This is a genomic window from Nocardia sp. NBC_00565 (assembly GCF_036345915.1).
In the GTDB taxonomy this organism is placed as follows: domain Bacteria; phylum Actinomycetota; class Actinomycetes; order Mycobacteriales; family Mycobacteriaceae; genus Nocardia.
On record NZ_CP107785.1, the window covers coordinates 4,469,342 to 5,392,087 of the forward strand.

Annotated in this window: 729 protein-coding genes, 8 tRNA genes, 16 pseudogenes and 1 riboswitch (1 of these 754 running past the window's edge); of the genes and pseudogenes, 298 read left to right on the forward strand and 455 right to left on the reverse strand. The window is 65.8% G+C overall.

Annotation, left to right across the window (positions count from 1 at the left end; genetic code table 11):
- The first annotated feature begins 91 nt into the window (after positions 1 to 91).
- Positions 92 to 532 carry a hypothetical protein gene (locus tag OG874_RS21470; protein WP_330256904.1) on the forward strand — a complete coding sequence of 147 codons (441 nt, stop codon included), beginning with the start codon at positions 92 to 94 and terminating at the stop codon, positions 530 to 532.
- Here OG874_RS21470 and OG874_RS21475 read toward each other — a convergent pair.
- Positions 490 to 1,305, reverse strand: a complete 816-nt coding sequence (locus tag OG874_RS21475) for a GrpB family protein (protein ID WP_330257366.1) — start codon at positions 1,303 to 1,305, stop codon at positions 490 to 492. The two genes, OG874_RS21470 and OG874_RS21475, sit on opposite strands and share 43 nt — an antisense overlap.
- Positions 1,306 to 1,453: 148 nt before the next feature.
- Here OG874_RS21475 and OG874_RS21480 point away from each other — a divergent pair, with 148 nt between their 5' ends.
- Complete coding sequence (locus OG874_RS21480) at positions 1,454 to 2,167, forward strand: GNAT family N-acetyltransferase (RefSeq protein ID WP_330256905.1); 714 nt, start codon at positions 1,454 to 1,456, stop codon at positions 2,165 to 2,167.
- Positions 2,168 to 2,240: 73 nt separating this feature from the next.
- Positions 2,241 to 3,701 (forward strand): amidophosphoribosyltransferase, encoded by a 1,461-nt coding sequence (gene purF / locus OG874_RS21485; RefSeq protein WP_330256906.1) that lies wholly within the window; start codon positions 2,241 to 2,243, stop codon positions 3,699 to 3,701.
- A gap of 700 nt (positions 3,702 to 4,401) precedes the next feature.
- Here the strand turns inward: purF and guaB are convergent.
- The 5 genes from guaB to OG874_RS21510 all read right to left on the reverse strand — a co-directional run bounded on the left by guaB (position 4,402) and on the right by OG874_RS21510 (position 16,522).
- Positions 4,402 to 5,910, reverse strand: a complete 1,509-nt coding sequence (gene guaB / locus OG874_RS21490) for an IMP dehydrogenase (protein WP_330256907.1) — start codon at positions 5,908 to 5,910, stop codon at positions 4,402 to 4,404.
- 147 nt (positions 5,911 to 6,057) lie between these two features.
- Positions 6,058 to 7,875: an asparagine synthase (glutamine-hydrolyzing) gene (gene asnB, locus OG874_RS21495; protein ID WP_330256908.1), complete on the reverse strand. Its 1,818-nt coding sequence runs from the start codon at positions 7,873 to 7,875 to the stop codon at positions 6,058 to 6,060.
- A 2-nt stretch (positions 7,876 to 7,877) separates the two neighbouring features.
- Positions 7,878 to 14,867 (reverse strand): amino acid adenylation domain-containing protein, encoded by a 6,990-nt coding sequence (locus OG874_RS21500; RefSeq protein WP_330256909.1) that lies wholly within the window; start codon positions 14,865 to 14,867, stop codon positions 7,878 to 7,880.
- A 29-nt stretch (positions 14,868 to 14,896) separates the two neighbouring features.
- Positions 14,897 to 15,514, reverse strand: coding sequence for a DUF6875 domain-containing protein (locus tag OG874_RS21505; protein ID WP_330257367.1), 618 nt, complete (start codon positions 15,512 to 15,514; stop codon positions 14,897 to 14,899).
- A 42-nt stretch (positions 15,515 to 15,556) separates the two neighbouring features.
- Positions 15,557 to 16,522, reverse strand: coding sequence for a TauD/TfdA dioxygenase family protein (locus OG874_RS21510; RefSeq protein WP_330256910.1), 966 nt, complete (start codon positions 16,520 to 16,522; stop codon positions 15,557 to 15,559).
- A 201-nt stretch (positions 16,523 to 16,723) separates the two neighbouring features.
- On the opposite strand from OG874_RS21510, the gene OG874_RS21515 reads away from it, so the two are divergent.
- The 4 genes from OG874_RS21515 to OG874_RS21530 all read left to right on the forward strand — a co-directional run bounded on the left by OG874_RS21515 (position 16,724) and on the right by OG874_RS21530 (position 19,456).
- Positions 16,724 to 18,103 (forward strand): tetratricopeptide repeat protein, encoded by a 1,380-nt coding sequence (locus tag OG874_RS21515; RefSeq protein ID WP_330256911.1) that lies wholly within the window; start codon positions 16,724 to 16,726, stop codon positions 18,101 to 18,103.
- Positions 18,104 to 18,213: 110 nt separating this feature from the next.
- Positions 18,214 to 18,408, forward strand: coding sequence for a hypothetical protein (locus OG874_RS21520; RefSeq protein ID WP_330256912.1), 195 nt, complete (start codon positions 18,214 to 18,216; stop codon positions 18,406 to 18,408).
- Between the two features lie 140 nt (positions 18,409 to 18,548).
- Positions 18,549 to 19,067 carry a hypothetical protein gene (locus OG874_RS21525; RefSeq protein ID WP_330256913.1) on the forward strand — a complete coding sequence of 173 codons (519 nt, stop codon included), beginning with the start codon at positions 18,549 to 18,551 and terminating at the stop codon, positions 19,065 to 19,067.
- A gap of 89 nt (positions 19,068 to 19,156) precedes the next feature.
- Positions 19,157 to 19,456, forward strand: coding sequence for a class I SAM-dependent methyltransferase (locus OG874_RS21530; RefSeq protein WP_330256914.1), 300 nt, complete (start codon positions 19,157 to 19,159; stop codon positions 19,454 to 19,456).
- Between the two features lie 44 nt (positions 19,457 to 19,500).
- Here the strand turns inward: OG874_RS21530 and OG874_RS21535 are convergent, their stop codons facing one another.
- Both OG874_RS21535 and OG874_RS21540 read right to left on the reverse strand, forming a co-directional pair.
- Positions 19,501 to 19,647, reverse strand: a complete 147-nt coding sequence (locus tag OG874_RS21535) for a hypothetical protein (RefSeq protein ID WP_330256915.1) — start codon at positions 19,645 to 19,647, stop codon at positions 19,501 to 19,503.
- A gap of 463 nt (positions 19,648 to 20,110) precedes the next feature.
- Positions 20,111 to 20,608: a hypothetical protein gene (locus OG874_RS21540; RefSeq protein WP_330257718.1), complete on the reverse strand. Its 498-nt coding sequence runs from the start codon at positions 20,606 to 20,608 to the stop codon at positions 20,111 to 20,113.
- Here OG874_RS21540 and OG874_RS21545 point away from each other — a divergent pair.
- Positions 20,534 to 22,210 carry a serine/threonine-protein kinase gene (locus OG874_RS21545; protein WP_330256916.1) on the forward strand — a complete coding sequence of 559 codons (1,677 nt, stop codon included), beginning with the start codon at positions 20,534 to 20,536 and terminating at the stop codon, positions 22,208 to 22,210. The genes OG874_RS21540 and OG874_RS21545 overlap by 75 nt on opposite strands.
- A gap of 69 nt (positions 22,211 to 22,279) precedes the next feature.
- On the opposite strand, the gene OG874_RS21550 is transcribed toward OG874_RS21545, so the two are convergent.
- Both OG874_RS21550 and OG874_RS21555 read right to left on the reverse strand, forming a co-directional pair.
- Entirely contained in the window at positions 22,280 to 23,386 is a 1,107-nt protein-coding gene (locus OG874_RS21550; RefSeq protein WP_330256917.1) for a BTAD domain-containing putative transcriptional regulator, read from the reverse strand.
- Positions 23,387 to 23,590: 204 nt separating this feature from the next.
- Entirely contained in the window at positions 23,591 to 24,496 is a 906-nt protein-coding gene (locus OG874_RS21555) for a hypothetical protein (protein ID WP_330256918.1), read from the reverse strand.
- Positions 24,497 to 24,587: 91 nt separating this feature from the next.
- On the opposite strand from OG874_RS21555, the gene OG874_RS21560 reads away from it, so the two are divergent.
- Both OG874_RS21560 and OG874_RS21565 read left to right on the forward strand, forming a co-directional pair.
- Positions 24,588 to 24,938: a hypothetical protein gene (locus tag OG874_RS21560; protein ID WP_330256919.1), complete on the forward strand. Its 351-nt coding sequence runs from the start codon at positions 24,588 to 24,590 to the stop codon at positions 24,936 to 24,938.
- Between the two features lie 342 nt (positions 24,939 to 25,280).
- Complete coding sequence (locus tag OG874_RS21565; protein WP_330256920.1) at positions 25,281 to 25,475, forward strand: hypothetical protein; 195 nt, start codon at positions 25,281 to 25,283, stop codon at positions 25,473 to 25,475.
- Between the two features lie 598 nt (positions 25,476 to 26,073).
- Here the strand turns inward: OG874_RS21565 and OG874_RS21570 are convergent.
- Entirely contained in the window at positions 26,074 to 30,867 is a 4,794-nt protein-coding gene (locus tag OG874_RS21570; RefSeq protein ID WP_330256921.1) for an ATP-binding protein, read from the reverse strand.
- 519 nt (positions 30,868 to 31,386) lie between these two features.
- On the opposite strand from OG874_RS21570, the gene OG874_RS21575 reads away from it, so the two are divergent.
- Positions 31,387 to 32,055, forward strand: coding sequence for a group II intron maturase-specific domain-containing protein (locus tag OG874_RS21575; RefSeq protein WP_330256922.1), 669 nt, complete (start codon positions 31,387 to 31,389; stop codon positions 32,053 to 32,055).
- A 361-nt stretch (positions 32,056 to 32,416) separates the two neighbouring features.
- Here the strand turns inward: OG874_RS21575 and OG874_RS21580 are convergent, their stop codons facing one another.
- The 4 genes from OG874_RS21580 to OG874_RS21595 form a co-directional block, all read right to left on the reverse strand.
- A complete protein-coding gene (locus OG874_RS21580) occupies positions 32,417 to 32,614 on the reverse strand; it encodes a hypothetical protein (protein ID WP_330256923.1) in 198 nt (65 codons plus the stop codon).
- Positions 32,615 to 32,957: 343 nt separating this feature from the next.
- Positions 32,958 to 33,161 (reverse strand): hypothetical protein, encoded by a 204-nt coding sequence (locus OG874_RS21585; RefSeq protein WP_330256924.1) that lies wholly within the window; start codon positions 33,159 to 33,161, stop codon positions 32,958 to 32,960.
- Positions 33,162 to 33,635: 474 nt separating this feature from the next.
- A complete protein-coding gene (locus OG874_RS21590) occupies positions 33,636 to 34,244 on the reverse strand; it encodes a hypothetical protein (RefSeq protein ID WP_330256925.1) in 609 nt (202 codons plus the stop codon).
- Between the two features lie 251 nt (positions 34,245 to 34,495).
- Positions 34,496 to 35,887, reverse strand: a complete 1,392-nt coding sequence (locus OG874_RS21595; protein WP_330256926.1) for an IS1380 family transposase — start codon at positions 35,885 to 35,887, stop codon at positions 34,496 to 34,498.
- A 641-nt stretch (positions 35,888 to 36,528) separates the two neighbouring features.
- On the opposite strand from OG874_RS21595, the gene OG874_RS21600 reads away from it, so the two are divergent.
- The gene (locus OG874_RS21600; RefSeq protein WP_330256927.1) at positions 36,529 to 36,774 is read left to right on the forward strand and encodes a hypothetical protein; all 246 of its coding nucleotides are present in this window, start codon (positions 36,529 to 36,531) and stop codon (positions 36,772 to 36,774) included.
- Positions 36,775 to 36,807: 33 nt separating this feature from the next.
- Here OG874_RS21600 and OG874_RS21605 read toward each other — a convergent pair whose 3' ends face one another.
- Positions 36,808 to 37,680: a hypothetical protein gene (locus OG874_RS21605; protein WP_330256928.1), complete on the reverse strand. Its 873-nt coding sequence runs from the start codon at positions 37,678 to 37,680 to the stop codon at positions 36,808 to 36,810.
- 577 nt (positions 37,681 to 38,257) lie between these two features.
- Between OG874_RS21605 and OG874_RS21610 the strand changes: the two genes are divergently transcribed.
- Complete coding sequence (locus tag OG874_RS21610) at positions 38,258 to 38,989, forward strand: hypothetical protein (RefSeq protein WP_330256929.1); 732 nt, start codon at positions 38,258 to 38,260, stop codon at positions 38,987 to 38,989.
- Between the two features lie 1,143 nt (positions 38,990 to 40,132).
- Here OG874_RS21610 and OG874_RS21615 read toward each other — a convergent pair.
- Positions 40,133 to 40,291 (reverse strand): annotated as a pseudogene (locus tag OG874_RS21615) (IS30 family transposase); the annotation flags it as partial.
- A 129-nt stretch (positions 40,292 to 40,420) separates the two neighbouring features.
- Between OG874_RS21615 and OG874_RS21620 the strand changes: the two are divergent.
- The gene (locus OG874_RS21620; protein WP_330256930.1) at positions 40,421 to 40,963 is read left to right on the forward strand and encodes a hypothetical protein; all 543 of its coding nucleotides are present in this window, start codon (positions 40,421 to 40,423) and stop codon (positions 40,961 to 40,963) included.
- A gap of 263 nt (positions 40,964 to 41,226) precedes the next feature.
- Here the strand turns inward: OG874_RS21620 and OG874_RS21625 are convergent, their stop codons facing one another.
- Together OG874_RS21625 and OG874_RS21630 are read right to left on the reverse strand one after the other, a co-directional pair.
- On the reverse strand, positions 41,227 to 41,772 hold the full coding sequence (locus tag OG874_RS21625; protein ID WP_330256931.1) for a pentapeptide repeat-containing protein: 546 nt from the start codon (positions 41,770 to 41,772) through the stop codon (positions 41,227 to 41,229).
- Complete coding sequence (locus tag OG874_RS21630) at positions 41,660 to 42,271, reverse strand: TetR/AcrR family transcriptional regulator (RefSeq protein ID WP_330256932.1); 612 nt, start codon at positions 42,269 to 42,271, stop codon at positions 41,660 to 41,662. The genes OG874_RS21625 and OG874_RS21630 overlap by 113 nt, the downstream gene beginning before the upstream one ends.
- Before the next feature lie 132 nt (positions 42,272 to 42,403).
- On the opposite strand from OG874_RS21630, the gene OG874_RS21635 reads away from it, so the two are divergent.
- Positions 42,404 to 44,155, forward strand: a complete 1,752-nt coding sequence (locus OG874_RS21635; protein WP_330256933.1) for an FAD-dependent monooxygenase — start codon at positions 42,404 to 42,406, stop codon at positions 44,153 to 44,155.
- Positions 44,156 to 44,281: 126 nt separating this feature from the next.
- Here OG874_RS21635 and OG874_RS21640 read toward each other — a convergent pair whose 3' ends face one another.
- The 4 genes from OG874_RS21640 to OG874_RS21655 all read right to left on the reverse strand — a co-directional run bounded on the left by OG874_RS21640 (position 44,282) and on the right by OG874_RS21655 (position 49,459).
- Entirely contained in the window at positions 44,282 to 47,563 is a 3,282-nt protein-coding gene (locus OG874_RS21640) for a protein kinase domain-containing protein (RefSeq protein WP_330256934.1), read from the reverse strand.
- A 223-nt stretch (positions 47,564 to 47,786) separates the two neighbouring features.
- On the reverse strand, positions 47,787 to 48,311 hold the full coding sequence (locus OG874_RS21645) for a TIGR00730 family Rossman fold protein (protein ID WP_330256935.1): 525 nt from the start codon (positions 48,309 to 48,311) through the stop codon (positions 47,787 to 47,789).
- A gap of 29 nt (positions 48,312 to 48,340) precedes the next feature.
- On the reverse strand, positions 48,341 to 48,694 hold the full coding sequence (locus OG874_RS21650) for a hypothetical protein (protein WP_330256936.1): 354 nt from the start codon (positions 48,692 to 48,694) through the stop codon (positions 48,341 to 48,343).
- A 39-nt stretch (positions 48,695 to 48,733) separates the two neighbouring features.
- Positions 48,734 to 49,459: an isopentenyl transferase family protein gene (locus OG874_RS21655; protein WP_330256937.1), complete on the reverse strand. Its 726-nt coding sequence runs from the start codon at positions 49,457 to 49,459 to the stop codon at positions 48,734 to 48,736.
- Between the two features lie 86 nt (positions 49,460 to 49,545).
- Between OG874_RS21655 and OG874_RS21660 the strand changes: the two genes are divergently transcribed.
- Positions 49,546 to 49,959 (forward strand): hypothetical protein, encoded by a 414-nt coding sequence (locus OG874_RS21660; protein ID WP_330256938.1) that lies wholly within the window; start codon positions 49,546 to 49,548, stop codon positions 49,957 to 49,959.
- A 204-nt stretch (positions 49,960 to 50,163) separates the two neighbouring features.
- Positions 50,164 to 50,316, forward strand: coding sequence for a hypothetical protein (locus OG874_RS21665; RefSeq protein WP_330256939.1), 153 nt, complete (start codon positions 50,164 to 50,166; stop codon positions 50,314 to 50,316).
- Between the two features lie 24 nt (positions 50,317 to 50,340).
- On the opposite strand, the gene OG874_RS21670 is transcribed toward OG874_RS21665, so the two are convergent.
- From OG874_RS21670 to OG874_RS21680, 3 genes are all read right to left on the reverse strand, one after another.
- The gene (locus OG874_RS21670) at positions 50,341 to 51,147 is read right to left on the reverse strand and encodes a class I SAM-dependent methyltransferase (protein ID WP_330257368.1); all 807 of its coding nucleotides are present in this window, start codon (positions 51,145 to 51,147) and stop codon (positions 50,341 to 50,343) included.
- Between the two features lie 69 nt (positions 51,148 to 51,216).
- Positions 51,217 to 51,573, reverse strand: a complete 357-nt coding sequence (locus tag OG874_RS21675) for a DoxX family protein (RefSeq protein ID WP_330256940.1) — start codon at positions 51,571 to 51,573, stop codon at positions 51,217 to 51,219.
- A 102-nt stretch (positions 51,574 to 51,675) separates the two neighbouring features.
- Positions 51,676 to 53,904, reverse strand: a complete 2,229-nt coding sequence (locus OG874_RS21680) for an MMPL family transporter (protein WP_330256941.1) — start codon at positions 53,902 to 53,904, stop codon at positions 51,676 to 51,678.
- 219 nt (positions 53,905 to 54,123) lie between these two features.
- Here OG874_RS21680 and OG874_RS21685 point away from each other — a divergent pair.
- Positions 54,124 to 54,315 (forward strand): annotated as a pseudogene (locus OG874_RS21685) (TetR family transcriptional regulator); the annotation flags it as partial.
- Positions 54,316 to 54,469: 154 nt separating this feature from the next.
- On the opposite strand, the pseudogene dmpG (OG874_RS21690) reads toward OG874_RS21685, so the two are convergent.
- From dmpG (OG874_RS21690) to OG874_RS21700, 3 genes and pseudogenes are all read right to left on the reverse strand, one after another.
- A pseudogene (dmpG, locus tag OG874_RS21690) lies at positions 54,470 to 55,276 on the reverse strand (4-hydroxy-2-oxovalerate aldolase); the annotation flags it as partial.
- Positions 55,273 to 56,232, reverse strand: coding sequence for an acetaldehyde dehydrogenase (acetylating) (locus OG874_RS21695; protein ID WP_330256942.1), 960 nt, complete (start codon positions 56,230 to 56,232; stop codon positions 55,273 to 55,275). The pseudogene dmpG (OG874_RS21690) and the gene OG874_RS21695, both read right to left, overlap by 4 nt.
- Positions 56,229 to 57,233: an alpha/beta fold hydrolase gene (locus OG874_RS21700; RefSeq protein ID WP_330256943.1), complete on the reverse strand. Its 1,005-nt coding sequence runs from the start codon at positions 57,231 to 57,233 to the stop codon at positions 56,229 to 56,231. The genes OG874_RS21695 and OG874_RS21700 overlap by 4 nt, the downstream gene beginning before the upstream one ends.
- Positions 57,234 to 57,511: 278 nt before the next feature.
- On the opposite strand from OG874_RS21700, the gene OG874_RS21705 reads away from it, so the two are divergent.
- Together OG874_RS21705 and OG874_RS21710 are read left to right on the forward strand one after the other, a co-directional pair.
- Positions 57,512 to 58,303, forward strand: coding sequence for an IclR family transcriptional regulator (locus tag OG874_RS21705; protein WP_330256944.1), 792 nt, complete (start codon positions 57,512 to 57,514; stop codon positions 58,301 to 58,303).
- Between the two features lie 624 nt (positions 58,304 to 58,927).
- Positions 58,928 to 59,566, forward strand: coding sequence for a TetR/AcrR family transcriptional regulator (locus OG874_RS21710; protein WP_330256945.1), 639 nt, complete (start codon positions 58,928 to 58,930; stop codon positions 59,564 to 59,566).
- 81 nt (positions 59,567 to 59,647) lie between these two features.
- On the opposite strand, the gene dmpG (OG874_RS21715) is transcribed toward OG874_RS21710, so the two are convergent.
- The 6 genes and pseudogenes from dmpG (OG874_RS21715) to OG874_RS21740 form a co-directional block, all read right to left on the reverse strand.
- Positions 59,648 to 60,655, reverse strand: coding sequence for a 4-hydroxy-2-oxovalerate aldolase (gene dmpG, locus OG874_RS21715; RefSeq protein ID WP_330256946.1), 1,008 nt, complete (start codon positions 60,653 to 60,655; stop codon positions 59,648 to 59,650).
- Positions 60,652 to 61,602: an acetaldehyde dehydrogenase (acetylating) gene (locus OG874_RS21720; protein WP_330256947.1), complete on the reverse strand. Its 951-nt coding sequence runs from the start codon at positions 61,600 to 61,602 to the stop codon at positions 60,652 to 60,654. Before OG874_RS21720 ends, dmpG (OG874_RS21715) begins: the two co-directional genes overlap by 4 nt.
- Positions 61,599 to 62,414 (reverse strand): 2-keto-4-pentenoate hydratase, encoded by an 816-nt coding sequence (locus OG874_RS21725; RefSeq protein WP_330256948.1) that lies wholly within the window; start codon positions 62,412 to 62,414, stop codon positions 61,599 to 61,601. Before OG874_RS21725 ends, OG874_RS21720 begins: the two co-directional genes overlap by 4 nt.
- Positions 62,317 to 62,607, reverse strand: coding sequence for a hypothetical protein (locus OG874_RS21730; RefSeq protein WP_330256949.1), 291 nt, complete (start codon positions 62,605 to 62,607; stop codon positions 62,317 to 62,319). Before OG874_RS21730 ends, OG874_RS21725 begins: the two co-directional genes overlap by 98 nt.
- 81 nt (positions 62,608 to 62,688) lie before the next feature.
- Positions 62,689 to 63,427 (reverse strand): annotated as a pseudogene (locus OG874_RS21735) (hypothetical protein).
- Positions 63,424 to 64,290 carry an alpha/beta fold hydrolase gene (locus OG874_RS21740; protein WP_330256950.1) on the reverse strand — a complete coding sequence of 289 codons (867 nt, stop codon included), beginning with the start codon at positions 64,288 to 64,290 and terminating at the stop codon, positions 63,424 to 63,426. Before OG874_RS21740 ends, OG874_RS21735 begins: the two are co-directional and overlap by 4 nt.
- A gap of 326 nt (positions 64,291 to 64,616) precedes the next feature.
- Between OG874_RS21740 and OG874_RS21745 the strand changes: the two genes are divergently transcribed.
- The 3 genes from OG874_RS21745 to OG874_RS21755 all read left to right on the forward strand — a co-directional run bounded on the left by OG874_RS21745 (position 64,617) and on the right by OG874_RS21755 (position 65,536).
- Positions 64,617 to 64,859: a transposase gene (locus tag OG874_RS21745; RefSeq protein ID WP_330256951.1), complete on the forward strand. Its 243-nt coding sequence runs from the start codon at positions 64,617 to 64,619 to the stop codon at positions 64,857 to 64,859.
- A 41-nt stretch (positions 64,860 to 64,900) separates the two neighbouring features.
- Positions 64,901 to 65,101 (forward strand): hypothetical protein, encoded by a 201-nt coding sequence (locus OG874_RS21750; RefSeq protein WP_330256952.1) that lies wholly within the window; start codon positions 64,901 to 64,903, stop codon positions 65,099 to 65,101.
- Between the two features lie 129 nt (positions 65,102 to 65,230).
- A complete protein-coding gene (locus tag OG874_RS21755; RefSeq protein ID WP_330256953.1) occupies positions 65,231 to 65,536 on the forward strand; it encodes a hypothetical protein in 306 nt (101 codons plus the stop codon).
- Here OG874_RS21755 and OG874_RS21760 read toward each other — a convergent pair.
- Positions 65,526 to 66,679, reverse strand: a pseudogene (locus tag OG874_RS21760) (IS3 family transposase). The gene OG874_RS21755 and the pseudogene OG874_RS21760 sit on opposite strands and share 11 nt — an antisense overlap.
- 226 nt (positions 66,680 to 66,905) lie before the next feature.
- Positions 66,906 to 68,354, reverse strand: a complete 1,449-nt coding sequence (locus OG874_RS21765) for an MFS transporter (protein ID WP_330256954.1) — start codon at positions 68,352 to 68,354, stop codon at positions 66,906 to 66,908.
- Positions 68,355 to 68,428: 74 nt separating this feature from the next.
- On the opposite strand from OG874_RS21765, the gene OG874_RS21770 reads away from it, so the two are divergent.
- Entirely contained in the window at positions 68,429 to 69,088 is a 660-nt protein-coding gene (locus tag OG874_RS21770; protein WP_330256955.1) for a TetR/AcrR family transcriptional regulator, read from the forward strand.
- An 81-nt stretch (positions 69,089 to 69,169) separates the two neighbouring features.
- On the opposite strand, the gene OG874_RS21775 is transcribed toward OG874_RS21770, so the two are convergent.
- Both OG874_RS21775 and gabT read right to left on the reverse strand, forming a co-directional pair.
- Positions 69,170 to 70,621 (reverse strand): NAD-dependent succinate-semialdehyde dehydrogenase, encoded by a 1,452-nt coding sequence (locus OG874_RS21775; RefSeq protein WP_330256956.1) that lies wholly within the window; start codon positions 70,619 to 70,621, stop codon positions 69,170 to 69,172.
- 39 nt (positions 70,622 to 70,660) lie between these two features.
- A complete protein-coding gene (gene gabT / locus OG874_RS21780) occupies positions 70,661 to 71,989 on the reverse strand; it encodes a 4-aminobutyrate--2-oxoglutarate transaminase (RefSeq protein WP_330256957.1) in 1,329 nt (442 codons plus the stop codon).
- Positions 71,990 to 72,053: 64 nt separating this feature from the next.
- On the opposite strand from gabT, the gene OG874_RS21785 reads away from it, so the two are divergent.
- Positions 72,054 to 73,544 carry a PucR family transcriptional regulator gene (locus OG874_RS21785; RefSeq protein ID WP_330256958.1) on the forward strand — a complete coding sequence of 497 codons (1,491 nt, stop codon included), beginning with the start codon at positions 72,054 to 72,056 and terminating at the stop codon, positions 73,542 to 73,544.
- Positions 73,545 to 73,606: 62 nt separating this feature from the next.
- Positions 73,607 to 75,082, forward strand: coding sequence for an amino acid permease (locus OG874_RS21790; protein WP_330256959.1), 1,476 nt, complete (start codon positions 73,607 to 73,609; stop codon positions 75,080 to 75,082).
- 12 nt (positions 75,083 to 75,094) lie between these two features.
- On the opposite strand, the gene OG874_RS21795 is transcribed toward OG874_RS21790, so the two are convergent.
- Positions 75,095 to 75,817, reverse strand: a complete 723-nt coding sequence (locus OG874_RS21795; RefSeq protein WP_330256960.1) for a PDC sensor domain-containing protein — start codon at positions 75,815 to 75,817, stop codon at positions 75,095 to 75,097.
- A 34-nt stretch (positions 75,818 to 75,851) separates the two neighbouring features.
- Positions 75,852 to 76,568, reverse strand: a complete 717-nt coding sequence (locus tag OG874_RS21800; RefSeq protein ID WP_330256961.1) for a FadR/GntR family transcriptional regulator — start codon at positions 76,566 to 76,568, stop codon at positions 75,852 to 75,854.
- Between the two features lie 97 nt (positions 76,569 to 76,665).
- On the opposite strand from OG874_RS21800, the gene OG874_RS21805 reads away from it, so the two are divergent.
- Genes OG874_RS21805 through OG874_RS21825 form a run of 5 tightly spaced genes read left to right on the forward strand, consistent with a single transcriptional unit; the run spans position 76,666 to position 82,135 of the window.
- The gene (locus OG874_RS21805) at positions 76,666 to 78,087 is read left to right on the forward strand and encodes a gamma-aminobutyraldehyde dehydrogenase (RefSeq protein ID WP_330256962.1); all 1,422 of its coding nucleotides are present in this window, start codon (positions 76,666 to 76,668) and stop codon (positions 78,085 to 78,087) included.
- A 16-nt stretch (positions 78,088 to 78,103) separates the two neighbouring features.
- Positions 78,104 to 79,195 (forward strand): ABC transporter ATP-binding protein, encoded by a 1,092-nt coding sequence (locus OG874_RS21810; RefSeq protein ID WP_330256963.1) that lies wholly within the window; start codon positions 78,104 to 78,106, stop codon positions 79,193 to 79,195.
- Positions 79,196 to 79,220: 25 nt separating this feature from the next.
- Positions 79,221 to 80,405, forward strand: a complete 1,185-nt coding sequence (locus tag OG874_RS21815; protein WP_330256964.1) for an ABC transporter substrate-binding protein — start codon at positions 79,221 to 79,223, stop codon at positions 80,403 to 80,405.
- A gap of 6 nt (positions 80,406 to 80,411) precedes the next feature.
- Positions 80,412 to 81,281: an ABC transporter permease gene (locus OG874_RS21820; protein WP_330256965.1), complete on the forward strand. Its 870-nt coding sequence runs from the start codon at positions 80,412 to 80,414 to the stop codon at positions 81,279 to 81,281.
- A 47-nt stretch (positions 81,282 to 81,328) separates the two neighbouring features.
- Positions 81,329 to 82,135, forward strand: coding sequence for an ABC transporter permease (locus OG874_RS21825; RefSeq protein WP_330256966.1), 807 nt, complete (start codon positions 81,329 to 81,331; stop codon positions 82,133 to 82,135).
- Between the two features lie 428 nt (positions 82,136 to 82,563).
- On the opposite strand, the gene OG874_RS21830 is transcribed toward OG874_RS21825, so the two are convergent.
- From OG874_RS21830 to OG874_RS21840, 3 genes and pseudogenes are all read right to left on the reverse strand, one after another.
- The gene (locus tag OG874_RS21830) at positions 82,564 to 83,496 is read right to left on the reverse strand and encodes a M48 family metalloprotease (protein ID WP_330256967.1); all 933 of its coding nucleotides are present in this window, start codon (positions 83,494 to 83,496) and stop codon (positions 82,564 to 82,566) included.
- A 779-nt stretch (positions 83,497 to 84,275) separates the two neighbouring features.
- Positions 84,276 to 85,070: pseudogene (gene ppgK, locus OG874_RS21835) on the reverse strand (polyphosphate--glucose phosphotransferase); the annotation flags it as partial.
- Between the two features lie 575 nt (positions 85,071 to 85,645).
- Positions 85,646 to 85,927 (reverse strand): annotated as a pseudogene (locus tag OG874_RS21840) (SAM-dependent methyltransferase); the annotation flags it as partial.
- A gap of 40 nt (positions 85,928 to 85,967) precedes the next feature.
- Between OG874_RS21840 and OG874_RS21845 the strand changes: the two are divergent.
- The 3 genes from OG874_RS21845 to OG874_RS21855 are packed head-to-tail and all read left to right on the forward strand — an operon-like array spanning position 85,968 to position 88,335.
- Complete coding sequence (locus OG874_RS21845; protein ID WP_330256968.1) at positions 85,968 to 86,453, forward strand: sigma-70 family RNA polymerase sigma factor; 486 nt, start codon at positions 85,968 to 85,970, stop codon at positions 86,451 to 86,453.
- Positions 86,438 to 87,898: an FAD-dependent oxidoreductase gene (locus OG874_RS21850; protein WP_330256969.1), complete on the forward strand. Its 1,461-nt coding sequence runs from the start codon at positions 86,438 to 86,440 to the stop codon at positions 87,896 to 87,898. Before OG874_RS21845 ends, OG874_RS21850 begins: the two co-directional genes overlap by 16 nt.
- Before the next feature lie 29 nt (positions 87,899 to 87,927).
- A complete protein-coding gene (locus tag OG874_RS21855; RefSeq protein ID WP_330256970.1) occupies positions 87,928 to 88,335 on the forward strand; it encodes a hypothetical protein in 408 nt (135 codons plus the stop codon).
- A 374-nt stretch (positions 88,336 to 88,709) separates the two neighbouring features.
- On the opposite strand, the gene OG874_RS21860 is transcribed toward OG874_RS21855, so the two are convergent.
- The 12 genes from OG874_RS21860 to OG874_RS21915 form a co-directional block, all read right to left on the reverse strand.
- A complete protein-coding gene (locus OG874_RS21860) occupies positions 88,710 to 89,141 on the reverse strand; it encodes a nitroreductase family deazaflavin-dependent oxidoreductase (protein ID WP_330256971.1) in 432 nt (143 codons plus the stop codon).
- A gap of 208 nt (positions 89,142 to 89,349) precedes the next feature.
- Positions 89,350 to 91,203: an MFS transporter gene (locus OG874_RS21865; RefSeq protein ID WP_330256972.1), complete on the reverse strand. Its 1,854-nt coding sequence runs from the start codon at positions 91,201 to 91,203 to the stop codon at positions 89,350 to 89,352.
- A gap of 47 nt (positions 91,204 to 91,250) precedes the next feature.
- A complete protein-coding gene (locus tag OG874_RS21870; protein ID WP_442943416.1) occupies positions 91,251 to 92,198 on the reverse strand; it encodes a class I SAM-dependent methyltransferase in 948 nt (315 codons plus the stop codon).
- A gap of 77 nt (positions 92,199 to 92,275) precedes the next feature.
- Positions 92,276 to 92,515, reverse strand: a complete 240-nt coding sequence (locus OG874_RS21875; protein WP_330256974.1) for a hypothetical protein — start codon at positions 92,513 to 92,515, stop codon at positions 92,276 to 92,278.
- Complete coding sequence (locus OG874_RS21880; protein WP_330256975.1) at positions 92,512 to 92,868, reverse strand: antibiotic biosynthesis monooxygenase family protein; 357 nt, start codon at positions 92,866 to 92,868, stop codon at positions 92,512 to 92,514. The genes OG874_RS21875 and OG874_RS21880 overlap by 4 nt, the downstream gene beginning before the upstream one ends.
- Entirely contained in the window at positions 92,865 to 93,179 is a 315-nt protein-coding gene (locus OG874_RS21885) for a hypothetical protein (RefSeq protein WP_330256976.1), read from the reverse strand. Before OG874_RS21885 ends, OG874_RS21880 begins: the two co-directional genes overlap by 4 nt.
- Positions 93,180 to 93,181: 2 nt before the next feature.
- Complete coding sequence (locus OG874_RS21890) at positions 93,182 to 94,015, reverse strand: SDR family NAD(P)-dependent oxidoreductase (protein ID WP_330256977.1); 834 nt, start codon at positions 94,013 to 94,015, stop codon at positions 93,182 to 93,184.
- Positions 94,012 to 95,262 carry a beta-ketoacyl synthase N-terminal-like domain-containing protein gene (locus OG874_RS21895; RefSeq protein WP_330256978.1) on the reverse strand — a complete coding sequence of 417 codons (1,251 nt, stop codon included), beginning with the start codon at positions 95,260 to 95,262 and terminating at the stop codon, positions 94,012 to 94,014. The genes OG874_RS21890 and OG874_RS21895 overlap by 4 nt, the downstream gene beginning before the upstream one ends.
- Entirely contained in the window at positions 95,259 to 96,521 is a 1,263-nt protein-coding gene (locus OG874_RS21900) for a beta-ketoacyl-[acyl-carrier-protein] synthase family protein (protein WP_330256979.1), read from the reverse strand. The genes OG874_RS21895 and OG874_RS21900 overlap by 4 nt, the downstream gene beginning before the upstream one ends.
- On the reverse strand, positions 96,518 to 97,441 hold the full coding sequence (locus tag OG874_RS21905) for a cupin domain-containing protein (protein WP_330256980.1): 924 nt from the start codon (positions 97,439 to 97,441) through the stop codon (positions 96,518 to 96,520). Before OG874_RS21905 ends, OG874_RS21900 begins: the two co-directional genes overlap by 4 nt.
- The gene (locus tag OG874_RS21910) at positions 97,441 to 97,698 is read right to left on the reverse strand and encodes an acyl carrier protein (RefSeq protein ID WP_330256981.1); all 258 of its coding nucleotides are present in this window, start codon (positions 97,696 to 97,698) and stop codon (positions 97,441 to 97,443) included. Before OG874_RS21910 ends, OG874_RS21905 begins: the two co-directional genes overlap by 1 nt.
- The gene (locus tag OG874_RS21915) at positions 97,699 to 98,088 is read right to left on the reverse strand and encodes a TcmI family type II polyketide cyclase (protein WP_330256982.1); all 390 of its coding nucleotides are present in this window, start codon (positions 98,086 to 98,088) and stop codon (positions 97,699 to 97,701) included.
- Positions 98,089 to 98,434: 346 nt separating this feature from the next.
- Here OG874_RS21915 and OG874_RS44800 point away from each other — a divergent pair, with 346 nt between their 5' ends.
- From OG874_RS44800 to OG874_RS21940, 6 genes are all read left to right on the forward strand, one after another.
- Complete coding sequence (locus OG874_RS44800) at positions 98,435 to 98,671, forward strand: biotin carboxylase N-terminal domain-containing protein (protein ID WP_442943373.1); 237 nt, start codon at positions 98,435 to 98,437, stop codon at positions 98,669 to 98,671.
- A 623-nt stretch (positions 98,672 to 99,294) separates the two neighbouring features.
- A complete protein-coding gene (locus OG874_RS21920; RefSeq protein ID WP_330256983.1) occupies positions 99,295 to 100,104 on the forward strand; it encodes a hypothetical protein in 810 nt (269 codons plus the stop codon).
- 105 nt (positions 100,105 to 100,209) lie between these two features.
- The gene (locus tag OG874_RS21925; protein ID WP_330256984.1) at positions 100,210 to 101,586 is read left to right on the forward strand and encodes a hypothetical protein; all 1,377 of its coding nucleotides are present in this window, start codon (positions 100,210 to 100,212) and stop codon (positions 101,584 to 101,586) included.
- 17 nt (positions 101,587 to 101,603) lie between these two features.
- On the forward strand, positions 101,604 to 103,169 hold the full coding sequence (locus OG874_RS21930; RefSeq protein WP_330256985.1) for a hypothetical protein: 1,566 nt from the start codon (positions 101,604 to 101,606) through the stop codon (positions 103,167 to 103,169).
- Between the two features lie 8 nt (positions 103,170 to 103,177).
- Complete coding sequence (locus OG874_RS21935; RefSeq protein WP_330256986.1) at positions 103,178 to 125,785, forward strand: helix-turn-helix domain-containing protein; 22,608 nt, start codon at positions 103,178 to 103,180, stop codon at positions 125,783 to 125,785.
- Between the two features lie 53 nt (positions 125,786 to 125,838).
- Positions 125,839 to 126,285: a hypothetical protein gene (locus tag OG874_RS21940; protein WP_330256987.1), complete on the forward strand. Its 447-nt coding sequence runs from the start codon at positions 125,839 to 125,841 to the stop codon at positions 126,283 to 126,285.
- 335 nt (positions 126,286 to 126,620) lie between these two features.
- Here OG874_RS21940 and OG874_RS21945 read toward each other — a convergent pair whose 3' ends face one another.
- Positions 126,621 to 126,815 carry a winged helix-turn-helix transcriptional regulator gene (locus tag OG874_RS21945; RefSeq protein ID WP_330257369.1) on the reverse strand — a complete coding sequence of 65 codons (195 nt, stop codon included), beginning with the start codon at positions 126,813 to 126,815 and terminating at the stop codon, positions 126,621 to 126,623.
- Positions 126,805 to 128,088 carry a cytochrome P450 gene (locus OG874_RS21950; protein ID WP_330256988.1) on the reverse strand — a complete coding sequence of 428 codons (1,284 nt, stop codon included), beginning with the start codon at positions 128,086 to 128,088 and terminating at the stop codon, positions 126,805 to 126,807. The genes OG874_RS21945 and OG874_RS21950 overlap by 11 nt, the downstream gene beginning before the upstream one ends.
- A gap of 114 nt (positions 128,089 to 128,202) precedes the next feature.
- On the opposite strand from OG874_RS21950, the gene OG874_RS21955 reads away from it, so the two are divergent.
- The 4 genes from OG874_RS21955 to OG874_RS21970 all read left to right on the forward strand — a co-directional run bounded on the left by OG874_RS21955 (position 128,203) and on the right by OG874_RS21970 (position 148,625).
- Positions 128,203 to 128,394 carry a hypothetical protein gene (locus OG874_RS21955; RefSeq protein WP_330256989.1) on the forward strand — a complete coding sequence of 64 codons (192 nt, stop codon included), beginning with the start codon at positions 128,203 to 128,205 and terminating at the stop codon, positions 128,392 to 128,394.
- Positions 128,395 to 128,426: 32 nt separating this feature from the next.
- The gene (locus OG874_RS21960; RefSeq protein WP_442943417.1) at positions 128,427 to 130,070 is read left to right on the forward strand and encodes a GMC oxidoreductase; all 1,644 of its coding nucleotides are present in this window, start codon (positions 128,427 to 128,429) and stop codon (positions 130,068 to 130,070) included.
- 712 nt (positions 130,071 to 130,782) lie between these two features.
- Positions 130,783 to 147,972: an amino acid adenylation domain-containing protein gene (locus tag OG874_RS21965; protein WP_330256991.1), complete on the forward strand. Its 17,190-nt coding sequence runs from the start codon at positions 130,783 to 130,785 to the stop codon at positions 147,970 to 147,972.
- Positions 147,969 to 148,625 (forward strand): DUF6875 domain-containing protein, encoded by a 657-nt coding sequence (locus OG874_RS21970; protein ID WP_330256992.1) that lies wholly within the window; start codon positions 147,969 to 147,971, stop codon positions 148,623 to 148,625. Before OG874_RS21965 ends, OG874_RS21970 begins: the two co-directional genes overlap by 4 nt.
- Before the next feature lie 148 nt (positions 148,626 to 148,773).
- Here the strand turns inward: OG874_RS21970 and OG874_RS21975 are convergent, their stop codons facing one another.
- On the reverse strand, positions 148,774 to 149,805 hold the full coding sequence (locus OG874_RS21975) for an Acg family FMN-binding oxidoreductase (protein ID WP_330256993.1): 1,032 nt from the start codon (positions 149,803 to 149,805) through the stop codon (positions 148,774 to 148,776).
- 400 nt (positions 149,806 to 150,205) lie between these two features.
- Between OG874_RS21975 and OG874_RS21980 the strand changes: the two genes are divergently transcribed.
- The 20 genes from OG874_RS21980 (at position 150,206) to OG874_RS22075 (ending at position 168,019) form a co-directional block, all read left to right on the forward strand.
- Complete coding sequence (locus OG874_RS21980) at positions 150,206 to 150,631, forward strand: hypothetical protein (RefSeq protein WP_330256994.1); 426 nt, start codon at positions 150,206 to 150,208, stop codon at positions 150,629 to 150,631.
- Positions 150,628 to 150,927, forward strand: a complete 300-nt coding sequence (locus tag OG874_RS21985; RefSeq protein WP_330256995.1) for an SH3-like domain-containing protein — start codon at positions 150,628 to 150,630, stop codon at positions 150,925 to 150,927. Before OG874_RS21980 ends, OG874_RS21985 begins: the two co-directional genes overlap by 4 nt.
- Positions 150,924 to 151,634, forward strand: a complete 711-nt coding sequence (gene scnC / locus OG874_RS21990) for a thiocyanate hydrolase subunit gamma (protein WP_330256996.1) — start codon at positions 150,924 to 150,926, stop codon at positions 151,632 to 151,634. Before OG874_RS21985 ends, scnC begins: the two co-directional genes overlap by 4 nt.
- A complete protein-coding gene (locus OG874_RS21995) occupies positions 151,631 to 151,960 on the forward strand; it encodes a ScnB (protein WP_330256997.1) in 330 nt (109 codons plus the stop codon). Before scnC ends, OG874_RS21995 begins: the two co-directional genes overlap by 4 nt.
- A gap of 112 nt (positions 151,961 to 152,072) precedes the next feature.
- Positions 152,073 to 153,230 carry an FIST signal transduction protein gene (locus tag OG874_RS22000; RefSeq protein ID WP_330254335.1) on the forward strand — a complete coding sequence of 386 codons (1,158 nt, stop codon included), beginning with the start codon at positions 152,073 to 152,075 and terminating at the stop codon, positions 153,228 to 153,230.
- Between the two features lie 96 nt (positions 153,231 to 153,326).
- The gene (locus OG874_RS22005) at positions 153,327 to 153,725 is read left to right on the forward strand and encodes a TOBE domain-containing protein (protein ID WP_330256998.1); all 399 of its coding nucleotides are present in this window, start codon (positions 153,327 to 153,329) and stop codon (positions 153,723 to 153,725) included.
- An 11-nt stretch (positions 153,726 to 153,736) separates the two neighbouring features.
- The gene (gene modA, locus OG874_RS22010; RefSeq protein WP_330256999.1) at positions 153,737 to 154,516 is read left to right on the forward strand and encodes a molybdate ABC transporter substrate-binding protein; all 780 of its coding nucleotides are present in this window, start codon (positions 153,737 to 153,739) and stop codon (positions 154,514 to 154,516) included.
- Positions 154,513 to 155,328: a molybdate ABC transporter permease subunit gene (modB, locus tag OG874_RS22015; protein ID WP_330257000.1), complete on the forward strand. Its 816-nt coding sequence runs from the start codon at positions 154,513 to 154,515 to the stop codon at positions 155,326 to 155,328. Before modA ends, modB begins: the two co-directional genes overlap by 4 nt.
- The gene (locus tag OG874_RS22020; RefSeq protein WP_330257001.1) at positions 155,325 to 156,374 is read left to right on the forward strand and encodes an ABC transporter ATP-binding protein; all 1,050 of its coding nucleotides are present in this window, start codon (positions 155,325 to 155,327) and stop codon (positions 156,372 to 156,374) included. Before modB ends, OG874_RS22020 begins: the two co-directional genes overlap by 4 nt.
- Before the next feature lie 66 nt (positions 156,375 to 156,440).
- Positions 156,441 to 156,650 (forward strand): TOBE domain-containing protein, encoded by a 210-nt coding sequence (locus tag OG874_RS22025; RefSeq protein ID WP_330257002.1) that lies wholly within the window; start codon positions 156,441 to 156,443, stop codon positions 156,648 to 156,650.
- A gap of 756 nt (positions 156,651 to 157,406) precedes the next feature.
- Complete coding sequence (locus OG874_RS22030) at positions 157,407 to 158,393, forward strand: cytochrome P450 (RefSeq protein WP_330257003.1); 987 nt, start codon at positions 157,407 to 157,409, stop codon at positions 158,391 to 158,393.
- Positions 158,365 to 158,946, forward strand: coding sequence for a DUF6875 domain-containing protein (locus OG874_RS22035; protein WP_330257004.1), 582 nt, complete (start codon positions 158,365 to 158,367; stop codon positions 158,944 to 158,946). The genes OG874_RS22030 and OG874_RS22035 overlap by 29 nt, the downstream gene beginning before the upstream one ends.
- A gap of 64 nt (positions 158,947 to 159,010) precedes the next feature.
- On the forward strand, positions 159,011 to 160,174 hold the full coding sequence (locus OG874_RS22040) for a cytochrome P450 (RefSeq protein ID WP_330257005.1): 1,164 nt from the start codon (positions 159,011 to 159,013) through the stop codon (positions 160,172 to 160,174).
- A complete protein-coding gene (locus OG874_RS22045; protein ID WP_330257006.1) occupies positions 160,171 to 161,859 on the forward strand; it encodes a non-ribosomal peptide synthetase in 1,689 nt (562 codons plus the stop codon). Before OG874_RS22040 ends, OG874_RS22045 begins: the two co-directional genes overlap by 4 nt.
- Positions 161,856 to 162,611 carry a thioesterase II family protein gene (locus tag OG874_RS22050; RefSeq protein WP_330257007.1) on the forward strand — a complete coding sequence of 252 codons (756 nt, stop codon included), beginning with the start codon at positions 161,856 to 161,858 and terminating at the stop codon, positions 162,609 to 162,611. The genes OG874_RS22045 and OG874_RS22050 overlap by 4 nt, the downstream gene beginning before the upstream one ends.
- Positions 162,612 to 162,633: 22 nt before the next feature.
- Positions 162,634 to 164,409 carry a non-ribosomal peptide synthetase gene (locus OG874_RS22055; protein WP_330257008.1) on the forward strand — a complete coding sequence of 592 codons (1,776 nt, stop codon included), beginning with the start codon at positions 162,634 to 162,636 and terminating at the stop codon, positions 164,407 to 164,409.
- 57 nt (positions 164,410 to 164,466) lie between these two features.
- Complete coding sequence (locus OG874_RS22060) at positions 164,467 to 164,595, forward strand: SDR family oxidoreductase (protein ID WP_330257009.1); 129 nt, start codon at positions 164,467 to 164,469, stop codon at positions 164,593 to 164,595.
- Between the two features lie 232 nt (positions 164,596 to 164,827).
- On the forward strand, positions 164,828 to 165,853 hold the full coding sequence (locus OG874_RS22065; protein WP_330257010.1) for an NADP-dependent oxidoreductase: 1,026 nt from the start codon (positions 164,828 to 164,830) through the stop codon (positions 165,851 to 165,853).
- 139 nt (positions 165,854 to 165,992) lie between these two features.
- Positions 165,993 to 167,015: a 3-oxoacyl-ACP synthase III family protein gene (locus OG874_RS22070; protein ID WP_330257011.1), complete on the forward strand. Its 1,023-nt coding sequence runs from the start codon at positions 165,993 to 165,995 to the stop codon at positions 167,013 to 167,015.
- Entirely contained in the window at positions 167,015 to 168,019 is a 1,005-nt protein-coding gene (locus OG874_RS22075; RefSeq protein WP_330257012.1) for a zinc-binding dehydrogenase, read from the forward strand. Before OG874_RS22070 ends, OG874_RS22075 begins: the two co-directional genes overlap by 1 nt.
- A 129-nt stretch (positions 168,020 to 168,148) precedes the next feature.
- On the opposite strand, the gene OG874_RS22080 is transcribed toward OG874_RS22075, so the two are convergent.
- The gene (locus OG874_RS22080) at positions 168,149 to 169,678 is read right to left on the reverse strand and encodes a class I adenylate-forming enzyme family protein (RefSeq protein WP_330257013.1); all 1,530 of its coding nucleotides are present in this window, start codon (positions 169,676 to 169,678) and stop codon (positions 168,149 to 168,151) included.
- The gene (locus OG874_RS22085) at positions 169,668 to 170,333 is read right to left on the reverse strand and encodes a hypothetical protein (protein ID WP_330257014.1); all 666 of its coding nucleotides are present in this window, start codon (positions 170,331 to 170,333) and stop codon (positions 169,668 to 169,670) included. The genes OG874_RS22080 and OG874_RS22085 overlap by 11 nt, the downstream gene beginning before the upstream one ends.
- 402 nt (positions 170,334 to 170,735) lie before the next feature.
- On the opposite strand from OG874_RS22085, the gene OG874_RS22090 reads away from it, so the two are divergent.
- Entirely contained in the window at positions 170,736 to 171,302 is a 567-nt protein-coding gene (locus OG874_RS22090) for a DUF2165 domain-containing protein (protein WP_330257015.1), read from the forward strand.
- A 363-nt stretch (positions 171,303 to 171,665) separates the two neighbouring features.
- Here OG874_RS22090 and OG874_RS44805 read toward each other — a convergent pair whose 3' ends face one another.
- Positions 171,666 to 171,899: a hypothetical protein gene (locus tag OG874_RS44805; RefSeq protein ID WP_442943374.1), complete on the reverse strand. Its 234-nt coding sequence runs from the start codon at positions 171,897 to 171,899 to the stop codon at positions 171,666 to 171,668.
- 50 nt (positions 171,900 to 171,949) lie between these two features.
- On the opposite strand from OG874_RS44805, the gene bfr reads away from it, so the two are divergent.
- Complete coding sequence (bfr, locus tag OG874_RS22100; RefSeq protein WP_330257017.1) at positions 171,950 to 172,429, forward strand: bacterioferritin; 480 nt, start codon at positions 171,950 to 171,952, stop codon at positions 172,427 to 172,429.
- 473 nt (positions 172,430 to 172,902) lie between these two features.
- Here the strand turns inward: bfr and OG874_RS22105 are convergent, their stop codons facing one another.
- The 3 genes from OG874_RS22105 to OG874_RS22115 all read right to left on the reverse strand — a co-directional run bounded on the left by OG874_RS22105 (position 172,903) and on the right by OG874_RS22115 (position 175,753).
- On the reverse strand, positions 172,903 to 173,340 hold the full coding sequence (locus OG874_RS22105; RefSeq protein ID WP_330257018.1) for a hypothetical protein: 438 nt from the start codon (positions 173,338 to 173,340) through the stop codon (positions 172,903 to 172,905).
- Positions 173,341 to 173,427: 87 nt separating this feature from the next.
- Positions 173,428 to 174,720: an NtaA/DmoA family FMN-dependent monooxygenase gene (locus OG874_RS22110; protein WP_330257019.1), complete on the reverse strand. Its 1,293-nt coding sequence runs from the start codon at positions 174,718 to 174,720 to the stop codon at positions 173,428 to 173,430.
- 424 nt (positions 174,721 to 175,144) lie between these two features.
- Positions 175,145 to 175,753, reverse strand: coding sequence for a hypothetical protein (locus tag OG874_RS22115; RefSeq protein ID WP_330257020.1), 609 nt, complete (start codon positions 175,751 to 175,753; stop codon positions 175,145 to 175,147).
- A gap of 189 nt (positions 175,754 to 175,942) precedes the next feature.
- Between OG874_RS22115 and OG874_RS22120 the strand changes: the two genes are divergently transcribed.
- The 3 genes from OG874_RS22120 to OG874_RS22130 are packed head-to-tail and all read left to right on the forward strand — an operon-like array spanning position 175,943 to position 178,864.
- Positions 175,943 to 176,797 carry a tryptophan 2,3-dioxygenase gene (locus OG874_RS22120; protein ID WP_330257021.1) on the forward strand — a complete coding sequence of 285 codons (855 nt, stop codon included), beginning with the start codon at positions 175,943 to 175,945 and terminating at the stop codon, positions 176,795 to 176,797.
- The gene (locus tag OG874_RS22125) at positions 176,797 to 178,020 is read left to right on the forward strand and encodes a kynureninase (protein ID WP_330257022.1); all 1,224 of its coding nucleotides are present in this window, start codon (positions 176,797 to 176,799) and stop codon (positions 178,018 to 178,020) included. Before OG874_RS22120 ends, OG874_RS22125 begins: the two co-directional genes overlap by 1 nt.
- Positions 178,001 to 178,864, forward strand: coding sequence for a PaaX family transcriptional regulator (locus OG874_RS22130; RefSeq protein WP_330257023.1), 864 nt, complete (start codon positions 178,001 to 178,003; stop codon positions 178,862 to 178,864). Before OG874_RS22125 ends, OG874_RS22130 begins: the two co-directional genes overlap by 20 nt.
- Before the next feature lie 938 nt (positions 178,865 to 179,802).
- Here OG874_RS22130 and OG874_RS22135 read toward each other — a convergent pair.
- Both OG874_RS22135 and OG874_RS22140 read right to left on the reverse strand, forming a co-directional pair.
- A complete protein-coding gene (locus OG874_RS22135) occupies positions 179,803 to 180,480 on the reverse strand; it encodes an isopentenyl transferase family protein (protein ID WP_330257024.1) in 678 nt (225 codons plus the stop codon).
- A gap of 2 nt (positions 180,481 to 180,482) precedes the next feature.
- Positions 180,483 to 180,701, reverse strand: a complete 219-nt coding sequence (locus OG874_RS22140; protein WP_330257025.1) for a hypothetical protein — start codon at positions 180,699 to 180,701, stop codon at positions 180,483 to 180,485.
- A gap of 203 nt (positions 180,702 to 180,904) precedes the next feature.
- Between OG874_RS22140 and OG874_RS22145 the strand changes: the two genes are divergently transcribed.
- Positions 180,905 to 181,408, forward strand: coding sequence for a pentapeptide repeat-containing protein (locus OG874_RS22145; RefSeq protein ID WP_330257026.1), 504 nt, complete (start codon positions 180,905 to 180,907; stop codon positions 181,406 to 181,408).
- A gap of 54 nt (positions 181,409 to 181,462) precedes the next feature.
- On the opposite strand, the gene OG874_RS22150 is transcribed toward OG874_RS22145, so the two are convergent.
- Both OG874_RS22150 and OG874_RS22155 read right to left on the reverse strand, forming a co-directional pair.
- Positions 181,463 to 181,879, reverse strand: a complete 417-nt coding sequence (locus OG874_RS22150) for a hypothetical protein (RefSeq protein ID WP_330257027.1) — start codon at positions 181,877 to 181,879, stop codon at positions 181,463 to 181,465.
- Between the two features lie 376 nt (positions 181,880 to 182,255).
- Entirely contained in the window at positions 182,256 to 185,051 is a 2,796-nt protein-coding gene (locus tag OG874_RS22155; RefSeq protein ID WP_330257028.1) for a helix-turn-helix transcriptional regulator, read from the reverse strand.
- 212 nt (positions 185,052 to 185,263) lie between these two features.
- Between OG874_RS22155 and OG874_RS22160 the strand changes: the two genes are divergently transcribed.
- The gene (locus OG874_RS22160; protein ID WP_330257029.1) at positions 185,264 to 186,469 is read left to right on the forward strand and encodes a phosphotransferase; all 1,206 of its coding nucleotides are present in this window, start codon (positions 185,264 to 185,266) and stop codon (positions 186,467 to 186,469) included.
- 114 nt (positions 186,470 to 186,583) lie between these two features.
- On the opposite strand, the gene OG874_RS22165 is transcribed toward OG874_RS22160, so the two are convergent.
- A complete protein-coding gene (locus tag OG874_RS22165) occupies positions 186,584 to 189,178 on the reverse strand; it encodes an AAA family ATPase (protein WP_330257030.1) in 2,595 nt (864 codons plus the stop codon).
- 346 nt (positions 189,179 to 189,524) lie between these two features.
- Here OG874_RS22165 and OG874_RS22170 point away from each other — a divergent pair, with 346 nt between their 5' ends.
- Positions 189,525 to 190,229, forward strand: coding sequence for a response regulator transcription factor (locus OG874_RS22170; protein WP_330257031.1), 705 nt, complete (start codon positions 189,525 to 189,527; stop codon positions 190,227 to 190,229).
- Here the strand turns inward: OG874_RS22170 and OG874_RS22175 are convergent.
- The 4 genes from OG874_RS22175 to OG874_RS22190 form a co-directional block, all read right to left on the reverse strand.
- A complete protein-coding gene (locus tag OG874_RS22175; protein ID WP_330257032.1) occupies positions 190,186 to 191,676 on the reverse strand; it encodes an MFS transporter in 1,491 nt (496 codons plus the stop codon). The two genes, OG874_RS22170 and OG874_RS22175, sit on opposite strands and share 44 nt — an antisense overlap.
- Entirely contained in the window at positions 191,673 to 192,653 is a 981-nt protein-coding gene (gene egtD / locus OG874_RS22180) for an L-histidine N(alpha)-methyltransferase (protein WP_330257033.1), read from the reverse strand. The genes OG874_RS22175 and egtD overlap by 4 nt, the downstream gene beginning before the upstream one ends.
- 89 nt (positions 192,654 to 192,742) lie before the next feature.
- Entirely contained in the window at positions 192,743 to 193,099 is a 357-nt protein-coding gene (locus OG874_RS22185) for a tail fiber domain-containing protein (RefSeq protein WP_330257034.1), read from the reverse strand.
- Positions 193,100 to 193,101: 2 nt separating this feature from the next.
- Positions 193,102 to 193,272, reverse strand: coding sequence for a hypothetical protein (locus tag OG874_RS22190; RefSeq protein WP_330257035.1), 171 nt, complete (start codon positions 193,270 to 193,272; stop codon positions 193,102 to 193,104).
- Positions 193,273 to 193,679: 407 nt separating this feature from the next.
- Here OG874_RS22190 and OG874_RS22195 point away from each other — a divergent pair, with 407 nt between their 5' ends.
- Positions 193,680 to 193,823 carry a hypothetical protein gene (locus OG874_RS22195; protein ID WP_330257036.1) on the forward strand — a complete coding sequence of 48 codons (144 nt, stop codon included), beginning with the start codon at positions 193,680 to 193,682 and terminating at the stop codon, positions 193,821 to 193,823.
- Positions 193,824 to 194,012: 189 nt separating this feature from the next.
- On the forward strand, positions 194,013 to 194,303 hold the full coding sequence (locus OG874_RS22200) for a hypothetical protein (protein WP_330257037.1): 291 nt from the start codon (positions 194,013 to 194,015) through the stop codon (positions 194,301 to 194,303).
- A 285-nt stretch (positions 194,304 to 194,588) separates the two neighbouring features.
- Here OG874_RS22200 and OG874_RS22205 read toward each other — a convergent pair whose 3' ends face one another.
- Both OG874_RS22205 and OG874_RS22210 read right to left on the reverse strand, forming a co-directional pair.
- Complete coding sequence (locus OG874_RS22205; protein WP_330257038.1) at positions 194,589 to 195,170, reverse strand: hypothetical protein; 582 nt, start codon at positions 195,168 to 195,170, stop codon at positions 194,589 to 194,591.
- A 226-nt stretch (positions 195,171 to 195,396) separates the two neighbouring features.
- Positions 195,397 to 196,119 carry a MerR family transcriptional regulator gene (locus OG874_RS22210; protein ID WP_330257039.1) on the reverse strand — a complete coding sequence of 241 codons (723 nt, stop codon included), beginning with the start codon at positions 196,117 to 196,119 and terminating at the stop codon, positions 195,397 to 195,399.
- Positions 196,120 to 196,301: 182 nt separating this feature from the next.
- On the opposite strand from OG874_RS22210, the gene OG874_RS22215 reads away from it, so the two are divergent.
- Positions 196,302 to 196,655, forward strand: a complete 354-nt coding sequence (locus OG874_RS22215; protein WP_330257040.1) for a DUF1707 SHOCT-like domain-containing protein — start codon at positions 196,302 to 196,304, stop codon at positions 196,653 to 196,655.
- A gap of 11 nt (positions 196,656 to 196,666) precedes the next feature.
- Here OG874_RS22215 and OG874_RS22220 read toward each other — a convergent pair whose 3' ends face one another.
- Both OG874_RS22220 and OG874_RS22225 read right to left on the reverse strand, forming a co-directional pair.
- Positions 196,667 to 199,108 carry a serine/threonine-protein kinase gene (locus OG874_RS22220; protein WP_330257041.1) on the reverse strand — a complete coding sequence of 814 codons (2,442 nt, stop codon included), beginning with the start codon at positions 199,106 to 199,108 and terminating at the stop codon, positions 196,667 to 196,669.
- A gap of 163 nt (positions 199,109 to 199,271) precedes the next feature.
- On the reverse strand, positions 199,272 to 200,810 hold the full coding sequence (locus OG874_RS22225) for an amino acid permease (protein ID WP_330257042.1): 1,539 nt from the start codon (positions 200,808 to 200,810) through the stop codon (positions 199,272 to 199,274).
- 198 nt (positions 200,811 to 201,008) lie between these two features.
- Between OG874_RS22225 and OG874_RS22230 the strand changes: the two genes are divergently transcribed.
- The gene (locus tag OG874_RS22230) at positions 201,009 to 202,055 is read left to right on the forward strand and encodes an SPFH domain-containing protein (protein WP_330257043.1); all 1,047 of its coding nucleotides are present in this window, start codon (positions 201,009 to 201,011) and stop codon (positions 202,053 to 202,055) included.
- Between the two features lie 11 nt (positions 202,056 to 202,066).
- On the opposite strand, the gene OG874_RS22235 is transcribed toward OG874_RS22230, so the two are convergent.
- From OG874_RS22235 to OG874_RS22270, 9 genes are all read right to left on the reverse strand, one after another.
- Positions 202,067 to 202,384, reverse strand: coding sequence for a hypothetical protein (locus OG874_RS22235; RefSeq protein ID WP_330257044.1), 318 nt, complete (start codon positions 202,382 to 202,384; stop codon positions 202,067 to 202,069).
- Positions 202,381 to 203,364: a type IV toxin-antitoxin system AbiEi family antitoxin domain-containing protein gene (locus tag OG874_RS22240; RefSeq protein ID WP_330257045.1), complete on the reverse strand. Its 984-nt coding sequence runs from the start codon at positions 203,362 to 203,364 to the stop codon at positions 202,381 to 202,383. Before OG874_RS22240 ends, OG874_RS22235 begins: the two co-directional genes overlap by 4 nt.
- A gap of 261 nt (positions 203,365 to 203,625) precedes the next feature.
- Positions 203,626 to 203,997 (reverse strand): hypothetical protein, encoded by a 372-nt coding sequence (locus tag OG874_RS22245; protein WP_330257046.1) that lies wholly within the window; start codon positions 203,995 to 203,997, stop codon positions 203,626 to 203,628.
- 175 nt (positions 203,998 to 204,172) lie between these two features.
- Complete coding sequence (locus tag OG874_RS22250; RefSeq protein ID WP_330257047.1) at positions 204,173 to 204,439, reverse strand: hypothetical protein; 267 nt, start codon at positions 204,437 to 204,439, stop codon at positions 204,173 to 204,175.
- A 39-nt stretch (positions 204,440 to 204,478) separates the two neighbouring features.
- The gene (locus OG874_RS44810; protein ID WP_442943375.1) at positions 204,479 to 205,159 is read right to left on the reverse strand and encodes a pentapeptide repeat-containing protein; all 681 of its coding nucleotides are present in this window, start codon (positions 205,157 to 205,159) and stop codon (positions 204,479 to 204,481) included.
- A gap of 7 nt (positions 205,160 to 205,166) precedes the next feature.
- Positions 205,167 to 205,655, reverse strand: coding sequence for a SitI3 family protein (locus OG874_RS22255; RefSeq protein WP_330257048.1), 489 nt, complete (start codon positions 205,653 to 205,655; stop codon positions 205,167 to 205,169).
- Between the two features lie 21 nt (positions 205,656 to 205,676).
- Complete coding sequence (locus OG874_RS22260; RefSeq protein ID WP_330257049.1) at positions 205,677 to 207,155, reverse strand: hypothetical protein; 1,479 nt, start codon at positions 207,153 to 207,155, stop codon at positions 205,677 to 205,679.
- Between the two features lie 3 nt (positions 207,156 to 207,158).
- Complete coding sequence (locus tag OG874_RS22265; protein WP_330257050.1) at positions 207,159 to 207,455, reverse strand: WXG100 family type VII secretion target; 297 nt, start codon at positions 207,453 to 207,455, stop codon at positions 207,159 to 207,161.
- Positions 207,452 to 207,784 (reverse strand): type VII secretion target, encoded by a 333-nt coding sequence (locus OG874_RS22270; protein WP_330257051.1) that lies wholly within the window; start codon positions 207,782 to 207,784, stop codon positions 207,452 to 207,454. Before OG874_RS22270 ends, OG874_RS22265 begins: the two co-directional genes overlap by 4 nt.
- Before the next feature lie 166 nt (positions 207,785 to 207,950).
- Between OG874_RS22270 and OG874_RS22275 the strand changes: the two genes are divergently transcribed.
- Positions 207,951 to 209,306, forward strand: a complete 1,356-nt coding sequence (locus OG874_RS22275) for a HEAT repeat domain-containing protein (protein ID WP_330257052.1) — start codon at positions 207,951 to 207,953, stop codon at positions 209,304 to 209,306.
- 186 nt (positions 209,307 to 209,492) lie between these two features.
- Here OG874_RS22275 and OG874_RS22280 read toward each other — a convergent pair whose 3' ends face one another.
- Positions 209,493 to 209,687, reverse strand: coding sequence for a DUF397 domain-containing protein (locus OG874_RS22280; protein WP_330257053.1), 195 nt, complete (start codon positions 209,685 to 209,687; stop codon positions 209,493 to 209,495).
- A complete protein-coding gene (locus OG874_RS22285; protein WP_330257054.1) occupies positions 209,684 to 210,571 on the reverse strand; it encodes a Scr1 family TA system antitoxin-like transcriptional regulator in 888 nt (295 codons plus the stop codon). The genes OG874_RS22280 and OG874_RS22285 overlap by 4 nt, the downstream gene beginning before the upstream one ends.
- 217 nt (positions 210,572 to 210,788) lie before the next feature.
- Here OG874_RS22285 and OG874_RS22290 point away from each other — a divergent pair, with 217 nt between their 5' ends.
- From OG874_RS22290 to OG874_RS22305, 4 genes are read left to right on the forward strand one after another with little or no spacing between them, the layout of a single operon-like run.
- On the forward strand, positions 210,789 to 211,172 hold the full coding sequence (locus OG874_RS22290) for a hypothetical protein (protein WP_330257055.1): 384 nt from the start codon (positions 210,789 to 210,791) through the stop codon (positions 211,170 to 211,172).
- A complete protein-coding gene (locus tag OG874_RS22295) occupies positions 211,172 to 211,504 on the forward strand; it encodes a hypothetical protein (protein WP_330257056.1) in 333 nt (110 codons plus the stop codon). The genes OG874_RS22290 and OG874_RS22295 overlap by 1 nt, the downstream gene beginning before the upstream one ends.
- Positions 211,505 to 211,511: 7 nt before the next feature.
- The gene (locus OG874_RS22300; protein WP_330257057.1) at positions 211,512 to 211,844 is read left to right on the forward strand and encodes a hypothetical protein; all 333 of its coding nucleotides are present in this window, start codon (positions 211,512 to 211,514) and stop codon (positions 211,842 to 211,844) included.
- Positions 211,845 to 211,863: 19 nt separating this feature from the next.
- Positions 211,864 to 212,049 carry a hypothetical protein gene (locus OG874_RS22305; protein WP_330257058.1) on the forward strand — a complete coding sequence of 62 codons (186 nt, stop codon included), beginning with the start codon at positions 211,864 to 211,866 and terminating at the stop codon, positions 212,047 to 212,049.
- A 455-nt stretch (positions 212,050 to 212,504) separates the two neighbouring features.
- Here the strand turns inward: OG874_RS22305 and OG874_RS22310 are convergent, their stop codons facing one another.
- From OG874_RS22310 to OG874_RS22405, 20 genes are all read right to left on the reverse strand, one after another.
- The gene (locus tag OG874_RS22310) at positions 212,505 to 212,918 is read right to left on the reverse strand and encodes a type II toxin-antitoxin system VapC family toxin (protein ID WP_330257059.1); all 414 of its coding nucleotides are present in this window, start codon (positions 212,916 to 212,918) and stop codon (positions 212,505 to 212,507) included.
- On the reverse strand, positions 212,911 to 213,162 hold the full coding sequence (locus OG874_RS22315; protein WP_330257060.1) for a type II toxin-antitoxin system Phd/YefM family antitoxin: 252 nt from the start codon (positions 213,160 to 213,162) through the stop codon (positions 212,911 to 212,913). Before OG874_RS22315 ends, OG874_RS22310 begins: the two co-directional genes overlap by 8 nt.
- Before the next feature lie 383 nt (positions 213,163 to 213,545).
- Positions 213,546 to 218,450 (reverse strand): NAD-glutamate dehydrogenase, encoded by a 4,905-nt coding sequence (locus tag OG874_RS22320; RefSeq protein WP_330257061.1) that lies wholly within the window; start codon positions 218,448 to 218,450, stop codon positions 213,546 to 213,548.
- Positions 218,451 to 218,622: 172 nt separating this feature from the next.
- The gene (locus tag OG874_RS22325; protein WP_330257062.1) at positions 218,623 to 219,330 is read right to left on the reverse strand and encodes a hypothetical protein; all 708 of its coding nucleotides are present in this window, start codon (positions 219,328 to 219,330) and stop codon (positions 218,623 to 218,625) included.
- A gap of 1 nt (position 219,331) precedes the next feature.
- On the reverse strand, positions 219,332 to 220,396 hold the full coding sequence (locus tag OG874_RS22330; protein WP_330257063.1) for a discoidin domain-containing protein: 1,065 nt from the start codon (positions 220,394 to 220,396) through the stop codon (positions 219,332 to 219,334).
- Positions 220,397 to 220,464: 68 nt separating this feature from the next.
- Positions 220,465 to 220,818: a helix-turn-helix domain-containing protein gene (locus tag OG874_RS22335; RefSeq protein ID WP_330257064.1), complete on the reverse strand. Its 354-nt coding sequence runs from the start codon at positions 220,816 to 220,818 to the stop codon at positions 220,465 to 220,467.
- 11 nt (positions 220,819 to 220,829) lie between these two features.
- Positions 220,830 to 222,557: a type VII secretion protein EccE gene (gene eccE / locus OG874_RS22340; protein WP_330257065.1), complete on the reverse strand. Its 1,728-nt coding sequence runs from the start codon at positions 222,555 to 222,557 to the stop codon at positions 220,830 to 220,832.
- Positions 222,554 to 223,909, reverse strand: coding sequence for a type VII secretion-associated serine protease mycosin (gene mycP / locus OG874_RS22345; protein ID WP_330257066.1), 1,356 nt, complete (start codon positions 223,907 to 223,909; stop codon positions 222,554 to 222,556). The genes eccE and mycP overlap by 4 nt, the downstream gene beginning before the upstream one ends.
- The gene (gene eccD / locus OG874_RS22350; RefSeq protein WP_330257067.1) at positions 223,909 to 225,441 is read right to left on the reverse strand and encodes a type VII secretion integral membrane protein EccD; all 1,533 of its coding nucleotides are present in this window, start codon (positions 225,439 to 225,441) and stop codon (positions 223,909 to 223,911) included. Before eccD ends, mycP begins: the two co-directional genes overlap by 1 nt.
- Positions 225,438 to 226,757, reverse strand: coding sequence for a MinD/ParA family ATP-binding protein (locus OG874_RS22355; protein ID WP_330257068.1), 1,320 nt, complete (start codon positions 226,755 to 226,757; stop codon positions 225,438 to 225,440). The genes eccD and OG874_RS22355 overlap by 4 nt, the downstream gene beginning before the upstream one ends.
- Positions 226,758 to 227,126: 369 nt before the next feature.
- On the reverse strand, positions 227,127 to 227,957 hold the full coding sequence (locus tag OG874_RS22360; RefSeq protein ID WP_330257069.1) for an ESX secretion-associated protein EspG: 831 nt from the start codon (positions 227,955 to 227,957) through the stop codon (positions 227,127 to 227,129).
- Positions 227,958 to 227,966: 9 nt separating this feature from the next.
- Positions 227,967 to 228,278 (reverse strand): hypothetical protein, encoded by a 312-nt coding sequence (locus OG874_RS22365; RefSeq protein WP_330257070.1) that lies wholly within the window; start codon positions 228,276 to 228,278, stop codon positions 227,967 to 227,969.
- Positions 228,279 to 228,332: 54 nt separating this feature from the next.
- The gene (locus OG874_RS22370; RefSeq protein WP_330257071.1) at positions 228,333 to 228,731 is read right to left on the reverse strand and encodes a WXG100 family type VII secretion target; all 399 of its coding nucleotides are present in this window, start codon (positions 228,729 to 228,731) and stop codon (positions 228,333 to 228,335) included.
- Between the two features lie 41 nt (positions 228,732 to 228,772).
- Entirely contained in the window at positions 228,773 to 230,086 is a 1,314-nt protein-coding gene (locus OG874_RS22375) for a PPE domain-containing protein (RefSeq protein ID WP_330257072.1), read from the reverse strand.
- 30 nt (positions 230,087 to 230,116) lie between these two features.
- A complete protein-coding gene (locus OG874_RS22380; RefSeq protein WP_330257073.1) occupies positions 230,117 to 230,434 on the reverse strand; it encodes a hypothetical protein in 318 nt (105 codons plus the stop codon).
- A gap of 144 nt (positions 230,435 to 230,578) precedes the next feature.
- Positions 230,579 to 234,526 carry a type VII secretion protein EccCa gene (gene eccCa / locus OG874_RS22385; protein ID WP_330257074.1) on the reverse strand — a complete coding sequence of 1,316 codons (3,948 nt, stop codon included), beginning with the start codon at positions 234,524 to 234,526 and terminating at the stop codon, positions 230,579 to 230,581.
- A gap of 59 nt (positions 234,527 to 234,585) precedes the next feature.
- Positions 234,586 to 236,121 carry a type VII secretion protein EccB gene (gene eccB, locus OG874_RS22390; RefSeq protein ID WP_330257075.1) on the reverse strand — a complete coding sequence of 512 codons (1,536 nt, stop codon included), beginning with the start codon at positions 236,119 to 236,121 and terminating at the stop codon, positions 234,586 to 234,588.
- A 22-nt stretch (positions 236,122 to 236,143) separates the two neighbouring features.
- Positions 236,144 to 237,904: a type VII secretion AAA-ATPase EccA gene (gene eccA, locus OG874_RS22395; RefSeq protein WP_330257076.1), complete on the reverse strand. Its 1,761-nt coding sequence runs from the start codon at positions 237,902 to 237,904 to the stop codon at positions 236,144 to 236,146.
- Positions 237,905 to 238,367: 463 nt separating this feature from the next.
- On the reverse strand, positions 238,368 to 239,249 hold the full coding sequence (locus OG874_RS22400) for a hypothetical protein (RefSeq protein ID WP_330257077.1): 882 nt from the start codon (positions 239,247 to 239,249) through the stop codon (positions 238,368 to 238,370).
- A complete protein-coding gene (locus OG874_RS22405; RefSeq protein WP_330257078.1) occupies positions 239,249 to 240,193 on the reverse strand; it encodes a C40 family peptidase in 945 nt (314 codons plus the stop codon). Before OG874_RS22405 ends, OG874_RS22400 begins: the two co-directional genes overlap by 1 nt.
- A 515-nt stretch (positions 240,194 to 240,708) precedes the next feature.
- Here OG874_RS22405 and OG874_RS22410 point away from each other — a divergent pair.
- The gene (locus OG874_RS22410; protein ID WP_330257079.1) at positions 240,709 to 241,620 is read left to right on the forward strand and encodes a hypothetical protein; all 912 of its coding nucleotides are present in this window, start codon (positions 240,709 to 240,711) and stop codon (positions 241,618 to 241,620) included.
- A gap of 290 nt (positions 241,621 to 241,910) precedes the next feature.
- Here OG874_RS22410 and OG874_RS22415 read toward each other — a convergent pair whose 3' ends face one another.
- The 3 genes from OG874_RS22415 to OG874_RS22425 all read right to left on the reverse strand — a co-directional run bounded on the left by OG874_RS22415 (position 241,911) and on the right by OG874_RS22425 (position 248,080).
- Positions 241,911 to 244,169, reverse strand: a complete 2,259-nt coding sequence (locus OG874_RS22415; RefSeq protein WP_330257080.1) for a hypothetical protein — start codon at positions 244,167 to 244,169, stop codon at positions 241,911 to 241,913.
- An 8-nt stretch (positions 244,170 to 244,177) separates the two neighbouring features.
- The gene (locus tag OG874_RS22420; RefSeq protein WP_330257081.1) at positions 244,178 to 246,079 is read right to left on the reverse strand and encodes a type VII secretion target; all 1,902 of its coding nucleotides are present in this window, start codon (positions 246,077 to 246,079) and stop codon (positions 244,178 to 244,180) included.
- Between the two features lie 135 nt (positions 246,080 to 246,214).
- The gene (locus OG874_RS22425) at positions 246,215 to 248,080 is read right to left on the reverse strand and encodes a type VII secretion target (RefSeq protein ID WP_330257082.1); all 1,866 of its coding nucleotides are present in this window, start codon (positions 248,078 to 248,080) and stop codon (positions 246,215 to 246,217) included.
- A gap of 214 nt (positions 248,081 to 248,294) precedes the next feature.
- On the opposite strand from OG874_RS22425, the gene OG874_RS22430 reads away from it, so the two are divergent.
- Positions 248,295 to 248,999 carry a response regulator transcription factor gene (locus tag OG874_RS22430; protein ID WP_330257083.1) on the forward strand — a complete coding sequence of 235 codons (705 nt, stop codon included), beginning with the start codon at positions 248,295 to 248,297 and terminating at the stop codon, positions 248,997 to 248,999.
- 23 nt (positions 249,000 to 249,022) lie between these two features.
- Here OG874_RS22430 and OG874_RS22435 read toward each other — a convergent pair whose 3' ends face one another.
- The 8 genes from OG874_RS22435 to OG874_RS22470 are packed head-to-tail and all read right to left on the reverse strand — an operon-like array spanning position 249,023 to position 256,952.
- Positions 249,023 to 251,533, reverse strand: a complete 2,511-nt coding sequence (locus OG874_RS22435) for a hypothetical protein (protein WP_330257084.1) — start codon at positions 251,531 to 251,533, stop codon at positions 249,023 to 249,025.
- Between the two features lie 7 nt (positions 251,534 to 251,540).
- On the reverse strand, positions 251,541 to 251,858 hold the full coding sequence (locus OG874_RS22440; RefSeq protein ID WP_330257085.1) for a hypothetical protein: 318 nt from the start codon (positions 251,856 to 251,858) through the stop codon (positions 251,541 to 251,543).
- 36 nt (positions 251,859 to 251,894) lie between these two features.
- Complete coding sequence (locus tag OG874_RS22445) at positions 251,895 to 252,263, reverse strand: hypothetical protein (RefSeq protein ID WP_330257086.1); 369 nt, start codon at positions 252,261 to 252,263, stop codon at positions 251,895 to 251,897.
- Positions 252,256 to 252,921 carry a hypothetical protein gene (locus tag OG874_RS22450; RefSeq protein ID WP_330257087.1) on the reverse strand — a complete coding sequence of 222 codons (666 nt, stop codon included), beginning with the start codon at positions 252,919 to 252,921 and terminating at the stop codon, positions 252,256 to 252,258. Before OG874_RS22450 ends, OG874_RS22445 begins: the two co-directional genes overlap by 8 nt.
- Positions 252,918 to 253,277 carry a hypothetical protein gene (locus OG874_RS22455; protein WP_330257088.1) on the reverse strand — a complete coding sequence of 120 codons (360 nt, stop codon included), beginning with the start codon at positions 253,275 to 253,277 and terminating at the stop codon, positions 252,918 to 252,920. Before OG874_RS22455 ends, OG874_RS22450 begins: the two co-directional genes overlap by 4 nt.
- Entirely contained in the window at positions 253,274 to 254,776 is a 1,503-nt protein-coding gene (locus OG874_RS22460) for a PPE domain-containing protein (protein WP_330257089.1), read from the reverse strand. Before OG874_RS22460 ends, OG874_RS22455 begins: the two co-directional genes overlap by 4 nt.
- A gap of 52 nt (positions 254,777 to 254,828) precedes the next feature.
- Positions 254,829 to 256,382: a hypothetical protein gene (locus OG874_RS22465; RefSeq protein ID WP_330257090.1), complete on the reverse strand. Its 1,554-nt coding sequence runs from the start codon at positions 256,380 to 256,382 to the stop codon at positions 254,829 to 254,831.
- Between the two features lie 12 nt (positions 256,383 to 256,394).
- A complete protein-coding gene (locus OG874_RS22470; RefSeq protein ID WP_330257091.1) occupies positions 256,395 to 256,952 on the reverse strand; it encodes a hypothetical protein in 558 nt (185 codons plus the stop codon).
- Positions 256,953 to 257,241: 289 nt separating this feature from the next.
- Between OG874_RS22470 and OG874_RS22475 the strand changes: the two genes are divergently transcribed.
- The 5 genes from OG874_RS22475 (at position 257,242) to OG874_RS22495 (ending at position 307,498) form a co-directional block, all read left to right on the forward strand.
- Positions 257,242 to 258,651 carry a DUF4226 domain-containing protein gene (locus OG874_RS22475; RefSeq protein WP_330257092.1) on the forward strand — a complete coding sequence of 470 codons (1,410 nt, stop codon included), beginning with the start codon at positions 257,242 to 257,244 and terminating at the stop codon, positions 258,649 to 258,651.
- On the forward strand, positions 258,651 to 259,892 hold the full coding sequence (locus OG874_RS22480; protein WP_330257093.1) for a transglycosylase SLT domain-containing protein: 1,242 nt from the start codon (positions 258,651 to 258,653) through the stop codon (positions 259,890 to 259,892). Before OG874_RS22475 ends, OG874_RS22480 begins: the two co-directional genes overlap by 1 nt.
- 140 nt (positions 259,893 to 260,032) lie before the next feature.
- On the forward strand, positions 260,033 to 261,682 hold the full coding sequence (locus OG874_RS22485) for a hypothetical protein (protein ID WP_330257094.1): 1,650 nt from the start codon (positions 260,033 to 260,035) through the stop codon (positions 261,680 to 261,682).
- 1 nt (position 261,683) lies between these two features.
- Entirely contained in the window at positions 261,684 to 307,160 is a 45,477-nt protein-coding gene (locus OG874_RS22490; protein WP_330257095.1) for an MFS transporter, read from the forward strand.
- Complete coding sequence (locus tag OG874_RS22495; RefSeq protein WP_330257096.1) at positions 307,100 to 307,498, forward strand: (d)CMP kinase; 399 nt, start codon at positions 307,100 to 307,102, stop codon at positions 307,496 to 307,498. The genes OG874_RS22490 and OG874_RS22495 overlap by 61 nt, the downstream gene beginning before the upstream one ends.
- A gap of 7 nt (positions 307,499 to 307,505) precedes the next feature.
- Here the strand turns inward: OG874_RS22495 and OG874_RS22500 are convergent, their stop codons facing one another.
- Both OG874_RS22500 and OG874_RS22505 read right to left on the reverse strand, forming a co-directional pair.
- Positions 307,506 to 307,781: a hypothetical protein gene (locus OG874_RS22500; protein WP_330257097.1), complete on the reverse strand. Its 276-nt coding sequence runs from the start codon at positions 307,779 to 307,781 to the stop codon at positions 307,506 to 307,508.
- 113 nt (positions 307,782 to 307,894) lie between these two features.
- Positions 307,895 to 308,548 carry a Uma2 family endonuclease gene (locus OG874_RS22505; RefSeq protein ID WP_330257098.1) on the reverse strand — a complete coding sequence of 218 codons (654 nt, stop codon included), beginning with the start codon at positions 308,546 to 308,548 and terminating at the stop codon, positions 307,895 to 307,897.
- 132 nt (positions 308,549 to 308,680) lie between these two features.
- On the opposite strand from OG874_RS22505, the gene OG874_RS22510 reads away from it, so the two are divergent.
- The 10 genes from OG874_RS22510 (at position 308,681) to OG874_RS22555 (ending at position 319,072) form a co-directional block, all read left to right on the forward strand.
- Positions 308,681 to 308,875: a Fic family protein gene (locus tag OG874_RS22510; RefSeq protein WP_330257099.1), complete on the forward strand. Its 195-nt coding sequence runs from the start codon at positions 308,681 to 308,683 to the stop codon at positions 308,873 to 308,875.
- Between the two features lie 273 nt (positions 308,876 to 309,148).
- The gene (locus tag OG874_RS22515) at positions 309,149 to 310,534 is read left to right on the forward strand and encodes a hypothetical protein (protein WP_330257100.1); all 1,386 of its coding nucleotides are present in this window, start codon (positions 309,149 to 309,151) and stop codon (positions 310,532 to 310,534) included.
- A gap of 19 nt (positions 310,535 to 310,553) precedes the next feature.
- Positions 310,554 to 310,973, forward strand: a complete 420-nt coding sequence (locus OG874_RS22520) for a YbaB/EbfC family nucleoid-associated protein (RefSeq protein ID WP_330257101.1) — start codon at positions 310,554 to 310,556, stop codon at positions 310,971 to 310,973.
- Between the two features lie 24 nt (positions 310,974 to 310,997).
- Entirely contained in the window at positions 310,998 to 311,657 is a 660-nt protein-coding gene (locus OG874_RS22525) for a Uma2 family endonuclease (RefSeq protein ID WP_330257102.1), read from the forward strand.
- Between the two features lie 134 nt (positions 311,658 to 311,791).
- Positions 311,792 to 311,965, forward strand: a complete 174-nt coding sequence (locus OG874_RS22530; RefSeq protein ID WP_330257103.1) for a hypothetical protein — start codon at positions 311,792 to 311,794, stop codon at positions 311,963 to 311,965.
- Between the two features lie 234 nt (positions 311,966 to 312,199).
- Complete coding sequence (locus OG874_RS22535; RefSeq protein WP_330257104.1) at positions 312,200 to 312,388, forward strand: hypothetical protein; 189 nt, start codon at positions 312,200 to 312,202, stop codon at positions 312,386 to 312,388.
- Between the two features lie 105 nt (positions 312,389 to 312,493).
- The gene (locus tag OG874_RS22540) at positions 312,494 to 313,531 is read left to right on the forward strand and encodes a GNAT family N-acetyltransferase (RefSeq protein ID WP_330257105.1); all 1,038 of its coding nucleotides are present in this window, start codon (positions 312,494 to 312,496) and stop codon (positions 313,529 to 313,531) included.
- Positions 313,519 to 314,772, forward strand: a complete 1,254-nt coding sequence (locus tag OG874_RS22545) for an MFS transporter (RefSeq protein ID WP_330257106.1) — start codon at positions 313,519 to 313,521, stop codon at positions 314,770 to 314,772. Before OG874_RS22540 ends, OG874_RS22545 begins: the two co-directional genes overlap by 13 nt.
- Positions 314,769 to 316,046, forward strand: coding sequence for a KamA family radical SAM protein (locus OG874_RS22550; protein WP_330257107.1), 1,278 nt, complete (start codon positions 314,769 to 314,771; stop codon positions 316,044 to 316,046). Before OG874_RS22545 ends, OG874_RS22550 begins: the two co-directional genes overlap by 4 nt.
- A gap of 221 nt (positions 316,047 to 316,267) precedes the next feature.
- Positions 316,268 to 319,072 (forward strand): ATP-binding protein, encoded by a 2,805-nt coding sequence (locus tag OG874_RS22555; protein WP_330257108.1) that lies wholly within the window; start codon positions 316,268 to 316,270, stop codon positions 319,070 to 319,072.
- A gap of 10 nt (positions 319,073 to 319,082) precedes the next feature.
- Here OG874_RS22555 and OG874_RS22560 read toward each other — a convergent pair whose 3' ends face one another.
- The 11 genes from OG874_RS22560 to OG874_RS22610 all read right to left on the reverse strand — a co-directional run bounded on the left by OG874_RS22560 (position 319,083) and on the right by OG874_RS22610 (position 331,262).
- Positions 319,083 to 320,078 (reverse strand): C40 family peptidase, encoded by a 996-nt coding sequence (locus OG874_RS22560; protein ID WP_330257109.1) that lies wholly within the window; start codon positions 320,076 to 320,078, stop codon positions 319,083 to 319,085.
- Between the two features lie 410 nt (positions 320,079 to 320,488).
- Positions 320,489 to 321,424, reverse strand: coding sequence for a hypothetical protein (locus OG874_RS22565; protein ID WP_330257110.1), 936 nt, complete (start codon positions 321,422 to 321,424; stop codon positions 320,489 to 320,491).
- A 56-nt stretch (positions 321,425 to 321,480) separates the two neighbouring features.
- Positions 321,481 to 322,743 carry a hypothetical protein gene (locus tag OG874_RS22570; RefSeq protein WP_330257111.1) on the reverse strand — a complete coding sequence of 421 codons (1,263 nt, stop codon included), beginning with the start codon at positions 322,741 to 322,743 and terminating at the stop codon, positions 321,481 to 321,483.
- 9 nt (positions 322,744 to 322,752) lie between these two features.
- Positions 322,753 to 324,015 carry a hypothetical protein gene (locus tag OG874_RS22575; RefSeq protein WP_330257112.1) on the reverse strand — a complete coding sequence of 421 codons (1,263 nt, stop codon included), beginning with the start codon at positions 324,013 to 324,015 and terminating at the stop codon, positions 322,753 to 322,755.
- Entirely contained in the window at positions 324,012 to 326,540 is a 2,529-nt protein-coding gene (locus OG874_RS22580; RefSeq protein ID WP_330257113.1) for an ATP-binding protein, read from the reverse strand. The genes OG874_RS22575 and OG874_RS22580 overlap by 4 nt, the downstream gene beginning before the upstream one ends.
- A complete protein-coding gene (locus OG874_RS22585) occupies positions 326,540 to 327,073 on the reverse strand; it encodes a hypothetical protein (RefSeq protein ID WP_330257114.1) in 534 nt (177 codons plus the stop codon). The genes OG874_RS22580 and OG874_RS22585 overlap by 1 nt, the downstream gene beginning before the upstream one ends.
- Positions 327,070 to 327,330, reverse strand: coding sequence for a hypothetical protein (locus OG874_RS22590; protein ID WP_330257115.1), 261 nt, complete (start codon positions 327,328 to 327,330; stop codon positions 327,070 to 327,072). The genes OG874_RS22585 and OG874_RS22590 overlap by 4 nt, the downstream gene beginning before the upstream one ends.
- 18 nt (positions 327,331 to 327,348) lie before the next feature.
- On the reverse strand, positions 327,349 to 328,332 hold the full coding sequence (locus tag OG874_RS22595; RefSeq protein WP_330257116.1) for a conjugal transfer protein: 984 nt from the start codon (positions 328,330 to 328,332) through the stop codon (positions 327,349 to 327,351).
- 121 nt (positions 328,333 to 328,453) lie between these two features.
- Complete coding sequence (locus OG874_RS22600; protein ID WP_330257117.1) at positions 328,454 to 329,605, reverse strand: GAF domain-containing protein; 1,152 nt, start codon at positions 329,603 to 329,605, stop codon at positions 328,454 to 328,456.
- Positions 329,606 to 329,862: 257 nt separating this feature from the next.
- Positions 329,863 to 330,753, reverse strand: coding sequence for an ROK family protein (locus tag OG874_RS22605; protein WP_330257118.1), 891 nt, complete (start codon positions 330,751 to 330,753; stop codon positions 329,863 to 329,865).
- Positions 330,754 to 330,812: 59 nt separating this feature from the next.
- Positions 330,813 to 331,262: a hypothetical protein gene (locus tag OG874_RS22610; RefSeq protein WP_330257119.1), complete on the reverse strand. Its 450-nt coding sequence runs from the start codon at positions 331,260 to 331,262 to the stop codon at positions 330,813 to 330,815.
- 187 nt (positions 331,263 to 331,449) lie between these two features.
- On the opposite strand from OG874_RS22610, the gene OG874_RS22615 reads away from it, so the two are divergent.
- Positions 331,450 to 332,226, forward strand: a complete 777-nt coding sequence (locus OG874_RS22615; protein WP_330257120.1) for a MerR family transcriptional regulator — start codon at positions 331,450 to 331,452, stop codon at positions 332,224 to 332,226.
- Positions 332,227 to 332,476: 250 nt separating this feature from the next.
- Positions 332,477 to 334,648 carry a hypothetical protein gene (locus tag OG874_RS22620; protein WP_330257121.1) on the forward strand — a complete coding sequence of 724 codons (2,172 nt, stop codon included), beginning with the start codon at positions 332,477 to 332,479 and terminating at the stop codon, positions 334,646 to 334,648.
- 27 nt (positions 334,649 to 334,675) lie between these two features.
- Here the strand turns inward: OG874_RS22620 and OG874_RS22625 are convergent, their stop codons facing one another.
- Positions 334,676 to 336,163 carry a class I adenylate-forming enzyme family protein gene (locus tag OG874_RS22625; protein ID WP_330257122.1) on the reverse strand — a complete coding sequence of 496 codons (1,488 nt, stop codon included), beginning with the start codon at positions 336,161 to 336,163 and terminating at the stop codon, positions 334,676 to 334,678.
- A gap of 385 nt (positions 336,164 to 336,548) precedes the next feature.
- On the opposite strand from OG874_RS22625, the gene OG874_RS22630 reads away from it, so the two are divergent.
- The 5 genes from OG874_RS22630 to OG874_RS22650 all read left to right on the forward strand — a co-directional run bounded on the left by OG874_RS22630 (position 336,549) and on the right by OG874_RS22650 (position 340,726).
- A complete protein-coding gene (locus tag OG874_RS22630; RefSeq protein WP_330257123.1) occupies positions 336,549 to 337,145 on the forward strand; it encodes a TetR family transcriptional regulator in 597 nt (198 codons plus the stop codon).
- A 106-nt stretch (positions 337,146 to 337,251) separates the two neighbouring features.
- The gene (locus OG874_RS22635) at positions 337,252 to 338,508 is read left to right on the forward strand and encodes a cytochrome P450 (protein WP_330257124.1); all 1,257 of its coding nucleotides are present in this window, start codon (positions 337,252 to 337,254) and stop codon (positions 338,506 to 338,508) included.
- Between the two features lie 121 nt (positions 338,509 to 338,629).
- Complete coding sequence (gene gndA, locus OG874_RS22640; protein WP_330257125.1) at positions 338,630 to 340,075, forward strand: NADP-dependent phosphogluconate dehydrogenase; 1,446 nt, start codon at positions 338,630 to 338,632, stop codon at positions 340,073 to 340,075.
- A gap of 135 nt (positions 340,076 to 340,210) precedes the next feature.
- Positions 340,211 to 340,426: an antitoxin gene (locus tag OG874_RS22645; protein ID WP_330257126.1), complete on the forward strand. Its 216-nt coding sequence runs from the start codon at positions 340,211 to 340,213 to the stop codon at positions 340,424 to 340,426.
- Positions 340,427 to 340,726 carry a type II toxin-antitoxin system PemK/MazF family toxin gene (locus tag OG874_RS22650; RefSeq protein WP_330257127.1) on the forward strand — a complete coding sequence of 100 codons (300 nt, stop codon included), beginning with the start codon at positions 340,427 to 340,429 and terminating at the stop codon, positions 340,724 to 340,726. It begins immediately after the preceding gene.
- A gap of 10 nt (positions 340,727 to 340,736) precedes the next feature.
- Here the strand turns inward: OG874_RS22650 and OG874_RS22655 are convergent, their stop codons facing one another.
- The 4 genes from OG874_RS22655 to OG874_RS22675 all read right to left on the reverse strand — a co-directional run bounded on the left by OG874_RS22655 (position 340,737) and on the right by OG874_RS22675 (position 358,396).
- A complete protein-coding gene (locus OG874_RS22655; RefSeq protein ID WP_330257128.1) occupies positions 340,737 to 342,101 on the reverse strand; it encodes a wax ester/triacylglycerol synthase domain-containing protein in 1,365 nt (454 codons plus the stop codon).
- 129 nt (positions 342,102 to 342,230) lie between these two features.
- The gene (locus tag OG874_RS22660) at positions 342,231 to 343,163 is read right to left on the reverse strand and encodes an aldo/keto reductase (protein WP_330257129.1); all 933 of its coding nucleotides are present in this window, start codon (positions 343,161 to 343,163) and stop codon (positions 342,231 to 342,233) included.
- 46 nt (positions 343,164 to 343,209) lie between these two features.
- A complete protein-coding gene (locus tag OG874_RS22665) occupies positions 343,210 to 357,444 on the reverse strand; it encodes an amino acid adenylation domain-containing protein (protein WP_330257130.1) in 14,235 nt (4,744 codons plus the stop codon).
- Between the two features lie 778 nt (positions 357,445 to 358,222).
- Complete coding sequence (locus OG874_RS22675) at positions 358,223 to 358,396, reverse strand: hypothetical protein (RefSeq protein ID WP_330257131.1); 174 nt, start codon at positions 358,394 to 358,396, stop codon at positions 358,223 to 358,225.
- 382 nt (positions 358,397 to 358,778) lie between these two features.
- On the opposite strand from OG874_RS22675, the gene OG874_RS22680 reads away from it, so the two are divergent.
- The 4 genes from OG874_RS22680 to OG874_RS22695 all read left to right on the forward strand — a co-directional run bounded on the left by OG874_RS22680 (position 358,779) and on the right by OG874_RS22695 (position 365,253).
- A complete protein-coding gene (locus OG874_RS22680) occupies positions 358,779 to 359,843 on the forward strand; it encodes a hypothetical protein (RefSeq protein ID WP_330257132.1) in 1,065 nt (354 codons plus the stop codon).
- A gap of 662 nt (positions 359,844 to 360,505) precedes the next feature.
- Positions 360,506 to 361,972: an NAD(P)/FAD-dependent oxidoreductase gene (locus OG874_RS22685; RefSeq protein ID WP_330257133.1), complete on the forward strand. Its 1,467-nt coding sequence runs from the start codon at positions 360,506 to 360,508 to the stop codon at positions 361,970 to 361,972.
- Between the two features lie 50 nt (positions 361,973 to 362,022).
- Positions 362,023 to 363,837, forward strand: a complete 1,815-nt coding sequence (locus tag OG874_RS22690) for a 3-deoxy-7-phosphoheptulonate synthase (RefSeq protein WP_330257134.1) — start codon at positions 362,023 to 362,025, stop codon at positions 363,835 to 363,837.
- A 48-nt stretch (positions 363,838 to 363,885) separates the two neighbouring features.
- On the forward strand, positions 363,886 to 365,253 hold the full coding sequence (locus OG874_RS22695) for a cation:proton antiporter (protein ID WP_330257135.1): 1,368 nt from the start codon (positions 363,886 to 363,888) through the stop codon (positions 365,251 to 365,253).
- A gap of 1 nt (position 365,254) precedes the next feature.
- Here the strand turns inward: OG874_RS22695 and OG874_RS22700 are convergent, their stop codons facing one another.
- From OG874_RS22700 to pgsA, 9 genes are all read right to left on the reverse strand, one after another.
- Entirely contained in the window at positions 365,255 to 365,710 is a 456-nt protein-coding gene (locus OG874_RS22700; RefSeq protein WP_330257136.1) for a hypothetical protein, read from the reverse strand.
- A gap of 150 nt (positions 365,711 to 365,860) precedes the next feature.
- Entirely contained in the window at positions 365,861 to 367,429 is a 1,569-nt protein-coding gene (locus OG874_RS22705) for a phosphatase PAP2 family protein (RefSeq protein WP_330257137.1), read from the reverse strand.
- 40 nt (positions 367,430 to 367,469) lie between these two features.
- Positions 367,470 to 368,393 carry a hypothetical protein gene (locus tag OG874_RS22710; RefSeq protein ID WP_330257138.1) on the reverse strand — a complete coding sequence of 308 codons (924 nt, stop codon included), beginning with the start codon at positions 368,391 to 368,393 and terminating at the stop codon, positions 367,470 to 367,472.
- A gap of 77 nt (positions 368,394 to 368,470) precedes the next feature.
- Positions 368,471 to 369,232, reverse strand: a complete 762-nt coding sequence (locus tag OG874_RS22715; RefSeq protein WP_330257139.1) for a bestrophin-like domain — start codon at positions 369,230 to 369,232, stop codon at positions 368,471 to 368,473.
- 132 nt (positions 369,233 to 369,364) lie between these two features.
- Positions 369,365 to 370,255 carry a phage shock envelope stress response protein PspM gene (pspM, locus tag OG874_RS22720; RefSeq protein ID WP_330257140.1) on the reverse strand — a complete coding sequence of 297 codons (891 nt, stop codon included), beginning with the start codon at positions 370,253 to 370,255 and terminating at the stop codon, positions 369,365 to 369,367.
- Positions 370,256 to 370,411: 156 nt separating this feature from the next.
- Entirely contained in the window at positions 370,412 to 371,248 is an 837-nt protein-coding gene (locus OG874_RS22725; protein ID WP_330257141.1) for a PspA/IM30 family protein, read from the reverse strand.
- A 202-nt stretch (positions 371,249 to 371,450) separates the two neighbouring features.
- Entirely contained in the window at positions 371,451 to 371,924 is a 474-nt protein-coding gene (locus tag OG874_RS22730; RefSeq protein ID WP_330257142.1) for a helix-turn-helix domain-containing protein, read from the reverse strand.
- 108 nt (positions 371,925 to 372,032) lie between these two features.
- Positions 372,033 to 372,527 (reverse strand): CinA family protein, encoded by a 495-nt coding sequence (locus tag OG874_RS22735; RefSeq protein ID WP_330257143.1) that lies wholly within the window; start codon positions 372,525 to 372,527, stop codon positions 372,033 to 372,035.
- Positions 372,524 to 373,183, reverse strand: a complete 660-nt coding sequence (pgsA, locus tag OG874_RS22740) for a CDP-diacylglycerol--glycerol-3-phosphate 3-phosphatidyltransferase (RefSeq protein ID WP_330257144.1) — start codon at positions 373,181 to 373,183, stop codon at positions 372,524 to 372,526. Before pgsA ends, OG874_RS22735 begins: the two co-directional genes overlap by 4 nt.
- A gap of 203 nt (positions 373,184 to 373,386) precedes the next feature.
- On the opposite strand from pgsA, the gene OG874_RS22745 reads away from it, so the two are divergent.
- From OG874_RS22745 to OG874_RS22755, 3 genes are all read left to right on the forward strand, one after another.
- Positions 373,387 to 373,953, forward strand: coding sequence for an amino-acid N-acetyltransferase (locus OG874_RS22745; RefSeq protein ID WP_330257145.1), 567 nt, complete (start codon positions 373,387 to 373,389; stop codon positions 373,951 to 373,953).
- Positions 373,954 to 373,969: 16 nt separating this feature from the next.
- Positions 373,970 to 374,254: a YciI family protein gene (locus OG874_RS22750; RefSeq protein ID WP_330257146.1), complete on the forward strand. Its 285-nt coding sequence runs from the start codon at positions 373,970 to 373,972 to the stop codon at positions 374,252 to 374,254.
- 116 nt (positions 374,255 to 374,370) lie between these two features.
- A complete protein-coding gene (locus OG874_RS22755; RefSeq protein ID WP_330257147.1) occupies positions 374,371 to 374,922 on the forward strand; it encodes a hypothetical protein in 552 nt (183 codons plus the stop codon).
- A 1-nt stretch (position 374,923) separates the two neighbouring features.
- On the opposite strand, the gene OG874_RS22760 is transcribed toward OG874_RS22755, so the two are convergent.
- Positions 374,924 to 375,925, reverse strand: coding sequence for a TerC family protein (locus tag OG874_RS22760; RefSeq protein ID WP_330257148.1), 1,002 nt, complete (start codon positions 375,923 to 375,925; stop codon positions 374,924 to 374,926).
- A gap of 124 nt (positions 375,926 to 376,049) precedes the next feature.
- Here OG874_RS22760 and OG874_RS22765 point away from each other — a divergent pair, with 124 nt between their 5' ends.
- The 9 genes from OG874_RS22765 to OG874_RS22805 all read left to right on the forward strand — a co-directional run bounded on the left by OG874_RS22765 (position 376,050) and on the right by OG874_RS22805 (position 378,831).
- Positions 376,050 to 376,925 (forward strand): class I SAM-dependent methyltransferase, encoded by an 876-nt coding sequence (locus OG874_RS22765; RefSeq protein WP_330257149.1) that lies wholly within the window; start codon positions 376,050 to 376,052, stop codon positions 376,923 to 376,925.
- 86 nt (positions 376,926 to 377,011) lie between these two features.
- On the forward strand, positions 377,012 to 377,158 hold the full coding sequence (locus OG874_RS22770) for a hypothetical protein (protein ID WP_330257150.1): 147 nt from the start codon (positions 377,012 to 377,014) through the stop codon (positions 377,156 to 377,158).
- A 78-nt stretch (positions 377,159 to 377,236) separates the two neighbouring features.
- Positions 377,237 to 377,310 (forward strand) — tRNA-Trp (locus OG874_RS22775).
- Between the two features lie 82 nt (positions 377,311 to 377,392).
- Positions 377,393 to 377,468: transfer RNA gene (locus tag OG874_RS22780), tRNA-Arg, on the forward strand.
- Between the two features lie 7 nt (positions 377,469 to 377,475).
- A tRNA-Leu gene (locus tag OG874_RS22785) sits at positions 377,476 to 377,549 on the forward strand.
- 24 nt (positions 377,550 to 377,573) lie between these two features.
- Positions 377,574 to 377,646 (forward strand) — tRNA-Arg (locus OG874_RS22790).
- Between the two features lie 4 nt (positions 377,647 to 377,650).
- Positions 377,651 to 377,721: transfer RNA gene (locus OG874_RS22795), tRNA-Gln, on the forward strand.
- A gap of 29 nt (positions 377,722 to 377,750) precedes the next feature.
- Positions 377,751 to 377,821 (forward strand) — tRNA-Gln (locus OG874_RS22800).
- Positions 377,822 to 377,886: 65 nt separating this feature from the next.
- The gene (locus OG874_RS22805) at positions 377,887 to 378,831 is read left to right on the forward strand and encodes an NAD-dependent epimerase/dehydratase family protein (RefSeq protein ID WP_330257151.1); all 945 of its coding nucleotides are present in this window, start codon (positions 377,887 to 377,889) and stop codon (positions 378,829 to 378,831) included.
- Positions 378,832 to 378,897: 66 nt separating this feature from the next.
- Here OG874_RS22805 and OG874_RS22810 read toward each other — a convergent pair whose 3' ends face one another.
- From OG874_RS22810 to dapA, 6 genes are all read right to left on the reverse strand, one after another.
- On the reverse strand, positions 378,898 to 381,483 hold the full coding sequence (locus OG874_RS22810; protein WP_330257152.1) for a DNA translocase FtsK: 2,586 nt from the start codon (positions 381,481 to 381,483) through the stop codon (positions 378,898 to 378,900).
- A 9-nt stretch (positions 381,484 to 381,492) separates the two neighbouring features.
- Positions 381,493 to 382,332 carry an RNA-guided endonuclease InsQ/TnpB family protein gene (locus OG874_RS22815; RefSeq protein WP_442943418.1) on the reverse strand — a complete coding sequence of 280 codons (840 nt, stop codon included), beginning with the start codon at positions 382,330 to 382,332 and terminating at the stop codon, positions 381,493 to 381,495.
- On the reverse strand, positions 382,247 to 382,576 hold the full coding sequence (locus OG874_RS44815; protein ID WP_442943419.1) for a helix-turn-helix domain-containing protein: 330 nt from the start codon (positions 382,574 to 382,576) through the stop codon (positions 382,247 to 382,249). Before OG874_RS44815 ends, OG874_RS22815 begins: the two co-directional genes overlap by 86 nt.
- A gap of 167 nt (positions 382,577 to 382,743) precedes the next feature.
- Entirely contained in the window at positions 382,744 to 383,370 is a 627-nt protein-coding gene (locus OG874_RS22820) for a TIGR03085 family metal-binding protein (protein WP_330257154.1), read from the reverse strand.
- A gap of 116 nt (positions 383,371 to 383,486) precedes the next feature.
- A complete protein-coding gene (locus tag OG874_RS22825) occupies positions 383,487 to 385,484 on the reverse strand; it encodes a ribonuclease J (protein WP_330257370.1) in 1,998 nt (665 codons plus the stop codon).
- An 8-nt stretch (positions 385,485 to 385,492) separates the two neighbouring features.
- Positions 385,493 to 386,416, reverse strand: a complete 924-nt coding sequence (gene dapA / locus OG874_RS22830; RefSeq protein WP_330257155.1) for a 4-hydroxy-tetrahydrodipicolinate synthase — start codon at positions 386,414 to 386,416, stop codon at positions 385,493 to 385,495.
- 208 nt (positions 386,417 to 386,624) lie between these two features.
- Here dapA and OG874_RS22835 point away from each other — a divergent pair, with 208 nt between their 5' ends.
- Entirely contained in the window at positions 386,625 to 387,071 is a 447-nt protein-coding gene (locus OG874_RS22835) for a toxin-antitoxin system HicB family antitoxin (RefSeq protein WP_330249189.1), read from the forward strand.
- A 186-nt stretch (positions 387,072 to 387,257) separates the two neighbouring features.
- Here OG874_RS22835 and OG874_RS22840 read toward each other — a convergent pair whose 3' ends face one another.
- The 9 genes from OG874_RS22840 to OG874_RS22880 all read right to left on the reverse strand — a co-directional run bounded on the left by OG874_RS22840 (position 387,258) and on the right by OG874_RS22880 (position 394,869).
- Positions 387,258 to 388,457 (reverse strand): winged helix-turn-helix domain-containing protein, encoded by a 1,200-nt coding sequence (locus tag OG874_RS22840; RefSeq protein WP_330249190.1) that lies wholly within the window; start codon positions 388,455 to 388,457, stop codon positions 387,258 to 387,260.
- Positions 388,458 to 388,488: 31 nt separating this feature from the next.
- Positions 388,489 to 389,502, reverse strand: coding sequence for a hypothetical protein (locus tag OG874_RS22845; RefSeq protein ID WP_330249191.1), 1,014 nt, complete (start codon positions 389,500 to 389,502; stop codon positions 388,489 to 388,491).
- Positions 389,495 to 390,781 (reverse strand): ATP-binding protein, encoded by a 1,287-nt coding sequence (locus OG874_RS22850; protein WP_330249192.1) that lies wholly within the window; start codon positions 390,779 to 390,781, stop codon positions 389,495 to 389,497. Before OG874_RS22850 ends, OG874_RS22845 begins: the two co-directional genes overlap by 8 nt.
- A complete protein-coding gene (locus tag OG874_RS22855; RefSeq protein WP_330257371.1) occupies positions 390,778 to 391,494 on the reverse strand; it encodes a DNA-binding response regulator in 717 nt (238 codons plus the stop codon). The genes OG874_RS22850 and OG874_RS22855 overlap by 4 nt, the downstream gene beginning before the upstream one ends.
- Before the next feature lie 119 nt (positions 391,495 to 391,613).
- Positions 391,614 to 392,066 carry a flavodoxin family protein gene (locus tag OG874_RS22860; RefSeq protein ID WP_330249193.1) on the reverse strand — a complete coding sequence of 151 codons (453 nt, stop codon included), beginning with the start codon at positions 392,064 to 392,066 and terminating at the stop codon, positions 391,614 to 391,616.
- A 327-nt stretch (positions 392,067 to 392,393) separates the two neighbouring features.
- Positions 392,394 to 392,870 carry an adenosine-specific kinase gene (locus OG874_RS22865; protein WP_330249194.1) on the reverse strand — a complete coding sequence of 159 codons (477 nt, stop codon included), beginning with the start codon at positions 392,868 to 392,870 and terminating at the stop codon, positions 392,394 to 392,396.
- A 135-nt stretch (positions 392,871 to 393,005) separates the two neighbouring features.
- The gene (locus OG874_RS22870) at positions 393,006 to 393,506 is read right to left on the reverse strand and encodes a hypothetical protein (RefSeq protein WP_330249195.1); all 501 of its coding nucleotides are present in this window, start codon (positions 393,504 to 393,506) and stop codon (positions 393,006 to 393,008) included.
- Positions 393,503 to 394,249 carry a 4-hydroxy-tetrahydrodipicolinate reductase gene (dapB, locus tag OG874_RS22875; protein ID WP_330249196.1) on the reverse strand — a complete coding sequence of 249 codons (747 nt, stop codon included), beginning with the start codon at positions 394,247 to 394,249 and terminating at the stop codon, positions 393,503 to 393,505. Before dapB ends, OG874_RS22870 begins: the two co-directional genes overlap by 4 nt.
- Before the next feature lie 197 nt (positions 394,250 to 394,446).
- Entirely contained in the window at positions 394,447 to 394,869 is a 423-nt protein-coding gene (locus OG874_RS22880) for a MarR family transcriptional regulator (protein WP_330249197.1), read from the reverse strand.
- A 59-nt stretch (positions 394,870 to 394,928) separates the two neighbouring features.
- Between OG874_RS22880 and OG874_RS22885 the strand changes: the two genes are divergently transcribed.
- Complete coding sequence (locus tag OG874_RS22885) at positions 394,929 to 395,381, forward strand: MarR family winged helix-turn-helix transcriptional regulator (RefSeq protein WP_330249198.1); 453 nt, start codon at positions 394,929 to 394,931, stop codon at positions 395,379 to 395,381.
- On the opposite strand, the gene OG874_RS22890 is transcribed toward OG874_RS22885, so the two are convergent.
- On the reverse strand, positions 395,360 to 396,466 hold the full coding sequence (locus OG874_RS22890; RefSeq protein ID WP_330249199.1) for an alcohol dehydrogenase catalytic domain-containing protein: 1,107 nt from the start codon (positions 396,464 to 396,466) through the stop codon (positions 395,360 to 395,362). The genes OG874_RS22885 and OG874_RS22890 overlap by 22 nt on opposite strands.
- A gap of 248 nt (positions 396,467 to 396,714) precedes the next feature.
- Between OG874_RS22890 and OG874_RS22895 the strand changes: the two genes are divergently transcribed.
- Positions 396,715 to 397,113, forward strand: coding sequence for a VOC family protein (locus OG874_RS22895; protein WP_330249200.1), 399 nt, complete (start codon positions 396,715 to 396,717; stop codon positions 397,111 to 397,113).
- A 153-nt stretch (positions 397,114 to 397,266) separates the two neighbouring features.
- On the opposite strand, the gene OG874_RS22900 is transcribed toward OG874_RS22895, so the two are convergent.
- From OG874_RS22900 to OG874_RS22910, 3 genes are all read right to left on the reverse strand, one after another.
- Positions 397,267 to 398,682: a pentapeptide repeat-containing protein gene (locus OG874_RS22900; protein WP_330249201.1), complete on the reverse strand. Its 1,416-nt coding sequence runs from the start codon at positions 398,680 to 398,682 to the stop codon at positions 397,267 to 397,269.
- Positions 398,683 to 398,731: 49 nt separating this feature from the next.
- Positions 398,732 to 399,013, reverse strand: coding sequence for a hypothetical protein (locus tag OG874_RS22905; protein WP_330249202.1), 282 nt, complete (start codon positions 399,011 to 399,013; stop codon positions 398,732 to 398,734).
- 66 nt (positions 399,014 to 399,079) lie between these two features.
- Entirely contained in the window at positions 399,080 to 400,285 is a 1,206-nt protein-coding gene (locus tag OG874_RS22910) for an MFS transporter (RefSeq protein WP_330249203.1), read from the reverse strand.
- Positions 400,286 to 400,388: 103 nt separating this feature from the next.
- On the opposite strand from OG874_RS22910, the gene OG874_RS22915 reads away from it, so the two are divergent.
- Positions 400,389 to 400,718 carry an ArsR/SmtB family transcription factor gene (locus OG874_RS22915; RefSeq protein WP_330249204.1) on the forward strand — a complete coding sequence of 110 codons (330 nt, stop codon included), beginning with the start codon at positions 400,389 to 400,391 and terminating at the stop codon, positions 400,716 to 400,718.
- Positions 400,719 to 400,772: 54 nt separating this feature from the next.
- Here the strand turns inward: OG874_RS22915 and OG874_RS22920 are convergent, their stop codons facing one another.
- The 4 genes from OG874_RS22920 to OG874_RS22935 all read right to left on the reverse strand — a co-directional run bounded on the left by OG874_RS22920 (position 400,773) and on the right by OG874_RS22935 (position 406,472).
- The gene (locus OG874_RS22920; RefSeq protein WP_330249205.1) at positions 400,773 to 402,083 is read right to left on the reverse strand and encodes a M16 family metallopeptidase; all 1,311 of its coding nucleotides are present in this window, start codon (positions 402,081 to 402,083) and stop codon (positions 400,773 to 400,775) included.
- Positions 402,084 to 402,163: 80 nt separating this feature from the next.
- Positions 402,164 to 404,437 carry a polyribonucleotide nucleotidyltransferase gene (locus tag OG874_RS22925; protein ID WP_330249206.1) on the reverse strand — a complete coding sequence of 758 codons (2,274 nt, stop codon included), beginning with the start codon at positions 404,435 to 404,437 and terminating at the stop codon, positions 402,164 to 402,166.
- 631 nt (positions 404,438 to 405,068) lie between these two features.
- The gene (gene rpsO / locus OG874_RS22930) at positions 405,069 to 405,338 is read right to left on the reverse strand and encodes a 30S ribosomal protein S15 (RefSeq protein WP_330249207.1); all 270 of its coding nucleotides are present in this window, start codon (positions 405,336 to 405,338) and stop codon (positions 405,069 to 405,071) included.
- Between the two features lie 168 nt (positions 405,339 to 405,506).
- Positions 405,507 to 406,472, reverse strand: coding sequence for a bifunctional riboflavin kinase/FAD synthetase (locus tag OG874_RS22935; protein WP_330249208.1), 966 nt, complete (start codon positions 406,470 to 406,472; stop codon positions 405,507 to 405,509).
- 455 nt (positions 406,473 to 406,927) lie between these two features.
- Between OG874_RS22935 and OG874_RS22940 the strand changes: the two genes are divergently transcribed.
- Positions 406,928 to 407,596: a metal-dependent transcriptional regulator gene (locus OG874_RS22940; protein WP_330257372.1), complete on the forward strand. Its 669-nt coding sequence runs from the start codon at positions 406,928 to 406,930 to the stop codon at positions 407,594 to 407,596.
- On the opposite strand, the gene OG874_RS22945 is transcribed toward OG874_RS22940, so the two are convergent.
- On the reverse strand, positions 407,593 to 407,952 hold the full coding sequence (locus OG874_RS22945; protein ID WP_330249209.1) for a hypothetical protein: 360 nt from the start codon (positions 407,950 to 407,952) through the stop codon (positions 407,593 to 407,595). The genes OG874_RS22940 and OG874_RS22945 overlap by 4 nt on opposite strands.
- A 136-nt stretch (positions 407,953 to 408,088) precedes the next feature.
- On the opposite strand from OG874_RS22945, the gene OG874_RS22950 reads away from it, so the two are divergent.
- Positions 408,089 to 408,241: a hypothetical protein gene (locus OG874_RS22950; protein WP_330249210.1), complete on the forward strand. Its 153-nt coding sequence runs from the start codon at positions 408,089 to 408,091 to the stop codon at positions 408,239 to 408,241.
- Positions 408,242 to 408,343: 102 nt separating this feature from the next.
- Here the strand turns inward: OG874_RS22950 and truB are convergent, their stop codons facing one another.
- Positions 408,344 to 409,246 carry a tRNA pseudouridine(55) synthase TruB gene (gene truB, locus OG874_RS22955; RefSeq protein ID WP_330249211.1) on the reverse strand — a complete coding sequence of 301 codons (903 nt, stop codon included), beginning with the start codon at positions 409,244 to 409,246 and terminating at the stop codon, positions 408,344 to 408,346.
- On the reverse strand, positions 409,246 to 409,917 hold the full coding sequence (npt, locus tag OG874_RS22960) for a 4'-phosphopantetheinyl transferase Npt (RefSeq protein WP_330249212.1): 672 nt from the start codon (positions 409,915 to 409,917) through the stop codon (positions 409,246 to 409,248). The genes truB and npt overlap by 1 nt, the downstream gene beginning before the upstream one ends.
- Before the next feature lie 300 nt (positions 409,918 to 410,217).
- On the opposite strand from npt, the gene OG874_RS22965 reads away from it, so the two are divergent.
- The 3 genes from OG874_RS22965 (at position 410,218) to OG874_RS22975 (ending at position 413,500) form a co-directional block, all read left to right on the forward strand.
- A complete protein-coding gene (locus OG874_RS22965; RefSeq protein ID WP_330249213.1) occupies positions 410,218 to 411,462 on the forward strand; it encodes a lipase family protein in 1,245 nt (414 codons plus the stop codon).
- A 201-nt stretch (positions 411,463 to 411,663) separates the two neighbouring features.
- Positions 411,664 to 412,608, forward strand: a complete 945-nt coding sequence (locus tag OG874_RS22970) for an NAD-dependent epimerase/dehydratase family protein (RefSeq protein WP_330249214.1) — start codon at positions 411,664 to 411,666, stop codon at positions 412,606 to 412,608.
- Positions 412,609 to 412,642: 34 nt separating this feature from the next.
- Positions 412,643 to 413,500, forward strand: coding sequence for an RNA polymerase sigma-70 factor (locus OG874_RS22975; RefSeq protein ID WP_330249215.1), 858 nt, complete (start codon positions 412,643 to 412,645; stop codon positions 413,498 to 413,500).
- A gap of 78 nt (positions 413,501 to 413,578) precedes the next feature.
- Here OG874_RS22975 and OG874_RS22980 read toward each other — a convergent pair whose 3' ends face one another.
- The 10 genes from OG874_RS22980 to OG874_RS23025 all read right to left on the reverse strand — a co-directional run bounded on the left by OG874_RS22980 (position 413,579) and on the right by OG874_RS23025 (position 425,293).
- Entirely contained in the window at positions 413,579 to 414,478 is a 900-nt protein-coding gene (locus tag OG874_RS22980) for an NAD-dependent epimerase/dehydratase family protein (RefSeq protein ID WP_330249216.1), read from the reverse strand.
- A gap of 37 nt (positions 414,479 to 414,515) precedes the next feature.
- Positions 414,516 to 415,406 carry an alpha/beta hydrolase gene (locus OG874_RS22985; protein ID WP_330249217.1) on the reverse strand — a complete coding sequence of 297 codons (891 nt, stop codon included), beginning with the start codon at positions 415,404 to 415,406 and terminating at the stop codon, positions 414,516 to 414,518.
- 257 nt (positions 415,407 to 415,663) lie between these two features.
- Entirely contained in the window at positions 415,664 to 417,142 is a 1,479-nt protein-coding gene (locus tag OG874_RS22990; protein ID WP_330249218.1) for a hypothetical protein, read from the reverse strand.
- Positions 417,143 to 417,425: 283 nt separating this feature from the next.
- Positions 417,426 to 418,067, reverse strand: a complete 642-nt coding sequence (locus OG874_RS22995; RefSeq protein WP_330249219.1) for a TetR/AcrR family transcriptional regulator C-terminal domain-containing protein — start codon at positions 418,065 to 418,067, stop codon at positions 417,426 to 417,428.
- Entirely contained in the window at positions 418,064 to 418,306 is a 243-nt protein-coding gene (locus OG874_RS23000; RefSeq protein WP_330249220.1) for a hypothetical protein, read from the reverse strand. Before OG874_RS23000 ends, OG874_RS22995 begins: the two co-directional genes overlap by 4 nt.
- Before the next feature lie 50 nt (positions 418,307 to 418,356).
- Entirely contained in the window at positions 418,357 to 419,313 is a 957-nt protein-coding gene (locus tag OG874_RS23005) for a metallophosphoesterase family protein (RefSeq protein ID WP_330257373.1), read from the reverse strand.
- A 66-nt stretch (positions 419,314 to 419,379) separates the two neighbouring features.
- Positions 419,380 to 420,195: a TIGR03943 family putative permease subunit gene (locus OG874_RS23010; RefSeq protein ID WP_330249221.1), complete on the reverse strand. Its 816-nt coding sequence runs from the start codon at positions 420,193 to 420,195 to the stop codon at positions 419,380 to 419,382.
- Complete coding sequence (locus tag OG874_RS23015; RefSeq protein WP_330249222.1) at positions 420,192 to 421,196, reverse strand: permease; 1,005 nt, start codon at positions 421,194 to 421,196, stop codon at positions 420,192 to 420,194. Before OG874_RS23015 ends, OG874_RS23010 begins: the two co-directional genes overlap by 4 nt.
- A gap of 296 nt (positions 421,197 to 421,492) precedes the next feature.
- Positions 421,493 to 423,607 (reverse strand): Ig-like domain repeat protein, encoded by a 2,115-nt coding sequence (locus tag OG874_RS23020; RefSeq protein WP_330249223.1) that lies wholly within the window; start codon positions 423,605 to 423,607, stop codon positions 421,493 to 421,495.
- 3 nt (positions 423,608 to 423,610) lie between these two features.
- Positions 423,611 to 425,293 (reverse strand): Hsp70 family protein, encoded by a 1,683-nt coding sequence (locus OG874_RS23025; RefSeq protein ID WP_330249224.1) that lies wholly within the window; start codon positions 425,291 to 425,293, stop codon positions 423,611 to 423,613.
- A gap of 114 nt (positions 425,294 to 425,407) precedes the next feature.
- On the opposite strand from OG874_RS23025, the gene grpE reads away from it, so the two are divergent.
- On the forward strand, positions 425,408 to 426,076 hold the full coding sequence (grpE, locus tag OG874_RS23030) for a nucleotide exchange factor GrpE (RefSeq protein WP_330249225.1): 669 nt from the start codon (positions 425,408 to 425,410) through the stop codon (positions 426,074 to 426,076).
- A gap of 90 nt (positions 426,077 to 426,166) precedes the next feature.
- Here grpE and OG874_RS23035 read toward each other — a convergent pair whose 3' ends face one another.
- The 8 genes and pseudogenes from OG874_RS23035 to rimP form a co-directional block, all read right to left on the reverse strand.
- Positions 426,167 to 427,468, reverse strand: a complete 1,302-nt coding sequence (locus tag OG874_RS23035) for an MATE family efflux transporter (protein ID WP_330257374.1) — start codon at positions 427,466 to 427,468, stop codon at positions 426,167 to 426,169.
- A gap of 222 nt (positions 427,469 to 427,690) precedes the next feature.
- The gene (locus OG874_RS23040; protein ID WP_330249226.1) at positions 427,691 to 428,716 is read right to left on the reverse strand and encodes a DHH family phosphoesterase; all 1,026 of its coding nucleotides are present in this window, start codon (positions 428,714 to 428,716) and stop codon (positions 427,691 to 427,693) included.
- A gap of 22 nt (positions 428,717 to 428,738) precedes the next feature.
- Positions 428,739 to 429,182 (reverse strand): 30S ribosome-binding factor RbfA, encoded by a 444-nt coding sequence (rbfA, locus tag OG874_RS23045; RefSeq protein ID WP_330249227.1) that lies wholly within the window; start codon positions 429,180 to 429,182, stop codon positions 428,739 to 428,741.
- A gap of 139 nt (positions 429,183 to 429,321) precedes the next feature.
- Positions 429,322 to 429,612, reverse strand: a complete 291-nt coding sequence (locus OG874_RS23050) for a DUF503 domain-containing protein (protein ID WP_330249228.1) — start codon at positions 429,610 to 429,612, stop codon at positions 429,322 to 429,324.
- A gap of 85 nt (positions 429,613 to 429,697) precedes the next feature.
- The gene (gene infB, locus OG874_RS23055) at positions 429,698 to 432,751 is read right to left on the reverse strand and encodes a translation initiation factor IF-2 (RefSeq protein WP_330249229.1); all 3,054 of its coding nucleotides are present in this window, start codon (positions 432,749 to 432,751) and stop codon (positions 429,698 to 429,700) included.
- Positions 432,752 to 432,859: 108 nt separating this feature from the next.
- Complete coding sequence (locus tag OG874_RS23060; protein ID WP_442943420.1) at positions 432,860 to 433,192, reverse strand: YlxR family protein; 333 nt, start codon at positions 433,190 to 433,192, stop codon at positions 432,860 to 432,862.
- Between the two features lie 122 nt (positions 433,193 to 433,314).
- On the reverse strand, positions 433,315 to 434,346 hold the full coding sequence (nusA, locus tag OG874_RS23065) for a transcription termination factor NusA (protein WP_330249231.1): 1,032 nt from the start codon (positions 434,344 to 434,346) through the stop codon (positions 433,315 to 433,317).
- A 173-nt stretch (positions 434,347 to 434,519) separates the two neighbouring features.
- A pseudogene (rimP, locus tag OG874_RS23070) lies at positions 434,520 to 435,158 on the reverse strand (ribosome maturation factor RimP); the annotation flags it as partial.
- 207 nt (positions 435,159 to 435,365) lie between these two features.
- Between rimP and OG874_RS23075 the strand changes: the two are divergent.
- Both OG874_RS23075 and OG874_RS23080 read left to right on the forward strand, forming a co-directional pair.
- Positions 435,366 to 435,992 (forward strand): hypothetical protein, encoded by a 627-nt coding sequence (locus OG874_RS23075; protein WP_330249233.1) that lies wholly within the window; start codon positions 435,366 to 435,368, stop codon positions 435,990 to 435,992.
- Positions 435,989 to 436,423 carry a ferritin-like domain-containing protein gene (locus OG874_RS23080; RefSeq protein ID WP_330249234.1) on the forward strand — a complete coding sequence of 145 codons (435 nt, stop codon included), beginning with the start codon at positions 435,989 to 435,991 and terminating at the stop codon, positions 436,421 to 436,423. Before OG874_RS23075 ends, OG874_RS23080 begins: the two co-directional genes overlap by 4 nt.
- A gap of 142 nt (positions 436,424 to 436,565) precedes the next feature.
- Here the strand turns inward: OG874_RS23080 and OG874_RS23085 are convergent, their stop codons facing one another.
- Entirely contained in the window at positions 436,566 to 438,317 is a 1,752-nt protein-coding gene (locus OG874_RS23085; protein ID WP_330249235.1) for an acyl-CoA dehydrogenase family protein, read from the reverse strand.
- 278 nt (positions 438,318 to 438,595) lie between these two features.
- The gene (locus OG874_RS23090; protein WP_330249236.1) at positions 438,596 to 440,359 is read right to left on the reverse strand and encodes a proline--tRNA ligase; all 1,764 of its coding nucleotides are present in this window, start codon (positions 440,357 to 440,359) and stop codon (positions 438,596 to 438,598) included.
- A 58-nt stretch (positions 440,360 to 440,417) separates the two neighbouring features.
- Here OG874_RS23090 and yaaA point away from each other — a divergent pair, with 58 nt between their 5' ends.
- Positions 440,418 to 441,164 carry a peroxide stress protein YaaA gene (yaaA, locus tag OG874_RS23095; protein WP_330257375.1) on the forward strand — a complete coding sequence of 249 codons (747 nt, stop codon included), beginning with the start codon at positions 440,418 to 440,420 and terminating at the stop codon, positions 441,162 to 441,164.
- Between the two features lie 81 nt (positions 441,165 to 441,245).
- On the opposite strand, the gene OG874_RS23100 is transcribed toward yaaA, so the two are convergent.
- The 3 genes from OG874_RS23100 to OG874_RS23110 form a co-directional block, all read right to left on the reverse strand.
- On the reverse strand, positions 441,246 to 442,187 hold the full coding sequence (locus tag OG874_RS23100; RefSeq protein WP_330249237.1) for a hypothetical protein: 942 nt from the start codon (positions 442,185 to 442,187) through the stop codon (positions 441,246 to 441,248).
- A 238-nt stretch (positions 442,188 to 442,425) separates the two neighbouring features.
- Positions 442,426 to 443,814 carry a hypothetical protein gene (locus OG874_RS23105; protein ID WP_330249238.1) on the reverse strand — a complete coding sequence of 463 codons (1,389 nt, stop codon included), beginning with the start codon at positions 443,812 to 443,814 and terminating at the stop codon, positions 442,426 to 442,428.
- 144 nt (positions 443,815 to 443,958) lie between these two features.
- The gene (locus tag OG874_RS23110; protein WP_330249239.1) at positions 443,959 to 445,560 is read right to left on the reverse strand and encodes a PucR family transcriptional regulator; all 1,602 of its coding nucleotides are present in this window, start codon (positions 445,558 to 445,560) and stop codon (positions 443,959 to 443,961) included.
- Positions 445,561 to 445,702: 142 nt separating this feature from the next.
- On the opposite strand from OG874_RS23110, the gene OG874_RS23115 reads away from it, so the two are divergent.
- From OG874_RS23115 to OG874_RS23125, 3 genes are read left to right on the forward strand one after another with little or no spacing between them, the layout of a single operon-like run.
- Positions 445,703 to 447,193 (forward strand): CoA-acylating methylmalonate-semialdehyde dehydrogenase, encoded by a 1,491-nt coding sequence (locus OG874_RS23115; protein WP_330249240.1) that lies wholly within the window; start codon positions 445,703 to 445,705, stop codon positions 447,191 to 447,193.
- Between the two features lie 27 nt (positions 447,194 to 447,220).
- Entirely contained in the window at positions 447,221 to 448,588 is a 1,368-nt protein-coding gene (locus OG874_RS23120; protein WP_330249241.1) for an aspartate aminotransferase family protein, read from the forward strand.
- Positions 448,589 to 448,637: 49 nt separating this feature from the next.
- The gene (locus OG874_RS23125; protein WP_330249242.1) at positions 448,638 to 449,048 is read left to right on the forward strand and encodes a PPOX class F420-dependent oxidoreductase; all 411 of its coding nucleotides are present in this window, start codon (positions 448,638 to 448,640) and stop codon (positions 449,046 to 449,048) included.
- 18 nt (positions 449,049 to 449,066) lie between these two features.
- Here the strand turns inward: OG874_RS23125 and OG874_RS23130 are convergent, their stop codons facing one another.
- From OG874_RS23130 to cobA, 3 genes are all read right to left on the reverse strand, one after another.
- The gene (locus OG874_RS23130; RefSeq protein ID WP_330249243.1) at positions 449,067 to 450,551 is read right to left on the reverse strand and encodes an MFS transporter; all 1,485 of its coding nucleotides are present in this window, start codon (positions 450,549 to 450,551) and stop codon (positions 449,067 to 449,069) included.
- Positions 450,552 to 450,553: 2 nt separating this feature from the next.
- Positions 450,554 to 452,083, reverse strand: a complete 1,530-nt coding sequence (locus tag OG874_RS23135) for an MFS transporter (RefSeq protein ID WP_330257376.1) — start codon at positions 452,081 to 452,083, stop codon at positions 450,554 to 450,556.
- 260 nt (positions 452,084 to 452,343) lie between these two features.
- On the reverse strand, positions 452,344 to 453,567 hold the full coding sequence (gene cobA / locus OG874_RS23140; RefSeq protein ID WP_330257377.1) for a uroporphyrinogen-III C-methyltransferase: 1,224 nt from the start codon (positions 453,565 to 453,567) through the stop codon (positions 452,344 to 452,346).
- A 282-nt stretch (positions 453,568 to 453,849) separates the two neighbouring features.
- Here cobA and OG874_RS23145 point away from each other — a divergent pair, with 282 nt between their 5' ends.
- Positions 453,850 to 454,815: a poly(ethylene terephthalate) hydrolase family protein gene (locus tag OG874_RS23145; RefSeq protein WP_330249244.1), complete on the forward strand. Its 966-nt coding sequence runs from the start codon at positions 453,850 to 453,852 to the stop codon at positions 454,813 to 454,815.
- 84 nt (positions 454,816 to 454,899) lie between these two features.
- Positions 454,900 to 456,309: a purine-cytosine permease family protein gene (locus OG874_RS23150; protein ID WP_330249245.1), complete on the forward strand. Its 1,410-nt coding sequence runs from the start codon at positions 454,900 to 454,902 to the stop codon at positions 456,307 to 456,309.
- A 370-nt stretch (positions 456,310 to 456,679) separates the two neighbouring features.
- Here OG874_RS23150 and OG874_RS23155 read toward each other — a convergent pair whose 3' ends face one another.
- Positions 456,680 to 458,215: a PucR family transcriptional regulator gene (locus tag OG874_RS23155; RefSeq protein ID WP_330249246.1), complete on the reverse strand. Its 1,536-nt coding sequence runs from the start codon at positions 458,213 to 458,215 to the stop codon at positions 456,680 to 456,682.
- Between the two features lie 84 nt (positions 458,216 to 458,299).
- Between OG874_RS23155 and OG874_RS23160 the strand changes: the two genes are divergently transcribed.
- The 4 genes from OG874_RS23160 (at position 458,300) to OG874_RS23175 (ending at position 462,339) form a co-directional block, all read left to right on the forward strand.
- Positions 458,300 to 458,770: a nucleoside deaminase gene (locus tag OG874_RS23160; protein ID WP_330249247.1), complete on the forward strand. Its 471-nt coding sequence runs from the start codon at positions 458,300 to 458,302 to the stop codon at positions 458,768 to 458,770.
- The gene (locus OG874_RS23165) at positions 458,767 to 459,726 is read left to right on the forward strand and encodes an isopenicillin N synthase family dioxygenase (RefSeq protein WP_330249248.1); all 960 of its coding nucleotides are present in this window, start codon (positions 458,767 to 458,769) and stop codon (positions 459,724 to 459,726) included. The genes OG874_RS23160 and OG874_RS23165 overlap by 4 nt, the downstream gene beginning before the upstream one ends.
- A gap of 343 nt (positions 459,727 to 460,069) precedes the next feature.
- Complete coding sequence (locus OG874_RS23170) at positions 460,070 to 461,200, forward strand: phosphotransferase family protein (protein WP_330249249.1); 1,131 nt, start codon at positions 460,070 to 460,072, stop codon at positions 461,198 to 461,200.
- A gap of 8 nt (positions 461,201 to 461,208) precedes the next feature.
- Positions 461,209 to 462,339 (forward strand): hypothetical protein, encoded by a 1,131-nt coding sequence (locus tag OG874_RS23175; RefSeq protein ID WP_330249250.1) that lies wholly within the window; start codon positions 461,209 to 461,211, stop codon positions 462,337 to 462,339.
- Between the two features lie 299 nt (positions 462,340 to 462,638).
- Here the strand turns inward: OG874_RS23175 and OG874_RS23180 are convergent, their stop codons facing one another.
- The 7 genes from OG874_RS23180 to mqo all read right to left on the reverse strand — a co-directional run bounded on the left by OG874_RS23180 (position 462,639) and on the right by mqo (position 471,417).
- A complete protein-coding gene (locus OG874_RS23180; RefSeq protein ID WP_330249251.1) occupies positions 462,639 to 462,974 on the reverse strand; it encodes a VOC family protein in 336 nt (111 codons plus the stop codon).
- A gap of 279 nt (positions 462,975 to 463,253) precedes the next feature.
- On the reverse strand, positions 463,254 to 463,727 hold the full coding sequence (locus OG874_RS23185; protein ID WP_330249252.1) for a cobalamin biosynthesis protein: 474 nt from the start codon (positions 463,725 to 463,727) through the stop codon (positions 463,254 to 463,256).
- 91 nt (positions 463,728 to 463,818) lie between these two features.
- The gene (locus OG874_RS23190) at positions 463,819 to 465,429 is read right to left on the reverse strand and encodes a cobyrinate a,c-diamide synthase (RefSeq protein ID WP_330249253.1); all 1,611 of its coding nucleotides are present in this window, start codon (positions 465,427 to 465,429) and stop codon (positions 463,819 to 463,821) included.
- 184 nt (positions 465,430 to 465,613) lie between these two features.
- Positions 465,614 to 466,228: a cob(I)yrinic acid a,c-diamide adenosyltransferase gene (cobO, locus tag OG874_RS23195; RefSeq protein ID WP_330249254.1), complete on the reverse strand. Its 615-nt coding sequence runs from the start codon at positions 466,226 to 466,228 to the stop codon at positions 465,614 to 465,616.
- A gap of 519 nt (positions 466,229 to 466,747) precedes the next feature.
- Positions 466,748 to 468,892 carry a magnesium chelatase subunit D family protein gene (locus OG874_RS23200; protein ID WP_330257378.1) on the reverse strand — a complete coding sequence of 715 codons (2,145 nt, stop codon included), beginning with the start codon at positions 468,890 to 468,892 and terminating at the stop codon, positions 466,748 to 466,750.
- 542 nt (positions 468,893 to 469,434) lie between these two features.
- A complete protein-coding gene (locus OG874_RS23205; protein WP_330249255.1) occupies positions 469,435 to 469,884 on the reverse strand; it encodes a GNAT family N-acetyltransferase in 450 nt (149 codons plus the stop codon).
- Between the two features lie 18 nt (positions 469,885 to 469,902).
- Positions 469,903 to 471,417 carry a malate dehydrogenase (quinone) gene (gene mqo / locus OG874_RS23210; protein ID WP_330249256.1) on the reverse strand — a complete coding sequence of 505 codons (1,515 nt, stop codon included), beginning with the start codon at positions 471,415 to 471,417 and terminating at the stop codon, positions 469,903 to 469,905.
- 300 nt (positions 471,418 to 471,717) lie between these two features.
- Here mqo and OG874_RS23215 point away from each other — a divergent pair, with 300 nt between their 5' ends.
- Positions 471,718 to 472,770 (forward strand): alpha/beta hydrolase, encoded by a 1,053-nt coding sequence (locus OG874_RS23215; protein WP_330257379.1) that lies wholly within the window; start codon positions 471,718 to 471,720, stop codon positions 472,768 to 472,770.
- Here the strand turns inward: OG874_RS23215 and OG874_RS23220 are convergent.
- The 12 genes from OG874_RS23220 to OG874_RS23275 form a co-directional block, all read right to left on the reverse strand.
- Complete coding sequence (locus OG874_RS23220; RefSeq protein ID WP_330249257.1) at positions 472,750 to 473,313, reverse strand: alpha/beta hydrolase; 564 nt, start codon at positions 473,311 to 473,313, stop codon at positions 472,750 to 472,752. The two genes, OG874_RS23215 and OG874_RS23220, sit on opposite strands and share 21 nt — an antisense overlap.
- The gene (locus OG874_RS23225) at positions 473,285 to 473,689 is read right to left on the reverse strand and encodes a hypothetical protein (protein WP_330249258.1); all 405 of its coding nucleotides are present in this window, start codon (positions 473,687 to 473,689) and stop codon (positions 473,285 to 473,287) included. The genes OG874_RS23220 and OG874_RS23225 overlap by 29 nt, the downstream gene beginning before the upstream one ends.
- A 245-nt stretch (positions 473,690 to 473,934) precedes the next feature.
- A complete protein-coding gene (locus OG874_RS23230; RefSeq protein WP_330257380.1) occupies positions 473,935 to 475,473 on the reverse strand; it encodes a cobyric acid synthase in 1,539 nt (512 codons plus the stop codon).
- Between the two features lie 127 nt (positions 475,474 to 475,600).
- Entirely contained in the window at positions 475,601 to 476,464 is an 864-nt protein-coding gene (gene map / locus OG874_RS23235; RefSeq protein WP_330249259.1) for a type I methionyl aminopeptidase, read from the reverse strand.
- Positions 476,465 to 476,953: 489 nt separating this feature from the next.
- Positions 476,954 to 478,069: an MSMEG_0565 family glycosyltransferase gene (locus OG874_RS23240; protein ID WP_330249260.1), complete on the reverse strand. Its 1,116-nt coding sequence runs from the start codon at positions 478,067 to 478,069 to the stop codon at positions 476,954 to 476,956.
- A complete protein-coding gene (locus tag OG874_RS23245; protein WP_330249261.1) occupies positions 478,069 to 478,920 on the reverse strand; it encodes a carbon-nitrogen hydrolase family protein in 852 nt (283 codons plus the stop codon). Before OG874_RS23245 ends, OG874_RS23240 begins: the two co-directional genes overlap by 1 nt.
- 11 nt (positions 478,921 to 478,931) lie before the next feature.
- Positions 478,932 to 480,212, reverse strand: coding sequence for an MSMEG_0569 family flavin-dependent oxidoreductase (locus OG874_RS23250; RefSeq protein WP_330249262.1), 1,281 nt, complete (start codon positions 480,210 to 480,212; stop codon positions 478,932 to 478,934).
- Positions 480,205 to 481,125 carry a carbon-nitrogen hydrolase family protein gene (locus OG874_RS23255; RefSeq protein ID WP_442943073.1) on the reverse strand — a complete coding sequence of 307 codons (921 nt, stop codon included), beginning with the start codon at positions 481,123 to 481,125 and terminating at the stop codon, positions 480,205 to 480,207. The genes OG874_RS23250 and OG874_RS23255 overlap by 8 nt, the downstream gene beginning before the upstream one ends.
- The gene (locus OG874_RS23260; RefSeq protein ID WP_330249263.1) at positions 481,122 to 482,531 is read right to left on the reverse strand and encodes an MSMEG_0567/sll0787 family protein; all 1,410 of its coding nucleotides are present in this window, start codon (positions 482,529 to 482,531) and stop codon (positions 481,122 to 481,124) included. Before OG874_RS23260 ends, OG874_RS23255 begins: the two co-directional genes overlap by 4 nt.
- Before the next feature lies 1 nt (position 482,532).
- Positions 482,533 to 483,591 carry an MSMEG_0568 family radical SAM protein gene (locus OG874_RS23265; RefSeq protein WP_330249264.1) on the reverse strand — a complete coding sequence of 353 codons (1,059 nt, stop codon included), beginning with the start codon at positions 483,589 to 483,591 and terminating at the stop codon, positions 482,533 to 482,535.
- A 9-nt stretch (positions 483,592 to 483,600) separates the two neighbouring features.
- Positions 483,601 to 484,140, reverse strand: coding sequence for an MSMEG_0572/Sll0783 family nitrogen starvation response protein (locus OG874_RS23270; RefSeq protein WP_442943074.1), 540 nt, complete (start codon positions 484,138 to 484,140; stop codon positions 483,601 to 483,603).
- Positions 484,141 to 484,385: 245 nt separating this feature from the next.
- Entirely contained in the window at positions 484,386 to 484,625 is a 240-nt protein-coding gene (locus OG874_RS23275; RefSeq protein WP_330249265.1) for a hypothetical protein, read from the reverse strand.
- 98 nt (positions 484,626 to 484,723) lie between these two features.
- Here OG874_RS23275 and OG874_RS23280 point away from each other — a divergent pair, with 98 nt between their 5' ends.
- The 3 genes from OG874_RS23280 to OG874_RS23290 are packed head-to-tail and all read left to right on the forward strand — an operon-like array spanning position 484,724 to position 486,352.
- A complete protein-coding gene (locus OG874_RS23280) occupies positions 484,724 to 485,734 on the forward strand; it encodes an LLM class flavin-dependent oxidoreductase (protein WP_330249266.1) in 1,011 nt (336 codons plus the stop codon).
- A gap of 58 nt (positions 485,735 to 485,792) precedes the next feature.
- Positions 485,793 to 485,987 carry a CopG family transcriptional regulator gene (locus OG874_RS23285; RefSeq protein ID WP_442943075.1) on the forward strand — a complete coding sequence of 65 codons (195 nt, stop codon included), beginning with the start codon at positions 485,793 to 485,795 and terminating at the stop codon, positions 485,985 to 485,987.
- Positions 485,984 to 486,352 carry a type II toxin-antitoxin system death-on-curing family toxin gene (locus OG874_RS23290; protein WP_330249267.1) on the forward strand — a complete coding sequence of 123 codons (369 nt, stop codon included), beginning with the start codon at positions 485,984 to 485,986 and terminating at the stop codon, positions 486,350 to 486,352. The genes OG874_RS23285 and OG874_RS23290 overlap by 4 nt, the downstream gene beginning before the upstream one ends.
- Positions 486,353 to 486,423: 71 nt before the next feature.
- Here the strand turns inward: OG874_RS23290 and OG874_RS23295 are convergent, their stop codons facing one another.
- Both OG874_RS23295 and OG874_RS23300 read right to left on the reverse strand, forming a co-directional pair.
- The gene (locus OG874_RS23295) at positions 486,424 to 487,407 is read right to left on the reverse strand and encodes an AraC family transcriptional regulator ligand-binding domain-containing protein (protein WP_330249268.1); all 984 of its coding nucleotides are present in this window, start codon (positions 487,405 to 487,407) and stop codon (positions 486,424 to 486,426) included.
- Positions 487,408 to 487,494: 87 nt separating this feature from the next.
- A complete protein-coding gene (locus tag OG874_RS23300; RefSeq protein WP_330249269.1) occupies positions 487,495 to 488,859 on the reverse strand; it encodes a cytochrome P450 in 1,365 nt (454 codons plus the stop codon).
- 246 nt (positions 488,860 to 489,105) lie between these two features.
- On the opposite strand from OG874_RS23300, the gene OG874_RS23305 reads away from it, so the two are divergent.
- Positions 489,106 to 489,795, forward strand: a complete 690-nt coding sequence (locus tag OG874_RS23305; RefSeq protein ID WP_330249270.1) for a response regulator transcription factor — start codon at positions 489,106 to 489,108, stop codon at positions 489,793 to 489,795.
- Between the two features lie 17 nt (positions 489,796 to 489,812).
- Here OG874_RS23305 and OG874_RS23310 read toward each other — a convergent pair.
- Positions 489,813 to 490,121, reverse strand: a pseudogene (locus OG874_RS23310) (UTRA domain-containing protein); the annotation flags it as partial.
- Between OG874_RS23310 and OG874_RS23315 the strand changes: the two are divergent.
- From OG874_RS23315 to OG874_RS23335, 5 genes and pseudogenes are all read left to right on the forward strand, one after another.
- On the forward strand, positions 490,114 to 491,211 hold the full coding sequence (locus OG874_RS23315) for a TIGR03364 family FAD-dependent oxidoreductase (RefSeq protein ID WP_442943076.1): 1,098 nt from the start codon (positions 490,114 to 490,116) through the stop codon (positions 491,209 to 491,211). The pseudogene OG874_RS23310 and the gene OG874_RS23315 sit on opposite strands and share 8 nt — an antisense overlap.
- An 8-nt stretch (positions 491,212 to 491,219) precedes the next feature.
- Entirely contained in the window at positions 491,220 to 491,951 is a 732-nt protein-coding gene (locus OG874_RS23320; RefSeq protein WP_330249272.1) for a phosphonatase-like hydrolase, read from the forward strand.
- A gap of 2 nt (positions 491,952 to 491,953) precedes the next feature.
- Positions 491,954 to 493,021, forward strand: a complete 1,068-nt coding sequence (locus tag OG874_RS23325; protein WP_442943077.1) for a 2-aminoethylphosphonate ABC transporter substrate-binding protein — start codon at positions 491,954 to 491,956, stop codon at positions 493,019 to 493,021.
- Between the two features lie 39 nt (positions 493,022 to 493,060).
- Positions 493,061 to 493,582, forward strand: a pseudogene (locus tag OG874_RS23330) (ABC transporter ATP-binding protein); the annotation flags it as partial.
- 220 nt (positions 493,583 to 493,802) lie between these two features.
- On the forward strand, positions 493,803 to 494,426 hold the full coding sequence (locus OG874_RS23335; protein WP_330249273.1) for a DUF4126 domain-containing protein: 624 nt from the start codon (positions 493,803 to 493,805) through the stop codon (positions 494,424 to 494,426).
- A gap of 27 nt (positions 494,427 to 494,453) precedes the next feature.
- On the opposite strand, the gene OG874_RS23340 is transcribed toward OG874_RS23335, so the two are convergent.
- Complete coding sequence (locus tag OG874_RS23340) at positions 494,454 to 494,654, reverse strand: class I SAM-dependent methyltransferase (RefSeq protein WP_330249274.1); 201 nt, start codon at positions 494,652 to 494,654, stop codon at positions 494,454 to 494,456.
- Between the two features lie 3 nt (positions 494,655 to 494,657).
- On the reverse strand, positions 494,658 to 495,098 hold the full coding sequence (locus OG874_RS23345) for a nuclear transport factor 2 family protein (RefSeq protein ID WP_330249275.1): 441 nt from the start codon (positions 495,096 to 495,098) through the stop codon (positions 494,658 to 494,660).
- A 37-nt stretch (positions 495,099 to 495,135) separates the two neighbouring features.
- Here OG874_RS23345 and OG874_RS23350 point away from each other — a divergent pair, with 37 nt between their 5' ends.
- On the forward strand, positions 495,136 to 496,530 hold the full coding sequence (locus OG874_RS23350; RefSeq protein WP_442943078.1) for a sigma 54-interacting transcriptional regulator: 1,395 nt from the start codon (positions 495,136 to 495,138) through the stop codon (positions 496,528 to 496,530).
- 27 nt (positions 496,531 to 496,557) lie between these two features.
- The gene (locus OG874_RS23355; protein WP_330249277.1) at positions 496,558 to 498,510 is read left to right on the forward strand and encodes a vWA domain-containing protein; all 1,953 of its coding nucleotides are present in this window, start codon (positions 496,558 to 496,560) and stop codon (positions 498,508 to 498,510) included.
- Positions 498,511 to 498,778: 268 nt separating this feature from the next.
- On the opposite strand, the gene OG874_RS23360 is transcribed toward OG874_RS23355, so the two are convergent.
- Positions 498,779 to 499,138 carry a DUF4254 domain-containing protein gene (locus tag OG874_RS23360; RefSeq protein ID WP_330257385.1) on the reverse strand — a complete coding sequence of 120 codons (360 nt, stop codon included), beginning with the start codon at positions 499,136 to 499,138 and terminating at the stop codon, positions 498,779 to 498,781.
- A gap of 600 nt (positions 499,139 to 499,738) precedes the next feature.
- On the opposite strand from OG874_RS23360, the gene OG874_RS23365 reads away from it, so the two are divergent.
- Positions 499,739 to 503,017 carry a protein kinase domain-containing protein gene (locus tag OG874_RS23365; protein ID WP_330249278.1) on the forward strand — a complete coding sequence of 1,093 codons (3,279 nt, stop codon included), beginning with the start codon at positions 499,739 to 499,741 and terminating at the stop codon, positions 503,015 to 503,017.
- Positions 503,018 to 503,253: 236 nt separating this feature from the next.
- Positions 503,254 to 504,114: a helix-turn-helix domain-containing protein gene (locus OG874_RS23370; protein ID WP_330249279.1), complete on the forward strand. Its 861-nt coding sequence runs from the start codon at positions 503,254 to 503,256 to the stop codon at positions 504,112 to 504,114.
- Here OG874_RS23370 and OG874_RS23375 read toward each other — a convergent pair whose 3' ends face one another.
- Both OG874_RS23375 and OG874_RS23380 read right to left on the reverse strand, forming a co-directional pair.
- On the reverse strand, positions 504,115 to 504,939 hold the full coding sequence (locus OG874_RS23375) for an ABC transporter permease (RefSeq protein WP_330249280.1): 825 nt from the start codon (positions 504,937 to 504,939) through the stop codon (positions 504,115 to 504,117).
- Complete coding sequence (locus OG874_RS23380) at positions 504,936 to 505,718, reverse strand: ABC transporter permease (protein ID WP_330257386.1); 783 nt, start codon at positions 505,716 to 505,718, stop codon at positions 504,936 to 504,938. The genes OG874_RS23375 and OG874_RS23380 overlap by 4 nt, the downstream gene beginning before the upstream one ends.
- Before the next feature lie 555 nt (positions 505,719 to 506,273).
- Here OG874_RS23380 and OG874_RS23385 point away from each other — a divergent pair.
- The gene (locus OG874_RS23385) at positions 506,274 to 506,771 is read left to right on the forward strand and encodes a hypothetical protein (protein WP_330249281.1); all 498 of its coding nucleotides are present in this window, start codon (positions 506,274 to 506,276) and stop codon (positions 506,769 to 506,771) included.
- A 76-nt stretch (positions 506,772 to 506,847) separates the two neighbouring features.
- Here OG874_RS23385 and OG874_RS23390 read toward each other — a convergent pair whose 3' ends face one another.
- Positions 506,848 to 507,288, reverse strand: coding sequence for a DUF4254 domain-containing protein (locus OG874_RS23390; RefSeq protein ID WP_330249282.1), 441 nt, complete (start codon positions 507,286 to 507,288; stop codon positions 506,848 to 506,850).
- A gap of 201 nt (positions 507,289 to 507,489) precedes the next feature.
- Positions 507,490 to 508,269 carry an SDR family oxidoreductase gene (locus OG874_RS23395; RefSeq protein ID WP_330249283.1) on the reverse strand — a complete coding sequence of 260 codons (780 nt, stop codon included), beginning with the start codon at positions 508,267 to 508,269 and terminating at the stop codon, positions 507,490 to 507,492.
- Between the two features lie 34 nt (positions 508,270 to 508,303).
- Here OG874_RS23395 and OG874_RS23400 point away from each other — a divergent pair, with 34 nt between their 5' ends.
- Positions 508,304 to 508,651 (forward strand): winged helix-turn-helix transcriptional regulator, encoded by a 348-nt coding sequence (locus OG874_RS23400; RefSeq protein WP_330249284.1) that lies wholly within the window; start codon positions 508,304 to 508,306, stop codon positions 508,649 to 508,651.
- Between the two features lie 55 nt (positions 508,652 to 508,706).
- Here OG874_RS23400 and OG874_RS23405 read toward each other — a convergent pair whose 3' ends face one another.
- The gene (locus tag OG874_RS23405) at positions 508,707 to 510,107 is read right to left on the reverse strand and encodes a TIGR03118 family protein (RefSeq protein WP_330249285.1); all 1,401 of its coding nucleotides are present in this window, start codon (positions 510,105 to 510,107) and stop codon (positions 508,707 to 508,709) included.
- Between the two features lie 86 nt (positions 510,108 to 510,193).
- Here OG874_RS23405 and OG874_RS23410 point away from each other — a divergent pair, with 86 nt between their 5' ends.
- On the forward strand, positions 510,194 to 510,691 hold the full coding sequence (locus OG874_RS23410) for a peroxynitrite isomerase (protein ID WP_330249286.1): 498 nt from the start codon (positions 510,194 to 510,196) through the stop codon (positions 510,689 to 510,691).
- A gap of 2 nt (positions 510,692 to 510,693) precedes the next feature.
- Here the strand turns inward: OG874_RS23410 and OG874_RS23415 are convergent, their stop codons facing one another.
- Complete coding sequence (locus OG874_RS23415) at positions 510,694 to 511,809, reverse strand: hypothetical protein (protein WP_330249287.1); 1,116 nt, start codon at positions 511,807 to 511,809, stop codon at positions 510,694 to 510,696.
- Positions 511,810 to 512,073: 264 nt separating this feature from the next.
- Between OG874_RS23415 and OG874_RS23420 the strand changes: the two genes are divergently transcribed.
- Positions 512,074 to 513,201: a BTAD domain-containing putative transcriptional regulator gene (locus OG874_RS23420; protein WP_330249288.1), complete on the forward strand. Its 1,128-nt coding sequence runs from the start codon at positions 512,074 to 512,076 to the stop codon at positions 513,199 to 513,201.
- A gap of 92 nt (positions 513,202 to 513,293) precedes the next feature.
- Here the strand turns inward: OG874_RS23420 and OG874_RS23425 are convergent, their stop codons facing one another.
- The 5 genes from OG874_RS23425 to dxr all read right to left on the reverse strand — a co-directional run bounded on the left by OG874_RS23425 (position 513,294) and on the right by dxr (position 520,027).
- Entirely contained in the window at positions 513,294 to 515,081 is a 1,788-nt protein-coding gene (locus OG874_RS23425; RefSeq protein ID WP_330249289.1) for a penicillin-binding transpeptidase domain-containing protein, read from the reverse strand.
- 52 nt (positions 515,082 to 515,133) lie between these two features.
- On the reverse strand, positions 515,134 to 515,997 hold the full coding sequence (locus tag OG874_RS23430; RefSeq protein WP_330249290.1) for a GNAT family N-acetyltransferase: 864 nt from the start codon (positions 515,995 to 515,997) through the stop codon (positions 515,134 to 515,136).
- A 121-nt stretch (positions 515,998 to 516,118) separates the two neighbouring features.
- On the reverse strand, positions 516,119 to 517,279 hold the full coding sequence (ispG, locus tag OG874_RS23435) for a flavodoxin-dependent (E)-4-hydroxy-3-methylbut-2-enyl-diphosphate synthase (protein ID WP_330249291.1): 1,161 nt from the start codon (positions 517,277 to 517,279) through the stop codon (positions 516,119 to 516,121).
- Positions 517,280 to 517,458: 179 nt separating this feature from the next.
- Positions 517,459 to 518,661 (reverse strand): M50 family metallopeptidase, encoded by a 1,203-nt coding sequence (locus OG874_RS23440; protein WP_330249292.1) that lies wholly within the window; start codon positions 518,659 to 518,661, stop codon positions 517,459 to 517,461.
- Between the two features lie 226 nt (positions 518,662 to 518,887).
- Complete coding sequence (gene dxr, locus OG874_RS23445) at positions 518,888 to 520,027, reverse strand: 1-deoxy-D-xylulose-5-phosphate reductoisomerase (protein ID WP_330249293.1); 1,140 nt, start codon at positions 520,025 to 520,027, stop codon at positions 518,888 to 518,890.
- 152 nt (positions 520,028 to 520,179) lie between these two features.
- Here dxr and OG874_RS23450 point away from each other — a divergent pair, with 152 nt between their 5' ends.
- Positions 520,180 to 520,446 carry a DUF2631 domain-containing protein gene (locus tag OG874_RS23450; RefSeq protein ID WP_330249294.1) on the forward strand — a complete coding sequence of 89 codons (267 nt, stop codon included), beginning with the start codon at positions 520,180 to 520,182 and terminating at the stop codon, positions 520,444 to 520,446.
- 107 nt (positions 520,447 to 520,553) lie between these two features.
- On the opposite strand, the gene OG874_RS23455 is transcribed toward OG874_RS23450, so the two are convergent.
- The gene (locus OG874_RS23455) at positions 520,554 to 521,480 is read right to left on the reverse strand and encodes a LysR family transcriptional regulator (protein ID WP_330249295.1); all 927 of its coding nucleotides are present in this window, start codon (positions 521,478 to 521,480) and stop codon (positions 520,554 to 520,556) included.
- Positions 521,481 to 521,648: 168 nt separating this feature from the next.
- Between OG874_RS23455 and OG874_RS23460 the strand changes: the two genes are divergently transcribed.
- Complete coding sequence (locus OG874_RS23460; RefSeq protein ID WP_330249296.1) at positions 521,649 to 522,062, forward strand: DUF5997 family protein; 414 nt, start codon at positions 521,649 to 521,651, stop codon at positions 522,060 to 522,062.
- Positions 522,063 to 522,313: 251 nt separating this feature from the next.
- On the opposite strand, the gene OG874_RS23465 is transcribed toward OG874_RS23460, so the two are convergent.
- Together OG874_RS23465 and OG874_RS23470 are read right to left on the reverse strand one after the other, a co-directional pair.
- A complete protein-coding gene (locus OG874_RS23465) occupies positions 522,314 to 522,586 on the reverse strand; it encodes a hypothetical protein (protein ID WP_330249297.1) in 273 nt (90 codons plus the stop codon).
- Positions 522,583 to 523,161, reverse strand: a complete 579-nt coding sequence (locus OG874_RS23470; protein WP_330249298.1) for an RNA polymerase sigma factor — start codon at positions 523,159 to 523,161, stop codon at positions 522,583 to 522,585. The genes OG874_RS23465 and OG874_RS23470 overlap by 4 nt, the downstream gene beginning before the upstream one ends.
- 768 nt (positions 523,162 to 523,929) lie before the next feature.
- Here OG874_RS23470 and OG874_RS23475 point away from each other — a divergent pair.
- Positions 523,930 to 524,619: a phosphoribosylanthranilate isomerase gene (locus tag OG874_RS23475; protein WP_330249299.1), complete on the forward strand. Its 690-nt coding sequence runs from the start codon at positions 523,930 to 523,932 to the stop codon at positions 524,617 to 524,619.
- Here OG874_RS23475 and OG874_RS23480 read toward each other — a convergent pair.
- The 6 genes from OG874_RS23480 to OG874_RS23505 form a co-directional block, all read right to left on the reverse strand.
- On the reverse strand, positions 524,585 to 525,232 hold the full coding sequence (locus OG874_RS23480; protein ID WP_330249300.1) for a hypothetical protein: 648 nt from the start codon (positions 525,230 to 525,232) through the stop codon (positions 524,585 to 524,587). The two genes, OG874_RS23475 and OG874_RS23480, sit on opposite strands and share 35 nt — an antisense overlap.
- A gap of 210 nt (positions 525,233 to 525,442) precedes the next feature.
- Positions 525,443 to 525,742 (reverse strand): hypothetical protein, encoded by a 300-nt coding sequence (locus OG874_RS23485; RefSeq protein WP_330249301.1) that lies wholly within the window; start codon positions 525,740 to 525,742, stop codon positions 525,443 to 525,445.
- Between the two features lie 22 nt (positions 525,743 to 525,764).
- A complete protein-coding gene (locus tag OG874_RS23490) occupies positions 525,765 to 526,241 on the reverse strand; it encodes a hypothetical protein (protein ID WP_330249302.1) in 477 nt (158 codons plus the stop codon).
- Between the two features lie 62 nt (positions 526,242 to 526,303).
- A complete protein-coding gene (locus OG874_RS23495; protein WP_330249303.1) occupies positions 526,304 to 526,555 on the reverse strand; it encodes a hypothetical protein in 252 nt (83 codons plus the stop codon).
- 3 nt (positions 526,556 to 526,558) lie between these two features.
- On the reverse strand, positions 526,559 to 526,867 hold the full coding sequence (locus tag OG874_RS23500) for a hypothetical protein (RefSeq protein ID WP_330249304.1): 309 nt from the start codon (positions 526,865 to 526,867) through the stop codon (positions 526,559 to 526,561).
- Between the two features lie 193 nt (positions 526,868 to 527,060).
- Positions 527,061 to 527,417 carry a hypothetical protein gene (locus OG874_RS23505; RefSeq protein ID WP_330249305.1) on the reverse strand — a complete coding sequence of 119 codons (357 nt, stop codon included), beginning with the start codon at positions 527,415 to 527,417 and terminating at the stop codon, positions 527,061 to 527,063.
- Positions 527,418 to 527,591: 174 nt separating this feature from the next.
- On the opposite strand from OG874_RS23505, the gene OG874_RS23510 reads away from it, so the two are divergent.
- Positions 527,592 to 528,803, forward strand: a complete 1,212-nt coding sequence (locus tag OG874_RS23510) for a helix-turn-helix domain-containing protein (protein ID WP_330249306.1) — start codon at positions 527,592 to 527,594, stop codon at positions 528,801 to 528,803.
- Positions 528,804 to 529,474: 671 nt separating this feature from the next.
- Here OG874_RS23510 and OG874_RS23515 read toward each other — a convergent pair.
- On the reverse strand, positions 529,475 to 532,723 hold the full coding sequence (locus OG874_RS23515) for an Eco57I restriction-modification methylase domain-containing protein (protein WP_330249307.1): 3,249 nt from the start codon (positions 532,721 to 532,723) through the stop codon (positions 529,475 to 529,477).
- A 462-nt stretch (positions 532,724 to 533,185) separates the two neighbouring features.
- Between OG874_RS23515 and OG874_RS23520 the strand changes: the two genes are divergently transcribed.
- Complete coding sequence (locus tag OG874_RS23520) at positions 533,186 to 533,491, forward strand: hypothetical protein (RefSeq protein WP_330249308.1); 306 nt, start codon at positions 533,186 to 533,188, stop codon at positions 533,489 to 533,491.
- A 59-nt stretch (positions 533,492 to 533,550) separates the two neighbouring features.
- On the opposite strand, the gene OG874_RS23525 is transcribed toward OG874_RS23520, so the two are convergent.
- The 4 genes from OG874_RS23525 to OG874_RS23540 all read right to left on the reverse strand — a co-directional run bounded on the left by OG874_RS23525 (position 533,551) and on the right by OG874_RS23540 (position 543,877).
- Complete coding sequence (locus OG874_RS23525; protein WP_330249309.1) at positions 533,551 to 536,412, reverse strand: helicase-related protein; 2,862 nt, start codon at positions 536,410 to 536,412, stop codon at positions 533,551 to 533,553.
- Positions 536,409 to 541,559: a DEAD/DEAH box helicase gene (locus tag OG874_RS23530; RefSeq protein WP_330249310.1), complete on the reverse strand. Its 5,151-nt coding sequence runs from the start codon at positions 541,557 to 541,559 to the stop codon at positions 536,409 to 536,411. Before OG874_RS23530 ends, OG874_RS23525 begins: the two co-directional genes overlap by 4 nt.
- A gap of 210 nt (positions 541,560 to 541,769) precedes the next feature.
- Positions 541,770 to 543,011 (reverse strand): hypothetical protein, encoded by a 1,242-nt coding sequence (locus tag OG874_RS23535; RefSeq protein WP_330249311.1) that lies wholly within the window; start codon positions 543,009 to 543,011, stop codon positions 541,770 to 541,772.
- A gap of 14 nt (positions 543,012 to 543,025) precedes the next feature.
- Positions 543,026 to 543,877, reverse strand: a complete 852-nt coding sequence (locus OG874_RS23540; protein WP_330249312.1) for an inositol monophosphatase family protein — start codon at positions 543,875 to 543,877, stop codon at positions 543,026 to 543,028.
- A 235-nt stretch (positions 543,878 to 544,112) separates the two neighbouring features.
- Here OG874_RS23540 and OG874_RS23545 point away from each other — a divergent pair, with 235 nt between their 5' ends.
- The 6 genes from OG874_RS23545 to OG874_RS23570 all read left to right on the forward strand — a co-directional run bounded on the left by OG874_RS23545 (position 544,113) and on the right by OG874_RS23570 (position 548,275).
- Complete coding sequence (locus tag OG874_RS23545) at positions 544,113 to 546,050, forward strand: UvrD-helicase domain-containing protein (RefSeq protein ID WP_330249313.1); 1,938 nt, start codon at positions 544,113 to 544,115, stop codon at positions 546,048 to 546,050.
- Positions 546,051 to 546,101: 51 nt separating this feature from the next.
- On the forward strand, positions 546,102 to 546,365 hold the full coding sequence (locus OG874_RS23550; RefSeq protein ID WP_330249314.1) for a hypothetical protein: 264 nt from the start codon (positions 546,102 to 546,104) through the stop codon (positions 546,363 to 546,365).
- Between the two features lie 63 nt (positions 546,366 to 546,428).
- On the forward strand, positions 546,429 to 546,632 hold the full coding sequence (locus OG874_RS23555; protein ID WP_330249315.1) for a hypothetical protein: 204 nt from the start codon (positions 546,429 to 546,431) through the stop codon (positions 546,630 to 546,632).
- Between the two features lie 81 nt (positions 546,633 to 546,713).
- Positions 546,714 to 547,361: a type IV toxin-antitoxin system AbiEi family antitoxin domain-containing protein gene (locus OG874_RS23560; RefSeq protein WP_330249316.1), complete on the forward strand. Its 648-nt coding sequence runs from the start codon at positions 546,714 to 546,716 to the stop codon at positions 547,359 to 547,361.
- Positions 547,358 to 548,116, forward strand: coding sequence for a nucleotidyl transferase AbiEii/AbiGii toxin family protein (locus OG874_RS23565; protein WP_330249317.1), 759 nt, complete (start codon positions 547,358 to 547,360; stop codon positions 548,114 to 548,116). Before OG874_RS23560 ends, OG874_RS23565 begins: the two co-directional genes overlap by 4 nt.
- 12 nt (positions 548,117 to 548,128) lie before the next feature.
- The gene (locus OG874_RS23570) at positions 548,129 to 548,275 is read left to right on the forward strand and encodes a hypothetical protein (protein ID WP_330249318.1); all 147 of its coding nucleotides are present in this window, start codon (positions 548,129 to 548,131) and stop codon (positions 548,273 to 548,275) included.
- A gap of 72 nt (positions 548,276 to 548,347) precedes the next feature.
- Here OG874_RS23570 and OG874_RS23575 read toward each other — a convergent pair whose 3' ends face one another.
- Complete coding sequence (locus OG874_RS23575; RefSeq protein ID WP_330249319.1) at positions 548,348 to 548,665, reverse strand: Clp protease N-terminal domain-containing protein; 318 nt, start codon at positions 548,663 to 548,665, stop codon at positions 548,348 to 548,350.
- A 195-nt stretch (positions 548,666 to 548,860) separates the two neighbouring features.
- Here OG874_RS23575 and OG874_RS23580 point away from each other — a divergent pair, with 195 nt between their 5' ends.
- Complete coding sequence (locus OG874_RS23580; protein WP_330249320.1) at positions 548,861 to 550,051, forward strand: Fic family protein; 1,191 nt, start codon at positions 548,861 to 548,863, stop codon at positions 550,049 to 550,051.
- Positions 550,052 to 550,183: 132 nt separating this feature from the next.
- Here the strand turns inward: OG874_RS23580 and OG874_RS23585 are convergent, their stop codons facing one another.
- The 5 genes from OG874_RS23585 to OG874_RS23605 all read right to left on the reverse strand — a co-directional run bounded on the left by OG874_RS23585 (position 550,184) and on the right by OG874_RS23605 (position 558,627).
- Entirely contained in the window at positions 550,184 to 550,402 is a 219-nt protein-coding gene (locus OG874_RS23585; protein WP_330249321.1) for a hypothetical protein, read from the reverse strand.
- Positions 550,403 to 550,465: 63 nt separating this feature from the next.
- Entirely contained in the window at positions 550,466 to 554,488 is a 4,023-nt protein-coding gene (locus tag OG874_RS23590) for a TIGR02680 family protein (RefSeq protein WP_330249322.1), read from the reverse strand.
- Positions 554,485 to 555,750, reverse strand: coding sequence for a TIGR02678 family protein (locus OG874_RS23595; RefSeq protein WP_330249323.1), 1,266 nt, complete (start codon positions 555,748 to 555,750; stop codon positions 554,485 to 554,487). Before OG874_RS23595 ends, OG874_RS23590 begins: the two co-directional genes overlap by 4 nt.
- Entirely contained in the window at positions 555,747 to 557,285 is a 1,539-nt protein-coding gene (locus tag OG874_RS23600) for a TIGR02677 family protein (RefSeq protein ID WP_330249324.1), read from the reverse strand. The genes OG874_RS23595 and OG874_RS23600 overlap by 4 nt, the downstream gene beginning before the upstream one ends.
- A gap of 73 nt (positions 557,286 to 557,358) precedes the next feature.
- Positions 557,359 to 558,627: a TIGR02679 family protein gene (locus tag OG874_RS23605; RefSeq protein ID WP_330249325.1), complete on the reverse strand. Its 1,269-nt coding sequence runs from the start codon at positions 558,625 to 558,627 to the stop codon at positions 557,359 to 557,361.
- Between OG874_RS23605 and OG874_RS23610 the strand changes: the two genes are divergently transcribed.
- A complete protein-coding gene (locus OG874_RS23610; RefSeq protein WP_330257701.1) occupies positions 558,552 to 558,920 on the forward strand; it encodes a hypothetical protein in 369 nt (122 codons plus the stop codon). The two genes, OG874_RS23605 and OG874_RS23610, sit on opposite strands and share 76 nt — an antisense overlap.
- A 60-nt stretch (positions 558,921 to 558,980) precedes the next feature.
- The gene (locus OG874_RS23615; RefSeq protein ID WP_330249326.1) at positions 558,981 to 559,772 is read left to right on the forward strand and encodes an SAM-dependent methyltransferase; all 792 of its coding nucleotides are present in this window, start codon (positions 558,981 to 558,983) and stop codon (positions 559,770 to 559,772) included.
- Here the strand turns inward: OG874_RS23615 and OG874_RS23620 are convergent.
- Positions 559,769 to 560,812, reverse strand: a complete 1,044-nt coding sequence (locus OG874_RS23620) for a hypothetical protein (protein WP_330249327.1) — start codon at positions 560,810 to 560,812, stop codon at positions 559,769 to 559,771. The two genes, OG874_RS23615 and OG874_RS23620, sit on opposite strands and share 4 nt — an antisense overlap.
- A 141-nt stretch (positions 560,813 to 560,953) precedes the next feature.
- On the opposite strand from OG874_RS23620, the gene OG874_RS23625 reads away from it, so the two are divergent.
- On the forward strand, positions 560,954 to 561,976 hold the full coding sequence (locus OG874_RS23625) for an alpha/beta hydrolase (RefSeq protein ID WP_330249328.1): 1,023 nt from the start codon (positions 560,954 to 560,956) through the stop codon (positions 561,974 to 561,976).
- Here OG874_RS23625 and OG874_RS23630 read toward each other — a convergent pair.
- Entirely contained in the window at positions 561,931 to 562,329 is a 399-nt protein-coding gene (locus tag OG874_RS23630; RefSeq protein WP_330249329.1) for a serine hydrolase domain-containing protein, read from the reverse strand. The genes OG874_RS23625 and OG874_RS23630 overlap by 46 nt on opposite strands.
- An 82-nt stretch (positions 562,330 to 562,411) precedes the next feature.
- Complete coding sequence (locus OG874_RS23635; protein ID WP_330249330.1) at positions 562,412 to 562,906, reverse strand: DUF1772 domain-containing protein; 495 nt, start codon at positions 562,904 to 562,906, stop codon at positions 562,412 to 562,414.
- An 88-nt stretch (positions 562,907 to 562,994) separates the two neighbouring features.
- Here OG874_RS23635 and OG874_RS23640 point away from each other — a divergent pair, with 88 nt between their 5' ends.
- Positions 562,995 to 563,597, forward strand: a complete 603-nt coding sequence (locus OG874_RS23640) for a TetR/AcrR family transcriptional regulator (protein WP_330249331.1) — start codon at positions 562,995 to 562,997, stop codon at positions 563,595 to 563,597.
- Position 563,598: 1 nt separating this feature from the next.
- Here OG874_RS23640 and ehuA read toward each other — a convergent pair whose 3' ends face one another.
- The 6 genes from ehuA to OG874_RS23670 form a co-directional block, all read right to left on the reverse strand.
- Complete coding sequence (gene ehuA, locus OG874_RS23645; RefSeq protein WP_330249332.1) at positions 563,599 to 564,390, reverse strand: ectoine/hydroxyectoine ABC transporter ATP-binding protein EhuA; 792 nt, start codon at positions 564,388 to 564,390, stop codon at positions 563,599 to 563,601.
- A gap of 4 nt (positions 564,391 to 564,394) precedes the next feature.
- Positions 564,395 to 565,072 carry an ectoine/hydroxyectoine ABC transporter permease subunit EhuD gene (gene ehuD / locus OG874_RS23650; RefSeq protein ID WP_330249333.1) on the reverse strand — a complete coding sequence of 226 codons (678 nt, stop codon included), beginning with the start codon at positions 565,070 to 565,072 and terminating at the stop codon, positions 564,395 to 564,397.
- Positions 565,072 to 565,797, reverse strand: coding sequence for an amino acid ABC transporter permease (locus tag OG874_RS23655; RefSeq protein ID WP_330249334.1), 726 nt, complete (start codon positions 565,795 to 565,797; stop codon positions 565,072 to 565,074). Before OG874_RS23655 ends, ehuD begins: the two co-directional genes overlap by 1 nt.
- Before the next feature lie 6 nt (positions 565,798 to 565,803).
- A complete protein-coding gene (gene ehuB / locus OG874_RS23660) occupies positions 565,804 to 566,691 on the reverse strand; it encodes an ectoine/hydroxyectoine ABC transporter substrate-binding protein EhuB (protein ID WP_330249335.1) in 888 nt (295 codons plus the stop codon).
- A gap of 345 nt (positions 566,692 to 567,036) precedes the next feature.
- Positions 567,037 to 568,143 carry a tartrate dehydrogenase gene (locus tag OG874_RS23665; protein ID WP_330249336.1) on the reverse strand — a complete coding sequence of 369 codons (1,107 nt, stop codon included), beginning with the start codon at positions 568,141 to 568,143 and terminating at the stop codon, positions 567,037 to 567,039.
- Between the two features lie 23 nt (positions 568,144 to 568,166).
- Complete coding sequence (locus OG874_RS23670) at positions 568,167 to 569,639, reverse strand: NAD-dependent succinate-semialdehyde dehydrogenase (RefSeq protein WP_330249337.1); 1,473 nt, start codon at positions 569,637 to 569,639, stop codon at positions 568,167 to 568,169.
- Between the two features lie 122 nt (positions 569,640 to 569,761).
- On the opposite strand from OG874_RS23670, the gene OG874_RS23675 reads away from it, so the two are divergent.
- Positions 569,762 to 571,003 (forward strand): aspartate aminotransferase family protein, encoded by a 1,242-nt coding sequence (locus tag OG874_RS23675; protein ID WP_330249338.1) that lies wholly within the window; start codon positions 569,762 to 569,764, stop codon positions 571,001 to 571,003.
- 63 nt (positions 571,004 to 571,066) lie between these two features.
- Complete coding sequence (locus OG874_RS23680) at positions 571,067 to 571,561, forward strand: DUF3830 family protein (RefSeq protein ID WP_330249339.1); 495 nt, start codon at positions 571,067 to 571,069, stop codon at positions 571,559 to 571,561.
- Positions 571,562 to 571,853: 292 nt separating this feature from the next.
- Here OG874_RS23680 and OG874_RS23685 read toward each other — a convergent pair whose 3' ends face one another.
- Both OG874_RS23685 and OG874_RS23690 read right to left on the reverse strand, forming a co-directional pair.
- Positions 571,854 to 573,254 carry an amidase gene (locus tag OG874_RS23685; RefSeq protein WP_330249340.1) on the reverse strand — a complete coding sequence of 467 codons (1,401 nt, stop codon included), beginning with the start codon at positions 573,252 to 573,254 and terminating at the stop codon, positions 571,854 to 571,856.
- A gap of 12 nt (positions 573,255 to 573,266) precedes the next feature.
- Positions 573,267 to 574,232: a D-2-hydroxyacid dehydrogenase gene (locus OG874_RS23690; protein WP_330249341.1), complete on the reverse strand. Its 966-nt coding sequence runs from the start codon at positions 574,230 to 574,232 to the stop codon at positions 573,267 to 573,269.
- Between the two features lie 85 nt (positions 574,233 to 574,317).
- Here OG874_RS23690 and OG874_RS23695 point away from each other — a divergent pair, with 85 nt between their 5' ends.
- Genes OG874_RS23695 through OG874_RS23705 form a run of 3 tightly spaced genes read left to right on the forward strand, consistent with a single transcriptional unit; the run spans position 574,318 to position 576,465 of the window.
- A complete protein-coding gene (locus tag OG874_RS23695; RefSeq protein WP_330257387.1) occupies positions 574,318 to 575,058 on the forward strand; it encodes a maleate cis-trans isomerase family protein in 741 nt (246 codons plus the stop codon).
- A gap of 11 nt (positions 575,059 to 575,069) precedes the next feature.
- The gene (locus OG874_RS23700) at positions 575,070 to 575,801 is read left to right on the forward strand and encodes a maleate cis-trans isomerase family protein (protein WP_330249342.1); all 732 of its coding nucleotides are present in this window, start codon (positions 575,070 to 575,072) and stop codon (positions 575,799 to 575,801) included.
- Complete coding sequence (locus tag OG874_RS23705; protein WP_330249343.1) at positions 575,788 to 576,465, forward strand: GntR family transcriptional regulator; 678 nt, start codon at positions 575,788 to 575,790, stop codon at positions 576,463 to 576,465. Before OG874_RS23700 ends, OG874_RS23705 begins: the two co-directional genes overlap by 14 nt.
- Here OG874_RS23705 and OG874_RS23710 read toward each other — a convergent pair.
- Positions 576,430 to 576,789, reverse strand: coding sequence for an SAM-dependent methyltransferase (locus OG874_RS23710; protein WP_330249344.1), 360 nt, complete (start codon positions 576,787 to 576,789; stop codon positions 576,430 to 576,432). The genes OG874_RS23705 and OG874_RS23710 overlap by 36 nt on opposite strands.
- Positions 576,790 to 576,821: 32 nt before the next feature.
- Between OG874_RS23710 and OG874_RS23715 the strand changes: the two genes are divergently transcribed.
- Both OG874_RS23715 and OG874_RS23720 read left to right on the forward strand, forming a co-directional pair.
- Positions 576,822 to 578,429 carry a DUF4331 domain-containing protein gene (locus OG874_RS23715; protein WP_330249345.1) on the forward strand — a complete coding sequence of 536 codons (1,608 nt, stop codon included), beginning with the start codon at positions 576,822 to 576,824 and terminating at the stop codon, positions 578,427 to 578,429.
- Between the two features lie 106 nt (positions 578,430 to 578,535).
- Positions 578,536 to 580,119, forward strand: coding sequence for a tetratricopeptide repeat protein (locus tag OG874_RS23720; protein ID WP_330249346.1), 1,584 nt, complete (start codon positions 578,536 to 578,538; stop codon positions 580,117 to 580,119).
- A 413-nt stretch (positions 580,120 to 580,532) separates the two neighbouring features.
- On the opposite strand, the gene OG874_RS23725 is transcribed toward OG874_RS23720, so the two are convergent.
- From OG874_RS23725 to OG874_RS23745, 5 genes are read right to left on the reverse strand one after another with little or no spacing between them, the layout of a single operon-like run.
- Positions 580,533 to 581,645, reverse strand: a complete 1,113-nt coding sequence (locus OG874_RS23725; RefSeq protein ID WP_330249347.1) for an ABC transporter ATP-binding protein — start codon at positions 581,643 to 581,645, stop codon at positions 580,533 to 580,535.
- A 10-nt stretch (positions 581,646 to 581,655) separates the two neighbouring features.
- Positions 581,656 to 582,528 carry a carbohydrate ABC transporter permease gene (locus OG874_RS23730; RefSeq protein ID WP_330249348.1) on the reverse strand — a complete coding sequence of 291 codons (873 nt, stop codon included), beginning with the start codon at positions 582,526 to 582,528 and terminating at the stop codon, positions 581,656 to 581,658.
- Positions 582,525 to 583,490 carry a carbohydrate ABC transporter permease gene (locus tag OG874_RS23735; protein ID WP_330249349.1) on the reverse strand — a complete coding sequence of 322 codons (966 nt, stop codon included), beginning with the start codon at positions 583,488 to 583,490 and terminating at the stop codon, positions 582,525 to 582,527. Before OG874_RS23735 ends, OG874_RS23730 begins: the two co-directional genes overlap by 4 nt.
- Before the next feature lie 2 nt (positions 583,491 to 583,492).
- Positions 583,493 to 584,845: an ABC transporter substrate-binding protein gene (locus OG874_RS23740; protein ID WP_442943079.1), complete on the reverse strand. Its 1,353-nt coding sequence runs from the start codon at positions 584,843 to 584,845 to the stop codon at positions 583,493 to 583,495.
- Positions 584,842 to 585,846 (reverse strand): sugar-binding transcriptional regulator, encoded by a 1,005-nt coding sequence (locus OG874_RS23745; protein WP_442943081.1) that lies wholly within the window; start codon positions 585,844 to 585,846, stop codon positions 584,842 to 584,844. The genes OG874_RS23740 and OG874_RS23745 overlap by 4 nt, the downstream gene beginning before the upstream one ends.
- An 87-nt stretch (positions 585,847 to 585,933) precedes the next feature.
- Here OG874_RS23745 and OG874_RS23750 point away from each other — a divergent pair, with 87 nt between their 5' ends.
- Entirely contained in the window at positions 585,934 to 587,442 is a 1,509-nt protein-coding gene (locus OG874_RS23750; protein ID WP_330249351.1) for a mannitol dehydrogenase family protein, read from the forward strand.
- Positions 587,443 to 587,447: 5 nt separating this feature from the next.
- Positions 587,448 to 588,461: an NAD(P)-dependent alcohol dehydrogenase gene (locus OG874_RS23755; RefSeq protein ID WP_330249352.1), complete on the forward strand. Its 1,014-nt coding sequence runs from the start codon at positions 587,448 to 587,450 to the stop codon at positions 588,459 to 588,461.
- A 281-nt stretch (positions 588,462 to 588,742) separates the two neighbouring features.
- On the opposite strand, the pseudogene OG874_RS23760 reads toward OG874_RS23755, so the two are convergent.
- Positions 588,743 to 588,951: pseudogene (locus tag OG874_RS23760) on the reverse strand (23S rRNA (adenine(2503)-C(2))-methyltransferase RlmN); the annotation flags it as partial.
- The gene (locus tag OG874_RS23765; RefSeq protein WP_330249353.1) at positions 588,947 to 590,308 is read right to left on the reverse strand and encodes an AAA family ATPase; all 1,362 of its coding nucleotides are present in this window, start codon (positions 590,306 to 590,308) and stop codon (positions 588,947 to 588,949) included. The pseudogene OG874_RS23760 and the gene OG874_RS23765, both read right to left, overlap by 5 nt.
- A 481-nt stretch (positions 590,309 to 590,789) precedes the next feature.
- Between OG874_RS23765 and OG874_RS23770 the strand changes: the two genes are divergently transcribed.
- From OG874_RS23770 to OG874_RS23785, 4 genes are read left to right on the forward strand one after another with little or no spacing between them, the layout of a single operon-like run.
- Positions 590,790 to 591,302 (forward strand): DUF4365 domain-containing protein, encoded by a 513-nt coding sequence (locus OG874_RS23770; RefSeq protein WP_330249354.1) that lies wholly within the window; start codon positions 590,790 to 590,792, stop codon positions 591,300 to 591,302.
- Positions 591,303 to 591,309: 7 nt separating this feature from the next.
- The gene (locus OG874_RS23775) at positions 591,310 to 592,371 is read left to right on the forward strand and encodes a hypothetical protein (RefSeq protein WP_330249355.1); all 1,062 of its coding nucleotides are present in this window, start codon (positions 591,310 to 591,312) and stop codon (positions 592,369 to 592,371) included.
- A 27-nt stretch (positions 592,372 to 592,398) separates the two neighbouring features.
- A complete protein-coding gene (locus OG874_RS23780) occupies positions 592,399 to 593,001 on the forward strand; it encodes a hypothetical protein (RefSeq protein WP_330249356.1) in 603 nt (200 codons plus the stop codon).
- 2 nt (positions 593,002 to 593,003) lie between these two features.
- Positions 593,004 to 596,105, forward strand: coding sequence for an ATP-binding protein (locus OG874_RS23785; RefSeq protein ID WP_330249357.1), 3,102 nt, complete (start codon positions 593,004 to 593,006; stop codon positions 596,103 to 596,105).
- A gap of 59 nt (positions 596,106 to 596,164) precedes the next feature.
- On the opposite strand, the gene rlmN is transcribed toward OG874_RS23785, so the two are convergent.
- A complete protein-coding gene (gene rlmN, locus OG874_RS23790; protein ID WP_330249358.1) occupies positions 596,165 to 597,274 on the reverse strand; it encodes a 23S rRNA (adenine(2503)-C(2))-methyltransferase RlmN in 1,110 nt (369 codons plus the stop codon).
- 185 nt (positions 597,275 to 597,459) lie between these two features.
- Between rlmN and OG874_RS23795 the strand changes: the two genes are divergently transcribed.
- On the forward strand, positions 597,460 to 597,804 hold the full coding sequence (locus tag OG874_RS23795; RefSeq protein ID WP_330249359.1) for a LapA family protein: 345 nt from the start codon (positions 597,460 to 597,462) through the stop codon (positions 597,802 to 597,804).
- Between the two features lie 34 nt (positions 597,805 to 597,838).
- Here OG874_RS23795 and OG874_RS23800 read toward each other — a convergent pair whose 3' ends face one another.
- The 5 genes from OG874_RS23800 to rpsB all read right to left on the reverse strand — a co-directional run bounded on the left by OG874_RS23800 (position 597,839) and on the right by rpsB (position 602,543).
- Entirely contained in the window at positions 597,839 to 598,726 is an 888-nt protein-coding gene (locus OG874_RS23800; RefSeq protein ID WP_442943421.1) for a phosphatidate cytidylyltransferase, read from the reverse strand.
- A gap of 458 nt (positions 598,727 to 599,184) precedes the next feature.
- Complete coding sequence (gene frr, locus OG874_RS23805; protein ID WP_330249360.1) at positions 599,185 to 599,742, reverse strand: ribosome recycling factor; 558 nt, start codon at positions 599,740 to 599,742, stop codon at positions 599,185 to 599,187.
- Positions 599,743 to 599,791: 49 nt separating this feature from the next.
- Positions 599,792 to 600,520 (reverse strand): UMP kinase, encoded by a 729-nt coding sequence (gene pyrH / locus OG874_RS23810; RefSeq protein WP_062993453.1) that lies wholly within the window; start codon positions 600,518 to 600,520, stop codon positions 599,792 to 599,794.
- A gap of 247 nt (positions 600,521 to 600,767) precedes the next feature.
- Positions 600,768 to 601,592 carry a translation elongation factor Ts gene (tsf, locus tag OG874_RS23815; RefSeq protein ID WP_330249361.1) on the reverse strand — a complete coding sequence of 275 codons (825 nt, stop codon included), beginning with the start codon at positions 601,590 to 601,592 and terminating at the stop codon, positions 600,768 to 600,770.
- Between the two features lie 102 nt (positions 601,593 to 601,694).
- Positions 601,695 to 602,543 (reverse strand): 30S ribosomal protein S2, encoded by an 849-nt coding sequence (rpsB, locus tag OG874_RS23820; protein WP_330249362.1) that lies wholly within the window; start codon positions 602,541 to 602,543, stop codon positions 601,695 to 601,697.
- 366 nt (positions 602,544 to 602,909) lie between these two features.
- Here rpsB and OG874_RS23825 point away from each other — a divergent pair, with 366 nt between their 5' ends.
- The 3 genes from OG874_RS23825 to OG874_RS23835 all read left to right on the forward strand — a co-directional run bounded on the left by OG874_RS23825 (position 602,910) and on the right by OG874_RS23835 (position 604,469).
- Complete coding sequence (locus tag OG874_RS23825; RefSeq protein WP_330249363.1) at positions 602,910 to 603,341, forward strand: hypothetical protein; 432 nt, start codon at positions 602,910 to 602,912, stop codon at positions 603,339 to 603,341.
- Between the two features lie 6 nt (positions 603,342 to 603,347).
- Entirely contained in the window at positions 603,348 to 603,887 is a 540-nt protein-coding gene (locus tag OG874_RS23830) for a M23 family metallopeptidase (RefSeq protein ID WP_330249364.1), read from the forward strand.
- A gap of 63 nt (positions 603,888 to 603,950) precedes the next feature.
- Complete coding sequence (locus OG874_RS23835) at positions 603,951 to 604,469, forward strand: DUF1990 family protein (RefSeq protein WP_330249365.1); 519 nt, start codon at positions 603,951 to 603,953, stop codon at positions 604,467 to 604,469.
- Between the two features lies 1 nt (position 604,470).
- Here OG874_RS23835 and OG874_RS23840 read toward each other — a convergent pair whose 3' ends face one another.
- A complete protein-coding gene (locus OG874_RS23840) occupies positions 604,471 to 604,911 on the reverse strand; it encodes a MerR family transcriptional regulator (protein WP_330249366.1) in 441 nt (146 codons plus the stop codon).
- 27 nt (positions 604,912 to 604,938) lie between these two features.
- On the opposite strand from OG874_RS23840, the gene OG874_RS23845 reads away from it, so the two are divergent.
- Entirely contained in the window at positions 604,939 to 605,694 is a 756-nt protein-coding gene (locus tag OG874_RS23845) for an MBL fold metallo-hydrolase (RefSeq protein ID WP_330249367.1), read from the forward strand.
- 409 nt (positions 605,695 to 606,103) lie between these two features.
- Here the strand turns inward: OG874_RS23845 and OG874_RS23850 are convergent, their stop codons facing one another.
- The 7 genes from OG874_RS23850 to OG874_RS23880 all read right to left on the reverse strand — a co-directional run bounded on the left by OG874_RS23850 (position 606,104) and on the right by OG874_RS23880 (position 611,336).
- Entirely contained in the window at positions 606,104 to 606,469 is a 366-nt protein-coding gene (locus OG874_RS23850; RefSeq protein WP_330249368.1) for a hypothetical protein, read from the reverse strand.
- 83 nt (positions 606,470 to 606,552) lie between these two features.
- Positions 606,553 to 608,448: an alkyl/aryl-sulfatase gene (locus OG874_RS23855; RefSeq protein WP_330249369.1), complete on the reverse strand. Its 1,896-nt coding sequence runs from the start codon at positions 608,446 to 608,448 to the stop codon at positions 606,553 to 606,555.
- A gap of 47 nt (positions 608,449 to 608,495) precedes the next feature.
- Positions 608,496 to 608,804 carry a DUF202 domain-containing protein gene (locus OG874_RS23860; protein ID WP_330249370.1) on the reverse strand — a complete coding sequence of 103 codons (309 nt, stop codon included), beginning with the start codon at positions 608,802 to 608,804 and terminating at the stop codon, positions 608,496 to 608,498.
- On the reverse strand, positions 608,801 to 609,166 hold the full coding sequence (locus OG874_RS23865; RefSeq protein ID WP_330249371.1) for a YidH family protein: 366 nt from the start codon (positions 609,164 to 609,166) through the stop codon (positions 608,801 to 608,803). The genes OG874_RS23860 and OG874_RS23865 overlap by 4 nt, the downstream gene beginning before the upstream one ends.
- Positions 609,163 to 609,834, reverse strand: a complete 672-nt coding sequence (locus OG874_RS23870; RefSeq protein ID WP_330249372.1) for a DUF3159 domain-containing protein — start codon at positions 609,832 to 609,834, stop codon at positions 609,163 to 609,165. Before OG874_RS23870 ends, OG874_RS23865 begins: the two co-directional genes overlap by 4 nt.
- Before the next feature lie 128 nt (positions 609,835 to 609,962).
- Positions 609,963 to 610,694, reverse strand: coding sequence for an acetoacetate decarboxylase family protein (locus OG874_RS23875; protein ID WP_330249373.1), 732 nt, complete (start codon positions 610,692 to 610,694; stop codon positions 609,963 to 609,965).
- A 204-nt stretch (positions 610,695 to 610,898) separates the two neighbouring features.
- Positions 610,899 to 611,336: a nuclear transport factor 2 family protein gene (locus tag OG874_RS23880; protein ID WP_330249374.1), complete on the reverse strand. Its 438-nt coding sequence runs from the start codon at positions 611,334 to 611,336 to the stop codon at positions 610,899 to 610,901.
- Between the two features lie 103 nt (positions 611,337 to 611,439).
- Between OG874_RS23880 and OG874_RS23885 the strand changes: the two genes are divergently transcribed.
- Positions 611,440 to 611,991: a TetR/AcrR family transcriptional regulator gene (locus OG874_RS23885; protein ID WP_330249375.1), complete on the forward strand. Its 552-nt coding sequence runs from the start codon at positions 611,440 to 611,442 to the stop codon at positions 611,989 to 611,991.
- A gap of 18 nt (positions 611,992 to 612,009) precedes the next feature.
- Here OG874_RS23885 and OG874_RS23890 read toward each other — a convergent pair whose 3' ends face one another.
- The 10 genes from OG874_RS23890 to OG874_RS23935 form a co-directional block, all read right to left on the reverse strand.
- The gene (locus tag OG874_RS23890) at positions 612,010 to 612,930 is read right to left on the reverse strand and encodes a tyrosine recombinase XerC (protein WP_330249376.1); all 921 of its coding nucleotides are present in this window, start codon (positions 612,928 to 612,930) and stop codon (positions 612,010 to 612,012) included.
- 174 nt (positions 612,931 to 613,104) lie between these two features.
- Positions 613,105 to 614,223, reverse strand: coding sequence for a DNA-processing protein DprA (gene dprA / locus OG874_RS23895; RefSeq protein WP_330257390.1), 1,119 nt, complete (start codon positions 614,221 to 614,223; stop codon positions 613,105 to 613,107).
- Positions 614,224 to 615,457: 1,234 nt separating this feature from the next.
- Positions 615,458 to 616,966 carry a YifB family Mg chelatase-like AAA ATPase gene (locus OG874_RS23900; protein ID WP_330249377.1) on the reverse strand — a complete coding sequence of 503 codons (1,509 nt, stop codon included), beginning with the start codon at positions 616,964 to 616,966 and terminating at the stop codon, positions 615,458 to 615,460.
- A complete protein-coding gene (locus tag OG874_RS23905) occupies positions 616,966 to 617,322 on the reverse strand; it encodes a YraN family protein (RefSeq protein WP_330249378.1) in 357 nt (118 codons plus the stop codon). Before OG874_RS23905 ends, OG874_RS23900 begins: the two co-directional genes overlap by 1 nt.
- Before the next feature lie 159 nt (positions 617,323 to 617,481).
- Positions 617,482 to 617,787 carry a DUF2469 domain-containing protein gene (locus OG874_RS23910; RefSeq protein WP_011210678.1) on the reverse strand — a complete coding sequence of 102 codons (306 nt, stop codon included), beginning with the start codon at positions 617,785 to 617,787 and terminating at the stop codon, positions 617,482 to 617,484.
- 43 nt (positions 617,788 to 617,830) lie between these two features.
- Positions 617,831 to 618,655: a ribonuclease HII gene (locus tag OG874_RS23915; protein WP_330257391.1), complete on the reverse strand. Its 825-nt coding sequence runs from the start codon at positions 618,653 to 618,655 to the stop codon at positions 617,831 to 617,833.
- A gap of 43 nt (positions 618,656 to 618,698) precedes the next feature.
- The gene (gene lepB, locus OG874_RS23920) at positions 618,699 to 619,442 is read right to left on the reverse strand and encodes a signal peptidase I (RefSeq protein ID WP_330257392.1); all 744 of its coding nucleotides are present in this window, start codon (positions 619,440 to 619,442) and stop codon (positions 618,699 to 618,701) included.
- A 108-nt stretch (positions 619,443 to 619,550) separates the two neighbouring features.
- Complete coding sequence (rplS, locus tag OG874_RS23925; protein ID WP_330249379.1) at positions 619,551 to 619,892, reverse strand: 50S ribosomal protein L19; 342 nt, start codon at positions 619,890 to 619,892, stop codon at positions 619,551 to 619,553.
- Between the two features lie 179 nt (positions 619,893 to 620,071).
- Entirely contained in the window at positions 620,072 to 620,245 is a 174-nt protein-coding gene (locus tag OG874_RS23930; RefSeq protein ID WP_330249380.1) for a hypothetical protein, read from the reverse strand.
- Between the two features lie 12 nt (positions 620,246 to 620,257).
- Positions 620,258 to 620,677, reverse strand: a complete 420-nt coding sequence (locus OG874_RS23935; protein WP_330249381.1) for a DoxX family protein — start codon at positions 620,675 to 620,677, stop codon at positions 620,258 to 620,260.
- Between the two features lie 99 nt (positions 620,678 to 620,776).
- Between OG874_RS23935 and OG874_RS23940 the strand changes: the two genes are divergently transcribed.
- The gene (locus OG874_RS23940) at positions 620,777 to 621,658 is read left to right on the forward strand and encodes a sigma-70 family RNA polymerase sigma factor (RefSeq protein WP_330249382.1); all 882 of its coding nucleotides are present in this window, start codon (positions 620,777 to 620,779) and stop codon (positions 621,656 to 621,658) included.
- 159 nt (positions 621,659 to 621,817) lie between these two features.
- On the opposite strand, the gene OG874_RS23945 is transcribed toward OG874_RS23940, so the two are convergent.
- The 4 genes from OG874_RS23945 to OG874_RS23960 all read right to left on the reverse strand — a co-directional run bounded on the left by OG874_RS23945 (position 621,818) and on the right by OG874_RS23960 (position 628,880).
- Positions 621,818 to 622,687 carry a hypothetical protein gene (locus tag OG874_RS23945; protein ID WP_330249383.1) on the reverse strand — a complete coding sequence of 290 codons (870 nt, stop codon included), beginning with the start codon at positions 622,685 to 622,687 and terminating at the stop codon, positions 621,818 to 621,820.
- A 30-nt stretch (positions 622,688 to 622,717) separates the two neighbouring features.
- Entirely contained in the window at positions 622,718 to 625,240 is a 2,523-nt protein-coding gene (locus OG874_RS23950; protein ID WP_442943083.1) for a Tex family protein, read from the reverse strand.
- A 248-nt stretch (positions 625,241 to 625,488) separates the two neighbouring features.
- Positions 625,489 to 627,135 (reverse strand): AMP-binding protein, encoded by a 1,647-nt coding sequence (locus OG874_RS23955; protein WP_330249384.1) that lies wholly within the window; start codon positions 627,133 to 627,135, stop codon positions 625,489 to 625,491.
- Positions 627,135 to 628,880, reverse strand: a complete 1,746-nt coding sequence (locus tag OG874_RS23960; RefSeq protein ID WP_330249385.1) for an AMP-binding protein — start codon at positions 628,878 to 628,880, stop codon at positions 627,135 to 627,137. The genes OG874_RS23955 and OG874_RS23960 overlap by 1 nt, the downstream gene beginning before the upstream one ends.
- A gap of 96 nt (positions 628,881 to 628,976) precedes the next feature.
- Between OG874_RS23960 and OG874_RS23965 the strand changes: the two genes are divergently transcribed.
- Positions 628,977 to 629,831, forward strand: coding sequence for a helix-turn-helix transcriptional regulator (locus OG874_RS23965; protein WP_330249386.1), 855 nt, complete (start codon positions 628,977 to 628,979; stop codon positions 629,829 to 629,831).
- 568 nt (positions 629,832 to 630,399) lie between these two features.
- Here OG874_RS23965 and trmD read toward each other — a convergent pair.
- Genes trmD through rpsP form a run of 4 tightly spaced genes read right to left on the reverse strand, consistent with a single transcriptional unit; the run spans position 630,400 to position 632,290 of the window.
- Positions 630,400 to 631,086 (reverse strand): tRNA (guanosine(37)-N1)-methyltransferase TrmD, encoded by a 687-nt coding sequence (gene trmD / locus OG874_RS23970; protein WP_330249387.1) that lies wholly within the window; start codon positions 631,084 to 631,086, stop codon positions 630,400 to 630,402.
- 11 nt (positions 631,087 to 631,097) lie between these two features.
- A complete protein-coding gene (gene rimM, locus OG874_RS23975; RefSeq protein WP_330249388.1) occupies positions 631,098 to 631,622 on the reverse strand; it encodes a ribosome maturation factor RimM in 525 nt (174 codons plus the stop codon).
- The gene (locus OG874_RS23980; RefSeq protein ID WP_327101130.1) at positions 631,623 to 631,865 is read right to left on the reverse strand and encodes an RNA-binding protein; all 243 of its coding nucleotides are present in this window, start codon (positions 631,863 to 631,865) and stop codon (positions 631,623 to 631,625) included.
- Complete coding sequence (gene rpsP / locus OG874_RS23985) at positions 631,865 to 632,290, reverse strand: 30S ribosomal protein S16 (RefSeq protein WP_330249389.1); 426 nt, start codon at positions 632,288 to 632,290, stop codon at positions 631,865 to 631,867. Before rpsP ends, OG874_RS23980 begins: the two co-directional genes overlap by 1 nt.
- Before the next feature lie 225 nt (positions 632,291 to 632,515).
- Here rpsP and OG874_RS23990 point away from each other — a divergent pair, with 225 nt between their 5' ends.
- Positions 632,516 to 632,683, forward strand: coding sequence for a hypothetical protein (locus OG874_RS23990; protein ID WP_330249390.1), 168 nt, complete (start codon positions 632,516 to 632,518; stop codon positions 632,681 to 632,683).
- Positions 632,684 to 632,747: 64 nt separating this feature from the next.
- Here OG874_RS23990 and OG874_RS23995 read toward each other — a convergent pair whose 3' ends face one another.
- From OG874_RS23995 to ftsY, 9 genes are all read right to left on the reverse strand, one after another.
- Positions 632,748 to 633,302: a dihydrofolate reductase family protein gene (locus tag OG874_RS23995; RefSeq protein ID WP_330249391.1), complete on the reverse strand. Its 555-nt coding sequence runs from the start codon at positions 633,300 to 633,302 to the stop codon at positions 632,748 to 632,750.
- A gap of 182 nt (positions 633,303 to 633,484) precedes the next feature.
- Positions 633,485 to 634,468 (reverse strand): LLM class F420-dependent oxidoreductase, encoded by a 984-nt coding sequence (locus tag OG874_RS24000; protein ID WP_330249392.1) that lies wholly within the window; start codon positions 634,466 to 634,468, stop codon positions 633,485 to 633,487.
- Positions 634,469 to 634,547: 79 nt separating this feature from the next.
- Positions 634,548 to 635,699 carry an amidohydrolase family protein gene (locus OG874_RS24005; protein ID WP_330249393.1) on the reverse strand — a complete coding sequence of 384 codons (1,152 nt, stop codon included), beginning with the start codon at positions 635,697 to 635,699 and terminating at the stop codon, positions 634,548 to 634,550.
- A 141-nt stretch (positions 635,700 to 635,840) separates the two neighbouring features.
- A complete protein-coding gene (gene ffh / locus OG874_RS24010) occupies positions 635,841 to 637,394 on the reverse strand; it encodes a signal recognition particle protein (RefSeq protein WP_330249394.1) in 1,554 nt (517 codons plus the stop codon).
- Positions 637,395 to 637,521: 127 nt separating this feature from the next.
- Positions 637,522 to 637,836, reverse strand: a complete 315-nt coding sequence (locus OG874_RS24015; protein WP_330249395.1) for a hypothetical protein — start codon at positions 637,834 to 637,836, stop codon at positions 637,522 to 637,524.
- Between the two features lie 140 nt (positions 637,837 to 637,976).
- Entirely contained in the window at positions 637,977 to 640,454 is a 2,478-nt protein-coding gene (locus OG874_RS24020; protein ID WP_442943084.1) for a [protein-PII] uridylyltransferase, read from the reverse strand.
- Positions 640,455 to 640,526: 72 nt separating this feature from the next.
- Complete coding sequence (locus OG874_RS24025; protein ID WP_330249397.1) at positions 640,527 to 640,865, reverse strand: P-II family nitrogen regulator; 339 nt, start codon at positions 640,863 to 640,865, stop codon at positions 640,527 to 640,529.
- Positions 640,866 to 640,869: 4 nt separating this feature from the next.
- On the reverse strand, positions 640,870 to 642,249 hold the full coding sequence (locus OG874_RS24030) for an ammonium transporter (RefSeq protein WP_330249398.1): 1,380 nt from the start codon (positions 642,247 to 642,249) through the stop codon (positions 640,870 to 640,872).
- A 316-nt stretch (positions 642,250 to 642,565) separates the two neighbouring features.
- On the reverse strand, positions 642,566 to 644,365 hold the full coding sequence (gene ftsY / locus OG874_RS24035; protein WP_442943085.1) for a signal recognition particle-docking protein FtsY: 1,800 nt from the start codon (positions 644,363 to 644,365) through the stop codon (positions 642,566 to 642,568).
- 111 nt (positions 644,366 to 644,476) lie between these two features.
- On the opposite strand from ftsY, the gene OG874_RS24040 reads away from it, so the two are divergent.
- On the forward strand, positions 644,477 to 644,866 hold the full coding sequence (locus OG874_RS24040; RefSeq protein ID WP_014987060.1) for a DUF2237 family protein: 390 nt from the start codon (positions 644,477 to 644,479) through the stop codon (positions 644,864 to 644,866).
- Positions 644,867 to 645,046: 180 nt separating this feature from the next.
- Here OG874_RS24040 and OG874_RS24045 read toward each other — a convergent pair whose 3' ends face one another.
- Positions 645,047 to 645,859, reverse strand: coding sequence for a TetR/AcrR family transcriptional regulator (locus tag OG874_RS24045; RefSeq protein WP_330249400.1), 813 nt, complete (start codon positions 645,857 to 645,859; stop codon positions 645,047 to 645,049).
- Between the two features lie 119 nt (positions 645,860 to 645,978).
- Between OG874_RS24045 and OG874_RS24050 the strand changes: the two genes are divergently transcribed.
- On the forward strand, positions 645,979 to 646,896 hold the full coding sequence (locus OG874_RS24050; protein WP_330249401.1) for an NmrA/HSCARG family protein: 918 nt from the start codon (positions 645,979 to 645,981) through the stop codon (positions 646,894 to 646,896).
- A gap of 314 nt (positions 646,897 to 647,210) precedes the next feature.
- Here OG874_RS24050 and OG874_RS24055 read toward each other — a convergent pair whose 3' ends face one another.
- Complete coding sequence (locus OG874_RS24055) at positions 647,211 to 651,674, reverse strand: tetratricopeptide repeat protein (protein ID WP_330249402.1); 4,464 nt, start codon at positions 651,672 to 651,674, stop codon at positions 647,211 to 647,213.
- A gap of 380 nt (positions 651,675 to 652,054) precedes the next feature.
- Entirely contained in the window at positions 652,055 to 655,675 is a 3,621-nt protein-coding gene (gene smc / locus OG874_RS24060) for a chromosome segregation protein SMC (RefSeq protein WP_330249403.1), read from the reverse strand.
- 371 nt (positions 655,676 to 656,046) lie between these two features.
- Here smc and OG874_RS24065 point away from each other — a divergent pair, with 371 nt between their 5' ends.
- The 3 genes from OG874_RS24065 to OG874_RS24075 all read left to right on the forward strand — a co-directional run bounded on the left by OG874_RS24065 (position 656,047) and on the right by OG874_RS24075 (position 660,424).
- A complete protein-coding gene (locus tag OG874_RS24065) occupies positions 656,047 to 657,264 on the forward strand; it encodes a hypothetical protein (RefSeq protein ID WP_330249404.1) in 1,218 nt (405 codons plus the stop codon).
- 241 nt (positions 657,265 to 657,505) lie between these two features.
- Complete coding sequence (locus OG874_RS24070) at positions 657,506 to 658,456, forward strand: alpha/beta hydrolase (protein WP_330249405.1); 951 nt, start codon at positions 657,506 to 657,508, stop codon at positions 658,454 to 658,456.
- 45 nt (positions 658,457 to 658,501) lie between these two features.
- Positions 658,502 to 660,424 carry a hypothetical protein gene (locus OG874_RS24075; protein ID WP_330249406.1) on the forward strand — a complete coding sequence of 641 codons (1,923 nt, stop codon included), beginning with the start codon at positions 658,502 to 658,504 and terminating at the stop codon, positions 660,422 to 660,424.
- 109 nt (positions 660,425 to 660,533) lie between these two features.
- On the opposite strand, the gene OG874_RS24080 is transcribed toward OG874_RS24075, so the two are convergent.
- From OG874_RS24080 to OG874_RS24120, 9 genes are all read right to left on the reverse strand, one after another.
- Positions 660,534 to 660,959: a DUF1707 SHOCT-like domain-containing protein gene (locus tag OG874_RS24080; RefSeq protein WP_330249407.1), complete on the reverse strand. Its 426-nt coding sequence runs from the start codon at positions 660,957 to 660,959 to the stop codon at positions 660,534 to 660,536.
- 114 nt (positions 660,960 to 661,073) lie between these two features.
- Positions 661,074 to 661,523 (reverse strand): DUF350 domain-containing protein, encoded by a 450-nt coding sequence (locus OG874_RS24085; RefSeq protein WP_330249408.1) that lies wholly within the window; start codon positions 661,521 to 661,523, stop codon positions 661,074 to 661,076.
- 23 nt (positions 661,524 to 661,546) lie between these two features.
- Positions 661,547 to 662,710: a glutathionylspermidine synthase family protein gene (locus OG874_RS24090; RefSeq protein WP_330249409.1), complete on the reverse strand. Its 1,164-nt coding sequence runs from the start codon at positions 662,708 to 662,710 to the stop codon at positions 661,547 to 661,549.
- The gene (locus OG874_RS24095) at positions 662,710 to 663,570 is read right to left on the reverse strand and encodes a hypothetical protein (RefSeq protein WP_330249410.1); all 861 of its coding nucleotides are present in this window, start codon (positions 663,568 to 663,570) and stop codon (positions 662,710 to 662,712) included. The genes OG874_RS24090 and OG874_RS24095 overlap by 1 nt, the downstream gene beginning before the upstream one ends.
- A gap of 31 nt (positions 663,571 to 663,601) precedes the next feature.
- Positions 663,602 to 663,892, reverse strand: a complete 291-nt coding sequence (locus tag OG874_RS24100; RefSeq protein WP_330249411.1) for an acylphosphatase — start codon at positions 663,890 to 663,892, stop codon at positions 663,602 to 663,604.
- Positions 663,892 to 664,362, reverse strand: a complete 471-nt coding sequence (locus OG874_RS24105; protein ID WP_330249412.1) for an OsmC family protein — start codon at positions 664,360 to 664,362, stop codon at positions 663,892 to 663,894. Before OG874_RS24105 ends, OG874_RS24100 begins: the two co-directional genes overlap by 1 nt.
- Before the next feature lie 140 nt (positions 664,363 to 664,502).
- Entirely contained in the window at positions 664,503 to 665,210 is a 708-nt protein-coding gene (locus tag OG874_RS24110) for a response regulator (RefSeq protein ID WP_330249413.1), read from the reverse strand.
- A 53-nt stretch (positions 665,211 to 665,263) separates the two neighbouring features.
- The gene (locus OG874_RS24115; protein WP_330249414.1) at positions 665,264 to 667,768 is read right to left on the reverse strand and encodes a sensor histidine kinase KdpD; all 2,505 of its coding nucleotides are present in this window, start codon (positions 667,766 to 667,768) and stop codon (positions 665,264 to 665,266) included.
- Positions 667,765 to 667,938, reverse strand: a complete 174-nt coding sequence (locus OG874_RS24120; protein ID WP_330249415.1) for a hypothetical protein — start codon at positions 667,936 to 667,938, stop codon at positions 667,765 to 667,767. Before OG874_RS24120 ends, OG874_RS24115 begins: the two co-directional genes overlap by 4 nt.
- A 377-nt stretch (positions 667,939 to 668,315) precedes the next feature.
- Between OG874_RS24120 and OG874_RS24125 the strand changes: the two genes are divergently transcribed.
- From OG874_RS24125 to OG874_RS24140, 4 genes are read left to right on the forward strand one after another with little or no spacing between them, the layout of a single operon-like run.
- Positions 668,316 to 668,402, forward strand: coding sequence for a potassium-transporting ATPase subunit F (locus OG874_RS24125; RefSeq protein ID WP_328413265.1), 87 nt, complete (start codon positions 668,316 to 668,318; stop codon positions 668,400 to 668,402).
- A complete protein-coding gene (gene kdpA / locus OG874_RS24130; protein ID WP_330249416.1) occupies positions 668,403 to 670,073 on the forward strand; it encodes a potassium-transporting ATPase subunit KdpA in 1,671 nt (556 codons plus the stop codon).
- Between the two features lies 1 nt (position 670,074).
- Positions 670,075 to 672,216 carry a potassium-transporting ATPase subunit KdpB gene (gene kdpB / locus OG874_RS24135; RefSeq protein ID WP_330249417.1) on the forward strand — a complete coding sequence of 714 codons (2,142 nt, stop codon included), beginning with the start codon at positions 670,075 to 670,077 and terminating at the stop codon, positions 672,214 to 672,216.
- A gap of 1 nt (position 672,217) precedes the next feature.
- The gene (locus OG874_RS24140; RefSeq protein ID WP_330249418.1) at positions 672,218 to 673,105 is read left to right on the forward strand and encodes a potassium-transporting ATPase subunit C; all 888 of its coding nucleotides are present in this window, start codon (positions 672,218 to 672,220) and stop codon (positions 673,103 to 673,105) included.
- A 102-nt stretch (positions 673,106 to 673,207) separates the two neighbouring features.
- On the opposite strand, the gene OG874_RS24145 is transcribed toward OG874_RS24140, so the two are convergent.
- The 3 genes from OG874_RS24145 to OG874_RS24155 form a co-directional block, all read right to left on the reverse strand.
- On the reverse strand, positions 673,208 to 673,396 hold the full coding sequence (locus OG874_RS24145) for a hypothetical protein (protein ID WP_330249419.1): 189 nt from the start codon (positions 673,394 to 673,396) through the stop codon (positions 673,208 to 673,210).
- Positions 673,397 to 673,482: 86 nt separating this feature from the next.
- The gene (locus OG874_RS24150) at positions 673,483 to 675,624 is read right to left on the reverse strand and encodes an amylo-alpha-1,6-glucosidase (RefSeq protein ID WP_330249420.1); all 2,142 of its coding nucleotides are present in this window, start codon (positions 675,622 to 675,624) and stop codon (positions 673,483 to 673,485) included.
- On the reverse strand, positions 675,621 to 676,805 hold the full coding sequence (locus tag OG874_RS24155; protein ID WP_442943086.1) for a glycosyltransferase family 4 protein: 1,185 nt from the start codon (positions 676,803 to 676,805) through the stop codon (positions 675,621 to 675,623). The genes OG874_RS24150 and OG874_RS24155 overlap by 4 nt, the downstream gene beginning before the upstream one ends.
- Before the next feature lie 587 nt (positions 676,806 to 677,392).
- Between OG874_RS24155 and OG874_RS24160 the strand changes: the two are divergent.
- Both OG874_RS24160 and OG874_RS24165 read left to right on the forward strand, forming a co-directional pair.
- Positions 677,393 to 677,629, forward strand: a pseudogene (locus OG874_RS24160) (methyltransferase domain-containing protein); the annotation flags it as partial.
- A gap of 95 nt (positions 677,630 to 677,724) precedes the next feature.
- Entirely contained in the window at positions 677,725 to 678,009 is a 285-nt protein-coding gene (locus tag OG874_RS24165; RefSeq protein ID WP_330249421.1) for a hypothetical protein, read from the forward strand.
- Here the strand turns inward: OG874_RS24165 and OG874_RS24170 are convergent, their stop codons facing one another.
- The 11 genes from OG874_RS24170 to OG874_RS24220 all read right to left on the reverse strand — a co-directional run bounded on the left by OG874_RS24170 (position 678,010) and on the right by OG874_RS24220 (position 688,191).
- Positions 678,010 to 678,249: a hypothetical protein gene (locus OG874_RS24170; protein WP_330249422.1), complete on the reverse strand. Its 240-nt coding sequence runs from the start codon at positions 678,247 to 678,249 to the stop codon at positions 678,010 to 678,012.
- 40 nt (positions 678,250 to 678,289) lie between these two features.
- Positions 678,290 to 678,730: a carboxymuconolactone decarboxylase family protein gene (locus OG874_RS24175; RefSeq protein WP_330249423.1), complete on the reverse strand. Its 441-nt coding sequence runs from the start codon at positions 678,728 to 678,730 to the stop codon at positions 678,290 to 678,292.
- 75 nt (positions 678,731 to 678,805) lie between these two features.
- Positions 678,806 to 680,329, reverse strand: a complete 1,524-nt coding sequence (locus OG874_RS24180; protein WP_330249424.1) for a PstS family phosphate ABC transporter substrate-binding protein — start codon at positions 680,327 to 680,329, stop codon at positions 678,806 to 678,808.
- 207 nt (positions 680,330 to 680,536) lie between these two features.
- Positions 680,537 to 682,183 carry a GMC family oxidoreductase N-terminal domain-containing protein gene (locus OG874_RS24185; protein ID WP_330249425.1) on the reverse strand — a complete coding sequence of 549 codons (1,647 nt, stop codon included), beginning with the start codon at positions 682,181 to 682,183 and terminating at the stop codon, positions 680,537 to 680,539.
- An 810-nt stretch (positions 682,184 to 682,993) separates the two neighbouring features.
- Positions 682,994 to 684,067, reverse strand: coding sequence for a PHP domain-containing protein (locus tag OG874_RS24190; protein WP_330249426.1), 1,074 nt, complete (start codon positions 684,065 to 684,067; stop codon positions 682,994 to 682,996).
- 5 nt (positions 684,068 to 684,072) lie between these two features.
- Positions 684,073 to 684,654 carry a dihydrofolate reductase family protein gene (locus OG874_RS24195; protein WP_330249427.1) on the reverse strand — a complete coding sequence of 194 codons (582 nt, stop codon included), beginning with the start codon at positions 684,652 to 684,654 and terminating at the stop codon, positions 684,073 to 684,075.
- Positions 684,655 to 684,706: 52 nt separating this feature from the next.
- Positions 684,707 to 685,573 carry a bifunctional DNA-formamidopyrimidine glycosylase/DNA-(apurinic or apyrimidinic site) lyase gene (mutM, locus tag OG874_RS24200; RefSeq protein WP_330249428.1) on the reverse strand — a complete coding sequence of 289 codons (867 nt, stop codon included), beginning with the start codon at positions 685,571 to 685,573 and terminating at the stop codon, positions 684,707 to 684,709.
- A 153-nt stretch (positions 685,574 to 685,726) separates the two neighbouring features.
- Positions 685,727 to 686,449 (reverse strand): ribonuclease III, encoded by a 723-nt coding sequence (gene rnc / locus OG874_RS24205; protein ID WP_330249429.1) that lies wholly within the window; start codon positions 686,447 to 686,449, stop codon positions 685,727 to 685,729.
- Positions 686,450 to 686,471: 22 nt separating this feature from the next.
- A complete protein-coding gene (rpmF, locus tag OG874_RS24210) occupies positions 686,472 to 686,654 on the reverse strand; it encodes a 50S ribosomal protein L32 (RefSeq protein WP_014987105.1) in 183 nt (60 codons plus the stop codon).
- A gap of 61 nt (positions 686,655 to 686,715) precedes the next feature.
- The gene (locus OG874_RS24215) at positions 686,716 to 687,342 is read right to left on the reverse strand and encodes a YceD family protein (RefSeq protein WP_330249430.1); all 627 of its coding nucleotides are present in this window, start codon (positions 687,340 to 687,342) and stop codon (positions 686,716 to 686,718) included.
- 102 nt (positions 687,343 to 687,444) lie between these two features.
- Positions 687,445 to 688,191, reverse strand: coding sequence for a DivIVA domain-containing protein (locus tag OG874_RS24220; protein WP_330249431.1), 747 nt, complete (start codon positions 688,189 to 688,191; stop codon positions 687,445 to 687,447).
- 339 nt (positions 688,192 to 688,530) lie between these two features.
- Between OG874_RS24220 and OG874_RS24225 the strand changes: the two genes are divergently transcribed.
- On the forward strand, positions 688,531 to 689,046 hold the full coding sequence (locus OG874_RS24225; RefSeq protein ID WP_442943422.1) for a GtrA family protein: 516 nt from the start codon (positions 688,531 to 688,533) through the stop codon (positions 689,044 to 689,046).
- 62 nt (positions 689,047 to 689,108) lie between these two features.
- Here OG874_RS24225 and coaD read toward each other — a convergent pair whose 3' ends face one another.
- Genes coaD through OG874_RS24240 form a run of 3 tightly spaced genes read right to left on the reverse strand, consistent with a single transcriptional unit; the run spans position 689,109 to position 693,639 of the window.
- On the reverse strand, positions 689,109 to 689,594 hold the full coding sequence (gene coaD, locus OG874_RS24230; protein WP_330249433.1) for a pantetheine-phosphate adenylyltransferase: 486 nt from the start codon (positions 689,592 to 689,594) through the stop codon (positions 689,109 to 689,111).
- Between the two features lie 47 nt (positions 689,595 to 689,641).
- On the reverse strand, positions 689,642 to 690,202 hold the full coding sequence (rsmD, locus tag OG874_RS24235) for a 16S rRNA (guanine(966)-N(2))-methyltransferase RsmD (RefSeq protein WP_330249434.1): 561 nt from the start codon (positions 690,200 to 690,202) through the stop codon (positions 689,642 to 689,644).
- Positions 690,199 to 693,639 (reverse strand): pyruvate carboxylase, encoded by a 3,441-nt coding sequence (locus OG874_RS24240; protein ID WP_330249435.1) that lies wholly within the window; start codon positions 693,637 to 693,639, stop codon positions 690,199 to 690,201. The genes rsmD and OG874_RS24240 overlap by 4 nt, the downstream gene beginning before the upstream one ends.
- A 285-nt stretch (positions 693,640 to 693,924) precedes the next feature.
- Positions 693,925 to 694,185, forward strand: a riboswitch (cobalamin riboswitch).
- 148 nt (positions 694,186 to 694,333) lie between these two features.
- Here OG874_RS24240 and metE point away from each other — a divergent pair.
- Positions 694,334 to 696,598 carry a 5-methyltetrahydropteroyltriglutamate--homocysteine S-methyltransferase gene (metE, locus tag OG874_RS24245; protein WP_330249436.1) on the forward strand — a complete coding sequence of 755 codons (2,265 nt, stop codon included), beginning with the start codon at positions 694,334 to 694,336 and terminating at the stop codon, positions 696,596 to 696,598.
- Positions 696,599 to 696,926: 328 nt separating this feature from the next.
- Here the strand turns inward: metE and OG874_RS24250 are convergent, their stop codons facing one another.
- Complete coding sequence (locus OG874_RS24250) at positions 696,927 to 697,307, reverse strand: nuclear transport factor 2 family protein (RefSeq protein ID WP_330249437.1); 381 nt, start codon at positions 697,305 to 697,307, stop codon at positions 696,927 to 696,929.
- 416 nt (positions 697,308 to 697,723) lie between these two features.
- Between OG874_RS24250 and OG874_RS24255 the strand changes: the two genes are divergently transcribed.
- Positions 697,724 to 699,145, forward strand: coding sequence for a short-chain fatty acyl-CoA regulator family protein (locus tag OG874_RS24255; protein ID WP_330257395.1), 1,422 nt, complete (start codon positions 697,724 to 697,726; stop codon positions 699,143 to 699,145).
- Between the two features lie 114 nt (positions 699,146 to 699,259).
- Here OG874_RS24255 and recG read toward each other — a convergent pair whose 3' ends face one another.
- Together recG and OG874_RS24265 are read right to left on the reverse strand one after the other, a co-directional pair.
- On the reverse strand, positions 699,260 to 701,536 hold the full coding sequence (recG, locus tag OG874_RS24260) for an ATP-dependent DNA helicase RecG (protein WP_330249438.1): 2,277 nt from the start codon (positions 701,534 to 701,536) through the stop codon (positions 699,260 to 699,262).
- Between the two features lie 4 nt (positions 701,537 to 701,540).
- Positions 701,541 to 703,343, reverse strand: a complete 1,803-nt coding sequence (locus OG874_RS24265; RefSeq protein WP_442943423.1) for a DAK2 domain-containing protein — start codon at positions 703,341 to 703,343, stop codon at positions 701,541 to 701,543.
- A gap of 330 nt (positions 703,344 to 703,673) precedes the next feature.
- Between OG874_RS24265 and rpmB the strand changes: the two genes are divergently transcribed.
- The 3 genes from rpmB (at position 703,674) to OG874_RS24280 (ending at position 705,389) form a co-directional block, all read left to right on the forward strand.
- The gene (gene rpmB, locus OG874_RS24270; protein ID WP_011210730.1) at positions 703,674 to 703,865 is read left to right on the forward strand and encodes a 50S ribosomal protein L28; all 192 of its coding nucleotides are present in this window, start codon (positions 703,674 to 703,676) and stop codon (positions 703,863 to 703,865) included.
- A gap of 217 nt (positions 703,866 to 704,082) precedes the next feature.
- Positions 704,083 to 704,589: a GNAT family N-acetyltransferase gene (locus OG874_RS24275; protein WP_330249440.1), complete on the forward strand. Its 507-nt coding sequence runs from the start codon at positions 704,083 to 704,085 to the stop codon at positions 704,587 to 704,589.
- A gap of 14 nt (positions 704,590 to 704,603) precedes the next feature.
- Complete coding sequence (locus OG874_RS24280; protein WP_330249441.1) at positions 704,604 to 705,389, forward strand: enoyl-CoA hydratase/isomerase family protein; 786 nt, start codon at positions 704,604 to 704,606, stop codon at positions 705,387 to 705,389.
- Here OG874_RS24280 and OG874_RS24285 read toward each other — a convergent pair whose 3' ends face one another.
- From OG874_RS24285 to OG874_RS24300, 4 genes are read right to left on the reverse strand one after another with little or no spacing between them, the layout of a single operon-like run.
- On the reverse strand, positions 705,390 to 706,253 hold the full coding sequence (locus OG874_RS24285; protein ID WP_330249442.1) for an alpha/beta fold hydrolase: 864 nt from the start codon (positions 706,251 to 706,253) through the stop codon (positions 705,390 to 705,392). It abuts the gene before it with no gap.
- Between the two features lie 58 nt (positions 706,254 to 706,311).
- Positions 706,312 to 706,578: a hypothetical protein gene (locus OG874_RS24290; protein WP_330249443.1), complete on the reverse strand. Its 267-nt coding sequence runs from the start codon at positions 706,576 to 706,578 to the stop codon at positions 706,312 to 706,314.
- A gap of 45 nt (positions 706,579 to 706,623) precedes the next feature.
- Positions 706,624 to 707,307: a uracil-DNA glycosylase gene (locus OG874_RS24295; protein ID WP_330249444.1), complete on the reverse strand. Its 684-nt coding sequence runs from the start codon at positions 707,305 to 707,307 to the stop codon at positions 706,624 to 706,626.
- Between the two features lie 11 nt (positions 707,308 to 707,318).
- The gene (locus tag OG874_RS24300) at positions 707,319 to 708,434 is read right to left on the reverse strand and encodes a thiamine-monophosphate kinase (protein WP_330249445.1); all 1,116 of its coding nucleotides are present in this window, start codon (positions 708,432 to 708,434) and stop codon (positions 707,319 to 707,321) included.
- 171 nt (positions 708,435 to 708,605) lie between these two features.
- Between OG874_RS24300 and OG874_RS24305 the strand changes: the two genes are divergently transcribed.
- On the forward strand, positions 708,606 to 709,400 hold the full coding sequence (locus OG874_RS24305) for a DUF3515 domain-containing protein (protein WP_330249446.1): 795 nt from the start codon (positions 708,606 to 708,608) through the stop codon (positions 709,398 to 709,400).
- Between the two features lie 22 nt (positions 709,401 to 709,422).
- On the opposite strand, the gene OG874_RS24310 is transcribed toward OG874_RS24305, so the two are convergent.
- Positions 709,423 to 710,520, reverse strand: coding sequence for a D-alanine--D-alanine ligase family protein (locus tag OG874_RS24310; protein WP_330249447.1), 1,098 nt, complete (start codon positions 710,518 to 710,520; stop codon positions 709,423 to 709,425).
- Positions 710,521 to 710,586: 66 nt separating this feature from the next.
- The gene (locus OG874_RS24315; protein WP_330249448.1) at positions 710,587 to 711,582 is read right to left on the reverse strand and encodes an NAD(P)H-dependent glycerol-3-phosphate dehydrogenase; all 996 of its coding nucleotides are present in this window, start codon (positions 711,580 to 711,582) and stop codon (positions 710,587 to 710,589) included.
- Positions 711,583 to 711,625: 43 nt separating this feature from the next.
- Between OG874_RS24315 and cofC the strand changes: the two genes are divergently transcribed.
- The 3 genes from cofC to OG874_RS24330 all read left to right on the forward strand — a co-directional run bounded on the left by cofC (position 711,626) and on the right by OG874_RS24330 (position 715,600).
- A complete protein-coding gene (gene cofC / locus OG874_RS24320; protein WP_330249449.1) occupies positions 711,626 to 712,315 on the forward strand; it encodes a 2-phospho-L-lactate guanylyltransferase in 690 nt (229 codons plus the stop codon).
- Between the two features lie 160 nt (positions 712,316 to 712,475).
- The gene (locus tag OG874_RS24325; protein ID WP_330249450.1) at positions 712,476 to 714,635 is read left to right on the forward strand and encodes an RNA degradosome polyphosphate kinase; all 2,160 of its coding nucleotides are present in this window, start codon (positions 712,476 to 712,478) and stop codon (positions 714,633 to 714,635) included.
- A gap of 20 nt (positions 714,636 to 714,655) precedes the next feature.
- Positions 714,656 to 715,600, forward strand: coding sequence for an NUDIX hydrolase (locus tag OG874_RS24330; protein WP_330257396.1), 945 nt, complete (start codon positions 714,656 to 714,658; stop codon positions 715,598 to 715,600).
- 199 nt (positions 715,601 to 715,799) lie between these two features.
- On the opposite strand, the gene OG874_RS24335 is transcribed toward OG874_RS24330, so the two are convergent.
- The 3 genes from OG874_RS24335 to leuC form a co-directional block, all read right to left on the reverse strand.
- A complete protein-coding gene (locus tag OG874_RS24335; RefSeq protein ID WP_330249451.1) occupies positions 715,800 to 716,462 on the reverse strand; it encodes an HU family DNA-binding protein in 663 nt (220 codons plus the stop codon).
- A 156-nt stretch (positions 716,463 to 716,618) separates the two neighbouring features.
- Positions 716,619 to 717,227, reverse strand: a complete 609-nt coding sequence (gene leuD / locus OG874_RS24340) for a 3-isopropylmalate dehydratase small subunit (protein WP_330249452.1) — start codon at positions 717,225 to 717,227, stop codon at positions 716,619 to 716,621.
- A 166-nt stretch (positions 717,228 to 717,393) separates the two neighbouring features.
- Positions 717,394 to 718,815: a 3-isopropylmalate dehydratase large subunit gene (gene leuC, locus OG874_RS24345; protein WP_330249453.1), complete on the reverse strand. Its 1,422-nt coding sequence runs from the start codon at positions 718,813 to 718,815 to the stop codon at positions 717,394 to 717,396.
- A 149-nt stretch (positions 718,816 to 718,964) separates the two neighbouring features.
- Here leuC and OG874_RS24350 point away from each other — a divergent pair, with 149 nt between their 5' ends.
- From OG874_RS24350 to OG874_RS24360, 3 genes are all read left to right on the forward strand, one after another.
- Positions 718,965 to 719,666 carry an IclR family transcriptional regulator gene (locus OG874_RS24350; RefSeq protein WP_330249454.1) on the forward strand — a complete coding sequence of 234 codons (702 nt, stop codon included), beginning with the start codon at positions 718,965 to 718,967 and terminating at the stop codon, positions 719,664 to 719,666.
- Between the two features lie 34 nt (positions 719,667 to 719,700).
- Complete coding sequence (locus OG874_RS24355) at positions 719,701 to 720,201, forward strand: PPOX class F420-dependent oxidoreductase (RefSeq protein ID WP_330249455.1); 501 nt, start codon at positions 719,701 to 719,703, stop codon at positions 720,199 to 720,201.
- 133 nt (positions 720,202 to 720,334) lie between these two features.
- On the forward strand, positions 720,335 to 720,529 hold the full coding sequence (locus OG874_RS24360) for a DUF5302 domain-containing protein (protein ID WP_330249456.1): 195 nt from the start codon (positions 720,335 to 720,337) through the stop codon (positions 720,527 to 720,529).
- 357 nt (positions 720,530 to 720,886) lie between these two features.
- On the opposite strand, the gene OG874_RS24365 is transcribed toward OG874_RS24360, so the two are convergent.
- The 4 genes from OG874_RS24365 to OG874_RS24380 all read right to left on the reverse strand — a co-directional run bounded on the left by OG874_RS24365 (position 720,887) and on the right by OG874_RS24380 (position 723,601).
- A tRNA-Glu gene (locus OG874_RS24365) sits at positions 720,887 to 720,959 on the reverse strand.
- Between the two features lie 142 nt (positions 720,960 to 721,101).
- A tRNA-Gln gene (locus OG874_RS24370) sits at positions 721,102 to 721,173 on the reverse strand.
- A 167-nt stretch (positions 721,174 to 721,340) separates the two neighbouring features.
- On the reverse strand, positions 721,341 to 722,813 hold the full coding sequence (gene gltX / locus OG874_RS24375; RefSeq protein ID WP_330249457.1) for a glutamate--tRNA ligase: 1,473 nt from the start codon (positions 722,811 to 722,813) through the stop codon (positions 721,341 to 721,343).
- A 14-nt stretch (positions 722,814 to 722,827) separates the two neighbouring features.
- A complete protein-coding gene (locus OG874_RS24380) occupies positions 722,828 to 723,601 on the reverse strand; it encodes a fumarylacetoacetate hydrolase family protein (protein WP_330249458.1) in 774 nt (257 codons plus the stop codon).
- Positions 723,602 to 723,854: 253 nt separating this feature from the next.
- On the opposite strand from OG874_RS24380, the gene OG874_RS24385 reads away from it, so the two are divergent.
- Together OG874_RS24385 and OG874_RS24390 are read left to right on the forward strand one after the other, a co-directional pair.
- On the forward strand, positions 723,855 to 725,036 hold the full coding sequence (locus OG874_RS24385; RefSeq protein ID WP_330249459.1) for an MFS transporter: 1,182 nt from the start codon (positions 723,855 to 723,857) through the stop codon (positions 725,034 to 725,036).
- Positions 725,037 to 725,782: 746 nt separating this feature from the next.
- Entirely contained in the window at positions 725,783 to 726,259 is a 477-nt protein-coding gene (locus OG874_RS24390; protein ID WP_330249460.1) for a hypothetical protein, read from the forward strand.
- A 315-nt stretch (positions 726,260 to 726,574) separates the two neighbouring features.
- Here OG874_RS24390 and OG874_RS24395 read toward each other — a convergent pair whose 3' ends face one another.
- From OG874_RS24395 to OG874_RS24420, 6 genes are all read right to left on the reverse strand, one after another.
- Positions 726,575 to 727,582, reverse strand: a complete 1,008-nt coding sequence (locus OG874_RS24395) for a 3-isopropylmalate dehydrogenase (RefSeq protein WP_330249461.1) — start codon at positions 727,580 to 727,582, stop codon at positions 726,575 to 726,577.
- Between the two features lie 173 nt (positions 727,583 to 727,755).
- Positions 727,756 to 729,372, reverse strand: coding sequence for a phosphoglycerate dehydrogenase (serA, locus tag OG874_RS24400; protein WP_330249462.1), 1,617 nt, complete (start codon positions 729,370 to 729,372; stop codon positions 727,756 to 727,758).
- A 247-nt stretch (positions 729,373 to 729,619) separates the two neighbouring features.
- Positions 729,620 to 729,844: a hypothetical protein gene (locus tag OG874_RS24405; protein WP_330249463.1), complete on the reverse strand. Its 225-nt coding sequence runs from the start codon at positions 729,842 to 729,844 to the stop codon at positions 729,620 to 729,622.
- A 250-nt stretch (positions 729,845 to 730,094) separates the two neighbouring features.
- Positions 730,095 to 731,594 (reverse strand): hypothetical protein, encoded by a 1,500-nt coding sequence (locus OG874_RS24410; protein WP_330257397.1) that lies wholly within the window; start codon positions 731,592 to 731,594, stop codon positions 730,095 to 730,097.
- A 45-nt stretch (positions 731,595 to 731,639) separates the two neighbouring features.
- Positions 731,640 to 732,131 carry a nitroreductase/quinone reductase family protein gene (locus OG874_RS24415; protein ID WP_330249464.1) on the reverse strand — a complete coding sequence of 164 codons (492 nt, stop codon included), beginning with the start codon at positions 732,129 to 732,131 and terminating at the stop codon, positions 731,640 to 731,642.
- 236 nt (positions 732,132 to 732,367) lie between these two features.
- Positions 732,368 to 732,862 (reverse strand): winged helix-turn-helix transcriptional regulator, encoded by a 495-nt coding sequence (locus tag OG874_RS24420; protein WP_330249465.1) that lies wholly within the window; start codon positions 732,860 to 732,862, stop codon positions 732,368 to 732,370.
- A gap of 116 nt (positions 732,863 to 732,978) precedes the next feature.
- Between OG874_RS24420 and OG874_RS24425 the strand changes: the two genes are divergently transcribed.
- Positions 732,979 to 733,284 carry a hypothetical protein gene (locus OG874_RS24425; protein ID WP_330249466.1) on the forward strand — a complete coding sequence of 102 codons (306 nt, stop codon included), beginning with the start codon at positions 732,979 to 732,981 and terminating at the stop codon, positions 733,282 to 733,284.
- On the opposite strand, the gene OG874_RS24430 is transcribed toward OG874_RS24425, so the two are convergent.
- Both OG874_RS24430 and OG874_RS24435 read right to left on the reverse strand, forming a co-directional pair.
- Positions 733,285 to 733,488: a cold-shock protein gene (locus OG874_RS24430; protein WP_040693519.1), complete on the reverse strand. Its 204-nt coding sequence runs from the start codon at positions 733,486 to 733,488 to the stop codon at positions 733,285 to 733,287.
- A 362-nt stretch (positions 733,489 to 733,850) separates the two neighbouring features.
- Complete coding sequence (locus OG874_RS24435) at positions 733,851 to 734,660, reverse strand: TetR/AcrR family transcriptional regulator (RefSeq protein ID WP_330249467.1); 810 nt, start codon at positions 734,658 to 734,660, stop codon at positions 733,851 to 733,853.
- Positions 734,661 to 734,761: 101 nt separating this feature from the next.
- Here OG874_RS24435 and OG874_RS24440 point away from each other — a divergent pair, with 101 nt between their 5' ends.
- Entirely contained in the window at positions 734,762 to 735,445 is a 684-nt protein-coding gene (locus OG874_RS24440) for a hypothetical protein (protein ID WP_330249468.1), read from the forward strand.
- On the opposite strand, the gene OG874_RS44820 is transcribed toward OG874_RS24440, so the two are convergent.
- From OG874_RS44820 to OG874_RS24480, 9 genes are all read right to left on the reverse strand, one after another.
- The gene (locus tag OG874_RS44820; protein ID WP_442943089.1) at positions 735,426 to 735,533 is read right to left on the reverse strand and encodes a VOC family protein; all 108 of its coding nucleotides are present in this window, start codon (positions 735,531 to 735,533) and stop codon (positions 735,426 to 735,428) included. The genes OG874_RS24440 and OG874_RS44820 overlap by 20 nt on opposite strands.
- Positions 735,534 to 735,594: 61 nt before the next feature.
- Entirely contained in the window at positions 735,595 to 737,430 is a 1,836-nt protein-coding gene (iolD, locus tag OG874_RS24445; RefSeq protein WP_330249469.1) for a 3D-(3,5/4)-trihydroxycyclohexane-1,2-dione acylhydrolase (decyclizing), read from the reverse strand.
- Complete coding sequence (iolB, locus tag OG874_RS24450) at positions 737,421 to 738,257, reverse strand: 5-deoxy-glucuronate isomerase (RefSeq protein WP_330249470.1); 837 nt, start codon at positions 738,255 to 738,257, stop codon at positions 737,421 to 737,423. The genes iolD and iolB overlap by 10 nt, the downstream gene beginning before the upstream one ends.
- Before the next feature lie 53 nt (positions 738,258 to 738,310).
- Positions 738,311 to 739,204 (reverse strand): Cgl0159 family (beta/alpha)8-fold protein, encoded by an 894-nt coding sequence (locus tag OG874_RS24455; protein ID WP_330249471.1) that lies wholly within the window; start codon positions 739,202 to 739,204, stop codon positions 738,311 to 738,313.
- Positions 739,195 to 740,133: a 5-dehydro-2-deoxygluconokinase gene (gene iolC / locus OG874_RS24460; RefSeq protein WP_330249472.1), complete on the reverse strand. Its 939-nt coding sequence runs from the start codon at positions 740,131 to 740,133 to the stop codon at positions 739,195 to 739,197. The genes OG874_RS24455 and iolC overlap by 10 nt, the downstream gene beginning before the upstream one ends.
- A 150-nt stretch (positions 740,134 to 740,283) precedes the next feature.
- Entirely contained in the window at positions 740,284 to 741,117 is an 834-nt protein-coding gene (locus OG874_RS24465) for an ATP-binding cassette domain-containing protein (protein ID WP_330249473.1), read from the reverse strand.
- Complete coding sequence (locus OG874_RS24470) at positions 741,114 to 742,166, reverse strand: ABC transporter permease (RefSeq protein WP_330249474.1); 1,053 nt, start codon at positions 742,164 to 742,166, stop codon at positions 741,114 to 741,116. Before OG874_RS24470 ends, OG874_RS24465 begins: the two co-directional genes overlap by 4 nt.
- Before the next feature lie 13 nt (positions 742,167 to 742,179).
- Positions 742,180 to 743,178, reverse strand: a complete 999-nt coding sequence (locus tag OG874_RS24475) for a substrate-binding domain-containing protein (protein WP_330249475.1) — start codon at positions 743,176 to 743,178, stop codon at positions 742,180 to 742,182.
- Positions 743,179 to 743,197: 19 nt separating this feature from the next.
- Positions 743,198 to 744,106, reverse strand: a complete 909-nt coding sequence (locus OG874_RS24480) for a TIM barrel protein (protein ID WP_330249476.1) — start codon at positions 744,104 to 744,106, stop codon at positions 743,198 to 743,200.
- A gap of 258 nt (positions 744,107 to 744,364) precedes the next feature.
- Between OG874_RS24480 and OG874_RS24485 the strand changes: the two genes are divergently transcribed.
- Both OG874_RS24485 and OG874_RS24490 read left to right on the forward strand, forming a co-directional pair.
- On the forward strand, positions 744,365 to 745,369 hold the full coding sequence (locus OG874_RS24485) for a LacI family DNA-binding transcriptional regulator (RefSeq protein ID WP_330249477.1): 1,005 nt from the start codon (positions 744,365 to 744,367) through the stop codon (positions 745,367 to 745,369).
- Positions 745,370 to 745,583: 214 nt separating this feature from the next.
- On the forward strand, positions 745,584 to 746,603 hold the full coding sequence (locus OG874_RS24490) for a Gfo/Idh/MocA family protein (protein WP_330249478.1): 1,020 nt from the start codon (positions 745,584 to 745,586) through the stop codon (positions 746,601 to 746,603).
- 144 nt (positions 746,604 to 746,747) lie between these two features.
- On the opposite strand, the gene OG874_RS24495 is transcribed toward OG874_RS24490, so the two are convergent.
- Complete coding sequence (locus OG874_RS24495) at positions 746,748 to 746,921, reverse strand: transposase (RefSeq protein WP_330249479.1); 174 nt, start codon at positions 746,919 to 746,921, stop codon at positions 746,748 to 746,750.
- Positions 746,922 to 747,311: 390 nt separating this feature from the next.
- Between OG874_RS24495 and OG874_RS24500 the strand changes: the two genes are divergently transcribed.
- Positions 747,312 to 750,764, forward strand: a complete 3,453-nt coding sequence (locus tag OG874_RS24500) for a protein kinase domain-containing protein (protein ID WP_330249480.1) — start codon at positions 747,312 to 747,314, stop codon at positions 750,762 to 750,764.
- A 168-nt stretch (positions 750,765 to 750,932) separates the two neighbouring features.
- On the opposite strand, the gene OG874_RS24505 is transcribed toward OG874_RS24500, so the two are convergent.
- Positions 750,933 to 751,355, reverse strand: coding sequence for a hypothetical protein (locus OG874_RS24505; RefSeq protein WP_330249481.1), 423 nt, complete (start codon positions 751,353 to 751,355; stop codon positions 750,933 to 750,935).
- 103 nt (positions 751,356 to 751,458) lie between these two features.
- Between OG874_RS24505 and OG874_RS24510 the strand changes: the two genes are divergently transcribed.
- The 6 genes from OG874_RS24510 (at position 751,459) to OG874_RS24535 (ending at position 765,740) form a co-directional block, all read left to right on the forward strand.
- Positions 751,459 to 751,749, forward strand: a complete 291-nt coding sequence (locus tag OG874_RS24510; RefSeq protein ID WP_330249482.1) for a hypothetical protein — start codon at positions 751,459 to 751,461, stop codon at positions 751,747 to 751,749.
- 442 nt (positions 751,750 to 752,191) lie between these two features.
- Positions 752,192 to 756,808 carry a sacsin N-terminal ATP-binding-like domain-containing protein gene (locus OG874_RS24515; RefSeq protein ID WP_442943090.1) on the forward strand — a complete coding sequence of 1,539 codons (4,617 nt, stop codon included), beginning with the start codon at positions 752,192 to 752,194 and terminating at the stop codon, positions 756,806 to 756,808.
- Entirely contained in the window at positions 756,798 to 758,609 is a 1,812-nt protein-coding gene (locus tag OG874_RS24520) for a UvrD-helicase domain-containing protein (protein WP_330249484.1), read from the forward strand. The genes OG874_RS24515 and OG874_RS24520 overlap by 11 nt, the downstream gene beginning before the upstream one ends.
- Positions 758,610 to 759,385: 776 nt before the next feature.
- A complete protein-coding gene (locus OG874_RS24525; protein ID WP_330249485.1) occupies positions 759,386 to 761,806 on the forward strand; it encodes a helicase-related protein in 2,421 nt (806 codons plus the stop codon).
- Entirely contained in the window at positions 761,803 to 763,530 is a 1,728-nt protein-coding gene (locus OG874_RS24530; protein ID WP_330249486.1) for a DUF1998 domain-containing protein, read from the forward strand. The genes OG874_RS24525 and OG874_RS24530 overlap by 4 nt, the downstream gene beginning before the upstream one ends.
- Positions 763,531 to 763,538: 8 nt before the next feature.
- On the forward strand, positions 763,539 to 765,740 hold the full coding sequence (locus OG874_RS24535) for a UvrD-helicase domain-containing protein (protein ID WP_330249487.1): 2,202 nt from the start codon (positions 763,539 to 763,541) through the stop codon (positions 765,738 to 765,740).
- 14 nt (positions 765,741 to 765,754) lie between these two features.
- Here OG874_RS24535 and OG874_RS24540 read toward each other — a convergent pair whose 3' ends face one another.
- Complete coding sequence (locus OG874_RS24540) at positions 765,755 to 766,897, reverse strand: DNA cytosine methyltransferase (RefSeq protein ID WP_330249488.1); 1,143 nt, start codon at positions 766,895 to 766,897, stop codon at positions 765,755 to 765,757.
- A 147-nt stretch (positions 766,898 to 767,044) separates the two neighbouring features.
- Positions 767,045 to 769,141: a Z1 domain-containing protein gene (locus OG874_RS24545; protein ID WP_330257398.1), complete on the reverse strand. Its 2,097-nt coding sequence runs from the start codon at positions 769,139 to 769,141 to the stop codon at positions 767,045 to 767,047.
- On the opposite strand from OG874_RS24545, the gene OG874_RS24550 reads away from it, so the two are divergent.
- Entirely contained in the window at positions 769,103 to 769,510 is a 408-nt protein-coding gene (locus OG874_RS24550; protein WP_330249489.1) for a hypothetical protein, read from the forward strand. The two genes, OG874_RS24545 and OG874_RS24550, sit on opposite strands and share 39 nt — an antisense overlap.
- Before the next feature lie 485 nt (positions 769,511 to 769,995).
- Here the strand turns inward: OG874_RS24550 and OG874_RS24555 are convergent, their stop codons facing one another.
- The 4 genes from OG874_RS24555 to OG874_RS24570 form a co-directional block, all read right to left on the reverse strand.
- Positions 769,996 to 771,540 (reverse strand): ATP-binding protein, encoded by a 1,545-nt coding sequence (locus OG874_RS24555; RefSeq protein ID WP_330249490.1) that lies wholly within the window; start codon positions 771,538 to 771,540, stop codon positions 769,996 to 769,998.
- Positions 771,541 to 771,609: 69 nt separating this feature from the next.
- Positions 771,610 to 771,942 (reverse strand): hypothetical protein, encoded by a 333-nt coding sequence (locus OG874_RS24560; protein WP_330249491.1) that lies wholly within the window; start codon positions 771,940 to 771,942, stop codon positions 771,610 to 771,612.
- Between the two features lie 93 nt (positions 771,943 to 772,035).
- Complete coding sequence (locus OG874_RS24565) at positions 772,036 to 773,448, reverse strand: vWA domain-containing protein (protein WP_330249492.1); 1,413 nt, start codon at positions 773,446 to 773,448, stop codon at positions 772,036 to 772,038.
- 138 nt (positions 773,449 to 773,586) lie between these two features.
- Complete coding sequence (locus OG874_RS24570; RefSeq protein ID WP_330249493.1) at positions 773,587 to 774,471, reverse strand: AAA family ATPase; 885 nt, start codon at positions 774,469 to 774,471, stop codon at positions 773,587 to 773,589.
- 277 nt (positions 774,472 to 774,748) lie between these two features.
- On the opposite strand from OG874_RS24570, the gene OG874_RS24575 reads away from it, so the two are divergent.
- The gene (locus OG874_RS24575; RefSeq protein WP_330249494.1) at positions 774,749 to 775,006 is read left to right on the forward strand and encodes a hypothetical protein; all 258 of its coding nucleotides are present in this window, start codon (positions 774,749 to 774,751) and stop codon (positions 775,004 to 775,006) included.
- A gap of 194 nt (positions 775,007 to 775,200) precedes the next feature.
- On the opposite strand, the gene OG874_RS24580 is transcribed toward OG874_RS24575, so the two are convergent.
- Entirely contained in the window at positions 775,201 to 776,241 is a 1,041-nt protein-coding gene (locus OG874_RS24580; RefSeq protein WP_330249495.1) for an acyl-CoA thioesterase, read from the reverse strand.
- Between the two features lie 196 nt (positions 776,242 to 776,437).
- On the opposite strand from OG874_RS24580, the gene OG874_RS24585 reads away from it, so the two are divergent.
- Positions 776,438 to 776,887 (forward strand): hypothetical protein, encoded by a 450-nt coding sequence (locus OG874_RS24585; protein ID WP_330249496.1) that lies wholly within the window; start codon positions 776,438 to 776,440, stop codon positions 776,885 to 776,887.
- A gap of 56 nt (positions 776,888 to 776,943) precedes the next feature.
- Here OG874_RS24585 and OG874_RS44825 read toward each other — a convergent pair.
- From OG874_RS44825 to OG874_RS24610, 6 genes and pseudogenes are all read right to left on the reverse strand, one after another.
- Positions 776,944 to 777,021, reverse strand: a pseudogene (locus tag OG874_RS44825) (hypothetical protein); the annotation flags it as partial.
- A gap of 35 nt (positions 777,022 to 777,056) precedes the next feature.
- Positions 777,057 to 778,217, reverse strand: coding sequence for an alkane 1-monooxygenase (locus OG874_RS24590; protein ID WP_330249497.1), 1,161 nt, complete (start codon positions 778,215 to 778,217; stop codon positions 777,057 to 777,059).
- 284 nt (positions 778,218 to 778,501) lie between these two features.
- Entirely contained in the window at positions 778,502 to 779,845 is a 1,344-nt protein-coding gene (locus tag OG874_RS24595) for an alpha/beta fold hydrolase (RefSeq protein WP_330249498.1), read from the reverse strand.
- Positions 779,846 to 780,121: 276 nt separating this feature from the next.
- On the reverse strand, positions 780,122 to 781,123 hold the full coding sequence (gene ilvC / locus OG874_RS24600) for a ketol-acid reductoisomerase (RefSeq protein ID WP_330257399.1): 1,002 nt from the start codon (positions 781,121 to 781,123) through the stop codon (positions 780,122 to 780,124).
- A gap of 60 nt (positions 781,124 to 781,183) precedes the next feature.
- Positions 781,184 to 781,687, reverse strand: a complete 504-nt coding sequence (gene ilvN / locus OG874_RS24605) for an acetolactate synthase small subunit (RefSeq protein WP_330249499.1) — start codon at positions 781,685 to 781,687, stop codon at positions 781,184 to 781,186.
- Positions 781,684 to 783,606: an acetolactate synthase large subunit gene (locus OG874_RS24610; RefSeq protein ID WP_330249500.1), complete on the reverse strand. Its 1,923-nt coding sequence runs from the start codon at positions 783,604 to 783,606 to the stop codon at positions 781,684 to 781,686. Before OG874_RS24610 ends, ilvN begins: the two co-directional genes overlap by 4 nt.
- A gap of 330 nt (positions 783,607 to 783,936) precedes the next feature.
- On the opposite strand from OG874_RS24610, the gene OG874_RS24615 reads away from it, so the two are divergent.
- Both OG874_RS24615 and ilvD read left to right on the forward strand, forming a co-directional pair.
- Entirely contained in the window at positions 783,937 to 784,515 is a 579-nt protein-coding gene (locus OG874_RS24615) for a PH domain-containing protein (RefSeq protein ID WP_330249501.1), read from the forward strand.
- A gap of 353 nt (positions 784,516 to 784,868) precedes the next feature.
- The gene (ilvD, locus tag OG874_RS24620; protein WP_330249502.1) at positions 784,869 to 786,710 is read left to right on the forward strand and encodes a dihydroxy-acid dehydratase; all 1,842 of its coding nucleotides are present in this window, start codon (positions 784,869 to 784,871) and stop codon (positions 786,708 to 786,710) included.
- 127 nt (positions 786,711 to 786,837) lie between these two features.
- Here ilvD and OG874_RS24625 read toward each other — a convergent pair whose 3' ends face one another.
- Positions 786,838 to 787,731 carry a DoxX family protein gene (locus tag OG874_RS24625; RefSeq protein ID WP_330249503.1) on the reverse strand — a complete coding sequence of 298 codons (894 nt, stop codon included), beginning with the start codon at positions 787,729 to 787,731 and terminating at the stop codon, positions 786,838 to 786,840.
- 111 nt (positions 787,732 to 787,842) lie between these two features.
- Here OG874_RS24625 and OG874_RS24630 point away from each other — a divergent pair, with 111 nt between their 5' ends.
- On the forward strand, positions 787,843 to 788,949 hold the full coding sequence (locus OG874_RS24630; RefSeq protein ID WP_330249504.1) for a PQQ-dependent sugar dehydrogenase: 1,107 nt from the start codon (positions 787,843 to 787,845) through the stop codon (positions 788,947 to 788,949).
- Between the two features lie 50 nt (positions 788,950 to 788,999).
- On the opposite strand, the gene gatB is transcribed toward OG874_RS24630, so the two are convergent.
- The 7 genes and pseudogenes from gatB to OG874_RS24665 all read right to left on the reverse strand — a co-directional run bounded on the left by gatB (position 789,000) and on the right by OG874_RS24665 (position 796,431).
- The gene (gene gatB / locus OG874_RS24635) at positions 789,000 to 790,505 is read right to left on the reverse strand and encodes an Asp-tRNA(Asn)/Glu-tRNA(Gln) amidotransferase subunit GatB (protein ID WP_330249505.1); all 1,506 of its coding nucleotides are present in this window, start codon (positions 790,503 to 790,505) and stop codon (positions 789,000 to 789,002) included.
- Between the two features lie 63 nt (positions 790,506 to 790,568).
- A complete protein-coding gene (locus OG874_RS24640) occupies positions 790,569 to 791,951 on the reverse strand; it encodes an alpha/beta hydrolase family protein (RefSeq protein ID WP_330249506.1) in 1,383 nt (460 codons plus the stop codon).
- A gap of 80 nt (positions 791,952 to 792,031) precedes the next feature.
- A complete protein-coding gene (locus OG874_RS24645) occupies positions 792,032 to 792,475 on the reverse strand; it encodes a hypothetical protein (RefSeq protein ID WP_330249507.1) in 444 nt (147 codons plus the stop codon).
- Positions 792,476 to 792,531: 56 nt separating this feature from the next.
- Positions 792,532 to 793,566 carry an ATP-dependent 6-phosphofructokinase gene (locus OG874_RS24650; RefSeq protein WP_330249508.1) on the reverse strand — a complete coding sequence of 345 codons (1,035 nt, stop codon included), beginning with the start codon at positions 793,564 to 793,566 and terminating at the stop codon, positions 792,532 to 792,534.
- 182 nt (positions 793,567 to 793,748) lie between these two features.
- Positions 793,749 to 793,907 (reverse strand): annotated as a pseudogene (locus OG874_RS44830) (serine/threonine protein kinase); the annotation flags it as partial.
- Between the two features lie 174 nt (positions 793,908 to 794,081).
- Positions 794,082 to 794,966, reverse strand: a complete 885-nt coding sequence (locus tag OG874_RS24660; protein WP_330249510.1) for a serine hydrolase — start codon at positions 794,964 to 794,966, stop codon at positions 794,082 to 794,084.
- 457 nt (positions 794,967 to 795,423) lie between these two features.
- Positions 795,424 to 796,431, reverse strand: coding sequence for an alpha/beta hydrolase (locus OG874_RS24665; RefSeq protein WP_330249511.1), 1,008 nt, complete (start codon positions 796,429 to 796,431; stop codon positions 795,424 to 795,426).
- Between the two features lie 282 nt (positions 796,432 to 796,713).
- Here OG874_RS24665 and OG874_RS24670 point away from each other — a divergent pair, with 282 nt between their 5' ends.
- The 5 genes from OG874_RS24670 to OG874_RS24690 all read left to right on the forward strand — a co-directional run bounded on the left by OG874_RS24670 (position 796,714) and on the right by OG874_RS24690 (position 800,604).
- Entirely contained in the window at positions 796,714 to 797,460 is a 747-nt protein-coding gene (locus OG874_RS24670) for an IclR family transcriptional regulator (RefSeq protein WP_330249512.1), read from the forward strand.
- Positions 797,461 to 797,564: 104 nt separating this feature from the next.
- Positions 797,565 to 798,638 carry an aromatic ring-hydroxylating dioxygenase subunit alpha gene (locus OG874_RS24675; protein WP_330249513.1) on the forward strand — a complete coding sequence of 358 codons (1,074 nt, stop codon included), beginning with the start codon at positions 797,565 to 797,567 and terminating at the stop codon, positions 798,636 to 798,638.
- The gene (locus tag OG874_RS24680; protein WP_330249514.1) at positions 798,635 to 798,823 is read left to right on the forward strand and encodes a hypothetical protein; all 189 of its coding nucleotides are present in this window, start codon (positions 798,635 to 798,637) and stop codon (positions 798,821 to 798,823) included. The genes OG874_RS24675 and OG874_RS24680 overlap by 4 nt, the downstream gene beginning before the upstream one ends.
- Positions 798,820 to 799,755, forward strand: coding sequence for a PDR/VanB family oxidoreductase (locus tag OG874_RS24685; RefSeq protein WP_330249515.1), 936 nt, complete (start codon positions 798,820 to 798,822; stop codon positions 799,753 to 799,755). The genes OG874_RS24680 and OG874_RS24685 overlap by 4 nt, the downstream gene beginning before the upstream one ends.
- Before the next feature lie 57 nt (positions 799,756 to 799,812).
- Complete coding sequence (locus tag OG874_RS24690) at positions 799,813 to 800,604, forward strand: alpha/beta fold hydrolase (RefSeq protein WP_330249516.1); 792 nt, start codon at positions 799,813 to 799,815, stop codon at positions 800,602 to 800,604.
- Positions 800,605 to 800,675: 71 nt separating this feature from the next.
- Here the strand turns inward: OG874_RS24690 and OG874_RS24695 are convergent, their stop codons facing one another.
- Positions 800,676 to 801,779 carry an NAD(P)-dependent alcohol dehydrogenase gene (locus OG874_RS24695; protein WP_330249517.1) on the reverse strand — a complete coding sequence of 368 codons (1,104 nt, stop codon included), beginning with the start codon at positions 801,777 to 801,779 and terminating at the stop codon, positions 800,676 to 800,678.
- Positions 801,780 to 801,805: 26 nt separating this feature from the next.
- The gene (locus tag OG874_RS24700; RefSeq protein ID WP_330249518.1) at positions 801,806 to 803,257 is read right to left on the reverse strand and encodes an aldehyde dehydrogenase family protein; all 1,452 of its coding nucleotides are present in this window, start codon (positions 803,255 to 803,257) and stop codon (positions 801,806 to 801,808) included.
- Between the two features lie 309 nt (positions 803,258 to 803,566).
- Between OG874_RS24700 and OG874_RS24705 the strand changes: the two genes are divergently transcribed.
- The 3 genes from OG874_RS24705 (at position 803,567) to OG874_RS24715 (ending at position 807,846) form a co-directional block, all read left to right on the forward strand.
- Entirely contained in the window at positions 803,567 to 804,025 is a 459-nt protein-coding gene (locus OG874_RS24705; RefSeq protein ID WP_330249519.1) for a MarR family winged helix-turn-helix transcriptional regulator, read from the forward strand.
- Positions 804,026 to 804,203: 178 nt separating this feature from the next.
- Positions 804,204 to 807,611 carry a protein kinase domain-containing protein gene (locus tag OG874_RS24710; protein ID WP_330249520.1) on the forward strand — a complete coding sequence of 1,136 codons (3,408 nt, stop codon included), beginning with the start codon at positions 804,204 to 804,206 and terminating at the stop codon, positions 807,609 to 807,611.
- Between the two features lie 13 nt (positions 807,612 to 807,624).
- Positions 807,625 to 807,846, forward strand: a complete 222-nt coding sequence (locus tag OG874_RS24715; protein ID WP_330249521.1) for a hypothetical protein — start codon at positions 807,625 to 807,627, stop codon at positions 807,844 to 807,846.
- Here OG874_RS24715 and OG874_RS24720 read toward each other — a convergent pair.
- Positions 807,827 to 808,240, reverse strand: coding sequence for a hypothetical protein (locus tag OG874_RS24720; RefSeq protein WP_330249522.1), 414 nt, complete (start codon positions 808,238 to 808,240; stop codon positions 807,827 to 807,829). The two genes, OG874_RS24715 and OG874_RS24720, sit on opposite strands and share 20 nt — an antisense overlap.
- On the opposite strand from OG874_RS24720, the gene OG874_RS24725 reads away from it, so the two are divergent.
- Positions 808,227 to 811,235: a CHAT domain-containing protein gene (locus tag OG874_RS24725; protein ID WP_330249523.1), complete on the forward strand. Its 3,009-nt coding sequence runs from the start codon at positions 808,227 to 808,229 to the stop codon at positions 811,233 to 811,235. The two genes, OG874_RS24720 and OG874_RS24725, sit on opposite strands and share 14 nt — an antisense overlap.
- A gap of 381 nt (positions 811,236 to 811,616) precedes the next feature.
- Positions 811,617 to 811,970 carry a glycine zipper domain-containing protein gene (locus OG874_RS24730; RefSeq protein ID WP_330249524.1) on the forward strand — a complete coding sequence of 118 codons (354 nt, stop codon included), beginning with the start codon at positions 811,617 to 811,619 and terminating at the stop codon, positions 811,968 to 811,970.
- A 467-nt stretch (positions 811,971 to 812,437) separates the two neighbouring features.
- On the opposite strand, the gene OG874_RS24735 is transcribed toward OG874_RS24730, so the two are convergent.
- The gene (locus OG874_RS24735; protein ID WP_330249525.1) at positions 812,438 to 813,046 is read right to left on the reverse strand and encodes a hypothetical protein; all 609 of its coding nucleotides are present in this window, start codon (positions 813,044 to 813,046) and stop codon (positions 812,438 to 812,440) included.
- Between the two features lie 727 nt (positions 813,047 to 813,773).
- Positions 813,774 to 814,091, reverse strand: a complete 318-nt coding sequence (locus OG874_RS24740; RefSeq protein ID WP_330249526.1) for a hypothetical protein — start codon at positions 814,089 to 814,091, stop codon at positions 813,774 to 813,776.
- Between the two features lie 426 nt (positions 814,092 to 814,517).
- On the opposite strand from OG874_RS24740, the gene OG874_RS24745 reads away from it, so the two are divergent.
- Entirely contained in the window at positions 814,518 to 815,144 is a 627-nt protein-coding gene (locus OG874_RS24745) for a dihydrofolate reductase family protein (RefSeq protein WP_330249527.1), read from the forward strand.
- A gap of 385 nt (positions 815,145 to 815,529) precedes the next feature.
- Here the strand turns inward: OG874_RS24745 and OG874_RS24750 are convergent, their stop codons facing one another.
- Positions 815,530 to 816,009, reverse strand: coding sequence for a hypothetical protein (locus OG874_RS24750; protein ID WP_330249528.1), 480 nt, complete (start codon positions 816,007 to 816,009; stop codon positions 815,530 to 815,532).
- A 578-nt stretch (positions 816,010 to 816,587) separates the two neighbouring features.
- On the opposite strand from OG874_RS24750, the gene OG874_RS24755 reads away from it, so the two are divergent.
- Both OG874_RS24755 and OG874_RS24760 read left to right on the forward strand, forming a co-directional pair.
- Positions 816,588 to 816,950 (forward strand): hypothetical protein, encoded by a 363-nt coding sequence (locus OG874_RS24755; RefSeq protein ID WP_330249529.1) that lies wholly within the window; start codon positions 816,588 to 816,590, stop codon positions 816,948 to 816,950.
- Between the two features lie 103 nt (positions 816,951 to 817,053).
- The gene (locus OG874_RS24760) at positions 817,054 to 818,307 is read left to right on the forward strand and encodes an FAD-dependent monooxygenase (protein WP_330249530.1); all 1,254 of its coding nucleotides are present in this window, start codon (positions 817,054 to 817,056) and stop codon (positions 818,305 to 818,307) included.
- Positions 818,308 to 818,659: 352 nt separating this feature from the next.
- Here the strand turns inward: OG874_RS24760 and OG874_RS44835 are convergent, their stop codons facing one another.
- The 3 genes from OG874_RS44835 to OG874_RS24775 all read right to left on the reverse strand — a co-directional run bounded on the left by OG874_RS44835 (position 818,660) and on the right by OG874_RS24775 (position 822,843).
- Positions 818,660 to 820,696: a protein kinase domain-containing protein gene (locus OG874_RS44835; RefSeq protein WP_442943091.1), complete on the reverse strand. Its 2,037-nt coding sequence runs from the start codon at positions 820,694 to 820,696 to the stop codon at positions 818,660 to 818,662.
- 72 nt (positions 820,697 to 820,768) lie between these two features.
- Positions 820,769 to 821,455, reverse strand: a complete 687-nt coding sequence (locus OG874_RS24770) for a response regulator transcription factor (protein ID WP_330257400.1) — start codon at positions 821,453 to 821,455, stop codon at positions 820,769 to 820,771.
- A 5-nt stretch (positions 821,456 to 821,460) separates the two neighbouring features.
- Positions 821,461 to 822,843, reverse strand: coding sequence for a sensor histidine kinase (locus OG874_RS24775; RefSeq protein ID WP_330249531.1), 1,383 nt, complete (start codon positions 822,841 to 822,843; stop codon positions 821,461 to 821,463).
- Between the two features lie 157 nt (positions 822,844 to 823,000).
- On the opposite strand from OG874_RS24775, the gene OG874_RS24780 reads away from it, so the two are divergent.
- The 3 genes from OG874_RS24780 to OG874_RS24790 all read left to right on the forward strand — a co-directional run bounded on the left by OG874_RS24780 (position 823,001) and on the right by OG874_RS24790 (position 826,613).
- Entirely contained in the window at positions 823,001 to 823,354 is a 354-nt protein-coding gene (locus tag OG874_RS24780) for a hypothetical protein (protein WP_330249532.1), read from the forward strand.
- Between the two features lie 68 nt (positions 823,355 to 823,422).
- Positions 823,423 to 824,124, forward strand: a complete 702-nt coding sequence (locus OG874_RS24785; protein ID WP_330249533.1) for an ABC transporter ATP-binding protein — start codon at positions 823,423 to 823,425, stop codon at positions 824,122 to 824,124.
- A complete protein-coding gene (locus tag OG874_RS24790) occupies positions 824,121 to 826,613 on the forward strand; it encodes an ABC transporter permease (RefSeq protein ID WP_330249534.1) in 2,493 nt (830 codons plus the stop codon). Before OG874_RS24785 ends, OG874_RS24790 begins: the two co-directional genes overlap by 4 nt.
- A gap of 4 nt (positions 826,614 to 826,617) precedes the next feature.
- Here the strand turns inward: OG874_RS24790 and OG874_RS24795 are convergent, their stop codons facing one another.
- Positions 826,618 to 828,768 carry a serine/threonine protein kinase gene (locus OG874_RS24795; protein ID WP_330249535.1) on the reverse strand — a complete coding sequence of 717 codons (2,151 nt, stop codon included), beginning with the start codon at positions 828,766 to 828,768 and terminating at the stop codon, positions 826,618 to 826,620.
- Between the two features lie 433 nt (positions 828,769 to 829,201).
- Here OG874_RS24795 and OG874_RS24800 point away from each other — a divergent pair, with 433 nt between their 5' ends.
- On the forward strand, positions 829,202 to 830,092 hold the full coding sequence (locus OG874_RS24800) for a hypothetical protein (protein ID WP_330249536.1): 891 nt from the start codon (positions 829,202 to 829,204) through the stop codon (positions 830,090 to 830,092).
- Here the strand turns inward: OG874_RS24800 and OG874_RS24805 are convergent.
- Together OG874_RS24805 and OG874_RS24810 are read right to left on the reverse strand one after the other, a co-directional pair.
- Entirely contained in the window at positions 830,089 to 830,754 is a 666-nt protein-coding gene (locus OG874_RS24805) for a response regulator transcription factor (protein WP_330249537.1), read from the reverse strand. The two genes, OG874_RS24800 and OG874_RS24805, sit on opposite strands and share 4 nt — an antisense overlap.
- Before the next feature lie 166 nt (positions 830,755 to 830,920).
- Positions 830,921 to 832,156 (reverse strand): sensor histidine kinase, encoded by a 1,236-nt coding sequence (locus OG874_RS24810; RefSeq protein ID WP_442943092.1) that lies wholly within the window; start codon positions 832,154 to 832,156, stop codon positions 830,921 to 830,923.
- 167 nt (positions 832,157 to 832,323) lie between these two features.
- Between OG874_RS24810 and OG874_RS24815 the strand changes: the two genes are divergently transcribed.
- The 3 genes from OG874_RS24815 to OG874_RS24825 are packed head-to-tail and all read left to right on the forward strand — an operon-like array spanning position 832,324 to position 835,136.
- Positions 832,324 to 833,130, forward strand: a complete 807-nt coding sequence (locus tag OG874_RS24815) for a hypothetical protein (RefSeq protein WP_330249538.1) — start codon at positions 832,324 to 832,326, stop codon at positions 833,128 to 833,130.
- Between the two features lie 46 nt (positions 833,131 to 833,176).
- The gene (locus tag OG874_RS24820; RefSeq protein WP_330249539.1) at positions 833,177 to 834,640 is read left to right on the forward strand and encodes an alpha/beta-hydrolase family protein; all 1,464 of its coding nucleotides are present in this window, start codon (positions 833,177 to 833,179) and stop codon (positions 834,638 to 834,640) included.
- Between the two features lie 49 nt (positions 834,641 to 834,689).
- Positions 834,690 to 835,136, forward strand: coding sequence for an SRPBCC domain-containing protein (locus tag OG874_RS24825; RefSeq protein ID WP_330249540.1), 447 nt, complete (start codon positions 834,690 to 834,692; stop codon positions 835,134 to 835,136).
- 145 nt (positions 835,137 to 835,281) lie between these two features.
- On the opposite strand, the gene OG874_RS24830 is transcribed toward OG874_RS24825, so the two are convergent.
- Together OG874_RS24830 and OG874_RS24835 are read right to left on the reverse strand one after the other, a co-directional pair.
- Positions 835,282 to 835,488, reverse strand: a complete 207-nt coding sequence (locus tag OG874_RS24830) for a DUF397 domain-containing protein (RefSeq protein WP_330249541.1) — start codon at positions 835,486 to 835,488, stop codon at positions 835,282 to 835,284.
- Positions 835,478 to 836,377, reverse strand: a complete 900-nt coding sequence (locus OG874_RS24835; protein WP_330249542.1) for a helix-turn-helix domain-containing protein — start codon at positions 836,375 to 836,377, stop codon at positions 835,478 to 835,480. Before OG874_RS24835 ends, OG874_RS24830 begins: the two co-directional genes overlap by 11 nt.
- A 204-nt stretch (positions 836,378 to 836,581) precedes the next feature.
- On the opposite strand from OG874_RS24835, the gene OG874_RS24840 reads away from it, so the two are divergent.
- On the forward strand, positions 836,582 to 836,902 hold the full coding sequence (locus tag OG874_RS24840; RefSeq protein WP_330249543.1) for a hypothetical protein: 321 nt from the start codon (positions 836,582 to 836,584) through the stop codon (positions 836,900 to 836,902).
- A gap of 5 nt (positions 836,903 to 836,907) precedes the next feature.
- The gene (locus OG874_RS24845) at positions 836,908 to 837,165 is read left to right on the forward strand and encodes a hypothetical protein (protein ID WP_330249544.1); all 258 of its coding nucleotides are present in this window, start codon (positions 836,908 to 836,910) and stop codon (positions 837,163 to 837,165) included.
- A gap of 154 nt (positions 837,166 to 837,319) precedes the next feature.
- On the opposite strand, the gene OG874_RS24850 is transcribed toward OG874_RS24845, so the two are convergent.
- The 3 genes from OG874_RS24850 to gatC form a co-directional block, all read right to left on the reverse strand.
- Positions 837,320 to 837,652 (reverse strand): hypothetical protein, encoded by a 333-nt coding sequence (locus OG874_RS24850; protein ID WP_330249545.1) that lies wholly within the window; start codon positions 837,650 to 837,652, stop codon positions 837,320 to 837,322.
- 168 nt (positions 837,653 to 837,820) lie between these two features.
- A complete protein-coding gene (gene gatA / locus OG874_RS24855) occupies positions 837,821 to 839,293 on the reverse strand; it encodes an Asp-tRNA(Asn)/Glu-tRNA(Gln) amidotransferase subunit GatA (RefSeq protein ID WP_330249546.1) in 1,473 nt (490 codons plus the stop codon).
- Positions 839,290 to 839,589 (reverse strand): Asp-tRNA(Asn)/Glu-tRNA(Gln) amidotransferase subunit GatC, encoded by a 300-nt coding sequence (gene gatC / locus OG874_RS24860; RefSeq protein WP_330249547.1) that lies wholly within the window; start codon positions 839,587 to 839,589, stop codon positions 839,290 to 839,292. The genes gatA and gatC overlap by 4 nt, the downstream gene beginning before the upstream one ends.
- Before the next feature lie 260 nt (positions 839,590 to 839,849).
- On the opposite strand from gatC, the gene OG874_RS24865 reads away from it, so the two are divergent.
- Positions 839,850 to 840,500 carry an amino acid-binding protein gene (locus tag OG874_RS24865; RefSeq protein ID WP_330249548.1) on the forward strand — a complete coding sequence of 217 codons (651 nt, stop codon included), beginning with the start codon at positions 839,850 to 839,852 and terminating at the stop codon, positions 840,498 to 840,500.
- Positions 840,501 to 840,527: 27 nt separating this feature from the next.
- On the opposite strand, the gene OG874_RS24870 is transcribed toward OG874_RS24865, so the two are convergent.
- The 4 genes from OG874_RS24870 to OG874_RS24885 form a co-directional block, all read right to left on the reverse strand.
- Positions 840,528 to 841,037, reverse strand: coding sequence for a GNAT family N-acetyltransferase (locus tag OG874_RS24870; protein ID WP_330249549.1), 510 nt, complete (start codon positions 841,035 to 841,037; stop codon positions 840,528 to 840,530).
- Between the two features lie 117 nt (positions 841,038 to 841,154).
- A complete protein-coding gene (locus tag OG874_RS24875) occupies positions 841,155 to 841,499 on the reverse strand; it encodes a hypothetical protein (protein ID WP_330249550.1) in 345 nt (114 codons plus the stop codon).
- Between the two features lie 59 nt (positions 841,500 to 841,558).
- Positions 841,559 to 841,867 (reverse strand): hypothetical protein, encoded by a 309-nt coding sequence (locus OG874_RS24880; RefSeq protein ID WP_330249551.1) that lies wholly within the window; start codon positions 841,865 to 841,867, stop codon positions 841,559 to 841,561.
- 225 nt (positions 841,868 to 842,092) lie between these two features.
- Positions 842,093 to 843,337 (reverse strand): AAA family ATPase, encoded by a 1,245-nt coding sequence (locus OG874_RS24885; protein WP_330249552.1) that lies wholly within the window; start codon positions 843,335 to 843,337, stop codon positions 842,093 to 842,095.
- 180 nt (positions 843,338 to 843,517) lie between these two features.
- Here OG874_RS24885 and OG874_RS24890 point away from each other — a divergent pair, with 180 nt between their 5' ends.
- Positions 843,518 to 843,883, forward strand: a complete 366-nt coding sequence (locus tag OG874_RS24890; protein WP_330249553.1) for a hypothetical protein — start codon at positions 843,518 to 843,520, stop codon at positions 843,881 to 843,883.
- Here OG874_RS24890 and OG874_RS24895 read toward each other — a convergent pair.
- From OG874_RS24895 to OG874_RS24925, 7 genes are all read right to left on the reverse strand, one after another.
- Complete coding sequence (locus OG874_RS24895) at positions 843,870 to 845,006, reverse strand: S-adenosylmethionine:tRNA ribosyltransferase-isomerase (protein WP_442943424.1); 1,137 nt, start codon at positions 845,004 to 845,006, stop codon at positions 843,870 to 843,872. The genes OG874_RS24890 and OG874_RS24895 overlap by 14 nt on opposite strands.
- A gap of 23 nt (positions 845,007 to 845,029) precedes the next feature.
- On the reverse strand, positions 845,030 to 845,728 hold the full coding sequence (locus OG874_RS24900; RefSeq protein WP_330249555.1) for an SDR family NAD(P)-dependent oxidoreductase: 699 nt from the start codon (positions 845,726 to 845,728) through the stop codon (positions 845,030 to 845,032).
- Positions 845,729 to 845,827: 99 nt separating this feature from the next.
- The gene (gene ligA, locus OG874_RS24905; protein ID WP_442943093.1) at positions 845,828 to 847,942 is read right to left on the reverse strand and encodes an NAD-dependent DNA ligase LigA; all 2,115 of its coding nucleotides are present in this window, start codon (positions 847,940 to 847,942) and stop codon (positions 845,828 to 845,830) included.
- Positions 847,943 to 848,156: 214 nt separating this feature from the next.
- Positions 848,157 to 849,215 carry a methionine synthase gene (locus OG874_RS24910; RefSeq protein WP_330249556.1) on the reverse strand — a complete coding sequence of 353 codons (1,059 nt, stop codon included), beginning with the start codon at positions 849,213 to 849,215 and terminating at the stop codon, positions 848,157 to 848,159.
- Between the two features lie 112 nt (positions 849,216 to 849,327).
- Complete coding sequence (gene mnmA / locus OG874_RS24915; RefSeq protein WP_330249557.1) at positions 849,328 to 850,446, reverse strand: tRNA 2-thiouridine(34) synthase MnmA; 1,119 nt, start codon at positions 850,444 to 850,446, stop codon at positions 849,328 to 849,330.
- Positions 850,446 to 851,672 carry a cysteine desulfurase family protein gene (locus OG874_RS24920; protein WP_330249558.1) on the reverse strand — a complete coding sequence of 409 codons (1,227 nt, stop codon included), beginning with the start codon at positions 851,670 to 851,672 and terminating at the stop codon, positions 850,446 to 850,448. The genes mnmA and OG874_RS24920 overlap by 1 nt, the downstream gene beginning before the upstream one ends.
- 427 nt (positions 851,673 to 852,099) lie before the next feature.
- A complete protein-coding gene (locus OG874_RS24925; protein ID WP_330249559.1) occupies positions 852,100 to 852,666 on the reverse strand; it encodes a PadR family transcriptional regulator in 567 nt (188 codons plus the stop codon).
- A 103-nt stretch (positions 852,667 to 852,769) separates the two neighbouring features.
- On the opposite strand from OG874_RS24925, the gene OG874_RS24930 reads away from it, so the two are divergent.
- The 5 genes and pseudogenes from OG874_RS24930 to OG874_RS44840 form a co-directional block, all read left to right on the forward strand.
- Complete coding sequence (locus OG874_RS24930) at positions 852,770 to 853,165, forward strand: nuclear transport factor 2 family protein (protein ID WP_330249560.1); 396 nt, start codon at positions 852,770 to 852,772, stop codon at positions 853,163 to 853,165.
- A complete protein-coding gene (locus OG874_RS24935; protein ID WP_330249561.1) occupies positions 853,162 to 854,205 on the forward strand; it encodes an LLM class F420-dependent oxidoreductase in 1,044 nt (347 codons plus the stop codon). Before OG874_RS24930 ends, OG874_RS24935 begins: the two co-directional genes overlap by 4 nt.
- On the forward strand, positions 854,202 to 855,719 hold the full coding sequence (locus OG874_RS24940; protein WP_330249562.1) for an acyl-CoA synthetase: 1,518 nt from the start codon (positions 854,202 to 854,204) through the stop codon (positions 855,717 to 855,719). Before OG874_RS24935 ends, OG874_RS24940 begins: the two co-directional genes overlap by 4 nt.
- Positions 855,720 to 855,792: 73 nt before the next feature.
- A complete protein-coding gene (locus OG874_RS24945) occupies positions 855,793 to 856,758 on the forward strand; it encodes an NAD(P)H-dependent flavin oxidoreductase (protein WP_330249563.1) in 966 nt (321 codons plus the stop codon).
- A gap of 426 nt (positions 856,759 to 857,184) precedes the next feature.
- Positions 857,185 to 857,601 (forward strand): annotated as a pseudogene (locus OG874_RS44840) (TetR/AcrR family transcriptional regulator); the annotation flags it as partial.
- A 153-nt stretch (positions 857,602 to 857,754) separates the two neighbouring features.
- On the opposite strand, the gene OG874_RS24955 reads toward OG874_RS44840, so the two are convergent.
- Positions 857,755 to 859,326, reverse strand: coding sequence for a hypothetical protein (locus OG874_RS24955; RefSeq protein WP_330249565.1), 1,572 nt, complete (start codon positions 859,324 to 859,326; stop codon positions 857,755 to 857,757).
- 10 nt (positions 859,327 to 859,336) lie between these two features.
- Between OG874_RS24955 and OG874_RS24960 the strand changes: the two genes are divergently transcribed.
- Positions 859,337 to 859,459 carry a hypothetical protein gene (locus OG874_RS24960; RefSeq protein WP_330249566.1) on the forward strand — a complete coding sequence of 41 codons (123 nt, stop codon included), beginning with the start codon at positions 859,337 to 859,339 and terminating at the stop codon, positions 859,457 to 859,459.
- Between the two features lie 317 nt (positions 859,460 to 859,776).
- On the opposite strand, the gene OG874_RS24965 is transcribed toward OG874_RS24960, so the two are convergent.
- The 3 genes from OG874_RS24965 to OG874_RS24975 form a co-directional block, all read right to left on the reverse strand.
- The gene (locus OG874_RS24965) at positions 859,777 to 861,237 is read right to left on the reverse strand and encodes an MDR family MFS transporter (RefSeq protein ID WP_330249567.1); all 1,461 of its coding nucleotides are present in this window, start codon (positions 861,235 to 861,237) and stop codon (positions 859,777 to 859,779) included.
- 429 nt (positions 861,238 to 861,666) lie between these two features.
- Positions 861,667 to 862,710: a lysophospholipid acyltransferase family protein gene (locus OG874_RS24970; protein ID WP_442943095.1), complete on the reverse strand. Its 1,044-nt coding sequence runs from the start codon at positions 862,708 to 862,710 to the stop codon at positions 861,667 to 861,669.
- Positions 862,707 to 863,534 carry a GNAT family N-acetyltransferase gene (locus tag OG874_RS24975; RefSeq protein ID WP_330249569.1) on the reverse strand — a complete coding sequence of 276 codons (828 nt, stop codon included), beginning with the start codon at positions 863,532 to 863,534 and terminating at the stop codon, positions 862,707 to 862,709. Before OG874_RS24975 ends, OG874_RS24970 begins: the two co-directional genes overlap by 4 nt.
- A gap of 223 nt (positions 863,535 to 863,757) precedes the next feature.
- On the opposite strand from OG874_RS24975, the gene cutA reads away from it, so the two are divergent.
- Entirely contained in the window at positions 863,758 to 864,021 is a 264-nt protein-coding gene (gene cutA / locus OG874_RS24980) for a divalent cation tolerance protein CutA (RefSeq protein WP_330249570.1), read from the forward strand.
- A 470-nt stretch (positions 864,022 to 864,491) separates the two neighbouring features.
- Entirely contained in the window at positions 864,492 to 866,015 is a 1,524-nt protein-coding gene (locus OG874_RS24985) for an FAD-binding oxidoreductase (RefSeq protein ID WP_330249571.1), read from the forward strand.
- 121 nt (positions 866,016 to 866,136) lie between these two features.
- On the opposite strand, the gene OG874_RS44845 is transcribed toward OG874_RS24985, so the two are convergent.
- Positions 866,137 to 866,313, reverse strand: coding sequence for a phospholipase effector Tle1 domain-containing protein (locus OG874_RS44845; RefSeq protein ID WP_442943425.1), 177 nt, complete (start codon positions 866,311 to 866,313; stop codon positions 866,137 to 866,139).
- A gap of 305 nt (positions 866,314 to 866,618) precedes the next feature.
- Here OG874_RS44845 and dnaK point away from each other — a divergent pair, with 305 nt between their 5' ends.
- From dnaK to OG874_RS25030, 9 genes are all read left to right on the forward strand, one after another.
- Positions 866,619 to 868,496, forward strand: coding sequence for a molecular chaperone DnaK (gene dnaK, locus OG874_RS24990; protein ID WP_330249572.1), 1,878 nt, complete (start codon positions 866,619 to 866,621; stop codon positions 868,494 to 868,496).
- 9 nt (positions 868,497 to 868,505) lie between these two features.
- Positions 868,506 to 869,018 (forward strand): nucleotide exchange factor GrpE, encoded by a 513-nt coding sequence (locus OG874_RS24995; RefSeq protein ID WP_330249573.1) that lies wholly within the window; start codon positions 868,506 to 868,508, stop codon positions 869,016 to 869,018.
- Positions 869,019 to 869,024: 6 nt separating this feature from the next.
- The gene (locus OG874_RS25000) at positions 869,025 to 869,936 is read left to right on the forward strand and encodes a J domain-containing protein (RefSeq protein WP_330249574.1); all 912 of its coding nucleotides are present in this window, start codon (positions 869,025 to 869,027) and stop codon (positions 869,934 to 869,936) included.
- On the forward strand, positions 869,933 to 870,262 hold the full coding sequence (locus OG874_RS25005) for a chaperone modulator CbpM (RefSeq protein ID WP_330249575.1): 330 nt from the start codon (positions 869,933 to 869,935) through the stop codon (positions 870,260 to 870,262). The genes OG874_RS25000 and OG874_RS25005 overlap by 4 nt, the downstream gene beginning before the upstream one ends.
- Complete coding sequence (gene clpB, locus OG874_RS25010; protein ID WP_330249576.1) at positions 870,244 to 872,874, forward strand: ATP-dependent chaperone ClpB; 2,631 nt, start codon at positions 870,244 to 870,246, stop codon at positions 872,872 to 872,874. Before OG874_RS25005 ends, clpB begins: the two co-directional genes overlap by 19 nt.
- A gap of 15 nt (positions 872,875 to 872,889) precedes the next feature.
- Positions 872,890 to 873,345 (forward strand): thioredoxin family protein, encoded by a 456-nt coding sequence (locus OG874_RS25015; protein ID WP_330249577.1) that lies wholly within the window; start codon positions 872,890 to 872,892, stop codon positions 873,343 to 873,345.
- Positions 873,342 to 873,608: a UBP-type zinc finger domain-containing protein gene (locus OG874_RS25020; protein ID WP_330249578.1), complete on the forward strand. Its 267-nt coding sequence runs from the start codon at positions 873,342 to 873,344 to the stop codon at positions 873,606 to 873,608. The genes OG874_RS25015 and OG874_RS25020 overlap by 4 nt, the downstream gene beginning before the upstream one ends.
- Positions 873,520 to 875,280: an FAD-dependent oxidoreductase gene (locus OG874_RS25025; protein ID WP_330249579.1), complete on the forward strand. Its 1,761-nt coding sequence runs from the start codon at positions 873,520 to 873,522 to the stop codon at positions 875,278 to 875,280. Before OG874_RS25020 ends, OG874_RS25025 begins: the two co-directional genes overlap by 89 nt.
- 289 nt (positions 875,281 to 875,569) lie before the next feature.
- Positions 875,570 to 877,243, forward strand: coding sequence for a PucR family transcriptional regulator (locus OG874_RS25030; protein ID WP_330249580.1), 1,674 nt, complete (start codon positions 875,570 to 875,572; stop codon positions 877,241 to 877,243).
- 218 nt (positions 877,244 to 877,461) lie between these two features.
- Here OG874_RS25030 and OG874_RS25035 read toward each other — a convergent pair whose 3' ends face one another.
- The 4 genes from OG874_RS25035 to OG874_RS25050 all read right to left on the reverse strand — a co-directional run bounded on the left by OG874_RS25035 (position 877,462) and on the right by OG874_RS25050 (position 878,986).
- Entirely contained in the window at positions 877,462 to 877,698 is a 237-nt protein-coding gene (locus OG874_RS25035; protein ID WP_330249581.1) for a hypothetical protein, read from the reverse strand.
- A complete protein-coding gene (locus OG874_RS25040; protein ID WP_330249582.1) occupies positions 877,670 to 877,897 on the reverse strand; it encodes a hypothetical protein in 228 nt (75 codons plus the stop codon). Before OG874_RS25040 ends, OG874_RS25035 begins: the two co-directional genes overlap by 29 nt.
- Positions 877,898 to 878,249: 352 nt before the next feature.
- The gene (locus tag OG874_RS25045; protein ID WP_330249583.1) at positions 878,250 to 878,528 is read right to left on the reverse strand and encodes a hypothetical protein; all 279 of its coding nucleotides are present in this window, start codon (positions 878,526 to 878,528) and stop codon (positions 878,250 to 878,252) included.
- Between the two features lie 38 nt (positions 878,529 to 878,566).
- Positions 878,567 to 878,986 (reverse strand): Hsp20/alpha crystallin family protein, encoded by a 420-nt coding sequence (locus OG874_RS25050; protein ID WP_330249584.1) that lies wholly within the window; start codon positions 878,984 to 878,986, stop codon positions 878,567 to 878,569.
- 147 nt (positions 878,987 to 879,133) lie between these two features.
- On the opposite strand from OG874_RS25050, the gene OG874_RS25055 reads away from it, so the two are divergent.
- Both OG874_RS25055 and OG874_RS25060 read left to right on the forward strand, forming a co-directional pair.
- Positions 879,134 to 879,487, forward strand: a complete 354-nt coding sequence (locus OG874_RS25055) for a MerR family transcriptional regulator (RefSeq protein ID WP_330249585.1) — start codon at positions 879,134 to 879,136, stop codon at positions 879,485 to 879,487.
- A gap of 115 nt (positions 879,488 to 879,602) precedes the next feature.
- On the forward strand, positions 879,603 to 880,259 hold the full coding sequence (locus OG874_RS25060; protein WP_330257403.1) for an aminoglycoside phosphotransferase family protein: 657 nt from the start codon (positions 879,603 to 879,605) through the stop codon (positions 880,257 to 880,259).
- Between the two features lie 449 nt (positions 880,260 to 880,708).
- Here OG874_RS25060 and OG874_RS25065 read toward each other — a convergent pair whose 3' ends face one another.
- Entirely contained in the window at positions 880,709 to 881,974 is a 1,266-nt protein-coding gene (locus OG874_RS25065; RefSeq protein ID WP_330249586.1) for an NAD(P)/FAD-dependent oxidoreductase, read from the reverse strand.
- A 111-nt stretch (positions 881,975 to 882,085) separates the two neighbouring features.
- Here OG874_RS25065 and OG874_RS25070 point away from each other — a divergent pair, with 111 nt between their 5' ends.
- Positions 882,086 to 882,943, forward strand: coding sequence for a LysR family transcriptional regulator (locus OG874_RS25070; protein ID WP_330249587.1), 858 nt, complete (start codon positions 882,086 to 882,088; stop codon positions 882,941 to 882,943).
- A gap of 92 nt (positions 882,944 to 883,035) precedes the next feature.
- Here the strand turns inward: OG874_RS25070 and OG874_RS25075 are convergent, their stop codons facing one another.
- The 5 genes and pseudogenes from OG874_RS25075 to OG874_RS25095 form a co-directional block, all read right to left on the reverse strand.
- Entirely contained in the window at positions 883,036 to 883,416 is a 381-nt protein-coding gene (locus tag OG874_RS25075; RefSeq protein WP_330249588.1) for a hypothetical protein, read from the reverse strand.
- Between the two features lie 225 nt (positions 883,417 to 883,641).
- Positions 883,642 to 883,846: pseudogene (locus OG874_RS25080) on the reverse strand (electron transfer flavoprotein subunit alpha/FixB family protein); the annotation flags it as partial.
- 54 nt (positions 883,847 to 883,900) lie between these two features.
- A complete protein-coding gene (locus OG874_RS25085) occupies positions 883,901 to 884,554 on the reverse strand; it encodes a Uma2 family endonuclease (RefSeq protein ID WP_330249589.1) in 654 nt (217 codons plus the stop codon).
- An 83-nt stretch (positions 884,555 to 884,637) separates the two neighbouring features.
- Positions 884,638 to 885,594 (reverse strand): electron transfer flavoprotein subunit alpha/FixB family protein, encoded by a 957-nt coding sequence (locus OG874_RS25090; protein ID WP_330249590.1) that lies wholly within the window; start codon positions 885,592 to 885,594, stop codon positions 884,638 to 884,640.
- A 67-nt stretch (positions 885,595 to 885,661) separates the two neighbouring features.
- A complete protein-coding gene (locus OG874_RS25095; RefSeq protein ID WP_330249591.1) occupies positions 885,662 to 886,447 on the reverse strand; it encodes an electron transfer flavoprotein subunit beta/FixA family protein in 786 nt (261 codons plus the stop codon).
- A gap of 192 nt (positions 886,448 to 886,639) precedes the next feature.
- Here OG874_RS25095 and OG874_RS25100 point away from each other — a divergent pair, with 192 nt between their 5' ends.
- From OG874_RS25100 to OG874_RS25110, 3 genes are read left to right on the forward strand one after another with little or no spacing between them, the layout of a single operon-like run.
- Positions 886,640 to 887,443 (forward strand): class I SAM-dependent methyltransferase, encoded by an 804-nt coding sequence (locus OG874_RS25100; RefSeq protein ID WP_330249592.1) that lies wholly within the window; start codon positions 886,640 to 886,642, stop codon positions 887,441 to 887,443.
- The gene (locus tag OG874_RS25105) at positions 887,440 to 888,981 is read left to right on the forward strand and encodes a glycoside hydrolase family 57 protein (protein ID WP_330249593.1); all 1,542 of its coding nucleotides are present in this window, start codon (positions 887,440 to 887,442) and stop codon (positions 888,979 to 888,981) included. Before OG874_RS25100 ends, OG874_RS25105 begins: the two co-directional genes overlap by 4 nt.
- Positions 888,978 to 890,231, forward strand: a complete 1,254-nt coding sequence (locus OG874_RS25110) for a glycosyltransferase family 4 protein (RefSeq protein ID WP_330249594.1) — start codon at positions 888,978 to 888,980, stop codon at positions 890,229 to 890,231. The genes OG874_RS25105 and OG874_RS25110 overlap by 4 nt, the downstream gene beginning before the upstream one ends.
- Positions 890,232 to 890,234: 3 nt before the next feature.
- Here the strand turns inward: OG874_RS25110 and OG874_RS25115 are convergent, their stop codons facing one another.
- Together OG874_RS25115 and OG874_RS25120 are read right to left on the reverse strand one after the other, a co-directional pair.
- Positions 890,235 to 890,774: a DUF1697 domain-containing protein gene (locus OG874_RS25115; RefSeq protein ID WP_330249595.1), complete on the reverse strand. Its 540-nt coding sequence runs from the start codon at positions 890,772 to 890,774 to the stop codon at positions 890,235 to 890,237.
- 190 nt (positions 890,775 to 890,964) lie between these two features.
- Complete coding sequence (locus OG874_RS25120; protein WP_330249596.1) at positions 890,965 to 891,714, reverse strand: acyltransferase; 750 nt, start codon at positions 891,712 to 891,714, stop codon at positions 890,965 to 890,967.
- Positions 891,715 to 892,030: 316 nt separating this feature from the next.
- Here OG874_RS25120 and OG874_RS25125 point away from each other — a divergent pair, with 316 nt between their 5' ends.
- Positions 892,031 to 893,371 (forward strand): outer membrane protein assembly factor BamB family protein, encoded by a 1,341-nt coding sequence (locus OG874_RS25125; protein ID WP_330249597.1) that lies wholly within the window; start codon positions 892,031 to 892,033, stop codon positions 893,369 to 893,371.
- Between the two features lie 90 nt (positions 893,372 to 893,461).
- On the opposite strand, the gene OG874_RS25130 is transcribed toward OG874_RS25125, so the two are convergent.
- The 8 genes from OG874_RS25130 to ctaD all read right to left on the reverse strand — a co-directional run bounded on the left by OG874_RS25130 (position 893,462) and on the right by ctaD (position 903,080).
- Positions 893,462 to 894,622 carry a THUMP-like domain-containing protein gene (locus tag OG874_RS25130; RefSeq protein WP_330249598.1) on the reverse strand — a complete coding sequence of 387 codons (1,161 nt, stop codon included), beginning with the start codon at positions 894,620 to 894,622 and terminating at the stop codon, positions 893,462 to 893,464.
- A complete protein-coding gene (locus OG874_RS25135; RefSeq protein ID WP_330249599.1) occupies positions 894,622 to 895,599 on the reverse strand; it encodes a class I SAM-dependent methyltransferase in 978 nt (325 codons plus the stop codon). The genes OG874_RS25130 and OG874_RS25135 overlap by 1 nt, the downstream gene beginning before the upstream one ends.
- Positions 895,600 to 896,105: 506 nt before the next feature.
- A complete protein-coding gene (locus OG874_RS25140; protein ID WP_330249600.1) occupies positions 896,106 to 896,882 on the reverse strand; it encodes an enoyl-CoA hydratase-related protein in 777 nt (258 codons plus the stop codon).
- Between the two features lie 18 nt (positions 896,883 to 896,900).
- A complete protein-coding gene (locus OG874_RS25145) occupies positions 896,901 to 897,737 on the reverse strand; it encodes an NUDIX hydrolase (protein ID WP_442943096.1) in 837 nt (278 codons plus the stop codon).
- A 39-nt stretch (positions 897,738 to 897,776) separates the two neighbouring features.
- Positions 897,777 to 898,622, reverse strand: a complete 846-nt coding sequence (locus tag OG874_RS25150; protein WP_330249602.1) for an ABC transporter ATP-binding protein — start codon at positions 898,620 to 898,622, stop codon at positions 897,777 to 897,779.
- 355 nt (positions 898,623 to 898,977) lie between these two features.
- Positions 898,978 to 899,790: a peptidyl-tRNA hydrolase gene (locus OG874_RS25155; RefSeq protein ID WP_330249603.1), complete on the reverse strand. Its 813-nt coding sequence runs from the start codon at positions 899,788 to 899,790 to the stop codon at positions 898,978 to 898,980.
- A 188-nt stretch (positions 899,791 to 899,978) separates the two neighbouring features.
- A complete protein-coding gene (gene serB, locus OG874_RS25160; protein WP_330249604.1) occupies positions 899,979 to 901,202 on the reverse strand; it encodes a phosphoserine phosphatase SerB in 1,224 nt (407 codons plus the stop codon).
- A 135-nt stretch (positions 901,203 to 901,337) separates the two neighbouring features.
- Entirely contained in the window at positions 901,338 to 903,080 is a 1,743-nt protein-coding gene (gene ctaD, locus OG874_RS25165; RefSeq protein WP_330249605.1) for an aa3-type cytochrome oxidase subunit I, read from the reverse strand.
- A gap of 252 nt (positions 903,081 to 903,332) precedes the next feature.
- Here ctaD and OG874_RS25170 point away from each other — a divergent pair, with 252 nt between their 5' ends.
- From OG874_RS25170 to OG874_RS25205, 8 genes are all read left to right on the forward strand, one after another.
- Positions 903,333 to 904,130, forward strand: coding sequence for a VOC family protein (locus tag OG874_RS25170; protein WP_330249606.1), 798 nt, complete (start codon positions 903,333 to 903,335; stop codon positions 904,128 to 904,130).
- 131 nt (positions 904,131 to 904,261) lie between these two features.
- Positions 904,262 to 905,395, forward strand: coding sequence for an iron-siderophore ABC transporter substrate-binding protein (locus OG874_RS25175; RefSeq protein ID WP_330249607.1), 1,134 nt, complete (start codon positions 904,262 to 904,264; stop codon positions 905,393 to 905,395).
- A gap of 382 nt (positions 905,396 to 905,777) precedes the next feature.
- Positions 905,778 to 906,242 carry a hypothetical protein gene (locus OG874_RS25180; RefSeq protein ID WP_330249608.1) on the forward strand — a complete coding sequence of 155 codons (465 nt, stop codon included), beginning with the start codon at positions 905,778 to 905,780 and terminating at the stop codon, positions 906,240 to 906,242.
- Positions 906,243 to 906,480: 238 nt separating this feature from the next.
- Complete coding sequence (locus OG874_RS25185; RefSeq protein WP_330249609.1) at positions 906,481 to 919,809, forward strand: amino acid adenylation domain-containing protein; 13,329 nt, start codon at positions 906,481 to 906,483, stop codon at positions 919,807 to 919,809.
- Entirely contained in the window at positions 919,806 to 920,795 is a 990-nt protein-coding gene (locus tag OG874_RS25190) for an ATP-binding cassette domain-containing protein (RefSeq protein WP_330249610.1), read from the forward strand. The genes OG874_RS25185 and OG874_RS25190 overlap by 4 nt, the downstream gene beginning before the upstream one ends.
- On the forward strand, positions 920,792 to 921,610 hold the full coding sequence (locus OG874_RS25195) for an antibiotic transporter (RefSeq protein WP_330249611.1): 819 nt from the start codon (positions 920,792 to 920,794) through the stop codon (positions 921,608 to 921,610). The genes OG874_RS25190 and OG874_RS25195 overlap by 4 nt, the downstream gene beginning before the upstream one ends.
- Positions 921,610 to 922,416: an ABC transporter permease gene (locus OG874_RS25200; RefSeq protein WP_330249612.1), complete on the forward strand. Its 807-nt coding sequence runs from the start codon at positions 921,610 to 921,612 to the stop codon at positions 922,414 to 922,416. The genes OG874_RS25195 and OG874_RS25200 overlap by 1 nt, the downstream gene beginning before the upstream one ends.
- Positions 922,417 to 922,663: 247 nt before the next feature.
- On the forward strand, positions 922,664 to 922,746 hold the beginning of the coding sequence (locus OG874_RS25205) for a dioxygenase (RefSeq protein ID WP_330257404.1). It continues 793 nt past the right edge of the window; only the first 83 of its 876 coding nucleotides appear in the window; its start codon is at positions 922,664 to 922,666; the stop codon falls past the right edge of the window.

Below are 922,746 nucleotides of genomic sequence, written 5' to 3' on the forward strand. Positions count from 1 at the left end.
CGATGTGAAATTCTCGCACCGGATGCGACTCATGGAGACAGGCGGCGCAATCTCACCTGTCCGGCGTCTCAGGACGAAATACGCTGGTGGTGTGTACATTCCGTGCGCGGTGTTCCGCCGCACCCCGCTCGAACGGGCGGACCAGGATCTTGCCTGGCATCGTGATGACCAATGGTTCTTCGCGGCCGGTGCCTGCCACATCCTGGCCTACGCTTTCCTCGAAACCCACTCACACCGGTTCACCGCGAAAGGCCTGTGGCCGGCCGATACCGCCGATCCCGGACACGTCTATGTCAGCAACGGGACCTGGGCCTTCGACCACTGCGGCTGGACCCTCGAACGTGAACTGCTCGCGGTCTCCCGCACGGTTGAACCCGCGGCGAACTATCAATCTCGCGCCATCCGGATGGGGCTCGATGAGCTCTGTGCCAGGCACTGGCACCGCACCCGCGCCGAATTCCTCCACGACCCCTGGCCGCGCGCCCACGCCTACATCGCACTCGTGGACAGCAGCCCGCCAGGAAACACGTAAGGCTGGTCACCACCGTGACGTGGGCGCGCTGCACACCATTTCCGAAGCGCCCGCGGGTCCGCCGGGCGAGGTTCGAGAATTCGCGACAGTTGAATATGCGAGCCCGCCAGTCCTGCCGTACAGCAGACGCGGGAACCAGCGTCGGCGGGTCTGCTGATGGTCGGTCGAGCTGCTGAGACGCCGTTGGGGGAACCAAACTCACATACCTCACACCGCCATAACGCGGCTACCAGGACCACGGGTTGACGACCCCAGATAACGCGGGTGTAGTCGTCGTAGTCGGGATCTGCTGCATGGTGAGCGGCGAGTGCCCGCTTGTGTGCGGCGTAGCGGCGCGCCTCATCCGGATGCGCACGTAGCCAATCGCGAACGAGAACGACGAACTCGGCGAACGGGGAATCTACTCGACGAATGTGCAGGATGGCCGCCTGCTCGGGTGAACGGAACAGTCGCTTTTCGTGCAGCTCGGCGCGGGCGCTGTGGTCTGGGCGCGGGATGTCGCGGTACACGCCTGGCGAGTCCGCTCGCGCTCCGGGCGCAGGTTCGAAACCTGTTTGCGCCAGCAGATCGGCGATCGCCTCCAGCGGCGGCAGTGTGGGCATACTGACCTGCAGGTCCAGGATCGGTTTGGCGGCCAAGCCGGGCACGGCGGTCGAACCGATGTGCTCATAAATGAACATATCGGAGTTATCCAACTTCAGAAGAGCTGAGCGGACGATCTGTAGCAATCGCTCTGCACGAGCTGGCCAGTACGCGTCGTAGTCCACGATCATCACCCGGTCGAAACTACTCGGCGGGGGTCGAGGCCAGCCTCAACAAGTCGACTCTGGTTGGCCCGGTACTGGCAGATTCCGTCGCCGTCGGCCAGCTGGAGCCGTAGCTGCCGAATACTTTAGCGAGTTCACTGAATGCTCGGCGCTGGTGAAATACCGGTTGTTGGTCGCGCGGGTCACCTCGATCAGGGTGGCGTTGCTCGTAGAACCCATTTTCTCCGCGGTTTCGACTCTCCGTGTCGACCGGGGCCTACGTGGGAAAATCGTGTCGGCAACACAGAATCCCTGTATGCCTGAACTGACACCCGATGTCGTCAGCGCCCAGCATTTCACGCAGACCGCACAACCTAAGATTTCGGCTCCCAGCGGTTTGGTTTTGCGGCCGTGGTCGCATGATGACTCAGCAGTAGTGTTCGAGGCATTCCAGGACCCGATGATCCAGCGATGGCATGTCCGTGCCGCGGCATCAACCGATGAGGCGAGCAGCTGGATCGAGGCGTGGAATCGTGCATGGTGCAACGCCATCCGGGCTCACTGGGCAGTCGCAGACAGCGACGGTCGCATCGTCGGACGGGCTTCGCTCAAGCACATGGACTTGCCCGCCGGGCAGGCGGAGATGGCGTACTGGACCATGCCCGCGGCCCGCGGCTTGGCCGTTGCCCCTCGCGCCGTTGAGGCGCTGACCGCCTGGGCCTTCGACGGTGTCGGATTTCACCGACTCGAGCTGACCCACTCGGTACACAATCACCCCTCCTGCCGTGTCGCTGACAAGACCGGTTTTCTGCTGGAGGGCACGAAAGCAAGCGCCGGGCTGCACCTGGATGGATGGCACGACATGCACTTGCATGCCCGCACGAAATGACCGCCGCATACGGTGGGAACCCGCATGCACTGCGGCCGAGGAGGGATGGCCGCCGGTTGGGTACGCTTTGGCGGTGGACGACAGTGCACCCAAGGAATCTTGCGGCGTTTTCGGACTCTATGCCCCCGGCAGCCCCGTCTCTCACATGGTCTACCTCGGCCTTTTCGCCCTGCAGCATCGGGGGCAGGAAGCCGCTGGCATCGCGGTTAGCGAGGGCGACAAGATTTGGGTCGACAAGGACACCGGCCTGGTCTCAACCATTTTCAACGACTATCGTTTGCAGACCCTGCGGGGGGAATTGGCGATCGGCCACACCCGTTACAGCACAACAGGTTCCGGCGACTGGCAGAACTCTCAGCCGGTGTACCGGCAAGTCGGCGAACACCAGTTCGCGCTGGCCCATAACGGCAACCTCGTCAATACCGAGCCACTCGCCGCGGAACTCGGTGTCCCCGCCGATGGAATCGGCAGCGACAGCGATCTCGCGGCCGAGCTGCTGGCGCGGGAATTGCATGGTGGCAGCGGTGATCAGGACGAACTCGTCGAGGCGTTTGTCCGCACGCTCCCCCGGCTCAGCGGAGCCTATTCCTTCGTGCTCCTCAGCCAAGACGCGATCATCGGTGTGCGTGACCCGCATGGGTTTCGCCCGCTGTTCCTCGGCCGCCTCAATGATGGGGGCTGGGCACTCGCGTCGGAGACGCCGGCGCTCGATGTTATCGACGCCGCTGTCGTTCGTGAGATTCAGCCCGGCGAGATGGTTGTCATCGACGGCGCCGGTGTGAAGTCGTTGTGGCCCTTCCCTGCCGAGGCGATTGTGCCGAAGTTCTGTTCGTTCGAGTATGTCTATTTTGCTCGGCCGGATGGGAATCTGCGGGGCCAGAATGTTCATCGAGTCCGGCAGCGCATGGGCGAAGCCCTGGCACGTCAGGCTCCCGTCGATGCCGACGCCGTGGTTCCGATCCCGGAATCCAGCGTGCCCGGCGCCCAGGGATACGCGCACGAGTCGGGCATCCCTTACGTCGACGGTTTCGTCAAGAACAGATACATCGGCCGGACGTTCATCGCACCAACCCAGCAGCTTCGCCGCAACGCGGTCAAGATCAAGCTGAACCCGATTCGAGAGAACATCGAAGGCAAGCGCCTCGTCGTAGTCGAGGACTCGATCATCCGGGCCACCACGCTGCTGGAAACGATGCGCATGCTGCGCAATTCCGGTGTCGCCGAGATCCACCTGCGGGTCCTCTCACCGCCGTACAAATGGCCGTGCTGGTATGGCATGGACACCACCGACCAGTCGAAACTGGTTGCAGCGCAAATGAGCGTGGAGCAGATCAGAACCTTCCTCGGCGCGGACTCCTTGGCGTACTTGGACATCGATGCGATGCTCACCGCCATCAGCCCCGAAGACACAACCGGATTGTGCACAGCGTGCTTGACCGGCGACTACCCGATTCCCGTGCCGTCGCACGGTGACAGTGCGAACGGCCGGACCGACGCCCGATGGACTCTCCCCATCGAGGCGGTCATCCCCTAACTTCGGCAACGTCTCACCTGTGCTGGACACCAGGTCCACACAACGCAGGTGCCCGCATGACGCGGCGTCAGTCCTGGATCGCATACGGGAGCTGCGATGATGCGGCGGGCAATCCTCGCTGCGTTTGTCGCTGAAAGGCGTGCGCTGCCGCCGGAAAGCAGGCCGCGCTGGTCATCCTCCCCCAACCCGCCGACCAGACAAGGGTCTTCTCGCTGACCCTAGGTGCCGGTCGCGGTGAAGGCTCCCACATATCGCCGGGGACATCAGAAAACAGCCGCACACGACGCGCGTTGCTGTTGCGGTCCACTTCGACGGAGGTCGAGGACGATGTCCGAAAACACATTCCACGACAAACCCGCAACACCCACCACCACGGGCGCACCGCCGACCGTCGGGATTCACCCGCCAACGGCGAGCCACCTTCGACGGTTTCGGCGCAGACCAGGCCAGGGACCTAACCGCAGGAGATCGACCAGCGCCACTGGGCGAGAACGCCGTCGAGGTGGTGGCGAGCCGTGATTGCAGCTGGCGCACCGGCGAGGCGGCGGCCCATATCTTCCGACGTACACCACCACCGCTCGCGCCCAGTTCTACCGGAAGGCCGCGGTCACCGGCGCGGCCGCGGCGTGGAAACCAGCACCGGCGACCTCCAAGCGAGGGCTCGGTCGAGCTCGTCTCAACCACACGATTCGGAAAAAGGCTACGGCCGCGATGAATAGTTGGGGGCATCTGCGGTGATGGAGACGTCATGCGGGTGGCTTTCGCGCATGCCCGCTGCAGTAATCCGCATCAGTTGGGCCTGCTGCAGTTCCGGGATTGTGCGTGTGCCAGCGAATCCCATACCGGCGCGCAGGCCGCCGACCAGTTGGTGCAAAACATCCGGCAGGGGCCCGCGGAATGGGGTGCGTCCCTCGATTCCCTGGGGGACGAGTCGTTCCTCTGCGAGTACGTCGTCCTGGAAGTAGCGGTCTTTCGAGTAGGACTTGCCTCCCTCGCCGCGTCCGCGCATTGCCGCCAGAGAGCCCATTCCGCGATAGACCTTGTACTGCTTGTTGCCGACCAGCACAATGTCGCCGGTCGATTCGGCTGTGCCTGCGAGCAGGCTTCCCAGCATGACCGAACTGGCTCCTGCGGCAATCGCTTTCGCGATGTCGCCGGAGTATTGGATGCCGCCGTCGGCGATGACGGGGACTCCTGCTGGGCCGCATGCGGCGTATGCCTCGGCGATGGCGGTGATCTGTGGAACTCCGACACCGGCCACCACGCGTGTGGTGCAGATCGAGCCCGGTCCAACACCTACCTTGACACCGTCAGCGCCCGCGTCGACCAGCGCTTGGGCTCCCGCACGTGTGGCGACGTTCCCGCCGACGACATCGACCCTGTCACCAAGGTCTTTCTTGATTCGGGTAACCATGTCGAGGACATCGCGGTGATGCCCGTGCGCGGTGTCGACCATGATCACGTCGATCGATGCGTCAGCCAATGCCATGGCCCGGTTGTAGCCATCCTCGCCCACACCGATCGCGGCGCCGACCAATAGACGGCCCTGATCATCACGCACCGCCAGTGGGTAGTTGTCCGACTTGACGAAGTCCTTGACCGTCCGCAGCCCGGCCAGTTTTCCCTCTGCGTCGACGATCGGCAGTTTCTCGACCTTGTTGGCGCGCATGATGGCCAGCGCGTCGTCGGGGGTCACTCCGACAGGGGCGGTGATCAGCGGGGTTTTGGTCATGACTTCAGCGACGGGCCTCGACATGTCGCGTTCGAACCGCATATCGCGGTTGGTGATGATTCCGACGAGGAGTCCGGTGTCGTCGACCACGGGCACACCTGAGATCCGGAACCTCGCGCACAGGTCATCGACGTGCTGCAGGGTTGCATCCGGTGTGCATGTGACGGGATCGATGACCATTCCCGCCTCGGAGCGTTTCACGATCTCAACCTGTCCGGCCTGTGCCTCGACGGGCAGGTTGCGGTGCAGGACACCGAGACCACCGTGGCGGGCCATCGCTATCGCCATGCGGGCTTCGGTGACGGTGTCCATCGCCGCAGACACGATCGGCACACTCAGCACAACATTGCGTGAAACCCGGGTCGTGGTGTTGACCCCGCTCGGGATCACATCGGAATCGGCTGGAACGAGCAGCACATCATCGAATGTCAAGCCGATCGGCAGGTCGGACAGTGCTACCTCGACGCGGGTATTCATGCGGGTGACCAGCTCCTCAGCACGGTATTTGGGCGGAACGGTGGTGGGAGTGTAACAACGGCCCCTGACCTAGCTGACCGAAGGTGAATCCGAAAGTCGCTGGAGCGGAGGGAGATACCTGTGTGCCGGTGAAATCTCACGATGAGTCTAGGGTTCATGTCGACCGGAACTGTCGATGCGCCACGGAATTGAGTCGCTCATTCCATCGCCACATCGCCACATCGCCAAGACGAGCCAGAGCAAGTCCACTGGCCACGTCGCGAGATCACTTGGCGGCATGGTGAAGAGGGCGGTGACGAGCGGGTCGGCGCGAAGAGATTGTTCGTGCCGCCGAGCCAGTGCCACCAGACTGCGGTGCAACTCGCCCTTCGCCGGGTAAGGGAAGACAGCTTTCGGCCGCGACAGCACGGTGTCCGGAATGATCCGGTGCATGCTCGCACGTAGCAGCATTTTGCCTTGCCGGGATTGCGGGTGGATGTGGCGCTGGAATGGTGCGGCGAAGCACCATTCGACGATCGGGTGATCCAGAAATGGGAAGCGGGCCTCGATGGTCATGCGCATGGCGAGGAAGTCCTCGAACTGGACGATTCTGGCCACTTGGGTGCCCACCAGTAGACGGTGTGCGCGCTCGAGGGCTGTTCCTGGTTCGCGGTGCAGGACCTCCAGCACCGCGGCGTCAGCGGTGCGGCGGTGGCGCAGTACGTCGCTGGACAGGCCGGGGGCTTGGCGGGAGGCGGGTAGTCGGCGGATAAGGGCTTCGTCGGGGGATCTGATGTCGAGGATGTTGGCGATGAAGTTCGCCCGGCCGACGTAGCCGGCCATGGTCTCGTCCGCGCCTTGGCCGTTGAGCACGACCCGCAGGCCCAGGTCGTGGACGGTGCGGTAGTTCGCCAGGATGCTGACGTGGCGGACATCGTCGTTGACGGCCGCGAGGTCGCAGACTGTGTCGATGTCGTCGAGGATGATCGTGTTGGGCCGCACGTGGATCCGGTGGTCGACATCAGCGCTGAGGTGCTCGATCAGGGTCCTGCTGTATCGCGTGTCCTCGTTCACCGTCGACGGCACACCGGAGGCCGGATCTTGCGCAGCGTAGGCGATGGTCACCGCAGTGAGGGGGCCGTGGCGGGCGGCGAGCGCGGTGATCGCCGAGGAATCCAAGCCGCCGCTGAGGAAGGTCGCGACGGGCACGTCGGCAGCGAGCATCGTCTGCACGCTGTCAGCCAGCAGCTCCGTCAGTTCAGCGGTGGATCCCTGCGCCTGCGAGTTCGTCTCGGGCAGCGACCAGTACGTGGTGCTGCTGGTGTTTCCGTCGGCGGTGACTGCCAGGTAGGTCGCTGGCGGGACCGAGCGCACTCCGTCGAGTGCGGTGCGCCAAGGATCGACCTCGAGCGTTGATGAGCACAGCAGGCGGTGGCGGATGGTGTCGAGGTCGGGCCGCCGGGGAACGCCAGTACATTGCAGCAGTGCCTCGGCCTCCGAGGCGAACGAGAACCAGGAGGGGCCGTGGTGGAAGTACAGCGGTTTGATGCCGAGCCGGTCGCGCACGAGCGTCAGGCAGCGAGCCCGCTGGTCCCAGATGGCGAACGCGAACATGCCGCGGAATCGCTGTAGTGCTGCGGGCCCCCACCTCTGCCAGGCGCGTAGCACCACCTCGGTGTCGGTTTCGGACTCGAACACAAACTCCGCGCCCAGCTCCCGGCGCAGGGCCCGGAAGTTGTACAGCTCGCCGTTGTAGGTGATGGTCAGGTGCGCTCGGGTCATCGGCTGGGTGCCGGCGTCGCCGAGTCCCACGATGCTGAGCCTCCGGTGCCCGAACATAACCGCATCGTCACACCAGAAGCCACCGGCGTCGGGGCCGCGGTGAGCCAACGCAGCGGTCATCCTCTCCACATCGGCCCGACCCGGGACCGGCCCGGCCGCGACGGTGTGGACGAGGGTTCCCGCGATGCCACATCCGCTGTACATCCTCACTCGCTCCGTCCATCGAGGAGATCACTCAGTGCGGTGAGGCCGTCGCCGGACATCATCGAGAAGTGGTCGCCGGGAACGACTTCCAGACGCACCTCGGTGCGGGTGTGCTGTCGCCACAACCCGACATCGACCAACCCTGCCGCGTCCGTGTCCTGGGACATGACCACGGTCACCGCCTCGACCTGGCCGACTGGGCGCCAGGCCGCCAGTGCCGCACGGTTGGCCAGCAGAACATCGATCTGCCGTTCGAGCAGCGACCGATCCTCGATACCGAGGTCGGCTCCCGCAAGCCGCTGCACCAGTGCGGAAACCCGTTCGGGCTCAGCTAGTTCCGCCATGTCCGCGACGGCGGATGCCACTTCGTCCGAGGTGCTCCAGGGCAACAACCGGTGGAGCTGACCGGTGAGCGAGGCCGCATCGTCGGCCCCGTCCTGGGTGCTCGGCGGGTCGATCAGTGTCAGGGTGACCCGGTCGTCGCTGTCCTCGAACTGTCGCGCCATCTCGAATGCCACGGCGGCGCCGAAGGACCATCCGGTGATCGTGTACGGCCCGTAGGGCTGGATGCGGCGGATCCGCGTGCAGTACTCCTCGGCCAGTTCGGCCACAGTGGTGTTTGGGTGTGGCTCGGATTGGGGCAGCCCGATCCACCGCCACGGTGCGCCGGGCCGGGATGCCAACGGATGCGCCCAGCTGATGGTGCCGTCGACTGGGTGCATGAGGAAATGGTTCGGCCGATCCGGGCCGCCGCCGAGGGGCACCGTCGCCGCCGTCTGCTCGATCGCATCGATCATCGCGTCCAACACTGCCTCGGCGAACGAGGCGTCGGCTCGAGCCGGGTCGAGGGCGCATCGCACCACGATCGTCTGGCCGGTGTCGATCACGGTGATATCCAGCGGCGTCGGAAGCACATTGGCCGGCCCGATCCCGAACCCGGTCTCCACAGCCACCGGGGTGAGGACGTCCGTGGGCAACGACGATGAGCGCTGACCGAGGTAGTTGAAGGTGACCGCGGGCTCGGCGATCCCGGCCACCAGCGTGCCGAGTGCCGAGGTCGGCTCGAGGTAGCGGGCGATGCCGTAATTGGCGCCGTGGGCGGGAACATCGGCCAGGTGGCGTTCGACGTCCTGGGCGTCGTCGAGGAGTTCGGCGTGGTCGCCGATCGGCAGGAACACCGGGTACAGGGCGGTCAGCCAGCCGACGATCTCTTCGGCGCCGGGCAGATGATCGCGGCCGTGCCCTTCCAGCAGCACATAGAGCGGTTCCCCGGATGTGCGCTTCAGCCCCCGGGCGAGCGCGGCCAGCAGCACTGCTCGCCCGCCCGGCCCGCGCATCAGCGGCAGCTCACGTACCATCAACCGCCGAGCCAACGGGGACAATGTGCGCTCGATGCAGCGCAGAGCGCCGTACGGAGACCGATCGACGCTGTCGGCGGCGATGATCGGCGCAGACCTGTTCGCCAGCTCCTTCCAATAGTCGAGTTCGGTGCCGCTGGGCCGCAATGAGATTCGCTCCGGCACACCAGCGGCGGCCACGAGATGGTCTGCGGCCGCAGCGCCGCCGCTTTGCCGATGGTGGCTGGATTCGATATCGCGGACCAGGATGTCCCAGGAGACGGCGTCGACGATGAGGTGGTGCAGCACCAGGCACAGCCACCGTCGGCCGGACCACGCCTCGTTGCACAGCGCGATCCGCCACAGTCGACCGGCACGGATCGACAGCTGTGCGCTCATCGAAGCCAAATGGGCGCGCACCGATACCTCGGCGCCACCGAAGGCGGAGAGGGCCACGACCTCAACGGCAGGGGCGGGCGCGACATCGAGCAGTTGGGCCCGCCACTGTTCACCGATCTCGGTGAACACCGTGCGGAATGCGTCGTGGCGGGCAACGGTCGACTCGATTGCCGCCACCAGGTCGAGGTCACTGGTGCTGGGGTCGATCTCGAACAGCCGGACCTGCTGGAACTGGTCCGGGTCGGCGAAGCCTTGGGCGAAGAACCATCCTTGGATCCCCGACAGCGCCAGCGCGGCGCCACCGGCTCGTCGCGGTCGGTCCGCCGCGATCGGCTCGAGAACAAGGTTCTCGCTGATAGCGCGGATGGTGCGCGCGCGAAGGACGGTCGGGACCGACAAGTTCAGTCCATGCGAACGAGCCAGGGTCACGGCTCGGATCGCCAGCAGCGAATCACCTCCGACGGCGAAGAAGTCGTCGTCGATGGTGATGTCCCGGCGTCCCAGCAGCGTCCGCCACAGCTCGAGCAACAGGTGCTGTGCCGGGTCGGTGTGCTCGGCTTCCTCGGTTACGGCAGGTGGGCCAGTCGGGGTCGGCATGCGGTTGCGATCGATCTTGCCGATGCGGGTTCGAGGCAGCTCGTCGACGACCGCGTACACCGAGGGCACCATGTAGGCGGGCAGCCGCTCGCCCAGCCACCGCTGCAGCGCGGTGACCAGAGCGTGGTCGTGGCCCGGGGCGGCTACGAACGCCGCCATTTGCGGGGTTCCTGCCACCACATGGAGGGCGACGAAAGCGGAGGTGACCGCGGGATGCTCGGTCAGGCAGCGGGTGACCTCGCCGGTCTCGATCCGGAATCCGCGGACCTTGATCTGGTCGTCGAGACGGCCGAGGATCTCGAATTCTCCGTCGGGGCGCACGCGTGCGACGTCGCCGGTCCGGTAGGCCCGAGCGCCGGCCATCGGCCCGACCGCGATCGGCGCGAATCGTTGGCAGGTCAATTCCGGACGCCCGAAATAACCCGCCGACACTCCGGCGCCGCCGATGACCAGCTCGCCCCGCGCGCCGATCGGCGCCAGCTGCCCGCGCGGATCCAGGACGAACATCGAACTGTTCGCGACAGGATGGCCGATCGAGATCCGGTGTGCGCCGCTCGTCCGCGCCCGCGGATGCACTCGCGCGACCGAGGTCCAGACGGTTGCTTCGGTCGGCCCGTATTCGTTGTACAGGCCCACCTCTCCCAGTAGTTGCGCGTGGCGGCGCACCAGCTCGCTCGTGCACGGCTCACCGCCGACAGCGACGACCCGCAGTGAAGTCGCCCAAGGGTTTTCGAGGCTGTCGAGGAACACCGAATAGAACGAGGACACGAAGTTCAGGTGGGTGACCGCATAGGTGTCGATCAGTGCGCACAGTCCGTCGGGATCCTGGTCGGTGGTGTCGTCGCCGGAGAAGACCACCGTGCCCCCGAGCCACAACGTCCACAGCACCATCGAGGCCGCGACGTCGAAGATCGGCGGGAGCGTGACCAACGTCCGCGGCGGTGTCCACCCGAATTCGACGGTGCGCGCGTGGATGGCAGCGACCGCGTTGGCGTGCGTGGCCACGACCGCTTTCGGTGTCCCGGTCGACCCCGAGGTGAAGGTCAGATACGCCGGGGCGTCGGGCTGAATCGCTGGAAGCGGCGGCGCGATGGGCGAGGCGACGGCTTGGTCGGGGCAGATGACAGGCACACCGCAGCCGCGGAACGCTGCGACCGCCTCGGATGCGCACAGCACCGCAGCGGCCGCACTGTTCTGCACCAACGTCAACAGCCGCATCCGCGGTTGAGTGGGATCGACGGTGATATAGGCCGCGCCGCGGCGAAGCACGGCCAGCCACGCGGCGACCAGTTCCACCGACTTGCCGTAGGCAACCGCGATGGTCGCGTCGGTGCCCAGCTCGAACTGGGCGAGCACGGTTTCGAACTGGGCGACGAGTTCATCGAGTTCACGGTAGGTGATCTGGTGTTCTCCCTGGATCAGTGCGATCGCATCCGGGGCGCGGGTAATGGCGTGGTCGATACCGTCAGTGATCGTGGTGAATGCCGGTGTCGAATCCGGTCCGGTCCCGGAGGTGAGGATGCGCCGGGTCATCACTGGCCCGAGTAGATCGAGGGTGTTGATCGGGGTGTCCCAGTGGTCGGTGATCGAGGCGACGATATGGGCGAACTGGGCAGCGTGCTCCTGGGCTGTCGCGGGGTCGAACAAGGCGCTGTTGTACTCCCAAAGGATGTCGATCCCTACGCGCTGCGACCCGTCCGCAGAGGCGACCATCTCCGGCACGCACACGACGTTGACATCGTTTTTCGCCGAGCCGTTGTGGTCGATGCGCAGCTCGCCGCGCAGGCCGTCGAGTTCGAAGCGCGGACGTGGGTTGTCGTGGAAGGCGAACATCAACCCGAACAACGCATTTCGCGCGGGATCACGGACCAGATTCAGTGCCTCGACCAGGTCGACCAGCGGGAACTCCTGATTGTCCTGCGCACCGAGCAGCACCTGCATCACTCCGTGCACGACCGTGCCCACCGTGGCGGACTCCTCGACCCGCAACCGCAGCGGCAGCGCGTTGACGAACATGCCGAGCAGGCTCGCGGTCTCGGCCTGCCGGCGGTTGGACAGCGCTGAGCCGATCACCATGTCCGATTCGTTCGTGTGGCGCCACACCAGCAGCGCGAATGCGGACAGGAAGACCGCGAACCGCGTCACGCCGTGGCGCGTACACGCCGCGTCGATCGCTGACACGACCCCATGGGTGAGGCCCACCCGGACGCAGCCTCCTTCGAAGGTCTGCACCGGTGGGCGGGGCCGGTCGGGTTCGAAGCTGACACCGACCGGAGAACAGCCCTCGAGCGTGCTCGCCCAGTACTGCTGTTGGCGGCGGTAGTGATCGGTGTCGCGCCACCGGCCATACCAATGCGCGTAGTCGCGGTACTGCACCGGCAACCCCGGGCGGGGATTGGGCCGGGCGTGCTGTTCGGCGTCGTAGGCGTCGCGGATCTCCGCGAGCAGCAGCGTTGCCGACCAACCATCGTGGACGAAGTGGTGCTCGACCTGGAATAGCTGCCACCGCGTCTGTGACAGCCGGTACAGGCACCACCGCACCAGCGGCAGGGCCGCGATATCGAATCCGCTACCCATCGCAGCTTGCTTGTGCGCGGCCAGGGCGCTGCGCTGAGTCTGCTGCCCCATCGTGGAGAGGTCCACCTGCTCGATCCGGACCTGCCAGGGGGAATGGACGCGTTGCACCGGTCCCTGTGGGCCGTCATGGAAGGTGGTGCGCAGGATCTCATGGCGCTCAACGATGTCGGTCAGGGCCATCTTGAGCATACCGACGTCCAGTTCGCCGGTCAGCTCCAGGGTGCATTGAGTGTTGTATGCCAGCACCGATGGCGCCAGGTGATGCAAGATCCAGATCTGGCGCTGCTGGGCACTGAGCGGAGCGTCGTTGCTATCGCGGTCGGTCACCATCAGTGCCGGTCTGCCGATCGGGGCCGCCCGGCGCACATGCGTCGCGATCTCGCGAACGTCGGACGCGGCGAACAGGACACTCATCGGGATCTCGATATCGAAACGGGCGCTGATCGCTGCCGAGAGCCGCACATGCGACAACGAGGTGAGCCCGAACCCGCGCAGATCCGCGTCGACGGCGATCACCTCGGCGCTGGTCACATCGGCCACCATCTCGACCAGGATCCGCTCGATCTCGTCGACCGCGGTTGCCGCGGATCGGACCGGTGCTCCAGGGCGGGGAAGGTTGCGTTCATCGATCTTGCCGTTCGCGGTGCGCGGCAGCCCCTCCACGATCATCCACGCCGTAGGAATCATGTAGTGCGGCAGTCGGATCGCCAGGTGAGCTCGTGCCTGATCTACCGTCATGCCGCTGTCAGCGGCGGGTACCAGGTACCCCACCAATGTCGTGTCCGCGCCCAGGTCGGTGCGCACACTCACATATGCCTGTTCCACGCCAGGGTGGGTCATCAACGCGGTCTCGACGTGGCCTGGCTCGACCCGGTTGCCCTGAATCTTGATCTGGCGGTCGCCACGTCCGAGGAACACGAATTGGCCGTCGGCGGTGATCTCGACAAGATCACCTGTGCGGTAAGCCCTTACCTCGTTGGGCAACTCGATGAACCGGTCAGCGGTGAGCTCTGGTCGAGCCAGGTACCCGATCGCCACATTCGGGCCGGTGATAGCGAGCTCACCGATAGCCCCCGGCGCGCTCTCGATCACGGCGCCGGTGTCATCGAGCAGTACATAGCCGGTGTTGATCAGCGGCATACCGATGGTCAATGCGAACCGCTGCCCGGAAACGCCGCAATACACCCGTGCATAACTGGAGAACACGCATGCTTCGGTCGGCCCGTACTCGTTATAGAGCGAGGTATGCGGCAGCAACTGCGCATGCCGGTCGATCAGCACCTCACTCCACCGTTCGCTGCCGATCATCACCGCCGCCAGCGTCAGCGGCGGATCGGCTGAAATCCGTTCCAGAAACACCGGATACAGCGATGCCGCGTACACCAGATGAGTGATCCGCTCATCACGCACCAGCTTCACCGCGCTGGCGACGTCGCTCAACGGCATCGGGTTGACGATCAGAGTGCCGCCGCCGAGCAGTGCGTAGAACACGACGCCGGATGCGACATCGAAGGCGACCGAATGCAGCAACGGAATCCGCTCGGGCCTGTCGTAGGCGAGCAGGCGTGCCTGGGTGGAATTGAGCAGTGACCGGTGCGCAACGACAACACCTTTCGGTGTCCCGGTCGATCCGGAGGTGAAGATGACATAGGCCGGGGCCTCGGGGCCCGGCTCGACAGATGCCGATGCGGCATCGCCTGCTGCGGTGAGCTGGGCAACCGTCACCCGACGCGGCGACCCCGCACAATTCTGGCCGATTCGATCAGGGGCGGCCACGACCACCACAGGGCGTAGTTGATCGAGCAGTTCCTCGACATACTCATCCGGTGATGCTGGATCGATCGGCACATAGGTCATGCCCGCGGCCACCGTGCCGATCAGCGTCGCAACGAACTCGATCGACCGATCCAATAGCACCGCAACGATTCCCGAGTCCTGGTCGGGCTCGGTGAACGTCGTCAATCCACGCGCCACCGCGCCGGTCAGCTCAGCGAGTTCGCGGTAGGTCAGCGCGTCCTGGCCGCACTGGACCGCCATCCGGTCGCTGTTGCGCGCCGCCGAGGCGGCGAAGGCGGTCCCCAAATTCGAATCATGTTCAATCCCAATCTCGTTCATGCCATCGCCCCATCGCTGCGAGGGTCTGCCGGACGCGACCGGCGACCCGCAGGGGCGTGGCCGCCGACGTGCTCGAGGTAGTAGCCGAGCAACTCCTCGCGGTGCTCGCCGGGCCGGTCCAGGAACAAGATGTCGTGGGTCATCAACGCGCGCACCGCAAACATCGGCACCGGCGACTGCATCACCGTGAATTCTGGATTACGCACGCTGCCAACCGAACTGGCCTTGTGGAACTCACCCAGCATCAATCCGCGACGCACGAAACCGGCCCGCACTCGCGCGTGGCCGCCGTCGATAAACTTCGCCGCATCGCCCGGGTCGACATCCGGGAAGACCGCCAGTAGCGCCCCGCGCCGGAACGACTCGGGCTCATCGAACAGTTCGAAGTACGCCTCGGCCAGATGTGGGACGGTCTCGACCGCCTCCTCCAGCGTCGCATCGGCTGTTCGGACAGCGACTAGCCAAACCGTGTTCTGGTCGATCGCCGGTGCCAGGCGCGGACATACGGCCCCGGCGCAAGCGTGGATCCGGCTTGAGCACGAAATCTCCGATCCATCCGAGTGCTGCCCGGTACTGCGGGAACTGGCCGAAAAGCTTGTACGCGTTCGCGATATCGGTGAGCGAGCCTGGAGCGAATGGGGCGTATTCGACGATGCTCACCGGTCCACGCTCCCGAACGGCCGACCGGTCACCGAGTAGGAGGAAACCCCGTCTGGGCCGACAGGGATGTCGCCGACGATGGTGACACGGTGCAGGATCCGTGATCCGTCGGCGGCGTCCACATCCGCCGCGGCGATATGCGCGGTCGACCGGTTGTCCCAGAACGCAACAGTGCCCGGCGCCCACCGCAACCGAACGGTGTACTCGGGTCGGGTGATCTGCTCGTAGAGCAGATCGAGCAGCCGGCGGCTCTCGACGCGGCTCATGCCGAGGATGTGGCTGGTCCGCGACGGGGACACGAACAGCACTTTTTCGTCGGTCTCCGAGTGCACGCGAACGACCGGGTGAACCGAGACCATCGCCTTCGCGTTGACCATCTCGAGGATCGAGCGATCCACCTCGTCGTGCTCAGACATCTGATAGCCCGCCCAGAACGTGTGCTCGGCGCGCAAATCATCGACCAAGCGCCGCAGCGGTCCCGACAACCCCTCATACGCTGCGGCCAGGTTCGTCCACTGGGTGTCGCCCCCGAAGGCCGGGGCGGTCTCCGCGCGCAGGATCGATGCCATCGGCGGGTTGATGGCATGGGTCATGTCGGTGTGCCACCCACCGATCGCCGACATCCACCGGCTGCGGTAGTGCGCCTCGATGTCGCGGCCATACCGTGCGATGTCGATCGTGGGAGAGATCGTGCAGATCTCTGGGAACTCGTCCAGATCACCGCCGCTCTGCGGCCGCGGCCGTAGGGTCAGCTCACCGAATTGCCTTCCGAAAGCGATGTGTTCGGCGTGGCCGATCTTCTGGCCGTGGAAGAACACCACCTTGTGTTGGAGCAGCGCATCGCGAATCTCGGTGACGGTTTCAGCATCGAGGGGCGCCGACAGATCGACACCGTCGATGTCAGCACCGATGTGACCGGCCACCCGGGTCACGCTGATGCGCTGATAGACGTTCTGGCTCATGGGGCACCCTCCGTGTTCGACCGACGCGTCCGCGCCGCGCGCTGCTGTGACCGAGCACTTCGAGAACACCGCGAACGCCCCAGCGCCAACAGTGGTGCACTTGGTGCAATCAGGTGCAATTGGTGCAATCTGGCGGGGCTCCTGCACTAAAGTCGCGCCCATCACACCGCCGATAAGCTGGGGATCAGGAGGCGAGGCGCGGTGAGCGAGTCACAGCTAGCAGCGTCACTCGGGGAGCTGGGATGGCGGCCGGAAACCCTTGCCCACAGGCTTGTCGAGTACGCCGCATTGCACGGGCGTCGTGACCACCTCCACGAGAAAACGCCCTACAAATGGCTGAATGGGCACCGCCCCCGACCGCCCTGGCCGGAGCTGATCGCCGCCCTCCTCACCGCCGAACTCTCCAAGCCCATCAGCCCTACGACCCTCGGCTGGCCGCCTGTCGGCAAGAACGATCAGCAACCGTTGCTGCGCGCGGACAACGGACTGCAACTACCGTGGACAGCTGAGGGAGCCACGCGCGCGATGCGGGCAGTTACGGAGGCTGATCCCATGGAACGGCGGATATTTCTGACCGCGATGGGGGCCGCAATGAGCGCCCCCGCTCACCAATGGCTGTTAGCCGACCCGATCCCCCACCTCACCCGCACAGGAAAATCGCGCCGAGTCCACTCCGGCACCGTCGACGAACTCGACCTCATGGCTGCCAGCCTGCGGCGGCTCGACGACGGCGGCGGGGGCGGAGCACTGCTGCAGATGGTCCGCGCGCACCTGCGCCAGGTAGTGAGACTGCTCGAACACGGCAACTACACCGACACCGTCGGGCGACGGCTGCACAGCAACGCAGGCGAACTGCTGCGCCTAGCAGGCTGGCTCAGTTTCGATGGCGGCCAACACCCCCGTGCCCAGCGCTACTGGATGGCCGCACTGCACGCCGCACACACTGCGGGCGACCAAGCATTGGCCGCCAACACCATCGGATTTATGAGCTGCCAGGCCAAAGACATCAGACAACCACACGAAGCAGTCACCCTGGCGGAATCCGCCAGGACGGGGTACCGCGGCGCAAGCCCCCGCGTCTCAGCCATCCTCAACCTGCGCGCAGCGGAAGCGTATGCCACCAGTGGCTCAACAGTCAGCTGCCGACGGGCCATCGACGACGCCTTCACCAACCTCGATTCCCCGACGACCACCGCACCGGACTGGAGCTACTGGCTCAACCCCGGCCACGCCCACGGACAAGCTGGCTACTGCTACCTGCAACTTGGGCAGTATTCCGACGCCCGTCGGCACTTCCGCCAGGCATTACGCCTCCAGGATCCGACCGCTGCACGCGAAGGGGCATTGCGCTACACACTGCTGGCCACCACTTACGTGCGCCAAAACGATCCCGACCTCGACCAGGCCCTTGCTCTCGCTGGCCACGCCGTCGATATCCTCACCGATGACGTCACCTCCAGCCGCTGCGTCGGGCACCTGAACACCCTCCTGCGCGATCTCACCCCACACCAGCGCCGACCCGCTGTCCGGCAGCTCGCCGAGCAAGTGCAATCACTTCAATCGGCGATGTCCACCAGTTGACAACTCACAGCCAGCACACTCCTGCCGGATCTCGCGCTCATCAACCACATCGAACCGCTCTACCAGGAAACGTCGAGCGGACTGGGCACACACTGGCCCCGAGCCGGAGATTGCGCGAACTCTCCGCGGACGGTGCGCTGCATGTCACTGCCGCCTGCGGCGAGGTTTACTACAGGGCCTGGAGGGTCTCCGCCGTCGTCGAGCCCCAACACCTGCTCGCGCAGCTGCGTGAGCAAGGCTTACTGCTGTCCGTTGTGGCGGAGCGCGTGCTGCGGTTCATTCCGCCGCTCAATCTGACCGCCTGAGTGCCCAAGTCACCCAATAACCAGTAAGGGATGAATACGCCTGTGAAGATCGTCATTGTTGGTCCCGGAGGCCGTGAGCACGCCATCGCCAAGGCATGCCATCTCCCGCAGCTCCGCGTGGCCCGGTAGCCTGCACCACCGTGAAGCGCCTGGTGATCATCGGTTGCGGTGGATCGGGGAAAACGCTCCTGGCCAACCAGCTCGCTGCCCTCTACGAACTGCCCTTGACCCACCTGGACGCCGTCTACTACGACGCCGAATGGAACCCGTTGCCCACCGAGGAATTCGAGGCCGAGCAGCGCCGTCTCGTCGCCGAGCAGCGATGGCTGATCGAAGGCAACTATGCAGGCACATTGCCGATCCGACTGGCTCGCGCCGAAACCGTGATCTTTTTGGACTTGCCCCCGATCACATGCTTGTACGGGATCGCGCAGCGACGCTGGCGCTATCGCGGCGGCCAACACGGCGACGGCGTCTATGACCACATCACCTGGAACTTCATCAAATACATCTGGGGCTACCGCAAGACGATGCGCCCCAAGGTCCAGGGCCTGCTCGCCGAGCACGGCGGCAACGCCCACCTGCACATGCTGACCAGCCGCCGCCAAGCCGCGCGCTACGTCCGCGCGCTGCAAGCCGAGCAGTCCACCCGCACCTGAACCAACCGACAGCGAGGCGATACGCCCATGTCCGCCAATCCATTTACTGATTCCCGGTTGGTCGCCGAGCACCTCTACACATCGCCCGCGTGGCTCGACGCAGCGGCACGTTGCACGCTGCAAAGATCGGGGGCGAAGACGCGACCGTCACCATCGTCGATCTGGCCGCCCGCAACGCCGTCGTCACGCCGGTCGTGTGCGACATCGGTTGCGGGCGCGGCACGACCACTCTGCGATTGGCCACCCACCTGGAACCCGCCCGCCTGATCGCCCTCGACCAGTCCCAGCCACTGCTGAACACCGTGACCCAACGCGTCCACGCCGCCGGACACACCGTCGAGACCACTGCGCGGACTTCCATCACCTGCCACTGCCCGAAGCCACCGTAGATATCGCTGTCGCAGCGTTCTGCCTCTACCACTCCCCCGCATCCTCAGGTTGCAGTCGGTGAGATCGCGCGGTGCCTGCCCCGCGGCGGGCGCGCGGTCCTGGCCACCAAATCGGCGAACACCGTCACCGCGCCGGTTCCGGCCGGGCCGGTGACCTCCACCGGGAACGTGGTCGCATGCAGAACCTCCATCGCCCAGAAATCCTTCCCACTCGTGCAAGCCCTTGCCGTGCTTGAGGGCGTGGTCGATCGCGCGCCGATGCTTGGCGGTCTGGGTACAGATCAGACAACGGTTTCGAACGCTGACCAGGTCGATCAGGGAAGTGATTCTCCCTCGGATTACCTACGCGATAGCTGCTCCAACGCTCCGCTTGGCACATCCGTCGCGACCAATCCCTACTTATGCCGCCCATGCGCTCGTATCGGGGCGATACCCTTGAGCAGGGAGGACTGGCGGAAAGGAAATAATGTGGGGCAACTACGACATAGGCCGCATCACGCATAGCCGCCATGTGATCGCCCAGGGCTGATCTCCAAGCTGCCGATGTACGAGCCGGTCGATCTGGTCGATTCAGCTGAACGAACCCGCACAGCGCTCGCCACTGTCGTGGCACTGTTTTCAGAGGCTTGGGCGTCCGGGTCCCCACCAGACCTGTCAGCGTACCTCCCCCGTGAACCGGCTCAGCGGCGCACGATACTGATCGAACTGATCAAAATCGATCTCGAATACCGTTGGCTTCGTCATCACTTTCCCAAACGACTGATCGAATACCGTGCGGAATTTGCGGAGCTGGAAGATGGTCCGCTTCCAGCCGATCTGGTCTACGAGGAATTCCACGCCATGCGCCGTGGACACGCCGCCGATGCCGCTACCACGCTCGGTGATGTCACCGCCATAGAGGTCAGCTCCGAGCTCGCCCGAGTCACGAGCGATTACCGCAGCACGATGATTGCTCGCCCAAGTGCCCAAGTGGTTCTCGACGCCATTGATGTCGGCGACCGTATCGACGATTTCGACCTTCTGATGAGGATCGGGTCCGGCGCCTTCGCCCAGGTGTATCTGGCTCGGCAACAATCGATGCAGCGACTGGTCGCGGTCAAGATTTCCCACAACCACGGCATCGAGCCGCAGACCCTCGCGCAATTGGACCACGAGTACATCGTGCGCGTCTTCGACCAGCGACTCATCGCTGATGGCGAGCTGAAGCTGCTCTATATGCAGTACCTACCGGGGGGAACGCTGCTCGATGTGCTGCACTTGCTGCGCTCGACGCCTCCGGAATACCGCAGTGGACAACTGCTGCTCGATGCCATCGACGAGGTACTTGCCGATAAGGGCGAGGTTCGGCCCACGGAATCAGCGGTTCGGACACAGCTCGCCGCACTGTCGTGGCCGGAGACCGTTGCCTGGCTGGGCCGCCGACTCGCGGACGCGCTGCAGCACGCGTCGGACCGAGGGGTATTGCATCGAGACATCAAACCCGCGAACGTGCTGCTGAGCGCCGAGGGAATCCCGAAACTGGCCGATTTCAATGTCAGCTTCAGCAAAGGCATCAGGGGGACAAGTCCCTTGGCGTACTTCGGCGGATCACTGGCGTACATGTCGCCCGAACAGCTCGAAGCCTGCCATCCGGACTTCACGGCGACCGCCGCCGACCTTGATACTCGAAGCGACATCTACGCGCTGGCTGTCATGCTGTGGGAGTTGCTCACGGGACATCGACCATTCGCGGACGAAACCTCCGCCGGCGAGTCGGAGACATCGCTGGCCCGTATGCTCGAACTGCGGCGCAGCCCCGTCGAGCCGAAGGTCTTGTCGGAGCTTCCGCCGGATTGCCCCATGGCCCTGCGTCGAGTGCTGCTGAAGTGTCTGTCGCCCGACCGCGAAGACCGCTACTCGTGTGGTTCGGAATTGGCCCAGCAGCTCGACTTGTGCCTCGAGGACAGGGCCCGTGACCTGGTCTACCCGCCGCCGAACAGTTGGCGGGCACGACTTTCGCGCTGGCCCACCCTCATCCTGTGGTCATCTTCGCTGGTCGGCCTCGACCTAGCTCATATCTACGGGGCCGTGCACATGCGGGAACTGCTCGCCGACCGCCTGACCGATGCCACCATCTTGCAGCTCGTCGGGGGCGTCATCGTTTTCGAGCTCTGTGCCTTTCCCTTGTCCGTCCTCGTCTACTTGTATATATCGCGTGATTTGCTCGCGGTTCCGCGCGGCTTGCGCGCGGGCAGACGCTACGACGAGGTAATGCTTGCGCGGGTGCGGTCGCGAACACTGTTTTGGGGCGACCTGTGTGCGATGAACACTCTTCTGTTCGCGGTTTTCGGAACCGCGGCGGGGGTGATGCTCCTTGTCTGGTTTACCGACCTCCCGGCGCGGCTGATGGTCCATGCGGCAACGACTGTTCTGGTGACGGGCATCATCTCCGTTGCTTATACGTTCTTCCTTTCCACGTTCTACGTCGTCCGCTGTGTCTATCCCATCTATCTGCGCCACGGCCGCACGACGGCGGACGATTTCGCCTATCTGCGTGCGCTGCGTCGCAGAACTATGGTCTATCTCGCGGTGACGGCGTCGGTGCCGCTGGTCGGGGTGCTGGCCGGATTCACCACCCTCGACCTCGAGGAGGTTCCGCTCGTACGCGCTTCGGTTCTTGGGTTGTGCGCGGCCTCCGGGCTCGCGTTCGTCGCCGTTTATTGGTTGTACAGGAAGCTGGATGCAGACCTGCGCGCACTCGAGCGGGTGGTCTAGCAAATCAGCCGCGCCCTGCCCGCTGCTTCCTGCGCCGCATCCTCCACACCCCATCGGCAGGAACTTACGTTATCCAGGATTCGCCTCGCACCTCATGATCGTCGAGCCAATGCGAATCTCGACTCCGTCCTGTAGCACCTCATCATGGTTCACCCGCAGTCCGTTGAGAAAAACGCCGTTGGTCGATTCCAGATCCCGCAGCACCAGTCCGTTGCGACCGGGTGCAATCTCGGCGTGGTAGCGGCTCACCTTGGCGTCGTCGAGCGACAGGTCGTTGTCCGACATGCGGCCGATCCGAATGCCGGCAAGTGGCACATCGAGAACCCGACTGTCGGATAGGTGCAGTCGGCAGCGTTTCATCTTCGCGGGCGGCTCGGCGGCTGTCGTGGTCATCATGAGGCCGGCTTTTTCGGCGTGGCGTTCCCTCCTCTGTCCGATCGTCTCCTGGCGCAGCACTTGTCGTTCGAGCTGAGCCAGCTCCGGGCTCGGGTCGATGCCGAGCTGCTCGGAGAGAATTGCTCGTAGCTTGCGGCATTCCTCGAGCGCGTCGGCCTGCCGCCCCGACAGGTACAACGCGGTGATCAGCTGACCCCACAGCGGCTCGCGTAGCGGCTGATCGCTGATGAGCGACCGTAGCTCGCCAATGACGGCAGATGCCTTACCGCAGGCGATGTCGGCCTCGATCCGCGCCGACGCAGCCTGCCACCGCTCCTCATCGAGCGCGGTCGCGAACTCGTCGGCGAAGGATAAGCCGCGCAGATCCGCCAGGGCTTCCCCCTTCCACTCGCTGAGCGCCGACCGGTAAAGGCCCGCCGCGGCGGCCGGACTGGCTGCGCGGTCGCCCGCGGCTCGCGCCATCTCGAACCGCCCAACATCGCACTGCTCCTCGGTGATGTCGAGTAGGTACCCCGGGGGAACAGTCTGCAGAATTCGCTCGGCCGAGATCTTCTCCGCTCGCAGCGCTTTGCGGAGATTCGATATAGAAACCTGCAGACTCGCCCCATACGTTATTGGTGGGCTTCCCTCCCACACGGCATCGGCCAGAGCAGTCGACGAGACTGCCCGGCGTCGGTGCACCACCAACGCCGCAAGGATCGCGCGCGACTTACGCCCCCCGATCGACAACGATCGGTTGTTGACGAGCAACTGCACCGGGCCGAGCACGCGCACGTCCACGATTTGGACACTACTCCACGCAAACGGGGCCGAGCCCCGTATCTTTCTTGACCGAACAAGCGAAGTGGCCTTCACCCCCTATTACGCGAGGACGAAGGCCACTGTCGGCCAATCTCAGTATTTCGAATTGAGTGCGAGTTTTACGCTGTTGCTCGAATTGTCGAGAACAACGCCCCGCAGTCACCCATTTAGTGCGTTGCCGCCTCAGCCGCCGTTTCCGTTGGGTGCCGGTGCGGGCCCGGGATTTGGTGCAGGAGCCGGAACGGGCTCAGGTTGGGGCTGCGGAACGGGCTTCGGCTCAGGTTGGGGCTTGCCGCCGCCGTTGCCTGGGTCGACCTTGCCGGTGCCGGTGCCGGTGCCCGTGCCGGTACCTGTGCCCGTGCCCGTGCCCGTGCCGGTGCCGGTGCCGGTGCCGGTGCCGGTGCCGGTACCTGTGCCCGTGCCCGTGCCCGTGCCCGTGCCGGTGCCCGTGTCTGGCTTTTCCGGGGTGCCCGTGCCTGGCTTTTCCGGGGTGCCCGTGCCTGGCTTTTCCGGGGTGCCCGTGCCTGGCTTTTCCGGGGTGCCCGTGCACGAGTTATCCGGCGTACCCGGCTGCGGCGCGGGAACAGGTACAGGATTCGGTAGCTGCTGCGGGACGGGCCTCGGAATCGGTGCTGGAGCCGTGATCACCGCGCGATTGAACTCGAGCCGTTGCAGATCCTGAGGGAAAGCACTGAATCGTCCGATGCCGTTCTGCCCGAACAGATCACAGTTCGACGGCATGCTGTCCCGGAACGCTGTTCCGTTCACCAGAGTGACTTTCAGCGACGCCGTGCCATCCTGGACGGACTTGTCGTCGGAGCCGAGAACGTCGATGCTCCGTACCTTTTCGAACGGCAGCTCCTGGCCGCTGGACAACGGAATCGATAAGCCTGCAATGGTGCAGTACCGAACGGAGTCGGGCTGGACCGACGTTGTCGCGCCGTTGCGTTCGGTGAAGGTTGCGGTGGCGTCGGTCGAGGATTGGACCGGCTGGGCGGATGCGTTGCCTATGCCGGACGCAGCAAGGACCGTGGCGATACCGGCGGCATAGGCCACGCGGCGAACTGTCTCGATTCTGAACTTGGTCATGGGGTTCCTTTCTTCGATTGCCTCTTATCGGCTTGTCGAAAAAGGTTCGCAAGCTCCGCTAATCGCCCCCTTACCGCTGACCAACCGGTTTGTGCGCCGGACTTGCCCGCCGCCTAACTCTCCGCCTGTCCGCCGCGACGGCCACTACACGGTCATCGCCGCGACCACGGTTCCCGCCGACCACCGCGCGCCGCTGCTATTTCCCGGGCGATCGGGCCGAAAGCCACTCGGCTTCAGCGAGCGGATGCTCTCCCACGGCATCACCGCCCGCTGCGGCCGCAACACCGCCATGCTCAATCTCGCCGCAGACCTACCCGCCCGCGTTCTGGCCGACCTGCTGGGCATCCACACTGGCACCGCTGTCCGATGGACCCGCCAGGCCACCCGCGACTGGACCGACTACATCGCCCAGCGCCGCACCGACCTGGACGCCACCGAATAGAGCAAAGCGCGAGGCAGGCACCGCACCTGTATTGAAAATCAAACATGCGCTCAAATAACCCGGATTACGGCCGCACGCTGCGCCTGACATCAACGACGCCACCGAGGACTGGATGTGATACTCGGCACATATCACCCGCTACGCATCCGCGCCCCTGCTGCCACCCGAGGGGGAAATGCGCTGGTTGCGACCACTCCGAGTCGCCGCCCGCTGATCGTCCGACGTATTGACAATACCCCCGAGACGGGGTAATGTGCGATGAAAGCCTAAATCAAGGCTGGATTTGTTGTGTCTATCACATATCCTGTGAGTGATTCTTAGCAACTCACGAACAGGAAAATCATGCCGGTCAACGTAATCAGCGCGCTGCTCATCACCGTGGTCGTACTGGTGGGGATCATTGTCGCGGGAGTCACAGCGATGCTGTCGAAAATCAGCGGCGCACCTGTCGCGCGCGCGGTCCGCGATGGTGGTGTCGCTTTCGCTGGCACGGTGACGCTGGCGTTACTGCTGATGACCAGCCTGCACGACTTGTGATCTCGTACCAGGCCCCGCAGTGACGGCAACTACGGAGCGTAGCCGACCTCGGTTCAATGCTGCGCGGTCACCGACTGGACCGGCAGAGGGCGGCGATCGTCGGTTGGAAGGGGCCGAACCGGTCACCGGGTCGCGCGGTGCGTCATCTGCGAAACCAGAGTCTGGACCCCGCCGCTCGACGACCCGGTCTCGCCTGCGAGACCCGGGAACGGCGCGCGCCGCTGGCCGCCGAACACGACCTTCCGACCGGGGCCCCGATGCCGATCAGAATGCTCCGGGTCATCTCGATCAACCCCGGAGAATTCCGCACGGTTGGATTAGGTGCCTATTGCCAGTTAAGTGCGCCGCGATCCACTATCGGCCGCCGCTCGACCAGCCACAATGCGAGTGTCAGCGTCGGTCCCGGCGAAAGCAGTTGGACGAGAGCCCGATTTGATGCATCAGATGCAACTCGACTCGTCCGCCGGGACGATCCGAATCGCGCGCTCAGCGGCATTACAGGATATCGGCGATGCACAGAACCAGTTGATCTCGCTCACCCACTGGTTCTGGCCACCGATAAGGGTGTCAAGGGCCCACGTCGCGGTCGGCAAGCCCTTCAGAACGGGGCCGCAATTTCGTCTGCCTTGAGGTTGGCTCCGCCAGCACCGTTCTCGACGAGGCGGTCGATTATGTCGAGACAACGGTCAATCACTGTCTCCAATGATGCCGCGTTGTAGGTCGCCAGGACGATATTGGTGACTTCGTAGGCTTCTGCAGCGGCGTGTGTGCTGATGTCACCCGAGTCGGCGCTCGAGTGCTCGAGCCAGTCCTCGCACAGCGCAACAACACTGTCCGGTAGCTCCCCCAATCGGCGGCTGAGCCCGTCGAGCACCAACGCGGGTGACTCGTTGAACATTTTCGTTCCCCGGATCTTTTCGAGCAGGTCGGTGTAGGCCGACAGTGGGCCCTCCATGTATTGGACCACCGCCGTTGTATTGTCGCGCACCTCTTTCGACTCGTCGTTCATCAACCTGAGTAGCAGTCCTTGGCCGGGAAATGTATCTGGCTCGTCGGCGTCGTAGGGCGGCAGGCTGCTCACCAACTGGGTTAGGAAGTCGGCTACGGCGGCTCGGACATCGGTCTCGGACAGGAATTCTTCGAGCAGGTCGCGGTCGAACCCTGGCAGTTCGACGTTGTCGACGGCAAGCATCGTGGCGATCCGGGCTGCGTTGGCGCGTGCGTGGGCGGCCGGTGATGCCGCCATTTTCCGCAGGAAGGCCGCCGTCGACGCTGGATATTGCTCTCTCATCAGCCACATTAACTCGGAAAGTCGAGGGGCTTCGAAAACGGCGGAAGTTGCTGCGGCAAGCCAGCTCCCGGCTAGCGCGACAACGAGTTCAGGCGCTTCCGACCATGTTATCGCCAGCGCTTGCGGCACGAGTATCCGTACGGCTTCGGACGGGTCTGTTGTTACTTGTTCCAGAAGTGGTCTGACAATAGCCAGCCGCTCGACGCGCGTAGCTGATGGAGCGAGCAGCGCGGCAACGGTATTGAGCGCGACACCCCGCGGCTGACTGTAGGCCTGACCGACGAGGTGATCGTGCCAGACCTCGCCGTCTGTCGGGTTACGGCCGAGATCGCATATCTGGGTCGGGACCAAGACGACGTCCTCGGGCAGGTCTGGTTGGTCTGCGAGACGATGAATACACCTCGCGATCGCCATGTCGAGATCTGGATCGTGTGGTCTGCCGAACGTATTGCGGATTGCATCGTAAATTCGGACGAGGTTCGCCCCCTGCCGGAGCTCGTCGGTCTGTGGACGGGTTTCCAGTGCCGCTGTGATACCGGTCAGGACGGCCATTGTCGCCGTCGCGGGCGCGGATGCCGGGAAGTCGATCAGCAGACGAGCGAACCGGGCCGGATCTTGTTCTGTCGCAGCACGTAGCCCACGCCTCCACGCGTCCGATTGCTTCTCGTCGGTCGCGGCGTCCGGCCAGTCCGCTACCGCAGCCAGCCAATCCACGTCATCGAGGTCGGTAGGAATCGAGACCTCGGTCCGCTCGAAGAAATTGACATTGAACAGCGGCACGGGTTCGTTCACCGCCTCACCCAGGACCGCGTCGAGCGCGTCCAACCGATTACAAAGTACCTCCGGCATCTGATCGCCGGTCTCGCGGCGCAGCAGCGACAGCACGACATGCTCTTCGTCAGTCAGCCACGTTTCTGTATCGACCGCTGTCGCGTCACTGTGATCGTCTTGAATGCCGTATACAGCGGCCACGAGGGCGAATGCGCGGACACGTTGCTCGTCGCTGCCAGCGGCGGCAACCCGCCCGACCACCGACCCCCATGCCCATCCAGGTGTGTCTCCTCCGGGGAGACCGCGCACGCGCGGATCGGCGATCCATCTCGCGGCGTCATCGATGAGGGTGCCGGTGGCGTTGCTGTATGCGACAGCCAGTAGCCGGTGCGCCGCGAAGGTGTCCGAGTCGGCGAAGCGATCCAGAATCGGTGCCAGCAGATCTGGATTGCTGGACGCCGTGGCAGCGACCGCGGTTCGGATAGCGTCGTCAGTTTGGCTTTCCAGCGAATCCGCTGTGGCGAACAGCCGTACATCCTGTCGTAGACCTTCTGCCGGGTCGATGATGGACTCGGTGGGTGTCCAGCCGGGCCCGGTGCCGATGCGACGGTAGTCATCGAGCACGAAGTCCGACAGCTGTTGTACGTAGTGCAATGGTGTTTGCTCGGCACACTTTCGCAAGTTCGGGCCGTTGCGCCGGTAACTGGCCAGTGGGCCATAGTCGAAGACCGACTGCTGTAAGCCGCGGTGGTCGCCGATGCGCCGTGCCGCGTCGAGCCAGACCGTGACCGCGTCGGCAGCGACGGCCGGGAATCTGTCGATGAAGTTGTCGACGGCGTGCACGGCGCCGGAGTTCGGCAGCAATTGATCGAGTGCGGCCTCTGAGTCGGCGGGTTGCCCGATCGACCTGTCTCCATCGGACTCACGAGCGCAGATAGCCGAGATCACGCCTCGAAACAATTGCAGGAGATCGTTCCCAGTGCCTGTTCCGCCTTCGAAGCCGGCGAGATGGGTGAGGCGGATCAACGCACCGATCCACTCGTCGACCTGATCGGTCTGTTGCACGATCGGCAGGGCGGCTTGTGCCGCGCGATCCGGGCTAAACCGCGCGGCCGCGACCACCAGGTACAGCAACTCCTGCTGGGAGAGGCTCTGGAGGGCTGCGCGAACTCGGTCGTCGCCCGGTCGGTTCGTTCCGCAGTAGGTCTCGGTTACGATATCGAGCATGCCCTGGTCGGCCATGGCTTCTGCGAACGGTTTGGTTGTGAGGGTCCGGATCACCTGATTGCGCATCGGGTCTGTCTCGTCGGCCGCGATGGACAGGAGGAGTTCGATTTCCTCAACGTCCACCTCGTTTTGCGTGCCGAGGAGAGAAAGTACGGCACCGCGAATGTGAGAACGATTGCTACGCGCCAGGACTCGGGCCAAATCTTCGCGATATCTCGGAGGATCGTCACGTTCGAGCGTGAGAATCGCGCGTACAAGACCGCGCCGAGCGAGCAGCTGCGTACCTTCGGACAGTACGTCCGCAGCGTTCCGTCCAGCATTGAGGACGGTCAGTGCCACGAGGTATTCGTAGTAGGTCTCGTGGAAGAACCGTATCCGTCCCTGATCACGGACGAGTACTCCGTGATGGATCAGTGTATCAACCGAGTCACGGACGGGAGTCAGTCGATTCAGCGGCAGCGACAGAACACCTTCTTCATGCATTCTCGCCGCGATATCCAAAGTGATTTCAGCGAATCCATTGTTGCCCAGCTTCTCTCGGCATCTGTCGGCTTTCCACTGGTGGTAGCGGTCGAGCAGATTCATCCGAGACCGCGTCGCCATCAGTGAGTCCCGGTCGCTCTCGGAGCTATCTTCGAAGATCTTGATGAACAGCCCCAGGTTCAGGGGGCTTCGGAGCAGCTCCACTAGCTTCGGCGCGGCAGAGAAGGCGTCGAGTCCGATTCGATGGAGAGCCGAATTAACTTCTGCCACAGTAAGCTCCGACAGTTCGAACTGTCGTGGTTGTTCGGCCTCGCCAGATCCATCCATTCCGACCAACCGGCGCAAGTCAGCGTCGAACGTCAGATCCTCAGTTCGGCAGGCCATTATCAGCGTCAGATCACCACTGGCACGCAAGTTTTCGAGCATGTCAGCGACTGCCCACCGAACCTTGTCGCCCCGGCCGGACAGCCTCGACATCGTGTCGACCTGGTCGACAACGAGGACGCCAACCCTGTCCGCTTTCGCGCGTGAGACAACAGCGACCGGTGAGCCACCGAACCCGATGCCCTCTTGTCTGCCCAGCGCCTCAGCAGTCGAGACAGGGGCCGCGTCGTCCAACCGCAGAACGCCCACAACCACGCCCCCGTCGCGAAGGCCGGACACGACTTGCGCCAACACATTGGACTTTCCACTGCCTGGCGTACCGGTCAGCATGATCGCCGACGGGCGGTCAGCGCCGGTCACGACTTCGATGATCTCGGCGGCCTGCCTGCGCGGGATTTCGGCCAGCGAATGCGGCCGCTCCAACTCAGCGTGACGGATATAAGTATCGGCAAGTCCGGACAGTCGCCCCGCGAGATCGATCGGGTCCCCACCTCGCGGCCCATGCCCCGCCGCCTTCAACAGATCCCATAAAGCTACCGAATCCAATTCGACAGGTGCTGCATCCTTCAGACTCTGCCACAGTACCGACACCGCCACACCGGCGTCGCCTTCCATCACGTAGGGCAGCAGCTCCAATGTGAATCGTTTCAAAGCCTCGTGCCCGACGACGTTGAAGGACATCAGGCGGAGCCGCTCATGCAGCGCATCCTCGTCGAGGCCCCATTCGAGAAGCAGTTCGTCGAATGCCGGTCGCTCCTTCTTCTTGTTCAGGTCGCGAAGAAACTCGTCTCCAGCGACACGTTTTGCCTTCTCCGTTAAACTTCCCAGCACGGACATCTGCTCAGAGACGAAAACAGCACGCCATCCACGGTCGGTCATTCCCCGAAGCCCGGTCAGGAAGCCGACACTCCGCAATGCACCAAGAGTCCATGTTGTGCCATGGGACCGTTTGCATTGATGCCCCTCGATAGGTCCATCCACGGCAGGGCCGAACAGTTTGAATTCGATCGAGTCTTCGCCGGGGGGCTCTACACGCAATGTCGAGAAGGTGCTGTTGAGAACCGGTAGGACACCGCGCAGGACGGTCCAATAGCCCTCGTAGATATCGGCTAGTTTTGCTCCCAGTCCGCCGCCCGCAGTCGTGGCTCCTGCGACCGCCGAGGCATCAGCTCCCGACGAAAGGGAGCTGGCTGTGTCCGCGTCATTGCCCGTCAAATGCTCACGCCTCTCCGGCATTCCACAACTCTGCACGTACTCTGACAACACCTCACGGTCGACTCGCCACCACGGGCGAACACGCATACTAGTCAACTGTCGTGGGTCGGAACCACGCAATCGGCTACCGGACCGACCCCGGCCAACGCGACGCCCTGAACACGCTGATGGACCTGTTGAGTGGCTATCCCTTGTCGTTGAAAGTACTGCTGCCGACACTGACGTCCACACCACCCGGATGTGGGGAAGTTCGGTGGTGGTGGCGGTGGCATGGACCTGGTCGGATTGATCGCCGCCCTCCGGAGTTCATAACGAATATCCGGTAATCGGCTACTTAAGACTGGTGGTAGGGCTCGATCCCGGCCAGGATCGGGTCCAGGTATCCGGTGGGAGGCTCCCTAATCGGCTGCCCCCGTCGGTATTTGGTGTGGCTCGCTACACCGGGTGCCGTGCGGGCGTGGCTGGAAAGGGGTTTGCCCTGGCTCGAAGTAGCGGTGCCTTCCCGCACGGACACCTGTTCGTCGATCTGGAAGGACACTGATGCCGGTCATTATCGGAATGGACCCGCACAAACGCACGGCCACCATCGAAGTCATCGACGTCGACGCGAAGACTCTGGCCACCGGCCGCTACGGTACCGATACCGCAGGCTACCGAGGGGTGGTGTCCACCAGAGAGTTCTCGCGGTTGGATGCGTATATGTGGCGGCTCACCTACCGGTGGGCTCGCTTCAGTCACCCCAAAAAGTCGAAGTGGTGGGTGGTGGACCGCTACTACGGCCAGTTCAATAAGTCCAGTCAGAACCGGTGGGTGTTCGGGGATCGCGTCAGCGGTCTCTACCTGCACAAGTTCGCTTGGACGAAGATCGTCCGACATGTGATGGTCAAGGGCACGGCGTCCCCGGACGATCCGGGCTTGGCTCAATATTGGGCAGACCGTCGCCGCAGGATGACCACTCCGCTGGGACGGCATACCCTCCGGCTCCTGCATCAGCAGGCCGGTCGCTGCCCACTCTGCGGGGACTCCTCCTGCACGCCGACCACCAACCCCGCTCTCCCGCCGAATGGGAGCAGTGGATACGCACCACCCGCCGCGCAATCCGCAAGCGTCACATCGCGATCGCGGGCGGGCTCGGCGACACGGACGATCATCAACAAATCCGTCTCGCACACGCGCATTGCCTCCGGCGGGTTCCCATCGAAAAGGTAAGTAGCGCAAGCGCTTCTGCACCCGCAAGCCCACCGCGGCTTGCTTGAGCCGAGATGCCCGGAAACGGGCCTGTCCGGTTCCGAGGGGTACCGGCGGGGCAACCCGCCGGTACTACCCGATTAGTAGTCGCCGGAGTCACGCCCCACCAGGGAGGACGGGAAAGCCGTCCACAGACGGGCGAAGGAGAGCAGGTGACCGGACACCATAAGACTGGGAGGTACGCGAAATGCGGAGCGCCGAAACAGTTTTTGGGTGTCCTCCGTGAGAAATCACGGCGTAGGTCACTGGAGAGCCCGTTGCGTCGAAAGATGCACGGCGGGTTCGCCGGGAGACTCAGCTCCATCGGCCCGCCCGATCGTGCTCAAGTGTCTTGGCTGCGGAATCCGATCGCGGCACCGATGACGCGACCTTCATCGACGGCCAATCGGCATGTCGAGGAGAACAGTTCGGCATACAGCCAGTAGTCGGAATAGGTGCGTGCGGTGATGTACGGATCGCCCAGCTCCATCAGGGCGATCACCTCCGGGATCAGTGGCACACGCAATGGTTCGATGATCACGGGATACCTCGTCCAGGTCGTTATCGCGGGCGCGGGTATTGGTGACGGCCGCGAGAGAATGAGCGTACGGTCGGGCGGTTCGTCGTCGTGGAGGCGGTCATCCAGCAATCATCCGCGTGGTCCTGCGGTGGTCGGCACAAGTGTCACGAGCATGGCTGCGGCGACGACTCGCATGGCCATAGCAGCAGAGGGATCCCGCTACTGGCCGATCGCGCCTACCTACCAACCATCACCCGCACCGCGCCGGGACCGACTATCTTGGGGCCCCAGTCGAACGGCCGCAGAACTTGTTCGGCGAGTTCACGCGGTTGGCGCGCCCGGGTGGGCGCGCCAACCTGCTGTGCTACTTCTTCTTGGGCTTGCCGGACCCGTTCTTAGTCGGATCGACAGGGACGTACCCCTCGCCGGGGCGCGCCGTCGGCGGGAGGGTCTTGCCCTTCACGCCGGTGACTTCCTTGTTGGTCTTGCCGCCCCGGGGGCCGACAACACCGTACTGCGCCGAAATGGGAGCCTTATTCCCCGGCTTCAAAGGCTTCTCAGCAGACATTTGTCCTTCTATCCCCCACTACCCCTGCCATCACGCAGCCAGGCGTCGTTGCAGCGCATCATTTGATGGATCGGTCGCCGAGCGGTATGGTCAGAATCCGTTCCAAGGGAAACCTGCCCACTCCTCGGCGAAAATGCCCCGGAGTGGGCATCTCTGCGTTGTGCTAATTGAAGCATGCGTGACCGACCAGTTCCTATGTGCGACAACCTCACTGATGTGCGCGAAACATCCGGCCGCTCGCGTGAAATATCGACTGAGGATCGGATTTTGCCAGGTCAGACCCCATAGCGTACGAGTTAACGATTCTCCGCATTTAAGCGACTAGCGTGTCGCGTATCACACGGAATATGTGACCGTGGTCATAGACAGGTTCGAAACATGCTCTGTCGGGCGAGGTTTCGGCCCGACCTAAAGAGCCGAAACCTCGTCCTCTCTCGGGCAGCCTGACTGCATCGCCTGAGGACGAGAGTTTGTTCAGCTCAGCACCTTCGGAGAGACTGTCGTAGCAGATCGCAACAGCTGTGGTGCTGGATCCGCAGAGTGACGAGTTCTAGCTGCTTGCGCTCCTGGGAAAGGGCGAACCCGGAACGCCTCGATGTCCTTGATGTCAACGAGCCACCGTTGGTTCGACTTGCCGTCGCGGCGCATGACTCGATTCATCGTTTCGACCGGGACGCGGAATACGCACTCGGGCTTCGCTTTCATCGTGAATGTCACTGACCCGTCAGGCAGATATTCGTGGTGCTCAACGCTGGTGTTGCTCAGCACCACCAGCACGACCTCATCGACCTTGTCCGGATCGAACAATCCCGTCTTGCGCGGCGGATTAGGGATTCCGAGAACGCCGTCTGTGTGGTGCCAAGCGAGCTTTGCGTCCCCATAGACACCATCGCCGTGGAAGTCCCAGCTGCTCCGGCCACCCATCCACTCCGCTTCGAGGGAGTCGGACGCGACAACACCGGCGCCGACCATCTCGGCAGCCAACCAGTTCAGCGACAACAACGGACGCACCGGGTCACTGAAATCCGTTTCCCAATGCCGAAAGCCGCGATACCAACCCTGCGAGGGCGTTGTGTCGTCCATGACCGAAGGCCTACCACCATCCACTGACACCGGTGCCGTAGCCGTGGGTTCTTGCCAGCATCGGGTAGTGCATTGTTGCCGGGTGCCCGAGATCCGAATTGCTGCTGAGCCTGGATCCACCGCTGATTCTCGGTCATGAATTTGTCGGTTGAGTCCGGTTTTTGGGCGTGATGGTGTTGCTGACTTCGAATCAGCTTGTCCACTGGGTGTTTCGGTCATCGGGTTGGGGCGGCGGTGTCGGTGCGCGGGGTTCAGGCTGCGGGTAGCGCTGGTAGGGCGTGTGTGGTTTGAAAGGTGTTGTGCCAGGCGGTTTCCCATGGCCAGTGGGCTGGTAGGTGCCAGGTGATGTGGCCGCGTCCGTGGCGTGCGATGCGGGCGGCGACGGTGATGAGTTCTGTGCGGATGGTGTGGTTGCGGGCGAGGGCGTGCCGGGGTGAGGCCAGGGTGCCGATCGCGCGGGTGAGCAGGTGCGCGGTGGCCGCGAGTTGCAGCCAGGCGGCGTTGGCGTTGAACATTCCCGACGGCAGATGAGCCAGGGGTCCGTCGATGAGGTCGGCGAAGTGTTGTTCGATGATGGCGTGGCCGCGGTGCTGGGATTCGGCCTGGGTCAACGTGAATGGGCTGTCGGTGAACACCGCGTGGTAGCGCCAGGTCGGGAACAACTCGCCTTGCCCGTCGCGGGCGGGTTGCAGTCGGCGGACCCGACGCACGATCAACCGACCGTCGGTGCGGTGAGGTTTCTTGGAAGCAAAAGCGGTGTAACCGATTTCGGCGATTTCGGCGTCGGAGATCCATTCGCCGAGTTCTTCGTCGAAGATCGCGTTCGGGTAGGCGATCGTGGTCCAGGCGGTCTCGGCGATTTCGGCGCTCGCGGCCTTGATCTTCGGGTCCGAACCGGTGGTGACCGAGAAATGGATTCCGGCGCGACGACACGCGGCAACGAATTTGGCTGTGTAGAAGGCGGAATCGGCGCGGGCGAGGATGATCCCGCTCGCTGCGGCCGCGCGGGCCGCGCTGGCTGCTTCGGCGATTTCGTAGGCTGCGCCGTGACAGGAGGCGGTGTTGCCGGCACGCAGGCTCGCCGCGGCGACCACGGGTGCGGCGATCGGGGTGGAGATGGTCGTGACCAGGGCGTTGAGTCCGCGGACCATCACCGGTTTCGAGGCGACTTTGGTGAACCCGAACGCCGCACCCTGCTTGTCGTATCCGAATACCCGTCGTTGGACCGAGTCGATATCGAGGAACGCCACCTGCTCGGCGCCGGGCAACAGCGGTGTCCGCGCCGCCAGCTCCGCGAGCAGTCGTCGATGCACCGCGGCGAGCTGACGGACGTTGCCGTGGTCGAAGCCGCGCAGGAACGAACCCAATGTCGAGGGGGCGCGAATCCCGTTGAACACCAACCTCATTCCACCATGCCGCAGGATGTTCATGTCGTCGATCGAGTCGGCGCCAGCGACCATTCCCGCGACCAGAGCGCCGATCTTCGCCGCCGCGTTCGCACCGACCGGACCGGGCACCCGAACCCACTCACCGAGCCCGGCGGTCTCGGCCAGCCGCATCACCGGCACCAGCCCTGCCTGCGACACCAGATTCGTCTCATCGAACCTCACCGACGACCGCGTCGGGCTATGCAACAATCGCACTCGCGAAGTGCCTTTCGAATGTGTGGATGGAAGCCTAGAGAACTACCATCTTCCCAGCTCGGAAGGCACTTCCTTCGTTACGACACGGTGCCGCAACACAATTCACCGGTGGATCCAGGCTCAGCCATCCTCGCGCCGCATCCGCCGAATCCGACGGTTCTCACATACTATCCCGGGCACGTCGTCGGTGACCTCGACCGTCAGCAGGGAGGCCATGCGTGCCCGATAGCCTTTGGAGCAAATGATAGGCATGGCCGTCGATGACGGCCGACCGGGCTGGGTGCCGCGACTCGGATATCGACCGAAACATTCTCAATATAGAACGATTCTGATCAGACCCCACCGAGACACCCGTTTATGGCCCAATACTGCGACCGCTGAGCCGGTTCCGATGGACATGCCAAACTTCTGGGCTGGTGGAGCCGGAAAAAACGAAAGTTTAGTCACACGAAACATCAGTGACATGACCCCATCGCGAGAGGATCATCAGTATGGAAGCGTTAATCGTCGTCGGTGCTCGAGTTCGGATTCCGGGACTGTCGGCTCGGGCACTGATCCTCTGCGCAGGATCTGATAGCCAGTGCGTCAAAGACTTCCATCGAGAAGATGGTCGTGCATCCCTATCGAGGTAAGGAGTGGACATGACTAGTTCGACGGAAAAGACTGGATCGGCGTGGAAGATGTTCCAGGACCCTCATTTCGCGGAAGTGATGGAGAATGCTGATGTGGCCAAGTTGGTCGCCGACCCGAAGGGGTATCTCCAGAGTAAAGGGATCGATATCCCGTCCGGGGCGACAGTGACCGCGGAGGAGTTGACGGAACGCGGTCACGTATCGCCGACAAGGATCTGTGTCATTTACGGGAAGGTGAAGGTCTGCCACGACTGAAACCGGCACCATCGCACGGGTGACGATATCTCGCTATTCGGGATTGCTGAGCGGAACAAGAGCCTCGGCGAACTTGGCTGCGACGAGTTCGAATCCCTCCGGGGTGGGATGTAATTCGTTCTCCCAGTCATCTCGATACCTTTGCCCGCTCTCCAGCGTGCCACGAAGATCCACGACAGTCACATGGCCGAAGGTTGGGCGGGCGGCCAGTGCGGTAAGCATGGTGTTATATCGGTCGATGAGGTCGGTCATCATCGCGGTTCTCTTCGGAATCACATCGAATCCTTTGGCCGCGAAACTCGGCCCCATCCACGGACCTGGAAGTATCCCCCACCCCTTGAAGGCCGAGAATCCTCGCCCGTCCGGAATGGGGTAGTCATAGCCGTGGACAACGATGGGTATTTTCTTATCGAAATAGTTTTCACAAAGGCGGGTTGTGGCGGAGATCAGACGTGCCCAGGAGTTCTGTAGCCGCCCGCTGATCATCTCGTTCACGATTAGGTCGTTCAGCCCTGGACGGGCGCTGGACTGATGCTCGATCAACATGGCCATGGCGGGGCCTGCGAAGTCGTTTCCTCCGCCCGAAAGCAGGATCGCGACCGGCACCACGTTTTGCGACTTGATCCGTTCCAATTTACTGGCGAGGGCCGTCAACTGACAAGGTGTGTAGGCCATATCCTCAAGACTGTCTCCCCAGTGTGCCACCGAGACGATCTCCCAACCGGCGTCCTTCAGAATGCTGAGGATATCGGTTCCTGGGTAGTCGAACCATGAATCGCCCTCGGCGACCAGTAGACCTCGCTGCGGAGTGCGATACGCGGTGAGTTCTCGACTGCGCGCGGCAATGATCTGCTCAGCGCATTCGATGCCCAATCGGATTTCGGTTTCCACATCGTCGTGATTCATCGCGGGTCAACCTATTCTGTTCGCGGCGAGACGCCGAAGTGGCGGTAAACCCTTCCGTCAGAGCTACATTGCCGAACAGTACGTGCTGAGCAGGCTGGCACACCTACGACAGGCCGGTGCACCTCGCCGACAAAACGGAGCGGCGTGACTGCGCTTCGCAGGTAGGTCGAGGCAGATCCCTTTGGGGTCGCGCAACAGGTAACCGACGCGCCCGCCACTGCGGAGTCCACCCGGACAGCATCAGGATGACACGAACGAAGCCTCACCCTGACGCCGTTCCCGTCGTTCCCAAGAGTGGTGGGGGTGAACCTCAATGCCACAGGAACCTGAGAAGACGATCCATCGTCCGCCTTGCGGAACCGCGACTCCGCTTCCAGAATATCCCAGCTGCTTGTCCTGGAAAGTTGCGAGAACTGTTTATTCGTCTGCAGGACCTTGCAATCCCGTTGCTCAAGCGGTGACGGTCTCGTCACCCGCCTCGACCGTTATTGAAGTCCGATCTGTTTAGGATCGTATCCTGTATCTCTCGCTGCGAGAGTTGTGCGCTAGCAGAGGAGAAACAACCGGAGGTCGACAGATGACTGATTTCCGAGTTAGATTGGCGAATGCGATCGCTGTGCGTGGGTATGCTACAGTCGATCTCTGCAAGGTGCAGCGCACGCCGTTCGTGCCATTGCAGAAGGCTTTGGACTCAGCAGCATCCGGCTACGCGACGATAGTTGAGCCAAACTGGCAAGCGGCTATAAACCACTTTATCAATCTGAAGGTCTTGAATATAGATACGCTGTCGATTCGAGCTCGCGACAAGCGAATACTCTTGGTTGTCAACCGAGGAATGATTGGCGGGAATCTCGAAATTGAAGAGGCCCTGAACTACCACGCGTCAATGAGCCAATGGCTCGATACGCTCAGTTCGTACCTGCCGGACCTCGAACTGAGTGAAACAGAGGCTGCGAATGTCCATCGAGCCCAAGACTGGGTGGGCCGGTGGACTGGCCAGAACGCAGTCGGTTGGATGGCGGCGAAACTTGTGGGCGTCCTCTACAAGTCGAAGGGGAAAGGTTGTTGCGTGACGGTCCATCCAATCGGTTCGTCATCTGAGTCGTTCACGACGCGATGGGCTTCGGCCGACCTCACAACAGAGCGATTTATATCGCCAAAGATCCAAAGCTCCAATTACTTGTGGAACGTATCGGAGAATAGCGTCACACCGGGGGGCGCGAGTGGCTTCGAGAATCCGGGTGACTTCAACTTTGAGCCCTGGTCATGGGATCTGCGGTCGCTGCTCTTGAGCGTCAACGATCAGTAATCGTCTCGCACGACGCGGATTCATTGCGCGAAACGGAGATAGCATTCCCCCGGGGCTCTAACTCCGTAAGTGCGGCATAAGATTCCGATTCCTGCACGAAGCCATCAACACCACCACCCCGGCGAGCGCCTGGTTTTCCGCGTCTTCGCCGCGAGTTGCGGGAGGAGTGGTCGCCATCCGCGCCACCGGCCAGGTCCACCTTTACAACCCGGCCGGGGGTGGCCTCATTGGTGCACGAGCTGGAGGAGGCTGGTGCAAATAGCTCGATGGTGCTGTTCTGCAACACCGATCTCGATCGTCAACGCCGGTACATGTTTGGGCGTGACCCTGATGGGACGCCAGCGCAAGCATGGAGGTAGGACGATCTGACGAACTCGGACTGAGCAACCCCGCCGGCCCTCACCGGCGGTATCACAACCTATCGCATCGGCGGCACCGGTGTCGATGCGATGGTCCGCCCGGCCTGTGAACCGATCATGTCCGCGGCAGACATTGTGATGCGGGCGCAAGGATTGCCGTGCCGGCAAGCGGTGGGTGTACAGCTGCAGCGCGCCCATCTCCGCCGCTCGATGCTCACAGTTTCCGCAGGTCAAGTCGTGTGGTTAGCGCATGTGTCCCCCTCCGGACACAGAATTGTGGCATTTATGCCCCAAAAGCCGGGTCCGGGCATCGCCTGGACACTCTGTTCTGGCCGTACACCGTCACCTGCGGGTTTGCTCCGTTTGGCGGTGGTCGATGTGACCGATGACACATTATCTCCGCTGATACCTTCCTTCTCCTCCATCGGGCTCGTCGGCGGCGATGCCTCCGGAATCGGTGCCGGTCTGCCGATGGCGACCGTGGAGCAACCACCGGCACACACGGCGGTGTACAGCGTGCGGCCGGTCGACACCAACGGGCGCGTGGTCGACAAAGCCGTTCTGCGAGTGCTGGATTGGCATCCTGGTGACCTGCTGTCCTGGCGGATCGCTGCGGGGCTGATCGTGATCACCCGGCCCGGCTACGGCCGCCGCGGGGTCACCAAGCATGGGCGTCTATCCTTGCCCGCCTATGCACGGCGCGCCGTGGGCATCCAGCATCACGACCGGGTCCTGTTGGCCGCCGATCCTGATCAACGCCTGCTGGTGGTTTTCCCACCGCATGGCGTAGAAGACCATTCGTGGTCTCATTGGTCGCACGCATCCACGGCGATCCGGGATGCGGGAAGTAGATGCCCTCCGGAAACATCCCGGCCAGCAGTTCGTGGCGCGCCATCTCTGCACCGTGGTCCCAGGTCAGCGTGCGCCGGGCCTGCGTGGGGACATCACCGCCGAGCAAGGCAACGCCGACGCTCGCGACGGACACTCCCCGGAGCCGAATCGTTGCGCCGATGAGCTCCACCGGTCCTCAACTCCATTCAGCCCCAACTACGGCGACTTCTCATCCTTGAGTGTGCGGGCAGAACATCAACGCGCGCGCCGTAGCCTCGCCGCCCAGCTGGCCTGGGAACTCGACGTCGATGATGCCGCTGCCAATCGGCTCGCACACGAGGCGCCGATCAGCCGCCCGAGCGGCTACGCCGTGGCGGCCACGATGAACTTCCTGACGACGACCGATGCTATTCCCCAGTCCTCCGAAGCCATCGAACGGCTGATGCGTGATTCCCTCGTACCGGGTGGAACCATCCTCGTGCTCGGAGCGGTCGGTGGCCGCTACCCCGAGATCTATGACCAACTAGACGACCTGGCCACGGCCGCCCATCTGAATGTCCTGCCTGACTTCGACCAGCCGCTACAAGCCGGACATCGAGCCGACGAACTCGCCGAGATCCGGGACCTCACGCGGCGTCTGTGGAACAGACTGGAAACCACGGCCGGTGACGTCACCGAGGTCAAGGAAGAACTTCGGCGCTGCGGCGCAGCTGACATATTCGACATATCGCGTCCGTTCACGCTCCCGAGATTCAACGTCAGGGCCTACCGGCGAGGGATGTAAATCCGGAGTCTCCAACAGCCCTGGACATTCAGCTCGGGTAGGACCCAATCAGCTCAAGACGCTATCTGACGGAAAGCACTCGAGATCCGAAAGCGCCAGAGCCGGGCAGGATCTCCCACCAAGGCCACCTCTTCGACCGGTAGGCCATTTGCATAGCGCCACACGCGAGGGCTATCCCCAGTTCGGGCACGAAGTACTCGAATCAGCGGTCCGCGACAGCTGGGTCTGACGGCTCGTCCTCGATCTGCCAGGTGCCCCCGGAACTACTGCAGCGGGGGTGTGGGCGATGGTGATGTGTCGGGCACGAATCCTTGCGGCCAGATCGTGGATTCGGAGTACCTCACGTCGGTCAGGTCCGCTTCGGTCAGGTCCGCCCGACAGATCGTGGCGGACGTCATCACCGTGCGGCTGGGACTGTTGGCGACGTACTCGCCGGCAGTCGAGGTGGGGCTGAGATTGGCTCCGACGAGGATCGCGTCGGTGAGGTCGGCCTTGACCAAACTCACGCCGTGGCTCAGCTCGGCGTCGGTGAGGTTCGCCCCGGTCAGGTCGGCACTGCCCCGATCGACGCCACCCAGTAGTGCGCTGGTGAGGTTGGCATTCGTCAGCCTGGCACACGACATGTTCGCAAGGCGCAGATCCGCGTGAGTGAGATTGGCTTCGCACAGTTCGTATGCGGGCGGGTGGGGTTCATAGTCAGAAGTCGAAGGAAATTGCGGGTAGCGGTCTGGTGGCGATATCCCGTGCCTCGTCGCGTGGAACTCCCAGTGCGCACAGCGCGAGTTCGGCTGCGGCACATCCTGCCTCACGCCAAGCTTGGTGCCCCTCGAGCACCATCCACATGGCGCTGATCAAGGTGCCCATCAGCATCGAAGCGATACCGAGCTCCATCCCGGGAGTGACGTTGTAGCGACCGGCCTCGATACCGGCGGCCACATCATGCATAGGAGGGCCACTCATCACCTCGCGCAACGACTCGTCCGTCAGACCGTAGCGGACGATGAAACGGCCCATCGCGGGAATCTCGTGGGCGAGGCGCACCAGCATGCGCGTACCGACCGCCAGTCGCAGGGGCGGGTCCAAGTGGCCATGGGCATTCATGGCGCGCACGTTCGCGGCGTGGACATCGACGGCGAGTTGTGTCCTGACCTGATCGAACAGCTCGTCCATGGAATCAACGTTGCGGTAGAGCGTGCCGCGAGCGATTCCCGCTTCCGCGGCAAGCTCACTGATCGTCAGGTCCGTATTGCCCCGTTCCGCGAAGAGCTTCATGGCGGCGGCACTGATCCGCCGCTGGGTCGCATTCATCGGCACCCTCCTGAATTCACCAAGAGAGTACATAGCTACCCAAAGTAAGTCAATGAAGTTTGATATGACACGCCATTGACACATATTGAACATCAATGTTCAATATGTGCTATCAAAGGAAGGACAACGGAGATGAACAGCTCACCGCATGGGCACGACGCGACCCCACCGCCCGAGAAGACGCCGGTCGTAGTGGTCGGCGCCGGGCCGGTCGGATTGACGTTGGCTCTGGAGCTGGACTATCACGGCGTGGAATGCGTTCTCGTGGAACGGAATTCCACGACGACGCGGCACCCGAAGATGGACATCACCAACTGCCGCAGCATGGAACTGTACCGTCGGCTCGGTGTCGCCGACGACCTGCGCAAGGCAGCGATCCCGGCGGATACCCGCACCAAAGTGACCTGGGCGACCAACGCAGTCGGCTGGGAGTTGGCATCCTTCGAATACCCCAGCGTCGCCGAGGCTTACGAGCAGATCAACCAACGCAATGACGGGACCCTCCCACTGGAACCGTCGATGCGAGTCTCGCAGGTGATCCTCGAACCCACCCTGCGGGATCTGATCGAGTCCCGAGCGCAGCACGCGAAGGTGCACTACAGCTGGGCGCTGGACAGTTTCACCGAGGATGCCGACGGTGTCACCGCAGTATTGACCTCCGGAGAAACGGGAGAGCGCCGTACCGTCCGCGCACAGTATCTCGTCGGATGCGACGGCGCCGGCAGTCTCACCCGGCAGCAGCTGGGAATCGGGCTCGACGAGATCGACCTGCGCAAGATGCTCGTCAAAGAGCTCGGCATGCCGAAGATCGCGAAAGCACTGGCCCAGGCGTTCCTGACGAGAGGCGAACGCCCCGCCGACGGCCGCTTCTACCTGGTGCACTTCACCACCACCGACAAACCCGAAGTCCTCGCTCGCTTCGGAACGGTGTGGCATCTGCAGTCGCCCGAGGGATGGACCGTCATCTCGCAGAACGACTCCGACACATGGACTTTGCACGCGCCGCTCGGCATGGGCACCGACGCCGATCGCATCGACCCGCGCGAGTTCGTCTACGACCGAGTCGGAGCGAGGTTCGACATGGAGGTCCTGGTCGCCAACGCCTGGACTCCCCGCCTGACGGTCGCCGACTCGTTCGGCCGCCGACGGGTCTGGCTGGCCGGAGATGCCGTGCACCAAGTAACCCCCACCGGCGGATACGGCATGAACACCGGAGTCGGCGACGCTGTCGGACTCGGATGGATGCTCGCCGCCCAGCTCCAAGGATGGGGGGCCCCAGGACTACTCACGGCGTACGAGCAGGAACGGCGCTCCGTCGCCCTCCGCAACCGGGAAGCCGCGGCGCGCCACAGCGTCGTACGGGCAGCGGTGATGACCACTTCCCGATCCTCCATGTACAGCGAGCGCTGGCTCGGTGAACGCACCCGGCAGCAGATCGGCCGCGAGATCAGCGATCTGGGAAACCTGGAGAACGAAGCGTGGGGCATCGAACTCGGCTACCGGTATGACAACTCCCCCGTCATATGCGGCGAGCCCGAACCCCAAGCGCCACAACAGCGGATGGATGTGTACACGCCGGGCACCTGGCCGGGTTCCAGGCCGCCGAGCGTTCGCCTCGAGGACGGCCGAGCGATCTTCGACCTCTTCGGACGCGGGTTTACTCTTTTGCGATTCGCCGATCACGATATCGACGCATTCATCTATGCCGCTGCGCAGCGGGGTGTCCCTTTCGAGGTCATCGACATCCGCGATGCCCGCGCCCATTTCCTGTACGAGCGCGATCTCGTGCTGATCCGACCCGACCAGCACGTCGCATGGCGTGGAGACTCCGCGCCTGCCGCACCGCTGCTGATTATCGACCGCGTACGGGGCGCCCGTAATTGAGCTCGCACGTGCGCGCGTCGTCAAGGAGGCGCCCTCCATCGCCTACGGGCCGGGCGCTACCCGGCCGCTTGTCCGATCGGTAGATGAGCTGATGCGGTCACCGACCGCGCGACATCCCGATTCTGCTCAATGGTTCTGTCGTTCGGTGTGTTTTGTGATCCAGGCTGCGATCTGGGCGCGGGAGGTGAATCCGAGTTTGGTGAGGATGTGTTCCACATGGCCGTCGGCGGTGCGCGGGGAGATCACCAGCTTTGTAGCGATCTGCTTGTTGGTCAGGCCTTGGGCGATGAGCTCTGCGACCTGGCGTTCACGCTTGGTCAGTGCCCCGCCGGGCCCCGGCGCGGCAGTGGTGTCGGTGGGTTGCTCGCCGAGTGCGTAGGCTACGGCTTCGTCCATCCCCATCGCCCGGCCGCGCCGGGAGGCCATATCGAACCGGTGTGCCCCCAGGTCGGCGCGCGCCGACCGGTCACATTCGTCGTGAAAGTGGGGTGAGCCCGGGACGAAACTGGCAACGCTACCCACGAACCGCGATAGTTCCGCCGCGGCACCCATCAGAACGGCCGCGCGCTCGGCGTCACCGGTGGCGTCGACGGTCCAGGCCAGAAGCTCGATACCCAACGCGGTAACGAACGGGCTGCGCATTCGACGATTGACGCGCAGCGCTTGCTCGAGCAGCTGTTGTGCCCGTTGCGGCCGGCCTTGCTGCCATACCGCAAATCCCTTGCCCAACAGCGAGATCGAGCGAAACAGCGATTCGCCGCACGCCTCGGTGATGGAAAGCACTTGCTCGTGATACTCGATCGCCCGTTCAGTGTCGCCATGCAGGGCATGCAGCTGACCGAGCATCGCCGAAACGACAACATAGAGATATCCCTGCCGATTCGAGCTGAACACGTCGATGGCACGTTCGAGCGAGGAGGACGCGCGAGCAAGATCACCGCTATAGAGCGCCAGGACGCCATCGGCGTAAGTGGCAAGGGCCTGGGTCATGGGAGTGGGCGCCTGTTCGGCGAGTGCGCGGGCCTGCTCCACGAGGGCGGCCGCCGACTCGAGATCGCCCTGCGTCGTGGCCAAGACCGTGCCGGAATGAAGCGTCATGACGCGGTCGGGTATCGAATGCGCCTGCGGGTGAGCGAGAGTGCGGTCGATCCAGCGGCGACCTTCGCCGTGTAGACCCCGGAAGTTCCAGAACGGAGACAGTGCGCTGGCGGTGCGCAGTCCGGCTTCGGCCGCCTCGTCGGTGTCCTCGGCCAGGCAGTATTCGAGCGCGTCGCGTAGGTTGGGCTGTTCGCGTTCGAGCCGGGCGGTCCAGTAGGGTTGCCGGTCGCTGATCCATCCGGCCTCCGCGGCCAGCGCCAACTGCTGGTACCAGTCGCGGTGCCGGCGCCGCACCAGTTGCTCCTCGCCGGACTCCCGCAGCTTCTGCCGACCGTAGTCGCGGACCGTCTCGAGCATACGGAACCGCACCACGCCGTTGGATTCGTCGCGGATCACGATCGACTTGTCCACCAGCGAGGACAACACATCCAGCGGATCGTCCGGTGCCAGATCAGCACCGCAGATCTGTTCGGCGGCGTCGAGTTCGAAGCCACCGGCGAACACCGACAACCGGGCCCACAGCCGCTGCTCGGCCGGGGTGCACAACTGGTAGCTCCAGTCGACACACCACCGCAGGGTCTGCTGCCGCGTCGGCGCGGTGCGGCTGCCGCGGGTCAGCAGCGCGTACCTATCGTTGAGCCGCTGCAGGATCTGCTCGGGCGACATCGTGCGCATCCGGGCCGCGGCCAGCTCGATCGCCAGCGGTAATCCGTCCAGCCGGGCGCAGATGCGCACGACCGCGGACTTGTTCTCTTCGGAGAGTTCGAAACCCGGCACCAACGCGGTCGCGCGGTCGATGAACAATGTCACCGCGTCGTAGCGGGGCAGCCCGTGCAGCGACGGCTCCCGGTCCGGGTCCGGCACCGTCAGCGGCGACACCTGCAGCACCGCCTCTCCGGCGATATCCAGCGGCTCACGGCTGGTGGCCAGGATCCGCAGGTGTGGACAGGCCCGCAACCAGGTCTCGACCAGCTCCGCCACAGCCGCCACCAGTTGCTCGCAGTTGTCCAACACCAGCAGCGTCTCTCGCGTGGCGAGGAACTCGACCATCACCTCCCGCAACGGCCGCGCCGGGTCGCGCAACCCCAGGGCGGCGGCCACCACGCTGACCAGCAACGACGGGTCGGACACGTCGGCCAGCTCGACCAGCCACACCCCGTCGGCGAAATCCCGGCGCGCGGTCGCCGCGGCCCGCAACGCCAGCCGGGTCTTGCCGACCCCGCCGATGCCGGTCAGCGTCAGCACCGGGACCGAGGACAGCAGATTCTTCACCTCCGCCAGCTCGGTGCGACGGTCGATGAAACTGGTCAAATCCAGCGGCAAACTGCCGACACCCCGTGACTTCGCCGCCGCCGGTGGACGCCACCCATGCGTGGCGGGCTTGCGGTCCCCGCGCTCGCGGGCCGGTTCGGCGACGTGTATCGCCATCTCCTCGACGCTGAACCCGTGCCGGCGCTGCGCCTGCCTGATCGCCTCCCCCAGCGCCGCCGCCGAGGGCCGCTCATGCGGATCGCGGGCCATCGCCGCCGAGACCACCGCGGACACGTCCTCGGCGATGCCATGCTCGCGCAGGTCCGGCACCGGCTGGGTGGTGATCCGCAAGAACTGGGTCACCACGTTCTCCCCGCTGCGCCGTTCGAACACCGCATGCCCGGTCAACGCGCAGAACAAGGTGGCACCCAGCCCATAAACGTCCGCGGCCGCGGTGGGAGCCTCGCCCTCGAGCACCTCCGGCGCCGTGAACGCCGGCGACCCGGTCACCGTGCCCGTGGCGGTCTGGAACCCACCGGCAATCCGCGCGATACCGAAATCCGTCAACGCGGGCTCGCCGTAATCGGTCAACAGAATATTTCCCGGCTTCACATCCCGATGCACGGTACCCAACCGATGCGCGCTCTCCAGCGCCCCAGCGATCTTCACCCCGATCCACAACAGCGTTTCCACCGGCAGCGGCCCCTGCTCGCAGATCCGCGCGTCCAACGAGCCCGACGGGTGATACGGCATCACCAGATAGGGCCGTCCGCTCGCGGTGCTACCCGCCTGCAGCATCGTGACGATGTTCGGATGCCCCGTCAGCTGACCCATCGCCCGCTGCTCTCGGAAAAAACGCTCCCGATTCTCTGCGTCCAGCTCGGCGGTAAGGATCTTCACCGCCACCGTCCGATCCAGCTCGGCCTGCGTGCAGCGATAGACCACACCGAAACCGCCCCGCCCGATCTCCTCGGCGTCCTCGAATCCGGCCGCAGCCAATTCCTCCGTGACCGGCTCGAACACGTCACGGACTGTCCGGAACGGATCATCCTCGCTCATCAGCTGTAGCCATCCGCCAGCGCATCCCCAGCGACCAGGCAACGCGCGTTCACTGTTGGACAATCCTCAGCGTATCTCACCGATTCCCAAGGACAGGGGTTTCATCTCAGTGGTAGCGCGCCGTCCATACCGCCGACATCAGTAATCTTCCATCCCGCGCCCGAATCGACGGTGACATCGTAGGTCACCGTCATTCGCTGCCTCGGGTACCAGTGATCCAACATCACGAGCTGGTTCGCAATGCCGCGAACGCGTCGGGCACGCTGGCGGCCATCGTCATTCGTTCCAGCGCGGCCTTTCCGATGAAGCCCAGGGTCTGTAGTTCCCTGATCCATTGGAAGAGTCCGCGGTAGTGGCCGTATGGATCGAGCACGACCACGGGTTTGTCGTGCATGCCGAGGTCGGCGCCGGTCCAGATCTCGAGGAATTCTTCGAGGGTGCCGATGCCGCCGGGCAGGGTCAGGAAGGCGTCGGCACGATCGGCCATGATCTGCTTGCGTTCTCGCATGGTGTCGGTGACGAGTAGTTCATCGACGTGGATATCGGCGACCTCACGGTGCACGAGGTGTCTGGGGATGACGCCGATGGTGTGCGCGCCGCCGGCTCGCGCTGCGGTGGCGACCGCGCCCATCATGGCTACGCGCCCGCCGCCGGAGACCAATTGCCAACCCCGGTCCGCGATTTCGGTGCCCACCTGCGTGGCCAAGGCCAGGTGCGCGGCATCGATGGTGCTGGCCGAGCAGTACACGCACACCGAATATCGTCGCGCGGGCCTGTTCACCGGGTGCCCGCCGTTCTATCGCGATGGTTGTCATCGTCTGCGCCACTTCGCGCGTAATGGACATCGAATGTGTGCGGGTCATAGCTGTGCAGCGCGCCCACAGGATCGCGGGCGATCCAATGGCCGATCGGGATGGTCTCCACGCCGCGGCCTCGATACAGTTGCAAGACCGGCACCGATCGGCCGCGCGGCGGCCGCGCGTGTTCGATATGAACGAGATTCCCCGCCCATTCCGCGATTTCGGCGCCGTTGGTACCGATCCAGCGGATGGCTTCGACCGTTATCGGCCGGGGAAGGAACGAGAAGGGGCCTGCCCCCTCGATGTTGGTGTCGGCTGCGAATTCAGGCATGTGCGAATCACTCCGGGCTAGGAAAGGCGGTGGGAATCCTCAGCCGAACAGGTCGGTGAATGCTGCGTATTGTTCGTGGCCGTGCTCGGCGTGGACTTGGGCTATGCGTTGCGCGAGTTCGATCGCTACGGGTTCATCGAGGGTGATACCCGCCAGATCTCGCGGGTCGGTCTCTGTCTGCTCGCACCATTGCACGAGCGCCTCGAATCCGTTGATGGAGGCGACGAATCGCCGTTGCGAAGTGTGCTGCCAGGCCGCCGCGAACTCGTCCAACATTCCATCGCCGAGCATCCGCAGGGCCCGGTCACGGAGGCGATCGAGGTAGGTCGATTCCCCGCGCAGCTCGAGAACGCGGGCGGCGAACCGGAACGTGAACTGGTCTCTGTGCCGTGCGAAGCGGCTGAGCACGGAGATCGAGCCCCCTTCGATGACAACGCGCTGGTGGTGTCGGGTCAGTGTCTGGACGTAGTTCAACAGCGACTGGGCGGCCTCGAGCGGCGGGTAGTCACCGTCAGGGACGATTCGGTCACTCAGGTGAAATCTGTTCGCCCCGTCGGTGAATCGCGCGCTGGTCGAGGGCAGATCCACATAGCACTGGATGCGGTCGGCGACCACGACCGGCGCCTGCAACGCGTCGCCGAGTTCCATCGCTACTTCGGTTTTGCCCGATCCGGTGGGACCGGCGATCAGTAGTACATCCGCTGTCTGCGGGAAAATGCCGCTCTCCGTTGAGGTCTCGCCTCGGCCGGGTGACGACGCCGACACCTCGACGACTGATGCCGCGGCCGTTCGGCTCGATACGTGGTCAGATTGATTGTGCTCGAACATAATTCACCGATTCAGTAGTTCGGGTGCGCAAGCTTGCTCAGTGCGCGGGCAGCACGACGCACATCTTCGATTTCGATGGAACATTGCTCGATACCGAGCAGCATTCGATCAATGCGGCGCTTGCCGCACTGACACGATTCGGCGCCTTCCCCAGCCGGGAATGGTGCGCCGCCAAGCCCATGGTCTCCGCGGCACGGTGTCGCGAGCGACTCTCCCACGACTACGGCGTGCGTCTTGATTGCCCTCATGATGGTCGGCGACGTGGATGTAGTCGCGAAGTTGGGTGCGCGATCGGCGGTCAGCCATTGGTCTCGGCGGCACTCATAACTCGTGGCCGAGCTGAAGAGGGTGGCCATGAAATCTCCCGTGAGATCACGCTCGACGGCAAGCATCGCTCATCGTCGATTCTATTCTCATTATTGATGAAATCATCATGATGAAGCATGCGCCACGGCATCGTCAGTGTCAATCATCTTTGATGCTTGCAACAATTCCGATGAGGGCCGACGCATCCACACCTGACCGCTCTGGCCTCGCCGTCTCGGCGTAGCACTGAATACTGAAGGGCATGAACGACTTCCGCGGCCCGGACAATCCCCGGTCTCGCACCGCGCCGCAGCTACGACTGGTACTTCGTCGCAGTGGACTTCCGAACAGGCAAGGTGGCATGGAAGATTCGCGCAGGCAGCGGCGGAAGCTACAACGACACCTTCCGTGCAGGCAGCTTGGGCCCGAACGGCACCTTCTACCAGAACGTCACGTTCGGGATCACCGCACTCGCGGATGCGCACTGATCCCGGCACGTAATCGATGGAGTGTCAGGTCGGTGTGACGTCCGGTCGGGAAAACAGAACCGTTGTCGATTTCGGGCCGAATCGCGACGGAGCGGGCAGGAATTCGATTCGCATATTCGGGTCGGCGGCTCGACCGAGTGCGGTGAACGCCGAGTGGCTGTAGGCACGCAACCCGCTGATGAATCCGTCGTGCAGCAGCGGACGCATCGGCGGGAGGACAGCAGCCGCCAACATCGGAAGAGCCAGAATCGGAGTCAGCACAAGCCCTTTCGGCGAGGGCCTCTTGAGGTCGATGACCAGAAACCGCTTCCCTACCCGAGTCGCTTCCGCGATCGCCTTGTAGGCGATCGCCGGCGGCAGGTGATGAAACGACATCGCAAAAACGACGAGATCGTAGCTATCGTCGGGGGCATCTACCGCGGTCGCATCGATAACCTGGGTACGCACCCGCGGATGTGCACCCAATTCCCCGGCAGCGATGTTGGCGACCGAGGTGGGGTCCAGGTCACTCACAGTGACGGTGGCTTCGGGGTGGTATTCCACGATCTTGGCGGAAAGCTTCCCATGACCGGCACCGATCTCGAGTATGCGCGGCTCGGGTATACCGGAGACCACCCGCAGTGCGGCGCGCGCATTCTTCTCGTGCACCCTGCCCAGCGTCCCGACACGATCCAAGCTCGTGATGACCTTCTGTTTGAGCTCGTCGGGCACGTCGTAGCGGTCGGTGTACTCCAACACATCGGTCTGCATCCGCCGATCCAGCCACGACGCATCCGGCCCACCGCGCGGCATCAGAGCGATCGCCGACTCGACTTCACTCGCATCCACTATTTGTCATCCTCCTGAAAGTCGAACTCGTCACATAGTCAAGATTCACGCGGCACGAATAGCCTTGTGGGACTACAGGTGTGCGCCGAATACCGTCACGACATAGGCGAGGGCCAGTACACCGATGCCGATCGACGGCGCGTACTCCCCCACGCCGTCACCGACTTTCGCATGGGCGATGAGAGCGCCGATCATCAGCAGCACCAGCCCGATTCCGGCCGTGGCCCCGAGCGGCCACCAGACAATGCCGACCAGCACGCCCAGTGCCCCGGCAATCTCCAGCGCGCCGATACCACGAAACGCGGTCACCGAGAAGCCGAGTTGTTCGGCACGTTGACGTATAGGCGCCACGGCAAGTACTTTCGCCGCGCCCAGCGGCAGAAACCCGACCGCCAACAGCACGGCGAGTACTATGAATGCGACTGTCATCGACACAAACCTACTTTCCATTCGATTGCATGGCAGCACAACACTTTTCAGCCCCGAACCGTCGGCCCGGGGGTCGAGATCGATGGTCGCGGCGGTCTGGACTCAGTCCGGAACACTTTGCGGCGCTTGCGCTCCGGCCTTCAGGCTCGCGCCTTCCGCGTGTACCCGACGCTCGAGTTCGGTGCCTTCGATATCGAGGTCGGGAACGATGCGGGCGAACCAACGCGGGTGGTACCACATCCGGTCGCCGATCAAGGCCATTACGGCAGGTACCAGCGTCAGGCGCACGACGAAAGCGTCCAGGATGACACCGACCGCCAGCGTGAATGCGAGCGGTTTGGTGACCGGATTGTCGACGGTAACGAACGCGACGAAAACACCGAACATGATCAGCGCCGCCGCGGTCACCACTCGTGCCGAGTGCGCGACACCGTTCTGCACCGACGCGATGGCCTCCGACGAGCGGCTGTACTCCTCCTTGATCCGCGACACCACGAAGATCTGGTAGTCGCTGGAGAGCCCGAAGATGATGGCCAGGATGATGATCGGTAGAAAACTCAGCGTCTGCCCTGTGGTCACACCGAGAAAACTTGCACCCCAGCCCCATTGGAACACTGCGACCTGAGCGCCGAGAGCGGCGAAGACCGACAGGATGAATCCGACGATCGAGGACAGTGGTACCAGTACGGTGCGGAATGCGATCGTCAGCAGTATCAGCGCCAGACCAACGACGACGGTGAGGAAGATCGGCAGTGCACCGGCCAGTCGGCTGGAAGTGTCGATATTGGCCGCGGTAGTCCCGCCGACCAGGTAATTAGCCCCCGTGCCTGCTTCGATGGCGGTGCGATCGTCACGCAGCCGGGTCACCAGGTCCGCGGTGGCACTGTCGTCGGGGCCGGTCTTGGGCACGACCTGGATCAGCAGCAGGCCATCTCCGGTACCCGCGGGCTGGACGACGGCAACATTCGGCTCCTGCTGTAACCGGGCGATCAACGCCTGGGCGGCGTTGGGATCGGTAGCCCGGGACATATCGGCCGCCACCAGCAACGGCCCGTTGAAACCGGGTCCGAACGAACGGTCGATGAGGTCGTATGCCTTGTGTGCGGTGCTGGATTGGGGTTGGGACGCACCGCTGGGGAGCCCGAGGTGGATCCGCGTGACCGGGATCGCCAAGGTGACGAGTACCGCGACGCCCGCGACCAACAACGGCACCCGGAAGCGGGTGACGAACCTCCCCCACGCATGCCCCATGGTGCGTTCGGGCTCGTAGGCGGCGATGCGCGCGACCTCTTCCGGCCGATCGGGGTGTAGCGGCGGCGAAATGAACTTCGCGACCGATCCACCGGCCAGGCTCAGCAGCGCGGGCAGCAGGGTGAGCGCAACGAGCATCGCGGCCAGTACCGCACCCGCCGCCGTCAGACCCATGACGGTCAGGAACGGTATACCGGCGACCGACAACCCGCACAGCGCGATGATCACCGTCACCGCGGCGAATACGACCGAACTGCCCGCTGTGCCGACGGCCAACGGAATCGACTCCGCCACAGACATTCCCAGCACAATGTTGTGTCGATGCCGCGACAGGATGAACAGCGCGTAGTCAATACCGCAGGACAGGCCTAGCATCAATGCCAGTGACAGTGCCGCCGCAGGCACATCGACGAACGCCGCGATACCGAGGATGCCGGTGACGCCGATTCCCACACCGATCAATGCGGTCCCGACCGGCAGGCCCGCCGCCACAACCGCCCCGAAGGTGATCATCAGGATCAGGAAAGCGACGATGATGCCGATGATCTCCGGGGTCTCGGGCATTTCGGTGGTGAATCCCGGGTACACCCCGCCGGAGAACTCGACCTGCAGACCCGCGTCCCTGGCGGGCGCCGCGATCCTGTCCACCTCGCCGAGCGTCTCTTCACTGACCTTGCCCGCCGACTCGGAGAACTGCACGCTCCCCAACGCGACCCGCTGATCCGGGGAGATCGTTTTCGACTCCAATGGATCGACGACCGCGGCGACCTGGGGCAGCTCCTTGAAACCGGCCATAGCTCGCGTGATCTCGGCACTCGGCTGCGCATCGGTCACTTTCGCCATGCCCGGTGTGGCGAAGGTGACCTGCATCTGCGCTCCGCTGAATGCCGGCATCCGCTGCTGTAGCAATGCCACAGCATCCTGCGACTCGGTGCCAGGAATGGTGAAGTTGTCGCTGGTCTTACCTGCGGCGCCGACAGCGACAATGATCCCACCCACCAGCAGGAACACCCACAAAACAAGTACCCACCAGCGGCGACGCACCACCAGCCTGCCGAGCAGGAACAGATACCGAGACATCGGACCCTCGATTCGAGTTGAGTTCAAACCGGCACGTCAACGAAGCGTGTGGACCGCCGGGTCTACAATAACACTAAAAATGATGAAATACTCATATACGAGGCAATGCTCAGATAAGATCGCCCGCGCGAGAACCGATACCATCTTTGACATATTCATCAGTAGTGAGTGATGAATCTAGGGTTTGCTCGGCGGAGCGCCGGAGAGCCGGGGGAAAGCATGGCCGACGGCGCAGCGTCGAAACCGAATCGTTCGGAACGGCGCACAGCGAAGACGCGGGGGGCACTGGTGCGTGCGGTGCAGTCGTTCATTGCCCAGGGCAAGCCGCACGCACCGATTCTGGAGATCACCCGGGCCGCCGACGTGGGGATGGGCTCGTTCTACAACCACTTCGAGACCCGGGATGAACTCCTCGCTGTTCGGTATCTCCGCCGACGAGGCCAACGAGATCTGCCGCCAGCCGCTTGCGAATATCGACAACATTGCCGCAGGCCCGGCGGTGTAGGACAGATCCGCGGCAGCGACCTTCGTGCGGTAACCCTCACCCGACATTGGTGAGGTCCAGTCGCCGCATGAGCGGTCGGATCAGATCCTCGGCAGCATCGGTAAGCCGGTTCAGCTGCGCACCGTGCTCCCAACCTTGCAGATCGGCAACCGCGACGAACGCCTCGAGCGGCGCATTGCCCGCACCAGCTCCGATCCCGGCCAGCGAGGCATCCACGCGGGTCGCGCCCGCCTCCACGGCGACAACACTATTGGCGACCGACAGCGACAGGTTCTGCTGGGCGTGGATACCGATCTCGGTGGTCTCCTCCAGCACGGCCCGGTAGGCGCGGACGCGATCGCGCACGCCGCCCATGGTGAGCCGTCCGCCGCAGTCGGTGATGTAAACGCAGTGTGCGCCATAGTGTTCCATCAGCTTGGCCTGTGCCGCGAGCTCGACAGGGGTGTACGTATGGCTCATCATCAAGAAGCCGGAGACATCCATACCGAGTTCGCGGGCGAATCCGATGTGCCGGTCTGCGATATCGGGCTCGGCGCAGTGGGTGGCCACCCGCACCGAGCGGACGCCGAGATCATAGGCGCGGCGCAGGTCGTCGATGGTGCCTATGCCCGGTAGCAGCAGCGTGGTAAGCCGGGCATTGGTCAGCGCGTTCCCGGCGGCATCCAGCCATTCCCAATCCGTATGGCTGCCGAGACCATAGGCGAGACTGCCAGCGCGCAGACCGTTGCCGTGAGCGACCTCGATCGCATCCACACCGGCTGCGTCCAGTGCCGCGGTGACGGCCGCTACTGCGCCGGGGGTGATGCGGTGGCGCAGCGCGTGCAGGCCGTCGCGCAGTGTCACATCCTGCAGGAAGACTTCGGTCATCCCGCTCGCCTCGGCACCGGGAACGAAAGTGATACCGCGGCAATACGTTCGGCGATGCACAGCGCGGCCGAGGTCATGATGTCGAGATTTCCGGCGCAGGCGGTCAGATAGTGCGCCGTCCCTCGGACTTCGAGGAATACCGAGACCTGATGCGTGACGGGAGCATCGCCGACCAGCGTACGCAGTGCCGCATCCGGGGCGAGCGGGGTGATTTTAATGTCGTGTTTGAGCCGGTAGCCGGGCACGTATGCCGCCACCTCTGCGACCATCGATCGGATCGAGTGTCGCACGGCCGCATCATGTTCGGACTCGGGATCGTTGATCAGCGCGAGCACGGTGTCGCGCATGATCAGCGGTGACTCGGCCGGATTGAGGATAACGATCGCCCGGCTGCGGGCCGCACCGCCGAGCACTTCGATCGCCCGTGCGGTCGTCTCGGTGAACTCGTCGATATTCGCGCGAGTTCCTCGCCCGGCGGACTTGGAGGCGATGGAGGCGACGATCTCGGCGTAGGGCACCTCGGTGATCCGAGAAATCGCCGCGACAATCGGAATGGTGGCCTGGCCACCGCAGGTCACTGTATTCAGATTGACGGCGTCCAGGTGCTGGTCCAGGTTGACAGCAGGTACAACAAAGGGGCCGACCGCGGCGGGGGTCAGGTCGATCAGACGTTTCCCATGCGGCCCGAGCGCGGCGGCATTGGCACGGTGCGCACCGGCGGAAGTGGTGTCGAAAACGATATCTATCTCGTCGAAATCCGGCATGGCGATGAGGCCGCTGACACCGCGCGCACTGGTGGACACGCCGAGCCGGTGGGCACGGGCCAGTCCGTCGGAGTCCGGATCGATACCGACCATCGCGGCCATCTTCAGGGTTGTCGACTGCCGAAGCACCTTGACCATCAGGCCGGTACCGACATTGCCCGACCCGATGACGGCAACCTTGGTGCGACTCACATCCCCTCCAGCCAGTCCACGCTCGCCGGTGCGACCATGATCGAATCCGTTGGCAGAATGGTCGAATCTGTTTGCGCCGCCTTCGAATTCGGTCGCGCGGCGGTATCCGGTCGCGCGGCGGTCGACCCGAATGAGGTGAGGACCGCCTCCAGGAATGCGGTGGCCAGGACATTGAACAGTTCGGCGCGTTCCCACTGCACCCAGTGCCCGGTATTGGCCGCTAGGTACAGATCGCAGTTCGGCATCGTCTCGGCGAGCGCCCGCCCGCCCGCCGGCCGATTCACCTTGTCATCGACACCCCAGATCACCAGCGCGGGATGGGACACCTCGGATAACCGCGAATCCCGGGTGAAGTCCATCCGCCACAGCGTGCGCAGCGCCAACCGACCGGACGGCCGACGCAGCGGCGGATTCGCCATCACCTCCGGGTCGATGCTCGCCTGGAAACGCTGCTCGATGAGCTCGTCGGGCACCGCGGCCCCGTCGAACACGAGGTAATCGCGGATGAACCGGGTGATTTTCTCCCGGCTCGGTCCACTGCCCGGATAGTAATCCAGTAACGCTTGCAGCCCGTCGGTCGGCAGCGCGCGCGTGGAGCCGATGCCGCCGGGCCCGATCAGGATCATCCGGCCTACTTTTTCCGGCCGGTCCATTGCCAGCCGTAGCGCCGCGGCACCACCGTAAGAGTTGCCGACCAGGTGCGCCGAGTCGAGGCCCAACTCGTCCAACAGACCACCGATGGCCCGACCGAGGTAGCCGAAAGGATCGGACTGATCCACATCCTTCGACGATTTCCCATAGCCCGGCATATCCGGAACGATCACGCGGAACCGCTGCGCCAACGCCTCGATGTTGCGCGAATAGTTCGACAATCCGGTCGCCCCCGGCCCGCCACCGTGCAATAACAGCACCGCTGGACCTGACCCGGTTTCACTGAAGAAGATCTCACACGTGTCGACCCGGACGGTCCGCTCGGTTCCGACTCCCGCTGCACTCGCCATTGCTACCTCCACGCTGCCATTGAGTAGGGGATCAGTTACGACGAAATAATCATTCACGCGAAATTGATGAAACCATCAAAATTTCACGCAGCGAGTCCTAGAGTTGCCGCTATCCGCGCGGCCTGCGATCGTCCGGCCTTTCGAGGTCAACCGGGCGACCCCGAGGAGCTGAATCCCGTAGGCGTCTCGACGGCCAGGCGGGATGCCTGACGGGTGCGGTTGGCGTTCGTTTCGGGCTCGGTTGCCATCCTGTACCCCTTGACCTGCGGAGTCCTAGCATGCGTTCCATTGACCGGCACACCCCGTTGTCCATGATCGGTCGGGTGTCCCTCATCTTCGATGCGTTCCAACCGGACGAGGACGCGCTCGGCGTCCGCGAGATCGCCAGGCGGACCGGATTGGCGTCGTCGACCGTGTCGCGCATCGTCCGGGAACTGGTGGCGCATCGGTTGCTGGAGATGGCGGGGCAGGAGGTGAGGATCGGTCTGCGGTTCTTCGAACTCGGCGAGCAGGCGCCGCGACCGCAGCAGCTGCGTAGACTGGCGCTGGCCAGCATGTCCGACCTGCGCAGTGCGACCCGTCATACGGTGCACCTCGCAGTGCTGGATGGAACCGAGGTCGTCTACGTGACCAAGCTGTGCAGCCGCTCCGCGCCGCCGTTGGGTTCGCGGGTCGGCGGACGGCTGCCCGCCCACGCGACCGCCGTCGGAAAGGCGCTACTGGCGTTCTCGGGCAGCGATATCGTCGACCGCGTGATGGCCGCCGGGCTCCGGCGGCTCGGACCAGGAACAATCACCGATCCAGCCCGACTGCGGGCCGAACTGGCTACCATCCGCGAATCCGGAATCGCCTACGAGACAGAGGAATCCGGACCCAATGTGGTCTGCGTCGCCGCCCCGATCTCGAACCGGATCGCCGAGCCGATCGCCGGGCTGTCGATCAGCGCGCGGCTCGGCGAGATGGACGTCGCCTCGCTCGGCCTTGCCGTCCGCACCGCGGCAATCACCCTCGGCCGTCAGGCGGCCCGCATGCCGAGCTTCGCCGGGACGGCCTGGGCCGAACTGACATAACGGCCGGTCCTCCCCGCCTCGATGCCGACTGGGTGGTCATCTCCGACATCGATCCCGCCATCATGGAACTCGACGAAGCGGGATTCTGATATCTGCCCCGCGATTTCGAGTGCCTGACAAGCAGCCGCCCACGCCATAGCAGGCCGCGATACCGAGGAAGCGGGCCGCGCGAAACGGTTCCAGGTGCGCGATGCCGAACCGGCCATGACCATCATCTCCGGCGCCGCCATTTGCCTGGGCCAACTGCCGCACGACCAACCCGAACGCGACGATGCCGAGGCCACTGCGCCTGATCGGAGCCGCCGCGCACCGTGCACGCTCTCGAGCTTCGCGGACTGGGGGCACGCCGCTGACCACACGAGCCTCTCATAGAGCCCGCCCTGGAGCTACGCGGCCCGGAGCTACGCACCTGATCGCACCCGCGTCGAGGCGCATTCGACAGCGGGTCGCCAGAGTCACCACCTACCCGTTGACCGCATCGGAAAGCCGGGGCAGTTGCCGCAGCGGGCTGAGCGTTCGACTTCCATTCGATGATCGGCGTCGAAGATGTCGCTGATTCTAAATCGACTCTGATACTTTTCTCAGATATGATCCATGTGACGTTCCCGAATGGAAGAGGGACCGATGACGGCCGAACCCGTCGTGCGCAATAGAATCGACCGACGTCGCGAGCGCACCCGTAACGCGTTGCTCGGCGCGGCGCGGAAGTTCCTGTCGGAGGGTCGTTCCACGGTGAGCATCCAGGAGATCACCGATGCCGCCGACGTCGGATTCGGTTCCTTCTACAACCATTTCGAGTCGAAAGAGCAGCTTTTCGACGAGGCGATACGGTCGGCGCTGCAGGTCTACAGCGAGATGCGCGATGAGATCGTGGCGCTGTACGACGATCCCGCCGAGGTGTTCGCGGTCAGTTTCCGAATGACCGGACGGTTACAACGGCAGGTCCCCGAGATGGTGCGGATGCTCCTGCACTCCGGAATGTCGGTACTGCTGCGTGACGAGGGCTTGGCGCCGCGGGCTCGTCACGACATCATCGCCGCACAGGAAGCGGACCGGTTCGAGCCGATGGATCCGGATATGGCGATCATGGCGGCAGGCGGCGCGCTTCTCGGCCTCCTGCAGCTGTTGGACGCGCAACCGGAGGCCGATGCCGGTGCGCTGGCCGACGAGATGGCCTACCGGATGCTGCGCATGTTCGGCATGAACAAGCGCTCGGCGCAGAAACTGATCAGCACTCCGCTGCCGCCGCAGCCGCAGCTGTAATCGCGGGCTCGCCACCGGTTTCCACGGCGAGCACCCCGTCCCGACATCCGATCGGCCGCACCCGAAGCCGAGCAGTCGTACTCATTCAGCGGCGGTGAGATCCAGCGCGATGTCGACGATCATGTCTTCCTGACCGCCGACGAGGCCACGCCGCCCGGCCTCGATCAGCAGGTCGCGCACCTCCACTCCGTATGCGGCGGAAGCTTTTTCGGCATGCCGGAGGAAGCTGGAGTACACCCCGGCATAGCCGAGGGTCAGCGTCTCCCGGTCCACCTGCACCGGTTGTCGCATCAGCGGCCGGATCAGGTCGTCGGCGGCATCGGTGAGTGCGTTCAGGTCCGCACCGTGCTTCCAGTCGGACAGGTCCGCCACCGCGACGAACGCCTCCAGCGGCGTATTGCCAGCACCGGCGCCGAGTCCGGCCAGCGAGGCGTCGACCCTGGTCACGCCTTCCTCAACGGCGACAACACTATTGGCGACCGATAGCGACAGGTTCTGGTGCGCGTGGATGCCGATCTCGGTACTCTCGTCCAGCACGTCCCGGTACGCGCGCACGCGGGCGCGGACGCCGTCCATGGTGAGACGGCCACCGGAGTCGGTGACGTACACGCAGTGCGCCCCATAGGATTCCATGAGCTTCGCCTGTTCGGCGAGCCCGGCGGGGCCGTTCATATGGCTCATCATCAAGAACCCCGAGACGTCCATCCCGAGATCGCGCGCATAGGCGATGTGCTGCGCGGCCAGATCGGCCTCGGTGCAGTGGGTGGCCACGCGCACCGACCGGACCCCGAGGTCGTAGGCGCGGTGTAGGTCCGCGACGGTCCCGATACCGGGCAGCAGCAACGTGGTCAGCCTGGTGTGGCGCAACGCACCGGCGGCCGCTTCGATCCACTCCCAATCCGTATGGCTACCAGGGCCGTAGGTGAGACTGCCGCCGTGCAGGCCGTCGCCGTGCGCGACCTCAACGGCGTCCACGCCCGCCGCGTCGAGGGCCGCTGCTATGGCGGCGACCTGGTCGGGGTCTATGTGGTGACGCAGGGCATGCATTCCGTCACGCAGGGTCACATCTTGGAGGAACACTTCGGTCATCGCACACTCTCCGCGGTAGCGGCGGTCGCGGCGATGCGTTCTGCGACGCGCAGTGCGGCCGAGGTCATGATGTCGAGATTGCCCGCGTAGGCGGGAAGGTAGTGCGCCGCTCCCTCGACTTCGAGGAACACCGAGATCTGATGCGTGACAACGGCATCCACCACGAGAGTGCGCAGCTGCGCATCGGCTGCGACCGGAGCGAACTGGATGTCTTGTTTGAGCCGGTAACCCGGCACATACGCTGCCACCTCTGCGACCATGGCTTCGATCGAAGCCCGCACCGCCGCATGGACTTCCGGGTCCGGATCACCGATCAGAGCGAGCACGGTATCGCGCATGATCAGCGGCGGCTCGGCCGGATTGAGGACGATGATCGCCCGGCCGCGCACCGCGCCACCGACCGCTTCGATGGCATGCGCTGTCGTTTCGGTGAATTCGTCGATATTCGCGCGCGTTCCGGGACCGGCGGACTTCGATGAAATCGAGGCAACGATCTCGGCGTAGGGCACAGCGGTGATCCGGGATACGGCAGCGACGATCGGAATGGTGGCCTGTCCACCACAGGTCACCATGTTCACGTTGCCGGCGGCCAGGTGCTGATCCAAATTCACCGCGGGCACGACGAAGGGGCCGATCGCGGCCGGGGTCAGGTCGATCAAGCGTTTGCCGTAAGGCTCCAGCGCGGCGGCATTGGCCTTATGGGCGCCGGCGGAGGTGGCGTCGAAGACAATGTCGATCTCGCCGAAACCCGGCATGCCGATCAGACCGGTCACACCGTGCGCGGTGGTCGGCAGACCGAGGCGAACGGCACGTGCCAGCCCGTCCGATGCGGGATCGATGCCGACCATGGCTGCCATTTCCAGGGTTTCGGACAGGCGCAGCACCTTGATCATCAAGTCGGTGCCGATATTGCCCGAGCCGATCACGGCTACTTTCGTGCGGCTCATTTGTCCTCCAGGATGAAGTCGACGGCACCGAGAGTCGCGGTACCGGTGAAGAGTTCGGATCGAACGTGCACGCCTGGACGCAGCGGCGCCATCGGCCCGAGTGCGCCCGACAGGACGATTTCACCGGCACGTAGCGGGTCGCCGAAGTCGCGGGCGGTGCGGGCCAGCCACGCCAGCGCGTTGAGCGGATCACCTAGACAGGCGGAACCGGTTCCGGTGGAGACGATTTCGCCGTCGACGAACATCGACATCCCGATATCGCGCGGTTCGAAATCGTCGACAGAGAGGCGGTCGGCGCCGAGGACGAACCATCCGCTCGAGGCATTGTCGGCGACGGTATCGGCGAAGCTGATGTCCCAGTCGGCGATCCGGCTGTCGACGATCTCCAGTGCCGCGACCGCGCACTCGATCGCGCCCCGCGCACTGATCGCATCCAGCTGGTCGAAGTCGAGATCGTCGCTCAGAACGAAGGCCAACTCCGCTTCGATCTTCGGTTGCAGGAGTCGAGGTCGTTGTGACGCAGGTGTTTGCGCAACGTCCATGTCCGCGAACAGCACGCCGAAGTCGGGCTGATCCACCCCCAACTGCCGCTGCACCGCGGGCGAGGTGAGCCCGATCTTTCGACCAACGAGGCGAGCGCCTTCAGCCAGACGGCGTCGGGTGCCGATGCGCTGCACCGCATACGCCAGCTCGACATCGTCGGAACCGATGAGGTCACGCACCGCGGCGGCAGACACCCCGGTGCTCGTGGCGACGGCCAACCTCTCGGCGGCAGCGCGGACCGCCGGTGAGTCGGTCATGGTCGATGTCATCGTGACTCCTCGAATTGTCGGGTCGGGTTCGCCGATTCCGAATCCGACTGTGGAGTAACTGCACGGTCGAATCGACGTTCATGTCGGCAGCTAATTCGTCTGCCACACCGGCGGTTTGAAAAATGCGTATGATTTCGTCGTCGGTATAGACCGCGCAGGCCAGCCCGCAATACTCGGGCTCACGCTCGAGCACCAAGACACTCAGTCCACGTCGGCCGAGCAGATGCGCCAGTGAGACCGAGCCCCGCGATCACGACGTCGTAGTCAGTGGCGTTCATCGCGATAGTTCTCCTGCGATCTGCGCGACGGTTATTTCCGGTGTGGACAAACGCCGGACCGCCTGCCGGAACTGGGCGAACTTGTCCAGTACGGTCTCCCCCGCCGGCGTATGGCCCCAGATGCTGATGCCGGGGTATGTGCCAGGCTCCCAAGTGGATTCGAGTTCCGGGCCGATGACGACCGGATTCCAGCCGACCTCTATCGAATCCCGACGGCGTCACGCAGTAGTCGAAAACGGTACTGTAGTAGTTGCGCATCGCCTCCAACTCCCGCGAGGTGATCACGACATGCCCGAGTCCGGCTTCCCCCGCCACCCAACCGAAGCTGAGCATCCGCAACGGCTCCGGCGGCGTCACCGGCACAGTGAAGATTTCCTGCACAATGCCTTTCGGTCCCACGAACCGCCACAGCCGCTCGACACCGCGCAGCGCGGCCTCGGCCGGGGTCCCCTCGGTAGTCGGCACGCCGCAGTCGGCGACCCGAGCCACAATGCGGTCGAAGGTGGTGTCGTCGTCGATCTGCCAGCCGAGCGCGGTCACGTCCTCGGCCGGTCCTGGTTCGATCAGGAAGCGGCAGGTCCGATCGTCGAGGCGGAAACGAAGCACGCCGCCGTCGAGTCCATCGACGTGCAGGCCGATCGCGTCGGCACCGAAGCGGCGCCAGTCGGTTCGCCGATTCGATTGCACGACAATGTATCCAAGGTGGACCGCGCCGAATGCGGAGAAGTTGTTCATGTCGTCGCCTCGAGGAATGCGGTAGCCAGTGCGTTGAACAGGTCCGCACGCTCCCACTGCATCCAGTGGCCGGTGTTGGCCGCCAGGTACACATCGCAGTTGGGCATGGCCTCGGCGAGCAGGCGGCCGCCGCCGGGCCGGTTGACCTTGTCCTGCGCACCCCAGAGCACCAAGGTCGGGTGGGCGACCTCACGCAGACGCGAGTCCCTAGTGAAATCCATCCGCCACAGCGTGCGCAACGCCAGTGGTCCCGACGGGCGGCGCAACGGCGGATTCGCCACCACCTCGGGGTCGATGCTCGCCCGATAGCGGTCCTCGATGACCTCGGCGGGTACCGCACTCCCATCGAACACCAGGTATTCGCGGATGAACTGGGCGAGCTTGTCTCGGCTCGGGCCGTCGCCGCCGTAGTAGGCCAGCAGACTCTGCAGGCCCTTGGTGGGCAGCGCGCGCGTGGTGCCGACACCGCCCGGCCCCATCAGAATCAGCCGACCGACCTTTTCCGGGCGGTCCATCGCCAACCGCAGCGCGGCCGCGCCACCATAGGAGTTGCCGACCAGATGCGCCGAGGCGATACCGAGTTCATCGAGCAGCCCACCCACGGCCTGCGCGAGATCACCGAACGGGTCGGACTGATCCACCCGCTTCGAGGACTGCCCGTAACCCGGCAGGTCAGGAACGATCACCCGGAACCGCTGCGCCAGCACCCCGACGTTGCGCGAAAAGTTCGACAACCCGGACGCCCCCGGCCCGCCGCCGTGCAGCAGCACCACCGCAGGTCCGGACCCGATCTCACTGAAGAAGATTTCGCGATCGCCGACGCGGATCGTACGCCCGGTCTCGACCACCTTGTCGATGCTCATCGCAATTACCTCCACAGGTCTATTGACTAAATCATCAGTTACGATCAGACCGCCTGTCAAGCAAAAGTGATTAATTCATCAGAACTGGTGATTACCTCCACGGACAGTACCGGTCCGACCAGCCGATCAGACATCGCCCGGTTGCCAACGGATCCGCGTATCTCACGTAGGCGGCACGCAAGCGCGGTGCAATTACTTGGCGGCACAGGCGGTTCAGGAGCGAGACGTTCGATGTGGTGGTGGTCGGGGCGGAACCCGTCGGTCTATTGCTGGCGTGTGAACTGCGGTTTGGCGGGAGTGGCGGTGCTCGCGCCGCGGAGGACATCGTGCGTAAGCTGCGTCGCTCCGATGAGTTGGCCGCAGAAGGCAGGACCGGTGAACAAATCGCCGCCGAACCAGGGGTTCTGGCGGCGACGATGTACAACTGGCGCCGCCGGTTCGGCGGCATGGATACCGACGCGGCGAAGGAGCTCGAGGAGCTGCGGGAACAGAACGCCCGCTTGAAGTGGCTGCTGGCCGATGCCGAGCTGGAAAAGGACGCGTTGCGGGAGATCGCTGGAATATTCTAGGCTCAACGGCCAAGCGCCGCGCCGTGGACATGCTCAAAGACGTGCAGAGCCTGTCGGAACGGTTCGCGCGCAAGGTCGTTGGGCTCGCACGAGCCACCTACCGACGCATCCCGATCGTGGCAGCCCCGGCTGATCCGGAAGCCGACCTGCGGGCCTGGCTGCGCGCCTATGCCACGAAACGCCCGGCCAGGGGTTCTGGCGTGCGTGGGCCGCGCTGCGCCACGACGCAGGCCTGCAGGTGAACAAGAAGACGGGTGCACCGGCTCTGGAAAGACGAGGGTCTGCAGGTGCGGGCGCACTCACCCCGCAGACGCGCCGGCGTCTCGTCGGTACCGCGCAGCGATGCTGACGCAGTGAAAGTGGTGTGGGCGTTGGATTTCCAGTTCGACTCCACCGTCGACGGCAAGGCGGTGAAGATCGCATCGATGATCGACGAGCACACCCGTGAGTCTCTGCTGCACCTGGTGGAACGGTCGATCACCGCCGAGATGCTCGTGACCGAGCTCGAGAAGGTGTTCATTTCCCGGGGTGGACCAACCGCGACCACATCGCGACGGAACTCCTCCGGATACGGCTTCGGCATAGCGAATATCCTTCCAGCGAGGACAAATCCTCACAGATCAGGTGACCTGCCCCAGGACTTGGTTACCCGTCGGAGTGTGAATCTCAGGCGGTGACGGATAGATGTTCGTAGCGTAGTTCGTGCTCGATCGGCGACACATAATCGAGCTGGGAGTGACGGCGTTGACGGTTGTAGAAGATCTCGATGTAGTCGAAGATCGCGTTCGCCAGATCGAGGCGGGTCCGCCATCTCTTCCGGTTCAACAGCTCGATCTGCATGCTCGACCAGAACGATTCCATCATCGCGTTGTCATACCCGTCACCGATGGTGCCGAACGACGGCATCAGCCCGGCGGAGCGGATCTTGTTCGTAAACGCCCAAGAGGTGAACTGAACCCCGTGGTCGGCGTGAACGATCCCGCCCGGCACCGGCTTTCGGTTCTTGATTGCCATGTCGAGCGCGTTCACGACCAGGATCGAGTCCTGGGAATTGTCGATCGACCAGCCGACAATCTTGCGGCTGAAGGTGTCCATGACTGCGCAGCAGTAGACCTTGCCCTCTCGGGTCGGATGTTCGGTTATGTCGGTGACCCACAGCTCATTTGGCGACAGTCGGTGGAACTTGCGGCGCACGAGATCATCGGAAGTAGCAACACCGCGGAGTCGCTTCACCTTGGCCGGGCCGGGAAGACCGGCGATGCCCGCCAGGCTCATCAGCTCGGCCACCAGGTGCTCGCTGACCACGATGCCCATTCCGCGAGTCAGTTCCGCATGGACTCTTCGCGATCCGTAGGTTTGACGAGATGCGTTGTGCACCTCCCCGATCAGGCCGGTGAGCCACTGGCGGCGCATCTTCGTCGGCGACAGCGGGCGCGTCCGATATCGGTAGTAGCCGGGGCTGCTGACCCCGAGGAGCCGACAGCACACCTTGGCCGGGTGCCCGGCATCGACGAGAGTGTCGATTACCGGGTGAACCCTTTTGGGGCAGGGCGATCCTCACCGAGCAGCTTGGCTGCCTTCTTCAGGATCTCGACCTCGGTTTCGAGTTCACGAATCCGCTTGTTGGCCTTGGCCAGCTCGGCGTTGTCCGCTGTGGTCGTGCCGGGGCGTTCACCGCGGTCGATCTGGTCTTGGCGGACCCAGTTGTGCAGAGCGGCGGCGCTGATCCCGAGCTCGGCGGCGGCGGTGGTGATCTGTTTGCCGGCTCGTACGAGCGCGACAGCTCGGAATCGGAACTCCGGCGGATACGGTCGAGGCATGGATCGGAGCCTCTCAGCAAAGGCCGATCTTCACACCGAAACGGGTAACTGAACCCTGGGGCAGGTCAAGGAGTCAACCGAACCAGGGGCAGTCCCCGCAACGGATGGTACGCATCGCCGAGAAGCTGCGCGTCCAACTCACAGTCATCGAGTCGCCGCCGAAAATCGGCATCACCTGCTGACTCGGCACCGAATTCAACCGGGGCTGTTCATCGGCGCGGAAGAATCAAGGTTCGGACGTCATTCCTACGGTCGTGCGATCACCCCGTCCGGGCACGAACGTGGTGAGCAGTGCCGCGGCGATCGCCGCGGCGGCGCCGATGAGCATCGCGGTGCGGAAGCCGTTTTGGGACGGCAGCGCATGAGTGCCGAAGCGGGTCGTCAGATGAGCCAGAACGACGCCGACCACCGCTGCGGACGTGGATGTGCCGATGGAACGCATAAGGCTGTTGACGGCATTGGCGGAGGCTGTCTCCGATACGGGGACCGCCGACATGATCAGCGCGGGCATAGCTCCGAACGCGAAGCCGATACCGCCACCGACCACACATCCGACGATGATGGTCTGCCAGGCCGCGTCCATGAAGACAACGCCAAGGACGTATCCGGCGGCGATGACGACGGACCCGATGATCAGGGAGATCTTGGGGCCGCAGGCGGCCGTGACCCGCGCCGACCCGGCTGCCATCGCCATCATCACCAACCCGGACGGGGCCAGGCACAGGCCCGCCACCAGCATGGACTGCCCGAGGCCGTATCCGGTGGCGGTGGGCATCTGCAGCAACTGCGGTAGCACGAGAGACATCGCGAACATCGCGAACCCGACCATCACCGAGGCGAGGTTGGTCAGCAGCACCTGACGGTTCGCGGTGGTCCGCAGATCCACCAGCGGCGCCGCGGTGCGCAGCTCCCACCACCCCCACAGCAGCAGAACGCCAACGGCAGCGGTGAACAAGCCGTCGGTGGGCAGGCTGATCCAGCCCCAGTCGGCGCCCTTGGAGATCGCGAGCAGCAAACTGATCAGGCCTGCCGAGAGTCCGATACCACCTATCAGGTCGAACCGTCCGCCGCTGCGGACCCGGGACTCGGGGACGAAGACCAGCACCAGGGCGAACACCAGAACGCCGAGGCCCGCCGATGTCCAGAACAGCACGTGCCAGTTGGCGTTCTGGGCGATCAGCGCCGCAGCGGGCAGGCCGAGCGCGCCGCCCACGCCCAGTGACGCACTCATCATCGCCGTGGCCGAGCCGAGTTTCTCGGCGGGCAGTTCGTCTCGCATGATGCTGATACCGAGCGGAACGACACCAACGCCGAAGCCCTGCAGTGCCCGGCCGACGACGATGGGGGCCAGCGAGCTGCTGAGAGCGCACACTAACGAGCCGACCACCAGCACACACACGCTGAGCAGCAGCATCCGCCGCTTGCCCACCATGTCCCCGAGCCGTCCCACCATGGGCGTCACCACCGCACCCGCGAGCAGGGTGGCGGTGATCGCCCACGAGGTGTCCGACGCCGATGCGTGCAGCAGTGTCGGTAACTCGGGGACGATCGGCACCACCAGGGTCTGCATCAGCGACATGACGATCCCACCTAGGGCCAGCACACTGACAACCGCGCCGACGTGGGTCGACCTGGTCGATTCGGCCCCCTCGACGGGAGAGATGACTGTGGACACGGCGATGCCTCCATTTCCAATTCCATATTTAGCGTAGAACATACACTAAATAGAGACACCGGTAATCTGACAGGATGGCGAGCACAGCGACCGAGGCCGCGGGGCGAGGAAGAGGCAGGCCGCCGCGGCTGTCCCGAGACCAGATCATCGAGGCCGCCGTCGAACTCCTGGAACGCGAACCGAACGCTGGTTTGACCATCAAGCGCGTCGCCGAGGCCGTCGGCTCCGCTCAGATGGCGCTCTACCGCTACTTCCCGGATCGCGACACACTGCTCCAAGCGGTAGCCGACCACGTCGTGGCCCACATCAGGCCGCGGCCGCTGACCGGCGACACCTGGCAGGAACAGGTTCGCGACTGGATGCGCAACAGCTCGGCGCGGTTACGGCCCTACTCCCAACTCTTGCCATATATGGCCGCGACACGGCAACCCGTCGGCCTGCGGGCGCTGGACAGGCTGGCCATGATTCTGAGCCCGCTCGGTCTCGACGACGAGGACCTGGCATTGGCCGTCATCCTGATCGGCTCGACCACCATCGGCTACGCGTCGTTCGAAACGCACCGGCTGCCCGCCGAGCAGGTCGTGGCCGCGCTACGGGAAGGACTCCCGCTGCGTTCCGAGGCAGAGCGGGAAATCGTCGAGCCGCTGCTGCCACTACTTCCCACCGCGTACGCCCGCCTGTACGACACGATCCTCGACCAGACCATCGCCACGATCGAGGCTCTGAAACCCTAAGAAGAGGTCCGCCCAAGGATTCGTTCCGCTTCCACCTCCAGGGCGCAACGGTCGATTCGCGAACAATACGCAACAGGGCTATTACAGGGCGATATACTTAATCTCGAGGTATTCCTCGATGCCCTCGCTCCCGCTCTCACGACCGATGCCGGACTCCTTCACCCCTCCGAACGGGGCCGCGACGTCGGAGATAATTCCTCGATTCACACCGACCATTCCCGACTCGAGCGATTCGGCCACACGAATCGCTCGGCTCAGATTCGTCGTGTAAATGTATGCGGCTAAACCGAATTCGGTGTCATTGGCTGCGGCAACGCCCTCGTCTTCGCCATCGAAGCCGGTAATCGCGGCAACCGGACCGAACACTTCCTCACGAAGAATGCGCGCGTCGGCAGGCACGTCCGCCAAGACAGTGGGCTCATAGAAGTAGCCTTCACCGACACCACTCGCACCGCCGGTCGTGACGACAGCGCCCCTCATGACGCTGTCGGCAACGAGTTCCGCGACGCGCGCGCGTTGCTTCTCGCTGATCAGTGGACCCACCTGAGTACCGTCCAGATCGCCCGGCCCGACCTTCAGAGCCGCCATTCGCCAGGTCAGCTTCTGGGTGAACTCGGCTCGCACCGTGTTGTCGACATGGAACCGGTTGGCGGCGGTGCAGGCCTCGCCGGTGTTGCGCATCTTCGCGGCAATCGCCCCATCGACCGCGGCATCGAGATCCGCGTCGGCGAACACGACGAACGGCGCGTTTCCGCCGAGCTCCATCGAACTGCGCAGCACTCGTGTGGCCGCCTGCGCGAGCAGCGTTTTGCCGACACCCGTCGAGCCGGTGAAGGTCACTTTCCGCATCCGGTGGTCGGCGAACAGCGGGTCGGTGAGCGCCGCCGCCGCCGAGGTCGGCAGTACCGATAGCACCCCCGGCGGCAGGCCCGCTTCCTGGAACACCTGACCGAGCAGCAGCGACGTCAGCGGTGTCTCCGCAGCGGGTTTGAGGACCATGGTGCACCCGGCGGCCAAGGCAGGCGCGATTTTGCGGGTTCCCATCGCGAGCGGGAAGTTCCACGGGGTAATCGCCAGCGTCGGACCGACGGGCTGTTTGGTCACCAATATCCGACCGTTGCCCGACGGCGACCGGGTATACCGGCCATTGATCCGGACGGCCTCTTCGGCGAACCACCGCAGGAACTCACCACCGTAGGCGACTTCGCCATAGCTCTCGGCCAGCGGTTTGCCCATTTCCAGGGTGATCAGCAGCGCGAAATCATCGCGGCGCGCCACCACCAATTCCCAGGCATGCCGCAGGATTTCGGCCCGATCGCGGGCAGGTGTGGCGGCCCACGCAGGTTGCGCGGTGGCAGCGGCGTCCAGTGCCCGCGCACCGTCCTCGCTGGATGCGTCGGCGACCTGGATGAGCACTTCCCCGGTCGCTGGATTGGATACCGGGAAAGTAGCTCCGCCGCTGGCAGACACCTGCTCTCCGCCGATCCATAGTCCGGTAGGCAGCGAGCTCAACAAGGCAGCAACTTCAAGCATTGTGACGGTCTCCTTGATATTCGAGCGAGCGGCGGCGGATCAGACGGCGGTCCGGATCGCGTCAGCCAGCACGGTCAGGCCCTCGTCGAGTAGTTCCGCAGGCAGCGACAGCGGCGGTAGCAGACGGATCACATTGCCGTAGGTGCCGCACGTCAGCACCACGACGCCGGCGTCGTGGCAGGTCTTAGCGATACGACGCACCAGTTCCGCATCCGGTTCCCGGGTGCCGGGCTTGACGAACTCGACCGCCAGCATGGCCCCGCGCCCACGGACGTGGCCGATCGTATCGGTGGGCAATGCCCGCAGCCGGGGCAGCGCGATTGTGCCGATCCGCCGGGCGGCGACCACCAGTTTCTGGTCGCGGATCGTTTCAATGGACCCCAGCGCCGCGGCGCAGGCGACCGGGTTGCCGCCGTAGGTGCCACCCAGGCCACCCGGCGGGACCGCGTCGAGCAGGTCGGCCCGGCCGGTGACCGCCGCAAGGGGCAGACCGGCCGCGATGCCCTTCGCGGTGACGATCACGTCCGGCACGACACCCTCGTATTCGCAGGCGAACCAGTCGCCGGTCCGTCCGAACCCGGTCTGCACCTCGTCTGCGATGAACACCACGCCATTGCGGGTGCACCACTGCGACAGTGCGGGCAGGAAACCGGGCGCCGGTTCGATGAACCCGCCCTCGCCCTGCACAGGCTCGATCACCACGGCCGCGACCTGGTCGGCGCCGATCTGCTTGTCGATCCGGTCCAACGCCTGTGCCGCCGACTCGGGGCCGGTAAGTCCGTCACGGAACGGGTAGGAGCCGGAAACCCGGTAGATCTCCGGTGCGAACGGGCCGAACCCATGCTTGTACGGCACCGATTTGGAGGTCAACGCCATCGTGAGGTTGGTGCGCCCATGATAGGCGTGATCGAATACCACCACTGCCTGGCGCCCCGTTGCCGCACGCGCCACCTTGACGGCGTTCTCCACCGCCTCGGCACCGGAATTGAACAGCGCCGAACGCTTCTCCTGGTCGCCTGGTGTGAGATCGGCCAACGCCTCGCACACCTCGACGTACCCCTCGTACGGGGCAATCATGAAGCAGGTGTGGGTGAACCGTTCCACCTGATCCTTCACCCGATCCACCACCGCTGGCGCGGCGTGACCCACATTCGTCACGGCGATACCCGAACCGAAGTCGATATACGTGTTGCCATCCACATCGTGCAGTAGTCCCCCGTCGGCAGAGGTGATGTACACCGGCAGCGTCGACGTGACAGCGGCCGACACGGCTCGGGACCGTCGTTGCTGCAACGCGGACGAGATCGGGCCGGGAATCGCGGTGCGCACCTGACGGTGACTGGCTGGAACGCTCACGTTTGCGAGCATGCTCGGCTTCCCTGCCCCAATGGAATCGACGCTCTGTTGAATCTTCTAGATAAAATTCGACACTATGGCCATCTCGTTGCGCGATCTGACCCGACAGACCGACCTGCGATTGCGGACACTCACCGACGCGGATTCCGCGTTGGACCATCCGATTTCGTGGGTACATCCGAGTGAACTGCTCGACCCAACCCCGTATCTCGACGGCGGTGAACTACTGCTGACGACCGGATTGGCCGTCGACGACGGCAACGCCGCCGACTATGTCCGTCGTCTGGCCGACGCTCGGGTGGCAGGCATCGGATTCGGAACCGGACTGAACCACCTGCGGGTGCCACCGACACTGTTGCACGCGGCGAGCGCGGCCGGGGTGCCGGTGCTGGAGATTCCGGAAGCCATCCCGTTCATCGCGATCACCAAGGCGGTGTCGCGGGCGATGGCAGCGCAGGAGTATGCGGGCGTGGTCCGCGCTCAACAGGGTCAGCGTGCTTTGACCGCAGCCGCGGTGCGTCGGGACGGTACCGGCGCGGTGGTCCGCGCGCTGGCCGGCTTGGTGAATGGCTGGGTGCTGCTTGCGAATGCCACCGGCGAGATTCGCGAGGTGTTCCCCGCAGTCGCCCGCGGCTTGTCGGCGGAGCTGACCGCCCACCTCGGCCTCCCGCGAACCGGAACATGGCAGGGCGAGCTGGCCGGACGCGACGTCGTGATCCACGCGCTCGGCACCCGTACCGCGAGTTTCCTGGCGGTGGCCACCGTGACCCCACTGGACCCGGTCGGGCATTTGCTGGTCCAGGCCGCGGCATCGCTGCTTTCGCTGGCAGTACGGCAACATGCCCAGTCACGCACGACGCTGCGCCGCCTGCGTACTACGCTGTTCCCGCTGTTGATAGCCCAGGCGGACGGTGCCGCCGACCTGGTCGAGACCACGTTCGGTCCACTTCCGGATCCACCCTGGTCGGTGTGCATGCTCGTCGGCGGCGAGTCGACCGTCGACGCAGTCGAGACAATCTGCGACACGGCTCGACAACGGACATTCTTCGCCGAGTACGGGCCGGGTATCGCGGTGCTCGCAAGCGGCGAAGTGCCTATGACGCTGCTGGACTTGGCTCGAGTCGTTGGGCCGTATGCCGGCCTGTCCATTCCGGTGTCACCCACCGATATAGGTGCGGGTGTCCGCCAGGCAACGTGGGCCGCGGACACCGCGCGGCGGACACGAGTGCCTGCGGTTCGGTTCGCCGACCTGGCCGGTGCCGGATTGCTGGCATTGGTGGATGCCGATACCCGAGTCGCCTTCGCCGAGGCGGTGCTGGGACCGCTGCGTGAGCACGATCGGACACATCGGGGCGACCTCGTGACGGCGCTGCGGTACTGGCTGGAATGCAACGGCCACTGGGACCGAGCCGCAGCACGCATGGGCGTGCACCGGCACACGATGCGCACCCGGATCGACAAAGTAGCGGAACTCACCGGACGAGACATGGACGCCCCCGGCGTCCGAGCCGAGCTGTGGCTGGCACTGTCCGTCGGATCGCTTCGGCCGGTGCCGAGAAACATATGACTTCATATGTTAGCGTAATAACGCTAAAGCGTGTGATCTACATAACATCGAGAGGCCACCCCATGTCCGCATCCCCCGTCGCGGCGGCCGACTTGCCCAGCGAGCAGGACGCGGCCGACGCCGCCCAGCTCGCAGCGCTCGGATACCGTCAGCGACTCACTCGCGCCCTTGGCCTTTGGTCGAACTTCGCGGTCGGATTCACCTATCTGTCGCCGCTGGTCGGCATCTACTCGGTCTTCAACTATGGACTCACACAGGGCGGGCCGTCCTTCTTCTGGACTATCCCACTGGTCCTGCTCGGTCAGGGGCTGGTGCTGCTGGTTTTCGCCGAAGTGGCCTCCCAGTACCCGATCGCCGGTGGCATCTACCAGTGGGCCAAGCGCCTGGTCGGCCCGCGTTACGCCTGGCTTTCCGGCTGGATGTACACGTGGGCTCTGCTGATAACCGTTTCCTCTGTCGCCTACCCGATCGCCACCTACGCCGGTCCACTGTTCGGCTATTCGGTCACCCACACCAGCACCGTCGCCACCGCGGTCATCGTGATCCTGGCCTGCGCGGCGATCAACCTCCTCGGTGTCCGCCGACTGGCTTTCGTGGCCAATATCGGAGTCGCCGCCGAGGTGCTCGGCACCGTCGGCCTCGGGTTGTATCTGCTGTGCTTCCACCACAAGCACGACGTCACCGTCGTCCTGCACAATTACGGCGCGGGTGGCAGCGCCGGCTACCTCGGCGCTTTCCTGGCATCCTGCCTGTTCGCGGTCTGGATCTTCTATGGCTTCGAGGCGTGCGGCGACATCGCCGAGGAGGTCAAGGATCCGTCCCGCAAGGTGCCGCGCGCCATGGGGTTGACGCTGGGGGTCGGCGCGATCGCCACCGTGGTGCTTACGCTAGGCCTGATCGTGGCTGTGCCCGACTTCGGTGCGGTCATTTCGGGCGACAGCGCCGATCCACTGGGTGAGGTCCTCGACGACGCCCTCGGCGGCGTGGGCAGCAAAGTCGCCTTGGCGCTGATCGTGGTCGGCTTCGTCTCCTGCACCCTGGCCATCCAGGCCGCCGCGACCCGTTTGGTCTACTCCTTCGGTCGCGACGGAGTCATTTTCGGTGCCAAAAAGCTGTCCACACTGCACCCGACGTTCCATATGCCGCCGGGTGCGATCGCAGTGACCGCGATCATCCCCGCCGCGATCGCCTTCCTGCCTTCTGCCACGGTGACCCGCATCATTACCTTTGCGGTGGTAGGCATCTACATCGGCTTTCAGTCGGTCGTGCTGGCCGCTATCATCGGCCGAGCCCGTGGCTGGAAGCCATCCGGCGTGTTCCGCCTCGGCGCATTCGCGTGGCCGGTGAACATCGCAGCCTTGGTCTACGGGGTCACCGCCATCGTCGTCCTGTCGGTGAAGACTCCCGCGACCGGCACGTCGTTCTTCGACCACTGGATGGTACCGACTTCGGTCGCCGTGATCGCCGTCGTCGGGCTGTCGTACCTGTTGATCATGCGCCCCAAGGAGCGAGTCCAGGAGGAGGACCGCGCTGCCTAGCGACCTGTGTCGCTAGGTGACGAGCAGGGCGATCTGGGTGTCGCCGCATCGGCGGAGGCTGGTGCCGTCCCCGGTGGCGGGTTGCGCTCCGGCGGCCCACCACCCGGGGATGTCGGGGTTGCGCACCAGGGAGCCGGTGGCTTGGCGAGCGTTGGTCGAAACAATCACCCGCCCTTGGTTGTTGATCAGCGCCGCTCGCCCGCCGAGCCCACGCAGATGGGGCATCACCACGCGTTCGACGTCACGCACCTGCACATCGGCGCCCACCACCCCAGCGAAGGCACCACCGCGGCGCACCGGCAGGGTAAAGGTGAGGGTGTAGTCATCGGTGCAGAGAAAGTCGACGTACGGTCCGGTTATCTGCCGTTGGCCGGTGTCGCGCGGCACCGTGAACCACGGCATGCGGGTGTAATCGAAGAACTTCTCGCTGGTCGGGTCGAGATCGGCGATCAATCGGTTGGGCGTCCCGTCGAACCGTTTCCACCACGCCAACTCGAACTGCCGGTCGACCAGGACTCCCGGTGCGGCTACGAATCCGGCGCCGACGATGAGCCCGCCGAGCGTGCTACACGCCAACGGCGCCAGCGCGTCGAGTGCGCGAGCACCGACGCCGGACGCGGATTCCAGCATATTCGCCACGGCAGCCGGCATCGGCCGCAACGCAAGGAAGATCTCTTCGACCAAGTCCGACACCGCGACGACGGTGTCGCCGCGGGCGTTACGCGCGTCAGCCAACTCGGACCTTCCCAATGCTATGGATGCGCGCATTTTACAGCGACAGCCTCAGGTCGGTGAGCCGGTCAACGGTGTCGAAAATGTGCTTCTCAGTCGCCGCGCGGGCGCGCTCGCCATCGTTGGCCGCGACCGCGGCAGTGATGGCGGCATGCGCCTGCGCCGCGCCTGGTCCGCCACCGTGCCCGATCGGCAACCACAGCAGGCCGCCGAACTCACCTTGCAGCTGCGCCTCCGCGTTCGTGAGCCGCGGCGACTGGGCGGCGGCGGCGATCTCCAGGTGGAACAGCCGTTCGGCTCTGGCGACCGCGGTGTCGGAGGCCGAGCGCAAATCGGCGGCGGCCAGTTCCAGCCGCGCCACGTCGTCAGGCGAGGCCCGGTCGGCGGCCAACCGAGCGGCGGTTCCGGCCACAGCTGCGTAGTGGTCGCCGAGGTCGCGCAGATCGGTCAGCGACACCGCCGCCAACCGGTCGTGCCAGGTCCGGGCCGAGTTGACCGGAGCGCGCACGAAACTGCCGCCGCCACGCCCGCGCCGAGTCTCGATCAGGCCCTGTTGGCGTAGCGCCATCAATGCTTCGCGAACGGTCACGGTGGCTACGCCGAACTGACCGGCAAGCTCGGTCTCACTGGGCAGCTGCTCGGCATCGACCAGCAATCCGAGGGTGATGGCATCAACCAGACGGGCGATCACAGTTTCTACCCGGCCGTTCTGATCCAGCGGCGCGAACATCGCGGATCGGACGTTGGGAGACATCGGACTGACCATCACACCTCCTGCGTCTGTTACGGCGAGATCAATAAATTCTGCCACATCAACCATTTTTCAACTGACATATGGTTTCATATGTTTTATGGATGAACTGCGACACTTCATCGACGGCGGGTTCGCCGAACCTGAAACCGGCGAATACGCCGACGTCATCGACCCCACCACGGGGCAGGCGTATTGCCGGGCCGCGGTGGGCGGACGCGCCGACGTGAACAGAGCCGCATCCGCCGCCGCATCCGCATTCGAGCAGTGGCGCGACGTCACGCCGGCCGTCCGGCAGCGGGCGCTGTTGAAGATCGCCGACGCCGTCGAGGCGCGCGCGGACGAACTGGTGCGCGTCGAATCGGCGAACACCGGAAAGCCACTGGCGCTCACCGCGACCGAGGAACTGCCCGCCGTCGTCGATCAACTGCGATTCTTCGCGGGCGCGGCGCGGATGCTGGACGGGCGTGCCGCGGGTGAATACCTGGCCGGGCACACCTCGTTCGTACGACGTGAGCCCATCGGCGTGTGCGCGCAAGTCACGCCGTGGAACTACCCATTGATGATGGCGGTATGGAAGATCGCGCCCGCGATGGCCGCAGGCAATACGGTCGTGCTCAAGCCTGCCGACACCACCCCGGCGTCCACGCTGCTGCTGGCCGAGATCTGCGCCGAATACCTGCCGGACGGCGTGTTCAATGTGGTCTGCGGTGACCGTGCTACCGGCGGCCTCCTGGTCGAACACCCGATCCCCGCGATGGTGTCCATCACCGGATCCGTGCGGGCGGGCGTCGAGGTCGCCCGCACCGCCGCTCACGACGTCAAACGAGTCCATCTCGAACTCGGCGGCAAAGCACCGGTGCTGGTGTTCGCCGACGCCGACCTCGCCGCCGCGGCTGCGGGCATCGCGATGGCCGGGTTCTTCAATGGCGGCCAGGATTGCACCGCCGCGACCAGAGTGCTGGTGGCAGACGAGGTACACGACGTCTTCGTCGCACTCCTCACGGCGGCGGCCGAGGCCACCACCACCGGCCTGCCGGACGACCCGGACGTGTCCTACGGGCCGTTGAACAGCGCGGCCCAATTGGCTGCGGTGGCCGGATACATCGATCGGCTGCCTGGCCACGCCACGGTGCACACCGGCGGAAAGGTGGCGCGCGACACCGGTTACTTCTACGCCCCGACCGTGATCTCCGGTGTTCGCCAGGACGACGAGATATCGCGGCAGGAAGTGTTCGGTCCGGTGATCACCGTGCAGCGGTTCAACACCGAAGCCGACGGGCTGGCCGCGGCGAACCACTCGAACTACGGCCTGGCGTCCTCGGTGTGGACGACCGATCACGTGCGCGCGATGCGGCTGTCCGCCCGGCTCGACTACGGCTGCGTGTGGATCAACACCCACATCCCGCTAGTGGCCGAAATGCCGCACGGCGGATTCAAGAAATCGGGCTACGGCAAGGACCTATCGCTCTACGGCCTCGAGGACTACACGCGCCTCAAACACGTCATGACCGCGCTCTAGCGAACGGAGAAACCCCTTGTCACCCAACCTGGCCGAGGAACGGCCCACCCGCGAATCCGCGCGGACCGAGTCGAGCGCCGATGTCGAATCCGGCCCCGCGATCCGATTGCACGGCTTGGGCAAGTCGTTCGGCTCGGTCAACGCGGTCAACGGCATCGACTTGGAGATCGCGCCCGGCGAGTTCTTTTCCATGCTCGGCCCGTCCGGTTCGGGCAAGACCACCGTGCTGCGGATGATCGCCGGATTCGAACTGCCCAGCCGCGGGTCGATCGAACTCGACGGGATCGACGTGAGCCGACGGGCACCGTTCGAACGCGACGTCAACACCGTATTTCAGGACTACGCACTGTTCCCGCACATGACCGTGCTGCGCAATGTCGAATACGGCCTGCGGGTCAAGCGGGTCCCCAGGCAAGAACGTCGTACCCGCGCGCTCGAGGCACTGGACACCGTCCGGCTGTTGGAATTCGCCGAGCGCAATCCCGATCAACTCTCCGGCGGTCAGCGCCAGCGGGTCGCGTTGGCCAGGGCCCTGGTCAACCGCCCCAAGGTGCTGTTGCTGGACGAGCCGCTGGCCGCACTGGATCTGAAGCTGCGGCGGGAGATGCAGATCGAACTCAAAGCGTTGCAGCGGCTCGTCGGCATCACCTTCATCCTGGTCACCCACGATCAGGAAGAAGCACTGACCATGAGCGACCGGATCGCGGTGTTCCACGCCGGCCGTATCGAGCAATGCGGCACCCCGGTCGAGATATACGAGCACCCCAGGACTGCCTTCGTCGCGGGCTTCGTCGGCACCGCCAATCTGCTCAGCGGCACGGCGGCGGAGGCGGTGCTCGGCACGGCGGGCGTGTACAGCGTTCGTGCGGAAAGGATTCGGCTGGACACCGATCTCGGCACGGCCGCCTCGGTCGGCACCATCAGCGCTACCGGTGCGGTCACCGACGTCCAGTACGGCGGCGCGAGTACCAGCTATCGGGTCTGCCTCGACGCGGGTGGACAGCTGACGGTGGTGCGGCCCAGCGGCGACACGGCACCGGCGGCTGTCGGCAGCCGTGTCCGATTGAGCTGGCGGGCCGAAGACAGCGTTTGTATTCCCGATAACTGACAAATATTTGATGAGGAGCACCACCATGTCCAGGAAAGCCACCCTCGCCGGTTTGTTCTGCGCGGTACTGACGGTTGCCGCGTGCGGCACCCAATCCACGAACTCGACCGGAGTGTTCAGCCCGCCGAAACTCGACGCTCCGACGAAGCTCGGCGCGGCCGAAGGCGCGCTGAACGTGCTCGCTTGGCCGGGATACGCCGAGAACGGCTCCAACGACTCGGCCATCAACTGGGTCGGTCCCTTCGAAGCCCAAACCGGCTGCAAGGTCAATGTCAAAACGTTCGGCACCTCCGATGAGGCGGTGAACCTGATGGGAACCGGCCAATACGATGTCGTCTCGGCATCGGGTGACGCGTCCCTGCGGCTGATAGCGTCCGGCGATGTCGCACCGGTGAATACCGCGCTGGTGCCGAACTACGCCGACACCTTCGACTACCTGAAGAACCGCCCCTGGAACTCCGTCAACGGCGTCGCCTACGGCATCCCGCACGGCTGGGGCGCGAACCTGCTGGCCTGGCGTGGCGACAAGGTGACTCCGGCACCGACTTCATGGTCGGTGATGTTCGACGCGAAGTCACCGTACAAGGGCAAGATCACCCCATACGACTCACCGATCTACATCGCCGACGCCGCTGTGTACCTCATGGCGCACAAACCGGATCTGGGGATCACGAACCCCTACGCGTTGGATGACAAGCAGTTCCAGGCCGCGGTCGATTTGCTGAAGCAGCAACGGAGCAACGTATCGGAATACTGGTCGGACTATTTGAAGGAAAGCCAGGCCTTCAATAGCGGCGACTCACTCGTCGGCACCGCATGGCAGGTGACCGTCAACACCGCAAAAAGCCAGGGCGTCGATGTCAACGCGGTCCTGCCGAGCGAAGGCGCTACCGGCTGGTCGGACACCTGGATGGTCGGAACCAAATCGCCGCACCAGACCTGCGCGTACCAGTGGATGAACTACATCGTCAGTCCGAAGGTCAACGCCCAGGTCGCAGAATACTTCGGGGAGGCGCCCGCGAACTCGAAAGCGTGCGCGGAAACCACAGACGCGCACTTCTGCGACACCTACCACGCCGCGGATGCCGCGTATGCGGGCAAGATCAGCTATTGGACCACGCCGATAGCCCAGTGCTTGGACGGTCGCACCGACGTGACCTGCGCCGACTACAGCAAGTGGACGCGGGCCTGGACCGAGATCAAGGGCTGAAACCCGATGAGCATACCCACGGCGGTCTCGAGTTTCTTCTACCGCAAGCCCCGAATCCGGCTCGGCCTGCTGCTGTCGGGCCCCATGGCCTGGCTCGGTGTGGCCTACCTGGCCGCGCTGGCCGCATTGTTCGTGACCGCGTTCTGGCGGGCCGACAGCTTCACCGGCAAGGTGATCATCGACTGGTCGATGGACAACTTCCGCACGCTGTTCACCGACAAGGTGTACCGCGCGGTCACCATGCGCACCATCGGGATCGCCGTGGGTGTCACCGTGCTCGACGCCATCATCGCTTTCCCGATGGCGCTGTACATGGCCAAGGTCGCCTCGCCGCGGGCCCGGCGCATGCTGGTGATCGCGGTCATGACCCCGCTGTGGGCAAGCTACCTGGTCAAGGTGTACTCCTGGCGAGTCATGCTGTCCGGCAACGGCGTTATGCATTGGCTGCTGTCGCCGTTCGGCTTGGATACTCCCGGCTACGGGCTGTTCGCCACCACACTCACTTTGGCGTATCTGTGGTTGCCATACATGATTCTGCCCATCTACGCGGGTCTCGAGCGCCTGCCCGACTCGCTGCTGGACGCGTCGAGCGATCTGGGCGGGCGATCGTGGCACACCATCCGTTCGGTCGTTGCCCCGATGGTGTTGCCGTCCGTCGTAGCAGGCTCGATCTTCACGTTCTCGCTAACTCTGGGCGACTACATCACGGTGAAAATCGTTGGTGGGCCGAGCCAGATGCTGGGCAACGTTGTCTACGACAACATCGGCGCAGCGGGCAACCTGCCCTTCGCGGCGACCGTGGCCTGCATACCGGTGGCGCTGATCTTGGTCTATCTGGCCGCCGTGCGCCGCACCGGCGCGCTGGACAACCTCTGAGTGCGCCGAACCAATCGCCCTCGACCACACGGACACTCGGAGCAGTGATGCGCGCATCCAAACCAACCCGATACTTTCTCTTGGCCTTCACCGTCCTCGGCCTCGCCCTGATCTACGCGCCGCTGGCGCTGATCGTGCTGAACTCCTTCAACTCCGACGCCACCTTCGGCTGGCCCCCCTCGGCTCCGACATTGCGCTGGTGGGGACGCGTGCTCGGCGACCACGGCGCATTGCAGGCGTTGGGGACCAGCGTGCTCGTCGGACTGATCGCCGCCGCCATCGCGCTGATGTTCGGCACCATGGCCGCATTCGCTTTGGCGCGCTATCGCTTCTTCGGACGCGACGCGGTGTCGCTGCTGATCATCCTGCCGATCGCACTGCCTGGCATTGTCACCGGCATCGCATTGAACAATGCGTTCCGCACGATCTTGGGGATCGACCTCGGCGTACTCACCGCGATCATCGCCCACGCGACCTTCTGCATCGTGGTGGTGTTCAACAACGTGGTGGCGCGGCTGCGGCGGCTCGGTTCCGGACTCGAGGAGGCCTCGGCCGACCTCGGTGCCCGCGGAGCGACGACATTTCGCCTGGTCACGTTCCCGATGCTCCGTTCGGCGTTACTCGCCGGTGGCCTGCTGGCGTTCGCCTTGTCATTCGACGAGATCATCGTCACCACCTTCACCCTCGGTGCGGGCCACCAAACCCTGCCGATCTGGATTCTGGACAACCTGTTCCGGCCGAACCAGGCGCCGGTGGTGAATGTGGTCGCCGCCGTTCTGATCGTGGTCTCGATAGTCCCGGTCTACCTGGCGCAACGACTCGCCGGAGACACGGCGTCCAGCGGACGTCTCTAGCCAGGGGCTGGTCGCGGATCCAATCGGTCATACCGGGGTCATTGCTGGCTTTCCACGTGTTGTGGCCTGCCACGACACCCCACCAGCCTTCAGATCTGCCACAACGTTTTGCGGCTGATCTCGCCAGTATGGTTGATACGCAACATATCCCGGAGCTCCGACAGGCTCACGCCGACCATGGCCAACCCAGGTCGCGGGGCAGCACCGAGCACGCATCTTCGGATCCGCCTTAGCCCGCCTGCCCCCCGCTCCATTTTGGACACCGTTGGCGAATTCGGTTGGGGCGTAGGTAGTTCGGCAGGATCGACACCGGTATTTCGGGCAGGTATGGTTGCGGCAGCTTCCGGCGGTGGAGTTGCTGCGTTCCCGACCCGGCACGTCTGGGGGTGGTCGGCGGATTCGGTTGCGCCGCAGTATCTCTGGTGTGATCAGCGCTCCATCGCATCCAGCCGCTCGGCGATCGGAGGATGGCTGCCGAACCAGCGGGCACGCACGGCGAGCAATCCAGTGACCGGCGGGCGGTCTCGCAACCACTCGCGTAGCGCGGCCGCGAGATCGCGTCCGTATCCGAGGTCGACCGCTATCCGGTCGGCGGCGAATTCCTCACGGCGGCTGCGTGTCGCGTTGGCGAGTGGTTCGATGGCGAACAGCGCGGACAGCAGCAGCGCGACCGGCAAGCCCGTCGTGGGCGCCAGTGCAACGGGTAGAAGGGCCAGCAAGGCCACCACGACCACGAACCGGACCAGGATTGCGGTAACACCGAGAACGTTCGCCAGCCGTCCCGCCGCCGCCGCGATCCGCTGCACGATCCTCGTGGGTATCGAGCACCAGGTGTCGAGTAGTCGTAAGCGCTGGTCGGCGTGTAGGTGATGGCCGAGTTCGTGGGCGAGTACGGCCTCCAACTGGCGTGATTCCAGCGCGGCGATCGCCCAACTGGTGACCGCGACGACGCGGGTCGGCGCGGCATAGGCGTTCATGAACGCGGATTGCTGAACCCACAACGAATACGGCCACCCGTCCAGCCCGGGTGCGCGAGTGACCCTCGCCCATGCGGCGGAGAGGATTTCCGATTCCGCGGCAACCGGCCTGCGGAATCCGAACATCGTGGCCGACGACTGACGGTTCGGGGTGAACCATCCCGCGTCGAAGAGGATGACTCCGACCAACACCCACGCCCCCACCACCGCAGCCGTAAGCCACGGTCCGGTGTACATCTCGATGACGACCATGATGAGCACACTCAGCGCCACCGTCGGTAACGCGAGCAGCGCAGTCGCCGACCACGACAACGCAATCCGAAGTCGACGTCCGGGCGCCTCAGCGGAGCCGTCGCGCTGCGGCGAACCACGAAAAGGCCACATAGGCCTCCTCACTGCATCACCGGCCACTCCTGTCGGTCACTGCACCAAACCAACAGAGGGGCGATACCGATCATCGCCGTGCCGCTCGCATGACACGGTATCGCGGTGGCCCAGCGCGCGAGCTTTTGTCGGTGGATCGGGATGCGTTTACGGACAACCGATCAGCGGCTAGAAGAGTGCGTATCGTGCCCGACCACCGACCGTCCCTCACGGTGGATAGGGGCCGATCTCGGTGGTCCAGTCGGTCGCTGCGGTCGACATGGACTCGGTAGTGAGCCGACATGAAATGACGGCTGTCCGAGATCCTGCCCGAGGAGCGCCGCAATCCTTTTGCCGTCAAAGGCAATACGATCTCGCCAACCCCGGTCAGCCGACCTCGCGCGCCACGCCCGACATCCAATGACACCTGACTTGTCACACCGAGGCCGCTCTGCCCAACGGCCGGGACTGTCTGAAATCCGGTGGATCTGATCTCGGTCTGATGCGTCGGACCGCAGTTCGATGATGGAGGGGTAGTCCAGGTCGTACCAGTCGACGGTGGCGGGCGGGTCGATCCGGTACGCGCGGGCGCTCCGATGACGACGGCGTCGAATCCCTGCTCGAGCTGCTCGAGCAGCTCGGAGGCTTTCGGGCGACGTTTGCGCGACTGCCCCACGTCGAAGAATTCGGCGACTATCTCGCCATGCCGCTCAGTCAACGCTCGGGCTCTGGCTAGCTGCCAGTTCCGCGACGTCTCCGGATCCTGCTGATCTTCTGCCGCCGAGCGGGCTGGTTACGCGCGTTGGATCGGCACGCGCAGCCACTGCTGCCCCTACGATCCCCGCGGTGTTCTGCAACGCGGCGGCCACCACCGGCGTGCGGTTCTTCAGCAACGGAATCCATTTGTCGCCCTTGCGGCTGACCCCGCCACCGGCGATGAACAGGTCGGGCGAGATCGCGTTTTCGATGGCAACCAGCACCTTCGTCACCTCCGGGGCCCACCGCTTGTAGCTCCAGGCGCGCCTTTCCTTGACCGACGCGGCACCCCGACGCTCGGCCTCCATTCCGCCGACCTCGATGTGACCGAATTCAGTGTTGGGCAACAACACCCCGTTGTGGATCACCGCCGAACCGATGCCGGTGCCGAACGTCAGCAGCACAATGACGCCGTCGTTGTCCTTACCGGCACCGAACTCGACTTCGGCCAATCCCGCCGCGTCGGCGTCATTGAGCAGGGTCACCGGCTGTCCGCCGAGTTCGGCACTGATCACCTCCTGGGCGTTCACTCCGATCCAAGACTTGTCGAGGTGCGCGGCGGTACGGGCTACGCCGCCGGTGACCACACCCGGATAGGTGACGCCAAGCGGCGCGTCCCACTGGAAGTGCTTCACCACCTCGCGGATCGTGTCGGCGAGAGCCTCCGGAGTGGCCGGCCGCGGGGTCGGGAGTTTGAAGCGGTCGCCGATCAGCTGCCCGGTGCCGAGATCGACGACGCCGCCCTTCACGCCGGTACCGCCCACGTCGATGCCGAAGCCCCAGCGATGCGGCCTAGCCTGGCTCGGCTTTTCGGTGACCGAAGCGGTGGTATCGCTCATGGACACTCCAGTACGTGGCGGCGGTCAGAGGTCGGCTCGCTCCACAGATTCCGGGCTGGTCGTTACCGTGGGTTTCATCGAGTCCCCTGGTCACGAATCGGATATCGAGGCCGAGATTTCGGCGGGCTGCCCGTATTCCAACGAAAAGGGCGCAAAGGGTTCATTCACAACGGCACTGCCCGCTTCGGGCACCCCGCTGAACGGACACGGCGCATGTCAGGGACATACCCCAGTACTGATGGTGCACATAACATCAAGCATCTATTCTCTCCCCCGGGCCGGTATTCCTGCTACCTGTAAAAGCGGCCGGTCGCATTGCAGTTCGGCAGCGTATGTCAACACTGCAATACCCGCGGAACTGCGGGTAAAGCGTTCACGGTTACAGGACTCGGGTGCCACGAGCGCCAGCGCTCCGATCATCAACTCCGAATTGTTATCAGATGTGTCGACGGTTCAGTGTCGTAGTTGTTCAGGGCCCGGCGGTCCGTTGGGACCGCCGCTGTCCGCCGATAAGACCCGCATCCCTGTCATTCTCGGCGCTCAGCCTCCTGCCGAGAGCCCTACTACCGGAACCCCTACTTCTCGCGGCCGACGGCGGCGTATCCGGCAGCGGGCATCTTCGGTGCGGTCGAGGGATCCGCGGCGGGCAGCGGGGTAACCCCAGGCTGCGTCGGATCCACGCCCTCGGGACACCAGCGGCCGATCGGCACGATGCCCGGTTCGATCATTTCCAGCCTCGAGAAGAAGCGGGCGACCCCGGCATAGGTGCGTGCACCCATTTGTATGCTGCTGTGCTGGTAGCCGTGCACGGTGGCCTCGATGGTCTCGGGGTCGAGATCGGCGGTGAGCTGCGTAAAGCCGGTGTATGACTGGCTGTGCCCCTGTCATGCTTGCGGTATGGCGGCAGGGGCGGTCGAAACATTCGAGCGGCATCGGGCACGATTGTTCGGTCTGGCGTATCGAATGCTCGGTTCGGCGGCTGACGCCGAAGACATCGTCCAAGAGGCGTTCCTGCGGTGGCACAACACTGAACCCGGCTCGGTCGAGGTGCCATCGGCGTGGTTGGCCAAGGTTGCGATGAACCTTTGTCTGAACCGGCTCGACTCCGCACGCAGTCGCCGAGAGCGATACATCGGGTCGTCGTTGCCCGAGCCGGTGTTGACGCCGGACAGCGCGTCGGGGCCGTTGGATACCGTCGAGCAACGCGACACGGTGTCGTTGGTGTTCTTCGTGCTTGCCGAGCGGCTCACCCCGAGCGAACGAGCGGTGTTCGTACTGCGTGAGGCATTCGGCTACAGCCATCGTGAGGTGGCCGAGTTGATCGAGCTGATGGCCCGCCACGGAATCGCCGCGGTCGAGGAACAGTCGTGGACACGCCTGTGAACTCTGCCGATGTCATCGTGGTGGGTGGTGGCCCCACCGGCATGACGGCCGCCGGTGATCTCGCTCGCGCCGGACGGTTGGTGACCGTGCTGGAGCGATGGCCGCAGATCAACCCGACCAGCCGGGCATTCGCGACCATGGCTCGCACCCTGGAAGTCCTCGACGCCCGCGGTCTGGCCGAGGATCTACTCGCACAGGGCAGCACCACACCGGCGGTGAACCTGTTCGCGGGCGCGAAGGTCGATCTGACTCACCTGCCCTCGCGGTACCGCTGCGGGCTGATCACGCCGCAGACCAATGTCGACCAGGCCCTGGCCCGCTATGCCGAAACACAGGGAGCGGATATCCACCGCGGTGTCGAGGTCGTCGGCCTGGTGCAGGACCGCGACGGTGTCACGGTGACGACCCAGCACAAGGACGCACCGGCGGACACCGAGACAACCCGCTGGCGCGCACCGTATCTGGTGGCCGCCGACGGTGCCCACAGCACCATCCGAACCCTGCTCGGGGTGGAATTCGCGGGCAAGTCGGTGTTGTCCTCGGTGGTGCTGGCCGATGTGCTGCTCACCGATGGACCAGCAGGTGTGGCTTTGACGCTCGGCGACACCCGCGACTGCTTCGGATTCCTCGTCCCCTACGGCGACGGTTCCGGCTCCGGCTGGTACCGGTCGATGACCTGGGATCGCCGCAACCAGCTGCCCGACTCCGAGCCGGTGGACGAGCGCGAGGTGCAGGACGTGCTCACGCGGGCGATAGGACGTGATGTCGGCGTGGCCGAGATCAGCTGGCGTTCCCGCTTCCACTGCGATGAGCGCCAAATCCACGAATACCGTTCCGGACGTGTGTTTTTCGCAGGCGACGCCGCACACGTGCACTCTCCGATGGGCGGGCAGGGCATGAACACCGGCATCCAGGATGCCGCCAATCTGGCTTGGAAGCTGGACGCCGTCCTCGGCGGCGCGAACGACGCGGTGCTCGACACCTACCACGCCGAACGCCACCGTATCGGCCGCCGCGTCCTGCGGCAGAGCGGCGCGATGATGCGCGCGGTCACGGTGAAACCGCGCATCGCGCGCTGGATGCGGGACCGAATCGCCCCGAAAGTGCTTGGCTTCGGCCCGATCTCGGACGCGATCGCGGGCAGCTTCGCCGGAGTTACCCTGCGCTACCCGTCCGGCCGCGGCCAGTCCCCGCTGGTCGGAACCCGCGCCACGGAGACTCCCCTGCGGGGAGACCGGCTCACCGTGCTACAGCGGACACCCGGCTTCGTCCTCATCCGGGAACGCGGCACCGCCCCCGTCGCAACGAATCTCATCCAAGCCGAACGCACCGACACCGGCCCCGCCCTGCTGGTGCGTCCCGACGGCTACATCGCCTGGGCCGGACGCACCGCCGCCGACCACGGCTGGCGCGACACCCTAGCCTTCTGGACCCAAAAGAGTTGAACCCCAACCCCGTCGAAAGGAGCATTCCCGTGACCGTGACCGTGATCCAGATCGGCCTGCACCCCGACGTCATCGACTACACCTCCCCCGACTTCACCCAATTCCCCGGTCTGACCAAGGACGTCCTGTGCAAGGCCAACGACGACAATGTCGCCGGACTGCGCGCCGCCGGCTACGAGGTCGACAACTGCCTCATCGACCTCGGTGACGCCGGTGCCGAAAAGGCCCGAAAGTGGCTTGCGGCCAAGCACTATGACGCCGTGCTCATCGGTGCCGGTGTCCGCCTGGTCGCCAGCAACACGGTGCTCTTCGAAGCGATCGTCAACGCCGCTCACACCCTGCAGCCCGGCTGCCGATTTGTTTTCAACCAACGGTGTTTCCGGCGTTGTTTCTCAATAGGTTTGGGCGCCGGTCTGGTGTCGATGACCATCGAGTGATGTGCTGGGTGGGTTATCGTTCGGCGAGCGCGGCTTCGGTATCCGTGAACACCACCTGGTTGAACTTCTCTTCCTCGAATGCGGCCTTTTGTTGAGCCCGTTCCGATTGTTGAAGTGCTCGACCATTTCCGGATCGACGACAGTCAGCAGTCCGAGCCCCCGCTGCACATCGCAGCACCGAAATCCGCAAGAACCGGAGCGTACCTGAATCCGGGGGCAACCGCGGATGAGCCTTGAACTGGTACTGGTGATTTCAACAATCGTCAGCGCGGTCGCCGGGCGATCATCGGTGTCCGACAGCGGGCGGGTCGCCAACCGCAATCAGATCGCCGCACGCCGACTGGGCTGGCGAGGATTCCGCCAGCGATAACATCTCACCGATTCGGCGTCAACAGCACCAGCGGGATCTCACGGGAGGTCTTGCGCTGATAGCCGGCGTAGCCGTCGTACGCCGCGACGACCCTGGGCCACAACGCCGCGCGTTCTTCCACGGTGGCCACACGAGCCGCCATCGGTTGCTTGGGACCACTCTGCAGCGCCACCTCGACATCGGGATGGTCACGCAGGTTCAGAAACCACGCGGGATGGGTGGGATCACCACCGCGCGAGGCCACGATCACGATCATCTCGCCATCGATGACCGGCGCGGTCAGCATGACCTTCCGCGGCTCACCGGATTTGCGACCGATCGTGGTGAGCTCGAGGGTCGGCATCCCCACGATCGTCCTGCCCAACCTCCCGCCGCTTACTTTGAGCAGGGCACGGTGAATGGCGTTTTGGATCTTCAACTGAGCATCACTCGGCATGGTGCGCAACCTACCCGTTCGCAGCCATGTAAGCGTCGCGGTCCGCGGCGAGCAATCGAACAAGCTCCGCACGAACGAGCGTCGCTTTTTCGGTCGGAGGTATATCCGGACCGCTGCCAAAGTCCGGCTGACCTGACCCCATGATTTCGGTCCAAGCTAGGAGGACATCCGCCCTGACCAGGCATCGACGCGTGCCACCACAGATACCTCAGCCAACTGGAGGGGCACCACGGTGCGCATCGAACCCGGGCCGATTCGGACTGTGCTGTCCTGCCTGTCGAGGGACCGCGAACAACCCCACAAAGACGGCAGCGAGAATTCCTACTGCCCACCACAGCGTGCGCCCGAACGTGCGGGAGAAATTCTCCGCGTTGGCCTTTTCGCCTGCGTCGCTGAGGATTTCGGTTACCCGATCAGGCCTTCCAGGCTGGGTGGCCTGCCCCTGGATGCCCCGGCAGCTTATGGGCGTCTCGGTGGGGTTGGTGCTGGCCGATCTGTCCTGCATACAAACTCGGAAGCCGGAGATGGTCCGCGCCTGCGCCTGCTCGTCCAGGCCCGCCGCGGCGAGTTCGGTGCGAACACGGGGTACGACCGTGTCGACACCGCGATCGGAACCGCTGTCGAGCTGGGTGAAGAAGATCACGCCGACTAGCGCGACGCCGAGCGCGACGCCGAGTTGCTGAGCGGTGTTCAGCAGGCCGGACGCCGAACCCGCATCGTCCTTGGGGACCGCAGCCAGCACGAAGTCGACGGTCGGCGAGACGATCAGGCCGAAGCCAAGTCCCGAAATGGCAAGCGGTGCAATCAACTGCCACGATGTGATCGCCGGGCCATACCGCCCAGCGGCCCACACGCAGCTGGCGAAGCCCGTCGCGTTGAGTAGTGCTCCGGCCATCAGCACTCGCCGCCCGTACCGGGGTACGAGCACCTCCACGGATATGCCTGCCGCCGCGGCAGCGCCGACGGCGAAGGCGCCAGAGGTCAGACCGGCCCGCAGTGGCGACCAGCCGAGGCCGAGTTGCATGTAGAGCGTCCAGATGAGGAAGAATCCGCCGAGCGCGATCCAGAAGATCAGCCAGAGCACGCTGCCGATCGTGAACGATCGCGCCCGAAACAATCCGAGAACGACCAGCGGTGAACCGATCGTCCGGGCGCGTCGGTGTTCGTAGACCACAAGGACCGCAAGCACTGCGACCGCACCGGCCATCATCGCGAAAGTCCATGCGGGCCACCCGAATCGACGACCCTCCGTGAGCGGGTAGACCAGCATCGCGATCGCGGCCGTGACGAGCCCGGCGCCGACGAGGTCGAGCTTCGGAGTGGTCGCGGACTTCGATTCGCGCATCACGAACAGGCCCGCGGCGATAGCGCCGATACCGACCGGGACATTGACCAGAAAGATCGGCCGCCAGTCGAGGCCGAACACATTCCAGTCGACGAGGACACCACCGACGGTTGGCCCGACGACCGCCGCCGATCCGACGATGGCGCCGAAGATGCCGAACACCCTTCCCCGCTCGTTGAGCGGGAAGGTGACGTGGATGATCGCGAGGATCTGCGGCACCATCAGTCCGGCGGTGCCTCCCTGAAGAAACCGCGAGACGATGAGCATGCCTGGGCTGCAGGCGATGCCGCACAGCGCCGAGGCGATGGTGAACCCGGCGACTCCGGTCAGGAACAACCGGCGGCGGCCGTAGATATCGCCGAGCCTGCCACTGGTGATGAGGACGACGGCGAACGCCAGCACGTATCCTGCGACGATCCATTCGAGCTGCGCATACTGCGCCTGAAGGTCGCGTTGGATGCTCGGTATCGCGACGTTGACGATGGTGGTGTCGAGCAGGTCCATGAACCCCGCGACGAGGACGATGACGAGCGCGATCCAGCGTCTGCGATCCAGCGGCGTCGAAGGCTGCTGGGATACCGGCGCGCTCGCGACGGCCTGGCGGACGTCGCGAGGCTCCGAATCGCGAATCGACGGCTGCACCGTGTCGACCTGCCAGCTGGTCGACGAAGCGGCTGCGGCCCTTTCGGTGACAGTACGACTCCACTGCCACACCATCTATGACCCTCCCATCGTTGAAAGTGCTGTAGCCCAGATGGTTTCGGTCATGGCCGAGCGTCGGCCGACGTCGGCTTCCGCATGGTCGCGAGGCTCATCAGGGACGGGTTGAAGTGCCCCACCGCCGCACCGCCGCCGGGGACGGCACGGCCGACGGATTGCAGGTAGTCGACCAGGCCGGTAGCGCCACCGGTCCAACCCTGCGGTGTGAACCATTGCACCGCTTGGGTTTTGCGATCGTTGTAGATGAGCCCAGCCCAGCGTGCGCCCTCACCGCCGCGGTCGTAGCTGTCGGGAGTGGACGGCGTGGTCATGGCGGAGTAGACGCCCGAATCGATCGTGGCCATTTCCTCGATGCCAAGCCAGCTGCCGGGGGCGGACAGTGCGTTCAGGGTGTCGAACAGTTGATCTTGGGCGTCGGGGGTGAGGTAGATGACGAGACCTTCGACCAGCCATGCTGTCGGTAGCGATGGGTCGAAGCCGTTGTCGCGCAGGGCAGTTGCCCAGTCGTCGCGCAGATCGACGGCGACTTCATGACGTTCGGCGGTCGTCGTCGCGCCGGCGTCGTCGAGCACGGCGCGTTTGAATTCGAGTACCGACTGGCGGTCGAGTTCGTAGATGATCGTGCCGTCCGGCCAGGGCAGGCGGTACGCGCGGGAGTCGAGTCCGGCGGCGAGGACGACGACTTGACGCACGCCCGCCTCGGTGGCGGAGCGCAGATAGTCGTCGAAGTACCGGGTGCGTCCAGCTTGGAAAGCTTGAAACAGCGATCCGAAGTCGGCCGAGCGCAGCGGATGTTGCTTCGTCAGTTCCGGGTCGGCGGTGAACAGCTCGGCCCATTCGTCGCCTGCGGCGCGACAGAACACTTCGGCGAACTCGTCGACGGCCAAGGCCTGCGGCTGCCGAGCTGCTAGGCCGCGGGCTGCCGCGACGAACAGCGCCGTGGCGCCGACGCTCGTCTTGATGTCCCAGGAATCGTTGTCGTTGCGCGTGATGCTCACTTTTTCTCCAATCAGGGTCGGGTCACTCGTGCGATGGGCGGGGGATGTTGTTGTAGGCGGCGAGGAACTCGTCATGGCGTTCCACCGGGACCGTGATCAAAAGAACGACGCGACCCGTTGCTGTGGTCGGCGGCCAGGACCTGCTCGAGGCTGTAGCCGTGCAGCGCGAGCCCGTAAATGCAGAAACCTTCGAGAAACCACTGCAGTCTGCGGATGAGGGTGAGCGGCACGGTGAAGGTCGATGGGCGGGGGCCGGATGAGTCCAGGTCGGCGGATTCGACGGGCGTGTCGGGTGGGGCGTTCGCGGTCACGGGAGTTCTCCTTCCGGCGCCGGCGTTGCGGTGTTCGTGGGCGAGGGGGCGTGTGCGGTGCTGGAGTGCGCGACGATGTGGATGTCGCGGCGGACTCGCCCCGCCCAGTACGGACGCATCGGGGTGGTGGTCTGCCGGTGGATCGGGGCGTCTTCCCAGGCGAGGAACGCGTCTTCGTCGGTCCATTCCGACAGCAGGATGTAGTGGTCGTCGTCGGCGCACGGCCGTAGCAACTCGTCCCGAATATGGCCTGGCGTACCCGCTACCTGCGCAGTGACCTGCGCATATGCGGCTTCGAATGCTGCTTCCTCCCCCGCCCGTATGCGGGCTCGGACCATCACTCGCGCGGTCATGCGATCACCTCGCCGATGCCTACCGTGCTCAGTTGCATGTCGATGCTGGTGCGGACGGCACGCAACGCAGCGGTGGCGGCGTCCTGTTTGCGGCTGCGTTCGAAGGCATGGAAGCAGCCCTCGTCAGTCCAGTCGCTGGTGACGACGAAAGTGCACACGTCCGGGTCCGCGGATACGGCTCGGGTGATGCGCTGCTGGAGGAAGCCCGGGGACTGTGCGGCCAGGGTGAACACCGGCCGCAGGCCCTCGAGCAGGCGGGCAGCGTCGCGTCTGGCGACGGTCATGGTAATGGTGGCGCGCAAGGCGGTCATCGTCAGATTCCTCCGTCGACGTTGAGACAGATACCGTTGACGAACTGCGCGAGTTCGCTGGCGAGGAACAGCACGGCGCCGGCGACGTCGCCAGGGCGGCCGAGACGGCCGAGGGCCGCCAGCGCTGCGTAGCGCTGTTTCTGAGCTTCGGCCAGACCGATGATCTGGTCGGTTTCGATGATTCCCGGGGCGACGGTGTTGACGCGGATGCCCTGTGGCCCCAATTCCTTGCACAGCGAGCGAGTCAGGCCGTGCACGCCGGCTTTGGACGCGGTGTAGTGCGTCCGGTTGGGCATTCCGACATTCGCGACGGCGGAGGAGATGTTGATGATCGACGCGGACGTGCCGAGGCGAGGCAGCAGCGCGCGCACCATCAGGTACATCCCGGTCAAATTGGTGTCGACGACGCGGTGCCATTCCGCCGGATCCATCTTCAGCAGTGGCGTATTCGACACGACCCCTGCGTTGTTGACGACGATGTCGACGGTGGCCGGGGCAGTCTCGACTATGGCGGCGACTTCCGCGGGGTCGGCGACGTTCGCGAAGCACACGCGGCCGGGCGCGGTGGCCTTGTCCAGTTCGCGTGCGAGGTCGGCGGCGGCGGCGCTGGGTTTGCTGCCGATCGCTGTCACTTGCGCGCCTTGCGCGGCCAACGCGCGCACGATGCCCAGGCCGATGCCGCGGGTACCGCCGGTGACGATCGCGGTCTTGCCGGTCAGTCGCAGGTTCAGCTGCGCCTGCTGCCCGGCTGGGGGGTTGTCGGTTGTCGGATGCTCGTGCTGGCGCACAGCAGCGCATCCGAGCCGGCTGGCGCGGGTGTTCTCGTAGTCGTTCATTGTCGGACTCCTTGGGGTCGGCGCAGAATCAACGCACTGTTGAAGCCGTCGTATCCGCGTGCGGCGACGGCGGCGACATGGACGGCCGCTCGTTGTGGAGCAGCGATGAAATCGAGTTCGCATCCCGGGGCCGGGTTGACCAACGCCCCGAACGCGGGCAGGGTTTGCTCCCGCATTGCCAGCACGGCGGTTGCAACGTCGAGCGCGGAACTGCCGTGGGCGGCTCTGCCCAGCAGTCCTTTCTGACCGGTGACCGGTACCCCGTCTGGGAAGACGGTGCGGATCGCGTTGGCTTCGGCCCGGTCGGCAGCTGGCACGCCGGCTGAGTCGGCGAACAGGACATCTGTTTGCCCCGGCGAGGTCTGTGCACGATGCAGTGCTCCTCGTAATGCAGCGGCAAGGTATTTCGATGGCTGCTCGCCGGTCACGTCGCCGCAGGGCTGGGAGGTACGTCCGTCGTGGTTGGCGGCATACCCTGCGACCTCCGCGTACACGTACGGTGCGCCGCGCCGCAGTGCGTGCTGCTCTTCTTCCACAACGAAGATGGCACCGCCTTCGGCGGGGACATATCCGGCGGCATCGGCATCGAAGGGGAGATATCCGCGTGCGGGGTCCTTCCGCCGGCTCAGCCATCCGCTGCGCTGCATGCACGCAAGCGCGTAGGGGCCCAGTGGCGCCTCGGTGCCGCCGGCCAGGACGACGTCGGTTCCGCGACGGATAGCGCGAGCTGCGTATCCGAGGCTGTCCAGGCCGCCCGCTGCTTCGGCGACGAGCACGCTCGATGGACCTTTCATCTGATGCAGAATCGAGGTTTGCCCAACGCTTGCCGCATAGAACCAGGCGATCGATTGATAGGTGCCGACGGTCCGTTTCTCTCCTGACCACAGCCGCTGCAGCTCCCGCTGGCCGAAGTGATTTCCGCCCGACGAGCTCGCCAACGCGACCGACATCCGGTACGGATCCAGGCTGGACGGATCGAGCTGCGCATCCGCCAAGGCCTGCGTTGTCGCCGCCATCGACATCCACGTCCACCGGTCGGTCTGCACGATCAGACGGCGGTCCATGTGCTGTTCCGGCACGAAGTCGCGGACCTCTCCGGCCAGCGTGGTCGAATACCCGGAGGCGTCGAAGTGGGTGATCGGTGCGATCCGGTTCTCACCCGCCACGACGGTCTTCCAGTGCTCGCTCGCCGACGTGCCGCTCGGGGCGACAACACCTATCCCGGTGATCACCGCTCGTCGGGTCATCGCAATTCCTCCGGACGGGTGAAGACCATCGCGGACTGGAAACCGCCGAACCCACTGCCGACCGACAACGCCGTATCGACGGTGGCGTTGCGCGCGATGTTCGGGACATAGTCCAGGTCGCACTCAGGGTCTCGGTTACTCCAGTTGGCGGTCGGAGGTATTACGCCGGTGTCGATCGCCAACGCGCAGGCCGCCATTTCGATAGAGCCGATCGCTCCGAGCGAATGCCCGACCATCGACTTGATCGAGCTGATCGGCACCTCGTACGCGGCCGCACCGAGCGCCTTCTTGAAGGCGGCCGTTTCATGGCGGTCATTTTGCTTCGTGCCCGAGCCGTGGGCGCTGATGTATCCGATCGCGTCGGGATCGAGCCGGGCTTGGTCCATCGCGGCCCTGATGGCAATGCTCATCTCGAGCCCGTCCGGGCGGAGTCCGGTCATGTGGTAGCCGTTGCAGCGCGAGGCATACCCGCCGATCTCGCAGTAGATGTGGGCACCCCGATCCAGGGCATGTTCGAGCTTCTCCAACATCAGCACCGCCGAACCTTCCCCGAGCACGAATCCGGCCCGCGTCATATCGAAGGGTCGGGACGCGTGCGCGGGATCGTCGTTGTCATCGGTGGTCGCCCGGATCGCGTCGAACGCCGCGACGGAGATCGGTGAGATAGGCGCGTCCGATGCGCCGGCAAGAACGAAGTCGGCGTCACCGTCTTCGATCATGTGCAGTCCGTAACCGATCGAGTCGATCCCGGATGTGCAGCCCGTCGAGATGACCGCTGCCGGACCGTGTAACTCGAACAACGCCGAAACCTCGGCGGCCATGCTGCTGGGGATGAGGGCCTGATACATGTGCGGCTGCGTGGAGCCCTCGTCGACCAGCCATTCCCGGCCACCGTCACTGGCGATGACGTACTCGTTCTCCAGGGTGATGGTCGCTCCGACCGCCGAGCCCAGCGACACTCCGAACACGTCACGCGCGGCGTCGGACAACTCCAGACCGCTGTCCTGCATCGCCTCGCGGGCGGCAACGAGGGCGAACTGGGTCATCCGATCACAGCGGCGCGCCTGCCTGGGCGACAACCCGTATGCCTGCGGATCGAAATCACATTCCGCCGCCACCTGGGAGCGAAACCCCGTCGGATCAAAGGAACTGATCCGACGGGTCGCTGTTCGCCCGGACGACAAACAGTCCCAGAACGACCTGCGTCCGATTCCGCCTGGAGCGACGACCCCGATCCCCGTCACGGCGACTCGGGTCATCGCGCTCTCTCCGCTGTCACGGGGGCACGCTCCGACGGTTCGGTGTCCACGTGGCCGAGTTCGGGTCGTGGGGCGAGTGGTCCGAGATGGAAGACGACGCTCGCGGTCTCGGTCCCGACATTGCGCAACCGGTGCCGGACACCGATCGGGATGAACAGTCCCTGCCCCGCTGCCACCGACCACTCCTCATCGTCGAGGTCGACGGCGAGTTCCCCCTGTACGCAGAACAGAAACTCCTCCGAATACGGGTGGTAGTGCTCGGCGATGCGCTCGCCCGCCTCCAACGTGGCAACGCCGGTGAACCCGGACGTGCTGCCGACGGTTTTCGGGCTCAGCACAGTCCTGATTTCACCTCCCCGGCGGCGGTCAGCGGGAAGGTCGGAAGCATCGACGCGGCCGGGTCGAATGCTCGGCACGGTGACAGATTCGCTCGATAGGTGATGCGGCGGTGTAGCTTGGGCGTCGGGTGCCAGGGTGTGGCGCCGTTCGACCTTTTCCTTGATGAGCTGCATCTGGATCACGCTGTTGGTATTGATTCGGTCGGTCATGCCAGCGTCGTCGAGCGGTGCATTCGGTCGCATGTGAAAGTCCTGGACCCAGGTCATTCGGGTGCCCGCTCCGGACTCGGCATAGTGCCAGCGGATGCGCATGTACTCGAACGGTCCGGTCTCCACGCGATGTGCGTGAACGGTTCGGTTGATCGGATCAACGGTTCGCTCGCTGACCCAGCTCCATACTCGACCCGCCTCGTCCGGGTGCATCGTGAGCCGGAATCGGACGGTGTCGCCGTGCTGTGCGAGAACGTCGACGGCGGCGTATTCGGAGAACAGCTCCGGCCAGCTTCGCACGTCGTTGGTCGAGTTCCACACCACGTCGAGGGGGGCATCGATGTGGATCGTGTTTTCTGTGTGTCCGGACATCACGCGACCTCCACGTTCACTGTGCGCTCGACGTACCGGACCAATTCGGCACCGGTCATGTTGATTAGCTGAGCGGGCAACCTGACGTCGAAGTCGCGTTCCACAACACTCTGGATCTCGAAGACGGCAAGCGAATCTACGCCGAGTTCTGCCATTGTCGAACTGTCTACCGACTGCAACTCGTGCGGGCTGATATCGACCCCGACATGCGTTTCCAGGATCGCGCGGAGGGTTTCGATGGTGAATGTTGCGGACACTTACTTCTCCTCATTCCATTTTGTGTCGACATCCGACGCCGATCGGTTCGGAATTTCCAGCGTGGGACCGGTTTGCGGTGTCCAGCTGTAGAACATATGGGCGCGCGCATCCGCCGGGGATTTCCATGTCGCGAGGTAGGGTGAAATGAATTCACCCAGCCGGGAGCTCACGCGCGCGAACTCCGGATGCTGCTGGGCCGTACCGATTGCGGCCGCGCCGGGTTCCGCAGTCTCCAGCAAGTGCACATAGAGATCACCCAGGACGTAGAGTTCTCGCCGGGCGACGCCCGCGATCTCCGGCAGATCTGTCGCGTCGGATTCGGCGAAGATCTCGCCAACGCGGGCAGCAGCGTGCGGAAGTATTCGAGCGACGATCAACGAACGATTCATTTCACGACCCCACGCCTACCGAAAACGACTTGCTCGGGCATACGCGCCATTGCGGCGCAGTTGCTACAACATTGAATTAACATAGAGCTTCTCCTATCCAGATTCATGGGAAAATGGGCTCGACGCCGGACTGCATCGGGGCGTGCCATGAACTTTATTGGCGAAGCAGGGCGGTAATCCACACCCCTTGATGTGCCTGTACAGCACCTCGGGGTTGGGATAAATAACACCAAGGTGGCACCGGACGGTGGGACAATATTTCGACGACTTTCGTAGCAACGATCGTGAAACACCGTCGAAATGATGTTAACAATAATGCAGTTGCGCGCGATTCGCCAACACAAGGATGGGCACAGAAATAATAAAGCGAATTGCAATAGTCAATAGAAGCGAAACGGCCGTGCGCCTGATCCGGGCTGCCCGGGAGTTCAACGCCGAGCACAACCACAGCATCCGCACCATCGCCCTGCACGCCGACCCCGAGCGGCGCGCGGTTCGTCCGCCGAGCCGACGAGAGGGTCACCCTGCGGCGCAACGACACCACCAACCTGTACCTCGACCACGCCGAACCCGAGCGCGCTGATCGAGGCCGACACCGACACCGTCTGGTGGGCGCGCCGGCGCCGGCGCCGCGGTCGGCGTCCTCGGTGTTGAGCCGGACACCATGCTCTCGCCCGCCACCGTGAAGCACGGCTGGGGCACATTCCGGCGGCGACGGGCAGGAAGGCAGGGCCCGTGATGATCTCCTTCCTTCCATGGAGCCAGGGCAACGGCCACCCGCCGCATGACCGGGTTCAGAGCACATGAGATAGGCAGGGCTACAGCTCGCCTCGAGGGGTTGCGATGCGCACTGAACCGCACATTCACACTGCGGCAAGTGAGTCGGCGTGGCCGAGCGGGCGCAGGGCACCGCCTGAACCGCTGCGCGACGCGCCAGACCGCAGTCCTGGTCGGAGATGGAGCGCTTGCTCTCCGCCGGATCCGGCCCGCAACCTGCCCGATTGCCACGGCGCCGACAGCCCGACCTGGTCCCGGAAACGGGAGAAGTACGAGGCGGGTGCGCTCGCCCGCGCCGGAGTTGCCCGCCGATCTCCATCCGCGGCATGGCAGCATTTGTGGCGATCCGCCCGCGCGGCTGATAGGGCCGTGGCAGTTTCAATTGCCGTGATCGGCGCGGGCTAGACTTCGTACAGCCCCGACGGCGGCATGCTCGCCGTATCGGCAGGGATGACCGTACGGCTGTTCAGTCGCCGCAATGGGTCGGCAACCGATGTCCAACTCGATCTCGGCCATGCCTGGTGGGTATCCGATCCGTCATTCAATTCGGTGAGCGACACACTGGCGGCCGCTACCGGCGCGGGCGTGGTTCTGATGGATGTCACCGACCGATCAAATCCGCGCGAGAAGAACAGATTCGGCGGGGCCGCCAGAACCGTCTCGTTCAACAGGACCGGTACCTACATTGCGGCCGCCAGCCAGACAAACGAACGGGACGTAGATATTTACTTGACCGCGAACGGCCAGCGTCACGCGCGCCTTCCGCAGCCGGGAATCACCGGTGCCGTCAACTTCCGTACGTCCGATCGAGGTGAAACCCTGATCGCGCCGTTCACCGGTGCGGCAGGTCCAATGGTGAACGAGTGGCCGGTCCCCGGCCCGCTTGTCGACGGTCCTGTTACCTGGATGGACGCCGACTCGGAGCGAAACGCCGTCACAGTCGTCGCCAACTCGGATGGTTCCGCGGTCCTGCGCTCGTACGACGTAGCGGCACCGGACCCGACCACCGAGCGGCATCGGCCGCTGAACCTTCCTGAATCGATTGACGCACTTGCTGTTTCGAATAGCGGCTCGATCGCGGCCGTGGCAACGCCCGATCCCCCGACGCCAACGTTACGGCTGTTTCGTCCACCGGTCACCTTCCCATCAACTGGAATACCTTCGAATCGTCATCGCTTGACGTCCGTTGACAGGCCAGATCGGGCGTGGTCCAATCAGGCCATCAACTGGTGTGAATAGAATGCAATGTGAAACCACGCTTGTTGACATTTTGGCGGATTGCATCGTGTCGTGGTGAGAGGACCGGCAGTGGAGAGGAGCCACACCGCGGGGTCGGAGGGTGCGGTGACCAGTTCCGAGGGTGAGGATCTTGCGACGTTGGCCGATCGGATCGCGGACGGGCTGCGCGGGCTCGCCCCGCCCGGGTGGCAGCGGTTGGAGGCGTGGTTCGCGATGACCGTGGTCGCCGAATCGGTGCTGCTGGTGGTCGACGAAGGTACCCGATGCCCGGTACCGGATGCGGCGTGGGCGGTGGTGCGCAGGCACCGGCAGCTCTCGGCGGAGTCGGTGGGCGGGCCGTGGTGGCGGTTGCTGGTGCGGATCGATGCGGAAGGGGTCGAGGCCGTCGCCGATTACGGTGCGGAGCCGTTCCCCGGTGAGCAGTTGTTCACCCCGGATGCTTATCTCGCCGATGTGGAGCGCTATCCGCGGGATCGGTTGCCGGTGTGGTTGGCGGCGTACATCGGGCGCGGTGAACACCGGTCGCGGTCGCCGCGGGCGGCCGTGGACGGGATGCGGGCGGACCAGCGTGCGGGTGTGCGAGCGGTCGCCGTGGACGGCGAGCTGCCGGTGCTGGCGGTGATGTGGGCCCGATGGGCGGTGCTGGCGGCGGCCTTCGTGGCGGTTGAGTTGCGGCGGGGGCCGCGGATCGGACCGTCGGTGGGCGTCTTCGAAAGCGCGGGACACAGTGGTTCGACATTGACTTTGCTGCCCGGTGACCGGGCAGTGCTGTCGGGTGGGGTGTGGGATGCGTCAGTTCTGGACGCCGCCTACAACGAGGGTGCGGCAATGCCGGAATTGTTTGCGGGAGCACCCGATTGGGTGGCCGACCCGGTGCTGAACCCGCGGGTGGCAACCGGTTTGCTGTCGTTCTGCTACTGGTGGGAGGCCGGGCAGTGGCATCGGGGCGAGTCGGCTCCGATACCGGAATGCGCGCCGGCGCTGCCCGCGGTGTGGACGGTCGGCACCGTGGCGAATGTCGTCGGCAGCCTGCTGGACGACCGGGGCGGTACGGCGGAAGGGGCCGAGCTGTTGGTGTCGGCGGCGCAGGCCGGCGCGGTGACTCGTGAGGCGATCGTGCAGGTCTTCGGTGGTGACGCCGACATCGATGGCGCCCTGTTCCAGTTCGTGCTCGCGGACCTGGTCGCGTACCACGCCGGTGGGATCGGCGCGGCGGAGGCGCTCGACCTCGTCCGGGAACACATCCGCCAACGGGGTTACGACACCACGGGATACCCGCTGTCGACGCTGCGGGCCGATCGCATCAGTGTGGGCTGGCTGGTCCGTTCGCCGGTGCCGGACGGCGGATTGGCTTTGGACCGTGCGGTTTTCTATGTCGCCGACGATGGCGTGGTGGAGCGCTCGACCACGTCGGTGCCGCTGTCGGTGTTCATCACCGATTTCGAGCGACGGCTCCGGCTGCGCGGCAACGGCCGAGCCTGACCGGAGGGAATCGCGACGTGAACGATGAACTTCAGTTGGATCCGGACCACCTGCGGAATCGGGGAGCGCGGCTGGCCGAACTCGGCGACCGCGTGGGGCAAACCTATGCGGGACTGCGCGATTGCCTGGTGCACGCCGAAGGCAGTTGGGGCGACGACGATATGGGTGTCGCGTTCGCCAGGGAGTTCAAGCCGCATGCCGACCAGTTGCTGGCCGATCTGCGGGCGATGGCGGAAAGCATGCACGGCACGGCCGCCGGAATAGTGGACGCCGCAACCCAATTCGAAGTGCAGGACAGCTACGGTGCCAACCAGGTCGGCACTACTGCCGCCGACCTGGACCTGAACAGCGCGCCCCAGCCGGACGGCAGCGCGGGTACGTCGTCGCCTCTGGGCGCGCTGACGTCCGATCCCGCGGCGACCATTCCGGCAGCGGGGGCCCCGGCGTATTCCACGGGCCGGGCTGACCCCACTGAACGATCCACCCACGGCGGGTCGCGGACACAGGATGCGGCCGCGGGAAGCTCCACGCCGCAGGGCGGTCCGCAGCGCCCGGACTCTTCGGATCGAACCGGCCGGGGGTCGGATCAGGCAGGCAGTGGCAAATCCGGCAATCCTGCCGGTGACTCCGGTCGCCGACCCTCGTCATCCCCGGTGTCGGCACCGTCCTCCCGGGTGTCGCCGCCGTCCGCCCAGGTGTTGCCCCCGGCTGCCGCGCGGAATGCGGCCCCACTCCTGGGCACGGCGTCCGGACCGAAGCCAGCGGCCGGTGCGGGGCGGACGGGCACGCCGTGGACCGGGCAACAGCCCCGGACACCCGGCGCGCCCGCGGGTGCCGAGCCGAATCCCTCGAGCCCTCGGTACGGTTCCCCTCCACGACCGAACAAGCCCGCCGATGAACCGCGGCGCGGGCGTGATCGGCGCGATTCCGACGGGCGACCAGATTCCGATCCCATGGTGCGGTGGCTGGCGCGGACGTTGGCCGAGCACCATGGTGTGCAGGTGGCCGGATTCGATACACCCGGCCTGCGGGTGGCCGCGGTGCGGGAGTTCGTGGCCGCGGTCGATCGGGTGCTCACCGACTACCCGGTGATCGGCCTGGATGTCGTCGCGGTGGCGGAACTCGGCGACGAATCGAGCATGGTGCGGTGGAGTTCCGAACCAGATGACTCCCAGGGCACGACTCGCTCGATCACGCTCGACCAACGGACCGCGCAGGAGCCGAGGGAAGTTACCGCGGAAACCGATGCCGGACTGGGTATCTACGTGGCCACGTTAGGTGAATTCGGCCGGGCGCTCGATGTCGCGGGTGGTGGTCTCGCGCGCAGGCAGGCACAGCGCGTCCTGCTCACGGAGTACCTGCGTCGGGAGCCGGGACGACACCGCACCCTCGCCGAGGTGGTGCACGGTTACCAGCGCTGGCGTGGCGAGTTGACCGGGAATACCACGACCCCAGGCGAATTCGACGTGAGCCGGGCCCTCGGCGCCGCGTTCGCCGAGGTAGTGCTGCACGGTAATGAAGCGGGCATCCAGGCGAAAATACTGCATCCGGTGCTGGTCGCCGCGGCCTCTCGGGCCCGGTAGGCAGTTCGATGTCGCTGAACCCGGTCGTGGAACTGCGGAACTCGTTCGAGGGCCTGCCTACCGCGGTACGGCGTCCCATCGAGATGGTGGTGTTCGGCGGAGAGCTGCCGCGCGCCGATATTTCCGGGATGCGTCAGATGGCCGCGGAGTTCCGGGCGAAGGCAGCTGAGCTGAGCCACCATTCGGAGGACGCGAACGATCTACTGGCGCAAGAGAATTCGGTGGGTGTTCTCGGCGACCGGCTGCGCGAGACGTTGCGTGTGGACCGGGATGGGGCGGCCCGTCTCGGTGACGACGCGCTTGCCCTGGCCGATCAGGCGCAGGCGGCTGCCGGCGATGCCGAGAAGACGCTGTGCGTGATGTTCGTCTTCGGGATCGAGTTGGCGTGGCGGATCTTCGGAGTGCTGTCCGGTGCCGCCGCGGCCGGTCCGGCCGGGGAAATGGCGGCGGTGCCGGTGGTGGAGTCGATGCTGGTCGAGGGTCGCGGCCGGGTCGCGGTGATGCGTGCGGGCCTGGAGCAGGCATTCAAGGAGGGCGCGACACGGACGGCCATCCGGCGGTCGGCGCTGGGATCGCTCCGGTTGCCTATCACGCTGGGTCGGGCCGCGGCCCTGCCGGTGAGTGTCGACGCGGGCGTGCAGGCGCTGCAGGTCGTGTCCGGGGATCGAACCCCCCGTGTGATCGGACCGGACGGTGCGAATCCGACGGGTATCGATCCGACATCGATCAAAGTCGCGGCCTTGGCGGGTGCGGGTGGTGCGTTGGGCGGCACGGTCGCGGGCCGGGTCGCGGCGAAGGTGATTCCCCGGATCGAGGGCAGCCGATTGGCGCTCGGGTTGGTGCACGGCACTGCGGGCGCGGCAGCGGGTTTGGGTGCGGCGACGTTGGTGACCGGTTGGCCGCAGCATTTCGATCAGGTGCTGGCACCGTTGCTCAACGGCGGTTTCGCTGGGGTCGTGCACGCGCACGCCCCAGCTCACCCGGGATCGGGTTCAGTGATCGACGGCGGTGGGGCTTTCACCCGGCCCGACCTGCCCGCAGCCGTACGCGGCGAGTCACCGGCACTCCCACCGGTCGAGGTGTCCGCGGCATCCAAGCAGGCGTGGGAGGCTGCGAAGAGTGCTTGGGCGGCGGCTGCGGATACGGCGGCCGCCGGGAACGGGCGGGTGGAGGTACCCGCAGCCGGAGCGCACGAGAACACCGCGCCGGTCATTTCCGGCGAATCGCGCCCGCCCGCGGCATCGGGCTCCACCCCGCGCACAGACTCGCCGTCACGCACTGACTTGACGCCACCCAGCGAGGCGACCGGCCGCGCGGCGGCGAGAACCGACTCCGCTGCCGGACCGGCGGGCCGCGCGGAAACCGGTGCGCCGGTGGAGCGTCCGCAGCCGGGCGAATCCCCGGCCCGCGCGAATACGACAGCGGCACGTCCGGTCACCGCCAGTGGGGAAACGTCCGCTACGCCGAAGGTTCCGGCCAGCGCCCTGGGCGGTCGGCCCGGTACCGGGCCGGATACGCCTGCCGCCGGGGAACATCGAGCGCCGGGGAATCACGAGCACGGCGATCAGAATTCCGCCGAAACTCATAAGACTCCGGCCGATGCTCGCCCGGCCGCGGATACCGGCGACGGGCCCGAAACGCCTGCCGCCGATGAACACCGGCTGCCGGGCAATGCGGGGCACGATCCTGTGGCGGAGTCCGGCAACCCGGCGCACGCCACCAGCGACCCGATGCAAGCAGACGCGACCGCGGAGTCCGGCGATACTTCCGGTCCGCCGAGCGCTCGTGATCAGGCGGTCGATTTGCTGACCGATTTCCACGCCAGTTCCGGTGATCAGGTCCCCGAGCAACTGCGGCTGTACAACCTCTCGGACGAGGTGTTGAAGGCTGGGTTGTTCGACGACACCGACCCGCGGGCGTCGATGCTCGCGACGGCGGAGATCATCCGGCGCGGCACGATCAGCGACGCCATGCCAGGGGGGATGGTGTTGCGGACCGAGCAAGCGGAGGGGATGTACGCGCTGAACAAGCGTCCGGTGGAGATGAAGCCGGGCGAGGGCAAGTCGCTGATGTTCATGGCGGCCGCGATGCAGCGGGCGGTGCGGCACGGTGAGTGTCTGCTGGTGACGACGACCGACGGGCTGGCCCACCGGGAATTCACCAGGTATCGAAAGCTGTTGACCGACTACGGGATCGACGTGATCCGGGCCGACCAGCAGCAGGGTTTCGGGCCGGTCACCGAGGGTCGGCCAGCGATCGTGGTGGCCACCGGCGAAACGGTCGGGCATCTGTGCAACGCCGGTCACCAGCCGCCGCGCCACGCGTTGATCGATGAGATGGACGGGATCATCGACCGTGGTGAGAGGCAGTTTCTCCGGTCGGAAGGGGTGGAGGAGGCCGCGCACGAGGCGACGGCAAGCGAGGTGTTCGCCGCGCACGATTTCCTCGCCGACGCGCTGGCGAAGGGCGCGTTGTCGCATGCGGACTTCGGTCTCACGCGGATCGTCGACGAAGTCGGCCTGCATCCGGACGGAACTCCCGAGGTCGAGTACTGGTACGACGGGCAGGCACAGCTGACGCCGACCGGACGGGCGAAGGTCGAGGCGCTGCCGGGCGGCGAGCAGTGGCTGGAAGGGATGGGGTCGTCGCGGCTCGAGATGGCCGCCGCCGCCGAGTTCAGCTGTCGCGCCAAAACCCATTATGTGATGGACGCGGGCAAGGTCGTCATCGTCGATCAGAGCGAACACGGTCTGCAACGCAACCCGCAGACGTCGAGCGAGTCACGGTGGAGCGCCGAGACGGGCAAGGCGAGCCTGGCCCAGGCCGTGGAGGCCAAGGAGATCCGGGCTGCCGAGGCCCGCGGGATGAGCGCCGAACAGCACCAGATCGTGGTGCGCGCCGACGCCGAGGACACCAAGAGCATCACCGCCGTCGAGATCTACCGCCAGGGCGGCCGGTTCTTCGATGAGGTCACCGGTGCGTCGGGCACCCTGGCGGATCTGAATCCCGTGCTGGACAAGATCTATGGCCTGAAGGAAGCACACCAAGTCGACCGGTCTCAGGAGCAGCGGCTGATGGAGGGCGCCCCCGATGTGGCGGCGAATACCCGCGCCAAGCTGGGCGCTATCGCCGAAGGTGCGCACCGCGTGTGGCAAGGGGGTAGGGGCAGGGCCCAGGAGATCCTGTGTCATCGCAACGACCTCGTCGAGAGACAGGTGCAGGCGTTGGTGCGCCAAGGCGTGCCCCGAGAGGCGATCGAGGCGGTCGACGCCGATCGGATCGCCAGCTGGGGGGCCGAGTGGGAAACCGAATTGCAGCAGGTCTTCGATACCGCCGGTGAGCAGGGCAAGATCCTGGTGATCAACCGGCAGGGCCAGCGCGGTGTCGACATCGCGGTGTCGGAGGCGGTGCAGGCCAAGGGCGGCATGTTCGTGTGGATGACCGAAGTCCCCGAGCAGTCCTACATCTATGAGCAGGGCAAGAACCGCACCGCCCGCAACGGGGATCGCGGCTCCGCGCAGGCACTGATGGCGCCGCAGGACGCGTTGATCCGCAAGGCCATGCACCTGCAGGGGGTACGCCAGGCGGCGGTCCGCTACGACCAGGCCGCCGACGCTCACCGCACCGACCCCACCCCCGAAAACCACAACAACCTCGTCGAGGCCAGCGACAACCTCAGCTCGCTGGTGCCGGAACTGCAACAGCGCGCTCTGCGCCACGCCACCGCCGACTTCATCCGCCACCACGCGTACATCACCAACGATCCGGCCGCCGTTCGCGCCGCCGCCGAAACAGGGCGCTACCAAGGCTTCTCAGAGACCGGGCCAGGCATCGCGGACATCGGACAGCCAGGCGTCGCGGACATCGGACAGCCGGACCGGACGGAGGACGGGGCCGCACGCCTGGCCGGGCTGCTGGGGATCCCCGCCGCGGCCGTCGCCGGGAATGCCGCCGCGCTCGAACAGGACGGCGTCGAAGACCCACTGGGCAGACTGCTCGAACAGACCGGGCTGCCGCCCGCCGCGGTGGCGGCATTGCGGCAGCAGGTCGAGGCGACCGCACCCGCGACGGTCGCGCAGTACGCGTGGCTCGACGACGAGCAGGCGATGGACCAGCTGGTGCCGAAGCGAGACCAGTTGGCCCGCGAACTCGGCTTTGACACCGGGGATATCGACGGTGCCGAAGGCATGCGCAAGCTCGACCCCGCTCTGACCGACGCCACAAACAACCTCGCGCAAGCACTGGGTTATCCCCTCTCCAGCATCACCCCCGCCATCGCCCGCGACATCCTGGGCGAGGTGGTCGACCACCAAATGCCTGCCGAGGGTGCCCACACACCGGCCGCCCGCGACGATGCACTCGGCGACGAAGCCGGACCGAACTCCGTGCACCCGGTATCGGTGAGCCCGGAAGCCGAGGACGTGATCGCGGCGGCATCGCACTACCTGGCCACCGCGGCCCTGCTCGACCTGGCCGTCGCAATCCACCGCCGAAGCCCCAACAGCTGCGTCAACAACGCCGTGACCGGCATGCGGGTATTGACCGGACGCCGCATCGAGATGCCCGCCACCGCCATGGCCGGTCACAGCCGCGCCGTCGTCGCGGACGTGTTCGGCGCGCCACTCGAGAACGCCGGATCGCTGGACGACGTGGCCGAATCGCTGAAAACTCGGCCGGGCGGCATCGCGGTCCTGGTCTACAAATGCAAGAACACGGAGAAGCAGCGCGGAACGGCCGCCAACGGCAGGAACGACGCCGACAACCACATGGTGCTGCTGGTCAACGACAGTGAGCCGGGTGAGCCGCCGAAATTGGTCGTGGTGGACCTGGCAGCCGATCGAGACGGTGGAACCGACACCGACTATGGCCCGAAAGACCTCCAGAACCGTCGCACGCTGCTGAACAAGGCCGTCCCGTTCGAAACCTGGCGACAAAAGCAGCGAAAATTCATCAAAAACGTACCCACCGACAAGCGCCTCTTCGAGACCATCGATTTCGATCGCGACGGCAACCTCATCGCCAGGTCCCACCGTGACGTACTCGCCGCCGAAACCGTCGAGGTCGACGCGGAGACGGTGCGGGAAATCAACTCGATACAGCTGGACTGGTCGGTGAATGTCGACGGCACACCTGATCTACCGTCGAGGACCGATGCGGATATACCCGACAAGGCGGACATTTACCGGTCGGCCGAACCCGCCCGCACCGGCCACCGCCCGCACGACTCCCCGGCCGAGCCCGAAACCGGACAGGAACCAGAGACCGCCGATCGGGCACTCGCGCAAAGTATGAAGGCCGACACCGGCGACGCACCCGGTGATCGGATCGGCAGCCGTCCGCACGAGGGCACCGCCGACAGCAAGCCAACAGGGGATGCTCCGGGAGACCCCGAGGGACCGTGGCGCGAGTTCGCAGCGGCGATCCCGAAGCTGGTCACCGCCGATGCGCGAAGGTGGGCAGCGCAGGGAAATAGCCCCGATTTCCGCTGGTTGGCGTCCCAGCTGGGTCCGCTTGCCAGGCACTTCTCGACGGTCGGCGACGTCGCACTCCGTCTTGACTCCGACGAGCCGTTCGCCGATTTCCTGCCCCTGTGGAATCGGTTCAGCGAACTCACTGCCGAGTTCGAGCACCAAGGTTTCGGGATCTGGTACGAGCGCACCATGCGTCAGCTGCTCGAATGGATGGTCGAGTGCGCGCCGGTCGGCAAGTACCGGAATTCCTACGAAGCTGTCGAGGGCGTCAACGACACGGGGGCCTACGTCGGCATATCGAGCGAGGTCAACCGGGGCGGAATCATGCGCAGCATCATCGTGGCCGCCCAGGGCACGCCGCGTGGTGGCGTGATGTTCGCCGACGGGTGGGACGCGGTCGGCGACATCGTCCACGGAATCGGGGGTGTCTGGGTCCAGAACAACAAGATGCTCGGTGACAATCTCCACACGTTCAACGCGGGCATCCGGGAAAAACTGTCGCCCGAGGACGCGGCGCGCGCCACGTTCACCGGAAAGATGGCGTGCCGAAGAGGATTCACCGAGGTCGTCATCGACCACACGGCTGGCGACCCCGGCAACTACAACACAGCCCTGGTGACGTTCGTGCGGCCGAGCCGCTCGAGGGAGATGCGCTGCCGCGCTCTGGGACGCCTCATGGGGGTCAGCCTTCCGGAGGTGTTGGATCGAGCGGGCTGGTCGTCCGAGATCGCCCGCCTGCACGAGGCTGCGCTGGAAAGCGCGGAGTTATCCCGCACAGCGTTCCGTCCGGGCGCTACCGAGGTGCCCGCCGACGGGTCGCAGGTCGAGACACAGATCGCGAAGGTCGAGCGGTTGGCCGAGTGGGTGGCGCAATGGTGGGCCGAACAGGACGCCCGCGACCACTCCGCCGTCGCCACGGTCGCCGCCGACGTGGTGCGCCGCAATCCCGGCGCGCGGCAGGTGACACCGAACACCGTCCTGCTGCCCGGACACACCATCGTGGTCATCGCCGAAGACGGCCTGCACGACGACGCCGTGACCGACATGATGCTGCACAACCTCGAGCTGCGTGCTGAACTCCGCAGCGCCGGTTACGCTCTCCGGAAACTGAAACCCGTTGTCGAACAAGATGATTCCAGCAACACCCGGGTGTGGTCAGCGGACCTGGGGACCGTCCACATCAACGCGAAGCGCGCAACGCCCGACGATCAGGACCTGGCGCGGAGTCGCAGGGACGAGCAGGTCCGCAGCGAGTTCCAATCGGTGATCACCGACGGGGCAAACCGTGACACCTCGTCCGCGGCGTATCTCCGCACGGATTGGCCGCAGCGGGCGGCACTCGTGCGACAACGGCACGACCTGACCTCGCAGCTGCCGGGAATCCCGGCGCGGTGGCGCAACCGCGCCTGCCGCTACCGGCTCGCCCAGGAGGTGGCGCGGCTGCGCGACAGCAGGGAGAACCTGGACGAGGCCGCACGGCGACGACTGGCCTACCTCGAGACCATCGGCGCCGTGCTGGCCCGTGCCGACGAGCGCGCCGGCCGAATGTCTGGGCAACCCGAGGTGTATCTGTGGGCATTCGACCCGGACACCGGATACCTGGTGTTCACCGTGGGAGACCCGGATCTGGTGCCGGACGTCGACGACATCACCGATCGGCACATCGTCGATTCGGGCACCGCCGATCTGCTCGGCGCCGATGTTGATCGGGTCGTCGACGAGTTGTCCTCGGACCGACAGTTCGGACCGAGGCACCGCCGGGCCGTCGTGATCTTCGTGTCCAGCGAAACCGACTCGGACGCCGAGCATCGAAGGCGGGCAGACCTGACCGACATCACCGCCACGCGGGCGTTCTACCAGGACAGGGTGGCCGATTCCGCCACGGAAGGAAGTGCTCTGGTCCGTCTTCTGGAAGGCGACCGCCGCGACACCGTGTCCGAAATGCTGTGGCTGGTAGAACATCTGATGCCGGACCACCCGGTTCACGTCGTCGGGGCAACGGCGGGTCCTGATTTCCCTTTCGGTACGCCCGGCGAAGAATTCGCGGCCAGGGTGGGCGCCGACTGGTCGGCGGTATTCCGCAGGCCCGAAGACGCGGCGACGCATCTGGCTGGCAGACCGGGTACGTTCGCCCTGCTGGCCGTTGAGAACCCGGCTCGTGACTACAGCAGCGGCGTGGATCTGGTGATGGTCCGCAACGATGGCGACGACCGCATTGTGCAGATCGACCTGAACCAAGTCAATCCACACAGCGTCGAACCGGGTGCCACGGCCCGAGCCGCCCGCACCCGCGACTGGCCGCCGTTCGACCCGTCCGGATGGGTGGGCAAGTGGGACAAGGGATTCGGGATCGTCCTCGGACCCGACGGCCCCGAGCGCCCGCTGGTCGACGGCGAATCGGCGGGTGTACGCGGCGAGGATTTCCCAGATGGCCTGATCGGAGCGCGGCCGACCGAAGGCGGATCGGGATCGGCGTACGAGCGCTACCGGCAGCGCACCAGGCAGTACCAGGCGCACGGCCCACTGCACGACCGGCACCGGATGATGCTGGCCGACCACCTCGCCGCAGCTGTCTATGAGATCGACGACCACACCGCCCGGTTCCTCGCCGCCGCCGTCCAGGGAGTCGTCACCGATCGGATCGTCTCCGGCCGCAGCGCCGATAACGCACTCCTGGGCTCCGCCGACGTCGACCCCGACCCGATCGCGGCCCTCCCCGACTTCGCACCGATGGTGACGACCGCGGTTCATGGTCTACTCGCCGAATTCGGCGAGACGACTCCATCGCGCGATGGTCGACCGGACCCGAGCAGTGGTCTGATTGGCAGCAGGCCGTTCGAGGAGCCCGATTCGCAGCGGGGCGCCTGGCTCAAAGCCCGGCGACTCGAGCTGGAGATGACGCAGGTACAGCTCGCGCAAGCGACGGGCGTGGCGATGCGCGTGCTTTCCGGCATCGAGACCGGGAAGCGGGAGCCGACGCTGGGCATCTTTCAGCGGATCTGCCGAGCGCTCGGGCTCGAGGGTGCGGCCTTGTCCGAGGCCGTTCGACAGTTCTATTCGGACCGTGAGCGCGACCACGATCCGGTTGCGCATGATCCTGGGTCGCCGGGGAGCTGGGTGATGGCGCTCTGCTTCGCACAGGGTGCGAGCCTGGACGAGCTGGCACCGCGCGCGAATGTCCCGACAGCGGATATCACCGGAATCGAGCGCGGGACCCGTCCGGATTCGATTATTTTCCGGCGGATCTGTCGTGCGTTGGGGGTGACGCCTGACGTTCTCGAGGCGGCTACTGGGCATTTCTATCCGGATCTAGTTCTCGATCTCGATCCGGCCGCGCACGATCGCTGGACGCCGGGCGGTTGGTTCGTAGCGTTGCGGCACGACCTAGATCTGACTCGGACCGAACTCCAGACGGCGATCGGGCCCGGCTGGGGTGACCTCTACGACATCGAGACCAACATCTACCGGCCGAAGTACGCGGCATTCCGGCAAATCTGCGATGTGCTGGGGGTCGGCGACGAACTTCTGCACGCTGCCAACCGCCAGTTCTATTCCGACATCGATCTCGATCCGGAACCGGCAGCACACGATCTCGGCAGGTGGATCACCAACCGACGCAACGTTCGGGGTATGAGCCGTGCCGAACTCGCCCAGGTGACCGGATTGTCCGGATTGTATCTGACCGAGGTAGAGACGAAGAATCGGCGCCCCCCGTCGGGGGCGTTCCTGCGGATCTGCCGAGCGCTCGGGCTCGAGGGGGCGGCGTCGACCGAGGCCGTTCGACAGTTCTATTCGGATATGAATCTGCATTCCGATGCGGCCGAACACGATTCGCTGGCCGACTGGGTGGTCGCGCTGCGCAACAACAAGGGCATGACCGAGGCGGACCTCGCCAGCGCGGTGCACGTGTCGCCGAGACAGATCGAAAGGATCGAGAACGGAGACCGTCCATCGCTGGGTCTCTTGTTACGAATTGATGATGTCCTGGGGGTGGGGCGGCAAGAGTTCGCGGCGGCTGCCCGTACCTTCTATTCGGACCTCGAGTTCGATCTCGATCCGGCGGCGCATGATCCCGGGTTGCCTGGTAGTTGGTTGACGGCGCTCTGCGTCGACCGCGGGGTAGGCCTGGTTGAGCTGGCGCGGACCGTCGGTGTGACCGCAGGAGTTATGACCGGAATCGAGGGCGGGACCCGTCCGGATTCGATTATTTTCCGGCGGATCTGGCGAGCGTTGGAGGTGGCGCCGGAGGTTGGCGAGGCGGCCACCGGTCGTTTCTATTCGGATCTCATCCTCGATCTCGATCCGCTGGCACACACTCGCTGGAACCCCGGTACATGGATCGTGGCATTGCGGCACCACGTGGATCTGGTTCGCGTCGAACTTGCGGAGGCAACAGAACTGGGCTCGAGTCGGCTCTCAGCAATCGAATCCGGAGATAGGCCGAGCCATGCGTTATTCCGGCGGATCTGCGATGCACTGGGGGTCGATGACGAGCTGCTACAAGCCGCCGCTCGCCGTTTCTATTCGGATACAGATCGTCGTGCTTCGGTCAATCGCAATCCCGCTTCTTACGAGTCGCTGGGTCGTTGGATTGCGGCCCGCCGCCATCGCCAAGGCATGTCGGTGGAAGAGCTTGCACGCCGGGCGCAAATGCCCGAACACTCTATTGTCGACATCGAAAACCACGGACATCTTGCACCGCTGGTGGAATTGCGAGAAATATGCAGTGTCCTGAGCGTTGATGGTGCTGTGTTGCTGAAAGCGATCGATGCGTTCTATGCGGACGGCCAGGAGCGGTCCGGCTACCGCGATGAAGAAGAGCTGTTCGCGCAGTATGTCGTCAGTCGGGTGCATTCACCGGAAGAACGAAATATCAGGAACGAGATCTGCGCCAGATTTGCGTGGGTTCCGAATGCATTGGCGCGGCGTGTGCCTCCAGAAATCAGGGGTGACGCTGTACGGGCCGCATGGGCCGGGATTCTGAGCGCGATCGACAACCACGTCCCCTCTGCATCGTTCGTCCCCCATGCCTGGACCAACGGAAGCAGAGCAATTCTGCGATACCGCGTCGCACGCGAGTTACCAGATCTCGACAATCGCACCCTGAACAAGATTATCGCGGTAAGCGTGCGGATCGGGAGGATGGCTACCGCGGGCGAGGTTCTAGACGATGCGGAGATCGCGCGCGCCATGGGATCGACAGTGGCCGATGTCATGCTGGCGCGAGAAATTCTGAGTCGGCCTACCCTGCAACCGGATGCGCCGATTACGGGTCGGGACAGGTCCGGGAATCGGGAATTGGGCGATTCGGCTGCCTCCACAGGGTTTCCCGATACCGATTTCGCGGTGACGGTTCGCGCTGCGCTGGCTGATATGCCGGATGCCGGTATTGCGGAGCAGTTGATGATGCTGCATCTGGTGGAGGGCACGCCCTTAGTCGGTGCTGCCGAGCAACTGGGGTTACCGGCCGCGGACGCGGCCCAGGTTCTCGCCGATTGTGTTGCACGGCTGCGCAATGCGTTCGACGAGCGTGGAGGTCAAGGTGGGCTGATCGGCAGTAGGCCACGTGAGCAGGCCGATACGCAGCACGACGTCGCGCCCGGCGCGTGGATCAAAGCACTGCGGCTAGAGCGGGGGATGACGCAGAAACAGCTCGCGCAAGCGCTGGGCGTGACGATCAGCGCACTGTCCGGTATCGAGATCGGGACGCGGAGGCCGCGGATCGGCACCTTTCAGAAGATTTGCCGAGCACTCGGGCTCACAGAAGAGGCGTTGACCGAGGCCGTCCGGCGGTTCTATCCGGATGTCGAGCTGGAAACCGCTGTCGCTGCCCATGATTCGGTGGGTGGCTGGGTAGTCGCTCTTCGTAACAGCAAGGGCATGACCACGGTGGCCTTCGCGGGTGCGGTCGGTATGGGCAGGTCGCGGATCGAGGATTTCGACCGGGGGGAACGTCCGCGGCCTGGACTATTCCTGCGGTTCGCGCGTGTTTTGGAGGTAGGGCCCGAATCGCTGGCGGAGGCGGCTCGCAAGTTCTACCCGGATGTCGAGTTCGATCTCGATCCTGCCGCGCACGACCCGGCAGCGCCCGGTCGCTGGATTGCGGCGTTGCTCGATGACCGGGATATGTCCCAGGTCGACCTGGCACTGACTGCGGGCGTATCGGCAGAATATCTCAGCAAAATCGTTGGCGGGGTGTATCCGACCCGGGCACTCTTCCAGCGGATTTGCTTGGCCCTGGGGGTTGTGCCGGAAGTCCTCGAAGCGGCGATTCGCCGTTTCTATCCCGATCCCGATCCCGGTGTGGACGTCGATGTCGCGTCGTATGAATCGCCGGGCCGTTGGATTGCGGCCGTGCGCCACAGCAGAGGTATGTCGGTGGCCGAGCTCACGCGGCGGTCACGAGTGGCTGGTAGTTCGATTTCTGCCCTCGAAAAAGGCGCGCGTCTTCCGCGGTGGAAGACATTTCGGCAACTGTGCCGGGCATTGGGTGTCGGCGACGAGTTGTTGCTGGAGGCACTCGATCGATTCTATGCGGGTTCCTACCCGCGGTCGGGCAACCGAGACGAAGAAGAGCTGTTCAAACGGTACGTCGTCAGTGGGATTGGTTCACCGGAAGAACGTGCGATTCGGGGTGAGATCTGCGACATCATCGGGTGGATTCCAGATGCGGTGGCGCGTTATGTGGCCCCGAATTTGCGAGACGAGACGGTACAGGATGCATGGATGGGGATTTTGGGTGCGATCGATAACCACGTCCCCTCATCGTCGTTTACCGCCCACGCCTGGGCCAGCGGTTGCGCTGCGGTCCGCAAATACCGGCTCGCGCGTCAGCTGCCGGATATCGACAGTCGCACCTTGCGGAAAGTCATCGCGGTGCGAGCGCACATCGGCCGGATGGTTTCCGCGGGTGAAGTTCTCGACGATAGAGAGATTGCGCGCGCGGCGAGTATTACTGTGGCCGATGTCGTGTTGGTGCGCGAGATTCTGGCTCGGCCCACCGTACAGCTGGATGCGCCGATCACGGGCAAGGATGGGTCCTGGACTCGGGAATTAACTGATCCGGCTGCTTCCGCTGGGTTTTCCCATGCTGATTTCGCGGTGGCGGTTCGTGCGGCGTTGGCTGATATGTCTGATCCCGGCGTCGCGGAGCGGTTGGTGATGATGCATCTGATGGAGGGCATGCCCTTGGCCGATGCTGCCGAACGACTGGAGTTGCAAGCCGCGGACGCAGCGGTGGTCCTCGCCGATTGTGTTGCGCGGCTGCGCAATGCATTCGATGAGCATCGACCCTCCGGGGTGACGACGAGCAAACAGGGCCCGGCACCGCTGACACGGCGGACCACGACGAGGGCGGAGCCGGATCAGCCACCTGCGCGAAGCAGCGATTCGGAGCCGGGCGAGGGCAGCCCGAAACCGGGCGGCCGCATCGGCAACCGAACGGCGGCGGACGAGGGTGGTCCGCGTGGGCTGATCGGAAGCAGGCCGTTCGAGGATTCGCCTGGTGAGCGGGCATTCGCTGGTCCCGGTTTCGAGGAACTGGTGCAGGCCGGCCTGGATTCCGGTATCGCCGAACGCTTCGTGGCAGAGGAGGCGCCGGGGGTGAAGGTCGAGGAGGTGACGTTCGACAATGGTCTGCGGGTGTTCATGGAGACCTACGTCGATCCGATAGACGCACTTGTGCAGGTGTTGCAGACCGAGGTCGCCGCCATCGTGGGTGCTCCGGTCGCCCACGCGATGCTGCACCTGGAGGATGACCGCATCTATCGGGAGCTCACCCCTGGGCAGCCGGGAGACAGTGTCGATGTTGTGGACCCGGAGGTTCTGGGCTCGCCCTCGGCCACCATGCTCGGCTTGTTCGATGCGGTGACCAGGACTCACCGGACGGCGCGCGAGTGGAGTGTGGCCGACAACGCGGTGATGGGCGGACGTTCCCGATCCGACGTCGACGCGACGCCCGGCGGTGTGTTCGCGTCGTCGTTCGTGTGGCGTGTCGACGGCCGTGAGGTATGGCTGGACCACGCTATGCCGACGTGGGATGTCGCGGCCATTCGGGAAGCGGTGGCCTACCTCGAAGCGTGGATCTCGAATTTTCCGATGCTCGAGGAACATCGAGAGGTACTACTCGATATCCACGGTAGGTATATGGCGGCGTTGGCGCAGGTCGAGCAGCATGCCGTGCTTACCTCGGGTGAGATAGCGCATCGCGCGGGGCTCGATGCGCAGGCGCGGGCCAAGGCGCGGTTGGTCGAGACATTCAACCTGAAGTATCCGCATGTGGCGATGGTCGGGTTCGATCATCCGGATGTGCCTGCTCATGTTGTCGAGGAGATTCTCGGTGGGTTGGCTGAGATGTTCACCAGGTTCCCGGACCGGACCAACATCCGCGAGCTGCGGATCGACTACACGGATTCGGAGACCACCAGCGCCAGAACGCATTACGGTCCAGGCCGGACCCCGACTATGCAGTTCAGCCTGCGCGATGCGGCCAGGTCGGCACAGGCTGTCAGACGCGGAATCCGGTTTCTCGAATTCGGCTTGAATCCGGTCGGCGACAGGCCATTTCATTACGACGCCGTGCACCAGTTCGTGCATGCGATCGATGCCGTGGAGGGGCTGTCGAAGAATCTGCAACAAGTGCTGTCGCAGACCCATTCAGAGCTGTCGAGGCTCGGCCTGATCGACGAGCACTGGTGGACCTGGTTCGCTCGACTGCCGGAGTACGCCTTCGGAAATGAAACCAAGGCCGTACTCAACGACGTAGAGGCGCTCGCAGTCGGGTTCGCCGAGGCGGACATCCACGGCGCGGCAGTCGGGACGCCGCAGTGGGCGATCCACGAGTACGTGACCACGGGGCGTCCGCCGCGGGTCACACCGGATCTCGAGGTCGATCTCCCCGCGCATGGGGATCCGGATTCGAATGGTTCGGGTGGACTGATCGGCAGCAGGCCACATGAGAACGATTCGCAGTCGAACGGCGAGTGGGGTGCTTGGATCAAAGCACTGCGACTCGAGCGGGCGATGACGCGGGAACAGCTCGCGCAAGCGGTGGGCCTGACGAAAAGCGCACTGTCCGGTTTCGAGACCGGGAAGCGGAAGCCGCCGCTCGGCACCTTTCAGCGGATCTGCCGAGCACTCGAGCTCGCAGGCGAGGTGCTGACCGAGGCTGTGCGACGGTTCTATCCGGATGTCGAGCTGGAAACCGATGTGGCAGCCCATGATTCGCCGGGTCGCTGGATCGCCGCTCGTCGTAACACCAAGGGCATGAACAAGTCGGGCCTGGCACGCGCGGTCGGTGTGGACCCGACGTCCATCGGTGATATCGAGCGCGGGGAGCATCCGCGGCCTGGACTGTTCTTGCGGATTGCCCGCGTTCTGGGTGTAGGGCAGCAAGAGCTGGCTGAGGCCGCCCGCAAGTTCTATCCGGATGTCGAGTTCGATCTCGATCCGTCCGCCTACGATCCTGGCTCGCGTGGTAGCTGGATTGCGGCGCTGCGCCATGACCGGGACATGTTCCAGACCGAGCTGGCACGGGCCGCGGGCATATCAGGAGCATATGTCAGCAAAATCGAGAGCGGCGAGTACATTCCGAGGCCGCTTGTCTTCCGGCGGATGTGCCGGGCCCTGCGAGTGGCGCCGGAAGTTCTCGAGGTGGCCACTGGTCATTTCTATCCGGATCTCGAGCTGGATCTCGACCCGACCGCGTACGATCCCGGGTCGCCCGGTAGTTGGTTCGTGGCGTTGCGGCACGACCGGGATCTGACGCAGGAAGAGGTCGTGAAAGCGACTGGGTCCAGCGTGGGTCATCTTTCGAATGTCGAAAGCGGAAAATCCGTGGGGATCGCGGTATTCCGGCGGATCTGCGACGCCCTGGGGGTCGGGGACGAACTGCGGCGGGCTGCAGCTCGTCATTTCTACCCGGATATCAATGTCGATATCGATCCTGCTTCGCATGATTCGCCGGGTCGTTGGATTGCGGCTCTGCGCAATGACCAAGGTATGTCGGGGGTCGAGCTCGCGCGGCGGTCGCGGATGCCTAAGGGCTCCATTTCCAGCATCGAGAACCAACAGTTTCTCCTGCGGCTGGGGAAGTTACGGCAGCTATGTGGTGCGTTGGCTGTCGGTGGTGATGTGTTGCTGGAGGCCGTCGAGCGATTCTATTCGGATCGCTTCGAGCGGTCCGGCGATCGAGATGAAGAGGCTCTGTTCAATCGATATGTCGTCAGTCGGGTGGGTTCATCGGCGGAACGGGAGATCCGGGACGAGATCTGCGCCAGATTTGCGTGGGTTCCGAATGCGTTGGCGCGTCGTGAATCTCCGGAGATCCGCGATGAGGCCGTACAGGCCGCGTGGATGGGGATTCTGAGCGCGATCGACAACCACGTCCCGTCTTCGTCGTTCGCCGCCCATGCCTGGGCCAGCGGTCGCGGAGCGATCCTGACATATCGCCTCGCGCGCCGGTTCCCGGATCTCGACAATCGCACCCGGTGGATAGTGCGCAGGGTGGAAGCGCAGATCGGGAGGATGGTGTCCGCGGGTCAGGTTGTCGAGGATGCCGAGATTGCCCGCGCGGTGCGGTTGACAGTGGCCGATGTCGTGTTGGCGCGGGAGATTCTGGCTCGGCCGATCGTGCAACTGGATGCGCATGTCCGAGGTACGGAAGGGCCGCTGCATCGGGGATTGGCCGATCCGGCTGCTGCTACCGGGTTTTCCGACACCGATTTCGTGATGGCGGTTCGTGCTGCGTTGGCTGATATGGCTGATTCTGGTCCTGCGGAGCGGTTGGTGATGCTGCATCTGGTGGACGGCGTGCCGTTGGCCGACGTCGCCGTGCAGTTGAGGTTGCCGTCGGCGAGGGTGGCCGAGGTTCTCACCGATTCTGTTGCGCGACTGCGCAATGCGTTCGACGAGCGTCGATCCTCCGGGGTGACTACGAGCAAGCAGGACCCGGCACCGCTGACACCGTGGACCACGACGCGGGCGGAGCCGGATCAGCCACCTGCGCGAAGCAGCGATTCGGAGCCAGGCGAAGGCGGCTTGATCGGCAGCAGACCACACGAACACGGCGAGACCCCACAGCGTCCCACACCGGGACAGACGACGCCCTGGTCACGGGAGGTGATCGACGAACCACACCCCGACCACCAACTCCGCGAACATCCGTCGCACACGATCCCCGAGCGGCCCGCCGACCACACGCCGGGCCCGATCCCGCTCACCCCCCGCGAGACCGAAGTTCTCGCTCGGGTGCGACAGGGCATGACGCACAGCGAGATAGCGGCGGCACTCGATCTTTCCGTGCTTGATGTGCGGGCGAACCTGACCAGTGTCCGCCGCAAGCTCAGAAATGAGCGGGCACGGCTGGTGGCGGCGAGCCGTCCTGCCGACCCGCCGTCCACGACATCCGAGTTCGACCGGTTCCGAGCGGCCATGTACGCCGCCTTGATGAGTGCCGACCAGCCGGATCCGCGACAACTGCTTGCCGAGGCGAGCCCCGAGCAGATGGGATCCGCTGTCCAAGGGCTCAGTTCGGCTCATCGAGGAGCGCTACGCCAGCTGCGAGCGGGAGCGGGTACACCGGTGATCCGCAGCATGGCGCTCATCGCGGCTCGGCGATGGGTGACCACCCTTGCGGCCGAACACAACCGGTCGATGGCGCTGTTGGCCACAGCGCTGGCCGAGGCGAGTCCCGCTGACCTGCAAACGGCGCTCGACCAACTCACCGCCGCCGAACGCCAACTCCTGGTCAACCGGTTCGGACCGGCGACGTCGCCTGCCACCTTCGAACCTGACGATTCCGTGCGTCGCTTGCGCGCGGTCGACATCGTCCGGCACGTCGCGGCGCGGTTCGCGACCCGTGCGGGAATGTCCACCGTAGGCGAAAGCGATTTCGACAAGAGCGGATTCCAGCGCGGACAACATCTCGTGGAGAGCGAGCGTCTTGCCGCAGCGCAGCACGCGAATTCCGCGGCGGCCCAGACATATGCGGCGAACGATTGTCTGGACGCGGTCTTGGAGTGGATGGACCGGCAGGACCCACCGGAGTCAGGCAAACGGTCCAGGGGCAGCCGTCGAGGTTCCTCCTCGGCGACTGCGGATCGACCCGACGGCCGATTGCAACAAGACGGGCCGCCTGCTGACGAGCCGGGTGGCGGCGACCCCATCACCCAGGCCGGTGCTCATCCAGCGACCTCCGGGCCCGACCAGCCGAGGCGGCCGGGCGACAACAACGACACCGGCTTCACGCGGGCGGATGTGGCCCCGGCGTACCGCTGGCGCTCGTTGCCTGTGGATCACGGTTTCGATGACGAACAGCAGCGGCTGGCCGACGAGGCGCTACATGCGGGCGGCTTCGGCGACGCGGATATGCTGCAACGTTCACGAGATCGCCTGTTCGCGGCCTCCGCACAACGCCGTGCGACCGAGAACGGCCAGTGGTGGAACTCGCTGAGCGACCCCGCCGAACCAGGTGAGTTGAGCACTTCGCAACAGGCACTCATCCAGGTCTACCCACACCAGATCGGTAACGCCGACGGCCTTCCCGCCACGATCCGCGACCACGCCAACCGGCTGTCGATCAGCCGCGATCTTGACGAGTTCATAGCCCGTAAGCCAGCGGACCAGAGACTCCTCAACTGGTTGCGGAACCTCACCGACGCCGAGAGGAAGCAGTTCCGAAACCTGATCTGTACCCGAAATCACTTGCAAGAGTTGGACCGACAGGCCGCGGAGATACCGGGCAGTCCGCCGGTGCACCTCCTGTACTACGACCCCACCGCCTTCGACGGCAAAGGGAAGGTCGTCGTCGCGCTCGGCAATGTGGACACCGCGCACACGGTGAACTGGCATGTGCCCGGTACGAATACGACGTCCTCCTCGCTGGCCTACCAGTTCAAGCCGCTGCGCAACCTGTATGAGGAGACGCTGCGGGTCGATCCGTCGCTCGAGCTGGCGTCGATCATCTGGATCGGATACGACGCGCCGGCCGGGCCCGTGAACACCGGTTATGCGAAGGCCGCCTTTCGACGCCGCGCACGCGTCGGCGGCCGTCGGTTGCTGTGCGATATCGCGGCATTCCACGCCACCAGAAGTCTCGCCGGAACCGCCGCCCCCGACCGGCTTGCCATCCGGATCTACGGGCACAGCTACGGTTCGGTGACGATGTTCTATGCGGGCAGGTACGGCGGGTTCGCCGGCTTGGTCCGCTCGGCAATCGCCTCGGGCTCGCCGGGAGCCGCCTCGGTGGGGCATGCCGCAGAACTCGGCATCGGCGCGGACAATGTCTATGTCGCCGCATCGTGGCGCGATCTGGTGACCATGCTCGGAGCGGACGCGCCCGGCGCGTGGAGCCGCTTCAACCCGCGGCTCGGCCTCGGCATTGATCCCGCCACCGAGGCCTTCGGCGGCAAACGAATCGGCGCCGAGTTCCCCGACTCGCCGAACTTCGCCGGCGTCGAGGCCGTGCATCAGGGCTATCTGCACCGCGACCCGGCGACCGGGCTGCCCACCGAAGCGCTGGCCAACGTCGCACAGATCACCGCCGGACGCGGCGACACCCTCGCTTCGGTGGCTCGCCGTCGAACTGGCCGCGGAGTGGTCGCGCGACCCATCGACTCCGAGCGCGGGCGATACGCCGACGGCAACGGCAATCGAGATCTTGACAGTGAAGAGCGAGCCGAGCGGGTGTTGCGTGCGCATTGGGGGCCCGAGGCGACGCCGGCGGATCTGGTGTACCGGTGGCAGCGGCGATCTGCCGCGAAACACGCGGTAGCCGCCGAGGCATGCGCGGCTCACGCCGCCCGGAACGAACGTATCGCGCGGACGCTGAGCGTGGACGATCTGGAGGCGCTGGTGCGGGTGTGGCCGGAATTCGTCGGTAAGGCAGGCGGATTCCCGCGCGATGTGCGCGATCAGGCCAACCGCAGGGTGTTTGCGAAGGCGAGGGCCGCACTCGAGGACGCGGCGGCGACAACCATGCCCACCCGGCGCGAGCGGCGGTTGCGGGAGTATCTGCTGAATGTCGAGGACCTGCTGATCCGGGCGGGTCACTTGGCCGCGGCGGTGCAGACGCCCGGTGTGCCGGCACCGACCGTACTGCTCGAGTCGTTCGATGCCGACGACCCGAGCGGCGGGTCGATCATCATCTCGTTCGGCAGCGGCGACCCGGTCGCGGAGGCATGGCATGTGGACGGCTCCGACCGCAACCTGCGACGCCTGGATCAGCGAATGCAGTTGGCGTGCAACCACTATGAGGTGGCCGTACGAGAGAACCCGGAACGGTCGGTCAGGGTGGTGGTGTGGTCCGGGACCGATGGTCACCGCTTGGCCGGGGATATGGCGGCACTGTGCGGCGATGTGGTTACCGGCGCCCGGCTCCGTCCGGAACGGCAGTTGGTCGTGCACGGGGACGGCGGCCGGTCGGCGAAGAAGGCGCTGGCACACGAATCGGTCACGCACACCGTCGGCACCGTAGTGGTCTGCGGCGAATCGAATCTCGAGACGATGGGCGACGTGCTGCGGGATGTCGCCGCGTCCGTGGACGTCTATTACGGGGTCGCTGCGCGGACGAATAGTCCCGCCAGGTCGATGGAGTTGCCCGGTGTGCAATTCTCGTGCCGGTTTCCTTCCGGGGGTGCGAGCCATACCGTGGCGTTGTTGACGCAGGCACGTGCAGTCGCGCAGCGGGTTGAGCGTGCGCCATTCGCAGCCGGCAAGACCATCGATGACGAATTCCTGCGGTATGTCGATGACCGGGTCAAGGCGTCGACGGATTCGTTGGACAATATGGGCCGCATCCTGGCCGGTCGATTGGACCGGCTGGTGACCTACGATGATTCGAACAACGAGCCGGTCCGCTTTGCCGACTACTTACGCCGGGAGCGGACCGAGTCCGCCTACGATGACGTGCTACCGCATGATCCGAACTCGGGCAATCCGACATTGCGGGTAACCGACGCGGATCACGTGCTCGCGAGGACCGCGATCGACAAGCGCGGCGGCCGCGGAACCGAGCCCAGTGCTTTGTGGCACCGAGGTCTACCGGACGACTTCACGAGAGCCGCTCAACTTGCCGTCGACAATAGGCGGTGGTGGAACCGACTATCGTCCGACGAGCGGCGCGCCGTGGTGGCGGTCCACCCCAAGATCCTGGGCAACGCCCCGGGTATTCCGTCCGAGGCGGCGGACAACGCGAATGACTGTTGGCGATTCGCCACCTCTTCCGCAATTCATGCAAAAGGCAGCAAGAATGCCAGCCGGTCCGAACGCCAGGTCTTCAGAAATCTCTACGCCGTCGATGAGGCACTTACTCGGTCGGTGACGGTGCACCGCGACATTCCTGCACCGATCGTGTCCACGGTGGGGTTGGGCCCGGAGACGTTCGGCGGTAACGGATCCGGCACGATCGTCATCGGCAACTGCCGGCTCGAGGATGCGGAGCATGTGGTCTGGTATGTGGACGGTGTGAACACGCGGCTGCAGTCGGCGCCCAGTCGGGTGGCGAATGCGCGGAATCTGTACGAGGAGTTGGTGCGCGCGGACCGCTCCCGCAAGGTGGCCGTGGTGTGCTGGATGGGCTACGAGGCGCCCGCCAACAACAAGGATGCCTGGGCTGCCAGGCCCGAACTGGCGGAGGCCGGTGGGAGACTGTTCGCGCGCGACGTCCTGGCCCTCCGCGCGGTGAGCAAGGCGAAGTTTTCGGTGCTCGCCTCCAGATACGGAACCTCGACCGTATGCGACGCGGCCGTGGGCGGGCGACTGGATGGCGTATTCGAGCACCGGGTGCTGGTTGGTTCTCCCGGTCGCGGCAGGCGGTTCGACAGCATCTCGGATGCCAGTTGCCTGCACAGCTGGGTGTTGGCACTATCCGGCGACCCGGTTACCGGGTTCGGCGCGGACGCACCCGGCATGCGGGGCCGGTCGCTCGGTGACGGGCCACTCGGTCTCGGGACCGATCCGGCAACCGACACCACTGCGACGCGCCTGCGTGCAGAACGCGGTTTTCCACACTTGTCGGCTCCCTACGACGGCCACGGTGAGTACCTGGATTACGCGCTGGGCTTTGCGGCGCAGCCGTCGGAGTCGTTGCGGTCCGCAGCGTGGTGCCTTGCCGGCCGGGGTGATGAGCTGACCAGGGAACCGCATCGGCCTTCGGTCGATAACCCGACCGTGCTGCACCGCATTCGGGCGAGGGTGGTCGACCCCGTCCGGGATCGCCGCGCGCCGCAATTGGATGCGGCACTCGCAGGCGATCACCGGTCACCCCAGGACCTTCCCGGTCCCGCGGAGAAGACGGCGACCGATCCGGTTGATGCAGGGCGGTCGCGTCCTGCTGAGCCGGACGCCACGGCAGCGCGGCCTTCCCCAGCCGCAGGGCCGCGGATCGCCGTGCAACTCGGGGCAGACGGGCTCGCGGATCCCTCGGCGTGCACGGACGCGCTCGCGCTGGGCGTGCATGCGATCGTCGTGCGGGTCGGCCGGGGCGCTGAGGACGTGGCTGCCCTCGATGCCGTGTGCCGGTCGGCAGCGTTCGAGGATGCGACGCTGGCGGTGGAAGTGCATGCCGGTCCGCGCTGGTCCGACGAGGAGGTCCGGACGAAAGTGGCCGAGGTTGTCACCACGTTCGCGGGTCACGGTATGCGGGGGGAACTGCACGCATTCGATCAGCGGGTACTCACGGCGGCTGCGGAGCTGGCCCCGGACTGTCACCGCGTGACGTTGATCAACTCCCTGACGACGGCCACCTCGGGTGTTCGCGGCGCCCTCGGTTGGATGGCTCGCGCGGTGCGATCCGGGGCAGACGGTATCGACACCCTCCTCGAGGAGGCGCGCCGCACGGGTGCTACCGGTCTCGCCGTCCCTCCCCCGCTGCTGTCCGAGGACTTCGTGCGGCTGGCCCGCGAGGCGGAAATGCGCCTCGCGGTGTGGGGCGTCGCCGGTTCCGGTCGGATGCGTGCGGTGCTCGGGCTGGGCGTCGACGAGATATGGACGGCGAACGTCGAGAAGCTGGCGCTCCTGCGCGCCGAGGTCGCCGAGGGCGGGTTTCGGATACCCGAGCCATTCGCCCGCTCGACGCCATTCTCGGACTGGCCACCCAAGGCCACGCCGTGGTCGCAACATCCGGACCGCCCGTCGCGCGACCGATGAGTCCGATCGTCCCGCAACGTCGATATCAGTAGTCCATCGAAGAGGAGAGCGCGATGAACCAGTCCACCAACGAATCGGCACGCAAACGCCTGGAGGTCTTGGCCGGGGAATGGACGATGCAGGCCGGACCTCCCGGCGGGCCGCCGTGGCCGGGTGCGGGCCGGGTCACCTTCGAATGGCTCAGGGGCACACCGCTATTGGTCCAGCGCTGGCATATCGACCTGCCCGACGCTCCCGATGGTGTCGCAGTCATCGGTTGCGATGGGATGAGCGACACCTACTACCAGCTCTACACCGACGACCGCGACGTTCAGCGAATCTACGAGATGACCCTGACCGACGGCATCTGGACGCTGCAGCGCGACGGCGAACCCTTCGCACAGCGATTCACCGGCAGGTTTTCCGACGACGGGAAGACGATCCGGGGTCGCTGGGAGCTGGCCGAGGACCAAAGGACCTGGAAGACGGACTTCGACCTGACCTACACGAAGCTCGCGTAGAACGTCGCACTGCGCGATCGCATCGGATGATCTCTCGTCACGGGGACGAACCGACTCGCCGGAGCAGATTCAGCAGCGTTACCCGAATCGAGGACTCCCCATGACTGCCGACGCCCGCCACGAACCACTCCTGACCTTTGCCGAATCCGGCAGCGGCCCAACCATTCTCGTCCTACACGGCGGGGGCGGCCCGGCCACCGTGGCGGGCATTGCCGAACACCTATCCCGTTGCACACACGTCCTGACTCCGACCCACCCGGGCTGGAACGGGACGCCGCGCCCGGACCGATTCGACAGCATCACCGACCTCGCGAACACCTACCTCCGCACACCTGTCAGGCGTCGAAACGGCTGCGCGCGGCTTCGATGTGGCCCAGGTATCGCTGAGTCCAGCCGCACATGCGATCCACGGTCTCGCGGAGTCCTCGGCCCGGCTCGGTAAGGGTGTACTCGACGCGCGGCGGCACGGTGGGGTGCCATCCGCGGCCCGTGTCGAGCAGGCCAGGTGGGAGAACACAGCTAGTCGGCAGATAGTTTGGCGGGCATGGAGCGGTAGCTGTTCAGGTTCACCAGGCCACGCGGGATCGGCAGGCCGTCCAGGCACAGATCCGGGTACCGCTCGAAGAGGGCTCGCAGCGCGACGGTGCCTTCCAGTCGGGCAAGGCTGGCTCCCAGGCAGCTGTGCACCCCACCGCTGAACGAGAGATGTTCTGCGGCATTGGCCCTGGTCACATCGAATCGTTCGGGATCGGGGAAGACGGTGGGGTCCTTGTTGGCGCCCGCCAGCAACAGCAGGACCAGGGAACCGGATTTGACGTGCTGATCGGCGATGTCGATGTCACAGCTCGCGATGCGGCCCGTTATCCGTATGGGACCGTCGTAGCGCAGGATTTCCTCGACCGCGCCCGGCCACAGCTCCGGCTGCGCCATCAGCATTTCCAGCTGGTCCGGATGGCTTGTCAGCAGGGCGATTCCGTTGCCGAGCATATTCACCGTCGTCAAGAATCCGGCGTCCAGCAGCAGGGCCGCGTTGGCCACCTGCTCGCGGCGGGTGAGCTCGCCACCCGTCACCAGCAGGCTGAGCACGTCGTCGCCCGGTTCGGCGGTGAGCCCGGCGATGTGCTGGTCGAAGTACCGCTGGCCCTCGGCCAGGTCTTCGATGGCGCGGCGGAATGTGGCCCAGGTCAGGCCTCGGTCGAGCAACGGTGCACCGGTGTCTCCCCACTTCAGCAGCGTCGCATGCATATCGGCGGGCAACCCGAGAATCTCGGCGATGATCGCGATGGGCAACTGCTCGCAGAAGTCGTCGATCAGATCCGGTCGCGGCCTCGATTTCAGGCTTTCGAGCAGGTCATCGGTTACTGCGACAACCCGTTCCCCCAGTTTGGCTATCGCCCTCGGGGTGAATGCTTGGCCGACCAGGCGTCGGTACTGGGCGTGTTCCGGCGGATCGGTCACCAGCATCGAGGGTGGTTCCGCGAGGTTGGGAAGTTCCAGATCCGTCTTGGTCAGCACCCAGCGCATCGGCTTCGGCAGGGCCCGATTGTTAGGCGTGACCACGCCGAAGCGACGATCCCGCAGGATGAGCCGGCACAGTTCGTGGTCCGCGGTCACGCGCACCCTCGATACCGTGGGCATTCGACCCTGCCGCCGGATCTCCTCGATGGAGCGCGGCGAGCCGATCCCGCGATCCGGGCCGGCCAGGATCTGCGCGAGGGGTTCGCCCCGACGCGCCGACCACAGGAGATAGGACCGTGTCAGCCGATGCAGGACCAGCCACCGAATCCACGCGCGTGCCAACATTGTCACCTCCACGCCGGACTCTCCCCATGGTAGAGCGCCCACGCCGGCGCGGACGGCTAATCCGCGGCTAGCCTCTGTCGGCGATGTGGGTGATGGGGCCGGAAGGCGCCGCACATGGTTGCCACGCTGGTCAAACGCACCGATCCCGGCCCGCGGTCCGGCCATCTGGGTACGCTGGTCGAGCGGACCTTTGCCAGGATCAGCAAGCCCCGGACGATGTATGGCGATGATCATCGCCATGTCCCGATGACCCGCCCGCGCGTAACCGAATTTTCCGAACGCTCACCAAAAGGTGTGGGGATGTGATGGAGCGAGGTTCAGATCAGGTGCGGGACCCGATGGACCGGCGCAGTTTCGTCAGGGGCGTCGGCCTTGCCGCTGCGATGCTGGGTCTTGCAGGTGGAAGCACGCTGGCGACGGCCATGTCACCGGTGTGGGCCGACGACTACACCCTGAGCCCGAATGCGCCGATGTACCGCGCACTGGTGCCCGAAATCTTCGCGCCGCTGCCGGATCCGGACGACCATATGCCTGCGATCGTCATCGGGTCCGGATTCGGGGCGTCGATCACCGCGCTGCGCCTGGCGCAGTCCGGGACCGAGGTGGCGGTGCTCGAGCGCGGGTCGCGCTGGCCGAATGATCCGTGGCGCGACATCTTCACCGTCGACACGATTCCGGACGGCCGCGGCTTCTGGCATCGCACCAGCTTTACCGGCGTGACCAGGATCCCGGTATCTTTCGATCCGTTCGGCGGAGTCCTCGACGTTTCCAGCTACCCGGGCATCGATGTGTGGCGCGGTGCGTGTGTGGGCGGTGGCTCGGTGGTGTTCACCGGGGTGATGATCGAGCCGGAGCAGCGGTTCTTCGACCATGTGTTCGGCGGTGTGGTCGACTACCGCGAGATGCATGAGGTCTACTACCCCAAGGTCCGAAAGACGTTGCGGCTGAGCCCGATGCCGGACGACATCTATCACTCCGGCGCGTTCGCGCACGCGCGGGCCTGGGACGATCAGGTCCGCGCGGCCGACTATGCGCCGCAGCGCATCGACGGCAGTTGGAATTGGAACGTCATCCGCGACGAGCTGGCCGGACAATCGAGGCCGTCGGCGACGGTCGGCTGTTCGAACCTCGGCAATTCCAACGGCGCGAAGTTCGATCTGAATCAGAACTACCTGCGCTATGCCGAGGACACCGGCCGCGCCCGGATCTACCCCGGCCACCGCGTGGACGCCATCGCCAAGGAACCGGGGGCATCGGGTCGCTATACCGTCACCGTGACCAAACTCGCACCTACCGGCGAGGTGCTCCAGAACCGGATGCTGACCTGCGACAAGCTGTTCCTCGGTGCGGGCTCCGTCGGCACCTCGGAACTGCTGGTGCGCGCGCGGGAAACCGGCGCGCTGCCGAACCTGAACGAGCACATCGGCGAGGGCTGGGGCAGCAACGGCGATGTCGGCTTGGCGCGGCCGCTCAGCTCGTTCGACCTGGGCACGCAGGGCACGGCGTCCGCGAGCCGGATTCTGGACGAGGCGGGCGCACCTGTGTCGCTGGAGAACTGGTACATCCCCGGCGTGACGCCTTTCGACATCGGCACTCTCGCATCGCTGGGCATAGTGCTCGACGACACCCGCGGCCGGTTCGTCTACAACCCGACCAATGGGCGGGTGGACCTGCAGTGGCCGGACAACGGCGCTGCCGACTACCTCGCGCGAGCGCAGGAAGTCAACGACAAGGCGGCCTGCCACTGCCTGACCATCGCCCTACCGGTCATGGGTGGGGACGCCTCGTTCACCTCACATCCGTTGGGCGGCGCAGTGATCGGACGCGCAACAGACGGGTACGGTCGGGTCTTCGGTTATCGAGGCCTGTACGTGATGGACGGGGCGGCTGTGCCCGGCAGCACCGGAACAGTGAACCCGTCGTTGACGATCAGTGCGCTGGCCGAGCGCAATATCGAACAGATCATTAGTTCTGGGGAGTAGACGACCGACGCAATCAAAAGGTTTCGGCTAAATATGACGTGAATCTGCGCGCGAGCGGGCACGTGAACACGGATTCACAACGCGAATGACACCACGGGTATTCGAGTGGTGGAGCGTTGGACAGTCCAGGCCTGAAAGCGTCCGACAGTGGCCGCACACATACCGACGGGGTCGTGTCGGCCGCGGCGGCCGCATCATTATAGTCGAATGCGGACAAATAAGACACAAGATCACGCGAAGCGCACGGAACCTGCACTTGTTATGTCCAAATAAAGAGCGGAGCCAAAGGGAACTCGAAGTTCCATATCTCGGTTCCGAAAGCCGCTGGCCCACCGCCTGCTCCGCTAGATGTCACCCTGCCCCGAGAGACATCGAGGTTACTTCGGCGCACTTCGACCCAACCCTCAGTTCATCTGATTTCGCCATGAACTCGCAGTTCAGGGCAGCAATCGTCCGCACTGCCGATGGCCGCGCCATCGATCCCAACGAGCCGATGACCGACCGCAACGCAGAGGCAATCCACAATTGGGCGTCGAAGTAATTGCATTGCGGTATCGAAGTAAGTGCGTTGAGGTATCGGAGAAGCCGCAAGCGCCGTCTATCACTTTCGTAAAGCTGGACATTATTTCGCCGTGCGGATTGCGAGTCCGGGGTATACGCATACCGATCAGTCGGCTTATACTGAGCGGCGGGTCGGGTCTGGAGGCAAGTGATGACCGCGGCGCGACTGCAGTTCATGCCCGACCGAGGATCGGGTGGGGATTCCGAGCCGAATGTGTCAGTCACTCAGCCGGTACCGCTGTCCGCGGGGCAGCGGGGGCTGTGGCTGGCGCAACAATTGAGCCCGGATGTACCGATATGTGAGGCGCAGTATCTCGAGTTCCATGGAGATCTGGATCTCGGGATACTTCGTGCGGTGTCGATTCAAACGGGCCACGAATTCCAATCGGGGTATCTGCGGCTGGTAGAGGTCGACGGTGAGCCACATCAGTTGTTCGACCCGTCGCTGGATTCGACGGGGCCACTCATCGATATGCGTGGTGAACCGGACCCTATGGCGGCGGCCTTGCAGTGGATGCGCCGGGAGTACACCGCACCGTTGGATATGACCCGAGACCGGTTGGTCGCATGGGTGGTTGTGCAGGTCGGGGATCGACATTTCCTGTGGTACCTCAGGATTCACCATGTCGCATTGGACGGCTACGCCGCGATGACGATAGTGAACCGGGTCGCGGCGCTGTACACGGCAGCGGTGCGAGGACAGACAGCAGAGCCGAACCAGGCGGCGGATCTGCGCACCCTCTACGAGGCCGACCGCAGTTACCGGGAGTCCAAGCGGTTCACCAGCGACCAAGCATATTGGGTGGACAGACTCGCCGACGTCGAGGACGAGGACGAGGACGAGTCCAGCCTGGCCGCCGGATACGCACCCGCGCGCGCGGACAGTGTGGTCGCAAGAGCCGAACTGTCCGCCGAGACGGTAGCGCGGATCGATCATTCCGCGAAGGTGTTGGGGGCGACCCCCGCCGCGGTGGTGATCGCCGCATTCGGAAGTTATCTGGCCCGGATGACCGGCCGCGATGAGGTCCTGGTCAATATTCCCGTGTCGGGTCGCACAACCGCGGTGTTGCGGCGGTCCGGGGGAGTTTTCGTCAATGTTGTGCCACTTCCGATCGCGCTCGGTACGGGGGACACGGTCGTGACGCTGGTGCGGCGCATACAATCCGACCTGGTAGGAGCGTTGCGACACCAGCGGTGCGGCCTCACCGACATTCGCGCCGCCGCGGGGCGCAACGGGCAGCGGCGTTTCGCGGGCCCGGTGGTGAATGTCATGTTCTTCACCCAGGAGCTCCGGCTCGGGTCGATGACCGCGGAATTCCATATCCTCAGCTCCGGGCCGGTCGAAGATTTGCTGGTCGACCTGTATCAGACCGGAGACCCGCCGCAAACGATCCTCCACTTTCTGGCCAATCCCAACCTCTACACCGGCCCCGAACTGTCGTCGCATTACACCAGATTCGTGCAGTTCCTCGACGCGTTCGCCGCCGCCGCACCGGACACTGATCTCGGGCAGGTCCACCCCGACAGCGCCCGCCACGGCACCGCGATACGGCGCCGCCGCGAGAACCTGGCGTTCTGGCGAGCCACGCTCGCGGACCTTCCCATGGAGCTTCGTCTGCCGGCTGATCGGTCGCGGCCGGTGGTGGCGTCCAATCGGGGTGCCACCATCTACTACACGTTGGATGCCGAGTTGATGCAGGCATTGGAAAGGTTTGCGCGGCAACATAGTTCGTCAGTGTTCATGGTGATCCACAGCACGCTGGCGGTGCTGCTCGCCCGGTTGAGTGGTACGACCGATATTCCGATCGGCACACCGATCGCCGGACGCGGTGCGGCCGAACTCGACGACGTGGTCGGCAGATTCGTCAACACCTTGGTATTGCGAACCGAAATCGATCTCGATGAATCGTTCACCGACCTGCTCGGCCGGATCAGACAGATCGACCTGGATGCCTTCGGACACGCCGAGGTTCCGTTCGAACAACTGGTGGATCAACTCGCTCCGCAACGGTCCCAGTCCCGTCACCTGTTGTTCCAGGTGATGCTGGAGTTGCCTGATCTCGATGTGCCGGTGGTCGACCTGCCCAACGAGGTGCCGCGTCTCGATCTGCAGTTCGTGTTGTCCGACGACCACGACAGTGGCGGTATGGCGGTAGCGGTCACCTATGCCACGGACCTGTTCGACGCGGCGACAATCGATTCTCTGATGCATCGGTGGATTCGGATACTCGAGTCGGTGGCCACCGATCCGACGGTTCCAGTGGGGGCCATCGATGTGCTGGAGTCCGCCGAACGAGCCGATCTGCTGGCACACTCTGGTGCCCCCACAGCGGCGCTGACCACACTGGCCGACCTGCTGACCACGGCGGTTGCGCAGGATCCCGATGCCGCAGCGATCGTGTTCGATGGGCGGCAACTGAGCTACCGGGAGTTGGACGAACGTTCGAACCGATTGGCTCGGCTACTCATCCAACGAGGTGTCGGTCCGGAAGATGTTGTCGCGATCGGTATTCCGCGTTCGCTGGAATCTGTGCTCGCGGTGTGGGCGGTCGCCAAGTCGGGAGCCGCGTTCCTGCCGATCGACCCGACCCACCCCCTCGAACGCATCACCCACATGCTGACCGATTCGACAGCGGCAATCGGTTTGACGGTGGAATCGGCGCGCACGCGGTTACCCGACAATATCAATTGGTTGACAGCGGACAATCTCGACGAAGCCGATAACCGCCCCATCACCGACGGTGACCGGATACGCCCGCTGCATGTCGACGATATCGCCTACGTCATCTACACCTCCGGATCGACCGGACTACCCAAAGGCGTCGCGGTCACCCACCACGGACTCTCCAGCTGCGCCACCGAGCACCACGACGCCATGAGCATCGAATCCGATTCTCGCACTCTACATTTGGCTTCACCGAGCTTCGACGTATCAGTACTGGAATTACTGTTGGCGACCTGCGCAGGCGCGACCATGGTCATCGCACCCAGCGACGTCTACGGCGGCGACGAACTCGCCGAACTACTCGACCACGACCACGTCAGCCACGTCCTCATCACACCCTCGGCATTGTCCACCATCGACCACACCCGTTGGCCGCTACCGGATTTGAGATATCTGCTGGTCGGTGGCGAAGGCTACGGCCCCGAGTTGGTCGAACGCTGGAGTGACGGCCGTAGCGTGTTCAACGAGTACGGCCCCACCGAGACCACCATTGCCGCGACGCTGACAGCCCCCATGGTGGCAGGAGATTTGGTCACGATCGGTGGCCCGATTCGCGGTGTGTCGGAATGGGTGCTGGATCAGCGGCTACAACCCGTACCAGTCGGCGTGGCAGGTGAGTTGTATATCGGGGGCGCACTGCTGGCCCGCGGATACCATCACCGGACAGCTCTGACAGCCGAACGCTTCATAGCGTGCCCGTGGCTGCCCGGCGAACGCATGTACCGCACCGGAGACATCGTCCGATGGACACCCGACGCAACGATCCAACATCTCGGCCGAACCGACTTCCAGGTAAAGATCCGTGGCCTACGCATCGAACTCGGCGAAATCGACGCAACACTCACCACCCACCAGACCGTCGGCTTCGCCACCACCATCAGCCACCACCACGAATCCGGAACCGAATCACTGGCTTCGTACGTCGTTGCCGCACCCGGCCACTCGATCGACACCACGATCCTCACCGAACATCTCACCGACCGATTGCCGTCCTACATGGTCCCGTCCTCGATCACGGTGCTCGACCGCATCCCGCTGACGCCGGTGGGAAAACTGGACCGCAACGCACTACCGGACCCGATATTCACCGACACCAAGCCGTTCCGGGCACCCGAAACACCCCTCGAACGCACGATCGCCGAATCGTTCGCTGGTGTATTGGGTATCGACACAGTCGGTCTCGACGATTCGTTCTTCGCCCTCGGCGGTGACAGCGTGGTCGCCACCCGGGTTGCGGCGCGGCTCGGGGCCGCACTGGGTACCGAGATCCCGGTGCGGCTGTTATTCGAGGCGCCCACGGTAGCGGCGCTCGCGACCCGCATAGAGCAGCATGCCGGTACGGGGCGACAACGCCCACCATTGATCGCCGGGCCGCGCCCCGATCTCGTGCCATTGGCACCAGCCCAACAACGGATGTGGTTCTTCAACCAGTACGACACCAGCTCGGGGGCATACAACGTGCCGATCGCCATTCGGTTGCGTGGCGAGTTGAGCGTGGACGCCCTGCGATTGGCCATGGTTGACGTGCTGCGCAGGCACGAGTCTTTGCGGACGCGGTACCCGGATCACGACGGAATGCTGATCCAGCTGATCGAACCCGCCGACGAGGTAGACCCCGAGCTGGCCCTGGTATCGGTTCCGCCGAGCCAATTGGACACAACGGTCACCGAATTCGTCACCGAAGGCTTCGATGTGAGCACCCGGGCGCCGGTGCGTGCCCGATTGTTCCGCGCTGCCGGTAGCGAGGAGCCCGAATACATGTTGGCCGTCGTGGTGCACCACATCGCCGCGGATGGTTTCTCCATGACACCGCTGGCCCGCGACGTGACGACTGCGTACACCACACGGATCCGCGGAGAACTCCCCTCGTGGACACCGCTGCCAGTCCAGTACGCGGACTACGCACTGTGGCAACGAACTGCCCTCGGCTCGCCCGACGATCCGGAATCGCTTGGCGCCCAGCAGATCCGATACTGGACCGAAACTCTGGACGGAGTTGCCGAGGAACTTCGTCTGCCGACTGACCGGCCGCGGCCGGTGGTGGCGTCCAATCGGGGTGCCACCATCGACTACACGTTGGATGCCGAGTTGATGCAGGTATTGGAAGGGTTTGCGCGGCAACGTAGTTCGTCACTGTTCATGGTGATCCATGGCGCATTGGCGGTGCTGCTTGCCCGGTTGAGTGGTACGACCGATATTCCGATCGGCACACCGATCGCCGGACGCGGTGCGGCCGAACTCGACGACGTGGTCGGCATGTTCGTCAACACGCTGGTGTTGCGAACCGAAATCGATCTCGATGAATCGTTCACCGACCTGCTCGGCCGGATCAGGCAGATCGACCTGGATGCCTTCGGACACGCCGAGGTTCCGTTCGAGCAACTGGTGGATCAACTCGCTCCGCAACGGTCCCAGTCCAGGCACCCGCTGTTCCAGGTGATGTTGGCATTCCAGAATCTGGAACAGGTGAAGCTCGAACTGCCCGGCCTCGATGTCTCGGTGGTCGACCTGCCCAACGAGGTGTCCCGCTTCGATCTGCAGATCGTTTTGTCGGACAACCATGACAGCGGCGAGATGGCAGTGGCGGTCACCTATGCCACAGATCTGTTCGACGCGGTGACGATCGATTCGCTGATGCATCGGTGGATCCGGATACTCGAGTCGGTGGCCGCCGATCCCCCGGTTGCGGTGGGTGCCATCGAGATACTGGAGTCCGCTGAACGAGCCGATCTGCTGGCGCGTTCTGGTGGACCCGAGACAGCGCCGGCCACGTTGGCTGATCTGCTGATCACGGCTGCCGCACGGGATCCCGACGCCACCGCGATCGTGTTCGATGGGCGGCAACTGAGCTACCGGGAGTTGGACGAGCGCTCGAACCGATTGGCTCGGCTACTCATCCAACGCGGTATCGGTCCGGAAGATGTTGTCGCGATCGGTATTCCGCGTTCGCTGGAATCTGTGCTCGCGGTGTGGGCGGTCGCCAAGTCGGGAGCCGCGTTCCTGCCGATCGACCCGACCTATCCCCTCGAACGCATCACCCACATGATGGTCGATTCGACAGCGGTTATCGGTTTGACGGTGGAATCGGCGCGCGCGCGGTTACCCGACGATATCGATTGGTTGACAGCCGACAATCTCGACGATGCCTCGAGTGCCCCGCCGATCTCCGACAGTGACCGAGTGCGCCCGCTGCATGTCGACGATATCGCCTACGTCATCTACACCTCCGGATCGACCGGACTACCCAAAGGCGTCGCGGTCACCCACCACGGACTCTCCAGCTGCGCCACCGAGCACCACGACGCCATGAGCATCGAATCCGATTCTCGCACTCTACATTTGGCTTCACCGAGCTTCGACGTATCAGTACTGGAATTACTGTTGGCGACCTGCGCAGGCGCGACCATGGTCATCGCACCCAGCGACGTCTACGGCGGCGACGAACTCGCCGAACTACTCGACCACGACCACGTCAGCCACGTCCTCATCACACCCTCGGCATTGTCCACCATCGACCACACCCGTTGGCCGCTACCAGATTGGGGACACCTGGCAGTCGGTGGCGAGGAGTACGGCACCGAGGTGGTCGAGCGCTGGAGCAGCGGCCGCGACCTGCTGAACGATTATGGTCCGACCGAGGCCACGACCACGACAAACCAGAGCGCTCCGTTGGTGGCGGGTGAGCTGATCACGATCGGTGGCCCGATTCGCGGTGTCTCGGAATGGGTGCTGGATCAGCGGCTACAACCCGTACCAGTCGGCGTGGCAGGTGAGTTGTATATCGGGGGCGCACTGCTGGCCCGCGGATACCATCACCGGACAGCTCTGACAGCCGAACGCTTCATAGCGTGCCCGTGGCTGCCCGGCGAACGCATGTACCGCACCGGAGACATCGTCCGATGGACACCCGACGCAACGATCCAACATCTCGGCCGAACCGACTTCCAGGTAAAGATCCGTGGCCTACGCATCGAACTCGGCGAAATCGACGCAACACTCACCACCCACCAGACCGTCGGCTTCGCCACCACCATCAGCCACCACCACGAATCCGGGACCGAATCACTGGCTTCGTACGTCGTTGCCGCACCCGGCCACTCGATCGACACCACGATCCTCACCGAACATCTCACCGACCGATTGCCGTCCTACATGGTCCCGTCCTCGATCACGGTGCTCGACCGCATCCCGCTGACGCCGGTGGGAAAACTGGACCGCAACGCACTACCGGACCCGATATTCACCGACACCAAGCCGTTCCGGGCACCCGAAACACCCCTCGAACGCACGATCGCCGAATCGTTCGCTGGTGTATTGGGTATCGACACAGTCGGTCTCGATGATTCGTTCTTCGCCTTGGGCGGTGACAGCATCAGGTCGATCCAGCTGGTCACTCGGGCCAGGGCGGCGGGTGTGGTGTTCTCCGCGCGCGAGGTGTTCGAACGCAAAACGGTCGCCGGGCTGGCCAAGATCGCCGTCCGCGACGGCAGCGCAGCGACCGGTCTTCCGCAGGAACTGCCCGGCGGCGGTGTCGGACAGATACCGGTGACGCCGATCCTGCGATCGCTGATCGAACGCGCGGAGTCGGGGTTCGACCGGTTCTCGCAGGCGGTGGTGCTGGGTCTGCCAGTGGGGATCGACCAGCAGGGGCTGGCGGGCACGGTGCAGGCGGTACTCGATCGGCACGACATGCTGCGCGCGCGGCTGCGCCCGGGCGCCGATGGGAGCTGGACGTGGGAGGTGCTGCCGGTCGGGATGGTTCGGGCCGACGACGTAATCAATCGGGTGGCGATGGCGGGGAAGCCGGGAAGCACCGAGTTCCGTGCGTCGGCGGCGGCAGAGTTGGATGCCGCCGCGGATCGGCTCGATCCGGGCGCCGGGATCGTGATGCAGGTGGTCTGGTTCGATCCGGTCGACGCGGCGGAGCCGGGCAGAGTGCTGGTGCTGGTGCATCATTCGGCGATCGACAGGGTTTCCTGGCGGGTGCTGGTGGCGGACCTCGCGGTCGCGTGGGCGCGGATCGAGTCCGGCGAACCACCCGATCTGGCCCCGGTCGGGACATCGATGCGCAGGTGGGCGCACGGGCTCGTCGAGGCAGCCCAACGCCCGGAGCGGGCCGCCGAACTCGAAGTGTGGCAAGCGATGGCCGTCGGGGACGATCCGGTGATCGGAGCCCGGCCCCTCGACCTCGCGATCGATGTGGCTGCCACCACCCGCACGGTCGAGGTCGAAGTCTCCCCCGAGGTCACCGAGGCGCTGTTGACCGACGTGCCCGCGGCATTCCACGGCAGTGTGGGCGACGGGCTGCTGGCCGCGCTGGCGGTAGCGGTGACGAAGTGGCGGCGCGAGCGCGCGACGGAGGCATCCGGTGGCCCACTCGCGGACGTGGTGATCGGTCTCGAAGGGCACGGCCGTGCGGAAGGCGCCGTCCCAGGCTCGGATCTGACCAGGACGGTCGGCTGGTTCACCACGAGTTTTCCGATGCGCCTGGATCTGTCGGGCATCGATCTCGACGACGCATGCGCTGGTGGGCCGGCTTTGGCGGCAGCGGTCAAGTCCGTCAAGGAACAGCTCCTCGCGGTCCCGGACCACGGAATCGGCTACGGCTTGTTGCGATATCTCAACGAGGACACCGGACCGATACTCGGGACTCTGCCGACGCCGCAGATCGGGTTCAACTACGACTCCACGGCGATTCCCGAAGGAATACCGGCGGCCGGATGGATGCCGGTGGACGACGACCTCGCGGGTGCCGAGTTCGCCGGTGCGCAGAATCCGGATATGCCGGTGTCAGCGGCGCTCGATATCAATGCCTTCACCCTCGACGATGCGGGCCGGCCGCGGTTGCGGGCGATCTGGTCGTATCCCGCCGGGGTGCTCACCGTCGACGAGGTGCGCGCGGTGGCGGAGTCGTGGTGCCGGGTATTGACGGCGTTGGCGACAGCCATCCACGGTGCCGGGGCCGGGGGACGGACGCCGTCGGATCTGGATCTGATCAGGATCGGGCAGTCCGAGATCGAGCGACTCGAAGACAGCTATCCGGCGTTGAGCGACGTCTGGCCATTGACACCATTGCAGGAGGGGTTGCTGTTCCATGCGCTGGTGTCCGAGGAGTCGACCGACGCCTACTTGGTGCAGTTGGTTCTCGAGTTGCGTGGGCGGGTCGATCCGGAGCGGCTGCGCCGAGCCGGGCAGCTGCTGCTCGACCGGCATGCGAATCTGCGCACCGCATTCGTCACCGACACCGCTGCCGGACCGGTGCAGGTGGTCAATGAAGACGTCGAGGCTCCATGGTCGGAGCTCGACCTATCCGGGCTGGATGACGATGCACGCGATCGCGAGTGGGATCGACTGATGGCCGCGGACCGGGCGATCCGATTCGACCCGGCGCGCGCCCCGCTGCTGCGCTGGATGCTGGTCACCACGGCGCCGGAACACTACCGGCTGGTGCTGACCAATCATCATCTGCTGCTCGACGGCTGGTCGACGCCGCTGCTCCTGAAGGAGTTTCTGATCCTCTATGCCACCGACGGCGACCCCGCGATACTGCCTGATATACGTCCCTACCGGGACTTCCTGGCGTGGATCGCCGGGCGGGACCCGGCTGCGTCGTTCGACGCCTGGGCCCGCGCGTTCGACGGCGCCGACGGGCCGACCCTGGTGGCTCCGGCCGACCCCGGCCGCCCATACACCGAATCACGCGAGGTGCTCGGCGAACTGACCGAGGAACAGACCGCGTCGTTGACCGACCTCGCGCGGTCCCGTGGAGTCACCCTCAACACCGTGCTCCAGATGGCATGGGCGATCGTGTTGGGCGCGTTCACGTCCCGGGAGGATGTGACGTTCGGCGCCACGGTGTCCGGACGGCCCCCGCAGATCGCGGGCATCGAATCGATGATCGGGCTGTTCATCAACACACTGCCGGTGCGCGTCCGTCTCGACCCCGCCGAGAGCTTGGGGCAGCTGCTCGACCGGATCCAGGCGGACCAGGCCACGCTGCTCGATCACCATTACGTGGGCCTAACCGACATCGAGCGGGTGGCCGGGCCTGCGACGGTATTCGACACGATCACGGTGTTCGAATCCTTTCCGATCGATCGTGGTGGGCTTACGGCGGACACCGATATCGCCGGCATGCGGCTGCTCGACGTGACCGGCACCGACGGCGCGCACTATCCGCTGGGAGTGATTGCGCGTGTCGATACGCGACTGCATCTCGAAATCAAGTACCTGCCCGAACTCTTCGACCAGGACACGATGGATGCGACCCTGCAGCGGGTCCTGCGCGTGATCGGCAGCGTTGCCGCCGACCCGGATCTGCCGCTGGCCCGGCTGGATCTGCTCTCTCCGGCCGAACACCGGGAGTTGACGCCGGTGTCGGGTGATCCGGCTGTGCCGGAGCAGGTGTTGTCGGAGTTGTTGGTGGCGGCGGCGGAGCGGGATCCAGGGGCAGTCGCCGTGGTGTGCGGGGATCGCTGGTGGACGTATGGCGAGCTGGATGCGGAGTCGAATCGGTTGGCACGATTGTTGATCGGTCGGGGTGCTGGGCCGGAGGCGAGTGTTGCGGTGGGATTGCCACGGTCGGTCGAAGCGGTGCTGGCGGTGTGGGCGGTGGCCAAGTCGGGGGCAGCGTTCGTGCCGGTGGATCCGCAGTACCCGGCCAGCCGGCTCGAGCACATGCTCACCGATTCGGGCGTGGTGGTAGGAATCACCCTGTCGGAGTGGCGTGATCGGCTGCCCGGGCCGGTGCGGTGGTTGGCTCTCGACGAGTCGGCGGTCGAAGCGGAGGCTGCGGGGCTGCCGACGGTGCCGGTGACCGATGCGGAGCGAACGTCGCCGGTGCGGGTCGACAATGCGGCGTACGTGATCTACACGTCCGGCTCGACAGGTGTGCCCAAGGGTGTGGTGGTGTCGCATCGAGGGTTGGCGAATCTGGTGGCCGACCAATGTTCGCGGTTCGACATCGGGCCGAGCTCGCGGGTGCTGCAATTCGCGTCTCCGAGTTTCGATGCGGCAGTCCTGGAACACCTATGGGCGTTCGCGACGGGTGGGCGACTCGTGATTGCGCCCCCGACCGTCTACGGCGGGGGCGAGCTGGCGCAGATCCTGTTGCGTAAGAAGGTGACCCATGCCGCGCTGACGCCCGCTGCCTTGGGGACGGTCGATCCGGACGGGCTCGAGGACCTCGGGACCGTCGTGGTCGGTGGTGAGGCGCCCTCACCCAAACTGGTGTCGCGGTGGGCACCGGGCCGGAGACTCTTCAACACCTATGGTCCGGCCGAGGCCACGATCCAGACCGATGCCGGTGCGCCGATGGTGGCAGGTGCGGCGGTGACGATCGGCGGACCGATCCGCGGGGTCGGGCAGGTCGTGCTCGACGCGTGGTTGCGGCCGGTGCCGGTCGGGGTCATCGGTGAGTTGTATCTGGCGGGCCCGGGCCTGGCTCGCGGTTACCGCAACAGGATGGGTCTGACGGCGTCGCGATTCGTCGCCGATCCGTTCGCAGGCCCCGGGCAGCGCATGTATCGGACCGGCGACCTGGTGCGGTGGCTGCGGCTACCGGACGGGAGTCTGGCGCTCGATTATCTGGGCCGGTCGGATTTCCAGGTCAAGATTCGTGGATTCCGCGTCGAGCTCGGCGAGGTCGAATCGGCTCTAGTGGCCTGCCCGGGTGTGGCCGGTGCGGTGGTGACGGTGCATCGGGACCCCGCCATCGGCGACCGGTTGATCGGGTACGTAGCGCCCGAGCCCGGCGCCGACCTCGATGCGGCCGCGATCCGCGCGTTCGCCGGGGAGCGGTTGGCCTCGCACATGGTGCCCGCGACCGTGGTGGTGCTCGACGCGCTGCCGGTGACGGAAAACGGCAAGCTCGACCGCGCCGCGCTGCCCGAGCCGGACTTCACCACGGGCCGAGCCGAATTCCGGGCACCGGCCACCGAGGTGGAGACAACGCTGGCCGAACTGTTCGCCGAGGTATTGGGTATCGACACGGTCGGACTCGACGATTCGTTCTTCGCCGTCGGCGGCGACAGCATCATGTCGATCCAGTTGGTCACTCGGGCCAGGGCGGCGGGGGTGGTGTTCTCCGCGCGCGAGGTGTTCGAGCGTAAAACGGTTGCCGGGCTGGCCCAGATCGCCGTTCGCGACAGTACTGCGGCAACCTCTCTTCCGGCGGAGCTGCCCGGCGGAGGTGTGGGGCCGATACCGGTGACGCCGATCATGTGCTGGATGTTCGAGCGCGGCGGCTTCGACCGTTTCTGCCAGTGGGTGATGCTCACGCTGCCGACCGGCATCGACGCCACCGGAATCGGCGCCACCGTCCAAGCGGTGATCGATCACCACGACATGCTGCGGGCTCGACTACACCCGGATCCCGCGCACACGTCGGGCTGGACACTGCGGGTGCGGCCGACCGCGATGCCCGCCGCCGGACTGATCCGGCGCGTCCCGGTGGATGCGGCACCCGACAGCAATGCCTTCGCCGCGCTCGCCGACGCTGAGGCGAACGCGGCGGCCGAGCGCCTCGACCCCGCAGCCGGGGTCATGCTGCAGCTGGTCTGGTTCGACTGGGCCGGACAACCGGGACGGCTGCTCGTCGTCGCACACCATCTGGTAATCGACGGCGTGTCGTGGCGGATCCTCGTTCCCGATCTCGCTGCGGCATGGGCCCAGCTGAGTGTCGGGCAACGGCCGCGGCTCGCGCCGGTCGGCACCTCGATGCGACGCTGGGCGCACGCACTGAACACCGCAGCCGGGAGCCTCGAGGAACTCGACTGGTGGCGGTCCACGCTCGGCGCGGCAGACCCGCCGATCGGTGCCCGCCCGATCGACCCGGCGGTGGACGTGCAAGCTACCGTCGCCACTGTCGAGGTGGCGCTACCTACCGCGGTGACCCGCGCCGTACTCACCACCCTGCCCCGGACGTTCCACGGCAACGTGGACGACGCCCTCGTCGCTGGGCTCGCGCTGGCGCTGACTCGATGGCAGTGCCGCCACGGCAACACCGTCACCGAGACGCTGCTCACCCTCGAAAGCCACGGCCGCCACGACACGGTGCTCCCCGGTGCCGACCTCACCCGCACCATCGGATGGTTCACCACCACCTACCCGGTGCGGCTCGACCTGTCCGATATCGACATCGACGACGCGTTCGCCGCCGGGGCCGCCGCCGCGGCGGTCATCAAGTCGGTCAAGGAGCAACTCCGACAGGTCCCCAACCACGGGATCGGCTATGGGCTGCTGCGCTACCTCAACGCCGATACCGCCCGCGTCCTGCGTGCGCTGCCCACCCCTCGAGTGAGCTTCAACTATCTCGGTCGGTTCGACACCACTCCCGAGACATTGCGCGATGTCGGGTGGATGCCCGCCGGTGACGACACCGATGGCGGCGGCGTCCAGAACCCCGACGCACCTGTCGCAGCCCTGCTGGGCATCAATGCGGTCACCATCGACACATCGGACGGGCCTACGCTTACCGCCGCCTGGGAATATCCGACCGGCCTGCTCACCTGCGCCGAGGTCACCGACCTCGCGAGACTGTGGCGTGACGCGGTAACCGCCCTGGCCGCCCACGCGTCCCAGCCCGGTGTCGGCGGGCTGACCCCCTCCGATGTCGACCTCGTCGACCTCGACCAACACGCGATCGACCGGCTCGAGACCGGACGTTCGACACTGGACGACATATGGCCGCTCACGCCGCTACAGGCGGGGTTGCTGTTCCACGCCCAGCTCGCCGACGGCACCCTCGACGCCTACCTGGTGCAACTCTGTTTGGAACTCGGCGGGCGCGTCGATACGGAGCGGCTGCGCCGCGCCGCGCAAACTCTCATCGGACGGCACCCGAACCTGCGGACCGCGTTCGTGCGCCCTGGCGCCGGCGAAGCGGTCCAGGTGGTGCACCAGCACGTCGACGTGCCGTTCACCGAGATCGACCTGACCCAGCGCGACAACACCGAGGCTGCGCTCGAACAGCTCATGGACACCGACCGCCGCGCATGCTTCGACGTGACCGCGGCGCCGCTGCTCCGGCTCACACTGATCGGCACCGCACCCCAGCAGTACCGGCTGCTGGTGAGCATGCATCACATCCTGATAGACGGCTGGTCCACGCCACTGCTGATCCGGGAACTGCTGACCCTCTACGCCAGCGACAGCGACCCCACGGTGCTGCCCCCGGTGCGTCCCTACCGCGACTATCTGATGTGGCTGAACACCCAGGACCAGGACGCGGCGGAAGCCGCGTGGGCGCGGACACTCGAGGGCATAACCGAGCCGACTCTGCTCGCGCCCGCGGACCGCGGCCGCAGGCCCACCATTGCCGCGCGCGAGGTCCAGGTGCAGCTGAACGAACAGCGCACCGCGGCCCTGGTCACGGTGGCCCACCAGCAAGAGGCCACCCTCAACACCCTCATCGAAGCCGCCTGGGCGATCGTGCTCGCCACCTCGACCGCCCGCGAGGACGTGGTCTTCGGCACCACCGTCTCCGGGCGCCCCCCGCAGATCCCCGGCATCGAATCGATGGTCGGGCTGTTCGTCAACACCGTGCCCGTCCGGGTCCGGCTCGACCACCGCGAAACCCTGGCCCAACTACTACGGCGAATCCAGACCGAACAAGCCTCACTGCTCGACCATCACCACCTCGGGCTCGCCCAGATCCAACGGGTGGCCGGTCCCGGCGCGATGTTCGACACCGTGACCGTCCTCGAGTCCTACCCGGTCGACCGAGCGGGGCTGTCCGAAGACACCGACATCGCGGGCATGCATGTCCTCGACGTGTACGGACGCGACGCCGCGCACTATCCGCTCGGCCTGGTCGTCCACCACGACACCCGAATGCACCTGAACTTCAAATATTTGCCGGAATTGTTCACACAAGACCAGATCGACGCCATCGCCGACCGACTGCTGCGGGTGCTCGACGCCATCACCGAACACATCGACCTCCCGCTGACCCGGCTGCAGCTGCTATCGCCGGTCGAGCGAGCCACGCTGGTACCCGTTCGCGGTCGACCCGGTGCGGTGATGTCGGTGTTGCCGCAGGTGTTGACGGCCGCGATGACGCCGGACACGGAAGCGGTGGTCTGCGACGGCGTAAGGCTGTCCTACCGCGAACTCGATGAAATCTCGAACCGGTGGGCGCGGGTACTGATCGACACCGGAATAGGACCGGAATCGTTGGTAGCCATAGCGTTACCGCGCTCCATCGACGCCGTGATCGCCGTGTGGGCGGTCGCCAAATCCGGCGGTGCGTTCGTCCAGATCGACCCCACCCATCCCTACGACCGGATCGCAACCATCGTCACCGATTCCGGTGCCGCCATCGGGCTGACCCTCGGGAAGCACCGAAACCAGCTACCGGACACCACAATATGGCTCGTCCTCGACGACCCCGCTTTCGCCGCGACGACAGCGTCGGTGTCCCCCACCGCGATCACCGACCCCGACCGCACAACCACGCTACGGCCACAGCACCCGGCCTACCTGATGTACACCTCGGGCTCCACCGGAACCCCCAAAGGGGTCGTGGTCACCCACAGCGGTATAGCGAACCTGGCCGCCGACATACGGGAACGGTTCGGCCTCACCCCGACCTCTCGGATGCTGGCCGCCGCCTCGGTGAGCTTCGACGTGTCGATCCTCGAATGGCTCAGTGCCGCAGCCGCCGGCGCCACACTGGTCCTCGCCCCCGCACCAGTAGTCGCCGGCACCGAACTGGCCGAGTCGATCAAGGCCGAACACGTCACCCACGCCGCCTTCACCCCCACAGTGCTCGCATCGCTGCCCGCCGACGAACTCGACACCCTCGGCACCGTAATGCTCGGCGGCGAGATATGCCCACCAGACCTGGCAAAACAATGGACACCGGGCCGCACGGTGATCAACTGCTATGGGGCTACCGAAACCACGATCACGAGCTGCGCCGACGCTGCATCGACCACAACCACGGACAGCCCGATGACAATCGGCGGCCCGACCCGCGGATTCACCGCCGTCGTACTCGACCGCCGACTTCGCCCCGTCCCATCTGGAGTAGTCGGCGAACTGTACGTGTCCGGACCAGGCCTGGCCCGCGGCTACCACAAGCAGCCCGCAACCACGGCAGCCCGATTCGTCCCCGACCCATACGGGCCGCCCGGGACACGGATGTACCGCACCGGCGACCTGGTCGCCTGGACCACCGACCGAACACTGCAATACAAAGGCCGCAGCGACCTACAAATCAAAATCCACGGCCACCGCATCGAACGCGGCGACATCGAAACCGCGCTACGCAGCCACCCCGACATCACCTACGCCGCCGTCACAGTCCACACCCAACCCAATGGCACCGAGCAACTCACCGGCTACGTCGTACCCACCCCGCACACCACACCCGACACCATCGCACTGACCACCTACCTCGCAACCCGACTACCCACCCACATGATCCCCACCAGCATCCTCACCCTGGACCGAATCCCCCTTACCGCCACCGGCAAACTCGACTACAAAGCCCTACCCGCACCCGACCGGCGGCACTCCAGGTTCCGGGCGCCGTCCACCCCACTCGAGGCCACCGTCTGCGACGCCTTCACCCAGACCCTCGACATCGAACGAGTCGGCGTCGACGATGGCTTCTTCACACTCGGCGGCAACTCGCTGGCCGCCGCCCAACTGGTGGCGCGGCTGGCGGAGTCGACCGGTGCCGACGTGCCGATTCAGTGGGTCTTCACCGACCCCACACCGCAATCGCTGGCCCGCCGCATCGACACCCGCCTACGCGGCCTCGACGAACAGGATCTCGGTGACGCACTCTCGGTCCTGCTCCCGCTGCGTGCCGCCGGCACCGACCCGCCACTGTTCTGCGTCCACCCGGCCATCGGATTGGCCTGGGGTTTCAGCGGACTCGTGCAGCACCTCGACCCCGACCGTCCCGTCCAAGGCCTGCAATCCCCGACGCTGACCGACCCCGCCGCGTGGTTCGAGACGCTCGACCAACTCGCCGCCCGCTACGTACGGGAGATCCGGTCCGTCCAGCCGCACGGCCCTTACCACTTACTCGGCTACTCACTCGGCGGCACCATCGCCCACGCGATCGCCGTCCAGCTCCGCCGCGACGGCGACCCCGTCGCGACCCTGGCCATGATGGACACCCGCGTCGTCACCGCCGAGAGCATGCGCACGCCCACACCCACCATCGTGGACCTGCTCACCGAGTTCGGTGGCCTGGCCGTTTCCGAGCTCCCTGCCGACCTCACCATCGAGGCCGCGGCCGAGTTGCTGCACCGGCAAGGCGGACTGTTCACCGCCCTGACCCCCGAGCATCTCGTGATCCTGCACCGCGACTACGTCCGGCTCATCGACCTCACCCGAATTCACCGGCCGGCGACCTTCGACGGTGACCTGATCTACTTCAGCTCCGCCACCGACCACACAAACGGCGGCCCCTCTCCAGCTCTCGCATGGGCCGACCACATCACCGGCCGCATCACCGAACACCGCATTCCCGTCCGGCACGAACGGATGACCGACCCGGACGCACTCCGCGCCATCGGACTTGCCCTCGCCGAGCATTTCCGATCCACCGATACTCCCTCGCCGGAGACCCCCACCCACGCAAGGACGAGCCGATCGTGAGCACCGACCGAATCATCGGGACACGCACCGGCGTCGAGCCGGCCAACCTGTTCGCCCGCAACCCGGCAACTGGTGCGACCGAGCACCCCCACGCCACCGAACTCCGCCGGTGGACTCGCGCATACTTGTGCCGACCCCACCCGGCCCTCGGCCGACCCGGCCCCGTCTGCCCCTACACCAGCCGCGCCATCGAGCGCCAATACCTGTGGGTTGTGTTCATCAATGGTCGCTATATCGACATCCAGCGCATAACCGCCATTGTCGACGACCTGTACGAGTTGTTTCCCGCCCTGCCACCGCGGGACGAACCCGATTCCAAACTCAAAGCCGTCCTTGCGGTATTCCCCGACCTCACCGAATACGCCGATATCGAAACTGTTCAGCATGATCAGAAAACCCGGTTCGTCCAGAAAGGTCTGATGCTCGGCCAATTCTATCCGGGCTGCACCACCGCCGGTCTGCACAATCCGGCATTCCCGGCACTCGACGCACCCCTGCCCATGCTCGCCGTACGCCATATGGCTCCCACCGACTTCCCATTCCTGACCGCTCGCGACGAATGGATCGACGCCTACCACAGACTTTTCGGCCCCCACGTCCCGGCTTCATCACCTCCACAATTTTCGACACCGCACCGAACCTCTACTTGTTGATCTTGGCGGCACCGCTCGGCTATCGGTTTTCGGCCTAGCGGGTCCTGAGCGTCATCGGCTGAGCCGACGGGTTGTGCCGATGTTCACCGCGACGATGGCAGCGAAATCCCTGGCGGCACAGCCGGTTCGGCGGGAAATGCGGTTGGGTTCAGGATTGGTTGTCCGCGGATGCCGGGTGCTTTTCGCGGATGGTCAGGATTTCGGCGACCGGGCGGCGCGGGGTCGGCGGGGGTGCTGTGGCATCGGCGGGTACGGTGCCGACGCGGATGATGACCTGGGGTGTCCCGGTGTGGGCGAGTGCGCTTTCGATGGCGGTGACCGCGGCGGGCAGCTCGGTGATATGGGTCAGCGCGCAGGTGGCCAATCCGGCGGCGGTGCATTCGAGTAGGACCGCGGAAAGTGCTTCGCCGGTGTGCAGCCAGTCGGTGGCGGTGTTTGCGGTGGAGGTCAGTACCAGCAGCCGGGCCTGGTCGTCGAGGTCGCCGCGGCGCTGGGAATGTGGGGCCGACGGGAAGCTGCGGGCAATCGGCACGTGGGAGGCTTCGGCATCGGAGGCCAGCGCAGTCGGGGGTACCCCTTCGGTGGTTCCGATATGTCCTGCCCACCAGTGCAGTTCGGTTTGGTAGTCCGCGTCGTAGCGACGGTCAGCGCTGGCTTGCTCGGAGGCGGCCGCGAGCAGGGAGCGGGCTTTGTCGTCGAGGACGTCGAGCTCGATTTCGTGCGGGCTGGTCAGCATCCGTACGGTGTGCACGAGTTCATCGAACGCCGATGGCGCGGTCATGGGGAGCCGGTCGGTGTGCCGGCGCGCTATGGCTGCCGCGCGGGTCACCACCTTGGTCGGCGGATCGGGCCAGACTCGGAAGTTGATACTGGCGAGCAGCTCGGGGCGCGCCGGATCAGGGACCCGCTGGATGTCGGTGTGCCAGCCACGGGCGGCCAGCGCGGTGCGCAGGTGGTGCAGCATCGTCCCGCAGCTGATGATCAGTTGCCGACCTCGCGGGTCGGCGGCGCTCAGCAGCCGGTCCTGGTCGCGGTAGAGGTCCAGCTCGATGCCGTCGAATTCCCAGCGCCACGGCTGGGTGTTGTGCACCGAGGGAGCGCGGCTGGCCAATTCCAGTGCCGCCGCCACGGTGGAGACTTCCGGCACCGGCGGTGCGGAGAATGTGTGGCTTTCGGTCATGTCTGCCATTGTCCTCGCCGCAGGTGTTGCTGGACAGCGCCGGCATCGGTGTCGGTGCCAGGTGACATCATCGGCCGACCGTGCCGAATCCCAGCGAATCACCGATCTCCAGAAACCATTGCGTAGCACGAGCATTCACGGCGATACCGTCGAATCCGTGGCCGGTCATTGTCACGAACCACAGCACTCGGTCCAGAGCGGCGTCTTCAACAAGACGATCTTGGCGTGTAGGGTTGCCAAGAAGATCACGCAAATGTGACAGGGGTCACAACTCCTGCCGCTAGGTCGGCCGTGCCAGACCGTTGGACCAGTCGCCCTAGGTCGACCGCCTGATAGCCGGGTGCGCGCCGTATGCAATCACCCGGTCGGGGGACATCGGATCCGTCACTACGGAGACCTCATGAGTTCACCGAACCGATTCGACGAAATTCAAAACCGCGTCGCAGATATCGCTCCAGTGTTCCGCAAGCCGCTGGACTCGCCGTACGAGATCTCGAACGAACTGTTCGCGGCGCTGCGACACGTCCTGCACGACGTCGGCGGACAGCCGGATGTGCCGGTCGAGTACCAGGAAAAAGTCGAAGAACCCTGGGAGATGAATACCTATGTCACGTGTGAATGCCTCGGCTGGCGTGGCGTATGGAATTCCGAGGAACGCCGACGAGCCGAGAACGACCTCGGCGCGACGCTGTATTTCGGCCTGCCCTACTACGCGCGCTGGGCGACCGTCGCAGCGAAGTTCCTGATCAACAAGGGTTTGATCACACCGGACGAACTGTCCGCGAAATTGGACGAGGTACGCGCACGGATGGAGGCGCGGACATGACCAGGAAGTACCAGATCGGCGACCGCGTCCGGGTGCGAGACGCAACGTCGATGTTCCACACCCGCACCCAGGCTTATACCCGCGGGCGGACGGGTGTCGTCGTCGAAAACCGGCCCGAGTGGGTGATTCCGGAGGACGAGGCGTGGGGACGCGATAACGGCCGCTTCGAACCGTTCTACGTGGTGCGGTTCCGCCAGATAGATCTGTGGCCCAAATACACCGGCTTCGCCGTCGACACCCTGGAGACGGAAGTGTCCGAACACTGGCTCGAACCCGCAGAGGAGGATTCCAAGTGAGTCAGACCCACGATCACGGGGCGCACGCACCGATTCAGACGAGCGCAGAGCTCAGCGAGTTCGAGGTCCTGGAGACCGCGATTCGCGAACTCGCCATCGAGAAAGGCCTGTTCTCACAGGAAGACCACCGACGGTTCTCGGAATGGGCCGAATCGGTCGGACCGCACGGCGGTTCGAAACTGGTCGCGAAGGCCTGGATGGACCCCGATTTCAAGGCGCGCCTGCTCGCCGACGGGACCGAGACGTGCAAGGAAGTCGGCATCGACTGGCGTGACCCGACCGGCTCCGGAACACCGAGCGACTACACCTACTTCTACGTGCTGGAGAACACGCCCGAGGTGCACAACGTGATCGTGTGCACGCTGTGTTCGTGTTACCCGCGGCCGGTTCTCGGTATGTCTCCGGACTGGTATCGGACCCCCAATTACCGTCGGCGCCTGGTGCGTTGGCCCCGTGCGGTGCTCGCCGAATTCGGCCTGCACTTCCCGGCCGACGTCGAGGTCCGCGTGCACGACTCGAACCAGAAGTCCCGTTTCATGGTGATGCCGATGCGCCCCGAGGGCACCGAGGGCTGGACCGAGGAACAACTCGCGGCCATCGTTACCCGGGACACGATGATCGGCGTGGCACTGCCCCAGGTCGACTGGACCGCGCAGGCGCCGCCGAACCAGGTCCAGGCCGCCACGAGCAGGGATGGGCAGCGATGAACAACGGTCCCTACGATGTCCTCCTGCATACTCTGGACCCCGAGTCCCGGCGGGAGAGCACCCTTCCCGAACTCGACCGCAAGCCCGACCCGTGGGAGTCGAGCATGCAGGCGACATGCGAATGCCTGTCCTGGCGCGGCACGTTGGACAACCTGGAACGCCGCAAGGCCGAGGACGCACTCGGTGAGACGATCTACTACGACTTTCCGGTACGGACCCGATCAGTCGTGGTAACAGCCCACACGCTGATGGATCGTGGAGTGATCACCTCAGAGGAGTTGCGTAGGCAAATGGAGGTGGTTCGGGCGCGGTTCAACAGGGAGTAGATCCCACTCCGACGCGGTAGCGGCCGCATCCGCGTGAGTTTATCCGATTCGGCTGAAATGTGTTGTGCGGCAACAACACCTACGATCCCACGGGGTTCGCTACGATGGAAGGGTGCGGATCGGAGTCGGGCTCTCCACCGCGCCGGGAGCACGGCAAGCAGGCGCGCAAGCCGCAGCGAACGCACGCGATCAGATCGCGGGCGAGACGCCATCGCTTGCTGTGCTATTAGCCTCACGAGCACACACCGACGAGGCCGCGGCCGTCCTCGCCGGAGTCCACCACAGCGTCCAGGTGCCCGCACTCATCGGATGCGTGGCCCAAGCGATCGTCGCGGGCCGCCGCGAGATCGAGGACGAGCCCGCGGTCGCGGTATGGCTGGCATCCGGATTGCCCGCCGCCGCCGAGACCTTCCAACTCGACTTCCTCCGCACAGCGGCCGGCGGGCTACTCGCGGGTTACCGCTTCGACACCGCAGCGCGCGACTTCCATCTGCTGCTGCCCGACCCCTTCTCCTTCCCGGCCGACATACTGCTCGAGCACCTGAACACCGATCTACCCGGCACCACCGTGATGGGCGGGCTGGTCAGCGGCGCGCAACGGCCCGGCGGCTGCAGACTGTTCCACGACCACGAGGTGGTGACCTCCGGCGCCGTGGGCGTGCGACTACCCGGCCTGCGCGGTGTCCCCATCGTGTCGCAGGGCTGCCGACCGATCGGGTCCCCCTATATCGTCACCGGCGCACGCGGCGCGCGGATCACCGAACTGGGCAGCCGCCCACCCTTCGAGCGATTACGCGAGATCGTCGAGGCGCTGCCACCCGACCAACAGGAACTGGTGACCCACGGACTGCAGATCGGAGTCGTAGTCGACGAGCATCTCTCAGCGCCGGGGCAGGGCGATTTCCTGATCCGCGGCCTGCTCGGTGCCGACCCATCCAGCGGCGCGATCGAGATCGGCGAAATTGTCGAGGTCGGCACAACCGTGCAGTTCCAGGTCCGCGACGCGGCCGGGGCAGATGAAGATCTACGCGCAGCCCTCCTACACGCAGGTTCGGACCTACCCGGACGCCCCGCCGGTGCGTTGCTGTTCACCTGCAACGGACGCGGCCGGCGGATGTTCGGGGTCGCGAACCACGACGCCACCGCGATCGAGGACGCGCTCGACGGCATCCCGCTTGCCGGCTTCTTCGCCGCGGGCGAAATCGGCCCCATCGCAGGCCGCAATGCACTACACGGCTTCACGGCATCAATGGCGGTATTCGTCGAATGAGGCGGCTCGCAGCCGCCGCATCCGTATCAGTAGCGATCCGCTGGCGCGTGCGCATCGGGCTATGCATTCCGTGTATACGGCAATATGCTGCCACTCGTGTCGAATCTGCGGATCAGCGAGGTTGCTGCTTTGATGGGTGTCAGCGATGACACCGTGCGGCGGTATATCGATCAGGGCCGACTGAACGCGATCCAGCTGGACAGCGGCCGCAAGGGCGTGAGCGGCCGTGAGCTGGCGGAATTCCTGCGGGCCAACTCGGAGACTCCGGAACCGGGTGCCGCGGTGGCCGTCTCCGCGCGGAATCGGATGCGCGGGATCGTGACGCGGATCGTGAAGGACACAGTGATGGCTCAGGTCGAGATGCAGGCCGGGCCCTTCAAGCTGGTGTCTCTGCTGAGTCGGGAGTCGGTCGATGAACTCGGCCTGGAGGTCGGCAGCATCGCGGTCGCGTCGGTCAAGTCCACCCATGTCGTTGTCGAAATCCCAGAAAGTTGATGAGGATGAGGATGTTTCGTTCCCTCAGTGCAGTTGCCCTGACCGGAGCCGTCGCACTGACACTGGTCGGCTGCGGATCGGACAAGTCGTCCGACCCAGCCCCCGCCGACAACATCTCCGGAACCGTGACGGTATTCGCAGCCGCATCACTGACCGAGACGTTCACCGAACTGGGCAAGCAGTTCGAGGCCGCCCACCCCGGCACCAAGGTCGTCTACAGCTTCGGCGCGAGCTCGGCGCTGGCAGAACAGATCAAACAGGGCGCCCCCATCGACGTGTTCGCCTCAGCGGCTCCGAAGAACATGCAGCAGGTCGTCGACGCGGGCGATATCACCGCCACGCCGGTGACATTCGTGCGCAACCGCCTCGAAATCGCGGTCCCCAAGGGCAACCCCGGCCATATCACCGGACTCGCCGACTTCGGCAAGACCGAACCCAAGATCGCGCTGTGCGCCGAACAGGTGCCCTGTGGTGCCGCCGCCAAGACCGTATTCGAGATCGCCGGTGTCAATCCCCAGCCCGACACCCGTGAGGCGGACGTCAAGGCCGTGCTGACGAAGGTGACCCTCGGCGAGGTGGATGCGGCGCTCGTCTACCGCACCGATGTGAAGGCCGCGGGTGACAAGGTCGAGGGCATCGACTTCCCCGAGGCCGACAAGGCGATCAACGACTACCCGGTCGCAGCACTGGCCAAGGCTCCCAACTCCGCCGCGGCCACGGCGTTCGTCACGTTCATCGAGTCCGACCGAGCCCGCGCCGTCTTCACCAAAGCGGGATTCGACAACCCGTGACCCGAACGTCGACGCGACGGCGGACAGCACGCGGGCGGCGACCGCTCATTCTCGTGCTGCCCGCCGTCTGCGGCTTGGCGTTCCTGTTGTTGCCGCTGGCCGGGCTCCTGCTGCGCGCGCCTTGGCGTAGCGTGCCCGACCGGCTGTTCAGCGCCGAAGTCGGTCAGGCACTGCGCCTTTCGCTTGTGTGCGCGAGCTCGGCAACTGTCGTCTGCCTGGTATTCGGTATTCCCTTGGCGTGGCTGCTCGCGCGCGGTGAGGTACCCGGCCTCGGGTTCGTACGGGCGCTGGTGACCGTCCCGCTGGTACTGCCGCCGGTCGTCGGCGGGGTCGCGCTGCTACTGGTACTGGGCAGGCGCGGAATCATCGGCCGTCATTTGAATGAATGGTTCGGTGTCTCACTGCCTTTCACCACCGCCGGGGTCGTCGTCGCCGAGGCGTTCGTGGCGATGCCGTTCCTGGTCATCTCCGTCGAAGGCGCACTGCGCGGCGCCGATCCCCGCTACGAAGAAGCCGCCGCAACCCTCGGCGCATCGCGCTGGCTGACCTTCCGGCGGGTCACCTTGCCCTCGGTCATGCCGGGCGTGATCGCGGGCGCGGTGCTGTGCTGGGCCCGCGCACTCGGCGAATTCGGTGCCACCATCACCTTTGCGGGCAATTTCCCCGGCAAGACGACGACCATGCCGCTGGCGGTATACCTCGCCTTGGAAACCGATCCCGAGGACGCGATCGTGCTCAGCCTGGTACTGCTTTTCGTGTCGGTGGTCGTCCTCGCGGCGTTGCGAGACCGGTGGATACGAGGTGCGGTATGACTCTCGGTGCCGAAATACGTGTCACCCGAGACAAATTCGAACTCGACATCACCCTCACCGTGGCAGCCGGGGAAGTCGTCGCACTGCTGGGTCCCAACGGAGCGGGCAAAACCACCGCACTGCGGGCGCTCGCCGGGCTCACCCCACTGACCGGTGGCAGTATCCGTCTCGACGAAAACACTTGGGACGCACCGCCGAAGCTGTTCATTCCCGCTGAGCGACGGGCGGTCGGCGTCGTATTCCAGGACTACCTGCTGTTCGCGCACATGTCCGCCCAGGACAACGTGGCCTTCGGGCTGCGCGCCCGCGGCCAGCACCGCCGCGTGGCCCGCGACCGCGCCAAGTTTTGGCTCGACCGGGTCGGTCTCGCCGAGCACGTCCACGCCAAACCACGCGCATTGTCCGGCGGTCAAGCTCAACGCGTTGCCCTGGCCCGCGCACTGGCGACCGACCCGCAACTGCTGCTGCTCGACGAACCACTGGCCGCACTGGACGCCAGCACGCGTTTACAGGTACGCGCCGATCTCGCCCACCACCTCACCGACTACACCGGGCATACGGTGCTGGTCACCCACGACCCACTCGACGCCATGGTGCTCGCCGACCGCCTCGTCATCCTCGAAAACGGGGTCGTCATCCAAGCCGGACCACCCAGCGAAGTCGCCCGTCGACCACGCTCCGACTACGTCGCAAACCTGGTGGGCCTCAACCTCTATCGCGGCACAGCCCACGGCAACACCGTCGACCTCGACGACAGCGGAACACTCACCGTGGCCGAACCAGCCCAGGGCGCAGTCCATATCGCGTTCCCACCCAGCGCGGTGAGCCTGCACCTCGACCAACCTGCGGGCAGCCCACGAAACACCTGGCCGGTCACCATCATCGGGCTCGAACAGCACGCCCACACCACCCGAGTCCGGCTCGACGGCAGCCCCTCCGTACTCGCCGACGTCACCCCCGCAACCGTCGCCGAGCTGCGCCTGCAGACCGGAGCGCCGCTGTGGGCCGCGCTCAAGGCCACCGAAATCCACACCTATCCAGCCTGACGCGGGCGGTCCCGGATCCGCGGCGCATCCCACCTACTGGGCGCACCGCTGCGTAGAGTTGCCGCCATGCGACTGAGCACCCGCAATCAACTCGACGGCACCGTCATCTCGGTCACCCGCGGTGAAGCGATGGCTGTCGTACGAATCCGACTCACCGGAGGCGACGAAATCACCTCCTCCATCACCCGCGATGCCGTCGACGACCTCGACCTCGCCGACGGTGCCCGCGTCAAAGTCCTCATCAAATCCACCGAAGTCACCCTCGGCATCGAGTAGTCCCTGCCTGGAGGCGCGTCACCGGCGTAAGTCCCGCCAACAGCGACCTATTTCAGCATGCATGTCGGATCTCTTCACCCGGCTCGATGGTGGCGCTGAGTACGGCGGCACGCAGATAGAGGCGGTCCGCCAGGCGCGCGAGAGGTCGCGCCCGGTCAGCTTTGAAGATCGCCGAGAGCACCACCGCGGCGCCCACGCGGCCCCTCGATCCGCTGGGCGGAACAACTCGACGGTCCGGGCCGCGGCGACAGGTAACCACGATTCTGAACCTCTTTTACAGCGAAATAATTCTGACGCATACAAACTCACTCGCAGATTTTCGCTCGATCGGATTAACCGGCATTATGGCGATTCGCCACGGTCGAAACATCCGTCAGGCCAAATGTAAATATCCGTACCATCGATTGGCTCAGACAGTGCGCCGCGCCCCGCGGGCCAAGGAATAATTCCCAGCAGTGGGACTGCATGCCCCCCAATACATGTCATGCTAGGGTCCCGGTTGCAATCGCCGTGGAGGACGCAGTCCGCAGCCTTATTCCACTTCGCCTTCCGGCTTGTCGATAACTATTGAATTCGTACTCCGAGGTGATCCGTATGGCCCAGAAGTCGAAGGTTTCGGCCATTCCGGGTAACGTTGTCCACGATGTGGCTCGGTATTCCGAGGCACGGACCGTCCTGGGTTCTCCGGCGGAATTCTCCTCACGTCAGGCCCTCGGTCCCGCGGCAGCGCGACAGGTGGCTCGATGTGCCGGTGATATGACTGCCGAACAAATTCGTCAGCTGGCCATGCCGACCAGCTTGGTGTGCGCCGATGGGACACCACACCGGGCACTCCGGCGAACTGCGGTGCGGGGTCTCGCGCCGACGGTCGTCCGCACACTGATTCCGGCGATAACGGCCCATACGCATGCGCTGGCCTCCGATATCGACACCGGATATCCGGTCGAGTTCCGCTCCGCTTTTGCCCGACCGCTGGTCACCCGAGTGCTGGCCGAGGTGCTGAGTGTGCCCGGCGAACACCGCGGGGATTTCACCGAGTGGATCGATGCCATGACCGTGGTGTCGGGCGATGGCGTTACCCGCGAGGCACTGCATACGCACGCCGATGGCGCCGCGAAACTCAGTGATTGTCTCGTCCGGCGCATCGGAGACCTCTCGGCAAATCCCGACGGTAGTTCGTTATCGGCGATGGTCACCCATTCCGCGCCCGCGGCGGACCTGGTGCGCATCTCACACGCCCTGGTGGTTGCGGCGCACACACCGCTCGCACGGTTCCTCACGAGTGTCATCGCGGCACTTGCCGGGGATACCGCGCTCGAAAAGAGCGTCCGCGCCGATATCCCCGAGCGAACACCGCATCTGGTCGATGAAGTTCTTCGATGTCACTCGCCGGTCGAGAGCACCTACCGCACAGCGATACACGGCACGGTGCTGTCCGGTGTTCGGGTCGCGCCCGGGACACCCGTGCGCATACGGCTATCCGCGGCGAACCGCGACGACGAGGTCTTCGGCGACGCGGACCAGATCGATCTGGACCGCCCGATCACACCGCGACACCTGGGTTTCGGTTTCGGCGCGCATTCCTGCGTCGGAGCGGATCTGGTGCGGACGGTATCGATCATCGCGATTTCGGTCATCATGCACCGGTTCGGTGCGATGGAAATCGACAGGCCACCAACCGATGCGGAAGGGCTCGAGCATGGACACGAGTTATATGTCACGTTCGCGGCACACGGTCGCTGAAATCCTCGCGGCACCCGACAACTACGAACCGTGGGCCGTGGACACCGCACTATGGGTGCGTGATCAAGTCAGTCGTCCGGCGCCGAAACTCGGTCGCCCCGGCGCTCTGTGCCCATATGTGCCCACTGCCGTCGAGCGCAATACTCTGACCATCGTTGCCTCCGACCAGCCGCCGCAACCGCGACAGGCCCTGGCCGATGTCCTGCTGGACGAGGCTGGCTGGCTGGCGGAAGAACTCGGCCGCACACCGGTCGGCCGCCGCGTCTGGGTCGCCCACATCGTGGTATTCACGCAGCTCGGGTCCGCGGCCGACGTTCTCGCGGAGGTCCGTGCGCACGTCCGGCCGCGACTGCTCCGCGCGGGTATCAATGTCGGCGAGTTCTTTCACGACAGCCCGGATACCAGTGTCCGCAACCGCCACCATCTCGTCGGACGCTCACCGTGGCCATGCTTCGCGTTGCGCGTCTTCATGCCCCAGGACGAGACATTCTTCCGGATGACACCCGACTCAGAGGTCGGATATCTGGCGCGCGGCGTCGGAGATCGCTCGTGATCGCGCCCACCGTCGGGAACTGCGGCACGATATGACCGCCGCTGCCGACCTCAGGGCTCTGAGCATGTACCAGCTGATCGCACGCCCGTCCCGGGATACCGCCCATCGGCTGTTCACTCGGTTGGCCACCGAGGCCCCCGTGCATTGGGATCCGTACACGAAGACATGGCTCATCGCGGAGCGGACGGCCGCGACCGAGGTGCTCAACAATCCGGTATTCAGCTCACGACCCGACCGGCTCTTCCACCCGGACCTCAATGCCGATAACACTGTCCTCGCCGAGTTGCTCGGCCGTCAGCTGATGTTCCTCGACGGCCCGGCGCATTCCGGGCCGCAACGGGCGGTCGGCCGGGTGCTGTCGCCGCGACGGGTGCGCAGGATCGCCGACGATATCGGAACGCTGACCGCGCAAGCCTGCCATGGACTGCAGGATGGCGGCACACTCGATATCGTCGGCGATGTCGCGGTGCCGGTGCCGTTGCGGGTGATTTCCCGGCTACTCGGTCTGCCACCGACCGACGATCGGGAACTGCTGGCGATGTCGCAGGCATACGTCCGCGTCATCACCGGAATCGACCGCACGACCGATGATCGGACGCTGGCGACCGTCGGTTCTTTTCTGGACTACGCGCTCGATATCGTCCGGTACAAACGCCGGGTGCCGGCCGACGACGGCATCAGCGAACTGATCGCGCACATGGATGCGCTGGACGGTCTCGATGATCGCGATATCGCCGCGAATCTGGTCATGCTCATCTCGGCGGGTCATCAGACCACGAGCGGGCTGATCGCCGGTGCCGTGCTGAACTGGTTCGCCGCACCGCGCGAGGGGCACGCGTCGGCTCGTGGCGAGTCCGTCGATATCGAAACCGAACTCGCGCAGGTGTCGCCGTCACAATTCATCGGCCGCACCGCGACCGCGGATCACCGGATCGGCGATCACCACATCGCTGCCGGGGATTCGGTCCTGATACTGCTGGCCGCCATCAACTGGACCGCCGACCCCGACGCGCCAGGAGTACCGAGACATATGGCGTTCGGCTCCGGCCCGCACCGTTGTCCCGGTGCATCTCTCGCCAGATTGGAAGGACAGATCGTCCTCGACCAGCTGCGTCGGCTCCACCTCGTTCCTCGGATGAACGATGTCGACTGGTCGGCCAACATCACGCTGCCCTGCCCGGTCAGCCTGCCCGTCATTGCCGCCACACCGAAAGGGTCGCATCCATGACCGTAGTTCCAACGCCAGTCAGCTCGGTCCTCGATCTGTTCGCCGGTCACGTGCGCGCCGATCCGGAATCGCTCGCCGTCGTCGCGACGGACCGCACGCTCACCTATGCCGAGCTGGACCACCTGAGCGACCGGTTCGCCGCCGCATCGACAGCGGAGGGCGTGCGACGACAGGATGTTGTCGGCGTCTGCCTCGAGCGCTCCGCGGCCGCCGTCGCCGCGGCGATCGGAGTTCTGAAAGCTGGTGGCACGCTGCTGATGCTGGACCCCGGCCATCCACCGGCTCGGCGCGCGCAGCTCATGGCCGAGGCCGGCGCCACCTACCTCGTCGACGAGCACCGCATGCCGATCGAGGTGGGGGCGGATGTCACCGCGAATCCACCCCAGTCGGACGAGTCGGCGTATGTGGTCTTCACCTCCGGATCCACAGGCGTACCGAAAGGCGTTGTCTGTGAACATGGTTCGCTGGCGAATGTGGCATCCGCGCAACAAACGCTGCTGGCGGTCGAGGCCGGCGACCGGGTCGCGCTGATCGCGCCGTGCACCGTCGATGCCTACCTCTTCGAGCTGACACTGGGGCTGTGCGCCGGTGCCACGGTGTACGTCACCGAGGAGGCCCAACGCCATCCGGGACTGCCCCTGCGGCGATTCCTCCGCACGAACGAGATCACCGTCCTGGTCGCCACTCCGACCACACTGCGCAGCCTCGACCCGAGCGATCATCCCACTCTTCGTCTTGTCATCAGCGCCGGAGAGGCGCTGGACACCGAGCTGGCTCGCCAGTGGGCGCCCGGCCGACGGATGGTCAATGCCTACGGCCCGACCGAGGCCACCATTTGGTCGACCATGGCCGAGATCACCGGAAGTGAATCCGAGATCTCGCTGGGCGAACCGATACCCGGAACACAGGTCGCGGTGCTGCGCCCCGATCTCACACACACCGCAGTCGGCGAGCCCGGTGAGATCTGTCTGAGCGGCGCCGGTGTCGCGCGGGGATATCTCAACGCCGAGTCGGACGGGGCGTTCGTCGACACCGCCGCGGGCCGCGCCTATCGCACCGGGGATCGGGCGGTTCGCCGCCCGGACGGCTCGCTGATCTTCCTCGGGCGCAATGACGACCAGGTCAAGCTCGGCGGACTGCGCGTCGAACTCGGCGAGATCCGCAGCCAAATGCTGCGCCATCCAGCCGTCACCGACGCGGCCGTCCGCGAGTACCGCGGGCGACTGGTGGCGTACGTGACCGGTCCGGATACCGCAGCCCTCACCCCGGACGATCTCCTGCTCTTCATGGAAGATCGGCTGCCGCCGCAGCTGGCACCGACGACCTACCTGGTGCTCCCGGACCTGCCGAAAACACCCTGGGGCAAGCTGGATACCAATGCGCTGCCCGCCCCGGAGGAGGTCTTGCGACGGCCGGAGGAGTCCGGACTCCCCGCGCTGACGCCTATGCAGAACTATCTCGTGGCGCTGGTTGAGGAACTCATGGAGATCTCCGGCGTATCCGCCACCGACGATCTGTTCATGCTGGGCCTGAACTCGATCCTGGTTGCCAGGATGATCGACCGTATCCTGCGCGATCAGGGGGTCGAACTGGCACCGGTCGACGTCTTCCAGAATCCGACCATCGTCATGCTCGCCGAGTCCATCGGTGCGCCGCAGCCCGTGACGGAGCCGGCGTCGTCATGAACCCCTGGTTCACCGACTTCGGCCGCCCGCCAACGGGATCGCCCACACTACTGTGTCTGGCCGGAGCGGGCGCCTTCGCCAGCGAGTTCCACCTCTGGCCGCAAGCATTGTCCGGGGTCGCCGATGTGACCGCGGTCGTGCTCCCCGGCCGGGAGCGGCGCATTCGTGACACCGGAATCACCACGATGCCGGAACTGATCGACGAATTGGCCGCGGCGGTACGGCCACGGCTATTGGATCGGATGGCGCTGTTCGGCCACAGCTCCGGCGCCCTCGTGATGTTCGAACTCACTCGGCGCCTGCGACAGGAATGCGGTTGGAGCCCGATCCACCTGTTTCTGAGTGCGCAGCCCGGTCCCCTGGTCCGAGAACACATTCCGTCGTCGTCGAGTTCTGACGAGGAACTGACCGATTACATCCGCACCTTCGGTGGCGCACCGGAAGACGTCCTGGCGAACGCCCCGTTCATGCGCGCGTACTTCCCGGGTATGCGGGCGGACCTGGCGCTGTACGAGAACTACCGATACACACCGGAAGCTGCACTGGATTGCCCGATCACGACCTATATCGGCACAGCGGATCACACGACGACCGCGGAGCATATCCACGCATGGCGCGCGGAGACGGCCGGTCCCTACGCCGCGGTCGAATTCCGCGGCGATCATCTGTTCCTGCGCACACATCTCGACGAGCTCGTCGCGGATATCGCGGCCCGCCTGAACACGGTAGGCAGTGTCGGCCGTGCCCGATGATGGGATGCCGCTCGTCCATCAGATGTTCGAGGCACGAGCCGCGCTGGACCCACACCGCCCGGCCGTCTGCCACGGACCACACCGGCTGACCTATCGGGAGCTGGACGACCGGGCGAACAGAGTTGCCGCCTTTCTGCGCAGCCGCCGAAGGGATGACTCTGGGATGGTCGCGATCTGTCTGCCGCGCGGACTAGATCTCGTCGTCGCGATCGTCGCCGCGACCAAAGCCGGAATCGGTTATCTGCCAGTCGATCCGACTCACCCACGCGAACGGATCAACCGGACCTTATCGACCGCCGCAGTACGCGTGATTCTGACGATGAAGGACCAGGTGGCGGACCTGTCGAGGGCGGGCGCGATCGCGACGACTGTCGATGATGCCCTGGCGGCCGCACCGACCGGGCAGTACGCCGCGGCGAGTACCCCGTCCGATTTCGCCTGCGCGATATTCACGTCGGGCTCGACGGGGGCGCCGAAAGGGGTCGTGATCGAGCGTCGGGCGCTGGCGGCCTTTACCCGGTGGGCGTGTGCCGCCTTCGCACTGCGGGCCGGCGACCGGTTCGGGCTGGCGGCATCCCCCGGGTTCGACGCGTCGCTGTTGGAGATCTGGCCAACCCTAGCCGCCGGGGCATGTCTCGACGTTGTCGATACCGATGTTCTGCTCGTCCCGAATCTCTTGCGGGACTGGGTGCTGACCTCCGAGGTGACGCACCTGTTTCTGACGTCGGCTCTCGCCGAGCGGGTACTCCGGCTGACGTGGCCATCCGAAAGGTGTGCGTTCCGGCGGCTCATCACCGGTGGTGATCGCCTGCAACAGCGTCCCCGTCCGAAACAGCCTTTCCGAGTCGTCAACTGCTACGGTCCGACCGAGGTGACGATCGTCGCGACATCGGCGGCTGTCGCACCCCCGGGCGGTGTGACCGGACTGCCCTCGATCGGGAAAGCCCTTCCGCACGTTGCCGTCTACGTTCTGGACAACGAGCTGCGCTTTGTTCCCGGGCCGGCCATCGGGGAGTTGTACATCGGCGGCACCGGTGTGGCGCGAGGCTATCTCGGCCGCCCCGATCTCACCGCGGAGCGGTTCGTGCCCGACCCGTTCGATCCACGGCCCGCGGCCCGGATGTACCGAACCGGCGATCTGGGCCGGTGGCTGGCGAACGGTGAGATCGAATTCTGTGGGCGCGCCGATGCACAGATCAAGATCCGCGGAAATCGGGTAGAGCCCGCTGAGGCGGCCGCGCATTTGGCGAAGCACCCCGCCGTCGCCGCCGCACACGTGCTCCCGCACTCGACCGGGCGGGCAGGTGAACTATCTCTGGTGGCCTACGTGGTGCCCGAGAACCCCGAAATGGCCCTCGACACAGGCGATCTGAAGCGTTTCGCGGCGAGTCGACTCCCGGACTACCTGGTGCCGGCCCGCTTCGTCGTGCTGCCGCGGCTACCGCTCACCACCAATGGAAAGGTGAACCAGGACGCCTTACCCGCACCGGAATCGGCGCCCGCATTCCACTCGGCAACGTTCAGCCCGCCGAGGACCGACATCGAACAGTGGTTGACCGAAATGTGGCAGCACATCCTGTCGGTCGACCACGTCGGTATCGATGACAGCTTCTTCGACCTCGGTGGCCACTCGCTGCTGCTGGCGCAGCTGCACGAAGCCCTCGGCCACGGCCTCGGGCGGGAGGTTCCCATGGACGCGATCATGTCGCATCACACCATCCGCACTCTCGCCGACTTCATCGCCGACGATCAGCGGATATCACCGCCGCAGCTGGACACTTCGTCGCCGGGACCATAAGACGACCGAGATCATGGCGCGACGCGGTCCGGGCCGTCCTCGGTGCGGTGGGCCGAGGTGGCCGCACGGTCGCCGCTGAATCGGATCGGGATGCCCGAGGACATCAGCGAGGTGGTCCAGTTTCTGGCGGGCCCGGGCCGCTGGATCAATGGCCAGGTGCTCTACGCCAATGGTGGCGCTGCCTGACGTGCCGGCTTCGTGGCTGTGCGGCCGCCCACCGCGACCGTGCCGATATTTCCGATCGATCTGACCGATGTTTCTCGCGCGGCGACGTCATAGTCTCGGCGGTCCGGGCGGGCTGCAGGATTCGAAGGACCGGCCATCGGGCATCTGTAGGAGTTGGCCGACCGCGGAGGCCTATGCAGCGATGCGGTGGTTGTACTGCGCAGTGTCCGAATGTTCGCAGAATCGAGGTGTCATGGGCGAAAAGAACCGACGGTGGGTGCTGACACGCCGCCCCGAAGGAAACCACTACTCGGACGCGGTGGAGCTGGTGGACGGCGAGACGCCGGAGTTGATCGATGGCGACGTCCTCATCCGCAATACCTACTTTTCCCTGGACGCGGGTACCCGAATGTGGATGGGTCCACGGGAGGACTCCTACTCACCGCCGACACCGTTGGGCTCCCCGATCATCAGCACGGTGCTGGGTTCGGTTGTGACGTCACGTCATCCGGACTTCCGAAACGGGGATCTGGTTCGCGCCTATGGCCAGTGGGCCGACTTCTCGGTGTCGCGTCCCGACGAGGTATACGTCGAGCGGGTCAGTCGGCAGCTGGACGATCCGCGCCAACATCTCGGCGTCTTCGGCGCCAACGGGTGGACGGCGTACCTGGGCGTTCTGGAGTATGGCGCGGCGCAACCAGGTGAAACCCTGGTCGTCTCGGCGGCGTCCGGGGTGACCGGCGCGCTCGCCGGACAGATCGCGAAGCAACATGGATGCCGGGTTGTCGGTATCACCGGTTCGCCGGAGAAATGCGACTGGCTGACCGAAGAACTCGGATTCGACGCGGCGATCGACCGCGGAGCCGAGGATTTCGAGCAAACGCTGCGAAACACCTGCCCGGACGGTATCGACGTGTACTTCGACAACGTCGGCGGCGCGATCCTGGACAGCGTACTGGGAAATATGGCGCTGTTCGGCCGCGTCGCCGTCTGTGGCCTGCTGGTCCACTACGACCAGGACGAGCCGATACCCGGGCCGACCCGTTTCGACCAGATCCTGATGAAGCGATTGACGATGCGCGGCTTCTTTTCCCCCGACTTCTACCATCGCGGTCCGGACCTCAACCGCCGGATGCGCCCCTGGTACGAACAAGGCAAACTCCGCATGACCTTCGATGTCACAGCGGGGTTGGAGAACACGCTGGACGCCTATTCGAAGCTGTTCACCGGAGCCAAGATCGGCAAATCACTGGTCCGAGTAGGCGAACCGGACAGCTGATCGTTGAAGGTGATTTCGATCGGCTCGTATCTCGAGGCGGTCCGGTTATGCGGCCGCCACCGATGCGCCGGTCGCCGCGAGTTCAAGGTACAGCCACAATATTCCGCCGCTTCCGCGCCGGGATCTCGGAGGAGTTCGATTGACATCGATAACAGCACGCCGCGGCCGCCTCGCGCGGCCGGTCGGTATCGTCGGCACCGGGCTGCACATCCCGCCTCGGATAGTGACGAACGAGGAACTGGTCGAAGGGCTCGACACGACGGACGAGTGGATCAGAGCTCGCACCGGAATCGCCGAACGCCGTTTCGCCGACCCGGAATCGGCAACCTCCGACCTGGCTGTCGAGGCGGCGCGGGAGGCACTGGACGCCGCGGGTATTCCAGCGACGGCTCTCGACGCCATCATCGTCGCCACCTTCACCCCTGATCAACCGCTTCCGGCCACCTCGTTGACGGTGAAGCAGGCACTGGGCGCGTCCGGTGCCATGCCCCTCGATCTCACCCAGGGCGCGTGTGCCGGCGGAATCTACGGATTGGTGGTGGCCGCGCACCTGATGCAGAATCCGGCATTCAGCAATGTGCTGGTCATCGGGGCCGACTGCGCCTCTCGCGCAACCGATCCACAGGATCGCACCACTCGGGTGTTCTTCGGCGACGCGGCCGGCGCCGTCGTCCTCGGGGCCGCACCCGCCGGATTCGGTCTGCTCGCCTGGGACACCGGCGATGAACTCTCGCACGCGGTGGGGATTCCCGCGGGCGGATCCAGGCTGCCGTTTTCCGAACCCGTGCTCCATGACCGCAACCACTACCTGCAGATGGACGGGAAGGCCGCATGGAATGCGGCGACCGGCCATCTGCCACAGAGCATTCGAGCGGTCGCCGCCCGCGCGGAGGTGTCGCTGGACGAGGTCCGGCACTTCCTGCTGCATCAGGCCAACTTCAACATCTTGGCCGACGTCATGAAGCAGCTAGATATACCCGCCGACCGCGTTCCGCTCACCGTGGACCGGCTCGGAAACACCGCCTCCGCCAGCATCTTCACCGTGCTGCACGAGCGTATGACCGACTCCATCGACCACGGCGACTATCTGATCCTGTCGGCGATCGGAGCGGGTTACCTCTGGGGATCACTCTGCTTCCGGCAGCATCTGAGCGCCGACTGATGCTCGCCGCCGCCGCCTTGGCTACCGATGCCGACGACCCACTGCGCTGCCTGCACGTCGGTGCCTGGGCGCCGCCGACCGTCGATGACGACGACTGGACAACCATCTCGGTGGTCGCGGCCGCGTTGAACCATCACGACCTGTGGACGCTGCGCGGAGCGGTACCCGCGAAGCAGCGGTTGCCGATCGTACTCGGCTCCGACGCGGCGGGCATCGACGACGACGGCAACGAAGTGATCGTCTATCCGGTCATCGGTGACCGCGCCGCGGGCAATGGCGACGAGACGCTCGATCCCGATCGTTCGGTGCTCAGCGAAGTGTTCGACGGTACCCTCGCCGAGCGACTCGCGGTACCGCGACGCAACCTCGTTCCGAAACCACCGTCGATGTCCTTCGAAGAGGCCGCGTGCCTGCCCAGCGCCTGGCTGACGGCATACCGGATGCTCTTCGAGCGGGTATCCCTCGCCAGCGGCGATATCGTCCTGGTCCAGGGTGCCGGCGGCGGAGTGTCCACGGCACTCATCGTGCTCGGCTCGGCCGCCGGTTATCGGATGTGGGTAACCAGCCGCACCGAACAGCGCCGCCAGGCGGCCGAAAAACTCGGCGCCGAAACAACTTTCGCACCGGGAGCCCGGCTCCCACAGCGAGTCGACGCGGTGATGGACACCGTCGGCGCGGCCACCTGGTCACATTCGATGCGCAGCGTCCGCGACGGCGGCCGCATCGTGGTGAGCGGAGCGACCAGCGGCGCGCTCCCGCCCGCGGAATTGACCCATGTCTTCTACCGGCAGGTGAGCATCGTCGGCTCCACTCTCGGTACGCGCGATCAGTTATCGGAGCTCAGCCACTTCTGTGTCGCCCACGGGATAACGCCGGTCATCGATCGGGTACTTCCGCTGACTCGTGCCCATGCGGGATTCGCGGCGCTGGCAGCGGGTTCGGTGTTCGGAAAGATCGTCATCGCGGTGCCGGGCACAGCTGCCGAACATGCCGATCGATCATGATGTCGCCAGATCGTCAGCCGATGATGTCGGCGCCGGGGTGGGCAAGGCTCCATTCCGACCATTTCGAGAGATAACCGTCTGGGGTTTCGATGATGCCGGCCGGAGCATTCCGAGTCGTCGTCGCGTCCATTACGCACCGTCGATCTCCGCCGCCAGCATCGACGCGATCTGCGTCACCGCCGGTTTCCCGTTCAGCGTGACGGGCAGTTCCGGCCAGATCGCGATATGCGCGGGAACCGCAGCGGCAGGCAGCACGCGCACGAGTTCTCTGCGGAGCTCGGCCGCCTCGACACCCGCGCGAGCCAACACCGCGACAGCGACCGCCGTGCGGCCGTCCACGCGCACCCCCACCGCGACCGCATCGACAACCCTGGGGGATGCGGCGAGCGCGCTCTCGACCTCGGTGGGCCACACCCGGTTCCCGTCATCGAGCGTGATCACCCGTGATCCACGGCTCTTGATGTAGACGTAGCCGTTTGCGTCCTGATAGCCGAGGTCTCCGGTGTACACCACCGTCTGGCCCGGAAAGGCGCGGTGAGTACGCAGTTGGGTCGCGGCCAGTTCCGGCTGGCCGAGATAGCCGTGCATGATCCCCGGACCAGTGTGCGCGATCTCGCCGACGGTCCCGACCGGTGCCAGTGTTTGCTCATCGCTGGCGATGAACAGCGCGGACCCCTCGACAGCCCGTCCGACACTGTCGATCCGATGCCGGTGCTCCGGCGCATTGATCGGGAAGTGCGTCATCTGCCGGATCTCGGCCTGTCCGTATATCTCGAAAACGCGGACACCGGGAAGACGGGCGAACAGTTGCCGCAGACGCGAACGCGGCATGTGCAGTTCGCCGGTGAAGATATAGCGCAGCGTCGGCACATCGCCGAACAGTGGCTCATCGTCGGCACGCGCCGCTAGCTCGGCCGTCCACATCGGTGTCGCCCCACCCAGTCCGGTGATGCCCGACCGCTTGATCACATCGCCGAGTTCCTTGCCCCTGGCTCGACTCAAATGCAGTGCGGCGCCGGTGAACAGCGCGGTGAAGATCTGCACGAGCCCGAGATTGCTGCCGAAACCGACGATGCACAGGAGCCGGTCGCGCGCCGTGATGCCGCTCCCGGCGATCTGCACGTCGGCGAAGTGCTCCAGCCCCCGGCGAGTGCCGAGGACGGCCTTCGGCCGCCCGGTCGATCCCGAGGAGAAGTGTGCCTCCGCAATGCCGGGAAAAGCAGCCGAGCCGGTGCGAACCCGACCCTCCGACAAATCGAGGCCGCCGGGCCGCACTCGGATCGGCGGGAATGCGGCCCGGTCGTCGTCGGTCAGCAGCCCGGCGCCGAACTCGTCGACGAGCACACCGACCGGATCCATCCGCTCGATGAGCCACCGCCTATCGTGCGGCGAAAACCGTTCACTCAGAAAGCAGAACGCGGCACCTTCCAGCAGCAGCGCACAGATCACCGCGACGGATTCCGGGGTCTGCCGGGCGAGTATCGGCACCAGGTGGCCCGGGCCGACGCCGAGGGCGGCAAGCCGCCTGCGGTACTGGCGGATCGCCACTCGCAGCTCACCGAATGTCATCACGCGCGGGGGCGTGTGTTCTTCGTCGACGACAGCGGGGCGGTGGTCCGGCCAGGTGGCCAGTGCGGTCGCGAGTCGTTCACCGAACATGCGGCCCGGCCTCTGTCGTGCGGGCCGGACGGGCGTGTTCGGGAATCGTGTCCCAGGTGGCGAGGGCTTGCTCGATGAGCTCGGTGTCGGAACTCCAGCCATATTCGCCCGCGATCCCGCTCACCACGCCCGGTCCGGGCTTGTTGATCGGGCGGGTCCAGTCTTCCTCGGTTCCGGTGTCGCCCTCCACCATTCGCGCCTTCGCCATCCCGTATTCGAAGTCGTAGAAGCGAATTCGGAGATGCCGCTTGCCCACTGGGGGTCCGAGCCCTTCGAACCGGGTCTCGTCGCCCATATCCGTGACCTGGTGCAGATAGTTCGGGTAGTCCGTGTGCAACCACTCGGTGTGTACCGGATCGAGCGAATTCTCCTGGCACTGCAGCCAATTGCACGGCAGCTCGGCGATGGAGATGTCACGCACCGCCTCGTCCCACACCAACGGCGCCCAGTAGCGATCGATCAGCCCCAATCGCCCACTGCGATCACGGAACAACACCAGATCTTGGCCGAGTAGGCGCACCTCTTTCGTGCGCAGCGGGTTGGCATCCAGTTCCGCGGCGGGTGCGATCGGATGCCAGTAACGACGCATCAATTCGCCCATCGGGGTTCCGCTACCCACCCGCACGAGGCGGTCGTTGTCGGATGATTTCAGCATGGACACCCTCGACTCTTCCGAGCGGTACCTGACTCAATTAACGTACCATTATATAACGGCACACTCAATAGGTTCGAGAGGTTCGCCGGCCCGCGGCACAGCGTCGACCCACCGGCCCGACGCGATCGATTGCACTTGGTAGGCAACGACTTTCAGCGTGCTCGAACCACCACGGCTGCTGGGCCGCTGCCTCGATCTCGTGCGGCGGCTCGGGGATCGGGAAGTGCTGGCAGAAGGCGATTGAGGTCATGGCGCGATGCGGCCGGCCCGCCGGAGTCTGTGCTCGGCTCGTTGTACTGTTCGCGTCCAGGGCTCCTGCCCTTCCCAACCATGAAGTCTCCCGGACTCACCGGAGTGGCTCGGATGGTCGAACATGGATCCAGTCGATCCGAGGAAGGGCATATGAAACTTAGCGGCACAGGGATTCTCGACGTTGTGGGTAGCCGTCGGATGGCGGTGGCGGCGTTGGCAACGATCACCGGGTTCTACTATCTGTTCGTCGCGTTCACCAACTGTGTGGACACCAAAACCAACCGAAACGCGGTTGGCGCTGTGCTGTCGATGAAATCGACGATCCACAATGCCGGAACGGATTGGCGAGCGATCACCAACAGCAACGTCGCCCTCGTCGCCTACATCCTGATCGTGACGTGGGAATTTCTGATCGCCTTCGCGCTGTTGGCGGCCGCGGCGGTGTGGGTCCGAGTACTGACAGGACGGCCGCGGCGACTTCGAGCCGGCCTCGATGTGGCCGTGAAGCTGTCGAGCCTGGGCTGGACCATGGCAATGCTGCTGTTCGCGGGCGGATTCCTCACGGTCGCGGGTGAATGGTTCCGGATGTGGGCCAATAAGGAGGTGAACGCATCATCGGCGGCGCTGCAGAACTTCCTGATCGCCGGCGTCGGCCTGGTGCTCGTTCACCTTCCGGAGTCGACCACATCGCGGGACACACCCGCCGAGCAGGGGTGAGCCCCGCTCCGCCGCACCGCACCACAGGCAGCTGACGAATCCGCCGCCGAACGGACGGAGTTTCTGGGGCGGCCGTCTTCGTTCGCGGACGGCCGTTTCGGGAGTCACGGGCAGCTCGGGAATCGGTGACCGGGCGAGGCCCTGGATGTTGATCCTAGCGACCGCGTCGTCGAAGGCGTCGTGGGCGGATGCGAACCGGCTGAGGGCGCCCCGCCAGGTTTTGCGCCCGGTCAGCTGCACGAGGGCGGTCCCCCAACCAAGAATTGACCGCACCGCTCCCATCGCCATCACCACCATGGTTCACAGACAGCCCGTCGCATGTTATACATTAGGGGAGGCTTACCTCCTTAGGTGAGGCTGGCTTCACTGAATTGCAACTACCGCTGTTGAGGCCACCGTGTACATCTGTATCTGCAACGCCGTTTCCGAAGAGGATGTACACGACTGTGTCTCGGCGGGCGCCAACTCCACCAGGCAGGTGAAGAATGCTTGCGGCTGGAAGCCGGGCTGCGGCAGCTGCACGGCACGACTGGCCGAGGTGATCGGCCGGGCTCGCGCGTCGGTCGGAGCCGAGTCCTCGGCAGCCTGATTCGACACACGCGCCCCTTTGACCGCCGCTGTGGGTGATCTGTGCCACGATCACACCCATGGAAGGCGACAAGGACATCCTCGCGCTGCTCAATGAGCAGCTGACGGCCGAACTCACGGCCATCAACCAGTACTTCCTGCATGCCAAGATGCAAGAGAACTGGGGCTTCACCAAGCTGGCCAGGCACACTCGGCACGAATCCATCGACGAGATGAAACACGCCGAGATCCTCACCGACCGGATCCTGTTCCTCGAGGGCCTGCCCAACTATCAGAAACTCAACCCGCTTCGCATCGGACAGACTGTGCCCGAGCAGCTGCAATCCGACTTGCAGATCGAGATGGAGGCAGTAGAGCGACTCCGCCGGGGCATCGACCTGATGCGTTCGCGCGGCGACGTGACCTCGGCCCGCATCTTCGAAGAGATCCTCCAGGACGAAGAGCAACACGTCGACTACCTGGAGACCGAACTCGACCTGGTCGAGAAGCTGGGCGAGCCGCTCTACCTCCAGCGCTTCACCGACGTCCCCGAGGACTGATCCGCACCGGGTCGCTGAGGACCTCGGCGACCCGCTTGCGCCCAGCTTCGTCATGAATATCACCGTTCGGCGTCGCCCGGCGAGTGCATGTCGAAGACTGGGCTACCGGATATCCGGCCCACATTCGTACTACCGACGGCTAGCACGCCGCCATCGCACAGCACCACAGCCCGTTGCAGATGGCGTGGCACGGCTCGGCCGAATTCGCCCGCCGGAGTTTGGTCGGGCGCACCCTCGCCACCCTGACTCGTCTGTCGGCGAGCAGCGTCGCGCTGTACATGTACTCCGGCATGCCGATCCGATGCGCTCCGGGAGACGGTGCGGTGCGATCGGGCTCGGTCCGCGGCAGGTCGGCGGTGGCGTCATAGGCCCATGACAGGTCGGCGCCGGCGAAATCCGAGAGCCACGTCGGGCACGGCGGAGGTGGGGTTTCGAAGTTCCAGTAGTCCTGCCGCAGACCGACCCGGCCGTTGTTATTGGAAGCTCGGCACGATGGTCGCGGTGATGGTGTGGATCGTCCCGTCGGGGATGACGAATGTCTCGGTGATGTCCACCGTCAGCAGGCGGATACCGGCGATGCCGGAGTCGAGCAGATACCGGGCGGTGACCACATCACCGGACTCCGACATGCTGATGTCCCGGATGTCTTGAATCACCGAATACTGCACGCCGTGGTTCAAGTCCTGGGTCAGCTGCGGTCCCGAATAGCCGGTTTGCAGTCCCGCCTCGACGCGGGTCGCGTCGGGCGCGAACGGCACGGCGCTCGCGTCGTGCGAGACAAGTGCGTCGATATAGGCACGGGCGATCGCCTCGCGCGGCGTATCCACCGGATCCGAACCCGCCGCGGCGATTCCCGCTCCGGCATGCACCACAGCCAACACCGCACCCGACAAAACTACAACACGTTTCATTCCCATCCGTCGATGGTGTCCCGTGCGCCGCTGCCGCGCAACTGTCGCGTTTGCTGGTTCTCCCCTGCGCGCCGAGGACCTACTGGTCTAGCGATCTGGCAGCGGGGGCAGTTCGAGGTTTTCGCGGAAGGTGGCGCCGAGGTAGTCGGTGCCGACGATGCCGCGGCGGCGGAGTTCGGGGAGTAGGCCGTTGGTGACGAAGTCGCGGGTTCGGGGGTCGGCGAGGCCGCCGAGGGAAATGACGTCGAGAACTTCGGCGCGGTAACGCTCTTCGATGGCGTCGGCGAGTTGTTCGGGGGTGCCGGCGGCGGCCCAGTGGCCGGTGTCCTTCGCGGCGATGATGAGCTCGCGCAGGGTCCGGCCCGAAGCGGCGAGTTTGGTGAAGATTTCAACGCGGCCGCGGCGCCGGTTCACCGAATTCACCTCCGGGAGTAGGTGATTCGGGATCGGCCTGTCCAGCGGCAGCTCCGAGAGGTCCACGCCACCGCCCAGCATATCCGCCAATCGGATGCGGCCCGCGTCGAAGTCGGTCGCTTCGGCCTCCTCCCGCACCAAGCGGCGGGCCTCCTCCTCGGTGGCGCCATAGGTGGCGTGGAACGAACTCATGATCAGCGGAAGTCCTTCCGCACGACCGAGTTCGGCCGCCCGCGCACGAATCGTCTTGGTATAGGTGACCGCATCCTCGAGCGTCGGCAACGAGGTGAACACCACTTCGGCGAAGCGCGCACCGAGCTCGACACCACCCGCGGACTGCCCGGCCTGAAACTGCACCGGCCTGCGCTGCGGCAGCGGCGGAATATTCAACGGTCCCCGCACCGTGAAGTACCGACCGGCGTGATCGATCGGCCGCACCAGCTCCGGATCCAGAATCGCCCCACCGCGCCCATCCGAGGTCAGCGCACCCGGACGCCAACTGTCGAACAACGCGTTGACCACTTCCAGCGATTCGGTCGCCCGCGCATACCGTTGCTCCGGACTGGGCAGTTCCTGATCACCGTAATTCTCTTCGCCCACCGACGAAGTGACCACATTCCACGCGGACCGCCCGTTGCTGATGTGGTCGAGCGTCCCGAACAATCGCGCGAGGTTGTACGGATGATGGAAGGTGCTGGTCACCGTCGCGATCAACCCGATATGCGAAGTCACCGCACTCAGCGCCGACAGGAATATGAGCGGTTCCTGCGCACCGATGGCCCCCTGCGCGCCGAAGCTCAGCAGGTCCGCGGCGAACAGCGCGTCGAACTTGTTCGCCTCCGCGATCTTCGCGATCTCGATCGAGGACGCCACCGTCGATTCGGCCGAATCGATCGCGGCCGCATAGACACTCACCGCACCGCTGACCCCGGTGACCGTCTTCAACGGACGTCGTGCAGAACTCATCGCTTCCCCATCCGTCCGACCAGCACCGGGCGATCCGCGGTCCTGCCACCGAGTCAACCGGTTCGGCGTTGCCGCCGAACAGGTTTGCGATCAGTTCGAGTACAAACCCGATCGGCTCTGCAGCACGAACTCCCATCCTTCTCGATTCCTTCGACGAGGACTCCATCTTCGGACAGCGCGGCCTGCTCGGATTGGACGCGGCGCAACAATTCCGCGACGGTCGGGCCCGGCTCCAACCGAATACGGACCGGAACCGTGTTGATGAACAGGCCGATGGCCGATTCCACCCCGGCCAGCCCCGCCACCGACGCTCCCCCAGTGCACCGATGACGGGACAACGGTCACCTCGTCGGCAAGGTCGGTCATTCGACGCGACCGCCACCAACTGGCAGTTCTTCGCCGAACTCCGCCGCCGACGTGCGGGTCAGCGCGAGGTGGCCTTGCCGCCGGTCGGAGTGACCGCGAACCAGGTTCCGCCGACGCCCTGGCCGAGGAGGTCACCCGGCTTCGTATCCTTGGCGAAGTAGTACACGGGCCAGCCGCCGATGGTGATCTGGCAGGAGCCGTCGGCGCGTTCGATGAAACCGACGATTTGCGGGTCGACGCCCGCGGCGTAGAGCGACTGGTCGCGGGAGATGGTCAGCGGGGGCCAGGTCACGGCGCATTGTCCGGCGCAGTTGGAGGCCGACGGGTTCGCGGTGTCCTTGTCGAATCGGTACAGCGACCGCCCGGATCCGTCCGATACGTACTGTCCGATGCTCGCGTTGCTGGCCACATTCAGCTGCACCGCGTTCGCGGTCCCGGCGGGGGCCGCGCCGCCGTAGATCTTCAGCCAGCCCTGCGTCTTCGCTACCGCGGGGGCCTGTCCCGCCGCGGGTGCGGACGCGGCGGACACCGCGGTCGATGCCACCTGCGCGGCGGGCGTGGGCGCGCCGTCCTTATCACTGCCACAGGCACTCAGCAGGCCCGCGAGTACGACCGCGGCTGCCGCGACCGATACCTGGGCACGCTGAAAACTTTTGGCTGAACTCATGTTTCGCATCCTCCATCGTTTGTCGATGCGGCACACCGCATCTCGTCCCCCTTACTACGAACTACCGCGACCATCGGTTCACACAGTGTGCGCCGTCACTACATTCCGCCGAAGTTACATCGTTCTAGCGTCCGTCATGATTATGTAATATGATGGTTCGGATACCGCAGTACGACGATGAGGCTCCTGATGACCCCGAACCACAAAACGCCTGCGCTAGAACAGGACATCGTCACCGATTTCGGCTCGCGCATGAGCTATGGCGCTTACCTCGATCTCGATACCCTGCTCAGCGCCCAGCATCCGGTCAGCCGACCGGAGCGGCACGACGAATTGCTGTTCATCATTCAGCACCAGACCACCGAGTTGTGGCTCAAGCTGGTACTGCACGAAATACGGGCCGCACGTGCGGCTTTGGATGCCGACGACATCGGTGTCGCACTCAAGGGCATCGCACGGGTGAAGCACATCCAGCAGACCCTGACCGAGCAGTGGTCCGTGCTGGCGACGCTGACGCCCACCGAATATGCCCAGTTCCGTGACTTTCTCGGGAATTCGTCGGGCTTCCAGTCCCATCAATACCGTGCCATCGAGTTCATCCTCGGCAACAAGAACGCGGCGGTCCTGCCGGTCTTCGAATCCGCTCCCGCAGCGCACGAGGAGCTGGCCACGCTCCTACGCGAGCCGACCCTCTACGACGCGCTCTGGCGACACCTCGCCCGCACCGGGCTCGACGTCCCCCGCTCCACACTGGACCGCGACGTCACCGAGCCGCACGTCCTCGACCCGGAGCTACTGACGCTGGTGCAGTCCATTTACGAAGCCCCGGAACAACATTGGTCGACCTACGAGGCCTTCGAGGAGCTGGTCGACCTCGAGGAGAACTTCCAGCTGTGGCGATTCCGGCATCTGCGCACCGTGCTGCGCGTCATCGGAAGTAGCGGCGGGACAGGCGGATCCAGCGGTGCCGGGTTCCTGCGACGCGCACTCGACCACACCTTCTTCCCCGAACTGTTCGCCGTGCGCACCTGGACCGGGCATTGATGACCGACTTCGCCACACGCGCACTGGAACTCGACCGCAGCGATCCGTTGCGCGACTATCCCGCGCTGTTCCTCGGTAGTGACGACCCACAGGTCGTCGCCTACCTCGACGGCAATTCCCTCGGACGTCCCACCAGGGCGACCGCACGACGACTCGCTGATTTCGTCACCGCCGGGTGGGGTGGTCGCCTCATTCGCGGCTGGGACGAGCAGTGGTTCGATCTGCCGCTGACCATCGGCGACCGCATCGGCGCCGCGGTGCTGGGCGCGGCCGCCGGGCAGACCACGGTCGGTGACTCCACGACCGTGCTGCTGTACAAGCTCGCCCGCGGCGCGCTGGCACTGCGGCCCGATCGCACCGAGATCGTGCTCGACCGGGACAACTTTCCTACCGACCGCTATCTGCTCGAGTCGATATCGACCGAGCTCGGACTGACGCTGCGGTGGATCGAACCCGATGCTGCCGGTGGCGTCAGCGCACGCGATGTCGTCGACGCCGTCTCCGAACGCACCGCACTCGTCGTGCTCAGCCATGTCGCCTACCGGTCCGGATATCTCCTCGACGCCCCCGCGATCAGCGCCGCCGCCCACGATGCCGGAGCACTGCTGCTGCTCGACCTGTGCCATTCGGTCGGGTCGGTGGAGATCGAACTCGACACGTGGGCAGTCGATTTCGCGGTCGGCTGCACCTACAAATACCTCAACGGCGGCCCCGGTGCGCCCGCATTCGCCTACGTCGCCGCGGCACATCAGGCCGAATTCGGGCAACCGATCTGGGGCTGGATGGGCCGGGAGAACCCGTTCGAGATGGCACAGGGCTACGTCCCCGCCGCCGGGATTCGACGGGTGATCAGCGGCACGCCCGCCATCGTCGGCATGATCCCGATCCAGGACACCCTCGACCTGATCGAGGAAGTCGGTATGACGGCCGTGCGGGCGAAGTCGGTGGCACTCACCGAATTCGCTCTCGAACTCACCCGGAGCTGGCTGCTCCCACTCGGGGTCCAGGTGTCCTCGCCGCTGGACGCCGCTCGCCGAGGCGGACACGTGACGATCGATCATCCGCGATTCCGGGAGATCACCGCACGACTGTGGCAACGCGGCGTGATCCCCGATTTCCGTCCGCCCCAAGGGATACGACTCGGGCTGAGTCCGCTGAGTACGACATTCGGCGAAGTGTTCGCCGGAGTGAGCGCTATCCGCGATGAACTCGCCGCGCACTGACCGAGCGATCGCGGGCGCGGTCCTCGACGATCTGGATGCCCGGCCGGGTAGCGCGACATCCCTGGCTCGCACGGTGCTCGGCGCATTCGTCCGCGACCTCGGCGGATGGATCGCGATCGCGGACTTCACCGAACTGCTCGCCCTGCTGGGCGTTCCAGCGCAGACCACCCGCACTACAGTGACCCGACTGAAGGGCAAAGGCGTGCTGCGCGCCGAAAGTCGCGGCGGGCGTAATGGTTACGCCCTGACCGACGCCGCGATCGCGATGTTCGAGCGAGGCGACCCGCGAATCTTCGGATTCCGCCAGATGACCCCGGAGGACGGGTGGCGACTGCTGTCGTTCGGTATCCCGGAATCCGAACGTGCTGCGCGACACCAGCTTCGGCGACGACTGTCCTCGATCGGCTGTGGCACGGCGTCGGCGGGGCTGTGGATCTACCCGGAGTATCTCGCGGCGGAGGCAGCCGCGATCGTCACGGCACTGGAACTCGACCGCTACGTGACCTCGTTCCGCGCCACCGACCCCGCCGTTCCCGGCACACTGCGGGAGGCCGCCGCGCAGTGGTGGGACCTGAACGATCTGGCGGCCAAGCACCGCGGCTTCCACGAACAGCATCGCCATATCCTCGACCTCGACGACACCAGCGACCGAAATGCCTTCGCGCACTTCATCCCGATGCTCGACGAGTGGCGGATCATCCCCTATCTCGACCCCGGACTGCCCGACGAGATGCTGCCCCACGACTGGCCGGGACCCGCCAGCGTCCAGTTGTTTGCCGAGGCTCGTCAGCGCTATCTCGAACCCAGTCGGCGGTGGGTGCGAGCGCTGGTCGAAAAGCCTTGAACATGCCCAACACTCGCCAGGCGACGCCAGGGTGATCGGCACCGACGCGGCGCCGCTATAGCGGGCCCACGGGCTACGATCGTTCGCGCGACTGCACCGAAACTTCGAGCATTCGATGCGAGCGGACGGACGCTGGACGATCCAGCCGACACCGAGGTGCACGACCTCTTCGCGGACCTGAATGCGCGCTGGATGTTCGCGATCGCCCAGATCACGCATGCGATTCAGCTGACGGTGTACCCGCGCCGGATCACGGAGTTTCCCAATCGAGGGAGGCCGATTCGCGGGCTCAAAATCACCCCGATTCGAATCACTGACCTCACGCGCCCTTGTCGCCGGTCTCGAGCCGACCGACCGCTCGGCCACGCCGATGCCTGCCGGCTCTCCGAGAGGAAACGCGTTGTCTCCACTTGCATTTCGGACGACGCCTGCCCGCGGCCGGCCGCGACTCCCGGCGTAGGATGGGTCCGGCTGATCAGCCCGCCGGCGATCATCGTAATCCGACAGCTCGCCAGCACGACCAGCTTCCTGCCCGAACGCCTGCTCGCGGCACCGGCCACGGTCGTCGATGCCGCAATCGAGTCGACCCGATACGGCACACTCCCGGAAACGATTTCGGTATCGATGCAGCGAACACCTTCGCCGGAATCCGCGGTGTGGACGGCGAACTCGCGGCAATGCCCCTCGCCACACGCGGACGCTCGGCCCGGACCCGAATTCAGTTGTCCAGCAGGACGATCAGCATGGCCGCGGCGCAACCGCGGACCACTCCCCGCCGCGTCGGCGGTAGGCCCGAGTGACACTGCGCACCGGCAGCGGCGAGGCCGTCGGTGGATCGGAGGCTAACTTAGGGCCTGACGTACTTCAGGGAGCTGGTCTTGTTGTCGAACGCGGGCTACGGGGACCGAGCTGCGGAATATGGCGCCGTTGGTGAGCCCTCAGTGCAATCCCAATTCGTGCAGAGCTTTCATCTGCAGCTGCGCGTATCGCGAATGCGACGCAACGATTCGATCGACGAGTACGGCTGTCTCGCTGGGTGAGAGATCGAATTCAGACGGCTGCCGATCGTTTTCCGCGCACCAGTCCAGCACCGCATCGAAACCGCAGATCGACGCAATGAACTCCCGTCGATCGACGTGCTGCCAAGCCTTGACGAGTTCATCGAGCAACGATGGCCGCGCCGCAAGCATCGCAACCACCCGACGCCTGACCCTGGCGAGGTAGGCGGGCGAGTTCGGTTGCGCGAGTTTGACTTCGACACTCATCTGCCACCCGAGTTGCTCCGCACGCTCGGCAACGAGCCGACAGAGCGAGATCGAACCGCCTTCCATGATCACCAACGGATGAGTCCGCACCAGCCCGCTCGTCGTTCGCACCAGCTCCGAGAACGCGCTTTCGGCACCCAGCTCCCCGAGGGACAATGTTCGATCGTCAAGATAGATTCGCCGGGTCCCAGCCAGCTCCCCGGCGGTCGGGCGGCCGCTGACCACAGCCAAATCTCGAAAACACTGGAAACGATCCAGAACCACGACTGGGGCTCCGGTGACGTGGGCCAGTCGAACCGAGGCAGCAGTCTTACCCGTCCCGGTGGGACCGAGGATCAGATCGACTTGCAATGCTATCCGCTTACCATCAAACGGCTGTGCACCGGGTCCATCTCGCGATAGCGGGCGTACACCGAATACGGATCCAACAGAGTCGCAATATCGTGCGGATCGAAACGAGTCACCGCGTCGCCAGCAGTACTTGGCATTTTCTCGTCGGCGCTCACTGCTTCGACGCGCTCGACGGCCCTGACCACGGGCATCGGTGGACCTTTGGTCTTGCTTCCGACCATCAGCGTATATCCATGTGAGCGTTCTTTTCATCGCGGTTATGAGGTGTCGGCAACGTCATGGGCCCGAATACGGTGAACGTTAAGGCATTGCCACAGGCGGGAACATCCGTCGGGTCGTACGGAAATATCCGTACCGGACGGTGCCATAGCGATAAATCTGCCGACCACGACGGTAAATGTCGAAGTCGGCAGATCACTCTCAGTTGACTACCCCTGTCGACCGCATCCGCGTCCTGGAAACCTGCGCCGTCTACCTACGCCAGCACGCGGGCGCAGATTCACGCCCGGATCCCGAAGAGCAGCCACCGGCCGATATCGCCGCAACCCTGGCCGCTATCCGTCGACACAAATACTCTGCAGACGAGCCGCCGCTGAACCTGTCCCGTATTCGAATCCCACGGGCGAACTCGACCGGCGCGCGCCTGACCGGCGCGGATCTCGCACATACCGAACTGACCGCCGCAACCCTGCGCGGCGCGACACTGACCACCGCCGACCTCACCAACTGCATCCTCGAGCGGGCCGATCTCACCGCGACCGATCTCACTCGGGCCAGGCTGACCGGCGCGCGCCTGACCGAAACCGAACTGACCGGTGCCGCACTGACCGACGCCGATTTGCGTGGCGCCGATCTGCGCGGCAGCATCGGTCTCACCGCCGAACAGCTTCAGCGAGCCCACACCGACGCGCGCACCCAACTGCCGTGATGGCATGGACTCAGTCGTGGACCGCCTCGGACACCGGCGAGAGGCCGAGCGACACTACAACTTCCGTACGGCGCGCCGCACGGCGTCGACAGTGCTCTCCGGTGAAGTGTTGAAACAGAACACTATTCCAGGCGCAGCCGCGCTCAACACGTTGACGATTCGCTCGAACAGCAAGGTGTGCTCGGGGATCATCCGGATCGCTCCCCCGATCATCGCCACGGCAACCGGCCCGTCGGCCAAGCGCGCGCGAATCTCGCGTTCGGCGTCCTCGGGCGCGGCGCCCACCAAGCAGGACACCGCGTCGAGTCCGGCCGCACGCATCGCGGCGTTCCCGGCTTCGATGCGCGCGAGCAGCTTCGGCTCGTCGAGGTCCGGAAACTGGCTGTAGTCAAGGGATTTCGGGTGCAGCCCGATTGTCAGAATGCGACGCGCCGCCGGTGACGCCTCGAGGACCGAGTCTTCGTGAACCATGCCAGCACACTCCTTGACGCCGAGCTCCATTTACATTTGTTTACAAAGCTACTTTGAAAACAAATATTTAGTCAAGAGATCGACCACGGCGAGCCGTGTCACCGCAGGCAGAAGCGACTTTCGGGGCAAAGTTCCCAATCGTGGCGACACATTAACGTGGTGTTCGTGTTGCGGGACGACGGCGGCGCTCTCGGCCGGATCCGCCGTCCTGTCCCAGAGCAATATCGTCCGACGGTTGCGCTGGTCGATTCGCTGTTGCTTGATGCCGAACGACTGGCGGCAAGGACACGGAGTCTCCTCGCCGCCGCATCAGCCCGTAACTCAGCCGATGCGCTGGGGATCGAGGGCTGCGAACAGGGCGACGACCGGATCAGTATTACGCGATCGCCGTGGCGATCTCACGGCGCGAGTGCAGTCCTAGCTTCGCCAGGATGTTGGAGACGTGGGATTGAATCGTCCGGCGGGACAGGAACATCTGGTCCGCGATGTCGGAGTTCGAGTGGCCTTCGGCCACCAAGGCGGCGACCTTCAATTCGGTGTCGGTCAAAGCGGACCGGCCGGATTTGGGGCGGTTGCGCGGTCCGCGGACACCACGTCGAATGCCGTAGGGCCGCATGCGCGCTACCGTTCGCGCAATATCCCAGGACGCACCGAGACCGGTGTAGAGATCGATGGCGGCGTCCAGGGCACGGCGGGCGGTGGCGCTGTTGCCATCGGCGGCGAACAACGCGGCGGCGTTCTCATAGGACTGCGCCTCGTTGAACGGCCGACCGGCCTGCCGGAACGCAGCGGCGGCGGTGAGCAGGGCGGCTGGTTCGCGGTCGGCGAGGCCGCGGCACAGCAGTGCGACACCGGTTCTGGCGGCGGTCGGCTGGCGCGCCGCCAGCTCGTCCGCGTCCACCACCACCGAGCGCGCCGCATCCTTGTCCCCGACAGCGGCGGCCAGCCGGGCGATATCGGGGAAGATGCAGTACAACGTGGGCGCGGTCAACCCGTCGGCGAGCCGCTGCTGGGCGTCCACGAGCAGGTCCAGCGCCCCGCGCGGATCGCCGCGGGTCTCGAGCAGCAGCGCCTTCACCCACGGATAGAACTGGGCGTACCCACTGCTGCCCAGTTGGTCGTTCGGTGCGGGAATGGCGTCCGGATCGGGCAGAAAGGTGCCGCGGTGGATGCCGATCAGCGCGGCCAGGCTGTGCAGGACCGGGGTGTAACCGAAGACATCGGGCATGGCCATCGCCGAGGTGCATTCGGCCATCGCGTCATCCCAGCGACCGTCCAACCAGTACAACCGCGCCGTCGCGACCACGTTCGGAGCCAGGAACACACCGTGGATCCGCCGGTTGTGTCCGATGGCTTGGCGCAGGGCGGCCTCGGCATCGGCGAACCGATCCAGCTCGATCAAGCAGTGGGCGTAGAGCACATACGGATCGAATTGGTCCGAGCCGAAACCGTTTTCGAAGACGGCCAGGATGCGGCTGCTCAACTCCAAAGCCTCGTCGAGATAGCCTCGGGTGTAGCGCACGGCCCCCAGCGCCATGAGTCCGTATCCGGTGGCGAGCGGGTTCGCGGTGGTCTCCCCCAGCCGCAATGCCTGCTCGGCCGCCGCCTCCGCGGCATCGAGGCGGCCGAGGAAGAAGTTGTCCAGTCCGACCAGACCGTGGAAGCGGCCCGCGTCCTCGATCGCGAGATCCGCGATGGCCAGCGCCGTTTCGGCCTCGCTCACCGCGTGCTGCAATCGTCCCTGGGCATGGCAGGTCTGCGTCAGCAGCCACCGCAGTTCGACCTCATCGCGGTAGGCCGGTCGGTTCCGCAGCGCTGTTCGGACAATGGCTTCCGCCTCGGTCGGGCGGCCGTTCCACAGCAGTGCCTGGACCTGCAACCGCACCAGCGCCGGGCGTATCGCACTGTCGAGATTCGGGGTCCTCGCCGCTCGGTTCAACAGCTTCACCGCGATCTCCGGCGCGCGCACGATCAGCTTGTCGGCCACCGCCACCAACCAGTCGAGAGTGGTTGTGTCCAGCTCGTTCTCATCCGCCAGCAGGTAGTAGCCGATCCGCTCGATGGGCGCGTCGGTCGCCAGCAGGATCTGTCCGGCCCGGCGCAGTAGCCCGGCGCGCAGCGAGGCGGGTAATTGTTCGGCCAGCACTTGGCGGATCAGATCGTGCCGGAAGACCAGTTCGGAGTCGGCGCGCGACAGCAGCCCACCGTCGGTCGCCTCGGTGACCGCACTCCAGACTTCCAGGATTGGGCTGTCCAGGACCGCCGCCAGTTCGGCGACGTGCACAGTCGGTCCCAGCGTGGCGGCCATCGGCAGGATATGCCGTGTCGGGCGGGACAGGAATGCCAGCCGCTGGGTGATCGCCTGCGCCAGGGAGACGGGCAGAGCGCTGTCGAGCGCCGCCGGGTCGGCGGTGTCGGCCACGATCGTGATGGCGTCCTCGCGCATCAGAGCGTCCACCAATTCCTTGATGTACAGCGGATTTCCGCCCGCGCCGACCACCTTGTGCATCAGGCCGGGCCCCGGTGCGGCACCGACCAGCTGACGCACCAACAGCTCGGCCGCCGAATCGGGCAGTGCGTCGAGCCGGATCGAGGTGGCACGGCGTTCGGCGAGTTCGGCCGACAACGCGGCGAACGCCTTGTCCCGTGGCAGCGGACGCGCCGCGAGCAACAGCAGCAGCGGTAGATCGTCCAGGACGGTGCAGAGCCGGTGCAGCACCGACACGCTCTGGCGATCCGCCCAGTGGACATCGTCGATGATCAACGCCACCGGACCGGCCGCGCACCAGGTGTCGACCAAATCGAGGATCGCCTCGGTGATCGCGAACTCGTGTGACGCCGCGCCATCGCCGGCGCGGTCCCCATTGCGCAGCAGCGCACGCACCGGGTCCGATCGCTTATCGGCAGTACCGCGGTCGATATCCAACCAGGAGCAGACCGCCGCGAATGGCACATCCTGCTGCAGTTCCTTCGCGGCACCCAGGCGCACCCGTAGACCATCGGCCGCGTATCGAGCCGCGACCGCATCGAGCAGCGCGGTCTTGCCGATACCCGGCTCACCCTCGACGAGCAGTACTGTCACCTGACCCGCGACGGCCTTGCGTCCGAGCGACACCGCCCGCTCGACCTCGGCATCACGACCGACGAGCACCGAAGCGAGCGAGTCCTGCACGAAGGGCATCCTAAGCGCACGCGCACGGGCCCGGCGAACGCTCCCAGTCGGAAATAAGCACGGTATTCGCCGGACCGATGCGGATATTCCGGTTCTGAATGACGGATGTTCGCGCCGCCCCCCTGCCCTAGCATCCGGATTGCCGCAGCTCGACGCCGGAAAACAGGTCGGGCACAACGCGTTCGAATGCCGTCCGAGCAGAGGAGATCCCGTTGGAGCCGCAGGCGACCGCTCGCCGTCCCGCGCTAGCGATAGTGCGGGGAATCACTCGCATCGGCGGTCATGTCGCCAGGGAGGCGGTGGTGCGCCCGCGGGCTGTCGAGGCGACCGACGTACCGGTGATCGGTCGGGAGGTGACCGCGGACTGGCTCACCGCGGTGTTGTGCGCGGGCCATCCCGGTGCCGCCGTGCAGACCTTCGCCAGCGAGACCGCGAGCACCGGCACCTCGACCCGCTGGAAGCTGAACGTCACCTACAACGAAGCCGGCCGCGTCGCCGGTCTGCCGGAAAACCTGTTCGCGAAGACGACCGCGGACTTCAAACAGCGGCTCACCCTGGACCTGGCCGGAATACTCGCCGGTGAGCCCGGATTCTTCAAACACCTGCGGCCCGAACTGGATATCGAGGCGCCGCGCGGCTTCCACAGCGCCGTCGATGAGCGCTCCGGGCGGTCGATCTCGTTGCTCGAGGATATCGTCAGCACCAAGGGCGCGAGCTTCTGCACGCCGGCGACACCGATCGGGCGGGCGCAGACCGAGGATCTGCTGCGCACCATGGCGACCTGGCACGCGCGCTACTGGGACGACCAAGACCTCGAGCGGCATCGCTGGCTGAAACCGCCGCGAGCGCACTTCGCCAATCTCGACCGGCTGATCGGAATGTCCAAACGGTCCCAGGTCGGGGCCAGGCGAGCGGCGACGGTGCTGCCGGACATACTTCCCGCCCAACACGATCGGCTGTATCGCGCGCTGGAGCGTTCGCTCGAGATCGCCAGCACCGGCCCGCAGACCTTCCTGCACGGTGATAGCCATATCGGCAACACCTACATCACCGCCGCCGGTCGCATGGGATTCACCGACTGGCAGGTCGTGCTGCGTGGCAGTTGGGCCTACGACTTCGCCTATGTGGTCAGCTCGGGTCTCGCGGTGGCCGACCGCCGGGCCTGGGAGCGCGACCTGTTGACCGGCTACCTCGAGCGCCTCGCGGCCTGCGGCGCACCGGCACCCGATTTCGATACCGCGTGGCTGGCCTACCGCCAGCAGGCGTTGTATCCGTATTTCATCTGGCTGTCGACCATCGGCCACAGCGCCATCCAGCCGAAGTATCAGCCCGACGAGATCTCGCTCGGCATCATCGAGCGCACCGCGATGACCGTACTCGACCTCGAAGCCGCGCAGGCGGTCGAGGAAGCCCGATGAGTCACGGGGCCGGGCCCAGCTGACGCGCAGCGTCGGAAACCGTTGCCGCACCTTCGAATACACCGCGACGATAGCCGGACCGTGCGCTGCCGATCGGCACCGGCGGCGGTCGGCTCAGGATCGTCGCGGCCGCGTTCTGCGTTGGCTCGGATCCTCCGGTCGACCTGCGGCTGCCTGCGCTACCTCAGCTCGCCGGTCAGCGGGCACGAACGTGGCGATGTCGGCTCGCGAATTGATCATCAACTTCTGGAAGATCGCGACCATCTGAGCGTCCACCGTTTTGAACGAACTGCCTCGGCGGGCGGCGATCGCGCTATTGGTCCAGCCTGCCGCGGCGAGCGTGGCCACCTCCTGCTCGGCAACCGACAGCTCCGGCCATGGCGACGGACGGCTGCGCCGGACCGGGTGATCCACCGCTACCTTGTCCAACGACAGCGTGCCCGATGCCAGCCGAGCCACCTCGCTGTGCTCGGGTCGCAGCATCGAGCCCTCACGCTCGCTCGCGGCAAAACCCTCGTCCCCGAGCACATCGCGCGCGATGTCGATCGCCTTGGCGGTTTCGATAGCGAACGGACCCAGGTTCGCGATATCCACCCCGAGTCGCTGCCGTAGCGCGGCCGCCCCACCGCTGAGCTGGGCGATTTCGGCGGCCCACGCCAGCACTCGATCCGCGCCGTTCGCGGACTTCGCCTCCTCGACCATCCGAGCAAGGGTCCAGGTCCGGATGTGCACCGCCCAGACCTCACCCCACTTGTCACGCATCGACAGTTGACTCGCCAGCGCAGTGCGCCCCACCGCCAATGCCTGCTTCGTATCACCATGTTTGGTCAACGCGATCGCCCATGCCAATTCGGCCCAGGATTTCACCCACGGCGCCCCCGATGCGGTGGCATTGTCCAGATGACGGCGCGCGATATCCAGGGCTTGGACCGCGGTGCCCAAGAAGCCGGCGGCCAGCGCCTCGAACAATGCACCCATCACCGCACCACCGAGATCGCCTTGGGCGGTGAACTTCTCGCGCGCGACACCCAACACTGTCACCGCACGCGCGTCACACCCCACCAGCAACAGCTCGCACCCGCGCGTGAATTCCACCGCTGCGGGCAGATCGAGATCGCGCACGGGATCGGCGCGCCAATCGGCGACTTCGGGGTCCTCGACACAGGCGGCGACGCAGGCATCGAGCATGCGCCCGGCATCCTCGTGCACGCCCTGACACATGCTGATCCAGCCGAGCAACGCCATCGCCGAAACCTGCAGCTCCACCGGTTCCGGATCGAGCAGACGAGTGGCCTGGAGGGTCCGCTCGGCCCAGCGGCGGGATTCGCGCAGCGAACCTCGGAAGAACGGAACGCGCAGGGCGATCAGGCCCATCGCGATCTCCAGACCGACCGCCGCTTCCCCGGGCGTAGCAAGACTGCTGTCGATGGCGCAGAGCAGGTTGTCCCACTCCGCGCACGCCCAGTTCAGCATGTCCTGCTCCGCCGGGCCGAACCATTCGGCTCGAGCTCGGTTCACCTTGTCCCGGTAGTAGCGACGATGCCGCGATGTCAGCCGCGCCCATTCCGCGCCCGCCGAACGCTCGCGCAGTCGCTGTGCGGCGAATACCCGGAAACTCTCCAACAGTGAGTACCGAACTTCGGTCGCGCTCCGGTGTACCGAAACCAGAGACTGATCCACTAGGCGCTCGAGCAGACCCGCGACTTCCTCAGGCGCGATCCGTACTCGCCCATCGTTCGCATCGTCGTCGAAATCGGCGCAGACCCCCTCGATCGCCTCCCGCTCGGCTCCTACCTCCAACACGGACGCCCGGTCCTCGTCATCGGGTTCGATGTCATAGCCCGCGGCGAATACCGACATCCGCTCGAAGAGCAGCCGTTCCTTGTCCGCACAGAGATCGAACGACCACGCGATGACATCGCGGATGCCCTGATGCCGCGCATCGGCGCCGACGCGGGGACCGTGCGACCACTGCAACCGTCGATCGGTCATTTCCCCGTTGAGATCACGCAAGATCATCGGTAGCGGTTGGCGCAGTAGCCGTGCGGCGGCCAGGCGAATGTAGAGCGGATGGTTGTGCACATGTCGGCAGATCGAATCCGCCAGCGCGAGTTGGTTATCCGCGACGGCATAACCCGTCAGTTCCGCCCGTTTGCGAAATAGTGTCAGCGCCTGGTCCCGAGGCAACGATCCGACGGCGACCAGTCGTTCGTCCACCCATCCGATCGCCTCGCGGCTGGTCGCCAGCACCGTGAGACCGGGCACTTCGTCGAGCAGTTCGGCGATCAATCGGCCTGCCCCGTCCAGGACGTGCTCGCAATTGTCCATCACCAAAACGGTCTGCAACGTGCGGCCGACCGCGTCGGAGCGGGTGAGTGTGTCGACCAGCGCGGCCCATGCCGATCGACCGGAGAAGTCGGCGTCGACGATCGCCTGCGCGAGTTCGTCCTCGACCGCCGTCGCGTCGGCGCCCTTGGCCAGTCGAGCCAGCCGCACCCAATAGACCCTCGCCCGCCGAGCCTTGTGGTACCGGTGGGCAGCCTCGGTGGCAAGGCGAGTCTTTCCGATCCCACCCGAACCGATCAACGTGATCAGGCGCGTCGAATCCAGCAGCAGCGTCGCGATCTTTGCCAGCTCTCGTTCGCGACCGACGAAATCACTGGTAGCCGCCGGCGGCGCAGCACTGCCCGAGGACCGTCGCACAGACACATTCACGCACAGTAGTCGCCGAGGCGCGCGCTAGCGCGTCGACTATCGCGGCAGGTGGACAAGATCATAGGTAGCCGCCGGACATCGGGTAGCGCCACCGGCTACCGACGTAGGGCACTACGCCGAATCAGCCAGCGACGGCGCCGAAACCACCCTGCGCTAGCGGATCGCAGCCGTCCCCGATGCAGCTGGTCTACCTATCGAACAATCCTGATTGTCATCGAACCGGATCCCCTCGCATCGGTGCGGATGTTCACGTCCGGCGTGACGGATGTTCCTCGCGGGCCCATCCCATAGCGTCCGGACTACCGCAGTTCTCGCCAGGAAAGTCATGGAGGTGTTGGCTATGCGTCTGATCGTGGTCGACGACGACAGTGCCGTGGACCCCCTGGTGAGGGCGCTCGGATCGCGTGGGCATCAGGTGGATCGCAGACGCCGCGGCGCGGACCTGCTGACCACCCATCATCGCTATCACGCGGTCATCCTCGACCTCGATCTGCCGGATATGCCGGGCATGCAGGTGCTGCGCAAGTTACGCGAGGTCAGCGTGATGCCGGTGGTGATCCACACCGCGGATGACGAAGAGCGCTCCGTCGTGCGCGCGTTGCGTAGCGGAGCCGACGACTATGTGGTGAAACCGTCGGGGATCGGCGAGCTGACGGCCCGGCTCGACGCGATCACCCGTCGTATCCCCTTGACCGCCCGCATTCCGACGACGACGGTCGTCACTGGGGATGTTCGAGTGGATCTACTGGCCGGCGAGGTCGAGGTGGCGGGTCGGCCGGTGCGGCTGACCCGGTTGGAATTCGAGCTGTTGCGGGTGCTGGTCGAGCACCCGGGCACGGCGGTGAGTCGTCAGCAATTGATGGACCGTGTCTGGGGCGACGCGTTCGTCGCGGTGTCGCACGCCCTGTATGTGCACATCACCGCGTTGCGGATCAAGTTGGACCGCCCCGGGCTGATCGCCAATGTTCGCGGTTACGGCTATCGCTGGGGTCCGGATCCGGCTAAAGCTGAACAGGCCCCGCTGCCGGAGCTGCTGCGGGCGTGATGGCGGCCGCGCCACGCCATCGGGGCATGAGAGCGGCGGCGATGGCGGCACCGAGCAGGAACAGGGCGGCGCAGATCCACAGGGCCGCACGGAAACCGGTGTCGAAGGCGACGGTGTCGGTGAGTGGGCGACCGGATATCCCGACCACACCGGGCAGGGCGGCGACGGCGAGCAGTTGAGCGGTGCGGGCGACCGCATTGTTCACGCCGGAGGCCAGCCCGGCCGCGGTGGGCGGTACCGCGGCGAATACCGCCGTAGTCAGCGGGGCCACGAAAACGGCCAGGCCGATGCCGAAAACGATTGTCCCTGGCAGCACTTCGCTGACGTAGGGCGCGTGTCCGTCGATCCGCGTCAGCAGCACCGATCCGACCGCGATCAGCAGCGGCCCCACCGTCATCGGGATCCGAGCACCGTGGCGCTGCGCCCAGTGCCCGGCCCATGACGACGACACCAGCATGATCGCGGTGATCGGCACCATCGCCAGCCCCGCCTGCAGCGGCGAATAACCGGCGACCAACTGCAACTGCAGCGGCAGTAGGAAGTACACCCCGCCCAACGCGGCGTACACCGTGGAGGTCACCAGATTCGCGGCGGTGAATACGCGCCCGTCGGCAGTGCTCGTCCCGCCCGCACCCGGCGGAAACGCCCCTGTGAACAGCGACGGCGGTACCAGCGGACGATCGCCGCGCACCTGCAGGATCACGAATACCCCCAACAGCGCCATGCCGAGGAGCGTCATCCACATCCGGGCACCGATGAGCCCGTAGGTCAGCGCTGCCAAGCCGGCCACGACGGCCGCCACACCGGACAGATCCGGCCGGCGCACCCGCGAATCCCATGACTCCGGAAGGTATTTCGCCGACACGATGGCGACGACGACCGCCAACGCCATATCGATGAGGAAAACCGAACGCCACCCCGCCGTCTGGACCACCCACCCTCCGACAATCGGCCCGGCCGCCTCGGCGAAACCGCCGAGACCCGCCCACCACCCGATCGCCGCACCCTGATCACGACGGTTGAGCAGCGTCGAGATCAACGCCAGGCTGCCCGGTGTGACGAGAGCCGCCGCAATACCCTGCAGCGCCCGCGCCGCGACCAGCGTCTCGAGCGTGGGCGCGAGAGCGCACAACAACGACGCCGCCGCGAAACCCGCACTCCCCCAGACGAATACCCGGCGACGGCCGAACCGATCGGCCAATGCCCCACCCACCAGGAGCAACGACGCCAAGGCCAGCGTGTACCCGGTCATCACCCACTGCAGGTCCGCCATATCCCCACCGAAGCTAGACCCGATCCGCGGCATCGCGATAGTGACCACCGACGCGTCGAACGACATCGCGCCGGACCCGAGTACCGCGGCGGCGACCACCCACCGCCCGGTCGTCGAACGCAATCGGGGTAATTCCGCGCGGGCCGCTCCGGTCGGGACAATGAGATCGCTCATCGACGGGCGGCAAGTACCAGCGCGAACCGATCATCGGGATCGGTCCACGAATGTTGTACTCCCAGCCGCGCCGCATCGAGTTCGGCGTGCAATCCCGCCAGCCGGAACTTCGCCGAGATCTCGGTGCGCAACTGCTCACCGGCGGTGAAGTCGACGACGAGATCCAGATCCGCGATGGTGACCGACATATCCGCCGTCGCCTCGAGCCGCATCTCGATCCACTCGTGCTCGGCATCCCACACCGCGATATGCGCGAACCGGTCGGGCTCGAAGTCCGCACCGAGTCGATTGTTCAACACGCGCAAGATGTTCCGGTTGAACTCCGCCGTCACACCCGCCGCGTCGTCGTACGCCGGAACCATCACGGCGGGATCGGTGACCAATCCGACGCCCAACAGCAGCTGTTCACCCGGCTCCAGCCCGTCGTGGACGCACCGGAAGAACTCGGACCGCTCCGCGGGCGTCAGATTGCCGATCGTGCCACCGAGCAGCACGATGATCCGCCGTCCACCGCGCGGCAGTCCGGGCAGCATGCTGGTGAAATCGCTGACCACCCCGTGTACCGCGAGCGCGGGAAATTCCGCGTTGATCCATTCGGCCGCGGCACGTAACGCCGATTCGGAAACATCCTGTGGCAGATAGGACTTCAACGATCCATGAGTGCTCAACGCGGTCAACAGCAGCCGCGTCTTCTCCGAGGAGCCCGACCCGAGTTCGATCAGTTCCCCGGCCTCGGCCGCCGCGGCCGCGATCGCATCCGCACAGTGCCGCAACAGCGTTCGCTCGGTACGAGTCGGGTAATACTCGGGCAATTCGGTGATCGCCTCGAACAGTTTGCTGCCCCGCGCATCGTAGAACCACTTGGACGGCAACCACTTCCGCGGCCCGGTCAGTCCGCGCAGTACGTCGGCACGCAGTGCGTCGGAAAGGTCTTCTTCAGTGAGTTGAACATCGACGATGTGCGTAATCTCGGCCATGGGGTGTCCTTTGGAAAGACCACGCGAAATATTCGCCAACGCCCCGTTACGAGGCGGCGAATACCCTGGGTCGAGAACGATATGAATGACTATGGGGTGCCGGGTGTTTCACTGCGGAGCCGGTCGATTTCCGCGCGCAATTCGACGATCTGCCTTTGCAGGGCCTGAATGCACACCAACGCGACTCCGTTGGCATCGACGTTGTAGATCTGCTTGTCGCTGTCGCCGAGGCCGAAGGCGGCCCGCCAGTCCTGGGCCATCGGGCCGAGATGGCGTACATCCGCCGGCTCCCACTCGTACCGCCAGGTGCTGATCGGCAACTTCATGACCTCGGCGAGGACGTTATAGCCGTTGACCACGCTGTCGTGCTCGGATTCTTGCCACAGACCGGATCGGATCCGCGGGGCCGACGTGCGGCGACGCCGAGCCCAACGGAAGCCGAACACTTTTAGCGGTCCCAAACGACAGGGACGATTTCGCGCTTGATCGCCCGATCGCTTTCGGTCACGGCGCTGGCGACACCGGTCGCCACCGCGGCCAGTCCGGTTCCCGCCGCGGCAATAATAGCGATCCGTGCCACCACAGCTATGCTCGTCGTTATCTCGCCGATCTTCTTCATGGTCGTCACCTTTCCGCGGAGATCCCGATACGCCTGCTGCGGATCCGCCACTCCGACAACGGAATTGTGTGCACGATCCGGCGACCCCGCCAGCTGGCGAACCGCACCTTTACAGCCGCTTAAGATTAGGATCTGGACAGCACCGCACGACGTGCAGTAATTTCCCGGCGACAGCAAGTATCGGCGCAAACCGTGAATACCCGCGCCGTGGCGAAGTACTCGCAACCGCCGCCCCCGATCGAACGATCCGGAATCGGAACGCCCCTCCGCGAACGCGGCGCGACCATCCATCTCACGTCCTTCGGCTGGAACAAGCGCTGGCCGGCCGACGTACTCGACGGCGGATGGGACAGCGAGTCGTTCACCTACCGACCCGACCGACCATCCCCACCGACGGGGAAGGTCCCGTGGGCGCGGCCGCTATCCTGCCGATGATGACCACCGCCCCCGAACAGCAGCTGGCGCACGAATGCGCGTGGTCGTGGTCACCGATGTCGGCGGATGTAACCGGTGCCGAGTTCACCGGGCGCTACGCCGCACTACCTGCGTAAAGCGATCCAATCTCCCTGAGCGAAACCCCACCCCGCCCCCAGGAGTGGGAAGGTGCAGATATTTTTGCAACGGTTCACTATTGATTGTGCCGTCAAACAGCGGCACAATAGACCTCATACAACCTGCATCCCCGGCACACCTACCGTCCATAGTCCGGGACCGACAGGACGAAGGAGATATCGGTAACCATGAACCTCAAGTCGAAGAAGGTCGTCATAGCCGCCACGGTCGCGGGCGCACTGGTCATCACACCTGCCGCCATGGCGATCCAATCGACGATCGCGGCCCCCGGGAACCACAGCAATGGCAGTGGTGGCGGCGCTCGTGGCGGCGGGTACGGCAACAGCAGCCGCACGGAGGGCAGCCGCCGCGTCTCGGACCAGGACCACGGCTCGTCCACCGCCGGCTCGAACTCGAACTACGACAGCCGCGGCGACAACAGCGGCCGCTGGGTCTGGGTTCCCGGCGAGGGCCGCTGACCCATTCCTATTGCGGCTCTGCATATTCCGAATGCGACCGCCGCCCAACACGGGCGGCGGTCGCATTCGCATGTGCACTATCGACGCCGCGCATTACCCCGCAACGAATCCGCGGCATCCTCTCCGCCCGCCACAGCCCTACCGAGGCTGCCGAAGCCGAAAGCGCGCACACTTCCAACGCAAGACCCACCGACACAGACCGATGCCCTCCCGGACAGTGCGCGCGCAATCGCGTGCCGCCGTCCGGGAGGGCATCAACCGTGCTATCTCCAGCGTCGGAGAGACTCAGGTCAAGTTGCCGTCGATGCAGAGGCTCGACGACCGCCACGACGGACCCGGCCGGTTCGCGGCCATATCGAAGGTCCACACCGAAATCGGCCCGGCGGCACGCCAATACAGCCCACCACGGCCGTCCGGAATCGCCTCGTAGATATCCTCGCGACCCTCGATCAGCTGGCTGCCGACGCAGTAGTCCATGTAGTCGGTGCCGGGTTGCTGTGCGCCCGGGCTGAATTTGCCGACGGGGTTGCCATCGGTCCCAGGGTTGTGCACGCTGCTCCGGCCCGCGGCCAGGCCCTCGCGGGACCAGCGGGCGAAGCCGAAGAAGTCGGACTGGCACCGGTACGTCCAGCCGCCCGCGGCGATCGCCACACCCTGCGGGTGGCCGACGCCGTCCCACAGGCAGCGCACGCCGATATCGGCGTTGGCCGCGGGGGTCGCGGTGCCCAGACCGAGTCCGCTCGCCGCCCCGGCCATCGCCGCTAGCAGGGCGAGCGCACGGATCTTGGTGCCACCCTTGACATTACGTGTCGGATTGTTACATTCCGGAAGTCTCGGCGCACGGCGCCATCCGCTGACGTTGATCATCGACGTCTCCTTCATCATCGGTCGCCCGCCGGCCGACGTCGATACGGGCCGACGGGAGGTGCTGTTCCCGCTGACTAATGTATCGCTATTTAACGGCACGTTAGATCAAGTATCACCACACGTGGGAACGTTGAAGGAGGGTAGATCCGGGCGGATGCACGGAAAAGCACAGGTCGAACCCTGAAGTAAGCGCGCCCAGCCGTCGAAGAGTGCGGGCCGGTTGACTTCAGGCGTCCGGAAGTGCCTCGTTGAGTTCGCTGTCCTGCTCGAGATATCGGGCGATGAAGCGATTGACGAGCTCCGCGCTCGCCTCCCCTGGGCGGACCCGGGTCGCGGCCACCCGATCGGCGAGCACGGCCAGGTCCGTCGGTGTGCGTTCGGAGCGCCGGTAGGGCTCCCACGCGGTCCGATGGAACAGATCGATGAATCGACGGGCGATCCGGTCGCAGTCGGCGCGCAGCCGCTCCAATTCGCCGAGCAGGTCGTCGACCGGTATGCCGGCCCCTAGGAGTTGGTCGAAGATACGGATCAGCTGCGGATCGGCGATGCGATAGTTGGCGGCGTCGACGGGTTCGTACAGACCGGCCGAGACCACCCGAGCCAGGCCGTTGGGCACCTCACGATAATGCTCCTCGAGCTCGGTCGCCGCGATCGTGTCACCGGAGGACGGCGCGGCGGACTGCGGCGCACCCGGTTCCGCGACGCCGAGGATGTCACCGAGGTCATCACCGCGGTCCCACGCCTCGAGTAGCTCGCGGATCCCGTTGAGCTTGATCCCGCGGTCCAGCAGGCGGCTGATCGTCTGCACCCGGTTGAGGTGGTCCGGTCCATAGAAGCCGGTGCGGCCCTTCACCTGTGGTGGCGGCAAAATTCCACGCTCGGCGTAAACCCGGAGGCTGCGCACGGTCGTACCGGCCTCGCGCGCCAGCTCGTCGATCGTGTACTCCACGTCCCCTACCATATGTCTAGGAAACCACATCGAAACATTACCCACTGGTAAGCATACGTCAGTGACGTCGGTCACCTATGCTCCGCGACGCGCGTGTCAACCCCCAATGACACTCCTAACTATTCCCGCCGTTGGCAATTCAACGCACCCGGCGCGGCCGGGGTGCGGATTATCCTTCCGACATGACCGAGGCGCAGGCTTCTCGAATTACCGTGGTCGAACGGGAACGTGCGCTGGAACAACTGTCGCACCATCTGGGCACCGGGCGGCTGAGCCTGACCGAGTTCGACGAACGCAGCGCCGTTGCGGCGGCGGCGACCACCAAAGGAGAATTGGCGGAATTGTTCGCCGATCTGCCCGGCACCACGGCGGCCGCACCACCGGCCCCAACCAGTACTGCACTGCAACGGCTCTCGACCATCGCCGCGCTGATCTCGATCGTCGCGGTCGTGCTCGCCGTCGCCACGGGCAACTGGCTGTGGCTGCTCGCCGGCACCGGGACCATCGTCGCGTTCGTGGTCCAGCGGATGCGCTGAGCGCCGCTCCCCTACCAGCGCGTGCGCGGCCGTACGGAATTCGCCAAATCGACCAGCCGATAGCGGTGCCAGCGGTCCGGCGCCGTCCTGGCCAGTGCGCGCAGGCTCGTTTCGAGCCCCTGGCGCAGCCCCGCCGAGGTGACCGGGAACCCGAGGATCGTCCGGTTCGGATTCCGCGGCCGACCGCCGACCCGCAGCCACTCCAAGGCGGCGCCGACCACGATGACCTGCAATTGCATCGTGCGAGCATCGTCGGGCAACGACTCCAATCGGCCTGCCGCCGCGCAGATATCCGCCTCGGTGATGTCGGCGATCGGCCGCGAGACCAGCAGCAGGCATCCGGTCGTATGCGCCACCCCGTGGTGACGTGAGGCGGCGGGCACCTGGTCGAGAACCGCGACAGCCTCGAGCAATTCACCGTCGGCGGCGAGCCGACGGGCCAGGCCGAAGGCCGCGCTCACCACGCCGTGGTTGGTCCGCCACACCGCCCGGTAGTGCTCGGCCGCGGCGCGGTGCCAACGATCCGATTCGGCGGGGGTTTCCAGATGTTGCAGCACGAGCTCGGCGGTGGCGGCCAGCGCCAGCTCCGGGCCGATCTCCCCGGGCAGCATCGAGTGCACGGTGTCGAAATGCTGCCAGGCCCGTTCGTAATGGCCGTCGAGCAGCGCGGCGACGCCCACGTACCACTCGATGCGCCAGTCCGCGCTGTACACCGGTTGTAGATCGGCGAGCAGCTGGCAGGCCGGGACGGTTTCGCCGAGATCGAGATAGGCGCGTACCGCGGTCAGCGGCGCCTCCAGTTCGAAGGACTCGGGCTCGCTGATCGTCCCCGCCCGGATGCGTTCGTGCGCCCGGCGCAACGCGTCGAGCGCGTGCCGCGGCTCGCCGTGCAGCAGGGAGCCGAGCAATTCGGCACTGGGGTCTTCGCTGTCGATCAGCGGCGTCGGCAGCGCGGCGACGACATCGCGCGCCTCGAGTACCGGCATCCTGGACTGACCGTCGACGATCCCATCGGTCTGACCGATGAGCGTATCGGTGCCGAAATCGTCTCGCATGGAACTGAATTCGACCGAAGGCTGGGGATGCTCCAGACCGGTGTCGATCGCGAGCACCATGCGCAGCGCCCCGGCGAGCTGACAGTACATCGAGTACGCGGACGGGAATCGGCGCTCGGGCTCCGGATCGGTCGCGCGCAGCAACAGCTTGTACAGACACGGGTAGCGGGCCAGCAGCGGATCCTCATCGGGCTCGGGTATGCCGCCGAGGAAGTGGCCGTCGCGGTCCCTCGGCAGATCAAGTGCCAGCGCGGCCAGCGTCCGGCCGACGGTATAGACATCCGAAACCACCGTCGGCCCGGTCTCGGTGATCTCGGGCGCCTGGTAGCCGGGCGTGCCGTAGATACTGCCGTAGGAGTCCATGGCCGCGACCGCACCGAGGTCGATGAGTTTGACCTCGTGCTCACTGACCATGATGTTGTCGGGTTTCAGATCGTTGTACGCCAATCCGAACGAATGCAGATAGTCCAGCGCGGGCAGGATTTCCATGATGTAGGCGATGGCCTCGACAACCGGAATACGCTCCGGAGCGCGCACATCGAGCACCTTCTTCAGCGATTGCCCGCCCACGTATTCCATGACGATGTAACCGTCGGCGATATCACGCGCGGACCGATGCTTGACAAAATTGTAAATTTTGACCACACCGGGATGGGCCACCTCGGAAAGGAATTGGCGTTCGGCCAGCGCGACCACGTGCGCCTCGAAGTCGAGCGGGTTCTGCAAACCCTTCAACACGACCCAGCGGTCGCTGACATTGCGATCGACCGCGAGATAAATCCAGCCGAGTCCGCCGTGCGCCAGCGAGCCCTGCACCTCGTACTGGTCGGCGACCAGTACGCCGGGATCCAGTGCGGGCCGAAAATTGTACGGCGATCCGCACCGGCCGCATTCACCGAGCACCACACCCGGCCCGTCGGCGCTGCGGCGGCCGACCGGCTCCTGACATTTCCAACAGAACCGTTTGAGTTCGGGCACCTCGGGATTCGCGAGGATGGCGCTGCGCGGATCGACCGGCGCCACCCGCGGCATCGGCACCAGTCCGGCGCCCAACCGGCGCACGCTCGGTCGCGACCGGCCGCTGCGACCGGAGTCGGGTTCCTCCAGTTCCTCCAGCCCCAGCGGACCGGTGTCCGGGTCAGCCGTCGACATGGTCGCCCGCGTCGACTGGTCGGCCCGCCGCGTGCCGCCGGGTAGCGAGAACAGTTGCGACGGTGACGCTTCCACGGTCCGCGGCTGCGACCAGGGATGTGGTAGGCGTTGGGACGGCTCGGCTTTCGGCATGCCGCGAGTAGCCCAGGGGTGCGGCGTCCGGCGCGGCACCTCGGTGCCGCGCATCCGCCGATTCGCCCACGGGTGCGGGAGCGGATTCTCGGAGGCGCTGGGATGTTCCGGCATGGGAACCTTTCGAGCCTGATGAATCGAGGACCCATTCTGTTCCGCTGCTCGCCATTGTGCGCATGCCCTGTTCCCTACTGTGGGAATAGCTCCGCCCCGGACACGTCGTCCGGGGCGGAGGTCCTGCTAGCGACTGCTTGCAGGTCGCCGGAAATCGTTGGTGCTATTCCTCGTCGGGCTTGTCGAGGACGACGACCGTCTCGCTATCGCGCTTGCGCGGCGGCCGCTCGGCCAGGACCGGGAACTGCCCGGTGATGCCTTCGCGCTCCTGTGCGACGGCCAGCACCCGCTTGCGAGCCACGAACCACCCGCCGATGAACGCCGGAACCACGACGACCACCATGGCGATCACCGCGCCACGCTGCTCGGGGCTGTCGCTGAATGCCATCAGAAGGACCACCGTCACCAGGAACACCAGCGTGGCGTAACTCGTGTAGGGCGCACCGACCAACCGGAACGACGGGCGTTCCACCAGCCCCTTCTTCGACCATTTCCACAGCTGCAGCTGGCAGATCACGATCGCCGCCCAGGCCGAGATGGTGCCGAGGGCCGACATGTTCAGCACGATCTCGAATGCCTTGTCCGGCACCATCGCGTTGAGCCCGACGCCGACCAGAGCGATTGCGCCAGTGGCGAGAATGCCGACGTAGGGCACACCACCACTGGACATCCGCGAGGCGATCTTCGGCGCGCTGCCGTTCATCGACATCGAGCGCAGGATGCGCCCGGTCGAGTACAGGCCCGCGTTCAGACTCGAGAAGGCCGCGGTCAGCACCACCAGGTTCATGACCGAGCCGGCACCGTCGACGCCGAGCTTGGAGAAGAACGTCACGAACGGGCTCTCACCGGACTTGAAGGCGGTGTAGGGCAGCAGCAGTCCGAGCAGCACCAGCGAGCCGACGTAGAACAGGGCGATACGGGCGATGACCGAGTTGATGGCCCGCGGCATGATCTTTTCCGGATTCTCCGCCTCACCGGCCGCCGTACCGATCAATTCCACTGCGGCGTAGGCGAATACGACACCGGTGGTGACGGTGACCAGCGGCAGCAGCCCGGTCGGGAACATACCGCCGTGGTCGGCGATCACGTTGAAACCGGTGGTCTCCCCCTTCAGGTCGAACCGCCCCGCCAGGAAGATGGTGCCGACGATCAGGAATCCGACCAGCGCGATGACCTTGATCAGCGCGGCCCAGAACTCCAGCTCACCGAACCATTTCACCGAGATCAGGTTGATGCTGACGACGATGGCCAGCGCGACCAGCGCGATCGCCCACTGCGGTATCGCCTCGGTGGCTCCCCAGAAATGGACATAGGTGGCGATCGCGGTGATGTCTACGATGCCGGTCATGCACCAGTGGAAGAAGTACATCCACCCGACCGCGAAAGCCAGCTTCTCGCCATAGAACTCACGCGCATAGGACACGAACGATCCGGAGGACGGACGATGCAACACCAGCTCGCCCAGCGCCCGCAGGATGAAGAACACGAAAATGCCGCACACGGCGTACACCAGGAACAGACCCGGACCGGCACTGGCCAACCGGCCACCCGCGCCGAGGAACAGGCCGGTGCCGATCGCGCCGCCGATCGCGATCATCTGCAGCTGACGCGGGCGCAACGCCTTGTGGTAGCCCGCATCCTCGGCGTGCAGCGCGTCCGTAGCGGGCGCCGACACCTCCGCGGAGGGTTTGACGGTTGTCATGGTGAAGCCTTTCACGTGACGGCGATCATATCGCTGCTTAATGTATCGCTATCTAACGGCACGTTCAATAGGAATCGGAAATTTGTAACAGCGCCGAAACGCGCCGCAGCACGCACACCCGCCCTGACCTGGCCGTTGGTTGATCGTGCCACTGAATATCGGTACGCTGGATCTGTATTCGGCTGATGGAGCGCGCACATGGCATGGTTCGATCGGGAGTTCATCGCGGTCCCCGAGGGCCGCAAGAACCAGATGGTCTACAAGTGGCCGGATGTCAACATCCGCCGCTTCAGCCGCGCCATCGTCAACGCCGATGAGATCGCCCTGTTCGTCAAGTCCGGGCAGGTGGTCGCCGCGATGGGCCCGGGCCGGCACCGGATCGACGCCGACGAGCTGCCGGTCCTCGGCGCGCTCGTCGATTCACTCACCGGCAACAACTTCTATCGCGCCGAGCTGTATTTCGTCTCCACCAGGGAGTTTCCGGGGATCAAGTTCGGCGGGCGGCTGGCCGATATCGCGGATCCGGTCAGCGAACAGATCGTGACGCTGCGGGTCTTCGGCGAGTTCGCGCTGTCGGTGCGGGATCCGGCCGAACTGGTCACCACCCTGGCCGGCACCGCCGACCTGAGCGTGCCGGCGACGGTGGAGTCCTGGTGTTCGGACCTGTTGCTGAAGTCCATGAAAGTCGCAGTTACGCAGGGGATTTCACAGGGTGAATGGCCGGTGCTCGGTCTGTCGGCTCAGTTGCAGCCGATCGAGGCCGCGGTGGTGCGACAGACCAACCTGACGCTCTACGAGTACGGCCTGCGCATCCCCCGGATGGGCAACTTCGATATCACCCTGGCGCCCGAGGATGCCGATCGACTCAAGCGACTGGCCAAGGATGTCACCTACATTCGGCTCGCCGGTGACTTCCAGCGTTACGCCGCAGGCGAACTCGCGCTCGGCGCGGGCCAGGGTTTCGCGCGCGGTGGCGGCGGTGGTGACGGATTCCTCGGCGCGGCACTGGGTTTGAACGCCATCCAGCAACAAACGCCGACCAACCCATGGCAACAGCAGCAGGCGGTTACGAGTGGGCAGCCGGTATGCACCGCCTGCCGGACCACGAACCCAGCGGGCGCACGGTTCTGCACGAACTGCGGCGACCCGCTGGCGGCGCGACCGCGCCACTGCACCGAATGCGGCACAGACCTGACGTCCGGAGCGAAGTTCTGCGGCACCTGCGGCACCGCCGCCGCCAGCTGACCAGACTCGCATCAAGCGGTTCCGGTGTGCATGGTTCGCTGACCAAGCAATTTGACGCGGCGCAGTTCGTCGATGGCGTCGGTGATTTCGGTGTCGGTGCGGATCAGATCCAGGTCCTGGCTGCTGCGGGCTCCGGGGAGGCGGACGAGTAGTCCGCCACCGCCGGTGACGATCCAGGGCGCAGCGGGGTCGTCGAAGACGCGGGCGAGGAAGCGTTGCATGAAGAACTCACGGCGCAGTGCGGCGGCCGGTCGGCGGGTCTGCTTGGCCTGAGTTTGAATTCGGGACTTCAGTGAAGCTTTGAACGCGGCAGGGCTGGGGCTCGTCACTGTTCAGCCTCCGGGGAAGTATCGGGCTGGTCGGACATTGTGCCCGGTGCCAGCGCGTCGCGGTCTGGTTCGGGGATTCGTACTGCAGCGTCGACAAGAGCCTCGCTGATGCCCTCGCGTACTTGCTTGATCGCCCAGTCCCGTGCTGAGGCTGTCGTCGGGAACTGTTGCGGGTCGAGTGATTGCTGAAGTTGGGTGCGGATGCGCGTCAACATGTTTCGCCACTCCGGGGTATCGGCGAGAGGGGCCAGGGCCTGACGAATAGCCTCGGTCAGCTCCCCGCCGGGCGCGAGCTGCTGGCGAATGGCAGCGACGACGGCTTCTGTAGCAGGCAGGGATGTCATGGACGTGGTGAGGTGGGCGCTGTGCTGGCCGTGTAGCAGCTGGTTCAGGGCTTGGTTGGCTGCGGTGGTGGCCGCGACGAGGGGGCCGAGCGAGGGGGCGGTCAGCGCGAGGGAGGATTCAGGCACCCCGGCCTGCTCGATGAAATGGTTGATCAGGGCCGATCCGTTGTCGACGGGTGCGCCGTAGCGATGGGCGTAGGGGCGTAGCGCGTCGGCGATCCCATCGACGGAGGTGCCGCGCAGGAGGGCGTCACGCACGACCGAGGCGAGGTGGCCGCCGTCGGTACGGGCGTCAGCGAGATCGGCGATCGTGCGCACCGGCGTAGTGACGGGCAGTCCGTCGACCAGCGTCCAATCCGCCGCAGTAAGTACGGCACGGTGGAAACGAACGTCAGGGCTGCGGGTGCCTCGGCGGGTCGGGACTGTGAACTCGAGGTAGTCGGCATCGAGATCACCCAAGCCCTGCAGGTCGGCCGCAGAGCGGTGCGAGACGACGCCGAAGGGGACCTCGTCGCCGATACGATCGCCTGCTGTCCGGGCAGGTTGGAGCGCGAGCCATTCCGCGCGGATCGGCTCGGCCGGTGAGTCGGGGACTCCGGCCAGCCGGTAGACGCCGTAGCGGAGCCGGAACAACATGCCCTGGTCGGTGAGCCGCTGGAGTTGCTTGGCGTCGACACCGACGGTGGCGGCTTGGCGTCGACACCGACGGTGGCGGCTTGGGCAGTGGTGAGCAGCCCCCATTGTGACTCGGCCAGCTCGGCGAGCCTCACGCGAAGATCTGCAGCACTACCCATACATCAAAAATACCATCAAAGGCGTCACGAAAGACACCTAAATGTCCTTTTTGACGTTTTCAATGCCCGTTATGTGGTCGGCATTCTCCGGCCAGCGTTGGGATCAGCGGCCTGCCCATTGGGCGTGCGCGCGCCATACATCCTCAGCGCGCTGGATCGCCTCCACCGCGCTACTGTATGCGCCGCGCATCGTCGGTGTGTCCGGACAGGTTCCTGGGGCCGGTGCGGATCGACTGTTCAATGGCCAGGTGGATCCATTCGCCGGACCGACGATAGCCGCACCGTTGGGGCGGACGTCCATTGCGTCGGGCGTGAAAATCTGCCGAAAATGCGGCTCGTCGAAATGTTTCTCGTCGAGGGCGCGGAAATAACTGTCGAATACCCGGATAATCCGTGCGTTGTCGAGCCAGTTGTCGAGTTCGGCTTCGTGTGCGCCTGCATGAGCGCGCCCCTTCTTCCGGCGTGGACCACTCACGTTAGGACCTGACACCAGGTCAGCTTCAAGCATGGGCTAGATCACACCGCACAACCCCGCGAGCGAGCCCACATCCAGGACCTCCCACTGGCCGTTGGGTTTGCAGATCGGCGGTAGGTCCGGTTTTCTGGCCACCTCGCGATTATCAGTCGCCGCTGAACCACAGGTATCCGTGTTAGCGGATTGCGGACTCAGCGGCTTCACGTAACAAAGAAATCACTTCCTGCTCGTGATCATCCACCGGATGCAAGGCCGAAATCTCATCCAGGAACCAGCCCAATTGATACGAGTTGCACATTGCGTCCGCGTATTTATGAATACCGCGCATCAACGATCCGATCGGCGCGCTAGATATCATGTCGAACAAGGCTTCTGAAGCAATACCTCCGACTGCTTCCACCCTGCCGTTGACCATATTCTGAACAATGACGTCGATGCCCAATTCTTCCTCCTATTTGACCGGAGAGGGTGGAGATGGCACTTAAGCAGTCTGGCGGACCTCGACGCCCGGTGCTCCCCGAGAAGAAAACCACACCTGCAAGTCCGGTCCGTCCAATAGCTCAGGTGAATCGACTCCGACGTCAACCGGACCGACCACTAAACCGCTGGCAGCATCGACAGGGCAACCCCCTACACGCGTGCCCGAAAGTCGCGTCCGCGCGAAGACACACTCCCGAAGATCGGCGTCACGTAGATCTGATCCAGAGAACGTCGCCCGTTGCAGCAATGCGCCGCGCAGGTCCGCGCCGCGGAAATCCGAGTGAGCAAAGTCCGCTCGCTGCATGTCTGCCTGGTACAGCCTCGCATGCCGAGCGTCGCAGCCTCGCCCCTGAACCTTCCGAAGATCAGCACCGCTGAGGTCGGCTCCTCGGAGCCGAGCCCCGGCAAGCCACCCGGTGTACAGATCGGCGCCAATGAGTAGTACTTGATTCATCGTCGCCTCACTCAGTTCTGCCCCGAGAAGGTCCAGTCCAGACAGATCCGAACCTGTGAAATCGAGGCCGCGACCATTGAGAAGCGACGACGTTGTTTGCTCGGCAACAGGGTCGGCTGGGAGGCGCTCGAAATAGTCCGACAACGCCCGGTGCGCAGCCGGATCCTCAGGCCAACGACGAACGCTACTCGGAGAACGACCGCGACCGGGGTGATTCAGGAAACCCACCTGGCAGCTATTCGCTGGAAAACGTATAGGTCAACCGCTGGTATGGGGAGGAAACCAGGCCAATTCGACTCGGCGTCCACAGGTCATCACGCTCATTCAGGTACAGCACACCACCCTTGCGCAACAGCCACACCTGCTCGAGATCTCGCGTGAGCGCTGCGTCCCCTACTAGTTCGTCCAACAGTGCCATGGTGAGGCCGATCATCGTTTCGGTCTGCCGCTCCGAATCTTCGAACTTGTCGATACGGTACGCCACTCGGACCGTGGGGGTGATTCCGAGATCGGAAACAACCGGGTGCCACTCAGGCGGGGATCCGGGTATGACTCGAATCCACAGCCCCTGCATTGTCTTGAAACCAGGATCCAGGATCTGTTGATCTATAGATCCATCCCCAACACCAACACCAAAATCTTCCGATATCGATCGAGCAAACTCTTCGGCGATACGTGGCGCCGATATCGGCGTTTCGAGATACAGGCCGTATTCGATGGCCATCTGGGGCCTTTCTACTGCAGACTACGGATAGAGGGGTATGATCTGGCCCTGCCGGTCGATAACAATCACCTCTTTCAGTCCGGAGATCGGCCAATCAGTCAGTTGCTTCTTCAGACTTTCAGCACTGACAGTGCTACCTTCTAAATTAACGACAATCCTATCCGCCTGACCTTCCTCCACCTTCTGTTGGATACGTGAACCTATGTTTCTTGGGCTATTGGATTCCGGCGCGACATTGTCAAATACCTTCCCCTCAATCTTGTAGTCGGGGTTCTTATTTCCGGGGACGGAGGGGTTCTGCTCTACTTCGTAACCGCCCTTTGCAAGGATATCGGCCGATTTGTTCTCCCGCTCCAATGCCCTCTGATTCTCAGGGGCCTCGTTCGACGGCACAGGCGTCCGACGTCCCGACGGTGTTGTGTTCGTATCAGTAGTGCCGGAGGGTGCGGTTTTACCGGTCCCGCCATCGTCGTCGGTCGCGATCTTGACGGTCATTGCGGCGATCGATGCAAGCGCGGCGTTGATGCCGTTTTGGGTTAGGTCGGGGATGGCGGTGAAGACGCCGGTGGCGGTGCCTGCGACGACGACTGCGCCGAAGATGGCGACGACGCGGCTGATGGAGACGGTGGTGCGGATGATGCCGGCTGTGGTGGTGACGATTTCTGCGGTGACGGCGACACCACCGGCGGCAGCGGGGGCGGCGGCGGTGCCTGCGGAGGCGACGGCGAGGATGCCGACGATGGCGACGGTGATGAGGACGGCTCCGGCGAGTTCCTTTGCAGCGCTGGCGACTGCGGCTTGGACGTCACTGCGCATGGTGTCGAGGGCGTCGTGATGGTCCTTTACCGGTCCCGCCAGCGCTGCCGCTGCCTGGGACAGCAGCTCCGCCGCCTGCTGCAGAGTGGTCAGTTTCTCTTCGATGTCGCGGATGTTCGGGTCAGTGCTGCCGGTGAATTTGGCGTTGACGCCCTTGATACGGTCCGCGGCTCCGGTGATGTTGGTGTTGTCAGCAAACGTCTTCCAGGCCCCCGCCGCGATGCCGAGCTTGGTGACGTCCCCGTTGGGGATCTTCTTGACTTGGTCCAGCAGTCCGGTGATCGAGGTTTCGATTCCGGCGCCGTTGGCGCCCTTGGCCGTGGTCGGCAGCGCCATCCCGGAGTCGTACAGCGGTTCGGACTCGGTGGGGCGGGCCGGCTCGGTGCCACTGGCTTTGGACCGGTTGGACTGCCACCAGTTGTACCCGTTGGCGGCCAACACATCCCCGAAACGTTGCAGCGCGTTGCACAGGGTCGCAGCGAGAGTGACGATGTCGCGAGCGTTCTGGTCATAGGCGGTCGTCCACTGCTCGGACTTCTCGTGATCCCCGGCCATACCACCGCAGTCATGTACGAGAGCACGCTGCAGCGGCGCCAGTGCCAGCGAGATATCGCCGGCCAACTGCTGGCATTTCTTGGCGGCGTCGAAATACATGCCGGAGTCGATGATCCAGGTGTCACCCACGGCTTATCCGCCTTGGAGCATCTGCTTGTTGACGTCGGCGGCCGTGCTGTACTTCGTATGCGCCTTGCGGGCAGCGTCGCTGATCTCGCGGACGCCCTCGGCGAACTCACGCGCTCCGGTCATCCATTGCCGGTGCGCTTCGGAATATGCCTGGGCGGCAACGCTTTCCCAACCAGTTCCAGTCAGTGCGGCGACCTTGTCCTCGATATCGTCGAGGTGATCGTTGATGAAACCGGCAAGGCCGGACAAACGGGCCACGATCAGATCGAGGTCGTCGAGATTCACCGAGAACTCGCTCATGGCAGATCCAAACTCGAGGTGTTGGACGCGTTGCTCTCATCGCGGGCTTGGTAGGTATCGGCGGTGACACCGAGCTTCTCCGCCAACGCGGCGAGCGCGGTGATGATCTGACCGCCCCCGTCGCGGACATCGCTCCAGCCATCGGCGAACTCCGCCGCCAAGCCACCGGTCCAACTGCCGTTGGCCACAGCCTCCACATCTGTGGCTGCGGAATCCAGTGCCGTGCGCAATGTCTCGGCCAATTCGTAGACGTACTTGCCGACCTCACGAACCTTCTCGGGCACGACCGAGAGCCCCGGTCCAGAGGCTGGCGTCCCCCCATCGCTCATATCGACGGATGCTACCGACCGTAAACATCGGTGTCGAACCCGAAAGTGCCGCAGTCCATGGGAATTCCGGCGACGCACCTAGGCCCTGTTTCGAAGTGGTTCGATCACTGCTTCAGCGTCGGTTGGATTGTCGAGCTTGTCCGCGGCGGATGGTAGGTACGGGTGCATGGACTTACAAACCGCGGCAGCAGCGCTCGCCGATACGTCTCTGCGAGACGAGGCAGTGGAGGCGATTGTGGCCGCGGGTGCTTATGTGATCGAGCCGTTGCTGGACCATCTGGTCGATCCGGATTCGTGGATCGACCGCTCGGGCGGTATCGCGGTGCTGCGGCGGTTCGGACCTGTCGGCTACCGTGCGCTGATCGTGCAACTCGCGATCGCGCAGACCCCGGACGCCGTCGAGTTGTGCTGTCAGGCACTGGGGATTGCGGCAGCTTCGGATACCTCGGATTGTGCGCTCGAAATATGCAGCGAGGATCCCCGCGTACGAGCTGACAGCGCTTTCGTGCTCGGCTACCGCCGCCGTCGTGAGTACGCGCCCTTGCTGGTACCGCTGTTGGCGGATCCGGTGCAGCGGGTGCGTGAGGAGGCAATCGGCGCGTTCGGTCGCCTGGGTCGTTCCGCGGTGCCGTTGTTGCGTCGGGTCAGAAGCTCTCGGGTGCCCGAGCGGCGGAACGCACTAGCGGCGCTCACCCAGATCGGCTGGGACACGCCAGAACCACGCGACCTTACGGTGCTGGCCCGGCTGATGCAGGCCAAGATCGCGGCAGATGTTCCCGAACCCTTTGTCCCGCAAGATGGTTGGTATGCCATCAAAACCACCGACCGGGCGGCGGTACTGGATGCGTTCGAGCTGTCCGATCCGGTCGCGGTGACCTGGTCGATGGGCACCGACACTTGGCGGTGCCACGACGCGAGACACAGCCGCACCGCTTACGCCGAGCACGCCGATTGCGCTCGGATGTATGTGAGTCCGGTGCTCGACGGGTGGACCTTGGTGTTCGGAACATCCGTTGCCGCTGGGGAACTCGATCGCCACGATCACGAGTTGGACCGGCTGCTCGACATCGATGGCGACTACACCCGGGACGGCCGCGAACATCAGCAGCGGCAAGCCCGCTGCGCAGCGCTGAGCGAGCGGTTCGGGCACGCACACTGGTACGGCCAGAACTACGAAAGCGGCTGCGACGACTGGCGGGGATGGTGCCTGGCAGCCCACGGACAGGTGCTGCGCTACTACTACCGTGACTGCAACGAGCATGCCGACCCGATTCGGGTCGGCTCGGGACATACGACAGAGACCGGCCTGCCGGTCGATTCGACCGCGATCGAAGACCGATCGGACCGCAACGGGTTGCGGCAGGCCACGATTGCCGACACGGTAACACCGATGCTCATTGCCGGACGGTCCTCGGTCGATCCGTCGCGGATCGGCGCGAACACCCGTACGCACGGGCATGACGTGCTGGCACTGACCGCTTGCGGGCGGCGCCTGGGACACCGCGGCGCCTTCAGCATGTGAACAGGACTCATTCGTTCAGCGTGGTTCTGTTCGAGTTGGTTGATTCCGCGATAGACGGCGTTGCGGTCACGGCAGATGGTGGTGTCGAACGCGGGTGGTCTGCCGCCAGCTGAGCCGCGATCGCGGCGGTGGGCGGCCTGGTCGGCCAGGACAGGTACGGTGGCCCGGATGCTGTGTGCCGCAGGCTCAGGCGCGGCGGTCGAACTCTCCGTCCGCGACGCCCGCAGTGAAGGCATCCCACTCGCCGGGCGCGAAGACCAACGCCGGGCCGGTCGGGTTCTTGCTGTCGCGCATTCCGACCATCCCGTGGTCAAGGAAGGCGACTTCGACGCAGTCCCCCCCTTGCTTGCTGTAGCTACTCTTGAACCACTCGGTGTTCACCGAGGTAACTCCTTCGCGATCTTGGACAGGTAAGCGCGGGTCTTGGCCGCGCTCAACGTGGACCGCTCTATGTCGACCCAGGATCGACGATACCGTGCCACCTGTTCAGGCTTCTGCAGATACAGGTTGCCGCCCCCGGCCCCACCTTCGACGAACGCAACCGAAGGTTCGGGTTCGAGACCGGCTGTCCCCGCGAAGTCGAGGATGATGAAGTGGCCTTCCTCGGTGCCGCGATAGATGCCGGTGTCGAAGGGCACGAGCCGGACACTGACGTTGGGCAGCCTGGAAACCTCGGCGATGCGATGCAGTTGGCCGGCGGCGAGTTGGGAGTCGCTGAGCAAGCGGCGGATCACGCTTTCGTCAAGTATCGCGTCCAACCTCGGCTTGGATTCGGTGAGAACCGCTTGTCGGCGCATCCGGACCTGGACGTGACGCTCGACCTCCTCCGGCGTCAGGTCGGGGCTCGTGCGGAGCAGGCCGCGGGCGTAGCCCTCGGTTTGCAGCAAACCTGGGATGCGGGCGTTCTGGTATATCGAGACAGCGGTGGCGGTGCCTTCGAGGGTGATGTAGACATCGAGCTTGTCGGGCGAAACGACATCATTGAAGTCATACCACCAGCCCCGAGCTGATTCTGCTTCTGCGGCAATGGCTTTCAGCGTCATCCGGGTCTCAGGTGTTGCATGGTAGATATCGCAGAGTTTGTCGATGTAGATCGGCTTGAGCTTGCACGGCTGCCCCTTGAGCATCTTCGTCACGGTGACGTGGTGCAGGTTGACCTGTTCCGCAACGTCTTTGATGTAAAGCCCGGACTCTCGATGCAGCTTCGACAGGATGCGCGCCACCTGACGACGAGGCACGGATGGGGCGGCAGGCTGTGCGGGCATGAAATCGTCTCCTCGCTTTGACCAGGGCAAATGACAATCTGCCGCCACCTTACTACGTTTTTTCGAAGTGAAGAATTTACGCTTAAATATTGTGAATTCACCGGCATGGGTGTGAGCTGAACATGCGCCCCGAGAGTGGCCGTCGAAAGTGCACCAGCCACGCGGAAATGCTCAGGCGCCCCACAATCCAGCACACCGACCAGATTCCGGGGGAACCATGACACCTACGCAAACCATCGCGTCGCCGCAGACGATCTCTGCGAGCGACAAACCGAAAGCCATTGGGTTCGTACGCAATGACGTGTCCGGGCTGGCAGCGCCACGCCACGCCTCGGATGTTCAGCGGCACGCTCACATGCTCGGCTACCAGCACGTGTACACGGTCCGGCCACCGGCCGATGTCGACGATCCGATCGCGTATGTGGTCGGTATGGCAGCTGGTCTCGGCGTCCAAGTGATCGTCGTCTTCGACCTCGGTCACGTGGACTGTCAGCCCGCGTTGATCTGTGACGAGGGGTTCGATCTGGAAACCGTTTGCCCGCAAGGCACTTGGGCGCGCTCGGCCAAGCACCAGCCCGGCGTCGAGATGGGGGCCGCGTGATGAACGCAGATGCTCTGCTCACCCCGCCGAATATCTGCGGCTTCGCCGAGGTCGAGTTGGCGCACACGCAGATGCAGCAACACTGTGCGTGCCGGATCGAGCGGTGCGCGTGGAAGAGGGCCGCCTACTACACCCTCGTGCGGCACGGCCGGATCGCGCCACCGAAGCTGAGCCCGCGCGAACGCGCGCACCGGCGCGGCATCGAGTTCCCGAAAGACACCATCAACTACGTGCCCGAAGGCATGCCCGAACTCCAGACGTTCCAAGATGTGCTCGACGGGCTCGCGCAGCTGGCGTTACCGACCAACCCGAGCAACGGATGCGGGCGGTGAAACCACCGTGAGCGCATGGCAAGTGGTGCACGGCATCCTCGCGGTCGTCGGAGGCGGTGCGTTCGCGATGGTCGGGGTGGCGTGCGTGTGGCCGATCAACCGGCCACGTCGCGACCGGCCCACTGGAGGCTGCCGATTACGCCCGGTCGAATGGCCGAAAGCGTGGACGTGCGGCCCACCCGATCAGCCGTTCACCCTCGCCGACGCCCATGTCGCGATGCAGCTGCACCGCGAGCACGACTGCGCACGCAAGCACGCCGCGTTCGATGCACTGGTCGCGGCCGGACGCATCCACCGCGATTCAGCACGACGACACCGACTCTGGGGCAAACCGTGGTGAATCAACACGAAAGGCAACCATGATGCACGAACCGGATTCGATTGCCGCACAAGTGCGTTCGCTCCGGGCACGGGCCGAGCGCGCCGGATACCGTCTTGTTCGCGACAAGTATCCACCGTACTGCTGGACGCTGCTGGATGCGGAAGACGACGATTGCATCTACAGCGGCAGCCTGGACCAGATCAACGCGTGGTTGAAGTCGTAGCGGCGCAAACCCATTCTCACCCACGCTCGGTTGGACCTTGTCAATGGCCGAATGAACCTGGGAACCAGATGATTTCGCGCACTCTGGTTCGGCTGAGCGAATGACCGCTTCCCCAATCCACTCCGCTTCACCAGCCACTTCGCCCATCGCGACGACTTCGCCGCCCACTTCACCACCTGGATCGACCGCGCCGCCCGAAACCTGCTCGAAACCGAAGAGAATTGCCGGTAGTCGCCTCGTGTACAAAAAAAATCCGCCGCCCCGGCGATGGGCGAATTCTGGGGCGGCGGATCTTTATGCGGCGCCAGGGCTGCGGCGAGCTCAGCCCGAAACGCTCGCCGCCGCAGCGGATTCCCCGCTGCTCACCATGCTGCGCACCTGTCGTGCGGCCACCGAGAGCGTGGCCAGATCGCGGATGCCCGCGGCGAAAAGTCAACCGCATTCCCGCCAGCCGACTAAACCGTGACGACGTTCAGCAGGGGGCCGAGCCCTTTGAAATCATCGGGGTTGCGGGTATACAGCGGTAGGGCATGCTGGACTGCTGCCGCAGCGATCTGAAGGTCGGCCACTCTGCCTCGAGGTTTAGTTCCGATCTGCTCGACGAGGAAAGCGAGCGACCCGTATACGTGGGCCGTCTCGGCGTCGAATGCGAGGGGGTCGAAGGATTTCACAACCCACTGGAACTGGAGTTGACGTTGGGCTTGCCGCACCGGATCTTTCGTGGAATGTAGTCCGGCCGCGAGTTCGGCCAGGCTGATGGCGCTGATGGCCGCTTCCGCGTCCTCGGGCAACGCTGAATGGACTTCTGGATAATCGATGAGTACCGATGTGTCGAGCAGTATGTGTTGGGGCGTCGCGGGTTCATTCACGGCCAAGGATCTCCTGGTCGATCATCGCGTCCATGTCGGCACGCCACTCGGTGTAGTTGACGCGCGGCAGGTGGGCACTGGTGCGGGCGAGTTCGGCGATGGGCACGAAGGTTCGCCGTGTCAGTGGCTTGAGTTCGGCGACCGGTTTGCCGTCGCGGGTGACCGTGAAGCTCTCGCCGGCTTCGACCGCAGCGAGGACTTTGCGGCTGTCGTTGCGCAGGTCGCGTTGCTGGATCGTTTTCATGCCTCAAGGATGCCTGAACTGCTACACGATGCACAGAGTGCTACTTGGTGGCCTACTGGTGAAGGCGGCGTGATCCGAACCCGCGGCGAAACCACACTCAGTCGAAACCGGTGCCGCCGCGGCATTCCGGCGGCTGGGCGCGGATCTGAGCGCCGGGGCGAAGTTCTGCGGCACCCCCCCCAGGCCACCTGAGTGCCGACATGTTGCCGCCACCCCCACCAACCTCGCCGCCCACTTCACCACCTGGATCGACCAGGCAACCCGAAACCAGCTCGAAGCCGAAGAGAATTGCCCGTAGTCGCCTCGTGCACAAAAAGATCCGCCGCCCCGACGAATGCCGAGGCGGCGGATCCATTTTGTGCAGCCGCAGGGCTGCGGCGAACTCAGCCCGAAACGCTCGCCGCCGCAGCGGATTCCCCGCTGCTCACCATGCTGCGCACCTGTCGTGCGGCCACCGAGAGCGTGGCCAGATCGTGAGTTCCCGCGGCGAAGATCTCGCCGAGCGACGCACCGGCCCGGGCCAGGCGGGAGCGATTGACCGACTCCCAGTCGGCGATCTTCGCCGCCGCGCTCTCATTCGGTTCCGACGCGGTCAGCACGTCGAGGGTGAGCGAGCGCAGCGAATCGTAGAGATCGTCGCGCAACGCGAGCCTGGCCAGGGTGCGCCACCGGTCGTCGCGCGCGAGGTTGCTCACCGCGGTCAGCAGCCGCTCGATCTGGAAGTGATCATCGAGCGCGTAGTAGAGCACCGAGACCTCCTCCGCATCCCGCTCGGCGATATCGGCCACGTCGATGATGTCCAACAGCGGGAACAGGTGGATGAGGCGGAACACTTCCTCGGCCAATTCCGCCGGCGCACCCTGCTCGACGGCAGCGCGCGCATGCGTCGCCAGATCCTCGGCGTGGGCCGCGGGGAGCAGGGCGGGCAGCATCTGCCCCGCGAGCTTGCGAAAACCATCGCGGTAGCGGGCGATATCGGCGCCGATGGCGATCGGCTGCGGACGGCTGGTCAGCAGCCAGCGGGATACGCGATCGAGGGTGCGCCTGGTCTCCCGCTCGAGTTCGTCGCGCGCCGCCGTCGGCATCGGCGTGGTCCGAATACGCTGCCAGAGCGCGTGCAGATCGAAGACCTCGGCCGCGACGGTGAAGGCGCGCACCGCGTCATCGGTGCTCGCACCCGCCTCCTCGGCCAGCCGGAACGCGTAGGTGATGCCGCCGTGGTCCACCACGTCGTTGACGACCATGGTGGCGACGATCTGGCGGCGCAGCGGATGCCTGCCGATCGCGTCGGCGAACCGTGCCCGCAGCGGCTTCGGGAAGTACGACCGAAGCACCGACTCGAAGGCCGCGTTGTCCGGTAGGTCCCCGGCCAGCACATCGGCCTTGAGCGAAAGCTTCACGTGCGCGAGCAGATTCGCCAGCTCCGGCGAGGTGAGTCCGCGCCCTTCCGCCGTCCGCTTTTTCAGCTCGGCGTCCGAGGGCAGTGCCTCGAGCCGCCGGTCCACACCGCGTCGGCCCTCGAGGTCGGCGATCAGCCTGCGATGCACGCCGGACAAGGGCACCGACTGGGCGCGCGAGAGGCCCATCCGGAAGTTCTGCGAAATATTGTCGCGCAGTACGAGTTCGGCGACCTCATCGGTCATCGCGGCCAGCAGTTCGGTGCGATCCTCGGCGGCAAGCTCACCGCCGGAGATGACCGCATCGAGCAGCACCTTGATATTGACCTCGTGGTCGGAGCAGTCGACGCCCGCCGAGTTGTCCATGGCGTCGGTGTTCATCCGGCCGCCGTTCGCGCAGTATTCGATGCGGCCGAGGGCGGTCGCACCGAGGTTGCCGCCCTCGCCGATCACCTTGGCGCGCAACTGGTTCGCATCGACACGCACGGCATCGTTGGATTTGTCCCCGGCATCGGCATTCGTCTCGGTGGACGCCTTGATGTAGGTGCCGATGCCGCCGTTCCAGAACAGATCCACCGGGGCGAGCAGAATCGCCCGGATCATCTCCGGAGGGGACAGTGTGGTCACACTCGGATCCAGATCGAGGGCCGCGCGCACCTCGGGACTGACCGGAACGGCCTTGGCGGACCGGTCGAAGACGCCACCGCCCCTACTGATCAGCGCCTTGTCGTAGTCCGCCCACGACGAACGCGGCAGCGCGAACATCCGCTCCCGCTCCCGGAACGACGACGCCGCATCGGGATTCGGGTCCAGGAAGATGTGCCGATGGTCGAAGGCGGCCACCAGCCGGATGTGCGGGGACAGCAGCATGCCATTGCCGAACACATCGCCGCTCATATCGCCCACGCCCGCGACGGTGAAATCCGTTGTCTGCGTGTCGATATCCATCTCGGCGAAATGCCGTTTGACGCTCTCCCACGCACCCTTGGCGGTGATGCCCATCGCCTTGTGGTCGTAACCCACCGAACCACCCGAGGCGAACGCGTCGCCCAGCCAGAAACCGTATTGGCGCGCAACGTCATTGGCGATATCGGAGAACGTCGCAGTGCCCTTGTCGGCGGCGACGACCAGGTAGGTGTCGTCGCTGTCGCGGCGCACCACCCGCTCCGGTGGCAGTACCGCGCCGGAGGCGTGGTCGACGTTATCGGTCACATCGAGCAGACCGGAGATGAAGGTGCGGTAGCACGCGATGCCCTCGGTCAGCAGGGCCTGCCGATCCGCGGCCGGATCACCGGTGGCCTCGGGCGCGCGCTTGACCACGAACCCGCCCTTCGCGCCGACCGGCACGATGACCGCGTTCTTCACCGCCTGCGCTTTCACCAGGCCCAGGACCTCGGTGCGGAAATCCTCCAGACGGTCCGACCAGCGCAACCCGCCGCGCGCCACCGGACCGAAGCGCAGATGCACACCCTCGACTCGCGGCGAGTACACAAAGATCTCGAATTGCGGACGCGGCCTGGGCAATTCGCTGATGGCATGCGGATCGAATTTGAATGACAGGTACTCCGGCGCGTTGCCCTCGGCGTCGAGCCGGTAGTAGTTGGTGCGCAGGGTCGCCGTGATCAGACCGAGGACCGCGCGCAGGATGCGGTCAGCGTCGAGGCTGACCACCGCGTCGATCTCGGTCTGCAACCGCTCGGCGATACCGGCCGCCCGCGCCGAGGCCACCGCGCCGAGGCCCTCGGGATCGAAGTAGGCGTCGAACAGTTCGGTGAACAACCGTGCCATCGTCGGCTGGGCCAGCAGGACGCGGGCGATATTACCCAGGGTGTAGGCGAATCCGGCCTGCTGTAGATACTTGGCGTAGGCGCGCAGCATCGCGATCTGACGCCAGTGCAGTCCGGCGCGCAGCACCAGTTCGTTCAATGCGTCGACCTCGGCGCGGCCATTCCACATAGCCGCGAAGGCCGCCGGAAAGTTCTGCCGGATACTGCCTTCGGTCAGCGGCTCGTCAGCGGGCCGGGTCAGATCGGCCTCGAGATCGGCATCGATCGCAGTGTGCAGCAGCGCCGCCGGGACGCGCAGACCGAAATCGTAGATCCACTTGTGTGTGCCGTCGGGCAGGGTGATGCGGTGCGGTTGTTCATCGACCACCTCGACTCCGAGGCTTTGCAGCACCGGCAGCACGCGGCTGAGCGAGACCCCTTCGCCGGCAACATAGAGCGTGAATCGCCACTCCCCCGAGGGTGATTCGGCGTGCCGGTACAGATTCGTATCGATGGCACCGTCGTCGAGCCGTTCGAGCCGCTGCAGATCGATGAGGGCCCGCTCGGGCTCGTACTCCTGCTGGTACCCGATCGGAAACGCGCCCGCATAGGTATTGGCGGCCTTCGACGAAACCGCTGGCACACCGCTGGCCGCCGCCACCACCCGATCGGACCAGCTCCGGGTGGTCGCGAAGAGCAACTCCTGGATACGCTCCCGATTGGACTCGGAGATATCGGCCGGATCCGCGTCGGGATCGCGATGCACCGTGAAATAGACCACGGCCAACTCGGATTCGCTCGCACGAGCGGAGTAGGCCACCTGCTCGCCGTCGAACTCCGTACGCAGAATCTGTTCCATCCGCAGCCGGACCTCGGTCGAGTAACGGTCACGCGGCAGATAGACCAGGCAGTAGACCGCACCGCTGCGCCCGTCGCGCCGGATGAACAGCCGGACCTGCCTGCGCAGCCCCAAATTCATGACGGCGGAAACGGTTTCGAACAGTCGCCGGGCATCGGTGGAGAACAGCTCGACCCGGGGGAAGGACTGCAGCATCTCCAGCATCGCCTGCCCGGAGAACGAATTCAGTTCGAAGCCGGCCCATTCGATGACCTGGTGCACCCGGCGCGAGATGACCGGAATATCGAGGATGTTCTCGTGCAGGCCGGTCACCGTGAACGAGCCGACAAAGACATGCTCACCCTGCACCGGGCCCACGCCATTACCGGCCGGGCCGCTGGCGTAATCGGCGACGCTGACGAAGTACAGCTCACCGGATCCGGGCATCAGCGAATCCACCGACCCGTTGGCCAGGCGCAGCACCGGCCGCGCGCCGCCGAGGACGGGGACATCGATGTCGACGTTGGAGCCGTTCCAGAGCACACCGAGACCGGTGCCGTGCACCTGCTGCGGCTCAGCGCCGGACTCGGCTCGACCGCCGCGGTAGTAGCCGTAACCCAGTACGGTGAAGTGACCATCGGCCAACCAGCGCAACAACTTCGCGCATTCGGGCACCTCGGGATCGTCGGAGCGCTGCGCGATGTGGTCGAGCCGACTCGCCAGCGCGACCATCGCATTCGCCATGCTCGGAGTGTCATCGAGCACCTTGCGCAGGACCCGCAGCAACGACGGCAACTCGCGGTCGATCCGGTCCAGCAGTGCGCTGCCGACCGACGGACTCAGCTGCACGTGGATCCACGACTCCGGAAAGGTGTGGCCGCCACTGGCCGGTCCGGCGTCGCGCTCCTTCGGCGCGATCGCCCGCAGTCGCCCGCGGCGATCGCGCACGATATCGAAGACCGGGTGGACGACCTCGGTGACGGTCGCGCCCAGCCGACGCAGTGCGGTGGTCACCGAGTCGACCAGCAGCGGCATATCGTCATTGACGATCTGGATCGCCGCGCCGAGCCCGCTGCCGTCCTCCGGGCGATACACCTTGGTGATCGCCACCCCCGGCATGCGGCTCGCCGCCAGCTCCAGATGGTGCCGGAAGATCTGCTCGGCCCGATCCGTGATCGTCGGCGCGGTGGCGCCCGGCTGGATCCAGCGGAAGTACGCGGCCTCTAGATCGGTCGGATCATCGCGGAACCGCTTGAATGAAATCGTCTGCTGGGTGGTTGCCACCATCGACCCGTGCCTTCCCGAAATCTGAGAACCGTACCCGTACGGCTTCCTTCACCTTACCTACACAACGTGCCGTTGTATAGCGGCACGTTATTTACGTGACAAACTGGACATGTGAAAATGATCCAGGTCAAGTGCTCTGATCAAGTTCGCCGACCGGTCCGGAGCCGACCGGTCACTGCGTCAGGCCGGAGCGCGATAGAAAGGTCTGTGCCCCAACGCGTCCGGTGAACGATCCGGTTTCCACGCGAACACCCGACAGGGGGTTTGCGTACCACACGGTTGCCGACGGCCCGATCGCGACAAAGACGGCCCCGTCGGACAGCACCGTGCCGCCGCCCGCCCGCCAACGGTTCACGGTCTCGGTGATGTGCGCCGAGGAATCCAGCTGCACCGTCAGTGTCAGATCCCGCCCACCGGTGATCCCGCCCGCGAGCATCGGATTGCTGGCCTGGATGACGCACTGCTGCGCCGAACTCGCCGCAGCGCTCTGCTGACACGATGCGGCGGCGCGCAACTGCAGTGGCAATGACTGGGCCGCATCGACATCCGGCAACGACGGCATCACCGAACACGAACGGGACACCGAGACAACCAGCGCCAGCAGCACTGCGGCCACCCCGCCGAACGCGCCCAGCCACTGCCATCGCGGATACTGCCCAACTGCCTTCGCGGCACCAGCGGCAACGTGCTCCGCGTCGGTCGCCACCCGCTCCGCGCCCACCACCGCGGCCTCGGTCACCTTCGCGGCGCCCTTCGCCATGTGCTGCGCCTCGCGCTCCACCAGCCGTTCGGACAGCGGCGCACCGCAGTGCCCGCAGCGGGAAGCGGCACCGGTATTGCGATGCGAGCAGTACTGGCAGACCAATTCGGCTACGGACATCTCAATGCCCGGTGATCACGATGGAGGAGATGGCGGTGGTATTGATCGTCGGATCGCCCTTGGACTCCAGCACGGTCATCACCACCTTGGAGGCCTGCACCGGAACCTCGAACTTGGTGACCACCAGGGTGCGCTGATCCAGTGTCTGCTGGGTGTAGGTGGTCTTGTTCGGATCGTCGAACTGATACGAAACCCGGCTGGCCGTACGGAATTTCGTCCACTGGTCGATACCGTCGGTGCCGACGCTGTCCCAGCCGGGAACGATCCCGATCGAATCGATCTGGTAGGTCTTGCCGAGATCGATGTTCAGCACCTGGCCGTCGACCTTGTAGGCCCGCACGCACGACCAGGCCTTGCCCTGCTGCCCGCCGAAGGCGTCCATGCCGGGCGTACTGCCCGGTGGGCAGTGCGCGGTCGCGGATTTCACCTGGATGGTGCCGGAGGCGGCCGGGGCGGCTTCCGGTTTCGTGGTCGGTGCGGCGGTGGCCGACGGCGTGATGACCGCGATCCGGTCCACCGCCGGCTTCTCGTCCTTGCTGCCAGTGGACACCAGCGCCAGGATGAGCAACACCGCCAGGACGGCGCAGACAGCGAGCGCGACCTTCGGGTTCTTCAGCTTCTTGGCCAGGACGACGATTCGGTCGGCGGCCTCGGTGCCACGCGGCTTCGACGACCGGCCCGAACCGGCGGCGGATGGCATCGGTTCGTCCGGCGGCGGCTGCTTCGCAGCGACCTCGGAGAAATCCGACGAAAAGTCCATTGCCGGTGTGGAAGCCGGCTGCTGCTGTCCGTTCAGCAGGGCAATGATCCGCTCACTGGCCTTCGGGCCGTCGGAGGAGCGGCGCGGGGGCGGAGCCTCGACCGGGATGCTATCGACCGGCAGACCGGTCACCACGGGCACAGACGGCGGATCACCGACCGCACCGAGGCCGGGCTCACCGACGAGCGGTCCGCTGGCTACCGGCCCGGCCGGACCGTCCTCCCCGAACGATGGATCGGAGAGCAGGGCATCCAGGACCGCACCTCGATGGCGGAGAAAGACATCTCCCTGGTCCTCGGCAGGCATGTTCCGGATGTTATCCACAGCGGCCCGTCGACCGGGTCGCCGTTATTCCCGCTGACGGGAAGAACCGATCACGCCTTCTTTTCCGCGGTAACGAAATGCTCAGGGGGAACGTCGAATACCCGCGCCAACGCGATGATCAGGTCGAGCCGGGGCACGGCGTCACCGTGTATGAGCCGGTACAGACCCGACTGGGAGACCGGCACATCCGGATACGCCTGCTCCAGGTGCTGTGCCAGCGAATAGAGCGTCAGCGACCGTGTCGACCCGTCCTCGGTCGACACCACCGACTCCGCGATCAGCTCGGAGAGCCGACTCGAGAAGATGGCCACCGCCGCTTGCCTCGGGGTGAGCGCCTCCCCACTGTCCTGATGCAGAGTTTCGCCGTCATTCGGCTGGGAGTCCACAACCACGCTGATAGACACTACCGTCCCCCTCAGCTCGTCCGATGACCATTGGGCTGCGGTGCGGCCGGAATCACGGCTCCGCTGCCACCCGCGGTGATCGCGGGCTGTTGAGTGTTGGAGTCGAAATACCGAGTTTCGCCCCGTGGCTCGATCAGATCCACGCGGACGGTGCGCATCGGAATGCTCACATCCACCGCGGTCGCGCTGACCTGATCAATCGCCAGATCGACCGACCGCCGCCGCGGTCCACCCGGCTCGCTGATGGTGACGGTGGTGTGTGCGGTCGAGGCCTGTGGCGGCATGTTGTCGAAGACCGTGATCGTCGCCGACGACGGCGCCGGACTCGCTTGTCCGCCGTCGCCCCCAGCTCCGGCCTCCGGCGCCAGACGCAGGGATTCCGGGTCGCCGACCGCGGCGACCAGCTGCCACCAGCGGTGCGGACGTCCCGAATGGACCTCGACGTCCGCACCGACCACCATGGCGCGCAATACGATCTGCTGGGCCACCGGTAGGTCGGCGTGCACGTCGATGGTGCGTCGTCGCGGGTTGAAACGGGCCGGGTCGACCAGCGGCAGCGCCAAGGTATGTCGTGGCTGTCCGCTGATGGACCCGAGAATCTGCCCGTTGGGGCCGATCGCGATGGTTAGTTCCGCGAAGAGTTCATCGGGGGCGATATCGTCACCGGATTCATCGGTGGGCACCGCGCGAATCGAGGTGCCGGTGGGCAGTGAGGCCAGCAGTGCCGTGGCCTGCTGGCCGGTCAGCGGACGCAGATAGTCCGGCGGCGCGTCCGTCACGGGCGGACCGATGTAACGCGCGATCGCGCGTGGCCCGGCCGCGGCATCGGTGAGACTGACCACCAGGGTGGTGCGGCCGCGGTTCCAGGACCAGCAGTCGTCCAGGCCCGCACCGTCGAGCCGGTTCCAGTCGATCAGGAAACTGGTCACGCAGCGTCCAGGCACCGACGATTCCATGCAGGTCCAGGTCTCGCGCAGATCGCTGAGTTCGACACCGGCGTGCAGCAGCCTGGTCGCCTCTATCAACGCGGTCGCGGGCAGTGCGTGCGCGGCGATACTGCGTTCGCGCAACCGGCCCGCGATGCGATGCGCAGCGGTAGCCAACGCCTTCGGCGCCACCACCGCACAGGGCCCGCGCCGCTGCAGCAGTTCCAGGTTCCGTTCCATATCCAGCCGGACGACCAGCCAAGTGAGGCGGTGACCGACCACCGGATGCGAACCGATCAGCTGGTCGTACAGCATGCTGTAGTTGCCGGTCGACCGGACGCGCTGTCCGGTGGTCACGATGTCGATATCGACAGCCAGGCCGAACTGATCGAGTAGTCCGCGCAACGCGTCGACCGGCACGGTGTCCTCGGTGTAGATGGATTTCTCCGCGATCACCGTCGGCAGGTCGAGGTTGGGGGCGAGCTGGATCATCGCGGTGAGCCAGGTGCCTTCGGCACGAATGCCGCAGACACCCGCGGCAACCTCCACATCCTCCACCGCCGCCGGACCGGTGAGCGCCCTGGCTCGGTCGGCCCGGCCGAATCGGTACTCGGCCCAGTCGATCAGCCACCGGCTGGTGGTGCGGCCGTTCACCTGCACCGCCACGGTTACCAGCAATACCGTCACCACCGCGGCGCTCGCCCAGATCGGGGTGTGCACCGATAGTCCGGTCACCACCAGGCTGCCGCCGACGACGGCGACGCCGAACGGACCCTGTTCGATGCCGCCGACCCGAATACTCGGAAGGCTCACCGCCGCCTCCGGCCCGCGGAATTCGCGTAGCTCGCGCCGAGGCCGAGCAGGATGGCGGCGAGGATGACCGCCGCGGCCGTGATCATCGGCCGCCGGTCCTTGGCGCGCGGCGGCGCCGGCATGGTCAGCACCGCGGACCGATAGAGACCGACGGGCGGCCGCGGCGCGGTGCGATAGCTGAGCGCGGCGACCGGATCGATCATGCCCGCGCCGACGGTGTTATCGATCCCGCGCGCCGGAGCATGGGCGCTGGCCGTCAGTCTGGCCATGATCTCGGCCGGGGTTTCGTTCGGGAACCGGGACCGCAGCAGAGCAGCCACGCCGCTGACGTAGGCCGCCGCGAACGACGCGCCGCCGACCGGCACCAGCTTGTCGGGTTCGCCAACGCCGTTGATCAGTCCACTACCGCCGGGACCGAGCGATTCGATCGCGGTGCCGGGCGCGGCGACCGAAACCCACGGACCGGTCAGCGAATCCGACATCAGCGCACCGGTCGCGGTGGTGAAACCAACGGTGAGCACATCCGTGCCGAACCAGCCCGGCGCCGAGACGGTCTTGACATCACGCCAGTTCCGCGGATCCTCGGGGCGGGTCAGATCGATATCCGGATTCTGCTCGCACCCCATGGCGCTGGAGCTGCCCGCGCCGGCCACGATCAGTGCACCTCGAACGTGCACGGAGTAGCCGATCGCCGCCGACAATATCGACTGATCGATCGGCGTTCCCACCTTCACACAGACCGGCAACGCGACCGTGATCACCCCGGCGCCCAGGTTCGCCGCGTGCACGATCGCCCGTGCGAGTGCGCGGATGTCCATGGCGATCTGTTGCGGCGCATCGTTACTCGGCTTGTCGAGGCTGAAGGCACCGGAGCGGTAGCGGATGGAGACGATCTTGGCGTCGGGGGCCACACCGGCGAATCCGTCGCTGGGGTCGGAGGTAGCGCCGATGATGCCGGCAACGAGAGTGCCATGGGCATCGCAGTCGGAGAGGCCGTCGCCGCCGGTCGCGACATAGTCGCCGCCGCCGATCAGATTGGGTAGCCGGGAACTGGGTGTCACCCCGGTGTCGATGACCGCGACGGTTGCGCCCGCGCCGCGGCTCAGTGCGCGCGCCCGAGGAAGATCGAGCGCCAGGTCCGGCGGCGGTACCCGCGTGAGGTCGCTGTCCTTCAGCACACCGGCCGCCAGGCAGCCCTTGTCCTGTTTCGTCGGCAGTTCGGGGCCGGGTGCCTCATCCGGCGGCGACGCGCCGACCACCACCTGTGGTGGCTCCACCGCCAATGCCGGTGCGCCGCAAGCGATCAGCGCGACGCCGAGCACCACCGCGACCGCGGTTGCGCCGATTCGCATCAGATCGCCCGCATCGCGGTGTAGATGCCCATGATCCAGCAGGAGATGATCGGAATCACCAGGATCAGCGCATACTCCACCAAGTCGATGATCCGACGGGTCACCGGCGAGAGCCGCCGACCCGGCAACTGCACCGCCGCGACACATGCCGCGATCGCGGCCGTGGTGACCGCCAGGACGACCAGCAAATGGGCGGGCGCGCTGCCGTAGGTCCCGATCAGCACGAGTCCGACGCCGACCACGACCGCGGCCGCCGCCGTGATGAGCGAGATCGCTTGTACTCGGTCCGGGAACCAGCGCGATCGCATTGCGAGCAGACCCGCGATGGCCGCGGCCAGCACGATCTCGCGGATCCCGCCCGGACTGGACGCGGCCGACACTACGGCGGCAAGCGACAGCAGGACCGAGGTCGCCGCGATGAGTCCGCGCAGACTCGTCACCGCCAACCGCGCCCGCTTCTCGATGCCGACCCCGGCCCGTTCCCGATGGCGTTCGGTCTCCTCGCTGCTTTCGAGATCGGCATCGTCGCGCGCGGATTCGGCGTCGAAGATATCGGTCAGGGTGGCCGGTGCGACCTCGTTGCCGGGATCGGGCAGATCCGGCGGACGGATCCGGGCGATCACCACGGCCAGTCGCGGCGCGGCGGTCAGCAATATCAGTCCGACAAACGCAGCGCCGCCGGCCGCCTGGTCCACCGAAATATTCAGGTAGGTAAGGGGAATCGATACGGCCGCCGCCGTAGCGCCCAGTACCGTCACCGCCATCAGGGTGGCGATCCCCAGCCTTGTCATGCGCATGATTGCCGCCGCCGCGATCGCGGCGACAACCGAACCGGCGGCCAGGTTGGCCGCTTCGAACGGCCCCGGCTCACCGTATGCGGGTGGCACCAACATCGCACCGCCGGCGAACAACAGCGGAATCGCCGACAGCGCCAGCCCGAGACTGATTCGTGGCGCGAACTCACGGCGCCGCGCCTGCATGGCGCCACTCCAGGACAGCACGCCGAGCAGCAGCGCGGGCAGGGCATACCACCAGACCGACCCGGTCTCGGTCCACGCCCATGACAGCATCACCGCGATCGCGACAGCTCCGGCGCCGAGCGCGGACAAACCGACGATCGCCGCGGTGTCGGAATCGAATTCGGCGAACTCGCGCTCATTGATCAGCGCCAGCGCATCGGTGATGTCCTCGACGACCGGTGTGAACACCTCTGCCGATTCGACCGCGGCCAATACCAGCACCGTGCCGTCGACGACATCGTGGTCGGCGAGGCTGCGCCAGCGCGGCATCGGCGCCTCCCCCGGCCGAGCCAGGCTCCACTGCCCCGTCGGCGGCGTGAAGTCGACGGTCTCGTCATCGATCGCCTTGGCCAGCACGACCAGCAGATCATCGATGAAAGTCTCGATGGTGAACTTGGTCGGCACCACCACATCGACCTGGTAGCTGGAAACCAGGACCGCCATCCTGGCCCGCGCCACCTCGGCGGGCGCCTGCGCCGCGGCGCCGGGCGGCGAAGCAACGGCAGTGCTCATCGCCACCCTCCGGCGGCCCGGCCGCCACCGGTGCCACCAAGATAGTTCGGGAAGCCGTCCGCGATCCCGGCCGCGAGTTCTTCGAAGGCGAGCAAGGTTTCCTTTTCCAGCAAGCGCAGGTCGATCTCGCCGCCTTCGGCCAGATGGACGTCATAGGGCAGGATGCAAGTCGGGCGCTGCCCGGACGCGAACAACTTCTCGATCGCCGAGACATCGACGACCGGCTTCGACGGTTGCTGATGCACGATCGAGACTACCGATTTGGCGATCAAATGCTGCATGCCGTGCGAACTCAGCCAATTCAGCGTGGCCACCGCACCTTTCACCCCGCCGACGGTGGGCGGGGTGACCACCACGACGGCATCACTGGTCTGCAGCACGCTCTGCGTTATCGAATCCAGCACGCCGGTACCGCAGTCGACGAGCAGCAAATTGAAATGGCGGCGCAAAACCTCGACGGCCGTGGTGTATTCGCGGCCCGAGAGCGCCTCGTTGGCCTCGACGGTCCACGGCGAGGCGATGACGGCCAGATCGGCCGAGTTGATCGACATGAAGGACTGCACCGTCGAAAACGCCTCCAGGTTCGATGCCTGCGCCAGATCGCGCAGGGTCAGACCATACGGGTGCGGTGCGGTGCGGGTGGGCAGATCACCGAAATCCGGATTCCCGTCGACGGCGACGACCCGGTCCGGGCGCAGCGCCGCGAAGGCCGAGCCGAGGGTCGCGGCGGTGGTGGTACGGCCGACGCCGCCCTTCACGCTGATCACCGCGATCTGGTAAGTCGTGTTGAGCTGGCGGCGGATTCGGGCGCGACGATCCTCGGTGCGCTGCTCGGCGGGCGAGAGACCCAGCCGGAATCCCACCTTGTTCAGCGCGCCACGCACACCGCTGCTGGACTGCAGCCTGGCCCGATTCGCCGCGGCGATATCGGCCAGCAGGTCCATCGAGGTCATCGCGGCGGGCAGCACCTCGACCCGCGGCGCGGAATCCGTCGACGAGCGATCGATCCGGTCGGGCACCCAGTGGTTCGCCGCCGCGGCCTGGTGCGGCGCGGTGGTCGGTTGCCATGGCGTGGCGGTGTTGTCGATGTGCTGCGCGGTTTCGGTGGTGGAGTTGGAGCCCATGGCGCTGCCGGAGCCCGTTGCGACACCGGGTCCCATGGTTGTGCCGGGTCCAGCCGTGGCGCTGGGGCCGACTGTGCTGCCGGGAGCGGTGGTGGTGATCCGCGCCGTAGCCGGCTCCAATTCCGCACGAGCCGCCCACGATTCCGCCGCCTGTGGCAGGGGGCCAGCAGAATTCTCGTGCGGCGCAGCCATATTGGAAGCAGATGGGTTGGACGCAGACGTATTCGAGGCAGCTGCACGCGCTTCGACAGCCTCGGGGCCGCGGTTCTCCGATTCGGCCGGGCCATCCTGGCCCGCCGGGCCCTGCGGCCGCGACTGGTCGGGCGCCCCGATCACCGGTTCACTGTAGCCATGATACGGGCGGGCCGGCGCGTTGTCTGTCGCCGATCCGCTCCCCTCCTCCGGTGCGGCCTGCATGAAAAAGGCGTCGTAGCCGCCCTTGTTCCGGACGGATTCAGCCGGATGACCATTCGTACTCGGCGCTCGGCCCATATCTGTCGTCCTCTCGAAAAACCCAGTGCCATCGGTAACCACTGCGCCTCAACAACTCCAGCACGGCGGTCAACCAACTCGACTGGTGTCGAACCAACTTCGGCCCGGCAACAGTTCGACCAGCGCTCCGATGGCGGCATACAGGGCGGCGTCGTCACCAGGAGCGTAGGTCGATCGGACTTCCCCGTCCATCGCCACACTCGGCGTCACGATGACCCGTCCTGAAAGTGTATCGAGCACACTCACACAGAACTTCGGCCGCTGCTCGTTACCGTCCTGGTGTTCGATCACCACTATCTCCGCGCGCCGCACCACCTCATCGAGTACCCGGCTGAGCACACCCGCGGTATGCGGCTGCGCACCCAACTCCAGCAACGCCCGCCGACATTCGTCCTGATCAGCGGGCACCTCGCCGAGTTCCGCCTGGGATGCGGTCATCGGCTCGAAACTCAGTGCCGGACAAGCGCCCAGCGCGGCGGTCACGGCGGCGCAGATGGTGTCCAGCTGGCGTCCCTGCTGGAATACCGGCTGGATGACAACCTCGTCATCATGGCGCACCGCCAGTACATGCGTTTCGCCGTGCCGGACCAGCGACATCCGCAACATGCCCTGCGTTTCGCCGTCCAGCCCGGTATCCAATACCCGCGCAACCAATTCCATATCCGGGCGGTAGAGGCATTGCAGCCAATCCTCGACTACCGGGTGCACGCGATCGCCGTCGATGATGCCCACCTCGGTGAGCTCCTGCGCGACGACAGCGCGCACCCGTTCCAGGTCGTCGAGTTTGTAGACATTGGGTAGCAATGCCAATACCGGCGGATAGGAGTCGATGCCAGCCATGTCTTGCAACAGCAGCGCGGCATCGACATTCAGGTCGATCGCGATCGGATCGGTCTCCACTGCCTACCGTTATGCCTTGATCGCGCCGAACCTGTTGCCCTGGAGGATATCGACCTGGTTCATGTCGCCACCGCTGTTGGTCTTCACCTGAAGCTTCTTGTTCAGCTGCTCGACCCGGCTGTCGTACTGGGTCAGCTTGTCCTTGAAGGTATTCATGACCTCGGTGTACCCACCGGCAGCCGAACCCTCGAATTCCTGGATGAGCAGGGCGTGGAGCTGGTGGAGGTTCTCACTATTGTGCTTCATCGCCGCGGTGAGCGAGCCGATATTGCCGGTGGCCGCATCCGCGGCACTGTAGTTGAAGTGAATGGGCTTGGTCATTGGAATGGCCTTTCTTACTCCTGGTTTATTGTTCTACTGCCACGCCCGCGCTCGTCAGTACGAGGTGGTGTCGACCTTCGACATGGCCTGCGTGGACATCACGTCCGCGCCCGACTGGAATCCATTGCTACCCGACGGGACGAAGTTTTCGCCACCCGAAGCAGCTACCACCTCGGCTGCCGAATCCAAGTCGTGAGCGTCGATCTTGACACCAGTCTCGGTCAACGCGTCGATGATTTCCTGCAGGGTTGCGCCCAACGACTTGCCAGCGGCGAACGCCTCTGACAGTGCATTGTTGATCGCCGTACCCGTGGCGCCCGAGACGGCCACGTACAGCTCATCCGCGGCGCTCGACAAGCCGTTGAGATTGCTCTCGAGCTCGCCGAGGCAGGCTGACGTATTCGCGGCACCCGTCTTCAGTTTCGTCGGGTCGACGTGAGTAAAGTGAGCCATTTGTTGTTCCTCTCCATCAACTGGAATTCGACCTCGGCGATTTACCGCGGAAGAACAGGGATATTCGAGTCCGCATCGTCGTCGGCTCGTTCGATGACACCGACCAGAACTTCCTGATCGGCAACCGAGTCCTCCGGATGATCGGTGTATTCGATAACACCGATCACCGGCGGCTTTTCCAGAACCGGGACTTCGTACTGCTCACCCGGCACGAAAACCTTGCCAGGCTTGCGTTCCTCGTCGCGGCGCCGCCGCCGCATCCGAGCATCGGCCGCGACCGCCCGGCGCGGCGGGCCGCCACGAGCCCCGGGGCCGGCCGATACCGGATTCGACGCGGGGCCGAAGGCCGTACCCGGCCCGCGCAGCCAGTTCGACGGCATCCGGAATCCGGTCGACGCACCAGGCATCGAGCCGAGTCCGCCGCGCACCATGCCGAGGGCCACGAGACTGCCGACACCACCGTTCAGACCTGCCAATGTGGATGAATCCGCTGAAGTTCCGTAGAAACCCTGCTGATCCATGGGCGACTCGCCGGTACCGTCCATCGTCGAATTACCCGCGGCGTTATCCAGCGGCGACAGCGCTTGATCCGCATCCGCTGGTGGCTGAGCGGTGTCGCCCGGGGTCTGAGTCGGATCGGTCGGTGTGTCGGTCGGGTCGGTGGTGGGCCTGGTGGTGTCCGTCGGGTCGTTGACATTGTCGGTGCCGGTATCGGTGACATTGGTGGTCGTGCTATCCGGCGTTCGCACAGTGGTTTCGTTGTACGACTCGGGTGCGGTGTAGCTGGACGTCGGTGAGAAATCCCCGCCGCCGCCGGTCACGATCGGCGGGGCCTCGATGGGCGGCGGAAGCGCGGCCAGCGTGGGCGCGAGAGCGGCGGCGTAGCCGACCATCACGGCGGTGGCCTCGACCTTTATCTCTAAATACTCCAACTCCTGCAACAGGAGCGCCGGCGCGGCCGGAGTGCCTATGGCGAACGCCGAAGCGGCCTCCCGGGCCCGAAATGCGGCGAGGTGGATTGCCACAACCCCCATGGCCGACTGCGCCGAGGTGTAAATATTCAGCGCTTGTTCCGCCAATGCAGCGGTCTGCGTGGCCACAAGGGCCTGCTCGTTCAACCATGCCGCATGATTGCGGAACGCGGCCTGCGCCTGGTCGGACGATAGGCCCTTATACGTTCCGCCCATCTCGGTCATCGAGCTGTCGGTGTTGGCCGCGGCAGCGTTCAATTGCGCGGCCATTGCCAGATAAGCCGCCGACGTCAACATCAACGGCATGATGCCGGGACCGCCGAGTAACCGGCCGATGATCTCCTCCGGCGTCTGCGCGAGGAACATAGGCAATGGTGCTGGCATATCATCAGCCTTCGCTCGGACCGTCCTCGACTACTTACCGAATTTCACTCCGGTGGTGTGAACCTCGAGGCCGCCGTCGATATCAGAAACGACGTAGGCAACGCTGACGTCGGGCAACGCGGCCGCGCCCGCGGCTCCCCCCGCGACCCCGTCGGTTGTGCTCGGGAAGAACAACTGCGCATGCTTTGCGAAGGCCTGGGGAATCATCGCGCTGACGTCATCCAAGCCGGGCTGAAGCGGGAGGGCGGCAGGTACGGCCGAACTGAGCATCTGCATCAGGTCGGCCGCACTGATGCCGAGTCGTGCCGCGATGACCGGGAGATGCTCCGGAACAAGATCGAGGTTCATGGAAGTCTCCTAAACGACTGGCACCATCTCTTGGCAAGTGGTGCAGCAGGAACACTCTGTCAAGGAGAACGCTAAGTCATTCCCAACCATGGGAATGACAGTCGATCGAAACCCGAAAGTATGTGTACCCACTACCGATCCCGATCAATCCTCCGGTGGTGTCCACGCCGACTGCACGAGATCCTTGCGCGAGTGCAGCGGCTCGACGAAGATGCCGCGCCCCACCGGCTGCTTCATCGGCTTCACATCGCCGATGAGCATGCCGTCCAGTTTCGAGCCGTCCATGATGAACCCAGAGGAGTTGAGGTTCTTGATCTGGCCGAGCACGTTGTCGTACATCGCGGTATCGGCCTGGGCGATATTGCGTGCCACGATGACATGCAATCCGGTGTCGCGGCCGTCGATGATGATGTCCTTCAACGGTTCCAGCGGATTGCGCAGACCGCGCTGAGCGACCATGTGGTAGTCATCGATCACCACGAAGATCTCCGGACCGGTCCACCACGAGCGCTCCTTGAGCTGCTGTGAGGTGACACCATCCGGTGGCCGGCGGCTGCGCATCTTCTCCGCGAACGGCGGCAGCCCGTCGAGCAGGTCACGCTCACTGGTCAGGAAGCCGATCGACTGCTCTTCCGAGATGGCGTCCATATGCTGGCGCCGGTAGTCGATGAGCAGCACCCGGGCCTGATCCCTGGTGAACTGCCTGCGGATCGACTCGAGCAGCGCGCCCAGCACCGTCGACTTACCCGAACCGGATGATCCCAGCACAACGAAATGCGTCGAAACGCCGAAATCGACTGCGGCAGGCTGCAAGTCGGATTCACGGACACCGAACGGCACCACCAGCCGCTGGGCCGGGGTCCTCAGTTCCGGTCGGCCCGCGAGAATCTCGTCCAAGGTGATCTGCGCGGGCAGCAGCTTCACCTCGGGCGCGCGGCGGCCCTGGTAGGTCCGACGCAGCTGGTCGATCGCGGCCGTCATGCCCGCACCGGCCGAATCGGCCTCGGCGGTCCCATCGATGCGCGGCAGTGCGGTCAGCATGTGCAGCGCGTCGTTGGAGATGCAGCGGCCGGGGCGGTCCGGCGGGATCGCCGTGACCACATTGCGATGATTCATGAACACCGTGTCGGTCAGGTCGCCGAGGCGCATCTCCAGTCGGGTCTGGATCAGATCCTTGATGGCCGGACGGACCGCCGCCCACCGCGAGCTGCTGATCACCAAATGGATCCCGTAGTTCAGACCCTGCAGCGCGATCGATTCCATCACCGGCAGGTACTCGTCGAAATACGGTCCGGTGACAGCGAATCCGATATCCCAGCCGTCGACGACAATGAACACATCGCCGTGATTGTCCCCGCGGGCGGTCAGTTCCGCGGCCTCCCGCGGCGAGGTGCGCCGCCGCCGGAACTCGCGCATGGAGTCGATGGCCAGTTCGCTGAACAGCGCCTGCCGACTCGCGATGAGGTTGGTGACGAGCGCGAAGGTCCGCCGGATCCGATCACCGTCGCGGGACGAGGCGACCGAACCGACGTGCGGCACATTGCGCACGCCGGACAGACCGCCGGAGAAGTCGAGGCAGTAGAACTGCACCTGCTCCGGGGTATGTGTCAACGCGGCGGCCATGATCAGCGTCTGCAGCGCGGTCGACTTACCGGACTGCGGACCACCGACGACCGCCACATGGCCGCCCGCGGCGGACAGATCGACCGACCACACATCCTGACGCTGCTGGCGCGGCTTGTCCACGATCGCCAGCGGCAGCTGCAGTGCACCGGGGGTCACGGCGGACAGCAGTTTGTCCAGGGTGGGCGGCACGGTCAGCGGCGGCAGCCACATCTTGTGGGCCGGCGTGCCGTATCCGGCCAACTGCTGCAGCGCCGTCTCCATCACCGTCACCGGCTCGCCATCCGGCGTTTCCGGCTGCTGCACAACGGGTTCGGGTTCGACGGGCGCGGACCGCGCCTCCACGATATGCGCCGTGGTGAATTGCTGAGGTGGCCGATAACTCCCGCCGAGCCGCCGGGCCCGCTGCGCGCCCGCTGTCGAGGCCTGTGCGGGCGGCGTGTACGGCGAACCGACATAAGCGGCCTGGAAGCGCTGCAAATCGCCCGAACCGACCCGCAGATAGCCCGAGCCCGGCTTCTTCGGCAGGTGATAGGCGTCCGCCGTGCCGATGGCGTCGCGGGAGTCCGCGGTCTGGTTGGTGCGCAACGCGATTCGGTAGGACAGGTGCGCTTCCAGCTCACCCATCCGGTTGGCGGGCACCTTCTGCGAGGCCAGCAACAGGTGGATGCGCAGCGAACGACCCAATCGGCCGATGGCGACGAACAGTTTCGAGAAGTTCGGGTGCTGCTCGAGCAGTTCGGCGAATTCATCGAGGATGATCAGCAGGGTCGGCATCGGGGCCAGTTGCGCGCCCTGCTCGCGGGCCCGCTCGTAGTCGGCGACGCTCGCGAAGTTGCCCGCATCACGCAGAATACGTTGCCGCCGACCCATTTCGCCGTTGATCACGTCTTCCATACGGGTGACGAGATCGGCTTCCTCTTCCATGTTGGTGACCACCGCGGTCACATGGTGCAGGCGGTCGAATCCGAGGAAGGTCGCGCCACCCTTGAAGTCGACCAGCAGCAGGTTGAGGACGTCCGGCGGATGCGTTGCCACCGCCGAAAGCACCAGGGTCCGAAGGAATTCCGACTTTCCGGAGCCAGTGGCGCCGATGCACATACCGTGCGGGCCCATGCCCTCCTCGGCCGATTCCTTGATATCGAGATACACCAGGCCGCCGACCGGGTCGTAACCGAACGGAATGTTCAGCCGGGCCCGGTCGGCGTCGCGCCGCCGCGGCCACTGCCGCTCGGCCCGGATCGCGCCCGGGTCGGTGATGCCGACCATTTCTTCCCACGTGGTACCGCCGCTGGCCTGATCGGCCACCACCGCCTCGACGACCGTCGAGAGCCGGTACGGAGAGATGTTGCGGGCCAATGCCGTTGCCGCGGCGACCGACATCGCGTCGGCGACCCCGACCCGCCGCAACCCGCGCGGGCTCACCTCGTGCAGCGCCCGATCGGCGTCCACCACGAACCTCAGCGCTCTGGGCAGGGTTTGGTCGGCCCGGCCCAGCCGCAGCCAGGTACAACCGTCGACACCCGAAATATCACGGTCGGTGGCCGAGCCACCGACATCGACGATCAGCAGATAGTGCTTGCGATCCAGCGTAGGTTCGGAATTCGCGGAGAACGGACCGCGGTTGAGCCCGGCCAGCGCCTTCGCCCGCAACTCGGCGACATTGCGGTACACCATCCGGCTCGAACCGATCGCGTCGGTATCGCTGGCGTGCTGGGTATGCGGCAACCATTTCAGCCAAGACCATTGCGGCGCATCGGGATCCGACAGCACCGCCGCGACCGCGATCTGGTCCGGACCGTGCAGCACGGCGATCTCGGCGACCATCGCCCGCACCAGGGCGGCCACCGCGTCGGTATCCCCATCGATGCCGACCTGCGGCGCGGAGAGCAGATTGATCGCGACCGGCATGCCGCCGACGGTGGAGTATGCCTTCGCGAATCGGGTGACCTCGACGACGCCGACCGGATCCAGATCCGAGGTGGGCGCGGCCTCGGGCACGATGACCCGGACCTGGTTGGCGATCCGGCCGCGTCCCACCCGGACCCGCAGGAATTGCGGACTGGCGACCTGCACCTCCCACATGCGCTTGCCGCCGATCAATCCGGCGATCTCGGCCGGACCCGGATGGGTGTAGCGCAGGAAGGTATGCAACTCGGCCTCGGCCGCGTGCACGGTCTTGCGGTTATCGGTGATGCTGCGCAGATAGTCCTTGCGCTCCTCGTTGAGACTCGCGGCGCCCCCGCTCGCATTGCCACCGAGCGCACCGCCCATCATGCCGCCCATCGAGACCAGCATCATGATCGGGAACATCATCATCATCGGGTTCATCTGCCCGCCGCCGCGGAACATCATCACCATCATGCCGCCCATGGCCGAGACCATGATGACCGGCATGATCATCTTGAGCCGGGACGGCGGCACCGGTTTGGGCAGTTCGGTCGGCGGCTGCAGGCGCAACTCGGTCACGGCGGGCGCCTTCGGTCCGCGCACCATCCGAGCGGGTCGCACGAATCGGCGGGTGGCCGTCACGAGGTTCCACCAGGAAGTCCGGCGACGGCCTTATCCGTCGGGATGCCATCGTGCTGGAGCTTGGCGTCCGACTGGGACAACGTGGGGCCGACGGCGAACAGCGATACGACGCTCCACGGCGCGGGGACTGGATTGCGCAAACCCAACGCACCGAGCGTCTGTGCCGCGTCGCCTTTGTCGTTGGTGTCGATGCCGTACCGGACGCCGCTGTCGGAGATCCAGAACATCGACTCCCGCCGTGGCGAGCCCGGATCCTCGCCGGTCACCTGGACGAATCGGCCGGTGGTCCGCGGCATATACGCGGCGTCGGCGGTGGTCCCGCGCGATCCGGTCGCGGTGACCAGGAAGACAGTTCTGCCCTGCTCCTCCACTGTCAACGGCAGCTGCCGTCCCACCAGCAGTTCGATGGCGGCATTCGGATCGGTGCCAGAACGCGACCAGTGATAGCAGGTCACACCGAGTTTTTGCGGATCCACCACGTGGACCGGACGGCTCGGATAGGCCGCCGTGCCCGGCCACGCGCCCGGTCGCAGATTCGCCGCGACCACATCGGGTCCGACCGTCCTCGTCCCGACCGTGCCGTGCGAATCGGCGTTGCGGATCATTGCGGCCAGTACCGAATTGATCTGCACGACACCGGATTGCGACACCAGATAGTAGGAGGCGCCACGGTCGGGCGTGGATACCGTCAGCACCGAACCGACCGGAACGCTCAGGCCCGAGGACAATGTCTCGGTTTCACCCGAGCCCGGTACCGCGGGCACCCGCAGCGGCGGCGCCTCGGGGATGGCGGAGATGAAGCCCTTCGAGGCGGAGACGACCGTCGAGGTCGGATCGATACCCAGCGCCAAGATCACTGCCGAATCGCGCAGATCTATTGCCGCGCGGACGATCCCCTGCTGGGGGTCGGAGTACACCAACCAGGTGGTGGTGTCATCGCGCAGCAACCGGGCCTCGTCTGGACCGAGCCTGCGGATCGCATCACCGTCGACGGTGAGCGGACCGCCGATCGCGGTGGTCTGCACCGGCGACAACGCGACCGTCGGCAATCCGGTCGTCGGATTGACCGGGGCGGCCGCGCCGATCTTCGCGGTATCGCACACCGTCCATGACGAATTCCGGTCGGTGGTGTCGGCGATCGTCCCTGGCGCACCCGGAATACCGACCCAGGGTCCGCGCGGGTACTTGGCCAGTTCGTCGCGGGAAACCGGCACCGGGTTGTCCGCCGAACCGATGATGAGCCGCGCCGAGGTGAGATTCAGCGCCGGATGCAGTCGACCGCCGACGCGCACGAAGAGCGCGCCGGTGTCCTTCTCCGAGACGATCTTCGAATCCCCCACCTTCTTGGCGGGCTTGAAGAATGCCAGCACCGCCGAACCGGCGATCAGCACACAGGCGAGCGCGATACCGATCGTCAGCGCCGTCGACCGGCCGCGCTGCGGATCATCGATCATCGACGCGTCCCGGCGGACCAGCGCGTGCTCGATGCGGCGCAGCAGAAAACGCCACCCCGATATCTGGTGCTTGGTCACCACCCGGAAGCGTGCCACCAGGTCAGCCCGTCGCGGCCGGCGCCAGGCCCGTCAACGCCGCGGCGATATCGAAGGCGTCGATGGTCATCAACTCTTCGTTGGTCATCGAAAGGATGTCCGCGTTATCCCTGGTGAAGCGATAGTCCCGCTCAGCCTCGGCAGCTTCGACCACGTTGCGCACGAACCGACCGTTGCCCGCGAGATCGATCAGCCGCCTACCGTTCCTGGTCTGTTCGGCGAGCGTTTCGCAGCGGTCGCGCAGGACTTCCTTGGCCCGTTCGGACAGGATCGAATCCTTCTTGCGCGCAATGTAATCGGCGATGCGCACCAATTCGTCCGCGTCGTAGCTGGAGAAGCGGATCCGTTTGGTGAAGCGGGAGGCCAGACCGTCGTTGGAGGCAAGGAACCGGTCGATCTGGTCCTCGTATCCGGCGATGATCACGACCAGTTTGTCGCGGTCGTTCTCCATCCGGGCCAGCAGCGTGTCGACGGCTTCCTTGCCGAATGCGTCACCGCCGGACAGGCCCTCCTGGACCAGGGTGTACGCCTCGTCGATGAACAGCACACCACCCAGCGCGGAGTCGATCAACGCGTTCGTCTTCGGCGCGGTATGGCCGAGATGGGTGCCGACCATATCGTTGCGGGAAACCTCGATCACTTCGGCGTTCTCGACCACGCCCAGACCCGCGAAGATCTTGGCGATCACCCGGGCGATGGTGGTCTTGCCGGTGCCGGGCGGGCCGGAGAAGATCAAATGCTGAGAGCGCGAATCGACGGCGAGCCCGCGCTTGGCCCGCACCTGATCCATCAGCACACCCGACTTGAGCCGGTCGACCTGCTCCTTGACCGAGTCCATGCCGATCTGCGTGCGCAGCAAGTCGGACGCCTCGGCCAGCAACGACTCCCGTTGCATCTTCGCGGCCGATGCCGCGACCTCGGCCGGGTCGTCACCGGACTTCGGATCCCACTGGTTGCTGCGCGAGGCGATCACCTCGGCGGTGGTGATCTCGAGTCGAAATACCTTGTCCCGCACCGCACGTTGCCACTCCGGGCGATCCGGCCACAGCGCGGAGCCCTGCAGCCCCTTGAGGATCTTGTCGGCGGCATCGTGATCACCGTCGTGGCGCAGCAGCATGCCGAGCAGGTAGTGCGCATCCGCCCAGATGTAGGACAGATTGCCGGATTGGCTGTCCTCGACGATGCGTTGCGCGCGCGGCATGGCCTCACCCAACCGGCCGAGGTGCGCGAGCGACTGCGCGGTCATCAGTTCGGCCGCGATATCCAGCAGGCCGTCCTCGAGCGAGGGCTTGGCATTGCGCGCGGTGAGCACATCGAGCCACTGCTTGGTCCGGAAGAACAACGACATACGCACGAAGTCGGCGACGTCATCGCGCGCCACCTCGTTGAGAATGGCCAAAGCTTCTTGCCATTCGCCACCATCGGCATAGGCGCAGGCCTGAGCGATGGCGATCTGATCGCGATCCGCCATGGCCACGCGCAGCCCGTAGATCCCGATCTCGACCTGGCACCACAGTGCCCGATCGACCAGTCCGGCACGCTGCTGATCTCGATAGAGATTGTGCACCGAACGATAAGCGCCGTAGATCACCTCGGCGTTGACCTCACCCGCCATGGCCCGCCCCAGCCAGGCATCGCACATGTCGGGGTCCAGATCAGTGGCGGCACGGAAGGCGGCCGCCGCTTGTTGTTCGTTTCGTACACCGCCAGCGACCAGCGCCAGACTCTGAACACCTGTGTAGAACGCGTCCTCGGCCGCAGACAACTCGGACTTCCCTTCCGACGATCTCGTTGACCGAAGATAGCTACTTCGGGCCCAACTACCACGTTGATCTATTCCCAACACTGGGAAGCCGCGGCAGCCTTGGCGCAGCTAGTTAGTTGTTCAGAGTCATTGGCACGCTGTTGAATGTGCCGTCATTCAGCGGTATGATGAATTCGGGTCGACGGTACCTCATCCCGAAGACCCAGCCCCTCCATCGGTGACTGGAGGCCGAAATCCGGCAGCCCGCTACCGCATGGCGAATGGTGGATCGTCAACCCTTTACCTCGGCGATTCATCCGTGCGGCGGCCGGTCGACACCCCCCACACATCGTCGGCCGCCGCACTCCGCTGGCCTCACGGCCCCTTGTCGGCAACCCTTTTCCTTTCCCGCATGGACCGCTGCCGGTCGCCGATCTCTTTTTCCTCCCCACGACCCGCGGCCGCCGTTCCTCGCCGGGCAGCGCTACCCCCGATCGCGGCGGCGGACCGTGGGCACCGTCACTGTCGACCGGACCACTTCCGGCTGGCGGGCGAGTTTCGACCACGGTGTTTCCCGGGGCTTACGTGCCGTCGTCGCACGGCTGTCCACGGATCGGGAAGCCCGGGCGGACACCACCTTCGGAGTAGTCCCGTGGGCCGTGGAGGCACGAATGGCGCGAGCCCACGGCGTGACGAACCCCCGCGGACGGGTCTGCTTGAGCTGCTGCTGCGCGGGCAGTCCGGTCCCGCCGTCGCGGATCAGGCCGCGGCTGGTCTCGGCCACCTCTTCGGCGAAACTCACCGTATGCCGCAGTAGATCCTGGGCCCGGCCGTCGCTCGGATTCGCATCGGCGAAGACCCCGGTAAGCATGGTGTCGATGCTGCGCCCCAGCGGTTCCAGGGATTTCGCGATCGCATCGGCGACGATGTAGCCGACCAGCGTCCGTTCCAGCTGCGAACACAGTCGGCGTGCCGCGGCCGCAACCGACGGACCGATCGTCCCGGCTGCGGGAGTGGCCATGATGGCCGCGTAAGTCGTTGCCAGCGCGGCGAGTTCGGCGAGCACCACGGTCTTGGTCGCCGTGATCACCTGCGCCACCGCGTCCAGCGCCTTCGCCACCACAGCGCACGCCCGGTCGAGCTCCGCCAGATGTTCAGCGCTCGCACTTGCCTTGGTCGCGACCAGATGCGGGTCGACCGAGCCCGCTCCCTTGCTGATGCCGGTCGCGGGTCTCCCCAAGATATTCGTGGCGAAGGCGCGCACCTTGACGGCGAGCCCCCGCATCTCACCCTCGTCGATATCCGGATACCGGACACCGCAGCAGTCCAGGAAGTAGGCGAGCTCCGGCGCGATGCCCTTGGCCACTACAGCACCCGCACGACGACGGCGTTATCGGACATACGCGACCATTTCACCGTCGATCCCGAGTACGGCGCCTCGATGACCATGCCATTGCCCGCGGCGAGTTGAACGTGCTCGGGTCCGCGCGCGCTGAATGAACTTGCGGGAAAGACCAAGTCGCCCGGACGCACATCATGCGGTGACACCCGCACCCCGCTGTAGATCTGCTCATAGGTGGTCCGGGGCAGCACCACATGGCCATCGGAGGCCTGGGCTATCGCGTACTGGGTCAGCCCGGAACAGTCGAAGCCACCCCCGCTCGGTCCGCCCGCGCCGCCGCCGCCCCAGATATAGGGCGTGCCGAGCCAAGCGCTGGCCGCGCCGACGGCCTTGCTGCCGGTGGTCCCGTCCGAGGGCACCCGCACCCGGCCACCGCGGGAGAGGACCGCCGAGCGCGAACGGGCCCGGCGGCGACGTCGCGTTGTCGTAGTCTTGCGCCGGGTTACCTCTTTCGTGGTGGCGGGCGCGATCTGGGCCGCCCGCTGCCGGACCGCCACGACATCGGAATCGACCTGCTTGGTGGCATTGGCAATAGTGGTCTGTGCCGCATCGAGCAATGCCGGTCCACTGAATCGGGTATCGCCGACCGATGCGATCGCCAGCGCGCGGGTACGGAACTCGGAGATCTGATCGGCCAGTTTGTTTCGGCCGTTGATGGTGCCGTCGCTCGATTCGGCGACTGCCTTGTACACCACGCCATCTCGGCCGGCGTGGGATTCGGTCATCGCCGTCTGCAGGCTGCGCGCATCGGTGTAACCGACCGCACCCGCGCCAGTGTGCGCCTGCAGCTGATGCGTGATCGCCTCGACGAGGTTCATCGAGCTGCCGGGGTCGGGCTGGCCGTCACCGTAGAGCCCGAGCAATGATTGCAGCACGCCGTGCAGGTCGTCCGTCAGTGTGGGCGCCATTCCATTCCTTCCCAGGTCTGGGATTCATACGACTATGAGGCAAGTGCGCGATATTCGGACGATTCGCATTCCCAACGGCGGGAAGCCGGGACAATATGAGGAACTTACAAGAGAGGCGGTGTCGCGACATGGCAGCAGATGGGACGGAAACTGCCATGGGAGGCGTGCAAACGCTGTTCTCCGCACCGATCTCGCCGGGTTTTCCGGGCTCCCCTGCCGCGCCAACTCCCGGCTCTCAGGCTCTCGATTCGCAGGCTGCCGACTCTCCGCCCCCGGGCTCTCCGACTCCGGGCTCCCCAACTCCCGGCTCTCCGACGCCGGACGCATCGACAACCGGCGCGCAAACCTCTCCACCGCCCCCGCCGGCCGGGTCGAATGGTACGGGCGCTGCCGACTCGTCGAGCACTTCCAGCAGCGCCAGCCCGACCTGCGACACCAACAAGACTGGTCACTACTGGACCGTTGAGCTGACTGTTCCGCCGGGCGCGCATACCGGTCTGAAATCCTTCATCGCCTTGGCCGAAACCGAAATACAAACTGCGGTCGACCTTTTGGGTCGGGGCGCGACCGAGCCGCCGCCGAATGTGGACGACCTGATGAAACCGGTGGTCTACGAGAGCCTCGGCGAGAGTATTACCGCCGATCAGTACGAGGCGGCGCTCGACAAGGTGGAGACCACGCAAACCGCTCTGCTGACGATGGACGAGAAGGTGATGAAGACCGCCATCGTGGTCCAGGCCGCGAACGATCGGACGCTGCGTTCCATCAAGACCGTGGTCAAGGACCTGAACATCAAACTCGCGGCGGTCGGTTCGGCCAAGCTCAAGGCCACGCAGGAGGTGGCGCTCATGAAGGCCATTGCCGCGGCGGTCGAGGATGTCTACGAAAAGGTCACCGCCGTCGCCGATGCGAATGCGGATATGGCGGGCGACTCGAGCGATTCGAGCGATTCGGATTCCGACAGCAGCGGCTCCAGTAGCGGCAGCAGCGATTCCGGCAGTGGCGGATTGGGGCAGATGCTGCAGAGCCTCGCGTCTATGGTCCCGATGCTGGCGATGGCGGCCGCACCGGTTGCCCAAGAGCTCCTGACACAGAACAAAGACAAGGACAAGGACCAGCACACCGAAGGCGCACAGCCGCAGGACGCACAAGCGGCACCCCCCGGAACCGCCCCCGCACCGGGCAGCCCCACCCCGGCACCGGCTCCCGGCGCCACCGGGCAACCAGCGGCCGCCGCACCGGCGGATCCGAATGCGTCCGGATCGGCTGCGCCCGCGGCGAATTCGCCCCTGGTACCGGCTCGCGCGAACGTCCGGCGATCGACCACAAGGCCGCCGGGATCGACTGCGACCGGTGCGGACACCGAAGAGGTCGAGAATGTCGACGACGAGATGGACGAGCCGGATTCGGCGGTAGTGCAGGCATAGTCGTCGGATCGACGGGCCCCCGCCGGAAATTCGACGCGGCCGGGGGCGAGTCGAATCGCGGCGAGCGCGAACACAGCCAAGTCACCGATGCCACCGATTCGGCTGCGATACAGGCAAAGTCGTCGAACCCGACATCGATCCTGCCGGAATCCGAACCGGCCGAGATCGGCTCAGGACGTGGACACAGCGGAGTCGCGGATGCTGACGGCACATCGAGTCGCCTGCAGCGCAGGCATTGTCGCCGAATCGATGCGAACCCCGACCGGAATCCGTCCGGCCGGGGATGCGACTCAGGTGGCGGCGGCGGGCGCGCTCACCGCGGGCGGTGCCGCGGGTGCGGTCGGCGGGGCCGTCACCGCACCCGGTGTGGCCGGAACGGCCGCCTGCTGGGTGGTACTGACATCGGTGCCACCGGGATGGAAGAACCCTTGGAAGTTGCCATAATCGCCGCCACTCGGCGGGTTGTTCGGGTCGAGTGGAACGAGTTGACCGTTGACAATGAACTCGAGTCGACCACCCTCGACAACCACCAGTCCGGTGCGATTGTTGTCCCACTGCACCACATCACCGGTCTGCAGGTGCGAGCTGTCGACCTGATTGCCCGGAAACGTCCCCGCAGCGGGAGTGCCCGCATATGCCGACCGCGCATCGCTGCCATTCGGATTGTTCAGTTCCTTGTTCACCGCCTGCGCCACCGCCGATGACACCTTCTGCGTCGACCCATCGGGCAGCTTCATATCCACCATCGAATTGGGTGCGTAGACCGCTGGCGGCGATGTGGGCGATGCGGATACCACACCGGATGTGGCATCGGTCAGCGTGGCCGGTTGGGCGGTCCCGGCCTGCGCCGTCTGCTGCGATTCGGCGGCGCGGCGACGGTAGTAGGCTTCGTCCGCGCTGGCCTGATCGCTGTCCTGTGGCTGCTTGTCCTTATTGAACATGCCCGACAACGCCTGCATCATCATGTACTGCTGCATCGCGTTGCTGCTCGAATCAGCACCGCTGTTGTTGGCGGTCGACCCGTTGTTCGCCCCGTTGTTGGACGACGTCGTGCTCCCGTTTTGGATCTTGTCGATCGCAGAATTTATCGCAGACAGTATTGAGGAATTATCGCCGCTAGTTCCCGTTGTCGTGTCCTCGGTGGTGGTGCCGGACGTATCGTCGGTGCCACCCTCCTCACCGGAGGTCAGCAGGTCTTTGAAACTGTCACTCCAATCGGTGGGGGTCGTAGTGGTGTCGGTGGTGCCGCTATCATCGCCGCCGTTCTGCCCTGCGGCCAGCCCGGCATTATATCCGGCTTTATACCCGGCGTCCTTGCCTGCCTTGTATTCGGGCGTTTCCTTACCCGCCTTATCTCCATTGTCGGAATTTGCCTGTTTCGCATTGTCGACGATATTGTCGACAGCCGTCACGGCCTTATCGATAAGACCGAAGAGCGGCATCTCTATGTCGGGCAGAATGCGTCTGTAGGTTTCGTATCCCATCGTTCCTACGGACTTTACTTCCGTATCTTTCTCGGTGACATCGCGCAACCGATCGTCGAGTACGTTGACCTGGTCCATTATCTTTCCGAACGCATCGCTGTTGACCTGTGCCGTGTCGAGCGCGATCGAACGGATCTTCTCGTCCAGATCTTTGAAGTGCTTCTTGACGTGCGTGTCGTAGTTGAGATATTCCTCGTTATAGGAAGTGGTGATCGAGGATTTATTATCCTTGTCGGTCAACCCCTGGTTGTGCAGCCAGTCCCCGACATCCTCGGCCAGTGCGGCCTTTCCTTTTGCGAAGCAGTCCGCCTGCAACTGCATCGCGCTCTGCGCCTCATCGATCGCGATGCGCAATTTCTCGGATTCGGCCGGCGGATGGTACAGCAGTACCAGTTTCGCATGCTTGGGGTCCCCCGCCTTGCGGAGGGTCCGCACCACCTCATGGGTTTTGGGGTCGATGAGCTTGATGCTGCCGTCCGGATCGACCTTGATTTCGTAGTTCGACGAGAACAGGTCGGCGGCGTCGGCCCCGGAGTATCCCCACAGCTGATTGCCGTCCTTGTCGGTGAGAATGAGCTCATTGTCCGAGTTCAGCTTGACCGTATAGTCACCGTTGGTGATCGAATCGCGCGCCTTGCCGTCGGTGACAGCTTCGGATCCTTCCGGAGCCAGGTGCTCCCAGGGCAGTACCCGGTCGGTACGGCGGTCTTTGACATCCGGGAGCTTGTTCTCGTCGGTCTTCGGCTCGGCCTTCGGCGTGTCGGGCTTCGGCGGATCGAAATCGCCAATTTTACCTTTATCCGCTATATTCCCGGACGTTTCTTTGGAGGCAGAAGTGCTCTGGTAAATCCGGTCCGCGTTGTACGGGTGTAGATTCCCGTCCTTGTCGACGATATTTCTATCGAAGTAGTCTATGTGTTCGCGGTGCCCGTCGTCTTTGACGTAGTAAGGCGATAAGGTTCCGTCGCCAGATTCCTGGTAATAATACCCTTTGGTCTGCGGCGTTCCCCCGACGACGTATTGGAACTTGCCATCAACGTACTCATAGAAGCTACCTGCACTCATGGCACCTCTCAACCCCACCGGTTGTTATCGGAAGACACGACCCGTTCATTCGATTCCGCAGTAACCCGGTGTATATCGACCGGCCGTTGATACCGGCCGCTTTCCGGTGCCGCCACAACCGCCGCAACATCCGCGAACACCGGATGTTTCACGACCTGCTCATATGCGTATACCTGATCGCGCAACTGCTGCCAGCTGGTTTCACCGTCCAGTAGAAGTACCAGTTCCGTGCAGCGGCGCTGGAAAGCAAGCGCGCGCAAAGCGTCGGCCCGGTCGTCGGCACGTAGGTCGCCGAGACCCATATGGGCGACGGGGACCCGGCGGGTCAACAGACTCGCCGCGAGCAGCTCGTCGGCAGCGCGCAGCTCGTCCCACCACTGCCGTGGAACCTCCTGCCCGGCTTGCAGACCGGCGATGATCCGATCCCGCAACCGCGACATCTCGACCGCCTCTGCCGGAACGGACCCGGTGCGGGCGAGCCGCGCGTGCGTGTCAGCGGCGAGTTCCAGACAGCGCTCCCGCAGCGGCGCATCGGGCGCGGCGACAAGGTGTTCCGGGGCATTATGTTCGAAGGCATCGTTGGGTCTGGTCAGCCCGAGCCGATCGACCGTGCCCACGGCAGGTATCCGCAGGTCGACGTCGGCGGCGGGACCGATCATGCCCTCGGCAATGCCGATACCGAGTTGGGCACGCAGCCGCGCATCGATCGGACCGGACGACGCGAGCGCGGTGAGTTCGGCACCGGCCTTCGCCCCCCACACCCGGCCGAACTCCACCAATACCCGGGCCGGATCGGCGATCCCCTCCCAGACCGCGGACGGGCTACCGGTGCCGTCGTCGAGTGTTTTGTCCCACAGCCAGGGTGTGGATACCTCACGCGGCAAGAACAGGCCCGCCGGCAACCAACCGCGGCCCTCATTGGTGGTGATGAACAGCCCCGCGCCATACGAACCGCGCAGTACCGCCACCGCCCACGACACTCCGACCACCGTCGACTCCGTCGCGGCCAGCACGGCGGCCAGGAAGGTACGCGCAACCACCAGATCATCGTTCACCGGTGCATCGGCCACGCGCGCCGAACGGGCCGCGCGTTCACGGGCCGCAGAGACCGCTGCCGGCAGCGTGCCCGGCGACGGCGTCGCGGCGCTGGGTGCGGTTGCGGCGCCATCGCCGGACGATGTGGGTGCCGACACTCTGGCGCCCGGGCCAGCGGGCGGGCCGGACGGGCCAGCGGGCGGCGGCGCGGCCGGCGCACTCACCGCTGGACCGGGCGAGACGCTGCGGGCCGGGCCCGTTCCGGCGGCGGACGGAGGCGCGACAGTCCCGGCCGGTCCCGATATCGGCGGAACCGAGACGCCGGGGCCGGACGGGACGATGGGCACGAACGGAGCCGGGGGCACGAACGGGCCACCTGTGGATGGCTGGCCCATCGGGCCAGGTTCTGCCGAGGGGGGTTGCGGCGGAAGCGGTTCCGTCGGGCGAGACTCGGCCGGGCCGGGTTCTGCGGGACCGGGTTGTGCGGGACCGGGTTCCGCCGGATGGGGCACGGCCGGGCCGGGATCCGACGGTCCGGGTGCCGACGGATGGTCGGGACCCGGCCCGATTCTCACCTGGCTGATGTCCCGGGCGCCCTCGTCATCGGACCGTTCGTACTCAGCGGCGGCCTCTCGCAAGTTCCGCGCCGCGCGGAGATGTTGGTCGGCCATGGCATTGCCAGCCCGCTCCCGGTCGTCGTAATAGCCGTCCATTGCCTGTTTCACCGGAAGGGCGATCGGGCCGTAATTGTGGATAAAGCTTTTCAGCCAGTCATCGGGCCGCTTAGCCCAACGCCGGACCCGTGCCGCGGCCTCTTCCTGCGCGGCGGCCAGTCGGCGCAGCGATTCGGGGTCCATGTCCAAACGGCCCGGCATTGGTCAAACAATCCTTTCCACACCCGCGACACCCGAACTCACCCACCCGCTGACCAGCAACGCCGGAACCCTGGGTCGACGCTCTTCGCGGGCTCGCGCTCCTCTCTCAGCGAACCGTCGTCCACCGCGCATCGTTCAGGGCCGTTCCGAGGTGACATCGGGCACGACAGTCGACGGCGCGGATACCGCGCCGCTGGGCGGACCGGCGGTGACGGCCGGAGCCGAGACCGCTCCGGGGACGACTGCCGGGCGCGCGGCGGTACGGTCGACGTCCGCGACGGATACGGCGGCCGGAACCTCCACGAACAGTGGATGTTCCACGATCTGCTCGTGCGCGTAAACGGCGTCGCGCAGAGACTGCCGGGTCGGCTCGCCCGCCAGCAGCAGTACCAGTTCGTTGCATCGGCGTTCGAAAACCAGTGCGCGCAAATCCGATACCTCGTTGTCGAGGCGCAGCTCACCCAACCCGACCCGGCCGACGTCGACCCGCCGAGAGAGCATCTCCGCAGCGAGCAGGTCGTCGGCGTCGCGCAATTCGTCCCAGAGTTCCCGTGGGATCGGCTGCCCGGATTCCGCCAACGCCAGGATCCGTTGCCGCGACTGGCGTCCGGCAGCGGCGACGGGGACGGTCACCGACCGCCCCACTCGCGCGTCAGCATCTGTCGCGAGTTCGATACTTCGGGTTCGCACTTGCGAATCCGCCACCTGCGCAACGTGTTCCAGCGCCGCGACGGAGCCGGTCAAGCCAAGCCGATCGGTCGTGCCCGGGGTGAACTCGCGCAGATCGACGTCGTAGGCCGGGCCGACGAGCCCCGCCATCGCGACGCCGTCCAGCCTCGACCGCAGGCCCGGATCGATCGGGCCCGACGACACCAGCGCCGAGAGCTGGGCATTGGCCTTGGGTCCCCAAGCCAGCCCGAACTCCACCAGGACGCGCGCCGGATCGGCGACGCCTTCCCACGGCGATCCGTTGCCGTCGCCGTCGCCGAGCATCTCATCCCACAGCCACGGTGTGGACACCTCCCGCGGCAGGAACACCCCGGCGGGCAGCCATCCACGGCCTTCGTTCGAAGTGATGAACAAGCCGGTCCCGGCAGGGCCCCGCATCACTGCCACCGCCCATGCGGTGCCCATTGCCGAATCGGCCGCCGCGAGAACACTGCTCAGCAGGGTCCGGGCGAGCACCAGATCGTCGTTCACCGCATCGCCGACCACGTAGGCGGGTTCGGCCTCCTTCTCCTTGTTCGCGGCGACCGCGGCCGCGAACGGTGACGGCACCACCACCGGCATCGCGTCGGCGGTCGGCCCGGCAGGCGGTGGTGCGGACTGGCCATCGGCCGATCCGCTGTATACGGGTCCGGCCCCTGGGCCAGGCCCGTATGGACCGGGGGTGACCGATCCGGGCGGCACCACGCCACTGCCGAGTGGAGTTGTCGTCGAGGACGCCGCGATGCCGCTGCCGGCCGGCGATGTTGTTGTCGTCGGCTCGGTCGAAACCGGCGGAGCCACCGAACTCCCTGGACCGCCCTGCACACCCGGAGCGCCGGTACCGGGCGCTGCGCCATTGGGCCCAACCGATGTCGGCGGAGTATCGGTCGAGGTCGGTCCACCACCGGGCGGGGGTGTGAACGGACCGGAGCCGTTCGGACCTGTCGACGGCACGTCGTTCGGCTTGTTGGTCAGGTCGCTGATGTCGTGTCCGTTGTGGAGAATTTCCGATGCCATGTCCTGATCGGCGCGTTCATAGGCGTCCGCCGAATCTCGTAGCGACTGGGCCGTGTATTCATGCTCCTTGGCCAGCGCAATACCAGCACGCTCACGGGCCGCGTAGTACTTCACCAGCGCCTCGTGAACCGGAGCCGCGATCGAGCCATACGTCGACGGGAAGGCGCCCAGCCAGTCGGACGGCTGCTTCGACCATTCGCGGGTGTCGCGAGCGACCTGGTCGTGTTGGAGGGCCAGCTGACGCAGCACCGCAGGGTCGATCTCCATCTGGGGCATGCCGTTATCAGTCCTTTCCCTCCACCAACTCCTCTCATTGTCGATCCTTCCCATCGCTGGGGACTCTTCGAAGGCCCTCACGGCGAGCGGCATCGGCTCGTTCGACCCCAATTTCCCAATGGCGGCAAGGGGATCACTTGCGCGGACACGGTGTGATGCGGCAATGTTGCACATTCGCCGCTCTTCGGCGTGATCGTGCGGGAAGGTGCGCGGGATGCGGCTGATCATGATCGACGATGACGCCGACCGCGGCGCCGCCCTGGCCGAGGCGCTCGAACTCCATGGCCACCAGGTCGATCGCAAGCATCGCGGCTCCGACCTGCTCCTGGCGCACCACGGCTATCACGCGGTCATCCTCGATCTCACCCTGCCGGATATGGACGGGCTGCAGGCGCTGCGCAAACTGCGCGAGGTCAGCTCGGTACCGGTCGTGCTGCTTGCCGAGCATGCCGACGAGCGTTCGATCGTGCTCGGATTACACAACGGCGCCGACGATTACCTAGTGAAACCGGCACGGGTCGCCGAATTGGCAGCGCGGCTGGAGGCAGTGACCCGACGGGTCGGCGTCGCCAGCATCGCGCGCGGCACAACGGTCATCAGCGAAGACGTTCGAGTGGATCTGGCGGCACGTCGGGTCGAGGTGGCCGGACAGGTGATCCCACTCACCCGGCTGGAGTTCGAGTTGTTGCGAGTCCTGGCCGAGCGGCCCGGAATCGTGGTCAGCCGTGAGCAATTGATGGATTGCGTATGGGGCAACTCACTGCTGGCGGTGTCGCGGAAACTGTACGTGCACATGGCCTCATTGCGCGCCAAGTTGGACCGCCCCGAGTTGATCACGAATATTCGCGGCTACGGCTACCGGTGGGGTCCGGATCCGTATGAGGCGGCGGTCGCGGCGAATATGCTTCGAGCGGTCTGAGTTCGGCGGTCGAGGCTCCTTTTCTACTGCGTGGTCGGTCCCGCGGAGATAGTCGGGCGACGGCCCGATGGATCCCGATTCGTCCCGGCGGAAGGGGTCGGGACGAAGAGCGGATGATCGACCAGCTGACCGTGCGCGTACACGGCATCGCGCAGGCACTGTCGTGTCGACTCTGCCGTGAGCAGTAGCACCAGTTCGTTGCAGCGGCGTTCGAAGACCATCGACCGCAGGGTGGCCGCGTCGGAACCGGAGCGTCCGTCGGTGTGCTCGGATCGCAACTCCCCCAACGCCACTCGCGAGACATCGGTGCGCAATGCCAGCATGGACGCTGCCAGCAGATCGTCGGCGTCGCGCAGCTCATCCCACCACGCTTCCGCCACGCTCGCTCCGCGCTTGATCGCCACCAGGATCCGCTCGCGCAGCTGTGGCGCCCCCAGCGATGCCGCCGCGCCGATGTGTGATTTGCCCAGGCGCACATGGGCATCCGCGGCCAACTCGGTACAGCGGGCGCCTATCTGCGCGACGGGAAACCCGGACACTCGTTCCAGCATTTGCGGCGCGGCCACCAGACCCAACCGATCCACCAGACCCGCTCCGGGCGACCCGAGATCCATCGCGGTCGAGGCCGCCACCTCACCCGCCATCGGTACCTGCCCCAACTGCCCGCGCATATCGGGGTCGATTGCTTGTGAGGACGCCAGCGCCGAGATCCGGGCACCCGATTTGCGCCCCCAGGCCAAGCCGAACTCGACCAATACCCTGGCCGGATCCGCAATACCTTCCCAAGAGGCACCGTCGGATTCGGACCACTGCCACGGCGTCGAAATCTCCCGTGGTAGGAACAGTCCGGCGGGAATCCAGCCGCGTCCCTCGTTCGAGGTCACGAAGGCGCTCACCCCGCCGGTGTGGCGCAGCACCGACACCGCCCAGGACAACCCCACTGTCGACGGACCTATCGCCGCCAGCACGCCGCCCAAGATGGTCCGCGCCAGCATCAGATCGCCGTCGACTCGCTCGCCGAGTACGAACGCCGGTGCGGCCGCGGACAACATCGCCGCTCCCACCGCGTCGCGGATCAGTTCGTCGCTGCCAGCGGTATCGCTATGCCCCGAATTCGGATGGGCCGCCTCCTGCTCGGTATTGCGGTTCGGCAATGGTTGTTTGGTCGGCGCAGCCGAGACACCGGCCGAATTTCCGGATACAGCGGTGACTTTCGACGGCCCGGCCGCCGCGACCCGCTGGTCCGGCGCCGAGCTGCGCACATCCGGCACCGCACCCCGAGAATCGGTCATCGAGACGGGTTGGCGAGTCTGGGACGAGGGCGCCGAAACCGTCGACCCGGTCGGCGCGGCAGCCGACGACACCGCTCCCGGCGCCCCGGCGGATACCGCTCCGGCCGCGGCGCCGCCGCCGGCGAACAGTGGGGGCGCGAACGGCATCTGCGCATCCGGGACCCCGTCGGCGGCACCGGTTTCCGCCGACAACTCAGCGGCGTCGGACGGACCGCCCGCCGACGCGCTCGCATCGGTCGTCGCACCGCCGATGGTCGAGTCCGTCGACGCGGGGCCCGAGGACACGCCGAGGTCACTTCCCGCCGTCGACGTCTCATCCCCGGCACCCGGTGCGCTGGTCGGCGAATAGTTCACGGCCGCAATACCATCGGTGGACGAGGTAGATGTCGGTCCGAGCCCCGAGACGGCCGGTGCCACGACCGGCCCAGGCGTCTGCTGACCATCGCCTACCTGCGCCGGTTCGGCTCCGGCTGGAGCCGGATCGGTCGGCTGTGGCATCCCGGGGCCGAGATCCACATCAGGGTTCAGCGGCGTAGGCAGACCCGGCAGCGGTGCGTCTGGACGGTGGACTCCCGGATGCCGCGCATCGGGATGGTGATCGCCGGGATGACGTCCGCCCGGATGATGACCGTCGGGTCCGTGCCGCCGCGTCGGCCCGCCGCCCTGATCATCCGAAGATCCGGCCTCCCCCGGACCCGGCTGCCCCAACTCATCGGCGATCCGCTGCAGCCAGGGCAGTCCGGTCGGGCTGATGGTCTGCACCGCGCTGCGCACAACGTCCTCGACCTCGGCTTTCGCCTCGGCGATGGCATTGTTGATGCGCTGCTGAATCCGCGCCGCACGCGCCGCGTCATCGGCCTCGCCGTCCTCATCGGGCTCGGCTGCGGGCGCGGCCTCGATGCGACGATCGGCTTCCTCGACGATGTCGAGAATCCGATTCCTGGTCCGATGCACCCGATCGGCGAATTCCCCGAACGTGTCCGCGGCGGCATTCAGTGCGTCGGCGAACGCGCGCGGATGCCATTGCTGGGCCCGCATATCGTCCTTGACCGGCTGCAGACCGATGCTGGCGCGCACGGTGTCGTCGAAGCCGCGTCGTGCCCGTTCGAGGCTGTCCGGGTCCAGCGCATCGGCGCCATCGCGCGCCGAAGTTTCCAGCGCGCTCCAGTCCCCTGGCGAGATCACCGGCCAGTTCTCACCGACAATGGCCTTCCAGTAAGGGCTTTCGCGCTCCGGCTCCATCCGGCGGTCAGATCGATTCGGCGGATCGGTCCACCTCTTGCCCACCAGCGATATCCGCGGCACTGAGCACGTTGACGGTATGAGTGCCCTCCCGCAGCGCCGTTTCGGCTCGACGACCACTGGCCGCCAATGCGTTGCCGAAGGTGGTCTTGATCCACTGCAACTTCGCGACCAGTGCGTGATCGAGCGGCGACTCCGGACGCCGGGACACCGTCAGATTCTCGGTCGTCCCCGCGACACCGGCGACGACCGCGTGCGCCGTACCGGTGTAGTGGCCCAGGGCCGCGAGCACCACGTGCGGCGCTTCCATGCTCAGTTCGTTCATACGGGATCCTGTTCCGGAGAAGTGCGGGGTGTGGCGTCAGGAGTTCCGGCCGAACTCGGTTTGCTCGATGACTCGGTAGGAGGCTTCGGTGGGCAGATCGAACGAATCGATGGTGTAGGGACGGGTGCCGTTGTGCTCCATCTCGGCGCGCAGCCCGACCCGCGACTTCAGGTGCGCCAGCCGAGCCAGGCGCACGATCTCGGCGGCCAGCCAGGTATCGCCGTTATCGCGGGCGTCGTCGGTGATATGCAGGCCGACGACCTCACCGGACCGATCGCAGGCGACACCGACGGTGTGGTCCGGGTTGAACACCTCGTAGAGCAACTTGCGCCAGTCCGGCGACGCCGCGTGGTCGTCGGCATCGAAATCGTCCAGCTCGGTCGAGTCCATATCTGTCCTAGTCATCGGAGTCCTCCAGCCGCGCGGAAAGTACGGTCCACACCGCATCGTCAATGCTCAGCACCTGGCGCAATTGCCAGAACCGGGCGCCCAGATACATCTCCCCCGAACCATCCGGCGCGATATCGAGATGATCGGGACCTTCCACGGTCGCGTTGAGTGTGACGGTGGTGACCGGCGGGCGCTGGTCATCGACATTCAGCACCGTCGCGCCGCCGCCCGGGATGAAGTGGTGCCGACATCGCGGACTCGCGGCGACCGCGATATCGGCGCTGTTGGTCGTGATGGTGACCTCGGGATTGAGCAACAGCTGGGTCGCCCAGGCCCGGGCCGCGGTTTCGGGGCGGTCGGCGTTGATCGCGATGGCGTGGGTGATCGCGAGATCGACGACCAGGACCGAGTCGGTACTGGTGACGCCGACGATCACCAACCGCTTGGGCGTGCCGGACGGATACGGCAGATCGTCGGCGGCCAGCGTGATCACATCCGACCCGACACCGACCCCGGTCGCCGGATGCACGCCGACGCTGCCGGTGGCGACGTCGATGGTGTAGGCGGCAATGGGATTGGGGATGCGACCACCGACCCCGGCCAAGCGCACGAGGCCCTCGTCGTGCAGCCACCGTATGGTGGCCGCGACGGTGACCTCGCTGGTTTCGGTCATACCTTCTGCTCCGACTCGGCGGTAGCCGATTCCTCCGGACGCGATTCGGCCGAGTCCGGCCAGGAATCGGTGTCCATGATGTTCTCGTACTGGCGCGCCGCGTCCGCGGTGCTCTCCCGGATGGCGGCCATGATCTCGGTGACCAGATCCGCGCTCTCGAACCGGTCGGTGGTCCCCGGTGCGAGGTAGAGACCGGTGAGCTTCCCCATCGCGTCGACCTCGGGCACGACCGCACCGCTCGGCGAGGGCCGTCGCGCACGGATGCCGTCGATCTTCTCGCGCAGATCGGCGATCCGGTGCCGCAGGTCGCGGGCGGCGTCGAGGGCCGCCTGCACGTCGGGGTGGATATCACTCATGCGGTGCCTCCGGAATTGGTCGGTGCCTGGTGCTGGCTCGGGGTCGGCGATGTCACCGTCGGAGCGATCGACGGCCGCTCGCCGATCACGGCCTCGGTGTGGGGTGTGTCGTCGACGTACATCAGCCGATCAGGATGCCAGGCGACCACGCGACTGCGGTCACCGCCGGCACCCGCGCCACCACCCGCACCTGGCGACATCGGCATCATTGGCATATACGGCGAACTACCGGTCGCGGACGCGCCGCGGGCAGCGGCCGACGAGGTCTGCAGTGGCTCGATCACCGACGTGCGCGGCAACGCACTGGCCGCCGTGCCCGCCGTCGCGACCACCGGCATCGCGCCGACCTGGACCGATCGGCCCGACGCGACGTTCTCGACCGCGCTGATCGGTATGGCACCCCCACCTCCGCCACCGCCGACGCCGCCACCACCCGAGTAGCCGTATCCGCCGACGTCTTCGAGCATCCCGGGGTCGACCTCGAGGTCTTCCCCGGAGTCGGAGTTCGCCGACGACAAACCGGTCGCGCCCGAGGCCAACGCACTCATCAACGCGGGCAGCATCTGCGTCAACGCACTGGAATCGCCGCTGTCGCCGGAGCCGGAACCAGAGCCGGACCCGGAATCCGAGCCGGAATCGTCGTCGGAGCCAGAGCCGGTGCCCGTCCCCGGCTTCGAATTGACGGCTGTCGTATAGCCGGTGATCGCCTCGAGTGAACGCGCGTTCTGTTCCTGAAACTTGGCCAGCGCCTTCGTTATCGCGAGTTGGTTCTTGGACCGCATCGCCTGGATGAGCTCCTTGCGCGCGGCGATGATCTCCTCCGGCGTGGGGTGTTTGGCCTTCACATCCCGGAATGCGTTGTGGTAGGCGTCGATGCCGTCGGCCAAGTTCCCCAGCCCGGTGCCGAGCTGGTCGAGCCAGCCGCGATGTTGGGCGAGCTTGTCGGCCGCCGCACTGCCGACCGGTGTCCAATTCTGCATCGTCAGCGCTGCCTGATCGAGACCCGAGGTGGCCGTGGTATGGGAGTCGGTCAAGAACTTGCGGACCGAATTCGCGAATTCGGCGGCCGGACCGGGACCTGGTCCGGTGCGCAACTGGTACGCGAAGTCCAACGGATCGACCGAGCCACCCGGCGTCGGCAACGAGAAGTCGGGCAGTTGGCGCGCACTGAACGGTTGCACCTCACCCACGGGATTGGTGGCCAGGTCCGCGCCCGAACCATTGATCACGCGCGCGCCTTCGTCATCGGCCGTGCTGTAGTCGACGGCTGCGGCACCGATGTGATGCGCGGTCCGCTGCACCTCATTCAGCAAGCCGAGCATCCCGTTGCTCAGATCCGCCAGGTCCGCGTTGAGCTGAGGCACACGATGCGCGGAGGTCAGATCGGTGCCCGCGGGCACCACCCAGCCCTTCGGCAACGCCGCCCCAGTGCCGCGCGCCAACTCGGCGAGCGCCGCCGCCGCACGGGCGAGCTCCCCCGGATCGACATTCAGCGCCACGACTACCTCCTCTCACCCTTTACCCTTCGGTTCCCGACCTGATGCCTCCCGATCAGACGGGTGCCGCGACCACAGGTATCGCCGCCGCGGACGGATCGCCCGCGCCGGGGACCGTGGGTGTAGCGTTCTTGTCGCCCGAGGCGAGCTCGATACCGTTCGGGTGCGAGAACCCGGTGAAGGTTCCGAACTCGCCTGCGGTGTCGGCCATTTCCGGCGTGAACTGCTTGAGCTGCCCGTTGACGATCGCTTCGAGCGTGCCGCCGTCCTCGGCCGGGAATACGACGAGGATCGCGGTCCGGTTGTCCCAGGTGGCGACGTCGCCGGTCATCAGCTGGTACGGATCGACCTTGGCTCCGATCTGCTTCTTATCAGTCCACTTCGAGGTGGTCTTCTCGTACGCCTTCTGCGCGTCGGTGCCGCTGGCATTGCCGAACGCGCCGTCGAGGACTTGGGCAACGATCGCGGACACCTTCTGGGTGCGCCCATCGGGGAATGTGTAGACCACGCTGCCGTCGGCATCCGCCACGCGAACGGGCGCGCCGACCGGCTGCGACGAGGACGCCTGCGGCGGTGCCGTGTTCGCCGCCGCCGGTGCGGCGGTCGCGGGCTGAGCCACCGCCGGTTGGGCGGTGACGGGTACGGCCGCACCGGGATACTGTTCGTAGCGGTTCGGATCGAGCTCGTCGCGCCGACTGTTCAGATCGCTGTCGGCCGCGTTACGCTGCCCGGCCTGTGCCATCATCATCGGCAGCATCGAATCCATCATGCTGCCCGTACCAGAGGAACCCGAATCCACGGCCGGAGTGGTCGGGGTATCGGTCGACCCGGTACCCGCGTTCTCCAACTTGTCGATGGCATTCTGCAAATTGTCGCCGACGCCGCTCGTATCACTGCTATCGCCGGTCGTCGAGCCGAGGCCGTTGGTAGTATCGGTGCCCGTGTCGGCGTCGCCCGTATCGATAGCGGGCGGCGTGTATGCACTATCGTCGGTAGTGGTATTACCAGGGTCTTCGGTGTCGTAATTACCGGTGTCAATATCCTTCGGGTCGGACGAGAGGGTCTTATCCGAGCCATCATCCGTCGGATCTTTGACATCGGCGGCCGCCTGCTCCAGCCGCGTCTTCAGATCGTTCAGCGCCTTTTCGCCGTCTTTGAAGACCGTGGTGATATAAGTAACGATATAATCGCTCTCGGTTATCCCCGTGGGCGGATATTTCGGCGCAGCAGCATTGACTTCGTCGATCAAAGCATTGATCGCCACCTTGCCGTCATCGATGGTCTTCTTTGCATCCTGAATCAGCGGCATCAGGCGCTTATCCGAGTCCCGAAGGTTGATCGCCGCTTGTTTGAGGGCGAGCACCACCGACGCGTAACTTTGAAAGAAACGACTCTGATTGGTCGGCACGGTATTGGGGAGCAGCGGCAAATTATCGTCCGTGGGAGGGTCGGTCTTGGATCCCTTGCCCAAACTTTTGAATAGCGTGTCGAAGAAGTCATACACCATCAAGTAGTTTTGCTCGACAACGGGCGCGAAGTCATATTCGTGCGGATAAGTCGGATCCGCCATATTGGGGATCAGCATATCATTCATTGTCATATCGGCCATAGCGTATTAGCCTCAGACCGCTTTGGATTCCGGCGCCGGAGTATACCCACTACCAGCGTCCGAACTAGAACTGATGATTCTTGTCGGCAACTCCGCCGGCAAATCCTTCTTCGGCGCCTCCGGTTTGGCCGGTTGCGACGAGGCGTGCATCTGGTTCTGCAGTTTGTCCCATCCCGCCAAGCCCGCCGCGGTACTGGCACCGGCGACGAGGCCGCCCAGAACCGGGCGCTCCACATTCATCCCGGCCATGGCAAGCCTGTCCAGAGCGCCACCCATCCCGGGGCTCAGAAGGTCCGGGATATCCCTGAAGCTTCGCGCGAGCGCCGCACCCCCTCCTTCCATCAAGCCCCGCGCCGCGCCGCCGATCAACCCACCCGGGATTGCCCCGAGCGCACCGCCGACCAGGGTGCTCTCAACGACCTGTTCCCAACCCTTGCCCTGGGAGATTGCCTGTATGGCACCAGCCCCCGCACCAACGAGGCCGCTCACAACGGCACCGCCGGGTATGAACGACAGTCCGACCGCCGCAGCGGTACCGATAGTTCCCCAGCTGATACCGAACAAGCCCATAACAATCACCTATCCGACGTGGTGTGGTTATCTGCGCGTTGCGAGCAACCACCAGCCATGCGCGAGACTTCCCTTTCGACTCGTCCCCATTGTCGAGGATTCCCAGCAATGGGAATCGGAGTACCGCAGGTGGCGGTCACGATAGAGATCGCCTTGACAACCAAAGTGTTTCCCGAATGCATGTGCCCCCTAGGAGGACGAGCCGGATGATCCGATACCACCTGCCGCCTGGGGACACCGACCTGGATGTCGCCCGTGCCGAGGTGAACCGGGTGTCGGGCAGTGGGCTGTGACCAGCCCCGCAGAGGTAGAGACACCGGCCGAGGAGCATCCAGACGATGCTGGGGCCGAGGAAGGTTCGTCGCCGAGTCCGGTCACGCCGTGGTCGAGTAAGCCGCAGGGACGGCGGCAGGGGGATGCACCCGGCGCGCCCGGGCAACCGGGTGCGCCGGGTGCCAACGGGTCGGGGCAGAACGGAGCCGGATCGGGAACGACGAGTCCCGGTGCGAATCCCGGCGCGGGGAACGGCAATTCGGGGTCGGGGCAGCCGGGTGCGCCCGGGGCGGGTTCGGCTCCCTCGGGCACGGCGGCTCCGCAAGCGGCTGCGCCGCCCGCCCCGCAGGGGCAGGTGGCGCCGGGACAGCAGGCATCGACGGAGCCCGAGCCTGATCAGGGTTTGGGTTCGGATGTGTTGGCGTCGGCGATTCCGGCCGGTGCGATGGCGTTGTCGATGCTGCCGATGATCGCGTCGGCCTTGGCCGGACTCGGAGGTAGTGGGGGTGATTCGGGGTCGGGTGGTAGCAGTGGTGATTCGGGGAGTTCGGGTGGGTTGTCGCCCGAGGCCGAGGAAGCGTTGAAAACGTTGAAACTGCTGGCTGCCGTTTATGGAGAAGGTGACACCACCGATCCCGAGGTCAAGCAGTTGCGTAAAGAGTTGGGTGTCAACGGATCCGGATCCGGTAGCACCGCGACTTCGATCAAAGCCAGGCAGTTGTGGCAGGCCAACGCCGCGACCGCGTTCAACAACCTCGATAACCAACTCGCGACCTACATCATCGGTTTGGCCGGGAACCACAAGATCGACAAGAAGGCCGTCGCGGCTCTCGTGCGTGAGGTCAACGTCGCCCTCGCCGAACTCGGACCCCAGGCATACACCAAGGCCGGACAGCAAAAAGTCCACCAAATCCTCACCACCGCACTCCAGAAAGCCCACTCCATCGTCTCCGGCACCACCACCAGCGCCAAAGACACCGCCAATGCCATCAACCGACTCACCGGCCAATACCTCTACAACCTCAACGGCCAGCAATACCCCGGTAGCACCAGCACCAGCACCGTCGGCGGCACCGTCGGCCAGTGGATCCAGCAGGCGCTGCAGGTCCTGCAAGCGATGGGCTATGACATCAGCAAGATCGATCCGAAGGCCATCGCGATCATCATCCAGAACGAGTCGGGCGGCAATCCGAATGCCACCAACAACTGGGACAGCAACGCCGCGAGCGGAACTCCGTCGAAGGGGCTGATGCAGACCATCGGCCCGACCTTCAACCAATGGGCCGCGTCGGGGCACAAGAACATCTACAACCCGGTCGACAACATCGTGGCAGGCGTCCGATACGCCATCAATCGATACGGATCGGTCAGCAACGTGCCGGGTGTCAAGGCTGTGCGAAACGGCCGCGACTATGTGGGCTACTGATGTCGACTCCGACGCGAGAACCGCCGCAACCGCGGGAACCACCGGAACCCAGCGTCGACGATGCCCGGCTCGCCGACCAGCGTGCCACGACCACCGCCCCACGCCGCAAACCCGCCAGGGGTGCACGCGGCAACGGCCAACGCGCACCGGGTCTCGCACCGAGCGGTACGCCGCCCGCGCCCGCTGCCGGCCAGGCGTCGCCGCTGGCCCGCAGCGGCCCGTTGGCCGCACCCACAACCGAGTTATCAACTCCCACAACCACATCGACGTCGGTAGCCCGGCCGGACGCACAGGCCTGGCAGGCCGCCGCGAGCATGCCCGCGGCGGCGGCCGCGCTCGGCGCACTGGCATCAATCGCCGCCCAGTACGGCGACGGCAACCCCACCGCCGATACCGGACAGCCGTACTCGCCGCCCCGCATCGCGGCCGACCGCCCCACCGGGCCGATGGCGCTGGACGGGGAGATGAGTCCGCGATATGCGGCCGATCAGGGCAATAGGACCCAGCAGACCGACGCGCATCAAGAGCTGAACACCGAACTGGGCCGACTCCTCGGCGGTGCGGCCGAAACAACGATCCAGGGTCGCGCGGCCATCGACTCGATCATCGCCGAGGTCAATACGGCATTGACCGCACTGGGTACCGTCGCGGATTCCGCGGCCGGACGTCAGTTGGTGATAGCAACGCTCGGCAACGCCCTGCAGCGCGCCGGAACCGTGCTCGGACAGGGACAGGTCGCCGCCGCGCTCACCGCGGACCGGATCGCCGCCCTCGGCACTCGATATCTGCAGCACTCACGGCCCGCTCGGCCGACGGCGCCGCGCCGCAGCAGCCACCCCGACGCCCGCGTCGGACGCGGAGGTCCACCGCGCACCCGCCCGTCCGGTCAACAGGGTCAGTGGATCAACGAGGCACTACGTGTCCTTCGCGAAAACGGCTACGACACAAGGCAGATCAGCGCCGCCGATATCGCGACCATCATCCAGCACGAGTCCGGCGGCAATCCAAACGCGATCAATCTGTGGGACAGCAACGCCGCCAAGGGAATTCCGTCGAAGGGCCTGATGCAGACCATCGACCCGACCTTCAACGCGTATTCCGTGCCGGGACATCGCGATATCTGGAATCCGGTCGACAATATCGTCGCGGGTGTGCGGTACGCCATCCACCGCTACGGTTCGGTCAGCAACGTCCCCGGTGTCGAAGCGATGCACAACGGAGGCAACTACGTGGGTTACTGATGCGACGTGGTGGCGGATCAGCGACCACCTTCGCCCCCCGGATATCCCCAGTGTTGGGAACATCGCACAGTGGGAGTCCGGCCGACTACGGCAAAATGATCTCCTCAGTTCCCCTCACGCAAGATTGAGGATCGCGGGCCATGGATCAATCGTTGCGGGTCGATGTGGACCGGCTGCGAACGCTGGCCCTGGACATGAGTGCCATGGCCGACGGCGCGCGGCAAGAGCTGACGACACTGAAGGCCGCACTCACCGCGGAGGGCGAGTGCTGGGGTAATGACGAGCCTGGACGAACATTCGGCGAACAGTACGAACCCGCGGCCAAGAACGGACTCACCGGGTTTCAGAACCTGGTCGATCGCCTGCAGCAGATGAGCGGCGCGCTCTCCGGCACCGCGGAAACCTTCGAAAACCAGGACTTGGAAACCGCTGCCGAAATCAGCGATCCCACGCCGACCGGATTCACTTCCGAACCGACGAGTTACATTCCGAACCAGCCCACGTCGATCGCGCCATCGTCCGACCAGCCGAGCACGCAGACCCAAAATGTCACCCCGTCGGCATCCTCGCCCACCGATTCGACATCGTCCCCCACCGTGTCGCCATCATCGCCTACCGCGTCGGAACCGATCCCCGGTGTCAGCGCCATACCCGGCGCGGCCGATGTTCCCGGTGTTCCGTATCAGCCCGCACAGTCGCAGGACCAGGCGCAGAGCAATCCCGGCTCGACGGTCCCGTCGACGTCCGATCAAGACCAGAGCGACCGCGCCGCATCGACCGAAAATCAGCCGATACCCGGCACGGCGATACCCCCTGCGGCCGCCGCGGCCGCCACCTCCGACACACCCGCGCAAAGCCCCGCCGCCGGCAAGGCCGCGGGAACGCCCTGGTCGAGGCCAACGACCGGCATGCCGTGGCAGCAATCCCCGACCGGCACACCGTGGCCGCGCAACGGAAGCCGCCGACCCGGACAAGTCATTCCCCCGCGCCGCGCCGATGCCGCGCCGAAGCCCGACCCTGCCCGCGGCGCCACCAAGCCGCGGCGGTCCAAATCCGAACCGGCACAAGCCAAGCGCAAGCCGGTGCAGACCGATGCGGCGGCCTTGGCGGCCGCTCGCGTGCTCGCCGCCCGGTACGGCTTCCGGATCGTCGGGTTCGACACCTCGGGTATCGGGGAGCAGACCGTTGCCGAACTTGCCGCGGCCATCGACGATGTGCTCGGCAGATACCCGTTCATCGCCCTCGGCGGAATCGAGATCACCGAACTCGCCGACGGCGCGGTATCGCGCGTGACCTGGGACCGCCCCGATGACGACGCGAGCACTGCGGCATGGATCCTGCTCGACCGGCGCACGGTGGCCGACCCCGCCCGCCTGACCGAAAAGGTCAGCGCGGCAACGCGATCCGGACAGATGGTCGCGGGATCCGGGGAACGGCCGATGCATTCGACCATCGTCCACGATCTGGGCCGGATCGTGACGGCGGCGGTGCCGCGGGCGCGGCGGCTGGCGCAGCGGGCCCTGATCACCGAGTACCACCGGATCAGTGGGCCGTGGCAGCGCGCTGACACGTTGGCCGGTGTCGTGGCCGGCTATCGGGTGTGGCGGGCCCAGTTGAGCCGGGGCTGCTTCACGGATGGCCGGTGGGATCCGGGGCCGGGGTTGGTTCTGGGTTTCGCTGAGGTTGTGGTGTGTGGTGCGCGTGCTTGCGGGCCGGCGGGGGTGCTGCACAGGTTGGTGGTCGAGATCGCGCGGGGACAGTCCGACGCCGGTGCAGGGGCTGAGGCCTGAGGTGTTCGGGGCAGGGCTGACCGACCTGCTGATCGGTCATATTCCGCAGGCGCATCTGGACGCGATGGAGCGGGCGGCCGAGGCCTGGTCGAATGCGGCCAACGCACTCGAACCGATGGTGGAGCGGCTCGAGGCCGACGCGCGCGACACCGCGGTAGAAGGCGCCACCGGCACCGCGATCGCAGACAACTACCACGCGTTGATCAAGGCCGCGCGAGCCCAGATCGACTTCGGCAACGACCGAGCACGCCAACTGCTCGAGGCGCGTGCCGCGCTCCAATACGAGGGCTACGTCGTCAAAGGCATCATCACCGTGCTGGCCGCACAGATCGCGATCGATCTGCTGATCCCCCCACCCGCGGGCACCGTCAAATCCATCACCGATCGGACCGAGGCCGACGTCGCGATAGGCCTCGCCCGCGGGGATACGCTACGGGTGCTGGCGGGCCAAGGTGTGCGGTTCAGCGGGACGCATCCGGGTTTGGCGTTGGCGGCCAAGGGCATCGGATTCGGTGTCGCCGCCGGTGGCGGGGTCCCCTATGTGGCAATGCAAATCCAGGTCGCCCACGGCGACCGCGACAAGATCGACTGGCGCCAAGTCGGAGTCGGCACCGCCGCGGGCGCGGTCGGTGGCCTGGTCGGTGTCGGCGTCGGACATGTCGTCGGGTCCAGACTGGCCGGGTTCGGCGCGAACTCCGGATCGAAAGCGGCGCGGGTCACTGGGCGGATAGCCGCCAGCGTGGCCGCGGGCGCCATGGCGGGTATCGCCGGCGGAATCGCCGGCGGCCTGACCGGCTGGAAGCTCGGAGGCGGCGAGCTAGATCTGACGCACATGGTGTGGGCCGGGCTCGGCATCGGCGTGATCGGCGGCATCGGCTCCACCATCCGCGCCGGGCGGATCGCCGCCACCGCACCAGCCGGCACTGCCCCCCGTGGCGCTACCAGTGAGCCGGTACGCCCGGCAGACCGAACCGACGCCGATTATTCGCCACCGGTCTCCGAGGAGGGGCAGGCACCCAAGCCGGACGCTCTCAGCCCAGCGGCCACAGGTGTCAAGCAGCAGATCGACCAGCTCGGCCAAAACCTCGCCGGGAACCTGCGCCCCGGCGACTTCAAGGCCGAGGCCGCGCAGAAGGCTGCCGCCGAGTTCGTGGCGAACCCGCTCGAAGCACCCGCACGACCCGGCGGACCCCGCCCACTCGACGACGCATCCGCCCAACCGAGCGGAACCCACGCCGCGGACGCCGACACACCCGCACGACCCGGCGAATCCCGCCCGGAAGAGACATCCGCACCCACCAGCAAATCCCGTTCCATAGACGAAGAGTTCGAACGCATCCTCAAAGCGGAGGGAATGTGGACACCACCCGGCGACCCAGGCTCGGGGACACACCTGCCCGCAGGCCCGCAACCAGGATCACCGCACCCGTCACCGAACTCGGGAGGACCGACCCCATCGTCGCCGTGGGGAACCGGAACATCACCCGGTGGCGGCGTGCACCTCGCCGAAGCACCACCACTGGGCGGCACCACCACTTCCCCCGCACCAGCACCGCAGGGCAACGGCGTCACGGCCACACCGGCCGATCCCAGCGCACAGGCACCCAGCGCACAGACCCCCGCCGGTCACGCCAAACCCATCGAGGTCGGCAAACTCCACCAGGTCGACGTCGGCAAACTCCAGCAGATCGACATCGCCGCACTACAACACATGGCCGACGCCCAAAACCTCGCAATCCTCAAAGGACTCGACCAGAACCCAACGACGACAACACATCCCGCCAACACCAACACGGCGAAACCACCCACCGACACCAACCCACCCGAAGCGCCCCAGCAGACCACGCCCGAAAAGGTCGCCGACCCGCAGCACCCAGCCGATACCGAGTCCCCGGGTGTCATCCAGGAGCTGGACCAGAAACCAACGACGACAACACATCCCACCAACACCGACACAGCACCCAGCACGGCGAAACCACCGACCGAACCCACGCCGCCGACATCCAAGACCCCCAGCCCGCCCACCAATCCACCCACCGCACAACCCAAACCCACCTCGCCCCACCCCGAAACCAGCACCAACCCACCCGCACAAACCCCACCCCCACCGAACAGTCCCGGCGCACAAACACATCCGTCGGAACCGCTGCCCAACGCCACACCATCAGCACCGTCCACCCACGCGCCCGACACCAACACCCCCGCGGGCCACGCCAGCGAACCGGCAACACCCTCGACAACCACCACAGCACCCTCGGCTCCCGACGCGAACAGCTCCGCCACCCACCCGAGCTCAACCGACCCCACCACGTCGCCGCTCCCCCCGAGCCACACATCCGACACCAACGGTCCTGTCGCCCAGGCAAGTTCACCGACACCACCTGGATCCGCACCCGGCACCACCGCGCACACCACCCCTTGGCAGTCGGCCCTCGCCGCCACGACCCCACTCCTGGACACGAACACTCCTGCCGCACAAACGAACCCACCCGCACCGGTCCCGCCCGCCGGGTTCCTGACAACCAACCCAACCGGACAACCAGAGGCCACCACAACACCCCAGGGCTACCCCGGTGCCACAGACGCACCGGTGGCCGCGGTGCAACCGTTCGCCGCCGTCGGCGGACCGACCGGAACCGACAGCGACGAACTCCCGAGCGATCCCAAGGAGTGGCGCGATCCCGATGAGCTCGGGACCATCGTGACGCCCCCGATGCCCAGCTTGATCCCCACCCACCCTGAGGTGGACGAGTTTCCGGACAAGGCGCCCGACGAATACACCAAACCGCCGGGCACCATCTACACGATCCCCGGTGTCCCGACCCCGCCCGACGGCCCACCGGAAAACGCCATACCCGTCATCCCACACCTGCCCTCCTCGGTACCGACCGAGCCGCCGACCGCACCGCTGCCCGCACACCCACAGACACCGAGCCCCGTACCCGAACCGAACGACGACAACCGCAAAACCGCGCCGATACCGGACGCCAACCCCCTGCCCCGCGACCGCGCCGAACCAACTACGCACCTGCCCGCCACCGAAAAACGCCCCGACTGGACCCCCTCCTCCGCCCGCTACGCCGTCCCCCCGACCGGCGAAGGCGCACCACAAGCTCCGAGCGCACCCCAATTCCATCCCGACCGCGCCGACCACAGCGACCCGCCGGGAATCCCCGCCGTCGGCGGAGTACCCGCCTCGCAACTGGCACCCCCACCGAAGAAATCGGTGCAGTCCGCCCGCCCGGTCCCCATGGCCAAGGCATCGATGGGCGGCAACGGTAAACGCAAGAAGAAGCCGAATCCACCGCCGCAACCACCACCGAAAACACCCAAACCCACACCGACGCCCGCTCCGGTACCTACGCCGAAACCGCAGCCGAAACCGCGCAAGCCCAATCGTCGACAACAGCGCCAACGTGACCAGGCGCTCGCGGATTTCATCGCACTGTCGCAGGTAGATCCGAAGCGATTGTCCGTGCCGAACCCGAACCGATCCTCCGACGCGGATCCGGAGCGGGTACTGGACGCGGAGGGCCTGGTTACCCCGTTCCGGCACGCGACCAACTTGGTTCAGGACCAACTGCGTCCCATGGATGACGACCGCCGGCGTCAAGCCCTCGAACAGGACCCCGCAGATGTCGCGAAGTGGATGGCAGATCAGATAGCCCACGCTATCGCTGCCGGCGAGCACGCGGCCGAGATGATAATGGCCGACGCGAAAATGGCCGAGGACCCGACCCCGGAACGTCGGCAGGAGTTGGACAACGAGCGGATTCGCCTGGAACAAGAGCGGATCCAGCTGCAACAACAGCTGGCCGAACTGCTCGGTATGACACAGCTAGTTACCGAGCGACGCGAAGCCACAAGCGATGATCCGCTGCACGAGTTGCGGCAACTGAGCGCGCGCCCAGACGCCCCGCCCGAGATCGGCCGGCTGGTCGACATCCTCACCCGATTCCTGGGCCTGAATCCTCCTGCGGGCCAACGGCCTCGGCCGCGCGGTGATGGGCCGGATTCCGACAATACGACGAGCGCATCCAACGCCCCCGCACCAGCGGCGGGTGCGCCGACCCATCGTCCGGGAGACTCGGCCGAAAGCCCCACCCCGGCGCACGAGGGTGACCGATCTTCAACGGAGCCAACACCTCCCACCGAACTTTCCGATGGCGAGCAGACCACCGCCCCCGCCGACAACGCCCCGCAACAACCAGCCCCCGTCGGATTCCGCCCACCCGGCCAACCCCAACCAAACACCCCCACCGACAACACCCCCCAACAACCAGCCCCCATCGGATTCCGCCCACCCGGCCAACCCCAACCAAACACCCCCACCGACAACACCCCCCAACAACCAGCCCCCATCGGATTCCACCCACCCGGCCAACCCCAACCAAACACCCCCACCGACAACACCCCCCAACAACCAGCCCCCATCGGATTCCACCCACCCGGCCAACCCCAACCAAACACCCCCACCGACAACACCCCCCAACAACCAGCCCCCATCGGATTCCACCCACCCGACCGACCCCAACAAACGACCACCCCCACCGACGACAACCCCCACCAACCAGAACCCGCCGATCTCACGCCCGCACCTGCCCCTGGACCAACGCCGAAACCCGAGCCCAAACCCAAACCGACGCTGTACAACTCCACCTGGAACAACAAGCTCCGATTCGAAGGCGCTCAGAACGAGCCCAATGCGGAGCTACCGGACGCCGTCACGGTGATTCAGCGGCTCAAAGACGGCCGTGTGGTGGTCGAACAAGTCAGTGAAGCGATGATCAGCTTCCAACAATGGCTTGATAGCGAGCAGGCCACCTCCGCTAACCCTGAACAGCCAACAACCCCAGGCCAAATCGGTTTCATCCCCCCAGCACAAACCACCCCTTGGCCAGCGAACAAGCAACCAGCACCGTCCGCCGTGCCCGCCGCCATCTCGATTCTGCTGCGAAATCAGTTCAGAGCTGCGGTGTTTCAGCAAGCCCTGTCCACCGTGCAGGGCCGGGTCGACAGCGGTGAGCTCGACCTCGACGAAGCACAAGAGCGACAGCTCGCAAACGACATCACCGAGCAGATGTTCCCTGTCGGCGGGCAACTGCTCGCCGCACCACACGCCGCCGCGGGACAGGCGCTGGTCGACGCCTATCAGGATTTGATCCGCGACCAACTCGAATCCGCTCGGCTCCGACAGGAAGAACAAAGCCCGGGCGAGGCCGCGGATCCGCGGCAGGCGTGGTTGGCGCAGCGGGTGGCAGACGAGCTGGCGGGGTTGCCGTCGCCGGATCCGGCGACGAAGGCGGATCTCACCCCGGAGCAGTCGGCGCAGTTCACGGCGGCGGCGAAATTGGGGCGGGCACTGTATCGGTTGCGCAAGAAGGAATTGGCTGCCGAGTCGTGGGCGCGACGGCGACGGCGGATGGAGAACGGCGACGACGTGGAGTCGCTGTTGCGCTACATCGAAGCGATGCGGGCGGGGACGGGACTGACGCCGCGCTGGAATCAGATCAAGGCGTTCTTGCAGCAGGGGTTCATGCGTCAGATGGGCACGGGGCAGGGCAAGTCGATTGTCGGCGCACTGGACTCGATGTGGCAGTTGTCGCGCGGGGAGCCGGTACAGCTCCCGAGTGGGCGGTGGGTGCGCGTGCACCACGTGATCACCACGACCGAGACGCTGGCCAATGAGGGGGTCCGGCAGTTCGCGCCGATGCTGGGGAATCTGCGCTATAAGGCGGCACGCTGGGATCCGCACAATCCATCGCCGGAGCCGGAAGAACCGACGGTGTACTACATGACCTATGACGAGCGGGCGACGGCCAAGTTGTTCGATAGCTCGCCGCTGGGGGTCACCGCGACGATCGACGAGGCGGACGCGGTGCTGGTGCACAATCAGACGGTTCACTACCTGTCCGACGGCCAGCGTGAACCTGCGTCGGAGGTAGAGCGCGCCGGGGTGTATCGGGTACGGGATTTCCTAAAGGGTGTGCTGAAGGATCGAGTGTTGACCTCCGCGGATCTGCGTGCCGACCGCGAGGCGAGCCTGGTGACGGTGAGTCAGTTGTGGGAGCAGCAGGCCGGTCGGGCATTCACCACGGAGGAAACCGCGATGGCCGGCGCCTTCCTGGACGTGAAAGCGGGCAGGTTGAAGCTGAATCGGGATTTCCAGAAATTCGATGGGAAGATCCAGATCCTCGACGAATACGGGAAGCCGCGCAGCGATCCGAAGGTCGGCACCGACAGTCGCTGGTTCGGTGGCCGCCACAAAATGGTGGAAGCGATGTTCGATGTCCACGTGTACTCCGATGGGACGGGGCTCAAGCAGGTCACCGTCGAGGATGTGCTCGGCGGGTACCAGGGTTTGAATCTGATGTCGGGCACGCTGGAGCGGACCGCCGACGAGATCAAGAAGAATTTCCCGGTCCAGGGTGGTTTGGCGAAGGTTGAGGACTTCGGCAAGTCGAAACTCGAGAAGGAGGAAGATCGTATTTTCCTCACCGGGCCGGAGAAGTTGAAGGACGCCGTCGCGCGGGTTCAGCAGTTGCAGGCCGAAGGGCGGCCGGTCCTGGTGATCAGCCCGTTCAACGATTTGGCGGTGCAGTTCTCGCTGATGTTGACGAAGGCCGGTGTCGAACACAACGCGATCGTGTCCCGGTGGTTCGCCGAATACCGGGACAACAACGCTGCCGAGGAAAATCTGTTGGGGATCAAGGACGTAGCCGGTGCTCGGAGCGCGGTGACCGTGGGCACGGCGATGCTGGGTCGCGGTTTCGACGTGTCGATCACCGATGAGGTCAACGAGTTGGGCGGGGTGCACGCCCAAATGCTGGGCCGTTCACTATCCAATCCGGACGAGGATCATCAGTGGTCCGCGCGTGCCGGTCGCAACGGCCGCAACGGCAGCTACGGCTTCAACGTCGCTGTCACGGACTTCAGCAGCGCGGCGCAGTATCCGGTTTGGCAGGTTGCGGTCACCCATTTTCAGACCGCCGTCGCGGAGCAGGCCAAAGCGAACGACCAATATGCCAAAGCCGCCAGCCAGGCCAGCGAACAGCGTGGGACACCGGCAGAGACCGACAGCGAGGCACTGCGAGCGGCACAGGAGGAAGTCGATGTCGCCGATGCCGGGGTCGATGCGGCCGCCCACGTGATACGCGTCCTGATCCCCGCGGTGCAGCACGTAGCCGCCCAGCACGCCTCCATGGCCCGCGCGCAGCAGCGAGCCAACCGGGCCCACGCACCGCCTGGCGCGGGCGATTCCGCAACACCACCGGAAAACGCGCCCGTCACTGACGACGAGTGGACCGCGGCCATCGCTGAACTTTTCGGCGTGCCCGTAGAGGCCGTCGACGACCTTGCCCAACGGCTCACCAAGAACGCCACCGTCACGAAACCGAGCCAGCCGGCCGAGCCAACCAACAGCAGCGAGAACACCCCTCCTGCCGCCAGCGAAACTCAGTCGGCCGCACAATCTTCCGGATCCTCCAGTGTCCGTCCCACTCCGGGGACCGGCAGCTCCGGAACATCCGATACTCCGACCGACAGCACCGGCAACGGCGGCCACAGCAGCAGCGTCGACGTCGGCGGCAACGGCGGCAGTAACAACAACAACAGCAGCAGCGGCAGCAGCAGCGGCAGCAGCAGCGGTAGCAGCGTCGGCGGCGGCGGCGGCGGCGGTGTCGGCGGTGTCGGCGGCGGCGGCGGCGGCGGCGGCAACGGCGGCAGTAACGACAACGGCGGCAACGGAAACGGCGGCAGCAGCGGCAGCAGCGGCAGCAGCGGCAGCAGCGGCAGCAGCAGCGGTAGCAGCAGCAGCAGCGGTAGCAGCAGCAGCAGCGGTAGCAGCAGCAGCGGTAGCAGCAGCAGCAGCGGTAGCAGCAGCAGCGGTAGCAGCAGCAGCAGCGGTAGCAGCAGCAGCGGTAGCAGCAGCAGCGGTAGCAGCAGCAGCGGTAGCAGCAGCAGCGGTAGCAGCAGCAGCGACAGCAGCAGCGGTAGCGGCGGTAGCGACAGCAACGGTAGCGACAGCAGCGTCGTCGTCGGCGGCGTCGTCGGCAACGGCAGCAACGGCAGCAACGGCAGCGACGGCAGCAGTAACAATAACGGCGGCAACGGAAACGGCGGAAGCGGCAGCAACAGCGGCGGTAGCAGCAACAGCGGTAGCAGCAGCAGCGACGGCAGCGGCAGCAACAGCAGCGGTAGCAGCAACAGCGGTAGCAGCAGCAGCGACGGCAGCGGCAGCAGCGACGGCAGCAGCAGCGACGGCAGCGACAGCAGCATCGTCGGCGGCGGCGTCGTCGGCAACGGCAGCAACGGCGGCAACGGCGGCAACGGCGGCAGTAACAACAACGGCGGCAACGGAAACGGCGGAAGCGGCAGCAACAGCGGCAACGGCGGCAGCGACAGCAGCAGCAGCGACGGCAGCGACAGCAGCAGCAGCAGCGGCAGCGGCAGCAGCAGCGACAGCAGCAGCAGCAGCGGCAGCAGCAGCAGCGGCAGCAGCAGCAGCAGCAGCGGCAGCAGCAGCGGCAGCGGCAGCAGCAGCAGCACACCATCTTCCAGTTCCACTGCTGGAACAGTCAGTGGCTCACCCATCGATGCCGATGTGATGCGAGAAATAATGGAATGCGTCGCCTTCGTATTTCATGCATTGCGCGCGCTGGGCGTGAACGACGGACATGAACCCAATAGAGACGAAAAGGAATTTCTGGCACTAGAAGCCGCCATCATCACCCAACTGATAAAAGTCCAACCACGGCTCACCACGGGAGACCCCGCCACCCACGATCCCATGGGATGGGTCGTCGATAACATCAAAAAGGAACTCCTCGGCGCCAACACAGCAGTTATCCTTGTCGGCCAGGGCAACACCAAACACGCATACGCGATAACAAATATCGCCGGCCAAATATTCGTATTCGACACCCTCGTTCGTACAACAATCGCCGATAGCGAGACAGACGAGAAAATCAAGGTTCCCGGAGTCCGCCACTACGACGACTGGACCCCCTCCTATCACAAGGTAGATGAAGCATTCGTCGCCTACCTGAAATACGAAAACGACGAACTGACACCCATTTTCGCACCCCTCCCAGACGAGAACCGGACGATTGCCCTCGGGCCCATCACCGGCTCACCCGACAACTCAGAGCCCGAGCCGGACGCGCCGCAGCAACCACAACACCCACCCACCGACCAAGCCGACACCGGAACAACTGCAATCCCCGGCGTGGATCGCCAGACCCCTGGCGTCGAAGCCGAGCAACCGCCAGGCCCGAGGCCCAAGCACTCGACAGCGCAGGCCGCGGCCGACCGGGCCGTTCGCACGGCACTGCAAGAGTGGCCGCATGCCGAACAGGTCGACACCGCCGCAGCGATCGCGGCGGCACTGGTGCTGCAGGCGCTCACCCGGCCTGATTTCACCCCCGGGAGGGACCGCGATCCGCGGGTGTCGGCGACGATTCATGGGGAACCGGGCAATCAGTGGGCTCTGGTCGAGGTCGCAGACGGGAACGGCGACATGCCTATTCGCTCCCAGGAGGGCAAACCTGGGTGGCCTGCAATCGACTCGATGATCGAGAAAACAGAGGCGTCGGGCTACGAGTTGCCGCAGGGTGCGGGAAAGACGGTGTGGTTCAAGCTCTTCGAAGCGGCGGGCGACGATGATCCATCGCAGGCGATGTCCGATCCGGATGTCGATCTGATTTTCGCCCCGGGCACCGTCGAGCGGGGGGCCTCGCAAGCACGGCGGGAGGTTCGCAACCTGCTGCGGCAAGCCGGTGTGCCGGACGAGCAAGTCGATGATGTCGTGTCGGTGGTTTCGGACGCAATGCAGAACGTTGCTCGATATGTGCCCAACTCGGATGCACGAGTACGGGTTTGGCAAACCGGGCGGGTCGAGATCGGCGACAACAGCCAAAATCTGCCACGGCCGCAGAAAAACAGTGATACCGACGCGTTCTCCGACGGGGAAGCCGATGAGTGGGGACTGGGCGCGTTGTTGCCCGGCACCCATGGCCGCTTCTTCCGGGAGATGGTGGGTCAGCTTGCCAACACATGGGGCGTCAAACTGGAACGCGCTGGGGGCAAGACGATTTGGTTCGACTTCGGGACGACGGGTCCTGCCGACGTCGACGGAAACCATTCCGCTACACCACCGGCTCCCCAATCCGCACCGGGCGACGCGACGAAAATCGGCGTCGACCTGGCACCGAACGGACAGCCGGGCAAGACAGTCTGGGTCGAATACAGCACACCCCCTGCCCAGTCGAGCGCCTCCCAGCAACCGAAGCGGACTGGAAGCGGCGGCCGGTCGGCAGGCCAAGCGATGTCCCGCAGCACCGGTCCCGCACCTGCGCCCGGACGCCCGGACGAGGGTGCGCCGGTTGCACCTCGACGCCGTCCTGATGAAACCGACAACCCCGAACCCGAGTCGACGGACAGCACCGCTGGTGATCGCGGGCCGATTCCCGACCCGAACGACCCCGAATACCAGAGTATGGGCGACTGGCTCAAGGCCATCCGGACGCACCACGGATTGACCCAACCGGAAGTCGGTGCCCTGATACACCGAAGCAGGGAGACCGTACGCGCCGCAGAGAGTGGTCGCCGCCGCGTTACCGTCGACTACCTGCAGGAATTCGGCGAAACTTTCGACATTCCCACGGACATCATACGAGCCGCTGTACAACTCTTCGAACCCCAACTCGCAGACCATTTCCTCGACTCAATTCCCGACCCGACCAACCCCAAATACCAGACTATGGGCGACTGGCTCACAGCCAACCGACAGCGCCTCGGATGGAACTTACAAGAACTCGCCGAAAACATGAACCGCAATGCCGATACGGTGTCCGACGCAGAGAGTGGCCGTCGCCGCGTTACCGTCGACTACCTGCAGGAATTCGGCGAAACTTTCGACATTCCCACGGACATCATACGAGCCGCTGTACAACTCTTCGAACCCCAACTCGCAGACCATTTCCTCGACTCAATTCCCGACCCGACCAACCCCAAATACCAGACTATGGGCGACTGGCTCACAGCCAACCGACAGCGCCTCGGATGGAACCAGCAGGAACTCGCCGAACGTATGAATCGCGCTCCCATAACAGTGTGGCAAGCAGAGAACGGTGGCACCGTAACCCCAGATTATCTGAAAGCCTTCGGCAACGCCTTCGATATATCTGGCGAAACACTGATGGCCGCAGTACAACGCTTCGAGCCTCAGATCGCAGATTATTTCCTCGACTCAATTCCCGACCCGACGGACCCCAGATACCAGTCGACGGGCGACTGGTACAAAGCCAACCGCCAGCGCCACGGGTGGACCCAACAGGAACTCGCCGAACGCATGGACGTCCACCCCATGACCGTGTGGGCAGTGGAGAACGGCGGCGGCGTCAATCCGGATTATCGACGGAGATTCGGTGCAGCCCTTGGCATCCCAGAAGAAACGCTCCAGTTCGTCGAGGAATACTTCACAATTCCCGACCCGACCGACCCCGAGTACCAGTCGATCGGCGACTGGCTCAGAGACATTCGGCATCGCCGTGACCTGACCCAGTCGGAACTCGCCGAACGCATCGGACGCAGCGTTGGCTCGGTGCGCAACGCGGAGACCCGCCGCCGCATCACCGCCGACTATCTTCGGGATTTCGCCGAATCCCTCGGCGTGCCCGATCACACTGTGCTATCTGCCGTCGTGCGCTTCGAACCCCGGCTCGCAGAGAAATTCGGCGTACCGATTCCTGACCCGAGCGATCCCGAATATCAGTCGATGGGCGAATGGCTCCGAGCCAACCGCGAGCGCCACAGATGGACCCAAAAGGAACTCGCCGAACGCATGGGCCGCGGTTACAACTCGATAGGGCGAGCGGAGACCGGCGTGCCCGTCACCGCCGACTTACTACGCGACTTCGGCGCAGCCTTCGGCTTGTCCGACGACACCCTACTGTCCGCGGCACGGCGCTTTGAGCCCCGACTCGTAGACCAATTCCTCGAGTCAATTCCCGACCCGAGCGACCCCAGATACCGGACCCTGGGAGACTGGCTCCGAGCCAACCGCCAGCGCCACGGATGGACACCGCGGGAACTCGCCGAACGCCTGGGCATTACCAGCAGAGCTATATACCAAACCGAGAACGGCGGCGCCATCACGCCCGCTTACCTGCGGACCTTCGCCGAAGCCCTCGGAATACAAGACGACACGCTGCACGCTGCCTTGCAGCGCTTCACGGTCCCCGATCCGACCGATCCCCGATACCAGTCGATGGGCGAATGGCTCCGAGCCAACCGGGAGCGCCACGGGTGGACCCGGACGCAACTCGCCCGCCGCGCGGGACGAGACATATTGACGGTGCGGAACGCGGAGACCAACAACCGCCAGAGCCGACCCTATGTGCTGCGGGACTTGGGGATCGCGCTGGGCATTCCCGTCGACATCATGCGATCCGCCGTCCAGCGCTTCCAACCCGGACTCGAGGATTTCTTCAGCTCTGCGCTGCCCGACCCGAATGCTTACCCCTCGATCGGAGACTGGGCACAGGCAGTCCGGATGCACTATGGCCTGACCCAACGCGAACTCGCCGACCGTATGGACCGAAGCCGGGAGTCGGTATGGGAAGTGGAGAACGGCGGCACCGTCACCCTCAACTTCATGCGGACACTGCGCGACGCCCTCAATCTCCCCCGCGAAACCACGCGCGCGGCCGTGTGGCGCTTCCTACGGGTCGGCTACTCCTCCGACGACCGGCCTGAGGACGCGATGTTCTGGGAGTTGATCGACACCTCGCGCGGATCGCCGGAGGAGGAGGCGGTCCAAACACGGATTTGGGAGCAGTACAGCTGGATTCCGTCTTCCGCCGCGTGGAGATGGCGCGTGCTGCGCGAATCCAGAGATGACCTCGTGCAGCGCTTCACGGTGGCGCTGCTGGGTGCGATGAGGAACCATGTCCCAGGGGGTCCTCCGTTCATTGTCCATGCCTGGCGCTCCGTTCGCGGTGCGATGTTGAGTTCGTTCTTCGAATCCAGGTTCCCCAACATGGACAAGGGCACACGACTTCTGCTGACCAGGGTTTATGTCCACGTCCACCGACGGCTCGTCGAACTCAACGGCGTCATGGACGACAAAGGGAACATCTATATACCCGATACCCGTGAAACCGTAGTTCTCCGCAACGACGAAATCGCCGAGGTCCTTGACCTGACACCGTCCGAGGTCTCCTACGCACGACAGCGCATCCGCGGATCGACCATATCGTTCGACGGATCCGAGATGGGACAGGATCGGATCGGCGAGGTGGCTGATACCGCCTCGGCCCCCCAAGAGACAGAGCTCACCCTGGACAGCCTGGGCAAGGATGTCGCAAAGCGGGTGCGCGCAGCCTTGAGGGGCCTGGAGAATCCAGAATTGGCCGAGGATGTGGTGGCACTGAACATGCTCGAAGGTCTCACCGAGGAGCAGGTAGGCACGCGACTGGGGATTACGCCCGAACAGGTTCAACAAGTGGCCGCAGCGGCAGGCAGCGCGATGCGAGCGATATTCCCTCGGCCCGCAGCGGCGGACCCGGACGACGATGGCAGCGACGAAGTCGCTCCGATCCCCGAGCAGCCGAAGCGTGGTGGTGGCGGCGGGCAGGCCCCGGGCCCAGTTGTGTCCTTCCAGAATGTCTTCGCACCCGCACGCGCCGCCAGAAAGGGGCGCCTGCAAATAACAGACGGGGTCGGACTCGACCCCTTTGTGTTGAATCACCACCATTCAGAGGGCGACGGCCAAGAATGGGGCAGCCCCGATTTCGACAACGCCCCGCCCAGCAAAGCGACTTCGGCCGCAAGCAGTTCCGATCATGCGCCGACCAGTCCCCCCGCGGATGCGCACAGTGCCCCACAGACACCCGCCGCCGACCCACGAGCCGCCGCCGCACCCCCCGGAGGTGGCGGACCACCTCAAACCCCCACCGACAAACATGTGAAATCTGAATCCTCACAAAAGTGGGATGCGGGTGAATACGACACCATCGAAGATCTTACCGAGTCATTCGAGCGAGCCAACAGCTCTTTATCGACGGACTTTCCGTCGACGGCCCCTTCCTCGGCGCCAGCACTGCAAGGCGCCCGGGCAGCCCTGCAAAAAATCCACAACCTGCACGCGAAATATCCCGAAGTGCCACTCGATATGATCGGCACGTCCGAAACCCCCAATGGCGTGTTCACTGCGACCCCGAGTGTCAACGATTCGAACGAGCTGTCGAATTCAATTATCATCGATGCCAAATCGATTGTATTGAGTACCAGTACGGTCGCAAACATTGTCACTCACGCATTCGGGATAGCGATGCAACAAGCAGGACGGTGGCGAGCGGAGAAATACGCGCCGAACGTCTTGCGCGAAATCTATGAGGCGACATACGAGGGCGGGTTCACAGTTTGGCTGAAACGTCAGCTCAAGGATTCATTCTTTGACAATAAAGGGAACCAGGACATCGAAAAAGGGAAGCTGGATATCAGCCATGCCTTGATGGTCTCGTTCGCGGCCGTCGAGCAAGGATGGTCGACCATAACGGAAGGCCAGCAGGTTTTGCATCAGCTGTTGGTCGACCAAGCTCGGCGATGGGGAGGCCACCCGACCCCTCTCCACGGGCAACCCACCGATGCCGAGTTGGCATCGATTCAGGCCAGGAAAAAGATTGCCGACCGCCTGGAGCACGACTACAACGTCAAGGTCGTCAACCTGGATATGCTGGATATCGAAGATGAAACCGCCGAGGAGTTCGAACGGCACATCCGCAAACTATTCACCGACCAACCTCATCTGCTCACTGCTAGCCTCGAGGGAGTCCCGCTCGAAATTGGAGTAGGGGTGCTGACCCCCGCAGATACCGTGGCTTGGGCGGGGGGTTATTTGGTGAACGGAGCAACGCATCCGGCGACCCTCATATTCAGCGAACGCTACATTATCAATCGCGCGCTAATGCTCGTCGCACAGCAGAGATCTATAGAAGAAGAATTCACGGTAGAGGACACTTATCAACCGTTCGGTTCTAGAATAGGCCATGAAGGCGGCCACTGGGTCCATTTCGCTAGCGGTCTCTATAACGACATGGAAAAAGACTTCCAAGAGATCATGCGCGAACTGATGGTACTGTTCGTTCAGACCAACAAACCCACACACCTGGATGAGTTCGAACCCTGGCTGAGAAGAGAACTCACCGCCTACAGCTTCAAACTAGACAAAAATTCAGAACTCAATATGTCCGAGTTCTATGCCGAGGTCTACAACGCGATAACGGTGAATGGGAAACTGGCCACCGATGCGCAGAAGATGGCCTACGCACGGCTGATGGCGGCCACACGCGCGAGGATCGAAGGCACAGCCGAGACGCCTGACCTACCCACCTCGGGGCCAACGACAAATGCTTCGGGCACGGTGCATTCCGCGATCGTCGCCGGAAACGGGCCATCCAACCCGAACACCTCGGCCACAACGCCACGCGGTTCGTCCCCGGCATCGCCGAAATCCCGGGACTCCGCGAATCGCGGTACAACGACGGATCGAACCACGGCAACGCAGCCCGGCGATACGGCACCGGCCGCGAGCGGTTCTGTCAGCAGCTCGCCCACCGATGCCGACGCGGTGCAACAGATCATGGACTGCGTCGTCCGCATGTATCGGGCGATGTGGGCACTGGGCGTCAACGACGGACGCCAACCCAATGCAGACGCAGTAGATTGGCGCTCACTAGAAGCCGCCATCGCGACACAAGTCATAAACATCCCACTACCGATCTCCACCACACAACAATCCACCGAAAACCCCCACGCGAACGATCCCCTGAGATGGATCGTCGATAACATCGAAAATAAAGTCGGCGGTGCCGACACCGCAGTCATCGTTGTCGGCAAAGGCAAGAAAAAACACGCGTACGCAATAACCAATATCGACGGCCAAGTATATGTATTCGACCCCCTCGCCAAAACCACAATCGTCGATGAAGATACCGGCGAGACAATCAAGATCCCCGGGATCCGCCACTACGACGACTGGACCCCCTCCTACGAGAACGTCGACGAAGCATTCATCGCCTACCTGAAATACGAAAACGACGAACTAACAGCCATATTCGACCCTCTCGACGACGAAACCCGACCCCACCCACTCGGCCCCATCACCGGCCCATCCGCCGACCACGAACCTGACGTCGCACAGTTGCGCGCCGCAGTGAATGCCGGACTGCTGGACTTGGTGATCGAAGGGGTCACGGCGGAACGCAATGCCACGGCGGCGGGTCCCCCCACCGAGGTGGAGCCGGTTGAGCGGCTCGACCACATGCTCGCCGGGCTGAACGAGCTGCGCGCCGCGATGAATCAAACGGACGCAGAAATCTCACCAGCGCGGTTGCGGACGCTGGTCCAGCACTTCCACGCGGTGATGGAGCGGCTGGCGGCGTTGACGGACGCCGACAACATTACCGCCGCGAGCCGCGCCCCCGCAGCCGGAGTCCAGCAGGTCTACGACAGTCGTGACCAGGACCAACGGGAGGCCGAAGCCCAGCGTCGCTTCGCTGCCGCCGACAGTCGGGTCGATCAGCTCGAGGTGGAGTTGGACGTGCCCCGCGGCGGAGAGCAGGCGAGCACCGGAGACCGGGGGCTGCTGAACGCTGTCGATATCGGTCTGCTGCGGACGTTGCGTGGGGACCTCGAGGCGGAACGCGATGCCGCGAGGGCGGATCCGCGCACCGCAGCGCCCGCGGAGGTGGCGCGCTATCAGCGGCTACGCGGAATGCTCCGCCGAATCAATGAGCTGCTGGCCGTAGTGGATGATCCGGATGCGGTGATCGCCCAGGACCAACTGCGATTGCTGGTCCACCACTTCCACGCTGCGGCCGAGTGGATGGCATTCAAAGATGCGAACAACGCCGACGCGACCAGTGTCCGACAGGTCTACGTTCGTGCTCGAGAGCAGTTCGTCACGGCAGCTGTTGATCGTTTCCGCGAGGCCGACGACCGCGTCACCGTACTCGGCAACGCGTTGAACGCGAACCAGCCCAGCGGCCCGCTCGCACCCGAGGCAGCGGCGCAAGCGGTAGGCGCCGAAGCGGCCGCCACTCCTGCCCCGGCCGGTGTGGCCACACCGCATCCGCTCAACTCCACTGACCTGGCGTTGCACAACTGGGCGGCAACACTTTCCGATGAAGACACACAGCGACTGATCAGCCATGCGACAGTCGAACTCGAAGCTCATGTCGACGCGTTCCGCCGCGGCGAGTCACCGTCGGTCCGAGGCGCGGTGAGCGCGGCACGTCCGCTCATCGTGGTGCTATGGGAACAGTGCCGCCGATTCATGGTGAGAACTCATTCCGGCACCATCCCCGACTATTCGACACTCTTCCGCATCGCCCGAGACCTCGAAGCTCGCTTGCCGGAGGCTCGGACGCTCGGGGCCGCAGCAGATGCGCTTTTCAACCTCGCTGGCGCGTTTCCCCTCGGCGCACCACTGGTACCCGAACTTTTTCCAGCTCCCGAAAATGAGCTGAATATGCTGCACAGCATTTCGATGCACTTCGGGCGCCTCATCGAGGCTATGGAAAAGGCTGTGCATTCCGTACCCTGGTCGAACGAATCTTCACTCTCGGAGGATGACAGACCGGTAAAAGAATATCGCGAAGACACTCAGGATGCGATTGCGCGAGCAAACAACCTCGGCTTACATCTCGACGCAGATGATACGGATTGGTCCGAATTTATCGATAGATATCTGATGTCCAGATTGGACGACGGATTCGATACCAATGTAAACCGAGCATTCCGATCACTGCATTCGGCATTGGCGGACTTCGCTCATGCACAAACACAATCGAGCCAGGATGTCGTCGCAAGCGCGGCATCCCTGCTACCCATTATCGCCACGGTGACCGAATATTGTCTGACCCGAAACGTAAAGTCAGATTTCGCATTCGACATCTTACAGAGAATGGATCAGGCGTTCGCGGCGGCTGCCGCTCACGCACCCGATCTGCAACCGCTGAACGATGCAGCGCGAATAGTTCATCAGCTAGTCGAGAAGATCGCCGTCGACATAGCGAAGAAGTCCGCTTACGCGCACCCGCTGGCTATGCGAGGCTTCGCGTTCAAGCATCTCGCGAGCGGCAAGCCGTTCGCCGGCTTGCTCGCGCAAACAATGCTCGAGCTGCGCCGAGTATCGGTGCCCCAGCACGGTAGTAGCGATGCGCCGCAGCATGTCCCGGAATACGTCGCGCAGCCAGCCGCAGGTGCAACGGTAATCCAGAATGCCGTCGCGAATTTCCCCCAGATATTCGCCCGGCCACGAGCGCTGGAAGAACTCGGTCAGGCATTATCTCCCGACATGTCATTCGACGACATCGTCGCGCTGTGGACACTCTCTCATCTAGCGAACGGAGTCACTCCGCCCGACGTATCCCGCGAGAGCCTGGAACTTCTTCTTCGGAAAATCTGGGAAAATCGGCATTCCATCGAGACCGAAGACGATGTCTATCTTTTGCAGATCGCGCCGACGGACGCGAGTCAGGCTACCGATCTGCGGTCCTTCGTCAGCACAGTAGCGGGCATCGTGGAACACCGGCCCACCGGACAACAGAAAGCAAGGGCCCGATCTCAGCTCGGTGGATCCGTGGACTTGCATCCCGGAAATATTGCCTCGGCAATCCCACTGCCCGAAGCCGTCGATTCCATCACCTTCCAGCGCGCCGATGCCGATCAGAACGGCGGGTTTCGCGTCTATTGCAACCCGCAATCGGACGCGGCACCGGCACTGATGAGCGACATCGTGCACAAGGTCCTCGATCAACCCGATGATTTTCCCGGCGTCTACGGCGCGAAGGTCTTCGTGCCGCGGGAGGCGCGCAGCGACGGGATCGTCATCTATGTACACGAGTACGCGGATGCCCGGCGTGTTGCCAACTGGCTAGTGCAACATTCAGAGCGGCACGCCGACACGATGCGATGGTCCGTGCCTGCTATGTCCCATCAAGTCGGGAGGGGCGTCAGCATCGGCGCCGAACCTCCGGGCAGTCGCAGTTTCGGCGGGGTTCGGTCCGAACCGATATACGACGCGCTGCGATCAACTCTGCAAACCAACGGCGATTTCACCGCATTCCACGACAGCGCCATCGCCGCGCTGTCAGCCGTCGATGTGGATCCGGACCACCCGTGGCTGCCGGTCGGCTCACCCACGTGGCGGGATCATTACGAAGTCGATCTGATCTCGGCTGCGGGCGTCACCGACCGGGGCGGGCAATCCGACGCTCGGCACAACGTGAACGAGGATTCCTTCGCACTCACGACAGCGGAGGTCGGCGGCGAGCAGTGGGCCTTGGCAGCGGTAGCCGACGGCGTGTCCAGCCAGGACCACAGCGAAGAGGTATCGCTGGCCGCCACGGTCGCAGCCGCCGCTGTTCTCCATGCGGAGGCGGCCCGTGTCGCGCTCGGCGGCCGACCGGACCCCAAGGGAACCGCGGAGGAAGCATTCAAGGCGGCCGACAACGCCGTGCGCGATCTGATATCGACGAAACACCCCGATTCCAATGATCCGCCCGCGACCACGCTGGTGCTGACTATCGCTACTCCGACACAGCTCATCACCCTGTCGCGCGGCGACTCCCCCGCCTTCTGGATCCCGCTGGACGGCGGCCCCGCGATCCAGTTGACAGAGGACGACCCGGCAATCGTCGAATTGGCGAAAAGCCTCAAGATGACCGTTCACGCACTTCGGCACTCCTGGCTCGCTTCGGGTTTGAACAGCTATCTGGGCAGGGACACCGACTTGGGCGAGCTGCAGCCCAACGTTCACAACGTCACCAGCAGCGGATTTGTGGCGCTGTGTTCGGACGGCGCCGTGAACATCTATTACGACGATCAGACGAGCGCGGACACTCCCGAACAGAAAATCGCCGACTCGTTCAGACAGAAGCTGGCGGAATCCTCCGGGAACCTGATCGTCGCAACGAGAGCGTTCGTACAACAACCCATCGACAAGCATGAAACCGACAATGTCACGGCCGTATTCATCGGCAGCCCCTCCCCCGGAACCAGTGCCGCGGAGTCTGCACACACCGCGACCGAACCTGACGACCAACCCGCTCCGAGCGATGCGGCGACGACCCCGGAAGTCACCGCTGGACCAGCGGCCGCCAACCAACAATCTGCGCCGCGGCCGCCGCGGGCGTCGACCAGCAGCGACAAACCGCGCGTCCGCCCCGAACCGCAGCAGAATGCCCGACGCAACCGCCTGATCGGCAACGGGAATGTCGGAGAAAATCCCTTCGCAGACGTAAAGCTCGGGCTGCCGCGCAACAAGGAAGCACCCGCTTTCGCACCGTTCCACATGGACGGTGGTGGTGCGGGCCCAGGGGGCAAGCGGCGACACGAACCCGAAGACGCCCACACACCTGCAGACCCGCCCAGCAGCCAATCAGCCCCTGGACTCGGATCCAGCACCGATACGACCACAACAACTTCTGGATCACCCGAGGCAGTGGTCCACCCCGAAGCCGATGCCGGGCACGCCGCGCGCCCTGTACCGAGCCGAGCCGAGTTCGACGGGGCGGAGGTGCCGATGAAATTCCGCGCCGAATTCGACGAGCACTGGCGACGACCGGTCGAGGTTGTCGTCCTCGAACAGGACGACGATGGCACGTTCATCGGGCCCGACGAAGAGCCGTACAACACACAGCGTCTCGGCGGCGATGTATTTATTCTGCTGCGCAACGGCACATTCATCACCTCTGCGACCGGTGAGCATCCAAACCTGCTCAACTCCTATCTGGCCAACTATGCCACTGCGAAGGAGCGCCGTGCCAGCAAGAAACTTCATGGCCCGAGCATCATTGCCGGAGCCGGATATTGGCGGATGACCGCAGGGAAACCGGAATTGGTCGGCGCCTTGAGCGGAACAATCCTCGAGCACACCAACAAGACCCCTAAATTCTGGGTACAAATGCGGTACCGCCTGAGCGACCGGATAGATCTGTCGACGATCGATTTCGAATTCAGCAATTATCATATCGGCGGGGCATGGTGGGATCCTCCGGAAACCGATGACTCCCACTCGGCAGCGGAATTGATTCCGGAACCCGGTTTCTCCGGAGACAAATACGCTTTGGATAACTCGGTGTCCCAGCACCTCCGCGGCGGCGGTGACGACTTCTGGTTCGAAGTCGAACGCGTCCGGGTCCCTTATGGCGGTGGGTTGTCGATCGACGTGATAGTCCATCCGGTGCTCGGCGAGCCCGCAACGGCAACGATCGACGTGAGTCCGGCAAGCCAGACGGCGACGGCGCGATATCGAGATTTCGATCCCGGGCCCGAACCCGAACGAACCTATCCCGCTTTCCGCACAGTACATGGCGTCTTGACACGATGGCTGTCCGCTTCGGGCTTCACTTGGGCGGAAGGCACCGAAGCAGTCCTCACCGCTGCTCCGGAGGCTTCCGGCACGCCCGCCCCGCAACAAGGGCAAGCCGGATCGATCACCGCCGCGCCACCCAGCGTGCTGCACCACGACAGCGGCGGTGCCCCTCATCCTGCGCAGGCAGCTCCCAGCTCTGTCACCGGCCCGCCGGCAGCCGTCCATCCCGGGAACCGCGCGATACCTCCGGGCAAATCCGCGGACCCCGATGCCGGACCGGCGCACGGCACGGCGCTGGGCGAGCCTGCCTCGAAAGCAGCTGCTAGTGCGACAGCCCCGGGGCCGGCCCAGAAGGCTGCGGAGCCGGAGCACGCACCCCGTGCAACACCTCCGGAGACACCGTGGAGCAATCTCCCGTCCCATGCCGCGGCGGGTCAGGAACAGATTCGAGAGCCCGGCACCACGTCGCAGGGCACGAGCACCGACGGGACCGAGCAGGGACCCGACCACCGAGCAGACACAAACACCGGACAACCAGCCCACACCACCGACAGCGCACCCACCACTTCGGACAACAGGACCGCTGAACACAACTCAGATCCGGACGACGCGCACCCAAAGGAACCTGAACTATACGGTTTTGATCTGTCTGGCAACCAAGTGTCGTTCTCATTCGATGACGTGGCCAGCGAGCCCCTGAAGGATGAGAACGGCAACGTCAACGGGGTTGTTTTTGCAACGGATATGCTTCAGTCCCCGCATGCGCAAGTTTGGGCGCGCAGTCCCATAAAAAACGATGAAGAATTCAGTTGGGCTTGGCCGGTCACAGACGTAGCGTCACGCAAACAAACCTGGGTGCTCGAGGAACCACAGATCGCAGCCTGGGTCTCCCCGGGAAAGCACGTGAAACCCATATATGTGGATGCACACGCCGGCCCAGACAAGTTTGCGATCTCCATTCTGGGACCGGCACAGCCGATGAAGCCTCTCCAAGGCCCTATGGGATCGCTCGACGTGTCCCGCGGAATGCAGGAACGCCCTAACCACTGGACGGGGCGAATGCATCGACCTCGTGTCACGGTGATTGTCGACGGCACGACATTTGGGCGGCTGGTGGCGGCGAATCCACACTTCCTACAAGCGGCTGCGATCGCCCCCGGCAGTCCAGTAGTGGTGTTCCTATCCTGCAGCCCGGCCGAGGCTGACGGATCCGCCGCGCGATCGGCGGCAGCAACGCTGCAACAGCACGGCATACTGCTGGATGTCTATGCTTCTAGCGGCAAAGTCCTCATCGATCTCGAAACCGGGCGAGTGGGCGTCGTCGGAGAGACCGACGCCGCAGGCAATCTGCAACCTCCTTGGGCGGCCTTTCCAGCGTCGACAAAGATCGGCGCTCAGGCGACCACCGGACCCGCACTGGCGGCAGGCCCCAACCCGACCACTCCAGAACCTGCCCAACCACCATCCGGAGACAGCGACACCACCGTGTCCGCCGCATCGTCGCAGTCCACAATCACCTGGTCCGCAATGCCGTTGGCTGTGGGCGGAGGCGGCGCCGGCGGAGGCGGAGGCAATGGCGGTGGATCCGGCTCGGGCGGGAATGGAACGGGCACGGCCGGGCCTATCGACACGATCGCCGAGATCCTCGGCGAAGTGCGCGCATCCGAAGGCGTCGAGAACGACCCGACACCGACCCCACCGCCTCGCGATGCCGCCGCCGCCATCGACGACGCGAACGCTCTGCTGAGCGAGTACCCAGACACCGATACCGAATCAACGCACACCGCAACAGATTCCGGCGATACCACAGAAGTTTCAGACCAGCCTGCAGAGCAGGGCTCCCCCGAACACCGTTCGCCCGATGCGTCCGGTAACGAGGCGTCGAGTGTCGTTGCACTGCAAGGCGCACAGCCCCTGTCGACCGTCGACTTCGACGACGCCGCGCCCAGTGAAACGACTTCGGCCGCAAGCAGTTCCGAGACGCACACAGCCGAAGAAAATCCTGCTGTCGCGGATCTTTCGGCGACCGCGACTCCGGGTTCCGAACTGCCGCCGATACCCGATCTTGTCAGTACCCCCTATTCGGAGCTTCGCGATTGGGCAGCTCAGCTCTACAGCGACCATATCCAATCCCTTATGGCCGACCTGCATGCCAAAGCTACCGCCCATTTGGCGGCGTTCCGGCGCGGCGAGCCGCCGCCGATCGCTGATGTGATCGGCACGGCCCGGGTACAGAGCGTTTTGGCCCGGGAGGCAACTAGCCGTTTTCTGGAGGAGGTGTTCCCGGCACCCATTCGGAATTATGCGAAATTGTTCTGGGAGGGCCGAAATTTCGCGGCCCACCTCCCTGAGGCACGTGACATTTATGCGGCCGCGAACGACGTATTCGATCTCATCGGGACCTTACCTACAGAAACGACCGCTGGAACGCCACCCCAGCATGCGAAGAATCCAGCTGGGCAACTGAATTATTTGCACGCGTTTCCGCAGCATCTGGGGCGTACGGTTCAATATATAGAGAAGGGTCTCGCGGCTATACCGTGGTCGGATGAATCCACATTCTCTGAAGATATCGAGCCGACCGAGCCGCATCACGGTCCTTTTGCCGCCGGTGCCGGACAAGTCAATGGGCTCGCTCATTATTTATATAAAACGAAGGAAAAAACATATAGCACGGACTGGGCGAAAGAGGCCGACGCATATCTGATGGACCGGTGGGGGTCCGAGTTCGATACGAAGCTCGTGCATGCTCTCGGGTCCGTATCCGCCGAAGTGGCCGCGTTCACGGCGGCTCGAACCGCTTCGGATCAGGATTTCGGTGCGGTAGCCCCACCCTGCGTATCAAATCTGACCATCGTGGCCGAGTACTACCTGACCCGTACTCGCGACTCCGCTTTCGCGCTCGACCTCGTCAGTCAAGCCGTTGACGCTCTCGCTGTGACCAGCACCCGACTCGCACCGTGGCAACCGGCGCTCGATGCCGCCGAGACGATTACCCAGCTGCACACCAACCTCACCGTCAGCTTCGAGGGCCGTCCAGACGACGGAGGCGAGGCCCTTGACGACTACGCGCGTCCGCTGTCGGCGCGTGGTCTCGGTCTCAAGACATTCGCAGAAAACCGGGCATTCGCAGATGCGCTGAAAGCGACGGTGCAGCGGCTCGGCGCGCTCGCTCACCAGCCCGGTTCCATACCCGAAGCAGCGGCGCCGGAACCCGTGCCAGACGGTACCGAGGCCGAGGATCCCGCGCCCGATGTTCGGACATCGCCCGGCCAGCAACAGGACCCTCCGACCGAACCAGCGCAGCCGCAAGGGCAGGCCTCCGCTGACCCCAGCCGAACCGCACGCCCGGACGCGCAAGATAGCGGAATTGCTGCGCCGCAGCCGGACTCGCCCGAAGTCCAACTCTGGCATGGAGGCGACTCGGATCCGCCGCCGCGGACTTTCAAGAATCAGCACTTCAAGCGTGAGCTGGTGGATCAGCTCAGGGAGCGGCATCCCCGTTTGCGGGAGATCGGTTTCGAAGTGATCGGGATCGAGGACATGTATGTCGATGCCGGAGCGGCCCGCGACATTGTTCGAGCGGTCGATGCGGTGTTGACCAGGCACCCACACATCGACGTCCCGGCGATCCGTCTGACCGATGACAGCGATCCCGCTCTTCGGAGCGGTCCCGCTGCGGCAATCGGCGATCCCGAATCCGGCCGAGTGCATGAAATCGTGGTGAGCTACGAGTTCGTCGTGAACCCTTCGGCTCTCCGGTCGAGTGTCGTGGACGGTGTGTACCCACGGGGCACCGGCCGCGCGATATACGACGTCCTACTGGGGGCGTTCGGTTGCGCTGTCGATATCGCTACCGGTGGAGAAGTCGGTCGGCGAGCAGACGACATTCTCACGAAAGGGTTCGACGCGTTGCGTGCCGCCGGTCTGATCGACACCGATCTGGACACCTGGCGGGACCAGCTTCCCGCGGGCAACCCGGTGACAGTGGCGTTTGTCGACATAATGATCAACGCAGGCAAACCGAACACACCGCAAGACATGTTGTACCGCGCCCTGAACACGAAATGGGAAGATCTCTCCCCCGCAGACCCGGCAACCGTCCGCGAAGAACACCAGGCCTACCGCAGTCGACAGGAAGCCGAAAGTCAGCAACGAGAAGCCGAGCGTCGGCAAGAGGAAACCCGACGTCGGCGGGCCGAGGCCGAACGCCGGGCACGCACGGCCGCAGCGGCGAGGCAACGCGCTCAGGAAGCAGCCGAATGGTGTGCGGCTCGGCGTGATGCGCTCTGGCGGGGATCGATACCGGATCCGGCAACAGGCAGCGAACTAGCACTCGCAGCCAACCGCGAGCTGGTGACGATGGTGACCCAACGCCACCCCCAGGTCAAGGTGACCGGACTGGATCAACCCGGACCCGCAGGATTCGCCGATCGGGTTCCTGTCGGCGCGGTCCGCGACGTCGTACGCGCCATCGACAGCGTGGTGACGAAAAATCCACATCTGAATCTGCTCGTTTCCCTCGAAACTGCAGCCTATTTCAAAAAGAATCTTCCGAAAAGCCCTGACGCCGATGCTGTTACCCACGCATGGGAGACGGGCGAGATACAAATTGTATTGCGTGCGGAAAATCTCATCGGACCGGATGCTTACAGAGAAAGCCATCGAACCAGCGTTATATATGATTGGTACGTCGCCGGGACCGGCCGCGCGATTTACGACGTCATGATACACGAATTGGGTCATGCGGTGACGTATGCACACTTGATGGCTCTGAACCTGCCTCGCAGTCGGGAATCTCTAGAAGTCTTTATACGAGAAGTTTTGGATGCTGGTTACGAAGAATTGCATGCCGCAGGCCTGGTCCAGGTGGACAAAGACACATGGATGCGACAGCTCTCGAGGTACGGCCAAAAAAACCTCGACGAAGCTGCGGCGGAGTCGTTCGCCGAGTTCGAGTACCACGGCGGGACCAAATGGACGGGGAGGGCCGATTATTCACCGCAGTGGGTGCTACACCGGGAGATGGAGAGATGGAGACATGCCGCCCTGTCGCAGCACACCGGCGACTCCCCGGCTGCCGGTTCACCATCCGACGACCGATCGGGCCCGGCGTCGACGACACCGGCGGCGGATCCTCGCCCGAAGGGGTCGAGGCCGGATCATCCCACCGCGTTCGGATTGGCAGTCCCCGAGGCCGACGGCGGTGACGGAGAACGCGCCGAGCACGCAAATCCCGAAGGTACGCCGCCGAATCCACGACCCGATGACGCGCGCACCGCGTCCGACGGCACCGCCCGGCTCGACGGACGCTCTCAGACGCAGGGGTCGATTCCGGAATTGCCCGGACCACCCCCCGCCCCACAAGCCCGCCCCCAACCCCCGCACGATTTCCATCTTGTCCCAAACCCCGATAACGACATATTCGGTGACCTCGGAAACCCCCTCAACCCCGGCTGGATGCGCGGAAGGAAACGAGTACAAGAACTCGGCACAGTCCATATCGACGGCGGCGGCCACGGCCTGGATCCGAACCTCCAAGGCCGACCCACCAATCCACAGGACCCAGCTGACCCCCCTGAATCCGCTCAGCCGACGCCGGCCAATGCGCCAGACGAGCTGTCCGAACAAAACGGCGTCGATCCAATGCGCGTCACCGACGCGGCGGCAGTGCCGCACGGCCAAGGCACAACCACCGGGACCGTGATGCCGCTACTGCCCGCAGCCGGGGGCGCAGGTGGCGGGCGCAATGGCGGTGGATCCGGCTCGGGCGGGAACGGAACGGGCACGGCCGGGCCTATCGACACGATCGCCGAGATCCTCGGCGAAGTGCGCGCATCCGAAGGCGTCGAGAACGACCCGACACCGACCCCACCGCCTCGCGATGCCGCCGTCGACGTCGACGACGCGAACGCTCTGCTGAGCGAGTACCCAGATACCGATACCGAATCAACGCACACCGCAACAGATTCCGGCGATACCACAGAAGTTCCCGACGCCGAAGAACAACTCCCTGCCGAAACCGAGGCCGTCGCGCAACGACCGTTCGCGATCGCCGAGAACGCCCCGGCAGAAGATCGAGCGGCCACAGCACAGCTCGACACAGCCCTCGGGAACCAGACCACACCCACCCCCGCCCAGCGCGACGGCGTCGTCTACGACAACCTCCCCGAATCAGAAGGGCCGGTCGAGCCGACCCCACGAGGCGGTCACAAGACGCCTTGGTCTGGTAAGAGCGAGCCGCAGCCCGCAGCAGCGGCACCGACCTCATCTCCCGACGACAACCGGCCGCACTCCACGACGCCGGACGCGACGCAACCGACCGCACCCACAGCGACAGCGACAGCGACAGCGACAGCGGAAACCAGCGAATCTGGTTCGGCAACTACGAGTTCCGACCACCGGTCGACCGCTCCTGAGAACAAGCCCACCACTCCGTGGTCTGGCCGCAACGATGGGTCGCCCGCATCGACTCCGGCCCAGTCAGGTGCGGGCGCAGCCCCAGCCATACCTGACGAGCAACTTCGACGACTGATCGACGAGCATGTCACGCAAGGCCATCCGGAGCAGGCGGTCGAACTGCTTCGGGAACAGTTCAGGCACAACGTATTCCCGTGGATCCAGGCGAACATGCGTGATCCTCAGGTCGCTCAGGAGATCTTCGACCAGGTATGTGCGGGCGCTATCAACCATCTTCGCCCGATCGACAACGCGAGCGGCGAGCAAGAACGGAGCGTCCGGCAATGGGTTATCCTCCACGCCAAGAACCTCATGGCCCCGCACCATGAGATCGCCGAAATCTGGCACCGGATCCGCGATTTCGTGATCCGCGGCGCCGGGCTGACGCCATACGATCCGCTGCTCGCGGCGCTGGCCGACACGAACACAGCACAGGTGCGCCAACACCTGAGCGCGCTGAGCGCCAGCCGCCGGCGGCAACTGCTCAGCCGATTCAACCCGAGACACCTCGGTCCCGGGACGTCGACCCCACCGAATCCGCTAACCGAATCGCAGGCACTGTGGAAGGCGGCCCGCGCGTTGGTCCTCATGATTGCCGACGAACATGGCGTGGCCGCGCAGATCCCCCTCGAGCCGACTTCGAGCGCTACGCCGCCCCGCCGCACAAGGACTTCGCCCCGCCCCGCAGCCAGCGGGACATCCCGCCGCACCCGAGCCGCGTCGCCAAGCTCCGCGGCCACGCAGGAGACGACGGCTACGCAGGACGGGCTCGATGCCGCAGCCGCGGCGCCTCAGGTCGAACCGAGCGTTGCACCAGTCGCAGCGAATTCCGAAGCGGCACAGCCGAGCGCGACCGACGCAGCGGTCCGGTCGGCCGAGTCCTCGCCCCACGACGACGAGTGGACCGCGGCTGCGGAATCGACCGATCCACCCTCGCATACAGCGCCGTACAGCATGGGGTTCTCCGAGCTCGACATCGTGATCATCGATCTACTCGCGCAAGGCGCGACCACAAATGAGATCGCAGAGGTCACCTTGGTGACCGAGCATGTGGTGAAGTACCGCCTCGTCCGAATCCAGCGCGAACTCGGTACCAACGGCCGGGACGAGACGGTTGCGGTGGCCACCCAACGAGGAATTCTCAGAACACTGCCGACGCCAACCGACGAACCAGCCAGTCCCCTGGATCAGGCCGGGGTGGACGCCGCAGCCGCGCGGATGGCCACATCCCCGGCCCCGACAGCAGCGACGACGTCCGGTCCAGCAGCGCCCGTCCCGAGGACAGCTCCCGCCGGACGGGGCGGACTGTCCGGCCGCGAGATCGAGACACTCGAGCTGGTCTTGGCCGGCCTGACAAACGACCAGATCGCGTCGCGGTGCCGGGTGTCCGTGCGCACGGTCGAGAATTATCTGGAGAGTGCCGCCGACAAGCTCGGCACGCATGGCCAGATCGCGACGGTAATGGCGGCAGCGCATCGCGAGATCATCGATCTCGATGCCGCCCGGCTCGGGCAGCGGTGGAGCAGCAGTATCCCGTTGTCCCCCGACGAGATCGAGATGCTCGATCTCCTAGCTGACGGCATGTCCAACGCCGCGATCGCGGGGCGGCAGGGTATAGCGGAGGGCACCCTCAAGGAGCGCCTGGCTCGGACCGCTCGGAAGTTCGGGACCAGCGGCCGCGTGCGGTTGGTGATGGCTGCCCTGCGCCGGGGGATCATCGCCCCTCGCGATCCCGCCTCGGCCGCGGCCGAGGTGGCAGCCGGGGCATCGCCCGATTCGACGGCGCCACAGGACGCTTCGACCATAACCGCTTCCGGGGCTGCCGCCGAGGTGCCCGAACACGTCCGCAAATGCCTCGTCCAAACCGTCCGAACCACCTGGGCCAGCGGCTACGACAACGCAACCATCCCCAACGAAAACGCCGAGACCTGGGAAGAACTGGAAACCAGCCTGCAGGCCAACTTCACCAGAATCCCCATACCAACCACCACCGACACCAACCACCACCCCCTCACCCACCTGATCGACACCGTCGAAAACATGGACAACGCCGACGCCGCCGTCATTGTCCTCGACCTCGGCCGCACCGCCCACAGCCTCACAGTCATCATCGAGGGCGCAACCATCATCTCCGACACTCTCATCCCGCCACCACCCACCACACCCAACAAACAAATACCCGACAAACAACAACCCCGACGCATACCCCGCGTCCGCACCCGCGACCAATGGGAAAAATCCCTCACCGAAATCCAGCAGGCCTACCCCGAAATCACAGACGCCTTCATCTTCAAACTCACCACCGACGCCGAAGGCCGCCTACACCCCACCCCCCAACCCGACACCAACACCGACGGCCCCACCCAAGACCAACAACAACTCGCCATCCTAGGACGACCCAGCAACAACACCCCCGAAAACCCCAACGGACCTGACCCCGGGGCTGGGCGCGACGACGCCGCACCCGCCGCCGAAGATGCGACCGTGCCCCCGACCGAGCACCAGTCGCTGGCGGCCACCGGAAATCCGGCGCACGATGCCGCTCAGCAGTCCACCGCCGATCCGGAGGTGTTGCTCGAGCAAGCCCTCGCCCGGCGGGACCAGCTGGCCGAGCAGCTGGGGATCAATCCGGCGGTGCTCGCGCCGAATTCGAAAGGTCTGCAGCGTCTGCGCACCATGTGCGGGACGTTCGAATTGAACGCGACTCGGTGGCTCGACGATGCCCGGCGCACCGACCCGGCGCAACCTCCCAACGTAATCGCACAGGACAATCTCGACCATTTCCGGAAGGCCCGGAACCTGCTCGCCGCAGCCGTGCGGGTCAACGAATTGACGGCCGAAATCCGCATCCTCGAGACGGTCCGCGCGGCGGATCAGCAGGGCACCTCGCGCGGTAACTGGGTGTGGGGCACCGTGGACGACCTGGCCGAAAAATTCGATCTCGATCCCGATGATCCGGCCGCACTACAGGCTGCACGGGACCGGATCGGGGATTTGCTCGCGGACCACCTGGGCATCGTCCCGGAGGCCGTGGGCATGTGGGTGCTGAACTTCTTCGAATTCCGCGCCGTACCTCTCGACGATGCCGGACACGTTCTCGCACGGCGGTACGGCGAGCTCGCCACGCTTACCACACTGGCCGACGAGCTCACCATGCTCAACAAGGATCTCGATAAACTCGAGCGGCTCACTGCGCAACGTCGCGCGGCGAGTGTGCGGCGCGAGCGGGTTCGCGCCGGAGTCGGCGAGCTGGCCGACATCGCCGCACTCGGCTGGTTCGATCCGCTCGAGCCGCACCCTCCTTTCGAACAGAGCTCCATCGAGCTGCGCCAGATCGATGCGGAAATACGCGACCTCGACGCCCGGCTCGACGAGATCGCCGATCGACTGCTTGCTGTCGCACCACCGCCCCGGCAAATCCTGCCGCAGGATACGCCCGCCGGTATGGATCGGGACTGGATCGCAACCGCGACGGCCGAACAGGTGTCGAGCGTCCGAGCGATGTTGGAGATGGACAACCTCCTGGGCGAATCCGCCTCGGACTGGGATTTACTCGGCCCCGAGGCCTTCCATTTCCTGAATCGCGAACAACGGTGGAACCTGGTCGGACGGATGTTCCGGCATATCGACCGCAACCACGTGCCGGGGCGGTGGCTGGACCGAGACGCCCGGGCGGACATCACCGAGATGAAGCGCATTGCCGCCAGAAATATGGAGACGTTGGCGGGCGCAGGACAACAGGCCCAGCCCGAACTTTACCTGCTCAACGCGCGCCTCGACACGGCCGTGGCCGCGATCATGATGGCCGAGGAATTCGCCGCCCGGCTGCGCGGGGAACCGCCCGTCCAGATCATACGGTTCGGTCCCGGCGAGTTCGTATTGGTCATCGGTGATGTCGACGCCGCCGACGAGGTGCACCTCACCGTGGCCGGCCATGAGCTGAACTTGGCATCGGTGACATCCGGAATCGCCGGACTGGCCGCGGGTATCGAGACATCGGCGCAGACCACCCCGGGCCTCCGAGTCGCCCGAGCGATGTGGATCGGGCACGCCGACCTGGACGACGCCGTCACGAGGTTGAAATCCCACATCATCGGGCTGCGCAGACTGCGTAGCTACTACGCCACGCAACCCGGCGGGCGACGGCTCGGCAGGATCCATCTCGATTCGAGCGGTAATCCGGGCGACGACAGGGTGGTCGCGCTGGCGAAGTTGGACGAGGATCTGGTGCGTCACCTGGCAGCACCGCCGCCGACAGCTCCGCGGATCCACGACGGCTCCACCGAATCTCACGCCCCGGACGACCGAGAGCTGTCCTGGTACGACCCGGAACTGGCAATGCTGTTGGAAGGCAGCCGAGATTGCCTCACTTGGGTGCTGTCCGAGCTGTCTCTCGCAGGCGTCCCGGTGACGCAGCTCGACCGTCCGCTGCCACCCAAAGGCGCACTGCCCAGACGATTCTCCGAGTTGACCAACGCCGGTTGGCATACCTACCCGCTCACACCGGACGATGAGCACAGCGGTCTCGCACCGGAGGATCGGCGCACCGCCCGAGACAAGGCCGTCGATCTGGTGAAAGCCCACGCCGGTGCGCTCGGCGTGCTGGTGGTCCAGCGTCCCGATCACTGGGGCGCGCACGCGCTACTGATCGTGGTCGACGAGAACCTCGATGTACGCATCGGCGATCTCGTCGGCTACGACCCGAATGTGAAACAGCTGGATCGCGAAGATCGCAAGGCGGACTGGAAATCGTACGTTCGGGGAACCCCCGGGCCCGACGGAGAAGAGGTAGTCCTAGCGATCTTCGGAGGTGACAGGCAGCCGGTCATCCCATTCGATCCGCTGATGCCCGTCCCCGGCGATCCGGGATACGGCTATTCCGACAAATGGATCGGCTCCCCGTTACCCACGCCGCCCGGCGACAGCGGCGAAGAGACATCGGAGCAGTTCCTGCAGCTGCTGAAGCAGCTCGTCGCACGGGGCAATCAGGAGGAGGCGGTCAATCGGTTCCGCGAACGGTTCCGCGACGAAATCGCTCTGTTGGCAGCTCCTCTGGGGGAGCGTGCGGCGCCCGAGATCATCGACATCGTGTGCGCGAAGGCGATCACCGGGCTCGGCCAGATCCGCAGCAAGGGCATCGAGGAATGGCGCGACATCGTCGCCAAGAACGTGGTGAACGAACATCGCGGGATCGCCGAATTCTGGCGACGGGTCCGGAAATTCTTGCTGCTCGGCGCGGGCTTGGCCGAATCCGATCCGCTGGTCCAGGCGTGGACCGAAGCGGCCGCGGTGGATGTACGACGCGCGCTGCACACCCTCACCACACGCCAACAGACCCTGCTGAACCACTTCCAACCTGGACGACGCAGAACGGCGGTAGGGCGGCCGACTCCGCCCAGCGATCCCACAAGCGAGCCCCCAGTACTCTGGGAGGCGGCTCGCGAACTGGGTCTGGTGATCGCTAGCGCACTGGGCGTATCCGCAACACTGCCGGATATACCGAGAACCCATCAAAGCCTTTCCGGCCGTGAACCCACACGCGACCTGCCCACACCGGGTAAGGCACTCCAAGGTCGGCCAGATCCGCGGCCGAAAGCCACCGACGAGACCACCACCGCTCCGGATGCCGACTCTGTCGAACCCACTGGTCCGAATACCGACACCGACACGCCCGCGCCGCGCAAACGAAAGCCTGGACGTGGCGGGCTGTCCGGTCGTGAGATCGAGGTACTCAACCTGCTCTACCAAGGTCTGTCGCATGCCGAGATCGCAGCCGAGCTGCTAGTCGATGAGGGGACCGTGAAGAATTGCCAGGCCAACGCGGCGGCAGAGCTCGGTACCACCGGCGCTATCGCGACGGTGATAGAGGCAAGGAGCCGTGGACTACTCGACGACCCCGCTCCGCCGCCGTCGGATATCGTCCGACTGTCCGATTCGGAAATCGCGTTGCTCCGTTTGATGGCAGATGGGTTGTCGGACCGCGAAATCGCCGGGCTGTGGAAGGTGGTCCCCTACACCGTCCGGCGCCACCGAGCACGTATCGGCGTCAAACTCGGAGTGCACAAGCGGATTCCGTTGCTGATGAAGGCACTGCGCCTCGGAGTCCTCGACCACCGTGACGATCCCGGCACAGCGCAATCGCCGCCGGAGAACGAGCAGCCCGACGCCGAGAGCGAGACGAGCACCACCCCGGCGGGTGCAACAGGCGAGCCATTGATCCGGCAGGTCCTGCCCGCCGACGTCCACGCTGCCCAAATCCTGGGCAGCGAACACAGTTCCGCGTTGAACGTCCGGCTGTGCGCCGAGCAGGTGCTGCAGCAACTCGGCCTGACGAACGTGGCGATCCTGACCGGTCCCGACGGCCGACCCCAATGGCCGGGAGATCTGATCGGCGATACCGCGCGAATAGAAGAATTCTCGGCTGCGGCGGTCGCCTCTGGGGGAACGTTCCGAATCATCGGCCTCGACGCCGAGAACCACGTGGCCGCGCACGACGAAATCCATTGGGCTCAGGTGCTGGCCTCGGCCGAACGCAACGTACTCGACGTGCACTCCCGACTGACCGGGCAAGAGCCGAGCCAACACCACGTGGAAATCACGCTCCATCCGCACGATGACGACGCGACCACAGGAACGTTCGATGCTCGCATCGGTGACCCAACGGCCCCCGATCTGGCAATAACAGGCTCGTATGGCGTCCGCGACGGCATCGTGCTCACCGCCATCGCCCTCCGGCACGCCGCAACACCATCGGACCCCGAATCGCCCGCCAGCGCACCGGCGGCACCCCACGCCGAGCCACCCGACAGCGACGAAAAAACCTCCTGGTCATCAGGCGAGGCCGAGACTCCCCCAGAGGGTGTCTACACCTCTCGTGACGTCCCCCGTGCGGACGACGGCACTCTCCCGGAGCATGAAACCTCATCACCACCGGACACCGACGACACACTGGATGAGGGTGCTTCCGACACCCGGAATATTCCTCTCTATGGCCAGGACAGCAATGGGAGATATATCGAATTCACTTTCGATCAGGTCCGTCAAACCGAGCTGAAGGCTCACGATGGAAAGACTATCGGCGTATCTTTTGCAGGCAAACAGTACGATATCGATAGAATACAAAAATGGGCTGCGGCGGATTTCAGGCCGAGCAACCGCCGTTATCATCCCGTGTGGCAGGCATCGAACGTAGCGGATCGAAAGCTGATAGACGCGCCGGGATGGCAAACGGATCCGCCAGAGCTGGCACCATGGTACGACCACAACTCTGAAGCGGGTCCGATAATCATCAACTCCCACGGCTCCACGGACGGGAGCGGGTACAAGATCGGCGTCAAAACGGATCCGCAGTCGTCTGAGTGGGAGAAGGTTGATGTCGATGGAATAGTCTTCGGCAGGCTGGTTTTGTCCAGCGGCTTCTTCCAGCAGGCATGTCGCTTACGAGCCACAGAAGGCCGGATTCTGCCAGTAGTCTGCAACACGTCCATGCCCGATGCAGATTCGGGCCGATTGATGGCCGAATACCTGCACAATAATGGTGTAACCGCAGATATCTGGTCCCCAAGAGGACTTGTGGGCACTGGCACGGACGGCACCATGAAGGTAGTTGCGCCGCTGGACTGGGAAGGCAACTTGATTCAACCTTTCGAACTATTTCGGGCGCCGAAACCAGCCCCGCCTCAGGGGTTGGACGGAAATGAAACCTGGACATATGTGGACGACGATCATCGATCGGAATGGATGCCGGAAGATCCCGCCGTGCCGGGCGCTGAAAATCCCGCTGCCACGGAACCGACGGTCGACCACCGTGAGCAGACGAACGCCGAGCCAACGGTCCGTGTCGCATTCACCACCGATGACATCGAGGAGTTCATCACCCACCTCGCGGACGTGGTGGGTGACCATCCGGCCGGCCGACTGACGGTCGATCTGAACTACAACTCCTTCACTCCAGCCGATCTCGGTGCCCGATTACGGCAGCAACCAGTCATCCCCGGTCTGGTCGAAGTCATTGCGATCAACCGCTCCGGCAATACTGTCCCCGTCTTCTCCCGCGATGCGGTATTCGAAACCGCGCCCGATGTTTCCGGCACCGTCGTCGTGCTCGAAACCCCGCCCGCGCTCCAGCAGATCAGCGATGCGAATGCCAACCTGACCTCGGGGTTGGTTACGGCAACCCGAACGGAAACCCGAACCACCACCAGCGAGTCCGGAACGAGCACGAACACCCAATATCTGACGCTGCATCTGGTCTCGGCCAAAGGAGTCGACCACCCTCAAATACGACAGGCACTGCAGTTGCCGCCCCCGCGCCCGCCGAATGCCGAAATCCAGAGCAACGATCTCACGGTGCGTTGCGAGATCATGCTCCGCCAGAAGAACAATGGCCCTAGCGCCTACATCGTCTACCACAAGCCCGACATCACCAACCCGGAGTTCGACACCATACGTCGGATGATCGACGCCGCATTGCTGGACCATTTTCCCGGCGAAGCGATAGAGGTCCACGAACTCTACGACCATGACAATTTCACCGACCAAGCCGACGAGCCACGGATAATCGGCCCGCGACAACCGACGGCCCAGGTAGTCGATGACGCCAACACCGATGACGATGACGACCCGGGCGGCGGTACTGCTGCGCCACGACCGGACCCCACATCGCCCAGAGGTGGACCTCCGGGTGGAACAGGCGCGGCCATCCAACCAATTCCGGAGGGGCGCGCCGGGAGTGCCCAACAGGACAGCCGCACAGACCAATCCGCGCCAGCGGCGCCCGCCCCACCCGGAGGCGGCCCACCCCGAACCCCCACCGATTCGGGTCGAACCGCCGCCACCGACGGCACAGTTTTCATCACAGTCCCGCACGACCAGTCGGGTGCGATCCACCAGCTACCCGCATCTTCGTCCGGAGCCGTCACCGACCAGGCTGCCAGCGAAAATAGTTCCACCACAACGCAAACCGACGATGCTCGGCAAACGCAGACGACCCCGCAGCCCGCGGCACCCGTTGAAAACAGCCAGGTCTACCACCGACTGATGGCCCAAATCGGCAACCCGGTAATAGCACGAGACCTCGCCGCCAAAGCCCACGCACGCGCCGCCCAAGAACAACCACCCACCCAAACCGAAGCCGACACCCAACGACTGTTCGAGATCGCCGACAACGTCCTGGCCGAACACCGCGTTGCCATGGCACAGCTCGAAGCAGCCGTAGACAACAAACCCGCACCCAGAAAACAACAACGCCGCACCCCCTTCCAACATGCGGGCCTGTTCTTCCACAACCTCCCAGGCAACCAGCCACCGACCCCCGACCCCAACAAACCGTCGACGCCCGCCCCCCAGCCCAACCCCACACCTGCCGCTAACAACGAAAACTCCACGGGCACAGGCAGTTCTGCCCCCGCCACCGCCGCGAACCAGCCCGCCGCGCAAACCCCGCCCGCCAGTAGCGACTCACTGCCACACCAGGTTCGCGCCCACCCTTATCTCGGCGTACGCCTCGGCGCCGACTTCTTTAACGATGCTGGCTTCGAGGTCATGGCAACGGTGACAAGCCTGTACTTCATGGAACACGGCGGACCAGGATTGGCGGGCGTCGTCGGGTGGGTCACCCAGCTGCCGTATATCGGCGGCGCACTGATCGCGGGACATCTGGCCGACCACACCGACCCCAAGATATTGCTGATCGGCAGCCAAGCCATGGCGGCGTCGGCGGGAATCACCGCAACCGTCGCCCTCGCATCGGGAACGTCGTACTCCGTCCCCATTCTCATCGGAACAACGCTCGTCGAAGCGGCCGCCTCCGTTCTCTACAGCTCCGTTGCGGGCAATTTGCTGATCAAGATGGTCGGCGAGGCACAGAGCGGACTGACCCGCTTCAACAACCTGAAAATGAACGCCACCCGTGTTCTGGGAAGGGGACTCGGGCCCTTGGCTATGCAAGCTGGCGCATGGCCCGCTCCCCTCATCGACCTCAGTTCGAACATCGTGAATCTGTCGACGTTGCGGCGTTTGCCGAAATCCTCGGCCGCCGAGGAATCGGAAGAAACGCTGCGCGAATCGATCACCCTGGGCCTGCAAGCCGTCCAGAGCCTCCCCCTGCGGCGACGTTCCACCTTCAACCTGGGTCTCACCAATCTCTACTTGGGCATGCAGGGACTGCAATTCACGGCGCTGATCGCCAACTCAGGTATGCCCGGGTGGCAGCAGGGGGCAGCGTGGTTGATCAGCCCACTCGGGGGAGTGGCCGGGAACCTGATATTCAAGAAGACGTTGGCGAAGTCCCGGATCGAGACGCTGATGACCGCCAAATTGGTCGGCCTCGCGGTGCCCGCGATGGTCGCCGCGACCACCACCAACCCTTGGATAGCGTCGGCCGGACTCGCCGCTACATGGACAGTCCTCGGCGCGGCCGGGATACCCATCACCACGTACATGAACAAGACGACCCCGGAAAAGGTGCGCGGTCGGGTGAGATCCATCGCTACCGCGACGAACCGTAGCGCGAACGCGGTGGGCCCACTGCTCGTCGGCGGCGGAATAGTGCTGTTGGGACAACAAACGACCGGCGCAGCTATCGCCGGGACATTCAGCACCATCGCGGCCTGGTCCCTCTACAAGCGCCTGTTCAAAGCCCGCAAACTGCTGGACTGCATCAACCAGACATCCCACGCGACCTGGGCACTCGGCCTCAACGAAGGAACCAAACTCAAAAAACGACACAAAAGCCCCGAACACCTCCAAAACGCCATCGCGACCCAACTCGTCGAAATCGACCCGGACATCCAGGACCCCGTCGCCCAAACCATCCAGGACATCCAAAACCTCAAAAACGGAGCCGACACCGCCGTCCTCCTCCTCGACGACGGCGAGAAGATGCACTCCTTGACCATCACCAACACCGACAACAGGCCCGGCGGCAACATCGTCATCTTCGACACGAAGATCACCAACCCCGACGACCCGCATACCGACCCCGACGACCCCGACCGCATCCCCCGTGTCCGCACCCTCGACAAATGGAAAGAGTCCTACCCCGACATCAAGGAGGCCTTCGTCGCCTTCCTCACCACCGACGAGGAAGACAACCTCACCAACCTCCACCCCCACGATCCCAACCAGAAAACCCCACGCAAAGACGGCAAAGTCCTCGGCCCACTCGGCCCTGCCGAACCTGTGCCGACGCAACCGATCTCCCCGCGGCCAAATCGGCGCAGGGTCACCGAGCGGGAGGCCGAAATCCTCGGCCTGGTCGCCCAGGGCCTGACCGACGACGAGATAGCGGCAGCACTCGTCATCGCCACGCCGACAGTGCGACAGCATCTCAGCAATGTCCAGCGCAAGTACGGCAAAGCACCGCGGAAAGAGTTGCCGGAGCTCGCGAGACGGGCCACGGCTGTGGAGCCGCCGCCCAGCCGCCTCGTCGGCGACACCGCCGAGTCAACCGAGCCGCCTGAATCCGAACCCGTTGCGCAGGTTCCCTTCATCGATACCTCGCCCGTGTCCACCGACATCTCGGAACGGCGCCCCGCAGAAGGGGCCATACCTTTCGACGCGCCCCAAGCCGGCACCGTCGTCGAGAACGCACCTGCCGCCGCCCCGGTGACCGAACCTGAGCCGCAGCGGAAACCGAAGCGAAGCCCCATGATCGGGATGCCCGCCGTCGGTGATGATCCCTTGGCCGAGGTAAACCTCGGGGGAACCCGCAAGAAGGCGGCACAACTCGATGTGCTCCACATCGGCGGCGGCGGTGCGCAGAAGGGACATGGGGAGCAACCCGATCTCGGCGGCGCACAGGCGCCTGCCAACGCGCCCGCTGAATCGCCGAGCCAGAACAATCCGGTCCAAGCAGTAAACCCGGCCGCCGCGCAGCCATCGCCTGCCGCCAGCCACAACACCCCTTCGCAAGCACCAAACCCTGCCGCCGGGCAGCAGCCCTCGGCCATAAAGCCGGTTTCCGCCCCTGGGAACCAGCCCGCCGCGCAAACCTCACAACCGGCCGCCGCACCCCCGGGAGGTGACGACGGCCCACCCCACACCCCCACCGATTCGGGTCGGACGGCCGCCACCGACGGCACCGTATTCGACACAGTCCCGCAGGACGAGTCAGGTGCGGCCCACGAACCACCTGCAGCTACGAGCGCACCCACCACCGACCAGACTGCTGGCGAAAATAGTTCCACCACAACGCAAACCGACGATCCCGACAGTACTCGACAAGCCCTGGCCGCAAGGCTGGATGCGGCGCGGGCCGAACTGGCCGAACTGCTGGGTGTGGCTCCGGATCTGGTCGCCCCGGGGCGGGTTCGGCAAGCCGTGAACACTGTCGCGGAGTGGCTGCATCCCCTGCTCGCGAATGGAGGAGCCCTAGCAGCCGCCATCGCGGCCGGACGGCTGGACGAGCTCGTGGACTGGATCAGGTCCCGGCTCGAACTGCACCGGGATGCCGAGCAGGCGAATGTCGCCTCGTTCGAAGGGAAGTCGACGGACCCGAAAGTCCAGGAAAAGGTGCAGTCTCGACAGCAGAGGTTACGAGAGCGGCACACCAGGCTGGAAAACGACCTTGCCGGAATACTCGGGCTGACGGCGCCGGTTCCCGTCGGCGTCGGGTTCGGCGGGGATCCGCTGGCCGAACTACGTCAGATTGCCGAAGCGAGCAGCTCACCAAGGATCGAACTGTTCGTCGGAGCGGTCGAAAACCTCTTCACCGCATACCAGGCCGATGCCGCGCTCCGCCGCGCCGAACAACGCGCATCACCTGCGACAAATATCGATTTACCAACGGCGCCAGTAGTTTCCGAGGCCGAGGCGACGACGGAAACCACGACAGCGCCGGTCGGCACCGATACCGCACCACCCACCCCCGCACCGGAACCCGCAGCGCCTTCCGAACGCGAAACCGAAGTGCTGCGCTTGGTCGCCGAGGGCAAGACGGACACCGAAATCCTGGCCGCCATGGCGTCGTTCGATCCCTCGCCCACAACTGAGACGAGCGATCCGGCGCAGGAACCGCGGGCAGCAACGGCATCGACGAACCCACCGGATGCGGCGACGCATGCTCGTACCGGATACAAAACGGTGGCCCCATCGGAGGTCCCGTCCGACGATGTGACGGAGATCGATCTCGTCTGGCCCACGGTGGACTCCAAGGGACGGTTCCTCGGGCCCGACAACCGCGCCTACCGAACCGACAACGCGCGAGGTGGTCAACCCTTTCTGCTGACCACTGCGGGAAACTTCGTCACCGCCAACGCCTTTCACGACGAACTGCTCGCCGCGTATGTCGCGCAGGGTGGTTCGCTCGACGAGCTGAGCGGCTTCGGCACCTGGAAGACCGATGGCCGACCGACCGAGGTCGCGGTGTTCGATCACAACTTCGACGCCTGGAACGCCGACCCCATGGTCCCCGCACAGATTTTGGACGCACTCCTACAGAACAAGGCCGACCTCAGCGCATGCGCATTCGATGTACTCGGTACCGAACGCCAGGGCCTGCTCTGGCGTGGCCAGGGAGCCGACATGCCGGTCGGCCAAGTGGTTCGCAACCAGGGCCGTGACGCCGACAAGCTGTTCAGCGGCTACGGCGTGAACCGACAGACCAACGGCGACGCTGTCGTCTTCTGGGTGGGACGCACAACCACGCGGTCGACGGCCGACGCTATAACGATCGAGCTGCCGATCGAACTCGCCGGTGGCGGTTCCGCCTCCGTCGCCATCGCCCTGAACCCGGACAACGACACCTTCACAGCCCGCTGCACCATCGATCCGGGAGCTGACCGGCCACGCGGTAGCGCGGCGGTCGGTGTGGTCCATGAGAAGTTGACCATTTGGCTCGCCGAGTCGGGAATCTCGTGGGCCGAGGACGGCGGGGAAAAAGATTCCACCACAAGCAATCCCGAAGCGCCGCAGACTCCACCTCCAGCGGATACAGAGCAAAAGGCTGAAGCGGCGGAACTCCTGGCCGAGGCGGGTTATCGGGTTGAGCTGGACCCGATTGTCGATGGCGATGAGAATCCCGACTATCGCATCGATGGCAGGCTGTTCCACTACTACCGAGCGGACAGTGACGACATCGATGATCTCGTCACCGGGCTCGCGGCGACAGTGCGTGGACAGCGAGCCCGTCGGATTGTGGCCGACCTGTCCGGCACGGTTTTCACATTGGCGGACCTCGCTGCTCGGCTACGCCAACAGCCGACAATCCCCGGCCTCGATGAAGTTGTCGCAATCAACTACGACGGCTATGCGATTCCTGTCTTCTCGGGTGATGCGATCGTCGAGATTCCGCCTGATGTATCCGGCGCCATCGTGGTACAGGCCACACCCCGCGTGCTCCGGGAGATCGGCGACGCGAACCGTGCCATGGCATCGGGAAGCGACTGGACGTCGAGAGTGGTCACGGCTGCAACAGTGGAGAGTCGCACAACAGTTGGCGAGGCAGGAAAACGCGGGAATACTCGGGCGCTGACTTTGCGGGCGGTCGGCGCATCGGGAGTCAGTCATCACCAGATACGAGAAGCACTCGGACTGCCGGATCCGCCCGGTATCGAAATCGAGAGCAATGGTCTCACGGTGCGATGCGAAATCGCGCTCTATCACTCGGCAGAGGAAGGCGCGATCGTCTACGTCACCTACGGTTCGCCCGAGGTCGGCAACCCTGAATTCGACACCGTGCGACGGATGATCGACGCGGCATTGCTGGATCATTTTCCCGACGAGGCGATAGCTGTTCGCGAAGCCTACGACTACGAGTACTTCAGCGACGTACGCCCCTACGACCACCCCCGGATAATCGGACCGCAGCCACCGTCGTCCGCGAACAGGACCGCCGTAGTCGAAGCAGCCCCCCTCGCCCCGGGCGAGGTGCGCAAGCCGGTCGGGCGGGCGATCGTGGACGGACTCGGTTTACCGGACGAGGTGGCTACGGCCGAGATTATCGGCGAGGACCCGACGGCGGCGCTGTTGCCGGAGGAGCAGGTGCTGATCGACGCGATCGAGTCGGACCCCGAGTCGGTGCGCGAACGCGAGGTCATCTATGGACGTGCTTGCTCCCACCGTGCCCAAGCAAAGCTGGGCGTTGCGGTGGCGCCGGTGCTGCGAGCAGGCGAGAACGCGGCTGGCGGAATGCCGGTGTGGCAGAACGGGATCGTCGGAAGCATCAGCCACACAAATGGCTACACGCTGACCGACGGAACCATTTACTGTATCGCCGCGGTAGGCCCTGCTGAGAAATTTCGGTCGATCGGCATCGATACGGAATACAACACACCGCTCTCCGACACTCTGCGAAATCGCATCGCGCTTCCCGACGAGCAAGCATGGCTCAACGGCCGAAACGGCACGCAAGACGGCATCCACTGGGACCGGGTGCTGTTCTCTGCCAAGGAAAGCGTGTTCAAGGCGTGGTATCCACTGACCCACCGAGGGCTGGACTTCGACGACGCACTGATCACTTTCGATCCAGCGAACCGCACTTTCACCGCACAACTGCTGGTCGAGGACCGAACCACCCTCGACGGCACACCACTGGACGAATTCCTGCACGGTCGGCTGAACGTCGAGGGCGGGGCGATCCTCACCGGAATCGTTGTGCCGCAACCAGATACCGGCCCGGATACGACAACGGAAACCGCCGCACCCCAAAAGAAAACACAGCCCACTCCCCTCATCGGCCACGGAAACCCCGTCCCCGCATGGGACGGACGCGACGGTGCCCCCTTGGATGGACCGAACAAACGGCCGCCGCCCTGGAAGCAGAGGCAAGAGCTCGGACAAACCCACATCGACGGCGGCGGCTGGGAAAAAGGCGGCAACGAACGACCCGAAGGTCCGCACGACGATCCGGCACCGAGCCAACCCCACCACGAAAAGACGGCACCGCCGAGTCAGCCGAAGACGGCGGACGAAACGGGGACAGCGCCCGGTCAGGGATCCGACCACACCGACGGAACCCCAGCGCCGACCGAAAGCAGCGCTACCGACGCGGACCACCCGCTCCTCCCCGCCAACCAGAACACCCCGGCCCAAGCAGCAAACCCGGCCCCCACGCAGCAGCCGCCCCCCACTAAAAAGCTGGTTTCCGCGCGCGAACTACTCACCTCCAACGTGCCGTACCGACGGCTGTATATCTCCAACGGCATCACCAACCTCGGTGGCAGCATCTGGCAGTCGTCCATACCGCTGCTGATGCTGAGCGAGACAGGCTCGCCGATTGCCGCCGGATGGTCCGCGCTCGCGCTCGCGACACCAAGAGTTGTGTTCGAGCCGTTAGCCGGCTACTTCGCCGATTTTCGCGATCGTCCAAAAATAATGTTCGCCGCGCAGTCAGTCGGCATGCTGGCGACCGGCACTGCCGGTGCCCTTGTCTTACTCGGGGCACCGGACCTCGGCACGGCGCTCACCGCGGCAACGCTGGTGGAGGGGACCGCGGCCACGTTCTACCTGCGCAGCCTCCGGGCGACGATCAAGGATCTGACCACCCCCGCACAGTGGCCGCAGGCGATCAGTTTGGCGGAGGTCGACACGCAAGTCGCCGGGGCCGCTGGGCGGGTGCTCGGCCCTATCGCGCTGAGTGCGGCGCACTCGGTGCCGTTCGCCGCGAACTTCGCCTCGTATGGGTGGAATCTGGCGACCCTATCTCGGCTGTGGAATACCTTTCCGCACCACACCCCGGCGGATGCTCATACCTTCAGGGAGGTGCTCCATAGCCTTCGCGAGGGGGCACAGGCGCTCTGGCAGGAGCCCTTTCTCCGCAAATATTCTGGGCTCACAATGATCACCAACACGTCTATGGCTGCCCTGAATCTGCGCACCGCCGCGGTGATCACGGACTCCGCGATGCCGGGTTGGGCAGCCGGAATGGTGCTCGGCGCGTCGGCTGTAGGAGGGATGGTCGGCGGTTTGCTACCGACCGAGCGGATCAACAGACTCAAGATCGACACCGCGCTTCTGGCGTCACTTGTCGGCTTCACCGGCGTCGCCACACTTCAGGCTGGCACCCAAAGTCCGTTGCTGATCGCGGCCGGCGCATTCGGTGTCTCGGCATTTGGTATCGGCATGAATGTCCGGGTCGCCACCCACGAATGGGAGACTATTCCCGGGCACCTCTTCGGCCGTGCGTCGAGTGTGCGAAATATGATCCTCGGAATCGGCAGCGCAGCCGGCCCAATGGTAGGCGGCGCGGTGCTTTCGGCCCAGGGTATCAACGCTGCTGGTTGGTATCCGGCGATAGCCGTCGGAGCGGTCGCTGCGGGCGTTGCCATCCAAACCGCGCTGAAGCGAGGCCTGTTCGGGCTTCCTTGGCGTCGCCCCGAAGCCGCGCAGGAGGCGGATTCGGCTGCGCCGGGCCAGCTTTCACAAGACCCCCAGCCGAAGAAACGCACCGGCGGCGCCCCCGAGCCCGACCAACGCCTCGACGACACGGAGAACTTCCAACCCGTCGGCCTGAACCCCTTCGATCCCCGAGTCGAACGCCATCGCCTCGTCGGGGTGGCCCGGCCACGGGATCTGCTGAATCAGCAGTTCGCCTTCCATCACCACCAGAACGCCAACGATCCATTCGACCACCAGCTGTGGGACAAGCCACCGGTCGTGCGAAAGATGCGCCCCCCAAGAACGTCCGGGCAGTCATGAACATCCGCCAGCGGGCGATCGTCCAGAAGGCCGTGTCGATGTTCGGCGGGGTCGTCATCGATGGCCGCGACGCAACCACTGTCGTCGTGCCGAACGCCGATGTGAAGATACTTCTCCTGGCCGACCAGCAGACGCGAGCGCGACGCGTACGCACGGGCGAAGGCGTGGTCGCAGCTGCGCAGCGGGATGAGGCCGATTCGACAGTCAGCGATTTCCACCGACCAGGAACTGACGTCGCGGTGTTCGACACCAGCGATCTCGAACTGGATGAGCTCATCGCACGGGTGTTTACTCATGTGTTCGAGCGACTGATGCCAGACCTGCACCCGGACGGTTGATGTGAAATCATGAATCGAGCCATTGGTCGATCTGATCGAGCCGTGCGGCCGAATGGATCCGTTCGCCGTCGCTGGCGTCCAACACGTTCCAGTCATACGGCGATACGGGGTCGCGCACGAGGCGGTAGCCCGCTCGCGCGGCACGCGCGGTGAGTTCGTGGACGCGCGCGGACATCGGATCGCGTTTCACCGGCTGTAGATGCCTCTCACGGCCGTCGGGCAGGTCATCTGCCAGCCTGCCCAGCCCGTCGAGAACTTGTTGGAGCGTCTGAGGTTCCGGCATGCCATCGGGAGTAAGCGTGTGGTCGGTGTCGCTCGAGTACCGCCGAGCCTAGCTAGTCCGATGGTCATGCTGAGCGGGCACCCGCCGGGAGATCGCCGCCTTCGGCTGGTCGGTCAGTACTCCAGTTCGGACCAGGGAATGCCGATCGGGAACGGGTAGTCGATCTCGACGCCGTTCGGATTGTCGTGGGTCCACTCGCCGACCAGGATGTAGTTGGCAGCACGAAGCGGATGAACTCCGTCCGGCAGCTGCGCATGCCCGGTGTCGAGGCCGTAGGCACGGACGGTTGCGATGGAGCTGGACTCGCGGGCCAGGGTGACTTCCCAGTACCAAGGGATTCCGGCGCTGGCGTAGCGGCCTTTCTTCGCTTCGATATCGGTCTGCGTGTTGGACGGGGACAGCACCTCGCCGACCAGCAGGACGTCGGCAGCGCGGACATCCTGATAGGCGGATTCGAGGCAGCGATAGACGAGGAAGTCGGGTGTCAGAAAGTCGGACTTTCCGCTCTTCCCGAGGAAGACGTTCGTCTCGAGGTCAACACGCCAGCAGCTCTGAGGGTGCTCCGACATCGCATTCCGTGCGTCGTGTTCGATTGAATTCGTCAGTCGGCGTGTGAACCTCTGATGCTCAGAAGGCCCACGGCGCACCCAGACGACGCGGCCGTTCCACAGCTCGATCTGTTCCGCGATCTCTGCGGGGAGCCGCTCCAATTCCTCCCAGGTCATACACTCGGGGAGGTCCGGCTTCTCGATGCGCGGAAGGGACATGCGGCAATAGTAGTCGCCAGGTACCGTGGGCCGCCCTCAATCGCTGAGCCAGCTGGCGGTGCCCGGGTTACCTGGTGGGAGGTGCGGTGATCGTCGGGCGGCGGGGCCGCAAGCGGTCCGCTCCGAGATCTATTGGAGCGGGCCCCCGATGTACCGGACTTGATGGCGGAACTGTTCGACTGGATCAATACCCGGATGACCGAGCGGGATCTGCCGGCCCCGATGGTCGCCGCGCTCACGCACTATCAGTACGCGACAATCCATCCCTACTACGACGGCAACGGCCGGACCGCGCGAGCGGACATACCTGCTCCGCCCACGCTATGAGCGCTTGGCCACCCGATAAGACCGACCCGCACTGGTATTTCGGCTGCTTCTACTTCGGAGCGATCAAATGCACCGATGCCGGATCAGTGATCGGAGCCGCATTGACCCGGCGCCTCCAACCCGCTGTCCCTTACCAATCGATGTACGCGGCTTCCTACCAGTGGCAATACGGCCCGGATCCAGATCCGCGATCATGTGCAGATCTGCGCGGATCCCGGCCACGAGTGGTCGAAAGGGCGTGGTGCGTGCGGTCGATCGGGCAAGGAGGACGGTGTGGCAGGTGAGCCCGGCGGGCTGACCGTGGATCACCCACTCGCCCGTGCGCTGGTGGCGCACGGACCGGTGGGCTGGCAGCGAGTGGACGCGGTGTTCGCGATCACGGTGACCGACGAGGTCGCCCACATCGAGTATTCCATTGGCGGCCAATCGTTTCCGGTGGATCCGCCGGAGGTAGTGCTCGACCTCGTCCGCGAACAGCGGGTGCTCGCGGCGGCATCGGACGCTGGACCGTGGTGGCGCATGCTGGTGACGTTGGCCAGCACCGGCGAAATCGAAGTCGACTACGACTACGGCGCGAATCCGTTCCCGGATGGGCAGCTGTTCATCCCGGAGGCCTATCGCGCCGATCTGCAGGCATATCCGCGCGAGAAGGTACCGGTGTGGCTGGCCGCCTACATCGCCCACGACGATCGACAGCGACGCACCCCGCAACACGCCGCGGCCCAGGCCCGTACCGATCGGGAAGGGCAGGTGTGGGCGGTGCTCGCGGAGAACGAGTTTCCACCGTTCCCGGTCCTCTGGGCGCGGTGGGCAACGATCGCCGCCGCATTCGTTGCCGCTCAATCGGATCGGGGTCCGCGGATGCTGCCGTGGATCGGCATATTCGAGAGCAGCGCACGCGACGGGGCGACCCTGCACGCACTTCCGGCCGGGCGGGCCGTGCTGTCGGGTGGGGTATGGGACTCGCCTATTTTGGACGCGGTATACAACCGTGGCGCACCGATTCCGGAACTCTATGCGGGCGCACCGGATTGGGTGACGGACCTGGTGCTGAACCCGCGCGTCGGTTCGGGCTTGCTGTCGTTCTGCTATTGGTGGGAGTCGGGGCACTGGTATCGCGCACAGTCACCGTCGGCACAGGACTGCGCCGCGGCCGTGCCGGGTATGTGGACCGCTGACACGGTGATCGGGATCCTCGTCGACCTCCTCGGCAGCCCGGATACGCGAGATGCGGTGGCGGCGTTGGTATCGGCTGCCGAATCGGGCATGGTCACCCGCGAAACATTGACAGCGGTTTTCGGCGACGACGGACGCTTCGATATCGACAGCGCGCTCTACCAGTATTCACTGGCCGGGCTGACCTCGACGATGCCGCAGCCGATGCCGCAGCAGCAGGCCATCATCCGGGTACGCGACTACATCACCGGCCGCGGCCTGGACACCACGGGATATCCGCTCTCGGAGTTGGTCGCTCACCGGCTCAGCGTCGGCTGGGTGGTGTATGTCCCGGTCCCCGAGGGTGACATCGCGATCGGCCGGGCGATCTTCTACCTCGCCGACGACGGTGTGCTGGAACAATCGTCATCCTCGGTCGCGCCCATGACCTATATCGCCGAATTCGAACAGCGATTCGCGCAGCGTCACGGTTCGACAGCGTGACAGTGAAAGGAAGCTAGCGATGGAGAGCTGGGAACTCGACGGACTGCGCTCGGCCAACTACGGCATGCGCAACCAGGTCGACCACATCATGGACGCACTCGCCGAGCAACGCACCCAAATCGCCGCCGTCCAGGAACAGCTGACCACCGTACGTGCCACCGCGACCTCGTCCGACGGCTTGGTGGAGGTGACCGTGGACAGCGGAGGCGTGCTCACCGAAGTGAAGTTCGGGCCAAAAGCCTTGCAGGCCAAGCCCGAGGACTTGGGCCGCTCGGTAACCGAGGCCGGACAGGCTGCCGCGCGCCTGGCGCAGCAGCGCAACGCGGAGATCATCGCCCCGATCGCCGCCGCGACCGACGCCATGCCCGACCTGCCCGACCTCGTCCCCGGCGCACCCAGCCTGCGCGAATTGGCACGCCGCGACCGCGAGCAGGACTGACCCCTCGACAACTACTATTGCGGCATGTCCCTTCCACGCATCGAGCATCCGGACCTGCCTGAGTTCATGACCTGGGAAGAGTTGCAGCGGCTACCCGAGGAGATCGCGGAACAGATCGAGCTGTGGAACGGTCGCGTGGTGTGGGTGCGCCGCGGTCCGGCCGAGCATCAGACGTTCTCCAACCGTCTCTGGAGCACAATCGAACGCTGCGCACGAAAAGCTATGTCCGACGGGGAAGGGGACGAGCACTGCTGGCGGGTCACAACCGAGACGAACGTGTTTCTGGGGCACAGCGGCAAGTCCGATTTCCTGACACCCGACTTCCTCGTTCACCGATGCCTCGACTCCCCCTACCAGGATGTCCGAAGTGGGGATGCGCTGCTGGTCGGCGAGGTCCTGTCTCCGTCGAACACGCAGACCGATATCGAAGCGAAGAAGGCCCGCTACGCCAGCGCGGGAATCCCCTGGTACTGGGAAGTCACCCTGGCCCGTGAGGCAAGCGCCATCGCCACCGTCCGCGCCTACGCGCTGGAAACCGGGCACGGCCGGCTTCCGGATGGCGTCCACCCGCTCCGCGCGGCCAACTACCTCGTGACCGGTGAATGGACACCTGACGATCCGAATGGGATAGCGATCGACTTCCCATTTCCGATCCATATCCCCTGGTCCGAACTCGAATACTGAGCGGCAACCGCGCATCCGCACTCCGCGCGGCGCATTCATCCGCGCCGGATGTACACCCGAGTATCATCCGGAGCGCGCCCAGAGTTGCCGTAGCAAAGCAGAATTCATGCCGTAGCGAGAGGTGCCCGAGTGTAATGCTCGACGGTTCGCGTGCATGCACCGACGCATCGCTCGAATTCATCGGAGGGCAGAACGAATTCTGGAATTCGCGGGATTTGCACCAGCCGATCGCGTCGGCAATTCTCGCCGCCGATATGGGCAAGCAGTCGGTTATTTCTTCAGCAAGAATGAGTCGGGGCGTTCGTTAACCACGCAGATAGGCATACGTCCCGAGTCATACCGGATTCGCTGGAATATAGCCGTTGTCGTCGCTGTATACCGACAGCTGGATGACCTGCCGTGCGCCCGGTCCCGCGATGGCCTCGACGCGACAGATCTTATGTCGACCGAAGGGCATCGGATCAACTCGTTCGCCGCATTCCGCACACGGATCACCTCGCTTCCGATCATCGAGCCGCCATAGGCGACGCTATGGCACGAGTATGCGCGAAACATCCGCCGATCCGAACAGAAATATCCGCATAGGTGCGAAGATGCCGCCGCTCAACGGCAAAAGCCTTTACCACTGTTGGGAATTCGATACACCGGGCCGCACCGCACTGCCTGCGGATAACCATTCGCGGCACAGCATCATCGAGGGCGTTAACCCCCATTACCTTGGCGATGAATGATGGCACGCTTGATATAGTGTCGTTAGATAGCGGCATATTCGAGTGATCCTGCGGCATCAGCGCCGATTCCGCCCACTCGTCGGGATCGGCAGGTGCGCGATGCGTGTGAAACTGAGAACGTCGGAGATTCGCCCGCAGGCCTGGGCCGAGGTGAACGCCGCGACGACGGATTACGCCGTATCCGATCGCTGGTTGGAGACAATGGGGCCGTTGTTGCCCGGTGAACCGCGGTGGATGATCAGCGAAGTAGACGGGCGGCCCGGGGTGGGTCTGCATACCCGGTTCCTGAAATCTCCGCCCGCAGAGCCACGTTACGACATAGCCGCGATTCTGCGCGGTGAGATCCCTTCGCTCGAGCCGCGCTCGGTTCCGCCGTCTGCCCCCGACACGGCGTCGCTGTATCCGTCGGTCCTGGCAGTGCTGCCCGGCTACACCTGCGTGGCCGCCGGGCCCGGTGCGACCGACCCGATCGTGCTCGGCCACACCCTGCGGGCGGTACACGACTGGGCCGAACGCCAGGGGGCCAGGTCAATCTCGTTTCTGTATGTCCCTGAGCGGCAACATATCCTGCGCCGCGCTCTGGAAGAGTTCGGCGCTCGGCCGGTGCCGTTGTATCCGACCTGTGTGATGCCGGTGGACTTCGCGGATATCGAGGAGTACCTGGCGCAGTTGTCCCGACAGCGACGCCAGGACCTGCGCAGGTTGCTGCGCCGGATCGATGAGAACGGGATGCGGCTCGGCGAAGAGGATCTGGCCGACGTTCGCGACGACGTACTGGAGTTGCGTCTGGGTTCGCTGCGCAAGTACCACGCCACCGGCAACCGGGCCGTTCAGGCCGCGACGCTGGATCGGGTGATCGGTCACTACCCGCCGCAGGACCGCATGGTGACCACGGTTCGGCATGGCGAGCGCGTCGTCGGCTTCACGCTTTCGCTGCGCCACGGCGACACGGTGCGAACGGTGTGGTCCGGACGCAGCCTAGATGCCTACGGCGCGTACTTCGTGATGGTGTTCTACGGAATTGTGGCGGCGGCACTGCGACGCGGATGCACCAGCATCGACTTCGGCACCCTGAAATGGCGGGAGAAGGTCTCCTTCGGCTGCACACTCGAGCAGTTGACCGGCCACACATGGACGCTGTAAGTCATCCGGGCGGCGGTCGGCTGTTCCTGCCCGGCCAGGCCGTGTCCTTGTTCGGCGATGGGCTTGCCGTCCTGGCCATCCCCCTGCTGGTGCTGCAATCGACCCATAACCCGACGGCCGCGGCACTAGCCGCCGCGCCGCGCACGGTCGGCTACCTGATCGCCGGATTACCCGCGGGTCCGCTGGTCGACAGGGCCGATCCATGGCATGTGCTCATCGCGGCGGACGCGGTGCGGTCGGCGATATTCGTCGCGCTGTTCGGCCTGGCGGCCACCCGGGTCGCACCGGTCGGTGTCATCCTCGCACTGGCTTTCGCAGCGGGCGTAGCTGGCGTGTTCTTCGAGACCGCACTGGCGGTTGCGGTGCGTGACGTCTATCGCGACCGAGCACTGGTGCGCACCAACTCGTTTCTGGAAACCGCGAGTCGGACCGCATTACTCATCGGTCCCGCAGCGGTCGGATTGCTGACGGCCGCAGTGGGTTTGGCTACCGCACTGCTGGTAGACGCGGCGACGTTCTTGGTTTCGTTGGCGACGCTGTGGGGAACCTACCGCCGCATGCCGCGGCGGGTGCGCCACCTGGCCCCGATGTCCTGGCGTCTGCTGCGGTCCGAATTTCGTGCCGGGCTGCGCTATCTCGCGGCGACTTCGATCATGACCGCGCTGGCGGTGCTGCAGGTGGTGACCAACTTCTGTCTCGCGGTCGAGACACTGATCGTGTTCTTCGCCCGCGACTATCTCGGCGCGTCCGCGGGTTCGGTCGGCATCGTGGTGGCGGGTGCCGGCGTCGGCGGAATCCTCGGTGCGGCAATCGCTCCCGCCATCGCGTTCCGATTCCGGCCGGTGCCGCTGTGCCTGCTCGCCGTGTTGCTGATCGGCGTCGCGCTGGCCGCGGCCGGCCTGGCACCGGGCATATGGTGGCTCGCGGCGAGCAATGCGGTGCTGGTCGCGGCCGACGTGCTGGGCGGCATCGTGATCCGAACGTTGCGGCAGCAGATCGTGCCGCGCGAGGTGCTGGGCCGGGTCACCAGCACGGTGCGGTCGGTTGTGCTGGCGGCCATGCCGGTGGGGGCGGTCGCGGCCGGTCTGGTGACCCAGCTCGCTGATAACAATCCGCGCCCGGTCTTCCTGGCCGCGGCGGCGTTGATCTGGTTGTCCGCCCCGGTGATCTGGATCACCGGGTTGCACCGCCACCGTGGTGTACCGCTGTACCGCCCCGATAGAGAGTTGGTGACCCCATGAAGATCTTCACCGGCGAACGTCTGGCCGAATTGGCCCGACAGCACGGCCTGTCCAAGGAGTACCTGCGTGAACTGCGCATCGTCTCCTCAGTTTTGCCGTTTCGGGTGAACAACTATGTCGAGCAGGAGTTGATCGATTGGACGGCCGCGCCCGAGGATCCGATCTTCCGGCTCACCTTTCCGCACCGGGATATGCTGCCGCCCACGACATTCGCGGCCGTGGCGGCGCTGCACGACGCCGCCGCACCTCAGGAGGTGCTGGCCAAGGCGGGTGCCGAGGCGCGTCGGCAGCTCAACCCACATCCCGGCGGCCAGATCGAAGCCAATGTGCCTGTGCTGCATGGGAATCCAGTTATCGGTCTGCAACACAAGTATCGTGAAACCCTGCTGGTGTTCCCCTCCCCGGGGCAGACCTGCCACTCCTACTGCGGTTACTGCTTCCGATGGGCCCAGTTCGTCGGCTCGGAGACCCGCCAAGCCCTATCGGCTCCCGCCGTCATGACCGCCTATCTGCACGAGCATCCCGAGGTCACCGATGTGCTGTTCACCGGCGGTGACCCGATGATCATGAAGACAGCGGTGCTGAGCCGCTGGGTGGAGCCGCTGCTGTCCCCGGGCCTCGAGCACATCCGGACACTCCGCTTCGGCACCAAGGCGATGTCTTACTGGCCTGCCCGGTTCACCGACGATAACGATGCCGACGATCTGCTGCGTTTGCTCGCACGGTGCGTGGCAGCGGGCCGCCACGTCGCGGTGATGGCCCATTTCTCGCATCCGCGGGAACTGTCGACAGCCACGGTGCGGCGGGCCATCGCTCGCGTCCGCGATACCGGTGCGGTGATCCGGGCGCAGGCGCCGCTGGTCGCGCATGTCAACGACGACGCCGCGACCTGGGCCGAGATGTGGCAGCGGCTGGTCGAAGCGGGGGTGATCCCCTATTACATGTTCGTCGAACGAGATACCGGCGCCCGCAACTACTTCGAGGTGCCGCTGGCGCGGGCCCTGGACATCTACACCGACGCCGTCCGTAGCGTGTCGGGGCTGGCCCGGACCGCCCGCGGCCCGGTCATGTCCACCCACATCGGCAAGGTCGCACTCGACGGCGCCCCGACCATCCTGGGCACCAAGGTTTTCGCGCTGCGGCTCCTGCAATCCCGAGACCCCGGCCACACCGGCCTGCAGTACTTCGCCCACTACGACCCGGCCGCGGTCTGGCTGGACGATCTCCGGCCTGCGCTCGGCACGTCGATTCCCGGTCGCGCCGAATCCCAGTGACTCCGGCCTCGTCCACATGGATCGGCTGACGACCGACCTGGCAACCGCCAATTGCGTTGCGCCAGAGCGACCTCCGAGTTACCGGCCGGGATCCTACGGCCGTGAGTGCGCGAAATACCCGTCGGACCGGATCGAAACATCCGTACGGTCAGGACACCGAGCGGCCCAACACGAACGGTTCGACAGGGCCGCCGTCGACCGAGATCGCTAGGCTCACCTGCATGCAGGAGTCCATCGCGCCGGTGTTCCTCGGTCGTGATGCCGAGATCGAGACGCTGGCGGCGCTCGCCGAGCGAGTCGCCGCCGGGCAGGGCGCTGTTGTGCTCGTAGAAGGCGAGCCCGGTATCGGCAAATCGTCGTTGCTCGAAGCGGCCAGGGTCCGGTTTGCGGCAGCGGGCCTGCACGTTCGCCTCGGCGCCGCCAAGGAACTACAGCAGGACGTGCCCTTCGCCGCGGTGCGCTCATGGCTTGATGCCGACTCAGCCGCGTGCAAGCCGAGGTCGGATCCGATCCGCGAGCTGCTGCGTGGCGGGGATCGGGCCGGCGACGTCGCGGCAACTCATGAAATCGCCGTCGCCGAGGCAATTCTGGATCGCGTCGACACTTGGTGCGCGGCCGGACCGGTGGCACTGATCATGGACGACGTCCACTGGGCCGACCCGTCGAGTCTGTCGGTGTTGCACCGACTCTGCGCCCTCCTCGACGATATGCCGCTGCTGGTGCTGCTCGCGGCCCGCCCGCTGCCTCGGGGCCGGGCATTCACCGCGCTCTCGGCCGAACTCATCGAACGCCGTGCTCCGCTGGTCCGGCTCGGCGCACTCACCGACGCGGCGGTAGCGGAGTTGGTGCGACACATGGTCGGTGCCACACCGGCCCCGAGCTTGCTGCGCGAAGTGGGTAGCGCTGGCGGAAATCCGCTCTACCTCACCGAATTGGTGGCCGCGCTGGTACGCGAGCAGGCGATCACAGTGGTATCGGACACCGCTGTCCCCACAGGCACTGCCGCCGGCGAGCGCCCGTCGGCCTCACTGGCGGAGGCTATTTCGCGGCGGCTGGGCTTTCTGTCCCGCCGAACGCGGGACGTGCTGGCGATGGCCGCCGCGCTGGGACCGGCCGTCGACGTCGCGGAGCTGGCCACGGTACTGAACAGTCCCATCGTGGATATCTGGAACGCCGTCACCGAGGCGAGGGATAGCGGAATTCTCACCGTGGTGAACTCCGAACTGGTGTTCCGCCACGACCTGATCCGCCGCGTGCTGGCCGATCAGTTGCCCGCCTCGCTACGCTCGGCTCTGCTACAACGGGCCGGACAGATTCTGCAAGCGACCAGTGCGCCGATCGAGCGGATCGCATACTATCTGACGGCCGGAGACCGCGAACTGGGCAGGACCAGCCTCGACTGGCTGGTGGCCGTGGCCGACCAGCTGGTCATTCGAGCGCCCGAGCTGGCGGTGCAGCTATTGCGACGCGCAGTGACAGCCACGGAGTTCGACCGCGCACAGCATTCCGTGCTGATCCGCTTGCATGCCAAGGCGCTGCTGTGGAACGGACGGGCGACCGAGGCCGAGGCCGAGGTGCGCGTTGCGATGTCACTGCGGCCGGAGAATCGCGACGATGTCGAAATACACTGGCTGCTCGCCCAAGCCTGCCAGGCTCAGGGACGGATGGCCGATGCCGTCACCATCGCCGAAACAGCGCTGACCACAATGGATCTCAGCGTCGAGGAGGCGGGCCGATTCCAACGCATGTGCACAGTGCACAATTTCTTCCTCGAGCGTTTCGATGCCGCGGAGCGGGCCGGTCGACAAGCGGTCGCCATGGGGGAATCCAGTGGGGATCCCCTCACCACGGGATACGGTCTCACTGCCCTGGGTGCGGTGCGATACACCCGAGGCCATCTCGATGAGGCGCTGCAGCTGAGCACTCGGATCCCCATCACCTTGACCGACGGCACCGGACCGGACCAGTTCGATCCCTATGCGCTGCGGGCGCACTGTCTGATCGAACTCGATCGCCTGACCGACGCCGAAGACGTACTGAAACAGGCGGTAGCGCACAACCGCCGGATCCAGGGCGTATACCTATCCTCGAATCTGGTCGCCAAGGCACGGCTGCACCTGCTGGACGGTCGCTGGGATGATGCGCTCGCCGAATGTGCGGCGAGTATGGCGGTGCCCGACTCGCTCGGGTACGCATTGGTCGCGCACAGTGTGGCGGCGCTCATCGGAATTCACCGCGGCACATTCAATCCGGACACCATTCCCGCGCCGGACGACCGATTGGGCCACACCGGCTACGCACACGTCCAACCCTGGGTCAGTGCACTACTGCACGAGACCCGCGGCCACCCCGACCTGGCATTGAAACTGCTCGTCGATGCCCATCAGCGACTGGCCGACGGTTTGGCAGCGGCGACGCTGTACTACACCTTCCCGGACATCGCCCGGCTGGCCACGGAAGTCGGTGACACAGATGCCGCTCAATCGGTGGCAGCGAACGCGGACGAGCTCTTGGCGCGACAACCGACCGCCTCCAGGAATGGAACGGCGCTGCTGTGTCGTGGTCTGGCCGACCACAACCCCGACGACCTCTGGGCGTCCGCCGAAGCATTCCGGCGGGCCGGGCGGCCACTGTTCGAAGCGCACGCACACGAGAACGCCGCCGTGCTGCTCGCCGACGCGGGACGCAAGGCCGACGCCCGCCGTGCACTGGACACCGCGACCAGGCTCTACAGCCGAATGGGCGCGTCCTGGGATATAGCCCGTGCGGTCGCACGCGTACGGCCATACGGGATTCGGCTGGGTGTCCGCGGTCGGCGCAACCGCCCCAAAACCGGCTGGGCGGCGCTGACCGATACCGAACGCAAGGTCGCCGTACTGATCACCGAAGGCTGCTCCAACTCCGATATCGCGGCGCAAATGTACTTGTCGCGCCGCACAATTCAATCGCACGTATCGAGCATCCTGGCGAAACTCGACCTACGGTCGCGGCACGAGATCGCCGCGGACATGCCACCAACCGGATGATCCCGTAGCGCTACGAATATCGGCTGGCATGGTAGCTACTCGGCAAGGCCCGCACGCGTACGTTCAATCCGGTACGCGGCGCTTCCACACATTGACCGTTCCCGATGTACATCATGACGTGCTGGGGATTGCCGCCGTTGAATTCCGAATCCGGGAAGATCAGGTCGCCGGGTTGAATATTCTTCGGATTGACCTTCGGCAACTGTTGATACTGTTGCGCCGCCGTGCGCGGAATCTTCACGCCCGCCTTGGCCGCGGCATATTGCATGAGTCCCGAGCAGTCGAAGGAGCCCGGACCTTCGGCACCCCACACATAGGGATCGCCGACCTGGGCCAGCGCGACCTTGATCGCCTGCTGGGCGGCCGCACTCGTGCTGGTGCCGGTGCCGCCCGGGTATTCCTGTCCGTTGAGGTTGTAGAGGTATTGGCCGGTGAGTCGGTTGATGGCGTTGGCGGTGTCTTTGGCGCTGGTGGTGGTGCCGGAGACGATGGAGTGGGCTTTCTGTAGTGCGGTGGTGAGGATTTGGTGGACCTTTTGCTGCCCGGCCTTGGTGTAGGCCTGGGGCCCGAGCTCGGCCAACGCGACGTTGACCTCACGGATCAAAGCGACGACGGCTTTCTTGTCGACCTTGTGGTTACCCGCCAAACCGGTGATATAGGTCGCGAGTTGGTTATCGAGGTTGTTGAACGCGGTCGCGGCGTTAGCCTGCCACAACTGCCTGGCTTTGATCGAAGTCGCGGTGCTGCCGGATCCGGATCCGTTGACGCCCAACTCCTTACGCAACGCCGTGACCTCGGGGTCACTGGAATCCCCGTCACCATAGACCGCGGCCAACGTCTTCAGCGTCTTCAACGCCTCCTGCGCCTCCGGCGACAGTCCACTGTCCCCGGAGCTGCCCTCCGAACCCGAACCACCACTGCCGCTACCCGAACCGGAGCCGAGTCCGGCCAACGCCGAGGCGATCATCGGCAACATCGACAACGCCATCGCCCCCGCCGGCACCATCGCCGCCAGAGTGTCCCCATCCAATCCCGGGCCCTGCTCCGGCGCCGGCTCCGCAGGCGCGACCGCAGACCGCCCCCCAGCATCCGGCGCCACCACCTGCCCCTGCGGCGCCGGACCCGCAGTCACCGCCCCCGGCGCAGCACCACCCGGCGCGGGCGCACCTTGACCAGCCCCCGAATTCGGGGACCCCGCACCAGAACCCGCACCCGGAGCCGCAGAACCGGGCGACCCCGAACCATTCTGACCCGGCTGCCCCGAACCATTCTGCCCCGGCGCCCCCGGCGCCGGGGCACCATTCTCCCGCCGCCGCTGTTCCTTACCCGACCACGGCGTCACTGGAGCGGACGAATCACCATCCACCCCAGGATCATCGACACCCTCGTCGACTTGTACGTCCACCGGACTGGTCATCATCCACCACCCAATACACGCTTCACCCGGACATCATGCCCGGTCGGCATCGCTTCCTGCACCGTACGCCCCGAGGCCGGATCGACGGTGACGATTTGCGTTGCACTAACCGCGATTCCGGAGCGCGTCGGGGCATTGTGCCGGTAATTCCAGAACACCAGATCACCTGCGGACACCGCCGACGGATCGACCCGCTGACCGCAACTCGCCTGCCCGGCAACGGTATTCGGTAGGACGACCACGGCCGATGCCGCATCGCCCGCGGCCGTGAGCTGCCCGCATGGTTTCCGCGTCGTCGTAGTTCCTCGCTCGGCTACGCCGGACTCGGGCGCAGTCGAGCCAGCGCTGGTCGCATTCGCGGCCGTGGGCAGATCACAGCGTCCCGTCGCCGATGCGGCCGATGCCTGGTAGATCACCGCCCGCCCCATCGCGGCGAACTCCTCGAGCAGACCACCCGAACTACTGTCGATCGACCCTGGCGGCGGGCCCAGCTGTGCGAGGGCCAACTTCTGCGCGCATTCGGAGAGGAAGCCGGTATTGGCGGTCTGCAGCGGCGCGGCTTGGTACGGAGCGGATTTCAATGCGCTGACGCAGGCCCGCTGCCATTCGGAAACGTCGGTGTCGTCCGGGGCGATGGTCAGCTCCGCATAGGGGTTGGTGGTCGGTACCGCCGACGAATTCGCCGAATTGGCTCCACTCGTCCTGGCTCCGCCACTCGCGGCGGCGGTCGTGCTGGGCACCACTGTCGCGGTGCTGGAGGGATCCGGCCCGACCGCACTGTCGCACTGGTAGCTCAGATCGGCAGAGGCCGGCGATGTCACCCCGCCGACCGCCAGCACTACCACCATCAGGCCGCTGCCGCAGCACGACACGACCGCCAGCAGCACCCATACCCAGGCCGGGATCATCGCGAGGATCATCAGACGTTGGATCATCGAGCGCCCTTCCTAGGTGATGCCGATTCGGATTGCGCGGTTCTGGGGGAAATTCGCTATCGCCGGAGCTGACGAGCCACCCCCTGCAGTGCGCCGCCCCAACGGGTGTCGGCATGGGCGCTTCCCGGTGGTGCCACTGAATTCCACGGAGTTCCCTGGACGCCGGATGCCCAATGGTCGGTATCGACGGCAGCGGCAATTTCACCTCGGACTATACGCATTTGCTCCCCGTCGGTGACGTTCTCCATCAACTTCATGGTTTCCTTCTCGATCCGCATGGCGTGTTCATTTCCGATCCACTGCCGCATGCGGGACGCGGCGGTTCGGTCGATCCCATGGTTCTGCAACCAAGCCGCCGAATTATTGCCGTTTGCCACCATTTGGGTCAGGTCTTGCCCGTCCGCCAAAGCTTGCAAGGCGTGCATCTTGTCACTTGTGGCGTTCGCCATGTAATCCCGGACATAGAATTCTTCGTCACCCATCGGGAGACCGCGCGCCGTGCGGCCGCCGTCGAGGGTGACGCCACCGGACTTCGTCCTGCGCAATACGAACGCCGATTGCTGAAGAGTCGCGAAGTCAGCCGCTGCTTCGTCGACGTCACCGCGGCCATCCATCAGCCGTCGTCCCTGGAGCTGGGCACGTTTCACCGCGGCGGCCACCAGGCTGAGGTCCTTATCGGCAAGTTGCTCGTCGTCAGCAGCGGAGGCGACGATATTGCGAGAGCGAGCAGCGAGGAACATCCGCTGCTTGTTTTTGAATCCAGCACCCTGCATCGCACCGAATGAATCCGCGATGCTTCCGCCAGCATCGAGCGTACCCTGCACACCCGCAGAGGCCCCCAAGGCATTATCGATTCTGCCGCCGTGTTCCCTGGCCCCCCGGAGGGCTCTACGAACACCCTCGACAAACAACGGGCGGTTCATATAGGACTGCGAATATGCTGGGCCGAACCATTCGTCCCCCCACACTCCGCCCTGAGCGGCCGCCGTTGCCTTCTTCAACTTCGACTGGGGGTGTATGGAGCCCGGAAGTCCGCCCATCATCCATTCGGTCAGGGGCGAGTTCGCGATGGTGCTCATCCCGCCCATCAGCGCCATCATCCCCAGGCCTGACATCTTGTGGCCCGCACCGGTTTGGCCCATCCCCAGGGCGGTGCCACCGCCCCCGGAGCCCGAACCGCCTTTGGCGCCGCCTTTCTGTATCCACAGCCCGGTACGGTTGGTTACCCAATCACTACTAGTGTGCAGGTTCCCATTGAGTTTTCGCACCATGGGAATGAAAAGAATTTGGAGTATGGTCACGAAGAAGAGCACCGACATCGCCTGCTCCTACGCCTGCTCGAACAGACTGTTCATGAGCAACATCACGGTAGCCGAGAAGATAATATTGGTAGCCATCAACGAGGCCGCGTAGAAAGCGTGAACCGCACAGCGGATCGTCCACGTCTGTGTGGGTCCGTAGATATACCCACCCGCGGCGAACCCGAAAATCATCAAGAATCCGTAGTAGATCGCATCGAGCGCAGTCCAAATGACCCTGACCGACATGTAACCAAAAGAGATAAACGACACAATCGCCATCAGCAGCAGAAGCAACATGCCTCCGAACTGCGCCCAGCTGGGATTGTCCGCCGCCGCGTACGCGGCGGAGTCCCCGCAGGTCTTCAGGCCTTTTTTCACCTGGTCCTCGTTACCGGCCTTCATTCCCGCCGACCATGCCGCCTTACACGCCGGCTTCTCGTCGATCAGATGCCCGAAATTCACCACCTGCAGCGGTCGCCGTGCGTAATTATCCACCATCTCGGCCTGCATCGTGGCCACCAACTGGGTGGAGTCCGGGTTATTGTTACCGTTGAGCCCCGCAGCCACCGCAATACCTATATTCCGCCCCTGCGCCAACAACCCGCTCGACGAAACCACGTCCTCTAGCGGATGCTCCAGAACAAACGGACTCAGCATCGCCACCACAAACACTGCGACAAGACCCGTCACCGCTCTGGCGGGATAGCCGCGGATGATAAAGACGGCCAGCGGGAACGCACCGATCGTAACCGCGAGAGCCAAGAGGACGGGCGTCGCGATTTGGTCCGTCAGATCTTCGGCCGCCTTCTGCAACGGCGAGCCGATCATATCCAGCCAACCGAAGCTGAACGTCTTACCGACCACCCAGTTCCAAGTCGTCACAATGAGGCCCCACGGCGCGAATACCAACAGGATCATGGACGAGAGAAGAGTATTCCCAGGATGAAGTAGGCTGCCGTGGTTGGTGACGAACATATAGTTCGATAGTGGCACCCCTGATGAGTCATGGATGTCCATCCAGCTGGTCGCGCTGTTGATCGACGATGCCGTGGTGTCGGTGTCGGTCTCCGCGGTAGCGAACGCACTCACGACACCTGGAAACACGAACAGCACGAAGACGGCGACGAGAATCCACGTTGTCCAGCGTCGACGACGGGTCGCGGAGATCCAACGACGACATCGTCGGAACGCCGCCTGCGGCGACCAATAGGCCGGATCCCAGTCCGGTTCCCACCCCTGCGACGTCCGCCAATCGTGCAGGCGGATGCCCTGACCGGCATCAGCACTCATGGGGTTACCTGCCGTTTCAGAGCAGATGTGCGGACTGTCCCGGCCGCGGCCGGTGTGCTGGTGATCGCTGCCGCCCGGTCGGGGCGTGCCGGGCCGAGTACTTTGCCGCGCCCGATTCGGTTCAACGCATCACGCATGAACATCTCACCACGACGTTCGTCGGGCACCTGACGCCCCGGACCGATCGGCGGCGAAGTCTCTTCGCGCAGTATCTGCAGCAGGAACGGCGCTTCCGCCAAATCCACGCCGAGCCACTCCAGACTGTTGCGGGCCAGGGTTTCGTCGCGCTGACGGAAGACGAACCGGTTGGGTATCAGATTGTGGGCCGCCCCCTGGAAGTCGGTTGCGGGATCGTGGGATGCCAGCCCGATCGCGGCGAGGTGTTTACGTCCGTCTCGGCTGAAGTCCGAGGTCACCGACGAACCGACTTGCGTTTGGGTGAAATGGTGCGCCTCGTCACCCACCAGCAAGCCGAATCTGCCGTTGTCGGTGAGGAACGCTTCCCGAGCGGCCACGCCGACCAGCTCGTAGAGCGCGGTGCCGAGGCGCTTCGTCAGTGGCAATCGGTTGTACAGGTGTGGCGTGGTGAGTTCCTCCGCCGACGGCAGCGCAAGATTGTGGCTGCGGATGACCGTCGCGGCAGCGGTGAGCTGCAACGGACGCAGCTTCGGGTCGAAGAGCACCGGCACCCGCTCGGCGATGGTGCCGAGACGAGCGGCCAGGTCGGCATATTCCTCTTCGCGGCCCGGCTGGTCACGTAGCCGTCGGACGACGTGGTAAAGATCGAGCAGACTCCGGATGCCGTGCTCGGCAATGCCTCTGGGCGTCAGCAGATTGCTGGCGGCGGCACCGGCGCCGGAAGTGGGCGACAGATCCAGCAACGGCAGGATCGAATCCAATGCCCGCTCGCCGGCGATCCTCGGGTCGAACAACCGCAGCGGATCCAGCGATACCGTCGGATTGGCCAAATCGATGACGACGGCCTTATCGATCGACGACGCGAAATGCTCCCACTCGCCGACCTGACTACGGTCGATGGCGAGGAACTGACCGCCCATATCGTGGACGAGGACCGCCATCAGTTTCAAGAAGTAGGACTTGCCCGACCCGAGCTCGCCGGTGACGGCGAACGACGCGGACAAATCGTGCAGCGCGGCTTCCATAATGCCGAAATGGATCGGCTCGAAGTTTCCGGACAGCAGATTGACGCCGATCACCGGGCCGCTGTCGTCACCGATCTGACTGCTGGTGAACGGCACGAAACCGGACCACATATCAGATGGAAGAATATGGGCGAAGTCGTCGAACGCGCGCCGCGGCGGGCTGCCGGGAATCAGCATCGACCACAGATCGACCTGCGCGCCGACCGGTGCGGTCATTTCGACCTGAAAGCGCTTGTAGCGGCGCTTGATCGTATTCACCGCATCCAGCGTGGCATCGCGCGATGGTCCACCGATAGCGACCACAGTGGTGAACGATACTTCCGATTCGCCACCGTTGACCTCGAAGTGCTGGTTGTACTCACCGAGCATCTGCGCCTTCGACATCAAGGTGTTCTGCGCGAAGGAGACCTCCTGGTCGCGCTGGTCCATCTGCTCGCCGAGCCGTCGCAGGCTCAGCTCGTTGTTCTTCAGCACCTGCTCCGCGGGCTTCGTCGACACCCGCATCCCCCAGTCGACCGTGACATCCGGCAAACCTTCGAGCACATTGAGGAATTCACTGCCGCCGGGGAATGTCATTCCCGAATACGGGAATGAGCGGGGCGTAAGCATCGACTGGTAGGACTGCCGATACGCGTAGTCCGGCTGGACCACCTTGATCACCGGGACAAATGACGGCCGGATCCGCCGGTTGCTGTCGGCCTGCGCGCCCTCGTCGAGCGCACCCGCGCAGAAGACCGCCGCCGTCGCGTCGTCGAGGGCTCCGGCCCGGGTAGGCGCAATCGGATCGCCTGCCGCACCGCGCGAAAGGTAGTGCTCCCACAGCCATTGGAATAGCGCGGCGGGCACCGGAACCGGATCGAAATCGCCGCCGACCCTGGACAGGATCTCCTTCGCCTTCTCGTCATAGTCGTCCAGATCGGCGCGCGAAATCGCGGTCGCGTCGATCGTGCTCGTACTGCTGCGCCACATTCGCGACAGCGCGGAGATACCGGGATTCGCGGCGCCGACCGGAATCGAGAGCAGGAACAGCCGCGTCTGCGGCATGATCGCCCGAACCCGCTCGTAGGAGGCGACCACCTCGTCGGCGTACTCCTCGCACTCGTCGAGATCCACGCCCTCTACCATCTTGGTCAGCACGTCGATCGTATTGAGCCGCGCCTGGATGCCGAGTAGCAACGAACCATTCGGCAGATTGTTGATCAACGAATGATGGGACAGCTTCACATCGAATTTGTCGCTGGCCTTGCGCAGCCCGTAGCCGAGCGGGTTGATGAAATAAGTCGCGGTGACCAGACCCGAATGGGTGAATTGCAGATGCCCGCGAATCGCGGCGGTTGGCTGAAGATCCTGTCCGAATGCCATCAACCGCGACCTTCCGCTGGGTGTTGACTATTGCCGTTCAACCGAGCGCTCAGGTCTGCGCCACTCCCGCCCGCGCCGAGCGCCGCGAGCATGCGCTCCTCGAGGATCGCGTCGCCTACCGGCTTTTCCGCGCCCGAGTAGTCGGGCAGGATAATGACAACCGATTCTTCGACGAACATGGCCATTCGTGCTGAATCCGCATCGACCGGCATACCGGAAGCAGAGACCGGTTTGCGGTAGACGATGAGCCGACCGACCCACATCGCCCGAGAGATCATCCGGACGCCGGTATATGGCACCAACCCGAGGCCGAAGACGGTCGCTATTGTCAGCACTAGACCCACGATGAAGGTGACCGCCGGGTTGGCCGGAAATGTCATGGCACACACCGAGGTGATCGACATCATCACCACCGCCCCCGCGACCTGCGGCAGCGTATATGGCCCGAACGGGAGCTTCTGCCCGTTCTGCGCCTTGCCGATCATGGTCGGCACCCGCTTGATCGGGGTGAAAACCTTGATCACCTGGGTCATCGATAGCCACCGATGGGGTGATCGGGGACGATGATGTTGGAGTCGGTGCGCGCGTAGTTGACCAAGGTCGGGAGTATCCAGAACAAGACCGCGGCGAGCAGGGCCGAACCCGCTACCGCGAGGATCTTGGCCGGGGACAGTCGGGATTTGGCCGCCTCGGAGATCAGCACACCCATGCTCAGGATGGTGATCAGGATCAGCCCCGCCCAGCGGACGAAGATCAGTACGCCGTACAGAATGGCGCTCAAATTACCCATGGGCCTGCCTCTTTCGTATCAGTTCTGGGTCGCCCGCGGAATCTGTGCCACCGACGATGGCACCGAGGAGGTGACCGAGGTCGAGGGGCGGCTTCCGCGCGAGTCCTGCTCCGCGACCACGGCCGGCGGATTCGTCATTGCGGGGACGGAATCCACCGACTGCACCTGCCACTGGCCACCGTCGCGCACCATGGTCAGCGGGTAGGCCAGCGTCGCGGCCGCGCCGCCGTCGCCCTTGGGATTGACCGTGGCCAGCACCTGCGCCGTCGATCGCGCGGTGCCGCAACTGTTGTCATCGGAGGTGACCGCGACGGTCTCCACGGCGGTGAACGGGGCCGGGCGCAAGGCGGCGATCCCGGCGTCCAAGGTGATGTATCGACCCACGTCTCCGGTACCGGTCAAGTACGCCGTCAAGAAACCCGAAGCCACTTGAGCCAGCGGGGTATCGGTCGTGCACGGCGAGGAATACGCCTGTGCCAGATCCGCACCCCGGCTGGGCGGTTCCACCAGGGCGGGCAGCGATAACGCCCGCAGTCGCCCGTTGAGCACCGATACTCCGACCCGGTAGTACTGCCGCGCCTCGGCGGCGGTCCCGACGGTCCCGGTAGTCCCCGCGGCTCCGGTGGTCTTGCCGACCCGAACCGATACGGTTACCGACCAAACCTCGAGTGCGTCGAAGCTGCCGATGCGCGCCACGTACACCACCATCGGTTCCGACACCTGCCGCGCAGTCGTCGGCAGCGTGATCTGCTGCGCACTGCCGCCGACATATTCACCGAGCCGATCCTGTTGTCCGGCAACCGAACCCAGGTAGGTCACGATGAACTGCTCGGCGAACGAACCGGCCAACTGCGCGCGTCCGACGGTCGCGGGCGTGGCACTGTCGGACGGTGGCGGCGGATCCGTGGCGAACCAGTCGAGGATCGCGTGGCCACCGCCCAGGATCGCGAGCACCGCGAGCACCGCGACGATCACATTGTCGCGGCGGCGGCGTGCGACCATTCGGCGAAGTAAATCCTCGCCCGAATCAGTCGATCTGCCAGCCATTGTCCGCACTTCCGAAATGGTAGAGAGCACAGTCGTTTCCGGCCGCCCCGCCATTCCCAAGGTTGGGGACAGCGGGTCAGTACGCCGGACTACGTTTCAATCGATGTGCGAGCCGATACTGCAGCTGATCGTCGTAACCGATCGGCGCCTGCCCCTGCGGGGATTCCTGCGCGTCGCGCCCGGATTCCAGCATCGGCACATCGTCGGCAACCCGAACCAGCTGTGCGATAGCCAGTTGCCGACTCGGATATCCGGGATACGGGTAGAGCAGCAGCGATGTCGGCGTGTAACCACCGCCGTAGTTGAGCGCCCGCACCGTGACACCCGCGGTATCCCCCGATTGCAGCCGATCAGTGAGGCCCACCAACCGGATACGGTCGTCCGGATGGAAGACGTCCACCGGCCGGAACAGGTAGTCCCAGCGGATCCAGGGCGCCGGATCCGTGAGCCAGTGCGAGATGCTGGCGCGCTCGGTCTGCAGGATCGCGAGGTGAGTTCCGGCCCGGCGGTGCGCCTCCCGCAAACCGACTCGTTCCAGCGTCGGCCATTCCGAGAATTCGTTGTCCGAGGTGACATCCTCGATCAGCAACCACGCGCCGTGGGTCCGGTCGTCGTCGCGGGCCCGGATGGTGATGCGCCACCGCCCCGGCCGCTCCGGCCCATCGTGCACCGTGACGTCGAATTGGAGCTTGTCACCGGGTTTGGGACTGTAGAGCAGATCCAGAACCTCGGCATGTCGATTGAATCCCGAGATCCGATGGAACAATTCGGCGATCGACATCACCGGCGCATACTGCTCGGCCGAATTGCCGGTCAGCCGCGTCGCGCCGATCGGTTGCTGGATGGTCTGGGTACCGAGGTCCCAGATCGCACCCACCGCGGCCGGCAGCACCGGACATGTCGCAGTGGCAGAGCCCATCCACAACCGGACCGCGTGCACATCTCCGCCGGGTCCGAACACCGGATGGATCCGCAGCAGGTGCGGCCCCGAACCGGTCTGGATTGTCAGATCCACATCCTCGGCCCCGTCGCGCGCCGCGCGTAGGGCGTCGACCAAGCTCCGAGTCTTCAGACTGTCATAGAGAGCCGGTGTCCTCGCCAGCAGCCGCTGTAGCACACGCTGCCAGTCGGCGAACTCCCGCGGCGCTTCCCCTACCGATGCCACCGACATCGCCTCGGGCGTCAACGTCTCGATCGTTATCCAAGGAATTACTGCGCCACTCGTCATCGCACTTGCCCGTACCAGCCGTTCTTCCGGAAGCTGTCACCCGCGGGCGACACCATGTGACCAGAACAATGTACCGCTATCCAACGGCTCGTTCAATAGGTTTCTGGATGTCGACATCACATGCAGTCTGCATGACATGGACACGCAACGTTCCCCAAGCGGTCGTTTCTTAACATCCGCTTGAGGAACCTGCGGTTAAACATCAGAATTCCGCCGCGCGCACCAGAGTTCGCAGTCGACGTAGAACGACCCGGCGCTCAGCCCTGTACCGACAGGGCCAGCACACCGGCGCCCGCCAGCACACCCACCTCACCGAGTTCGGACGGCACGACACGCAGACCGGTCAGGAAGCTCAATCTGGCATGCGTGGCAACGGCCGCACCGAGCGATTTCCACAGCGCGGTACCAGGCCGAGCCAACGGGCCGCCGACGATCACCCGATCGAGGTCGAGCAGTGCCGCCACCGAAGCGATCGCCCGACCGAGCGCCGTTCCGGCTCGACTCAGCGCTGCGAGCGCGATCTCGTCACCGGCCTGAGCAGCTTCGATCAGGTCATCCACAGATTTTCCCTGCCAGCCTTGCGCGCGCGCCCATTTCAGTGTGAACGCACCGCCGGCCACTGCCTCCAGGCACCCACGCCCCCCGCATTCACAGAGGTCGTCGAAGCCCGGAACCAGTACATGCCCGATATGCCCGGCGTTACCGGTACGCCCGACCATCACGAAACCGCCGATCATGACGCCGCCGCCGATCCGGTCGGAAACCATGATCGACAGAGCGTCCATCACGTCCTGTGTGCCACCGAAGTTACGCTCGGCCAAGGCCAGGCAGACACCGTCGAAGGCCAGGTGTATCGGCGCAGCGGGAAATAGCTTCTGAACCGCCTCGACGATGCCGAAACCGGTCCGCCACTCGGCAATTTCGGAGGGCGCCACGACACCGGCCGCCATATCGATCGGACCCGCCGAGCCGATGCCGACGCTGGTGACCTCATCGCCGCCCGCGACCTCGAGTAGCAGGTCTCGGCAAGCGTCCCATGCCGCACGGGCAGGAATCGGGCTACGCCGAATGTCGTCTTCGCCGACGTCTTCGGCCACTCGACTCGCCGCGAAACCGTGTGGCCCGATCTCCAACGCCAACATCGTCATGAGTTACCCACCGCCAGAATTGAGTTCGTCGTAATTTGTGGACGAAGCATAGGTCAGGATCAGTGATCGCCGGTTCCGGTGGGTTCCAACCGACGGCCCAGCACGATATGGCGGCGCGGAGTCGTCACGGCGGGTTCGGCGGGCGCCGGGCGCGAGCCGGTGCGGATGATCCGCAGCGGTCGCTTATGATCGATCGGTGTAATGCGATGGCGGTCCAGATCCGAGACGATCTTGCCCGCACTGTCGTAAGCGACTCCGGCCCAGATCATCGCGCGGGGACCGGTGCCGCGCTCGGTGAGCGTCTGCGCCAACTGCTGGCATTTGGTGAAGAGCGGGCAGCTCTCGCAGATTCGCATGGCCGCTCGCCAAGAGTCCGGGGTACCGACGTCCAGATCCCAGTCGTCGGGACCGTCCGCACAGGGCGGTCGATGCGCGGACCTACTCGGGATCGTCGAAATCCGTGCCGTCGCGAGGGATTCCGTGGCCAAGGAAGTTCGGGTGATGCTCATAGCCGTCTCCGGGGATGCCGAGGGCACGCCAACCAGGTTGCGCGCCCATTGGTTCGGGAGGTCATCAGGGCTGCTCAACAGTCCCCGGAAGGGCCAGCGACGAATGCTGGTAGACGCACGTTAACCCACTATTGGCCGCTGGGCAATCGCTTCTGCCGCCACTTAACGGCACGTTGACCAAGATGTGATGCTGGCGTATCGTTGGTTAACGGCACGTTTGTTTACGAGCCATCCTCTGAGGAGCGAATTGTGGTTTCCTATGGATATGGCTGTTGAGTCCGAATACACGATCGACGAGCTGGCGCGGGCAGCCGATACCACCGTGCGCAGCGTCCGCGTGTATCACGAGCGCGGGCTTCTCCCGTCGCCCGAAGTACGAGGTCGTATCGGCTATTACGGGTCCGATCACCTCAACCGGTTGCAGACGATCAGTCGCCTGCTCAGCCGGGGTATGAAGCTGAACGGGATCCGGGAACTACTCGAAGCCTGGGATCGCGGTGAAGGACTGGCGGAGGTGCTCGGCGTCGCCGACCCACCCGCCTCGGAAGCGATTACGATCGCCGCGCACGCGTCGCCACCGGAACGCAGGTCGGCGCCCCCGGAACTTCCGGACTACGTGCAGCAGGCGCTCGCCACGAACGGCGATCCGCACGAGGCATACCGCGTGATCAACCCGCGCTGCGGCGACCTCACCACCCGGCTCGTCGATGCGGGTATCCCGGCGCGCGACGCGTTCGGTGTGGTCGAGCGGCTCAGATCCGACTGCAACCAGATCGCCGATCAGTATGCGACCCAACTGTTCTATTTTCTGGCGGGCCAGACCTACGAACAGTCCGAGCGCACACCGAAGGACCGCGCCAAATTGGAGACAGAGCTGGCCATCGCCCGCCTGATCGCCACCCGCGCGGCGTCGGAGCTGATCGACCAGGCCTTCGCCCGCCACGCCGAGCTGCCTCCGGCCTGACACCTACCGCGGAAACGAATCACGTTGAGCGCAAAGGGTTTTCGCTAATCTCGCGTGCACTACCGTGAGGAGTGTGTTCGGGCGAGCTGCAGGTGTTGTTGGCACATGGGTGATGTCGGGGCGGTCGAGCCGAAATGCGCTCTCGGACATCGAATTCTGGGATACGGCGCGGTGGCGGCCGCGAGCGGTAATTCGCCGATTCGCACGATGGGTCGGCGCTACTCGGCTGCGACGAATAACGGCCCGGCTGATGTTCGGCGTAGTCGTGTTGTTCGTTATTCCGATGACGATCGGTGCGGTGGCGACGGCGCAGACCCAGACCGATAGCGCCGGGTCCTCGACGATCGATGCCATCGGCTGGATGGGAGTCCGGGATTCATCCGGGGTACCGCTGGCCAATTACGTATTCGTGACGAATCACGGCAGCTTTCTGCATCCCGGGTATGTGCCGTTGTCGACGGTACTCGAACTGGAGTTCGCGGGGATAATGGCTACCGAGGCCAGCGGGATCGCGGTGGTCCTCTTTGTAGTGAGCTTTCGCTGGCTCGACCTGGTCGCACAGCCGCTGTCGCGGGTCGCCGACGCCTTCTCCGGCCAAGTGGCCACGCCCATCGTCATCACCCTGGCGGCAACCATTGGAGGGGGTTCCGTAGCCTGGTTCGCCCTTCAGCAGTACTTCTCCAAAGTCACTCTTCAGGTGGTGGCGATGCTACTCGTCGCGGTATTCGGCGTGCCGTACCTTGCGCATCCGATGGCCGACGTCTTGTCTCCGGATGGGCTGCTCGCACAGGGACGTGACGTCGGTGTCGCGGTCGCCGCGGGCCTCAACGGCCAATCGAATCCAGATCCGAGAGTGGTCGTCGACTCCATCGAGGGCACACTCGCCGACAACTTCGTGCGCTATCCGTTGCAGGTGTGGAATTTCGGCCATGTCGTCGACGAATCACCCGCGTGCCGCGCCGCCTGGTCGGCCGGGGTATTGGCCGGTAGCGCCGACAAGGTCGCCAGCGGCATGAAACGATGCGGCGACATCGCGGCGTACACGAAGGCCGACAATCCCAATGCAGGCCAAATCTGCACCGGTTTGCTATTGCTGGTTTTCGCCGCCGTCCTGCTGATGTTCGGCGTGTATCTCTCGGGAAAGATCGTACTGGCCGCCGCGGAGGCGATCTATCACGCATTCATGGCCATCTTCGGTTTCGCGGCAGGCGGATTCATCTACGGACCGAGCCAGACCTTCCTGGCGCGCAACCTGGTCGATGCGTTCGTTTCGGCCGGGAAAATGATCGCATTCACCGTATATCTCGGCCTCTATGCCCTGATCCTCGGCGATGTGTTCAAGCAGGCACAGGGCCATGGCATCGCGGTGATCTTCATCGGCGGCTCGATCATGATCATCGGGATCGTCTTGCTGCGACGGATGAGCCGGAGCCTTGCCGCCGCACCCAGCCGGATAGCCGGTCAGATCAGTGCTGTACTCGCGAGCGGACATGTCGCCCAAACCGGTGGTGGCGGTGGCGGCGGACCGATGATGGGACCGGGCGGCAACATGTCCGGCACGCAGCGGCTCGTCACCACGCTCGCCGCGCTCAATACGGTCAACGCCTCGCCGGTGACCGAATATCTCATGGGCCGCAGGCGCTCGCCGTTGAGTTCCCGCTCCAGGTTGCGCCAGGAAGCGGAGGTCGCCAATATGGAGCAGGCTGTGGAGGCGGGCCGCTTCGGCTGGATCCGTAACTACTACCGGACGCGCGAGCAGATCATCGACTCCGCGCGGTCCGCCGCGGCCTCATATGGCCACACTCCCATGGGCGCCGCCGTCGCGGTGGATCGGGTGATCGACCGCGGCGCCAGCCTGGGCGATGCCGAAGCAGCCCTGTTCAGCGCCGGATTCACCGACAAGGAAATGCGGACCAACGCCATCAAGGCTTACAACTACCGAACCAGCTGGGGGCCGAATATGTGGGACGGCGACAAGCACATCGGACAGGCCATCGCCTCACTCGGCGTCCTCAAATTGGGCCGGACCCCCGCCAATGTCGCGCTGTTCCAGCGAACCGCGCACCGGCTCGCAGAACGTCGGTTCGCCGATCCCGATCTGCACTTCAGCAGCTTCACCGCGCCGGAGCAGCAGTTCCTGCGCGAGTATTTCAACAACCCCACCGAACCGGTCATTCATGCCATTCGGGATGTCGTGTCGGGCACCGGGAATTCGTTGCCCAACCTGACCGGCACCGTATCCCGGGATCGTGCCGCGTTGATGAACAGGTTCATCAACGTGCACCTCAGCCGGGAGTACCTGGCGGCCGCCAATGCCGAAGATTTCGCGACGGCATCCGGAATTCTCCAGAAGATGGCACTGCCCGAATACTGGACGGGCAGCAGCACGCTGACTCCGGCGAAGGCCATCCCGACGTTCTAGTTCGAGCCCAACCTGCTAGTTCGGGAGTTACGCCACGACCTCGGCCGACTCCCGCTCCGGAACGCGAAAGGAAATGTCCCACGTCGGAATATCGTCGAACAACCGTGCCGCCAAGTACCGGCTCGGTTTTCCGCTCGCCAGCCGCGGCAGCGTTTCCACCATGCGGATCCGCCCAGGCACCTGGTAGTCGTCGAGGTGTGCGCGGCAGTGCTTCAGGATGTCACGTTCGGTGCTCTGCGCACCGTCGCGGAGGCGGACGACCGCGGCGACGTCATCGACCAACTCCGGATGTGGCACCCGGGTCACCAGCGATGACACGACATCGGGATGCGTATCCAGCACGGTCTCCACATCGACCGGCGCCACCGTGCGGTCGCCGCGGTGCGCGATTTCGCTGAGCCGCCCCAGGATTCGCAGCCGCCCATCTTCTGCCTGCCTGGCCACATCGCGGGTCCGCAGCCAACCGTCCGCGGTGAACGCGGCCGCGGTAGCCGACGGATTGCCGAGATACCGGCTGAACAACGAGCTCCCGCGCACCTCCAGCTCGTGGCCGCCCGCGATCTCCTCTCCCGTCAGGCGGAATTCCACGCCGGTCGGCGTGCCGACCGTGCCCGGAACCCGTTGCCACGACGGCGGATCGGCCGCCGCCTGATGGCTCGTCTCAGCGAGTTCCAAGGCCTCGACGACCGGGCACCCGAGCAGTTGTTCGGCGCGCTCGGCGGCGCGGCGCGGCAGCGGTGCCGACGCGGTGCGCAGGAATCGCATGGGGTGCGCGGTTTTTCGGGAAGCAGTCAGGCCCGCGGTGAGTGCGTCCAGTTGCGGCGGCAGCAGCGTGAGCCAGGTCGGCCGTGCCGAATCCAGCAGGCTGCGCACCTTCTGGTTCACCGTCGGCATCACCACCGTGCACCGGGCCTGCAGGGTCGCCAGCAGGTTCGCGAACAGACCATGGCCCTGCGACCATGGCAGCAGCGCGATGGTGCGGTCCTCCGGTGTGAGTGCGAAATGACCGGCGACAGCGGCGATTCCGGACGCCACATTTGTCTCGGTGAGCGCCACCGCTTTGGGCGCTCCGGCCGATCCCGCGGTGAACAAGATCAGCCGATCGCCTTCGTTCACGGTGGGATCGGGCAAGGTCGGACCCCAACGCGCCGGAATCCACTCGAGCTGAGCCGGGGACTCGAACGGGTTGCGCCATAATAGCGTCGCATGCCATGACGACACGGGTGTCGGCGTCACGACCACTCGCGGCCGTGCCAGCGTCAGGATCTCGCGCTTCTCCCCCGCGCTCAGATTCGGATCCAGTGGCGCGAACACCGCGCCGATATTCCAGGTAGCGGACAATACTGCCGCGAAGGCAGGAGAATTCGGTAGTTCGGCGACCACCACATCGCCGGGCCCGACGCCATTTCTCTTCAGACACCACGCGACAGTCTCGGCCCAGGCATCGAGCTGACCGAATGATAGGAGTAGATGGGAATCGGAGGAAATAAGGAACGGCCGATCGAGTCCGTCCATCACAGGGTCCTTCCGATGGCACGATGGGTTTCCCACTCCCGTCGCGGATTTCGAGAATCCGCCACGGGAGTGGGGCCACGAGCGGCACCCATCGCAGGCCGCAGCAATTATCCCGGCACCTCCAGGCAAGGGGGAACAAGAGGTGCGGAATAAAAAACCGAAGGTTGCGCGACCTACGCCTTCCACATCGTGACGTCTCTGACGCCGCCATCGAGGTCCAATTCTTTAGCGGCGCCAGGCACTGAACGGTACCGGTGGAACTCACCCGCGCAAATAATCCCAGTTCCCATTATTGGGAACCATTCACCCCGACACGCACACCGGCCGCTTGGCCCTGCCCGGTGCGGGACTTACGCTGCTCTGTCTGGGAACAACCGGAGGGCGCATGTCTGGCGAAAGCAAACCGGTCGGCCGCAAAAGAGATTCGGCGGCAACACGAGTCGCGATACTGGCGGCGGCGCAGGAGCTGTTCGCCGAGCGCGGCTACGAGCGCGCGACGGTGCGCGATATCGCGGCGCGTGCCAGGGTGAATCAGGCGTTGCTGTTCCGGTACTTCGGTAGCAAGGACGAGTTGTTCCGGGCGTCGATCGCGGATCGGGGACGGCGAGTGCTCGAGGAGGGGCCGGTCGACGGGTTGCTCAGCCGCTTGCTGGCGCGGACGCTCGAGCCGACCGGCTCTGCGGCACAGGGACATTGGTTGCAGGCCGCACTGCGCTCCAGCGGGCACGACGAAGGGGCGGCGGCGGTCCGGCGGGAGTTGGGTGACGAGTATGTCCGTGCGCTGTCGGGGCTGAGCGATGACGCGGACGCCGACTTGCGCGCCGATCTGTTGCTGGCGTGGTTGCTCGGAATCGGGTTGGTCCGTTCGGTATATCGCCGAGATCCGTTGGCCGGCGCCGAACCCGGTGCGGTTGCCGAGCATGTGCTGCGCGCCGCGCGGGTGCTGCTGGCGGGAGTCGACGTGAATTTCCCACCGCCATAATGGGATTCACCCGTTGACGAGAGATTGACACCTCCCTACCATCGGTTGTAAGCACTCGCTTACATCGCTCGGACGCCTGCTCTTCGCGTTGCGGAAGGGAGATCACATGAATGCAGCATCGCGCAGCGATTCGATGGAGGGTGGCGGCCAGGTGAGGGGTGGGCCCGTCGACTATGAGGTGCGCCGCTATCCGTTCGGCACTCCGAACCGCCTCGAGATGGATCCGCTTTACGAGCGACTGCGCCGAGAGGAGCCGATCAGCCGCGTCCGGTTGCCCTATGGCGGCGAGGGCTGGCTGGTCACCCGCTATACAGAGGTGAAGTCGGTACTCGCCGACCCGAGGTTCAGCCGCGCCGCGGCCGTCGATCGCGAGGACATCCCGCGCGCCACGCCGACGCCCGCGCGCCGCAATTCGATGCTGAGCATGGATCCGCCCGAGCACACCCGGCTGCGCAAACTGGTGGTCAAGGCGTTCACCGGCCGCCGGGTGCAGCAGTTGCGGCCACGCGCACAGCAGATCGTGGACGAGCAGCTCGCCGAGATCGAGCGCTGCGGTCCGCCCGCCGACCTGGTACGCCAGTTCGCGCTGCCGCTGCCGGTCACCGTGATCTGCGAAATGCTCGGTGTCCCAGCGCAAGACCAGCACCGCTTCCGGGACTTCTCCGATACCGTGCTCTCCACCACCGCGTACACCCGCGAGCAGATCGGTGCCGCCCGCGCGGGCCTCGAGGCGTACCTCACCGAACTGGTGGCGCAACGCCGGGAGCAGCCGACCGATGATCTGCTCGGCGCATTGGTCGCCGCACGGGACGACGAGGACCGGCTGAGCGAGGAAGAGCTGGTCAATTTGGGCATCGGACTGCTCATCGCGGGCCACGAGACCACGGCAAACCAGATCGCCAACTTCACCTATGTGCTACTCACCGAGCCCGGGCACTGGGAACGACTGCGCGCCGAGCCGGAGCTGGTCCCCGGCGCGGTCGAGGAACTGCTGCGCTACGTCCAACTCGGTTCGGGTGGCGCGTTCGCCAGAATCGCCACCGCGGATGTCGAGCTGGACGGGGTCACGGTCCGGGCCGGGGAGTCGGTGTTCGTCAACACCCAGTCCGCCAACCGGGACGAGGCCGTCTTCGACAATCCGGAGAAACTGGACCTGACCCGAGTACGCAACCCGCATATGGCATTCGGGCACGGCGCCCACCACTGCCTCGGCGCGCAGCTGGCCAGGGTGGAGTTACAGGTGGCGCTCGACTCCTTGCTGCGGCGGTTCCCGGCTCTGCGCCTCGCGGTGCCGGTCGAAGAGGTGCCCTGGAAGACCGGTCTGTTGGTGCGCGGACCGAAGGCGCTTCCCGTCAGCTGGTAGGCGTGTTCAGCTCCGTGCAGGCGACGGGGTAGAAAAGGTCGAGGCGTTTGTGAAGCGATTCACGGCGCCGCCGCTTCGCGCGGTCACGTCCCACTACCTGTCGAACGAAGAGAGCTGAGCAATGGCGTCCGCAACAGCATCCGCACAGATCGGGGTTACCGGCCTGGCAGTCATGGGTAGCAATATCGCCCGCAACTTCGCCAAACACGGCTACACGGTGGCACTGCACAATCGCAGCATCGCCAAGACCGACGCACTGCTCGCCGAACACGGCGCGGACGGAAACTTCGTGCGCTCCGAGACCATCGAAGAGTTCGTCGCGGCGCTGGAGAAGCCGCGCCGGGTGCTGATCATGGTCAAGGCGGGCGATCCGACCGACGCGGTCATCGAGGAACTGGCCGCGGCAATGGAGCCGGGCGACATCATCATCGACGGCGGCAACGCCCTCTACACCGACACCATTCGCCGCGAGGCCGCGATGAAGGCGCGCGGGCTGAACTTCGTCGGCGCGGGCATCTCCGGCGGCGAGGAGGGCGCTTTGAACGGCCCGTCGATCATGCCGGGCGGACCGAAGGAGTCCTACGAATCCCTCGGCCCGCTGCTGGAGTCGATCGCGGCGCAGGTCGACGGCACGCCGTGCTGCACGCATATCGGTCCCGACGGCTCCGGCCACTTCGTCAAGATGGTGCACAACGGCATCGAGTACGCCGATATGCAGCTGATCGGTGAGGCCTACCACCTGTTCCGCGATGCGCTCGGCTTCGGCGCCAAGCAGATCGCCGATGTGTTCACGCAGTGGAATTCCGGAGAGTTGGAGAGCTACCTGGTCGAGATCACCGCCGAGGTGCTCAACCAGGTCGACGCGAAGACGGGTAAGCCGCTCGTCGATGTGATCGTCGATGCCGCCGAACAGAAGGGCACCGGTCGCTGGACCGTCAAGTCCGCACTCGATCTCGGCATCCCGGTCACCGGCATCGCCGAAGCGGTATTCGCCCGGGCACTGTCGGGTTCGCGTGCGCAGCGCAAGGCCGCAGTCGGCCTCGCCGCGGGCACGCTGGGTGAAAAGCCCACTGATGTGGAGCAATTCACCGAGGACATCCGGCAGGCGCTCTATGCCTCGAAGATCGTCGCCTACGCACAGGGCTTCGATCAGATCGCCGCGGGCAGTGTCGAATACAACTGGGACCTGCACCCCGGCGACCTCGCCACTATCTGGCGCGGTGGCTGCATCATCCGCGCCCGCTTCCTCAACCGGATCAAGGACGCCTACGACCAGAATCCGGAACTGCCGAGCCTGATCCTGGCTCCGTATTTCCGCGACGCGATCGAAACGGCCATCGACAGCTGGCGCCGCGTCGTCGCCACGGCAACCCTGCTCGGCATCCCGGTACCGGCCTTCGCCTCCTCGCTGTCGTACTACGACGCCCTGCGCGCCGAACGGCTGCCCGCCGCCCTCACCCAGGGCCAGCGCGACTTCTTCGGCGCGCACACCTACGAGCGCATCGACGCACCGGGCAAGTACCACACGCTGTGGAGCGGTGACCGCAGCGAGGTCGCCGCGGACTGATTCTCCCGGGGGCGGCCGACGAGTTCGGCCGCCCCAGTGGGCGGAGTCCGAGTCGTGTCGACTCCGCATGCCGCTACTGAACACCACGGCTGATAAGCGCCAGATCCATGCATACCAGTCCGGTATACTGATCGCATGACAGTTCAGGTTGCAGTCCGTCTACCCGACGATATGGCCGCGTTCATCGATGCACACACGACCAACCGAACCGCCTACATCCTTGCGGCCCTCGAACGCGAGCGGCGGCGCATCCTCGCCGAGGCCGATATCCGCGCACTCGCGGTCGCTGACGACTCCGACGCCGCTGCCGTCGCTGGTCACGCCGTCCGCACGCCGCTGGATGTCGAGTAGGTGCGCCCGATCCACCGGGCCCGACTCGATAAGGTGCGCCCAGCGCTGGTACTCACCCGCGAACTGATCCGGCCGCACCTGAATCAAGTCACCGTCGCCGTGATAACCACGACTATCCGAGGCCTGTCCACAGAGGTGGAATTGAGCACTCGCAATGGATTGGCGCAGCGATGTGTCGTCAACCTCGACCTGGTGCAAACCATCCCGGTCGCCGATCTCGGCGAGCAGATCGGATGGTTCTATCCAGACCAAGAGGAAGGGCTCAGCGAGGCCTTGCGACTTGCCTACGACCTGAAGTGATCGGATCCGGCTAGTCCCTGAGGGCGGTGACGACTTCGTGGCACGACTCCTGCAGGATGTCGCGATAGTCGTCCAGGTCGGGGACGATCTCGGGATCACAGGCCACCGAGACGGTGAAAGTGTCGCCTGCGCCTACGAAGGAGTGGGCCAAGCCGATCTCCGGGAATACCGGCGGCAGCATGCCCGCGAAGCGAAACGGCTTGCCCAGCAATGACCATTCGGCGGTCGGCTCGCACCTGATGCTGGTCAGGATCGTATGTCCGTATGCGGGCGTCGCGGGGTCGGCGGGCGGCAGCGTACCGAATCTCGTCCGGTACGTGCGGCTCGGGAGTAGGCCGATCAGCTGGAGGCGGTTGAGTTCGCGGCGGCTCGACGGTGCGTGGCGGCGTGCGCGCAGGGTGGCCTCGACGGTCCGCGCACGATCGGCGAGATCGGGCTCGGCGGGCGCGAGCGCGACCGCGGCGGCGCCCACCCGATTCACACCCATCACGGCCGCGTCGGGCACCGCGATGGTGACGAGGGCCGCGAGGTCGTCAGGACACGGCTCACCCCGTTTTTCGAGATAGCGCTCCATGGCGCGCGAGATCGCGGTCAGGCCGACGGCCGTCACCGTGATCCCCGGTGTCCGGATGTCGCGCAGGTCCATGGGGATCGTCCGGATGGCGCGGTCCGGACCGATCCGGCGGTTGAGCACCGTCGGGCTGAGCGGTGGAATGTCGGGCCCGCCGTCGTCACCGTCGCGGGCGATCCGGCGCGTCTCGCCCCGGACGCGGAGGTTGAAACGCAACATCTGCAGCGGCCAGCGCAAGGCGCCGCCCACCGCGGTGAGCCGTAGGCGCGGGCGCTTGGCGGCGGGCCCGAGCCCCTCGATCCGCAGCGGTGTGGGCGCTGACGCGAACAAGGCCTCCGTCAGCGATGTCATCGCCGGGCCCGCCATCAACGCATGACTGATATGCATCATCACCACGGTGCCCGGGCCGGTCAGCGTCGCGATGCCGGATACCTCGGGGAATACGTGCAACTGCCAGGCGCTGACCCGCGCGTCCAGCGGTCGCGCCAGAATGCTCCCCATCCGATCGAGGCAGTCCGCCCAGTCCAGGTCCGCGACCGCATGGATGACGATATGACTATCGATCGGACTGTCGTCGACACCCCAGAACGGATGCCCGAGCCCGCCGGGCACCTCGTGGATTCGGCGGCGCAGCGGTTCGAGCAGCTCGGCCCGTTCGTCGAAATGACGGGCGATATCGGTGGCGGTCGGCGCTACGCCGCCCGCGCTGTCGAACACCCACCACATCGGCCAGTCGGTCACGCGCCCCGAGCGGGCGAAGTAGTAGTAGGCGGCGTCATTGGCCACCAACTGTGATTCGTGCATGATGCTGCTCTCGTCGATCCGATGTGCTGCACTCTGCCATCACGTGGAACGGAATCGAAATCAGCTGCCGGCGTTGCCGATCCAACTCTCGGGTCCCCGGCCCTGTTCGACCGGGGACCGGGCATTTCATCAGCCGCGGGACAATTTCGGCAGCAGGGAACGCCAACCACCCGTGCCCCCCGCCGCGGGCGGCGAACTCACCGCGGACAGGGCGGCGTATTCGTCGTCGGAGAGCGTGATGGTGGCAGCGGCGGTGTTCTCCTCCAGATGCGCCACGCTGGAGGTGCCGGGAATGGGCAGGATGACCGGCGAGCGCCGCAGCAGCCAGGCCAGCGCGAGCTGGGACGGGCTGGCATCGGTGCGCGCGAGGGTGTCCAGTGGACCACCGGGGCGGGCGAGATCACCGGTGGCCATGGGGAACCAGGGAATGAAGGCGATGTTGTTCGCCTCGGCGTAGTCGAGTACGTCCTCCGCGCTGCGGTTGACGAGGTTGTACTGGTTCTGTACCGAGACGATATCGGCGATCTTGCGGGCCTTGACGAGCTGGGCGACGGTCACCTCGGACAGACCGATGTGGCGGATCTTGCCCTCTTGCTGCAGCAACGCCAGCTCACCGAGTTGGTCGGCGAGCGGCACCTGCGGGTCGATCCGGTGCAGCTGATACAGATCGATGCGATCGACGCCGAGATGGCGCAGGCTCAGTTCGAGCTGCTGGCGCAGATATTCGGGGCGGCCGACCGGAATCCACTCACCGGGACGCGGCCGGGCCAGCCCGCCTTTGGTCGCGATCACCAGGTCGTCGGGATACGGGTGCAGCGCCTGGCGGATGAGTGTTTCGCTGACGAACGGACCGTAGGAATCCGCGGTGTCGATGAGGGTGATACCGAGCTCGACGGCGCGACGAAGTACGCGCACGGCCTCATCCGGGTCCTTCGGGTCGCCCCACACTCCAGGCCCAGGGAGCTGCATCGTGCCGTAGCCCAGGCGCTGGACCGGCAGGTCACCGCCGAGGGCGAAGGTGCCCGAGGCGGCGGCGGGGCGTGGCTGGGCTGCGGCGGTCATATTTTCCTTTCGAACGGCTGGGTGAATGATTCCACGACGCGCCACCTCATCGGCATTCGGCGAGGTCCTCCGGTATGCCGTCATTGCTCGGCGCGGGGAAGAAGCCCGAGTCGATGAAGGATCCGACGTAGGCGTCCAACGCGGCCGCATCGATCGGTGGGCAGTGGATTTGTTGCTTGGCGAGCTCGTTGCGGGTGTAGGTGTCGTCGACGGGTGCCGAAACACCGCCGTAGTTTCCGCTGACCAAGGCCGCGCGCACCAGGGAGTCGTCGCCCGCCGCATCACGCGCCGCGGCCTGCTCGGCCAGCTTGGTCGCGATCTCCTCCACCGAGGCGATCGCGACCGGTATCCCTTGCCTGCGCATGGCCTCGAATATGTCGCGGATGACCACCGGCCGCGAATTCACCAGGTGGTACGCCGTGCCGATCGCGGGCCGGTCGGCCAGCGCCACAATGGCCGAGGCCACGTAGTTCACCGGTACCAGCGACATTGTGGCGTCGCCGATGTCGGGGGCGAGCCCGAGGATGGCGGCCGCCCGGATCATATTCCAGAACGAGTCGTCGACACTGTTCACACCCTGCCGCGGATCGCCGCAGACGATGCCGGGACGGTAGATGCTGACCGGCACACCGCGTGCGCCTGCCTGCCGGACCAGTTGCTCGGCAACCCATTTGCTCGCCACATATCCGTTCGCCGACACCTCGTCAACGCTCAGTTCAGCGTTCTCGCGGCCGATGAAATCCGGTGCGGTAACGGCCGGAATCACGGTGTTGACGGTGGAGACGAAATGCACGGATTTGATCCGGGTGGTGGTCGCCAGGGTCAACACCTCACGGGTACCCGACACATTGGCCGCGCGCAGCCGTGCGTACGGCTCGATGTGGTTGACGCGAGCGCCATTGTGGTAGATCGCCGCGATCTGCTCGGCCAGCCGGGCATAGTCGGACTGGCGCAGCCCGAAGCGGGGCGCGCCGAGATCGCCCGCGACAGCGATGATCCGCGTCCGGTAGGCGTCGTCCCAGATCCGGTACTGCTGCAGGGCATCCTGAATCCGCTTGTACGCCTGCTCGTCATCGTTGGCGCGCACCAGGCACCACACCGATGCCCGGGTGCTGGCCAGCAGTTCCCGGAGCAGGTGCGCGCCGACGAATCCGGTCGCACCGGTGAGCAGCACATCCCGTGGCGGTTCGGAAGGCGCCGGCGCGAGACCCGCGCCACCGATCTCCGGCTCCAGCACGGCGTCGGCGGCAATCGTCGGGGTGTCGTCGACCGGGACCACCGCGGGCTCGTACGGATTGTCGAGGCGGGCGGCCAGGCCGCGCACGGTGGGCGCGGTGAACAGTGCCGCCATCGGCACGTCGATACCGAGCCGGGCGGTGAGGGCGCGCTGCAGCGTGAACGCCAGCAGCGAAGTGCCGCCGAGATCGAAGAAATCGTCCTCGGCGCCCACCCGGGCGGCACCGAGTACCTCCCCGAATACCTCGGCGACCGCCTGTTCGGTCACGGTCGCCGGTGCCACGAAATCGCGGGCCCGGAAGACCGGCCGCGGCAATGCGGCACGGTCCAGCTTTCCGCTGCTGTTCATCGGGAAGGATTCGAGCACCATGATGGCCGAGGGGACCATGTACAACGGCAGCACCTGCGCCAACGACTCACGCAGCGCATCGGCTTCGACTTCGGTTGTCGGCACCACGTAGGCGGCCAACTGGTCGCCGATCTCCGACGCCGACACCACGACCGCGGCCTGGGCGACGCACGGCTCGGCCAGCAGCGCGACCTCGATCTCACCCAACTCGATCCGGTGGCCACGAATCTTCGCCTGGAAGTCGGCCCGCCCCAGATACTCCAGCACGCCGTCGGCGCGGCGGCGCACCAGGTCACCGGTCCGGTACATGCGGGCAGCCGCCGGCCCGTACGGGTCGGCGACGAACCGATCCGAGGTCAGGTCCGTGCGCCCGAGGTAGCCGCGCGCCAATTGGCTTCCCGCCAAATACAATTCGCCGACGACACCGGCCGGCACGAGGTGCAGCCGGGTATCGAGGACGTAGGTGCGCGTATTCCACTGCGCCACACCGATCGGCACCGTCGCCTTATCGCTGGTGGACGCGGGCCGATAGGTCACCGACACGGCCGCTTCGGTGGGTCCGTACAGGTTGTGCAGTCCGGCATTCGACAGTGCGGCGAACTCGGCGACGGTACTCGGCGGCAGCGCCTCGCCGATGGCGAAGACCGCACGCAAGGACGCCAACTGCTCGGCGCTGGCGGCGGCCAGGAATACCTGCAGCACGGAGGGGACGAAATCGGTGAGCGTCACCCGGTGGGTGGCGATCAGCTCGGCAATGTAGCCCGGATCGCGTTGACCGCCCGGTGCGGCCAGCACCAATCGCGCGCCCACCGACAGTGGTACGAAGAAGCCCCACAGCGATACGTCGAACGTGGTCGCCGTCTTCTGCAGGTAGACATCATCGGGCCCGAACGAATACTGCGCCGCCATCCATTCGATCTGGTTGGCAATCGCGCCGTGGGACACCATCACGCCCTTGGGCCGACCCGTCGACCCGGAGGTGAACAGCACATACGCCGGGTGTTCCGGGCGCAGCGGTGCGCGCAACTCGCCGGTGCCGACGGGCTCGGCGGAGTATTCCGACAGGTCCAGGGCATCGACATCGATGACCCGCACCCCGGAAACGGGTACCGGGCTACCGTTCGTCGTCAGCACACAGACCGGCTCGGCCGTCTCCAGAACATACGTGATGCGGCCGACTGGATGGCTGCGGTCCAGGGGCAGGTACGCCCCGCCCGCGGTCAGCACCGCGTACATCGCGGCCACCAGCTCCGGCGAACGCGGCATCCACAGCGCCACTACGGATTCGGGGCCGATCCCCTGCGCGATCAGGTATCGGGCCAGGCGGTTGACCCGCTCATCGAATTCGCGATAGGTCCAGGCGGTGGTGTCGTGCACGACGGCCACCGCATCCGGTGCCGCGGCGACGGCGCGACGGTAACCGTTCAGCAGGAAATCGCTGGACACCGGGTGCGCCGTATCGACCGCATCGGTGAGCAACTGCCCGCGTTCGGCGGCATCGATCAGATCGATGTCACCGAGCACCGCGCCGGGATCACCGGCGATCACGGTGAGCAGGCGGACGAACCGGTCCACCAACTGCTGCACGGTGGCGTGGTCGAACATATCGGCGGCGTAGGTGACCATGCCGCCGATGCCGGTCGGGGTGCCCGCCGCATCGTAGGTATCGCCCACCATCCAATGCAGATCGAACTGCGATATCTCGATGCCGATGTCCAGGCTAGTGACGGTCAGATCCGGCAGTTCCAAGGCGACGATGTCCAGATTCTGGAACGACAGCGCCACCTGGTACAGCGGATGCCGGGTGGTCGAGCGCACCGGATTCAGCACGTCGACCAGCCGTTCGAACGGCACGTCCGCGTTCGCGAACGCCTGGATATCGGTCTCACGCTGGCGAGCGAGCAGTTCGGTGAAGTTCGCACCCGCGTCGTATCGCGTGCGGAACACCAGGGTGTTGATGAACATGCCGATCAGGTCGTCGAGTACTGCCTCGCCGCGGCCGGCGACCGGCCCACCGATCGCGATATCGTCGGTTCCCGACGATCGCGCCAGCAGCACGGCCAGTGCCGTATGCACGACCATGAACAAGGTCGCACCCTGGGCCCGTGCCAATTCGACCAGCGCACTGTGCGTTTCGGCATCGATCTGCACCAATACCCGACGACCGGCGTAGGACCGCGCCAGCGGACGCGGCCGATCCGAGGGCAGGTCGAGCTGATCCGGCAAGCCGGCCAATGCCTGGCGCCAGTAGGCGATCTGCTCGGCCGCCAACGATTCGGGATCATCCCCGTTGCCGAGCACATTGCGCTGCCAGATGCTGTAGTCGGCGTACTGCACCGCCAGCGGCGCCCAGGCCGGAGCCGATCCGGCGCAGCGTGCCGCGTACGCGGTCATGAGATCCCGCGCCAACGGACTGATCGACGAGCCGTCGGCGGCAATATGGTGCACCACCATCGCCAGCACGTATTCGCGCCCGGCATCGGAGCGTTCCGGGTGCGCCGCAGCCGCGCCGAGGTCGAACAGAGTGACCCGGAGGGGCACCTCGGTGGTGAGATCGAAGACCGTCCGCGCCAGTTCGACGACCTGCTCCGCGACGTCGGACGGGTCGATGGTCTGGATCCGCAGCTCCGGAACCGCCTGCGACGCAGGCAGAATCACCTGCACCGGCGCCGCCTCGACCTCCCCCGGAACCGCCTCGGCGAAGGGGTACACCGTGCGCAGGATTTCGTGGCGGGTCACCAGATCCTCGATCGCCGCCCGCAGCGCCGCCACATCGATGGCACCGCTCAAACGCACCGCCATCGGCACGTTGTAGGCCACCGACGCGGTGTCCAAGCGGTTGAGGAACCACATCCCCTGCTGCGCCAGCGACAACGGAATCCGCTCCGGCCGCGGACCTGCGGTCAGCGCCGGACGGCTGCTGCCGGCCGAGCTCTCGCTCAGCCGTGCCGCGAGCGCGGCCACCGTAGACGCCTCGAAGAGCAGGCGGACCGGGACACGGATATCGAATGCGGCCCCGATGCGCGCCGCCACCCGGGTGGCGATCAGCGAGTTGCCACCCAGTTCGAAGAAGTCGTCATCGGCGCCGACCGGCGTCGCGGGACCGAGCAATTCGGTGAATACGCCCGCAACCGTCTCCTCCCAAGGCCCGGACGGCGCCCGGTATTCCCTGGTGTGCAGCACGGGAGCGGGCAATGCGGCACGGTCGAGTTTACCGACCGGGGTCAGCGGAATCTCGTCGAGCACCATGACCGTGGTGGGCACCATATGCGCGGGCAGGCTGCTCGCGGCGAACGCGGTGAGTTCCTCGGCGTCGGCCGCCATACCGGTGGCGGCATGCACATAGGAGACGAGAATGGTTGCGCCATCAGTGATTTCGTGTCCGATGGTGACCGCGAAGTCGACGGTTTCGTGCGCCGCCAGGACCGCGTCGATTTCGCCGAGTTCGATGCGGAATCCGCGTACCTTGACCTGGAAGTCATTGCGCCCCAGATACTCCAGCGCACCGTCGACCGTCCGCCGGACCAGATCGCCGGTCCGGTAGAGCCGGTCGCCATCGCGATCGAACGGATTCGCCACGAACCGGGCGGCGGTCAGCGCGGGCCGCTCATGGTATCCGCGTGCCACCTGTGCGCCGGTGATGTAGAGCTCGCCAACGGCTCGGTCCGGCACCGGGGACAGTCGCTCGTCCAAGACGAACTCGGTGATGCCACGGATCGGCCCGCCGATGGTGACGGTCTCCCCCGGCACCATCGGCGCGCTGATATTGGTCATGATCGTGGTCTCGGTCGGGCCGTACCCGTTGTAGAACTCGCGGGTGCGCCGTCCGGCGATCGGAATCGTCCAGCGCCGCACCAGCTCCGGCGGGCATGCCTCGCCACCGGCGATCACGACGCGCAGCTTGTCCAGACCCGTCGGGTCGACGGACGCCAGCGCCGCAGGGGTGATGAACGCATGCGTCACCCGCTCCCGGCGCAGCAGGGCGGCCAGTTCCTCGCCGCCGTAGACAGTCGGCGCGGCCACCACCATGGTCGCGGCGCCGCCGATCGCCAGCAGCAGTTCCAGCACCGACGCGTCGAACGACGGCGAGGCGAAATGCAGGGTGCGTGAACTGCTCGTCACCCGGTAACGCTCGCGCTGTTCCTCGCAGAAGCTCGACAGTCCGGCCTGCGTGACGACCACGCCCTTGGGCTTGCCCGTCGATCCGGAGGTGTAGATGACGTAGGCCGGATGCGCGGCGCGCAATGGCCGCAACCGATCCGCGTCCGTCACCGGTTCGGCGCTGTAATCGTCGAGCCGCCGATCGATATCGCCGGTATCGATGGTCAGCCACGGCACCTCGTCGGGCAGGCCGGCACCGACCTCGGTGACCGTAAGTCCCAGTACCGCATGCGAATCCGCGATCATATGCCGGACCCGCTCGGCGGGATAGTTGGGATCCACCGGGACGAATCCGGCACCGGTCTTGGCGATCGCCCACACCGCGAGCACGGAATCCGCCGAGCGCGGAATGCCGATCGCGACCAGATCCTCCGGGCCGATGCCACGGTCGATCAGCAGTCGCGCCAGCCTGCTCGAGCGCTCGTCGAGGTCGACATACTCCCATTCGGCCAGCTGCTCCGTGGCGTCGGCGAAGACCACCGCGACACCGTCCGGATTGCTGTCCACCGCATCGGCCAACAGCTGCGGCAGCAGCGTGACCTCTTCGGTCGGACTCGGCTCGGCGGTCCGAACAGGAGCAGCGAGTGCCCGGTCCCGTTCCGCGGCGTCGAGGATGTCGATGGCTCCGACGATCACCTGTGCATCGGCGGCGACCGCAGCGAGGATCCGCTCAAATCGTCGGCCGAGGCCATGGATGGTGGCTTCCTCGAAAACGTCTGTCGCATAGGCGAAGCCGATCACCAGCTCGTCCGGCGTGCCATCCGCACGCTGCCGCGGCTCGACGATCACCTGCAGGTCGAATTTCGCGACGATCTCACCGGTATCGACGGCCGAGACCGTCAGATCGGGCAACTCCAGTGTCGGCTGCTCGATGTTCTGGAACGACAGCATCACCTGGAACAGCGGATTAGCCGAGACGGCGCGGGCGGGCAGCACCTCTTCGACCACCCGCTCGAACGGGATCTCCGCATTGGCGAAGGCGGACAGGTCGGTTTCGCGGACCTGTTCGACGAATGCCGTGAACGGTGCGCCGCGATCGACATCGGTGCGCAGGGTCAAGGTATTGACGAACATGCCGACCAGATCGTCCAGTTCGGCTGAACCGCGACCCGCGATCGGCGTGCCGATCGCGATATCCGAGCCGCCGGACAGCCGCGCGAGCAACGCGGCCAGCGCGGCGTGCACGACCATGAACAGCGACGCATTGTGCTGGCGCGCAAGGTCGGCCAAAGCAGCGTGGACCTGCGCGGGCACGGCGATATCGGTCGAGCCACCGTGCAACGATGGCTGCGCCGGACGCGGACGGTCCAGCGGCAGTCGCGCGGTTTCGATCACACCGGCCAGCTGTCGCCGCCAATACGCCAATTGCTGTGCGGCAATGGAGTTCTCGTCGTCCTCGGTGCCGATGACTTCGCGCTGCCAGAGCGCGAAATCGGCGTACTGCACCGGTAACGGAGCCCAACCCGGTGCGGTCCCCGCGGTGCGCGCGAGATAGGCGGTCGCCAGATCCCGCGCCAGCGGTGCCAGCGAGACGCCGTCCGCCGAAATGTGATGCGTGACAAGGACGAGCAGATGCTCGTCGCGGGCCGGATCGGAGAACAACCGGATGCGCACGGGCGGATGTTCGGTGACATCGAATCCGGCGGACAAGAGTGCCGCGACCCGGTCCGGATCGGCGGTCGTCTCGACCTCCAGTCCGTTCGGCAGCGTTTCGGCCACGGACAGGATCTCCTGGCGCGGCGTCGCGTCCGGGCCATCGACCGGGAACCTGGTGCGCAGCGCTTCGTGTCGCTCCAGAACATCCGCGACGGCAGCGCGCAGTGCGGGCACGTCCAGGGTGCCCGTGAGCCGGATGGCAAATGGCAGGTTGTAGGACGGGGATTCGGTATCGACCTGGTTGAGCACCCACATCCGATGCTGTGCCAGCGACAGCGGGATGCGCTCCGGTCGTACGGCCCGCGTCAACGGCGGCCGATCCGCGTTCGCGGCATCCGGCACGATACGCGTCGCCAGGTCGGCGACCACCGGCGCGTCGAACAGCGTGCGCACCGGCACCCGCGCGTCCAACGCCGCACTCAGCCGGGCCACGACCTGCGTGGCGACCAGCGAGTTGCCACCCAGGGTGAAGAAATCGTCATCGGCGCCCACCCGGTCCACACCGAGCACCTCGGCGAATACGCCGGCCACGATCTCCTCGAACGGGGTGGACGGCGCGCGGAATTCCCGGCCGGACAGGCTCGGCCGCGGCAACGCCTTGCGGTCCAGCTTGCCGCTGGTGTTGATCGGGAACTCGGCAAGCTCCACGATCGTGGCCGGAACCATGTACGCGGGCAGTGTGCCCGCCAGCTCGGCACGCAACGGCTCCAACTCGAGGTGCGCGCCGGGCACGGGGACCGCGTAGGCCACCAGTTGGTCGCCGAGCTCCGTTGGCACCACCAGGACGGCCGCCTGGCTCACCGACGGCTGCGCCAGCAGCGCTGCCTCGATATCGCCGAGTTCGATACGCTGTCCGCGCAGTTTTACCTGGAAGTCGGTGCGGCCCAGGTATTTCAGGACACTCGGCGCACTCCAGGCCACCAGGTCGCCGGTCCGGTACATCCGCTCGCCCGTTCCGAACGGGTTGGCCACGAACCGTTCCGCGGTCAGATCCGCGCGCCCGAGATAGCTGCGGGCCAGCTGATCACCGACGAGGTAGAGCTCACCGGTGACCCCGGCGGGCACCGGCCGCAGACGGGAATCCAGCACGTACAGGCGGCTGTTCCAGACCGGCGATCCGATCGGCAGACCGCCCTGATCGTCGCCGGTCGCAAGCCAGGTGGTGACGGCGACCGCGGTCTCGGTCGGCCCGTACACGTTGAGCACCGACGCGTCGCAGACCGCTCGCACCGCGGCCACGGTCTCCGCGGGCAGCAGCTCGCCACCGACGATGATGTGCCGCAGCGTCGCAATCGCACCGGCGGGCGTGTGGGCGGCGAACACCGCGAGCATCGACGGTACGAAGTCGGTGACGGTAACCTGGTGCGCCGCAATGGTTTCCGCGATGTAGGTGGCGTCGCGATGGCCGTCGGGCGTGGCCATCAGCAGCTTGGCGCCGACCCGCAGCGGAATGAAGTAGCCCCACATCGAGGCATCGAAGGTGAAGGCAGCCTTCTGCAGGTACACGTCGTCGGCATGCAGCGGATATCGGGACTGCATCCAGGCGAGATGGTTGCCGATCGCCCGGTGCGAGACCGCGACGCCCTTGGGCCGTCCGGTGGAGCCGGAGGTGAACAGCACATACGCCAGGCTCTCCGGGCGCACCGGCCGCAGCAGCTCCCCGGCCTCCAGCGGGGTACCGGCGAATCCGTCCAGATCCGCGGTGTCGATGTGCAGCACCGGAATTCCGTCCGGCACCGGCACGGCGTCCGCGGTCGTGGTGAGCACGCACACCGGCCGCGCGGCGGTCAGCACGTGCTCGACGCGCTCGACCGGATGATCCGGGTCCACGGGCACGTACGCACCGCCCGCGGTGAGGACCGCGTACATGCCGACGACCAGATCCAGCGAGCGCCGGACCGCGAGGCCGACCAGCGATTCCGCGCCGACACCCTGCGAGATCAGCAGGCGGGCCAGGCGATTCACCCGCTCGTCGAGTTCCCGATAAGTAAGCGTCGCGGAGCGACTCGTTGAGGGGTGGTGGTCGGGCGACGGGTGGGCCAGCGTCGCGGAGCGACTCGTTGAGGGGTGGTGGTCGGGCGACGGGTGGGCGAGCTCGGCGCCCTCGTAGACCACCGCGACCCGATCCGGATGCGCCTGCACCGCTCGGCGGTAGCCGTCCAGCAGCAGCTCCGGTTCGACCGGATGCCGGGTGTTGTTCCAGTCCAGCAGAATTCGATCCCGCTCGGCGTCGTTCAGCATGATGTCGATATCGCCGACCCGGCCCGTTGGCGCACCGAGCAGTGCCTCCAGCACCCGGTTCAGCCGTGCGGCAAGGGATTCCACCTCATCGGCGCGGAACCGTTCGCCCTGATACTTGTACGTCAGCTCGATCGTCGAGGTCGCGGTCACCAGCACCGTCAACGGGTAGTGCGTATCGTCGCTGGTGCCGACACCGGTCACCGACATACCGTCGATGGAACTGGCCGCGGTGATCGCGTCCCGGTCGATCGGGTACGACTCGAAAACCAGCAGGGTGTCGAATTGAGCTCCGGCACCGGCGATCCGCTGGATATCGGTGAGACCCAGATAGTGGTGGTCGAGCAGCGCCGCCTGCTCGCGCTGCAGCGACTGCAAGAACTCGCCGACCGCCAGCCCGCCGTCGATCCGCACGCGCACCGGCAGCGTATTGATGAACAAGCCCACCATCGACTCGACGCCGGGCAGCTCGGCCGGACGGCCGGACACAGTGGTGCCGAACACCACATCATCGCGACCGGTGAGCCGCCCGAGCAGGATGCCGAGGGCCGCCTGCACCAGGGTATTCACGGTGACGCCGAGTTCAGCGGCCCGCCCGGCGATCCGGCGGGTGCGGTCGGCGTCGATCTCGGTGACCACCTTGCCGAGATCGTGGCTTTCTGCCGTGCGCTGATGGGGCGCGAGCTGAGTCGGCTCGTCCACACCGGACAGCGCCTGCGCCCATGCCCGCTCCGAATCCGCCCGATCCCGGCCCGCCAGCCAGCTCAGGAAGTTGCGATAGGACGGCACTCGCCCCAGCGCGGACAGGTCGCCACGAACCGCGTACAGCACCAGTACATCTCGCATCAGCAGCGGCATCGACCAGCCGTCGAGCAGGATGTGGTGGGAGGTGACCACCAGATGCCACTGTTGTTGCTCGGTGCGGTACAAGGTAAACCGAATCAGCGGCGCCACCGACATGTCGAAGCGGGTTTCGCGCTCCAGCGCGACCTGCCGTGTCAATTCCGCCAACCGCTCGGACTCGGTCAGCTGCGTCAAATCCACCGAACGCCATGGCATTTCGACCTGGTCCAGGACTATCTGCACGGCGCGGCCGTCGGCGCCGGCGACGAAGGCGGTCCGCAAGTTCGGGTAGCGGTCCAGAATGGCCTGCGCCGCCGCCCGCAGTCGCTCGACCTCCACTTCGCCACTCAGGTCCACGACAGTTTGGGTGGTGTAGACATCGACGCTCGACTCGGTGAGCAACGCGTGGAACAGCAGCCCGGACTGCAATGGCGCGAGCGGCCACACATCCGACAGCCCTGGGTAATCCCGTTCCCACACTTCGATATCCGACTGACCGACCGTGATCAGCGGCAGATCCGACGGCGTCCGGCCACCGGCATCGGGCCGCTGCGCGTGCGCGGCCAGCGCGTGCAGCGCGGCGACCCACAGATCCGCGAACTCCTGCGCTCGCTCCCGCGACAACAGCCCGCTCGGAAAGGCGAACGACGCACTCAGCTGCGGACCGTCCGCGCCGTCGGTGACGATCGCGTTGATGTCGATCACGCCGTTGGCGGGCATATCCGGGTCCATCTCGGCATCCAGCTGCCCCAGATCCGCGACCGGCACCCACCCCAGCTCACTGAGCTGCGCCGGAATCTCCCCCGTCGACATCCGACCCAGATAGTTGAAGCTGATCTGGGTGACATCGCCCAGTTGCGTGGCGGTCTCGGGGTTCAGGTAGCGCAGCAGGCCGTAGCCGAGCCCCTTGTCGGGGACCGCGAGCAGCTGTTCCTTCACCGATTTCACGATGTCGCCCATGGCTTTTCCGCCCGCGAACGCGTCGGCGAGATCGGCGCCCGCGAGATCGAGCCGGACCGGGAACGCACTGGTAAACCAGCCGACGGTCCTGGACAGATCCGCGCCGGGGACGAGCCCTTCTTCGCGCCCATGGCCTTCCAGCTTGACCAGCGCGGTACCGCCCACGATTTCGCCACGCCACTTGCTCACCGCCAGCGCCAACGCCGAAAGCAGGCCGTCGTTGACACCACCGCGATACCGGTCCGGGATCGCGGTCAGCAGCGCATTGGTCACCTCGGCGGGCACCGTCACCTCGACACGATCGACGGTGGCGAAGGTATCCACCGCCGGATCGAACGCACGCGCACCGAACAATGGGTCTTCGGTACCCGAAACCTGTTGCCAGAACGGCAGTTCCGTGATGCGCGCCGGATCGTGCGCCGCATCGCGCAGCGCGTGCGCCCAGCGCCGCAACGATGTTCCGTTGGCGGGCAACGCCACCGGCTGCCCCGCCGCGAGTTGGGACCAAGCCATTGCCAGATCCGGGATCAGAATCCGCCAGGACACCCCGTCGACCACGATGTGGTGCGCGACGACCAGCAATACATCACGACGGCGACCGCCCTGCGGGAACGCGAACCAGACGCACTGCACCATCACCGCATTCGCCGGATCGAGTCGGCCCAGCGCCGCGTCGTACTCGACACTCGCCCGGCGCGACAACTCCGCATCATCGATATCGGCGGGCAACTCGACCCGATGCACCAGCGCATCGACATCCACCGCGCCGAGCTCCAACGCCTCGAAGATCCGGGCAGTGTCCGATGTGGCTTCGCGCAACCGAGCGCGCAGCATGTCGTGGTGGTCGACGACCGCACCGATGGTCGCGACCAGAGTCTCCTGATCGATGCCGTCGGGCAGCCGCAGCGCCATCGACTGCGAGAACCGCTGATACGACGAGTCATCCGGCAGCATCGCCGCCATGATCGGCAGCAACGGCAGCTCGCCGACCCCACCACCGGGCAGTTCCGCCAGCCGCTGCTGCTCCACCGCATCGGCCGACGTGGCGATCTCGGCCAATGCCGCGACCGTGCGATGTTCGAACACCGCCGCGGCGGTAAATACGACACCGCGCGCTTTGGCCCGCGAGACCAGTTGGATCGACAGGATCGAATCGCCACCCAATCCGAAGAACGAGTCGTCGCGACCGACGCGCTCGACGCCGAGCAACTCGGCGAATACCTCGGCGATGATCTCCTCGACCGGCGTCTCCGCCGCACGGAACGCACGGGTGGCGAAGACCGGCTCGGGCAGTACCGCGCGGTCGAGCTTGCCGACCGAGGTCAACGGGATCTCGTCCAGCACCACGAAGGCCGCCGGAATCATGTACGCGGGCAGCGACTCCCCCAGGAAATCCGCGAGCACGTCGGTGTCCACCTCGGCCCCGGCTGTGTTCGCCCACCCCGCCGGCTCCGCCGGCTGCCGTCCCCTAGCCGGCAGCACATAGGCCACCAGCGCGGTCGCCCCCGACGGCAGCGTCTTGCCCAGTGTCGCCGCGAAGTCGATATCCGGGTGGCTGGTCAGCGCGTTGTCGATCTCGCCGAGTTCGATGCGGAAGCCGCGGATCTTCACCTGGAAGTCCGAGCGACCCAGGTACTCGATGGCGCCACCCTCCGCGCCGTCGGATTCGGTACGCCGCACCAAGTCTCCGGTGCGGTACAGCCGCGCGCCCGGGTTGCCGATATCGGCGCCGAACGGGCTCGCCACGAACCGGTCCGCGGTCAGCCCCGGCCGCCCGAGGTAGCCCTGCGCCAGCGCGGGACCCGACAGGTACAGCTCGCCGGTCACCCCGGCGGGCACCGGGCGCAACCGAGAATCCAGCACGAAGGCGGCGACTCCCGCGATGGCCGTGCCGATAGTGATGGGCTCGCCGGGCACCAGGGGCGGGGTGCCGGTGGCGAGAATCGTCGCCTCGGTGGGCCCGTAGCCGTTGTAGAACTCGCGTTCGCCCGCCCAGCGGCCGACCAACTCGGACCCGAACTTGTCACCGGCCACCACGACGACCCGCAGATCGTCCAGACCCGCCGGGTCCACCGATTCCAGGGCAGCAGGCGTGATGAGCATGTGCGTGACGCGCTCACGCCGCAGCAGCTCGGACAGTTCGAAGCCGCCGAACACGGTGGGCGGCGCGATCACCAATGTCGCGCCTGCGGAAAAGGTGAGCAACAGCTCGAGCACGGATACGTCGAAGTTCGGCGAGCAGACGTGCAGGACCCGCGACTCCCCGGTCACCCCGTAACGCTCGCGCTGCGCGGCCACCAGCCCGGCCAAGCCGCTGTGCGAGACGACGACGCCCTTGGGTCGTCCGGTCGATCCCGAGGTGTAGATGACGTAGGCCGGGTGCCGCTCGTCCAGCGGACGGACCCGGTCGGTGTAGGAGATCGGATGTCCCGGCTGCTCGGCAATGCGCCCGGCCCGCACCGGATCATCGAGTTCGACCCAGTCCACACTCGTACCGAGCACCGGCCGGTGTGCGGTGGTGGTCAGCCCGAGCACCGCGCCCGAATCCGAGAGGATGTGCGCGATCCGCTCCGGCGGATACCCGGGATCCACCGGCACATACGCCGCGCCGGTCTTCGCGACCGCCCACACGGCCAGCACCGATTCGATGCTGCGCGCGATGCCGATCGCCACCACGTCACCGGCACCCACCCGGTGGGCGATGAGTTCGCGTGCCAACCGCGATGACAGCTCGTCGAGTTCGCGATAGGTCAGCTGGCGTTCGTCGGACCGATCGCCCGACGGATCGAACCGGATGGCGACGGCACCGGCCGCGGATTCCACCGCGGCCGTGAGCAAATTCCCGAAGAGTAGTCCGACTCGGCGACGACTACCCCGTGCGGAACGACGATCCCTTGCCATTTCCGGTACTTCACCTCTCACCTACGCCGAAACTGCCCACGCAGAACAGCACCCGGTAATGAGAATGCGGTTCACGAAACAGACGACTATATCGTCGCGGGCCAAGCGCTCGATTATACGACCAGCAAACTTCTCACGCGTTCCCGAGAGTGGGGATGTGGCAGGATTACTCGCCCGAAGGGACGCGACAGCCCGCACTCCGCGGACTTCGACGGCCCCGGCGAGGCCGGCCCGGCGCTCCACCCATCAACTACCTCCACTCCGGAGTAATGCACTCTCGCTATCATGATTCCGGCACGCAAACCTCCTGTCGCAACAAAATCTCCGCCAATTGCTCAGCACGCACGGACAACCGCACCCCCATCCACTATCGCAGGTAACCAGTTCACCACCGGCTATGCAATTCTCCGACCGGTCCGCCCGGTGACCCGGCTGGTCGACACCAAAAAACGTGATCTCCGTAACACTTTCACGGTAGCGGAATAAGCGAGGCGAAGAATTTGAAATAACTCTCGCTCACAAATGGCTTACCTTGGAGCCCACTCCAGGCGATTGCCGAGTTCGCATGAGCGAAGTGTGGTTCATCACCGGCGCCTGGCCAGGCTTCGGCCGCGAGTGGACGCTCGCCGTCCGGGAGCGCGGCGACCGTGTCGCAGACACAGCCAAAGGGGCCGTTCGCCGTCCGAGCGGATGGCGAACGGCCCCACGCGGGTGGCTACAGCTTGCTGACGGTGGAGTTGTCCGAACCCGACACCGCCTTGTAGAGCAGGTAGAGCCCGAACACCACCGCGCTGATCACCAGAATCGGGAACAGCCCCTTGATCAGCGCACCGATGATGGCGAGTGCGATCCAAACGACCGCGACGACACCGATGATCTTCCAGAACATTTCATGCCTCCAGGAGTCTCAGGCGAACCGCCATTCCGACGATCCGACTCCTCCATGCTGGCAGTCGCACAATGATAAATCACCAGCTCAGCACCGATATCCGGGTGAAGTTCAGGGTTCACCCCGACGTCGCACCACGCCGCCTTCGCCGCGTGGAACCGCGACGGCCGCGAAGCCGAGCGGATCCGCCGTCACACGAACGCCGGTGCCGCTACAGTGGATCCGTCCCGATCGCTGAGCGTTCCCAGCGACAGCGGCCTTCCGCACCGAAGCGTATGTTCTTGCGACACAATGTGATCGTTGTTGTGTCCGCATCTAGAAAGTAGGCGAGCTACGTATGACCAGATACGCGCATTTTGTCGGCACTCTGCCTACGGAACTGATGACCAGCGATAGCGCCGTCATGCAATGGTTCGCCGACCGCGTCGAGGGCCGGCCGACCACCGCGGTGCCCTGCGACCTGGATCCGGACTGGATCTTGGACTATCTGCGTGCACGCAAGGACGCCGACGTCTTCGAAGTCGTCCAGGCGGGTGAGTTCGCCGACTACTCGGACTTCCCCAGCTACGGTCTGCGCTCTGGCCGCAAGCTGGAACCACAGCATGTGTCGATGGGCCGGGTCGAACGAATCGGTAACGTCGTCACCGCATTCGAAGCCTTGCAGGGCAGCCGTCCGGCGCTGGCCGAGACGAAAGTCCAGATAAGCCAACCCAATCCGCTGGATCTCGCGATGTTCGTCTTCGCGGGCGCGGCAGTCTCCGCCGGGCTTCCCGTCGGGCCGGCCTTGCGCCGCTCGAATCTGGTGGTTGCCGCGCTGCGGCAGCTGCCGGTGTTCACCGAGGCGATAGTCGAAGAGATGCGCGCGGTCATCGATCAGCACGGCGACCGCGTCGTATGGCAGGTGGAGTCGCCCATCGCGCTGTTGAGCATGGTCAAAGCCGAACAGCTGCATTCACTTTGGGCGCTTGCCCCGCTGGTCGCGCGGCAGCTCGCCGACTTTCTCGCGCAGATTCACGAGATCGGCGCGGACTCTATCGTGCACCTGTGCTACGGCGACTACCAGCACAAGAGCCTGCTCGCTCCGCGCAGCCTCGCACCCGCGGTGGCGCTGCTCAATCGCACTGCACGGCTGCTGAACACGCGCGGCGCCGCCCTGCCTCCGGTGCATATTCCCTGCGCTTTCGGTGCCGAGCCGGCACCGCTCGACCCCAGTTTCTACCGGCCACTGCGCAATCTCGACCCGGACTGGCGGGTGATCGCCGGCGTCGTTTCACCGGACTCTCCCGATGGCAGCGCCGCCGCGCTCGGTCTGTTCGAAGAGGCCGCCGGCCGAACCGCTTACGGTGTCGCCGGCGCATGCGGACTCGGGCGATGCACGGTCGAGGCCGCGGAGCAGGCGGCCGCGACCACCCTTGCCGTGGCAGGCGCCGGCAACACAGGCGCCTAGGGGCCTTACGGGCACAGCCCGCCAATCGCGGTGCCGCTCGCATGATTCCGTCGAGCGCACCGGCAGGGCAGCCCTCGCGTTGCCGACAACATCCGGCGAATGGGCTCCACCGCAAGGTAATCCGCGCAGGTCGGCTGTCGGCCGGGCATCGGCCGGGTCTGCGCTGAGTTCACTGGCGGATTAATTCTAGGTGGAACGACTCGTGCGTTCCGGGGGTCGGCCTTACTCTGAATATGTAGGGAGAGTGGGGTGATGACGATACGACACCGACCATCGCCGCCTGCCCGAGACAGTCCATGTGCCCGCCGCGGACCCGCGTAGCTGGGCAAATACCCTCCCCGCAACGGTTTTCACACCAGCATCGACGTCACACTGCTGCGACGTCCTCGTCATATCGCATGACGATGGTTCGGTATGAAAGTCTCGTGCGGGGATATTCGCAACTCTTCAGTTAACTAACTCTGTCTCATATTTGGCGCCTAATTGCGTTCTCACAGTTGAGTATTCGTCATTGATTGCTACAATCTATGACGTGCGTCGTTACCATGGCTAATCAGCGGCAATACTTAGCTCGGGTTCGCCTACAGCCGTGGGCGACCCGGACTCGGTTCGGCCGCCGGTGCCGACGCACGACCTGTTGTCGGCAGTTCCAGGGAGTTCCTATGGACAAGCACGTTCTGGTTATCGGCGGCGGCCCAGCCGGGTCGACCACCGCAGCCCTGCTCGCTAAAACGGGGGTCAAGGTGACCCTCCTGGAACGAGGCAAGTTCCCTCGGTATCACATCGGCGAAAGCCTGCTCGCGTCGTGTTTGTCGACACTGCGCCTGTCCGGTGCCTACGATGCGGTCGCCGCGCACGGTTTCCAGATCAAACGGGGCGCCTTCTTCCAGTGGCAGGATGACGACTGGTTGCTGGACTGGTCCAAGCTCGTGGACGCGGAGGCGTGGTCGTGGCAGGTCGAACGCGATGTCTTCGACGACATCCTGCTGCGTAACGCGACAGCCCAGGGAGCGGAGGTGATCGAGCAGGCCACCGTCACCAATGTGGTGTTCGACGGCGACCGTCCGACCGCGGTCGAATGGACCGCGGACGGTCAGGTCCACACCACCCCGGTCGACTACCTCGTCGACGCCTCGGGGCGGGCAGGCGTGCTGGCCAAACAGCAGGTCATCGAGCGCCAACAGCACCCGGCCTTCCGCAACGTCGCGGTCTGGTCATATTGGGAAGGGGCACACCTACATCCGGACACTCCGGAGGGGGGAATCAACGTAGTGTCCACCCCTGAGGGCGGCTGGTTCTGGAACATTCCGCTCACGGACGGCCGCAACAGCGTCGGCTATGTCGTCTCTACCCGCACGGCGGCGGAGCGATTGCGCAAGGACGGCCTGCAGAAGTACTACCTGGACACTATCGCCGACAGCAAGGCGATGAGCAAGACGCTCGACAGCGCGCAGCGGGTCGCACCGGTGCAGGCGGAGCAGGACTACTCCTACTCCTCGGATCGTTTCTGCGGTCCTGGCTGGATCGCGGTCGGTGACGCGGCCTGCTTCCTCGATCCACTGCTATCCAGCGGCGTGCATCTGGGGACGTACTCCGGGCTGGTCGGATCGGCGGCGATCTCGACCATCCTGCGGGGCGAAATGAGCGAAGACGACGCCCTTACCTTCTACGAGCACAGCTATAGACGGGCGTACACGCGATTCCTGATCCTGGTGTCACGATTGTACGAAGAGTACATCGGCGCGGAGCAGTACTTCGGGCACGCAGGCAACCTCACCACCGGACACCGTGATGACACCAAACAAGCCCAGTTCACCGAGATCATGGCGGGCTTGACCGATCTGGACGAGTCCTCGGGAGTACAACAGCGCGCCGGGACCGACACCCTCATCTCCGAAGCCGAGCGTCTGCATTCGGAGTCGGCGAATCTGGAATACATGGGCCACCTGGACATGTCCATCGTGTGGGATCACTGGCGTGACCCGTTGAAGGATACGGTGGTGGACCAGGTGCGGATCACCACCGAACCGGTCCTCGGCCTGACTACCCAACCCCGCACCGATGACGAGATCAAGACGTGGTCTCGGCCCGTGCTCCCACCGAAAGCCGCTGACGCCACTGCGCATTAGCGCAGGCTTCGGCACGGATTTCTCGTGAGAAACACTGCACGGAGCTGGCCGTGACGATCACCCACTCCGGCCCCGAACCGTCCGGCAAACCCATCGCCGGCGGTTCGGGTGTCCGGACCAACCCAGCCGAGATCCGACGATTCGGCCATCCGCATACCAGAATGCTGTTGGCCAGCGACGGATTCACGATGCCGACACTCGAGGCGCTCCTCGGTACGGAGCTCGAAGTACGGGTCCTGCGCCAGGACGACCTCGCGGCCGGTCAACTGCCGACCACCGTCACCGATGCGCTGCAGGTGTCCGGTGCCGATCGTGTCATTGTTCGCCGTTCTTATCTGGTAGGTGCGGATATGGTGACCGCATCGGTCAACTATGTCGTCGCTGTGCCCGGACCCGCAGCCGCGTCCGGCTTGGACAATGTGCACACCCCGATCGGTACCGGCCTGATCTCTCGTGGGGTATCCCAGCGGCGTCACATCCTGCGAGCGGGGGTGATGAGATGGCCGGATGGTCGTCTCTGTGCGGCAAGGGCATACATCATGCTGCTCGGGGACCGGCCCGTCTGCTACATCCGGGAGGCATTCAATCCGGACGTCATCCCACCTGACGCCACCGGTGACCAGGTGGATTGGGCCGACGAGCCGGATACCGCGGATTCGGGATCGGACGACCTGCCATCGGTGCCGCTCGGCGGGTCCCGCGAAGCCACGCGGTCGCACTCGGATGCTGGATCGTCGCAGTCCGTGCAGCGTTTTCGCTCTCTGCGCGCATTGGTCCACCCGGGCGAATGTGACGCGCTCACAGCTGATTTCGCCAGGGCGGTGCACGGGGAGGCGTTCGTGCTGTACCTCGCAGGCGGGGCCGACACGTCCGCCGCGGGAGATACCCGATCGATCACGGCCCACCGCGCCCTGATGCATGCCGCCGCCGCGGTGCTGACCCATGGGATGGGAAGACGCGTCACCACCATCCGGCTGGCGCGGCGCAGCCCCGAACCACTATGGACACCAGTCGAATCCGACACGGTGGCGGCACCGCCCGGCAGCGATTCGACGACCCGCGCACCAGATCCCGTGCTGGAGGCCTACTCTCATGCTGCGGCCACGCTCAAAGGTTGGCGTTGTGATCAGCTGCCGGTAACGCTGTGCGCGGATATCCTGCACCGCGCCGCGGATCAGTGCCGCGAACCGGCGCAACGCGACCTGCTCCGTGAGGTCGCCGGACTGCTGCCCATCGCCGCGGTCGCACCACCTGGCGCGCACGAACTGTACAGTTCGATTGCGCCCGTGCACCTTTCGCACGAGGCTGTGCTGCCGGACGATTCCGCACTGACTCGACGCGGACCCGATCGGCGATGGTGGGATTGTTCGACCCACCTGCTGTGGATCGGCGATCGGACTCGAAATCCCGCGCACCGGCAGGTGCAGTTCGCGGCAGGTGTCGGCAATCCGGTGGCCGTGACACTAGGCCCCACGGCCACACCGCACGACGTCGAACTCCTCTGTCGGGCCCTGAATCCCGAGAACCGGCCGGGGCGACTCACGCTCATCGCTCGGCTGGGCGCCGCTCGCACGGTCGAGGCACTTCCGGCGTTGATCGAGGCGGCTGCCAGGTGCGGAACTCCAGTGTGCTGGGTGTGCGATCCGATGCCCGCCGACACCGGCGACGGGCACCTATTTCGTCGCCTCGACGAGGTCGTAGCCGAGATCCGCGCGTTCTTTCGAGCCTGCCGGGCGACAGCCACCGTTCCCGGCGGCCTGCACCTCGAATGCGCGCCCGAGGCCGGGTTCTCCGGGGGGCTCGATCCGGCACAGACACTTCAATGCGTGCTCGCCGCGCTCGCCGAATTGCGGAGCGCCGCCTGATCAATTCGTTTCGTGTCCCCTGCCAGATTGCTCGACGGAGGAATTGCGATGCCATCGCTTTTGGAGATCAGTACACATTTATCTTTGCAGCTAGCGGTCATCTTGGTGGCCTACCGCCTGTTGTGGCCACTGCTACGACGGTTGGGGCAGGTACAGGTGGTGGCGGTCATGGTCGCCGGATTCCTACTCGGCCCATCAGTATTCGGCTGGGCATGGCCCGAAGCCCAGCAGTGGCTGTTCCCCACCACACTCGAGGTTGGTGACACCAGCATCATGCACCCCAACCTGACCGCGATCTACGTCGTCGGACAGTTGGGGTTGATCTTCTACATGTTCCTGGTCGGGTCCTCATTCAAACTCGACATCCTCACCACCCACCTACGCCAAGCCGGCGCCACCTCAGCAATCGGCGTCGCCGTCCCCATGACACTCGGCGCGATAGTCGGGTGGTGGCTGGTCGGACAGGGACGCTACTTCACCGATTCGATGGCCAACTGGCAAGGCGCACTATTCCTCGCCGCCGCCGTCGCCGTCACCGCCTTCCCCATCCTGGCCTGGATCATCTACGACTCCGGACTCCTCAAAACCCGACTCGGCACCATGTCCCTCGCGTGCGCGGCCGTCGACGACGCCTGCGCATGGATCCTGCTCGCCGTCGTCGTCGCCTCCGCCAAAGACAGCCCCGGCGGCGCGTTGCTCGCCGCCGGCGGCGGACTGGCCTACGTACTGTTCATGACACTGATCGGACGCCCCCTGCTGGCGCGGCTGACCACCTGGACCCCACGGGTCGGCGACAACGAACACACCGGCGGCCTACCCGTCGGGCCACTAGTAATCGTGCTACTGGTCGTACTGCTGGCCGCCAGTTTCACCGACTACGTCGGCATCCACTCCGTCCTCGGTGCCTTCGTCGCCGGCCTGTGCATGCCCCGCGGCCAACTCATCGACCGCATCCGCGAACGACTCGAACCACTCGTCGCCTACCTACTGCTACCCGCCTACTTCATCTACACCGGACTCAACACCAAACTCAGCCTCATCTTCGACCCCGCCGTCCTCGCGGTCACCGCACTGGTACTGGTCGTATCCTTCGCCAGCAAATTCGGCGCCATCGGCCTGGTCGCGCGCTCCCAAGGAATGGGCTGGCGCGAAGCCGGCGCCATGGGCGCACTCGCCAATGCCCGCGGACTCATGGAACTAGTGCTGTTGAACATCGGCCTGTCATCCGGACTCATCACCGCCGACCTCTACACCATCCTCGCCCTCATGACCCTCGTCACCACCTGCCTCGCCACACCACTACAACGCATGTTCGAACGCAACGCCTGGAAAAACGGCATGATCTTCGGACCGAACGGCGAAGAACCCAAGGTGACCGGCGCACCCTCCCATTCCACAAGACCCGCCACAGCGTGAATCAGCGCGATGCTGCGGCCCCGGGCAACACGCCCGGGGCCGCAGCGTTTGCCGAAATCCACTGCGCGCGTGGCGTATTCGGCTCGATCGCGCCACGCACCAGCACCCGCCCGTCGATCGGCGCGGGTGCCCGGCCGATATCGGGCAGCGGGTCGCGACCGGTATGGCCGCGTGCTTCGACACCGTCAAGAGCGCCCAGGGCATGCAGATGCTCAAAGGCGCACTGATGGAGCTGATTCGGCTCAAACGCGACCAGCCGGGCGACGACGCCACCTCGCGGCTCGCGCATCACCCGAACAACCTGGACGACATCGAGATCTTCGCGCAGCTCATGAGCTTTTACGGGGCCGGATTCGAAGCCCAGCGCAACCTGATCACGAATGTGCTGCTGCTGATGATCACCGACGACCGATTCCGGTTCGGCAATGTCCTCGGCAGGAACCGGTCCGCCGTACATCAGCCGCTGGGTGCCGTCGAGCAGGTCGACGGCGCCCGGCGCATTGATGCGTTATCGCTTGCGCGCGATCCCACCGACCATCAACTGGTCGCTCGGTTTCGGGCGCCGTATCCGCCGCCGATCCGGCAGGTACACCAGGCCGGGCTCGAATTACCGTCGACCATTACCACCACCTCGGAAAACAGCCAGCCGGCCGCGGTGGTGCGGGCGGGCACGAGTCGCCCAGCGCGGATTGTCCTCATCGCGGCGGTAGGCGGCGACGCGGCCGGCTACCGCGAAACGCAGCCGACTCGCCTCGCCCAGCACCTCGCCGTCGGCGGCGACCGCCTCATCCGCATCCAGTTGCACGATCAGCTCACGCACCTGCCGCTCGTTGTAGACCTTGCTGCGCCCGATCGCGGCCAGCACCAGCGCGAGTACGGCCCGCGTTCGAGACCACCGCAGATCGGCACGCAGCCAACGCACATCGAGCAGACCGTCATCCAGTCGAGAGCGGAACGCGGGGACCGCGCCGTGCGGATGGTAGGGCCCATTGCCCACGAACACGAACCACACGTCGTGCCACCGGTCGTCCAATCGGATCCGGATCGGCTGCGCCTTGCGCAGCATGACGATGAGGGCGGCGGCGAAGGCCGGCCATTTACCCCACCGCCCTTGCCATTTCTCGCGCAATCGCACCAGATCCGGGTAGGCGCCCAAGCTGGCGGTGTTGATCCAGTAGTGCATGCGGGTGCCTTGTTCGGTGTCGAATTCCACGCTCGCGATATCGACCGCGACCGCCTCACCCGCCCCGGTCGCGTCCACGACCTCGACCAGGTCGTAGACACCCAGGTCGCGCGCGAAGTGGTTCAGGGTGCCGGTGGGCACAACCACCAACGCCAACCCGTGCCGCAGTGCCACCGCGGCGGCGGCCGCGATGGTGCCGTCGCCACCTGCCGCACCGACCGCGTACGCCTGCTCGGCGCGCTCCGCCAACGCCTGCTCCAACTGCTCGACACAGTCGCGGCCCGGTTCGGTGCGCAGCACAGTCGCGGCGGGCAGCGCCGCGGCGACGTCGGCGGTCGGGTCGTAGCCCGGATCACCCGACACCGGATTGACCAGCAGGACCAGCCCTTTGCCATCGACGAGCGCGGGCACCTCACGCACCAGGCGAGCTGCCGCCTCGTCGGACTCGCGCACCGGCCACCAGAGGCGCGTGGCCAGCGCCACACCGGCCCCGACCGCCGCGCCGACGACTATGTCCGAGGTCCAGTGCACCCCGGTGTGCACGCGGGAGTAGGCGACCGTGGCGGCCAGCGGCGCCACGACCAACGCGGTGCGCGGGCTCTCCAGCGCCACCGCCGTCACGAACGCGGCGGCGCCGGCACTGTGGCCGGACGGAAAGGACGACGACGTCGGAGCCCGGATCAGCCGCCGATCCAAGGGCAACAACTCCGCAGCCGGCCGGCGGCGCGCGATCAAACCTTTCAGCACCACATTCACCGCAACGCTTGCCCCCGCGACGGAAACGGCACCACGCAGCGCGGCCCTACGCGTCGCGCCCGGTCTAGCGGCGAGCAGCACCGCGATCACCGACCACAGCGCGCCACGATCCGCTGCCCGCGTCAACCGCAACATGCCGCGATCGGCCCCCGACACCGGAATTCGCGCCACCGCACCACTGACTGCCCGATCGAAATGCCCCACCCCATGCACCGTCCGGCCCAACCACTCGCTCACCCCGTCGAAACTACAGCGCCGGTCCCGCATGGGTCGACCATCATTCGCCCTGCCCACGCCCGCGATGAACGGCGACCCGGCGGACCATCGTGAGAACCGTCACCACCACGATCGTCACCAGTTCCAGGAGATTCCAGGCAATGGTATCCGCAGTGGTGGTGACCTGCTGTTGCGGCGGCCGGTGTGGTGCCGCGAGTACCGGTGCCGGCGGCTCGATCGCAGGCGCCGACTGAATGGCCTCGGCTGGTGGAATGGCCGGCGCGGGAAGTGTCGGCGCGTTGGGCGCCGGCGGTTCGAGCTGCAGCGGGATCCAGGGTTCTCGCGGTGTCGGGCCCGGCAGCAACAGCAGGCAGGTCAGCAGCGCGCTGCCGGTCACCGCGCTGCCGACGACAACACTGCCGAGCCCGGATCCACTCGAGCCGGGACCGATCAACCCGGGCCCGACCGAACCCGACCCGACCGAACCGACGCCGGACAGCCCGCTACCGCTCGCCAACCCGAGCAGAATTGTGGCACTGCCGATCACGGCGCTGCCGGTGCAGGCGGTCTGGACGCTGCCCGCATCGAGCCCCAGCGCGGCCCCCGATCCACTCGCCATTCCGGCGCCGGGCCCCGCGTCAGCGGCCTCGCCACTGTCCGGCCGGCCCGCGTCGTGCCAGCCGCCATCGACGCCCGTGCCACGACCACCGCTGCCGCTCGGCGAGCCCGATGACGAACTGCCGGAGGCAGGCAACCCACTGCCCACCGGACTGCCGGGCCCGAGGTCCAGACCATTCCAGGCGGAGCTGCTGCCGGTGTTCAGGAAATCCGCGGCGGCAGGCCCGGTTCCGGTTCCGGGAGACGCACTGCCGGTGCCGATATCACCGATGGGCGGCCACTCGGGCAGCACCGGATCGGCGGCCGCGGGACGACCCGCGAGTAGTACCGCCGCCAGCGGTACCGCCGTCATCAAGGCGAGTCCCATTGCAGCTCTTCGTGTTTGCGGAATATCTCGTTCGAACGCCATAAACCGATACCCATCCATCGCGATCCGTAGGCCGATCAGTTGATGTGCTGATATCGCGACAGTGCGTACTCGAACGCATCTTTCGGAACGACATTCCCACCGGAGAACGGCCGGTCGAGGTTGTAGATCGCCAGAATCGTCGAGCCGACCACCACACCGAGCAGCGCGGTCATCAGCACACTGCGCCGAGTGACTTCGACACCGGACAGGACGGCGGTGCACAACAGCAGAACCGTGCCGCACCACAGCGCGACGTAGAGGAATCCGGGTACCCGGTAGCCCGCGTCCAAAGCGCGATCCTGACGCGCCTCCGCGACCGCGTCCAGACTGGCCATGGCTGTGGTCCGCAGGTCGGCGACATCCGCGTCCGTCGACGGCACCGATGCCACGGCATCGCGCAGACTGTCGAACGTGTCCTGAGTGGACGCACTGAGCCGACGTTGCTCGCGCATTACCGACCACTCTTCGGTGACCACCTGATCGGTGTAATCCCTTACCAGTCCTTCGATCTGGCGATGTTCGGGATCCGGCATCGAGTGCGCCGCCGTGTAGGTGTCGACCAATGCCTTCGCCTCGGCAATGGTGTGGTTGTGCGCGTTGTCGTACTCCTGCCAGCAGATCACCACCACGAACGCGACCACCGCCAGGAACAGCGTGTTGATCAGGTCGAGCACGAGGGTGCCGGAGGATTCGTCATCGGTCTGCCGCCACGACACCGGCCGCAGCCGATCCCCGACCACGAAGACCACGACCGCGAGGATCGCCGCTACAACCGGAACGATCAATACCAAAGCCATACAGCGACCCCATCTTTCGAGCGAACAGCCGAACCGGATCGCGGCTGTACGCACGGTGCGCTGAGGTCCACCTCGGCGATCGCGGGCAGCGTCGATCACCAATTATTCGAAGCAGAGGCCCGGTCGGATGTCCTAGAACCCTTGTGGGGGAAGCGAAGCGGGCGCGTGCTGATCGGCTACTTCGGTGAGCGCCTGCGCCCACCCGTCCAACCGGTCGGCGGCGTGGCGCAGATCCGCCACGATGGCATCGAAATTGTGTCGCAGCACCGCGCTTTCGGGGACCGCGAGGATCTGCCCGGCGGCGGCGACCACCTGCTCGTATTCGGCGACCCCGCTATCGAGGCGCCCGAGCGCGAACTGCATATTCTCGGTCAATCCGACCGCGGCAACGGATTTCGATCGCCCCATGGCGCCGAGCGCCTGTTGCATCGCGGTGATATCGGCGGCCAGCGCATGTAAGGCGGCCGCACCCGAATCCGCGGTCTCGAGCAGGTCGGCGAGTTCTTCCTCCGGCAGGCGGTTCGATCGCGCGATCTGCGTACCGAGCCCGTGCAATGCCTTCTCCGCCCGCACCAACCGCCCGATCGGCGCCCGCGCGGACGACCATGCCGGTGGTTGCTTGCGCGGGACGAAGGCCGCCTGCGGCAGCGGTGAGCTGCGCAACCGCAGATAACGGCGCGCGCTGAGTGCGGTACCGGTGACCAGGGCGACCGCACCACCACCGACGACGACCACGGCCCAGACCGGTGCCGAAATCACAACCAGCCCTACGGTGCCCGCAGTGGTGAGACCGCCCACCGTCCCGAGCTGAAAGCTCCGGCGACGCATCCGGCGACGCTTACGTAGTTCCCGTTCCCGCGGATCGGCCCACCGGCGCACCGCGACCAGTGCGTGCTCCCCCACCTCACGCAGACTGTCGGGCAGCGTTCCGGGCTGCGGGACGAGCGCCGACTGGGCCCGTACCAGCGCGGAGCCGCGGCGGCGGCTACCCTTCGACTGCTCGCGCGGTTCCTGCGGGCTCATCGGTTTCCTTCCGACGGCGCGAAACCATTCGGCGCACCGTCCGGTGCCGAGACGGGCAGGGCCCGAGCATGACCGACGGCCGACCCGCCAGGTACCCGTGCCATCTCTTCCACCGAACCAGTCCTCGCCGAGCTGTGCCTACTTCGAACGACGCGCCTACTGCTGCGCGGTCTGCCCCTTGTTCATCTGCGGCTGCGGCTGCGCCGGACTCGCCTGCGTCGCACCCGGATTGATCGCGGGCGCGGCCGCGCCACCGGCGGGCAGCGCATCGCCGCGCATGGAGGCGCGAATCTGCTCCAGCTTGCTGTGCCCGGCCATCTGGATGCTGGCCTGCTGCACCTCGAGCATCCGCCCCTGTACCGTGTTGCCCGCGAGTTCGGCGGCGCCGAGCGCATTGGCGTAGCGGCGCTCGATCTTCTCGCGCACCGCGTCCAGGCTGGGGGTGGTGCCCGGCGCGGACAGCGTCGAATCCATCCGCTGCAACGATGCGGAGACCTGTTCCTGCATCTTGGCCTGCTCCAGCTGGCTGAGCAGCTTGGTGCGCTCGGCGACCTTCTGCTGCAACAGCATCGCGTTCTGCTCGACCGCCTTCTTGGCTTGCGCGGCCGCCTGCAGCGACTGGTCGTGCAGCACCTTGAGATCCTCGACCGACTGCTCGGCGGTGACCAGCTGCGCGGCGAATGCCTCGGCGGCATTGGTGTACTGGATCGCCTTCTCGGTGTCACCGGCCGCGGCGGCCTGATCGGCCAGCATGACGGCCTGGCGTGCATTGGCGTTGAGCTTCTCGACATCGTCGAGCTGACGGTTCAGCTTCATCTCCAGCTGACGCTGGTTGCCGATGACCGATGCGGCCTGCTGCGAAAGGGCCTGATGCTGGCGCTGAGCTTCCTCGATAGCCTGCTGAATCTGGACCTTCGGATCCGCGTGCTCCTCGATCTTCGAATCGAAGAGGGCCATCAGATATTTCCAGGCCTTGACGAACGGATTAGCCATCGATTGATCCCGCCTCCATAAGATGCGCCGCGCTTCACCGCGACTCCAGTGCGCGACCGTCACGCACCCGATATGTGCCTATCCTCCACCATGTGGCACCCGGGCCGGGCGAACCCGGCCCATCCGACGCCTAGTACAGAATCTATCCGCTTTCGGCACCGGTCCGCAGCGGTGGCCGCGGACGCCACCCCTTCTCGTGCGATCAGTTGCTCTTCACCAGAACCAGCATGTCCGCCCTCGGGGCCGGAATGACGATCCGCGTGTCTTCGGCGATCTTGGGCCGGGCGACCGACATGGTGGCGGTCGCGGCCTCGGGAGCAGCTTCTGCTGTGTTGTCTCGAGCGACCTGCGAGCAGTCGCTAGCGGCGGCGGGCTCGGCCGCGGCGGTCCGATCCGATTCGGGCACATCGGCGGTCGGTGCGGGCGCTTCGGCGGGCAACGCGTCGGCACCGGCCATGATCGTGCTCACATCCCAGAGCACCCGCGACAGCGGCACATCCAGGGCCGCGCAGATGGCGGCGAGCAGTTCGCTGGAGGCTTCTTTGCGGCCCCGCTCGACTTCCGACAGATATCCCAGGCTCACGCGCGCCGAGGTGGAGACCTCACGCAAGGTCCGGCTCTGGGCGAGACGAGCACGCCGCAGACTGTCCCCGATCGCCTCTCGCAGCAGCGTCATGTCGTTCTCCTTAGCTCCAGTAACCGGGTCCGCGGGCACCTGCCAGCGCTGCGCACGCCGTCCTTTCTGGCACAACGTCGAGCACTGGCCGATTGGTTCCCGCAGCCGCTAGTGGTCGCCTCCCACGATACGACGCAACTCCCGTACCGCGCTGTGCGTAGCACCGATTCTGATCGCCCATCGGTCACCGGTCAGCGTCCACCGCATCACCTCGGTATGTCCCGGACCGGCCAGTCCGAGGAAGACCGTCCCGACCGCGTGGCCATCCTGGGAATCGGGTCCGGCCACCCCGGTCAGACCGACACCCCAGTCCGCACCGCAGCGCACGCGCGCGCCCACGGCCAGCTGTTGCGCGGTGCTCGCGGCGACCGGACCTTCCGTCGCCAGTACTTCGTCACTGACACCGGCGAGGCTGTGCTTGAGATCGGTGGCGTACACCACAAGGCCGCCACGCAGCACCGCACTGGCGCCCGGCACCCCGGCGATGGTCGCCGCGAGCAGGCCCGCGGTCAGCGATTCCGCGGTCGCCACCGTCTGCCCCGCCGCACCCAGCGCGTGCACCAATTCGACGACCGGGGCACCGGTGGTCAGCGGATCACTCATGCGCCCCGGGTCCGGCCCGGAACTCCCGCCAGCCACACCCGCGCCGCCTGCCCCACATAATCGAGCCCGGTGAGGACTGTCAGCGCGACCGCGATATACATCAAAACCATTCCCGCGGTGGCGAACCCACCGTGCAACGGCAGCAGCAGCACCGCGATCGCGACGGACTGCACCAGCGTCTTCACCTTGCCGCCGCGCCCGGCCGGGATCACCCCGCGCCGCACCACCACCAGCCGCAACAGCGTCACCCCGATCTCCCGACCACAGATGACCAGGGTGATCCACCACGCCAGATCCCCGAGCACCGAGAGCCCGATCACCGCCGAACCGATCAGCGCCTTATCCGCAATCGGATCGGCGAGTTTTCCGAAATCGGTGACGAGACCGTATTTACGCGCCAATTGCCCATCGAAGCGATCGGTGATCGCGGCGATGCCGAACAGCGCGGCGGCCGCGATCCGCCAGCCGGTCTGGTGCCCGCCACCGGCGAACAGCGCGAGCACGAACAGCGGCACCAGCGCGATGCGCAGCATGGTGAGGATATTCGCGATATTCATCAGCGGAACGACCGGTTCGGCCTGGGTCGGCACGAATCCGGTCCGAACCGGGGACGGCTCGACCCAGCCTCGATCGATCTCTTCGGGCCGCACGCTCATGCCTCCGCCTTGCGCGTGGACGGCTGTGTCATGACTCGCTCGCTGCGCTCCCGAATCGCCTCCGTCTCGCTGGCGGAATTCCCGCACACCAGTACCCCCGCGCCAAGGCTCGGATGCATGCCTACGCGATGCGGGGAGCGGAGCGGGTGGATGTGCGACACACGTTCAGAGTATCGGTAACCGGGCCGACTAATGTGCACCCCATGACCTCTCGGGGACCAGTAGGTGGTTCGACCAGCGACGCGTATCAAGGCGCGGCACCCGCCGCGAACAACTCTGTCCCGCTCGTGCGACGCGCCCGAACCTCCGATGTATCCCAGATCAAGAGCCTCGTCGATGTCTACGCCGGTCGGATCCTGCTGGAGAAGAACCTGGTCACGCTGTACGAGGCGGTGCAGGAATTCTGGGTGGCCGAACTCGACGGCCGGGTGGTCGGCTGCGGCGCGCTGCATGTGCTCTGGGCCGATCTCGGCGAGGTCCGCACGGTCGCGGTGCATCCCGATGTCAAGGGGCACGGCGTCGGCCGGCTCGTCGTGGAGCGCCTGATCACGGTGGCCAGGGAACTCGAACTCGGCCGGCTGTTCGTCCTCACCTTCGAGGTGGACTTCTTCGGCAGGCACGGATTCGTCGAGATCGATGGCACCCCGGTGACCGCGGAGGTGTACGCCGAGATGTGCCGGACCTTCGATCCCGGCGTCGCGGAATTCCTCGACCTCAGCTATGTGAAGCCGAACACCCTCGGCAATACTCGAATGCTGCTCAACCTCTGACAAGAACGGATCGACCGTGTCCATCTTCGCCGTGCACTACACCTACTCCGAGGCCACCGTGGCAGGCCGCGATACCCATCGTCCCGAGCATCGGGCCTGGCTGTCGGGTCTGATCGAGGCCGGTTCGCTGTTGTCCAGCGGGCCGTACGCGGATGGCTCCGGCGCCTTGCTGCTGTTCCAGGCCGCGGACGAGGGGGCACTCGAGGAGTTGCTGGCCCAGGATCCGTTCGCCCGCGAGAAGCTCATCGACGCGGTGCGCGCGGTGGAGTGGCTGCCGGTGATGGGCACGTTCTCGGCCTGATCGAATCCGCCTGAGCGCCGCGTGTCGTCACCCGACACCCGGCGCTTGGCAAACTTCTGGCGACACACCGTCCGAGGTGCGGACGAACGGGAGCCTGGCGACGCAGACTCCCCCGTATGCGCATATCCACCATGGTTTTCGCGTCGACATCGGCTGCGTTTCTCGCGCTCACCGCATGTTCCGGATTCGACCGGACCATCAATTCCGATGATGTGGCAAACATGGCCGCTCACCCGGCCCTTCGCCCAGGTGTGGTCGACCGACTGACGTACCGCGCCGAGGACGGCTACTACTTCCAGACGGCCGACCACAGCATCACCTGCGGTTTCCTCGATCAGCCCCTCGGGCAGCCGAGGCGACCGGTGGGCTGTCAGGGTGTCACCTGGCCCGCGCCGCCGGAGATGCAGGCCTGCTGGAGTATCGACCCCAGCGCGGCCGCTGTCGCCGTCGGCGACAGCGCCGGATATCTGTGCGTGAACCGGGGTTACTTCGCCGGGTCGCCGATGGAATCCGGCGCGGACACCAGTGGCGGGCCGGTATTGCCGGTCGGATCCAGCCTGAGCATGCAGGGATTCACCTGCCTGGCCCAGCCCGACGGCGTGACCTGTCGCAATGATGTGAACGGGCGTGGTTTCGAGATGACGCCCGAACGCAACCGGGTGTTCTGAGTCAGTCACCCAGTGCGCTGTCCGCGTGGCGGGACGCGCCGCGGGTTTTGATCAAGCTGGCCACCGTCGCGACGATCAGAATGCCGAGAATGACGCCCAGCGACACCGGCGTCGAGATCTCCGGTACCTTGACGTGCTCACCACCGTTGATGAAAGGCAGGGTGTTCTCGTGCAATGCGTGCAGCACCAGTTTGACGCCGATGAACGCGAGGATCGCCGACAGGCCGTAGGACAGGTAGACCAGGCGATCGAGCAAACCGCCGATGAGGAAGAACAGCTGCCGTAAACCCATGAGTGCGAAGGCGTTCGCGGTGAAGACGATATAGGGCTGCTCGGTGAGACCGTAGATCGCGGGGATGGAATCCAACGCGAACAGCAGGTCCGCGAAGCCGATCGCCAACAGCGCCAACAGCAATGGGGTGACCACGCGCCGACCATCGATCCTGGTGAGCAGTTTGTCGCCGTCGTACTCGTCGGTGGTCGGGAGTACCCGCTTGGCCAGCGCCACGATCCGGCTATCGCGCTTCTCCTCCTGCTCGACCTCGTGCCCGCTCTCACGCAACAGCTTGACGGCCGTGTAGACCAGGAACGCGCCGAACAGATAGAACACCCAACTGAACGCGCTGATGGCGGCCGCGCCGACGGCGATGAACACCCCGCGCATGACCAAGGCGAGCACGATGCCGATCAGCAGCACCTTTTGCTGGTAGATCCGCGGTACCGCGAAGGTCGACATGATGATGACGAAGATGAACAGGTTGTCGACCGAGAGCGCCTTCTCGGTGACGAAGCCCGCGTAGTACTCCCCCGCGAAGGTCGAGCCCCACTTCCAGGCGACGAAGCCGCCGAACACCAGCGCCAGGGTGATGTAGATCGCCGACCAGATGCCCGATTCCTTGAAGGTCGGATCGTGTGGCGTGCGGACGTGGGCGAAGAAGTCGAAGACGAACAGGCCCAGGATCACCACGATCGTGAGCGTCCATTCGAGTGCGGTTACGTGCATGCGAGATCCGAAAATGTCATAACAACCATGATGCCCGATTTGTCCGTTCTGACGAGCTTGCGGGTCAGTTGCTGACCATAATTTCACATGCGATCACAGTGCGCGTCGTGCCACAGTCGCGAACATGACCGACGACTATCGCGTCCTCAACAAGGCGAAGTGGGATGAACGCGCGCCAGCACACGCCGCCTCGCCGGACTACGCAGTGACCCGCTTCGTCTCCGATCCGGAATTCCTCTCCGAGGTGGTCCGGTTCGATCAGCCGCTACTCGGCGATATCCGTGGACTGCGCGGCGTGCACCTGCAATGCCATATCGGCACCGACACCATCTCGCTGGCGCGGCTCGGGGCGCGGATGACCGGGCTGGACTTCTCCTCCGCAGCACTGACCCAGGCGCGCACGCTGACCGAAAAGACCAGGACTCCGGTCGATTTCGTCGAATCGGATGTCTACGACGCGGTATCAGCGCTGGGCGCAGCACAATTCGATCTCGTGTTCACCGGAATCGGCGCGCTGTGCTGGATTCCGAGCATCGATCACTGGGCACAGACCGTCGCGGGACTGCTCCGGCCCGGCGGGCGGCTGTTTCTGCGCGAGGGACACCCCATGCTGGCCGTTTCGAGCGACCTGCAAGCAGTCGCTAGCGGGCGGGCGATAGACGAAACACGCACCGACCGGCCAACTGTCGGCTATCCCTACTTCGAAATACCTGAGCCCATGGTGTTTTCGGATGGAACCACTTATGTCGAGACCGATACCGAATTCACCCAGCTCGTCACCCACGAGTGGAATCACGGACTAGGCGAAGTGGTGACCGCGCTGCTCGACCACGGTATGACGATCACCGGACTGGTGGAGCACCGGAGCGTTCCCTGGGAAGCGTTGCCCGGCCAGATGACGCGCGAGGCGAATGGCGAATGGCGACTCACCGAACATCCGGAGCGGCTTCCGTTGAGTTACACCTTGCAGGCGCGCCGACAACTCGCCGGTGGGGAATAAATGGGTTCCTCACGGCGTCTATCGGTGTTAGCGTTATCTAGAACGTAATCAGCAGCCCGTAATCGGAACCACGAAAGGCGAAGGCAATGACCAGCACCCAGGACCAGGGACTACGCTCCCTCGCCGGTGTCTGGCAATTGCGTGCCGGCACCCAGCTGTCGATGTCGCAGCTGCGCCTGACCTGGCTGCGGATGTCGCAGCGGCGACAGGCGAACGTCCGGAGCCGCCCCTGAAGGTCTCGATTCGAAAAGGCCTGAGCAGGGGCCGCTCCCGGCGAATTACTCGCCACGGAGCGGCCCCTTTTCTGTCCGGCGGATGTAGCTCAACTGGAAGAGCAACGATCTCCAAAGTCGTGCTGTTGGGGGTTCGAGTCCCTCCATCCGTGCTAGATAACTTCACAGCGAATATACGGCAGTAGGTAATTCGTCATACCGATAATGAATAACCTTGCTGTCACCCGGTTTTGAGCCCGTGTAGCTCAGTGGAAAGAGTGGCGCCCTCCGATGGCGCAGGTCGGTGGTTCGATCCCACCCACGGGTACCAAAACCACTCCCTCGTAGCCCAATTGGCAGAGGCACTGGACTTAGAATCCAGACGGTGCGAGTTCGAATCTCGCCGAGGGAACGATCCGGGTTCAAGCCCGGACCAGCGCTCGTAGCTCAACGGATGGAGCACCTGTTTACGAAGCAGGCGGATGAAGGTTCGAATCCTTCCGGGCGCGCCGATGGAGTGTGGTGTAACGGCAGCATGATAGGCCCTGACCCCGTCGATCCAGGTTCGAATCCTGGCACTCCAGCTGAGTTTCCCGGCGCTCGCCGAGAACGGTGGAGTGTGGTGTAAGGGCAGCATGACGGACTTTGAATTCGCCGGTCCAGGTTCGAATCCTGGCACTCCAGCGCATGGCTCATGCAGGTTGGCCCCGGGGCTCTCATAAGGCCCTGCCGCGTGGTTCGACTCCACGATGAGCTACCACCGAAGAGGCTGGTTGGATGGTGCGGTGCGGATACTCGTCACCGGCGCGAACGGCTACCTCGGTAGTGCGGTCGCGCGGACCCTGTGCGCCGACGGGCACGATGTCATCGGGCTGGTGCATCGTGGGCGCGACGGTGTCCCGGACGGGATTGTGGTCCGAACCGCCCATCTCGGCGACCGGGACGCGCTCGGCGCGGCACTGCACGGTATCGAGTTGGTCTGCCATCTCGCCGCATTGACCCGCGTTCGCGAATCGTTTGCCAGCCCACTCGATTACTTCGAGGTCAACGCGGGCGGAACCGTGACGCTGTTACAGGCCATGGCGACCGCCGGGGTGCGCAAGATCGTATTCGCGTCCACCGCGTCGATCTACGGTGCCCCGCGGCGGCAACCCATGGCCGAGGACCTCGCAGACGATCCGCCGCACCCGTACGCCGCCAGCAAGCAGGCCGCCGAGTCGGCGATCGCCGCACAGGCCGCGACCGGTCTGCTCGACGCAACGGTGTTACGGCTGTTCAACCTTGCCGGTGGACCGGATCCGGATGAGACCCAGATCATTTCGCGAATCCTCGCGGTGGCCGCGGGCGAGAATCCGACGCTGATCGTCAACGGCGACGGCAGCGCGGTGCGTGATTATCTGCATCGTGACGATGCCGCGCGCGCTTTCGACGCGGCGATGGCCGGTCTCTCCCAACCAGGTCGGTACCGTCGCTACAACATCGGCACCGGCGTCGGCACCAGCATCAACGACCTCGTCGCAGCGGCAACGCGGGTGACCAGATGTCACATCCCGGTCGAATACCGCGCCGCGGCAACAGAACCGGACCGGCTCATCAGCGACAGCAGCCGCGCGCACACCGAGTTGGGTTGGTCGCCGAACTCCGATATCGACGCGATCATCGAGGACGCGTGGTCGGCTCGGAGGCCGCGATAGCCCTGGTCGTCGGCACCCGCTCGATAACCCTGTGGTGCCACCCCATCGGCCGCCGAAGCGTTTTCGCTACTCCTCCGGGCTATCGGATGCCTCGCCGCCGCCGCCGCGGATCGTCCACAGCAGTCCCTCGAGTTCGTCGGGCTTGATGAGCACATCGCGCGCCTTCGAACCCTCGCTGGGTCCGACGACGCCGCGGGTCTCCATCAGGTCCATCAGCCGTCCGGCCTTGGCGAAGCCGACGCGCAGCTTGCGCTGCAGCATGGACGTCGAGCCGAACTGTGAAGTGACGACCAACTCTACGGCTTGCACGAAGACATCCAGATCGTCGCCGATATCCGGATCGACGTCCTTCTTCTCGCCCGCCTTGGCAGCGGTGACGCCCTCCTGGTACTCCGGTTCGGCCTGGTTCTTGGCGAAATCGACGACCCCGTGGATCTCCTCGTCGGAGATGAACGCGCCCTGCAGACGGGTGGGCTTGTTCGCGCCCATGGGCAGGAACAGCCCGTCGCCCATGCCGATCAGCTTCTCCGCGCCCGGCTGGTCCAGGATGACTCGCGAATCCGTCAACGACGAAGTGGCGAAGGCCAATCGGGACGGCACGTTGGTCTTGATCAGACCGGTGACCACGTCCACCGAGGGCCGCTGCGTCGCGAGCACCAGGTGAATGCCCGCGGCGCGGGCCTTTTGGGTGATCCGCACGATGGCGTCCTCGACATCACGCGGTGCGGTCATCATGAGGTCGGCGAGTTCGTCGACGATGGCGAGGATGTACGGGTAGGGCCGGTACACCCGTTCGCTGCCCAGCGGCGCGGTGATGGCACCCGACTTGACCTTCTTGTTGAAGTCGTCGATGTGGCGCACCTTGTTGGCCTGCATGTCCTGGTAGCGCTGCTCCATCTCCTCCACCAGCCAGGTCAACGCGGCGGCGGCCTTCTTCGGCTGGGTGATGATGGGCGTGATGAGATGCGGAATGCCCTCGTACGGCGTGAGTTCCACCATCTTGGGGTCGATGAGGATCATCCGGACCTCATCCGGTGTCGAGCGCGCCAACAGCGACACCAGCATCGAGTTCACGAAGCTCGACTTACCGGAACCGGTGGAACCGGCGACCAGCAGATGCGGCATCTTCGCCAGATTCGCCGAGACGAAGTCGCCCTCGATGTTCTTGCCGAGGCCGATCACCAACGGGTGGTGGTCGTTTCGGGTCGATGGCGCCTTGAGCACATCGGCCAGGCGCACCAGTTCGCGGTCGGAGTTGGGCACCTCGATGCCGACCGCGGATTTGCCCGGAATCGGGGCGAGCAGCCGAACGTTCTCGGTGGCAACGGCATAGGCGATATTGCGGGCCAGCGCGGTGATCTTCTCGACCTTCACGCCGGGGCCGAGTTCCACCTCGTACCGGGTAACCGTCGGGCCGCGCACGAAGCCGGTGACCGCCGCGTCGATCTTGAACTGCACCAGTACCTCGGTGATCGCCTCGATCATCGATTCGTTGGCGGCACTGCGCTTCTTGGGCGGATCGCCGTCGGTCAGCAGCGTCAGCGGTGGCAGCGTGTAATCGCCCTCGACCTCGCGGTCGGTGATGAATTCGAGCTGCTTGGGCGGCGGCGGAGTCTGGTCCTCGACCTTGACCGGAGCGCGCTTCTTCGGCTTGGGCTTATCTTCGGGAACCTCGGGCGCAATGGGTTTCGCATCGCGTAGCGGCGGCTCGCCGATCACCTCGGTCACCGCGTCCGGCCCGCCGAATTCGTCGGGCGGGTAGTTCTCCTCGGGTGTGCGGCCGCGTCGCTTCGACTTGGTACCGCGATGCAGCGGGAAGCCATCGGCGTCGTAGTTGGCCGGATCGAAATCGGATCCGCCGTCGTAGTCACCGTATTCGTCGCCACCGCTGCCGGTGCCGAAGTACTCGCTCAGCCGTTGCGGCACCTCGCGCACGGTAGTGCCGGTCACCAGCAGCACACCGAAGATGATGGCCAGCAACAGAATCGGCACCGACAACCAGGCGGTGAGTCCGTTGGTCAGCGGCCCGCCCATCACGAAACCGACGAAACCCGCTGCACGCGAACGCCCGTGCGCGTCGGTCGGCGACCCGGCCGCAATATGCCACAGACCGAGGATCGGCAATCCGATCAGCAACCCGCCCAGCACCAGCCGCGGCCGGATCTCCGGATGCGCCTCGGTCCGCATCAACACGACGGCAATCCCGGTGGCCACGAACGGCAGTCCGGCCGATGCCGATCCGGAGACCGCGCGGATCGCCTCTTCGACCCAATGCCCGATCGGGCCGCCCGCCGAAAGCCATACGGCGGCCGCGATCACCGCACTGAGCGCGATGAGGGCCAGCGCGATGCCGTCGCGGCGGTGACCGTGTTCGATCTCGCCCGCCCGGCTGATGGTGCGGGTGGTGGCGCCGAGTCCGCGCGCGAGCATATTCCAGCCGCCGCTGATGGTGCGGCTGATCACCGCGAGCGGCGCGGTATTCGACTTGCGCCGGACGGGGCGGCGCGCCGGTGTGGTGCGGCCGCGCGCCGCGGGCGTACGGCGCTGCGTACCGGCGCGAGCCTGGCCCGAACGAGATGCCGCCGCGGTCCTCCCCCGGGCCGATCCCGCCCGCGCACGAGTGGTCGTGGAGCTGCGGGGCTTACCTGCCATTGCCTCAGGCTACAGCGTGGATCCCATCCGGTGAGGTAGGGAAGCACCGTCCTTCTCGGACGTCCTCGACTCATAGCTGAGTGTCGGTTTCCGCTTCATCCGGATCGGTTTCACCCACACAGGCGTGTAGGCCAGCGCCTTCCCGTCGGCGGACATTGATGACCGGGGCTCGTGCTTCGGGCTCCCGAGCCTGGAAAAATCACGGTGATATTGCTCGCCCCAGGCGGCGAGGTTGACCGCGGCGTTGCGGTCGCGGTCGAGTCGATGACCACACCCACAGGCAAAGATCCGGTCGGCCAGGGTCAGTTCGGTGGTGCGGATACCGCAGCGCGAACAAATCCGACTCGACGGAAACCAGCGATCAGCGAGCACAACCGTGCCACTGCGCCAGCCCTGCTTGTAGGTGATCATGCGCGCGAACTCGGCCCACCCGGCATCGCTGATCGCCCGCGCCAAACGGCGATTGCGTAGCATGCCAGCGGTATTCAGATCTTCCAGAACGAGCCGGTCGTGGATTTTGACCAACCCGGTGGTGATCTCATGCAGGAAATGACGACGAATATTGGCAACACGGGCATGGTGCCGCCCCAGTTGGGCAGCTGCCTTCCGCCTGTTGTTGGAACCCTTCAGTTTTCGCGTAACCGACATGGCGAGGCGGCGCTGCTTACGCATTCCACCAACCAGCGGTTTCGGAGGATCGCTGACACGGGTGACTTCAGCACCGTCACTGGTTGCCGCGACCAGGAACGCAGACAACCCACGATCAACCCCTACCCAGCCGCTGCCGTCGGAATTCGCTCGCGGTTGGTGGCGGAGGCGTGCATCCAGGTCGGCAGCTTCTCGTTGTATCGACGATGAACACCCGACCGGCCTGCTCGGATTTCTTCCACCGGTTGAAATCATTGATCAGATCGAATCCCGACCACGGCACCGGTACCGATCGATCGGTTCGGCGGGCAGTCAACGCCGTCTTCACCGTGTGCAAACACTGATTGAATGCGAACCGCGCAGCACCAACATGGCGTGACAGCGTCATTTCCTGCTCGACCGTGGGGTCCAAGCAGAACCGGAATGATGTGTGCCGCACCACCATCGCAGCATGCCACAGGCCACCGACAAGAAAATCGTGCCCTGCATCAGTAAGGGGCGACGGGATAGCCGCAACGCGACTGACAGAGCGTCCGCTCACCACGAATCACGCGGAAGGTCGGTCGGGACTGCCAGCGTCGAGTCAGTCCTCCTTCGGCAACCCGAAGCGTGTTATATCGAGCGATCCAGGTTAAGTACAGCCCGTACCGCGTCGCCGTCGCCCGTGGATTCGATCCGGACCTCGTCGCGGCCGAACGCGTGCAGCACCAGTTCGGAGGGCTTGCCGGTCAGAGTCACGGTCGCGGTTCCCGATTTCGTGCGCGCGATCGCGCGCCTGCCGTCCAGCGTGACCAACTCGACGGTGACCGGCGATTTACGGTAGGCCATCTTGCCCATTCGGCGCAGCGTCGTCCACAGCTTGTCCTCGTCGGCGGCGGACAGCTCACGCGGCTCCCAACCGGGCGCGGCGCGGCGCACATCCTCGTGATGGACGAACATCTCGGTCATGTTGGCGGCTGCGTCGAACGGTTTGAGCGGCGACCACCACGGCGGGCCGGAGCGCACATCTTCCAGCAGATCGGGGAACGGGCGTTGGGCCGCCTTGGCCTGCACCGACTCCAAGTATCCGGCGAGCGGCTTCAACATGATGCCGGGAGATGCATCCGGCCGCCGCTCGCGAACGACCAAGTGCGCCGCCAAGTCGCGCACCGTCCAGTCACCGCAGAGGGTCGGCGCGTCCGGCCCGACGGCGGACATCGTATCCACCAGTGCCCGGCGTTCCCGTTGTGCCATGCTCACACTGTCGAACATAGCCCAGCCGCGCGCGTCCGAAAAGCGCCCTCCGGCTCGAGCAATAGCCCATGAGACACGAAAACCGCCGGACGACAACGTTATCCGGCGGTTTCGCGTTGCTCTCAGACTCCGATAACGGTGGGCACGATCATCGGACGGCGGCGGTAGGTATCGGCGACCCACCGGCCGACCACGCGCCGCACACTCTGCGCGATGCGATGGATATCGGTGACGCCTTCACCGGCCAGCCGCAGCAATTCCGCCTCGACCAGCGCCGCGGCATCGAACAGCGCGTTCGGATCGTCGGAGAAGCCGCGCCCGCTCACCTCGGGCGCGCTGACTGCCTTACCGGTGGTCGAATCGACCGCGAGAGTGATCGAGATGAACCCGCCCTCGCCCAGCACCAGACGATCCGACAGCGTCGATTCACCGACATCACCGACCGAAAGCCCGTCGACGTACACGTGCCCGACCGGAACCCGGCCGACGATCGAGGCGATCCCGTCGACCAGGTCCACCACGACGCCGTCCTCGGCGAGTACCACCCGGTCCTCCGGCACGCCGGTCGCCACCGCGAGCGCGGCATTGGCGCGCAGATGCCGCCATTCGCCGTGCACCGGCATGGCATTGGTCGGTCGCACCGCGTTGTACAGGTACAGCAGCTCACCCGCGGACGCGTGCCCGGAGACGTGCACCTTCGCGTTCTGCTGGGTGATCACTGTGGCACCGAGCCGGGCCAGGCCGTTGACCACCGCGAACACCGAGTTCTCATTGCCCGGAATCAGCGAGGAGGCCAGCACCACGAGATCGTCGGCGCGGATATTGATCTGGCGGTGTTCACCGCGCGCCATCCGCGACAGCGCCGAGAGCGGCTCGCCCTGCGATCCGGTCGAGATCAGCACCAGCCGATCACCCGGCAGGGTCGCGGCGACGTCGAGATCGACGACCACACTATCGGGCACGGTCAAGTAACCGAGGTCCTGCGCGATCTCCATATTGCGCACCATCGAGCGACCGACGAAACACACTCGGCGACCGTACTTCTGGGCGACATCGACAACCTGCTGGATGCGATGCACATGGCTGGCGAACGACGCGACGATCACCCGGTGGCGGGCCTTGCCGATCACCGTGTCCAGCACGCCGCCGATCTCGCGTTCGGGGGTGACGAAGCCCGGCACCTCGGCATTGGTGGAGTCGACCAGGAACAGGTCGACGCCCTCGTCGCCGAGTCGGGAGAATCCGGCCAGGTCGGTGAGGCGACCGTCCAGGGGCAACTGATCGAGCTTGATGTCGCCGGTGTGCAGCACGACGCCGGCGGGGGTGCGGATCGCGACCGCGATGGCGTCCGGAATGGAGTGGTTGACCGCGAAGTACTCGCAACCGAACGGCCCGTGCGTGGTGTGCTGGCCCTCGCTCACCTCGACGAGCTTCGGCCGCTGCCGGTGCTCCCGGCATTTCGCTGCCACCAGCGCGAGGGTGAACCTCGAACCGATGACCGGAATGTCGGCACGCAGCCGCAGCAGGAACGGCACCGCGCCGATGTGGTCCTCGTGGCCGTGGGTGAGCACGATGGCTTGGACATCGTCCATCCGGTCCTCGATGGGCCGGAAGTCGGGCAGGATCAGGTCGACGCCGGGCTGCTGGTCCTCCGGGAACAGCACACCGCAGTCGACGATGAGCAGTTTGCCGCCATATTCGAAAACGGTCATATTGCGGCCGATTTCGCCGATGCCGCCGAGGGCGAAGACGCGCAGACCGTTCTTGGGCAGCTTCGGCGGCGCGCCGAGCCGGTCGGCGGTCGCGCGCTCGACGGGGGCAGGCGCAGGCTGCTCGCCGCGACCACGACCCTGCTGACGGCCGCGGCTCTGCTTGCGGGGCTGCTCGGCCTTGGCGGCCGGCGCCTGCACCGCGGGTGCCTTGGCCGCGGCGGTCTTCTTGGCGGCCGCCTTCTTCGCGGGCGCCTTCGCCGGGGCGGCCTGCTCTGCGCGGGCTAGATCGCCGCTCTCGGACTGCGCTGCCCGATCGGCCTTTTCGGCCTTCGCCGGTGACTTGCGCGGCGCCGCGGGTTCGGGCGCGCCCGCAGCACGCGATGCGGTCCGGCGGGGTCGACGTCCCATGGCCTCTGTCATGCGACCACCCCCGCCATCCGCAGGTCAGCGGCCAGGGCATCGAGTTGTTCGGTGTTCGGCATCAATTGCGGCAATCGTGGTTCGCCGACTTCGACACCGAGCAGGCGCAGACCGCCCTTGCTCATCGCAACTCCGCCCAAGCGCGACATCGCGGCGTTCAGCGGCAGCAGGCTCGCATTGATCTCGCGGGCGCGCACCACGTCACCGGCCCGGTAGGCGTCGATCAACGCGCGCAGGCGCTCGGGCACGAGATGTCCGATGACACTGATGAATCCGGTCGCACCGACCGAGAGCCACGGCAGGTTCAGCGCGTCGTCACCGGAGTAGAAGTCCAGGTCGGTGTTGGCGATGAGTTCTGCGCCCGCGCACAGGTCGCCCTTGGCGTCCTTGACCGCGACGATGCGCGGATGTTCGGCGAGTCTGCGGATGGTGTCGCTGGCAATGGGCACGACCGAGCGCGGTGGAATGTCGTAGAGCGTGACCGGCAGGTCGGTGGCGTCGGCGACGGCGGTGAAATGCGCGAGCAGACCGTCCTGAGTGGGACGGGAGTAGTACGGGGTGACCACGAGCAGGCCGTGCGCACCCGCACGCTGGGCGTTGCGGGCGAGTTCGATCGAATGCGCGGTGTCGTAGGTGCCCGCACCCGCGATCACAGTGGCGCGCTCGCCGACCGCGTCGACGACGGCGCGCAGCAGGTCCGCCTTTTCCGATTCGGTGGTGGTCGGCGATTCCCCGGTGGTGCCGGAGATCGCGAGCAGATCGACGCCGCGGTCGACCAGGCGGGCCGCCAGCGCGACCCCGGCATCGACATTGAGCTTGCCGTCGGCACCGAAGGGGCTCACCATCGCGACACCCACTGTGCCGGAGGCGCGCACCGGTGTTCGATTCGCGGTGCTCGCGGGCGCCCCGTCGTTACCCATGCTGCCGCCTCCGGGCCTGAGGCGCACGCCGCGGTGTTGGCGTCGATTCACCGTTCGTCATGGTCAGAAAGGCTACCCGCTCCAGGGAACGGCCTCGACACCCTGACCGCCGATCGGCCTGCCATAGCAAGTGATTCGCCTCGCATCCGATGAGCATGATGTCAAACTCGTCCTTGTATGACATCAGCGATGGCGTCACACTGATGTCATGGATTTGAACAAATACACCGCCCGACTACGCGAGGACCTGATCGCGGCAGCCGCCCTCGGTGACGAAAAGACCCAGGCCACCGCCGCCGCATTGGCCGCGGCGACGGAGAGTTCGGCGCGGCTGGCGCTGCTCGCGGCGCTATCGGATCTCGCCGCGGAAGTCAGCGCCGAGCTCGGCGACCGGACCGTGCACGTCTCGGTGGACGGCACCGATGCGACCGTCGATGTCCGCAAGAACCCGACCGCCGATAGCGAGCATCCGACCTTCGAGGAAATGACCGGCGATATCAGCCGGGTCACCCTGCGATTGGTCGAGCAGATGAAGGCGAAAGCCGAGGAAGCGGCTGCCGCGAGTGGGGTCTCGCTGAACTCGTGGCTGTCGAATGCCGTCAGCGGCGCGTTGCGCGATCAAATGCGCGGATACGGACCCAAGCGCGATATCTGACCGGCGGCCCGGCTGCCAACTCGCGCTCGGGCTGTGTGCGACTGCGTGAACCCGGGCTCGCACAATCGAAGGCGGTCGGGGTTCTCGGCGTTGGTCGATTCGATATGGACGCCGGCGCAGGAGCGCGAACCGCTGGTCGACGACGCCTTCATGCGAGTGCGGGCGGCGCGCGAGTTGACCTGAGCGCTATAGCAGCGGCGCGAGATCGCCGCGTTCGCCGGTCACCACCTCGTCGAGTTCGAGCCAGTCCGCCATCTCGCGCAACGCATCGGTGAGCGCTCGCGCGGTTTCGGGAGTGCCGTGGCCGGGCTCGGCGAACGCACCCGGCACCAGCAGTCGTCCCGACGCGCGCTCGGCACGTAGGTCGACGCGGCCGACGAGCTCGCCGTTCAACAGGAACGGAAATACGTAATAGCCGTGCACCCGTTTGGGTTCCGGTGTGTAGATCTCGATCCGGTAGTGGAAGTCGAAGATCCGATCGGTGCGGGCGCGGAAGAAGATCAGCGGATCGAAGGGACACAGCAGTGCGGAACCTTCGATCCGGCGCGGCGTCACGGCACCGGCCCGCAAATACGCCGGTTTGTCCCAGCCCGCGACCTCGACCGGTTCGAACTCCCCCGCGTCGACCAGATCGGCGATCGCCGGTTCGGTCTGTGATCGATGCAGCCGGTAGTAGTCGCGCAGGTCGGTCTCGGTCGCGACGCCGAGTGCGGTGCCCGCGCGCAGCACCAACTCCCGGATCGCCTCGTCCTCGGATACGGTGCGCGCCAAGATCTCCGGCGGAATCACTCGCTCGGCCAGGTCGTAATGCCTGGTGAAACCGACCCGCTTATCGACCGATAGTTCACCCGCGGCGAAGAGTTGCTCGCAGATCATCTTGGTATCGCTGAGATTCCACCAGGAACCTTTCGGGCGCGGCTTGTCCAGCTCGAGATGGCGCTCCACCTCACCGGCGGTCGACGCGCCGACCTCGGTGATCACGTCGAGGATGTCCTTGCCGAGGGTGGGATTGCGTTCCTTGACCCGGCGCATGCCGTCCCAGCGTCCGTGCTCGTATTTGCGCATCCGCCAGCGCATCAGCGGCCAGTCCTCGACCGGGATCAGCGCGGCCTCGTGCGCCCAGTACTCGACCAGTCGCCGTGGCCGCCGCACACCATTGCTCCAGGCCGATTCATCCAGCACAGTGCGGTCGTAACCACCGATCCGGCTGAATACCGGCGCATAATGCGCGCGCACCACCGCCGACACCGAATCCAGTTGCAGTAGTTGCGTTCTCGCCAGTACACCCAGCACCGACTTGCGCGTCGTGGCGGTCGGCCGCCGCGCCGCGAATCCCTGCGCGGCCAACGCCGTCCGACGCGCCGCGGCCGCACTCATCTTCCGCATGATCACGACAATGCCATGGGGGTACGACAGATCAGGTCGAGACCGAGACCTCGCCCGCGGTATCGATCTCGGTGCGCCGATCCCGATCCGGCGCGTTCGCGAGGACCGTCGCCAGCACCCGGCGGCCCATCGGCAGCACCCGGACGGTCACCGAACCGGCATTGGCCGCATCCAATTCCCTGGTCGCGGACTCGATCACCTGCTGGCGCACCCACTTCGGCACCCCGGCGAAACCGCCGTCATCGAGCAGCACCACCTCGACCCCACGCGAACGTGCGCCGCGCGCGGCACTGCTCAACTCGTCGGTCACCAACTGTGGCGCGCGCAATCCGTCGCGCAACTCGGCCTCGAGCAGCCTGCACTCTTCGCGCTCGCCCGCGGAGAGCTCGGCACCGTCGGCAATGCGTTCCAGAATCGGCCGGGCCACCTTGTCGAGCCGGGCCAACTGCCGGTCCCGCTCGCCGTTCTGCGCGGCCATGGTCGCCTCGGCGGCCGCACGCATGGTCGCCTCTTCCCGCAATAGCCGCAGCGAGCGCTGCATCGGGCGCATCACGGCCGCGCCGATCGAGACCCCGGCCACCGTGGCGATCGGCACGATGGATCCGACGACCACGCGCAGCCCGGTCGTCGCGCCGACCACCGCGATCACCGCCGCGATCCCGGCGACACCGCACCAGGCCGCGCCCAATCGGCCGCGCAGCACCAATACCGCCAGGACATAGGAGGAGGCGAATGCGGTCCACACCTGTTTGGACATGCCGTAGTCGATAGCGACAGTGGTCAGCGCGGTCGCGATCGGTCCGGCCGCGGCCACCGCGACAGCGGCGGGCAGGGGCAGCGGATCGACCGGAACCACCAGGACCACCACCCCGGCCCCGACCAGCAATATCAGCGCGGTCGTGGCCAGAAGCACCGGCGATTCAGCGAAGTTGCGCATCATGTACAGCACGATCGTCACTTCGAAAATAACCAGGAACAGCCAGGCGGAGCGGTCGCGCAGCCCGAGCAGATCCCGCAGCCCGAACTCATTGCCGGTGTCAGCCATCGCCACCCCAGACCAAGGTCACTGTCGTTCCCTCCCCCGGTTGGGACTCCACGAATCCGGCCCCACCCGCGAGCTGGCGCATCCGGCCGAGGATGCTCACCGAGACGCCCAGCCGGTCGGCGGAAACCCGGTCCAGATCGAAACCCGCTCCGTCATCACGGAATACGACTCGGATACCACCCGCGCTGATCGTCACTGTGACGGTGCGCTGCACGGCGCGGCCCGGAACAGTGGCGTGGCGCAGGCTGTTTCGCGCCGCCTCGGCGAGTGCGGCGGCGATGGTGCCCGCCGCGTGCACCGGCAGCCGCAGATCATCGAGTCCGGCCCAGCGCCGGGCGGTGAACCGGATACCCGGATTCACCTCGTATACCGCCGAGCGCAGAAAACCGATCGCCGACTGCGCGTCCAGCCGGTCGGGTTCGGTATTGGCGCCGCGGCATTCGTCGAGTTGTTCCAGCGTGCGTTCGGCCTGATGGCGCAGCACCGGTGACTCGGCGCCGGCGCGCGAGGCGTCGAGCAGCGTCGACAGCACCGCATCGTGGATCAGCGCGGCGAAACGGGCACGTTCCCGATCCCGGGCCGCCGCACCGGCCACCGCGGCCGCGCGCCTGCTCGCGATCACCGACTCCCGGTCCACCCGCGCCGCCGCGGCGAGTGCGTAGATGCAACACCACAGGAACAGCGCGCACAAACCCGCGGCCCTGGCGAAGTCACCGACCAGCGACCAGGCCGTCGGGTCGGACATCACATACCGATTCGCCAGCGCGCCCGTCGCCGTGGCGACCAGCAGATAGGTGACGGCCAGCGACGCACGCCAAGCCAGCACCGCCGCGAGCACACCGAGCGCGAGCACCCGATACATCCAGACCGACGAGGTGTCGGTCGGTGGCACGGCGTAGATGAACGGCATGGTGGCCAGTGCCGCGAGGTAACTCACCGCGGCCGCGCCCGCGACCATCCGAATCACCTTGGGGCCCATCGTGATCGACACGACCGCGAGCACCGGGAACCACCCCAGCGCCACCCCGACCACCAGGATGGACCACGGGCCGGAGATGAATTTGGCCTGGTCGGCGATATCGGGCAATTCGACGATCGCGACGATCACGCCGGCGATGCCGATCGCCAGACCCAGCCGCCGCAGAATGCGATCCGAGGCGGCCTCGACAATCTTTTGCCTGGACATGGCCAGCGCACGGCGCCAGCGACTCACCCGGAATGGGTCGAGCGAGGCGGAGCCCGCTGTGGGTGGGGTGTCCAGCATGCTGGACGCGGTCATCCGCGGGGATGCCGCTCGGGAACCGGTAACCATCCGTCCTCTACCGCCCGCTTGTAGAGGTCGGTCTTGGTGGGAGCCGGACGACCCGCATCGGCGTATTTCTGCCGGATGCGCCCCAGATAGTCGTTGACGGTCTGCTCGGAGAGTCCGGTCAAGCGCGCGACGCGCGAGGCCTTCTCACCGGATGCGTAGAGCGTGAGTACCTCTTCCTGACGCGGGCTCAGGCCCACGTCGGACAGCTGCGGATCGCCGTCGATGGCGGCGGCCCAGTCGGTGGTCACGACCTGCTCGCCCGAGGCCGCGCGGCGCACCGCGGCGACCACTGTCGGCACATCCTCGGATTTGCGCACCACCCCGAGCACACCGGCCTTCGCGGCGGCGCGCACCAGGAACGCGTTATCCGCGCCGGTGAACACCAGGACTTCGATTCCCCGGTTGCGCAGCGCGCGCACGTTGTCCTCCGGCGAGGACCCATCGGCCAGCCGCAGATCGAGGACGACCAGATCCAGCCGTGTGTCGAGCGAGCTGCCAGTGGTCGCCGGCGACGGGCTGTTCGCCGCCGCCGCGAGCAGTTCCGGCACGGTCCCCGCGGTCAGCACCAGATCGAGATCGGGTTCCGGCGCCAGCATCGCGGCAAGCCCGATCGCCACCGATTCGTGGTCTTCGACCAGCCCGATCCGGCGCGGTGCTGTTTCGCCCCCTTCGGCCCACATCACCTCGATACTCCGTTCCCGAGCAAACTCGTCCACATCCCCACCGCTACAACGTCACCTCGTAGTATGCCCGTCGCCCCCGATGACCAGTCAGACACCAAAAATCGGGGGCCGGTCGATTACCCCATGAGCTGCGCCGCGACAGTTGCTCCGAGCTCCCAGCAACGCTGAATATCGTCCTTGGACGGCGGGCCCATCACGATGACCGGCGCGGCCACTTTCGCCCAGCCGAGGCCGGTGGTCACGCTGACCACGCCGCGCTCCGCGCCCTCGGTGCCCTCATTGCCGTGCAGATAGAAACCGAACGGACGACCGCTTGTCGAGTCCAGACACGGGTAGTAGAAGGTGTCGAACGCATGCTTGAGCGCACCGGACATATAGCCCAGGTTCGCCGGGCTGCCGAGCAGATAACCATCGGCATCCAGCACATCACTCGCGGTGACCGCCAATGCGGCGCGGCGCTCGACCTCGACACCTTCGATCTCCGGATCGGTCGCCCCGGCGACAACCGCCTCGAACATCGCCTGCATATGTGGCGATGGAGTGTGGTGAATGATCAGCAGCCGAGGCACATCGAGCAGCGTACTGCGGCACCCGAGTTAGCGGTGGGACGGTTGCACGCCATTGGGGTCGAAACAGCCATATTCAGGAGCGCGTGGCTATTGACTGGCGACAAATACGGAGGAGAATTAACTGAACACCAGAACACCGGAAAGCGCCGAACTGTCGGAGGAGACGTCCGACGATATCGGAGACACTTTTTAGGATCTGGCCAGGCCCCCGGCAAGCCAGTTGAATATCGGAGTTGTCAGCGACGGTTGTGACTCATGGATTCGATGGAGACTACCGGGGACTGTTCTGTGTATGGGGGAGTTTCGATTCTGCGGCTCGCGTAGCCGCTACAGCTTGTAGCCGATCTGGCGCAGCAGCTGTCGACGATCTGCCTGGTCGTCGGCGTTCTCGACGCCCAGCGGCGCACCCCCGTCGACCACGCCGACGATTCCTCTGCCCAACTCCGTCTCGGCAATCAACACATCGACGGGATTGGCCGTCGCACAGAAGATTCCGCAGACTTCCGGAACCTGCTTCACCGCATTGAGCACATTGACCGGATATCCCTCGCGCAGAAAAACGATGAACGAATGCCCGGCCCCGACCGCAACCGCGCTCTTCGTGGCAAGTTCGACCAGATCATCGTCATTGCCGGAGCAGCGGACCAGGCGCGGACCGGACGCCTCGCAAAACGCCAGCCCGAATCTCAGATGCGAACTGGTCCCAACCAGCGCCTCATGCAGGTCCTCGACGGTCTTGATGAAATGGGCCTGCCCGATGATGACATTCAGATCGTCTGGTTTGTCGATGCGCACAGCTGTCATCTCCACAGCACCATACTGCGCCTCATCGAAGAGGATGCACAGCATATCCAGCCAACGAGAATGTGCTGGTGCCGGTCACTTCTCGACGTTTGCCCGGACCAGCGCATGGTGATCGGTTGTCCAGATTCTCTGTGGTCAGTGGTCCAGTTTTTCCAAGGCGACTGCGCGGCGCATGGTTTCGCGGGCGCGGGTGCGGTCTCCGGCATAGTCGTAGGCGCGGGCGAGGCGGTAGGAGACGCGCCAGTTGTCGGGGTCGGCTTCCCATTCCTGCTTGACCTGGTTGAACAGTTCGTCGGCGGCGGCGCGTTCGATGCGGCCGGAGGGGCGGCGCGGCAGGTCGGAGGTGTCGAGTTCGAGGCCCTCGTCGTGGATGCGGCGGGCCAGGTGTTGATGGGACAGGGCGGCGCGGACGGTGGCGAAGACGATCCAGACGCCGAGCAACGGCAGGATCAGAACGCCGATACCGATGATGACGGCGGCGGCGTCACCTGTGCCGATCAGGCTGATCGCGATGCGGCCGAGCAGCAGGAAGTAGAAGCCGAGCACGACGACCAGGGCCGCGACGAGCGCGACGACCTTGCGGACCTCGGTACCGCGAGAGTCGGCTTCCGGCTCGACCGGTTCCGGCTGTGTCACAGATCCAGGAACGGGTCGAGCCCGACGGTGAGGCCGGGGCGATTCGCGATTTCGCGGACGCCGAGCAGGACTCCGGGGGCGAAGGACGAGCGGTCGATGGAGTCGTGACGAATGGTGAGAGTTTCGCCCTGGGTACCGAAGAGCACCTCCTGGTGGGCGACGAGCCCGGCCAGCCGCACCGAATGCACCCGCACGCCGTCGACGTCGGCGCCGCGCGCACCTTCGAGCTCCTGGGTGGTGGCGTCGGGACTGCGACCGACTCCGGCCTTGTTCCGCGCGGCGGCGATCAGGCCCGCGGTGCGGTAGGCGGTGCCCGAGGGGGCGTCGAGCTTGTTCGGGTGGTGCAGTTCGATGACCTCGACCGATTCGAAGAACCGGGCCGCCTGCTCGGCGAAACGCATGGACAGCACCGCGCCGATGGCGAAGTTCGGAGCGATCAGCACGCCGGTCTCCGGTCGCCCGGCCAGCCAGCCGCGCACCTCGTCCAGGCGCGCATCATCGAATCCGGTGGTACCGACGACCGCATGAATCCCGCGTTCCACCAGGAACTTCAGGTTCCCCATCACCACATCGGGATTGGTGAAGTCGACGACCACCTGCGTACCGGATTCGGTGAACGCCTCGAGCGAATCGTCCTTGTCGACGGTCGCGACCAACTCCAGATCGGCCGCCGCCTGCACCGCCGCGCAGATCGCCTGACCGACTTTCCCGCGTGCCCCGAGCACTCCGACCCGAATGGTCACCGCACCTCCTCGTTCCACCTATGTCCCCGCAAGCCTATCGACCCTGCTCGCGGCACAGTCCGCTGACCTAGAGTGATTCACATTGCTATATGCGCATGTTTGCGTATGGAAAGTTTTTCCCTACCGTAGGAGCGTGCGGCAGCCTTCCTCCGCGACCACGACGTTTACCAGTACCGGCCTCTACGGCCCACCGGCGGCTAGTCCGAAGGGCCGGCGCCAGACATGTTGGCGGCCATCTTTTCCAGTAGCCGGACGGTCTCGATGTATTGCTCGTCGGTGATGCCGTCGAGCATTGCGCGGCGGCGCTTGCCGATCAGGCCGAAGGCTTGCTGATGGGTGGTGTGACCCGTTTCGGTCAGGGCGAGGGTGCCGGAGTCGTCGGCGATATCGCCGCGATCCACCAGGTGGGCGAGCTGAATATCCCACTCCGACGAGTCGTTCCAGAACGGTGCGAGACCGTCGCGGACCTCGGCGGCCGGGCGCGGGCCTTCGGCCAGCGAGTTCAGCATCTGCCAGTGCCGACGGGACAGACCGGCGGCGGCGAGATCGTCTTCGAATCGTGCGTTGATCAGGCGATCGAGTTCCTTGAGCCAGTAACCGATCGGGCGGTGGCCTGCCATCGTTCCTCCAAAGCATGTAGAATTACAACTATATGTAATATGACATGAAAGTGGAGAGAATGGAAGAGCACGATGCGGTCACCAAGGCCGTCGAAGCGGCGATGGTCCGGATTCGGCGGCGGCAGACTCGCGGCGCACTGGGCAAGGACTCACCGGTTCCCATCGCCGTCTTCAGAGTGCTCGACGCGGTAGCCGATTCCGGTGCGGCGACCGTCGGAACCCTCGCTCCCACACTGGGTGTCGACCAGCCACGCGCGAGTCGCCTTGTCGCCCAGGCAGTGTCATCCGGCCATCTGGAACGGGTGGCCGATCAGCACGACGGCAGACGAACCGTTCTGCGCCTCACCCCCGCCGGACAGGACGTAGTCGCAGCGGCACGCGATGGGCGTCGCACCGCAATGGCGGCGGCGATGTCGGATTGGACCGACCGCGAACGCAAGGAATTCGCGCGACTGCTGGCACGATTCGTCGACGCACTCGACGATCGCGACTACTCGAAGACGATCACCTGACGCAGCGCATGCCCTGCGGCGAGTTCGTCCATCGCGTGGTTGATTTCATCCAACCCGACATGCGACGACACCAGCTTCTCGATGGGCAGACGCCCCTCGCGCCACATGCGAACGTACTCCGGGATATCCCGGGACGGCACCGCCGAGCCGAGGTAGCTGCCGATGATGGTGCGCCCCTGGGCAACCAGAGCCAACGGCGAGATACTCGCGCGGGCATCGGGGGCGGGCAGACCGACAGTGACGGTCGTGCCGCCCGGACCTGTTGCGGCGACGGCGGTTTCGAAGGCCCGGATATTGCCCGCGGCCTCGACCACCACCTCCGCGAGGACGCCCTGCTCGGCGAGTTCGGCCGGAGTATAGGCGGCGCTTGCACCGAGTTCCCTTGCCAGAGCGAGCTTTTCCGGAACCGTGTCGACGGCGATCACCTCGTGCTCCCCCAGTGACAGCGCGACGAGCACCGCCGCCATACCGACACCGCCGAGCCCGACGACCATGATCCGATCCGCCGGACCGGGTTTCGCGGAATTGAGCAGCGCACCCCCACCGGTGAGCACGGCGCATCCGAGCACCGCCGCGACCTCGGGCGGCACATCGGCATCGACCGGAACCACCGATCGGCGATCGACGACGGCGTACGTGGCGAACGCGGATACACCGAGGTGATGGTGCACCTGCGCGCCGTCGCGGTGCAGCCGCCGCCCACCGTTCAACAGCTCACCGGCATTGTTGGCGACGCTGCCGGGCCCACACGGCGTCCGCCCTTCGCTAGCGCAGCCCGCGCACTCCCCGCAGCGCGGCAGGAAGGTCATCACGACGCGCTGCCCCACCGCGAGATCACTGCCGCCGGGCCCCACCGCCTCGACGATGCCCGCTGCCTCGTGTCCGAGCAGCATCGGCACCGGTCGCACGCGGTTTCCGTCCACCACCGACAGGTCCGAATGACACAGCCCGGCCGCCTCGATCCGGACCAGCAGCTCACCCGGGCCGGGTTCGCCGAGGTCCAACTCGCAGACGGTGATCGGCGCCGACTCGGCGAACGGCACGGGCGCTGCGATCCGCTCCAGGACCGCCCCTCGAATCTTCATTCCACCGACGCTACCGCGCGCCGTCACAGACAGCGAAGCGGGTCACAGCCTGCGACACGGTCGAGGAAATATGGTCCCGATCACGCCGGGGTGGCACGGTAGAAAGTGATTCGCTAACCTCGGTGCCCGTGACGGTGCTCCCGTAGGCCGCCTTGTACCGAGCCCGGGGTCGGGACCGTCACGACACAAGGAGAAATCCCCTGGCCCACCCGCCGCCCGACCACCACCCCTCACGGAATCGCTACGCGATGCGCTCTGTACAGTTCAATCACACCATTGTCGCCTGTCACGACAATCGGGTGACCGCCGAATTCTGGGCGGACATCCTGGGTTTGGAAATCGGAACGGAATGGGGTCCGTTCATCCCCCTTCCCACGGATAATGGCGCGACCTTCGACTTCGCGAAGGCCCCGCCGCCGGTCACCGAAATCCAACCGCAGCATTACGCCTTTCTGATCTCCGAGCCGGAGTTCGACGAGGCGTACGCCAAGATCCAGCGCTACAAACTGGATCACTGGGCCGACCCCCAGCAACGCGGGGTCAACGTGATCAACCACAACGACGGCGGCCGCGGCGTCTACTTCAAAGACCCCAACGGCCACTTCATGGAGCTGATCACCGTCCCCTACGGCGGCTGGCCGACATAACACCCGTCGGGGCGACGTCCATCGGGACGTCGCCCCGACCTCGTTCCACCGCGCGATCCTCGCCCGCTACAACGACGGCGAGAACTGGACCGACTACCTGGTCGAATGGACGGGCGCCGAGAAACGGCCCTATGCGAAGGTGCGCGTCTGATATCAGACCGGCGGCGTCGGGCTCGTGGGGGCGGGCGGCCACGGATTGGGTTTGACGCTGGTCGGTTTGCGGGTCGGCGCGTCATCCCAGTCGAAGTGGGTGCCCACCCAGGCCCTCGGGCGATCGAAATGGATCTCCTGGGCGGCGAAGCGGGTCCCGAGGAAGGAGATATCACCGAAGAAGTCGACCTCGGTGAAATCAACGGTACGACCGCCCAGGACCGCGCGCGGAAAGCGGACGCCGCCATGCAGTTCGGCGTGCGAGAAGTCTGTTTCCCGAGTGCCCCTGTTCCGCAGTCGATTCGATGCGCCCAGCCGCGCCTCGTCGAATGCGGTGAGCGTGGCCAAGAACTGTGCACCCGTGAATGTGATACGGGGGCCGACGAATTCGGCGCGGTCGAAGGCGATGTGTTCGCCGTCCAGTACCGCGCGCTCGAACGAGGTCAGCTCCGCACGGAACTCTGCCTCCTGGAACGAGGTTCGCGCGCCGAGGAAGCGGGCACCGCTGAAGTTGGTGCGCGGGCCATGGAACGCCGCACTCTCGAACGACACCGAACTTTCGAAAGTGACATCGGCGAAGGTGGTGCCAATGCCTGCCGGTTCCCGCTTTTCGATGCGGCTGGTATCGAACGTCGCGTGGTCGAACAGCGCCGGGCCGTCCCGGAAGGTCGCGCCGCGGAAGGTGAGATGGTGTCCGTCGAACCGCGCGCGCTCGAAAGTCGACGGCCCGATGAACGTCGCCCCGGCGAACGATGTGTGCCGCCCCGAGAACGCCGCGTCCCGGAAATCGACCTTCTCCAGCACCGCGCCGTTGAAGGTGATGTTGCACGCCGACCACGAGATGTCCACGGACGGTCTCAGGTGCTGGGCGATCACGCGGACGATGGCGCGGCGCACCTCCCGATCGTTCTGCCGGAACTGGTAGACCCGCTCGACCTTGGTCCCGGCTTCCTCCGCCGACTCGGCCCGCGAGACAAGGTGATTCGCGCCTGCGACCGGGTCGTACGGCAGCTGCAGGTACCCGCACAGCACGTCGATGCACTGCTGTCGCCGACTCGGCGCGGAGAACTCATCGGCCACCCCCGCCATCGCATAGACCCCGGCGATCCGCACCGCCGCATCCGCATCCCCCAACTGCCGCGCCGCAGCCCCGAACAGCTCCGCGAATCGTCCCCGCTCCAGATCCCGCTGCCGCCGGTATGCCACCACCAACGCGACCGCGCCACCCACCCCGGCCGCCACCGACAGCGCGATCTTGGTGAGGTCCAACTGATTCGGCGTCTCGGACTTCGCGCCGAGGAACCACCACAACAACCACCAGGTCAGCCCGGCAATCGCCAACCCACCAACCACCGCAGCCAATACCGCGAGCAACAATGCCGCGCGGTGTAGTCGGTCGCCCAACCGCCCCCATCGCATTAGCGCATGGTAGCCGGGTTGTCGCTCGCGGACTACCGGACAAGATCGGCTAGATCTGCGCCCCTTGCGTTTTCGACTGCCCGCCATCCGCGCCGAGCCCGACCACCATCTCGACTTCGATCAGCGACGCATCCCGCGGTATCACCTGCCGCCGACCGGTCCGCCGGAATCCGTGCCGACGATAGAGGTTGTCCCGCCAATCCGCTTCGGAGCGCCGCGCGGCCTCGTCGTAGGTGAGCCACGCCGCGTCCGGCGCATCGGTCAATGACGCCAGTTGCAGGTCACGGTAGATCCGCCAATCCGAATCGCCCAGTCGGCGCACGCTGATCACCCATGCATACTCGATCGAAGTCGCTCGCGCAGCAACGGATTAACGCCCGGCGGGACGCACCGCCGATCACGCGCCCTGTGGAGCCGCTTCCCGATTCCGGCGCAGCCCGAGCCCGGCCGCGGCCAAGCAGGCCAGCGCGACAACGCCGACGAACCACGGGAACACCTCGCTCAGTCCCCACTCGGTGGCCGCCCAACCGGCCAGAATGGTCGGCAGCGCCATAGCCGTGTAGGCGAGCAGGTAGTACGCCGACATGGTCTCGCCCCGCTTGTGTTGCGGCACAACCTCGGACAGATGCCGCAGCGAACCACCGAACCCGAGCCCGAAGGTCGCACCGAGCAGCACGCCGGCCAGCAGCACCACCACCCAGTTGCCGGTGTGCAGCGCAGGCACCGTGAGCACCAGCGCCACCGCCATACCGGTGTCACCGCCGATCGCCGCGCGCCGCGCCGGAATTCCGGTCGCGAACAGCTGGGCCGCGGCACCGGCCACCGCAGTCGAGGCGACCACCGCGCCACCGAAGACCAGATTGTGGATGCCGGTCTCCGCCGAGGCGAGCGATGGATACAGCGACAGCAGCACGCCGAGCACCGACCAGGCCGCCATCACGCCCAGCGCCGAGAACCAGAAGTCACTGCGAATCTCCTGCGGCACAGCCGGTTTCGCGATCCTGATGCGACCGGCGATCCGGGCGGTGTGCGGTTCGCGCAGCGCGACGACACCGAGGCCGATGAGCAGGCACACCACGGTGATGACCACATAGGGCATGCGCAGTGGATGCGGCGCGTACTGCGCCAGCACGGCCGAACCCAGAATCGCCACGGCCATACCGACATTGAACGCGACTCCGCTGAGCTGACCGGATCGCGCACCGCGTTCGGGCCGCAGATCCAGCAGCGCCGCGGCACCGGCGACCACCGTCGAGCCGACCGCCAAACCGTGCAGCGCCCGCGCCACCAGCAGCATCGCGACGTTATCGGCCAGCAGGAACACCACGAGGCCGATGATCATTGTCGCGAACGCACCGAGCAGCACCGGTTTGCGGCCGACCACATCGGAGATCCGCCCGGAAACCAGCACCGCGGCCAGCGCCGCGAACGCGTAGACCGCGAAGACGAATGTCGTCGTCAGCGGCGAGAAATGCCATTGCTTCTGATACATGCCGTAGAGCGGCGCAGGTACGCCGGAGACGCCGAGCGCCACTCCGCTGGCCGCCAGAATCAGCGCATAGGCCCAGCGCTGAGAGGTGTGCTGGTCGGCCGCCACTGTCATTGTCGCTGCCATCGGATCCCCGATCAGGTAAGTTTGATGATTATCGAACCGATAGAGACGATACAGCCGGTATGATGGTCATCAAACCACTGTGAGGTAGATCATGACCGAAACCAAGGAATCGGCCACCGAGGCGCCGCCGGTGGCGTCGTTACCCGCCGTACTCGGCGCACTCCAGGATCCGGTCCGGCTGGAGATGGTGCGCCGACTGAGCAATGCGGGCACCGCGATGCGCTGCGCCGCGCTCTACGAGGTGATCAACAAGTCGACCGCCACGCACCACTTCAAGATTCTGCGCGAAGCCGGTGTCATCGAGCGACTGATTATCGACGGCCAGACCTGTCAGCGCCTGCGCGCCGAGGATCTCGACAACGCCCTGCCCGGCCTGCTGCCCTCGATCGTCGAGGCCGCCAACCGCGCCCGCAACGACTGATAGGCGGCAGATCAATGGCCGAAGCACAGAGCTCCGGCCACCGCCGGAGCTACCTCAGCTCGCCACCAAGCGCCGCACCGCGGCGGGCAATTCCCGAGTCCGGCGATAGGGCCCGGCCACCGAAGCCGCGAACGGACGCGCGAGCAGCGTGCGCGCGATCGCCGAAACCTCATCGGTGGTCACCGCATCGATGCGGGTCAACGTCTCGGAGACGCTGCGGTGATTGCCGTAACTCAGTTCGCTGCGGCCGATCCGGTTCATCCGCGAGGCCGAATCCTCCAGCCCCAGTACCAGCCCGCCGCGCAACGAACCCTTGGCCCGCGCGCATTCCGCGTCGGTGATCCCATTGGCCGCGACCTCTTCCAGCACGCCGTGCGCCAGTGTCGCCACCTTGCCGAGATTTTCCGGCTGGCACCCGATGTACACCGAGAACGCGCCGGTATCGGCGAAGGTGTCCACGCTGGAGTACACCGAGTACGCCAGTCCGCGTTCTTCCCGAATGCGCTGGAACAGACGCGAACTCAGGCCGCCGCCGACAACAGTGTTGAGCACCGACAGTGGCCAGCGCCGCTCCCCCTCGTGCCGCCCGAAGGCCCGCACGCCGAAGGCCAGATGCGCCTGTTCGCTTTCGCGGTGGTTCCAGTGCAGCTCGGGTGTGCTGTGCGGCCGGAACCGGCCCTCGCGCCGTCGCGCGGGCTCGGCGCCCGGGTCGAGCCGGTTCTCGAAGGCGCGGTACACCAGTTCCACGGTGTGGTCGTGCTCCACGTTGCCCGCGACCGCGACCACCATCCGGTCCGGCCGGTAGCGCCGCAGATGAAAACCGCGCAGCTGCGCGGCATTCATCGCCTCGATGGTTTCGATCGAACCGATCACCGGGCGTCCGATCGGATGGTCGCCGAAGAGTGCGGACAGGAACGCGTCGCCGACCAGATCCTCGGGGTCGTCGTCGCGCATGGCGATCTCCTCGAGCACCACCTGCCGCTCGACATCCACATCCTCGGCCCGGCACAGACCGTTGAGCACCACATCGGAGACCATGTCAACGGCCAGCGGCAGATCCTCGTCGAGGACATGGGCGTAGTAGCAGGTCTGCTCCTTCGCGGTGAACGCGTTGAGCTCACCGCCGACCGCGTCCATCGCCTGAGCGATATCCAGCGCCGAACGCGTCGGAGTCGCCTTGAACAGCAGATGTTCCAGGAAGTGCGCGGCGCCCGCGACCGTAGGTCCCTCGTCGCGTGAGCCGACGCCGACCCAGACGCCGATCGATGCCGAGCGCACACCGGGCACGTGTTCGGTGACCACGCGCAGTCCGCCGGGTAGCACGGTCCGCCTTACACCGGCGTCGGTGCCCCGCATCTGATCCATCCGCAGCTCCAGAGACGAACCCCCCTGCTCGCCGCGGAGCAGAGGGGTTGCCGTCTTCTTCTTCGTCACAGAGACAAGTACTACTCGGTCTCCGCCGTGCCCGCATCAACGGTCTCGGCCGCCGCGGGCTCGTCGGCGTTCTCGTCGACCGGAACCAGCGAAATCTTGCCGCGGTTGTCGATATCGGCGATCTCCACGCGCAGCTTGTCGCCGACGTTCACCACGTCCTCGACCTTGGCCACACGCTTGCCGTTGCCCAGCTTGGAGATGTGCACCAGGCCGTCACGGCCCGGCAGCAGCGAGACGAACGCGCCGAAGGCGGTGGTCTTGACGACCGTGCCCAGGAAGCGCTCGCCGACCTTCGGCAGCTGCGGGTTCGCGATGGCGTTGATCTGATCGATCGCCGCCTGAGCCGCAGGGCCATTGGTCGCACCGACGTACACGGTGCCGTCATCCTCGATGGAGATGTTGGCGCCGGTCTCCTCGGTGATCTGGTTGATCACCTTGCCCTTCGGGCCGATGACCTCACCGATCTTGTCGACCGGGATCTTGATCGCGGTGACGCGCGGTGCGTACGGGCTCATCTCGTCCGGGGTGGCGATGGCCTCGGCCATGACCTCCAGGATGGTGGTGCGGGCGTCGTGCGCCTGGCTCAGCGCACCGGCCAGCACCTGCGAGGGGATGCCGTCCAGCTTGGTGTCCAGCTGCAGCGCGGTGACGAAGTCCGGCGTACCCGCGACCTTGAAGTCCATATCGCCGAAGGCATCCTCGGCGCCGAGGATGTCGGTCAGGGCGACGTAGCGGACCTCGGCCTCACCCTTGTCGTTGGTGATGGTGTCCGACACCAGGCCCATGGCGATACCGGCGACCGGCGCCTTGAGCGGCACACCGGCGTTCAGCAGCGACAGGGTAGAGGCGCAGACCGACCCCATCGAGGTGGAACCGTTGGAGCTCAACGCCTCCGAAACCTGACGGATGGCGTACGGGAACTCTTCCTGGCTGGGCAGCACCGGAATCAGCGCCCGCTCGGCCAGTGCGCCGTGGCCGATCTCGCGCCGCTTCGGCGAACCGACGCGACCGGTCTCACCGGTGGAGAACGGCGGGAAGTTGTAGTGGTGCATGTAGCGCTTGCTGGTCTCCGGGCCGAGCGAGTCGACCTGCTGGGCCATCTTGACCATGTCGAGGGTGGTGACGCCCATGATCTGGGTCTCGCCACGCTCGAACAGCGCCGAACCGTGCGCCCGCGGGACCACCGCGACCTCGGCCGACAGCGCGCGGATATCGGCCAGACCGCGACCGTCGATGCGGAAGCCGTCGGTCAGAATGCGCTGGCGCACCAGCTTTTTGGTGACCGAGCGGAAGGCGGCGCCCAGTTCCTTCTCGCGGCCCTCGAAATCGTCGCCGAGGCGGGCGAGCACATCGGCCTTGATCTCGTCGATCTTGGCCTCGCGCTCCTGCTTGTCGGCGATGCTCAGCGCCTCGCCCAGCTCACGCTTGGCGGTGCCCTCGACGGCCTCGTAGACATCGGCCGCGTACGGCGGGAAGAGCGGGAACTCTTCGGTCGGCTTGGCGGCCAGCGAGGCCAGATCCTGCTGCGCCTTGCACAGGCGGGCAATGAACGGCTTGGCGGCCTCGAGGCCCTGTGCCACCACGGCTTCGGTCGGCGCTTGCGCACCGTCCGCGACCAACGCGATGACCTTATCGGTGGCCTCCGCCTCGACCATCATGATCGCGACATCACCGGACTCGACAACGCGGCCGGCGACCACCATGTCGAAGACCGCGCCTTCGAGCTGCTCGACGGTCGGGAAAGCGACCCACTGACCGTCGATCAGCGCGACGCGTACGCCGCCGACGGGGCCGGAGAACGGCAGGCCCGAGATCTGGGTGGACGCGGACGCGGCGTTGATGGCCACTACGTCGTACAGATCGTTCGGGTCCAGGCTCAGCACCGTGACCACGACCTGGATCTCGTTGCGCAGGCCGTCGACGAACGACGGGCGCAGCGGGCGGTCGATCAGGCGGCAGGTCAGGATCGCGTCGGTGGAGGGGCGGCCCTCACGACGGAAGAACGAACCCGGGATGCGGCCCGCGGCGTACATGCGCTCTTCGACGTCGACCGTCAGCGGGAAGAAGTCGAACTGATCCTTGGGGTGCTTGCCCGCGGTGGTGGCGGACAGCAGCATGGTCTCGTCGTCCAGGTAGGCGACGACCGAACCAGCGGCCTGACGGGCCAGGCGGCCGGTCTCGAAGCGGACGGTGCGGGTGCCATAGCTGCCGTTGTCGATCAGCGCGACGGACTCGAACACACCGGGTTCGACCTCGATGGCCGAAGATGTAGTTGTTTCGGACATTTTTCTTCTCTCAACCTCTCGTCTTCGCTGGGTCCAGCGCCATCGGGCGCGACCCAGCTATCGTCAGCCGTACCGGATACGGACGCGCGGCAACCCTCCTGGCTGCGACGCGCACACCCGGCCGATTCCCCTTGGAAACGGCGACGCGGAGGCGGTCATCGATCGAAGCCCGCCGGTACTGACCATTTCGAGCGACCTGCAAACAGTCGCTACGGCCACCGGGGGGCCACTACCGAAGACCGACGCCACGCGACGGGTGCATACGGCTGTCTTGTTGTCGTGCAAACCGGAGCCGACCATTTCGAGCGACCTGCCAGCAGGCGCTACGACCAAACCCCTCATACACAAATAGCCAACGGGGAGATTGTACGTCTCCCCGTTGGCCGGGTGATCTACCGCCTCGGCTAAGCAGCGTGTCGAGCGCTGCCCGCCCAACCGGCCACCACAGAGCGAGTCCTACGAGCGACGTTCGCGGCCCGTCTCGCGTCCGAGCCGTCGAAGCGCATGCGACGTAGTCGCGAGTCTCGACGGCACCGCTAGCGACTGCTCGCAGGTCGCTCGAAAGGGTCGGACGCGAGACATCGGGGGGCCGCGAACACGCAGCGCCGCAGGCGCTGCAAATCAAACACAGTTACCGACGCAGACCCAGGCGCTCGATCAGCGAACGGTAACGCGCAATGTCGCTCTTCTGCAGGTACTTCGAGAGCCGACGACGGCGGCCGATCAGCGCGAGCAGACCGTGGCGGGTGTGGTGATCGTGCTTGTGCACCTTCAGGTGCTCGGTGAGGTCGGCGATCCGCTTGGACAGCATCGCGATCTGGGCTTCCGGCGAACCGGTGTCCTTCTCGTGCAGGCCGTACTCGGCGAGAATTGCCGACTTCTGCTCGGTGGTCAGTGCCATGGGGCATCCACTCCTATTTCTCAGTACCGCGCTCGGAATTCCGGATACCCGGATCGGGTGCCGCCGCGGACCGCAGCAAACCCGAGGATCCACCCTACCGGATCGATATTCCGGATCGAATTCGGTATGTCGTATCGAATCGCGCGAGCGAATCCGCCGTCGGGAACATCAGTCGGCGGCGGCGAGCACCTTGCGGGTGTTCTCCACATCGCGGCCCATGGCCTCGAGGAGTTCAGCGATGGAGTCGAACTTGCGCATACCGCGTAGGTGCTCGACGAAATCCACGGCGACGTGCTGGCCGTACAGATCGGCCTCGCCGTCGAGCACATACGCCTCAACGGTGCGGGCACGCCCGGAGAAGGTGGGGTTGGTGCCGATCGAGACCGCGGCCATCGCCCGCTCCCCCGGTGTCACGGTACCGATGGTCGGGCCAGGTCCGAGCACGGTGAACCAGCCCGCGTACACCCCGTCGGCCGGAATCGCGGCATACATCGGCGGCGCGATATTCGCGGTCGGAAAGCCGAGCTCACGGCCGCGGCCGTCGCCGTGCACGACCACGCCCTCGACGCGATGCGGGCGACCGAGCGCCTCGGCCGCCGCGGCCATATCACCCGCGTCGACGCAGGCCCGGATATAGGTAGAGGAGAAGGTGACCGCGTGCTCGCCGAGCAGCTTGACCCCGTCGACCTCGAAGCCGAACCGCTCCCCTAGCTCGCGCATGGTGTCGATGGTGCCCGCGGCCTTCTTACCGAAGGTGAAGTTGTCGCCGACCACGACCTCGGCCACATGAAGCCGCTCGACCAGCAGATCGTGCACATAGCGCGCGGGGGGCAGCTTCATGAATTCTTGGGTGAAGGGCATTACGCAGAACACGTCGACGCCGAGTTCCTCGGCCAATTCCGCGCGTCGGGTCAGTGTGGTCAGCTGCGCGGGATGCGAGCCGGGACGCACCACTTCCATCGGGTGCGGATCGAAGGTCATCAACACCGCCGGAACACCGCGCGCGGCAGCGGACTTCACGGCCCTGCTGATCAGCTGCGCGTGGCCGCGATGCACACCGTCGAATACGCCGATCGTGAGTACACACCGCCCCCAGTCCGCGGGCACATCGTCGAGACTTCGCCATCTCTGCACAGTGCGCAGCCTACGCAAAACGGGTGGCGAACAGTATTCGGAGGTGCCGATCCGCACTCCGGCCCCGAGCCCGTTGTGTACAGGAGGTGAACTGCGGGTCCGGCTCCGATCGCCTCCCGGCAATTGCGGAGTAACAACGATCCATGATTTTCCCTGCTGGCAACGCTCGAGATGGGATCCTGAAGCTTCGGACGCGCTCGGCGCGGCACGGGCCGTCGGAACACCGGCGAACCTGATCTTGGTCCGACCAGCCGAAACTACGGATCGGCGGGACGGATCGACAGCTGTCGGACAACGGCATCGCGATGTTCATGTGTCTGAATGTGTGAACCGGGAGTCATGTGCATAAGCTCGAAGATGTGCCCGGTAAACGAGATATCGCCACCCGACGGGAGCTGGCCGACACCGCAGCGCAGCCGACCGAGACCACAGGCCCGCACGGCAGCACCACGACGATCGCGCCGGAGCTCACCTCGGTCGCCCAGGACTATTTGAAGGTGATCTGGACCGCCCAGGAGTGGTCACAGGAGAAGGTGTCGACGAAGCTGCTCGCCGAGCGGATCGGCGTCTCGGCCTCCACTGTCTCCGAGGCCGTTCGCAAGCTCGCCGACCAGGGGTTGGTCGAGCACGCCCGGTACGGTGCCATCACCCTCACCGAACATGGCCGCCGCGCCGCGATCGCCATGGTGCGACGGCACCGCCTGCTCGAGACCTTCCTGGTCAATGAACTCGGCTATGGCTGGGACGAGGTGCACGACGAGGCCGAGGTGCTCGAGCACGCGGTCTCCGAACTGCTGATGGCGCGCATCGACGCGAAACTCGGCTATCCGGACCGGGATCCGCACGGCGATCCCATTCCATCGGTCGACGGCGCGGTGCCCACCCCACCGGCCCGCCAGCTCAGCGGTTTCCGCGCCGGTGAATCCGGCCATGTCGCACGGATTTCCGATGCCGATCCGGATATGCTGCGATACTTCGATTCCGTCGGCATCGCGCTGGATACCCCGATCGTGGTGGTGGAACGCCGAGACTTCGCGGGCACCATCGCGATTCGCATCGGCGAGCGGACCATCGATCTCGGCAGCCCTGCGGCCGAAGCCATTTGGCTCGGCACTCGCGACTAGCGGCTGGTGAAGTAGTGGCGCAGGTCGGCGGGGACGCCGTCGGCGGCGGCATTCGACCAGCAGACATTGTGCGGGAAGTTGACGTAGGTGGTCCACTTCGTGCCGACGTAGCGCACCAGGCGCTGACTGTCACCTGGCACGTCCCAGACCATGATTGCCCAGTGGCCGTCACATGAGGTCGAAGTCGGTGTGGCGGCCAGGAGTTGGCCGGACAGGTCCAGATCGGCTGCGATGGCTTCGGCGGAACACGTGGTGCCATCGCGTGCCGGTGGTGACGATTCGTTGTCACCACCGCACGCTGCCGCGGCCACCGCAACCGCGGCGAGTACGAACACCCGCTGGATAATCCCCCGCATTCCCATCGCCGTCGGCCTTTCCATCGCTCCCACCCGATATCCAGGTATCGCCGCCGGCCGCACCGGAGTTAACACACGTCAACCCCCATAGAACGACGAGTGGCACACCTTGAAGTGGCCTTCTCGCACTCCGCCTGTGCCACTCGCGGTGGAGCCGTCAGCTGGAGAGAGCGTCCAGCAGGGCCCGGAATTCCGCGGGCGAAAGGTAGCCGTCGGCGTCTTGGTCGGCGGCGGCGAGGAGGGTCTCGGCGGTTTCGTCGATCAGGCCCGCGCCGACGTGGCTGGCTGACGTTCGTCCGCGTGCTCTCGGTCGACTGGCTCGAACACCAGACCTGCTCGCGCACCGAACTCCGCGGTATCTGTGTCGGTGCGCTGGAACCACTTGGCGCGGTTAAAGATTCGAAGGACGCACGACCATGACCGAGGCCGCGCGCTTGCCGCTCTCCTGCAGCAGCGCGATCGCGCGACCGGACGGGTCGATGGCGGCGCAGACGCCGGGAATGCCGACCGGCTCCAGCCAGCGTCCGTTGCGCAGATCCTCGGCCTGCTCGTCGTCGATATCGCGGTGCGGGAACGCGGTTCGAACGGCGGCGTCGATGTCCAGGCTCAGCAGCGAGTCATCGGATTCGGCGGCAACAGCCAATTCGTCCAGGGTTCTGGCGTGTTCGAGGGTGAACGGACCGACCCTGGTGCGGCGCAACGCGGTCAGATGCCCGCCGACGCCGAGCGCGGCGCCCAGATCGCGGGCCAGCGCACGAACGTAGGTGCCGGAGGAACATTCGACGACCACATCGAGATCGACGAACTCCGAAACATCCTGGCGGGCCAGGATATCGAAGCGGGAGACGGTGACGGGGCGGGCGGCCAGCCGCACCTCCTCACCGGACCGGTGGCGGGCATAGGCGCGCTCGCCGTTCACCTTGATGGCGCTGACGGTGGCCGGTACCTGTTCGATATCACCGGTCAGTTTCGCGGTATGCGCCGCGATTTCGGCATCGGCGAGATGGGTCGCCGACGTGGTCGAGAGCACCTCACCCTCGGCGTCGTCGGTGGTGGTGGCCTGTCCGAGTCGGATGGTCGCGGTGTAGGCCTTGGTGGTGAGGGTGAGCAGGCCGAGCAATTTGGTGGCACGCTCCACACCGAGCACCAGCACGCCGGTCGCCATCGGATCGAGTGTCCCGGCGTGCCCGACCTTCTTGGTGCGCAACAGCTTCCGGCATTTCGCGACGACATCGTGGCTGGTCCAGCCGCCGTCCTTGTCGACGATCAGCAGACCGCCCAGTGCGTCGACCATCAGCCGTGCACGATCGCGGTGATGATGAGACCGTCACCGATCATCCAGCGGCCGTCGAACGAAATCAGTGGCGCACCACCGTCATTGACCTGACCCGGCACCAGGATCTGGCTGTGGAAGCTGCCCGAGCCCGCACCGTCGGAACTCTCATCGATGGTGAAGGTGATGTGGGCGTCCTCGAAGCCGAGCCAGCGTGCGGTCAGCGGCCACCACGCCTTGTAGGTGGCCTCCTTCGCGCAGAACAGCAAGCGGTCCAGGTGCAGCCCGGAGCCACCGACGGTCGTCAGCCACTCCCGCTCGGGCGGCAGGCTGACCGAATCGAGCACGCCCTCGGGCAGGGTGCCGTGCGGTTCGGCGTCGATGCCAATCGAGCGGAACCGCAGCTTATGCGCCAGCGCCGCGGCGCGATAGCCGTCACAGTGGGTCAGGCTGCCGACGATCCCGCGCGGCCACACCGGCGCGCCCCGCTCGCCCTTGCCGATCGCGACCGCGGGCTCACCCAGCTCCCGCAGTGCCAGCCGGGCACAGTGCCGAGCACCGATGAAGTCGCGGCGACGCTTCTCCACCGACTTCTCGATGAGGTGCGCCTCCGCCGGATGCGGCCGCAAATCCTCCGGGTACTCCAGCAGCTCAGCCGAGGCCACGCCAGCGGGAAGAATTTTCTCGATCATCACCGACGAGCCTAGTCGAGCCGCCCCTGCCTCAAACGCCGCGGGAGGGGTGGACTGAGTGCCCATTCTGTCGGAGACCGCACCCGTGGCGGTCGTCGCCGCGGTGCAGTACTTCATCACGGTCAATTCCCCTTCCGAGGAGATAAGACGAGGGTTCGACGCGCCCGCCGGCCGGGTACCCGGCTGCCTGATGTGGCCTGAATCACGTCGGGGAACGGTCACGTGGCAGGGAGTTGTCCCGTCCTGTAGCTGCACATCGGGCCAACAGGCTCGAGCTCCCCGCAACTCGAGGTGAACACCATGCGTTTTCTGAGCTATTCGGCCATGGCGCTGGCTGCCGCCGGCGCGGTACTGACCGGCCCGGTCGCACCAGCCCAGGCCGACCCCGTCCCCTGCGACCAGGCCTGCCAGGCCGCGTGGGCACACCAGCACCGAAATGGGTTGCCACGCACCGGTTTCTACGATGCACCCGACCCACTCGAGTGGGCTTCGACCGGCACATTGATCCGTCAGGAGGCCACCACGGATTATGTGGTGGACGGCAAGCAGACCCCGGCCACTCGGATCCTCTACCACTCCCGCACCTCCGGCGGACGCGACATCGCGGTGTCCGGGGTGGTGCTGGTGCCGCAGGGCGCCCCGCCCGAGGGCGGCTGGCCGGTGGTGGCCGACACCCACGGCGCCAGCGGTGGCGGTGTGGACTGTGCGCCGTCGCTGATGCGAGATCTCTACCACGGCAACCAGATGGCACGGTTCGTCGCCCGGGGCTACGCGGTGGTTGCGCCGGACTACGCCGGGTTGGGCACGACCGGCGAGTCCGAGTTGGGCAACAAGACCGCCGAGGCCGACGACCTGATCGGCGCGGTGCGCTCGGCGAGGCAGGCGCTGCCGAACCTGTCGGACCAGTGGGTGTTATGGGGACACTCTCAGGGCGGCGGAGCCGCGCTCGGCGTCGCCGAACGCCAAGCTGTCCATCCGGAACCGGGTTATCTCGGTGCGGTGGTCACCTCACCGGCCGCCGACCTGACCGCGCTGATCACCCACACGGCCGAAACGCCGTCTCTGGGTGGGTTTTTGCCGCTGATTGCCCAGGGTGCCGAGGCCAGCGACCGGCGCGTCCAACTGGACCGAATCCTGACACCGCAGGCACTGGATCGTCTCGGCAGCACTCACAGCGGATGCCTGGACGTGGTCTCCGCCGTCTACAGCGGTCTGTCCGGTGCAGACCTGGTTCGACCGGACTACCTGTCCGAGCCGAACTTCGCCCGCTTCCTCCACGAGAACAGCACCGGCAACCGCCCGATCGCAGGCCCGGTGTTGCTTCTGCAGGGCGGTGTCGATGCGTTGACCACGCAGCCGGTCACCGACAAGGTCGCCACCGCACTATGTGACACCGGCTCGCAGATCGACTACCGCACCTACCCGACCCTGGCGCATGACACCTGGGGCGGGCAGACCGGCATCGACGACGGCGCAATGCCCGACATCCTGTCTTGGACCGCGGATCGCTTCGCCGGCAAGCCTGCCGCGTCGACCTGCTCCTGAACCGCGGCGGGCGGGTACCCGGTACCCGCCCGCCCGGACCTCATCCCACATCACAACCAACAGCCTGTGCTCGCCGGGCTGCGGCCTCGGCGACATGACCCAGATCACATCAAGAATTGTCACGCGGGTGATCGCTGGCCCGTCCTACCTTCGCCAATCATCAGTACCCGGTTCCCACCGGGCAGATTCATAGGAGTCATCATGCGAGTCCTCGTCGCTGGAGCCACAGGCGTCATCGGCCGCCAGATTCTCCCGCTGCTGTCAGCGGTCGGCCACGACGTCATCGCACTGTCGCGTCCGGGCGACCGCGCCCTGGCGCTACAGCGATCAGGGGTGCAGGTCGCCGCGGCCGACGCGCTCGACCCCACCGCGCTGAGCAGGGCGATGCGAGACACCGCACCCAACGCCGTCGTCAACATGCTGACGGCCATCCCAGGCACGATCAACCCGAGAAAGATGACACGCGACTTCGCTGCGACCAACCGGCTGCGCACCGAGGGAACCCGCAATCTCGTCGACGCTGCCCAGGAGGTCGGAGTCGGGCGGATCATCAGCCAGGGCCTCGCCTACGCCTACCAGCCGGGCGCGGGCCCGGCGGCCGAGGACACCCCACTGTGGCAGCACCCGCCCAAGCAGTTCGCACCTGTACTGGACGCGCTGATCGAACTGGAGCGGCTGACCACCGAAGCGGACGGCCTGGTCCTGAGGTTCGGCCACCTGTACGGACCCGGCTCGATCTTCGCCGCCGACGGATCCTTGGTGCGACAAGTCCAGGCCGGCAAAATGCCCATCGTGGGGGAAGGGGCGGCGGTGTTCTCCTTCACCCACGCCCACGACGCCGCCACCGCGGTTGCCGCGGCACTGGACAAGAAGACCGACGGGTTTCTCAACGTGGTCGACGACACCCCGGCACCGCTACACGAGTGGCTGCCCGCCCTGGCGAAGACCCTGGGTGCCCCCGCCCCCAAACAGGTGCCCGCGGCGCTGGCGCGGCTGGATGTCGGTAGCTGGGGCGTGGCGTACATGAACGAGCTGCGCGGCGCGGACAACACCCGGGCCCGGCTGCAATTGGACTGGCGGCCCCGATACGCCTCCTACGTTGACGGTTTCGCCGAATTGGACACGGCCGGTCGCCGGGCCGCATGATCGCGGCCACCGACTCGTGGAAAGGGAAGGTGCCATGCAGGATCCGACCGAGGTGTTCGAGGAGTACCGCCCGTTACTGCTGGGGCTGGGCTACCGGCTGCTCGGCAGCATGTGGAATGCCGAGGACATCGTGCAGGACGCCTATCTGAGGTGGCTGGGCACCGACCGCACCGAGATCAAGGAGCCGAGGGCCTTCCTGGTGACGGTGGTGACCCGGCTGGCCCTCGACCAGCTCCGCTCGGCCCGGGTCACCCGTGAGGCATACGTCGGCCCATGGCTGCCAGAACCGGTGTCCGGCACCGAGTTCGGGCCGCAGGAGACGGCCGAGCTTCGCGATACCTTGTCGTATGCGACCCTGCACCTGATGGAGCGGCTGTCCCCGCCGGAGCGGGCCGCGTTCGTGCTGCGCGAGGCGTTCGAGCTGCCCTACGACGACATTGCCGAGATCGTCGGCTCCCCCGCCGCGACCTGCCGTCAGCTGCACCACCGCGCGGCCAAGCGGCTAGCTGACGGACGCGACCGGTTCGAGCCGTCGACCGCCGACCACACCGCGCTGCTGACCCGCTTCCTAGACGCCGCCGAGGATGGTGACCTGGCCACCCTCACCGAACTGCTCAGCGAGGACGTCGTCGCTTGGAACGACGGCGGCGGCAAGGTCCGCGCGGCTCGGGTTCCGATCATCGGGCGCGTCCACGTGTTGGCATTCGTCACCGGTCTGACCTCGCGCTACCCGATGGGCGATGTTCGCGTGGTCGAGTCCAACGGTGCGCCCGCCATCTGGATGGCCATGGGTGGGCAGCAGCAACTCGTCGCCTTCGACATCCGCGACGGCCGCATCCACAACATCTTCGGCATCCTCAACCCCGACAAGCTCTCCCACATCCGCCCCTGAACCGACCCGCCGGCACCGTCCGCACCGACGCCGACCTACGCGGCTGCACCAGTGCCCTCCTGGTGACGCAGCGGCCGGTCAGGGTTCAGGTGTGAGAAGTGCTCGGTAGGAACCGAATTCGATATCGTCGGTGACGCTGGGACGGTCGGGCAGCCAGCCGAGCAGTTCATGGGTTCGGCGGGCGTCGATTTGCTGATGCGCGGTCAACCAGTCCGGGAACGGCACGACTCCCTCGGCCTGATTGCGTGGCAAACCCTCAGTGGCACTGGGCTTTTCGATGAGTCTGCCGATCGCCACCGCCACTGCCCGCGGTGTCGATACACCGGAGACGGCATGCAGGATCGTGCTCGGCGGTGCTTTCTCCAGGGCGAGCGCGAAGGCGTCACCGAGATCGTCGACGTGCACATTGGGCCAGGCGTTATCGCCAGGCGTCACGTAGCGGGACGCTCCGGCCGCGATCGCCGCTGCGATGAGGCCGGTCAGCACCAGACCGCCTGCCCTGCCGTAGACCAGCGGAGGGCGCACCACGATGCCGTGCCCGGCGGCCAGCGTGTCGAGTTCCAATTGCCGCCGCCACGCCATACCCGGTGCCGGGTCGACCGGATCGTCCTCGGCGACCGCACGGCCCTTGGTCTCGCCGACCACACCGATCCCGCTGGTGTAGATGACCGGCCGTCCCGCTGCCGCCGCCAATATGGCGTGCACCGCGGCGGTTTCGACTGTCCCGGCTTCGGCCATGTCGTCGATGCCGTAACGGGCGAATGCCGCGTGCGCGACCGCGTCCACCTCCTGAGTGATTCGCCGCAGAACGTCCAGGGTGGCCAACGAGCCCAACACCGGCTCCACTGCTGCGGCACGCAAATGCTCGGCGGACTCCGGGGTACGAGCGAGTCCGACGACGTCGTGCCCGCGCGATCGCAGCGCGCGTGCGACGGCCGAACCGATGTAGCCGGTCGCACCGGTGACCAACACCCTCATGCGCGCGACCCCGGCAACGCGTTCCGTCCATTCCACATCAGATGCTCCCGTCGAAGAATGCGACGGCACGGTCTACAGCCGGCCGTACATAGGTGTCGTCGTCGTAGAGGTCGATATGGTTGGTGGTGTCCAAGACCACAAATTCCTTTGGTTCGGGTGCGGCTACGAACGCCGCTTCGGCGTCGGCGAGCGGAATTGCCTGGTCTCCGCGACCGTGCACGATCAACAGCGGAGCGGTGACCAGCGGCAGATAGGCGTTCACATCCAGGGTCAGCTCCTGCAGCACCGATAACGCGGTGCAGCGATTCTCCCAGCCGGGACGCGCGCCCCGATCGGTTCCGTAGTATTCGAACGGCTCCGGACCAGGGTTTCCCGCGGGCATGCCGGCAGGGTTGACCGCTGGCCAGTACTCGATCTCACCGGTGTCGAACTGCTGTTGCGCGATCTGCGCGAACTGGCCGACCAGCGCCGCGAAGTTGTCCTCGCCGAACCGGTTTCGGATCAACGTCGGATTGTTGTAGGCGGCCGCGATGAGCGCGACGGACTTGACCCGCGGGTCGTACGCGGCCAGCTGCACCGCGTAGATTCCGCCCAGACACACCCCGCACGCGGCGATCTTGTCGACGTCCACCTCGGGGCGGGCGGCCAGAAAGCTGACCGCGTGCCGCAGGTCCGACACCTTGGCCGTAGCGTCCTCGTGCTGGCGTGGTGTTCCCTCGCTGTCACCCCAGTGGCGGTGGTCGAACGACAAAGCGACATACCCGCGCTCAGCGAACCGCTGCGCGTAGAAACCCGTCACCTGTTCACGCACACCGGAAAACGGCCCGGTGAACACCACTGCGCCGCGCTCGGTGCCGGGCTCGGGCAGGTGGAGGTCGCCAACCAGCCGATGGCCGTCGCTGGAGAACTCGATCTTCTCGATCCGCATCTATCTACCGTTCCTTAGTTTCTCTACTGGTCACAGCGTCGTATGAAGACACCGCCGTGAAGAGGCTTCCTGCCTGTGGCGCACACTGCTCGGCCGGCCTGGTCCGTTCCTGCGTTCTGCTCACTGCGAGGTTCGGCCCCGCGATATGGCGTCGTGAAAGTCGACTGATAGCCGTCGTCCAGCAATCCGGCCACGCACACCCGATCCAGCTTCAGCAGCGGGGAATCGTCCGGACGCGCTGTCGGCATCCCACGCCCTCATGAGCCGAGGACCAGTGCGGTGAGCGAGTACGGCGCGACGGTGACGGGCTGGGCGAGATCGACTGTTCTGGTAGTGCTTTCGACATCCACGCTGTGCTCGCCGTAGGTGAACACCGTCGCATCACGGTTACGGGGCCCCGGCAACTCGATACTCACGGCGTGGTCGGCGTTCGGGTCCTCGTTGATGAGCAGCACGGCGAACCGCCCGTCTGGGCGGCGCGCGGCATGCACGACGATCTGCCCATTGTTCGAGGTCGCCGGGAGCAGCTCCGCGCCGGCGAGGGTCAACTGCTGGAGCAGTTTCAGACCGTAGTAGGCCGGAAACGGAGTGGTTGCGGGCGGCTGGCAGTAGTCCGACGGCTCGGCCCACGGGTTCTCGGTGGCGCACAACCCGCTCGAGAGCAGGCCCACATCGCCGTACCCGGCAGCGACAGTGCCCATGATTTGGCCGAGGAGGGCGTACCAGTGCACCTGGCTCGCGCCGCCCTCGAGCAGGGTCAGGTAGTGGTCGGCGAGGAACAGTGCGGAGACCGTGCTCACCTGCTGACCGGTCGCGTTCGCGACAGACGCGGCCTCACCGATGATGATCTCGACGCGGTGACCGGGACCAGCGTGCTGGTCGATCAGATCGCGGAACCGGCCGATGAGGTCGCCGTTGGCGCGGGGCCGGGCCAGCAGATCCGCATCGCTCATCGGTTGCCAGCCGGATCCGAAGACGAACAGATCGACGAAGTCGATGTCGCGCCCGACGATCTCCAATACCGTTCTGTTCCAGTCCATCAGCTCGGCATCGGTATCGCGGCTGCTGAGGCCGACACCGACCCGGATCGTCGGATCTACCGCCTTCATCGCGCGGGCGAACTCCAGTACGTTGCGCGCGTAGGCCTGCGGGGATTTGTCCACGTGCCCGTCGGGCTCGATGTTCTCCTGGGTTGGTGACCAGCCGTTGAAATGCATGCTTTCGCCGATCTCCCAGTACTTCACCCCGTAATGCTTCTCGTTGTTCGCGTACCGCACCCAAGCGGCAGCCTCTGCCGGGGTGCCGGTGCCGTAGTTGACATGGACCAGCTTGTGCTCGACACCCCCGTCCCGGGCGAGCTCGGCGAACTGGTCGAAGGTGAACTTCGGCCGCAGCATCGTGTAGTCGTACGGGTGCGCGGCCTTGCCCGGATCAGGCCGGAGTGTGTTGGTCTGCCAGTCGTACATGTCGACCGGCATGCCGGCATCCCAGTCGAGCGTCTGCACGCCTGCCGCGTGCAGCAATCCAGGAACCTCCGGCTCAACGGTGTTCTCATTCCAGAATTGAGCATCCACGCCGACCGCGCCGGACCCTAGGACCGCCGCGGCAGGGCCGGGTTCGACACGAACGGTGGCATCGGCCCGGACGGGTCCATCCGCGTGCCCCGGAACCGATCGGGCAAGCGCGAGAAGGAGCGCGACAACCACGACTGCGGACAGCTTTCCATTTCCGTGCATCAATCACACCCTGACTACCGGCCCGGCTGATGCAAACCTCGACACCAACCGATGTATCTACATCGTAGATTTAATCTACATCGTAGACATATGGATGATCAATACCGCCGGCAGCGCGAAATCCTCGCTACCTTCCCCGCGGTAACCGCCCGAGTGAGCATGGAGACTCGGAGCGCGTCCATGTCCTATCGATTCATTCCGGCCGCACATCCCGGCAAATGTCGTAATCCGTTGTGCCACAGGATATTCGACGAAGGTTCACATCCGCTAGAGGACCTGGAACCTAGCCGACGTTGCGACCGAATCCGTCGAACATGGCAGTAAGCCCGATGTCGAAGTAGTCGCCGGACGCAGCGTCGGCGGCGGCGGCGAGTCCGTTGTAATCGGGCGAATCGGGCGCCGGTTTTCGGCTACGCTCTCCGGCGGCCGCGCCGGTCGTCCGGCTCAGGATGTGGCCTATCGCGAATTCGCGCAGACAGCGGGACAATTGCAGCGCAGTCGCGGGCGCGAAGCCGGAGGCGGTCAGCTGCGTGATCATCCGATTACCGATGTCGATGGCCGTGATGCTGCGCGCGGGGCGGGTAGCGAAGATGGATACCGCGTGCGGGTGCCGGGTCAAGATGGAGCGCAACCGGTGTGCGTAGGTCCGCATCATCTCGCGCCAATCCGCTTGCCACGGTAGGTTTTCCAGCTCCAACTCATCGAACATCACTGCGGCTATACCGTCGAAAAGGTCCTGTTGGTCGGCGTAGTGCCGGTATGCCGCCATGGGGTCCGCACCCAGCGCGGCACCCAGTTTGCGCATCGAGAACCCGTTCAGGCCGGTCTCATCGATCACCGCCAGTGCGATCGCCGCGATGTATTCACGGTTCAGCACCACCCGGGTCGGCGCGGCCGGCCGCTCGCGCGAACTGCCCGCACTCACGACGTCATCTCATCGAACAGCTTGGGCACGTTCGGCGCCGTCATCACGCCGAACGCGACATAGGCCCGCATCGGGCTCTGCTCCACGGCGAGCCGACCGATGTTCACGATCTCCTGCCGTGCGGGACTGTCCTCGGACAGCAGCCCCATCACCGGTGGTTCGTGCACGATCGCGGCCACCAGTCGATCACTGTGCCCGGCAATCACTTCCAGCGCGATGATGCCCGCTCCTTCCCCCATGTTCGCTACGTCGTAGACTAAATCTACAGCGTAGCCGACATGGAAACGGCTCACATGCCGCGGCGGCGCTGGGCCTTCTCGCGCATCTCCGCGGCCGCGGCCTCCATCTCCGGGGTCACCTGGAAGTGGCCGCCCCACGTGTTCAGTGCGCCCGGTGGGTACTCCGGCGTCGGGAGGATCTGGCGCAGCAGGCGGTCGGGCAGTCCGCGCTTCTGCCATTCGCGGGGGTAGCCCAGTGACACCTCTTCGAAGCGGACGCCGTCGTAATAGGAGGTGCGCGGGATGTGCAGGTGGCCGTAGACCGAGCAGACCACGTTGTAGCTGGTGTGCCAGTCGGCGGTCAGATCGGTACCGCACCAGAGCGCGAACTCCGGGTACCACAGCACATCGGTGGGCTGGCGGACCAGCGGGAAGTGGTTGATCATCACCAGCGGCGTCTCGGGTGCCAGCGCGTCCAGCTTGCGCTTGGTCACCTGTATCCGGGCGTGGCACCAAGCATCGCGGGTCAGATACGGATCCGGCGAGAGCAGGTATTCGTCGGTAGCCACCACGTTGCGTTCGCGCGCCAGGGCCAGTCCCTCGGCCTTGGTGGTGGTGCCCTTGGGCAGGAACGAATAGTCGTACAGCAGGAACATCGGGGCCAGCGTCACCTGTCCGCCGTACGGCTCGGAACCCGCGCCCGTCCACACCGGAAACGGATCCTCCGGCGTGAGCACATCGAGGTCCCGGCAGATCGACACCAGGTAGTCGTAGCGCGCCACGCCGTGCATCTGGACCGGATCCTTCGCCGTGGTCCACAGCTCGTGATTGCCCGGCACCCAGATCACCTTGGCGAAACGGCCGCGCAGCAGTTCCAGCGCCCAGCGAATGTCGTCGGATTTCTCCGCGACATCCCCGGCCACGATGAGCCAGTCCTCGGGCGAATCCGCCCGAATCTGCTCGACGACCGGCCGATTCCCCTGGTGTCCGACATGAATGTCGCTCACCGCCATCAACTTGGGTATCACCACACCTACATTGGCACATCCACGCCGATTGCCGCCGTTCGGCTCGATGATCATGCGACGCTGCGGCTAACGCCCCCGCTCGTACGGCCGGTCCGGCGCCTCGATCCGCTGGTAGTCGGTGACGACGAAGGTCGGTGTGAGATCCGGATCCCGCTGGGCACTACCCGTTTCGACAATGCCACGAACCTGCAGCCAGGCATCGTCCTCGATCACCTCGGGCAGCCCCGCGAGGTGCACCAGCACATATCGGGCGTCGGCGACACAGCACGTGATGACCACCCGCGCTAGATCGGCGTCGGGGCTATCGGGATGCTGTTGCTCGAGATCCTTGGGCCGAATGATGAACCCGCTGATGGTGACCTCGCGACCGTCCAGCGAATGGCTCGAGTCCTGTACCGCCCGATTCACCAGATCCACGATCGGGAGGCTCGGCGCGGGCTCGGACGGCAATGGCGCAAACGCCCACACCTTCGGCTGCTCCGCAGCTACATCCCGCGGCACGACTTGAACGGACGAACTCGTCACCGCCGCCCCGGCCCCCAACGCGGGCGGAGCGATGAGCAGCAGCGCGGCAACCGGCGCAAGCAACAGCCACTGCACCCGCCCACTACCGTGCTCATGCGCGTGCTCGCCACCACTACCGTGCTCATGCCCGGCGGCAGGATCGAGGCCGGGACGGTGCCCGGAGCCGGGGGATGCTGTGCCGCTGCGGATGTCGCGTGTGATTGCGACCAGGGCCAGTAGGACGAAACCGATGCCGCTGATCAGTAGGAACGGGTAGAGGCTTGGTTTTACGTAGCGCAGGTAGGTGCCGTCGAGGGTGATCCAGAGGACGGCGGTACCGATCAGCAGCAACAGCAGGTTCTGTGTCTCCCGTTTCATCGGGCACCTCCCAGGAAGATGTATCCGGCGACCGTGCCGCAGACCACGGCGACCGCAAAGGTCAACGGTGCGAACCGCATTGCGAACCGGCGGCCGAAACTGCCCGCCTGCATCGCGAAGAGCTTCACATCGACCGCCGGGCCGACAACCAGGAACACCAATCGCGGCAGCAACGGCAGCGTCGACATGCTGGCCGCGACGAACGCGTCGGCCTCCGAGCACAGTGCGAGCACGATCGCCAGCACCGCCAGTACCAGGATCGCGATCACCATCTGGCCGGCCAGCCGCTCGTACCAACCCGGCGGCACCAGCACGTGCAGCGCGGCGGCGGCCGCGGCACCGAGTACGAGGAATGCGCTGGCTTGCAAGAGATCATGCCGCGCGGCTTCGGTGAAGACCTCCCACCGTGTGCGCCCGGTCACGCAGTGGTCGCGTCCACCGCCACGCGGCAGCATCCACTCCGGACGCCCGATCCGCGACCAGATCAGCCCCATCACCACAGCGGTGGCCAGTGAACCGGTGAACCGCGCCGCCACCATTCCCGGCTCGCCCGGAAACGCCACCGCCGTCGCGATCAGCACCACCGGGTTGATCGCGGGCGCCGAGAGCATGAAGGCCAGCGCCACCGACCCCGGCGCACCCTGCTCGGTCAACCGACGAGCCACCGGTACGACACCGCACTCGCATCCGGGCAGCGCCATCCCCGCCAGCCCCGCCACACCGATCGCCGCGGACTCATTGCGCGGCAACACCTTTCGCAGCACCGCAGGCGAGACGAAGGCCGCGATACCGCCGCTCACCAGCACTCCGAGCGCAAGAAACGGCACCGCCTGAACGAACACCCCCGCGAAGATCGTCACCCCGGTCTGCAGCCGCGCCGACGCCCCCACCGCACGCACCAGCGGCGCCTGCAGAACCAGACCGAGCACGATCAGCGCCGCGAGCACATACGTCGAGGACACCCGCGTCCGTACCGAGTTCACAGTGTTGAGTGCGAGCATGGTCCCATCTTGCCAAGTGAGGGCGGCAAATCCCGCTTGTCAGCCCCGACCCGCGTTGCGCCGCCCGCCGGATGCATCGCCGCGCCCTCTTCGCCGCGCAACAGCCCTCGCATCGCAAGCCGTGCCAATGCTCCCAGCACAGACCTGCCGACGCGAATCGACGCTTCACGACTCAATGCGCCGCCGCCCCACCCCGACAGTCGAGTCTCCAACGCCCCGGCACAGACCTGGAAGTCCTGCCGGAGCGTGGACTCAGTGCTGCGCCCAACATCGATGACGGCGCCGTGCTTCCCGGGCTATCCGGACCAGCGGATTCGGGCGGTCGAAGCGAAACTGGCTGCGACAGTGAGGTTTCCGTTCGGCTCGCGGCGGCAGGACGCGATGGCGATGTGACAGGGGCGCGGGAGGTCGGGCGGGATTCGGACGCCGCCGTCGAGTTCGTAGCGCATATTGGTGACCTTCCAGGAGCGGGCCTGGGGGTCGTCCGGGCTGGTCGGGGGCTGGTCGGGGCGGACGACGGCCATGACTTCGGTGATACCGACGGGCCAGGTGAAGACCAGCAGACCCGCGTGTTCGGCAAGTCCGCTGACGGTCGGGATACCGCTCGGCGCGGGGTCATCTTGTGGCGATTGCTCTGGTCTGCCTCGGGGTTTTGCGGCAGGGCCAGTATCGGATCGGGTGACCTCGGAGTATCTGCCCGCGACGGCGGCGGCCACCGCGTACACCGGCTGCCCGACGGCGGGTGCGCCACCGTCCTCTAGTTCGGTGGCCTGCGTGCGGCCCACCACGCGCCACGAGCCGTCCGGCTGGAGTCTGGTCACCCGGTAGTCGACGTCATTCGTCGGCGACGGCGACCAGGCGACGAGCACCGACCCATTCGCCAACCGGGTGGCATCGACCCGCAGCGGTGCCTGGACCGGCGTCTCCGCGAGTGCGGCCGCCGCACCGGCGTGATCGGCGCACACCGCCACCGCGGCGAGCAGCGCACGCATGCGCGCGTCGGCCGGTCCGGCTTGTGCCGCGGCGACGAGCCGATCCGCTTCGGCGATGGCCTGTCCGGCTTCGGCGAGCAGCTGTTCGATGCTCGGCGTCTGATTCGGTGGCAGCAGATCGGATGCGGTGCGCCGCAGTTGCTCCAGATGTGGGAGCGCCGCTACGTACCGCTTGCCCGCGCAGGCGGTCGTCGCACTGCGCCAGCGCCCGTCCGCCTCGGCCAATATCCGCTGCACCTCATCGGATACCGAGCGGATCGACGTGAGCCCCGTGCCGTCGGAGCCGACGAGCCTGCGCGCCTCTTCGACGTGACGTGCGGCTTCACGGGGACGACCGCCGCGCAGGGCCGCCCGAGCGGCCTTCAACGGTGCCTCCCAGAGCCTGGGCGCCGCGTGACCCGAGTGCGATGTCGGCTCGGCCGGTTGCACCGGCGCCGCATGCGGCGAACTCTCCACTCGCGCACCGAGTTCCGTAGCGATCTCGGTCAGCACCCGCGTGGCGTCGTTCCGGTCCAAACCCAACCGCATCGCCTCATCGAGCAGGTACTGGAAGTCCTCGCCGACGAGTTGATCCTCGACCAGCACCGCGGCCCTGACCTTCGGCCGCAATTCCTTCGCGACGTCCTCGGCGATCGCCCGCAGATACTCCTGCAGCGTCGCCTCGCCCGATTCGAGCACATCGTGGATATGAATGAGCAACTCGTCCAACACGACTCGGACCCGCCCGGGAGGCAACTCCCGCGAGCGAGCGCGCAACGCCTCGGCGCGCAACCGAATCTCCTGTGCCTGACCGACTTTCGAGGGATCCACCCGCAGCAGCGCGAACAGCGTCGGCGTCGGTTCGCCGTCGATCAGCCGCTCCCATTCGCTGAGCAACTGCCGGATCTGTTGTCTGCGTTGGTCGGTCAGCACACCGACGGGCGCGGGCGCATCCTCGATAACCCGATGCCGACGCAACCGGGTCGCGACCTCTGCGGCACTGAGCCCGCCCATCGCGCCGATCTCCTCCAGCCCGGGAACCTTCCCGGCCGGTACCCCGCCGTGGCGCTGCACCAATCGCGAAATCGCCGCGTCGAGCATCTCGTAGCGGTCCGCGTCGCGCCGCGCGCGCATCTCCCGCACCCGCACTGCCTCCGCGCGACGCGCCGCCGCGTCCAACAGCAACCGCGACAGTGCGGGGTGTGCGTCGACCAGTAGCCCCACCAGCACCCGATATTTCGGATGGTCGCGCTGTCGCTGCCAGAAGCCCCAGACCTCCTCGACCCGCGCCGCAACCTCCGCATCGCTCAGCGTCTCGGCCTCGTCCAGCGGAATATCGTAGAGCTCGAACGGATCCGACTCCTCGAGCCCGCCGCGCCGCTCGACATCGGCAAGCACCCGCTTGCGGTAGTCGTTCGGGTTGAACGCCTGCATGGCCACCGCTCAGCTGTCGCGGCGGCGCGTGCGCTGGACCTGATCCAGTTCGCGCACCACATCCGCCTGCGACAGGGTCGCCCCGGTCTGCGTGGTCAGGATCAGCGGTATATCCGCGTCGACGTGATGGCAGGTGACGCGCAGGACGCCGTCGAAGCCCATCTCGAAGGTCACCCGCACTTCGCTGCCCTCGGGATATCCGGCGGGAATACCGCGAATTCTCCCCTCCACCAGCACTTTTGTATCCTCGGGCCGCATCGAGGCGGCTTGGCCCTGCTGTTCGACGATGGTCAACGCGATCTCGTCCTGGTCCGCGCGCACGGTGCCGAAGGACCGGCGCACCTTCACCGGCAGGGTCGCGTTGCGATGGACCAGCCAGGTCGCCGCCAGCCCGTACTGGTAGTCGAGCGCGAGCACACCGAAACCGCGCGAAACGACGGTGTCCACTTGGATTTCGAGCATCCGGCGGACCAAGCCGACCGGCTGCCCGAAGGATGCGGCGACCCGTGCGATCGACTGCTCCAGATCGGCGGGTGCGGCGTCGTGAATATCCGCGCCGTCGCGCAGCCGGCCGCGCGTGGTCAGATCCGCCAGGATCAGCCGTTCCATCTCGAGCTTCTCGCCATAGAGCGCCGCGCCGCGCGCCACCGAAAGGTCGGGATCGCGCAGTTCGCCCGCGAGGCCGAGTTCCGCGCGTAGTTCGCGCTCCACCATCGGCATTCGGGAAGAGCCGCCGACCAGCAGCAGTCGGTCGACCGGGGTGACGCCGCGTTTACTCGCCGCGGCCAGGCAGTCGCGAGTGAGATCGATGGTGCGACGCATCAGTGAGGACGTCATCGCGTCGAGTTCGTCGCGCGTCAACGGGATCACCGCGCGGGCGCCGTCGTGTGCGATCACCACATCGGTGTGCTCGGCATCGGTCAACTCACGTTTGGCGCGCTCGGCGGCGAGCACCAGCATCTGGGAGCCCGCCGAATCGTCCAGTGGATCTTCGGCGTCGGGATTGGCCTCGCAGAACTTCTGCGAGAGGTACAGCGCGATGCGCTCGTCCCAGTCGGCACCACCGAGTTGGTGATCGCCCTCGACCGCGAGCACCGAAATGCGACGGTCGGCCAGTTCGATGACGGTGGCGTCGAAAGTGCCGCCACCCAGGTCGTAGACGAGCACCGTTTCCCGTGGCCGGTCCTTGCCGACATCCACGCCACCGTCGAGCCTGCCGAAACCGTAGGACAGCGCGGCCGCGATCGGCTCGGAGAGCACACCGGCGACATCGAAGCCCGCATAGGCGCCGGCCTGGATGGTGGCGCGGCGCTCCTCGTCACCGAAATAGGCGGGCACCGTGATGACCACGCGTTTCACCGCCTCGCCACCGCCGAATTCCGCGTCCGCGGCAAGGCTTTTCAGGATCAGTGCCGAGACCGCAGGCGCGGACCAGGTCTGCCCGTGCGCGGCGAAGCGCCACTCCGAATCGCCCATCCGCCGTTTGACCAGCGCGCACACATGTTCCGGATCGAGGCGGGCCTGCCGCCGGGCGCCCTCGCCCACCAGATGATCGAAAGCGGACGCGAACAATACGACCGAGGGCACGGTCGCCTCGCCGTTCAACCCGATCATTACTTCAGGCCGACCGTCGGCATCGATGCGCGCGATTGCCGAGTTCGTTGTGCCCAGGTCGATGCCGTAGACCCCCATGAGACGCGATGGTAGCAGCCGAATCCGACCCGAGCCCAAGTTCCCACCGGCGGATCCCGATGCCGCACAGTTCATTCGATGTGCACCCGCACGGACGCAAGTTAAGGTGCGAATATGACCGACCCAGTCGCGCCGCAGGCCGAGGACCACACCAACCCCCTCGCACCGCAGGCCGAGGACGGAACCGCCGCCGCACAGCACTCTGCCAACCGCACGAATCCCTGGGCTCAGCAGACCACGGACAGCCCCCGCACGCGGCAAGCCGACGACAGCACCGTCCCCGTCGCCCAGCAGGCTGATGATCACACCGACCCACTCACCCAACTGGTCGAACGCGTCGAAGACCTCAGCCGAGTAATCGCCCGCCAAGCCGCCACCATCGAGCGTCTGGCCGACGAAGCCAAGGCCCGCGACCGACGCGACCGTGCGGGCGCGGACCTCCCTCTCGTCGTCGAGCTGTTCGCCCTCCACACCGATACCGCCGCGTGCGCGACAACCGCCGAATCCCCCCGTGAGCGCACGGCCTTCGAAGCCATCGCCGCCCGCATCGAGAGATTGATCGTCGCGCGCAACGGCACCCTGATCACTCCGCGCCCGAACGACGCGTTCGACTCACTCACCATGGAGGCCGCCGATGTCGCGAAGACAGACGACCCGGACTCGGACCGCACGATCGAGTCTCTGGTCCAGACCGGCCTGACGGTCTCCGGCCGATCAGTGCGGCCTGCGAGCGTAGTCGTGCGCCGGTACCAGCCGTCGGCCGCACGTGGCGTTCCCCGGTGAATCCGCCTAACAGCAGCGGTCAGACGACCGCCCCGCTCGAGACGCCGGATCCGATGGCCGCGCAAGAGCAGATCCTGAACTCGGATTCGATCACGCGATCTGGCGCGGGACCTCGGTACCGATCTGTGCCCAGCGCCCGGACTCGGCCCGCCAGAGCACCGCGACCAACCGAAGCAGCATGAATACGACCAAACCCGACCAAATTCCGGCGATGCCCCAGTCGAAGACCAGCGACAGCCAGATGGCGGGGAGAAAACCGAGCAGGGCCGCGCCGAGGGTGGTGTTGCGGAGATAGGCGGCATCGCCCGCGCCGAGCAGGACGCCGTCGAGGGCGAAGACGATGCCCGCGATCGGGATGATGGCCACGAAGAACCACCAGGCGACATGGGTCCGGTCGAGGACGGCTGGGGCGTCGGTGAACAGCCCGGGAATGACGGTGGCGCCTGCCGCGAAAACGGCCGCGAGGATCAGCGCGAAGCCGCCCGACCAGCGAGTGATCCGCCGAGCCAGCCCACGCGCGCCCGATGCGTCGCCCGCGCCCAGCGCCGCGCCGACCAGGGTTTGGGCGGCGATCGCCAGCGAATCCAGGGTCAACGCAAGGAAATTCCAGAGCTGCAGCACCAGTTGATGCGCGGCCACCGATGCCGCACCGAATCGGGCGGCAACGGCCGCCGCCGAGACGAAACTGGCTTGGAAGGCGAGGCTGCGGGCGATCAGATCACGACCGAGCACCAGTTGCGCCCGCATCACCGACCAGTGCGGTGCCAGCAAAACACGTTCGCGTACAAGCGCGCTCAGGAAGAGTCCGGCCGTCACCGACTGGCCCGCGACGTTGGCCACCGCCGACCCCGCCAGCTCGAGTCGCGGCGCACCCAACAACCCGTGCACCAGCGTCGGGCACAACAGTCCCGAAACCACGAGTCCCGAAACCACGAACAGCAGCGGCCTGCGCGTCTCCTGCACCCCGCGCAACCACCCGTTACCCGCCATCGCGATCAGAATCAGCGGCACCCCGAACAATGCGATCCGCACCCAGACCAACGCTTCCCCCGCGATATCCCCGCCGCCCGCGATCACGTTCGTCAGCGCAACCGCAACCGCCTGCCCCACAACAAGTATCAGCGTCCCGACGATCACGGCGACCCACGTCGCCTGCACCCCTTCCCCGATAGCACCCCGCTCATCCCCCGCACCATGCCGACGCGCTGCCCGTGCCGTTGTGCCGTAGGACAAGAACGTCAGCTGCGAACTCACCTGCGCCAGAATCAATCCGCCGACCGCGAGCCCAGCCAACGCCAGCGCCCCGAGCCGCCCCACCACCGCCAGATCGAACAGCAGGTAGATGGGCTCGGCCACCAGCACACCCAGCGTCGGCAGCGCCAACCCGAGAATCCGCCGGGGTCCCGCGGTCGTCGGATCGGCCTTCGCCGCTCCCCCGCCGTCGCCATCGGGTGGCCCGGCCAGTTCGGCGTCATCCAAACCCTGTCGCGTCACGAAAACTCCCTCGAGAACGCCGACACGCGTGAATCAGCTTCCCGCACATGGACCAACCATGCGATACGGCAACTCGTGCACCACACGGTCACTCCTCGCCAGACAGGGTTGGGCATCGGCTCAACCCAGCACGGTGAGCAGCGCTGAGACCACGTCCTCCAGCCGGCCATGGGTGGTGTAGCCCGCGGCGTAGCGGTGTCCGCCACCGCCGAGCGCGGTGGCCACCTCGGAAACGTCGACACCATCGCGCACGCCGGGCCCGGAGTCGCGCGAACGCAGCGATACCGTCCAGCGGTCATCGATGGTGCGGGATTCCTTGAATACCGCGGCAACGCCCGCCTCCGCGGTGGTGCGCACGATATCGATGACGCTCTCGACCTCCTCCGAGCGCACCCCCGCGACATCACCGCGCCGCACGAATACGTAGGCCAGCCCGACGCCGCCGTGCACCGCCGACTCCAGCCGAGCCGTCCCGAGCACCCGCGACAGCATCGGCAACCAGTCGAACGGATGCGTATCCATCAGCGAGCGCGTGATTTCGGCGCCGTCGATACCGGTGGCCAACAGCCGTTCGGCCAGTTGATGCGTACCGGGTCGCACCCAACGGAACGACCCGGTATCGGTCACCAAACCGGCGTAGAGGCAATGCGCCACTTCGGCATCGATCGCCACTTGCCAGGCATCGAGCAGCCCCGCGACCAGACTCGTCGTCGATTCCGCGCTCGCATCGACCACATTGATCGCCCCGAACCGGGTATTGGAGCGGTGATGATCGAGCACCAGAGTCGTTCGCGCTCCGGCCAATCGATCGGCGAGCGCACCGAGCCGACCGACACTGCCGCAGTCCACCGTGATGAGTAGATCCACCTCGGCGGGCACATCGACGGGCCGCACCAGATGACGCACCCCCGGCAATGTCCGCATCGTGGCGGGCAGCTCGGCGGGTTCGGCGAACGACACCCACACCGGGATGCCGCGCCGATGCAACACCAACGCCAACGCGAGCCCGCTGCCGATGGTGTCGGCATCGGGCTGTACGTGACACAGAATAGTGACAGATCGGGCCGCGTTCAGCGCGGCAAGTGCCGGTCCGAACGTTACCGCCGCGTCGAGATCGACCCCCGTCGTGCCCGGGTCGGCCGGCATTATCGTCATCGCCTACCGCACGTCACTCGTCGGTTTCCCGTTCGACCTTGTACGGGTCGGCTTCCCCGGCATGAGTGGCGTTGGCCGCCACCTTCGCCACCTCGTCGTCGGCGGCCCGCGCCCGAGCCAGCAGCTCTTCCATATCCCGCGCCGCATCGGGCACCTTGTCGAGCACGAACGCAAGCGTCGGGGTGAACTTCACACCGGTACCCGCGCCCACCTTCGAGCGCAGCACACCCTTCGCCTTCTCCAGACCAAGGGCCGCAGCCGTGTAATCCGGTTCGACGTCCAGGCTTTCGCCCATCACCGTGTAGTACACCGTCGCCTCGCGCAGATCACCGGAGACCTTCGTATCGGTGACGGTCACGAAATTCAGACGCGGATCCTTCACCTCGTATTCGATCGCGGTCGCCACGATCGCGGAAATCCGCTTGGCGAGTCGGCGTGCCCTGGCTTGATCCACCATGGCTGAACCCTCCTCACATATGCTCTGTTCAAATCTACGACGGGAACGGGGCCCTTCGTGTCACGCAAGCTACCGCCTCCGTGCCCATCGCTGGCGACTGCCTGCAGGTCGCTCGAAATGGTCCGCTCCCACCGCGGGGTCAGTCTTCGGGTCCGAAGATCCTGCGGCGTACTGCCAGCAACTCTAACTCCGGACGGGCCGCGACGTGTCGCTCACATTTGTCGAGCACCTCGGTCAGGTGCTCCATACCGGAACTGACCATGGCAACCCCCAGCAGCGAGCGACGGTGGCGGTCGTGTTCCCCACCCTCGGCGGCACTCACACCGAAGCGCTGCAATTCGGCCAGCACGGGCCGGATCACCGAACGCTTCTGCTTCAGCGAATGCACATCTCCGAGCAGGATGTCGAACTCCAGTGCACCCAGGTACACCCAGCCTCCTGATTCGGTACCTACGAGATTGTCTCCGTGGGTCCGGCACCGCGTTGACAGCGATGCCGGACCCCGCGGCGAACAATCAGTCGCGCGGCTTCTCGCGCAGCTCGTAGGCCTCGATGACATCGCCTTCCTTGATGTCGTTGTAGGTCAGCGTCATACCGCATTCGAAGCCCTCGCGGACCTCGGTGACGTCGTCCTTCTCGCGCTTCAAGGTAGAGATCGTGACCGTCTCGGCGACCACCACGTTGTCGCGGAGCAAGCGCGCCTTGGCGTTGCGCTTGACCGAACCCGAGGTGACCATGCAGCCGGCGATATTGCCGACCTTCGACGAACGGAAGATCGCGCGGATCTCCGCCCGGCCCAGCTCGACCTCTTCGTAGATCGGCTTGAGCATGCCCTTGAGGGCCTTCTCGATCTCGTCGATGGCCTGGTAGATCACCGAGTAGTACCGGATGTCCACACCTTCGCGGTTGGCCAGCTCGGTCGCCTTGCCCTCGGCCCGGACGTTGAACCCGATGATGATCGCGTTCGACGCCGACGCCAGGTTGACGTTGGTCTCGGTGACGCCACCGACACCGCGGTCGATGACCCGCAGGCGCACCTCGTCGTCGATCTGGATTCCGAGCAGTGCCTCTTCGAGGGCCTCGACGGTACCGGAGTTGTCGCCCTTGAGGATCAGATTGAGCTCCGAAGTCTCCTTCAGTGCGGCATCCAGATCTTCCAGGCTGATCCGCTTGCGGCTGCGTGCGGCCAGCGCGTTGCGCTTGCGCGCATTGCGGCGGTCGGCGATCTGGCGGGCGATGCGGTCCTCGTCGACAACCAGCAGGTTGTCACCGGCACCGGGCACCGACGTGAAGCCGATGACCTGAACCGGCCGCGAGGGCAGCGCCGCGACGACATCGTCGCCGTGCTCGTCGACCATGCGACGGACGCGACCGTAAGCGTCGCCCGCCACGATCGAGTCACCGACGCGCAGCGTGCCGCGCTGGATGAGCACGGTCGCCACCGGGCCACGGCCGCGGTCGAGGTGCGCCTCGATGGCGACACCCTGGGCGTCCATATCCGGGTTCGCCCGCAGATCGAGCGCCGCGTCCGCTGTCAGCAGCACCGCCTCGAGCAGCTGCTCGATATTGGTGCCCTGCTTGGCGGAGATGTCGACGAACATGGTGTCGCCACCGTATTCCTCGGCAACCAGGTTGTATTCGGTCAGCTGCTGCCGGATCTTGTCCGGGTTCGCGCCTTCCTTGTCGATCTTGTTGACCGCCACCACGATCGGTACATCGGCCGCCTGCGCGTGGTTGATCGCCTCCACCGTCTGCGGCATGACGCCGTCGTCGGCGGCGACCACCAGGATCGCGATATCGGTGGCCTTCGCACCGCGGGCACGCATGGCGGTGAACGCCTCGTGACCCGGGGTGTCGATGAAGGTGATGAGCCGGTCGTTATCGCCCAGATGGGTGAGCACCTGGTAGGCACCGATGTGCTGGGTGATGCCACCGGCCTCGCCCTCACGGACATTGGCCTTACGGATCGTGTCGAGCAGTCGGGTCTTACCGTGGTCGACGTGACCCATGACGGTCACCACCGGCGGACGCTGCTCGAGATCCTCTTCGCCGCCTTCGTCCTCACCGTAGGTCAGGTCGAACGATTCCAGCAGCTCGCGGTCCTCGTCCTCGGGGCTGACCACGTGCACGACGTAGTTCATCTCGCTGCCGAGCAGCTCGAGGGTCTCGTCGTTCACCGACTGGGTCGCGGTGACCATCTCGCCGAGGTTGAACAAGGCCTGTACCAAGGCAGCCGGGTTCGCATCGATCTTCTCCGCGAAATCCGACAGCGAGGCGCCACGGGCGAGACGGATGATCTCGCCGTTGCCGCGCGGCAGCCGCACACCACCGATGGCGGGGGCTTGCATGCTTTCGTACTCGGCGCGCTTCGCCCGCTTCGACTTACGGCCACGACGCGGAGCACCACCGGGACGACCGAACGCACCGGCCGCACCGCCACGGCCACCGGGACCACCCGGACGACCGCCGCCACCGCCGCCGGGACGACCACGGAAACCACCGGCCGCGGGAGCACCGGCACCGGCACCGGGCGCACCCGTGCCGCCGCCACCCTGGCCGCCGCGGTAGCCGCCGCCACCGCCACCACCGCCGGGACGACCGCCGCCGCCACCCGGGGCACCGCCCGGACGACCCGGACGACCCGCACCTGCGCCGCCGCCCGGACCCGGACGGGCCGAACGCGCGGGCATGGCACCGGGATTCGGGCGCGGTGGCATCGAGCCGGGGCTCGGCCGCGGCCCACCGGGACGCGGACCGCCCTGGCCCGGAGACGGACGCCGCTCGCCCTGGGCACCGCCCGGACGGGGACCGCCCTGGGCCGGACCCGGACGCGGACCCTGGCCGGGACCCGGACGGGGTCCACTCTGGCCGGGGGCCGGACGCGCGGCGGGACGCTCACGATCGGGCGCCGAAGAGAAGGGGTTGTTGCCGACGCGCGGGGTCTTCGGCCCCGGCTTCGGGCCAGCGGCAGCCGGACCACCTGGACGCGGACCGCCCTGGGCCGGAGCGCCGGGACGCTGCTGCTGACCGGGACGTGCGCCACCCGGTGTCGGGCGCGGACCGCCATGAGCCGGTGTGCCCTGCCCCGGAGCGTGCTGGGGCGGCGCGGCCTTCGCGACCGGAGCCGCGGGGGTCTGCTGAACCGGCGCGGTTTCCCGTGCGGCGGGCTTGGCCGCCGGGCCGGGACGCGCGGCCGGGCTGGGGCGAACACCCTCGGACGGCCGGGCGGCCGGAGCCGCCGTCTCACGGGCGGTCGGAGCCGCCGGGGTCGCTGCCTGCACGGGCGCAGGAGCCTGGGTACGTGGACCCGGACGCGGACCGCCACCTGCGGCGGGCTTCGCGCCCGGAGCACTCGATGCGGGACCGGGTCGCGACCCGGACTTCGCTGTGCCGTTGGTCGGCGCGGACTTCCCCGCCACCGACTCGCGCAGCCGCCGTGCGACGGGTGCTTCCACCGTCGAGGACGCCGACTTCACGAACTCGCCCTGCTCCTTGAGCGTTGCGAGTAGTTCTTTGCTCGTGACACCGAGTTCTTTGGCCAACTCGTGCACGCGGGCCTTGCCTGCCACTGCTCTCCTCACTGAGAGGTCGAGCAGTGCCTCCGCCTAGGGAAGGCGGGCCCGCACGACCTCGGGTTATCTCCGATGGACGTTCATCGTTGGTGCTTCACGGTGTGCTCATGAGTGCTCGTGCCTGTTCTCGAGGTACTTATCCAGGGCTGAGATATCCAGTTGTCCGGACACTCGTAGTGCTCTGCCGAATGCTCGGCGTCGTTCTGCTGTGCGCAAACAAACTGAAACGGGGTGCAGCCAGGCACCCCGTCCGGGAAGTCTGCGCCGCGGATCGGGAACTATCACAAAAAGGTGGGAACCGTCACCGGTCTCACAATCCTGCGCCACGACCCGCAACAGGTCGACAGCCAACTCGCGCTTCCGGCACCCGATGCACGTCCGCACCGGAGCCGATCGGCGCTGGGGCGCCGGGACTTGCTCGGTAGTACGTTCGGACAGAGGAACCGAAGGCTCGCGTTGAACCTGAGACCACTCTACCGCTGTCCCGCTCGGAACACCGAACCCCGCCCCCGCGGAAGTTGTGAACACATCATCCGGTGGGCTCGATTCGCGGGAATCGGTCAACTCCGATGCGCCTCCGTCCGCACGCTGCCGCCGCCCATATCGGGCGCGGCGTCACTGCGGATATCGATCCGCCAACCGGTCAGGCGAGCCGCCAACCTGGCGTTCTGTCCTTCTTTACCGATGGCGAGCGACAGCTGGAAGTCCGGCACCACCACCCGCGCGGCACGCGCCTCCGGGTCAACGATGGTGACCGAGACCACCTTCGAGGGCGAAAGCGCATTGCCGACGAAAGTCGCCGGATCATCCGCGTAATCGATGATGTCGATCTTCTCGCCGGCCAGTTCGCTCATCACGTTGCGCACGCGCTGTCCCATCGGGCCGATGCACGCGCCCTTGGCATTGACGCCGGGCACGGTGGTACGGACCGCGATCTTGGAGCGGTGCCCGGCCTCGCGGGCGACGGCGACGATCTCGACCGAGCCGTCCGCGATCTCCGGCACCTCGAGTGCGAACAGTCGGCGCACCAGATTCGGGTGGGTGCGCGAGAGGGTGATCTGCGGACCGCGCGAGCCGCGCGAGACACCGACGACGTAGCACTTGATCCGGTCGCCGTGCTCGTAGCTCTCGCCCGGCACCTGCTCGGCGGATGGGATCAGGCCCTCGGTGCCGTGCAGTTCGCTGCCGATGCGCACCACCACGGTGCCGCGGGCGTTGGCCCGGGCATCGCGCTGGACCACACCGCCGACGATATCGCCCTCGTGAGTGGAGAACTCGCCGAAGGACTTCTCGTTCTCGGCATCACGCAGCCGCTGCAGCACGACCTGGCGCGCGGTGGTCGCGGCGATCCGGCCGAAACCCTCTGGGGTGTCATCCCATTCGGAGATCATATTGCCGTCGGCGTCGAGCTCACGGGCCATCACCCGGACCACGCCGGTCTTCTGATTGATATCGATGCGCGCGTTGGGCTGGTGGCCCTCGGTGTGGCGGTAGGCCGTGAGCAGTGCCGACTCGATCGCGGAGATCACGGTCTCGATCGAGATCCCTTTGTCGGCGACAATCGCACGCAGGGCTTCGATTTCGATGTTCATTCCACGATCCCTTCGGTCGGCGAATCGGACGCTGTGCTGTTTCGAGCGACCTGCGAGCAGTCGCTAGCGGTGCTGTTTCGAGCGACCTGCGACCGGTCGCTAGCGGTGCTGTTTCGAGCGACCTGCGACCGGTCGCTAGCGGTGCTGTTTCGAGCGACCTGCGACCGGTCGCTGACGGCTACTGATTCAGTTGATGGTGCATCGGTTGTTCCCTGGACATCGGCGGTGGGGTCCACCGCTTCTTCTGCCCCCGGCCGCGGACGGCCGGGTGCGACTCCACCGGTGAGTTCCAGCTCCCGAGCGCCGGGCGGATTGAACTCCACCTGGACGACGGCCTCGGCGATATCGGCCAGCGCGACGGTGACCCGATGCGGCTTGTTCTTGCCGCCCAGCACCAGCGCGACCGCGTCATCGGTGAGCAGGCCGACCCTGGCCTCGAACTTGTCCGATGCCTTCGGATCCGGCGAGGCCGCGCCGGAGCGTAGCTTGATCCGGACCTTGCGACCCTGAGCGCGACGCCAGTGTCGATCGGCGGTCAGTGGACGGTCGATGCCGGGGCTGGTCACTTCGAGCAGGTAGGGGGTCTCGCCGAATTCGCCCGCCGCGTCGAGGACCTCGGATAGGTCCGTGCTCAGCTGCGCAATGGAATCCAGATCGGAGGCCGCATCACTGTCCACGATCACCTGCACCCGAGCCAGCGCATCCACATGCTTGCCCGCCGTCGAGATCTCGACACCCTCGAGGTCGAATCCTCGGCGCTCGACGAGTCCAGCAACAAGCTGGCTCACCCTTTCCTCGGTCGGCATGGGCATGTGAGGCGGCTCCTGGTTCAGTTGTCAGACGGCTGGCATATTTTCTCTACCGAAGGTCTAGCGTAACGCGCCCCGAGAGTGTAAAGGACCAGCGGCCTCGAGCAAGTTTCCTGGCCACGCGCCCGCCAGGCGATGCGGCGGGTGCCGCACCGACCGTGCGGTAGGCGCCTGGTCGGCGGCGCCGCGCGAATCTGGCACGATGGTGCCGTGCCCATCCGCCTTCCCGCCCCGCCGCGTGCCGGGTGCACTTCCGGCATCCCCATCGACCGGCACCCCTCCCAGCACCGCGACGTTGGTGTCGGTCGACCGAATATCGTCGACCGCCGGACCGCATTGCGGCTGGCAGGCGGCACAACGGTGGGTGCGCTAACCATCGGCGCGGTTTCCGGTTGTACGGACAAAACGGTATACGAACCCGATCCCCTTGCCGCACAGGAGGTCCTGGCGCGTGCCGACGCCGCGGCCGCGACCGCCGCGATCGCGTTGGCACCGCAGCAGCACGCCGCGCTGACCGCGATCGCCGGCGAACGCACCGCACACGCCGACGCGCTACGCGCCGAAATCAACCGGGTGATCGGCGTTTACGGCGACGGCACCACCCCGATTCACCGCACCCGCGACCGCGCCACGCCCGCCTCGGGGCCCTCCCCCGCGGCATCGGGCACGGCGGTGCCGCCCACTGCGCCGCCGAGCGTCGATGAGCTGCGCGCGCGGCTCGCCAAGTCCCAGCAGTCCGCCGGTGACCTCGCCCGCACCCAATCCGGTTATCGGGCAGGCCTGTTGGCCTCGATCAGCGCATCGTGCGCCGCCCAAGCGGGGGTATTGCTGGCATGACCGAAACCGAACGCCAAGCCCTGCTCGACGCGCTGCGCGCCGAGTACGCGGCGGTGTACGCCTACGGCGTGATCGCGGCCTACGCCGCCGCCGAACGCACTCGCTTGGTCGCGCAGGACACCGCCGCCCATCGCGCTCGCCGTGACACCACCATCGACGCCCTGACCGCGGCGGGCGTCAGCGCACCACCACCGGACGCCGCCTACACGGTCCCGTTCCCGGTGACCGGCCCGATCGACGCGGCGCGCCTGGCCGCCACCGTCGAAACCGATACCGCGGTCGCCTGGCGCTCGGTGGTCGAACGCGCCGACAGTCAACCGACCCGCCGCACGGGCATCGACGCCCTCACCGAATGCGCCCTCCGCCTGGCCGCCTGGCAGTCCATCCTCGGCGCCAACCCGCCTACCGTCCCCTTCCCCGGCAAGGCCTGACCCAACCCGGCTGTCGGCCTTCGCACCCTTATAGGCATCCACAGTGCGTGCGAAGGCCGGCAAAAGGTGCGGGGATTCGGCCGGGCGGGCGGTATCGGATCGGCCGCCCCTGAGTGGGGGCGGCCGATTCGAACTGTGGTGGCTACGGGCGCATTTCGTAGGCGCCGTCGTAGGAGGCGACCCGGGTCCAGACGCGGTCGAAGCGGTCGCGGTCGGTGACCGGCGGGCGCAGGGACGAGGCGGCCCAGGCCTGCTGGCCGGGGGTCGCGGAGGGTTTGCCGTAGAGGGTGGTGGCGTAGCCGTTGAAGTCGCGGATCTGGAAGTCGAAGATCTGGTCGAGTACGTCGCGGTCCAGACCGGTGATCGCGGCCTGCTCCAGGATCAGCTGGCCGTAGACCACCAGGGAGAACAGGTGGCCGATGGTCAGCATGAAGTCCAGATCCTTCTGCTGGTCGGCGTCGGGAGCGGCCGTGGTCAACAGGGTGCGCAGCGCTTGGGCCTGCTCGTAGAAGCGGGCCACGTTCGGCACGTCGGTGTGCTTGTCGTAGACCGGGGTCCAGTCGGCGAACTGCACCTTGCCCGCACCGCGGGCCGGGCCCTGGTGGAAGAAGAACTCGTCGTCGGCCGCGTCGAGCCGGGTGCCGACCTCCGGGTAGTCCTTCGGGGTGAACAGGTAGTTCGGCATGAACTTCAGGATCTGGCCGACATTGACGTGGACGGTGCCCTCGAGCCGCGGCAGCGTGCCGATGTAGCGCGCGACCTGGGCGAAGTAGGTGTTCTTCTCGAATCCCTTGGCCGCCAGCACATCCAGCAGCAGCGTCATGACGATCTCGCCCTCGGAGGTCACCTTGGACTTGGTCATCGGGTTGAACAGCAGGTAGCGGCGGTCCTCGAGGCTCGCGGTGCGGAAGTAGTCGACGGCGCGGTCGCTGAACAGCTTCATCGCGGTGATACGGGCGTAGGCATCGACGAAGTTCGTCCGCACATGCGGAAAGTCGGTGACGGGGTTGCCGTAGAGGATGCGGTTGTTCGAATGCGTGATGGCCTCGTAGAACGAGTGCTCGACCATGCCGATGCTGCCGTGGCACAGATTGAACTTGCCGACATTGACGGTGTTCAGCGCGGCGGAGAAGGCCTCGGGACCGGTGGACAGAATGTCGGCGGCGGTCACCGGGTAGTCGTGCAACGCGAAGGTGCTGACGTAGAGCTGACCGTGGATGACGTTATCGATGAGCTCGTAGTTGTCGTGACGGCTGTCGGCGGCGAACCAGATGTAGCCGTCTGCGCCCTCGATATCGGCGCGGCGCGAGAAGACCGACACCATGCTCGCGACATTGCCGTTGCCGATGTAGTACTTGACGCCATTGGCGCGGAACAGGATTCCGGCCGCGGCATCGGCGCTGCCCGGCTCGGTCGGTGTCAGGACCAGGTCGGTGTTGTAGATGTCGGCGCCGTGGTCACGCTCGGACAGACCGAACGCCATCACCTGGCCATCGGCGAGATCGGCGGCGGCGCGCTGCTTGGCGGCCGCATTGTCGCTCTGCCAGATCGGGCCCAGGCCCAGGATGGTGACCTGCTCGGCGTACCAATACGCGAGTCCGTAGAACCCGAAGATCTCCGACAGCGCCGCATTGCGGGCCGCGTCCCAGCGCCGGTTCTCGTCGCCGTCGGCATAGGCGGCGGGCGTCAGGAAGGTCGCGAACAGTTTCTCCTTCTTGACGAACTCGAGAAACTCCGACACCCACGCCGCATCGGCGTCATCGGCCAGCAACTGCCGCTTCCCCCGCGCTTCGAACCACGCGATGGTCGCCTTCAGCAGCCGCCGCGTCTCGGCGTCGAAATGCTGCGGATCGTAGGTGGCGGGGTTGAACAACAACGCGTCGGTGCTCGTCATGCCGCTAACTTACCAGCGGGTAACAGCAGCGTGGAGCGGGTCCAGGAATACCGAAGCGGCGAATAATGCCTACGGAACCGTAGGGCCGGGAGACGACAGGTGGCACGTCCCGGGGTTACCACACCACGCGCCCCGACCCCGTCGACTGGGCTGCTGTCGCTATCAGCGTTGCCGCAGTCGCCGGGTCCTTACTCATTGGTCAGGTTGTGGAGGGCTAGGTAGGTCCCCCAGGATGGGGCGTCGTAACGGCGGCGCCCCATCCGCAACCATCACAGGACTTACCGCCCGCCGCGCACCTGTGCGAGCACCGATTCCACCACCGAATCGGCTGGGACCTCGGTGGATTCGCCGGTGAAGCGGTCGCGGATCTCGACCTTGCCGTCGGCCCAACCGCGGCCGACTACCACGACCAGTGGGACGCCGATCAGTTCGGAGTCCTTGAACTTCACGCCGGGCGAGGCCTTGCGGTCATCGAGCACCACATCGAGTCCGGCCGAATCCAGCAGTGCGGCAACCTCTTCGCCACCCTCGCGGGACGATTCGTCCTTGTTCGCGATCACCACGTGCACATCGAACGGGGCGACCTCGGCGGGCCAGCGCAGGCCCTTCTCATCGTGCTGCTGCTCGGCGATCACCGCGACCATACGGGAGACGCCGACGCCGTAGGAGCCCATGGTGAGGCGCACCGGCTTGCCGTTCTCGCCGAGCACATCGACGTCGAACGCGTTGGTGTACTTCTGGCCGAGCTGGAAGATATGGCCGATCTCGATGCCGCGGGCGGAAACCAGGGCACCGCGGCCATCGGGCGAGGGATCGCCATCGCGCACCTCGGCGGCCTCGATGGTGCCGTCGGGGGTGAAGTCGCGGCCGGCGACCAGGCCGACGACATGCTTGCCCGGCTCGTCCGCGCCGGTGATCCAGCTGGTACCGGTGCCGATGCGCGGGTCGACCAGATAGCGAACGCCGTTGGCCTGCAGCGCCTTCGGGCCGATGTAGCCCTTCACCAAGAACGGGTTCTCGGCGAAATCGGCCTCGGTGAGCAACTCCACCTCGGCGGGTTCGACCGAGGCGCCGAGGCGCTTATCGTCGACCTCGCGGTCGCCCGGAATGCCGACGGCAAGCAGTTCGGTCTTGCCGTCGGGGTGGCGCAGCTTCACCATGATGTTCTTCAGGGTGTCGGCCGCGGTGACGGGGCGGCCGAACTGTTCGGCGATGCCCGCGCCGTTGGCCCAGTCGACCAGGGTCGCGATGGTCGGGGTGTTCGGGGTGTCGTGCACCACCGCCGCGGGCCGCCCCTCGATCGGCAGTGGTGCGGGCGCGGGCGTGACCACCGCTTCCACATTCGCGGCGTATCCGGACTCCACGCAGCGCACGTAGGTGTCCTCACCGACCGGGCTGTCCGCGAGGAACTCCTCCGAGGCACTGCCGCCCATCGCGCCGGAGGTGGCCGCGACGATCACGTACTTGACGTTGAGCCGGTTGAAGATGCGCTGGTAGGCCTCGCGGTGCGCGTTGTAGCTGGCCTTCAGCCCGTCCTCGTCGAGATCGAAGGAGTAGGAGTCCTTCATGATGAACTCGCGCCCGCGCAGGATGCCCGCGCGCGGACGCTCCTCGTCGCGGTATTTGGTCTGGATCTGGTACAGCGTGACCGGAAGATCCTTGTACGAGTTGTATTCCCCCTTCACGGTGAGCGCGAAGAGCTCCTCGTGGGTTGGTCCGAGCAAGTAGTCCGCACCCTTGCGGTCCTTGAGCCGGAACAGGCCGTCGCCGTATTCGGTCCACCGATTGGTGGTCTCGTACGGATCGCGCGGCAGCAGCGCGGGCAACGAGATCTCCTGCGCGCCGATGGCGTTCATCTCTTCGCGCACGACCTCCTCGACCCGCCGCAGCACCCGCAGACCGAGCGGCAGCCACGAGTACACGCCCGGGGCGATACGCCGCACGTAGCCGGCGCGGACGAGGAGTTTGTGACTGGGCACCTCGGCGTCGGCGGGATCGTCACGCAGGGTACGCAGGAACAGGTGGGAGAGGCGGGTGATCACGGAACCACAGGGTAGTCGCTGGCCGGACGATGTCTGCAACGCATTACCGTATCCGCTCGTGCTGGTGCTGCTGCCTCCTTCCGAAACCAAGTCCGACGGTGGAACCGACTCACCGCTAGAGCTCGAGTCGCTGGCGATGCCGCAGCTCACAGCGGTGCGCGACCGGCTCATCGACGAGGTCGTCAAACTGGCCGCCGATCCGGCGGCATCGCGTACCGTCCTCGGCCTCGGGAAGGGGGCCGATAGTGAGATCGCGCGCAATGCGAGCTTGCGCACCTCGGCTACCCGGCCCGCGCTGGAGCGCTACACCGGCGTCCTCTATGACGCGCTCGACGCCCGCTCGTTCACCAAGGTCCAGCGCGCCAAGGCCTACGCCCGCCTGGCCATCGGCTCCGCGCTGTTCGGCGCCGTGCGCGCCGACGACATCATTCCCGCCTATCGGCTCTCCGGCGGCTCCAAACTCCCCGGCCTGCCCACCCTTTCGGCCCTCTGGCGCGATGTCCTGCCCGACGCCCTGGCCGCCGAGGCCGCCGACGAACTCGTCATCGATCTCCGCTCGGGCACCTACCAGCAGCTCGGCCGCGTCCCCGACGCCATCACCGCCAACGTCCTCACCGAACACCCCGACGGCACCCGAACCGTAGTCAGCCACTTCAACAAACATCACAAGGGCCTACTCGCCCGCGCCCTCGTCCTCACCCGCGCCGACCCCACCGACATCCGTGCCGTAGCCCGCATAGCCTCGAACTCCGGCCTGCGCACCGAAATAGCCTCCCCTACCGAACTCCTCATCATTACCACCTGACCTACCGATGCGGGCGCAGACCCAATGCATGCCGAACAGAGGCCGCCTTGTTGACCACGTGGAAGTGGCTTGGGGTGCGGCTCAGATGCGGGCGGCGGGGTGCCAGGTGCCGGCTCGGCGGGTGCGGTGGGCGACGGCGGCGGATCGGGCCAGGCGGGTGAGCCAGCTGGCCGGGGTGTCCAGGTCGGGCCAGGTCCAGCGGACGATGGTCCAGCCGAGGGCGCGCAAGGCGTCCTCGCGGCGCTTTTCGGCGATCACGATCGATTCGGGCGAACCGTGGGAGTTGTTGCGGTACTTGACCATTCCGTCGAATTCGCCGATGACGCCCAGGGTCGGGAACAGGAAGTCGACTCGGGCGACGTATCCGCCATTGATGTCCAGGATGGTCGACTGGAGCTCGGGTGCGGGCAGCCCGGCGTTGCGCAAGACGACCCGGCTTCGCGATTCACCGGGGCTCTCGGCGCGGCCGTCGAGGAACTCGATCACGCGGCGCGCGGCCGGACAACCCGGTCGGCCGTTCGCCCGCACCAGCTGCTCCGCCAGTTCGGCACGGGTAGTTCGCCTCAGGCGCATTGCGGCGTCACCGACCACGACAGCTTGTTCGAACGGCACGGTCCTGGCCAGGTCGACGATTGTGCGCGCCACCGTCGTCACCCGCAGATCGCCGATCCGCACCACCTCGTCCGACTCGATGGAGGCGGCGTGCATCATGACCCGGGTACCCGTGCGTGCCCCGGTTCTCCGATTGCGGGTCAAATGCACCCGCGCCAGCGGAATAGACCACACCGGCAGGTCGTGCACGACAGCCGCAGAGATGTGACTGACGACGGCAGCCGAGCTGGAGCCGGCGGCAACAGCACCGGTCAGCACTAGATGCCTTTGCGTAGAACTCATTTCGCCGATATCGAGTGCGCTCACATACCGCCCGCGGCACACCCGCTGCCACGGTCGCCTACTCAGCTCACGCCCGGTGAATCCAGCTTCCAGCGCCGCCTGCCGGGAAATAGTTCGAGGTAAGTCCACACCTCGATGCTGCCCAGCAACCCCACCCCGCCGAAAGCCCCAACCCGCGAATTGTGGACAACTCGCACCCTGTGCATAACTCCACGGTTATGTGGGCAGCCCAATACCGAGGCAGTCCGCTAGCGCGTGGCCGCCGCGAGTGCGGCGCGAACCTTGTCGGTGTCGGCTGGGGCCGCACCGTGCTCCCAGAACGGGAGGGCCGCGGCGTATCGCCGAAGCGACGCCCGCCACAAACGACTTACATCGATGACGAGGTGTTCGGAGAAATCTGGTCGTCGTCGTGCTGCCCGGCGCGGGCTGTCGTGATGGTGGCTGCCGCGGCCAGCCGAGCGTCTTCGACAGTGCGGCGGCCGAGTCCGCAGGCGGTGGCCACGCCGTACCCGGTGCGACCCGACGCTTGTTCGAACAGGGCCAAGGCATGGATGCTGTCGTCGACATCATCTGGGGAGACGACGCCGGCGATCAACTGCCAGTCTGGGTCCAACCGTCGCAAGGGGGTATAGAACTTCGGATTCAACGGGGCCGGATCGGCGCCATAGGCGCAGGGAATATGCACTGCAGGCAACGGTACTCCGCGTTTCCTCATCAGCCGCGCAGTGCGATTGAGCAGATTCACCGTCGGCGCGAGAGTGTGCGGGGTCAGCAGATTCTTGTGCTGATAATCGCCATAGCACAGGTGCAGTATGGTCGCCGCACCGATCTCATGGGTACGGATGAGGAAGCCGGCCAGCTGCCGGGCCAGTAGGGGAGCTAGCACTCGCTGCGCACGCAGCTGCTCTGCTTTGACCATGCCGAGCGTTGCGATAGGCGACTCCACCTGCCACACAATGCGGTCGCCGTACTGAGATGTCACCTCAGTCATCTCCTGCAGCACAGCTTCGACGAATACGGGCAGATGCCGAAGCGCCGCGATAACCACATTGCAGTGGCGAAGTGCCTGCCCCACGGGGAGGCCAAGGGAGACCGCCGCGCCGGCGAAGACGAACAAGGCGAGATCCAACGGGTTGGGTTGGCTGATTTGAACTCTCGTACCGACCAGCTCTGGACGGCTGCGCTGTAGCGACTCGAATTCGGATACGATCTCACCGATCCGCTCGGCCCGGCCCATCGACACATGATGCGGCTCGAGCGTGCAGCCGGGCCGCACACCATAGCTGCGCATGTCGCTGTAGTCGGCGAAATCACCCGCGCTGACGACTTCGAAGGCGTCGTCATGTTTTTCGCGGCTACGCAGGTAATCGACTACCCAATCCGAGTCCAGGTCGCGTGGCACCGCGGTCAACGGCCAACCCGCACTGTGGTCCGCAAACCATTGCAAGACCGCGAGGTCGCTCGTCATGAGCTCCCGGGGCAGGCTACCGACGAAGTGTGCGTATCTGGCCAACTTGGCTCCCTTCGACCAACGACGGCGAGCAACCGCCGAGCACTCTTCAAGAACTGATCCGATGTGCTGCATGGACACTTGTGCTGCATGGACGCTGCGTATCTTAGGTCCGGATGGTCCCATTCGCATTTTCCACCGATAGGAAGCTGGATCGCCTTGCTGACAGGCATTTTCATGGCGGTGGACGGCGGAACCGCCGGCCGAGCCGCACCGGTGGATTGGAGCGACGAGGTGTGGGTTCAACCCCCGTTCTCCGCGCCACCTGCGGGGATGGTCCAAACGTAGGACGCGTCGCGGTGAGTTTGATCCGATCTCACCGATCCGGTGCGCGAATTGGGTGGCATACCGGAACCCGAGGGCAGGCTAGGCCCTCGGGTTCTCCCCGCCCTACAGTTTCTCGGCGTTCGCGGACAGGTCGCGGATGAGCAGCGCGGTATGCAACGAGGTGCGGGATTCGCCGTCCTCGAGGTCGACGTCGAGGATCCGCTCGATGCGGGCCAGCCGGTCGTAGAGGGTCGGTCTGCTGATATTGAGCCGCTTGGCGAGTTCGGTCTTGTTGCCCGCGACATCGAGGAACTGCCGCAATGTGTGCGTCAGATCGGCGGCGTGCCGAATGTCGTAGCGCAGCAACGCACTCAGCTCCGTCTCGGCGAAGCTCTGCACACCGGGCTCATTGCGGATCAGCGAGAGTAGGCCGCGCAGCCGGACATCGCCGCTGCGATAGAAGGGCCGCGGCATCGACGGCTCCAGCGAGAGCGCAACCTCCGCGACGTGCGCCGCGTGCGCCAACTCGCGCGCGGTATCCAGCAGCGAATCCGCCTCGGCGCCAATGCCGATCACTACGCGATGCACCCCGTCCACCCGCCGCACCTCCGCCGTGATCGCCGAACACACCGCACGCAGGGTGTCCTCGAGATCGGCACTGCGCCCGACCGCGAGCACCATGCTGACCCGATCGCCGTGGTCGGCGGCGGTCAACGCGGTCGCCTTCGCCAGGCCGAGACCATGTGTCACCGCGTCCGACACGCCCGCGCTGCGACGCTGCCTGGCGACCTGATCGGATTCGGCGTGCGCGGCTACGTCGATCGCGAGCGGCACATAGTTCACCCGACGTGTCAAAAGACCCAGCGCCGCCGCCCTGGCCTGCGCGTCGCGCTCGTCGAGCACCCGGCCGTTGACCATATCGTCGATGAGTCCGGTCTGCGCCTGCCGGTGCAGACCGAAGCGGTCCTTGTCGATCATCCGGTGCAGTGTCAGCGTCTGGGCGGCGCGCTCGAGCACCATCCGCGCCCGCGGCGTCGGGACCCGGCTCGAGCGCAGGATGAGCCGGCCCCACCGCTGGGTGTGCGGGCCCACCGCGACCACATCCTCGCTGTCGGGCAGCAGTCGCGAGGTGGTCTCCCAGTTCTCCAGGATCGCCGAGGTGGTGGTGTGCCGGGCGGTCAGCGCCAGTACCCGGTGGGCCAGATCCTCGAGTACCACCGAGGCATCGAGCATGCCCGCGGCCGTCTTGACGATCTCGGCCAGCGAGGCCCGGCGCACACTCAACTCGGTGAACGTCTCGTGCACCGTGCGCGCGAACTCCAGTTCCGCGTATTGATCGGCCACGATCACCCGGTGCACCGCCTCGGTGATCTCCACGAACCGGGTGACACGCCGCAGCGCGATCACCGGCAATCCGAGTGCGTCGGCCGTCTCTGCGACGACCTGCGGCAACTCCGGCACGACCGCGCCGAGCTCGACGACCAGCCCGGCCACCCCGGCCGCGGCCAGCGAGGTCAAATAGGCGACCGTCGATTCGCTGCTACCGGCCAACGCCGATCCGGTGGTCAGCATCAGCTCCCCACCCACCAGCAACTCGGCGACGTCGGGCAGGTCACTGACGTGCACCCAGCGCACCGGCCGATCCAGCGATCCCCCACCGACGACCTGCGGCTCCCCCGCGCGCACCACCGGCATCGCCAGCACATCGGCAACGGAGAGCAACATCCGACGAATCGTAATACGAAATCCGAAATCGCGTACAGATCGTCGGACCAATACTGCGGATCCGTGGTGCAGAGTTAGGACCACAACAGCATCCCGGCGGCACCCGCGACCCAACGACGATCACGGATCGAATCGAGGAGATATGCAGACAATCGCGCACTGGCTCGACGGCAAGGCCTTCCCTGGCACCAGCGCGGCGACCGCGCCGGTGACGAATCCGGCGACCGGGGTGGTGACCGGACAGGTCGCGCTGGCCGATGTCGAGGACGCCAGGGCGGTGATCGAATCGGCCAAGGCGGCATTCCCGGACTGGCGCGATACCTCGCTGGCACGCCGCACACAGATCCTGTTCCGGTTCCGCGAACTGCTCAACGAGCGCAAGGAAGAACTGGCCAAGCTGATCACCGCCGAACACGGCAAGGTGCACTCCGATGCCCTCGGTGAGGTGACCCGCGGCCTCGAGGTGGTCGAATTCGCCTGTGGGGTGCCACATCTGATCAAGGGCGGATTCACCGAGAACGCCTCGACGAAGGTCGATATCTTCTCGATCCGCCAGCCGCTGGGCCCGGTCGCGGTGATCTCGCCGTTCAACTTCCCGGCCATGGTGCCGATGTGGTTCTTCCCGATCGCGATCGCTGCCGGAAATACCGTGGTGCTCAAGCCGAGTGAGAAGGATCCGTCGGCGGCGCTGTGGCTGGCCGAGCTGTGGCACGAAGCAGGTTTGCCCGCAGGGGTTTTCAATGTGCTGCAGGGCGATAAGGTCGCCGTCGACGAACTGCTGGACAATCCGAATATCAAGGCCGTCTCATTCGTCGGTTCGACGCCCATCGCGAAGTACGTCTACCAGCGCGGCACCGCCAACGGTAAGCGGGTACAGGCGCTCGGCGGCGCGAAGAACCACATGCTGGTCCTGCCCGATGCCGACCTGAACCTGGCCGCCGACGCCGCCGTGAACGCCGGCTTCGGCTCCGCGGGCGAGCGTTGCATGGCGATCAGCGTGGTACTCGCCGTCGGCACGGTCGGCGACGAACTGGTCGCCAAGATCACCGAGCGCGCCCAGACCATCAAGACCGGTGACGGCACCCGCGACACCGATATGGGCCCGTTGGTGACCCGCGAACACCGTGATCGCGTCGCCGCCTACATCGCTGCGGGCGAATCCGCCGGTGCCAGTGTCGTTCTCGATGGGCGCGGCATCCAGGCCGACGGCGAGGCGGACGGTTTCTGGCTCGGGCCAACGATTCTCGATCACGTCGGCACCGAGATGAGCGTCTACACCGACGAAATCTTCGGTCCGGTGCTGTCGGTCGTGCGCGTCGAGAGCTATGACGAGGCACTCGCGCTGATCAACTCGAATCCTTATGGCAACGGCACCGCGATCTTCACCAACGACGGCGGCGCGGCCCGGCGCTTCCACAATGAGGTGGAGGTCGGCATGGTCGGCATCAATGTGCCGATTCCGGTTCCGATGGCCTACTACAGCTTCGGTGGCTGGAAGAATTCGCTGTTCGGCGATTCGCATGCGCACGGCACCGAGGGCGTGCACTTCTTCACTCGGGGCAAGGCGGTCACCTCGCGTTGGCTCGATCCCAGCCACGGCGGGCTCGAGCTCGGCTTCCCCCAGAACAAGTAATCACGAGTCACGCAGGAGAACTCGCCGATGACCCTCCCGAATGGATTGACACCGGACGATGCGCGCCAGGCCGCGGCCCGCGCCTACGAGCTCGACCGCCGCCACGTATTCCACTCCTGGTCCGCACAGGCGCACCTCCAGCCGATGACGATCACCGCGAGCCAGGGCTGCTTTGTGTGGGACGGTGACGGCAACCGCCTGCTCGATTTCTCCTCGCAGCTGGTGAACACCAATATCGGCCATCAGCATCCGAAAGTCGTTGCCGCGGTGCAGGAGCAGGCGGCCAAACTGTGCACCGTCGCGCCGCAGCACGTCAACGACGCCCGCTCCGAGGCCGCCCGGCTCATTGCCGAGCGGACCCCGGGTGAGCTGAACAAGATCTTCTTCACCAATGGCGGCGCCGAAGCGGTCGAGCACGCGGTTCGCATGGCGCGCCTGCACACCGGCCGCTACAAGGTGCTCGCGCGCTACCGCTCCTACCACGGCGGCACCGAGACCGCGATCAATCTCACCGGCGACCCGCGGCGCTGGCCCAATGACCACGGCAACAGCGGCGTCGTCCACTTCTTCGGCCCGTTCCGCTACCGCTCGCAATTCCACGCGAGTACCGAAACCGAGGAAGCCGAGCGCGCTTTGGCGCATCTCGAGCAGACCATCGTGTTCGAGGGCCCGACCACGATCGCGGCCATCATCCTCGAATCCATCCCTGGCACAGCGGGAATCATGGTGCCGCCGCCCGGGTATATGGCGGGCGTCCGGGCGCTGTGCGACAAATACGGCATCATTTTCATTGCCGATGAGGTGATGGCGGGCTTCGGCCGGACCGGAAAGTGGTTCGCGATCGAGCATTTCGAGGGTGTGGTCCCCGATCTGCTGACCTTCGCCAAGGGCGTGAACTCCGGTTATGTGCCGCTCGGCGGCGTCGCCATCAGTCCGGCCATCGCCGCGACCTTCGACGATCGGCCGTATCCGGGCGGACTGACCTATTCGGGTCATCCGCTGGCGACGGCGGCCGCGGCCGCCACCATCACCGCGATGCGCGACGAACGCATCGTCGAGAACGCCGCCGAAATCGGTACCCAGGTCCTCGGTCCCGGACTGCGCGAACTCGCCGAACGCCACCCCAGCATCGGTGACGTGCGCGGTGCGGGCGTGTTCTGGGCGTTGGAACTCGTGCGGGACAAGCAAACCCGCGAACCCCTCGCCCCCTACGGCGGCACCAGTGCGGCGATGACCGAAACGGTCGCCGCCGCGAAGGCCGCGGGCCTGCTCCTGTTCGTCAACTTCAACCGGCTGCATGTGGTTCCGCCCTGCATCATCGACGAGGCGCAGACGAAGGAAGGCCTGGCCATCCTCGACCACGCGCTGACGATTGCCGACGGGTACGTGGACTGACCTCGCGCAACCGGGAATGCTCTTGATCGGCCGGGCGTTTCACCTGCGCATGACCAGTGCTGTGCTTTCCGATGAATTGAAGAAGTACCTGGACGAATCGAAGGTGTACGCGACCGCGGCCACGATCGGACCGAACGGGCAACCGCACCTGACCGTTATCTGGCTCAAACGCGACGGCGAGGACCTGCTGTTCTCCACGACAGTGGACCGGCAGCAGGGCAAGAACCTCGCCCGTGACCCGCGGATCACGGTGATGATCAACCCGCCCGAACAGCCGTACGTGTACGCGGAGATTCGCGGCACGGCCACCCTGACGCCCGATCCGGACAAGACACTCCCGAACGAGCTGTCGAACCACTACCACGGGCTGCCCTACGTCGAATTCAACCCCGCCTCCGTCAACGACGGACCGCGCGTGATCGTGCGAGTGACCCCACGCAAGGTAGCGGGCCGGCTGTGAACCGACGGCCGGGCGGGTTCACCCCTGCTCGGCCTCTTCGCGCGCGTGCTGCGCCTGGCCGACCTCGGCGGCGGTGTATCGCAACGTCAGCGCCACCAGGCCGACCAGCAGCGCAGCGATGGCGGTGACGAAAAGTACCAGCGTGTAACCACTTCCGAGTGCGTCCAGCTCGGCCGGTGTCATGCCCGCGGGTTTACCGATGCGACCGCCGAGCGACAGTGTGCGCGAGGCGGCGACCGGTGCGAGCAGACCGATCGCGACGGGCGTGCCCAAGTTCATGAACATCTGGCCGATCGCGGAGAGCGGGCCGATATGCTCCGGCGCGACGCCCACCAGCACGCACAGCGGGACCATCACCACGGCCACGCCGATGCCGAAACCGATGACGACGAACAGCACCAGCAGGGTCGGCAGATACTGGACGCCCCGATCCAGCGTCGAGCCGAACAGCAATCCGCCCACCATGATCGCCGCGGCGCCGCTCAACAACCAGCGCGGCGCGACCGTCATCGCCAGTTTCGACGCCAGCGCGGTGCCGATACCGGCGCCGATGGTGAACGGGATGAAGGCGACTCCGGCGATCAGCGGATCGTAGCCGACGACGTTCTGGACGAATAGACCGGCGAAATAGGTTGACGCGGCGAGCACTCCGCTGGCCAGGAAGATCGCGCCGAAGGTCGCCACCCGATCGCGTTGATCGAACAGCGACCAGGGTAGTAGTGGATTGTCCACCCATCGTTCGGCGAAGACGAAGACGATCAACAACACCAGACCCGCGACGATCGAACCGATGATGATCGGGCTGTCCCAACCGAATTCGGGCCCTTCGGTCGCACCGAACACCAGTGCCGCGCAGGCGAGGGTGCCGAGTACGGCCCCGCGCGCGTCCAGGGATAGTCGATGGTGGGTGGTGTCGCGGAGCCGGACCACCGCCCCGAACAGGATCAGCGCGCCGATCGGCACATTGATCAGGAAGATCCACCGCCAGCTCACCTGGGTGAGCGCACCGCCGATCACCAATCCGCCGACCGAGCCGACCGCCATCATCGAACCGAAGATCGCGATCGCTTGATTGCGCACCTTGCCGGGCGCGAAAGTGCTCGCCACCAAGGCGAGTGCGGTCGGGGCCGCGAGCGCCGCACCGGTGCCCTGGATGGCGCGGGCCGCGATCAGCATCCCCTCGTTCTGCGCGAGCCCGCACAGTAGCGAGGCCACCGTGAACAGCGCGACCCCCACGATGAACATGCGCTTGCGGCCGAAGCAGTCGCCGATCCGGCCGCCGAGCAGCATCAACCCGGCGAATGGCAGACCGTAGGCGGTGACCATCCAGGCGCTGCCGGAACTCGACAGATTCAGTTCGTCCTGGAGCCGGGGCAATGCGAGGATCACCACGGTGCCGTCGAGCACGACCATCAACTGCAGGCCGCTCAGCACGAGGATGGCGAGCCCGAAGGCCCGCTGCGTCACCGGATATGACGGCGTTGCAGAGGGCTTATCGGGCACGCTCACCTCCAGTATTCGGACCGGATCACCGGCATGGGCCCGGTCTGCTGGGTACGGAGCACCGGCATCGGCCCCGTCTGCTGCGCTTCCTCTTGCGCATGCTGGGCATGCGCCAGCTGTTCGGGCGTGAAGCGCAACACCAGCGCGATGAAGCCCGCCGCCACCGCGACGAGCGAGCAGACCGCGAGCACCAGCGTGTACCCGCTGCCCAACGCGAAGATCTCGACCTCGTTCATATCCGCCGCCTTCCCGGCCCGACCGCCCAGCGACATCGTGCGCGAGGTTGCGATCGGGGTGAGCAGACCGATGAACACCGGCGTAGCCAGGTTCATGAACATCTGCCCCACCGCCGAGAGCGGGCCGATATCGGACGGCGGCACATCGACGAGCACGCACAGCGGCGCGAGCACCATCGCCACACCGACACCGAAGCCGATCACGATCAACAGCGGCAGCAGGGTCGTCAGGTAGTTCACCCCGCCATCGAACTGCGATCCGACCAGCAACCCGGCGGACAGCACGAAGGCCGAGCTGCACAGCAGCCAGCGCGGTGCGATGATCAGCGCCGCCTTGGAGGCGAGTGCGCCACCGATGCCGATCCCCACGGTGAACGGAATCGAGGCGATACCCGCGACCAGCGGACCGTAGCCGAGCACGTTTTGCAGGAACTGCGCGACGAAGAAGGTCATCGCGCCGAGCACGCCACCGGCCAGGAAGATCAACAGGAAGGTCGCGACCCGATCGCCGCTGTCGAACAGCGACCACGGCAGCAGCGGATCATCGACCGTGCGTTCCACCACCACGAAGACGATGAGCAGCACCGCACCAGCCACCAGCGCGCCGATGATGATCGGACTGGTCCACCCCATTTCCGGTCCCTCGGTGGCACCGAACACGATGGCGGCACAGGCCACCGTGCCCAGCACCGCACCGCGCACATCGAGCGGAGAGCGGTGGTGTTCGGTATCCGCGAGTTGCGACAGCGCGCCGAGGATGATCAGCGCGCCGATCGGCACATTGATCAGGAAGATCCAGCGCCAGGACAGCTGGGTCAGCGCACCACCGACCACCAGCCCGCCGACGGATCCGATACCGACCATCGAGCCGACGATCGCGATCGCCTGATTGCGCGCCTTCCCGGGCGCGAAAGTGGTTGCCACCAGGGCGAATGCCGTCGGCGCCGCGATCGCCGCGCCCGCGCCCTGCACCGCACGCGCCGCGATCAGCATGGCCTGCCCCTGTGCCAGGCCACACAGCAGCGAGGCGACGGTGAACAGCGCGACACCCACGATCAGCATCCGCTTGCGTCCGAAGGCATCGCCCAGTCGCCCGCCGAGCAGCATCAGCCCGGCAAAGGTCAACCCGTAGGAGGTCACCGTCCACGCGGCCCCCGCGCTGGACATCCCCATCTCCTGCTGCAACCGCGGCAAGGCGAAGATCACCACCGTGCCGTCGAGCACAACCATCAGCTGGAGCCCGCTCAGTACGAGAATCGCGAGCCCGAAGGCCCGCTGCGTCACTGGATACTGCATCGCCGCAGCAGGTTTATCGAGCACGGTGAGCCACTGTAATTGATCCGGAATCCGCCACCCCGGCCGCGCGGCCGCGATTCGCCGAGTCATAGCAAATGTCACTGGATCTTGTGACATGTTCCAGTGCCCGGCTTCGAGTTGCCGAAGTACCAGCTAGCGCGTGGTTTCGGTGGTGCGCGCCTGCTACCCGCCCGGTCGAAATCGACCAGGCTCGGCGATCAGTAACAGAACTGGACGCTTGACATGGACGGCGCTACCGGTCAGTGGGACACGGCTTGCGGCGCGACCGAGAAGCCCGCGGTCGGGCCGATCACGACGATCGCGGGTGGGCGAATGCCCGCTTCGCGGACGCGGGCGGCGACGGTGCCGAGTTCGGCGCGCAGGACCCGCTGGGTGCGCAGGGTGCCTTCCTGGATGACCGTGGCCGGGGTGTCGACGGGGCGACCGCCATCGATGAGGGCGGTCGCGAACTGTTCGATGCGCTCCACCGCCATCATCAGCACGATGGTGCCGCGCAGGCGGGCCAGCGCGGGCCAGTCGACGAGGGAATCCGGGTGATCGGGGGCGACATGGCCGCTGACCACCACGAATTCATGGGTGACGCCGCGATGGGTCACCGGGATGCCCGCGGCGGCGGGGACGGAGATGGGACTGGTGATGCCGGGCACCACGGTCACCGGGACCCCCGCCTCCACGCAAGCCTCGAGCTCCTCGTAGCCACGGCCGAACACGTAGGGGTCACCGCCCTTGAGCCGCACCACGAACTTGCCCGCCTTCGCGCCCTCGACCAGCGCGGTATTGATCGCCTCCTGCGCCATCGCGCGCCCGTACGGAATCTTGGCCGCATCGATCACCTCGACATCGGGTCCGAGTTCGGCCAGTAATTCCGGCGGTGCGAGCCGGTCGGCGACAACGAGATTCGCGCGCCCCAGCAGGCGGCGACCGCGCACGGTGATCAGATCCGGATCGCCGGGCCCGCCGCCGACCAGCGCGACCCCCGGCGTGATCGGCGTCGAATCATCGGTCACCACACCCGATTGCAGCGCCTCGAGCAGTGCGTTGCGCACCGCCGCGGACCGCCGGTGCTGACCACCGGCCAGCACACCGAGCGTGAGGCCGTCGTAGCGGGCCGTCGCCGGGGTGACGGCGGTACCGAGCCTGGCCACGTCGGCCCGGACACAGAAGATCCGCCGCCGGGTGGCCTCCTCGACCACCGCGGCATTGGTCTCGGGTTCGTCGGTGCACGCGATCGCGTACCAGGCCCCATCGAGATCGCCATCGGCATAGGCGCGCAACGTCACAGCGAGTTGCCCCGACGCGGCCATCCCCTCCACGGCCGGAGTCACCTCCCGGCTGACCACATGCACATCCGCACCGGAGGCGATCAGCAGGCCGAGCCTGCGCTGTGCCACCGTCCCGCCCCCGACCACGACCACACGTCGCCCATCGAGATCTAGCCCGACCAGGTAGTTCGGGTCGCCCATTGGCTGTTCATCGGTGGGTACTGACGTGTTCGGCACAATGTTCGAGCCTACGTCCTGGGCTGCCGACCGCGGCAATCACCCGCCGCCGAAGTCGCCGAACACCCCGTCGCGACGCGGGCGACCGGGCACGATGAACGGCGGGCCGCACCCGGTCCACTGAGAACGGTATCTCGACTGGCTATCACAATGGACCGCCCGACCTGTGGCCGTTGATGCGACGGCGACGATCGTGCGCTCGGTGGTCTCTGCCTCTGACGTTTCCCGGTCCCTATACTTCGGCGCATGAAGGGCTGGGGTCGGATCGTTCGTGCGGCGGTATCGGTGGCGTTGATCGGTGTAGTTGCGACAGGCGGTGCCGCGCAAGCGAATCCGGCGCCGTATGTGCCCGCAACCGGCGTCGAGTCGACCTACTTCCAGCCGGGGCCGTGGGCGGTCACCGAGGAACTCGGGTTCGGGTGTTGTGACTCGACCGGAGCGAAGTACGACATCTGGTACCCGAGCGATCTGGGTGGGTCGCGGCATCCGATCGTGGTCTGGGGCGATGGCTCCGATGCGGTGCCGAGCCAATACGGCTATCTGCTGCGGCATTTGGCGTCGTGGGGCTTCGTCGTGGTCGCGACGGAGAACCAGCAGACCGGGTCGGGTGCCGACATTCTGTCGTCGCTGACTTATCTGCTGGAGCGTGCGCGCGATCCGTCCAGCGTCTTCTACGGCAAACTGGATGCTGCGGCGGTCGGCGCGCTGGGGCATTCACAAGGCGCGACAGGCGTTTTGAACGCGATGATCGCATCGGCCGGGGCGATCAAGACCGCGATTCCGTTCGAATTACCCGCGCAGGTCTTGTGCTCGTCCAACTGTGTCGACACCCGCAGCCTGACTTCGGGTTCGGTGTTCTTCGTGAACGGCTCAGCGGATGTGCCCATCTCACCGTCGGAGCAGCTGCTGCCGTGGCAGTTGAGCGGACTGCAATCGGATCGGGCGTACTACGAGGCGACTCCGGCGACAGTCCCGAAGGCATGGGGCACGCTGAACGGGCCGAACCACAACGACGTTCAGGGGCAGCCGGACTGCGCACAGGCCTCCTTCCCCTGTACCACCGGCGTCTACGGCTACCTCGGCTACCCGACTGCATGGTTGCTGGCCGAGCTGCGCGGCGACGTCGCCGCCAGGAACGCCTTCGTCGCGGGCACCGGCGCATTCCTCGCCTCGTCGCCGAACTGGAGCAACCAGACCAGCACGGTGCACTGACGCGACGAACTGTCCGTAGCGCAGCACGCACTGACGTACGGTTCGTCGGTTGTTGCGAACGCCGCCAGCAACCAGTGTTCAGGGATGGCATTGACCGATGACACGCCGCTGGCGTCCGAATACGCCGATCGCGTCATCGCGGTGGAACCGGGCGGCAACGAATACATCCCCGACGACGCGCGGCACGGCACCCCGCGCCAACTCTTCTGGACCTGGACCTCACCGAACCTGGAGTTCGCCACCATCTTCATCGGCGTGCTGTCGGTGACCGCCTTCGGCATGAACTTCTGGCAGGCCGGACTCGGACTCGCCGTCGGCGTCGGCCTCGGCGCGGCGCCGCACTACGTGCTGTCCGCGCGCGGCCCGCTGTTCGGTGTGCCGCAAATGGTATTGGGCCGCACGGCATTCGGCTATCACGGCAATGCGCTGCCCGCGGCGTTCATGTCGATCATGTGCGGTGTCGGCTGGTTCGCAACCAATAGCGTCAGCGGCGCGTTCGCGCTGAGCACATTGACGGGGATGCCGAAGTTGGCGGCGCTGGTGCTGATCGTGGTGGCGCAGACCGGTTTTGCGGTTTTCGGGCACAATCTGGTGCACGCGTTCGAGCGGATCGTTTTTCCGGTGCTGGCCGTGGTGTTCCTGATCGTGACGGTCGTGATCTTCACCAAAGCCGATCTCGGTGCGGCCGCACCATCGGGCGGCGTCGGCGGTCTGGGCGGTTTCCTGCTGACCGTTGGTACCGCATTCGGGTACGCGGGCGGCTGGAATCCGTACGCGGCGGACTATTCTCGCTACCTGCCCGCCACGGTGTCGAAGGCCGCGACCGGTGGTTACGCCGCCGCCGGGCTGTTCGTCTCGTGCCTGTGGCTTTCGGTGCTCGGTGCCGCCTCGGCGACCATTGCCAGCACGGTGACGGGGAGTCCCACCGATATCTTCACCGCGAATCTTCCCGAGGTGCTCGCCGATCTGACGCTGTTGGCCATCGCGATCGGTGCGGTCGCCGCCAATGCGCTCAATGTGTATTCGGGGGCAATGGCTTTCGTGACCATCGGCGTGAAGTTGCCGCTGCGCACCCAGCGGGCGGTGGTGTCGATCGGTTTCGGCGCAATCGGGTTCTTGGTCGCGTGGTGGGCGCTGCCCGATGCCGCCGCCACCTATGAGGCGTTCCTGCTGATCGTCGCGTACTGGATCGGGCCGTGGCTGGGCGTCATGTTCGCCGACCAATATCTGCGACGCGGACACAAGCTGGGCGGTCTGCTGTACAACCGCTCCTACACCAATTGGGGTGGCGTGGCGGCATTCCTGATCGGGCTGGTGGTTTCGCTGCTGCTGTTCTCGAACCAGGCGAAGTTCACCGGGTATGCGGTGCGCCGGCTTCCGGAGTTGGGCGACATCACCTTCTTCGTCGGGTTCCTGATCTCCGGAGCCGCCTATTTGCTGCTCGCGCGCCCGCGTAGCTCCGCCGATGATCCGGTCGCCGTGTCCACGGAGTGACCGCGTCGGGGGCCGGACGCGGGGCGACCATCGCCGATTCAGTGGACCTGATAGGGCACAGGCCGTACAGTCGAGCTGTCACGCGAGTGATGCTGGGCGGTGGGACGCCCCACCTGGTGGGTTGGTTAGCCCGCAACCAGCGGACCAGCACGAGAGCCCCGGCGATCACGGCAGCATTTGCCAAGACGATGCCGTAGTCGACCGGGGCCTTGCTCTTTTTCCGGCGATGTTTCGCCAACCCCACCACCTCCCTTCTGGGCGCGGAGTAGGACCGAGTCCTCCGCCCCTCGAAGAGAGGTGGCATCACAGTACGGCAGCCCACCGACGAAATCTGATGGATTGCTAGGGATTTCCGGTCAACGACCGCGTGTCAGGTCGTGGCGGCGAGTCGGTGTGCACAGAGGGCGAGCAGCAAGGTTCCGGCCAATGCGGGCGCGCCAGGGTCATAGCCCAGTAGATCGCGGATGCGGTCCAGACGTTGGTAGAGCGATTGGCGGCCGATGTGCAGGGCCGTGGCACAGCGGGTCGGGCTGCCACCGTGGCGGAGGTAGACCTCGAGCGTCCGCGACAGGTTGCTGTGATGGGTTGTGTCCCAGGCGATCAGGGGTGCGATGGTGGTGGCGATCAGGCGGGTTCGTTCGGATTCCGGCAGCGATTCGACCACCAGTTCCGTAGCCAACTCCCGGCACGTCGAAATCGGCGTCCCCGCCAACCAATCCCGGCGATGCCGGGTGGCCAGCCGCAGCGCTGAGCGGGTGGCTTCCAGCGAGCCGGTAAGTGCGGATGACGTGAAATCGCACGGATCACCGACGACAATGGTCACCCCCTCAACAGTGTTGTTGGCGAACGACTTTCGCAGCACCCGCACCGTCTCACCAACCGGATCGGCTCCGGATTGCTCGGCCGCGAGCACCCCATACGTCGTGGCATGAACCTCCGCGACGAGCCCGGGTCGACCGAGTTCCTTTGCCACAGTGTCCAAGAGGCGGGCGGCGATACGCGCGTCGGGAGCGTCGATCGCGACCGGGATCAATGTGCGCCCTGATAGCGCGGGCAGCCCGGCCGCCGCGGCCCGCACCTTCAGATCCGCCTGCCGAATCGGCTTACCGTCCAACAGATCCGCCAGCAGCGTCAACGCCGCCAGCTGCGGACGCCCCGTCTGCGCACCCGAATTCGTCAGCGCCACACCGAGACTCGGTGCAGACTGCGCCAGCACCTCGGCGAGTATGACATCGTCTAGTACGGATCCCGGTCCCGCGGTGAGCGTTCCCCAATTGTTGTCCCGCGCACGGATCGGCGCGGACGCGACGGCCGATTCGACCGCGGCCCAGGCCGACCGGTCGTCGTCCACACCGTGCGCCGCGATCAAAGCGCCATTCCCACTGGTCACGATCAACGCACACCCGGTGACCGCGCCGATCCTGGCGAGCAGATGCGCCAATCCATTGCCCGCGGCCAGCTCCTTAATGACATCGCGCGCGAGATCATTGAGCAACCGCAGCGCCGACACCTCGCGGGACACGATCTCGGTATTGGCGGCGCGACACAGATCGATGAACGGCACCACGGTGCGCAGCGCGATCAACGGCAGTCCATTGCGCGAGGCCTCCTCCACCATGTCCGGCGGCATGGCATCGAAGGTGCGGCCCAACTCGAATGCCACCCCGGAGACGCCGCGACCCGCGATCTCACGCAGGTAATGCCGCCGCGTCCCGGCATCGACGCCCGCCAGGCCCAGCCCGGTGGTGAGCAGCAGTTCACCGCCGGACAGCAACGGGCTGATCTCGTAGATCTCACTGGAGTGCACCCAGCGCACCGACCGCCCCAACCGGCTGCGACCAGCGAGAACGAGCGGATCGGCCGCGCTGAACTGGTCGGCGAGTAGCTCGCGAACGGTGGGCAGCATACGGTCATCTTGTCACCCCGAGTCTCGATCCGAGCGGACGAACTGTACGTTGCGGTGGCCACCTCCTTCCTGGATGTTGGAGCCATGACGCAGGCGATACCGGCACGGCAACTGCTAGAGGTGGCTTACGACGAGGCACTGCGCGGCCTGGCGGAGGGCGGAGTCCCGATCGGCGCGGCCCTGTTCGCGGCCGACGGCACGCTGCTCGGGCGCGGCCACAATCGGCGCGTGCAGTCCGGCGATCCCAGCATCCACGCCGAAACCGATGCGTTCCGCAATGCGGGCCGCCGCCGCGACTACGGCTCGACCATCATGGTGACGACGCTGTCGCCGTGCTGGTACTGCAGCGGGCTGGTGCGCCAGTTCGGCATCGGCGCGGTCATAATCGGGGAATCGCGGACCTTCCACGGCGGACACGATTGGCTCGCCGAAAACGGCGTCGCGGTCACTGTGCTCGAGGACCAGCGCTGTATCGACCTGATGACCGAGTTCATCGCCGAGCAGCCCGCGCTCTGGAACGAGGACATCGGCGTCGCCGAGAGGACCGAAGCATGACTGCGATTACTTCGATCGACCTGGCGCGATGGCGGGCGGGCGGACCGGCCGCGGCGCAGGTCGAACGCGACGTGGACGAGGGATTGCGGCGCGCCGGATTCCTGCTGGTCTACGGGCACGGCATACCGGCGGAACTGCCCGCACGGGTGCGTGCGGCCGCCCGCCGGTTCTTCGCGCTGCCGGATGAGGTGAAGGAACGTTATGCCGTCACCGTCGGCGGTCGCGGCTGGATCGGTCCGGGCAAGGAGGCCAACGGATATGCCGAGGGCACCGAGACCCCACCCGATCTCAAGGAGACCTACGCCGTCGGCGCGGACACCCGCACCGGCGATCCGTCGGTCGACGACGTCTGGTTCCTGCCGAACGTCTGGCCCGAAGAGGTGCTCGAGCTGCGCGAGCTGATGACCGCCTACACCACCGCCATGCGTACCCTGTCCGACGAGCTGCTCGCGCTGTTCGCCGCCGCGCTTCAGTTGCCCGCCAATCCTTTCCAAGGTCTCGCCGGGCGTCCGACGTGGACCTGCAATATCAACCACTACCCGCCGCTGACCGTGGTCGGCGCACCTGAACCGGGCCAATTCCGCATCGGTCCGCACACCGACTTCGGCACCGTCACCGTGCTGGACCGCGAGCCCGGCGCAGGCGGGCTGCAGGTGTTCACCGAGGAAGCGGGCTGGGCCGACGCGCCCTATGACCCGGCCGCGCTGACCGTGAATATCGGTGACCTGCTTGCCTATTGGAGCGGCGAGCGCTGGCCGTCGGGCAGGCACCGGGTGCTGCCGCCGCAATCGGAGGCGCCGGAAGAGGATCTGGTATCGCTGATCTATTTCTACGAGCTCGACCACGACGCCGTCGTCACCCCGTTGGAGCCGCCGATCGGCCGGGTGCGCGGGCTCGGGCCGGTGGTGTCGGCGGAGTTCCTGCGTACCAGGCTGGACGCGATAACCATCGGCTGAGGCCGAATTGTCGACGGGGCTCGGCTATCCCGAGCCCCATCGACATCAGAACGCCGGGTAGTCCTGCACCCAGTTGAAGCCACGGCTGCGCAGCGGGAAGCTGTGCAGATCGACCTGCCGCAGCGAAATAGCCGAAGAACTGCCGTCCCGCCCACTCGATGACCGGGCTCCGTCGCAGGGATGACCCCGACCTCCCTTCGGAGTACGTGCCAGCACCACCACGACGGCTGTCAAGCCCGAATGTCACCCAGTGAGGGTCGCTCGATTTCTTCGAATTTTTGCGGTAGGCGCCGACTAGAACGCGTTACAGTCGCGGCAGGCACATGCGTCAGGAGGACAAAGAATGGCCGATGATCCCGATCCCACCGCGCGGCGACAGCTGACCGTCAGCGCGCGGGACCTCGACACGCTCGCCGAGGATCTGTCCCGGTGGCTGGGCGATAAGGTCGCCGCGGACCGCCCGCCGACGATCTCGGCACTGTCGCGGCCGCAGGGCGCGGGGATGTCGAGTCCGACGGTGCTGTTCGACGCCGAATGGAGCGTGGACGGGCGAACCGAGCGCGGTTCGTTCGTGGCCAGGATGACCCCGGAGGCGGATTCGTTTCCGGTCTTCGAAAACTACGATCTGGAGTTGCAATACCGGATCATGGCCGGGGTCGCGGCCGCCTCCGATGTGCCCGTGCCGCAACTGTACTGGCTGGAGACCGACGAGAAGCCGCTCGGCACAAAGTTTTTCGTCATGCGGCGAATCGATGGCCGGGTGCCGGCGGACAATCCGCCCTATGTGTTCATCGGCTGGCTCTTCGACGCGACTCCCGAGCAACGCGCGGAGCTGACCGCGAAGACCGTCGAGGTACTCGCGAAAGTGCACGAAATCCCCGACCCGGCAGCACGATTCCCGATGCTGGACGGCCCGGGTCAGGCGCTGCGCAGGCATGTCGAGTGGCATCGCGACTGGTACCGCTGGGCGTTGGCCGATGACGGCTACCCGATCCCGCTGATCGAGCGGACCTTCGACTGGCTCGACGCGCACTGGCCCACCGATCCCGGCCCCGATGTGCTCAGCTGGGGCGACTCACGACCCGGCAACGTCCTGTACGACGGCTTCACCCCGGTCGGCGTACTCGACTGGGAGATGGCCGGACTCGGCCCGCGCGAGCTGGATATCGCCTGGCTCATCTTCATCCACCGTTTCTTCCAGGACCTCGCCACCCGATTCGATCAGCCCGGGCTGCCGGACTTCCTGCGCCGCGATGCGGTCGTCGCGAAATACGAAGAGATCACCGGATATACGGTCCGCGATCTCGACTTCTACATCGTCTATTCCGCGCTGCGGCACGCGATCGTGATGGCCAGGGTCAAGCGCCGGATGATCCATTTCGGCGAGGACACCGACACTCCCGATCGCGACGACTACGTGATGCACCGAGCAAGCCTGGAGGCGCTGCTCGACGGAACCTACGAATGGGATTAGAGAAAATCATGGCTGCTTCTGACGGTCGCTCCGCCGGCTCCGCTCCCTCGCCCCTCGACGAATACCCCATCCACCAGACGCACCTGTCGATGGCCCGGGTGGCCAGCAGCGACCGGAACTTCTACGACAGAAGCTATTTCAACGGCCACGACCGCGACGGCGGCACCTTCTTAGTCACCGGCGCCGGCGTCTATCCGAACCTCGGAGTGATCGACGCCTACGCCGCGGTCCGGCGCGGTGATATCCAGCGCTCGGTCCGCTTCTCCGACGCGCTGGGCGATCGCGAGATGAACCTGCGCGTCGGCGGCTACCGCATCGAGGTACAGGAACCGCTGCAGCGGATCCGGGTCATCTGCGAACACGACGATCTCGGCTTCGACCTCACCTGGCACGGATCGTTCCCGACCGTCGAGGAACAGCCGCATCTGATCCTCAACGGCAATCGCCCGATCATCCAGGCGACGCGCTTCGCGCAGGTCGGCTCGTGGGCGGGGACGCTGCACGTCGATGGCACGGACTTCACCGTCGACCCGGCCGTTTGGATGGGCACGCGGGACCGTTCCTGGGGCATCCGCCCGGTCGGCGAACCGGAGCCGCCGGGCCGCGCCGCCGCCGAACCGTCGGGCGGGTTCTGGTGGATGTATGTACCGATTCGCTTCGACGATTTCGCGATCGTGGTGATCCTGCAGGAGGAGCCGGACGGCAGACGCACCCTCAACGATGCCGTGCGCGTCTTCCCGGACGGCCGCACCGAACAGCTGGGCTGGCCGCGCTACCACATCGAATACCGTTCCGGCACAAGGCATCCTATCGGCGCTCGACTGGAACTCAGCACTCCCGACGGCAAGCCGCTCGAGGTCGAGATCCGGACCGTCACCAATGTCGCCCTACACGTCGGCTGCGGCTACGGCGGCGATCCGGACTGGCTGCACGGCCGCTGGATGGGCCGCGACTGGGCCTCCAGCAGCAGCTACGACCTCACCGATCCGGCCATCGCGAGCCGCGTTCCCTTCGGGGTCATCGACCATGTCGCGCATGCTCGCTGCGGTGAAGCCGAGGGCTGGGGGCTGTTCGAGCATGCGAGCCTCGGGCGCCACGATCCCACCGGCTTCGCCGACTGGGGTTCTGTCGCGCCGTAAGTCACTCGGGCGGGCACGTGCTGGCGCGTGCCCGCCCGAGCTTCAGACCACGGGGCGACCCAGCTCGGGACGTTTGACGTAATCGGTCAGTCCGATCCCGTTCCCGTTGAGCGAGTCTCAGCGATTCTCTCGCCGAGGCCCTTCCTGCTTCACCGGCCACTGCCGACTCCCGGAGGAGTTGAGGTCTTACGTGGCCTCCACGAGGCGTTTATCCTCTCCGGGCAACTTCCCGGCGAGTACTGCGATCCAGAGCATAACCGAATAACACTGACCCACGCTGGGAAACTGCTCATTAGTTTTCAACCCCACGGATCGGAAACCTCGACGCTCCACCCAGTGCCGACCTCGAATGGCACGGTGATCACTTGCACGCCAATCTCTTCCAGCTCGGCCGCCGCGGCCAGCGCATCGGGCACCTCCAGCCACAACCGCATCCCCGACAGCCCGCTCTCCCCTGCTCGCGGATCCACCCGAGCCATCACCCCCGCCACCTCGCCCCCGACGTCGAACATCGCAATCCCCTGCTCCGGCAACGTGAACTTGACCGCCAAACCGAGTGCACCCGCGTAGAATCGGACCGCCGCATCCAGGTCACCGACCGGAACCAGCACGTTGTCGATACCTCGGATCTCCATCCGGTCATGAAACCACGCCGGCACCGCGCCTCGCGGTCTCGTCGCCGAATCGTGGAGAACTCCCGCAACCGAGAAGAACCCCTGCGGGCGCGCCGGATCCCTGTCATCCTGAGTTTGCCTCGCCGAATTGTCTTGCTGAATAACGCCGTCTCGACTCTCAGCGCTGGTCCGCCGATAGACGAGCGGGGCGGCAAGCACTACTCCGTCAACCGGGGCGCTCTGGGCAGGCTACGGGCGAGGTGGTGCGCACAGATTTGTGGATCGCCAAACCCGATCCGCTCAGGGATGACCAACGGCACCACGCCGTCCCGGCTCTCGACGACGATCTGTCGAGGGGGCAAGCGCTGCGGCGAGCACTATTCCGTCGACGGTCCGCTTGGGGATGACGAGCGGTCCGTCGGCGGCGAGTAGTGCGGCGGCCTCGGCGACGCTGGTGGTGCCGAGTGCGGCAGCGGTGCGTGTCGAGGGGTTGGGTACGGCGACTCGGGCGAGTTCGGCTGCCGTGTAGGCACGGACCGGTACGCCCAACTGGGTTGCGACGACACGAAGGCCGAGTTCTTCGGCGCGACGGTCGATGGTGGCGATACAGGCGATGGGCTTGTCGCCCACCACTTCTCGTAGCGCTGCCAGAAGCCGGTCCGCCGATGTACCCGGCCGAATTCCCAGCCCGACCACCAGTTCGGGCTGTCGTGAACGCGAGTCGAGCGATGCAACCGAGGTACCGAGCCGCAGCGCGGGGGTATCCGGTTGCACGGGTGTGGACGCAAGGCGCCTCCGCGACAACCCAACGAGCGGGAGCGCACAACGCCCCCGTGACAACCCAACGGCTGGTAGCGCGGGGGCGTCAGGTGGCGGCACGGGCATTGGCGTATCGGGTGGCTGTGGTGACGAAACGGCTTGTGGCTTCGGGGTTTCCGGCAGGGTGGGTGTGCAGGTAGGAGGCGTGTACGCGGTGGACGAGAGCGCCCTCGCGGATGCGATCTCCGCCGACGTGCCAACCCCAGGCGGCGGTGTCGTCGCCACGGGCGACAAGTCGAGTGCGGTGGAATTCGTGGCCGCGCACGCGCTCTCCCGCCCGCCACAGCGGGGAATCGGCGAGCGCCACCGCATCTCGGTAGCCGAGGGTGAGGCGCGGACCGAATTCCGCTGTCGCATCGACCACACCCGCCATCGGGTGACCGTCGAGCGACCGAGCGAGATACAGCAGCCCAGCGCATTCCGCGTGCACCGGAAGCCCGGCCCGCACCTGCGCACCGACCTGCGCCAGCAGCCGAGCATTCGCCGCCAGTGCCGCCGCATGCTCCTCCGGAAACCCACCCGGCAACACCAATCCCGCGGTACCGGTGGGCAGTTCATCCTGCAACGGATCGAAGACAACAACCCGAGCCCCCGCCGCCACCAACAACTCCCGATGCTCGGCATACCCAAAGGTGAACGCGGCCCCACCAGCCATCGCAATCACCGGCTCGAATCCCGCTGCCGCACCAGCGGTGACGGAGAACATCCCCTCGCCGAATCCCCTGGCCACAACTCCGGCCGTAACCTCCCCAGCTCCGGCAGCTCGCGCGACTCCAGAATCGTCGGTGCGACCTAATCCCATTGCAACCCCATCACCCGGACCAGCAGTCGCACCCCTCGAGCCGGCTTCCGGCCGCGATGCACTGCTCCCGGCGAGCGCCGCTCGTTCGGACGCCGACTGCGCGGCGGCGCGGACGGCGGTCACGGGATCCCATGCGGGACCGGTCACGGTCGAGTCGGCAAGTCGGGCTATGGCGGCCAGATCGACATGGGCGGCAACGAGATTCGTCATTGCTTCGACGGCGGCTGTGGCGGCGGGGCCGTGCTCGACGGCGGGGATCAGGCCGAGATGGCGGGAGGGGACCTCGAGTTCGCTCATGCGCGGCAGCGAACCGAGGACGGGGAGGCCCACTCGGTCGCAGGCCGCGCGGAGGACCTGGTCGTGGCGTTCGCTGCCGACGCGGTTCAGGATGACGCCGCCGAGGCGGATCGCGGCGTCGAAGGTGGCGAAGCCGTGCAGCAGGGCGGCGAGGCTCTGGCTGTGGCCGCGGGCGTCGACGACCAATATCACTGGCGCGCCCAGTAATCCGGCGACCTGAGCGGTGGATCCCTCGGCGATCGCCGCGGATTGGTTCTCGTCGATGCGCCCGTCGAACAGCCCCATCACGCCCTCGACCACCGCCAGATCACAGCCGTCGGCACCGTGGCGATACAGCGGCACAACTCGTTCCGCGCCGACGAGCACGGGATCGAGATTGCGCCCCGGCCGCCCAGCAGCCAGCCCGTGATACCCAGGATCGATGTAATCCGGGCCCACCTTGAAAGGCGCAACCCGGTGCCCCGCCCGCCGCAGCGCCCCGATCAAACCCGTTGCCACCGTGGTCTTCCCACTCCCCGAAGCCGGAGCCGCGATCACCACCGCCGGAACCGCCCTCACAACCCCCGCACCCCTTCGCACCCAATGCGCGCCCCCATAAGGGCTCCCGGCAAAAAGGACGAATCACCCAGGGGCCACGCCGAACTCCAGCAGGTCAATTGATCACCGCGCACTCGTGCAGGCAAACGTCGAGAGGCGGTCTGCATCAGCGCATTCTCGAACAACGCACCGGTCGATGGGGAGGTCACCATTCGATGCCTCGTTGGCCTTTGCGGCCTGTGTCCATGGGGTGTTTGATCTTGGTCATTTCAGTGACCAGGTCGGCGGCTTCGATCAGGGGTTGGGGAGCGTCTCGGCCGGTGATGACGACGTGTTGGTTGCCGGGGCGGTTGCGTAAGGTGTCGACGACCTCGTCGATGTCGACCCAGCCCCATTTGAGGGGGTAGGTGAATTCGTCGAGCACGTAGAAGCGGTGCTGCTCGGCCTTCAGCCTGCGCGCGATTTCCTGCCAGCCGGCGAGTGCGGCGGCGGCGTGGTCCTCGTCGCTGCCCTGCTTGCGGGTCCACGACCAGCCTTCGCCCATCTTGTGCCATTCGACCGGTCCGCCGGTACCGGTCTCCTCGTGCAGGCGACCGAGGGTGCGAAAAGCCGCCTCCTCCCCCACCTTCCACTTGGCGCTCTTCACGAACTGGAACACCGCGACATCGAATCCTTGATTCCACGCCCGCAGCGCCATCCCGAATGCGGCCGTCGACTTCCCCTTACCCGGTCCGGTATGCACCGCGAGCACCGGCTGATTGCGCCGCTGCCGCGTGGTCAGGCCATCATCCGGAACCGTCTCCGGCACACCCTTAGGCATCGAAACTCCTTGGTAATCCATCGATCAGCACGCCCATGCCAACCCCGGCGACACCGCTGTTCACTGCACAATCGAGACTGATTCGACGCTCCGTAGTCAGCCCGAGCAGCGTCGTCACCGCGCCGAGCGTCGGTCGAAGCCCGGAACCACCGCCGACTGCTCTGCTTCGACGAACGGCGATCGCACCACCGCGATCAAGCGGTACCGGCGTCACGACGAACGTGCTCCGGTTCCCGAATACCGGTGACCCGCCGCAGGTTCGACTCGGGGTCGTTGCACCGGCACCATCAGCCAGCTCGGGCCGCGCCGACCAGACCGGACCGGCCTCACGACCAACATGCACCGATTCCCCGAATACCAGAGGCCCACTACGGGTTCGACTCGGCGCAGTTGCGTCTCCACCATCAGCCAGCTCGGGTCGCATCGACCCGACCGGACCGGCCTCACGACCAACATGCACCGATTCCCCGAATACCAGAGGCCCACTACGGGCTCGATGCGGGAGTTGGGTCGCCACGATCAGGCGGCTCGGGTCGCATTGACCCGACCGGATCCGGCGCGGACGATATCGGCGACCGAATCGCCGGTCAGCTCGCCGAGTTGGAGATAGCCGGCGCGCAGGGTGCGGGCCAGATCGGCGGCGAGGCCGAGGCGGATCATGCCGCGTTCGCAGTCGACGACGATGGACGTGATCGCCTCGTTGGCCAGCAGATTCGCGGCCGTACGGGCGCGGGGTACCGGGTCGACGCCGCCGGTGGCGCGGCCGTCGGTGAGCAGCACCAGCATCGGGCGGCGGCGCGGGTCGCGGACGCGTTCGCGGTGCACGACCTCACGCGCCTTCAAAAGCCCTGCGGCGAGCGGGGTTTTGCCACCGGTGCGTATCCCGGACAGACGGCGCACCGCGATATCGACCGAGGAGGTCGGCGGCAGGACGAGTTCGGCTTCCTGGCCGCGCACAGTGATCACGGCGACCTTGTCGCGCCGCTGGTAGGCGTCGCGCAGCAAGGCGACCACGGCGCCGGTGACCGCGGCGAGCCGGTCACGGGCCGCCATCGATCCGGAGGCGTCGACCACGAAGACGACCAGATTGCCTTCGCGCCCTTCGCGATACGCGCCACGCAGATCATCGGCAGCCAGCTTCAGCGGTCCGTCGGTGCGGCCGCGAGAACGCTGGTGCGGTGCGGCGGCGAAGACGGTGCCGAGCAGATGCAGGCCCGAGGCGGTATCTGTGCTGGAGCGGACGGTGCGCCCCTGCCGAGTCTGCGCTCGCGAACGGCGGCCCGCCGCACCCTCGCCGACGCCGGGGACCTCCCAACGAGGCGGTGTCACAACGGATGTCGCGGGAGCAGCGGTGCGCCCTTCACGAGCGGGCCGTCCGCCACCGTTCGGCGAATCGGGGCCGCGGTCATCGGGACCACCATCGCCGGGACCGTCGCTCGAGCCGCCATTGTCGGGCGGGCTATCGTTCGCGCTGCCGTCGGCGGGCCCACGATTGTCCGGACCAACCTTGTCCGGCCCGTCTTTCGGCGAACCACCACCGGGCCCACCGCTATCCGGGCCGTTGCCATCAGGATCGTCCTCGGGCCCCTGGTCGGCATTCGGCCGAGATCGACCCGGCGAATCCGTCCCGAATTCATCACTCTCGCCGGAACTTTCGGACTCACGCGCCGCCTCTTCCCCAGCCGCGCGCATCGCCTCGTCCAACTGCTCTTCGCTGATCCCCGGCTCGTCGAAGGGATCCCGCCGCCGCCGATGCGGCAGCGCCAACTCGGCGGCAATGCGCACATCCTCTTCGGCCACCGCGGACGCACCACGCCAGGCCGCATGCGCGGTAGCGGTCCGCGCCACCACCAGATCCGCCCGCATCCCGTCCACATCGAACGACGCGCACAGCGCCGCGATCCGGCGCAGCTCCACATTGTCGAGCGCGACCTCACCGACCCGATCGCGGGCCGTGAGAATCCGCTCGGCCACCGCCCGATCGGCGGCGGCATAGCGCCCGGCAAACCCGTCGGGGTCCGCCTCGTAATCCAGCCGACGGCGCACCACCGCCATCCGCACGTCCACATTCCGCGAGGCGGCGACGTCGACGGTGAGCCCGAACCGGTCCAGCAGCTGCGGACGCAGCTCGCCTTCCTCCGGATTCATGGTCCCTACCAGCACGAACCGCGCCGGATGCGAATGCGAGACCCCATCGCGCTCGATATGCACCCGCCCCATCGCCGCGGCGTCGAGCAACACATCCACCAGGTGGTCGTGCAGCAGGTTCACCTCGTCGACGTAGAGCACGCCGTGATGCGCGGCCGCCAGCAGTCCGGGCCGGAACGCCTGCTCGCCATCGCGCAGCACCCGCTCCAGATCCAGCGAACCGACCACCCGGTCTTCGGTAGCGCCCACCGGCAGCTCCACGAGCCGAGCCGGCCGCGCACCGGTCTCATCGACGACCGGCGGCAGCAACTGCGCGAGCGCCCGCACCACAGTCGATTTCGCGGTCCCCTTCTCCCCACGCACCAGCACGCCGCCGATCCCGGGATGTACCGCGCACAGGATCAACGCCAGCTGCAACCGCTCCTGCCCCACCACCGCGGAAAACGGAAATCCCGCGTCACCGTCGGCGCCTGGACGCGAACCGGTCAGCGAAGAGGCATGCGGCGCGGTTTCCATATGGGACAGTGACACGCCCCAACTCTATTCGCGCCAGAACCGCCCGCCAGCAGCACCCTCCACCGGCCCGAACAACGCCCGTCGACCCGCAAGCCCCTCGCGCAACCCCGGCTGCCTGTCAATCGGCACCCCGCGCCCAGACCTGAGCCCGCACCGCCTACCGCGCATCGCAGCTCAGCGCCCCGTCGCATCCCCAGCGACCGCCTTTACAGAAGTCGAGGTAGCTGCTGAATATTCGACGAGTCGAACACACACCGCCCACACCGGACGCGCTCGGCAAAAGCCCACGGCAGACGCACCTCGCAGGCTGCGTCTGCGCGCAAGCGACCGCTCACACAGGCTGCAACCTATTGCGAGGTAGCTACTAAATATGCGACGAGTCGAACACACACCGCCCGCACCGGAACGCCGCGCTGCGCAAAGCCGGTGGCAGGCCCACCTCTCAGGCCCGCGTCTGCGCAACGACCGCCTCACACAAGCCGCAACCAATGCGAGGCGCTCGTGGCTATGCGACAGCCCGAATCCGTCCTGAGCGGTTGGAACTAGCCCTTGCGCATGGGCAAATGCATGATGCCGTCGTCTTCGAACTCTTCGCCGTCGGGCTTGAACCCGAACTTGGCGTACATGTCGACCAGGTACGTCTGCGCGTTCAGGCGCACCGTCGACGAGCCCGCCTCGGCGAGCGCGGCCTGCACCAAACGGGTGGTGTACCCGTGCCCGCGGGCCGGAACCGCGGTGCACAACCGGCCGATGCGGAACGACTTCACCCCGTTGTCGTGCTCCTCGCACAGGCGCAGCGTGCAAATGACCTCGCCCTCGTCATCGAGCCAGAAATGCCGCGTCTCCGGCAGCAGGTCGAGACCGTCCAGCTCCGGATACGCGCATTTCTGCTCGACGACAAAGACTTGGACGCGAAGTTTCAACAGCTGATACAGCGTGGCGGTGTCGAGATCGAGCGCCCAGGACCGTTTGAGTGCAACCGTTGACATCATCGCGTCTTGCTATCACAATTACGCGGTCGGCGCGACCGCTACGTGCTCAGACGTGTTGTCCGACACGCCGTTCAGGTTCAGGGTTTTGGTCGACCAATCCCAGACTTCCCGGAACAGCGCCTGGTTCTCCGAGAGCTTCACGCCCAGCGAGGGCACCATTTCCTTCAGCTTCGGCGTCCAGTCCGCGTACTCGCGCGGGAAGCAGCGCGCCAGCACGTCGATCATGGCGCTCACACCGGTCGACGCGCCCGGCGACGCACCGAGCAGACCGGCGATGGTGCCATCCTCGGCGGCGATGACCGCGGTGCCGAACTCGAGTACACCGCCCGCGCCCTTGCGCCGGATCACCTGCACGCGCTGGCCCGCGGTGATCAGCTCCCAGTCGTGGCCGTCCGCGCGCGGAATGAACTCCGAGAGGGTTTCCACCTTGCCCGCCTGGGACTTGAGCAGCTCACTGACCAGGTACTTGGTCAGACCGAGTTCCGTCACGCCGACACCGAGCAGCGAGAAGAGGTTGTTCGGCTTGACCGACTTGAACAGGTCGGTCAGCTTCCCGTCCTTCAGGAACTTCGGCGTCCACCCGGCGTACGGGCCGAACAGCAGCCCGGGCCGCCCCTTGATCACGCGAGTGTCCAAGTGCGGCACCGACATCGGCGGCGCGCCGACGGCGGCCTTGCCGTACACCTTGGCCTGGTGCTGCTGGATCAGCGCGGGATTGGTGCAGCGGAAGAACTGACCGCTGACCGGGAACCCACCGAAGCCGTTGGCCTCCTTGATGCCGGACTTCTGCAGCAGCGGCAACGCACCGCCACCCGCGCCGACGAAGACGAATTTGCTGATGAGCGTGCGGGTTCGGCGCGTACGCAGATTGCGCACCTGCACCAGCCAGGAGCCGTCGGCCTGCTTGGTCAGGTTGCGCACCTCGTGGCCGAACGCCAGATCCGCACCCGAGCGACCGAGGTAGGCCAGCAATTCGCTGGTGAGCGAACCGAAGTCGATATCGGTGCCGTAGTCGGTCCAGTTCAACGCGATCGGATCGGAGAAGTCGCGACCGCGCGCCATCAGCGGTAGTCGCCGCGCGAACTCATCGGGTGCGTCGATGTACTCCATGCCCTCGAACAGCGGATGCCGTGACAGCGCCTCGTAGCGCTTGCGCAGGTAGTCCACGTTGTCCGCACCGTGCACAAAGCTGACGTGCGGGATCGGGTTGATGAACGCGGACGGGTCATCGAGGATGCCGTTCTCCACGCCGTAGGACCAGAACTGGCGCGACACCTGGAAGCGCTCGTTGATGTCGATGGCCTTGCTGATATCGACCGAGCCGTCCGGATTCTGCGGGCTGTAGTTCAGTTCGCATAGCGCCGAATGTCCGGTACCCGCGTTGTTCCACGGATCGCTGCTCTCGGCGGCGGCGGCGTCGAGCCGCTCGAACAGGGAGATCGACCAATCCGGCTGCAGCTGCCGAAGCAGTGCGCCGAGGGTGGCACTCATGATCCCGGCACCGATGAGTACTACATCGGTCTTTTCAGTCATGGCAGCGTTCGGCACGGGTAGATCGACTTCCTTGTCCTTCTGCGCACGCCCACCCCCACGGTGGGCCTGCTGGGCACGGGCGCTATGTGGTTGTTGCGAGTCCTGCGTGACTCGGCGGGGAGTAGGTTACCCGCCGTTCACCTAACGCCAATTGTGCACCTCACCTGTTCGAAGACCAGCAAGGAACTTGCCGAATGTGACATAGATTCCTTCCGGCGTTCGATCTTCGAATCGGCCCTGACGTCGCTGATCCTTTCGAGTGACCTGCAAGCAGTCACTACGGTTAGATTGGTCCTTGTGATGAACGAAAGCCCGCTCAGCGTGTCCGATATCACGGCCCCCGCAGTCGAGCGCTGGCAGCCGGATGTCCTCGGCGCGGGCTATGAGCAGCGGACCTTGCCACTGGGCCCGGATCCCGACGGCGAGGGCGATGCGGTGGCGACCCTGGTTCGCTACACCCCGGATACCGCCGCCGCGACCGAGCCCGCCGTGCTGTACGTGCACGGGTTCACCGACTACTTCTTCCAGCAGCATCTCGCCGAACACTTCGCGAGCCGCGGACATCGCTTCTACGCACTCGATCTGCGTAAGTGCGGACGCTCCCTGCGCGACGGCCAGACACCGCACTACGTGACCGATCTGGCGCTCTACGACGCCGAACTGAACGAATCGCTGCGTATCGTCCACGAAGAGGCGGGCGAGCACGTGCTGCTGGTCGCGCATTCGACCGGTGGGCTGATCGTGCCGCTCTGGCTGGACCGGCTCAACAAGGCGAAGGGCACCGCCGCGTCGGGCATCACCGGCCTCGTGCTCAACAGCCCCTGGTTCGACCTGCAGGGCCCGTCGTACTATCGGACCGTCGGCACCCCGGTGATCAAGGCGCTCGGCCGCTTCCGGTCGATGTTCGAGCTACCCGGCGGGAAGATCAGCTCCTACGGTGACAGCCTGCACCACAGCGCGGCGGGCGAATGGGACTACAACCTGGACTGGAAGCCCCTGGAGGGATTCCCGGTCAAATTCGGCTGGCTGCGCGCGATCCGCACCGGGCACGCGAAACTGCAGTCCGGTCTGTCGGTCGGCGTGCCCGCGCTGATCCTGCGTTCGCGCATCACGAAGTTCGCGCGCCAGTACGGTCCGGCCGTCGACGTGGCCGACGCGGTGCTCGATGTCAGGCAGATTCAGCGCTGGTCGGGCTGCCTGGGCGATCGGACCAATATCGTGCCGATCGACGGCGCGCGCCACGATGTCTTCCTGTCCTCGGCCGAACCGCTGGCCAAAGCCTTCGCCGAACTCGACAGCTGGCTGGACTGGCTGGGGGTGTTCCGTAAGAAGTCACCAGAGACTGGTGCGTAGCACGATCTCGGTGGCCAGTTCGTGGTCGGCCTCGGTCGCCACATTGTCGACGTCGATCTGCACGACGCGGAATTCGCCGTAGACGAAGCGGCCGGAGGCGTCGGCCACCGAGCGCGCCAGGTTCTTGGTGACCAACACCGTCGCGGCGACCTCCACCGGCCGGCAGCTGGGGTCCACAACCGTGCCGTCGGCGGCCGGAACCGCCGGATGTCCACGATCGGCGACCACAAGGCTGATGAAGCGTCCGAAACCGCCCGCGCAGACCTGCCAGGCCAGCTCCGCGCCCGCCCCGCGCCCGGCGACGTTCACCCACGGGACGCCGAGCTCGTCGAGGATGGCGTGCACGCCCGCCGGATCCAGGTCCGCTACCGATTCCACCGCTATGGTGCGCAGGTCCGAAGTGTGCAGTCGCGCACATACCTGGTCGTAGACGTCGACCGGATCACCGGCGTCGGGCAACAGCAGCACGCTGTGCCGAGATTCCGGGCCGTCGACCCGCACGGTCCAAGCCCGGTCACCGACCGTGATCCGCCGAGATTTCATGCCGGAGTACGGTACACGCCTCGGTTGAACGGAACCGCGTGTCAGTGGCACGCGAGTCAGGAAAGCAAACGCATTCCGGTGTTTTTCGCGGCGGCGCGGTCGAAGGTGACGGTGAGATCACATCCGGATTCCAGGGGCCGAGCATCACGCCGGCTACCGTCTCGGCGTCCTGATGGTAGCGGTGCCGCAGCGCCCAGTGGACCTGGGTGAGCACCGTCACTGTCGGGTAGCCGGGTCTGCTCTTACTGAGCCCTTCGATCGCCATATCGGCGCGTTCGTATTGCACCGGATCGTCGTGGGTGAAGTAGCGGATCAGGACATTCGTATCGGGACAGATCACGGTCGCATCCCCTTGGCCGCGCCCCCGCGATGGCATCGTCCCTTTCGACCGGGGTGACCGGGGCGCCGTCCCAGTCGATGGCACCCTCGAGCGACTGACCGTTCGTGTCTCCGGCACCGGTCGTGGGTGGCGTTCCGGGTAGGAACAAAGGCAACCTGGATCCCGGCCCGCAAGCCAGTGGCAACTCGAACGTTGACCGGGATGGTGATCTGGCCCTTGTAGAACGGATTGCCATTGGGCGTCAACGCCTTTCGGCGCGGCGTGCCGGCGGATGTGGCGTGCTATCCGAGCGGCGTGCTGCCGATTCCGAGGCCGGAGACGATGGCAGGCAGGTCCGATGGTGCGCCGTCAGTGAGCAAACGCTCGATCCCCTTGATATCGAGGTGGTTCTCGATCAGGTCGGCGAGTAGGTCGAGTTGGGACGAGCGGATCTCCGAGACCGAAATATCGTCGGCGACAACGAAACCGTGACGCCCGGCGCGTTCGGCGACCTCGCGTAGCCAGCGGCGACGGAACTCATCCGATTCCAGCAGGCCGTGCAGATGCGTACCCCAGATCGCGGCGCGGGCGCTGCCCTCTGGTGACCCGTTCAGCTCGAACCAGGCCGGATCACCGTTGCCAACGACGCGGCCGTGGTGGATCTCGTAGCCGTGCAGGGGGATTCCGTTACCGCTGCCGATGCTGCGACGCAGGACCTTCGGGTCAGCGAATTCGATCTCCAGGTCGAGCAGGCCCAATCCATCGACGGTTCCCGCGGCGGACTCGACGCGGTCGATGATTCGTGTGCCGAGCATCTGATATCCGCCGCAGATGCCGAGGATCGGGCGGCCCGCGGCGGCCCGGGTCCGCAGCGCGTCGGCGATTCCGGTGCGCCGCAACCACTCCAGATCGGATACGGTCGCCTTGCTGCCCGGCAGCACGACCAGGTCGGCGTCGGTCAGCCGGGACGGGTCGCTGACCCAGCGCACCGCGACACCCGGCTCGCACGCCAGGGCTTCGACATCGGTGGAGTTGGAGATGCGCGGCAGGCGGATCGCGGCGACGGTGAGCCATGTATCGCCGATCGGCGGGCGGGGGCGCCCGACCGGGGCGTCGGCGACGGTGCCGAGGGAGTCCTCCGCGTCGATCCACAGGTCCTCGGCATAGGGGATCACGCCGAGCGTGGGGCGGCCGGTCAGCTCGGTCAGTTGATCGAGTCCGGGGCGCAGCAGTTCGACATCGCCGCGGAACTTGTTGACCACGAAACCGGAGATCAGTTGCTGGTCTTCGGGTTCCAGTACGGCCACGGTGCCGAACAGATGCGCGAGCACGCCGCCGCGGTCGATATCGCCGACCACCAGCACCGGCAGTCGCGCTGCCCGCGCCAGACCCATATTCGCCAGATCGGTGGCGCGCAGGTTGATCTCGGCGGGCGAACCCGCGCCCTCACAGATCACCACATCGAATTCGGTGCGCAATGAATCCAGTTCAGCGGCAACGATTTCGCGCAGATCCCGCCGATGCCGGAAGTAGTCACGCGCCCCGACGGTACCGATGGCTTTGCCGCGCACCACGAGTTGCGAGCGTCGGTCGCTGCCGGGTTTGAGCAGGACCGGGTTGAACCGCACACTCGGTTCCAGCCCGCATGCCTGGGCCTGCAGCGCCTGCGCCCGACCGATCTCACCACCGTCGAGCGTGACGACCGAATTGTTGGACATGTTCTGCGCCTTGAACGGCGCGACTCGCACGCCCCGCCGCGCCAGCATCCGGCAAAGACCCGCCACCACAACGCTTTTCCCCGCGTCGGAGGTGGTGCCTGCGACGAGTAGCGCACCCGCCAACCGGGTCACCACGACGCGTCTCCCCTGGGCACCGGCGCGTACATCGCTGGTCGTGCCATCATCACAGCGTCCGGCTGACGCCACCGTCCGATCGTGCGCGGACCGGGGCACCGCCGGGCGGTCCGGCTCACGGCAGGGTCAGGATTTCCGCGCCGGTGTCCGTGACGACCAGCGTGTGTTCGAACTGCGCGGTCCACTTGCGGTCCTTGGTGACCACGGTCCAGCCGTCGTCCCAGATCTCGTAGTCGATGCCGCCGAGGTTGATCATCGGTTCGATGGTGAAGGTCATGCCCGGCTCGATCACCGACTCGATGGCGGGCTGGTCGTAGTGCAGGATGACCAGGCCGCTGTGGAAGGTGGGGCCGACGCCGTGCCCGGTGAAATCGCGCACCACGCCGTAGCCGAATCGGTTGGCATAGGACTCGATCACGCGCCCGATCACATTGAGCGCCCGACCCGGCCGCACCGCCTTGATCGCCCGCATGGTCGCCTCGTGCGTCCGCTCGACCAGCAGCCGCACCTCCTCGTCGACCTCGCCGGCCAGGAAGGTCTTGTTGGTGTCGCCGTGCACGCCATCGATGTAGGCGGTGACGTCGATATTGACGATGTCACCGTCCTGGATCACCGTCGAGTCCGGAATTCCGTGGCAGATCACCTCGTTCAGCGAGGTGCAGCACGATTTCGGAAATCCCTTGTAGCCCAGGGTCGACGGATACGCGCCGTGGTCGCACATGTACTCGTGCGCGATCCGGTCCAGCTCGTCGGTGGTCACGCCCGGCGCCACCGCCCGGCCCGCCTCGTCGAGTGCCTGCGCCGCGATCTTGCCCGCGATCCGCATCTTCTCGATCGTCTCGGCGGTCTGCACCCAGGGCTCGCGCCCCTCGTTCACCGTCTTCTTCCACGCATATTCCGGACGCTCGATCGAGCGCGGAACCTCACGGGTGGGCGAGAGTGTGCCGGGAGCAAGCGGCTGACGGGTACGCACTGACATGGAACAAGAGTATCCGCACCGATCGCGGACCTCGCCCGATGCCCGCTGCCCGCCCTGCCGATCTTCGCGCCACGGTGCTGCTCCGAGCGCCCGCCCACCGCCGCGACCCGACTATCTCGATATCCGCGTCTCGTCATACTCGACGCGATTTCCTACGCGACGGCGATCAGGATCTCGACTGGGTCGCACTCGGGGGCCGAGGCGAGCAGACGGATCTTGCCGGGACCGGTCGGCCGCAGGACCGCGAGAGCGCGGCTCTCGAATGTGCGCCGCTCGACCGCGTCGAATCGTGTTCCTCGGTCGAAGGGTCCCGACCCGACCATAGGTCAGTGACGAGAAATCCATGAGAGGATGCTTCTCGCAAATCTAAAGTTATGTTCTTGATCAGTGCGCGAGGACCGCACCTCGCGTCCCGGGCGCAGATTCGCGACGAAACTACCTACGGCGTCTCGGATCTCGGCTACGACGCGGACGGTGCGGATCGGCCGGTTAGTGCGCGAACGGCGGCATAGCATCCGCCAGTGCCGAAAGATAGAAGTCGAGATGGGCCGATGCCGCTGTGTCCCAGCTATATTCGGCTGCGAGCGCCTTCCCGCGGGCGCGCCGGGCAGTATCGGGCATGATTGCCGATGTCATCGCCTCGGCCATTGTTTCCGGGGTCGAGGCGAACTCGACCGCATCCGCGAAGACCTCACGAAGCACCGGGAGATCACGGGCGACGACGGGTGTTCCGGCGGCCAGGGCCTCCATGGCCGCCAGACCGAATCCTTCCTTGGTGGACAGGAACGGCAGCACCGACGCGGCGGCGACCAGCGCGGGTAGTTCGGTGTGCTCGACAGTGCCGAGCACGACCGGCTCGATGCCGAGTTCGGTCGCTCGAGCGTCGAATCCGGCCCGGTATTCTCGATAATCGAACAAGGTTTCTCCGCCCGCGATCACCAACTGTTGCGCGGGCGCGTCTCGTGCGAATACCGCGAATGCCTCCAGTAGGTCGAGGCTTCCCTTGCGTGGTTCGATGCCGCCGACCGCGAGCACATACGGGCCGAACCGCTCCCGCCAGTCCGCGCGCCGCGCGGACTGGATCGCTCCCGGTCCGGCGGCCGCCGCGAATCGTTCGTATTCGACACCGTTCGGAATGACCGTCGGCTCGAAACCCCATCCGGCCCTGACCTCCTCGGCGACGGCGGCCGATACGCAGATCCGGGCATACGGCCGCACGATCGCCCGCTCGTGGCAGGCCGCGAGCTCGGGGGTGGTGAACTGGTCGAGATGGTGGATGGTGCGGATGCAGTGCCCGACAGCGTTGGCGCTGATGCAGTCCTGCGCATGCACGATGTCGTAGTGGCCGGGCGCGAATGCCTTCCGCAGGACCTCGATCGAACGGATGATGCGCTGTCCCACCGTTTCCGAGGCGTTCGCCTCGAAGGGCACCACCTCGACGTGTACGCGCGGGTCGACCGGCCGGAAGAACGCGCTGTCGCCACCGCGTCCCAGCGTCCACACGGTCACCTCCGCGCCCGCCCCGGCCAGCGCCTCGGCGAGATTCAAGGTGTGCACCACCCCGCCGCGTGGCTTGGTGGAGTAGCTGAGCAGCGCGATGCGCATCAGCGAGTTCCCTTCTCGCGCAACAGATTATGGTACGTGTCGACGCGTCGTTCGTCGAGATGCCGCAGGGTCCGGCGAGCCCGCTCCACCTCCCGCTCGACGTCGACGTCGGCCACCGCCAGCCCACCCTTGGACCAGGTCTTGGCCAGGATGTCGCCGCCGGGGCCGACCACCTTCGCCTGGCCCAGGAAGCGCAGCGAGCCGGTGACACCGGTTTGGTTCGACGAGGCGAGCACCACCTGGTTTTCGGCGGCGCGGGCCATGTCGTAGAGGTCGAACAGCCGCGCCTGCCGGTCGTTGGGCATCCGCGAGGCTCGGTCGGTGACGCTGGCCGGCCAGGCCGATAGCGCGCCGATGATCTGGGCGCCGTCGAGGGCGAGGGTGCGGGCCGATTCGGGGAAGGTCTTGTCGTAGTCGATCAGCATGCCCAGCCGACCGACCGGAGTGTCGAACGCGGTGAAGGTGTCCCCCGCCGCATACGCGAGGTGTTCGCCCGCGGGCTGATGCACCTTGCGGTGGTGTCCGAGGACGCCATCGCCGGTGAGACAGCTTGCCGCGTTGTAGCGTCGCTCGCCGTCCTTCTCGGCGTATCCGATGCACACCGTCATCGGGCCTGCCATCGAGCACAGCAGTCGCAACTCCGGCCCGCTGGGATCGATCGGCTCGGGCAGCGGCCCCACCGTCGGGTTGCGCAGATCGCCGATATAGCCGCCGAGGGTGGCGTCGGGCAGCACCAGCAGGTCGACCCCGTCCTGGCCGAGCCGCTCGAAAATCCCCCCGAGCTTCTCCAGCGCGCGGCCGATATCGCGGCCGAAGTGCCCGGCCAGCGCGGCAATTCGTGTGGTTCCCATCGAGGCGATACCTACGCGGTGCTGTTTCGAGCGACCTGCAAGCAGTCGCTGGCGGCCGCCGATTCCTGGACGCGCAACGCGATTTCGTCGGCGAGGAACTCCGCGTCCCGGGCGACGGCCGCGAATCGGCCCGAACCCCAGGTGTGCAGCCATGGCAGGCCGAGGAAGAACAGGCCCGGCGCGGTGGTGACGCCGCGGTTGTGGCACGGATGCCCCGCACCGTCGAAAACCCCGACGCGCAGCCAGCGATAGTCGGTGCGGAACCCGACCGACCACACCACCGAGGTGATGCCAGTGTCGGCGAGATCCAGCGTGGTGACCTCCCGTTCTGGTCGCCACACCGGGACATAGCGCGGTTCCTGCGGCGCGTCTATACCTTCGCGCGCGATGTAGGCATCGATCGAGTCCTTGATGCTCTCGGCGACGGCGTCGGCGGAGTCCAGTGATTTCTCCAGCGTGGGCGCGAACCGCAAGGCCGCACCGTCGAAGTCGAGCAGCCTGCCGTACAGCAACATGCCTTCCAGCGCGAACTGGCGCAGGTCGATATCGCGGCCGCCGTCGCGACCGGTCACATAGTGGTTGGTGTTCTCGCGCTTCCCGAGCCCGCCCGGCTGGTTCTCGATCGGCAGGTCGTAGTGACCCATGTTCTGCAGCCAGGCCACGCAGTCACGGCCCCGATAGAACCGCGCCACGCGTGGTGCGTCTCCCGCGACCAAGTGCACCTTGCGGCCATCCAGGTGCAGATCCTCGGCGATCTGCGCGCCGGACTGGCCGGTACCGACCACCAGCACCTCCCCCTCGGGAAGGTCTGTGCTACTGCGGTATTCGCACGAATGCAGCTGCGTAATCGATGGCGGCAGCTTCTCCGCGTACCGCGGCACGATCGGTTCCTGGTAGCCCCCGGCCGCCACGACGACCTGGCTCGCGTGCAGCGGGCCGTCGGTCGTGTCGATGTCGTATCCCCTGTCCGCGGCCTGCCGAACGGAGGTGACCGACACCCCCTCCCGGACCGGCGCGTTGAACACATCGGCGTAGCCGCGGACGAACCCGTACACCTCGTCACGCTTCATGAACCCGTCCGGGTCGGGGCCGTCGTAGTGGTATCCGGGTAGCACGCACTGCCAGTTCGGTGTCACCAGCGTGAAGTTGTCCCAGCGGCTGTCGAGCCATTCGTGGGCGATGGTGTCGCGTTCGAGCACGACGTGGTCGATGCCACGGCGGGTCAGATGCCAGCTGATAGACAAACCGGCCTGCCCCGCGCCGATCACTACGACCTCGATCAGCTCAGGCATGAGCCGACTCCAGTTCCGATGCGGCCGCCGGCTGTCCGACGACGCCGTATTCGCGAATCACGCTGTGGTACAGGTCGGGACGACGGTCACGCAGGTTGTACATGCCGCCGCCACGTGCCAGCCCTAACACCTCGGCGAGGTCGACCGTCGCGGTGGCCAGCCCCGGCTCGACACCGGTGGTGGCGAGCACATCGCCACCGGGCCCGACGATCTTGGCGCTGCACACGAACCGCAGCGATCCGAAGGTGCCTGCCTGGTTGGAGGCCACCCACACCAGCTGGTTCTCCACCGCGCGGGCCTGGTCGAAGATGTCGAAGCGCAGCTTCCACCGATCGTCTGCCAGATTCGGCACGGTCTGGGTCCGGGCGGTCGGCCAGGCCGACAGCGAGGTGATGATCTCGGCGCCATCCAGCGCCAGCGCCCGCGCGGCCTCCGGGAACGCCTTGTCGTAGCAGATCTGCATACCCATCCGGCCGACCGGCGTATCGAACGCCCGGTATTCGGATCCGGCCGCGTAGCAGAGGTTTTCACCGAGCGGCTGATGAACCTTGCGGTAGGAGCCGAGTATTCCGTCACCGGAGAGCGTGACCGCCGCGTTGTAGCGGGTGTCCCCGTCGGCCTCGCAGAAGCCGAGGGTGATCACGAGCTCCCCCGCCATGTCGATTACGCGGCCCAGCTCCGGGCCGTCGAGCGTCAGCGCGGGCGGTAGCGAACGTAGCCTGCGCTGCTTGGCCTCTTCGGATTCGCCGCCACCGCCCAGGCTGGGCAGATAGCCGCCGAGGCAGGCCTCGGGCAGCACCAGCAGGCGGCTGCCGCGGGCGCGGGCCTCCTCGATGAGGCGGGCGATTGTCCGGTAGCCCTCTTCCATATCGCGGCCGAACTCTGCGGCGGCCACGGAGATCGTGAGGTTCATGATTCTCCTAGTCCGGTCACGGTGCTGTGCACCGCACGTGTAGTGATGCCGTCCGGCCAGCGCAGCCGGACACCAGGGGTCGAGACGAGTCGTCCGCAGACCGCCGAGGTAGCCGGTCCCGGCGGCGCGCTCGGCGCACCGGGCCGGTCCGCGGTGACCATCGCGAAACCCGGGAAACAGGTGAGCCATTCGGCGAAGGCGGCGGTGCCGGGTCGCGGGATCCGCGCCACCTCCAGCTCGGCGCCGAGGCCACTGGCCTCGGCGAGCATGCCCGTGGTGCCTGCCAGCCCTGCCATGCTGACGTCCTTGGCGGCGGCCGGGGCGGACCGCGCCACGAATCCGGCCAGTGCCCGCAGTTCCGCACCGCTGCGCCGCGACGTGGAATCCCACTGCTGGCCGTGGTATCCGGGCCGCCAGCCGCCCGAGAGATCGGCGGTGAGCCGCAGCTCATCGCCGAGCCGCCCGCCGCCACCCCGGACCGGGACGGCGGCGCGGCCGAGCGCCGTGACCGATAACGATGGCGGCACCGACACTTGGGTGTGCCCGCCGAGTACCGGCACATCCCAGGCCTCGGCGGCGCGAGCCAGCCCGCGGATCACCCGGGTCAGCAGTGAGTGGGTCGGCGCACCGACCGCGTCGAGCAGGCCGATCGGGGTGGCACCCATGGCCGACAGGTCGTTGATATTGACCAGGACCGAACACCAACCCGCCCACTCCGGATCACGTTCCACCATCGAGGGGAGGATGGCATCACATGCCGCGATGAGGTCGCTACCCGGCACCGGGACACCGTCGTCCCCGCGAAAACCCTTGCCGCCGAGGCCGAGCGGCGATCCGCGCAGCGGCGCCAGCGTCCGCGCGAGCAACGCCTTCGTGGCGCCGACCAACCGCTGCACCCGATCGATCGGCCAGCGCATCCAGGTGTGCTCGACGCCGCCGATCACCTTGTCGCCGAGCCTGATCCAGCCCAGGCGGGCGAACATGGGCTCGTACCGGGTCTGCACGGTGGCCTCGAACCGCAGCACGTTGTGGCTCTCGGCATAGGCACACGCCGCCACCACCAGGGCCGGGCCGACCCCGGCGGCGCGGCGCCGCCGATCCACCACCAGCCTGCTGCCGGTCCACCACCCCAGATCTTCGACGGTCGCGGGAGCCAGGCGCACGCCGCCGAGGACGGCACCGTCGGAATCCAGCGCGACCAGCACCTGGGTGCGCGCATCGTCGTCGCTGTCATCGGCGTCGCTGCCCGCGAACAGTCCCTGATCCACGACGAATTCGGCGCGCCGCAGCGCCCGGTAGGCAGCCAGCTGCCGCCGGTCGGCCGGTTGGATGAGGAAATCCGTTGTGCCGCAGTCGGCTACCGACGCACCGGCGAGCAGGCACAGGTCGGTGACTGAGCTGTTCATCTCAACCGCCCGCGTTCTGCAGCACACTGCACGCCCCGCACGCGGCGCATCCGGCGCGCTGGTCCGCGCCGACCATCCCGGCCCGCCGCAGTTCTGCGGCCACCCGGTTGGTGACGTCGGCCAGCAGTTGCGGAGTCGGCGCGGTCGCACCGTCCACGTCGACGGCGAGCGTGCCCGCCAGCGGACGGAACGGCACCACGAACGGATAGACGCCGATATCGATGAGTTCGACTGCGCCGGAGACCAATTCGTCGGCGTTCTCACCGAGCCCGACCAGGAGATAGGTCGAGACCTGGTTGCGGCCGAACACCCGCACCGCCTCGGCCCAGGCCGCTCGGTATTCGCTGAGCGGCACCGTCGCCTTACCCGGCATCCACCGCTTGCGCACGTTGTCGTCGAGCGATTCGACGTGGATGCCAATGGAATCCGCGCCCGCCGCACGCAACTCGGTGAGCACATGTGGATCACCGGGCGGCTCGCACTGCACTTGGATCGGCAGTCCCGGCACGGCCGCCTTCACCGCCCGCACGCAACGGGCCAGATGCCGGGCACCGCGATCCTTGGCCGCCGAGGTTCCGGTGGTCATCACCATCTGCTCGACACCGTCCAGGTGAACCGCCGCCGCCGCGACCTCGGCGAGCTGATCGGGCCGTTTCACCGCAATGGTGCTGCCCGCGGCCAGCGAGGCCTCGATCGCACAGAACCGGCAGCGCTGGTCCTCGTCGTAGCGGATACAGGTCTGCACCACCGTGGTCGCCAGCACATTCGAGCCGTGCAGTCTGGCGATCTTCTCGTAGGACACCCCATCCTCAGTGGCCAGGTCGTAGAACCTGGGCCTGCGCACGGGCTCGATCTCGATGCCCATATCGGTGCCGGAACGCAGCAGCCGGTTACCGGCCACCACGAACGGGCTGTCCGAGCGAATCGGAACCGCGGCGCCGATCCCGTCGATGAGTACGTGGCCGTCGTCGCTGGGGCCGGCACCGGAGCGGCGCCCCACCGGCACCTCGGCACGGACGCCGAGCAGTGCCAGATCGACTCGAGTGGGCAGACCTGTCATCGGGTCACCTCAGAGCTGATAGGTGGAGTTGATGATGGCGCCCTTGCGCGCGTAGTGGATCAGCGCGTCCTGGACGTCCAGCGGATGCGCCGGGATGACGCCTTCGATGAGGTCCTCCTCGCGGGCGCCGTGCAGGGCCAGGCCGAAGCGGCAGGCGAACACCTTGCCGCCCTCCTTGATGAAGGTCGCCAGCGCATCGTTGATGTTCTGCTCACCGGGGAAACCGCTGTCGCCGGTGGTCGGAAAACCGCGGGTGGCAACGGCATTGATGGCACCGGGGCCGTAGAAGTAGATCGCCGAGTCGAAGCCCTTGCGCAGCGCCCTGGTGGCCTGCAGGATCGCCACGAAGCTCACCGACGATTCGTGCGCGATGCCGTGCACCAGCGTGAAGTAGGTCTCGCCTGCCTCGGCCCGGTAGTCGGGGAAGATCTTCGTCGCGCCATAGATATTCGTGCCCTTCGGCAGCGCGGGGTGCGGGATCTCGGCGAGCGACTTCTGAATGTTCTCCTCGATGGCCTTGTCGATCTCGGCGATGGTGGGTGCGGACACGATTCCTCCTGCGATGTGCTGACGGTGACCGACGGGTCGGGTCTCGGCCGACTCCCGTTCGGGCGAAGAGTTGCGAAAGCGACATCCGATCCCCGTTTTCTGCGATTCGCGGCGGATCGGATAAATAAATTTCACGCGTGCGGCATTGCCGCTTGGTTTCATCCAGAACAATTGAGAGTTAACCGAACCTCACGACGCTCGCCGCCGCGACTCACCGAAATATGTTCGCCTGCAACAGATTTCGATCATGAGCCGACAATCCGGTCGAAATCCATGGTGGACGACTTAACACCACGAAACCTTTTCCACCGTTTCACCAGAAACGAATTAACCACCAGAACACGGCTACGCCATACGCAAGCACGGCATAGAAATATCTCGGCAACAAGCGAGTCGCACAAGGCAGTCGACAGACCTGTGACAGGCGGATGAAGATGGCCGGCGGCGCCGATCGTCCGATGGATCGGATCGACCGTCGCGGTCATACCATGACGCTCGGCTCCGGATCGGAATATCTCCGGACCCCGGTCCGTTTAGCTCAGTAGTTGACGTAGAAACCTCTCGAGAGGGACTAGGACGCGCCGTGGAGCTGGGACTTACGACATTCGCTGAGCTGTACCCCATCGGCGATCGACCGGCGCCGACCGCCGCCGAGCGACTGCGCCAGGTCGTCGACGAGGCGATCGCCGTGGAACGGGCCGGACTCGACGTCTACGGCGTCGGAGAACACCACCGCAAGGACTTCGCCGCCTCCGCACCCACGGTGGTGCTGGCCGCCATCGCCGGACAGACCCAACGGATCCAGCTGACCAGCGCGGTGACCGTACTCAGCTCCGCCGATCCGGTACGCGTCTACCAGGAGTTCGCCACCCTGGACGGACTCTCGAACGGCCGCGCCGAGCTGATGGCCGGGCGCGGCTCCTTCACCGAGTCGTTCCCGCTCTTCGGCTACAGCCTGGACGACTACGACGAGCTCTTCGAAGAGAAGCTGGCGCTACTGCTGCACATCCGGGCGGACGAGCCGGTGACCTGGAACGGCAAGTTCCGCGCACCGCTGCATGACGCGGTGGTCTACCCGCGCACGGACAACCGGCCGCTGCCGGTGTGGATCGCGGTGGGCGGCAGCCCGGAATCCGTGGTCCGCGCCGGACTGCTCGGCCTGCCACTGGCCATCGCGATCATCGGCGGTCAGCCCGCCCGCGTCAAGCCGCTGGTGGATCTGTACCACCGCGCGCTCGACGAAGGCGGTCACGAGAAGCAGCCGGTGGCGGTACACGCACACGGCTATATCGCCGACACCGACGAGCAGGCGGTCGCCGATTTCTACGAGCCGTACGCGCTGGCGATGAGCACCATTGGCCGGGAACGAGGTTGGGGCCCGATGACCCGCCCGCAGTTCGACGCCCTGCGCTCCCAAAGCGGTTCGCTGTTCGTCGGCACTCCCGACTACGTCGCCGAAAAGATCGCCGACATCCGCGACACGCTCGGCTTGGACCGCGTCATGCTGCACACCAGCGTCGGCACCCTGCCGCACGAAAAGGTCCTGCACAACATCGAATTGCTGGGCGAGAAGGTCGCACCCCAGGTGCGCTGAGCCGCGCCGGTACGCAGGCCACCTCACAACAGTGATACCACGGCGGTATCATCGATCGGTGGCTATGACTCTGCGACTCAATGACGACGACGACAGGATGCTCACGGAACGAGCGAAGCTGGAGGGCCGGTCGAAGCAGGAGATCGCACAGGAAGCGATCCACCTGCATTTGACGAGGCATCAAGAGGTATTCACCGCACTTGTGCGGGAATCGATGAACAAACATGCCGAGCTCATGAAACGGCTCGCATGATCTATCTGGACGTTTCCGAACTTCTGTTGATCGCCGAAACCGTGAATGGCAGCAAGTACTGCGTCCGAGATTGGGGGCTGCTGCAATCGTCGGCAGAACGTCCGAAAACGACCGTGTTCGGCATGGACGCATATCCGACATTGCTCGATAAGCTGGCCGCTCTCTTGCACGCGATCGCGCGCAATCATGCGCTGATCGACGGCAACAAGCGGACCGCATGGATCGCCGTCGACATCATGTTGTCGCTGAACACCGGCCACGGATTGCAGGTAGACGTGGATGCGCAGGAGCAGTTCATGAACGATGTCGCTCAGGGACTGCTGGAGGTGCCCGACATCGCACTGCATCTCAAAGCATGGATGTGAAGTTGCTCGGCTCAGGCGGCCACTTGCCGAGGCGCGCTTCGAAGGCGATGCGGTCGTTGCGGAAAGCGTCGTCAGTCCTCGGCCGACCAGCGGTGGGAGGCCCGGCGGAGGGCGCGGGCGTCGGAATAGCCGAGTTGGCGGGCCATATCGTTGCGGTTGTGCGGGTGTCGCGGGAACCCGTTCTCCAGTTCCTTGCGCCGAGCTCGGTCGAGTTCGCGACGCCAGGTAGTTCCTTCCTCGGCAAGCCGTCGCTGCAGGGTGCGCCGACTCACCGCCAGGTGGCGGGCCGCGCGGTCGAGGGTGACCGGACCGTCTCCGAGCATGGCGATCAGCGCTCGCTGCAGTTGTGCGGACAAGGTCATGGTGAGTGGCGGTGGCGGCGCCAGCATCGCGGCATACGAGAGCAGGATCCGGGCGAGCAGGGGATCCGCGGTTGGCATCGGTCGGGTCAGGTCGGCAATCCGGAAGGTGAGTTGGTCAGTGGGAGAATCGAATTCGACCCGTTCGGTGCCGAGTAACTCGGTGTAGAGGCCGTGGCGTCGAGGTGGGCGCTGCCGAAAGCAGACCCGTGCCGGATTCACCACTCCGCCGGTCGCCAATCGAGTGCGATGGGCCAAGCCCGCGAGGGAATATTGCATCGCCAGCTCGCGGCCACGACCTTCGCCCTTGCGCAGGCCGAGATCGAAGCTCACTTCATCCGCGGACGCGACGGCGGGGGACAGCGTGTAATTCGTCGTGAGAGCGGCCAGGTAGGTCATAGAGCGGGTGAACCCCTCGAGCAGGTTGGGCGCCGTCGTGAACAGGTAGTCGTTGAGGCCTACCTGCCCGAGGACGTACGCGCGCCCGGCCCGTAGCGCCACCGACGAATCGTCGAGTTCATGCTCGACCAGCTCCCACAGACGCTGCTGTAGGCCGCCGGGCAACATACCGCCCGTGCTGGACAACATCCACGCGGGGATACCGGCTTCGCGAGCCAGTCGCTGCCGGACCGGCTCGCTCAGCCCGGTGGCGTCGAGGGCGACCCTGGTTAGTAGGACGTGATCTGCCGCATCCATGTGAACAATCCCGGCCAGAGAACAGTGAGGCCTCCGACTGTAATCGACACGATCGGTCCCCGCGCCCCACGGCGATGATCTTGATGTTCAGCTTATCGACGTCGGCTGCCGGGCGGGCTGACGCTGCTCGACGGTCATCATCAGATCACGCGGAGACAACGTCGACCCGGCAACCTTCGCCATTTGGACGCCCGGTGCGACACGCAGACGCCACTGGGCGGCGATCGTCGCAAGGGCCAGCGTCGCCTCGACAACAGCGAAGACATCACCGATGCACTTACGCGGCCCACCACCGAATTGCACGATGGCATCCCGGTGGATCTCGCCGACCCGCTCCGGTGACCATCGGTCCGGATCGAATTTCTCGGGATCGCTGAACAACCGCGGATCCCGTTGCACGACATAGGCACTGAATATCACGGTGGCGCCCGCGGGAACGTGGAGATCTTTGAGGTCTACGTCCTCGGTCGCGCGCCGGGTGGCGACCCAGCCCGGCGGGTAGCACCGCAGGGCTTCATTGATCACCTGGGCGGTGTAGGTCAGCTGCCGGACATCGGCGTATTCGGCCGGTCTGCCATCGAGCACCCGGTCGGCTTCGGCGTGCAGACGGGCCTCGACCTCTGGGTGATCGGGCAGCAGGTGGAACACCCACGACAGCGCGGCCGCGGTGGTTTCGGATCCGGCCATCAGGATCGCGGTGATCTGATCGTGCAGCTCCCGATCGGACAGCATACTTCCGGTTTCCGCGTCCCGCGCCTCCAGCAACATGCCGAGCAGATCCGGTTTGCGGTCGTCGCTGCTGCGGTAGTCGGCGACGACCTTGTCGATCATCGGGTGCAGTCGCGCCAGGCGGGCGGCATATTCCCGATTGCGTTTGAGCGGAAGTTTGTTCGACACCGGCAGCGGCGTGGTCATCCGCTGGTACAACAGGTCGAAGATGCGGGGCATGCTGTGCAGCATCTCGGCCACCAGATCATTACCCAGCTCGGAGGAGATCAGCGTCTTGGCGGCCACCGAGAGCGTCAGCGTGGTCATCTCGACGCGGACGTCGATGACCCGGCCGGTGTGCCAGTCGGCGGTGTGCTCGACGATCTGTTCGCGCATGACCTGCGCGTATTCCGCGATCCGGTCACGGCGGAACGCCGGCTGCATCAGCAACCGGTGCTGCCGATGCATCTCTCCCTCCGAGCTGATCAGACCGTAGCCCAGCAGATCGCGGGCGCTGTCGATCTGTGTGCCCTTGTCGAAGTGACGCGACTTCGCGACGAGCAACTCGCGGACCAGCTCCGCCGAATTGAGCACGTAGGCGCGTTGTGGCCCGAGCTTGATCAGCACGACGTCACCGAGCGCGCGCAGCGATTCGAAGAATTCCAATGGGTTGTCGCGCAGCCGCAACGCATGTCCCAGTACTGGAATCGCACCGGGGGCAACAGGAATCGGAGAAGCAGGCATGGAGACTCCCAACAAGGATCGGTGCGAGTCAGCATGCTGTCGATCGCGCGGATTCGAATAGCTTATGGCGACATTCGTAACGTCCCTGTAGGGAAGATCCGCGCGGCCGCCGAGCAGCCCGGAGAAATTGACGCATCCCACCGCGGTATTGGCGCACTCGGTCCTCGCCCGCTGTGCTGCTGAAACTCGATCATGGAGTGTCGATCGACAGGTGAGCACACGCGATACGAAAGCGAGGTGGGCCGCATGCGTTTGATGCTGGTCGGAGACGACGGCTCGGACGTGGAGTTGGCGCGGGCACTCATTGCTCGCGGGCACTGCGTGGATCACAGATACCGTGGTTCGGATCTCCTGACATCGCACCGCGGCTACGACGCCGTCATCCTTGATCTCTGCCTGCCTGATCTCCCCGGTCTGTCGGTGCTGCGCAAGCTGCGACAAGTCAGCTCGGTGCCGGTGATAATCCTGACCGCCGACGACCGCGAGCGCTCGATCGTGCTCGGATTGCGCAGCGGCGCTGACGATTACTTGGTGAAACCAGCGCGGATCGGCGAGCTGACCGCCAGGTTGGAGGCGATCACCCGGCGCACGACCATGCTCGCAGGCTCGGCGGGTTCGGTCGTCGTCACCGGTGATGTCCGCATCGATCTGGCGGCACGACAGGTCGAGGTGGCCGGGCAGCCGATACAACTCACGCCAACGGAATTCGAACTGCTGAGCATCCTCGCGGAGCGGCCCGGCAGCGTGGTGAGTCGCGCCCAGTTGTTGGATCGCGTGTGGGGCGACGCATTCGTCACGGTGTCTCGGACGCTGGACGTGCATATGACCAGACTGCGTACCAAGTTGAACCGGCCCCACTTGATCGTCACGCGCCGCGGCCATGGCTACCAATGGGCACACGATTCGGCCGCGGTGCCGACACGACGGGCAGGATGAACGTCAGCACGCCGGAACTACTTACTGAGGTGCGCCTCGAAGGCGATGCGGTCGCCGCGGTAGAGCGAGCGGACGCGCTCGATCGGCTCATCGTTGTCGTCGACGCTGCGGCGGTGCAGTAAGAGCAGCGGTAGCGAGGTGGTGCACTCGAGCAGCGCGGCCTCGCGGGGCGAGGCCAGGACGGTTTCGATGCGTTCGGTCGCCTTGCCGAGTTCGATGCCGGACGCGCGTACCGCCGCGTACAGCGAGGTGGTCGGGTCGTAGGTGCCGCGCAGGTGACCGAAGCGGTCGAGCGACATGAAGGTGCTCTCCAATCCGATGCGTTCCGCACACGCCCTGGCCGCCATCGGCCGCGGTCACGAGGTCGTGCAGGTGGAGCGGGAGCCCGAGGCCCGCGGTGCGACGGTACGCAACTTCGGTCTGGTGTGGGTATCCGGACGCTCGGCCTCCGAACTGGACTTCACGCTGCGCTCCCGGCAGCTGTGGGAGGAGATCGGCGGCAAGGTTCCCGGTGTCGGATTCCGCCCGACCGGATCGCTGACCCTGGTGCGCACCCCCGCCGAATTGGCGATCGCCGAGGCCGCCGCGGCCGGTCCACACGCCGCGGCGCGCGGTTTCGAACTGCTCGAGCCGGAGCGGGTACGCGCGATCAACCCCGCCCTGCGCGGCAAATTCCTTGCCGGACTGCACTGTTCGACCGATGCCGCGGTCGAGTCACGCCAGGCCCTGCCCGCACTGCGCGCCTACCTGACCGCTTCGGGTCGCTACACCTTCCACGCCGGCACCGAGGCCCGCGAGATCACCGACACCGGTTCCGGCGCAACGGTTCTCGATGACCAAGGCCGCACCTTCGAGGCCGATCTGGTACTGGACTGCCCCGGCGCCGCCCACACCGGCCTCACCCGCGAACTCGTCGGGACCATCCCAGTGCGCCGGGTCCGGCTGCAGATGATGCAGACCGCACCGCTCGGCGAACCGCTCACCACCGCGATCGCCGACGGCGACAGCTTCCGCTACTACCCCGGATTCGCCGGCCCGGAGCTCGACACCCTCAACGCCGAGCAGTCACAGACCGCCATCGCCGCCGAGCACAAGATGCAGCTGCTATGTGTGCAGCGGCTGCACGGCGGTCTCACCATCGGCGACACCCACGAATACGAAGAGCCCTTCGCCTTCGACGTGGACGAGGCACCGTACGAACATCTCACCGCCGTCACCGAGGAACTGCTCGGACGCGAACTGCCGCAGGTGGTTCGGCGCTGGGCGGGCGTCTACAGCCAGAGCATCGACCCGGCCACGATCGTGACCCGCGCCAAAGCCGACGAGCACATCTGGGTCGTCACCGGTCCCGGCGGCCGCGGTATGACCCTCGGCCCCGCGATCGGCGAGGAAACCGCCGACCTGCTGAATCTCTGAGGAGCACCGTGCCGGACAAGAACATCGCCCTCGCCGTCCTGGACATGGCAGGCACCACCGTCGCCGACGGCGGACTGGTACTGCGCGCCTTCGACGTCGCCGCGACCAGTGCGGGCATCGAAACCGAAGGGCCGCACCGGGATCAGGCCCGCCAGTACGTGCTCGACACCATGGGCCAGTCGAAGATCGCGGTGTTCCGCGCGCTGCTCGGCGACGAGGATCGCGCGCAGGCCGCCAACCGCGCCTTCGAGACCGCCTACGACGCACTGATCGACGAGGTCGAGATCACCCCGATTCCCGGTGCGGCCGAGGCGATCGCGGCGCTGCGCGACGCGGGCGTCAAGGTCGCGCTCACCACCGGCTTCAGCCGCACCACCCAGGACCGGCTGCTGAACGCGCTGGGCTGGACCGAGATCACCGACCTGACCCTGGCGCCCTCGGATGCCGGACGCGGCCGCCCCTATCCGGACATGGTCCTGACCGCCCTGCTGCGCCTCGATATCGACGCGGTGGATCAGGTTGCGGTACTGGGCGATACGACCAGCGATATCGCCAGCGGTCTGGCCGCCGGCGCCCGCATCGTCGCAGGCACGCTCACCGGTGCACACGACGAAGAGCAACTGCGCGCCGCCGGAGCCACCCACGTGGTGGCCTCGGTCACCGAGTTCGCGGAACTGATCCGCGACGAAAACCCCCGCCCCTTCGATTCCACACTCCACCCGAACCGAAAGTTGCAGTAATCGTGCGTACTTCGAACACGCAGGGCCGCCTGGCACGCACCATCTCCCGGACCGCGTTGGTCGTCGCCGCCGTCACCGCCGTCGCGCTCACCGCGGCATGCGGCGGTACGGGCACCGACAGCGGCGACGGCAAGACCATCACCGTCTACTCCGCCGACGGCGTCGGCAGCTGGTACACCACCCAATTCGCCGAATTCAAGAAGCAGACCGGCATTTCGGTCAACCTCGTCGAGGCCGGTTCGGGCGAGGTCGTCAACCGGGTGGACAAGGAGCAGTCCAACCCGCAGGCCGATGTGCTCGTCACGCTGCCGCCGTTCATCCAAAAGGCGAAGAGCTCGGGTCTGTTGCAGGACAGCGGAATCGACACCAGCTTCGTCGCGGCCACCGATAAGGACACCGACGGCAAGTACGTGACGCTGGCGGGCAACTACCTGTCCTTCATCGCCAATCCCTCGGTCGACACCACCAAGCTCACCTGGGACGACCTGCTGAAGCCGGAATTCAAGGGCAAGTTGCAGTACTCGACCCCGGGCCAGGCCGGTGACGGCACCGCGGTGCTGATCCTGCTGCAGAATCTGCTCGGTAAGCAGGGCGCACTGGACTACCTGGCCAAGCTGCAGGCCAACAATGTCGGCCCGTCCTCGTCCACCGGCAAGTTGCAGGCCAAGGTCGACAAGGGTGAGTTGGTGGTCGCCAATGGCGACGTCCAGATGAACCTGACCACGGTCAAGGACAAGGGCTCGAAGTTCACCATCTTCTTCCCGGCCGCCGCCGACGGCAAGCGTTCCACGGTGGCCGTCCCCTATGTGATGGGCCTGGCCAAGGGCGCGCCGCACCAGAGCGAGGCGAAGCGGCTGATGGAGTTCCTGCTCTCGGCCGATGCGCAGAAGTCACTGCCCGACACCTTCGCGGTGCCCGCACGCAAGGAGCTGCGCGATAGCCCGGCGACCACCGGCACCTCGGCCAGCACGGTACTCGCGGGCGTCGAGGTCGTGAATGTCAACTGGACCAAGATTCTTTCGGATTTGGACGCCGATGTGGCCGCCTACCAGAAGGCCACAGGTCAGTAGGCCTGTCGCCGAATCCACGACAGCTTAGGAGCCGCAATCATGTCCGACGGTGCCGCGCATCCGAGATCATCCATAGCGACCGCAACCGAACCCGCCATCGTTTTCGACCGGGTCGGGGTCAGCTACGGCCGCGGCCGCAAGACCACGGTCGCCCTGACCGATTTCACGCTGCGCGTCGCCGCCGGTGAGACGGTGGCGCTCCTCGGGCCGAGTGGCTCGGGCAAGTCGACCGCGCTCGAGGCGCTGGCGGGCTTCGTCCGTCCCACCTCGGGTGCGGTTCGGCTGGCCGGGCGCGACGTCACCGACCTGTCTCCTGCCAAACGCGGGATCGGCGTGGTCGTGCAGTCCTATGCGCTATTCCCGCATATGCGGGTGCACGACAACGTGGCCTTCGGACTGAAGGCACATCGGGTGCCGCGCAAGGACATCGACATACGGGTGACCGAGGCGCTGGCAATGGTCGGCATGGTCGCGTACAACGAGCGCCTGCCGCGCGAGCTGTCCGGTGGACAGCAGCAGCGGGTGGCGATCGCGCGGGCGCTGGCGATCCGGCCCGAACTCGGCGCGACGATCATGGTCTATCCGGCCACCTGGAAAACGTTGCCGGTCACCATCTTCGGCCTGACCGACCGAGGTGAGGTGTTCAACGCGGCCGCGAGTACCTGCCTGCTGCTGGCAGTGACGCTGGTCGCCCTGGTCGCGCTGGGCCGCCTCAGGGGCCGTGCCACGCTGCGCTGACTCCACCAGGGGTCCGCGGCCCGCGACACCATACGATGGCGCAATGTCAGCATTGCCCTTGATCTTCACCGCGGGCTGGGCGAGCGGGGTCAATGCCTACGCCGTGGTCCTGCTGCTCGGCATCTTCGGCGCGACCGGCCTGTCCGACGATGTACCGGAGGCACTGCAGCGCACCGATGTGCTGATCGCGGCGGGGGTCCTGTTCCTGATCGAGGCCGTCGCCGACAAGATCCCCTACCTGGACTCGTTCTGGGATGCGGTGCACACCATCGTGCGTCCCGCATCGGGTGCGGTCGTCGCCGCGCTACTGGCCGGGCAGGACGGTTCACTTCCCCAGCTCGCGGCCGGTGCCGTCGGCGGCACAACCGCCCTGGCGAGCCATCTCGTCAAAGCCGGAACACGCATGGCGATCAACACCTCGCCGGAGCCCGCGAGCAATATCGTCGTGAGCCTCGTGGAGGACATTTCCGTCGGCGGCATCGTCACCCTCGCGATCTTCCACCCGATCGCGGCGGCCGTCTGCGCCGGCACACTGCTGGTGATCGGTGTATTCCTGGTGTCGGTCCTCGCACGCCGAATACGCCGCTACCTCATCCGCAGGCGAGAACGCCGTGCGGCAAAACGCGCGGCGGCGTCTGAACCCACGATGGCCGCGATTCCGAAATGATTGCGGCACCGGCGATTTCCGACAGCCCTACGCCGGTTTGCGCTTGGCCGCATCGATCATCACCGGCGACCGATCGATCGCATCGACCTGCTCGACATGGCGAGCAAGTTCCGTCGCGAATCCACCGGCCCCGCAACCGACATCCAGCACCCGCGCACACGGACTGGGTAGCTGCCGCACGAGAAACCGGTGGTAGTACGCGTTATGGCTCCAGTCGAGCTTGCTCATCGATCACATATTGCCACCGTCGGCGAAGGCCTGAGCGACGGCGAGGCTGTCCTCGTAGACGTGATGGCGGGTGATCAGCCCCCGCTCGACCGTCAGATGCAGGGCGAACCGGGAGCGGTAGTCGCGTCCGGTATTGCGCGCGGTCTGCCGGATTTCGCCGAGTACCACCGCGTGGTCGCCGTCGATGAGAATGCGCTCCACCACGGTGTCCGCCTGTTCCGGCACATGGTGTTCGGCGATCGCGCCGAAATGAGCGGCCGCATCCGCGCGGGTGGATCGGTGCCGGATCCATGGCGTGGCGACCCGCCCGTGTTCGGCTGCCGGCCAGTTCAACTTCCAGTCGGCGCCTTCGGCGTACAGCTCGGCGATCCGCTCTGGACTCCCCGTTCCGATGCGCTGCAGCAGCTCCTGCACGACGGCACGAGTGGTCGTGGACAGCTCCACGTCGACGTGATCGCAAACTCGACGTAGCGTCGATGTGGTGAAAGTTCCCGCGAACCTGCCCGGCACTGCGGGCGAGTTGCGTGCGGCAGGCTACCTGCCGCGCGCGGTGAAGACCGAGATCCGTGAAAACCTCCTGGCCCGACTGGGTTCGGGCACCGATCCCTGGCCCGGCATCGTCGGCTACGACAAAACCGTGCTACCGCAGCTGGAACGTGCCCTGCTCGCGGGCCACGACGTCGTACTGCTCGGCGAGCGCGGCCAGGGCAAAACCCGGCTGCTGCGCACGCTGGTCGGCCTGCTCGACGAGTGGACGCCGGTGATCGCCGGCGCCGAACTCGGCGAGCACCCGCTCGCGCCGATCAGCCCGGCCGGTCGCCGCCTGGCCGCCGAACTCGGCGACGACCTGCCCGTGGCCTGGCGGCACCGCTCGGAGCGCTATGCGGAGAAGCTCGCAACGCCCGACACCTCCGTCGGTGACCTGATCGGCGACGTCGACCCGGTCAAGGTGGCCGAGGGCCGCAGCCTCGGCGATCCCGAGACCATCCATTTCGGCCTCGTGCCGCGCGCCCACCGTGGCATCGTCGCGATCAACGAGCTGCCCGATCTCGCCGAACGCATCCAGGTCGCGCTGCTGAACGTGATGGAGGAACGCGATATCCAGGTCCGCGGCTACACCCTGCGCCTGCCGCTGGATCTACTGCTCGTCGCGACCGCCAACCCCGAGGACTACACCAACCGCGGCCGGATCATCACCCCGTTGAAAGACCGCTTCGGCGCCGAGATCCGCACCCACTACCCGCTCAGCGTCGATGCCGAGATGGCCCTGGTCCGGCAGGAGGCCGCGCTGGTGGCCGAGGTGGGCGATCCGTTGATCGAGGTGCTGGCCCGGTTCGTGCGGCAATTGCGCGAATCTTCGGCAATCGACCAGCGCTCGGGCGTATCCGCGCGATTCGCGGTCGCCGCCGCCGAAACGATCGCCGCCGCCGCCCTGCGCCGGTCCGCGCTCACCGGTGAGCAGCCCGCCGTGGCACGTCCGGTCGACCTCGAATCCGTACCGGCGGTCCTGCGCGGCAAGCTGGAATTCGAGTCCGGCGAGGAGGGGCGCGAGCAGGAACACCTCACCCACCTGCTACGGCGCGCATTCGCCGAGACCGCGCGCGAGCGGCTCGGCGGACTGGATCTGCGATCGCTGGCCGAGGCGCTCGGCGACGGCCATCTGGTCACTACGGGGGAACGCGTCCCGGGCAAGGACGTGCTGTCCGCACTGCCCGAACTGCCGGTCCTGCACGAGGTCGCCCGCCGGCTCGGAGTCGGCGCCACCGAACCTCCGGCCCGGATCGCCGCCGCGGTCGAATTCGCCTTGGAATCCCTGTATTTGGCCCGTCACGTCGCCAAGGACGCCGACGACGGCACCGCGGTCTACGGCCCGTGATCGCGCACCCGGTCCTGGAGAGACAGCATGACAACCCCTGACCGCTACTCCTACGGCCCCTATCACGACGGACCCGATCCGCTGGCACCACCGCTCGACCTGCGCGACGCACTGGATCAACTCGGACGCGACGTCATGGACGGCAGCTCACCGCGCAGCGCCCTGGAGGAGTTGCTGCGCCGCGGCATGCGCGAGGTGCGGGGGCTGGACGAGCTGACCCGCCGGGTGTGGGAGCGCCGCACGGAGATCTCCCGTCGGCACCGGCTCGACGGCACCCTGCAAGAGGTTCGTGAACTGCTGGACGAGGCCCTGGCGGCCGAGCGCCGAGCGCTGTTTCCCGACCCGTCCGACGACGCCCGCTTCGCCGAAACCCAGCTCGACGCACTGCCATCGAGTACCGCGGCCGCGGTCACCGAGCTCGCGGACTACAACTGGCAATCGGAAACCGGTCGCGAGAACTATCAGAAGATCCGCGACCTGCTCGGCCGGGAATTGCTGGAATCGCGCTTCCAAGGCATGAAACAGGCACTGCAGAACACGACACCTGAGGATGTCGAACAGGTTCGGCAGATGATGTCGGACTTGAACGACCTGCTCGCGGCCCATGCGCGGGGCGAGGATACCGAGCAGCGGTTCGCCGAGTTCATGGCCGAGCACGGCGCGTACTTCCCGGAGAATCCGCGCAACACCGATGAGTTGATCGACACGCTCGCCGCCCGCGCCGCCGCCGCGCAGCGCATGATGAATTCGATGTCCGCGCAGCAGCGGGCGGAGCTGTCCGAGCTGATCGGCCAGGCGTTCGGCGATCCGGGCGTCGCCCAGCAGATCGCCGCGCTGGACGCCAACCTGCGGGCGCTGCGACCGGGCGAGGACTGGGAGTCCGCACAGCGATTCCGCGGGCAGGACCCGTTGGGTCTCGGCGAGGGCGTGCAGGCCATGCAGGATATGGCCGAACTGGACGCGCTCGCCGAACAACTCGGCCAGTCCTATCCGGGTGCCCGGCTCGAGGATATCGACCTCGATGCCCTGGCCCGCCAGCTCGGCGACGACACCGCGGTCGATGCGGCCCGACTCGCCGAGCTGGAACGCGAACTGCGCAGACAGGGCCTGTTCGAACGGGCGCCCGACGGCTCGCTTCGGTTGACGCCCAAGGCTTTACGTCGGCTCGGCGCGACAGCACTGCGAGATATCTTGGGGCAGTTGCGATCCCGGCGCGGCGAACGGGACACCCGCTTGGCCGGTGCGGCCGGTGAACCGACGGGTGCCACCCGGCCGTGGCAGTTCGGCGACACCGAGCCGTGGGATGTGCCGCGGACCGTGCGTAACGCCGTGCTGCGATCGGCGTCGGTCGGCAGTCGCGGTGTCACGCTGGACGTATCCGATGTCGAGATCATGGAGACCGAACAGCGCTCCCGGGCGGCCGTTGCGCTGTGCGTCGACACCTCGTGGTCGATGGTGCAGGACGGCCGATGGGTGCCGATGAAACGCACCGCGCTGGCCCTGCACCAGCTGATCAGTACCCGATTCCGTTCCGACGCACTGAGTTTGATCACCTTCGGCAGGCACGCCAGCACCGTCGACATCGGCGAACTGACCGCGCTGGAAGCCGTCTGGGAACAAGGCACCAACCTGCACCACGCCCTATTGCTGGCCGTCCGGCACCTGCGCCGCCATCCCGACGCCGTACCCGTGGTCCTCGTTGTGACCGACGGCGAGCCGACCGCCCATCTCGAACCCGACGGCGAGGCGTACTTCAACTGGCCGCCGCGCCCGCGCACCCTGGCCGTGACAATGGCGCAGGTCGACGCCCTCGCCAAAATGGGTGCGTCGGTGACGGTGTTCATGTTGGGTACGGACCCGCAGCTGGCGGCCTTCGTCGACCTGGTGGCCCGCCGCAGCGGCGGCCGCGTCGTCGCTCCGGATCTGGACGGTCTCGGCGCCGCGGTGGTCAGCGACTACTTGCACGGTCGGCGCGGCTGACGAGACGCGGTGACACTGATCCAGCACATCGGACTCTGGATGGTTGCCCAATGCCTTCGGGCCATACCGGATTCCATGGCGGGCGTGCCGCGCCAGTCGACCACGCGGCACGCCGGGCGGGGCGCCCCGTTGCGCCCGCCGTCACTGTGCCAGCGACGCTAGGCGTCCGGGAACGGTTACTGGTCGGATAACGCAGACCCGGGACGTCGCCGATCGAGCAGTGCCTGTCCAGGCAGTGTCACTATTGCGGACGAGAGTCGCCGTCGGTCTACTGTTCAGGCAAACGGCGGCGGCCACCGGCCACGTCGGTTACCAAATCAGTGTAGCCGTCGACGAGTTCTGCCAGGTGATACCAATGTTTATGGGTATTGTCGCTGCGCGCACCGTCGACATCGATGGCCGTATTGGCGTCCACCCAGCTGCGCGCCATCCGATCCACCACCGCACCGAGGCTCTCGGTATGTAGCGAGGCTCCATTGCGATGCTGCGGGAGCTCCTGTGCGATCCACTCATTGATATCTTCGACGAGTTCACTACGGCGGCAGTCGATTTCGGCTACCAGACCCATATCACGGACCTCCGCGCGCCGGGCGTGCAACTCGGCGAGCGCATGCGCGGACCGCAGCAATTCACGATCTTGGAAACGTCGCCCCTGAAACGCACACAATATTTGCGGAGCGGTCGGCAGCATCCCTACCGTCGGCGCGCTCATCGCAGTACTCCGAATTCACCCGACACCAACGCGCTTTGTACCAACATGATTGGCTCTCGATTCGGTTATCCCGCTCATCGGATTGGTTCTTCACAACTAGGCTAGCTGGATCATGCTCTTACAGATGCAAGAACGCAATAGTGCGACCGCATTGCGGCGCAACATGTGTTCCGCCATCGTTCCGATGCCCACTCCCCCAGCGTCACAACGGCTTCGACTGCCCCGGATCGGGGTGGCGCAGGTGGATGCTAGCGAGTTGCCACCACTGTTCCCGCGGCTGCTGCCCCGCGCGTGCCACGTGCAGTCGTGCGCGGTGTCGGCTCGTGTGGATCGACGTGCCTTGCGGCTGTAGCCATATCGGGTAACGGCTCCCGGACGACGCGGTCATCGTTGCGAGCCTTGTGCAACCTTTTGGCACCGACTGCCCGCAGTCTGGATTCTCCGGCGATACGCTGAGCATTGTCGAGAGGTGATCGTATGTGGCCTGGTGGTGGGGGCAAGGTGGGCGGTTAGCACATGGCCGACACCGATCCGCTTCAGACCCAGCGTGATGTGTCCACGCCGGTTGTGACCGAGTTGGGCGTGGCCGGGTTCGAGGACGCCGTGGAGATCGGGCGCGGTGGTTTCGGCGTGGTGTACCGGTGTACGCAGGTCGCGCTGGACCGGATCGTGGCGGTGAAGGTGTTGACCACCGAGTTGGACGAGGAGAATCGGGCCCGGTTTCTTCGGGAGCAGCGGGCGATGGGCCGGCTGACCGGGCATCCGAACATCGTCACCGTGCTGCAGGCGGGTACCACCGCGAGCGGGCGCCCCTACCTGGTGATGCCGTACCACCCACTGGATTCCCTGGATACCCGGATCCGGGAGCAGGGTCCGCTGCCGGTGGAGGCCGTGTTGTGGCTCGGGGTGAAGATCGCCGGTGCGCTGGAGAGCGCGCATCGTCTGGGCATCGTGCATCGGGACGTGAAACCAGGAAACATTCTGCTCACCGATTACGGCGAGCCGTTGTTGACCGACTTCGGGATCGCACGTGTCACGGGCGGGTTCCAGACGGCCGCGGGCACCCTGACCGGCTCCCCGGCGTTCACAGCACCAGAGGTACTCGAAGGCGAGGTTCCCACCGCGGCCGCGGATGTCTACGGGCTGGGTGCCACCCTGTTCTGCGCCCTGACCGGGCATGCCGCCTTCGAACGGCGCAGCGGGGAAAATGTAGTGACCCAATTTTTGCGGATCACCACCCAGCCGGTGCCGGACCTGCGCGACAGCGGCATCGCCGAAGACGTATCCACGGTGGTGGCATCAGCGATGAGCCGCGACCCCCGCGAACGGCGGTCGGCGGCGGAGCTGGGCCAAGCGATTCGGCAGGTGCAGCGCCGCCTCGGTTTTGCGGTAGACGAGATGGCGCTGCAGGCCGAACCAGTCCCGGAGCACCAAGACCGGACGCCACCCCCGCGAGGGTGGCGCCCGCCGTCGGCGCGGGTGGTGGTCCGCGGTGGCGGCGGCGCTCTGCCGTTGGAGTTGACCAGCTTTGTCGACCGCCGCACCGAGGTGTCGGAGGTGAAGAATCTGCTGGCCTCGTCCCGATTGGTGACGTTGACCGGCATCGGCGGGGTCGGAAAGACCCGGCTCGGGTTGCGGGTTGCGGCGACGATGCGTGGTTTGGCCGACAGGGTGTGGTTTGTCGAGTTGGCCGACGTATCGGACCCAACACTGCTGGTCGATGTAGTGGCGGCCACCCTGGGTTTGCGCGACGAGTCAGCGCGACCATTGCAGGATGCTCTCGTCGAGTTCCTATCCGCACGGGAGTCGCTGCTGGTGTTGGACAACTGCGAGCAGCTGGTGGCGGCCGTCGCGGAGCTGGTCGAGACGTGGTTGCGGGCCTGTCCAGGCCTGCGGATCCTGGTCACCAGCCGCGAACCACTCAACATCGCTGGGGAGGCAGTGCTGCGGGTGTCACCACTTACCGTGCCGGATCCCGACCGCGAGCCGTCCATGCGGGGGCTACCCAAATATGACGCGGTGACCTTGTTCGCCGACCGCGCCGCGGCGGTGGTGCCGGGCTTCGAACTATCGCCCGACAACAAGGCCGACGTGGCCCGCATCTGCGCCCGGCTCGACGGGTTGCCGCTGGCGATCGAGTTGGCGGCGGCGCGGATACGGATGCTCTCACCCGAGCAGATCCTGCAGCGGCTCACCGATCGGTACGCGCTGCTGACCCGAAGCAGCCGCGACACGCCGACGCGGCAGCAGACACTGCGATGGTGTATCGACTGGAGCCACGATTTGTGCACCCCGGCCGAACAGCGGCTCTGGGCCCGACTGTCGGTGTTCGCCGGCAGCTTCGAACTCGACGCCGCCGAGCAGATCTGCGGTCCCGGTCTGTCACCGGAAAGCCCACTCGATGTGCTGTCCTCGCTGGTAGACAAGTCCATCCTGATCCGGGACGAGTCCAACGATGTGGTGCGGTTCCGGCTGCTCGAGACGATCCGCGACTACGGCCGACAGAAACTGCATGAGGCCGGTGAATACGCGGATCTGCGCCGGCGGCACCGCGACTGGTATCAGCAACTGGCGCTCGACGCAGAGGCCACATGGATCAGTGACCGGCAGCCCTACTGGATCGCACGCCTCGAGCGCGAGCAGCCGAACCTGCGCGACGCGCTGGAATACTGCCTGTCCGAGGACACCGAAGAGGCTGCCGAAGCGGGGCTGCGCACCGCAACAGCACTTTTTATGTACTGGACCTTCCGGGGTCTGTACGGCGAAGGAAGACGCTGGATCGACCGCGCCCTCGCCCACCCTCGAGCACATTCGATACCTGAGCGCATCAAAGCGATTCAGGTCGGCAGCGCCATGGCGGCGACGCAGGGCGATCTCCACTCGGCGACCGCCCTGCTGGCGCAGGGGCGCGTGCTCGCCGACCAGGCTCCGACCCCGATGAGTAAGGCGCTCATCGCCGCAGCCGAGGGCGCCCTGGCGGTCTTCAGTGGTGAGTTCGCAGACGCGGCCTCCTGCCTCGACCGTGCCGTCGAAGTGCTCAAATCGAACCGGGAAGGATGGCTACATATCGGTGCTTTGACCTTGCTCGGGATGGCGCACCAACTGGGCGGTGATCAAACCAAGGCAATCGAGTACCACCAGCAAGTACTCTCCATCACCGAAGCACGCGGCGAATCGCTCTATCGGTCCATCGCGCTATGCGACATGGGGATCACCACATGGCAGCAAGGGGAGCGGCACCGCGCAATCGAGCTGCTGAAAAAAGCGCTGCGAGTCAACAGGCAGGTACACAGCCCGGTCGTGACCGCGTTGAGTTTCGAGGCGCTGGCCTGGACTGCCGACACCGCTGACGCCGAGCGCAAGGCCGTTCTGATGGGAGCCGCGGAGGAACTATGGCGCTCAACCGGTAGCGGTGCGGGTATTCTCCCGGACCGATTGCGTTATCACGACGAATGTGTCCGGATGGCGCGCTCCCGCCTCGGCGCACGCGGATTCGATGCGGCCTTCCGACAGGGACGGGCGATGGGGGTGGACGCCGCGGTGGCCTACGCACTCGAAGAGCAACTCACCGACACGACGCTCGCGCCGGGTCCGTCCGCGGCATTGACCAAGCGTGAGTCGCAGGTCGCAGACCTCATTGCCCAAGGCCTCACGAACAAGCAGATCGCCGCAAAACTCGTGATATCCCCACGCACCGCCCAAGGCCATGTGGAACACATCCTCACTAAACTCGGATTCACCTCCCGCACCCAGATCGCCGCCTGGATCGCGGAAAGGGCCGAACAACAGAGTTGACCTCGCCGAAGTCCGGCGGAAGAACTTCGGATTGGGGCAAATTTGCTACGTTCTACGTGTTCCTACGCCGAAATAACACCGAAAGACACGCTGCGACCGTAGATTTGGCGTGCGGATCCCTGCGATTGCCTTCATAGAACACCGAAATGCACGTAGATTTGCCCCAGAAGCATGCTCATGCAGGTGTAAGAACGCAATAGTGCGTTCTTCGAAGTGCGCAGGGCGAAAGGGGTGTCATGGCAGGCAAGCGCACAGTCCTCACGGCGGGATTGCGGCGGCTCTCGGTGCTGCTGTCCGAGATGCGCGAACACGCTGGGCTCAGCAAAGAAGAGGTCAGCGGGAAGACCGGGATCAACATCACCACGCTGTACCGAATCGAGACGGCGCAGGCGCGGCCGCAGCGGCGAACGCTGATGACGATGCTCGATCTCTACGGCGTCACCGAGCAGCAACGCGCGGATGCTCTGGAGTTGCTGTCGGACGCACTCAAGCCGGGTATGTCCCGTCCATACGAGGCGACCCTGACCGAGGTGCACGCGGCGTACATCAACTTCGAATCCGAGGCGCTCTCGGCCCGGCACTATCAAACCTCCTACATCCCAGGGCTATTGCAGACCTCGGAGTATGCCGAGGCGGTCATCGACACCAATATGCCGAAACTGGACGCGGCCACGGTGCAGCACAATGTGCGAGCGCGGATGGATCGGACCACCCACCTCACCAAGCCCGATCCGCTAGAGCTCTGGGTGGTACTCGACGAGGCGGCGATCCGGCGCGTCGTCGGCGGGCCGGATGTCATGAAGGGGCAGCTGAAGCGGCTGCTCGACGATTCGCAGATGAAAAACGTTATCCTGCAAATCCTTCCGTTCACCGCCGGCGTGCACCCCGGTATGGCCGGCGCGTTCACGCTGCTGGACTTCAAGGATCCAGCCGATCCGGAGCTGGTGTACGTCGAGGGCATCGCGGGTGATCAGCTGATCGAGGGGCACCCCCAGATCCGCCGCTTCGGCATCATTTTCGACCAGCTGCGGGCCATGGCGCTGAGCCCCCGCGACTCCATGACACTGATCGACCAGGCATCCGAGCAGCTGCGCTGATCAGCTGCGGCTGGCCCGCCGATAGCCCACCGCCGCCGGAATCGCGAAGACTACGATGGCGCCGACGCACCAGGCGATGGTGGCCAGCAGCGGATCCCGCACCGGTCCGCCCAGCGACAACCCGCGCATCGCATCGATGGCATAGGACATCGGCTGATGCTGCACGATCGGCTTGGCCCACGCCGGGTACGCGATCAGCGGCACGAAACCGGAGCTGAAGAACATCAGCAGCGACGAGCCGAGCGAAACCGCCTCCACCAGAGCGGCTTTCGCGCTGAACACGGCCACCGCAGTGACCATGGTGGCGAAGGCGATGCCGAACAGCAGCGGCACCCCGAACAGCGCGATGCCCGCGAACAGCCCCTGTTGGAACCGGAAGCCGAGCACCAGCCCCACCGCGAACAGCACCACGGTGCACAACAGGATCCGGATTCCCTCAGCGACGAAACGCGCCGCCAGTCCGGACGCACGGTGCACCGGCAGCACCCAGAACCGGGCCAGCAAACCCTCGTCACGCTCGCGCCCCAGGGTGATGGCACCGGCCACCGATCCGGACATCACGCCGACCAGCGATACCATCGGCACCGATCCGTACAACGCGCTTGCGCCGGAGAAGGACGAAATCTGGCGTCCGAGAACGGTATTCAGCATGACCAGCAAAAGCGCCGGGAAGACGAGCGACTGCACGACGGTCAGCGGGTCGCGCCACCAGCGCACCAGCATTCGCTTGGTCTGGATCATCGTCTGCGGAAGTAGCAAACGCCAGGTCTCGGTCCGACCGGAGACCGTGGGCAGTTCGCGGGTGGGAGCCAGTACCTCGGTCATGACGACCTCCGCATCGAAAGGAAGACCGCACCGGCGCCGAAGACCACGGCGAGGCCGAGCGTCCAGGCCAGCGCGGGTCCGAAGATCGACCAGCCGACCACGCCCGCATTGCCCGACGGGTCACCGGCCAGTGCCCGCAGTCCGTATATGAACTGCGATATCGGCTGGTTGCGCGCGAAGCCCTGGATCCAAGCCGGGAATTGGTCAGCCGGGGCGAATCCGGTGGAGACCATCCCGAGAATCAGCTGCGGCAGGATCAGCGCCTGGGTGGTGGCCTCCGGACTCTTGGTGAGACTGCCGAGCAGATCCGCGCCCAGACACAGCGCCAATGCGATCAGCAACGCGAACCCGATGAAACCCAGTGTGTCCCACCAGCTTCCATAGAAGCGGAAGCCGATCACATGGCCACTGACCACCGCCGCGGCCAGCGCGACCGCGGCCCGGTACAGCGCGGCGCTGACCCGTGCGGCCAGCGGCACCGCCGAGCCCATCGGCATCGAGCCGAACCGGACGTTGAGCCCGTCCTTGGCGTCGGCGGCCGCCCGGAATGCGGCCGTGATGGCGCAGAACGCGACCGCCTGCATCACGATCATCGGCATCAGGAACTGCGCATAGCTGCTCAGCCCGTGCCCATAGACGGTCATGACCAGATTCAGCGGCACATAGAAGCCGACGGTGAAGACGGTGGGTGCGAGCAAGGCGGTGACCAGCTCGCCATTACGCCAGGACGGCCGGATCAGGCGGCAGGTCAGCGCCCACCATTGCGCCGCCGTCGCCATCCGTGGCGGCGGCGCGTCGACCAGCCGTTCGCTGTTCAGGCGGCGCTCGGCCGTGCGCGAGCCCCCGTCGCCACGTTCCTGCTGGACGGTGCCCGACCCCGGTTCGCTCATGCCTGCGCCTCGCTAGCGCTCGGCTCCGGCATGCGCGATGCGCGCAGGCACACGATTCGCTCGCTACGCTCGCTCATGCCTGCACCTCGCTAGCGCTCGGCTCCGGCACGAGCGAGTGCTCGGCTGTGTCTGTTGTTCGCTCGCTCACGTGCACGCTCCCATCCTGCGCGTCACCGGTGCCCGTTGGCGGAGAACCGGCTGCTCTCAGCATGTCGCACGCAGCCGAGGCGGGTCCAGTCTGACCGAAGCGGCGGCGCTTCCACACCGGCCCCGAGTGTGGGAACGACGACTCCGAGGGGTCGATAAATCTCCACCAAGGGTGCGGCCCCATGTGGAGTTGTCGCCATGCCCCGGTTGCGAGTTATGCAGCGTCGCTATCCTTCTCGACGGAATGTCCGATTCGGGAAGTGACGTTCCCGCATGGGGTGAGTAATGTATCCCCCGATGACCAGCATGGAAGCCCGTTTCCGGGACGCAGCCCGGAACGTGCCCCTCCCCAGTCCGTGGAATCTGTCCGCCTACCTCGCCAGTGTCGCCGCGCACCGCGGCCGTTCCATCTCGCTGCAGACGGTGCCCGCGGGCACGCTCGCCGATATCGGGTGTCGCGGCGCCGGGCTGTGGGTGGCGCGCGGCCACGACGACATCATCGTCTACGACGCTTCGGCCACCGACCGCAATGCGGACCACATCATCCTGCACGAGATCGGGCACATGCTGTTCGGACACGGCAAGAACGGCACTGCCGCCACGCCGATCGCGCCGACCCTGGCCGCGCTATTGCCCTCCATCTCACCGGCCGCCATCAAACATGTGCTGGGCCGCAACGATTTCGGCACCGACCGCGAACGGGACGCGGAGGTCTTCGCCGATATGACCCTGGTCTACGCGACACTGCCGCGCCGCAAGAATCGGTCGTTTCGATTGTTCGGGCGCGGCCGCTAGCGACTGCTCGCAGGTCGCTCGAAAGGATCAGCTAGCGACTGCTTGCAGGTCGCTCGAAAGGGCCGGCGACTGGCGGTCAGCCGCTCTCGGGTAGTCGACGAGTTCCATCGCGCAGCTCGTCGACGAGATCCTGGTACGTATCGGCCAACTCATTGAGCTGCACCCACGCGTCATAGAACACCGCCTCGGGCGCCTGGGAGAGCGGAACGAAGGCCTGCGAGGTCATCCTGGCCAGCCGATCCACGATCTGGCCGACGGTTTCGGTATGCATCAGTGCCGCGGTGCCGGGCACCGGCATCGCCAGCGTCACCCAGCGGTCGATCCCCCGCACCAACTGCGCCCGCCGCCGATCCAGTTTGGCCATCTCGTGGACCGGCGTCCGCTCGCGCATCTCGTGCAGCTGCGCCAGTTCTCCCGCCACCTCCAGCATCGGATGGTCATCGTGCGGTAGCCCTCGGAAGGCCGCCAGCAACATATCCCGCCCAGGAACCATCGGGCTGTGTCTCGCATACCTCATCTCGGCCTCCTGCCGACGCCCGGAACCCGCCACCCGTCGGCGAACCTCCCGACCGGCAACGTCGCCACCGCATTCCCCCTGATTATCGACCCCCATCACCGTTCGCGACCAGAAATCGCCGATATAAATCCGTTACAAACGCTTTCACGGCAAATCGTCAGTAACGCGGACTGCGGTCCACCGTCTCAGCAGACAGTTCGACTATGCACGGACGTCCGCGGCCAGATAGTCCTGGCCGCCGACGTAGAAGGTGCGACCGGATTCGGTTGCGGCGTTCGCGGCCTCGGCGACGACGGCGGCGAACTCCTCGATGGTCGGGAGTGCGCCGTGGTCGCGGCGGGCCGATACCGCGTCGGGATTACGGCGCTCCAGCAGACGGACGATGATCGTGCCGTCGATCATGTCGCCGGACACCACATTCAGGCCGATGCCGCGATCAGCCAGCTCGGGAACCATTGCGCGCAAAGCGTCTTCGCCCGCGCGCTTGCTCTGCGCGATCGGCTCGTAGTCCGCCGGCACCGGTTTGCGGCCGTGGAAGTGCGCTTGATGGCTGGTCACGAATACGATCCGGCCGCCGGCAGGCAGATGCGGCAGTGCCTGACGCACCAATCGCACCTGCGCGTCGCGATTGAGCGCCATCGCATAGTCGGGACCGGCATTGCGCTCCAGTCCGCCGGATGCGTTGAGCACCAGCACATCCAACCGCCCGAACTCCGCCACGACACCGTCGAGGAGCGCGGCGGTCGAGTCCGCGTCCGCGATATCCGCGCCTGCCGTCGACGCGCTACCACCTGCGGCGATGATCTCTTCGGCGATCGCATGGGCACGCTTGCGCTTCTCGCGGTAGTTGACGATCACGTGGTCGCCGTCCGCCGCGAGCACCTTCGCCGTCTCCGCACCGATCCCCCGCGAAGCACCGGTGATCAACACAATCCGTCGTCCCGAGTCGCGCACCGTCTCCCTTTCCGCAGCCCACAGCAATACTTCTAATTTAGAATCACTATGGTAGTTCGAAATGAGAAGTGCAAGCGGAGCGAAACCGTCGCGGGGGCGAACCGACCCGGCGCACGCACCCATGCTGGCCGCCATGGACCTCATCGGCCAACGCTGGATCCTGCGCGTCCTCTGGGAACTGGAGCCCGGCCGCCTCGGCTTCCTCGAACTGCGCCGCCGCATGGGCAACTGCTCATCGAGCATGCTGTCGACCCGCCTGCAACACCTGCAGAGCGCGGGCGTGATCGTCAAGAACTCGGACAAAACCTACGAACTGACCACCGCCGGACACGAACTCACCACGGCCCTGCAACCGATCTGGGCCTGGTCCGAACGCTGGGCCCCGACTCCCCCACCCGCCACCGATTAACGACGAAGGCGGCTCCCGGCGCGTGGCCGGGAACCGCCTTCGGGGTATCGCAGGTCTACTTCAGCCGAAGCTTGCCGAACAGACCGTCCTTCTCGTCATCCGGTCCAGCGGTGAAGTACAGCGAGTCGGCGTCACCGAGGCTCTCACCATTGCCGAACATCAAGGCCCACAGACCTTCGATCTCGACCGGTGCGCCCTTCTCATCGCGCAGGTAGTCGACGAACTTGCCGGTCGCGTCGTCATAGGCGAGCACATGGCCGAGGCCGCCGAAATTGCCGACCAGCAGCTTGCCACTGAGCGGGCCGAAGTTCGCGGGCGCCACCGTGACACCCCACGGCGCGTTGAGGCGACCGCCGTCGTCGAGGATGCGGACCAGCTTGCCGTTGCCGTCGAATTCGGCGACCTTGCCCTTGGCCGGCTTGCCCTTGGCGTCCTTCTCCTGGTCCTTGTCCAGCGAATCCTCTTCGGCCTTGTCGAACTTGGACGCGTCCACCTCATCGGGCTTGGTGTCGGCGTAGGAGACGAAGACGCGGTTGCCGATGGTGGTCACGTTGAACGGCGCGGGGTCGCCCGGCTTGGCCTTCTTGCCCTTATCCGGTGCGGCCGCGTCGATCTGGTCGCCGGTGGCGAAGGGATTGGCGAAGCCGGCGGTCGGGATCAGCTGCCAGTCCTTGTCGAACGTGCGGATCTGCGGGTTCTCACCGAAGTCGGCGGCGAGCAGTTTGTCGGCCGACGGTGCCAGCGCGATCCCGAAGAACGCCATCCCCTGCGACTCGCCGTCGAAGACCAGGTTCGCGGGACCGTCGTGGCGGACGATCGCCCCCTCGGGACCGAGTTCGGTCCACGCCGAGATCTTTCCGGAGTCGGTGGCGAAGATGAACCGCGACGAACCGGTCAGCAGCAGCGGCGCGCCGTCGGCCTGCACCGGCTGATCGCGGACCACGAACAGGTCGGAGGTGATCGGCGCGCCATTGAAGACGACACCGGTGGTCTTGCCGATGCTGTTGTCCGAGGTGTCCGCGTCCGCGCCCGGAATCGTGACGATCTTCAGCGGATCCTGGAACAGCGTCTGCACCTTGGTGTCCGCGGATGCGGTGACATCACCGACGAACTGGACGGACTTCCCGCCCGCGCCGACCCAGAAGTGTCCGCCCGCGCCCTTGGGGCGATCGGCCAGGCCCCAGGCATTCACCAGGTCCGGGAAGAGGAACTGAGCCTTGTACTCGTCTTTGTTGGCGGCGAGATTGGTCTGCGCGTAGTGATTGCCGTCCAGGGCAGGCACTTCGTCGTTCGACGATTTCGAATCCGAGCAGGCCGCCGCGACGACCAGGGCCACACCCAGCACCGATGCGCGCAGTAGACCGTTGCGAGTCCGTGTCCGCCACGCACCGCTGCGGCGCGATTCACTCCAGCGTCCGTTCAACTTCTTGTCCTTTCCAGCCACTCGCACCCTCATCGGCGATTAGGCGAAGCTAACCTTACCCTGGCGGAATTTCGACTGTATGGGAACACCTCGGATCCGACAGGTTTAAGCTGTCGGCCGTGGTCGCCCCTCAACCTGCCATCGCCCCCCATCCCGATATCGCGCCGCTCGCACCACTGCTCGGCACGTGGCGCGGACCCGGGCACGGTGAATACCCGACCATCGAGTCGTTCGACTATGTCGAGGAAATCAAGTTCGGCCACCTCGGCCGACCTTTCCTCACCTACCGCCAGCGCACGCGCGCCGCCGACGGCAGCAGGCCGATGCACGCCGAAACCGGTTATCTGCGTTGCCCGCGCCCGGACCACGTCGAGTTGATCCTGGCGCATCCGACCGGTATCACCGAGATCTGCGAGGGCAGTCTCACCATCACCGATGGTGAACTGCACATGGAGTTCGAATCGACCAGCATCGGCCGCAGCAGCACCGCGAAAGTGGTGACCGCCCTGGGCCGGTCGATCATACTGGTCGGGGACACCATCGATTACTCGCTGCGCATGGCCGCGGTCGGTGAGCCGCTGACCCACCACCTGGCCGCCACACTGCGCCGCGCCTGAGTTCAGTCGCGCGTCGGATCCGGACGCCACGGCACGTAGACCCGCCCCGCGCCCGCGGCGGCGGTCTCGGCCGAATGCAGTTGGTACGGCGTGATACCGCCCGCCTCCCACGCACCGACGGAACCCGCGGCGACCGCTTCGGCCGCCTTCGGGGTCAACCCGATCTCATTGCGCACCACCGTGATCGGCCGATCGGCCAGCGAGAACCAGTCCAGATCCAGGAAGTCGTGGCTGCCGTGCGTCAGCGCGCCACGCCGCATGGCGTCGCCGAGGCGGGTGGCCATGCCCGCGGTGCTCAGATGTCCTTCGTTGGCCTCGAACAGCCCGGCGCCCGCATGCAGATACCCGGTCTCGAACAGCGAAATAACCATGGCCAGCAAGCTGAACGCCCGCGGATCATCGTTGGCGCGCGCCATGAACGCGAACACCTCGATCTCGTTCTCCAGCGTGGTGCCGTAACCCGCCAGCACGTGCACCCAGTCGTGCTGGGCCAGCAGCGGCGGCGCCGAACCCGGCAGTCCGGGAGTGACGAACCCACGGTCGGCGTAGAAATCGGAGACGCCGCGCCCGAGGGTGCCGACGGGCAGGTCACGCAGGTTGGCCCAGCGCGCGGCCAACCCGGGGTCATCGCTGACCTGTCCCCACGATGAATCCAGGCTCTCGGTGTGCAGCGCGGTCAACCGGCTCGGATCCAGCGCGCCGAGGTAACCGTTGCGGTCGAAGTCGACCGCGGCCAGTTCGATCGCGCCTTCGGCGTATTTCCGCGCCACCGCGATCATGTCGTCATCGACCTCGAGCGCGTCGGCGAATTCGCGCAGTTTGGTCGCGACCGCGGGCGCCAGCGGCCGCACCACCAGCGCGGACAGCAGCATGGTCTGCACGATCCGCTCCCGGAAGATCCGGTTGCGCCGGACCAGCCCGAGCGCGAAGGACTCGGCACTGATCGGCCGCATGGTCTCCATATCGACCCGGTGGCCGGTCATCGACAGAAACAGCGAGGGAATCAGCAACTGCTGCAGCGGGGTCAGCCCGTCCGCGCCCGCGGCCGCGGTGATCACACCGCGCGCGAGCAGCGCGACTTCGGCCGCATCCGGCGGGGTCAGCAGTACATCGTCCATCCGGTCAACACTCCAGCAAGATCGGCGCGAGGTCCACCGGCGCGGTGCACGATTCCCATTATCGATCCGAATTCAGCACGGCGCGTGATCGTTTCGCCGAGGGCGTAGTCGAAGCGACTTGTCGCAGGCACGCGGCGTCGTCGGTGCGTATGCTGGATCCATCGCGTGCGGCTTCCGTCGGCGAAAAAGCCGTGGGCAGAGGCGGTCCGGAAGCAGCAGGCGTTCGGAGGGAATCAGGTGGGCTCTGCGGGCTCGAATCGACCGGTGCTCGATCTGCGAGTGCTCGGACCGGTGCGCCTGCTGGTCGACGATCGCGCATTACCGCTGCCCGGCACCAAGCTGCGCGCCCTGCTCGCCATGCTCGTCATCAATCGCCGTAACGCCGTCGCGAAAACCACACTGGCGAACAGCATCTGGGACGAGGAGATGCCGAATCGCTCGGTCGACGGCCTCTACGCCTATGTTTCGAATCTGCGCACCGTGCTGCGCGGGGCCGGGGTCGACGACCGGGCCATCCTGCGCACCGTGCACGCCGGATACCTGCTCGATATCACCGACGACCAATGCGATGTCGGCCGCTTCGAACGCGCCAGGAACCAGGGTTCGCTGGCCTTCACCACCGGCGATCTGGACACCGCGGCCGAATGCTTCGCCGACGCGCTCGCGCAATGGAGCGGTGAAGCCGTCGCGGGGTTGCGCGGGTTGCGCTTCGCCGACAATTTCGCCGCCGATCTGGATGAGCGCCGGTTGAACGCGGTCGCCGACCGCCTCGACGCGGATATCGCCTGCGGTCGCGAGGGCGCGGTGCTCGGCGAACTGACCGCGCTGACCGCCGAACACGCGGTGAACGAGCGGCTCTGGCGACTACTGATCTCCGCGCTGTACCGCGCCGGGCGACAGGCCGACGCACTGGCCGCCTGCCTGCGCATTCGCCGCAACCTCGCCGACCAGCAGGGCATCGACCCGGACCCGCGCACGCTGGCGCTCGAGGAGGCGATCCGCAGCCAACAGGCGCTGCCGGTGGTCTCCTCCTCGCCTGGCGCGACCAAGCGGGATCTGCCGGACATCCTGCGACAGGCCTGGCTGCGGGTCGGCGACGGCGAGGCGATCGCCATCCCGGCGACCGGTCTGCGGATCGGCCGCGAATGGGATAACGACATCGTGCTCGACGACGCGCGGGTCAGCCGCAAGCATGCCCGCATTCTGCCGCGCGACAACCGGATCTTCATCCGGGACCGGGATTCGGCCAACGGCGTGTACGTCAACGGCGTGCCGATCGGCGCCGACACCGCGCTGAAGGACGGGGACGTCATCCGAATCGGTTCCACCACACTGCGTTACGAGATGCCGGACCGCGGCGCGGCGCCCGAGACCGACAATCGCACCAACTGACCGATGCGATGCCGGTCACATGTTCGCGCCTGGTGTGCAGTCGGCACCCCAATGCTGGGTTCCCGTTTCGGATAGCCCAGCACTGGTAGCGGTCAGTAGCCCGTGGGCAGCGCGGCGAGCATGTCACGCGTTACCGCCACGGCGTTATCCGAGCTCCCGCCCTTGACGAGCAACGTCGCGAAGGCGAGATCCCCGCGGTAGCCGACGAACCACGAATGCGACCCGCCCTCGACCTCGGCCTCCCCCGTCTTGCCGTACACCTCACCCTGATCGGCGATGCGTTCGGCGGTTCCGCCGGTCACCACCTTGCGCATCATCGCGCGCAACCCGTCGATCACCTGCGCGTCGATGGCCGGACGATCGCCCTTGATCTCGGTGGTGCGCCCGGCGATCAGATACGGCACCGGCGCAGAGCCGTGTGCGACGGTCGCGGCGAGCACCGCCATCCCGAACGGGCTCACCACTACCTTGCCCTGGCCGATTCCGTCCTCGGTGCGCTGGATCATATCGTCGTCCGGTGGCACCGAACCCGATTCGGTCGGCAGTCCGGGGACCGTATATCCCGGTCCCACACCGAGTTTCGCGGCGGTGTCGTGCAGTGCGTCGCCCGGCAGCTGGCTGGCCAGCTTCGCGAACGCGGTGTTGCAGGACCGCTCGTAGGCGGTGGTCATCGACACGTCGCCGAGTTGGAAGAGGCTGTAGTTGGGAATTGTCCGCTCCCCGATGACAATTCGGCTCGGGCACGGCAAAACGGTATCGGGCGTGGCCTTTCCGGCCGACATCGCCGCGGCCGCGGTCACCGTCTTGAAGACCGAGCCCGGCGGGTACTGACCGATGGTCGCCACCGGACCGTCGCGGTCGGCCGCTTTGTTCTGTGCGACAGCGAGAATCGCGCCGGTCGAGGGTCGCAGCACCACCATCATGGTCTGCTCCGTGCGGCCGCCGACAGCGCGCTGCGCGGAGTTCTGCACGTTGCGATCGATGCTGAGCGAGAACGACGGAGCGGGCTGGGAGGCCACCTCGGTGAGTACGTCGGTGTCGGCGCCGTTGGAGTTCATGGTGACAACGCTCCAACCGGCCTTGCCGTCCACCTCGGCGATCACCGTCTTGCGCACCTGCGCGAGCAGATCGGGCGCGAAATCCCGGTCGGTCGGGACCATATCCCACTGCTGGGTCAGCGTCACCCCGGGCAGACCGAGCAGATCGGCACTCACCTCGTTCAATTCATTCTCGCTCAACAGCGCGACGGTGTAGGCACCTTTGGCGGCCAGCGCAGAGCCGAGGATCGCCTCGGGTGTGAGACGCTCGTCGAACCGATTCAATGCCGCCGCCAACGAGGTCGCCGTATACGCCGGATCCGCGGCGGAGGCCGCGGTGAACGCGACCCGAGATACCTTGCCCGGCACCAGCACATCGCTGCCGGACTGCTCGTTCACCCTGGCGCGCGGGGCCGGGTTGGCGCGCAATGTCATGGTCTGGGTGTCGCCGAGCTTCGGGTGGATATCCGAGGAGGTCCAGCGCACTATCCAGCGTCCGTCGCTGCGCCCCATCTGCAGTTGGCCGGTGTACTTCCAGATGCGGTCCTTGGGCAGCCGCCACTGGTAGGTGTAGTCGACGATCGCGGTATCACCGGTGACCCTGGCCGCGCCGGTGTGCGCGGACAGCTCTTCGGCCTGGAGCTCGTCCCAGGCGGAACGCATTGCGGCGGTTGCCTTCTCGGGCTGACTGGTCAGTCCGGCCGCGGCCTCGACGTCATGGTTGGCGAAGGCGGCCAGGAAAGCGTCGGCCGCTGGCACCGGCCCTTGCGGGCGCGCCGAGCAGCCGGTTCCCGCCACCGCGAGCGCAGCGACAGCCAGCCTGATCATCATGCGTGTCGACATTGGCACCGATCGTATAGCCAACCGTGAGCAAACGGCTGTGGCACACCGGTGTTCAGTCGAGCAGGATGGTGGCGAAGGTGGCGATCTGCCGGAATCCGACGCGGCTGTAAGCCCTGCGCGCGATCTTGTTGTAGTCGTTCACGTACAGGCTGGCGGTGCGTCCCGAAGCGACCACCGCATTGGCCACCGCGGCCGTACCGCGCGTGCCGAGACCGGTGCCGCGCCGTTCGGGATGCACCCAAACGCCCTGGATCTGCCCGGTGCGCCGCGATAGCGAGCCGACCTCGGCCTTGTAGACGACTTGGCCGTCCTCGAAACGTGCCCAGGCGCGACCGGATTCGATCAGGCTCTGGATCCGACGACGGTAGCCGCGACCGCCGTCGCCTGCGCGCGGGTCGACGCCGACCTCTTCGATGAACATCGCGATCGCCGCAATGAGGTAGCGCTCCAATTCGTCCGGGCGAACCCGGCGGACCTCGGCATCGGCGGTCGCCAGCGCGGGCTGACCGAGGGCGAGTAGTGGCTGCTCACCGCGCAGCTCGCGTTCGGGTCCCCAATGCGTGGACAACATCTCCCATAGCGGCAGCGCCAGCTCCTGACGCCCGACCACCGACGAGCACACCCGCGGCCAGCGCACCGCTCGAGTCGCGAACGCGCGCAACGCGTTCTCGTCGCCACGCAATGGCACCAGATTCGCACCGGAGAAGCACAGCGATTCGGCCGGGCCACCACGGCTCCACAGCTCGCCGTATCCGACGCCGGTATCCAGCCCGAACTCCTGCAGCCGCGCCGCCACCATGCACGAGGCGACCGGATCGCTATCGAGGACCCGCAGCACCTGCGCCAGATCCCGGTTCGCGAGCTGACGCGCCGGGGCATCCTTCGCCCTTCGCGTCGGCTCCAGCAGACTCCGCACGTTCACAGCCTGCCACGAATCAACTCGAAGTGGTATGTCGATCCCGAAAAGGCAACCACAGTGCCACCCAACGTAATCACCACGGAGCGAGTCTTACGAACACACCATGCCGCGGGCGCGGCTAGTTGGACACAGTGACGACGGGTTCGCCGGCGATGGCGTCCTCGCCCATCTCCTCGGCGATGCGCATCGCCTCTTCGATCAGCGTCTCCACGATCTGCGCCTCCGGCACGGTCTTGATGACCTGTCCCTTGACGAAGATCTGTCCCTTGCCATTACCCGAGGCGACACCGAGATCGGCCTCACGCGCCTCGCCCGGCCCGTTCACCACGCAGCCCATCACGGCCACCCGCAGCGGAATCTCCATGCCCTCGAGCCCGGCGGACACCTCGTTGGCCAGGGTGTACACATCGACCTGGGCGCGCCCGCAGGACGGACAGGACACGATCTCGAGTTTGCGCGGACGCAGGTTCAGCGACTGCAGGATCTGCCCGCCGACCTTGACCTCCTCGGCGGGCGGCGCGGACAGCGACACCCGAATCGTGTCGCCGATGCCGTCGGCCAGCAGCGCGCCGAACGCGACCGCGGACTTGATGGTGCCCTGGAACGCCGGACCGGCCTCGGTCACACCGAGGTGCAGCGGGTAGTCGGACTGAGCGGCCAGCTGGCGGTAGGCCTCGACCATGACCACCGGATCGTTGTGCTTGACCGAGATCTTGATATCGCCGAAGCCGTGCTCCTCGAACAGGCTCGCCTCCCACAGCGCCGATTCGACCAGCGCCTCCGGCGTCGCCTTGCCGTACTTCTCCAGCATCCGCTTATCCAGCGAACCGGCGTTCACCCCGATGCGAATCGGGATGCCCGCCGCGCCCGCGGCCTTGGCGACCTCGCCGACCCGGCCGTCGAATTCCTTGATATTGCCCGGGTTGACCCGCACGGCGGCGCAGCCGGCGTCGATGGCGGCGAAGATGTAGCGCGGCTGGAAGTGGATATCCGCGATGACCGGGATCTGGCTCTTGCGCGCGATGGTCGCCAGTGCGTCGGCGTCCTCCTGGCGCGGGCAGGCGACGCGCACGATGTCACAGCCCGAGGCGGTCAGCTCGGCGATCTGCTGCAGGGTGGCATTGATGTCGTGGGTCTTGGTGGTGGTCATCGACTGCACGGAAATCGGGTGATCGCTGCCGACGCCTACGTTGCCCACCGTCAACTGGCGGGTCCTGCGTCGAGGCGCGAGAACGGCCACTGGTGCGGTCGGCATCCCCAATCCGATTGTGCTGGTCACTTTCGGCTGCCTACTTTCGTACGTTCTGTTTGGGCCGTTCGCCTACCGAGCTTAGCCGCGCGGTGCGGTCGCACGCCCTGTGACGGCCATGACATGGGTCATGACACACAACTGTCCCCCGATGCCAGCAATCTGCGGCTCACGAGGTTATCGCTACGGGCCCGCGACAGGTTATCGCGTCAGCGGAACAGCTGGATCGGATTCACGATGTCGGCGACCAGCGTCAGCACCATATACGCGCCACCGATCACGACTGCGACGTAGGTCACCGGAAGCAGCTTCAGATAGTCGACCGGCCCGGCCGGCGCCAGTCCCTTCCAGCCCCGAACCGTATTGCGAATCTTCTCGTAGAGCACCACCGCGATATGGCCGCCGTCCAGCGGCAACAGCGGTAGCAGGTTGAACGCGCCGAGGAAGAAGTTCAGGCTGGCCAGGACCAGGATGAACACGCCCCACAGGCCGCGCTCCGCGGTCTCGCCGCCGATCTTGCTCGCGCCGTAGACACTGACCGGGGTCTCCGGATCGCGTTCGCCGCCGGTCACCGCGGTCCACAGCGCGGAAACCTTCTGCGGCATCTGGGCCAGCGATTCGAAGGTGCGCACGAACATCTGCCCGGTGTACGCACCGGCGGCCGGGATCGCGGCCAGCGCGTTGTACTGCAAAGGTTCGTAGTACTCCGAGCCGACGCCGACCGCGCTGACCTCACGGCCGGGGCTGCCGTCATCCGGGTAGCGCATCACGCGTTCGGGGGTGACCTCGATCGTCTCGGTCTTGCCGTCCCGCTCGATGGTGTAGTTGAACGGTCCGGTCTGCTTCTGGGTTTCGCCGGTGAACTGCGTCCAGGTCGTCACCTTCACCCCGTTGACGGCCTTGACCACGTCACCGCGCTGCAAACCGGCGCGCTGGGCCGGGCCGGTGCCTTCGCAGTCGGCGAGGCTCTTGTCCGGGTTCTGCTGGGCGACACATTTCATCGCGCCGATGGTGGTGGCGGGCGGCTGGTCGAAGCGCGGCAGACCCCACCCGACCGCGAGCACAATCAGCATGAGGAAGCCGAGTAGGAAGTTCATTCCGATCCCGCCGAACATCACCACCAGCCGCTTCCAGGTGGCCTGGCGGTACATGGCGCGGTCGAGATCTTCGGGCGCGAGTTCGTCCAGCGCGGTCATGCCCGCGATATCGCAGAAGCCGCCGAGCGGGAGGGCCTTGAGACCGTACTCGGTTTCACCGCGCCGGAAGGAGAAGACCTTGGGACCGAAGCCGATGAAGTAGCGACGCACCTTCATGCCGGTGGCCTGCGCCGCCCACATATGCCCGCATTCGTGCAGCGCGATCGATATCGTGATGCCGAGGGCGAACAGTACGAACCCCAACGCGAACACCATTTGCTGTACAGCCCTCCTGCGTTGCGCAGCTCGCCTCAAATGAAGTGCGGCCGCCCGCAGCGGCCGCGATTACCCGCACACGCGCGTTCGTCCCGCGCCGCGAGCACCCCGACCACAGTAACCGCACGCCGGCCAACCCTCTGGGGTCAGTCTGCCAGGCCGCCGTTCTGCGGCGCGCCCGATCGGGTCCGAACAGGGATTATCCGATTTCGCTCGGCGCAGTTGATCACCTGTTCACGAGTGCGCGAGCGTAATCACGCGCCCAGGTATCCGCCGCGAGCACGTCTTGCAGGGTTTCGGGTTCGGCGTGCCACTGGCCGGCCGCCTCGACCGCGCGCGCGACGGTGCGCACGATATCCGGGAAGCGGATGACGCCGTCCAGGAAGGCTTGCACCGCAATCTCATTCGCGGCGTTGTAGACCGCGGTGACGCTGCCGCCCGCGGTGCCCGCCTGTCTGGCCAGGTCGATCGCCGGGAATACCGCAGTGTCGACCGGCTCGAATTCCCAGGTCGACGCGGTGCTGAAGTCGCATGCGGCGGCAGCGCCGGGTACTCGGTCCGGCCAGCCGAGGGCCAATGCGATCGGCAGCTTCATATCGGGCGGGCTGGCCTGGGCCAGGGTGGAACCGTCGGTGAAGGTGACCATGGAGTGCACGATCGACTGCGGATGCACGGTGACGTCGATGCGGTCGTAGGGCACCCCGAACAGCAGGTGCGTCTCGATCAGCTCGAGGCCCTTGTTCATCAGCGACGCCGAGTTCAGCGTGTTCATCAAGCCCATCGACCAGGTCGGATGTTCTTTCGCCTCGGCGGGATTCACCGATTCCAGCATCTCGGTGGTCCAGCCCCGGAACGGGCCGCCGGACGCGGTCAGCACCAGGCGGTCCACCTCATCGGCCCGGCCGCCGCGCAGGCATTGGGCGAGCGCGGAGTGTTCGGAATCCACCGGGACGATCTGGCCGGGCGCGGCGGCCCGGGTTACCAGTGAGCCGCCCGCGACGAGCGATTCCTTATTCGCCAATGCGAGCCGAGTGCCCGACTGCAATGTGGCCAGGGTCGGCTCCAGGCCGAGCGAACCGACCAACGCATTGAGTACGACATCGGCCTCGGTGCGGCGCACCAATTCGGTGACCGCGCCGGGGCCGCTGAGCGCGATATCGAGTTGCGCTCCAGCGGCCGGATCGGCGACCGCGACATTACGAGTCCGAGTGGCGGCCATCTGCGCCGCGAGCAGTTCGGTATTGCCGCCGCGCGCGGCCAGGCCGACCACCTCGAACTTGTCGGGGTTGGCGGCAATCACCTCCAGCGCCTGCGTACCGATGGAACCGGTGCTGCCGAGCAGAAGGACTCTCACGATGTCGGACACGGCCCCATTGTCGCAGCGGGGCTAGCGATGTGCCCGAAGGCGGTAGCCTGGCGCCGCTAGCACCGCCGATCAAACACAGCCCTGCTGGCTACGACGAGCGGTCGTATGCCACGATATCGACAGCAACGCCCACACCGAGCTAAGGAGCGATCGTGGCCGCCACGGAACTCGAACCCACCAGTGACCGCGCAATCGTCACCACTGTGGACACCGCCGAGGTTCCGTCCGCCGAATGGGGCTGGAGCGGGGAATCGCGCCGCGCCTTCCGGGTCGCGGGCTGGATCGTCGTCGTGATTCTGCTCGCGATGACAATCGGTAACCACAAGGGCAAGATCGAGGACATCTTCCTCGTCGGTTTCGCCGCGACGATCGCGGGCATCATGATCCGCGACTCGATCCTGCGTCGCAAGCCTCGGTAGTTCGAAATCCGCTGTGCCACAAGGCGAGATCTGCCGCACTGACGACTCGGCGCTTCCGGCCATGAGCAGATTTTCCACTGCCCCTGTTGAAGCGTTGTCCCGCTAGGCTAGCGTCCGCGCCGCTTGGCGGGCTTCTTCTTCGCGGGAGGGTTCTTGGCGGAACCGGCGCGGCCGCCGCCTGCCCGTTTCGGCGCCGCCTTCTTCTGTACTTTCTTGGCTTGGGCCGGCGAACGCGAACTGCGCTCCGAGCGGCCGCGCACCACTCCGACGAATTCCTCGATGAGGTCGGTGGTCTGCGCGGTCGGCCAGGCCAGGGCGATCTGCGTTTCCGGAACGCCCATCATCGTCCGATAGACGAGATCGCGGCGGGCGTGCAAGCGGGCAATCGAATGCGGCACGATGGCGACGCCGACGCCGGCGGCGACCAACTCGATAATTCCCTCGATCGCGTCGATATCGCCGGACTCCTGGATTCGCTCGTCCGCCAAATCCCCCATGCCCACCTGCTCGAAGACCGAGAGCGGGTGGTCCTTGGGCACCACGACGACGGGCAACTCCCGATAGAGCGGTATCGCGCTCATACCGTCCTGATCGATCGGCAAGCGGACGAAGCAGGCGTCGACGCGGCCTTCGCGCAGCGCCTCGAGTTGTTCGGCCATCGGAATCGGGACGACCTCGAGTGGTGTATCGGGGAACCGCTCAGCCCAGATCCTCGTCCACTTGGACACCGTGACGCCCGGGACGAACCCGACCCGCAGTGCGATGTCCTGCGCGGGCACCTCGCTGAGCTCCTCGGCACGCGCGATGATCTCGCGGGCATCTCGCAGCAACTCCTGCCCGGCCTCGGTCAACTGGGTCGGCTGCGCGCCCGGCACGAAGAGTTTGATCCCGAGTTCGTTCTCCAGGTCGATGACTGTGTGGCTCAACTTCTGGCGCGAGATGTTCAGCGATTTCGCCGCGCGCGCGAAGTGCAGTTCCTCGGCAACCGCGACAAACCAGCGCAGCGTTGTCACGTCGACGGACTCGGGGGTCATTCGACACAGGGTATTGCCCCGGGTCATGGCGGCGTGCGCGTGGTCGCGACCGGGCGGGGTGGTCAAGACTCACAGCCCGGCCAGATACGCGGTGGCCTCGCCTTCGCTCGCCCAAGCGCAAGAGACACCGGACGGACTGCGTCCGACTGCGCCTATTAGGCTGTATCGGTGAGCCCGGACAAGAAACCGCAGACCATGAAGCCGCTGACCGCGGCCAACAAGCTCGGCATCTACCTTCCGGCGGCGCCCGAAGACTTCCGGAACTCGCCGATCTCACGCACCGAACTCGACGAACTCCGGAACAACCCCCCGGCCTGGCTGACCGAACTCCGCCAGACCGGCCCGTTCCCCCGCGACATCGTGGCCCGCAAACTCGGAGTTTCCAACACCGGCCTGGCCCGCGCCGACGTCTCCGACTCCCTCGACGCCGAGCAGATCGCCGCACTCCTCGCCGACCCGCCGGAATGGCTGATCCGCGAGCGCGAGAACTACGCCACGGTGCTGAAGGAGAACGAGCGCATCAAGGCCCAGCAGGAGGAGCGCCGGGCGGCATCGAACCGCCCGGCGAAGAACCGCACGTAGCGCGCCTTCCTCGAGTCCCCCACCGGACGTTTCGCGGCGAACTCGGTTCCGCCCTCGAGATTCCTCTGACGCCGGAGCCGAACGCCATCAGGCTCTACCACCGAGGATAGGTATTTCCTGCGGCTTCTACGCGGACCGCGGTCAAGTCGCGCATGCCCTCGGTGCCTGGGCGTCCTCGCACGCCCAGTGGTCGCGCGCTGTCTGAATCCGCTTCCGGGCCTGGGTGATTCGGCAACAGCATCTGAAACCTGTTATATCGCACCGGGATCGGCGGCAACCAGTCGACACTTCCCATCCGCGCACTCCCGCTTCAACCGACCCATCGAGATGGTCTGGATCAGCCCGATCGCCCAGCAGGTCGGGCACCCGCGCAGCGCCACGAAGCCGACCGGCAGGAGCAGCAGACTCGCGGGCCCGAAGGCGGGCATGAGCGCGAACGAGCCGATCACGGCACCGAATCCGACTGCGCCACGGGCCAAATGACGCGCCACCGACGAACTGGCGAAGCTCCCGTCACCGCTCATCGTCGACCTCCCGGATCGGATCCAGGAGAATCAGTTGCATCCTCCCGGATCGGATCCAGCAGACTCTGCTGCACGGCAGCCCTGGCGCGATGCAACCGCGACTTCATCGCCGCGGTACTGAGCCCGAGCAGATCCGCAACCATCCGGCCGCTGTATCCCTGAACATCCCGCATGATCAGCACCCGCCGCTGTTCGCCCGGCAGCGCCGCAATCGCCGCCGCCACACGCTCGGCCTCCCAACGATGAATCGCCTCCTCCTCGGCTGAAGCGATAGCAGAATCCGGAATCCCCTCAACCCGCCGCACCCGCAACCGCAACTGCCGCAGACATTCATTCCGAACGATCCGAAACATCCACGACGCCAACGCCCCCGAAGCCCGCAACGTCCCGATCTTGCGATACAGAATGATCAACGCCTCCTGCGCCGCATCCTCCGCATCCTCCGGCGTCGCACACAACGAGTAGGCGAACCGCCGCACATGCGGATGCGACCCCGAAATCAGCGACGTGATCGACGCGAGTTCCCCGTCCCGTGCAGCAGCGACCACCCTCTCATCGGGCCAGGTCTCAACCACGGGACCGACTCCACCGACGCACCACGACGACACTGCAGGCACAAACAAGCACCACGCCAACAACTATCGCGGCAATGATCACGACAAACCTCCCAATCCCGCGCCGACCCTGTTGCCGACACAAGCATGAGAGACGCACATCCGCCCAAAGGATTCACAGCGTCCTCAACCGAGCATCACCGAGGATCCGGCGGCCGGGGGTCCGTCGCAGGAAATGGACCACCGGGGTCCGGAACTGGCGGCAACGGCCTGCCCGGATCGGGATCCGGATCGGGTCGCGGAGCAGGCACCGGCGGCAACGGCAGGTCCGGATCAGGCTGCGGTAGCGGATCGGGTGTCGACGGCAGCGGGCCCGGCTCCGGTGGCACGGGCTCCGGGTCGGGAAGAGGCTCAGGTCCTGGCACCGGTGGCACCGGATCCGGAATCGGAAACGGCGGGACCGGGCTGGGTTCCGGCGGCACTGGACGAGTCATACATACACCTCCTCATTCGAGCCTTACCCACCCGTGTCCAGCCGAATCAGCCGCGACCGCATCGATGTGACACATGCGGCGGTACTCCGCTGGCGTTCGACGGCAGGCGGCGGAATCAAGCTCGGGGGCGGCGGCCGCGTGTCAGCACCTATTGGCGCCGCACACGAAACTGCGGCGCGAGGACGTGCGCGAAACGCGAACCCGAATCGTTGAAGAGCGCGAGCCCGCGATCAATAAATCCATTCCCCGTGCCGCAGGGCAGAAGCCCACGGGCTCCAATAGCTATCGTGGGACTGTGGCCTTACGTGCAAAGATTTGCGGGATCAGGTCCGAGGCCGATCTTCGGATCGCAGTCGACGCTGGCGCGGATGCGCTCGGATTCATTTCCGGCGTAACGCATTTCAGCGAGGATGCACTCGACGCGGATGCGGCGGCTCGCCTGGCTGGCCTGGTGCCGCCATTCATCACGCGTGTGCTTGTCACTCATCTCGAGGACGCGGCGGCGATCGTCGAGCTCGCCGACCGGATAGGTACCGATGCCATCCAGGTCCATGGCCTCGTCACCGCGGATACGGTCCGTCAAGTCAAGAAGGCAGCCCGCGGCCGCCGTGTCATCAAAGCCGTGCATGTCACCGGCCCGGACGCTGTCGATACCGCACGCGAAGCAGCATCGGATTGCGATGCGGTCCTATTGGATTCGCGTACCGCCAACCGACTCGGCGGGACCGGCCGCACTCACGACTGGTCGATCAGCGCAGCGATCGTATCGGCCTTGGCAGAGCTGAACTGTCCGGTAATCCTCGCCGGCGGTCTCACCCCCGCCAATGTCACCCAAGCAATCGAGGCCGTCCGCCCGTTCGCCATCGACGTCAACAGTGGAGTCGAGACCGCCACCGGCGACAAACAGCCCGAGGCGTGTACAGCGTTCGTGCACGCCGCACACCGGGCATTCAACCGGATCGAACCTCCAGCCCCACAGCCGTAAGCACCAGCGCCGCCGCTACCAGCGTTGCGACCGTGATATCGCTGCCTGCCACCGCCACGCCGACTACCGACGCGACAACTGCCTCGTTCAACCCGACGATCCCCGCTGTCGGGGCATCGAGATCTCGGAGCGCCCACCAGTAGCAGGCGAAACCGGGCCGAGCAGTAACCATCGCCTCCAACGCTTGCGTGGTCGCATACGAGGTGACGAATCCTTCTGCGGAGGTGCGGAATTCGCCGCGGTGTGTGTGCAGCGGGCCCGTTTCCTGCAGATCGAGCAAGCCGGTCAACGCTCGCCGCACCGGCGGCTCGAAGATCGTGTGCGGGTCCGCAGTGATGACGGCACCCACCGCCAGATGCAAACTCAGATGCCGCCAGGTGTCGGCAACCTCACCCCGGCGAAACGCCTCCTCCTCGACCCGTGCGTCTCCTTGCCGTAATCCCGTCAGCAGCCGCTCGACCACGCTGGCACGAGCGCGTTCGACGCGTTTGCCTCCCACCGCCGCGACTTCCGGCTGCGAAACGATCGACGCCACGTACGCGCACGCATATAGCGGTTCGGTCCGCGAATCACCGTCCAGCGTCAGCGATATCAAGAACGTTGTCGCCCGCAATAGCGCTCGTGCCGCACTTTCGTGCGGTAGGGGCTGCTCGTCGAACGCAATTGCCCGCTATTCAATGCCGAGTACAGTTCACCCGCTATCGACTCGGTCGAGGCATACGACCCGTAGACCACCGAAACGACGAGCGCCCCGAACCGCTACAGTGAGATTCGGAGCACTGTCGTCGTTTTCACGGATTAGGCGCGGCGCAGACATACTGCACTAGAGCAGGTGCGCTATGCGGTCGATCATCCAGTCGGTTGCCGCGTCGTGGTCGTTACCAGGGATTTCCCGAGTCGCATACATTGGCTTGCTCACGAAGCGGTGTGAACCCTTGCCCATCTCCGGTCGCACTGTCCACCACCACAGTTCGCGATGCAGCTTCGGGCCATTGCTCGCGTCCTGCGGGTGCCTGCGTCGCGTCCTCGGGCGCGACAGCCTACGAGCGAGCGATTTCGCCCGATCACGCAAACTGATCGGCCCGTGGTAGTCGGCGTATCGGCGTCCATTGAGCAGTGACATATCATCCTCTATCCGCATTGGGTCACAACCCGCACATGGCTGCGGTCACAACCTTTTGCTCGGAGACCTGCGGGAGCTCGAACTTCCGTCCCTGGATCGTACCCGAGGCGTTGGCGTAGATCCGATAAACCCCAGGCACGCACGGCGCTTGGGTCGTGTATGTCTGACGCGATGTGGGGATGATGCTCGACCGCTTCACGTCACCGATCCAATCCCACGTGTTGTCAGGTGTTCGCCGCTGCAGTTGCAGGTAGTAGTTGTGGGTCAGCCCCGCGTCGGCGGGTACGGAATCGCACTCCGCCCATCCGTAACCCTCGATATTCGGGATCAGAACTGTTGGTGTGCTGTAGATGAAACCGTGGTCGCATAGGGGCTTCTTCGCCTCTCTGACCAATGGCCCGCCGGGACTGGCGTTCGCGACGTTGCCACTTGTACCGGAGATCAGCAGCGCGCCGAGCGCGGCGACGATGACGAACAGCCGAGAAATGTTGTAATGCACGAGATTGCCCCCATTCTTTCATGCCTGAGCAGCCGATACCGCCCAGTACTCTCATGACGTAATCAATTCGCTTCGATATCGACGACGCCGATAGGCGTGATCGTGAGTGCGTCGGCTTTGTCCAGGTCGGCGTCCGAGTCCGAGACCCATCCGTCCGCGTCAACCGGCATCATCAAGCCGTCCGCGCCCTGAAACATCGGACGACTATCGACAGGGGCGCAGTAGAGCTTCTGACGAGTGTCCTCATGGAAGACCGCGAGCAGTGCGCGCACCGATGGAGCGATATCCGTTCGCGCGGAATGCAATTCGGACATCTGCTACCCGCCGATCCCCGGCGAGGGGAGATCTGCCATGTTGAGCAGGGCCGTCCAGAAGTCTTCGCGAACCGCGTCCCACAAGTCGCCATGCTCGGAAAGCAACTCCCGAGCGTCGGCGAGATCCGGGTATCCGTCGAACATGATCGTGCCGGGCTGCGCGTCGGGCAGCTTAGTGCGCGATGGGAGGCGGTATGCGGTGAACGCTTCGCCGGTGAGCTGCACGCGCAGTATGCGGGCGGCGCGGTCGACGAACTGCCACACCGCGACCTTTCCTGGTATCGCGGTGGTGTGCAACGGGTTTCGTTTCATGCTGTCCCCTCGGGCTGGTTCATTGCCCCAGATGGTGGGGGAGATGACACCCCGCCACCGGGCCGTTCGGTATTGGTCCACTCGTATGTGTGGAGGGCTTCGAGGTAGCGCTGCATCACCTCGGTCGGTACATCGCAGTAGATCGAGCGTGGCGGCCCGACGAATGCGGATCGTTTCGGCAGTCCTCTGGCGGTCATCGCACAGCACTCGCATCGGGAACGGCGTGCCCGGCGTCGACCAGGGTCCAGAACGCCTGGTACTTGGCGACGCACAGGTCGGTGCGGCATTCGCAATGCCGTTGCACTTCGGTGTGCGCCTGCTCCGGGATGTACGGCTCGGACTGTGAGTGATGCGACGGTTCGAGCGCCCACGAATCAGTTCGCACGGCGTCCTCGGCGGCAACGCGATCGAGAATGTCGATGCTCGACACGGCACCGTCGGGTAGGGCGTCGTCGCGGTCTGTCAGGTAGGGCAGGCCATATCGGAAGGCCCACCATACGACAGCAATCGCGGCATAGAGGACGATCAAAGCCATCAGTTCTACTGCCATGGTTGGCACCCCTCGCGTGTTCCGGCTGGCGTGCACTCGGCGCCGGGGATGAGGGCCTCATCGACCCGGCGCCGGGTGCCATAAAAGCGTCAACCCTGGAGGACAGACGAAGTGCCACAGTTTGTGGCACGCTTGGCATCACGGGCACTGTCCAATGGGGATGTGGTGATAACGATGACCCAAACGGCCGCCGGAGTCGGCGATCGCGTCCGCGAACGACGCAAGCTCGCCGGATTGACACAAAGGCAATTCGCGGAGCGATCCAGCATCTCGATATCGCTGATCAGGAAGGTTGAGCAGGGCGACAAGCCCGCGAGTCCGGCCTTCATCAGCGCCGCGGCCCGAGCGCTCAAGACCGGCATCGATGACCTGACCGATCAACCGTTTCCTCGCAATACACGCGATGAGCAGTTCGTCCATTCCGGTATCTCCGACATCAGGCGTGAACTCGCCTCATATCGGATCGAGCCGTTCGGCGACATCACGCCCCGACCGATTGACGAACTCGCCAACGAGGTGGCGACCGCGTCGGCATACCGGCACGGCACCAAGCTGGGCGAGCTGGGCCGTATGCTGCCCGGACTGCTGGCCGACCTACGTACGGCCTGGTACTCAACCGACGAGATCCGTGAGCTGGAACGGATCTTCGCGCTCGCCGCCGAGGCGTACGCCGCCACCTCGCAAGTCGTATACAGGCTCGGTTATATCGACCTCAGCAGTATGGCGGTCGAACGGTACGAGTGGGCCGCAGCCCAGTCCGGTGACGAGCTGATGGTTCTCGCCGGGGACTACCAGCGCGCCGGCGAGCTGATCATGGGCGCGGATTGGAATGCCGCCGGACGACTGCTCGAGGGTAGTCGTTCGCGCATCGAGGACCAGCTCGGCGACGGCGACCCAGGGGTACTGAGCATGTGGGGGAACCTGCATCTCAAGAGCGGGCTCGCTGCCGCGCGCGCCGGACGTCGCGATGTCGCCGACGCGCACCTTGCCGAGGCCGCCGAGACCGCAGCGCGTATCGGTGAGGACCGCAATGACTACCAGTTGTGCTTCGGGCCAACGAATGTCGATATCTGGCGGGTTGGGCTGGCAGTAGAGGGGATGGACGGCACGGAAGCGGTCAAACGGTCGAAGACGATCAAACTGCCCCCGCAGACGCCGCGTGAGCGCGCGGGACACCACTACATCGATCTGGCCAGGGGCTTCCTACTGCACGGCGATCGGGAGGGCGCCCTGCATTCGTTGCAGATAGCCAAACGTATCGCGCCAACTCAGACCCGCTATCACCCGCAAGTGCACGAAACGGTGCGACAGTTGGCCCGCGACGACGCCCGCAGCACAGAAACCATCCGCGGATTCGCAGCATGGTGTGGTCTAACGTCATTCTGAGCACTTGACTCAACCGCCCGGCCTCTTCGGAGACCGGGCGGCTTTTGCATACGGGGCTCGCGTCGTGCGTCTGGGCTCAGCTACCGACGACTTCCCAGCGGGCGTTTTCGGCGGCGGGCGACGGCTTGACGTTCCACAGGTGCAGCGTGTAATCGCCGTCTTTCAGCTTCGCCTCGCTCTTGTAGTCGGACTCATATCGGCGATGTACAGCGCGAACGGGCGTGCGCCGAGGTCGGTGGACTTGGGCGCCGCGGCGCCCCCGAAATCTCAAGCGGACCATCGATCTCCAGCGGATCATGGTCTGTGTCGTATTCAGATAGGTACGTCTGCATACGTCAGAAACTGGACGATCTGTTGCCCGCAGGCCGGCCAGATCGTCGATCTACTCGGCGAAGATCTTGCGTGGACATTCCGGTACCGCGCATCAAAATCCCCTGCCCCGCAACCGGATACAAACCGATCGGCCGCTGATGTAGCTTCGCCGCGGCGTATGTGCGGCGCTGGCAGCACAACCAGAATTGAGTTGACGAATGTGTTGGGAACGACTGGCTGAAGCTGCGATTGAATACGAAGACTTGGTCCCCGAGAGGTCAGCAGGGTGCCGACGGCTGCCCCGCGGGCCAAGGCAAGACACCTGGGAAACCTTTCGACGGAAGCCTCGATGCGCTGAACTATGGCAGGTCGTGGCGGTTCCCTCCTCCTGCACGTATGTCGGACAGTGCCGTCCAGCCAGTGCCGCCCTTGGCGATTGCGGCCGCCATGCGGTCGTAGGCGTCGAGGACTAGGCGGCGGGTGCGGTATTCGCCGAAGTCTCGTTCCTCGTATTTGCGTACGACGGTGAAGGAGTCAAGTACGTGCACCGCTTCGGTGCGGGACAGTCCGTACACATGAAGGAAGGCGGCATCGAGGTCAGCCCGAAGCAATTCCCGACGCTCGACATCCCACTGGAATGGCGCGCCGTCGTCACCGAGCTCGATCGCGTATGGCTTCAATCGCCATGAGGTATAGGATAATTCGAGCACATAGGGGCAGACCCATTGGGTGAGGGTGAGGTCGGGCTGCCAGGGAGCAGGCCGGGCGAAGATGGACGGTGTGGGGCAGGCGAGTTGCTTCACAATGAAGTACTTCATCCCGGCACCGCTGAGCTTCTGCCGTGCAATGTAGTCGAACGCCATACTCGACCACACTGCGTGCAACAGCGGACCATTGCCGTGAATCACGGGAAACGCGAGGGGAAACTTATCCCCAACTGCACTTATCGGTAGGACTGATGGCGCGAAGGTACGGTAGTCAGTGGTTCGTGCGATATCACGCCACCCCAAAAGCCAGTCCCGATCCCACTTCTCGGCCAGTTTCGCGGTGACCTTGGTTCGGTCGATCCAGTAGCGGGCGAGCGGTTCGATACTCGGATCGTTGTGCTGAGTTTCCGTCAACCTGGGCAGCGTGCCTTTGTTGATTTGCGCTTGGGTGGAACCGAGGTAGGTGCCGAATCGATGGTCGAAGTGACTAAGCATCTTTGCTTCGTACAGCGGCACGTACTCTTTGCCGTAGCCTTCGTAGGACCAGCCGTTGAATTGAGCATCCGCCAGATCGTTAGGTTGTCGGAATAGCTCCGAATCGGTAGCCATATCAAAGGCACGAGCAAAATTAGAGTTGAGGCCCCAAGGGTCTCCATCTGGATCGTTGTCGCGGATCAGAATGGGGTGCCGCCGGTAGATGCCGAGGGTGATATCGGCGTCGATGCGCGTTCGGAACATCGGCAAAGTGCCGGTGTTCGGGTTTATCGCGAGGACTTCAGCAGGTGTGAGCTCGAACTTGCGCGACGGCACGTCGACGATATGCCGAACAAGGAAGGCGAATCGGGTTGTATCGACCTTGCGCTCTCTGCCGGTCAAGGCGGTGACCGCGAATCTGGGTCGATTGTTCACATCCTTGAAGATCTTCGCTTCGTTTTCGAAATCGTAGAACGCCAGTAGCCGATTAGTACGTAGAGTGTCAGAGAAGAAGGGCGCGGTTGTATTGTCGGTCGCTAGACCTGTGGGGGTAATGATGCCGACCGTGCCAGTCGGCCCGGCGACGGTGCGCAGGGTTTCTGCGAACACGCTGTACGTGTTGACGTCGCCTTGGCCGGTGAGCGGATAGCGGCCACTCTTGAGCAACAGGTGCGCGGTACCGTCGGATTGGCGAATCGCGTCCCGGTACGCCTGATGCAGAGTGGGATCCGACACTGCCAGGTCTACGATCATGGTCTTACGGATAGCGGCGGTCTTGGCGGTTTCGATATCCGTGCGGCCAAGGTTGCCGAAGAACTCTTTGTCTTGGATCTTGACTCGTTCCCATGGAGGGTTGCCGAGGACGCAAGAGAAGCCGCCCGTCCAGCCGGTATCGACGTCGCCGCCGTTGGCGGGGGCGGTGAAGATGCCCGGAAATTCGAGATGCCAATGGAAGAATCGGTATTGGCGGGCGAGCGTGTTGATCTGCGCGATGACGGTCTCCGGTACGGATCCCGGGTCCTCCGCGAGGCGGCGCAGGGTGTCGTGAGTGATGCCCTGCCCGGAGTCCTTGGTTTTGGATTGGACGAAGGCTGCGCACCAGGCGTCCGCGGCGAGCTTGGCGGCAAGCAGATCCGGGTCGATCTCTAGGGCACGCCACGCATCGGCTCGGGCCCGCACCCGGCTCAGATTACCGGCGTGGCCGGCGTCGGCATCGCGGGCTTTCTTGGTGAACGCGGTGGTTTCGACGTTGAGGGTCTCCGGCCCGAAGCTGAGGGTGAGCTGGTCGACGTCGGCGTTGCGCTCGGACTTGTTGCGGGCCTTGAGTTTACTGGTCCACCCTTTGTCGTCGTCGCCGAGCACCGTGAAGGCCGAATCGGGAATGTTGTCGCGCAACAGCTTCGGCGTAGTACCGAGCAGCGCGTTGCCGACGCGGAAGTGGGCGTCGAGAAATGGGAACGGACGCTCGGCGTCGAACGCTTCGAGCCACAGGGCGACCTTGGTGATTTCGATGGCGAGGTCGTTGAGGTCGACACCGTAGACGCAGTGTTCGATGACGTCGGCGGTAGCGGCACGCAGTGCAGCTGGGTTCGGTTCGGTGTCTCCGGTCCGCACTGTCGCCACGGCGGAGGCGATACGACGTGCCGCCGCAACAACGAAATGTCCACTGCCGCATGCGGGATCAATAACCGTCAGGGCCAGCAGGGCGTGTTCGGCGTCGGCCGTGCGCAGTGCCTCGTCGATCAGCGGGTCGAGGGCTTCGTCGAGAACAAGATCGATCAACTCGGACGGGGTGTAGTACGAACCGGATTTCTTTCGATCGTTACCTGCAGCGAGGTCGAGGGTAAAGGTGCGGGCGGCGGGGGTGTAGCGCGGTGTGTATGCCAGCAGTCCCTCGTACATGCCGCCGAGTTCCTCGCTGTCGAGGTTGCGGTAGTCCACGGGGCGGGGTGTGCCGGTGACTGGGTCATCGATCTGTGCGAGGGCCCGGATCGCCGCGAGGAGTGCATGGTTGGGCAACTGAGCACCGTTTAGGATGCTCAAAGCATCTCGGGCGAACAGTGAGGCTCCGAGTCCGCTCAGCCCCAGGGGCGGAAGTCCGTCGCCGGCTAGGGCGTCGGTGACGATCTGGTGCGCTTCCCAAAGGTCGGTGTGCCTGCTACCCGCGTGCGCGATGGACATCCGGCGCAGCCGGGCGGTCGAGAAGTGATCGGCGTAAAGATGACGGGCCTGGGTGTCTACGGTAGCGGTGTGCAGCAAATCGCGGTCTTCGGCGACGAATAACACAATCAGTCGATAGGCGATCCGCAGCAGGGCACGGTGTAGATCGCGGTCGGCGTGCGGTGCAACAGCCAGGGACTCGCGCAGAGCCGCGTTGGCTTGATGTGCGACGAATCCGGTACCGAGGTGTTGCAGCGCCTGCGCCACTCCTTGCTGCAGGGTGAGCAGGGCACGGGCGCCGTTGTCGATCGCTGTGACTCGCCATTTTTCGAGCCAGCAGCTCTCGGCACTCAGCGTGGGAGGTTCGGCTTCGACATCATCGGCGGCCGGGGCAGGTTCCTCGGCATGCGGGGAAAAGCGACTCGCGTGAGTGGTGAGGAACAGCAGCCTGAAGTCCGCGTAGCGCTGGTTGGTGAAGATGTCATCGAGATCGAACTCGACGTAGGACTGTTTCGACAACGTCGAGGCGTCGCGCAGCAGTCGCAGGGTCCTGCCGTTCGACAACAGCGCCCACAGCGCCCGGTCCTCGCGGTTGAGGTAGTCCTGCAGCATCGACTGCGGTGCACGGGCGGTCACGCTCGCGGTCTTGGTGTCGAGGGCGACACCGGCGCCGACAAGGTGGATCGGTGCCCACACTGCCGGATTGGATGCGTCGGGCCAGGAGAGGCGGTGGGAAATCGTGAAGTGCGGCGCGGCGGTTTCGCCGAGGCCGGGCGCGACGTCCAAGCCAGCGGTAAGAACCTCGGGCCGACCCCACCCGAGTTCGTACAGCAGTGGCAGCAGCCATTTTTCGCGAGTCACCTTGGTGGCGGGGTCACCTGCGGGCAGGCGATCGAGGGCGCGTTCCCACTCGCGGTGAGTGGCGAGCATTGCTTCCCAAGCGCGGGCGATGGCCGCGTTGATCGTCATGCCAGGAGGCAGTTGGTAGTCGGTGGCGGTCTGTCTGGGCATTCGGAGTTCAGCGCCGAGGGATAGAGCTTCGCTCGGCAGAACCGTTCCGACGGTGCGGACGGACCGGAACGACGACAGCCCAGTCACGAGCCACTCCTGTCAGGCAGATAGACGTACACACCCAAGACGTCCGGCGGGGGCAGTAGGCGTGCCTTGACAGTGCGGCTGCTGGCCTTGCGCGCAGAACGCACCTTGCGATGGTCGTCGCAGATAGTCCCCGCGACGTGCTCACCGCGATCGAGCAGGTGGTTTGACACAGAATCGAGGCGGTCGAGGGCGCGACCGAGCTGAGTGCGGGCCAGTGCATCGGCGACGTTGCCGGTCGGGGCGAGCCGCAGGAGCGAGTCGACAGCGTCGTCGTCCAGCCACATGACCTCGTCGGCGCTGGCAGTGAAGGCAAGGAACCGGGCTTCTTCGGCCACCTGGGTGATGGTGGTGCGGGAACCGGGCAGCACGATCTCGAGTCGGAATCGCACGACCAACAGAGTGGTCACTTTGTCGACGCCGATCGAGCGCATCACCCCAGCGCGTCGCGTTGGCCGCAGGGCAGGGGCCAGATCGGCGTCGAGTGCGGAATCGAGCACGTACCGCGCCAACGATTCCACCGCCGGGTCGGTGCGGGTCAGGACATTGTGGGTTGGCGGTACCGGGAATGAGCGGTGAAAGTGCAACCGGTGTTCTTTGACCGGAGGCAGCTGGTCGCGTACAGCGGGCGGCACGGTGTCGATGCGGGCGGTGAATCCGTCGTCGGTATCGCTTAGCTGCGCGGACAGCAAGGTCAGGGCATCGCGAGTGAATGTTTCAGCGTCGGCGGGTCCGCCGAGTGAGCGGCGTACCTCGGTCAAGGTTTCGGCGACCGCGTCGGGTTGCAATCCTGCCTGGCGGAATCGGGAACGGGAGGCTTTCTCCCGTTCTGCGGCGTCGATCCATTGCACGTCGACGGCTTCGGCCAGCGACGCGGAAGTGGCAGTCCCGAAGTCGAGCGCGAGTTGCTCGGTCTCGGTGCCGCGCAGCAGAAGTGATTCCCAGATCGCCTTCATGACAGTGGTCGAGTCGACTGGGACCGGGACCGAGACTCCGGTACTGCGGCGTATGTTCTCGTGTCGCCGGATCAGCACTTGCAGGACAACCCCGTCGATGCCGTTGTCTTCGCCGTAGTAGGTGACGGCGCGGACGGTGTCGGCGCGTTGACCGAATCGGTCGACACGACCTTCGCGCTGCTCATGGCGGGTCGGGTTCCAGGCGAGGTCATAGTGCACCACCGCAGTGAACCCATCCTGCAGGTTGATGCCCTCGGACATGCAGTCCGTGGCGACGAGCAGCCTCGGACCATCGTGCTGTGCCAACCCCCCGACCCGGTCCTCCCGTTCTTCTGGAGGCAGGATGCCGGTGACCGCTTCGACGCGCAGGCCGGGGCGCTTCTTGACCAGGGCCGTGTGCAAGTGCTCAGCGAGGTATTCGGCGGTGGGAATGTAGCGGCAGAACACGATTGGGTGATATCCCGCCCCCAGCAGATCGCCGAGCAGCGGGATGAGCCGCCCGAGTTTGGCGTCGGCTTTGGGTCCCTTCAGCGCTGCTGCGGTAGCGGCGAGCGCACGCAAGCGCCGACGGGTGGCGCTGTCGGGAGTCTCTGGATCGGTGGTATCGGCACCGAGTGTGGTGTCCTCGCCCTCGAGTGCTTCGTCGAGATCACCATCGAGCACCCGCGGAGCGGCGAGGGCATCAGCGTCGGCGACTGACTCAAGGGAGGTGAGCGTGGAACGGTTGAGTAGGGTCTGCTCCGCCGCAGCGGGGCTGGACGCGAGGCACCGCAGCAGGGCAATCGCCGACCACCACCGCACGCGTTGGTGCACAGTATTCAGCTTCGGATCGGCAACCTGCTCACGCACGAACGTCATCACATCGTCGAACAGGGCGCGGTATTCCCGGGTGAGTTTGTAGCTGGTCTCGGTGGATTCCCGTTTCGGAAACGGGGTGTCCTCGTGCAGATACGCGCGGATATCGGCGCGCTGGCGTTGAATCATGAACTTCGCGAGCAGTTTACGATCGTCTTCCCGGTCCCGCCCGGACAGGTCGGCCGGTAGCTCCGCGAGTTGAGTATCAAGGAGACCGATCAGAGACTGCCACGCGCTGTCGTCGCCGCTGTGCGGTGTTGCGGTCAACAGCAGCAGATGCCGGTTCGGGTCGTCGGCGATCTTGCGTAACAGCGTGTAGCGCAGGTGCGCCTGGGTGTTACCGACGGTGCTGGCCGCTACAGAGGTGTGGGCTTCGTCGACGATCACCAGTTCAGGGCAGTTGAGCGCGAATTCGTCACGGCGGCTGCGCTGTTTGATGAAGTCGGTGGAGATCACCAGATACGGGTAGTGCTCATAGACGTTGGAGCCCCATGGGACTTTCAGCCGGTTCACCGTGGACGGCAAAAGCAGTTGTGCGTCGATGCCGAACTTTCGGCGCAGCTCGGCCTGCCATTGCGGTGCCAGCTGTGGCGAACAGAGCACTGCCAGTCGCTGGGCGTCACCGACGGCGAGTAGCTCAGCGGCGATCAAGCCGGCCTCGACGGTCTTGCCCACACCGACACCGTCCGCGATCAGCAGCCGTGTGGTGTCCTGTGCGGTGGCCATCATCAGCGGAACCAGCTGGTAGTTCCGCGGAGTGACGGCCAGGTTCGCAAATGATCGAAAAGGACCACCGGTAGCGCGGAACGACAGACGCAGAGCATCGCGGAGCAGTCGGGCGCGGGCGGCATCACCGCGGTCGTCAACGTCCGGCGGGGTGAACACCGCCGACGTGGGAGCGTCGAATTCGGGGAGCAATACGGTGGTTTCGTCCTCGCGGCCCCCCAGAGGGCGAGCCAGCACCAGACCATCGGGAGCACCGGGCAACACGAGCCAGTCCCGTCCACGGGCGCGCACCAGAGTTCCAGCCGGAAATTCGACAGTGGTCATGCTCCGACTCGCCCCTGGCCGAACACGTCGGGGTTGTCCTCGATGATCTGCAGCCAGCCGGCATCAGCGTCGGCATGGTGGAAACGCAGCACCATCCACCCGGCTTCGTCGATGAGTTTCATCTGGGCCTGTTCGTCCTTCTCGGATTGGTGTGCGGAATCGTGGATGGCGCCGTCGATGAAGACCGCGACGTCCGCGCCGGGTGTGTGGAAGGCGAAGTCGGGGCGGACGTAGTAGCCGTCGACGAGTTGTTGCGCTGTATCGGGGAGCCGGTAGCCGTGCTCGTCGAGCAGTTCCAGGAAGTGCTGTTCGAGGCTGTTGCTCTGTCCCGTGAGACGGCGCAACTGGTCCGATCGATCTTCTCCGTTAGCCCCGACCTCCACTGTCGCCCGCATCAAGTCCCGTAGCAGGTCGGTGACGCAGTGCCGGTCGAGGTGCTGATGGTCCCACTGATTGCTGTAGGACAACAGACAGTCGTAGCAAGCTTGCGCGCAGTCCTCCGCAGCGTGCTCGGCGCGGTGGCGGTCGGCGCCGGTATCCGGGTCGAAGTGCAGGATATCGAGGGCCTTGCGAGCCACTGCGCGGATCTGCTGGTCCTCGGTCGCGAGCCGACGCAACACACCAGCTCCTCCTTCGGCGGCCTCGAAGAACAAGAGCCGAGACCACGCGTGGTCGCCGGAGCCGCCGGGCATCGGCTCGACAGCCAGCTCGCTGCTTTCGAGCTGGAACACCGCTTCGACGGCGCGTTTGAGCGCGTACATCGCGGCCATCCGCACTTCCTGCGGAATGGCCGGGTCGAGATGCAGCAGTAGTGCGTTGCGATGGTCCTCGACGTACGGTACGACTCTTCGGACCCGTGGCACCGGATCACCGTGGGTGTTCTTGTCCAAGTCCGCTTCCCGCGCCCATCGGCCTTCCGATGTGTCAAGCAGATGACCTTTGACGTGCTTGTCTTTGCGGCGGCGCAACCCGACATTCATCCGGCGGATCAGCGCTGTGTCGCCGTAGGTCATGGTGCCTGTCGTCGCGCCGTCGACGATCAGTTTGCTGGTCAACTGCCCGGCGCGCTCTCCGTGCGGGACGAACCGCAGAGTAGTAACGATCTCGTGGCCGGCGCGCTGACGCTCGTCCTCATCGGCGCTGATGCGGTCACGGCGTCGGGTCTTAACCGAAATCAGGCGCATCATCCGGTCCAGCGTCTCGAGTGAACCCGCGCCGCAGTGGTCGCAGAACTCGACGCTGGTCGGGCCGTTCGCCTCGTGCAGGTAGCCGCAAGAGTTGCACCGCTTGATCTCGGTGATGCTGACACCGCTGCCATCTTCACGGGAGGGCAGGCTCACCCGGTTGACCTCGTAGCGGGCACCCTCGTGGTAAATGAAGGCGCCAGGTCCGAACTCGCTGATCGCCAGGAATCGCGGCCGCTGAACGTAGTCACCTTGACCGTTCCTGGTGCGTCGCTCCGCGGGGATGAACGCGGCCAAGGGAAGCCGTGGGAACGAGTAGCCAGGCAGGAACCCCTCGGACGCGAAGTACCGATAGGGATAGAAGTCCCCCTGGTTGATGTCGTCGACCTGCCCGCGGAGCAGGTCCAGTGCCGCGCGCGCCTCCGAGATCCGGCCACGGGCTTGGCGTTTGGATGGTTCGGAGGCGCCGATGTTTTTGAGGATGTCATTGGCAGCGTCGAGTTCAACCAGCGCCTCGTGATAGAGGCTGCGCCATCGCTCAGCTGCCTGGTCGAACCGGCGGGCAGCGGTGTCAACGGTGTCGACAACCCATGTGTCGGTCCACCACGGTGCCGAGGTGACCTCCTCGGTTGCTTCGAGAACCCTGGCGATAGCCTGTACGGCCCGCGCCTGGCTGGTCGGAGATTCGATGGTCGCGAGAACTTCCGCTCGCAGCGGCTGGCCCGGTTCGTCGATCTCGAGTAGGTCGACCATGCTGGCCTTTAGGTCGAGGTCGCACACGACGAGCCAGATCGAGTGGGCATGGGCACGAACCAGATCCTGGTTACCGAGCTCAAGGCGCGGCGGGGCGACGGCTCCGGCGACCATGTCCTGGCCTCGGCCGAAATAGTAGGCGTCGTGAGCATTTCCGGTGGCACAGTAGGTAAGCACGACGGCAGGTTGACCGGACCGGCCGGCGCGCCCGGAACGCTGGGCATAGTTCGCTGGGGTCGGGGGGACGTTCCGCATGCCGACGACATTGAGGCTCTTGATGTCTACGCCCAGTTCCATCGTTGGCGAGCAGTACAAGACCGGCAGCTTCGCTGCGCCGAACAACGCTTCCCGCTCCTGCCTCTTACTGGATTCAACTTGAGCGGTGTGTTCGCGGGCCTCCAGCCCGACCAGCCGCGCGGCGGTTTCGGCGTAGAAGCCGCGGAAGAATGGGTTGACTCTTCCCTCGGTCTGGTTGCCGCGGATGGGATCCGGAGCCCGGAATTCGCCTGTGTCAGCACGCCATTCAATCAGACTCGCCTGGACCCGATAACCGACGCGCCGGTTGCGCTCCTCGATCTTGGTGAGAATCCCTTCATCGGCCATCACCTTTAGCAGCGATTCGATCAGGACGTCCACGTCGGCAGGTTTGAGTGCATGATCGTGCAACGGGAACCGCTCGGGTCGACGCAGCCAGCGCCCATACCCACCGAGACCTGAGAGATACAGATCAGCACCGGACCCGGATTCGAATTTCGGTCGGGCACCGGGATACGCGATACCCGAGTACACGCCGGTCTCGTCGGACAGCGCCCACGGCGCCCGCAGCCAGTCCTGGCTCGCTCGCTTGATGCTGTCGTACTTCTCCTCAGTGAGGAACTCCGATTCGATGCACAGTTTGCGTCGAAGTTCGTCGAGCAGGACGCGCATCACCTGCTGACGCGTCTGCGGTTCCGCGCTGGCGAGCGGTTGGCCGCAGGCGGCCCATGCGGCATCGTCCTCGGCAAGTTCGTCCAGCCCGAAATAGGTCAATCGCAGTTGCCCCGTCTGCTCGAGATTGGGCATGGTGATGCGCCACCCACGTTTGAGATCGGCCCACAGGCGGTACGTGACCGCATCACGCAGCGCCCGGGTGATCTTGGTGCGCGGAATCCGCTCGTGCGCGGTGGATGCGTCCTTCGCGAAGTCCGCGAGGTCACCACCGAGGGCAGCGACCACCTGGGGGCCGAGATTCTCGTCCCCCAGCGGTTCGTCGGGATTGACTTTCTGCTGGGCGAGGACAGCGCGATAGAGAGCCGAACGCACCAGTCCGACAAGGACGAAATCGTTGAAATGTCCCGCCTGCAGGCTGGCATCTTGACGGTTATCGGAAAAGACCAGGAACTTACGTGCCTCGGGATCGAGATCGGTCCCAGCGCGCAGCGTGCGCACCACGGCCTGCGACAACACGGTTACCGCACTGGCGCGTCCCTCAGTGCCCAAGCTTGCAACACGCGAAAACTCCGACTGCTGGGAGCTTTCATAGCTGGTCCTGCACGAGGGACAGAAATGCAATGTTTCGAAGAATGCGACCGGTAGACCGTCGTCGGTAATCGTGCCGAACGAATCAACCCGGTACGTCTCGGGAAGACGGGTGCGCCTGCCTTTGTCGAGTACCCGGAGACCACCGGTTTCGATCACCCAGTCTTCGGGAACCAGATCAACGATGGCCGGGTCTGTTGGGGTGGGCCACGGATCGTCGGTAATGAACAACAGCCCGGTGGCTTCGGCTTGCTCCCCACGACCACCATTGAGGATCCGTGGGCTGAAGTTCTCACCGCTCCTGTCGAGATTGACGACGAGAAAGTCCTGGCCGCATTCACGGCAGAACGCCAATGGAAACAGTGGCTGCCCCTTGGCTCCGATCGGGGAGCTGCGCTGATACTGGGTGGTCAGATAGCGGCGGTCAGGTTGGTCGAGGGTCGCATATGCTGTGTCGCCTTTGCCGATGAACTGATGCAGCTTGAATGCGAACAGCGGACGATCCTGGGTGTCCCGCACTCGGGACCCCGCCAATAGCAGTTCGCGCAGCTGCTCCTCGCAAACATGCCGGTCGACATCAGTCTGTTTGGCCAAGGACTCGGCCGCGGTGCGCAAGCGAGTGGGAATCTGCCGGGCGAGCTGGCCCTCGTCGTCCTCACGAAGCCCGAACTCTTGCTCGGTCCAGACTGCCAGCGGGTCGCAGCGCAACTCCTCCCACGTCGATGGTGTGGGTAACTGCAACCGATCCGCCAATGCCGCTGGGTCGGCTACGCCCGAGGTCGCGCGGCGGAGGGTTTCACCGATAACGTTCGCAGGGGGAATATCGGCGCCGAATATCCGCGTGGCCAAGTCCGCTACCTGCTGGCGTTGCTCGGCCTTGGTACCCGGACCGGCGAGAGTGGCGCTTGTACCGATGCATTGCAACTCTCGCACCCCGACCGCGCCGCGCAGGCGACGAATCAGCATCGCCACGTCGGCACCCTGTCGGCCGCGGTAGGTGTGCAGTTCGTCGAGTACAAGGAACGCCAGCTCCGCCGCACTGGTGATCAACCCAGAGCGTTCCTTGGGCCGAGTGAGCATCAACTCGAGCATCACGTAGTTCGTCAGCAGGATGTCCGGGGGATCCTGCAGAATCGTCTCGCGCTCTTTGCGGGACTCCTGGCCGGTGTAGCGACCGAAGGTGACTTTCGGCTTATCGCTGCCGAGAAACTTCTGCAGCTCTCCGCGCTGACTGTTGGCCAGTGCATTCATCGGATACACCACTATTGCACGGACGCCGCGACCAGAACCTTCCCTCAGAACCCGGTCCACGATCGGCACGATGTAGGACATCGACTTGCCGGAGCCGGTGCCTGTGGTCAGCACGTATGACTCGCCGCGTTGGGCAATCTCGAACGCATCGCTCTGATGACGATGAAACGAAATCTCCCGGCCGAACCGGTCGTCCTCGGTACGGACCCTGAAAATCTCGCGCGTTGCCGGATGCAGTAGTTCGCGGTCGACGAGGTCGGTTACGGTGCCGCCCGGCTCGAACGCCGGATTCAAAGCCAACCAAGGCTCCGGCCACAACAGACCGTTGGCAATCTCGGATTCGACCTTCTGCTTGACTTCGGGGTCCTTGATATTCAGGAAGCCGGAGACGAAAGCCTGATAGTCGTCAACGATCCTGTCGAGCACACCGAATGCGTCCACACCACACCTTCCAAACCGGATCCCCGACCTTCCGGTCACAGTCGATCCAGCAGAGCCGCACCCCCGAAGGGTTTCCGATGATCGTAAGTACAGGGACTGACAGACTTCAGCCGAACAGATCAGTCTATATGGGGCACTCCCCCAATCGGAGTACCTAATCTGAGGGCTCAGAAGGGCCCGTTGCCACCCACTACACAGTGGGTGTCCACCTCACATGCCGCGAACGAACTCCCGGTAGAGGAATTTCTGATGCAGACTCTCCAGTGTTCCGGAGTAGCGCCGCAAGGGAACCAACGCGAGACGAAGCGACCGAGTGATGGGTATCCCGGTTCCCAGCTCCGCCACCGAAGCCACCGCATCGATCAACCCGGCCTCCATCTCGTTCCTCTCCGCCGACTCGAGACCCAGCCGCCTAAGGAGCTGGTCCCGAACTCCTTCCACGTCGAGTTCCAGGCGGCGAGCCTCCTCTTCGGTGTCACAGCGGGACAGCGCGCGCCGGAAATCCACTGCCCGCGAGCGGTATTCGTCAATACGTCCACAGATCATCTCCAGCCAGCGTTCGTCGCTGAGCCGCCCCCGGTCTCTCAACGACCACAGCCTTCCGCCCAGCAGCGGCAGTTGGTATTCGAGCAACTGCAAGCGCCGCCCCTGCCGGGACCCGGCGATCTTGCGGATCTCGCTCGGTATCCCGCGCACCGCCGAGATCACTTCCTCGATCGTGGTCACAGGGACGCCGTCATCGAAGAGGTCAAACATCACCGAGAAGTCGCGACGAAGCGGATGTGGTGTGTACGCAACACCATTCACCTTTGCCCGCGCGGAATAGCGCAGCGAGCGCACCAGCGTGGCGATGAGCCACAGCTGCTGCTCGCTGTCATCGATCAGACTGCGGAACTGACCCTCCATGGCGAACGAGGATGCGCGTGCCCACTGGCCGAAGGGGTCGCGCTCGACGCCATCGGCACCGCCGCCCATGCCGATGCGAGCACCATGGTGGCTCTCGTTCTTGACGTTCTCCGATTGATAGTCGGCCCAAGCCGCGATCTTCGCCAACATCCGCTGCCCTCCACCATGCCCTTGCACTTCGTGGTCGGCGCGACGAGTCTTGTCGATGAACCTCAGCATGGTCTCGACACCTGTCGTCTTGAGGGTCTCCACGGCGGTGCGCTCGGTCGCCACGAGGGCAGGCTCGTCACTCGGCCGGATCGACATCGGCACCGCAATCCGCAGATCGAAGAGATGCCGGAGGATCCGGGGGAAGTCGCCGTAGTCAGCAGCAACCGGATCCAGCTTTGTCGGGTGAGGAACAAGCACCTCATCGAAGTAGATCAGCGACTGGACCAGCTCCGCATAGCTTTGCTGCGCAAAAGGATCGCGCGGTCGGGCCGGCGATCGGTGATTCTGGGAGAGAATGAATTCTTCTGCGCTGATGAACGTCGTGACATCCACCATGACACGATTCGACATCAACCGCTCCGGTACTCCGCCAGCAGCTCGACGAACCACCGCACGCAGTCCGGATCGCCAGCAATCGTCTCTGCGAAGGTCGGCTCGCGCTGGCTCAGAAACTGCTCACCGAGCGGCAGCGGGCTGATCCCACGGCCATCGGTTGCCGCGCGCCCCATGGCGATAGCCAAACCGATACCCGCTGCTCCGTCCCATACCTTCTGGTCGGGCCGGTAGAACAGGTCGTATTGATGCTCCGCGGCTTGTGTCCACGCGGAAAGGTCGATGCAGGCCCTGACCATGTCGAGGGTTTGGGATGTGGTGCGGATCTTCATGACACAGCCGATCTCGGCGAGATCAGTCTCGAACTTCCGCGCGGCCGAATCCTTACTTCGGGTGACCGACGCTCGCCTCGGTCTCCCCGATTGCGCCAGTTGCTTGGCCGGTTGTCCGTTCGCAGTTACTTCCCCGGACCAATGGATCGAGATCGGTGTGCGGTCGGCGCCCAACTCGGGTGCGAGGACGTATGCCGCCACCGGGACTCCGGCGTCGAGAAGGCATACGACACTACAGAACTCGCGTCCATCGGCTGAAACGAACTGGCTCGTGCCGTCTATCGGATCGACGATCCACGTCGGCTCACCCGAGCTGGGTAACTCCGCCTCGTCTTCTTCCGCGACGAATCGGGAACCCGGGAAGTATCGACTGATGGTTTCGATGATGATCGTCTGTGTGGCGAGGTCTGCCTCCGACAACAGCGTGTTGTCGGCTTTCCGGTCGACCTGCAGGGACGCCAGGTTGCGTCGGTATCGGCGGAGCAACGGCAGCAGCTGCTCATCCAGTGCCTCCCACAACGATCCGACGTCGCTCACGCGGCCCTCCCGCACACTGTTGTTGTTCTGAGCGTAGCGGTTCGGCGGCCGTATCTTGCGTGTTCGACTGTCCACCGACACAAACGGCACATTCGGGTCGCGGATCGACAACATTCCAGCACTCAGTTCGCCGGTGTAGGTAACTGTTCCGTCCGGAAGTGACCAACTCACCGCGCTCCCCTGCCGTCGTCCCTACCGTCGAAAGTTCGGCATGTGTTCGATCGAAGGGGGATCGATGCTCGGCGATGCTTCTCGACACTGGCAAACCAGGGTGGCGGATGCGCTGGCCCGAATACCCTGTCTCACTTCGGATCACAAGAATTTCTTCGGTGCTGCTCCGCTAGAGCCAGGTAGACACCTCCTCGTACATCGAGGTCTGCCCAACACGCCGAGAGATCAGCCGGATGCGCTTCTCGTCTGTCGCACTGGTATTTTCGCGCTCGTCTTCGCAAGCACCGTGCCGCCCGAATTGAATCGGATCCGGCACCGTGCCGAGACTCTGTTCGGCAACCTCTTGTTCGGTCGCAGCCAGTATGCGGCGCACGACGTGCAGATCGTGTTGATGACTCCAGACCGAAGCAGCATTCGCACGGACGGCCGCTTCGCCGTCGCCAAGGTAGCGCAGCTCGATCACACCATCCAGGGACGGCGCCGCGAATTCCGGCGCGAACAGATCGAGCGGATCGTCCGCACCGTGGCCGGCAAGGCCGGCGAGTATCAGCTACTCGAGGTCGATGCCGGGTCGTACTCGAACGACGACACCGAAGAAGCCCTATTCGAACGATCAAACGTGAACGCTCTGCAGCGGGATGCAGCTTTGCAGAGGCCATTTCACGAATGGATGGTCTTCCTCGATCCCGATCAGCTCGACCTGGTGTCGCGAAACTATTCAGGGCCTGCCAGGTTCGCTGGTCCGGCGGGCACCGGCAAGACCGTGATCGCGCTGCATCGTATGGCCCGACACGCAAAGCGCTCGACCGGTCGACTGCTGTACACGACTTTCGTTGCCACCTTGGCCGCCTGCCAGGAAACACACTTCCATCAATTGGCACCCGGCACTGCCGACCGGGTCAAATTTGCCAGTTTGCACTCATGGGCGATGCGCTTCCTGGAGGAGCGCGCACTTCGGCCCGACTTGGATCCAATGAGCGCCGACCGGGTCTTTCGCGATGTATGGGACAGTGCCAGAGGCTCTTTCGAGGCCATCGAACCGCACGACTCTTATTGGCGGGAGGAGATCGACCGCGTCATCAAAGGCCGTGGTATCGACGATCTCGACGTATATCAGCGAATCGACCGCACTGGACGCAACGGCGTCCTCCTCGACGCCGACCAGCGCCGAGCCGTCTGGGAAAAGCTTTACACGCCTTATGTTCTCGATATGCGAGAACTCCGGAAATCCGACTACAGCGATGTCATCAGCATCGCTTTGGCTGAAATCCGGAACGAACCGGCGGATCCGTACGACATGGTCGTCGTCGACGAGGTGCAGGATATGACTCTCGCCGGCCTTCAGCTGGCGCATGCCATCGCTGGAGGCGGCGGCTCGAGTTCGCTGCTATTACTCGGTGACGGTCAGCAGCAGGTTTACGCCGGTGGCTGGCGACTGGCCGACGCGGGTATCAGCCTTCGCGGCCGCGGCGCGGTGATGCGAGTTAATTACCGTAATCGGCAACGTATTTGGGCGCACGCCGCACAGATCGATGCGGTGAACTCGCTCGGCGGCTTCGACAACGAGCCCGTGGTCCTGCTCCGTGACGCCGAAGTCACGCTCCCTGACGGGGAAGTCGTCAGGTGGCATGGGCCGAACCATTATCTCGAAGCCGGACTTGTCGACGCCATCCGTACCTGCGGCAAACGGTTGTCGGACATTGCTGTACTGACAAGGACGCGCAAGATGGCCGAACGACTGGCCGGGGCGCTGGAAGCCGTCGGCATTCCCATCTGCCTTCTGGAGAGCTACGACGGGACATCCTGCGATGCAGTGAAAGTCGGGACGGTCCATCGGGCGAAGGGCCTCGATTTCGCGGCTGTATTGCACCCCACGGAAGCTAGTCCGACGGAACCGCTCACCGGCCATGATCGCGATCGCGCCGAACTTGCCGCGCGCCAGCAATTGGTCGCAATTACCCGCGCCAGGGACTACGTCTGGATCGGTATCAGGGAACATTGACGAGGATAGCCACCCAGGATCTACCAACCGCACATATGCCACGATGCTCGCATGGCACTCCAACGTACGATGGCTTACGCCGATGCCAACGACCTGGCCATCATCAAAGAGGCCGCCGCACAGAGCAACGTCGGCGAGGCGGAGATCATCCGCAACGCGATACACCTGGCCGCACTGCGGGTGCAGCGCCGATCGGAACCGCTGCGTATGAGGCGTTTCGCCAGCGGCGATCCCACCTTCGCCGCGCGCGTCGACGAGTACCTGGCCAATGATTTCGGCGGCCGCTCGGAACGCCCGCGCCCGGAATCGTCATAGCCGACACATCCGGGCTGATGGCCGCATTCGACACCTCGTCACCGGACAGCGATAGGGCCTTTCATGTCCCACGTGCTCGATCAGGCCAACGCCGTCCGCAGGCTCTACCCCGACTTGCGTCTCGACCTCGCCGACGCAGTCATTGTCGCCTTGGCCGCCGACTACGAAACCGACGCCGTGCTCACCCTCGACCGACGAGACTTCCGGGCACTGACGCCACTTACAGAGCACAAGGCATTCCGCGTACTGCCCGACGACTTTCGTTAACCGGAATGGATCGGCGGCGCTCGATGGCATTATTATTGGATCCGTAACACTCAGGGTGACAGATCCAATACTGGAGGCGACATGGGTGAACAACATCGGGGTACCGGAATACCTCCGGAGTTCGCGCGTCGTCCGCTCCGCACGATCACAGCGCGCCAGGCGGCCGCGATCTACCCGCATCCGCGTCAACAGCTGTCCAGACTGGCCGATCGCGGACTGCTGCATCGTCCTGCCGACGGCTATTACGTTGTGGTGCCGCAGGAACATGTCGGGAGCGTCTGGCTTCCGGAACTCGAAGCGGTGGCAGCGGGAATCGGGGCCGCCATCTACGGACCCGACCAAGCCATGCTCATGGGGGTCAGTGCTGCTCGCGCGCTCGGTGTGATTCCGCGTGCGCTCGCCGTGGGAGTGGTTGCCGTGCCCAAACAGCGGGCGCCGATCCGGCTCCGGGATCGCGATGCAACCATTCGGTTCGTGACCCGCGATACCGATCGCCTCGACGCCGAAACGATAGGCACGGAGCTCGGCCGCGCGGTGGTGACAACACCGGAACAGACCGTGCTGGACCTGGCACACCGCCCGACGCTCGGCGACACCGAGATCGAGGTGCCCACCGCTATCCGCGCGCTGTACCGCAGGTGCGATCCCCAGCGACTCGCCGAGTTGGCCGCCGACCAACGTCTGGGCACCGCTTTGGATCGAGCCACCGCGTTGGCCACCCAGTCATGAGCCTCGAGTATCACGAGCGCGCCTCGATCGCCGCTCAGTTCGGCGTATCGGATATGCAGGTGGAAAGGGACTACCTGATTTCATTGTTGCTCGCGTACCTCAGCGAGAACCATTCCGACTCAGTGGTTTTCATCGGTGGTACCGCACTGGCGCGAACCCACCTCCCGAACGGACGGCTCAGCGAAGATATCGATCTGGTCTCCGTCGAGTCCCGCACCGAACTCGCGAGCCAACTCACGCGCGCACTCCCCCGCGCTGTCCAACGCAGCTACGGTCGACTCGAATGGCAACCCAGTCTCGCCGACGTCTCCGGCTCCGACGCCGCGCATCTCGTCGCCGCCGACGGTCGTGCGGCCGTCAAGATCCAGTTGCTCTCGCATGCCGGGATGGCGCCATGGCCAACCGAATCCAGGGCACTCGAGCAGCGATACCGCGATGTGCCCGCGGCAACCCTGACGGTTCCGACTCGCGCAGCCTTCGTCGCCGCCAAAACCGTGGCCTGGTGCGATCGCGCCGCCGCCCGCGACCTATGGGATTTGTGGGCCTTGAGCCGGATGGGAGCCTTCGATCACGAAGCGGCGGCACTATTCCGCCGCTTCGGCCCCACCAACAAACAACCACAACCCTCGCAATTCAGCAGGGCCCCAACCGAAGATCAATGGCAAGCTCAGCTGTCGGGCCAAACCAGAGTCGAGACAACGGCAGCCGAGGCGCTACGAATCGTGCGGGCCGCCTGGCTATCTGCTACGCCTTGATGCGCCGCCGCGATGTTCGCCGTGCGGCACGGCCTGATCCCGCCCGGCCCCTTCGACACCACCGACACCGAAGCCGCCGGCGCCCGCTTCGAGCATGCCTTCGTCGCCGGAGCCAACGACGGCGAATTCGACTGCACCACCACGCAATTCGCCAACTAGAAACGGCCCGCGACCAGCCGTCCGAAGCCGACGCTCGGTCTGCGCTGAAACTTTCAGATGCGGCTTTTCAGGTCAGGCGTCGTCGGTGGTCCGTATCAAGATGGCCGCCGTCAGCGCGACAGGTGTGCTGTCGGCCTGTTCGAGGATCCGGGATATCAGCTCGTTGTCGAGGTGGAGCAGGGCGAGGGCCAGATGTGCGGGGAGGATGCGCTGGTGGTGTAGTTCGGTGGCCACGCGTAGCGCGAGTTCGAGTGCGTGTTTCGCCTCGGGGGTGAACGGCGGCCGCCGGTCGGTCACCGATGCCGCGCGCCGATCGGGAGCCGATTCCAATGCCCCCACTCCGAAGGTCTGCTCGACGACCGCGCGGACCTGTTCGTAGTCGATCCCCACCCGCTCAGCGCCTCGGGGTTGACCCCGCCCGCCGCTGGTTTGTCGGTGCGGGGCAGCACACTCGTCGGGTCAGCGGTGGACGACACCGATAGGAAAGCTGCAAAACTACAGCAAGACAGTGTTTAACTGAGTTTTAGACAAATAAACTAAGCTATAGAGGTTCATGGCTTAGTTTTCCACCGAAAGGATCGAGCCTTGAGTTGGCCGTCGCACCGAACAGAGGCGTGCGCCTGGAACCCCCGCAACCGGCAGGGTTCGCGCGCCGACCGCACTCTGGCACGCGTCGAAGTTTCGATTCCACCGTATATCGCCGACCTCGACTACGCCCCCGCGGGAACCGTCGCGCGCGCCCATGAGGACGCCGTAATCGCGGTCGCGCGACTCGAAGCGGGCTACGGCGTGCACCTCGCTCCGCTCGGGGACTTTCTACTGCGTAGCGAGTCCGTCGCTTCGTCGAAGATCGAGCACATCGACGCCGGGTGGCGCGCTTTCGGTAAAGCCCTCGCGGGAGGCAAGGCCAGTGACGAAGCCCAGTCGCAACTGGCGGCGGTCAAGGCCCTGATCGCTATGGTCGATGCTGCAGGCGCCGGCCCGATCACCCTCGATGGACTCCTCGCCGCCCACCGGTTGCTGATGGCGCCCGATTACTACACCGCCCGTGATTCCGGATCGTTGCGCAACGTACAGAACTGGATCGGCGGCAGCGACTACACGCCGATCGACGCGCTGTACGTCCCGCCGCCACCGGAGCTCGTTCCCGAGTTGATGGACGACCTGGTGGTTTTCACAAACCGCACCGATCTGCCGATTCTCGGCCAGGCCGCGATAGCGCATGCCCAGTTCGAGTCCATCCACCCGTTCACCGACGGCAACGGCCGCATCGGTCGCGCCCTCATCAGCGCCATCCTGCGCCGCCGCGATCTAACTCGACGGGTCACGGTCCCGCTTGCATCGGTCATGCTCGCCGACACCAGCCGCTACTTCACACAACTCACCGGCTACCGGGACGGACGCGCGGACGAATTCGTCGAGTACGTCGCCACGGCCGCGATTCACTCCACCGAAGCGGCGCAAGATTCCGCCCAAGCCCTGGCGGAACTGCCCGCGCTCTGGCGTACGACAGTGCGACCGCGTGCGAACTCGGCAGACGAGGCACTGCTCGCGGCGTTGCTCGACACTCCAATCTTCAACGCCGACACCGCACAACGGATAGCGGGCACCACCGACGCCAGCGTCTACCGAGCGCTCGGCAAGCTGACCGACGCCGGCGTCCTCGAGGTGCTGTCGGACAGTAAACGCAACCGCATCTGGGCCGCAACCGACGTACTGGCCGAACTCGACGCACTCAGCGCCGCCATCGGCAAACGAACCACGGGGCGCCGGTAACCGGCGGATCCGCGGAGCCGGGCGGGCTTGCGTTCGGCAGTCGAATCGAGATGCCGGGCGAGTCGGTCCGGATCGGCGGCATGAACCGTGACCGGTGGAAGGAGTTCTGCTGACCTCACTGGATCGTCGGTCTCAGTTGTCGTCGCCGAAGCGCGCCCCGTCCGAATCCCGTTGGACCGGAGCGTAACCCGCGCTGCGCAGCGCCGCCAACGTGGTCGCCGCGTCGGATCGTGAACCGACGACGGTCGGTGCCAACGCCCGCAAACCGAGTTTGGCCAGCTTCCGATTCCCCGCCACTTCTATCAACAATGTCGTGTCGTCGGCGACGACCACATAACCGAGGTCCGTCACAGCCAGTGACCCCTTTTTCGATCACAGGGTGTCCATCGTCTTTGGGCCCGGCGCCTTCAGCTGTCAATCCGCGTGCAGGTCGTGCCCATCCCACGTGAACCGCGCCGTGGTCACCGCATCGTCCCCGTCCCCGGTCAGAATCTGGTGGATACCGATCCCACTGAGTTCCGCGTACGTGCACCACTCATGATCGGAAGTAAGCACCAAGTCCAGATCCAGCGCCGACAACAGCGCGAAGATCTGGCCGCGGTTGGTCGTATCGACCCCGACGAACACCTCGTCGAGCAGGATTACGCGGGGTGCCTCCGGTGCCGCCTGGTAGTGCGCGGCCACTGCGGCGAACAGTGGAAGGTGTAGGGCGATGGCTTTTTCGCCGCCGGACAGTGCACCGTGCAGCTTCTTGGTGAGCAACTGCCAGCCTTCCCCATTACCCCGGTCGACCTTGACCACAAACCGGTGCCACGCGGTGTAATCGAAGACCTGGGCGAGCTGTTGCTCCCAGCTGGTTGCGGTGTCGTCGGCCTTGGCCTCTTCGATGCGGTCGCGCAGAAACCGGTGCAGGGACTGGTGATCGGTCTCGGTGAGTCGTACTGGGTCTTTGAGTAGGAGGTCGCGGGCGGCCTTGGTTCCGGGGGGCAGGTCGGGGGCGATTTGCCAGACCAGTCGTACGGCGACGTTGGAGGCGGTACGGACGCGTTCGAGGCGGGCGTTCATCCCGTCGACGAGCTCGTTGGCCTGGCGGATGCGGGCCGCGAGGTGGCGGCGGGTGTCGCCGGTCAGGGTTTGGTCGAACAGTTGGCGCTCCTGCTCGGTGATTTCGTGTTCGGCCTGATCGGCCTCCGTGCGGAGGATGTGCAGCAACTCGGCGGCGCCGACGCGGACACCGTCCACGACTGCGGTGAAAACCTGGATGTCCTCGTCGGTTTCGAGGTCCAGGTCGGCGCGGGAGCTGAGGGCGGTGCGGCAGTCGTGCACGGAATCGGCCAATCTACGTAGTGCTTCACCGAGATTGGCGGGGGCGTGCGGGATGGTGGGCCAGGCTGCGGCTACGAGGCGCGCGGCTTCGAGTGCAGCGCGGACTCCTTCGGATCCGGTGAGCGTGTTCTGGAACGTGGTGAGGTCGGTGATCTCGCTGTCGGCGGGGAAGACTCCGGCGGCCATGTGGCGGAATCGTTGTGCCACAGTGTCTCTCGCGGCTTCCGCGATCTCGTGCGCCTTGGCATCGGTGATCCGCTGGCTCCCAAGTCTGCCGAGTTCTTCCGCAAGGTCGTTAACTTTCAGACCCGCCACACGTATTCCGTCGACGAGTTCACCGATCCTGGTTCGTAGGTCGTTGATCTGGTCGAGCACCCCGAGGTAGTCGAGCCCGACGGCTCCTTCGATAGCGTCGAGCTTCGCCGTCAACTGCCGGTGTTCGTCTTCGGCAGCGGCTGCTTCGTTCTCGCGCTGTTCGGCGAGTCCCGTTGAGCGCCTGGCTTGTTCGGCAAGGAACTCCGCCGAACTACTTGCGGACCGTAAGTCACCGTGTGCATCGAGCCAGCCCTCGGCCTGGCCGCAGAAGGTATCGAGCGCCTCTGCCACTCTGTCCAAGGCACCCCGCGCGGTCGGTAACCCGTTCTCGGCGGCGAGGCTCGACAGTTCGAGGAGTGCGGTTTTCACCGCGTGCTCTCGGACAGAAACATCATCCACTCGCTGCCGGACGACACCATCGGCAGCGGCCAGATCCGATTCCGCTCTGGTGAGCAGTAGTTGGGCGGTCGTCAGCTCGTCATGCCCTGGCTTGGCGCCGCGTTCGGCTCGAACGGCTTGCCGCCGCGCGCTCAGCGCCTGCAAATCATCGGCCAGTCGGGCCAGCATGATGTCGTATTCCGCGATCTGCTGATCGAGTTCACGGATACGGCGTTCCCGTGCACGCTGACGAGTGAGCGCACCGACGAATGCGGGCTGCTCCTTATGCCAGCTGCCTGTGAGATTGCCGGTTCGCCAGGCACCGTCGGCTCCGACAGCCACGACCGCACCCGTGGGCAAACGATCATCGAATGCGATCGTGGACAGCAGGCGTCGCACCACGCTGGTAGCGATCACTGTGTCCGGCAACGGAACCAGAACGTCCGCGAGTGACCGTCCAGACATCGGTGCCAGCACGGCAGGATCGGCGAACACGTCGTGGCCGACGACCTCGCCGCGCGGCCCGACCCACGCGTCCAGTAGTCCAGATGCCTCCAGCGCAGCCTCGATCCCGGCCTGTGCGGACTCGGAAATGTCGTCGGCGAAGTCGACGAGCCGCCACAATGGAGCACCCGACAGGTGCTCGCGATCGGTGGTGCGCCAATGCGGCGCGACAGGCAGGATGTCTTGTTCGTCGGACAATCGAACACGTTCGGCGACAAGCTCTTCCCGCTCACCACGCGCGGTTGTCACCGCGGACTCGCAGAGCGTTTCCTGCTTGCTGATCTCCTCCAGGACAGTAGATGCCGCCGCATTGACCGCTTCGGCGACCGCCGACTCGGAATCGGCCATATCGGCCAGCGCCTCGGGGTCGAGGAAACCGAGCTCGCGACAGCGGCCGACCCACTCCCGCAAGCCGATTCGCAGATCCTCCAGCGCCCGTTCACGCCCTTCAGCCGCCGCTATCCGAGCTGCCTCGGCATCGGTATACCCTTCCCGGGCCAGATCAAGATCCCTCTCAGCCTGCCCGCGCAACGTGACCGCACGCTCGTGTGCTTCCAGCGCCAGGACGGTCGCGCCGATCTGATCTCGCCTGCCACGTACGGCACCACGCAGCAACGACCGCGGCCGATCGGTATCCAGTGCAGCCGAAATCTCCTCGTACACACTGGACATGCCGACACGGGCCGCCGCCTGCTCGGTCTCTGTGGCGAGGCCGTCGACGATCCGCGCCTGCCCCTGTACAGCTGCGACAGCCACCTGGTATTTGGAGACGTCGTCCTGTGCGCCGTTTCGGTACGACGTTGCGTCGCGCCGGATGTCTGCGGCCCGGCTCTGCGCCTTGACGGTGTCCCGACGCAGCCGGTCCAACTCCTGCCCCTGTTTGTATGCCTCGGACTCCAGCAGCCCTTCCTTACGCGCCTCATCTTGCGAGCGCTCCGCCTCCAGGCCTTCTATCTGCTCTTCGGTCTCCTTTTTCCGCTGTGCGACGGACTCGTATTCTTCGGCGGACTTCTTGGCTGCGTTCGACAGTCTGTCCAGCTCGGTCGTCGCGGAAATGAGCGCTGCCGCACCCGCCCGCAGGACCCGCTGGGCGTAGGTTTTCTGCTGGCGGGCGAGCGTGCGGGTGGCGCCGACCTCTTCTGCCAGCCGAGTGAGCCGTTCCCGTTGGGCATCCAGCCGTTCGAAACCCTCTGCCAGATCGGCGATCTCGTCCTGCCCGAGCGGCGGCAAGGCACGCGACAGCAAGGTCGACAGCAATGCGGGATCGAGCCGTTGCGACAGCTTCGGAGTCCGCAGCTGGAGCATCGCGGTGATGAGCGCGTCGTAGCGTTGCTCGTTCAAGGTCGGGAAGAGCGCCGAGCGGATTTCGTCGCGATAGTCGCCCGCGTTGCCGTGGACGGTACCGCGCGTGCCGAGCCGCTCCTCCAACGCCGTGCGGGTCAGCGGCCGTCCGTCGGTGGTCAGTGTCAGGCCGTCGCCGATGCGCAGATCCGTGGTGAAGTAGTCGGGGTGGACGGTGGTGGTGTGGCTGCTGGCCTGCAGACGCGCACCGCAGGTGAACCACCGCTCCGGATCTCCTGGCAGTCGGAATTCCAACCAGACGTAGCCGACTCGGGTGGTACCGGTTGCGCCCTCTCCCATCAGGTTCCAGTGCATGGTCCGCTCGCCGGTGCCGAAGGTGGAGAGGCGATTGGCACGCAGGTTCGCGTCGAACAGGAACGGCAGCAACAGTTCCAGCGCTTTGGACTTGCCGCTGCCGTTCGGTCCACGCAGCAGCAGCCGGCCCTGGTGGAACTCGAAGACCTCGTCGTAGTACCGCCAGACATTGAGAATGCCTGCGCGAGAAGGGATCCACCGCACCGGGCGCTCATCGTCCGCGTCGGCCATGGGGCGGGGCAACGCAGTCACGGTCATGACGGCGACTCCTCGATGGTGTCGTGATTGTTGGTGTCGGAGGTCCGCACACCGCTCACGCGGTAGCGCGCCGCTGCGGGCAGCGGTATCACCAGCCCCGATGCGGTGGTGCGTACGAGACCGAAGGCCGACAGCGTGGCGATCGAGTCGGATACGAGCTGGCGGATGCCGTCGGCGCCTCGATAGCTGCGTGCCCAGCGCGGAAATCGTTCCAGCAGTTCGGTTGCCGACCGGCGCAGCTGCTCGACGGTTGTCGATCCGGGCATCGCGTCGAGCAGCAGCAATGCCGCAACCTTTGCGGTCGCCGCATCGTCGGGGAACCTACTGTCGGTGGCGATACCGTCGACATCGACCAGCAGCACACCCTCCGCCCGCTCTTCCAGCATGAAGCCGCCCTGCTCTGCGGCTTGGCGTAGCAGCCGCCGACCCGTCGGCGAGGCGATGTAGGCGCGTTCCTCGTCGGACAGCTCGTTGTAATAGACGACCGGGTCATCGACCAAACGACGAAACACCGAGTGGCGCAGCCACAGATTGCGTTGCACATCGGAGACGCCCGCGGTGTCCGCGTGGCGGCCCGACGCCAGGCCGTAGCGGCGTTCGCGGGATACCTCGGCAAGCAACTGCTCGACCCGCAGCGGGACCTCGTCGACAGGCACGCCTAGTTGGGACGGTCCGACCGGTGCCGCGAGCAGCCGAAGCAACAGCGTGGCGTCCACTCGGTACAGCACTTTCGCCGAGTTCGATTCGATGTAGGAGTCGGCGGAACCGTCGATAGCATCCAGCACTCCGAAGGATTCGAGCAACCGCAGTGCGTCCACGAAAGCCATCCGCTCACTGCGGCTCGCGGTCTGGAAGTCTGCCAACACCGGATCCGCGGCGGTGGCGGCCTGCACCCGATCGGCGAGCAGGCCGATAGTCGTCACCGGCGCGGTGAACAGCTCGGCGGCAACCACGCACAGCAGGACGTAGCGCCTACGGTCGAAAGGGGCTCGTGCCGAACGCAACCTGCGAGCCGGGCGAGTGGGGTCGGTGGCGGGGCGCACCTTGACCAGGCGCGCGTAACCAAGACGCGGTTCCACCGTCAATGTCCAACCGCAGTAGTAGTCGAACCATTTCGCGATCGGTTCGCGCCTGCGGCGGATGAGGTCGAACGGTTCCGGCGCACCGCGTTCGGTGATGAGCGGGCTGGCCAGCAGCTGCCGAATACCCCGCGATACCTCCTCGCGTTCGGCGATCACCAGCTGATTCGCGAGCTCACTCATATCCGTTCTCCGCTCGCGCGCCGCCCTTTTCGCTCCCCCGGCACCACGATCTCCAGGACGTAATCCGGGCCCTGGAAGACACCGAGCGGAGTCTTCAGCTCAGCCCGAGCGCCGTCCTGCGGTGGTCGCAGCACGATCTCGATCCGTCCGTCGGTGGTGCTGCCCCGCCGGGTTCCACTCGGCTCCGGCACGTTGCCGAGCGCTCGTCCCAGCAGGTCGAGCAACCGCTCGAACACCGCGTGGTCGAGCCGACCGAATGCGGAAAGCCGGACGGCGCCACCGGTATTCAGCAGATCCCAGGCCGCCTCCAGCTCGGCGCGCTCGGCAGCGGCTTGTCCGGCGCGCGCGGCTTTGATCGCGGACACATCCCGTATACGGCCGGTCCGGCTGAAGCGTTCCGTCCGACCGGCTGTGCGCAGCAGCGGGGACACCTCGACCGGCGGCGCCGCAGACCACGCGGATGTCGAGCTCACCAGTTCAGGATCAGGGTGTGCCAGGTGGGCGTGCCGTGCTGAACTCAGCCCGAATGCCGTCGACCACAGCCGATGCAGATCATCCTGATCCGGCACCACAGTGAACCATCTGGCCAGCTGACGAAAGTCGGCTACGGCACTGCTGGAACGCCTGCGTGACTCGGTGATCCGGTCGAGCACCTGCAGCAGCGTGATGATCGCCTTGCGGCCGACGAGATGGAGTTGTTCGATGCGAGGCGCCGAACCGTCGGCGGGCCGGAACCATGCCTGTAGACCCTCCCAGCGCGCCCGGCGGTGCTCCAACCACGCTAACCCGGGATCGGTGCCGGTCAGCTGTGGCAGCTCGGCGCCGATCAGAGCGCGATGATGCATCCGTCCGACGCCGTAATCATCGATCGCACGGATTCGGGTGGTTATCGCATGTCTTCGGTGCTCGATGTTGGTGAGAAACTCTTGGAGGTAGGCGACAGTGGCGGCCTTGACCTCATGGAACACCGCCAAGTCCGCGCCTTCGGCCCGCAACAGCCGTTGCAATTCTCCGTTGAACTGCTTGGTGTTTCCGCGCAAGGCCTCGAGATGCGACTCGAGTTCACTCAGCGTGCTGAACACGCGCCGGTCGGTACCCGACTCCAACTCTTCGATCAGGTCACGTAGTCGATCGGAGATCGCGTCCAGCACCGCGGTCTGCAGCGCGCCGGTCGACGCGAGCACTGTCATCGCATGGATCACACCGGCGAACGCGGCCTCGCCCTGCCGGGTGAGCGAGTACTGCAGGTTGCGGCGTTCGTATTCGCTGGCGGTCCGGTAGTTCTCGGAGTGGTTCTGGATAACGTCGACGAGCTTCCAGGTGCGCAGCTGATCCAATGCCGCGGTCAGGTCGTCGTCCTCGAGCGCTTCCAGCCATCCGACCGAGCGGAGCCGGGCTCGGATGTCATCGATGCCAAGCGCCGTTATCAGTCGCTCGTTGGCCTCGCCGAAGGCGTGCAGCACCGACACGTATAGCCCGGCGCGATCTCCGCTGGTAAAGCGGAACATCTCGGGCGGAACACGGATCGGGTCCACGGCGCCTCCCCTGGACTGGTGGTACAGCCGCCCACACTAGACCTCAGTACCGACATGCGGTCCGGGCTCGGCTTCACTGCGCCTGCTCCTGCGCGAGTTGGTCGAGCAACACGGTCGCGACGCGCTCTTCCGGCACCGCCGTTCCGACTCGAATCATGTGTCCCGACAGGTCCGGATCCCACGGCACCGGTGTCACCCGCCCGACGGACGGACCCGCACCGCCCACCGCGGCGAGGTAGTCCGCGCTGCTCATCCGCCAGGGAATGGCACCGACCCTGGCGACAATGTTGGCCGCGATGCGCAGTCCTTCGCCGTCGAAATCGCCGTGATAGTGCAGTTCGGCACCCGCCGAGGCCAATTGCTGGAGCAACCGCACACCAGCACTGCTCGGCCATCCGGACGTGCAGATCATCGGCGGGCATCGAGTGCCGAATCTGGTCAGCGCCAACGCAAGCAGGCTCGGATTCTCGACCACCCAGACCCGAGTCGGCACGCCGACAATGCGTGAGCATGCGCGAAGCTGCTGCAAGGTGAGCGCGGCGGCTTGCCCGGCCTCCGCACAAATGTGCAGAATCCTCCCGATCGCGTCGCCTGCTGTGGTGATACGCAGCCCAGCGGACAGCACAGTGGAGGACAACTCGTCGTCGGCGATACCGGCGTGATCCCACAAGGCACGAAGTTCACCGGCATCCGACGGTGCCGCGATGCCATAGACCGCAACCAATGCCCGGACCACCATCGTGTGCAATCGTGTGCCCTCATCGAGGCCATGGGGATCGCCGAGCACCGAGTCGGCAAACACGGGCAGAGGTGTTCCGACACCAGGTAATTCGTCCAGAACGCAGAGGGCCTGATCGAGCACCGCGCGCGTCCGTTCGACCGATCCTTCGATGAGTCCGTTCCGCCGCGTCGATGCCACCCACGTCTCCAGAGCGGGCTGCGCTCGCACGACCTCGTGTTCGGACAGCCACGCCCACAAGCGGTTTCGCTCTTCTGCCGCGCTTCGACGTTCGGCGGCACGATCGCCGATCGGCCCCACCAGCTGCTCGACGACTTCGTATGCCGTGCAGCCGACTACCTCATTGAGTACGGCATCGAGGTCGGCCACCGAAATGGTGGCGTGTTCGCCCGGCAGTCGTACAGCCCCGAACAGATCCGCGATTGCCCCTTGCTGCTCGACGTCCAGCGGTCCCACCCGCACGCGCTGCACAGCCCGCCCTGCCGAGAATCTTTCATATAGCGCCCGCCATAGCGAGTCCAACGCAGGTGAGAGCCGCCGAACCGGGCTCCCGACGGTTACCTGTCGACTGCCTGATTCCGTTGCCGGGTCCTCGGCGCTCATCCGCCGATCCTATTTCGCGCGGCCTGATCCCACCCGGCCCCTTCGACACCACCGGCGCCGAAGCTGCCAACGTCGGCTTCGAGCACTGGTTCGGCGGCGCGGACACCTTCGAACTTCTCGACACCATCGCTGGCCGCATCGGCGCGACGCTCTATCTGGGCCGGCGAATTCGGATGTGTCCCAAGGACTCCCCGGACGCGGCACGCATCGCCGAGCAACATTTCTTCGCTACCGCCGGTAATCGCATCGAATCCATCGACCTACTCTGTTCTGGATGGAATGCTGAGCACTGAAGACCGAATCAGTTGCGTAATGGCTTGTTACGATGTGGCCAGGATATCGAGGGAGGTACGGTGGCGAAGGCCGATCGGGTACCGGCAGGCGTCGATCCAGGCAAGCCGAACGCAGCCCGCATATACAACTATATGCTCGGCGGCAAGGACAACTATGCGGTCGACCAGAAGGTTGCCGAGCGGATGCTCGCAGTCGCCCCGGATACCAAGACCCTGGCCTGGTTCGTGCGCAAGTTCCTGCTCAATGCCGTGCAAACGGCGGCCGAGGCAGGCATTCGGCAGTTCATCGATATCGGTGCGGGTATCCCCCACTCGCCCAACGTGTACGAGGTCGCGCAGAAGGTCGACGCGTCGGCACGCGTGGCGTCCATCGACTACGACCCGGTCGTGTACGCGCACACCAACGTCCTGTTGTCCGGAACGACCGGTGTGACATCGCTGCTCGGTGATCTGCGCCGTCCGGACGAGATCATCGAGAAGTGCCGGACCGAAGCCGATATCGACTTCGACCAGCCGGTCGCGATTCTGGTAATCGGTGTACTGCACTACGTAATGAACGACGAACATCCGTTCCAGATCATCGCGCGATACCGCGACGTGATGGCGCCGGGCAGCCTCCTGGTCTTCACCCACGGATCCTCCGAAACGCATCCGGACTTCGTTGACCAGTCGTCGAGCGATACCGTAGGTAGTTCGTCTCAGGTCCAATATCGAACCCCAGCCGAGGTGGCCGCCTTCCTCGACGACTTGGAGGTGGTCGAACCCGGTCTGGTACCGGTGCAGGAGTGGCTGGCCGACGACCTGCCGAGCACCAAATTGGTGTTGCTCGGCGGAGTCGGTCGCAAGCCCTAAGACCCGCCCGCGGCCAGCGTATCGGCGCGTACCACGAGCGCGTCGGCGATCGGACGTGGACGACGGCCGAGACCGCATGCGCTGGCGACACCATCGACCGGTCGGCCGAGTGCGTTCTCGATCATCCGCAGCGTCTCCAACTGCTGTGCCACGGTGGGACTTTCGTGGACGAATCCCGCGTAGAAATTGGTGCCTTCGGGCAGGGACAGCTCGGCCAAGGGTGCATAGAACTCGGGGTTCGTCGACGGCGGAATATCTCCCGCCGCGAGCGGGCCATGGATGTAGGTCAGCGGTCGACCCGACGGCCAATGCCGGACAACGGAATTGGCCAGTTCCACGAAAGGTCTGAGATCGCGCATCGCCGTGCGTGCCCTATTGCGTATGCTGCCGAGGCACAGGTGCACCCCGAACCGAGTGCCCGCGGGAGCCGACGCGGCCAGCTCGGCGATCCCACGGCCCAATCCCAATGCCGCCTCCACCCGCCGATGCACTGGCTGCGACTTCGCCATGAGCACCATTTCGGCGGTGGCCTCCAATTGCACGACGACGTCCTCGCCGACGAGTTCGTGGACGGCCGCGATATCGCGCACGGTGGCGTCGTAGAACGCCTTGCGGTGCGACCGGATACCGGAAACGCCCGTGGCGATGAACGTCAATGTGAAATCGGTCGGCATGCCGATCTGGAGGGCGAGTTCGGGCAGATCCCGCGCCGCGCGCAGACCTTGGAATATCGGCAGCGCTTCCTCGGCCTCCCCGAGATAACCGAGCTCCATCATGTCGCCGGTCAGCTCCTTACCGTGTGGGACACGATGGATGGTGCGGTCCCGACTCGTCTGCCACGTGCCCGGCTTCTTCACTTCCAGCACACCCTGCGACACCAGGTCCTCGATGATCGGCTGGATGTACCACTCGTAGCGACGCGTCTCACCGGTCGGCAGCGCGCGTAACCGAGGTCCCGCGGCGTCGAGCATCGCCCGCATTGCGTCGTCCGTATTCTCCCCAGGAAAACTGCCGACAAAATGCACACCACGCGAACCCATGCAGTGCATCGTAGATCGCATCCGCTTCTCGCTATGGCATGGCTACGGATCCTTGTGTGCGGTATCGTGATTCGCCAGAAGATGGCGCGGCATTGGACCACTTCACGGTTTCGACAAACACCAGTACAGGGAGCGCGTCGCGTGCGAACCTCAGTCCGGGCAATGGCAGCAGCCGCGGCAGCGGCACTGCTGTGCCTCACACCGGGTGCGGCCCATGCCGATCCGGCGGCGTCGCCGGATCGCTGCCAGCAGGTCTCCTTCCCGGTACCGGGGGGGACCTTGGCCGCGACCCTGTGCCTGCCACCGGACCGACCGACGGATACCGTCATGGTGTTGATGGCGGGTTCCAATTACAACGCCTCCTACTGGGATTTCGGTTACGCCCCAGAGACTTACAATTTCCGCCGCGCGATGAACGCCGCCGGCTACGCGACGCTGGTCGCCGATCGACTCGGCAACGGCGCGAGCAGCCGTCCCACGAGCATGTCGCTCACCGCGACCGCGACCGCGCAGGCCCTGCACGACATCGTCCAAGCGCTGCGCCACGGACTCGGGGGCGCACAACCCTTCAGCAAGGTGGTCACCGGCGGCCACTCGCTGAGTTCGGGCACCTCCGTCATGGAGGCGACCAACTACCACGATGTCGACGGCGTACTGCTCACCGGATACTCGCACGCCCTGAACATCCCTGAAGTTCTCGGCGTGATCAGCACCTACTACCAGGCGGTCGCGGATCCTCAATTCGCCGGGCGCGGTTACGATTCCGGCTATCTCGTGACGCGACCCGGCGCGCGGTTACACGATTTTTTCGGACCCGATAACGTCGATCCGCAGGTGCTCGCGATCGATGAGGCGACCAAGGAAACCTTCTCGCTCACCGAATATCCCGACGGCTTGATGTCCACCCTCCCCGGTATGTCCAGCCTCATCACCGCCCCCACCCTTATCGTCAACGGCAGTTTGGACCGCCTGTCGTGTGGCCCCGCCTACTCGATCTGCGCGGATGCCCCCGCCCTGCAGGCCGCGGAGGCGCCCTTCTTCAGCCCCGCGGCGCGGTTGCGCACCTTCGTCCTGCCGGGCAGTGGACATTCGGTGAACCTGGCCCGGAACACCGCCGACTACCATGCCGCCGTCATCGATTGGATGAAGTCGATCGTCGGGTAACTGCGACGGCCCAACGGAGCGAGCTGGAACACCGTGTCGGGATCGACTTTCTCGTCGCGCTTGACTTCGCGAACACCGAAACCCTTGCTGTACACCGTCTTCGCACCGTGCACCACGGCAACCGCCATCCCAGGAATCCCGGAATCCGCCATCAGCGATTCGATCAGCCCATCCAGCTGCCCTACCGCAACGGCCCGGTCCGGCAGCGCGAGCCCGACAACCTGGTTCGGCGCCAGCTCCGACGTCGTCGACGCCGCGCTCTCCACCCCGTCTTTCGTCGATGATGTGCAGCTCACCAGTAGCGCGACCGCGGGAACCGCGATCGCTGCCAGCCAGCGTCTACGACGCGTCATGGATCATGACGGTAGACCGCCCAGCCCACCGATGTGAGCCATTCACGAGACCTTCAGCACCACATCAGCAAACAATCTCGCGTCACGCCGGACCCACCTCCCCCGCAGGCCGACCTTCATCGTCCCGCGATCCGACAACGACAGCGATCACCAGGACAAAAGCGATCAGAGCGCAGCCGGTTCGGGTGAAGTGGAACAATTCCCAGCGGTGCAGGATGGTGGCGTAGTCGCTCGGCGGCCCGCTCACCGCCCAGACCTTGATCTTCTGGTTGATCGGCACGTTGCCCAACCGTGTGACGAGAAACGAGGTCACGGCCAATGCCGATGCGGCGGCGGACAATCGACGTGCGCGTGATGTCGAGCGCACCGCCAAGACCAAGGTGCTCAGCACGGTCAGGCCCATGAGAATCTGCATCACGGGACCGTTGACCCGCATGAGCGCGGTATGGAAGGTGAAGCGAACGTCGAGTGGTACCTCCCGAAATGCGTACAGGACGTTGACCGCGCCGTATCCGAAGGCTCCGGCCAGCAGGCCGGGGAACAACAACGCCGCCGCGCGGACGAGTTTGGACAGCAATGGGGACTCCCGTCATCGATATTGCAACTCATAGTTGCGATACGATGAGCATGCCCGGATCGACCCGATATCGCAACAAGGAGTTGCAATGAGTTCCGTCGCGCCACCCGGACGTGGGCCGAAGGTTCGTGCCGCCGTATTGGATGCGGCGGTGCGCGAACTCGGTGAGCAGGGGTACGCCGCCTTCAACGTCGAGAATGTCGCGCGACGGGCGGGCGTGCACAAGACGACGGTGTATCGCCGCTGGCCCGAGCGCGACGCGTTGATCGCCGACGCGCTGGCCGAGAGCGTCACGGCCGAAATCCCCATCCCCGATACGGGTTCCATCGACACGGATCTGCGGGGATTGGCGCGCAGTCTGGTCACGTGGCTGAAAAGCCCAGGGGGACAAGCCGTTCTGGCCGTCTTACTCTCCGAGACAGCCGGGTCCGCCCGGCCACCCGATGTCGTCCGGCACATCTTTCGCGACCGCATCAGGCAAGCACTACCCGTGGTCGGCCGCGCCGTCGAACGCGGCGAGCTGCCCGCGAACACCGATGCGGCCGAACTCGTCAAGGCGCTCGTCGCGCCGATCTACTTCCGCACACTCATTACTCGGGAACAAGTGACCGACGACACCGCCGACTCCGCCGCCCGCCTGGCCTTGACCGGCGCTCGCGCGGGACTGTTCGAGCTACCGCGCGATAGATAACTCAGTGTTCGTCCAGTACCGCGCGCAGGAAATCGCGGGTTCGGTCCTGTTGGGGGGCGGTGAAGATCTGGTCCGGGTCGCCGTCCTCGAGTACGCGTCCGGCATCGAACATCATTACGCGATCGGAAACCTTACGGGCGAAGCGCATTTCGTGGGTTACGCAGAGGAAGGTGATCTCGGTGGTTGCGGCGATATCGGCCAGCAGGTGCAGGACTCCGGTTACCAGTTCCGGGTCCAGCGCGGAGGTCACCTCGTCCAGCAGTAGGACTTCGGGGTCCATGGCGAGCGCTCTGGCGATGGCTACACGCTGCTGCTGGCCGCCGGAGAGGTGAGCGGGGCGGGCGTTGATCTTGTCGGTGAGGCCGACAAGTTCGAGCAGCTCCCGGGCGCGCTGTTCGGCCTCGTCCTTGGACTTTCCGAGGCCACGGATCGGGCCCTCGGTGATATTGCGCAGTACGGTCATATTCGGGAACAGATTGAACTGCTGGAAGACCATGCCGATCTTGCGGCGCACTCGGCGCAGATGCGCCTCGTCGGCGGGAACGAGTTTGTCGCCGCGTTGTCGGTGGCTCAGATATTCGCCGCCGACTTCGATGGTGCCCGCGTCTATCCGCTCGAGGCCCATCAGCAGGCGCAGAATGGTGGTCTTGCCCGAGCCGGACGGCCCGATCAGCGTGACGAATTCTCCTGGCGCGACCGAGAAGTCGAGTTTGTCCAGGCACACCGTGGTCCCGTAGCGCTTCTCCACATCGGTGAACCGGATCATCGGGGCATCGGTCGAGCTCGCGATCATCGGTTCAGACCTTTTCGACACGTCGTTCCAACTTTCGTACCAGGATCGAGCATGGGTAGCTCAGTGCCAGGAAGGTCAGGCCGACCGCGAACCACGCCTCGGGTCCGGCGCCACCGGTATCGGCCGCATACTCGGTTTTGACCTGGTAGACCATGTCGAGGATGACGATCGAGGACAGCAGCGGTACCTCCTTGAACATGGCGATCGTGTAGTTGCCGAGGGCGGGCAGTACCCGCGGCACCGCCTGCGGCAAGATCACGTCGGTCCAGGTGCGCGTTCGCGGCAGGTTCAACGCGGTGGCCGCTTCCCATTGCGCCGCGGGCACCGCATCGATGCCCGCACGGAACACCTCCGAGGTGTAGCAGGCATAGTGCACGCCGAGCGCGGTCACACCGACCACCAGACGTTGGGTATCGATCGACAACCCGCCGAGCAGGTCCGGGCGCACCACCCAGTAGAGCACGAACACCTGTACCAAAAGCGGTGTGCTGCGGATGAATTCGACGAATGCCCACAGCACTTGGTCGACGATCGGAATCTGCAACCGGCGGATGACCGCGATGATCAGACCGAGCACATACGCGACCAGCGATCCGAGCACGGTGTACTGGATCGTGACGAGCAGCCCGTCCCAGATGAAGGGAAAGGCGTCGAAGAAGCGGTCCCACCGCCATTTCGCCATCAGACCCCCACCCGCGCCGAGAGCCGGATGCTCGCGCGCTTCGGCCGCCGCCCGACCCGCCGGGCCGCCAGCCACTCCAGTACCCGCATGATCAGCGTGATCGCCACCGCGATGAGCAGGTACACGACGAGCTGGATCCCATAGATCAGACCGAGCTCACGGGAGAACGCGGGCACCGCACGCAGTTCATCGGCCTTCTTGAACACCTCGGGCACCGCGATAAAGCTCAGCAGCGCAGTCGCTTTCACGAGCTGGATGAACAGATTGTTGAACGAGGGCAGCATCTCGACCACCGCCTGCGGCAGGATCACTCGCCACATGCGTTGCGCCGGTGACAGATTCACCGCGATGGCGGCCTCGACCTGCGCCTGCGGCACGGATCGGATTGCGCCCCTGACGATCTCGGCACCATAGGCACCGTGATTGAGGCCGAGCACGATGATGCCGATCACCAGCAGCCCCTTCGCCGTCGCCCCCAGCGATACCCCGAAGAAGATCGGTATCGCCACCGCGAAGAAGAACAGCTGCACCACCTCCGAACTGCCTCGAAAACCCTCGACATAGAGGCGGGTGACGAACCGCACCGGCAGCGACGGCGACAGCATCGCGATCCCGGCGGCAAAGGACAGCACAACGGTCAGCGCGATGCCGCCGACCGCCGCCCACACCGTGAAGGGCAGCCCCTCGAGGACCCGGTCGAGATAGATCGAGAAGTTCGACGACACGAGGGGTCAAGCCGCGCAGTACTGTTCGGCCGTGGCCGCCGGATCGGCTTCGTTCGCCTTGGTCAGACCGAACGGCTCCACCAGTTTCAACCATTCGCCGCTTTCGTGCAGTGCGCGCAGCTCGCGGTTGAAGTCCTCGCGGAATTTGTCGTCGCCGATACGGAAGTTGAACGTGCCAACGTCCGGCTTGTTGCCGAATCGGAAGGACGGGCCGACCTCCAGCTCGGCGTCCTGATTGTTCTTCACCAGCCACGCGGCGGTGACGTCGAGCATCGCGGCACCGTAGACGTCCTTGTTGCGCACCGCACGCAGGATGTCGTCCTGCTTGGCCATCGGCTCGATGAGCTGGGATGGCACACCTGAGGTCTGCGCGTAGCCGTTCTCGACCGCGCCGCCCAGGGTGGCGATCCGGACGTTCTCGCGCGTGATGTCCTCGAAGCGATTGATCTTGCGGGGATTGCCCGCCGGCACCAGGAAGGCCGATCCCACCTGGTAATCGGGGGTGGCGAAGGCCGAACTCTCGCACCGCTTGGGATTGATGAACATACCGGCCGCCACGAAGGCGTAGTTCTTCGCCCGCACCCCGTCGATGAGTCCGTCGAAATCGGTGACCACGCCCTCGACTTCGTTGATGCCGAGTCGCTTCAACACCGCGCGCGCCACGGTCGGCGCGTATCCGGTCAGCTGACCGTCGGCACCGAGGAAGGCCCACGGCGCTTCGTTGGCGAAACCGACCTTGATCTTGCCCGAGGACTTCGCGTCCTCGTAGGTCACCGCCGCCGCATCGTCGCCGCCCAGGCCGCAGCCCGACACCACCACCAGGGTGGCCGCGGCCACCGCGACGGCCATCGCGCGGCGCAAACGCCCGCGCGCACCCCCGAATTCGATCCGCATGACCCGACTTCCCTTCTACCCGCCGTACCGACCGCGAGTCGACCCATGGTGGCGAATGAACTTTGCGATGACCTGGTCGAGTTCTTTACGCTCGGATGACGAACCCGATCGGCCGCACACGTGCGGCAAACTCGCCGTATTTGCCGACCGGCCGATGCACAGCTGCCGGAGGTTTGACCGGTGTCCGCACGGGTATTTCGAAAGCTGTTGACCGCGAACGACATAACGCTCGACGTCGCCGGGTTCGGCTGCCGATATCGCGGCCACTGCGCTAGCGACTGCTTGCAGGTCGCTCGAAAGAACCAGCGGTAGCGACTGCTTGCAGGTCGCTCGAAAGAACCAGCGCTAGCGACTGCTTGCAGGTCGCTCGAACAGATCAGCCAGCTCGGCCGCACGGTGCGCGATGGCGCTGCCGAGATCACCGGTCGTCGCGGTGCCGCCGAGATCGGGTGTGCGGATACGACCTTCGCGCAGCACGTCGCACACCGCGCGGTCCACGGCCGCGGCGGCGTGCTGCTCGCCGAGATGCTCCAGCAGCATGGCTCCGGCGAGGATCTGCGCGACCGGATTCGCGATGCCCTGCCCGGCGATATCGGGCGCGCTGCCGTGCACCGCTTCGAACATCGAGGGCGCGGTGCGATCGGGATTGATATTGCCCGATGGGGCCAGACCGAGCCCACCGGTGACAGCGGCGGCGAGGTCGGACAGTATGTCGCCGAACAGATTCGACCCGACGATCACATCCAGCCGATCCGGGTGCAGCACGATCTCGGCGGCCAGCGCGTCGACATGCAGTTGCCGGGTCGACACCTGCGGATACTCCGCCGCGATTCGCTCGAAGATGCTGTCCCAGTACGGCATCGAGTGCAGCAGGCCGTTGGACTTGGTGGCCGAGCACAACCGGCCGTTGCGTTCGGCGGCCCGCTCGAAGGCGTAGCGGATGATCCGTTCGCAGCCGACCCGCGTGAAAACCGATTCCTGCAGCACGAATTCGTCCGGGCGGCCCGGATTGTGCATGCCGCCGATGGCGGAGTATTCACCCTCCGAGTTCTCCCGCACGATCAGAATGTCCAGGTCGTCGGCGGTGCGATCGCGCAATGCCGATTCGGTGCCCGGCAGCAGCCGGACCGGACGCAGGTTCACGTACTGGCCGAAGGCACGGCGCAGCGGAATCAGCAGACCCCACAGCGACACATGGTCGGGAACGCCCGGAAATCCGACCGCGCCGAGCAGGATCGCGTCGAATCCGGCCAGCAGTTCGGGCGCGTCGGCGGGCATCATCGCACCGGTGCGCAGGTAGTTCTCACACGACCAGTCGAATTCGGTCCATTCGATGCCGGGCAGCACCGCGTCGAGCACTCCGACGGCCTCGGCGGTGACATCGACACCGATGCCGTCCCCAGGAATAGTCGCGATCCGGTGCCCACCCGTCACCCGACCACCACCCCTCATGGAATCGCTCCGCGATGCAGCATTCACAGTCGTACTCCGATGTATTTGGTCTCCAGGAACTCGTCGATGCCGGTGAGCCCGCCTTCGCGGCCGAGCCCCGATTCCTTCACACCGCCGAACGGGGCGGCCGGATTCGATACGACCCCCTGATTCAACCCCACCATCCCGGATTCCAGCGCCTCGCAGACCCGCAATCCGCGTCGCAGATTTTCGGTGAAGACGTAGCTCACCAATCCGTATGGCGTGTCGTTGGCGCGGGAGATGACCTCGGCTTCGGTGTCGAAGACGCCGATCGCCGCGACCGGTCCGAAGATCTCGGTGTGGCACATCTCGGCGTCGTCCGGGACATCGGTCAGTACCGTCGCGGGATAGAAGTTCCCCGGGCCGTCCAGCGCGACGCCGCCGGTGCGCACGGTGGCGCCTCGACCGAGGGCGTCGGCGACCAGACTCTCCACCTTCGCCACCGCGGCGGCATCGATGAGCGGACCGACGACGACACCCGGTTCGGTGCCGCGCCCCACCGGCAGCGCCGCCAGGCGAGCGGTCAGTCGCGCGGCGAATTCTTCGGCGACGTTGCGCTGCACGAAGATTCGATTCGCCGCAGTACACGCCTGCCCGATATTGCGCATCTTCGCCGCCATCGCGCCCTCGACGGCCTCGTCGAGATCCGCGTCGTCGAACACGATGAACGGCGCGTTGCCGCCGAGCTCCATCGACGTGCGCATCACGGTCCGCGCGCACTGTTCGAGCAGCGATTTCCCGACGGCGGTCGAGCCGGTGAACGACAGCTTGCGGGAGCGACTGTCCAGAATGAGCGGCGTCATCACCGCGCTCGGGTCGGCGGTGATGATCACATTCACGACACCGGCGGGCACACCGACCCGATCCAGGATGTCGGCCAGCGCCAACATCGAAAGTGGTGTCTGCTCAGCGGGTTTCACCACGCAGGTGCACCCAGCGGCCAGTGCCGGTCCGATCTTGCGGGTGCCCATGGCCAGCGGGAAATTCCACGGCGTGATGAGCAGGCTGGGCCCGACCGGCTGCCTGGTCACCAGGAAGCGCGATCCGCCCGCGGGCGCGGGTAGGTAGCCGCCGTCGAGACGGACGGCCTCCTCGGCGAACCAGCGGAAAAACTCGGCGGCATAGGCAATTTCACCCCGGGCTTCGGCCAGCGGCTTGCCCATTTCCAGGGTCATGATCAATGCGAGACGTTCGGTGTCGGCGAGTAGCGCCCGGTGGGCGTCCATCAGGATATCGCTGCGCTGCCGCGGCGGCGTGCGCGCCCATTCCGCCTGGGCGTGATCGGCGGCGGCCAGCGCTTCCAGTCCGGCGATCGCGTCGGCGTCGGCCACCTCGCATAGCAGTTGTCCGGTCGCCGGATCCGTGACCGGCAGCGAGCCGGACCCGCCGCGCCATTGTCCGCCTATGTACAGACCTGTTGGCACAGAGTCGATCGCGGCGCGTTCCGCCGCGGTCAGGGTGGTCTCGGTGAGCATGGCAGGGGCTCCTTTCCTTGCTGACGCAGCCTCCGGCCATTGCTGCGACCCCAGCGCCCATGATATTCATATTGTCAACAATCCGACAATCTGTAGCTTCGCTCCCCGGGAGGCGGATCACTATGACCGAGCTATCCCCCGTCCTCAAACAAGCCACCCCGGTCACCGTCGATCACGGTGCGGGCTGCTACCTGTACGGCACCGACGGACGGCGCTATCTCGACTTCACCGCGGGCATCGGCGTGACCAGCACCGGGCACTGTCACCCGCGTGTGGTCGCCGCGGCCCAAGCCCAAGTCGCGAGCCTGATCCATGGCCAATACACCACCGTCATGCATCGACCGATGCTCCAGCTCATCGAACGGCTCGGCACCGTGCTGCCCGAAGGTCTGGACTCGCTGTTCTTCGCCAACTCCGGCAGCGAGGCGATCGAGGCCGCGCTGCGCTTGGCCCGCCAGGCGACCGGGCGGCCGAATATCGTTGTCTTCCACGGCGGATTTCACGGCCGCACCGTCGCGGCGGCGACCATGACGACCTCGGGCACCCGCTTCTCCGCCGGATTCAGCCCACTCATGTCCGGTGTGCACGTCGCACCGTTTCCCACCGCGTTCCGCTACGGCTGGACCGAGGCGGAGGCCACCGCCTTCGCGCTGCGCGAGCTCGACTATCTCTTCGCCACCGTCACCTCCCCCGCCGAGACCGCCGCGTTCGTGGTCGAGCCGATGCTGGGCGAGGGCGGGTACATCCCCGGCAACAGCATGTTCTTCCGTGGGCTGCGCGAACGCGCGGACCGGCACGGCATCCTGCTCGTCTTCGACGAGATCCAGACCGGCTTCGGCCGGACCGGAAAGTTCTTCGGACATCAGCACTTCGGAGTCCGGCCCGACATCATCACCATCGCCAAGGGCCTGGCCAGCGGATTCCCGTTGTCGGGCATCGCGGCACCGCGCGAACTGATGGCCAAGGCATGGCCGGGATCCCAGGGCGGAACCTACGGCGGCAATGCGGTCGCCTGCGCGGCGGCGATCGCCACGCTCGACGTCATCGAATCCGAAGGACTGGTGGACAACGCCGCCGCGCGCGGCACGCAGCTACTCGCGGGCCTGCGCGCGAGTGCCACCAAGGCGATCGGCGATATCCGTGGTCTCGGACTGCTCGCGGGCCTCGAATTCACCACCGCGACCGGCGAACCCGACACCGCAACCGCCACGGCCGCGCAACGGCTCGCGGTCGAGAAGGGTCTGCTGCTGCTCACCTGCGGTGCGCATATGAACGTGGTGCGGATGATCCCGCCGCTGATCGTGACCGACACTCAGATCGACGACGCGCTCGCGATCTGGTCGGCAGTTCTCGCCGAGCTGTAAAACCTTACGCAGCACTGCCCCCTACCCGCCCAGCTCACCGGCGATGGCCAGGAAGCAGGACCGATGACCCGCTACATCACCATCACGCTGACCAAGGCGGGCGTGACCTGCCGCGCCCGCCTGCTCGACGCGGAAGCGCCCAGGACATGCGACGCGGTCTGGAATGCGTTGCCGCAGGAGGGCGATGCATTCCACGCCAAGTACGCCCGCAACGAGGTGTACACCCTCGTACCCCGGATCGGCGCGGCCCCGCACCGCGAGAACCCGACCGTCACCCCCATCCCCGGCGATGTGTGCCTGTTCGATTTCGAACCGTGGGAGATCGGCAACCCCGCCTACGGCTACGAGCCCGGCTCGACCGCACACCACGAGCAGGGCGCAACCGACCTGGCCCTCTTCTACGGCCGCAACAACCTACTTCTCAACGGCGACGTCGGCTGGGTCCCCGGCAATGTCTTCGCCACCATCGAAACCGGCCTCACCGACCTCGCCACTGCCTGCAACACGCTGTGGCTACACGGCGTCCAGGGCGAAACCCTCGCCTTCGCCCGCGCATAAATCGACTCGGAACTACCCTCGCACCCGAAACAGCCGCCGCCGCGATACCTGAATATCGCGGCGGCGGCACACATCACGATCGCCGACAACACAACATCCACCCCGCGCCCCAGGCCACGTCACGCATCACAGTCGCTGTCGTCATCACGGCACCTTCCCGGTGAACATCAGTCAGCGAATCAGGCCGGAAACACCGCTAGATCCACAGCCCCCGGCAATGTCGAGCACGCGCTGGTGCAGGGTCGACGTTTGCCTGCACCAGCGCATGGTGATCGCTTGTCCAGCTGGGGTTTCAGGAGGCGAGGACGTGTTCGGCGTAGCGGGCGAGGGCTAGGACGAGGTCGTCGGAGTGGCGTGGTCCGACGATTTGGAGGCCGACCGGTAGGCCGGCGCGGGTGGTGCCTGCGGGGATGCTGATCGCGGGTTGCTGGGTCATGTTGAAGGGGTAGGTGAATGGTGTCCATTGCGGCCAGCTGGTCAGGTCGCTGCCCGGTGGAACATCGTGGCCGGCCTCGAATGCGGCGATCGGCATCGTCGGGGTGATCAGCACGTCGTAGGTGGCGTGGAAGGCGCCCATGGCGATGCCGAGTTGGGCGGCTACCGCGCGGGCGTCGAGATATTCGACGGCACTGACGGATTCGCCGCGTTCCCAGACCGCGCGCAGACCCTGGTCCATCCGTTCGCGCGTGCCGTCCGGGAATTTCGCCAGCATGGTCGCCGCACCGGCGGCCCACAGCACTTCGAACGCCTCGCGCGGATCACCGAAGCCTGGATCGGCCGCGGTGACCCGCAGCTCGGCCTCGCCCAGCCGCCGCACCGCGGCGTCCACGATGGCGGTGACCTCCGGGTCGACCTCGGCATAACCGAGGGTCGGCGAGTAGGCGACGGTCAGCCCGCGCACGTCGCGCAGCATCTGGCCGCGGAAGGTCGTCACGGTGGGCGGCAGCGCGGTCGGATCGCGCGGATCGGGCAGCGACAGAATATCCATCAGCAGCGCCGCATCCTCGACCGTCCGTGTCATCGGTCCCGCATGCGCCAGCGGACCGAACGGGCTCGCGGGATACAGCGGAATCCGCCCGTGCGTCGGCTTGAAGCCGACGATGCCGCAGAACGCGGCCGGAATGCGGATACTGCCGCCACCGTCGGTGCCGACCGACACCGGGCCCATGCCCGCCGCGACCGCCGCGGCGCTGCCGCCCGACGAACCGCCCGCTGTCGTCGAAGGATCTGCCGGGTTACGAGTGATACCGGTCAGCGGGCTGTCGGTGACTGCCTTCCACGCGATCTCGGGTGTGGTCGTCTTCCCGAGGAACACCATGCCGTCCTCGCGCAGCCGGGCCGCGACCGGACTGTCCACCGGCCAGGGTCCGCTCGGATCGACCGAGGTGGAGCCGCGCCGGGTGGGCCAGCCCTCGGTGAGGAAGATGTCCTTGATCGAAATCGGCACGCCGTCGAGCAGGCCGCGGGCATAGCCGGAATTCCAGCGCGCCTCGGATTCCTTGGCCTGCACCAGTGCTCGATCGGGATCGACCAGACAGAAGGCGTTCAACGCGCCGTCGCGGGCCGCGATGGCCTCCAGGATCGCTTCGGTCGCCTCGACCGGCGACAGAGTTCCGGCCGCGTAGGCCGATACCAACTCGACGGCGGTCATCGCCGCGGGGTGAGTGGCGCTGTTGAGGTCCGGATAGGTCATGGCATGACTCCTTCAGCCGGGCACGTACCCCAGCTCCTTGTCGACCACGTTGTCCAACGGCAGGCCAGTGATCCATTTGTCGAAGTTCTCAGTGAACGCTGTGACGATCTCGGCGCGCCAGCCGATGAAGTCACCCGAATTGTGCGGAGTGATGAGCACATTCGGCAGATCCCACAGCGGATGCCCGGTCGGCAGCGGCTCCGGATCCACTACATCCAGCGCCGCCCCGGCGATCGATCCCGCACTGAGCGCGGCGACGAGGTCGTCGGTCACAACGAGTTCCCCACGCCCGACATTCACAAACCTGGCATGCGGTTTCATCGCGGCGAATGCCCTGGCATCGAACATCTTCCGGGTCTGCGGCGTCAATGGTGCGGCCACCACGACGTAGTCGGCCGCGGGGAGTTCCGCGAGCAGGTCGGCGCCGATATTGCCGAAATCCGGGTCGGTGGTCCGCGCGCGCCTGCCCACCGCACGCACGGTCATCCCGGCGGCACGCAGCAACCGCGCGATGGCGCGGCCGATCGTGCCGGTCCCCACGATGAGGACGGTCGCGCCCACGATCCGCTCGGATTCACGGTGGCGCCAAACGTGGCGCTGCTGCAAGCGCAGCGATCCGCCGAGATCCTTGGCGAAACCGAGGAGCTGGCCCAGCACGTATTCCGCGATGGCCGTGTCGAATACGCCGCGCGTGTTGGTGACGACCACCTCGCTTTCCCGCAATTCGGGGAACATCACCGGATCCACCCCGGTCGATCCCATATGCAGCCAGCGCAACCGATCGGCCGCGTGCCAGGCGTCGGGCACCGCGCGAGTCAGGAAGTCGTAGACGAACAGCACCTCGGCACCGCGCAGGGCGTCGGCGAGCCCGGAGGCTTCGGTGTAGCGCACGTCGGCCCGACCCGCCACCCGGGCCATGAGGTCCGCGCCGGGCACACTGTCACTGTGCAGGACGGTGACAATCGGGCCCTGTTCCACATTGACACACTAAAATCGCATCGTATGATTGTCAACAATCCGACCGTTCTCGGAGGTCTACCGGCTGAGCGCGAGAGGGGCCGCATTGGAACTCAGCTTTCCCGATATCGAAGGTCCCGTCGCACAGCGGGGTATCGGGATCATCGCGCCGTTCGACCTCGCGCTCGAACGAGAGCTCTGGCGCTGGGCGCCGCTGGATGTCAGCCTGCATCTCGCCCGCACACCCTACGAACCGGTCCCGGTTTCGATGGCGATGGCCGAGCTGGTGTCCAATCCCGCGCACCTGACCGCGGCGACCCGTGACGTATTGCACGTGGAGCCCGAAGTTGTTGCGTACCTGTGCACTTCGGGCAGCTTCATCAGGGGCCTCGACTACGAGAAGTCCCTGCGCGACACCATCTGCCGGGCTGGTGCGCAAGACGCCGTCACCACCTCCGGCGCACTCGTGGAGGCCATTCGGCATCTGGATATCAGTCGCGTCTCCGTGCTCACGCCCTACGACGAAATCCTCACGCACAAGCTGCACGATTTCCTCGCCGAGGCCGGTTGCACGGTAATCCGTTCCGACCACCTCGGATTGGGTGGCGGCATCTGGAAGGTCAACTACCGCACCATCGCCGAACGCATCGTCGGCGCCGACGACCCAGCGGCGCAGGCCATCTTCGTCAGCTGTACCAACCTGCCCACCTATGACGTCATCGAGCCACTCGAACAGGCCCTCGGCAAGCCCGTACTCACCGCGAACCAGCTCACCATGTGGGCGTGCCTGGGGCGGATGAAGCTGCCGATGACCGGTCCGGGGAAGTGGCTACTCAACGTTTTCTGATCGGAAGAAGTATGCAGGCACCCACCGTCGGTTTCATCTATCCCGACCACGCGGCCGAGGACGACTACCCGCTGGCCGCGGCGGTCCTCGGCGCGCGACTGCCCGTGGCGCACATCTACGGCACCGATCTGCACGCCATTCCCGAACTGCTGGATCTGGGCAGCCCGGACAAGCTGCGCCACGGCGCCGAGCTGCTCGCGCCGCAGCAACCGGACGCGGTCGTCTGGGCCTGCACCTCGGGCAGTTTCGTCTATGGACCGGAGGGTGCGCGCGATCAGGCGCGCGCCTTGGCCGACGCGGCGGAAGTACCGGCGTCCAGCACCAGCCTCGCCTTCGTCGCGGCCGCGCGGGCACTCGACGTGCGCCGCGTCGCCATCGCCGCCAGCTATCCGGACGAGGTCGCGCGATTGTTCGTCGAGTTCTTGGCCGACGCCGGCATCGAGGTGGTTTCGCTGTCGAGCGCGGGTATCGACACCGCCGCCGAGGTCGGCACCCTCACGCCCGCGCAGGTACGCGAGCTCGCGGTGACCAACGATCACCCCGACGCGCAGGCGCTGCTGATTCCGGACACCGCGATGCACACCCTCGCGGTACTGCCGGAACTGGAAGCCGCCCTTGGCAAGACGGTGCTGACCGCCAACCAGGTCACCATCTGGGAGGGCCTGCGACTGGTCGGCAGCACCGCGCCGGCCGCTTCGCTCGGCACTCTTTTCGCGGAAGGGCACTCCTATGTCGGTCATTGATTTCGAGCCGGTGCACCAGCAGTCGACCGCGGAGATGATCGCCGACCGACTGCGCGAGGCCATCATGCGCGGCAATCTCGCGCCCGGCGTCCAACTCGGGGAGGCCGACCTCGCGACCCGGTTCGGGGTGTCGCGCGGTCCGGTGCGCGAGGCGATGCAGCGGCTGCTCTCCGAGGGGCTGCTGTACAGCATCCGCAATCGCGGCATCTTCGTCATCGAACTGACCGTCGACGATGTCGTCGATATCTACCGGGCCAGAACCGCCATCGAAGGCGGCGCGCTCGCCCTGATCCTCGACGGCCGCCGCGATATCGCCTACACCGCCCTCGGCCCCAGCGTCACCGATATGTGCGCCCACGCCGAAAGCGGCAATGCCGCAGGCGTATCCGATGCCGACCAAGCCTTCCACGAGGCCCTGGTCGACAGCGCGGGCAGCCCGCGCCTGGTCCGCGCGGCCCGCACCCTACTCATCGAAACCCGAATGTGCCTGGGCGCCTTGCAAACAACGTATCCGGACCTGCGCGAACAAGCCCAGGAACACGTCGACCTGCGCGAGGCGATCGGAGCCGGCCCCAAACCCCGCGCCCGCACCCTGCTCATCGAGCATATGAACGATGCGATCCACCGCCTACGGCGCCGCTACCCCGAACAAGTCGATCGCTGAACCGCCCGCACCGATATCGATGAACTGGCGGACACCGGATTCGGCGGCCGTGCGGACGCCCTGCAGCAGAAATCGGCGGCTCATCTTGGCCAATGCTCGCGAGTCCGGCGCGACCTGCAGTATTCGCTGGGCGAACACCTGATCGGCTTCGTAGTTGTCCCGAACCTCGACCGGCTGTCTGCGGAATCCTACGACAGGCGCCCCTCGGCCAGCTGGTTTCGGGATACCTCTGCGCCGAGCCGAGTCGGGCGGTGTGCGATGGCATGCGGTCTGCCGGGATAGGTCGATCGACCGATGTAGTGAGACGGGTCTCGCATTCACCATTGGCTGCACCGTCTCCTATCAAAGGAAATCTCATGTCCCGAACATCTCGGCGCGGCATCCGAAGTCGTGCCGCCGGCGCTCTTTTGGCGGTCGGTGTCGTCGTGCTCAGCGGTACCGCGGGCGGCCTCACGCTGCCGATCGCCAACGCTTCCAGCCACCGTGAAGCCCCGCTGATCGCCGCCGATCCGGCGGTGGACAACACCGACGTGTACGCGTTCATCAGCCCCGACAAGCCCGATACGGTGACGATCATCGCCAATTGGTTCGGGCTGCAGGAACCCAATGGCGGACCGAATTTCTACCCCTGGGCCACCGAGGCCAACTACGACCTCAATATCGACAACGACGGCAACGGGAAACCCGATCTCAGCTACCGGGTCAGCTTCACGACCGACGATCGGCGCGGCGGCACTACCTTCCTCTACAACAACGGACCGGTCACCAGCCTGCGCGACGAGAACCTGCTCTTCCGCCAGAACTACACGCTGTCGATCAGTCAGGGCGTGAACGACTGGCGCCCGATCGCGCACGGCCAAGCAGCGCCTTCGTTCACCGGGCCGGCCTCGATGCCCGACTACGGCGCGCTGCGCAAGGAGGCAACCCAGCAGCTGCCCGGCGGCGGCACGGTGTACGTCGGTTCCGCGGAGGATCCGTTCTTCCTCGACCTGCGCGTATTCGACCTGCTCTACGGCGGCAACCTGTCCGAGGTCGGCACCGATACGCTGCGCGGGTACAACGTCAATACTGTTGTGCTGCAGGTGCCGATGCGCGATCTCGCGCTGAAGAACGACCCGGCGCGCAATCCGGTGATCGGGGTATGGAGTGATACCGAGCGCCGCTCGATGCAGCTGAGCCCCGGTGCGACCACGCCGGTCGGCGACTTCGTGCAGGTGTCGCGGCTCGGCAATCCACTCGTGAACGAGGTAGTCGTTCCGGTCGGGCTGAAGGACGCGTTCAACGGGCTTTCACCGAGCAAGGACGCGACGATTCCGGAAGTGGTCCAGCGGGTCACCGATCCCGAGCTGCCGAAGTTGATCAACTCGATCTACCAGGTTCCGGCACCGGCCACCCCGCGCAACGACCTGGTGGAGATCTTCCTTACCGGAATCGCGAAAAAGGCTCCGACACTGGACAACAGCGCACCGCCCATCCAGGCGGACCTGAACTCGCAGGTTCTCAACGCCGACGTCCAGCCCTTGGCGTTCCAACCGTCGGAGATGCTGCGGCTGAATATGTCGGTGCCGGTGACGGCGCAGCCCAATCGGCTCGGCGTACTCGGCGGTGACCTGCAGGGATTCCCCAATGGTCGGCGACTGACCGACGATGTGGTCGATATCGCGGTGCAGGCCATGGTGGGCGCGGCGCAGACCGGCAAATTGGTCGACGCACTCGCGACCGGGGACAAGGTCGATGCCAATGACGTGTCGTTCGCGGGCAACTTCCCGTACGTCGCGCTGCCGTCGCGGGACAAGACCGCGCCCGCGGCCACATCCACGTCGCCGAACGGAATCGCACCCGCCGCGTCCCAGCAAGGCGACGACGGCATGTCATGGACGCCGATCGCCGCCGGCGGTGTCGGTGCCGCCGCGCTGGTAGGTGGCGGCGGCTGGCTGCTGATGCGACGTCGACGAGTCGGCTGACGGGTCCTCACCCGGCAATCCCTATCCGGGTGGGCGGGACCGACACCACCGCCCACCCGGACGATCACCCACCTGCATTCAACTCCGCATGCCCCGAAGGTTCGCCATGTCTCAAAGTCGTTCTCGCACACACTGTAAAACCGCACTCGTCCTGCTCGTCATCGCCGGCCTGATCGCCGCCATTCTGGGGACGACCGCACTCCTGCCCAACAGGTCATCCACCGCTGCCCCGGCCCACACCAGCCCCGCCGATGGGTTGGCAGCACAGATCGCAGAGAAGCGGATACAACTGGATCGAATGCCCGGCAATGCCACCACCTGGGCCGGTCTCGGCGCCGCCTATGTCGAACTGGCCCGCATCAGCGGCGACCCGGCCAACTACGGCGAGGCGCAGCGGGCACTAGACCGATCGCTGGCGCTGAAACCCGAAGCCAATGCCGAAGCACTGATCGGACTCGGCGCACTCGCCAACGCCCGGCACGACTTCACCGCCGCTCGCGGCTTCGCCGAACAAGCCGTCGCACTGCGGCCGAACAGTGCCGATGTGTACGGCGTCCTGGTCGACGCGCTGACCCAACTCGGTGACACCGACGCCGCGACCGCGGCGGTCCAGCGGATGCTCGACTTACATCCCGGCGTGCCGTCGTTCACCCGCGCCGCCTACAACCTCGAACTGCACGGCCGCACCGACGACGCCCGCAGCGCGTTGCAGATGGCACTCGCCGCGGCGAGCACCGCCGACCAGATCGCCTTCTGCCGCTACCACCTCGGCGAACTCGCGTTCAACACCGGGCAGCTCGACGAGGCCGAAACCCAGTACCGCTCAGGTCTTTTGGCGAATCCGGACAACGCGGCACTGCAGCAGGGCCGGGCCAAGGTGCTCGCCGCCCGCGGCGATATCGAACAGGCGATCACGCTGTACACGGCACTGACCGCCCGAACACCCTTGCCGGAGTACCTGATCGAGTTCGGCGAACTGCTCGACTCGGCAGGCCGACCCGCCGAAGCAGCCGCCAGGTATCAGGAGGTCTCCGAGCAACATCGGATACTCGCGGCGCAGGGGACCACCGAGTACGCGGATGCCGCCCAACTCGCCGCGGACCACGGCGACCCGGTCGAGGCGGTCCGGCTGGCGCAGCTGGAATTCGACCGCCGACAGAGCGTCATCACCACCGACGTGCTCGCTTGGTCACTGCACAAAGCCGGCCGCGACGCCGAAGCGATCGGCCACGCCGACCGCGCGGCGGCCCTGGGCTGGCACAGCGCCACCCTCACCTACCATCGCGGCATGATCCTCGCGGCACTGGGCGACACCGACCGGGCCGCGGCAACCCTGACCGAGGCGCTGCGGATCAACCCGCACTTCTCACCCCTGCACAAACCCTCGACGCGCTCGGCGGCCCCCGATGAACCGGTCGACCCGATCATCGGTCACCACGCGCTGCGGGTGCGGATTCCACCGCCTAGTACTGCGACCTTCAGTTGCCCGAGATGTCCTGGTCCTGCGAGGCAACGACGAAGGTGCCCTGGCCATTGGGGTCCAGGCCGGCGTCGAGGATCTTGTCGTCCAGATAGGCGGCGGCCTGCTGGTCCAGGAAAATTCGTGATCCTTCGGCAGTCAGGATCTGGTCTTGTTCGGCCGGTGCCGGGGCGACTGCGAGCTGCAGCGTCTCGGCACCGTCCGAGGTAAAGATTCGCAGCCCGGCATCATCCGGCGTCCCTTCCGCGGACGTAATGCTGCGAACGACCTCGATTGCGGTGGGGGTGAGCATCAACATGTGTCTATTTCCTTCCCGCTGTCCTGAGTGTCCGCCAGAGAAAATGACGGACTCGAATCCCGCAGGCGGGCCACCAACACGATCATCATCGCTGTCTCGGCAACCAGCACCGGCGTTCTTCCCCGAGTAGCCATACGAGATGTCGCGAAACAATATTCTTCGCCCCGGCTTCATATCCCCTGGTCAGGGCAACTGCCGACGCCGGCGGGCGCCCACTCGGCGGTCCCGCCGGATCAGCCTTCGGCAGCCGGTGCCGGGCGGTCTCCCGGTCTACAAGGGGCCGGATCCCGCGAGTACCGACTGGGCCTGCCTTCGCGTGATCAGCCTAGTCCGCGATGCGCGTTCCGTTCACGGGATGGAACAGATGCACCGAGGTGGGGTCGCCAACCTGTAGCGTGACCGATTCGGCGAGTTTGGCCGGGGCGCGGGTCGCCGAGCGGGCGACGAAGGTGAACGGCTCGCCGTCGAGGCCGGTGATCGGCGCACCCGGTATGCGCGCGTACACATACGATTCGCTGCCGAGTTCCTCGACGAGTTCCACGGTGACCGTGAAACCTGTTCCGTCGCGCCGGAGTTCGAGCTGTTCGGGCCGGATGCCGATGGTCACCGTGTCCAGGCCCGCTTCGGCCAGGCGGGTCATCTGCTCGCGCGACAATTCCATTGTGGTGCCTGCGATATCGACGCCACCGGAGGTGAGGGGCACCCGGAACAGATTCATCGACGGCGATCCGATGAATCCGGCGACGAACGCGTTCGTGGGCCGGTCGTAGAGCTCGGCGGGGGTGCTGAACTGCTGCAACCGGCCGTCGCGCAGCACCGCCACCCGGTCCCCCATGGTCATGGCCTCCACCTGGTCGTGGGTGACGTAGACGGTGGTGGTGCCCAGCCGCCGCTGCAGCGCGGCGATCTGGGTGCGGGTCTGCACGCGCAGCTTTGCGTCGAGGTTGCTCAGCGGCTCGTCCATGCAGAACACGCGCGGCTCGCGCACGATGGCGCGCCCCATCGCGACCCGTTGCCGTTGTCCGCCCGATAGTTTCGCTGGTTTGCGGTCCAGATACGGGGTGAGACCGAGCAGCTCGGCGGCCTCGGCCACACGGCGTTTGCGTTCGGCCACCGGCACTTTCATCATCTTCAGCGCGAAACCCATGTTCTCCCCGACGGTTTTGTTCGGGTAGAGCGCGTAATTCTGGAACACCATGGCGATATCGCGGTCCTTGGACGACACACCGACCATGTCCTGGCCGTCGATGCGGATGGAGCCGCCGTCGATCTCCTCCAGGCCAGCGAGCATACGCAACGCGGTGGATTTGCCCGAGCCCGACGGCCCGACCAGGACGATGAACTCGCCGTCGGCGATATCGAGGTCGAGTGAGTCGACCGCGAGCGTCTCCGCGCCCGGATAGACACACGATGCGGAGTCGTAATGGATTGTGGCCATGAGTTTTTCCTTACTTGATGGCGCCGAAGGACAGGCCACGCACCAGCTTGTTCTGTGCGAGCCAGCCGGCGAGGACGACGGGCAGGGCGCTGAGCACCGCGGCCGCGGACAGCCGCGCCCAGTACAGGCCCTCGCCGGTGATGAAGCCGACCAGGAACACCGGAATCGTCTGTGCCTGTACGGCGGTCAGGTTCACCGCGAAGAAGAATTCGTTCCAAGAGAAGATGACGCAGATCAGTGCGGTGGCGGCGATACCGGGCGAGACCAGCGGCAGGATCACCTCGCGCACCGCGGTCCACAGGCTCGCGCCGTCCATACTCGCGGCCTCGAGCAGCTCGCCGGGCACCTCTAGGAAGAACGAGCGCATCATCCACACCGCGATCGGCAGATTCATCGCGGTATAGAGGATTACCAGCGCCCAAATGTTGTCCAGCAGACCGATATTGCCGACGATCACATACAGCGGCACGATCGCCGCCACGATCGGCAACATCTTGGTGCCGATGAAGAACATCAGCGCGTCGCGGGTGTTGCGCACCGGGCGCAGCGACAGCGCGAACGCCGCCGGAATCCCCAGGGCCAGCACGAGAATCGTCGACATCCCGGTGGCGAAGGTGGAGTTCAGTAGCGTGGTACCGATGCCGCTGTCCAGCACCGAGGAGAATTGGTCCAGTGTCGGAGTGAAGAACAGTTTCGGTGGATCGGTATACGCGTCGCCCTCTTGTTTGAACGCCGTCAGCACCATCCACAGCACGGGGAAGAACATTCCGATGCCGATCACCCAGGCCAGCACACCCCACAGCAGGCCGGTCCGGTTGCGCCGACGACGTATCGGAACCTGCTGTGCCGCAGTGGGTTTGTCGGCAAGCGCATGCGCGTTCATGCGGCTTCCTCTTTTCCGGTGAAGGACTTGAACAGCAGCCGCAGCGCGAGCGTCGCGACGATGGTGGTGGCGATGACGGTGACGACGCCCATCGCCGCGGCCTGACCGATATCGAAACCGAGGAAGGCGCGCTGATAGATGTAGAAGGGCAGATTGGAGCTGGCGATGCCCGGCCCACCCGAGGTCATCATGTACACCGCGTCGAAGGTGTTGACCAGGTAGATCGCCCCCAGCACCGCCCCCAATTCGATGAACCGGCGCAGATGCGGCAGGGTGAGTTCGCGGAAGACCTGTAGTGAATTCGCGCCGTCGACGCGGGCGGCCCCGACGATATCGCGTGGCATCGATTGCAGCCCGGCCAGGATCAGCAGCATCATGAACGGCGTCCACTGCCACACCAGATCCGCCATCACCGCGGGTAGCGGATACTTGCTTACCCAGTCGATCTGGCCGGCGCCGAACGGTTTCAGTACGAAATTCACCAGCCCGAACACCGGATCCAGCATGGTGGTCTTCCAGATCAGCGCCGCCGCGACGGGAGTCACCAGAAACGGTGTGATCAGCAGGGTGCGGACGATGCCGCGGCCGAAGAACGCGCGATCGAGCAGCAGTGCCAGCAGCAGCCCGAGGATCACCGAGATGATGACGGTCCCGACGATCATGATGACGGTATTGAGCGCCACCTGCCGGAACTGGCTGTCGCCGAAGACATCCGCGTAGTTCTGCAATCCGATGAAATGGCGCGAGCCCGGCCGGACCAGGTTCCACGATTGCGTCGAGTAGTACAGCGTGAAGACGAACGGCACCTGGGTGACCACGACCATGAAGATCAGGGCGGGTAGCAGCGGACCGCGCCGACGCCAGCCGTCGGCCCGGGCGAGCCGGTCGCGCCGCGCGAGGATCGGCGATGGTGTTTCCGTGGTCGACTCGGAAGCCGCTGGCGCTGTGGTGGTTTCAGACATGACTACTGGTTCCCTCGATACGACCGGCCGACCGCGTCGGCATATTGCTGGGCTTGGTCGAGTGCGTCATGGACGCTGATCCGACCCGCGACGGCGGCGCTGATCTGCTGGCTCACTCGGGTTCCGAGATCCTGGAACTCCGGGATGGCGAGGAACTGAATTCCGGTGTAGGGCACCGGCGCCACGGTGGGATGTTCCGGATCGGCCCCCTGCATCGACGAGAGCGTCAACGGTCCGTATGCCTTCGACGCCGCGGCGTATTCGGGAATCTGATAGGTCGACATCCGGCTGCCCGGTGGCACATGTGACCAGCCGAGTTTCTCGCCGACCATCTTGATGTAGGGCTTGCCGGTCATCCATGAGATGAATTTCCAGGCCGCATCGGGTTTTTCACTGGATTTGGGAATACCCAGCGACCAGGTGTACAGCCAGCCCGAGTTCGGCTTCTGCATGACCGGTGCCGGCGCGTACCCGATCTTGCCGACCACCTTGCTGGATGCGGGATCTTCCAGCACCGAGACCGCCGAGGTCGCGTCGTACCACATGGCGGTATTGCCCTGGGACAGCTGCGTGGCGCATTCGCTGAATCCGCTGGCGGCCGCGCCGGGTTCACCATGTTCGCGCACCAGGTCGATGTAGAACTCGACGGCACGAACCACTTCGGGACTGTTGAGCTGGGCGTGCCAGTTCTCGTCGAACCAGCGTCCGCCGAAGGTGTTGATCACGGTATTCAACGGTGCGAGCGATTCACCCCAGCCGGGCTTACCGCGCAGGCAGATACCGGAGCGACCACTGGCGGGATCGTCGAGTTTCGCGGCGGCCTGGGCGATTTGATCCCAAGTCGGTTCGGCGGGCATGGTCAGCCCCGCCTGTTCGAAGAGATCCTTGCGGTACATCAGGAACGAGGATTCGCCGTAGAACGGCACAGAATACATATCGCCCTGGTAGGACAGGGATTTCTGGAGGGAAGGGATGAAATCCTGTGCGTCGTAGCCGGGCGTCTCGCGCTCGTAATTCGACAGGTCGACCAGCCAGCCGTTCTTGGCCCACTGCGGGGTCTCGTAGTTGCTGATCATCACCACATCGAATTCACCACCGTGGGTGGCGACCGATGCGGTGATCTTGGCGCGGGCCTGATTCTCCGATAGCGAGACGAATTTGAGTTTGATCCCGGGATTTTCGCGTTCGAACTCCCCGGACAGCGCGATGGCGTCCTGCATCTGTGAGTTCGAAACCATCGCGATGGTGACGGTGTCGCCGCTGGAGGTGAACGATCCGGCGCCCGCGCAGCCGCCCACCCCCATCACGGCCGCGACAGCCAGTGCCGCAGCGGCTTTCGCATGGTGTCTGTTCATCGGCCAGAACTCTCCTTCTTTTCCAGCAGCCACCGCGCGCACTCGATATCGGTGACGAGAATGGTGGCCAGTCCGCCCCGTAGCGCACCGAGGACGGCTTCGTGCTTGGACTCTCCGCCGGAAATCAGCAGCGAGGTCGGGCAGGCCCGGATGGCGTCGAGTCCGACCGAAACCGTCCGGGCGACAAGGGATCCCGCGACGTCACTGCCGTCGGCGTGGAAGAATCGGCCGCCGATTTCGCCGACCGCGCCCAGTTCGCGCAGTTCGTCGAGGATCGCGGTGTCGAGATAGCTGCCCTCGAACAGCGTGGTGGCGGTGGAGACCGGTCCGACGCCGAACATCATGACGTCGGCATCGCGCCCCAAAGATATGGCGCGGCTGAGTAGTGAATCCTGTTCCAGCGCGGTCACGGTCGCTGGATCCGCGTAGAGCGGTGCGTGCAACCGAACGGGGGTGGCCTGCAGCTGAATGGCGCAGCGGCCGAGTGTGTAGTCCACGCCGGTCTGGTAGTCACCCGAGGTCATCGAACCGTCCAGCTGGACAACGGTCGCGCACCGCGCCGACTTCGTCCACAGTTCATGCGCGACCGCGATGGTGTCCGGGCCCCAGGTGAATCCGAGGGTGTCCGCAGGCCGCAATCGGCGGTTCAGGACGCCGACCGCGGCGCGCCCGAACGGCAGCAGGCTCGCCTGGGATCGATCGGGCACCTCACCGAGCACCACCGCCTCGGTGAGCCCGAACCTCGCCTCGAGCTCGCTCTCGACATCGGCGTGCACGGCCGAGCGCAGCTCGTCCGGGACATTGATCTCGATGCGCACCAGCCCCTGCGCCCGGGCGCGGGCGATGAGCCGTCCCGCGGTTGGGCGGGAAACACCCAGCTTGGCAGCGATTTCTGCCTGGGTCGCGCCTTCGAGGTGATAGAGCTGCGCAGCCCGCAATGCCAACCGGACCTCGTCCGGATTGCCCGGCCGGGATGCTTCGGTAGCCACTGCGCTCCTCATTGATGCGTGATCATCTGCTCAGCAGGTGAGCTATTGTTCAGGAGGTTACCATCGAGATGTGACGTACACAACAGTCGAAGGGGCGTTATGAACGGGGCCACAACCACGGCGCTACGCGCCGACACGATCGACGGGCTCGCCCCGGAGGTTTCGGTGCCGACCTACGACCGCACCCGGATCCGCACCGGAATAGTCCATTTCGGTGTCGGCGGGTTCCACCGCGCCCATCAGGCGATGTACATCGATCGGCTACTGGAGCAGGGCGGCGCGACCGACTGGGGTATCTGCGGCGTCGGAGTGCTCCCCGCCGACCGGCGCATGCGCGATGTGCTTGCGGCGCAGGACGGCCTGTACACCCTGTCGGTCATCGAGCCGGACGGCACCTGGCGGACCCGCGTGATCGGCTCGATCATCGAATACCTTTATGCGCCAGACGATCCGGAAGCAGTTATCGAGAAGCTGGCCGATCCGGCAACCCGGATCGTCTCACTCACCATCACCGAGGGCGGATACAACTTCTCCGCGACCACCGGCGAATTCGACGCCTCTGATCCGGCGATTCGGGCCGATCTCGCGCCGGAAAGATTGCCCCGCACCGTATTCGGGCTCGTGACCGAGGCGCTGGTGCGCCGCCGTGCGCGGGGCATCGCGCCGTTCACCGTCATGTCGTGCGACAACATCGAGGGCAACGGGCATATCGCGCGGGCCACCTTCGGGGCGTTCGCGCGGCTGCGTGATCGCGAGCTCGGTGATTGGGTCGAGCGTGCGGTGCGGTTCCCCAACTCGATGGTCGACCGCATCACGCCGGTGACACCCTCCGAGGCGTCCGCCGAACTCTCGCGCCGCTATGGCCTGGAGGATCGGTGGCCGGTGGTGACCGAGCCGTACACCCAATGGGTGCTGGAGGATTCGTTCACCCTCGGCCGTCCCGACCTCGATGACGTCGGGGTGCAGCTCGTCACGGACGTCGCACCGTATGAGCTGATGAAACTGCGGTTGCTCAACGCAAGCCACCAGGCACTCGCCTACCTGGGATATCTGAGCGGCTACCGCCTCGTACACGAGGCGGCCCAGGATCCGGACTTCCGCCGATTCCTGTTGCGCTACATGGACCGTGAGGCAACACCCACCCTACGCCCGGTGCCCGGCGTCGACCTGGACCGCTACAAACACACCCTCATCGAACGGTTCTCCAACCCCGCGATCGGCGACACCATCGCCAGACTGTGCGCCGAATCGTCGGACCGCATCCCGAAATGGCTGCTGCCGGTCATCCGTCAGCAGCTCGGCGCTCACGACGGATCCGGCGAGATCGACTGTGCCGCAAGTATTGTCGCCGGTTGGGCGCGCTATGCCGAAGGCGTCGACGAGCACGGCGAGCCGATCGAGGTCATCGACCGGCTCCGCGACCAGCTGACACCACTGGCCCGCCGCCAGCGCGAGGACCCCACCGCATTCCTCAGCGACAGAACAGTATTCGGCGATCTGATCGACCAACCCCGATTCGTCGAGGCCTATGTCACGGCACTGCAGGCACTGCATGCTCGTGGCGCCCAGGCGACGGTCGCCGAGTTGGCACGCGACGAAAGGCAGTGACACCTATGCGCTCAGCGGTCTTGGAAGCGATCGGGAAGATCACGATCGTCGAACGTGCCATACCCGACCCCGGTCCGGCCGAGGTTCTCATCAAGGTCAGCGCGGTCGGTGTCTGTGGCTCGGACGTGCACTACTTCGAGCACGGCCGGATCGGCGACTACGTCGTCGACCAACCGTTGGTGCTCGGCCACGAAGCCTCCGGTGTGGTCGTCGGATTCGGCACCGGCGCGCGACACCATCACCTCGGGCAACGAGTCTCGCTCGAGCCGGGAGTACCGGACTTCACCTGCCCGCAATGCCGGGCGGGCCGCTACAACCTGTGCCCGGACATGCGGTTCTTCGGCACACCCCCGATCGACGGCGCATTCTGCGAATACGTGGTGCTGCACCGGGAATTCGCGCATCCGGTGCCGGATGCACTGACCGATGAGGCAGCCGCCCTGCTCGAACCGTTATCGGTCGGCGTGTGGGCGTGCCGGAAGGGACGGGTCAGTGCGGGCGACCGCGTGCTGGTCAATGGCGCGGGCCCGGTCGGGCTCGTCACCGCGCAGACCGCGCTGGCTTTCGGTGCGTCCGAGGTCGTGATCACCGATGTGAACCCACAGCGGCTGGCGCTGGCCATCGAACTGGGCTGCACACAAGCGGTGGACGTCGGCGGTACCGCACTGCGCGACATCGGATTCGAACCGAATGTCCTACTGGAATGCTCCGGACATCCCACGGCGATCGGCGATGCGGTACGTACGGTTGCCAGGGCCGGGCGGGTGGTGCTCGTCGGCATGGGCGGCGACGATATCCCGCTCCCGCTGCCCTACCTTCAGGAACACGAACTGGAGCTGACCGGAACATTCCGCTACGCGAACACCTGGCCGAGCGCCATCGACCTCGCCGCCACCGGACGAGTCGACCTCGACCGCCTGGTCACCGGACACTTCGCCCTCGACCAAGTAGCGGCGGCACTGACCACCGGCCGCCACGACCCCGGCTCGATCAAACCGATCGTGCTGCCCGGCAGTTGACCCGACCAATTGACGTACTGCGGCCGAGCTTCGGGTCCTCGTCGCGCAAGAATTTCGAGACGCTGCCGTGCGGTCCCGCGATCTTCCGGATCCGATCGCTCGCCTGCGCTACTACTGGTCCGCTCGGTCCATCACCACTACGCCTACGCGACCGAGAAATCGCCGACCGTGCGTAACGACCTGTGGCAGTTCTGCCTCGATGCCCTCGGCGGCGCACCTCGTTGACCGGAGCGCTGGTCACGATCGACAGCGACCAGCCACACCCCCACAGGCCGCAATCTCTAGCCTTCGGCCGCCAACTGTCCGCAGGCGGCGGCGACTTCCTGACCGCGAGTGTCGCGGACAGTGCACGGCACACCCTGGGCATTCACCCGGCGGACGAATTCGGCTTCGACCGACTTCGGGCTGGCATCCCACTTGCTACCCGGAGTCGGAGTCAGCGGGACACGTTGACATGCACGCGGGAACCCAACGCCTTGTGCAACTTAGCCGTACAACTGGGCGAGCCCGATGAGCAATACGTCGGAGTCCTGGTCGGCCCGAAGACGAAGGGCCTCGCTGAACCCGACTCCACTGAAACAGGCAAGGCGACAGCTCGACACCTCCCGGCCACTGCCCGCCAGCAGCTCTCGTGCCCGGGCAAGCCGATCCAGATGGTTGACGCCCATCGTCACGCCCCATTTCGCCTCACCGATCAGCGACACCGCCGCCCTGTGCCCGCCGTCCCCGGCCTGAGTGACGGCTACGTCGATCTGGACTTGGCTGCGAGCGGTCGGGTCGGTGACGACTCCGCCGCCGACGTCACCGAATCCCGCATCCGGACCGAGCAGTTCGATGCCGTCGCCGAGCATGAACTCCCGGCATATCGCTTCGAAATGCGGACCGGCAACCTGAGCCGCGAACCGCTCCTTCGACCGCTCCCACACCTGCTTCGCCTGACCACTTTCCAGCCTCGCCCACGCCGGGCGCATGACAGCCTCGTAGAAGGTGATCAGAGGCTCGGTGATGCGGTAGACGGACTTGCCCGCCCGAAACGCATCCTGCTCACGAGCCAGCAGGTGGCAATCCTCCAGCACTGTCAACGGATGGGAGATGTCGACGGACTTGCGGCCGATATAGCCGGCGATTCCACCGCGAGTGTTATTTCCCTGCGCCACTGCGGCCAGCACTGAGTGATACAGCGCCGTGTCACGGATCTCGGCCTCCTCGGCCAGCAAATACCGCGCTTCCCGAAACAACGGACTCAATGGCGACAACACCGTGCGACACAGCCACGAATCGAAGTCATCGAGCGTAGCGGGCACATCGTCGGCCAGAAACTGCCGTCGATAAGCCGGAGTTCCGCCCAGCACCGCATGCAGCCGTGCCGCCAACGCTGGATCCGCGGCCACACCCCAGAACTCTGCGGCGTCGCGATAGCCGAACGGCCGGACTACCAACTCCAACTGAGCTCGCCCGCGCAGTGGCGCGTTACTGGCCAGCAGCCCACCCATGATTGACATCGCCGACCCGCAGAGCAGCATCCGGATCCCACTCGGCTCGGTCTGATATCGGTCGACCTCCCGCTGCACCAGCGATGGCAATTCGGGCACAGCCTTCACCAGGTACGGGAACTCATCGATCACCACCAGCATCGGTTCGTCCGCGTAGGCGCGCGCTCCCAGCCCGAACAGGTATGCCATCGCGTGATCCCAGTTGCTGAACGAGATCGGCACCTCGGCACCGGTGAACTCGGCAACCGCAGCACCGAACTGCCGCAATGACTCCGCGCCGGTAGCAGTCGTCGCTCCGAAATAGAACCCGCCGCACTGCTCGACCAGCGCACGCAACAGATAAGTCTTCCCCATCCTCCGACGACCACTCACGATGCCGAGCTGCGCAGTCCCAGCCGACCGCGACGCAAACGACACCAGACCATCCCACTCGACAGCCCGATCGAATACATGCTCCGGCTTCGCCGCCACCATCTCTCGACCCCCTTCGCCCCTTAGGAGTACAACCCTAAGGAGTGTACTCCTAGGCTCCTCGCACTCACGCGTGCCACCAACGCTGCTACCGCGTTACCGCGGCGAATCCGGGCGATGACGACGCCGGGCCACAACCCTTCCAGGCGCCCTGCCCAAAGCATCGGGCCCACTTCACCCGTGTGCGCTCGGCAAGTTCAGCCGGTCCCAAGCACCCGATCGAACAGGTGGTCCCATTCTGTGGACTCACTGTTGATCCGTTGGGGCAGAAGGCAATTCCGCGGAAACCCAAGGTCTCCGCCTGAGCATGGCTACAGTTATTCCGTAAGCAGTAATGGGAGTGATTGCGGCTCGGGAGGGCTCAGTGCTCGACGCGCGTAATCACCAGGGCAAATTCGGTGCCGACTACATCCGAGTCCTCGCATCGGCTGCGGGACTGAACTGGTCGCAGGACGATGTCGACCTCGATGGGGTCGATCTGTGCATCAAACTGCCGGGACGCACACCGCGTGGATTCTCACCGCGGATCGACGTACAGGTGAAGACCGTCTCCACACTCCAAGCCCGACACGGTCTGATCAACTTCGACGGACTAAACCAGCGGCAATTCAATAAGCTCGCAGGCGCAGATTTCACCGTGCCGCGCTACTTGTTCGTCGTCCATGTTCCGCGCAGCGCAGCCCATTACGCCGATCTGAACACCTCTGGACTATTGCTCCGTCATATCGGCTACTACGTGTCGCTCAGCAACCTCGATACCGTGGCTTCACCCGATTCCGGCCGACGCGTCAGGGTCAAGATCCCGATGAGTAACATCCTGACCGCGACCAGCCTGCTCGAACTCGTGATCGAGCAGACCCCGCTCCCCGCCGGATGACGTGCTGATGAGACAGACACTAGCGCTAGCGAACGTGACCGCCTACTTGCGCGGGCACGGCTGGACTGTCGCCGGTCGGTGGCGCAGCGCGAGTGTGTGGAGCTGGCAGAACTTCGATGTCCTCGTCCCGCCGACCGACGCGGCGGCAGACGTGACGACCCGCCTGCGTGAGCTGGTGCAATGCGTCGCCGATGCGGAGAAACGGTCGCCAGACGCTGTCTGGCGCGATATGACCACCCCCGCTGTAGATATCGTCGCCTACCGTACTGCGGGCGATCCCGAGTCGGTCACCCTGTCGGCGGGCACGCGCACGGTGCTCGCAGTGCGCAACCTCATCGCGGCCTGCGCGCGAGAAGTTCTCGGTGAACCTCGCCCGACGCGCCGCGACGCACCATCGGCTGCAGTCGGCGCGCTGCTGGAGCAATCGCTGCTCACGCCGAGCGTAGGAGCGCTCGGTCTCGATGTCGCCTTCCCGATAGCGGAGGGCGATCCAGATCCACTCGGACGGCGAACGGCTTTGCGTCTGCTGCACAGTTCCGCCGCTGTGCGGCAGGCAGCGGATTCGTCCGAAACTGGCGCCTTCGAACAGATCTTTCGTCAAGGCGTCTCACCGGCCGAGTGTGGCGCGCTCGCCGAACTGGCAGGGCCGGGCGAAACATCACCTTTCGAATTGGGTTTCCACTGGTCATGGTTAATTCCGCAGCAGGACGAGGCCGTGGAATTCCCACCAGGGCAGGGCGAGGCGATCCGCCGGGGAAGCCGACGCGAGGATCAGTTGACCGGGCCCACCGCCGGCATCGTCGAAGGGCTTGTGATCAGCATGTCCGATGACCGAGGGGGCGCCCGCTGGCACATCAAGGTGCGCGGGCTACTCGAAGTCGAAGGCGCCGCTACCGGCAGACCACGCCTGATCGACGTATCGCTGGGCAACAGCCGGAACTACGAGGCCGCCATCGAGGCCCACCGCAACAGCCGCATCGTCCGAGCGGCGGGAACTATGACCGGTCGCGCATCCGGAATCACCGTCACCGCAGCAGGATTCACCGTTACCGACCGAATATCGACATGAATATGATTGAAAAGGAACAGGATTGACATGTCAGACGACCGGTTGACCTTGAGCGAACGCTGCGTCCTGCTCGTCCTGATGGCCGAGGCACGGGAGCTCACCAATGCCGAATTACACGCGGTCGCGGGGATCAAGCTCGACGGCAAATACCGCAGGCACCTCAACGAACTCGATCTGGTCAGCAGCGCGATGGTGAATCGTGCCTTCGTGCACGAGCTCACCGATCGCGGGGCAGTTTGGTGTGCCGAGGAGTTATCCCGCGAACGTCCCGCGCGATCCGGTTACGCCGGTGGTGCTTTGTACGCCGTGCTGGCCGGTCTGCGGCGCCATCTCGACGACACTGTACAGACACTCGCCGACGTCTTCCGGCCCGATGTGGCGAGCCAGGTAGAGGATGCATATGCGGAGCTGACGCAGGCGAGCGGCTGGCCGCTACGGCTGGCCGTCCTGCGGGAACGGTTGAGCGGTCTGCCCCGGAGCGAAGTCGACCGAGCTCTCGCGCTACTGGCCAAGCGCGGGGACGTCCACGTCCGCGCCGAAGCTGACCAGAAGACCCTGACTGCCCAGGACCGCGAAGCCGCGGTCGTGCTCGGTGGCACACCACGCCATCTGCTGACAATCGAGGCGTAACGGTGAACGAGGAACAACACCATGCCCTCACATCAATTCAGTTCAGCAGTGTGCTCGGCCCGGACCAAGTCTGGAGTCCACTGACCAACCATGTCGACGGCCTGCATCCAGCGGCGGTCGATGCGATCAGCCGAGCCGTGCAAGCGGCAGGTAACAGGCCGCGCAGCACACCGACGGGGCTGGTCCTCAGCGGCGAACGCGGTGTGGGCAAGACCCATATGCTCGGCTGGCTGCGGCAATATACGCAGCAGCAGGGCGGCTCATTCTTCATGCCCAAGCTGATTGACGGTCAGTCGTTCTGGGCAGGCGCGGTGCACGGAATCGTCACTCAACTGCTGGGGTCCGACGGCGGACAACTCGGCCAGATGCTCGGCGCCCTCGCGGAGCTAACCGGCTGCGGGATGGAGCTTCGGATGCGGCTGCGCGGAACGATCGCGGCGGGTAGGGGCGATATAGACGAGCTTGTCACACGCGTCGAGGAACTCGACCCGGAGGTGGCGCTACAGTGCCGAGACACGCTGCGTGCACTGGTGCTGTACCAAGCCAAGGGGAATCTGCGGGAAGTCGGGCACAGTTTCCTTACCCTCGAGGACGGCATCGACGAATCGGACCGAGCCGCGTGGGGTTTCCGTGGCAGTAAGAGGGTCCCGCAGCTGATATTCCGTGATGTAACCCGACTGTTTGCCCTTACCGGTCCCGTCGTGCTGGCGATCGATCAGATCGACACCGTCATAGCGCAATCCGGGCATACGGACGAAGACAGTCTCGCGAACCGCCTCGCGGACGGCCTCATGCGGATGCGCGAAGAAACCATTCGCACTCTCATTGTCGCCGCCTGCATCCCGAAATCGTGGGAGCTGATCGCCACTCGGGCCGCGAATTCCGCCGCGGACCGCTTCAAGGTGCTCGAACTGTCGACAGCTATGCCCTCCGCCGCACTGGCGACCGCGATCGTCGAGCGACATCTCGGAAGCCTTTACGGAGAGACAGGTTTCGAACCGCCGTACCCGACGTGGCCGGTGCTGCCCAAAGCTTTCGACGATCCAGAAGTCGCCGATTTCACACCACGCCGTTTGCTCCAGCAGGTGGAGGAACACGCCCGTAGGTGTCTGGCCGAGAACGCGATCAGCGAACTCGCACTTTTCGGCAAACCGGCGCGGAAGCCGCTCACCCCCGCGCCGCCCGCCCCTGACGATCTGGCGGCCATGGACGGCCGGTTCACGAAACTACGAGCGGATGCGGATACCGTCGGGCCACTGGATCCGAAACGCGAAGACGATCTGATGTTCTCTTTGTTGAATGCGGCGCTGCACTGCTACGTGCTCGAGCAGGTCAGCACTAGCCATGAGCTGACGGTCGACCCGGCGACAATCGTCCAGCCCGCATTACATGCGCGGCTACGCCGGACACTCGACGAGGCCAGTGAGGACGAGGAGCACTGGAGCTTTCGGGGCATCGCGCACAGCCATCACAAGGCAGTGCTGACTCGGCTGCGGTCCGCCTGCTTAGAGGCGGGCATCCAGCCCGTGGCCCCCAAGCGGCACCTAGTGGTTTTGCGGAACTCGGCCTTTTCCACGGGACCAGTTACCACGGCTGCCGTGGCCGAATTCCAAGCCGCGCAAGGGATCGCACTGCCGATATCGGGAGAAGATCTACGGACCTTTACGGCGCTCGCTACGATGCTTGCCGAGGCATCGCCGGGATTCCTCGGCTGGCTGACGGTTCGCCGACCCGCAAGCAAGTCGCATTTACTCAACCGCGTTTTCGCCGATAAAACAGCAAGCATCGTTGCGGCAGAGCAGCTTTCCCTGGCCAACCTCGACACTGCCACCGTGACTGAGACGGCGACCATCGCGTCCGCCGCAGCTCACAACGAGCCTTCGATCACGCTCGGACGCAACGTGGAGAACGGCGCAGGTTTTCGGATCCCATTGATGCAGCTACGCAAACACACCGCAGTGTTTGCAGGCAGTGGATCGGGTAAGACGGTTCTGCTCCGTCGCCTGGTGGAAGAGGCTGCGCTCCAGGGTGTTTCGTCCATCCTGATCGACACCAACAACGACTTGTCCCGACTGGGCGACCGTTGGCCGTCGCCGCCGGGCACCTGGGCCCACGATGATCCCGGGCGCGCAGACCAATACTTCTCCGGGACAGAGGTGATCATCTGGACACCCCGGCGCGAAGCAGGCCGCCCGATCGCGCTGAACCCGCTTCCCGACTTCAGTGATGTGCTGGACGATCCCGACGAGTTCCGAACCTCGATCGACGCCTCAGTCGCCGGCCTGATTCCCCGTGCCGGCCTGACCACGCGAAAGGTGCGCACAGGCACAGCGGTACTAACCCAAGCACTGACCCATTTCGCCAGGCACGGCGGCACCGATCTGAGTGCATTCGTCACACTGCTCGGCAACCTGCCCGAAGGAGTCAGCACGATCAGAAACGATGCGCAATTGGCGGCGGGCATGGCAGACGAGCTCAACGCGGCCATGATCAACGATCCAGTATTCGGCGGCGCTGGTACGCGCCTCGACCCCGGCGCACTACTCACGCCGACCGTAGGAAAGCGCGCCAGAGTCTCGGTGATCAGCTGCATCGGACTGACCACTGACGAGCAACGTCAGACGTTCGTCAATCAACTCGAATTGGCACTGTTCGCCTGGATCAAGCGAAACCCCGCTGAAGACCGACCTATCGGAGGACTGCTGGTCCTCGACGAGGCTCAGACGTTCGCCCCGTCACGCGGAACGACGGCATCCACGGAAAGTACCCTCAAACTCTCCACCCAGGCACGCAAATACGGGCTGGGCCTGGTGTATGCGACCCAAGCACCAAAAGCACTGCACAACTTGGTCACCGGCAACGCGGCGACGCAATTCTTCGGCTTGCTCAACGCATCAGTTCAGATCCAAGCCGCCCAAGAACTGGCACGGGCGAAAGGGGGCCGAGTCGACGACATCTCGCGCTTGCCGGCGGGCAGGTTTTACGGCGCGACGGAGGGCGCCGGCTTCGGCAAAATTATGGTCCCGATGTGCCTGAGCCATCACCCTGCCAGTGCCCTCACTGAGGAAGAAGTCCTGGAACGGGCACGGCGCGAGCCGCAGTGAATGCCCGCCGAGAAACGTGGTACGGGGATCTGACGAACCGACCTTGCCGACCGGCGAGCCTAGCCTTCGGCCGCCAACTGTCCGCAGGCGGCGGCGATTTCCTGACCGCGAGTGTCGCGGACCGTGCACGGCACACCCTCGGCATTCACCCGGCGGACGAATTCCGCTTCGACCGGCTTGGGGCTGGCATCCCACTTGCTGCCCGGAGTCGGATTCAGCGGTATCACGTTGACATGAACGCGGGAACCCAACGCCTTGTGCAGCTTCTGACCGAGCATGTCCGCACGCCACGGCTGGTCATTGATATCGCGAATCAACGCGTACTCGATGGAGACGCGACGGCCGCTCTTGTCGGCGTAATACCGTGCGGCATCAAGGACTTCGGAGACCGACCAGCGGTTGTTCACCGGGACCAATGTGTCGCGCAACTCGTCGTCGGGGGTGTGCAGCGAGACCGCGAGGGTGACCGAGAGGTCTTCGTCGGCGAGCTTGCGGATGGCGGGGGCCAGGCCGACGGTGGAGACAACCACGTTGCGCTGGGAGATGCCGAAACCATCCGGCGCGGGCGAGGTGATGCGACGGACCGCGGCGACCACGCGCTTGTAGTTGGCAAGCGGTTCGCCCATGCCCATGAAGACGATGTTGGACAGGCGGCCGGGCCCGCCGGCGACGTCACCGTCGCGCATGGCGGCGGCCGCGGCGCGGACCTGGTCGACGATCTCGGCGGTGGAGAGGTTGCGGTTGAGGCCGCCCTGGCCGGTGGCGCAGAACGGGCAGGCCATGCCGCAGCCGGCCTGGCTGGAGATGCAGAGGGTGGCGCGGTCCGGGTAGCGCATGAGCACGCTCTCGAGCAGGGTGCCATCGCCCGCGCGCCACAAGGTCTTTCGGGTTTCGCCGCCATCACAGGCGACGTGCTTGACGACCGACATCAGCGGCGGGAACAGCGCCTCGCCGATCTTCTCCCGCACCGTGGCGGGCAGATCGGTCATCTGCTCCGGATCGGCCTGCAGGCGTCCGTAGTACTGGCGCGCGATCTGGTCGGCGCGGAACTTCGGCAGACCGAGCTCCTCGACCGCGGCCTTGCGCCCGTCGGCATCGAGGTCGGCGAGGTGCCGCGGCGGCATGCCACGGCGCGGAGCATCGAAGACGAGGGGCAGGGAGACGGTCATAGTTTCTCCAGTGTCCCATCTCGGGCGTCGGGTTCGGACCGGAGGTGACCAGCACGACGCCCGAGGCGACGAAGGTCACGTTCGATCGCACCGAGCCGACCTCATGAGACGCCCCAATACCATGAGATACGCACCCCGGCGATCAAATGCGTGCGTCGGCGATAGCGATCGGCGATGATCGGAGTATGACCAGCAATGCCGAGTCGCCCGAGCCGGAGTTCACCGAAGCGGTCGCGCCTCCGGCCGCGCCGACCGGCCGCAAGTCGGTGGAACCGACCGGTCGCCGGTCGGTGCTGAAGACCCGGACCGGCAACACCTGGGTCGGGCTGGTCGCCGCGGCGCTGATCGCGATCGTGCTGCTGATCTTCATCCTGCAGAACCTGGAGCAGCAGCGAGTCGACCTGTTCTTCTGGAACTTCTCACTACCGGTCGGCATCCTGGTGCTGCTCTCGGTGATCGCGGGCGCGCTGGTCATGGCACTGGTCGGCGGCATGCGCATCTTCCAACTCCGCCGCGCTGCGAAGCGCTAGCGTTCCTCGGTTCATCCGCACCCGAGCGGACGGCTCAGAGCAGGCTGGAGAGCACGAGCCAGGAGACGAAAGCCGAGGGCAGCATCGAGTCGAGGCGGTCCATGATCCCGCCGTGGCCGGGCAGCAGCGTACCCATGTCCTTGATGCCGAGTTCCCGTTTGACCTGCGATTCGATCAGATCGCCGACGGTCGCGATCAGGACCAGCCCGACGCCGAGTACCACGCCGATCATCGAATTGGCCTCCAGCAACAGGGTGACCGTCAGCAGACCACCGATGACGCTGAACACCAGCGATCCACAGAAGCCCTCCCAGGACTTCTTCGGACTGATCGCGGGCACCATCGGATGGCGGCCGAACAGCACACCGGCCACATATCCGCCGACGTCCGAACAGACCACCAGGATCATGAAGGTCAGCACCCGCAGGTTGCCGTCCGGCTCGAGCAGCAGCAGGGTCGCGAAGGAGGCGAGCAGCGGGATCCAGGCCAGCGTGAAGATCGTGATCGCGGTGTCGCGCAAGAAGTTTCGCGGTGCGGTCTGCAGCCCGTGGTCGAACAGGCGCCAGACCATGCAGATCAGTGTGGTTGCGGCGAACGCGCCGGCGACCCCGCTCGCACCCCACGGCCAACCCAGCCAGAACACCGCCTGACCACCGACGATCAGCGGAATCCGCGGGACAAGGACATCCGCCTCGCGCAGCCGCTTGGCGACCTCCCAGGTGGCGACGCCGACGCCGGCGGCCGCCACCCCGATGAACACCTTCGGCACGAACAGCAGGATCGCGATGAGCGAAAGGCCGAGGCCGAATCCGACGGCCAGCGCGGCGGGCAGGTTGCGGCCCGCGCGGGAGGCGGCGGGTGCGGGTTCGGCCGGATCTCCCTGCTGCGTACTCACCGGCTCGTCGCCCGCATCAGCTGTCAGGCCGCCACTGAGCGAACCGGCCGTCGCGGCGCTGTCAGTCGAGGTTTCCGATGTTGCAGAACCGGAAGTCGCGGGACCACCACTTACCGATCCAGACGTCGCAGCTTCGGGCGTCTCGGATCCACCGGCCGCAGGCTCGGATATCGCAGGCTCGGACGTCGCGGGCTCAGCGGCAACGGGTTCGTGGCGTACGGCTTCCGGGATCGCGTCGACCGTATTTCCGGCCGACGCGTCGGCCGCGTGCCCATCCCTCGCATCGGCTGTGCCGTTGGCCGGCCTCGGCTCCTCGGCCGCACCGGTCGCGGCGGCATTCTCGGCCACGATTGTCCCGTCGCTCAACTCGTCGTTCCGTTCGTCCCCCGCCCGGGCGGGCCCTCGATGTCTGATCGGCGGCATTTGGCGGTGCCCTTCGTGGTTACGCAAGCTACCGGGGCCATCGCGCACGCCGCAGTCCGGCGTCAGACCTCGAGCAGTTCAGCTTCCTTGTGCTTGACCAGTTCATCGACCTGGCCGACATATCTGGCGGTGGTCTTGTCGAGCTCCTTTTCGGCGCGCCCGACCTCGTCCTCACCCGCCTCGCCATCTTTCTGGATCCGCGACAGTTCGTCCATGGCCTTGCGGCGGACATTGCGGATTGACACCTTCGCGTCCTCGCCCTTGCCCTTGGCCTGCTTGGCCAGCTCGCGACGCCGCTCCTCGGTGAGCTGCGGGACCGAAATCCGAATGATGTCACCGTTGTTGGTGGGGTTGACACCGAGATCGGAGTTGCGAATGGCGGTTTCGATCGCGCCGAGCGTCGACTGCTCGTACGGCTTGATCACCACCATCCGCGGCTCGGGCACGGAAATGCTCGACACCTGGGTAATCGGGGTCGGCGAACCGTAGTAGTCGATGACGATCCGTTGGAACATGCCAGGATTCGCGCGACCGGTACGGATGGACCCGAGATCGTCCTTCGCCACCGAGACGGCCTTCTCCATCTTCTCCTCGGCGTCGAAGAGCGCTTCTTCAATCACGACCGTTTCCTCCACAGCGTCGTCATCGTCATGATCCGCGGGCGCGGGGTCAGGACCGAACCAATGTGCCGATCTTCTCACCGGCGACCGCACGGGCGATATTGCCCTTCGTCAACAAATTGAACACCAGGATGGGCATTTGATTGTCCATACACAGGCTGAAGGCCGTCGCGTCGGCGACCTTCAGGTCACGCTCGATGACCTCTTTGTGGGTGATCTCGGTGTACATGGTCGCGCTCTCGTCGACCCGGGGATCCGCGGTGAACACCCCGTCGACGGCTTTAGCCATCAGCACCACATCCGCGCCGATCTCCAGCGCGCGCTGGGCGGCGGTGGTGTCGGTGGAGAAGTAGGGCATACCCATGCCGGCGCCGAAGATGACCACGCGGCCCTTCTCGAGGTGCCGCTTGGCGCGCAGTGGCAGATACGGCTCGGCCACCTGCCCCATGGTGATCGCGGTCTGCACACGCGTATCGATGCCCTGCTGTTGCAGAAAGTCTTGCAGCGCAAGGCTGTTCATCACGGTGCCGAGCATGCCCATATAGTCCGAGCGGGCACGCTCCATACCGCGCTCCTCGAGTTCGGCGCCGCGGAAGAAGTTGCCGCCGCCGATGACCACGGCCACCTGAACTCCGCTGGAGACCACTTCGGCGATCTGCTCCGCCACCGTCTGTACCACGTCGGGATCGAGCCCGACCTTGCCGCCGCCGAACATCTCCCCGCCCAATTTGAGGAGCACCCGGCGATATCCTGGGCGGTCGGTCCCGGGGTCCGTCATGGGTGTTCGTCTCCTTCGGCGGTGGATTCGGGTCTCGGCAGGCAGGTGGGCCGGATAGCGACGCCCAGGCTCTCAAACGTAGAGCGCCCTTATCCTGCCCTACTCGGATTCGACGTGGGTAGAAGACCCCCTCGGACGCAACGAACCCGCCCGGTCAGGTCGGGGAATTGCGGGTGAACGCACAACGTCCGGACAGCCGAAACCCCTCGTACACCGTATGCGGAATACGAGGGGTATCGCGGCGTTATCAGGCCTGACCGACCTCGAAGCGGGCGAAGCGGGTCACGGTGACACCGGCGTCGTCCAGCAGGGCCTTGACGGTCTTCTTCGAATCGGTGACCGACGCCTGCTCCAGCAGGACGACGTCCTTGAAGAAGCCGTTGACCCGGCCCTCGGTGATCTTCGGCAGCGCGGCCTCGGGCTTGCCCTCTTCCTTGGCGGTCTGCTCGGCGATGCGGCGCTCGTTCTCCACCACCTCGGCCGGCACATCGTCGCGGGTCAGGTACTTGGCCTTGAGCGCGGCGACCTGCATGCCGACGGCACGCGCGGCGTCGGCCGCGGCGTCACCCTCGCCCTGGTACTCGACCAGCACGCCGACGGCCGGCGGCAGGTCGGTGGCCCGCTTGTGCAGGTAGACAGCGACCGGGCCGTCGAAGGAGACGACGCGGCGCAGCTCGAGCTTCTCGCCGATCTTGGCGGCCAGCGCCTGCAGCGCCTCCTCGACGGTCTGACCGTCGAGCTTCAGCGCCTTCAGCGTGTCCAGGTCGCCCGGCTTGGCGGCCGCGGCGGCGGTCACGATGTTGTCGGCGAGGCCCTGGAACTCGTCGTTCTTGGCGACGAAGTCGGTCTCGGAGTTGATCTCGATCAGCACGCCGTCCTTGGCGACGACCAGACCCTCGGCGGTCGCGCGCTCGGCGCGCTTGCCGACGTCCTTGGCGCCCTTGATGCGCAGCACCTCGACGGCCTTGTCGAAATCACCATCGGTCTCGACGAGTGCGTTCTTGCAATCCATCATCCCGGAGCCGGTGAGCTCCCGCAGCCGCTTCACGTCAGCGGCGGTGTAAGTCGCCATCGGTGGCGATCCTCCTGTGTGTCGTCTCGGGTGGTAACACCACCTTGCCGACCACTCCTACCTAGGAGGGGTCGGCAAGGTGAACAGACGCGGTCGCGTCAATTAGGCGTCGGCCGGGGTGGCAGGAGCCTCGGCAGGAGCCTCGGCGGGAGCCGCCTCGGCTTCGGCGGCGGCGGGGGCGGCCTGCGCGAGCAGCTCCTGCTCCCACTCGGCGAGCGGCTCGCCCGCGCCGGCCTCCGGCTTGTCGTCACCGGTGGAGGCACCGGCCCGGGCCTGCACGCCCTCGGCCACCGCGGAGGCGACGACCTTGGTCAGCAGCGCGGCGGAACGGATCGCGTCGTCGTTACCCGGGATCGGGTAGTCGACCAGGTCGGGATCGCAGTTGGTATCCAGGATCGCGATGACCGGGATGTTCAGCTTGCGCGCCTCGCCGACGGCGATGTGCTCCTTGTTGGTGTCGACGACCCAGATGGCCGAGGGCACCTTGGCCATATCGCGGATACCACCGAGAGTGCGCTCGAGCTTGTTCATCTCACGCGTGAGCATGAGGATTTCCTTCTTGGTGCGACCCTCGAAGCCACCGGTCTGCTCCATCGCCTCGAGCTCCTTGAGGCGCTGCAGGCGCTTGTGCACGGTGGAGAAGTTGGTGAGCATGCCACCCAGCCAGCGCTGGTTGACGTAGGGCATCCCGACGCGAGTCGCCTCGGCCGCGATCGACTCCTGGGCCTGCTTCTTGGTACCGACGAAGAGGACGGTGCCACCGTGGGCGACGGTCTCCTTGACGAACTCGTAGGCCTTGTCGATGTAGGTCAGCGTCTGCTGCAGGTCGATGATGTAGATGCCGTTGCGGTCGGTGAAGATGAACCGCTTCATCTTCGGGTTCCAGCGCCGTGTCTGGTGTCCGAAGTGCGCGCCGCTGTCGAGCAGCTGCTTCATTGTTACGACAGCCATAGTGCCGTATCTCTCTTTCGTTGCCGGTTGACGCGGTGAATCGGTGATCCACTGCCCTGGCGCCTCCGAATCATCGGACCCGATCACGAGGATCAGGACCAGCCGATGATTCCCTGCTCCGCATACGCACTGCCGATCACGAAGTCGAGCCTCGGTTCGAACAGCGCCGTTACGAACAAGCACGGGGTGGCGCGCGAAGTCGGTCCGTGCAAGCACAGACCGCTCGACCAGTCTACGGGCTGTGCGGGTGAGTTCCTAAATCGCCCTGTCATGGGCCGAAACGGGCGATCTCCACAACCGAGGAAGTTGTCCACACTCGCCGGAACGGGGGTACTGCGGACGCACTCCCCGGCCGAGGCTTGAAGCATGAATCGCATAGCTATCTCGATAACCATGCTCATCCCACCGCTGTTCCTGTTGTCGCTGGCTGTGGCACAGCCGGTTTCGGCCGCGCCGCCGGATGGCGAAGTTGCCGCGGCGGTGCCGTGGGGACCTCCGACCGATGCGGTCGGGCGCACATCGGAAGTCGTGTTCGGGGAGTGCACGGGTTCGGCGTGTTCCGCGCCGCGATCGGGTGATGGATCGGTCCGTGTTCCGGATCCGCTCCGGTTCGCGCCGCTGGTTGTGAACGTCACGCCGAATGGGCTGCGTGCGGACGTCGCGGTGACTGCGCTGCCCTCCGAAATCGCACGCAGTGCGGGCACCGGTTCGGCGAGTTCGTTGCCGCGGATTGTCCATGATCTGCTGCTCCGACTGCTGGACCTGGTCAAGCGCACTCCGCTCCCCCTCTCGCGCTGATTTCGGATGAATGTCAGCAGGGCGGGCGGGCCGGGTCGGCGGCTGGTGTCGATCGTCGTCGGGGTGATCGCCCTGCTGGGAGTCGTTGCGGAGCAACCGGTTTCGGCTGCTCCGCACGGCGAGTTCAGCTGGCCGCTACAGCCACGACCCGCGGTCGAGCGACGGTTCGACAAACCGGCGCAGGACTGGCTGCCCGGGCACCGCGGTGTCGATCTGGTGGGTACGCCCGGGCAGGCGGTACTCGCCGCCGGAGATGGAATCGTGGTGTTCGCGGGAAAAGTCGCGGATAAGCCGGTCGTGTCGATCGACCATCCCGGCGGGCTGCGAACCACATATGAGCCAGTGCGAGCTGAGGTTTCGGTTGGCCTCCGGGTCGGTCGCGGGACACGAATCGGCATTTTGGAATCGGGCCACGAGGGTTGCGGCGCGGCCGCCTGCCTGCACTGGGGCGCACGGCGAGAAGCGGGCGGACACAGCCGCCGGGAATACATCGATCCACTCGGCCTGCTCCACCCGACTCCCCTACGGCTGAAACCGGTGATCTGAGGCGTGAGGCTGTGGCGCAGGACGCTCTTCCGAGGGGATGGTTTTGGGACGAAGATCGTGGTTATGGGATATGGGCTCGGGGAATTGCCGTTTACCTACGCCGAGGTGGGGGCGACGAAGGGTGAGCTTCCGGCGGGGTATCACCGGTTTCGGCTGCGGCGCCGCATCGGGTATGGGCGTGTCCTGTTCGAACGCTCGGGTGCGGAGATTCTGGCATATCGAATGCAGAAGGGCACCGGCATCTTTCAGCAGGCCGATACCCCGGTCGCCGAGCCCGGCACCGGTCTGACAGTGCGGCTGGGCGTCGGGCCGGTCGGGATCACCGCACCATGCCGGGTGGTGTACGTCCTCGACGAACCCGACCGGCGCGGCTTCGCCTACGGCACGTTGCCCGGCCATCCGGAGATCGGCGAGGAACTGTTCGCCGTCGAATACGACCCAGCCGACGACAGCGTCTACGGGTTGGTGACCGCGTTCTCGCGCCCGGGTGCCTGGTACGTCCGACTCGGCGGACCGGTGGTCCGAGCCATCCAACACGCCATCGCCGAAAAGTACATCGACGCCCTCCCGACCTCCGCGTAGCTCAGCCGCGATTGCGGTCATGGACGCCGTCCGGACCCCGGACGAGCGCAGGGGGAATCCGCGCCATGATCTGCTCGCGCGCGTGCTCGCATTCGGCAAAGCTGTGCGGGCACGCGAGTGCGTGCTCGATCAACTCTTTGGCCGCCTGCGCCTGTGCGATGCGCCGCCCGAGTTCTGCGACGTGGCGGTGCAGCAGGTCCCGGTGGTCCATCGGACTGGACGCCAACAGCAGCGTCCGTAACTCGCCCAGCGTGAAACCGGCCTCCTTGCCCATCAGAATCAGCGCCACACGCTCCAGGTCGGCCCCGCCGTATGAACGCTGGCCACCCGCGTGCCGCGACGGATCCAGCAGACCCATGCTCTCCCAATACCGCAGCACGTGCGTCGCGAGCCCGAACCGTTCCGCCAACTCACCGATGGTCAACGACTCGCTTGACTTCATGCATACATTAACCGCGACGCTGACCGTATGAACAAGCCATCTGTCGCGGTCACCCGCATAGTCAACTCCAGCGTGCTATTGGAGCTGGACGGCCACGCCATACTCACCGACCCGTGGTTCACCGAACGATGGTGGCTGCGCCGCGGCGAGCCGCTCGGCATGCAGCCCGAGGACCTGCCCCCGCTCACCGCCATCGTCGTCACCAACCTCGCCACCAACCACTGGGACCTGCGCGGACTACGGCACCTACCAGCAAAAGACACCACACCGCTCTACGTGCCCACCCCCGCCATGGCCCGCCGCGCCAAGGCACAGGGCTTCCAGCGCGCCGAGCATCTGGGGTGGGGACAAACCCGGGACATCGCCCGCCAAATCTCCATGCGGGTAGTGCCTTCGGGGAAAACGCTGATCTGGCCCAACAACGCCTATGCCTTCGAGACACCGAGCGGCCGGGTGTTCTTCGGCGGCGAGATCGCCGAAGTCACGCCATTGGAGCGGTACCGCGTCGACCAGCCACCCGCCGACGTCACGCTGCTTCCGGTCAACGGATTACGTCCCCTCTTCGGCCCTCGCCTGGTCATGGGGCCGCATCAGGCCGTCGCCGGTGCGATCGCGCTCGGCGCACGGGTGCTGGTCCCAGTGCACGACGCCCACGGCCACGACCCGCTCTCGCGACTGTTCCGCACCACCGGCACCGCCGCGGACACGAGCCGCCTGGCAGGCCCGGACCTCCTTGTGAACGACCTGCCCACCGGAAAACGCTGGGAGTACTCACCCAGCTGAGTGTCGTTGCAGCACTGGGCCGCCCCGGGACCGGAGTGGGGAATCGCACCTTGTTGGTGCCGTAGTTGACGCCCATCGACAAGCCCTGCGCCGCATACACCTGCCCGGCCGGGCATCGGCACCGGCACCGGGGCCCAGCACCACCGCGACAGTCGGCGCGATGCCCTGGCACCGCACCCGCGCGGGTATCCGAATTCGCCTGCCGAACAGCCGGACTCGACACCATGGCGCCTTCTTGCGCGACAGGTCGACACCACCGCATCGACGACGGGTGGGCTCGGCGGCCGTCGGTGCGCCGAGCCTGCGCGGTCTCGGAGTCGACAGTCTCCGTCCCGCGCGGCTCGTGGTCGACCGACTCCGCCCGGCGTGGATCCCGAAGTCGCGCAAGGGCGGAGTGGCTGGAGCCGGGCTAGAGTTGCGCCGTCAGTGCGGCGGCTTCGGCGCGGAGTAATTCACTGTGGTCGGAGCGGGCGAGGGTGTCGTATTCGTCGGCGGCCTTGTGACGGTCGGCGATTTCGGTGCGGACGATTTGTTCGATATCGGACTCGGTGAGGTGGCGGCGGCGGGCTTCGGCGGCGCCGAGGCCTACGGCGCTGGTCTCGATGGCTCCGGCCTTGATGTCCACGGTGTCGATGGCTTCGGCATTGTCGATGGCGCCGAGAGCGGAGCGCAGACCGGCGATGGCGCTGCGGTCGCGGGTCTTCATCGCGGCGGACAGGGCGGTGCGGAGGCGGTCGCGCAGGGGCACGGACTTGTCGATGGCTTCGGTGGACATGGTCGCCGACCGTACGCACCGGGATCGCGCGGGTCGAGGGATTTACTCGAGCGACACGCGAGGTCCCCACACGAACCGCTCGCTCACGGCGTGACGATGGCGAAGTTCGGATCCGGTTCATCGATGACGCCGATGACCTCGGCCAGCTTCGTCGGGTCGCCGCCGAGTGCGATCTCGCCCGCGGCGGTCAGTGCACCGAAGTCCGTGCCCGCCAGTAAGACCTGGATCATCGTCAGTCGGGTCAGGGTGAACGAAGCGTCGGGTTCCGGGAGATTCGCACGATCGGGCAGGTCGTAGTGCGTGAGGCGACCGTTGCGCAGTTCGAGCCGGTGGACGCGCTTCTCATCGGTGATGTGCCAATCGGTGACCACATGCAGATCCCAGGCCCTCGGGCCGTCGATGCGCAGTGCGATGGCATCGAAGACCTGGTCGACGGTCAGCGCGGCGAGCATGGTCGGTGCGTTGGCCGTGGTCGGTGTGCCGAATGAATCGTTGCGCAGCTCGTATGCGCCACTGAGATAGAAGTTGCGCCAGGTGGCGTTCTCGGCGCCGTAGCCGAGCTGTTCGAAAGTGCCGGCCTGCAACGCTTTCGCGGCCGAGTTACTCGGGTCGGCGAAGATGACATAGTTCACGACCTGGGCCACCCACCGGTAGTCACCCGCGTCGTAGGCAACCTGCGCCTTGCGCAGCACCTCGTCGGCGCCGCCCATGAATTCCACGTGCCGCCTGGCGGATTCGACCGGCGGATGCTCCCAGAGGTGCGCCGGATTGCCATCGAACCAGCCCATATAACGCTGGTAGATGGCCTTCACATTGTGGTTCACCGACCCGTAGTAACCATGGGTGTGCCAGGCGGCGGCGAGCGCGGGCGGCAGCTCCATGGTTTCGGCGATCTCGATGCCGGTATAGCCCTGGTTCAGTCGCCGCAGTGTCTGGTCGTGCAGATAGCCGTACAGATCTCGTTGCAGCGATAGGAATTCCACCAGCCGATCGGTACCCCAGGTCGGCCAATGATGGGAGGCGAACACCACATCGGCGTCGCGGGCGTAGAGGTTGATCGCTTCGGTCAGGTACTTCGCCCACACGTGGGGGTCGCGCACCAGCGCGCCGCGCAAGGTCAACAGGTTGTGCAGGGTATGCGTGGCGTTCTCGGCCATGCACAGCGCACGATGGTCCGGGAAGTAGAAGTTCATTTCGGCGGGCGCCTCGGTGCCCGGGGTGATCTGGAAGACGATGCGCACGCCGTCGACCGTCTCCTGCTGCCCGGTCGAGGTGATGTCGAGAGTGGGGGCGATCAGCGTGATGGTGCCCACCGAGGTGGTCTGCCCGAGTCCCGCACCGACCGACCCCTTCGGGCCGCGCGGCAGCACGGCGCCGTACATATAGGCCGCCCGGCGCGCCATCGCCGTTCCGGCGTAGATGTTCTCGGCCACCGCATGTTCGAGGAATCCAGCCGGGGCGAGCACCGGACACCGACCGGCGGCGACGTCCTCGGCGCTGGTGACACCCATGGCGCCGCCGAAATGATCGACGTGCGAGTGGGTGTAGATGAGACCGGTCACCGGCCGCTCGCCCCGGTGGCGACGATAGAGGTCCAGTCCGGCGGCCGCGGTCTCCGCCGAAACCAGCGGGTCGATGACGATCACACCGGTATCGCCTTCGATCAGCGTCATATTCGACAGGTCGAGGCCACGCACCTGATAGATCCCGGCCGTGACCTCGTACAGGCCCTGTTTGACGACCAATCCGGATTGACGCCACAGGCTCGGGTTGACCGATGCCGGGCATGGTTCGCGCAAGAAGCCGTAGGAGTCGTTGTCCCACACCACATTTCCATCAGCATCGCGCACCACAGCCGGCTGGAGAGCGGCGATGAAGCCGCGATCGGCGTCCGCGAGATCGGTGGTGTCACCGAAGGGAAAGGAACCTCGTTGCTGCTCCGCGACGATGAAATCGCTCGGCTCGGTCGCTGTGCTCATATCCATCCTCCTGTGGTGTCAGCTGAATTTGTTCGCCTGCAACAGCTTTAGGGCTGTGGATCGGTCAAACCGATTGCGGCCGCGACACATGCGACGGCCAGCACCGCCAGCACTGTCGCGGCGACCGTGCCCCTGCCATGGCCGAAGCGCCCCTGATGTAGGGCGCGATTGCGCGACAAACACAGCGCCGCAACAGCAGCCATCGTGATAGCAGCGCCGATCGGTGCGACACTCGCCGCACGCCACCCGCTGGTCGCGGCATGATTGAGAAACAGCGCGGCGACCACCATCGCGGCGATGGCCGTGCGACGCCACGCCAACGCGGTGCGCTCGGCAGCCAAACCCTTCGGGCTCATCGCAGCAACACCACCACGCACGCCAACACCGAGACGACGGCGATGCCCGCCGACAAGATCGGAACCATGATCGTGTCGGGCAGTGGTTCACCGTTGCGCATGGCCTTACCGACGCGCCGCCAATGCCCGTACGCACCGACCGCGATAATGGCCGCGAGCACGATGCAGCTCATGGCGAGTGTGCGCCGAACGCCCGACATCCGGAGCGGCTGCACCAGTGTGTGCACGGCGACACCGCCCGCGAGCAGGCCGAGCGAGGTACGCATCCAGGCCAGGAAGGTTCGTTCGTTGGCGAGAGTGAAGCGGTAGTCGATCTCGTCTTCCCCGTCCTCGGATTCCTCGGCGGGGCTGGGGAGCGTCATACCGCTTCGGCTCGGGTCGCGGGCTGCTCGCGCGTGGCGCGCACCCATAGCCAGGTCGCGGCGAGCATGACTACCAGCGCCGGTTTGCCGAGGATCAGTGCGACGGTGCCGAGGATGACTACTTTGTCGGCGAGATACAACGGAAGCATGACCACAACGTGTACCGGCCAGAACACGAACCACGCCAGAGTGATTCGCCGATGCAGTCGTAGTCGGGCGGCGGGATCGGCAGGATCGGCCGGTTCGAGGCGGATCCGGCGGCTCACGGTGTAGCTGAGCGGTTTGCCGATGAGCAGGGTCGCTCCGAACAACACGGTCATCACCACGCACAGTGCGACTTCGGGCAGATAGAACCCGCGGCCCTCACCGGTGATCTCGACGAAGAGCGACAAGACCAGAATCACCAAGACCGATATCGCGACCACGCGCACCGTATCGCCCTGGATCAACCGGATCGCGGCCAGCGCGACGGCGATCAGAATGGCGATGAAGACGCCGATCTCCGCCCCTGCCACGGAGTAGCCGAGCAGAAATCCGATGGCCGGCGCGGCACCGTCGAGGATGTGTCGCGGACCGTGCACCGCACAGAACTTGCCCCATATCTCGGCAACCGCAGTTCGGTGTTGCTCCAGTCCAGGAGCCGCGACATGCTGGTCGTCGGGAGTCACGGGCACCTCTCCATCGCTGGTCGGTTTCCTGCCGCAAGCAAACGATCCGCTACGTCAGGTTACCGCCGTAGGTGTGGTCGTCCACGGAGTTCGCGGCACGACAACGCCACCGCGGCGTGCGACGCCGGTCAGAGGGGTGTGGCGTCCTGGAAGGTCATCGCGAGTCGATCCACGACGGAAGCCATGAGTGCGCGCTTGGGTAATCCGAGCGATTTCAGCTCCTCGGCCCAGGCGTGGTCGCCGAGCGACAGATCGGCGCCGCCGAGACGGCCACGCATACCGGATGGCTCCATCTCCCACTGCGTGCAGCGGGTGATGCCGTCGATGTGGGAGTAGGCGTCGAACGACGAGGAGCCGTTGCGCCGCCCCGGAATCGCAAGGCCGGGGCGAACCGTGAGATCGACGACCAACTGACCGTTCTGATGCAGTACGCCGCGCCGCACGCCGCCCTCGTGCTGTGCGTCGAAATCGGCGATTTCCTTGGGAAATCCCCAGATGCCCCGGCCCGCCGCGAGGGTGAATTCACCATCGACCGGGAGGCGGTGGATGAAAACGCCCGCGCCGCCGGTGGACAGGGCGCGCAGATCGCCGAGCGCGCTGGCGGGTCCGGCAGTGTGGTGGCGGACCATGAAGGACACGCCGAATTCGTTGTACGGCCCCAGATCGCCATCGACGTAGTCGACGAAGACGAGCGTGCACATGGCGCGACCGCCGGGCAGCCGGACAATCTCGAGGCCGGAGTAATCGATGAGCCGCTGCGCGGCCGCCGCCGGCACCGCATAGGTCGCCATGAAGGCGTGCGCGAGCCGGATCCGCACCGGCATCCGGACTTCTTTGCCCAACACGGTGTGGCTACTCATCGGACCCTCCACCCTGGGGCGCAGCGTGAGCCGACCACCGGCTGGTCGACGAAACGTGCGGCGTTCACGAATCCTCCAAACTAGAACTCGTGTCAGAATAGCGATAATTTCGCCCTTGCTGCATCGCTTTTGCCCTGAAGAACACGTTTCAGAATCGCGATCAGGTCCGATGAGTAGCCGATGTTCGCCGATCAGGTCGCGGGCCTATGCGATGGACAGCGCCTCGACGAGGTCTGGGACGGCATCGAAGGCGATCGCACGGTCGAGCGGATTGGAGTACGAGCGCAACCAGGTGATCAATCCATCGCATACGCGGACGATCGAAATGATGTCGAAGGCGAACGCCTTGTCGGTCGGGATGACGGTGCCGCGCAGGCGATATTCGATGACGACGATGCCGGGGTCGTCGGTTTCGCGAATGGTGACGTTGTCGGCAGATTCATGACGCTGCAGGCCGACGGCGCCGAGCAGGTGGGCACGGAAGGCCTCGCGCCCCTGGGCGTGCTGCGGAGCACCGGGCGGCGAGAAGGGCAATTCGAGGACCGCATCCTCGGCGAACAGGTCGGCCTGGTCGCCGTTCGGGCCGGGGGCGGCGAGTTGGACGAATCGTTCGGCGATTTCGCGCGGGGTGACGTTCGACATGGCGTGCTCCTCTGTACGATAAGCGGGGTATCCGCCCCGCTTAAATATACGGGGCTACCGCCCCGCTTATCTGGCGATGTGATGCAGGACACAGGAGAACCCATTGGATGCGGAACGCCCACTGCGAGCCGACGCGCGGCGGAACAAGCAACAGATCCTGGAGGCGGCGCGAGCGGCGTTCACGATCGATGGCGTCGGGGTATCCCTGGATGAGATCGCGCGGCGTGCCGGGGTGGGACCAGGGACGGTCCATCGCCACTTCCCCACGAAGAAGCAGCTGTACGACGCGATCGTCACCGTACATCTCGATGAGTTGCGGCAGGAGGCGCAGGCGGCTCTGGATAACGGGGACGAAGGCGCGGGATTCTTCCCGTACCTGACCGAACTCATTGAGCGTGCGGGGCCCAAGCAGGACGTGACCGAGGCACTCGCCGCAGCCGGTGCCGAGCCCGGACCCGTGGCGCAGCAGGCGGCAGCGGATCTGCGGGAAGTGTTCGGCGCGCTACTGAACGGGGCCCAAAAGTCCGGCGCGGTCCGGGGCGATGTGAACGCCGAGGACGTCCAGGCTGTCGTGGTGGCTGCGCTCGCGGCGCAGCGATACCGCAAAGACGGCGGACGGATCGCGGACCTGATACTGGGTTGCCTGCGGCCGTAGACCGGTGCGGCGGGACGGTCAGGCGCGGGGGTGGGCCTGGTCGTGGACTTTCTTCAGGCGTTCGATGGAGACGTGGGTGTACAGCTGGGTGGTGGCCATGCTGGCGTGGCCAAGAAGTTCCTGTACCACGCGTAGGTCGGCGCCCCCCTCGAGGAGATGCGTTGCCGCCGAATGGCGCAGCCCATGCGGACCCATATCGGGTGCGCCGGGGATCGCCGCGACGACCTCGTGCACAACGGCTCTGGCCTGGCGCTGATCGAGTCGCTTGCCACGGCGGCCGAGCAACAGTGCGCGGCCGGAGTCGGTCGCGGCGAGTGCGGGACGGCCGAACCGCAGCCAGTTCGCGATGGCCTCGTCGGCAGGCACACCGAACGGCACCGACCGCTCCTTATTACCCTTGCCGAGCACGCGGACCAGCCGTCGCTCGCGATCGATATCGTCGAGATCGAGCCCACACAGCTCGCTCACCCGGATCCCGGTCGAGTACAACAGCTCCACGATCAGCCGATCTCGCAATGCCATCGGATCACGTTGCACCGCACCGGATTCCGCAGCATCCATGGCTGCGACGGCCTGCTGGGTACCGAGCACCGCGGGCAATACCCGATGCGCCTTCGGCGATCCGAGCCGCAGCCCGGGATCGATCGTCAGCCGTCCGGTGCTGGTCAACCACCCGGTGAACGTCCTGGCCGAGGACGCCCGCCGCGCCATCGTCGTCCGCGCGGCCCCACCCGCCGACTGTGCGGCCAGCCACGACCGCAACAACGCCAAATCCAGCTCCCGCACCGCCGAATCCGCCGACCGCGCCACCAAATGCCCCAACAACGATCGCGCGTCCCCCACATACGCCCGTGCCGTATGCGCCGACCGATTCCGCCCGAGCCGCAGATGCCGCTCGAACTCCGTCAGCAACGCCTCCAGATCCTCCGGCAACTCCATCCCCCCACCGTCACCGCCACAACCACAATTGGCAAGTCAGCACGCCGCATGCCGTAGCTCACATGCGCTGTCAGAGATCGTTGGCGGCCGCCAACATGTGTCGATACCTGCCAGCGGCCAGTGGTTGACCGACCTGCGACCACCGAGTCGAATCTCGGGCGATTTTCTGCGATCTCATGATTGCGCTGGCTTCGATGTTCGGTACCAGCCGTTTTCGTCCACGCCGACGAGACCGGTGAGTTCCAGTGCCGGGAGGACGGCGCGGACGGTGGACAGTTCGAGGCCGGAGTCTTCGGCGATAGTTCGGGGTTGGCGGGAGCCTATTTTCGGGAGTACCGCGAAGACGGCGGCCTCGTCGCCCGACATCCGGTCGACCGGGTCGGTGGCTTGCCGGGTTGGTAGTGACAGGCGCAGGGGGCCCGCTTCGTCGATGACCTCCTCGGCGCGGGTGACGAGCAAGGCCTCGCCTTCCCGGATCATGCGGTGACAGCCGACCGAGGATGCGGAGGTCACTGGCCCGGGGACGGCCAGGGCGGGGCGGCCGAGGCGACGCGCCCATTTGACGGTGTTGCGCGCGCCGCTGCGCAGTCCGGCTTCGACGACGAGGACGCCGTCCGCCAAGGCGGCGATGATGCGGTTGCGGGCCAGGAATTGGTGCTTGTGGGCGGCCGTGCCAGGCGGGTATTCGCTGATCACCAGGCCGGTTTCGGCGATCTCGGACAAGAGGCGATCGTGCTGGGCGGGATAGGGACGGTCGACGCCGCAAGCCAGAACCGCGATCGTCGCGGCACCGACGGCGAGCGCGGCGCGATGGGCCATACCGTCGATCCCGAAGGCCGCTCCCGAAACAATGGTCCAGCCTTGGGCAGCCAGATCACCGACGATCTCGCCGGTGACATGATCGCCATACCCGGTGCTGCACCGGGCCCCGACCACCGCGATGGCACGCTCACTCGACTCCAACAGGGACCGCGGCCCGCGCACCCACAGCACCAACGGCACCGCCCCATCGCGATCACGCCCAGGCTCGAGTTGGCCGAGGCCGAGCATCCGCCAGGCAGGCCACTCCGGATCGTCCGGCGTCACCAACCGCCCGCCGATCCGCTCCATCAACTCGAGATCCCTTGCCGCACCATCGATCTCCCGCCGCTTCGAAGTCGGCCCGAGCAACGACTCCGGCAACGCACACTCCCGCACCGCCCGCGCGGCCTCGACCACCCCCACCGATTCGATCAACAACGACAGCGCCGCACACGGCCCCTGCACCACCCGCGACAAATACGCCCACGCCAACCGCCGCTCATCGACTCCGCCGCCGGACCGCACCGAGCCCGCACACCCCGACGCCCAATCGTCCAGGTCCACAACCGCATATCTCGATGGCCCGACATCACTACCCATCACGGCCCCGACATACTCGGCAGCAGACGATCCCGCACTCACCGATTCCCCAGCCCCATCGGAGACCCGAGAACGCCGGTGTACCCCGTCAACGCCCCCATCATGAGCAACACCCCCGCCTACCGATTCGCCGGTGCACTCGGAGGCCCAGACACCTCCGACCCCCTCACCGCCCCCGGCAACGGCCGCGCCATTGTCCATCGCTGCGCCGGCACATCCCACGGCGTCCACTCCGACATCCGCGGCCGCCACCGCAGAACCCGCAGGATCAGCGCCGCCGTTCACCGATCCGCCCTCGCACTCGAAGGCCCGGACACTTCCGCACACCCCCTCAACACCCCCGGCAACCGCAGCGCCACCGCCCTCAGGTCCGCCGATGCACTCGGCGACCCGGGAACTTCCGTGTGCCTCGACACTCCCGCCAACGGCCGCGCCATTGCCCGCCGCGGCGAGGACAAATCCGGATTCGTCCACACCACCAGCCACCTCCGCAGATCCCGAAAGAGCAGCGCCACAGTCCACCGATCCGCCTGTGCACTCGGCGACCCGCGTACTTCCGTGTGCCTCGACACTCCCGCCAACGGCCGCGCCATTGCCCGCCGCGGCACGGACATATCCCGAGCCGTCCACAGCGCCACCTGCGGCCACCTCTGCAGATCCGGCAAGAGCAGCGCCACGGTCTGCCGATCCGCCTGTGCACTCGGAGGCAGACGCACGTCCGCATACCTTCTCAACACCCGCAGCGGCGACGTCGTTGTCCATCGCTGCGTGGGCACATCCCAACGCATTCACGCCGCCACCTGCGGCCGCTTTCGCTGGCCGGGCAACAGCAGCGCCACCGTCCGCCGACGCACCCGCGCTGCACGACCTAGCGAAGACAACCGTCGTCTGTGCACCACCCGGCACGGGAATCGCTGTTGCGCCCCCATCTTCAGCCGACGACATCTCGGCCGCCCTTGCCCCGTTCATCCCACACTCCGATGCTGGAAGGTCAACGCTGCCTGCAGATCCCGCGCACTGCGGAGGTCGGCGGCGCGGACATAGACGTATTCAACGGCGACCGTCACTGGATCGGTCTCGTCGCACACCGCGTCCACGACCGACGGCCCTGCTCTCCAACACGCGCTCACTGCGACCCCCGCTGCCGGAAGTTCAACGCTGCCAGGATGTCCTGGGCGCTGGGGCAGTCCGCGCCGCGGAGGTCGGAGATTGTCCAGGCGACGCGGATGGCGCGGTCGGCGCCGCGGGCGGAGAGGCGGCCGAGGCGCAGTGCGGTTTCGACGGGGGCGGTGGCTTCGTGCGGTAGGCGGAAGCGTTGGCGGAGGATGTGGCCGGGGACTTCGGCGTTGGTGGACCAGCCGTACTCCTGCCAACGGTGTATCGCCGCCTGCCTTGCGGTGGCGACGCGGGCACGGACCACCTCGCTGCTCTCGGCCTCCTCGGCGGCGAAGGACGCGCCCGCGTGGCCGTGCATTTGGACCCAGATGTCTATGCGATCCATCAGTGGCCCGGACAGCTTGCCCAGGTAGCGGCGGCGGGCCAGCGGGGCGCAGATGCAGTCGACATCGCGGGCTGGGGCACAGGGGCAGGGATTGGCGGCCAGCACCAGTTGGAAGCGGGCCGGGTAGCGGGCTACGCCGTCGCGGCGCGCGATGCGAACTTCGCCTTCCTCCAAGGGCGTTCGCATCGCTTCCAGTACCTTGGCGCCGATCTCCGCGCATTCGTCGAGGAACAGGACGCCGCGGTGAGCACGGCTGACCGCGCCGGGGCGGGCGGTCCCGGATCCGCCGCCGACCATGGCGCTGGCCGAGGTCGAGTGGTGCGGGGCGACGAAGGGCGGCATGCTGATCAGGGGGTGGTCACCCGAGAGGGCACCCGCGACCGAATGGATGGCCGTCACCTCGAGGGCCTCGGATTCGGTGAGGGGCGGCAGCAGGCCCGGGAGGCGTTGCGCCAGCATGGTTTTGCCGATGCCGGGCGGCCCGGTGAGCAGCAGGTGGTGGCCGCCCGCCGCGGCCACCTCCAGTGCCCACCGGGCCTCTTCCTGACCGACCACCTCGCTCAGATCGCCACCACAGCGAACGGTGTCGGGCAGGATGCCGTCAGGCTCCGCGAGAACGCCCTCGCCGCGCAACCACCCGACGACGGTGCGCAGGCTGGCGGCGCCGAAGACCTCGATGCCGTCCACCAGACCGGCCTCGGCCAGTGCGGATTCCGGCACAATCACCCGCGACCAGCCCGCATTGCGCGCCGCGATCACCGCGGGCAGGATGCCGCGCACCCGGCGGACGCGGCCGTCGAGCGCCAATTCCCCCAGCAATACGGTCTTTCCGAGCCGATCGGAAGGAATCGCGCCCGCCGCATCGAGCACCGCGATCGCGAGGGCCAGATCGTAGACGCTGCCGATCTTGGGCAAGGTTGCCGGAGACAGCGCCAGGATCACGCGGCCGTCGGGCCATTTCTCCCCCGTGTTCGCGACCGCAGACCGCACCCGGTCCCTGGATTCCTGTAGTGCGGTGTCGGGCAACCCGACCAGGTGCACCGAGGGCAGCCCCTGCCCGATATCCGCCTCGATCTCGACCAGTTGGCCGTCCACCCCATTCACCGCGACCGAATACGCCACCCCCAGCGCCATCAGAACACTGCTTTCAGGTGGTCGATGACCGGCCGGTGGCCGCGGTGCAGCAGCACCGAGATGACATCGAAGCGGATGTCGCGCCACGGACCGTCCTGTTCGGCCAGCCACACCAGCGCCAGCCGCCTGATCCGCTGCTGTTTATCGAAGGTGACCGCCTCTGCGGGCGTACCGAACTTCGCCCCGGTCCGCGTCTTGACCTCAACGAAGGCGGTGACGTGGGCGTCCTTGGCGATCAGATCCAGTTCGCCGTACTTGCACCGCCAATTCCTGCCGATGATCTGCATCCCGGCGGCCTGCAGGAATCGTGCCGCCAGTTCTTCCCCTTGTGCGCCGAGCGCCTGATTGTCTGCCACCCGCTCAGCGTGCCCGGGCCGCTCCCCCGACCGAATGCACCGACCTGCGCGAACAGAAAACCTGTGGATACCCGCTCAGCTGTGGACAACTCTGGCACCCAGCCGTCGTGTGCCGCCGACTTTGTCAGTACCCGATGCTATTGGGGCACAGCCCGCGAATTACTCCGGCAACCGCAGGTCCGGTTTCTCCAACTCCTCGATATTCACGTCCTTGAACGTGATCACCCGAACATGCTTCACGAAGCGCGCGGGCCGGTACATATCCCATACCCACGCATCGCTCATGCGCACCTCGAAGTACACCTCGCCGTCGGCGTTCTGCGGCCGCAACTCGACGGAGTTGGCCAGGTAGAAGCGGCGCTCGGTCTCCACCACGTACGAGAACTGACCGACGATGTCCTTGTACTCCCGATATAGCGAGAGCTCCATCTCGGTTTCGTATTTCTCCAGGTCCTCGGCACTCATCGGGTGGGACGTCCTCCTTCTCGCCGCACTGCGTGTCCTGACATCATCGCGCATGTGCCGCGTCGGTAGCCACTCGGCTATCCGGTTCGGCACCTTCGACCAAAACCTCGTCGGCCAGTACCGCGTCGGCATACTCCGCGGCAGTGTTGTTTCGAGCGACCTGCAAGCAGTCGCTAGCGGCGACCGGCCGCAGCCCCGCCGCTTCCCGCACATTGCGCCAGGATCGGCGGTGCTCACTGCTCGGTCCGAGACGCTCGAGCGCGGCGGTGTGCTCGGGCGTGTTGTAGCCCTTGTGCGCGGCGAAACCGTAGCCCGGAAAACGCCCGTCCAGTTCGACCATCATCCGGTCCCTGGTCACCTTGGCCAGAATGCTCGCCGCCGCAATGCAGGCCGCGGCCGCGTCACCGCCGATGACCGGCAGCGACGGCACCGGAATTCCGGGCACCCGGAATCCATCGGTGAGCACGTATCCGGGCGTATGCCCGAGCCCGGCGACCGCGCGGCGCATGCCCTCGATATTGGCGACGTGAATGCCGATCGAGTCGACCTCCCAGGCCGGAATGACGACGACCTTCCAAGCCAGCGCCAGCCGGGTGATGACCGGGTACAGCTCCTCGCGCACGGCTTCGGTGAGCTTCTTCGAATCGTCGAGTCCGGCCAGCTTGTCGTAGGCCTTGGGGGCCAGTAGGCAGGCGGCGACCACCAGCGGTCCGGCACAGGGTCCGCGCCCGGCCTCGTCGACGCCCGCGACCGGACCCAGTCCGCTGCGGATCAGCGCCGCCTCGAGCGTGCGCAATCCGCCTGCCCTGCGCATGACGACGCGCGGCGGCCACCCGTTGCCCGCAGGCGCGCCATTAGCCTGTGCCACTCGACCCTGCCCCACCGTTCAATTATCCTGCGGCCCGCACCGATCAGTTCGTCTGGGCATCCTGTGCTTTCACCGGACCGATCCGGCTGGGCGGCCAGATCTTGAAGACCGTCTTGCCGCGCACGTTATCGATCGGAACGGTGCCCTGCAGATTGTCGCTGACGTGGGCCCGCGAGTCGGCGGACTGGTTGCGGTTATCGCCCATCACCCACAGATTGCCCTCGGGCACCTTCACCGGACCGAACACCCGGCCCGCGGGATAGGTCGCGTTCTGCTGGCCCGGATACCACGGGTAATCGTTCTTGACGTACGGCTCGTCCAACGGCTTGCCGTCCACCATGACCCGGCCCTGCGCGTCGCAGCACTGCACAGTCTGACCGCCGACGGCGATCACCCGCTTCACCAGGTCGTTCTCATCCGGCGGCACGAGCCCGAAGAAGGAGAAGAAGTTCTGCACGCCGCGCACCGCGACATTGCTCGACCGGATCGACTGGTAGCGGGTGTTCCAGGACGGCGGGCCGACGAAGACTACGACGTCACCGGGCTGCGGCTCGCCCCAGTAGTAGCTCGGCTTCTCGACGTAGATGCGGTCGCCGATGAGCAGCGTCTCTTCCATCGACTGCGACGGAATGACGTACGGGCGCCCGACGAAACTGACCATCAAGGCCGCGATAACCGCGGCGACGACGATGAGGACCGGCAGTTCCTGCCAGAAGGGGCGCTGTTTCTTCTTCGCGCGCCGCGAGCGACGGCCCGTACCCTTGTCGTCCGAATCGGACACCGTCATCGACCCACTTTCGTCTGCCACGCCGAACAGATTAGCCCGGCACCATGACCAACGTCTGGTGCCGGGCTACTGAAGAAAACGTGCCGGGTAATCGGCTGTGCTACGCGCTCAGCGCTTTTCCTTGATCTTGGCGGCCTTGCCGCGCAGATCGCGCAGGTAGTACAGCTTGGCCCGGCGGACATCACCGCGGGTCACGACATCGATGTGGTCGATGTTCGGGCTGTGCACCGGGAAGGTGCGCTCCACGCCGACACCGAACGACACCTTGCGGACGGTGAAGGTCTCGCGGATGCCGCCGCCCTGGCGCCGGATCACGACGCCCTTGAAGACCTGGACGCGCTCCTTCGAGCCTTCGATGACCTTCACGTGCACGTTGAGCGTGTCACCCGGCCGGAAGTCGGGGACGTCGCTGCGCAGCGACTTTTCGTCGACGAAGTCAAGGGTGTTCATTTCATCCTTCTGATGTTTGCGCGAGCAGAGGACCCTGGCGGCACTCGCGTGCTCGACCGGTTCATGCTCCGAATAAGGGGTGCTCCATGGGCCGAACACACCCAGGGCAACCTCTGCATTGTGCCAGATCGGCGGGTCGTGGGAAAAATCGGCCCTGCCGACTCCGTGAGAACCCCCGCTCAGCGGGTGGCCGCCCGATGCACGGCGGCCGCGAGCCGATCGTTCTCCGGTGCGCGGAACACGGAGGCCGCACGCCGCCGAGTGTAGCCGTAGGCCAGTCCGCTGCGCGGGTCCGCGAAGCCGTCGCAGCCCACCGCACCGGTATGGCCGAAGGTGTGCGCGATGGTGTGCATATTCGGGTCTGCTCAGGCGACCTGCCGACGCAGCAATGCCAGCGGATTTCGCTTCTGCGGGGCGGCCGGGCGCAGTGCCCACGACGCGAGACTGAGGCCCGCGAAACCCAGCGGCCCGAGCCATGCCTTCGGCTCGTCGCCGACCGCGATGTGGGAGGCCGCCGCGCCGCCGTAGACGAAGGTGAGCCCCGCGTACGCCCATTCCTCGGCGCGCGGGAAGCCCGGTGCCACGATCGCGGCCACGGCGGCCGCCTTGGCGACGCCCATGATGGTCGCGAAGTACATCGGGTATTCGAGTCGCTGGAAGACCTCGCGCACGTAGGAGATTCGCGCGAGATCCCAATAGGAGCCGACCACCGTTTCGGTCAGCAGGATGCCGGTGGCGCCCAGGTACACGAGGTGGGCGGGGCGGGATGTCTTTCGTAGGTGCATAGCTGTGTGACGGATGGCAGCCCGCGAAGGTAACGAACGCCTTTGTCACACTTGCGGCGTTCGTTCCGTCATGTCTTCGAGCGATGTCGAGGAGACGCTGTGGACGAACACGATTTTCTGGCCGGCCGATTCGTGGCGCACCGCGCGCACCTGATCGCGGTGGCCTATCGCATGCTCGGTTCACTGAGCGAGGCCGAGGATGCGGTGCAGGAGGCCTGGTTACGGCTGTCCCGGGTCGATACCGCCGAGATCGACAATCTCGGCGGGTGGTTGACCACGACCGTCGGGCGGGTCTGCTTGGATATGTTGCGTTCGCGCAAGATGCGGCGCGAGGAGGTCTTCGAGGCCCACCTGCCCGATCCGATCGTCACGACCGAAGACGGCACTCAGCCGGAACAGCAAGCGGTACTCGCGGATTCGGTCGGGCTGGCATTGCTCGTCGTGCTGGACTCGCTGAATCCCGCCGAGCGCGTGACCTTCGTACTGCACGATATGTTCGCGGTGCCCTTCGATCAGATCGGTCCGATCATCGGTAAGTCCGCGGCCGCGGCAAAGATGATGGCCAGCCGCGCCCGCCGTCGCGTTCAAGGTCGAACGCCGCGCCCCGACCGGGACCTGCCCCGCCAACGCCGGGTCGTCGACGCCTTCCTCGCGGCCGCCCGCGGCGGCGAATTCGAGGCGCTACTGGCCATTCTCGACCCCGACGTCGTGCTGCGCGCCGATGCCGGCGCCCTCCTGCCCGGCGGCATGCAGGTGCTGCACGGCGCGGCGGCCGTGGCCGGTCGACTCGATACCTTCCGCCGCGCAGCCAATGCCACTGTCTCGCAGCCGGTTCTGATCAACGGCCTGGCCGGCCTGCTCAATACCATCGACGGCAGAACAGTCTCCCTACTGGCTTTCACCATCGTCGACAACAAAATCGCCGCCATCGACCTCCTCTCCGACCCTGCCCGCCTCCCCCAAAACGCCCCGGCCCCGTGAGAATGCGCTGGTGCGGGGAAACGTCGAGCCGACCTGCACCAGCGAATGCTCGTTGATGGCGGACGCTCTGGACGAGCGTTGGACTGGGCGGGTTCGGTTCCGCTGCGGCGTGGTCGGGCTGGTGCCTGCGGGTCGGTGCCGATGCGGTGGGTGCGGCGATCAATCTTGGCGGGAGTGTTCGGCGGGTAAGGGCAGGTGCCAGTGATGTGGGGCGGGTGGGGCGGGGACGACTGTGCGGGCCAATTCGGCCTCGGCGGCCTCGCGGACGTGCACTACGTCGGGTTTTCCGGCGACCAGATCCTGGACGAAGATCTTGGCTCGGATCACTGGTCGTCGGTATCGGCGTTCGCGGACGATCGCCCGGTACATCAGTCGCCGCCGGCCCGGATAGCGCCAGCGCGCCCATGGTGCGCCCGGCCTGCTCAAACGCAGTGCGCCGACTACGAGCAGCGGCAGGAAGAACATGCCGAACAGGCCGGTCCAGATCTTGCCCTTGGCGATGACGATCGCCGCCAACGCCAGATTCACCACGGCGAACGCGACGATGAAGATCCGGACCCCGGTGCTCGGGTCGCGACGGAAGTCGTTGATATCCAACAACCACAGCGGGTGGAAGCCGAGCAACAGCAGTCCCGTCACCGCCAGCGCGACGAAGACCGCGTCGACCGAGGTGCGGCCCTGTTCTTCCCAGTACACATCACGCAGATAGAAGATCAGCGCGAATTCGTCCAGGGTCAGCGCGGCGCCGACACCGAAGGCGGCGGCCAGCAGACTCGCGGTGAGGGTGTCGGCGTTCTGGTACAGGGTGACCATCCCGATGCCGGACAACAGCACCATGATGACCCCGAACACCATGTGGTGGATGTGCACACCGCCGGAGCGCAGATTTCCCGGCCACCAGCGGACCTGCTTGCGGATCATCCGGACGCTGAGCCGGATCAGCAGGAAGCCGACGATGAACCCGAGGAGAAAGCACAGCAGCGGCAGGCGGCCATGCGCGATCACATCTTCTTCGAGCCATCGTCGCATGGCCGCCTACAAACCTCCGCCCGTATCGCCCTACTGCCCGAAACCGGCCCGCCGCAACGCATCCGCCATCGAACCGCTCGGCGCGGGCGCGTTGCGACGCTGGCTGCCCTGGTTGCGGCCCTGACTCTGCTGCCGCCCCTGGCCTTGCGGCTTGCCCTTGCCCTGGCCCTGGCCCTGGCCCTGGCCCTGGCCCTGGCCCTGGCCCTGCGGCTTACCCTGACCATTCTGCCGCGGTCCGCCGCGCTCTTGTCCACCGCGACCGCCCTGGCCACGGCCGCGTCCGCCGTCACCCTTGGCCGCGACGCCGGGCTCGTCATCCAGTCGCAGCGACAGCCCGATGCGTTGCCGGGCGACGTCGACCTCGAGCACCTTCACCTTGACGACATCGCCGGACTTCACGACCTCGCGCGGATCCTTGACGAAGTTGTGCGACATGGCCGAGACGTGCACGAGCCCGTCCTGGTGCACGCCGATATCGACGAACGCGCCGAACGCGGCCACATTCGTGACGACTCCCTCGAGCACCATGCCCGGCTCCAGGTCCGCGACCTTCTCCACGCCCGCCGCGAATTCGGCGGTCTTGAACTCCGGACGCGGGTCGCGGCCCGGCTTCTCGAGTTCGGTGATGATGTCGGTGACGGTGGGGATACCGAACTTCTCGTCGGTGAATTCGGCGGGCTGCAGCGCGCGCAGCGCGGTGGTGTTGCCGATCAGGTCCGACATGCCGCGTCCGGTCGATTCCAGGATGCGCCGCACCACTGGATAGGCCTCGGGGTGCACGGCCGAGGTGTCCAGCGGATCGTCACCGCCGCGGATGCGCAGGAAGCCCGCGCACTGTTCGAAGGCCTTGGGGCCCAGGCGCGGCACATCCAGCAGCGCGGTGCGGCTGCGGAAGGGACCATTCTGATCACGGTGCGCCACAATGCTTTCGGCGATCGAATTGGCGACGCCGGACACCCGCGCCAGCAGCGGCACCGACGCGGTATTGACGTCGACGCCGACCGCGTTCACCGCGTCCTCGACCACCGCGCCGAGCGAACGGGCCAGCAGGGTCTCGGAGACGTCGTGCTGGTACTGGCCGACGCCGATGGACTTCGGGTCGATCTTCACCAGCTCGGCCAGCGGGTCCTGCAGGCGGCGCGCGATGGACACCGCACCACGCAGCGAGACATCCATATCCGGCAGTTCCTGCGAGGCGTACGCCGAGGCGGAGTAGACCGAGGCGCCCGCCTCGGAGACCACGATCTTGGTCGGCTTGTTCTCCGGAATGCGCGAGATCAGCTCGGTGGCAAGGGCATCGGTCTCCCGCGAGGCAGTGCCGTTGCCGATGGCGATGAGTTCGACACCGAATCGGGCGACCAGCGCGCCGAGCACCGCGAGGGACTTCTCGGTCTGGCCCTGCGGCTTGTGCGGGTAGATGACCTCGGTCGCGACGGCCTTGCCGGTGGCGTCGACGACCGCGACCTTCACGCCGGTGCGGTAGCCGGGGTCGAGGCCCATGGTGGTGCGGGTGCCGCCGGGCGCGGCCAGCAGCAGATCGCGCAGGTTCGCGGCGAAGACGTCGACGGCATCCTTCTCGGCGGCCTGACGCAGCCGCATGCGGGTGTCGATGCCAAGGCTCACTTGAAGTTTCGTGCGCCACGCCCAGCGGACGGTATCCAGCAGCCAGCTGTCGGCCGGGCGGCCGCGGTCGGCGATGTCGAACTTCAGGGCGATGCGACCCTCGTAAACGGACCGCTCACCTGGTTCCCCCGGAGCGGAGCCTGCGGAGCGACCAGACGAGTCAGCTTCGGTATCGGGTTCGAGCTGCAGCTGCAGGATGTCTTCCTTCTCGCCGCGCAGCAGCGCGAGGATCCGGTGCGAGGGCAACTTGCCGAACGGCTCGCTGAACTCGAAGTAGTCGGCGAACTTCGCGCCCGCCTCCTCCTTGCCCGCGCGCACGCTCGAGGTGACCTGGCCGCGGTTCCACATCAACTCGCGCAGCTCGCCGACCAGGTCGGCGTCCTCGGCGAAGCGTTCCACCAGGATGGCGCGGGCGCCGTCGAGCTGTTCGGCGGTGTACTGCGCGGGATCGGTGCTCGGATCACCGATCAGCGCATCGGCGACGGGCTCGTGACCGGCCTCGCGGGCGATCTGCGCCTTGGTGCGCCGCTTCGGCTTGTAGGGCAGGTAGATGTCCTCGAGGCGGGCCTTGGTCTCGGCCGTCATGAGCTGCCCGAGCAACGCGTTGTCGAGTTTGCCCTGGCCCTTGATGGATTCGATGATCGCGCCGCGTCTCTCGTCGAGTTCACGCAGGTAGCTCAGGCGTTCGTCGAGCTGGCGGAGCTGGGCATCGTCGAGGCCGCCGGTGACCTCTTTTCGATATCGCGCGACGAAGGGCACCGTCGAGCCGGCATCGAGCAGCTCGACGGCGGCGCGAACCTGGCTCTCGCGCACGCCGAGCTCATCGGCGATGCGTCGGCCAACGCTGGCCAGAGCTGTGGTCGCGGCCGGTGCGGCGGCGGTCGTGTCGGTGTTCGTCGCTGAACTGGCGATCTCGGGCGCTGTCGTCACGCCCGAGACACTACCGTTGTCACCTGACAAACGGCCCACGCCCAGGTAAACCGGCCTGCTCATGCCCGACTTACGCCATGTCAGCGATGGTCGGGCAGGTCGAGGATGGCCTTGGACAGCTCGCACTCCCCCGCCTCCCCGCGCCTTTTGCCGGTCGTAAGGTGCTCGAACGTGTCGTCGCGGGCCGACAGTCGAGCAGCTGGCAGGGTTTTGGACGTCCCCGGCGAGTTACCCAGGTCCTCACGAAATCAGCAGTCGCTCGGGCTGCGCGCGTCCGAAGATGCGAGCAGTGCCGCAGCCAGCTCACGCATTTCAGCCTTGCGGATCTTGCCGGTGACGGTCATCGGGAACTCCTCGACGAGGTGGACGTAGCGCGGGATCTTGAAGTGCGCGAGCTTGCCGGTGCAGAACGCCCGAACCGCGTCGGCGTCCAATGGTGTTGCGCCGTCCTTCATTCGGATCCAGACCATCAGCTCCTCGCCGTATTTCGGGTCGGGGACGCCGATCACCTGGGCGTCGAGAATGTCCGGGTGCGTGTAGAGGAACTCCTCGATCTCGCGCGGGTAGATGTTCTCGCCGCCGCGGATCACCATGTCCTTGATCCGGCCGGTGATGGCGAGGTATCCGTCGTCGTCCATGACGCCGATATCGCCGGTGTGCATCCAGCGGGCGGTGTCGATGGCTTGCGCGGTCTTCTCGGGTTCGGACCAGTAGCCGAGCATCACCGAGTAGCCGCGCGTGCACAATTCGCCGGACTCGCCGCGCGGGACCGTCAGACCTGTTGCGGGATCGACGATTTTGACCTCCAGATGTGGGCCGACCCGGCCGACCGTCGCGGTGCGGCGGTCGATGCTGTCGTCGCGGCGGGTCTGGGTCGATACCGGGCTGGTTTCGGTCATGCCGTAGCAGATGCAGACCTCGCTCATGCCCATGCGGTCGATCACCCGCTTCATCACCTCGACCGGGCACGGTGATCCGGCCATGATGCCGGTGCGCAGGCACGACAGGTCGACGTCTTTGCCCGAATCCAGTTCGGCGAGCAGTGCGATGAACATCGTCGGCACGCCGTAGAGCGAGGTGCACCGCTGCGCGGCGACCGCGTCCAAGGTCGCGACCGGATCGAATGCCGGTGCCGGAATCACCACGGCCGCACCATGACTGGTGCTGGCCAGATTTCCCATGACCATGCCGAAGCAGTGATAGAAGGGCACCGGCACGCAGATGCGATCCTGTTCGGTGTAGTCGCAGAGTTCACCGACGAAGTAGCCGTTGTTGAGGATGTTGTGGTGGCTCAGCGTCGCACCCTTGGGGAAACCCGTTGTACCGGAGGTGTATTGGATGTTGATGGGGTCGTCCATGGACAACGTGGCGGCGATGGACGCCAGCAGTTCGGCGTCGATATCGTTACGCGCCACGGCATCCCATTCGGGAGTGCCGAGCACGAGCACGTGTTCGAGAGCCGGACAGTTCGGCCGGACCTGCTCGATCATGGCGACATAGTTCGACGTCTTGAACTCCGGAGCGGCGATCAGCATGCGCACTCCGGCTTGGCGCAGCACGTATTCCAGTTCGCTGGCGCGATAGGCCGGGTTGATATTGACCAGGATCGCGCCGAGTTTCGCGGTCGCGTATTGCGTGAGGAACCATTCGGCGCAGTTCGGCGACCAGATGCCGACGCGGTCGCCTTTGCCGATGCCGCGAGCGGCCAGTCCGGTGGCGAGTGCGTCGATCGCGGCCGCGAGTTCGCGGTAGGTCCAGCGGCGACCGGTTGGGCAGTCCACCAACGCTTCTCGGTCCGCGTAGGCGGCGGCCATGCGATCGAAGTTGTCACCGATCGTGTCGCCGAGCAGCGGAGTTTCCGAGGTGCCCGACGTGTAACTCGGTAGTGCGGACATCACCGGACTCCCTGCTGCCGCAGGATGTACCGCTGCACCTTGCCGCTGGGCGTCTTGGGCAGGGCGTCCACGAAATGCACCTTGCGCGGGTAGGCGTGGGCGGCGAACTTTCGTTTCACCAGGGTCTGCAGCTCGGCTTCCAGTTCGGTATTGCCCTCGAAGCCGTTGCGCAGCACCACGAATGCCTCGAGCACCTCACCGCGCAGTTCATCGGGCATACCGACGACCGCGGCCTCGACCACCTGCTCGTGCAGCACGAGCACGCTCTCGACCTCGAACGGACCGATGCGGTAACCGGCCATGATGATGACATCGTCGTCGCGGGCGGAGAAATGGAAGAATCCGTCCGCGTCCTGCGATCCGGCGTCGCCGGTCAGATACCAGCGGCCGTCGGCGGTGTAGCGCTGGGCGGTGCGCTCCGTTACGTCCAGGTAGCCGAGGAACCACAGCAGCGGGCTGCGTTCGGTATCGATCGCGACCCGGCCCAGTTGTCCGACCGGCGCTTCGACATCGCCGTCATCGGCGAGCACCGCGCAATGCCAACCCGGCATCGTCCGGCCCATCGAGCCAGCGGGCACGTCCACCCGCAGTGCGTCATGCCACGAATTGCAGATGAGCATGCCGTGTTCGGTCTGCCCGTAGTGGTCGCGCGCCGCGACACCGAGCGTTTCGACCGACCAGGTCACCACATCCGGGGTCAACGGCTCGCCCGCCGAGGAGGCGCGCCGCAGCCGGAGACCGGTTGGCGCAGTGGCACTGTCGGCGCGCAACGCGCGGTACACCGTCGGCGCTGCGGTGAAATTGGTGACGCCGAACCGCTCCAGCACCTGCCAGGTGAGCGGTGCGGAGAATGCGGCGTGCAGCAACAGGCTGCGGATGCCAGCGGCCAGCGGGCTCAGGATCGCCCAGTACAGGCCGTACGCCCAACCCGGATCCGCGGCGTTCCAGTAGACATCGTCGGGGCGCACATCCAGCGAAAACTCTTGGTACGCATGGAATGCCGCGAGCGCGCGCACCGGAATCGGCACACCCTTCGGAGTGCCCGTAGTGCCGCTGGTGAACAGCTGCACGAGTAGCCCATCGCCACCAACCGCCACGGCAGCTGCTCTCGGGTCGTCGGCCGAATGTTCGGCGAGCAGATCGGCGAACAGCAGCGGTATCGCCACCCGCTCCCCTGCGACGCGCCCAGCGACCTGATCCTCGGCAGTGGCGCTCACAACCGACGTATCGGCGGGCCCCTGCGCTTCGATAGCCGGTGCACCTGTTCGCCCCGTTGCCGAACTCTCCCCCGCGATGATCACCCGCCACGGCGGATCGACCGGAATGCCGTCGCCGGGTACGAGCTTGCTCGCCTGATCGGCGTCCGCGATGACGAGTGCGGCGCGGCTGGCCTCCAGACGGAAGGCGATGGCGGGCGGGGCGAAGGCGGTGAAGAGCGGGACGTGCACCGCGCCGCGACGCCAGATGCCGAGCAATGCGATCACCAGGTCCGCTGACTTCGACATCAGCGTGGCGACTCGGTCGCCTGGTTCCACGCCGAGGTCGGCGAGCGCGGCGGCAAAGCGCTGGGAGCGTTTGCGAAGTTCGCCGTAGGTCAGGTCGGTCGAGGTCAGGTCGGGATCGACGATGGTGAACGCGACCCGGTCGGCGGGATGGCGATCGCACAGCAGCTCCGCCGCGCTCGCGTCGGGTCCGTCGTAGATCTCCAATAGCTCGCGCACGCGCGCATTCAGGTCCGCAGTCATATCGCCTCTCCTCATCGGTGATCCAGGCCACCTCGCTCTCCAATAGGATGTGGGTCACATCACGTTCGGCACTACCCCCGAAAAGGGGTGAGTCTTTTGACCCACACCACCGGCCTGCTCCGGCCCCGCGACGGCGACGCGCTGCGCGCCGAGATCCGCTGGGTGGCGCATAAGGCAGGCGTGCCTGTGGTGTTCGGCGGCGAGGTGCACAGTGACGCGTTGCTGCTCACCGAATTCGTCGGCACCGTCACCAACGGACTGCGCGGATTGACCGTACTGCGCACTTCCGGCCTCGGCGGCCGGGTCATGGATATGCGCCGCCCGGCTTCGGTCGCCGACTACCGCAGTGCCTCCTCGATCACGCACCACTACGACGGCCCGGTCTCCGGCGAGCGCATCCGCTCGGTCGTCGCGGTACCCGTCGTGGTCGACAACCGCTCCCGCGCGGTCCTCTACGCCGCCAACCGCGGCGGCACGCCCCTGGGCGATCGCACCGCCGATCTGGTCGTCGAGGCCAGCCGACGCCTGGCCACCGAAATCACCATCCGCGACGAAGTCGACCGCCGCCTGCGCCTGCTGGAGTTGACGACCCCCGCACTCGATACCGCACCCGCCATCGCCGAAGAAATGCGCGACATCAGCGCCGAACTCCGTGGCGCGGCCCGTTCGGCCGCGGACGAACAACTCCGCGAACGCCTGCACTCGATCTGCGAACGCCTCACGCGGGTCCTGGTCGGCAGCCCGACACCGGACGCCCCACGCCTATCCCGCCGCGAACTCGACGTGCTGTCCCAGATCGCCCTCGGCTGCACCAATCAAGAAGCCGCCCAACGCCTTTCGCTGGGCCCCGAAACAGTCAAGAGCTACCTGCGCAATGCCATGACCAAACTCGACGCCCACTCACGACACGAGGCCGTAGTCACCGCCCGCCGCCACGGACTGCTGCCCTGACTCAGTCCAGCGCAACCCGCCTGCCCCACCGCGGGTCGGCCACCCTGACAGGTCCCCAGGCTGGAAGCAGCACGATTCACCGCAACGGTCCCGCACGGCTGACCGCGCAAGAATCCGGGCAAGAGCGTTGTGCCGTTGGCGCATCCGACAACGCCCGGAGGCGATCACCTGGCCAGGGTCTTGCCGATAACCAACAATGTGGTCAGCGCCCGCCGGTGCAAAACCCTTCGGGGGTGTACTGGCAGGGACGCTCGGTGCGCCCTTTGTACTGGCCATGATTGCTGCTGCGACCGCGCTGGCCCACACGGCCGGAGTCCGGGTCATGCGTGTCTCGATCCGCGGCGGCTCTGACCAGGACGGGTTCCGGCGCGACAAGATCCGACACGACCATGATCGCGCCACCGATGAGAGTCGAGGCCACCGCTCGCCGCACAGTCCCGAGCTTCGTTGCTGTTCCCATAGCCCACCTACCGTCGCTTAACGTACCGTTGATTAACGATACATTCATTAGCGCTTCAATAGCTGTTCATTTAGAATTTGCCGTAAGGACACCGCGGTACGACCGAGCTCAGTCGCCGTCGGCAAGCAGATCCGGACGCCGTTCCCGGGTCCGGGCCAGCGACTGTTCGCGCCGCCACGCGGCGACCTTGGCATGATCACCGGACAACAAGATCGGCGGAACACCCAGGCCGCGCCAGGAGACCGGCCGGGTGTAGCTCGGGCCCTCGAGCAGACCGTCGGAGAACGAATCCTCTTGATGGGATTGCTGATTGCCGAGCACGCCGGGCATCAGGCGCACAACGGCTTCGGCCATCACCAGCACCGCGGCCTCGCCGCCGATGAGAACGTAATCGCCGATGCTCACCTCTTCGACGCGGACGCGGCGGGCGGCGTCGTCGAAGACGCGTTGATCGATGCCTTCGTAGCGGCCGCAGGCGAATACGAGGTGCTGTTCGGTGGACCAGCGGTGTGCGGTGGCCTGGGTGAAGGGCACGCCCGCCGGGGTGGGCACCACCAGCAGCGCATCGTCGGGGCACACTTCGTCGAGCGCGTCGCCCCAGACGGTCGGCTTCATGACCATGCCGGGACCACCGCCGTAGGGCGAATCGTCGACGGATTTGTGCACGTCGTGGGTCCAGCGGCGCAGATCGTGCACCTCGACGGAGATCAGGCCCTTGTCGATGGCCTTGCCGAGCAACGCCGTGCGCAGCGGCTCCAGGTACTCCGGGAAGATCGTGACGACATCGAGTTTCATGCAATCCACCCTTATTCCGGGTCGAGCAGACCTTCCGGCGGATCGATGACGACGAGCCGATCGGCCAGCGCGACGGTCGGCACGATCGCGGTGACGAACGGGATCAGGATTTCCCGGCCGTCCTCGGCGGCCCGCACCGAAAGCAGTTCGCCCGCGGCGGAATGCAGCACCTCGGTGACCTCGCCGACGACGGTGCCGTCGGTGAGCTGGACGGTCAACCCCTCCAGCTCGTGGTCGTAGTACTCGTCCGGATCCTGCGACGGCGGCAGATCCGCACTGTCCACGACGAACAGCGTGCCGCGCAGCGCGTCGGCGGCGGTGCGGTCGGAGATCCCGACGAGTTGTACGAGAAGTCGGCCCGAATGCTCCCGGGCCGACTCCACGGTGAACTCACGGATGTCCTTGGACCGCGCCGCCCGTCCGCGCAACCGCACGCCGGGCGCGAAACGCGCGTCGGGATCGTCGGTGCGTATCTCGACGACCAGTTCGCCGCGCACACCGTGCGATTTGGCGACCCGGCCCACGACGAGTTCCATCTAGGCGTCGGTATCGACCACGTCGACCCGGATGCCCCGGCCGCCGATGCCGGCGACGAGGGTGCGCAGCGCGGTCGCGGTACGACCACCGCGCCCGATCACCTTGCCCAGATCCTCGGGGTTGACGTGCACCTCGACGGTGCGTCCGCGCCGACCGGTGATCAGCTCGACCCGGACGTCATCGGGATTGGCGACAATGCCGCGAACCAGATGTTCTACGGCATCGGCGACGACAGCCGACATTATTCGGCAGCCTCGGTCTCGGCGGCCTCGTCCTTCTTGGCGGCCTTCTTCTTCGGGGTGACGGCCTCGGAAACGGGCTCGTTGTCGGCGGCGGCCAGCGCGGCGTTGAACAGGTCCAGCTTGGAGGTCTTCGGGGCCTTCACCTTCAGGGTGCCCTCGGCGCCCGGCAGGCCCTTGAACTTCTGCCAGTCGCCGGTGATCTCCAGCAGCCGCTGCACGGCCTCGGTCGGCTGCGCGCCGACACCCAGCCAGTACTGCACGCGCTCGGAGTCGATCTCGATCAGCGACGGCTCTTCCTTCGGGTGGTACTTGCCGACGTTCTCGATGGCGCGGCCGTCACGACGGGTGCGGGCGTCGGCGATGACCACGCGGTACTGCGGGTTGCGGATCTTGCCGAGGCGGGTGAGCTTGATGCGAACAGCCATGTGCTGATCTGCCTTTCAGTGGTTGGTCACGGCGCAATTCAGCGACCCGCACGGTCTGCGAGCCCGGTTTTGCGCTTGGAGTGTGTGACCGCCGCGCGGTACGTAACCGGAGACGGGCTGACACGTGTCCAGGAAGGACGATGGTCCATTGTGCCAGACAGGGCGGTCCGCCCTGAAATCGCGTCGCCGATCCAACACCGGCCGCCCGCCCCGAGATAACAGTGCATGGGGATCTTCCGTCGCAACCGTCACAGACGCAACTCCGTCACCGGCGAGGTGGCCAGGGATATCGGCGCGGATCTGGCCGTAGACGCCGCCCTGCCGGCCGTCTTCCGGATCCTGGGCGCCGGCGCCCGCGCCATCGGCTCGGGAATCGGCCACCTCCTCAGCTGAGTCATCGCGAGTGGCACACCACGGTCGGACTTTCGACGTTTGCCGAAGCCATGTGCCACTCGCGTCAGTGCGGCCGATAGCGGAGCAGGACAACGCCGGAGCGGAATTGTCGGGTTTCTGTCAGGTGCAAGTCCGGGATCTTGGTGCCGTCGGGAAACAAGCGGCTGCCTTTGCCGAGGACGACCGGGAACACGAACAGGCGGTATTCGTCGACAAGGCCCTGGGCGATGAGTTCGTGAACCAGTGTGATGCTGCCGGTGGTGACGATGTCCTTGCCGCGTTCGGCCTTGAGTGCACGGATGTCGTCGGTGAGTGGGCCGCGCAACACGGTGGTGTTCTGCCACTGCGGGTCGCCCAGCGTGCCGGACACCACGTATTTCATCGTGTTGTTCAGGTCGTCGGTGATGCCGGTCTCGTCGTCGGTCTGCTGGGGCCAGTAGCCACGCATCTCTTCGAAGGTGACCCGGCCGAACAGCACGGCGTCGCATTGCGCGGTCTGGCGCATCAGCTCTTCCAGGATGTCGGATTGGTCCTGATCATTGCCGACGGTGAACCAGCCCTCCGTCGCGTCGATGACCCCGTCGAGCGTGATGTTCTCGGTGACGATCAGATCCCGCATGTGCTGCCTCCCGTTGAAGTACGTCTGTAGAACTACGACGATCCGGGACAGGTGAATTCGGCGGTCTCCGCACGAGAAGTTGTCGCGAGCCGAGTTCAGGGCGCCGCATTGCCACCGACCGCCACAGATCGACGCCGACCGCACGCCGCCCATGCCTGCGGTCGACGCGCGGGGATCGCCCCTTAGCGAACCAGCGGTGCGAGGGTGCGACCCGCGAGATCGACCGCACCCGGCTCATGGCCATTGGTCACCATGTTCACGATCAGGCCCTGCACACCCTGATCGAGCACCCGTGTCTGCAACTGCTCGGCGACTTCGGCTGGGGTGCCGACGAATTGGCGATCGGCGATGGTCTGCTTGCGTTCATCCTCCGAGAGGGTGGACAGGTCGACGCCGATGCCGCGCAGCAGGTCCTGCTGTTGTTTGCGCGCGCGATCGCCGTCCTCGTCGATCATCAGGAAACAGAGGAAGCTGACTTCCAAAGTCGCTGGGTCACGGCCGATTTCGGCGCAGCGCTCGTGCAGGGCCGCGATCTTGCGCGGAAGTTCGGAGGCGTTGCAGATGATATTGAGGTGGTCGGCGAAGCGGGCCGCCAGTGCGAAGGTCTTCTTCTCGCCGCCGCCACCGAGCAGGATGGGCAGGTCATCGCGCAGCCGGGGCTCGTTCATGGCGTTATCGGTGTGGTACCACTTGCCGTCGAAGGTCGAGTGGTCGCCGCGCAGCATCGGCGTGATGATCCGCAGCGCTTCATCGAGCCGCTGGAACCGCTCGGTGAAGGTGCCGAATTCGAATCCGTAGGACTGGTGTTCGAGCTCGAACCAGCCCGCGCCGATACCGAGCACGGCCCGTCCGCCGCTGACCACGTCCAGTGTGGTGACGGTCTTGGCGAGCAGTGCGGGATTGCGATAGGTGTTGCCGGTTACCAATGCCGACAACTGAATTCGCTCCGTCGACGCGGCGATGCCGGACAACGCGGTGTAGGACTCCAGCATCGGATCGCTCGGCTCGCCGAGACCGGGCAGTTGATAGAAGTGGTCCATCACGAAGACGGTGTCGAAGCCGGCGGCTTCGGCCTCCCGCGCCTGCGCGACAACGGTGGGAAAGAGTTCGCTGACGGGCTGGCCATAACTGAAGTTGGGCATCTGATAGCCGAGGCGAATGGTCATGAACCGACCCTACGCGCGCTCGTGCGCCGGACAACTGATCACGCGGCCGGCCGCCACTAGTAACCGGTCGAGCCCCTGGTCAGCGGTGCCCGGTCACGGGATTCGGGGTCTTGCGGACGCGGCCGCGCAGGACGACCCATTCGGGATCGGTGAGCATCGCGGGGTTGGTGCGCGGGTCTTCGCGGTAGACGACAAAGTCCGCGGGCGCGTCATGGGCGATGCTCGGTCGGCCGAGCCAGCTGCGGGCATTCCAGGAGGCGGCGCCGAGCGCGTCGTGTTTGGACAGACCTGCGCCGGCGAGCGCGGTGATTTCGTCGGCGATACGGCCATGGCGGATGGAACCGCCCGCGTCGGTGCCCGCGAAGATCGGGACACCCGCGTCGTGCGCATTGGCGACGGTGCGGCGGACCCTGGCGTGCAGATCGCGCATATGCGCCGCATAGATCGGGAATTTGCCCGCGCCGTCGGCGATTTCGGGGAAGGTATCGATATTGATCAGCGTCGGGACCAGCGCGGTGCCGTGTTCGACCATCATTTCGATGGTTTCGTCGGTGAGACCGGTGCCATGCTCGAGGCAGTCGATGCCCGCATTGATCAGGCCGGGCAGGGCGTCCTCGCCGAAGACGTGCGCGGTGACGCGGGCGCCATTGGCGTGGGCGGCGTCGATGGCCTCCTTCAGAATCATGTCGCTCCAGAGCGGTCGCAGATCGCCGACCGCACGGTCGATCCAGTCGCCGACGATCTTCACCCAGCCATCGCCGAAGCGGGCCTGTTCGGCGACGATCTCCGGCAGGTCACGCTCGTCGTCGAGTTCGATGCCCAATTCGCGGATATAGCGACGGGGGCGAGCGATATGGCGGCCCGCGCGAATGATCCGCGGCAGCTCCTCGTGCTCATCGATGAATCGGGTGTCGATCGGCGATCCGGCATCGCGCAGCAGCAGCGCCCCCGCATCGCGTTCGGTTTCGGCCTGCGCGATCGCGCCGTCGCGATCCTCGTGTCCCCCGCCGTACCGAATCCCGACGTGACAATGCGCATCGACCAGTCCGGGCACGATCCATCCTGCGCTACACAACGTTTCGACCCCCGGCACCGGCTCGAACGACACCAGCCCGTCCCGCACCCACAGGTCGCGCACCTCGTCATCAGGGAGAACCACACCTCGCAGATGCACAGCAACCTCCTCGACGCCGACGGCTGTCTCCAACCTACTGTCTCCCGTGACAGTCATCGCGGAGGCCAGGTCCGCATTGCCACCTCACCCGCACGCAAATGTGTGCGGCGCGCACGGGAGATCGTGCGCGCCGCCGCGGATTATCGGCCTGGTCCCACTGCAACCGGGGCAGCCACGAAGACCGGCGGAACCTCGGTCCTACTTCTTGGGGAAGTTCAGCTTGGACAAGTCGAAGCCTTCCAGGCCGGGCGGGAGCTGGTCGAGTCCAGCGGGCATACCGGAGATATCGGGCATGCCGGCGGGCATACCTGGCATACCTGGGAATCCGCCGCGCACCTTCGGTAGCGTCGGCCCGCGTCCCCCCTTTTTGCCCTTCTTGCCCTTCTTCGCGTTGGCGCGGCGAGCGCCGGGCAGGCCCATCTGACGGCCCATCATGGTCATCATCTTCTTGGCCTCGAAGAATCGGTCGACGAGCTGGTTGACCTCGGAGACCTGCACACCCGAGCCGTTGGCGATGCGCAGTCGGCGAGATGCGTTGATGATCTTCGGGTTCGCCCGTTCGGCGGGAGTCATGCCGCGGATGATCGCCTGTACTCGGTCGAGCTGCTTATCGTCGACCTGGGCGAGCACATCCTTCATCTGACCCGCACCGGGCAGCATGCCGAGCAGATTGCCGATGGGGCCCATCTTGCGGATGGCGAGCATCTGGTCGAGGAAGTCCTCGAGCGTCATCTCGCCGCTGCCGATCTTGCGGGCGGCTTCCTCGGCCTGCTGCTGGTCGTAGACCTGTTCGGCCTGTTCGATCAGGCTCAGCACATCGCCCATGCCGAGAATGCGCGAGGCCATCCGGTCCGGGTGGAAGACATCGAAGTCCTCGAGCTTCTCACCGGTGGAGGCGAACATGATCGGCGAACCGGTCACATTGCGCACCGACAGCGCCGCGCCACCGCGGGCGTCGCCGTCGAGCTTGGTGAGCACCACGCCGGTGAAGCCGACGCCGTCGCGGAAGGCCTCGGCGGTGTTGACGGCATCCTGACCGATCATGGCGTCGAGCACGAAGAGCGTCTCGTCGGGCTGCACGGCATCGCGAATGCCCGCGGCCTGCCCCATCAGCTCCGCATCGATGCCGAGGCGACCAGCGGTATCGACGATGACCACGTCGTACTGCTTGGTTCGCGCCTCTTCGACACCGGACTTCGCGACGGCCACGGGATCGGCCGCCGAAACACCCAGCGCGTTGTCGCCGCCGCCGATGGAGGTGCCGGGATGCGGCGCGAAGACGGGCGCGCCGGCGCGCTCACCGACCACCTGCAGCTGTGTGACAGCGCCGGGGCGCTGCAGGTCGCAGGCCACCAACAATGGCTGATGTCCTTGTCCCTTCAGCCATTTCGCGAGCTTGCCCGCCAGGGTCGTCTTACCGGAACCCTGCAGACCGGCGAGCATGATCACCGTCGGCGGGTTCTTGGCCAGAGTCAGCCTGCGGGTCTCGCCGCCGAGGATATTGACGAGTTCCTCGTTGACGATCTTGACGACCTGCTGGGCCGGATTGAGGGCGGCGGAGACCTCCGCACCCTTGGCCCGCTCCTTGATCTTCGCGATGAAACCGCGCACCACGGGCAGCGCGACGTCGGCCTCGAGCAGGGCAAGACGGATCTCGCGACAGGTAGCGTCGATGTCGGCCGGTGACAGACGCCCCTTACCGCGAAGATCCTTGAGGGCACCGGTAAGCCGGTCGGACAGGGATTCGAACACCGATCGCGCTCCTGATCTCGTGGGACGTCACTTGATATCCCAGAGTAATGGGTTAGCGCTTCGCTTCTCCGGTCGACGTCTACCTGCCCCGAATAACGTGCACCTGCTCCGACCGCGAGATCAGAGGCTATCCGAACGAGGGGCGGCGTGGTTTGGTGGTTTTGCGGTAGTCGTGATTCTCCGCGGCGACCATGAAAACCGCCTCGCGGGCGGTCAGGCCCAGCTCGAGCGCCAAGTCGTCGAGCATCTCCCATGCCGCGCCGGTCGGCACATCATGGGTGGCAACGGTGGTGGCGATCGTCATAGCGGTCACAGCCTGTTGTCCGGACAGGGTCCGGCCGGGTAGCCAGGAGACCACCCACCGATCCCCGCCGACGCAGCGCGCCATATGCGTGGTCTCGTCACTCGTCATCGTCGACGCCGAAACGACTTCAATTGCCACCGACCTGCTCCCCTCATGCTCGCGATAGCCAGACGCTCTGATAGTAGGGTGCGGAAGGGCCGACGCCTACGCTTTCAGCAAATCATGCGCAACAGGTGAGTTAATCGGTCTTTTGTCCTTTTTGTCGATGTCGGCCACCATTAGGATGCCGTGCCCGAGCCGGGCGGCCCCGCCCCCTCGGGAGGCTTCGGGGCGGGCCTCGGAACCACAGCTAGAATCGCCTTTTCGATGGTTTCGCGGCGTTCCGGGTCATCGTCGTCGCCCAGGTGCAGCGAGAAGGCGTCGACCACCGCGGAACCCATGGTCACCACCTTCGCCCAGCGCACATCCGCGCGGCACTCAGCAAACGCCGCGGCGAGCCTGCTCAGCAACCCGATCCGATCTTCCGCGCGCAGTTCCAAGACGACCTGTCCCGGCGTCGAGGTGGCCGACCAGATGACCCGCGGCTGCGCCTGCGCATACGGGCTATGCCGGGCGCCGGGCGCCTCGCGCTCCCGCTTCGCCAGCAGCGCGTGCAGATCCAGATCGCCCGCGGTCGCCCGGATCAGCTCCTGCCGCAACAGTCCGACATCCGGTGGATCACCGAATTTGGGCGAGACCACGAAAGTATTGATGGCCGAAGCGCCTTCGCTGCCCACGGTGGCGGAGAGCACGCGCAGCGAGTGCAATGCCAGCACCCCGGCCGCATCCGAGAGCAGACCCGGCGTATCCGGCGCGATCACGGTGACCGTATAGATGTACTTGCCCTCGCCGGGCCGCAGATCGACGTGCACGCCGCCCGCCGCCGCCTTGGCGAGCAGCTCCGGTGCGATCGGTTCCGGTTGCGGCAGCTGATCCCCCGCCATCACCAGGCGGCAGCGCCGCACCAGTTCACCGATCAGCGAGGCCTTCCAGTCGCCCCACACCCCGGGTCCGGTGGCGAGCGAATCGGCCTCGGCCAGGGTGTGCAGCAATTCCAGCAGCTGTACGTCGCCGTCGAGGGCGTCGACGACGAATTGCACCGTGTCGGGATCGGCGAGATCGCGCCGAGTCGCGGTGTCCGGCAACAACAGATGGTGCCGCACGATGGCGCTGAGAGTACGCACATCAGACGGCCACAGGCCCAGACGTCGCCCGATATGGGTGGCCAGTTCAGCACCGACAACGCTGTGGTCACCCACCCGGCCCTTGCCGATGTCGTGCAGCAGCGCGCCGAGCATCAGCAGGTCGGGACGCGCGACGCGGGTACTCGACGCACTGGCGTAGGCGACCGTCTCCATCAGGTGCCGATCCACCGTCCAGGTGTGCACCGCATCGCGCGGCGGCAAGTCGCGCACCGCACCCCATTCGGGAAGCAGCCTGCCCCACAACCCCGTTCGGTCCAGCGCCTCGACCGCGTCGATCGCGCCACGGCCCGCCCCGAGCAGGATCAGCAGGTCGTTGAGCGCGTCCTTGGGCCAGGGCTCGCGCAGTTCGGGCGCATCCTCGGATAACCGGTTCAGCGTGGTCGCCGACATCGGCAGCGTGGTCTGCGCCGATGCCGCGGCCACCCGCAGGATCAGTCCCGGATCGCGCTGCGGTCGCGCGTCGCGCGCCAGCACGACCTCACCCGCGTGTTCGACCACCCCCTCATCGAGCGGTCGACGCACCGGCATCCGGCGCAGTCGCGCGAGGCCGCGGCGCGGCAGGGCATTGGCCGCCGTACGCAGACCGACGTCGACGGAGTAGCTGACCGTCCGCGCGGAGTCGCTCAGCGTGCGGGCGAGATCGAAGCGGTCACCGATGCGCAGCGCGGCGCCGATCTCGTCGGCATCCTGGGCACGCAGCTGATCGCGCGCCCTGCCCGCCACTCGATGCAGCTCCGTGCGAACATCCAGCAAACGCCGATGCGCCTGCTTCAGACCACCTCCTGGCACGTCCGGACCGAGCCCGGGCATGGCGTCGGTCAGCTGGGCGATAGCCAGTGCGTCGAGCAGTTGGATATCGCGCATACCGCCGCGCCCGTTCTTCAGATCGGGCTCGGCGCGATGGGCGATCGCGCCGCTGCGCTGCCACCTGGTCTCGGCCTGCTCGATCAATTCGTCGAAGCGGGCACGGATTCCGGTGCGCCACTCCCGGCGCACCCCGCCGATCAGCAGATTGCTCAGCTCCATATCGCCGACGATGTGCCTGGCCTCGAGCATCCCTAGGGCCGCGATCAGATCGTCGGAGGCCACGCGCAGCGCCTGCGGCACGGTGCGCACGCTGTGATCGAGCTTGATGTGGGCATCCCACAGCGGGTACCAGAGCTGGTCGGCCACCTCGGCAACCCGAGCGGGGTCGACATCATCGTGCAGGAGCACCAGATCCAGATCGGAGAACGGCAGCATCTCCCTGCGGCCGAGACCGCCGACGGCGACCACGGCCAAGCCGCTGTCGCGGGTGATGCCCAGATCGGTGCCCTTGGTGGTCAGCCACAGTTCGAACAGATCGACCAGCGCAGATCGCAAGGATTCGGCATCCAACCGCGGATTTCGAGGCAGTCCGCCCTCGAGCAATTGATTGCGTGCCCGGACCAGATCGGCCGCGCCGTTGGAGACGTTCGCGTCGGTTACCTGTCTGCCGTCTTGCTCGTGACTACCCACAAACCCACCGCCCATCCAGCTGCGTGCGGCCCCGCCCCGACCGGGCAATCCGGTGGGAGCGGGGCCGCCGCTCGATCCGATATTCGCTTACAGAGCGTCGGTACCGCGTTCCCCGGTCCGGACCCTGATGATCGCCTCCACCGGGGTGATCCAGACCTTGCCGTCACCGATCTTGCCGGTGCGGGAAGCCTCGACGATCACCTCGACGACCTTGTCGACCGAGGCGTCGTCCACGACCACCTCGACCCGAACCTTCGGGACGAAATCCACGGAGTACTCAGCGCCGCGGTAGACCTCGGTGTGGCCCTTCTGACGGCCGTAACCCTGAACCTCGCTGACGGTCATGCCCAGCACGCCCGCCTGCTCGAGACCGGACTTGACGTCTTCGAGAGTGAACGGTTTGACGATTGCGGTGATCAGTTTCATGTCGTCATGCCTCCTTGACGGCGGTACGTGCCGTGCCACCCACAGCAGCGAAATCGTATGCCGTTTCAGCGTGCTCGGACTCGTCCATGCCCACCGATTCGGCTTCCTCGCTTGCGCGCAGCCCAATGGTGAACTTCACGATATAGGCAATGATCAACGTGGCGATGAAGGAGAACGCAAGTACCGCACCCGCGCCGACGGCCTGACGCCACAGCTGGTCGAAACCGCCGCCGTAGAACAGTCCGGTCTTGCCCGCACCCGCCTCCGGAGCGGCGACCAGGCCGACCATCAGGGTGCCGATGATGCCGCCGACGAGGTGCACACCGACCACGTCGAGCGAGTCGTCGAAGCCGAACTTGAACTTCAAGCCGACCGCCAGCGCACAGATCGCACCGGCCACGAAGCCGATCGCCAGCGCGCCGACCACATTGACCGAGGAACAGGACGGAGTGATCGCGACCAGACCGGCCACCACACCCGAGGCCGCGCCCAGCGACGTGGGCTTGCCGTCGCGGAACTTCTCCACCAGCAGCCAGGCCAGCATCGCCGCACAGGTCGCGAGGGTGGTGGTGATGAAGGTCGAACCGGCCAGACCACCCGAGGTGACCGCGGAACCGGCGTTGAACCCGAACCAGCCGAACCACAGCAGACCCGCGCCGAGCATGACGAACGGCAGGTTGTGCGGACGGAACGGAGTCGTCGGCCAGCCCTTGCGCTTGCCGAGCACCAGCACCAGGGCCAGGCCCGCCGCACCGGCGTTGATGTGGACCGCGGTACCACCGGCGAAGTCGACCGCGAGCAGTTTGTTCGCGATCCAGCCGCCCTCGTGCACGACGTTGCCGTCGGCATCCTTGACATCGAAGTCGAAGACCCAGTGCGCGACCGGGAAGTAGACGACCGTCGCCCAGATACCCGCGAACAGCAGCCAGGAGCCGAACTTCAGGCGGTCGGCGACCGCACCCGAGATGAGGGCAACCGTGATGATCGCGAACATCAGCTGGAACGCGACGAATACGGTCGCGGGGATGGTGCCCGCGAGCGGGATGTTGACGGCCTCGGTGGTGATGGCGCCCGCCGCGTCCTTGACCTCGGCAACCGAATTGCCGCCGATCAGACCCTTGAGGCCGAAGAACTGTGCCGGATCACCGATCACGCTGAACTTGTTGTCGCCGAATGCCTCCGAGTATCCGTATAGCGACCACAGCACGCCGACGAGTCCCATGGCGCTGATGCTCATCATGATCATGTTGAGCACGTTCTTGGAGCGGACCATGCCGCCGTAGAAGAACGCCAGGCCGGGCGTCATCAACAATACGAGCGCTGAACTCGCCAGCATCCAGGCGGTGTCACCGGTGTCCGGTGCACCGGTAAGGGGAAAAGCCACCTTAATGTCCTCCTCATCTCGGGCCCAGCCGACTCCGGCAAATGGACCTGCACAGAAGGGTCCTCATTCGGTGTTTCATTCACAGAGCTGTCGTGTTTCGCCTGCGTGAACGGATGGCGCAGTTGTGTTGCTACCACGTTTCGCGATGTTCGCCCCAGGTTTCCCGGCCGGCGTGAGGTTCGTGTCGGCGTAATTCGGGACACGCTACCGAGCGGCGGTCACGGCTAACTTCCGGCGCGCGGTGCCCGACCACCCTGCTTGATCGGTAGCGGTGGTCGGGCCGGCGCGCACCGGAGCGGGCCGTGCGACGCTGTGGCTATTCGTTTAAGCCGAGCAGTGCGTCCACGAAGGCGCCGGGTTCGAACGGCGCCAGATCGTCGGCGCCCTCACCGAGGCCGACCAGTTTCACCGGCACGCCGAGTTCGTGCTGGACCTGGAAGACGATGCCGCCCTTGGCCGTTCCGTCGAGTTTGGTGAGGACGACGCCTGTGATATCCACCACTTCCGCGAAGACCCTGGCCTGCATCAGGCCGTTCTGACCGACGGTGGAGTCGAGCACGAGCAGGACCTCGTCGACCTTCGCCTTCTTCTCTACGACGCGCTTGACCTTGCCGAGTTCGTCCATCAGGCCGGTCTTGGTGTGCAGGCGGCCCGCGGTGTCGATCATGACGACATCGACGCCGCGGTCGATGCCCGCAGCGACCGCGTCGAAGGCGACGGCCGCGGGGTCCGCGCCCTCCTTGCCTCGGATGGTGTCCGCGCCGACCCGCTCGCCCCATGTCTGCAACTGGTCGGCGGCGGCGGCGCGGAAGGTATCGGCCGCCCCGAGCAGGACGCGGCGACCGTCGGCGACCAGGACGCGGGCGAGTTTGCCGGTTGTGGTGGTCTTTCCGGTGCCGTTGACGCCGACGACCAGCAGGATCGATGGGTGATCGTCGTGCGGGAGTGCGCGGATCGAGCGGTCGAGTTCGGGGCGTAGGGCCTCGATCAAGACCTCGCGCAGCACGGTGCGGGCCTGTTCGGTGTTGCGGACGCTGCGGGCCGCCATTTCCTCGCGGAGACGCTCGACGACGGCCGCGGTGCTCGCGGTGCCCAGGTCGGCGAGGACGAGGGTGTCCTCGACGTCTTCCCAAGAGTCATCGTCGAGGTCGCCGCCGCCGAGCAGGCCGAGCAGGCTTTTGCCGACGGCATTCTGCGAACGGGAGAGGCGCCCGCGCAGGCGGACCAGGCGACCCGCGGTGGGTTCGATTTCATCGAGGGCGGGGGTGGTCGCGGCGTCGGCGGCGGTGGGTTCGGGGGTTTCGACCGGTGCGGTCTCGGATGCGGTACCCGTAGGCGCGGCGGCAGACGGGCTGTCGGTAGGTTCGGCGGTGGCGGCAGCCCCGTCATGCGCGGAGTCGGTGTCGGCCGCAGCAGCGCCGTCAGCGGGCATGGCGGTGGCAGCCGCACCGTCAGCGGGCATGGCGGTGGCAGCCGCACCGTCAGCGGGCATGGCGGTGGCAGCTGCACCGTCCTGCGCAGATGCGGTACCCGAGTCCGCGGGCGTGGCGGCGGAGTCCGTGGGGACGCTGGTGGCGGGATCCACCGATGCCGTCGTGGCGGAGTTTCCCGGCGGGGTGTCGGCAGGCGCAGCAGCCGACTCCACGGCCGCCGTGTCCGACTCCACGGCCGCCGTGTCCGACTCCACGGCCGCGGTATCCGACTCGACAGGCGTATCCGATTCGACCGCTGCATCCGATTCGGCGGTGGCCGTTGCGGATTCGGCGGTCGCGGAATCGACGTCACCTTCGGGCAGCGGAACGTTGGTAATGCCCCGTCTCGGCGCGTCTCGCGGAATCGCCGCGTCGTCGCCGATATGCGGCTGCCCCTCGGTATCGGTGCGCTCGATCGGCGCGGGCTCGGGGCGGGTCGCGGTGGCCGTGCCGCCCTGACTGAAGTTGAAGCCACCCGAGGCCGAATATCCACCCGACCGGTCGGTCACTTCCTTCTCGGCAGTGGGTGGCGTCAGTGTGACACGACGGCGTTTGTACAGGACGAATCCGGCGACAAGCGCCACCACCAGCAGGGCGGCGACGACGGCGATCAGGATCCAGGCTTCGGAACTCACGCCGACCATCCTTGCAGAACCAGGTACTTCGCATTACCACGCCGTCCAGGGGCCGACACACAACCCCCGAGATTTCTTGTCCTGCGGAACTTCTCGCGAAGGGACAATAGTATCGGCGACGTGACCGATCGAAACGTGCTTGGGGGGCCGCTGGAAGAGTGCGGCGCCGATCCTCTCACCGGCTTCTACCGGGATGGCTGCTGCAGTACCGGGCCGGAGGATCTGGGCAGCCATACTGTGTGCACCGTCGTCACGGCTGAGTTTCTCGAACACCAGGCGTCCATCGGCAACGATCTGAGTACGCCGCGCCCGGAGAACAACTTCCCGGGCCTGCAACCGGGAGACCGGTGGTGCGTGGTGGCCGTGCGCTGGTTGCACGCCCACGAGGATGGTGTCGCCGCACCCGTCGTGCTGGCGGCCACCCATGAGAACGCCCTGGAAGTGATCTCGATGGATATCCTGCGCAAATACGCCGTCGACGTGCCGGACGACGTGAGCGACCTGCTATAAACGCTCCCCCGCCTCCCCAGATCTCTTACCGGTCGTCGAGCCGTGGTGAGTTACGTCGCGGACCGACCGTCGGGTGCCCGCCATCGTTCTGGATGTACCCGACGAGTTACCCATGTCCGGATGAAATCAGTCGGAGCGATGGGAATCCGCATGACTGTCAGCGGTTGGGAGGCTGCGTCGTCAGCCTGTTGCGACAGCCCGTGTCAGCGCGGCACGGGCCGTTCGTTGGCGGTGCGCCTTTTGGCGGCAGGCTGCCGAGCAGTAGCGGGGTGGGCGACCGGTGCCGGTGGGCCGCATCGCGGTGCCGCAGATCGGGCACCGGGGATCGGTCGAGGTTTCGTTACGTGAGGCTGTTTCGTTACTCTGTTTGAGCTCGGTGTCATGTTTCGTTACGGTCCGGATTTCCGGGGTCGCGCGCATCGCGTCGAGCGTGATGGCGGCGGCGCGGATCAGCGGGCCGCCGGGGCGCTGACGTTGTTGGATCGCAACGCATCCGGTGAAGATGTCCAGTACGTCGGCGATCTCGATATCCGGACGAACCGAGCCCTGGCGCTGCGCGGCCGTCAACAGCGCGCCGAGTGCCTGATGGAAGCGGGTGCCCGCGCCGCGCAGTAGCGCCTTCGGCCAGCCGTCATCGGACTGGACCAGATCGCAGAGCGCCTGGGTACGCGGGGTGGAGACGACCACCTCGGTACAGACCGCGAAGAACGCGGCACCGGGATCCGGCGCGTCGAGATGCTCGGCCGCCATGGTTGCCAGGCGGTCGATGCGCTGCTGCATAACCGCTTCCAGCAGTTCGGTTTTCGTCGGGAAATGCCGGTAGACGGTGCCCGCGCCGACCCCGGCGCGGCGCGCGACCTCGGCCAGCGAAACCGACGCGCCGTATTCGGAGAAGGCGCGTTGCGCGGCCGCGAGCACCAGCGCGCGATTGCGGCGGGCATCGGCGCGCGCGGCGACGCCGGGCGGTGTGGAACTCGACTGCGGATCAGACATTCGTTACGGCCTTCCGTTGCTGGGCCTGGCCAAGCGGGTGAGCACACCCATATCGTCCGAATACGGGTCAGCCGACCCGATTGTATCGAGCCGAGTTCGATCGAACGGAAAAGGCGAACATGTCTCCTCAGCAGAACCCCATCTTGGTCACCGGCGCGACCGGCAAGCAGGGCGGCGCCACGGCGCGCCGACTGCTGGCCGACGGTGTCGCGGTGCGTGCGCTCGTGCGCGATCCCGAGGCGCCCGCAGCACGCGCACTGGCCGACACGGGCGCCGAATTGGTGACCGGCGACTTCGACGCTCCGGCGACGCTGGACGCCGCCGTCGCGGGGGCGCGCGGCGTATTCCTCGTGCCACCAGCGGCTTTCGGCCCGAACGGCTGGGACGCGCCGCTGGAAGCCGCCCGCGGCACGGCGGTGATCGACGCGGCCATCCGTGCGGGTGTCGAGCAGATCGTCTTCACGGGTGTCGCGTCGATGAGCGACGACAGCTCCTGGGGCATGGCCGGAAAGGGCCTGATCGAGGACGCCCTGGCGGCCAGTGGCCTGCGCTACACCGTGCTGCGACCGGTGCGATTCATGGAGAACTACGTCCTGCGCGGCAGTCCGGTGGACGGCATCATCGACGGGGTGCACAAGCATCTGTTCCCGGCCGACCGGCCGCTGCAGATGATCGCGATCGACGATATCGCCGCCTTCGCCGCGCTGGCCTTCGCGGATCCTGAGCGCTTCCACGGCCGAACCCTCGAATTGGCCGGTGACGCAATCACTCCCGCCGCGGCCGTGGCCGCGATCAGCCGCATCACCGGCCACCCGGTCCGGTACGTCGAGGCTACCCAGGCCGAGGCGGACGCACTCGGCGAGCAGCTCGGCAACACCTGGCGACTGATCCGCCGAACCGGCGGCTGGCACGCCGATATCACCGCCCTGCGCGAGCTCCACCCCGCCCTCAATACCCTCGAATCCTGGCTGACGGCCACCGGATCAGCCCTGATCAAAGCCCAATTCGACAACGAGCGCCGCACCGCGGTGCACTGACCACTCAGCCGCACCCCTCGTCGGACTTCGCACCCGGACAAGAGGTGCGAAGCCCGACAAACTGGTGCGGCTATTGGTCACCGCAGGCTGCGTACGCTCGATGTGGTGAACCTGCTCGAAAGGTGGACCAACCGCCGGCGCCGCGATCCGGTCGGCGCCGAGGTCGACGAGATATTCGGACCATCGCGCAAGCACATTCATGAGCGCAAGGAATGGGTGGCGGTGGCCAAATTGGACGACCGCGAATCCGGCGATGATCCGCTCGTCGACCTCGACTCCGGCGTCGCCAGGCTGAGCCCGCGAGACCGATCGGCTCAGTGGTGCGGCCAGTGCGAATCGGGGTCGCCGTTCGTACGGCCGAGTGCGCGGCGGATTCGGGCGAGCACATCGAATCTGCCCATGCTGCGGGGGATTCCGTTGTGACAGGCGGCGCGGGTCCGACGCGTGTCGGGGTGGTCGGGGCCCAGGACGCGGAGTTGTTCTTCGAGAAGTCGTTCGTATTCGACGGTGGCGGTGGCGGTGTCGCCCACGCAGCGGCGTGCGTGGGCCAGGTGGTAGCGGGTGGCGAAGGCACGCGGGTGGTCGACGCCGAATATCCGGTGTTCGTCGGCGAGCAGCCGTTCGAGATCATGGACAGCGGTACGCGGATCGCCGGATTCACAACGCCAGCGGGCCAATTCGTCGCGGTTCAGCAGGGTGTCGGGGTGATCGTCGCCGAGCACTCGAACGCGGTCGATGAGCAATAGGTCCAACTCAGTGACGGCGATGGTCGGATCACCCTGTGCGCCACGCCAACACGCGAGATCATGGCGGGTGCGGAAGGTATTCGGATGTTCCGGGCCGTGCACCCGAATGCGGTTGGCGAGCACGTATTCGAATTCCTCGAGGGCAGTGGCGATATCACCGCCCTGGGCGCGGTAGTGCGCGAGATTGGCCCGGGTGCGCAGGGTGTCGGGATGGTCGGGGCCGAGCATGCGCTCGCGTACCACGAGCAGCTGCTCGAATTCGATGACAGCAGTGGCCGGATCGTCGCTCTCGCCCCGCCAGAAGGCGAGGTTGTGCAGGGTTGTCAGGGTGTCGTGGTGATCGGGGCCGAGGATCCGTCGGCGGTCGGCGAGCACTGCCTCGTATTCGGCGATGGCAGTGACGTATTGGCCTGCCTCACCGCGCCACCTGGCGAGATTGTGTCGAGTGCGCAGGGTGTCGGGATGCTCCGGGCCGAGCACGCGCAGCCGGATCGGGAGCAACTCCTCGAGCGCGGCCAGCGCGGCGGTGGTATCACCGATCTCACCACGCGCGAGGGCGAGACGGTGCCAGGTGTGCAGGGTTTCGGGGTGATCGGGGCCGAGGATCGCGCGTTCATCGTCGAGCAGCTGTTCGTACTCGATGACAGCGGCGCCGACCTGGCCGCGCTGACCGCGGAAGAATGCGAGACTGTGCCGGGTGCTGAAGGTTTCGGGGTGGTGCGGGCCGAGGACCGCGAGTTCGTCGCGGAGCAGATGCTCGTACTCCGCGACCGCGGTGGCGGGGTCACCACTTTCCCCGCGCCAGTAGGCCACGGCATGGCGGGTACGCAGGGTATCGGGATGGTCGATCGGCAGCACCCGCTGCCGATCGGCGAGCAGTCGTTGGTACTCGTGTACCGCGGTGGCCGGATTACCGCTCTCCCCGCGCCAGAAGGCCAGTTCGTGCCGGGTCCGCAGCGTATGGGGATGATCGGGGCCGAGGATGCGGATGCGGACCGGAAGTATCTGTTCGAATTCGGCGACGGCCGTGCGATAGTGACCGATTTCGCCGTATAGGTGGGCCAGGTTGTGGCGCGAGAGCAAGGTGATCGGATGATCGAGCCCGAGGATGCGCCGCTCGTCCTCGATCAGCGCGCCGAACTCCTCGATGGCCGTGCGGTGATCGCCGCTTTCGCCACGCCAGTAGGCGATGTTGTTGCGGGTGCGCAACGTTCGCGGATGCTCGGGTCCGAGAATGCGCGTCCGGTCGGTGAGTAGTTGCTGGAATTCCGCGATGGCGGTGGCGTGGTCACCGCTGACGCCGCGCCAGCGGGCGACGTCGTTGCGGGTGATCAGGGTGTGCGGATGATCGGGTCCGAGCACCCGCTCCTGCTGGGCCAGCAACTGCTCGAACTCACTGATCGCCCGCACGTGATCGCCGCTCTCGGCGTGCAACTGGGTGACCCGGTGGCGGGTCTTGAAGAAGGCCGGATCGGCGGTGCCGGAAATACGTTGCTGGTCGACGAGCAGTTGGTGCAGCTCGATGATCGCGGTGTCTATATCACCGCTTTCGCTGCGCCAGTACGCGAGTTCGTAACGGGCGGTGAGCGTATCGGGATGGTCCGGCCCGAGCACGCGCAGTCGATCGGCGAACAGTCGCTGGAATCCGGCGATGGCCTCGGCCGTCTCGCCCTGCTCCCCGCGGAAATGCGCGAGGTCGCCTCGGGTGCGCAAGGTCGCCGGGTCATCGGCGCCGAGCAGGCGGGTCCGGTCGGCGACCAACTGTTCGAATTCGGCCACGGCCGTGGGGAAGTCGCCGCTCTCACCATGCCATCGAGCTAGATTCGTGCGAATAGTGAGGGTGCCCGCCGCATCGGCCCCGAGTACTCGGGTGCTCTGCGCGAGCAAGTTCTGATGGTCAACGGTGGCGGTCGCCAGATCGCCGCTCTCCCCGCGCCAGAACGCGAGATTGTTTCGGGCGGTGAGGGTGTCGGGGTGCTCGGACCCGACCGAAGCCTCGAGCGCGGGGATCCAGGCGGCCCATAGATCCCGATTGTCCGCGGCGCGTGGGGTGTTCAATCGTTCCAGGAATGCCAACGCCGCGGTCGAATCTCGGTACCCGAGATAGTGCCGCACGGCCGATCGACGGGCGTAGTCGGTGATCTGGGGCACGGGTTCGGTCGAGCGCGCGTCCTGCTCCAGCGCCTTCGCCAGCGCTCGATGCGCCTCCCGGCGCGCCACGGTGCGTCCCTCGGCAACCAGACAACGCCGAAACGCATTGTGCGCCAGGCCGAGCGTCTCCCCCGAGGTGCCGGGCCGACCGCGGCTGACGAGTACGCCGAGCCGAACGACGAGATCACGAATTCGGTTGGTGCTCAACCCGATACCGAGGAAGTCCAAGGCGCGTTCGAGCAGTTCGAGCGGCAGGACCGGGCCCGCGCCCGCCGCGACCAGGATGCCGAGCAGTGCCGAAACCGCCCGTGCCGTCGCGGGATCCACATTGTCGACCACGTCGCGAACCCGCCGCCAAACCAGGGTGTCCAGGTCGATCCCCCGGTCCAGATCGGCCGAGGTGATATCGGAGCGGATCTCGATCAACAAACGGGCCAGCAGCCAACCACCGGTGGGAGTCTGCTGCAGCAGACCGTCGATCCACTCCCGCCAATTCGAGTGTTCGGTGTGGCCGCGGGCCGCCGCGACGGTGTTGGCGATATCCGGCGTCGTCGGGGCCGGCACTTCGATTCGCCGCATATGGATCAGCAGTGGCGAGTTCTCGATACCGGTGCCTTCGCGGATTCCGACGATGAGACGCACGTGCGCGAGTTCGGGACGGCGGGTCAACTCGGCGATCGCATAGGACAGCAGCGTGCGACTGCCGCGCTTCGGGTGATCGAGTCCGTCGACCAGGATGTGCATCGGTTTCGACCTGTCGAGCCGGGCCAACGGCCGCAGGATCTTGATATCGAACTGGTCGAGTCGGCTGCTGTCCTGCTCGGCCAGGTCGAATTCGACCATCCGCGTCGCGGTCTTGAAGCCATCGAGTCGTCTGCCCAGCTGCTGCGCCAACTCGGCGGTGAAGGATTCCAGCGAACTGGTCACGTCGAGAATCACCGCGGCCGTGATGTATTCGGCCTTGATCGGCAGCGTATCCACCCAGCTGGGCCGGATCAGCGTTGCGAGCAGGGTGGATTTACCGCAGCCCGCGGGACCGACCACACCGCGCAACCGATCCTCCCCCGCATCGACCACCTGGGTCAGCCGCTCGCGCAACGGCTCCGAGACGACAAGACCGTTGATCAGCTGGTCGATGAAACCCGCGGCCGCGCTGCCGCTGACCGCGTCCTCGCGGCGGGCGACATTGGGCACCAGCCACAGACCGGGATCGCTACTGGCCGTGCGGATTCCGGAGGTGAAGGAGAACGACTGCGGCTCCAGCGCGGGGCATTGACGCAGCGGCCGCACCAGATCCGAAGGCAGCAGGCTTTCGCCGCCGCGCGGCACACCCTTGCCGAAAGTGGTGATGATCGTGCGAGTGAAGCACCCGAAATAGGCGGGCCCATTGCCGGTGGCGACCAGTAGCTCCACGCGTCCGTTCGGACCGGACGCCTCCGGCCAGCGCCGGGCCGCGCCGCGTACGCCCTCCCCGGTCTCGCAGGCGTCGACCAGCACGATCAATCCGTCCAGCGCGGCGGCGCTGTTCAGTCGTTCCTGGATTTCCTGTGTCAGATGAAAAGCGGTGCGCAGCATGGGCCGCCGTGGGGAATCGTGGGCGAGGAGATAGAAGTTCTCCGAGGCGGTGGTCAGGCCGTGGCCGATGAAGCTGATCAGCAGCGTCGCTTGCTGATTCGAGGCGATCTCGAAGGCATCGTCTACGGCGCGGACCAATTCGTCGATATTCGGATCCAAGAGCGGACCGCCGGCTCGGGTAGCCGGTTGCCAGCCCCCGAGTTCCCGCAGTTCGGTGTAGAGACCGGTGGCGAGCTCGCCGGTGAAACCCAACCTGGGCAGCGCCGCACACTCCGAGCCGATAACCAGCGCCACCCTCCCGCTCATGTCTACGCCTCGCTAGGGCTCGGCTCCGACATGCGCGAAGCGCGCTGCAACATGATTCGTTCGCTGCGCTCGCTCATATGCCGCAACCTACCCTCGCCCGCTCGCCGCTGGGCAACAACGTGAAATCGAAAAGGCCACGATCCCAAGGGAATTGTGATCAATTCGGCGCGATCAATCGGTCGGCCACGCGCGCAATGCCGGGCACCGGGATGCTCACCATCATGGCAGGCCACACGCTCGGCGTGCTCGAGCATCTGGCCGGTCCGCTGACGGACGTATCCGCGCTGCTTGCCGACCCACGCGAGACGGTCACCATCGCCGAAACCGGCGCACGCATCGAAAACCGGTGTGCGCCAGTCCATTCCGGCGCGATAGCCGGCTCAGCTCGCCGCGGCGCCGACGGGGGCGAGGTTCTCCCCGCGCAGGCGCTGGCTGATCACCTGGGTGATACCGTCGCCGCGCATGCTGACGCCGTAGAGGGCGTCGGCGATCTCCATGGTCGGCTTCTGGTGGGTGATGACGATCAGCTGGCTCTTCTCACGCAACTGCTCGAACAGGCCGATGAGGCGGCGCAGGTTGGTGTCGTCCAGCGCGGCCTCGACCTCGTCCATCACGTAGAACGGCGAAGGGCGGGCACGGAAGATAGCCACCAGCAACGCGACCGCGGTCAGCGACTTCTCACCACCCGAGAGCAGCGACAGCCGTTTGACCTTCTTACCGGGCGGACGCGCCTCCACCTCGATACCGGTGGTCAGCATGTCCGATGGGTCGGTGAGCACGAGCCTGCCCTCACCGCCCGGGAACAGCTTCGCGAAGACGCCGACGAATTCGCGCTCCACGTCCTCGTAGGCCTCGGTGAAAACCTGCAGGATGCGGGCATCGACCTCGGCGACCACCTCCAGCAGATCCTTGCGAGCGCTCTTGACGTCCTCGAGCTGGGTGGCGAGGAAGTTGTAGCGCTCCTCGAGCGCCGCGAACTCTTCCAACGCAAGCGGATTCACCTTGCCGAGGGTGGCCAGGTCCTTCTCGGCGCGTTTGGCGCGGCGCTCCTGGGTCGGGCGGTGATACGGCATCGGCGCGGGCGCGGTGACCTGCTCGCCGCGCTCCTTGGCCTGCTCGTATTCCAGCCACTCCAGATCCGAGGGCGGCGTCGGCACGTCCGGGCCGTACTCGGCGATCAGGTCGGCCAGTGCGATGCCGAACTGTTCGGAGATGGTCGCCTCGATCTGCTCGATGCGCAGTGCCGCTTGGGCTTTGGCGACCTCATCGCGATGCACCGCGTCGGTGAGCTGAGCCAGCTGGGTGGTCAGCGCCCGGACCCGCTCCTTGATCTGATCGACCTGGGCCGCGCATTCGGTGCGGCGGCGCACCAGATCGTCACGGCGCGCACCCGCTTGGGCGACAACGGTTTCCAGTTCGGCGGCGACCTTGGCACCCGATTCGGCAACGGCGGCCGCGACTTCGGCCGCCTGCCTGCGCGCGGCCTGGGCCCGTTCGGCGCGCGCCCTGGTCTCGCGTTCCGCGCGGGCCGCCCGACGCAGCGCATCCGCTTTGCCGCGAACCGATTCCGCGCGCTCCTCGGAGGTGCGCACGGTCAAGCGGGCCTCCACCTCCATGGATCGCGCCTCCGCCAGTGCGGCGGCGGCCTCCTCGCGGTCGCGACCCGCGGATTCGGTGCCCGCCGCACCCATGCCGTCGTCGTCGACGTCGGATTCGAGTTCGGTGCGGCGCAACCGGTCCTCGAGCTCGGCCAGCGACGCGAGCGCGTCTTCCCGACCGGCTTCGGTTTCGGCGCGCTGACCGGTGAGCCGGTCGACGTCGGCGTGCGCGGTGCGCGCGACCTCACCGATCCGGCCGAGCCGGTCGTAGATCACCACCAGCGCCTGATCGGATTCGTGCAACGCGAGCAGTGCGTGGTCGACGGCGTCCTTGCGGTCGGTCTGCTCGGCCAGCGCACCGGAGAGGGCGGCTTCCAATTCCTCGGCGCGGCGCTGGGCAGCGATGAGATCGGCCTTGGCGGCGTCGATATCGGCCTGGATCTCGAGCAGGCTCGGTGCGCGATCGGATCCGCCGAGCACCCAACCGGTTCCGGTGAGATCGCCGTCGCGGGTGACCGCGCGCAGTTCCGGCCGGACCCGGACGAGTTCGGCGGCGGCAGCGAGATCGTCGACCACGGCGACACCGGCGGTCAGTGCGGCGATGGCGCCGCGGACGTTGTCCGGGCCGTCCACGACATCGCTGAGCCAACATGCGGCACCGGGCAGCGGGCCGGACTGCGGTCTGGAGCCGTTGTCGGACCCGAACACCAGCGCGGCGCGACCACCGTCGGCCTCCTTCAGCGACCGCACCGCGGCGTGCGCGGAGTCCGCGGTGTCGGCAGCCACAGCGTCGGCGAGCGGGCCGAGTGTCGCGGCGACCGCGGCCTCGAAACCACCGTGCACCCGGATCAGCCCCGACAGCGGACCGAGCAGCCCCTGTGCGCGATTCTCGACCAGCCAGGCCGCGCCGTCCCGGCGCGCCAAGCCCATGCTCAAGGCCTCGATGCGCGCGCTCAACGAGGCGACGCGCTTGCTGGCGTCGCGGTCCTGTTCACGCAGTTCGGTGACGCGTTGATCGGCCAATGCGAGGGCCTGCACCGCGTGCTCGTGCTGGGCGTCCAGACCGGCCTCACCGGCCTCGAGCTCGGCGAGTTCGCCCTGCACGGTATCGAATTCGGCCTGGGCGGCCTCGCCACGCTGGCGAGCCTCGCCGATCGCGACGGTCAACCGGGTGATCTCCGCATCCACCGACTGGGATCTGGTGCGCAAGGTTTCGACCTGACCGGAGAGCCGGGCCAGGCCCTCGCGCCGGTCGGCGATGGCGCGTACGGCGGCCAGATGTGCCTGCTCGGCGGCCTTCGCGGCGTGCTCGCGTTCGGCGAGTGCCTCCCGCGCGGCCTCCAGGGTTTCGGTCGCGATCTCGACGGCCTCCCGGAGTTCGGCCTCCTCGGCCTCCACCCGCTCGGCCTCGGCCTCGAGCTGCTCCGGATCGCGTCCGCTGCCGACCGGCAGCTCGGTATGCAGGTTGCGGGCTCGATCGCCGGCGATGCGGATGGTCGCGTTCACGCGCTCGGCCAGCGCGGACAGCTGGAACCAGATCTGTGCGGCGGCCTCGGCGCTCGGGGTGAGCCGGGACAGCTGGAATTCCTGCTGTGCCAGCGCGGCATTCGCGGCGTCGAGTTCGGTCTGCACCGTGATCTGCTGCTCGCGTGCGTAGGCCTCTTTGCTCTGCTGGCTTTCCAGCTCGTTGCGCCGGGTGACCAGGTCGTCGGCGGCCAAGCGCAGGCGCGCGTCACGCAGGTCCGCCTGTACGGTCTGGGCGCGCCGGGCCACCTCGGCCTGTCGGCCGAGCGGTTTGAGCTGGCGGCGCAGTTCGGTGGTGAGGTCGGTGAGGCGGGCGAGGTTGGCCTGCATCGCCTCCAGCTTGCGGACCGCCTTCTCCTTGCGCTTGCGGTGCTTGAGCACGCCGGCGGCCTCTTCGACGAACGCGCGACGGTCCTCCGGGCGCGATTCCAGGATGGCGGAGAGCTGCCCCTGCCCGACGATGACGTGCATTTCCCGGCCGATGCCGGAGTCGCTGAGCAGTTCCTGCACATCCATCAGACGGCAGGAGCTGCCGTTGATCTCGTATTCACCCGCGCCGTCGCGAAACATGCGCCGGGTGATGGAGACCTCGGCGTAGTCGATCGGCAGCGCGCCGTCGGAGTTGTCGATGGTCAGCGTGACCTCGGCGCGACCCAGCGGCGCGCGACCGGTGGTTCCGGCGAAGATGACGTCCTGCATCTTGCCGCCACGCAGCGCCTTCGCACCCTGTTCGCCCATCACCCAGGTGAGCGCGTCGACGACATTGGATTTGCCCGAGCCGTTCGGGCCGACCACACAGGTAATGCCCGGCTCGAAGCGCAAGGTCGTCGCGGACGCGAAGGACTTGAAACCCTTCAACGTCAGACTCTTCAGGTGCAAATTCGACGACCCTTCCGTGCGCGGTGGTCGGACATTCGTCGTCCGAACCGGGCTGGCCCCTTCGAGCGACCAATAGTCGCTGGCGACCTGCCATGGTATCCGTCGGGCATGGGTTACCCGGTAAGCGGGCGGGCACCGCATGCGCGTCGAACAGTTCGACGGTGAACAGTCGCCCCATGCCCGACCACGGATACTCGTAGAGTATCGAGTCGGCCCGCGATCTCCAGTATTTCGGTGTGCTCCGAGTTTGCCCGAGTCGCCGCGCCTTTGCCCGGCACACTGGTCTTATCGCTTGTTCTATCGCCGGACACGCCCGCCGCATACGATCCAGTCTGATCCGCCAGCGGGACGTTCTTTCGGGAGTACAGAGGATGGCATCGGCCAAGACCAGCAGCGGGCTCGGTCTCGTCCAGCATGCGACGACACTGCGGCTGACTCGGATCGGCACGCTCGTCGTGGGCAGCCTGGTTTTCCTGTACGCGTGCGAGGTCAGTCGCAAGAGCGACCTCTCCGATGTTTGGCCCCAGGTCGTCATCGCCGCCGGACTAGCCCTCACCGGACTGGTCACCGCCTGGTTCGAGGTGCGGGCCGCCGAGCACGCCGCCACCCGCGCTCGCACCGAAATCCGCGGGTTCCTCATCGAATCCGACGGGTTGTCGGTGCGGGCCCGCATCACCCGCTCCGGCGACCTCGTCTTCCACGGCCACGACTCCGACGCCTACCCCGCCTATGAATGGGACTGGGCCTTCCGCTCCAGCAGCTTCCCCGCCATCCGAGCCGCCCTCGGCGGCAGCCGAGGCGACCTGCTCGAACTCTTGGAACGCACTGTCCCCCACTGGGATCGCCAGGACCGCTACGATCCCGGCTCCTGGCTGCACAACCAGGGCATCCCCGCAGCCTTCCGCGAACGCGGCGACACCTCGAACCGCACCACCCGCGTCCTACCGATCATCAATCCCGAACACCCACCCGCACAACCTCATTCGGACGATGCGCAGCACGCCGCACCGTCGCGCAACGCCACGCGGGCACGCGAGCTATCGAACCCACGTGTGCCCCCACATTCCCGCAATAGCGAACCCCCGGACCAGGACCGGCCCGAACGATCGCGCCGCCGCCGCGCCGAGCCATCGCACGAACAAGCACCAGCCGACGCCCACCGAAGACCCGCTCCGAACCCCCATCGCTCCGAACCCCAGAGCGACAGTTGGCACGAGCAACCAGCCGCCCGCGACGACGAACCGCCACGCCGACGCAACCAACCGCCGAACACATACCGAAACGAACCACCCAGCGAACGCCGGGACGAACCACCGGCGACCCGCCACAGCCGGTCACCGAACGGATACGAACCATCCGAAGCTCGCGGATACGAACCACCCGCCGCCCGCTACGACGAACCACCGACCGATCACCGATCCCGAGGAACACGCACGGGCGATCCGGGCCCGGCCGGCCGGCGCGCCCAACCGCCAACCGCGCACCGGCCCGCACTTTCGGCGGCACACAGCGAATCCCCTTGGCCCCACCAACCACAATCACCCGCCCCACGCCGGAACGACCCACCCAACACCCGCCAACGCAGATAACCATCACACCGGGAAGCTGGACAACCGAGAGGGTTCTGCACCAGCGCATTCTCGTGGGCTGGATCTCGGTTGCCGGACATCTGCACGAAGACGGTAGTTGGCTCACACCAACGCATTTCGGCTCGATCGTTGGTTCGGTATGCCGAATCGTAGCGAGATACCCACGGGGCAAGTCGATTTCGCCGACGCTGGGAATACCTTGTGGGTTTGCGATCCCGATCTTCGGTGGTATGACGGAATCGTGAGGACTTCAACGCATTTGGCCTCGCTCGTGAGTGCGCTGGTGGCCGGTTTCGCGATTTCTGCGCTATCGGTTTCCCCTGCTTCGGCAGTCCCGACGGGGGCGCATGTGGTCGATGAAGCGCCGCTGGGCGGGTCCGTATCGCAGGTGGATGTCTATTCGCCCGCGATGGATCGGGTGGTGAGCAACAGGGTGATTCGGGCCGCGGGCGGTCCGGCGCCGACGCTGTATCTGCTGACCGGCATCGGTGGCGGCACCGACGGCATCTCCTGGTGGGACGATACGGATGTCCGAGAGTTCTTCGCGGACAAGCATGTCAACGTGGTGATGCCGATCGGCGGCGCATACAGCATGTACACCGACTGGCTCACCGATGATCCGATGGTCGGCCGCAACCGGTGGCAGACCTATCTCACCCGGGAACTCCCCGGTGTCATCGACGCGCGACTCGGCGCTACCAGGCGAAACGCGATCGCCGGTGTGTCGATGAGTGCGGGATCCGCGATCGATCTCGCGATTCAGGCGCGCGATGTGTACAGCGCCGTGGCGGCCTACAGCGGATGCCCATGGGCCTCCGACGCGCTCGGGGTGGCGATGGTGAGCGCCCAGGTGATCCGTGGCGGGGCCAACCCCGTGAATATGTGGGGCGAGCTGGGCCAAGAGATTTGGCAGCGGCACGACGCGTTCGTCAATGCGGGCGCGCTGGCGGGCAAGACCATCTACCTCTCGGCCGCCACCGGCACCCCGGGCGCGATCGATGAAGGCGGGCTGCCCTTCCCGCCGATCGAGGCGATCGCCAGCTCGTGCACCGCGGCCTTCGCCGACCGGCTCGGCGAACTCGGCCTACCCGTGATCCACGTCAATCGCCCCGAAGGTGCGCACACCTGGGGCCAGTTCGAAACCGATCTGCACGATTCCTGGCCGTACCTGGCACGTGCGCTCGGCGCGTAGTTTCTGGACACGATGATCTGACAAGGGGCACTACGGTGGAGTGCCATGGACACCGCCGCCCTACCGGAGTGCGTCGACGTCGCGCGACCTTCGGCGCGGGCTGCGCGGACGATCGGGAACGCTCGGCCGGTTGTGGTCGCGGCCGGATGTCTGATCCTGCTGCAGCTGATCATCCGCTATTGGGTGGCCGAAAGCGGGTTCTTCTATTGGGATGATCTGATTCTGGTCGGCCGCGCGGGCAGCTACCCGCTGTGGTCCACGGATCTGCTGCTGCACAACCACGACGGACATTTCATGCCCCTGGCCTTCGCCACGGCGTGGGTGGTGACCGCGGCGGCGCCGCTGACGTGGGCCGGGCCGGTGGTGTCGCTGCTGGTGCTGCAGCTCGGGGCGTCGCTGGCGGTGTCGCGGATGCTGATCGTGCTGGTCGGTGCCCGGTGGGTGGTCCTGGTCCCGTTGCTCTTCTACCTGTTCTGCCCGTTGACCCTCCCGGCATATGCGTGGTGGTCCGCCGCCCTCAATGCGCTGCCGCTGCAATTCGCGCTCGCCTGGGTGATCGGCGACGCGGTGCGGCTGGTCGACACCGGTCGGCGGCGGTATGCCATCACGGGGACTGTCGTGTTGGTGGTGGCGCTGCTGTTCTTCGAGAAGTCGGTGATCGTGCCGTTCGCCGCATTCGCCGTTACCACCCTGGTGCGGCACGTCGACGGTCTCGGGTCCGCGATTCGCGTGGTGGCGCGGCGGGGTGCGGCGCTGTGGGCGGGATCCGGCGTGGTGATCGGCTGCTGGCTCGCCGGATATCTCACGGTGGTGGACTTTTCGAACCTGCACAGCAGTCCGCAGGAACGCGACTTGCTACCTGGCGCAAAATCATTGGACATCGAGTCGACGCTGTTCGGTGGGCCGTGGCGTTGGGAGCGGTGGCTGCCGTCGACGCCGTGGGCGGATCCGCCGGCGTGGGCGGTGGTGTCGGCGTGGGTCGCGCTGGGTGCGCTGGTGCTGTTATCGATGCGTGCCCGGCGTCGCGTCGGCCCGATCTGGCTGACGGTGGCGGCATACGTTGTGGTGGCGCAGTTGCCGGTGGCGTTGGCTCGAAGCGGACCGAATACCGCGTCCGAACTGATGCAGTCCCTCCGCTACTTCGCCGATCTGGCAGTGCTGCTGGCCGCCGCGGGCGCACTGTTGGCGCGCGCTCACCCGCGCATCCGCACACCCACGTTGCTGCCGGTGCCGGGTGCCCGCACACTCGCCATACTTCTCCGCCCGCGTACGCACGCATCCGCTGCACCTCCTGGCCCGCGCGCCCGCGCATCGGCGTTGCTCCCCGGCCCGCGTACCACGGCCGCACTCACCGTGGTGTTCCTCGTGAGCAGCCTCTGGACGACGTCCACCTTCGTGCGTGCATGGCGCACCAACCCGACGAAAACCTATGTCACGAACGTGAAGTCGGCGCTGACCGCCTCCGACGGCGCACCCCTGCTCGACCAAGAAGTGCCGTGGAACGTACTGAACCCAACGGCCTACCCGCAGAACCTGACCAGCCACGTGCTCGCACCCCTCGCAACCGCCACCACCTTCGCCGACTCGACCCCCCATCTGCGCATGATCACCGACACCGGCGAGATCGTCGAAGCCGCGGTCTGGTGGAACCGCGCCATCCGCCCCGGCCCGGACCCCGACTGCGGCTACCGAATCCACGGCCCCCAACCCAGCGATATCCCCCTCGACGGCCCGATGCTCGAACACGAATGGACCGCTCAACTCAACTACCTGGCCAACCAGGACGGCCGCATCACCCTCTCCTTCGAACACGGCGCCCCCGTCGCCGCACCGATCCAAAAGGGCCTCCACACCGTCTACATCCGCGCAGTCGGCAGCGGCTCCACCCTCAGAATCAGCCCCCGCACACCAGGTCTCGACCTATGCCTCGGCGTCGGCCCAGTGGGCGTCGCATCCTACGACAACTGACGCCCACGAGAATGCGCTGGTGCAGGGTCGACGTTTACCTGCACCAGCGCATGGTGATCACTTGTCCAGCCTCCTGGGGATGGCGGGAGGGCACGAGTACGGGGACGCCTCAGCTCGTGTGTCGACCGAATCGGCCCGATTCGAAACCGGCCAGCATCCGGAAGGCGAGTACCGCGCCCCAGGGACCGATGACCCAGATCGGCCAGGGGTAGGTGAATTCACCGGCGCTGAGGGAGATCGCGGCCCAGATGGCCAGGACCAGCACGCTGACCCCGAGCAATGAGGTGCCTTCGATCTGCTGCCAGATCGGGAAGCGGGCCATCGAGTTCTTGGGCGCGGCGCCCTCTTTGGGCAATTTCGGCAGATCGAAGAGCACGAGCGGCAGATCGTCGCGCACGCCGGTCGCGTAGACGCGGGCGACGCGCTGATCGTATTCGGCGAGGTCGATCCGACCGTCCGCCATATGCCGGCCGAGCAGACGCACAACCTTCTCGCGCTCCGCATCGGAGGCCCGAGTACCAGGCGAGATTTCCATGTCCAGGTCCTAACGACTAGATCCATATTCCACATTGGAAGGTGACATCAGAATGCACCCTCCAATGTGGAATGTCAAGACCTGGGCGATGCCCGATCGCCGAACGAGCGGGACTTACAGAATGGCGAAGGCGACGACCAGACCGAGCGCGAAGTGCGCCGCGGCCACCACGAGGACCTCGGTGGTATAGACATCGGATGCCAGCGCCGCGCCGATATCGATGCCGAGTGCGCGCTCGATGACGCGGACCGAGACCACCTGGGCGATGATGCCGACCAGACCATAGATCAGCGCGGCGATGAGCCCTTCGGAGAGCTTGCCCGCCGAGGCGTAGGTCGCGAGCACCACGATGAAAGCCATGCTGACCATGCCGGCGGCGGTGACGATGATGGCATTGGGCTTACCCGCGGCGACCAGCGAGCGCAGCTTACCGGGAGTGGTCAGATCGATGGCGTAGAAGCCGACGAGCATGAGGGCCAGGCCGACGATGGCGTAGAGGATGATGGCTCCAACGCCGGTGCCGAGCGAGTTCCAGTAACCCGATTCGAGGGCAACTGCGGTCATCGTGGTCCTTCCGAGGTGGGTTGTCACTGCGTAATACGGTGCGGGACAAAGGCGGAGCCGTCGTCGGTGATCAATCCGGCGGTCTCCCGGATCCCCAGTCCGGCCGCGTTGCCGCCGACGATCCACGCACCGAGGACCGGGCGCATATCGTCGAATTCCGGTAGCGGATCCAGCAATTGATAGACGAACCCCTCTTCGCCGTACACCCCGCCGGTGGCCGTCTCCAGGCCCGCGCCGACGATGGTCATATTCGCGCCCTCGCGCCCGAGCTTCGGCTTGCGAATGTACTCGGTGAGCTCATTGGGCTGATCGAGGTAGGCGGGCAACAGATTCGGGTGTCCGGGGTACATCTCCCACAGCACCGCGAGGATCGCCTTGTTGCTGAGCAAAGTCTTCCACAGCGGTTCGACCCACATGGTCTGCGGCAGACTCGCGACCACGCGCTTGCCGAAATCGTCGTCGAGCACCCACTCCCACGGATAGAGCTTGAAGATCGCATCGATCGAGCCCTCGGCCAGATCGACGAAATGCTCGAGCTCACTGTCGAATCCGACCTCTTCGATCGGCAACGCGATCGTGTCGAATCCGGCCTCGGCCGCAGTCTCCTGCATATACGCGGTGGTGACGTTGTCCTCGCCGGTGGCGTCCGCGCCGGACCAGGTGAAGTGCAATTGCGCCGAGGGCAGAATGTCACGCAGCTCGCTCCAGCGCTCGACCAGCTTCTCGTGCAAGGAATTCCACTGGTCACCATCGGGGAAGAGCGCGGTCAGCCAGTGCCACTGCACAATTGCGGCCTCGAGCAGCGAGGTCGGCGTATCGGCGTTGTACTCCAACAGTTTCGCCGGACGACGCGCGTCATAGCGCAGGTCGAAGCGCCCGTAGACGTACGGATCGCTGCGCTGCCACGATTCGGCGATCGGCCCCCAACTCCATTCGGGCAGACCGAAATCCTTGTACCGCTCGGTGAGCACCACGTGCTCGACCGCGTTCAGGCACATCGAATGCAGCAGTTCGACATCGGCCTCCAGCGCGAGGATCTCCGGCATCTCGAACTCGTAGTGCACCGATTCGTCCCAGTACGGCCGGGGCAGACCGCTCGCGTCGCGACCGGGTGCCCCGTAGACGAGCCCCTGGCCCTCGATGATCTGCTGCCAGCCCGGCCGCGGCGTGCCGCGTACCCGCCGCATCACGAACCACCGCCGCTGCTCTTGCTGCTGGTGCCGAGGCCACCGCGGGTGACGGTGCTGCCGCTCTTGGTCGAGATCTGGGCGCCCTTGGGCTGCACCGTGGTTCCGCCCCTCGGCGGTTGGCCGACGGTGTTGTTGCCGCCGTAGTAGTAGCGGTACTGGCTGCCGTTGTAGATGAATATCCCGTTGCTGAGGGTGTGCGCACCGGTCGACCCGGACCCGACAGCGTTCGAGGCCGTCTGGCACTGGTCGTCGGGAGCGACGACCTCCTGGCCGTTCTGATCGATCACGGTGCAGTACGCGGTCACCTGGTCGGGCTTGGTCAGCGCCTTATAAGCGAGGTAACCGCCGCCGACCAGCCCCGCGACACCGACGATCGCGACGCCGCCGATGAGCACGCGCTTACGGGTCCGCTTCTTGTTCGCCGCGGCGGTCACGGCCGCCGCTTGCGCTTCCTCGGCACGCTTGCGGGCCTTGTCTCGTGCCCGTGCCTCGGCCACCGTCGGCGGACGTGGCTGGGTTACCCCGGGCTCTTGGCGCTGAATGCTGCCCGCGCGCGGCGGCGTACCGAACCGATGGGGCTCGGTTCCAGGCGGAACCGGTTGGGGCGTCGGGGGTTCGAAGCCCGCGTAGCCGGGACCACCGGTGGAGTCACCCGGACCCGGCTCTGATTCGGGCGCGGGTTGTCCCGGCCCGGCCGCCGATGCCCCGGCGGCCGGTGCGGACGGAACGACGCCGGCGTCGGCGTCGGCGTCGGAATCCGGTGCGGCCGATCGCGATGCAGCGTCATCAGCGCTGGACGCCGGATCGGGCTCACGTCGTCCCGCGTCGTCTCCCGCGCCCGGACCCCCCGTACTCAACGATCACGTCCCTCGGTCGTCGAACCCACCACTAACGCTCCTCGAATCCGGACAAATCACCCCGCGCGGGCTCCCAGCTTTCCACAACAAGGTCAACCCGACCAGGTGTATCACCCGAACGCAAGAGATCCAGCAACATTTCGCATGCGGATCGCGGCCCCTCGGCCACCACATGCACCCGTCCGTTGCGCGCATTGGTGGCGTGTCCGACCAATCCGAGGGCCAGTGCACGCGAGCGAGTCCACCAGCGGAAGCCGACCCCCTGCACGTAGCCGTGCACCCAGGCGCTGAGGCGAACCGATTCCGGGTGCGGCTCCCCCATCACGCGTCGATGGCGTCGATATCGAACGTCAAGGTGACCTTCGCGCCCGCCTTCAGCGTCCGGCCGACGGTGCAGACCTTGTCGATGGCGCGCTGCACGGTGACCAGCAGCCGCTCCCGGGCCTGCTCGTCCAGTTCGCTGAGGTCCAGCTCGAACACCTCGTCGAGCTGCGGATACACCTCGTTCTCCCGGTCGGCGTCACCGGAGACGCGGATCGTCGCGTCGAAGGTGTCACCCAGCTTGCGCGAGAGCGGGAAATCCGCGCTCAGCCCGGAGCAGCCCGCCAGCGCGATCTTCAGCAGCTCACCCGGGGTGAACGCGCCGGGCACGCCCTGCGAAGCGATCAACACCTCGGCACCGCGCGAGCTGCGGCCGGTATACGCCCGGGTCCCGGTGCGCTCCACCCACAGGGCGGTCGGCTCGGTCGCGGCGGGCGCGGTGGTCGCGGATGCGGTGGTCTGGTCAGCCATGGTTTCGATCCTGCCATCTCGGTGCGGAACAGCTCACCCCCGGCAACGTCGCGCACCCCGGGCCCATTCCGCCAACTGCCCACCCACATCGTGACATCCGAGGCAGCACACATCGACCCAACGACAACGCCGGCGTGGTGCTATTCCTGGAACCGGTAGCCCATACCGGCCTCGGTCAGCAGATGCTTCGGATTCGACGGGTCGATCTCCAGCTTGCGCCGCAGCTGCGCGAGATACACCCGCAGATAATGCGTTTCGGTGGCATACGACGGCCCCCACACCTCACGCAACAGCTCGCGCCGCCCGACCAGCTTGCCTCGATTGCGCACCAGCATCTCGAGCATTCCCCACTCGGTCGGGGTCAGATGTACGGGCTCACCGTTCTTGGTGACCTTCTTCGCCGACAGGTCGACGGTGAACGAGGAGGTCACCACCACCGGATCGGACGCATCGGTATCGGTGGCCCCGCGCCGAACCGCGGCGCGCAGCCGCGCGAGCAGCTCATCCATCCCGAACGGCTTGGTGACGTAATCGTCCGCGCCCGCGTCCAGCGCCTCCACCTTGTCGGTCGAATCGGTGCGTGCCGAGAGCACGATCACCGGCGCCGCGGTCCAGCCGCGCAGCCCGGCCAACACCTCGATGCCGTCCATATCCGGCAGACCGAGATCCAGGATGACCACGTCGGGATGCTTATCGGCCGCAGCGCGCAGCGCCGCAGCGCCGGTGCCCGCGGTGATCACCTCATAGCCGCGCACCGATAGGTTGATGCGCAACGCGCGCACGATCTGCGGTTCGTCATCGACCACCAGCACCTTGGTCGACGGTGCTTCCTGCTTGTTGTCGGTCATAACGACTTCCTGTGTGGTCCGGGTCGGCGGCGTTCCCACTTTCGTTGTGCTCATCATCGGCTGCTCACTCCGGTTTCGTCGGCAGGCAGGTCCACAATCATGGTCAATCCTCCGCCCGGTGTGGGTTCGGCGTGCACGGTGCCGCCCATCGCCTCGACGAATCCGCGCACCACCGACAGGCCGAGCCCGACCCCGGTGGTGTTGTCACGGTCGCCGAGCCGCTGGAACGGCTCGAATAGCTGCTCCTCGGCCCCGGGCGGCACACCGGGACCGACATCGACCACGGTGATCGACACGCGGTCACCGTCGCGTTCCGCGGTGACTCGCACGGGCGTGTCGCGCGTGGAGTGCCGCAGCGCGTTATCGATCAGGTTGGCGAGCACCCGCTCGAGCAGACCGCTGTCGGCCCGCACCGAGACCTCACCAACTTCCACCTTCACCCGATCCATGGCCGCGCGTCGCAGCCCGCGTGCGCCCATCCCGACGCTCACCAGGGCCTGGTGCACGACCTCGTCCATGTACACCCGGCGGAATTGCGGCTGCACCACACCGACCGCCAGCCGCGACGAGTCGAGCAGATTTCCGACGAGTGCGGTCAACTGATCCACCGATTCCTCGATGGTTTCCAGCAATTCGACGGTGTCCTCCGGCGAGAACTCGATATCGTCGCTGCGCAGGCTGGAGACGGCGGCCTTGGCCCCGGCCAGTGGTGTCCGCAGGTCGTGGCTGACCGCGGACAACAGCGCCCGCCGCAGCCGATCGGCCTCGAGCAGGGCGGCTGCCGCGCTGGCCTCCTCGGCGAGCCGGGATTGCCGGACCAGCCCGGCCGCTTGGTTGGCGACCGCGTTGAGCACCGGTCGGTCGGCCGCGGCCAACGGTCGTCCGGCCAGCAGTAACCAGCTCGTCGCATCGCCCGCCTGGATGGCGGTCTCGGCCTCGGCGGCCCGCTGCGGCGGACTCGTACCGACCGCGGCGATCACCTCGTTACCGCTCTGCATGCTGACCGCGCGCAAACCGTAGGTCTCGCGCACCTGCTCCAGCAGATTGGGCAGATCCGCGCCGTGCAGCACGGCACCGGCGAACATGGTCAGCAACTCGGCCTGCTGGGAAGCCCGGCGCGCTTGGCGAGTCTGTTTGGCCGCCACATCCACCAGCGCCGCGACCGCCACCGCGACGATCAGCAACACCACCACCGTGACGAAACTGTCCGGCTCTGCAATGGTCAGGCTGTAACGCGGGTCGACGAAGAACCAGTTCAACAGCATGCCCGACAGCAGCGCCGACAGTGCCGCGGGGATAACGCCGCCGAGCAGCGCGACCGCGACGACACCGATGAAGAACACCGCGCTCAGACCGCCGAGCTGGAGATAGCCGTCCAGGAAGGTTGAGCAGACGGCCGAGACCAGCACCGGCACCAGCACCGCCGCGAGCCAGGCGCGAATCGGCTGGTGCGGCATCAGCGAGTAGCGACGCAGACCGCGATTGGCTTCCTCGTGGGTAACCATGTGCACGTCGATCTTCCCCGACGCCTGCACCACGGCGGAGCCGATGCCCTCATCGAGTATGCGGGCCCATCGCGACCGCCGGGAGGTGCCGAGCACCAACTGGGTCGCGTTCACCTCACGGGCGAACTCCAGCAGCGTAGTCGGCACATTGTCACCGGTCACCGTGTGCAGTGAGGCGTCCAGACTGGCCGCCATTTCCCGCAACCGGGTCAGCCGTTCGGCGGACACGCCGGCCAGTCCGTCGCCGCGCACCACATGGACCAGGACGAGTTCGGCACTGGACTTGGTCGCGATGCGACTGGCCCGGCGCACCACGGTCTCCGATTCGGGACCGCCGGTCACCGCGACGACGACGCGCTCGCGAGCCTCCCACAGTTCGGTGATCTTGTGGTCGGCCCGGTATTTCGCCAGTGCGGCGTCGACTTGGTCGGCGAGCCACAGCAGCGCCAATTCGCGCAGGGCGGTGAGGTTTCCGGGCCGGAAGTAGTTGCGCAGTGCCGCGTCGACCTTGTCGGCGGCGTAGACATTCCCGTGCGACAGCCTGCGCCGCAATGCCTCCGGCGTGATGTCGACCAGTTCGACCTGGTCGGCGCCGCGCACGATGGCATCGGGCACGGTCTCCTGCTGCTGGATGCCGGTGATCTGTTCGACGACGTCGTTGAGGCTCTCCAGATGCTGCACATTGACCGTCGAGATCACGTCGATGCCCGCGGCCAGCAAATCCTCGACGTCCTGCCAGCGCTTCTCATGTTTGCTGCCGGGTGCATTGGTATGGGCGAGCTCGTCCACCAGCACCACGGCCGGTTGGCGGCGCAGTACCGCTTCGACGTCGAGCTCGGGCAGTCGTGTGCCGCGGTACTCCACCATGCGGGGTGGAATCCGCTCGATGCCCGCCAGCAGCTCGGCGGTTTTGGTTCGGCCGTGTGTCTCCACTACCGCAGCTACCACGTCGCGGCCGCGTTCGAGTCGGCGATGGGCCTCGCCCAACATCGCGTAGGTCTTGCCGACTCCCGGTGCCGCGCCGAGGTAGATGCGCAGTTGGCCGCGTTTCACTCGTCCATCATCGCGCGCCATGGCGTGTCGCCGGAGATTCGTACGCGGTCTGTCGCGACGTCCGAATACCACGCGGGGTCGTCGCGCCCGTTCTGCATCGCGGCCAGCGCGCGAATGATCAGCGCGCAACACACAAATCCGACGATCACCACAACTGTGACAGCCGACATGACGATCCTTTCGACAACCGATAAGAAGCCGGTTGCGCTGGAATCCCCGCATGGCCGGTCGTTGAATTTCTACCCCCGAATAGCCCCGCTATCTCGATCTTTACGGTGTGTTGACGGGTTGTCGGCTCAACTTGACGGCATCCTTTCACCCGGGACCGAGCCGTTCGGCGTAAATGAAGCGTCAATGCTCATCGGCGGGCCGCTAAGGACCCGTAAACAAGCTCCGCACCAGCTCGAATGACCGCTTGACTCACCCTGTCGCGCTCCATGCTGGGAGCGCCAATGGAGGTTGTGTAAATGTCTGTCGTGGTGTTCACGGTGCTCACCGTGGCGATCTTCGCGCTGCTGGGCCTCATCCAGCGGGGGGTGGAAAAGCTGTGATCGCGAACCTGATCGGTTTGATTCTCGCCGTTCTCGTCGCTGTCTACATGGTCGCGGCGCTGCTTTTCCCCGAGAGGTTCTAGGTGAACACGACAACAGCGGGGATCGCCTTTCTGGCGTCCCTGATCATCGCGCTCGCCTTCGTGCATGTGCCGCTCGGCGACTACATGTTCCGGGTTTACAACAGCAAGAAGCATTCCCGCGCCGAGCGGGTCATCTACAAGGCCATCGGCGTACAGCCCGAGGTCGAGCAGACCTGGGGCGTGTATGCCCGCAGCGTGCTGGCCTTCTCGGCCGTCAGCGTGCTGTTCCTGTTCGTCCTCCAGCTGATCCAGGGCAAGCTGCCGCTGCACCTCAACGATCCGGCCACCGAGATGACCCCGGCGCTGGCCTGGAACACCGCGGTCAGCTTCGTGACGAATACGAACTGGCAGAACTACTCCGGCGAATCGACCCAGGGTCACCTGGTGCAGATGGCCGGTCTCGCCGTGCAGAACTTCGTCTCGGCGGCGGTCGGCATCGCGGTGGCGGTCGCGCTGGTGCGTGGCTTCGCTCGCAGGCACACCGGCGACCTCGGCAACTTCTGGGTCGACCTGGTGCGCGGCACCATCCGCATCCTGCTGCCGATCGCGTTCATTTTCGCGATCGTGCTGGTCGCCGGTGGCGCGATCCAGAACTTCCACCTGCACGACCAGGTCGCGCAGACGCTCAACGGCACCGAGCAGACCCTGCCCGGTGGCCCGGTGGCCAGCCAGGAGGTCATCAAGGAACTGGGCACCAACGGTGGCGGCTTCTACAACGCGAACTCCGCGCACCCGTTCGAGAATCCGACCACCTGGACCAACTGGGTGGAGATCTTCCTGCTGCTGGTGATCAGCTTCTCGCTGCCACGCACCTTCGGTCGCATGGTCGGCAGTAAGAAGCAGGGCTACGCGATCGTCGCGGTCATGGGCACCATCGCGCTGCTCAGCGTCACGCTGCAGAACCTTTTCCAGTTGCAGCACCACGGCACCGTGCCGACCGCGATCGGCGCCTCCCTGGAAGGTGTCGAAACCCGTTTCGGCGTCGCGGATTCCGCGACATTCGCGACCGCGACCACGCTGACCTCTACCGGTGCGGTGAATTCGTTCCACGATTCCTACACCAGCCTCGGCGGCATGATGACGATGTTCAACATGCAGCTGGGTGAGGTCGCGCCGGGCGGAACCGGCTCGGGTCTGTACGGCATGCTCATCCTCGCGGTGATCACCGTCTTCGTGGCCGGTCTGATGGTCGGTCGCACACCGGAATACCTCGGCAAGAAGATCACCCCACGCGAAATCAAGCTGGCCGCTTCGTATTTCCTGATCAGCCCGCTGATCGTGCTGGTCGGCACAGCGGCAGCGATGGCATTGCCGGGCGAGCGCGCGAGCATGCTCAACTCCGGTCCGCACGGACTCTCGGAAGTGCTGTACGCCTTCACCTCCGCGGCCAATAACAACGGCTCCGCCTTCGCCGGTCTGAGTGGAAATACCGAGTGGTACAACACCGCGCTCGGCCTGGCCATGGTCTTCGGGCGGTTCCTGCCGATCATCTTCGTGCTCGCGCTCGCCGGTTCGCTGGCCCAGCAGGGCACCACTCCCGACTCGATCGGCACACTGCCGACGCACCGGCCGCAGTTCGTCGGCATGGTCGTCGGGGTCACCGTGATCCTGGTCGCGCTCACCTTCCTGCCCGCACTCGCACTCGGGCCGCTCGCTGAAGGAATCCACTGATATGTCCACTCCGACAACCGAAACGACCGCGGAGACGGTCCACAAGAGCCGCGGCGTCCAGCGGGGTGTCCTCGATCCGAAGATGCTGCTGACCGCCATCCCGGACGCGGTGCGCAAACTCGATCCGCGCACCATGTGGCACAACCCGGTGATGCTCATCGTCGAGATCGGGGCCGTCTGGTCGACCGTGCTCGCGCTGACCGAGCCGACGTTCTTCGCCTGGGCGATCGTCGTATGGCTCTGGCTCACCGTCATTTTCGCCAATCTGGCCGAGGCGGTCGCCGAGGGCCGCGGTAAGGCGCAGGCCGATGCGCTGCGCAAAGCCAAGACCGACACCATGGCTCGGCGACTGGTCAACTGGTCGCCCGGCGCCAGGATCGTCGAGGAGAGCGTCGGCGCTCCCGCATTGCGGCGCGGCGACTACGTCATCGTCGAAGCCGGCCAGGTCATCCCCGGCGACGGCGATGTCGTGGCAGGCATTGCCTCCGTGGATGAATCGGCCATCACCGGCGAATCCGCACCGGTCATCCGGGAATCCGGTGGTGACCGCTCGGCCGTCACCGGCGGCACGACGGTGCTGTCAGATCAGATCATTGTCAAGATCACCCAGGAGCCGGGTGCGAGCTTCATCGACAAGATGATCGCCCTCGTCGAGGGCGCGAGTCGGCAGAAGACACCGAACGAGATCGCGTTGAACATCCTGCTCGCCGCGCTGACCATCATCTTCGTCTTCGCGGTCGCCACGCTGCAGCCGCTGGCGATCTTCTCGAAGTCGAACAACCCCGGGGTGCCGGATACTTCGGCATTGGACGTCAACGGTGTCACCGGGATCGTCATGGTCTCGCTGCTGGTGTGTCTCATCCCGACCACCATCGGCGCGCTGCTCTCGGCCATCGGCATCGCCGGAATGGACCGCCTGGTGCAGCGCAATGTGCTTGCCATGTCCGGCCGCGCGGTGGAGGCCGCCGGTGACGTGAACACCCTGCTGCTGGACAAGACCGGCACCATCACCCTCGGCAACCGGCAGGCTTCGGAATTCGTTTCGATGCCCGGCATTCCGGACGATGAACTGGCCGATGCGGCACAGCTGTCCAGCCTCGCCGACGAGACTCCTGAAGGTCGCTCCATCGTCGTGTACGCCAAGCAGGCGTTCAACAAGCGCGAGCGCACCCCCGGCGAGCTGACCGGCGCGACCTGGGTGGAATTCACCGCGCAGACCCGCATGTCGGGCGTGGACCTGGCCGACGGGCACCAGCTGCGCAAGGGCGCGGCCAGTGCCGTCACGGATTGGGTTCGCGCACAAGGCGGGGACGTACCCAGTCAGATCGGCGTGATCGTCGACGGCATCTCCGCCTCCGGTGGCACGCCGCTGGTCGTCGGTGAAGTTCACGACGGTAAGGCCCGCTTGCTCGGCGTCATCCACCTCAAAGATGTTGTGAAGCAAGGCATGCGGGAGCGGTTCGACGAGATGCGGCGGATGGGCATCCGCACGGTGATGATCACCGGCGATAATCCGTTGACCGCCAAGGCGATCGCCGACGAGGCCGGTGTCGACGACTTCCTCGCCGAAGCCACGCCCGAGGACAAGCTGGCGCTGATCAAGCAGGAGCAGGACGGCGGCAGGCTGGTCGCGATGACCGGTGACGGCACCAATGACGCTCCGGCACTTGCCCAAGCCGACGTCGGCGTCGCGATGAACACCGGCACCTCGGCGGCCAAAGAGGCCGGAAATATGGTCGATCTGGATTCGGATCCGACCAAACTCATCGAGATCGTGGAGATCGGCAAGCAGCTGCTCATCACCCGTGGTGCGCTGACCACGTTCTCGATCGCCAATGACATCGCCAAGTACTTCGCCATTATTCCCGCGCTGTTCGTGGCACTGTTCCCCGGCCTCGACCTGCTCAATATCATGCGGCTGGCCAGCCCGCAGTCGGCGATTCTCTCGGCGGTCATCTTCAATGCGTTGGTCATCATCGCGCTGATCCCGCTGGCGCTGCGCGGGGTGAACTACCGGCCGAGCAATGCGTCGAAGCTGTTGAGCCGCAACCTGACGATCTACGGCCTCGGCGGCATCGTCGCGCCGTTCATCGGCATCAAACTGATCGACCTCGTTGTCCAACTCCTCCCCGGGATGTCCTGATATGCGTATGTCAACTTGGATCCGGCAGCATCTGGCCGCCTTGCGTGCGCTGCTGGTGCTCACCGCGATCACCGGAATCGTTTATCCGCTGGCGGTTTTCGTGGTCGCGCAGCTGCCAGGTCTGCACGACAAGGCGGACGGCTCGCTGATCACCGTGGACGGAAAGATGGTGGGCTCCAGCCTGATCGGGCAGTCGTTCACCGATAAGGACGGCAACGCCCTCGGGCAGTACTTCCAGAGCCGTCCGTCGGCGGCGGGCGACGGCTACGACCCGATGGCCTCCGGTGCGAGCAACCTCGGTCCGGAGAGCATCGTGGACACCCTGGACGCCGATCCGGCGAATGTGAAGTTGAGCCTGCTGTCCACCGTGTGCTCGCGCAGCAAGGCGGTCGGCGACCGTGAGGGGGTCGACGGCAGCCGTCCGTTCTGCACCAAAGATGGTGTGGGCGCGGTGCTCTCGGTGATCGGGCCGCGTGACGCGGACGGTGAGGTTTCGCATCCGGTGCAGGTGGTGAGCGTCAACGAGGCGTGCCCGACGACACCGTTCCTGGGCACCTACAAGGGTGTCGAAGTCGAGTGCGCCAAGCCGGGCGAGGACTACTCGATCGGCCGGATCGTCCCGATCTACGGTAACGCCGCGACCGATACGCCGGTGCCCACCGATGCGGTGACCGCCAGCGGCAGTGGCCTGGATCCGAATATCTCCCCGGAGTACGCGGCCATCCAGGTGGCTCGAATCGCCAAGGTCCGCAGCATCTCCGAGGATCAGGTGCGCGAACTCGTCGATGCCCACACCGACGGCCGGACCCTCGGCTTCCTGGGTGAGCCGCGCGTCAACGTGGTCGAGCTCAACCTCGACCTGGATCGTCGCTATCCATTCAGGGGCTGACCAACGCAACACTCGGTACGAACGCCCATTCCCGCACGGAATCCCCTCGGATCACCGCGGAAATGGGCGCTCTTCCTCTCCTGACCGAGGTCCCCACTCCGATCAGGGATCCTCGACACAGCCGAAGCAGAACGCCGCCGCCGCGAGATATTGGCGGCAGTCCGGGCCGTGCCCGGCGTGCGTACTGCAGATGAACCGTGCCCGGTCGAGATCGAGATCCATGGTCGGCTCCGCACCGCAATCACGGTGCTGTGTGCTCCACAGATCCCTGGTGTCCAGTGATGTCTGCATCGTGCACCTCCAGCCTGCGACTTTCAGTGGACAAGCATGCCAACGTCCTTACGCCGGAGGACTACCCGATCTCACGCGATTCACCCTCATCGTGTGATCAACTGCCAGTCATCCGGCAGGCGCGCCGCGGTGATCTGGTCACCCTCGGCGACGAGATCGACCGTCGCCGAACCCAGACGCAGATCGCTCAACGCGACCTTGCCCCAGGTGGGCGGCAGCTGCGGACGCACGGTGAGCGTCCGTCCGGGCGCATCCGGCTCGAGTCCGAGGAACGAGCGCACCAGTAACAACGGTGCCGCACTCGCCCAGGCCTGCGGTGAGCAGGAGGTCGGATACGGAACCGGAACCGGGAACTGATCCCGCGGAAATCCACAGAACAGCTCGGGCAGCCGACCACCGAAAGATGCTGCCGCATCGAGCAATCCACCCGCGAGTCGAGTCGCGAGCTCGACCGCGCCGGGTACCTGCCGATAGCGCAGCAGGCCCGCGACGGCGATCGCGGTGTCGTGCGGCCAGACCGATCCGCAGTGATAGCTCATCGGGTTGTAGGCGCCCATCGACGAGCCGAGGGTGCGCAACCCGAAACCGGTGTCCATCTCCGGGCCGTCGAGCCGTTCGACCAGCTCGGCGGCATGGTGATCGGTGGCGATGCCCGTCCAAAGGCAGTGCGCCACATTGCTGGTCAGTGCGTCCACATGGCGCTTGCTACCGTCCAGCGCGACCGCGTACCAGCCCCTGTCCGGCAGCCAGAACTGTTCGGCGAATTTGCCGCGCAGTTCGGCCGCACGCTCGCGCAGCCGGGTCGCGGCGCGCAGATCGTCGAAGGCCTCGGCCAACTCCGCACGGGCCAGCAACGCGGCATACGCGTAGCCCTGGACCTCGCACAGCGCGATCGGCGCCTCCGCGAGATGCCCTGCGGCGTCGTTGATTCCGTCGAAGCTGTCCTTCCAGCCCTGATTGACCAGACCGCGATCGGTGGCGCGGCGGTATTCGACGAAACCGTCACCGTCGCGGTCACCGTGGTGGGTGATCCAGCGGACCGCGGCATCGGCGGCGGGCAGCAAGGCCCTGATCACCTCCGGATCCGCGCCCCACCGATGACATTCCGCCAGCAGCATCACGAAAAGCGGAGTGGCGTCGGCAGTCCCGTAATAGGTATTGCCGCCGAGCACCTGCCCGCTGGCGGGGCCGCGACGCATCTCGTGCATGATCCGCCCCGGCTCCTCCTCGGTGATCGGATCGACGACCTGCCCTTGCAATTCGGCCAGCTGCTGCAGCGTGCCCAGCGCGAGGTCCACTTCCAATGGCAGCGCCATCCAGGCGGTGAGCAGGCTGTCGCGGCCGAACAGGGTCATGAACCACGGCGCACCCGCGGCCACGAACGGACGGCCTTCACCGGATTCGTCGTGAATCTGCAAGGCGCCCAAATCGCTCTCCGAACGCCGCAGCACCTGGGTGAGCATCGGATCGGCCGACGCGATCTTGGTCGCGGTGTGCCGCCACGCCGCCATTTTCCGGCTCGGCGCGCTGAGCCCGTGGTGTTCACCCGGAGCCAATGGCGCCTGGACCCGCTGATTGCCGACCGTCGGCTGGGCGACGACCTCGGTCTGCCAGCGCTCACCGGGCAGCACGACGACGCGCCAGACCAGCGTGCCGGGCAGGAATGCGGGCTCGACGGTCGCCGAGACCGAGAGCCCGCGCATTCGATCGGTGCGGTCGTGCAGCAGCAACTCACCTTCGGCCACGGTGACCTCGGCCCGCCCCTGCGCGGCGCGTCCCTCCTTCACCGCGAACAGGTCGACAAAATCGGCGTCGACGTGCAGTTCCAGGGTGACCGCGGTGGGCTCCCTGCCCATGTTCTCCAGGGTCAGCACCTCGTGCATGCCGTCGGCGACCAAGCGCTCGCGCACCACGAGCAGCGTGCTGTCGGCCAGGCCGGCGTGCGGCGGCCGCCGCAAGACGAACCTGGCGGCGAATGCCTCCGGGCTGAGCACCGACAGCGACTCGGCCGGTTTGCCGTCCACCAGCAGCTCCCAGCGGGAGATGACGCGGGCGTCCCGGAAGAACAACCCGTGCGGCCGCCCCGGCTCGACATCGCCGAGCCGGTTCGACAGACAGAAGGTGCCGCCCTCGACCAACGTCACCGACCCCCCGCAGCCGCCGAGCCCCGTTGGCTCACCGGAGTTCAGCGGCGTCGGACTCGGCACTGCGCCGACGTCTGCGGTCATACCGGGATCCGGACCGGCACCGTCTCGCCGAGCAATTGGGCCGCGCGCGCAAGTCGCCGCGAGCGCAAGATCTGGTGATAGACCTGCTCGTAGCCGCGGCCCAGGGTGCCCGCGCCGAAGTTCGCCTCGACATGGGCGCGGCACGCGGCCGGATCCAGATCGCGCACCTCGGCGATCGCGGCGGGCAACTCGGCGGGATCGTCACAGATCCGGCCCGTCACGCCGTCGACGACGACCTCGGGGACCGCACCGCCGCGCAGGGCGACCACCGGTGTGCCGCAGACCATCGCTTCGATCATCACCATGCCGAACGGTTCCTCCCAGTCGATGGGGAACAACAGACAGCGTGCGCCTGCGAGCAGTTTACGTTTGGCCGCCGCGTCGGCGAGGCCGAAAACGTGATCTCGCTCGGTCAGCAGCGGACGCACCTCTTTTTCGAAATACGCCAGCTCGGGGGCTTCACTGCATTTGCCGGCGAGCACCAAAGGAATGCCGGCCGCATGCGCGGCTTTCAACGCCAGATGCGGCCCCTTGGTCTTTGTGAACCGACCCAGGAATAGCGCATAGTCACCTTTTTCCACTTGGAACGGCCACTGATCGACATGCAGCGCATTGTGTACACGCCCGACCCAATTCAGATCCGGAGCCAATTCGCGCTGCCGGTCACTGATGGCCACCAGTGACACGTCCTTACCTAATTCGCTGTAATACCGATAGCAGTCGTCGTCGTCGACCGGGCCGTGCACTGTGACCACCGTCGGCAGGCCTAGTCCCAGGTAGGCCGGGGCGTTGAGCGGTCCGGCGAAGGTGTGGTCGTGCACCAGATCTACCCCGGAGGTGGCGGCGATCCGCTCGATCGCCCTTCGCACCTTCAAGGCGTGCACTACCTCGGGAAACGGTTCGCCGAGCCGGTGCGGCATCGCTTGCTCCCAGACCGGGACGAACTTGGCCTTGGTACCGGGCTCACCCGCGCCGAGCAGTGTGACGTCGTGGCCGCGGGCGACCAGTGAATCGACCAAGTCGGCAACGACCGCCTCGACGCCGCCATAGGCCTTCGGCGGCACATCGAAATAAGGCGGAACGACCATGGCGATGCGAAATCGGGCGCCGACATGGTCGGTCGACAGCAGATCCGAAGAGGCAATGGGCGCCGAAATCGGCGCAAATAGACCTGTGCTCATGACCATCCTTCCAAGACAACCTTGTGCACATCCACCCAGCACTCGGTGCGCTGGGCGCCGAACGTGGTGGCCGCCTCGGCGGAGGTGGAGACTGAAGCCTGCACCGCCGTCCATAAGGGCTTGGTTGGCCTGGTCACGCTGGTTTGCGTGAACAGGGGGGCCGACCAAAGACGTACCTCCTGCTCAGGAACTCAAACCAAGCAGTTGGTCTGAAATGTACTCGTCCGGACCGCTTGCCGGTCCCGGTTGCCCGTTAAGAAATCAAGGAGGGTTACAGAGCCCTGACATATCGAAATAGTGATGAAATTCGAATTCGGTCGAGATCTTCGATATATGTCTCACAGATGGAGGTGGCGATGAGCGATTCGGATCGGAATGCGCTACGCGCGGCCGTACGCGCTCGATATGCCTCGGCCGCAACATCATTCGCATAATCGAGGGCCGGTTGTTGCGGAGGCGGTTCGGGTTGTGGCGCCGAGCCGTTCGACGAGGCCGGTTGCGGTCGGCAGTTCTATTCGACGGTGGACCGTGAGCTGATCCCAGCCGAGGCGCTGGCGGCGAGCCTCGGCTGCGGTAATCCGCTCGCGGTGGCCGAACTGCGCGAGGGTGAGACAGTGCTGGATCTGGGTTCCGGTGGCGGCATCGACGTGCTGCTGTCGGCGCGGCGGGTGGGACCGACCGGTAAGGCGTATGGCCTCGATATGACCGACGAGATGCTGGCGCCGGCCGCGTCGAATGCCCGCGAGGCCGGTGCCACCAATGTCGAATTCCTCAGGGGCACAATCGAATCCATTCCGTCGCCGGATACGTCGATGGATGTGGTGAATGCCGCGACAGACCTCGCCGGGCGTGCGCTCAGCGCGGGCTGCCGAGGAGCGGAGTTGACGGCTCAAGGTATACGCATACATATAATAGAGCCATGTTCGATCCAATCACCCTCGCGGTCGGGGCCGGGATCGCCGGTGTCGGCTGGGCAGTCGGGCGCTTCGGGCGGCGCACTCCCGCAGCGTCGGCGCGCGCCCGGTGTGGCTGTGGCCACGACCTTGCCCTGCACGATCCCCAAGCGGGCGAGTGTCACGCCGAGACGAACCGGAAGACGGGGTACGGCATACGCGAATGGGTGCGATGCGGCTGCCGTCGCTACACGGGCCCGGTGCCGATCGAGGACTTCTTCAGTCGACCGATCCTGCCGTCGGACGACTGATCAAGCGTCGATCACCACCGCGCCATGGGTCTGCGGCGCGATGAAGCCGAGCAGACACTCCGCCTCGGCGCGCACGGCAGCCTCATCCGCGGCCGAGAGCGGATGCCACGGCTGGATGCGCACGGTATGCACGGCGACCAGATGCCGGACGAGCTCGAACGGGGTCAGCTCGACCCGCTCGACCAACATCTGGCGCACCAGCAGGGTGCGGTTGAGCTCGCGCCGCGACAGTTTCGTCATGGCCGCCATGCTGGCTCAGGCCACCGACATCGACCGGGCGTCAGACCGCCGCGGGCTGCATCCGCAGCGGTACCCCGATCCGGTTCCACAGGTTGATCATCGCGGTGACCGCGACCAGACCGGCCCGCGCGCCCTCATCGAAATTCTTCTCGACCTCGGCCCAGACCTCATCACTGACACCGTGCGCACCGAGCTCGGTCACCGCCTCGGCGTACGCGAGCGCGGCGCGCTCGGCGTCGGTGAACTTCACCGACTCGCGCCAGGCGTTGAGGTAGTAAATCCGCTGTTCGGTCTCCCCCGCCATCCGCGCGTCGGTGGTGTGCATGTCGATGCAGAACAGGCAGCCGTTGATCTGGGAGACCCGGATCTTGACCAGTTCGCGGACCGTCGCGTCCAGGGGACCGCGGCGGATAGCCTGCTCGGCGGCGAACCAGGCCTGGTAGATCTCCGGGGCCACCTCGGCGAGCTTCATGCGTGACATGGGTCGTCCTCTCTCGATATCGCTTACCCGGATAAGACGAAATGGCCGCCGAATTCGTGACAGAAATCGAAAAATTCACGAAGACGGCAGGCAGCGACCGCGATCGGCCAGTTCACCGCACGGTTCGTTGCCGTGTGCGCGCAGCACGTCCTTGCCGGTCAGATCGGTCAAGAAGTGCAGGAAGCTCGCGCCGAGCGAATCGCCGGGGAGTTCGCCATAGCTGTAGGCGTATTCGACACCCCAGAACGGGTAGGTGCGATTGACCGCCGCGTCGCGGCCCGCGGTCACGCCGTCGATGGCGAGAGTCGACGCGCCCGCCTTCACCGCCTCGGAGAACTCGCTGTAGCCGATGGCACCCGGTATTTCGCTCACCGCCTTCTGCATATCCTTGGTGACCTGCACGTCGCAATACTTGGCGGCCGTCGGCGGGGCATCCTTGATCGCGACACAGCTCACATGCGCCCGATCGGGTGGCGCACCGCCGAGCAGCCTGCGCTCCAACGTATTCCGGGTGCCCGATCCCGGTATCCGATTGACCAGAACGATGGGCAGATCGGGACCGCCGAGTTCGCGCCAGTTGGTGATCCGGCCCTGATAGAGATCCTGGATCTGGGCTACGGTCAGGCTCCCGATACCGATGTCCTTGTGCACGATCATGGTGAACAGCGATAACGCCAGCGGACGGTCCAGCAGCGATTGGTAGCCATTACCTTTCGGGCCGTCGCTGATCGTCAGCAGATCGAGATTGTCCTTGCCCTCCTCGGCGACCCGGTCGAGACCGAGTTCGGTGCCCTCGAATCCGAACGCGAATTCCGCTCCGGTGCAGCGCTTCCCGTACTGTCCGGCCGCGTCTCGAATGACGGGCTCGAAGGCCGACGAGCCGACCAGCGTGAGTTTGCCCGTCGCGCAATCCAGCGGCGTCGCAGCGGGCTCCAGCACGGCGACAACGAGCTGAACGGCGATGACGACCACCAGGAAAGCGATGAGCCCCCACATCACTCGGGAAATCCCGGGGCGACTCTTGGTTTCGATGATCCGCCCACCCTTGATGCCGCCGCGCAGCTTCGGCGGGAGGTACTCCCCGGCGCCCTCCGAACGCTGCAGGATGGCCAGAATCTTGTAATGATCGGCGCGATTCAACGGCACCCTCGGCAGATCGATGGCGCCGATATACCCGGCCGTATCCTCGCGGACCGCGATGCCCGAGTCGCGGTCCAGCAAATCGGACAGACCATCGCTCAGTTCGGTCACCGCCATGCCGATGACCCGGCGCTGCGGAAAGTTCAGATGCAGGCCGACCCGGCTCGTCTCGGGCGCCTGGTAATCGTGCGGATCGATCGGTGTCGCGCCGCTGTTCTCGATGCGGACCAACACCACCGACAGATCCTTCAGCGGTGGGCTCACACCATCGCGCTCGGGGCGCAGTTGAGGTAGCACGCCCGGGTACACCGATTCGACTTCACCTGTGACCGGCGTATCCATCTGCACGCGATAGCCGATCTCCTTGCGCCCGACGAACACGAACTCCCACAGGAACGCGACGATCGACACCGCGATACCGATGAGCGCAAGGACGATTTCGATCGGAAAACCGCCCACCGGTATTGCCACCCCCAAGAGATCTGTGTTTCAACCATTTTCGTGCCTTATCCGGCAGGGGCCCGGATACCGCACCACTGTTCGACAACAGTTAACCCGCCGGACAACCCGACCGCACGCGCAGGGGTCGGGGCTGTCAACTCTGCCGCCGGCCCACCTCCAGAACCCCCGCCCTGCCGAATGCGGGCGGGGGTCGGATGCCAGCCGTCAGAAGGCGTCGTTGGCGATGATCTGTTCGATATTGCGTTCGGCGAGTGCGGTGATCGTCAGAAACGGGTTGACACCGGTGCTGCCGGGGATCAACGAGCCGTCCATCACGTACAGCCCCGGATAGCTGGTCAGCCTGCCGTAATTATCGGTCGTCGTATTCAGCAAGCATCCGCCGAGTGGGTGATAGACGAAGTCGTCACCCCAGATCTTGTCGGTGCCGAACAGATCGGACCGGTACACCGTGCCCGCCTTGCTGTTGATGGCGTCGAACATCGCCTTGGCCGCGGCGATGGACGGCGCGGTGTAGGACGACTGCCAGGACAGATCGACCTTTCCGGTGCCGGTGTTATAGCTGAAGGCGGCACGATTGTTGTTCTTGGTGATCGCCAGGTAGAGGTTGATCCAGGTCTCGGTGCCCGCCGGGAACGGCGCGATCTCGGCGAATACCGGTCCACTGGCGTTGCCCCAGTTGTCGATTCCCATGCAGGGAATGCTGGACTGCAGGGCACCGGTCAGATCCAGACCGGCCCGGCCGACCATCACATTGCCATTATTGCCCCAGCCGGTGCCCACGGAGGCGGGCAGGTTCGGCAGTTTGCCGGTGGCCTTCATGGCGACCAGCAGCTTGCTGGTACCGACGCTGCCCGCCGCGAAGATCACCTTCGCCGCGGTGACCGTCTTGGTGGCGACAGTGTTTCCCGCCGTGTCGATCTGGGCGATCGTGACGGTGTAGCCGCTGGCTGCCGGGGCCACCGCGGTGACTTTGTGCAGTGCGGATATCGACAGGTTGCCGGTCGCCGAGGCGGCGGCGAGATAGGTCTTGTCGAGCGATCGCTTGCCGTAGTTGTTGCCATAGATGACCTCGGCGTCGAGTGCGGACCGGGTCACCGTGTTCGCCTGTTCTTTGACCATGTAACCGAAGTCGTAGACATTGGGCACGAAGACCGTCGTGAAGCCCGCGTTATTGGCGGTCTTACGACTTACTCGACTGAATTGGTAGCACTCGGCCGATTCGAACCAGGTCTGGTCGATGTTGTTGACGCCGAGCGCCGACTGCGCTCGCGGAAAATAGGTGGCGTACATGGCGGTCGAGTCGACCGATGGCAGGATCTCTTGGAAATAGGACAGTTTGGGCTGGACCGCCATGCCGCCGTTGACCAGCGAACCGCCGCCGACGCCACGGCCCTGGTAGACACGGGTCGCGGCGAATTGCTCGGAGTCCAGCGCACCGGCATATGCGGGACTGATCGACTTGTTGGCCGAGGCACCCAAGAAATAGCCGACCGGCTGATCGGTCGTCGTTCGAAACCAGAACGACCGCTTATCCGGATCGAGCATATTGCAGAAGATTTTCCCGTCATCGCCCGTCGTGGTCCAACTCTGGCCCATCTCGACCATGGCCACCTTCTTGCCCGCCTGAGCAAGCCGCAGCGCGGCCACCGCACCGCCGTAACCGCTGCCGATGATCAGGATCGGAACGCTGTCGCCGTCGCCGATGGTGGCAGCCGTCGCCTTGGCGATCCACGATGATGGTTGTAGCGCAAGCGATCCCACTGCTAGCCCAGCGCCCGCGATGAAGCTGCGGCGCCGCACCCCCCGACGAACTCCGGTACCGGTCGCGGAACGAAAAGAGTTGCCGTGCATTACATAACCTTCCCGAGAAGAGGCGCCATCGACCGCCTCGGATCGTCAGAAGGTAACAGGTTCTAGTAATGCGATCGCCAGAATTGCGATGACTAAATCTTTCGCGAGCCGATCCGCTCGAGCCGGGAAGCCACGGCCACCCACCACATCAACTCCATCGGTCGGACACCGGAGACGCCTTACCCACAAGCCAATAGTCTTGCACTACAAGCATATTGGCGCGCAGCCAGGCCGCGCGGACTCTCATTCGATACGATCGCCGGCCCGCTCTACACGCGGACGCCACTCCCACAGCGACCTGGTCACAAGCGAGCAACTGGCATCGGCCACAAGCAAGATTGACACACGTTCCACTCGCAACCGGGAGCCGCGCTATCAGATTCCGCCGAAGCAGCCGTAACTACTGGCTCCGCAGCCGGAATACCCGGCCCCGCTGTCGCTTCCGTAATTGCTGGAGGGCCCTCTGTGGTAATTGGCGGACGACTTCCGCTTGGGGTCGATTACCGCACCGGTCAGCGCCTGCCAACCAGACACCTCGGTCTGGTACTTCTCCTTCAGCGCGCGGCTCGTTTCCGGCGCCCAATTCACAGAGGTGTAGGGGTCGCTCAGTTGCCGAACACCATCGGTCGTGATCTTCCTCCGTGGCCGTGGCGACCGGCGGAAACGCGCTCCACCTGGAGCCGGGCTCGGCCACGCACTGCAGATCAGCGTTCTTGCTGATCTGAGCGCCGATCACAGCAACGGTCCGCACGCCGACCAACGAGCCGAGCCTCTGCACCTACAGTGCGCGGCTCATCTCACCATCCACGATCAATCACCCTCCCCGGTCGCCTGCGTCGTCCGAGCCAGCAGCTGCTCAACTGGCCAAGTATTGATAACCCGCTCCGCCGCAACACCATTCGCGACCGCTCGCTCGCAGCCGTATCCCTGCCAGTCCAACTGGCCGGGCGCATGCGCATCGGTATCGATCGAGAAATAGCACCCCATCTCGACGGCCAGCCGTAGCAGCCGCGAGGGTGGGTCGAGACGTTCGGGACGACTGTTGATCTCCACGGCCGTGCCATAACTCCGGCACGCCTCGAACACGAGCTCGGCGTCGAACGTCGACTCCGGCCGCGTACCCCGCTCGCCCGTGATCAACCGACCGGTGCAATGCCCGAGCACATCCACATTCGGATTCGCCACCGCGTACACCATCCGCTTGGTCATCGTCTCGCTGTCCGCACGCAGATGCGAATGCACACTCGCGACAACGATATCCAGCTCGGCGAGCAGATCGCCCTGCTGATCCAGGGTGCCGTCATCGAGAATGTCCACCTCGATACCGGTGAGGATCCGAAACGGCGCCATCCGCTCGTTGAGCTCGGCGACCACGTCCAGCTGCCGCCGCAACCGGTCCGCTGAAAGCCCGTTCGCGACGGTCAGCCGCGGCGAATGATCGGTCAGCGCACAGTATTCGTGCCCGAGTGCGGCCGCGACGCCCATCATCTCCGCGATCGGGCTGCCGCCGTCGGACCAATCGGAATGCGTGTGCAGATCACCGCGCAGCTGGGCGCGCAGCGGCTTGCCCGGCGTGCCGATCGGTTGCGCGGCCTTGCGTAGTTCGTCCAAATACTCCGGTGCCGCACCGGAATACGCCTGTTCGATGACGGCGGCGGTCTTCGGCCCGATCCCCGCGATCTCGCGCCAGCTGTGTGCCGCGCGATGGACCGCCAGCTCGTCCGGTGACAGTCGCGCCACGATATCGGCGGCGCGCCGGTAGGCCTTCACCCGATGTGATTGCGCCCGTGCGCGTTCGAGCCAGAAGCCGATTTCGCGCAGCGCCTCCACCGGCCCCGGGGCGCTGCCCGGCGCCGATCCGGCGATCGAATCGTCTTCCGCCACAGCGGTTATGGAATTCTGCTGTACTTCACAAAGGCCACCCCGTCCTCGAACACCCTACTGGTGATCACCCGGAACCTGGCCGCCTCCGGCAGCCGCGGACCCGAGCCGAACAGCGACCGGCCCCGACCGAGCACGACCGGATACAGCTTCAGGAAGATCTGATCGATCTCCGGCATCAAAACCTGGGCCAATTCCCCACCGCCGCAGAGCCAGATCCCGAGTCCGTTGTCCCGCTTCAACTCTCGCACCGTCGCCAGCGGATCGCTGGAGATCAGCTCGACGGACGGATCCGGGCTCTCCGGCAGCGTCGTCGACACCACGAACTGCCGCAGATGCGAATACGGGCTCGAGGTCCCGGTCCGCACACCGAAGTCGTGGGTCTTGCGCCCCATCAGCACGGTGTCGAAGTAACGGTTGCGCTTATCGATGCCGAGGGCCTCCCGCACCTTGGTCGGCAGGGTCTCCGGGTACTGCGCGGTGATCGCCGGGCCGTGATCGCCACCTACCGGGAAGAAGTCGACCGACCCCTCCTCGGTGGCGATGAACCCATCGATTGTCGAAGCTACGTAGTAGGTGAGCTTGCGCATATGTCCTTCCTACCGGTCTGCTTTCCGATCCGCCTAGAAGAACGGTAGCTCGCTATCGTGACCGGTGACGGGCCTTCGGCTGGCAGCGCGGGCAGGAGTAGGAAGAACGGTTCATGAACTTCTCCCGCAGGATGGGCGCACCGCAGCGACGGCAGGGTTCGTCCTCGCGGCCATATACCGCCAGCGAGCGCTCGAAGTAGCCGGATTGGCCGTTGACGTTGACATATAGCGCGTCGAACGAAGTGCCACCGGCCGACAGCGCCTCCCCCATCACCGCGCCGACTTCGGTGAGCAGAGTGCGCACGGCAGGCCTGGTCAATCCGGACGCGAGGCGATTGCCGTGGATCTTCGCCCGCCACAGCGATTCGTCGGCGTAGATATTGCCGACGCCGGAGATCACAGTCTGGTCCAGCAACACGCGCTTGACCTCGGTCTGTTTGGCGCGCAGCGCGGCCACCACGACCTCGGGGTCATAGCGCGGATCCAGCGGATCCCGGGCGATATGCGCGACGGGCTCGGGCACCAACGTGCCGTCGACCTCGACGAGTGGCGCGAGCGCCCACCCGCCGAAGGTGCGCTGGTCGACGAAGCGCAATTGGGTGCCGTCGTCGAGGGTTGCGAGGATGTGCGCGTGCTTCTCCACGGGGGCATCGGCCGACTGCACCAGCATCTGCCCGCTCATCCCCAAATGAACGACGAGCGAGGTGTCGGGCTCGTCGAAGGTGAGCCACAGGTATTTGCCGCGCCGCTCCGCCGCGGCGACGCGCAGACCCTTCATCCGAGCCGCGAGATCGTCCGCGCCTTCGAGATGACGGCGCACCGACCTGGGGTGGGTCACCGTAACGGACTCGACGACCCGGCCCACCACATGCTCGGCCAGTCCGCGCCGGACGACCTCGACTTCGGGAAGCTCAGGCATTCAAACTCCTATCGACCACCGCGGAGCGAGTCTTACGAGCGACGTTCGCGGCCCGTCTCGCGTCCAAGTGGCCGAAGCGCATGCGACGCAGTCGCGAGTCTCGGCCACTCGGACGCGAGACATCGGGGGGCCGCGAACACGCGGCGCCGCAAATCAGACACCGTCGGTCAGTGCCTGGTAGGCGGTGCCGGCGGCCTTCTGCTCGGCTTCCTTCTTGGAGCGGCCCACACCCTGGCCGTACGGGCGACCGCCGATCACGGTGGTCGCGGTGAATTCCTTGTCGTGGTCCGGACCTGTCGAGGTGATCTCGTAGCTGGGTACACCGAGGCCACGTTCGGCGGTGAGCTCCTGCAGGCTGGTCTTCCAGTCGAGGCCCGCACCCATCCTGGGTCCGCGCTCGAGCAGATCGGCGAACAGCCGCAGCACCACCTCGCGCGCGACATCGATGCCGTGCTCGAGATGGACGGCGCCGAGCAGCGACTCCATGCCATCGGCGAGGATGCTCGGCTTGTCCCGGCCACCGGTGAGCTCTTCGCCCTTACCGAGCAGCAGGTGCACGCCGAGCCCGCCTTCGCCGAGCCCGCGCGCCACCTCGGCGAGCGCGTGCATATTCACCACGCTCGCCCGCAGCTTGGCCAGTTCGCCCTCGGACTTCTCCGGGTGCTCGTGGTACAGCCGCTCGGTGATGCTCAGGCCGAGTACCGAGTCGCCCAGGAATTCCAGACGCTCGTTGGTCGGCAGCCCGCCGTTCTCATATGCGTAGGACCGGTGCGTCAGCGCCAGCCGCAAAAGATCGGCCTGCACGTCGACGCCGAGCGCCACGAGCAGACTCGCATGTTCATCGGACGGGCCGGATTCGTCCTTGCTGGCGGTCACGTCGATACGACAGGTCGAACGATCAGACAGCAGCGGTGACCTGGCGGCCCTTGTAGGTGCCGCAGGAGGGGCACGCGATGTGCGGCAGGGTCTTCTCGCCGCAGGCGCGGTTCGGGCACGTGATCAGGGTCGGCGCGGTGGCCTTCCACTGGCTGCGCCGCGACCTGGTGTTGGAACGGGACATCCGGCGCTTGGGAACGGCCACGACTACTTCTCCTCTTGTCCTGTTGCTCGCCTGTTCGGCGGCACGGTCTTACGGTCTGGGTCTAAACGCTTGGGTCGGCACCCGCATCGGGGCTGCCGGTGCCGGGCGACTCGGTGGCGAACTTCGCCAACCCGGCCCAGCGAGGGTCAAGTATCTCATGCCCGTGGCCGGAACCCGCAATCGCCATCCGTACACCGCATTCCGGGCACAGTCCGGCACAGTCCGGAGTGCACAGCGGCTGCAGTGGCAACTCGAGGCCGATCTGATCGGTGATCACCGGTTCCAGGTCGATCGTGTCGTCCACGATGCGGTAGATCTCGTCGTCCTCGGTGGTCTGCTCGGTGGCGCTGTCCGGGTAGGCGAACAGTTCCGTGAGGTGAATTTCCACCGTGTCCGTGAACGGTTCGAGGCAGCGCGAGCACTCCCCGGCCGTCGGTGCGGTGACGGTTCCGGTGACGAGGACACCTTCGGACACTGCCTGCAATTGCAGATCGAGGTCCACCTCGGCACCTACCGGAATGGCGATCAGGTCCAGCCCGATCCGTCCGTCCGCGGTGACCACGCGATGCAGCTCTTTCATCGTGCCGGGGCGACGACCCAGGCTGATGACATCCAGCACGAAACCCGCGTCCGGCGTGCGGCGCGAGGCCGTACGAGGGCGCGAGGGTGAACCGGTACCGGCGGACATCACGAACTCACTTCACATTCGAGGGGAAATGGGCAACCACACCACAATACGCGAGGGCCGGGCCAAGACCCAAACCGTCTGGGGCATCGCACCCCCGGGGCGTCAGCGGCGATAGTCGGTCGCGTAGTCCGGAGCTCCCGCACCGGAACGCAGTTGGTGACGGCCGCCGCGGACGGTCCGCAGGTTGGCGTTGAGGGTCTCCTCGAATTCGGCGAGCCTGCTGTCGACGTAGTGGTCGCACTCGTCGCGCATGCGATCGGCCTCTTCGTTCGCCCCGTCGATCAGCCGAGCCGATTCGGCGTGCGCCGCGCGCACCACCTCGGTCTGCTCGACCAAACGGTCGCGCTCGGCCTCGCCCTCGGCGACCGAGCGGTCGTAGGAGGCCTTGCCCGCCTCGATCATCCGCTCGGATTCGACACGTGCCTGGCCGGTGACGGCCTCGAACTCGGCATTGCCGTCGGCGACGATGCGATCGGCGTCGGCCTGGGCGGTGTTGACCAGATGATCGGCGTGCGCGCTGGCCTCGGCGACCATCCGATCGGCGTGCGCCTTGGCGTCGGCGAGGATCCGGTCGGCCTCGTCACGGGCCGATCCGATGGTCTCGTGTGCCTGGTCGTTGGCGCTGCTCACCGTGATCTCGGCGGCCGAACGCGCATCCGAGACGATCTTGTCGCGATGGTCGAGCACATCCTGGGCATCATCGAGCTCGCCGGGCAACGCATCGCGCACATCATCGAGCAGTTCGAGCACATCGCCGCGCGGCACGATGCAACTACGGGTCGGCGGGATGCCGCGCGCTTCCTCAACGATGGCAACCAGCTCGTCGAGTGCTTCGAATACGCGATACATGCTCTTACCCCGCTCTCCTGCAGACCTACGGCGAAACTTTCCGCCGTAGGCCCAGTGTGCCCCTCGTCACGGCTCGTGCCGAGTCACCCACCGGTGTGTCGTCCGGGTGTCTCGCACGCCACAAAAACAAGTGGAGGATCTGTCTCCACTTGGTGTTACATTTATCCAGAAGGTCTGAACAAGATCTTCTTAAGCAGATCACAGGCCCCGACCGGGACTGTGGGGATAAGAGGAGGCCAACCGGGCGGATGCCTTCCCAACGGCTCGAGAGTCGCCGGGAAGGATGCGATGACCATCGTGGTTATCCGTACCGGAGGCTCGTGTGGGATCGGAAAGACAATGACCGTGCTGGAACTACCGCGGACGGCGGTACTGCCGACAAGCAGCTTGTACACGCCGTGGGCGGGTCCGTACCCGGTCCTGCGGATTACCACGGCTGTTCGGTTCGCGCAGCTCATGCAGTACCTGCGCGGCGATCGGGCGCTGGCCCAGCTGATCCGCTTCGCGCTGGTCGGCGGCTCCAGCAACGTTGCCTACGTCCTGCTGTTCTTCGCAATGCACGGCGTCGGTCCCCTGGTCGCCAATATCGCGGGCTCGATCGTGAGCACCGTGATCGCCAATGAGCTGCACCGTCAGCTCACCTTCCACGCGGCTGGCCGGGTCGGCTGGTTCACCGCACAGTGGGAGGGCGGCGGGCTCGCGCTGGTCGGCCTCGGCGTCACCACTGCCGCGCTGGCCGCACTCGAGGTGTGGACCCCTGGCATGGGCGACGCGTTCCAGGCCACGGCCATCCTCGCCATCACCGCCGCGGTCGGCGGCATGCGCTTCCTCGCTCTTCGGGGCCTTGTCTTCTGAGACGCTCTATAACAGGCCACACGAATCCGCCCCGGTTCTTCGGAACCGGGGCGGAGTTGTCTCTACCCCTTGCGCTCGGCGAGGCGGTCGAGCAGGCGCTTGTGGACGGCGGGCGGGAGCATGTCGGTGACATCGCCGCCGTAGGCCGCGACCTCCTTGACCAAGGAGCTGGACAGGAAGCCGAAGGCCGGGTTGGTCGCGATGAAGAAAGTCTCCACGCCGGAGAGCTTCTTGTTCATCTGGGCCATCTGCAGTTCGTAGCCGAAATCGGTGGCATCACGCAGACCCTTGACGATCGCGTTGATGCCCTCCTGCTTTGCGAAGTCGACGAGCAGGCCCTGCCACGACTCCACCCGCACATTGGGCAGATGTGCGGTGGCCTCGCGCAGCATCTCCATGCGCTCCTCGACGCTGAACATGCCCTGCTTCTTCGGGTTGATCGAGACCGTCACCACGACCTCGTCGAACTGGGCGGCCGCCCGGTTGAAAACGTCGATGTGTCCATTGGTCACCGGGTCGAACGAGCCCGGGCACAACGCTCCTGCCATGGATCAGACGGTATCAGGAGTCCGGATCGCCACCTCGCACCCCGGGATTACTCCGGCGCGAATTCGGCTAGTTCGATGCGGGTTTCACCGTATTTGCGCGACTTCGCCGGGACATAGCCTGCGGGCCAGGCGATCTCGGGTGAGCGGATGGAGCGTTCCACCCCAATGAGCGCGTCGGGCGCGAGCCAGCCGTGCTCGGCGAGCGCGCGCAGATCGGCGGTGACGGCCGCGGTGTCGACGTCATAGGGCGGATCGGAGAAGACGAGGTCGTACTTTCCCGCACCACCCCCGGCCAGGACGCCGGCGACGGCCCCGACGCGGAGTTCGGCGCCGGGCAGCCCGAGATCGGCGATATTGCCGCGCACGATCAGGGCGGCCTTGCGATCGGATTCGATGAGCAGCGCGTGGGCCGCACCGCGCGAGAGCGCCTCCAGGCCGAGCGCGCCGGATCCGGCATAGAGATCGAGCACCCGGAGGCCGTCGAAATCGATCCGCGCGTCGAGCGCGCTGAACAGCGCCTCGCGCACCCGATCGGAGGTGGGCCGGGTGCCCGCGGGCGGGACCCGTAGCCGCCGCCCGCCCGCGGTGCCCGCGACGATACGGGTCATTCGGGCAGATCGTTTTGAGCGACCCGCAAGCGGTCGCTAGCGGCCGACTCGCGCACGGCCAGTTCGACCAGCAGGTCACCGCCTTCGACCTGCTGCACCTTGCCGATGGCGACGCGGCCGACGATGCCGGCGCGGGGTGCGGTGATGGCGGCTTCCATCTTCATCGCCTCGATGGTGCCGATGGTGTCGCCCGCCGCGATCGAATCGCCTTCGGACACAGCCAAAGTCACCACACCGGCGAACGGGGCGGCGATATGGCCCGGATTGTTCTTTTCCGCCTTCTCCGCGGCCGGGATATCGCTGGCGATGGACCGGTCGCGCACCGCGACCGGACGCAGTTGGCCGTTCATGATGCACATGACCGTGCGCATACCGCGCTCGTCGGGTTCGGAGATCGCCTCCAGACCGATGAGCAGGGTGACGCCCTTCTCCAACTGCACGCGGTGTTCCTCGCCGCGGCGCAGACCGTAGAAGAACTGGTTGGCCGACAGGCCGATGGTGTCACCGTACTTCTCCCGATGCGCGACGAATTCGGCTGTCGGGCCGGGGAACAGCAGCCGGTTGAGGGTGGCGCGGCGCTGTTCGGAGGTTCCGTTCAATCCGGCCTCGTCCGCGGCGGTGAGCGGTGTCTCCGGCTTGGCCGGACCACGCCCGGCCAGCGCACGACTGCGGAACGGCTCCGGCCAGCCACCGGCCGGGGTGCCGAGTTCGCCACGCAGGAAACCGATCACCGAGTCCGGGATGTCGTAGCGGCCCGGATCGGTGGCGAAGCTTTCGATGTCTACACCGGTGCCGACCAATGCGAGGGCGAGGTCACCGACCACCTTGGAGGACGGGGTGACCTTGACCAAGCGGCCCAGAAGTCGGTCCGCCGCAGCATATTTCGCTTCCACCTCTTCGAAGCGGTCACCCAAGCCCAGCGCGATCGCTTGCTGGCGCAGGTTCGACAATTGACCGCCGGGAATCTCGTGGGTGTACACCCGGCCCGTCGGTGCGGGCAGCCCGGACTCGAACGGCGCGTACACCTTTCGCAGTGCTTCCCAGTACGGCTCGAGATCGCAGACGTTCTGCAGATTCAGGCCGGTGTCGTATTCGCTGTGCGCCGCCGCCGCGACAATCGCGGAAAGCGCGGGCTGTGAAGTGGTTCCGGCCATCGCCGCGCTCGCACCGTCGACCGCGTCCGCACCGGCCTGCCACGCCGCGAGATAGGTGGCGAGCTGACCACCCGGGGTGTCATGGGTATGCACATGCACCGGCAGATCGAAGTTGGTACGCAGCGCGGAAACGAGTTTCGCCGCCGCCGGGGCACGCAGCAGACCCGCCATATCCTTGATCGCGAGCACATGCGCGCCCGCGTCGACGATCTGTTCGGCGAGTTTGAGGTAATAGTCGAGGGTGTAGAGGTTTTCGTCCGGGTTCATCAGATCACCGGTGTAGCTCATCGCGACTTCCGCGATGGCCGTACCGGTTTCGCGCACCGCATCGATGGCCGGGCGCATCTGGTCGACATTGTTGAGCGCGTCGAAGATGCGGAAGATATCGATGCCGGTGGCGGTCGCCTCGGCGACGAACGCGCGCGTCACCTGCTCCGGATACGGCGTGTATCCAACGGTATTGCGGCCGCGCAGCAGCATCTGCAGGCAGATATTCGGCACCGCCTCACGCAGTGCCGCCAGCCGCTCCCACGGATCCTCGAACAGGAACCGCAGCGCCACATCGTAAGTCGCGCCGCCCCACGCCTCGATCGACAGCAGTTCCGGCGTCAGACGTGCGACATGTCCGGCGACACCGAGCAGACCATTGGTACGCACCCGCGTCGCCAGCAACGACTGATGCGCGTCGCGGAAGGTGGTGTCGGTGACACCGACTGCCTTCTGCTCACGCAACGCCCGCGCGAAACCCTCCGGCCCCAATGCCAGCAGCCGTTGGCGCGAACCGTCCGGCGGCGGCACGCTCAGATCGATCGCGGGCAGCTTGTCATGCGGATACACCGTCGTCGGACGCTCACCATGCGGCTTGTTGACGGTGATATCGGCCAGGTAGTTGAGGATCTTGGTGCCGCGGTCGGCCGAACCACGCAGGGTCAGCAGCTGTGGGCGCTCGTCGATGAACGAGGTGGTGACCCGGCCCGCTCGGAAGTCCGGATCGTCGAGGACCGCGAGCAGGAACGGGATATTGGTGGTGACGCCACGGATGCGGAATTCCGCGAGCGCGCGGCTGGCGCGGGCCACCGCGGCGGGCAGATCGCGACCGCGGCAGGTGAGCTTCACCAGCATCGAGTCGAAGTAGGCGCCGATCTCCGCGCCCAGGTTCGCCCCGCCGTCGAGGCGGATGCCCGCGCCGCCGGGGGTGCGGTAGGCGGTGATGCGGCCGGTATCGGGGCGGAAGCCGTTGGCCGGATCCTCGGTGGTGATCCGGCACTGCAGGGCCGCACCGCGAATAGTGACCTGCTCTTGGCTGAGGCCGAGCTGTTCGAGGGTCTCGCCGGCCGCGATGCGCAGCTGGGACTGCACCAGATCGACGTCGGTGATCTCCTCGGTCACCGTGTGCTCGACCTGGATGCGCGGGTTCATCTCGATGAAGACGTGGTTGCCGCGCTCATCGAGCAGGAACTCGACGGTGCCGGCACAGCTGTAACCGATCTGGCGAGCGAAAGCCACCGCGTCGGCGCAGATGCGTTCGCGCAACGCCGGATCCAGGTTCGGCGCGGGCGCGAGCTCGATCACCTTCTGGTGGCGGCGCTGTACCGAACAGTCGCGTTCGAACAGGTGCATGACATTACCGTGCTGGTCGGCCAGGATCTGCACCTCGATGTGGCGCGGGTTCACCACGGCCTGTTCCAGGAAGACGGTCGGGTCACCGAAGGCCGACTCCGCCTCCCGCGACGCGGCCTCGATCGATTCACGCAGCTGGCCCGGCTCGGCGACCCGGCGCATACCGCGCCCGCCGCCGCCCGCGACCGCCTTGACGAAGATCGGGTAGTCCAGTTCTCGCGATGCCGCGATCAGCTCATCCAGATCCGCAGACGGTGCGCTGGAACGCAGCACCGGCAGCCCGGCGGCCCTGGCGGCCGCGATGGCGCGGGCCTTGTTACCGGCCAGTTCGAGCACCTCGGCGGACGGACCGATAAAGGTGATGCCCGCACGCGCACATGCCGCGGCCAGGTCCGGATTCTCGGAGAGGAAGCCGTAGCCAGGGTAAATCGCGTCCGCGCCCGCCGACTTGGCTGCATCGATGATCGCCTCGATCGAGAGGTAGGCCCGCACCGGATGGCCCTGTTCACCGATCTGATAGGACTCGGCGGCCTTCAACCGGTGGACCGAGTTGCGGTCCTCATACGGGAACACGGCGACCGTGCCGATGCCGAGTTCGTAGGCCGCGCGGAACGCCCGGATCGCGATCTCGCCGCGGTTGGCAACCAAGACTTTCGAGAACATTGAACTAAGGTACCCGGCCCTGAATGCGGCTCTGACAGGCAAGTCCCCTTCGCACGGATCTTCACAACCAGACCTAGCAGAGTTGCGAAGTTGTGTTAATCGGACCGACACATCTCACTGCGGAGCGTGGCTACCAGTGCGGAAGCTCTCGCAACCGGTCCAATGCACGCCAGGGTGTCCCTTCGCAAATGGTCGGCACATGGTCCGATGCGCAAACCCGGTTGCGCGCCCGCCTATGCTGAGTGTTGCAGCTGGTTCGCCGTGCGCAGACGAGATGGAGCCCCTACGTCGCGTCACGGAGTCGAGTTCGCCCGCCGGAAGATCCGGAGGGCGGATGAGAGGGAATCCGGTGAGAATCCGGGACTGTCCCGCAGCGGTATGCAGGAACGACCGCCGTCAAAAGCACTGGGAGGCCGTAGCGACTGCTTGCAGGTCGCTCGAAATGGTCAGCCCGGGAAGCGACGGCCAGTAGGTGAGCCCCATCCGGGGTCGGCCAGAAGGCCCGTGCCCGCAAGTCCGAAGACCTGCCAGCCGTGTCGGATACGCCGTATCCGACGGCCACCGCCTCGTGGATTGGGCGCGCGGACCAGCAGTGCTGATATGTCGGGCTCCCCTGTCGGGTTGCTCCGGCACCGCACTCGGTCTCCGCGAGCTCGTATGGCGATGGTCCTCGATCTCAGCACTGGAGAAATTCGTGACTGTTTCGCATAACCCGTTCACCGCAACGGTTCTCGGTCTCCCGCGGGTGGGGCCGCACCGTGAACTCAAGCGCGCCACCGAGTCCTACTGGGCCGGGCGCATCGACGCCGAGCAATTGCACGCGATCGCCCGCGACCTCCGGCGCGACCAGCTGACCGAATTGCACACGGCCGGGCTGGATTCCATCCCCGTCGGCACCTTCTCCTATTACGACCAGGTGCTCGATACCGCCGTGCTGCTGGGTGCGCTGCCGCCGCGGGTGGCCGATATCGCCGATCCGCTGGATCGCTACTTCGCCGCCGCGCGCGGTACCGATGCGGTCGAACCGCTGGAGATGACCAAGTGGTTCGACACCAACTATCACTACCTCGTGCCGGAAATCGGCCAGGAGATGACGTTCTCGCTGCATCCGGAGAAGCTGCTCGAGGAGTTGCGCGAGGCGCTCGCCCTCGGTGTGCCCGCGCGGCCGGTGGTGATCGGTCCGATCACCTTCCTGAAGTTGGCGAAGGCGACGGGCGGCGACGCGTTGGCTCGCCTCGACGAGCTGATTCCGCTCTACCGCGAGTTGTTGCGGTTGCTGGCCGCGGCGGGCGCGCAGTGGGTGCAGCTCGATGAACCCGTCGTGGTCACCGATCTGAGCGCCGACGAGATCGACTCGGTGCGGCGCACCTATGCGGAGCTGTCGGCCGCGACGGATCGTCCGGCGCTGCTGGTCGCCACCTATTTCGGCAAGCCGGGTTCGGCCCTGACCGCGCTGGCGGAGACCGGAATCGAAGGCATCGCACTCGATTTCACGGTCGTCGACGATCTCTCCGAGGTGGCCGGCGTGTCGGCGCTGGCGAACAAGTTGTTGGTCGCCGGTGTGGTCGATGGCCGAAATGTGTGGCGGGCCGACCTGGATGGAGCGCTCGCGACGCTGGGCACGCTGCTAGGTTGCGCGAAATCGGTTGCGGTGTCGAGTTCCTGCTCACTGCTGCACGTGCCCTACACGTTGGCCGCCGAAACCGGTCTCGACGAGCGGCTGCGCTCGTGGCTGGCGTTCGGTGCGGAAAAGGTCGCCGAGGTGCGGTTGCTCGCGACCGGACTGAGCGCGGGGCCCGAGGCCATCACCGCCGAATTGGCCACGGTCCGTGCGGCCCTGGCCACCAGGCGCACCGATCCCCGGCTGGACAATCCGCAGGTGCGGGCGCGGCTCGCCGCGCTCGGACCGGATGCCATCCGGCGGGCGCCCGCGCAACAGCGGCGGGCGTTGCAGGCCGAGCGGCTGCGGCTGCCGTCGTTGCCGACCACGACGATCGGGTCGTATCCGCAGACTTCGGCAATCCGACTGGCCCGCGCCGGACTGCGCAAAGGCGAGATCGATCAGGCCGAGTATATCCGCCGGATGCGGTCGGAGATCGCGGATGTCGTTGCGCTGCAGGAGAAGCTGGGCCTGGACGTGCTCGTGCACGGTGAGCCCGAACGCAACGATATGGTGCAGTACTTCGCCGAGCAGCTCGACGGTTTCGCCGCCACCGAGGCGGGCTGGGTGCAGTCCTACGGCACCCGCTGCGTGCGCCCGCCGATCCTGTTCGGCGATGTGTCGCGCCGCGCGCCGATGACCGTCGACTGGATCACCTACGCCCAATCCCAGACCGATAAGCCGGTCAAGGGCATGCTCACCGGCCCGGTGACCATCCTGGCCTGGTCGTTCGTGCGCGATGATCAGCCGCTGGCGGATTCGGCACGTCAAGTGGCGCTGGCGATCCGGGACGAGACGGTCGATCTGCAGGCCGCCGGCATTCGGATCATCCAGGTCGACGAGCCGGCGCTGCGTGAACTGCTGCCACTGCGGGCGGCCGATCAGGGCGAGTACCTGGACTGGTCGGTCGAGGCATTCCGGCTGGCGACCTCCGGGGTGTCGGATGCCACCCAGGTCCACACCCACCTCTGCTATTCGGAGTTCGGTGAGGTCATCGACGCGATCGCCGGACTCGACGCCGACGTGACCTCGATCGAGGCAGCGCGCTCGCATATGGAGGTGCTCGACGACCTCAATGCCGCGGGCTTCGACCTCGGCGTCGGTCCCGGGGTGTACGACATCCACTCGCCCCGGGTGCCAAGCGTCGAGGAGATCACCGCGTCGCTGCGTGCGGCGCTGAAAGCCGTTCCCGCCGAACGGCTCTGGGTCAATCCGGATTGCGGGTTGAAGACGCGCGGACCGGTCGAGGTCGAGGCATCGTTGCGCAATCTGGTGGCCGCCGCGCAGGCGGTCCGCTAGTTCGAAGACCGGTCTCGGGCGTATTCGTGCGCCCGAGACCGGCTAGCGAATTACCGGCCCGTCAATTGGTTTCGGCCCCAGGAAATGGGCGGAGCCGACGTCGGGGCGTGTACCGCTCACACGCCTCACCGTTGCGGACCATGGGCCGCAACCGCGATCGAGCACTCGATCCGCGCCGCCACGCCGCAGGAAATCCCGAGCAACGATCCATGTGTAACCCCTCCTCACACGTCGCCATCAGTTATCACCCCCGATGCACTATTCGACGCGCGAACAACCGATTCGGTTCCCCGGATCCCACAACATCTTTCAACCAGGCTTCGCCGACCTATTCGGCCGAGGGTGCGAAGGCTCGGTTGATGGCGGCCATGTCGAAATAGTCACGCCAGGCGGTGATGGCGCCGTCGGCCACTTCGAAGACGCCCATAACTGGGAGGGGTGTGTCCTTGCCGAGGCCGCGCAGGGTGTCGGTGCGTTCGTTCATGACGACATTGCCGGTGGCGACCTGATGGTGGATGTCGAAGTCGATCGATTCGAAGGTGCTGAGGAAACCGGCGATGAAGTCGCGGATGGCGGCGCGGCCGTGGATGGGCTCCATCGGAATGTTGTGGTAGACGGCGTTTTCGGCGAAGAAGGCGCTGATCTGGTCCGGATCGGGATCGGCCCAGCTGCGGCACATGGCGGTGACGATCTCGTCGGGGCTCGGCATGGGAATTCGCTCACTTCCTTGGGCCGATGCGGCGGGCGCATCGGGCGATTCGATCTCACCGATTAGACCAAACAATCGCTTGGTTGAGGAGTGCTTCGGTGAGATCGCCGAGCCGCGCGGTCAGTGTGCGACCAATTCTCGTCGCGATACCCCGAGGTGCGCGACCGGATCGGCGGCGACCTCGGCAATCTTTGGTGGCCAAATGTTCCGAACGCGGAAAGTCCTCGGCGGCAGCGCGGGCGCCGCGTACGATTATGTGTCTTCGTCCATCCTCCGGTTCGAGACCGGGCCAGCTGCCCTACTTCGCATGCTACGCAGGATTGGGTTACGGTAAAATCCCTTGCAAAAGCGGATTTATGCCCGCGAGAATCCGGGATTTTGCGATGTTTGCGAATGCCGAGGGCTACGATCTGGCGGTGCGCAAGATGTACGCGGGCGCCCGGCTGAGACGGTTGCGCGAGGAACGGCGGATGACCCAGGCGGCGCTGGCGAAATCCCTCGATCTATCGCCCAGCTACCTCAATCAGCTCGAACGCGACCAGCGACCGCTCACCATCCCGGTGCTGCTGAAGCTCAACTCCACCTTTGACCTCGACGTGCAATTCTTCGCCGCCGACTCCGACGCCCGACTGGTCTCGGATCTGCACGAGGTGCTGGTGGACGCAGCGGGCGGTGACAGCGCGCCGTTGACCGAGGTCGAGGAGTTGGCGACGCGACTGCCGGAGGTCGCCCGGATCGTCGTCGCCATGCATCGCCGCCTGCGCGCCGCGACCGATCAACTCGATCTGCTCTCCGCGCGGGTGGCCGCACCGCCGGGCGCGCCCGGCGTGCCCATGCCGTATGAGGATGTGCGCGACTTCTTCTACGATCACCACAATCACGTCACCCAACTCGATCACGCCGCCGAACAGCTCTTCGAAAAGTGTGGGCTCAGCATCGGCTCGCTCGATCGTCAACTCGCCAGGGTGGCCGAGGAGCGCGCCGGAGTCACCGTGCTGGTGCGCGGCGACGGCGCCGATCCGGCCATCCCGAAACGACATTACGATCCGGAGAGCCGCACCCTGACGCTGGCGCGGCGGCTGCGCCCCGGACAGCGCGCCTTCCAGATCGCCACCACCCTCGGTTTTCTGCTGTACGGCAAGGATCTGGACGCGGTGCTGGCCGAAACACCGTCACTCAGCGGGGAATCCAGGACGTTGGCGCGCATCGGGTTGGCCAATTACTTCGCGGGTGCGCTGGTGCTGCCCTACGGCCGCTTTCTGCGGTCGGCCGAGGAGTTGCGCTACGACATCGACTTGCTCAGTCTGCGTTTCGAGGTCGGCTTCGAGACCATCTGCCACCGGTTGAGCACCTTGCAGCGGCAGGGACAGCGCGGCGTGCCGTTCTTCCTCGTACGCACCGATCGTGCGGGCAATATCTCGAAACGCCAGTCCGCCACCGCATTCCACTTCTCCCGGGTCGGTGGCAGCTGCCCACTCTGGGTGGTGCACGAGGTCTTCGCCAATCCGGGCCGCATCCTGACCCAAATCGCCGCGATGCCGGACGGCCGCCGCTACCTGTGGATCGCCCGCACCGCGCTGGCGGCGCCACACGGATTCGGCACGGCGACAAAGGACTTCGCGATCGGACTGGGCTGCGATATCGAATACGCCGATCGACTGGCATATTCCCATGGCCTGCAACTGGACAATCCAGCCGCAGCGGTCCCGATCGGCGCGGGCTGCAAGGTCTGCGAACGCCCCACCTGCCCCCAGCGCGCATTCCCCCAGATCGGCAGCCCCCTCGCAATCACCGAACACACCAGCACAGACCTCCCATACCCCCGAATCGGACGTTGACCTTCACCTCGCGACATGCGCGAGCTCATCCGGGGTCGGCGAGCTGGTCAAGCGATCACGATGCGCTCATGCAGGCAAACGTCGAAGCTACCTGCATGAGCGCATTCTCGTCGGTTATGACTTGGCTAGGTATTCGATTCGTTCCGAGTCGACGGCGGCGTGCATCATGGAGGCCAGGCCTGGGTGCTGGTGGAGGCCGGGGTCGGATTCGACTACCTGGCGGGCGAGTTCCTGTGCGGCGGTGATGACTTCGAGGTCGTCGAGTAGGGAGAGCAGGCGTAGGGTGCGCGCGGTGCCGGACTGGGCGGCGCCCAGGACATCGCCTTCGCGGCGTTGGCGCAGGTCGAGTACGGCGAGTTCGAAACCGTCGGTGGTGGCGGCGACCGCGTCGAGGCGGGCCATCGCGGTGCCGGTGGGACCGGCATCGGTGATGAGCAGGCACAGGCCGGGATGTTTGCCGCGGCCGATGCGGCCGCGCAGCTGATGCAGCTGGCTGACGCCGAAGCGGTCCGCGTCCACAATGACCATTACGGTCGCGTTCGGGACGTCCACGCCGACCTCGACGACGGTGGTGCAGACGAGCACATCGATGTCGCCATCGTTGAATGCGCGCATCACCTGATCTTTTTCATCGGTCGGCAGCCTGCCGTGCAGCAGGCCGACCCGGACGCTCGCGAGCGGGCCGGTGCGCAGCAGATCGAAGACCTCGACGGCGGCGGCCGTGGTCGGGCCTTCCTTCTCCGGTGCCGACTTGGACTTCTTACTGTTGCGGCCGCCCTTACCGTTTTCTTCGTCGTCGCCGATGCGCGAGCACACGACATAGGCCTGCCGCCCGGCCGCGACCTCCTCCAGGATGCGCTCCCACGCGCGGTCGACCCAGTTCGGATGTTGTTTGCGCGGTACCACTTTCGACACGATCGGTGAACGGCCGCGCGGCAGCTGGGTGAGGGTGGAGGTCTCCAGGTCACCGAGGGTGGTCATGGCGATGGTGCGCGGAATCGGGGTCGCGGTCATGACCAGCAGGTGCGGGCTGGTGCCAGCTTTTGCCTTGGCGCGCAACGCATCCCGCTGCTCGACACCGAACCGGTGCTGTTCGTCGACGACCACCATGCCCAGATCGAAGAACTCGACCGCGTCCTGGATCAGGGCATGGGTGCCGATCACGATGCCCGCCTCGCCGGTGACGGCGTCGAGCAACGCGGCCTTCTTCGCCGCCGCCGTCATCGAGCCGGTCACCAGCACCACCTTGGTCGCCTGGTCGGCGGCGCCGAGTTCACCGGCGGTGCCGAGATCGCCGAGCATCGCGCGCAGCGACCGATAATGCTGGGCGGCAAGGACTTCGGTCGGCGCGAGCAGTGCACACTGCTGTCCGGCGTCGACCACCTGCAGCATCGCGTGCAGCGCGACGATCGTCTTACCCGAACCCACCTCGCCCTGCAGCAGCCGGTGCATCGGATGGCTGCGGGCGAGGTCATCGGAGATCTCCGAGATCACCTGCTGCTGGCCCTCGGTCAACTCGAACGGCAGGCGGGTGTCGAAAGCCGCCGCGATACCGTCGGACCGCGGCGGACACGGCCGGGCCACTCGCGCCTGCGCATCATGTCGCCGCTCGGCGAGCACCAGCTGCAATGCCAGCGCCTCATCGAAACGCAAACGCTCCCTGGCCTGTTCGATATCGGACTTGCGCTCGGGCAGGTGGATCAGGCGCAGCGCGTCGGAGACCTTCATCAGCGCGCGATCCTCGCGCAGCGCACTCGGCAGCGGATCGTCGATCGGGTCCAACTGATCGAGGACCTGCCGGACACAGGCCAGCAGATCCCAGCTCTGTACCTTCGCGGTGGCCGGATACACCGGAATGTATTCCCGCTCGAAGAACGAGATATCCACTCCCCCTTTATCCTTCGCGCTCTGCGCCAGACCGCGCAGCGCACCACCGCCGCGCACCGAGGTGAGGTTCTCGATCGAGCCGTCTTCCTTCTCCGGCAGGATCAGGTAATCGGGATGCGAAAGGTTCCAGCGGTCCGGCCGCCACCAGTGCACCGTACCCGACATCATCGCCCGAACTCCTTCGCGGACAAGGTAACTCACCTTGTCACCATTGAAGAAGGTGATGTCGATCGGGGCGTCTGAGCCGGTGTCGAGGGCGACCTTGAGCAGCCTGCCCCTGCGGTTCTTCATCGGCCGCAGTTCGGTTTTCGTCACCCGGCCGATGACGGTGATGTGCGCGCCCTCCTCGGGCTGCTCCTGGGTGAGCGGCTGACCCTGGGTGGCATAGCGTAATGGGTAGTGCCGCAACAAATCCTCTACGGTGTGCATATCGAAGGCATCGGCCAGCGGCTCGGCCGCCTTCACGCCGAGCAGGTGGTCCAGCCGATCACTCAGGGTCGCCATCTTCCTATTCCACCCCTATCTGCACCAGATCTCCGTGCTGCCCACCGGAATACATGCTCACCTCGACACCGGGGAAGCCGTTCGCGATATGCGCGGCGAGTTCGTCCGCGAGTTCGGCGGGGGCCGCCGCACCCATGAGCAAGGTGACCAGCTCGCCGCCGAAGGCGAGCATCCGATCGAGCAGGGTCAGGCCCGCGGTCCGCACATCCCGGCCGATCACCACCACGTCGTGGCCGACCAAGCCGAGCCCGTCGCCCGCCGCGCAGGTGCCGACCATGGTGAGCGCCCGCTCCGTGGCGCCGCGCAACGACCCCCACCGCGTGGCGGCCGCCGCCTCCGACATCGCGAACGCGTCGTCCACCGCGATCCGCCCACAATCGTGCACGGCCAGCGCCGCCAAACCCTGCACCATGGACCCGCTCGGCAACAGCAGCACGTCACGATTGGCGTCACGGGCGGCGACACCGACGGCGACCAACTCGTGCGCGGGCAGCGCACCGTTCGGCAGCACCAGCACCTCCCGATTCGGCAACTGTCGGATCGCGGCCAGCAGCGCCGCGCTGGTGACGGGACCGTGGTCGCCGAGCACCACCGCGCCCCCCGCTTCGAAGAGTGCCGCCGCCCCATCCCCCGACGCCACGGCCAGCACCGCGCGATCCGCGGGGCGATCACGGTCCGCCCCGATCCGCGCAGCAGCACCCGTGCCGTCTTTATCGGCATGCGCGTCAGTGTGCGCGGCGCCATCAGCATGCGCGGGGAGATCGGCTCGGGCGGTGAAATCCTGATGCTCGGAGGTTGGCCGGGCGGTGATGGCGAAGCTTTCGATACGGATGGCACTGAGGATTCCGGTGGCGATGCCCGCCTCGACGGCGGCTCCCGCATCGGCACAGTGCACGTGTGTCGACCAGACGCCCGCGCCGTCGCCGACAACCACCACCGAGTCGCCGAGCTCGGCCAGTCGATCGCGAAGGTGGGCCATCCGCTGGTCGTCGGTATCGGAAAGGAGGTACATCACCTCGAAGTGCGGTTCGGCGTTCGCCGTCGCATCGGTGCGGGATCCGAATTCGCCGCGCGCATACTGCGGCCGTTCGGGTGTCGTACCGACGGTGACCGCGACCAGGCTGTCGAGCAGTACGACCAGCCCCCGCGCACCCGCATCGACCACCCCGGCCTCGCGCAGCACCCCGAGCTGGGACGGCGTGTCCCCGAGCGCCTTGGCGGCACCGTCGGCCGCGGCCAACGCCACTTCGGCCAAGGCAGACTCCGGACAGGCAGCGGCACAATCGGCAGCGCGATCCAGCACGGTGAGAATGGTGCCCTCCACCGGCACGCTCAACGATTCGCGCACCAGCGCCGAGGCCGTGGCCAGCGCCTCGCGCAGCGTCTGCGCCGTCAGCGGCCCGCCGCGCACCGCCTCGGCGATCCCACGCAGCACCTGCGAAAGGATGATGCCGGAGTTGCCGCGCGCGCCGAGCGTCGCGCCACGTGCCATCGCGGCGGCCACCTCGTACGTGGACAACGATCCGTTTGCCGACCGCCCGCCATCGGCAGACAGCGAGCTATCGGTGAACCCTGACGCGGAAATCGCCGCGGCGTCGGCGGCCTGCATCGCGGCGCGCATGGTCGCGAGCATGTTCGTACCGGTGTCGGAATCGGCGATCGGAAAGACATTGAGCGCGTTGATCTCGGCCCGCCGCTGCTCGAGAGCCTCGAGGCTGACCCGGCACCAGCGCATCAGCGCCGCGCCGTGCAGCGCATTCGCCCCGGCAACGGCTGGCAGTTCCGCGTTACCGCGGCCATCGCTCATCATGTCCCGCACTCCGGGCACCGCCACCTCTCTCCGCGATCGTCCACACCGCCGTGCCGCCCGCACACCACTAGCGTCCGCCAGGTTAGCGGGCGATACCGACAGTCGATCGACGACACCGACCCACTACCATGAGGGGTGCCCACGGGCCGTCGTTCCATGACCCGGTTTGGCGGATCGGGGCCCCTCCGGCTACCCTTGCAGGGTTGCCTAGCGCGGCCGAGGCCGGTTTGCGCTGGCCGACGTCAGTCGGCAGGGCATTAGACATTGTTTCCGGACATGCTGCCAATGTGCAGCGGTCCCCACCATGACATGAAGGAGTTCGCGACTATGGCTGCCGTCTGCGACGTCTGCGCCAAGGGCCCCGGCTTCGGGAAGTCGGTCTCGCACTCGCACCGGCGTACCAACCGTCGTTGGAACCCGAACATCCAGACCGTTCGTGCCCAGGTCGCGCCGGGCAACACCCGCCGTATGAACGTGTGCACCTCCTGCCTGAAGGCAGGCAAGGTCGTTCGCGGCTGATCTGCCGCACGGCCGATCACAGAGACCGACATACGCCCCGACACCGCCAGGTGCTCGGGGCGTAGTCTTGTCCGCCTCCGCGAATCTTTCGCCGGTCGTCAGAGCCACCAGAGATACGTCGCGGGCCGACAATCGCGTACATGGCTACTTCCGGACGTACCCGACAAGTTACCCATGTACTTGCGATATCAGTTGCCCGGCAGTCAAGCTTGCCGAGATGACTGATCCGAGCCCGCCATGGCGTATCGCACCACTGGCCGCCGAACACGTCCACAGTCTCGCCGCATGCCATATCGACTGCTGGCGTGAGGCCTACCGCGGCCTCGTCCCCGATCACCTACTGGACGCCTTCGATATCGATCGCCGAGCCGAGCAGTGGGAGCGCATCCGCGTCCGCTACCCCGGCAGCACCCACGTCGCCGTCGTCGACGATCACGTCATCGGCTTCGCCAACGCGGGAGCCTCCCGGGACGAATCACCGATAACCCGCACCGAACTCAACGCCCTCTACGTCCGTGCCGCCTGGTACGGCACCGGCGTCGCGCACGATCTCATCCGAGCCGCCGTCACCCCCGGCACCCCCTGCTCGCTCTGGGTCTTCGAGAAAAACCCACGCGCCCAAGCCTTCTACCGCAAACACGGCTTCGAACTGGACAGCGCCAGCCGAACCGAGGCCTTTACCCCGGCGATCGAAGTCCGCATGGTTCGCGGCGGCGAAGGCTAGCTAAGGTGCAGGATATGACCTCCACCGCGCAAACCGAGTACGTCACCACTGTGGACGGCGTTCTGCAGATCACCATCGCGACCGCCGCCAACGGCACCTCCATGGATTTCGCGGGAATCACCGCGGGTACCGAAGCATTGCGGTCGATCGGACGCGACGTCGGGGCCGTGGTGTTGACCGGGAGTGGAGCGAATTTCTGCGCCGGTGGGAATGTGCGGGGATTCGCGGCGGCCGAGGATCGGGCCGGTCATGTCCACGGCGTCGCAACGGATCTGCACGAGTTCGTGCGGGCGCTCGACGAGACCATCGTGCCGGTGGTGGCCGGGGTGCAGGGGTGGGCGGCCGGGGCCGGGATGAGTCTGGTGTGCGCCGCCGATATCGCGATCGGCGGACCGAGCACCAAGTTGCGTCCGGCGTATCCGGGCATCGGCCTGAGCCCGGACGGAGGCATGTCGTGGACGCTGCCGCGCATCGTCGGGGCCGGGCGGGCGCGCGAAATCCTGCTCACCGATGCCGTTCTCGACGCCGACGAGGCGGTACGGCTCGGCATTCTGAGTCGGCTCGTGGATGACGAACAGGTGCGGGCCGAGGCGCTGAACCTGGCCCGAACCCTCGCCACCGGACCGCGATCCACCTATGCGAGCATCAAATCGCTAATGGTGCGGTCGAATTCGGCGACGTTGAGTGACCAGCTCGACGCCGAACGCGATGCCATCGCCGCCGCGGCCAACAGCCCGGCCGGACGCGAGGGCGTGAACGCCTTCGCCGAGAAGCGCAAGCCCGACTACCGGAACCTGTAGTTATCCGAGCGTCTGCACGACGAACTTGGCGACCGCGTCGGTGAACGAATCATTGTCGTCACCGGCCGCGGTATGCGCGGCACCGCCGATCTCGACCAGCTGCGTATGCGGCACCAGTGCCTGGAATTCCGCGGCGCCCTCGGGTGTCACCACATCCGACTGCATACCGCGCACCAGCAGCACCGGAATGGTGAGGGCCCGCGCGGCGAGCTCCAGCTGCCGCACCATCTCGCTCGCATCCTCGACGCGGTCGCCGAGCATATCCGGATCCCAGTGCCAATACCAGCGACCGTCGCGCCGGCGCAGATTGCGCAGCAGACCGTCGGTGTTCTTGGGCCGCGGTCGATGCGGCATGTATTCGGCGACCGCGTCGGCGGCCTGCTCGAGACTGTCGAATCCGTCGCGATGCTTGCCGAGGAAGTCGATCACCCGCGCGACGCCAGCGGGTTCGGGGCGGGTGACGATATCGACCAGCACCAGGGCGATGATCGGTTCGCCGCCGGGAACCGCGGTGGTGAGCAGGCCGGTGATCCCGCCCATGCTCGCGCCGACGACCACCGCGGGCGCACCCAATTGCGCGAGCACCGCCACCAGGTCGGCGACCATCGTGCCGCGCCGGTAGTCGGCCTCCGGCGACCACTCACTATCGCCGTGCCCACGCGCATCGAGCGTGACGACCCGCATCCCGGCGGCGGCCAGCTTCGCACCGGTCTGCTTCCACGAGTGCCTGGTCTGTCCGCCACCGTGCAGAAACAGGACGAGCGGGCCGTCCGCCGGGCCGAACTGGTCGGCGGCCAGCTCGATCCCATCCGAACCGCGCAGATGCAGCCGGATCGGATCGAGAAGGTTGTTCGCATTACTCACGATCCGAGGATCGCACAGCAACTCCGAGGGCTCTTGTTGGCCCCCGGTCAATGGGATATCAGCAGTCCCACTTGCCCTGCGCGCTCACCGTATTCTGCAGCAGGCACGCGACCTTGGCATTCACCGAGGACGAGATGGTGGAGGAGCCGTTCGAGGTGAAGTCCTCGCCGACCGGAGCCGCGGTGGTGGTCGAGGTGGTGTCCACGGCGGGCTCGAGCGGCAGCCCGGCCGCGTTCGCGGCGGCGGTGCCGCCGGCCAGGGCCGCGCACAGGGCCAGCGTGGCGGTGGTGCCGCGCAGTGCGCCGCGAACGGTCTTGTTCTGCATGAAATTGTGCTCCTCTACTTGTTTCTTTTTCTTCAGCGCCCGAAGTCAGGGCAGGCGCCAGTCAACCGGTTCGGCACCCAATTCGTCGAGTAGCTCGTTCACTCGTGAGAAGGGGCGGGAACCGAAAAAGCCGCGCGAGGCCGACAGGGGTGACGGGTGCACGGATTCGATATAGGGCACCTCGGCCTCGGCCAGCGTCGGCTTCAAGGTCTGCGCGTCGCGGCCCCACAGGATCGCGACCAGCGGCTCGTCCCTGGCCACCAGCGCGCGAATCGCCTGCTCGGTCACCGCTTCCCAGCCCTTACCGCGGTGGGAGGCCGGCTGGCCCGGCGAGACCGTGAGCACTCGGTTCAGCAGCAGCACACCTTGATCCGACCATGGGCTCAGGTCGCCGTTGGACGGTGTCTCGAAGCCGAGGTCCTTGCTGTATTCGGCGAAGATATTGGCGAGGCTGCGCGGTACCGGCGAAACATCCGGGGCGACAGAGAAACTGAGTCCCATCGGATGTCCGGGCGTCGGGTAGGGATCCTGGCCGACGATGAGCACGCGCACCGCGTCGAACGGACGCTGGAAAGCGCGCAGCACATTGTCACCGGCCGGTAGATAACCGCGGCCCGCGGCGTTCTCCGCGCGCAGGAATTCGCCCATGGTCGAGATCTGCTCCGCAACCGGTTCGAGAGCCTTCGCCCAACCCGGATCCATGATTTCCGTCAATGGTTTCGCGCCCATGACCGCACAACCTATCGTGGCTCGGGCTCGGTTGCCGAGTCCACCCCGCTGAACGATTCCCAGCCTCCGCTACCCGGCCGCCGCACGCCGTCGACGGTGACCCCGTGACCTGCCAGCACGCGCCCGATCGGCGTCCAGCCCGGGGGCAGATCCCGATCCGCCGGCCAGGTTCCGACGAACGCGTGATCCTCGCCGCCGGTCAGAATCCATTGCGCCGCATCGGCATCCAGACGCCGCGCGACTTGCGCCAGTGCCGGATCCCGCAACGCGGTCGAGCGCAGGTCGATGGCGACCCGAGACGCCTCGGCGATATGGCCCAGATCCGCGAGCAGTCCGTCCGAAACATCGGTGAGCGCGTTCGGTATCGGGTCCGTGTGCCGGTCGGCAGGCGACCCGATGACGCCCTCCGACCCGAACACGGCCGTACTGGGCGCATCCGCCACCGCGACGTGCTGCGAGCCGAGCACACCCGGTTCCAGGGACGAGTTACCCACTCCGGCAACGGAATCGGCGATGGCGGCGAGCACCGCCGAATACGGCGGCTGCGGGACCCGATGGGTTGCAAGCACTTCGGCGAAGAGTTCGGCGGTCGGATCGACCCCGGCGCTCAGCACCGCCAGCCCCGCGGCGGACCAGCCGAGCCGACCCGCCACCGCGACGATATCTCCTACGCGCGCACCAGCTCTGGTGATCGGCGCGCGGCCGCCCAGATCACCGAAGGCGGTGACCGAGATGACCAGCTGCGGGCTGTGCACCACATCGCCGCCCGCGATGGAGCCACCGGCGCGACTCACCTCGGCCCACATCCCGTCCGTCAGTCCGTCCACGACCTCGATCGGGGTATCGGCTGGACAGCCGAGCGCCACCACGAACGCGGTCGGCGCCGCACCCATCGCGACCACATCGGCGGCGTTCTGCGCGATCGCCTTGCGCCCGATATCGCGCGGGCTCGACCAATCGAGCCGGAAGTGCCGGTCCTGGATCAGCATGTCGGTGGTGACCACGAACCGGCCGTCGGGCGCGGCCACCACGGCGGCGTCGTCACCCGGACCGAGCAGCACGCCGGGCGTTTGGACCCGACCTGCGTTGATCCGCTCGATCAGTGCGAACTCCCCCAGCTCACGCACTGTATGCGGTCGCGTGCTCTCGCTGATGGCCGGTCCCTTCCCAACGTCGTGCCGGCTGGAATCCGACCGAGGGTACTCTTTCCAGGGCAATCGAGTACTACCAGGTCGGTACCCGGCACCCATCCCGGACGCGGCCGAGCCCACCAGCGCGAACAGGAAGGACCGGTGAGCATGGCGGCGGAGTCGTCGGACCGCGATTCGTCGAAGGCAGATTTGCCGAAGGCCGAGCAGTCGACGAACGGCGAACCGTCGACACATCCGGCCGAGTCAGCTGCCGACAGCGCCGTTGCTGCGGGCACCGTGGTGGAGCCCGAGAACCCGTCCATCTCCGACGATGCGGACGCCGACTCCGAAACGGCCGATGACGACCCGGAAACCGCTGATGTCGAGTCCGACAGCACGGCGGCAGCCGAGGAATCAGCCCCAGAGACCCGCGGCTATCCGCCCGCGCTCATCGCGACCGCCGTCGCACTCCCGGTCGTGCTGGTCGTCGCCGTACTCGTCGCCGCGGTGCTGGCCCGCCGCGCGCCGACCGAACGCGAACCCTTGGTCCTCGGTCCGGTCCCCGCACCCGCCGCGACCGGCCCCGCCTGCACGACCCTGCTCCCCGCCCTGCCCGTCGATCTCGGCGACTATTCCAAATCCACGCTCGTGGAACCCGCGCCGCCCGCGACCCGCGCCTGGCAGCGCGCTGACGGCGGCGACCCCATCGTGCTGCGCTGCGGCCTCGAGCGCCCGCTGGAATTCAACCGCGCCGCCGCCCTGCAGATCGTCAACGGCGTGCAGTGGTTCGAGGCGCGCGATCCGGCCGCCAAAGCGAGCACCTGGTTTGCCGTCGACCGCGAAACCTATCTCGCGCTGACCGTCCCCGATGGCTCCGGACCTACTCCACTGCAAGGAGTTTCGGACACGATCACCGCGAACCTGCCTGCCCGAGCGATCGATCCCGGCCCACTCCCGAACTGAGCCGCGCGACAGCGGACAGGGCCTAACGAAGACCGGTGCCCCGAGCCACGGCCGTCTCGATCAGTGTGGAAACCAGTGTCCGGTAGTCGATTCCGGCCGCCTCCCACATCCGCGGGTACATCGAGATCGCGGTGAAGCCGGGCATCGTATTGATCTCGTTGATCACCGGCCCCTGATCGGTGACGAAGAAATCGACCCGTGCCAGCCCCTGACAGTCCAGCGCCTTGAATGCGCGCACCGCGAGTTCCCTGATGCCGTCGGACACTTCGTCGTCCAATTTCGCCGGAACATCGAATTCGCAGACATCGTCGAGGTATTTGGTGTCGAAGTCGTAGAACTGCGGCACCGCGGCATCGGCTTCCGGCATCCGGATCTCGGCGACCACACTGGCCTCGACCCGCCCGTCCGGGAATTCCAGTACGCCGCACTCGACTTCGCGTCCGACGATGCCCGCCTCCACGATCACCTTCGGATCGTGTTCGCGCGCGGCGGCGATCGCCGCGTCCAACTCACTCCAGTCGGTAACCCGCGTGATGCCGATCGAGGAACCGCCGCGCGCGGGTTTCACGAAGACCGGCAAACCGAGCCGCGCCCGATCCGCCGCGCCGAGGGTGTCGGTCCCGCGCCGCAGCACCACCTGATCGCCGATCGGCAGCCCCTCGGCGGCGAGCAGCTTCTTGGTGAATTCCTTGTCCATCCCCGCCGCACTGGCCAGCACACCCGGCCCGACATACGGCACACCGGCCAACTCGAGCATGCCCTGCAGCGTGCCGTCCTCACCGAACGGGCCGTGCAGAATCGGGAACACCGCATCCACCGACCCCAGTGCCACACTCGGATCGTCGAGGGCGACCAGTGATCCGGACCGGCTCGGATCGGCGGCCAGCGTCAGCGCCGTGCCGGTAGCGTCCACCGCTGGCAGCGCGTTGTCCTTGAACCCGAGCGCCGCGACCTCGGCACTGCCCAGCACCCAGGCGCCCTCGCGAGTGATGCCGATCGGCACGGCCTCGTACTTTTCCGGATCCAGGTTGCGCAGCACGCTGCCAGCCGACACACACGAGACGGCGTGCTCGTTACTGCGCCCGCCGAACACCACAGCAACCCTGATCCGGTTCGTCATGTTCCGAACCGTACCCGTTTTGCAGGCCGCCCCAACCTCGCGCCCGCACAGTAATAGCGTTCGACCCTATTCCGGTTTGATCCGCCGCCCCAGCAAATTGCCGACCGCCTCGCGCACCGAAACTCCCTCATGACACACCTGGTGCACGGAGGTGGTCAGCGGCATCTCCACGTTGTGCGCCGCGGCCAACGCTCGAATGGATGTGCACGACTTCACACCCTCGGCGACCTGGCCATGGGTAGCGTCCTGGGCCGCCTCCATGGACCCACCAGCCCCGAGCACATGGCCGAACGACCGGTTACGCGACAGCGGCGAGGTGCACGTCGCGACCAGGTCGCCGACTCCCGCCAGCCCCGCCAGCGTGGCCGGCTCGGCACCGAGCGCGACCCCGAGCCGGATGATTTCGGCAAGGCCACGGGTGATCAGACTCGCGATCGAGTTGTCGCCCAACCCCATTCCCGAGGCGATGCCGCAGGCCAGCGCGATCACGTTCTTGCACGCACCGCCGATTTCGCAGCCGATCACGTCGGTATTGGTGTACGGCCGGAAGTACCCGTTGGCGCTGGCCTGCTGCAGCGCGATCGCCCGTGCGGCATCGGTACAGGCGATCACCGTGGCGGCGGGCTGCTCGGCCGCGATCTCCTTGGCCAGATTCGGACCCGAGAGCACCGCGATGCGGCTCTCGTCGGCACCGGTGACCTGCCCGATGACCTGACTCATCCGCAGCAGCGTGCCGGTCTCGATGCCCTTGGCCAGACTCAGCAATGCCGCGTCCGGCCCGATCGCGTCCTTCCACGTTTCGAGATTCGCGCGCAGGGATTGAGACGGAACCGCGAGGACGACGATATCCGCGCCTTCGAGCGCCTGGACGTGATCGTGGGTAGCCGCGAGCGCGGGTAATCGCACATCGGGCAGATAGAACGGATTGCGATGTTCGGTGGCCAGCGCCTTGGCCACCTCGGGCCGCCGGGCCCAGATCGTGACGTCGGTTCCCGCATCCGCCAACACCTTCGCGAACGCGGTACCCCATGATCCCGCGCCAAGCACTGCCGCCCTCGTCATCTGCCCAATATGCCACGGAACCACTCGTGGAAGGATTAGGACCATGCGTCCGCATGCTGTGCACGCCGTGATCGCGGTCAAGAGCCTCGATCGGGCCAAGAGCCGCCTGGCCGACCGGCTGCGCCCGGAGCACCGGGCACAGCTGGTGCTCGCCATGCTGGCCGACACCGTGACCGCCGCCATCGCGGTGCCGCAGATCGCGTCGGTCACGGTCGTGACCCCGGATCCGGTCGTCGCCGAATTGGCGGGCACCCTCGGCGCGGTGGTCCATCCCGAACCCCGACGCACGATCCTGGATCGAGACGGCCTGAACACCGCCCTCACCGATGCGGCGACCGCGCTGCGGCACCGGCACGGTCCGGTCGAACTGCTGGCCCTACAGGCGGACCTGCCCGCCTTGCGCCCGGACGAACTCTCGGACATGCTGACCACCGCACCGGTCGGCGCACGCTCGGTCGTCGTCGATCACGCCGGCAGCGGCACCGCCGCCCTCTACGTCCGCGACAGCACCGCCGCCCTGGATCCGCGCTTCGGGCCCGGCTCGGCGCGCAGGCATATCGCCACGGGCGCGGTCGAGCTCACCGGGGATTGGCCAGGATTGCGGTTGGACGTCGACACCGCCGCCGATCTCGACCGCGCCATCGAGCTGGGCGCCGGGGATTCGACCTGTGCTGTCCTACCCGACATCGGCTGGCCGATTCACGTTCACGAGCGAGTTCGCCGGGTGTGCTAGCAGGTCGCCACCACGGCGTGATACTCACGGCAATCACGGTGTCAGGCTGCACACCGGCCGGTTCGTAGGGGATGATCGTTGACGTGAGTGAGCGAAGCGAGCGATTTCCATACGAGCGCGCATCGCGCATGTCGGGGCTGCATCCCAGCGAGGCTTGGGCATGAGCGAGACCGAGACTGTCAAACAGCAGTTGCTGCCCACCCCACTGCCCGCGGCGACGCCGCCGAACGAGGATTCGGCGGTACAGCGGTTGCCACGTGATCGCTACCTGAACCGTGAGCTCAGCTGGCTGGACTTCAATGCGCGCGTACTCGCCCTAGCCGAGGATGCGTCGCTGCCGTTGCTGGAACGCGCGAAGTTCCTGGCGATCTTCGCCTCCAATCTGGACGAGTTCTATATGGTCCGTGTCGCCGGTCTCAAACGCCGTGCGGAGACCGGACTTTCGGTGCGTTCGGCCGACGGCCGTTCGCCCAGCGAGCAATTGGAGATGATCGCGGCGCGGGCCCAGGAGATCGCCGACCGGCACGCCCGGGTCTTCCTCGACTCCGTACTGCCCGCGCTGACCACCGAGGGCATCGCCATCATCGACTGGTCCGATCTGGATGACGATGAGCGCCAGCGCCTCTCGAGTTATTTCCAGGATCAGGTCTTTCCCGTCCTCACCCCGCTGGCGGTGGACCCGGCGCACCCGTTCCCCTATATCAGCGGCCTGAGTCTCAACCTCGCGGTGACGGTGAAGGACTTCTCCACCGGCGGCGAGCACTTCGCCCGCGTCAAGGTGCCCGATAACGTCGACCGCTTCGTCCGGGTGCGGCGCACCGACTCCGGCTCCCCCGTCGCGGCCTTCCTGCCGATGGAAGCGTTGATCGCCGCGCACCTCGATCTGCTGTTCCCTGGCATGAAGGTGGTCGAGCACCACTCGTTCCGCATCACCCGCAACGCCGATTTCGAGGTCGACGAGGATCGCGACGAGGATCTGCTGCAGGCGCTGGAGCGCGAACTCGCCCGCCGCCGCTTCGGTTCGCCGGTGCGACTAGAAGTATCCGACGATATGACCGAGCACATGCTCGATCTGCTGCTTCGCGAACTCGAGGTCGATCCCGGCGATGTGATCCAGGTACCCGGCCTGCTCGACCTGTCCTGCCTCTGGCAGGTGTACGGCGTGGATCGGCCCAATCTCAAGGACGCGCCGTATGTGCCCGCGACGCCGCCGGCGTTCGGCGAGCGCGAAACCCCGCGCAATGTCTTCCAGGCGCTGCGTGAGGGCGACGTCCTGGTGCACCACCCCTACGACTCGTTCTCCACCAGCGTGCAGCGCTTCATCGAACAGGCCGCCGCCGACCCGCAGGTGCTCGCCATCAAGCAGACCCTGTACCGGACCTCCGGTGACTCCCCTATCGTGAACGCGCTCATCGACGCGGCCGAGGCGGGTAAACAGGTCGTCGCGCTGGTCGAGATCAAGGCCCGCTTCGACGAACAGGCCAACATCAAATGGGCCCGCGCGCTGGAACAGGCGGGCGTGCATGTGGTGTACGGCCTGATCGGCCTCAAGACCCACTGCAAGACCTGCCTGGTGGTGCGCCGCGAGGGCGCGACCATCCGCCGCTACTGCCATATCGGCACCGGTAACTACAACCCGAAGACCGCGCGGCTGTACGAGGATGTCGGGTTGCTCACCGCCGCACCGGAAATCGGCGCCGACCTGACCGATCTGTTCAATTCGCTGACCGGTTACTCGCGAAAGGCCAACTACCGCAACCTGCTTGTCGCACCGCAGGGTGTGCGCGCCGGAATCATCGAACGCATCCAGCGCGAGACCGAACTCGCGCAGCAGGGCGTCACGGCCCGAATCCGGATGAAGGCCAACGCAATTGTCGACGAGCAAGTCATCGACGCGCTCTACCGCGCTTCTCAGGCCGGTGTTCCGGTGCAGATCGTGGTACGCGGCATCTGCGGCCTGCGACCGGGTGTCACGGGTATGAGCGAGAACATCGAGGTGCGCTCGATTCTCGGTCGCTTCCTGGAACATTCGCGGGTCATGCATTTCCAGGCGCAGGATCAGTACTGGATCGGCAGCGCGGACATGATGCACCGCAACCTCGACCGGCGCGTGGAGGTAATGGCGCAGGTGAAGGACCCGAAACTGGCCGAACAGCTGGGTTCGGTATTCGATTCCGCGCTGTATCCGACCACCCGCTGCTGGGTTCTCCAACCCGACGGCAGCTGGCACGCCTCGCCCGCGCGCGCGCACGAAGACGGCGTGGAGGTGCGCGACCACCAAGAATTCATGATGCGACTGCGGAGACCAGATCAACCGTGACCGGTTCGACGGGGTACGAGATGGACGGGGGACCGTTCTGGGATCCCCGGGTAACAGCCAACATTCACGCCGCGGGAGCGGTGCTGTGGCGTAGAGCGCATGGCGAGACCGGTGCCATCCAGATCGCCGTCGTCCACCGCCCCAAATACCAGGATTGGTCGCTCCCGAAGGGGAAACTCGATCCGGGTGAGACACCGCTGCTGGCGGCGGTCCGCGAGGTCCGCGAGGAGACCGGCCTGCACTGCCACCTCGGCCGCTATCTCGGGCACGTCACATATCCGATCCCGGGACACCGGAAACTCAAGCGGGTCGACTATTGGGCGGCCCAGGCGGCCGACGGTGAATTCAGCGCCAATTCCGAGGTCGATGTGCTGTCCTGGTACCCGTTGGACCAGGTGATGGAGCAGTTGTCCTATCCGATGGACCGACAGGTGCTGCGCGCCTTCGCGCGCCTGCCCGCGGCCACCAGCACGCTGCTGCTGGTGCGCCATGCCAAAGCGGGCAGCCGGGGTCGATTCGACGGTCCGGACGAACAGCGTCCACTGGAGCGGGCCGGGCAGGCCCAAGCACAGGCGCTGGTCCCGAATCTGCTGGCGTTCGGCGCATCCGAGATCTATTCGGCCGATCCGGTGCGCTGCGTCGAGACAGTCGCACCACTGGCAGACAAGCTCGGCACCACCATCAGCATCGAGCCGCTGTTCTCCGAAACCGGTTATGCCGCAGCGCAGGACAAGGCTCGACTACGCGTTGTTGAACTGGTGCCGAAGCGGTCGGTGCGCGTTCTTTGCAGTCAGGGCAAGGTGATTCCCGATCTGCTGCGGTGGTGGGCCGATCGCGACGGCATCACGCTGCCGTCGGCGCGCAACCGCAAAGGCAGTGTGTGGGTGCTGTCCTTCGCCTCGGGCCGGCTGGTCGCCGCCGATCACCTCGACCGGTCGCTCTCGGACGCCATCGTCAAGTCCTGACCCGCTATGGGGTCCCTAACCGTCACGCGGTTGCTATTCGACCCCAAATCCAGACGTAGACAGCCCGAAACGGCCCCGGGGCGAACCCCGGGGCCGTTTCGAGCCGGTACAGCAGGCGATTCCGCTTAGCGGAGCCGAATCACCCGGCGGTGCTAAATCTTCGGCCGCAGGCGTACGGCGTCGGATCAACCGTCGAGCGTCAGCGAGCGCGGCGAGCCGGAGCCTTCTTGGCCGCGGTCTTCTTCGCGGGCGCCTTCTTGGCGACGGTCTTCTTGGCGGCGGTGGTGGTGGTCTTCTTGGCCGCCGTGGTCTTCTTGGCCGCCTTGACCGGAGCCTTCTTGGCGACGGTCTTCTTGGCGGGCGCCTTCTTGGCGACCGTCTTGGTGGCAGTTGCCTTGCGGGCGGTCGTCTTTGCCGGTGCCTTCTTCGCGGCCTTCTTGGCCGTCGTCTTGGCAGGCGCCTTGGTGGCGGTCGCCTTCTTGGCGGCGGTCTTCTTCGCCGCGGTCTTCTTGGCGGCCGCCTTCTTCGCGGCCACCGGCGCATTCGCGCCGCGCTTGACGGCAGGGCCGCTCGCGGTCAGCTTCTGCTTCCCCGCGATGACGGCCTTGAACTGCGCGCCCGGACGGAACGCGGGCACCGAAGTGGGCTTCACCTTGACGGTTTCGCCGGTACGCGGGTTCCGAGCAACGCGAGCCGCACGCTTACGCTGTTCGAACACACCGAATCCGGTGATTGTGACGCTTTGACCCTTGTGCACCGCGCGCACGATGGTGTCGACCACATGCTCGACTGCCGCGGTGGCCGTGCGCCTGTCCGTACCCAACTTTTCGGTCAGAACGTCGATCAGTTCCGCCTTGTTCATTGAATCCTCCGCAGACTAATGGCCCGTCGTCGGACCGACTAGGTACCACGGTAAACCCACTTTGGGCAAGAGTCTATGTGCCACGCCAAAATTCATGTGGTTTAGCACACGCCCAGCTACCGCCCCAAGGCGCGCACAGCTATCTGTACTGGGTGATTACGCCTGCGAAATATGTGCCGGGAGGGTAGTGGGTTTCCAAGTTGGCCTTGCCTTTTCGAACTCACCGATGACGTCACTGCGCCGCAGGGTGAGCCCGATGTCGTCCAATCCTTCGAGCAGACGCCACCGGGTGTAGTCATCAATATCGAACGGCAACACGGCGGTTCCGGCCGTCACCGTGCGCGCCGAGAGGTCTACAACCAATTCGAGACCGGGCTGTTCCTCGAGCAACTTCCAGAGCATTTCGACATCGTTCTGTGACATCTGCGCGGCCAGTAGACCGCCCTTGCCCGCATTGCCGCGGAAGATGTCGGCGAAGCGCGACGAGATGACAACCCGAAAGCCGTAGTCCGACAGCGCCCATACGGCGTGTTCGCGGGAGGATCCGGTACCGAAGTCCGGACCGGCCACCAGCACACTGCCCCGGTTATAGGGCTCGTTGTTCAGAATGAAGTCCGGATCCGATCGCCAAGCTGCGAACAGTCCGTCCTCGAATCCTGTGCGCGTCACTCGCTTCAGGTACACGGCCGGAATGATCTGATCGGTGTCGACATTGGATCGGCGCAGCGGCACTCCGATCCCCTTGTGGACGGTGAAGGCTTCCATTGCTTGATTCTCCTGGGTCAATAGGCGATTTGGGGCTGATCGTTTAGCGGCCTACAAGCAGTCGCTACGGCCGTTTCGAGCGATCTGCAGACAGAGTTCTACGGGCTGGTTGTTTCGAGCTACGCAGCGACGATTCCGCGCGGGCACAACAGCGCCCGCGCGCGGATCAGTCCAGATCGGCGGGTGCGGACAGGGTGCCACGGACCGCCGTCGCGGCCGCTACGAGCGGGGAAACCAGGTGCGTACGGCCACCTTTGCCCTGCCGCCCCTCGAAGTTGCGGTTCGAGGTCGAGGCGCAGCGCTGACCCGGCTCGAGCTGATCGGGATTCATTCCCAAGCACATCGAGCAGCCCGCCTGCCGCCATTCGGCGCCCGCCGCGATGAAAATCGCACCCAGTCCTTCTTTTTCCGCCTGTGCGCGCACCCGCATAGATCCCGGTACAACCAACATTCGCACCCCGTCGGCGACCTGGCGTCCCTGCAAAATCCCGGCCACAGCACGCAAATCCTCGATGCGCCCGTTGGTGCACGAACCGACGAATACGGTGTCGACCGACACGTCCCGAAGCGGAGTTCCCGGCTCCAAATCCATGTATCGCAGCGCTTTCTCCGCCGACTCACGCGCCGTCTCGTCGGCAATCTGCGCCGGATCGGGCACCGTCGCCCCCAGCGGCACACCTTGTCCCGGGTTCGTGCCCCAGGTGACGAACGGGGTCAGCGCGCTGGCATCGATGTGCACCTCGGCGTCGAAACTCGCGCCCTCGTCGGTCTTCAGCGCCTCCCAGGCGGCCACTGCGGCATCCCAGTCGGCTCCCTGCGGCGCGTGTGGGCGGCCACTGAGGAATTCATAGGTGGTTTCGTCAGGCGCGATCATGCCCGCCCGCGCACCCGCCTCGATCGACATGTTGCAGATGGTCATTCGAGCCTCCATCGACATGGCCCGAATGGCCTCGCCGCGGTACTCGAGCACATAGCCCTGACCGCCGCCGGTGCCGATCTTGGCGATGACCGCCAGAATCAGGTCTTTACTCGTGACACCGGGCGGCAATTGGCCATCGACGGTGATCGCCATCGTCTTGAACGGGCGCAGCGAGAGGGTCTGGGTGGCAAGGACATGCTCGACCTCACTGGTGCCGATCCCCATCGCCAGCGCGCCGAACGCGCCGTGGGTGGAGGTGTGGCTGTCACCGCACACCACCGTCGTGCCCGGCTGCGTCAAACCCAGCTGCGGCCCGACGACGTGCACGATGCCCTGATCCAGATCACCCATCGGATGCAGGCGCACACCGAATTCCGCGCAATTGCGGCGCAGGGTGTCGACCTGGGTGCGCGAAATCGGGTCGGCGATCGGCTTATCTATATCGATCGTCGGGACATTGTGGTCCTCGGTCGCGATCGTGAGATCTGGACGGCGTACGGGACGTCCGGCGGCGCGAAGTCCGTCGAAGGCCTGCGGGCTCGTGACTTCGTGTACGAGATGCAGATCGATGTAGATCAGATCGGGCTCACGCGAGGCGCCTTCGCCCTGTCCGCGGGCGACGACGTGCTGCTCCCACACCTTCTCGGCCAGTGTGCGGCGCTCGGCCATTCTCGATCACCTTTCCGACGAGCAACCGGTTCACGCGATCTGGGCTGAGGGCGCGCCACCGGCTGCACAATTTATTGACTGTTCGACGCGTCCGGAGCGCGAGGGCTCGTAAGTGGCTTTCTCAGTATCCGAGACGCTAATATCGTTCTATGAGACAGCATAGCGGTATCGGCGTCCTCGACAAAGCGGTGTCAGTGTTATATGCCGTCGCGGAGCACCCCTGCGGTCTCAACGAGCTGTGCACCCGCACCGGACTACCCCGCGCCACCGCACACCGCCTGGCCGTCGGCCTCGAGGTACACCGACTGCTGGCTCGCGACAACAACGGTCAGTGGCGACCCGGCCCGGCCCTCGCCGAACTGGCCGCGGGCGCCACCGATCCACTGCACGAGGCCGCCGCCGCCATTCTGCCGCGCCTGCGCGAGATCACCGGCGAGAGCGTCCAGATCTACTGCCGCGACGGCAATGCGCGGATCTGCATCGCCGCCCTGGAGCCGCCCGTCGGGCTGCGCGACACTGTCCCGATCGGGTCGCGCTTGCCGCTCACCGCGGGATCCGCGGCCAAGGTGCTGCTCGCCTGGGCCGATCCGGAACTGCAGCGCACCATCCTGACCGACGCGGTATTCGGCGAGCGCGCCCTGGCCGAGGTCCGCAAGCGCGGCTGGGCACAGAGCGCGGCCGAGCGGGCCAGCGGTGTGGCCAGTGTCTCCGCGCCGGTTCGCGATGCCGCGGGCCACGTGATCGCGGCCGTCTCGGTCTCGGGCCCGATCGATCGCATGGGCCGCAGGCCCGGCGCACGATGGGCGGCCGACCTGGTCGCCGCCGCGGACGCGCTACACAAGAGGCTGTAACACGTTCCAGTTCGAGCATCTAAGGTTGGTGCGCATGGGAGTAAACCAACGGGCGAAGATCGTCATGTCCGAGGCCGAGATCACCGATTTCCTGGTGCGCAGCCGCATTGCCACCCTGGCCAGCATCGGCCCCGACGGCCGACCGCACCTGGTCGCCATGTGGTACGCCCTGATCGATGGCGAGCTGTGGTTCGAAACCAAGGCGAAATCGCAGAAGGCAGTGAATTTGCGCCGCGACCCGCGCATCACCTGCATGCTCGAAGCGGGCCAGACCTACGACCAACTGCGCGGCGTCTCCATCGAAGGCCACGCCGAGATCATCGATGATCCGGACAAGCTGTACGCGGTCGGCGTGAGCGTCTGGGAGCGCTACACCGGCCCTTACAGCGAAGAGGTCCGGCCATTCGTCGAGCAGATGCTCAACAAGCGCATCGCCATCCGCGTCGTCCCGGATCGCCTGCGCAGTTGGGACCATCGCAAACTCGGCATGTCGCAGATGCCGGTCGGCGGGACCACCGCGCAACCACTGGACTAGATCGCACCACGCTGGCGATATCGAACTGACACACCGCACCCCCGCGCAGTAGCGTCAACCCTGTTCGACCCGAATCGGCAGCGCGACGACGCCCTTTGGCGCGGTGCGCGGTCGCGACGACGAGGAGCAGATGATGGCGGAAGCGGATAGTTCCAACGGCAGTGCCGACTCGAGCGCTGAAGAGGTCAAGCGCAAGTTCAAGGAAGCCCTGGAGCGCAAGAACCAGCACCACGCCAAGTCGAACGATCATATGGATGGACGATCCAAGGCATCTTCGGCGCACGGCAACGCCAGCCACAAGCGGGAGTTCCGTCGCAAGAGCGGATAAAAAGAGCGGATAAATAGAATCTGCGGCTACACAAAGGCCCTCCGGCTGACCGCCTGGAGGGCCTTTCGCGTGTTCGTGGAGGCTCTGGCTGCCCGACGCAGGTTCGCCCTGCCCGACGAGGCACGCGCGAGGATGCTGGGGGCACACTCATGAACTCGGTCACATCTGTGCGACTGCGCCGTGGGCGGACATGGGGCACCGGTGGACTCGGTCACACCCGCGCGACTGCGCCCTGGGCGGACATGGGGGTCCGGGGGCGAAGCCCGCCGGGCGGGGTGTGGGGGTTGCACCCCCACAAGACATTGCGAAACAAGAAACGGCTCATGCTCTCCATGAGCATGAGCCGTGCATCTTGTGTAGCCCCGACGGGATTCGAACCCGCGCTACCGCCTTGAGAGGGCGGCGTCCTAGGCCGCTAGACGACGGGGCCAGGACTAGATCTCCTCCATTCGGAGGGCGATCTTTCCGGTGTGTGGAAGCTCGGTTAGCTTAGCGGACCGAAGCTCGGCGACCAAATCGCCGGATGCTGAACAACTTTCGGTCACGAACCGAGAGACGACCAACATTCTCCGCTGGGGTACCAGGACTCGAACCTAGAATGGCTGAACCAGAATCAGCTGTGTTGCCAATTACACCATACCCCAATGACCAGGACATTCGACCTCGTGTCCGGCTGACCCGAGGCCCTGTTCCGAGCCGAGAAGTAGAGTACCAAACCGCATACGGTTAACTACAAATCGGCTGGTCAGAACCCTGTTTTTCGGTCAAAGCCCGCGCGCGGCCGCTTACCGGTCGCGCGCGAGGCCATGACTCAGGCAGTGGCGGTCCACTCCCGCGCCGAACGCAACCGATCCAGACTCGTCTGCCGGCCGAGTAGTTCCAGCGACTCGTACAGCGGCGGGCTGATATGCGAACCCGTCACCGCCACTCGCACAGGTGCGAACGCCTTACGCGGCTTGAGCCCCAGATCATCGATGAGCGCGGTTTTGAGCGCATCCTCGATGGCGGGGGTGGTCCAGGCCGGCAAAGGCTCGAGCGCGGCAATGGCGGCGTCCAATACCGACGTGGCTTCCGCGCCGAGGTTCTTCGCCCCCGCCGCCGGATCAATCGCGAACTCTTCGGCCGGCGCGAACAAGAAACGCAGCAGATCCCACGCGTCGGACAACACCACGATCCGGGTCTGCACGAGTTCGGCGGCCGCGGCGAACAACTTATCGTCGATGTCGGCGCCGATGTGGCCGTGTTCGGTCAGGAACTCACGCAAGCGGTGCGCGAAATCCCCCGGCTCCAGCAATCGGATGTGTTCACCGTTGAGCGCGTCCGCCTTCTTCTGGTCGAAACGTGCGGGATTCGAATTTACTTTCGAGATATCGAAGGCCGCTACCATCTCCGCCATAGAGAACACATCGTGATCATCGGCGATGCTCCAGCCGAGTAGCGCCAGGTAATTCAGCAAACCCTCCGGGATGAATCCCCTATCCCGATGGACGAACAGATTCGACTCCGGATCGCGCTTGGACAACTTCTTGTTGCCCTGCCCCATCACGAACGGCAGATGACCGAACTCCGGAGTGAACTCCGCGACACCGATCCGCCGCATAGCCGCATAGAGCGCGATTTGACGAGGAGTGGAGGAGAGTATGTCTTCCCCGCGCAGCACATGGGTGATCTTCATCAATGCGTCGTCGACCGGGTTTACCAGCGTATAGAGCGGATCGCCATTACCGCGAGTGAGTGCGAAGTCGGGCACAGTACCCGCTTTGAAGGTGGTTTCACCGCGCACCAGATCATGCCAAGTGATGTCCTCGTCGGGCATCCGCAATCGGATTACCGCCGGGCGTCCGGCATCACGATAGGCCTCGATCGCCTGGGGGGTGAGGTCCCGGTCGAAGTTGTCGTAGCCGAGCTTGGGGTCGCGGCCCGCGGCGCGGTGGCGCGCCTCGACTTCTTCGGGCGTGGAGAAGGATTCGTAGGCCTCACCGGCCGCCAGCAACTTCCGCACGACCTCCATATGCAGCTCGCGCCGCAGCGACTGCCGGTACGGCTCATAGGGTCCGCCGACCTCCGGGCCCTCGTCCCAAGTGAGGCCGAGCCAGCGCAGCGCGTCCAGGATCGCCCGGTAGGAGTCCTCGGAATCGCGTGCGGCATCGGTGTCTTCGATGCGGAAGACGAACTTGCCGCCTAGGTGGCGGGCGTAGGCCCAGTTGAACAGCGCCGTCCGGATCAGGCCGACGTGCGGCGTGCCGGTCGGTGACGGGCAGAAGCGGACCCGTACTTCAGTCATGGCTCTCTTTTCGATTAGCGCTTGGCGGCAACAGGATTGGTGAGGGTTCCGATCCCCTCGACGGTCACGGACACGTTCTGCCCCGCCTGCAGCGGGCCGACGCCCTCCGGGGTGCCGGTGAGGATGACGTCACCGGGCAGCAGGGTCATGACGGTGGTGATCCACTCGATGAGCTTCGGAATATCGTGCAGCAGAAGCGAAGTGCGGCTGCGCTGGCGGACCTCGCCGTCGAGTTCGGTGACGATCTCCAGATCCGAAGGGTCCAGCGAGGTTTCGATCCACGGGCCGAGCGGGCAGAAGGTGTCGTAGCCCTTGCCGCGGGTCCACTGCCCGTCGTGACGCTGCTGATCCCGCGCGGTCACGTCATTGGCGGCGGTGTAGCCGAGCACCACATCCAGCGCACGAGCGGCAGGCACATCCTTGCACGGGCGGCCGATGACGATCGCCAGCTCGCCCTCGTAGTCGACCTGGGAAGAGCTGGGTGGCAACACGATCGGCGCGTTCGGACCGACGATCGAGGTGCTCGGCTTCATGAAGATCACCGGATCCGCGGGCGCGACCCCGCCCATTTCGGCCGCGTGCGCGGCGTAGTTCTTGCCGATGCAGACAACTTTGCTGGCCAGAATCGGTGCGAGCAGGCGGACATCGGCCAGCGGCCAACTTCGCCCGGTGAATGTCGGAGTACCGAACGGGTGTTCCGCGATCTCCTTGGCGACGCTCGCGCTCCCCTCCCCTTCGATGCTGACGAAAGCGACCCCATCGGGACTGGCAATTCGACCTAGACGCATGACCGGCAGTCTATCGACCCCCGTCGACCTGCTCGAACGCGCCCGACCGAGCGGTCCGGTACAGCGCCGATCGTTTCAACGGACCCGCGCCGGCGGATCACCACCGCGGGATCGGTGTGCCCGGAAACCGCTGGGGTGTGAGCAGTTCGACAGCGCAGCCGCCGAATCCGCTCGACCACTGGGTGTACGGTAAGGACCGATGTTCATCCAGTGAGAAGTGATTCTCATATTCTGAGATTTCGAGGTGAGGTCGATGGCTACTGACGTGACGCAGATACGCGACGTCCGACGGTGGTCCATGCTCGGCCTCGGCGTCTTCGCGCAATCCTCCAGCGCCGTATTCATCCACGGGGTCCCATTCCTACTGCCCGCGCTGACCGCCGACGGCATGCCGCTGGCTACCGCCGGAGTACTGGTGGCCATGCCCACGGTCGGGATTGTGTGCACGCTGATCGCCTGGGGTTATGTGGTGGACCGGATCGGCGAGCACAAGGTGCTGGTCGCCGGCCCATTGCTGATGTTCGTCGCGGGCGTCGCGGCAGCTATCGCCTCGAATTACCTGCTGCTCGGCGCATTGCTTTTCCTGGGCGGTGTCGGCGCGGCCAGCACCAATGGCGCGAGCGGGCGGGTGATCGTCGGCTGGTTCCCGCCGCATCGACGCGGGCTGGCCATGGGGATCCGGCAGACCGCGCAACCCCTGGGCGTCGGCATCGGCGCGCTGAGTATTCCGGCGGTGGCGGCCGCGCACGGCATCGCGGCGGCCATCCTGGTGCCCGCGATCATGGCGGGAGTCGCCGCACTGGGTTGCTTGATCGGGATCGTCGATCCGCCGCGGCCCGCGGGTGCGGCGGCGGATCGGGCCAATCCCTATCGCGGCGATTCCACGCTGTGGCGCATCCACGCGGTGTCGGTACTGCTGTGCGTTCCACAAGGCACCGTATGGACATTCGCATTGTTGTGGTTGCATAGTGACGTTGGCTGGTCGCTGCCCGTCGCGGGCGCTTTGGTCACCGGAACCCAAATCCTCGGCGCCGCAGGGCGAATCGGCGCGGGCGCATGGTCGGATCGCGTCGGCAGCCGACTGGGACCGCTGCGCACCGTCGCCATCGCCGCCGTAATCGCCATGGCCGCCTTGGCTTTGGCGGCATGGACACAGGCCTGGTGGGCCGCGATCCCGCTGCTGGTCGCCGCATCGGTCATCACGGTCTCCGATAATGGCCTGGCCTTCACCGCGGTCGCCGAAATCGCCGGGCCCTACTGGAGTGGGCGCGGGCTCGGCATTCAGAACACCGGCCAGAACCTCGCAATGGCAGTCATCCCACCGGCTTTCGGTGCATTGATCACCGCGAGTGGGTTCGCCTCCGCGTATCTGCTGGCCGCCGTGCTGGCGGTGGCCGCCGTGCCACTGGTACCCACGGATCGACGATCCGAATAACGGCCCCTCACGAATTCGCGCCCGCCCCATCACGTGGTGGCGGGCGCGAACCGTTCGGGTGCGAACTCAGCACCCCGCGCCACCATGATCCATCCTCGATTTCAGGACAACGCAGCTCACTCGCCCCCATCGGCTCCGAAGCCTTTTGCGCCGTAGACAAGTGGCCGGCTTGCGCTCGAATCGACAGCAGCCGCCCCACTACCGCCACACCGCCACCGACGTTGCCGGACCCAGGCAGTCCGGGGCGCTGGGCTGATCGCCCACAGCGGCCGACCACTCTCGCCGACGATGTCCAACCTCGAATTCGACGACCGGGCAGCCCATTCGGCCCGCCCCGACTCCGAAGCCCTTCGCGCTGCGCACAAGTGCCCGGTTAACGCTCCAGTCGACAGCAACTGCCCCACGCCTGCCGCATGGTCACCAACGTCGCCGGACCCACGCGGTCCGGAACGCTGAGCTGATCCCACAGCGGCCGACCACTCTCGCTGGTGATGTCCATTCTCGAATTCGACGACTGGGCAGCCCATTCGGCCCGCCTCTGCTCCGAAGCCCTTCGCGCTGCGCACAAGTGCCCGGATCACGCACCGATCGACGGCAACAGTCCATAACGGCCACACGCTCAGCGAGCTTGCCGGATAGGTGACGCAGTACGGCAGGCGAAGCTGATTGCCCAACAGGGGACACGTCCGCCAGCCGCATGTAAATCCAGCCTTGACAACCTGGCCGCGTCAAGCCAGGCTTTACATATGCCCGATGAACAGCGCATCGACCCACAGGACGAACGGACGATGCTCGGAAAGTTGTTGTCCGCCAACGCCGACTTGGTGGTTGGCGTGCTGCGCCCGGAAGAGGGGCGGCCGAGCGTACCGGTGCTGGCCGCGCTCACCGCGACCCGTAACCTCAGCCGCCTCGTCGACGACATTCTGCACACCCTGGCCCGGCAAAGTCGCGAGGAAGGCCATACCTGGGCCGAAATCGGCGACCTGCTCGGCACCTCCCGCCAAGCGGCCTTCCAACGCTTCAGCGGCCCAATGCCCCCAACGGGCCCCTTCCCCGCACCCCCGATCCCACCGAATCCCCCTGCCCCACCGAATCCCCCGGCCCCACCCGGATTCCCCACTCCGCCAAGCCCGCCCATGCCCGGCGCACCCATGCCACCCACCATGCCGACACCCCCCGGTATGCCGACGCCGCCCAACCCGCCGACCCCGCCCACCCGCTAGTCGCAATCCCGAATCCCCCACCAGCACAGGGAATATCCATGCCCACAAACCCCGACCCCATACCTCACCCACCCTGCAAATTTCTCGATCGGCGAGTGTGATCGAGCGTCACTCGAGTGGACGGAATGTGTTGCGGTACAGCGCATCCGGCCGAACGCACCGCTCAGAAGTCAAGCAGTTCGGCGGGGTCGAAACTCACCCGGAAGGTCCGATCCGCCTCGATGTCGGCGGCAAATGCCAATGCATCATTGATGCCCACGAGCCCCCCGGGGGTCCGCGCTCGGTTCAAGCGCGGACGCCCGGAAGATACTGCTGTCAGACCGCCGCGGCGATCCGATCCCCGACCTCGACGGTCGAGGCGGCACCGGTGCGCGAGGCGAGATCCTCGGCTACTGCGGCCTCGATACGAGCTGCCGCATCGGTATTGCCGAGATGGTTGAGCAGCAATGAAACCGACAGGATCGCGGCCGTCGGGTCGGCCTTGGACTGGCCCGCGATATCGGGCGCACTGCCGTGCACCGGCTCGAACATGCTCGGGTTGGTCCCAGAAGCGTCGATATTGCCGCTGGCCGCCAGGCCGATGCCACCGCTGACCGCCGCCGCCAGATCGGTGATGATGTCGCCGAACAGGTTGTCGGTGACGATCACATCGAAGCGGCCCGGATCGTTCACCATGTGGATGGTCGCGGCGTCGATGTGTTGGTAGGCGGTCTGCACCTGCGGGAACTCGACCGCGACCTCGTTCACCGTGCGCTGCCACAGCGAACCGGCGAAGGTCAGCACATTGTTCTTGTGCACCAGGGTCAGGTGCTTGCGGCGGGCCTGCGCCTTGGCGAAGGCGTAACGCACGACGCGCTCGATGCCGAAGCGGGTGTTGGTGCTGACCTCGGTAGCGACCTCGTGCGGGGTCTGCACCCGGATCGCGCCGCCGGTTCCGGTGTAGGGACCCTCGGTGCCCTCGCGCACGACCACGAAGTCGATATCCGGATTGCCGGCCAGCGGACTGGTCACGCCCGGGTACAGCTTCGACGGGCGCAGGTTCACGTGGTGATCCAACGCGAAGCGGGTGCGCAGCAGCAGTCCACGCTCGAGCACACCGCTGGGCACCGATGGATCGCCGATCGCGCCGAGCAGGATCGCGTCGTGCTGCTTCAGCTCGGGCAGCACCGAATCCGGCAGGATCTCACCGGTCGCGTGGTAACGGCGGGCGCCCAGGTCGTATTCGGTCGTCTCGACCCCCGGCTGCACCACATCGAGCACCTTGAGCGCCTCGGCGATGACCTCGGGACCGATGCCGTCACCGGCGATAACAGCAAGCTTCATGACAACAATGCTCCGTTCATTGTCGACCGGATCATGCCGGGCGATCAGCACCGTCACGTTACTAGGTGCCTGGTCGCGGGCGGTCACCGGGCGGATACGCCGCGCGCCGCCACCTGCTGGTGACGGCGCGCCTTGTGATCAGATGCGCCCGAGACGGCCCGGGCGCCGGACGATCAGAACAGGTCGACCAGGACGATCTTGGCGGCGCCGACGGATTCGGCGATCGCGCTCTGGACGTCGGCGGGAACTTCGCGGTTCACCCGTAGAACCACGGTCGCGCCTTCCTTGTCCACATCCTGGCTCAGCTGGGCAGCGAGGATATCGATCTCGGCCTCGCCGAGCTTGGTGCCGATCTTGCCGAGCGCACCCGGCCTGTCGTCGTAGTTCAGCACGGCCAGGTTCAGGCCCTCGGCGCGCATATCGTAGTTGCGGCCGTTGATGTTGACGATCTTCTGCACCTGCTGCGGCTCGGTCAGCGTGCCTGCCACGTTCAGGGTGCGGCCGTCGCCGAAGACCGCGCGCAGGTCGACCACGCTGCGATGGCTCGGGCTCTCCGAAATCTTGGTGACCTCGGCGGTGATGCCGCGATCCTTGGCCAGCGCGGGTGCGTTGACGAAGGTGACCGCCGGGCCCTGCCCGTTTTCAGCCTCGACCAGCGCCGAGAAGATGCCGCGCAGCGCCGAAAGCTCCAGCACCGCGACATCTTGCGCGGCCAGCTCGCCGCGCACCTGCACCTCGACGCTGACCGGCAGCTCGCTGGACTGCGCGCCGAGCAGGGCACCCTGCTTGCGCACGATCTCCAGCCACGGCGCGACCTCGTCGTTGACCGCACCACCGGTCACGTTCACCGCGCCGGGCACGAATTCGCCGGCCAGCGCCAGCAGCACGGACTTCGCGACATCGGTGCCCGCCCGGTCCTGCGCCTCCGAGGTGGACGCACCGAGGTGCGGGGTCACCACGACCTGCGGCAGGTCGAACAGCGGGCTGTCGGTGCACGGCTCGGTGGCGAATACGTCCAGGCCCGCGCCGCGCACGTGGCCGGACTTGATGGCGTCGGCGAGCGCCTGCTCGTCGACCAGCCCGCCGCGCGCGGCGTTGACGATGATGACGCCCGGCTTGGTCTTGGCGATGGCTTCCTTGCCGATGATGCCCTTGGTCTCCGGGGTCTTCGGCAGGTGCACCGAGATCAGGTCGGCGCGCTCGAGCAGTTCGTCCAGGCTCAGCAGCTCGATGCCGAGCTGGGCGGCGCGGGCCGGGGAAACGTAGGGGTCGTAGGCGATCACCTTGGTTTCGAAGGCGGCCAGGCGCGCGGCGAACAGCTGGCCGATGCGGCCGAGGCCGACGACGCCGACGGTCTTGTCGAAGATCTCGACACCATTGAACTTGCTGCGCGCCCAGGTGCGCTCGCGCAGGGTGGCGTCGGCGGCCGGGATCTGGCGGGCCGCGGCCAGCAGCAGCGTGACGGCGTGCTCGGCGGCGGTGTGGATGTTGGAGGTGGGCGCGTTGACGACCATGACGCCGCGTTCGGTGGCCGCGGGCACATCGACATTGTCGAGGCCGACACCGGCGCGGGCGACGATCTTCAGGTTCTTCCCGGCCTCGAGCACCTCGGCGTCGACGGTGGTCGCCGAGCGGACGAGTAGTGCGTCCGCCTCGGGCACCGCGGCGAGCAGTGCCGGGCGGTCGGGGCCGTCGACCCAGCGAACCTCGACACCGTCACCGAGCGCGTCGACGGTCGACTGGGCGAGCTTGTCGGCGATCAGAACAACAGGACGGCCTGCTTGGCTCACTGTGGGGTACTCCTGGGAGGAAAGGGGTCGGCAATTACCGCCAACCAGCTTAGTTGGGCCGGAATCCGCTGCGCTCTACCCCCCGGTAGGCACCCGCCGTCAACTTCGTGGTGCCGCCACGAGCGGTCGGTTCGCGATGACCCGAACATGACGGAAGGCCCCACACCAGAGGTGCGGGACCTTCCCTCGTCTCGCGCCGCGACGGCGACGCTCGGCGCGGTCGAATTCAGTCGACCGGGAGGTTCACTCAGCCGCCGAAGGAACCCGTCCACAGGGTGTTGAAAATACCGTGAAAAGCAGCGCTACCGGTCGAGAACAGGCCGTTCAGGGCAGCGGAACCGGTGTCGATGATAACGGGGATCATGAAATTTCCTCTTCGTCGAAAACAAATCCAGTCGAACTGGCTGACACATGGCACATCGGGGCCGGAACAAATCCGGTTACGGATTTTGTGATGATAGTGATGCAGCACACACGATCGTTTCAGTTGTGATCTGGACAACTGACCAGCATGGCCTTGATCAGGCAATACGTGTCCATCCCAGGTCAGAAGCACTTTTTCGTGCTGTAATTAGCACCGCAAACGACACTCCCTAAGAAATCTCTGAGAGAATGCCTGAAACCCTCCGAGACCCAATCGAGATAGGTCTCGTAAACTCCGATTCCCGGACCATTTCGGACATATACGACAGGATTGCCGCCGATCGAGCGGGGCAGCGGTGTTATTCCGCGCGATACGTCAGGTACGGCCGGGCCAGGATCAGCGCGACGGCGAGCACGGCGCTGCCGAAATAGACCGGAAGCAGATGGATGAACGCGGTGTAGTGGATGAAGAAGTGGATCACCAGCGCACTGGCCGATCCGGCGACGGTCGCCCCGAGCAGCGTCCACCACACCCAGGCCTCGCCCTGCCGCCAGCCCCAGAGCCCGAGCAGCACGATCGCCACTGCCGTTGCCATCAGCGCGCCGCCGAATCCGGCGCGATCGTGGGCGATGAACGGCAGCAGGTGCGGGTTGGCGGCCCGCAGGGTCGCGGCGTCGGTGTGCATGAACTGCAGATCCGTCGGGACGAACACCACGGTGAGCCCGACGGTCGAGATGACAACACCGCCGATGAACACGCCGACACCTACCGCGACCATCAGCAGCTGACCCACCAGAGCGCGCCGGCGAACCTGTTCCGGGCACTCCGGTGGCACCGTCCAATGCGGTCTGGTCGGCTTATGCCATACCGCGAGCAGGAACATGGGGAACAGCACCACCGCCACCGCCACGTGCAGCGGTTCGACGAAGCCGATCACCAGGAAGTAGAACAGCGTCGGGAATCCGATCAGCCCGGACAGTAGATACGCGTTGCGCGCCCAGACCCGGCCCAGCCGAATCCCGCCCCACGCCAGACCGGTGTACAGCGCGCCGATGGCGATCATGTTGCCCGCCATGGTGATTCGATCGTGCTGTAGGAAATGCACCAGGTGGTGGTTGATCTCGTGCAGTCCGTCGACATCGGTGCCGAGATAGTCGCGGTCGTACCAGAGCAGCACCGGGCCCAAAGTGATTGCCGCCGCGCCGATTCCGGCGACGATCATGCCGATGCCGACGAGCAGGCCCCAGCACCAGGCGGGCCACCGGCGTGGGTCGAGCGGAACGTCGCGCAGGTTCGGCGGCGGTGGTGCGGTTGGTTGCGCCGCCTCGATGACCCGGTTGAACCAGCTCGGCCCGGCGGCGATCAGGACCTCGGGTGTCGCGAGCACCATGCCGACCGGGTCCGCCAGGGCCGTCACCGCGGCGGCGATATCGGGTTCGGTCAGGTAGCGCCGGTCGACGGGTTCGCCGACGATCACCTCGTCCACGTGGGACTCCAGCTCGACGCCCACCTCAGCATCGGTGACGAGCGCGATCACGCGACACCGCCGCTCGCGGGCAGCGGTACGCACCTTCTCGACATCATCACGTCCAACCGGCCCGACTTCGACCACTCCGGCCCCCTGCACCGGCAGCACCCGGATCGCGTCGCGCGCGACCTCGACCGGAACCGTCGCCCCGAACCGCTCGGCCCACTCGGCGGGCAACTCCGGATGGTCGAACGCCCGCGCGATCACCCGCCCACCACCCGGCAGCGCAACCAGACCGCCGAGCAATCGCAACGCCAGTCGCTGCGCGCGTCGCTCCCCGACCACAGCATTCGCCATCGGACGCAACGGGTGATAGGTCCAGTCCGGCACGTCACCCATCGTCACACACCCGACCGGCGTCCCGCGCGACCGCAGTTATCGCGGCAACACGTCGGTTTCGACGAGAAAGACCGGATGTGTGCGTGCCGCGCGATCAAAGTCGGCGAGCGGTGCGTCCACCTCGAGATCCAGGTACGGCAAAACGAAGAAGCGCCGATACAAGCGGACGATAGGCCGCGGTATTCCGGGCGGCCCTGCCCGAACCGCACTCCGCAGCACCGGCGCGGCCGCATCGATCGGCAGTTCCGCAGCACGGATCGACTCGACCCGCCGACCGCGCCGCAATGTCGCGGCACCATGCGCGGCGCGCAGATTGCGCACCCAGTTGACGACACCGTAGGACGCGACCAGATACCGCTTACCGTCGAAACCGAAGACGGCAAGCGGGGTTTCGATGGTCCGCCCGCTCTTGCGGCCGCGCACGCCGAGCACGGCGAAGGTGCCGATCGGCACCCCGACTCGCACCAGCCACGCGGTGATCCGATTGCTGATCCGCACCAGCGCCCCGACGTGGTACTGCTTGGCCATACTTCGATGGTCCGCGCCCCCTCCGCCGCGGGCAACCTCCGCGAAACGGGCGGTCGCGGCCGAGTTCGATCGTGTGGCGGATGCTTTCCCGAAGACACCGGATCGCGATCTCGATCGTCTGCGTGAGATCACCGCCGCTTTCTTCCGCAAGGAATCGCTGGTGGCCGGAAATGGGCGGCAGCGCCTCGGGACTCGCCCGCGCTGGGGCGGTGATCACGTCGCAGCCCAGCGCCGCGCTATGACTCGGCGACTGCCGATGCGTAGGCCTGGGCCAGTCGTTCGGTCGCTGTGAGCTGGTCGGGATTCGGTCGCGGGATCCCGAGGTGGGACTCTCGCAGCTCGTCCATGAACTCGGCCCACAGCTGCGGGCCGCCCTGCTCCAGCAGTTCGGCGCGCACGCGCAGGCGTTTGGTCGTCGGCCGATGCCGCAGCCCCCACGCGCCGAGCTGCGCCATGATCGGCACCAGCTGGATCGCGGGCTCGGTCAGCCGGTACTCGGCCTTCTGACCCGGACGGGTGTCCTCGCGGCTGAGCAGTCCGGCCGCGACCAGGCGCTTGAGCCGATCCGAGAGGATATTCGACGCGATCCCCTCCTCCGATCCGGCCAGCAGCTCGCGGAAGTGGCGGCGGTTACCGAACATCACGTCGCGCAGCACCAGCAGCGTCCACCGATCGCCGATCACCTCGATGGTCGCGTTGATCGGGCAACCCGAGCGTCCGTCGTCGCGCATGTGGTGCTCCTTCGCCAGCAAAAAGTTCCGAACTACTGATTGCAATATACAACCAGTTGCGGCTACGCTGCCCACAAGCGATTGCAAAATGCAATCAGATCAGAAAAGAGCGGATCATGGCCGAGTTGCGCGTACACAACCTCGCGATCTCCCTGGACGGATACGTCGCGGGCCCCGACCAGGGACCCGACAACCCGATCGGTGCGGGCGGTATGCGCCTGCACGAGTGGGTGTTCGCCAGCCGATACGGCCGCGAGATGAGCGGCGCAGAAGGCGGCACGGAAGGCGTCGACAACGACTACCTCACCGCGGGTGATGAACGAATAACGTCACCTTCACCAAGATCGGCTGAACTACCCCCGGAAACGCGAAGAGGCTCGCACCCCCTGCCGGGTGCGAGCCTCCCAATAAGTCACGCTTGATCAGATAGCGCGGACGTCCTGGGCCTGCGGACCCTTCTGGCCCTGGCCGATCTCGAACTCCACGCGCTGGCCCTCTTCGAGGGACCGGAAACCCGAGCCGGAAACGGCCGAGTAATGCACGAAGACGTCAGGGCCGCCTCCGTCTTGAGCGATAAAGCCGAAGCCCTTTTCGCTGTTGAACCACTTCACACTGCCTTGAGCCATGTTCTTTACTTCTTACTTCCTGTTGATGAGCCGAGCAGATCACTTCGATGAGCCCGGTCTCGTGATCAACAATGCCATCATCCGACAAATCCGGCCACATACAGCAGCGGCGACTGTGAGCAAACTGACGTTCGTTCGGCGCTGTGGTCGCCGCCTCCAGCGGCATTCCGCAAGGGCCCGCTACCCTGATCCCGCTGCGGCTCAGCTCGACACATCGGCCGGTCAGGGCACATTTCCGGCAACCGGGAACTACCCGGGCGGCCACCCAGCAACCGCCCGCACACAGACGCGGTGCGAGAACCCTAAGAATGTGCAAAGAAAATACGCCCGCCCTAGGATTCATGCATCCTAAACGGTTGGTTTCATGACCGCGACGAGTTCGCTCGGCGAATCGAGGCCGCGACACCGTCGAGGACGAGTTCGAGACCGAAGGTGAAATCGGCGTCCGGCTCCTCGGGCGCGACCTCGAAGACGTTCGAGGCGAACAGCTGGGCCGCGTCCGGGAATCGGTCCGGGTCGACGAGCCGGACCAGATCGCGGCCGTAGTTCTGCTCGACCTGGGTTTGGTCGAGACCCGCTGCGCGACTGCCCTGTTCGAGTTCGCTGGCCAAGCTGAAGGCCTGGCGAACATATCCGCTGACCACCGTGATCACGCCGATTTTGGCGGCCCAGTCCAGATCGGTGTCACGCAGGTTGCGCAGGCCCGCGTCCATCCAGGCGATGGCGTTCGGGCCGCGCGGCGGGCCGGTGGTCGGCAGCTGGGTCAGCCAGGGACGACGCTGGAAGATCGCTCGTTGCGCCGAGGCCCAGCGACGCAGACCGGTGCGCCAATCCCCTTGCGGGCCTGTCTGTTCGGCGTACTCGGCCGGACCGAAACCCAAATCGGACATCAGCACGATCAGTTCGTCCTTGGAGCCGATGTAGCGGTACAGCGACATGGGCGTGACGTGCAAGGCCGCGGCGATCTTCGGCAAGGTCGCGCCGGGCAGGCCGTGCTGGTCGGCGAGCGCCACGGCCATGCCGACGACGCGGTCCACGTCGAGCTCGGCGGGGCGGCCGAGGCGCGTGCCGCTCGGCAGACGCCACAGCCGGACGAGCTGGTCGGGCAGCTTCGGTGCGACCATGGTTCGAACAGCCTCCTCGCAGGTCACCGGGTCGACGAACTTTAGCATTCGACTTATAGTATAAGTCATATACTATCTAGGGCAGACTCCCGAGTCGACGGAAGTCCCCGCTCTCGCCGCAGTAGGCGGCCCTCGGAAAGCGAGAACATATGGACGCCAACGCCGTACAGCGCACCGCCGGGATCACGGGACTGGTCGCGGCCATCCTGATGCTGGTCGAGTTGCCGCTGTATTTCGTCTACGACGGAGCGCCGCCGGACTCGAATGTGTTGACCCGCAGTCTGTTCGGCCTGCTCGGTTTGACGCTGCTCATCGTCTTCATCTCGGGCCTCGGGTACCTGCTGCGGCAGACCGCGTACGAATGGGCGGGCGGGCTCGCCGCGACGGCCGGATTGCTCTGGCTGGCAGTCGAATTCGTATCGTTGGGGCTCGAGGTCGGTGCGGTGATCCAGTCACCCGAACCGATCGATCCGACCATTGCGGTCAGCGGCACCTACATCCTGTACGGAACGGTTTCGCGACTGCCGCAAGCCTTGTTCATGGGGACGGTGGGATTCGTGGTGCTGCGGGCCGCTGTGCTGCCGCGCCGGATCGGCTGGTCGGCGGCGGTGCTCACGGTGATCAACCTCGCGTTCGTGCCGTCGCTGTTCTTCGGGAATACGCCGGCGAACTTCTATGCGGCCAATGGGTGGGGCACGACCGCGACAATGGGCGGGATCACCATGCTGTGGTTCCTGGCGGTGGGAATCAGCATGGCGCGCCGTCGGTCACCCAGCCCCGCCATGGTGCCCGGCACACCGGCCCACCTTGTAGCTAGCCGACGAACTGCATGAGGGTCAGGACGTTGCCGTCCGGATCGCCGAACCAGGCGATCTTAGCGCCGCCCGGGATGGTCCACACGCCGTCGGTGTCCTGGTCCATGCCGTCGTAGCGATGGAATTCGACACCGCGTGCCGTCAGGTCGGCGATGGTGCCGTTGATGTCAACTCCGTAGATACCGGACCTGAGCGGATTTCGATTCCTCGTACGCCGACCTGCCCGACAGGTGCGCAGGCACACCGACCTCCCACCAGGCTCCGGCCTCGGTCCACGAGGACGGTTGGGTGCGGACCACCAGGACCGCCGGGCGGGATTCGGCGACGGCGGCGGCACGGGCCCGCGCGTACGCGGTGCGGAATTCGTCGAGGTCGCCGGCGGTGAAGACCGCGCAGCCCAAGGATCGGGCGTGGCCGGCGAAGTCGACCCGGGGCGGTCGCTCGTGGTTGCTGCGGCAGTTGGCATAGAAGTTGTTGAACGGTTCGCCGCCCTGTCCCTCCTGGAGGCGGGCGATGACCGCGTAGCCATCGTTGTCGCAGACGACAGCCACGAACGGGTGCCCGGCGAAGGACGCGGAGAAGAGCTCGGAGTTCAGCATCAAGTAGGAGCCGTCGCCGAGCATGGTGGTGACCAGGCCCTCGGAGTGCGCCATCGCCGCACCCCACGCGCCCGCGAGTTCGTATCCCATACAGGAGAATCCGTACTCCACGTCCATCGTGGGGACGCCGCCGGTGGCGCGCCAGCCGCCGATGAGCTCACCGGGCAGGCCACCGGACGCGGTCATCACATAGTCGTTCGGCTCGCTCGATTCGTTGACTACACCGACGACTTGGGCATAGCTCGGCGTACCGGGGGTCGGGGCGCGGAGCTTGTCGATATGGGCATCCCAGGTGCTGCGCAGCCCGGCGGATCGCGCCGTCCATTCGCTGTCGACTCGCCAATCCCCGAGGTACTCAGCGAGATCCCGCACGACGGCGTCCGCGTCGCCGACTACCGCGAGGGCACCGTGTTTGACGGCGTCGAAGCGTGCCGCGTTGATGGTGACCAGCCGAGCGTCGTTCGCGAATACCGTCCACGACGCGGTGGTGAAGTCCTGCAGTCGAGTTCCGATGGCCAGCACCAGATCCGCCGCCGCGGCCATCGCGTTGGCCGACGCCGAACCGGTGATGCCGAGCGGACCGGAGTGCAGCGGGTGGTCGTGCGGTACAAGTGTGCGGCCCGCGGTGGTTTCGGTCAGCGGAATACCGTGCCGCTCAGCGAATTCCACTATGCGAGAGCCCGCACCCGAATAGCGGACACCACCACCGAGCACCAGCAGCGGCCGCTGCGCGGTGCGCAGAGCTTCGGCGGCTTCGGCGAGGACGCGTAAATCCGCGCGGGGCCGCGAGATTCGGTGTACGACCGGTTCGAACAGGGCCGCTGGGAAGTCGTAGGTCTCCGCTTGCACGTCCTGGGGCAATGCCACGGTGACCGGACCCGTATCGGCCGGGTCGGTGAGGACGCGAGCGACCTGGGGCAGGGTGGCGATCAATTGTTCTGGGCGCGTGATGCGGTCGAAATACCGGCTGACCGCGCGAAAGGCGTCGTTCGCCGTGCGGGTGCCGTCATCGAAGTGCTCCACCTGCTGCAGCACCGGATCCGGTGCGCGGCTGGTGAAGGTGTCGCCCGGAAGCAGTAGTAGCGGAAGGCGATTCGCGTGCGCGACGCCTGCCGCGGTGACCATGTTCAGCGCACCGGGGCCGATCGAGGACGTCGCGACACCGACCTGGCGGCGGTGCGTTGCCTTGGCCAAGCCGACGGCCGCCAGGGCCATGCCTTCCTCGGTGTGCCCGCGCCACACCGGGATATCGGATTCCTGGAGCGCGGTGCCGAGGCCGAGGACGTTGCCGTGGCCGAAGATCGCGAAAACCGCCGGGAACAACGGTACTTCGCGTCCATCCAGGGTTTCCGAACGCTGGGCGGCCAACCAGGTCACCAGCGCCTGCGCCGTGGTCAGCTGCATGCGCACCGTCCTTCGTGGTTGGTGACCGGGCAGCGCGGGTCGGTCGGCTGGTCGACCCAGGTGTCGCGCACCCAGCTGTGTGCGGGGTCATCGCAGAAGGCCATCGACCGCTCGGGCGCCGGGCCCGCGAGCACGTTCAGGTAGTACATCGGGTAACCGGGTGCGGCGATGCACGGTCCGTGATAGCCGTGCGGCACCAGGAAGACATCGCCGTCACGCACGGCGACGTTCTCATTCAGCGTGCCGTCGGCGGTGTAGGTCCGGTGCAGGCCGAAACCCTCGCGGGACGGGGTGATTCCGTCGCGCCCGGCGATGCGGAAGTAGTAGAGCTCCTCGTTGATCACCTCGCAGTCGCTCGCCTCGTCGTGCTTGTGCGGCGGATAGGACGACCAGTTGCCGCCCGGAGTGATCAGTTCACAGGCGTTGAGTTTGTCGGCGTGGTCCCAACTTCCGGGTGTGCCGAAGTTGGTGACCTGCCGGGTCGCCGGACCCGCGCCGCGCACCTCGACCGGAACCTTCTCGGCCGGGCCGTATCTCGGCTCCAAACGCCGGGTGCAGCGCGCCATCGGCAGCGCCACTTCGAGGTCGACGGCGGTGGAGATTTCGACATCGGCGTCGCGCGGGACGTAGGCGAAGTCGGTGACGCGCGCGAAAACCGAGTCGCGGCCGTCCAATTCGAACGTCATGCCGTCGACGCGGATCGTGCATGAGCCCTGCAGCGGCAGCACGAAGGCCTCGTACTCGCCGGTGCTGATTGTCCGTGCTTCGCCTGCGGCCAGACGAAGGACGCGCAGGCCGGTGTAGGCGCATCCCGCGTCTTCGGACATCAGCCGAATCGGATCGGGCCCGTCGCGTAATGTCCCATCGGGGCGATGCAGATTCATTTGGCTGCTCGCAGGATGTGGGCAGCGGCGTCGACCGCGGCCGCGACGTCGCCGTCGGGTGGGTAGAGCAGGGACCGGCCGACCACCAGCCCGCGCACTACATCGTGGGTCAGCGCGCCGCCCCAGGACGCGAGATCGGCGGCCGGGTCGTTCGACGGCGCACCGCCGAGCACGACGACCGGCAGGGTGGTCGCGTCCAGTACGGAAATGTCCTGTGGCGCAGGCATTTTCAGCCAGGTGTAGGCCGAGGTGACGCCGAGTCCCGAGGCCACGGTGATCGCTCTCGACAGTGCCGGTGCGTCCCGGCTCATGACGAGAGCGCCGCTGTGATCGCGACTGTAGGGCAACGGTTCGACCATCGCCATGAGGCCGTGGGCCGCCAATTCGGAGACAGCCTGGGCGCAGGCGTGCAGGGTCGGGATGGTGCCAGCGTCCGCATCATCGAGCCGCAGCAGCATTTTGCCGCCGTCGAGACGGAATCGCACCAGTGCGTCGGCGTCGTATCCGGTGAAGCGGTCGTCGATTTCCCATTCGGCGCCGGCCAAACCGCCGCGGTTCATCGAACCGATGACGATCTTGTCGTCCAGTGCGTCGAGCAACAGCAGTTCCTCGACCACATCGGGCGATCCGAGCACGCCGTCGACCGCCGGATGGTCCAATGCGGTGAGCAGCCGCTCCAGCAGCGTGCGACGATCCGCCATCGCGGTCAGGTCCGAGCCGACGCCGAGGGCACCGCGCGCCGGATGGTCCGCGGCGATCAGGAACAGGGTTTCCTTGTTGGACAACAGACTCGGGCGCCGGACCCGCTTGGCGTAGGCCCGTTCGACCGCGGTGGGATCGGTGGCGCGCTGTCGCAACAGCTCGCGCCAGCGTTCGTCGGTCAGATACACAGCACCTCCTCGATTTCGGCATTGGTCGGCATCGCGTCGGCACAGGCCAGCCGCGAAGCCACCAGCGCACCAGCGGCATTGGCGTAGGTGGCGATCCGCTGTGGATCCCAGGCCGCGAGCAGACCGTGGATCAGCGCACCACCGAACCCGTCGCCCGCGCCGAGACCGCACACCACCTCGACCCGGCAGGGCGGCACCGACCAGCGGCCGGATTCGGTGGCGATCAGCACTCCCTCGGCACCGCGCTTGATCACCGCAAGGCGCACGCCGCGGGCCAGCAGTCGGTCGGCGGCTTCGTCCGGCTCGGCGGTACCGACCGCGATACGCACCTCGGTGCGGTTGCCCACCACGACATTCACGTGATCGAGCATCCAGCCGATCTCGGCGTGGGCGGTGGCTTCATCCGGCCAGAACATCGGCCGGTAATCCAGGTCGAGCACGGTATGGCCACGACGGCCACGGCGTTCGAGGATCGTGCGCTGGGTGGAGCGAGCGGGTTCCGCGCTGACGCCGGTACCGGTGACCCACAGCAGCGGCACCGAATCCACCACATCCCAGGGGATCTCGTCCTCGGTGAGGGTGAGATCCGGCGCGATGGGCGCGCGGTAGAACAGCAGCGGTGGATCGGCGGGTGGGTTGAGTTCGCAGAAGACCACCGGCGTCAGCAGATCCGGGTTGGTCGTGACGTAGCCGGCCGAGACGCCGAAGTCCGCCAGCGCGGATCGCACGTAGTCGCCGAACCCGTCCGGGCCGACCTTGGTCAGCACGGCGGCGCGCCGACCCAAGCGCGCCGCCGCCACGGCGACGTTGGTCGCCGTGCCGCCCAGGAACTTCGCGAAGGTCTCGACCTCGGCCAAGCCGACGCCGCTCTGCTGTGGATACAGATCGACGCCGACGCGCCCGACCGTGAGGACCTCGAGTCCGGTCACAGCTCCACCTCGCTGGCGCTCGGCTCCGCTGCGACCGTTGGTGCTGTGTTTATGGTTCCCTCGCTGCGCTCGGTCACAGCTCCACCTCGCTGGCGCTCGGCTCCGCTGCGACCGTTGGTGCTGTGTTTATGGTTCCCTCGCTGCGCTCGGTCACGGTGTGACCACCCGTTGTAATTCGTGCTGCAGTGCGTCGAGTTCGGCGCCACCGGCCATTTGCCGGGTCAGCTCCGGCAGGTCGATCTCGGACTTCTCGTAGGAGCCGAGCATCGCGCCGCGTTTGAGCAGCAGGAAGCGGTCGCCGACCGGGAAGGCGTGGTGCGGGTTGTGGGTGATCAGAATGACCCCGAGTCCGCGATCCCGGGCCTGCACAACGTACTTCAGCACGACACCGGCCTGTTTCACGCCGAGTGCGGCGGTTGGTTCGTCCAGGATGAGTACCTTGGCGCCGTAGTGCACGGCCCTGGCGATCGCGACGCACTGGCGCTGGCCGCCGGAGAGCGTGCCGACCGGCTGTTCCATGTCGCGGATCTCGATTCCCATGTCCGCCAACGCCTGTCGCGCGATATCGCGGCCCTTGCGGCGGTCGAGCAGTCGCAGCGGTCCGTAGCCGACGGTCGGCTCCGAGCCGAGCACGAAGTTGCGCCAGACGCTCATCAGCGGCACCACCGCGAGGTCCTGGTACACGGTCGCGATACCGTGGTCCAGAGCCTCTCGGGGCGAGGACAATCGGACCGATTCACCGTCGAGTTTCAGCTCACCTCGGTCGTGCTGGTGCACACCGGCGAGGATCTTGATGAGCGTCGACTTGCCCGCGCCGTTGTCGCCGAGGATGCAGGTGACCTGTCCCGCGTTCACCACGGTCGAGACGTCGCGCAGCGCGACGACACCGCCGTAGCTCTTGCCGATATCGATCGCTTCGATCAGTGGCCCACCCGTCTCCCGGCCACCACCCCCCATGGAATCGCTGCGCGATACTGCGTTCATCGGCGTACCCTTTCGGCTCGCTTCTTGAAAACGTTGTTGACCAACACCGCCGCCAGCAGCAGCACCCCGAGGAACAGCATGAACCAGTCGCTGTCCCATCCGGCGAAGACGATGCCCTGACGCGCCATGCCGAAGATCAGCGCACCGATCGCGGCGCCGACCGCCGAACCGAACCCGCCGGTCAGCAGGCAGCCGCCGACCACGGCCGCGATGATGTAGTGCAGCTCCAGCCCGACACCCTGATTCGCCTGCACGCTGGAGAACCGCAGGATGCTGCAGGATCCGACGACCCAGCCCGCGAACGCGGTGGTCATGAAGAGCAGGATCTTGGTCCCATTCGCGGGCACGCCGACGGCCCGCGCGCTGGGCAGTGCGCCGCCCACCGCGAAGATCCAGTTGCCGAACTTGGTGCGCACCAGGACAAGTGCCGCGATCGCGGTGAGTACGACCCACCAGACGACCGATGCCTGCAGGTGGGTGTCACCGATATTCAATGTCGACGCGAAGACCCATCCGGCCGAGTTGTAGCCGTCGGCGCTCCGAATGCCCGACACCTGAACGGTTCCGGTGATCCAGCGGGTCACGCCGAGGTTCAGGCCCTGCAGCGCGAGAAACGTGCCGAGGGTGACGATGAAGCTCGGTAGGCCCGTGCGCATCACCAGCCACCCGTTGAACGCACCGACGATCAGCGCGAAGATCAGCGAAACCAGCAGTGCCAGCCAGACATTCCAGCCCGCGTGCACCGCGAGCAAGGCGGTGACCAGCGCGGTAGAGGCGGTCATGACACCGGCCGACAGATCGAATTCACCCCCGATCATCAACAGCGCCACCGCGACCGCCATGATGCCCAGCGTGGACGAATCGTCCAGCCAGGTCGCGACGCCGAGCGGGCTGAGGAACCGGTCGGTAATGATCGAGAAGAATACGAAAACCAGTGCGGCGCCGAGTAATGCGCCGATCTCCGGTCGCACGACCAACCGCTGGAACAGCGACGGACCCTCCGGCGGAGTGCTCGGAGATAACTCGGAAGGTTTTGTGGCAACAGTCATTTCATCCACTTCCTCAGCGCATGCCCAGTGCCACGCGGGCGGCGACGGCTTCGACATTGTTCTTGTCGACGAAGGCGGGGCCCGTCTGCACCGGTGCGCCACCACCGACCGAGTTCAGGTTCGTCCGATACAGCTGCAGCATGACGACCGGCAGGTAGCCCTGCTCGTACTGCTGCTGGTCCACGGCGAACAGCAGTTTGCCCGCCCGAATGGCCTCGACCACATCGGTATTCAGGTCGAAGGTCGCGACCGTCGCGGCGGACCGCGACTCCTTCACTCCGTCCACCGCGCGGGCGGCGACCTGTGAATTCAGCGTCAGCACCGCGTCGATGGACCGGTCCGCCTCCAGTGCGCCCTTGATGCGGGACTGAGCGTCGGTGGGGTTGTTGATGTCCACCTGCAGTGTGGTCCCGTTGCCGAAGGCCTTGGTCGCGCCGTCACACCGTTGATTGGCGCCGATATTGCCCGCCTCGTGGATCACGCAGAGCAGCTTCTTGCGGCCCGCGTCGGCGAGGCGTTTACCCGCGGCCTGCCCGGCCAGCGTCTCGCTTTGTCCCACATGACCGATCGCGCCGAACTCAGCGCTCTCGCTCTCGCCCGAATTGATGGTGACCACGGGAATGCCTGCGGCGACGGCCTTTTCGATCGAAGGCCGCAGCGCCTCCGGGTTGGCCATCGATACGACCAGTCCGTCCACACCTTGTGCGACGGCGTTATCGATGAGTTTGGCCTGCTGGCCCGGGTCACCGGAGGAGTTGTATTCGACACGGACGCCGAGATCCTTGCCTGCCGCCTCCGCGCCGTTCTTCACGACATTCCAGAAGGCGTCACCCGGGCTGCCGTGCGTCACCACCGCGACGGAGCCCAATTTGCCTTGGGCGACCGGGGATTGGGTCGGCGCGGGCGCATCTTGCCCCGGCCCGCTACACGCGGCGAGGATGGTGGCCGCGGCCAGCCACGGCGTCAGGCGGCGCGATCGCCGCCACCACGCCGTGTGTTTTTCGACTGACATCGTCGTCATCACTTCCCAACTAGATTCGAGCCCAATGGGATCGGGCGTCGCCGAGCGCGGAGCCGATGGCCGCGAGATATGCCAGGCTGCGTGCGGTGTCCCGGCTCGGCAGCTCCGCCGAGTCGTCCGGGCGCACCGCGGTGTCCTGTTCGATGACATACCAGCCGCGGTAACCGGCGGCGCGGACGCTTCGTACCAGTGCGTCGATGTCGACATCACCCTCGCCCAGCGGGACGTAGATGCCCCTGCGGACGGCGTCGCTGTATTCGATTGCGCCGCTGCGGACTTGGTCGGCGATGACGTTGCGGACATCCTTGAGGTGGATGTGTCCGATCCGGTCCGGGCGGCGCTGGGCCAGGCGCACCGGATCGCTGCCGCCGATGAGCAGGTGGCCGGTGTCGAGGCACAGGTCGAGGTCGGAATCGGCGAGAAAGCGGTCTACTTCGGCTTCGCTCTCGATGTAGGTGCCGACGTGTGGGTGCAGTACGGTGCGCAGTCCGTGTTCGGCGGCGACATCCCGGATGGTGGCGGCGGTTTCGATGAGGGTCTGCCACTCTTTGTCGGAAAGCTCTGGGCGCGTGTCGTATCCGTCGAGTCCGGTCGCGGCCGCGAGGACGATCATTTGGGCGCCGGTCGCGGCGAACAGCGCGGCGTTCGTCCGGGCCGCCTCGATCGCCTGCTCAGGATCGCGGTGCAGCGCGAGGGCGAGGAAGCCACCGACCGCGGTGATGCCGAAACCGTTCAGCAGGGCACGTAGTTCGACCGGGTCCTGCGGTAGGTAGCCCGGTGGGCCCAGCTCCATCGCGGAGATGCCGAGGGCGACCATCTCGGTCAAGACGGTTCGAGCGTCGAGCACATGCCCCCAACCGGGGACCTCGCAGACTCCCCAGGAGATTGGTGCGGCCGCGATACGAAGTGGTTCGGGCATCAGACTCTCCGACCTTCGGTGTCGATCGACGTGTTGCGCTCTGAACTGTTGGAGCGCTCCAACTATGTAACGTGGGTCATAGTGTGTCAAGTACTGCACAGGTGCCAGTCCTACTTGCTCTACCTGGGAAGATAGCCAGGTTCTCAGCAAAACCCCAGGCCTCGCAATGTGAAAATTGTCTAGTTAGAGCGCTCTATTGATAAGGGCGCGGCAACCTTGTAACGTCCGACAGGGCACCGAAGCGCGAACGGAGGCGATATGACACGACCAACCATGGAAGATGTCGCCGCGCGCGCCGGAGTCTCCCGCGCCCTGGTCTCGCTCGTCATGCGCAACTCCCCCAAGGTCAGCGAACATCGCCGCCGCGCGGTGCTGGCGGCCGCGAAAGACCTCGGCTACCAACCGCACATCATGGCGCGCTCGTTGGCGAGCCGCACCTCGAACATCGTCGGAGTCATGGTCTCCGACCTGCACAATGCCTTCTTCGCCGACGTTGTGGAGGGTATGGACGCGGCGGCGCAGGATGCCGGCCTCGAGCTGATCCTGAACACCGGCCGGCGCAGCGCTGCCCGGGAACGCACCGCATTGGAGAGTCTGCTGTCTTTCCGGCCGGGTGGGGTCATCATGCTGTCGCCGGTGTTGCCTGCGGCGGCGATTCGCGATGCCGCGGCGAAGTGCCCGCTGGTTCTCGTCTCGCGGAGTTCGACCATCGCCGACGTCGACACGGTGAACGACGATGGTGAAATCGGCGCGGGACTCGCCGTCGACCATCTGGTGTCATTGGGTCACCGACGCATCGTGCATCTCGACGGCGGTGGCGCTTTTACCTCGGCATCGCGGCGCCGCGGCTATCGCGACGCGATGAAGCGGCACGAGCTCGAGCCGATGATCATCGCGAGTGAACACACCGACTCGGCGGGTATCGCCGCCGTGCAAAAGTTGCTGAATCTGTTCTCCCGGAACAATTTTCCGACCGCGTTGGTGTGCGGCAACGACTTCAACGCGGTGGGCGCGATGTCGGCTCTGGAGGAGGCGGGATTGCGTGTGCCACAGGATGTTTCCGTCGTCGGTTACGACAACACGTCACTGGCGGCGCTTCGTCATTTCGCGCTGACCACCATCGATCAGCCACGAATTCAGATGGGCCGCTTGGCGATCGAGGCATTGTCCGAACGCCTTCGCGAAGAACGCACCGAGCCGGTTCGTCGCCGACTACAACCTTCGCTGGTCGTCCGCTCCACGACGGCCGCGCCCACCAATTGAATTGGTCTGGTTCGGCTGGATGCGCCCGGCCGGGCAGACCACGCGAAATACCCGCCAGGACGCTCGATCGGGCCAGTAGGCGCACCGGAACCATCTGCACTGCCCGACAGAAGCGGATCCGAACACCACGTTCCACCCGATCTACATGAGAGCCCAGCGAACGCCGGCCTCCAACCACAAGTGCACATCCCATACCTCACCAGGAGGAGAGTCGATGACATCCGATAAAACCGTCACCTTGGGCCTGGCAGGCACCGGACGGATCGGGACCTCACACGCCGAAACCCTCAAGAACCTCCCCGGCGTCGACACGGTCATCGCCGCCGACGCCGACCCCGAACGAGCCCGCGCCGCAGCCGCAAAACTCGGCGTCCAAGCCGTCCCCGACCTCGACACCCTCTTCGCCGCCGACCTCGACGGCATCATCATCGCCACCGCCACCGACTCCCACCCCGAACTCATCACCCGCGCCGTAGACCAAGGCATCCCGGTCTTCTGCGAAAAGCCGGTAGCCACCGACATCGAAGGCACCCTCGCCGTCATCCGGCACGTTCAAAACTCCAGTGTCCCAGTGCAAATCGGCTTCCAACGCCGCTTCGACGCCGGCTACCGAGCCGCCCGCGATGCCATCGCCTCCGGCACCCTCGGCTGGCTACACACCCTCCGCGCCACCACCCTCGACCCCACACCCCCACCCGCGGACTACATCCCCCACTCCGGCGGCATCTTCCGCGACTGCGGCGTCCACGACTTCGACATCATCCGCTGGGTCACCGGGCGCGAGGTGGTCGAGGTCTACGCCACCGGGGCCAATCGCGGTGAGCAGTTCTTCGCCGACGCGAGCGATGTGGATACCGCCGCGGTGTTGCTGCGTCTGGATGACGATACGTTGGTAACGGTTTCGCTCGGGCGCTACAACGGTGCGGGCTACGACGTCCGGCTGGAAGTTCTCGGCTCGCGCGGCAATGCGATCGTCGGGTTGGACGACCGCGCTCCCTTGAGTTCCGTCGAACCCGACTATGTCCCTTCACCTCTCCCCCCGTACCCGGGATTCATGGAACGGTTCCGGCGGGCGTACACCGACGAGTTGGCGGCGTTCCTATCGGTCCTTTCGGGCGATCTCGAAAACCCATGCACCGCAATGGATGCCCTCGAAGCGTTCTACATCGCCGAGGCCTGTGAGTTGTCACGCACCGAGCGCCGCCCGGTTTCAGTGGCCGAAGTCCGGCGCTGATCCCTTCGTTGCGTCGGGCCGCGCACCTGCGGCCCGACGCTTCGTTACCCTCCAGCGTCGGTGAGCTGCTCGCGCCGCCGCTGCCGATCGACAGCTCGGCGTTCTCGCGCCGCAGCCACAGCAACTCCTCGCATTCGGACTCGCTCAACTTCTCGCCGCCGACGCGGTCGACGCGGTCACGGGCCCCCAGTTCGCGAGGGTCCCGTCGTTGATGCCCAGTTCACGGGCCGCCTGCGCGATCGAGCGCCCGGTCTCGCGCACGATCCGCACCGCTCCCTCACGGAACTCCGGATCGAACTTACGTCCCTTCTCCGCCATCTGGCCTTTCCTCTATGGTCAGGCCTCCACGATATGAGGGGAATCGCACATGCGCCGTCCGCAGGTTTCGTGGAGCAGCAACCCTTTGTATGGGTAGGGGTGCTGACGGCGGGTGGTAGTCCTACCTGTCGACTGGGGGCCTCGCGCAGCGAGCTGTAGTTGTGTCCGCTCGAAGGTGTCCTTGCTGATCAGTGCATCGTGAGCGGGTTGTCGGAATGGACCTATTCGCGTTGGGGCCGTCGCTGCGGCTTATGATCGAGTTGTCGGAGCCAGCTGGTTTCGCCTCGAGAGGTGAGTACATGAGTCGCTCATGGTGCGGTCGGGGTGGCGGGGCGGAGCAGACACGCGAATTTTCCGGGAAGTCCGCGCCAGTGATCGGGCGAGCGGTCGGTGTCCGAGGGTAATGCCCAGGGGACGCGACGCGACCTGACGTTCGGCATCGCGGCGGAACTGGTTGCGGCCGGGTTCGCCGACGCCCAGGAGATCGGCCGCGGCGCATTCGGCATCGTGTACCAGTGCGCCGAGTCCGCACTCGATCGTGCCGTGGCGGTCAAGGTTCTCGACTCCGCGGTCGACGATCAGGACCGGACCCGCTTCCTGCGCGAACAACGTGCGCTGGCGAAGTTCTCGACCCACCCGAACATCGTGCAGGTGCTGACGACCGATACCACCGTAACCGGACGGCCGTTCATCGTAATGCCCCTCCACCGCCGAGGTTCACTCGAAGCACGGATTCGCGCCGACGGACCATTGCCCTGGCAGGAGGTGCTGTCCGTGGGAGTGAAGCTGGCCGGCGCGCTGGCGACCGCGCACGCCTGCGGCGTCATCCATCGCGACGTCAATCCCGCCAATGTCCTGATCACCGACTACGGTGAACCGCAGCTGGCGGACTTCGGTATCGCCCGCGTCGGCGGCGCATTCGAGACAGCGACCGGCCTCATCGCGGGGACCCCGGCCTACACGGCTCCGGAGGTGGTACGCGGCGAACCTCCAACGGTCTCCTCGGATATCTACGGGCTGGGCGCGACGCTGTTCACGATTCTCACAGGCCACGCCGCGTTCGAGCGCAGGGCGGGTGAGTCGATGGTGGCGCAGTTCGTGCGCATGACGGCAGAACCCGTCCCCGACCTGCGATCCGCCGGTGTACCGGCGATGGTGTGCACCGTCCTCGAAGCCGCGATGGCCACCGACCCCGCCGACCGGCCGGCCACTGCCCAGGATTTCGGCGAGCGGTTGCGCACCGTGCAGTTCTCCTGCGGGCTGCCGCTGGACACGATGGCCGCCCCGGCGCAAGACGGATCCGTCGAAACCATGTCCGCCGTCGGCGGACAACCGATCCCGCCGACAACGACAACTGCTGCGACCGCGTTGCACCCGCAACCGACGCCGACGACCCGATACCGTCCGCCGACGACGCTGCGCCGACTGGTCGATCGCCCGCGATTGCTGGAGACCCTGCAGGAGGGACAATCCAGCCGGCTGGTCCTCATTCACGGCCCGGCCGGTTTCGGCAAGAGCACCCTGGCCGCGCAGTGGGCGCACGCCCTCGACGCGGATGGCGTCCGCGTCGCCTGGTTGGCGATCGCGGAGGACGACAACAATGTCGTGTGGTTCCTGAGCCACTTGGTGGAGGCGATTCGGCAGGCTCGTCCCGCACTGGCGATCGAACTGACGCAGATTCTCGAGGAGGGTTCCAGCCCTGCGGCGCCGCAGGTGATGGCGGCCCTGATCAACGAGATCCATGACAGCGGGCAGCCTGTTGCCGTCGTGATCGACGACTGGCACCAAGTGACCAGTCCGGCGACCCTCGCCGCGATGGAGTTCCTGCTCGACAACGGGTGCCATCACCTGCGATTGATCGTCACCAGCCGCACTCGCACCGGTCTGCCGTTGGGGCGCATGAGCGTTCAGGACGAACTGGTGGAAATCGACGAGAGCGCACTGCGCTTCGATTCCGGGGAAACGGCGGACTTCCTGGTCGGTGTCAAGAGACTGCACCTTTCCGACGCGGACCTCGACCGACTGCGGGAGTCGACGGAGGGCTGGGTGGCGGCGCTCCAGCTCGCCTCACTGTCGCTGCGTGGCAAGGAGAATCCCGAGGAGTACCTGGACCAGATCTCGGGACAGCACTATGCCATCGGCGAATACTTGATGGAAAACGTTGTCGGCGCGCTCGAACCCACGATGCTCGACTTCGTAACTCGGACTGCGGTCACCGACACGATCTGCGGAGATCTCGCTCAGACGCTGACCGGAGTGCAGTCAGGGCAGGAACGGCTCGAGGAGGTGCGGCGCCGAGACCTGTTCCTGCGCAGCGTCGATGACGAACTGCGGTGGTTCCGCTATCACGGGCTCTTCGCGGACTTCTTGCGCCGCAAACTGATCCAGCAGCATCCTGGCCTGCTCGAACAGCTCCACCTGACCGCGTCGACCTGGTTCGCCAGGCACGAAATGCTCACCGAAGCCGTGGATCACGCACTCGCGGCCGGCGCCGCCCAGCAGGCGAAACAACTGGTGCAAGAATGCGCCGACACGCTGATCGAAGATTCCCGCATGGCCACCTTCCTAGGGCTGGTGGCGAAACTGCCCGCCGCGATCACGGTTGCCGATCCACGGCTGCAACTGTCGGTCGCCTGGGCCAACATCTCACTCCAGCGCCCCACCGCCACCCGAACCGCGCTGGATCGCGTGGACGCGGCACTGGCAACCGCCGCCCCGGACGATCCCGTGAACGCAGACCTGCGCATCCAGGCTGATGTGGCGCGAGCCGCAGAACACCTCGTGACGGATCGGTTCAAGGATTTCCCGGATGCCGCCGCGGCGCGGCTGCAGCAGCCCGTTCGACCGTTCTTCGCCAACGTCGCGGCCACCACCGCGGCCGCGGCCGCATTTTATCGTTTCGACTTCGCCGGTGCCCGCCGCTGGCACGCATGGGCCGCACCCTACCGGACCCGCGCCAACGGCCCGGCCGGCGTGGTATACGGCGCCTGCATTGCCGGGAAAGCCGCCGCCGAACAGCTCGACATCGCCGAAGCCGAGGCGATCTTCCGCTCCGCGCTCACCCTCGCCCGCAATACCAGCAGCCGGTCCCACGCGACCCGGCTGGCCAGCGGCCTACTCGGCGAATTGCTCTACCAGAAAGGGCAATGCATCGAAGCCGCCGAGCTGCTGGCACCCGGTCCCGGCGTCGAGGCCGGCGCCATGGAATTCCTGGTTGCCGCCTACGGAACCGGTGCCAGGCTGGCAGCAGTGCGCGGCGACCTCGATGCCGCGCGACAACGGTTGGACGAGGGACAAACGGTCGCAGAGAAACTCGCCCTGCCACGGCTGAGCGCCCGCATTTTGAACGAGCGGGTACAACTGGGTCTGCCGATCACCGATGAGGACCGACACACGCTCGAGCACCTACCCGCGTACCGCCGGCAACCAAACCACACACTCGCGGTCACAGCCGAGCTCACCTACGACTCCGCCATTCGCCTCCTACTCTCCCAACAGTCACCGGACGCGGCCGCGCACGCAGTCGCCGACGCCGAACGGATCGTTGCCGAAATCCATACACAACCTCGCCCCCGCGCTCTATTGCAGGCTCAATTGCTGTACGGCGGATGCCTTTGCGCCGCCGGACGAACCGATCAGGCGATTGCCTGCCTGGCTCCGGCACTTTCTCGGTGTGCCGAACTCGGTCTCGTCCGAGTGGCCGTGGACAGCGGACCCGCGATCGCGCCGGTCGTGGAGACCCTGCTCGATGCCCCGGAGGGGCCCGGTCGGCCACCCAGGCCCTTCCTGCGACAGGTCCTGAACGAGATCGATGAGATCGGCGGACGGAGGTATCACGAATGAACAAGCGGTGTCGCGCCATCGGCGCCGAATGGGACCACGACGTCCTCGTCGTCACCGAAGTATCGGTTGCGACCGAGCCCTAGGTCAGAAGCCACTGCCGCCGCGCGTGCCGCAAATGGCCGGACACACCACTCGGCGAGTGCGCGAAATGGAAACTGGCCAAACGCATTACACAAGCCGAGCGGTGGACGGCCGCCGCCTCGACCCGGCACGCCGCACCGCGACCACCTGATTCGAATCCTCGTACACGATCTCCCCCGGCGAACCGGAATCCAACCGCACCCACCCCACGCCATGCGCGTCAAGAATCGCGAGATACCCCTCCACCCGCCCGATCATCCCCACAGCCGCCGCCTTGAACCACGACGCGGCCCCCGGATGAACCGCACGGTCGTAGATCCCAGGGTCCACCTCACTCGGATCAACAAGATTCGCGTTGTACCAATCATTGTTGACTCGCCGAAACCGCTCCTGCTCCCCCGTCAGCACCCCCGCCCGCGCCAACCCATTGACCAGCCCGAACACCCCCGGATACCGCCCATGCCGGTTCGGGCTCGCAGCCTCGAACCGCACAAACCGACGCTCGCTCACGAACCCGTTGTACCGCAAAAGATGTCACACCCTGCTGCAACACTTCTTGTAGTCAGCGCGACCACCCGCTGACCTCTAGAAGCCGACATCCTCGGGGGACCTCATGCTATTCGCCGCCCTCACCACCATCTCGATCCTCTGCATCACCGCCGCAGTCACCGCCCTGACCGCATCCATAGCCACCGACTCCCTCGCTACCAAAGCCACCCAATCCGCCAAGTCCTGCTTCATCGGCGACAACCTCCCCACCGACGCCTACTTCACCGCCCGCTCCCGCTCCACCCGCCTCTCCCAAATCTCCACCCGCCTAATGACTTCCGGCATCCTCCTGCTACTACTAGGAGCAGCCACCCTCGCCCTGGCCGCCTGCCGGCACAAACACGCCAACAGCTAGGACCGTCTACGAACGTTCGGTCCCGCCGGATGGGATGCCAGGTGGCAACCACGCCTGGTCTCCGGGCGGGAGCTCGCCACTTCTGACGCCGAGGTCAGCACGTGCACAATCGTAGAACTTATTGCGCCGCCGACCCATTTCCTCGACCGAGCAAGAACAGCAGGTCGCAGATGCGGCCAGCCGTTGCCCGGTGGATGTCGAACCATGTCCGGCACGTGATGAGATCGAGCTGCCGTCTGCACCTCCAGGAGCCTCGGACGGCAACCGCAGCAGACGCCAGACATGTTGGCCGACATCACTTGTCAGTCATGTCTGTCAGTATCGCCGCATCGGCGCGGCGACCACGACTTGGTGTAACAATGGTGATCCGATTGCCGACAACCCGCCAGTGACGCCAGTCATAGGCGGGGACAGCAACTCTTCGGATATTGGGGCGGAAGCGATGGCAGCAGGGTGGGCAGGCGTCGATAGCGAGCTCGCGGCTCACGTGCGGCTACAAACAGAGCAGTGCCTAGCCGCATATCGGGCAAAACCGAACCTCGTCGAGCAGGACGGCGGGATAGAGCTGTCGAACGTAACCGGCGGTTATGGAAAGAAGCAGCTGTATGAGCTCGTCCAGAACGCGGCCGATGCTCTGACCGGAGACCATGGTCGTATTGCGCTAGTCCTGACACCGCAGTACCTGTACTGCGCGAACGAAGGACGGCCGATGACGCTGATCGGTATCGAAACGCTGATGGCCTCGCACCTGTCGAGAAAGCGAGACGAGGAGATCGGCCGCTTCGGCCTCGGGTTCAAGTCCGTCCTGGGAATTACCGATCGCCCCGAGATCATCAGTCGAACAGGGTCGGTTCGCTTCGACCGAGATGCGAGCGAACAAGTCGTCAGAACAATCTCTCCCAACGCGCCGCATACACCCGTTCTGCGAATCGGCGCGGCATTCGATCCATCCGATTCGATATCAGCGGATCCGATGCTGTCGACGCTGACAGAATGGGCGTCCACAGTGATCCGGCTCCCACTGAAGAGCGGAATCGACTGGCTTGGCGCAAAACTCCTCGAATTTCCTCCCGAGTTCCTGCTGTTCGCCCCTCAGGTCGTACAGCTCGACCTCCACGACTTCACGTCCGACGATCGACGTACCTGGCGGGCCGAGCGGCACGACGATCAGGTCGTTCTGGACTCCGGCGAGAACCGAATCGGATGGCGCGTGTTTCACACCAAACACCAACCCTCCATGCAGGCGCGCGCGGAAGCCGGCGCGATTACCGGACGCGAAACCATTGACGTGAGCTGGGCCGTTCCCGATCACGATCGAGGCAGAACGGGATCGTTCTGGTCCTTCTTCCCGACCAACTCACAAACGACACTCTCCGGCATCGTCAACGCACCATTCAAGACCAACGAGGATCGGCACGACATCCTGGAGGGCGACTACAACAGAGAGATTCTGATATCGGTGCTCCCCGGGCTCGTCAGCGCCAACCTCCACAAACTTGTCGATACCGCTGACCCGGGCTCGATTCTCGATATCCTGCCCGCACGCGGACGAGAGTCCCGGTCGTGGGCTGATCGCGATATCAACGACCCGGTCATGCATGCGGTGGCTGCCGTGAAGTGCCTGCCGGACATGGACGGCAACTTGCTTCGACCGCTCGGTGTCAATCTGCCACCAGAAATCGTCTCGGAATTCAATACCTGGAAGCCGCGATGGGCAGCGGTGCAGGGTAGGCCCAGCAATTGGCTGCACATTTCTGCGGATCGAACCACGGAGCGCCGGTCGAAAGTGGATCGGGTGGCCGCGCTCGCCAATGCACGTCCGCGAACTCTCGGTGAATGGCTTCGAGCGCTCGCCGTCGCGGCAGGTGTCCCCGGATCGCAAGAGGCAATCAAGTTGGCAGCCCTCATCGATGTCAATGCTGGCGACTACGCACTAGAAATGCGCCGCACCGCGCTCGTCCTAGCAGCCGACGGTTCCTACCAGGCTCCGCACCCTGGACGAATCTTCATCTCAGACTTCGACAGTGAGTCGACTGCGCAATTCGTCCATCCCGACATCACCGAGGATCTCGCAGTTGTCGATGCACTGAAGACGCTCGGAATCGACCGAATGGACCAGGTCGGTCGGCTCAAGGCTCATATCGCACGAATGCAGGGCGCCACCATCACCGGCCCGATGGTCGAACAGCTGTGGAACCTCACCCGGGGACTCCCCGAACAGGTCGCTGCCCAGACGCTGTCTCGTGCCTTCGCCGATCGCGAAACTCCGGTCCGATCGATGGCTCGACGGCATTCACCGCTACGCGAATTGCTTCTTCCCGGCGTCATCGTTCCGGCTGATGGCACCCGTGATGCCGCCATGACGATAGACACCGAATTCCACGCCAAGGACCTTCCTCTGCTTCGCCTGCTAGGCGCCGCCAGCGAGCCGCAGCTCGCGCGGCCCAGCGACCATGACGAATGGTTCCGCGAATGGGAGGACGCTGCTCGCGACGCCTACCGCGCCTGGACCAAAGCCAAGGGGGTGGCAATTCAACCCACAAAGATCCGCATTGCCGTTGGTGACACGTATCGGGGTTTGGATATCGTTCGCACTCTGTCCACCGACGGCAGGCTCGAACTCACCGAGTTGGTACTCCGCGGCCGACCGGCACCGTGGATCGTGGATTCCACAGGCGGGCCCGGAATGCCGTTCACCAATCCTGCGGTGTGGTGGGTTGCCCAACATGGTGTTCTGCGTACCGCGTTCGGCGCTCGTCCGGTACGAGATTGCTTCGCACATATCCCTGGCCTGCCCGACGAGTTGCTGCCCGTCGCGAAGGTGACCGAGGATCAGGCAAAGGCGCTGGGACTTCGGTCCCAGCTCACCGATGGCGATTGGCAGCGAATCCTGCAACGCCCATGGAACTTCCTGCAGCAAGCACAACTGAACAACCTGTACGGTTTGGCCGCGAGTGTGGGAGCGCAGGCGCCCGACGAGCTCGCCGTCGAAGTCGGCGCCAAGAAGACACTGGTCGCACCAGCACAAGCCTGTGTCTCGCTCCGTGACAACGACTCCAAACTCCTGAGCGCCGCAGGCCATCCCGTCATCGAAGCCGCGGATCGGGATCAGATGAACGCGCTCATCAACCGATGGGGTCTCGAGGACTCCCATGGATTGGTACACCGATCTGTCCTGCCAACCATTTCGGGTGAAGCGACGCCGATGGTCGATCGGTTTCCCGGTATCCGGGCGATCGTCGCAAATGACCCCGACTTCGACCTCATTCCCTGTTCCGACCTTTCCGTCGAGGTGACCTTGCGCGATGGACCTACCTCGACACTGTCGGATCATCGGCTCGTGCGCGACGGCGAGAAGACGATCTACTTCCTGGACAACGCCACCGATGCGGACCTGCTCGCCGACTTGAATACCGCACTCAGACTGGGACTTTCGTCGGCCGACCAGCGACGAATTCTCGATATCGGCGAACGCAGAGAGAAGAACCAGCTTCGCGACCGCGTTCAGAAGGAGGCCGACCCAGACCGCAAGCTCGTCATGCTTGCCGGTGTCAAGGCGTTGCGTAATGAGGTACCGGCGGGCGCAGTCGAGCTGATCGAATCTCGGTACCGGCGAAAAGTGAAGGACGAGGACATCGCGGCACTGGCGCGTGCTTCCAAGGGCGCGGGTCTGTTGGAACGACTGGCACCCGCAATCGAGGAGAAGGGCATCACCCTCCCGCGACTCAGAGGCGGCTACCAGGCTCGTCGCGCAATCCAAGAACTCGGCCTGGCACCCGAGTTCGCAGGCAGCACCGTCCCGGCGCCGCCCCCGCGATTCGAGGTCATCGGCCCGGTAGAACTTCCGAAGCTGCACGACTTTCAGGAAGACGTGGTCGCCAACCTCCTACAGGTGCTACGCCCCGGCGGGAAGAATCGTGGAATCGTCGCGCTGCCAACAGGTTCCGGGAAGACAAGAGTTGCCGTAGAGGCGTTGATCCGCCACGTTCGCGACTCCGACACCGAGCCACTGATCATTTGGATCGCACAATCCGACGAGCTGTGCGAACAAGCGGTCGAAACCTGGTCTTACACCTGGTCCGCCATCGCACCACCCGCGGCCAAACTCACAATCAGCCGTCTATGGGGTTCGAACGACACCACTCCCACCCAGGACGGCACTCACCTCGTGGTCGCAACCGACCGGAAGCTGCTTTCACTCAGCGAGAAACAGCTCCACGAATGGTTGACCGATGCCGACGTAGTTCTCGTCGACGAAGCACACACCTCCATCTCCAAGACCTACACCGAGCTGTTCCGATGGCTGAAGCGTAGTGCGCGAGAACGTGATCGAGTCCTGATCGGACTTTCGGCAAGCCCGTATCGCGGGCACAACGAAGAGCAGACTCGTGGGCTGATAAATCGCTACGACTCCAATCTCCTCACCGACGGCGTCCTCGGCGAACACCCCCACCAGGAACTCCAACGACGCGGAATCCTGGCACGGGTCCGTCATCTAGAACTCGACGGAATGACCCTGACGCCGGGAAAGTCACGAACGAAGACGGAATCGGATGCAATGCATCTCGATGACTATCGGATCGATCTCAATGCTGTCGCTACGAACGATCAGCGGAACCGCCGGATCCTCGATTCCCTCGAAACTCTGCCTACTGATATGACAGCCCTGGTTTTCACAGCATCCGTCCAGCATGCCGAACTGTTGGCAGCGGTACTGAGCCACAGCGGCATACCTGCGTCCTCGATCGCGGGACACACACCTGCTAGCGAACGCCGCCGACTGATCGAGCGCTTCAAGGCGAAAGATGTTCGTGTACTGACGAATTACAACGTCCTATCCCAGGGTTTCGATGCCCCCAAAGTCGGCGCTGTGTACGTGACACGTCCGACGTTCAGTCCGAACCGATATCAGCAGATGATCGGCCGCGGATTGCGTGGCCCCCGCAACGGCGGCTCCGAGGAGGTCTTGATCGTGAACGTGCGAGACAACATCGAGGCCTTCGGCACGGAGCTGGCGTTCCATCACTTCGACCGACTGTGGTCCGGCGATGAACGCTGACATGGATGCCCTCCGGCTGGACGAAGTCCAGCAAGCGATCGCCAAGTCACCGATCGATGCTCGGCTGCTGGTCGTCGCAGGGGCCGGGCAGGGCAAAACCGAGGTGGTCGCCGCGCGAGTCGGTCACCTGGTCCGGGAGGAAGACCTCTCGGCGTCACTAGAGGTTCTGGTCCTCAGCTTTTCCCGGGCAGCAGTCGACGCCGTCCTTCGCCGTCTGGACCTTCGCGAAGTCGCTCGGGCCAACGTGCGCACGTTCGATTCCTTCGCCAACCGCCTTCTGATCGACGGAGGAATTGATCCGTCCGGTGACTTCGATGCCCGGATCCGGCAGGCGACGAAGTACCTGGCCGAAGCCGACGAGCCGCCTTACGAACTCAAGTCGCTACGGCATGTGGTCATCGATGAGATCCAAGATCTGGTCGGCGATCGTGCGGAGTTCGTTCTGGCCGTACTCCGGTCGCTCGGGGATGATGTCGGCATCACCGCACTCGGCGATCCGTTACAGGGCATCTACGACTTTCAGCTCACCAAAAGCAAGAGCAAGTCCGACTCCGCCGATGTCTTCGCTGTTCTTCGAGCCGAGCTTGGGGCGCAAGAGGTTTCGCTCGACAGGAACTACCGCGCCCGTGGATACGACCCGAAGCGAGTAATCGAACTCGGTGATCGCCTCCGGATCGAAGAAGACGCCGGTCGAGCAGGCGCCATGATTCGTGAGTTCGATGCCGGATTGCCGCATCTGGGCGGCAAAGACAGCTGGATCGATGTGCTCGCAAACCACCGCGGTCGCGCCGCAGTCCTCTGCGTATCCAACGGGGAGGTGCTACGCACGTCGCAGCTGCTACACGAAGCCGGCGTGCGCCATGTAGTGCGACGGGCCGCTCAGGAATTCGGTGCGGCAAGCTGGATCGCGCGTGCGTTAGGGGGCTTCGACCGCATCGATGTGGCACGCGCGGATGTCGAGGCCGCTTTCGCCTCCCTTCCGGACGGTGTTGCCCCTGATGATGCCTGGTATCTCCTCAAGGAAGCAGAGGGTATCTCGCGAAACAACCGCTCCCTGAATATGATTCGACTTCGTTCACTGATACGTTCGGGTGCTGTCCCACTCACGTTGATCGAGCATGACACGGCCGAGATCATCGTATCGACGGTCCACAAGTCCAAGGGCTTGGAATACGACCGAGTGTTCCTGGTAGATCCCGTATACCTGAAAGCCGATAGCAACTCCTGGCCTACGATTCGGGCCCGCTACGTCGGGCTCAGCCGTGCCAGGGACAAGGTTCTCGCCTGCGATATCCCTGCACCACGCGCGTGGTTCTGTAACGACTCCTGGGACCGCGAACGACTCCTCGAGAAGGTTCCCGGCCGTGGAAAGTCACGGCGTACCCAGTCAATGGAGTTCTGCCACACGGATCTCTGCGTCGACGAGCCCTATGGCGACGAACTGACTGCTCGCGAAGTACAAACCAAGCTGAGCGAGGGATTCGACGGCGCCCGTGTGGAAGCGCGACTCGACCGGTCCAGATCCACGCGTGAACATCCGTCCTATTTCTTCGTAACTGATCAAGGAGTCGAGATCGGCCGCTCGAGTGCAATCTTCGACGATGCATTCACCAAGGCGTTCCACTGCGCGTCACGCTGGCCTACGCGATTGACCGGACTATCGGTGATCGCCGTCGAAACCGTTGCGGGCGAACCGCGATCGACCGAGCACGCTCATCTGGGCGGATCAGGTCTGTGGCTCGTGCCACGCCTCGTCGGGATGGTACGACCGGATTGGACCGAGAGAGAGGACATGGCGTGAGCGAGAACATGGATCCAGCGCTGAGCGAGAAGTACCGATTCCGCCGCGAGATGATCGAAGAACTCGCCCGCGATGTCGTAGGGCCCGAACCCGACGAAGAAGAAGTCCTCGACGAGGCGCCGCTGGATCGATATGTCGTCGGTGTCCTATGGCCCGCCGACGAGGCACGGCAGGACACTCCGGAACCCGATGGGGTCGAGTCGAAGGAAACCGACACGATCGAGGACACCCCCGTCGCCCAAGCACGAATGCGATACCCGTCGTCGATGGGACTTACCTTCTCCGTGCGCGTTTCGGCTGCTCGATCGATCACTATCACCGCCGAGGCCGCACACTACGTCGGCCTGGACGAGCCGGGTGGCTCGACGGGCAGCAGAAAGCCTGCCCGCGACAGCAAGTGGAAGCGGGTTCCACTCACTCTGCCGACGCTCGACCAACAGCTAGGTCATCCCGGGACCTACGCGGAGGAAATTTCGCCGGGACTGCAGCTGCATCGCTATGTTCGGCCAGAGCGGGATGGCATCGTCACCGTCTCGGTCAGTCTCCGAAATGTGCAGGAAACTCCCAAAGGTGAACTACGAGATGCGAAGGCTTGGTTCCAGGTCGGGCTCACGATCGACACCGCGGTACCCGCGATAACCGACCGAACTCAGCATCGACGTTCGGGCTACGACCGTGATCTCGACAGCGCGGCATTGCTATACCGCCATATGCACACTTTCGCAGTCGGCCACGGCTGTGCCGCCACGTGGAACCGCTCGACCAGCGTCGACGGCATGGTTGCCACCGTCGCGACGACCTTCCTACCCACCTACGAAGTTTCGCGTGCCAGGCCCGGTGCGCTCGACAGCACGACAGACCTCCGCATGCACACCCTCTCCGCCGCAAGCGATGCGGAGGTAATCGCCAACCTCCGCGCGTTGACGAGCGAGTATCGATCCTGGATCGCCGGGCTCGACACCCGAGTCACAGGCGGGGATGCCGATATCGCCGACGACCTCATGGACACAGCATTTCGGCATATCGACGATGCCCGTACTGCCGCAACCCGCATCGAGGCAGGCATCGCACTGCTCGAACGCGACCCGGACTCCATGCGGGCATTCCGTCTTGCCAATCGAGCGATGCAACGACAGCGCGCCCGTCAGGAGTGGATCCGTGGCGGTGCGACCGGAGAGATCGACGCCGGTGAGAGCCAGCGCTGGTATCCCTTCCAAATCGCCTACATACTGCTCAATCTCCCTGCCTTGAGCGATCGACATCATCCGGATCGCGAAATCGCGGATCTACTCTGGTTTCCCACCGGTGGTGGCAAGACCGAGGCATATTTGGGGCTCATCGCATTCTCTATCATTCACCGCAGACTGAAAGATCCTACGGCGATCGGTGTCGCCGTTATCATGCGATATACCCTGCGGCTGCTCACGATTCAACAGTTCGAGCGCGCTTCTATGCTTATGTGCTCGTTGGAGACAGTTCGCCGAGCGGACGAATCAGCGCTGGGTACACGGCCGTTCTCGATCGGTCTATGGGTCGGTGCGGGCGGCACGCCCAACACGCTCGACGAGGCCCGCCGATCCATCAATGAGCTTCAGCAGCGTCGAGAGATCGCCGAGAAGAATCCACGCCAGCTGACCCAATGTCCTTGGTGTGGTGCACCTCTCGAACCCGCCAACTATGCGGTGGTACTTCGGCCGGAGCGCCATCTCCGAATCGCCTGCAGAAACCAGGGTTGTGACTTTGCCGAAGGTCTTCCGGTTCATGTGGTCGATGAGGATATCTACAACGCCCGCCCGGAACTGATTCTCGGCACTGTCGACAAATTCGCAATGATGGCCTGGAATCCCGATGTCGGCAAGCTGTTTGCACGCGACGACGACGGTTCACCCCCGGATCTGATCATCCAGGATGAGCTCCATCTCATCTCCGGTCCACTGGGTTCCATGGTCGGCCTGTACGAAACAGCTATCGACGCGGCGTGTTCCGTGCGATCCCTCGGCGACGTAAGCACTTACGGGCTCCCAAAGGTGATTGCCTCTACCGCAACCATCCGGCGAGCGGAAAAGCAGATCGAATCAGTCTTCGCCAGATCAGCACAGCAGTTCCCGCCGCCCGGCATCGATCCCGATAGGTCCTTCTTCGCGGAGCCGGCCCCCCGGGATGCACTCGGAACGCGAGAATACGTGGGGATTATGGCGCCAGGCGCCAGCCACGCGACGTTGCTGGTGCGCGTGTACACGGCATTGTTGCAAGCCGCAGCAGATACCGTCGGCGACGATCAGACACGCGACCCATACTGGACGCTGTTGGGGTATTTCAACAGCCTGCGTGTCCTGGGCAGTGCGAATCTGCAGGTCGAGGGCGATGTGCGCGAACGACTCGGCTTGGTGGCCAATCGCAAACAGACATCGGCGCGCCCCTTGGGACCGCTCAACGAGCTGACAAGCCGGGTTGCCTCGTCCGAAATTCCGGAGCGGCTCAAGCAGATCGAGAAGAGCCTCAAGGACGGGGAACCCGATGATGTCGTCCTGGCAACCAACATGATCTCGGTCGGCGTCGATATCGACCGGCTCGGACTGATGGCCGTGATGGGGCAGCCACAATCGAGTGCTGAATATATCCAGGCCACCAGTCGGATCGGCCGACGGCACCCCGGCCTGGTCGTCGCTATTTTCAACAGCGCACGATCTCGAGATCGTTCGCACTACGAGAACTTCATCCCCTATCATCAGGCGCTCTATCGTGCGGTCGAAGCCACTAGCGCAACACCGTTCGCAGCGCGCGCCCGCGACCGAGGCCTACACGGTGTTCTGGTATCACTGGCACGGTTGCTCGTCCCCGCACTCACCGCGGACAACGCAGCCTCGCTCGCCGGAAGGTACTGGGATGAGCTGCAAGAAGTTGCAGCGATCGTGGTTCGGCGGGCAGCACAGGTTGCCTCGGACGAAGGTGAGGCAACTCGCGAACAGATCCATGGCTTGCTGGAAGTGTGGGCTGACGAGGGTAGCGCGAAGCCGAATATGCGGTACCGCAACTCGAATACCGAGGCAGCCCTACTGGTCGAGCCCGCCAAGGCGCTGACCGACGAGTCCATCGACTACTCGCAGAAGCACGCCCCGTGGCCGACTCTGCAGAGCATGCGCGACGTCGACGCCGAAAGCGGATTGTTCCCATACGCGATGAGGAGAAACTCGTGAAGATCGGCGCGAAGGCACGGCGAAGTCAGCTGCTGAGTACCTACGGGATCGGCGGACTGTTCCCTTACGAGACAACGAGTTTCATGATCGTTGGACTGGACGAGTGGAAAGCCGAACGAGCCACTACGGTCAGCGAGCCACGGCTTGCCCGTTCCCTGCATGTGCACGAATTGAAGTCGCCACCTGCAGGCACCCCCCGCGATATCCCGGTGATTCGGTTCCCGGCAACGCAGGTGTGTCCGTCCTGTCGACGCATCGGCTCGATGCAGGATCTAGCCCGCGATTGGAACGTCGCGAAATGCGCTCAATGCCGGGACAAGCCGGATCTCACGCCTTTTCGTCTGATCGTCGCGTGCCTACGCGGACATATCGGTGAGTTCCCCTACTACCGCTGGCTGCACAAGGGACAGGCAGGCGCCGAAACCAAGCACGAGATGAAGCTGAAGGCGCTCGGTCGAACCTCGTCACTGGCCGACCTCGTACTCGAGTGCAATTGCGGGGTACCGCCCAGGTCGTTGGATGGGGCAACAGCACCGAAAGCCCTTGCGGAGTTCGGCCCCTGCAAAGGCGCACGCCCGTGGCTCGGACCCGACCATACGCAGGACTGCGCCGAAGTACCCAAGGTCGTACAGCGTGGTGCATCGAACGTCTGGTTTCCCGCTGTCCGCTCGGCAATCTCGATCCCACCGTATTCCGAGGCACTGTCGAAGTTTGTGGACAAGCATTGGACCGCGCTGCACGATCCCGATGCGGTGACCGACAAACTGCTCGACAACTTCGCCGCCGCTTCCCGAGGACAGTTCACCGTGGAGGACATCGTCGGCGAGATCGAGCGACGCCGAGGCGAAATGAATGGCGCGGACATCGACGAGGAGATGCTCCGCCGACAAGAGTTCAAGGCGTTGATGGAAGGACGCGCCGACAGCGGCGAGACCGGATCTGACTTTGTGTGTGTTCCGATGACGTTGGATAACGATCTACCGTCCGTTGTCACCGAGGTCAGGAAAGTAACTCGGTTGCGCGAAGTCCGTGCACTGTATGGGTTCTCACGACTGGAAGGCGCCATCGCACCCGATACCGAGACCCTGTGCGAACTCTCCCATACCCAGAGCCATTGGCTGCCCGCGATCGAAGTCATCGGCGAAGGCATCTTCATCGCGTTCGACCGCGACGATCTCGATGAATGGGCAGAGAAACCATTCGCCACAGACCGGCGTCTGACTCTGCAGCGGGCCGCCGATGCGCGAGCGCGCGAGTATGGGAGGCCAGAGGCACCTGGTGTGGACATAGTCCAGGTCGCGTTGCACACACTCGCACACGTGATCATCGACCAACTCTCGCTCGATGCGGGCTATCCTGCGGCGTCACTGCGTGAACGGTTGTTTGTCGATACTGACGTCGCTGGAATACTCGTCTACACAGCAAGTTCCGACTCCGCGGGCAGCCTCGGCGGCGTAGCCTCGCAGGCGGAGCCCGACCGATTTGCAAGTGCACTGCGCGAAGGTTTGACTCGCCTGTCGTGGTGCTCGGCCGATCCGGTGTGCATCGAAGCGAAGGGGTCGGGCGTCGATGCCTTGAATCTGGCTGCCTGCCATGCGTGTGTGCTCGTGCCGGAAACATCGTGCGAGCTCAACAACACCTATCTCGACCGCGCGTTGCTTTTCGGCACACATGAGGATGATCAAGAATCCGAAGGTATCTTCAGCGGTTACCTCGGCTGGTAGGGACAACCATGAAGACTCAGGTCCTGATCCACGATCTGTTTCACAAATCCTTCGCTGCTTTGGACGGCAGTGTCCGCAACAGGGTGATGCCCTTCATCCTCAAAATGCAGCAGGAGCCCGAGTCAGCGGGGTTGGACCTCAAACAACCCAAAGCTGCAGCCACCAAGTACGTTCGAACGGCTCGAGTGAACGACCAGTATCGCGCCGTCCTCCTAGCAGCGGGTGAGAGCGCTGATCCCCCGGCGTTGTACCTGGTCGCCATTAAGAAGCACGACGAGGCGTACGAGTATGCGCAGAAACTCACGCTGCAGGTCAACGCCAAGACCGGAGCAGCCGAGTTGTTCGACGCCACCGCGCTCGACGAAGCAGTTGATCAGGCACGCCGGAAGCCGGCAGTCAACAGAGCCACGACTACGCTGATCTCGGCAACCGTGAGCCAGTCGGACATCGAACGATTCGGCGTAGACCCAACCGTCGCAGCGCAGCTGAAACTTCTCACCGACGAGGATGCGCTCGAACAGATCATCACCGCCCTGCCCGCGTCGCAAGGCAACGCGGTGCTCGATCTCGCCTGCGGCAGAAGCCCGGACGAGGTATGGCGCGACCTCGTTGTGGAGGATCCGGGCCACATCGACGTCGACGACTTTGCCATCGCCCTGCAACGACCGTTGTCACGGCTGAGTTTCAGCACGGTCGATGTCGACACCGGTGACGAACTGCGCAGGATGTTGGAAGGTGATTTCGCCAAGTGGCGGGTGTGGCTGCATCCACTCCAGCGAAAGCTGGCCACGCACACCGGATGGAAGGGGCCTTTCCGAGTGACCGGCGGCGCTGGCACCGGAAAGACGGTCACAGCGGTACACCGAGCACGCTTCCTCGGAAATCGGCTCCATTCATCCACGCAGAAGGTACTTTTCACCACATTCACGAAGAATCTCGCGCTTTCGATCGAGAGCCAGTTGAAGCAGTTGGCCGGTCCGAACGTGCTCAGAAACATCGATGTCGTGAACATCGACGCGCTGGCTCGACGCGTCGTCGTCGCGACCGATATCGGTCGCATTGCCGCTGGGACCGCTACATTTGTCTCCGACAACGATCCCCGGATCCGCGACATCTGGTCCAGGGCGGCCTTGGCCGCCACTCGAACATGGGATCCGGCATTCCTCGCCGAGGAATGGTCACAGGTCGTGTTGGGCCATGCGATCACTACTGAAGCAGGCTATCTCCGGGTCGCGCGCAGCGGACGCAGTGAGCGACTGAGCCGCTCTCAGCGGGTCGATGTCTGGCAAGTCATCGAGCAGTTCGAGCGACTCATGGGTTCAAGCGCCCTCATGACATTCACCCAACTCGCGGCGCGTGCCACCGCCATGGTGGACACCGACGATACGTTGCGCGCGCAGTTCGCATATCGGCACGCGGTAATCGACGAAGCACAGGATCTACATCCGGCACACTGGAAACTGTTGCGCACATTGATCCCGACCGACACCGATGACCTGTTCATCGTCGGAGACGCACATCAACGGATCTACGGAAAAGCCATCCCTTTGTCGCGCTTCGATATCGAGACAAAAGGTCGATCGCGCAGACTGACCATCAACTACCGGACGTCCAAGGAGATTCTCGGCTGGTGCTTGGAGGTCATCGACAAGCAGGTCGATGACCTCGACCTCGCCACCGAGACCTTGGCAGGCGCGCGGTCGGTCTTCAGCGGCCCGGAGCTCGACATACGCGGCTTCGCCTCCGAAGCCGCTGAACTCCAGGGAATCACGAAGTGGATCGGTAGCAGACATGAGGAGGGTTACGCACTCGCCGACATCGCCGTGTGCGCGTTCGAGCACCGGCAGGTCAATGACATCCGTCAGGCGCTGACCGCGGAAGGCATTCCGAACGTCGAGATCAATGAACGAACCGACGAGGAAAACCTCGGCGATACGGTCAGGGTGATGACAATGCACCGAGCCAAGGGACTGGAGTTTCGGGCAGTCGCCCTACCTCAGCTCAGCGCGGAAACATTCCCGCCCTACTACGTGCGCAAACTGAAAGGGTTCGAACGACAGCAGGCAGAGCATCGGCTCCGGTGTGTTCTCTATGTCGCAGGCTCCCGAGCACGGGAACGCCTGGCACTGAGTTGGTCTGGAATCCCATCTCCGCTCCTACCTCCACGCCGCGTCGCCGATTCAGCAATTTCGACCGAGTTCGATCGGTAGCCCATGGAAACGGTTCACGAGTCGATAGCGAACAAAGCTCCAGAACACTTATCTTCTATAGCATCCCCGACGCCAAGCAACTCCTGCCGTACCCCACCTTTGGAATTCTCCCAATCATCCGCGACGACAGCATTCAAAGCGTCCTCGTTCGGCGCCTGATCGAAAATTGCCCAGCTCAGAACATGAACCGCTAACCGTGGCGGCATGGCGTTCCCGACCTGTTGAGCAACATCCTTGCCGGACCAGGGATAGTCGTGCGGAAATGTCTGCAAGCGTCCAGAGTCGCGAGTGTCCAGATTTCTGAGGTATCGTCCATCGAGAGTGACCATCTTGTTCCGTGAAACTTTTCCAGTCACCGTATAGGCGGGCTCGTCGAAACGACGTTCACCGCGCGCTTTCGGATCACCACCTGAGCCGTAATTGGAAACGACAACAAATTCTTTGTCCGGCTCCAGCACTGGCCCCATGGTCAACCAGTTAGGCAGATGAGCATCCCCGGCAGGTTTCACATCACCTCGGCGGAAGACCCTATGTGTTGGTTCCGGAAGCTGCGGCTGGCGATGCAAGTGGGCCACCAGGATCGCGCGACGACGAGTCTGCGGCACACCGAATTGCTCGGTTCGGAGAATACCGGTATCAACCTTGTATCCCCTCGTCTCGAGTACCGATGCCATTCGTTCCCATACCGGGAGTACCGCCGGAACTTGCTCCAGGACAATGACTTCGTACGCACAGTCATGGATATCGAAAGCGTCGAGTGCCCACCGCAACGGTTCCAGGACCAGGCCGGTGCGCTCGTCTCGCAGCTTCTTCAGTTCGACCTTGACCGTCTTATCGCCTGCCCCCATACGATCGACGAAGTTGAGCACCTCGTCGAGTGCTTCACGGCCGACACCGGATCCAGCAACCGAGAATGTCTGACACGGCGGACCCCCAGCGAGCACTTTCGCCTTCGAAAACAACTCCGGCCCTAGGTCGCGGACATCCTTGTGCGATGTAAGTAATCCCGCAGCTTCCCTTGTCGCATAAGCGTTGTCGTCCCATTCGACGCCGTGGACCGAGATCCCCAGCCAGTGCGCGGCGACGTCCATACCACCGGGACCCGCGAACAGGTCGATCATCTGGGCAGGTGCAGCCTCCCCCGCATCTGACGCCATACTGCAAGATCATAGCCGGCGGGCGCGGATCACGCGCCGCACCTCACCGATTCGGTGTCCATACTCTGAGTTCGAAGGAGAGCCATCTTCGGGAGCCGCACACGTGCCTCGCCTTGGTCTGAACATATTGAAGCTCTGGCGACGGTCCTACGCACCTGTGGCATCAATTATCGGGGTATCAGTCGACGAATCGATCGTGGTGAACCGGACGACACGCTCTTCGCCACGCAGTGCACCCGCCGGAGCGACGAAGGTGAAGGCCATCACGACGCGAGCTGCATCGAACGGCCCAACGGCACCTGTCTCTGCTGGTTGACTCGGTTCGATGATTGGGTAGAGCACAACGACCCCGCGCCGATCCCCAACCAACCGCTCGGTATTCGTTTCGCTGGAATCACCCAACGCCCCGGCAATTCGGTACGCGACTCCACGATGTTTGGGGTCGCTGATCACACCGAACAACGGATTGCGACGTCGCTCACGTCCGAACCACGAGAACGTGCGGCCTGCGGTGCCGAGCTCGATCCGATTCCCGCCCCGAAGATGTTGGGGCGCCAGGACGACCCAATCGTCAACGAGAGGATTGCCCTCGTTCGTGATCTGGCGGAGGTACTGGAGGTGTGGGGCGAACTGACTTGGAGCTCGCCATTTCAAAGCATCGACCAAACTGAGGAACTCGGTTGCATCCAGCCTGCCGGTGAAAGCCGGGTAGGCATGCGTCTTCTTCGGGTCTTCGAAGTTGTAAGCAAGACTGGTGGTTTCGGCGGAGAGTGCTTCTAATACCGGCATCCACAGGCGCGTGTTGTGGCGCAAGTCCGGCGCCGCCGTCGGGTACGCCGTCGGTTCCACCCACTGTCCTGGGCTTTGAATCTCGACCAATCGGGAGTTGTACATCTTGTTCGGACTCGTCGGCTTGAGGCCCGGCAGGTGTTGGGCAACCAACGGTGGCACCTGAGCGGGCGTCACCTGTGGCTCTCCGTCGACCAGCACGGCGTACTGCGCCAGCTCACCGCGGAAGCTCTCCTCGTCTAGGCAGACGGCCTCGAATGCCTTATACAGGTCGACTCCCTGTTTGCGTGGGCCGACTTCCTCTCGCCCGATGTACAACCGCACCAAATCGCGGTATCCCTTACGGAACCCGAACCAGCGACCCATCTGCATCAGAGCCGACACATTGGTGGCCCGCCGACGGAAGTACGAGACCGTCAGGCCTTCGATCGTGAATCCACGAGATAGTTTCTGGCCGCCGATGAGGATCTTCCATATAGACCGCTTGTCGAAATCCGCTTCGCCGGTTTCCAGGTCCTTATCACCGTTGACCACGATGATCGGCTTATCGTCGCCGCCGATGCGCACCACAGCCGGACTGACGTATGGCATCAGCTCGTCGTACGAATTCGGAACGGCCTGACCTACGGCGTGCACCTCTGAAACGAGTGCAAGGTCACTGTTGAAGAGCGCACGAAGCCGCTGATGTCCGGCTGGGCCGGAATACCCTGAGTCCAACCACAACTTGGTGACTCGGCCGAGTAGTTCGCGGTGAACATCGATCCAGCTGGATTCGTGGATCAGCATGGTGTGGTGCTGGAAGTAGCGATCGCCGAGGCCCTGAGCCTCACGGTAGAGCTTCATCGCTGCCGTGAGCACGAACATGTCCATCGCCTGTTGTAGGCAAGTCGCATCATCGTCGTCCTCGACGACTACGTCGCGAATGAAGGCTTTCTCGTTCGAATTCAGGATGGAGCGGTCCGGCTCAGCGACATCGGAGTCGAGATCATGGAAATCGCTGGCACCCATATATCCGTAAGGACGCGGGAGCGAGACAATGAAGTCCTTGGGGAAGATGTCGGCGGAGTCGCTCGGATCGATGAAGACGTTGGCGTATGGAGTCGCGGTGTAGCCGACGTACTGCGCGCGGGGCAACATCTTCAAGAGCTCGGAGATCTTCTGGTTGATCGCGGTACGATCAACATTCGGCTTCGATCGAGATGTGTTGACCGAAGCCTCGTCCGATTCGTCGTCGATGATCAACACAGGGATGTCGGACAGCGGAGTCTTGATCTTGTTGAGGTCTTTGACGAGCTTTGCGAGTACTGCCTTGTTCTTCTTGACCACCATCAACCGGGCAGAGGAACGGTACAGGTTGCGCGCGTCGTATAACGGCAGGGCCGGTTCCTGCTTCTCGAACTCAAGAGCGACGATGCCTTGGAGCAGGCTCTTGTAGTCGTCGTTCCTGGTCGTCATGCGCACGATATCGAAGCCACCCAATACCGAAGGCAGACCACCGAACTCCACGAACTTCCGACGGATCCACTCGGGATCGTCGGCGTAGTCGGATTCGAATTCGCTTGCGCCGCGCAGGATATTCTCGCGTCCGACAAGTTCCATATCGAGCCTGCGTTGAGTTTGGCCACGAAGCAGATTGAGGGTGCCACCGAGGACGATGACGAGTCGGTAGCCAGCGTCGACTGCTTTGGCGATTACACCGGTGAAGTTGGCAGTTTTGCCGGACTGGACGTAGCCGACGACAAGGCCTTTCGATTGGTAGGCATCGACACGGGTGGGGTCCGTGAGACGTTCGACGACGCTATCGGTAGCGACGTCGAGCGCTGAGATGGACTCGGCGGACCAGCCCTTCTTGGTCAACAGCCCCATGTACGACGGCCAATACCAGGGGCGTCCCTGTTGTGATGCGGGGGTGTACCACGGGGCGAACTTGTCGCTGATCACCACCGGCGGAACGGCTTTTGAGACCGGGACCAGTGCCTCGAGCAATTTGCAGGTTCCTCGTTCGAGATCGAGGAGGCGGTAGATGTCGGCACGGCGCGCGTCGGTGCGGGCGCCCGATGACGACCACACGGGGTCTTCGGCGAAATCCCACTGCGTCATCTGCTTTCGCCACATGTCCACCAGGCGATCACTAGGCGCGGAGATTAGTAGTGCCTCCCGGAAATCGTCCTCATGAGCGTGGACTTCAACCTCGGGCGGCATGTCCTCGGCCTGATAGGCCATCGCCTTGGCCAGCCTTTTCGGCCTGCTGCCGCCCATATCCGCAAGCACCGCGCCATGCAGTGCGATGCGCAGCGCTCCCCCTTCGGTCATCCGGATTCTCCTGACTCGTCGTCGAGCTGGTTAAGCTCGGCTCGGGCGGCCGAGACGAGGACGGATTGCCAGAGTTGGAGGTTGTCCTTGACTCGGGGGCCGCTGAATTCCGTTTCGAAGATGTCGTGCACGAGAAAGTACATGAGCGACTTCAGCAGTGGGGCGTCGTTGAGGGTTCCTCCGCGGCCACCGAGGATGGCGGCGCGGTAGCGTCGGTTGAGTGCGATGGTTCGGGTGTCGCGGTCTATGTCGAAGAAGACGTCACCTGCTAGTTTGCGCCACTGGGCGGCGATTGGCTGTTCACCGGGCAGGATCGGCAGCTCTTCTTCGATGGATTCCTTGACCGCCGGGGCGAATCCGGTGCCCGGTGGGATCACCGGCTTACGTTGGGTGCCTGATCGTTTCCGCGCCTCTCGGTACGTCAGCTGGGCATCTGCGATGTATTCGGTGAAAGCGCGACCGCTCGCGTCTTGTGCGCGTTCTACCGCAGACGCGAATTCCGGTGTGGCCTCGACACCTTCTTTCTTCACGCTCAGTCGCAAGACGTCACCCGCGTCTGCGGGCAGGTCGACGTCGACCCTGGCCAGCGACAGATATGGCTCAGGCTGGCGGACGTTGTTCCAGCCGCCCGCCTGAACGATGCGACCGTTGCGATAGAAGTAGAAGCCCTGGCGCTCCAGCACCGACCCAACGGACTTGTATTCGTCCAGTGAGGATTTCGGCGGCCAGATGTGGGCGGTCAGTTCAACCCTGCCGATCGACGGGACCTCGGCCACGAAGGTGCGGGGATAGTCCCGGTGACCAGTGACCGGGTAGCCGAACGGATTGAGCGGTACGACACCGAAGTTCATGTATACATCGCGGGAGCGGATGTCCTCGACAGCAATGGTGATGTTGAAGTCGTCACGCAGGAGGAAGCGGTGCAACTGCAAGCCGAGGTGCAGGCCGAGCTTGTTGATGGTGCGATGCAGGTAGCGATCGGTTTGTCCACCACCGCCGTGCTGAGGGAAGTTCTTGACGCCATCCCAGCGAATCACCGTGCCCTGCCAGATGATCGGACAGTCTTGGTAGCGGTCGATCAGCGTCTGGGCGTACCGCGGTTCGACGATGTCGCATTGAAAGCCGGTGACGGCTCGTTCCATTACCCAACGTCGGCCTGCGGGCCTGGTTTTGCGGGTTCTGCTGGTTACGGTTACTGCGGCCGCGTGGCTGAGCGACGCCGATTTCAGGCCGGTGCCGAACATGCCGAGGGCAGTAGGCGAGTAGTGATGTCGACCGCCGACCGTCATCGCGACGTCGAGCTCCTCGTCGGTCATGCCACGTCCGTCATCGATTACCAACAAGCTGACGAGGGCGTCGCCGTCGCGTAGGAAATGGATGACCACATCCTTGGCGCCTGCGTCGATGGAGTTGTCCACGAGGTCGGCGATGGCGGCTTCGAATCCGTATCCCTGGCTGCTCAGGGCCTCCATATATCTGGCGTCGGGTGGCAGGAACTTGCTGCCCGTCGTCGGGACGTCGAACTGCCACTCTTCTGCCATATCCACCCCACTGCGTCAACAAATCCAGCCGAGACCTCTAGCCAGAGATCCGAGGATTGCGGACGGTTGTTACACATCGCAGCTCCCGTGATTCGGACTCAGGATACGCTCGAACCTGGCCGCTGCGGCCGCCGCGCGGCGAAGGCGGACAACTGCGGTGCCGTTCGATAGGGCGCGGCGTAGATCGGTGAGGTTTACACCACCGTCCGGTTCGAGGGCGGTGCCAGCGAAGCGGCCGTGGGTTGGGTTGTGGGTGAGGATTGTGCGGTAGAGGGCAGCTGCTTGGAGGCCGTCGGCGACTATTTCCGGGACGGCTTGGATGTCCTTGCCGCGTAGCCGGATACGGACCGGCGTACCTGGTCGTAGGTTGCGGCGCCAGTTGGCGGCGGTACCGATGAGCATGTGGCCGTTGTGTTCGGCGTAGCCGACAGGTTTGGCGTATTCGCGGCCGAATTTGCGGCCGATGACCGTGACTATCAGGATCTTATTGCCTGGTCAGGTAGGCAAGAGGCGGGCGATTACCTCGGCTAGCTGTTTGACGTTGCGGCATTCGTGCATGGTGATGCGCTCGGCGTAGACATCTGCTGCGGAGTCGCCAGTGGACCAGGAGCGGGAGGGCTCTGGGTTCAGCCAGTACGCGTGCTTGGCTCGGTCGGACATCGCTTGCAGGGCAGCGAGATTGGGGTCGGTGCGGTTGGTTCGAGCGTCGCCGAGGATCAACAACGAGGTTCGCGGGCCGAGGGCGTCGAGGTAGTTGTCTACGAAGCCTTGGAGGGCTTCGCCGTAGTTGCTGCTGCCGAAGCGGGCTACGTTGGAGTTGCGGACTATTCGGGCGGCCGTGCCGGGGGTGGGCGGTTCGCCGGGGGTGAAGAAGCTTGTTATTTCGTCGCAGGTGTCGATGAAGCCGAAGCTGCGGACCTTATTGAATTGGTCTTGCAAGGCTTGGACCAGCTGCAATGTGAATTCCGCGAAGCCGGTTACGGAGCCTGAAAGGTCGGCTAGGACAACGAGATCGGGGCGGCCGTGTTTGCGGGCTCGGAGGACGGGGGCGATCGGGACGCCGCCGGTGGCCATGGAGCGGCGCAGGGTGCGGCGCATGTCGATTTGGCCGCGGACGGATTTGCGGCGGCGGGCGGCTAGGCGAGTGGCGAGTTTGCGGGCCAAAGGGTTTACGAGGCGGCGCATTTCGGCTAGGTCTTGTTCGCGGGCGCCGAGGAAGTCGACTTGGTCGGTGCTGGATTGGACGCCGCGGCGGGCGATGTATTCGGTGCCGCGGAGTTGGGCGGAGCGTAGGCGGGCCTCGGTTTGGACGGCGGTGCGGAAAGCGTTGAGGCGGCGGTTGGCTTCGATGGTGTGGACGGTGGTGTCGAGGTCGCTGTTGCCGCCCATGCCTGCGACGATTCGGGCGATGAGGTCCTCTGGCCGTAGGGATTTCATGGTCAGGTAGGAGGACCAGCCTGCGCCGGAGGCGGTGGTGACGGGGGCGGAGGTCTGGCCGGTGCCCGCTCCCCCGTACGCGCCCAGTTCTGTGAGGGCTTGGCGGGCGAGGTCGGCTGTTGCCGCGCGATCGTCTTGGGCGAGTGCGGAAACCACGCGATCACGGAGTGCGTCAATGGATTCCGGCGTCGACGAGAGCTGAGGCTGATCCGGGGTCAGGAAGTAGAGGTCGAAGAGTTGGTCGAAGACGGCGCGTTGGCCGTTGCGGCGCAGTAGGCAGGCGGCCATGCCGGAACGCAAGCGGTTGCGGTCGGCGAGACCGAGGGCGAGCATCGCTTCCGCGGCGTCGATGGTTTCGCTTGGGCCAGCGGCGATTCCGTGGTCGCGCAGGAGGCCGACGAACTCGACGAGGCGGTCGGTCATCGCGTCGGCGGGAGGCTGCGCAGTGCCGCGTGTGCTACGAGTGGTCACGACACGACTCCGCCCGGATCGGTCCGCGCCGCGATGTCATAAAAGGCGACTCGATGTGATCGCTTCGAGCGCCAATTCCTGAGCCGAATCCGCGGGATCCCGCTGAATCAGGATAGGAATGGATGCCCAGCGTCGCCGTCATGACGCTTGGCCTTCACGGGCCTCGGGCAATTCGAGGCGCTCGATCGCGATGCGGTGGTCCGCTTGGTACTTGAGCAGGACGCCCAAGGTGGAGCGCACGACCGCGCCAGTGAGGTTGCGGGCACGCAGAGCGACGAGAGTCCTTGCCCAATCGACGGTTTCGGCGATGGACGGCGCCTTCCGCAGCGACAGCTCACGCAACGCGCCGACAACGCGAACCACCGGCTCCCCCAACGTCTCGTCCAGCTCCGGCACTTTCAGCCGCACGATCGCCCGTTCCAATTCCGCTGTCGGATAGTCGATGTGGAGGTAGAGGCAGCGTCGTTTCAGCGCTTCGGAGAGTTCGCGGTTGGCGTTCGAGGTGACGATGACGAAGGGCTTGCGCAGGGCGGTGACGGTGCCGAGTTCCGGGATGCTGATCTGGAAGTCGCCGAGCACCTCGAGCAGTAGGCCCTCGAGCTCTACATCCGCCTTGTCGAGTTCGTCGATGAGCAGCACCGTCGAATGCGGGTTACGGATTGCGGCCAGCAACGGACGTTGCAGCAGGAACTCTTCGGTGAAGACGTGGTCGCGGGTGCTGTCCCAGCCTTCGTTATCGGTGGCGGTGATGCGCAGCAGTTGCTTGGCGTGGTTCCACTCGTAGAGGGCGCGGGCCTCGTCGATGCCCTCGTAGCACTGCAGGCGCACGAGGTCGGAGGTGGTCGCGGTGGCGATCGCCTTGGCCAGCTCGGTCTTGCCGACGCCCGCGGGTCCCTCGATCAGCAGGGGCTTGCCCAGGTGACCGGCGAGGAAGACCGCGGTGGCGATATCGGTGGAGGGCAGGTATCCGGCGTCGGTGAGCCGCCGCGTCACGTCGTCGACCGAGCCAAAGAACTTACTCATCGGTAGCAAGTCTAGAGCGGCGGAATCGCGGCGGTGAGGGCGGCCGATGCGTTAGCGGGCTATACGAACCCTGAGGCCGATATGTCGCGGGCTAGGGGAATTGTCATTCCAAAGGCTGATTCTTCCCTCGAATCCCGTGCGAGCTCTGGCCTTTCAGGCGAATGCGGCAGAGGGTGAATGGGCAGTGGGGGATGGCGAACGCGCAGTTCGCCGCAGATAGGAAGGATTGACGTTGTTCTCGACAAGCAAGTCCGCTCCCCGCCGGAGGATGGCACGTGTGGCCGTCGCCGGCGCGATTGTCGCGATCCCCCTGACCGCGCTGGCGGTTCCGGCCTCGGCCGATCCGGTCGGCTCGGGTCCCAGTGTCACCGATGTCCGGCACGACCGCTGGGACTGCGACCGCCCCGACTTCTTCGACAACTGGAGCCACTCCCCCGGCCGCTGGGACGACTGCGATCGCTGGGACAACCGGTGGGACGATCCGTGGCGCGTCCCCCGCCATCTGTTCCCGCGTGGAGCCCTCGGCAGCAGCTGATCGCGCTGCACAACGGCCCGGCACCACACAGGTGCCGGCCGTTGGCTTGCCGGCCGAAAATTCCCTGAATATGCTCGGCGCACGGTATTTTCGGCCACAAGCACAATAGTTGAGAGTCCGCTCAACCCCGGTAATCAGGCCCACACCGAGCGCTGACTACAAGCCGCGAACACCGACGGACCCGCCGCGACGACTCACGGCATGGGTGCGCGGAAGTAATTGGGTTCAGCGTCCGCAGGCAAGTCACTGGCCATGGTGAACGGCTCCGCCTCGGCGCGCAGTTCGATGAGGTGGCGGGCGTGTGCGTCGAGTGCGCGGTCTTCGTCGGAGACCGGGGTCCACTGGCGAACGGAGCGCGCCTTGCCGTTGTTCTCGACTGCCACCACGACGGCGTGCCCGTGCGCGGCGAGCGCCGGTTGGTCGGAGTGGGTGTCGGTGGCGGTCACGTGCACGCTGACGTGCATGCTGCGCGGTCCGGTGTGGATCAGTCGAGCGGTGACCTCGACGATGTGACCGATGACCATCGGCTGGTAGAAGCGGATCCCGCCGAAGTAGGACGTGATGACCTGCTGGCCGACCCAATCGGCGCCGCAGACGTAGGCCGCCTCATCGATCCAGCCCATAGTGCGACCACCGTGTACTTTGCCGCCCCAGTTGATATCCGACGGTGCCGACAGGAATCGCAGTGTGGCGCTCGGCGCGGTGCCCTCGGCCGTGTAGTGCTGCGCGGCCATCGCCTCTTCGATACGTTTGCGCACCGAAATCCGGGCCCGCGCTTGCCGATGCCGCTGCTGCTCGAGAATGGTCGACGGATTCCATTGCGGCACTTCGACGGTTCGCCGGTTGTCATCGATCGCGACGAAGATGGTCAGGCACTGTGCCGTCTGGACCGGCTTGCGGCGGGTGGGATCGGACGAATAGACGCTGACGAGGATGTGCATGCTGGTGCGGCCGGTGTGCACGAGATTCGCGTGCAACTCGACCAATTCACCGACCGCGATCGGCCGGTCGAGGTGGATGTTGCCGACGTAGGCGGTCACGCAGTACCGACCGCTCCACTGGGCCGCCGCGGCGTAGGCGACCTTGTCGATCCATTCGAGTAGCTTGCCGCCGTCGACCGAACCCGTGATGCCAGCGTCGTCCGGTTTGACGAGAAAACGGTGGATCGCCTCGGAGCGTCGCCCGGCTGATGCCGGGCTCGGGACGGAGGCTGTGGTGGTGGATGTGATGGTCACGGCTCACGATCTGTTCGGCAGACGATGGTTCCGACTCCGTTGTCCCCGAGCACAGTAGGCACCCGCGCCGCTACGGGCGAGTAGTCAGACCTGCCGATACCGGCGGTGTGAGCGACATCGCGCCGCAGATCACGGCGACGAGTAAGGTTCGAGCCGCAGCACCGGACATGATCATTCCGACTCGACAGAGGTTCAGATGAAATCAGTCACCAGTGTGTTTGCCCTACCCGCGACCGGTGTCATCGCCGCGGCGGCGCTGCTCACAGTCGCCGCCCCCGCGTCCGCCGCGTCCGGCGATAAGTTTCAGACCATCTACTCGCTCACCAACGGCGCGTGTATCGCGGTGGTCGACTCCTCGGTGCACGGCCCGGGATACCCGAGTTCGGCCTCGTTCACGGTCAATACCAATATCATCGGCGTCGGCGCCTGCGCCCTCGACGTGACGCTGCAGTGGCGCAACGTCGATACCGGCGAAACCGGATCGCGCACCGTCCATGCGACGGGTCCCGGCAACTGGATCAGCGACCCCAAATCGTCCATTTTCCAACCGGGCTTCGGCACTTTCGAGAGCACCGTCACCGTCAACGGCGCGCATCTCGGTGAATCCGGCCAGGTCGAATTCGCCGTGGAGCCCTATCAGGGGTGATACGGCGAAGGGCCCGTTCACCGAATGGCGGACGGGCCCTTCACATCCCGGGAAACCTACGCGGTTTCGGTGATCGGCCGGTCGACCCAGCTCATCAGACCGCGCAGCTTGGCGCCGGTGACCTCGATCGGATGCTACGGGCGAGTAGCCAGCCCCGCCGATGCGGCGGTCAGCGCATGTATCCGGCGGAGCGAGGGGAGATGCGCTGACGTCTGGTTCGGGGTTTGGCGTTGACGAGGGTGATATCGCCGCCGTAGTGGGCCAGGACACGACGGTCCATGACCGCGCGCCAGATCGGCGGGATGATGGCCAGCAGGATCATGCTGGCATAGCCAACAGGTAACTGTGGCGCCTCCTCAGTGCTGCGCAGGGTCTGGTAGCGGCGGCCGGGGTTCGCGTGGTGGTCGCTGTGGCGTTGTAGATGGAACAGGAATACGTTCGTGACCAGACGGTCACTATTCCAGCTGTCGCGCGGGGAGCAGCGCGCGTAGTGGCCATTGCGACCGCGCGGGCGGAGCAGTCCGTAGTGCTCGACGTAGTTCACCGTCTCGAGCAGCCCCGCGCCGATCAGCGCCTGTAGCGCCAGAAACGGGATCACCATAGGCCCGAAGAGGAGGATCAGCGTGCCGAACAGCGCGGCACTCATCGACCAGGCCTGCAGCAGATGATTGTCCCGGCTGAACCAGCGCTTTCCGCTGCGGGACAGTCGTTCACGCTCCAAAACGAGGGCCGAGCGGAAGCCGCCGATCATACTGCGCGGCAGGAACGCCCACAGTGATTCGCCGAATCGGGCACTGGCCGGATCTTCCGGTGTCGCGACGCGCACGTGATGGCCGCGGTTGTGCTCGACGAAGAAGTGCCCGTAACCCGATTGCGCCAGTGCGATTTTCGCCAGCCAGCGTTCGAGGTGCTCGACTCGATGGCCGAGTTCGTGGGCGGCGTTGATTCCGATGCCCGACACGAATCCGAGCGTCACGGCCAAACCCAGCTTGTCGGATATGCTCAATGCGGATCTGGACCAGAGAAAACCCGCGATGAGCAGGCCGATGAACTGTAGCGGCAGGAAAAGGTAAGTGCACCACCGGTAGTAGCGATCGTTGGACAAGGCCTCGTAGTCCTCGTCGCGCGGATTGCTCCCGTCATTGCCTATCGCCCAGTCCAGCAGCGGGATCACCACGAGCACAATGATCGGACCGATCCACCAGAACATTTCCAGGCCCGTACGGGCCACCAGTTGTGAAGGAAACACCGAGCAAATCGGAGCGATCAACCCCAGTATCCACAGATACCGCTTGGGGTCGCGTCTTTCCGTACTCTCGAAGATCGACATAGGCGCCTCGGCATCCAACAGATCAACATAGATAGAGAGTGGCCGCCGAAATCCGTTGCGGTAGAACTGTCGCTCCAGAATAGCTATGTCTGCGCCGCCAGGCGGCGATCTTTCGAAATCTCTTTCTGACCTGGCGGATTTCCTTGGCCGAGGAGTGAATCCAGCCGCGCCCAGGGGGTGCTGCGGCCCGGAGATCGAATCCAATACTCGATCAGTGTGCCCGGCGGCGGGTTTCGGCCCTGGGACCGGCCCGCCGCCGGGCATTACGCACCGAAATCGCAGTTCTACGGCAGCGCGGCGCAGTTGGACGGTGCGGGCATGCCCGCAAGCCGATCGGTCAACCATTGCTGCGAGGCCGCCAGTGACGGGAAGAACGCCATCACGTGGGTGCCCACGAGTCCGGATACGGGGGGAATTTCGGCGTTCGATTCCAGCTGAACGGGCACGCCGCTACCACACCAACCGGCGGCCATTTCACGCACCGGCACAAATGGCGCTCCCTCGTCGTTCGTGGCCGAGGCGGCAAGTACCGGCACGGCCGGGGTGAGTGTGCCGATACGCTGCTCGGCGAACGCCGATTTCAACGCCGGGGACCGATCGATAACGGCGGTGAGCGGTTCTCCGCTGGTGGTCCACTCGGACGTAAGCCGATGCTGCTGGGCAAGTCCGGACGGGACCGCGCATTTGCCCTGGGCTTCGCCCAAGATCGCCTTGCCGATGTCGTTGAGTTCGGCGTCGAGCACCGGGCGGGTTTCCGGGTAGTCGGCGGCAATGCCGTTGAGTATCCAGGCGAATGCCGGTGCGATATCGGCGCGGCCGTCGTTGTATCCGATGAAGTATTCGTCGTCCACCACCGGCCCACCGACGTAGGCGCCGCGCACATTCACCTCGGGGGCGTAGCTCGATTGCAGTTCGGCCGCACCGGCGGAGGCCATACCGCCCTGCGAATACCCGTAGAGAATGACCGGCGTGCCGGGGTTGAGGCCGGTGCCGGGCAACTGCAGCGCAGCGCGCGCGGAGTCCAGTACCGCGTGCGCTTGCGCTTTCCGGTTGAGATAGTCATGCACATCGGGCGTACCGAGGCCGTGGTAGTCGGTCACCACTACCGCTATACCGCGGCTGAGCAGCGAACTGATTGCCACCAGATCGTATTCGAAGATTATGTCCAACGGAGGCTGGACCTGGACGACCTGCGACATCAACTTCGAGGGCGCACATTGATCGCCCTGTCCCTTGGTACCGCCCGCGTACGCGACCAGCGGCCGCTCGCCCGGGCCGGTCCACTGCACGTTCGGCTGCAGATACGTGCCTACCACCGCCGTAGGCGCATCGTGAGTATCGCTGCTGACGTACATGAGGCGCGTCGCCGCGGCGGGGACCATTCCCATTGCCACCTGCGCCGGTTCGGCGCGAACTATGGTGCCCCGCCCATCCGGAAGCGATGGCGGTGGAAGGTAGAAATCACCGGCCTCCGCGACCGATTTCTCCCCGGCCGGTTGCGTCCATGCGTGTGGTGCGGCGATCGTCCCGCCGACGACCACAATGAGGGTTCCCGTCAAAGCTGCGGCCAATCCAAATATCCGGATGCGCACGATTTCCGATCCTTCCTGCGATTTGGGAGTACCCATGCAACTAGAATCGGATACAGACGGTATCTCCAGAAGTATCGGTTTTCCGCGAATCCCGACCAGAAACGCCGATCCGGAACGGCCTCGAACCCCGCAAACACAGAGGTCCACTATGGCGTTGGTTCGAGACTCCTCGATCACGATCTCCGGTCGAGGCTGATTTTGCTCAGGTACGCGGCAGCGGCAAATGCGCGACTGCGGCATGGCCGACCCGCCGAAACAACAGTGGCCCATCCCCAAGCAAATCGGGATGGGCCACTGTGGTGTTCGCGCGTATTACGCGGTTTCGGTGATCGGCCGGTCGACCCAGCTCATCAGACCGCGCAGCTTGGCGCCGGTGACCTCGATCGGATGCTCGGCGTTCGCCTTGCGCAGACCCTCGAGCTCCTTGTTGCCGCCCTCGACGTTCGCGACGAGACGCTTGACGAAGCTGCCGTCCTGGATGTCACGCAGGATGTCCTGCATACGCTTCTTGGTGTCGGCGTCGATGACCCGCGGGCCCGACAGGTAGCCACCGAATTCGGCGGTGTCGGAGACCGAGTAGTTCATCCGGGCGATGCCGCCCTCGTACATCAGGTCAACGATCAGCTTGAGCTCGTGCAGCACCTCGAAGTACGCCATCTCCGGCGCATAGCCCGCCTCGACCATGACCTCGAAACCGGTCTTCACGAGCTCTTCGGTACCACCGCAGAGCACGGCCTGCTCACCGAACAGGTCGGTCTCGGTCTCTTCCTTGAAGGTGGTCTTGATGACGCCCGCGCGGGTGCCGCCGATGCCCTTGGCGTAGGACAGCGCCAGCGCCTGGCCCTCGCCCTTCGGGTCCTGATCGACCGCGATAAGGGCGGGCACGCCCTTGCCGTCGACGAACTGACGACGGACCAGGTGGCCGGGGCCCTTGGGGGCGACCATCGCGACGGTGATGTCGGCCGGAGCCTTGATCAGACCGAAGTGGATGTTGAGGCCGTGGCCGAAGAACAGCGCGTCGCCATCCTTCAGGTTGGGCTCGATGTCGTTGGTGAAGATCGACGCCTGCGCGGTGTCGGGGGCCAGCACCATGATCACGTCGGCCCATGCCGAGACCTCGGCGGGGGTGCCGACGGTCAGACCGGCCTCTTCGGCCTTCGGCCGCGACTTCGAACCCTCAGCGAGGCCGACGCGGACCTCGACGCCGGAGTCGCGCAGGCTCAGCGAGTGCGCGTGGCCCTGGCTGCCGTAGCCGATGACAGCGACCTTGCGGCCCTGGATGATCGACAGGTCGGCGTCGTCGTCGTAGAACATCTCGACTGCCACTGGTGGATTCCCTTCTCGTTCTTCTTCTTAGGCTTGGAAGTTGTTCGGTTAGCGCGTAGCCGTGATCGACTTGGGGCCACGTCCCACGGCCACCACACCGGACTGCACGATCTCCCGGATGCCATACGGCTCGAGCATCCGCAGCAGCGCGTCGAGCTTGGACCGGGTTCCGGTCGCCTCGACGGTGAGCGCGTCCGGCGAAACGTCGATCACCTTCGCCCGGAAGAGCGTAACCGCCTCGATGACCTGGGTCCGCACGCTGGCGTCGGCACGCACCTTCACCAGGATCAGTTCGCGGGCGACCGAGGAGTCGGCGTCCTGCTCCACGATCTTGATGACATTGACCAGCTTGTTGAGCTGCTTGGTGACCTGCTCGAGCGGCAGGTCCTCGACCGTGACGACGATGGTCATGCGCGAGATCTCGGGGAGCTCGGTGCCGCCGACCGCCAGCGACTCGATATTGAAGCCACGGCGGGAGAACAGCGCCGCGACCCGAGCTAGCACGCCCGGCTTGTCCTCGACGAGCACACTCAAGGTGTGTGTCGTACTCATTCCTGAGACCCCTTGTTCTTATCGTGCAACATCGCCTCATGGATGACGGCGGGCTCGGAAGCCTGCTCGTCCTCGTCGAAGAGCGGGCGGATGCCGCGAGCGGCCATGATCTCGTCGTTACCGGTGCCCGCGGCGACCATCGGCCACACCTGGGCGTCCTTGCCGACGATGAAGTCGATCACCACGGGACGGTCGTTGATGGACTGGGCCTCCCGGATCGCGGCCTCCACGTCCTCTTCGCGCTCGACTCGAATGCCGTGGCAGCCCAGGGCGTCGGCGAGTTTGACGAAGTCGGGGATGCGCAGGGTGTGCGTGCCGAGATCGGTGTTGGAGTAGCGCTCCTCGTAGAACAGGGTCTGCCATTGGCGGACCATGCCGAGATTGCCGTTGTTGATCAGCGCGACCTTGATCGGCACACCCTCGACGGCGCAGGTGGCCAACTCCTGGTTGGTCATCTGGAAGCAGCCGTCACCGTCGACCGCCCACACCTCTTTGTCCGGCATGCCCATCTTTGCGCCCATGGCGGCGGGCACGGCGTAGCCCATGGTGCCGAGACCACCGGAATTCAGCCAGGTGCGCGGCTTTTCGTACTTGATGAACTGCGCGGCCCACATCTGGTGCTGACCGACGCCCGCGCAGTAGATCGCGTCGGGTCCGGCCAGCCGGCCCAGTGCATCGATGACGAATTCGGGCGAGAGCGAGCCGTCGCTGGGGGTGGTCCAGCCGAGCGGGTAGTTCTTGCGGATGCCGTCGAGGTAGTTCCACCAGGCGGTGAGGTCCAGCTTCGGTGTGCCTGCGGGATCGGCCTTGAGCGTTTCGATCAGCTCGACGATCACCTCGCGGCAGTCGCCCACGATCGGGACGTCGGCGTGCCGGTTCTTGCCGATCTCGGCCGGGTCGATATCGGCGTGGATGATCTTGGCGTCGGGCGCGAAGGAGTCCAGCTGACCGGTGACGCGATCATCGAAGCGCGCGCCGAGGGTGATCAGCAGATCGGACTTCTGCAGCGCCGCGACCGCGCCGACGGTGCCGTGCATGCCGGGCATGCCCATGTTCAGCTGGTGGCTGTCGGGGAACGCGCCGCGCGCCATCAGGGTGGTGACCACCGGGATGCCGGTCAGCTCGGCCAGTTCCAGCAGCTGCGGCGAGGCGTCGGCCTTGATCACACCGCCGCCGACGTAGAGCACCGGCTGCTTGGCCTCTTGGATCATCCGGGCGGCCTCGCGCACCTGCTTACCGTGCGGCTTGGTGACCGGACGGTAGCCGGGCAGCCGCATCTCCGGCGGCCAGCTGAAGGTGGTCTGCGCCTGCAGCACGTCCTTCGGGATATCGACCAGCACCGCGCCCGGACGACCGGAAGCGGCCAGGTAGAACGCCTCGGCGATGATGCGCGGGATGTCGATGCCCTCGGTGATGAGGAAGTTGTGCTTGGTGATCGGCATGGTGATGCCGGAGATATCGGCTTCCTGGAATGCGTCGGTACCGATCAGGCCGCGCCCGACCTGGCCGGTGATGGCGACGATCGGGACCGAGTCCATCTGCGCGTCGGCGATCGGGGTGACCAGATTGGTCGCGCCGGGACCGGAGGTGGCCATGCAGACGCCGACCTTGCCGGTGGCCTGGGCGTAGCCGGTGGCCGCGTGACCCGCGCCCTGCTCGTGCCGGACCAGGACGTGGCGAACCTTGGTGGAATCGAACAGCGGATCGTAGACCGGGAGAATCGCGCCGCCCGGAATACCGAAGACCGTATCGACGCCGAGCTCTTCGAGCGAGCGGACGACGGACTGCGCGCCGGTGACCCGCTCGGGCGGGACCTGGCGGCGGTTCGCCGCGTTCATCGGAGTGCCAGCGGGCGGCTGGTTGGCCGCAGGCGCCGGCCTACGGGCCGAAGGCCCTGGCCGGGCGGTAGGTGCGCTCACCGTCTTGGTTCCTAACTGCTTGTTGTTCTGACCCCGGACAACACTGCTGTGCACGCGGTGCCTTGCGAGCGCCACCTGCGCGGACAATGTCCGAACACAAAAAAGCCCCCGACAGCCGTGGCTGTTCGAGGGTGGCGCGTCGCAACGCGAGCTGACGTATTCGACTCAGGTAGTCAGGCTCAACGCTGGACGCGCCGGCCGATTACGAGCAACTCGTTTCGATTCACGCGCTCGACGGTATGTGTGCGCGAGTCGATCAGTCAAACAGGTCTCATTATGTGAGACAGAGCGGGTGCTCGAGTCCGTTCACCATGATGCGAGGATGGTGGTGTGTCATCACCGCATCAGTCCGTGCCACCGGCTAAATCGTCCCACACGCCCGAGTCGGGATCGGCGACGGGTAGCGCGCCGGAAGCGTCCGAGCCGAAGCAGACGGCGCAGGTCATCCGTATTACCCAGATGGCCTACCTCGGTGTGCTCGTCTTGCTGTTCTGCGTCTTCTTCGCCTTCGTCGGCTGGCCGATCGCGCTGTGGTGGCTGCTACTGATCCCGGTCGCGGCGGCGGTGTGGATCGCGCGCACGCGCACCACGGTGTCCGAGGACGGGCTCGAGCTGCGCACGGTTTTCGGCTCGCGACATCTCGATTGGGCGCAGATCGCGGGGGTCAGTATTCCCAAGCGCGGGTTCGTGCGGGCGCGGCTCACCGATGACACCGAGGTGAAACTGCCCGCGGTCAGCTATGACCGGCTGCGCGATCTGATCCGCGCGGCGAACGGCCGGATTCCGGACCTGTTCGCGGCGGAGGCCGCGGCGCGCGAGGCGGAGTACGAGGCGCGCGAGGCCGAGGCGAAGAAGAGCGAGACCGAGGCACCTGCCGCCGAGACCGAGGCACAAGACTCCGATTCGTAGCGGTTACCAGCGGCGGGGATACGCGGCCGCCGCCGGTACGCTCGCTGACGGATGCGCGATCCGGTGAGCGCGTCGCACGGACAATCCCCGTCCCCCGCTCACCGGACCTGTGAATACCGACGGTGCCGGAACCGACACGACCGATGACACCGTCCGCGCCGACGAGCACCCTCGCGGCGACATCATCCCGAACACGGACCGACAGCGATAACGCACCGTCGACGGCCAGCGGCCGCACGTCGTCCCGCGCACCCGCGGGAGTAACGTGGGTGGCCGTCGATTTCGCCCGGTGCCGCCGGGCGAGATCTGCGTAGTCGCACATCAGCCTCCCGCGACCTCCCGAGGATCCACACATGCCACCGCTTCGCTCACGCACCACCACCATCGGCCGCAATGCCGCGGGCGCTCGCGCGCTCTGGCGCGCCACCGGTATGACCGACTCCGACTTCGGTAAGCCGATCGTCGCCATCGCGAACTCCTACACCCAGTTCGTGCCGGGCCACGTACATCTGAAGAACGTCGGCGAGATCGTCGCCGACGCGGTGCGCGCCGCGGGTGGCGTACCACGGGAGTTCCACACCATCGCGGTCGATGACGGTATCGCGATGGGCCACGGCGGCATGCTCTATTCGCTGCCCTCGCGCGAGATCATCGCCGATTCGGTCGAGTACATGGCGAACGCGCACACCGCCGACGCGCTGGTGTGCATCTCCAACTGCGACAAGATCACTCCCGGCATGCTCAATGCCGCTATGCGCCTGAACATTCCGGCCGTCTTCGTCTCCGGCGGGCCGATGGAGGCCGGGAAGGCCGTGGTCGTCGGCGGTGTCGCACAGGCACCGACCGATCTGATCACCGCGATCGCGGCCAGCGCCAATATGAATGTCAGCGAGGACGGGCTGTCCGAGGTCGAGCGCAGCGCCTGCCCGACCTGCGGCTCCTGCTCGGGCATGTTCACCGCGAATTCGATGAACTGCCTCACCGAGGCGCTGGGACTCGCACTGCCCGGCAACGGGTCGACGCTGGCCACGCATCAGGCCCGCCACGCGCTGTTCGAGCGGGCGGGCACGGTGATCGTCGATATCGCCAACCGCTGGTACCGCGAGGACGACGACTCGGTGCTGCCCCGGAATGTGGCCGATGCCAAGGCCTTCCGCAACGCGATGGCACTGGATGTGGCGATGGGCGGCTCCACCAATACGGTGCTGCACACCCTGGCCGCCGCGCAGGAGGGTGAGATCGACTTCGATCTGGAGACGATCGATGAGATCAGCCGCCTGGTGCCGTGCCTGTCCAAGGTATCGCCCAACTCCGATTACCACATGGAGGACGTGCACCGCGCCGGTGGCATCCCGGCCATCCTCGGCGAGCTGCGCCGCGCCGGTCTGCTGGAGACCGACGTGACCACGGTGCACACCAAGAGCTTCGACGAATGGCTCGACAACTGGGATATCCGCTCCGGCAAGGCATCCGAGGAAGCGCTCGAACTGTTCCACGCCGCGCCGGGCGGTGTGCGTACCACCGAGCCGTTCTCCACGGACAACCGCTGGTCGTCGCTGGACACCGACGCCGAGGGCGGCTGCATCCGCGACAAGGCGCACGCCTACACCGTCGAGGGTGGCTTGGTTGTGTTGCGCGGCAATATCGCTCCCGACGGCGCGATCCTCAAGACCGCGGGCATCGACGAGGAGCTGTTCTCCTTCCAGGGGCCGGCCGTGGTGGTCGAATCCCAAGAGGCGGCGGTCTCGGCGATCCTCGGTAAGCAGATCAAACCGGGCGATGTGATCGTGGTCCGTTACGAGGGCCCCAAGGGCGGTCCCGGGATGCAGGAGATGTTGCACCCCACCGCATTTCTGAAGGGCGCGGGCCTCGGCAAGGAGTGCGCGCTGATCACCGACGGCCGGTTCTCCGGCGGCACCTCGGGTCTGTCGATCGGGCACATGTCCCCCGAGGCGGCCGCGGGCGGCGCCGTCGGCCTGATCGAGAACGGCGATCAGGTCCGCATCGACGTCAAGACCCGCACCCTCGAGGTGCTGGTAGACGATGCGATCCTGGCTGAGCGGCGCGCGAAAATGGATGCCTCCGAACGCCCTTGGCAGCCGGTCGACCGCATCCGCCCGGTCACCACGGCCCTCCGCGCCTACGCCGCATTGGCCACTTCGGCCGATAAGGGCGCGGTTCGCCAGGTGCCCTGATCCGGTTCTGACGACAAGCGGCGTCCCATCTCGTTCGAGGTGGGACGCCGCTTGAAGTCCGAGCGCCATGAGACGAGCGGTGCCCCTCACCGTGGGCGAGGGGCACCAATTGCGTTGTGCGGCAAGGTCAGTTGAAGGGGCCGATGCCAGTTAGCGGGTTGCCGCCGTGCAGCCAGTACCAGGTGCCGATGGCGGCGGCGATCGCGAGGATCAGCACGGCGAAGGAGCCGAAGGCGGGGCGGGTGGCCCAGCCGCGGTTGCGGTCGAAGGACAGGCGGCCCGGACCGGTCAGGAGCAGGACGACAGCGGTGCCCGCGAGGATGGACTCGAGTTCGACGCCGCTCTTGACTCCGGACTTGTACTGGAATCCGGGGATCATGCCCTGCTTCCACATCCACGCGTCGAGGATCACGGCGAGCACCGCGCCCGCGGCCAATGGGGTGGCCAGGCCGAGTACCAGCAGTCCACCGCCGCCGACTTCGCCGGCGATGACGAGGATGGTCGACAGCGTCGCGTGGTCCCAGCCGCCCCCGGCCATCATGTCGCGGGTGCCGTCCAGGCCGGACCCATTGAACCAGCCCGTGAGCTTCTGCAGACCGTGGTAGATGAAGGTGCCGCCGACCACCAGACGCAGCACGAACAGCCCGAGGTCGAGGGTGCCGCGGCGAGCGTCACCGTTGCGGCGGCGCAAGGGGCGGCTCGGCTCGCCGGGACCGCCCGCGCCCGGGGCGGGGGGAATGCTGGCATACGCGTACGTGGGGTCGTTCGCCCTGGCCTGTTCGCCGACCGACGGGATTTCGGGGTCGAGACCCAGCTCCTCGTCCGTGCGCGGCACGTCCTTGGATAACTCGGGGCCGCGCGGCGCGGTATCGGAGTGCAGTCGGGGCATCTCGCCGGTGGGTAAATCGTAGGGACTGGTCACGCCACGACCGGTGGAGGACGACACCGCCGACTGCTCACCCGTGGGCGATGCGGTGCCCTCGGCGATGGGCGCGGATGTGTCTTTGGGCTTCTCGGTCACGGTCGATACCCTATGCCGCCGCACGCGCCGGCGGGCGGTGTCCAGGCGACGGCGTGTCCGTTTATCGACCCGGAGCAGCACATCGGCCGCGGTTTCCGTAACGTCTGAACCATGAGTTTGGTTGTCGCGGGCCGAATCGCCCTGAGCCTGGCGCTGGGCTCCGTCCTGATGGTCGGCTGCGCTCGGTTCGACGATTCCGCCTCCAGCCCCTTCACACCCGAACCGACCTTCAGCCCCGCCGAACCCAAATCGCCGCAGCAGAACCCCTCGCAGCGCCCCCGTCCGACCGGGCCTTGTATCGATCCGGACCCGAATGTGGTGACCACCTGCCTGGACTCCACCGGCGGCATCATCGGCCTCGGCGAGGATGCCTTGGTCGCCGAGCGGCGCACCGGACGCATCTTCAAGACCGTCGCGGTGGATGCGAGCGATCCGCAGTCGCCGCCGATCCTGGTCGGCCAAGTGGACGTGGACGGCTCGGGCGACGGCGGCATCACCGATATCGCACTCTCGCCGACCTACCGCGAGGACGGCCTCATCTACGCCTACATCACCACCCCGTCCGACAACCGGGTGGTCCGCATCGCCGAGAACGGCCCGCCGAAGGAAATCCTGACCGGCATTCCGAAGGGGTCCGTCGGCAATCACGGTGCGCTGGAATTCGTTTCGCCGACCGAACTGCTGGTGCTGACCGGCAATGCGGGCAATCCCGGTTTGGCCAGCACGCCGTCGTCACTGGCCGGCAAGGTGCTGCGGATCAACTCCCCCGCGCCGGGCGCGAATGCGGAGGTCGTGGTCTCCGGCATCGGCACGGCGGGCGACCTGTGTGATGACGGCAAGGACAGCGTCTGGATCACCGACCGCACCCCGACCGAGGACCGCCTGCAGCGCCTGGCCAAGGACGGATCCGTCACCACCGCGTGGACCTGGCCGGACCGACCGGGCGTCGGCGGCTGTGCGGCGGGGCCCGATGTGGTGGCGATCGCGATGTCGGGGGCGAAGGCGCTGGCGATCGCGAGTCCGGACGCGACCACGCATGCGGTGACCGCCGCACCGACCCTCATCGTGCAGGACAAGTACGGCAGGCTCGGCGGGGCCGCGCCCGGTGGTGACGGCACCATCTGGGCGACCACGGTCAACAACGACGACAATCACGGCCCCTTCGACGATCGCGTGATCAAGATCCCGCCGCCGTCGCAGAGCACCGGTCCGGACTAGGCCGATACGACACTGGACCGGTCCCTCGGGACCGGTCCAGTTACGTTGGTTCAGGCACAGGCCTCGATCACGAGTTCACGCACCCGCGCCGCGTCCGCCTGACCACGCGTGGCCTTCATGACGTCACCGACGATCTTGCCCGCCGCCTGCACCTTGCCCGAACGGATCTTCTCCGTGATATCGGGATTGGCTGCCAGCGCCTTCTCCACCTCGGCCTTGAGTGCACTCTCGTCGCTGACCATGCCGAGGCCCTTGGTCTCGACGATCTTCGCCGGATCGCCCGCACCCGCCAGCACGAAGTCGACAACCTGCTTGGCGACCTTGTTGTTCACCGTCTTCGACTCGACGAGCTTGATCACCTCGGCCACCTGGGCCGGGGTGATGGGCAGCTCCTCCAGGGAAACCTCACGCTCCTTGGCCTTCTCGGTGAGGTAGGCGACCCACCAGGAGCGGGCCTCGTTGGCCGGGGCGCCCGCGTCGACGGTGGCGATGATGAGATCCAGCGCGCCCGCGTTCACCAGATCGCGCATGACCTCATCGGACAGCTCCCAGTCCGCCTGAATGCGGGCCCGGCGCAGCCACGGATACTCCGGAATGGTGCCGCGCAGCCGCTGCACCATATCCTCCTCGGGCGCAACGGGTTCCAGGTCGGGCTCGGGGAAGTAGCGGTAGTCCTCGGCGGTCTCCTTGCGGCGCCCGGGCGCGGTGGTGCCGTCGGCCTCGTGGAAGTGCCTGGTCTCCTGCACGATCGAGCCGCCGTCGGCCAGAATGGCGGCCTGGCGGCGCATTTCGAAGCGGACCGCGACCTCGACGCTCTTGAGCGAGTTCACGTTCTTGGTCTCGGTGCGGGTGCCGAATTCGGTTGCGCCGATGGACATCAGCGAGACGTTGGCATCGCAGCGCAGCGAGCCCTGCTCCATCTTGACGTCGGAGACGTTGAGCGACTTCAACACCTCACGCAGCGCGGTCACGTAGGCGCGCGCGACCTCCGGTGCCCGCTCCCCCGAGCCGGTGATCGGCTTGGTGACGATCTCGATCAGCGGCACGCCCGCGCGGTTGTAGTCCAGCAGCGAGTGGCTGGCGCCGTGGATGCGACCGGTCGAGCCGCCGACGTGCGTCGACTTGCCGGTGTCCTCTTCCATATGCGCGCGCTCGATCTCGACGCGGAAGATGCTGCCGTCGTCGAGCACCACGTCGAGGTGCCCGTTGGTGGCGATCGGCTCGTCGTACTGGCTGATCTGGTAGTTCTTCGGCTGGTCCGGGTAGAAGTAGTTCTTGCGCGCGAATCGGCCCCACGGGGTGATCGAGCAGTTCAGCGCCAGCCCGATCCGGATCGCCGACTCCACGGCCTGCTCGTTGACCACCGGCAGCGACCCCGGCAGACCGAGGCACACCGGGCACACCTGAGTGTTCGGAGCCGCTCCGAACTCGGTCGGGCAACCGCAGAACATCTTCGTCGCGGTGTTCAGCTCGACGTGAACCTCCATGCCGAGCACCGGCTCGAACCGGTCGATGACATCGGCATAGTCCATCAAGTCGACGGTGGGTGCACTCATAGCGATCAGTCTATTGACCCGCCCAGCGCCCTCGCCAAGCGGTCAGCACCCACTGATCGCGGATCAGTGGGTTGGGACTCGTTGGGTGAGCCATTCGGTGACGTAGGTGAGGACGTCGGGCGAGATGGTGGTCTCGATCGAGGTGTACTCGCTCGGGAGGCCGGAGGTCGCGGGCTGCATCAGGTGGTTGAGGTCGGGGAAGACGTGGACGGTTGCGTCGGGGTCGGCGGCCAAGCGATCGCGCATCGGCTGTTCGTTCTGGGTGGCGAGGACCTGCATGTCCTTGGTGCCGTAGAAGGCCAGGACCGGGATACGCAGGGCGGAGAGCGCGGGGGCCGGATCGTAGACGATGAAGGACGCCATGTACGTGGTGTTGTAGGCGTCGAGCGTTTCGGCGGAGGCGCGCTGGTCCGGCGGGAGGGATTCGTTGTGGCGGCGGCTGAAGTCCTTGGCACCGGCTAGATCGCCAGAGCGGATCAGCGTGGTCCACTCGGTGATGAAGGTGACTTGCTCGTCGATCGCCGACTGCGGCGCGCCGCCCGCGGTGAGCAGTGCGCGGTTCTGCTCGATCAGCACATCCCAGGCCGGCACCGAGGGGCCCGCCATCAGGATCGCGAAGGCGACGCCACTGTCGGGGCGCGAGGCCACCAGCGGGGCGAGGTAGCCGCCCTCGCTATGGCCGAACAAGCCGACGCGGGCCGGGTCGATCTCCGGGCGGGCGCGCAGGAAACTGAGGCCGGCTGCCGCGTCGTTGACGAGATCGGAGTAGTTGGCGTCGTCGAGCTTGCCGCTGGTCCCGCCGATGCCGCGATCATCTGCGCGCAGCACGGCGTAACCCGCGCGGGTCAGCGTGTCGGCCACCAGCAGGAAAGGCTTGTGCCCCATGAGTTCTTCGTTGCGGTCCTGCGCCCCACTGCCGGAGAGCAGCAGTACCGCCGGGAACGGTCCGTTGCCCTCGGGCCGGGTCAGCGTGCCCGCGATGGTGATATCGCCGTTGTGGTAGGTGACATCGTCGGATCGGTACGGGAACGGCGGTTTCGGCTCCTGTGGCCGCGCGGGCGGCTCGATCTTGCCGGGCTCCATACGCAGCGGCAGGCTCTGGCCCGCTTGCCGGAACTCGCCGACGATCCGGTTCGAGCCCTTGTCATATTTGCCCTGGAATTTCGGATCGCCCGGAAGGTTCGGAATCGCGAACTCCACCCGATCCGGTTCGGCGGAAACGTCTTTCAACTCCACGCCGTTCACACCTTGCAGCGGAATGTCGATGGCGGCGGTGCCATTGTCGGCGAAGCTCACCCCCACCGCCAACGGCGCCCCGGGCACCTCGATGGCCCCGCGCCAATCCCCGCGCACCGGCCCGCTCGGACCCGATTCCGAACTGGAACAACCCGCCACCGCCGCGACGATGAAGAACACAACAGCGACAACCATCCGTCCAGTGCGCATGCGGCCACAGTACAGATCCGCCGCCCCCATACGTCGGAACGCAACCATCCCTCGCCGGTCCACCTCTCGGTGCGGCAGCCTCACTCCCCGCGTGCGTACCGAACCGACGCCGCGATCGCTCCCATATCGAGCTCCAGCGTCGGCTCTTGCTCCTGCAGCTCGCGGAACTCCAGCATCGAGTCCAGTACGCTGCCTCGGCGGGCGAGCTTGACGAGTTCTGCGCGCATGTACTGGCCCAAGGGGGTTTCGGCGGCGCGGGCGCGGCGGCCGAGCATGCCGAGGGCGTCGGCGGGGAGGTCGTAGACCTGGATGAGGGTCAGGGCGTCGAGGTCGAATTCGGGGGTCAGGTCTCGGCCCTGGGATTCGAGGAATTCGACGATCGTGTCGACCGAGGTCCGCCTGCGCGCCAGCGCGATAAGTTCTTGGCGTACATAGATTTCCAGCGGAGTCGCGGCGGCACGGGCACGGCGGCGGAACACCTCTACGGTGTCCGTGGGCAGGTCGGATACCTGAATCTGGGCCACGGGAACCAGAATAGCCGTGCCCCAACGTTTTTGGCAGGTCGGCTGTCCAGTAGCCCTCAGCCGAAGAACGCCTCCGCCTCGAGATAGCGATCCCGGGGCACCCGCTTGAGTTGTTTGGTGGCCTCCGACAACGGCACCAGATCGATGGAAGTGCCGTGCAGCGCGACCATTTGACCGAACTGGCCCGCGTGCACCGCCTCGGCGGCGTGCAGGCCGAAACGGGTGGCCAGCACCCGATCGTAGGGGGTCGGGCTGCCGCCGCGCTGGACGTGGCCGAGGACGGTGGTGCGGACTTCCTTGCCGATGCGGCGTTCGATCTCCGAGCCGAGCTGCTGGGCGACGCCGGTGAAGCGCTCGTGCCCGAACTCGTCGATGCCACCCTCGCGCAACGCGAATCCGGAGTCCGGCGCCGGATGCGCGCCCTCGGCGACCACGCAGATGAAGTGCTTGTCGCCGCGCTGGAAGCGGCGCTTGATCAGCGTGCAGACCTCGTCGACATCGAACGGGACCTCTGGCACCAGGGTCAGGTGCGCGCCAGCCGCCATACCGGAGTTGATCGCGATCCAGCCCGCGTGGCGGCCCATCACCTCGACCAGCATGACGCGCTGATGCGATTCCGCGGTGGTATGCAGCCGGTCGATCGCCTCGGACGCGATGGAGAGCGCGGTGTCGTGCCCGAAAGTGACGTCGGTGCAGTCGATATCGTTGTCGATGGTCTTCGGAACGCCGACCACCGGAACACCCTCGTCGGACAGCCAGCTGGCGGCGGTGAGGGTGCCCTCGCCGCCGATCGGGATCAGCGCCTCGATGCCGTTGTCGTCGAGGGTGCGCCGGATCTGGTCGAGGCCGGCGCGCAGCACATCCGGATTGGTGCGGGCGGTGCCGAGCATGGTGCCGCCCTTGGTGAGCAGGCGGTCGGTGCGATCATCATTGGCGATCGGGATCTTCCGATCCTCCAATAGACCGCGCCAACCGTCCTGGAACCCGACAATCGCGTCGCCGTAGCGGCCGTTCGCGGTGCGAACGACGGCACGGATGACCGCGTTCAGTCCAGGACAGTCGCCGCCTCCGGTCAAGACTCCGATGCGCATGGCGCATATCTTGCACCGCTTCGCGCGATCGCGCGGCCTCGACCCCGTGAACCCTGAGTTACGGCTACACCTCAATACACGTAGACGATGGCGTTCTCGCCGCCGCTGCAGGTGACGAACTCCGCGGCGGCCGTGCAATGCATCGTGTAATCCCGATTGTTGATCGGGCTGCGCGCCTGCACCGCACGATCGCCCTTGAGCAGTTTGACCGCGACCACCCGCTCCTTGACCGTGTCGTAGGCCTCGTACACCTCGCCCATACCGCCGCGGCCCAGTAGCGCACGCAGCTGGTACGGACCGAATCGCGTGCCGGCCCTCGACCCCGTTTCGTCCACCCCGATACCTCCACCTCGCGGACCCCGGCCCGCGGCCGCGGTCCTGCGACCGCACCCTATGAGTCGGGATTCTCGGGTGCCGCCGTTACCTCGTCAAATGGGCCCGCGGTCACGACCTGGCATTCCCGACCGCGGCGGAGCGAGTCTTATGAGCGATGTTCGCACCGCGGTCGCGGCACCTCAGTCACAGCTACCACCGGCGAGTTCTTCGAGGTGTTCCGAGATGAGGGTGGCCATGCGGTCCATGATGGTAATCCCATCCGAGAAGGTCCCCGAATCGGGTTGCGCCGCGATGGCGACAGCGACCTGCCCGGCCGGACCGTGGATCAGACCGAACTGACGGACCAGGTAGGAACCGGAGGTGTCGGGCCCCCAGCCGCCTTTGAATTCGACCTCTTTGAACTCGCCGAGACCCCAGCGCTGGCTCGAGGTGATCTGTTCCATCAGATCGATGACATTCGCGGTCTGCGGTAGGCAGGGCAGTTTTGCGGCGAACCGAACCTGTTCGGCGAGCGCCCAGTCCGCCTGTCCGAACGCCGAGGCGTCCGAGCGCGTTTTGGTGGTGGGCACTGTGGTCTTGGTATCGCCGCCCTCGCGCAGCACCGCCTCCACCGCCTTCGCCGCCTCCTGCGCGGTGCCGAGGGACTGCCACAGGGTGTCGGCGGCGGCATTGTCGGACTGGGTGATCGCCGCCGTCGCGGCATAACTCGAACTCGTCGAACTCTTGCGCAGCGCGGCGATGGTCAACGGCACTTTCATGGTCGACCAGGCGGGTCCTGTGGTCCAGTCGCCGAAGGTGACCATCTTGTCGCCGCCGACCGCCATGACCGCCATACCGATCTTGCCGCGCGTGCCGATCTGCAGTTCCTGGAATCCGGCGGCCAGCGTGCCGGGCACGGTGAGCGTCAGGTGCTGGGTATCGGTGCGCGAAGCGGCCTCGGTGATGCTGGTCTGCACCGAGCTCCCACCGGCATCCGTACCGCATGAGGCCACCAACAACAGTCCGGCCAGCACAGCACCGCCGACGACCGTGCGCAGACGCCGGAGGAATTGTTCAGAAGACATATTTCGACACATTCTCGTTGCGAACTCCCCCTGGTTTCGGTACCAGTACGGCGTCCCGACACCGTACTGGCCCGTCTTGCCGACCGCCCACTTCAACAGCAGGGACGAAACCGCGGCTACTGACGGATCGGGACCGCTGAACGCGCTCGGTCGACAGCACGGCACACACCCGCACATCCACGATCGCGAACAGTTGATCCTTGTCCCCGCGCCACCTGACAACGGCGTGGTCAACAAGCATGGACACCTCCACCTACCCGCCCGATGACGCCGGGCCGCCGGGATCGGCACCGGCAACCGAGTTCTGTTGGCCGCCAACCTCACCCATAGACTTCTTCTGGTTATCCCAGAAAACCTACTCGATGAACCGATCACACCCCACTTCACCGAGCAGGCCGGAGGGAACGCCTGACCACCGCAGCCAACCTGGACAGGTGACTACAACGATCGGCCGCGATTACACGCCGAGACCTGCTCTCAGGGTCGGCCAAGAATTCGGCAGCGCTTTCTTCCAATACGGCCAGGAATGGGTGCCGATCGCATTCCAGTCGACGGCCGGATGCAGGCCGGCCAGATCCATTGCCGCCAGTATGGTGACGGTGCAGTCGTGCGCGGCCTGCTCGATCAGGATCGCGTCGGCCAGGGTGACCGGGTAGGTGAAACTGGGGTCGAAGTTGAGATCGTCGGGGCCGGTGATGCCGGTGCCGGTGTAGACGAAGACCGGTTTGCCGCGCAGCTTGTCGAGGTGTGCGCTGGGATCGTGAGCTTTCCATTCCGGGTCGCCCGGGGGTCCCCACATGTTGTCCGGATTTCCGCCGTCGGAGATGACCACCGGCCGCACCGAGAATTGCCCGAGGTTACTGGAGTACAGGCAGCCGCTGAAGGTGGCCAGTGCCCGGTACAGGGAAGGATTGCGCACGGTCAATGTCGCCGCGGCCTGAGCACCCATCGACACACCGGCGATCGCGTTGACGCCGTTGCCTTTCAACAAACTGTCCACCAACGGGGGAACCTCGGCCGTCAGGAAGGTTTCCCACTTGTTGTGCCCGAGCTTGGGGTCGTCCTTCTGCCAGTCGGTGTAGAAGCTTCCGCCGCCACCGACCGGCATCACCACGTTGATGGGTTTGTCGGCGAAGAACGCCACCGCGCCGCCGCGCTTGGACCAAGTGCTTTCACCCTGGGTGTCGGTTGCTCCGTTTCCGTCGAGCAGATACAGGGTGGGGCGCGACACCGCCTGATTGCTCGGCAGCAGCACGTCGAGTTGGACAATCCGACCCATCGCGGGCGACTGGACATAGATCTCCTCCCGCTGGGCCGAGATCTGTGTGACGTGATCGACGGTGGCTTGCGCGCTCGCGATCGGTGGTGCGGCGCACAGCGGTATGACCACAGCCCCGACAGCGGCGAGGGCGTATGCCATGCGCCGCCTGCTACGAAGCGGTTCGAATACAGAAACAATGCTCACGGCACGGATGGTAGAAGTCGGCGCTGTGCACGAAGCTCCCAGCGGCGGGAACGTCGGCCGGCTTCGGCGCAATTGTGACGATGTGTCGATTTGGTTGGAGCGCAACGCATTGCACCGTCCACATCCGGCGTCACCACGATCGTGGCCGCACTGATCCACGCCGCCGCGTCCGACATCAGGAACAAGCCGTCGCTCGGCTCCCGCACATTCCTTGGAAATGTTCGGACAGGTCCTCTCGCCTGTGCTTGTCTTTACTACTCAGTCGTATACGAGAGGGAGTCCATGGCGACTGCCGAATCGTCGGTACTGGCCCGGGCGCTGATGGTGCTGGAAGCGTTCGACAGCTCACATATGGTGCTGAAGCTGTCCGAACTGGCCGAGCGCACCGGGCTGCCACAAACAACGGTCTACCGGCATGTGGTCGACCTCGTGCGTTGGGGTGCGCTCGATCGGGCACCGGGCGGCGGCTACCAGATCGGTCTGCGGATGGTGGCAATCGCGTCCTACTGCCCGCGTGGCCGCCCGCTGCGCGATATCGCACTGCCGTTCATGGAGGACCTCTACGAGGCGACCCACCAGAACGTACAACTGGCGGTGCCCGACGGCACCGACGTGGTGTACGTCGAGTTCCTCGCCGCGCGCAACGCGGTATTCGTGCGCACCCAGGTGGGGGCACGATGGCCGATGCACGCGACCGGGGTGGGCCTGGCCATCCTCGCGCACTCCCCCGCCGAACTCGTCGACGAAATCGCCGACCGGCCGTTCGCGGTATTCACCCCGAAGACGATCAGCACCCCCGACCAGCTGCGTCGGGCATTGGCCGAAGTGCGCCGAACCGGCGTGGCGATCAGCGAGGGCCAGGTCACGCTCGAGGGCTATTCGGTCGCGGCGCCCATCTTCGGCGCGGGCGGCAAGATCGTCGCGGCCGTTTCGATCGTGGTGCCGGTGAGCGATTCCCGCCGGGCCGCCTGGGCACCCGCGGTGCGTACTGCGGCCAACGGGATCAGCAGGCAGCTGGGTGGTCGGTGAGTCCACTTCCGTCCGACGGAAGTGTGTCTTGGTTCACGTGCCTGGGCGGGACACGCTGTGGATCACAGCACACCGTTGCCAGCCGGAGGTTCCCGATGAGTCCGATGACCGAGATTGTCCGCAATCAATGGTATGTGGCCGCGTACGGCCACGAGGTCGGCCGCGAGCTGCTCGCGCGGACCATCTGCGATGAGCCGCTGGTCTTCTACCGCGCCGAGGATGGTGCGGTGGTGGCGCTCGCCGACCGCTGCATCCACCGCCGCTACCCGCTGTCGGAATCGCGGCTGGTCGAGGGTGACCGGATCGTCTGCGGCTACCACGGTTTCACCTACGACCGCACCGGAGCCTGCGTCGCGGTGCCCGCACAGCAACGCATACCGCGCAGCGCCCGCGTGGCCTCTTACCCTGTGGTGGAACAGGATTCGTTCATCTGGGTATGGATCGGCGACCGCGAGTACGCCGACGCGGCGGCGATTCCACGCGCACCCTGGTTGACCAGGGACGGATGGACCACGATCTGCGGCCTGGAGACCATCCAGGGGCGGCACGCCCTGCTGATGGACAACCTGATGGACCTCTCGCACGAAACCTATTTGCACGGCGGCTATATCGGCACACCTGAAGTGGCCGAAACGCCGATCACCACGGAGGTCGACGAGGCGGCCGGGGTGGTGCGGGTGAGCAGGCATATCGACGACGCGGAATGCCCACCGTTCTACGCGAATTCGACCGGCCTCACCGGCCGGATCACGCGCTGGCAGGATATCGAATTCGCCCCGCCGTGCCTCTACCGGCTGCACAGCCGGGTGGCACCACAGGGCCACTACCCGCCGGAGGGCTATGTCCCCGGCGCCGGCGCCGCGGCCGATCCTGGCGCGTTCCACACCGAGATCGTCTACGCGCTCACTCCCGAGACGGAGCACTCCGTACACGATTTCTGGGCCGTGGCACGAGATTTCGCGACCGACGACCAGCAGGTCACCGATTTCCTCTACACCAGCAACCACACCGTCGTGATGCAAGATGTCGTCGCGCTGAATCTGGTGGAGCAGGTCATCGCCGAAGAGGAAAGGGTCGGCGGCACCTACCAGGAACTGTCGATCAATATCGACACCGGCGCGCTGGCGGCCCGGCGGCTCATCGCGAACCTCGCCCGAACCGAAGCAAGCCGGACATGACTGCCCGCTATCGAGTGGAATGGTACCCGGGGACCGACCAGCTACTGGGCGTATGCCACTGCGGCGCAACACATGTCGCCGATGATCCGATCGAGGTCTGGCAGTGGCTGCTCGCCCACCCGGCCGGTCACACCGGCCGGCTTCCCGATCCCCGGTACGGCACCCTGACCGGAGCCCGAGCATGAACACCGAACAGGAATTCACCGTCACCGTCGCGGATATCCGCGACATAGCCGACAAGGTCGTCGAACTAACCCTCGTGGCGGCCGACGGCGAGATCCCCAAGTGGGAACCGGGCGCGCACATCGACCTGATCCTGGGCCCGGACCTCGTCCGCCAGTACTCACTCTGCGGTGACCCCGACGACCACGACACGCTGACTATCGCCGTCCTGCGCGAAACCGTGAGCCGAGGCGGCTCGGCGTATGTGCACGAACATCTCTCGGCCGGCGACACACTGCGAATCCGCGGACCCCGCAACAACTTTCCGCTGCACGACAGCGAGAGCTACCGATTCATCGCGGGTGGTATCGGCATCACCCCGCTGCTGCCGATGATCCGCACCGTCGCCCGCCAGGGGGCGGCCTGGACCCTGCACTACGGCGGCCGAACCCGCGGCAGTATGGCCTACCTGTCCGAGCTGTCGGCACTGGGCGATATTCATGTGCATGCCAAGGATGAGACCGGTCGGATGGACCTCGATACGATCCTGACACCCGATCCCGACACCCTGGTGTACTGCTGCGGTCCCGAATCGCTTCTCGATAGCGTCGAAATACGGTGCGCCGCAACGTGGCCCGCGGCCACACTGCACATCGAGCGATTCGCACCCAAGCCCATCGCCGATGCCGCGACCGACCGCGAGTTCGAGGTCGAATGTGCGCAATCGGGTATGACCGTCCAGGTTCCAGCGGGCACCTCGATCCTCGCGGCCGTCGAGGCGGCCGGTATTCCCGTGCTCTCCTCCTGCCGGGAGGGCACGTGCGGAACCTGCGAAACCGTTGTCCTCGACGGCCTTCCAGACCATCGCGACAGCCTCCTGGACCCACAGGACACCGACGTGATGATGATCTGCCGCTCCCGCGCCCGGACACCCCGACTGGTCCTCGACCTCTAAACCCGATCACCGGGACGGTTCGATCACGTCCCCCACCCTCCGAAAGATTTCGCAATCATGCCTGTTATCCACGTCTCCGGTACCGATGTGCACTACTCGAGCTCGGGCTCCGGTCCCGGATTGGCTCTCATCCACGGCACCAGCATGAGCGCCGAGTCGAACTTCGGACATCTGCTCGCCGCGTTCACCGATCGCTACACCGTCATAACTCCCGACTACGCCGGCAGCGGCGAAACCACCGGCCCCGCCGACGAACTGACATTGGACCTGCTGGTCGAACAGATGGTCGCGGCCATCGAACACGCGGCAACGGGCCCGGTCGACCTCATGGGTTTCTCGCTCGGCGCGGTCGTCGCGGCGGCGCTCGCGGCACGTCGTCCCGATCTCGTCCGAAGACTGGTGCTGGTGGCAGGGTGGTCGGCCAGCGATGACCCTCGCATGCAACTGGTCCTGCACACATGGGCGGCATCGCTGTCCGCCGGCGCCGACCTCGCCTCGGGGGTCGGCCCACTATTGGCATTCAGCCCGGCGTTTCTGAGCGGACTCGGTCATGACGGACTGGCTCAGCTGCGCACCGTCGAACCCGAACCGGGCACACTGCGCCAGATCGACGTCGACCGCGATGTCGACATCCGCGACGAGTTGCACCGCATCACCGCCGCGACCCTCGTGGTCGGCTGCACACAGGACCAGTTGGTCCCCGTGCGACACGTCCGCGCCCTGCACTCCGCCATCCCGAACAGCCGATACGCCGAAATCGACAGCGGCCATGTGGTGTTCTTCGAGCAGCCGACCGAGCTGACGTCGCTGGTACGGGCATTCCTGGATGCCGATCAGCCGGCCGACTAGATCACTTTCTTCGCCGGTCAGGGCGCGAGCTGCAGTCTTCGCGGCCGAGGCTGAGGGATTCGGCGAGAGCGTCAGAATGTGAGGACGGGTTTGATCGTCTTGCCGGAACTCATGTCCAGCGCCGCTTGTCCGATGTCCTCGAAGGCATAGCGGGTGATGAGTTTGTCGACCGGCAACCGGCCGCTACGGACCAGCGCGACGAGCGCGGGTATCAGGGTCTGGGTTTCGCTGTCGCCGAGGGTGAGCCCGACGACCTTGCGGCCGGGGATCATGGCGTTCACGTCGAGGGCGACCTCGGCTCCGAACGGTGGCGCACCGACGATGACAAGGGTGCCGCGCGCGGCGAGTACATCCGCGCCGGTGCGCAGCACGGCGGTGCTGCCGGTGGTTTCCACCACCCCGTCCGCACCGGAGCCACCGGTGATCTCCGCGATGGCGGCGGCCACGTCCGTATCGGTCGCGGCGATGACGTGGGTGGCGCCGAGTTCACGGGCGAGTTCGAGACGTTCGGCGACCTTGTCGACGGCGATGATCGCGGTGGCGGGCGACAGCGCGGCCGCCATCACCGCGGACAGTCCGACCGCCCCGGCTCCGAGCACGACGATGCTTGCACCGGGTCGCGGCCGCAGCACGTTCCAGATGGCGCCCGCACCGGTCTGAACCCCGCATCCGAGCGGAGCAACCGACTCCAGCGACACCTCCGGATCGACCTTGATCATGCTGCGTTCGTCGACGAGCGCGTGCCGGCTGAACGAGGACTGACCGAAGAAATGCCCGCCAGCAGGTGAGCCGCCGTGAGTGATGGTGTGGCTGCCATCGGCGCGGACTCCGCCGATCAGGTTGAGCGGCAACCAGGTTGCGCAATAGGCGGGATGGCCGTCGCGGCAGTTACCGCACTGGCCGCACGAAGTGAACGACAGGATCACGTGGTCGCCGGGGACGACCGAAGTGATCGCGGACCCGACGCGTTCAACGATTCCGGCACCTTCGTGACCGAGGACACCGGGCAGCGGGAACGGCAGCCCACCGCCGGCGACACTGAGGTCGGTGTGGCACAGCCCTGCTGCGACCATGCGCACGATCGCCTCGTTGGGTCGTGGTTCGTCCAACCCGATCTCGGTCAGGGTGAACGGAGCGCCGCCGCTCTCGACGATGGCAGCTTCGGTGGTGCTCATGACGGATTCCCTTGCGGTTGGCCGACTCAGTCGAGTGCGACGACGACGGATTTGACCTTCGTGTAGGACGCGAGCGCTTCCGGTCCGTATTCGCGGCCGAATCCGGAGTCCTTGACGCCGCCGAACGGGATCGCGGGGTCGAGCATGGCCCAGTCGTTGATCCAGACGATCCCGGCTTGCAGTTTGTCGGCGACGCGATGCGCTCGCGCCAGGTTCGTGGTGTGCAGGCCGGATGCCAGGCCGTAGGAGGTGCTGTTGGCCATTTCGATCGCTTCGTCTTCGGTGTCGAACAGCTGCACCGTGAGAACGGGCCCGAAGATCTCTTCCTGGACGACGCGGGAGTCGTTGGTGAGACCGGCGATGACGGTGGGCTTGTAGTAATAGCCACCGTTGCGGTCGAGTCGCTCGCCGCCGCATACGACGCGGCCGCCCTCCTGGCGCGCGAGCTCGACGTACTCTTCGACCTTCTTCACGTGCCGGTCCGCGGCCATCGGGCCGACCACCGTTTCCGGATCTCTCGGATCGCCGACCGGGACCCCCGCGACCGCGGCGGCGAGGATGCCGACAATGGTGTCGTAGAGCGGGCGCGCGACCAGCAGACGTGGCCCGCCCATACAGAACTGGCCGGTATTGAATACGAAGCCTTTGATGATCGCGCCGATCGCTTTCTCGACGTCGGCGTCGTCGAACACAATGTGCGCGGCGTTGCCACCGAGTTCCATGGTGACCGGCTTCAGCATCTCTCCCGCGACGCTGGCAACGTGCCGACCGATCGACGTCGAGCCGGTGAATGCGATCTTGTCCACGCCGGGATGTTTCAGGAGCGCCTCGCCGACCACCGAGCCGGAACCGGTCACCACATTGACGACTCCCGCGGGCACACCGGCGCGCTCGAACAGGCTCGCCATGAACAACGCGCTGAGCGGGGTGTCCTCCGCGGGCTTGTGCACCACGACATTTCCGGCCGCCAAGGCCGGGGCGATCTTGGCACTGGACAGGATCAGCGGGAAGTTGAACGGTGTGATGGCCGCGACCACACCCAACGGCTCCCTGCGGGTATAGGCGAACGCGTTGAGCGGGACCTTGCGGGTGGCGCCGTCGATGGTCTGCGCCAGCGCCGCGTAGTACTCGTACTGTTCGGCAGTAGTCGCGATGTCCACCGCACGGCACAGGGCGACCGGTTTGCCGACATCGAGACTCTCCAGTCGCACGATCTCATCGGCGTTCTCCCGCACCAGGCCGGCGATATGGAGCAGAACGCGGGCGCGTTCCCGCCCGCTCAGCCCCGCCCACTCGCCGCTCTCGAACGCGGCCCGGGCGGCAGCGACCGCGGTATCGACGTCGGCGATATCGGCGTCGGCGATGGTGCCGACCACTCGTCCGGTAGACGGGTCGATTACATCGGCACGGCTACCTGAGCACGAGTCGCGCCATTGCCCGCCGATGAACAGCCGACCGTGAATATCGTTGTTGAACATAGTCTTTCGGTCCCGTTTCTACAGGTCCTGACCGCAGCGGCTCGGCCGATCCCCGGACTTGCCGAGCCCGATTGATGCCGTTGGAGCCGCGTGCGGAGCGCCGTTTACATCAGCAGGAAACCTGATGATTAATGTGATAGGAGCCACTATGCATCGTCGGCAGGATTCCTGTCAATCGCTCCGTCGAACTCGCCAGAAAATCCCGCGTCCCCATCACAGGTTCGGCAATATCGACAGGATTCCTCATGGATTATCCTCGAACTCGTCGAACGTTCCGGTTCGACGCCCGCGACGGTATTGGGAGGGGTCATGACGATGTCGGCTACGGACCTGCCGTCCGGCCAACGCGGCTCCGGCCGCACTTCGCTGCTGTACGCGGTGAAACGGGTCGAACTCGCCGTGCGCGCGCACCTCGACGAACTGCTGCGTCCGCTCGGGATCACCGCGCTGCAGTACACCGCCATGACGGTGCTCGAACGCCATGACGGACTGCCCGCGGCACAGCTGGCGCGGGATTCGTTCGTCACCGCGCAATCGATGGCCGATATGGTCCGCACGCTGGAGAAGGCCGGACTCATTGTGCGCGAACGAAACTCGCGCAATCGACGGGAGCTGCTGATTCACCTCACCAGCACCGGTCAGCAGTTGCTCGCCAGTGTCGCCGACCAGGTGGCCGAACTCGAACAGCGAATGATCCGCAGCCTCACACCCGAGGAGGCCGACGATTTCCGCGTGGCCCTGACCCGCGCGTGGCACGCCTTGTCCTGACTATTACTACGAACCCCGGCCAGCTACCGATCAGCGCCACCGGCACTGTCCGGCACCAACGACTGATTACTTGTCGGCTTCATCAGCGTTATCGTGGATCTAACAGGTCGGGGCCCATCCCGTCGCGGAGGTGATCGCATGGTTCGAGAGTTCGGCAACGGACCTGAGGAGGCGATCCATGGACTCCGGCCTGCGACGTCTCCAGCCACATGACGATGCCCGGCAGCAGTCGATATCGGATGCGCGCCAAGACGCAACCCAACGGGACCTACATACCGGGATCGCGGCAGAACTAGCGGTGGCGGGATTCGGCGACGCCGAGGAGATCGGCCGTGGCGGATTCGGTGTGGTCTACCGCTGCTTCGAATATGCCCTGGAGCGGCCCGTAGCCGTCAAGTTGCTGATGTCGGAGGTCCGTGGTGACGGACGCGAGCAATTCGTCCGGGAACAGCAGGCACTCGGCCGACTGTCGGGCCACCCTCATATTCTGCAGGTACTGCAGGTCGACATCACCGCGACCGGCCGCCCCTACATTGTGATGCCGTACCACGCGCGGGGCTCGCTGGACCAGCTGTTGCGCACGACCGGACCACTGCGTTGGCCGGATGTGCTATCGATCGGTGTCAAGATGGCAGGCGCTTTGGCCGCAGCACACTCGATCGGCATCGTGCATCGCGACGTCAAGCCGGGAAATATCCTGCTCACCAGTTACGGGGAACCTCAGCTGGCCGACTTCGGCATCGCCGAATTCGGTGATGCCACAGCCCCTTCCGTGCGCACGATCCAGGGCACACCCGCCTTCACCGCCCCCGAAGTGCTCGGCGGTGCGACGCCCAGCGCAGCCTCGGATATCTACGGCCTCGGCGCAACGCTGTCTTGCCTGCTCACCGGGCGGGCCAGGTTTACCCGGCACACGGGGGAACCACTCCAGGTCCAGCTGGCCGCCATCGCCACGGCGCCGATACCGGACTTGCGCGAGCATGGTGTCCCGCACGCGTTCTGTGCCGCCGTCGAGGCCGCCATGGCAACCCGACCCGCGGACCGGCCTGCCTCCGCGGTCGAGTTCGGCGAACGACTGCGGGATGTGCAACACGGACTCGGGAAGGCGGTCGACGCCATGGCCGTCTTGCCAGGCGTAGACGAATCGGATTCGGCGGCAACGTCTCTCGTGCCACCCTTGCACTCCCCCGGATCCGCGACGCCACCGCCACCACCGATCGCCTCGACGAAGTTCCGGCCACCGACCGCACCGCGGACCCTGATCGAACGCACCCGCCTCCTACATCTGCTGCGGCAAGGCGGCGACCGGCGCCTGACGTTGATCCATGGCCCGCCCGGATTCGGCAAAACCACCCTGGCCGCGCAGTGGGGCCGGCTGCTCGAATCCGAAGGCGTGCCGATGGCGTGGCTGACCGCCGACACCGACGACGACAATGTCGTCTGGTTCCTCGCCCACCTTGTGGAGGCGATCCGGCGCGTGCGACCGGAACTGGCCCGCGAACTCGGCGCAATGCTCGAGGAAAGGTCTTCGGACGCAACGCGATACGTCCTGTCGGTGCTGATCGACGAGATCCATGACAGCGGGCAGGCCATGGTCCTGGTGATCGACGAATGGCACCAGGTGACCAGTGGCGCGACGATCGCGGCACTGGAGTATCTGCTCGAGCACGGCTGCCACCACCTACGGGTCGTGGTCACCAGCCGCACCCGGGCCGCGCTGCCGATCACCCGAATGCTGGTGGCCGATGAACTCGTCGAAATCGACACCACCACACTCCGTTTCGACACCGCCGAAGCGAACGCCTTCCTCGTCGAGGCCAACGGCCTGCGGCTGACCAGCGCGGACGTGGCCCGATTGCAGGAGTCGACCGAAGGATGGGCTGCCGCGCTGCAACTGGCTTCCCTGCCGCTGCGCGGTCGTGACGATCCGTCCGCCTTCATCGATCAGCTCACCGGCCGCAACCAGATCATCGGTGAATACCTCGCCGAAAATGTCCTCGACTCCCTCGAGCCGCAAGTGCTCGACTTCCTGCTGGCGACCTCGATCACCGGCACGGTGCGCGCCGATCTGGCGACCGCGCTCTCCGGCCGATCCGACAGCCAGGAGCTGCTCGAGCAGATCGCCGACCGGGGCCTGTTCCTGCTGCACATGGACGAGGTCGCCGAATGGTTCCGATATCACCGACTTTTCGCCGACTACCTGCGGCGCAGAATCATTCGCCAGGACCCAGACCGGTTCACGCAACTACATCACTGCGCCTCGGCCTGGTTCGCCGAGCACGACATGCTCAGCGACGCGGTCGATCACGCCTTGTCCGCCGGTGAACCGCAGCGCGCGGTCGACGTGGTCGAAGCGCGCGCGATGGACCTGATCGAACGCTCCCGGATGGCCACCTTCCTCGGAATAGTGGCGAAACTCCCAGGCAGCCTTACCGAATCACGGCCACACCTGCAACTGTGCGTCGCATGGGCCAACATCGGACTACAGCGGTCACAGCCGGTCCGCACCGCGTTGCAGCACGCCCTCGCAGCGCTCGACGCCGGCGCGGTATCGGACGCGCAAGCCACCGCGCTCCGCCTGGAAGCGGCGATGGTGACAAGCATCGAGCAGTACGTCACCGACCGCTTCGAACGCTTACCGGATGTGCTGGCCGAGCACCTGCATGATCCAACCGCCCCGTTCCTCGCCGTCACCGCCATGAATCTCGCCGCCATCGACGCGTTCAACCGGTTTGATTTCGCCTCGGAACACCGCTGGCACCAGCAGGCAGCCCGCTACGCTCGCCAAGGGGGTTCGTTCGCAGTCATGCACGGCCACTGTGTCTCGGGGCTCGCGGCCCGCGAGCAATTCGACATCGCGGGGGCCGAAGAGCATTTCGAGGCGGCGATCGCGGTATCCACTCGTACCGGCGCCCAGACCCATTCCTCGATCCTGGCCGGTGCGCTGCTGGGTGACTTGCGCTACGAACAGGGACGGCTCACCGAAGCCGAGGTACTGCTGAATGCCAGCGCGGGACTCGGGCGGCAGGGTGGACCCGTTGATTTCCTGCTCGCAACCTTCGGCACCGGTGCGCGGCTCGCGGCACTGCGCGGTGATCACACGATTGCCGAGGAACGTCTCGCTGCGGGCGCGGCCATCGCGGAGCACGAATCACTGCCTCGCTTGGCTGCACGAATCGCCAACGAACGCATTCGCATCGGCCTGCCGATTCCGGACGACCTGCGCACCCACCTCACCCATCTGCCGCCGTATCTCCAGCAGGACAACAGGATCCGAGCGAGCATTGCCGAGCTCGAACAGGACTCCATGATTCGGCTACTGCTGGCCGAAGACTCCCCCGCTTCCACCGAAGCCGCCTGCGCCCGAGCCGCCCACCTGGTGCGCGCTATCGGGAACCAGCATCGGCCACGCGCTTTCACCCAGGCGCAGCTGCTGTATGGCTGCTGCCTGTGGCTCGCCGGGCGGCACGACGAAGCCAAAACTGTTCTCGCCCAATCAGTTTCGCTGTGCACCGATCACGGTCTGACCCGATTCCTTGCGGATGCCGGCCCACAGATCGCAGAGATCAGTGCCGCGTCCGGGTGAGCGGGAGTCGATGGTGACTGCCGAATCGTCGGTACTGGCCCGAGCGCTGATGGTGCTGGAAGCGTTCGGCAGCTCCCACCTGGTGCTCGAATTGTCCGAACTGGCCGGGCACACTGGTCGCGCTGCGACCGTCGCCATCGAGAGTTTCACCTGTAGATCTTCCCGGTTGTGGCGCAGCGTCGACCGATCCACCGAACCTGACCGGCGTGGTGTGGTCATCGTCCTTTGCGGATGAGTGTGGTGATCTGCTTGCCCTCGGCAATGGTGAGGGGACCGGTCGTATCGGCCGGGGAAATGCCCAGTGTCGTGGCCAGAGCTCGGCTGTGCAGGTCGAGCGCGGCTTCGGACAATGTCGTGAGGTCACCGATCGCGGCGCGAGCGCGAGTCCATCCGACAACACCCACACCAATGCCGATCAATGCCGACGGCCACCAGAGCGTGCCGAGTGCGAGATAGGGCCACGCCCATCCGCCGGTGACCACCGCGGCGGCGAAAGCGGCGTGCGTGGAAGTGATCTCGGTGCGCGCCTGATCGGGAAGAACCAGCCACAGCCGAGGCCAGACGAAGGGCAGGTCGAGCCCGTAGCGGTTCTGGGCGATCTGTTCGAGCGAATGGATGCGATCGCCCATCCAAGTCGGCCGGCCCGGCTTGGTCCACGCGATCCGGTTGGCCCGGGCGCTGCAGCGTTACGACCGGATTGGTGACGCGGCCGCTGTCTACGAAGCGGTATCGGTGGGCCGCGCCGCACTCGATGTACCGCTGTCGGATCCGGAACTCGATCGAACACGGCAAGTATCGCTCGGGGTGGCATTGCAGGCGTCGCACAGCGTGGACGGAAACCGCGCCGCCCTGGATGAATCCATCGCGGTGTACGAGCGGGCCCTCGCCAGTGCGTCGGCCGATGCGGAGACCGCACGCGGCCAGTCGCTGCTGGGAACCGCTTACCTCACCCGGTTCCGGCTCGATGGCGGCGACGACAATATCGATCAGGCGGTGGCGCACTGTCGGGTGGCGGTCGACATGGCGCCGGATGAGCCGGAATGGCAAGGCAATCTCAGCCAGGCGCTGTGGCTGCGGCACGCGAATCGAGGTGCACCGGCCGACCTCGAGGAAGCGGTGGACCTGGCGCGCAGAGCCGCCAACGGCACACCACCCGGGCATGCCGACGAAAGCCGGCGCTGGCAGAACGTGGGTTCTGTACTGCTGGCGCGCTACCAGGAGTCCGGTGTGGAATCCGACCTCGACGAGGGCATTGCGGCCGACGAACGGGCACTGGGCGTAGTGGGCCGCAAGAGCTTTGGTGAGGCGCTGTGCCGATCCGCGCTGTGCGCGGCGCTGACCCGCCGCTTCCAGTTGCGGGGGCACGCGACCGATCTCGACGATGCCATCGCGATGGTCGAACCCGCGCTGGAGTTGCTCGTCGACGGCAACCCGGACCGGCCGATCGCTCTCTACAACTGCGGTGCCGCGTTCGAGATGCGATTCCGGCTGACCGGGTCGACCGCCGACCTCGACGAGGCAATCGCGATGTTCCAGACATCGCTTGCCGCCGCACAGCCGACCGGACGCGACGCCACCTTCGCGCGATCGAATCTCGGCAACGCCTTGCGATCTCGCTTCGAACTCACCGGTCGGCGCGGTGACATCGATATGGCGATCGACGTGCTACGCGCCATGGACCCATCGACGACGAACCGGGAGGTGCGACCAAGTTTCCTCAACAACCTCGCTGCGGCGCTGTCGGCCCGTTTCGACACGTTCGGCGCGGTGGCGGACCTGGACGAGGCGATCGCCATCACCCACCAGACATTGGCGGCCGCCTGGCCTGGCCACCCGGGTCGCGCTCGCTACCAAGCGAACCTGGGTGGATTGCTCCAGACCAGAGGCCGCGATGGTGAACCCGAAGACCTCGACGAGGCGATCGCGGCCGTCCGCGCCGGAGTGCGAGATTCCCGCTCCGGTGATCCCGAGCAGGGCGGGCGCGTCCTGGTGCTGAGCCGAATGTTGTTGTCTCGCTTCCGTGCCCGCGGTACCGCCAGCGACCTGATCGAATCATCGGAGCTGGCGTACGACGCCGCCCGAGCTCAGGTGGCACCCGCCGACATCCGGATGGAGGCCGCGCGACTGTGGGCCGAACTCGCCACCGAGCGTGACGGTCCCACCGCCGGACTCGAAGGCTGGCGCTACGCCCTGGACCTGCTGCCCCTGATCGCATGGCAGGGCATCGGCCGTGCGGATCAGGAACGTCGGCTCTACGAGGTTTTCGGGCTGGCGAGCGCGGCCGCCGCGACGGCCATCAGTGCCGAGCAGCCGGAGCTCGCCGTGGAGTTCCTCGAACACGGACGGAGCGTGATCTGGAATCAAATCCTCGATGCCCGTGGCGATTTCGCTGAACTCACCGCCGCTGCGCCCGAGCTGTCGATACGCTTGGCCGAGGTGCGCGCGGCCCTCGACATCCATCTGGCCGCCGATCTCAGCGCGGCGGTCGCGGCCGCTTCGACCGATCGCACCCGCCTGGCTCGCGAATGGGATCAGCTGATCGACGAGGTGCGCCGACTGCCCGGGTTCGCCGAACTACTGCGTCCGCCTCGATTCGACAAGTTGGCCGCGGCGGCCTGCGACGGCCCCGTCGTCATCGTCAATGTCAGCGTCGCCCGCTGTGACGCGCTGATCGTGACCACCACGGGCGTTCGCGTCGTGCCGCTCCCGAACCTCACCGCGGAATCCGTGGTCGACCACGTCAACGAGGTGTACGCCGCGCCCATCCTGATGCCGACCGGCCTGGCCGCAATGCTCACTGCGGACCGCGTGATCACGGCACTGCTCGAATGGTTGTGGCGTGATGTGGTCTCGCCCATCGTAGCGGAACTCGGTGCGGTGGAACGGATTTGGTGGAGTCCGACCGGATATCTCACGCTGCTGCCACTGCACGCCGCGACAGATCCAGGCACAGGGACCTGTGCTGCGGATCGATTCGTCTCCTCTTATGCCCCGACCCTGCGCTCGCTCATCGCGGCCCGTGCCACGATCGCGCGCCCGGACCGGGGCGACAAGGTCCTGGTGGTCGCAGTCCCTCGCGCGCCCGGTGCTGCGGAACTGAATGTCGGCCCCGAAATCGAGGCCATCAGAACGCGATTCGGCGACCGCTGTCTAGTCCTCGACGACCAGGACTCGACCCGCGAACGAGTCCTCGCTGAACTGCCGCGCCATCACTGGGTGCACTTCGCCTGCCACGGCAGCCAGCAACTCGACAACCCCTCCACCAGCGCCCTCATCTTGCACGACCACCCGCTGACGGTCCTCGACCTGGCCGGACTCCATATGACCGGCGGCGAACTGGCCTTCCTCTCCGCCTGCGAAACCGCTGGCGGCGGCGCACTTCCCGACGAATCCATCCACCTCGCCGCAGCACTGCAAGTCATCGGCTTCCGCCACGTAGCAGCCACGTTCTGGCCCGTCTACGACGCCCCCGCCCCAATAGTCACCGAATACATCTACGACCGCCTCTCCCGAGCCGGCACCGCCACCGACACCGGCCGCCTCCTCCACGAAGCCACCCGCGAACTCCGCACCCTCGGCCACCCGCCCATAATCTGGGCCCCGTACGCCCACTTCGGGCCGTAACCGGTCGAGTACTCACCGAAGATATTCGCGAAGGGACGAATGGGGTCAGGTCAGCATCTCGCGCTCGGCCGAGCTTCTACCCCTCTCGAACATCCGAAATGCCGATGTAGGGATGCCCATTCGCCAAATACACCGGCGCTATTCGCGCGAGCGCACCGGTGCTGCCCTGATCCGATGAAACCCGGCTGTCCGTTCAGATCTCCGGTGATCACTTTGTGATGCCGATAATGTGCGAGTTCGCATGTAGCGCAGTATCGTCGGGCGCGGTGCGCAGTAGTGGCCGCTCGATTGCTGTCTATTCATCAGAGCAGCAAGAGGCAGTCTCCCCTGATGAAGTTGTGGAACTCGGTTGTTCCGAGGGCCCGAAAGGTTAGGAAAAAAATGTTCCGTTATGCCCTGATCAAGACGACTCGCGTCCTTGCGGTGAGTGCCCTGCCGTTAGCTGCGGCTGTCGTATTTGCGGGCGCGTCTTCCGCCTACGCCGGTCAGGCTGCCGCGGCGGCTCCGGCAGCACCGGTTGTTGCCCAGCCGATCGCCGGGCTCCCACTGGACGATGTCACCACCAACCCCGACGCGCAGTACCCCGATCCAGTGCTGAACGGCGCGGCTGCGGGCGCTGCGATCGGCTCCGCCACCGGTTCCTTCATCGATCCCTTGCCCACCCTTCTCGGCGCCGTGATCGGCGGGATCATCGGCTCGGTCAACCCGGACGTCATCCCCCAGGTACTGCCCTGATCCCCTAGGGCACAACCCTTTTCGTCGAGTCCGAGCAGCTCACGCTGCTCGGACTCGACTCGTTCAACCACCCTGCACTCACGTTGTGGTGCAGATAGATACCGTGTTCCGCTCGCACTAACGGTGAACCGGCTGTCGTCGTCTGGTTACTCGATGTGGTGGAACGGTCTTGGGGATGCGGCTCACCGGCACTCAGCGGCAGATCTTGTCTACGACATCGACAGGCACGCCGCCATCGACGAGCCCGCGTGCCTCGTCGGTCGTCATGCGGGGTAGCTGCTACTTCGTGGTTTTGTTGAGGGCGCCTGGAACCGCTACGCACCCGGCAATCACGACCGCTGAGGACGACCGGCCCGCTCACCTCGAATACCGACTACCCGAATACCGGTCCCTACCAGTCGAACCCCGATTTCTCGCAGGGACTCCTCAACCCCCGACAAGTTGGCCGCTATTTCACCTGCCCGTGATCACGGCTGGCCGCTGGCGAACGCCTGTACGGCGTCGAGGAACTCCGGGCCGCCCATGACGTATCCGCCGACGGTTCCGCCGATCAGCGCACCCGTGGGGATGCTGATCCCCCATATCAGGGGCATACACGCCCCGAGGATGCCGCCCACGATGGCGCCGCCGACGACGCCAGGCAGGTTCTTGTTGATCTGCTCCTTGAGCCGGTCGTAGGAGCTGATGTCCTTCAGTTGCGCAATATCTTCTGCCGTCGGGGTCGGTGTCAGCGTCAGGGTGCGGCCGTCCGCACCGATGTGCTGCGCAATCGCGATTGAACGCCCGTCGACGGCGTACCATTGCGGCACTTCGGTCACCGCCGTTCCGTCGCCGGACTCGAGCACAACCGCACCGTTCTGCGCGATCTCGAACTTGCCATTCTCGACAGTGGTGACAATGACCCTGTCGACTGGCGAAACGGTGATCTGGTAGTTGATTCCGTGATCCACACCGGAAGTCGTGTCCCCCGCCGTCGGCTGTTCTGTTACGGCCAGCTCTGCATGGGCGGTTGCCGCAGTGATACCCACGGCCGAGATGGCCATGAAAACGGCAGCAGTGATTTTCTCGAACTTCATTCTTCGAATCCCTCCACTCAGCTGCCCCTGATGGGCGGACCGAGTCAGACCTTAGGCGGTGTCGCATTCAATGGTGTGTACGCCACACGCACTTCGAAGTCATTGCACTCCTGTTTCCCATGTGACCGGCGGGAGAGCAGTACTCCGCGCGTGCAGTGCGACAGCCCTGCCCCTGTGTGATCCCGTCTTCCAGCTGCACGCCGGGACCAGCGGTTGTAGGGGTTCCGGCAGTAATCGCCGAGAACCCAACGAAGTTCGGCATATCCCCTGGTAGGGGTGATCTATCGGTGGCGCCTCTGTGGACCCGGCGTCACGACCGATAGCTCCGACCCGAAACCCTCGGCCAGCAGACCACCAAGACGGAATCCCTACGGACCACTGGTCGCGGCGGCGGGCGTGATCGCCGCGGTCAGCCTCGGCCTGCGGCTGCTTCTTCCCACCGGCTCGAAAGACGAGCCTCGGGGAACGAGTACACCGGAGACGGTCAAACAGGACAGCACAGAGCCTGCACCACCACCGGTGGCCGAGGAGCCTGCCCCACCAGCGCCACCAATCCAGACCCCGCCACCAGCTGCGCCGCCGCGCGGGTGCTACCCGTTCGAGCCGCACTCCTGAGCCTCAGCCCGGCTGGTGCGATCTGTCGGCGCCCGCGCGTAGGGTGGCCGACCATCAATTCCTCGACAGTCCATAAGAAGACTTCGAGCGGGTGCGGCGATGGTGTTCTGCGTCAGACCGATTCGACGATCGCTGACTTCACCACCGCGCGGTCCACCAACTGCCTGACCCGCCTGCCCTGATCCGCTGCCACTACGGTCTTTGCTCCGGAAAACACCGGCTCGGAGAACATCGTCACCCGCAGCCCCTTCTCGACGTGCAACACCAGATCATCTTTGCCCGGCGGCGTGGGGATGCGGTCATACCGGCCGTCTTGGATATCCCGGTACATCAAGAAAGCGTATGCGGCGCCTCCATCAACGAACAGCTGCGCCCGCGGGTTCGTCTCCGACATCTGGAAGATGCACTGCTGGCTTGCAAAACTAGTCATCGCGTCCTCCTAGCTCCGGAATACTGCCTATGGTCAGCCTTACCGTGAGAGTCCACCGGATAGTTTGCCCTGTTCACGGCCCGCGCGGACGCGAATCGCCCGTTTCAGCTCCGGCCCCGCCGACTTCCCCAGCCGCCGAGTTCACCCGCTTATCGGAGGTCAGAACCTTGCAAGGATGGATATGACCCGGACGAAGCCGCGCGCATACCACCGTGCAGTGGCGTCGTAGTTCACGGCGTGAAGGTGCGAGTTCACCGTTGTAGAAAAGGACGGTCACTGGCACTCCGCGCGATTCTCCCGTGCGCCAGGAAGAAGCGCGCCCCGGGTGAACTCGCCGGAGGAGTTGTCGAGCTGCTGGATAACTCGGTCGGCGGCGATTCGACGTGAGACCGCTCAGAATCAGTGCGCCGCTCCGTCTGCATTCATATGAAGCTCACCGTTCAGACGTTCCTGACCCTCGACGGCGTGATGCAGGCCCCCGGCGGACCCGAGGAAGATCCCAGCGACGCCTTCACCCACGGCGGCTGGCAGGCCCCGTTCCCGGACCAAGCCGTCGGCGAGTTCGTCACCGAACTCAACAGCCACGCCAGCGCGTTCCTGTTCGGTCGCAGAACATTCGACATCTTCCGCAGCTACTGGCCCGATCAGACCGACCCCGGCAACCCCATCGCCACCGCGATCAACTCGCTGCCCAAATACGTCGTGTCCAACTCCCTCAGCGAGGCCGATACCACGTGGCGCGGCGAGCACCCCGACACCGCTCGCCTCCTGACCGGCGACATCGTCGCGGCGGTGCAGGTGCTGAAGGACCAACCCGGCGACGAGCTGCAGATCTGGGGAAGCGGCAAACTGCTCCAGACACTGTTGCAGCACGAGCTCGTCGACCGCTTCCGCCTGATGACGTTTCCGCTGATACTCGGCTCCGGTCGCCGCTTGTTCAACGACGGCATCCTCCCGGCGACGATGCGCCCAGTCGAGCTCACCGTGACCGATCTCGGCATCGTCCTCGGCACCTACGAACCAGCCGGCCCGGTTCGCCACGGCCAGATGTAACCGGCTGGGGATGGCCGTGCCAGGCCGTCACATCACGGCTGGCCATCACCGTAGCGATCACGGCGACACGCACCGGCCTGATGTCGTCCTGATCCGTCATCGGCATCGCACCGTGAATGATGTTGGGTGCCTGCCGATTCGCGTTCGATGCCCTCGTATGAGTAGCTCGTCGCGTTGGTGGCGAGGCAGGGCGGCGAGTTGGCCGGTGTCGCCGACACCGCCCCCAAAGGCCGGTGGTGCTGGGCCACCCAGGCCGCCGACGCCCTGGCCGACTCGTCGAGGCTGCCCGAGCCGACCGGACCGTCATCGACGCCGACAAGCTCGCCGAACAGATCCGCCTCTACCGCAGCGCTCCGGTGAGGGTGCGCAGGCTCCCGGAGACCTTTTAGGCCGATTGACATGCAACCATGGCTTCCGTGGACAGGCCCTTTCGTGAGATCCGTGGTGTATACGATGCCGATACGATTACGGTGTTCCAGGCGTACGGCCCGCAGATTGCCGTTCCCGCCGCGGCTTCTGGACGATTCCCGTCCTCAGCCAGGGCGAGGATCAGATAGCCCACCAACGCGGCGGCGAACAGGAGCAGCAGGAGCACGCGGAGTGGGTTTCTGCCAGCGCTCAGCGAGGTCGCTGTGCCACATTTCGACCACGCGACGGCGACCGTTTCGGCGGCCTGGAACTGGGTGTTGCCCCATCGCTGGGCTTCGTCGCTGCGGAACAGTCTGGCGCGCCGTCGATATGCCGTGATGATCTCAGGACACTCGCTGAGATGGAACTCGACCGGATGCTGTGGAAGGCCGAGCCAGCGTCGGTGTGGGCAGCAGATGAGAGGCGCATGCTCGTAATAGACCTTGATCGGTGGCATGCCCGGGAGCTGTTGCGACGCAGTGTGTGCAAAGGCTGCGGGTACGCGAACCAACCCTGACGGCAACCATCTCCGGCAACCCGGTCTCGGCACGGTCGGTCACCCCGGGCAGTGGCAGGCTGCGGCGTAGCCGATCCAGTGAGGTCCCGACGAACCGGGCGTCGTCGCTGCGCGGGGCGATTGAGCTTTATCTCGTTGTCGTCACGCAGCATGAACTGGTGAGCCGTACCGTGCGGTATGGCGATTGCGCGCAACAGATTTGGGGGCTGACAAGCTCGTTCTGCGCGGCGAGCCGAAATACGTAAGACGGCGCGGTTTCCCCGCGGACTGGCCGGCCCCGGAACGGCAGGGGCGTGGCCGGTTGCTGCCAGAGCTTCGTCACTGTCGCGGTCTCCGGCGTGACTCGTATCGACCTTCGCCCCCCGGCTCCCTCCGCCACGGAGTATGCGGGCATCCTCGGATTGGGCAACGGTGGGGATTGTGGCGGGCATTGTAGATAGGTCAACGCGGAGACTTCTAGAGTTCGGCGAAACCGCGTAGAATTCCAGCAGGTCGGGACAGTTATCTGGAGCCCTATCATGACCGAAAGAAAGAATTCACACACGAAGTTCGCCCGGTTGGCGGCTGCCGCCGGTATAGCCGCAGTTGCCGCGATTCCGGTCGTCGCAGCCGCGGCGCAAGCGCCTACCGCGCACGCAACGACGCCCACGTCTGCAACCCAACTCGTCGACAGCCCCGGTTGGGGACACGGCGGCGGTTGGGGCGGCGGCGGCGGGGGCGGCGGTTGGGGACACGGCGGCGGTTGGGGACACGGCGGCGGTTGGGGACACGGCGGCTGGGGTTGGGGCGGCGGCGGCTGGGGCGGCGGCGGCTGGGGATGGAATCCCGGCTGGTGGAATTGGTGGAACCCACCCGGCTGGGGTGGCTGGGGCAGCTTCTAGCGCCGGTGACTGAGCCCGGACACGTACAGCGTGCCGGGCTCGGTTGCATCGAGTACCGATCATGTGAAGCCAGGTTCGACCAACCGGGCTGGAGCTGGTGACGATGAAGATTGTGTGTATCGGTGGCGGGCCGGCCGGGTTGTACTTCGCTATTTCGATGAAGCGGCGCGACCCAGCCCATGACATCACGGTGATCGACCGCGATCCCCCCGGGTCCACCTATGGCTGGGGCGTCGTGTATTGGGACGACCTGCTCGACATTCTGTATCGGAATGACCCCGACAGCGCCCAGGCGGTGCGTGCCGGGTCGGTCCTATGGCGTGAACAGGCAATCCATGTGCGCGACGACCAGACCGCACATTTCGGCGGCTACGGGTTCAGCATGGGGCGCGCGGCATTGCTCGACGTACTTTCCCGACGGGCGAGCGACCTGGGCGTCGATATCCAGCACAGGCGAGAGGTCCACGATCTGTCCGGCTTCGACGACACCGATCTCATCGTCGCCTCCGACGGCGCGCACAGCCGGGTACGGCAGCTGGGTAATCATCGTTTCGGCACGTCCGTCACACTCGGCGAGAATCGATATATCTGGCTCGGTGCGGACAAGGTCTTCACCCGATTTACCTTCGCCTTCGAACACACCTCGGCCGGTTGGATCTGGTTCCATGCTTACCCGTCGGTTGCCGAAAAAATCAGCACCTGCATCGTTGAGTGCCAACCGCAGACTTGGCATGGACTGGGATTCGATTCCCTGGACAACCTGGAGAACTTGCGTGTTCTGGAGAACATATTCACGCGCCTTCTCGACGGTCACTCGTTGATCAGCAAGACACGAGGCGAGTTCGCAAGGTGGAGCCGCTTTCCCGAGGTAACCAACAAGACCTGGTATCACGACAACGTGGTGCTGCTCGGCGATGCAGCGCACACGACGCACTTCACCATCGGTTCGGGCACCCGGTTGGCAATCGTCGACGCCGTCGTGCTCGCACAGAACCTCTACGAGCATGCCGAGATCGCCGACGCGCTGGACAACTACGATGCGCAGCGGCGCGCTGCGCTGCGCCCGATACAGGCCGCCGCCCGTACCAGCATGATCTGGTTCGAACACGCCGACCGGTATCTCGACCGCAGCGCCGTGCAGTTCGCCTATGCGATGGCGGCTCGGCACGGGCCACAAATGCCGTGGCGATACCAGCGACACCTGCTCACACAGGTACCCACTGTGCGAAAGATCCGCCGTGCCATCGACTCCGGACAGCGGTGGTGGCGGGCAGCCCGACGAGGGGAACTCGCGATGGCACTGCCCTCGCCACGACGCCCACCCGAACCGATCCCGACCGATCAGTCGATGTTCTGATCCCCGCACAAGCCGGGCACCGGCACCGGGCAGCAACTATTCAACTACTCGACCGGTCTGCCGCCGTGGAGCGACATAGAAACACAGCGGTGTCGACGACGCGGTTCCAGTTGTGGTGGCGCCCTGCGAGATCCCCCGGTGGTGATGATCGATGAGTATGCGCACCTTGCTGATCGACAATGACAACTCGTTCACCTGATCTGTTCGATCTGCGCGGGGGCGCCGTGGCTTCGGCTCCGGATCGGCTGGGCCGATGGTTTCGCGGATAGCTTTCAACCCGGACGCGACCCGCGGTCGGCAACTTCGTATCGGCGTGACACGAACTCATTGCGAGTTCGCTGCGGTTGCGGTGTCAGTAGACGTACACCACCGCGTTCTCACCGCCGCTGCAGGTGACCAGTGGTCCGTCGGCGATGCAATTCATCGTGTAGGTCCGGCCGGTGACCGGGCTGGTCGCGACGACCGAGCGCGACGAGCGCGAGACGTTCGTCGAGGCGGATTCGGAATATGCCTGGCGGACCGCTTCGGCGAAACCGCAACTGGTGACCGAGGATCCGGTGGCCGATTGGGCGAAGCTGCCCGCCGCCGGCTGCCCGTTCGTGCACGGCGTCGCACCCGCGGGCAGGGTGACCGAGGTGGGGGCGGCCTTGGTGGTCGAGGTCGGCGGCGCGGTGGTCGAGCCGCCGCTGGTGCCGCGGGCGGCCGTCGTGGTCACCTGCGCGCCCGCCTGGTTGTCGTTCGAATTGCCGGAGTCGCGGGAACCGATCACCTGCCAGCCGATCGCGCCACCGACGGCGAGGACGACGATGACGAAGACGGCGACCATGATGGGCAGCACGATCGAGCGATCGCGCCGCCGATCCGGATGGGCGGCGGGATCCCGGCCGTAGTAGTCGTCCGCGTATTCGGGCTCCGAATAGCCTTGGTATTCGGGCGAGGGTTCGGGCGTCCGGTAGGGGTTGGCCGCGTGCGAGGGGCCGGGCGGCAGGTCGAACGGCGGTGCGCCGGAGAAGGGTTGCGGCAGCGGGGCACGCCGGGGCTCCGGAGCGGGCGAATACTGTTGCGCGCCATACTGTTCCGGATATTGCGGTTCCTGGTATTGCGGCTCCGGATACCGCGGCTCCGGGTATCGAGCTTCCGGATAGTGGGACTCCGGATATCGCCGGGTCTGTTCGGCCTGCGACACCTCGGGGTACTGCGGCTGGTCCGGATACTGCGGCCGGTCCGGATACTGCCGCGTCGGCGGCTCCTCCGACTGTTGCGCGGCGTACGGATTCTCCCGAGTCTGCTCCGATTCCGCGTACAGGTGCGCGTCCGGAAATGGCCGCACCGGCGACGCGGCCGGAGTGGCCGCGGGCTGCTGCGGCGGCAATGGCGTGAACTGCAGGTCGGCGAGCGAAATCACCGTCGGCCCGGTCGGATGGATCACCGCGGGAATCGACAACTCGCCGGTCGCGTCCGCGGGTACCGGACTGCGGTGGACCACGGCCTGATCCGAGGGACCGCGGGCCGGATCGGGCGGACGCACGATCAGCGTCGGAGTATTCGGCGCGGGCGCGGTGGCCAGCGCCGCCCTGGCCGCGCGCGCCAGATCGGTCGCGGTCGGGAAGCGGTCGGCGGGCTCCTTGGCCATACCGCGGGCGATCACCTCGTCCATCGCCGCGGGAACTCCCGGTCGCTGCACACTCGGTCGCGGCGGCGGCTCGGAAAGATGCGACCGGATCAGCACACTCATGCTGCCGGCCGGGAACGGCGTCGCCCCGGTGAGGCATTCGTGCAGCACACAGGCCAGTGAGTAGGTATCGGCGCGGCCGGTCACCGGCCCGGCATCGAACCGCTCCGGCGCCATATAGGTATAGGAGCCGATCGCCATACCCACCTGGGTCACCGCGCTGTCGCCCTCGGTGTGGGCGATCCCGAAGTCGACCAGATACGCGAAATCCGCGTCGGTGACCAGGATATTGGCTGGTTTGACATCGCGATGCACGAGTCCGTCGGCGTGCGCGGCGTCCAGGCCCGCGGCGATCTGCTCGATGATGCCGATCGTGCGCTCGGCGCTCAACGCCCCCTGATCGCGCAGGATGCCGCGCAGATCGACGCCGGGGACAAGTCGCATATCGATGAACAGCACGCCATCGATGACGCCCCAGTCGTGGATCGGGATGATGTGCGGCTCGGCCAGCCGGGCGGCGGCCTGCGATTCGCGGCGGAAACGTACCTGGTACACGGGATCTTTGGCGAGTTCCTCGGACAGCAGTTTGACCGCTACCACCCGGTTCTTCACCGTGTCGAAGGCCTCGTAGACCTCGCCCATACCCCCCTTGCCCAGCAGCGATCTCAGCTCGTACGGCCCGTACCGACTGCCGACCCTCCATCCAGGTCCGTCCACCCCGTCAATCCTCCACATCCCGGGCAAGATCGCCCACCACCATCGGGGTCGTGCACGATCGGGCGCTACCCGTCAAGCTGTGGATTCTCCTGGTGCGACCACCCCGTGGTCAAACGCAAAGACGATCGCGGCGGCCCGATCCCGCAGCTCCAGTTTGCCGAATATGTGTCCGACATGGCTTTTCACGGTGACTTCCGAGATGCTGAGTTCGCGCGCGATTTCCGTGTTGACCCGGCCGCGGCCGATCAATTCGAGCACCTCGTACTCGCGGGCGGTGAGTTCGGCGAGTCTGCTGTCCTCGCGGGTGGCGACGGGGCGAACCGTCCGGTATGCCGAGAGCACCCGCCCGGTGACCGACGGGTCCAACCACGCCCCGCCGGCGGCGACCGTGCGCACCGCCCGAATGAGATCCTCGGCGGGCGAATCCTTGAGGAGGAATCCGGCCGCCCCGGCCCGCAGCGCACCGGAGAGCAGCTGGTCGTCGTCGAAGGTGGTGAGCACCAGCACCGGCGGCGCGCCGTCGCGCGCGCGTAGCGTGCGGGTCGCGTCGATGCCGCCGACGCGTTTCATCCGCAGATCCATCAGCACGACATCGGGTCGATGCGCCGCGATCGCGGCGGGCACCTCATCGCCGTCGGCGCATTCGGCGATCACGAATCCATCGCGCCGCCGCAGAATGCGCCGCAGGCCGCCGCGGACGAGCTCCTGATCATCGACAACCAGGACGGTGACGGCGTCCTCGCCACTGGCCGCAGACACCGAGGTCACACGCCCTCCCCCAGGCCGTCGCGGCGCATGGCCTCGACCTTGTCATGCATCGCGGTCGCGGCGCCGTGCAAGATATCGGGTACTCCACACGGTCCGAACCAGGCGCGCCCGCCACTCAACGGGAACTCGGCCCGCACCGCCCAGCCGTCGTCGTAGGGCCCGGTCTCGATGCGACCGCCGAGCAGTTCGGCACGCTGGCGCATCCCGGACAGTCCCATTCCACCGCCGAGATCAGGCGGCAATCCCGTGGGCAGCGTGTTGTTCACGATGAGCCTGGCCACCGCCGAGTCCACCTCCAAGCGCACGGTCGCGGTCGCGCCGGGTGCGTGTTTGATCACGTTGGCCAGGGATTCCTGCCCGATCCGATAGAGCGCGAGCCCGACCGCGGCGGAGACCGCGTTCAGATCATCCGCACGGGTGTAGCGGACATCCAGGCCCGCACCGGCGAAATCACCGACCAGGTCATCGATATCGCGAATACCGGGCTCCGGAACGAGTTTCGACGGCCCCGCGTCGAGCAGGCCGATGGTGCGGCGGATATCGGCCATGGCCTGCCGGCCGAGTCGTTCGGCGTCGACCAGCGCGTCCACCGCCTCGTCCACATCGCGATCGGTCTGCAGCGCGTGCCGGGCCGCGGTCAGGTGCAGCAGCGTGATGCTCAGCGAATGCGCGATGACGTCGTGTACCTCGCGGGCGATCCGGCGGCGCTCCTCATCGGCGGCGCGGGCGGCCCGAATCTGCTGGCTCTGGCGTTCCTGATAGAGGAACTTGCGCTGGTACTGCAGCATCACGCCGACCAGCCAGCCCAGGGCGATGCCGATCGCGTACATCTGAATACCCTGCAGCCGCTGACCCGTGACACTCCACATCAGGTGCCCGGCCGCGTCGAAGGCCAGTAACTCGATCATCGCGATCACCGCGAAGAGCGCGCTGAAGCGTTTGCGCACGATGGCCGCGACCTCGCCGACCATCACCACCAGAATGAACGGGGAGAAGTCGGCCGGTACCGGCTGAGCGAGCAGGATCGCGGTCGCGGCCAGCCCGGAGACCGCGAGCAGGATCGGGCTCGGGGTCACCCCGAAGAAGCAGAACAGCGGTACCGAGACGAAGACCAGCAGGACCGCCAGAATCGGCAGTGCCGTCGGGAAGTAGTCGTGCCGCTGGATGATCGCGCCGACACCGACGACGAGCAGGGCCGCGTCGGCGCTGATCATCACCGAGGGCGGGTAGTCGAACGGCAACTCTTCGAAGTTGCGGCGCACCACGGCCCCGGGATTGCGCAGGAAGGCCGCGAACCGATCCCGGATGCGCCCACTCTCCCGGAACGGTATCGCCGGTTGGGCGTCCGCCGACGACGTGATGGCGTGGATCACATCCATCTTCCAAGGCTAACCGCCACGTCGGGCCCGCGGCATCGTGCCGGGAGTGGGCAGGCGCTCCTACCGCGGTAGGAGATCGATTCGCGTCTCTGGCACGAAGACAGCGTATTTCCCCGTCCGTAGCGTGAGATTCACCAATCACGGAAGGCCAGTTGCCATGTCCGACCATTTCGAGCGACCCGCAATTCACAACGGCTGGGAAGACCAGCACTTGCGAACGAAGATAATCCACACCGTGCTCACCCGCGCGGCAGTCGACCCCGCCGACCCCGACCTGTTCACGGAGATCCCGGAACTGGACCGGCTGTTCGGCGGCCCGGAAGGCCTCTTGCTCGCGCTGCGCTATCGGTGGAACATCCATCTCGACGCGAAATTGGATCAGGCGCTACTGCAGGGCCAATCCGCGGTCGAGGCCTATCTCGAACTCGCCGCCGAACAGCCGGCACTGCGCGCCGTGCTCGACGCGCAATACCGACGCCGGCACCAGGCGGTCGAGGCGATGGCACGATAACGCAGCAAGAACCAGCCGTAGCACCAGCTCAGGAAAGAGGGTGGGGGAACGCCATGTTGGACCAGGCCATGCTGGAACTGACGGACATCACCAAGCAGTACCGCGTCGGCCAGCAGTCGGTGCGTGCGCTCGACGGCATCAGCCTGCGCATCGAATCCGGTGAATTCACCTCGATCATCGGGCCGTCCGGCTCAGGCAAGAGCACGCTGCTGCATCTGCTCGGCGCGCTCGACACCCCCGACTCCGGATCGATCCGATTCCAGGGCGAGGAGATCGGCGGTCTGGACGACGAGCGGCAGTCCGAATTCCGGCGCCACCGCGTCGGTTTCATCTTCCAGTTCTTCAACCTGCTGCCCACCCTCACCGCCTGGGAGAACGTCGCGATTCCGAAGCTGCTGGACGGCACCGGATTGCGCAAGGCCAAGCCGCGCGCGCTGGAACTGCTCGACCGGGTCGGGCTGAGCGACCGCGCCGATCATCGCCCCGCCGAGTTGTCCGGTGGTCAGATGCAGCGAGTCGCGGTGGCGCGGGCGCTGATCATGGATCCGCCGCTGATCCTGGCCGATGAGCCGACTGGCAACCTGGATTCGAAGACCGGCGCGTCCATCCTGAAGTTGCTCGGTGATATCGCGGGCAGCGGCAGTTCGGTGGTGATGGTCACCCACGATATGGGCGCGATCGAATATTGCGACCGCGTGGTCACCTTGCGCGACGGACAGATCGGCTCCAATGACACGGTCGATATCGCGCAGTCGAAGGTGCGCGCGTGATCGGCGCGGCATGGGATCGGCTGCGACTGTTCAATATCGGTGAACTGCTGGCCCACCGCGGCCGGACCCTGATGTCGCTGGCCGTGATGTCCATCTCGGCCTCCCTGCTCGTCGCGGTGTTCAGCATCTCCGGCTCGGTCACCGGCTCGGTGGACCGGCTGACCCACAGCCTCGGCGGCAAGGCCGCGCTCGAGGTCACCGGCATCACCGACGCCGGATTCGAACAGCAGCTGTTACCACGCGTCGCGACCACACCCGGAGTCGACAAGGCGGTGCCGATGTTGCGCGCGCAGATCGGGTCGGGCGCGGATCGAGCGCTGCTGATCGGCGCCGACGCGAGCATCACGACTCTCGGCAGCGAACTGGGCGGACCGATGGCCGCGCAGGCGAGCAAGCTGCTCACCGTGCCCAACGGCGTCCTGGTCGGATCCGCGATGGGCCGCTCCGAGGGCGAGCAGTTCGCCGTGGGCTCGGCAACCGTCACCGTCGCGGCCGTTCTCGACGAACAGGCCTCGAAACAACTCAACCAGGGCCACATCATCGCCGCCCCACTCGGGCTCGCCCAGAAACTCACCGACCGGGTCGGTCGTCTGGACTCCATTCAAATCGTCGCCGCCGACGGCGCGGATATCGGCCGATTGCGCGACACCCTCACCCAGGTGATCGAGGGCCGCGCCGTGGTCGCCGATCCCGGACTGCGCACCGCGCAAGCCGGTGGCGCGATCCAGATCGTGCGGTATTCGACGCTCATGGCCTCGGCCGCGGCGCTGATCGTCTCGGCGTTCCTGATCTTCAACGCGATGAGTATGGCGGTCGCCCAACGCCGTCCGGTGCTGTCGATGCTGCGGGCCATCGGCGGTAAGCGGGGGCCGATGGTCCGAGATCTGCTGGTCGAGGCGGCGCTGCTCGGTGTGCTCGGCGGCACGGGTGGCGCGGTGGTCGGCATTCTCACGGGCCGCATCGCGATCGAGCGCCTGCCCACCGCGATCCTGCAATCGGTGGAGGCGCGGACCGAATACCTGGTGCCCGGCTACGCGATCCCGGCGGCGATCGCCGCCTGCGTGCTGGCCAGTGTGGTCGCCGCGGCGATCGCGGCCCGTCAGGTGTACCGAGTCGAACCCATCGAGGCGCTGGTTCCGGTGGGAGCGGCACAGACCGACACGATGAGCACGGCGATGCGCTGGACCTCCGGCGCGCTCGGCGTCGGTCTGGCCGTCGGCGCGATCGTCATCGCCGAGGTTGATCTGGGCCGGATATCGCTGGCGTCGATCTCGATGACCTTCGTGGCCGCGGTGACGCTGTGTTACGCCGCGACCGGTCCGATCGTGCGGGGGACGGCGGCGATCGCGCGCCTATTCGGTGCGCCGGGCGCGCTCGGGGCCACCACCTTGGAACGTGCGCCCCGGCGCGTGTGGGCGACCGCGATGACGGTGATGATCGGGGTATCGGCCACCGTCGCGATGGGCGGGGGCGCAGTCAATATGGTCGATTCGGCCACCGCCACCTTCGCCGACTTCGACCGGACGGACCTGTTCGTCAGCCCGAGCTCGCTCGAGCAGTTCCCGACGGGTCCGTTGCTGCCCAACGGATTACGCGAGAAGATCGCCGCCGTTCCGGGCGTGAAAGAGGTGGGCCCAGCACAGATGGCCTTCGCCACGCTCGGCACCGGACGGGTGATGCTGCAGGGTTATCCGGGCGATGCGGATGAGAGCCGGACCGGCTCGGTGAGCCGAGACATCATGGCCCGCTTGCTGACCCGGGACAGCGTAGTGCTCTCCCGCGATGTCGCGCGCTCGCTCGGTGTGAGTGCCGGGGCCGAGCTGACCCTGCCGACCCCGACCGGTGATCACACCGTGCGGGTGCTGGAAGTGATTCCCTACTTCTCGGCGATCTCAGGAGTGGTCATCATGAACCTCGACCAGATGCGCACGTGGTACCAGCGTCCGGGCGAGACGATTCTCGCGGTGGATTTCCAACCCGGCGTCGACAAGTCGGCGGTGCAGGCGGCGATCCGGCAGATTGTGCCCGCCGACATCCACGTCGGCACCGGCACGCAGGCAGTTGTCGCCGTCTCGTCGAGCCTGCGGCAGGGCACGGCGATGAGCTACGCCATCCTTTGGATCGTGGTGCTGGTGGCCACCGTTGCGCTGCTGAACACGCTGATGCTCTCGGTCCTGGAACGTCGCCGCGAACTCGGCGTGCTGCGGGCCATGGGCACCAGTGGCAAGTTCCTGCTGCGCTCGGTGCTCGCCGAGGCCGCAGGCATCGGATTCATCGGCGCCGCACTGGGTCTCGTCGTCGGCGCGGTAAACCAGTATCTGGGCACGGTCGCCCTCAGCCATGCCATGACCATCAATATCGGGTTCGAGCCGAGCCCGATGCTGCTGGTCTATGCCACCGCCGCATTGGCTTTGGCGCTGCTCGGCTCGATTCCGCCCGCGCTGCGCGCCGCGCGGATGCCGATCGTGGAAGCATTGGCCGTCGACTGAATCCCTACAGCGGCGCGGCATCCCACCACGCGGTGAGTGCGTCCTGGGCCGTCGGCGTCGGCGGCACCGTCTGCACGCCGCTGGTCATGCCGTGATTGCTCACGTACACCAGGAAATTCGCGCGGGCGGGATCGGATTCGAAGCTCACCACCAGTTTGGCGGTGTGGTAGTACGGCTGCAGCGGGCCCGGCGGGTCCTCCACGGCCCACCGGTGCGTGGTCACCGGGACTCCGCTCTTCTTATCCGCGGTCGCGATATTGGCGGGCAGTGACTGAACCACGGCCCGCGCGTCGGCGGCGGAGGCATATTCGAGGATCGTGTAACTCATCTGCGAGGTGGTCTGCGACTCACGATCGCATTCCCAGGCACTGACCCACGGACTGGACTTCAGCGGTTCGTCGTTGAGTCGCAACGGCTCTCCGGCCTGCGACGCGAAGCATTGCGCGTCCTGATAGGCCTCGCCGGAGTCGTCCTTGCCCGGTGGCACCAGGTTCGGGAAAAGCCTGCGGCTCTTCGCCATCGCATCGGCCGGGGCGGCCGCCGTGGCGGAGGGCGCGGTGGCGGCGGGCGGCGGCACCGCGGCATTGTCCGGGCCCTGCGAATCCCGGCCGACGACCACGAGCGTCCCCATCACGGCGAACACCGCGACCACGATGCCGACGGCGATCCAGCCGAGCAGGACCGCCGTGCTCCGGCCGTGCTCCGGCATCGGATGCGGGACAACGGCATTCGGCCCGAACGGTGGTGCGGGCGGTACCGAACCCGGCGGCATCGGCGGGACCGCGCTCGGCGGACCCTGTGGCGGTTGACTCTGCGGTGGTTGACTCTGCGTCGGGCCACCCTGCATCGCCGTGCCCTGTGGTAGCGGAGCCTGCGGCGGACCACCCTGCATCGCCGTGCCCTGCGGTAGCGGAGCCTGCGGCGGACCACCCTGCATCGCCGTGCCCTGCGGTAGCGGAGCCTGCGGCGGACCACCCTGCATCGCCGTGCCCTGCGGTAGCGGAGCCTGCGGCGGACCACCCTGCATCGCCGTGCCCTGCGGTAGCGGAGCCTGCATCGGTGCCCCCTGCGGTGACCCACCCTGCATCGGTGGCCCCTGCGTCGGGGCCGCCTGCTGGACCGGTGCCGCCGGATAGGCTTGCGGCGCACCGTATCCGGCGGGCGCGACCGCCTGTGTCGCCGGTGCGAACGCGGCTTGATCCGCCGGAGGCGCGCTGAACGCCGGTGCGGGCGGCACGGATCCGGCCGGATACGCCACACCAGCCGGCCCCGGATAGCCGGGAGCGGGGAAGCCCGGATTCACCTGCACGGTCGCGACCGGCGGCGCGGTCAATGCATTGCGGGCGGCGGCGGCGAATTCGGCGCAGGTCGCGTACCGGTGCTCGGGACGCTTGGCCATCGCCTTGCCCAGCACCGCATCCAGCGCCGGATTCAAGCCCTGCCGCCGGGTCGCCAGCGGTGCGGCGACATGCTGCAGATGCCCGCGGATGATGTCGTTCGGATCGGGCGAGTCGAACGGGGCCATGCCGGTGAACAGCCAGTAGAGCGCGCACGCCAGCGAATACTGATCGGTGCGATTGTCCAGCTTCGCGCCGGTCATCTGTTCCGGCGAGGCATAGGACAGGGTGGCGCTGAACATCCCGGTCTGGGTCAGGTGGGTGGAATCCTCACGCAGCCGGGCGATGCCGAAGTCGGTGAGGAAGACCCGCTCCCCCTGGCCACCGCTGGAGCGGGCCAGCAGGAAGTTGGCCGGCTTCACGTCCCGATGCAGCACACCCATGCCGTGCGCGTAATCCAGTGCCGCCGCGACCCCCTCGATGATCTGCACCGCCCGCTCCGGTGGCAGCGTCATCGGGTCGACGGTCGCCGCGTCGATGCCGTCGATGTACTGCATGGAGATCCACAGCTGGTTGTCCTCGGTGCCGCGGTCGTAGACCTCGACGATATTCGGGTGATCCAGATGCGCGGCCAGATCGGCCTCCCGCTCGAAGCGCGCGCGCACCTCGGCGTCGGTGAACAACTCCCGATTCAGCAGTTTCAGCGCCGTCTGCTTACCGAGTCGGGGATGTCTGGCCAGGTATACCGAGCCCATACCGCCCTGTCCGAGCAGCCGCTCCACGGTGAACCCGGCGAACACCTCACCGCTGTTCAGCAACGCGACCCCCTTCAGGTGTCTGCGGCGACCGGACATCGGTCGTCCGAGCGCGTAAACAGATCTTTCCAGCGACCTGCAAGCAGTCGCCGCTGACCGTTTCGAGCGACCTGCAAGCAGTCACTACTGACCGTTTCGAGCGACCTGCAAGCAGTCACTACTGACCATTTCGAGCGACCTGCAAGCAGTCACTACGTCGGTTGTGAGCCTACCGGGTAGCCCGCTGGCCACGCCGTTTCGAATTCTCCGGGAAAATCGGCGAAACTATCAACAGGGCGTCGGCACCGGATCACTGTGTGTAATGATCCTGCGCTGTCCGCCCCACGTCCGGTCACCGACCGGGCGGGCGTGACGAGGATGGTTTTGCACCGCCGACCGAACAACGGGTGACATGTTGTGGTGGCGGGGAGGACACGGCGGTGAGGTCTAGAAAACGATGGTGAATTATCGGGTGGTGCTGCGCTGCGCGGCACTGACCGCGTTGCTCACGCTGACCTCCTGCTCGATATTGCCCGGCACACACAACACGCCGGAGGAGCCGACGCTACCCGTCGAACGACCCGGATCCTGGCATCCCGGCTGGTCGATCTCGCGCCCGGACTCGCTGGCCGCCGACTTCACCCAGCTGCAGCCGAACCTGGGCGGCCAGGTCGGGATGGCGATCATGCCGGTCGGCGGCGGCCGGATGACCATCTTCGGCGACTGGACCACCGGCATCGCCTGGTCCACCATCAAGGTGCCGCTGGCCATCGCGGCGCTGCGGCACGATCCGGACGGTGTCGGTGTCGCCGACTACGCGCACGAGGCGATCACCGTCTCCGATAACGATGCGGCCGAGGCACTCTGGCTGTCGCTCGGTGACGGCGAGGAGGCCGCGCAGGCCGTCCAGGAAGTGATCGACGAGGCCGGTGACGCGCTGACCAACGTGGCCGGGCCGAAGACCAGCATGGACTACCTGGCCTTCGGCGCGACCGAATGGACGCTGGCCAACCAGGTTCGCTTCGCCTCCCAGTTACCGTGCCTGCCCGAGACCGCCGCCGTGCTCAGCCTGATGGAACAGATCACCCCGGAACAGCGCTGGGGCCTGGGCACCATCGAGGGCACCGAGTTCAAGGGCGGCTGGGGGCCCGACGACGAGACCGGCGTCTACACGGTTCGCCAGTTCGGCATGGTGCCGACGCGGTCCGGCGGTGTCGCGGTAGCGCTTGCCGCACAAGCCGATTCGGGCACCTTCGAGGACGCGACCGCGCTGCTCGACCGCCTGGCCCGACTGCTCTCGCGCCACCTCGACGATCTCAACGGCGGAAAGTGCCCGACGCTGCGCTAGCCGGGTGTGACCAGACCGGATTCGTAGGCGAGTACGACCGCCTGCGCCCGGTCACGCAGGTTCAGCTTCGAGAACACCTTGGAGACATGGGTTTTCACGGTCTGCTCGGCGACGTACAGCGAATCGGCGATCTCGGTATTGGACATGCCCTTGGCGATCAGTTCCAGCACCTCGCGTTCGCGCGGGGTCAGTGCTGCCAGCGCGGGCGCGGGTTTGGCGCGGGTCGCGGTGCGGCGGCGGGTGACATCGGCGATCAATCGGCGGGTGACCGTCGGGGCGAGTAGCGCCTGGCCGTCGGCGACCACGCGCACCGCACGCACCAGTTCCTCGGCGGGCGCGTCCTTGAGCAGGAATCCGCTGGCGCCGATGCTCAGCGCCTCGTAGACGTAATCGTCGATATCGAAGGTGGTCAGCATGAGCACCCGCACCGGCGGGTCGAATCCAGCGGCCAGGATGGCGCGCGCGGCATCGAGTCCGTTCATCTCCGGCATGCGCACATCCATCAGCACCACATCCGGGCGCAGCCGCTTGGCCTCGGCGACGGCGATCTTCCCGTCGGGCGCGTCACCGACCACGCTGATATCGGATTGGGCGGCGAGCAGTGCGCCGAAACCCTGGCGCACCATGGCCTGGTCGTCGGCGATCAGAACGGTTATAGCCACCGGCGCTCCTCCGCCTCCCCGGGCCTTTTGCCGGTCGTAAGTGCCTCGAACCTTGATGACCGGGCCGACGGTTGGGTGCGCGACAAGTTCTGGCCGTACCCGATGAGTTACCCATGTTCTTTCGAAATCAGTTGCCCTATAGGCAAGATACACGAGTGAGCATCGCTCAGATGTCCTCGGTCGAGCCGATCGCCCCAGTGGTCATCGGGGCGAGGTCGTTCACCGTGGCCGCGCCGATCGGCAGGTGTGCCTGTACCTCGAAGCCGCCGTCTACGCGGGGGCCCGCGGACACCTCGCCGCCGACCGCCAGCGCGCGGGCTCGCATTCCGGCCAGGCCGTGACCGCCGTTATCGACCGGGCGGGCCATGGTGGCGCTGAGGTCGTTGCCGACGCTCAGGTGCAGCGCGTCGGTGCCGACCACGATCGATACCCGCACCGGCGCGCCCGGCGCGTGCCGGGAGGCGTTGGACAGCGACTCCTGAACGATCCGATACAGCGCGAGGCCGACCGTGTCCGGGACGAGGTCGAGCAACCCGTCGATGGTCCAGTCGATGCGCACACCGGCGCGGCGGGCGCCCTCGAACAGGCCGAGCACATCGGCGGCCTTCGGTTGCGGCGCGTGCTCGGGCAGTTGGCCGTCGCTGCGCAGCACCCCGAGCATGCCGCGGATCTCGTTGAGCGCCTCGCGGGCGGTCGCGCCGATGGATTCGAACTCCGCGCGGGCGGCCGGGGTCACGCCCTCGACCCGATACGGCGCGGTCTGCGCCTGCACCACTACGAGGGACATGTGGTGGGCGACGACATCGTGCAGGTCGCGGGCGATGCGGGCCTTCTCCTCCAAGATGGCGCGACGGGCCCGCTCCAGCTCGTTCTCCTCTTCCTGGGCCAGCAACTGCTTGCGCGACTGGACCAGCCAGCGCACGAGCATCGCGAACAGGACGACCGCGGCGAAGGAGATCGGCCAGGCCCAGGCGGAGCCCGAGAGGTCGCCGCCGTCGGCGGACATCGTGGTGGCCAGCAGCAGTGAGGTCGCGCCCCAGGCCACGGCGACGATGGGGATCGGCGCGCGCAATGCCACGGCGAACAGCAGCGCGAACAGGCACAGGATGTGCACGACCTGGATCGGGATCTCATTGTGCGGCTGATGCGGGATGGCCAGCGCGATGAGCAGGGCCGACCCCGCCGATATCGCCCAGCCCAGCGCCGGGTTGAGCCGGATCAGCAGGATCGGGAACGCGGCGAGCGCGGCGATGAACGGCTGCACCGCCACCGGCACCACATGGGTCAGGTGCAGCGTCGGCCACGCGACGGCGTAGCAGATCACCGCCACCAGCACGGTGAAGGCGTCGAACCACATCCGCGCGTTCATCCCCATGATCCGGCCACGACGTTTTTCCCTCATGGCTACGACAGTAGGAACCTCGACGGCCCAGGTCCTCATACCCACGGGTGAATTCCGGACCAGTACCGGAGTGGGAGGAGGCGCCGTTCATCACCCGGCGGCACGGCTGGGGAAACCCTCCGCGGCGTGAGGTGATGTGGCGGGGTCGATTCATAGCGTCGAGCACCATGAGCACACCGAACACCGCGCGGCGGGTCGACGCCGGGTCAGCGACCGCCGCACACGATGCAAGAGCTCAACCCATCTCACGTACCGGCTACCGGCGCTGTGCCGCCCTGACCGCGGCCGCGCTGACCACCATGGCGGCCACCATTGTATTGGCGCCCGCATCCCATGCCGCCACCGTGCATCAGCCGCTGGAGAACGCCGCGGCCGGTGCGGCGGTCCTCGACCTGACTACGGGCGGGCCGGGATCGCTCGCCGCGATTCCTGGCGACTTCGCGGTGCGTTTCGGTTATCAGCCCGCTGTCGTCGATGGGCTGTTGGTGAATCCCGACGGGGACTGCTCCTCGCCGGTGACACTGCCCGGCGAGTTCGAACATGCCTGCAAGGCTCACGATCTGGGCTACGACCTACTGCGCTACGCGGGCGAGCGAGGGCAGCCACTGGGCGGATGGGCCAGACAGGCCCTCGACGCGACGCTGGCCACCCATATGCACGAGTCATGCGAGACCCGTGCCGATGCGTTCTCGCGTGCTCGCTGCAACACGATGGCGAGTATCGCGAGTGCGTTCGTCGATTTGAACTCGCGGCGGCAGGACTACGGTGTACCGGTCACCGAATCCATGAGCGGCACAAGTAGTTCCGGGAACGGAGGCGGATGGCCGACTCGGCTCATCGGTGGCGGTGCGCTCGGGCTTTGCGCGGTGCTGGCGGCGCTGACCGGCGTTAGGCCGTCCATCAGGCGGCGGGTCGACGGGGCTGCGTCTCATGGCCGTCCGAATCATGGTGGTGTGGTGGGGGTTCCGGCATGAGCGAGCAAATCATCAACACAGCCTCCAGCGTGGTGACGGTGCAGCCGTGAGCACGTTGACGACAACCAGACCGGCTGCGACACCGGGTAATGCGGCCAGGGACTCGAACGCGCCGACCGACCTCGGCCCGAGCATTCGGTCGCCTCGCGACGGTCGATGGAAGACGCTTGCCGCCAACGGATTTCACCGCGCAACGCGACCGCGGATCGGCACGACGCTCGGTATCGGGATCGGGACCATTGTGTCGCTGACGCCCGGTTTGCTGCCGCGCACGCCGGGTGCCCAAGCCGTCCTGACTGGACTGCTCGCCGTCGTTGCGCTCGGCATCGCGGGGGCTATTCGATTTACCCTGCGGCGCTGGGACATCCGACTGCTGGACCGGTTCCGTGGGCCGCTACTCGGCCTGACCTCGCTCGTGGTGGCCGGCATCGCCGTGCAGGCGAATCATTGGCAGAACGAGTTGCGCACGGCGATGGGCACGGCGCTCATCGGTCCGGGGTATTGGTTGCGCTGGGTCCTGGTATCCGTGTTGATCGTCGGCGCATCGGTCGGAATCGCCAGTGCCACTGGATGGGTCGCGCGGAAGCTGGGTTGGGCTCGCGGCATCGCGGTGGCGGCGCTGGGGGCATCGGTGCTGTACCTCGTCGGCGTGCCTACCGTCGTGGACTGGCGGCGCAGTGCCTATGCGACCGCCAACGCGACGATCGATCCCGAACTGGTGCAACCGGTTTCGTATCTCCGATCCGGGAGTGCCGAATCGGCGATCAGCTGGGCGTCGTTGGGCGCGGAGGGGCGCAAGTTCGTCACCGGATCGCCCGCCGGACCGGTCCGGGTCTATGTCGGCCTCGACTCCGCACCCGACCTGGATTCCCGTGTGGCCCTGGCAATTCGGGAATTGGAGCGCTCCGGCGGGCTGTACCGGTCGAATATCGTCGTCGCGGTGCCGACCGGGTCGGGGTGGATCGATGCGAACGCGGTTCGCGGTTTCTACGAACGCTTCGGCGGCGACGTCGCAGTGGTCGGCACGCAGTACTCCTATGCACCCAGCTGGGTGACGTTCCTCTTCGGCCGCGACGAGGCGATCGCCTACGCGCGGGCACTGTTCACCGCCGTGGAGCAGCGGATCAGCACGCTCGACCACAAGCCTGGGCTCTACGTCTACGGGCAGAGCCTCGGCGCGCTCGGCGGCAGCTCGATCTTCGCCGACGACGCCGACCAGGACCGCCGCACCTGCGCCACCCTCTGGGCCGGGCCGCCCGCCGGTCAGGTCCATCGGGCGGGCGCGACGGTGTTGGCCAACAGCTCCGACCCGGTGGTCCATTGGTCACCGTCGCTGCTGTGGCGCGCCCCCGAACTCCGCGATGTTCGAGTGGACGCCCCTGTCCCGCAGTGGCTTCCGGTAGTCAGCTTCCTGCAGACCAGCGCCGATCTGCTGGCCGCGCTGAACGCGCCGCCCGGTCACGGCCACCGCTACGGCACCGACCAGGGCACCGCCCTGGCTTCCTGCTGAGCGGGCGCGGACCTTGATCAGTACTGGAACATGTCTTAGTTTGCTAGCCATGTCCTTAGTCATCGATGCCACCGTCGAGATCGACGCCCCCGCCGAACTGGTGTGGCAGGTGATCACCGACTTCCCCCGCTACGGCGAGTGGAACCCCTTCTGTGTCGAAGCCAGCAGCACGCTCGTCCCCGGCGAACCGATCGACATGCTGGTCAAGACCTCCGGTTCCAGCACGCGCCGCCAGCGCGAATGGATCCGCTCACACACCCCGGGCACCGAATTCAGCTACTCGATGAAGCCAACCCCCGTTGGTGCCCTACACAGCCTGCGCTCCCACAAGGTCACCGCACTCACCCCCGACCGCACCCGCTACGAATCCCACTTCGAACTCGCGGGCTGGCTCCAGCCGGTGGTGGCCGCCCTGCTCGGCAAGAACTTGAAGAACGGCTTCGCGGGCATGACCGAAGGCATCCAGAAGCAAGCCGAATCCCTGCGCGCCAACTGATACGCGGCCGCCGTACCGCAACCGGTGCGCAGAAGGAGGGCGCATCGCACGGACCGGAGACGATGCACGCACCGTCCGATCGGCGACCACGGTGCTGAAATGACGAAACCCCCGGCGTGCCGGGGGTTTCGCTGATCCCTCGCACCTACGGCCGATCGAACTCACCATCATTGACACCTGCGGTGAAGGCGTCCCACTCGCCGGGCGTGAAGACCAGCGCCGGACCGCTCGGGTTCTTGGAGTCACGAACCCCGACCATGCCCTCATCGAGATGCGCCACCTCCACGCATGCGTCCGCGTTCGCAGACCGACTGCTCTTGAACCAACTCGCTCCAGACAGGTCAGCGATCACTCTCGAACTCCTCCGCTATCTCCAGAAACAGTGCTCTGGTCTCGCTTTCACCCAACGCTACACGCCGGATGTTGCTCGCCGCTTCGCGGTATTTCTCGATCTCGCTGCCATTCTCGAGGTACAGATGCCCTGCGTACTCCTCGACGTAGACCACGGGCGGCTCGATCATCCGGGAGGTCGGAAGGGGCGGGAACTCGAGCAGCACAAACGAGCCGACCTGTAGACCGATGTAGCTACCAACCCGAAGCGGAATGACCCGGATCGAGAGGTTGGGGTAGTCGCTGATCTCGGCAAGACGTTGTAGTTGTCCCGCCATGACGCCGGGACCGCCGACCTGATGACGCAGCACAGCCTCCGACAACATTACGTCGATCTGGAAGTCTTTCGGATCTTCGTTCAGTCGTGCTTGGCGTCTGGTAGCGAGTTCGATGCGTCGTTCAACATCTGCGGGTGGTATCCCAGGGTTCGCCACCCAGATCATGTCTCGCCGATACTCAGGAGTCTGCAAGAGTCCCGGCAAGAGTGTGAGCTGGAACGTTGTCAGTCGGCGTGCGGCTTCCTCCAAGCCCAGGTAGTGATCGAACTTCGGTTCGACCGGATATGTTCGCCACCAGCCGCCGCCCGCCCGCCGAGCCTCCTCCACCTCAGCGGCCAGCATCAGCAATGTCTGCCGTTCATCGGCGGTCGCAGCGTACTCATCACACAGGGCGTTGACGTAGAGCCTGGACAGTTTCGTCGGCTGTCCGTCTTCCATGCGGCCAATCGTCTGCGGGGACACCTCGATGACTTTCCCGGCTGCCGTCTGGCTCTTTCCTGCCTTCAGCCTCAATCTGCGAAGTTCACGACCTGCTGCGCGCTGCGGAAGCGTTGAACCAGTCCCACCGACCATCCAGAGGTGAACCGTGGACGCCCTGCCACATCGAGACCCGCTGATCGGACCACCGCGCGCCTACCTCGGGGCACCGGCCGCTGTGGTCGAGCGCTTCGCCGACGCTGTCCGCGAGTGGGCAGACCAGTCCACGCCCGCCATATCGTCCCGATGCCGCGGTGTCGAGTCCCCTGGCGTCGGGCGTACCAACCGCGAGGGGCAGTGATGCGCCGAGATCGGTTGCGTACCACCGAATCCCCCGACGGCCGAAAGGTCGCCACCTGGCAACTGATACACAGCGGTGCCCGCATTCTGCGTGTCCAGAATCGCACCGACGCCTCCCCCGCCTATCGGTGGCCCAGCAAGGAACTGTTGCCTGCGGCTGCGCCGGGCTTGGTGCTGTTCGATGACACGCCACCGCTGGATCTCGCCGCGGTCCGCGAGGCGTTCCCCGGCCACCTCGATCTGTGGGACGCGCTTCGAGGCGACTACTGGGCCGCACTGCTGTGCGTAACAGACTTTCCTACAACGGCTTCGGGAGAGTAAGCGCAATGTCCGAGCTGACCCCGCTCCAGCCGAACGGCGAACTCGCCCCATCGGTGCGAGCATTGCTTGCGCTCTTCAACGCGGATACCGACCACAAGTTGTCGCTTGCGCCGGTGGACAGTCAGCCGAAGGTCCACCTGGCGGATGGAACGCTCTGCGAGGTGGATGCGGACGGTTGGCCGGACTCGTTCGACGTGGATGCACCCAAGGTGATCGACGTACAGCCGATCCGTGTCGACGATACCGAAGCGCCGGCGCTATGAGCGTCGGAAGCCTGGAACGTGGTCACCGCCGGGTCGAATCACTCACTGTAGCAACGCGATCGAGCCTCATGCCGCGGTATACGGACGCGGTTCACTCGAGCGGCACCCGCTCCGGAACTACCTCCTGGAGCGACCAGAGCGGCGGTGGCAGGTTTCAGAGCGCCGCCAGAGCTATAGCCGCGACCCAGAGTTCCCTTTCGATCGGCTCGTCGGGTACACCGCAGTCGGCCGGTCGGAAGGTCTCCGTAATCTCGTCCGGGCGGTCATCGGACCATTCGGACGTCCAGAGATTTCCTCGCGCGTCAGCGGTCCGCATGAGCACCGTTTCGGCCACCGTGTGGCATCCGAACCCCCACAGCGTTTGACGCGGAGCCCGAGAAAAGATCGACGTGGCCACATCCTGCATCGGCGTATCGTCCGACAGCGGTATCGGGTGCGGCATCACGCCGATCTGATCTGGACCCACCAGCGTGAAGCCGAAGAACATAGGAACCGAGCCCCACTGCTCATGGCCGCCGAGCAATCCGTTGGTCAAGGTTCGGATGAGCTCGTCGGATGGATACAAGATTGTTCTCGGCATATACCTGGCGACGCCTTTCGCCGGTGTGCACCGCCCGAATCATCTGAACCACACTCCTTCTCGGAATCCGTGTCGTCAGGCGATCGGCCCGCGCGCGGCCTCGTACGCCGCTCCGACGCGGTACAACCGATCATCGGCCAATGCGGGCGCCATGATCTGCAGCCCCACCGGCATCCCGTCGTCCTTGCTCAGCCCCGACGGCACCGACATGGCCGGATGCCCGGCCAGGTTCGTCGGCAGCGTGCACAGGTCCGACAGGTACATGGCCAGCGGATCGTCGACCTTCTCCCCCAGCTTCCACGGGGTGAACGGACTGGTCGGCGAGACCAGCACATCGACCTGCTCGTAAGCCTTGTCGAAATCGCGCGCGATCAGCGTGCGCACCTTGAGCGCCTGGCCGTAGTAGGCGTCATAGTAACCGGCCGACAGCGCGTAGGTGCCGATCATGATGCGGCGCTTGACCTCCGGGCCGAATCCGGCCGCACGGGTGGCCGCCATGACCTGCTCCGCGCTGTGGTTACCGTCGTCGGCGACGCGCAGTCCATAGCGCATGGCGTCGAAGCGCGCCAGATTCGAGGACACCTCGCTCGGCAGGATCAGGTAGTAGGAGGCCAGCGCGTATTCGAAGTGCGGACAAGACACTTCGACCACCTCGGCGCCCAAATCCTTCAGCACACCGACCGCCGCGTCGAACGACGCGATGACACCCGGCTGGTAGCTGTCGGAGTGAAGTTCCTTCACCACACCGATTTTCACGCCGCTCAGATCACCCTTGGCACCTTCGCGCGCGGCGGCGACCACCGGCGGCACCGGCACATTGCGGGAGGTGGAGTCGCGCGGATCGTATCCGGCGACCACCTCGTGCAGCAGCGCGGTATCGAGCACGGTACGACCGCACGGGCCGCCCTGATCCAGCGACGACGCGCACGCGACCAGGCCGAACCGGGAGACGGTCCCGTAGGTCGGTTTGGTGCCGACGGTCGCGGTCACCGCCGCGGGCTGGCGAATCGACCCACCGGTATCGGTGCCGATCGCCAGCGGCGCCTGGTGCGAGGCCAGCGCGGCCGCCGAGCCACCGCCCGAACCGCCCGGAATCCTGGTGGTATCCCACGGATTCCGGGTCGGACCGTAGGCCGAGTTCTCAGTGGAGGAGCCCATCGCGAACTCGTCCATATTGGTCTTGCCGAGGATCGGGATGCCCGCGGCGCGCAGCCGAGCGGTGAGCGTCGCGTCGTACGGCGCGACCCAGCCATCGAGAATCTTCGATGCGCAGGTGGTCGGCATATCGGTGGTGGTGAAAACATCCTTGAGCGCCAACGGAACTCCCGCCAGCGGCGAGGCGGGCCCGTCGCCTGCGGCCAGTGCGGAATCCACCGCGGCGGCCGCGCTGAGCGCCTCGTTTCCGGCCACATGCAGGAACGCGTGGTACTCGCCGTCGACCGCGGCGATCCGATCCAGATGCGCCCGGGTGACCTCCACCGAGGTCACCTCGCGGCCATGGATCTTGTCCGCCAGTTCGGCGGCCGACAACGCGGTCAGGTCGGTCATTCGCCTTCTCCCAGGATCTGCGGAACCAGGAACCGCTGCTCTTCGACCGCAGGAGCGCCCGACAGGGCCTCCTCCGGGGTGAGGCACGGGACGACCTCGTCCGGACGCGTCACATTCGTCGCCGGATTCGGCGACGCGGTCGCGGGCACATCGGCGGCGGCGACCTCGGAGATGGTCCGCACGTGACTCAGGATCGAATCCAACTGACCGGCGAACTGATCCAGTTCGGATTCGGACAGGGCGAGCCTGGACAGCCGGGCGAGGTGTGCGACCTCGTCGCGGGAGATGGCGGGCACCGCGGACCCCTTTCGGCATGGTTGAGCTTGGTGAACGGCCACCGAACAGCCTAGCGACTCCCCACCACAACACTTGCACAGGAGCCGGGCGTGCGACGACACACCCCACCAGCTAGCGTGACACGCCGCATCCACACGAATTCACGCAGTGGCGTACGTCACTGGCCGGACTTCGAGTCGATAACCGGGACTCAGGGGTGTAAGTATTGCCAGACCCGGGTATCCGTTCAGAGCCTCGGCCGCCAAGGAAAGGAACGCGCGTGTCATACCTGCTCCGCGTGCAACTTCCGGATCGACCGGGAAGCCTCGGTGCGCTCGCGCTCGCACTGGGCTCTGTCGGCGCCGACATCCTCTCCCTCGATGTGGTCGAGCGGGGCGCGGGTTTCGCGGTCGACGATCTCGTCGTCGAGGTGCCGCAGGGTGCGCTACCCGACACCTTGATCACCGCCGCCGAATCGATCGGCGACGTGCACGTGGACTCCATCCGCCCGTACTCCGGCGTGCTGGACACCCATCGCGAACTCGAGCTGATCGACCAGGTCGCCAGCGCCCGCGACGACCGGCTGCAGGTGCTCGTCGACGGGGTGCCGCGGGTACTGCGGGTCGGCTGGAGCACCATCATCGGCATGGGCCCGCAGGGTGCCCACCGCCTCGTCGGCAGCCAGAGTGCGCCGGAGACACAAGCGGGTTCGGCGCCGTGGATGCCACTGGAGAAGCCCGCCGTCCTCGATCCCGAGGCCGATTGGGTGCCGCAGATCTGGCGCGATATGGACACCAAGCTGGCCGCCGCGCCGCTCGGCAACACCGGCAAGGTGCTGTTGCTCGGACGCCCCGGTGGACCCGATTTCCGGCCCTCCGAGGTCGCGCGACTCGGCTACCTCGCGGGCATCGTCGCCGGGGTTTTGGGCTGAGTGCGACTGGGCGGGGCTCGCGACCGATCAGGCGGTGAGATCCAGGCGCAGCACGGTCAGCCACTCACCGGCCTCGGTTATCCAATCCCGATGCAGCGCAGGGACGAAACCGAATCGGTCGTAGATCCGGCGCGCATCGACCATGGCGGGCATGGTGGTGAGCACCACGGCGTCAAGGGATTCGGCTCGCGCCATCTCGATCACATTGCGCACCAACGCCGTTCCGGCACCGAGACCGCGCGCCGACTTCGAGACGGCGAGCATCCGGAACTCCAGCTCACCCGGCCGAGCGATCTCGGCGTACGGCGTACCGGCCCGGGCGACGGCCAGCGTGCCGACCACCCGGTCCCCCTGCACGGCGACCAGCACCTGCGCCACACCCGCCCGATGCGTGATATCGGCGAGCTCCTGCACATACGGACTGCCGGCGCGCACATACCCCTCGCCGACATAGACCGCGACCGTCAGGTCACCGACAGCGCCGTACTCGTCCGGTCGAGCGGTCCGAATGACGAGTTCGGAGTCCTTCGTATCCATACCGGAATCCTCTCACCGCCCAGCATCCTCTCCGCAACAGAACCGGACGATGTCGTGAAGTAGCACGCCACTGCGCCGTCGCCGTTTGCCACAGTCATGGGCCACTCGCCGAACAGGTCAGGCGCCGAGGCCTGGGCGGGCGCCGGGGTGGGAGATCTGCCAGCGGTCCGGTTTGCCCGGCGGGTAGATGACGGGGATCAGGTCGCCGATGGCCGGCCAGTCGTCGACGTTCCAGGCGTAGCGGCCGTAGACCACGGTGCTGGGGACCGAAGGTCCGGTCAAATTGCCGGTGATCGTCACGTACTGCTCACCGGTCGCGTCGGGGCGCGGGCTGACACCGGTGACGTACAGCGTCCCCGCCTCCGGATTCGCCAACCGGAAGCCGCTGCGCCCACGGAGGTACTTCATGACCATCGCCACCAACGCGCCGACCATGATCACCAGCATCGCGAACTGCACCATGCCCACCATGCTATTGCTACTGCGCCAGTGCCCGTCGCCGCAGCACTCGCCCCGTCACATCAGCGCATACCACCAACACGCCCACGCCCGTCACTTCCCGCTCGCCCCATCACTCCAGCACCCACCACCAGCCGGACACACCACTCCCGCGCCAGCCCCGTCACACCAGCACCCACCACCAGCCGGACACACCACTCCCGCGCCAGCCCCGTCACACCAGCACCCACCACCAGCCGGACACACCACTCCCGCGCCAGCCCCGTCACACCAGCACCCACCACCAGCCGGACACACCACTCCCGCGCCAGCCCCGTCACACCAGCACCCACCACCAGCCGGACACACCACTCCCGCGCCAGCCCCGTCACACCAGCACCCACCACTCATGGCCGGGCCCAACGCTCCAGCGCCCATCACCATCACGGCCGAAAACATCGCCGCCGCGCTACCACTTCAGCACCACCATCATCACGGCCGTGTCTGCCTCATCACTCCACCACCCACCAGGGCACATCACTGCCGCGCCCGCCCCGTCACACCAGCGCTCGCCACCATCGTGGCCGTGCTCACCCCATCACTGAGCGCCGACCGCGCTACAGCGCCGCCAGCTCGCTGGTTCCGTGCTCGGTGCGGCGGATCTGCCAGACGGCGGTGCGGGTGCGTTGCGAGCGACCGTTGGCGCGGTCGATCAGGGCGCGGTTGTTGGTGGTGAAGATCAGTTGGGCGCCATGGGAATTGGTTTCCGGATTCTGGAAGAGCTGGATCAAGCGGTCGGTCTCCTCGACCGGGAGGTGGGTGCCGATATCGTCGATCGCGAGTACCCGGCCGGAGTCGAGGGCGTCCAGCATGGTCGGCAGCAGGCGCAGCATCGACAGGGTCGCGGTGGATTCGTCGGCGATATCGAAGGCGGAGTCGATGCCGCTGTGCACCAGCCCGAGGCCGACGCCGCGGCGATCGACCATTCGGGTGTAGAGGGCATCGCGGGCGGCCTGCAAATTGCTCAACTCGCGCTCGAGCATGACCTCGGTGATGCCGTTGTCCCGCAGCAACTGGTCAGCGTGCCCCGGCGTGGTGGCGCACAGCTCCACCTGTTTGGCCGTCCCCGCGATATCGGCGTCGAGTTCGCGCAGATAGTCCGCGTACATCGGATCGGGTTCGGCGATCAGCAGATCGGTGATGCCGAGTTCGGCCGTGCGCAGCAGCATGAGCAGCCGCACCGCGTGATCCGGGGACGCGGACAGGTGACTGCCGAGCCGATGCGCGACCGCCGTCGCATCGGCCGCGCCGTGCTGCACCTCGAGCATCGAGGAGAACCACCGATACGCGGGTACCAGCGCCTCGGCGTACATCTGCCCGGCGAGGCTGAGCAGCAACGCATTCGGGCGCACCAGCGGCAGCAACGCCGCAATGCCGTAGCGCGCGGCCTCGAACATCGGGCCGATCTTGATCTGCTCGCCGTTGCGCTCGAACACGATTCGCTTGCGCGAGCGCGGATGCGTGTAGAGCCACTCCGCGGTCACATCCGCGTTGTCCAACCGGAACCCGTAGGTATACGGAACGCCCTCCGCGACGAAGCTCGCCATGAATTCCGAAGGGCGATCCGGGAATCCGCGATGCGGCGCGCGCACCGGACCCGCGTACGGATCCCAGCCGGTCACCGAATTCAGCACCGCGTCGCGCATCTGGTCCAGCGCATCGATCAGGCTCGTCTTGCCCGCGCCACTCGCCCCGTGCACCGCCGTCACCGGCACCGCCACCGGTCCACTCCCCCGGCTCAATCGCAAGTCCTGCCGTTCGGCCAGCGATCTGTGATTCGTCACCTGAAAACTGCGCAGCATCCCGCCATCCTGTCGGTTCCCCGATCCGGCCGCGACACCGACACGCGCATCGGGAGCCGGGACAGACCCCGCCCACGGGGCTTCGGCCGGACAAATGCGCACGTCACGCGTTATCATGCTGGCGCACCGGCTACCCGCTGGCATGCGCTGAACATGTTTTTCGATGAGGATGGTTTAACGATGGAACTGACGGTTCGTCGTCTTGTGGCCCGCAGCTCCGTCGCGGCCGCTCTCGCTCTCGGCCCGCTGGTCGTCCTGGGCCCGCCGCAGGCCGCCGCCGAAGCGCCCTGCCCGGACGGCACGGCCCGGATCTTCTTCCACGATGAGACCAACACTTGTCAGGGTGGTGGCAGCTACAGCTTCACCGGCGCCCCCGCGCTCGTGAAGGTGTGCTCGGTGGGCCGGGTCGAGGTCATCGTCGACACCACCATCAAGACGGGCAAGACCAAGACCAAGACCAACCACCTCGATCTGAGCAACGGTCAGTGCGGCCGCATCACGATCAGCGGTCAGCTCGACTCGACCGTGACCATCACGCCCTCCTGATACCGGGTCCGAACAGTAACGCGCTATCGCCGAACTCGTGCCAGAGATAGCCGGTGTCGAGGGCGGTTGCGTAGGCCTCGTGCACGGTGGCTTCGCCCGCGACCGCGACGAGTAGATCCAGGTGTGATGCGCCGGGAGCGTGCCAGCCGGTGATGATGGCGTCGACCACTCGGGCCGGACGGTGCGGGCCGAGAACCAGTTCGGTCCAGCCACGCGCCGGGTGCACGATTCCAGCGTGATCGGCGGTGGTCTCCAGCGCTCTGGTGACCGTGGTGCCGACCGCGATGATCCGGCCGCCCGCCACCCTGGTGTCGTTCACCAGACGCGCCGTCGACGCCGGTATCGCGAAACGCTCCGGGCTGGGTGGTTCGCCCGCCTCGGGCGAGGAGACCCCGGTATGCAGGGTGATCGGCGCGACCGCGACGCCGGAAGTCACCAGATCGAGCACCAGCTGTTGCGTGAACGGTCGTGCTGCGCTGGGCATTTCGGCGCTGCCGGGAATTCGACCGAAGACGGTCGTGTAGTACGACGACGACCAGCGTTGCGGCACATACGAATAGGTGATCGGATAGCCGTGGGTCGCCAGCAGCCAAGTGGGGTCGGCGCTCAGTTCCGCGATCCACAGGCGGCGCGCGCCCGATAGCCATGGTTCGCGCAGGATGGCGGTGGCGCCGTCGGGCAGCTGTATCTCGTTGCCCGCGTGCAGATCACGCGGATAGGGTGTGCGTTCGCGGGTGCGCACCTCCACCACCCAGAGTCCATCGCAGCCGCCGAAGGTGTCCGGTAGGCCGCTGGCCGCCGATTCCGGCACGGCCGCGTCGACGGACGCATTGAGCCAGGTGGACAAATGGAGGACGACCGGCGCACCCTCGAGGGTGCCGTCGACCGCCGCGGCCAGGGTCGCCGAATTGTTCACCACCACAAGGTCACCCGCGCGCAGCTGATGCGGCAGCTCGCGAAATCTGGTGTGGGTGAGTCGATCCGCCGAGACCAGCATCCGGACTTCGTCGCGCGCCAGACCGCGCGCCTCCGGCGGGGCGATGGCATTGCGCTCCGGCGGCAGGACGTCGGGCCATTCGTCGAGCGCTGTCGGCCCACCCGTCACCCGGCCACCACCCCTCATCGAATCGCTTCGCGATCCTGCGCTCATCGGAGGACCTCCGTGGCGAAATCCGCCGCGGTGTAGCGGCCGTTCTTCGGCCGCTCCTCGATCAGTCGCAAGAGCGCGGGCACCACGGTCTCCGGCTCGGGGCGATCGGAGATATCGTCGCCCGGAAACGCCGCCTGATGCATTTCGGTGCGCATATCGCCGGGATCGAAGGCGTAGATCGACGTCTCCGGATGCTCGGCGGCCAGGATCGCGGTGAGCTGATCGAGGGCCGCCTTCGAGGAGCCGTAGCCGCCCCAATCCGGGTATGGTTCGGCACCCGCGTCCGAGCTGATGTTCACCGCGACGCCGTCCACGCCGAGCAGCGGCAGCGCGAACTGCAGCACCGCGAGCGGGGCGATGACATTGGTCCGGTACACCAGCTCGAGTTCGTCGAGCGGATAGTTCGCCAAGCGCGGCATCGGACTGGGCCCGAGTCGGCTGGCGTTGTTTACGACGAGGTCGAGATGGCCGATGCCGCTGGCGATTTCGGCCAGTTCCGCGCGATGGCGCGGGTCGGTGATATCGCCGGGCAGCGTGCGCAGCGCGTCACCGAGTTCGGTGCGCACCCGGTCGAGCCGGTCGGCGCGGCGGGCGGTGCCGATCACCCGCCAGCCGCGCCCGACCAGCGAACGCGTGAGTGCCAGACCGAATCCCGCCGAAGCGCCGGTGATCAAAGCGGTAGCACGGTAAACCATGGTGAACTCCTGATAGTCGCCTATCACCCGATCCTCATACCTGAAGCCAGGTTGAGGTCAAGGAATGTTCACTCTGGGCGCACGAGCTGGCCGATCCCGCTACTCCTCGGCTTCGGCCTCCGCCTCCGCCGGCTCCGGCGTCACCGCCGCCGGGCCCTGCGTCAGCAGCTTCCGGAAGCCGTCCTCGTCGAGGATCGGCACACCGAGTTCCTCCGCCTTGGCGGCCTTGGACCCCGGCGAATCACCGATCACCACGAACGCGGTCTTCTTCGAGACCGATCCCGCGGCCTTACCACCGCGCACCAGGATCGCCTCCTTCGCGCCGTCGCGCGAAAACCCTTCCAGCGAACCGGTAACCACGATCGACAGCCCCTCGAGTGTGCGCTCGATGGATGCGTCGCGTTCATCGGCCATCCGCACACCCGCGGCGCGCCACTTGTCGACGATCGCGCGATGCCAGTCGACGGTGAACCAGTCCACTACCGCGTTCGCGATGGTCGGACCGACCCCGTCGGCGGCGCCGAGTTCCTCGGCCGAGGCTTGCTCGATGCGGTCCATACTGGCGAATTCCGCGGCGAGCGCGCGCGCGGCGGTCGGACCGACGTGCCGGACGGACAGGCCGACCAGCGCTCGCCACAGCGGGCGGTCCTTGGCAGCTCGCAGGTTCTCCAGCAGTCGTTTGCCGTTTGCCGACAGCGTGCCGTCCATATTCGCGTACAGCGAAGTGGTCAGCAGCCGGGCCTCGTCGAGGTCGAACAGATCGCCCTCATCGGTGATCGCGCCCGAACGCAGCAGGTCCACCGCACCCTCGTAGCCGAGCGCCTCGATATCGAAGACGCGACGGCTCGCGATGTAGAACAGCCGCTCGCGCCGCTGCCCCGGGCAGAATTGCCCATTGGGACAGCGGATATCGACGTCGCTCTCCTTCTCCGGCGCCAGCTCCGCATCGCATTCGGGACACTGCGTCGGCATCACGAACTCGCGCTCGTCGCCGGTGCGCGCGTCCACTACCGGACCGAGCACCTCGGGGATGACATCGCCCGCCTTGCGGATGGTGACGGTATCGCCGATCAGCACACCCTTGCGCTTCACCTCGGAGGCGTTGTGCAGCGTGGCGCGCGCGACGGTGGAACCCGCGATGGAGACCGGCTCCATCACCGCGAACGGGGTGACCCGGCCGGTGCGGCCGACGTTCACCTCGATGCCGAGCAGCTTGGTGGTCGCCTCCTCCGGCGGATATTTGTAGGCGATCGCCCAGCGCGGCGCACGCGAGGTAGACCCGAGACGCCGCTGCAGCGCCATCTCGTCGACCTTGATGACCTGACCGTCGATCTCGTGCTCGATATCGTGGCGGTGCTCGCCCCAATATTCGACGCGCTCGATCACCGCGTCGATGCCCTGTACCAGTTTGGTGTGCTCGGAGACCGGCAGACCCCATGCGGCCAGCGCGCGGTAGGCCTCGTGCTGCGAAGTCGGGGTGTATCCCTCGATGCGCCCGAAGCCGTGGCAGATCATCCGCAGCCGACGTCGCGCGGTGACCGCCGGATCCTTCTGCCGCAGCGAGCCCGCCGCGGTATTGCGCGGATTCGCGTACGGCGGCTTGCCCTCGGCCACGATCGCGGCGTTGAGCGTCTCGAAGTCCTCCAGCCGGAAATACACCTCACCGCGTACCTCCAGCAGTTCCGGGACCGGGAACTCGTCGGTCGGGGTGAGCTCGCCGGGGATGTCCTCGATAGTGCGGGCGTTGAGCGTGACATCCTCACCGGTGCGTCCGTCGCCGCGCGTCGCGCCGCGTACCAGCCGCCCGTTCTCGTAGACCAGGTTCAGCGCGACACCGTCGATCTTCACTTCGCACAGATAGTGCAGATTCGACCCGGTCTCGGCCTCCACCCGACTCGCCCAGGTGCGCAGCTCGTCGAAGTCGAACACATTGTCCAGCGACAGCATCCGCTCCAGGTGGTCCACGGCGGTGAAATCCGTCGCGAACCCGCCACCGACCAGTTGCGTGGGCGAATCGGGCGTGCGCAGATCGGGATGCGCCTCTTCCAGAGCCTGCAGTTGCCCCAGCAGCTTGTCGAACTCCCCGTCGGAGATGATCGGCGCGTCCCGTACGTAGTACCGGAACTGGTGCTCCCGAACCTCGTCCGCAAGCCGCTGCCACTCCACCCGCTGCTCCGCCGTGGCCGGGCCCGCCGCAATGTCGCTGTCACTCACCCAACGCACACTAGTCGAGCCCACCGACAGAAAACCGCCACATTCCCGCACGTCGCGGCCGACAAACCGGCAGCGGATCCGGACCGAGATGCGTTGCCCGTTGATCGCACGGATACCAGTCGCGGTCGCCGCCGCGCTTGTGGCTTGGAGTCGTGCCCCGCGTCCAGTCGGACACGGTGAGCAATTCTCGAACGGCGGCGACACCGTCCGAGGTTCAGGAGAAGTCGAGCGATTCGGGTTCTTCGGCGTAGGCGCGGGCTACTTCGGTGGACAGGCGCAGGGCTTGCCGAGCCCATTCCAGCGGAGCACCGGCCAGGCCGCACGCCGGGGCGACCAAGACCTGGGAGGCGAGGGTCGATCGACGCAGACCGAGGCGATCGACCAGGCGGACACCGGGCTCGGCGATATCGCGCCAGGTCGGGGGTTTGACCGGCGGTGTGGTCGGCACCAGGCCGAGTACCACTTGCTTTCCGGCGTCGAGGATTTCACCGATATCGTCCAGGTTGCCGGTGGCGATGGTGGCCAGATCGAAACCGATCGCGGCGGCCGCGCTCCCCCGCAGAAACGACAGCGCGGGCGAATCGGCGCAGCTGTGCACCAGCACGGGGGCGGATTGGGCGGTGATCACCGCGTCCAGGACCGCGAGCGCCTCCGGTTCGGGCACCGCACGAACCGTATCGAGCAGGCTGACGCCGCGTAGCGAACCGTTCAGCACATCGGTCAGCGACGGTTCGTCCAGTTGCAGAACGACTTCCGCACCGAGGCGTTTGCGCACCGCACTCGCATGCTCGGCCAGGCCCTCGGCGAGGGATGCCGAAACATCGCGCACCGCACCGGAATCGGTGAGTACGCGGTGACCGCCGGGGAGTTCGAGCTGGGCCGCCAGGGTCAGCGGACCGGCGGTCTGCAGTTTGACCGTGCGACCAGCCAAACCTGCTGTCTCCCAAGCTTCTTCGAGCGCGTCGAGGTCAGCCCTGAGCAGATCGCGAGCGCGTCGCGAGACCGCACCCGGCCGGGGCGCCAGCCGGTAACCCCGGGTCGTGGTGTCGAATCGCATATCGACCAGCAGCGCCGAGACGCGCCCGATCATGTCCGAACCCGCACCGCGCCCGGGCAATTCGACCAGATGCGGCAGATGCGGCAGCTCGCCGATGACGGTCGCCGCGGCCTCACGCGGATCCGTACCCGGCCATGACCCGACGGCCGTCGCGATCCCACCGGGAATCCGCACTGGTTCCTTCGCCGCGAGTTCGTCCTTGGCGATTTCGCTCACTGCGCTGCCCCTATGCGGGGTTTGCACCCCATGGTGTGGTGGATCCCGGTCTGCACCGGGATGACGAAGAAGGTGAACCGATCTCGCTTGCGCCGCCCGATGTCGGCGGCGCTCACTGCCCGGCGCTCGCGCCCGCGCTACTCACGGAGGACCTATCGCGCGAAGTGCCGTTGATGGTGCCGCTTCCGATTACCTCATCACCCGAGGTATCCGGCCGATACACCACCACGGCCTGGCCGCGGGCCACACCGGTCAGCGGCTCACGCAGCCGCACGATCAATCCGTCGCCGACCGCTTCGGCCACGGCCGGTGCGGTGCCGCCGTGCGCGCGCACCTGCGCGACACATTCGATCGGCCCTTCCGGTGCGGAGCCGGAGGTCCAGATGGCACGGTCGGCATGCACGGTCCACACCTGTAGATCCTCGGCCGAGCCGACCTGGACGGTGCCGGAGTCGGGATCGATACCGGTGACGTAGCGCGGCTTGCCGTCGGCGGCCGGGCCGGGCAGCCCGAGCCCCTTGCGCTGGCCGATGGTGAACCCGTGCACGCCTTCGTGATTCGCCAGTACCTGACCGTCGGCGTCGACCACGGCACCGGGCCGGATACCGATCTTCGCGCCGAGGAACGCCCGGGTATCACCGGAGGGAATGAAGCAGATGTCATGGCTGTCGGGCTTGTTCGCCACCGCGAGCCCGCGCTCAGCGGCCTCCGCGCGGATCTGTGGCTTCGGGGTATCACCCACCGGGAACAGCGCCCGCGACAGCTGCTGCGCGGTCAGCACCGCGAGCACATAGGACTGGTCCTTGTCGGCGTCGACGGCACGCCGCAGCACGCCGTCCTCGAGCCGTGCGTAGTGGCCGGTGGCCACGGCGTCGAAGCCGAGCGCGACCGCGCGATCGGCGAGGGCCGAGAACTTGATCTTCTCATTGCAGCGCAGACACGGGTTCGGCGTCTCGCCCGCGGCATAGGCGGCGACGAAGTCGTCGATCACATCTTCCTTGAAGCGGTCCGCGAAATCCCAGACGTAGAACGGGATTCCGAGCACGTCGGCGGCGCGGCGGGCGTCGCCGGCGTCCTCCTTCGAGCAGCAGCCGCGCGAACCGGTGCGCAGCGTACCCGGTGTCGCGGACAGCGCCAGATGCACGCCGACCACCTCATGGCCCGCGTCGACGGCACGTGCCGCCGCCACTGCCGAATCCACACCACCACTCATCGCGGCGAGTACCCGCATCAGACACCTCCCTTCGCACCGGCCAGACCCGCGGCCCTGGCCCTTTCCACAATCTGGGGTAGCACAGTCAGTACCGCGTCCACATCGGCGCGCGTCGAGGTGTGCCCCAACGAGAACCGTAGCGATCCGCGCGCCTGCCACGGCTGCACGCCCATGGCGATCAGCACATGGCTCGGCGTGGCCACGCCCGCGTTGCAGGCCGACCCGGTCGAACATTCGATCCCGGCCGCGTCCAGCAGCATCAGCAGCGAATCGCCTTCACAGCCGGGGAAGGTGAAATGCACATTGCCCGGCAGTCGCCGCTCGCCGACCGGACCGCTCAGCACCGCATCGGGAACGGCCGCGCGGATGCCCTCGATCAGGTCGTCGCGCAGTGCCGCCAATTCCGATGTGCGCGTGGGCAACTCGGCCACGGTACAGCGCAATGCGGTGGCCAGACCGACGGCCGCCGCGGTATCGGATGTTCCCGAGCGCAGATCGCGCTCGTGCCCGCCGCCGTGCAACAGCGGCACACACGGCACCTGCCTGCCGAGCAGCAGCACACCCACACCGTGCGGCCCGCCGACCTTGTGCCCGGCGAAACTCGCCGCCGAGAGTCCGCTGGCCGCGAAGTCGATCGGCAGCTGGGCGGCGGCCTGGATCGCGTCACTGTGCATCGGCACACCGAATTCCTGTGCCACCGAGGCCAATTCGACAATCGGCGCGATGGTGCCGACTTCGTTGTTGGCCCACATGATGGTCACCAGCGCGACCTCGTCGACATGATCGGCCAGCGCCGCCCGCAGCACCCGCGGCGACACCACGCCGTCGGCATCCACGGGCAGCCAGGTCACCTGCGCGCCCTCGTGCTGTTCCAGCCACTCGACCGCATCGATGACCGCGTGATGTTCGGTCGAACCCGCGATGATCCTGGTCCGGCGCGGCTCGGCGTCGCGGCGGGCCCAGTACACGCCCTTGATCGCCAGATTGTCGCTCTCGGTCCCGCCCGAGGTGAAGATCACCTCCGACGGCCGGGCGCCCAGATCGGCGGCGATCGATTCGCGCGCCTCCTCCAGCAGCCGCCGGGCCGCGCGCCCCGAACCGTGCATTGACGAGGCGTTACCCGCCATCGCGAGGGCAGCGGTCATCGCCTCGATCGCGGCAGGCACCATCGGAGTGGTCGCCGCATGATCGAGGTAAACCGTCTTGGGCGCACCGTGGACCGGACCCGAAAAAGCCGACTTCATGACCGACAAAGCCTATCCCACCGTTGACCTGCGCTTCTTGGGGGTATGCCCCCGCTTTCTACGAATTTTCTACGATTTCGCCTGCGAGTCGTAACCCGCTGACCGCCCTCCGGTATTCCCGCAGGCCCCGCCGCGGGGCTTCCCGAGGTGGAGTGCCTCGTCCCGTTGCCCGTCCACGCCTCGGTCGAAGCAGTCGAAGGGAAAGGCGGCGTCACGGGAGCTGCGCGGATCAGCGCATTGTGGACTACTCCATCGGTCGTGGGCGTGAATCTGCCGATGGTCTCACCGTGGATCTGCCGACATCGTTCCCGCTGATCTGCCGACATTTGCGGGCGATGATCTGCCGCAGCGCGGTGTTGTGGTTGCGGCCGATAGGTATGCGAGCCATTGGGGCACCGGCCTGCCCCATCGACTGGCAGCAGGTGGGTCAGTTGTCGGGTGTTCCGCCCTGTCGCTTCCGGAGTACCTGCATCGCCCAGGTGCACCACCGGATTGTTTCTTCCTCGAACATGCGTCCCCGGACGGCGGTCAGGTAGGGGCCGATCCGTTCCGCGTCGGCCAGGAACGCGTCCTCGTCGTTCCCGCTGAGGCGGGCCAGGACCCGGTCCAGCCGTGCGATCTTGATCTGGGACTGTTCGGCGCGCTGGGCGAGTTGGTCGATCAGCGCGGAGCCATCGGTCACATCGACCGCGTACGCCTTCACCAGCAGGTCATCGCGCAGGAACTGGGGATCACTCGGGGTGGCGGCGAACTCGGCGAGTTCGGCTCGGCCGGCCTCGGTGAGGGACTGGACGCGCTTATTGGGGCGCCCCTGCTGGATGATCTCGCGTCCGCTGACGAGTCCGGCCTGTTCCAGTTTGGTGAGCTCGGCGTAGAGCTGCTGGCGCCGGGCGTGCCAGAACTCGGCCATCCCGACGTCGAAGTTCTTGCTCAGCTCGTACCCGGTGGCCGCGCCGTCGAGCAGGGCTGCCAATACGGCATGCCGCAGTCCCATTCTCCCGCCTCCTCCATTACCTCTTGTCCATTATGCTAGCCATAACGTATATTAGTCATGAATCAGACTAGGCATGTGCATGACTATGCAAGGAGGCTGGCGCATGAACGTCGACCGTTTTCGGAATGGGATGGCCGGTGGTGACCTCGATGCGGTCGTCGCCACCCTGGCGCCGGACATCCGGTTGTTCAGCCCGACGACGCATCTCCCATTCCGTGGAATCGATCAGGTGCGGCCGGTACTCGGCGCCGTCCTGACGGTGCTCGAAGACCTGAGTTATGTGGGGGAATTGGCCGGGGCGGCGGATTCCGGTGGCGCGGTGCACGGTCTGTTGTTCCGCGGCCGGGTCGCCGACCGCGAATTTCACGGGCTCGATCTGCTCGAGCTCGACGGCACCGGGAGCATCGCGACGCTGACGATCATGGTGCGCCCGCTGTCCGGGCTCACCGCGCTGAAGGACGCGATGACCTCGGCGCTCGCCACCGGTCGTGTTCGATGAGGATCGGATATCACCTCGGCTACTGGTCATCGGCACCGCCGGCGCGGGCGTTGGAGACGGTGCGCGCAGCGGAGGCGCTGGGCTTCGACTCGTTATGGACAGCCGAGGCCTACGGCTCGGATGCGCTGACACCGCTCGCCTGGTGGGGTGCGTCGACGAGCCGGATCCGTCTCGCCACGAACGTGGTGCAGATTTCCGCGCGTACTCCCACCGCCACCGCCATGGCGGCGATGACGCTGGACCACCTGTCGGGCGGCCGATTCACGCTCGGACTCGGCGTGTCCGGGCCGCAGGTTGTGGAAGGCTGGTATGGACAGGCATATCCGCGGCCGTTGGCGCGGACCCGGGAGTTCATCCGGATCGTGCGCGAAGTCATCGCCCGGGAGCATCCCGTCGAGCACGACGGCCAGTTCTATCAGCTGCCCGATCAGCATGGCAGCGGCCTCGGGAAGCCGCTGCGGTCTACGCTGCATCCCCTGCGGCGAGACCTGCCGATCCTGCTGGGTGCGGAAGGCCCGAAGAACGTCGCGCTGGCCGCGGAGATCGCCGATGGCTGGCTGCCCCTGTTCTTTTCCCCACGCAGTGACGGTTTCTATCGTGCTGCACTCGCGGAGGGGTTCGGTCGGCCCGGTGCGCGTCGCCGCCCCGACGATTTCGAGGTGGCCGCGTCGGTGCCGATGATTGTCGACGACGACGTGGAAAAGGCCGCCGACCAGGTCCGCCCGCAGTTGGCGCTCTATATCGGTGGGATGGGTGCGCGCAGTGTCAATTTCCACCTCGATGTCTTCGCCCGCATGGGCTGGGAGGAGGTCTGCCACACTGTGCAACAGCTGTACCTCGCTGGACATAAGCGCGAGGCCATCGCTGCGATTCCCACCGAGCTGGTCTCCGACGTCGCGTTGATCGGTCCCGCCGGCAAGATCCGCGAGGACGTGGCCCGGTGGGAATCGACCGTTGTGACAACGCTTCTCGTACAAAGCGTGCCCTTCGCGGGCAACGATCTCGAGGGCCTCACCGCGATCGCGGAGGCATTGTTGTGAACGCGTACCTGACCCAGGGTCTGCATCGTGCGGTGCAGCGCGATCCGCAGGCGATCGCCACTATCTGCGGTGACCAGGTGCGGACCTTCGCCGAACACGCCGACCGAGTCGCACGGATCGCCGGGGCACTGCACGAACTAGGCGTGGCCCCCGATGATCGGGTGGCTGTGCTCGCCAATAATTCCGATCGCTATATCGAGCTGCTGCTTGCGGTGGCATGGGCGGATGCCGTCATGGTGCCGCTGAACACGCGGTGGAGTCCCGCCGAGATCGACCACGCCATCCGTGACTGCCGGCCGGTCGTATTGTTCACCGACGATGCGTTGGCCGCAACCGCCGCTCAGCTCAGCCCGCACGGTGTGGTCACCGTCCAGATGGGCGACACGATGACCAACGCTCCCCACCTGGAAAGACTGCTGGCGCATGCGGACCCGATACCGGACGCGCGCCGGGGCGGCGCGTCACCTGCGGGCATCTTCTACACCGGCGGCACGACCGGGCTGCCCAAGGGGGTCGTGCTCAGTCACACCAACGTGCTCACCTCGGCGCTCGGGAGCGCGTCCACCGGGTGGTTCTACGGGCCGCAGGACCGCGTCCTGCATGTCGCGCCGCTGTTCCACGTAGCCGCCTTCACCTCGTGGGTGCTCGGCTGGGTCGCCGGATGCAGCCATGTCATCCTGCCGGGGTTTACCCCGGATGCGGTGCTCGACGCGGTGCAACGACACCGGGTCACCGCAACGTCCCTGGTGCCGACCATGATCGGGCGACTGTTCGCCGACCCCGGACTCACCGCGCGCGACGTCACCAGCCTGCAGCGGATCATCTACGGAGCGTCCGCGATGCCCGAGGCGACGGTGCGGCGTGCTCTGGCCACGCTGCCCGGTGTGGAGTTCGTCCAGGCCTACGGCATGACCGAACTGTCTCCGGTCGCAACCATCCTCGGACCGGCCGAGCATGTCCCGGAGCTGCTGCGTTCGGCGGGCCGGGCGGCGCCACACGCCGAGGTCCGCATCGCTGGCCCGGATGACGATGATCTGCCCACCGGCGCCATCGGCGAGGTAGTGGTCCGCGGCGCCCAGGTGATGCTCGGCTACTGGAATCGCCCGGAGGAGACCGAACGTGCCCTCGCCGGCGGGTGGATGCATACCGGCGACGCCGGTTACCTCGACGCCGACGGCTATCTGTTCGTCGTCGACCGGATCAAGGACATGATCATCACCGGTGGCGAGAACGTCTATTCGGCCGAGGTCGAAAACGCGCTCGCCAGCCACCCCGCGGTGGAGTCCTGCGCGGTTATCGGGCTACCCGATCCGGATTGGGGTGAGCGGGTTCATGCGGTCGTGGTGGCCGTTGCGCCGGTCACCGAGCAAGAACTCCGCGACCACGTCCACACGCTGATCGCCGGCTACAAGACACCCCGCAGCGTGGAATTCGTCGATGCGCTCCCCATCTCCGGTGCGGGCAAGATCCTCAAAAACGAGCTACGCAAGACCCGCACCACATCAGTGGGGTAACACGCGTGCCCGCACCACCGGTGGTTGCGACCCCGGCCTGCGCACGTCGATCCATCAACGCAAGGAGAAACATATGGCTGCCCCCACGGTTTTGCGCGATCGGCTCCGCTTGCCGGTCATCGCGTCCCCGCTGTTCATCATTTCCAACCCGGATCTGGTCATCGCGCAATCGATGGCGGGCATCGTCGGGTCGTTCCCGAGTCTGAACGCGCGACCGCAGTCCGAGCTTCGGGTGTGGCTCACCCGCATCACCGAAGAATTGGCCAAATATGATGCCATCCACCCCGAAACCCCCTCCGCGCCATACGCTGTCAACCTGATCGTGCACAAGAGCAACGACCGTCTCGACGAGGACCTGTCCCTCATCGAGGAATTCGAAGTGCCGATCGTGATCACCTCACTGGGCGTGCGCCCCGACTTCAACGAACGGATCCACGCCTATGGCGGCATCGTGCTGCACGACGTCATCGACAACCAGTTCGCGTTGAAGGCGATCGACAGGGGCGCCGACGGGCTGATCGCCGTCGCGGCCGGGGCCGGTGGACATGCTGGCCGGCTTTCCCCGTTCGCACTGATCCAGGAGATCCGCGCCTGGTTCGACGGGCCGCTGGCCCTATCCGGTTCGATCGCCAGCGGCGATGCCGTCCTTGCTGCCCAAGCCGTGGGCGCGGACCTCGCCTACATCGGGTCGCTGTTCATCGCCACCGACGAGGCCAACGCCGCGCCAGCGTACAAACAGATGATCGTCGACTCCGCGGCAGACGACATCGTCTACACCAACCTCTTCACCGGGGTACACGCAAACTACCTGCGCGGCAGTATCGAAGCCGCCGGACTCGATCCCGCTGACCTTCCGCAATCCGATCCCTCGGCGATGAACTTCGGATCCGGCGGCGACGCCACCGCGAAGGCATGGCGGGATATCTGGGGTGCTGGGCAGGGCATCGGCGTCCTCGACAAGATCGAACCGGTCGCTGAGGTCACCGCGCGGCTGCTCGCCGAGTACACCTCGGCCCGGGAACGTCTGTCGCTCCGATAAGCCCACTTGGGAAGGTGGTCAGTTGTCGAAACCGCCATGGCACACCCGCATTGCGGAACTTTGCGAAAACCGCGGCGGTACCGGCGATGTCGAGGTCTGACCGGACAGCTGGGCGCGCGCTGTGACCGGGGAAACTGCCCCCCGGCGGCGCCGCGGACGGCATTGGCGGTCAATTCCTTTACCCGGTCGGCGGGTACCGCCACGCCGGGGGTGTCCAAGAACCAGCGGAAGCTCTCCTCCTGGGGCAAACCCTCGGGCCGCTGCGCCGGGAAGTACGGCTGGACGTAGACCGGGGTGCCGGGTTCGCTGCGCCAGCTCTCGGCAAGGCTGCCGACGTCGACCGCGTCGTAGCCGAGGGTATCGAGCAGACCGGCGACCTCGGCCTCGGCGGCGGCGTTGCAGCGCACCCTGATCGAACTCGTCGAGGTGCGGGACCTGTCCCAGATCAGCGTGGCCGATGTCGCCGAACAGGCCGGCGTGAGCCGCTCGACCTTCTACGACCACTATCGGGACGTGCACGATCTCGCCGAGGCCGCCTGCACCACGATGATCGACGACCTGATCGAGTCTCTGCGCACCCTCGGCCCCGCGGACCACCACCAGGACCCGACTCAGTCACTGCGCGCGTTCTTCACCGATCTCGCCGAACACGCGGGTCTGTATCGAAGCCTGCTGGGGCCGCAGGGCAGCGCACGCGTCATCGACCATGTCCGCCGCCGGATGACCGCGACCATCCACATCGCCACCTGCCAGACAACCGACGATGCCCCGGATCCCGCCGCCCCGCTGGACATCCCACACGACGTGCCCGCCGCATTCGTCGCCGGCGCGCTCACCGGCGTGGCCACCGACTGGCTGCGGCGCGGCTGCCCCGGCACACCGGCCGAGATGGCCATGCTGACCTGGCCGCTGCTCACCCGCCAATACGCCGATACGTCTACGGCAAACGCTCGACCATCTCGGCGATCAACCGCACCACATCGGCGGCAGCACCGATCAAGGCCGTTCGATGCAGCCGAGGGCGAATCGGGCGAGGTTGGTGGAGACGACTTCTGGTTGTCCGGCAGGCTGTTCGGCCGCCGCGGTGAGTACGTCGAGATGGTGGTAGCCGGGGGCTACGACCGTTTCACCGACGCCGTGGTGTCCACCCGCGAGCACGACGCCGGCACCGCCGATCACATTGAGGGTCGGGTTGACGAGTATGCCGCCGGGATATGCGCGGTGACGGGCGATCTCGGGTGCCTGCGGCTGGTAGAGGTCGATCGCGAGCTTCGTCGGGAAATACCATTCGGTGAAGTCCAGTGGTTGCGCGGCCAGACTGCGCGACAGGTCGGCGATATCGGTGACCTCGTGCGCGGCATCGGTGAACGGAACGCCGTGCCGGTCGGATGGTATTGCGGCTGCGGCTGTTTCGTTGTAGTTGCGCCAGGTGTACAGCGGGCCGTTGGGCTGATCGGGAATCGCCTTGCGGTCCGGACCGAACAACATGCCGGTGAGCCCGCGCAGCGCAGGCACCGCGACCACATCGGCGGGCACCGGGAAATCCTTGTCCACCACCACACCGCCGTCGAAGAATCCGAAACCGGCTTGCAGCAGTGCCAGCGGCTGGGAGTTGGCGTCGAGAAAGGCACCGAGCGCGGCGGCATTGGTGACCCGCAGGTCACGTACCGACGGCGACCCCGTCGACGCGGCCAGCGCATCCCGCGACATCAAAACCCGATAGGTGGCCTCCTGATTGAGACTCGGGGGAACGTAATGCGCCAGATCAGATTCGGCGTCGGGCGCGACATAGGCGGCCAGCCCAGCGATGCCGAGTAGGTTCATCGTCTCCGGATTGATCACCGCAGGCAGCGCCAGCACCCGGGGCGCCGCACCGCTGTCGAGCGCGGCTGCGACCGCGGCGTAGCCGAGGCCACCAACGGACAGGTCGATCAGGTCGGGAATACCGTTGAGCGCGGACAGCGAGGTATCAATCGAGGAGTCGAGTGCGAAGTAGCCGGCGCACTGATCGGCGCCCGCGACTCCGCCGAAATCCCATTCGGCGAAGAAACCGGTAACGATCCCGCCCAGAGAATGGCCGCCGCACAGTACCTTTTGCTTCCGGACCGCCGGGTCCGGCAGTTCCGCGGCGAGTAGGTCGTATTCGTCCTGGACCGTTTGCGCGATCCCTTGGCGGCCGAGCCAGCCGAGCTGATCGTTGGGCACCACACCGGCGAATCGGCGGCCGTCGATATCCGCGCCACGGTAGTAATAATCGACGGCGCGGTGCACATCACCGGCCGCCAGGCCGGCCTGTACGCCGAGATGATCCTCCAGACAGTTGGAGCGGCGATCCAATGCCCAGAATTCGAGGTGGCGGCCCTGTTTCGCCGCCGCGGCAACGGTATTGCGGGCCACGCTGTCGAACGCACCCGCCCCTTCGAAGATCCCCGGCTGCGCCATCAGAATCGCGTCGGCGTCCTGCGCACGTTCCGGCCCGGCCAGGTCCCGATAACGCAGATACGACAGGCGATCACAGGCGTCCGGACGCGCCCCGGCCGAATCGGGCAATGGAATGCGCAGGCTCACAACAGATTCTGTGACAGAGGTGATCGACGAGGAAGAAACGACCGACGTCTCCGTACGCGCCGGACCGATCGGCACCGCCGTCGCGTTCGGCGGCGCCGACGCGCTGACGAGCGCGACGGCCACTATGCCGTAGCTCAGGAAACGCGAGACACCGCGGCGGCATCTCATATCCGGACCGTGGCTCGATAACGACTGCGGCGACATCGACGACCTCTCTCGTCACGACAGCGGAGCAGCATTTCGGCGAGCGGTCCGCACGGCGCGATGAAACGTAAGCCGCTCCCGGCCACCTGTCAAGGACCGAGACGGTCAATTGTGTTCTGTCACAGCAACTTCTCGTCAGACTTGGATTCTGTCTCAACGACGTGCCACCGCAAATCGGTTAGGCACATCGAGCCGATGAAACACACCCGCCAGGCCCGGACCTGACGGGTGTGCCATGAGCGGTGATCAGTTCTTGACCAGCTCGGGGGTGGCTGATTCGGGTTCGTCCGACTGCGGTGCGCTGGATCGGCTCGGCAGCAGCACGGCCATCACGATGACGATCAGTGCCAGCGCGGCGGAGACGGCGAAGGCCAGGCGCATACCGTCGAGGTGTGCGGTGACCGGGTCGGTGCCGTCGGCTGCCAGCGCGCTGCTGCGGGCGGACATCACGGTCACCACGAGGGCGGTGCCGAATGCCGCGGCCACCTGCTGCAGGGTGCCGAGCATGGAGCTGCCGTGCGAGTACAGGTGTTGCGGGAGTGCGCCGAGCCCGAGTGTGAAGACCGGGGTGAAGGCCGCGGCCAGCGACACCATCATCAGGATGTGCAGGATCAGCAGTTGCCAGTACGGCATGGTCATCGAGATCTGGGTGAATCCGGCAAGTGACGCCGCGACACCGATCGAACCGGGGATCACCAGCACTCGCCCGCCGAACCGGTCGAACAGCCGCCCGATGGTCGGGCCGAGCACGCCCATCGCCAGACCGCCCGGCATGACCAGCAACCCGGTCTGCAGCGCCGACAGTCCGCGCAGGTTCTGCAGATACAGCGGCAACAGGATCATCGATCCGAGCATCGCCAGGAACGCGATCGACATCAGGACCAACGCCTTGGTGTACGTACCGAACAGCAGGATGCGCAGATCCAGCAGGGGAACTCCCGTGCGCTGCAGCCGAAGCTGCCGAGCCGTGAACGCGCCGATGAGCGCCAATCCGGCGGCGACGAGCAACGCGGGTGTCGCGATGTTGTCGGGCTCGAACCGGCTGAGTCCGTACACCAGTCCGCCGAATCCGAGTGCCGCGAATGCCACGCTGGACCAGTCGATCGCGCCGGTCTGCGGTTCGCCGATATTGTCCAGTCTGCGCAGGCCCAGCCAGGTGACCGACGCGGCGATCGGCAGCACCAGCACGAAAAGCCAACGCCACGAACCGACTTGCAGTACCAGACCGGACAGCACCGGTCCCATGGCCGGGGCCACCGAGATGGCGAGGGTGACGTTGCCCATTACCCGGCCGCGGTCCTGTTCGGGGACCACTGTCATCAGGGTGGTCATCAACAGCGGCATCATCACCGCGGTGCCGCCCGCCTGGATGATCCGTCCGAGCAGCAGCACCGCGAACGACGGGGCGACGGCGGAAAGCGCGGTGCCCGCCAGGAATACCCCCATCGCGATCGCGTACGCCCGGCGCGTCGTGACCCGCTGCAGGAACCACCCGGTGACCGGGATGATCGCCGCCATGGTGAGCATGAACGCGGTCGACACCCACTGCGCCGAGCGCTCGGTCACGTCGAGGTCCGCCATCAGCCGCGGGATCGCGTTGATCATGATGGTCTCGTTCAGGATCACCACGAAGGTCGCGAGTACCAGCAGCCGGACTACGGTCGGGGTCCCTCCGCCAGTCGGACGAGCGGGTCTTTCTGCGAGCATCGGGTACCTCCGGGCGTTAATGAGCAAAGGACGACGTGTGGGCCGCGGGTGGCGCCACATGAGATCAGACGGGACCGCTTCGCATAACTAATCGGTGCCCCCATTCTCTTCCCACCAGTCGCGACCTTCGCCCGCCGGAGTCCAGCAGCCACGCGATCAAGGCGTCATCCGCCATTCACCGACTCTAGCGCCGGATCGACGGTGCGCCTGGTGAAACAGACTGCGCCGTCGGCGTGTTCAGTCCGTCAGATCCTGCACCGTGGGTGCGATGACGCCGAACAGGTCGACGTCGGGGAAGACCGCGATCACCACGCGATGGATCAGCGACATGTCCCCATCATCACGGGCCACCAACCATGGCCGCAACGACGCATATCTGTCACATTCGGCCATCCGAATGCGCGATATCGAAGACCGACCCCGGATCCGCTAGACCGACGCTGATGAACCCTCGGCAGCCTCGTGACCGGCACCGCGGCGGCCGGAACGACGGAACGGACGCAGCCGCGACGACCGCCGCACGACCTGTGGCGCACGCTCCTCGACCGACTCCGGATCCTGCACCCGAGTGGCCGTCGCCTCGATCCACTCCGATGCCTCGATGGCGACGCCGTGCCGCGACAGATCCGCGCCACGCACGGCCTGTTCGCACCGGCGGGCCAGGTCGCGCCGATCGAGTCCCGGATACTCCACCGGCTCGAGCACCACTTCGGCGACCATGCCGCGCGAGCGCAGCACCCGCTTCGCGGAGGTGCCGAAGGTGTCGTCGCCGACGAATCCCGGAATCGTCGACTGCGTGCCGTGCGCGTCCAGATACCGCACACGCACCGGCTGCACGGATGTTCCGGTGTCCACGGCGGCCTGGAAGAGCGCGGGCCGCATAGTGCCGTAGGCGCGGCCGCACCAGGTGGTTCCCTCGGGGAAGACCGCGACCCGATTCCCCGACGCCAGCCGCTCGCCCAAACGCGCCACCACACCGGGCAATTCGCGCAGCCGTTCGCGTTCGATCGGGATGACCCGCATCAGCTTGGCCAGACCGCCGAGCAGCGGCCAGTCGACCATATCGGCGCGGGCCACGAAGCCGAGCGGCTGCACCGCGGCCAGTACGACCACATCGGTCCAGCCGATATGTCCGGCGACGATCAGCAGACCCTCGCCCGGATCGGCGAACCGCGCCTCGGCCGATTCCGCGTCAGCGGTCCGGTTATCGACGACACGCAACCGAATCCCCAGACAGCTCAGGACCGTTCGCGCATAACGCCGTTGCAGATGTTCGCGCCTGCCGCGCGGGGTGATGACATTGACGATCGGGAAGCTGACCAGCAGCCCGGCCACGCCGAGTAGTCGGCCGACGACCCGTGCGGTACCGATCTCATCCACCGGATCGATGCAGCCGGGCCCACACGGGCTCGACGGCATCCACGCGTGCGCGGTGCTCTGTGCGGGCGGCGCGTCGAACACCATCTGACTCACCGTCCCCCGTCGAGTGCGTTGGCGGCTTCTTGTAATCGGTTGAGGTAGCGGGTGTTGATCGTGTCCAGGCCGAGCAGCGCGACGAAGTCGGCGACCGCGAAATCCGGATCGTGCGCGGGTTCACCGCAGATCTCCGCGCCCAGGCGCAGGTAGCCGCGCAGCAGCGGCGGCAGGTTCGGGCGCGCGGGCGGGGTCATCTCGTCCAGCGTCAGCCCGTCGACGACCACCGGCCGGTAGGGGTGCACCCGCCGCTCGGGATCGGATCCGTGCCGGCTGAGCAGCATGTCGCGCACGCCGCGCACGTTCACCCCGGCCGGATCGGCGGGTGTGTCCTGCATCGGCACCGAGACGCAGCCCATCACCCACTCGTATCCGGTGAGCTGGATGTAGTGCAGGATGCCCGCCCACATGAGGGTCAGCACCGAGCCGTTGCGGTGGTCCGGTACCACACAGGCGCGGCCCATCTCCACGATCCGGTTACCCTCCGGATCGAGTTGGGCCAGATCGAATTCGGTGGCCGTGTAGTAGCCACCCGCCGCGATCACCTTGTCCGGCGGGAGCATTCGGTAGCAGCCGACGAATTCCTCGGTCCGATCGTCACGGACCAGCAGGTGATCGCAGTGCTCGTCGAACCGGTCCGCGTCGAGACCGGTTCCGTCATCGGGGATCTGGAAGCCGGGCTCACTGGCGAAGACGCCGTAGCGCAGCCGCTGCGCGGCCAGTCGGTGCGCCGAATCCGACGATACGACCAGCGAATACCGAGACCGTTCCACCCCGGAGTCCGTCGGTCGAGCCGGGGCTGTCAACACGGACGAAATAGTCATATCGGTGATGAAGCCAGCCCGAAACTGCGCCGGAGCAACCTCGAAGTGTCGCGACGATGCCGGTTCGGTGAACGAGACGATGGTCACACCGATCGTTCACCGAACCGTCGCGCCGCATTCGGTCTCCGGTATCGCTATCGCCGCCTTTTACCTGATCGGCGACCCTTTTCGAGATAACAGGCTGTGAGCCGCATAGTGTTTGTCGCATGACAGCGGTGAGAGTGTGGTCTCTACGACTCCGACCGATGCCGATGCCGATGCCGATGCCGATGCCGATGCCGATGCCGATGCCGATGCCGATGCCGATGCCGATGCCAGGATGATTGCGCGGACTGTAGTCGGCGAACGTCTGGCGGCCGGTGCCGAGATCACTGGGCCAGCGGCGTCGGTGTTCTGGCACCAGGGCGAACTTGTCACGCGCCCAGTGATCGGGATAGGTCGCAAGTGCGTGTTCCAATGGCGCGGTGGCCTTGTCCGGCTGGTGTAGTACCGACCAGACACGGCCGGTCATGATGTCGAGTTCGGCGTGATCGACCCAAGCGCACCAGTGCGGGGCCGCGTGGTTCGCTGCCTCGAGCGCGTCACGCGCAATGTCTAGCGCACGGGCCGCTCCGTCACTGTCACCAGCGACAGCGCACGACCAGGTGCACCGGGATTCCGAAACCACCTGGAGACGGCGGGATTTGGTGATGTCGAGATCATCCCGACCCATTCGGTGGCCGACGGTATGCACTCGGCGATCGTGAAAGCCGGCAAACCCCGCTGAGTAGAGGGTGTGCTCGGTCCATTACTCCTTCAGGCTGTCGTCATCGTTCTCGATTGGCGTGTCGGGACACACCACCACGTCATCCCGCTACCGTGCGGGGGGTCGACCACAAAGGACTGTCCGGCGGCCAACGGGTAAGAGTTCCCTTGGCAGCCCGGTACTGGCGTAGACCGATTGAGAGGATCTGAACCTTGAGCGATCTTTCTCGCCGTGACCTGCTCAGGACGTCGGCGGCCGCTGGCGTCGGAGCAGTCGTTGTCTCGGGCCTTACGGCCGCAGACACGCCGGATATTGCGGACGCAAGCGCCCCGGGAATTGCGGCCGCGGACCACCCGAGTAAAAGCCCGGGATGCCCGCCCGCGACGCTGACCGGCCACATCGTCCGCCCGGGTGACGTGTCGTACACGGATGCGCGACTCGGCTGGGACCAGCTCTTTTCTCACTATCCGCTGGTCATCGCCTTCGCACAGGAAACCCAGGACGTGGTGAACGCCCTGACGTGGGCGCGCCAGCACGACATCGCGCTGCGGGTGCGGAGCGGCCGCCACGCCCTCGAAGGCTGGTCGAACCTCGACAACGGCATCGTAATCGACGTCAGCCAGCTGAAGTCGGTCCAGATCGACCCTGGCGCTCGTATCGCGACGGTCGGTGCCGGGCTGAACCAACTGGAAGCGGTGACGACGCTCGCGAAGCAGAACTTTGCGGTCACAACCGGGAGCGAGGGCAGCGTGAGCTTGTGTGGTGCGACGCTTGGCGGTGGCCTCGGGCCCCTCAACCGCTGGCTCGGCATGGCCTGCGACAGCCTGATCGCGGCCGAGGTCGTCGTCCCGTCGGGTCACGACTGCGCCGAGGTGATCAACGCGGACTTGCAGCACCACTCGGACCTGCTCTGGGCGCTTCGCGGGGCGGGAAACGGCAACTTCGGGATCGTCACACAACTCACATATAAGGTGTATCCGCTCGAGCATCTCGCCTATGTGCAGGCGACATGGGATGGACTTGGGGACCTGTACGGGGTCTTCGAAGCGTGGCAGCGTACGGTACCGTCCGCCGACAGCCGTCTGGGATCCGAGCTCGAGATCCACAAGTCCCAGATCCTGCTGTCCGCGTGGCTTGTGGACGGGGCAGCGGCACAGGCCACAGAGATGCTGGCTCCGATCCTGTCGGTCGGCACGCCCGATGTCACGGTGCAGGTCGGTCACTGGGGCGACTTCTATGCGGGAGCCCAGGTCCCGCTCGCGCAAGAGCCCGCGAACTGGAAGTTCTTCTCGGAGTTCGTCAAAGAGCAGTTCCCGAAGAAGGCGATCGACATCATCGGCGACTTCATGCGAAACGCTCCCACAGAGGAGAGCAACTACTTCGTCGATGCCTTCGGTGGGGCGATCAAGAGGGAGCCCCCCGGCGGCACGGCGTTCGCACATCGCGACGCGCTTTTCTACGGCGAGATCGGCGCAGCCTGGGGGACTCGTTCAACACAACCAGGCGTCGGCGACCCGCTGACCTCGCAGGCCCAGGCCTGGACCGCTGAGTTCAGCCAGGCGCTGCGGCCCTACGCGGACGGCGCCTACGTCAACGTGCCGAACGTCGGAATGCAAGAGTGGCAGACCGCCTACTGGGGGAGCCAGCGCTTCGAGCGGCTGCGCAGGATCAAGGCGAAGTACGACCCGCACAACGTCTTCCAGTACGAACAGAGTATCCCGCCCGCGTCACACTGATCGACCACTGATAATCGGCTTCGATCACCAACCGCCCACCTGAAAACCGCAAGTCGTCCGCGTTCCCGTGTTCGACGCGCCCCGCCGAGGGCACATCCAGTGCATGGAGCTACCAGGGAGGCTATGCGGTAAAGGCACCGCGACTGAAACCGAGCAGCGCGATTCGGTCCCCAGGTCGGTAAGCGGTGGTCAGCCAGTGGTAGGCGTCATCATGTTGCCGGACAACCCTTCCCCGGCGATTCCCCCCGGCAGCCAGCCGAACTGACCACCGCTCTCGGTTCCTACCCCCGACTGGTATCGCGTCAGCTGGCCCTGGTCGTTAGGGCCTCGAAACAGTGTGCCGAAGGCCGTCTACCGGCGTCGAACCCCTGTTACGGCAGGGCGAATAGCAGTTCCGGGTTCGGCTTCCCGGACCGTGTTCTGTCGCGAATCGGTTTGCAAGGATCGGGCAGTCGGAAGTTCTGTATAGCGCGGACACTGTAGTGAGGAGTGCTCGACGCGCTGAATCGCAGGGGACGGCGTTGTCGGGCAAGCGCACACCTACGGTGGTCGCCGACGAACATCCGGCTGTCAGCCTGTCGCACCGACCCGAAGGAATCCGTCATGGCAACAGCTGTAGGCATCGATCTGGGAACGACGAACTCCGTGATCGCGAGCTGGCAAGGCGGTGAGCCGGTGGTGATCGCAAACGCCGAGGGAGCGCGCACGACACCGTCGGTGGTCGCGTTCACCGAGGGCGGCGAGCGCCTGGTCGGGCAACTTGCCCGCAGGCAGTCGATCCTGAATCCGAAGGGCACCATCTATTCGGCGAAGCGATTCATCGGCCGCCGCTTCGAGGAGATATCGGAGGAAGCCAAAGCGGTGAGCTTCGATGTCGTCGCGGGAGAGGGCGGCGCGGCCCGCTTCGACGTCCGCGGCAAGTTGTACGCGCCGGAGGAGATCAGCGCACTGGTGCTGCGCAAGCTGGTCGACGATGCAAGCAAATTCCTGGGCGAGCGGGTCAAGGAAGCAGTCATCACCGTGCCCGCCTACTTCAATGACGCCCAGCGCAACGCCACCAAAGACGCCGGCCGCATTGCCGGGCTAGACGTGCTGCGGATCATCAATGAGCCGACCGCGGCTGCGCTGGCCTACGGCTTGGACAAACAGACCCATGAGACCGTGCTGGTCTTCGACCTCGGCGGTGGCACTTTCGACGTGAGCCTGCTCGACGTCGGTGACGGCGTGGTCGAGGTGCGCGCCACCGCAGGCGACTCCCATCTCGGCGGCGACGATTTCGACCGTCGCCTGGTCGACTATCTGGCCGACGAATTCCAGCGTGACCAGCACATCGACCTGCGCGCCGACCCGCAAGCGCTGCAGCGACTCTTCGAGGCGGCCGAGAAGGCCAAGGTCGAACTGTCGTCGGTGGCGCAGACCCAGGTGAATCTGCCGTTCGTGACGGCCGACGCGAACGGTCCCAAGCACCTCACCACCACGATCATGCGGTCGAAATTCGAGGACCTGACCGCGGATCTGGTGCAACGCTGCCTCGACCCGGTGGAGCAGGCGATGAGCGATGCCAAGGTGACCGCCAACGACATCGACGAGGTGATCCTGGTCGGCGGCTCCACTCGCATCCCGGCGGTGCAGGCGCTGGTCCGTAGGCTCACCGGCGGCAAGGACCCGAACATGAGCGTCAACCCAGACGAGGTCGTCGCGCTCGGCGCGGCCATCCAGGCGGGTGTGCTCAAGGGTGAGGTCTCCGACGTGCTGCTGCTCGACGTGACACCGCTGTCGCTGGGCGTGGAAACCCAGGGTGGGGTGATGACGAAAATTATCGAACGCAACACCACCATCCCGGCCCGGCGCACCGAGGTATTCGCCACCGCGGAGGACAATCAGCCCGCCGTCGATATCGTGGTACTGCAAGGCGAACGGGAGCGCGCCGCCGACAATCGCGTGCTCGGCCGGTTCCGGCTGGAGGACATTCGGCCCGCCCCGCGTGGCGAGGCACACATCGAGGTCACCTTCGATATCGACGCGAACGGCATCCTCAATGTCACCGCCCGCGACAAGGACACCGGCCGCGAGCAGAGCATCACCATCAGCGAGCAGTCCAATCTGGACCCGAGCGAGGTCGAACGCATGCTCGCCGAAGCCGAAAGCCACCGCCGCGAGGACGAGGAGTTGCGTAAGGCCGTCGATGGCCGCAATGAACTCGATTCGGTCGCCTACCAAGTGGAGCGGCGCCTCGCCGAACTCGGCGACACCGCCGCCCCTCACGATCGAGCCCGCGCCGAGATGCTGATCGCCGATGCCAGGCAGTTGGTCAAGGAAGATGCCCCGCTGGAGCGCGTGCAACCGCTCACCGCGGAACTGCAGCAGCTGCTGTACGGACTCGCACCCGCCCGGACCGGAGGCGATGGCGGACAACCGGGCGGCGCCACGCCATCGCCGGGCGACGACGATGTGATCGACGCCGAGTTCGACCGGAGCTGAGGCACGCTGATGGACAGTTCCGCCGACCAGTCGACCGACGACGCGAAGACCGATGACACGGGCCAGGATCAGTCGCCCCCAGGCCAGCCCGACTCGGCTGTCGCCCAGCTGGAAGACCGCTGGCGCCGCGCCGCCGCCGACTTGGACAACCTACGCAAGCGGTATGCACGTGACCTGGACCGCGAACGTGCCGCCGAACGGTCCAAGGTGGCCGCCGCCTGGCTGCCCGTGCTGGACAATCTGGAACTGGCGCTGGCCCACGCGGGCAGCGAGCCGGACGCGATAGTGCAAGGCGTGCAATCGATCCGAGACCAAGCGGTGCAACTGCTCGAGCAACTCGGCTACGCACGATATGCCGAGACCGGAGTTCCGTTCTCGCCCACTGTGCACGAGGTGGTGGGGGTGGTCGAGGCGCCGGATGTCCCGCCTGGCACCGTGCTCGAGGTCGTGCGCCCCGGATACGGCGAGAACGGCGGGCAGCTGCGGCCCGCGGCAGTGGTCGTCAGCAGGGGGGAGGGGTGAGCGCCGATGGCACGCGACTTCTACGAAGTCCTCGGGGTGCCCCGTGATGCCGACAAGGACCAGATCCAGCAGGCATATCGCAAGCTCGCCCGCCGCTACCACCCGGACGTTAATTCCGAGCCCGCGGCGGCGGATCGGTTCAAGGAGATCGGTGAGGCGTATCAGGTGCTGTCCGACCCGTCGACCAGGCGCCGCTACGACCGATTCGGCGCCGACTTCCGGCAGATACCGGAGGACTACGACGAACGGGTTGCCGCGGCCGGTGGCGGTTTCGGGCGTAGCCGCGGCGGCACCCGGGTCCAGTACGGCGAGGGATTCGGGGCCGGTGGGCCCGTCGATCTCGAGGACCTCTTCAGCGGAATGTTCGGCGGCCGTGGTGGATTCGGCCCGATTCCGGGCGCCGACCAGGAGGCCGAGTTCGAGCTCACCCTCGAGGAGGCCTACCGCGGTGGCAAGCGGACCCTCCACTTGGACGGGCGCAGCTTCACCGTCGACATTCCGGCCGGGGTAATCGACGGACAGCGAATCCGGCTGGCCGGGCAGGGCGGCCGCGGCAGCGGTGACGGGGCCGCCGGGGATCTGTACCTCGTCGTGCGGATCAAGCCACATCGGCGATTCCGGCTGCATGGCCGCGACATCCACCTCGACCTCCCGGTCTCCCCGTGGGAGGCGGTGCTCGGAGCCACGGTCGCCGTCCCTACCCCGAACGGTGAGGCAAAGGTCAAGGTGGCGCCGGGGTCGTCTACGGGACGGAAGCTGCGGTTGCGTGGCGAAGGCATGCCCAACCCACGCGGCGCGAACGGCGACCTGTACGCCGAGGTCAAGGTGATGGTGCCTGCGAAGCCGACCGAGAAGGAACGAAAGCTGTTCGAGCAGTTGGCGGCCGAATCGACCTTCGACCCGAGGAGGGGCACATGAACACCTTTGTTTCGGCCAACCGGTATGTCTTGGTACGCCCGGCGCCGCTGCCGCTGGAAACCTTCGCACGGCGGGTCGGGTTGCACCCCGAGCTCGTGCGCAGGCTGGCCGCGCTCGGCCTGCTCGATTGCACCCGCGACAGCGCGGGGGAGCTGCGTTTCGAACCGTCCGAGGTGGCCGTCGTCGCCCGGATCCAACGGTTACGGACGGGCCTGGGCCTGAACTATGCGGCGATCGGGTTGGTGCTCGATCTGCTGGACCGAATCGAGAAGCTCGAAGCCGATCCTCGCCGAAGGAGGACCTCAACATGGACACCAGCCGACTGACCGAAAAGTCTCGGGAGGCTCTGCACGAAGCGCAGAACACAGCAATTCGGTTGGGGCACACCGAAGTCGACGGTGAGCATCTGCTGCTGGCGTTGATCGATCAGCCGGAGGGCTTGGTGCCCCGGCTGCTCGACCAGGCGGGTGCGGAAGTCGATATGCTGCGAGCGGATCTGGAGTTGGAGTTGTCTCGTCGGCCGAAGGTCGGCGGCCCCGGCGCATCGCCTGGTCAGGTGATGATCACCAAACGATTGGCCGGACTGCTCGAGTCCGCCGAACGAGAGGCCAAGCGCCTCAAGGATTCCTATGTGTCGGTGGAACATCTGGTGCTTGCCCTCGCCGAGGAGGGGTCGGCCGGTGTCGCGGGGCGGCTGCTCGCTCGCGAGGGTGTCGGCAGGGAATCGTTTCTCACGGCGCTCACGAAGGTCCGCGGCAATCAGCGGGTCACCTCGGCAACCCCGGAGGGCGCGTACGAGGCGCTGGAAAAGTACGGCCGCGACCTCGTCGCCGAAGCTCGCACGGGCAAGCTCGACCCGGTCATCGGTCGAGATGCCGAGATTCGCAGAGTGACCCAGATTCTGAGTCGCAAGACGAAGAACAACCCGGTGCTGATCGGGGATCCTGGTGTCGGCAAGACGGCGATCGTGGAGGGTCTGGCCCAGCGCATCGTTCGCGGGGATGTTCCGGAGGGTTTGCGGGACAAGACGATCTTCGCGCTGGATATGGGTTCGCTGGTCGCCGGTGCGAAATATCGGGGGGAGTTCGAGGAGCGGCTCCAAGCCGTGCTGGGAGAAGTGAAGGCGGCCGACGGCGGCATCCTGTTGTTCGTCGACGAGTTGCACACGGTGGTCGGCGCCGGATCGGTTGGCGGCGAGGGTTCGCTGGACGCGGGCAACATGCTGAAGCCCATGCTCGCACGCGGCGAACTGCACATGATCGGCGCCACCACCCTGGACGAGTACCGCAAGCACATCGAGCCGGACGCGGCACTGGAGCGCCGGTTCCAGACGGTACTGGTGGACGAACCGACCGTGGAAGACACCATTTCGATCCTGCGTGGCCTGCGCGACCGCCTCGAGGTGTTCCACGGCGTGAAGATTCAGGACGGGGCTCTGGTCGCGGCCGCAACCCAGTCGCACCGCTACATCACCGACCGCTTCTTGCCCGACAAGGCGATCGACCTCGTCGACGAGGCATGCGCCCGGCTGCGCACCGAAATCGACTCCATGCCGGCCGAACTCGACGAGCTCACCAGGAAGGTGACCCGCCTGGAAATCGAAGAGGCTGCACTGTCGAAGGAAACCGACGCCGCCAGCAAGGCCCGCCTCGAGGAACTGCGCAAGGAGTTGGCCGACGCACGCGCCGAGGCCGACGCCAGGCATGCCCAGTGGGACGCCGAACGGCAGGCGATCCGCCGGGTCCAGGAACTACGCGGCCGACTCGAACAGTTGCGCCACGAAGCCGAAGAGGCCGAGCGCAACTACGACCTCAACCGCGCGGCCGAACTGCGGTACGGCGAGATCACCAAACTCGAGCGAAACCTGCAGGCCGCGGAGGAACAGCTGACCTCCAAGCAAGGCAAGCAACCGCTGCTGCGGGAGGTGGTCACCGAAGACGAGATCGCCCAGATCGTCGCCGCATGGACCGGTATTCCGGTCGCTCGGCTGCAAGAAGGCGAGCGGGAGAAGCTGCTGCGGCTCGACGAAATCCTGCACGAGCGCGTCATCGGCCAAGACGAGGCGGTGCAGGTTGTCGCCGACGCGGTGATCCGGGCCCGGTCCGGGATCCGCGATCCGCGCAGGCCGATCGGTTCCTTCATATTCCTGGGTCCCACCGGCGTCGGCAAGACCGAGCTGGCGAAAACGCTTGCCGCCGCACTGTTCGACAGCGAAGACAACATGGTGCGCCTGGACATGAGCGAATATCAGGAACGGCACACCGTCAGCAGGCTGATCGGCGCACCACCCGGCTACGTCGGCTACGACGAAGGTGGTCAGCTCACCGAAGCCGTGCGTCGCAAGCCGTATTCGGTGGTGTTGTTCGACGAGATCGAAAAGGCGCACGCGGACGTCTTCAATACCCTGCTGCAGGTGCTCGACGACGGCCGAATCACCGATTCGCAAGGCAGGCAGGTAGATTTCCGCAACACGGTGATCATCATGACCTCCAACATCGGCTCCCAGTACCTGCTCGAAGGGGTCACCGGTCATGGCGAGATCAAGCCGGACGCCCGGGACCGGGTGCTCGCCGAACTACGCGGACACTTCCGTCCGGAATTCCTCAATCGAGTCGACGACATCGTGCTGTTCACTCCGCTGACGCTGCCGCAGCTCGAACAAATCGTCGAACTCCAGACCGCCGAGCTGCGCGAACGGTTGGCGCAGCGGCAGATCCAGCTGGAAATCACGCCGGAAGCGCGCAGGCTGATGGCGCAGCACGGTTTCGACCCGGTCTACGGTGCGCGACCGTTGCGCCGCTACATCGCCCACGAAGTGGAAACCAAGATCGGGCGGGCCTTGTTGCGCGGCGACATCGACCAGGGCGGCACCGTCACAGTGACCGTGCACGGCGGCGAACTGGCGGTCGCCTACACGCAACAGCAGGTCGCGGCCTGAGAAAGCGGTAGGGCCATGGAAAAGACGCAGGTCAAGTGTCCACATTGTGGCAAGACCAACCGGGTGCCCGCCGCGGCGGGCACCGGAACCCCGCGCTGCGGCAACTGTCATGAGCCACTGCCGTGGATCGTCGCAGCGGGCGACGATGATTTCGCCGCGGTGGCCGAGGAAGGGGCGGTGCCAGTGCTGGTCGACCTGTGGGCGACTTGGTGCCGACCCTGTCTGATGGTCAGCCCGGCGCTCGAGCAGCTCGCCACCGAACGCGCAGGCCAGCTGAAACTGGTCAAGGTCGACGTGGACGCCGCACCCCGCACCGCGCAACGGTTCGCCGTCCGTGCGGTGCCGACGCTACTCGTGTTGCAGCACGGCGAGGTCTTGGCCCGGCAGGCGGGCGCCGCGCTGGTGCCCGAATTGCGGCGATGGCTCGACCAAGCACTCGCCGAGGGCCGAAAGAAGGAGACGACGGCATGACTTCTGTGCACACCGATTCGCACACAGCCGCGATCCGGCCGGTAACCCCCCGGACTCCGCAAGGTTGTGAAGAGTGTCTCCGGGGCGGGACGCCGTGGGTCCACCTGCGACTCTGCTTGACCTGCGGGCACGTCGGGTGCTGCGACTCCTCGCCGATGCGGCACGCGCGTTCGCATGCGGGCAGGGCAGGCCATCCCATCGTCCAATCGATGGAACCGGGCGAAAATTGGCGCTGGTGCTACGTCCACCAGAACTTTGTCTGAGAACCCCGCGTCGGGCGTGACGCCGACCGAAACATCCGATATCACAGGGGCATTCCCACGATTGTCGGATGAGCAGGTGGCGACGCTCGCCGTCGGCGGAACCCGCAGACGGGTGCGCGCTGGCGCGACGCTGGTCCAGGCCGGCGAGCCGAGCGATACCTTCTTCGTGATCCTGTCGGGCAAGGTCGGGATCGTCGGAGACGAGCAGACGCACCGGATCGTGCGCGTGCACGGCCCCGGCCGATTCCTCGGCGAGCTGGGTCTGCTGGAGGGCCAGGTCGCGTTCTACACCGCGGAAATGGTCGAGGACGGCGAGGTACTTGCCGTCCCGGCGCAGCGGGTCCGTGCGCTGGTCGAACACGATCCGGTGCTCAGCGATCTGATCCTGCGCGCGTATCTGGTCCGCCGCAGTTTGCTGATCGGGCTCGGTTCCGGCTTCCGGATCATCGGCTCCTCTTACTCACCCGACACTCGGCGGTTGCGCGAATTCGCGGTGCGAAACCGATTGCCGCACCGATGGATCGACCTCGAGCGCGACAGCCGCGCCGAACAGTTGTTGCGCAGTCTCGGGGTCCGACCGGAGGACACCCCGGTGGTGATATGGCGGGGCGAGCGGGTCCTGCGCAACCCGACCAACGCCGAACTGGCGCGGGCAATCGGACTTGCCGTTCCGGACACCGGCCACGACACCTGCGAACTCCTCATCGTCGGCGCGGGTCCAGCGGGGCTGGCCGCCGCGGTGTATGGCGCGTCGGATGGGCTCGACACGGCGGTGCTGGAGGTGATCGCGTCCGGCGGGCAGGCGGGTACCTCCTCCCGGATCGAGAACTACCTGGGCTTCCCCGCCGGGATATCCGGCGCCGAGCTGGCCGAGCGGGCGGTACTGCAGGCCGAAAAGTTCGGCGCCCGGATCCTGGTGTCGGCCGAGGTGACCGGTCTCGAATCCGATGGCGGCCATCATCGGCTCCGCCTTTCCGACGGCGGCGCGCTGGTAGGCCGAGCCGTCGTTCTCGCCACCGGCGCCCGATACCGCAAGTTGGCGGTGCCTGGCATCGAGCTCTTCGAGGGCACCGGTGTGCACTACGCCGCGACGCACCAGGAGGCGGCCACGTGCGGTCTCGGTCCGGTGGCGATCGTCGGCGGCGGCAACTCCGCCGGACAGGCAACGGTGTTCCTCGCCGAGCGGGTCGAGCGTGTCTACCTGCTCATTCGGGGCGGCGACCTCGGCAAGAGCATGTCCCGATATCTGGTGGACCAGATCGAGCGACATCCGTGCGTGACGATACTTCGGCATAGTGAGGTCCGCGGGGCGCACGGCACGAGTGATCTCGAAGAGATCGTGGTCGAGGACAATCGCACCGGCGAGCAGGCGACACTCGCGGTGAGTGCCCTTTTCGTCTTCATCGGCGCCACACCGTGTAGCGCCTGGTTGGTAGGCGCCCTCGGGTTGGACGATCACGGTTTCGTTCGCACCGGCCCGGATGCGGTGTACCGGACCCGCGACGAGGACGCCCGCTATCCCGAATGGCGACCGGTGCCGCTGGAAACAACCGTGCCCGGCGTCTTCGCGGCGGGCGACGTCCGCAGCGGCTCGGTCAAGCGGGTTGCCTCCGCGGTGGGCGAGGGCGCGATGGCGGTGCGGCAGGTTCACGAATACTTCGAAAGGCGCTGATCGGTATGCGGTGCCGGGCGACTGGAGATGTTGACGGTTCTGCACCGACGAGTGAGCACCCAGCACACTCGATTGCCGCATCGGCCCACGCGCGACACGCCGATCGGTGTAGCATCAAGGATCGACGCCCGCAGCATCGCATCGGCACGGGGTCCACCAGTGATCTAAGCAGGTCATGGGCTCGCGGTAGGCCGACGATCGGTCAGTATTCGGGATTGGGCACCGAAGCCGCCGCGGTTTCGAGGCTGGCGTGCGGCTTCGGCCGCCTAACCCCACGGACTCGATCCGCATGAACCAGCAACTGTTGAGTTCACACGTCAATGACTCGCTCGCCCGCGCCCAATTGTCGTCGATGCACGCCCTGTGCGCCCTGTCGATGGTGCTCTTCGCCGAACATCAGGACCTGGACATCCTGCGGATCGCCGCGGAGGCGGTTCCCTCGCTCGGGTGCTGCCGCACGCTGGCGAGTTATCACACCGTCGACGGCGAATTTCTGCCCTACCCGCCGCTCCCTGCGCGGCCCGACCTCGACACCCAGATCCGTGCGCAGGACGGTGCAGGCAAAGTCGACCTGTCCGACGGCCAGTGGGGCTGGGCGTTCACCCTGTCGAGCGTGACCGGAGCACGCGGCTCTCTGCTTGTCGCTGCCGACCACGAACCACGGGCGGACGAGATCTTTCTGCTCACCGTGCTGGCTCAGCTGACCGGTGCGGCGCTGGCGAATGCCGCGCTGCGTGCACGGTCGGTCGCCCACGCCATCCAATTGACCGAGACCAACCAGCACCTATCCGCCAGTGTGGTCCGACTGGAGAGCCAGATGCGGGTACACGAAGTGCTCGCCGGCGCTGCGGCGTACGGCGGCGGGGAGCACGGGATCGCGGACGCCCTCGCGCAGGTCTCCGGGCTACCCGTAGCGATCGAAGACCCCTTCGGCAACCTGAGGGCCTGGTCCGGGCCGGGGCTGCCGGACCGCTACCCGAAACCCTCACCGCAGCAACGTGAGCAATTGCTGCACCGCCTCGCCACAGCCAACGCGCCTCTGCGCATACACGACCGGGTAATCATCCTGGTGAAACCGCGCGCCGAAATCCTCGGCACACTCGCGCTGGTCGACCTTGACCATCGGGTGACCGACGAGAACCTCTTCGCCCTCAGCTACGGCAGTACCGTTCTCGCGCTCGAACTCTCGCATCAACGCAATGTCGCCGAGATCGAGCTGCGACTGCGCCGCGACCTGGTCGACGATCTGCTGTCCGGTACCGACAACGACAGCGCCTTCGCCAGGGCCGAGGCATTGGGACACGACCTGCACGGTCAGCACTACCTCGTCCTGGTGCACAGCACCGACAGCGCGGTCGCCGAGGCAGTAGGCCGCGCCGCGACCGCGATGGACCTGCACTACATTCCGGGACGCCACGCCGGGATGGTGGTGCTGATCACCGACCGCCGACCCGATCCGGTCGCCCTGCACCACGCGATCCGCGAACACCTCGACACGACACCGGTGGCCATCGGTATCAGCGGCCGCTGCGACCAGCCGAGCCATTTCGCCTGTGCCTTCGCCGACGCGCACCGCGCCATCAATATCCGGCTGCGATCCCGAATACCCGACGGCGCGACCGCATTCGACGAACTCGGCTTCTACCGCCTGGTCGATGCCGCCCATACCGACGGCCAAGTCGAAGAATTCATGCGTGAATGGCTCGGCGCGCTCCTCGACTATGACCGAACCCGCAACACCGACCTCGTCCACACCTTGAGCCAATACCTCGAATGTGGCGGCAACTACGACGATTCCGCCGCCGCACTGCACATCCACCGCAGCACCCTGCGCTATCGCCTCGGGCGTATCCGGGAACTCACCGGCTTCGACCTGCGTGACGTCAACACCCGCTTCAACCTGCAAGCCGCGACCCGCGTCTGGCAATTCCTGTCCGCCGTACACCTCCCAGGCGAGACCTGATATCTGCGCTGCAGACTCGGAGTCGACCTGTGGGATGGCCTGGCCGATCGCCGAACGAACCGGCCGTGGGACGAGAACACCACGGGTCGCCTCCACCACGAAAGGCGCTACACGCTGATTGGGCCGATGCAGGCAGGTTCGGGTGTTCCGTTGACGGATCGGCCGCGACGGACACGGCGGCCAGGATCAGGATGATCAGAGCCATCGCGATCGGATGATCAGGCAGCGGGCGGGACCGGCCCGGCCGCAGGGGCGGGTATGGGTGTCGGTGTGAGGGCGCCGTCCATGACTTCGGTCCACCACTGCTCGAGACCGCTGGGGGCGGGCCAGTAGACGACGGGGACGCCGAGATCGGCCGGGTCTGTCGCAGTCGCCGGGGTGAGCCGTGCGGGATCGGTGCGGGTAGTGCGGGTCCGGGTGCTGTGGTCAGCGGGCGGGGTAGTCGTAGTCGTCATCATCGTGTGGGGTGATCCAGGCTTGATCGATACGGTCGGTGAGGTCGGCAGGCTCGATCGCTGCGCGCAGGGCCTCGGCGAGTGGGTGCAGCGTGGTGGTGTCCAGGCCGATGTCGAGGTCGCTGTCGCGGACGGGAACGTTCTGGCCGGCGCGGTCGAAGTCGCTGCCTGCAGGGGTGGTGGTCCAGGTGGCGGTCACGGCGGTCTCCTTCCCTCGAATGCGATCGGGTGGCCGATCCGGCGAAAGGCCGGGTGAGCCCGGAAGCCTCATGCTGACCGGGCCCACCCGTCGGCGGCAGGGATAACATGAACCTGTGCCGGTGCTCCCGCGAGGGGCGGCGCGCCGTGCCCGCCTGCTGTGCCACGACAGTGGCTGTGCACGCGCCGGACGGGGTGTCCTGACGTCCGGGTGCCGGTGTGCAGGAACCATGCCCGGCCGCCGGCCCGTATATCGCGAAAACACTTCTGTGCGAACGGATTCGTGTGGTCTTCGTTGTCTTCGACGGGCATCACCTCGCTCTCACTCGTCATCGGATACCGCACCGAGGCTCTCAGCGCCGGGGCGGGCCGCGCTGGCGGGCCGGCCCGACGCCCGGTCGGCGTCCGTGCAGCCGGGCGGTCCGCCCTCCCGGGCGCCGCGCGCCCGGCCGTGGCCAGGGTGCGCGAGGTCCGCGCGGTGGCGGGGACGTCCACCGATCCCGGGCTTCGCGCAAGACCTGGTCGATCTCGGCGAACAGTTCCTCGAGATCGGGGTCCAACACCAGCAGCCGGGCATCCAGGCCCGACAGCTCGCCGGCCTCGGTTGCAGCGTGACCGGTCGCGCACCTCATCGCGGGCATCATCACAGGACTCCCGTGAGGCCGCCGGGTCAGGCGTTGATGGCCTCGAGTTCGTCGTGGCGGCTGATCTCGATCTTGCGGGGCTTGGCCTTCTCCGCGACCGGGATCACCAGGCGCAGCACCCCGTCGCGGTAGTCGGCGCGGATCGCGTCGGTGTCGAGGTTCTCCCCCAGGAACAACTGGCGGCTGAACACCCCACGGGTGCGCTCCGCGGCGATCATCGACCGCTCGGGGGCCAGTTCCGGGCGCGAGGCCCGCACAGTCACCACGTTGCGTTCGATATCCAGATCCAGCGAGTCCGGGTCGATGCCGGGCAGGTCGAGTTCGACGAAGAACTCGTCTCCCTCGCGCCAGGCGTCCATCGGCATCACCGCTGGACGGGCCGGCGTGCCGAACAACTGCTGTGTCAAACGATCCAGATCCCGGAACGGATCGGTGCGCATCAGCATGGTCGCCACCTCCTACTCACTCCATTCTCGATCGAAGGGAACTCAGATAACTTGTGTCATCTGACATAGATTTGTTTTAGCACTCTGCCGAGATGAGTGCAAGCATCCTGCGGAGGTAATCTGGAGATGGCAGAGAGAAGGAGTCGAATGCTGTCGGATCGATACGAGGACCACCCGCCGGGGCACGGTCACCGGCCCGGCCCGGGGCAGGCGGTGTACGGGATCTCGGTGGCCGCCGAACTGGCCGGGATGGGAACGCATTCGCTGCGCTTGTACGAGCAGCACGGACTGGTCACACCGGCCCGCAGCGCTGGCGGCACCCGCCGCTACAGCGACGACGACCTGGCGCGGCTCGCGCGCATCGCCGCCCTGACCGCGCAAGGGGTCAACCTCGCCGCGATCGCCCGCATCCTCGACCTCGAAGACGCCAACACCGAACTGCGCCACACTAACGCCGCGCTCACCGCCGAACGCGAACGACTACACCACAACCCGCAGTGACACTGGGCGCGCGGCCGGGCGGGAACCGATCCGCCGCCCCGCGCATGGACTGCTTCATCGACCCGTCAGCCCTCTTGCCAGGACCACTCATCCGCCGAGAGCGAGCCGGGTGTTCATGTTGTGCCGCTGCTACTTCGATCCACACGCGCAGTCGGTTACTCAATACACGGGCCATGATCAGACCACTGTGCTGCGGGCCGCGACCAGCGTCGGTGACGTCATCGTCAAGATCCTCCGTAGCCCCGAACGCCACGAGCAAGAACTCCACGCCTACCGCCAATGGGTACCCGCCGTTGCCGAGCGAGCGCCACAACTACTCGCCGAAATCGACGAGCCACCCGCAATCATCGTCACCGCGCTGACCGGACGACCGGTCACCGAACTCGACCTCACCAACGAACAACAACAGCACGCATACCAGCAAGCGGGAGCCCTCCTACGCGCCTGGCACGACGCCGAACCGCCAAGGGACACACCGAACATGGCGGCCTGGCTCGCCAACCGCGGCGAGCGATGGCTGGACCTAGCCCAGGACATCCTTCCCACTGACGAACGCGCCGACATCCGCGCGCACCTCCGCGATCTCGCCACCCTAGGACCGATCCCGGCCGTGCCCTGCCATCTGGACTTCACCCCACGCAATCTGATCTACGACACCGCCGACACGATCCACGTAATCGACTTCGAGCACTCCCGCTTCGACCTCGCCGCCCGCGACCTAGTTCGACTCACCCCTCGACCACACCGGGCACCCGGACCGGCGCATCGCTGATGAATGGTTGATCACCCAACGCGCTTACCACGCCGAGTGCGCCGCTCGCGCGGTCGAACGCGCCCGCCGATTCCACAGCGACCGCCCCGGTGTTGTCGCGGCTCATGCCCCCGAGTTGCCCCGCTCATGTCCGGCATGGTTGCTGGCCAGCCGTCATGGCTTGTCATCAAACCCGCCATTTAATGGCTGACGTCAACCAACGAAACCCACGCGCGCCAACGCTAGTAATCGATATCACAGCCAGAACTGGACAGAATTTCAGTGTATCCGCAGCTCAGAGGCTCTCTGAACCAACAACATCCAACGCTGCCGACAACGACACCCATCGCACCCCCGTTCGATGGGAGTACATGGAGTTACCCATGTCCTCACGAAATCTGTCGCCACTCGAAACGGCGAATCGCGCTCCTTCCTCATGACAGGAGCGCGATTCTCGCCGAATTCGAACCTCAGGCCGCTAGCCGCCCGGTCTGCTCGGCAGACTTGCGCTCCACCTCGTCGAAACCGGGACGCCCGGTGCCGATGAACGCGATCAACCACGACGCGACAGCAGCGAAGCGATTACGGAACCCGACCAGGTACAGCAGGTGCACCGCGAGCCACATGGTCCACGCGATCACACCCCGGAAAGTGATGCGGTCGTTGAGCTTCACCACCGCGCTGAACCGGCTGATCACCGCCATGCTGCCCTTGTCCCAGTACTTGAACGGAGTGGCGGGAGCCTTCTTGCGGCGGATGATATCGGCGGCGTGCCTGCCCTCCTGCATGGCGACCGGCGACTGCCCCGGATAGCCGTTGAGCGAGGTCATATCGCCGATGGCATAGATATCGGCGTGACCGCCGACGGTCAGGTCCGAATTGATCAAAAGCCTTCCGGCCCGGTCGGTTTCACAGCCAGTGGCCTCGGCCAGCAGCTTCGCGAACCCGCCCGCCTGCACACCCGCCGACCAGACGACCGTCTCGGCCGCGATCCGGCGCTCGACACCATCTTTGTCCTTAACCGTCACCTTGCCGAGTTCGATATCGGTGACGAAAGTGCCCAGCAGCACCTCGACACCGCTGTTGGTGAGCGATTTCTTGGCGTATTCCGACAGCCCGCCGCCGAAGGGCGGCAGCACCTCGCCCGCACCCTCGACCAGCGTCACCGAAACCTCTTGGTGGTAATACCGTTTCGCGAGTTCCTTCAGCTGACCGGCGACCTCGACGCCGGTCGCGCCCGCGCCGACCACCACGAAGCTCAGCAGCCGGTTGCGGGTCTCCTCGTCCGCGGCCGCGGCCTCGGTGAAGACGCGCTCGATCTGCGCGCGCAGCAGCTTCGCGTCCTCGATGGTCTTGAGCGAGAACGTCTTGTCGGCGAAATCGTCGCGGCCGAAGTACGACTGCGAGGCACCGGTGGCGGCGATCAGCGAGCCGTAGCGGATCTGCGTGCGCGCACCCTCGTGCTCGTAGGTGATCACCGCTGCGTCGGCATCGATGGCGACCACCTTGCCGAGACGGACGTCGGCCTCTCTGTGCCTGCGCAGCACCGAGGCGATCGGCGGCGCGATCTCGTCGGAGGCCAGCACACCTGTCGCGACTTGATAGAGCAACGGCTGGAACAAGTGCTCCGGCGTGCTCGAGATGAGAACGTAATTGATACCCGATTTGGCCAACTGCTTAGCGGCGGCAAGCCCCCCGAATCCCGATCCAATGATGACAACATCTGCGTGTTCCATGACAGCCTCCTTCTCTCATTACCAACCGTCATTCGAAGCGCAGATATTTCAGGTGTTCAGGCGCATAATAGATATGACTCTTATCTGGATAGCTCATGAATCGAGGATGACGTGGAGCTTCGCCAGCTCGCCTACTTCGTCGCGGTATGCGAGGAGCTGAGTTTCAGCAGGGCCGCCGCCCGCTGTTACATATCTCAATCCGCGATCAGCCATCAGATCGCGAGACTGGAGCGTGACCTCGGCGTGGCCCTGTTCGAGCGCTCGACCAGGGCCGTTGTGCCGACCGACGCGACCATGCGGCTACTTCCCCTGGCTAAACAGATGCTGAGCCTCGAGTCGGCCATCCGCGCGACCGTGCGCACCTCCGGTCACCGCATCCGCCTGGCCGCGAATATGTCCTTCGCCACCCGATCCCTGTCCGCGATCGCCGGGGCGCGCGCCGCGCATCCGGATGCCGAGATCGAGTTCGTGATCAAACCGTTCCGCCAGCGGATCACCGCGGTGGCCGACGGCGACTGCGATCTCGCGCTGATCCGCGGCAGCGTCGACGAGCCCGGACTCGCGGTCGAGCAGCTCTGGGTCGAGGATCTCGTCATCGCCACCTCCGCCGCGCATCCGCTGGCCATCCGCGAGCAGGTGACGCTGGCGGATCTGAGCCAATATCCCCTGCTGCTCCCGCCCGAGCAGGAACAGGTATTGCTGCACAACGTAATTCGCGCCGCCTTCGCCGATCTGGCCGCCGGCCCCACCTTCGGTCCGCCGATTCCGCCGGACCACACCGCGACCATGGAGCTGATCAACCGGCCCGACGCCTGGACCGTGCTCTACGCCGCCAGCCCGACCGAGGGACTCGTCGTCCTGCGACTCGCCGAGCACCGCCTACGAATTCCGGTCTCCGCGGTGTTGCGCAGCGATACACGACGCTCCCCGATCCTCAACACGCTGCTATCCGGATTGCATCGCCGCTGAGATCTGCTGTCACCGAGCAGATCTCGAGATCAGACATTCTCGCGGGCGAGGCCACGGGCGCCGATCACCGCAGCGACGGCCAGCACGAATGCTTATGAGCGGGCGGGCTTCTCGTCAGAGTTCAACCCCGACGAAAGCGGCGGTGCCGAGTTCGAATCCGGGGCGCGGCGCATAGTCGATGCACTTGCGGCAATGATTCGTTCGGCTAGTTCCGCTGGGTCCAAATCGTAAATCGTGGCAAGAGCCTCGAGAGTGTCACGAAACCGTCGGGAGAAGTCGACATAGTCAATGGCCAGGGGCAGCATGATCCTCCCGAGTAGGCCACCCTGAGACGGAAGCCGCCAGATCTCTTTGATGCCCCTGTCGCGGGTCTCGAGCTGCCAGCCCTCCACGGCGAGGTACTTGGACACTTCATGTGGCGACAAAATGGACGTGATCTCCCGGAACGGGTCGAACGAAGTCATCTTCATCACCGGTCCTCCTTCGCCGCTTTTCTGCACGCATTGAAGCCCGCGCCAACCCAGCGGACCGTTTGGACTTACGTATGGCAGAACTGCAGCTGCTGTAGGCTCCGCGCGACCACCTGACTCACGCGCAGGTTCATTGCATCCGGCGGCTAATGTCGTTGCCGCCGTATAACTCTCCGACGCGTACGGCCCCGGACCGGAGTCCGGGGCCGTACGACGGCGCTGGCGTTATCAGCCCTTGTGCACCTTCACAGCTTCGGTCAGCTGCGGGGCGACATTGAACAGGTCGCCGACGATGCCGTAGTCCGCGATCTCGAAGATCGGCCTCTTCATCCTTGTTGACCACGACGATGGTCTTCAAGGTCCGCATACTGGCGCGGCGCTGGATCGCACCGGAGATGCCGAGGGGGATGTACAGCTGCGGGGAAACCGTCCTAATCATTCGGACCACCTTCACCGACTTGACCAACGGGAACAAAGACCTTCCCCGTCAGTAGGCGAGCGCGGTCCACGGAACATCGATCGGGAACGGGTGCGTGAACGATACTCGCTCCTCGCCATCGTTCACCCATTCACCGACGATCCGATATGCGGCCGGGTGCAGCGGGCTGATCCCGTCGGGTAGCTGCGCGTACCCGATCTCCAAGCCGTATGCACGGATAGATGCGATGGCGCTGACATCCGCTTTTAGTGTCACTTCCCAATACCATGGAATCCCGGTCCTAGCATACCGACTCTTCTTGGCCTCGATATCGGACGGGATATTGGACGGTGACAGCACTTCGCCTACCAGCACGGTGTCGGCCGCGCGGACGTCCCGGTAAGCCCCACCGAGACAGCGGTGCACCAAGAAATCGGGGGTGAGGAAGTCGGACTTCCCGCTGTTGCCGAGAAAGACATTGGTTTCGAGGTTGGCCACCCAGCAGCGTTCAGCGTCTGCCGCCATATCGTTGCGTGCGCACCGCTCGAGCTCATGAGTCAATCGGCGCATGAATATCTGATGCTCACCGGGACCGCGGCGCACCCACACCACACGCCCCTCCCATAGCTCGATCTGTTCCGCGATCTCGCCGGGCAGACGCTCCAGTTCCTCCCAAGTCATGTACTCAGGCAGGTCAGGACGCTCGAGGCGGGGCAGGGACATGCCGCAATGATAGCCCCGGAAAAACCCGTGGCCCCGACTGTTTCCAGCCAGGGCCACGGATCGACAACTCAGTGCACGGGAGCTCAGCCCTTGTGGGCCTTGACCGCTTCGGTCAGCTGCGGGGCGACGTTGAACAGGTCGCCGACGATGCCGTAGTCCGCGATCTCGAAGATCGGGGCCTCTTCGTCCTTGTTGACCGCGACGATGGTCTTCGAGGTCTGCATACCGGCGCGGTGCTGGATGGCGCCGGAGATGCCGAGGGCGACGTAGAGCTGCGGGGAGACCGTCTTACCGGTCTGACCGACCTGGAACTGGCCCGGGTAGTAGCCCGAGTCGACCGCGGCACGCGAGGCGCCGACGGCGGCACCGAGCGAGTCGGCCAGCGCCTCGACGACCGCGAAGTTGTCGGCGGAACCGACACCGCGACCACCGGAGACGACGATGTTCGCCTCGGTGAGCTCCGGACGATCGCCACCGACGATCGGCTCGCGGGAGGTCACCTTGACGACGCCCTCTTCCTGCGCGGGCACCTCGACGGTCACCTTCTCGCCCGCACCGGCCGCGGCCGTGGCCTCGACGGCGCCCGGGCGCACCGAGATCACCGGCACGTCGCCGGTGGCCTTGGCGTCGACGGTGAACGCGCCACCGAAGATGGAGTGCACGACCGAGCCGTCGGACTTGACGTCGATGACATCGACGAGCAGACCGGAGCCGATACGCGCGGCGAGGCGGCCCGACACCTCCTTGCCCTCGGCGGTGGCGGCGACGATCACGGCGGCCGGGGAGATCGACTCGACCAGACCGGCCAGCACGTCGACCTTCGGGGTCACCAGGAAGCTCTCGACATCGTCGGATTCGGCGATGTAGATCTTCGCGGCACCGGCGGCGGCGAGCGCGCCGGCCAGCTTCTCACCGGTACCGGCCGAACCGGTCACGACGGCGGCGGGCTCACCGAGTGCGCTCGCGGCGGTGAGCAGTTCGGTGCTGACCTTCTTGATCGCACCGTCGGCGTGCTCGACGAGCACAAGTACTTCTGCCATTTGTGTTCTCTCCTAAGCAGTCTCGGCAGGCCATTTCGAGCGACCTGCAAGCAGTCGCTACGGCGAATCAGATGATCTTCTGACCAACCAGGTACGCGGCGATCTTGGTGCCGCCGTCGCCCTCGTCCGCGATCTTCTCGCCCGCGGTGCGCGGGGGCTTCGGAGTGGCCGCGGTGACGGCGGTGCCCGAGTTGGCGACACCGACGGTCGACGGGTCGACACCCAGGTCGGCCAGCGTGAAGGTCTGCACTTCCTTCTTCTTCGCGGCCATGATGCCCTTGAAGGAGGGGAAGCGCGGCTCGTTGATCTTCTCGGTGACGCTGACGATGGCCGGGAGGGTGGCCTCCAGCTTGAATACGCCCTCGTCGGTCTCCCGCTCACCGGTGATCTTGTCACCGTCGACGGTCAGCTTGCGCAGGTGCGTCAGCTGCGGCAGACCCAGGTACTCGGCGATGATCGCGGGCACGGCGCCGGCGCGACCGTCGGTGGCCTCATTGCCCGCGATGACCAGTTCGACACCCTCGACCTGACCCAGCGCGCTGGCCAGCACCCAGGCGGTCTGCACGGCGTCGGAGCCGTGGATCGCGGGGTCGTTGATGTGGATGGCCTTGTCGGCGCCCATGGACAGCGCCTTGCGGATGGCCTCGGTGGCACGGTCCGGACCGGCGGCCAGCACGGTGACCTCGCCGCCCTGGGCCTCCTTGATCAGCAGCGCTTCTTCGACGGCGCGCTCGTTGATCTCGTCGAGGACGGCGTCGGCGGCTTCGCGATCGAGGGTGTAGTCACCGTCGGTCAGCTTGCGCTCGGACCAGGTGTCGGGAACCTGCTTGATGAGTACGACGATGTTCGGCATCGGTCTTCGTCGACCTCCTGTTCTGGTTACACGTGTGTGGTGGTCGCACGAGCGGGCCGTACGTCCTTAGTTTGTGGCTCAGGGCAGGACACTACCCTACGTTAAGTTACCCGTTGGTAACTTAGCGGCTTCTCTCTCACAACGCCGGTCCTGGCGATATCGTGCGGCCGTCTAACCAGTAACGTCGGAGCGATGAGCGAGGCTGTGATCCCTGCCGCAGTGGGCACCACCCCGGGCGTTACTCCCGAGTCGGCCGTCGAGCCGCTGCCGCTGACCGGCGAGCGGACCGTACCCGGCATCGCCGAGGAGAACTACTGGTTTCGTCGGCACGAGATCGTCTATGCGCGGCTGCTCGAGCGGTGCGCGGGAAAGACGGTGCTGGAGGCCGGATCCGGCGAGGGCTACGGCGCGAACATGATCGCCGATATCGCCACCAAGGTGATCGGACTGGACTATGACACCAGCGCGGTCGCGCACGTACGCGCCCGCTACCCGCGCGTGGAGATGCTCCAGGGCAACCTCGCCGCGCTGCCGCTGGATGACGAGTCGGTCGATGTCGTGGTGAATTTCCAGGTCATCGAACACCTCTGGGACCAGAGCCAGTTCATCCGGGAATGCCTGCGGGTGCTGCGTCCCGGCGGCGAACTGCTGATCAGCACGCCCAATCGGATCACCTTCTCGCCCGGTCGCGATACCCCGCTCAACCCGTTCCACACCCGCGAACTCAACGCCGCCGAACTCACCGAACTGCTCGTCGAGGCCGGTTTCCGGGTCACGCTGATGACCGGCGTGCACCACGGCCCGACCCTGCAGGCGTTGGACGCCAAGCACGGTGGCTCGTTCATCGACGCCCAGATCGAGCGCGCGCTGGCCGGTGAGCCGTGGCCCGCCGAGCTGACCGCCGACGTCGCCGCCGTCACCATCGACGATTTCGCGCTGATCACCGAGGACATCGACGCGAGCCTCGACTTGGTCGCCATCGCGGTGAAACCTTGAACGAGGTTCCCGGCCAGTTCACCCTGGTCCTGCATTCCCATCTGCCCTGGCTGGCCCACCACGGCCGCTGGCCGGTCGGCGAGGAATGGCTCTACCAATCCTGGGCCGCCTCTTACCTTCCGGTCGTCGAGGTACTGAGAACCCTGGCCGCGGAAGGCCGTTCACATCTGCTGAGCCTCGGCATCACACCGGTACTCGCCGCCCAGCTGGACGATCCGCATTGCCTGGCGGGCATGCACCATTGGCTCGGCAACTGGCAGCTGCGCGCCGACGAGGCCGCGATGGCGGGCAATATCGCGCTCGGCAGGCACGAGCACCGGCTGGCCGGCGCCGCGCTCACGGAATTCGAACAGCATTGGCGCCACGGCGCGGCCCCGGTGTGGCGCCAACTCATCGACGCCGAGGCGATCGAACTGCTCGGCGGCCCGCTCGCCCACCCGTTCCAGCCGCTGCTCGACCCGCGCCTGCGCGCCTTCCAGCTCACCGAGGGTCTGTCCGACGCCCGGCATCGCTGGGGCCACACCCCTACCGGCATCTGGGCGCCCGAATGCGGCTACACCCCGGGCATGGAGACCGGATACGCCGCCGCGGGTGTGACGCATTTCATGGTCGACGGACCCGCGCTGCGCGGCGACACCACGCTGGGACGCCCGGTGCGCGAATCCGATGTGGTGGCCTTCGGGCGGGATCTGCAAGTGAGCTACCGGGTTTGGTCGCCCAAATCCGGCTATCCGGGCCAGAGCGCCTACCGTGACTTTCATCACTATGACCACGCGACGGGTCTCAAACCGTCCCGCGTCACCGGCAAAACGGTGGCCGGTCCGGACAAGGCCCCCTACGACCCGGAGCTGGCGGCGGCCGCCGTGGTCCGCGACGTCGAGGATTTCGTGCGGACCGTGCGCGAGCGCCTGATCAGCGAATCCGCGCGCATCGACCGTCCGGCGCTGGTCGTCGCCGCCTTCGACACCGAACTGTTCGGACATTGGTGGCACGAGGGTCCGCAATGGCTTGCCCAGGTGTTGCGGACGCTGCCCGAGGCGGGCGTCACCGTTGGCACCTTGGCCGATGCCCGCGCGCGCGGGTTCGTCGGCGAGCCGGTGCCGCTGGCCGATTCGTCCTGGGGTTCGGGCAAGGACTGGCGGGTCTGGGCCGGTGATCAGGTCAAGGATCTGGTGGAACTCAACGACGAGATCGTCCGGCTCACCCTCGATACGGTAGACAAGATGCGGGCCGCGGACGGCAGTGTCGCACTGCGCGATCCGGTTGCCGATCAACTGCTGCGCGAGGCCGTGCTGACCGTCTCCAGCGACTGGGCGTTCATGGTCAGCAAGGACTCCGCGGCGGACTACGCACGCGAACGCGCACACCGGCACGCGCACGCCGTGCGGGAGATCGCGGCCGCCGTCGGTGCGGGCCAAGTCGCGAAAGCACAGCAGTTGGCGGCAGGATGGGGGGCGGCCGACGGGTTCTTCCCGGGTTTGGACGCACGGCGGCTGGCGATCGCGGACCGAGACTCCGCTCGAGAAGGACATTCATGAAGATCTTGATGGTGTCGTGGGAGTACCCACCGGTTGTGGTCGGTGGGTTGGGCCGCCATGTGCACCACCTGGCGGTCGAGCTGGCCGAGGCGGGCCACGAAGTGGTCGCACTCGCCCGCCGCCCCTCCGGCACCGACTCCGCGACCCACCCCACCCACTCCTTCATCGCCGAGGGCGTGCTGGTGGTCGCGGTCGCGGAGGATCCGCCCTGCTTCGACTTCGGCGAGGACATGCTCGCCTGGACGCTGGCCATGGGGCACGCGATGGTGCGCGCCGGAGTCGCGCTCGGTAAGCCCGGCATCGGCGACGGCTGGACCCCGGATGTGGTGCACGCGCACGACTGGCTGGTCGCGCATCCGGCGATCGCGCTGGCCGAGTACTACGACGTGCCACTGGTCTCGACCATCCACGCGACCGAGGCCGGGCGGCACAGCGGCTGGGTCTCGGGCCGGGTCAACAAGCAAGTGCATTCGGTCGAATGGTGGCTGGCCAACGAATCCGACGCGCTCATCACCTGCTCGGCTTCGATGAAGAACGAAGTGGAGCGCCTCTACGGCCACGAGCGGGTGCCGATGACGGTGATCCGCAACGGAATCGACGTGGGCGCGTGGACCTTTCGGCCCCGCTCGCCGCGCACCGGTCCGCCGCGGCTGCTGTATGTCGGCCGGCTCGAATACGAGAAGGGCGTGCAGGACGCGATCGCCGCGCTACCGCGCATCCGCCGTGCGCACCCCGGCACCACACTGACCATCGCGGGGATCGGCACCCAGTTCGAATGGCTGCGCGAGCGCGCCCGCGTACACCGGGTCGCCAGGGCCGTCACCTTCGCGGGCAAGCTCGGTCACGAGGAACTGCTCGGCTGGCTGCACGGGGCCGACGCCATCGTGCTGCCCAGCCGCTACGAACCCTTCGGCATCGTCGCGCTCGAGGCCGCCGCCGCGGGCACCCCGCTGGTCACCTCCACCGCGGGCGGACTCGGCGAAGCCGTCATCGACGGCGTTACCGGCGCCTCCTTCGAGCCGGCCGATGTCGACGGCCTGGTCGATGCCGTACGCGCCACCCTCGACGATCCCGCCGCCGCCCAGGATCGCGCCTACGCCGCCCGCGAACGCCTCACCGCCGATTTCGCCTGGGACGTGGTCGCCGCCGAAACCGCCCTCGTCTACTCCTCCGCCAAACGCCGAGTCCGCAACCCCCTCGGCCGCCCCACCATCGTCGAACGCCCCCTCCCCGAACGCGACCCCAAGTAGGACCTACGCCTCGAGCTTCTTGACGATCTTCTGGATGGTCAGCCAGGTTCGGGTGGTGATGTCCTTGCCGTAGGTCTTGTCGAGCCAGGCCATGAAGTTGGTGGTCTGCGGGGTGCTGTTGTCGATGACAGTGAGGAAGGCGCGGGAAGGCTTGTCATAGCCGATGATTCGGGTCAGCTCGTCGACCAGCTCGGGGGGTTCGGCCTGGGGTTCGGGGTCCTTGAAGAAGGTGACGGTGAGGTAGGAGCCGCGTTGATGGGCCAGGCCTTCGAACGGGTCGCGGTCCAGTAGGGCGCGCAGTTCTTCGTAGCTGCGGATGATCGTGCCGCCGGGGATGCCGAGCTCGCGATTGAGCGCCTCTTGGATCCGCGCCTCCAGCTCGGGCACATCGGTGTCGGCGCACCGGAACACCACATTGCCGCTCGACAGCAGCGTCGCGACCTTCTCGAACCCGAGCCCCTCGAACACCGCGCGCAGCTTGTCGTTCTTCATATTCGGGTTGGTCGGCATGATCCCGCGCAACAGCGCCGCGTACCTGTTCATATCGTGACCGTACCGAGTTCGACCGACACCGACCGCGCATCCGGCAGGCCCGCGCAGTGGGCCGACGGACTGAGGCCGCGGACGCGTTCGAACGCGAACCCGTCGCGGTAGCCGACTTCGCTAGCTGGTCGCCGCCGTTTCGCGCAGCCGGTCGGTGGCCAGCGCGAAGGGTGCCTGCGCAGGCACCCGACTACGCGGACTGGGTGGCGCCGTTCTTCTTGCGCTCGATGTCTTCCAGTGCGGCAATGTATTTCGCGCGCTCCTCGGCGCCGGCTTCCCAGGTCGCCTTGCGGTTCTTGACGACCTTGGCGGGGGCGCCGACGGCGATGCTGTAGTCGGGGATCTCGCCCTTGACCACCGCGTGCGCACCGAGGACGCAGCCGCGACCGACGCGGGTTTCGCGCAGCACGGTGACCTTGGCGGCGATCCAGGTGTCCGGGCCGATGCGGACCGGGCTCTTCACGATGCCCTGGTCCTTGATGGGCATGGTGATGTCGTCCATGCGGTGGTCGAAGTCGCAGATATAGCACCAGTCCGCGACCAGGGTCGACTCGCCGATCTCGATATCGAGGTAGGTGTTGACCACGTTGTCCTTGCCGAAGACGACCTTGTCGCCGATGCGCAGCGATCCCTCGTGGCAGCGAATGGCATTACCGTCGCCGATATGCACCCAGCGGCCGATCTCCATCCGGCTCAGTTCCGGGGTCGCGTGGATCTCGACGCGTTTGCCGAGGAAGACCATGCCACGCAAGACGATGTGCGGGTTGGCCGCCTTGAATTTGAACAACCGGTAGTAGCGCACCAGATACCAAGGCGTGTAGGCCTTGTTCGCGAGCACCCAGCGCAACGAAGCCAGCGTCAGAAATCGCGCCTGCTGCGGATCCCGGCGGCGCGAACCGCGCCACCGTGTGCGCAACGGTGCGCCCCACATGCTCGTCACGAACTCATCTCCCGTCGTGGTCCTTCGGTCGCGACCAGCCCGGTCGCGACCGATAGAGCTTATCCGGCGCGGCCCGACGGGGTCCGGCCAGCGTCCGCACCGAATCGGCGGCGGCCCTACCAGCCGATCTTCACCCGCTCGTAAAACACCGCCAGGACCCGTACAACGTTGCCCGCGCCTCCCGTACAGTGACTGCTGCGCCGCCGACGGCGGCCCGACACCTCCACGCGGGCAACCCGACCTAGGTGGTGCGTGTACGGGGGGTCGACACGCTTTAGTCTCGTCCGAGCGGCCAACGACGACAGGAGTGCAGCAAGTGCGAAGCGGCGGCGTACTGGCCAACCCGGCGCGCGGGCTGACCTTGTCCCGGCTGCGGACGGCGGCGGCGCTGGCCGCGGTCGGCGCGCTGGCATTGGCGGGCTGCGGCACCGATGTCGACGACATCACCGTTGGATCCGGCAAAGGCTGGACCTCCGCGCACCACGACGGCCGCAACGACGGCGTCAGCCCGGTCACCGGATCGCGCAAACTATCGCTGAGCTGGTCGCGACCGGTCGGTGGGCCGATCGAACAGGCCGTCACGATCGGTCCGGACGGGCAGCTGTTCCTCACCACCCTGACTCCGAACAACTGTGCCATTCTCTCGCTGCAGATGCCGACCGGTCGCAAGCGCTTCTGCAATCCGCTCGGGCCGAATGCGATCTCCGCGCCGCCGGTGGTCGACAGCGGCAGCAACGTCTATGTCGGCGACGACGGCGGGTTCAGTGGGTTCAACTCGATCGGACAGCCGCGCTGGCGGACTCCCGTTGCGGGCGTACCGGTTTCGGCGCAGTTCACCGGCGACGGGAAAATCCTGACGATCACCCAGTCCGGTCAGGTGGACGTGCTGAGCCGCCAGACCGGCGAACGCGTCGTCGGCACCACGCAACTGCTCGGCGATCCCGATTTCCTGGCGTACCCCGATCTCACGCGCCCCGCGTCGGGTCAGGGTCTCGACGATTGCACCGTCGGCGGACCGCAGTGCCCGGTCGCCAATATCTCGCCGATCGACACTGCCAGCGGCCGCTTCTTCGTCACGCTGTGGAAGCCGGGTAAGCCGACCGCGGCACTGGTCGCATTGCGCTACGCCGACAACAAGATCCAGCAGGACTGGAGCGCGGACCTGCTCGCCGAGGGCAGCGCGACCAGCCCCACCCTGTCCGCCGACGGCCGCACCGTCTACGTCGGCGACAACACCCATCGCCTTATCGCGGTAGACGCCGCCGACGGTCACACCAAATGGGTCCAAACCCTGGAATGGGCTCCGCGCGGCGGCATTTCGGTCGCAGGCGACGGCCTCATCATCCCGGCTGGCGACGACGGCCACCTGCTCGCCCTGCGCGATAACGGCGACTCTGCCGAGGTCGTCTGGGAGCGCAAGGATCTCGCCCTGCGCGGCACCCCCGTCCAAACCGCGGGCGACACCGGCTACACCGCCGCCGCCATCGGCGACGGCATCAACCTGATCACCTTCGACACCAAGACCGGCGCCACCGTCGACTCCGACGTCCTCCCGGACGCCAAGGGCACCACCACCGGCACCTCCGTCGGCGCCAAGGGCGAAGTAGTCCTCGCCACCCGCATAGGCGAAGTCTTCATCTTCAAACCCGACCACTGACGCCCCGCGCCACGCGCGTTGGACAGTCGATCACCATGCGCTGATGCGGGCAAACGTCGAGCTCCCCTGCTCCTGCGCATTCTCGTCGGATCAGGTGGTGCAGAGGAAGGCCGCGGCGGTACGGGATATTCGGGTCAGGACGAGGGTGTAGGGGTTGGTGCCGCGGAGTTTGAGGCGTTTACGGAGGGTGTCGGGGTCGATATCGAGACCGCGGATGAGGATTTCGAGGGAGCCGCAGTCGCGGCGGGCAAGTTCTCGGCGGAGGGTCTTTTCGCGGAGTTCGAGACGGTCGACGATGCGGAAGCCGCGAACGCCGTCGGGGACGCTGTTGCCGGTGAGGTAGGCGATATTCGGATCCAGTTGCCAGAGGCCGTGTTTCGCGGCGTAGTGGCGGACCAGGCCCGCGCGCACGATCGCGCCGTCGGGGTCGATGAGCCATTCGCCGGGCGGCTGGTCGGGAATCTCGTCCGGATCGGCGTCGGTGTAGGCGACGGATCCGCCGCGGGAGGTGAGGACGGTGGCGCGGCGGGTGACGCCGGGCTCCGACAGCCCGGCCGACCACAGGCAGGCCTCGCGGACCGCGCCGTCGAGGGAGACGATCTCGATCTCACCGGACCAGTCCAGACGGTCGAAATCGAGTCCGGGAGCACACTTTACGGCGAGGTCGCGGCCGGGATAGGCGGCCAGCAGATCCGGCAGCGGCGGCTGCAGTTTCGCCGGATCGTGAGTGCGCCGGCCGTCCGCGCGGCGGGCCGGATCGGCGATGACAACCGTGCCGGTGCTGCACGGCACCAGGGCATCGGCCTTGGCCAGCAGGACATTTCGGGATTCGGCCAGATTGTGCGCGGCCATCGACAGGCGCACGTCATCGAGGTCGCTGCCGAGCACCGAGGGACAGACGCGGGCCAGCTCGATGAGCTCGGCACCGATCGAGCAGGTCACGTCGTGCACAGTGCGCCCGGACAGCCGGTCGGCACGGTGGCGGGCCACCAGCGTCGGTGTGGCCTGTTGCAGTGCGTCGTCGGTGAACAGCCACCATCCCGGGTCGACCAGCTTGGCCGCGGCGCGGCGGCGCAGGCGCACGGTTTCCACGAGCGCGCCCGACCGCGCGCCGAACTCGCGACGCACCCGCTCCAGATCGTGCAGATGCGTCGCCGGGGTCAGCTCCAGCCGGTCCACCTCGGCCAGTGCGGCGACACCCGCCGCACTGCCGAGGAAAACGACATCATCGCGGCCGAAGCTGTATCCCACTATTTAGCGGCAGAGCCGGGCTTCACGCCGGTGATCATGGCGTTGTAGAAGAACTGGCGCGGCACGATGCGGCGCATGACGTTCTCGTCCAGCCAGCTCAGCCCCAGCCACGCGCGGTACATCGCCATCCGGTAGCCCATGGTGAGCTTCTCCTCCGGCACGGCCGCCTCGAAGGTGCGCACCGGCCAGCCCCACAGCGCCGCCGCGAACTCCTCGGTGCTCGCCTTGACCTCGGTGGCACCCGCCCGGCGCGACATCGCCTCCAGATCGCTCGGATCGAAGGTGTGCAGGTCGACGACCGCCTCCAGCGCCGCGGCGCGCGAGGACTCGTCCAGTTCGGCCTGCGGACGCCGCCACCCCGAGAGTGCGGGCAGTTTGGTGACGGTGGTGGTGGCCTTCCAGGTGATACGGCCGAGCCAGCGGGCGTAGAAATTGCCCGCCGTGGTCGGTTCACCGGCGAAGACGAAACGCCCGCCCGGCTTGAGCACGCGCAGGCACTCCTTGAGCGCCAGCTCCACATCCGGGATGTGGTGCAGCACCGCGTGGCCGACGACGAGGTCGAAGGTGTCGTCCTCGTACGGGATGGTCTCCGCGTCGGCGACCCGGCCGTCGACATCGAGACCCAGGTGCTCGGCATTGCGCAGCGCGACCTTGACCATGCCCGGCGACAGGTCGGTGACCGAACCGGACTTCGCGATGCCACCCTGCATGAGGTTCAGCAGGAAGAATCCGGTGCCACAGCCCAGTTCCAGTGCACGCCCGTAGGGCAGCGGCGCGGGACCGACCGCGGCGTCGAACCGGCCGCGGGCATAGTCGATACAGCGCTCATCATAGGAAATCGACCATTTGTCGTCATAGGTCTCGGCTTCCCAGTCGTGGTAGAGCACCTGGGCGAGCTTCGTATCCTTCAGCGCAGCTTCGACCTCGGCCTCAGTGGCATGCGGGTTCGGCGCCGGGTCATCGGGGTGGACCGTCATGGTGGGCTAGCCTAGCCAACCCTGCGCCGCGCGTCTTCAGCGGACCAGTGAGTAACCTCCTGATTCGACCTTGCCGACCTGCGGTCGAAATCTCGTTCTGGTTCCGGGCCGCTCCGATGATCCACCCCGGCACCGCCGAAATCCGTGAATGCGGCCAGCACGCTGGGACTCGAGCCGGATCCGTGATCACCGAGCGGCATCGGTGCGATCCGGCATGCCGAGCAGGAACGTGTTCCTGTTTGTGGTCTCGGTGGCGATCGAATCGCCCCGTATTCGCCCGAGGCGATCGAGGCCGAAGCGACCCGCAGTCACGGAATCCGGCGGACGCGGCCGAACCTCGATCGACAATCAGTCGTCAGTGCCGCCGAATCATCCCCGTGCGTAACAGGCTCGGCCGAATCCGGTCCGGGCGTGGCCCGGCCGTCAACGCGCGTCGACCGCCGGATCCAGCGTGCTGCGCGAGCTCGACCGCGAGTGCGCCCACCGTCGACGTCTCGACGGCCGCTTCAGCGACCCACGAAGGCAGCCGAGCCTGGACCGTCGGCCAGATAGGACTCGGTGCCGATGCGACGGTCCTCGGTAGCGAACAAGTCGGCCCATTCGGTGCGGGCGCGGTCCAGGCCGTGGGGGCCCGCTTCGAAGACCGCTTTCGCGGCGGCGAGGGCTCGGGTGGGGCCTGCGGTGAACTGTCGCGCCCAGCGCAGGGCGGCGTTGTAGACGTCGTCGGGCGGCACGACCTCATCGACCAAACCGAGGGCCAGCGCCTCTTCGGCTTCGACGAATCGACCGGTGTAGACGAGGTCTTTGGCCGGGCCGGGCCCGATCAGCAGTGCCAGGCGGCGGATGCCCGCGAGCGGGATGAGGCCCGTCTTGATCTGGGGCAGGCCGAGTTTGACGTTGTCGCCGATGATCCGGCGGTCGGCGCCGAGAGCGAGTTCCAGTCCGCCGCCCAGGCAGTAGCCGCTGATCGCCGCGACGGTGGGCTGCGCCACCTTGGCCAGGCAGCCCAGCGCCGCCTGCAGATCGGCCGCCATGGCACCGGCTTGGTCCTGGTCGAGGCCGGACAGCTCGGCGAGATCGTCACCCGCGCAGAACACCCGCTCGTCGCCATAGACGACCAGCGCCGCGACCCGGGGGTCCGCGGCAACCACCGCGGCCGCCTCGGCCACTTCACGCACCAACTGGGCGTTCACCAGGTTCAGCGGTGGGCGGTCGATCCGGAGGACGGCGACGCCGCGCGTATCGGCATCCTCGGGCAGCTCCAGAGTCACGAATTCGGCCATGGCAGGAAACCTACTGCCTCACGGGCGCGCGGATCCCTTGAGCCTGCTGGTATCCGGGATACCAGCGAAGTAGCGCTGATTGTCCGGGAACTCGAGCACTTGCCGGCCGTTGTCGCCGGAGAGCACCGGCATGATCGGTTCGATCACCTTGTCCACGGCCAGAATTTCGGCCGTGGAACCGAATGCGGAAATCGCGTCCAGCTGCGCCCAGGTCGGCGGCAGCAGGACGTCGGTGCCCGCCCGCCAGCGCTCGAGCTCGTCGGCCGCGGTGCGCCATTGCACCTCGGCCGCCTCGGAGGTGGCTCCGTCGGCCAGCTGCCCCTGCGGCAGCACCGCGACGAAGAAATGGGTGTCATAGCGCCGCGGCTCGATGACCGGGGTGATCCAATTCGCCCAAGGCCGCAACAGATCCGCGCGCAGCACCAACTTCTCCTCGGCGAGGAAGGCCGCGAGGGACACCTCGCGGCGCTCCAGCCTGCCACGGGCATCGCGATAGCCGGTGGTATCGGAGACGACGGAGTCGGCCGTCGGCCCGGCCAGCAGCACACCGCATTCCTCGAAGGTTTCCCGCACGGCGGCCGCGACGAGCGCCTTGGCCCGCGGCTCGGTGGTGCCGAATTTCTCGGCCCACCAAGCGGGTTCGGGTCCGGCCCATTCGATATCCGCGGTCCCGTCGGAGGGGTCGACACCACCGCCGGGGAACACCGTCATACCCGCCGCGAAGGCCATCGCAACGACCCTGCGCTGCAGGAACACTTCGGGCCCAGCCGCACCGTCACGCACCAGCAGCACCGTCGACGCGTCTTTGGGCGACGGGACCTGCGGCTGAGCGGCAGCGTTTGTCTCACTCACCACTGCACCCTAACGCTCGCTTGTTTTACGGCGTAATCCCCATCACTCGGTACGTCGGCGCGAGCGATGCCGACCCAATCGACGCGCGCGCCGCGCGAAGTAACGTCCGTCGACACGGTCCAGGGCGATCGACTGCCGGAACGCTTCGCTGAGGTTGTCGGCGGTGAGCACATCGGGCAGCAGCCCCTGTGCGACGACCGCACCCTCGTTCAGCAGCAGACCGTGCGTGAAGCCCGGCGGAATCTCCTCGACATGGTGGGTCACCAGCACCATCGCGGGCGAATCGGGATCAGCGGCGAGATCGCCGAGCCGTTCGACCAGTTCCTCACGCCCACCCAAATCCAGTCCCGCCGCAGGCTCGTCGAGCAGCAGCAGCTCCGGATCGGTCATCATCGCGCGGGCGATCAGCACCCGCTTGCGCTCACCCTCGGACAACGTCCCATAGGTGCGGTCGGAAAGATGTTCGGCTCCCAGGCTTTCCAGCATGTCGATGGCGCGGTCGGTATCGAGGTCGTCGTAGCGCTCGCGCCAGCGGCCGAGTACCGCGTAGCCAGCGGAGATAACCAGATCGCTGACCTTCTCGTCGCGCGGAATCCGGCTGGCCACCGCGGCCGAGGACAATCCGATGCGCGGGCGTAGCTCGCTCACATCGGTTTTGCCGATTCGCTCACCGAGCAGATGGGCAATGCCCGAGGTCGGATGTACTTCGGCGGCGGCCATGCGGAGCAGCGAGGTCTTGCCCGCGCCGTTGGGTCCGAGGACCACCCAGCGTTCGTCGAGCTCGACCTGCCAGGTGACCGGACCGACGAGGGTGTGACCCGAGCGTCGGATGGTCACGTCGGTGAAATCAATGAGCAGATCGGGATCCGGTTGCGGCACGGGCTCCATCTTGGCTCAATTGCGCTGCGTTCGTACGACCGGCCCATACCGGTCGCCACGACGGAGCCGTCCGAGTGCGCCGACGGCGGGACGGAGACTGGGCGCGGGTCGCCCCCGGCGGATTGTTCGGCGGTTCATCCGAGGAGCGGAACATCCGCGCGACGATCAAAGCCAGCGGAAGCGAACACCCGACCCAAACGGCGAGAATCACCAATAGCGTCGTCATCATCATGGCCTCCAGCGGGTGCTTTTGCGGGCGGTCCTGTTGCGTCGAACGTACCCACATCGAGTCCGGATGAATCCCCCTGAAGCCGAACTGCGAAACATCTACGAAAGTAATCGCCGATCCGGCCGCGAATGTGAATCAGTATTGTCCCGATTGCCTGGGCACCGCGATAACAGTTATCGAGCCCGGCGCGACCTCGGTGAAACCGGCGTCGCGCACCGCGACCGCCGCACCGCGAGATACTTGTTCGCACAGCGATGCCCACTGCTCCGGTCCGGATTCGCGCACCGCGCAGCGGAACTCACGCTCGGACCACAACCGGGCCTCGTCCGCCGTGAGCGCCCCGGCGAGCAGCATGCTGGCGTGACCGACCTGGGCGGCGGCCTTGCCGAGGGTCATGCCGAGCTTCGAATTCACCCACAGCACCGGCAACTCGGGGTCCGCGGGCCCGGGATCGTCGTGCTCGAGGTCGGTGCCGCCGATCTGCAGTCGCTTGATCCGCGGATCCACCGCGCCGACCGGCCCGGGCACCAACGCCCGCGCCTGCGCACCGTCCACCTCTACGGTCACCCCGTCGACCTCGTTCGCGGCCAGCCACTGCGCACCGCGCGCCCGCCGCGCCACCTTGCGGATCCGGGAGCGCTTCCAGTCCAGGAACCGCTGCGCCCACTCCCCCTCGGGCCCCACCCGCTCATCCAGGCATACCGCCACCGTGGCCGCCGCCGCGGCCTCCAGCAGCGCGCTGCGCCGCGGCGGATCGATCTTCGGGATATGCAGCACCATCTGCATGGCCTGCACCATGGCCGGATCTTCGGGATCGCCGAGGCCGCCGTAACCGCGCGCCAGTTCCGCGTGCCGAACGCGGAAACCCTCGACGCCGGTGGACAATTCGGCCGCCGCCGGATCATCGCCGTCCCGGACCCCGGCCGTACTCTCCGGGAAACTCGACATCACTCCACCTTGATCGTCAACGAAAACTGCTGTGCGGGTTCGACTCCGACCTACACGCCGCCAGCGCCACTCCGAGCACGACCTTGCGCACCGCAGCCTCCGTTCGTCCGATGATCAACTCCCAGCGAGCCTACCGACTCACCCCGGACCGCTCCGGCCCACCGACACCGCGCACGTTCCGCGGAAACTCAGCTGCCGACAAGCGGCACCCGACGGATTCCACCGTCGCGGGCGTCGGCGGCCTCCACCTCGTCCCGGGTGACGCCGAGAATGAACAACACCGCATCCAGATAGGGATGCGAAAGTGCCGCATCGGCGACCTCACGCAGCGCGGGTTTGGCATTGAAGGCGACGCCGAGCCCGGCGGCGTTGAGCATGTCGATGTCATTGGCGCCGTCGCCGACGGCCACGGTCTGCTCCATCGGCACGCCCGCCTCCGCCGCGAACTTGCGCAGCGCGGTGGCCTTGAAGGCCCGGTCGACGATCTCGCCGATCACCCTGCCGGTCAGCTTCCCGTCCTTCACCTCGAGGGTGTTGGCCTGGACGAAGTCCAACTCCAGCTCGTGCGCGAGCGGTTCGATCACCTGGCGGAATCCGCCCGACACCACACCGCAGCGGAAGCCGATCCGGCGCAGAGTCCGAATCGTGGTGCGCGCGCCCGGGGTCAGCTCGATCCGGTCGGCGACCTCCTCGATCACCGACTCGTCCAAACCCTCGAGTGTCGCGACCCGCTGCCGCAGCGATTCGGCGAAGTCGATCTCGCCGCGCATGGCCGCCTCGGTGACCTTGCGGACCTCCTCCTCCACCCCGGCGTGCGCGGCCAGCATCTCGATCACCTCGCCCTGGATCAGAGTCGAGTCGACGTCGAAGACGATGAGCCGCTTGGCCCGTCGCGCCAGACCGGCCCGCTCCACCGCGACATCCACCTGTTCGGTGACCGCGACCTCGGCCAGCGCGGTGCGCAGCCGCGAATCGGAATCGGGTCCGGTGTCGGTCGCGGTGACCAGGAGCTCCATACCGGTCACCGGATAGTCGGCGATACCGCGAATGGTGTCGATATTGGCGCCCAGTGCGGCGAGCTGACGCGAGACCGAACTGAACGCCCGCGCGGTCACCGGGGCGCCCAGGATGACCACCGCGTGGGTGGACATCGGCTGCCTGCCGATCTGTGCGTCGACTTCCACATCGACGTGCATGCCGACGGTGTTCATCGCCTCTTCGAGCTCGTCCTGCAGCGCCTCGGCATCATTCGGACAGGTGACCAGCACGCCGAGGGTGAGCCGACCGCGGATGACGACCTGCTCGACATCGAGCAGACTCACCTGGTGCCGCGACATCGCCGCGAGCAGCACGGACGTCACACCGGGCCGGTCGGGACCGGTGACGGTGACGAGGACGGTGGTGTCGGCCAACTGAGGTGCTCCATGTTTGTTGTTTGCCGTCGCTGTGCTGAACCCCATTGTCGCAACTGCCCAGCTCGGGTCTTGCCCACAAACGAGTGTGCACCCGCTGAGGATCAGCAGGTGCACACTCCGTCGTTCTGAATGCTAGCTCTTTGCCAAGGAAGTCTCGTGGACCTCCGTGGCGTGCTTATCCGAGCCCCAGCCCACGTGCGCCTCAGCCCGCATCCGCTCGACCATATGCGGATAGTGCAGCTCGAAGGCGGGACGCTCGGACCGGATCCGCGGCAGTTCGTAGAAGTTGTGCCGCGGCGGCGGGCAGGTGGTGGCCCATTCCAGTGAGTTGCCGTAACCCCACGGATCGTCCACGGTGACGACCTCACCGTATCGGTAGCTCTTGAAGACGTTCCACAGGAACGGCAGCATCGAGGCGCCCAGGATGAACGCGCCGATGGTGGAAATGGTGTTCAGCGTGGTGAATCCGTCGCTGGGCAGGTAATCGGCGTAGCGACGCGGCATACCCTCGGCACCCAGCCAGTGCTGGACGAGGAAGGTGGTGTGGAAGCCGATGAAGGTGGTCCAGAAGTGCCACTTGCCCAGGCGCTCGTCCATCATCCGGCCGGTGATCTTCGGGAACCAGAAGTAGATGCCGGCGTAGGTCGCGAACACGATGGTGCCGAAGAGCACGTAGTGGAAGTGCGCGACGACGAAGTACGAGTCGGTGACCGCGAAGTCCAGCGGCGGCGAGGCCAGGATGACACCCGACAGACCACCGAAGAGGAAGGTCACCAGGAACCCGATGGAGAACAGCATCGGCGTCTCGAAGGTCAACTGGCCGCGCCACATAGTGCCGATCCAGTTGAAGAACTTCACTCCGGTCGGGACGGCGATCAGGAAGGTCATGAACGAGAAGTACGGCAGCAGCACGGCGCCGGTGGCGTACATGTGGTGCGCCCACACCGCGATGGACAGCGCGGCGATACCCAGGGTCGCGTAGACCAGCGTGGTGTAACCGAAGATCGGCTTGCGCGAGAAGACCGGGAAGATCTCGGAGACGATGCCGAAGAACGGCAGCGCGATGATGTAGACCTCGGGGTGGCCGAAGAACCAGAACAGGTGCTGGTAGAGCAGGATGCCGCCGGTGGCCGGATCGTAGATGTGGCCGCCCAGGTGACGGTCATAGGCCAGGCCGAACAGCGCGGCGGTCAGCAGCGGGAAGGCAAGCAGCACAAGGACGCTGGTGACGGCGATATTCCAGGTGAAGATCGGCAGCCGGAACATGGTCATACCGGGGGCGCGCAGGCAGACGACGGTGGTCAGCATGTTGACGCCACCGAGGATGGTGCCCAGACCGGAGACGGCCAGGCCCAGGATCCACAGGTCGGTGCCGACGCCCGGCGAATGCAGGATGTCGGTCAGCGGCACGTACGCCGTCCAACCGAAGTCCGCCGCGCCGCCGGGGGTGATGAAGCCCGCGGTCGCCATGGTCGCGCCGAACGCGTACAGCCAGTAGCTGAAGGCGTTCAGTCGCGGGAAGGCGACGTCGGGGGCGCCGATCTGCAACGGCAGGACGATATTCGCGAAGCCGAACACGATCGCGGTCGCGTAGAACAGCAGCATGATCGTGCCGTGCATGGTGAACAGCTGGTTGAACTGTTCCGGCGACAGGAACTGCAGGCCCGGACGGGCCAGCTCACCGCGCATCAGCAGTGCCATCAGGCCACCGATGAGGAAGAACGCCATCGATGTGGTCAGGTACATGACACCGAGGACCTTGGGGTCGGTCGTGGTGACCATCTTGACGATGAACGAGCCCTTCGGCCCGGTCCGAGCCGGATACGGCCGAGTCGCTTCCAACTGAGGGACTGGCTTGGGCTCTACGGCAGTCACTGATCCTCCTGAAAGGTGCCTTTAGGTCGCTCCGCAGGCTCCGCTGCTCACATCCGCACCACTACCGGGAGCAGACGAGGAGTTCGCTTGCGCTCCTGAGATCGTAAACCGTGCTGCCGCAGCCATCCGCACGGGTCCTACTCTGTGTCGTATTTCGTTGACCGGCGATGACTTTTCCCAGCGACCGGCGTCTCTACCGGTGACAGTGTTCCACCTCTCGGACAATGTTCCACGATGGCAAGGAGACCACTCATGACCGCACCGAAGACCGGCGATCCCTGTTGGATCGACATCTACACCTCCGATCCCGATCGGGCCATCGCCTTCTACGGCCAGCTGTTCGGCTGGACCGCCGACCGCGCGGGCGAGGAGTTCGGCGGCTACATCACCTTCCGCAAGGACGGCAAGGCCGTCGCGGGCGGCATGGGCAAACTGGCCGACGGCGTCGAAGGACCCGATCAGTGGACCGTGTACCTCGCCTCCCCCGACGCCAAGGCCACCGCCGATGCGGCCGTCGCACACGGCGGCGCGGTCGTCGTAGCGCCGATGGACGTGGGCGATCTCGGCGCGATGGCCGTACTCGGTGATGTCGGCGGCGCGGGGATCGGCGTCTGGCAGGCGGGCGCCTTCGGCGGTTTCGAGACGATGGGCATCGTCTCGGGCGGCAAGTGGAGCGACCACGTGGGCAGCCCCTCCTGGTTCGAACTGCACACCCGCGACTATGCGGGTTCGCTCGCCTTCTACCACGACGTCTTCGGCTGGAGCGACACCTCCACGATCTCTGACAGCCCGGAGTTCCGCTACACCACCATCCACGCCACCACCCCGATGCTCGGTGGTGTCATGGACGCCTCCGCCTTCCTGCCCGAGGGCGTTCCGGCCGGATGGACCGTGTATTTCGGGGCGGAGGACGTCGACGTCGCGGCCGCGAAGGTAGTGGAGCTGGGCGGCACCGTGATGTCCCCGCCGATGGACACCCCTTACGGGCGCATGGCGCAGGTCGCTGATCCCACCGGCGCGCGCTTCAGCATCGGCGGTGACGCGAAGTGAGCCGCGGACCGCGCGGAATCACCTGTCCGATAGGGCGATTCCGCGCGGTCGCGACCCGCTGACCGGGCGCGACGCATACGGCCCGGTGGCCTCGCGTCCCGGCGCGGCGCGCACGCGGTACCCTCACCCGCATGCCGGTGAGCGCCCTTGTACGCACCCGAAACAGCGCCGCTAGCGACTGCTTGCAGGTCGCTCGAAAGCGCACAGACTTCCCCCGATACGGCACCGCCTGGAATCGCGCGGTCCGGCACGGGCGTACCGCGGTCGCCCTGCTCTGCGCCGCGCTGGTGGTCGCCGGCTGCAGTCGAAACGACGATGCCAGCTCGATCGTGCGCACCACGACGAATATCGCGGGCGCGGGCGTGGTCGGGCTGGAGCGCGACACCGCACATGCCTGCCCGCTGCCGAGCGCACCCGATCCGTCGAACGGCAAGACCCGCACGGTTACCCACGCCGCAGGCACCTCCGAGGTACCCGCCGATCCGCAGCGCATCGTCGTACTGTCCACCTCGGCACTGGACGCGGCCTGTGCGGTCGGCCTGTGGGAACGTGTCGTCGGCGCGGTCCCCATCGATGGACCGCGCCCGCAGCCCGTCTATCTCGGCTATGGCGTGCTGAAGATTCCCGCGGTCGGTTCCGCGGCGCAGCCCGATTTCGGGCAGATCGCCGGCCTGCATCCCGACCTGATCATCGGCGACAACTCCAGCGGCGCAGCCGGTTTCGCCGCGCTGCAAGCCATCGCGCCCACCGTGCTTGCCGATCCCGCCAGCGGCTGGCAGGCCGAATTCAGGACGCTCGCAGCGGGTCTGGGCCGAAGCAATGCCGCGGCCACCGCCCTGGAGAACTACCGCACCGAGGCGCGCGACACCGGAAATACCTTGGCCGCCAGCCAGAGCCAGGCCTCGGTGCTCCGGTTCACCGCCGACAAGGACCAGGTCCAGGGCAGCGACAGCTTCGCGGGCCAGATCCTCGCCGACGCGGGCGTACAGCGCCCCACCGCACAGCGCGGCACCTCCTTCGAGGTGACCGAACCGGATCTGATCAAGGTCGAGGGCGACATCATCTACGTGATCTTCGCCGGCGAAGCGGGCGAGGAGCGCGGCAAGAAGGTGCTGCACAGCGATGCGTGGCTGGACCTGGGCGCCGCCGCCGATAAGCGCGTCTTCGCGGTCGAGGACACCGTCTGGCACGGTGACGGCCTCACCGCGGCCCGCGCCCTGCTCGCCGACCTGCGCAACAGCCTGAACGGCTACGTCACCGACTAGCTGTATCTTTGGCCGCGCCTCCGGCGCGGCGTGTTCGCGGCCCCCGGATGTCTCGCGTCCGAGCAGTCGAGACTCGCGCCTGCGGCGCATGCGCTTCGACTGCTCGGACGCGAGACGGGCCGCGAACGGTCGCTCGTAAGACTCGCTCCGTTGTGGTCGCGTATCCCCCTTTTGCGGCGCACACCCTAGGGTCTCGTAAGACTCGCTCCGTCGCGGTCACGTATTTCCCCCCTTATACGGCGCACACCCTGGGGTAAGGATTCGTTCACCCTTCGGGGTGCTTTGACCAGCGCTTGGGTTGCTGTCGAAATCCCCTCTCGAAGACGAGATTAGAAGACGTACCGAGAGAGCACCTCAGACGAACCTTCGAGGGGACAGCACAATGAGCACACTGGTCGAATCGCCCGCCGACAACGTCATCCAGATGCAGCCGCGCCTGCGGACCGCGGCCGCGCTCGATCGGAACGCGGTCGTGGCGTCCAGCAACTCCGGAGCTCTCGCCAATGTGGAACTGGATCGCTGGGCCAATCGGCTGGCCCGCCTGCTGCTGGCCCGCGGCGCGTCCGCGAACACCCGGATCGCCATGGCCATCGAACCGCAGATCGAAGCCACTGTCGCCGCATCCGCCGTCGTGAAGCTCGGCGGCAGCCCGGCCGTGCTGGCCGATGATGAGGCCGCCGCACCTGGCGCGGCGCTCGGCATCACCACAAAGGCGCGCCGCCCCGAACTCAGCGACGCTATCGACTGGCTGATCCTGGACGACCGTTCAACACTGCAGCGCTACCTGGTCAGCTCGGACGCCCCGATCACCGATGCTGACCGCCGTCCGGCGCTGAAGTCGGCCTGACCAGGAATTCATTCCATCGCAACGGCGCGCCCGAACCTGCAAAGTTCGGGCGCGCAGTGTTGTGAATACGCCATCGGTGCGCTCGGCATCGGTCCAAAATGAACTTGCCGCGTGCTGACAGCGACCGAGAGGGAAGTCGCTGGCGGTACGGCGGCGAGTACTACCACCCCCGGTAGCTACGCGACGGTCGGGACCAGCGGTGCACCACCGCGCCAGACGTCAGAACGCAGGTCTGCATATGCATCAGTCAGCCAACTCGAATGCCAGGACGGACACCATTACGCCCCATGACGCGTTCCCGTTGTCGGCGGCCCAGCGCGGTATCTGGTTCGCCCAGCACATCGCGGGCGACACCCCCATCTCGATCGCGCAGTACGTCGAACTGGTCGGCGCGCTCGATCTGGACACCCTCGCCGACGCCGCGCGCCGGACCGGGCGCGAATTCGGCACCGGGTACATCCGGCTGCTCGATGTCGATGGTCAGCCGTACCAATTCGTCGATACCACGATCCACGACGAACTCGTCACCATCGACTTGCGTGACCGGCCCGATCCCGAGGCGGCCGCACACGCGTGGATGCGGGCGGAGTACTCCGCCCCCCTGGATCTGATGCGCGACCGGCTGGTCGCGGTGGCCATGCTGCGGATCGCCGAGGACCGCTGGTTCTGGTACTCGCGCATGCACCACATCGTGCTGGACGGGATGGGCGCACTGGCCCTGGTACAGCGCACCGGTGAGCTGTACAACGCGGCCGTCGAGGGTCGGGAGGCGCCCGCCGCCAAGGCCGAGCCGCTGGCGAAGATCGTCGACGCAGATCTGGCCTATCGCAGCTCCGACCGTTTCGATGCCGACCGGGAGTACTGGCGCGACCATCTCGCGGGTATGGCCGACCCGGTCAATCTGGCGGGTCGCGAGGCCGATGTCGACGCGCATCCGAGCCGGATCTCGGGCGCGCTGCCCGCGGCGACGGCCGAATTGCTCGACTCGGTGGCGAAGGCGGCCAACTCCGGTGCCGCGCCGACCATCGTCGCCGCCTTCGGCGCTTATCTCGCCGCGATGACCGGCGCGTCCGAGGTCGTGCTGAGCCTGCCGGTTTCGGCGCGCACGACCGCGTCGCTGCGCCGCTCCGGCGGCATGGTCGCCAATGTCGTTCCGCTGCGGCTCACCTTGACGCCGACCACCACCGTCGGCTCGGTGATCCGGGCCGCGCAGGGCGAACTGACCGGGGCATTGCGCAGGCAGCGGTACCGGCAGGAGGATATCGTCCGCGATCTCGGCTGGGCGATGGACGAGGCCGCATCCTTCGGTCCGGCCGTCAATTTGATGATGGTGGACACCAGGATTCAGCTCGGCTCGGTCACCGGACGACTGCATGTGCTGACCTCCGGACTGATCGATGATCTGTTCGTCAACCTGTATCCGGGCGTCGGCGGCGAGAGCACCCACATCGACCTGCAGGGCAATGGAAATCTGTACAGCGAAGCCGAATTGGCGGCGCACCACGCCCGCTTCCTGATGTTCCTGCACCGGTTCCTCGCCGCGGGTCCGGATGCGCCGCTGTCCGCCGTGCAGGTGGTATCCGAGCAGGAATGGGACCAGTTGGTGCCCGCGCGCGGACCCGAGGGAGTCGGCGCGCGCACACTTCCCGAAATCATCGCGGCCGGTGCGGCACTGGATCCGGACGCGGTGGCGCTGCGGTCCGGCGATACCTCGATGACTTACCGCCAGGTCGACGAATATTCGAACCGTCTGGCCCGGGTGCTGATCGCCGCCGGTGCGGGACCCGAACGTACCGTGGCGATTTCGATTCCACGCTCGGCCGAGTCTGTCCTCGCGACGCTCGCGGTGGCGAAGTCCGGTGCGGCTTTCGTCCCCATCGACCCGACCTATCCCGCCGACCGGATCGAGCATATGGTCGGCGACAGCGGTGTCGTCGCCGGTGTCACAGTGCGCGAGGCGCGAAAGTCGTTGCCGGACCAGGTGAATTGGCTGATTCTGGACGATGACGCGACCGGCGGCGCGCTGGCCGCGCAGGACTCGGCGGCGGTCACCGATGCCGAACGCCGTGCGCCGGTGCATGTCGATCAGATCGCCTACATCATCTACACCTCCGGCTCGACGGGACTGCCCAAGGGCGTCCTGGTATCGCACCGCGGGCTCGCGAACCTGGTCACCGGCTCGGGTGCCGGATTCGGTGTCGACGCTGATTCTGTTGTGGCGCACGCGGTCTCACCGAGCTTCGATATCTCGGTCGAGGAAATCTTGGTCACCCTGGCGGCGGGTGCGACGCTGGCCGTGGTGCCGCCGTCGGCCTATGCGGGCGAGGAGATGGCCGAAGTGCTGCGCGCACATCGCGTCACTCATCTCAATGTCACACCGACGGTAGTCGGATCGCTGGATCCGGCGACGCTGCCGGAGCTGCGCACAATCGTCGTCGGCGGCGACGCGTGCCCGCCGGAACTGGTGGCCACCTGGTCCGGCCGGACGCTGCTGAACGGCTACGGGCCCACCGAAACCACGATCACCGTGACCCTCAGCGGGCCTTTGGTCCCGGGCGGACCGGTCACGATCGGCGGCCTCACCCGCGGCGTCAGCGCGGTGGTCCTCGATCCGTGGTTGCGGCCGGTCGCCCGAGGAGCCGTCGGGGAGCTGTACCTGGCGGGACTCGGGGTGGCGCGTGGGTATCACCAGCGCAACGGACTGACCGCCAGCCGATTCGTCGCCAACCCGTATGCGCCGGGCGAGCGGATGTATCGCACCGGGGATCTCGTGCGCTGGACCGCACGCGACGAACTGGAGTACCAGGGCCGCAGCGACTTCCAGGTCAAGGTGCGCGGATTCCGCATCGAACTCGGCGAGATCGATGCCGCCCTGCAACGACACCCGGACGTCGACTTCGCGCTCACCATCGGCGCCGAGACGGCGACCGGTGCCACCGCATTGGTGGCATACGTATTGGGCAAGCCAGGCACCGAGATTCATCCGGAGGCGTTGAAAGCCGCTGCCGGGGAGACACTTCCGGCGTACATGGTCCCCTCGGTGATCATGGTGTTGGACAGCATTCCGCTGACACCGCTCGGCAAGGTGGACCGCAGGGCCTTGCCCACACCGGATTTCCGTGTCCGCGCCGTCGCGAGCCGCGCACCGTCCACACCGCGCGAAACGGCGCTGGCCGCCTTGTTCGCCGAGGTGCTCGGACTCGAGACGGTCGGGGTCGACGAGAGCTTCTTCGCGCTCGGCGGCGACAGCATCGTCTCCATCCAGCTGGTATCGCGCGCCAAGGCCGCCGGGATCGGTTTCAGCGCGCGAGATGTGTTCGAGCGCAAGACCGTTGCCGCGCTGGCGGCGATCGCGACCGATGTGAGCGCGCAGACGGTGACCGAACTGCCCGGCGGCGGAATCGGGACTGTGGAGCTGACGCCGATCGTGCACGCGATGCTGGAGCAGGGGCCGACTTGGGGCCGGTTCAGCCAGGCCGTCTTGATCGGACTGCCCGCCGAATTCCGATGGGATCAGCTCCGCCCGGCGGTACAAGCGCTCATCGACCATCACGATGTGCTGCGTTCCACGCTGCGGCGCACCGAGCACGGCTGGGAATGGGTTGTCGCCGAGCGTGGTTCGGTCGATGCCGATGCGTTGATCGAGGTCGTGGCGGCCGGGCCGGACCTGGACCGCACCCGCGAGCGCGAGTTGCAGCGCGCGGCGGATCTGCTCGATCCCGAGGCGGGCGTCGTCGCGCGCTTCGTCCTGATCGAGCAGGCGGACTCCGCACCGATGTGCTGGCTCGTACTGCACCATCTGGTCACCGATGGCATCTCCTGGCGAATCCTGCTGCCGGACTTGGCGATCGCCGCGTCGGGCGGTGATCTGGCACCGGTCGGCACCTCGTTCCGACGATGGGCGCACGGTCAGGCCGGGCAGGCCGCCGAACGGGCCGCGCAACTGCCACTCTGGCAACAGATCCTGGCGACTCCGGATCCTGTTATCGGCTCCGCGGTGCTGGATCCGGCGGTCGACGTCGTCGCTACCATGGGTCAGTGCCACTCCACCGTGGCACCGGATATCGCGAATACCGTGCTCGCCACCCTGCCGGACCAATTCCATTGCGGCGCCGACGATGTGCTGCTCGCCGGGCTCGCGATGGCGGTGAGCCGCTGGCGTGACCGGACCTCCGCACTGCTCACCCTGGAAAGCCACGGCCGCTCCGAGACGATCCTGCCCGGCGCCGATATCGCCCGCACGGTCGGCTGGTTCACCAGCGTGTACCCGGTGGCCATCGATGTGACCGGCATCGATCTCGACGACGCGTTCGCCGGTGGCATGGCGGCGGGGGCCGCGATCAAGGCGATCAAGGAACAGCTGCGGTCGGTGCCGGACAAGGGTATCGGCTACGGCATGCTGCGCTATCAGAATCCGGATACCGCTGCCGCACTGGCGGTTACGCCGACACCGCAGTTCAGCTTCAACTATCTGGGCCGCGCGCTCACCGGCGGCCAGGACGGTCCCTGGCTGCCGCAGCGCTTCGCGGCGACACACAATGACGATGCGCCGATGGCCGCCGCCGTCGATATCAACGCGGTGCTCACCGATGCCGGGTTGGAGGTCACGTGGGCCTACGCCGCGCGCCTGCTCGACGAAGCGGACGTGCGCGAACTCGCCGAACTGTGGTCGCAGGCTTTGCGTGCCCTTGCCGCACACGCCACCTCGCCGGGCGCGGGTGGGCGCACCCCGTCCGACTTCGAACTCGTCCCGGTGCCGCAACACCAGATCGACAGCTGGGAGCGCGCCTACCCGAATCTCGCCGACGTGTGGCCGCTCTCGCCACTGCAGTACGGCCTGCTCTTCCACGCGCTCTACGACTCCGACACCGCCGACGGCTATACCGTGCAATCGCTGCTCACGCTGGCGGGCACCGTCGATGCCGCCCGATTGCGCAGCGCCGCACAGGCTTTGCTGCAACGGCACGAGAACCTGCGCGTCGCCTTCGTCGAGACCGACGACGGCCCGCGCCAACTCGTCCTCGCCGACGCCGAAATCCGCTGGCACGATGTGGATCTCACCGATATCGCCGACCCCGCCGAACGCGACCGTGAACTGGACCGGCTGATCGCCCTCGACGCGCGCACCCGATTCGAACTCGCGCGCCCACCGCTGATCCGCTTCACGCTGATTCGGACCGCCACCGATACCTACCGGCTGGTTATGACCAATCATCATCTCGTGCTGGACGGCTGGTCGACGCCGCTGCTGGTGCGTGAACTGCTGACGCTCTACGTCATGTCGGGCGATACGTCCGTACTGCCGCCCGCGCATTCGTATCGGGAATTCCTGTCCTGGCTCGACGAACAGGACAATGACGCGTCGCTCGCGGCCTGGGCGCAATCGCTGGCGGGCGTGGATTCGCCGACGCGCGCGGTCCCGACACTGGCCGGAATCGAATCGACCGAGACCGGGATGATCTCGCGCGATCTGACCCGCGAAACAGTCGATCGGCTCGAAGCCACCGCCCGTGAATCGGGGGCGACGGTGAACACCATGGTGCAGGCGGGCTGGGCCATGTTGCTCGCCATGATCACCGGCCGCAACGATGTGGTGTTCGGCGGCACGGTCTCCGGCAGGCCGCCGGAACTGCCCGGTGTCGAAGAGATGGTCGGCCTTTTCATCAACACGCTCCCGGTGCGGGTCCAGCTCGATCCGTCGGAGAAGGTCGCCGACCTGCTGGGCCGCGTCCAGGCCGAGCAGGCGCGGCTGATGGATCACCAGCATGTCGGGCTGGCCGCGATCCACCGCGCCGTCGGTCTCGCCGAACTCTTCGACACATTGACGGTGTTCGAGTCCTATCCCATTGACCGAGAGGCACTTTCGCAGGCGCTCGATATCGCGGGCATGCGTGTGCTCGATGTGGAGGGCACGGATGCGACGCCATACCCGTTGAACCTCATGGTCATTCCGCTGCGCGGTGCGGACGGCCACGACACCCTGCGCATCACGTTGAAGTTCATGGCCGACCAGCTGGATCCCACTGCGGCACAGCCACTGCTGGACCGCTTCGTCCGGCTGCTGACCCAACTCGCCGACAATCCGAACGCCCTGGTCTCGCAGCTGCAGTACTGCGACAACGCCGAGCTCGCCGCATTGCTGCCGGTCCGCGGCACCGAATCGGTACCCATGCGGACACTTCCGGAGATCCTCTCGGCGGGCGCGCACATCGATCCCGATGCGATCGCGGTCACCTCGGGTGATCTCACGATGAGCTACGGCGAGCTCGACGCCTGGTCCAACCGCTTCGCCAGGGTGCTGCTGAGTCGTGGCGTCGGCCCGGAGATCTTCGTGGTGCTCGCGCTCACCCGATCGCTGGAATCGGTGATCGCGGTATGGGCGCTGGCCAAGACCGGTGCGGCCTTCGCACCGCTGGATCCGAGCTACCCGGTCGAGCGGATCGAGCATATGCTCACCGATTCGAAGGCACCGATCGGTGTGACCGTGACCGAGACCGGTGAGACCCTGCCCGGCACCGTCGACTGGCTGCTGCTGGACGACCTCAACACGATTCGCCGGGTCATGCTCGTCTCCGACGCGCCCATCACCGACGAGGACCGCGGCGGCCCGATCGATATCGACCAGACGGCCTATCTGATCTACACCTCGGGCTCGACCGGTAAGCCGAAGGCGGTACTGCTGAGCCATCGCGGTATCGCGAATCTGACCACCGCACAACGCGAGACACTCGTACTCGATCCGACCGCCAGCGCATTGCAGGTCGCCTCACCGAGTTTCGACGCCTCGGTCTTCGAGCTGCTGATGGCGCATTCGGCCGGCGGGCGGCTCGTGGTGTCGCCGCCGGATGTCTACGGCGGCAGCGATCTCGAACGCTTGCTGCGTACCGAGCGGGTCACCCATGCGGTGATCACCCCCTCGGCGCTGGCCACCATGGAACCCAATGACCTGCCCGACCTGCGCGTGCTCTCGGTCGCGGGCGAGGCCGCGACACCCGAGTTGATCGAGCGCTGGGCCGTCGGGCGGCGGATGCTGAACCTGTACGGCCCGACCGAATTCAGTATCTGGGCGACCGGCCCGGCCGAACTTCTCCCCGGCGAACCGGTCTCGATCGGCGGGCCGATCCGCGGTGCGGCGAACCTGGTGCTCGATACCTGGCTGCGCCCGGTGCCCGTTGGCATCGCCGGTGAGCTCTACCTGGCCGGTCCGGCGCTCGCGCGTGGCTATTTCAATCGGTTCGAGATGACCGCGAGCCGGTTCATCGCCAATCCGTACGGCACGCCGGGTGAGCGGATGTACCGCACCGGTGACATGGTCCGCTGGGTCGCCGGGACGAGTTCGGACGCACTCGAGCTGGAGTACCTGGGCCGCAGCGACTTCCAGGTCAAGATTCGCGGTCTGCGCATCGAACTCGGTGAGATCGATGCCGTGCTCTCGCGCGACGAGCAGGTCGAATACGCGGTGACCATCGGCCGCGCGGGGCCGGCGGGGGCGACCGTGCTGGTGTCGTATGTCCTGCCCGCCGAGGGCATCGATCTGGATACCGAACGACTGCGGGTTCAGGTGGCGAACGAGCTGCCGGGCTATATGGTGCCCGGCTATATCGTCGTGCTGGACGACATACCGCTGACACCGGTCGGCAAGCTGGACCGGAAAGCCCTTCCGGTGCCGGACTTCTCGGTGACGCAGCGGCCGTATCTCGCGCCGCGGACACCGGTCGAGCAGGCCGTTGCCGATGTCTTCGGCGACGTGCTCGGCAACCAAAGGGTGAGCGTCGACCAGTCGTTCTTCGAACTCGGCGGCAACTCGCTCAGCGCCACCAAGGTTATCGCCCGAATCAATTCCGCCCTCGGCTCGACCATCGCCCTGCGCGATCTGTTCGACGCGCCCACCGTCGCGCAGTTGTCGGCGCGAGTCATCCCGGCCACCGACGGCAAGCCCGGCCGGTTCGCCCTGGCACCGCGGATCCGGCCGGACCGAATTCCGTTGTCCCCGGCCCAGCAGCGCATGTGGGTGCTCAATCGGCTGGATCCGACTTCGCCCGCCTACAACATCGCGGTGGCATTGCGACTCACCGGTGACCTCGATGTGGCGGCCATGCGCCGCGCGCTCGCGGATGTGGTCGAGCGGCACGAAAGCCTGCGCACCATCTACCCCACCGATGCCGAAGGGCCACGTCAGGTCGTGGTCGGCACCGCGACAGCCGCGCCCGAGTTGCGTGTGATCGATGTCGAAGACGGTGCGACACTGCGGGGTCGGATCAACGACTTGGCGGGAACCGGGTTCGACATCACCCAGGAACCACCGCTGCGCGTCGGCTTGTACCGCATCGACGACGGTACCGGCGCCGACGGCATGGGACCGGTACCGGTGTCGTCCCGCCCCACTGTCGGCGCATCGCCGGTCGCGTCGAGCGCTTCGGCGGACGTCCCACCGGTGTCCTCCGGCCCACTGGTGGTCGAGGCACCCGTGGTGCCGTCCACCGAGTCGCGCGCGGTGCACATCGTCGTGCTCGTGGTACACCACATCAGCGCCGACGGAGCGTCGATGGCACCGCTGGCCGCCGATCTGGTCGCCGCGTACTCGGAACGGGCCAGCGGGGCCGATACCACCAGAGTGCCGCTCGCCGTGCAGTACGCCGATTTCGCGCTCTGGCACCGCGAACTGCTCGGCAGCGAGTCCGATCCGGAATCGATGGCGGCAGGGCAGATCCGGTATTGGACCGACACCCTCACCGGTGCGCCGGATGTCCTGGAACTGCCCTCGGATCGGCCTCGGCCCGCCGTGCAGTCGATGCGCAGCGCCGATGTCGATTTCACCATCGACGGGCAACTGCACAGCGCCATCGTCGAATTCGCGGCCGCGAACAATGTCAGCGTGTTCATGGTGGTGCACGCCGCACTCGCGGTGCTGCTGGCCCGGCTCGGCGGCACCGATGACGTCGTGATCGGTACGCCGGTCGCGGGGCGTGGCGAAGAGGCGCTCGATGAACTCGTCGGCATGTTCGTCAATACCTTGGCGCTGCGCACCCCGGTGGATACGGGGACCGGATTCCGGCAGTTCCTCGCCGCGGTGCGGTCGGCGGATCTGGACGCCTTCGCGAATACCGACGTGCCGTTCGAACGGCTCGTCCAGGTGCTCGATCCGACCAGATCGACCGCGCACCACCCGATCTTCCAGGTGTCGCTGTCACTGCAGAACTTCGTCGAACCGGTCCTGGAGCTGCCCGGATTGCGTTTCGAGGTCGAAGATTTCGATCGCGGCGCCTCGGCATTCGACTTGACGCTCGACCTGCGCGAACGGTTCTCGGCAGCCGGTCCGGACGGCGTCGAGGGCGTATTGACCTATGCGACCGACCTTTTCGACGCGTCCACGGTGGCCATTTTCGCCGCGCGGTGGCGTCGCGTGCTCGCCACGATCGTCTCCGATATCGATGTACGGCTCGCCGATATCGATATCCTCGACGACTCCGAACGCGCGCAACTGGTTCCGGTGCGCGGTCCGGAGACCACGGGGACCATAGCGTTCGCCGAAGTGCTCGCCGCCTCCGCTGCGTCGTACCCGGACCGCCCAGCGCTGATCGCCAATGGACAGACCACCACCTACCGTGAGCTCGATGCCCGCTCGAACCGTCTGGCTCGACTCTTGCTGGCGGCCGGTATCGGCACGGAAACCGTAGTGGCACTGGGTCTCCCCCGCTCCGCTGAGCTGCTCACCGGCATGTGGGCGGCCGTGAAGGCCGGGGCCGCATTCCTGCCGGTCGATCCGAAGCATCCGGTGGACCGGATCGATCACATGCTCACCGATTCCGGTGCACAAGTCGGCCTCACACTGGCCGCCTATCGGCCATTGCTGCCCGACAGCACCGAATGGCTGGTCCTGGACGACCCCGAAACCGAAGGTCGACAAGCCGGTGACGCAGTGCTGCCGCCGACCACGGTCCACCTGGACAACCCCGCCTGGATGATCTACACCTCGGGTTCGACCGGAACTCCCAAGGGCGTCTCCGTCTCCCATCGCGGTATCGCCGATCTCGTTGCGGCACAACGAGAATCTCTCGGCCTGGACGAGAACTCCCGGGTATTGCAGGTCGCCTCACCGAGTTTCGACGCATCGATCTTCGAGGCGCTGATGGCGTTCGGGTCCGGCGGCGCGGCGGTGGTCGCACCGCCGGAGGTCTTCGGCGGTAGCGCACTCGCCGAACTGATCGCCGCCGAACAGGTCACGCACATGATCATCACCCCGTCGGCCTTGGCCACCATCGATCCGGCCGAGGTGTCGAGCGTGCGCATGCTCGCGGTAGGGGGCGAGGCAGTCGGCGCCGAACTGGTCGAGCGCTGGTGCGTCGACCGGACGATGGTGAACCTGTACGGCCCGACCGAACTCACCATCTGGATAACGGGTTCGGCCCCGTTGGTCGCGGGCGCACCGGTAACCATCGGAGCACCCATTCGCGGCGCGGCCGCGCTGGTCCTCGACGACCGACTGCGGCCGGTACCCATCGGCGTGGCGGGCGAGCTGTACCTCGCGGGCCCCGCGCTGGCTCGTGGCTATCACGCCCGGCCGAGCCTGACCGCCGCGCGTTTCATCGCCAACCCCTTCGGCGGTCCCGGCGAACTCATGTACCGCACGGGCGACCTGGTGCGTTGGACCCGCACCGCCGGACCGGCCCTGGAGCTGGAGTACATCGGCCGCACCGACTTCCAGGTCAAGGTGCGCGGTCAGCGCATCGAACTCGGTGAGATCGACGCGGTGCTCGGCCGCGCCGACGGCGTCGACTTCGCCGTGACACTCGGCGTGCCCGGCCCGACCGGATCGACCGCGCTGGCGGCCTATCTCGTCCGCAAACCGGGTGTCGAACTCGATATCGCGCGCGTGCGTGCGGTCGCCGCCGATACCTTGCCCGCGTATATGGTGCCCGCCGCCTTCGTGGTCATGGACGCCATCCCGCTCAACGCCGTCGGCAAGCTCGATCGAAGAGCATTACCGGAACCGGTATTCGTCATCGAGGAGACCGAATACCGCGCCCCCGAAACACCGACCGAGGAGATCCTGGCGCATTTCTACGCCGAACTGCTCGACCGCGACAAGGTCGGCGTCGACGATTCGTTCTTCGCACTCGGCGGCGACAGCATCCTCGCGATCCAACTCGTCTCCCGCGCGAAACTGCGCGGCATCCACTGCACGCCACTGCAGGTCTTCGAGCACCGCACCGTGGCCGCACTGGCCGCCGCCGTCGACGCCGCCGGCGCGGTGGTGCGGCTGGCGGAGCTGCCCGGCGGCGGTGTCGGCGACCTGCCGCTCACCCCGATCGTGCGCTACATGATCGAGCGCGGCGGCGACTTCAAGCGCTTCGCGCAGACCGCCGTACTGGAACTTCCGGTCGGCATCGAGCGCGACCAGCTCGTCGCCACCCTCGCCGCCGCGGTCGACCGGCACGACATGCTGCGCTCCCGACTGTGGCAGGCCGAAGACGGCTGGCACCTGCGGGTCGAGGAACCCGGGTCGGTCGAGGTCGACGCACTGGTGCACCGCATCGAATTCGATGCCGCCGCCGACTCGGTCGACCTGCGCGAATACGCCGTCACCGAATTGGATTCCGCGATGAACCGGCTCGACCCGGCGAATGCCACTGTGCTGCAGTGTGTCTGGCTGGACCCGATCGGCGACGCCGGAGCCAGAACGCGATCGGGCCGCCTGATCGTGGTGGCGCATCATCTCGCCATCGACAGCGTGTCGTGGCGAATCCTGGTGCAGGACTTGATCGCCGCCTGGGCGCAGGTGTCGGTCGGCAACACCCCGGTGCTGGCCGAGACCGGCACTTCGATGCGTCGTTGGTCGCACGCCCTCACCGAGGAGGCGCACACCAACCGCCGGATCGCCGAACTCGACTACTGGCACGGCGTGATCGAAGGTCCCGATCCGCTGATCGGCCCCCGCGAGCTCGATCCGTCGATCGATCAGGCACATACGCTCCGGACGGTCGAACTCGAGGTCTCCGCAGAGGTCACCACCGCGCTGCTCACCACCCTGCCGCGGCAGCTGCACGGCGCTGTCACCGATATCTTGTTCGCCACGCTGGGCTTGGCGCTGGTGCGGTGGCGCGCACGCCGGAATGTGGACGAGCGGACGGCCCTGCTGCGCTTGGAGGGCCACGGCAGACAAGAGGAAGTGATTCCGGGTGCGGATCTGGGTCGCACGCTGGGCTGGTTCACCAATCTCTATCCGGTGCGGGTGGATCTGGCCGGCATCGATACCGACGACGCCTGCGCGGGCGGTGCGGCGATGGGCGCGGCGATCCGGGCGGTCAAACATCAGCTGCTCGCGGTGCCCGACAAGGGCATCGGGTTCGGGCTGCTGCGCTACCTCAACCCCGCTACCACGGACCAACTTCCGGCACGCCTGCCGGCCCAGATCGTCGTCAACTACCTGGGCAGGCACTCGGCCGTCGACACCCCGGCCGGACTCGAAGGGCTCGGCTGGTTGCCCACCGGTGAATTCGGCGACCTGCGTGCCGACGAGCATCCACAGGTACCGGTCATGGCCGCGATCGACGTGCACGCCGTCGTCATCGACGATCGGATGCACGCGAGCATCGGCTTCCCCGAAACCCTGTTGAACCGCGCCGAGGTGACCGAGCTGGCGGACCTGTGGGCCGAAGCGCTCGGCGCGGCAGCCCATTTCGCGCGGACCCCGGCGGCACAGCGCGCCGCGGCCGACGAAACCGCGGCCCTGGCCGCACAGGCGGCGGCACGCGAAACGGCCGCCGCGCCCTCCGGACTCGGTATCGACGTACTCCTGCCGATCCGGCGCGGCGGCACCGATCCCGCCCTGTTCTGCATCCACTCCTCCTCCGGAATGTCGTGGAGCTACCTGGGGTTCGCGGAGCGGCTGCGGCCGGGGCGTCCGATCTACGGGTTGCAGGCGCCGGATCTCAGTGGCCGCGAACCGTCGGCGCGCTCCATCGAGGAGTTCGCTGATCGGTACATACGCGAAATCCGCGCGGTCCAGCCGACCGGGCCGTATCACCTGCTCGGCTGGTCCTTCGGCGGCCTCATCGTGCACGCGATGGCGGCGAAACTGAAGGCGGCGGGCGAATCCGTCGGCGTCGTCGCGCTGTTGGACACCGATACCGCCGATATCGACGGCGACAGCATCGAAAGGCTCTCCGCCGGCGCGTTCGTCAATACCTTCGGCTCGGTTGTCGGCATCGATGATGTACCCGCCGAGGCGACCGCCCAGGAAGCGGCCGATCTCATCAAGGCCCGGCTCGGCGGTGTCGACCTCATCGATGCCGAGACCATCGAGCGCATGGCCAGTTCCTACAACGCCGCCGCGCGTACCCGCACCGGATATCGACGTCCGGTCTACGACGGGGACGTGCTCTATTTCAGTGCCACCGTCGATAGCCCCGACATCGTGGGGCCCGACGGCTGGCGGCCCTACGTCACCGGCCGGATCGTCAATCACGACGTCGAGGTCACCCACAACGAACTGACCTCGCCGTACGCACTCTCGGTCATCACGCCGGTGCTCGACGACCACCTGACAGCAGGAGACCAGCAATGAATTCCGATCACGGAGTAGTCGTCGAGGGCATCGAGAAGTCCTTCGGCGCGGTACACGCCTTGCGCGGCGTGGACTTCGAGGCGGCGCCCGGAGCGGTGCTCGGCATCCTCGGACCGAACGGCGCGGGCAAGACCACGATGGTGAATATTCTCTCGACGCTCGTCGCCCCGGATCGGGGGCGGGCGCTGGTCGCGGGACACGATGTCGTCGCCGATCCGGCGGCGGTGCGCAAAATCATCATGTTGACCGGGCAGTATGCCGCACTCGACGATATGCTCAGCGGCTACGAGAATCTCGTCATGTTCGGCAGGCTGATGGGTCTGCGCAAGAACGCGGCCCGCGTCCGCGCCGACGAGCTCATCGGCGAATTCGATCTGGACCGGGCCGCGGGTCGCCGGGTCGGCACCTATTCGGGCGGTATGCGGCGGCGCATCGATATCGCGTGCGGTCTGGTGGTGCGCCCGGATGTGGTGTTCCTCGACGAGCCGACGACCGGACTGGATCCCCGTAGCCGCCAAGGGGTTTGGGATCTGGTGGAGAACTTCAAGAAGTCCGGCATCACCACCCTGTTGACGTCGCAGTATCTAGAGGAGGCGGATGCGCTCAGCGATCGGATCATTGTGATCGATCACGGCGTGGTCATCGCCTCGGGTACCGCGGACGAACTGAAATCCCGCACCGGTGGCAGCTACTGCGAGGTGGTGCCACTCGACCTGAAGGATCTGGCGGTGATCATGGCAGCACTCGGTTCGCTATTGCCCGAGGAGAATCGGGCCACCCTGACGCCCGATTCGGATCGCGTCACCATTCCGGCACCGGACGGTGCCAAGACACTGGCCGAAGCCCTGCGCCGATTGGACAGCGCGGGGGTCGAACTCGTCGATATCGCCTTGCGCCGTCCGTCGCTGGATGATGTATTCCTTCAGCTGACCGGCCATCTCGCCTCCGGTGATGCCGAAACCGCTGATGCGAAGGCAATTCCGTGACGGCCACGACCTGGTTCACCCAGGCCCGCGCGACCCCGGCCACGGTGCAGCAGTGGTGGGTGCTGACGACGCGGTTGATCGTGCCATCGGTGAAGACCGGCGAGGTGCTCGGAGCTGTGCTGGCACCCGTCGCCTTCACGGCGAGCTTCTACCTCCCGTTGAGAACGGTGATGATGTTCTCCGGTACCGGTTTCAGCAGCTACGCCCAGTTCATGATGCCGATCGTGGTCCTGCAGGCCGCCGCATTCACCGCGATCGCCGCGGCCTTCCGCTCGGCCTCCGATGCGGTGGCGGGGATCAACCGCAGGTTCGGGGCCATGCCGATGAATCCGCTCGTGCCGGCCGCGGCACGCATGTCCGGCAATATCTTTCGGCTGGTGATCTCGCTGATCGCGGCCATCGTCTGCGGATACGTAATCGGGTTCCGCTTCCGATTGGATGCTCTGCACACCGTCGGGTTCCTCTTGTTCTCACTGCTCATCGGCATCGGTTTCACGCTGGGCGCGGATGTGATCGGCACCCTCGCGAAGAGCCCGGAGGCGACGAGCCAGGCCTTGATACTGCCGCCGCTGATCTTCGGCATGCTCTCGACGGGTCTCGCACCGGCACGCCAGTTTCCGGACTGGGTGGAGCCGTTCGTGCGCAATCAGCCGGTATCGCAGTTCGTCATCGGGCTGCGTGCGCTGGCGGGTGACACGTTGGGCAATGCGGGCACGGTGAGCTGGTCACTGATGGGGCCGCCGCTGCTGTGGGCCGCCGCGATCCTCGCCCTGTGCGTTCCGTCCGCCATCCGGCTGAGCTCGAGGAAGGCGTGATGATGCTATCGACGACCGCCCACACCGGTTCGGAGACCGCACCGTCGGCGCTGATGCGGCATACCGCGATTCAGACCCAGCGCTTGCTGTTGCGCTGGGCCCGTAACCCGATCACCCTGCTCGAAACGCTGCTCGTCCCCTGTCTGCTGCTACTGATGCTCAACATCGTGGTCGGCGGCCAGATCGAGAAGTTCACCGGCGATAACGCCCTCTACGGCTCGGTCCCCATGGTCGCCATAGTCGGCGCTCTCTCCGGTGCCGTCGCCAGCGGCGTCCTGCTCGGCCGCGAACGCGACGCGGGCCTGCTCGCCCGCTTCTGGGTCCTGCCGGTGCACCGTGCCTCCGGACTCGCCTCGCGCATCATCGCGGAAGGTTGCCGAATCCTGCTGGGCACCATCACCGTGCTGATCGTCGGCATGCTATTGGGGTTCCGCTTTCACCAGGGACTGCTGTATGCGATCGTATTCCTTTTCATTCCAGTACTTTTCGGCTTGGCCTTTGCCACCATCGTCACCGCGGTAGCCGTCTTCACCGCGAAGGCGGCTCTGGTAGAGGGCATCACCATCGTCACCTCTCTGATGATGTTCTTCAGTACCGGTTTCGTTCCCCTGATCGCCTACCCGGCATGGATCCAACCGGTCGTGCGCAACCAGCCCATGTCGGTAGCCGTGGACACCATGCGCGCGCTGTCCGACACCGGTCCCCTGGCCCGGCCCCTGACCCTCACCCTCGTCTGGTCCCTGGCCGCCATTCTGCTGTTCGCCATCCCCGCCACCATCGGCTACCGCCGCGCCAGCCGCCGGTAATGGCCGATCGATAAATCGGCACACTGGATATGCGCTGACCCGATCACGCTTGTCGGCTCCGGATCGGCATCCATCCGCACCACTCACAGCCCACGCACAGCTGGGCCCAACACCGTCCCTAGCACCCGTCCATAACGTCACCGTGGACAAGCAATCCCGACAACGGAAGGACAACGCAGTGAGTGCACACCCCGCGCACCGCGAGGTACACGAGCACGATCTCGGCCTCGCCCACGACCTGAAGGTGATGTCACGCCGCCACGCCCTGTTCTTCTTCGGCGCGGCGGGAGCGGCCACCGTCGCGGCGGGCTGCTCGTCGGCGACCACCAC

Bases quoted from the DNA above. Each gene is read 5' to 3' on its own strand.
- OG874_RS23990 (WP_330249390.1), top strand. From the start codon at position 632,516: ATGGGGATCTTCCGTCGCAACCGTCACAGACGCAACTCCGTCACCGGC.
- OG874_RS24760 (WP_330249530.1), top strand. From the start codon at position 817,054: ATGAAGATTGTGTGTATCGGTGGCGGGCCGGCCGGGTTGTACTTCGCT.
- OG874_RS24085 (WP_330249408.1), bottom strand. From the start codon at position 661,523: ATGACCGCAGTTGCCCTCGAATCGGGTTACTGGAACTCGCTCGGCACC.
- OG874_RS23840 (WP_330249366.1), bottom strand. From the start codon at position 604,911: ATGAAGTCAAGCGAGTCGTTGACCATCGGTGAGTTGGCGGAACGGTTC.
- OG874_RS21820 (WP_330256965.1), top strand. From the start codon at position 80,412: ATGAGCATACCCACGGCGGTCTCGAGTTTCTTCTACCGCAAGCCCCGA.
- OG874_RS21610 (WP_330256929.1), top strand. From the start codon at position 38,258: ATGACTGATTTCCGAGTTAGATTGGCGAATGCGATCGCTGTGCGTGGG.
- OG874_RS23300 (WP_330249269.1), bottom strand. From the start codon at position 488,859: ATGCCTGCTTCTCCGATTCCTGTTGCCCCCGGTGCGATTCCAGTACTG.
- OG874_RS22275 (WP_330257052.1), top strand. From the start codon at position 207,951: ATGGACTTACAAACCGCGGCAGCAGCGCTCGCCGATACGTCTCTGCGA.
- OG874_RS25055 (WP_330249585.1), top strand. From the start codon at position 879,134: ATGCTGTCGGATCGATACGAGGACCACCCGCCGGGGCACGGTCACCGG.
- OG874_RS22330 (WP_330257063.1), bottom strand. From the start codon at position 220,396: ATGCCTGCCGAGGACCAGGGAGATGTCTTTCTCCGCCATCGAGGTGCG.
- OG874_RS22175 (WP_330257032.1), bottom strand. From the start codon at position 191,676: ATGAGCGATCTCATTGTCCCGACCGGAGCGGCCCGCGCGGAATTACCC.
- OG874_RS23795 (WP_330249359.1), top strand. From the start codon at position 597,460: ATGACCAGCAATGCCGAGTCGCCCGAGCCGGAGTTCACCGAAGCGGTC.
- OG874_RS22550 (WP_330257107.1), top strand. From the start codon at position 314,769: ATGAAGATCTTCACCGGCGAACGTCTGGCCGAATTGGCCCGACAGCAC.
- OG874_RS22450 (WP_330257087.1), bottom strand. From the start codon at position 252,921: ATGACCGAAACCAGCGAGGTCACCGTCGCGGCCACCATACGGTGGCTG.
- OG874_RS21950 (WP_330256988.1), bottom strand. From the start codon at position 128,088: ATGTTGGCACGCGCGTGGATTCGGTGGCTGGTCCTGCATCGGCTGACA.
- OG874_RS21775 (WP_330256956.1), bottom strand. From the start codon at position 70,621: ATGCTTGAAGTTGCTGCCTTGTTGAGCTCGCTGCCTACCGGACTATGG.
- OG874_RS21635 (WP_330256933.1), top strand. From the start codon at position 42,404: ATGAACAGCTCACCGCATGGGCACGACGCGACCCCACCGCCCGAGAAG.
- map (WP_330249259.1), bottom strand. From the start codon at position 476,464: ATGTCAGTGCGTACCCGTCAGCCGCTTGCTCCCGGCACACTCTCGCCC.
- clpB (WP_330249576.1), top strand. From the start codon at position 870,244: ATGGACACCAGCCGACTGACCGAAAAGTCTCGGGAGGCTCTGCACGAA.
- OG874_RS25190 (WP_330249610.1), top strand. From the start codon at position 919,806: ATGAATTCCGATCACGGAGTAGTCGTCGAGGGCATCGAGAAGTCCTTC.
- OG874_RS22710 (WP_330257138.1), bottom strand. From the start codon at position 368,393: ATGGGACTCGCCTTGATGACGGCGGTACCGCTGGCGGCGGTACTACTC.
- OG874_RS23930 (WP_330249380.1), bottom strand. From the start codon at position 620,245: ATGCACACCATCGCGCACACCTTCGGCCATACCGGTGCGGTGGGCTGC.
- rimM (WP_330249388.1), bottom strand. From the start codon at position 631,622: ATGGAACTCGTCGTGGGCCGGGTCGCCAAATCGCACGGTGTGCGCGGC.
- OG874_RS24165 (WP_330249421.1), top strand. From the start codon at position 677,725: ATGTTCGATCCAATCACCCTCGCGGTCGGGGCCGGGATCGCCGGTGTC.
- OG874_RS23510 (WP_330249306.1), top strand. From the start codon at position 527,592: ATGACCCAAACGGCCGCCGGAGTCGGCGATCGCGTCCGCGAACGACGC.
- OG874_RS22355 (WP_330257068.1), bottom strand. From the start codon at position 226,757: ATGGCTGCGCCGCACGAGAATTCTGCTGGCCCCCTGCCACAGGCGGCG.
- OG874_RS23150 (WP_330249245.1), top strand. From the start codon at position 454,900: ATGGCATTGACCGATGACACGCCGCTGGCGTCCGAATACGCCGATCGC.
- OG874_RS23570 (WP_330249318.1), top strand. From the start codon at position 548,129: ATGTTCGCCGTGCGGCACGGCCTGATCCCGCCCGGCCCCTTCGACACC.
- OG874_RS22555 (WP_330257108.1), top strand. From the start codon at position 316,268: ATGCAGGAGTCCATCGCGCCGGTGTTCCTCGGTCGTGATGCCGAGATC.
- truB (WP_330249211.1), bottom strand. From the start codon at position 409,246: ATGGTCGACGCACTGGGCGGTCTGCTGATCGTCGACAAGGACGGCGGC.
- OG874_RS23750 (WP_330249351.1), top strand. From the start codon at position 585,934: ATGAACGGGGCCACAACCACGGCGCTACGCGCCGACACGATCGACGGG.
- OG874_RS25200 (WP_330249612.1), top strand. From the start codon at position 921,610: ATGATGCTATCGACGACCGCCCACACCGGTTCGGAGACCGCACCGTCG.
- OG874_RS22055 (WP_330257008.1), top strand. From the start codon at position 162,634: ATGTTCGAGGCACGAGCCGCGCTGGACCCACACCGCCCGGCCGTCTGC.
- OG874_RS24020 (WP_442943084.1), bottom strand. From the start codon at position 640,454: ATGGGCGGTGGGTTTGTGGGTAGTCACGAGCAAGACGGCAGACAGGTA.
- OG874_RS22600 (WP_330257117.1), bottom strand. From the start codon at position 329,605: ATGACGAGTGGCGCAGTAATTCCTTGGATAACGATCGAGACGTTGACG.
- OG874_RS24840 (WP_330249543.1), top strand. From the start codon at position 836,582: ATGCGCCGAGATCGGTTGCGTACCACCGAATCCCCCGACGGCCGAAAG.
- OG874_RS23555 (WP_330249315.1), top strand. From the start codon at position 546,429: ATGTCCCACGTGCTCGATCAGGCCAACGCCGTCCGCAGGCTCTACCCC.
- OG874_RS22435 (WP_330257084.1), bottom strand. From the start codon at position 251,533: ATGGAGCCGGAGCGCGAAAGCCCTTACTGGAAGGCCATTGTCGGTGAG.
- OG874_RS23525 (WP_330249309.1), bottom strand. From the start codon at position 536,412: ATGACCACTGTCGAATTTCCGGCTGGAACTCTGGTGCGCGCCCGTGGA.
- OG874_RS24920 (WP_330249558.1), bottom strand. From the start codon at position 851,672: ATGAAGTCGGCTTTTTCGGGTCCGGTCCACGGTGCGCCCAAGACGGTT.
- OG874_RS24425 (WP_330249466.1), top strand. From the start codon at position 732,979: ATGGCCGAGTTGCGCGTACACAACCTCGCGATCTCCCTGGACGGATAC.
- OG874_RS23215 (WP_330257379.1), top strand. From the start codon at position 471,718: ATGAACGAAAGCCCGCTCAGCGTGTCCGATATCACGGCCCCCGCAGTC.
- OG874_RS22375 (WP_330257072.1), bottom strand. From the start codon at position 230,086: ATGCCAGCACCATTGCCTATGTTCCTCGCGCAGACGCCGGAGGAGATC.
- OG874_RS23155 (WP_330249246.1), bottom strand. From the start codon at position 458,215: ATGCTGCCCACCGTTCGCGAGCTACTCGCCGACCAGTTCAGCGCGGCC.
- OG874_RS22595 (WP_330257116.1), bottom strand. From the start codon at position 328,332: ATGGTCGCACGCCGCCGCCGCGACAATGTGATCGTCGCGGTGCTCGCG.
- OG874_RS22365 (WP_330257070.1), bottom strand. From the start codon at position 228,278: ATGACCAAGCCCATTCACTTCAACTACAGTGCCGCGGATGCGGCCACC.
- OG874_RS25030 (WP_330249580.1), top strand. From the start codon at position 875,570: ATGAACCAGCAACTGTTGAGTTCACACGTCAATGACTCGCTCGCCCGC.
- OG874_RS23550 (WP_330249314.1), top strand. From the start codon at position 546,102: ATGGCACTCCAACGTACGATGGCTTACGCCGATGCCAACGACCTGGCC.
- OG874_RS23380 (WP_330257386.1), bottom strand. From the start codon at position 505,718: ATGGCGACGGCGGCGCAATGGTGGGCGCTGACCTGCCGCCTGATCCGG.
- OG874_RS22420 (WP_330257081.1), bottom strand. From the start codon at position 246,079: ATGCCGGGCCGTTTGGACATGGACCCCGAATCGCTGCGCCGACTGGCC.
- OG874_RS22655 (WP_330257128.1), bottom strand. From the start codon at position 342,101: ATGCACGAATCACAGTTGGTGGCCAATGACGCCGCCTACTACTACTTC.
- OG874_RS21885 (WP_330256976.1), bottom strand. From the start codon at position 93,179: ATGACCGCCTTGCGCGCCACCATTACCATGACCGTCGCCAGACGCGAC.
- OG874_RS23780 (WP_330249356.1), top strand. From the start codon at position 592,399: ATGTCAGACGACCGGTTGACCTTGAGCGAACGCTGCGTCCTGCTCGTC.
- ilvN (WP_330249499.1), bottom strand. From the start codon at position 781,687: ATGAGTACGACACACACCTTGAGTGTGCTCGTCGAGGACAAGCCGGGC.
- OG874_RS22500 (WP_330257097.1), bottom strand. From the start codon at position 307,781: ATGCCGGAACCTCAGACGCTCCAACAAGTTCTCGACGGGCTGGGCAGG.
- OG874_RS25045 (WP_330249583.1), bottom strand. From the start codon at position 878,528: ATGAGGTGCGCGACCGGTCACGCTGCAACCGAGGCCGGCGAGCTGTCG.
- OG874_RS23340 (WP_330249274.1), bottom strand. From the start codon at position 494,654: ATGAGCAAGCTCGACTGGAGCCATAACGCGTACTACCACCGGTTTCTC.
- OG874_RS25135 (WP_330249599.1), bottom strand. From the start codon at position 895,599: ATGACGGTCCACCCCGATGACCCGGCGCCGAACCCGCATGCCACTGAG.
- OG874_RS21570 (WP_330256921.1), bottom strand. From the start codon at position 30,867: ATGCCGGAGAGGCGTGAGCATTTGACGGGCAATGACGCGGACACAGCC.
- OG874_RS25150 (WP_330249602.1), bottom strand. From the start codon at position 898,622: ATGGAGCCCGTGCCGCAACCGGATCCCGATCTGCTCATTGATTTCACC.
- OG874_RS22470 (WP_330257091.1), bottom strand. From the start codon at position 256,952: ATGGGCTTGTTCGGTATCAGCTGGGGAACTATCGGTACCGCTGCGGCG.
- npt (WP_330249212.1), bottom strand. From the start codon at position 409,917: ATGATCGAGAAAATTCTTCCCGCTGGCGTGGCCTCGGCTGAGCTGCTG.
- OG874_RS22645 (WP_330257126.1), top strand. From the start codon at position 340,211: ATGACAGTTCAGGTTGCAGTCCGTCTACCCGACGATATGGCCGCGTTC.
- OG874_RS24965 (WP_330249567.1), bottom strand. From the start codon at position 861,237: ATGCTCGCAGAAAGACCCGCTCGTCCGACTGGCGGAGGGACCCCGACC.
- OG874_RS23860 (WP_330249370.1), bottom strand. From the start codon at position 608,804: ATGAGCCCGAAGGGTTTGGCTGCCGAGCGCACCGCGTTGGCGTGGCGT.
- OG874_RS22080 (WP_330257013.1), bottom strand. From the start codon at position 169,678: ATGTTCGGTGAACGACTCGCGACCGCACTGGCCACCTGGCCGGACCAC.
- OG874_RS25065 (WP_330249586.1), bottom strand. From the start codon at position 881,974: ATGGAACACGCAGATGTTGTCATCATTGGATCGGGATTCGGGGGGCTT.
- OG874_RS23365 (WP_330249278.1), top strand. From the start codon at position 499,739: ATGGCCGACACCGATCCGCTTCAGACCCAGCGTGATGTGTCCACGCCG.
- OG874_RS24390 (WP_330249460.1), top strand. From the start codon at position 725,783: ATGCCCGATGAACAGCGCATCGACCCACAGGACGAACGGACGATGCTC.
- OG874_RS22040 (WP_330257005.1), top strand. From the start codon at position 159,011: ATGTACCAGCTGATCGCACGCCCGTCCCGGGATACCGCCCATCGGCTG.
- OG874_RS24195 (WP_330249427.1), bottom strand. From the start codon at position 684,654: ATGCGCAAGCTCACCTACTACGTAGCTTCGACAATCGATGGGTTCATC.
- OG874_RS22850 (WP_330249192.1), bottom strand. From the start codon at position 390,781: ATGACCGCGTCCAGCATGCTGGACACCCCACCCACAGCGGGCTCCGCC.
- OG874_RS22575 (WP_330257112.1), bottom strand. From the start codon at position 324,015: ATGAGTGCTGATGCCGGTCAGGGCATCCGCCTGCACGATTGGCGGACG.
- OG874_RS22190 (WP_330257035.1), bottom strand. From the start codon at position 193,272: ATGAAGAAGATCGGCGAGATAACGACGAGCATAGCTGTGGTGGCACGG.
- OG874_RS24175 (WP_330249423.1), bottom strand. From the start codon at position 678,730: ATGTCACGCATGAAGCTCGCCGAGGTGGCCCCGGAGATCTACCAGGCC.
- OG874_RS23455 (WP_330249295.1), bottom strand. From the start codon at position 521,480: ATGACCCCCGAGTCCGTCGACGTGACAACGCTGCGCTGGTTTGTCGCG.
- OG874_RS22805 (WP_330257151.1), top strand. From the start codon at position 377,887: ATGAGCTACCACCGAAGAGGCTGGTTGGATGGTGCGGTGCGGATACTC.
- OG874_RS21555 (WP_330256918.1), bottom strand. From the start codon at position 24,496: ATGACCAAGTTCAGAATCGAGACAGTTCGCCGCGTGGCCTATGCCGCC.
- OG874_RS21475 (WP_330257366.1), bottom strand. From the start codon at position 1,305: ATGATCGTGGACTACGACGCGTACTGGCCAGCTCGTGCAGAGCGATTG.
- gatA (WP_330249546.1), bottom strand. From the start codon at position 839,293: ATGACCGACCTGACCGCGTTGTCGGCCGCCGAACTGGCGGACAAGATC.
- OG874_RS23495 (WP_330249303.1), bottom strand. From the start codon at position 526,555: ATGTCCGAATTGCATTCCGCGCGAACGGATATCGCTCCATCGGTGCGC.
- OG874_RS23295 (WP_330249268.1), bottom strand. From the start codon at position 487,407: ATGGATGCGGCAGATCACGTCCTACTAACCAGGGTCGCCCTCGACGCC.
- OG874_RS22170 (WP_330257031.1), top strand. From the start codon at position 189,525: ATGCGTCTGATCGTGGTCGACGACGACAGTGCCGTGGACCCCCTGGTG.
- OG874_RS23500 (WP_330249304.1), bottom strand. From the start codon at position 526,867: ATGAAACGAAACCCGTTGCACACCACCGCGATACCAGGAAAGGTCGCG.
- OG874_RS22695 (WP_330257135.1), top strand. From the start codon at position 363,886: ATGCCATCGCTTTTGGAGATCAGTACACATTTATCTTTGCAGCTAGCG.
- OG874_RS22945 (WP_330249209.1), bottom strand. From the start codon at position 407,952: ATGCGGGGGATTATCCAGCGGGTGTTCGTACTCGCCGCGGTTGCGGTG.
- OG874_RS23135 (WP_330257376.1), bottom strand. From the start codon at position 452,083: ATGCAGTATCCAGTGACGCAGCGGGCCTTCGGGCTCGCGATTCTCGTA.
- OG874_RS25085 (WP_330249589.1), bottom strand. From the start codon at position 884,554: ATGTCCCTGCCCCGCCTCGAGCGTCCTGACCTGCCTGAGTACATGACT.
- OG874_RS24250 (WP_330249437.1), bottom strand. From the start codon at position 697,307: ATGCCGAGCCCCGACGAGATCGTCACCGCCATGTGCCGCAGCTGGGCC.
- OG874_RS23425 (WP_330249289.1), bottom strand. From the start codon at position 515,081: ATGTCGACACGCATGATGATCAGGCTGGCTGTCGCTGCGCTCGCGGTG.
- OG874_RS23180 (WP_330249251.1), bottom strand. From the start codon at position 462,974: ATGGAGATCCGAGGTATCGACAACGTGCTGGTTCCGGTCGGTGACCTG.
- OG874_RS24240 (WP_330249435.1), bottom strand. From the start codon at position 693,639: ATGTTCTCGAAAGTCTTGGTTGCCAACCGCGGCGAGATCGCGATCCGG.
- OG874_RS22890 (WP_330249199.1), bottom strand. From the start codon at position 396,466: ATGAAGATTCGAGGGGCGGTCCTGGAGCGGATCGCAGCGCCCGTGCCG.
- leuC (WP_330249453.1), bottom strand. From the start codon at position 718,815: ATGGCCGAGCGCCGCACACTGGCCGAGAAGGTGTGGGAGCAGCACGTC.
- OG874_RS24100 (WP_330249411.1), bottom strand. From the start codon at position 663,892: ATGGGGGAGCCGCACCCGGAATCGGTTCGCCTCAGCGCCTGGGTGCAC.
- rplS (WP_330249379.1), bottom strand. From the start codon at position 619,892: ATGAACACCCTTGACTTCGTCGACGAAAAGTCGCTGCGCAGCGACGTC.
- OG874_RS25090 (WP_330249590.1), bottom strand. From the start codon at position 885,594: ATGGCAGAAGTACTTGTGCTCGTCGAGCACGCCGACGGTGCGATCAAG.
- OG874_RS23740 (WP_442943079.1), bottom strand. From the start codon at position 584,845: ATGAACAGACACCATGCGAAAGCCGCTGCGGCACTGGCTGTCGCGGCC.
- OG874_RS24930 (WP_330249560.1), top strand. From the start codon at position 852,770: ATGAACGTCGACCGTTTTCGGAATGGGATGGCCGGTGGTGACCTCGAT.
- OG874_RS23220 (WP_330249257.1), bottom strand. From the start codon at position 473,313: ATGAAATCTCGGCGGATCACGGTCGGTGACCGGGCTTGGACCGTGCGG.
- modA (WP_330256999.1), top strand. From the start codon at position 153,737: ATGTTTCGTTCCCTCAGTGCAGTTGCCCTGACCGGAGCCGTCGCACTG.
- OG874_RS23685 (WP_330249340.1), bottom strand. From the start codon at position 573,254: ATGACCTATCCGGACCTCAACAGCGCCACTCACCCCGCGGCGATGACC.
- OG874_RS24745 (WP_330249527.1), top strand. From the start codon at position 814,518: ATGAAGCTCACCGTTCAGACGTTCCTGACCCTCGACGGCGTGATGCAG.
- OG874_RS22925 (WP_330249206.1), bottom strand. From the start codon at position 404,437: ATGTCCGAAACAACTACATCTTCGGCCATCGAGGTCGAACCCGGTGTG.
- OG874_RS22585 (WP_330257114.1), bottom strand. From the start codon at position 327,073: ATGACCCAGGTGATCAAGGTTTTCACCCCGATCAAGCGGGTGCCGACC.
- grpE (WP_330249225.1), top strand. From the start codon at position 425,408: ATGACCGACCCAGTCGCGCCGCAGGCCGAGGACCACACCAACCCCCTC.
- OG874_RS24045 (WP_330249400.1), bottom strand. From the start codon at position 645,859: ATGTCTGATCCGCAGTCGAGTTCCACACCGCCCGGCGTCGCCGCGCGC.
- OG874_RS22255 (WP_330257048.1), bottom strand. From the start codon at position 205,655: ATGGCCATCGAATACGGCCTGTATCTCGAAACGCCGATATCGGCGCCA.
- OG874_RS22270 (WP_330257051.1), bottom strand. From the start codon at position 207,784: ATGAGCGATGGGGGGACGCCAGCCTCTGGACCGGGGCTCTCGGTCGTG.
- kdpB (WP_330249417.1), top strand. From the start codon at position 670,075: ATGTCCACTCCGACAACCGAAACGACCGCGGAGACGGTCCACAAGAGC.
- OG874_RS23960 (WP_330249385.1), bottom strand. From the start codon at position 628,880: ATGACTGCGGACCTGAATGCGCGCGTGCGCGAGCTATTGGAGATCTAC.
- OG874_RS21955 (WP_330256989.1), top strand. From the start codon at position 128,203: ATGGTTGCCACGCTGGTCAAACGCACCGATCCCGGCCCGCGGTCCGGC.
- OG874_RS24355 (WP_330249455.1), top strand. From the start codon at position 719,701: ATGGGAGTAAACCAACGGGCGAAGATCGTCATGTCCGAGGCCGAGATC.
- OG874_RS21640 (WP_330256934.1), bottom strand. From the start codon at position 47,563: ATGAGCGAGGATGATCCGTTCCGGACAGTCCGTGACGTGTTCGAGCCG.
- OG874_RS24975 (WP_330249569.1), bottom strand. From the start codon at position 863,534: ATGACTATTTCGTCCGTGTTGACAGCCCCGGCTCGACCGACGGACTCC.
- OG874_RS23935 (WP_330249381.1), bottom strand. From the start codon at position 620,677: ATGCACCTACGAAAGACATCCCGCCCCGCCCACCTCGTGTACCTGGGC.
- OG874_RS24885 (WP_330249552.1), bottom strand. From the start codon at position 843,337: ATGCTGCGCAGTTTTCAGGTGACGAATCACAGATCGCTGGCCGAACGG.
- OG874_RS25115 (WP_330249595.1), bottom strand. From the start codon at position 890,774: ATGAACAGGTACGCGGCGCTGTTGCGCGGGATCATGCCGACCAACCCG.
- OG874_RS21845 (WP_330256968.1), top strand. From the start codon at position 85,968: ATGGCGGCAGGGGCGGTCGAAACATTCGAGCGGCATCGGGCACGATTG.
- dapA (WP_330257155.1), bottom strand. From the start codon at position 386,416: ATGGGTAACGACGGGGCGCCCGCGAGCACCGCGAATCGAACACCGGTG.
- OG874_RS22590 (WP_330257115.1), bottom strand. From the start codon at position 327,330: ATGGGTAATTTGAGCGCCATTCTGTACGGCGTACTGATCTTCGTCCGC.
- OG874_RS24225 (WP_442943422.1), top strand. From the start codon at position 688,531: ATGACCGTGCTGGAACTACCGCGGACGGCGGTACTGCCGACAAGCAGC.
- OG874_RS23675 (WP_330249338.1), top strand. From the start codon at position 569,762: ATGACCGAGCTATCCCCCGTCCTCAAACAAGCCACCCCGGTCACCGTC.
- OG874_RS21965 (WP_330256991.1), top strand. From the start codon at position 130,783: ATGACCGCGGCGCGACTGCAGTTCATGCCCGACCGAGGATCGGGTGGG.
- OG874_RS25095 (WP_330249591.1), bottom strand. From the start codon at position 886,447: ATGCCGAACATCGTCGTACTCATCAAGCAGGTTCCCGACACCTGGTCC.
- OG874_RS23290 (WP_330249267.1), top strand. From the start codon at position 485,984: ATGATCTATCTGGACGTTTCCGAACTTCTGTTGATCGCCGAAACCGTG.
- OG874_RS23745 (WP_442943081.1), bottom strand. From the start codon at position 585,846: ATGAGGAGCGCAGTGGCTACCGAAGCATCCCGGCCGGGCAATCCGGAC.
- OG874_RS23265 (WP_330249264.1), bottom strand. From the start codon at position 483,591: ATGACAGGTCTGCCCACTCGAGTCGATCTGGCACTGCTCGGCGTCCGT.
- OG874_RS22290 (WP_330257055.1), top strand. From the start codon at position 210,789: ATGACACCTACGCAAACCATCGCGTCGCCGCAGACGATCTCTGCGAGC.
- OG874_RS24845 (WP_330249544.1), top strand. From the start codon at position 836,908: ATGTCCGAGCTGACCCCGCTCCAGCCGAACGGCGAACTCGCCCCATCG.
- OG874_RS24730 (WP_330249524.1), top strand. From the start codon at position 811,617: ATGTTCCGTTATGCCCTGATCAAGACGACTCGCGTCCTTGCGGTGAGT.
- OG874_RS22990 (WP_330249218.1), bottom strand. From the start codon at position 417,142: ATGCACGGAAATGGAAAGCTGTCCGCAGTCGTGGTTGTCGCGCTCCTT.
- OG874_RS23700 (WP_330249342.1), top strand. From the start codon at position 575,070: ATGCAGGCACCCACCGTCGGTTTCATCTATCCCGACCACGCGGCCGAG.
- OG874_RS22455 (WP_330257088.1), bottom strand. From the start codon at position 253,277: ATGAGTGATATCCACCCCGACGTGCAGGCGGCCCTCGACGCCGCCCGC.
- OG874_RS24650 (WP_330249508.1), bottom strand. From the start codon at position 793,566: ATGCGCATCGGAGTCTTGACCGGAGGCGGCGACTGTCCTGGACTGAAC.
- OG874_RS24510 (WP_330249482.1), top strand. From the start codon at position 751,459: ATGCTATTCGCCGCCCTCACCACCATCTCGATCCTCTGCATCACCGCC.
- OG874_RS21940 (WP_330256987.1), top strand. From the start codon at position 125,839: ATGAACCAGTCCACCAACGAATCGGCACGCAAACGCCTGGAGGTCTTG.
- OG874_RS22110 (WP_330257019.1), bottom strand. From the start codon at position 174,720: ATGAGTTCTGCACGACGTCCGTTGAAGACGGTCACCGGGGTCAGCGGT.
- trmD (WP_330249387.1), bottom strand. From the start codon at position 631,086: ATGAAACTCGATGTCGTCACGATCTTCCCGGAGTACCTGGAGCCGCTG.
- pgsA (WP_330257144.1), bottom strand. From the start codon at position 373,183: ATGAGCGTGCGGCCCGAAGAGATCGATCGAGGCTGGGTCGAGCCGTCC.
- OG874_RS22305 (WP_330257058.1), top strand. From the start codon at position 211,864: ATGATGCACGAACCGGATTCGATTGCCGCACAAGTGCGTTCGCTCCGG.
- ilvC (WP_330257399.1), bottom strand. From the start codon at position 781,123: ATGTTCTACGACGACGACGCCGACCTGTCGATCATCCAGGGCCGCAAG.
- OG874_RS24315 (WP_330249448.1), bottom strand. From the start codon at position 711,582: ATGACGAGGGCGGCAGTGCTTGGCGCGGGATCATGGGGTACCGCGTTC.
- OG874_RS23715 (WP_330249345.1), top strand. From the start codon at position 576,822: ATGTCCCGAACATCTCGGCGCGGCATCCGAAGTCGTGCCGCCGGCGCT.
- OG874_RS24775 (WP_330249531.1), bottom strand. From the start codon at position 822,843: ATGGATGTGATCCACGCCATCACGTCGTCGGCGGACGCCCAACCGGCG.
- OG874_RS24700 (WP_330249518.1), bottom strand. From the start codon at position 803,257: ATGTTCAACAACGATATTCACGGTCGGCTGTTCATCGGCGGGCAATGG.
- OG874_RS25180 (WP_330249608.1), top strand. From the start codon at position 905,778: ATGAGCACACTGGTCGAATCGCCCGCCGACAACGTCATCCAGATGCAG.
- OG874_RS22425 (WP_330257082.1), bottom strand. From the start codon at position 248,080: ATGCCCCAGATGGAGATCGACCCTGCGGTGCTGCGTCAGCTGGCCCTC.
- OG874_RS22035 (WP_330257004.1), top strand. From the start codon at position 158,365: ATGTCACGTTCGCGGCACACGGTCGCTGAAATCCTCGCGGCACCCGAC.
- OG874_RS44815 (WP_442943419.1), bottom strand. From the start codon at position 382,576: ATGGTGGTGCGGCACACATCATTCCGGTTCTGCTTGGACCCCACGGTC.
- OG874_RS25110 (WP_330249594.1), top strand. From the start codon at position 888,978: ATGAAGATCTTGATGGTGTCGTGGGAGTACCCACCGGTTGTGGTCGGT.
- OG874_RS23595 (WP_330249323.1), bottom strand. From the start codon at position 555,750: ATGAGTGAGCTCGCGAATCAGCTGGTGATCGCCGAACGCGAGGAGGTA.
- OG874_RS22770 (WP_330257150.1), top strand. From the start codon at position 377,012: ATGACCAGCACCCAGGACCAGGGACTACGCTCCCTCGCCGGTGTCTGG.
- OG874_RS22660 (WP_330257129.1), bottom strand. From the start codon at position 343,163: ATGACCGCCGCAGCCCAGCCACGCCCCGCCGCCGCCTCGGGCACCTTC.
- OG874_RS22265 (WP_330257050.1), bottom strand. From the start codon at position 207,455: ATGAGCGAGTTCTCGGTGAATCTCGACGACCTCGATCTGATCGTGGCC.
- OG874_RS23535 (WP_330249311.1), bottom strand. From the start codon at position 543,011: ATGGTGGATGTCACGACGTTCATCAGCGCAGAAGAATTCATTCTCTCC.
- OG874_RS44800 (WP_442943373.1), top strand. From the start codon at position 98,435: ATGGGCACAGAAATAATAAAGCGAATTGCAATAGTCAATAGAAGCGAA.
- OG874_RS25000 (WP_330249574.1), top strand. From the start codon at position 869,025: ATGGCACGCGACTTCTACGAAGTCCTCGGGGTGCCCCGTGATGCCGAC.
- OG874_RS24170 (WP_330249422.1), bottom strand. From the start codon at position 678,249: ATGACGAAACTGTCGCGGCGCGAGCTCAACCGCACCCTGCTGGTGCGC.
- OG874_RS25175 (WP_330249607.1), top strand. From the start codon at position 904,262: ATGCCGGTGAGCGCCCTTGTACGCACCCGAAACAGCGCCGCTAGCGAC.
- OG874_RS22225 (WP_330257042.1), bottom strand. From the start codon at position 200,810: ATGACAACCGTCAAACCCTCCGCGGAGGTGTCGGCGCCCGCTACGGAC.
- OG874_RS23000 (WP_330249220.1), bottom strand. From the start codon at position 418,306: ATGGGGGAAGGAGCGGGCATCATCGCGCTGGAAGTGATTGCCGGGCAC.
- OG874_RS24495 (WP_330249479.1), bottom strand. From the start codon at position 746,921: ATGGCGGAGAAGGGACGTAAGTTCGATCCGGAGTTCCGTGAGGGAGCG.
- OG874_RS22615 (WP_330257120.1), top strand. From the start codon at position 331,450: ATGCTGGCGTATCGTTGGTTAACGGCACGTTTGTTTACGAGCCATCCT.
- OG874_RS22715 (WP_330257139.1), bottom strand. From the start codon at position 369,232: ATGGCTTTGGTATTGATCGTTCCGGTTGTAGCGGCGATCCTCGCGGTC.
- OG874_RS21900 (WP_330256979.1), bottom strand. From the start codon at position 96,521: ATGACCCGAGTCGCCGTGACGGGGATCGGGGTCGTCGCTCCAGGCGGA.
- OG874_RS24900 (WP_330249555.1), bottom strand. From the start codon at position 845,728: ATGGTTTACCGTGCTACCGCTTTGATCACCGGCGCTTCGGCGGGATTC.
- OG874_RS24695 (WP_330249517.1), bottom strand. From the start codon at position 801,779: ATGAGCACCACCGAAGCTGCCATCGTCGAGAGCGGCGGCGCTCCGTTC.
- OG874_RS24680 (WP_330249514.1), top strand. From the start codon at position 798,635: ATGACTGCCCGCTATCGAGTGGAATGGTACCCGGGGACCGACCAGCTA.
- OG874_RS23040 (WP_330249226.1), bottom strand. From the start codon at position 428,716: ATGCCGGCCGACCCGGGCACGACGGGGGTCGATCTCGACGCGGCGGTA.
- OG874_RS23845 (WP_330249367.1), top strand. From the start codon at position 604,939: ATGAACAAGCCATCTGTCGCGGTCACCCGCATAGTCAACTCCAGCGTG.
- OG874_RS23875 (WP_330249373.1), bottom strand. From the start codon at position 610,694: ATGAGTAGCCACACCGTGTTGGGCAAAGAAGTCCGGATGCCGGTGCGG.
- OG874_RS24750 (WP_330249528.1), bottom strand. From the start codon at position 816,009: ATGCCACCGATCAAGGTCTATTACGAGCATGCGCCTCTCATCTGCTGC.
- OG874_RS22465 (WP_330257090.1), bottom strand. From the start codon at position 256,382: ATGGCCGATATGACAATGAATGATATGCTGATCCCCAATATGGCGGAT.
- OG874_RS22895 (WP_330249200.1), top strand. From the start codon at position 396,715: ATGCGCTCTGTACAGTTCAATCACACCATTGTCGCCTGTCACGACAAT.
- OG874_RS23945 (WP_330249383.1), bottom strand. From the start codon at position 622,687: ATGCGACGATGGCTCGAAGAAGATGTGATCGCGCATGGCCGCCTGCCG.
- OG874_RS25050 (WP_330249584.1), bottom strand. From the start codon at position 878,986: ATGCTGATGCGCACCGATCCGTTCCGGGATCTGGATCGTTTGACACAG.
- rpmB (WP_011210730.1), top strand. From the start codon at position 703,674: ATGGCTGCCGTCTGCGACGTCTGCGCCAAGGGCCCCGGCTTCGGGAAG.
- gabT (WP_330256957.1), bottom strand. From the start codon at position 71,989: ATGCTCGCAAACGTGAGCGTTCCAGCCAGTCACCGTCAGGTGCGCACC.
- OG874_RS23620 (WP_330249327.1), bottom strand. From the start codon at position 560,812: ATGGGTTCGCGTGGTGTGCATTTTGTCGGCAGTTTTCCTGGGGAGAAT.
- OG874_RS21980 (WP_330256994.1), top strand. From the start codon at position 150,206: ATGAGTTCACCGAACCGATTCGACGAAATTCAAAACCGCGTCGCAGAT.
- OG874_RS23240 (WP_330249260.1), bottom strand. From the start codon at position 478,069: ATGCGCATCGCGCTGCTCAGCTACTCCACCAAGCCACGCGGCGGGGTG.
- OG874_RS23465 (WP_330249297.1), bottom strand. From the start codon at position 522,586: ATGAGCGGTGACGGGAGCTTCGCCAGTTCGTCGGTGGCGCGTCATTTG.
- asnB (WP_330256908.1), bottom strand. From the start codon at position 7,875: ATGTACAGCGGATGTGGCATCGCGGGAACCCTCGTCCACACCGTCGCG.
- OG874_RS21700 (WP_330256943.1), bottom strand. From the start codon at position 57,233: ATGGCGAGTGCAGCGGGAGTCGGAACCGAGCGGACCGTCCGGGTCGAC.
- OG874_RS24800 (WP_330249536.1), top strand. From the start codon at position 829,202: ATGGTGAATTATCGGGTGGTGCTGCGCTGCGCGGCACTGACCGCGTTG.
- OG874_RS24310 (WP_330249447.1), bottom strand. From the start codon at position 710,520: ATGACGAACCGGATCAGGGTTGCTGTGGTGTTCGGCGGGCGCAGTAAC.
- OG874_RS21590 (WP_330256925.1), bottom strand. From the start codon at position 34,244: ATGGACGACACAACGCCCTCGCAGGGTTGGTATCGCGGCTTTCGGCAT.
- ehuB (WP_330249335.1), bottom strand. From the start codon at position 566,691: ATGCGGATCGAATTCGGGGGTGCGCGCGGGCGTTTGCGCCGCGCGATG.
- OG874_RS23900 (WP_330249377.1), bottom strand. From the start codon at position 616,966: ATGGCGCTGGGGGTGGCGTATTCGGTCGCGGTGAATGGGGTGGACGGC.
- OG874_RS21770 (WP_330256955.1), top strand. From the start codon at position 68,429: ATGGCGAGCACAGCGACCGAGGCCGCGGGGCGAGGAAGAGGCAGGCCG.
- OG874_RS21895 (WP_330256978.1), bottom strand. From the start codon at position 95,262: ATGACCCGACGAGCGGTGATCACCGGGATAGGTGTTGTCGCCCCGAGC.
- OG874_RS21510 (WP_330256910.1), bottom strand. From the start codon at position 16,522: ATGAGCCAGAACGTCTATCAGCGCATCAGCGTGACCCGGGTGGCCGGT.
- ftsY (WP_442943085.1), bottom strand. From the start codon at position 644,365: ATGGTCGGCGTGAGTTCCGAAGCCTGGATCCTGATCGCCGTCGTCGCC.
- OG874_RS22915 (WP_330249204.1), top strand. From the start codon at position 400,389: ATGACCGAAACCAAGGAATCGGCCACCGAGGCGCCGCCGGTGGCGTCG.
- OG874_RS25035 (WP_330249581.1), bottom strand. From the start codon at position 877,698: ATGACGACTACGACTACCCCGCCCGCTGACCACAGCACCCGGACCCGC.
- OG874_RS22900 (WP_330249201.1), bottom strand. From the start codon at position 398,682: ATGCGATGGGGGCGGTTGGGCGACCGACTACACCGCGCGGCATTGTTG.
- OG874_RS22865 (WP_330249194.1), bottom strand. From the start codon at position 392,870: ATGACAGCTGTGCGCATCGACAAACCAGACGATCTGAATGTCATCATC.
- OG874_RS21600 (WP_330256927.1), top strand. From the start codon at position 36,529: ATGACTAGTTCGACGGAAAAGACTGGATCGGCGTGGAAGATGTTCCAG.
- OG874_RS24395 (WP_330249461.1), bottom strand. From the start codon at position 727,582: ATGAAGCTTGCTGTTATCGCCGGTGACGGCATCGGTCCCGAGGTCATC.
- OG874_RS24520 (WP_330249484.1), top strand. From the start codon at position 756,798: ATGAACGCTGACATGGATGCCCTCCGGCTGGACGAAGTCCAGCAAGCG.
- OG874_RS23560 (WP_330249316.1), top strand. From the start codon at position 546,714: ATGGGTGAACAACATCGGGGTACCGGAATACCTCCGGAGTTCGCGCGT.
- iolD (WP_330249469.1), bottom strand. From the start codon at position 737,430: ATGCAGCTGACCACGGCGCAGGCGCTGGTGACCTGGTTGGCCGCCCAG.
- OG874_RS23825 (WP_330249363.1), top strand. From the start codon at position 602,910: ATGAATCGCATAGCTATCTCGATAACCATGCTCATCCCACCGCTGTTC.
- OG874_RS24150 (WP_330249420.1), bottom strand. From the start codon at position 675,624: ATGACCGCAGACGTCGGCGCAGTGCCGAGTCCGACGCCGCTGAACTCC.
- OG874_RS24420 (WP_330249465.1), bottom strand. From the start codon at position 732,862: ATGCGCGACGACGGACGCTCGGGTTGCCCGATCAACGCGACCATCGAG.
- OG874_RS22965 (WP_330249213.1), top strand. From the start codon at position 410,218: ATGCGTTTTCTGAGCTATTCGGCCATGGCGCTGGCTGCCGCCGGCGCG.
- bfr (WP_330257017.1), top strand. From the start codon at position 171,950: ATGGAAGGCGACAAGGACATCCTCGCGCTGCTCAATGAGCAGCTGACG.
- OG874_RS24000 (WP_330249392.1), bottom strand. From the start codon at position 634,468: ATGACCATTCGCCTCGGCTATCAGATGCCCAACTTCAGTTATGGCCAG.
- OG874_RS24595 (WP_330249498.1), bottom strand. From the start codon at position 779,845: ATGGGTACTCCCAAATCGCAGGAAGGATCGGAAATCGTGCGCATCCGG.
- OG874_RS23545 (WP_330249313.1), top strand. From the start codon at position 544,113: ATGCTCGGCGATGCTTCTCGACACTGGCAAACCAGGGTGGCGGATGCG.
- OG874_RS25060 (WP_330257403.1), top strand. From the start codon at position 879,603: ATGTTGTGCCGCTGCTACTTCGATCCACACGCGCAGTCGGTTACTCAA.
- OG874_RS22620 (WP_330257121.1), top strand. From the start codon at position 332,477: ATGTTCGGCGTAGTCGTGTTGTTCGTTATTCCGATGACGATCGGTGCG.
- OG874_RS21830 (WP_330256967.1), bottom strand. From the start codon at position 83,496: ATGTGGCCTTTTCGTGGTTCGCCGCAGCGCGACGGCTCCGCTGAGGCG.
- OG874_RS21860 (WP_330256971.1), bottom strand. From the start codon at position 89,141: ATGCCGAGTGATGCTCAGTTGAAGATCCAAAACGCCATTCACCGTGCC.
- ehuD (WP_330249333.1), bottom strand. From the start codon at position 565,072: ATGGCGAAATGGCGGTGGGACCGCTTCTTCGACGCCTTTCCCTTCATC.
- OG874_RS23375 (WP_330249280.1), bottom strand. From the start codon at position 504,939: ATGACCGAGGTACTGGCTCCCACCCGCGAACTGCCCACGGTCTCCGGT.
- OG874_RS24685 (WP_330249515.1), top strand. From the start codon at position 798,820: ATGAACACCGAACAGGAATTCACCGTCACCGTCGCGGATATCCGCGAC.
- OG874_RS23775 (WP_330249355.1), top strand. From the start codon at position 591,310: ATGAGACAGACACTAGCGCTAGCGAACGTGACCGCCTACTTGCGCGGG.
- OG874_RS22115 (WP_330257020.1), bottom strand. From the start codon at position 175,753: ATGAGTTCAGCCAAAAGTTTTCAGCGTGCCCAGGTATCGGTCGCGGCA.
- OG874_RS23110 (WP_330249239.1), bottom strand. From the start codon at position 445,560: ATGTTGCTCTCCGTTGCCGATGTGCTGGCGATGCCGGTGGTGCGCGCG.
- OG874_RS24480 (WP_330249476.1), bottom strand. From the start codon at position 744,106: ATGCCCGAACCACTTCGTATCGCGGCCGCACCAATCTCCTGGGGAGTC.
- OG874_RS24005 (WP_330249393.1), bottom strand. From the start codon at position 635,699: ATGACTGTCACGGGAGACAGTAGGTTGGAGACAGCCGTCGGCGTCGAG.
- OG874_RS23755 (WP_330249352.1), top strand. From the start codon at position 587,448: ATGCGCTCAGCGGTCTTGGAAGCGATCGGGAAGATCACGATCGTCGAA.
- OG874_RS23630 (WP_330249329.1), bottom strand. From the start codon at position 562,329: ATGACGCGTCGTAGACGCTGGCTGGCAGCGATCGCGGTTCCCGCGGTC.
- OG874_RS22825 (WP_330257370.1), bottom strand. From the start codon at position 385,484: ATGGGACGTCGACCCCGCCGGACCGCATCGCGTGCTGCGGGCGCGCCC.
- OG874_RS25155 (WP_330249603.1), bottom strand. From the start codon at position 899,790: ATGTCGAGTTTCCCGGAGAGTACGGCCGGGGTCCGGGACGGCGATGAT.
- OG874_RS23850 (WP_330249368.1), bottom strand. From the start codon at position 606,469: ATGTCCACCGAAGCCATCGACAAGTCCGTGCCCCTGCGCGACCGCCTC.
- OG874_RS21650 (WP_330256936.1), bottom strand. From the start codon at position 48,694: ATGCCTGAATTCGCAGCCGACACCAACATCGAGGGGGCAGGCCCCTTC.
- OG874_RS24780 (WP_330249532.1), top strand. From the start codon at position 823,001: ATGTCCGACCATTTCGAGCGACCCGCAATTCACAACGGCTGGGAAGAC.
- OG874_RS23400 (WP_330249284.1), top strand. From the start codon at position 508,304: ATGAGAAGTGCAAGCGGAGCGAAACCGTCGCGGGGGCGAACCGACCCG.
- cofC (WP_330249449.1), top strand. From the start codon at position 711,626: ATGCGTCCGCATGCTGTGCACGCCGTGATCGCGGTCAAGAGCCTCGAT.
- OG874_RS24785 (WP_330249533.1), top strand. From the start codon at position 823,423: ATGCTGGAACTGACGGACATCACCAAGCAGTACCGCGTCGGCCAGCAG.
- OG874_RS25005 (WP_330249575.1), top strand. From the start codon at position 869,933: ATGAACACCTTTGTTTCGGCCAACCGGTATGTCTTGGTACGCCCGGCG.
- OG874_RS22150 (WP_330257027.1), bottom strand. From the start codon at position 181,879: ATGGTTCACGAAGACTCGGTCCTCGAGGCGTCACCGGCGGCGCGTCGC.
- OG874_RS23665 (WP_330249336.1), bottom strand. From the start codon at position 568,143: ATGAGGGGTGGTGGTCGGGTGACGGGTGGGCACCGGATCGCGACTATT.
- OG874_RS24515 (WP_442943090.1), top strand. From the start codon at position 752,192: ATGGCAGCAGGGTGGGCAGGCGTCGATAGCGAGCTCGCGGCTCACGTG.
- mutM (WP_330249428.1), bottom strand. From the start codon at position 685,573: ATGCCTGAGCTTCCCGAAGTCGAGGTCGTCCGGCGCGGACTGGCCGAG.
- OG874_RS24875 (WP_330249550.1), bottom strand. From the start codon at position 841,499: ATGGTGCAGTTCGCGATGCTGGTGATCATGGTCGGCGCGTTGGTGGCG.
- dmpG (WP_330256946.1), bottom strand. From the start codon at position 60,655: ATGACCGAAGTGTTCCTCCAAGATGTGACCCTGCGTGACGGAATGCAT.
- OG874_RS22725 (WP_330257141.1), bottom strand. From the start codon at position 371,248: ATGGCTAATCCGTTCGTCAAGGCCTGGAAATATCTGATGGCCCTCTTC.
- OG874_RS21725 (WP_330256948.1), bottom strand. From the start codon at position 62,414: ATGACATCGACCATGACCGACTCACCGGCGGTCCGCGCTGCCGCCGAG.
- OG874_RS22065 (WP_330257010.1), top strand. From the start codon at position 164,828: ATGGGCGAAAAGAACCGACGGTGGGTGCTGACACGCCGCCCCGAAGGA.
- OG874_RS24815 (WP_330249538.1), top strand. From the start codon at position 832,324: ATGAGCACACCGAACACCGCGCGGCGGGTCGACGCCGGGTCAGCGACC.
- OG874_RS21920 (WP_330256983.1), top strand. From the start codon at position 99,295: ATGCTCGCCGTATCGGCAGGGATGACCGTACGGCTGTTCAGTCGCCGC.
- rbfA (WP_330249227.1), bottom strand. From the start codon at position 429,182: ATGGTGGATCAAGCCAGGGCACGCCGACTCGCCAAGCGGATTTCCGCG.
- OG874_RS22885 (WP_330249198.1), top strand. From the start codon at position 394,929: ATGGAAGAGCACGATGCGGTCACCAAGGCCGTCGAAGCGGCGATGGTC.
- OG874_RS24825 (WP_330249540.1), top strand. From the start codon at position 834,690: ATGTCCTTAGTCATCGATGCCACCGTCGAGATCGACGCCCCCGCCGAA.
- rpsB (WP_330249362.1), bottom strand. From the start codon at position 602,543: ATGGCTGTCGTAACAATGAAGCAGCTGCTCGACAGCGGCGCGCACTTC.
- OG874_RS22315 (WP_330257060.1), bottom strand. From the start codon at position 213,162: ATGAAAACGATCCAGCAACGCGACCTGCGCAACGACAGCCGCAAAGTC.
- OG874_RS24080 (WP_330249407.1), bottom strand. From the start codon at position 660,959: ATGGAAATCTCGCCTGGTACTCGGGCCTCCGATGCGGAGCGCGAGAAG.
- OG874_RS24690 (WP_330249516.1), top strand. From the start codon at position 799,813: ATGCCTGTTATCCACGTCTCCGGTACCGATGTGCACTACTCGAGCTCG.
- OG874_RS21585 (WP_330256924.1), bottom strand. From the start codon at position 33,161: ATGTCTGCTGAGAAGCCTTTGAAGCCGGGGAATAAGGCTCCCATTTCG.
- recG (WP_330249438.1), bottom strand. From the start codon at position 701,536: ATGGCGACCCTGAGTGATCGGCTGGACCACCTGCTCGGCGTGAAGGCG.
- OG874_RS23855 (WP_330249369.1), bottom strand. From the start codon at position 608,448: ATGAGCACAGCGACCGAGCCGAGCGATTTCATCGTCGCGGAGCAGCAA.
- OG874_RS22635 (WP_330257124.1), top strand. From the start codon at position 337,252: ATGAATGCAGCATCGCGCAGCGATTCGATGGAGGGTGGCGGCCAGGTG.
- OG874_RS24850 (WP_330249545.1), bottom strand. From the start codon at position 837,652: ATGTTCTTCGGCTTCACGCTGGTGGGTCCAGATCAGATCGGCGTGATG.
- OG874_RS24475 (WP_330249475.1), bottom strand. From the start codon at position 743,178: ATGTCAGTCGAAAAACACACGGCGTGGTGGCGGCGATCGCGCCGCCTG.
- OG874_RS23165 (WP_330249248.1), top strand. From the start codon at position 458,767: ATGACTGCGATTACTTCGATCGACCTGGCGCGATGGCGGGCGGGCGGA.
- egtD (WP_330257033.1), bottom strand. From the start codon at position 192,653: ATGGCCGAGATTACGCACATCGTCGATGTTCAACTCACTGAAGAAGAC.
- OG874_RS25025 (WP_330249579.1), top strand. From the start codon at position 873,520: ATGCGGGCAGGGCAGGCCATCCCATCGTCCAATCGATGGAACCGGGCG.
- OG874_RS22840 (WP_330249190.1), bottom strand. From the start codon at position 388,457: ATGCGGAAGATGAGTGCGGCCGCGGCGCGTCGGACGGCGTTGGCCGCG.
- OG874_RS23880 (WP_330249374.1), bottom strand. From the start codon at position 611,336: ATGTCGAACGTCACCCCGCGCGAAATCGCCGAACGATTCGTCCAACTC.
- OG874_RS22970 (WP_330249214.1), top strand. From the start codon at position 411,664: ATGCGAGTCCTCGTCGCTGGAGCCACAGGCGTCATCGGCCGCCAGATT.
- OG874_RS21935 (WP_330256986.1), top strand. From the start codon at position 103,178: ATGTCGCTGAACCCGGTCGTGGAACTGCGGAACTCGTTCGAGGGCCTG.
- OG874_RS24945 (WP_330249563.1), top strand. From the start codon at position 855,793: ATGGCTGCCCCCACGGTTTTGCGCGATCGGCTCCGCTTGCCGGTCATC.
- OG874_RS24675 (WP_330249513.1), top strand. From the start codon at position 797,565: ATGACCGAGATTGTCCGCAATCAATGGTATGTGGCCGCGTACGGCCAC.
- OG874_RS24870 (WP_330249549.1), bottom strand. From the start codon at position 841,037: ATGGATACGAAGGACTCCGAACTCGTCATTCGGACCGCTCGACCGGAC.
- OG874_RS24755 (WP_330249529.1), top strand. From the start codon at position 816,588: ATGACCGAAAGAAAGAATTCACACACGAAGTTCGCCCGGTTGGCGGCT.
- OG874_RS22760 (WP_330257148.1), bottom strand. From the start codon at position 375,925: ATGCACGTAACCGCACTCGAATGGACGCTCACGATCGTGGTGATCCTG.
- OG874_RS22685 (WP_330257133.1), top strand. From the start codon at position 360,506: ATGGACAAGCACGTTCTGGTTATCGGCGGCGGCCCAGCCGGGTCGACC.
- OG874_RS24325 (WP_330249450.1), top strand. From the start codon at position 712,476: ATGAGCGAGACCGAGACTGTCAAACAGCAGTTGCTGCCCACCCCACTG.
- gndA (WP_330257125.1), top strand. From the start codon at position 338,630: ATGGCGTCCGCAACAGCATCCGCACAGATCGGGGTTACCGGCCTGGCA.
- OG874_RS24485 (WP_330249477.1), top strand. From the start codon at position 744,365: ATGACACGACCAACCATGGAAGATGTCGCCGCGCGCGCCGGAGTCTCC.
- OG874_RS23710 (WP_330249344.1), bottom strand. From the start codon at position 576,789: ATGGTGAATGCGAGACCCGTCTCACTACATCGGTCGATCGACCTATCC.
- OG874_RS23315 (WP_442943076.1), top strand. From the start codon at position 490,114: ATGCGTTCCGCACACGCCCTGGCCGCCATCGGCCGCGGTCACGAGGTC.
- OG874_RS22485 (WP_330257094.1), top strand. From the start codon at position 260,033: ATGGATCAATCGTTGCGGGTCGATGTGGACCGGCTGCGAACGCTGGCC.
- OG874_RS24055 (WP_330249402.1), bottom strand. From the start codon at position 651,674: ATGAGCGGGAGGGTGGCGCTGGTTATCGGCTCGGAGTGTGCGGCGCTG.
- OG874_RS21960 (WP_442943417.1), top strand. From the start codon at position 128,427: ATGGACCGGCGCAGTTTCGTCAGGGGCGTCGGCCTTGCCGCTGCGATG.
- OG874_RS21985 (WP_330256995.1), top strand. From the start codon at position 150,628: ATGACCAGGAAGTACCAGATCGGCGACCGCGTCCGGGTGCGAGACGCA.
- OG874_RS23260 (WP_330249263.1), bottom strand. From the start codon at position 482,531: ATGAACAGCTCAGTCACCGACCTGTGCCTGCTCGCCGGTGCGTCGGTA.
- OG874_RS23250 (WP_330249262.1), bottom strand. From the start codon at position 480,212: ATGCCTGAGCTGATCGAGGTCGTAGTGATCGGCGCGGGGCAGGCCGGT.
- iolB (WP_330249470.1), bottom strand. From the start codon at position 738,257: ATGTCCGAAGACGCGGGATGCGCCTACACCGGCCTGCGCGTCCTTCGT.
- OG874_RS22580 (WP_330257113.1), bottom strand. From the start codon at position 326,540: ATGGCATTCGGACAGGATCTTCAGCCAACCGCCGCGATTCGCGGGCAT.
- OG874_RS24350 (WP_330249454.1), top strand. From the start codon at position 718,965: ATGAGACAGCATAGCGGTATCGGCGTCCTCGACAAAGCGGTGTCAGTG.
- OG874_RS22480 (WP_330257093.1), top strand. From the start codon at position 258,651: ATGTCGACTCCGACGCGAGAACCGCCGCAACCGCGGGAACCACCGGAA.
- OG874_RS24890 (WP_330249553.1), top strand. From the start codon at position 843,518: ATGGAACTGACGGTTCGTCGTCTTGTGGCCCGCAGCTCCGTCGCGGCC.
- OG874_RS23120 (WP_330249241.1), top strand. From the start codon at position 447,221: ATGACCCTCCCGAATGGATTGACACCGGACGATGCGCGCCAGGCCGCG.
- OG874_RS24720 (WP_330249522.1), bottom strand. From the start codon at position 808,240: ATGGGCGATCGCATCCATTCGCTCGAACAGATCGCCCAGAACCGCTAC.
- OG874_RS24065 (WP_330249404.1), top strand. From the start codon at position 656,047: ATGGCATCGGCCAAGACCAGCAGCGGGCTCGGTCTCGTCCAGCATGCG.
- OG874_RS24810 (WP_442943092.1), bottom strand. From the start codon at position 832,156: ATGAGGGAAAAACGTCGTGGCCGGATCATGGGGATGAACGCGCGGATG.
- OG874_RS23160 (WP_330249247.1), top strand. From the start codon at position 458,300: ATGACGCAGGCGATACCGGCACGGCAACTGCTAGAGGTGGCTTACGAC.
- OG874_RS22975 (WP_330249215.1), top strand. From the start codon at position 412,643: ATGCAGGATCCGACCGAGGTGTTCGAGGAGTACCGCCCGTTACTGCTG.
- OG874_RS22445 (WP_330257086.1), bottom strand. From the start codon at position 252,263: ATGACTAGGACAGATATGGACTCGACCGAGCTGGACGATTTCGATGCC.
- OG874_RS22215 (WP_330257040.1), top strand. From the start codon at position 196,302: ATGACCGAGGCGCAGGCTTCTCGAATTACCGTGGTCGAACGGGAACGT.
- gatB (WP_330249505.1), bottom strand. From the start codon at position 790,505: ATGAGTGCACCCACCGTCGACTTGATGGACTATGCCGATGTCATCGAC.
- pspM (WP_330257140.1), bottom strand. From the start codon at position 370,255: ATGAGCCCGCAGGAACCGCGCGAGCAGTCGAAGGGTAGCCGCCGCCGC.
- OG874_RS24925 (WP_330249559.1), bottom strand. From the start codon at position 852,666: ATGGGACTGCGGCATGCCGTATTGGCAGCCCTGCTCGACGGCGCGGCC.
- OG874_RS23705 (WP_330249343.1), top strand. From the start codon at position 575,788: ATGTCGGTCATTGATTTCGAGCCGGTGCACCAGCAGTCGACCGCGGAG.
- OG874_RS23085 (WP_330249235.1), bottom strand. From the start codon at position 438,317: ATGACGAGCACCGACGCGTTGTTGTTCAACCCCGCCACCTACGATCCG.
- OG874_RS24290 (WP_330249443.1), bottom strand. From the start codon at position 706,578: ATGCAGAACAAGACCGTTCGCGGCGCACTGCGCGGCACCACCGCCACG.
- OG874_RS22505 (WP_330257098.1), bottom strand. From the start codon at position 308,548: ATGTCCCTTCCGCGCATCGAGAAGCCGGACCTCCCCGAGTGTATGACC.
- OG874_RS24435 (WP_330249467.1), bottom strand. From the start codon at position 734,660: ATGCTAAAGTTCGTCGACCCGGTGACCTGCGAGGAGGCTGTTCGAACC.
- OG874_RS22085 (WP_330257014.1), bottom strand. From the start codon at position 170,333: ATGCTGAAATCATCCGACAACGACCGCCTCGTGCGGGTGGGTAGCGGA.
- OG874_RS25170 (WP_330249606.1), top strand. From the start codon at position 903,333: ATGACCGCACCGAAGACCGGCGATCCCTGTTGGATCGACATCTACACC.
- OG874_RS22985 (WP_330249217.1), bottom strand. From the start codon at position 415,406: ATGCGGATCGAGAAGATCGAGTTCTCCAGCGACGGCCATCGGCTGGTT.
- OG874_RS21565 (WP_330256920.1), top strand. From the start codon at position 25,281: ATGCCGGTCAACGTAATCAGCGCGCTGCTCATCACCGTGGTCGTACTG.
- nusA (WP_330249231.1), bottom strand. From the start codon at position 434,346: ATGAACATCGAAATCGAAGCCCTGCGTGCGATTGTCGCCGACAAAGGG.
- OG874_RS22030 (WP_330257003.1), top strand. From the start codon at position 157,407: ATGACTGCCGAACAAATTCGTCAGCTGGCCATGCCGACCAGCTTGGTG.
- OG874_RS23505 (WP_330249305.1), bottom strand. From the start codon at position 527,417: ATGGCAGTAGAACTGATGGCTTTGATCGTCCTCTATGCCGCGATTGCT.
- mnmA (WP_330249557.1), bottom strand. From the start codon at position 850,446: ATGCGGGTACTCGCCGCGATGAGTGGTGGTGTGGATTCGGCAGTGGCG.
- OG874_RS24670 (WP_330249512.1), top strand. From the start codon at position 796,714: ATGGCGACTGCCGAATCGTCGGTACTGGCCCGGGCGCTGATGGTGCTG.
- OG874_RS24215 (WP_330249430.1), bottom strand. From the start codon at position 687,342: ATGTCCGCCGGTACCGGTTCACCCTCGCGCCCTCGTACGGCCTCGCGC.
- OG874_RS23170 (WP_330249249.1), top strand. From the start codon at position 460,070: ATGGCCGATGATCCCGATCCCACCGCGCGGCGACAGCTGACCGTCAGC.
- mqo (WP_330249256.1), bottom strand. From the start codon at position 471,417: ATGACTGAAAAGACCGATGTAGTACTCATCGGTGCCGGGATCATGAGT.
- rsmD (WP_330249434.1), bottom strand. From the start codon at position 690,202: ATGACCCGTATCGTCGCGGGCACCGCGGGCGGGCGGCGGCTACGGGTC.
- OG874_RS23115 (WP_330249240.1), top strand. From the start codon at position 445,703: ATGCAGACAATCGCGCACTGGCTCGACGGCAAGGCCTTCCCTGGCACC.
- OG874_RS24540 (WP_330249488.1), bottom strand. From the start codon at position 766,897: ATGGCGTCAGATGCGGGGGAGGCTGCACCTGCCCAGATGATCGACCTG.
- ilvD (WP_330249502.1), top strand. From the start codon at position 784,869: ATGCCACCGCTTCGCTCACGCACCACCACCATCGGCCGCAATGCCGCG.
- eccD (WP_330257067.1), bottom strand. From the start codon at position 225,441: ATGAGCACTGCCGTTGCTTCGCCGCCCGGCGCCGCGGCGCAGGCGCCC.
- OG874_RS22880 (WP_330249197.1), bottom strand. From the start codon at position 394,869: ATGGCAGGCCACCGCCCGATCGGTTACTGGCTCAAGGAACTCGATCGC.
- OG874_RS25015 (WP_330249577.1), top strand. From the start codon at position 872,890: ATGGAAAAGACGCAGGTCAAGTGTCCACATTGTGGCAAGACCAACCGG.
- OG874_RS23670 (WP_330249337.1), bottom strand. From the start codon at position 569,639: ATGCTCACCGAGACCACCCTGACCGCGGCGGAACGCGCCGCGATCGAC.
- dnaK (WP_330249572.1), top strand. From the start codon at position 866,619: ATGGCAACAGCTGTAGGCATCGATCTGGGAACGACGAACTCCGTGATC.
- OG874_RS23865 (WP_330249371.1), bottom strand. From the start codon at position 609,166: ATGACGCTCCCCAGCCCCGCCGAGGAATCCGAGGACGGGGAAGACGAG.
- mycP (WP_330257066.1), bottom strand. From the start codon at position 223,909: ATGCGAATCGGCGCAACCGCGGTCGCGGTGGTGCTCGGCGTCGCGCTG.
- OG874_RS24535 (WP_330249487.1), top strand. From the start codon at position 763,539: ATGAAGACTCAGGTCCTGATCCACGATCTGTTTCACAAATCCTTCGCT.
- OG874_RS23835 (WP_330249365.1), top strand. From the start codon at position 603,951: ATGGGATATGGGCTCGGGGAATTGCCGTTTACCTACGCCGAGGTGGGG.
- OG874_RS24295 (WP_330249444.1), bottom strand. From the start codon at position 707,307: ATGGGCGCGAAACCATTGACGGAAATCATGGATCCGGGTTGGGCGAAG.
- OG874_RS24465 (WP_330249473.1), bottom strand. From the start codon at position 741,117: ATGAACGCAGTATCGCGCAGCGATTCCATGGGGGGTGGTGGCCGGGAG.
- OG874_RS24050 (WP_330249401.1), top strand. From the start codon at position 645,979: ATGTCTCCTCAGCAGAACCCCATCTTGGTCACCGGCGCGACCGGCAAG.
- OG874_RS21720 (WP_330256947.1), bottom strand. From the start codon at position 61,602: ATGAGCCGCACGAAAGTAGCCGTGATCGGCTCGGGCAATATCGGCACC.
- OG874_RS21825 (WP_330256966.1), top strand. From the start codon at position 81,329: ATGCGCGCATCCAAACCAACCCGATACTTTCTCTTGGCCTTCACCGTC.
- OG874_RS24735 (WP_330249525.1), bottom strand. From the start codon at position 813,046: ATGAAGTTCGAGAAAATCACTGCTGCCGTTTTCATGGCCATCTCGGCC.
- OG874_RS22090 (WP_330257015.1), top strand. From the start codon at position 170,736: ATGAAACTTAGCGGCACAGGGATTCTCGACGTTGTGGGTAGCCGTCGG.
- OG874_RS21880 (WP_330256975.1), bottom strand. From the start codon at position 92,868: ATGACCGCGCGAGTGATGGTCCGAGCCCGCATACGGGCGGGGGAGGAA.
- OG874_RS25100 (WP_330249592.1), top strand. From the start codon at position 886,640: ATGAGCGAGGCTGTGATCCCTGCCGCAGTGGGCACCACCCCGGGCGTT.
- OG874_RS24725 (WP_330249523.1), top strand. From the start codon at position 808,227: ATGCGATCGCCCATCCAAGTCGGCCGGCCCGGCTTGGTCCACGCGATC.
- OG874_RS24490 (WP_330249478.1), top strand. From the start codon at position 745,584: ATGACATCCGATAAAACCGTCACCTTGGGCCTGGCAGGCACCGGACGG.
- OG874_RS23680 (WP_330249339.1), top strand. From the start codon at position 571,067: ATGACCCGCTACATCACCATCACGCTGACCAAGGCGGGCGTGACCTGC.
- OG874_RS22835 (WP_330249189.1), top strand. From the start codon at position 386,625: ATGGATTTGAACAAATACACCGCCCGACTACGCGAGGACCTGATCGCG.
- OG874_RS24560 (WP_330249491.1), bottom strand. From the start codon at position 771,942: ATGCTCATCGGTACCGCCGCCAACTGGCGCCGCAACCTACGACCAGGT.
- OG874_RS21890 (WP_330256977.1), bottom strand. From the start codon at position 94,015: ATGAACGACTACGAGAACACCCGCGCCAGCCGGCTCGGATGCGCTGCT.
- OG874_RS22325 (WP_330257062.1), bottom strand. From the start codon at position 219,330: ATGTCCGTAGCCGAATTGGTCTGCCAGTACTGCTCGCATCGCAATACC.
- OG874_RS23125 (WP_330249242.1), top strand. From the start codon at position 448,638: ATGACCAGTGCTGTGCTTTCCGATGAATTGAAGAAGTACCTGGACGAA.
- OG874_RS22525 (WP_330257102.1), top strand. From the start codon at position 310,998: ATGTCCCTTCCACGCATCGAGCATCCGGACCTGCCTGAGTTCATGACC.
- OG874_RS23735 (WP_330249349.1), bottom strand. From the start codon at position 583,490: ATGTCTGAAACCACCACAGCGCCAGCGGCTTCCGAGTCGACCACGGAA.
- OG874_RS24995 (WP_330249573.1), top strand. From the start codon at position 868,506: ATGGACAGTTCCGCCGACCAGTCGACCGACGACGCGAAGACCGATGAC.
- OG874_RS23565 (WP_330249317.1), top strand. From the start codon at position 547,358: ATGAGCCTCGAGTATCACGAGCGCGCCTCGATCGCCGCTCAGTTCGGC.
- OG874_RS23910 (WP_011210678.1), bottom strand. From the start codon at position 617,787: ATGAGTGCCGAGGACCTGGAGAAATACGAAACCGAGATGGAGCTCTCG.
- OG874_RS23335 (WP_330249273.1), top strand. From the start codon at position 493,803: ATGTCAGCATTGCCCTTGATCTTCACCGCGGGCTGGGCGAGCGGGGTC.
- leuD (WP_330249452.1), bottom strand. From the start codon at position 717,227: ATGGAAGCCTTCACCGTCCACAAGGGGATCGGAGTGCCGCTGCGCCGA.
- OG874_RS24025 (WP_330249397.1), bottom strand. From the start codon at position 640,865: ATGAAACTGATCACCGCAATCGTCAAACCGTTCACTCTCGAAGACGTC.
- OG874_RS23730 (WP_330249348.1), bottom strand. From the start codon at position 582,528: ATGAACGCGCATGCGCTTGCCGACAAACCCACTGCGGCACAGCAGGTT.
- OG874_RS23010 (WP_330249221.1), bottom strand. From the start codon at position 420,195: ATGAAACGGGAGACACAGAACCTGCTGTTGCTGCTGATCGGTACCGCC.
- OG874_RS23015 (WP_330249222.1), bottom strand. From the start codon at position 421,196: ATGCTCGCACTCAACACTGTGAACTCGGTACGGACGCGGGTGTCCTCG.
- OG874_RS22230 (WP_330257043.1), top strand. From the start codon at position 201,009: ATGGCATGGTTCGATCGGGAGTTCATCGCGGTCCCCGAGGGCCGCAAG.
- OG874_RS24385 (WP_330249459.1), top strand. From the start codon at position 723,855: ATGGCTACTGACGTGACGCAGATACGCGACGTCCGACGGTGGTCCATG.
- OG874_RS22845 (WP_330249191.1), bottom strand. From the start codon at position 389,502: ATGGCTGACACCGGCAATGAGTTCGGGCTGCGGGATCTGCTCGGGCTG.
- OG874_RS22075 (WP_330257012.1), top strand. From the start codon at position 167,015: ATGCTCGCCGCCGCCGCCTTGGCTACCGATGCCGACGACCCACTGCGC.
- OG874_RS21680 (WP_330256941.1), bottom strand. From the start codon at position 53,904: ATGTCTCGGTATCTGTTCCTGCTCGGCAGGCTGGTGGTGCGTCGCCGC.
- OG874_RS22530 (WP_330257103.1), top strand. From the start codon at position 311,792: ATGCTCGACGGTTCGCGTGCATGCACCGACGCATCGCTCGAATTCATC.
- OG874_RS23255 (WP_442943073.1), bottom strand. From the start codon at position 481,125: ATGAACCTCACGATCTCCGTGGCCGCCGCAGAGTTCGGCCGCGATATG.
- OG874_RS23640 (WP_330249331.1), top strand. From the start codon at position 562,995: ATGAGTTCCGTCGCGCCACCCGGACGTGGGCCGAAGGTTCGTGCCGCC.
- OG874_RS23405 (WP_330249285.1), bottom strand. From the start codon at position 510,107: ATGAGGGTGCGAGTGGCTGGAAAGGACAAGAAGTTGAACGGACGCTGG.
- OG874_RS22730 (WP_330257142.1), bottom strand. From the start codon at position 371,924: ATGACGCTGCTGCGAGAGGCGATCGGGGACAGTCTGCGGCGTGCTCGT.
- OG874_RS24090 (WP_330249409.1), bottom strand. From the start codon at position 662,710: ATGCGGCGGGTACGCGGCACGCCGCGGCCGGGCTGGCAGCAGATCATC.
- OG874_RS21915 (WP_330256982.1), bottom strand. From the start codon at position 98,088: ATGAATCGTTCGTTGATCGTCGCTCGAATACTTCCGCACGCTGCTGCC.
- OG874_RS24335 (WP_330249451.1), bottom strand. From the start codon at position 716,462: ATGAACAAGGCGGAACTGATCGACGTTCTGACCGAAAAGTTGGGTACG.
- OG874_RS22675 (WP_330257131.1), bottom strand. From the start codon at position 358,396: ATGTTCTGGAAGATCATCGGTGTCGTCGCGGTCGTTTGGATCGCACTC.
- OG874_RS24140 (WP_330249418.1), top strand. From the start codon at position 672,218: ATGCGTATGTCAACTTGGATCCGGCAGCATCTGGCCGCCTTGCGTGCG.
- OG874_RS24380 (WP_330249458.1), bottom strand. From the start codon at position 723,601: ATGCGTCTAGGTCGAATTGCCAGTCCCGATGGGGTCGCTTTCGTCAGC.
- OG874_RS21805 (WP_330256962.1), top strand. From the start codon at position 76,666: ATGGATGAACTGCGACACTTCATCGACGGCGGGTTCGCCGAACCTGAA.
- OG874_RS22140 (WP_330257025.1), bottom strand. From the start codon at position 180,701: ATGGTCGGAAGCAAGACCAAAGGTCCACCGATGCCCGTGGTCAGGGCC.
- OG874_RS21545 (WP_330256916.1), top strand. From the start codon at position 20,534: ATGCAGCGACTGGTCGCGGTCAAGATTTCCCACAACCACGGCATCGAG.
- OG874_RS23720 (WP_330249346.1), top strand. From the start codon at position 578,536: ATGTCTCAAAGTCGTTCTCGCACACACTGTAAAACCGCACTCGTCCTG.
- gltX (WP_330249457.1), bottom strand. From the start codon at position 722,813: ATGACTGAAGTACGGGTCCGCTTCTGCCCGTCACCGACCGGCACGCCG.
- OG874_RS24555 (WP_330249490.1), bottom strand. From the start codon at position 771,540: ATGGCAGAAGAGTGGCAGTTCGACGTCCCGACGACGGGCAGCAAGTTC.
- OG874_RS24360 (WP_330249456.1), top strand. From the start codon at position 720,335: ATGGCGGAAGCGGATAGTTCCAACGGCAGTGCCGACTCGAGCGCTGAA.
- OG874_RS23370 (WP_330249279.1), top strand. From the start codon at position 503,254: ATGGCAGGCAAGCGCACAGTCCTCACGGCGGGATTGCGGCGGCTCTCG.
- OG874_RS24280 (WP_330249441.1), top strand. From the start codon at position 704,604: ATGACCTCCACCGCGCAAACCGAGTACGTCACCACTGTGGACGGCGTT.
- guaB (WP_330256907.1), bottom strand. From the start codon at position 5,910: ATGAATACCCGCGTCGAGGTAGCACTGTCCGACCTGCCGATCGGCTTG.
- OG874_RS21975 (WP_330256993.1), bottom strand. From the start codon at position 149,805: ATGACCGAAAGCCACACATTCTCCGCACCGCCGGTGCCGGAAGTCTCC.
- OG874_RS23605 (WP_330249325.1), bottom strand. From the start codon at position 558,627: ATGAGCGCCGAGGACCCGGCAACGGAATCAGGCAGTCGACAGGTAACC.
- OG874_RS22810 (WP_330257152.1), bottom strand. From the start codon at position 381,483: ATGGCAGGTAAGCCCCGCAGCTCCACGACCACTCGTGCGCGGGCGGGA.
- OG874_RS22295 (WP_330257056.1), top strand. From the start codon at position 211,172: ATGAACGCAGATGCTCTGCTCACCCCGCCGAATATCTGCGGCTTCGCC.
- OG874_RS24415 (WP_330249464.1), bottom strand. From the start codon at position 732,131: ATGGCCAAGCAGTACCACGTCGGGGCGCTGGTGCGGATCAGCAATCGG.
- OG874_RS22745 (WP_330257145.1), top strand. From the start codon at position 373,387: ATGACCTCTCGGGGACCAGTAGGTGGTTCGACCAGCGACGCGTATCAA.
- OG874_RS25185 (WP_330249609.1), top strand. From the start codon at position 906,481: ATGCATCAGTCAGCCAACTCGAATGCCAGGACGGACACCATTACGCCC.
- rpsP (WP_330249389.1), bottom strand. From the start codon at position 632,290: ATGGCTGTTCGCATCAAGCTCACCCGCCTCGGCAAGATCCGCAACCCG.
- OG874_RS24640 (WP_330249506.1), bottom strand. From the start codon at position 791,951: ATGCGCACTGGACGGATGGTTGTCGCTGTTGTGTTCTTCATCGTCGCG.
- OG874_RS24185 (WP_330249425.1), bottom strand. From the start codon at position 682,183: ATGCACGGCAACTCTTTTCGTTCCGCGACCGGTACCGGAGTTCGTCGG.
- OG874_RS24525 (WP_330249485.1), top strand. From the start codon at position 759,386: ATGGTTGCCACCGTCGCGACGACCTTCCTACCCACCTACGAAGTTTCG.
- OG874_RS23890 (WP_330249376.1), bottom strand. From the start codon at position 612,930: ATGGAGTTGCCGGAGGATCTGGAGGCGTTGCTGACGGAGTTCGAGCGG.
- OG874_RS22130 (WP_330257023.1), top strand. From the start codon at position 178,001: ATGAACTCGCCGCGCACTGACCGAGCGATCGCGGGCGCGGTCCTCGAC.
- OG874_RS21705 (WP_330256944.1), top strand. From the start codon at position 57,512: ATGCGTTCCATTGACCGGCACACCCCGTTGTCCATGATCGGTCGGGTG.
- OG874_RS24705 (WP_330249519.1), top strand. From the start codon at position 803,567: ATGACGATGTCGGCTACGGACCTGCCGTCCGGCCAACGCGGCTCCGGC.
- OG874_RS21575 (WP_330256922.1), top strand. From the start codon at position 31,387: ATGCCGGTCATTATCGGAATGGACCCGCACAAACGCACGGCCACCATC.
- OG874_RS22285 (WP_330257054.1), bottom strand. From the start codon at position 210,571: ATGCCCGCACAGCCTGCCGCCCCATCCGTGCCTCGTCGTCAGGTGGCG.
- OG874_RS22405 (WP_330257078.1), bottom strand. From the start codon at position 240,193: ATGGCGCCCACACTGACGGACGACCTGCACGGCGTGCTGCAATCATTG.
- cobO (WP_330249254.1), bottom strand. From the start codon at position 466,228: ATGCCTAAGGGTGTGCCGGAGACGGTTCCGGATGATGGCCTGACCACG.
- OG874_RS24585 (WP_330249496.1), top strand. From the start codon at position 776,438: ATGAAATCAGTCACCAGTGTGTTTGCCCTACCCGCGACCGGTGTCATC.
- OG874_RS22205 (WP_330257038.1), bottom strand. From the start codon at position 195,170: ATGATCAACGTCAGCGGATGGCGCCGTGCGCCGAGACTTCCGGAATGT.
- OG874_RS21710 (WP_330256945.1), top strand. From the start codon at position 58,928: ATGACGGCCGAACCCGTCGTGCGCAATAGAATCGACCGACGTCGCGAG.
- OG874_RS24470 (WP_330249474.1), bottom strand. From the start codon at position 742,166: ATGACTGTTGCCACAAAACCTTCCGAGTTATCTCCGAGCACTCCGCCG.
- rpsO (WP_330249207.1), bottom strand. From the start codon at position 405,338: ATGGCACTGACCACCGAGCAGAAGTCGGCAATTCTCGCCGAGTACGGC.
- OG874_RS23390 (WP_330249282.1), bottom strand. From the start codon at position 507,288: ATGAGGTATGCGAGACACAGCCCGATGGTTCCTGGGCGGGATATGTTG.
- OG874_RS22980 (WP_330249216.1), bottom strand. From the start codon at position 414,478: ATGAGGGTGTTGGTCACCGGTGCGACCGGCTACATCGGTTCGGCCGTC.
- OG874_RS24835 (WP_330249542.1), bottom strand. From the start codon at position 836,377: ATGGTCGGTGGGACTGGTTCAACGCTTCCGCAGCGCGCAGCAGGTCGT.
- OG874_RS23725 (WP_330249347.1), bottom strand. From the start codon at position 581,645: ATGGCCACAATCCATTACGACTCCGCATCGTGTGTCTATCCGGGCGCG.
- OG874_RS22610 (WP_330257119.1), bottom strand. From the start codon at position 331,262: ATGAGCATCACCCGAACTTCCTTGGCCACGGAATCCCTCGCGACGGCA.
- OG874_RS21675 (WP_330256940.1), bottom strand. From the start codon at position 51,573: ATGACAGTCGCATTCATAGTACTCGCCGTGCTGTTGGCGGTCGGGTTT.
- OG874_RS22105 (WP_330257018.1), bottom strand. From the start codon at position 173,340: ATGAAACGTGTTGTAGTTTTGTCGGGTGCGGTGTTGGCTGTGGTGCAT.
- OG874_RS22125 (WP_330257022.1), top strand. From the start codon at position 176,797: ATGACCGACTTCGCCACACGCGCACTGGAACTCGACCGCAGCGATCCG.
- OG874_RS24590 (WP_330249497.1), bottom strand. From the start codon at position 778,217: ATGTCGATCTTCGAGAGTACGGAAAGACGCGACCCCAAGCGGTATCTG.
- OG874_RS23980 (WP_327101130.1), bottom strand. From the start codon at position 631,865: ATGTCGGCTGTCGTCGCCGATGCCGTAGAACATCTGGTTCGCGGCATT.
- OG874_RS21630 (WP_330256932.1), bottom strand. From the start codon at position 42,271: ATGAATGCGACCCAGCGGCGGATCAGTGCCGCCGCCATGAAGCTCTTC.
- OG874_RS23485 (WP_330249301.1), bottom strand. From the start codon at position 525,742: ATGTCACTGCTCAATGGACGCCGATACGCCGACTACCACGGGCCGATC.
- OG874_RS24440 (WP_330249468.1), top strand. From the start codon at position 734,762: ATGGACGCCAACGCCGTACAGCGCACCGCCGGGATCACGGGACTGGTC.
- OG874_RS22910 (WP_330249203.1), bottom strand. From the start codon at position 400,285: ATGACAGTGGCGGCCGACCAGCACACCTCTCAGCGCTGGGCCTATGCG.
- OG874_RS22625 (WP_330257122.1), bottom strand. From the start codon at position 336,163: ATGGACGGACTCGATCGGCCGTTCCTTATTTCCTCCGATTCCCATCTA.
- OG874_RS22920 (WP_330249205.1), bottom strand. From the start codon at position 402,083: ATGGATCAGATGCGGGGCACCGACGCCGGTGTAAGGCGGACCGTGCTA.
- OG874_RS24895 (WP_442943424.1), bottom strand. From the start codon at position 845,006: ATGAGGGGTGGTGGCCGGGTGACGGGTGGGCCGACAGCGCTCGACGAA.
- OG874_RS22025 (WP_330257002.1), top strand. From the start codon at position 156,441: ATGCGACTGAGCACCCGCAATCAACTCGACGGCACCGTCATCTCGGTC.
- OG874_RS22545 (WP_330257106.1), top strand. From the start codon at position 313,519: ATGGACGCTGTAAGTCATCCGGGCGGCGGTCGGCTGTTCCTGCCCGGC.
- OG874_RS21905 (WP_330256980.1), bottom strand. From the start codon at position 97,441: ATGTCCGGACACACAGAAAACACGATCCACATCGATGCCCCCCTCGAC.
- OG874_RS21740 (WP_330256950.1), bottom strand. From the start codon at position 64,290: ATGAGCATCGACAAGGTGGTCGAGACCGGGCGTACGATCCGCGTCGGC.
- OG874_RS21605 (WP_330256928.1), bottom strand. From the start codon at position 37,680: ATGAATCACGACGATGTGGAAACCGAAATCCGATTGGGCATCGAATGC.
- cobA (WP_330257377.1), bottom strand. From the start codon at position 453,567: ATGGGCGACCCGAACTACCTGGTCGGGCTAGATCTCGATGGGCGACGT.
- lepB (WP_330257392.1), bottom strand. From the start codon at position 619,442: ATGACGGTGTCCGATTCGGACGACAAGGGTACGGGCCGTCGCTCGCGG.
- OG874_RS22220 (WP_330257041.1), bottom strand. From the start codon at position 199,108: ATGCCGGAACATCCCAGCGCCTCCGAGAATCCGCTCCCGCACCCGTGG.
- OG874_RS23415 (WP_330249287.1), bottom strand. From the start codon at position 511,809: ATGGACGATGTACTGCTGACCCCGCCGGATGCGGCCGAAGTCGCGCTG.
- OG874_RS24275 (WP_330249440.1), top strand. From the start codon at position 704,083: ATGACTGATCCGAGCCCGCCATGGCGTATCGCACCACTGGCCGCCGAA.
- OG874_RS23175 (WP_330249250.1), top strand. From the start codon at position 461,209: ATGGCTGCTTCTGACGGTCGCTCCGCCGGCTCCGCTCCCTCGCCCCTC.
- OG874_RS21790 (WP_330256959.1), top strand. From the start codon at position 73,607: ATGTCCGCATCCCCCGTCGCGGCGGCCGACTTGCCCAGCGAGCAGGAC.
- OG874_RS22415 (WP_330257080.1), bottom strand. From the start codon at position 244,169: ATGAGTGCAGGTAGCTTCTATGAGTACGTTGATGGCAAGTTCCAATAC.
- OG874_RS23955 (WP_330249384.1), bottom strand. From the start codon at position 627,135: ATGTCCGCACTACCGAGTTACACGTCGGGCACCTCGGAAACTCCGCTG.
- OG874_RS23995 (WP_330249391.1), bottom strand. From the start codon at position 633,302: ATGCGGGATCTGATCGTCACCGAGAACATCACGCTCGACGGGGTCATC.
- rlmN (WP_330249358.1), bottom strand. From the start codon at position 597,274: ATGACCGTCTCCCTGCCCCTCGTCTTCGATGCTCCGCGCCGTGGCATG.
- OG874_RS24220 (WP_330249431.1), bottom strand. From the start codon at position 688,191: ATGTATCGCGTATTCGAAGCACTCGACGAGCTGGTTGCCATCGTTGAG.
- OG874_RS22855 (WP_330257371.1), bottom strand. From the start codon at position 391,494: ATGTGGGCCGAAGGGGGCGAAACAGCACCGCGCCGGATCGGGCTGGTC.
- OG874_RS22630 (WP_330257123.1), top strand. From the start codon at position 336,549: ATGTCTGGCGAAAGCAAACCGGTCGGCCGCAAAAGAGATTCGGCGGCA.
- OG874_RS23225 (WP_330249258.1), bottom strand. From the start codon at position 473,689: ATGCCATCGCGGGGGCGCGGCCAAGGGGATGCGACCGTGATCTGTCCC.
- OG874_RS21865 (WP_330256972.1), bottom strand. From the start codon at position 91,203: ATGGTGTGGCAGTGGAGTCGTACTGTCACCGAAAGGGCCGCAGCCGCT.
- tsf (WP_330249361.1), bottom strand. From the start codon at position 601,592: ATGGCGACTTACACCGCCGCTGACGTGAAGCGGCTGCGGGAGCTCACC.
- OG874_RS22440 (WP_330257085.1), bottom strand. From the start codon at position 251,858: ATGAACGAACTGAGCATGGAAGCGCCGCACGTGGTGCTCGCGGCCCTG.
- OG874_RS23245 (WP_330249261.1), bottom strand. From the start codon at position 478,920: ATGGGAACCACACGAATTGCCGCGCTGGCCGGGCACTTCGGCCGCGAT.
- OG874_RS22200 (WP_330257037.1), top strand. From the start codon at position 194,013: ATGAACCTCAAGTCGAAGAAGGTCGTCATAGCCGCCACGGTCGCGGGC.
- OG874_RS23765 (WP_330249353.1), bottom strand. From the start codon at position 590,308: ATGGGGAAGACTTATCTGTTGCGTGCGCTGGTCGAGCAGTGCGGCGGG.
- OG874_RS23355 (WP_330249277.1), top strand. From the start codon at position 496,558: ATGACAACCCCTGACCGCTACTCCTACGGCCCCTATCACGACGGACCC.
- OG874_RS22045 (WP_330257006.1), top strand. From the start codon at position 160,171: ATGACCGTAGTTCCAACGCCAGTCAGCTCGGTCCTCGATCTGTTCGCC.
- OG874_RS22320 (WP_330257061.1), bottom strand. From the start codon at position 218,450: ATGGTGGCAACCACCCAGCAGACGATTTCATTCAAGCGGTTCCGCGAT.
- OG874_RS22755 (WP_330257147.1), top strand. From the start codon at position 374,371: ATGCGCATATCCACCATGGTTTTCGCGTCGACATCGGCTGCGTTTCTC.
- OG874_RS22700 (WP_330257136.1), bottom strand. From the start codon at position 365,710: ATGTACGGCGGACCGGTTCCTGCCGAGGACATTGCCGAACCGGAATCG.
- OG874_RS44820 (WP_442943089.1), bottom strand. From the start codon at position 735,533: ATGGACCAGGACACCGACGGCGTGTGGACCATCCCGGGCGGCGCTAAG.
- OG874_RS23200 (WP_330257378.1), bottom strand. From the start codon at position 468,892: ATGGAAACCGCGCCGCATGCCTCTTCGCTGACCGGTTCGCGTCCAGGC.
- OG874_RS22380 (WP_330257073.1), bottom strand. From the start codon at position 230,434: ATGAACCTCGATCTTGTTCCGGAGCATCTCCCGGTCATCGCGGCACGA.
- OG874_RS23145 (WP_330249244.1), top strand. From the start codon at position 453,850: ATGAAGGGCTGGGGTCGGATCGTTCGTGCGGCGGTATCGGTGGCGTTG.
- OG874_RS22765 (WP_330257149.1), top strand. From the start codon at position 376,050: ATGACCGACGACTATCGCGTCCTCAACAAGGCGAAGTGGGATGAACGC.
- OG874_RS22240 (WP_330257045.1), bottom strand. From the start codon at position 203,364: ATGTTGTTCCGGCTCCGCTACGGCGTCTACCGGCTGGCCGGAGTCCCC.
- OG874_RS23590 (WP_330249322.1), bottom strand. From the start codon at position 554,488: ATGACCGTGACTGCGTTGCCCCGCCCCATGGCCGACGCGGACGATGAG.
- OG874_RS22020 (WP_330257001.1), top strand. From the start codon at position 155,325: ATGACTCTCGGTGCCGAAATACGTGTCACCCGAGACAAATTCGAACTC.
- OG874_RS21800 (WP_330256961.1), bottom strand. From the start codon at position 76,568: ATGTCTCCCAACGTCCGATCCGCGATGTTCGCGCCGCTGGATCAGAAC.
- OG874_RS24075 (WP_330249406.1), top strand. From the start codon at position 658,502: ATGGACACCGCCGCCCTACCGGAGTGCGTCGACGTCGCGCGACCTTCG.
- OG874_RS23275 (WP_330249265.1), bottom strand. From the start codon at position 484,625: ATGACCGCGACGGTCGATCCGATCCATCGGACGATCGGCGCCGCCGGC.
- OG874_RS23080 (WP_330249234.1), top strand. From the start codon at position 435,989: ATGACCGAAACCGAACGCCAAGCCCTGCTCGACGCGCTGCGCGCCGAG.
- OG874_RS24630 (WP_330249504.1), top strand. From the start codon at position 787,843: ATGAGTTTGGTTGTCGCGGGCCGAATCGCCCTGAGCCTGGCGCTGGGC.
- OG874_RS24265 (WP_442943423.1), bottom strand. From the start codon at position 703,343: ATGAGCGATGGCCGCGGTAACGCGGAACTGCCAGCCGTTGCCGGGGCG.
- ehuA (WP_330249332.1), bottom strand. From the start codon at position 564,390: ATGATCGCGAGCTCGACCGATGCCCCGATGATCCGGTTCACCGATGTG.
- OG874_RS22680 (WP_330257132.1), top strand. From the start codon at position 358,779: ATGACCAGCGATAGCGCCGTCATGCAATGGTTCGCCGACCGCGTCGAG.
- OG874_RS24305 (WP_330249446.1), top strand. From the start codon at position 708,606: ATGGCGGCGGAGTCGTCGGACCGCGATTCGTCGAAGGCAGATTTGCCG.
- OG874_RS22570 (WP_330257111.1), bottom strand. From the start codon at position 322,743: ATGTCGGTGCTCTTCTTCGTGACCATACTCCAAATTCTTTTCATTCCC.
- OG874_RS24710 (WP_330249520.1), top strand. From the start codon at position 804,204: ATGGACTCCGGCCTGCGACGTCTCCAGCCACATGACGATGCCCGGCAG.
- OG874_RS24120 (WP_330249415.1), bottom strand. From the start codon at position 667,938: ATGTCGGCTGTCACAGTTGTGGTGATCGTCGGATTTGTGTGTTGCGCG.
- OG874_RS23305 (WP_330249270.1), top strand. From the start codon at position 489,106: ATGCGTTTGATGCTGGTCGGAGACGACGGCTCGGACGTGGAGTTGGCG.
- OG874_RS22565 (WP_330257110.1), bottom strand. From the start codon at position 321,424: ATGATCCAACGTCTGATGATCCTCGCGATGATCCCGGCCTGGGTATGG.
- OG874_RS24110 (WP_330249413.1), bottom strand. From the start codon at position 665,210: ATGACCGACAACAAGCAGGAAGCACCGTCGACCAAGGTGCTGGTGGTC.
- OG874_RS24430 (WP_040693519.1), bottom strand. From the start codon at position 733,488: ATGGCTCAAGGCAGTGTGAAGTGGTTCAACAGCGAAAAGGGCTTCGGC.
- OG874_RS24740 (WP_330249526.1), bottom strand. From the start codon at position 814,091: ATGACTAGTTTTGCAAGCCAGCAGTGCATCTTCCAGATGTCGGAGACG.
- OG874_RS25020 (WP_330249578.1), top strand. From the start codon at position 873,342: ATGACTTCTGTGCACACCGATTCGCACACAGCCGCGATCCGGCCGGTA.
- OG874_RS22370 (WP_330257071.1), bottom strand. From the start codon at position 228,731: ATGGCTCACTTTACTCACGTCGACCCGACGAAACTGAAGACGGGTGCC.
- OG874_RS21785 (WP_330256958.1), top strand. From the start codon at position 72,054: ATGGCCATCTCGTTGCGCGATCTGACCCGACAGACCGACCTGCGATTG.
- coaD (WP_330249433.1), bottom strand. From the start codon at position 689,594: ATGGCAGGAGCGTTGTGCCCGGGCTCGTTCGACCCGGTGACCAATGGA.
- OG874_RS23205 (WP_330249255.1), bottom strand. From the start codon at position 469,884: ATGATGTCAACGGTTGCACTCAAACGGTCCTGGGCGCTCGATCTCGAC.
- OG874_RS24545 (WP_330257398.1), bottom strand. From the start codon at position 769,141: ATGACGACCAGGAACGACGACTACAAGAGCCTGCTCCAAGGCATCGTC.
- pyrH (WP_062993453.1), bottom strand. From the start codon at position 600,520: ATGACGGACCCCGGGACCGACCGCCCAGGATATCGCCGGGTGCTCCTC.
- OG874_RS24145 (WP_330249419.1), bottom strand. From the start codon at position 673,396: ATGCAGACATCACTGGACACCAGGGATCTGTGGAGCACACAGCACCGT.
- OG874_RS22560 (WP_330257109.1), bottom strand. From the start codon at position 320,078: ATGGTGCCGGCGGGGGCGATGGCGTTGTCGATGTTGCCGATGATCGCC.
- OG874_RS23385 (WP_330249281.1), top strand. From the start codon at position 506,274: ATGACCAGCATGGAAGCCCGTTTCCGGGACGCAGCCCGGAACGTGCCC.
- OG874_RS22735 (WP_330257143.1), bottom strand. From the start codon at position 372,527: ATGAGTGATCCGCTGACCACCGGTGCCCCGGTCGTCGAATTGGTGCAC.
- OG874_RS22430 (WP_330257083.1), top strand. From the start codon at position 248,295: ATGCGGCTGATCATGATCGACGATGACGCCGACCGCGGCGCCGCCCTG.
- OG874_RS22120 (WP_330257021.1), top strand. From the start codon at position 175,943: ATGACCCCGAACCACAAAACGCCTGCGCTAGAACAGGACATCGTCACC.
- OG874_RS22520 (WP_330257101.1), top strand. From the start codon at position 310,554: ATGGAGAGCTGGGAACTCGACGGACTGCGCTCGGCCAACTACGGCATG.
- OG874_RS25140 (WP_330249600.1), bottom strand. From the start codon at position 896,882: ATGGCCGAATTCGTGACTCTGGAGCTGCCCGAGGATGCCGATACGCGC.
- OG874_RS22535 (WP_330257104.1), top strand. From the start codon at position 312,200: ATGCGCGAAACATCCGCCGATCCGAACAGAAATATCCGCATAGGTGCG.
- OG874_RS21815 (WP_330256964.1), top strand. From the start codon at position 79,221: ATGTCCAGGAAAGCCACCCTCGCCGGTTTGTTCTGCGCGGTACTGACG.
- OG874_RS22050 (WP_330257007.1), top strand. From the start codon at position 161,856: ATGAACCCCTGGTTCACCGACTTCGGCCGCCCGCCAACGGGATCGCCC.
- OG874_RS21535 (WP_330256915.1), bottom strand. From the start codon at position 19,647: ATGGAGGTTCTGCATGCGACCACGTTCCCGGTGGAGGTCACCGGCCCG.
- OG874_RS23830 (WP_330249364.1), top strand. From the start codon at position 603,348: ATGAATGTCAGCAGGGCGGGCGGGCCGGGTCGGCGGCTGGTGTCGATC.
- OG874_RS24935 (WP_330249561.1), top strand. From the start codon at position 853,162: ATGAGGATCGGATATCACCTCGGCTACTGGTCATCGGCACCGCCGGCG.
- OG874_RS24330 (WP_330257396.1), top strand. From the start codon at position 714,656: ATGGACGGGGGACCGTTCTGGGATCCCCGGGTAACAGCCAACATTCAC.
- OG874_RS23440 (WP_330249292.1), bottom strand. From the start codon at position 518,661: ATGGTGTTCGCGTTGGGGTTCGTACTGTTCGCCCTCGGCATCACGATA.
- OG874_RS22605 (WP_330257118.1), bottom strand. From the start codon at position 330,753: ATGACGATGTTGGCGTTGGAGATCGGGCCACACGGTTTCGCGGCGAGT.
- OG874_RS24155 (WP_442943086.1), bottom strand. From the start codon at position 676,805: ATGAGCACAGGTCTATTTGCGCCGATTTCGGCGCCCATTGCCTCTTCG.
- OG874_RS24660 (WP_330249510.1), bottom strand. From the start codon at position 794,966: ATGTCTTCTGAACAATTCCTCCGGCGTCTGCGCACGGTCGTCGGCGGT.
- OG874_RS21995 (WP_330256997.1), top strand. From the start codon at position 151,631: ATGAACAACGGTCCCTACGATGTCCTCCTGCATACTCTGGACCCCGAG.
- OG874_RS24105 (WP_330249412.1), bottom strand. From the start codon at position 664,362: ATGGCTGACCAGACCACCGCATCCGCGACCACCGCGCCCGCCGCGACC.
- OG874_RS24570 (WP_330249493.1), bottom strand. From the start codon at position 774,471: ATGAGTAAGTTCTTTGGCTCGGTCGACGACGTGACGCGGCGGCTCACC.
- OG874_RS23025 (WP_330249224.1), bottom strand. From the start codon at position 425,293: ATGGGGGTCTACGGCATCGACCTGGGCACAACGAACTCGGCAATCGCG.